This window comes from Lysinibacillus sp. G01H (assembly GCF_028872195.1).
GTDB classification, from domain to species: domain Bacteria; phylum Bacillota; class Bacilli; order Bacillales_A; family Planococcaceae; genus Lysinibacillus; species Lysinibacillus capsici.
The window spans coordinates 3,287,278-4,210,023 of record NZ_CP118397.1 but is presented as its reverse complement, the minus strand read 5'-3'; the positions used below and the strand labels follow the sequence as shown (position 1 = coordinate 4,210,023).

843 protein-coding genes, 67 tRNA genes, 13 rRNA genes, 1 other RNA gene, 12 pseudogenes, 11 riboswitches and 5 other annotated features (2 of these 952 cut by a window edge) are annotated in these 922,746 nt (G+C 37.9%); of the genes and pseudogenes, 709 read left to right on the top strand and 227 right to left on the bottom strand.

Annotated features, from left to right (window positions below):
- The 7 genes from PSR12_RS21390 to PSR12_RS21360 form a co-directional block, all read left to right on the top strand.
- Positions 1-404 carry the 3' portion of a D-alanine--D-alanine ligase gene (locus tag PSR12_RS21390; protein WP_221681419.1) on the top strand. 676 nt of this gene lie to the left of the window's left edge, so 404 of the gene's 1,080 nt are visible here — the last part of the coding sequence; its start codon lies off the left edge, out of view; it ends in the stop codon at positions 402-404.
- An 11-nt stretch (positions 405-415) separates the two neighbouring features.
- On the top strand, positions 416-1,783 hold the full coding sequence (locus PSR12_RS21385; RefSeq protein WP_274770451.1) for a UDP-N-acetylmuramoyl-tripeptide--D-alanyl-D-alanine ligase: 1,368 nt from the start codon (positions 416-418) through the stop codon (positions 1,781-1,783).
- 75 nt (positions 1,784-1,858) lie between these two features.
- Positions 1,859-2,551, top strand: a complete 693-nt coding sequence (locus tag PSR12_RS21380) for an alpha/beta hydrolase (RefSeq protein ID WP_221681417.1) — start codon at positions 1,859-1,861, stop codon at positions 2,549-2,551.
- A 352-nt stretch (positions 2,552-2,903) separates the two neighbouring features.
- Positions 2,904-4,427, top strand: a complete 1,524-nt coding sequence (locus PSR12_RS21375) for a degradosome RNA helicase CshA (RefSeq protein WP_221681416.1) — start codon at positions 2,904-2,906, stop codon at positions 4,425-4,427.
- Between the two features lie 135 nt (positions 4,428-4,562).
- Entirely contained in the window at positions 4,563-5,042 is a 480-nt protein-coding gene (locus PSR12_RS21370) for a PH domain-containing protein (protein ID WP_221681415.1), read from the top strand.
- Positions 5,035-6,501: a PH domain-containing protein gene (locus PSR12_RS21365; protein ID WP_221681414.1), complete on the top strand. Its 1,467-nt coding sequence runs from the start codon at positions 5,035-5,037 to the stop codon at positions 6,499-6,501. Before PSR12_RS21370 ends, PSR12_RS21365 begins: the two co-directional genes overlap by 8 nt.
- 111 nt (positions 6,502-6,612) lie before the next feature.
- A complete protein-coding gene (locus PSR12_RS21360) occupies positions 6,613-7,155 on the top strand; it encodes a GNAT family N-acetyltransferase (protein ID WP_274770449.1) in 543 nt (180 codons plus the stop codon).
- A gap of 92 nt (positions 7,156-7,247) precedes the next feature.
- On the opposite strand, the gene PSR12_RS21355 is transcribed toward PSR12_RS21360, so the two are convergent.
- Entirely contained in the window at positions 7,248-7,871 is a 624-nt protein-coding gene (locus PSR12_RS21355) for a rhomboid family intramembrane serine protease (protein ID WP_048394279.1), read from the bottom strand.
- A 65-nt stretch (positions 7,872-7,936) separates the two neighbouring features.
- Here PSR12_RS21355 and acpS point away from each other — a divergent pair, with 65 nt between their 5' ends.
- From acpS to rrf (PSR12_RS21240), 23 genes are all read left to right on the top strand, one after another.
- Complete coding sequence (gene acpS, locus PSR12_RS21350) at positions 7,937-8,290, top strand: holo-ACP synthase (RefSeq protein ID WP_004232050.1); 354 nt, start codon at positions 7,937-7,939, stop codon at positions 8,288-8,290.
- 124 nt (positions 8,291-8,414) lie between these two features.
- Positions 8,415-9,473, top strand: a complete 1,059-nt coding sequence (locus PSR12_RS21345; protein WP_221681411.1) for a LolA family protein — start codon at positions 8,415-8,417, stop codon at positions 9,471-9,473.
- Between the two features lie 179 nt (positions 9,474-9,652).
- Positions 9,653-10,774: an alanine racemase gene (alr, locus tag PSR12_RS21340; protein WP_221681410.1), complete on the top strand. Its 1,122-nt coding sequence runs from the start codon at positions 9,653-9,655 to the stop codon at positions 10,772-10,774.
- A 300-nt stretch (positions 10,775-11,074) separates the two neighbouring features.
- Complete coding sequence (locus PSR12_RS21335) at positions 11,075-11,338, top strand: hypothetical protein (RefSeq protein WP_004232053.1); 264 nt, start codon at positions 11,075-11,077, stop codon at positions 11,336-11,338.
- A gap of 4 nt (positions 11,339-11,342) precedes the next feature.
- Positions 11,343-11,693 carry a type II toxin-antitoxin system PemK/MazF family toxin gene (locus tag PSR12_RS21330; RefSeq protein ID WP_004232054.1) on the top strand — a complete coding sequence of 117 codons (351 nt, stop codon included), beginning with the start codon at positions 11,343-11,345 and terminating at the stop codon, positions 11,691-11,693.
- Between the two features lie 360 nt (positions 11,694-12,053).
- On the top strand, positions 12,054-12,455 hold the full coding sequence (locus tag PSR12_RS21325; RefSeq protein ID WP_221681409.1) for an anti-sigma regulatory factor: 402 nt from the start codon (positions 12,054-12,056) through the stop codon (positions 12,453-12,455).
- A 58-nt stretch (positions 12,456-12,513) separates the two neighbouring features.
- Positions 12,514-13,464: a PP2C family protein-serine/threonine phosphatase gene (locus tag PSR12_RS21320; RefSeq protein ID WP_255601420.1), complete on the top strand. Its 951-nt coding sequence runs from the start codon at positions 12,514-12,516 to the stop codon at positions 13,462-13,464.
- Positions 13,465-13,527: 63 nt separating this feature from the next.
- Positions 13,528-13,860, top strand: a complete 333-nt coding sequence (locus PSR12_RS21315) for an STAS domain-containing protein (RefSeq protein ID WP_004232057.1) — start codon at positions 13,528-13,530, stop codon at positions 13,858-13,860.
- Positions 13,860-14,330 carry an anti-sigma B factor RsbW gene (gene rsbW / locus PSR12_RS21310; protein WP_016993413.1) on the top strand — a complete coding sequence of 157 codons (471 nt, stop codon included), beginning with the start codon at positions 13,860-13,862 and terminating at the stop codon, positions 14,328-14,330. The genes PSR12_RS21315 and rsbW overlap by 1 nt, the downstream gene beginning before the upstream one ends.
- Positions 14,308-15,093: an RNA polymerase sigma factor SigB gene (gene sigB, locus PSR12_RS21305; protein WP_221681407.1), complete on the top strand. Its 786-nt coding sequence runs from the start codon at positions 14,308-14,310 to the stop codon at positions 15,091-15,093. Before rsbW ends, sigB begins: the two co-directional genes overlap by 23 nt.
- A gap of 135 nt (positions 15,094-15,228) precedes the next feature.
- On the top strand, positions 15,229-17,400 hold the full coding sequence (locus PSR12_RS21300; protein WP_274770446.1) for a Tex family protein: 2,172 nt from the start codon (positions 15,229-15,231) through the stop codon (positions 17,398-17,400).
- A 67-nt stretch (positions 17,401-17,467) separates the two neighbouring features.
- Positions 17,468-17,929 carry a SprT family protein gene (locus PSR12_RS21295; RefSeq protein WP_053996974.1) on the top strand — a complete coding sequence of 154 codons (462 nt, stop codon included), beginning with the start codon at positions 17,468-17,470 and terminating at the stop codon, positions 17,927-17,929.
- Between the two features lie 91 nt (positions 17,930-18,020).
- Positions 18,021-18,097, top strand: a tRNA-Asn gene (locus PSR12_RS21290).
- A gap of 1 nt (position 18,098) precedes the next feature.
- Positions 18,099-18,170: transfer RNA gene (locus tag PSR12_RS21285), tRNA-Glu, on the top strand.
- A gap of 30 nt (positions 18,171-18,200) precedes the next feature.
- Positions 18,201-18,276, top strand: a tRNA-Asp gene (locus PSR12_RS21280).
- 5 nt (positions 18,277-18,281) lie between these two features.
- Positions 18,282-18,356 (top strand) — tRNA-Gln (locus tag PSR12_RS21275).
- 15 nt (positions 18,357-18,371) lie between these two features.
- Positions 18,372-18,444 (top strand) — tRNA-Lys (locus tag PSR12_RS21270).
- A 66-nt stretch (positions 18,445-18,510) separates the two neighbouring features.
- Positions 18,511-18,596 (top strand) — tRNA-Leu (locus PSR12_RS21265).
- 18 nt (positions 18,597-18,614) lie between these two features.
- Positions 18,615-18,691: transfer RNA gene (locus tag PSR12_RS21260), tRNA-Arg, on the top strand.
- Between the two features lie 17 nt (positions 18,692-18,708).
- Positions 18,709-18,782: transfer RNA gene (locus PSR12_RS21255), tRNA-Gly, on the top strand.
- Between the two features lie 197 nt (positions 18,783-18,979).
- Positions 18,980-20,532: ribosomal RNA gene (locus PSR12_RS21250) — 16S ribosomal RNA — on the top strand.
- 181 nt (positions 20,533-20,713) lie between these two features.
- Positions 20,714-23,641: ribosomal RNA gene (locus PSR12_RS21245) — 23S ribosomal RNA — on the top strand.
- 190 nt (positions 23,642-23,831) lie between these two features.
- Positions 23,832-23,947, top strand: a 5S ribosomal RNA gene (gene rrf, locus PSR12_RS21240).
- Together the 16S, 23S and 5S rRNA genes with 8 tRNA genes alongside form the textbook arrangement of a ribosomal RNA operon.
- Before the next feature lie 44 nt (positions 23,948-23,991).
- On the opposite strand, the gene PSR12_RS21235 is transcribed toward rrf (PSR12_RS21240), so the two are convergent.
- The 5 genes from PSR12_RS21235 to PSR12_RS21215 form a co-directional block, all read right to left on the bottom strand.
- The gene (locus PSR12_RS21235) at positions 23,992-25,446 is read right to left on the bottom strand and encodes an alanine/glycine:cation symporter family protein (protein WP_216486224.1); all 1,455 of its coding nucleotides are present in this window, start codon (positions 25,444-25,446) and stop codon (positions 23,992-23,994) included.
- A 282-nt stretch (positions 25,447-25,728) separates the two neighbouring features.
- Positions 25,729-26,946 carry an NAD(P)/FAD-dependent oxidoreductase gene (locus tag PSR12_RS21230; protein ID WP_221683033.1) on the bottom strand — a complete coding sequence of 406 codons (1,218 nt, stop codon included), beginning with the start codon at positions 26,944-26,946 and terminating at the stop codon, positions 25,729-25,731.
- Complete coding sequence (locus PSR12_RS21225; RefSeq protein ID WP_221683032.1) at positions 26,936-27,277, bottom strand: (2Fe-2S)-binding protein; 342 nt, start codon at positions 27,275-27,277, stop codon at positions 26,936-26,938. The genes PSR12_RS21230 and PSR12_RS21225 overlap by 11 nt, the downstream gene beginning before the upstream one ends.
- Entirely contained in the window at positions 27,274-27,543 is a 270-nt protein-coding gene (locus PSR12_RS21220; protein WP_004224294.1) for a (2Fe-2S)-binding protein, read from the bottom strand. The genes PSR12_RS21225 and PSR12_RS21220 overlap by 4 nt, the downstream gene beginning before the upstream one ends.
- A gap of 150 nt (positions 27,544-27,693) precedes the next feature.
- Entirely contained in the window at positions 27,694-29,385 is a 1,692-nt protein-coding gene (locus tag PSR12_RS21215; RefSeq protein ID WP_446720661.1) for a sigma-54 interaction domain-containing protein, read from the bottom strand.
- Positions 29,386-29,560: 175 nt separating this feature from the next.
- Here PSR12_RS21215 and PSR12_RS21210 point away from each other — a divergent pair, with 175 nt between their 5' ends.
- The 5 genes and pseudogenes from PSR12_RS21210 (at position 29,561) to PSR12_RS21190 (ending at position 35,073) form a co-directional block, all read left to right on the top strand.
- Positions 29,561-30,742, top strand: a complete 1,182-nt coding sequence (locus tag PSR12_RS21210) for an NAD(P)/FAD-dependent oxidoreductase (RefSeq protein WP_004224299.1) — start codon at positions 29,561-29,563, stop codon at positions 30,740-30,742.
- A complete protein-coding gene (locus tag PSR12_RS21205) occupies positions 30,739-31,758 on the top strand; it encodes a proline racemase family protein (protein WP_004224302.1) in 1,020 nt (339 codons plus the stop codon). The genes PSR12_RS21210 and PSR12_RS21205 overlap by 4 nt, the downstream gene beginning before the upstream one ends.
- Positions 31,759-31,770: 12 nt before the next feature.
- Positions 31,771-32,643, top strand: coding sequence for a proline racemase family protein (locus PSR12_RS21200; protein WP_221683031.1), 873 nt, complete (start codon positions 31,771-31,773; stop codon positions 32,641-32,643).
- Between the two features lie 26 nt (positions 32,644-32,669).
- A complete protein-coding gene (gene dapA, locus PSR12_RS21195) occupies positions 32,670-33,572 on the top strand; it encodes a 4-hydroxy-tetrahydrodipicolinate synthase (protein ID WP_274770436.1) in 903 nt (300 codons plus the stop codon).
- A 17-nt stretch (positions 33,573-33,589) separates the two neighbouring features.
- Positions 33,590-35,073, top strand: a pseudogene (locus tag PSR12_RS21190) (aldehyde dehydrogenase family protein).
- A gap of 67 nt (positions 35,074-35,140) precedes the next feature.
- Here the strand turns inward: PSR12_RS21190 and rpoN are convergent.
- Together rpoN and PSR12_RS21180 are read right to left on the bottom strand one after the other, a co-directional pair.
- Positions 35,141-36,427, bottom strand: coding sequence for an RNA polymerase factor sigma-54 (gene rpoN, locus PSR12_RS21185; protein ID WP_274770433.1), 1,287 nt, complete (start codon positions 36,425-36,427; stop codon positions 35,141-35,143).
- Between the two features lie 246 nt (positions 36,428-36,673).
- Positions 36,674-37,738 carry a M24 family metallopeptidase gene (locus PSR12_RS21180; RefSeq protein WP_257520665.1) on the bottom strand — a complete coding sequence of 355 codons (1,065 nt, stop codon included), beginning with the start codon at positions 37,736-37,738 and terminating at the stop codon, positions 36,674-36,676.
- Positions 37,739-37,876: 138 nt separating this feature from the next.
- Between PSR12_RS21180 and PSR12_RS21175 the strand changes: the two genes are divergently transcribed.
- Positions 37,877-39,559: a peptide ABC transporter substrate-binding protein gene (locus PSR12_RS21175; protein ID WP_004224317.1), complete on the top strand. Its 1,683-nt coding sequence runs from the start codon at positions 37,877-37,879 to the stop codon at positions 39,557-39,559.
- 512 nt (positions 39,560-40,071) lie between these two features.
- On the opposite strand, the gene PSR12_RS21170 is transcribed toward PSR12_RS21175, so the two are convergent.
- From PSR12_RS21170 to PSR12_RS21150, 5 genes are all read right to left on the bottom strand, one after another.
- Positions 40,072-40,434 carry a DUF3899 domain-containing protein gene (locus tag PSR12_RS21170; protein WP_009374130.1) on the bottom strand — a complete coding sequence of 121 codons (363 nt, stop codon included), beginning with the start codon at positions 40,432-40,434 and terminating at the stop codon, positions 40,072-40,074.
- Positions 40,431-42,419: an ABC transporter ATP-binding protein gene (locus PSR12_RS21165; protein WP_342456117.1), complete on the bottom strand. Its 1,989-nt coding sequence runs from the start codon at positions 42,417-42,419 to the stop codon at positions 40,431-40,433. The genes PSR12_RS21170 and PSR12_RS21165 overlap by 4 nt, the downstream gene beginning before the upstream one ends.
- A 13-nt stretch (positions 42,420-42,432) precedes the next feature.
- Positions 42,433-43,461: an oligopeptide ABC transporter permease gene (opp3C, locus tag PSR12_RS21160; protein WP_221683025.1), complete on the bottom strand. Its 1,029-nt coding sequence runs from the start codon at positions 43,459-43,461 to the stop codon at positions 42,433-42,435.
- 3 nt (positions 43,462-43,464) lie between these two features.
- Positions 43,465-44,388 carry an oligopeptide ABC transporter permease gene (opp3b, locus tag PSR12_RS21155; RefSeq protein ID WP_004224327.1) on the bottom strand — a complete coding sequence of 308 codons (924 nt, stop codon included), beginning with the start codon at positions 44,386-44,388 and terminating at the stop codon, positions 43,465-43,467.
- A gap of 115 nt (positions 44,389-44,503) precedes the next feature.
- Positions 44,504-45,595 (bottom strand): aminopeptidase P family protein, encoded by a 1,092-nt coding sequence (locus PSR12_RS21150; RefSeq protein WP_004224330.1) that lies wholly within the window; start codon positions 45,593-45,595, stop codon positions 44,504-44,506.
- A 143-nt stretch (positions 45,596-45,738) separates the two neighbouring features.
- On the opposite strand from PSR12_RS21150, the gene PSR12_RS21145 reads away from it, so the two are divergent.
- The 6 genes from PSR12_RS21145 to tsaD all read left to right on the top strand — a co-directional run bounded on the left by PSR12_RS21145 (position 45,739) and on the right by tsaD (position 49,410).
- Positions 45,739-45,814: transfer RNA gene (locus tag PSR12_RS21145), tRNA-Asp, on the top strand.
- A 468-nt stretch (positions 45,815-46,282) separates the two neighbouring features.
- Positions 46,283-46,621, top strand: coding sequence for a hypothetical protein (locus PSR12_RS21140; protein ID WP_221683024.1), 339 nt, complete (start codon positions 46,283-46,285; stop codon positions 46,619-46,621).
- 174 nt (positions 46,622-46,795) lie between these two features.
- Entirely contained in the window at positions 46,796-47,245 is a 450-nt protein-coding gene (gene tsaE / locus PSR12_RS21135; RefSeq protein WP_221683023.1) for a tRNA (adenosine(37)-N6)-threonylcarbamoyltransferase complex ATPase subunit type 1 TsaE, read from the top strand.
- Positions 47,242-47,949, top strand: a complete 708-nt coding sequence (gene tsaB / locus PSR12_RS21130; RefSeq protein ID WP_221683022.1) for a tRNA (adenosine(37)-N6)-threonylcarbamoyltransferase complex dimerization subunit type 1 TsaB — start codon at positions 47,242-47,244, stop codon at positions 47,947-47,949. Before tsaE ends, tsaB begins: the two co-directional genes overlap by 4 nt.
- Entirely contained in the window at positions 47,942-48,394 is a 453-nt protein-coding gene (gene rimI / locus PSR12_RS21125; RefSeq protein ID WP_202342881.1) for a ribosomal protein S18-alanine N-acetyltransferase, read from the top strand. Before tsaB ends, rimI begins: the two co-directional genes overlap by 8 nt.
- The gene (gene tsaD / locus PSR12_RS21120) at positions 48,394-49,410 is read left to right on the top strand and encodes a tRNA (adenosine(37)-N6)-threonylcarbamoyltransferase complex transferase subunit TsaD (protein ID WP_221683021.1); all 1,017 of its coding nucleotides are present in this window, start codon (positions 48,394-48,396) and stop codon (positions 49,408-49,410) included. Before rimI ends, tsaD begins: the two co-directional genes overlap by 1 nt.
- Before the next feature lie 434 nt (positions 49,411-49,844).
- Here the strand turns inward: tsaD and PSR12_RS21115 are convergent, their stop codons facing one another.
- Entirely contained in the window at positions 49,845-51,788 is a 1,944-nt protein-coding gene (locus PSR12_RS21115) for an ABC transporter ATP-binding protein (RefSeq protein ID WP_221683020.1), read from the bottom strand.
- Between the two features lie 253 nt (positions 51,789-52,041).
- On the opposite strand from PSR12_RS21115, the gene PSR12_RS21110 reads away from it, so the two are divergent.
- The 3 genes from PSR12_RS21110 to tatC all read left to right on the top strand — a co-directional run bounded on the left by PSR12_RS21110 (position 52,042) and on the right by tatC (position 53,842).
- Positions 52,042-52,677 (top strand): redox-sensing transcriptional repressor Rex, encoded by a 636-nt coding sequence (locus tag PSR12_RS21110; protein ID WP_004224350.1) that lies wholly within the window; start codon positions 52,042-52,044, stop codon positions 52,675-52,677.
- Between the two features lie 125 nt (positions 52,678-52,802).
- Entirely contained in the window at positions 52,803-52,997 is a 195-nt protein-coding gene (gene tatA / locus PSR12_RS21105) for a twin-arginine translocase TatA/TatE family subunit (protein WP_004224351.1), read from the top strand.
- A 20-nt stretch (positions 52,998-53,017) separates the two neighbouring features.
- On the top strand, positions 53,018-53,842 hold the full coding sequence (gene tatC / locus PSR12_RS21100; protein ID WP_221683019.1) for a twin-arginine translocase subunit TatC: 825 nt from the start codon (positions 53,018-53,020) through the stop codon (positions 53,840-53,842).
- A 77-nt stretch (positions 53,843-53,919) separates the two neighbouring features.
- On the opposite strand, the gene PSR12_RS21095 is transcribed toward tatC, so the two are convergent.
- Positions 53,920-54,684: a CPBP family intramembrane glutamic endopeptidase gene (locus PSR12_RS21095; RefSeq protein WP_274770422.1), complete on the bottom strand. Its 765-nt coding sequence runs from the start codon at positions 54,682-54,684 to the stop codon at positions 53,920-53,922.
- A 171-nt stretch (positions 54,685-54,855) separates the two neighbouring features.
- On the opposite strand from PSR12_RS21095, the gene groES reads away from it, so the two are divergent.
- From groES to PSR12_RS21070, 5 genes are all read left to right on the top strand, one after another.
- The gene (gene groES / locus PSR12_RS21090; RefSeq protein ID WP_004224358.1) at positions 54,856-55,140 is read left to right on the top strand and encodes a co-chaperone GroES; all 285 of its coding nucleotides are present in this window, start codon (positions 54,856-54,858) and stop codon (positions 55,138-55,140) included.
- Positions 55,141-55,269: 129 nt separating this feature from the next.
- Positions 55,270-56,901 carry a chaperonin GroEL gene (gene groL, locus PSR12_RS21085; RefSeq protein ID WP_004224361.1) on the top strand — a complete coding sequence of 544 codons (1,632 nt, stop codon included), beginning with the start codon at positions 55,270-55,272 and terminating at the stop codon, positions 56,899-56,901.
- Between the two features lie 311 nt (positions 56,902-57,212).
- Positions 57,213-58,292 carry a FecCD family ABC transporter permease gene (locus PSR12_RS21080; RefSeq protein ID WP_009374126.1) on the top strand — a complete coding sequence of 360 codons (1,080 nt, stop codon included), beginning with the start codon at positions 57,213-57,215 and terminating at the stop codon, positions 58,290-58,292.
- Positions 58,293-58,296: 4 nt separating this feature from the next.
- Positions 58,297-59,058 (top strand): ABC transporter ATP-binding protein, encoded by a 762-nt coding sequence (locus PSR12_RS21075; protein ID WP_221683016.1) that lies wholly within the window; start codon positions 58,297-58,299, stop codon positions 59,056-59,058.
- A gap of 10 nt (positions 59,059-59,068) precedes the next feature.
- Entirely contained in the window at positions 59,069-60,079 is a 1,011-nt protein-coding gene (locus PSR12_RS21070; RefSeq protein WP_221683015.1) for an ABC transporter substrate-binding protein, read from the top strand.
- A gap of 78 nt (positions 60,080-60,157) precedes the next feature.
- Here the strand turns inward: PSR12_RS21070 and PSR12_RS21065 are convergent, their stop codons facing one another.
- The 4 genes from PSR12_RS21065 to PSR12_RS21050 all read right to left on the bottom strand — a co-directional run bounded on the left by PSR12_RS21065 (position 60,158) and on the right by PSR12_RS21050 (position 66,853).
- Positions 60,158-60,814 carry a 4'-phosphopantetheinyl transferase family protein gene (locus PSR12_RS21065; RefSeq protein ID WP_274770415.1) on the bottom strand — a complete coding sequence of 219 codons (657 nt, stop codon included), beginning with the start codon at positions 60,812-60,814 and terminating at the stop codon, positions 60,158-60,160.
- Complete coding sequence (locus PSR12_RS21060; RefSeq protein WP_274770413.1) at positions 60,811-63,981, bottom strand: non-ribosomal peptide synthetase family protein; 3,171 nt, start codon at positions 63,979-63,981, stop codon at positions 60,811-60,813. Before PSR12_RS21060 ends, PSR12_RS21065 begins: the two co-directional genes overlap by 4 nt.
- A gap of 136 nt (positions 63,982-64,117) precedes the next feature.
- Entirely contained in the window at positions 64,118-65,866 is a 1,749-nt protein-coding gene (locus PSR12_RS21055; protein WP_004224372.1) for a methyl-accepting chemotaxis protein, read from the bottom strand.
- A gap of 525 nt (positions 65,867-66,391) precedes the next feature.
- Positions 66,392-66,853 carry a hypothetical protein gene (locus PSR12_RS21050; protein ID WP_009374122.1) on the bottom strand — a complete coding sequence of 154 codons (462 nt, stop codon included), beginning with the start codon at positions 66,851-66,853 and terminating at the stop codon, positions 66,392-66,394.
- 149 nt (positions 66,854-67,002) lie between these two features.
- On the opposite strand from PSR12_RS21050, the gene PSR12_RS21045 reads away from it, so the two are divergent.
- Positions 67,003-68,340 (top strand): AAA family ATPase, encoded by a 1,338-nt coding sequence (locus PSR12_RS21045; RefSeq protein WP_257520656.1) that lies wholly within the window; start codon positions 67,003-67,005, stop codon positions 68,338-68,340.
- Positions 68,333-69,064: a hypothetical protein gene (locus tag PSR12_RS21040; RefSeq protein WP_257520655.1), complete on the top strand. Its 732-nt coding sequence runs from the start codon at positions 68,333-68,335 to the stop codon at positions 69,062-69,064. Before PSR12_RS21045 ends, PSR12_RS21040 begins: the two co-directional genes overlap by 8 nt.
- Before the next feature lie 43 nt (positions 69,065-69,107).
- Here the strand turns inward: PSR12_RS21040 and PSR12_RS21035 are convergent, their stop codons facing one another.
- Both PSR12_RS21035 and PSR12_RS21030 read right to left on the bottom strand, forming a co-directional pair.
- Complete coding sequence (locus PSR12_RS21035) at positions 69,108-74,201, bottom strand: DUF4132 domain-containing protein (protein WP_274770409.1); 5,094 nt, start codon at positions 74,199-74,201, stop codon at positions 69,108-69,110.
- A 12-nt stretch (positions 74,202-74,213) separates the two neighbouring features.
- Positions 74,214-74,633: a hypothetical protein gene (locus PSR12_RS21030; protein ID WP_274770408.1), complete on the bottom strand. Its 420-nt coding sequence runs from the start codon at positions 74,631-74,633 to the stop codon at positions 74,214-74,216.
- Between the two features lie 620 nt (positions 74,634-75,253).
- Between PSR12_RS21030 and PSR12_RS21025 the strand changes: the two genes are divergently transcribed.
- The 3 genes from PSR12_RS21025 (at position 75,254) to PSR12_RS21015 (ending at position 79,332) form a co-directional block, all read left to right on the top strand.
- Positions 75,254-76,426: a glycosyl hydrolase family 18 protein gene (locus PSR12_RS21025; RefSeq protein WP_407717045.1), complete on the top strand. Its 1,173-nt coding sequence runs from the start codon at positions 75,254-75,256 to the stop codon at positions 76,424-76,426.
- A 128-nt stretch (positions 76,427-76,554) separates the two neighbouring features.
- Positions 76,555-78,762, top strand: coding sequence for a YcdB/YcdC domain-containing protein (locus tag PSR12_RS21020; RefSeq protein WP_274770406.1), 2,208 nt, complete (start codon positions 76,555-76,557; stop codon positions 78,760-78,762).
- A gap of 105 nt (positions 78,763-78,867) precedes the next feature.
- A complete protein-coding gene (locus tag PSR12_RS21015; protein WP_221683006.1) occupies positions 78,868-79,332 on the top strand; it encodes a YusW family protein in 465 nt (154 codons plus the stop codon).
- Between the two features lie 47 nt (positions 79,333-79,379).
- Here the strand turns inward: PSR12_RS21015 and PSR12_RS21010 are convergent, their stop codons facing one another.
- Positions 79,380-81,374 carry a catalase gene (locus PSR12_RS21010; RefSeq protein ID WP_221683005.1) on the bottom strand — a complete coding sequence of 665 codons (1,995 nt, stop codon included), beginning with the start codon at positions 81,372-81,374 and terminating at the stop codon, positions 79,380-79,382.
- Positions 81,375-81,526: 152 nt separating this feature from the next.
- Here PSR12_RS21010 and PSR12_RS21005 point away from each other — a divergent pair, with 152 nt between their 5' ends.
- The 6 genes from PSR12_RS21005 (at position 81,527) to PSR12_RS20980 (ending at position 86,489) form a co-directional block, all read left to right on the top strand.
- Complete coding sequence (locus tag PSR12_RS21005; protein ID WP_257520651.1) at positions 81,527-81,961, top strand: MarR family winged helix-turn-helix transcriptional regulator; 435 nt, start codon at positions 81,527-81,529, stop codon at positions 81,959-81,961.
- 50 nt (positions 81,962-82,011) lie between these two features.
- Positions 82,012-82,995: a ring-cleaving dioxygenase gene (locus tag PSR12_RS21000; RefSeq protein WP_274770402.1), complete on the top strand. Its 984-nt coding sequence runs from the start codon at positions 82,012-82,014 to the stop codon at positions 82,993-82,995.
- Between the two features lie 69 nt (positions 82,996-83,064).
- A complete protein-coding gene (locus tag PSR12_RS20995; protein ID WP_221683002.1) occupies positions 83,065-83,682 on the top strand; it encodes a nitroreductase family protein in 618 nt (205 codons plus the stop codon).
- 63 nt (positions 83,683-83,745) lie between these two features.
- Positions 83,746-84,288 (top strand): NADPH-dependent FMN reductase, encoded by a 543-nt coding sequence (locus tag PSR12_RS20990; protein WP_048394950.1) that lies wholly within the window; start codon positions 83,746-83,748, stop codon positions 84,286-84,288.
- A gap of 127 nt (positions 84,289-84,415) precedes the next feature.
- Positions 84,416-85,810, top strand: coding sequence for a sensor histidine kinase (locus PSR12_RS20985; RefSeq protein ID WP_274770400.1), 1,395 nt, complete (start codon positions 84,416-84,418; stop codon positions 85,808-85,810).
- Positions 85,788-86,489, top strand: a complete 702-nt coding sequence (locus tag PSR12_RS20980) for a response regulator transcription factor (protein ID WP_274770399.1) — start codon at positions 85,788-85,790, stop codon at positions 86,487-86,489. The genes PSR12_RS20985 and PSR12_RS20980 overlap by 23 nt, the downstream gene beginning before the upstream one ends.
- A gap of 40 nt (positions 86,490-86,529) precedes the next feature.
- Here PSR12_RS20980 and PSR12_RS20975 read toward each other — a convergent pair whose 3' ends face one another.
- On the bottom strand, positions 86,530-87,099 hold the full coding sequence (locus tag PSR12_RS20975; protein WP_274770398.1) for a YdhK family protein: 570 nt from the start codon (positions 87,097-87,099) through the stop codon (positions 86,530-86,532).
- A 114-nt stretch (positions 87,100-87,213) separates the two neighbouring features.
- Positions 87,214-87,810 carry a biotin transporter BioY gene (locus PSR12_RS20970; protein ID WP_274770396.1) on the bottom strand — a complete coding sequence of 199 codons (597 nt, stop codon included), beginning with the start codon at positions 87,808-87,810 and terminating at the stop codon, positions 87,214-87,216.
- 154 nt (positions 87,811-87,964) lie between these two features.
- A riboswitch (cobalamin riboswitch) is annotated at positions 87,965-88,152 on the top strand.
- A 146-nt stretch (positions 88,153-88,298) separates the two neighbouring features.
- On the opposite strand from PSR12_RS20970, the gene PSR12_RS20965 reads away from it, so the two are divergent.
- The 3 genes from PSR12_RS20965 to PSR12_RS20955 are packed head-to-tail and all read left to right on the top strand — an operon-like array spanning position 88,299 to position 90,370.
- Positions 88,299-89,345 carry a FecCD family ABC transporter permease gene (locus PSR12_RS20965; RefSeq protein ID WP_274770395.1) on the top strand — a complete coding sequence of 349 codons (1,047 nt, stop codon included), beginning with the start codon at positions 88,299-88,301 and terminating at the stop codon, positions 89,343-89,345.
- A 5-nt stretch (positions 89,346-89,350) separates the two neighbouring features.
- Entirely contained in the window at positions 89,351-90,142 is a 792-nt protein-coding gene (locus PSR12_RS20960; RefSeq protein WP_274770394.1) for a heme ABC transporter ATP-binding protein, read from the top strand.
- Positions 90,143-90,193: 51 nt separating this feature from the next.
- On the top strand, positions 90,194-90,370 hold the full coding sequence (locus PSR12_RS20955; RefSeq protein ID WP_274770392.1) for a hypothetical protein: 177 nt from the start codon (positions 90,194-90,196) through the stop codon (positions 90,368-90,370).
- Between the two features lie 53 nt (positions 90,371-90,423).
- On the opposite strand, the gene PSR12_RS20950 is transcribed toward PSR12_RS20955, so the two are convergent.
- The 3 genes from PSR12_RS20950 to PSR12_RS20940 all read right to left on the bottom strand — a co-directional run bounded on the left by PSR12_RS20950 (position 90,424) and on the right by PSR12_RS20940 (position 91,744).
- Positions 90,424-90,738 carry a DMT family transporter gene (locus tag PSR12_RS20950; protein ID WP_221682995.1) on the bottom strand — a complete coding sequence of 105 codons (315 nt, stop codon included), beginning with the start codon at positions 90,736-90,738 and terminating at the stop codon, positions 90,424-90,426.
- Positions 90,738-91,091 (bottom strand): DMT family transporter, encoded by a 354-nt coding sequence (locus PSR12_RS20945; RefSeq protein WP_274770391.1) that lies wholly within the window; start codon positions 91,089-91,091, stop codon positions 90,738-90,740. Before PSR12_RS20945 ends, PSR12_RS20950 begins: the two co-directional genes overlap by 1 nt.
- 74 nt (positions 91,092-91,165) lie before the next feature.
- Positions 91,166-91,744: a TetR/AcrR family transcriptional regulator gene (locus PSR12_RS20940; protein WP_274770389.1), complete on the bottom strand. Its 579-nt coding sequence runs from the start codon at positions 91,742-91,744 to the stop codon at positions 91,166-91,168.
- 179 nt (positions 91,745-91,923) lie between these two features.
- Here PSR12_RS20940 and PSR12_RS20935 point away from each other — a divergent pair, with 179 nt between their 5' ends.
- The 4 genes from PSR12_RS20935 (at position 91,924) to PSR12_RS20920 (ending at position 95,541) form a co-directional block, all read left to right on the top strand.
- Entirely contained in the window at positions 91,924-92,094 is a 171-nt protein-coding gene (locus PSR12_RS20935) for a hypothetical protein (RefSeq protein WP_221682992.1), read from the top strand.
- 69 nt (positions 92,095-92,163) lie between these two features.
- Positions 92,164-93,330: an endonuclease Q family protein gene (locus PSR12_RS20930; protein ID WP_274770388.1), complete on the top strand. Its 1,167-nt coding sequence runs from the start codon at positions 92,164-92,166 to the stop codon at positions 93,328-93,330.
- Positions 93,331-93,440: 110 nt separating this feature from the next.
- Positions 93,441-95,066, top strand: coding sequence for an S-layer homology domain-containing protein (locus tag PSR12_RS20925; RefSeq protein WP_274770387.1), 1,626 nt, complete (start codon positions 93,441-93,443; stop codon positions 95,064-95,066).
- Positions 95,067-95,172: 106 nt separating this feature from the next.
- Positions 95,173-95,541 carry an ion channel gene (locus PSR12_RS20920; protein ID WP_221682989.1) on the top strand — a complete coding sequence of 123 codons (369 nt, stop codon included), beginning with the start codon at positions 95,173-95,175 and terminating at the stop codon, positions 95,539-95,541.
- A 50-nt stretch (positions 95,542-95,591) separates the two neighbouring features.
- On the opposite strand, the gene PSR12_RS20915 is transcribed toward PSR12_RS20920, so the two are convergent.
- Positions 95,592-95,879 carry a DUF2653 family protein gene (locus tag PSR12_RS20915; RefSeq protein WP_004224435.1) on the bottom strand — a complete coding sequence of 96 codons (288 nt, stop codon included), beginning with the start codon at positions 95,877-95,879 and terminating at the stop codon, positions 95,592-95,594.
- Entirely contained in the window at positions 95,867-96,328 is a 462-nt protein-coding gene (locus PSR12_RS20910) for a hypothetical protein (protein ID WP_221682988.1), read from the bottom strand. The genes PSR12_RS20915 and PSR12_RS20910 overlap by 13 nt, the downstream gene beginning before the upstream one ends.
- 184 nt (positions 96,329-96,512) lie before the next feature.
- Here PSR12_RS20910 and PSR12_RS20905 point away from each other — a divergent pair, with 184 nt between their 5' ends.
- From PSR12_RS20905 to PSR12_RS20860, 10 genes are all read left to right on the top strand, one after another.
- The gene (locus tag PSR12_RS20905) at positions 96,513-97,529 is read left to right on the top strand and encodes a YdcF family protein (RefSeq protein ID WP_274770386.1); all 1,017 of its coding nucleotides are present in this window, start codon (positions 96,513-96,515) and stop codon (positions 97,527-97,529) included.
- Positions 97,530-97,600: 71 nt separating this feature from the next.
- The gene (locus PSR12_RS20900; protein WP_274770385.1) at positions 97,601-98,887 is read left to right on the top strand and encodes an SEL1-like repeat protein; all 1,287 of its coding nucleotides are present in this window, start codon (positions 97,601-97,603) and stop codon (positions 98,885-98,887) included.
- Positions 98,888-99,517: 630 nt separating this feature from the next.
- Positions 99,518-100,810 carry a globin-coupled sensor protein gene (locus PSR12_RS20895; protein WP_274770384.1) on the top strand — a complete coding sequence of 431 codons (1,293 nt, stop codon included), beginning with the start codon at positions 99,518-99,520 and terminating at the stop codon, positions 100,808-100,810.
- 237 nt (positions 100,811-101,047) lie between these two features.
- The gene (locus tag PSR12_RS20890; RefSeq protein WP_274770383.1) at positions 101,048-102,442 is read left to right on the top strand and encodes a protoporphyrinogen oxidase; all 1,395 of its coding nucleotides are present in this window, start codon (positions 101,048-101,050) and stop codon (positions 102,440-102,442) included.
- A 99-nt stretch (positions 102,443-102,541) separates the two neighbouring features.
- A riboswitch (SAM riboswitch) is annotated at positions 102,542-102,642 on the top strand.
- 88 nt (positions 102,643-102,730) lie between these two features.
- On the top strand, positions 102,731-104,578 hold the full coding sequence (locus PSR12_RS20885) for a bifunctional homocysteine S-methyltransferase/methylenetetrahydrofolate reductase (RefSeq protein ID WP_274770381.1): 1,848 nt from the start codon (positions 102,731-102,733) through the stop codon (positions 104,576-104,578).
- Complete coding sequence (gene metH / locus PSR12_RS20880) at positions 104,571-108,002, top strand: methionine synthase (RefSeq protein ID WP_274770379.1); 3,432 nt, start codon at positions 104,571-104,573, stop codon at positions 108,000-108,002. Before PSR12_RS20885 ends, metH begins: the two co-directional genes overlap by 8 nt.
- Positions 108,003-108,097: 95 nt before the next feature.
- Positions 108,098-108,598: a GNAT family N-acetyltransferase gene (locus PSR12_RS20875; protein ID WP_274770378.1), complete on the top strand. Its 501-nt coding sequence runs from the start codon at positions 108,098-108,100 to the stop codon at positions 108,596-108,598.
- 109 nt (positions 108,599-108,707) lie between these two features.
- Entirely contained in the window at positions 108,708-109,739 is a 1,032-nt protein-coding gene (locus PSR12_RS20870; protein ID WP_221682981.1) for a Delta(5) desaturase DesA, read from the top strand.
- Between the two features lie 130 nt (positions 109,740-109,869).
- Positions 109,870-111,018 carry a sensor histidine kinase gene (locus PSR12_RS20865; RefSeq protein WP_439331365.1) on the top strand — a complete coding sequence of 383 codons (1,149 nt, stop codon included), beginning with the start codon at positions 109,870-109,872 and terminating at the stop codon, positions 111,016-111,018.
- Positions 111,019-111,034: 16 nt separating this feature from the next.
- On the top strand, positions 111,035-111,646 hold the full coding sequence (locus PSR12_RS20860; RefSeq protein ID WP_004224461.1) for a response regulator transcription factor: 612 nt from the start codon (positions 111,035-111,037) through the stop codon (positions 111,644-111,646).
- Positions 111,647-111,690: 44 nt separating this feature from the next.
- Here PSR12_RS20860 and PSR12_RS20855 read toward each other — a convergent pair whose 3' ends face one another.
- The 3 genes from PSR12_RS20855 to PSR12_RS20845 form a co-directional block, all read right to left on the bottom strand.
- Positions 111,691-112,665, bottom strand: coding sequence for a proline dehydrogenase family protein (locus tag PSR12_RS20855; RefSeq protein ID WP_048394992.1), 975 nt, complete (start codon positions 112,663-112,665; stop codon positions 111,691-111,693).
- Positions 112,666-112,739: 74 nt separating this feature from the next.
- Positions 112,740-113,492: an ABC transporter permease gene (locus PSR12_RS20850; protein WP_221682980.1), complete on the bottom strand. Its 753-nt coding sequence runs from the start codon at positions 113,490-113,492 to the stop codon at positions 112,740-112,742.
- Entirely contained in the window at positions 113,489-114,220 is a 732-nt protein-coding gene (locus PSR12_RS20845; protein WP_221682979.1) for an ABC transporter ATP-binding protein, read from the bottom strand. Before PSR12_RS20845 ends, PSR12_RS20850 begins: the two co-directional genes overlap by 4 nt.
- 92 nt (positions 114,221-114,312) lie before the next feature.
- Between PSR12_RS20845 and PSR12_RS20840 the strand changes: the two genes are divergently transcribed.
- On the top strand, positions 114,313-114,822 hold the full coding sequence (locus PSR12_RS20840; RefSeq protein WP_221682978.1) for a methylated-DNA--[protein]-cysteine S-methyltransferase: 510 nt from the start codon (positions 114,313-114,315) through the stop codon (positions 114,820-114,822).
- Positions 114,823-114,991: 169 nt separating this feature from the next.
- Here PSR12_RS20840 and PSR12_RS20835 read toward each other — a convergent pair whose 3' ends face one another.
- Both PSR12_RS20835 and PSR12_RS20830 read right to left on the bottom strand, forming a co-directional pair.
- Positions 114,992-116,290: an ammonium transporter gene (locus PSR12_RS20835; protein WP_016995351.1), complete on the bottom strand. Its 1,299-nt coding sequence runs from the start codon at positions 116,288-116,290 to the stop codon at positions 114,992-114,994.
- 14 nt (positions 116,291-116,304) lie between these two features.
- Positions 116,305-116,646 carry a P-II family nitrogen regulator gene (locus PSR12_RS20830; RefSeq protein ID WP_016995352.1) on the bottom strand — a complete coding sequence of 114 codons (342 nt, stop codon included), beginning with the start codon at positions 116,644-116,646 and terminating at the stop codon, positions 116,305-116,307.
- A 312-nt stretch (positions 116,647-116,958) separates the two neighbouring features.
- Here PSR12_RS20830 and PSR12_RS20825 point away from each other — a divergent pair, with 312 nt between their 5' ends.
- From PSR12_RS20825 to purD, 28 genes are all read left to right on the top strand, one after another.
- The gene (locus PSR12_RS20825; protein ID WP_221682976.1) at positions 116,959-118,419 is read left to right on the top strand and encodes a nicotinate phosphoribosyltransferase; all 1,461 of its coding nucleotides are present in this window, start codon (positions 116,959-116,961) and stop codon (positions 118,417-118,419) included.
- A gap of 18 nt (positions 118,420-118,437) precedes the next feature.
- A complete protein-coding gene (nadE, locus tag PSR12_RS20820) occupies positions 118,438-119,262 on the top strand; it encodes an ammonia-dependent NAD(+) synthetase (protein ID WP_221682975.1) in 825 nt (274 codons plus the stop codon).
- A gap of 159 nt (positions 119,263-119,421) precedes the next feature.
- Positions 119,422-119,742, top strand: coding sequence for an NAD synthetase (locus PSR12_RS20815; protein WP_221682974.1), 321 nt, complete (start codon positions 119,422-119,424; stop codon positions 119,740-119,742).
- 206 nt (positions 119,743-119,948) lie between these two features.
- Positions 119,949-120,572, top strand: a complete 624-nt coding sequence (locus PSR12_RS20810; protein ID WP_221682973.1) for a hypothetical protein — start codon at positions 119,949-119,951, stop codon at positions 120,570-120,572.
- A 145-nt stretch (positions 120,573-120,717) separates the two neighbouring features.
- Positions 120,718-120,915, top strand: coding sequence for a hypothetical protein (locus PSR12_RS20805; protein ID WP_274770375.1), 198 nt, complete (start codon positions 120,718-120,720; stop codon positions 120,913-120,915).
- Between the two features lie 194 nt (positions 120,916-121,109).
- The gene (locus tag PSR12_RS20800; RefSeq protein ID WP_004230520.1) at positions 121,110-122,054 is read left to right on the top strand and encodes an AAA family ATPase; all 945 of its coding nucleotides are present in this window, start codon (positions 121,110-121,112) and stop codon (positions 122,052-122,054) included.
- Complete coding sequence (locus tag PSR12_RS20795) at positions 122,051-123,232, top strand: DUF58 domain-containing protein (protein WP_221682972.1); 1,182 nt, start codon at positions 122,051-122,053, stop codon at positions 123,230-123,232. The genes PSR12_RS20800 and PSR12_RS20795 overlap by 4 nt, the downstream gene beginning before the upstream one ends.
- Positions 123,229-125,412 (top strand): transglutaminase TgpA family protein, encoded by a 2,184-nt coding sequence (locus PSR12_RS20790; protein ID WP_221682971.1) that lies wholly within the window; start codon positions 123,229-123,231, stop codon positions 125,410-125,412. Before PSR12_RS20795 ends, PSR12_RS20790 begins: the two co-directional genes overlap by 4 nt.
- Positions 125,413-125,444: 32 nt before the next feature.
- Positions 125,445-125,546, top strand: a riboswitch (purine riboswitch).
- Between the two features lie 156 nt (positions 125,547-125,702).
- The gene (gene guaA / locus PSR12_RS20785; protein ID WP_221682970.1) at positions 125,703-127,256 is read left to right on the top strand and encodes a glutamine-hydrolyzing GMP synthase; all 1,554 of its coding nucleotides are present in this window, start codon (positions 125,703-125,705) and stop codon (positions 127,254-127,256) included.
- Between the two features lie 174 nt (positions 127,257-127,430).
- Positions 127,431-128,099 carry an MOSC domain-containing protein gene (locus PSR12_RS20780; RefSeq protein WP_221682969.1) on the top strand — a complete coding sequence of 223 codons (669 nt, stop codon included), beginning with the start codon at positions 127,431-127,433 and terminating at the stop codon, positions 128,097-128,099.
- A 209-nt stretch (positions 128,100-128,308) separates the two neighbouring features.
- A riboswitch (purine riboswitch) is annotated at positions 128,309-128,410 on the top strand.
- A gap of 131 nt (positions 128,411-128,541) precedes the next feature.
- Entirely contained in the window at positions 128,542-129,843 is a 1,302-nt protein-coding gene (locus tag PSR12_RS20775) for an NCS2 family permease (protein ID WP_004230532.1), read from the top strand.
- 424 nt (positions 129,844-130,267) lie between these two features.
- Positions 130,268-131,819, top strand: a 16S ribosomal RNA gene (locus PSR12_RS20770).
- A gap of 181 nt (positions 131,820-132,000) precedes the next feature.
- Positions 132,001-134,928, top strand: a 23S ribosomal RNA gene (locus tag PSR12_RS20765).
- Between the two features lie 192 nt (positions 134,929-135,120).
- Positions 135,121-135,236, top strand: a 5S ribosomal RNA gene (gene rrf, locus PSR12_RS20760).
- Between the two features lie 149 nt (positions 135,237-135,385).
- Positions 135,386-135,652 carry a hypothetical protein gene (locus PSR12_RS20755; RefSeq protein WP_221682771.1) on the top strand — a complete coding sequence of 89 codons (267 nt, stop codon included), beginning with the start codon at positions 135,386-135,388 and terminating at the stop codon, positions 135,650-135,652.
- A 139-nt stretch (positions 135,653-135,791) separates the two neighbouring features.
- Positions 135,792-135,986 (top strand): NETI motif-containing protein, encoded by a 195-nt coding sequence (locus tag PSR12_RS20750; RefSeq protein WP_036076850.1) that lies wholly within the window; start codon positions 135,792-135,794, stop codon positions 135,984-135,986.
- 93 nt (positions 135,987-136,079) lie between these two features.
- Positions 136,080-136,178, top strand: a riboswitch (purine riboswitch).
- Positions 136,179-136,392: 214 nt separating this feature from the next.
- On the top strand, positions 136,393-136,881 hold the full coding sequence (purE, locus tag PSR12_RS20745) for a 5-(carboxyamino)imidazole ribonucleotide mutase (protein ID WP_274770367.1): 489 nt from the start codon (positions 136,393-136,395) through the stop codon (positions 136,879-136,881).
- Positions 136,878-138,002, top strand: a complete 1,125-nt coding sequence (purK, locus tag PSR12_RS20740; RefSeq protein ID WP_274770365.1) for a 5-(carboxyamino)imidazole ribonucleotide synthase — start codon at positions 136,878-136,880, stop codon at positions 138,000-138,002. The genes purE and purK overlap by 4 nt, the downstream gene beginning before the upstream one ends.
- Positions 138,003-138,015: 13 nt before the next feature.
- Positions 138,016-139,311 carry an adenylosuccinate lyase gene (purB, locus tag PSR12_RS20735; protein ID WP_274770363.1) on the top strand — a complete coding sequence of 432 codons (1,296 nt, stop codon included), beginning with the start codon at positions 138,016-138,018 and terminating at the stop codon, positions 139,309-139,311.
- Between the two features lie 129 nt (positions 139,312-139,440).
- Positions 139,441-140,151 (top strand): phosphoribosylaminoimidazolesuccinocarboxamide synthase, encoded by a 711-nt coding sequence (purC, locus tag PSR12_RS20730; protein WP_257520627.1) that lies wholly within the window; start codon positions 139,441-139,443, stop codon positions 140,149-140,151.
- Positions 140,152-140,153: 2 nt separating this feature from the next.
- Positions 140,154-140,402, top strand: coding sequence for a phosphoribosylformylglycinamidine synthase subunit PurS (gene purS, locus PSR12_RS20725; protein ID WP_016992383.1), 249 nt, complete (start codon positions 140,154-140,156; stop codon positions 140,400-140,402).
- Between the two features lie 2 nt (positions 140,403-140,404).
- Positions 140,405-141,088 carry a phosphoribosylformylglycinamidine synthase subunit PurQ gene (gene purQ, locus PSR12_RS20720; RefSeq protein WP_048394895.1) on the top strand — a complete coding sequence of 228 codons (684 nt, stop codon included), beginning with the start codon at positions 140,405-140,407 and terminating at the stop codon, positions 141,086-141,088.
- Positions 141,075-143,309: a phosphoribosylformylglycinamidine synthase subunit PurL gene (gene purL / locus PSR12_RS20715; protein WP_274770361.1), complete on the top strand. Its 2,235-nt coding sequence runs from the start codon at positions 141,075-141,077 to the stop codon at positions 143,307-143,309. The genes purQ and purL overlap by 14 nt, the downstream gene beginning before the upstream one ends.
- Positions 143,285-144,709, top strand: coding sequence for an amidophosphoribosyltransferase (gene purF, locus PSR12_RS20710; RefSeq protein WP_004225733.1), 1,425 nt, complete (start codon positions 143,285-143,287; stop codon positions 144,707-144,709). Before purL ends, purF begins: the two co-directional genes overlap by 25 nt.
- A gap of 84 nt (positions 144,710-144,793) precedes the next feature.
- A complete protein-coding gene (gene purM, locus PSR12_RS20705) occupies positions 144,794-145,849 on the top strand; it encodes a phosphoribosylformylglycinamidine cyclo-ligase (protein ID WP_257520626.1) in 1,056 nt (351 codons plus the stop codon).
- A complete protein-coding gene (gene purN / locus PSR12_RS20700; RefSeq protein ID WP_274770358.1) occupies positions 145,849-146,418 on the top strand; it encodes a phosphoribosylglycinamide formyltransferase in 570 nt (189 codons plus the stop codon). The genes purM and purN overlap by 1 nt, the downstream gene beginning before the upstream one ends.
- A 113-nt stretch (positions 146,419-146,531) precedes the next feature.
- On the top strand, positions 146,532-148,058 hold the full coding sequence (gene purH, locus PSR12_RS20695; protein WP_221682777.1) for a bifunctional phosphoribosylaminoimidazolecarboxamide formyltransferase/IMP cyclohydrolase: 1,527 nt from the start codon (positions 146,532-146,534) through the stop codon (positions 148,056-148,058).
- An 81-nt stretch (positions 148,059-148,139) separates the two neighbouring features.
- Entirely contained in the window at positions 148,140-149,396 is a 1,257-nt protein-coding gene (purD, locus tag PSR12_RS20690; RefSeq protein ID WP_274770355.1) for a phosphoribosylamine--glycine ligase, read from the top strand.
- Positions 149,397-149,502: 106 nt separating this feature from the next.
- Here the strand turns inward: purD and PSR12_RS20685 are convergent, their stop codons facing one another.
- Positions 149,503-149,928, bottom strand: a complete 426-nt coding sequence (locus tag PSR12_RS20685; protein ID WP_255601702.1) for a YgaP-like transmembrane domain — start codon at positions 149,926-149,928, stop codon at positions 149,503-149,505.
- Between the two features lie 199 nt (positions 149,929-150,127).
- Between PSR12_RS20685 and PSR12_RS20680 the strand changes: the two genes are divergently transcribed.
- The 18 genes from PSR12_RS20680 (at position 150,128) to PSR12_RS20595 (ending at position 171,139) form a co-directional block, all read left to right on the top strand.
- Positions 150,128-151,849, top strand: a complete 1,722-nt coding sequence (locus PSR12_RS20680; RefSeq protein ID WP_274770354.1) for an adenine deaminase C-terminal domain-containing protein — start codon at positions 150,128-150,130, stop codon at positions 151,847-151,849.
- A 69-nt stretch (positions 151,850-151,918) separates the two neighbouring features.
- Positions 151,919-152,974, top strand: a complete 1,056-nt coding sequence (locus PSR12_RS20675; RefSeq protein WP_312129485.1) for a DUF3048 domain-containing protein — start codon at positions 151,919-151,921, stop codon at positions 152,972-152,974.
- A 15-nt stretch (positions 152,975-152,989) separates the two neighbouring features.
- Entirely contained in the window at positions 152,990-153,310 is a 321-nt protein-coding gene (locus PSR12_RS20670) for a YerC/YecD family TrpR-related protein (protein WP_004225717.1), read from the top strand.
- Positions 153,311-153,421: 111 nt separating this feature from the next.
- The gene (locus PSR12_RS20665) at positions 153,422-154,111 is read left to right on the top strand and encodes a heptaprenylglyceryl phosphate synthase (protein ID WP_274770348.1); all 690 of its coding nucleotides are present in this window, start codon (positions 153,422-153,424) and stop codon (positions 154,109-154,111) included.
- A gap of 32 nt (positions 154,112-154,143) precedes the next feature.
- Positions 154,144-156,396 (top strand): DNA helicase PcrA, encoded by a 2,253-nt coding sequence (pcrA, locus tag PSR12_RS20660; protein ID WP_221682783.1) that lies wholly within the window; start codon positions 154,144-154,146, stop codon positions 156,394-156,396.
- A gap of 14 nt (positions 156,397-156,410) precedes the next feature.
- Positions 156,411-158,414 carry an NAD-dependent DNA ligase LigA gene (gene ligA / locus PSR12_RS20655; protein ID WP_274770347.1) on the top strand — a complete coding sequence of 668 codons (2,004 nt, stop codon included), beginning with the start codon at positions 156,411-156,413 and terminating at the stop codon, positions 158,412-158,414.
- 122 nt (positions 158,415-158,536) lie between these two features.
- Positions 158,537-159,676, top strand: a complete 1,140-nt coding sequence (locus PSR12_RS20650) for a CamS family sex pheromone protein (protein ID WP_004225709.1) — start codon at positions 158,537-158,539, stop codon at positions 159,674-159,676.
- Positions 159,677-159,909: 233 nt separating this feature from the next.
- Positions 159,910-160,197, top strand: coding sequence for an Asp-tRNA(Asn)/Glu-tRNA(Gln) amidotransferase subunit GatC (gene gatC / locus PSR12_RS20645; protein ID WP_004225708.1), 288 nt, complete (start codon positions 159,910-159,912; stop codon positions 160,195-160,197).
- A 24-nt stretch (positions 160,198-160,221) separates the two neighbouring features.
- Positions 160,222-161,685, top strand: coding sequence for an Asp-tRNA(Asn)/Glu-tRNA(Gln) amidotransferase subunit GatA (gene gatA, locus PSR12_RS20640; protein ID WP_004225706.1), 1,464 nt, complete (start codon positions 160,222-160,224; stop codon positions 161,683-161,685).
- 1 nt (position 161,686) lies between these two features.
- Positions 161,687-163,114, top strand: a complete 1,428-nt coding sequence (gatB, locus tag PSR12_RS20635; protein ID WP_009374262.1) for an Asp-tRNA(Asn)/Glu-tRNA(Gln) amidotransferase subunit GatB — start codon at positions 161,687-161,689, stop codon at positions 163,112-163,114.
- A 157-nt stretch (positions 163,115-163,271) separates the two neighbouring features.
- Complete coding sequence (locus tag PSR12_RS20630) at positions 163,272-163,835, top strand: thioredoxin family protein (protein ID WP_004225703.1); 564 nt, start codon at positions 163,272-163,274, stop codon at positions 163,833-163,835.
- A gap of 72 nt (positions 163,836-163,907) precedes the next feature.
- The gene (locus tag PSR12_RS20625) at positions 163,908-164,822 is read left to right on the top strand and encodes a diacylglycerol kinase (RefSeq protein ID WP_274770343.1); all 915 of its coding nucleotides are present in this window, start codon (positions 163,908-163,910) and stop codon (positions 164,820-164,822) included.
- Positions 164,823-165,429: 607 nt separating this feature from the next.
- A complete protein-coding gene (locus tag PSR12_RS20620; RefSeq protein ID WP_274770342.1) occupies positions 165,430-166,776 on the top strand; it encodes a cytochrome ubiquinol oxidase subunit I in 1,347 nt (448 codons plus the stop codon).
- Positions 166,773-167,798 carry a cytochrome d ubiquinol oxidase subunit II gene (locus PSR12_RS20615; RefSeq protein ID WP_004225693.1) on the top strand — a complete coding sequence of 342 codons (1,026 nt, stop codon included), beginning with the start codon at positions 166,773-166,775 and terminating at the stop codon, positions 167,796-167,798. The genes PSR12_RS20620 and PSR12_RS20615 overlap by 4 nt, the downstream gene beginning before the upstream one ends.
- Positions 167,799-167,811: 13 nt before the next feature.
- The gene (gene cydS / locus PSR12_RS20610; protein WP_004225690.1) at positions 167,812-167,934 is read left to right on the top strand and encodes a cytochrome bd oxidase small subunit CydS family protein; all 123 of its coding nucleotides are present in this window, start codon (positions 167,812-167,814) and stop codon (positions 167,932-167,934) included.
- Between the two features lie 109 nt (positions 167,935-168,043).
- Positions 168,044-169,414: a 23S rRNA (uracil(1939)-C(5))-methyltransferase RlmD gene (gene rlmD, locus PSR12_RS20605; RefSeq protein WP_274773497.1), complete on the top strand. Its 1,371-nt coding sequence runs from the start codon at positions 168,044-168,046 to the stop codon at positions 169,412-169,414.
- A 340-nt stretch (positions 169,415-169,754) separates the two neighbouring features.
- Positions 169,755-170,084 (top strand): helix-turn-helix domain-containing protein, encoded by a 330-nt coding sequence (locus PSR12_RS20600; RefSeq protein ID WP_063442202.1) that lies wholly within the window; start codon positions 169,755-169,757, stop codon positions 170,082-170,084.
- A gap of 2 nt (positions 170,085-170,086) precedes the next feature.
- A complete protein-coding gene (locus PSR12_RS20595; protein ID WP_035355261.1) occupies positions 170,087-171,139 on the top strand; it encodes a DNA cytosine methyltransferase in 1,053 nt (350 codons plus the stop codon).
- Positions 171,140-171,181: 42 nt separating this feature from the next.
- Here PSR12_RS20595 and PSR12_RS20590 read toward each other — a convergent pair whose 3' ends face one another.
- Genes PSR12_RS20590 through PSR12_RS20575 form a run of 4 tightly spaced genes read right to left on the bottom strand, consistent with a single transcriptional unit; the run spans position 171,182 to position 175,407 of the window.
- A complete protein-coding gene (locus PSR12_RS20590; protein ID WP_082831366.1) occupies positions 171,182-172,138 on the bottom strand; it encodes a restriction endonuclease PLD domain-containing protein in 957 nt (318 codons plus the stop codon).
- 14 nt (positions 172,139-172,152) lie between these two features.
- On the bottom strand, positions 172,153-174,012 hold the full coding sequence (locus PSR12_RS20585) for a Z1 domain-containing protein (protein ID WP_063442200.1): 1,860 nt from the start codon (positions 174,010-174,012) through the stop codon (positions 172,153-172,155).
- Between the two features lie 11 nt (positions 174,013-174,023).
- On the bottom strand, positions 174,024-175,172 hold the full coding sequence (locus PSR12_RS20580) for a restriction endonuclease PLD domain-containing protein (protein WP_145677659.1): 1,149 nt from the start codon (positions 175,170-175,172) through the stop codon (positions 174,024-174,026).
- Positions 175,173-175,176: 4 nt separating this feature from the next.
- The gene (locus PSR12_RS20575; protein WP_063442196.1) at positions 175,177-175,407 is read right to left on the bottom strand and encodes a helix-turn-helix domain-containing protein; all 231 of its coding nucleotides are present in this window, start codon (positions 175,405-175,407) and stop codon (positions 175,177-175,179) included.
- A gap of 202 nt (positions 175,408-175,609) precedes the next feature.
- Here PSR12_RS20575 and PSR12_RS20570 point away from each other — a divergent pair, with 202 nt between their 5' ends.
- The 7 genes from PSR12_RS20570 (at position 175,610) to PSR12_RS20540 (ending at position 182,736) form a co-directional block, all read left to right on the top strand.
- Entirely contained in the window at positions 175,610-177,478 is a 1,869-nt protein-coding gene (locus tag PSR12_RS20570) for a helix-turn-helix domain-containing protein (protein WP_274770340.1), read from the top strand.
- 472 nt (positions 177,479-177,950) lie between these two features.
- The gene (locus PSR12_RS20565) at positions 177,951-178,484 is read left to right on the top strand and encodes a sigma-70 family RNA polymerase sigma factor (RefSeq protein WP_274770339.1); all 534 of its coding nucleotides are present in this window, start codon (positions 177,951-177,953) and stop codon (positions 178,482-178,484) included.
- Positions 178,485-178,530: 46 nt separating this feature from the next.
- Positions 178,531-178,749 (top strand): hypothetical protein, encoded by a 219-nt coding sequence (locus PSR12_RS20560; RefSeq protein WP_274770338.1) that lies wholly within the window; start codon positions 178,531-178,533, stop codon positions 178,747-178,749.
- A complete protein-coding gene (locus PSR12_RS20555; RefSeq protein ID WP_274770336.1) occupies positions 178,724-179,047 on the top strand; it encodes an rRNA biogenesis protein rrp5 in 324 nt (107 codons plus the stop codon). The genes PSR12_RS20560 and PSR12_RS20555 overlap by 26 nt, the downstream gene beginning before the upstream one ends.
- Positions 179,040-180,188 carry a DUF2800 domain-containing protein gene (locus PSR12_RS20550; protein WP_274770335.1) on the top strand — a complete coding sequence of 383 codons (1,149 nt, stop codon included), beginning with the start codon at positions 179,040-179,042 and terminating at the stop codon, positions 180,186-180,188. Before PSR12_RS20555 ends, PSR12_RS20550 begins: the two co-directional genes overlap by 8 nt.
- Complete coding sequence (locus PSR12_RS20545; RefSeq protein WP_063442184.1) at positions 180,181-180,729, top strand: DUF2815 family protein; 549 nt, start codon at positions 180,181-180,183, stop codon at positions 180,727-180,729. The genes PSR12_RS20550 and PSR12_RS20545 overlap by 8 nt, the downstream gene beginning before the upstream one ends.
- A 72-nt stretch (positions 180,730-180,801) precedes the next feature.
- A complete protein-coding gene (locus tag PSR12_RS20540) occupies positions 180,802-182,736 on the top strand; it encodes a DNA polymerase (protein ID WP_274770332.1) in 1,935 nt (644 codons plus the stop codon).
- 181 nt (positions 182,737-182,917) lie between these two features.
- Here the strand turns inward: PSR12_RS20540 and PSR12_RS20535 are convergent, their stop codons facing one another.
- Together PSR12_RS20535 and merR1 are read right to left on the bottom strand one after the other, a co-directional pair.
- Positions 182,918-183,376 (bottom strand): putative iron-sulfur cluster-binding metallochaperone, encoded by a 459-nt coding sequence (locus tag PSR12_RS20535; RefSeq protein ID WP_039236581.1) that lies wholly within the window; start codon positions 183,374-183,376, stop codon positions 182,918-182,920.
- Between the two features lie 56 nt (positions 183,377-183,432).
- The gene (gene merR1 / locus PSR12_RS20530) at positions 183,433-183,828 is read right to left on the bottom strand and encodes a mercury resistance transcriptional regulator MerR1 (protein ID WP_039236578.1); all 396 of its coding nucleotides are present in this window, start codon (positions 183,826-183,828) and stop codon (positions 183,433-183,435) included.
- Between the two features lie 311 nt (positions 183,829-184,139).
- On the opposite strand from merR1, the gene PSR12_RS20525 reads away from it, so the two are divergent.
- The 39 genes from PSR12_RS20525 (at position 184,140) to erm(G) (ending at position 219,365) form a co-directional block, all read left to right on the top strand.
- A complete protein-coding gene (locus PSR12_RS20525; protein ID WP_039236574.1) occupies positions 184,140-184,892 on the top strand; it encodes a phage antirepressor KilAC domain-containing protein in 753 nt (250 codons plus the stop codon).
- Entirely contained in the window at positions 184,892-185,326 is a 435-nt protein-coding gene (locus PSR12_RS20520) for a DUF7768 domain-containing protein (RefSeq protein ID WP_000512442.1), read from the top strand. The genes PSR12_RS20525 and PSR12_RS20520 overlap by 1 nt, the downstream gene beginning before the upstream one ends.
- Positions 185,323-187,689 carry a virulence-associated E family protein gene (locus PSR12_RS20515; RefSeq protein WP_274770329.1) on the top strand — a complete coding sequence of 789 codons (2,367 nt, stop codon included), beginning with the start codon at positions 185,323-185,325 and terminating at the stop codon, positions 187,687-187,689. The genes PSR12_RS20520 and PSR12_RS20515 overlap by 4 nt, the downstream gene beginning before the upstream one ends.
- 218 nt (positions 187,690-187,907) lie before the next feature.
- Positions 187,908-188,189 (top strand): VRR-NUC domain-containing protein, encoded by a 282-nt coding sequence (locus tag PSR12_RS20510; RefSeq protein WP_274770328.1) that lies wholly within the window; start codon positions 187,908-187,910, stop codon positions 188,187-188,189.
- Positions 188,170-189,531 (top strand): DEAD/DEAH box helicase, encoded by a 1,362-nt coding sequence (locus tag PSR12_RS20505; protein WP_274770327.1) that lies wholly within the window; start codon positions 188,170-188,172, stop codon positions 189,529-189,531. Before PSR12_RS20510 ends, PSR12_RS20505 begins: the two co-directional genes overlap by 20 nt.
- Positions 189,528-189,749: a hypothetical protein gene (locus PSR12_RS20500; RefSeq protein WP_015926212.1), complete on the top strand. Its 222-nt coding sequence runs from the start codon at positions 189,528-189,530 to the stop codon at positions 189,747-189,749. The genes PSR12_RS20505 and PSR12_RS20500 overlap by 4 nt, the downstream gene beginning before the upstream one ends.
- Positions 189,746-190,159, top strand: coding sequence for a DUF1492 domain-containing protein (locus PSR12_RS20495; RefSeq protein ID WP_211142787.1), 414 nt, complete (start codon positions 189,746-189,748; stop codon positions 190,157-190,159). Before PSR12_RS20500 ends, PSR12_RS20495 begins: the two co-directional genes overlap by 4 nt.
- Before the next feature lie 66 nt (positions 190,160-190,225).
- Positions 190,226-190,675 (top strand): HNH endonuclease, encoded by a 450-nt coding sequence (locus PSR12_RS20490; RefSeq protein WP_446720645.1) that lies wholly within the window; start codon positions 190,226-190,228, stop codon positions 190,673-190,675.
- 111 nt (positions 190,676-190,786) lie between these two features.
- Positions 190,787-191,338 carry a P27 family phage terminase small subunit gene (locus PSR12_RS20485; protein ID WP_063442170.1) on the top strand — a complete coding sequence of 184 codons (552 nt, stop codon included), beginning with the start codon at positions 190,787-190,789 and terminating at the stop codon, positions 191,336-191,338.
- Between the two features lie 20 nt (positions 191,339-191,358).
- Entirely contained in the window at positions 191,359-192,534 is a 1,176-nt protein-coding gene (gene metK / locus PSR12_RS20480; RefSeq protein WP_274770322.1) for a methionine adenosyltransferase, read from the top strand.
- Positions 192,515-193,756 (top strand): site-specific DNA-methyltransferase, encoded by a 1,242-nt coding sequence (locus tag PSR12_RS20475; RefSeq protein ID WP_274770321.1) that lies wholly within the window; start codon positions 192,515-192,517, stop codon positions 193,754-193,756. Before metK (PSR12_RS20480) ends, PSR12_RS20475 begins: the two co-directional genes overlap by 20 nt.
- Positions 193,749-195,908, top strand: a complete 2,160-nt coding sequence (locus PSR12_RS20470) for a DNA cytosine methyltransferase (RefSeq protein WP_274770320.1) — start codon at positions 193,749-193,751, stop codon at positions 195,906-195,908. The genes PSR12_RS20475 and PSR12_RS20470 overlap by 8 nt, the downstream gene beginning before the upstream one ends.
- A 113-nt stretch (positions 195,909-196,021) precedes the next feature.
- Positions 196,022-196,714, top strand: a complete 693-nt coding sequence (locus PSR12_RS20465) for a virulence protein (protein ID WP_144593847.1) — start codon at positions 196,022-196,024, stop codon at positions 196,712-196,714.
- Positions 196,711-196,938, top strand: coding sequence for a DUF4314 domain-containing protein (locus PSR12_RS20460; protein ID WP_055742201.1), 228 nt, complete (start codon positions 196,711-196,713; stop codon positions 196,936-196,938). Before PSR12_RS20465 ends, PSR12_RS20460 begins: the two co-directional genes overlap by 4 nt.
- A 23-nt stretch (positions 196,939-196,961) precedes the next feature.
- The gene (locus tag PSR12_RS20455; protein WP_015926203.1) at positions 196,962-197,150 is read left to right on the top strand and encodes a DUF5049 domain-containing protein; all 189 of its coding nucleotides are present in this window, start codon (positions 196,962-196,964) and stop codon (positions 197,148-197,150) included.
- Positions 197,151-197,239: 89 nt separating this feature from the next.
- Positions 197,240-198,844 carry a terminase large subunit gene (locus PSR12_RS20450; RefSeq protein ID WP_144593846.1) on the top strand — a complete coding sequence of 535 codons (1,605 nt, stop codon included), beginning with the start codon at positions 197,240-197,242 and terminating at the stop codon, positions 198,842-198,844.
- 51 nt (positions 198,845-198,895) lie between these two features.
- Positions 198,896-200,140, top strand: a complete 1,245-nt coding sequence (locus tag PSR12_RS20445) for a phage portal protein (protein ID WP_144593845.1) — start codon at positions 198,896-198,898, stop codon at positions 200,138-200,140.
- Positions 200,141-200,830 (top strand): head maturation protease, ClpP-related, encoded by a 690-nt coding sequence (locus tag PSR12_RS20440; RefSeq protein ID WP_274770316.1) that lies wholly within the window; start codon positions 200,141-200,143, stop codon positions 200,828-200,830. It begins immediately after the preceding gene.
- A 19-nt stretch (positions 200,831-200,849) separates the two neighbouring features.
- Positions 200,850-202,043 carry a phage major capsid protein gene (locus tag PSR12_RS20435; RefSeq protein WP_274770314.1) on the top strand — a complete coding sequence of 398 codons (1,194 nt, stop codon included), beginning with the start codon at positions 200,850-200,852 and terminating at the stop codon, positions 202,041-202,043.
- 12 nt (positions 202,044-202,055) lie between these two features.
- On the top strand, positions 202,056-202,268 hold the full coding sequence (locus tag PSR12_RS20430) for a head fiber protein (protein ID WP_274770312.1): 213 nt from the start codon (positions 202,056-202,058) through the stop codon (positions 202,266-202,268).
- Between the two features lie 26 nt (positions 202,269-202,294).
- Positions 202,295-202,615, top strand: a complete 321-nt coding sequence (locus PSR12_RS20425) for a head-tail connector protein (protein WP_063442158.1) — start codon at positions 202,295-202,297, stop codon at positions 202,613-202,615.
- 1 nt (position 202,616) lies between these two features.
- Positions 202,617-202,952 (top strand): head-tail adaptor protein, encoded by a 336-nt coding sequence (locus PSR12_RS20420; protein ID WP_019155112.1) that lies wholly within the window; start codon positions 202,617-202,619, stop codon positions 202,950-202,952.
- A 5-nt stretch (positions 202,953-202,957) separates the two neighbouring features.
- The gene (locus PSR12_RS20415; protein ID WP_063442156.1) at positions 202,958-203,389 is read left to right on the top strand and encodes an HK97-gp10 family putative phage morphogenesis protein; all 432 of its coding nucleotides are present in this window, start codon (positions 202,958-202,960) and stop codon (positions 203,387-203,389) included.
- A complete protein-coding gene (locus PSR12_RS20410; RefSeq protein ID WP_063442154.1) occupies positions 203,386-203,727 on the top strand; it encodes a hypothetical protein in 342 nt (113 codons plus the stop codon). Before PSR12_RS20415 ends, PSR12_RS20410 begins: the two co-directional genes overlap by 4 nt.
- Positions 203,728-203,730: 3 nt before the next feature.
- The gene (locus PSR12_RS20405; RefSeq protein ID WP_035197483.1) at positions 203,731-204,321 is read left to right on the top strand and encodes a major tail protein; all 591 of its coding nucleotides are present in this window, start codon (positions 203,731-203,733) and stop codon (positions 204,319-204,321) included.
- Positions 204,322-204,332: 11 nt separating this feature from the next.
- On the top strand, positions 204,333-204,719 hold the full coding sequence (locus tag PSR12_RS20400; RefSeq protein WP_144593843.1) for a hypothetical protein: 387 nt from the start codon (positions 204,333-204,335) through the stop codon (positions 204,717-204,719).
- A gap of 47 nt (positions 204,720-204,766) precedes the next feature.
- On the top strand, positions 204,767-204,907 hold the full coding sequence (locus PSR12_RS20395) for a hypothetical protein (RefSeq protein ID WP_000525096.1): 141 nt from the start codon (positions 204,767-204,769) through the stop codon (positions 204,905-204,907).
- 116 nt (positions 204,908-205,023) lie between these two features.
- Positions 205,024-207,342, top strand: a complete 2,319-nt coding sequence (locus tag PSR12_RS20390) for a phage tail protein (RefSeq protein WP_274770309.1) — start codon at positions 205,024-205,026, stop codon at positions 207,340-207,342.
- Positions 207,343-207,355: 13 nt separating this feature from the next.
- Positions 207,356-208,207, top strand: coding sequence for a phage tail family protein (locus PSR12_RS20385; protein ID WP_040036569.1), 852 nt, complete (start codon positions 207,356-207,358; stop codon positions 208,205-208,207).
- A 2-nt stretch (positions 208,208-208,209) separates the two neighbouring features.
- Positions 208,210-210,147 (top strand): siphovirus ReqiPepy6 Gp37-like family protein, encoded by a 1,938-nt coding sequence (locus PSR12_RS20380; RefSeq protein ID WP_274770307.1) that lies wholly within the window; start codon positions 208,210-208,212, stop codon positions 210,145-210,147.
- Between the two features lie 15 nt (positions 210,148-210,162).
- Positions 210,163-210,666: a hypothetical protein gene (locus PSR12_RS20375; protein WP_019155104.1), complete on the top strand. Its 504-nt coding sequence runs from the start codon at positions 210,163-210,165 to the stop codon at positions 210,664-210,666.
- 109 nt (positions 210,667-210,775) lie between these two features.
- Positions 210,776-213,034, top strand: a complete 2,259-nt coding sequence (locus PSR12_RS20370) for a phage tail protein (RefSeq protein WP_274770305.1) — start codon at positions 210,776-210,778, stop codon at positions 213,032-213,034.
- Between the two features lie 76 nt (positions 213,035-213,110).
- Entirely contained in the window at positions 213,111-213,551 is a 441-nt protein-coding gene (locus tag PSR12_RS20365; RefSeq protein ID WP_199419383.1) for a phage holin family protein, read from the top strand.
- 33 nt (positions 213,552-213,584) lie between these two features.
- Positions 213,585-214,286: an N-acetylmuramoyl-L-alanine amidase gene (locus PSR12_RS20360; protein WP_199419382.1), complete on the top strand. Its 702-nt coding sequence runs from the start codon at positions 213,585-213,587 to the stop codon at positions 214,284-214,286.
- A 196-nt stretch (positions 214,287-214,482) separates the two neighbouring features.
- Positions 214,483-214,719 carry an SHOCT domain-containing protein gene (locus PSR12_RS20355; protein ID WP_081847327.1) on the top strand — a complete coding sequence of 79 codons (237 nt, stop codon included), beginning with the start codon at positions 214,483-214,485 and terminating at the stop codon, positions 214,717-214,719.
- 61 nt (positions 214,720-214,780) lie between these two features.
- Entirely contained in the window at positions 214,781-216,346 is a 1,566-nt protein-coding gene (locus PSR12_RS20350; RefSeq protein WP_274770301.1) for a recombinase family protein, read from the top strand.
- Positions 216,347-216,760 carry a recombinase family protein gene (locus tag PSR12_RS20345; protein ID WP_274770300.1) on the top strand — a complete coding sequence of 138 codons (414 nt, stop codon included), beginning with the start codon at positions 216,347-216,349 and terminating at the stop codon, positions 216,758-216,760.
- A gap of 27 nt (positions 216,761-216,787) precedes the next feature.
- Positions 216,788-218,335 (top strand): recombinase family protein, encoded by a 1,548-nt coding sequence (locus tag PSR12_RS20340; protein WP_446720644.1) that lies wholly within the window; start codon positions 216,788-216,790, stop codon positions 218,333-218,335.
- Between the two features lie 295 nt (positions 218,336-218,630).
- Complete coding sequence (gene erm(G), locus PSR12_RS20335) at positions 218,631-219,365, top strand: 23S rRNA (adenine(2058)-N(6))-methyltransferase Erm(G) (protein WP_014387027.1); 735 nt, start codon at positions 218,631-218,633, stop codon at positions 219,363-219,365.
- Between the two features lie 414 nt (positions 219,366-219,779).
- On the opposite strand, the gene PSR12_RS20330 is transcribed toward erm(G), so the two are convergent.
- Positions 219,780-220,505, bottom strand: coding sequence for a FadR/GntR family transcriptional regulator (locus tag PSR12_RS20330; RefSeq protein ID WP_221682788.1), 726 nt, complete (start codon positions 220,503-220,505; stop codon positions 219,780-219,782).
- 225 nt (positions 220,506-220,730) lie between these two features.
- On the opposite strand from PSR12_RS20330, the gene PSR12_RS20325 reads away from it, so the two are divergent.
- The 4 genes from PSR12_RS20325 (at position 220,731) to PSR12_RS20310 (ending at position 224,855) form a co-directional block, all read left to right on the top strand.
- Entirely contained in the window at positions 220,731-222,116 is a 1,386-nt protein-coding gene (locus tag PSR12_RS20325) for an FAD-binding oxidoreductase (protein WP_274770296.1), read from the top strand.
- An 11-nt stretch (positions 222,117-222,127) separates the two neighbouring features.
- Positions 222,128-223,111, top strand: coding sequence for a bile acid:sodium symporter family protein (locus PSR12_RS20320; RefSeq protein WP_274770294.1), 984 nt, complete (start codon positions 222,128-222,130; stop codon positions 223,109-223,111).
- A 307-nt stretch (positions 223,112-223,418) separates the two neighbouring features.
- Entirely contained in the window at positions 223,419-224,387 is a 969-nt protein-coding gene (locus PSR12_RS20315; protein ID WP_274770292.1) for a tRNA dihydrouridine synthase, read from the top strand.
- A gap of 312 nt (positions 224,388-224,699) precedes the next feature.
- Positions 224,700-224,855, top strand: coding sequence for a hypothetical protein (locus PSR12_RS20310; protein WP_202342757.1), 156 nt, complete (start codon positions 224,700-224,702; stop codon positions 224,853-224,855).
- A gap of 338 nt (positions 224,856-225,193) precedes the next feature.
- On the opposite strand, the gene PSR12_RS20305 is transcribed toward PSR12_RS20310, so the two are convergent.
- The gene (locus PSR12_RS20305; RefSeq protein WP_274770290.1) at positions 225,194-225,514 is read right to left on the bottom strand and encodes a YflT domain-containing protein; all 321 of its coding nucleotides are present in this window, start codon (positions 225,512-225,514) and stop codon (positions 225,194-225,196) included.
- Between the two features lie 293 nt (positions 225,515-225,807).
- Between PSR12_RS20305 and PSR12_RS20300 the strand changes: the two genes are divergently transcribed.
- A complete protein-coding gene (locus PSR12_RS20300) occupies positions 225,808-227,145 on the top strand; it encodes a trypsin-like peptidase domain-containing protein (protein ID WP_274770288.1) in 1,338 nt (445 codons plus the stop codon).
- 303 nt (positions 227,146-227,448) lie between these two features.
- Positions 227,449-228,630: an MFS transporter gene (locus PSR12_RS20295; protein ID WP_274770286.1), complete on the top strand. Its 1,182-nt coding sequence runs from the start codon at positions 227,449-227,451 to the stop codon at positions 228,628-228,630.
- A gap of 70 nt (positions 228,631-228,700) precedes the next feature.
- Here the strand turns inward: PSR12_RS20295 and PSR12_RS20290 are convergent, their stop codons facing one another.
- Positions 228,701-228,904 (bottom strand): alpha/beta-type small acid-soluble spore protein, encoded by a 204-nt coding sequence (locus PSR12_RS20290; RefSeq protein WP_004225662.1) that lies wholly within the window; start codon positions 228,902-228,904, stop codon positions 228,701-228,703.
- Positions 228,905-229,087: 183 nt separating this feature from the next.
- Between PSR12_RS20290 and PSR12_RS20285 the strand changes: the two genes are divergently transcribed.
- The 6 genes from PSR12_RS20285 (at position 229,088) to PSR12_RS20260 (ending at position 235,110) form a co-directional block, all read left to right on the top strand.
- A complete protein-coding gene (locus PSR12_RS20285) occupies positions 229,088-229,582 on the top strand; it encodes a YehS family protein (protein ID WP_103118849.1) in 495 nt (164 codons plus the stop codon).
- Between the two features lie 131 nt (positions 229,583-229,713).
- Positions 229,714-229,908: a hypothetical protein gene (locus tag PSR12_RS20280; RefSeq protein WP_221682794.1), complete on the top strand. Its 195-nt coding sequence runs from the start codon at positions 229,714-229,716 to the stop codon at positions 229,906-229,908.
- Between the two features lie 194 nt (positions 229,909-230,102).
- A riboswitch (cyclic di-GMP riboswitch) is annotated at positions 230,103-230,188 on the top strand.
- Positions 230,189-230,293: 105 nt separating this feature from the next.
- The gene (locus PSR12_RS20275) at positions 230,294-232,045 is read left to right on the top strand and encodes a methyl-accepting chemotaxis protein (protein ID WP_221682795.1); all 1,752 of its coding nucleotides are present in this window, start codon (positions 230,294-230,296) and stop codon (positions 232,043-232,045) included.
- On the top strand, positions 232,035-232,787 hold the full coding sequence (locus PSR12_RS20270; RefSeq protein WP_257520618.1) for an SDR family NAD(P)-dependent oxidoreductase: 753 nt from the start codon (positions 232,035-232,037) through the stop codon (positions 232,785-232,787). Before PSR12_RS20275 ends, PSR12_RS20270 begins: the two co-directional genes overlap by 11 nt.
- A 20-nt stretch (positions 232,788-232,807) precedes the next feature.
- Positions 232,808-234,298 (top strand): sodium:solute symporter family protein, encoded by a 1,491-nt coding sequence (locus PSR12_RS20265; RefSeq protein ID WP_221682797.1) that lies wholly within the window; start codon positions 232,808-232,810, stop codon positions 234,296-234,298.
- A gap of 137 nt (positions 234,299-234,435) precedes the next feature.
- Positions 234,436-235,110: a hypothetical protein gene (locus PSR12_RS20260; protein ID WP_274770284.1), complete on the top strand. Its 675-nt coding sequence runs from the start codon at positions 234,436-234,438 to the stop codon at positions 235,108-235,110.
- A gap of 56 nt (positions 235,111-235,166) precedes the next feature.
- On the opposite strand, the gene PSR12_RS20255 is transcribed toward PSR12_RS20260, so the two are convergent.
- Both PSR12_RS20255 and PSR12_RS20250 read right to left on the bottom strand, forming a co-directional pair.
- Positions 235,167-236,861, bottom strand: coding sequence for a methyl-accepting chemotaxis protein (locus tag PSR12_RS20255; RefSeq protein WP_274770283.1), 1,695 nt, complete (start codon positions 236,859-236,861; stop codon positions 235,167-235,169).
- 262 nt (positions 236,862-237,123) lie between these two features.
- The gene (locus tag PSR12_RS20250) at positions 237,124-238,119 is read right to left on the bottom strand and encodes a M23 family metallopeptidase (protein ID WP_221682800.1); all 996 of its coding nucleotides are present in this window, start codon (positions 238,117-238,119) and stop codon (positions 237,124-237,126) included.
- 212 nt (positions 238,120-238,331) lie between these two features.
- Here PSR12_RS20250 and PSR12_RS20245 point away from each other — a divergent pair, with 212 nt between their 5' ends.
- The 3 genes from PSR12_RS20245 to PSR12_RS20235 all read left to right on the top strand — a co-directional run bounded on the left by PSR12_RS20245 (position 238,332) and on the right by PSR12_RS20235 (position 243,115).
- Positions 238,332-240,227 carry a PrkA family serine protein kinase gene (locus tag PSR12_RS20245; RefSeq protein WP_039884612.1) on the top strand — a complete coding sequence of 632 codons (1,896 nt, stop codon included), beginning with the start codon at positions 238,332-238,334 and terminating at the stop codon, positions 240,225-240,227.
- Positions 240,228-240,509: 282 nt separating this feature from the next.
- Complete coding sequence (gene yhbH / locus PSR12_RS20240; RefSeq protein ID WP_221682801.1) at positions 240,510-241,667, top strand: sporulation protein YhbH; 1,158 nt, start codon at positions 240,510-240,512, stop codon at positions 241,665-241,667.
- 44 nt (positions 241,668-241,711) lie between these two features.
- Entirely contained in the window at positions 241,712-243,115 is a 1,404-nt protein-coding gene (locus tag PSR12_RS20235) for a SpoVR family protein (RefSeq protein ID WP_221682802.1), read from the top strand.
- Between the two features lie 200 nt (positions 243,116-243,315).
- Here the strand turns inward: PSR12_RS20235 and PSR12_RS20230 are convergent, their stop codons facing one another.
- Entirely contained in the window at positions 243,316-243,729 is a 414-nt protein-coding gene (locus PSR12_RS20230; protein WP_221682803.1) for a hypothetical protein, read from the bottom strand.
- Between the two features lie 196 nt (positions 243,730-243,925).
- Here PSR12_RS20230 and PSR12_RS20225 point away from each other — a divergent pair, with 196 nt between their 5' ends.
- Positions 243,926-244,801, top strand: coding sequence for a radical SAM/SPASM domain-containing protein (locus PSR12_RS20225; protein WP_221682804.1), 876 nt, complete (start codon positions 243,926-243,928; stop codon positions 244,799-244,801).
- Between the two features lie 41 nt (positions 244,802-244,842).
- On the opposite strand, the gene PSR12_RS20220 is transcribed toward PSR12_RS20225, so the two are convergent.
- Complete coding sequence (locus PSR12_RS20220) at positions 244,843-245,232, bottom strand: helix-turn-helix domain-containing protein (protein ID WP_004225641.1); 390 nt, start codon at positions 245,230-245,232, stop codon at positions 244,843-244,845.
- Between the two features lie 211 nt (positions 245,233-245,443).
- Here PSR12_RS20220 and PSR12_RS20215 point away from each other — a divergent pair, with 211 nt between their 5' ends.
- Positions 245,444-246,097: a restriction endonuclease subunit S domain-containing protein gene (locus PSR12_RS20215; RefSeq protein WP_274770279.1), complete on the top strand. Its 654-nt coding sequence runs from the start codon at positions 245,444-245,446 to the stop codon at positions 246,095-246,097.
- Between the two features lie 44 nt (positions 246,098-246,141).
- On the opposite strand, the gene PSR12_RS20210 is transcribed toward PSR12_RS20215, so the two are convergent.
- Positions 246,142-247,815 carry a ribonuclease J gene (locus PSR12_RS20210; RefSeq protein WP_274770278.1) on the bottom strand — a complete coding sequence of 558 codons (1,674 nt, stop codon included), beginning with the start codon at positions 247,813-247,815 and terminating at the stop codon, positions 246,142-246,144.
- A gap of 178 nt (positions 247,816-247,993) precedes the next feature.
- On the opposite strand from PSR12_RS20210, the pseudogene PSR12_RS20205 reads away from it, so the two are divergent.
- Positions 247,994-248,761, top strand: a pseudogene (locus PSR12_RS20205) (DUF2935 domain-containing protein).
- Between the two features lie 39 nt (positions 248,762-248,800).
- Here PSR12_RS20205 and PSR12_RS20200 read toward each other — a convergent pair.
- Positions 248,801-249,295, bottom strand: a complete 495-nt coding sequence (locus PSR12_RS20200) for a L,D-transpeptidase family protein (protein WP_274770277.1) — start codon at positions 249,293-249,295, stop codon at positions 248,801-248,803.
- Between the two features lie 135 nt (positions 249,296-249,430).
- Here PSR12_RS20200 and PSR12_RS20195 point away from each other — a divergent pair, with 135 nt between their 5' ends.
- The 6 genes from PSR12_RS20195 to PSR12_RS20170 all read left to right on the top strand — a co-directional run bounded on the left by PSR12_RS20195 (position 249,431) and on the right by PSR12_RS20170 (position 253,116).
- Positions 249,431-249,664 carry a hypothetical protein gene (locus tag PSR12_RS20195; protein ID WP_221682808.1) on the top strand — a complete coding sequence of 78 codons (234 nt, stop codon included), beginning with the start codon at positions 249,431-249,433 and terminating at the stop codon, positions 249,662-249,664.
- Positions 249,665-249,708: 44 nt separating this feature from the next.
- Positions 249,709-249,918 carry a hypothetical protein gene (locus PSR12_RS20190; RefSeq protein ID WP_004225632.1) on the top strand — a complete coding sequence of 70 codons (210 nt, stop codon included), beginning with the start codon at positions 249,709-249,711 and terminating at the stop codon, positions 249,916-249,918.
- A gap of 14 nt (positions 249,919-249,932) precedes the next feature.
- Positions 249,933-250,130 (top strand): gamma-type small acid-soluble spore protein, encoded by a 198-nt coding sequence (locus PSR12_RS20185; RefSeq protein ID WP_274770274.1) that lies wholly within the window; start codon positions 249,933-249,935, stop codon positions 250,128-250,130.
- 77 nt (positions 250,131-250,207) lie between these two features.
- Entirely contained in the window at positions 250,208-250,396 is a 189-nt protein-coding gene (locus PSR12_RS20180; RefSeq protein ID WP_221682811.1) for a cysteine-rich CWC family protein, read from the top strand.
- 102 nt (positions 250,397-250,498) lie between these two features.
- Entirely contained in the window at positions 250,499-251,083 is a 585-nt protein-coding gene (locus PSR12_RS20175) for a DUF305 domain-containing protein (RefSeq protein ID WP_016993472.1), read from the top strand.
- A 281-nt stretch (positions 251,084-251,364) separates the two neighbouring features.
- Complete coding sequence (locus PSR12_RS20170; protein WP_221682812.1) at positions 251,365-253,116, top strand: methyl-accepting chemotaxis protein; 1,752 nt, start codon at positions 251,365-251,367, stop codon at positions 253,114-253,116.
- Positions 253,117-253,156: 40 nt separating this feature from the next.
- Here PSR12_RS20170 and PSR12_RS20165 read toward each other — a convergent pair whose 3' ends face one another.
- Complete coding sequence (locus PSR12_RS20165; RefSeq protein ID WP_221682813.1) at positions 253,157-253,750, bottom strand: metallophosphoesterase family protein; 594 nt, start codon at positions 253,748-253,750, stop codon at positions 253,157-253,159.
- A gap of 244 nt (positions 253,751-253,994) precedes the next feature.
- Between PSR12_RS20165 and PSR12_RS20160 the strand changes: the two genes are divergently transcribed.
- From PSR12_RS20160 to PSR12_RS20120, 9 genes are all read left to right on the top strand, one after another.
- Positions 253,995-255,491, top strand: coding sequence for a class I adenylate-forming enzyme family protein (locus PSR12_RS20160; RefSeq protein WP_221682814.1), 1,497 nt, complete (start codon positions 253,995-253,997; stop codon positions 255,489-255,491).
- A 220-nt stretch (positions 255,492-255,711) separates the two neighbouring features.
- Positions 255,712-256,701, top strand: coding sequence for a C39 family peptidase (locus tag PSR12_RS20155; RefSeq protein WP_257520609.1), 990 nt, complete (start codon positions 255,712-255,714; stop codon positions 256,699-256,701).
- A 55-nt stretch (positions 256,702-256,756) separates the two neighbouring features.
- Positions 256,757-257,989: a carboxylate--amine ligase gene (locus PSR12_RS20150; RefSeq protein WP_004225618.1), complete on the top strand. Its 1,233-nt coding sequence runs from the start codon at positions 256,757-256,759 to the stop codon at positions 257,987-257,989.
- Positions 257,986-258,687, top strand: a complete 702-nt coding sequence (locus tag PSR12_RS20145; RefSeq protein WP_004225616.1) for a cysteate racemase — start codon at positions 257,986-257,988, stop codon at positions 258,685-258,687. Before PSR12_RS20150 ends, PSR12_RS20145 begins: the two co-directional genes overlap by 4 nt.
- Before the next feature lie 216 nt (positions 258,688-258,903).
- Positions 258,904-260,052 (top strand): DEAD/DEAH box helicase, encoded by a 1,149-nt coding sequence (locus PSR12_RS20140; RefSeq protein ID WP_004225614.1) that lies wholly within the window; start codon positions 258,904-258,906, stop codon positions 260,050-260,052.
- 1 nt (position 260,053) lies between these two features.
- Complete coding sequence (locus tag PSR12_RS20135; protein ID WP_257520608.1) at positions 260,054-261,283, top strand: aminopeptidase; 1,230 nt, start codon at positions 260,054-260,056, stop codon at positions 261,281-261,283.
- Positions 261,284-261,313: 30 nt separating this feature from the next.
- Positions 261,314-262,216, top strand: coding sequence for an SGNH/GDSL hydrolase family protein (locus PSR12_RS20130; protein WP_274770269.1), 903 nt, complete (start codon positions 261,314-261,316; stop codon positions 262,214-262,216).
- A 141-nt stretch (positions 262,217-262,357) separates the two neighbouring features.
- Positions 262,358-263,515: an exonuclease SbcCD subunit D gene (locus PSR12_RS20125; RefSeq protein ID WP_274770267.1), complete on the top strand. Its 1,158-nt coding sequence runs from the start codon at positions 262,358-262,360 to the stop codon at positions 263,513-263,515.
- Entirely contained in the window at positions 263,512-266,592 is a 3,081-nt protein-coding gene (locus tag PSR12_RS20120; RefSeq protein ID WP_274770266.1) for an AAA family ATPase, read from the top strand. The genes PSR12_RS20125 and PSR12_RS20120 overlap by 4 nt, the downstream gene beginning before the upstream one ends.
- A gap of 30 nt (positions 266,593-266,622) precedes the next feature.
- On the opposite strand, the gene PSR12_RS20115 is transcribed toward PSR12_RS20120, so the two are convergent.
- Positions 266,623-266,745, bottom strand: a complete 123-nt coding sequence (locus tag PSR12_RS20115) for a hypothetical protein (RefSeq protein ID WP_255601705.1) — start codon at positions 266,743-266,745, stop codon at positions 266,623-266,625.
- Positions 266,746-266,800: 55 nt separating this feature from the next.
- Positions 266,801-267,124: a magnetosome magnetite crystal formation protein family gene (locus PSR12_RS20110; protein WP_009371560.1), complete on the bottom strand. Its 324-nt coding sequence runs from the start codon at positions 267,122-267,124 to the stop codon at positions 266,801-266,803.
- 125 nt (positions 267,125-267,249) lie between these two features.
- Positions 267,250-267,357, top strand: a riboswitch (TPP riboswitch).
- 134 nt (positions 267,358-267,491) lie between these two features.
- On the opposite strand from PSR12_RS20110, the gene thiT reads away from it, so the two are divergent.
- Together thiT and map are read left to right on the top strand one after the other, a co-directional pair.
- Positions 267,492-268,052 (top strand): energy-coupled thiamine transporter ThiT, encoded by a 561-nt coding sequence (gene thiT, locus PSR12_RS20105; RefSeq protein WP_274770265.1) that lies wholly within the window; start codon positions 267,492-267,494, stop codon positions 268,050-268,052.
- 162 nt (positions 268,053-268,214) lie between these two features.
- Positions 268,215-268,970 (top strand): type I methionyl aminopeptidase, encoded by a 756-nt coding sequence (gene map / locus PSR12_RS20100; protein ID WP_004225600.1) that lies wholly within the window; start codon positions 268,215-268,217, stop codon positions 268,968-268,970.
- 29 nt (positions 268,971-268,999) lie between these two features.
- Here the strand turns inward: map and PSR12_RS20095 are convergent, their stop codons facing one another.
- A complete protein-coding gene (locus tag PSR12_RS20095; protein WP_221682821.1) occupies positions 269,000-269,713 on the bottom strand; it encodes a hypothetical protein in 714 nt (237 codons plus the stop codon).
- Between the two features lie 199 nt (positions 269,714-269,912).
- Between PSR12_RS20095 and PSR12_RS20090 the strand changes: the two genes are divergently transcribed.
- Positions 269,913-270,737 (top strand): polyphosphate kinase 2 family protein, encoded by an 825-nt coding sequence (locus PSR12_RS20090; protein ID WP_004225596.1) that lies wholly within the window; start codon positions 269,913-269,915, stop codon positions 270,735-270,737.
- Between the two features lie 147 nt (positions 270,738-270,884).
- Complete coding sequence (locus PSR12_RS20085; RefSeq protein ID WP_221682822.1) at positions 270,885-271,472, top strand: GNAT family N-acetyltransferase; 588 nt, start codon at positions 270,885-270,887, stop codon at positions 271,470-271,472.
- 72 nt (positions 271,473-271,544) lie between these two features.
- On the opposite strand, the gene PSR12_RS20080 is transcribed toward PSR12_RS20085, so the two are convergent.
- From PSR12_RS20080 to PSR12_RS20070, 3 genes are all read right to left on the bottom strand, one after another.
- Positions 271,545-272,108, bottom strand: a complete 564-nt coding sequence (locus tag PSR12_RS20080; protein ID WP_004225593.1) for a beta-class carbonic anhydrase — start codon at positions 272,106-272,108, stop codon at positions 271,545-271,547.
- Between the two features lie 179 nt (positions 272,109-272,287).
- Positions 272,288-272,422, bottom strand: coding sequence for a hypothetical protein (locus PSR12_RS20075; RefSeq protein ID WP_004225590.1), 135 nt, complete (start codon positions 272,420-272,422; stop codon positions 272,288-272,290).
- A gap of 140 nt (positions 272,423-272,562) precedes the next feature.
- Positions 272,563-273,804, bottom strand: coding sequence for an aminopeptidase (locus tag PSR12_RS20070; protein ID WP_221682823.1), 1,242 nt, complete (start codon positions 273,802-273,804; stop codon positions 272,563-272,565).
- A 191-nt stretch (positions 273,805-273,995) separates the two neighbouring features.
- On the opposite strand from PSR12_RS20070, the gene motA reads away from it, so the two are divergent.
- Together motA and motB are read left to right on the top strand one after the other, a co-directional pair.
- The gene (gene motA / locus PSR12_RS20065) at positions 273,996-274,799 is read left to right on the top strand and encodes a flagellar motor stator protein MotA (protein WP_004225583.1); all 804 of its coding nucleotides are present in this window, start codon (positions 273,996-273,998) and stop codon (positions 274,797-274,799) included.
- Positions 274,783-275,535 carry a flagellar motor protein MotB gene (gene motB / locus PSR12_RS20060; protein ID WP_004225581.1) on the top strand — a complete coding sequence of 251 codons (753 nt, stop codon included), beginning with the start codon at positions 274,783-274,785 and terminating at the stop codon, positions 275,533-275,535. Before motA ends, motB begins: the two co-directional genes overlap by 17 nt.
- A 66-nt stretch (positions 275,536-275,601) precedes the next feature.
- Here the strand turns inward: motB and PSR12_RS20055 are convergent, their stop codons facing one another.
- Entirely contained in the window at positions 275,602-275,823 is a 222-nt protein-coding gene (locus PSR12_RS20055) for a DUF1128 domain-containing protein (RefSeq protein ID WP_004225580.1), read from the bottom strand.
- A 164-nt stretch (positions 275,824-275,987) separates the two neighbouring features.
- Here PSR12_RS20055 and PSR12_RS20050 point away from each other — a divergent pair.
- From PSR12_RS20050 to PSR12_RS20040, 3 genes are all read left to right on the top strand, one after another.
- Positions 275,988-277,318, top strand: a protein-coding gene (locus tag PSR12_RS20050) for an IS3 family transposase (protein ID WP_446720643.1) whose coding sequence is annotated in 2 segments (ribosomal slippage) — positions 275,988-276,375 and positions 276,375-277,318 — 1,332 coding nt in all. Because the reading frame shifts where the segments join, the coding sequence is not laid out codon by codon here.
- Positions 277,319-277,465: 147 nt separating this feature from the next.
- A complete protein-coding gene (locus PSR12_RS20045; protein WP_004225578.1) occupies positions 277,466-277,792 on the top strand; it encodes a hypothetical protein in 327 nt (108 codons plus the stop codon).
- Positions 277,793-277,814: 22 nt separating this feature from the next.
- Positions 277,815-278,732: a YihY/virulence factor BrkB family protein gene (locus PSR12_RS20040; protein WP_004225576.1), complete on the top strand. Its 918-nt coding sequence runs from the start codon at positions 277,815-277,817 to the stop codon at positions 278,730-278,732.
- Positions 278,733-278,906: 174 nt separating this feature from the next.
- Here the strand turns inward: PSR12_RS20040 and PSR12_RS20035 are convergent, their stop codons facing one another.
- The gene (locus tag PSR12_RS20035; RefSeq protein WP_263082260.1) at positions 278,907-280,811 is read right to left on the bottom strand and encodes a heavy metal translocating P-type ATPase; all 1,905 of its coding nucleotides are present in this window, start codon (positions 280,809-280,811) and stop codon (positions 278,907-278,909) included.
- A gap of 272 nt (positions 280,812-281,083) precedes the next feature.
- Positions 281,084-282,622 (bottom strand): fumarate hydratase, encoded by a 1,539-nt coding sequence (locus PSR12_RS20030; protein ID WP_274770257.1) that lies wholly within the window; start codon positions 282,620-282,622, stop codon positions 281,084-281,086.
- 188 nt (positions 282,623-282,810) lie between these two features.
- On the opposite strand from PSR12_RS20030, the gene PSR12_RS20025 reads away from it, so the two are divergent.
- Positions 282,811-283,611 (top strand): YwqG family protein, encoded by an 801-nt coding sequence (locus PSR12_RS20025; RefSeq protein WP_274770256.1) that lies wholly within the window; start codon positions 282,811-282,813, stop codon positions 283,609-283,611.
- Between the two features lie 40 nt (positions 283,612-283,651).
- On the opposite strand, the gene PSR12_RS20020 is transcribed toward PSR12_RS20025, so the two are convergent.
- On the bottom strand, positions 283,652-283,837 hold the full coding sequence (locus PSR12_RS20020; protein ID WP_257520602.1) for an SE1561 family protein: 186 nt from the start codon (positions 283,835-283,837) through the stop codon (positions 283,652-283,654).
- A gap of 372 nt (positions 283,838-284,209) precedes the next feature.
- Between PSR12_RS20020 and PSR12_RS20015 the strand changes: the two genes are divergently transcribed.
- Both PSR12_RS20015 and PSR12_RS20010 read left to right on the top strand, forming a co-directional pair.
- Positions 284,210-285,394, top strand: coding sequence for an MFS transporter (locus tag PSR12_RS20015; RefSeq protein WP_257520601.1), 1,185 nt, complete (start codon positions 284,210-284,212; stop codon positions 285,392-285,394).
- A 239-nt stretch (positions 285,395-285,633) separates the two neighbouring features.
- Positions 285,634-286,269 carry a hypothetical protein gene (locus PSR12_RS20010; RefSeq protein ID WP_257520600.1) on the top strand — a complete coding sequence of 212 codons (636 nt, stop codon included), beginning with the start codon at positions 285,634-285,636 and terminating at the stop codon, positions 286,267-286,269.
- A gap of 507 nt (positions 286,270-286,776) precedes the next feature.
- On the opposite strand, the gene PSR12_RS20005 is transcribed toward PSR12_RS20010, so the two are convergent.
- The 5 genes from PSR12_RS20005 to PSR12_RS19985 form a co-directional block, all read right to left on the bottom strand.
- Positions 286,777-287,436, bottom strand: coding sequence for a peroxiredoxin-like family protein (locus PSR12_RS20005; protein WP_257520599.1), 660 nt, complete (start codon positions 287,434-287,436; stop codon positions 286,777-286,779).
- A 135-nt stretch (positions 287,437-287,571) separates the two neighbouring features.
- Positions 287,572-288,255, bottom strand: coding sequence for a Crp/Fnr family transcriptional regulator (locus PSR12_RS20000; protein ID WP_274770253.1), 684 nt, complete (start codon positions 288,253-288,255; stop codon positions 287,572-287,574).
- 233 nt (positions 288,256-288,488) lie between these two features.
- Entirely contained in the window at positions 288,489-289,877 is a 1,389-nt protein-coding gene (rlmD, locus tag PSR12_RS19995; RefSeq protein ID WP_221682832.1) for a 23S rRNA (uracil(1939)-C(5))-methyltransferase RlmD, read from the bottom strand.
- A 37-nt stretch (positions 289,878-289,914) separates the two neighbouring features.
- Positions 289,915-290,739, bottom strand: coding sequence for a polysaccharide deacetylase family protein (locus tag PSR12_RS19990; protein ID WP_274770252.1), 825 nt, complete (start codon positions 290,737-290,739; stop codon positions 289,915-289,917).
- Between the two features lie 67 nt (positions 290,740-290,806).
- The gene (locus PSR12_RS19985) at positions 290,807-291,715 is read right to left on the bottom strand and encodes a TIGR01777 family oxidoreductase (protein ID WP_221682833.1); all 909 of its coding nucleotides are present in this window, start codon (positions 291,713-291,715) and stop codon (positions 290,807-290,809) included.
- A gap of 205 nt (positions 291,716-291,920) precedes the next feature.
- Here PSR12_RS19985 and recX point away from each other — a divergent pair, with 205 nt between their 5' ends.
- The 3 genes from recX to PSR12_RS19970 are packed head-to-tail and all read left to right on the top strand — an operon-like array spanning position 291,921 to position 293,321.
- Complete coding sequence (recX, locus tag PSR12_RS19980; protein WP_274770251.1) at positions 291,921-292,724, top strand: recombination regulator RecX; 804 nt, start codon at positions 291,921-291,923, stop codon at positions 292,722-292,724.
- The gene (locus tag PSR12_RS19975; RefSeq protein ID WP_036076977.1) at positions 292,721-293,050 is read left to right on the top strand and encodes a YfhH family protein; all 330 of its coding nucleotides are present in this window, start codon (positions 292,721-292,723) and stop codon (positions 293,048-293,050) included. The genes recX and PSR12_RS19975 overlap by 4 nt, the downstream gene beginning before the upstream one ends.
- 1 nt (position 293,051) lies before the next feature.
- A complete protein-coding gene (locus tag PSR12_RS19970) occupies positions 293,052-293,321 on the top strand; it encodes a YfhJ family protein (RefSeq protein WP_016995383.1) in 270 nt (89 codons plus the stop codon).
- A 35-nt stretch (positions 293,322-293,356) separates the two neighbouring features.
- Here the strand turns inward: PSR12_RS19970 and PSR12_RS19965 are convergent, their stop codons facing one another.
- Complete coding sequence (locus PSR12_RS19965) at positions 293,357-294,343, bottom strand: metal-dependent hydrolase (protein ID WP_257520549.1); 987 nt, start codon at positions 294,341-294,343, stop codon at positions 293,357-293,359.
- Between the two features lie 197 nt (positions 294,344-294,540).
- On the opposite strand from PSR12_RS19965, the gene mutY reads away from it, so the two are divergent.
- From mutY to PSR12_RS19870, 19 genes are all read left to right on the top strand, one after another.
- Positions 294,541-295,590 carry an A/G-specific adenine glycosylase gene (gene mutY, locus PSR12_RS19960; protein ID WP_274770247.1) on the top strand — a complete coding sequence of 350 codons (1,050 nt, stop codon included), beginning with the start codon at positions 294,541-294,543 and terminating at the stop codon, positions 295,588-295,590.
- Between the two features lie 78 nt (positions 295,591-295,668).
- Entirely contained in the window at positions 295,669-295,848 is a 180-nt protein-coding gene (locus PSR12_RS19955) for a gamma-type small acid-soluble spore protein (protein ID WP_004230485.1), read from the top strand.
- A 318-nt stretch (positions 295,849-296,166) separates the two neighbouring features.
- A complete protein-coding gene (gene ntdP, locus PSR12_RS19950) occupies positions 296,167-296,718 on the top strand; it encodes a nucleoside tri-diphosphate phosphatase (RefSeq protein ID WP_004230486.1) in 552 nt (183 codons plus the stop codon).
- A 179-nt stretch (positions 296,719-296,897) separates the two neighbouring features.
- Positions 296,898-298,643 carry an ABC transporter ATP-binding protein gene (locus PSR12_RS19945; protein ID WP_274770245.1) on the top strand — a complete coding sequence of 582 codons (1,746 nt, stop codon included), beginning with the start codon at positions 296,898-296,900 and terminating at the stop codon, positions 298,641-298,643.
- Between the two features lie 295 nt (positions 298,644-298,938).
- Positions 298,939-299,952 carry an ABC transporter ATP-binding protein gene (locus tag PSR12_RS19940; protein ID WP_274770244.1) on the top strand — a complete coding sequence of 338 codons (1,014 nt, stop codon included), beginning with the start codon at positions 298,939-298,941 and terminating at the stop codon, positions 299,950-299,952.
- Positions 299,927-300,907: an ABC transporter ATP-binding protein gene (locus PSR12_RS19935; protein WP_221682838.1), complete on the top strand. Its 981-nt coding sequence runs from the start codon at positions 299,927-299,929 to the stop codon at positions 300,905-300,907. Before PSR12_RS19940 ends, PSR12_RS19935 begins: the two co-directional genes overlap by 26 nt.
- A gap of 30 nt (positions 300,908-300,937) precedes the next feature.
- Positions 300,938-302,554, top strand: coding sequence for an ABC transporter substrate-binding protein (locus PSR12_RS19930; RefSeq protein ID WP_257520547.1), 1,617 nt, complete (start codon positions 300,938-300,940; stop codon positions 302,552-302,554).
- 225 nt (positions 302,555-302,779) lie between these two features.
- Positions 302,780-303,784, top strand: a complete 1,005-nt coding sequence (locus PSR12_RS19925) for an ABC transporter permease (RefSeq protein ID WP_004230491.1) — start codon at positions 302,780-302,782, stop codon at positions 303,782-303,784.
- 12 nt (positions 303,785-303,796) lie between these two features.
- Positions 303,797-304,693 (top strand): nickel transporter permease, encoded by an 897-nt coding sequence (gene nikC, locus PSR12_RS19920; protein ID WP_221682840.1) that lies wholly within the window; start codon positions 303,797-303,799, stop codon positions 304,691-304,693.
- 277 nt (positions 304,694-304,970) lie between these two features.
- Positions 304,971-305,588: a TerD family protein gene (locus PSR12_RS19915; protein WP_048394762.1), complete on the top strand. Its 618-nt coding sequence runs from the start codon at positions 304,971-304,973 to the stop codon at positions 305,586-305,588.
- 30 nt (positions 305,589-305,618) lie between these two features.
- On the top strand, positions 305,619-306,200 hold the full coding sequence (locus PSR12_RS19910) for a TerD family protein (protein ID WP_221682841.1): 582 nt from the start codon (positions 305,619-305,621) through the stop codon (positions 306,198-306,200).
- A 34-nt stretch (positions 306,201-306,234) separates the two neighbouring features.
- Positions 306,235-306,810 carry a TerD family protein gene (locus PSR12_RS19905; protein ID WP_004230495.1) on the top strand — a complete coding sequence of 192 codons (576 nt, stop codon included), beginning with the start codon at positions 306,235-306,237 and terminating at the stop codon, positions 306,808-306,810.
- 109 nt (positions 306,811-306,919) lie between these two features.
- Complete coding sequence (locus PSR12_RS19900; protein ID WP_255601706.1) at positions 306,920-307,048, top strand: hypothetical protein; 129 nt, start codon at positions 306,920-306,922, stop codon at positions 307,046-307,048.
- A gap of 83 nt (positions 307,049-307,131) precedes the next feature.
- On the top strand, positions 307,132-308,325 hold the full coding sequence (locus tag PSR12_RS19895) for an HpcH/HpaI aldolase/citrate lyase family protein (RefSeq protein ID WP_274770240.1): 1,194 nt from the start codon (positions 307,132-307,134) through the stop codon (positions 308,323-308,325).
- Positions 308,306-309,664: a phosphoribosyltransferase family protein gene (locus tag PSR12_RS19890; protein WP_221682843.1), complete on the top strand. Its 1,359-nt coding sequence runs from the start codon at positions 308,306-308,308 to the stop codon at positions 309,662-309,664. The genes PSR12_RS19895 and PSR12_RS19890 overlap by 20 nt, the downstream gene beginning before the upstream one ends.
- Positions 309,661-310,761, top strand: coding sequence for a cysteine protease StiP family protein (locus PSR12_RS19885; RefSeq protein WP_221682844.1), 1,101 nt, complete (start codon positions 309,661-309,663; stop codon positions 310,759-310,761). Before PSR12_RS19890 ends, PSR12_RS19885 begins: the two co-directional genes overlap by 4 nt.
- An 11-nt stretch (positions 310,762-310,772) precedes the next feature.
- Positions 310,773-311,585 carry an HAD family hydrolase gene (locus PSR12_RS19880; protein WP_221682845.1) on the top strand — a complete coding sequence of 271 codons (813 nt, stop codon included), beginning with the start codon at positions 310,773-310,775 and terminating at the stop codon, positions 311,583-311,585.
- Positions 311,586-311,680: 95 nt separating this feature from the next.
- Positions 311,681-313,312 (top strand): YceG family protein, encoded by a 1,632-nt coding sequence (locus PSR12_RS19875; RefSeq protein WP_274770237.1) that lies wholly within the window; start codon positions 311,681-311,683, stop codon positions 313,310-313,312.
- A 22-nt stretch (positions 313,313-313,334) separates the two neighbouring features.
- Positions 313,335-314,369 carry a toxic anion resistance protein gene (locus tag PSR12_RS19870; protein WP_221682847.1) on the top strand — a complete coding sequence of 345 codons (1,035 nt, stop codon included), beginning with the start codon at positions 313,335-313,337 and terminating at the stop codon, positions 314,367-314,369.
- Between the two features lie 124 nt (positions 314,370-314,493).
- On the opposite strand, the gene PSR12_RS19865 is transcribed toward PSR12_RS19870, so the two are convergent.
- Both PSR12_RS19865 and PSR12_RS19860 read right to left on the bottom strand, forming a co-directional pair.
- A complete protein-coding gene (locus PSR12_RS19865) occupies positions 314,494-315,582 on the bottom strand; it encodes an FUSC family protein (RefSeq protein ID WP_221682848.1) in 1,089 nt (362 codons plus the stop codon).
- Positions 315,583-315,717: 135 nt separating this feature from the next.
- Positions 315,718-317,004 (bottom strand): glutamate-1-semialdehyde 2,1-aminomutase, encoded by a 1,287-nt coding sequence (locus PSR12_RS19860; protein ID WP_221682849.1) that lies wholly within the window; start codon positions 317,002-317,004, stop codon positions 315,718-315,720.
- A gap of 129 nt (positions 317,005-317,133) precedes the next feature.
- Between PSR12_RS19860 and bcp the strand changes: the two genes are divergently transcribed.
- The 3 genes from bcp (at position 317,134) to perR (ending at position 319,116) form a co-directional block, all read left to right on the top strand.
- Entirely contained in the window at positions 317,134-317,607 is a 474-nt protein-coding gene (bcp, locus tag PSR12_RS19855; protein WP_221682850.1) for a thioredoxin-dependent thiol peroxidase, read from the top strand.
- Complete coding sequence (locus tag PSR12_RS19850) at positions 317,607-318,551, top strand: D-2-hydroxyacid dehydrogenase (protein WP_221682851.1); 945 nt, start codon at positions 317,607-317,609, stop codon at positions 318,549-318,551. Before bcp ends, PSR12_RS19850 begins: the two co-directional genes overlap by 1 nt.
- Before the next feature lie 121 nt (positions 318,552-318,672).
- Positions 318,673-319,116: a peroxide-responsive transcriptional repressor PerR gene (gene perR / locus PSR12_RS19845; protein WP_004230508.1), complete on the top strand. Its 444-nt coding sequence runs from the start codon at positions 318,673-318,675 to the stop codon at positions 319,114-319,116.
- A 22-nt stretch (positions 319,117-319,138) separates the two neighbouring features.
- Here perR and PSR12_RS19840 read toward each other — a convergent pair whose 3' ends face one another.
- Positions 319,139-319,492: a YgzB family protein gene (locus PSR12_RS19840; RefSeq protein ID WP_221682852.1), complete on the bottom strand. Its 354-nt coding sequence runs from the start codon at positions 319,490-319,492 to the stop codon at positions 319,139-319,141.
- Between the two features lie 149 nt (positions 319,493-319,641).
- Between PSR12_RS19840 and PSR12_RS19835 the strand changes: the two genes are divergently transcribed.
- From PSR12_RS19835 to PSR12_RS19740, 20 genes are all read left to right on the top strand, one after another.
- Positions 319,642-320,529, top strand: coding sequence for a nucleotidyltransferase-like protein (locus PSR12_RS19835; protein ID WP_016994017.1), 888 nt, complete (start codon positions 319,642-319,644; stop codon positions 320,527-320,529).
- 345 nt (positions 320,530-320,874) lie between these two features.
- Positions 320,875-322,426, top strand: a 16S ribosomal RNA gene (locus tag PSR12_RS19830).
- Positions 322,427-322,607: 181 nt separating this feature from the next.
- Positions 322,608-325,535: ribosomal RNA gene (locus tag PSR12_RS19825) — 23S ribosomal RNA — on the top strand.
- Between the two features lie 111 nt (positions 325,536-325,646).
- Positions 325,647-325,762 (top strand): 5S ribosomal RNA (gene rrf / locus PSR12_RS19820).
- A 16-nt stretch (positions 325,763-325,778) separates the two neighbouring features.
- Positions 325,779-325,855: transfer RNA gene (locus PSR12_RS19815), tRNA-Asn, on the top strand.
- Positions 325,856-325,860: 5 nt separating this feature from the next.
- Positions 325,861-325,952, top strand: a tRNA-Ser gene (locus tag PSR12_RS19810).
- A 24-nt stretch (positions 325,953-325,976) separates the two neighbouring features.
- A tRNA-Glu gene (locus PSR12_RS19805) sits at positions 325,977-326,051 on the top strand.
- An 18-nt stretch (positions 326,052-326,069) separates the two neighbouring features.
- Positions 326,070-326,145: transfer RNA gene (locus PSR12_RS19800), tRNA-Val, on the top strand.
- 26 nt (positions 326,146-326,171) lie between these two features.
- Positions 326,172-326,246: transfer RNA gene (locus PSR12_RS19795), tRNA-Met, on the top strand.
- 3 nt (positions 326,247-326,249) lie between these two features.
- A tRNA-Asp gene (locus PSR12_RS19790) sits at positions 326,250-326,325 on the top strand.
- An 11-nt stretch (positions 326,326-326,336) separates the two neighbouring features.
- Positions 326,337-326,409: transfer RNA gene (locus tag PSR12_RS19785), tRNA-Phe, on the top strand.
- 12 nt (positions 326,410-326,421) lie between these two features.
- A tRNA-Thr gene (locus tag PSR12_RS19780) sits at positions 326,422-326,497 on the top strand.
- Between the two features lie 9 nt (positions 326,498-326,506).
- Positions 326,507-326,590 (top strand) — tRNA-Tyr (locus PSR12_RS19775).
- A gap of 13 nt (positions 326,591-326,603) precedes the next feature.
- Positions 326,604-326,677: transfer RNA gene (locus PSR12_RS19770), tRNA-Trp, on the top strand.
- Positions 326,678-326,689: 12 nt separating this feature from the next.
- Positions 326,690-326,765 (top strand) — tRNA-His (locus PSR12_RS19765).
- A 35-nt stretch (positions 326,766-326,800) separates the two neighbouring features.
- Positions 326,801-326,876, top strand: a tRNA-His gene (locus PSR12_RS19760).
- A 4-nt stretch (positions 326,877-326,880) separates the two neighbouring features.
- Positions 326,881-326,955, top strand: a tRNA-Gln gene (locus PSR12_RS19755).
- 5 nt (positions 326,956-326,960) lie between these two features.
- A tRNA-Gly gene (locus tag PSR12_RS19750) sits at positions 326,961-327,035 on the top strand.
- A 9-nt stretch (positions 327,036-327,044) separates the two neighbouring features.
- Positions 327,045-327,118: transfer RNA gene (locus PSR12_RS19745), tRNA-Cys, on the top strand.
- Between the two features lie 47 nt (positions 327,119-327,165).
- Positions 327,166-327,246: transfer RNA gene (locus PSR12_RS19740), tRNA-Leu, on the top strand.
- A 934-nt stretch (positions 327,247-328,180) separates the two neighbouring features.
- Here the strand turns inward: PSR12_RS19740 and PSR12_RS19735 are convergent.
- Together PSR12_RS19735 and PSR12_RS19730 are read right to left on the bottom strand one after the other, a co-directional pair.
- On the bottom strand, positions 328,181-328,477 hold the full coding sequence (locus tag PSR12_RS19735) for a hypothetical protein (RefSeq protein WP_274770234.1): 297 nt from the start codon (positions 328,475-328,477) through the stop codon (positions 328,181-328,183).
- 116 nt (positions 328,478-328,593) lie between these two features.
- On the bottom strand, positions 328,594-328,779 hold the full coding sequence (locus PSR12_RS19730; RefSeq protein WP_274770232.1) for a hypothetical protein: 186 nt from the start codon (positions 328,777-328,779) through the stop codon (positions 328,594-328,596).
- Positions 328,780-328,943: 164 nt separating this feature from the next.
- Between PSR12_RS19730 and PSR12_RS19725 the strand changes: the two genes are divergently transcribed.
- Genes PSR12_RS19725 through PSR12_RS19710 form a run of 4 tightly spaced genes read left to right on the top strand, consistent with a single transcriptional unit; the run spans position 328,944 to position 336,767 of the window.
- A complete protein-coding gene (locus tag PSR12_RS19725; protein ID WP_274770230.1) occupies positions 328,944-330,431 on the top strand; it encodes a type I restriction-modification system subunit M in 1,488 nt (495 codons plus the stop codon).
- Positions 330,428-331,618, top strand: a complete 1,191-nt coding sequence (locus tag PSR12_RS19720) for a restriction endonuclease subunit S (RefSeq protein WP_274770228.1) — start codon at positions 330,428-330,430, stop codon at positions 331,616-331,618. The genes PSR12_RS19725 and PSR12_RS19720 overlap by 4 nt, the downstream gene beginning before the upstream one ends.
- A 25-nt stretch (positions 331,619-331,643) precedes the next feature.
- Positions 331,644-334,979, top strand: coding sequence for a DEAD/DEAH box helicase family protein (locus PSR12_RS19715; protein WP_274770226.1), 3,336 nt, complete (start codon positions 331,644-331,646; stop codon positions 334,977-334,979).
- A gap of 48 nt (positions 334,980-335,027) precedes the next feature.
- Positions 335,028-336,767, top strand: a complete 1,740-nt coding sequence (locus PSR12_RS19710) for a hypothetical protein (RefSeq protein WP_274770225.1) — start codon at positions 335,028-335,030, stop codon at positions 336,765-336,767.
- 234 nt (positions 336,768-337,001) lie between these two features.
- Here the strand turns inward: PSR12_RS19710 and PSR12_RS19705 are convergent, their stop codons facing one another.
- Positions 337,002-337,475, bottom strand: coding sequence for a hypothetical protein (locus PSR12_RS19705; RefSeq protein WP_274770223.1), 474 nt, complete (start codon positions 337,473-337,475; stop codon positions 337,002-337,004).
- Positions 337,476-337,567: 92 nt separating this feature from the next.
- Here PSR12_RS19705 and PSR12_RS19700 point away from each other — a divergent pair, with 92 nt between their 5' ends.
- From PSR12_RS19700 to PSR12_RS19660, 9 genes are all read left to right on the top strand, one after another.
- Positions 337,568-337,735: a hypothetical protein gene (locus tag PSR12_RS19700; protein ID WP_274770221.1), complete on the top strand. Its 168-nt coding sequence runs from the start codon at positions 337,568-337,570 to the stop codon at positions 337,733-337,735.
- A 515-nt stretch (positions 337,736-338,250) separates the two neighbouring features.
- Positions 338,251-339,237 (top strand): hypothetical protein, encoded by a 987-nt coding sequence (locus PSR12_RS19695; protein WP_274770220.1) that lies wholly within the window; start codon positions 338,251-338,253, stop codon positions 339,235-339,237.
- 17 nt (positions 339,238-339,254) lie between these two features.
- Complete coding sequence (locus tag PSR12_RS19690; protein ID WP_274770219.1) at positions 339,255-339,773, top strand: hypothetical protein; 519 nt, start codon at positions 339,255-339,257, stop codon at positions 339,771-339,773.
- A 62-nt stretch (positions 339,774-339,835) separates the two neighbouring features.
- On the top strand, positions 339,836-340,822 hold the full coding sequence (locus PSR12_RS19685) for a hypothetical protein (protein ID WP_274770217.1): 987 nt from the start codon (positions 339,836-339,838) through the stop codon (positions 340,820-340,822).
- Positions 340,822-342,786 carry a RecQ family ATP-dependent DNA helicase gene (locus PSR12_RS19680; protein WP_274770215.1) on the top strand — a complete coding sequence of 655 codons (1,965 nt, stop codon included), beginning with the start codon at positions 340,822-340,824 and terminating at the stop codon, positions 342,784-342,786. The genes PSR12_RS19685 and PSR12_RS19680 overlap by 1 nt, the downstream gene beginning before the upstream one ends.
- A 118-nt stretch (positions 342,787-342,904) precedes the next feature.
- Complete coding sequence (locus PSR12_RS19675; protein WP_274770214.1) at positions 342,905-343,210, top strand: hypothetical protein; 306 nt, start codon at positions 342,905-342,907, stop codon at positions 343,208-343,210.
- A gap of 1,168 nt (positions 343,211-344,378) precedes the next feature.
- Complete coding sequence (locus PSR12_RS19670; protein WP_221681098.1) at positions 344,379-345,410, top strand: ABC transporter permease; 1,032 nt, start codon at positions 344,379-344,381, stop codon at positions 345,408-345,410.
- 2 nt (positions 345,411-345,412) lie between these two features.
- Positions 345,413-346,102 carry an ABC transporter ATP-binding protein gene (locus PSR12_RS19665; RefSeq protein WP_221681099.1) on the top strand — a complete coding sequence of 230 codons (690 nt, stop codon included), beginning with the start codon at positions 345,413-345,415 and terminating at the stop codon, positions 346,100-346,102.
- 99 nt (positions 346,103-346,201) lie between these two features.
- Positions 346,202-347,290, top strand: a complete 1,089-nt coding sequence (locus PSR12_RS19660; protein WP_221681100.1) for an S-layer homology domain-containing protein — start codon at positions 346,202-346,204, stop codon at positions 347,288-347,290.
- Between the two features lie 38 nt (positions 347,291-347,328).
- Here the strand turns inward: PSR12_RS19660 and PSR12_RS19655 are convergent, their stop codons facing one another.
- Entirely contained in the window at positions 347,329-348,075 is a 747-nt protein-coding gene (locus PSR12_RS19655) for an arylamine N-acetyltransferase family protein (RefSeq protein ID WP_221681101.1), read from the bottom strand.
- 186 nt (positions 348,076-348,261) lie between these two features.
- On the opposite strand from PSR12_RS19655, the gene nagB reads away from it, so the two are divergent.
- Positions 348,262-348,975, top strand: a complete 714-nt coding sequence (gene nagB, locus PSR12_RS19650; RefSeq protein ID WP_221681102.1) for a glucosamine-6-phosphate deaminase — start codon at positions 348,262-348,264, stop codon at positions 348,973-348,975.
- 20 nt (positions 348,976-348,995) lie between these two features.
- Here nagB and PSR12_RS19645 read toward each other — a convergent pair whose 3' ends face one another.
- Positions 348,996-349,895, bottom strand: coding sequence for a DMT family transporter (locus PSR12_RS19645; protein ID WP_221681103.1), 900 nt, complete (start codon positions 349,893-349,895; stop codon positions 348,996-348,998).
- Positions 349,896-350,016: 121 nt separating this feature from the next.
- Here PSR12_RS19645 and PSR12_RS19640 point away from each other — a divergent pair, with 121 nt between their 5' ends.
- Positions 350,017-350,922 (top strand): S66 peptidase family protein, encoded by a 906-nt coding sequence (locus PSR12_RS19640; RefSeq protein WP_221681105.1) that lies wholly within the window; start codon positions 350,017-350,019, stop codon positions 350,920-350,922.
- Positions 350,923-350,959: 37 nt separating this feature from the next.
- Positions 350,960-351,310, top strand: a pseudogene (locus PSR12_RS19635) (cytidine deaminase); the annotation flags it as partial.
- Positions 351,311-351,379: 69 nt separating this feature from the next.
- Here PSR12_RS19635 and PSR12_RS19630 read toward each other — a convergent pair.
- From PSR12_RS19630 to PSR12_RS19620, 3 genes are all read right to left on the bottom strand, one after another.
- Complete coding sequence (locus tag PSR12_RS19630) at positions 351,380-352,966, bottom strand: catalase (RefSeq protein WP_274770209.1); 1,587 nt, start codon at positions 352,964-352,966, stop codon at positions 351,380-351,382.
- Positions 352,967-353,262: 296 nt separating this feature from the next.
- Positions 353,263-353,772, bottom strand: a complete 510-nt coding sequence (locus PSR12_RS19625) for a hypothetical protein (protein ID WP_004230848.1) — start codon at positions 353,770-353,772, stop codon at positions 353,263-353,265.
- Positions 353,773-353,787: 15 nt separating this feature from the next.
- Positions 353,788-354,477: a B3/B4 domain-containing protein gene (locus PSR12_RS19620; protein ID WP_274770207.1), complete on the bottom strand. Its 690-nt coding sequence runs from the start codon at positions 354,475-354,477 to the stop codon at positions 353,788-353,790.
- A 59-nt stretch (positions 354,478-354,536) separates the two neighbouring features.
- Here PSR12_RS19620 and queG point away from each other — a divergent pair, with 59 nt between their 5' ends.
- Together queG and trmL are read left to right on the top strand one after the other, a co-directional pair.
- Positions 354,537-355,667, top strand: coding sequence for a tRNA epoxyqueuosine(34) reductase QueG (queG, locus tag PSR12_RS19615; RefSeq protein WP_274770206.1), 1,131 nt, complete (start codon positions 354,537-354,539; stop codon positions 355,665-355,667).
- Between the two features lie 500 nt (positions 355,668-356,167).
- Positions 356,168-356,641, top strand: a complete 474-nt coding sequence (trmL, locus tag PSR12_RS19610; RefSeq protein ID WP_221681111.1) for a tRNA (uridine(34)/cytosine(34)/5-carboxymethylaminomethyluridine(34)-2'-O)-methyltransferase TrmL — start codon at positions 356,168-356,170, stop codon at positions 356,639-356,641.
- 38 nt (positions 356,642-356,679) lie between these two features.
- Here trmL and PSR12_RS19605 read toward each other — a convergent pair whose 3' ends face one another.
- Positions 356,680-357,525, bottom strand: a complete 846-nt coding sequence (locus PSR12_RS19605; protein ID WP_221681113.1) for a VOC family protein — start codon at positions 357,523-357,525, stop codon at positions 356,680-356,682.
- 391 nt (positions 357,526-357,916) lie between these two features.
- On the opposite strand from PSR12_RS19605, the gene PSR12_RS19600 reads away from it, so the two are divergent.
- Both PSR12_RS19600 and PSR12_RS19595 read left to right on the top strand, forming a co-directional pair.
- On the top strand, positions 357,917-358,087 hold the full coding sequence (locus tag PSR12_RS19600) for a hypothetical protein (protein WP_004230831.1): 171 nt from the start codon (positions 357,917-357,919) through the stop codon (positions 358,085-358,087).
- Positions 358,088-358,166: 79 nt separating this feature from the next.
- Positions 358,167-358,997: an aldo/keto reductase gene (locus PSR12_RS19595; protein WP_274770204.1), complete on the top strand. Its 831-nt coding sequence runs from the start codon at positions 358,167-358,169 to the stop codon at positions 358,995-358,997.
- 41 nt (positions 358,998-359,038) lie between these two features.
- On the opposite strand, the gene PSR12_RS19590 is transcribed toward PSR12_RS19595, so the two are convergent.
- Entirely contained in the window at positions 359,039-359,878 is an 840-nt protein-coding gene (locus tag PSR12_RS19590) for an RluA family pseudouridine synthase (protein WP_221681114.1), read from the bottom strand.
- Between the two features lie 54 nt (positions 359,879-359,932).
- A complete protein-coding gene (locus tag PSR12_RS19585) occupies positions 359,933-360,358 on the bottom strand; it encodes a disulfide formation protein C (protein ID WP_221681116.1) in 426 nt (141 codons plus the stop codon).
- Between the two features lie 189 nt (positions 360,359-360,547).
- Between PSR12_RS19585 and PSR12_RS19580 the strand changes: the two genes are divergently transcribed.
- Both PSR12_RS19580 and PSR12_RS19575 read left to right on the top strand, forming a co-directional pair.
- A complete protein-coding gene (locus PSR12_RS19580) occupies positions 360,548-361,663 on the top strand; it encodes a GAF domain-containing sensor histidine kinase (RefSeq protein ID WP_004230825.1) in 1,116 nt (371 codons plus the stop codon).
- Between the two features lie 12 nt (positions 361,664-361,675).
- Positions 361,676-362,323: a response regulator gene (locus PSR12_RS19575; protein ID WP_004230823.1), complete on the top strand. Its 648-nt coding sequence runs from the start codon at positions 361,676-361,678 to the stop codon at positions 362,321-362,323.
- Positions 362,324-362,371: 48 nt separating this feature from the next.
- On the opposite strand, the gene PSR12_RS19570 is transcribed toward PSR12_RS19575, so the two are convergent.
- Entirely contained in the window at positions 362,372-363,493 is a 1,122-nt protein-coding gene (locus PSR12_RS19570; protein ID WP_221681117.1) for a response regulator, read from the bottom strand.
- 549 nt (positions 363,494-364,042) lie between these two features.
- Here PSR12_RS19570 and PSR12_RS19565 point away from each other — a divergent pair.
- Both PSR12_RS19565 and PSR12_RS19560 read left to right on the top strand, forming a co-directional pair.
- Positions 364,043-364,969 carry a helix-turn-helix transcriptional regulator gene (locus tag PSR12_RS19565; RefSeq protein ID WP_274770201.1) on the top strand — a complete coding sequence of 309 codons (927 nt, stop codon included), beginning with the start codon at positions 364,043-364,045 and terminating at the stop codon, positions 364,967-364,969.
- Between the two features lie 65 nt (positions 364,970-365,034).
- The gene (locus tag PSR12_RS19560; RefSeq protein ID WP_221681124.1) at positions 365,035-365,772 is read left to right on the top strand and encodes an effector binding domain-containing protein; all 738 of its coding nucleotides are present in this window, start codon (positions 365,035-365,037) and stop codon (positions 365,770-365,772) included.
- Positions 365,773-365,790: 18 nt separating this feature from the next.
- Here the strand turns inward: PSR12_RS19560 and PSR12_RS19555 are convergent, their stop codons facing one another.
- The 4 genes from PSR12_RS19555 to PSR12_RS19540 form a co-directional block, all read right to left on the bottom strand.
- The gene (locus PSR12_RS19555) at positions 365,791-366,693 is read right to left on the bottom strand and encodes a cation diffusion facilitator family transporter (RefSeq protein WP_274770200.1); all 903 of its coding nucleotides are present in this window, start codon (positions 366,691-366,693) and stop codon (positions 365,791-365,793) included.
- Positions 366,694-366,885: 192 nt separating this feature from the next.
- Positions 366,886-368,205 (bottom strand): hemolysin family protein, encoded by a 1,320-nt coding sequence (locus tag PSR12_RS19550; RefSeq protein WP_221681392.1) that lies wholly within the window; start codon positions 368,203-368,205, stop codon positions 366,886-366,888.
- Between the two features lie 429 nt (positions 368,206-368,634).
- On the bottom strand, positions 368,635-369,051 hold the full coding sequence (locus PSR12_RS19545) for a hypothetical protein (RefSeq protein ID WP_221681127.1): 417 nt from the start codon (positions 369,049-369,051) through the stop codon (positions 368,635-368,637).
- Positions 369,052-369,222: 171 nt separating this feature from the next.
- Positions 369,223-369,426 carry a YheE family protein gene (locus PSR12_RS19540; protein ID WP_004230813.1) on the bottom strand — a complete coding sequence of 68 codons (204 nt, stop codon included), beginning with the start codon at positions 369,424-369,426 and terminating at the stop codon, positions 369,223-369,225.
- 208 nt (positions 369,427-369,634) lie between these two features.
- Between PSR12_RS19540 and PSR12_RS19535 the strand changes: the two genes are divergently transcribed.
- From PSR12_RS19535 to PSR12_RS19520, 4 genes are all read left to right on the top strand, one after another.
- The gene (locus tag PSR12_RS19535; protein ID WP_221681131.1) at positions 369,635-370,777 is read left to right on the top strand and encodes a DUF445 domain-containing protein; all 1,143 of its coding nucleotides are present in this window, start codon (positions 369,635-369,637) and stop codon (positions 370,775-370,777) included.
- A 15-nt stretch (positions 370,778-370,792) separates the two neighbouring features.
- Positions 370,793-371,140 (top strand): YlbF family regulator, encoded by a 348-nt coding sequence (locus PSR12_RS19530; RefSeq protein ID WP_004230811.1) that lies wholly within the window; start codon positions 370,793-370,795, stop codon positions 371,138-371,140.
- A 141-nt stretch (positions 371,141-371,281) separates the two neighbouring features.
- Positions 371,282-371,944 carry a ribonuclease H family protein gene (locus PSR12_RS19525; protein ID WP_274770197.1) on the top strand — a complete coding sequence of 221 codons (663 nt, stop codon included), beginning with the start codon at positions 371,282-371,284 and terminating at the stop codon, positions 371,942-371,944.
- Between the two features lie 119 nt (positions 371,945-372,063).
- Positions 372,064-372,975 (top strand): copper amine oxidase N-terminal domain-containing protein, encoded by a 912-nt coding sequence (locus PSR12_RS19520; RefSeq protein ID WP_257520530.1) that lies wholly within the window; start codon positions 372,064-372,066, stop codon positions 372,973-372,975.
- 50 nt (positions 372,976-373,025) lie between these two features.
- Here the strand turns inward: PSR12_RS19520 and PSR12_RS19515 are convergent, their stop codons facing one another.
- A complete protein-coding gene (locus PSR12_RS19515; RefSeq protein ID WP_274770195.1) occupies positions 373,026-373,424 on the bottom strand; it encodes a hypothetical protein in 399 nt (132 codons plus the stop codon).
- 165 nt (positions 373,425-373,589) lie between these two features.
- Here PSR12_RS19515 and PSR12_RS19510 point away from each other — a divergent pair, with 165 nt between their 5' ends.
- Positions 373,590-375,095 (top strand): coproporphyrinogen III oxidase, encoded by a 1,506-nt coding sequence (locus PSR12_RS19510; protein WP_221681136.1) that lies wholly within the window; start codon positions 373,590-373,592, stop codon positions 375,093-375,095.
- 22 nt (positions 375,096-375,117) lie between these two features.
- Here the strand turns inward: PSR12_RS19510 and PSR12_RS19505 are convergent, their stop codons facing one another.
- Complete coding sequence (locus PSR12_RS19505) at positions 375,118-376,215, bottom strand: CdaR family transcriptional regulator (RefSeq protein ID WP_221681137.1); 1,098 nt, start codon at positions 376,213-376,215, stop codon at positions 375,118-375,120.
- A gap of 164 nt (positions 376,216-376,379) precedes the next feature.
- Here PSR12_RS19505 and PSR12_RS19500 point away from each other — a divergent pair, with 164 nt between their 5' ends.
- The 5 genes from PSR12_RS19500 to PSR12_RS19480 all read left to right on the top strand — a co-directional run bounded on the left by PSR12_RS19500 (position 376,380) and on the right by PSR12_RS19480 (position 381,282).
- Positions 376,380-377,519, top strand: a complete 1,140-nt coding sequence (locus tag PSR12_RS19500) for a glycerate kinase (RefSeq protein ID WP_221681138.1) — start codon at positions 376,380-376,382, stop codon at positions 377,517-377,519.
- Positions 377,520-378,866, top strand: coding sequence for a GntP family permease (locus PSR12_RS19495; RefSeq protein WP_221681139.1), 1,347 nt, complete (start codon positions 377,520-377,522; stop codon positions 378,864-378,866).
- A gap of 69 nt (positions 378,867-378,935) precedes the next feature.
- Positions 378,936-380,126, top strand: coding sequence for an MBL fold metallo-hydrolase (locus tag PSR12_RS19490; protein WP_274770191.1), 1,191 nt, complete (start codon positions 378,936-378,938; stop codon positions 380,124-380,126).
- Complete coding sequence (locus PSR12_RS19485) at positions 380,113-380,361, top strand: DUF3006 domain-containing protein (RefSeq protein WP_274770189.1); 249 nt, start codon at positions 380,113-380,115, stop codon at positions 380,359-380,361. The genes PSR12_RS19490 and PSR12_RS19485 overlap by 14 nt, the downstream gene beginning before the upstream one ends.
- A 132-nt stretch (positions 380,362-380,493) precedes the next feature.
- Entirely contained in the window at positions 380,494-381,282 is a 789-nt protein-coding gene (locus PSR12_RS19480) for an HAD family hydrolase (protein WP_221681142.1), read from the top strand.
- 45 nt (positions 381,283-381,327) lie between these two features.
- On the opposite strand, the gene PSR12_RS19475 is transcribed toward PSR12_RS19480, so the two are convergent.
- The 3 genes from PSR12_RS19475 to serA form a co-directional block, all read right to left on the bottom strand.
- Positions 381,328-382,251: a hypothetical protein gene (locus PSR12_RS19475; RefSeq protein WP_274770187.1), complete on the bottom strand. Its 924-nt coding sequence runs from the start codon at positions 382,249-382,251 to the stop codon at positions 381,328-381,330.
- Positions 382,241-382,744, bottom strand: coding sequence for an RNA polymerase sigma factor (locus PSR12_RS19470; protein ID WP_225340465.1), 504 nt, complete (start codon positions 382,742-382,744; stop codon positions 382,241-382,243). Before PSR12_RS19470 ends, PSR12_RS19475 begins: the two co-directional genes overlap by 11 nt.
- A 96-nt stretch (positions 382,745-382,840) precedes the next feature.
- Entirely contained in the window at positions 382,841-384,454 is a 1,614-nt protein-coding gene (gene serA / locus PSR12_RS19465; RefSeq protein WP_009373435.1) for a phosphoglycerate dehydrogenase, read from the bottom strand.
- 159 nt (positions 384,455-384,613) lie between these two features.
- Positions 384,614-384,855 (bottom strand) — a binding site (T-box leader).
- A 404-nt stretch (positions 384,856-385,259) separates the two neighbouring features.
- Here serA and PSR12_RS19460 point away from each other — a divergent pair.
- Both PSR12_RS19460 and PSR12_RS19455 read left to right on the top strand, forming a co-directional pair.
- Positions 385,260-386,909, top strand: a complete 1,650-nt coding sequence (locus tag PSR12_RS19460; RefSeq protein ID WP_257520525.1) for an FAD-binding dehydrogenase — start codon at positions 385,260-385,262, stop codon at positions 386,907-386,909.
- An 8-nt stretch (positions 386,910-386,917) separates the two neighbouring features.
- Positions 386,918-387,040 carry a hypothetical protein gene (locus PSR12_RS19455; protein ID WP_255601252.1) on the top strand — a complete coding sequence of 41 codons (123 nt, stop codon included), beginning with the start codon at positions 386,918-386,920 and terminating at the stop codon, positions 387,038-387,040.
- 6 nt (positions 387,041-387,046) lie between these two features.
- On the opposite strand, the gene trhO is transcribed toward PSR12_RS19455, so the two are convergent.
- Positions 387,047-388,018 (bottom strand): oxygen-dependent tRNA uridine(34) hydroxylase TrhO, encoded by a 972-nt coding sequence (gene trhO / locus PSR12_RS19450; protein ID WP_004230782.1) that lies wholly within the window; start codon positions 388,016-388,018, stop codon positions 387,047-387,049.
- A 137-nt stretch (positions 388,019-388,155) separates the two neighbouring features.
- On the opposite strand from trhO, the gene PSR12_RS19445 reads away from it, so the two are divergent.
- On the top strand, positions 388,156-388,938 hold the full coding sequence (locus PSR12_RS19445) for an enoyl-CoA hydratase (RefSeq protein ID WP_004230780.1): 783 nt from the start codon (positions 388,156-388,158) through the stop codon (positions 388,936-388,938).
- Between the two features lie 52 nt (positions 388,939-388,990).
- Here the strand turns inward: PSR12_RS19445 and PSR12_RS19440 are convergent, their stop codons facing one another.
- Positions 388,991-389,176 (bottom strand): YhzD family protein, encoded by a 186-nt coding sequence (locus PSR12_RS19440; RefSeq protein WP_004230778.1) that lies wholly within the window; start codon positions 389,174-389,176, stop codon positions 388,991-388,993.
- 268 nt (positions 389,177-389,444) lie between these two features.
- Between PSR12_RS19440 and PSR12_RS19435 the strand changes: the two genes are divergently transcribed.
- The 4 genes from PSR12_RS19435 (at position 389,445) to PSR12_RS19420 (ending at position 395,954) form a co-directional block, all read left to right on the top strand.
- Positions 389,445-390,659 carry a metallophosphoesterase family protein gene (locus PSR12_RS19435; RefSeq protein WP_274770184.1) on the top strand — a complete coding sequence of 405 codons (1,215 nt, stop codon included), beginning with the start codon at positions 389,445-389,447 and terminating at the stop codon, positions 390,657-390,659.
- A gap of 4 nt (positions 390,660-390,663) precedes the next feature.
- The gene (locus PSR12_RS19430) at positions 390,664-393,552 is read left to right on the top strand and encodes an ATP-binding protein (protein WP_274770182.1); all 2,889 of its coding nucleotides are present in this window, start codon (positions 390,664-390,666) and stop codon (positions 393,550-393,552) included.
- Positions 393,549-394,484, top strand: coding sequence for a 3'-5' exoribonuclease YhaM (gene yhaM, locus PSR12_RS19425; RefSeq protein ID WP_004230771.1), 936 nt, complete (start codon positions 393,549-393,551; stop codon positions 394,482-394,484). The genes PSR12_RS19430 and yhaM overlap by 4 nt, the downstream gene beginning before the upstream one ends.
- 165 nt (positions 394,485-394,649) lie before the next feature.
- A complete protein-coding gene (locus PSR12_RS19420) occupies positions 394,650-395,954 on the top strand; it encodes a methyl-accepting chemotaxis protein (protein WP_274770180.1) in 1,305 nt (434 codons plus the stop codon).
- A gap of 62 nt (positions 395,955-396,016) precedes the next feature.
- Here PSR12_RS19420 and PSR12_RS19415 read toward each other — a convergent pair whose 3' ends face one another.
- The gene (locus PSR12_RS19415) at positions 396,017-396,997 is read right to left on the bottom strand and encodes a peptidylprolyl isomerase (RefSeq protein WP_274770179.1); all 981 of its coding nucleotides are present in this window, start codon (positions 396,995-396,997) and stop codon (positions 396,017-396,019) included.
- A gap of 142 nt (positions 396,998-397,139) precedes the next feature.
- Between PSR12_RS19415 and PSR12_RS19410 the strand changes: the two genes are divergently transcribed.
- Positions 397,140-397,244 carry a YjcZ family sporulation protein gene (locus PSR12_RS19410; RefSeq protein ID WP_004230765.1) on the top strand — a complete coding sequence of 35 codons (105 nt, stop codon included), beginning with the start codon at positions 397,140-397,142 and terminating at the stop codon, positions 397,242-397,244.
- Positions 397,245-397,490: 246 nt separating this feature from the next.
- On the opposite strand, the gene PSR12_RS19405 is transcribed toward PSR12_RS19410, so the two are convergent.
- From PSR12_RS19405 to PSR12_RS19380, 6 genes are all read right to left on the bottom strand, one after another.
- On the bottom strand, positions 397,491-397,676 hold the full coding sequence (locus PSR12_RS19405; protein ID WP_008173337.1) for a hypothetical protein: 186 nt from the start codon (positions 397,674-397,676) through the stop codon (positions 397,491-397,493).
- A 70-nt stretch (positions 397,677-397,746) separates the two neighbouring features.
- Positions 397,747-398,292, bottom strand: coding sequence for a DUF3267 domain-containing protein (locus PSR12_RS19400; protein WP_274770172.1), 546 nt, complete (start codon positions 398,290-398,292; stop codon positions 397,747-397,749).
- Between the two features lie 203 nt (positions 398,293-398,495).
- Positions 398,496-399,056 carry an HTH-type transcriptional regulator Hpr gene (locus PSR12_RS19395; RefSeq protein ID WP_004230760.1) on the bottom strand — a complete coding sequence of 187 codons (561 nt, stop codon included), beginning with the start codon at positions 399,054-399,056 and terminating at the stop codon, positions 398,496-398,498.
- Positions 399,057-399,213: 157 nt separating this feature from the next.
- Positions 399,214-399,609, bottom strand: coding sequence for a YtxH domain-containing protein (locus PSR12_RS19390; protein ID WP_221681151.1), 396 nt, complete (start codon positions 399,607-399,609; stop codon positions 399,214-399,216).
- A gap of 134 nt (positions 399,610-399,743) precedes the next feature.
- Positions 399,744-400,280: a tryptophan transporter gene (locus tag PSR12_RS19385; RefSeq protein WP_221681152.1), complete on the bottom strand. Its 537-nt coding sequence runs from the start codon at positions 400,278-400,280 to the stop codon at positions 399,744-399,746.
- A 148-nt stretch (positions 400,281-400,428) separates the two neighbouring features.
- On the bottom strand, positions 400,429-400,842 hold the full coding sequence (locus PSR12_RS19380) for an HIT family protein (protein WP_221681153.1): 414 nt from the start codon (positions 400,840-400,842) through the stop codon (positions 400,429-400,431).
- A gap of 104 nt (positions 400,843-400,946) precedes the next feature.
- Between PSR12_RS19380 and PSR12_RS19375 the strand changes: the two genes are divergently transcribed.
- Both PSR12_RS19375 and PSR12_RS19370 read left to right on the top strand, forming a co-directional pair.
- A complete protein-coding gene (locus PSR12_RS19375) occupies positions 400,947-401,696 on the top strand; it encodes an ABC transporter ATP-binding protein (RefSeq protein WP_221681154.1) in 750 nt (249 codons plus the stop codon).
- The gene (locus PSR12_RS19370; protein ID WP_221681155.1) at positions 401,680-402,861 is read left to right on the top strand and encodes an ABC transporter permease; all 1,182 of its coding nucleotides are present in this window, start codon (positions 401,680-401,682) and stop codon (positions 402,859-402,861) included. Before PSR12_RS19375 ends, PSR12_RS19370 begins: the two co-directional genes overlap by 17 nt.
- 62 nt (positions 402,862-402,923) lie before the next feature.
- Here PSR12_RS19370 and PSR12_RS19365 read toward each other — a convergent pair whose 3' ends face one another.
- Entirely contained in the window at positions 402,924-403,442 is a 519-nt protein-coding gene (locus PSR12_RS19365; protein WP_257520522.1) for an antibiotic biosynthesis monooxygenase family protein, read from the bottom strand.
- A 233-nt stretch (positions 403,443-403,675) separates the two neighbouring features.
- On the opposite strand from PSR12_RS19365, the gene hemE reads away from it, so the two are divergent.
- The 3 genes from hemE to hemY all read left to right on the top strand — a co-directional run bounded on the left by hemE (position 403,676) and on the right by hemY (position 407,238).
- Positions 403,676-404,725, top strand: a complete 1,050-nt coding sequence (gene hemE / locus PSR12_RS19360; RefSeq protein WP_048391738.1) for a uroporphyrinogen decarboxylase — start codon at positions 403,676-403,678, stop codon at positions 404,723-404,725.
- 156 nt (positions 404,726-404,881) lie between these two features.
- Positions 404,882-405,802: a ferrochelatase gene (hemH, locus tag PSR12_RS19355; RefSeq protein ID WP_257520521.1), complete on the top strand. Its 921-nt coding sequence runs from the start codon at positions 404,882-404,884 to the stop codon at positions 405,800-405,802.
- Between the two features lie 14 nt (positions 405,803-405,816).
- Complete coding sequence (gene hemY, locus PSR12_RS19350) at positions 405,817-407,238, top strand: protoporphyrinogen oxidase (RefSeq protein WP_257520520.1); 1,422 nt, start codon at positions 405,817-405,819, stop codon at positions 407,236-407,238.
- Positions 407,239-407,377: 139 nt separating this feature from the next.
- On the opposite strand, the gene PSR12_RS19345 is transcribed toward hemY, so the two are convergent.
- Both PSR12_RS19345 and PSR12_RS19340 read right to left on the bottom strand, forming a co-directional pair.
- Positions 407,378-409,759, bottom strand: coding sequence for a beta strand repeat-containing protein (locus PSR12_RS19345; RefSeq protein ID WP_274770169.1), 2,382 nt, complete (start codon positions 409,757-409,759; stop codon positions 407,378-407,380).
- 179 nt (positions 409,760-409,938) lie between these two features.
- Positions 409,939-411,024: a glycosyltransferase family 2 protein gene (locus PSR12_RS19340; RefSeq protein WP_274770167.1), complete on the bottom strand. Its 1,086-nt coding sequence runs from the start codon at positions 411,022-411,024 to the stop codon at positions 409,939-409,941.
- Between the two features lie 183 nt (positions 411,025-411,207).
- Here PSR12_RS19340 and PSR12_RS19335 point away from each other — a divergent pair, with 183 nt between their 5' ends.
- The 6 genes from PSR12_RS19335 (at position 411,208) to PSR12_RS19310 (ending at position 417,793) form a co-directional block, all read left to right on the top strand.
- Complete coding sequence (locus tag PSR12_RS19335) at positions 411,208-412,176, top strand: YncE family protein (RefSeq protein ID WP_274770165.1); 969 nt, start codon at positions 411,208-411,210, stop codon at positions 412,174-412,176.
- Positions 412,176-412,859, top strand: a complete 684-nt coding sequence (locus PSR12_RS19330; RefSeq protein WP_004230448.1) for a response regulator transcription factor — start codon at positions 412,176-412,178, stop codon at positions 412,857-412,859. The genes PSR12_RS19335 and PSR12_RS19330 overlap by 1 nt, the downstream gene beginning before the upstream one ends.
- The gene (locus PSR12_RS19325; protein ID WP_274770162.1) at positions 412,856-414,244 is read left to right on the top strand and encodes a sensor histidine kinase; all 1,389 of its coding nucleotides are present in this window, start codon (positions 412,856-412,858) and stop codon (positions 414,242-414,244) included. Before PSR12_RS19330 ends, PSR12_RS19325 begins: the two co-directional genes overlap by 4 nt.
- A gap of 3 nt (positions 414,245-414,247) precedes the next feature.
- Positions 414,248-414,772: a FixH family protein gene (locus PSR12_RS19320; RefSeq protein ID WP_221681161.1), complete on the top strand. Its 525-nt coding sequence runs from the start codon at positions 414,248-414,250 to the stop codon at positions 414,770-414,772.
- A 121-nt stretch (positions 414,773-414,893) separates the two neighbouring features.
- A complete protein-coding gene (locus PSR12_RS19315; RefSeq protein ID WP_009373269.1) occupies positions 414,894-415,466 on the top strand; it encodes a TetR/AcrR family transcriptional regulator in 573 nt (190 codons plus the stop codon).
- Positions 415,467-415,603: 137 nt separating this feature from the next.
- Positions 415,604-417,793 carry a YhgE/Pip domain-containing protein gene (locus PSR12_RS19310; protein ID WP_221681162.1) on the top strand — a complete coding sequence of 730 codons (2,190 nt, stop codon included), beginning with the start codon at positions 415,604-415,606 and terminating at the stop codon, positions 417,791-417,793.
- A 406-nt stretch (positions 417,794-418,199) separates the two neighbouring features.
- Here PSR12_RS19310 and yhfH read toward each other — a convergent pair whose 3' ends face one another.
- Positions 418,200-418,325, bottom strand: a complete 126-nt coding sequence (yhfH, locus tag PSR12_RS19305; protein WP_004230455.1) for a protein YhfH — start codon at positions 418,323-418,325, stop codon at positions 418,200-418,202.
- Positions 418,326-418,469: 144 nt separating this feature from the next.
- On the opposite strand from yhfH, the gene PSR12_RS19300 reads away from it, so the two are divergent.
- The 29 genes from PSR12_RS19300 (at position 418,470) to PSR12_RS19160 (ending at position 446,277) form a co-directional block, all read left to right on the top strand.
- The gene (locus tag PSR12_RS19300; RefSeq protein WP_274770160.1) at positions 418,470-419,462 is read left to right on the top strand and encodes a lipoate--protein ligase; all 993 of its coding nucleotides are present in this window, start codon (positions 418,470-418,472) and stop codon (positions 419,460-419,462) included.
- Positions 419,463-419,562: 100 nt separating this feature from the next.
- Positions 419,563-420,267, top strand: coding sequence for a response regulator transcription factor (locus PSR12_RS19295; RefSeq protein WP_004230457.1), 705 nt, complete (start codon positions 419,563-419,565; stop codon positions 420,265-420,267).
- The gene (locus PSR12_RS19290; RefSeq protein ID WP_274770158.1) at positions 420,267-421,250 is read left to right on the top strand and encodes a sensor histidine kinase; all 984 of its coding nucleotides are present in this window, start codon (positions 420,267-420,269) and stop codon (positions 421,248-421,250) included. Before PSR12_RS19295 ends, PSR12_RS19290 begins: the two co-directional genes overlap by 1 nt.
- A gap of 11 nt (positions 421,251-421,261) precedes the next feature.
- Positions 421,262-421,687 (top strand): hypothetical protein, encoded by a 426-nt coding sequence (locus PSR12_RS19285; RefSeq protein ID WP_274770157.1) that lies wholly within the window; start codon positions 421,262-421,264, stop codon positions 421,685-421,687.
- 12 nt (positions 421,688-421,699) lie between these two features.
- Positions 421,700-422,476 carry an ABC transporter ATP-binding protein gene (locus PSR12_RS19280; protein WP_004230460.1) on the top strand — a complete coding sequence of 259 codons (777 nt, stop codon included), beginning with the start codon at positions 421,700-421,702 and terminating at the stop codon, positions 422,474-422,476.
- Positions 422,448-424,382, top strand: coding sequence for an FtsX-like permease family protein (locus tag PSR12_RS19275; RefSeq protein ID WP_221681165.1), 1,935 nt, complete (start codon positions 422,448-422,450; stop codon positions 424,380-424,382). The genes PSR12_RS19280 and PSR12_RS19275 overlap by 29 nt, the downstream gene beginning before the upstream one ends.
- Before the next feature lie 142 nt (positions 424,383-424,524).
- The gene (locus tag PSR12_RS19270; RefSeq protein WP_221681166.1) at positions 424,525-426,072 is read left to right on the top strand and encodes a fatty acid--CoA ligase family protein; all 1,548 of its coding nucleotides are present in this window, start codon (positions 424,525-424,527) and stop codon (positions 426,070-426,072) included.
- 249 nt (positions 426,073-426,321) lie between these two features.
- A complete protein-coding gene (locus PSR12_RS19265) occupies positions 426,322-426,969 on the top strand; it encodes a VTT domain-containing protein (protein ID WP_004227966.1) in 648 nt (215 codons plus the stop codon).
- Between the two features lie 166 nt (positions 426,970-427,135).
- Positions 427,136-428,365, top strand: a complete 1,230-nt coding sequence (locus PSR12_RS19260) for an EAL and HDOD domain-containing protein (protein ID WP_221681167.1) — start codon at positions 427,136-427,138, stop codon at positions 428,363-428,365.
- 162 nt (positions 428,366-428,527) lie between these two features.
- Complete coding sequence (locus tag PSR12_RS19255) at positions 428,528-429,370, top strand: YitT family protein (RefSeq protein ID WP_221681168.1); 843 nt, start codon at positions 428,528-428,530, stop codon at positions 429,368-429,370.
- A 48-nt stretch (positions 429,371-429,418) separates the two neighbouring features.
- Positions 429,419-429,742, top strand: a complete 324-nt coding sequence (gene cccB / locus PSR12_RS19250) for a cytochrome c551 (protein ID WP_004227972.1) — start codon at positions 429,419-429,421, stop codon at positions 429,740-429,742.
- A 142-nt stretch (positions 429,743-429,884) separates the two neighbouring features.
- Entirely contained in the window at positions 429,885-430,820 is a 936-nt protein-coding gene (gene hprK / locus PSR12_RS19245; RefSeq protein WP_004227974.1) for an HPr(Ser) kinase/phosphatase, read from the top strand.
- A gap of 43 nt (positions 430,821-430,863) precedes the next feature.
- Positions 430,864-431,685: a prolipoprotein diacylglyceryl transferase gene (gene lgt / locus PSR12_RS19240; RefSeq protein WP_221681169.1), complete on the top strand. Its 822-nt coding sequence runs from the start codon at positions 430,864-430,866 to the stop codon at positions 431,683-431,685.
- Positions 431,686-431,698: 13 nt separating this feature from the next.
- The gene (gene ppaX / locus PSR12_RS19235) at positions 431,699-432,340 is read left to right on the top strand and encodes a pyrophosphatase PpaX (RefSeq protein WP_257520511.1); all 642 of its coding nucleotides are present in this window, start codon (positions 431,699-431,701) and stop codon (positions 432,338-432,340) included.
- A gap of 5 nt (positions 432,341-432,345) precedes the next feature.
- Complete coding sequence (locus PSR12_RS19230; RefSeq protein WP_257520510.1) at positions 432,346-432,888, top strand: acyltransferase; 543 nt, start codon at positions 432,346-432,348, stop codon at positions 432,886-432,888.
- 850 nt (positions 432,889-433,738) lie between these two features.
- The gene (locus PSR12_RS19225) at positions 433,739-434,911 is read left to right on the top strand and encodes an ATP phosphoribosyltransferase regulatory subunit (RefSeq protein ID WP_221681171.1); all 1,173 of its coding nucleotides are present in this window, start codon (positions 433,739-433,741) and stop codon (positions 434,909-434,911) included.
- Positions 434,904-435,548: an ATP phosphoribosyltransferase gene (gene hisG / locus PSR12_RS19220; RefSeq protein ID WP_004227990.1), complete on the top strand. Its 645-nt coding sequence runs from the start codon at positions 434,904-434,906 to the stop codon at positions 435,546-435,548. The genes PSR12_RS19225 and hisG overlap by 8 nt, the downstream gene beginning before the upstream one ends.
- A 32-nt stretch (positions 435,549-435,580) precedes the next feature.
- Positions 435,581-436,855: a histidinol dehydrogenase gene (gene hisD / locus PSR12_RS19215; protein ID WP_221681172.1), complete on the top strand. Its 1,275-nt coding sequence runs from the start codon at positions 435,581-435,583 to the stop codon at positions 436,853-436,855.
- 4 nt (positions 436,856-436,859) lie between these two features.
- A complete protein-coding gene (gene hisB, locus PSR12_RS19210; protein ID WP_004227994.1) occupies positions 436,860-437,459 on the top strand; it encodes an imidazoleglycerol-phosphate dehydratase HisB in 600 nt (199 codons plus the stop codon).
- Positions 437,456-438,088, top strand: a complete 633-nt coding sequence (gene hisH, locus PSR12_RS19205) for an imidazole glycerol phosphate synthase subunit HisH (protein ID WP_221681173.1) — start codon at positions 437,456-437,458, stop codon at positions 438,086-438,088. Before hisB ends, hisH begins: the two co-directional genes overlap by 4 nt.
- Positions 438,082-438,843: an imidazole glycerol phosphate synthase subunit HisF gene (hisF, locus tag PSR12_RS19200; RefSeq protein ID WP_221681174.1), complete on the top strand. Its 762-nt coding sequence runs from the start codon at positions 438,082-438,084 to the stop codon at positions 438,841-438,843. The genes hisH and hisF overlap by 7 nt, the downstream gene beginning before the upstream one ends.
- Entirely contained in the window at positions 438,840-439,457 is a 618-nt protein-coding gene (hisIE, locus tag PSR12_RS19195) for a bifunctional phosphoribosyl-AMP cyclohydrolase/phosphoribosyl-ATP diphosphatase HisIE (RefSeq protein WP_221681175.1), read from the top strand. Before hisF ends, hisIE begins: the two co-directional genes overlap by 4 nt.
- 90 nt (positions 439,458-439,547) lie before the next feature.
- Positions 439,548-441,071 (top strand): tetratricopeptide repeat protein, encoded by a 1,524-nt coding sequence (locus tag PSR12_RS19190; protein WP_221681176.1) that lies wholly within the window; start codon positions 439,548-439,550, stop codon positions 441,069-441,071.
- A 160-nt stretch (positions 441,072-441,231) separates the two neighbouring features.
- Positions 441,232-442,176 (top strand): thioredoxin-disulfide reductase, encoded by a 945-nt coding sequence (trxB, locus tag PSR12_RS19185; RefSeq protein ID WP_004228004.1) that lies wholly within the window; start codon positions 441,232-441,234, stop codon positions 442,174-442,176.
- 347 nt (positions 442,177-442,523) lie between these two features.
- The gene (locus tag PSR12_RS19180) at positions 442,524-442,991 is read left to right on the top strand and encodes an NUDIX hydrolase (RefSeq protein ID WP_004228007.1); all 468 of its coding nucleotides are present in this window, start codon (positions 442,524-442,526) and stop codon (positions 442,989-442,991) included.
- Between the two features lie 9 nt (positions 442,992-443,000).
- The gene (rapZ, locus tag PSR12_RS19175; RefSeq protein WP_274770151.1) at positions 443,001-443,894 is read left to right on the top strand and encodes an RNase adapter RapZ; all 894 of its coding nucleotides are present in this window, start codon (positions 443,001-443,003) and stop codon (positions 443,892-443,894) included.
- Positions 443,895-443,898: 4 nt separating this feature from the next.
- Complete coding sequence (locus PSR12_RS19170) at positions 443,899-444,894, top strand: gluconeogenesis factor YvcK family protein (RefSeq protein WP_004228011.1); 996 nt, start codon at positions 443,899-443,901, stop codon at positions 444,892-444,894.
- 65 nt (positions 444,895-444,959) lie between these two features.
- Entirely contained in the window at positions 444,960-445,907 is a 948-nt protein-coding gene (gene whiA / locus PSR12_RS19165) for a DNA-binding protein WhiA (RefSeq protein ID WP_004228019.1), read from the top strand.
- A gap of 112 nt (positions 445,908-446,019) precedes the next feature.
- Positions 446,020-446,277 (top strand): HPr family phosphocarrier protein, encoded by a 258-nt coding sequence (locus PSR12_RS19160; RefSeq protein WP_004228023.1) that lies wholly within the window; start codon positions 446,020-446,022, stop codon positions 446,275-446,277.
- Positions 446,278-446,331: 54 nt separating this feature from the next.
- On the opposite strand, the gene clpP is transcribed toward PSR12_RS19160, so the two are convergent.
- Positions 446,332-446,922: an ATP-dependent Clp endopeptidase proteolytic subunit ClpP gene (gene clpP, locus PSR12_RS19155; protein WP_004228025.1), complete on the bottom strand. Its 591-nt coding sequence runs from the start codon at positions 446,920-446,922 to the stop codon at positions 446,332-446,334.
- Between the two features lie 308 nt (positions 446,923-447,230).
- Here clpP and PSR12_RS19150 point away from each other — a divergent pair.
- From PSR12_RS19150 to PSR12_RS19135, 4 genes are all read left to right on the top strand, one after another.
- Positions 447,231-447,305 (top strand) — tRNA-Arg (locus PSR12_RS19150).
- 498 nt (positions 447,306-447,803) lie between these two features.
- Positions 447,804-448,601, top strand: a complete 798-nt coding sequence (locus PSR12_RS19145) for a basic amino acid ABC transporter substrate-binding protein (protein WP_221681178.1) — start codon at positions 447,804-447,806, stop codon at positions 448,599-448,601.
- Positions 448,602-448,687: 86 nt separating this feature from the next.
- Positions 448,688-449,398 carry an amino acid ABC transporter permease gene (locus PSR12_RS19140; protein ID WP_004228035.1) on the top strand — a complete coding sequence of 237 codons (711 nt, stop codon included), beginning with the start codon at positions 448,688-448,690 and terminating at the stop codon, positions 449,396-449,398.
- Complete coding sequence (locus PSR12_RS19135; RefSeq protein ID WP_221681179.1) at positions 449,395-450,117, top strand: amino acid ABC transporter ATP-binding protein; 723 nt, start codon at positions 449,395-449,397, stop codon at positions 450,115-450,117. Before PSR12_RS19140 ends, PSR12_RS19135 begins: the two co-directional genes overlap by 4 nt.
- A gap of 88 nt (positions 450,118-450,205) precedes the next feature.
- Here the strand turns inward: PSR12_RS19135 and PSR12_RS19130 are convergent, their stop codons facing one another.
- Complete coding sequence (locus PSR12_RS19130) at positions 450,206-450,820, bottom strand: spore coat protein (protein WP_004228038.1); 615 nt, start codon at positions 450,818-450,820, stop codon at positions 450,206-450,208.
- Positions 450,821-450,953: 133 nt separating this feature from the next.
- Here PSR12_RS19130 and PSR12_RS19125 point away from each other — a divergent pair, with 133 nt between their 5' ends.
- The 3 genes from PSR12_RS19125 to PSR12_RS19115 all read left to right on the top strand — a co-directional run bounded on the left by PSR12_RS19125 (position 450,954) and on the right by PSR12_RS19115 (position 454,700).
- On the top strand, positions 450,954-451,535 hold the full coding sequence (locus PSR12_RS19125; protein WP_257520504.1) for a LemA family protein: 582 nt from the start codon (positions 450,954-450,956) through the stop codon (positions 451,533-451,535).
- On the top strand, positions 451,535-452,284 hold the full coding sequence (locus PSR12_RS19120; protein WP_257520503.1) for a TPM domain-containing protein: 750 nt from the start codon (positions 451,535-451,537) through the stop codon (positions 452,282-452,284). Before PSR12_RS19125 ends, PSR12_RS19120 begins: the two co-directional genes overlap by 1 nt.
- Before the next feature lie 142 nt (positions 452,285-452,426).
- A complete protein-coding gene (locus PSR12_RS19115; protein ID WP_274770145.1) occupies positions 452,427-454,700 on the top strand; it encodes a S9 family peptidase in 2,274 nt (757 codons plus the stop codon).
- A 54-nt stretch (positions 454,701-454,754) separates the two neighbouring features.
- Here PSR12_RS19115 and PSR12_RS19110 read toward each other — a convergent pair whose 3' ends face one another.
- Positions 454,755-454,910 carry a hypothetical protein gene (locus PSR12_RS19110; protein ID WP_274770143.1) on the bottom strand — a complete coding sequence of 52 codons (156 nt, stop codon included), beginning with the start codon at positions 454,908-454,910 and terminating at the stop codon, positions 454,755-454,757.
- A gap of 95 nt (positions 454,911-455,005) precedes the next feature.
- Between PSR12_RS19110 and PSR12_RS19105 the strand changes: the two genes are divergently transcribed.
- The 10 genes from PSR12_RS19105 to PSR12_RS19060 all read left to right on the top strand — a co-directional run bounded on the left by PSR12_RS19105 (position 455,006) and on the right by PSR12_RS19060 (position 464,887).
- Positions 455,006-455,239, top strand: a complete 234-nt coding sequence (locus PSR12_RS19105) for a glutaredoxin family protein (RefSeq protein WP_054549560.1) — start codon at positions 455,006-455,008, stop codon at positions 455,237-455,239.
- A 261-nt stretch (positions 455,240-455,500) separates the two neighbouring features.
- Positions 455,501-455,623, top strand: a complete 123-nt coding sequence (locus PSR12_RS19100; protein WP_004228055.1) for a hypothetical protein — start codon at positions 455,501-455,503, stop codon at positions 455,621-455,623.
- A 174-nt stretch (positions 455,624-455,797) separates the two neighbouring features.
- Complete coding sequence (locus PSR12_RS19095; protein WP_274770140.1) at positions 455,798-456,850, top strand: sugar-binding transcriptional regulator; 1,053 nt, start codon at positions 455,798-455,800, stop codon at positions 456,848-456,850.
- Between the two features lie 126 nt (positions 456,851-456,976).
- The gene (gene gap, locus PSR12_RS19090; protein WP_004228061.1) at positions 456,977-457,993 is read left to right on the top strand and encodes a type I glyceraldehyde-3-phosphate dehydrogenase; all 1,017 of its coding nucleotides are present in this window, start codon (positions 456,977-456,979) and stop codon (positions 457,991-457,993) included.
- Positions 457,994-458,526: 533 nt separating this feature from the next.
- Positions 458,527-459,711, top strand: coding sequence for a phosphoglycerate kinase (locus PSR12_RS19085; RefSeq protein ID WP_274770139.1), 1,185 nt, complete (start codon positions 458,527-458,529; stop codon positions 459,709-459,711).
- A gap of 19 nt (positions 459,712-459,730) precedes the next feature.
- Positions 459,731-460,492, top strand: a complete 762-nt coding sequence (tpiA, locus tag PSR12_RS19080; RefSeq protein WP_274770138.1) for a triose-phosphate isomerase — start codon at positions 459,731-459,733, stop codon at positions 460,490-460,492.
- On the top strand, positions 460,485-462,026 hold the full coding sequence (gene gpmI / locus PSR12_RS19075) for a 2,3-bisphosphoglycerate-independent phosphoglycerate mutase (protein WP_274770136.1): 1,542 nt from the start codon (positions 460,485-460,487) through the stop codon (positions 462,024-462,026). The genes tpiA and gpmI overlap by 8 nt, the downstream gene beginning before the upstream one ends.
- A gap of 2 nt (positions 462,027-462,028) precedes the next feature.
- The gene (gene eno / locus PSR12_RS19070) at positions 462,029-463,321 is read left to right on the top strand and encodes a phosphopyruvate hydratase (protein WP_004228070.1); all 1,293 of its coding nucleotides are present in this window, start codon (positions 462,029-462,031) and stop codon (positions 463,319-463,321) included.
- Positions 463,322-463,959: 638 nt separating this feature from the next.
- On the top strand, positions 463,960-464,487 hold the full coding sequence (locus PSR12_RS19065; protein WP_274770134.1) for a DUF6241 domain-containing protein: 528 nt from the start codon (positions 463,960-463,962) through the stop codon (positions 464,485-464,487).
- A gap of 163 nt (positions 464,488-464,650) precedes the next feature.
- Entirely contained in the window at positions 464,651-464,887 is a 237-nt protein-coding gene (locus PSR12_RS19060) for a chemotaxis protein (RefSeq protein ID WP_274773496.1), read from the top strand.
- Between the two features lie 42 nt (positions 464,888-464,929).
- On the opposite strand, the gene dltD is transcribed toward PSR12_RS19060, so the two are convergent.
- The 7 genes from dltD to PSR12_RS19025 all read right to left on the bottom strand — a co-directional run bounded on the left by dltD (position 464,930) and on the right by PSR12_RS19025 (position 472,491).
- Positions 464,930-466,105, bottom strand: coding sequence for a D-alanyl-lipoteichoic acid biosynthesis protein DltD (dltD, locus tag PSR12_RS19055; protein WP_274770132.1), 1,176 nt, complete (start codon positions 466,103-466,105; stop codon positions 464,930-464,932).
- A complete protein-coding gene (dltC, locus tag PSR12_RS19050) occupies positions 466,102-466,335 on the bottom strand; it encodes a D-alanine--poly(phosphoribitol) ligase subunit 2 (protein WP_016994756.1) in 234 nt (77 codons plus the stop codon). The genes dltD and dltC overlap by 4 nt, the downstream gene beginning before the upstream one ends.
- A 42-nt stretch (positions 466,336-466,377) precedes the next feature.
- The gene (gene dltB, locus PSR12_RS19045; RefSeq protein ID WP_221681190.1) at positions 466,378-467,541 is read right to left on the bottom strand and encodes a D-alanyl-lipoteichoic acid biosynthesis protein DltB; all 1,164 of its coding nucleotides are present in this window, start codon (positions 467,539-467,541) and stop codon (positions 466,378-466,380) included.
- Positions 467,538-469,013 (bottom strand): D-alanine--poly(phosphoribitol) ligase subunit DltA, encoded by a 1,476-nt coding sequence (gene dltA / locus PSR12_RS19040; RefSeq protein WP_221681191.1) that lies wholly within the window; start codon positions 469,011-469,013, stop codon positions 467,538-467,540. The genes dltB and dltA overlap by 4 nt, the downstream gene beginning before the upstream one ends.
- 17 nt (positions 469,014-469,030) lie before the next feature.
- Positions 469,031-469,168 (bottom strand): teichoic acid D-Ala incorporation-associated protein DltX, encoded by a 138-nt coding sequence (locus PSR12_RS19035; protein ID WP_221681192.1) that lies wholly within the window; start codon positions 469,166-469,168, stop codon positions 469,031-469,033.
- A 280-nt stretch (positions 469,169-469,448) separates the two neighbouring features.
- Positions 469,449-471,095 (bottom strand): alkaline phosphatase, encoded by a 1,647-nt coding sequence (locus PSR12_RS19030; protein WP_221681193.1) that lies wholly within the window; start codon positions 471,093-471,095, stop codon positions 469,449-469,451.
- A gap of 148 nt (positions 471,096-471,243) precedes the next feature.
- Complete coding sequence (locus PSR12_RS19025) at positions 471,244-472,491, bottom strand: transglutaminase domain-containing protein (protein ID WP_221681194.1); 1,248 nt, start codon at positions 472,489-472,491, stop codon at positions 471,244-471,246.
- Between the two features lie 205 nt (positions 472,492-472,696).
- Between PSR12_RS19025 and secG the strand changes: the two genes are divergently transcribed.
- The 17 genes from secG to ssrA all read left to right on the top strand — a co-directional run bounded on the left by secG (position 472,697) and on the right by ssrA (position 489,892).
- Positions 472,697-472,924 carry a preprotein translocase subunit SecG gene (gene secG / locus PSR12_RS19020; RefSeq protein WP_004228101.1) on the top strand — a complete coding sequence of 76 codons (228 nt, stop codon included), beginning with the start codon at positions 472,697-472,699 and terminating at the stop codon, positions 472,922-472,924.
- 194 nt (positions 472,925-473,118) lie between these two features.
- Positions 473,119-473,865, top strand: a complete 747-nt coding sequence (locus tag PSR12_RS19015) for an alpha/beta hydrolase (protein WP_004228103.1) — start codon at positions 473,119-473,121, stop codon at positions 473,863-473,865.
- Positions 473,866-473,901: 36 nt separating this feature from the next.
- Positions 473,902-476,370, top strand: coding sequence for a ribonuclease R (rnr, locus tag PSR12_RS19010; RefSeq protein ID WP_221681195.1), 2,469 nt, complete (start codon positions 473,902-473,904; stop codon positions 476,368-476,370).
- A 71-nt stretch (positions 476,371-476,441) separates the two neighbouring features.
- Entirely contained in the window at positions 476,442-476,906 is a 465-nt protein-coding gene (gene smpB / locus PSR12_RS19005) for an SsrA-binding protein SmpB (RefSeq protein ID WP_009373233.1), read from the top strand.
- A gap of 236 nt (positions 476,907-477,142) precedes the next feature.
- Positions 477,143-478,558, top strand: a complete 1,416-nt coding sequence (locus tag PSR12_RS19000) for an FAD-binding oxidoreductase (protein WP_274770128.1) — start codon at positions 477,143-477,145, stop codon at positions 478,556-478,558.
- On the top strand, positions 478,545-479,885 hold the full coding sequence (locus PSR12_RS18995) for a (Fe-S)-binding protein (protein ID WP_237497365.1): 1,341 nt from the start codon (positions 478,545-478,547) through the stop codon (positions 479,883-479,885). The genes PSR12_RS19000 and PSR12_RS18995 overlap by 14 nt, the downstream gene beginning before the upstream one ends.
- 45 nt (positions 479,886-479,930) lie before the next feature.
- On the top strand, positions 479,931-481,031 hold the full coding sequence (locus PSR12_RS18990) for a CdaR family transcriptional regulator (RefSeq protein ID WP_221681197.1): 1,101 nt from the start codon (positions 479,931-479,933) through the stop codon (positions 481,029-481,031).
- A 164-nt stretch (positions 481,032-481,195) separates the two neighbouring features.
- Positions 481,196-482,221, top strand: coding sequence for a DctP family TRAP transporter solute-binding subunit (locus tag PSR12_RS18985; RefSeq protein WP_274770125.1), 1,026 nt, complete (start codon positions 481,196-481,198; stop codon positions 482,219-482,221).
- 11 nt (positions 482,222-482,232) lie between these two features.
- On the top strand, positions 482,233-482,730 hold the full coding sequence (locus PSR12_RS18980) for a TRAP transporter small permease (protein ID WP_112116600.1): 498 nt from the start codon (positions 482,233-482,235) through the stop codon (positions 482,728-482,730).
- Positions 482,727-484,052, top strand: a complete 1,326-nt coding sequence (locus PSR12_RS18975; RefSeq protein ID WP_009373218.1) for a TRAP transporter large permease — start codon at positions 482,727-482,729, stop codon at positions 484,050-484,052. The genes PSR12_RS18980 and PSR12_RS18975 overlap by 4 nt, the downstream gene beginning before the upstream one ends.
- Positions 484,053-484,066: 14 nt before the next feature.
- Complete coding sequence (locus PSR12_RS18970; protein ID WP_009373217.1) at positions 484,067-484,816, top strand: SDR family NAD(P)-dependent oxidoreductase; 750 nt, start codon at positions 484,067-484,069, stop codon at positions 484,814-484,816.
- Positions 484,809-485,285: a PCC domain-containing protein gene (locus tag PSR12_RS18965; protein WP_054549532.1), complete on the top strand. Its 477-nt coding sequence runs from the start codon at positions 484,809-484,811 to the stop codon at positions 485,283-485,285. Before PSR12_RS18970 ends, PSR12_RS18965 begins: the two co-directional genes overlap by 8 nt.
- 12 nt (positions 485,286-485,297) lie before the next feature.
- The gene (locus PSR12_RS18960; protein WP_274770121.1) at positions 485,298-486,779 is read left to right on the top strand and encodes a class I adenylate-forming enzyme family protein; all 1,482 of its coding nucleotides are present in this window, start codon (positions 485,298-485,300) and stop codon (positions 486,777-486,779) included.
- Positions 486,776-487,909, top strand: a complete 1,134-nt coding sequence (locus PSR12_RS18955) for a thiolase C-terminal domain-containing protein (protein ID WP_274770120.1) — start codon at positions 486,776-486,778, stop codon at positions 487,907-487,909. The genes PSR12_RS18960 and PSR12_RS18955 overlap by 4 nt, the downstream gene beginning before the upstream one ends.
- Before the next feature lie 3 nt (positions 487,910-487,912).
- The gene (locus tag PSR12_RS18950) at positions 487,913-488,221 is read left to right on the top strand and encodes a Zn-ribbon domain-containing OB-fold protein (RefSeq protein ID WP_257520486.1); all 309 of its coding nucleotides are present in this window, start codon (positions 487,913-487,915) and stop codon (positions 488,219-488,221) included.
- Positions 488,222-488,429: 208 nt separating this feature from the next.
- Positions 488,430-489,353, top strand: coding sequence for a DMT family transporter (locus PSR12_RS18945; protein WP_274770119.1), 924 nt, complete (start codon positions 488,430-488,432; stop codon positions 489,351-489,353).
- A gap of 183 nt (positions 489,354-489,536) precedes the next feature.
- Positions 489,537-489,892: a transfer-messenger RNA gene (ssrA, locus tag PSR12_RS18940) on the top strand.
- A gap of 121 nt (positions 489,893-490,013) precedes the next feature.
- Here ssrA and PSR12_RS18935 read toward each other — a convergent pair.
- Together PSR12_RS18935 and PSR12_RS18930 are read right to left on the bottom strand one after the other, a co-directional pair.
- A pseudogene (locus PSR12_RS18935) lies at positions 490,014-490,151 on the bottom strand (tyrosine-type recombinase/integrase); the annotation flags it as partial.
- A gap of 290 nt (positions 490,152-490,441) precedes the next feature.
- Entirely contained in the window at positions 490,442-491,551 is a 1,110-nt protein-coding gene (locus PSR12_RS18930) for a hypothetical protein (protein ID WP_274770117.1), read from the bottom strand.
- A gap of 884 nt (positions 491,552-492,435) precedes the next feature.
- On the opposite strand from PSR12_RS18930, the gene PSR12_RS18925 reads away from it, so the two are divergent.
- From PSR12_RS18925 to PSR12_RS18905, 5 genes and pseudogenes are all read left to right on the top strand, one after another.
- Positions 492,436-492,588 carry a hypothetical protein gene (locus PSR12_RS18925; RefSeq protein WP_274770116.1) on the top strand — a complete coding sequence of 51 codons (153 nt, stop codon included), beginning with the start codon at positions 492,436-492,438 and terminating at the stop codon, positions 492,586-492,588.
- 188 nt (positions 492,589-492,776) lie between these two features.
- Positions 492,777-493,406 carry a hypothetical protein gene (locus PSR12_RS18920; protein ID WP_274770114.1) on the top strand — a complete coding sequence of 210 codons (630 nt, stop codon included), beginning with the start codon at positions 492,777-492,779 and terminating at the stop codon, positions 493,404-493,406.
- Between the two features lie 261 nt (positions 493,407-493,667).
- Positions 493,668-494,597, top strand: a complete 930-nt coding sequence (locus tag PSR12_RS18915) for a hypothetical protein (RefSeq protein ID WP_274770112.1) — start codon at positions 493,668-493,670, stop codon at positions 494,595-494,597.
- 362 nt (positions 494,598-494,959) lie between these two features.
- Positions 494,960-495,316 (top strand): annotated as a pseudogene (locus PSR12_RS18910) (recombinase family protein); the annotation flags it as partial.
- Positions 495,291-495,437, top strand: a pseudogene (locus tag PSR12_RS18905) (GMP synthase (glutamine-hydrolyzing)); the annotation flags it as partial. The pseudogenes PSR12_RS18910 and PSR12_RS18905, both read left to right, overlap by 26 nt.
- 156 nt (positions 495,438-495,593) lie before the next feature.
- Here PSR12_RS18905 and PSR12_RS18900 read toward each other — a convergent pair.
- Together PSR12_RS18900 and PSR12_RS23920 are read right to left on the bottom strand one after the other, a co-directional pair.
- Positions 495,594-495,734: a hypothetical protein gene (locus tag PSR12_RS18900; protein ID WP_274770111.1), complete on the bottom strand. Its 141-nt coding sequence runs from the start codon at positions 495,732-495,734 to the stop codon at positions 495,594-495,596.
- Positions 495,727-495,993 (bottom strand): annotated as a pseudogene (locus PSR12_RS23920) (competence protein CoiA family protein); the annotation flags it as partial. The gene PSR12_RS18900 and the pseudogene PSR12_RS23920, both read right to left, overlap by 8 nt.
- Positions 495,994-496,260: 267 nt before the next feature.
- On the opposite strand from PSR12_RS23920, the gene PSR12_RS18895 reads away from it, so the two are divergent.
- From PSR12_RS18895 to PSR12_RS18870, 6 genes are all read left to right on the top strand, one after another.
- The gene (locus PSR12_RS18895) at positions 496,261-498,243 is read left to right on the top strand and encodes a DUF262 domain-containing protein (protein WP_274770109.1); all 1,983 of its coding nucleotides are present in this window, start codon (positions 496,261-496,263) and stop codon (positions 498,241-498,243) included.
- A gap of 263 nt (positions 498,244-498,506) precedes the next feature.
- The gene (locus PSR12_RS18890; protein WP_274770108.1) at positions 498,507-499,517 is read left to right on the top strand and encodes a restriction endonuclease; all 1,011 of its coding nucleotides are present in this window, start codon (positions 498,507-498,509) and stop codon (positions 499,515-499,517) included.
- A gap of 2 nt (positions 499,518-499,519) precedes the next feature.
- A complete protein-coding gene (locus PSR12_RS18885) occupies positions 499,520-503,944 on the top strand; it encodes an Eco57I restriction-modification methylase domain-containing protein (RefSeq protein WP_274770106.1) in 4,425 nt (1,474 codons plus the stop codon).
- A 91-nt stretch (positions 503,945-504,035) separates the two neighbouring features.
- Positions 504,036-504,188: a hypothetical protein gene (locus PSR12_RS18880; RefSeq protein WP_274770104.1), complete on the top strand. Its 153-nt coding sequence runs from the start codon at positions 504,036-504,038 to the stop codon at positions 504,186-504,188.
- Between the two features lie 210 nt (positions 504,189-504,398).
- Positions 504,399-504,584, top strand: coding sequence for a hypothetical protein (locus PSR12_RS18875; RefSeq protein WP_274770102.1), 186 nt, complete (start codon positions 504,399-504,401; stop codon positions 504,582-504,584).
- A gap of 785 nt (positions 504,585-505,369) precedes the next feature.
- A complete protein-coding gene (locus PSR12_RS18870) occupies positions 505,370-505,519 on the top strand; it encodes a hypothetical protein (protein ID WP_004228154.1) in 150 nt (49 codons plus the stop codon).
- Between the two features lie 627 nt (positions 505,520-506,146).
- Here PSR12_RS18870 and PSR12_RS18865 read toward each other — a convergent pair.
- Positions 506,147-506,439, bottom strand: a pseudogene (locus PSR12_RS18865) (DDE-type integrase/transposase/recombinase); the annotation flags it as partial.
- A gap of 396 nt (positions 506,440-506,835) precedes the next feature.
- Here PSR12_RS18865 and PSR12_RS18860 point away from each other — a divergent pair.
- The 7 genes from PSR12_RS18860 (at position 506,836) to PSR12_RS18830 (ending at position 514,524) form a co-directional block, all read left to right on the top strand.
- On the top strand, positions 506,836-507,213 hold the full coding sequence (locus PSR12_RS18860; RefSeq protein ID WP_274770100.1) for a DUF3221 domain-containing protein: 378 nt from the start codon (positions 506,836-506,838) through the stop codon (positions 507,211-507,213).
- Positions 507,214-507,563: 350 nt separating this feature from the next.
- Positions 507,564-508,112, top strand: coding sequence for a helix-turn-helix domain-containing protein (locus PSR12_RS18855; protein WP_274770099.1), 549 nt, complete (start codon positions 507,564-507,566; stop codon positions 508,110-508,112).
- A gap of 138 nt (positions 508,113-508,250) precedes the next feature.
- On the top strand, positions 508,251-509,507 hold the full coding sequence (locus PSR12_RS18850; protein WP_274770098.1) for a hydroxymethylglutaryl-CoA reductase, degradative: 1,257 nt from the start codon (positions 508,251-508,253) through the stop codon (positions 509,505-509,507).
- A 3-nt stretch (positions 509,508-509,510) separates the two neighbouring features.
- Positions 509,511-509,951 (top strand): hypothetical protein, encoded by a 441-nt coding sequence (locus tag PSR12_RS18845; protein WP_274770096.1) that lies wholly within the window; start codon positions 509,511-509,513, stop codon positions 509,949-509,951.
- Positions 509,948-511,303, top strand: coding sequence for a tripartite tricarboxylate transporter permease (locus PSR12_RS18840; RefSeq protein ID WP_016995237.1), 1,356 nt, complete (start codon positions 509,948-509,950; stop codon positions 511,301-511,303). Before PSR12_RS18845 ends, PSR12_RS18840 begins: the two co-directional genes overlap by 4 nt.
- A 19-nt stretch (positions 511,304-511,322) precedes the next feature.
- Positions 511,323-512,219, top strand: a complete 897-nt coding sequence (locus tag PSR12_RS18835) for a hydroxymethylglutaryl-CoA lyase (RefSeq protein WP_274770094.1) — start codon at positions 511,323-511,325, stop codon at positions 512,217-512,219.
- Between the two features lie 349 nt (positions 512,220-512,568).
- Positions 512,569-514,524, top strand: a complete 1,956-nt coding sequence (locus PSR12_RS18830; RefSeq protein WP_274770092.1) for an AraC family transcriptional regulator — start codon at positions 512,569-512,571, stop codon at positions 514,522-514,524.
- Between the two features lie 232 nt (positions 514,525-514,756).
- Here PSR12_RS18830 and PSR12_RS18825 read toward each other — a convergent pair whose 3' ends face one another.
- Positions 514,757-515,488 carry a response regulator transcription factor gene (locus tag PSR12_RS18825; RefSeq protein ID WP_274770090.1) on the bottom strand — a complete coding sequence of 244 codons (732 nt, stop codon included), beginning with the start codon at positions 515,486-515,488 and terminating at the stop codon, positions 514,757-514,759.
- Positions 515,489-515,618: 130 nt separating this feature from the next.
- Between PSR12_RS18825 and PSR12_RS18820 the strand changes: the two genes are divergently transcribed.
- Together PSR12_RS18820 and PSR12_RS18815 are read left to right on the top strand one after the other, a co-directional pair.
- Positions 515,619-517,079, top strand: coding sequence for an amidase (locus PSR12_RS18820; protein WP_103118753.1), 1,461 nt, complete (start codon positions 515,619-515,621; stop codon positions 517,077-517,079).
- Positions 517,080-517,213: 134 nt separating this feature from the next.
- Positions 517,214-518,467 (top strand): MFS transporter, encoded by a 1,254-nt coding sequence (locus tag PSR12_RS18815; RefSeq protein ID WP_274770089.1) that lies wholly within the window; start codon positions 517,214-517,216, stop codon positions 518,465-518,467.
- Positions 518,468-518,537: 70 nt separating this feature from the next.
- Here the strand turns inward: PSR12_RS18815 and PSR12_RS18810 are convergent, their stop codons facing one another.
- Together PSR12_RS18810 and PSR12_RS18805 are read right to left on the bottom strand one after the other, a co-directional pair.
- Positions 518,538-518,978 (bottom strand): cell wall hydrolase, encoded by a 441-nt coding sequence (locus PSR12_RS18810; RefSeq protein WP_004228176.1) that lies wholly within the window; start codon positions 518,976-518,978, stop codon positions 518,538-518,540.
- Positions 518,979-519,110: 132 nt separating this feature from the next.
- Positions 519,111-519,665 (bottom strand): ECF transporter S component, encoded by a 555-nt coding sequence (locus tag PSR12_RS18805; protein WP_221681224.1) that lies wholly within the window; start codon positions 519,663-519,665, stop codon positions 519,111-519,113.
- A 178-nt stretch (positions 519,666-519,843) separates the two neighbouring features.
- Between PSR12_RS18805 and PSR12_RS18800 the strand changes: the two genes are divergently transcribed.
- From PSR12_RS18800 to PSR12_RS18785, 4 genes are all read left to right on the top strand, one after another.
- Complete coding sequence (locus PSR12_RS18800; RefSeq protein ID WP_257522550.1) at positions 519,844-520,692, top strand: pyridoxamine kinase; 849 nt, start codon at positions 519,844-519,846, stop codon at positions 520,690-520,692.
- 273 nt (positions 520,693-520,965) lie between these two features.
- Complete coding sequence (locus PSR12_RS18795) at positions 520,966-522,462, top strand: McrB family protein (protein ID WP_274770088.1); 1,497 nt, start codon at positions 520,966-520,968, stop codon at positions 522,460-522,462.
- Complete coding sequence (locus PSR12_RS18790; protein ID WP_274770087.1) at positions 522,446-523,732, top strand: McrC family protein; 1,287 nt, start codon at positions 522,446-522,448, stop codon at positions 523,730-523,732. The genes PSR12_RS18795 and PSR12_RS18790 overlap by 17 nt, the downstream gene beginning before the upstream one ends.
- A gap of 30 nt (positions 523,733-523,762) precedes the next feature.
- On the top strand, positions 523,763-524,683 hold the full coding sequence (locus tag PSR12_RS18785) for a DMT family transporter (RefSeq protein ID WP_274770086.1): 921 nt from the start codon (positions 523,763-523,765) through the stop codon (positions 524,681-524,683).
- A gap of 76 nt (positions 524,684-524,759) precedes the next feature.
- Here PSR12_RS18785 and PSR12_RS18780 read toward each other — a convergent pair whose 3' ends face one another.
- The gene (locus PSR12_RS18780; protein ID WP_274770084.1) at positions 524,760-525,338 is read right to left on the bottom strand and encodes a DinB family protein; all 579 of its coding nucleotides are present in this window, start codon (positions 525,336-525,338) and stop codon (positions 524,760-524,762) included.
- A gap of 108 nt (positions 525,339-525,446) precedes the next feature.
- Between PSR12_RS18780 and PSR12_RS18775 the strand changes: the two genes are divergently transcribed.
- Positions 525,447-525,944, top strand: coding sequence for a GNAT family N-acetyltransferase (locus PSR12_RS18775; RefSeq protein WP_221681229.1), 498 nt, complete (start codon positions 525,447-525,449; stop codon positions 525,942-525,944).
- Positions 525,945-526,364: 420 nt separating this feature from the next.
- Here PSR12_RS18775 and PSR12_RS18770 read toward each other — a convergent pair whose 3' ends face one another.
- Complete coding sequence (locus PSR12_RS18770; RefSeq protein WP_004228185.1) at positions 526,365-526,520, bottom strand: YvrJ family protein; 156 nt, start codon at positions 526,518-526,520, stop codon at positions 526,365-526,367.
- 173 nt (positions 526,521-526,693) lie between these two features.
- On the opposite strand from PSR12_RS18770, the gene PSR12_RS18765 reads away from it, so the two are divergent.
- Together PSR12_RS18765 and PSR12_RS18760 are read left to right on the top strand one after the other, a co-directional pair.
- Positions 526,694-527,242 (top strand): sigma factor-like helix-turn-helix DNA-binding protein, encoded by a 549-nt coding sequence (locus PSR12_RS18765; RefSeq protein ID WP_274770083.1) that lies wholly within the window; start codon positions 526,694-526,696, stop codon positions 527,240-527,242.
- 3 nt (positions 527,243-527,245) lie between these two features.
- On the top strand, positions 527,246-527,437 hold the full coding sequence (locus PSR12_RS18760) for a hypothetical protein (protein WP_274770082.1): 192 nt from the start codon (positions 527,246-527,248) through the stop codon (positions 527,435-527,437).
- A gap of 50 nt (positions 527,438-527,487) precedes the next feature.
- Here the strand turns inward: PSR12_RS18760 and PSR12_RS18755 are convergent, their stop codons facing one another.
- Both PSR12_RS18755 and PSR12_RS18750 read right to left on the bottom strand, forming a co-directional pair.
- A complete protein-coding gene (locus tag PSR12_RS18755) occupies positions 527,488-528,387 on the bottom strand; it encodes a 3-hydroxyacyl-CoA dehydrogenase (protein WP_257520448.1) in 900 nt (299 codons plus the stop codon).
- A 288-nt stretch (positions 528,388-528,675) separates the two neighbouring features.
- Positions 528,676-529,308: a LexA family protein gene (locus PSR12_RS18750; RefSeq protein ID WP_221681233.1), complete on the bottom strand. Its 633-nt coding sequence runs from the start codon at positions 529,306-529,308 to the stop codon at positions 528,676-528,678.
- A gap of 306 nt (positions 529,309-529,614) precedes the next feature.
- On the opposite strand from PSR12_RS18750, the gene PSR12_RS18745 reads away from it, so the two are divergent.
- The 12 genes from PSR12_RS18745 to PSR12_RS18690 all read left to right on the top strand — a co-directional run bounded on the left by PSR12_RS18745 (position 529,615) and on the right by PSR12_RS18690 (position 542,604).
- On the top strand, positions 529,615-530,013 hold the full coding sequence (locus tag PSR12_RS18745) for an ECF-type sigma factor (protein ID WP_221681234.1): 399 nt from the start codon (positions 529,615-529,617) through the stop codon (positions 530,011-530,013).
- A 371-nt stretch (positions 530,014-530,384) separates the two neighbouring features.
- A complete protein-coding gene (locus PSR12_RS18740; RefSeq protein ID WP_221681235.1) occupies positions 530,385-530,693 on the top strand; it encodes a hypothetical protein in 309 nt (102 codons plus the stop codon).
- Positions 530,694-530,939: 246 nt separating this feature from the next.
- Positions 530,940-531,281 (top strand): hypothetical protein, encoded by a 342-nt coding sequence (locus tag PSR12_RS18735; RefSeq protein ID WP_221681236.1) that lies wholly within the window; start codon positions 530,940-530,942, stop codon positions 531,279-531,281.
- Between the two features lie 25 nt (positions 531,282-531,306).
- The gene (locus PSR12_RS18730; RefSeq protein WP_221681237.1) at positions 531,307-531,882 is read left to right on the top strand and encodes a major tail protein; all 576 of its coding nucleotides are present in this window, start codon (positions 531,307-531,309) and stop codon (positions 531,880-531,882) included.
- A gap of 207 nt (positions 531,883-532,089) precedes the next feature.
- A complete protein-coding gene (gene gpG / locus PSR12_RS18725) occupies positions 532,090-532,404 on the top strand; it encodes a phage tail assembly chaperone G (protein WP_221681238.1) in 315 nt (104 codons plus the stop codon).
- Positions 532,405-532,594: 190 nt separating this feature from the next.
- Complete coding sequence (locus tag PSR12_RS18720; protein WP_274770081.1) at positions 532,595-535,939, top strand: phage tail tape measure protein; 3,345 nt, start codon at positions 532,595-532,597, stop codon at positions 535,937-535,939.
- Entirely contained in the window at positions 535,939-536,799 is an 861-nt protein-coding gene (locus tag PSR12_RS18715) for a phage tail family protein (RefSeq protein WP_255601290.1), read from the top strand. The genes PSR12_RS18720 and PSR12_RS18715 overlap by 1 nt, the downstream gene beginning before the upstream one ends.
- Positions 536,800-536,811: 12 nt before the next feature.
- Positions 536,812-538,239, top strand: coding sequence for an autotransporter outer membrane beta-barrel domain-containing protein (locus PSR12_RS18710; protein ID WP_221681240.1), 1,428 nt, complete (start codon positions 536,812-536,814; stop codon positions 538,237-538,239).
- 365 nt (positions 538,240-538,604) lie between these two features.
- Positions 538,605-539,753 (top strand): siphovirus ReqiPepy6 Gp37-like family protein, encoded by a 1,149-nt coding sequence (locus PSR12_RS18705; protein ID WP_446720660.1) that lies wholly within the window; start codon positions 538,605-538,607, stop codon positions 539,751-539,753.
- A gap of 89 nt (positions 539,754-539,842) precedes the next feature.
- Positions 539,843-540,247 (top strand): phage holin family protein, encoded by a 405-nt coding sequence (locus PSR12_RS18700; protein ID WP_221681242.1) that lies wholly within the window; start codon positions 539,843-539,845, stop codon positions 540,245-540,247.
- The gene (locus PSR12_RS18695; RefSeq protein WP_274770079.1) at positions 540,244-540,912 is read left to right on the top strand and encodes a M15 family metallopeptidase; all 669 of its coding nucleotides are present in this window, start codon (positions 540,244-540,246) and stop codon (positions 540,910-540,912) included. The genes PSR12_RS18700 and PSR12_RS18695 overlap by 4 nt, the downstream gene beginning before the upstream one ends.
- 630 nt (positions 540,913-541,542) lie before the next feature.
- On the top strand, positions 541,543-542,604 hold the full coding sequence (locus tag PSR12_RS18690) for an S-layer homology domain-containing protein (RefSeq protein WP_221681243.1): 1,062 nt from the start codon (positions 541,543-541,545) through the stop codon (positions 542,602-542,604).
- Between the two features lie 40 nt (positions 542,605-542,644).
- Here PSR12_RS18690 and PSR12_RS18685 read toward each other — a convergent pair whose 3' ends face one another.
- On the bottom strand, positions 542,645-543,331 hold the full coding sequence (locus PSR12_RS18685; RefSeq protein WP_255601410.1) for a ZIP family metal transporter: 687 nt from the start codon (positions 543,329-543,331) through the stop codon (positions 542,645-542,647).
- Positions 543,332-543,538: 207 nt separating this feature from the next.
- On the opposite strand from PSR12_RS18685, the pseudogene PSR12_RS18680 reads away from it, so the two are divergent.
- The 3 genes and pseudogenes from PSR12_RS18680 to PSR12_RS18670 all read left to right on the top strand — a co-directional run.
- A pseudogene (locus tag PSR12_RS18680) lies at positions 543,539-543,768 on the top strand (alcohol dehydrogenase catalytic domain-containing protein); the annotation flags it as partial.
- A gap of 254 nt (positions 543,769-544,022) precedes the next feature.
- Positions 544,023-545,711: an FAD-dependent oxidoreductase gene (locus tag PSR12_RS18675; RefSeq protein ID WP_221681245.1), complete on the top strand. Its 1,689-nt coding sequence runs from the start codon at positions 544,023-544,025 to the stop codon at positions 545,709-545,711.
- A gap of 133 nt (positions 545,712-545,844) precedes the next feature.
- Positions 545,845-547,458, top strand: coding sequence for a GNAT family N-acetyltransferase (locus PSR12_RS18670; RefSeq protein WP_221681246.1), 1,614 nt, complete (start codon positions 545,845-545,847; stop codon positions 547,456-547,458).
- 39 nt (positions 547,459-547,497) lie between these two features.
- Here the strand turns inward: PSR12_RS18670 and PSR12_RS18665 are convergent, their stop codons facing one another.
- Entirely contained in the window at positions 547,498-548,115 is a 618-nt protein-coding gene (locus PSR12_RS18665; RefSeq protein ID WP_221681247.1) for a 3-ketosteroid-delta-1-dehydrogenase, read from the bottom strand.
- 225 nt (positions 548,116-548,340) lie between these two features.
- Here PSR12_RS18665 and PSR12_RS18660 point away from each other — a divergent pair, with 225 nt between their 5' ends.
- From PSR12_RS18660 to PSR12_RS18620, 9 genes are all read left to right on the top strand, one after another.
- Positions 548,341-549,942: a Na/Pi cotransporter family protein gene (locus PSR12_RS18660; RefSeq protein ID WP_274773495.1), complete on the top strand. Its 1,602-nt coding sequence runs from the start codon at positions 548,341-548,343 to the stop codon at positions 549,940-549,942.
- 68 nt (positions 549,943-550,010) lie between these two features.
- Positions 550,011-550,460 carry an SACOL1771 family peroxiredoxin gene (locus tag PSR12_RS18655; RefSeq protein ID WP_221681249.1) on the top strand — a complete coding sequence of 150 codons (450 nt, stop codon included), beginning with the start codon at positions 550,011-550,013 and terminating at the stop codon, positions 550,458-550,460.
- A gap of 141 nt (positions 550,461-550,601) precedes the next feature.
- Positions 550,602-551,237, top strand: a complete 636-nt coding sequence (locus PSR12_RS18650; protein ID WP_221681250.1) for a sugar transferase — start codon at positions 550,602-550,604, stop codon at positions 551,235-551,237.
- A gap of 10 nt (positions 551,238-551,247) precedes the next feature.
- Entirely contained in the window at positions 551,248-552,378 is a 1,131-nt protein-coding gene (locus PSR12_RS18645; RefSeq protein WP_221681251.1) for a glycosyltransferase family 4 protein, read from the top strand.
- Position 552,379: 1 nt separating this feature from the next.
- The gene (locus PSR12_RS18640) at positions 552,380-554,053 is read left to right on the top strand and encodes a GNAT family N-acetyltransferase (RefSeq protein ID WP_221681252.1); all 1,674 of its coding nucleotides are present in this window, start codon (positions 552,380-552,382) and stop codon (positions 554,051-554,053) included.
- The gene (locus tag PSR12_RS18635; protein WP_004228201.1) at positions 554,034-554,780 is read left to right on the top strand and encodes a hypothetical protein; all 747 of its coding nucleotides are present in this window, start codon (positions 554,034-554,036) and stop codon (positions 554,778-554,780) included. The genes PSR12_RS18640 and PSR12_RS18635 overlap by 20 nt, the downstream gene beginning before the upstream one ends.
- Positions 554,781-554,784: 4 nt before the next feature.
- Positions 554,785-555,777, top strand: a complete 993-nt coding sequence (locus tag PSR12_RS18630) for a polysaccharide deacetylase family protein (protein WP_221681253.1) — start codon at positions 554,785-554,787, stop codon at positions 555,775-555,777.
- A 451-nt stretch (positions 555,778-556,228) separates the two neighbouring features.
- Positions 556,229-557,221, top strand: coding sequence for an agmatinase family protein (locus PSR12_RS18625; RefSeq protein WP_221681254.1), 993 nt, complete (start codon positions 556,229-556,231; stop codon positions 557,219-557,221).
- 114 nt (positions 557,222-557,335) lie between these two features.
- Positions 557,336-558,223 (top strand): 5'-3' exonuclease, encoded by an 888-nt coding sequence (locus PSR12_RS18620; protein ID WP_221681255.1) that lies wholly within the window; start codon positions 557,336-557,338, stop codon positions 558,221-558,223.
- Positions 558,224-558,313: 90 nt separating this feature from the next.
- On the opposite strand, the gene PSR12_RS18615 is transcribed toward PSR12_RS18620, so the two are convergent.
- Together PSR12_RS18615 and PSR12_RS18610 are read right to left on the bottom strand one after the other, a co-directional pair.
- Positions 558,314-558,817: a C39 family peptidase gene (locus tag PSR12_RS18615; RefSeq protein ID WP_274770075.1), complete on the bottom strand. Its 504-nt coding sequence runs from the start codon at positions 558,815-558,817 to the stop codon at positions 558,314-558,316.
- Between the two features lie 56 nt (positions 558,818-558,873).
- A complete protein-coding gene (locus PSR12_RS18610) occupies positions 558,874-559,218 on the bottom strand; it encodes a thioredoxin family protein (RefSeq protein ID WP_081010969.1) in 345 nt (114 codons plus the stop codon).
- A gap of 353 nt (positions 559,219-559,571) precedes the next feature.
- On the opposite strand from PSR12_RS18610, the gene PSR12_RS18605 reads away from it, so the two are divergent.
- The 15 genes from PSR12_RS18605 to PSR12_RS18535 all read left to right on the top strand — a co-directional run bounded on the left by PSR12_RS18605 (position 559,572) and on the right by PSR12_RS18535 (position 577,560).
- Positions 559,572-561,956, top strand: coding sequence for a 3-hydroxyacyl-CoA dehydrogenase/enoyl-CoA hydratase family protein (locus tag PSR12_RS18605; protein ID WP_221681257.1), 2,385 nt, complete (start codon positions 559,572-559,574; stop codon positions 561,954-561,956).
- A gap of 49 nt (positions 561,957-562,005) precedes the next feature.
- A complete protein-coding gene (locus tag PSR12_RS18600) occupies positions 562,006-563,178 on the top strand; it encodes an acetyl-CoA C-acetyltransferase (protein WP_221681258.1) in 1,173 nt (390 codons plus the stop codon).
- Positions 563,179-563,304: 126 nt separating this feature from the next.
- On the top strand, positions 563,305-565,089 hold the full coding sequence (locus tag PSR12_RS18595) for an acyl-CoA dehydrogenase family protein (protein WP_221681259.1): 1,785 nt from the start codon (positions 563,305-563,307) through the stop codon (positions 565,087-565,089).
- Positions 565,090-565,277: 188 nt separating this feature from the next.
- The gene (locus PSR12_RS18590; protein ID WP_004228225.1) at positions 565,278-565,634 is read left to right on the top strand and encodes an arsenate reductase family protein; all 357 of its coding nucleotides are present in this window, start codon (positions 565,278-565,280) and stop codon (positions 565,632-565,634) included.
- 81 nt (positions 565,635-565,715) lie between these two features.
- Positions 565,716-566,096, top strand: coding sequence for a glycine cleavage system protein GcvH (gene gcvH, locus PSR12_RS18585; protein WP_004228227.1), 381 nt, complete (start codon positions 565,716-565,718; stop codon positions 566,094-566,096).
- A gap of 91 nt (positions 566,097-566,187) precedes the next feature.
- Entirely contained in the window at positions 566,188-566,529 is a 342-nt protein-coding gene (locus tag PSR12_RS18580; protein WP_004228229.1) for a toprim domain-containing protein, read from the top strand.
- A gap of 14 nt (positions 566,530-566,543) precedes the next feature.
- Positions 566,544-566,855 carry a thioredoxin family protein gene (locus tag PSR12_RS18575; protein WP_221681260.1) on the top strand — a complete coding sequence of 104 codons (312 nt, stop codon included), beginning with the start codon at positions 566,544-566,546 and terminating at the stop codon, positions 566,853-566,855.
- Positions 566,856-566,911: 56 nt separating this feature from the next.
- Positions 566,912-567,015: riboswitch (SAM riboswitch) on the top strand.
- 82 nt (positions 567,016-567,097) lie between these two features.
- Positions 567,098-568,126, top strand: a complete 1,029-nt coding sequence (locus PSR12_RS18570) for a methionine ABC transporter ATP-binding protein (protein ID WP_004228232.1) — start codon at positions 567,098-567,100, stop codon at positions 568,124-568,126.
- Positions 568,116-568,784, top strand: coding sequence for a methionine ABC transporter permease (locus PSR12_RS18565; RefSeq protein WP_004228234.1), 669 nt, complete (start codon positions 568,116-568,118; stop codon positions 568,782-568,784). The genes PSR12_RS18570 and PSR12_RS18565 overlap by 11 nt, the downstream gene beginning before the upstream one ends.
- Before the next feature lie 68 nt (positions 568,785-568,852).
- Positions 568,853-569,704, top strand: a complete 852-nt coding sequence (locus tag PSR12_RS18560; protein WP_274770070.1) for a MetQ/NlpA family ABC transporter substrate-binding protein — start codon at positions 568,853-568,855, stop codon at positions 569,702-569,704.
- Between the two features lie 398 nt (positions 569,705-570,102).
- Entirely contained in the window at positions 570,103-571,428 is a 1,326-nt protein-coding gene (locus PSR12_RS18555) for a nucleotide sugar dehydrogenase (protein WP_274770069.1), read from the top strand.
- Between the two features lie 16 nt (positions 571,429-571,444).
- A complete protein-coding gene (locus PSR12_RS18550) occupies positions 571,445-572,875 on the top strand; it encodes a polysaccharide deacetylase family protein (RefSeq protein WP_274770068.1) in 1,431 nt (476 codons plus the stop codon).
- Positions 572,875-574,743, top strand: coding sequence for a glycosyltransferase family 2 protein (locus PSR12_RS18545; protein WP_221681262.1), 1,869 nt, complete (start codon positions 572,875-572,877; stop codon positions 574,741-574,743). The genes PSR12_RS18550 and PSR12_RS18545 overlap by 1 nt, the downstream gene beginning before the upstream one ends.
- Positions 574,740-576,491, top strand: coding sequence for a polysaccharide deacetylase family protein (locus PSR12_RS18540; RefSeq protein WP_221681263.1), 1,752 nt, complete (start codon positions 574,740-574,742; stop codon positions 576,489-576,491). The genes PSR12_RS18545 and PSR12_RS18540 overlap by 4 nt, the downstream gene beginning before the upstream one ends.
- A gap of 22 nt (positions 576,492-576,513) precedes the next feature.
- A complete protein-coding gene (locus tag PSR12_RS18535) occupies positions 576,514-577,560 on the top strand; it encodes a glycosyl hydrolase family 18 protein (RefSeq protein WP_274770067.1) in 1,047 nt (348 codons plus the stop codon).
- Between the two features lie 36 nt (positions 577,561-577,596).
- On the opposite strand, the gene PSR12_RS18530 is transcribed toward PSR12_RS18535, so the two are convergent.
- On the bottom strand, positions 577,597-578,499 hold the full coding sequence (locus PSR12_RS18530) for a glutamate biosynthesis transcriptional regulator GltC (RefSeq protein ID WP_004228242.1): 903 nt from the start codon (positions 578,497-578,499) through the stop codon (positions 577,597-577,599).
- A 155-nt stretch (positions 578,500-578,654) separates the two neighbouring features.
- Here PSR12_RS18530 and PSR12_RS18525 point away from each other — a divergent pair, with 155 nt between their 5' ends.
- The 17 genes from PSR12_RS18525 to PSR12_RS18445 all read left to right on the top strand — a co-directional run bounded on the left by PSR12_RS18525 (position 578,655) and on the right by PSR12_RS18445 (position 596,824).
- Positions 578,655-581,600, top strand: coding sequence for a histidine kinase (locus PSR12_RS18525; RefSeq protein WP_274770066.1), 2,946 nt, complete (start codon positions 578,655-578,657; stop codon positions 581,598-581,600).
- Positions 581,572-582,336, top strand: coding sequence for a response regulator (locus tag PSR12_RS18520; protein ID WP_221681266.1), 765 nt, complete (start codon positions 581,572-581,574; stop codon positions 582,334-582,336). Before PSR12_RS18525 ends, PSR12_RS18520 begins: the two co-directional genes overlap by 29 nt.
- Before the next feature lie 477 nt (positions 582,337-582,813).
- Entirely contained in the window at positions 582,814-583,593 is a 780-nt protein-coding gene (gene sufC / locus PSR12_RS18515) for a Fe-S cluster assembly ATPase SufC (protein WP_004228249.1), read from the top strand.
- 18 nt (positions 583,594-583,611) lie between these two features.
- Positions 583,612-584,919, top strand: coding sequence for a Fe-S cluster assembly protein SufD (gene sufD / locus PSR12_RS18510; RefSeq protein ID WP_221681267.1), 1,308 nt, complete (start codon positions 583,612-583,614; stop codon positions 584,917-584,919).
- A complete protein-coding gene (locus PSR12_RS18505) occupies positions 584,919-586,148 on the top strand; it encodes a cysteine desulfurase (RefSeq protein WP_048394396.1) in 1,230 nt (409 codons plus the stop codon). The genes sufD and PSR12_RS18505 overlap by 1 nt, the downstream gene beginning before the upstream one ends.
- Positions 586,138-586,563: a Fe-S cluster assembly sulfur transfer protein SufU gene (gene sufU / locus PSR12_RS18500; RefSeq protein ID WP_221681269.1), complete on the top strand. Its 426-nt coding sequence runs from the start codon at positions 586,138-586,140 to the stop codon at positions 586,561-586,563. Before PSR12_RS18505 ends, sufU begins: the two co-directional genes overlap by 11 nt.
- Before the next feature lie 99 nt (positions 586,564-586,662).
- Positions 586,663-588,060, top strand: a complete 1,398-nt coding sequence (gene sufB, locus PSR12_RS18495) for a Fe-S cluster assembly protein SufB (RefSeq protein WP_016993620.1) — start codon at positions 586,663-586,665, stop codon at positions 588,058-588,060.
- 259 nt (positions 588,061-588,319) lie between these two features.
- Positions 588,320-589,315 carry an ABC transporter substrate-binding protein gene (locus tag PSR12_RS18490; protein ID WP_274770065.1) on the top strand — a complete coding sequence of 332 codons (996 nt, stop codon included), beginning with the start codon at positions 588,320-588,322 and terminating at the stop codon, positions 589,313-589,315.
- A gap of 181 nt (positions 589,316-589,496) precedes the next feature.
- Positions 589,497-590,354, top strand: a complete 858-nt coding sequence (locus tag PSR12_RS18485; protein WP_274770064.1) for a DUF72 domain-containing protein — start codon at positions 589,497-589,499, stop codon at positions 590,352-590,354.
- A complete protein-coding gene (locus PSR12_RS18480; RefSeq protein ID WP_004228257.1) occupies positions 590,354-591,178 on the top strand; it encodes a sulfite exporter TauE/SafE family protein in 825 nt (274 codons plus the stop codon). The genes PSR12_RS18485 and PSR12_RS18480 overlap by 1 nt, the downstream gene beginning before the upstream one ends.
- 20 nt (positions 591,179-591,198) lie before the next feature.
- Positions 591,199-592,566 (top strand): bifunctional metallophosphatase/5'-nucleotidase, encoded by a 1,368-nt coding sequence (locus PSR12_RS18475; RefSeq protein WP_257520424.1) that lies wholly within the window; start codon positions 591,199-591,201, stop codon positions 592,564-592,566.
- Positions 592,567-592,599: 33 nt separating this feature from the next.
- Positions 592,600-593,709: an HD-GYP domain-containing protein gene (locus PSR12_RS18470; protein WP_004228267.1), complete on the top strand. Its 1,110-nt coding sequence runs from the start codon at positions 592,600-592,602 to the stop codon at positions 593,707-593,709.
- A gap of 23 nt (positions 593,710-593,732) precedes the next feature.
- Positions 593,733-594,530: a sporulation protein YunB gene (gene yunB / locus PSR12_RS18465; protein ID WP_048394406.1), complete on the top strand. Its 798-nt coding sequence runs from the start codon at positions 593,733-593,735 to the stop codon at positions 594,528-594,530.
- Positions 594,531-594,637: 107 nt separating this feature from the next.
- Complete coding sequence (gene lipA, locus PSR12_RS18460; protein ID WP_004228269.1) at positions 594,638-595,555, top strand: lipoyl synthase; 918 nt, start codon at positions 594,638-594,640, stop codon at positions 595,553-595,555.
- A 33-nt stretch (positions 595,556-595,588) separates the two neighbouring features.
- Positions 595,589-595,936, top strand: a complete 348-nt coding sequence (locus PSR12_RS18455) for a YutD family protein (protein WP_004228271.1) — start codon at positions 595,589-595,591, stop codon at positions 595,934-595,936.
- A 114-nt stretch (positions 595,937-596,050) separates the two neighbouring features.
- Positions 596,051-596,578, top strand: coding sequence for a D-glycero-alpha-D-manno-heptose-1,7-bisphosphate 7-phosphatase (locus tag PSR12_RS18450; protein ID WP_257520423.1), 528 nt, complete (start codon positions 596,051-596,053; stop codon positions 596,576-596,578).
- A gap of 51 nt (positions 596,579-596,629) precedes the next feature.
- Positions 596,630-596,824 (top strand): hypothetical protein, encoded by a 195-nt coding sequence (locus tag PSR12_RS18445; protein ID WP_175400780.1) that lies wholly within the window; start codon positions 596,630-596,632, stop codon positions 596,822-596,824.
- 83 nt (positions 596,825-596,907) lie between these two features.
- Here the strand turns inward: PSR12_RS18445 and PSR12_RS18440 are convergent, their stop codons facing one another.
- The gene (locus PSR12_RS18440) at positions 596,908-597,174 is read right to left on the bottom strand and encodes a DUF3055 domain-containing protein (RefSeq protein ID WP_009371988.1); all 267 of its coding nucleotides are present in this window, start codon (positions 597,172-597,174) and stop codon (positions 596,908-596,910) included.
- Positions 597,175-597,262: 88 nt separating this feature from the next.
- Between PSR12_RS18440 and PSR12_RS18435 the strand changes: the two genes are divergently transcribed.
- Together PSR12_RS18435 and PSR12_RS18430 are read left to right on the top strand one after the other, a co-directional pair.
- Positions 597,263-597,715: a DUF86 domain-containing protein gene (locus PSR12_RS18435; RefSeq protein ID WP_009371987.1), complete on the top strand. Its 453-nt coding sequence runs from the start codon at positions 597,263-597,265 to the stop codon at positions 597,713-597,715.
- Positions 597,712-598,464, top strand: coding sequence for a TIGR01457 family HAD-type hydrolase (locus PSR12_RS18430; RefSeq protein WP_048394415.1), 753 nt, complete (start codon positions 597,712-597,714; stop codon positions 598,462-598,464). Before PSR12_RS18435 ends, PSR12_RS18430 begins: the two co-directional genes overlap by 4 nt.
- Positions 598,465-598,543: 79 nt before the next feature.
- Here PSR12_RS18430 and PSR12_RS18425 read toward each other — a convergent pair whose 3' ends face one another.
- Complete coding sequence (locus PSR12_RS18425; protein ID WP_004228286.1) at positions 598,544-598,780, bottom strand: YuzB family protein; 237 nt, start codon at positions 598,778-598,780, stop codon at positions 598,544-598,546.
- Positions 598,781-599,049: 269 nt separating this feature from the next.
- Between PSR12_RS18425 and PSR12_RS18420 the strand changes: the two genes are divergently transcribed.
- A complete protein-coding gene (locus PSR12_RS18420) occupies positions 599,050-600,114 on the top strand; it encodes an NAD(P)/FAD-dependent oxidoreductase (protein WP_004228288.1) in 1,065 nt (354 codons plus the stop codon).
- A 54-nt stretch (positions 600,115-600,168) separates the two neighbouring features.
- Here the strand turns inward: PSR12_RS18420 and PSR12_RS18415 are convergent, their stop codons facing one another.
- Positions 600,169-600,504: a YuzD family protein gene (locus PSR12_RS18415; protein ID WP_054549443.1), complete on the bottom strand. Its 336-nt coding sequence runs from the start codon at positions 600,502-600,504 to the stop codon at positions 600,169-600,171.
- An 83-nt stretch (positions 600,505-600,587) separates the two neighbouring features.
- On the opposite strand from PSR12_RS18415, the gene PSR12_RS18410 reads away from it, so the two are divergent.
- Positions 600,588-600,824 (top strand): NifU family protein, encoded by a 237-nt coding sequence (locus tag PSR12_RS18410; protein ID WP_004228295.1) that lies wholly within the window; start codon positions 600,588-600,590, stop codon positions 600,822-600,824.
- A 47-nt stretch (positions 600,825-600,871) separates the two neighbouring features.
- On the opposite strand, the gene PSR12_RS18405 is transcribed toward PSR12_RS18410, so the two are convergent.
- Complete coding sequence (locus tag PSR12_RS18405; protein WP_274770057.1) at positions 600,872-601,564, bottom strand: DUF2225 domain-containing protein; 693 nt, start codon at positions 601,562-601,564, stop codon at positions 600,872-600,874.
- 186 nt (positions 601,565-601,750) lie between these two features.
- Here PSR12_RS18405 and PSR12_RS18400 point away from each other — a divergent pair, with 186 nt between their 5' ends.
- The gene (locus PSR12_RS18400; protein ID WP_009371985.1) at positions 601,751-602,125 is read left to right on the top strand and encodes a HesB/IscA family protein; all 375 of its coding nucleotides are present in this window, start codon (positions 601,751-601,753) and stop codon (positions 602,123-602,125) included.
- A 186-nt stretch (positions 602,126-602,311) separates the two neighbouring features.
- Here PSR12_RS18400 and PSR12_RS18395 read toward each other — a convergent pair whose 3' ends face one another.
- The 4 genes and pseudogenes from PSR12_RS18395 to PSR12_RS23855 form a co-directional block, all read right to left on the bottom strand.
- Positions 602,312-602,731 carry a DUF3139 domain-containing protein gene (locus PSR12_RS18395; RefSeq protein ID WP_221681275.1) on the bottom strand — a complete coding sequence of 140 codons (420 nt, stop codon included), beginning with the start codon at positions 602,729-602,731 and terminating at the stop codon, positions 602,312-602,314.
- 439 nt (positions 602,732-603,170) lie between these two features.
- Positions 603,171-603,575: an NUDIX hydrolase gene (locus PSR12_RS18390; protein WP_221681276.1), complete on the bottom strand. Its 405-nt coding sequence runs from the start codon at positions 603,573-603,575 to the stop codon at positions 603,171-603,173.
- A gap of 219 nt (positions 603,576-603,794) precedes the next feature.
- On the bottom strand, positions 603,795-604,190 hold the full coding sequence (locus tag PSR12_RS18385) for a hypothetical protein (RefSeq protein ID WP_274770055.1): 396 nt from the start codon (positions 604,188-604,190) through the stop codon (positions 603,795-603,797).
- 224 nt (positions 604,191-604,414) lie between these two features.
- Positions 604,415-604,902: pseudogene (locus tag PSR12_RS23855) on the bottom strand (GNAT family N-acetyltransferase).
- A gap of 178 nt (positions 604,903-605,080) precedes the next feature.
- Between PSR12_RS23855 and PSR12_RS18375 the strand changes: the two are divergent.
- Positions 605,081-605,299, top strand: a complete 219-nt coding sequence (locus tag PSR12_RS18375; protein WP_082431457.1) for an NUDIX hydrolase — start codon at positions 605,081-605,083, stop codon at positions 605,297-605,299.
- Here PSR12_RS18375 and PSR12_RS18370 read toward each other — a convergent pair.
- Positions 605,258-605,809 carry a hypothetical protein gene (locus PSR12_RS18370; protein WP_221681278.1) on the bottom strand — a complete coding sequence of 184 codons (552 nt, stop codon included), beginning with the start codon at positions 605,807-605,809 and terminating at the stop codon, positions 605,258-605,260. The two genes, PSR12_RS18375 and PSR12_RS18370, sit on opposite strands and share 42 nt — an antisense overlap.
- A 149-nt stretch (positions 605,810-605,958) precedes the next feature.
- On the opposite strand from PSR12_RS18370, the gene PSR12_RS18365 reads away from it, so the two are divergent.
- From PSR12_RS18365 to PSR12_RS18345, 5 genes are all read left to right on the top strand, one after another.
- The gene (locus PSR12_RS18365) at positions 605,959-606,456 is read left to right on the top strand and encodes an NUDIX hydrolase (protein WP_221681279.1); all 498 of its coding nucleotides are present in this window, start codon (positions 605,959-605,961) and stop codon (positions 606,454-606,456) included.
- 25 nt (positions 606,457-606,481) lie between these two features.
- Positions 606,482-608,233: a sensor histidine kinase gene (locus PSR12_RS18360; RefSeq protein ID WP_221681280.1), complete on the top strand. Its 1,752-nt coding sequence runs from the start codon at positions 606,482-606,484 to the stop codon at positions 608,231-608,233.
- 6 nt (positions 608,234-608,239) lie between these two features.
- Positions 608,240-608,983: a LytR/AlgR family response regulator transcription factor gene (locus PSR12_RS18355; protein ID WP_221681281.1), complete on the top strand. Its 744-nt coding sequence runs from the start codon at positions 608,240-608,242 to the stop codon at positions 608,981-608,983.
- A gap of 117 nt (positions 608,984-609,100) precedes the next feature.
- Positions 609,101-610,894 (top strand): carbon starvation CstA family protein, encoded by a 1,794-nt coding sequence (locus PSR12_RS18350; protein WP_221681282.1) that lies wholly within the window; start codon positions 609,101-609,103, stop codon positions 610,892-610,894.
- A gap of 244 nt (positions 610,895-611,138) precedes the next feature.
- Positions 611,139-611,468 carry a YuiB family protein gene (locus PSR12_RS18345; protein ID WP_004228336.1) on the top strand — a complete coding sequence of 110 codons (330 nt, stop codon included), beginning with the start codon at positions 611,139-611,141 and terminating at the stop codon, positions 611,466-611,468.
- Between the two features lie 90 nt (positions 611,469-611,558).
- Here PSR12_RS18345 and PSR12_RS18340 read toward each other — a convergent pair whose 3' ends face one another.
- The gene (locus PSR12_RS18340; RefSeq protein ID WP_221681283.1) at positions 611,559-612,041 is read right to left on the bottom strand and encodes a divergent PAP2 family protein; all 483 of its coding nucleotides are present in this window, start codon (positions 612,039-612,041) and stop codon (positions 611,559-611,561) included.
- A gap of 123 nt (positions 612,042-612,164) precedes the next feature.
- Here PSR12_RS18340 and PSR12_RS18335 point away from each other — a divergent pair, with 123 nt between their 5' ends.
- The 7 genes from PSR12_RS18335 (at position 612,165) to cysI (ending at position 619,715) form a co-directional block, all read left to right on the top strand.
- Positions 612,165-613,673: a leucyl aminopeptidase gene (locus PSR12_RS18335; protein WP_274770047.1), complete on the top strand. Its 1,509-nt coding sequence runs from the start codon at positions 612,165-612,167 to the stop codon at positions 613,671-613,673.
- A 135-nt stretch (positions 613,674-613,808) separates the two neighbouring features.
- Positions 613,809-614,012 (top strand): hypothetical protein, encoded by a 204-nt coding sequence (locus PSR12_RS18330; RefSeq protein WP_016991509.1) that lies wholly within the window; start codon positions 613,809-613,811, stop codon positions 614,010-614,012.
- A gap of 351 nt (positions 614,013-614,363) precedes the next feature.
- Positions 614,364-615,137, top strand: a complete 774-nt coding sequence (gene cobA / locus PSR12_RS18325) for a uroporphyrinogen-III C-methyltransferase (protein WP_257520417.1) — start codon at positions 614,364-614,366, stop codon at positions 615,135-615,137.
- 12 nt (positions 615,138-615,149) lie between these two features.
- Entirely contained in the window at positions 615,150-615,890 is a 741-nt protein-coding gene (locus tag PSR12_RS18320; protein WP_274770045.1) for a sirohydrochlorin chelatase, read from the top strand.
- Positions 615,890-616,039, top strand: a complete 150-nt coding sequence (locus PSR12_RS18315) for a YezD family protein (RefSeq protein WP_004228347.1) — start codon at positions 615,890-615,892, stop codon at positions 616,037-616,039. The genes PSR12_RS18320 and PSR12_RS18315 overlap by 1 nt, the downstream gene beginning before the upstream one ends.
- A 43-nt stretch (positions 616,040-616,082) precedes the next feature.
- On the top strand, positions 616,083-617,876 hold the full coding sequence (locus PSR12_RS18310; RefSeq protein WP_257520416.1) for an assimilatory sulfite reductase (NADPH) flavoprotein subunit: 1,794 nt from the start codon (positions 616,083-616,085) through the stop codon (positions 617,874-617,876).
- Between the two features lie 123 nt (positions 617,877-617,999).
- A complete protein-coding gene (cysI, locus tag PSR12_RS18305) occupies positions 618,000-619,715 on the top strand; it encodes an assimilatory sulfite reductase (NADPH) hemoprotein subunit (RefSeq protein ID WP_274770044.1) in 1,716 nt (571 codons plus the stop codon).
- A 44-nt stretch (positions 619,716-619,759) separates the two neighbouring features.
- Here cysI and PSR12_RS18300 read toward each other — a convergent pair whose 3' ends face one another.
- Genes PSR12_RS18300 through PSR12_RS18285 form a run of 4 tightly spaced genes read right to left on the bottom strand, consistent with a single transcriptional unit; the run spans position 619,760 to position 623,629 of the window.
- A complete protein-coding gene (locus PSR12_RS18300; protein WP_274770043.1) occupies positions 619,760-620,830 on the bottom strand; it encodes a sulfate/molybdate ABC transporter ATP-binding protein in 1,071 nt (356 codons plus the stop codon).
- A gap of 15 nt (positions 620,831-620,845) precedes the next feature.
- Positions 620,846-621,721, bottom strand: a complete 876-nt coding sequence (gene cysW / locus PSR12_RS18295; RefSeq protein ID WP_274770042.1) for a sulfate ABC transporter permease subunit CysW — start codon at positions 621,719-621,721, stop codon at positions 620,846-620,848.
- Positions 621,722-621,731: 10 nt separating this feature from the next.
- The gene (gene cysT, locus PSR12_RS18290) at positions 621,732-622,565 is read right to left on the bottom strand and encodes a sulfate ABC transporter permease subunit CysT (RefSeq protein ID WP_048394444.1); all 834 of its coding nucleotides are present in this window, start codon (positions 622,563-622,565) and stop codon (positions 621,732-621,734) included.
- A gap of 11 nt (positions 622,566-622,576) precedes the next feature.
- Positions 622,577-623,629, bottom strand: a complete 1,053-nt coding sequence (locus tag PSR12_RS18285) for a sulfate ABC transporter substrate-binding protein (RefSeq protein ID WP_274770039.1) — start codon at positions 623,627-623,629, stop codon at positions 622,577-622,579.
- A 466-nt stretch (positions 623,630-624,095) separates the two neighbouring features.
- Between PSR12_RS18285 and PSR12_RS18280 the strand changes: the two genes are divergently transcribed.
- The 4 genes from PSR12_RS18280 (at position 624,096) to cysC (ending at position 627,674) form a co-directional block, all read left to right on the top strand.
- Positions 624,096-624,797, top strand: coding sequence for a phosphoadenylyl-sulfate reductase (locus PSR12_RS18280; protein WP_274770037.1), 702 nt, complete (start codon positions 624,096-624,098; stop codon positions 624,795-624,797).
- A 12-nt stretch (positions 624,798-624,809) separates the two neighbouring features.
- Positions 624,810-625,874, top strand: coding sequence for a sulfate permease (locus PSR12_RS18275; RefSeq protein WP_274770035.1), 1,065 nt, complete (start codon positions 624,810-624,812; stop codon positions 625,872-625,874).
- A gap of 70 nt (positions 625,875-625,944) precedes the next feature.
- Positions 625,945-627,084: a sulfate adenylyltransferase gene (gene sat, locus PSR12_RS18270; protein WP_274770033.1), complete on the top strand. Its 1,140-nt coding sequence runs from the start codon at positions 625,945-625,947 to the stop codon at positions 627,082-627,084.
- The gene (gene cysC / locus PSR12_RS18265) at positions 627,081-627,674 is read left to right on the top strand and encodes an adenylyl-sulfate kinase (RefSeq protein ID WP_004228371.1); all 594 of its coding nucleotides are present in this window, start codon (positions 627,081-627,083) and stop codon (positions 627,672-627,674) included. Before sat ends, cysC begins: the two co-directional genes overlap by 4 nt.
- 44 nt (positions 627,675-627,718) lie before the next feature.
- Here the strand turns inward: cysC and mnhG are convergent, their stop codons facing one another.
- From mnhG to PSR12_RS18230, 7 genes are read right to left on the bottom strand one after another with little or no spacing between them, the layout of a single operon-like run.
- A complete protein-coding gene (mnhG, locus tag PSR12_RS18260) occupies positions 627,719-628,087 on the bottom strand; it encodes a monovalent cation/H(+) antiporter subunit G (RefSeq protein ID WP_274770031.1) in 369 nt (122 codons plus the stop codon).
- Positions 628,071-628,352 (bottom strand): Na(+)/H(+) antiporter subunit F1, encoded by a 282-nt coding sequence (locus PSR12_RS18255; RefSeq protein WP_004228375.1) that lies wholly within the window; start codon positions 628,350-628,352, stop codon positions 628,071-628,073. The genes mnhG and PSR12_RS18255 overlap by 17 nt, the downstream gene beginning before the upstream one ends.
- On the bottom strand, positions 628,349-628,828 hold the full coding sequence (locus PSR12_RS18250) for a Na+/H+ antiporter subunit E (RefSeq protein ID WP_004228376.1): 480 nt from the start codon (positions 628,826-628,828) through the stop codon (positions 628,349-628,351). Before PSR12_RS18250 ends, PSR12_RS18255 begins: the two co-directional genes overlap by 4 nt.
- 4 nt (positions 628,829-628,832) lie before the next feature.
- The gene (locus PSR12_RS18245) at positions 628,833-630,320 is read right to left on the bottom strand and encodes a Na+/H+ antiporter subunit D (RefSeq protein WP_274770028.1); all 1,488 of its coding nucleotides are present in this window, start codon (positions 630,318-630,320) and stop codon (positions 628,833-628,835) included.
- Positions 630,313-630,654, bottom strand: a complete 342-nt coding sequence (locus PSR12_RS18240) for a Na(+)/H(+) antiporter subunit C (RefSeq protein WP_004228379.1) — start codon at positions 630,652-630,654, stop codon at positions 630,313-630,315. Before PSR12_RS18240 ends, PSR12_RS18245 begins: the two co-directional genes overlap by 8 nt.
- Positions 630,654-631,076, bottom strand: coding sequence for a Na(+)/H(+) antiporter subunit B (locus PSR12_RS18235; RefSeq protein WP_004228380.1), 423 nt, complete (start codon positions 631,074-631,076; stop codon positions 630,654-630,656). The genes PSR12_RS18240 and PSR12_RS18235 overlap by 1 nt, the downstream gene beginning before the upstream one ends.
- The gene (locus PSR12_RS18230; protein ID WP_274770024.1) at positions 631,063-633,477 is read right to left on the bottom strand and encodes a Na+/H+ antiporter subunit A; all 2,415 of its coding nucleotides are present in this window, start codon (positions 633,475-633,477) and stop codon (positions 631,063-631,065) included. Before PSR12_RS18230 ends, PSR12_RS18235 begins: the two co-directional genes overlap by 14 nt.
- 155 nt (positions 633,478-633,632) lie before the next feature.
- Here PSR12_RS18230 and PSR12_RS18225 point away from each other — a divergent pair, with 155 nt between their 5' ends.
- Positions 633,633-634,196: a DUF5366 family protein gene (locus tag PSR12_RS18225; RefSeq protein WP_004228386.1), complete on the top strand. Its 564-nt coding sequence runs from the start codon at positions 633,633-633,635 to the stop codon at positions 634,194-634,196.
- Positions 634,197-634,488: 292 nt separating this feature from the next.
- Here PSR12_RS18225 and PSR12_RS18220 read toward each other — a convergent pair whose 3' ends face one another.
- On the bottom strand, positions 634,489-636,339 hold the full coding sequence (locus PSR12_RS18220; protein WP_274770021.1) for a transglycosylase domain-containing protein: 1,851 nt from the start codon (positions 636,337-636,339) through the stop codon (positions 634,489-634,491).
- Between the two features lie 237 nt (positions 636,340-636,576).
- Here PSR12_RS18220 and PSR12_RS18215 point away from each other — a divergent pair, with 237 nt between their 5' ends.
- Complete coding sequence (locus PSR12_RS18215; protein ID WP_004228389.1) at positions 636,577-637,164, top strand: peptidylprolyl isomerase; 588 nt, start codon at positions 636,577-636,579, stop codon at positions 637,162-637,164.
- A gap of 22 nt (positions 637,165-637,186) precedes the next feature.
- On the top strand, positions 637,187-637,399 hold the full coding sequence (locus PSR12_RS18210) for a hypothetical protein (protein ID WP_004228391.1): 213 nt from the start codon (positions 637,187-637,189) through the stop codon (positions 637,397-637,399).
- A 50-nt stretch (positions 637,400-637,449) separates the two neighbouring features.
- Here PSR12_RS18210 and PSR12_RS18205 read toward each other — a convergent pair whose 3' ends face one another.
- Both PSR12_RS18205 and PSR12_RS18200 read right to left on the bottom strand, forming a co-directional pair.
- Positions 637,450-638,877, bottom strand: coding sequence for a magnesium transporter CorA family protein (locus PSR12_RS18205; RefSeq protein WP_221681298.1), 1,428 nt, complete (start codon positions 638,875-638,877; stop codon positions 637,450-637,452).
- A 109-nt stretch (positions 638,878-638,986) separates the two neighbouring features.
- Positions 638,987-640,159, bottom strand: a complete 1,173-nt coding sequence (locus PSR12_RS18200; protein WP_257520408.1) for a MalY/PatB family protein — start codon at positions 640,157-640,159, stop codon at positions 638,987-638,989.
- Positions 640,160-640,232: 73 nt separating this feature from the next.
- On the opposite strand from PSR12_RS18200, the gene PSR12_RS18195 reads away from it, so the two are divergent.
- A complete protein-coding gene (locus PSR12_RS18195; RefSeq protein WP_004228396.1) occupies positions 640,233-640,493 on the top strand; it encodes a DUF1871 family protein in 261 nt (86 codons plus the stop codon).
- 76 nt (positions 640,494-640,569) lie between these two features.
- Here the strand turns inward: PSR12_RS18195 and PSR12_RS18190 are convergent, their stop codons facing one another.
- The gene (locus tag PSR12_RS18190) at positions 640,570-641,910 is read right to left on the bottom strand and encodes a sodium-dependent transporter (RefSeq protein WP_274770016.1); all 1,341 of its coding nucleotides are present in this window, start codon (positions 641,908-641,910) and stop codon (positions 640,570-640,572) included.
- A gap of 199 nt (positions 641,911-642,109) precedes the next feature.
- Between PSR12_RS18190 and PSR12_RS18185 the strand changes: the two genes are divergently transcribed.
- The 3 genes from PSR12_RS18185 (at position 642,110) to yugI (ending at position 644,746) form a co-directional block, all read left to right on the top strand.
- A complete protein-coding gene (locus PSR12_RS18185; RefSeq protein ID WP_221681301.1) occupies positions 642,110-642,658 on the top strand; it encodes an RNA polymerase sigma factor in 549 nt (182 codons plus the stop codon).
- Positions 642,651-644,285, top strand: coding sequence for a hypothetical protein (locus PSR12_RS18180; protein WP_274770013.1), 1,635 nt, complete (start codon positions 642,651-642,653; stop codon positions 644,283-644,285). The genes PSR12_RS18185 and PSR12_RS18180 overlap by 8 nt, the downstream gene beginning before the upstream one ends.
- Positions 644,286-644,368: 83 nt before the next feature.
- Positions 644,369-644,746 carry a S1 domain-containing post-transcriptional regulator GSP13 gene (yugI, locus tag PSR12_RS18175; protein ID WP_004228409.1) on the top strand — a complete coding sequence of 126 codons (378 nt, stop codon included), beginning with the start codon at positions 644,369-644,371 and terminating at the stop codon, positions 644,744-644,746.
- Between the two features lie 41 nt (positions 644,747-644,787).
- On the opposite strand, the gene PSR12_RS18170 is transcribed toward yugI, so the two are convergent.
- A complete protein-coding gene (locus tag PSR12_RS18170) occupies positions 644,788-646,095 on the bottom strand; it encodes an AAA-type ATPase lid domain-containing protein (protein WP_221681303.1) in 1,308 nt (435 codons plus the stop codon).
- 145 nt (positions 646,096-646,240) lie between these two features.
- On the opposite strand from PSR12_RS18170, the gene pruA reads away from it, so the two are divergent.
- The 5 genes from pruA to PSR12_RS18145 all read left to right on the top strand — a co-directional run bounded on the left by pruA (position 646,241) and on the right by PSR12_RS18145 (position 653,137).
- Positions 646,241-647,785: an L-glutamate gamma-semialdehyde dehydrogenase gene (pruA, locus tag PSR12_RS18165; RefSeq protein ID WP_103118703.1), complete on the top strand. Its 1,545-nt coding sequence runs from the start codon at positions 646,241-646,243 to the stop codon at positions 647,783-647,785.
- Between the two features lie 241 nt (positions 647,786-648,026).
- Positions 648,027-649,220: an ornithine--oxo-acid transaminase gene (locus PSR12_RS18160; protein WP_004233780.1), complete on the top strand. Its 1,194-nt coding sequence runs from the start codon at positions 648,027-648,029 to the stop codon at positions 649,218-649,220.
- Positions 649,221-649,303: 83 nt separating this feature from the next.
- The gene (locus PSR12_RS18155) at positions 649,304-650,548 is read left to right on the top strand and encodes a Glu/Leu/Phe/Val family dehydrogenase (RefSeq protein ID WP_257520404.1); all 1,245 of its coding nucleotides are present in this window, start codon (positions 649,304-649,306) and stop codon (positions 650,546-650,548) included.
- A 367-nt stretch (positions 650,549-650,915) separates the two neighbouring features.
- On the top strand, positions 650,916-652,079 hold the full coding sequence (locus PSR12_RS18150; protein ID WP_257520403.1) for an iron-containing alcohol dehydrogenase: 1,164 nt from the start codon (positions 650,916-650,918) through the stop codon (positions 652,077-652,079).
- Between the two features lie 359 nt (positions 652,080-652,438).
- Positions 652,439-653,137: a hypothetical protein gene (locus tag PSR12_RS18145; protein WP_274770006.1), complete on the top strand. Its 699-nt coding sequence runs from the start codon at positions 652,439-652,441 to the stop codon at positions 653,135-653,137.
- 53 nt (positions 653,138-653,190) lie between these two features.
- On the opposite strand, the gene PSR12_RS18140 is transcribed toward PSR12_RS18145, so the two are convergent.
- Together PSR12_RS18140 and PSR12_RS18135 are read right to left on the bottom strand one after the other, a co-directional pair.
- Positions 653,191-654,174, bottom strand: coding sequence for a cation diffusion facilitator family transporter (locus tag PSR12_RS18140; RefSeq protein ID WP_221681306.1), 984 nt, complete (start codon positions 654,172-654,174; stop codon positions 653,191-653,193).
- A gap of 14 nt (positions 654,175-654,188) precedes the next feature.
- Complete coding sequence (locus tag PSR12_RS18135) at positions 654,189-654,911, bottom strand: MgtC/SapB family protein (RefSeq protein ID WP_221681307.1); 723 nt, start codon at positions 654,909-654,911, stop codon at positions 654,189-654,191.
- A 132-nt stretch (positions 654,912-655,043) separates the two neighbouring features.
- Here PSR12_RS18135 and PSR12_RS18130 point away from each other — a divergent pair, with 132 nt between their 5' ends.
- From PSR12_RS18130 to PSR12_RS18015, 24 genes are all read left to right on the top strand, one after another.
- On the top strand, positions 655,044-655,943 hold the full coding sequence (locus PSR12_RS18130; RefSeq protein WP_274770002.1) for a DMT family transporter: 900 nt from the start codon (positions 655,044-655,046) through the stop codon (positions 655,941-655,943).
- A gap of 269 nt (positions 655,944-656,212) precedes the next feature.
- Positions 656,213-657,764, top strand: a 16S ribosomal RNA gene (locus PSR12_RS18125).
- A 181-nt stretch (positions 657,765-657,945) separates the two neighbouring features.
- Positions 657,946-660,873, top strand: a 23S ribosomal RNA gene (locus PSR12_RS18120).
- Between the two features lie 192 nt (positions 660,874-661,065).
- Positions 661,066-661,181 (top strand): 5S ribosomal RNA (rrf, locus tag PSR12_RS18115).
- A 10-nt stretch (positions 661,182-661,191) separates the two neighbouring features.
- A tRNA-Val gene (locus PSR12_RS18110) sits at positions 661,192-661,267 on the top strand.
- A gap of 3 nt (positions 661,268-661,270) precedes the next feature.
- Positions 661,271-661,346: transfer RNA gene (locus tag PSR12_RS18105), tRNA-Thr, on the top strand.
- Between the two features lie 7 nt (positions 661,347-661,353).
- Positions 661,354-661,429: transfer RNA gene (locus tag PSR12_RS18100), tRNA-Lys, on the top strand.
- A gap of 17 nt (positions 661,430-661,446) precedes the next feature.
- Positions 661,447-661,531 (top strand) — tRNA-Leu (locus PSR12_RS18095).
- Positions 661,532-661,567: 36 nt separating this feature from the next.
- Positions 661,568-661,642 (top strand) — tRNA-Gly (locus PSR12_RS18090).
- Positions 661,643-661,647: 5 nt separating this feature from the next.
- Positions 661,648-661,736: transfer RNA gene (locus PSR12_RS18085), tRNA-Leu, on the top strand.
- Positions 661,737-661,744: 8 nt separating this feature from the next.
- Positions 661,745-661,821: transfer RNA gene (locus tag PSR12_RS18080), tRNA-Arg, on the top strand.
- A 9-nt stretch (positions 661,822-661,830) separates the two neighbouring features.
- Positions 661,831-661,907, top strand: a tRNA-Pro gene (locus tag PSR12_RS18075).
- A 16-nt stretch (positions 661,908-661,923) separates the two neighbouring features.
- Positions 661,924-661,999 (top strand) — tRNA-Ala (locus PSR12_RS18070).
- 28 nt (positions 662,000-662,027) lie between these two features.
- Positions 662,028-662,101 (top strand) — tRNA-Met (locus PSR12_RS18065).
- A 7-nt stretch (positions 662,102-662,108) separates the two neighbouring features.
- A tRNA-Ile gene (locus PSR12_RS18060) sits at positions 662,109-662,185 on the top strand.
- Between the two features lie 15 nt (positions 662,186-662,200).
- A tRNA-Ser gene (locus tag PSR12_RS18055) sits at positions 662,201-662,293 on the top strand.
- 53 nt (positions 662,294-662,346) lie between these two features.
- Positions 662,347-662,421, top strand: a tRNA-Met gene (locus PSR12_RS18050).
- Between the two features lie 3 nt (positions 662,422-662,424).
- Positions 662,425-662,500 (top strand) — tRNA-Asp (locus PSR12_RS18045).
- A gap of 58 nt (positions 662,501-662,558) precedes the next feature.
- Positions 662,559-662,634, top strand: a tRNA-Phe gene (locus PSR12_RS18040).
- A 5-nt stretch (positions 662,635-662,639) separates the two neighbouring features.
- A tRNA-Gly gene (locus PSR12_RS18035) sits at positions 662,640-662,713 on the top strand.
- A 1-nt stretch (position 662,714) separates the two neighbouring features.
- Positions 662,715-662,791 (top strand) — tRNA-Ile (locus tag PSR12_RS18030).
- Positions 662,792-662,795: 4 nt separating this feature from the next.
- Positions 662,796-662,872 (top strand) — tRNA-Asn (locus PSR12_RS18025).
- A 10-nt stretch (positions 662,873-662,882) separates the two neighbouring features.
- A tRNA-Ser gene (locus tag PSR12_RS18020) sits at positions 662,883-662,973 on the top strand.
- Between the two features lie 2 nt (positions 662,974-662,975).
- Positions 662,976-663,047 (top strand) — tRNA-Glu (locus tag PSR12_RS18015).
- A 59-nt stretch (positions 663,048-663,106) separates the two neighbouring features.
- Here PSR12_RS18015 and PSR12_RS18010 read toward each other — a convergent pair.
- The 4 genes from PSR12_RS18010 to nadB all read right to left on the bottom strand — a co-directional run bounded on the left by PSR12_RS18010 (position 663,107) and on the right by nadB (position 667,179).
- On the bottom strand, positions 663,107-663,523 hold the full coding sequence (locus PSR12_RS18010; protein ID WP_221683483.1) for a VOC family protein: 417 nt from the start codon (positions 663,521-663,523) through the stop codon (positions 663,107-663,109).
- Positions 663,524-663,685: 162 nt separating this feature from the next.
- A complete protein-coding gene (nadA, locus tag PSR12_RS18005; RefSeq protein WP_274769999.1) occupies positions 663,686-664,789 on the bottom strand; it encodes a quinolinate synthase NadA in 1,104 nt (367 codons plus the stop codon).
- Positions 664,776-665,636 carry a carboxylating nicotinate-nucleotide diphosphorylase gene (gene nadC / locus PSR12_RS18000; protein WP_274769998.1) on the bottom strand — a complete coding sequence of 287 codons (861 nt, stop codon included), beginning with the start codon at positions 665,634-665,636 and terminating at the stop codon, positions 664,776-664,778. Before nadC ends, nadA begins: the two co-directional genes overlap by 14 nt.
- Positions 665,593-667,179: an L-aspartate oxidase gene (gene nadB, locus PSR12_RS17995; RefSeq protein WP_257520396.1), complete on the bottom strand. Its 1,587-nt coding sequence runs from the start codon at positions 667,177-667,179 to the stop codon at positions 665,593-665,595. Before nadB ends, nadC begins: the two co-directional genes overlap by 44 nt.
- Positions 667,180-667,279: 100 nt before the next feature.
- On the opposite strand from nadB, the gene PSR12_RS17990 reads away from it, so the two are divergent.
- From PSR12_RS17990 to PSR12_RS17885, 22 genes are all read left to right on the top strand, one after another.
- On the top strand, positions 667,280-668,350 hold the full coding sequence (locus PSR12_RS17990; RefSeq protein WP_257522546.1) for a cysteine desulfurase family protein: 1,071 nt from the start codon (positions 667,280-667,282) through the stop codon (positions 668,348-668,350).
- A 277-nt stretch (positions 668,351-668,627) separates the two neighbouring features.
- Positions 668,628-668,743, top strand: a 5S ribosomal RNA gene (gene rrf, locus PSR12_RS17985).
- 10 nt (positions 668,744-668,753) lie between these two features.
- Positions 668,754-668,829, top strand: a tRNA-Val gene (locus tag PSR12_RS17980).
- 3 nt (positions 668,830-668,832) lie between these two features.
- Positions 668,833-668,908: transfer RNA gene (locus PSR12_RS17975), tRNA-Thr, on the top strand.
- Positions 668,909-668,915: 7 nt separating this feature from the next.
- Positions 668,916-668,991: transfer RNA gene (locus PSR12_RS17970), tRNA-Lys, on the top strand.
- Positions 668,992-669,008: 17 nt separating this feature from the next.
- A tRNA-Leu gene (locus PSR12_RS17965) sits at positions 669,009-669,093 on the top strand.
- Positions 669,094-669,129: 36 nt separating this feature from the next.
- Positions 669,130-669,204: transfer RNA gene (locus PSR12_RS17960), tRNA-Gly, on the top strand.
- Between the two features lie 5 nt (positions 669,205-669,209).
- Positions 669,210-669,298 (top strand) — tRNA-Leu (locus PSR12_RS17955).
- A gap of 8 nt (positions 669,299-669,306) precedes the next feature.
- A tRNA-Arg gene (locus PSR12_RS17950) sits at positions 669,307-669,383 on the top strand.
- Positions 669,384-669,392: 9 nt separating this feature from the next.
- Positions 669,393-669,469, top strand: a tRNA-Pro gene (locus PSR12_RS17945).
- 16 nt (positions 669,470-669,485) lie between these two features.
- Positions 669,486-669,561, top strand: a tRNA-Ala gene (locus tag PSR12_RS17940).
- 28 nt (positions 669,562-669,589) lie between these two features.
- Positions 669,590-669,663 (top strand) — tRNA-Met (locus PSR12_RS17935).
- A 7-nt stretch (positions 669,664-669,670) separates the two neighbouring features.
- A tRNA-Ile gene (locus tag PSR12_RS17930) sits at positions 669,671-669,747 on the top strand.
- A gap of 15 nt (positions 669,748-669,762) precedes the next feature.
- A tRNA-Ser gene (locus PSR12_RS17925) sits at positions 669,763-669,855 on the top strand.
- A 53-nt stretch (positions 669,856-669,908) separates the two neighbouring features.
- Positions 669,909-669,983: transfer RNA gene (locus PSR12_RS17920), tRNA-Met, on the top strand.
- Between the two features lie 3 nt (positions 669,984-669,986).
- Positions 669,987-670,062: transfer RNA gene (locus PSR12_RS17915), tRNA-Asp, on the top strand.
- Between the two features lie 58 nt (positions 670,063-670,120).
- Positions 670,121-670,196: transfer RNA gene (locus tag PSR12_RS17910), tRNA-Phe, on the top strand.
- Positions 670,197-670,201: 5 nt separating this feature from the next.
- Positions 670,202-670,275, top strand: a tRNA-Gly gene (locus PSR12_RS17905).
- 1 nt (position 670,276) lies between these two features.
- Positions 670,277-670,353, top strand: a tRNA-Ile gene (locus PSR12_RS17900).
- Positions 670,354-670,357: 4 nt separating this feature from the next.
- Positions 670,358-670,434: transfer RNA gene (locus tag PSR12_RS17895), tRNA-Asn, on the top strand.
- Positions 670,435-670,444: 10 nt separating this feature from the next.
- Positions 670,445-670,535: transfer RNA gene (locus PSR12_RS17890), tRNA-Ser, on the top strand.
- A gap of 2 nt (positions 670,536-670,537) precedes the next feature.
- A tRNA-Glu gene (locus PSR12_RS17885) sits at positions 670,538-670,609 on the top strand.
- Positions 670,610-670,746: 137 nt separating this feature from the next.
- Here PSR12_RS17885 and PSR12_RS17880 read toward each other — a convergent pair.
- Positions 670,747-671,415: pseudogene (locus PSR12_RS17880) on the bottom strand (ABC transporter ATP-binding protein); the annotation flags it as partial.
- On the opposite strand from PSR12_RS17880, the pseudogene PSR12_RS17875 reads away from it, so the two are divergent.
- The 5 genes and pseudogenes from PSR12_RS17875 to PSR12_RS17855 form a co-directional block, all read left to right on the top strand.
- Positions 671,416-672,039: pseudogene (locus PSR12_RS17875) on the top strand (ABC transporter substrate-binding protein); the annotation flags it as partial.
- 135 nt (positions 672,040-672,174) lie between these two features.
- Positions 672,175-673,389: a diaminopropionate ammonia-lyase gene (locus PSR12_RS17870; protein WP_274769996.1), complete on the top strand. Its 1,215-nt coding sequence runs from the start codon at positions 672,175-672,177 to the stop codon at positions 673,387-673,389.
- A gap of 145 nt (positions 673,390-673,534) precedes the next feature.
- Complete coding sequence (locus tag PSR12_RS17865; protein ID WP_221681082.1) at positions 673,535-674,296, top strand: MerR family transcriptional regulator; 762 nt, start codon at positions 673,535-673,537, stop codon at positions 674,294-674,296.
- Positions 674,297-674,368: 72 nt separating this feature from the next.
- The gene (locus PSR12_RS17860; protein ID WP_274773493.1) at positions 674,369-674,821 is read left to right on the top strand and encodes a TraR/DksA C4-type zinc finger protein; all 453 of its coding nucleotides are present in this window, start codon (positions 674,369-674,371) and stop codon (positions 674,819-674,821) included.
- 47 nt (positions 674,822-674,868) lie between these two features.
- Positions 674,869-675,795: a dipeptidase gene (locus tag PSR12_RS17855; protein ID WP_274769994.1), complete on the top strand. Its 927-nt coding sequence runs from the start codon at positions 674,869-674,871 to the stop codon at positions 675,793-675,795.
- A gap of 12 nt (positions 675,796-675,807) precedes the next feature.
- On the opposite strand, the gene PSR12_RS17850 is transcribed toward PSR12_RS17855, so the two are convergent.
- A complete protein-coding gene (locus PSR12_RS17850; RefSeq protein ID WP_036078494.1) occupies positions 675,808-676,728 on the bottom strand; it encodes a 1,4-dihydroxy-2-naphthoate polyprenyltransferase in 921 nt (306 codons plus the stop codon).
- A 249-nt stretch (positions 676,729-676,977) separates the two neighbouring features.
- Between PSR12_RS17850 and PSR12_RS17845 the strand changes: the two genes are divergently transcribed.
- From PSR12_RS17845 to PSR12_RS17820, 6 genes are all read left to right on the top strand, one after another.
- Positions 676,978-678,363, top strand: a complete 1,386-nt coding sequence (locus PSR12_RS17845) for an isochorismate synthase (RefSeq protein ID WP_221681079.1) — start codon at positions 676,978-676,980, stop codon at positions 678,361-678,363.
- Entirely contained in the window at positions 678,356-680,071 is a 1,716-nt protein-coding gene (gene menD / locus PSR12_RS17840; protein ID WP_274769990.1) for a 2-succinyl-5-enolpyruvyl-6-hydroxy-3-cyclohexene-1-carboxylic-acid synthase, read from the top strand. The genes PSR12_RS17845 and menD overlap by 8 nt, the downstream gene beginning before the upstream one ends.
- Complete coding sequence (gene menH, locus PSR12_RS17835) at positions 680,068-680,877, top strand: 2-succinyl-6-hydroxy-2,4-cyclohexadiene-1-carboxylate synthase (RefSeq protein ID WP_221681077.1); 810 nt, start codon at positions 680,068-680,070, stop codon at positions 680,875-680,877. Before menD ends, menH begins: the two co-directional genes overlap by 4 nt.
- A gap of 63 nt (positions 680,878-680,940) precedes the next feature.
- Positions 680,941-681,759: a 1,4-dihydroxy-2-naphthoyl-CoA synthase gene (menB, locus tag PSR12_RS17830; RefSeq protein WP_004225917.1), complete on the top strand. Its 819-nt coding sequence runs from the start codon at positions 680,941-680,943 to the stop codon at positions 681,757-681,759.
- Positions 681,760-682,006: 247 nt separating this feature from the next.
- Positions 682,007-683,431, top strand: coding sequence for an o-succinylbenzoate--CoA ligase (locus PSR12_RS17825; protein ID WP_274773492.1), 1,425 nt, complete (start codon positions 682,007-682,009; stop codon positions 683,429-683,431).
- Positions 683,432-683,562: 131 nt separating this feature from the next.
- On the top strand, positions 683,563-684,714 hold the full coding sequence (locus PSR12_RS17820; protein ID WP_274769988.1) for a transglutaminase domain-containing protein: 1,152 nt from the start codon (positions 683,563-683,565) through the stop codon (positions 684,712-684,714).
- 20 nt (positions 684,715-684,734) lie between these two features.
- Here PSR12_RS17820 and PSR12_RS17815 read toward each other — a convergent pair whose 3' ends face one another.
- From PSR12_RS17815 to ytzI, 4 genes are all read right to left on the bottom strand, one after another.
- Complete coding sequence (locus tag PSR12_RS17815; RefSeq protein WP_274769986.1) at positions 684,735-685,775, bottom strand: metal ABC transporter solute-binding protein, Zn/Mn family; 1,041 nt, start codon at positions 685,773-685,775, stop codon at positions 684,735-684,737.
- 109 nt (positions 685,776-685,884) lie between these two features.
- Positions 685,885-686,118: a membrane protein insertion efficiency factor YidD gene (gene yidD, locus PSR12_RS17810; protein WP_016992521.1), complete on the bottom strand. Its 234-nt coding sequence runs from the start codon at positions 686,116-686,118 to the stop codon at positions 685,885-685,887.
- Complete coding sequence (locus PSR12_RS17805) at positions 686,115-686,276, bottom strand: hypothetical protein (protein WP_016992522.1); 162 nt, start codon at positions 686,274-686,276, stop codon at positions 686,115-686,117. Before PSR12_RS17805 ends, yidD begins: the two co-directional genes overlap by 4 nt.
- Positions 686,277-686,305: 29 nt before the next feature.
- Positions 686,306-686,452: a YtzI protein gene (gene ytzI / locus PSR12_RS17800; RefSeq protein WP_221681073.1), complete on the bottom strand. Its 147-nt coding sequence runs from the start codon at positions 686,450-686,452 to the stop codon at positions 686,306-686,308.
- A gap of 137 nt (positions 686,453-686,589) precedes the next feature.
- On the opposite strand from ytzI, the gene PSR12_RS17795 reads away from it, so the two are divergent.
- A complete protein-coding gene (locus PSR12_RS17795) occupies positions 686,590-686,907 on the top strand; it encodes a transposase (protein ID WP_221681072.1) in 318 nt (105 codons plus the stop codon).
- A gap of 46 nt (positions 686,908-686,953) precedes the next feature.
- Here the strand turns inward: PSR12_RS17795 and PSR12_RS17790 are convergent, their stop codons facing one another.
- The 4 genes from PSR12_RS17790 to PSR12_RS17775 all read right to left on the bottom strand — a co-directional run bounded on the left by PSR12_RS17790 (position 686,954) and on the right by PSR12_RS17775 (position 691,505).
- Positions 686,954-687,625, bottom strand: coding sequence for an AroM family protein (locus PSR12_RS17790; protein ID WP_257520394.1), 672 nt, complete (start codon positions 687,623-687,625; stop codon positions 686,954-686,956).
- Positions 687,626-687,630: 5 nt separating this feature from the next.
- Positions 687,631-688,773: an amidohydrolase gene (locus tag PSR12_RS17785; RefSeq protein ID WP_221681070.1), complete on the bottom strand. Its 1,143-nt coding sequence runs from the start codon at positions 688,771-688,773 to the stop codon at positions 687,631-687,633.
- A complete protein-coding gene (locus PSR12_RS17780) occupies positions 688,770-689,840 on the bottom strand; it encodes an amidohydrolase family protein (RefSeq protein WP_221681069.1) in 1,071 nt (356 codons plus the stop codon). The genes PSR12_RS17785 and PSR12_RS17780 overlap by 4 nt, the downstream gene beginning before the upstream one ends.
- Positions 689,841-689,903: 63 nt before the next feature.
- Entirely contained in the window at positions 689,904-691,505 is a 1,602-nt protein-coding gene (locus PSR12_RS17775; protein WP_221681068.1) for an ABC transporter substrate-binding protein, read from the bottom strand.
- 219 nt (positions 691,506-691,724) lie between these two features.
- On the opposite strand from PSR12_RS17775, the gene PSR12_RS17770 reads away from it, so the two are divergent.
- The 10 genes from PSR12_RS17770 to PSR12_RS17725 all read left to right on the top strand — a co-directional run bounded on the left by PSR12_RS17770 (position 691,725) and on the right by PSR12_RS17725 (position 701,124).
- Positions 691,725-692,687 (top strand): ABC transporter permease, encoded by a 963-nt coding sequence (locus tag PSR12_RS17770; protein ID WP_004225947.1) that lies wholly within the window; start codon positions 691,725-691,727, stop codon positions 692,685-692,687.
- A gap of 2 nt (positions 692,688-692,689) precedes the next feature.
- Positions 692,690-693,556, top strand: a complete 867-nt coding sequence (locus PSR12_RS17765; protein ID WP_004225950.1) for an ABC transporter permease — start codon at positions 692,690-692,692, stop codon at positions 693,554-693,556.
- A gap of 17 nt (positions 693,557-693,573) precedes the next feature.
- Positions 693,574-694,596, top strand: coding sequence for an ABC transporter ATP-binding protein (locus PSR12_RS17760; protein ID WP_221681067.1), 1,023 nt, complete (start codon positions 693,574-693,576; stop codon positions 694,594-694,596).
- Positions 694,580-695,587 carry an ABC transporter ATP-binding protein gene (locus PSR12_RS17755; RefSeq protein WP_004225956.1) on the top strand — a complete coding sequence of 336 codons (1,008 nt, stop codon included), beginning with the start codon at positions 694,580-694,582 and terminating at the stop codon, positions 695,585-695,587. The genes PSR12_RS17760 and PSR12_RS17755 overlap by 17 nt, the downstream gene beginning before the upstream one ends.
- A 44-nt stretch (positions 695,588-695,631) precedes the next feature.
- Positions 695,632-696,585 (top strand): DUF1177 domain-containing protein, encoded by a 954-nt coding sequence (locus PSR12_RS17750; protein WP_221681065.1) that lies wholly within the window; start codon positions 695,632-695,634, stop codon positions 696,583-696,585.
- Positions 696,578-697,846: a M20 family metallopeptidase gene (locus tag PSR12_RS17745; protein ID WP_274769981.1), complete on the top strand. Its 1,269-nt coding sequence runs from the start codon at positions 696,578-696,580 to the stop codon at positions 697,844-697,846. Before PSR12_RS17750 ends, PSR12_RS17745 begins: the two co-directional genes overlap by 8 nt.
- Before the next feature lie 134 nt (positions 697,847-697,980).
- Complete coding sequence (locus tag PSR12_RS17740) at positions 697,981-698,742, top strand: IclR family transcriptional regulator (protein ID WP_221681063.1); 762 nt, start codon at positions 697,981-697,983, stop codon at positions 698,740-698,742.
- Between the two features lie 11 nt (positions 698,743-698,753).
- Positions 698,754-699,677 carry an aminopeptidase gene (locus tag PSR12_RS17735; protein ID WP_257520389.1) on the top strand — a complete coding sequence of 308 codons (924 nt, stop codon included), beginning with the start codon at positions 698,754-698,756 and terminating at the stop codon, positions 699,675-699,677.
- 219 nt (positions 699,678-699,896) lie between these two features.
- Positions 699,897-700,364, top strand: a complete 468-nt coding sequence (locus tag PSR12_RS17730) for an NUDIX domain-containing protein (RefSeq protein WP_257520388.1) — start codon at positions 699,897-699,899, stop codon at positions 700,362-700,364.
- Positions 700,348-701,124 (top strand): alpha/beta hydrolase family protein, encoded by a 777-nt coding sequence (locus PSR12_RS17725; protein ID WP_257520387.1) that lies wholly within the window; start codon positions 700,348-700,350, stop codon positions 701,122-701,124. The genes PSR12_RS17730 and PSR12_RS17725 overlap by 17 nt, the downstream gene beginning before the upstream one ends.
- 65 nt (positions 701,125-701,189) lie before the next feature.
- On the opposite strand, the gene pckA is transcribed toward PSR12_RS17725, so the two are convergent.
- Positions 701,190-702,776: a phosphoenolpyruvate carboxykinase (ATP) gene (gene pckA / locus PSR12_RS17720; RefSeq protein WP_066038097.1), complete on the bottom strand. Its 1,587-nt coding sequence runs from the start codon at positions 702,774-702,776 to the stop codon at positions 701,190-701,192.
- Between the two features lie 389 nt (positions 702,777-703,165).
- Positions 703,166-703,284, top strand: a riboswitch (SAM riboswitch).
- Between the two features lie 258 nt (positions 703,285-703,542).
- On the opposite strand from pckA, the gene metK (PSR12_RS17715) reads away from it, so the two are divergent.
- The gene (gene metK / locus PSR12_RS17715; protein WP_221681059.1) at positions 703,543-704,739 is read left to right on the top strand and encodes a methionine adenosyltransferase; all 1,197 of its coding nucleotides are present in this window, start codon (positions 703,543-703,545) and stop codon (positions 704,737-704,739) included.
- A 180-nt stretch (positions 704,740-704,919) separates the two neighbouring features.
- Here the strand turns inward: metK (PSR12_RS17715) and PSR12_RS17710 are convergent, their stop codons facing one another.
- Positions 704,920-705,432: a gamma carbonic anhydrase gene (locus tag PSR12_RS17710; RefSeq protein ID WP_016994472.1), complete on the bottom strand. Its 513-nt coding sequence runs from the start codon at positions 705,430-705,432 to the stop codon at positions 704,920-704,922.
- A gap of 134 nt (positions 705,433-705,566) precedes the next feature.
- Here PSR12_RS17710 and PSR12_RS17705 point away from each other — a divergent pair, with 134 nt between their 5' ends.
- Positions 705,567-706,373, top strand: coding sequence for an alpha/beta hydrolase (locus PSR12_RS17705; RefSeq protein WP_221681057.1), 807 nt, complete (start codon positions 705,567-705,569; stop codon positions 706,371-706,373).
- Between the two features lie 126 nt (positions 706,374-706,499).
- On the top strand, positions 706,500-708,008 hold the full coding sequence (locus tag PSR12_RS17700; RefSeq protein ID WP_221681056.1) for an alanine/glycine:cation symporter family protein: 1,509 nt from the start codon (positions 706,500-706,502) through the stop codon (positions 708,006-708,008).
- A 71-nt stretch (positions 708,009-708,079) separates the two neighbouring features.
- On the opposite strand, the gene PSR12_RS17695 is transcribed toward PSR12_RS17700, so the two are convergent.
- Positions 708,080-708,655 carry a tRNA 5-(aminomethyl)-2-thiouridylate-methyltransferase MnmM gene (locus PSR12_RS17695; protein WP_257520386.1) on the bottom strand — a complete coding sequence of 192 codons (576 nt, stop codon included), beginning with the start codon at positions 708,653-708,655 and terminating at the stop codon, positions 708,080-708,082.
- Positions 708,652-709,608 (bottom strand): tRNA modification radical SAM protein MnmL/YtqA, encoded by a 957-nt coding sequence (locus PSR12_RS17690; protein WP_004225990.1) that lies wholly within the window; start codon positions 709,606-709,608, stop codon positions 708,652-708,654. Before PSR12_RS17690 ends, PSR12_RS17695 begins: the two co-directional genes overlap by 4 nt.
- 225 nt (positions 709,609-709,833) lie before the next feature.
- On the opposite strand from PSR12_RS17690, the gene PSR12_RS17685 reads away from it, so the two are divergent.
- The 4 genes from PSR12_RS17685 (at position 709,834) to leuS (ending at position 716,082) form a co-directional block, all read left to right on the top strand.
- Positions 709,834-711,012, top strand: coding sequence for an MDR family MFS transporter (locus PSR12_RS17685; RefSeq protein WP_221681053.1), 1,179 nt, complete (start codon positions 709,834-709,836; stop codon positions 711,010-711,012).
- 143 nt (positions 711,013-711,155) lie between these two features.
- On the top strand, positions 711,156-711,503 hold the full coding sequence (locus PSR12_RS17680) for an ArsR/SmtB family transcription factor (RefSeq protein WP_221681052.1): 348 nt from the start codon (positions 711,156-711,158) through the stop codon (positions 711,501-711,503).
- A gap of 56 nt (positions 711,504-711,559) precedes the next feature.
- Positions 711,560-713,302 carry a SulP family inorganic anion transporter gene (locus tag PSR12_RS17675; protein ID WP_274769977.1) on the top strand — a complete coding sequence of 581 codons (1,743 nt, stop codon included), beginning with the start codon at positions 711,560-711,562 and terminating at the stop codon, positions 713,300-713,302.
- A gap of 65 nt (positions 713,303-713,367) precedes the next feature.
- Positions 713,368-713,578: a binding site (T-box leader), on the top strand.
- Between the two features lie 86 nt (positions 713,579-713,664).
- Entirely contained in the window at positions 713,665-716,082 is a 2,418-nt protein-coding gene (leuS, locus tag PSR12_RS17670; RefSeq protein ID WP_274769975.1) for a leucine--tRNA ligase, read from the top strand.
- Positions 716,083-716,207: 125 nt separating this feature from the next.
- On the opposite strand, the gene PSR12_RS17665 is transcribed toward leuS, so the two are convergent.
- The gene (locus tag PSR12_RS17665; protein ID WP_036078450.1) at positions 716,208-717,389 is read right to left on the bottom strand and encodes a NupC/NupG family nucleoside CNT transporter; all 1,182 of its coding nucleotides are present in this window, start codon (positions 717,387-717,389) and stop codon (positions 716,208-716,210) included.
- Positions 717,390-717,722: 333 nt separating this feature from the next.
- Between PSR12_RS17665 and PSR12_RS17660 the strand changes: the two genes are divergently transcribed.
- Together PSR12_RS17660 and PSR12_RS17655 are read left to right on the top strand one after the other, a co-directional pair.
- On the top strand, positions 717,723-718,244 hold the full coding sequence (locus tag PSR12_RS17660) for a sigma-70 family RNA polymerase sigma factor (protein ID WP_274769972.1): 522 nt from the start codon (positions 717,723-717,725) through the stop codon (positions 718,242-718,244).
- A complete protein-coding gene (locus PSR12_RS17655) occupies positions 718,231-719,166 on the top strand; it encodes a DUF4181 domain-containing protein (RefSeq protein WP_257520383.1) in 936 nt (311 codons plus the stop codon). Before PSR12_RS17660 ends, PSR12_RS17655 begins: the two co-directional genes overlap by 14 nt.
- Positions 719,167-719,201: 35 nt before the next feature.
- On the opposite strand, the gene PSR12_RS17650 is transcribed toward PSR12_RS17655, so the two are convergent.
- From PSR12_RS17650 to PSR12_RS17620, 7 genes are read right to left on the bottom strand one after another with little or no spacing between them, the layout of a single operon-like run.
- Positions 719,202-720,440, bottom strand: a complete 1,239-nt coding sequence (locus PSR12_RS17650) for a permease (RefSeq protein ID WP_274769970.1) — start codon at positions 720,438-720,440, stop codon at positions 719,202-719,204.
- Positions 720,441-720,463: 23 nt separating this feature from the next.
- Entirely contained in the window at positions 720,464-721,162 is a 699-nt protein-coding gene (locus tag PSR12_RS17645) for a response regulator transcription factor (RefSeq protein ID WP_004226027.1), read from the bottom strand.
- A 38-nt stretch (positions 721,163-721,200) separates the two neighbouring features.
- Entirely contained in the window at positions 721,201-721,953 is a 753-nt protein-coding gene (locus PSR12_RS17640) for a sensor histidine kinase (protein ID WP_221681046.1), read from the bottom strand.
- 37 nt (positions 721,954-721,990) lie between these two features.
- Positions 721,991-722,983, bottom strand: coding sequence for an ABC transporter ATP-binding protein (locus PSR12_RS17635; protein ID WP_131521280.1), 993 nt, complete (start codon positions 722,981-722,983; stop codon positions 721,991-721,993).
- The gene (locus PSR12_RS17630) at positions 722,980-723,993 is read right to left on the bottom strand and encodes an ABC transporter ATP-binding protein (RefSeq protein WP_221681045.1); all 1,014 of its coding nucleotides are present in this window, start codon (positions 723,991-723,993) and stop codon (positions 722,980-722,982) included. The genes PSR12_RS17635 and PSR12_RS17630 overlap by 4 nt, the downstream gene beginning before the upstream one ends.
- A gap of 15 nt (positions 723,994-724,008) precedes the next feature.
- Complete coding sequence (nikB, locus tag PSR12_RS17625; RefSeq protein ID WP_221681044.1) at positions 724,009-724,929, bottom strand: nickel ABC transporter permease; 921 nt, start codon at positions 724,927-724,929, stop codon at positions 724,009-724,011.
- A gap of 14 nt (positions 724,930-724,943) precedes the next feature.
- Entirely contained in the window at positions 724,944-725,846 is a 903-nt protein-coding gene (locus tag PSR12_RS17620; protein ID WP_221681043.1) for an ABC transporter permease, read from the bottom strand.
- Positions 725,847-726,028: 182 nt separating this feature from the next.
- On the opposite strand from PSR12_RS17620, the gene PSR12_RS17615 reads away from it, so the two are divergent.
- The 4 genes from PSR12_RS17615 (at position 726,029) to PSR12_RS17600 (ending at position 731,144) form a co-directional block, all read left to right on the top strand.
- On the top strand, positions 726,029-727,588 hold the full coding sequence (locus PSR12_RS17615; RefSeq protein ID WP_048391124.1) for a glutathione ABC transporter substrate-binding protein: 1,560 nt from the start codon (positions 726,029-726,031) through the stop codon (positions 727,586-727,588).
- A gap of 45 nt (positions 727,589-727,633) precedes the next feature.
- A complete protein-coding gene (locus PSR12_RS17610) occupies positions 727,634-728,884 on the top strand; it encodes an amidohydrolase family protein (protein WP_221681041.1) in 1,251 nt (416 codons plus the stop codon).
- Entirely contained in the window at positions 728,881-730,098 is a 1,218-nt protein-coding gene (locus PSR12_RS17605) for an amidohydrolase (RefSeq protein WP_221681040.1), read from the top strand. Before PSR12_RS17610 ends, PSR12_RS17605 begins: the two co-directional genes overlap by 4 nt.
- A 146-nt stretch (positions 730,099-730,244) precedes the next feature.
- Entirely contained in the window at positions 730,245-731,144 is a 900-nt protein-coding gene (locus PSR12_RS17600) for a DMT family transporter (RefSeq protein WP_274769964.1), read from the top strand.
- A 20-nt stretch (positions 731,145-731,164) separates the two neighbouring features.
- Here the strand turns inward: PSR12_RS17600 and PSR12_RS17595 are convergent, their stop codons facing one another.
- The 7 genes from PSR12_RS17595 to PSR12_RS17565 all read right to left on the bottom strand — a co-directional run bounded on the left by PSR12_RS17595 (position 731,165) and on the right by PSR12_RS17565 (position 738,950).
- A complete protein-coding gene (locus PSR12_RS17595; RefSeq protein WP_274769963.1) occupies positions 731,165-732,376 on the bottom strand; it encodes an MFS transporter in 1,212 nt (403 codons plus the stop codon).
- A 9-nt stretch (positions 732,377-732,385) separates the two neighbouring features.
- Positions 732,386-733,654: a TRAP transporter large permease gene (locus PSR12_RS17590; protein ID WP_004226042.1), complete on the bottom strand. Its 1,269-nt coding sequence runs from the start codon at positions 733,652-733,654 to the stop codon at positions 732,386-732,388.
- Complete coding sequence (locus tag PSR12_RS17585; RefSeq protein ID WP_048391136.1) at positions 733,635-734,132, bottom strand: TRAP transporter small permease; 498 nt, start codon at positions 734,130-734,132, stop codon at positions 733,635-733,637. The genes PSR12_RS17590 and PSR12_RS17585 overlap by 20 nt, the downstream gene beginning before the upstream one ends.
- A gap of 246 nt (positions 734,133-734,378) precedes the next feature.
- Entirely contained in the window at positions 734,379-735,425 is a 1,047-nt protein-coding gene (locus tag PSR12_RS17580; RefSeq protein WP_221681037.1) for a DctP family TRAP transporter solute-binding subunit, read from the bottom strand.
- Between the two features lie 57 nt (positions 735,426-735,482).
- The gene (locus PSR12_RS17575) at positions 735,483-736,517 is read right to left on the bottom strand and encodes a DctP family TRAP transporter solute-binding subunit (protein WP_221681036.1); all 1,035 of its coding nucleotides are present in this window, start codon (positions 736,515-736,517) and stop codon (positions 735,483-735,485) included.
- 280 nt (positions 736,518-736,797) lie between these two features.
- Entirely contained in the window at positions 736,798-737,466 is a 669-nt protein-coding gene (locus tag PSR12_RS17570; protein WP_257520371.1) for a response regulator, read from the bottom strand.
- Positions 737,463-738,950 carry an ATP-binding protein gene (locus PSR12_RS17565; protein ID WP_221681034.1) on the bottom strand — a complete coding sequence of 496 codons (1,488 nt, stop codon included), beginning with the start codon at positions 738,948-738,950 and terminating at the stop codon, positions 737,463-737,465. Before PSR12_RS17565 ends, PSR12_RS17570 begins: the two co-directional genes overlap by 4 nt.
- 915 nt (positions 738,951-739,865) lie before the next feature.
- Here PSR12_RS17565 and PSR12_RS17560 point away from each other — a divergent pair.
- On the top strand, positions 739,866-741,134 hold the full coding sequence (locus tag PSR12_RS17560) for an L-lactate MFS transporter (protein ID WP_004226054.1): 1,269 nt from the start codon (positions 739,866-739,868) through the stop codon (positions 741,132-741,134).
- Positions 741,135-741,403: 269 nt separating this feature from the next.
- Positions 741,404-742,096: an AIM24 family protein gene (locus PSR12_RS17555; protein WP_036118779.1), complete on the top strand. Its 693-nt coding sequence runs from the start codon at positions 741,404-741,406 to the stop codon at positions 742,094-742,096.
- A 40-nt stretch (positions 742,097-742,136) separates the two neighbouring features.
- Here PSR12_RS17555 and PSR12_RS17550 read toward each other — a convergent pair whose 3' ends face one another.
- Positions 742,137-743,387 carry a BaiN/RdsA family NAD(P)/FAD-dependent oxidoreductase gene (locus PSR12_RS17550; protein ID WP_048393473.1) on the bottom strand — a complete coding sequence of 417 codons (1,251 nt, stop codon included), beginning with the start codon at positions 743,385-743,387 and terminating at the stop codon, positions 742,137-742,139.
- Positions 743,388-743,674: 287 nt separating this feature from the next.
- On the opposite strand from PSR12_RS17550, the gene asnB reads away from it, so the two are divergent.
- The 4 genes from asnB to PSR12_RS17530 all read left to right on the top strand — a co-directional run bounded on the left by asnB (position 743,675) and on the right by PSR12_RS17530 (position 749,809).
- Entirely contained in the window at positions 743,675-745,525 is a 1,851-nt protein-coding gene (asnB, locus tag PSR12_RS17545) for an asparagine synthase (glutamine-hydrolyzing) (RefSeq protein WP_131521294.1), read from the top strand.
- Positions 745,526-745,787: 262 nt separating this feature from the next.
- The gene (locus tag PSR12_RS17540; RefSeq protein ID WP_221681031.1) at positions 745,788-747,401 is read left to right on the top strand and encodes a putative polysaccharide biosynthesis protein; all 1,614 of its coding nucleotides are present in this window, start codon (positions 745,788-745,790) and stop codon (positions 747,399-747,401) included.
- Positions 747,402-747,411: 10 nt separating this feature from the next.
- Positions 747,412-748,125 (top strand): pseudouridine synthase, encoded by a 714-nt coding sequence (locus PSR12_RS17535; protein WP_221681030.1) that lies wholly within the window; start codon positions 747,412-747,414, stop codon positions 748,123-748,125.
- 166 nt (positions 748,126-748,291) lie between these two features.
- Positions 748,292-749,809: a diguanylate cyclase gene (locus PSR12_RS17530; protein WP_274769956.1), complete on the top strand. Its 1,518-nt coding sequence runs from the start codon at positions 748,292-748,294 to the stop codon at positions 749,807-749,809.
- A 59-nt stretch (positions 749,810-749,868) separates the two neighbouring features.
- Here PSR12_RS17530 and PSR12_RS17525 read toward each other — a convergent pair whose 3' ends face one another.
- The gene (locus PSR12_RS17525; protein ID WP_004226066.1) at positions 749,869-751,038 is read right to left on the bottom strand and encodes an MDR family MFS transporter; all 1,170 of its coding nucleotides are present in this window, start codon (positions 751,036-751,038) and stop codon (positions 749,869-749,871) included.
- Between the two features lie 316 nt (positions 751,039-751,354).
- Entirely contained in the window at positions 751,355-751,576 is a 222-nt protein-coding gene (locus PSR12_RS17520) for a DeoR family transcriptional regulator (RefSeq protein ID WP_004226074.1), read from the bottom strand.
- A 357-nt stretch (positions 751,577-751,933) separates the two neighbouring features.
- Between PSR12_RS17520 and pepV the strand changes: the two genes are divergently transcribed.
- The 7 genes from pepV to PSR12_RS17485 all read left to right on the top strand — a co-directional run bounded on the left by pepV (position 751,934) and on the right by PSR12_RS17485 (position 759,361).
- A complete protein-coding gene (pepV, locus tag PSR12_RS17515; protein ID WP_004226076.1) occupies positions 751,934-753,340 on the top strand; it encodes a dipeptidase PepV in 1,407 nt (468 codons plus the stop codon).
- A gap of 27 nt (positions 753,341-753,367) precedes the next feature.
- Positions 753,368-754,222: a D-amino-acid transaminase gene (gene dat / locus PSR12_RS17510; protein WP_221681027.1), complete on the top strand. Its 855-nt coding sequence runs from the start codon at positions 753,368-753,370 to the stop codon at positions 754,220-754,222.
- A gap of 224 nt (positions 754,223-754,446) precedes the next feature.
- Positions 754,447-755,451, top strand: coding sequence for a nuclease-related domain-containing protein (locus tag PSR12_RS17505; protein WP_221681026.1), 1,005 nt, complete (start codon positions 754,447-754,449; stop codon positions 755,449-755,451).
- A 3-nt stretch (positions 755,452-755,454) separates the two neighbouring features.
- Entirely contained in the window at positions 755,455-756,384 is a 930-nt protein-coding gene (locus tag PSR12_RS17500) for a diacylglycerol/lipid kinase family protein (protein WP_274769951.1), read from the top strand.
- Between the two features lie 96 nt (positions 756,385-756,480).
- Complete coding sequence (gene trmB / locus PSR12_RS17495; RefSeq protein WP_016991781.1) at positions 756,481-757,131, top strand: tRNA (guanosine(46)-N7)-methyltransferase TrmB; 651 nt, start codon at positions 756,481-756,483, stop codon at positions 757,129-757,131.
- Positions 757,132-757,142: 11 nt separating this feature from the next.
- Entirely contained in the window at positions 757,143-758,006 is an 864-nt protein-coding gene (locus tag PSR12_RS17490; protein WP_221681024.1) for a YtnP family quorum-quenching lactonase, read from the top strand.
- 128 nt (positions 758,007-758,134) lie between these two features.
- On the top strand, positions 758,135-759,361 hold the full coding sequence (locus tag PSR12_RS17485) for a carboxylate--amine ligase (RefSeq protein ID WP_066037570.1): 1,227 nt from the start codon (positions 758,135-758,137) through the stop codon (positions 759,359-759,361).
- A gap of 52 nt (positions 759,362-759,413) precedes the next feature.
- On the opposite strand, the gene PSR12_RS17480 is transcribed toward PSR12_RS17485, so the two are convergent.
- Positions 759,414-759,728: a hypothetical protein gene (locus tag PSR12_RS17480; RefSeq protein WP_004226089.1), complete on the bottom strand. Its 315-nt coding sequence runs from the start codon at positions 759,726-759,728 to the stop codon at positions 759,414-759,416.
- A 164-nt stretch (positions 759,729-759,892) separates the two neighbouring features.
- Here PSR12_RS17480 and PSR12_RS17475 point away from each other — a divergent pair, with 164 nt between their 5' ends.
- The 9 genes from PSR12_RS17475 (at position 759,893) to PSR12_RS17435 (ending at position 769,867) form a co-directional block, all read left to right on the top strand.
- A complete protein-coding gene (locus PSR12_RS17475) occupies positions 759,893-760,969 on the top strand; it encodes a M42 family metallopeptidase (protein ID WP_221681023.1) in 1,077 nt (358 codons plus the stop codon).
- Positions 760,970-761,028: 59 nt separating this feature from the next.
- Positions 761,029-761,550 (top strand): DUF84 family protein, encoded by a 522-nt coding sequence (locus tag PSR12_RS17470; RefSeq protein WP_221681022.1) that lies wholly within the window; start codon positions 761,029-761,031, stop codon positions 761,548-761,550.
- A gap of 94 nt (positions 761,551-761,644) precedes the next feature.
- Complete coding sequence (locus PSR12_RS17465; protein ID WP_221681021.1) at positions 761,645-762,163, top strand: hypothetical protein; 519 nt, start codon at positions 761,645-761,647, stop codon at positions 762,161-762,163.
- Positions 762,164-762,233: 70 nt separating this feature from the next.
- A complete protein-coding gene (locus PSR12_RS17460; protein WP_221681020.1) occupies positions 762,234-763,052 on the top strand; it encodes a DUF1444 domain-containing protein in 819 nt (272 codons plus the stop codon).
- Between the two features lie 2 nt (positions 763,053-763,054).
- On the top strand, positions 763,055-763,669 hold the full coding sequence (gene ytpR / locus PSR12_RS17455) for a YtpR family tRNA-binding protein (RefSeq protein ID WP_221681019.1): 615 nt from the start codon (positions 763,055-763,057) through the stop codon (positions 763,667-763,669).
- A gap of 262 nt (positions 763,670-763,931) precedes the next feature.
- Positions 763,932-767,075 (top strand): DNA translocase FtsK, encoded by a 3,144-nt coding sequence (locus PSR12_RS17450; RefSeq protein ID WP_274769944.1) that lies wholly within the window; start codon positions 763,932-763,934, stop codon positions 767,073-767,075.
- A gap of 229 nt (positions 767,076-767,304) precedes the next feature.
- Positions 767,305-768,618 carry a UDP-N-acetylmuramate--L-alanine ligase gene (gene murC / locus PSR12_RS17445; RefSeq protein WP_221681017.1) on the top strand — a complete coding sequence of 438 codons (1,314 nt, stop codon included), beginning with the start codon at positions 767,305-767,307 and terminating at the stop codon, positions 768,616-768,618.
- A gap of 109 nt (positions 768,619-768,727) precedes the next feature.
- Positions 768,728-769,231 carry a DUF948 domain-containing protein gene (locus PSR12_RS17440; protein ID WP_004226103.1) on the top strand — a complete coding sequence of 168 codons (504 nt, stop codon included), beginning with the start codon at positions 768,728-768,730 and terminating at the stop codon, positions 769,229-769,231.
- A 135-nt stretch (positions 769,232-769,366) separates the two neighbouring features.
- Positions 769,367-769,867, top strand: coding sequence for a YtxH domain-containing protein (locus PSR12_RS17435; protein WP_257520362.1), 501 nt, complete (start codon positions 769,367-769,369; stop codon positions 769,865-769,867).
- A gap of 53 nt (positions 769,868-769,920) precedes the next feature.
- Here PSR12_RS17435 and pilM read toward each other — a convergent pair whose 3' ends face one another.
- A complete protein-coding gene (gene pilM / locus PSR12_RS17430) occupies positions 769,921-772,074 on the bottom strand; it encodes a pilus assembly protein PilM (RefSeq protein ID WP_274769941.1) in 2,154 nt (717 codons plus the stop codon).
- A 173-nt stretch (positions 772,075-772,247) separates the two neighbouring features.
- On the opposite strand from pilM, the gene PSR12_RS17425 reads away from it, so the two are divergent.
- Positions 772,248-773,333 (top strand): bifunctional 3-deoxy-7-phosphoheptulonate synthase/chorismate mutase, encoded by a 1,086-nt coding sequence (locus PSR12_RS17425; RefSeq protein WP_004226108.1) that lies wholly within the window; start codon positions 772,248-772,250, stop codon positions 773,331-773,333.
- A 174-nt stretch (positions 773,334-773,507) separates the two neighbouring features.
- Complete coding sequence (gene ccpA / locus PSR12_RS17420; RefSeq protein WP_221681014.1) at positions 773,508-774,512, top strand: catabolite control protein A; 1,005 nt, start codon at positions 773,508-773,510, stop codon at positions 774,510-774,512.
- A 185-nt stretch (positions 774,513-774,697) separates the two neighbouring features.
- Here the strand turns inward: ccpA and PSR12_RS17415 are convergent, their stop codons facing one another.
- The 3 genes from PSR12_RS17415 to PSR12_RS17405 are packed head-to-tail and all read right to left on the bottom strand — an operon-like array spanning position 774,698 to position 777,162.
- On the bottom strand, positions 774,698-775,858 hold the full coding sequence (locus PSR12_RS17415) for an acetoin utilization protein AcuC (RefSeq protein WP_274769938.1): 1,161 nt from the start codon (positions 775,856-775,858) through the stop codon (positions 774,698-774,700).
- The gene (locus PSR12_RS17410) at positions 775,858-776,505 is read right to left on the bottom strand and encodes an acetoin utilization AcuB family protein (RefSeq protein ID WP_004226115.1); all 648 of its coding nucleotides are present in this window, start codon (positions 776,503-776,505) and stop codon (positions 775,858-775,860) included. The genes PSR12_RS17415 and PSR12_RS17410 overlap by 1 nt, the downstream gene beginning before the upstream one ends.
- A 24-nt stretch (positions 776,506-776,529) precedes the next feature.
- Complete coding sequence (locus PSR12_RS17405) at positions 776,530-777,162, bottom strand: GNAT family N-acetyltransferase (protein ID WP_221681012.1); 633 nt, start codon at positions 777,160-777,162, stop codon at positions 776,530-776,532.
- Between the two features lie 321 nt (positions 777,163-777,483).
- Here PSR12_RS17405 and acsA point away from each other — a divergent pair, with 321 nt between their 5' ends.
- The 5 genes from acsA (at position 777,484) to PSR12_RS17380 (ending at position 783,724) form a co-directional block, all read left to right on the top strand.
- Positions 777,484-779,211: an acetate--CoA ligase gene (acsA, locus tag PSR12_RS17400; RefSeq protein WP_370635378.1), complete on the top strand. Its 1,728-nt coding sequence runs from the start codon at positions 777,484-777,486 to the stop codon at positions 779,209-779,211.
- A 237-nt stretch (positions 779,212-779,448) separates the two neighbouring features.
- On the top strand, positions 779,449-780,483 hold the full coding sequence (argC, locus tag PSR12_RS17395) for an N-acetyl-gamma-glutamyl-phosphate reductase (RefSeq protein WP_221681011.1): 1,035 nt from the start codon (positions 779,449-779,451) through the stop codon (positions 780,481-780,483).
- A gap of 56 nt (positions 780,484-780,539) precedes the next feature.
- Positions 780,540-781,772 carry a bifunctional glutamate N-acetyltransferase/amino-acid acetyltransferase ArgJ gene (argJ, locus tag PSR12_RS17390; protein ID WP_221681010.1) on the top strand — a complete coding sequence of 411 codons (1,233 nt, stop codon included), beginning with the start codon at positions 780,540-780,542 and terminating at the stop codon, positions 781,770-781,772.
- Positions 781,735-782,520 (top strand): acetylglutamate kinase, encoded by a 786-nt coding sequence (argB, locus tag PSR12_RS17385; protein ID WP_257520358.1) that lies wholly within the window; start codon positions 781,735-781,737, stop codon positions 782,518-782,520. Before argJ ends, argB begins: the two co-directional genes overlap by 38 nt.
- Positions 782,521-782,593: 73 nt before the next feature.
- The gene (locus tag PSR12_RS17380; RefSeq protein ID WP_274769934.1) at positions 782,594-783,724 is read left to right on the top strand and encodes an acetylornithine transaminase; all 1,131 of its coding nucleotides are present in this window, start codon (positions 782,594-782,596) and stop codon (positions 783,722-783,724) included.
- Positions 783,725-783,828: 104 nt separating this feature from the next.
- Here the strand turns inward: PSR12_RS17380 and PSR12_RS17375 are convergent, their stop codons facing one another.
- Entirely contained in the window at positions 783,829-784,710 is an 882-nt protein-coding gene (locus PSR12_RS17375) for an NAD-dependent epimerase/dehydratase family protein (protein ID WP_221681008.1), read from the bottom strand.
- Between the two features lie 133 nt (positions 784,711-784,843).
- Positions 784,844-787,876, bottom strand: coding sequence for a transglycosylase domain-containing protein (locus PSR12_RS17370; RefSeq protein WP_274769932.1), 3,033 nt, complete (start codon positions 787,874-787,876; stop codon positions 784,844-784,846).
- A 102-nt stretch (positions 787,877-787,978) separates the two neighbouring features.
- Positions 787,979-788,187 (top strand) — a binding site (T-box leader).
- 83 nt (positions 788,188-788,270) lie between these two features.
- Between PSR12_RS17370 and tyrS the strand changes: the two genes are divergently transcribed.
- On the top strand, positions 788,271-789,539 hold the full coding sequence (gene tyrS / locus PSR12_RS17365) for a tyrosine--tRNA ligase (protein ID WP_274769930.1): 1,269 nt from the start codon (positions 788,271-788,273) through the stop codon (positions 789,537-789,539).
- 49 nt (positions 789,540-789,588) lie between these two features.
- Here the strand turns inward: tyrS and PSR12_RS17360 are convergent, their stop codons facing one another.
- The 3 genes from PSR12_RS17360 to rpsD all read right to left on the bottom strand — a co-directional run bounded on the left by PSR12_RS17360 (position 789,589) and on the right by rpsD (position 793,174).
- The gene (locus tag PSR12_RS17360; RefSeq protein WP_274769929.1) at positions 789,589-790,392 is read right to left on the bottom strand and encodes a cobalamin-binding protein; all 804 of its coding nucleotides are present in this window, start codon (positions 790,390-790,392) and stop codon (positions 789,589-789,591) included.
- Between the two features lie 139 nt (positions 790,393-790,531).
- Positions 790,532-791,737, bottom strand: a complete 1,206-nt coding sequence (locus tag PSR12_RS17355) for an iron-containing alcohol dehydrogenase (protein ID WP_004226138.1) — start codon at positions 791,735-791,737, stop codon at positions 790,532-790,534.
- Between the two features lie 834 nt (positions 791,738-792,571).
- Entirely contained in the window at positions 792,572-793,174 is a 603-nt protein-coding gene (rpsD, locus tag PSR12_RS17350; protein WP_004226141.1) for a 30S ribosomal protein S4, read from the bottom strand.
- Positions 793,175-793,642: 468 nt separating this feature from the next.
- Here rpsD and PSR12_RS17345 point away from each other — a divergent pair, with 468 nt between their 5' ends.
- Entirely contained in the window at positions 793,643-795,526 is a 1,884-nt protein-coding gene (locus PSR12_RS17345) for a sensor domain-containing diguanylate cyclase (RefSeq protein ID WP_221681003.1), read from the top strand.
- A gap of 89 nt (positions 795,527-795,615) precedes the next feature.
- Here the strand turns inward: PSR12_RS17345 and PSR12_RS17340 are convergent, their stop codons facing one another.
- A complete protein-coding gene (locus PSR12_RS17340) occupies positions 795,616-796,095 on the bottom strand; it encodes a GAF domain-containing protein (protein ID WP_274769927.1) in 480 nt (159 codons plus the stop codon).
- Positions 796,096-796,120: 25 nt separating this feature from the next.
- A complete protein-coding gene (gene hisJ / locus PSR12_RS17335; protein WP_274769925.1) occupies positions 796,121-796,915 on the bottom strand; it encodes a histidinol-phosphatase HisJ in 795 nt (264 codons plus the stop codon).
- A 163-nt stretch (positions 796,916-797,078) separates the two neighbouring features.
- Between hisJ and ezrA the strand changes: the two genes are divergently transcribed.
- From ezrA to PSR12_RS17310, 5 genes are all read left to right on the top strand, one after another.
- Positions 797,079-798,779 carry a septation ring formation regulator EzrA gene (ezrA, locus tag PSR12_RS17330; protein ID WP_257520355.1) on the top strand — a complete coding sequence of 567 codons (1,701 nt, stop codon included), beginning with the start codon at positions 797,079-797,081 and terminating at the stop codon, positions 798,777-798,779.
- Between the two features lie 89 nt (positions 798,780-798,868).
- On the top strand, positions 798,869-799,336 hold the full coding sequence (locus PSR12_RS17325) for a GNAT family N-acetyltransferase (protein WP_274769923.1): 468 nt from the start codon (positions 798,869-798,871) through the stop codon (positions 799,334-799,336).
- 106 nt (positions 799,337-799,442) lie between these two features.
- Positions 799,443-800,594: a cysteine desulfurase family protein gene (locus PSR12_RS17320; protein WP_274769921.1), complete on the top strand. Its 1,152-nt coding sequence runs from the start codon at positions 799,443-799,445 to the stop codon at positions 800,592-800,594.
- A complete protein-coding gene (gene thiI / locus PSR12_RS17315) occupies positions 800,595-801,803 on the top strand; it encodes a tRNA uracil 4-sulfurtransferase ThiI (RefSeq protein ID WP_274769920.1) in 1,209 nt (402 codons plus the stop codon). It abuts the gene before it with no gap.
- A gap of 145 nt (positions 801,804-801,948) precedes the next feature.
- On the top strand, positions 801,949-802,167 hold the full coding sequence (locus tag PSR12_RS17310) for an alpha/beta-type small acid-soluble spore protein (RefSeq protein WP_004226165.1): 219 nt from the start codon (positions 801,949-801,951) through the stop codon (positions 802,165-802,167).
- Positions 802,168-802,238: 71 nt separating this feature from the next.
- Here the strand turns inward: PSR12_RS17310 and thiE are convergent, their stop codons facing one another.
- Genes thiE through thiM form a run of 3 tightly spaced genes read right to left on the bottom strand, consistent with a single transcriptional unit; the run spans position 802,239 to position 804,452 of the window.
- Entirely contained in the window at positions 802,239-802,883 is a 645-nt protein-coding gene (gene thiE / locus PSR12_RS17305) for a thiamine phosphate synthase (RefSeq protein WP_274769918.1), read from the bottom strand.
- Positions 802,873-803,697, bottom strand: a complete 825-nt coding sequence (thiD, locus tag PSR12_RS17300; protein WP_274769916.1) for a bifunctional hydroxymethylpyrimidine kinase/phosphomethylpyrimidine kinase — start codon at positions 803,695-803,697, stop codon at positions 802,873-802,875. Before thiD ends, thiE begins: the two co-directional genes overlap by 11 nt.
- Complete coding sequence (gene thiM, locus PSR12_RS17295; RefSeq protein ID WP_274769915.1) at positions 803,685-804,452, bottom strand: hydroxyethylthiazole kinase; 768 nt, start codon at positions 804,450-804,452, stop codon at positions 803,685-803,687. The genes thiD and thiM overlap by 13 nt, the downstream gene beginning before the upstream one ends.
- An 84-nt stretch (positions 804,453-804,536) precedes the next feature.
- Positions 804,537-804,634, bottom strand: a riboswitch (TPP riboswitch).
- A gap of 190 nt (positions 804,635-804,824) precedes the next feature.
- On the opposite strand from thiM, the gene mbcS reads away from it, so the two are divergent.
- From mbcS to PSR12_RS17270, 5 genes are all read left to right on the top strand, one after another.
- Positions 804,825-806,408, top strand: a complete 1,584-nt coding sequence (gene mbcS, locus PSR12_RS17290) for an acyl-CoA synthetase MbcS (RefSeq protein ID WP_221680994.1) — start codon at positions 804,825-804,827, stop codon at positions 806,406-806,408.
- A 186-nt stretch (positions 806,409-806,594) separates the two neighbouring features.
- A complete protein-coding gene (gene sppA, locus PSR12_RS17285) occupies positions 806,595-807,608 on the top strand; it encodes a signal peptide peptidase SppA (protein WP_048393549.1) in 1,014 nt (337 codons plus the stop codon).
- Positions 807,609-807,620: 12 nt separating this feature from the next.
- A complete protein-coding gene (locus tag PSR12_RS17280; RefSeq protein ID WP_202341334.1) occupies positions 807,621-808,247 on the top strand; it encodes an RDD family protein in 627 nt (208 codons plus the stop codon).
- 124 nt (positions 808,248-808,371) lie between these two features.
- The gene (gene tpx / locus PSR12_RS17275; RefSeq protein WP_274769912.1) at positions 808,372-808,875 is read left to right on the top strand and encodes a thiol peroxidase; all 504 of its coding nucleotides are present in this window, start codon (positions 808,372-808,374) and stop codon (positions 808,873-808,875) included.
- An 89-nt stretch (positions 808,876-808,964) separates the two neighbouring features.
- Complete coding sequence (locus PSR12_RS17270) at positions 808,965-809,894, top strand: class I SAM-dependent methyltransferase (RefSeq protein ID WP_274769910.1); 930 nt, start codon at positions 808,965-808,967, stop codon at positions 809,892-809,894.
- Between the two features lie 61 nt (positions 809,895-809,955).
- On the opposite strand, the gene PSR12_RS17265 is transcribed toward PSR12_RS17270, so the two are convergent.
- Positions 809,956-810,405 carry a universal stress protein gene (locus tag PSR12_RS17265; protein ID WP_004226191.1) on the bottom strand — a complete coding sequence of 150 codons (450 nt, stop codon included), beginning with the start codon at positions 810,403-810,405 and terminating at the stop codon, positions 809,956-809,958.
- A 421-nt stretch (positions 810,406-810,826) separates the two neighbouring features.
- Here PSR12_RS17265 and ald point away from each other — a divergent pair, with 421 nt between their 5' ends.
- On the top strand, positions 810,827-811,942 hold the full coding sequence (gene ald / locus PSR12_RS17260) for an alanine dehydrogenase (RefSeq protein ID WP_274769907.1): 1,116 nt from the start codon (positions 810,827-810,829) through the stop codon (positions 811,940-811,942).
- Between the two features lie 51 nt (positions 811,943-811,993).
- On the opposite strand, the gene PSR12_RS17255 is transcribed toward ald, so the two are convergent.
- A complete protein-coding gene (locus tag PSR12_RS17255; protein ID WP_221680991.1) occupies positions 811,994-813,082 on the bottom strand; it encodes a M24 family metallopeptidase in 1,089 nt (362 codons plus the stop codon).
- Between the two features lie 232 nt (positions 813,083-813,314).
- On the opposite strand from PSR12_RS17255, the gene PSR12_RS17250 reads away from it, so the two are divergent.
- Together PSR12_RS17250 and PSR12_RS17245 are read left to right on the top strand one after the other, a co-directional pair.
- The gene (locus PSR12_RS17250) at positions 813,315-813,998 is read left to right on the top strand and encodes a metal-dependent hydrolase (RefSeq protein WP_221680990.1); all 684 of its coding nucleotides are present in this window, start codon (positions 813,315-813,317) and stop codon (positions 813,996-813,998) included.
- Between the two features lie 152 nt (positions 813,999-814,150).
- On the top strand, positions 814,151-815,458 hold the full coding sequence (locus tag PSR12_RS17245) for a DRTGG domain-containing protein (RefSeq protein ID WP_263082228.1): 1,308 nt from the start codon (positions 814,151-814,153) through the stop codon (positions 815,456-815,458).
- A gap of 55 nt (positions 815,459-815,513) precedes the next feature.
- Here the strand turns inward: PSR12_RS17245 and PSR12_RS17240 are convergent, their stop codons facing one another.
- Complete coding sequence (locus PSR12_RS17240) at positions 815,514-815,819, bottom strand: YtpI family protein (protein WP_221680989.1); 306 nt, start codon at positions 815,817-815,819, stop codon at positions 815,514-815,516.
- A gap of 90 nt (positions 815,820-815,909) precedes the next feature.
- Here PSR12_RS17240 and PSR12_RS17235 point away from each other — a divergent pair, with 90 nt between their 5' ends.
- The 8 genes from PSR12_RS17235 (at position 815,910) to PSR12_RS17200 (ending at position 826,225) form a co-directional block, all read left to right on the top strand.
- Positions 815,910-816,854: a DHH family phosphoesterase gene (locus PSR12_RS17235; RefSeq protein WP_221680988.1), complete on the top strand. Its 945-nt coding sequence runs from the start codon at positions 815,910-815,912 to the stop codon at positions 816,852-816,854.
- 22 nt (positions 816,855-816,876) lie between these two features.
- Positions 816,877-819,960, top strand: a complete 3,084-nt coding sequence (dnaE, locus tag PSR12_RS17230) for a DNA polymerase III subunit alpha (protein ID WP_274769903.1) — start codon at positions 816,877-816,879, stop codon at positions 819,958-819,960.
- Between the two features lie 132 nt (positions 819,961-820,092).
- Complete coding sequence (locus PSR12_RS17225) at positions 820,093-820,734, top strand: FadR/GntR family transcriptional regulator (RefSeq protein ID WP_048393566.1); 642 nt, start codon at positions 820,093-820,095, stop codon at positions 820,732-820,734.
- A 24-nt stretch (positions 820,735-820,758) separates the two neighbouring features.
- A complete protein-coding gene (gene accD / locus PSR12_RS17220; RefSeq protein WP_048393568.1) occupies positions 820,759-821,616 on the top strand; it encodes an acetyl-CoA carboxylase, carboxyltransferase subunit beta in 858 nt (285 codons plus the stop codon).
- Complete coding sequence (locus tag PSR12_RS17215) at positions 821,609-822,565, top strand: acetyl-CoA carboxylase carboxyltransferase subunit alpha (protein WP_054549954.1); 957 nt, start codon at positions 821,609-821,611, stop codon at positions 822,563-822,565. The genes accD and PSR12_RS17215 overlap by 8 nt, the downstream gene beginning before the upstream one ends.
- A gap of 321 nt (positions 822,566-822,886) precedes the next feature.
- A complete protein-coding gene (pfkA, locus tag PSR12_RS17210) occupies positions 822,887-823,846 on the top strand; it encodes a 6-phosphofructokinase (RefSeq protein ID WP_048393573.1) in 960 nt (319 codons plus the stop codon).
- A gap of 26 nt (positions 823,847-823,872) precedes the next feature.
- Entirely contained in the window at positions 823,873-825,633 is a 1,761-nt protein-coding gene (pyk, locus tag PSR12_RS17205) for a pyruvate kinase (protein ID WP_048393575.1), read from the top strand.
- Positions 825,634-825,835: 202 nt separating this feature from the next.
- Positions 825,836-826,225 (top strand): FxsA family protein, encoded by a 390-nt coding sequence (locus PSR12_RS17200; protein ID WP_221680983.1) that lies wholly within the window; start codon positions 825,836-825,838, stop codon positions 826,223-826,225.
- Here PSR12_RS17200 and PSR12_RS17195 read toward each other — a convergent pair.
- Positions 826,209-827,174 carry an AI-2E family transporter gene (locus tag PSR12_RS17195; protein WP_221680982.1) on the bottom strand — a complete coding sequence of 322 codons (966 nt, stop codon included), beginning with the start codon at positions 827,172-827,174 and terminating at the stop codon, positions 826,209-826,211. The genes PSR12_RS17200 and PSR12_RS17195 overlap by 17 nt on opposite strands.
- Before the next feature lie 250 nt (positions 827,175-827,424).
- Between PSR12_RS17195 and citZ the strand changes: the two genes are divergently transcribed.
- From citZ to PSR12_RS17070, 25 genes are all read left to right on the top strand, one after another.
- Entirely contained in the window at positions 827,425-828,540 is a 1,116-nt protein-coding gene (gene citZ / locus PSR12_RS17190; protein WP_004226238.1) for a citrate synthase, read from the top strand.
- 79 nt (positions 828,541-828,619) lie between these two features.
- Positions 828,620-829,882, top strand: a complete 1,263-nt coding sequence (gene icd / locus PSR12_RS17185) for an NADP-dependent isocitrate dehydrogenase (protein WP_025114483.1) — start codon at positions 828,620-828,622, stop codon at positions 829,880-829,882.
- A 178-nt stretch (positions 829,883-830,060) separates the two neighbouring features.
- The gene (gene mdh, locus PSR12_RS17180; RefSeq protein WP_004226243.1) at positions 830,061-830,999 is read left to right on the top strand and encodes a malate dehydrogenase; all 939 of its coding nucleotides are present in this window, start codon (positions 830,061-830,063) and stop codon (positions 830,997-830,999) included.
- Positions 831,000-831,157: 158 nt separating this feature from the next.
- On the top strand, positions 831,158-831,598 hold the full coding sequence (locus tag PSR12_RS17175) for a MaoC/PaaZ C-terminal domain-containing protein (RefSeq protein ID WP_004226245.1): 441 nt from the start codon (positions 831,158-831,160) through the stop codon (positions 831,596-831,598).
- Between the two features lie 52 nt (positions 831,599-831,650).
- Positions 831,651-832,367: a response regulator transcription factor gene (locus PSR12_RS17170; protein ID WP_004226247.1), complete on the top strand. Its 717-nt coding sequence runs from the start codon at positions 831,651-831,653 to the stop codon at positions 832,365-832,367.
- Positions 832,364-833,899, top strand: a complete 1,536-nt coding sequence (pnpS, locus tag PSR12_RS17165; protein ID WP_274769898.1) for a two-component system histidine kinase PnpS — start codon at positions 832,364-832,366, stop codon at positions 833,897-833,899. Before PSR12_RS17170 ends, pnpS begins: the two co-directional genes overlap by 4 nt.
- A gap of 351 nt (positions 833,900-834,250) precedes the next feature.
- Entirely contained in the window at positions 834,251-834,619 is a 369-nt protein-coding gene (locus PSR12_RS17160) for a CidA/LrgA family holin-like protein (protein WP_221680980.1), read from the top strand.
- A complete protein-coding gene (locus tag PSR12_RS17155; protein WP_004226253.1) occupies positions 834,616-835,329 on the top strand; it encodes an LrgB family protein in 714 nt (237 codons plus the stop codon). The genes PSR12_RS17160 and PSR12_RS17155 overlap by 4 nt, the downstream gene beginning before the upstream one ends.
- A gap of 149 nt (positions 835,330-835,478) precedes the next feature.
- Positions 835,479-836,450, top strand: a complete 972-nt coding sequence (hflK, locus tag PSR12_RS17150) for an FtsH protease activity modulator HflK (RefSeq protein WP_131521350.1) — start codon at positions 835,479-835,481, stop codon at positions 836,448-836,450.
- Complete coding sequence (gene hflC, locus PSR12_RS17145; protein ID WP_221680979.1) at positions 836,450-837,460, top strand: protease modulator HflC; 1,011 nt, start codon at positions 836,450-836,452, stop codon at positions 837,458-837,460. Before hflK ends, hflC begins: the two co-directional genes overlap by 1 nt.
- A 186-nt stretch (positions 837,461-837,646) precedes the next feature.
- The gene (locus PSR12_RS17140; RefSeq protein WP_221680978.1) at positions 837,647-838,063 is read left to right on the top strand and encodes a DNA polymerase I; all 417 of its coding nucleotides are present in this window, start codon (positions 837,647-837,649) and stop codon (positions 838,061-838,063) included.
- Between the two features lie 288 nt (positions 838,064-838,351).
- Entirely contained in the window at positions 838,352-838,633 is a 282-nt protein-coding gene (locus PSR12_RS17135; protein WP_274769894.1) for a hypothetical protein, read from the top strand.
- A gap of 56 nt (positions 838,634-838,689) precedes the next feature.
- Entirely contained in the window at positions 838,690-838,842 is a 153-nt protein-coding gene (locus PSR12_RS17130; RefSeq protein WP_274769893.1) for a hypothetical protein, read from the top strand.
- A gap of 4 nt (positions 838,843-838,846) precedes the next feature.
- Positions 838,847-841,474 carry a DNA polymerase I gene (gene polA / locus PSR12_RS17125; protein WP_274769892.1) on the top strand — a complete coding sequence of 876 codons (2,628 nt, stop codon included), beginning with the start codon at positions 838,847-838,849 and terminating at the stop codon, positions 841,472-841,474.
- Between the two features lie 12 nt (positions 841,475-841,486).
- On the top strand, positions 841,487-842,359 hold the full coding sequence (gene mutM, locus PSR12_RS17120; RefSeq protein WP_257520343.1) for a bifunctional DNA-formamidopyrimidine glycosylase/DNA-(apurinic or apyrimidinic site) lyase: 873 nt from the start codon (positions 841,487-841,489) through the stop codon (positions 842,357-842,359).
- A 13-nt stretch (positions 842,360-842,372) separates the two neighbouring features.
- Positions 842,373-842,966, top strand: coding sequence for a dephospho-CoA kinase (gene coaE / locus PSR12_RS17115; RefSeq protein ID WP_036078324.1), 594 nt, complete (start codon positions 842,373-842,375; stop codon positions 842,964-842,966).
- A gap of 205 nt (positions 842,967-843,171) precedes the next feature.
- Positions 843,172-844,194, top strand: a complete 1,023-nt coding sequence (locus PSR12_RS17110) for a glyceraldehyde-3-phosphate dehydrogenase (protein WP_004226274.1) — start codon at positions 843,172-843,174, stop codon at positions 844,192-844,194.
- Between the two features lie 187 nt (positions 844,195-844,381).
- Positions 844,382-844,852, top strand: coding sequence for a transcriptional regulator NrdR (gene nrdR, locus PSR12_RS17105; protein WP_004226277.1), 471 nt, complete (start codon positions 844,382-844,384; stop codon positions 844,850-844,852).
- 16 nt (positions 844,853-844,868) lie between these two features.
- Positions 844,869-846,233: a replication initiation and membrane attachment family protein gene (locus PSR12_RS17100; RefSeq protein ID WP_257520342.1), complete on the top strand. Its 1,365-nt coding sequence runs from the start codon at positions 844,869-844,871 to the stop codon at positions 846,231-846,233.
- Positions 846,234-846,260: 27 nt separating this feature from the next.
- Entirely contained in the window at positions 846,261-847,190 is a 930-nt protein-coding gene (gene dnaI / locus PSR12_RS17095; protein WP_225341047.1) for a primosomal protein DnaI, read from the top strand.
- A gap of 564 nt (positions 847,191-847,754) precedes the next feature.
- The gene (gene thrS, locus PSR12_RS17090) at positions 847,755-849,686 is read left to right on the top strand and encodes a threonine--tRNA ligase (RefSeq protein WP_274769891.1); all 1,932 of its coding nucleotides are present in this window, start codon (positions 847,755-847,757) and stop codon (positions 849,684-849,686) included.
- A gap of 415 nt (positions 849,687-850,101) precedes the next feature.
- Positions 850,102-850,605 (top strand): translation initiation factor IF-3, encoded by a 504-nt coding sequence (infC, locus tag PSR12_RS17085; protein WP_016994853.1) that lies wholly within the window; start codon positions 850,102-850,104, stop codon positions 850,603-850,605.
- A 31-nt stretch (positions 850,606-850,636) separates the two neighbouring features.
- Positions 850,637-850,837, top strand: a complete 201-nt coding sequence (gene rpmI / locus PSR12_RS17080) for a 50S ribosomal protein L35 (protein WP_004226312.1) — start codon at positions 850,637-850,639, stop codon at positions 850,835-850,837.
- Between the two features lie 57 nt (positions 850,838-850,894).
- Complete coding sequence (rplT, locus tag PSR12_RS17075; RefSeq protein ID WP_004226314.1) at positions 850,895-851,254, top strand: 50S ribosomal protein L20; 360 nt, start codon at positions 850,895-850,897, stop codon at positions 851,252-851,254.
- A 146-nt stretch (positions 851,255-851,400) separates the two neighbouring features.
- Positions 851,401-851,664: a DUF1294 domain-containing protein gene (locus PSR12_RS17070; protein WP_221680972.1), complete on the top strand. Its 264-nt coding sequence runs from the start codon at positions 851,401-851,403 to the stop codon at positions 851,662-851,664.
- 26 nt (positions 851,665-851,690) lie between these two features.
- On the opposite strand, the gene PSR12_RS17065 is transcribed toward PSR12_RS17070, so the two are convergent.
- On the bottom strand, positions 851,691-852,083 hold the full coding sequence (locus PSR12_RS17065) for a sigma-w pathway protein ysdB (protein ID WP_221680971.1): 393 nt from the start codon (positions 852,081-852,083) through the stop codon (positions 851,691-851,693).
- Positions 852,084-852,188: 105 nt separating this feature from the next.
- Between PSR12_RS17065 and PSR12_RS17060 the strand changes: the two genes are divergently transcribed.
- The 11 genes from PSR12_RS17060 to PSR12_RS17010 all read left to right on the top strand — a co-directional run bounded on the left by PSR12_RS17060 (position 852,189) and on the right by PSR12_RS17010 (position 861,975).
- Entirely contained in the window at positions 852,189-852,674 is a 486-nt protein-coding gene (locus PSR12_RS17060; RefSeq protein WP_004226337.1) for a dUTP diphosphatase, read from the top strand.
- A gap of 94 nt (positions 852,675-852,768) precedes the next feature.
- Positions 852,769-853,857: a M42 family metallopeptidase gene (locus PSR12_RS17055; protein ID WP_274769886.1), complete on the top strand. Its 1,089-nt coding sequence runs from the start codon at positions 852,769-852,771 to the stop codon at positions 853,855-853,857.
- 310 nt (positions 853,858-854,167) lie between these two features.
- Positions 854,168-855,133: an ornithine carbamoyltransferase gene (gene argF / locus PSR12_RS17050; protein ID WP_004226343.1), complete on the top strand. Its 966-nt coding sequence runs from the start codon at positions 854,168-854,170 to the stop codon at positions 855,131-855,133.
- Between the two features lie 296 nt (positions 855,134-855,429).
- The gene (locus PSR12_RS17045; protein WP_274769884.1) at positions 855,430-856,326 is read left to right on the top strand and encodes a LysR family transcriptional regulator; all 897 of its coding nucleotides are present in this window, start codon (positions 855,430-855,432) and stop codon (positions 856,324-856,326) included.
- 143 nt (positions 856,327-856,469) lie between these two features.
- Positions 856,470-857,798 (top strand): LLM class flavin-dependent oxidoreductase, encoded by a 1,329-nt coding sequence (locus PSR12_RS17040; RefSeq protein WP_274769883.1) that lies wholly within the window; start codon positions 856,470-856,472, stop codon positions 857,796-857,798.
- 45 nt (positions 857,799-857,843) lie between these two features.
- Positions 857,844-858,857, top strand: coding sequence for an LLM class flavin-dependent oxidoreductase (locus tag PSR12_RS17035; protein ID WP_274769881.1), 1,014 nt, complete (start codon positions 857,844-857,846; stop codon positions 858,855-858,857).
- 13 nt (positions 858,858-858,870) lie between these two features.
- Complete coding sequence (locus PSR12_RS17030; RefSeq protein ID WP_274769879.1) at positions 858,871-859,149, top strand: glutaredoxin family protein; 279 nt, start codon at positions 858,871-858,873, stop codon at positions 859,147-859,149.
- 18 nt (positions 859,150-859,167) lie between these two features.
- The gene (locus PSR12_RS17025) at positions 859,168-859,992 is read left to right on the top strand and encodes a transporter substrate-binding domain-containing protein (RefSeq protein WP_274769877.1); all 825 of its coding nucleotides are present in this window, start codon (positions 859,168-859,170) and stop codon (positions 859,990-859,992) included.
- 24 nt (positions 859,993-860,016) lie between these two features.
- The gene (locus tag PSR12_RS17020) at positions 860,017-860,721 is read left to right on the top strand and encodes an amino acid ABC transporter permease (protein WP_221680963.1); all 705 of its coding nucleotides are present in this window, start codon (positions 860,017-860,019) and stop codon (positions 860,719-860,721) included.
- A gap of 12 nt (positions 860,722-860,733) precedes the next feature.
- The gene (locus PSR12_RS17015) at positions 860,734-861,447 is read left to right on the top strand and encodes an amino acid ABC transporter permease (RefSeq protein ID WP_274769875.1); all 714 of its coding nucleotides are present in this window, start codon (positions 860,734-860,736) and stop codon (positions 861,445-861,447) included.
- Between the two features lie 15 nt (positions 861,448-861,462).
- Positions 861,463-861,975, top strand: coding sequence for a GNAT family N-acetyltransferase (locus PSR12_RS17010; protein WP_274769873.1), 513 nt, complete (start codon positions 861,463-861,465; stop codon positions 861,973-861,975).
- Positions 861,976-862,022: 47 nt separating this feature from the next.
- Here the strand turns inward: PSR12_RS17010 and PSR12_RS17005 are convergent, their stop codons facing one another.
- Positions 862,023-863,402: an FAD-binding oxidoreductase gene (locus PSR12_RS17005; protein ID WP_221680960.1), complete on the bottom strand. Its 1,380-nt coding sequence runs from the start codon at positions 863,400-863,402 to the stop codon at positions 862,023-862,025.
- 78 nt (positions 863,403-863,480) lie between these two features.
- The gene (gene sspI, locus PSR12_RS17000) at positions 863,481-863,690 is read right to left on the bottom strand and encodes a small acid-soluble spore protein SspI (protein WP_004226361.1); all 210 of its coding nucleotides are present in this window, start codon (positions 863,688-863,690) and stop codon (positions 863,481-863,483) included.
- Positions 863,691-863,928: 238 nt separating this feature from the next.
- Between sspI and PSR12_RS16995 the strand changes: the two genes are divergently transcribed.
- Together PSR12_RS16995 and PSR12_RS16990 are read left to right on the top strand one after the other, a co-directional pair.
- Positions 863,929-864,456 carry an RNA polymerase sigma factor gene (locus PSR12_RS16995; RefSeq protein ID WP_221680959.1) on the top strand — a complete coding sequence of 176 codons (528 nt, stop codon included), beginning with the start codon at positions 863,929-863,931 and terminating at the stop codon, positions 864,454-864,456.
- 198 nt (positions 864,457-864,654) lie between these two features.
- Positions 864,655-866,799 carry a bifunctional diguanylate cyclase/phosphodiesterase gene (locus PSR12_RS16990; protein WP_257520338.1) on the top strand — a complete coding sequence of 715 codons (2,145 nt, stop codon included), beginning with the start codon at positions 864,655-864,657 and terminating at the stop codon, positions 866,797-866,799.
- A 44-nt stretch (positions 866,800-866,843) separates the two neighbouring features.
- On the opposite strand, the gene PSR12_RS16985 is transcribed toward PSR12_RS16990, so the two are convergent.
- The 3 genes from PSR12_RS16985 to PSR12_RS16975 all read right to left on the bottom strand — a co-directional run bounded on the left by PSR12_RS16985 (position 866,844) and on the right by PSR12_RS16975 (position 868,753).
- Positions 866,844-867,035 (bottom strand): H-type small acid-soluble spore protein, encoded by a 192-nt coding sequence (locus PSR12_RS16985; protein WP_004226369.1) that lies wholly within the window; start codon positions 867,033-867,035, stop codon positions 866,844-866,846.
- Positions 867,036-867,047: 12 nt separating this feature from the next.
- On the bottom strand, positions 867,048-867,212 hold the full coding sequence (locus PSR12_RS16980) for a YfhD family protein (protein WP_004226371.1): 165 nt from the start codon (positions 867,210-867,212) through the stop codon (positions 867,048-867,050).
- A gap of 131 nt (positions 867,213-867,343) precedes the next feature.
- Positions 867,344-868,753, bottom strand: coding sequence for a glycoside hydrolase family 18 protein (locus PSR12_RS16975; RefSeq protein ID WP_274769868.1), 1,410 nt, complete (start codon positions 868,751-868,753; stop codon positions 867,344-867,346).
- A gap of 152 nt (positions 868,754-868,905) precedes the next feature.
- Between PSR12_RS16975 and PSR12_RS16970 the strand changes: the two genes are divergently transcribed.
- The 3 genes from PSR12_RS16970 (at position 868,906) to PSR12_RS16960 (ending at position 872,174) form a co-directional block, all read left to right on the top strand.
- A complete protein-coding gene (locus tag PSR12_RS16970) occupies positions 868,906-870,255 on the top strand; it encodes an FAD-binding oxidoreductase (RefSeq protein ID WP_221680957.1) in 1,350 nt (449 codons plus the stop codon).
- Positions 870,256-870,380: 125 nt separating this feature from the next.
- Positions 870,381-871,172 carry an alpha/beta fold hydrolase gene (locus PSR12_RS16965; protein WP_274769866.1) on the top strand — a complete coding sequence of 264 codons (792 nt, stop codon included), beginning with the start codon at positions 870,381-870,383 and terminating at the stop codon, positions 871,170-871,172.
- 24 nt (positions 871,173-871,196) lie between these two features.
- On the top strand, positions 871,197-872,174 hold the full coding sequence (locus PSR12_RS16960; RefSeq protein ID WP_274769864.1) for a sensor domain-containing diguanylate cyclase: 978 nt from the start codon (positions 871,197-871,199) through the stop codon (positions 872,172-872,174).
- A gap of 7 nt (positions 872,175-872,181) precedes the next feature.
- Here PSR12_RS16960 and PSR12_RS16955 read toward each other — a convergent pair whose 3' ends face one another.
- On the bottom strand, positions 872,182-872,577 hold the full coding sequence (locus tag PSR12_RS16955) for a (deoxy)nucleoside triphosphate pyrophosphohydrolase (protein WP_221680954.1): 396 nt from the start codon (positions 872,575-872,577) through the stop codon (positions 872,182-872,184).
- A gap of 173 nt (positions 872,578-872,750) precedes the next feature.
- Between PSR12_RS16955 and PSR12_RS16950 the strand changes: the two genes are divergently transcribed.
- From PSR12_RS16950 to PSR12_RS16935, 4 genes are all read left to right on the top strand, one after another.
- Positions 872,751-873,515 (top strand): TrmH family RNA methyltransferase, encoded by a 765-nt coding sequence (locus PSR12_RS16950; RefSeq protein WP_274769862.1) that lies wholly within the window; start codon positions 872,751-872,753, stop codon positions 873,513-873,515.
- A 90-nt stretch (positions 873,516-873,605) separates the two neighbouring features.
- Positions 873,606-873,846, top strand: a binding site (T-box leader).
- 59 nt (positions 873,847-873,905) lie between these two features.
- Complete coding sequence (gene pheS, locus PSR12_RS16945; protein ID WP_004226385.1) at positions 873,906-874,943, top strand: phenylalanine--tRNA ligase subunit alpha; 1,038 nt, start codon at positions 873,906-873,908, stop codon at positions 874,941-874,943.
- 12 nt (positions 874,944-874,955) lie between these two features.
- A complete protein-coding gene (gene pheT, locus PSR12_RS16940; protein ID WP_274769861.1) occupies positions 874,956-877,373 on the top strand; it encodes a phenylalanine--tRNA ligase subunit beta in 2,418 nt (805 codons plus the stop codon).
- 342 nt (positions 877,374-877,715) lie between these two features.
- Positions 877,716-878,654: a nuclease-related domain-containing protein gene (locus tag PSR12_RS16935; RefSeq protein WP_274769860.1), complete on the top strand. Its 939-nt coding sequence runs from the start codon at positions 877,716-877,718 to the stop codon at positions 878,652-878,654.
- 203 nt (positions 878,655-878,857) lie between these two features.
- On the opposite strand, the gene rnhC is transcribed toward PSR12_RS16935, so the two are convergent.
- The gene (gene rnhC / locus PSR12_RS16930; RefSeq protein ID WP_274769859.1) at positions 878,858-879,781 is read right to left on the bottom strand and encodes a ribonuclease HIII; all 924 of its coding nucleotides are present in this window, start codon (positions 879,779-879,781) and stop codon (positions 878,858-878,860) included.
- Between the two features lie 135 nt (positions 879,782-879,916).
- On the opposite strand from rnhC, the gene zapA reads away from it, so the two are divergent.
- The 14 genes from zapA (at position 879,917) to PSR12_RS16860 (ending at position 896,650) form a co-directional block, all read left to right on the top strand.
- Entirely contained in the window at positions 879,917-880,177 is a 261-nt protein-coding gene (gene zapA / locus PSR12_RS16925) for a cell division protein ZapA (RefSeq protein WP_016991554.1), read from the top strand.
- A 5-nt stretch (positions 880,178-880,182) separates the two neighbouring features.
- Positions 880,183-880,722: a CvpA family protein gene (locus PSR12_RS16920; protein WP_004226395.1), complete on the top strand. Its 540-nt coding sequence runs from the start codon at positions 880,183-880,185 to the stop codon at positions 880,720-880,722.
- Between the two features lie 58 nt (positions 880,723-880,780).
- A complete protein-coding gene (gene polX / locus PSR12_RS16915; RefSeq protein ID WP_274769856.1) occupies positions 880,781-882,490 on the top strand; it encodes a DNA polymerase/3'-5' exonuclease PolX in 1,710 nt (569 codons plus the stop codon).
- 18 nt (positions 882,491-882,508) lie between these two features.
- Positions 882,509-884,875: an endonuclease MutS2 gene (locus PSR12_RS16910; protein ID WP_274769854.1), complete on the top strand. Its 2,367-nt coding sequence runs from the start codon at positions 882,509-882,511 to the stop codon at positions 884,873-884,875.
- A 22-nt stretch (positions 884,876-884,897) separates the two neighbouring features.
- The gene (locus PSR12_RS16905) at positions 884,898-885,311 is read left to right on the top strand and encodes a DUF350 domain-containing protein (protein ID WP_004226406.1); all 414 of its coding nucleotides are present in this window, start codon (positions 884,898-884,900) and stop codon (positions 885,309-885,311) included.
- Positions 885,312-885,759: 448 nt separating this feature from the next.
- Positions 885,760-887,454: an AMP-binding protein gene (locus tag PSR12_RS16900; protein ID WP_274769852.1), complete on the top strand. Its 1,695-nt coding sequence runs from the start codon at positions 885,760-885,762 to the stop codon at positions 887,452-887,454.
- 139 nt (positions 887,455-887,593) lie between these two features.
- The gene (locus PSR12_RS16895) at positions 887,594-888,175 is read left to right on the top strand and encodes a fatty acid metabolism transcriptional regulator FadR (protein WP_004226411.1); all 582 of its coding nucleotides are present in this window, start codon (positions 887,594-887,596) and stop codon (positions 888,173-888,175) included.
- A 14-nt stretch (positions 888,176-888,189) separates the two neighbouring features.
- Complete coding sequence (locus tag PSR12_RS16890) at positions 888,190-888,963, top strand: enoyl-CoA hydratase (protein WP_221680946.1); 774 nt, start codon at positions 888,190-888,192, stop codon at positions 888,961-888,963.
- 114 nt (positions 888,964-889,077) lie between these two features.
- Positions 889,078-889,851, top strand: coding sequence for an electron transfer flavoprotein subunit beta/FixA family protein (locus PSR12_RS16885; RefSeq protein WP_004226415.1), 774 nt, complete (start codon positions 889,078-889,080; stop codon positions 889,849-889,851).
- 47 nt (positions 889,852-889,898) lie between these two features.
- Positions 889,899-890,876, top strand: coding sequence for an electron transfer flavoprotein subunit alpha/FixB family protein (locus PSR12_RS16880; protein WP_202341317.1), 978 nt, complete (start codon positions 889,899-889,901; stop codon positions 890,874-890,876).
- A gap of 139 nt (positions 890,877-891,015) precedes the next feature.
- Positions 891,016-891,249, top strand: a binding site (T-box leader).
- A 28-nt stretch (positions 891,250-891,277) separates the two neighbouring features.
- Positions 891,278-892,657 carry an amino acid permease gene (locus tag PSR12_RS16875; RefSeq protein WP_376781487.1) on the top strand — a complete coding sequence of 460 codons (1,380 nt, stop codon included), beginning with the start codon at positions 891,278-891,280 and terminating at the stop codon, positions 892,655-892,657.
- Positions 892,658-892,778: 121 nt separating this feature from the next.
- Complete coding sequence (gene trxA, locus PSR12_RS16870) at positions 892,779-893,090, top strand: thioredoxin (RefSeq protein WP_004226420.1); 312 nt, start codon at positions 892,779-892,781, stop codon at positions 893,088-893,090.
- Positions 893,091-893,214: 124 nt separating this feature from the next.
- On the top strand, positions 893,215-895,005 hold the full coding sequence (gene uvrC / locus PSR12_RS16865) for an excinuclease ABC subunit UvrC (RefSeq protein ID WP_274769849.1): 1,791 nt from the start codon (positions 893,215-893,217) through the stop codon (positions 895,003-895,005).
- Between the two features lie 107 nt (positions 895,006-895,112).
- Positions 895,113-895,290, top strand: a riboswitch (Lysine riboswitch).
- A 133-nt stretch (positions 895,291-895,423) separates the two neighbouring features.
- Entirely contained in the window at positions 895,424-896,650 is a 1,227-nt protein-coding gene (locus tag PSR12_RS16860) for an aspartate kinase (RefSeq protein WP_274769847.1), read from the top strand.
- A 98-nt stretch (positions 896,651-896,748) separates the two neighbouring features.
- On the opposite strand, the gene PSR12_RS16855 is transcribed toward PSR12_RS16860, so the two are convergent.
- The gene (locus PSR12_RS16855; RefSeq protein WP_004226426.1) at positions 896,749-897,183 is read right to left on the bottom strand and encodes a YslB family protein; all 435 of its coding nucleotides are present in this window, start codon (positions 897,181-897,183) and stop codon (positions 896,749-896,751) included.
- A 272-nt stretch (positions 897,184-897,455) separates the two neighbouring features.
- On the opposite strand from PSR12_RS16855, the gene PSR12_RS16850 reads away from it, so the two are divergent.
- The 13 genes from PSR12_RS16850 (at position 897,456) to PSR12_RS16790 (ending at position 907,681) form a co-directional block, all read left to right on the top strand.
- Positions 897,456-898,064, top strand: a complete 609-nt coding sequence (locus PSR12_RS16850; RefSeq protein WP_004226428.1) for a succinate dehydrogenase cytochrome b558 subunit — start codon at positions 897,456-897,458, stop codon at positions 898,062-898,064.
- A gap of 66 nt (positions 898,065-898,130) precedes the next feature.
- Positions 898,131-899,885 carry a succinate dehydrogenase flavoprotein subunit gene (gene sdhA, locus PSR12_RS16845; RefSeq protein WP_004226429.1) on the top strand — a complete coding sequence of 585 codons (1,755 nt, stop codon included), beginning with the start codon at positions 898,131-898,133 and terminating at the stop codon, positions 899,883-899,885.
- A gap of 5 nt (positions 899,886-899,890) precedes the next feature.
- Positions 899,891-900,670, top strand: a complete 780-nt coding sequence (gene sdhB / locus PSR12_RS16840) for a succinate dehydrogenase iron-sulfur subunit (RefSeq protein WP_004226431.1) — start codon at positions 899,891-899,893, stop codon at positions 900,668-900,670.
- A gap of 193 nt (positions 900,671-900,863) precedes the next feature.
- Positions 900,864-901,328, top strand: coding sequence for an acyl-CoA thioesterase (locus PSR12_RS16835; protein WP_274769844.1), 465 nt, complete (start codon positions 900,864-900,866; stop codon positions 901,326-901,328).
- Positions 901,329-901,514: 186 nt separating this feature from the next.
- Positions 901,515-901,736 carry a helix-turn-helix domain-containing protein gene (locus tag PSR12_RS16830; RefSeq protein WP_004226437.1) on the top strand — a complete coding sequence of 74 codons (222 nt, stop codon included), beginning with the start codon at positions 901,515-901,517 and terminating at the stop codon, positions 901,734-901,736.
- A 74-nt stretch (positions 901,737-901,810) separates the two neighbouring features.
- Positions 901,811-902,263 (top strand): MarR family winged helix-turn-helix transcriptional regulator, encoded by a 453-nt coding sequence (locus PSR12_RS16825; RefSeq protein ID WP_016991542.1) that lies wholly within the window; start codon positions 901,811-901,813, stop codon positions 902,261-902,263.
- A 10-nt stretch (positions 902,264-902,273) separates the two neighbouring features.
- Positions 902,274-903,071, top strand: a complete 798-nt coding sequence (gene racE / locus PSR12_RS16820; protein ID WP_004226440.1) for a glutamate racemase — start codon at positions 902,274-902,276, stop codon at positions 903,069-903,071.
- 132 nt (positions 903,072-903,203) lie between these two features.
- Positions 903,204-903,953, top strand: a complete 750-nt coding sequence (gene rph / locus PSR12_RS16815) for a ribonuclease PH (RefSeq protein ID WP_221680941.1) — start codon at positions 903,204-903,206, stop codon at positions 903,951-903,953.
- Position 903,954: 1 nt separating this feature from the next.
- Entirely contained in the window at positions 903,955-904,548 is a 594-nt protein-coding gene (locus PSR12_RS16810; protein WP_221680940.1) for an XTP/dITP diphosphatase, read from the top strand.
- 12 nt (positions 904,549-904,560) lie between these two features.
- On the top strand, positions 904,561-905,064 hold the full coding sequence (locus tag PSR12_RS16805; protein WP_221680939.1) for a metallophosphoesterase: 504 nt from the start codon (positions 904,561-904,563) through the stop codon (positions 905,062-905,064).
- A 129-nt stretch (positions 905,065-905,193) separates the two neighbouring features.
- The gene (locus tag PSR12_RS16800) at positions 905,194-906,654 is read left to right on the top strand and encodes a protein adenylyltransferase SelO (RefSeq protein WP_274769833.1); all 1,461 of its coding nucleotides are present in this window, start codon (positions 905,194-905,196) and stop codon (positions 906,652-906,654) included.
- Between the two features lie 108 nt (positions 906,655-906,762).
- Positions 906,763-906,924 carry a DUF2639 domain-containing protein gene (locus tag PSR12_RS16795; RefSeq protein ID WP_004226448.1) on the top strand — a complete coding sequence of 54 codons (162 nt, stop codon included), beginning with the start codon at positions 906,763-906,765 and terminating at the stop codon, positions 906,922-906,924.
- A gap of 58 nt (positions 906,925-906,982) precedes the next feature.
- Positions 906,983-907,681 carry a YqjF family protein gene (locus PSR12_RS16790; RefSeq protein WP_274769831.1) on the top strand — a complete coding sequence of 233 codons (699 nt, stop codon included), beginning with the start codon at positions 906,983-906,985 and terminating at the stop codon, positions 907,679-907,681.
- Here the strand turns inward: PSR12_RS16790 and PSR12_RS16785 are convergent.
- Positions 907,678-908,328, bottom strand: a complete 651-nt coding sequence (locus PSR12_RS16785) for a hypothetical protein (protein WP_274769829.1) — start codon at positions 908,326-908,328, stop codon at positions 907,678-907,680. The genes PSR12_RS16790 and PSR12_RS16785 overlap by 4 nt on opposite strands.
- A 93-nt stretch (positions 908,329-908,421) precedes the next feature.
- Positions 908,422-909,168: an SDR family NAD(P)-dependent oxidoreductase gene (locus tag PSR12_RS16780; protein ID WP_274769828.1), complete on the bottom strand. Its 747-nt coding sequence runs from the start codon at positions 909,166-909,168 to the stop codon at positions 908,422-908,424.
- A 221-nt stretch (positions 909,169-909,389) separates the two neighbouring features.
- On the opposite strand from PSR12_RS16780, the gene PSR12_RS16775 reads away from it, so the two are divergent.
- A tRNA-Arg gene (locus PSR12_RS16775) sits at positions 909,390-909,463 on the top strand.
- Between the two features lie 417 nt (positions 909,464-909,880).
- Here the strand turns inward: PSR12_RS16775 and gabR are convergent.
- On the bottom strand, positions 909,881-911,296 hold the full coding sequence (gene gabR / locus PSR12_RS16770) for a MocR-like transcriptional regulator GabR (protein WP_274769826.1): 1,416 nt from the start codon (positions 911,294-911,296) through the stop codon (positions 909,881-909,883).
- Between the two features lie 111 nt (positions 911,297-911,407).
- Between gabR and gabT the strand changes: the two genes are divergently transcribed.
- From gabT to PSR12_RS16740, 6 genes are all read left to right on the top strand, one after another.
- Positions 911,408-912,709, top strand: coding sequence for a 4-aminobutyrate--2-oxoglutarate transaminase (gene gabT, locus PSR12_RS16765; RefSeq protein WP_274769824.1), 1,302 nt, complete (start codon positions 911,408-911,410; stop codon positions 912,707-912,709).
- A gap of 24 nt (positions 912,710-912,733) precedes the next feature.
- A complete protein-coding gene (locus PSR12_RS16760; RefSeq protein WP_221680924.1) occupies positions 912,734-914,125 on the top strand; it encodes an NAD-dependent succinate-semialdehyde dehydrogenase in 1,392 nt (463 codons plus the stop codon).
- A 123-nt stretch (positions 914,126-914,248) separates the two neighbouring features.
- Entirely contained in the window at positions 914,249-915,436 is a 1,188-nt protein-coding gene (locus tag PSR12_RS16755; protein WP_274769822.1) for a metal-dependent hydrolase family protein, read from the top strand.
- A gap of 127 nt (positions 915,437-915,563) precedes the next feature.
- Entirely contained in the window at positions 915,564-916,835 is a 1,272-nt protein-coding gene (locus tag PSR12_RS16750) for an MFS transporter (protein ID WP_274769820.1), read from the top strand.
- Positions 916,836-917,106: 271 nt separating this feature from the next.
- Positions 917,107-918,549, top strand: a complete 1,443-nt coding sequence (locus PSR12_RS16745; protein WP_221680922.1) for a YfcC family protein — start codon at positions 917,107-917,109, stop codon at positions 918,547-918,549.
- A gap of 23 nt (positions 918,550-918,572) precedes the next feature.
- The gene (locus PSR12_RS16740) at positions 918,573-920,042 is read left to right on the top strand and encodes an aminoacyl-histidine dipeptidase (RefSeq protein WP_274769817.1); all 1,470 of its coding nucleotides are present in this window, start codon (positions 918,573-918,575) and stop codon (positions 920,040-920,042) included.
- A 424-nt stretch (positions 920,043-920,466) separates the two neighbouring features.
- Here PSR12_RS16740 and PSR12_RS16735 read toward each other — a convergent pair whose 3' ends face one another.
- Complete coding sequence (locus PSR12_RS16735; RefSeq protein WP_257520287.1) at positions 920,467-920,646, bottom strand: hypothetical protein; 180 nt, start codon at positions 920,644-920,646, stop codon at positions 920,467-920,469.
- A gap of 273 nt (positions 920,647-920,919) precedes the next feature.
- Between PSR12_RS16735 and PSR12_RS16730 the strand changes: the two genes are divergently transcribed.
- The 3 genes from PSR12_RS16730 to PSR12_RS16720 form a co-directional block, all read left to right on the top strand.
- On the top strand, positions 920,920-921,141 hold the full coding sequence (locus PSR12_RS16730; RefSeq protein ID WP_221680920.1) for a hypothetical protein: 222 nt from the start codon (positions 920,920-920,922) through the stop codon (positions 921,139-921,141).
- Positions 921,142-921,286: 145 nt separating this feature from the next.
- Entirely contained in the window at positions 921,287-921,808 is a 522-nt protein-coding gene (locus tag PSR12_RS16725; RefSeq protein ID WP_221680919.1) for a DinB family protein, read from the top strand.
- A 409-nt stretch (positions 921,809-922,217) separates the two neighbouring features.
- Positions 922,218-922,746, top strand: the 5' portion of a protein-coding gene (locus PSR12_RS16720) for a lipoteichoic acid synthase (RefSeq protein ID WP_274769815.1). 1,424 nt of this gene lie beyond the right edge of the window; 529 of the gene's 1,953 nt are visible here — the first part of the coding sequence; it begins with the start codon at positions 922,218-922,220; its stop codon lies off the right edge, out of view.

The following is a 922,746-nucleotide window of genomic DNA, read 5'->3' as shown; positions in this document are numbered from 1 at the left end:
TGGCAGTGTTAGGAAATGACTATCCTGAAGTATCAGTGCCAGGAGAAATTAAACCCGTTACTGATTTTTATGATTATGATTCTAAATATAAGGACGGTTCTACAGCACTTATTATTCCAGCTGAGCTTCCAGTAGAAACTGTGGCAAGCTTAAAAGAACTGGCAAAGCGTGCATTTAAGGCTATAGATGGTAGCGGCTTAGTTCGTGCGGACTTTTTTGTAACGGCTGAAAATAACGTTTACATTAATGAAGTAAACACAATGCCAGGTTTCACGCCTGTAAGTATGTATCCATTATTATGGCAGCATACAGATGTGAGTTATCCAGAGCTGATCGACCGTTTAATTACCCTAGCAATTGAGCGCTATGAAGAAAAACAACAGCTTCACTATAAAAAAGACTGAGTGGGATTATCGTGAAAAAAACTTTAAAACAATTAGCTGCATGGTTAAATGAGGATATGGCGGCTTTTGGTGACACTGTTGTGTCAGGAATTTCTATTGATACAAGAACAATTCAACAAGGAGACCTATTTGTTCCGTTTCGTGGTGAGCATACAAATGGGCACAAGTTTGTAATGCAGGCATTTGAGAAAGGTGCCGGAGCTTCTCTTTGGCAAAAGGATGAGCCGAACCCACCAGAAGGTTACCCTTTGTTGTTTGTGGATGATCCAGAATTAGCTTTGCAAGAAATGGCTAGAGCATATCGTAATGAACATAAAGCAAAATTTATAGGCATTACAGGTTCAAATGGTAAGACATCAACAAAGGATATATTAGCGGGAACACTAGCGCCATTCTTTAAAGTACAAAAAACGATCGGGAACTTTAATAATCAATTGGGCCTGCCCATTACTATCTTACAGCTTGATGAAGATACAGATGTGGCTGTCCTTGAGATGGGCATGAGTGGATTTGGTGAAATTGAGTTTTTAACGAAGCTCGCTCGTCCACATATGACGGTTATTACCAACATTGGTGAGGCCCATATGCAGGATTTGGGGTCTCGTGCTGGTATTGCAAAAGCAAAGTTTGAAATTATTCAAGGAATGCAAAATGATGGTCTATTATTCTATGATGGTGATGAACCTTTGCTCCAAGAATTAGTGGCAAAGGAACAGCACTTACAGTCAGTACCGTTCGGGTTAGAACCCAATAATCTTTTATACGCAGACAATATTCATGCTAACGCTGATGGCAGCCACTTCACTACACACGGTATGATAGAGGGTGATTTCTTTATTTCAGTGCTTGGCAAGCATCAAGTGAAAAATACACTTGTGGCAATGTTAATTTCTCATAAGCTTGGTTTAAGCAATGAACAAATACGTACATCCTTAGAGCATGTCGTATTAACAGATATGAGGATGCAACAGGTACTAGGAACGAATGGCGCTCTATTTATCAATGATGCCTATAATGCAGCACCAACCTCCGTAAAAGCTGCCATTCAATTTATGGCTACATCAACTATTCGACCTGAAAAATGGCTTGTGTTAGGAGATATGCTAGAGCTTGGACCAAATGAACAAGTCTTCCATGAGAGCCTAGCTGAGCATATTAATGAGGATGAAATTGATTATGTCTGTTTGTTTGGCCCTCGAATGCTATATCTTTACAAAATATTAGAAGAGCGCTTTGAGGCGGAACGTTTATTGTATACTGAAGATGATTATACGGCTATTATTGAAAAGCTAAAACAAGCGAATGAATTATCTATTGTTTTACTTAAAGGCTCACGTGGCATGAGATTAGAGACGATCTTAAAGAAATTTATGTCATAGTAGCAATGAATCGGTGAGAGAAACGCTCACCGATTTATTTGTGTAGGTTTATCTTTGTTAAATGAGGTGAGAACGTTGTCAGTAGGTGTTCTATGTATTCATGGATTTTCAGGTGGGCCATACGAGGTGAAGCCATTCACAAGTTATTTAGGTTCACATACAGATTGGATAATTGAAGAGCCAACATTGTCTGGGCATGGTGAAGAATTACATATGAGTGGTTTTAAGGCAAAACACTGGTTGATGGATGCCGAATTAGCTTTCCGATCGTTGGCAAAAAAAGTTGACGAGGTAATCGTTGTTGGCTTTTCAATGGGAGGAATTATAGCGCTATATTTAGCTAAACGCTATAAAGTGAAAAAGCTTGTATTACTAAGTGCTGCTGCAAAGTATGTGAGCCCTAAACAGCTAGTCAAAGATTTTAAAATGATAGCTACTGAAGCCTATCACCATAATTTGACTAATAACGAACTCTATCTACGATACCGTCATAAGTTTAACAATGTGCCGCTTGCCTCAACAGTAGAATTTATGAAGCTGGTAAGAATGGTGGAGCCGTATTATCGACATATTCAAACTCCTGTATATATTGTGCAGGGGAAGTTGGATGGGATAGTGCCTTATCATACAGCTCAATTTCTTTTTGATGAATTAGCCTCTACAGACAAATTCTTGTATTTTTCTGATAATGGCAAGCATCATATATGTTTTGAGGAAGATTGCTCTGAATGGTTTCCACAGGTTTTAATGTTTTTGAAAGACAAATAAAGTAGTCAGATTATTACGACTCATGCGTTATCGTTGCATAGGATTTAAAGCCATGTTAGACTAGTATAAGCAATGGATACATTTTGTGCGAAGACTCTTCATATTTGGTTGAAGAGTACTTTTTTTTGAACACAACGGTTTTATTCTAAAGTGAAAAATTACGACAGAATCGAACCGCTCGGTAAAGACCGGGCTTTCCTTTTCATATAAGAGAGCTCTATATGGACTATCATGTAGAGAAAATTTTTAAGTAACGGAAACGTTCCACTACACAGGCTCGAATTTGCCGACAACTTCATCTGAAAATGTAACCATTTGTCAACTTAAAAGGAAAAAAAGGAGATTGAGAAGTTTGACAAATTTTTCAGAATTAAATATTAGCGAATCTACATTACGCTCTGTAAAGCGTATGGGATTTGAAGAAGCAACACCAATCCAAGAAGGTACTATTCGTTTTGCAATTGAAGGCCGCGATGTATTAGGTCAAGCACAGACAGGTACTGGTAAAACTGCCGCTTTCGGGATTCCACTAATTGAAAAAATCGATCCAAAAAACCCTAATATTCAAGCATTAGTCATTGCTCCAACTCGTGAGTTAGCGATTCAAGTTTCAGAAGAGCTTTATAAAATTGGCTATGACAAACGCGTAAAATTATTATCAGTATACGGTGGTCAAGAAATTGGCCGTCAAATACGTGCACTGAAAAATAGACCTCAAATCATTGTTGGTACGCCAGGTCGTATTATTGATCATATAAATCGTCGTACGTTAAAATTAGAAGATGTTCAAACATTAGTATTGGATGAAGCAGATGAAATGTTAAACATGGGCTTTATCGATGATATTAATTCAATCTTAGAAAACGTACCTTCTGAGCGCCAAACATTACTTTTCTCAGCAACAATGCCACCAGCAATCCGTAAAATTGCAGAAACATTTATGCGTGATCCAGAGATTGTAAAAATTAAAGCAAAAGAATTAACTGTTGATAACATTGATCAATATTTTGTTAAGTCTGCTGAGCGTGAAAAATTCGATGTCTTATCTCGTTTATTAAATGTACACCAACCGGAGCTAGCTATTATATTTGGTCGTACAAAACGTCGTGTAGATGAGCTTGCACAGGCCCTATCTATTCGTGGCTATTTAGCTGAAGGTATTCATGGTGATTTAAGCCAAGCGAAGCGTATCTCAGTATTACGTCAGTTTAAAGAAAATAAAATCGATATCCTTGTTGCGACTGATGTAGCCGCTCGTGGACTTGATATTTCTGGTGTAACACATGTTTATAACTTTGATATTCCTCAAGATCCTGAATCATATGTTCACCGTATTGGACGTACAGGTCGTGCCGGTAAATCAGGTCTTGCAGTAACATTTGTAACACCACGTGAAATGGGTTACTTACGTATTGTAGAAGAAACTACGAAAAAACGTATGACACCTCTTCGCCCACCAACAACGGATGAAGCATTAGAAGGTCAACAACGTTTAGCTGTGGAAACACTGGAAGGTCTTATTGCTAATAACAATTTAGGTGATTACCGCACATTTGCAGCAGAATTACTAGAGAATCATGATGCAGTCGATGTTGTTGCAGCTGCTCTACGTTCATTAACAAGAGAGCCAGACGATACACCAGTAACAATCACAGAAGAACGTCCATTACCAATGCGTCGTGAACGTTCTAGCAATAATCGTGGTGGCGGTGATCGTGGCCGCGGAAACCGTAGCTTTGGTGGAGGACGTCGTGACAATGCTCGCAGTGGAGAGCGTCGCAGTAGCAGTAGCCGTCGAGAGGGTGGACGCCGTGAAGGCGGTCGTCGTGAAGGTGGACAAGGTCGTTCTCGTTCTCCAAGACGTCACGAAGGATAATTTTAGACGAATTACACTTAATTTTTATAGTAAACCTTACAGTCATGATGGCTGTAAGGTTTTTTTTCGGCTATAGTTGAAACAAAAAGGTGAGTGAATTCGTATACACTTAATGAAGAAAGAGGGGGAACGACAATGAGAGCACAACCGATTCATCAAATTTCTCGTAAAGGGCTAACAGTGTGGCGTTTATATGGAGTCATACAAACATTGGTGCTGTTAGTTGTAGCAGGACTTGTAAGCTATGGTACTTATTATTTTGAATGGCCTTCATTTATTTACTTCATAGCGTGTGCAATTGTATTACTAAGTGCGATATTATCTATTTTTATTTTCCCGAAAATAAGATGGGAAAGATGGCGCTATGAAGTTCGAGAGCATGAAATCGAAGTACAACATGGTTTATTTGTTATGAAACGCACATTAATTCCAATGGTACGTGTGCAACATGTTGATACAACACAAGGGCCGATATTAAAAAAATACGACCTAGGTAATATCTCTATTTCTACAGCTGCAACTGTACATACGATTCCTGCACTTGTTATGGATGAAGCAGACGAACTGCGTGCGCGTATTTCTGATTTAGCAAGGGTGGCTGAAGATGATGTCTAAGGAAATTAATCGTTTACACCCAGTGTCTGCAATTATAACAAGTGTAAAAGCATTGAAAAGTATGATATTACCAATTGCGATTATTATCATAAGTAACGGCTTTAATTTTTCTTTGAATTTTCGTAGTGATCATTTTTTTGAAACCATTTTACTGTTCGGTGTATGGGGAGTTGCAGCACTTCTTGCGTTCGTGGGAGGAATCATAAAATGGCGGACATTTGTTTACTGGTTTGAAGATGGGGAATTGCGTGTGACATATGGATTATTTGTTAAAAAGAAACGTTATATCCCTTTTGAACGTATTCAAAGTTTAAATTACAATGAAGGTGTTTTTCATCGCATTTTTGGTTTAGTGAAAGTTCAGGTGGAGACTGCTGGTAGTAAAGGAGGAAAACCTGAGGTTGAGCTGACAGCCATTCGCAAAGCAGCGGCAGATATTATTGAATTAGAAATGCGTCATGCTAAAAACGAAGCGGTTCAACAACAGGATCAAGTGCAGGTAGTAGAGGAAGCGATACCAACTCCGATGATGTACCATATGTCCATGCGAGATTTACTGGTATTAGCAACAACATCTGGTGGAATTGGTGTTGTGTTATCAGGTCTTGCAGCAGTTGCTTCACAATTTTCCGATATTATTCCTTATGAAACTGTATTTCATGAGTTAGCTGATTTTGTGAAAATCGGCGCATTTTTAGTGGCATTGACGGTGATGGTTGTTTTAATCGTTGCTTGGATTGTATCTGTGGTCATCACACTGATAAATTATTATGATTATACGGTCCGAATTGAGGAAGAAAAGTTGATTATCACAAAAGGTCTGTTAGAAAAGAAGCGTATTACTTTGCCGTTGAATCGAATTCAGGCAATTCGTATTGTGGAAAATCCATTACGTCAGTTAACAGGCTTTACTACAGTGGTTGTTGAAAGTGCTGGTGGTAACGGTGAAAATGGAAATGATAAAAAAATTACGCTATTTCCACTTATTAAGAAGCCAGATTGTATGCAAACATTAGAACAGCTTTTTCCAGATATGAATTGGCAGCCTACATTTACTCGCTCACCAAAAAGGGCAAGACCATTTTTTTATCGCATTGATTTTTTCTGGCTAGTTCCGGTTATCGGTGCATCTATCTATTTCTTTTATCCATACGGGCTATTGTCGTTGCTGTTAATTCCATTAACAATTTTACTTGGTATTTGGCAGCATAGAACAGCAGGCTATCAAATAGATGGCAAGCAACTAGCTATGCAGTATCGGGTGTTTAGTCGAATTACGTTAATCATGGAGAAGAAGCGAATACAATCTATTGAAAGTACACAATCATACTTTCAAAAAAGAAAGAATGTTATGTCTGTAAAAGCAACCGTCATGTCAGGAGCAACTGGTACAACAGGGAGTGTTTCCAGCTTAGAGCAACAAGATGCCGAGACGATCTTAACATGGTATGAACATTAATGAACTAAAAAGCTAATCCTTTCAATTTTATGGAAGGATTAGCTTTTTTAACTATAATTAAATAGAGATGCTGTTTATAATATAATAAACAGAACAAAAGGGGTGGAGACATTGTTTAAATATGACATTAATGAAAGCGCTTATTTAAAGCTTTTGGATTTAAGTGATGTAGAAGAGTTATTCGCTTTAACTGATCGTTCAAGGGATACATTACGTGAATGGTTGCCCTTTGTAGATGATGTCAAAACAGTAAAGGATACTGAGCAATTCGTAAAAAATGCTATGCAACAATATGCTGATCATAATGGCATACAAGCAGGGATATACTATGATGGAAAGCTTGCGGGTGTTATTGGTTATCACCAAATCAACTGGCAACATAAATGGACAAGTATTGGCTACTGGCTAGGGAATGAATTTGTAGGAAAGGGGCTCGTTACGAATTCCATGAAAGCATTGATTGATTTTGCCTTTAATTATTTTAAGTTAAATCGTATAGAAGTACGTGTTGCAGTAGGTAATATTCGTAGTCGTACAATCCCAAAGGTATTGGGCTTTCATGAAGAAGGGCGTTTAAGGGATGCTGAGTGGCTATATGATCACTACGTAGATCAGGTTGTTTATGGTTTAACAGCAACTGAATGGAAAAAATAAAGATGTCAAATGAAGCTACAGTGGTTTTATAATGGATGTCATTGTAAGGAAAGAGGAGCTGCTCTATAGGTGAGCAGCTCCTCTTTTTAATGTTATGGTCTACCAGCCATCTTTTGTTTTCGCCAACTTAAAATTCTTTTTGGATGTAAATAGACAAGTCCAAGGATAAATCCGGTTACTAAACCGCCTAAATGTGCAAAGACATTCACATTTGGTTGGAGAAAAGTCATAATGACACTGATGACGATGATTGGTAAAATGAGCTTACGAAGCATTGGCATTGTACGTCGAGTATAGTAAACTAATGCCCCAAATGCCCCAAAAATTCCAAAAATAGCCCCACTTGCACCAAGACTCGCATAACTACTATCATAGAATATATAGGTTGCCATGTTGCCTACAATACCTGATACTAAATAAATTGTAATGAAACGTGCTTTCCCTGCGATTTTTTCTAGCTCTGGTCCAAAGAGATATAAGGAAAACATATTAAAAAACACATGCATAAAACCTGCATGTAAAAACATGGCAGAGAAAACACGCCACCATTCACCACTTTGAATCAGGAAATTTGCTTGGATTCCGTAATTCCACAAAAGTGTTCCTATGCTGGGTATGAGAGACAGTACATAAAGAGTAAGATTTATTGCTATTAAAGTTGAAACAACAGGGTAATACTTTGTATATTGCTTAAAATTTTCCGTTCTACTAAACATGGCTCCACCTCAATTTACAATTATTATACATGCCTTGTTGGAAATAGGTAAAGGAGAAGGTTCACATGATTAAGGGAATTGGCCTCGATATTGTAGAGATTGATCGTATTGCAAAGGCTATGAAACGAACAGATAAATTTAAAGACCGCATTTTAACGATAAATGAAAAAAAAATATTTGATGGTTATTCAGAAACTCGTAAAATAGAATTTTTAGCTGGGCGATTTGCTGCAAAAGAAGCATTTTCGAAAGCTTTGGGAACAGGGCTTGGGGAACAATGTAAGCTTCATGATATGGAAGTATTAAAAGGAGCGGCAGGCAATCCTGTTTTATATTTTAAGGATGAACTTGTCAATGGATTTGTTAGTATTACGCATTCTAAGCAATACGCAGCTGCTCAAGTAATCTTATTAGAATAGTACTTAACTTGTCTAAAAGGATTGCATGTAAATTTAAATATATTGCCCTTTCTTCAAATGACATAACTGACAAATACGGTTCATATATTGTCGTAGTGGATTTGAAAGAAGAAAGGGTGAAAGCGTGGGCAACCGTATAGTTAAATGGCTCGTCTTACTTTGTACGATATTACTTCTGTCGGCATGTGGTGCAGCCTCACAGGAAAAAGTGTTGAAGAAAGTGAATGGTAAATGGGCAGAGACGAATGGTTATGAATTAAATGCATCGATGGAAATTAAATCGGGTGGGGAACCAAGAAATTATGATGTAACAGTATGGCACACAAAACCTGATTTCTATCGAGTAGAAGTAGTTGAAAGTGGGAAAGATGTTTCTCAAATGATTGTACGTAATGCTGATGGTGTTTTTGTCGTAACACCGACATTAAACAAAATGTATAAATTCCAAAGTGATTGGCCAAAGAAAAATAGTCAGGCGTACTTAATTGGAGCGCTAGCAGAAGATTTAGCAGAAGATAAAAATCTTGTCATGAAAGAAGAAGAAAAAGCATATATATTTGAAGCGGCTACTAGAAATAGCTATAAGAACAGTATGCCACATCAGGTTATAACAGTAGATAAGAAAACTTTATTGCCAACCTCAGTAGTTATTATGAATGATGTGAAAGAAGAGCAAATCAAAATCACATTTAAGAAAATTAAGCTAGGTGTACAACATGCTGCAAAAGAGTATGCAGTTGAGCAATTCACTGATAAAGATAACACGAAAGGTGAACAAGCTACACCTGCCGAAAAAGAAGGGCAAGAAGATAATGAGGATAAGGAAGCTGTTGGAGCAGAAGTTGAATATCAAGAATTCCAAACACATTATCCTGTTGTAAATTGGGCACAATTAGCGAATGAAAAAGTTGTGCAGGAAAGTGGAATGGAACGAGTAATCTTAACATACGAAGGTGAGAAGGCATTTACTGTTATGCAGCAACCAGTAATGAAGGAAAATTCAATGTTACCTGTATCGTCACCTGGTGATCCAGTTGATTTAGGTTATACAATTGGTGCTATTACAGATACATCAATTAGTTGGGAAAAAGATGGTGTTGAATTCTTTGTAGCATCAAGTAAATTAACGCGAGAAGAAATGATTGAAGTTGCTACATCTATGACGATAAGTAGTATGAAGTAACTTTTCTGGCTACAGCCTTCTGGAATGCGGAGGCTGTAGCTTATTGATAATTAAAATGAACCTTATAAAGTATAGGCTCATGCGAAAGCTAAAACTTTGTGTGTACAAGCTAAATTGACATACTTTGCAACATGTATGTCCTACATAATGTTTTAATTAAAAATAAAGAGGGTATTCTTATGAAGACACAGCAGTTTTTTCGTCCAACCAAAGCAATAATAGACTTACAAGCAATTCAACAAAATGTAAAAAACTTAAAAGAATTTTTACGACCTAATGTTCAAATTATCGCTGTAGTAAAAGCAAATGCGTATGGTCATGGAGATGTAGCCGTTGCACGGGCAGCTCTTGAAGCTGGTGCCACAGTACTTGCAGTGGCAACGCCCGATGAGGCATTACATATTCGAGCACATTTTGAAGAACCAGACATATTAATATTAGGTGCATCTCCAGTTTCATTTGCTCCTTATGCAGCGCAACAACGTATTATACTTACGGCATTTGCCGATGATTGGATGCAGCAAGCTGCTTCTCTTTTAGTGGATGAAGCGCTTCCTTTACGACTTCATATAAAAATAGATAGCGGAATGGGTAGAATAGGTATTCGCTCAGAGCAGGAATTATTAGAGCTCTATCAAACAATACAGTCTACAGATAACATGGAGCTGGATGGAATATTTACACACTTTGCGACAGCTGATGAAGAGGATACGCTACATTTTGATCAACAGGTACAATTTTTTGAGAAATGTTTAGCTGTAATACCTAATAAGCCGCGACTTGTTCATGCATCTAATACAGCAGCCTCATTAGTAAAAGATCCGCATTTACAATATGATGCTGTTAGATTTGGTATTTCAATGTATGGATTATCACCTTCTGCATATGTGAAAAGTATTTTACCTTTTCCTTTGTTACCAGCGTTCTCGCTTGAAAGTGAACTTGTTCATGTAAAGCAAATAAAATCAGGTGATCCAGTTGGCTATGGAGCTACATATGTTGCCCCTACAGATATGTGGATAGGAACAATTCCAATAGGCTATGCAGATGGTGTGATTCGCAAGTTAGGTGGGCAAGAGGTTTTAATTGACGGAAAAAGAATGCCGATTGTTGGACGAATTTGTATGGACCAATGTATGGTTGCCCTACCAAAAGCATATGATATAGGTGAGAAGGTAACACTCATTGGTCGGCAAGGGAATACTGGCGTATCGATCGATGAATGGGCAACAAAGCTCGAAACAATTAATTATGAAATACCATGCATTATAACAACAAGAGTTCCTAGAATATATCTTTAGTTATTTTCATTAGAATTAGTCAAATCTCAATGTAATGTCATGAGCAATGTTCCAAGTTGAATTTGGTAAATAAATTAGCACTGGAGAACTTATTTCTTTTCCAAAACATAGTAATGAGTCATATTTGGAAACACATTGCAATAATAATTATTCAGCATATACCTTCGACAACCAACATATTTTTACAATTTGTACTTCAAATTGTCAGATATTTTGTCATTTCATGTCTTTTCAACAATATCTTTCAATGATAGAATGAGAAGTAATGAAAAGTGTATGGTTCCGTTGGAGGTGCTTGCTGTGTACGAGAAAAAGTTAAGAGAAGCTACAATTGCTGTTCAAGACAGACTATTTCTACAAACAAAGGAAGTAATTGAAGGTGAATCTTTTGTGCGTATTTTGGCGCGCAAAAATTTAATGCAGGAGCAACCAAATCAAATACGGGAAGCTATGATTAAAGGATATGTTGAAATGTCTCATATTAATTTAATGATTGCGAGCGAATGCTTGCATGCAGAGTATGAAGCACAACATATGGTGGAGCGTCTCGTTAGCGGGGGATGACACTTTGAATGTAAAACGTGGTGACGTTTTTTTTGCAGACTTATCACCGGTAATAGGTTCTGAACAAGGAGGCACTAGGCCGGTGCTGATTATTCAAAATGATATTGGCAATCGATTTAGTCCGACTGTCATCATCGCAGCTATCACTGCACAGATTCAAAAGGCAAAGTTACCGACACACGTTGAAATCAATGCTGAAAAGTATGGTTTTGAACGTGATTCGGTTATTTTGCTAGAACAAGTGCGAACAATTGATAAGTCAAGATTGACGGATCGTATTACGCAACTTGATCATGCTGTGATGGAAAAAGTTGATGGTGCGTTGATGATTAGTTTAGGTCTAGTTAAATTTTGATATACATATGTGTATAGAAGCATCGAGATTATGAAATCTCGATGCTTTTTTGTCTTATATGCTGAAATGTATTTACTATAATTTGGATTACTATAGATCTTGTTCAGCAAACGATTTTGCTACGAAAGATGAAGTGCCTGAAATAATTAAGCCAAGGTGTAATTGATAAATGTTACAAAAAGCTTTAAGATATACACAAGATTTTTAATAAAAATAGATTTTTGAAAAAATTCTTAAAAGGTATATGAAAATCTACATAGAATATTCCATTTATAGAGGCGATTAATTCAACTTAAATTATGGCAAGCAGGTTGAATAAAAGTGTTAGAGTATAACTCCAAAAGAAATGGAGGGACAGCAGTGACATATAGGTCTTCGGTTGAAATTATTACAGAGTGGGATATTGTTGCAGCTAGACAACTGGGGCGCAATGAAGCAAAAGCACTTGGATTTGGCACTGTTGATCAAGCCCGCATCACCACGGCAATTAGTGAATTAGCACGAAATATATATTTATATGCAAGTAAAGGCGTCATAGAAATTGAAAGGGTTGAGGCGGATACTGAAAAGAAAATAGTTGTTGTTGCAATAGATCAAGGGCCTGGTATTAAAGATGTTCGTAAAGTAATGGAGGATGGTTATTCCACCTCGGGGGGGCTAGGTGCTGGTTTGCCAGGTGTTAAACGATTGATGGATAGTTTAGATATTCAATCTGTCATTGGAGAGGGAACAACAATAAGAGCGGAAAAATGGTTGCGTTAGGACGTGAAGAAAACTGAAACAATTAGAAGCTCAGTATAAAAAAATATTAGCAGATTATATGGTCAACCAAACAGAAAGAAATTTATATATCGCTCAGAACTTCACACGTCAGTTAATTCAAAAAAATATCTCTCCCGAGGATGTTATTAGCATTCATAAAAATGCTGTAGAACAAATATTTCCGAATCAAATGAACGACTCACAGCCTGCTTATGATTTTTTGATTGAAGTAATGGTGCATTATGGAATGGCACATAGAGAGCATCAAAGTTTACTTCAAAAGCAAGCTGAATATGAAATGGAAATGAAAATAGCGACAAACATCCAAAAAACATTATTGAAAACTTATGTGCCGAATATGCAAAATATTGATATAGGTATGATTTCAGTACCTATTCGAAAAATGAACGGCGATTATGTACATTTTTTTCATGATGGAGAAGAATATTTGAGTGTGGCTGTGACAGATGTTGTCGGTAAAGGAGTTCCTGCTGCTTTATGTATGTCGATGGTGAAATATGGACTTGAAACATTGGTATATGCATATAAAGATCCCTCATATGTTTTAGAAGTTATTAATAGGGTAATAGAAAAAGGTGTGGATGACAGTATGTTTGTTTCGATGTTTTATGGTTGCTTAGATGTAGAGCAAAACATTTTTTCTTATGCTTCGGCAGGCCATGAACCAGCTTTACATTATAGTGCAAAGAACGATCAGTTCTTTACCTTAGAGGCTAAAGGTTTACTACTGGGTGTATTGTCTGAAACAAACTATACGTTTCATGAAATTGTTTTAGAAGAAAATGATTTGATTATTATGATGACCGACGGTGTGACAGAATTTAGAGTGAAAGAGGAATTAAATTCGCGAGAGGTAATCACAACTTTAATAAAGGAAAATAGACATTTATCTGCCCAGCAATTGTGTCAGCTCCTTTATAAGGAAATAGAGAGAGTGCAAAATTTTAAACTATTTGATGATTTTACTGTAGTTATTTTAAAAAAATAGGTTTAAGTTTTAATTGAACAGGGTACAGAAAATAGTCTAACAAATATGGTGGAGGTGTGCTGTATGGACGTAACGATACATTTTAAAGAAATTGATCATAAATTATTTGGCTTTGTTGAGGGTGAGATTGATACGTTTACTGCTTCAGGATTACGAGAGGAATTAGAAGCTGTAAAGATTACAGAGGGTTTAGAAATTGAACTTGATTTATCAAAGGTAAATTACATGGATAGTACAGGGCTTGGGATTTTTGTTGCCTTTTATAAGAGAGCATTACGTGAAAATGGTAAAGTAAAGCTCGTTGGTTTATCGAATAGGTTACAAAGATTATTTGAAATTACTGGTCTTAGTGATTTGATGGATATCGAAACTGATAAAAAGGTGGAATTAAGATAATGAAGGAATTTGACTATATTGAAATTAGAGTTCCTGCTAAACCGCAATTTGTCAGTGTCATTCGATTAACTGTCTCGGGCTTAGCGAGTAGGATTGGTTTTAATTATGATGATATTGAAGATTTAAAAATTGCAGCAAGTGAGGCTGTGACAAATGTTGTTCACCATGCTTATAAAGACGAAGAAGAGGGTGAAATTGTCATCGGGTGTGCGCTGTATGACAATAAAATGGAAATGATGATTGCAGATTACGGCAATAGTTTTAATTTTGAAGAGATTAAATCTAAGATTGGGCCGTATCATCCTGAAGAAAGTATTGCAGGGCTAAGAGAAGGTGGTTTGGGGCTTTATTTAATGGAAACTTTGATGGATGAGGTGATGATCAATAACGATGGTGGCGTAACTGTCTTCATGACAAAGTATGTCACTAGGGAGCAGGTGGAGAAAAATGTCGAAAGAATCACTACATAAATCTTCATCTAAAGAAGATGTACTTAAGTGGATTGAATTGTACCAGTCAACAGAGGATGATGAAGCACAAACCAATTTAGTGATTCATTATCGATATCTAGTTGAATCTATAGCTCGTAAATATTCGAATGGTAAATCTTATTATGATGATATTGTTCAAGTAGGGATGCTGGGATTGTTAGGTGCAATAAGACGTTTTGATCCGAATGTTGGTCGTAGTTTTGAAGCTTTTGCGGTGCCAACAATTGTTGGGGAAATCAAACGTTTTTTACGTGATAAAACATGGGATGTGCATGTGCCTAGACGTATAAAGGAACTTGGGCCGAGGATTAAATCAACGGTGGAGGCGCTGACAAGTGAGTTGCAGCGTTCTCCATCCATTAAAGATATTGCTGAACGATTAGAAGTAGCAGAAGAAGAGGTACTAGAAGCTATGGAAATGAGCCGTAGTTATCAAGCTCTTTCTATGGACCATTCGATAGAGTCAGACTCAGACGGTAGTACAGTCACGTTATTCGATATTTTAGGCAGGGAAGACGATGGCTATGAAATGACAAATAAACGAATGATTGTTCAAGATGCGCTGGTCGTTTTGAATGAGAGGGAAAAACAAATTATTCAGCTTACATATCTAGAGCAACTTAGTCAAAAAGAAGCTGGAGAACGATTAGGGATTTCTCAAATGCATGTATCGAGGATACAAAGGAAAGCAATAAAGAAATTACAAGAGGCTATTCTAGCAAGTGGCGGTGTTTCGCTCTAATCTTTCGTGGGTGTTTAATGAAAAATACCTTTAAAGTGAATGGAAATAGTCTACTCATATTCGTCTGAGTAGACTATTTTTTTGCATTTTTAGTAAAGTGTAATGGTAAAATGAAAAGAAAAAGGTAGTGATGATGTGGAGCAAAAGCAAATGTTACAGCTCATTGCAAAGGATGTAACAGTCAAACCAGGGCAAGTAGAGGCTGTAATTAACTTATTAGAAGAGGGAAATACGGTACCATTTATTGCGCGCTATCGAAAAGAGGTTACAGGATCACTCGATGAGGTGCAAATTAAAGCTGTAGAAGATCGTTATCACTACATACAGCAACTTGAACAACGAAAAGAAGAAGTTATACGATTAATCCAAGAGCAAGAAAAGCTTACACTAGAATTAGAGCAGGCTATTCTTTCTGCAACAATCTTACAACGTGTTGAGGATTTATATAGACCTTATAAGCAAAAACGACGTACAAAGGCGACGATTGCAAAAGAGAAAGGTTTAGAGCCTCTTGCAGATCTCTTATTAGCATTTAGTGATGATGCATTAGAGCAATTAGCAACTGACTTTGTGGACAATGAACAAGTTGCCAATACGGAAGAAGCCCTAATAGGAGCTCGAGATATATTAGCAGAACGCTTTGCGGACGATGCCTCTATTCGTGAAAAAATCCGAGCTTATTCATGGAAAGATGGAATTCTTGTGACGTCTGTGAAAAATACAGAAATCGACAAGAAAAATGTTTTTGAAATGTATTACGCATATGAAGAGCCTGTTAGTCGCATTGTACCACACCGTATTTTAGCGATAAACCGAGGAGAGAAAGAAGAAATCTTAAAGGTTTCTATTCATGTGCCGGTGGACCGAGTATTAATGATTATGTGGAAAGAATGGATACCTGCAACTGGTTCGTCTCCTGCTATTGCAGAAGTTAAACTAGCAATCGAGGATTCGTACAAGCGTTTAATTCAGCCTTCAATTGAAAGGGAATTACGAAACGAGCTTACAGAAAAAGCTGAGGCACAGGCTATTCATATTTTTTCCGAAAATTTACGTAACCTATTGCTACAGCCACCTATGAAAGGTAAATATGTTTTAGGGGTTGATCCAGCTTACCGTACAGGTTGCAAGCTAGCAGTTGTAGATGAAACTGGGAAAATGCTTGAGGTTACAGCTATTTACCCACATCCACCGAAACCAGATGTAGCAAAATCCAAAGCTATTGTAAAAGGAATTTTGGCAAAGTATCCAATAAGTATAATTGCCATTGGTAATGGTACAGCATCTCGAGAGACAGAACAATTTATCGCGGATGTATTAAACGAGCTTACTACTGAAATAGCCTATGTGATTGTCAATGAAGCGGGGGCATCTGTTTATTCAGCGTCTGAAATTGCACGTACAGAATTTCCTGATTTACAGGTTGAACAACGTAGTGCTGTCTCCATTGCACGTCGCTTACAGGATCCTTTATCAGAGTTAGTGAAAATTGAACCAAAAGCTGTGGGTGTAGGTCAGTATCAGCATGATGTTTCTCAAAAAAAATTAAATGAATCACTATCTTTTATAGTAGAAACTGCTGTTAACCAAGTTGGTGTTGATGTAAATACGGCTTCATCATCACTCTTACAATACGTTTCTGGTCTATCAAAAACTGTTGCGGAGAATATCGTAAAGACGCGAGAGGAAAATGGTCAATTTACTACACGTGCGCAATTAAAGAAGATTCCAAGGTTAGGCGCCAAAACGTATGAACAAGCTATTGGTTTCCTACGTGTCCCAGAAGCAAAAAATCCGTTTGATGCTACAGGTATTCACCCTGAGAGCTATGCTCTTGCTGAGCAAATATTAGCAGAGGCTCAAATAGATAAAAAAGAGTTAGGGACACAGAAGGCAGAGGAAGCTATTGCAGCACTAAATATCCAAAAGTTAAGTGATGTGCTTGGAGTAGGAGTCGTGACAATTCAAGATATCGTGGATACTTTAATGAAACCTAGTCGTGACCCACGTGATGCATTCCCACAACCATTGCTTAAGACTGATGTATTAAAAATGGAAGATTTAAAAGTAGGTATGGAATTGCAGGGAACGGTAAGAAATGTAGTAGATTTCGGCGCATTTGTTGACATTGGCGTGAAGCAAGATGGACTTGTGCATATTTCTAAACTCCAAAATAAACGTATTAAGCATCCATTAGAAGTTGTGGCGCTTGGGGATATTGTAACTGTCTGGGTTGAACAAATAGATGTAACGAAAGGACGTATCTCTTTAACGATGCTTCCACCTAAAAATCAAGTATTAGTTTGAGTACTAAATTTTTGCCACACTGTCTATACTACGCAGTGTGGTATTCTTGTTGTTAGAGGTGATTACTATGGACAATCAAGAATTACAAGAGCTTGTTCGTCGCTTATCTTTAGAAAACTTTCAGAGGCCATTTCTGCATCAAGCCTACTTTAATGCGAGATTACGTTCAACGGGAGGACGATATCTTTTACAATCCCATAATATTGAGATTAATCCTAAAGCCTATGAGTTATATGGTTTGGAGGAAATTCAAGGTATTGTTTTACACGAATTATGCCATTATCACCTACATATTGAAGGTAAAGGGTATCAGCATCGAGATAAAGATTTTAGAGAATTATTAAGGAAAGTAGATGCCCCCCGATTTTGTGCAGTTTTACATGTCCCTAAAGCTACAGTTAAAAAACAGCGACGACGCTATACATATACTTGTGTCAATTGCCACCAATTATATATACGGAAAATAAAAATGAATGTTGAAAAGTATTGTTGCAGTAAGTGTTTGGGGAAATTAAAATTAGTGGAGTAAAAAAAGTTTGAAAAATAGTTGACGTTTTGTTGAGTTGTCCCTATAATAGTAAAAGTCGACAAGATAACGGCGACAACATAACATGAATTATTCCGAAGTAGCTCAGTTGGTAGTAGCACCTGACTGTTAATCAGGTTGTCGCAGGTTCGAGTCCTGCCTTCGGAGCCATGGCCCCTTGGTCAAGTGGTTAAGACACCGCCCTTTCACGGCGGTAACACGGGTTCGAATCCCGTAGGGGTCATTTTTCATAATTTAATGTATATAATATTTTGGTCCCGTGGTGTAGCGGTTAACATGCCTGCCTGTCACGCAGGAGATCGCCGGTTCGATCCCGGTCGGGACCGCCACTTATTGGGGTATAGCCAAGCGGTAAGGCAACGGATTTTGATTCCGTCATGCCTAGGTTCGAATCCTAGTACCCCAGCCATTCATTTCTTAATTCGAGCCATTAGCTCAGTTGGTAGAGCATCTGACTTTTAATCAGAGGGTCGAAGGTTCGAGTCCTTCATGGCTCATCTCTTTAAGAAAAAGAGTTGACTTTTCGAATTATCATAGTATAATAAAAAAGTTACTAATCGAATGCGGTCGTGGCGGAACGGCAGACGCGCTAGGTTGAGGGCCTAGTGGGGGCAACCCCGTGGAGGTTCAAGTCCTCTCGGCCGCACCAAGTCAATTAATTTCATATGCGCCCGTAGCTCAATTGGATAGAGCGTCTGACTACGGATCAGAAGGTTGTGGGTTCGACTCCTGCCGGGCGCGCCATTTTTAAGAAAATATATGCGGGTGTAGTTTAATGGTAAAACCTCAGCCTTCCAAGCTGATGTCGTGAGTTCGATTCTCATCACCCGCTCCAAAAAAAGTATTGACAACCTCTTGGTTGTATGATAAATTTAAATAGTTGTCCAAAAGGGCAACGACATGAACCTTGAAAACTGAACAAGCAAAACGTAATCAATAAAGTTTTAAGTAGCTAGTTTAGCTAGTGAACGAAACACAATTTTGGACATCAAACATGATGCCAGCAAAACAATTTGAGCTAATCAAATTTCTTTTATGGAGAGTTTGATCCTGGCTCAGGACGAACGCTGGCGGCGTGCCTAATACATGCAAGTCGAGCGAACAGAAAAGGAGCTTGCTCCTTTGACGTTAGCGGCGGACGGGTGAGTAACACGTGGGCAACCTACCCTATAGTTTGGGATAACTCCGGGAAACCGGGGCTAATACCGAATAATCTCTTTTGCTTCATGGCAAGAGACTGAAAGACGGCATCTCGCTGTCGCTATAGGATGGGCCCGCGGCGCATTAGCTAGTTGGTGAGGTAACGGCTCACCAAGGCGACGATGCGTAGCCGACCTGAGAGGGTGATCGGCCACACTGGGACTGAGACACGGCCCAGACTCCTACGGGAGGCAGCAGTAGGGAATCTTCCACAATGGGCGAAAGCCTGATGGAGCAACGCCGCGTGAGTGAAGAAGGTTTTCGGATCGTAAAACTCTGTTGTAAGGGAAGAACAAGTACAGTAGTAACTGGCTGTACCTTGACGGTACCTTATTAGAAAGCCACGGCTAACTACGTGCCAGCAGCCGCGGTAATACGTAGGTGGCAAGCGTTGTCCGGAATTATTGGGCGTAAAGCGCGCGCAGGCGGTCCTTTAAGTCTGATGTGAAAGCCCACGGCTCAACCGTGGAGGGTCATTGGAAACTGGGGGACTTGAGTGCAGAAGAGGAAAGTGGAATTCCAAGTGTAGCGGTGAAATGCGTAGAGATTTGGAGGAACACCAGTGGCGAAGGCGACTTTCTGGTCTGTAACTGACGCTGAGGCGCGAAAGCGTGGGGAGCAAACAGGATTAGATACCCTGGTAGTCCACGCCGTAAACGATGAGTGCTAAGTGTTAGGGGGTTTCCGCCCCTTAGTGCTGCAGCTAACGCATTAAGCACTCCGCCTGGGGAGTACGGTCGCAAGACTGAAACTCAAAGGAATTGACGGGGGCCCGCACAAGCGGTGGAGCATGTGGTTTAATTCGAAGCAACGCGAAGAACCTTACCAGGTCTTGACATCCCGTTGACCACTGTAGAGATATAGTTTCCCCTTCGGGGGCAACGGTGACAGGTGGTGCATGGTTGTCGTCAGCTCGTGTCGTGAGATGTTGGGTTAAGTCCCGCAACGAGCGCAACCCTTGATCTTAGTTGCCATCATTTAGTTGGGCACTCTAAGGTGACTGCCGGTGACAAACCGGAGGAAGGTGGGGATGACGTCAAATCATCATGCCCCTTATGACCTGGGCTACACACGTGCTACAATGGACGATACAAACGGTTGCCAACTCGCGAGAGGGAGCTAATCCGATAAAGTCGTTCTCAGTTCGGATTGTAGGCTGCAACTCGCCTACATGAAGCCGGAATCGCTAGTAATCGCGGATCAGCATGCCGCGGTGAATACGTTCCCGGGCCTTGTACACACCGCCCGTCACACCACGAGAGTTTGTAACACCCGAAGTCGGTGAGGTAACCTTTTGGAGCCAGCCGCCGAAGGTGGGATAGATGATTGGGGTGAAGTCGTAACAAGGTAGCCGTATCGGAAGGTGCGGCTGGATCACCTCCTTTCTAAGGATTATTTCGGAATACAAACCTTGGGTTTGTACGATTACGTTTTGCGTTCAGTTTTGAAGGTTCATTCTATCTGAATGAAACACTTCAAAACTTGTTCTTTGAAAACTGGATAAAACGACATTGAAATTGTAACAAACACATTTATTTTTTAAGTTTTTTATAGGCTTAATAACTTGGTTAAGTTATTAAGGGCGCACGGCGAATGCCTTGGCACTAGGAGCCGAAGAAGGACGGCACTAACACCGATATGCTTCGGGGAGCTGTAAGTGAGCTTTGATCCGGAGATTTCCGAATGGGGGAACCCACTACGTTTAATCGCGTAGTATCTTGACGTGAATACATAGCGTCTTGAAGGCAGACCCAGGGAACTGAAACATCTAAGTACCTGGAGGAAGAGAAAGAAAAATCGATTCCCTGAGTAGCGGCGAGCGAAACGGGAAGAGCCCAAACCAAGAGGCTTGCCTCTTGGGGTTGTAGGACACTCAATACGGAGTTACAAAAGAGCGAGTTAGATGAAGCGACTTGGAAAGGTCCGCCAGAGCAGGTAAAAGCCCTGTAGTCGAAAGTTCGTTCTCTCCTGAGTGGATCCTGAGTACGGCGGAACACGTGAAATTCCGTCGGAATCCGGGAGGACCATCTCCCAAGGCTAAATACTACCTAGTGACCGATAGTGAACCAGTACCGTGAGGGAAAGGTGAAAAGCACCCCGGAAGGGGAGTGAAAGAGATCCTGAAACCGTGTGCCTACAAGTAGTTAGAGCCCGTTAATGGGTGATAGCGTGCCTTTTGTAGAATGAACCGGCGAGTTACGATTACGTGCGAGGTTAAGCTTTAGAAGGCGGAGCCGCAGCGAAAGCGAGTCTGAATAGGGCGAAATAGTACGTGGTCGTAGACCCGAAACCAGGTGATCTACCCATGTCCAGGGTGAAGGTGAGGTAACACTTACTGGAGGCCCGAACCCACGCACGTTGAAAAGTGCGGGGATGAGGTGTGGGTAGCGGAGAAATTCCAATCGAACTTGGAGATAGCTGGTTCTCTCCGAAATAGCTTTAGGGCTAGCCTCGTGATGAGAATACTGGAGGTAGAGCACTGTTTGGACTAGGGGGCCATCCCGGTTTACCGAATTCAGACAAACTCCGAATGCCAGATATTTATACACGGGAGTCAGACTGCGAGTGATAAGATCCGTAGTCAAAAGGGAAACAGCCCAGACCACCAGCTAAGGTCCCAAAGTAATCGTTAAGTGGAAAAGGATGTGGCGTTGCACAGACAACCAGGATGTTGGCTTAGAAGCAGCCATCATTTAAAGAGTGCGTAATAGCTCACTGGTCGAGTGACGCTGCGCCGAAAATGTATCGGGGCTAAACGATTCACCGAAGCTGTGGATTGACATCTACGATGTCAGTGGTAGGAGAGCGTTCTAAGTGCGTTGAAGTCAGACCGGAAGGACTGGTGGAGCGCTTAGAAGTGAGAATGCCGGTATGAGTAGCGAAAGACGGGTGAGAATCCCGTCCACCGTATGACTAAGGTTTCCTGAGGAAGGCTCGTCCGCTCAGGGTTAGTCGGGACCTAAGCCGAGGCCGATAGGCGTAGGCGATGGACAACAGGTTGATATTCCTGTACCACCTCCTCACCGTTTGAGAAATGGGGGGACGCAGTAGGATAGGGTAAGCGCGCCGTTGGTTGTGCGCGTCCAAGCAGTAAGGCGTGTGTGTAGGCAAATCCGCACACTGTAACGTTGAGCTGTGATGGCGAGTCCGTATGGACGAAGTTCCTGATTTCACACTGCCAAGAAAAGCCTCTATCGAGGTGAGAGGTGCCCGTACCGCAAACCGACACAGGTAGTCGAGGAGAGAATCCTAAGGTGTGCGAGAGAACTCTCGTTAAGGAACTCGGCAAAATGACCCCGTAACTTCGGGAGAAGGGGTGCTCTTGAGCGTGCAAGCGCATGAGAGCCGCAGTGAATAGGCCCAGGCGACTGTTTAGCAAAAACACAGGTCTCTGCAAAACCGTAAGGTGACGTATAGGGGCTGACGCCTGCCCGGTGCTGGAAGGTTAAGAGGAGTGGTTAGCGCAAGCGAAGCTGCGAATTGAAGCCCCAGTAAACGGCGGCCGTAACTATAACGGTCCTAAGGTAGCGAAATTCCTTGTCGGGTAAGTTCCGACCCGCACGAAAGGCGTAACGATCTGGGCACTGTCTCAACGAGAGACTCGGTGAAATTATAGTACCTGTGAAGATGCAGGTTACCCGCGACAGGACGGAAAGACCCCGTGGAGCTTTACTGTAGCCTGATATTGAATTTTGGTACAACTTGTACAGGATAGGTAGGAGCCAGAGATCTCGGAGCGCCAGCTTCGAAGGAGGCGTCGGTGGGATACTACCCTGGTTGTATTGAAATTCTAACCCATGCCCCTTAGCGGGGCAGGAGACAGTGTCAGGCGGACAGTTTGACTGGGGCGGTCGCCTCCTAAAAGGTAACGGAGGCGCCCAAAGGTTCCCTCAGAATGGTTGGAAATCATTCGTAGAGTGTAAAGGCACAAGGGAGCTTGACTGCGAGACCTACAAGTCGAGCAGGGTCGAAAGACGGGCTTAGTGATCCGGTGGTTCCGCATGGAAGGGCCATCGCTCAACGGATAAAAGCTACCCCGGGGATAACAGGCTTATCTCCCCCAAGAGTCCACATCGACGGGGAGGTTTGGCACCTCGATGTCGGCTCATCGCATCCTGGGGCTGTAGTCGGTCCCAAGGGTTGGGCTGTTCGCCCATTAAAGCGGTACGCGAGCTGGGTTCAGAACGTCGTGAGACAGTTCGGTCCCTATCCGTCGTGGGCGTAGGAAATTTGAGAGGAGCTGTCCTTAGTACGAGAGGACCGGGATGGACACACCGCTGGTGTACCAGTTGTCTTGCCAAAGGCATCGCTGGGTAGCTATGTGTGGACGGGATAAGTGCTGAAAGCATCTAAGCATGAAGCCCCCCTCAAGATGAGATTTCCCATTACGCAAGTAAGTAAGATCCCTCAAAGACGATGAGGTAGATAGGTTCGAGGTGGAAGTGTGGTGACACATGGAGCTGACGAATACTAATCGATCGAGGACTTAACCAAAACGTTTGAAACATTCAATGCACCGTTTATCCAGTTTTGAAAGAACAAATCTTTCAATAAAAAAGAGAGCTTCAAGACACAAGTAGTACAAGGAAGCAAATGAGTGATTGAAGGAGCGTACTTTTGTACGTGACTGATTGAACGAGAGCAGCTGACGCAGTAATACGCCGTGTATTGGAGGTCGAATAAGTCTAGTGATGATGGCAAAGAGGTCACACCCGTTCCCATACCGAACACGGAAGTTAAGCTCTTTAGCGCCGATGGTAGTTGGGGGCTTCCCCCTGTGAGAGTAGGACGTCGCTAGGCAACAAAAACAGTCAGCTGAGTGCTGACTGTTTTTTATTTCATACTTATTTCTTCTTTTTAAATCTATCACTGTATGCAATCCAAAAATCGGCGTTTTCAATGCCAACCTCACGTGGATCGAAAATAGGATCCAGGCCTGCCTTCTTTTGACGATCATAATCACGCAAAACTTTAATAGCAGGTTTTGATAATAAAACGATTACAATAAAGTTTAAATAGCTCATACTTCCGAATCCAATATCCCCCAATCCCCACATAAGGCTCACAGATTGAATGCTTCCGATGTAAACGACTATTAAAAAAACTATTTTTAAAACGAATTTTAATATTGGATATTGTAATTTCTTATCTAGATATACAATTGTCGTTTCTGCTATATAATAGTATGCCATTAAAGTTGTAAAGGCAAAAAGGAAAATGGCAATGGCTACAAAACTACTTCCAAGATTATGAAATACAGTAGATACAGCGGCTTGCGTATAAGCAGTACCTGCAACAAGGCCTGGAACGTTCTCTACAAGCGGTGTTGTAGCGCCAGGAGGTGTTACATTATACATACCTGTTATTAAAATCATTAAAGCCGTTGCTGTGCAAACGATTATCGTATCAATATAAATCGAGAAACCTTGGACTAAACCTTGTTTAGCTGGGTGTGTTACTTCAGCGGCAGCTGAACTGAATGTTGCTTCACCTGCACCAGCCACATTTGAAAATACTGAACGTCTTACACCCCAGGCAATAGCCGCTCCAACGATACCTCCGAATATTTCATTTGTACCAAATGCGCTTGTAACGATTAATTTAAGCATTCCAGGAATTTCACTTAAATTAGCTCCTAAAATAATGATTGTTAATAGAACATAAGCAAGCGCCATAATTGGGACAACTTTATCTGCTACTCGTGCAATCCGCTTAATGCCACCAAAAATGATTAATGCTAAAAGTACAACAATAATTATACCTGTTACAAATGGTGGAAAATGAAATGCTGTATCAAATGAAGCAGCTATTGTGTTTGCTTGAATCCCTGGCACTAAAATTCCATACGAAATACAAATTACGATTGCTACAAAGATGGCAAATCCTTTTAATTTTAACCCTTTTTCAATATAATAGGGAGATCCACCACGATATTGATTATCCGCCTTTTCTTTGTATACTTGTGCTAAAGTTGATTCGATGAATGCACTTGCTCCACCGAGGAAGGCCATAACTCCCATCCAAAATACTGCACCGGGTCCCCCAGCAGCAATAGCAGTTGCCACCCCAGCAATATTACCAACCCCGACACGTCCAGACAACGCCATACAGAAAGCTTGAAAAGAAGAGATGCCTTCGTTCGTTTCCCCTCGTTGACGCAATAACCGTATCATCTCAGGAATATAACGAAATTGAACAGCTTTTGTAATAACAGTGAAATATAAGCCTACACCTAATGCTAAGTAAACGAGTGCATTTCCCCAAATGTAATCAACTAAAGTATTTACGATTGCTTCCATTTATTCTCCCCCTTAAAGAATCATTTCACAGCCCACATCCTTGTTTCTTCCTCTATCGTTCTATAGAAACCCTCCTTTCAACTTTTATTTCTACTAATGGATAATGCATTTTTTATGCCAATAATTGAGCTTCATGTTTTTTCGACAACGAAACGAATGGGTTAAGGCTATAAAAAAATAAAAAATCTTTCTCTTAAAAAGCTAGAGAAAGATTTTTTATAGGAACAATTGATTTAAAAACTGTATACACTTTTTTACTTTTGTCTAAAAAAATGGACATAATTAACTTAGCGTATGTGACAAAGTTTGTGACCATATTTCCTTCATTTTTTGACGACCTACTAAAACTTCCGGATGGAATTGGATATGGGCATTAGCCCTTGTTGTTTCTACATCTTCAATTGCTTGTTGAATGTCTAGTTGCGTAACGCTAGCACCTAACTTGGATGCAATAGTGAGGGCAGCAACTTTTCCTTGTGCGAATGCTACTTTTGCGCCTTCAATTCCTGTAATATTGCCCGCAACATGTAAGCCTGTTAAGTTCGTCTCCATTTGTTCATTATGTAGAGGGACGAATCCGCCTAATTGTTCAATATAATGGAAGGGGCAACCTGCTAAAGAGGCCAATTCTGCTAACGGATATAATCCTCCTGCGATACAAACAAAATCTACATCAATGCGTTTCTCACTGCCTGGAACAATAGAACCATCTATATTGACTGTTGCAAGAACAACACCTTCAACTTGGTCTTTACCCACAATTTCAATAACAGCTTTTCGCAACATAATTGGAATCCCCCACATTCTAACCCCATCTTTAGGATAGAATGTAATCCCAAGTTTCTTTAGGAATTCATTTTTCATAAACTTACTACCAATTTTTATAAGTGGAGAAGGGGCCATATGAGAAACATGCAATAAAGAATTCATTACCTCTAATGGATTACTACTATTAATTGTTAATAAATTGGCTGCAGGTAATGTGATAGCTGCCACTTGCACGTCAGCGATTTGCAACTCCATAGCAATTGCAGAAGAAAGCACATTAACACCAATAATAACGCCGCGCTTGCCGGGCTTTACCCGATGCACATTTGTCATGACTTGCGCAGCCCCTACAGACATCACACCAGGCAACGTCCATCCTGGAATAGGGAACGGTGATTCAGCGGCACCTGTAGCTAAGAGCAACTGCTTTGTATGGAAAACACCTTTATTCGTATGGAGTACCCAATCTTGATCTATTTTTTCTAAATCTGAAACTGACGTTTGTAAAGAAAACTCGACATTCAATTCTTTAGCACGAGCTAATAATCGTTCGGATTCTACTATGCCATTCCACCATTTATTTGGGCTTTCTTCGTAAAGTTGTCCAAGTAAACGTCCGCCTGCATAAAGGTACTCATCTATAACAACAACGCCAATATTTTTTTCAGCCAAAGTAATAGCTGCAGAAAGACCAGCAGGACCAGCACCGATAATAATTACTTTATTTCCCATGATGTTTCCTCCAATCACGTACCGTCGTTGGAAGTACTTTGCCACTCTTTACAACCATACCTTCAGTGACTGGCGTAATACATGCACGTTCTCCATCTAAGCCGTTGATATTTACACGGCATTCAAAGCAATGACCAATATTACAATAAATACCACGTGGATGACCGGTTTCCTCATGCACGCGTAATGTGCGGATATCTTGGGAAAGTAATGCAGCTGCTAATGATTCGCCTTTATATGCTTCGTATAATTGATCATCAAAAGTAAAAGATACTTTTTCCTTGTGTGGCAGATCTCCCAAAATAGGATGACTCATAATACGTTCTGTCATGATTTAACCTCCCCTAAATCCGCAAAACGCACCGGACGAATGGGCGCTTGGTATTTTAATGATATGTCATTATTGCTTCTTGGCTGATAGATATGTGCGATTTGGTCTACCATTGTACGACAAGTACGACCACCACAGTAGCCCATTCCCGCACGCGTACGTAATTTTAGTTCTCGTGCAGAACAATTATATTCAGATGCTGTTTTGACTAGTTCATCGAAGCTAACTTCTTCACAACGACATACCATCATAGTTTTATTTTGCATAGCCTACACCCCTAATACGCAATTTTTATTTACATATATAGTTACTGCAAAAACTATGCCAGATAATTTCTTTTATTATTTTAATCAGCATCCAACGAATGTATAAAGTATCAAACAATACGTGTATAAAAAATGGACAGTTTAAAAAAATTAGACATCTATATTTAGCCTTTTTAATCGGTTGTATAAAGTGGCGCGTGTAATGCCTAATTTTTTTGCACACATCTTTTTATTGCCATTCACAGAAGTCAGTTGTTGCAAAATAATTTCTCGCTCATAATGTTCAAGCTGTTCACTTAATTGGGAGCCATTGCTATGTGGCAAGTCTTTTGGTACCTCTAGTAGTTCTGCTTTAGGAACAGCCGCCAAAATATCGGCTGGTAAATCTTCTACATGAATGGCTCCCTCATTTGAAAAAACAACGAGCCGTTCTATAACATTACTAAGTTCACGTACATTTCCTGGCCACTGATAGTGTAATAGAATATTGACAATCTCAGGAGGAATTCCTTGAATAGGGCGGTTGTATTTAATCGATTTTTCATATAAAAAATAGTTGCTAATTTCTAAAATATCTGATGCACGCTCTCGTAATGGGGGAACAGTGAAATTTACAACATTTAAACGATAATATAAATCTTCTCTAAATTTTCCTTCTGCTACTAATTGTTTTAAGTCCCTATTCGTAGCAGCAACTAAATTAAAATCAACATCCATTTCTTTTGTGCCACCGACAGCATAAAATGTTTTTTCTTGTAGCAATCGCAAAATTTTCACTTGCATGTCTAAAGGCATTTCCCCAATTTCATCTAGAAACAAGGTGCCGCCACGTGCTAACTCAACTTTCCCCTTTTTTCCTTTTTGATGGGCACCAGAAAAGGCCCCTTTTTCATAACCGAAAATCTCACTTTCAAATAAGCCACTTGGAATGGCCCCACAGTTGATTGCTACAAAGGGCGCTTCAGGTTTTTCTCGAATGGCATGGACGGCTCGAGCGAAAAGCTCTTTGCCGACCCCGCTTTCACCATATATTAAAATATTGGCTTCTGTTTCAGCGACTTTTTTTACTTTTTCAAGCACATTTTTAAGCTGTGGGCTATTGCCACGGATTAATGTAAAAGGATCATACGCTAAGCCATTCGTATTCATCTGTTTCTCTAAATTCAGTAATTTTTCCGATGTAATATGGAGCTCCTCGTTTAATTTTTTTACATGCGTAATATCTGTCTCTGCCACCACTGCGCCAATCGTTTTATCATTTAACATAACAGGATTTGAATTAATCATCACGACAAGATCTTCACGAGGAAAATGTTGTTGCTGATAAACGGATTTCCCATGCTGTAATGTATGTAATATTTCAAGTTGGTCTTCTTTAAAGAAATTCGTGATGGGTTGTCCAATAATATGATTGCCAGATACAGAAAAAATACTTTCGGCACCTTTTGTCCAATAAATGACGTTTTGATTACCATCAATGACAGTACATGATTCATTAATGGTTTCTAAAATAGTGTTTAAGTAAGCGTTAGTACACTCTAATTCATAGGCAAGATCATGCATTAAGGATTCTTTCCATAAATAACCTATATATTTTTTTTCTTCGTCACGCACAAGTAAATACTCATATTCCTCTAAATAATCAAGCGCTGTTTTGAGCGGACAATCCATACGAACAATTTGACAGGCGATATAGTTAATATCACTTTTTCGTTTGCCTCTTTTAACGGCATAAGGTTTGTCATTTTCAATAACAAAATACTGTATTTTATCATTATTCATTTTAGTAATGACTTCTTCTATAGGGATAAAAGCGAAATTTCGTTTTAGCATTTTATTCATAATTAAATGGTATGGATGCAATGTAAGTCCCCCTTCGTAACCGTGTGTCAAATTTTTTAGAATATTAAAATTTATTTTGACATATAGTGGCTTCTTAATCAAACAAATTTCAGATGTTTAGATTGGCATAGTTTTTGCACAATGTTAAGTGCTAGTTAAAAAAGGGGGGAGAACCTTGGGGACATCTCATCATGATATCGTTATTATTGGCGGAGGCATTATTGGAGCGGCAATTGCTTATTATTGTGCAAAGGCGGGACTTGAAATAACGGTACTCGAAAAAAATGAATTAGCGAGTGGTACATCTTCTCGTTGTGATGGCAATATTTTAGCCATTGATAAGGACCCGGGCTTTGATAGCCAAATGTCATTAGTAAGCCAACAATTAGTACATGACTTAGATAAAGACTTGGAAATTAAATTTGAATACCGTAACCCAGGAAGTATTCTTGTTTGTGAAAGTGAAGTAGAAATGGAAGCTGCACAGCAATGGGTGACACGGCAAAAACAAGCGGGTCTAGATTTTAAAATGTTAGACCGCGCAGATTTAAGAAATGAATCAAAGTTTTTTGCAGACGATTTATATGGTGGGCTTGAGTGTAAAACCGACTCAACAGTGAATCCGTATATGCTGACGTTTTCCATGTTCCATTCAGCAGAAAAATTAGGCGCAAACATAAGAAAACATACCGAAGTCAGAATGATTAAGAAGCAGTCAGATGGCACATTTTTAATCGATACAAATGTGGAGACGATGACGGCTAACAAAGTAATTAATGCTTGTGGTATTTGGGCTCCAAGCATTGGCCAGATGTTAGGCATCGATATTCCAATACAGCCGCGTAAAGGACACCTTATTGTGGCGTCTCGTCAAGAGCCAGTAGGTCTTCGCAAAGTGATGGAATTTGGCTATTTAATTTCTAAATTTGGTGGAGAGCGGATGGTGGATGCGGATATTGAAAAATACGGTGTGGCATTAGTTTTTGAACCAACCGAAGCACAAAATTTTTTAATCGGGAGTAGTCGTCAATTTGTTGGGTTTGATACAAAAGTCAATCATGATGTTGTCAAAATGATTGCAAGGCGTGCTATGCGCTTTTATCCGAAAATCGCCGATATGTCGATTATTCGTACATATTGTGGGTTAAGACCATGGACGGAGGATCATTTACCAATTATTTGTGAAGTAGAGCAAGTACCTGGCTTCTATATAGCGGCAGGTCATGAAGGGGACGGTATAAGCTTAGCTGCCGTTACAGGAAAACTCGTGCAAGAATTGCTGCAACATAAAAATACGTGTATTCCGACGGAGCCAGTTAATATGAATCGATTTCAGAAGGGAGTACTTCACACATGAAATTCCAAAAGCTATTTACCACAATTGATACCCATACAGGGGGCAATCCAACAAGGTCACTTATTAGTGGTATGCCGAAACTAAAAGGGGAAACGATGTCAGACAAAATGTTATATATGCAAAAACATTACGACTGGATACGCAAGTTTTTGATGAACGAACCCCGCGGCCATAGTGTTATGTCAGGTGCGATTATTACTGACCCTTGCCATCCAGATGCCGATCTTGGTGTTATTTATATCGAAACGGGTGGCTACTTACCAATGTGTGGACACGATACGATTGGTGTATGTACAGCACTTGTCGAAGCAAAATTAATAGACATTCAAACACCGTATACAAATATTACATTAGACACGCCAGCAGGTTTAATCGATGTACAAATTAAAGTAGAAGAAGGAATTGCGAAAGAAGTGACATTTAAAAATGTACCTTCATTTCTATTAAAAAAAGTGGATATTGAGGATCCAGAGCTAGGGACAGTTGAATGTGAAATAGCCTATGGGGGCAATTTTTATGGTATTGTCGATGCTCGTAAAATAGGTCTTGATTTATCAGTAGAAAATGCGACAGCAATCATTAATACAGGTATTCGTCTCCGAAATGCTGTCAATGCCAAAGAAAAGATTGTCCATCCTGAGTTTTCATTTATTGAGGGACTCACACATATGGAGTTTTATACGGATGCTACCAATGAATTAGCACATTTAAAAAATACAGTCGTTGTACCACCAGGTGGGATAGACCGGTCACCATGTGGTACAGGAACGTCAGCTAAAATTGCTACGCTTTATACGAAAAATGAGCTGGCAGTCAATGAACCATTTGTTTATGAAAGTATCGTAGGAACATTATTTACAGCACGTGTACTAGAGGAAGTAACAGTAGGTGATGGGGTGGCCGTTATCCCTGAAGTAACAGGGTCTGCGTGGGTAATGGGCATGCATAAATTCTTTTACAATGAGCAAGATCCATTAAAAGAAGGCTATTTAATGATTCCACCGATGGATCACTAAAGGAGGATATAGATGAACTATAACAAATCTTTTCAAACAATTGATACACAAGTAGTGGGGGAAGCCTTTCGTATAGTGGTGCAATCACCTATTGCCATTTATCAAGAACAAATAGCAGAAGCGGCTACTGCATTAAATACACAATTTGAAAATACGAAAAACCTTTTATTAAATGAGCCACGAGGACATCGTGGTATGCATGGCTGCGTAATATTGCCATCTGCCGTTGCTTCATTTCGGTTATTATTTTTCCAACATGCGGCATCGACAGATTATAAGTATGAGGCACTTGTAGCAACGACAACGGCATTACTAGAATGCGGCACAATTGAATTATCAGACGACAACATCTATTCGATTGAAACGGTAAAAGGTATCCACCAAGTATATGTAAAACTTTCGGAATCAAAAGACGAAGTACTGTCAGTTCATTTGACAGTGAAGCCAGCAAGGATAGCCGGTGAGCGAGTTGTAGTGGACGATGAACGACACTATATTGTGATGGAAAAACCGCATCATATAAAGGCACTCGTGCTAGATGAATTAGCTTATATTAGCACTTGGGGAATAACTGAAAGTGCCAAATATCATGATGCTGATGGTGTAATTGTGTATGAAAAATTAGACAGTATGGTACGTTCAGTAACATTTGAACGAGATGGCTATATTTTACGTTCGCCAAGTGTTGATAGTACATTAGCTTTAACTGCTATATTAGGCGATCAAGCAGTTCAAATAAATAATAGTATTTTCGGCAGCAGTATCGAGTTGACACGAAAACATGAAGTTGGCTACGAAATTGCATTAAAAGGATATATCACAGGAATCCATCAATTTGTAGTAGATAGCGAAGATCCATTACAACAAGGATTCATCATTGTGTAATAACTAAAACTGAGGAGGAAAGAATGATGAAAAAATTAGAAGGTGTATTTCCAGTATTAGTAACGCCGATGTTAAATCAAACAGACATTGATTGGGATGGTTTCCGTCAAAATATTGAACATTTTATTGAAGCAGGTGTAACAGGCATTGCAATTAACGGTAGTACAGGGGAATTTGTAAGTTTGTCAAAAGAAGAACGTATGAAAGCGGTAGAAGTAGCAGTCGATCAAATTAAAGGTCGTATTACGTTAATCGTAGGGACAGCTGCAGAGACTACAGCGGATGCTGTTGCCTATACACAACAAGCTGAACAGGCTGGAGCAGACGCTGCATTACTTATTAACTCCTATTATGCACATCCGAAAGACGAGGAAATATATTTACACTTTAAAACAGTAGCAGAATCGGTTAGCTTTCCAATTATGATTTATAACAATCCGTTCACATCAGGTGTGGATATTGGTTTGGACACGATATTAAAAGTAGGCAGAGAAGTACCAAACATCACACATATCAAAGAATCGAGTGGTAGTATCGGCAAAGCACGTGATATTGTACGCCAAGGACAAGACGATATTAAAGTATTTTGTGGATCAGAAGATTTAGCAATTGAATCATTCCTTGTCGGTGTGGTCGGTTGGATTTCTGTATCAGGGAACATCGTGCCTGAACTTGTAACTGAACTATACAACAATGTACAAGAGGGTAATCTAGAAAAGGCGTGGTCCATTTACGATCGACTTTTACCATTATGTGCGTTTTTAGAAGGCTCAGGTAAATATGTACAAATTGCTAAACGTGCAATGGAACTAAAAGGTTGGGCAGGTGGACCATGCCGTTTACCACGTTTGCCACTGACGGCAGAAGAAGATGCGCAATTAAAAGCTATTTTGGCTGACTTAGATGTGTTGGTTACTGAACTTCATTAACAAAAGGGGTGTCAAATATGGAGGCTTTATTAACGCTGAAACCAAAAGTACTAGAATTTTTACAATCACCGATTGGGTTATACATTAACGGTGAATACGTGGCATCTCAATCAGGTAAAAGCTTTGACGTTTTAAATCCAGCGAATGAAGAAGTCATTGCAACTGTAAGTGAGGCACAAGCTGAAGATATCAACGTCGCAGTGTTAGCAGCACAAAAAGCATTTGACGGTGAGTGGTCTTTCATGGAGGCAGCTGAACGTTCACGTATTATTTATAAATTTGCGGATTTAATAGAGGAACACCGTGAGGAATTAGCACAGTTAGAATCATTAGATAATGGGAAGCCTTACGAAACAGCATTAGCTGATGATGTAGATGGTACTGTGCAACATTTCCGTTATTATGCAGGTTGGGCAACAAAAATAACAGGGCAAAATGTACAAGTATCTAAAAATTATTTAAACTATACGGTTCATGAGCCGGTAGGTGTTGTTGGACAAATTATTCCGTGGAATTTCCCGCTTGCCATGGCTGCATGGAAATTAGGCGCTGCATTAGCAGTTGGTTGTACCGTTGTGATTAAACCAGCAGCGGAAACACCGTTGTCATTATTATATGTAGGGAAATTAATGAAACAAGCCGGTTTGCCTGATGGTGTTGTGAACATTGTTCCTGGAACAGGAGAGGCAGGAGAGGCCATTGTCACACATAAAGGTGTCGCAAAGGTTGCATTTACTGGCTCAACAAAAACAGGTATTCATGTTATGAAAAAAGCAGCAGATGATGTGAAAAGTGTGACGTTAGAACTCGGTGGTAAATCGCCAGCAATTGTGTTGGCAGATGCAGATATTGAAACTGCAATCGAAGGTACATTTGCAGGAACAATGTATAATCATGGTCAAAACTGTAGCGCTTGTACTCGTGTATTTGTGCACAGTAGTTTGTACAATCAATTCGTGGAAAAGCTTGCTGAGAATGCACAAGAAGTAAAACTAGGACCTGGATTAGATCCACAGACAGAAATGGGTCCACTCGTTTCGCAAAAACAATTGAATACAGTACTTGGTTTTATCGAAAAAGGAAAAGCAGAAGGTGCACGGCTTGTAGCAGGTGGTGGGCGTGCATTTAACAAAGGTTACTTTGTGCAACCTACTGTATTTGCAGATGTACAAGATCATATGACAATTGCCCGAGAAGAAATTTTTGGGCCAGTCATGTCCATCTTTTCGTTTGAAACAATAGAAGAAGTCATTGCACGTGCAAATGATAGTAAGTATGGATTAGCTGCAAGTATCTGGACGGAAAATGTGAAAAAAGCTCACTATATCTCTAGTAAACTACAAGCAGGAACCGTATGGATCAATGATTTTGGTTTAGAATGGGAAACAATGCCGTTTGGTGGCTATAAGCAATCAGGTATAGGTCGCGAAATGGGTGGCGAATACGGCCTGTCCAACTATACAGAAATAAAAGCGTCTTTGTTAATATGAAACAAAATTGAATGTGTAACCCCCCTTAAAATAGACAGGAAAGGAGCTATCGACAATGCGATAGCTCCTTTCAAATGCTTAACTAAATTGAATTTCCTTGCGTCGTGAAGATGATGGGATATTCATCTCCTCACGATATTTTGTAATCGTACGACGTGAAATTTCGATACCATGACTCATTTTGAAATAGTTAGCAATTTTTTGATCTGACAACGGTTTATTTTTATTTTCGTTCTTAATATAGTCAGTCAGCAGTGATTTCACCTTTACTTGGGACACGCTGTCACCTGTAGTTGTTTGTAATTTTGAAGTAAATAAATCCCGAAGCTCATACGTACCATATGGTGTTTGAACATATTTATTTGTTGTAACACGACTAACGGTTGATTCATGTACACCAATTTGCTCAGCAACTTCACGCAATGTGAGAGGCTGTAAAGCAGCAAAGCCATGTGTAAAAAAGGCTTTTTGCTTGTCAATAAGAGCCGTCATAATTTTGATAATGGTAAGGCGCCGTTGTTCAATACTGTTAACGAGCCATTGATAATCTGATAACTGCTTTTTAAAATAACCCTTGTCAGAAGAATTGCTCGTAATATATGGAACGTAGTCAGGGTGAAGTTTAAGTTTAGGCAAATAAAAGTCATTTAAAGAAAATGTAATAACATTATCCTTAACTTGTACAATAATGTCCGGCGTATTGTGTTGAATGGCTTCTTGATGGAACAGTGAACTTAGTTTAGGCTGTAAAGTTAGAATAAATTGATAAATGGCTTGCATATCGCAAAGCGAGATATGTAACTCATTCGCGATTTGTTGCCATTTTTTATTTGCAAATGCTTCTAAATGATTGGCAATCACTTCATCAGTATGTTTTGGACTATCATGACGATAAATTGTTTGTAACAGTAAACACTCTTGTAAACTGCGTGCCCCAACACCAAGAGGTCCAATTGTTTGTAATAAGTGAATACCTTTATGAATTTCATGCTCCTTATAAATAGGCACAATAGGTGGTTCATAGTAACCGTTGTCATCTAAATGATAAATAATATGTTTAAGTAATTTTATATCTGTGTCTTTAGAGAATGTTAACTTCACTTGTTCAAATAACTCATCGCGAATATTTTGTTCATATGTAGATAAAGTATCTACCATGTTTGTTTGACCAGTTATAGTTTTTGAAGTAGGCATACGTTCTGGGACTGTTGGCTCAGTCAATGCTATTAATGGATTCATCAATTCTTGTTCACGGATAAACTGCTCTAGTTCTTGAGTAGAATACTGTAGCAATTCAATGGCTTGGCGAAGTTGCACGGTCATCACTAAATTCAAATCTTGTGTTTGTTTCATTGATAGATGCATAATAAAACCTCGATTCTCTATTTAATTACCAGAAAACGATAGAAAATGATGTTCATAATTAAAATAGCGTGTCGGTAGTATTTCTTATCAGCCGGTGACTAGAAACTTTGACATATCTAATGTAATGTACATGTAATTACTTAAAAATTGCTGTTAGCAAAAGATGCGACGAATGTGTCTAAAATCTAAACATGCCGACACTAAGTGTATAAAATATAGAAATATTCTTCTCACAGTATGAAGCGCTTATAAAATAATAAGCTCCTTTGGTGAGTGCGTAATGATTTCAATGCCATCTTTTGTGATAATGACATCATCTTCTATTCGGACACCACCTAAATCGGCTATATAAATACCAGGTTCCACTGTAAGTACCATATTCTCTTCTAGCAGATCTTCGCAAACAGTAGACATAAAAATATTTTCGTGAATATCTAAGCCAATCCCATGCCCAGAACCGTGTCCATAATGTTCCCCATAACCTTTGCTTGTAATAAAGTCGCGGCTATAACTATCTGCTTCTTTCCCTGTTATACCAGCTTTCATATGCATGAGCGCATGCTGCAATGAGTTGTATACGATTTGATAGATTTCTTTTAATTTTTCTGGTGGCTCACCTACAGCGATTGTTCGCGTCATATCTGAACGATAACCTTGATAATAAGCACCAAAGTCGAGTGTTAGCATATCGCCTTGTTCTACGATTTTGTCAGTTGCAACACCATGTGGTAGGGCGGAGCGCTTACCAGAAGCGATAATCATATCGAATGCAGCCCCAGTAGCACCATTTTTACGCATATGCGCTTCTAATTCATTGGCAATGTCAATCTCTGAAACACCAGGTTTAATAAATGTTAAAATATGTTGGAACGCTTCGTCTGAAATCCACGCTGCTTTTTTTATTAGTTCTATTTCCTTAGGTGTTTTAATCATTCGCAAATCTTCCACAATATTTGATAGCGGTTTTAATGTAGCTGTTAGTTTACTAGCCATTAATTGATACGTATAGTAACTCACATGCTGTTGTTCAAATCCAACTGTTTGGATAGATTCGGCATCGAAAATCTCTTGAATCGTTTCATATAAATGTGCGCGTTCTATTTGACGTACCTCAAAAGCACGGCTTTGTTTCGTTGCCTGTTCGGTATAACGAAAATCCACAAGTAACATTGACTTTGTTGGTGTAATCACTACTGTACCAGCACTCCCTGTAAATCCAGTTAAATAACGACGGTTTTGATCGTTTGTGATGATAAGCGCCTCTGTTTGTTGTTTTTGTAATGCTCCTCGTACTTTTTGTAGTTGTGACATGCTGTAATTCCCCCTTTCTAGAATATATTGCAAATTCTATGCCAGTTTTATAAGTCTAGAAAAGTATCGGCATGATTATTGCATATTAGTTAATCAGTACGGTATCCATCGTGCAATAAAATCAAAGGGGTTTTGAGTATGGCTAAAAAGACGAAATGGCTCGTTGTATTGTTAGGTCTTATGCTCGTTGTATTAGTGGGCTGCTATGGTAAAGAAGACAATTCAGCCGGTAGCTCAACTGGGGGAAATAGCACGGACAAAGAAGCTACTGATGGGGGAGAGTCTGCTGTTACACAAGAACTTCATTTAGTTGCAGGCGGAGATTTAACGACGATGAGTTCTTTAGGAAGTGTAGATGCACTCGCTGTAACGGCGATGAATTCAGTATTTGAGGGGTTATATCGCATTGGACCAGAGAATACGCCTGTGCCAGGTATGGCAGCGTCATATGAAGTATCAGAAGATGGTACGGTGTATACGTTCAAGTTACGTGAAGACGCACTGTGGAGCAATGGCACTCCGGTTACGGCGCATGACTTTGTCTACGCTTGGAAAAGAGCAATTAATCCTGAAACACAAGCAATTTATTCTTATTTAATGCTCGATATTAAAAATGCTGCAAATGTGCAAACAGAAGGAGATCCACTGTTTGGTAAGGTAGATAAAATCGGCATAAAAGCGCTAAATGATTTTACGCTTGAAGTGCAACTAAATGCACCAATTCCATATTTTTTAAGCTTAACAACTTACGCGCCATTTTTCCCGTTAAATGAAGAATTTACAGAGGCGCAAGGTGATCAATACGCGTTAGAAGCAGCAAACATGATTTATAATGGTCCATTTATTATGGAGTCTTGGCAGCACGGACAAGGATGGACTTTTGCAAAAAATGAAAACTATTGGGACAAAGATGCTGTTAAGCTAACGAAAATAACGCAAAAAATTGTAAAAGATACTGCTACAGCAGTTAACTTATATGAGGCAGGGGAAATTGATACGACTGAGTTATCAAGTGAGTATGTAGCGCAATACAAAGATAGCCCAGAATATTCAACATTTTTAAAACCAAATACGTATTTTATTCGTATGAATCATGAAAACAAGTTTTTAGGGAATAAAAACATTCGTAAAGCGATTGATATGGCTTGGGATAAACAAGGATTTGCGGATGTCATTTTACAGGACGGTTCTATTCCTGCTTACTACTTAGTCCCTCAAGGGTTATCAACGGATGAGAATGGCGTTGATTTCCGCGAAGCGAATGGTGATATGAATAAAACAGATATTGAAGCGGCCAAAAAAGCGTGGGCTACTGGTTTACAAGAACTAGGAGTTGATAAAGTAACTCTAGAATTTTTAACATATGACCGAGCAGAATCAAAAAAAGCAGCTGAATTTATTAAAAACCAATTAGAAACCAATCTTGCTGGCTTAGAGCTAACGATTAATATGCAGCCGAATAAACAAAAACTAGCATTAGAAGGCGCAGTTGACTACGATTTAGACTATGGTGGCTGGGGTCCGGACTTTCAAGATCCGATGACATATATTGATTTATTTGAATCAACTGCTTACTATAACCAATCCCATTATAAAAATGCAGAAGTGGACGCGTTAATTAAGCAAGCAAAAACGACTGCTGATATTAAGGAGCGTTGGCAATTAATGCAACAAGCTGAAAAGCTGATGATGGAAGATGTGGCATTTGCTCCAACATTCCAAAAAGGTGTAAGTCGTTTAAAGAAGCCTTATGTGAAAAATTTATATGAACATCCATTCTCAGCGGATATTAGCTACAAATGGGTTGAAATCGATAAGTAAAAAAACGAATTAGGGATAAAAGGGAAAGTGGCTGGGACATAAGCTTAAAATCTTAAATAGCGGTACATTGGTATTGATAAATTTTCACTAAGGAACATGCATAAAATATGAACTGATCTTTCTTTTGCAATGAATAATAAATTAGAAGAAAAAACTAGTTGTTGGTAGCGGAGGCGGTGACTCCTGCGGGAACGCACACAGCGTAAGACGCAACAAACCTGCGCGTAAGCGAGGGTTGCGGCTTACGTGTATGCCTGCGGAAAGCACCGCCGAAGCGGACAACAACGGCGCAGCAAAAAAAGTGTTAGATTGATGGCAGTCAATCTAACACTTTTTCTATCACATGAATGTCCATTATGGAGATTTCTACACAGCATCCTAAAGCGCAATTAATGAATATGACGAGGTAAGCCCCACCACGAAAGTAGTGGTAGGACTTGTTGTAGTGAAGATCTATCCTTTATCTCTACAGTCTCATGCTTTTCCGTATAATGGGAAATCATTTTGGTTTTTCAATACAACACAACAGATAAAATCGTTGTGATAAGACAACCGAGCGTTCCAGCTAGTAGAAGAGGATAAGTAAAGGAATATGTAGGTGCTTGGATAAATTCCAGATTACCATCTAATTCATAAGCGTACGCTCCATTTTTTGAAACGCGAGCAAAAAAACGTTTAAAGCTATAACCAATGCCATTGAAAAAACCACCTTGCACAACAAATAACGAGCCTCCAACAATTGTACAAGCAAGCGATAACATAAACGTGTAGTTAATCATTGTTAGTAGTGCGACAGTGTGGCTTGATAATAACGAATAACACAAGGAACATAAAAAAATGCAAACAGTCACCAGCATCACCTTAGATAACTTCATTGCAATATACCTTTAGCATTTGTTTGGTGATATTGCATTAATTCATCCTCCGTAAGCATGACAAAATGACCTGGACGGACTTCTATAAACTTTTCATTTGCTCGATCATTGGCGTTGTATTTGGTTTCATCAAAAATAATCCTTTGTCGTTCACGCTCTAGTTTAGGATCAGGCAGAGGAATAGCCGATAATAATGATTTTGTATAAGGATGGATAGGGTGGTCATAAAGTTCCTGACTTTCCGCTAACTCAACAATTTTACCTCGATGCATGACCCCGATACGATTGCTTATATATTTTACCATCGACAAATCGTGTGCAATAAATAAATACGTTAACCCTCGTTCCTTCTGGAGCTTTTTTAGCAAATTAACGATTTGTGCTTGAATCGACACGTCCAATGCAGAAATTGGTTCATCGGCAATAATTAATTTCGGCTCTACAGCAAGCGCACGTGCAATACCAATGCGCTGACGTTGTCCACCACTTAGTTCATGTGGATAACGATTCGCATATTCCTTGGTTAAGCCTACAATGTCTAAAAGCTCATAAATGTTTGTTTTCCATTCACTTTTCGGTACGCCATGAATTGCAAGACCTTCCGCAATAATGTCTGCTATTTTCATCCGTGGATTCAGAGAAGAATAAGGGTCTTGGAAAATCATTTGTACTTTGCGATGAAAGGCAAGCTTCTCTTGTTTTGTCTGTGCATCATAAATGGATTGCCCATCAATTTGGATGGTGCCATCTGTTATCGTATTGAGTCCGATAATAGAGCGTCCCGTAGTAGATTTGCCGCAGCCGGATTCGCCAACTAAACCGAAAATTTCCCCTTTATAAATATCAAAAGTAATACCATCTATCGCTTTGTTAATTGTATTTTTCCCTAATTTAAAATATTGCTTCACTTCCTTTAAGGATAAAAACGGATGGTTTGTATCAAATAGAGGTGTCTCCTCACGTTCTTTTTGCTTTTCCTGCGCTAGCTGTTGATGAACAGGTATCATTGTAGGTGCCTGCTTGTGCAATAGCCAAGTTGCAGCATAATGCGTATCGCTTACTTTAAACATAGGTGGTTCTTCTAGAAAGTCAATTTTAAGTGCCTGCTTATTGCGAGCCGCAAAGGCATCTCCCACAGGTGGTTGCAATAGGTTAGGCGGTGTCCCTGGAATGGCATATAATGATTCCGCATCGATATCTGGATTCGGCATCGCAGCGAGTAGCCCTTGTGTATAAGGATGTTGACAGTGGTAAAAAATTTCATCGGCTAAGCCAATTTCTATAATTTTACCTGCATACATCACGGCAACACGGTCAGCCATTTTTGCGACAACCCCTAAATCATGGGTAATAAATATTATCGAGAGATTCATCTTTTTTTGGATGTTTTTAAGCAATTCTAATATTTGGGCTTGAATCGAAACATCCAATGCTGTAGTCGGTTCATCTGCAATAATAATGCGCGGCTCACAAGCAAGTGCCATTGCAATGACAATTCGTTGACGCATGCCACCTGAAAATTGATGTGGGTATTGCTTATAGCGTTTATCTGCTTCTTTAATGCCAACGAGTTGTAATAATTCAATGACCCGCTCTATTATTTGCTTGCCACGTAAAGACGTATGTTTTTTAATGCTTTCTGCAATTTGACTGCCAATCGTCATCGTAGGGTTTAATGCAGTCATAGGATCTTGGAAAATCATTGAGATTTCAGCCCCGCGAAGCCCACGCATTTGCTGTTCACTGTAATCTAAAATGTTTTTGTTATGATATAAGATTTGGCCATTTTTAATCATTGTTGTTTCACAAGGATTTAAGCGTAATAGGCTTTTCGAAGTAACGGACTTCCCTGACCCTGATTCGCCAACGATTGCTAATGTTTCGCCTTCATATAAGTCAAACGAAACATTGCGTACAGCCTGTACTTCGCCACTATACGTGTTGAAGGAAACGCTAAGATTTTTGACTTCTAAAATGGTTTTCATTGTGAACACCTCCTTATTTACGTACTTTTGGATCGAATGCATCGCGCAGTCCATCTCCAAGTAAATTGAAGCTAATCATAATTAAGCTAATAATAATAGAAGAAACAATCATGCCATGTGGGTAAATGCGCAATAGTTTATATGAGTCATTCACAATTGTTCCTAAGGAAGCGGTAGGTGGTTGTAGCCCTAATCCGATAAAACTAAGTAAGGCTTCTGTGAATATCGCGCCAGGTATAGTAAAAGTAGTAGCGACAATAATTGGGCCAAGTGTATTAGGAATTAAATGCTTCCAAATTAATCGTTGGTTACTCGCTCCGAGTGTTCGGGAGGCCAGTACATATTCATATGATTTGAGCTTTAATATTTGTGCGCGAACGATACGGGCCATGCTAATCCAGCCAACGATAACCATTGCGAGAGTAATAGAAATGATGCCGGGCTTCAAAATCAGAATAAGAAGAATATTGACTATTAACCCTGGAATACCAACTAATACTTCAATAATACGTTGCATGACATTATCAGTACGTCCCCCATAAAAGGCTGAGATAGCACCATAAGCAACACCGATAATTAAATCAATCGTGGCTGCGAGAAAGGCGATATAAAGTGAAATACGCGTGCCTTGCCAAATTCGTGTCCATAAATCTCGTCCTAATTCATCTGTACCGAACCAAAAATATTCGGTTATACCCTTTTTTTCGTATTGGTCCACGCCACGCCCATCGACACCATTCAAACCTAAGAAAGGCAAATATTCCAGAACGGGAACTTTTGGTGGTAAATTGGTGCGCGCAATGTTTTGTTCATCGTAGCCATGGCTATTCATAAATGGGCCGAAAACAGCTAATAAAATAACGAAAATAATAATACATAAGCCGACAATAGCTGCTTTATTTTTACGTAAACCACGCCATGCATCTTGCCAAAATGATTGCTCAGGTCGATGCACAATATCTGAGACCTTATCTGCTTGAGAGGCAGGTTCAAATAAATCGGCTGGATAATGCTTTGTGCCTTCAGTGATTTTGGTTGTCATAAATTATTCGCCTCCCGCTACACGAATACGAGGATCAATGAACCCGTATAAAATATCAATAATTAAAATGACACTGACAAATAAAAAAGCGTAAAAAATCGTTGTGCCCATAATTAGTTGATAATCATTTGTAATAATCGAATTAACAAATTGCTCCCCTAAACCAGGGATACTGAAAATTTTCTCAATAACAAGTGAACCAGTAATCGTATTCACAGTTAACGGTCCGATAATTGTAATGATTGGAATGAGCGCATTGCGAATCCCGTGTTTTGTAATAATATAAGCATTCGATAATCCTTTTGATTGAGCGGTTAAAATATATTCTTGGTTGAGTACCTCTAACATTTCAATGCGAGTAAAGCGGGCAATAGTTGCCACAACGCCAACTGCTAAAGCGATGGTTGGTAAAATCGAGTATTCAAAACCATTCCAAAAAGCAATTGGCAGCCAGCCGAGTTTAACACCAACCCAATATTGTAAAAAGCCTGCAAATACAAATGAAGGAATAGAAATACCGAGTACTGCTAAGACGGTTGCACCGTAATCAATCATGGTGTTATGTTTTAATGCTGCTACGATACCTAACAGTAAGCCGATAATAGTACCGACAAAAACGGCTTGGAATCCGAGAATAGCCGATGCGCCAATGCGTTCTTGAATAATTTTCGTAACCGGGCGATTATCAAAAACAAAAGAAACACCTAAATCCCCTTGAACAAGATTCGACAGGTAAATCCCAAACTGTACAGGTACTGGTTTATCTAGACCGTATTTTTTGTACAGTAATTCTTTTTGCGCTTCAGGTAACCGTTCATCGTTGAATGGAGAACCAGGTAGAGCTTTCATAAGTAAAAATGAAAGCAAGATGATGATAAATAACGTAATCATCATGAAGCCGATTCGGGTGAAAATGTAGCGAATCATGGAAATGACCTCCTACTAATTTAGTTTGTTGAATCTATTATTTTATTTGCAAGATTAGTGCCAAAAAAAGAGTAAACTCGAAAAATTCGAATTTACTTCCTTTGTGCTAGGCAGGTTATAAAATTTGTAATTCGCGTGGAAAAGTAGTCAACACTTCTGCTTTGCCAAGTTCATTGATGTAAACATTGTCCTCGATACGAACGCCTCCGTAATGGGGTATATAAATACCTGGTTCAATTGTAAATACCATACCAGTTGTAATTAAATCATTGTTTCCTGCATGGACAGAAGGTTCTTCATGAACTTCAATGCCAAGTCCGTGACCAACGCGGTTGTTGAAATAGTCGCCATAGCCCTTCTTTTCAATAACTGCTCTTGCAGCCAAATCTACTTGTTTTAATGGAATGTTAGCTTTTGCTGCTTTAATACCAGCTAGTGTCGAAGCTAGTACGGTCTCATATATTTCTCGTTGTTTTTCTGTCGCTTCGCCAATGACAAATGTTCTTGTAATATCAGAGCAGTAGCCATCTTTAATCACACCCATGTCAATCAGCACAAAATCTCCATGCTCGATTTTTCGCATACTAGGTTGACCATGCGGCAAGGCAGCATTTCCACCAGACAAAATAATCGAGGCAAAGGACTGGCCATCCGCTCCAAATTTACGCATTAAATATTCTAGCTCGGCAACAAGGTCTAATTCGGTCATGCCAATATGAATTTTTTTGATGCCCTCTGTCATCACCTGTTCAATAATATCAATGGCCACTTTCAGTTGATTGAGTTCATCTCGCGTTTTATGCAAGCGTTGCCTATTGACTAGTTGTTGAATATCTTTGACTTGTACATCTAAGGTACTTGTAAGCTCCAAATAGCGTGAAAGATTAAGTGCCTTTGCTTCCACACCAGCTGTTTGACCAAGGTTTCCTATGGTGCTTTTGACAACCTCAAATGGCATTTGCTCATCACTTATTGGTACAATGTGTTGAATATCAGTAACTTGTACTGCTGCTTCTAAATCTAAGGCAGGAACATATAATATTTCTTCATTTGTTTTGCTATTGAAAATAAGTGCCATAAAGCGCTCATGAGGATTAGATAAAAAACCAGTGTAATAAAAAATATTAGCTGGCGATGTAATGAAAGCTATATCCTCCTCAAGCTTTGATTTGAAAATTGCTCTACGAGTTTCGTAAATAGTAGACATATATTACCTCCTGATATATATTTTGTAGGTAATAATAGCATATAAACAAAAAAATAAAATATTATTGTAGAATTGTTCAAATTCTATTAAAAAAGTATTGCATTGTAGTATTTCTTATGATACATTTATAAATGTCTTAAAGAGGTCCCGTGGTGTAGCGGTTAACATGCCTGCCTGTCACGCAGGAGATCGCCGGTTCGATCCCGGTCGGGACCGCCATTTAAATTAATATTCCAGTCCTTATGATTTTACATCATAAGGACTTTTTTGTATGTGATTGGCGTATGGATCCAATTCATCTTTTAGGAGCTTATCAGTAAAATTAAATAGAAATAACATGACAAATGAATAACGTCGAAAGGATCATCACTGCCTAGTAGAAACACAGAGGCTAAAAGCATAACATTCTGTGAAGTATTTGAGACCAACTTCCCTTTATTATTCAATAAACAACATCTATTTCCCTAAAACATATCAATGCTGTCTAAAAAATGGCTTAAATCGCTTTGAAATGATCGATAGTATTGCCTTAAACATAACGAATTTCATATATTTAACATTATCTAAAAATAGTAAAAATTACCGATAAATGATAGCGTTTCTATAAGGTAAAATTAGAGGTGTTTCTGATATAAAGATTAGGGGTAAAAATGTAGAAGTAATCGGATTGGCTACGGAGGTGTTTAGATGAGCAAAGATTATTTTTTTAAAAGTATTTATTTACCTTTGCTTATTGGTTCCATGATAATGATGGTAGGCTGTGGAGATCCTATTATGGAGATTGAAGAATCAAATGCGTATCACTGGCAAAAAAATATGAGCGAAGTAGAATTTGAGAAATTAAAAAATGATATGTCATATATTGAGGTAGTAGAAGCAGCAGGCGGCGCAGGTAAAAAAATCAAAAATAATGAATATCGTTGGAATGATGAAATTTTGATGACACAGGCCTATATAGTGAAATTTAAGGATGATAAACTAATTGGCAAAGAAATCATAGCAGTGAAAGGTCATTCAAACAGATAAATAATTGTCACGTCTTTGTAAAAGAAGGCGTGTTTTTTTTATTTAAATGAGCTACCTGAATTAGGCTTTTTAACGAAGATAATCTAAGTAGGATATAATGATATGGGATGCTTTGAACATTTTCGCTAGTTTAGGTAAACTAGAGATAATGTAGTGATGAGAGGAAAAATGAGAATGTATGAAATAATCATGAATTCAGTTGATGATACAGAGCGGTTTGCCCTGGCACTTGCCAATTTACTAGAAGCTCAAGATACGATTACATTAGAAGGAGATTTGGGTGCAGGCAAGACAACGTTTACGAAGGCCTTAGCAAAAGGGCTTGGTGTGAAAAGAACGGTCAACAGTCCAACATTTACAATCATTAAACAGTATGAAGGACGTTTACCCTTCAATCATTTAGATGTTTATCGTTTGGCTGAAAGTGACGAGGACCTTGGTTGGGATGAATTATTTTATGGAGATGCCGTATCAGTGGTAGAGTGGGCGCATTTAATTGAACAGGATTTGCCACAGAATCGATTAGCGATAGAGATTTATCGAATCGGAGACAATGAACGACGATTCGTGTTCATACCTAGTGGGGAACGTTATGAGGCACTATGTGAGGAGCTAATGAAATGATTTGGTTAGGAATAGAAACAGCAAATACACCACTTTCCGTTGCTGTGGTGATGGATGGAAAAGTGGTAGCGGAGCTGGTACAAAATATAAAATTAACACATTCAGCAGGCGCAATGCCCGCTATTGAAGAGGTATTAGCAAGAGCAGGTTTGAAGGCAGGTGACTTGGATGTCATTGCAGTGTCTGAAGGGCCAGGATCGTATACAGGGGTCCGTATAGGTGTAACATTAGCGAAAACCCTAGCATGGACATTACAGATACCCTTAGTCGGTGTCTCTAGCTTAAAAGCATTAGCTGCAAATGCTGCCCTTTATAATGGATTAATTTGTCCAATTTTTGATGCAAGAAGAGACAATGTTTATACAGCAGTTTATCAAGGAGTGACACTAGAGGCTCTTGTGGAGGATCATCATACACATATCACTGATTTGTTAGAGCGTTTAAGGGCATTAGATGCACCTATTTTATTTGTAGGAACAGATGTGGGCATATTTTGGGATAACATTGTAGAGAAGCTTGGCGATAACGCTTTTCGTGCACCTTTTAGTCTTGACTTGCCACGTGCAACGGAAGTTATTCGTTTAGGAACTAAAGTGGAATTACCAAGTGTTGAAGCTACTCATCACTTTGTCCCACAATATAAACGAATTGCAGAGGCTGAAGCAAATTGGCTGAAAGAACAGAAGGAGAAAGAACATGAGTAGTGATGTAACTTATCGTAAAATGGTTTCTGATGATGTACCAGCAGTTTATGAAATTGAAGTCGCTTCATTTCCTGTACCTTGGACGTTGGATTCCTTTTACTATGAAGTGCATGAAAATCAGTATGCCCATTATGTGCTGGCTGTTGATGCAAGTGGAAGTATTATTGGTTTTTGCGGGATGTGGATGGTTATAGATGCAGCCCAAATTACGAATGTAGCTGTTATTGAGGCAGCGCGTGGACGAGGTATAGGCGAGGGATTAATGCGTGAGGCGCTGCAAATAGCTCGTTTACATGGAATGGAGGTTATGACATTGGAGGTACGAGTAACGAACACGGTTGCACAAAATCTTTATCGTAAGCTTCAATTCCAAGATGGTGGTATACGGAAAGGCTATTATACTGATAACGGGGAGGATGCCCTTGTCATGTGGGTGAATTTATAATGAATAATGGATTGATATTAGCAATAGAATCAAGCTGTGATGAAACAGCTGCAGCGATTATTCGAAATGGTCATGAAATCGTGTCGAATGTTGTTGCTTCTCAAATAGAGAGTCATAAGCGATTTGGTGGCGTTGTCCCTGAAATTGCATCACGCCATCACGTTGAACAAATTACGATGGTAATTGAAGAAGCATTAGCCCAAGCAAAATTAAAGCCGACAGATTTAGATGCGATTGCTGTTACAGAGGGTCCGGGTCTTGTAGGTGCATTGTTGATTGGCATTAATGCGGCGAAGGCTTTTGCCTTTGCAAACAACTTACCAATTGTAGGTGTACATCATATTGCAGGGCATATTTATGCCAATGCGCTTGTTCAGCCAATGGAGTTCCCTTTATTAGCACTAGTCGTTTCAGGCGGTCATACAGAGCTTGTCTATATGAAGGAACATGGCTCTTTTGAGGTCATTGGTGAAACACGAGATGATGCAGCTGGTGAGGCTTATGATAAAGTGGCGCGTGTTTTAAATTTACCTTATCCTGGTGGGCCACATATTGATCGTCTTGCTCATGAGGAAGGAGAGGCTGTTCCTTTTCCAAGAGTATGGTTGGAAGAGGATTCGTATGATTTCAGCTTTAGCGGTTTAAAATCAGCTGTCATCAATTATAAACATAATATGGACCAACGAGGTGAAGCTATTTCACCAACAGCTGTTGCCAAGGGCTTTCAAGAAAGTGTTGTTGAAGTACTGACTGCTAAAACATTACGTGCTGCTCGCGAATATCAGGTGAAGCAGGTTATTGCAGCTGGAGGTGTAGCAGCAAATAAAGGTTTGCGAATTTCTTTGGAGACTGTATTTGAAGAGGAAGGTATCCCGTTTTTTGTACCCCCGCTTAAATTGTGTACTGATAATGCGGCAATGATTGGCGCAGCAGCTATGCCGATGTTTGAGGCTGGTATTCGAGGAAACTTAATGATGAATGGACGTCCAGGAATGGAGTTAAAATCCTGGGTATAGTATAGGAAAGAGGTATCTATATTTTTAGATATCTCTTTTTTTAATTGTCGAATCATTGTTGATAAAAAAGAACCGTGCTAAGGGAATAGTCAATAGAAGCATCGCAATTGACAAATTTTTCAGAAAATTATCCACAGGTAAAGGAGGGAATTAAATGGCGAACACGCGTACTTATGCACAAATTGTTGATAACTTGTGTATAACTTGTGATTATTCAATATATAGTAGCTGGTTTTATACGATAGAATGTGGATAAAATAAATTTCTATTGTGGACAATGTGGAAAACTCTGTTGATATGTTGGTATTACTAGATTTATAGTGTGAATAAAACTGTGGGCATTTTTTGTCGAAAAATAGCACTTGACCAATATATATGAAAAATGAAGACAAGTAAAGAAAAAGCCATGTGACCTTTCACATGGCTTACATCCTTTACATACTAATATTTTCAAGTTCTTCATTTAACTCAAGCCATTCTAATTCTAATAGCTCATGCTGCTCTTTAGCAGTTGCTAATTCTGCTTGAAGCATTGAAATTTTTTCATGGTCGGTGAAAATGGCAGAGTCACAAAGAGCCTCTTCTAGTCTTGCAACAATAGCAGATGTTTCTTGCATCTTGCTTTCTAAATCTTCGATCGTACGTCTAATTTGACGTTCACGTTTTTTTGCTTCTTTATCAATTTTTGATGTAGTCGTTTTATCAGGCAGGTCTTGCTGTACTTGTGGTTGGGAGGCAGCCTTCATTTGTGCTAGCTCCAATAGTTCCTGCTTTTTCTCAACGTAATAATCGTAGTCACCTAAATATTCAAATGAACCCGTTCCAGATAACTCCACCACTTTCGTTGCGATACGATTAATGAAGTAGCGGTCATGTGAGACAAATAGAAGCGTACCAGGATAATCAATCAAGGCATTTTCTAATACCTCTTTGCTATCTAAGTCTAAATGATTGGTAGGCTCATCCAGAATTAGGAAATTAGCCTTTTGCATCATTAGCTTTGCGAGTGCAAGGCGTGCTTTTTCACCGCCCGATAAAGAGGATACAGCTTTATCCACATCTTCACCACTAAAAAGAAAACGCCCTAATACAGTACGAATATCTTTTTCGTTCATGAGTGGCCATTCATCCCATAATTCTTTCAGGACACTCTTATTGCTCGATAGCTTTGCTTGCTCTTGATCATAGTAGCCGATTTGTACATTCGTACCATAACGAATACTACCTGCAAGAGGGGATAAATCTTTTACAATTGTTTTTAATAGTGTCGATTTACCAACTCCGTTTGGTCCAACAAGGGCAATGCGATCCTCACGAAAAGTGCGAAGGTTTATCCCCCTAGAAATGGTACGATCGTTATAACCAATCGTTAATTCATCAACAGATAACACGTCATTTCCACTTTGACGTTCAATCGTGAAACCGAAACTAGCGGATTTCTCATCACCATCCGGCGATTCCATCCACTCTGTACGTTCAAGCATTTTACGTCGACTTTGTGCCATTTTTGTTGTAGAAGCACGTGCAATATTTTTTTGGATAAAATCCTCTAGCTTAGCCTTTTCATCTTGCTGACGTTCATAGAGTTTGACATCACGCTCATAATTTTTAGCTTTTTCATCTAAATATGCACTATAATTACCAGGGTATTTGGTAACGCGATGTCGGGATACTTCGTAGACAATAGAAACGACTTGGTCTAAGAAGTAGCGGTCATGGGAAACAATTAAAATAGCGCCTTCATAGCCCTTTAAATAGGATTCCAACCAAGATAGTGTTTCGATATCTAAATGGTTCGTTGGCTCATCGAGAATTAAAAGATCTGGTTTACTAAGTAAGAGCTTAGCAAGTGCTAAACGTGTGCGCTGTCCACCAGATAAGGAACTGATGGGTTTGTCATAGTCTTCAGAATAAAATTGCATACCATGAAGGACTGAGCGTATGTCTGATTCATATTGATAGCCACCTGCATCTTTAAACGTATGCTGTAATTGATCATATTCCGACATAACCTTCGCATACATAGTAGGGTTTTCATAGACAGTAGGATCAGCCATTTGTTGTTCAAGTGAGCGTAGCAGCTGTTCTTGGGCTAAAAGAGATTCAAATATAGTCATCATTTCATTCCAAATTGTTAGCGTAGAGTTTAATCCTGCATGTTGCTCTAAATAGCCTATTTGAATATCCTTTGGGATAATGATATCACCTGAATCATAAGACATTTGACCAGCAATTATTTTTAATAAAGTAGATTTACCTGCACCGTTTCGTCCTACTAAGGCAACACGGTCACGGTGTTGAACTTCTAATTTAACACCACTTAAAATTTCATCTGCAAGAAAGGATTTAGTTAGTTGATTGACCTGTAAAACAATCATTCTTGACACCTCAATTCTACCTTAGTGTAATGGATGAACGATTTGCATGCAATGTCCGTGCTTTACTTATTCCTAGCAGTCATGTAAGATTGAAACGATTTCTTTTTAGTTAGCTGCGTATAAGGCGCCATTAACTAAAGAGAAATACAGCAGGGGATTGCAAAAATGTTGTATATTGTTAAGGATGAATGTATTAAAATTAGTAGTTAAAGACAGTAAAATTGATGGAGGTACATCATAAGGAGGAAAAAGTTTGAAACAAGAATTAAAAATTCCACAAGCCACTACAAAAAGACTTCCTCTTTACTATCGATTTATTCAAAACTTTGCACAAGAAGGTATGGAACGTATTTCGTCGAAGGAATTGAGTGAAGCGATGAAAATAGATTCTGCAACTATTCGCCGTGATTTTTCTTATTTTGGTGCACTTGGGAAAAAAGGTTATGGCTACGATGTGCAGCATCTATTACAATTTTTTAGCCAGACGCTTGATCAACATGAAACGACAAAAGTAGCGTTAATTGGTGTGGGGAATTTAGGCAGTGCATTATTAAAATATAATTTTCAAAAAAACCATAATACACATATTGTGGTAGCATTCGATTCAAAAGCACCGAAGGATGGCAAAATGATCAGTAACATTCCGGTTTTTCATCCAGATTTATTGGAAGAAAAATATGCAGAATACGGTGCAGAGCTTGCTATTTTAACCGTTTCACCACGCTCCGCTCAAAAAATGGCGGATCGCTTAGCTGCCATGAATGCAAAGGGAATTTTAAACTTTACGCCAGAGCGATTAACAGTACCTGATAGAATGCAGCTTTTAACAATCGATTTATCGGTAGAGTTGCAAGCGCTTATTTATTTAATTCGTAATCAGGAAGAGTGATTCTTTACATAGCGTGTTTAGGCTGTTGTGGTGAATAGCAAGACGTAAAACTTTCACATAATATTAGTTAGCCAAATTATCGAAAGTGAGTTAAAATGTAAAATATATAAGAGGAGGTGGCTGTAATGGGTATCGGTCCTATGAGCCTTATCATTATTGGAATTGTAGCAATTTTAATATTTGGCCCTAAAAAGTTACCAGAGTTAGGGAAAGCTATGGGTTCTACACTGCGTGAATTTAAAAATGCTACTAAAGGGTTAGCAGATGATGATGATAATGATAAAAAGAAAGTCATCGAAGTAAAAAACGATGATAAGTAACTGAAGGATGTCTTTCTAATATGAATGCAAACAACCAAACTGTCATTGAGCATATAGAAGAATTAAGGAAACGACTTTACTTTGCAGTCGTTTTCTTTGTTATTGCGGTGGCTGGAGCGTTTTTTTTGGCGGAGCCGCTTATTCATTTTTTACAAAGCAGTGAAACCGCACAGAGTTTCTCTTTAAACGCGTTCAGAATAACAGACTCTATAAAAATTTATTTTCAAATGATTTTTTATATAGCCTTATTGTTGACGTCTCCTATTATTCTATATCAGCTATGGGCCTTTATTTCACCAGGACTATATGAAAAGGAACGTCGGGTAACATTAAGCTATATACCCTTTACATTTATCTTATTTGTAGCTGGAATTGTTTTTTCATACTTTATTTTATTTCCATATGTATTGAACTTTATGATTGATTTATCTGACCGTCTAGGTGTACAACTAACAATTGGAATTAATGAGTATTTCTCGTTTTTATTTCAAATCACCTTACCTTTTGGATTTGTTTTCCAATTACCAATTGTACTCCTATTCTTTGCACGTTTGGGTATTCTAAATCCACAAGTTATGACAAAGAACAGAAAATATGCTTATTTCGGACTTTTTGTCATTGCGGCTATGATTACACCACCAGATTTAATGAGTCATTTAATCGTAACAGTACCAATGTTTTTACTCTATGAGTTTAGTGTTTGGGTAGCGAAAATAGGCTATCGCAAATATTTAAAATCTGAAGAGATCCGTTTAAAAGAAGAGCAGGAAGCAGAACAAAAGCGTCAGATTGAAGAGGCACTTGAGCAGCAACGACGACAAATAGAAGAATTGAATCAACAGTAATAAATAAAGCTCGGTGCCCTAAATGGGACACCGAGCTTTTGTGTTATTTTTGCAGCTTACAATCGCTTTACAAAAATTTATTGCATTTTTTCGAGTTCTTGAAGAAACTTTTGCAATGGTTCCGCATAGAATTGTACAAGTGTCACAAATCCATTAAGCATGACGTGTGCAATAATAGACGTCCAAATGCGCTTTGTTTTGTGATATAAAAAGGCGAAGATTAAACCACAAATGGTATAAAGTAAGATATGAGAGAAGTCGAAGTGGATAATCGCAAAGAAAATGGCACTTACAATTGCTGCCACCCAGAAATTTGTTGTTTGGACAAGCGAGCCAAAGATTACTCTACGGAAGACGAATTCTTCTAAAATTGGCCCGAATACAACAATTGCTAATATGGCAATGGGAGCACCTTTAGCTATTGCGACAATATCAGCAGTATTTTGTGAGCCTCCTTCAATACCGAAAACAACCATCTCAATAGCTGCACCAATCATTTGTCCAAAGAACACTAGGAAGAAGCCGATGATTCCCCACACAATTGTTAGAGGTATCGTTTCTTTTTTTCCTTGATAAATGTTCCAAAATGCTTTATCTCGAGATGTAAGGATTAAGCTTAAAATGAGCGCTACCGCAAAACTTAGGGCAATATACCAACCTTGAGTAATAGGAGCCGCTTGTTCAGAAGCTAAACCAGTTACCTTCATGATGAGCTTATGGAACGGTAAGAGCAACCATCTGCTAGAGATTTGCATCAAGATATAAATCAGCAAAACATACAGGGCTGTTTTTTTATGTTTCGTTACTTTTTGAGAATTAGTCACAATCAAAATCCTTTCCATTCATATGCTTCCTTTCTATTGTAGAGGAATATGGAAAGAAAACAAAATTTTTTGAAGTTCTGACTTGCAAAAAAAAGAGTGATTGATTATCATAATAATTGTGTTAGCACTCATTGATATAGAGTGCTAATAAATATCAACAATTATTTAATTATTAGGAGGTTGTTTCACTTGTTAAGACCACTAGGAGATCGTATTGTAATTGAACTAATCGAGGTAGAAGAAAAATCTGCATTCGGTATTGTACTACCTGACTCTGCAAAAGAAAAACCACAAGAAGGTAAAGTAGTAGCAGTTGGGACAGGTCGTGTATTAGAGAACGGGCAACGTGTAGAGCTTGACGTTAAAGTTGACGACCGCATTATTTTCTCTAAATACGCTGGCACAGAAGTTAAATTTGAAGGTAATGAATACCTAATTTTACGCGAAAGCGATATTCTTGCAATTATTGAATAAGAACATTAAAGGCACCTTACGTAAGGTGGATGCTTATTGTTTGCATAACAAATGTGACAATAAGGTGAAATTGTTATAAATATATTGAAGAAGCTTAACGAATATTCCATTTCAGGAGGGTAAATTCTCATGGCAAAAGATATTAAATTCTCAGAAGACGCTCGTTCATTAATGTTACAAGGTGTAGATAAATTAGCAAATGCAGTAAAAGTAACATTAGGACCAAAAGGACGTAATGTTGTTTTAGAAAAAAAATTCGGTTCACCACTTATTACAAATGATGGTGTGACAATTGCTAAAGAAATCGAACTAGAAAACCCATACGAAAACATGGGTGCAAAATTAGTAGCAGAAGTTGCTTCTAAGACAAATGAAATCGCTGGTGATGGTACAACTACAGCAACAGTATTAGCCCAAGCAATTATTCGTGAAGGCTTGAAAAACGTTACAGCTGGCGCAAATCCTGTAGGTATCCGTAAAGGTATCGATAAAGCAGTTGCTGCAGCACTTACTGAATTACATGCTATTTCTCGCCCTGTAAGCAATAAGGAAGAAATTGCACAAGTTGCTGCCATTTCTGCTGCAGATGATGAAGTTGGACAACTAATCGCTGAAGCAATGGAACGCGTTGGTAACGATGGAGTTATTACAATTGAAGAATCAAAAGGCTTCACAACAGAGCTAGATGTAGTTGAGGGTATGCAGTTTGATCGTGGTTATGCTTCTCACTACATGGTAACGGACACAGATAAAATGGAAGCGGTTCTTGATAACCCGTACATTTTAATTACTGATAAAAAAATTACAAACATTCAAGAAGTATTGCCATTATTAGAGCAAGTGGTACAACAAGGTCGTCCACTTTTAATGATTGCTGAAGATGTAGAAGGTGAAGCTCTTGCAACACTTGTTGTGAACAAACTTCGTGGTACATTCAATGCTGTAGCAGTAAAAGCACCAGGTTTCGGTGATCGACGTAAAGCAATGCTTGAAGATATTGCTATCCTGACAGGTGGACAAGTGATTACAGAAGAATTAGGCTTAGATCTAAAATCAGCTGATATTTCTGCACTTGGTCGTGCAGCAAAAGTTGTTGTAACTAAAGACAACACAACAATCGTTGAAGGTGTAGGTGGAGCAGACGCAATTGAATCACGCATTGGTCAAATCCGTGCACAACTTGCAGAAACTACATCAGAGTTCGATAAAGAAAAATTACAAGAACGTCTTGCAAAATTAGCAGGTGGTGTAGCAGTTATCAAAGTTGGCGCTGCAACAGAAACAGAGCTAAAAGAGCGTAAACTTCGTATTGAGGATGCTTTAAACTCGACTCGTGCGGCTGTTGAAGAAGGTATCGTATCAGGTGGTGGTACTGCTCTTCTAAACGTCTATGCAGCAGTAGAAAAAGCGGCTGAAGCAGTAGAAGGCGACGTATCCACAGGTGTGAAAATCGTTCTACGTGCTTTAGAAGAACCAGTTCGTCAAATTGCTAATAATGCAGGTCTTGAAGGCTCAATTATCGTAGATCGTCTAAAACGTGAAGAAGTTGGCATTGGTTTCAATGCAGCAACTGGCGAATGGGTAAACATGATGGAAGCAGGCGTAGTAGACCCAGCAAAAGTAACTCGCTCAGCTTTACAAAATGCAGCATCAGTTGCAGCTCTATTCTTAACAACAGAAGCGGTTGTAGCAGATATCCCTGAAGCAGCACCAGCAATGCCAGATATGAGCGGCATGGGCGGTATGCCAGGAATGATGTAAGATTTAGCTTAGCCTATAAGCACAATTTAGCAAGTAAATAAAACCACTTTCCATAATTTTATGGAAAGTGGTTTTTTATTTGGATTTCTTATTAGAACAAAGTTTAATTGAAAATCCCTAAATTTTCTCTTTTGAAACAATAATCTTGGTGAATCAAAACCCGCCATTAGTGGAATGTTCATCTACTAAATGTATGCATAATCTATAATTAAAAATTTTCCTGTTGTTTTTCAGTGGATTATCACTTACAATACAAAATGAAAATGATAATCGTTATCATTAACAAAAGTTTAATAGATAGAGGTGAAATTTTGGATAGACAGGAAGCTAACAGAATAGGAATGGGCAATATTTATTATGTTATTATCTTGCTTTTAATAGTCTCTATTTTAATATCTGCCGTTTTTTCTGTATCAATAGGACAAGTCAGCATACCTTTTAAGCAATCGATGGATATTTTGCTACATACTATATCCAATGGAAAACTTGGAACACTTGATAGTGTGGAAAGTGAATCCTATTTGAATATTATTCTACAGGTTAGAATGCCGCGTGTGGTTTTTGCCTTATTAATTGGTGTCGGACTTGCTTTGTGTGGGGCTGTCATGCAGGCGGTTGTCCAAAACCCGCTTGCTGATCCATACATACTTGGTATTTCTTCAGGAGCGTCATTAGGTGCAACCTTTGCTATTCTAGTTGGTTTTGGGAGTAGTGCATTGTTAGCACAATTTGGAGTAGCCTTTGGTGCATTTGCAGGGGCGATGATTACCTCTATGGCAGTGCTTATCTTATCTAGCATTGGAGGTAAAGCAACCTCTGTAAAATTGGTTTTATCAGGGGTTGTTATCGGTGCATTATGTAGCTCGTTTTCAAGCCTTATCATCTTTTTCGCCAATAATGCAGAGGGTATCAAAACTGTTACGTTCTGGTCTATGGGAAGTTTAGCATCTGCCAGCTGGGACAAAACACCAATTTTAACAATCGTGATTGTACTAGGAGCTGCATTATTCCTTTTCCAACATCGTGTGCTAAATACAATGCTACTTGGGGATGAATCAGCTATCACCTTAGGGATCAACTTAAGTGCGTATCGTAAATTGTATATGATTCTTACCTCGCTTATTACAGGAACGATGGTCGCTTATGCAGGTATGATCGGCTTTGTTGGTTTAATTATTCCACATATCACGAGGGGTATTTTTGGGGCAGATCACAAACGATTAATGTTAGGAACATTGCTCTTAGGAGGCCTTTTCATGATTTGGGCGGATATTCTGTCTAGAACATTAATCCAAAATGTAGAATTACCGATTGGTATTATTACTTCTGTCATAGGATCACCATTATTTATCTATATGATTGTAAAAAAAGGTTACAACTTCGGAGGGTAGAACAATGGAATTAGTAGCAAAGGAAATAGAAGTAAAAATCGGCAAAAAGGAAATTGTAAAAAACATATCCATTCATGTGAATAAGCAACAATTTGTGGGCTTAATCGGACCAAACGGATGCGGAAAATCAACTTTACTGAAAAGCATTTATAAAAGTCTAGTACCTCAAAAAGGGATGGTCTTCTTAGATGATTTAGATGTTTTAAAAAGCCCCGAAAAAAAGATTTCTCAGCACTTAGGTGTAGTTGGACAATTCAATGAAATGCACTTTGATTTAACCGTTCAACAAATGGTGATGTTAGGAAGAACACCTCATAAAAAAATGCTAGAGTCAGATAACCAAAAGGATTTTGACATCGTAGAAGAGGCACTGACAAGAACAAACTTACAATCTTATAGAGAGCGCAGTTTTCTTTCACTATCTGGGGGCGAAAAGCAACGGGTTATTTTAGCAAGAACGATCGCCCAGCAGCCTAAATTTATGATTTTGGATGAACCAACAAATCATTTAGATATTCGTTATCAAATTGAAATACTATCCTGTGTAAGAAGTTTAAAAATCGGTGTTTTAGCAGCTCTTCATGATCTAGAAATGGCAGCACATTACTGTGATTATCTTTATGCAGTAAAAGATGGTGAAATCTATGCACATGGTACACCCCAAGAAGTTTTAACACCAGAAACAATCGAAGCTTTATATCATATAAAATGTAAAACATTTACTAATCCAGTGACGAATGGATTAGGCTTTGCATATGGACTGTAGGAGGAAAAACATGAAGAAAAAATTATTATTAGGAATTGGTTTAGCGGCTTTGTTAACATTAACAGCCTGCGGTAACACATCAAAAGATACATCTAAGGAAACACAAACAAAAGAGCATTATCCACTGACAATTGAGAACTTTACAAAGGCTGAAGGTGGATCAACATGGGAAAAGAAAGATCAAGTATTTGATAAAGCACCTGAAAGAATTATGGCAAATACACGCCCAGCTGCAGAATTATTATTACATCTAGGATTAGGCGATAAAATCGTTGGTGTTGGTGCAAACTTTGGCGCAGTTGATAAATCTGTTGAAGAAGAGTATGCTAAGCTAAATATTTTAAGTGATGAATATGTTGGGAAAGAGGTTACATTAGGTACTGATCCTGATTTAGTATTTGGTCGTGGTGGCTTATTTGATAATGCTGAATGGGGAGTAGGGACAGTAGACTCTCTTAATGAAATGGGTGTAAAAACATATGTTTTAGAGTCATCCGTAACAGGCGGCACGTATGATTCTATTTATAAAGATATAAAAAATATTGGTGAAATTTTTAATGTTCAAGACAAAGCAGATAGCTTTATTAAAGAATTAAAAGGTCGACAACAAGATATTTCCTCAAAATTAGAAAGTATAAAAGAAGAAAAAACATTTGCCTATCTGCATACAAATGATCCAAAAGAGCTTTTTGTTTATCCAGCACACGATGAAACATTCTTTAATGATGCATTCAAAATGGTTAAATTAGATAATATTTTCAAAGATGAAACAGGCGATGTAAGTGTTGAAACATTAATTGCAGCAGATCCAGATGTATTAATTCTACCAAACTGGGATGGTTCTGATTTGACAAAAGTACGTGAAGATATTTATGCGAACCCTAAACTTTCCAGCATGAAGGCTATTAAAAATAAACAAATGTATATTGTAGATTACAATTATATGTTTGGCTATGGCTATAACACGATTGATGGAATGGAAGCATTAGCAAAAGAAATGTATCCAGACTTATTTAAATAAAACAAAAAGCGCTGTCCTAGCGGGTCGAATAAATGACACGTTAGGGCAGCGTTTTCTTATTACGGATGATAATTATTGTTATGACTGTAGAAGCTGCTCTTTATTTAATATTGTGGTTATTAACTTAGAATTTTTATTGTTCCAGCAGACGCATACAGGATGTTGCGGATCGAGATAGAATAAATGAGTAAAAAGGTCTTTCCTTGTTTTTTTTATGTTGGTGGTATCAAGCAAATATGGCGATAAGTTTGGCAATAAGCCTGTTTTAAAAAGAGCCTCTTTTAAAGTCCAAAACTCATAAAAAACATGTAAAGGCTGATGAAAGACCAATTGACGCTCTGTCTCAGATAGCGCATATACCATCACATCTTCACTCACTGGCTTTATTTCTTCAACATCAATGCCCACTCGTCCGATAGTGGTGACTGCTAACACGATCCAATTCCCAGAATGAGAGAGATTAAAATCTCCCTGCCAATGAGGGTGTCCTGCAATATATGGGCGCCCAAATTCATTTTGAGCTAGATACAACAGAACTTCATCTATATAGGGAAGAAGTGCCCATCTAATAAGAATGCTACCTAGCAACGCTCTTTGCTGATCCTGCCAGTGCTTGTATTGCTGAACTTTTCTTTGCACCTCACAAGGGAGTACTTTAAGGAAAGCATCCCGTTCTGACGGTGCTAACTGTACTCCTAGAGGAAGTGCAAATAACTGTATAGTTTGTTTTATCATCTTATATTGACTTGTTTTGGTTCTGGAAAGTAGCCTGTATCAATGCCATATTGAATCATTCTGTGAATAAAGGCTTTATTTGGTGCCGCACATTCAATCTTGGTATGAGCTAAAAATTCTATCGTTTTTTTGCAATTGAAGATAAATGGGGAGTCACTTGCTCCATCACCTTCAAGCTGCGCAATGGCTAACGATAAATACTCCTGTACACCTTTTGAATGATCGCCATTTAATAGCCAATCTGTATACTCTTGTGTTGAAACAATTGTTAAGTCATAACCAACTTCCTTAAGCATATCGATTAATTCTAAATAAGTAAGCGATACAGGGTTACATAAATGGAAGACATGGCCGTTGGTTGCTGGCTGGCTTGCCAAAGAAACCAGTGCCTGACTAGCATAATTGATTGGTGTGAAGTCAACATGCCATTGTGCAGTAGGTGTTTTACCTAAATAAAGCATTGATTTAATCATACGGTAAAAGGCATTGTCATCGATATTACGTTGGAATTTACCTGTTTCAGAATGACAGCTTAAATTTCCTACACGATAAATGGAGACAGGGATTGCATCCTGTACAGCGTTTCGAACAAGGTTTTCTGCTTCTAGCTTACTTTGAGTATAAACATTATCAAGCTTTACATTGTAATTGAAGTTACCTTTTGCTTCATTTGGTCCCCATTGTATGGCGGCTAGCTCCTCTGGAATGCCAATTGTCGATACATAATGGAAATGCACACCTGGTTTCTGCTTGGCTATTTCAAGCAAGTAGCGAGTTCCATTCACATTGACATTATTAAAATGATCAGCTGCACCGAAATGACGTACGTCTGCACCACAATGAATGATGGCATTAATTTCTTTCATAATGACTTGTTCATCTTTATCAGATAAATGAAGACGTTGCTTGCCTAAGTCACCTTGGATAACAGTAATACGATCTTTCATCTGCTGAGCAGTAGTATTGCCAAAATAAAATTGCATACTCTCTCTTAGTTTATCTTCAATCGTAGTTTGGGTGCTTGGTCGAATAAGGCAATATATGTGCGCAGTTGTTGTTGCTAATAGCTCATATAATACATGACTACCTAAATAACCTGTAGCTCCTGTTAGTAATACCGATGTCATTGGCAAGGGCTTCACGTTTTGGGAGACTTGTAGAGGACTAGGCTCCATTAAGTCCTTGAATACAATGTTTTTGGCGGGTTCTTTTTGATCTTCAATCGCTTCTGGTTGATAATCGCGAATATAATGATCCAGTTCAGCAATCGTTTGATATTGGAAGAAATCCTGAATCTTTAAGAATGGTATATGTTTTTTCACTTGTACAAGAATCTCGAGCACTTTGAGCGAATGCCCACCAATATGAAAGAAGTTATCGTGAATGCCAATTGGCTCAATACCAAGTACAAATTCCCATGCAGTAGCAAGCATACGCTGTGTATCATTTTCTGGTGCAATATATGTAGTGCTGCGTGATAAAGTTAGTTCCAATGAAGCTAAGTGTTTTCGATCAATTTTTCCTGTAGGGGATAACGGCATTTCTTGCAATTCGATAAATTGCTCTGGCACCATATAATCTGGTAAAAGATTTGCTAAGTAATCCCTTAAAAGACTCTCCTCAAGCTGCATTCCACTTGCCACCGTATAGTAGGCAAATAAATGATTATTTCCATCAGCCATTTTCTTCGCAATGATCACAGCTTCCTGAATGCTCGTATGATTGCTCAATACTGTTTCGATTTCGCCAAGTTCAATACGGAAGCCCCTTACTTTAATTTGAGAGTCTTTACGTCCAACAAATTCAATGACACCTGTTGGCAATAGTCGAACTAAATCACCTGTTCGATACATTTTTTGATCTGGCTTTAAGAGATGAGGTACAAATACTTCAGCCGTTTTTTCAGGCTGATGTAAATAACCTGCTGCTAAACCAGCACCAGCAATACATAATTCTCCGATTTCATTAACGGGACATAGCTGATCGTCCGTATTAATAACATACATTTCATAATTGGCGATTGGTCTACCAATGGGGATACTAGATTGCATGTCTGTTATCTGACTTTTCACCTTAAAATAGGAGGACAAGACTGTACACTCAGTTGGTCCATACACGTTAATAATTTCGGTAGAAAGTCCAAATTTGTCTTGCCATTTTTGAACAATGGCAGGCAATAGGGCTTCACCACCTACAGATAAATAATTTAATGTCGAAAGCTTTTTTCTATAGCTTACTGGTAAATGTGTAGCTAGCTGTGTAAAGAAAGCATTTGGAACAGTAGCGGTCGTTACTTGCTCACGGTCGATCATATCAGCAAATGCCTCAATGGACACACGCTCTATACTTGTAAGCATATGAAGTCTTGCCCCTGAAAATAAAGCAGTAAAAGTTTCTGTTATAGAAGGATCAAAGCTAAAAGAAATAAACTGGGAATAAACATCTTCTTTAGTTGAATGGTAGATTCGTTGATTATCTGTTATTAAATTAATGACAGCTTCATGCTTAAGCATGACGCCTTTTGGCTTACCTGTTGAACCAGATGTATAAATAATATAGGCTAAATCGGAGGGAAGAAGTTCACATTGGATATTTTCCTGTGAATACCCTTGCTCCATTTGGTTGATTGTAAACACTGTGCGTGTTTGGGAATCATTATGTATAAAATCATTCAGTAGAGCTGTATGTTCGTTTTTCGTTATGATAAATGGAGCACCTGTATCGTTTAATAGGTACTGACAACGTTCTTTTGGATAGCTCGGATCAATGGGAACATAAACTCCACCAGCTTTCAGGATACCTAACAAACTAATGACGGTTTCTTTACTACGTTCCATAACTATCGCTACATAGTTTCCTTTTTGCAGACCGTTGGCAACTAACATATGAGCAACTTGGTTGGATTGTTCATTTAGCTGACGGTAGGTAAGTCTTCCACCTTCATAGGATAATGCAATTCGTTCCGCAAATTTTTGTGCTGCCTGATAAAATACGTCAGGTATTGTGGTGTTTTGATTATAGTCAGCTATTGTACGGTTTAACGTTTGATATGCGAGTAAGTCTTCTCCGTTTAATAATTGTGTACGATTGGATGGTAGCGTTTGTTGGTCAAAAGAATACGTATTATTCTGTGATGGGTGTACATCAAATTCTTGTTTATTATTCAATTATGACAACTCCTATTTTAGAAAAGGGCCGACACCTATGAAGGAGTGATTAGCGTCATTAGGTCCACAGTAGTGAATCGATCTGTGAGAAACTAACGGACATAACTCTCCTTTATAAGGGCAGCCCTTTCATTTTTTATTTCACTACAAAGGTATTAACAACATTCATTAATTCATCAGATAGCTCGGATAATACTTGAGCTTCTTCAGAAACTCGTTGTACTGTATTCAATTGAGAGGCAGAAGTTGCTGCTACTGCTCTTGTATTGTCCTTTGAATTGACTGAAAAATCTTCCATATCTTTTACAGCAGATGTTACTTCTTCCATACCAGCTGCCATTTCTTCAATTGTTGCAGAAAGCTCTTGAATTTGCCCTGTCACATGGTGAATGGAAGTTAAAATCTGGCTAAATGATTTTTCCGAATCATTGATCATGACAATACCATGATCTACTTCTTCTACAGCGTGAACCATGATATTTACAGATTCGTTTGTATCATGCTGGATATGAGAAATAAGTGTAGAAATTTCTCTTGCAGATGCCTCAGATTGCTCTGCAAGTTTACGTACCTCATCAGCTACCACTGCAAAGCCACTACCAGCCTCCCCAGCACGTGCAGCTTCGATAGCCGCATTCAATGCAAGTAGATTGGTTTGTGAAGCAATCCCTGTAATGATTCCTACGATTTCTTCGATTTTATTGGAATGTTCGCCAAGTAATTTAACAGAAGCTGCAGATTGATTAACTGCTTTGCTAATAGCATTCATTTGTGCAACAGATTTATTTGTCGATTCATTTCCTCTTTCAGCTTCCTCTGATGCTAAAATCGAGGATTCTGAAATTTGATTGGATGTCATGGCAATACGTTGAATACCAATATTCATTTCTTCAATGGTAATTGTACTTTCTTTTGCCTTTTGTACTTGAAGATCAGCGCCACTTGCAATCTCCTGCATAGAAGATGCTACATTATTATATGAATCGGAAGCTTCTTGCATATTTACAGATAAAACATTGGCTGTGTTTGAAACACGCTCAGAAACATTTGTTGTACTCTTAATAACTTTTTTTAAGTTATCAATCATTGAATTAAAATTTTGTGTGAGCATTCCTACTTCGTCTGTTGAAGTAACTGGTAATGGTTCAAGCTCTAAATTACCTTCTGCGACTTTTTTAGATTGTAAGGAAAGTTGTTGAATTGGTGTTAATTTTTTTCTTAAAAGAGTGTAAACAGCAATGGATGAACCAATTAAGAAAATAACTGTTACTAATAACGTCCATAGGGCTTCAGACATCGCTTTTCCTGTTACCATTGATACGTCATAGTCAATGGCATAAGCAGCCAGCATGTCCCCATTCTCATCCAAGATTGGTGTAAGGCCTGTTTTATAGCTACCATATTCATCGCTATAAATATCTGTTGCTGTTGCTTTTTTTGTATCAAAAACTTCTTTAATTCTTGCTAGGAAATCCGGAGATAAACCCATTGCAATCATATCTTGGTTATACTCTGCCCCTAGTTCAAGTATACTAGATGATAGAACAGGTGCATTAATATTTTCACCGTTAACTGTAATTAAAAATAGATTGGTAATGCTATCAGAATTATCATTGATTGCATCCATTTCACTAGTTAATCGTAGAGCATCGGGGTTACTATTTGTAGGATTCTCTAATATCGATTTTAGTGTAGTAATATCAATGGTTTTGGCTAGGATCATGCCTTTGTCAGAAAGAGATTGATTCATGTCTGTTAAATTACTATTTCTTACTATATAATAAGAAAGACCTAAAGTAACTAATCCGAATAATAATAAAATACTCACTACTATTGCAGTTAATTTCTTACTAATAGACATTTGCTGCTTCTTGCGTGTTTTCATGCTTTTCCTCCTAATATGATATAGCAAATATTTCAAGCTAAGGACTATAAATGGATAATTTAGTCAATGTACTACACATTGAAGATGGTGATGTTATTCGTAGAAGTCCAGATGCGTGTAAACTATTTATAGATGCAAAATAATCTATTTATCCCCTATCATTTAACTACTATACTGCCAAAAAAATTGATTCACAACCCAGAAAACTTACTATTTCAAGGCATGATTTCTATAAATAAACGATAATATATAGTTTTTTAGTCTATATAATTTTTAGGTTAGGTTAAATTTTTACAAAAAGCGACATAATTCCTGGTATAAAAAAGAAGTATGCTCAAATCTTACTTATTTTCGGTTGATTAAAAAATTGGCTGAAATATCAATTTCCAATTCCTTGTTAGGGCTTTTTACTTATTTTGTCATGTCTTTTGTGTAAAGGAATTTGATGATTTTTGTTATGGGAGTAAAATGAAAAAAGGTTATTTCTTTATTCTTAAATAAAGAAATAACCTTTTCTAGTTGTTGCTACGGTCGTGGATTTCCAAATATACCCGGTAGAATATTAGGGAGTCCTGGTATTAATGGTGGTGGGAAACCAGGATATTGCCCTCCAGGACGTGGCGGATAAGGTTGAGGTGGATAAGGCTGTGGTGGATATGGACGTGGCGGATAAGGTTGAGGCGGATAAGGCTGTGGTGGGTATGGACGCGGTGGATAAGGTTGAGGCGGATATGGCGGATAAGGTGGTGGGTATGGCGGCGGATAGGAACTACCAGGAGGTGTTCCTGTACCTGCAGCAGTGATTTGACTAACATCCACAGTCACTATTTGACCATTATCTAACTGAATTTCAGCAGTTCTTCCTCCAGTTCCGAATGTTCGAATTAATGTACCTGAATAAGTACCAGTAGGGAGTGTTACCCATATTTTCATACCTGGGCGAAATTGACTGTTAAAATCATCAGGGGCTAATCTAGGATAAACCAATGAAACACACCTTTCTTCATTTTTTCTAACATATGCCTATTGCGATTTTTGTCATAGGCTATAGGCTATGGATGCTTAAGTTCGAATTTGTTATAAAATAAAACGAATTTCATTATAATAAGAGAAAAAGCTAAAAGGATGTTTAGCATATGGCAATTATTAAGATAAAAAAAATAAACTTACAAAATTTACGAAATGTACGACAGGGTGAAATTGTACTCGCAGTAAATTTTGAGACATTTCTACAAGCGAATGTTGTTGGCCTATATGGACAAAATGGTTCTGGGAAGACAACCATTGTAGATGCATTTAGTTTATTGAAAACACTTCTATCAGGATGGCTTGCTGAAGTGAAGTTGCCCTCTCAAAAGAAAAGACTTATATTGGCAGGAGAGCAAACAGCTAGCTTGGATGTAGAATTTCTAGTTCAAAATCAATTCGGTACATTTTTTGTGAATTACTATGTTGAACTACAGGAGGATCAGCATCGACTATATACTACGTTGGAGCGCCTTACCTATCGAGAAAACACGAAAGGGAAGCGATCAAAGATTTTAGTGGCTGTGACGGAGAGGGATGTACAAATCCGTCAATCGAAACTGGATGATTTGAGTGAACAAGCACGAATTCAATTACTGGTTATTCAACAGTTAGCAAGAAAACAATATATGTCATTTCTATTCCATAAGGATATAAAGGCATTATTACATGAACGACTTTCTGAGCTAGAAATGCAGTTGCTACAAAATATTGCTGTTGATTTTAGTCGAGACTTACATGTTGTTAATACTCAAAATATTGCCCCACTATTTGAAGAACGGATGATGCCATTCAGTATTCATTTAGAGAAAACAAGAGGTCTTATTCCTTATGATTTAAATGGACCAGCTTTATTACCAGAGGATGGATTCTATGCTTTATGTGAGGTTATTGAACAAAGTAATCAAGTGCTCTCAGCCATTATTCCTGGTCTGACGATTAAAATTAATATCATTACAAAGCAAATGATGGACAGTGGCGAACAAGGAATCCGTTTCGAATTTTTGTCTCAGCGTGGGGAGCAGGAATTACCGCTACGAACAGAGTCAGAGGGAATTTTAAAGATCATTTCTATTCTTAGTGTATTGATTGCTGTATATAATAATCCGAATGCATGCGTTGTTATTGATGAATTAGATTCAGGTGTATTTGAATATTTGTTAGGTGAGTTGTTAACAGTGATAGATGAGGATGGAAAAGGGCAACTTATTTTTACTTCCCATAATCTACGTGTGTTAGAGGTGCTAGCTATTAAAAATTTATGGTTTACGACAACAAATGAACATCACCGTTATATGCAGCTAAAAGGTATGAAAGAAGTGAATAACGCTAGAGATGTCTATTTACGTGCTATCCAGCTTGGCGGGCAAGAGGAAGAGATATATAAGGAAACTAAAACATTTAAAATAAAGCGGGCTTTTCGTAAAGCGGGTGTTCAACATGACTAAAAAAGTACTTTTAATTATTGTGGAAGGGCAGACGGAGCAAATTATTTTAGAGGATTATTTAGATGCTCATTTTGCGAACTCCACAATACGCTTTGATGTACAACGAGAAGATATCTTAACAAAGTGGGATGCGCACAAACGCATACCGAATATTAAAAACAGTGTTGTACGAGTGATTCAAAGCTATCTTGAAAAATATAAATTTTTACCCAATGATTTAACAGCGGTTGTTCATATTACAGATGCAGATGGATGCTTTATCGCACCAGAGTGCGTCAAGGTAGATGAGCGTATCGAGCAAAACTTATTTTATACAGAGGATGCTATTTTAGTGAAGTCGGATAAACGCAAAGAACAAATAGAACAACGCAATGATATGAAGGCTAAGAATGCTAGAATTTTGATTGCCAACGACCACTTTAGCATTAACCGTATGAAAGTACCTTATCAATTATTTTATTTTTCTACGAATTTAGAGCATGTCTTATGGAATGAGCGCAATGAAATCCCTACAGAAAAAATACAAAAAGCAGATGAATTTATGGACAATCTGACATGCACGATTGAGGAATATTTAAGCACCTATCTCCCAGTCAGTTCAGAGTTGTCATATAGGGAAAAAATAAAGAAAAGTTGGTCATTTTTAATGGAAGGCTGTCATTCATTGCATCGTGGCACGAATGTACCGCTATTATTTGAAATGATTAAAACAGATGTACAGTAAAAACAGGTGACGAATGGAGTCACCTGTTTTTATCTAGAGTACGTTAGTGCATTTGCTCATAGCTTCGAATATGAGTTAATATAGCTGGATCTTTAATTTTTGTATCTTCACATAGTAATAAGAGCTTGGACATGATCTCAGCCGTCCGTGGATCATCATCCACCATCGGTAAGAAAATTCGTCCACGATGCTGAGATGGGACAGCAATAATTGGGATCATGGAACCGCCTATTTGATGCACCACACCACTTCCTAAATGTAAGGAGTAACTTGCTAGCTTACCTTCTACGAGGGCATGTTGCTTTTTCACTTCCACATTGTTTAGCTTCAATAATTTAGCCAATTCTTCTACGATAATACTGCGCATTTCAACAGTAGAATGACTTGCCTCAGGGTCTACACCACCGACATGAGCTACGCTGACAACGAGATCAATATCTCGCATAACCTCAGAGAATATCGCAGCTGGAATATCATCTAAAACGATATCTTTGCCTGTTAGTCGATCATAGAAGTAAACACCTTCGATTGCAGGTGCTTCAATTTCTGCTGGCGTAAACCAATCTGCCTGTGCATACAAGGATGCCACAATATTTTCCTTATAATATACTTTACGTGGTCCTGTTTCATAGCTGATTTGCCAGCCACGTGTTTTCAACAGGGCTACTGTTTGTGAAGGATTTACTTGATGCCCTGCATAGCGCAATGATTGTTTCTGTGCTTTTTCATCAGCATTAATGAGATATAACTCACGGAACACTTGCTTAAATGGCTGTTTAATTTTGTGCTCGAACATATAGGATTGCCATTGTCTCCATTGACCACTTTCTAGAAGGTGGTAAGGATGAGCAATTTTTATAGAGGACGTAGGAGCAAGGTCCACAATGTGAGCCGATAGAAGCTGTAAACCTTCTGGTGTAAGCATTCCGACGTCATTATCGCTAATAAATAGTAGTTTTTGTAAAAGCGGAGCTAGAATCGGATGGGCTAATAAATGAATAAGCTCCTCGACCGAAAATACTGTTTCTAATTCCATTGCTTGCTCAAGCGCTGGGCGGGCTCGTTTATATTGCTCTTGTAAGTCTTTTCGGGCTTCCTGCAAGGTTACAATATCAGCATGCTTTTTTAAGGCAGCAGGAACGTTCTTTAGACGTTTACCATCCTTTTCAACAATAATAGCTACAGAGGCATTATCTTCTATTTGTAGATGGGCTGTAATTTGCTCGATTTGTTGTGCTTTAAATAAATGCTTCATATCGTTAAAGGAAGATAATTCCATACGCCATGTGAAGCGAGTGGCTTCTCCATCGCCTGCATTGCGCGCTAAATTTTCTAGAGCGATACTTGCTGCTCGAGCCTCACTTGCGCGGCGTTGAGCACCAAATTGCTTACTTTCCTTTAAAAACTGTTGAATAAATTGGTAGCGTGTTAAGGCATCTTTATCATCTGATTTTTTTAGTGGGATAAGGCCTAATGCACGTAGTTTATCTTTATTACGCTTGTCTTGGATTTCTTGCATTAATGGTTTAGGACTAAGCTTACCAATGGCAGTATCTGCATAAAGCTGTGCCCTACGATGATTAGCTCCTTCTGAAGCATATTTTGCTGCATCATAGACAATTTTGAAATTTTTTGCACCGAGTGTTTGGTAAGCACTTTGGAACCAAGCTAAATCGAATGCCCCATCACGGAAATCCTCAGCAGTGATGCTAGAGAAAAGGGCAATTTGATCCTTGGCATAGTCGGACAAGGAATCTGTTGTGTGAGCAATAAAATACCAAGCTGATTCTTTTAGTCCATCCCAACCAATTACTTCACTGACAAGGTCTATCCAATGCTGGTTATACATCATTGCTTCAATTAAACGCTCTTTAGAAATGTCTGTTTTCTGCCATGCTTCTTTTAATTGCTGCGCTGTTTCTTCTTTTTTGGGGTAACAGTTGGTTAGCAATCGGGAGAATACATCCTTTTTCGTTTCTGCCTGCCAAATATAGCCTCGCGCAAGCTTTTCTCCGTCAAGTGCCTGTAGAATCTGTAAGAAATAATCAATACCCTCAAAATAAGAAATGCTACTAGCAAGCTTTGTTACAGCAGTAGGCGTATCACCACGTTTTAGTTCTATGGCTAAAATACGATCAATCGCTTGTTCACGAATAGTAAAGAAATCTGTTAAATCTTCAAACGACTGTTGATAGCGTTCTAGTAACTTAGTTGGCTCATTAAATATTTCTGAAGCGAGCGTGTTGGTAAATATGGCTTCAAATAAGTGATCTTGCGTAAATAAACCAACTTTCATGGCGTCTAAATATTGGAATAAAGACAAATTGTAGACGTTTGGGCTATAGCTAGCATTTTTCATACGCTTTGTTAGCTCTTCATTGATAGCTAGCATTTTGACATATTCACCATAGGTTGAGTAATCAGACCAGCATCGATCAACAAATGACTCAACGACATCTAAATCGATAATAGTAGAAGTGGAACGATAGTAATAATAGCTCTTCTCTCGAACGTCAAGTTGCCACTGATCCACAGGAATTTGTTCGAGTAGCTGTAGCATAATGCCTATTGCCTGTTCAAAGCGATTAAATTCGGGTGCATGCTTTTGTAGTAACGAAAGAGCTTCCTGATGTAGTATTTTGTCACCTGAGATTTTGTCGATATCTTGGGTTAATACTGTGAATATCTGTTGAATTGTATCGTCATATTTCAAGGAATTCAATTGAGTAACACGTTCTTTTAATTCTTTGTATTGGAAGAACGGTTTAATTAGTGTATGAGCTGCTTCGGAAAGATCATGAGCAGAAGGGTATTCTGATAGACTATGATAAAAATTAAAATAGGCTAAGTCCTCATTACTAAATAATGTTGACTTCATCCATTGAATAATTTCTTCAGGGATAGGATAAGCATCAAGACTAGCATGTCGTTGATTATCTGATTTAGTTGCCATTACACTATATTCTTGCCCTAATGTAGTGGTAATGGGTGTGTCATTCCAATGATATGTTTCATACTCTAGTTCAGCATGTTTATCTAAAACCCGAATAAGCTGTTCAAGCTTAGATAATAACTTATCAATATCGTATTGAAAGAATTTTTCAAAAGGTGTAGGTGTCTGTACATAAAGTGGAGCAAGCTGTTGCCAAGGCTCTACACCATTCATTTGAATGGCTCCATCAGAAATACAGCCATATTGAATAGGGGGATGTGGCGTATACAAGCCAAAGCCATTACTCTCGTTATACTCAGGGACATCCCTTGTAATTAATTGCTCTAACAAAACTTGCTCGTTTTTAGTTACTTTTGGTAATAAGGAGCATAAAGATGTAATTTGCTCGCTTGCTAAGTTGTGTTGCTTAGAGGCTTCTAATAGTAATTCAAGCCCTCCAAGTCTCTTTAACTGCTTACTATCTTTTAACAGCCTTTCAGCACTTTGTAACAGATTATTCTGTGGCTGAACTTTTAAGAGTGAAATAGCCTCTTTTCGAAGTGCACCTGATTTATTTGCTAAAAGATCTTCAATCTTTGCTATTTCCTCTTCTGTTGGTGTTAAAGCACGTATTTTTTTTAACGCGAGAGAACGATTGATGGAACTACGATCTCGTAAAGAATTAAATAAAAATTCGCGTTGACCTTGTGTGGTGACAGGTTCTAGACAATAAATATTCAGTAGGCCGATTCTGCTAGATGGTGAGTAAGATTCTGCATGCTCAATAATTCGTTGGAATAATGCCTCATCTTGTACATGATGGGCTAAAATAATTTGTGTTGAAATTAAATCTTCTAATGACAAATGGACATGGACGAAGGATAGCGGTTTACCTGTAATGTTAAGTCCATCTTTCGTAATTTCATTTTTTGCCCACTCAAGCTGTTCAAATAAAAGGTATTCAATCCCTTGTAACTGTGTGTTTTCTTGCATGAAGGTTTGAAGGATTTGCGCCCATTCATTGTCTCTTGCATACTCACTATTAATATGGTGATTAGCATAAAGAAAATTGCCCCATGCAAAGGCAAACAACTCGATATCTTTTGTTGATAAGATTAAATCCTTTACAAATGGCGCTGTGAAGGAAATTTTCGATAAGTTTTTCAAAAAGGCAAGCGTTGTAAGTTGGATATGTTTGTCACGTTTTAAGAGAATTGTTACAAGGTCATTTAATTTCGTATAGTCCTTTGTAGCAGTTGCCCATAATGCAACATAGATATCAATTGTACGTTCACTCGTTAACAGTTGCTCAATAAAGCTGTCTTCTTCGATTGCTTGGATGGCTAATGCAAGAACTTCCTCGGTTATTTTTTGATTTTCGAAGCTATTATAGCCAAGTCCCATCCAAGTATCGACTGCTCGAATTACAGAGGAGAAGCGTGTTAGGCGTTGTTCCTGAATAAGCTTCATCATGTAGAGTTGTGCATCAAGATTGCCATGGTCAATATTTTCTACTATTGCCTGTCGTAAACCTTCTTGTCGTGCAGCTGCTAATAAGAGTTTGCCAAGTGCATCATGCATACGATGATTATTTGATTTAAAAATACCTCGAATGAATGGATGACCGAAAAAGCTACTTTGATGTTCATCAAATAAAATACCCTCTACTGCTTCTTCAATTGACGGGTTCTCTAATGATAGTTCTTCAGCGAGCAACTGCTCAAAGACGTTAAAACCCATTACTTTTATATTTTCATTTTTTAAGACATAAGAGCTATAGTTTGGGTAGGTTCCATGCTCATATTGACGATGATTTGTTAACAACTCCTGCAAACTAATTTCCGCAAATGTCAGCATCTCTTCTATTAACTGTAAACATTGAAACAGATGGTCTTGCACTGGTTGAGATGAACGAAAAGATCGACGTAAAACACCTCTTTGGAACATTGTAGCATCAAAGCGTAATGCTAGTTTCTTGATCTTAAGTGCCCGTTCTTGTGAAGAAAACAGGGTAAGCACTTCAAATAATGGTCCACTAAATAACTCTTCAAGTGATGAATATTGCTGAACGTCTATAAGCGTTTCAATGTCATAATCTCTATTGTCCATGTATTTTAACAATGCAGCTGCTAAAGGCTGTATGACTATAGGTGCAGAATCAACTATACTTTGAAAATGTGTTTTTTGTTCATGTGAAAGTGTCATATAAATCCCTCCTTACCAAATTCGTCCTGCAAGCATAGTAAGTTTAATAAATGTAAAGACATCGTCCTCCTGTATGTTTAATGGTGTAGAAAGAAAATTTAAAGATTCTTCATTATGAAGGACTAAAAACAGCTCGTCCTGAAAGGCTTGAAGCATTGTGGAAATAGCTTGATTAACTGACTGTACAGTATCCTTTTTCTTTTCTCCAAAATGTACTTTGCCATATTGAGCTGCGTCTTCTAGTTGCTGATCCGTTAAATAAAGATGAAGTGGTGTATCTACCATTTTCTCATTAAATTGTTGAACCTGCTGTGTAACAAGCTGAACAAGTAAGTCTTGTAACGTTATGACGGGCTCTTCAATTGAAAATGGAATTTTTTCAAGTTTACGAGACTTCTTACCGATTACTTTTTGCTGGTAAAATAAACGCAATCTAACACCTCCTTACAATAATTTCATTATACAAGAGTGAGAACAGGGAAAAGAATAAGGCATATGACGCTAGTTGCGTAAAAAAATTTGGGAAAAGCGTAACAAAAAGTAGCCTGCTACACTTGATTGGTAGGGTAGAAAGTGGGTGACACTTTGCCTCAGATTATATGAAAAATAGAACATTTGTACGATTAATATTATCTAGATAAGTATCATTTTGCGCTTATTTATACTAATAACGGAGTAAAAAGCAGAATATATTACTCAGGTAACTTTATAGACATACATACGTAAAAGTAAATTCTTTCATGAAAGAGACTCGCTTTGGATTAGATTGGATTTATATGATTTTCTTTGTATTAAATAGCTGACATAATACAGTCCAATATTCATCCGCTATAAATAGTGGTCTATTTTTGTGTAGTTGTTGAAAGACATCTTTTCATCTCTGATTTCATAAGCTTTATAGGTATGATTTTATCAAGCTAAAAGGAGGCAAAATCATTCAAATACACGTTGTACGGGCTGGTGAGTCTTTATGGGGAATTGCACAGGCGTATGGGGCTACGGTTCAGAGCATTATAGATGCCAATCAAATTCCAGAGCCAAATCGTTTAGTTGTGGGGCAAGCTCTTGTAATCCCGATTGTCGGAAGCTTTTATTATGTACAGCCAGGTGATAGCTTATGGTCAATTGGCCAACGTTTCGGTATTAATTATGTAACACTTGCACAAGTAAATGGCATTAATCCCAATCAACCATTAGCAGTTGGAACGAGATTATACATCCCACAACCACCAAAAACAAGGGCAGAAACCTTAGCCTATTTAGAGCCGAGAGGAACATCAGTTAGTGAGGCACTCTTGAATCAAGCGAGGGAAGCGGGTCCTAATTTAACATATTTAGCTTTATTTAGCTATGAAGCTAGGCGTGATGGTACTTTACAGAGGCCACCAAGCCAAGGTGTAACACAAATTGCCAATGATACGGGAGCATCAATGGCAATGGTTATTTCTAATTTGGAGAATTTTAGTTTTAGTGGTGAATTAGCGAGAGATATTTTTCAAAGCATAGCTGTTCAAGATTTACTATTTGATAATATTCTTGCAGAAGCAAAGCAACTAGGGGATGTTAAGGATATCCACTTTGACTTCGAAAATTTGCCAGCAGATCAACGACAAGCCTATAACAATTTTTTAAGAAGAGCTGTTGAAAAATTCCATGCTCAAGGATATACAGTGTCTACGGCATTAGCGCCAAAAACAAGTGATAGTGAGCAAGGACCATGGACAGCTGCACATGATTATAAGGCACATGGGGAAATCGTGGACTTTGTTTTACTCATGACCTATGAATGGGGATATTCAGCTGGCCCACCAATGGCCGTTTCACCTCTCCCAGAGGTAGAGGCAGTTGTAAAATATGCGATTAGTGAAATACCTGCAGGCAAAATTATGTTGGGGCAAAATTTATATGGCTACGATTGGACGTTACCTTTTGTCCAGGGGGGACCCTTTGCAGAAGCACTTAGTCCACAGCGAGCCATTGAAATTGCTAAACGTTATAATGCAGCAATTCAGTATGATTGGAGAGCCCAAGCACCGTTTTTTGAATACTATGATGAGCAAGGTAGAGCGCATATGGTATGGTTTGAAGATGCTAGATCTATTCAAGCTAAATTCAATCTCATTAAACAATATAACCTTCGTGGTATTGGTTATTGGAAATTAGGACTACCATTCCCTCAGAATTGGGTATTAATTGGTGCTAATTTTGATGTAGTAAAGAAATAAGATAAGGAAGTATAAGGGACAGATTACCCAATGTATTTTCTTCAAAGAGGAAATTATCTGTAAATTCCATATCTAATTATGGATAAATATATTATAATAATGGTAAATAGTATTTTAGGAGGGATATTTTGGGTAAATTTAAAAAGTTAGGTATTATTTTAACAACTACTGCATTTTCTGTTGGTATTCTAGCACCCGTTTCACAAGCTTCTGCAAATGTGAAAGAACCTTCAGAGCGTATTGCAATACAGTTGGCTGCCTCAGAGACAAAAGTGACAAAAGGTATGCTAATTAACAAATTACGTGCACTATTCCCTGAAGAGTTCAAATTTGTAGCTGACAATGAGTTTAATTCTGGAGGCGGTCATTTCTTTAGAGATGATACAACGGTCCGTTATGATTTAAACTTCCATAAAACAGTAAATGGTAAAGATGTATATGGTGGTTTTACATTTAAAGGTGAAGATTTGGAGTTAGAAAATTTCTATTATCAGCCAGCTAATATCGCTGAAGCAGTATATCCCGCAAAATATTCAGAGACTGAAGCAAAAAAAATTGCAGATGACTTCCTAAGAAAATTTGCGAAAATAGAGAACTATAAACTCCGTGAAGATGGCTTCGGTTATTACAATGACATTAATCGTCCATTATCACAACCAATTACCTACTCATTTGTTTATTCACCAACATATAATGGAGTGCTTATTGGCGATCAAAGTATCACTATTGATGTTCTTGCTAATGGTCAAATAACAGGAATGTATCGTAATACAGAATCTTTAAGTAAAGCAACCTTTGATAGCTCAAGCCAGAAAAAAAATGAGGAAGAAATTGTAGCACAAGTACGGGATAACTTAGCAGTTGAACTTCGTTATTACGTTGACTATTTTAGCGATCAACGTAATGTGAAGCTTGTCTATATGCCAGCAACAGGATTTAATGGTGTACATGCTTTAACAGGTCAATGGCAAACAACGAATGGCTTCTCTACACAAGTTCCAAAGACGAAAAGCGTTGAGAAAATATCCTCACAGCAATTACCACCAAGAAAAAGCGGTATGACAGTAGCAGAGGTTGAGGAATTCGCTAAAAATTTATTAAAAGTTGATGAAGACAAGGCAAAGCTCACGATTGATATGGTTGACGAAAGAGAAAATGACAATGGTGAAACGGTTTATACAGTAAATTACATGTATATGTACAATAATGGCGGGTCTGGTACCTCTTTCGAAATTAATAAGGCAACAGGCGATATCGTGCAGTATCACGATATTATGAGAGATTTTATCAACACTGACAAAACAACTACCCTCTCTAAGGATGCGGCATTAGCAAAGGCGATTGAATACTTAAAGCAATGGGCTCCATCCTATTTACATGAGTATTCGATGCCAATTGATGATCCTGTATATGATGATTATAGTAAAGATTATTACTTCTCCTTCCCACGCATCGTAAACGGGATTGCAGTTGTTGGAGATGAAATAAACGTAGGTATTGGATCTGATGGGTCATTACGTTCATTGAATGTTAATAAGCAAAAGATTAATAACTGGCCTTCTCTTAGTCAGGTAATCTCTGCTGATAAAGCAAAAGAAGCATATAGTAAGGCCCTTACATTACAACTACAATATATAAAACAAGATACTGAAGGTAAACAACATTATGATCTAGTCTATGCTCCAATTTACAACGGTAGCTTAGTTAATCAGATTGATGCAATTACTGGTGAATGGTTGTATGAGGTAGATGACTCAAAAGAAAAACCATCTATTTCACACCCAACAGCAGCCAATGAATTAAACTATCTTTTACATCAAAATGTATTAGAGGTAAAAGATATAGCAAACTTTAATGCTGATGCTGCTGTGACAAAGGGAGAAGCATTAAAGATTCTACTAAAATCTTTAACATATGGCCATTTTGGTAGTGGCGATGGTGAAAAGCAAACCTTCAGCAATATCGATAAAAACCATCCATTATATGGAGTGGTTGAACAAGCTGTAAGAATGGGAATTTTACAACCAGCAAACCAATTCGCTTTGGATGAAGCATTAAATCGTCAAGAGCTAGCGGTATGGGCTGTTAAAGCAATGCAATTGGAGAATGTTGCAAAGTATAAGGATATTTACAAATTAAACTTTGCGGATTCAGCATCTATTGATCCAGCGTATACAGGCTATATAGCAATAGCAAATGGGATGGGTCTGATTGATACACAGCAAAATAACTTTAATGCTAGCAAGAGTGTGTCATATGCCGATTTGGCTGTGTCAACAGTTCGTTTAGCAAAAGCTATTCAAGAAAATAAAGTGGATCGTAACTTCTATTATTAAGTCGCATTCCATGAAAAGGGTATCTCCTTAATTGTAGGAGATGCCCTTTTTAGGTTAGTTTGTAGAAGAATGGGGAAATAATAAGTAAAGAAAGGAGTGAATAAATTGAAATTGAAATTTATTTTAGTGATTTCTTTAATGACTGTTATTCTTTACGGCTGTAATAAGGATGAGGTAAATGATGTGCCTGCAAACGCTCCAGCAGATCAGAATGCTACTCAACAGACTGGTGAGACGCCCACTGACCAAGTGACATTTAATTTTATAGAGTTTTCATTAGATGTTGATTACTCTGCAACGGAGTCTTATGAGGTAGAATATGAAGATAAAAAAACAGGAATAGAAGCAAAATTAGAGGATGATCGAAAAAATGAAAAACTGCAGGGCGATGAAGCTTATACTAAATTAGAGCCGTTATTTAAGCAGTTGAATTTTGATTCTACTACACCTAATGACGAAGTGATTGATCAAGTAATCAAAGTATTCAATATTGAAGATAACTATCAATCCATTGAAGTGGATGTCGAATTTGTAGACGGCAATGAAAAGGAATTTAAACGGATTAAATAATAAAAATATGCCAGCTAGCTGATTTAATCAGTTAGCTGGCTTTTCATTCATTTACATTCTCGTACCCAATGTCGATGTTTAGCAAGGGCATGAACAAAAGACTTTGGATCGTTTGCAACCCCATGTTTATTGGCTATATGCTGTAAAAATAAAACATTTTCCGTATAACCTATTGTTTTACAGTGCTGATAGGCTTGTTCAATAAACTGTTCTGCTTTAGCTTGTTCATAGGAATTTTGAAAGGCTCCTGTAACATAAACCCCATCATAAAGAACTGAGGAGGTAGTAGCAAATGTTTCGTGAATTTCATAGCCGCTTACTATGCCTTGTTTATTACTTACTAGTTCAACTACGATATCTTCACTTAAAAATGTAGCAATAAGTTCATTTAATTTTTCACTACTATTTTCTGTAACAATTACAGCTACTTTATTAGATTTGACACTTTCCTTTGCATTGATTACTTGGCTAACAGCAGGAGAAATTTGTTGAATATGTGGTACTTCCACTTCTACAGGTGGAACTATACCAATTCGTTCAGCGATAGATGAAGCAAGTGAGTAACTGACATTAGCATACATGTCTACAACTTGTTTTCGAATCGCTTTATTTTTTACTTTGCCAAGTTCAAAGCTAAAGGCATCGATAATATGCTTTTTCTCAATATCAGTCATACTAAGCCAGAATAATCTTGCCTGAGAAAAATGGTCTTTAAAGCTCTCACTACGTGCACGTACTTTATGCCCTTCAACTTTTTCTTCATAATGCTTATATCCACCATCTGCTTCAGAAACAGGATGTGGTGTATTATTGGCTAAGGAATTTTTATGGTAGCTAACTTGTCCCACATTAATGGTTTGTCGGCCATAGCCATCTCGTTGGTTATTATGAAATGGACAGATTGGTTTATTAATAGGAAGCTCATGGAAATTAGGACCTCCCAGTCGTATTAACTGTGTATCGGTGTAGGAGAATAAACGACCTTGTAATAAAGGATCATTTGAAAAATCAATGCCAGGTACAACATGACCGACATGGAATGCGGCTTGTTCTGTTTCTGCAAAAAAATTATCCACATTTTTATTCAAGGTCATTTTCCCAAGGATGCGTACTGGAATTTCTTCTTCAGGCCATATTTTCGTGGCATCAAGAATATCGAAGCTAAATTTGAATTCATCTTCAACGGGAATAAGTTGCACACCAAGCTCCCACTCTGGGAAATACCCACGTTCAATCGATTCCCATAAATCTCTGCGATGAAAATCGGGGTCTTTTCCAGCTATGATTTGTGCTTCATCCCATACTAATGATTTTACCCCAAGTACAGGTTTCCAATGAAATTTAACAAAGTGGGCTTTTCCTTCGGCATTGATAAAGCGATAAGTATTAACACCAAAGCCCTCCATCATTCGATAGCTTCGTGGAATCGATCTATCTGACATATGCCACATAACCATATGAGCAGACTCCTGATTATTTGCAATGAAATCCCAAAATGTATCATGGGCACTTTGTGCTTGTGGAATTTCGTTATTTGGTTCGGGCTTTACAGCGTGTACAAAATCGGGGAATTTAATAGCATCTTGAATAAAAAATACTGGTATGTTATTTCCAACTAAATCATAATTGCCCTCTTGTGTATAAAACTTAGTAGCAAAGCCGCGTGCATCACGAACAGTATCTGCAGAGCCTTTAGATCCAGCAACGGTAGAGAAGCGGACAAAAACAGGGGTTTTAGTTCCTTTTCCATTTAAAAATTGTGCCTTTGTAATATCACTTGCGCATTCATATGTTTCAAAAATTCCATGAGCGGCTGAGCCACGTGCGTGTACTACTCGTTCAGGAATTCGTTCATGGTCAAAGTGAGTCATTTTTTCACGGAAATGAAAATCCTCTAGTAAAGTGGGTCCTCGCTCACCTGCTTTTAGTGAATGCTCATCTTCCGATATTTTTAATCCTTGATTGGTTGTGAGAGGTTGATCTTTATCACTTACTCGGAATGCTTCTAGCTGTTGTTGTTTTTGATTGACATCTTTTTTCATTTAGAATCCTCCTTTATAAGTTACAACTACCTTCTACCCGAACGAAAAGATGGCAAACATGAAGAAACAAATTGTTTGCTGTTCAAAAATGTATATGTTATTATTATCTCGAATTAAAGATAATTAAATTCGAAGTAAAAAGAGGGAGTCGTATGAAGCAAAACAATCGTAACTTAAAAGCATTTACGGTCTTGTTCCGAGCATATCAAACGATTCAAGATGCTACTAAAAGAGATTTACTTCAATTCGATTTAAATCAAACTGAATTTTCGGTTCTTGAATTTTTATATCATCATGGAGAACAACCAGTTCAAATGATTGGTAAAAAAATATTAATTGCAAGCAGTAGTATTACCTATGTGATAGATAAGCTCGAGCAAAAGGGCTATGTGTACCGTAAGGCATGTCCAAGAGATCGCCGTGTTACGTATGTATTACTAACGCTTGAGGGGCAGGTTTTGATGGAGGAAATATTCCCTAAGCATGAACAGAAAATAAATGAGATATTTGAAGTATTGGAAGCTCAGGAGCTGGACAACATGATTTTATCACTTAAAAAAGTTGGCAAGAACGCCAATAACCAATAAAAAATTTTAAATATATATCTCGATATCGAGATATGTAGGAGGAGCATACTATGAATCATTTAAAAGGTGTACACCATGTAACGGCTATCACAAGTAGTGCTGAAGAAAATTATAAATTCTTTACCTATGTTTTAGGAATGCGCTTAATAAAGAAAACAGTGAATCAGGATGATATTCAAACATACCATTTATTCTTTGCAGATGATAAGGGTAGTGCAGGTACAGATATGACGTTCTTCGATTTCCCTAATATCCCAAAAGGTGTACATGGTACAAATGAAATTTCAAAGACTTCTTTCCGTGTACCAACGGATGCTGCTTTAGATTATTGGATAAAACGCTTTGACCGTTTAAATGTGAAGCATACAGGTATGAAAGAACAGTTTGGTAAGAAAACACTATCTTTCGTAGATTTTGATGATCAGCACTATCAGTTAATTTCCGATGAGCACAATACAGGTGTGGCAGCAGGTACGCCTTGGCAAAATGGCCCCATCCCACTTGAGTATGCCATTACAGGTTTAGGACCAGTTTTTGTCCGTGTCGCTAATTTTAAATACTTTAAGGATGTGTTAGAAAATGTATTGCTCTTTACAGAGATTGCAGAAGAAGGGGACTTCCATTTATTTGAAGTAGGTGAGGGAGGAAATGGCGCCCAGATTATTGTCCAGCACAACACAGTGTTACCTGTAGCTCGTCAAGGTTTTGGTACTGTTCACCATGCTGCCTTTCGTGTAGAGGATCGTGCGGTATTAGATGAATGGACTGCACGTTTGGAAAGTTTTGGTTTCCACACTTCTGGCTATGTAAATCGTCATTTCTTTGAATCATTGTATGCACGAGTAGCTCCGCAGATTTTATTTGAATTGGCTACAGATGGTCCAGGATTTATGGGCGATGAGCCATATGAAACATTAGGAGAAAAACTGTCATTACCACCGTTTTTAGAACCAAAACGTGAACAGATTGAAAGTCTTGTTCGTCCGATTGACACTGTAAGAAGTTCCATTATGTTCGATAAAGAATATGAGTAACACAATTTCATCCAGCTGGGAAAGATAAGCCCCACTGGATGTATACATAACTGTATTGGGGGATAAAAAATGGAATTTTCCAAGCTGATTGATAAGCGTCGCTCTGCTAATAATTTTATCAAGGACGTTAAGATGACTGAAGAAGATATACGTCCTATTTTGGAGGATGTTAAGCTTGCCCCTTCAGCATTTAACTTACAGCATGCTAATTATATTGTTGTGCTGGATGAGGATATGAAAGAAAAGGTGAGAGAGGCAGCATATGGTCAATATAAAGTGCATTCAGCTTCAGGTGTAATTCTTGTACTAGGTGACAAGGAAGCATATAAAAATACTGCTGAGCTAAGTCAAGGCATGGTGGATTTAGGTATAATTACAGCGGGCGAACTAGAGGATATTGTAGCAGAGAATACAAGATTTTATGAGGATGGCGGTGAAGGATTCATGAAAGATGAAGCCATTCGTAATGCTTCTTTGTCTGCTATGTTATTCATGCTAGCTGCGAAAAATCGTGGTTGGGACACTTGTCCAATGATTGGCTTTGATAATCAGAAAATGCGTGAGCTATTCAATGTGCCAGAAACACATGAAATAGCCTTAATGATTACTATTGGGAAAGAAAAAGAGAGCAGTCGTCGATTACGTGGATATCGTAAGCCAGTTGAAGAATTTGCCATTTATTATTGAAATGGTATAAAATACAATAGCTATACAAATACTATGAATAATGGACATTTAGGAGGAAACATCATGAAAGTAGTAGCAATCGTAGGTAGTATCCGTAAAGAATCTTATAATATGCAATTAGCTCAATTTATTCAAAAACGTTATACAGAAAAGTTAGACCTTGAAGTATTAAGCTTAAAGGACCTACCAATGTATAATCAAGATATTGAAAATGAGGCTCCACAAGCAGTTCTTGATTTTAAAGCAAAAGTAAAAGCTGCAGACGCTGTACTTTGGGTTACACCAGAATATAATGGTACAGTTCCAGGGGTTATGGTAAATGCTATTGATTGGCTATCTCGTGTAGATAAAGTAATGATTGGCAAGCCATCCATCATTATGGGTGCATCAATGGGGAACTTAGGTACTGTAAAAGCACAATTACATTTACGTGATATTTTATTCTCTCCAGGCATTAACTCACCATTACTTAGCGGCAATGACGTTTATATTGGTGCTGTTCACACTAAATTTGATGAAGAAGGCAATTTAACTGATGAAGGTACAGTGAAATTCCTTGACGTAGTCATTGATAATTTCTTAAGCTGGGCAAAAAAATACGTTTAATTAAAATCTAACCCATAAGTATACAATATACTTATGGGCATTTTTTGTTTGGAAAGATGCTACTTCTGCATGAAATCTTCACACTTTTAGGATATACTTTTAAGAAATTCTAAAATGGTGGTTACGGATGAGAAAATTATCATTAAAGCTTGGCATTATCTTTTTCATCACATTGTTTTGTATTGAAACCTTTATGATGTTTTTTTTGCATGTTTCCCTGACGAATTCTAGAGTGGAAGAGGAACTAGAGCGTTTACAAGCGAGAGGAAATTCACATCGTACTATATTAGAACAGAACTTCAATAATGAAACATTAGCACATGTCGTTCTTATGGAATCAGAAGCAAGTACAGATGTCGTGGTGACTGACCATTTCGGAACAATCCTTGCATCCTCACAACCACATCAAGAAATGAGTGATCTGATTCGTGAGATAGAGGGGGAAATACCTTATGAAGGAAGGGTTTTACAAGACAATTGGCAAGAAGTTAAAGCTATTGCGACCATAAGCCCTATTCAAAATCAGCAAGGAACGATTGGCTATGTATTTATGTTTCAAAATACCGATTCCATCCATGCATTAATGAAACGGCTCAATAAGCATTTTCTCATCGTGGGTATTGTATCTAGTCTTGTCAGTATTGCAGTCATTGTTATTCTATCTCGCAAGTTGGCTAAACCACTTATTCAAATGAAAGAGGCTACATTGAAAATGAGTAAGGGTGATTTTACAGTCGCTCTTTCAACGAATGGAAAAGACGAGCTTGGGGATTTATCAAATGCTATCCAGCTTTTATCCAATGATTTAAATCATCTAAGGCAAGAGCGTAAGGAGTTTTTATCGAGTATTGCACATGAGCTTCGTACACCGCTAACTTTTATTAAAGGCTATACAGACATTCTTGCTAAACGGGATTTAACAGGGCAAGATCGTCAAAAGTATTTAGCTATTATAATAGAAGAAACAAATAGACTTTCTAGATTAATTAAAGATTTATTTGATTTAGCGAAAATGGATGAAAACTCATTTGTAATTGAAAAACATTGCTTACATTTAGAGCCGTTTTTCACAAGCATTGAAGAAAAATTAAGTCCCGCTTTTCAAGATAAAAGTATCTATTTGGTTGTCCGTTGTGATAATGGCTTAACACTATGTGCCGATGAAGCAAGACTTGAGCAAATCCTGATTAATCTATTAAATAATGCATTAATCTATTGTGCGCCAGGAGATATGACTACAGTCACTGTAAAAAAAGACAGTGGAATTTTAAGCATCACCGTTGAAGACACAGGGAAAGGAATTCCAAAGAAGGATTTACCATATATTTTTGATCGGTTTTATCGAGTGGAAAAATCACGTAGTCGTGCTTTAGGTGGATCTGGACTTGGGCTTGCTATTGTCAAGGAGCTTGTACAAGCACATGGGGGAGAAATAAAGGTTAGAAGTGAAATCAATAAAGGGACTACTTTTGAATTATCATTTAAAGGAGTAGAAACGAATGAAAACGATTTTATGCATTGATGATGAACCAAGAATGTTAGATTTATTAACCCTTTATTTGGAACCACTATTTCTTTGTAGAGCAATGACTTCTATACAAGAGGCATTGGATTTTTTAGAAGAAGAACATGTGGATTTAGTTCTTTTGGATATTATGATGCCAGAGATGGATGGGTGGCAGGTTTGCCAGGAAATTAGGAAGTTTTGGGATGTTCCTATCATTATGCTTACTGCAAAAGGAGAACACGCTGATGTTGTAAAAGGTTTAAACCTTGGTGCTGATGACTACATTTTAAAGCCTTTTGATGAGGAAGAGTTGTTAGCACGCATACATGCTGTATTAAGAAGAACGATATCTGTAGAAAAAGTGATTAACTTTGAAGGGCTTTGTCTAGATCGAGAGTCCTTTGAAGTATATTTTCAACATAAGGCAATTCCATTAACACCAAAGGAATTTGCCATGCTCGCCCTATTTTTAGATTATCAAAATAGAGCATTTTCTAGAGAACACCTTATACATGCCGTTTGGGGATATGATGTAACGATTGAAGATCGTACCATTGATTCACATGTACGTAATTTACGAGAAAAATTAAGAAAAAGTGGTTTTCCTGCGGATGATTACTTGCAAACCGTTTGGGGCATCGGCTATAAATGGCATAAGTCTGCAAATAGAAAGCGAATGGAACATAAAAGCTAGAAATAACCTCTACCAGAATTGAAGGTAGAGGTTATTTCTATTATTTTGGACTAAGCTCTTCTTCTGTTACCCATTTATGATTTGTTACAGCTTCACCACTTGTAGTGGAAGTATAATCGACCATGTATACAGTTGTTTGCACAGCCTCGTCAATAAGGACAGTCGCATTTTCCATACCTTCCATATGTGTTGCGTCCGTTTTTACTTCTGTTCCAGGAGCCAGTGGTGCTTCTTGTGGGTCAATTAATTCTTCATGAATCACCCACTTATGCTTTTCTATTCGCTTTCCACCAGATGTAGGCTCATAGGAAATAACATAAGCAGTTGTATTATAGGCACCTACTATTGTTGCTTCTGCCCCTTTCATACCTTCCATATGTCCATCTGTAATAATGGCTGTGCTCCCTACAGGAAATTTCGGGTTTTCAGCTTTTTTTAATGTTACTGGTACATCGCCAGAACTTGAATGGTTCATTGTAGAATGATCCATTTTTTCAGAAGTTTCATTAGAAGTGGACGCTGGTTCTGTTTGATCCTCTGTACAAGCCGATAAACTAATTAGAGCGACTACTGATAATAGTCCGACTGACCATCTTTTATTGAATTTCATATGATATCCTCCTCACTATATGCTCCTAATGTAGCAAATAAATGTGCAGAAACGATGGATATGACCCTATGAAAAACATTTCTTTAGTCTGGCACAATTAGGTGGGGAGATATGCTATTGAATGGGCATGATCTTCAATGTTTTTTGTAATCTATGGGCGAAGATACCAGCAAAAATAGCTAAAATAATATCTTTTGGTAGTGGAGGAATCATCCAAAGCCAAGCGAGCTTATATGAAAAATTCTCTGGCGCACTTGCCCAAAGCTTATATGCAAAAAACATCCAATTTGTTCCTATCAAATAATTTATAGCCGTTGCTACCAAAGCAGCTACGATAAAACTTTTCTTTGTCCCGCTTCGTTCCACGATCAACCCTGCAACAAATGCCGCTAATATAAATGTAATAATAAACCCAAAGGTAGGGCTTAAAATTTGGCCAATTCCACCACCGAAACGAGCAAAGACAGGAGCTCCCGCCAATCCTACGCACATATAAATTGTACAGGCGAGCGCACCTTTTCTACTACCAAGAATAAGCCCTGCTAAAGTTGCAAAGAAGGTTTGAAGCGTAATGGGTACACCACCAACTACCATAAAGGGTGCAAAGGAAGTGATATTATCACCCACCATCATTAGCGTTGAAAACAATCCAATGTAGGTAATGTCAATAGTTCTTAACTTATGGTGACTATGTTGTGTAACAGTTGCCATGAATTTCACCTCGTTTTATAAGTTATTACTGCTAGTGTAAAAAACGAATGCTATTGTGTCAACCTTATTATTATTAATAGTTAACTCAAATATTGGGTTAAATAGAAGTAGACTATCTATCTATAAAAATGTATGATAGAACCGTCACAATTTTATAACTTCAAATACTATTGGTGTGACATTTTTGAATGTCACTTAAAAGGGAAGTCGGTGGAAGTCCGACGCTGTCCCGCAACTGTAACGAGGAATCCTATAATATGATTTGCCACTGTTTAAGAATGGGAAGGTAATTATAGGATAGTGAATCGAAGCCAGGAGACCTGCCATTTAGTAATACCTGTAATGCCCACGAGGATGCAAGCAATTACGGACAATAGCTGGATATTTTTCTGACTTTGTTTAATCTAGGGTATTTCTATGCGCATTTTCGCATGGGATACCTTTTTTTATTGCTTCATTCATCAATATTCAGTAGGAGTTTAAAACAGATGAATAAAAAATTTATGTTATTTTCCTTCGTACTTTTCATGGTATTAATTGTTTCAATGACCTTTGCTGTAATGGTTGGCTCAGTTTCAGTTACACCGTTATATGTATGGAAAGTTATTCTTTCTAAAATTCCTTTTATACAAACTTCGATCGAGCAAGATTGGAGTCGCTCTCAGGAAATCATCATCTGGCAAATAAGAGCACCTCGTGTTTTGCTAGCTGCTATAGTAGGAGCGGGGTTAGCCATTGCAGGGGCAGCCATTCAGGCACTTGTACGTAATTCTATTGCAGACCCGTATATTCTAGGGATTTCTTCAGGGGCAGCTGTAGGAGCTACTTCTGTGATTATTTTAGGAGCCTTGTCATTTTTAGGTATTTACGCTCTTTCAGTATCCGCATTTCTTGGTTCATTACTTGCCATTACACTTGTTTTTTTCTTATCACGTGTTGGGGGACGTGTCTCTATTTTCCGCTTGCTATTGGCAGGCATGGCTGTGTCCTTTATCTTAACGGCTATCTCTAACTTTATTTTAATGATGTCAAAGCAAGAAGGGGCCTTAAAGGCTGTTATGTTTTGGATGCTAGGTAGTTTAGCTGGAGCCAAATGGAATAGTATTGTGATTCCAGCCTTCGTATTCTTGGTTGTATTTGGGCTACTGTGGCTACACTATCGTAATTTAAATTTATTATTACTAGGAGAAGAGGCGGCAGTGACATTAGGCGTTAATCTTCAGCAATTCCGTATTCAGTTAATACTATTAGTATCTCTATTAACTGGTGTGCTTGTCGCAGTTAGTGGTTCTATAGGATTTGTGGGATTGATTATTCCCCATATTGTGCGTTTAATTGTGGGCTCAAACTATAAATATGTCATACCTATTAGTGCTTTAATAGGTGGAATATTCTTAGTGTGGGCAGATGCCTTTGCTCGAATCATTATTGCTCCTCAGGAAATGCCAATTGGTATTATTACAGCTTTTTGTGGGGGACCATTTTTCATTTGGCTTCTCCGTCGTAACAACTATTCTTTCGGTGAAGGAGATTAACGTCCATGACATTAGAAGCGAAACAAGTATCATTCTCCATTTACGATCAGCGTATACTACATGATGTAAGCATTCAAATAAAAGAAAAGCAATTTGTTGGATTAATTGGTCCTAATGGGAGCGGAAAATCAACATTGTTAAAAAATATGTATCGTCTCCTAAAACCTGAAAGCGGAACGGTAGTATTAAATGAGCAAGATATATTAAAGCAATCAAGTAAATCAATTGCGAAAAATTTGGCTGTTGTAAGCCAAGAGACACCCGTATTATTTGATTTCACTGTGCATGATTTAGTCAGTATGGGAAGAACACCACATAAAAAGCTGTTAGAGCTTGATCAAGAGAAAGATTTTCAAATTGTTAAAGAGGCTCTTAGGCAAACGGGCATATCGCATTTAGAGAAACGAAGCTTTAGTTCGCTTTCTGGTGGCGAGAAAAAGCGTGTCATGGTTGCAAGGGCACTCGCTCAACAAGCACAGGTATTAATATTGGATGAGCCGACGAATCATTTAGATATTCAACATCAACTTCAACTTATGGATTTAATTCAGACCTTGCATTTAACCGTAGTAGCAGCTTTACATGATTTGAATATCGCTGCTATGTATTGCGATCAAATTTACGTTTTACAGCAAGGGCGAATAGTTTGCCATGGTACACCAGAGGAAGTACTTACCCCAACAGTGCTACAAGATGTATTCGGTGTTTTTGCAGATATTCAAATACATCCACTGACAGGGAAGCCGTATCTTACATATGTTCCTGAACAGTTCACGAAGAGGTTTAGCCAAATATAGAAAGCGAGATCTTCTATTAGATACATAAAACATCCTTTAAGGAGTGACTGTATGCAAATAGCCTTTACGAAAATGCATGGTATTGGCAACAGCGATATCTATCTTGATCTTTTCCAGCATGATTACAAGGAAGATATCTTTTGTGAATTGGCTCAAAAAATGGCCAATGTCCATACTGGTATTGGCTCGGATGGATTGATTATTATCCAACCATGCCATATTAAATAAAATGAATACAGGACGCTTCCGATTTAAGAGTGGCGTCCTGTATTGTAGAGCCATTAAGATACTGCTTTTAAGCCTGCTACACCTATGATAATTGCTATGATACTGATAATACGTGATAAATTTTTAGATTCACCAAAGAAAATGATATTTACGAGTACAGCTCCAACAGTACCAATTCCTACCCAAACAACATAGGCAATACTTAACTGCAAATAGTTGAAGGATGCATATAAAAGGGCAAAGGACACACCAAAACCACCAATATATAAAATTAAGTTTCGTAATGTTTTCTGCTGACTATAGAAGCGTAAGCCAATCACACCTATAATTTCAGACAAAGCAGCTAAGATAATAAGTACCCAACCCATTATACATTCTCTCCTTCCGTTTGCACCTGCACTTTAGAGGAATTATCCGCTAATTTTAGACCAATCACACCTAATATTAAAATAATCATGAACAGTCCTTTAATGGCATTAAATTCTCCTTCGAAAATGAAAATATCCATTAATGTAGTACCGATTGCACCTGCTCCGGCGAAAATAGCGTAGACTGTACCAGTAGGTAAGCTCTCGCAAGCCTTCGATAAGAAATGAAAATCTATAGCAATGATTGTCACAATAATTATCCAATGCCACCATGAGCTTGCTACGTTAAAGCCAAATACCCAAAGCAATTCAAATAAACTTGTTAAAACGACGTACATCCATTCTTTTTTCATAAGTAAAATCCTTTCTATTAGGGAATGCAATGACTGACGTTCAGTCATTTTTGGAGTAAAAAAGAACGTCACTTTTATGGGTGACGTAGGCCAAGTGCGTGAGATAGGAAGTCTATAAGCTCAAGCTTGAGCAATTTCATTGTTTCATCCTTGCTATCGTCAAATAAATAAATTTGTTCAGCAGCAGATTCAATTAGACCAATCATCAGTTTAGCAGAACGTGTTGGGTCAATTGAATCACGTATCATTCCCTGTTGCTGGCCAGATAATAAGAAATGGCTCATCCATTCATAATAGGGTGCATATATATTTTCCCATTCTTTTAAATGCTCAGTTTGCGCAATACCTGCATAAATAAGTGCAACGATATCTCCATAATCTTTCGTGATTAAGAAAACCATTTCCACAACCTCTTCAAGTTGCTGTTCAAAGGGCTTATGACTTGAAATACCTTCATCTAAGGTAGCAATAATTCTTTCTACCATATTTTTTGCAATAGCTGGCATCACAGAAAGGCGTGATGGGAAATAAAGATAAAATGTTCCTTGAGCGATCCCAGCAGCTTTAACGATATCTGAAACCTTTGTTTTTTCTATTCCTTTTTCTCGAAAAACCTCAATGGCAGCTTGAATAATTTTTTCTTCTTTTGACATGCAATCCCTCACTTTTGCCTTACTTAATTATTATGTTATAGAATAAGAAAAATAATGTCAATAAAAATGACTGATAATCAGTCATTTTTTTATCCATGTTCGTTTGTAATTCCACAATTATGCGAAGAAGTATATTTTCTATATTTCGGGGAATTGTATAATTGAAAGGATTGATGGCCATGACAGAAATTAAGTTTGCACAATTAGACCCGCAGCAACTAGAAAAAATCAATGAGCTTGAAGAAAAGATTGGTGTAACATTAGTTGCCTATGATGCTTCCTCCACACCATCACACGGTTCTGGCGCTTTTGAGTCAAATAATAGCACTACTACAAATCATCCATCATAATGAAGAGAAATGCCTTGCAGTAATGTAAGGTATTTTCGTTTTATAGATGTACTAAAAGGAGTGTTTGAATTGAATGAATTCTATGCTGATTTACATATTCATATTGGACGTACTTCTAGTGGAAGGGCAGTGAAAATTACTGGCAGTAAAACGTTAACATTAGCACGAATTTTAGAGACGGCTAGTGCAAGAAAGGGATTAGACATCATTGGGGTCATTGACTGTCACTCACCAGAAGTAATCGAAGAAATGGTGAGGATGATTGAACACGGAGAACTGCAAGAACTTAAAGAAGGTGGTCTGAGATTTCAGGAAACAACTTTGATTCCCGGATCAGAGATCGAAATTTATGATCAACATTGTCAGGGTCCTATTCATGTGCTTGCTTACTTTCCTACACTAGAGCTCATGAAGCGGTTCTCAGAATGGATGTCACAACATATGAAGAATATCCATTTAAGTTCACAGCGTATTTATTGTGATGGCAAGACCTTGCAGCAAAAGGTGCATGAATTGGGAGGTATTTTTATTCCTGCACATGTATTTACACCATTTAAAAGCTTGTTTGGCAAAGGGGTTCGTCGAAGTTTAACTGAAGTCTTTGATCCGCAGCTTATTGATGGCATTGAATTAGGTTTAAGCTCTGATACAAATATGGTACGTCATATTAAAGAATTACAAGCATATACATTCGTTAGCAATTCCGATGCACATTCGCTTGGAAAATTAGCGCGAGAATATCAAAAGTTACGATTAGCAGAAGCGAATTTTACAGAATTAAAAATGGCTCTGCATGAGCAACAGGGACGAGCGGTAATAGCCAATTATGGCCTGAATCCTTTGCTTGGCAAATATCATCAAACAGTTTGTGCAAAATGTAGTCAACAGCTAAGTAAAGAAGCTACCATTTGTACAGAATGTGGGAGTACTCAAATTATAAAGGGAGTAGCTACCCGTATACAGGAGCTATCAGAAGACTTTCCCAATAAGCGAAATAGACCACCTTACATTCATCAGATACCACTTGATTTCATTCCAGGTATTGGTCCTAAAATGATGGAACGTTTAATCGGAGCATTTGGTACAGAAATGAATATTTTGCATCGTGTAACAATCGACCAGCTTGAACAAATTGTGCCACATAAACTAGCCCAATTAATCGATTTAGCGAGAACGGGCCAATTAGCCATTAAAGTTGGTGGTGGTGGGATTTATGGAAAGATACAGGTTGATTAGATAAGAAATGAAATGTTTTAAAAAAGATTGTTGTAATTTAACCTATTTTTATCGCTCCTCTAGTAAAATAGTGAAAACAACGACTATTTTATAAGTAGAGGAGAGAGTAAATGAGATTATCAAAGAAATTTCGTTTTTTAGCTTCAAGTATATTGGCTTTGCAATTAGCTTTACCTGTAGCAGCTAGTGCAAAAGAAGGACAGGGTGACCGTATAGCACCAAGTTGGATTGTACAAACCGATTATGTGGCACTTGGTGATTCATTAGCACATGGGATGAATGAAGTAGGTGTAATTGGATTAGGCTATACCGATTTTATTGCACAGGCATTACAGCAAGACGGCTTCCTTACTTCCTTTAATAAGGGCTTTGCTATGTCAGGCTACACAACTAAAAATGTTTTAGCTGATCTACAAAATGATGTTGCAAAAACAGTGACTGGTTTTGGCTATACAGAGGAACAGGCAAAGTTACGAGCTTCTATTAAGGAAGCTGAAATCATCACATTAACAGCTGGGGCAAATGATCTATTGCCAATATTAAAAGAATCTCAAACAACGGGAATTGACACTGTGGCTATCATAAAAGCTACTAAAGAAGCTGTATCGAACATTGCTACTATTCTTTCTGAAATCAAAAAAATTAATCCACAAGCTGAAGTATATGTAATGGGCTATTATAATTCCTTCCCATACTATAGTGCGAACTTACAAAAACAATTTAATCTGTTATTAGCTACTTTGAATTCAACAATCAAAACAACTACTGAAAAAGCGGGCGCTATTTTTGTTCCTACATATGATGTTGTTGCAAAGGATGTTGCCAACTATCTACCAAACCCTGAAAATATTCATTTAAGTGAAGCTGGTTATTTAGCGGTAGCAAATGAAGCATTTTTACCCATTATTAAAACAAGCTCTTTATGGGATGTCACGCAGGCTATCGGAGTAGAGGTAAAAGATCGTACAACTGTTAAGGTTAGCTGGCAAGCAGCGACAGATAATGTAGGCGTAGCAAATTACCTTGTCTATGTGAATGGAAAATTAACTTCAACTTTAAATGCTGACACTACTACAATTACGCTCAAAGATTTAATAGAAAATACAACCTACAATGTATCTATCAAAGCCATTGATGGTGCTGGTAATGAAAGTGTTCAAAATCCTACAGTAACTTTCACTACGAAAGGAACCGTTAGCTTTACAGATACACAGAATCACTGGGCAAAAGAGTATATTCAAAAAGCCGCAAATACAGGTATAATGAACGGCTATACAGATGGGACATTTAGACCTGAGAGTAGTGTAACACGTGCCCAAGCTGCAGCCATTCTTGTAAGAAGTCTTGGCTTAACTACTGAAGAAAAAGCACCATTTACTGATATCGCAAATTATGATGCAGCAACACAGGCAGAAATTGCGGCAGCATATGTACATGGTCTTATTAAAGGAACAGATGGGAAATTTAAGCCTGGACACCCTGTGACACGTGCTCAATTAGCTTTAATGATTCATCGCGCCTATGAACAGCAATCTAATCAGCCGTATATTGCAAAAGGCAATGTGCCATTTGTGGATGTTGCTTCTTATAATGCAGAAACCAAACGTGCAATCACAATGCTGTATGAATTAGGAATCGTGACCGGGGATGGAGGGAAATTTTCACCTGAGGTTGTCACAACAAGAGGTCAAGCAGCTAAAATATTTACCAATCTTAGTCAGCTACTCATTCAATAATAATTAGAAGGTAGGGGGATTGTCTCCTCTACCTTTTGACGTTTTCGTAAAAAACGAAGTATAGTCTAACTATGCTGCTGTATGTCCATTGATAAAGGAGAATGGGATGCTGTCATTTATATTATCTGCTAAAAGATTAGTAAAAGGTTTGTGGAGGTCCTTTAAACGTCCACAGTTCCTATCATTATTTACTACACTATTTTTAATCATTCTATCAGGAACTCTATTCTACAAGGGGACAGAAGGGTGGTACTGGTTGGATGCCATGTATTTTGCTGTAGTGAGCTTAATTCCAACTGGAGTCGAAACAGGACTATATCCAACAACGGCTTATTCTAAAGTTTTTACAATGATTTATTTAATTGTTGGTACAGGAGTAATGTTTATCATGTTATTAATGCTGGGACGCTCTATCGTAGATTTTTCTCTTAATGAAGAAGAAAAAGAAGAGGTTAAAAAACGTTTGAAAAAGTAAAATAGCAGTACAATGAATTCCTTTGGACGATTCATTGTACTGCTATTTTTTTATGATAGTTTGGCAATAATGCCTTCTTCGTCATCTAAAACAAGTTCAATCCCTGTTGAGAATGGATCACCGTGTAGAACATCCTTGATCCAAACACGTAAGGCACCAATCATGGCTGCTGTATTAAGCACCTCGATTTGACCGTTGACTTCGACCTCCGCACCAAAGCCTGCATCATCCTCGTAAGTCAATTCAACAAGAACATCCTCGGGTCGAATGTTTTGATAGTAGGCTTGAGATAAACAAATAGCATTAATAATATCTTGTTCGTTGATTATTTGTGCCATTGTGCTTCCTCTTTGCGCTTTTTATCTTTAAACATATTCACTATCTTCACAACAAGCATCACAATAACAACAATTGCTGCGACATTAATAAGTAAACCTAAAATATTCCCCAGTATACCCATACCACTAAATAGACTACCGAATAATAATCCAGCAAGTCCACCAAGCATTAATCCTTTCATCAGACCACCTGAGAAAAAGCCACCTTTTTTAGTAGTATCTGCTTTATTAGTAGATGTTGAGTTGTTTTTATTTGTTGTTGCATTGTTTTGATCTTTGGTAGTATCCGATTTTTGGATATTCGAGCTATTATTATTGTTAGAGAAGCCCTTTTTACCCGATTTATAGGATTTAGCTTCTGCCGTTGGCGTATCAGAAATAAATAATGTTGCACCAACAGTTGAAAATATCAGTGTCGCTGCAAAAAGAGCGGCAAGAATTTTTTTCATTACATACATTCCTCCAATATAATTTTTAATCTAATCATAAACTAGTTCTTATATAGTAATATTACATGAACTATATTAAAAAATAAAACAAACGCTTTCAAAAATTAAGCTATATCAAAAAATATGGACAAATAGTGGCAGATGTAATGATTGTAGGAATTATACAATAGGAAGGAGTGAAAAAATGCTACTAACTTTATCAATCTTACTTACCATTTTTATTATTTTGTACCTAACAGAAAAAAGGCGATTTCTTAACGCGGTAGCACTTGGCCTGATAGGTATGTATATTGTCAGAGCGTTCATTATTCATTATCCTTTATTGCTACCGAATGATCAGGGGATTATTTCCGAAATGGGGATATTCATTATATTAGGAAGCTTTCCAAGTATTATGTTTATTTTATCGATAGCCATGTTTTTCAATAGTAAAGTATTATTGGAAAAGGAAGGACGCAAATTTCGTAACTTAATGTTAGCCATATTGGGGCTAAGTTTTGTTATTATGATGTTATGGTATGTATTCGTCATTTTTATTGAAATTGAAAATGTATTTTGGCATATTCTTTTCTTCTATGCGTTTTTGATTTTTGGCTATACAATGTTCTTATATACTAGTGTCCTTGCTTATTCAATATTGTATCTTCTTACACCAATACGTTATGAACCAAATTACATCATTGCATTAGGTTCAGGGTTAATTGGCGATACAGTACCTCCGCTTTTAGCAAGTCGTTTAGATGAAGCAGTAAGGCAATTTATAAAATATGAGATGAAGCCTTATATCATTGTCTCTGGTGGTCAAGGAAATGATGAAAAGGTATCAGAAGCATATGCAATGAAACAATACCTATTAGAAGTACATCATATTCCGACTGACAAGATAGTAATGGAGGATCGTTCAGCCAATACAGAACAAAATATGATCTTTTCAAAGCAAATAATGGACCACCATTCTCATGGAGAGAACTATCGCTCCATTTTTGTTACGAATAATTTCCATGTGTTTCGCGCAAGTATTTATGCTAGGAAAGCAGCATTAGACGCCGAGGGAATTGGCTCAAAAACTGCTTTTTACTATGTTCCTAATGCATTCACACGAGAATTTATAGGCTTATTAGCCATGTATAAATGGACCCATGTCACAGTATTTTTAATTATTACGCTTTTCATAGGCTTACTATTGAGAGCATATGTGTAACCAAACTTCAACTGTCTTCCATATAATAGTGGTAAGGCAGTTTTTTACATAGTGTGCAAGGGAGGAAAATAATGTACGAGCAAATTTTAGCCAAGCGAAATAAAGAACGAATAATTTCCCTACAAAATCTTACACAAACTCAAGATCAGTGGTTTGCTCAAAATATAAAATTACTTACATTCGCAGAAGTTAACCTAACAGCCTTGCAGAAAATACTGTATCAAGTAGTACGAGGATTATTAAAAGAACAGCAACAACGTCATTTGCAGATTGTCCATACAGTGCAATCTCAATCGATTCAGGAGAATGTATTAACGCTGTTGGCAGAATATGATGATGTCTTGCGCGATGCCATTCCACAGCCTGTCTATATACTCATTTGGCAAATTTCTTCGCTAGAAAAGTTAAAAAACAGTATAGAAGTAGTAGATGATGTGCTTGATATTGTGGAGTGGTATTTTCGCCATCAAGATGAACAAGTTGCTGTTCTAGATGAAGAGGACTTAGATCATGAGCTCATTATTGATTTGTATAAAGAAGCGGTTGAAGAGCAGGATGGTGATGCCCAATATCAACTGGGCGAATACTATAATTCTAGAGAGGGTAAACATTTTCAACCTGAAAAATCATTGAAATGGTTTGAGCTAGCTGCTGCCCAAGGAAATGCAGATGCTCAATATATGCTTGGGAATTTTTGCTTCGGGGGCATAGGTATGGAGGAAAATTATTCCCTTGCCTTTTCATACTATGAAAAAGCAGCTTTACAGGGACATGCGGATGCTGCCAATAATTTAGCAGATATGTACTTTAATGGCGAAGGTGTATCAACGGATTATACATTAGCAAAAAAGTGGTTTGATTATGCTGCACAAAAGAATGTGGCAGAGGCAATGTTTACGTTAGGGATTATTTATGAGCAGGGGTTAGGCGTTGAGGTAGATGTGAAAGAGGCTTTTAACGCCTATAAAAAATCAGCTGAGGCAGGGTATGTGGAAGCACAATATCGACTTGGTGGAATTTATTTAGAGGGACGCTTAGGCCAAGTGAAAGATGTCAATCGTGGTCTGTTTTGGTATGAAAGAGCTGCAGAGCAATATCATGTAGATGCCTTTTATGATTTAGGTTATATATGGAGTAATGGTCTGGCTGGAATTCGCAATCTCGAAAAAGGTATACATTGGTTTAAGCAGGCCGCACTTCAAGGAGATGTAGAAGCCAAGCTACAGTTAGGGCATATTTTTAATAAAGATACAGGGTTAGAAAGAAATCTAAAAGAAGCTATTAAATGGTATGGACTCGCGGCAGATGCAGGATCCGAAGAAGCGGCTAAAATATTACAGGAACTTAAAGGATTGTAAATTTAGTGTTAAAAAAACATAGGTTTTTAGAATGATTTATATTGCTATAGTTTATGGGTATTTAAGTCTAAATTAGACAGCTATTTAAGAGTATTTAGATAGATGATGATTGAGGGTAAAAAATATTAGTATAGTGAAATTTGAAGATGATCAATAAAAAAGTAGAATAAATATAAAACAAGTAAGCATAATAAACAAAAAAATAGTTAAAAAAGCTACCCAATAATATTGTGGTAGCTTTTTCATTGTTTATTACGCTTTATTTAACAACAAGGACTTTTTATACATTTTGTGTAAAAAAATGGTATTCATAAGATTGACAGTCATTTATAAAATGATTAATGTAAATGAGTGATTTTGAAAAGAAGCATACGTAAATAATTTACTGATAGTCATGTAGTGACTATATCTGTTTGCTGAAAGCATATAATCTTAGGATAAATTGAGTAAAGGGGTACCCGACATACTTTGGGAGGAAGTCTGTCATACGGAATTGCGCTATTGAATGTAACCATTAAATCTGACTAATCTGATTTTATCGGTATTTTTTCGTGTATCCATCAATATGTTAAAAGGGATTTGATGTTTCTCAGCCTGATGAAAGTAAACGGAATGAAAGAGGGAAGATGTGTGATTTTTCAAAAACAGAGAAAGACTAAGGTATTGGATTTACAGCAATACACAGTGAAAATGGATTTGTCCTCTCGTCAATCGATGGCGAAGCAAATTGAAATGCTGAACTTAACGAAGAACGACTTACAATATTTAAAAGCTTTCCAGCCAATAGTTATGCATAATGTAGATCACATCGTAAACCGTTTTTACAACATGATTGGAACAGAGCATCATTTGGTAGATATTATCAGTCATCATAGTTCTGTAGAAAAGCTTAAAGTAACATTACGGCAACATATTATTGAAATGTTTAACGGAACCATTGATGAGATGTATTACCAAAGGCGTGTAAAAATTGCAAAGGTGCATGTCCACATTGGGCTTAGAACACAGTGGTATATCTGTGCATTCCAAGATTTATCGATATCATTTATTGATTTAGTCGAAAAAAATATAGAATTTCCACAAGATCAATTTAATACGATCAGAGCTATATCGAAAATTTGTAATTTTGAGCAACAACTCGTTTTAGAAGCTTTTGAAAACACTGTGGAACAACTGAAAGAAAAAATGGTTCATGAAAAAGAAGCGATTGAACGACAGATTGTAGATTCTTCGGAAGCACTTGCAGCTATCTCGCAGGAAACCAATAATTCATTTTCCTGCTTAAGTAAGCAATCTGACGAAATTAAACATTTGGCAAAAAAATCACTCGATTTGTCTACACTGGCTGAAAACCAAGCACTTGAGGGTCGCGAGCGTTTAAAAAATCAATCACAAAATATGCTAAATATTAGTCATTCTCTTCATGATATAGAAGAAAATATTGAACAATTATCAGGTATGTCTAAGGAAATGGAAACAATCATGAGTGTTGTGACCAATATTGCGAATCAAACAAATCTATTGGCTTTAAATGCAGCAATTGAAGCAGCACGTGCTGGGGAAGCGGGAAAGGGCTTTAGTGTAGTGGCCGATGAAGTACGGAAATTATCAATTCAGACAAAAGAATCTGTTACAGCGGTGGCTTTGTTATTGAAAAAGACAGGTGAACGAACAGAGAAACTAGAGTATTCTTTGACAAATATTCAAGAAGAAGTTGCAGCAGGTGAAGAAAATATGTTACAAACTGAAGGCCAATTTACGAGTATATTGGGAGCCATGACAGAGGCAAAAGATCAAAATGAGTGTATGGCAACAAAAATACAAGCAATTGTAGGCATATTAAGTGAATTAGGCACTTCATTTACTGAGGTAACAAATTCAGCAGAAAAATTAGCGAGCTTTGCGCAAAATTTAAAAGGATAGACTACTAACAACATCCTATTTTTTATGTTTTTAGACGTAATAAACACTATAGTACCTATTAAAATGTTTGTTGTGAAGCCATCGTTATAGAGGATCAATCTTATAGAGATTCAGAAAGTAAGAGCTATTTCACTGATGAAATAGCTCTATTTTTGCTAAATTTGTAAAGGGTTTAACGTAATTTTCAATGAAAAAAAGATTATACTGTAGAAAGAATGAATAATAGGGGCGGTTATGATGAAAACAGTTGTTGTTTTAGGCGGCGGTATTACAGGACTATGTACAATGCATTATTTGCAACGTCAAGTGAAGGAACATAATTTAAATGTTCGTCTAGTGCTTATAGAAAAAAATACATATTTAGGAGGCAAATTATATTCAGTACATGAACAAGGTTTCATCATGGAAACGGGTGCTGATTCTATTGTAGCCCGTCATCAAGGCGTTATGGAACTCGTGCAGGAGCTTGATTTTGAGGCGGAACTAGTTTACAACGAAACAGGTATTTCTTATATTTATACGAATAATGAGTTACATGCTATTCCGGCAGATTCAACTTTCGGAATACCGATGAGTTTAGCATCCTTAGAGGAAAGTACACTTATTTCCGAGCAAGGAAAAAAAGAAGCGTTGAAGGATTTAACATTGCCAAACAATGGCTTCACAAAGGAAAGTTCAATCGGTGAATTTTTAACTTACTATTTAGGAGAGGAACTGGTGAAAAATCAAATTGCACCAGTCCTTGCAGGTGTTTATTCGGGAGATTTACATCAGCTTTCTATTGGCTCTACTTTACCGTATTTGATTGATTATAAGAATGATTATGGAAGTATTATTAAAGGCTTTGATGCGAATCGTGAGCAATTTGTTAAAGCAGCGAACAAAAAATTTATATCGTTTAAAAAAGGTTTATCTTCTTTAATTGATCGACTTGAACAAACCTTATCCGATGTAGAAATTATCAAGGGTGTTACTACGTTAAATGTTCAAAAACAAGATAAGAACTACACTATTTCCTTAGCTAATGGTGAAATTATTGAGTCAGATTATGTCGTTTTAGCATTACCGAACGATACTGTCCAAAATCTGCTACAGGATGAATCTTTAAACCGCTATTTTGATCGATTTACGACAGCGTCAGCGATTACTATCTATTTAGGTTTTGATGTGCCAGATGCTAAATTGCCAGCAGATGGAACAGGCTATATTGTTTCCCATAATTCAGACGTTACTTGTAATGCAGCAACTTGGACTAGTCGTAAATGGAAGCATACATCGAAAGAAAATAAATTACTTGTGCGACTCTTTTATAAGAGCATCAATCCAGCCTATGAGCAACTACGTGCCATGACGGATGAAGAATTGGCAGCAGTTGCTTTAGAAGATGTGAGAAAGAGCCTAGGAATAGAGGAGCAACCAACCGTTGTGAATGTAACAAAATGGATTGATCAAATGCCTAAATATGATCTAGCGCATCGTGAGGCATTACAAGGATTACTACAAGAATTACATGAGAAATATCCTAATTTATCGATTGCAGGGTGCTCATATTTTGGCGTAGGTATCGGTGCTTGCATTCAAAATGGGAAAAAAATTGGCGAAGAGCTTGCAAAGAAACTTGCCAATTTCTAAGATTTTAAGTGGAAAAAAACTTTGTTATGTGAAATAGTCTTGACTCATTCGTCAGTAAACGATATGATTCTTTTAATTATTTAAAAAATTCATACTTAATTCTTATCAAGAGAAGCAGAGGGACTGGCCCATTGAAGCTTCAGCAACCAACTTTATTGTCAGGTGCTAAATCCAGAAGACCGTTGAGTCGAAGATGAGAAGGAACAACAATGATGAATCGTTAAAGCCTTCTTTTTTATGAAAGAAGGCTTTTTATTATATAGAGACATAGGAAGAGAGGCTAATTTTATGGGATTGCTTGAAAGGTTAAAAACGCATGTATTGACGGCAGACGGTGCAATAGGCACAGTGCTATATGGCTATGGATTGGAGTATTGCCATGAGGAAATGAATGTTCAGAGACCCGAGTTAATTGAAAAGATTCATAGAGAATATATTGCAGCTGGTGCTGACATCATTCAAACGAATACGTACGGTGCAAATGCCATTAAATTAGCTCGCTATGGATTAGAATCACGTGTCCAACAATTTAATGAAGCTGCTATCACCATCGCAAAACGAGCAGCGGCTGATGGCGGTCAATTTGTTTTAGGAACAATTGGTGGTATTCGGGGAATTCGTAAAAGTGATGCAACCTTGGATGAAATATTAGCGACTATTGAAGAACAAGCAAGAGTCTTACTTGCAGGGAATCCAGATGGCCTTTTACTTGAAACTTATTATGATTTTGAAGAATTAACAGCAACCTTAAAGATGCTACGAGAAAAAACAAAATTGCCGATTATTGCACAAGTTTCTATGCATGAGCCTGGTGTTTTACAAAATGGGATGACTTTAAATAATGCTCTCCATGAGCTTGAAGCCCTAGGTGCTGATATTGTTGGTGTCAATTGTCGACTAGGTCCACACCATACAATTCTGGCATTTGAGGGTGTAGAACTTCCTCATAAGGCATTTATGTCAGCCTATCCAAATGCTTCACTTCTGGACTTAGAGGATGGGCGTGTCGTTTATGAGTCAGAAGCTGATTATTTTGGTCGAGCGGCTGTTGAATTGCGTGATCAAGGTGTACGCTTAATAGGGGGCTGTTGTGGTACAACACCCAAACATATTGCAGCAGCAAAGAAGTATTTAGAAGAGTTATCACCGGTTCAGGAGAAGCATGCGAAGCCTAAAAAGATTGAGATTGTTCGAGAAGCGGAGCCAACAAAGTATGAGCCTCTTCATGAAAAAGTTAAACGTGAACGCTCTGTCATAGTAGAGTTGGATACACCTAGACATTTAGAGATCGATGGGTTCCTTGAAGGAGCAAAGCAATTATATGATGCAGGTGCAGATGTAGTTATGATGGCAGACAATTCACTGGCCTCTCCACGTATTAGTAATATTGCAATGGGCGCATTGTTGAAGAGCACACATAGTGTACGCCCACTAACTCATATTACATGTCGCGATCGTAATTTAATTGGTCTACAATCCCATTTAATGGGGTTAAATGCTTTAGGTATTCATGATGTGTTGGCCGTTACGGGTGATCCAACGAAAGTAGGAGATTTCCCAGGTGCGACAAGTGTTTATGATGTATCTTCCATGGAGCTAATCCAATTAATTAAGCAATTAAATGAAGGGGTCTCGTTCTCAGGTAAGCCACTTCGTAAAAAAGCAAATTTTTCAGTTGCTGCTGCATTTAATCCAAACGTCCGTGTGTTAGATCGTGCTGTGACACGCTTGGAGAAGAAAATTGAGCATGGGGCAGACTATTTCATTTCTCAACCAGTATATACGAAAGAGAAGATTGTAGAGATTTATGAGGCAACAAAGCATTTACAAGCTCCAATATACATCGGTATTATGCCTGTTACGAGTTATAAAAGCGCTGAATTTTTACATCATGAAGTGCCAGGTATCAAATTATCTGAAGATGCCTTAACAAGAATGAAAGCATGTGGAGAAGATAAAGAAAAGGCAACATTGGAAGGGATTGCTATTGCCAAAGAATTAGTAGAAGAGGCTACGCAATATTTCAATGGGATTTACCTTATTACACCATTTTTACGTTACGATGTGACACTAGAGTTGATGAAATATATAGAGCAATTGGATGAACAGAAAAAAGGAGTAAGTATACATGGCTAAGCACTCGATTGAAGAGCAACTAGAGAAACGTATTTTAATTCTTGATGGCGCAATGGGAACAATGCTACAAAATGAAAATTTATCAGCAGAGGATTTTGGTGGCGAGGAACTTGATGGCTGTAATGAAAATCTTGTGCTTACTAGACCAGATGTCATTGAAAAAATTCACCATAAATACTTAGAGGCAGGCGCAGATATTATTTGTACAAATACATTTGGTGGGACGCCTCTTGTGTTAAATGAATATGATCTTGGCACAAAAGCAGAAGAAATTAATAAGCGTGCAGTGGAAATTGCTCGCCAAGCAGTGGATCGTTATTCCACATCGGATTGGCCACGTTTTGTTGCAGGGGCTATGGGGCCAACAACAAAAACGTTATCAGTAACTGGTGGTATTACATTTGATGAGCTAGAGGAAAATTTTTATGTACAGGCAAAGGCATTAATTGTGGCAGGAGCCGACGTTTTGTTATTAGAAACAAGTCAGGATATGCTCAATGTCAAAGCAGGCACACTTGGCGTAAAGCGCGCTTTTGCATCAACGGGAAAAGAGCTACCCGTCATGATTTCAGGAACAATAGAACCGATGGGTACAACGCTTGCAGGGCAAACAATCGATGCCTTTTATATTTCGATCGAGCATATTAAACCATTATCAGTTGGCCTAAACTGTGCGACAGGACCTGAGTTTATGACGGATCACATTCGTTCATTAGCAGAGCTTTCAACAGGCTATATTAGCTGTTATCCAAATGCTGGCTTGCCAGATGAAGAAGGGTGTTATCATGAATCACCGGAATCGCTATCGCAAAAATTAAAAGGTTTTGCAGAAAAAGGTTGGCTTAATATTGTAGGTGGATGTTGTGGGACGACACCGGCTCATATTGCAGCCATTCGTGAGGTCTTAAAAGATGAAAAACCTCGCCAATTACCAGAAAAAACACATGGTCATGCAGTATCAGGAATTGAACCGTTATTGTATGACGATTCTATGCGTCCGTTATTTATTGGGGAGAGAACAAATGTAATTGGCTCTCGTAAATTTAAGAATTTAATCATCGATGGGAAATTTGAGGAGGCCGCAGAGATTGCACGTGCTCAAGTCAAAAATGGTGCACATGTTATTGATATTTGTTTAGCCAACCCTGATCGCGATGAATTAGCCGATATGCGTGGTTTTATGCAGGAGGTTGTAAAAAAGGTTAAGGTGCCTCTTGTGATTGACTCAACTGATGAAAAAGTAATTGAGGAAGCATTAAAGTTTTCACAAGGGAAAGCCATCATTAACTCTATTAATCTAGAGGATGGTGAAGAACGATTTGATGCAGTATTACCACTCGTGAAAAAATATGGTGCATCGTTAGTTGTCGGAACGATAGATGAAAAGGGAATGGCGGTTGACCGTCATCGAAAGCTCGAAATTGCCGAGCGCTCCTATCAACTTTTAACGGAGAAATGGGGGATTGCACCAGAGGATATCATTTTCGACCCATTAATGTTCCCTGTAGGAACTGGGGATGAGCAGTATATTGGTTCAGCGTTAGAAACGATTGAAGGCATTCGTCTCATCAAAGAAAAATTGCCGCAGACATTGACGGTACTTGGCGTAAGTAATATCTCATTTGGCTTACCACCAGTTGGTCGTGAAGTACTGAATGCTGTTTATCTCTATCATTGTACACAGGCGGGCTTAGATTATGCCATTGTTAATACAGAGAAATTGGAGCGTTATGCATCCATCCCTGAAGAGGAAATCAAACTCGCAAATGACCTGCTCTTTAATACAAATGATGAAACATTAGCAGTGTTTACAGATTTTTATCGAGATAAAAAGAAGGAGAAAACGGAAGCTGATATTCCGAAAACGGTTGAAGGTCGTTTAGCTTACTATATATTAGAAGGTACCAAAGAAGGGCTAATTGAGGATTTAGACGCTGCAAGGGAAATCTTCGAGGCGCCACTTGATATAATTAATGGTCCTTTAATGGAGGGCATGGCTGAGGTAGGTCGATTATTTAATGATAATCAACTCATTGTAGCAGAGGTCTTACAATCAGCAGGTGTGATGAAGGCCGCAGTTGCTCATTTAGAGCAATTCATGGAGAAGGATGAAGAGAGTGCTGGAAAAGGGAAAATGGTACTTGCTACGGTAAAAGGCGATGTTCACGATATTGGGAAAAACCTGGTTGATATTATATTAAGTAATAATGGCTATAAGGTAGTCGATTTGGGCATTAAAGTAACCCCTGCCCAATTGATTGATGCGATTCGTAAGGAAAAACCTGATTTTATTGGGCTGTCAGGTTTACTCGTGAAATCAGCGCAACAGATGGTCATTACTGCTCAGGATTTTAAAGAGGCAGGAATTGATGTTCCTATTTTAGTTGGTGGGGCTGCACTTTCACGTCGTTTTACTGAAACAAAAATTGCAGATGAATATGGTGGTCCTGTTATTTATTCAAAGGATGCTATGCAAGGCTTAGAGCAAGCGAATCTATTAATGGGTGAAGGGACACGTGAAAATTTCTTAGCAGAAATTGAAGAATCCCGTCAAAAACGTTTAGAGGCCGATGAAAAACGAGCTGCTCGTCCGGCAAAAGAGGTAACAATAAAGCCTGCACGAACAGTTAAAGGAGCGCCAGTATTTTTACCAGCTGATTTACGACGTCATGTGAAAAAAGTCTATTCTGTATCTCATTTATATCCTTATGTTAATATGCGTACATTACTGGGACACCATCTAGGTTTGAAAGGGCAAGTTCAGCAATTGCTTGATGCGGGTGATTCAAGAGCAACAGAGCTCAAGGATTTAGTAGATGATTATTTAAAAAGTGATCTATTAAAGCCATCTGGTTTGTATCAATTTTTCCCTGCTCAAGCAGATGGTGATGATGTCGTTGTGTATGACCCTGCTGATAGTAAGACAGAAATTGAGCGTTTTACCTTCCCTCGTCAGCAGGTTGAACCATTTTTATGTCTTGCAGATTTCTTAAAAACGGTAGAGAGCAGTGAAATGGACTATATTGCACTCATGGTTGTAACAGCAGGTCAAGGAGTTATGGCTAAAGCCCGCCAGTTAAAAGAGGATGGGAAATTCCTTGAAAGTCATGCCTTGCAATCCACTGCTTTAGAATTAGCAGAGGGCTTTGCTGAACGTATGCATCAGGAAATTCGTGATCAATGGGGCTTCCCTGATGCAACAGATTTCACTATGAGAGATCGTTTTGCTGCAAAATATCAAGGTCAACGGTTTTCATTCGGATATCCTGCATGTCCTAACTTGGAGGATCAAGAGAAACTATTCGGCCTATTAAAACCTGAGGATATTGGTGTCCATCTTACAGAAGGCTTTATGATGGAGCCAGAAGCATCTGTATCTGCCATCGTTTTTGCTCATCCTGATGCTCGCTACTTCAATGTTTAAGGCATAAAATAAGAGGAGATAGATAGTCTATTCAAGGACTGTCTATCTCTGTTTCTTTATAGAAGAAAACAATTTGGTTAAGGGAAGTGAGCAGAATGATACGATTCATGGAAGAAAAAGATATTCCTGAGGTTTTGGCTATCTATAATGATATTATTTTAACAAGCAAGGCTGTCTATCGATACGAAATACAAACTTTTGATGAAAAAGTACAGTGGTTTAAGGAACAACAAGCATTAGATAATCCTTTACTTGTATTTGAGGATAATGGGCTTGTTGCTGGCTTTGCTACCTATAGTCAATTCCGTCCTTATCCAGGTTATAAATATACAATGGAGCACTCTGTCTATGTGCATAAAGAGCATTATCAAAAAGGGATTGCGACAAAGCTCATGAACAAGCTGATAGCGATGGCTGAAGAAAATGGTGTCAAAACGCTTGTTGCTGGTATTGATGGAGAAAACATTGGTAGTATTAAAGCACATGAAAAATTAGGCTTTGAATATGCAGGAACCATTAAAAATGCAGGCTATAAATTTGAACAATGGCTAGACCTTGTGTTCTTTCAACTTCATTTGACTGGACCGAAATCATAAAAGGATATGACAAATGTCATATCCTTTTTGTGATGTTTGCGTCTGTTACTGACTTGTGTTCTTGTTTTATGATGAGATCATAAGAAAAAAAGAAACGAGGGAGTAAAAGATGGCAACTATTAAAGAAAAAACAAAAAAGTTACGCCAAGATGTAGCGCCATTTGCCAAATCAGATACGCGTAAAAGTGTTTTTCAGATTATAAATACAATTGTACCGTTAATTGCATTATGGGTGGCTGGTTACTTGTTAGTGGATGTATCACCTTGGCTAACAGTTGGCTTAAGTGCCATTTCAGCAGGTTTTGTCGTACGAACTTTTATTATTTTTCATGATTGTACACACGGGTCATTTTTCAAAAGTAAAAAGGCAAACGACTGGGTTGGATTTTTTACTGGGGTGCTAACATCATTCCCTTATGAAAAATGGAAACGTGAGCATACAATTCACCATGCAACAAGCTCAAACTTAGACAAGCGTGGTATCGGTGATATTGATATGATGACAGTTGAAGAATATATGCAAGCCTCAAAAGGGCAACGTCTATGGTACCGCTTCTATCGTAATCCATTTGTGATGTTTGGATTAGGCCCACTTTATATGGTTCTTGTCTTAAATCGTTTTAATCGTAAGGATGCGAAGAAGAAGGAACGTCTCAATACAATTTTAACGAATATTACCATTGTGGGAATTTGTGCCGCTTTAATTTTCTTCATGGGCTGGCAAGCGTTTTTATTAGTGCAAGGCGTTACTTTATTTATTGCAGGTTCTTTAGGAATTTGGTTATTTTACATCCAGCATACGTATGAAGATTCTTATTTTGAACACGATTCAGAGTGGGATTATGTGAAAGCTGCAGTTGAAGGAAGCTCGTATTATAAATTGCCAAAACTTTTACAATGGGTAACAGGGAATATTGGTTTCCATCATGTTCATCACTTAGCTCCTCGTGTACCTAATTATAATCTTGAAAAGGCACACAATGAGACACCGCCATTACACATGGCAACAACGATTACTTTACGTACGAGTTTAGAATCACTACGTTACAAGTTATATGATGAAGATCAAGGTAAATTTGTAACGTTTAAAGAAGTAAATGAAATTATAAAACGTAAAGAAAGAGGCAGTATTGCCGCTTAGTTGATAACAGCCATCTCTGCAAGAGAGATGGCTGTTTTATGTAAAGAGAGGACTATGGGTCAAAGCATCTACAGGCATAAATTTAATTTTCTTGTTATAATAAGGGAAAAGTAGGAAAGAGCGTGAGATTATGTTGAGGAAATGGCATAGTATTATTCCGAATAGTCCGATGCTCAGTGTATATTTGTGGATAATTTTTTGTTTCCTACCGTTTTTCTTCATTTTTAGGAAATCATCTTATATCGAAATATCGATAGGTATTACATTTTTAATGCTCTATTTTATCTTCTATCGATTTGCCATGAATTCGAAAAGCGGTTTAGTTTATATGTGGATTAGCTTTGAAATGGTCATAAATATTATTATGACCATCTTGTATGGCTATGTCTATTTGTCCATTTTCACAGCATTTTTTATTGGCAATATCCGAAGACCCGTCGGCTTTTATATTATGTATGGTCTACATATTGGATTTACAGTTATTTCAGCAGGTGCTGGATTCTTTGTAGAGCTCAACCTATTTTTATCACAGTTGCCTTTCGTTGTATTAACTATTTTAGCTGTTGTCCTTTTACCGCTAACGCTTTATTCCAAAAATAAACGTGAAAATTTAGAGGGACAGTTAGAAACAGCCAATGAACGTATTGCTGAATTAATTGTTTTTGAAGAACGACAAAGAATAGCTCGAGATTTGCATGATACATTAGGACAAAAATTGTCCATGATAGGTTTGAAGAGTGATCTAGCTTCTAGGTTGATTGAACGAGATCCCCAGCAAGCCTTGATTGAGATTAAGGATATACGCCAGACGGCTAGTATTGCCTTAAAAGAGGTTCGGGAATTAGTTTCAGATATGCGTACAGCAAAATTTGAAGATGAGATCATGCGTATTTCACAAATACTAAAGGCAGCTGAAATGGAGTTTGTCTTTGAGGGTGATAAAAACGCATTGCAAGTTCCACCACTTGTAGAGAATGTTTTATCTATGTGCTTAAAAGAGGCGGTTAATAATGTTGTCAAACATAGTGGAGCAACAAAATGTGAAATTGCTTTCCATCAAAATTTTAAAGAAGTTTATTTGGTAGTGCGAGATAACGGACAGGGTATTACGAAAAAACAAGCCTGGAGAACTGGTAATGGATTGAAAGGAATGCGGGAACGTTTAGAGTTTATTAATGGGTCCTTTAAAATTGAAAGTGTTGAGGGCACCACATTAACGGTAACTATCCCAGTAGCTATTACGCATCAGAATGTCAAAGACAATCTGAAGAACATATAGAAAAGAGGATTGTGACATGATACGAATTGTGATTGCTGAAGATCAGGGGATGCTATTAGGCGCGCTTCGCTCTTTACTTAGTATGGAGGAGGATATGGAGGTTGTTGGCTTAGCAAAAAATGGTGAAGAAGCATTGATGCTTGTGGAAGAGCATCAGCCTGATATTTGTGTTATGGATATTGAAATGCCGGTGAAAACGGGACTAGACGCAGCAGAAGAAATGCATAGCACTGGCTCAGGTTGTAAAGTCATTATTTTAACTACATTTGCTAGACCTGGTTATTTCGAACGTGCTAGAAAAGCGAGTGTCAGAGGCTATTTATTAAAGGATAGCCCTATAGAGGAGTTAGTGAGCGCAATCCGTACAATAATGGATGGTAAACGCATTTATGCGCCAGAGCTCGTTGATTTTGTCTATGAAGACGATAGTGAAAATCCTTTAACGGAGCGAGAGAGTCAAGTTCTGACACTTGTAGCAGAGGGCAAGACGACAAAGGAAATTGCTGCTGAGCTGTTTTTGTCTGCTGGCACAGTTCGTAACTATATTTCGACGATTTTAGAAAAACTAAACGTTGGTAATCGAATTGAGGCCATTGCACGCTTTAAAGAAAAAGGATGGAATAAATAAAATGAGAACCTTATCGCATCATAAGCGAAAAGGTTCTCATTTTTTTACTTATTGCGTTTAGTTAAACGACCAAGAACGAATGCACCTGCTGCTACTGCAAGAACAGTATTCGTTTTTTTCGTAAATACTTGTTTTGTGACAAGATTAAGGTTTTGAGGACGCTCAGCTAAACGGCGCATGAAATACCCGTACCAATCTTCGCCGAATGGAACGTATACACAGAAGTTATAGCCCTCTTTTGCAAGCTCTTTTTGCATATCTGTACGGAAACCATACAGCATTTGGAATTCAAATTTATCAAGCGGAATATTATGATCAGCTACAAAGCGTTTTACGTGCGCAATGATATTGTGATCATGAGTTGCGATTGATGTAAATTTACCGTTTAGTAGGTGATATTCAATCAACTCAATAAAGTTTAAATCAATATCTAATTTGTCTTGATAGGCTACTTCAACTGGCTCTTTATAAGCACCTTTTACGATACGTAAACGGTAGTCCTTAAATTTTTCAATATCATCTTTTGCACGGTAAAAGTATGATTGGATGACAGTACCAACATTATTAAATGTTTTCGATAATTCTTCCACCATATCGAAGGAAGTTTGTAGGCGTCCATAGTCTTCCATATCAAAGTTAACAAAGATATCATATGAAGCGGCTTTTTCTACAATCTCATACAGATTGTCATAACAAAAATCAACATCAATATCTAAGCCTAATTGAGATGGCTTTAATGAAATATGTGCAGCTACACCGTTTTCGTGAATAGCTTCGATCACAGTAAGGATTTTTTCTTTAGCAGCAGTCGCTTCTTCTTTGCTTGAAACAAATTCACCTAGGTTATCTACTGTACAAGAAATATTATGTGCATTTAGTTCTTTGATACTTGCAATTGTTTCTTCGATATTTGTACCAGCTACTACACTTTGTGCTCCTAATTTTAGGCCATATTTCTTTGCAGCACTATTTAATAGTTGGTTCTCAGATAAGTGGATGAAAAAATCGCGTAATAACATGGTCATTCTCCTAACTGCATTTTCTTTTTAGTATAACATAAATTATTTAAACTATATTACATTCAGCCTAACAATTATTTCATATCAAGTATTTGCATACGTTCATTAAATAGTGCAGGATAACTTAAAAAGCCAATCATAACGCTGGATAATGTTGCAGTTGTTAAGAGAGCAAAGATAATTAAAAGTTGAAATTGGACTGCCTGAAGAGGGTCGGCTCCCCCAATAATTTGACCACTCATCATACCTGGTAGCTGTACTAGTCCGATTGTTTTTTGACTCTCAATCGTAGGAATCATACTAGCTTTTATGGCATTAATTAATTGGCGATGAATAGCCTGTTTTGGTGTGCCACCCAGGGATAGTATTAGTTCCATTTGATCCTTATGGTTAGTAATTTCAGCTGTAAAACGATTTAAGAACAAAATGGATAGCACCATGGAATTACCAATTAGCATCCCGCTAATGGGAATGATATACTGAGCAGTTGCTGGAACAATATGAAAGCCTAGCAAAACACCTTGTGTAATTATTTCTACCATGACAAGAGTCAGTGCTATCTTCCAGGTGATTCCTTTAATACCTACTCCTTTTTTTCGTGCGTTTAACGTGGCCACGACAATCATTAGTGCTACCATCAGGAAAATATAGCTATAACTATTTGCATCAAACACAAATTTTAATATATAGCCGACAGCAAGCAATTGAATGATGGAGCGTAATGTTGCAATAAGTGTATCTTTTTCAAGATCTAACTTTAATATTTTGGATAGGAATAAAGGAATACAAACAAAAATTAATGTCAGTGATAAGGATGTAAACGTCATTTGTTTACCCCCTGTACAAACTCGGCAACACGTGGATTTGTTGGTGCATTGAGTAATGAACTTTTACCAGTTTCAACGAGCTCCCCATTCATCATAACCCATGTATAGTGACCAATCGTTAGCGCTTGTTGCAAATTATGGGTAATCCAAATCATGGTGACATTGTATTTTTTGTTAATGGTGACAATCAATTTTTCAATATCCTGTACGGATTGACGATCCAAAGCAGATGTTATTTCGTCTAATAATAAAATAGAGGATTGATTGATAAGTGTTCGAGCGATAGATACCTTTTGACGTTGTCCGCCAGATAGATCATTTGTAGATTGATGCAGGAAGCTTTCGTTTAACCCAACGTCCTCTAAATATTGAATAGCCTCCTGCTGCAAAAGTTTTTGTCCTTGCAGTGTACGGGGAAGAGCAAGATTCTCTAACACTGTACCTGCTATCATAGGAGCTGCCTGTAAAGCAATACCAACATGCCTTCTTAAAGCTGTTGGATCATATGTAGAAATAGGTTGATTATCAACGAGTATATGCCCATTTGATGGTGAGAGAAGGCCATTACATAATTTAAGTAAAGTTGTTTTACCAGCGCCAGAGGGACCAACGAGAGTGGTGATTTGCCCTTTTGGAAATGACCCAGTAATTGACTTTAATATCATTTTGTCATTTACTGAAAATTGAACTTGTTGAAAGTGAATGGCAGGTTCATATAACATATTCATCTATTGAAACTCCTTTACTTTAGTTAGTAAAATAACTGTAGCATGAAATGACTGGAAGATGGTGTTGAAAAAAGAAAGAAGGGGATTTGGGAATGGAAATATTGTATTTCGATACATTAACCTATGCACAGGGTGATATGTATGTTGTGGCTTCAGACAAAGGACTTGTTTATATAGGTACACCAAATGCATCATTCGAAGAAGTAAAGGAGTGGGCTGATAAACCATTTAAAGGATATTGCTTTGAAGAGAATTCAGAAAAGTTGCTCCCATATAAAGAGCAGTTAACAGCCTATTTTAAGAAGGAACTTATTGAATTTAATCTTCCAATCCATGTGAAAGGGACAGCATTTCAATTAGCGGTGTGGGATGCATTAAAAGAATTACCCTATGGTACAACAACAACTTATGGAAATATTGCTCAACGCATTGGTAATCCCAAAGCGGTTCGAGCGGTAGGGACTGCTATTGGAGCAAACCCAATCCTGGCGATTATTCCATGTCATCGGGTCATTGGCAAAAATGGTCAATTAACAGGCTTTAGAAGCGGCTTAGCTATGAAACAATTTTTACTTGAGTTAGAGAAGGAATCGATCGATTGAAGTGGAAAATGTTAATCTCTTGTTAAATGATGGAAAGAGCGCTTTTTCTATAGACTTGATCACATCAAACAAAGTAACCTACTTCATCTGTAAATGAACGGTTTCCAATGTAGGAGTGCACCAAAAGAAATCTGCCCCATTATCCAGAGATAAAGGAGCAGATCACTAGCTATACATGTTGTTCTTCTTGAACATTGTTCTGTGTTTTACCGAAATGTGTTAAACGATGAGCGAAGGTTTCGCCTCGTACTGCGGAGCTTTTGAAAATATCTTGGTATTCGTACGCAGGCGTTCCGTGTTCCATTACATCTAATCCAGCAATTTCTTCTTCAGCCGTTACTCGTAATGGGACAAATGCTTTGATGATCAATAAACCTGCTGCTACAGATACACTAACCCAAGCAATAGTTGCAATAACGCCAATTGCTTGAATACCTAATAGACCAAAACCCCCACCATAAAATAAGCCTTGCCCACCAATATCAAATAGGCCAACTGCCAGTGTTCCCCAAATACCACAAATACCATGAACAGCAATTGCTCCAACAGGATCATCAACTTTTAGCTTCCACTCTAGGAAGCGTACACCTTCCACAAGCAAAGGTGCAGCAATTAAACCAATGATAAGCGAGCCAAAAATGCTGACATTCGCTGCACCAGCAGTAATCCCTACAAGCCCAGCTAATGCACCATTTAATGTAAGAGAGCCATCGATATGTCCGTATCGAAATTTTGTATAGAAAGCAGTGGCAACGACACCAGCTGCAGCTGCAAAAAACGTATTAGCAATAACACTAGGAACTAGCTCTGGATCAGCAGCTAATGTAGAAGCACCATTGAAGCCGAACCAACCAAACCAAAGTAAAAATACGCCTAATGCACCTAATGGAATACTGTGTCCTGTAATAACATTTACTCGACCATTTTCATATTTGCCTAGTCGAGGTCCAACCATAACTGCTGCGACAAATGCTGCAACAGCCCCTGTTAAGTGAACAACTGTCGAGCCAGCAAAATCAACAAAACCTAAATCTGTTAACCAACCTTGCCCACTCCAAACCCAGTGGCCTACTACAGGATAAACAACTAAAGACATAAGTATAATAACTCCAACATAAGCGAAAATATTAGTACGTTCTGCAACAGCCCCCGATAAAATAGTTGCTCCAGTTGCAGCAAACATTGTTTGGAAGATAAAGAAAGAAAGATCATCTACTCCTTTTAAAGCAAAGCCACTTGTGCCGAAAATGCCACCTACTGAGTCTCCGAACATAATGGCATAGCCACATAAAAAATAGACGATCCCACCAAGAGAAATAGTGAGAAAATTCTTCATGATGATATTGACTGCATTTTTTGAGCGGGTAAATCCAGCCTCAACCATAGCAAAACCTGCATGCATAAAGAATACTAAAATAGTGCCAAGCATCACCCAAATTAAATTAACAGATAATAGTACTTCATCCATCTATATCGCCCCCTTTATTCTACTGCAATCGACCCGACTTCTTTTGTTCGGATACGAATTGCTTGTTCTACTGGATAAATGAAAATCTTCCCGTCCCCAACTTTACCAGTTGCTGCTTCACGCAATAAAATCTCTACAATGGCATCAACTTTGCCATCGTCTACAATCATTTCTAATTTTAATTTAGGTAAAAATTCAATTTCATACGTATTGCCGCGGAAGAGTCCTGTTCGACCTAGCTGACGACCACAACCAGCGATTTCTGAAACGCTTAACCCTGCAATTCCTTCCTGTGCAAGACCGTCCCGAACTGCTCCAAAAACTTCAGGACGAATGATTGCTTCAATTTTTTTCATGTGTACCAGCTCCTTGCGTGAATTTAATTTACATGTTAAAACGGTATTAAAAACAGTGCAATTGTTTTTTTAGATTCTATGTGAGGTTATTTTACATTAAGTATTTCTAGTCCCGAAGTATTTTAGAAAAAAGGTTTTTATAAAGGGAATGAAAGCGGTATTAAAATTTGTGTCTAAAATGTGTACAGTTCTAAATTTTCTGACTATTAATGTTAGAAAACCTAACATCTATAAGAGGGAATGTAATACGCAAGAATTTGGGTATATAGTGTATACTAGGACTAATTATCAAAGCGGAAGAAGGGGTTTCTTTTGAGATCAAACTATGCAGATGATAGCTTAGCGCTACACACAGACTTATATCAAATCAATATGGCAGAATCCTACTGGGCGGATGGCATACATAATAAAAAAGCAGTTTTTGAATTGTATTTTAGAAAATTACCTTTTGGTAATGGCTATGCCATATTTGCTGGGTTAGAGCGAATGCTTGATTATCTACGTGATTTTCATTTTAGTGAATCGGATATTGCGTATTTACGTGATGAAGTAGGTTATAAAGAGGACTTTATCCAGTATTTAAAGAACATCCGATTTACAGGAGATATGTATTCCATGGTAGAAGGGGAACTAGTTTTCGCTAATGAACCAATTGTCCGAATCGAAGCTCCATTAGTAGAGGCGCAGCTAATTGAAACAGCATTACTTAATATTGTTAACTATCAAACATTAATTGCTACAAAGGCTAGCCGTATCAAACAAATTATTAAAAATGAAGTGGCGATGGAATTTGGTACAAGGCGTGCACAAGAAATGGATGCTGCTATTTGGGGAACACGTGCAGCGTTTATCGGTGGTTTTGCTTCCACAAGTAATGTTCGAGCAGGTAAGCTTTTTAAAATTCCTGTCTCTGGTACACATGCCCATGCATTAGTACAAGCTTATAAAAATGATTATGATGCATTCCATGCTTATGCTAAACGTCATCGCGATTGTGTGTTTTTGGTAGATACTTATAATACATTGAAATCAGGGGTGCCAACTGCTATTAAAGTAGCTAAAGAGCTAGGAGACAAAATTAACTTCATTGGCATACGTTTAGATAGCGGCGATATTGCTTTCTTGTCGAAAGAAGCTCGCCGTATGTTGGATGCTGCAGGCTTCCATGATGCCAAAATCATTGTCTCAAACGATTTAGATGAATACACCATCTTAAATTTAAAAGCTCAAGGAGCAAAAGTGGATGTTTGGGGAATCGGTACAAAGCTTATTACAGCTTACGACCAGCCTGCATTAGGTGCAGTATATAAAATGGTGGCTATCGAGAATAGCGAAGGGCAACTTGAAGATACGATAAAAATCTCAGCTAATGCGGAAAAGGTATCAACGCCAGGCTTGAAAAATGTCTATCGTATTATCGATAAAAAGAATGGAAAGGCAGAAGGAGACTACATCACAATGCACGATGAAAATCCTCAAGCTGAGGAACGTATCAAAATGTTCCATCCGATTCATACGTTTGTCTCAAAGTTTGTTACAAATTTTGATGCCAAAAATTTACATCAGCATGTTATTAAAAATGGAGCGATCAACTATCAAAACCCTACATTAGAGGAAATGCGTGATTACGCGGCGGAGAATTTAGAACTGTTATGGGATGAATATAAGCGTGCCATGAATCCTGAAGAATATCCAGTCGATCTCAGTCAAAAATGCTGGGATAATAAGATGCGTAATATTGAAGAAGTGCATGCGATGGTTAAACGAATGTGAAAAGGAGTGACAGGTGCAATGACTTTACAGCAACAAATTATTGAGGAATTACGCGTATTGCCTAACATTGATGTACAGGGGGAAATACGTAAATCCATTGATTTTTTAAAGGAATATGCAAAACGCCATAGTTTTGTAAAAGGGTTTGTTCTTGGTATTTCTGGTGGTCAAGATTCAACATTAACAGGTAAACTAGCGCAATTGGCGATTGATGAATTAAATGCAGAAGAGGGAGAAATGAAGTATTCGTTTTTCGCTGTACGATTACCATATGGCGTACAAGCTGATGAACAAGATTGCCAAGATGCCATTGATTATATAAAGCCAACGAAGGTTTATACAGTAAATATAAAAGACGCAGTGGATGCTAGTGTGAGAGCTCTAACAAATGCAGGTGTTGAGCTGAATGACTTTGTGAAAGGGAATGAAAAGGCTCGTGAGCGTATGAAGGTCCAATATTCCATTGCTGCAATGAATGGAGCGGTTGTATTAGGAACAGATCATGCTGCGGAAGCTATTACAGGCTTCTATACAAAGTTTGGTGATGGTGGAGCAGACTTGATGCCAATCTTTCGTTTAAATAAACGACAAGGAAAGCAATTGCTAGCAGAACTTCAATGCCCTGAGCATCTATATAAAAAGGTGCCTACAGCAGATTTAGAAGAAGATCGTCCCTCCTTGCCAGACGAAGTGGCGCTAGGTGTGTCGTATGATCAAATAGATGATTATTTAGAGGGGAAAGAAATTCCAGAAGAACCTCGCCGAAGATTAGAAGGGTATTATTTGCGTTCCCAACATAAGCGTCATATGCCAATAACAATATTTGATGATTTTTGGAAGTAAGATGAGTGAAAAGGGTTATAAAGAAAGTGTTTCCACTTTTAAAAATAGCTCTTTTCACTCTTTTTTTATGCATTATGGTTCTATGTTGTTAATTGTCAGCATATAATGTCGATATAATTACCTATAAGGATAGTAAAATGTAGAGGAGGGTAACTTTTTATGAGGACTTCTAGAGTGAGTGGAACGACAAGTAGTGTTTTTCGGCAGGAACAACAATATTTACATGCTGGTGATCTCAGCCATAACTTTGGGCAAAATCCACAAAAGCAATTTCGAAATAGATTACAAAAAAATAAAGAGAAGACGTACAATTCAACAACTATTTCTGTAAATTCACAACAGCAGCAACCGATTACACCTATCCATGTAGATAATGCTAGTGATTTGGAAATTCGCCGTGAATTAAATGAAACGGCACTAAAGCTCAGTCGTTTAAACAAACAAAAGAAGCGACTCAATAGTTATCGTTCTTCCATATAAGCTAAACTCTCCACATCAGTGTGGGGAGTTTTTTATTATTGAGGAGAAGTAAGTGAAAGCACTAAATTCAAAATATTTGAAGTGAAGATGTTCATGGAATGTTCAAGGTAATTTTTCCATTTCTTCACAGCGATTTTTAACTAATTTCACAACTAATCTGTAATGTAGGATATGGCAACAAAAAACTAAACTTGGAGGATAAAGTTGTGAAAAAATTATGGTTACCTGCACTAATATTATTATTTGTACTTGCAGCTTGTGGTAGCGAAAAAAAACAGGTAGAAGAAAAGGAAATTGAGCAAGAAACTACGAAAAATGAATCAGAAACCGTGCAAGTTGCTTCACTAGTAGATACACGGTTACAAGAGCCAGAAGAAGATACAATTTGTGAAATGTGTAATATGAAAGTTTATATGAAAGACCATGAGATGGGTGTATTTTCAGCACAGGCAATAAAAGAAGATGGAACAATTGCTTTTTATGACGATATTGGCTGTTTATTAAATGCGGAGGTTGCTAATGAAGAAAAAAACGAAAAATTTGTACGTGATTTTGTAACGAAAGATTGGGCAAAGATTGAAGATGTAACAATTATAAAAACGGAACTGAAATCTCCGATGAACTGGGGCTATATTTATTTCGTGGACAAGGCTGAAGCAGATAAATATATGCAAGAAAATTCGAAAGCTTATGAGGAGGAACTACAAAAAATTAAAGATGATGCATTGGAGAGACGTAAGAAAATGATGCAAAAAAAGGCTGAGGATGAAAAAGATGCATCCGGTTCTATGCATTCGAATGAGATGAATCAAGAAGGGCACAGTCATTAAATCATAGACTAGGGGAAATCCTCTAGTCTTTTCTTGCTGAATGAGGAGGTAGAAAGTGATGAAGCAAATCGTGTTGTTCTTTTTGTTTTTTCTATTTACAAGTCAAACGGTATATGCGGAATATGGATAGCACAGTTGAAAAAACATGATGTTGGAGGAGAAAGAAAAAGGCAATACGGTTATCTTCTCTACTCATTTGCTGTCTTTTGCTGAAGAAATAGCAGGTGATGTATTAGTTTTACATGAAGGTGAAATTATCATTTCTGGGGCGATAACTGAAATTTTCTTACAAGAAAATTCTACATCTTTAGAAGAAATATGGATAAAAAGATTGAATTTGTAACATTCTAATGGATAATGACGTTATATAATAAGGATTAGACTTGTTTGGATGTTATCAAACAAGCCTTTTTTATGAATGTTCGTAGGAAGTGGAAGTTTCAGATAATTGTTTTACAGGACAGATTTCGCTATGCTTATATTAAGTTTGCTTGCAATTCACACAATTGCTTGATGGAATGGGAGGCTTTTCGATTAATGAATGCTCAAATACAGAATGTTTTAGAAAATATAGAAAAAGTAATGATTGGTAAAAGAGAAGTTGCTGAGCTCAGTATTGTCGCATTATTAGCAAGGGGACATGTTTTGTTGGAGGATGTACCTGGAGTAGGAAAGACAATGATGGTGCGAGCACTTGCAAAATCTTTTGATGCACAATTTAAGCGTATTCAATTTACGCCAGATCTATTGCCATCAGATGTAGTCGGTATTTCTATTTATAACCCCAAGACAATGGAGTTTGAATTTCGTCCAGGGCCGATCATGGGGGATGTTGTATTAGCCGATGAAATTAACCGAACGTCTCCGAAAACTCAATCAGCCTTGTTAGAGGGGATGGAAGAGGCTTCTGTTACAATCGATGGGAAAACGCTGATGATCAATCAGCCATTTTTTGTTATGGCTACACAAAATCCGATTGAACATGAAGGTACCTATCCTTTACCTGAAGCACAACTAGATCGATTTCTCTTAAAGATAAAAATGGGCTATCCATCTAGGGGGCAGGAAGTTGAAATTTTACGAAGAGCTGAGAATGGTAAAGCCATTGAAAAAATCGAAGCAGTATTAACAGTAGCTCAATTAATCGAATTACAGGAGCTTGTTCAAGGTGTGTATGTAGAAGATTCTGTTAAAAATTATATGGTGGAGCTTGCTACTCTAACAAGGGAAAATAATTATGTCTTTTTAGGTGTGAGTCCACGTGCCACAATAGCGCTAATGAAAGCTTCACAGGCTTACGCATTTTTGAAAGGACGAAGCTATGTTACCCCTGATGATGTTCAATATTTAGTGCCATTTGTTTTTAGCCATCGTTTAGTTTTAAAACCAGATGCACGCTATGATAACGTGACAGCAGACGAAATTATCCAGCGTATCATTGCTAAAACACCAGTTCCGACAAAGAGGTTTGCAGAACAATGAGGCAATGGAAAGCTTTTGTAGAAAAAAGTAAACATTTCCTATTAATCGCTTTCTTGATGATCGTAACGTTTTGTTATGCAATGTTCCAAGGTGGATTTGTTAGCTGGTTTGTATTTTTTACGGTTAGTCCGTTTTTAGTATATGCATTCATGTTCTTTGTCGTTAGAGAAGATATTTTACTAATCGAACGCAAAATTGACCCGATTCATATAGAACGAGGTCAATCAGCGAAGGTGCTTATTACGATAGAACGTAAAACACGTTTTCCATTTGCCTATATCGTAATGGAGGAACTTGTGGATAGTGAGGGATTAGTGCAAGCTAAAATCCAAAATGCGAATGCCATAAAGTTCGTTGGATTTAAAAAAAACTTTAGCTGGCAATATGAATTGGAAAATATGCCACGCGGTGAACATCGCTACCTAGGTGTTACAATTGTTTTCTACGATTTTTTTGGCTGGGCTAAAAAGGTTGTCGTAGCAGAAAAGGACCAAACTATTTTAGTTTACCCAAGAGTACAAGAGATGAAATATGCTGCGCTTCAAACAAAATTTGATGTTGGCCCGATGATGTCACCATATTCTATAGTGAAGGACACATCCATGGCTGTTGGATTAAGAGAGTACGTTCCAGGAGATCGTTTTTCTTGGATTCATTGGAAATCATTTGCCCGTACACAAAAGTTGCAGTCTAAGGAATTTGAGGATCGACAATCATCAGAACTAATGTTAGTGCTAGACGCTACGAAATCCTCCATGTTTGAAGAAAAAGTGGAATTAGTAGCTTCAATGCTACAGATGATCGTTAAGGAACGAGGAGATTTGTCATTTATTTCTGCTGGAGAAATAACGAAAGTATTCCCTGCTATACAGGGGGACAAGCATTTAGATCAGGTTATGTATCATTTAGCTGCGATAAAACCTATGGAGAATGTCAAGTTTCGATTTCATGATCAACAAGCCTTTAAGCAAGTTGCAACACTGCTTTACGTGACAAGTGATGTTTCAGATGAATTACTACATACTCTTGCAAATATAGTGAAAAGCTGTATTTGTTTTGTAGTGGCAAAGCAGCCGCCAGTGCAATCTGAGCTTGCGATGCGGTATAAACATATTCAAGTTATTTATGTAAATCCAGCAGATTTCTATCATTTATTCACGGAGGTGATGAGACCGTGAAGCAATCATTAGGCGAATTTTTAGAATTAGCCCTAGCTTATGTTATTGTATTTTTCATTTTGCGTGAATGGCTTATTCCCATTATGCAATTAACGAATACAGGTGGGATGCATCTTTTCTTAGTGTTTATCGGTATGTCTTTAGCGCTAAGTCTTTTCCGCGTACATCCATTGCTATCAGGATTAGTGAAGCTTGGTTATATTACCTGGTTTATCGTTTTTATCTATAGCCCTAGTCCTGTATTATCTGGTGATACATTGCCTTTTTTATTGGCTGAATGGAAAGGAAACATGGCCACGATTCTAACAGGTGACTTTGGACAGGTTTCAGATGTTTTCAGAACAGTATTATTCCTTGTGTTGATTTGGATGCTAGTTTATTTAATTCACCATTGGGTTTCGGTGCGAAAAAATATATTCTACTTCTTTGCCATGACCGTATTCTTTATTGCTACTTTGGATACATTTAGTGACTATGATGGTAAAGCGGCAATTGTAAAAGTTGTTGTTTTAGGATTAATCATGACAGGTGTTCTTTTTGTCAAGCGTCTATGGCTTCAAGTGGAAACTACAAGTACGGCAATGGAGAAATGGAAAATTGTTATTCCCATGCTAGTATCTGTATTGCTCATTAGTTCTGTAGCATTTTTTTTACCAAAGACTGGACCAACATGGGCAGATCCTGTGCCGTTTATCCAAGGGGTTACTGGGCAAGATGGAAATGGAAATGGTCAAAAATCAGTTGGTTATAGCCAAGATGATAGTCAGTTAGGTGGTCCGTTCCAAGGAGATAATACTTTAATTTTCACTGCCTCTTCTCGTGATCGCCATTACTGGCGCATTGAAACGAAAGATACGTATACGTCAAAGGGTTGGATTGTTTCAGAGGGGAACTTTGGGAAAAATGTTTATGAGTCAAATACACCCATTCTGACTTCCTTACAAGTCGGGCCACCCGAAAATGAACGTCAGATTCAATTAGATATTGCTGTTCCAATGCCATTTTTATTTCAAACATATGGTATGCTCTCTGTTTCGGCTCAAGATGCCACTCTATTTATTCAGGATGAGCAGACTGAAAGAATGAATATAGAACAAGAGGTAGGGGAATCGAAATCATTATCAAACTATTCATTGTCTTATAGTGAACCTGTTTATAGTATGGAGCAGCTCCAATTGTCATATCCAGCAACACTTGAAACAATGGATTCTTCCTTTGATCGATTTTTGCAGTTACCAAACCAACTTCCTCAACGTGTAAGGGACTTAGCTTCTGAAATAACGCAAAAGAAAGATACGGTTTATGAACAAATTAAGGCTGTAGAAAGTTATTTTAGAACAAATGGTTTTAAGTACGATAAAACGCAAGCCGCCATTCCTGCTGAAAATCAAGATTATGTCGATCAATTTTTGTTCGATACAAAAGTAGGGTATTGTGATAATTTCTCCACGTCAATGGTGGTACTTTTACGTTCAGTAGGGATCCCAGCTCGTTGGGTAAAAGGTTTTGCACCAGGAACTGCAGGCCCCATGTCAGATGGATTACGCGAATATCGCATCACGAATGACAATGCGCACTCATGGGTAGAAGCTTTTATACCTGGAACGGGATGGATGGAGTTTGAACCTACAATCGGTTTTTCCGGCAACGTCAACATTGATTATGATATCCCGTTAGATACGTCTGACGAGGAAGAAGTAGTGCAGCCAGAACAAAAACCTGAGGAGCCACAACCACAAGAACAGGTAACCGAGAAGGAACAACCGAACTCAACATTTAGCTTTGATGCATTGTGGTTATGGATGAAAAAGTTTGCTTATGTTTGGGTGATAATTGCTGTATTATTAATAATCACGGGTATTTCTTTATTCTTACAGCGTAAAACGTGGATTCCAAAGATGCATGTTCGAGCATACCGTAAAAAAGTAGCAGATTGGTCAAATTTCGATTCTTCTTACCATGTTTTACTGAAGCAATTATCTCGTATTGGCTTGCGCAGAAAAGATGGAGAAACATTAAGTGCGTTCGCAGAGCGTGTAGATGCAGCATTAGAAACGGATGAAATGCAAAAGCTGACGGTAGTCTACGAGCAACATATTTATGGGAAAGACAAAGAAGATGTTGATTTTGTGAAGCTGAAAGAAAGTTGGGAATATTTAATCAATCGCACTATCAGTTGATTTTAACGTAGACAAAGAGTAAAATGAAAAAAATTAAATGCAAGGATTGCTTTCATATAAGTTCGATAATAGGGTTCGGATGTTTCTACGAAATCACCTTAAATGATTTCTCTATGAAGGCGGATGTTTTCGTTAGGTGAAAAGTATAGTAAGTCACTTTACTTTGCTACGCATTCGCCTTTATCAATATTCTAGAGCTTATGAACGCGTAGAAAGTTTTTTTACTTTCTTCGCGTTTTTCTTTGAACACATGAAAATATCCTTTAAAAATAATAGAAGAGGTGGAAATTTTGACAGCTAGCCCTTTATTAAGAGAGCAAGAAAAAATCGTTGTACTAGACTTCGGTAGCCAATTTAACCAATTAATTACACGTCGTATTCGTGAATTTGGTGTTTTCAGTGAATTACATCCACATACGGTAACTGCAGAAGAAATTAAAGATATGAACGCAACAGGTATTATTTTCTCAGGTGGTCCAAACTCTGTTTATGATGAAAATGCCTTTCATGTGGATCCAGCTATTTTCGAATTAGGTTTACCGATTTTAGGTATTTGCTATGGTATGCAATTAATGGCACATACAAACGGTGGTAAAGTTGAAGGTGCTGAAACACGCGAGTATGGTAAAGCCGAAATTCAAGTAACAACACCAAACAAATTATTTGGTGAGTTACCTACAGAACAAATCGTTTGGATGAGCCATGGTGACCATGTAACAGAAGTTCCAGCTGGATTTGAAGTCATCGCAACTAGCGCATCTTGTCCGATTGCTGCAATGGCAAACGTTGAACGTAAACTATATGCTGTACAATTCCATCCAGAAGTACGTCACTCTGTATATGGTAATGATCTATTACGTCAATTCGTATTCGACATCTGTGAAGCGAAAGGCGATTGGTCAATGGCAAACTTCATTGAGCTTGAAATTGCAAAAATTCGTGAAATCGTTGGCGATAAAAAAGTATTATGTGCGCTTTCTGGTGGTGTAGACTCATCAGTTGTAGCGGTGTTAATCCATAAAGCAATCGGCGATCAATTAACTTGTATGTTCGTAGACCACAACTTAAACCGTAAAGGTGAAGTTGAACAAGTAATGAAAACATTTACAGAAGACTTTGACATGAATCTTATTAAAATTGATGCACGTAAACGATTCATGGACAAACTTGCTGGCGTTTCTGATCCAGAGAAAAAACGTAAAATTATCGGTAATGAATTCATTTATGTATTTGATGAAGAGGCATCTAAACTTGAAGGTATGGATTTCTTAGCACAAGGAACTCTTTACACAGATATTATTGAATCTGGTACTTCAACTGCACAAACAATCAAATCACACCATAACGTTGGTGGTCTTCCTGAAGATATGCAATTCCAACTAATCGAGCCACTGAAAACTTTATTTAAAGATGAAGTACGTGCGCTAGGTTTAGAGCTTGGACTTGACGAAAAAATCGTTTGGCGTCAACCATTCCCAGGTCCTGGATTAGGTATCCGTGTGCTTGGTGAAGTAACAGAAGAAAAATTAGAAATCGTTCGCGAATCTGATTTCATTCTACGTGAAGAAATCGCCAAAGCTGGCCTTGATCGTGATATTTGGCAGTACTTTACGGTATTACCTGATATCCGTTCAGTTGGTGTAATGGGCGATGCTCGTACGTATGACTATGCAATCGGTATCCGTGCCGTTACATCTATCGATGGTATGACTTCTGACTGGGCGCGTATTCCTTGGGATGTACTAGAGAAAATCTCTGTCCGCCTTGTAAACGAAGTAAAACACGTGAACCGCGTGCTGTATGATATTACATCTAAGCCACCAGCAACGATTGAGTGGGAATAATAGCAAAAGCCCTAAAAGCCCTGAGAGGTTTTTAGGGCTTTTTTTGATGTAATTCCCTCTGAATTTATTGCTAAATGAAGTATCTCAACTTCAAAAATTGCTGGTAAAGTGTTGTATGTAGTAAACTAAATGAATGCACAAGAAATTATACTATTCAGATTAGGGGGGATTTAAATGGAGAAAAATAAACCAATGATTCATACATTAACGGTTGGGATGCCAAAAGAATTGATTGATAGTAAAGGGCGTTCAATGATTACAGGGATTGAAAAGCAACGAGTGCAAGAAGTTTATTTGTCCTCTCAAGGCTTTGAAGGGGATGATGTAGCTGATAAGAAACATCATGGTGGCCCTGATCGAGCAGTTTGTTTATATCCTGCGGAGCATTACATACAATGGGAACAGGAACTTGGAAAAACGTTACCCATTGCGGCATTTGGCGAAAATTTAACCGTAACAAATATGTTAGAAGCAGATGTTTGTATTGGTGATATTTATAAAATTGGAGATGCTGTCATTCAAATTACACAGGGACGTATTCCATGTAGTACGATTGATAGATATACGGAGGCAAACACATTACTCAAACGTTTAATTGAAACGGGCTATACAGGTTTCCTTGCGCGTGTTCTTGAAGAAGGGACAATCTGTGCAGATTCAACAATTGAACTTGTAGAAAAGCATCCTGCACGTATCTCTGTTCTGTATTGCAATGAAGTGTACTTCAAAAACAATGATGCAATCGCTATGAAACAAATACAAGCAGTAGATGCATTAGCAGACGATTGGAAAGAAAAATTAGAAAAAAGAATTCAAGTCTTGCAAAGTAAAGTGATGAGTTAAAACATAAGTTCAAAAGGAGGATCCTCTAGAATTTCTAGAGGATTTTTTCATTAAACTGATTGGTGGAATGTTCAGCACAAAGCCTCTTTAGTAATGTATTTAATAGAACCTGAACATTAAATAAGAATTTTACACGAACTTTCGTATTTCTTTTTAGAAAAATGTTCGGAAATAGGGTTGAAATCTAAAAAACGAAATGATATATTACGAATGTAAATTAAATACGTCGTCGTATAATGTCGGGGATAAGGCCCGTGAGTTTCTACCAAGTTACCGTAAATAACTTGACTACGATTTAGGTTTATACATAAACGTATAAACACTAATTTGTTTCACACACTAATTGTGATGAAATATATCGTAGACATGCGACTAGTAGAGTAGTCAGCGTGTCTTTTTTGTTTTCGATATTGAAGACGACCATATGGAGGATTTTTTGATAATGAAAAAATATTTCATGTTCGATGAATTAGGAACTAATTATCGCCGCGAAATAATAGGCGGTATTACAACCTTCCTTGCAATGGCATATATTCTAGCTGTTAACCCAGGTATTCTAGAAAATGCAGGGATGGATAAAGGTGCTGTTTTCGTAGCTACAGCATTAGCAGCAGCAGTCGGTTCTTTGATTATGGGGATTTTCGCTAAATTCCCGATTTCACTTGCTCCTGGGATGGGGTTAAATGCATTCTTTGCATTTACTGTAGTCGGAGCATACGGTATTCCGTGGCAAACTGGTTTAACAGGTGTGTTCTTCTCAGGGATTATCTTTATTATTTTATCTTTAACTGGTATCCGCGAAACTGTTATTAATGCTATTCCAGTACAACTTAAATATGCAGTTTCTGCAGGTATTGGTTTATTTATCACTTTTGTTGGTTTACAAGGAGCAGGGATCATTGTTGATAGCCCAGCTACTTTAGTCACTTTAGGAAGTTTCACAGGCGCTACATTATTAGCGGTATTCGGAATTATTCTTTCGGTTATTCTTATTATTAAATTGCGCAGTATCGGTATTTTCTTAGGAATGGTGATTACTGCAGTTATTGGGATGATCACAGGTATCATTGATCCTCCAACAGCCGTTGTATCAGCTATTCCAAGTGTAGATTCTACATTCATGGTAGCACTAGAACCACTTGGTGACTTCGGTACATTATTTAACGTGAAGTTTTTAGTAGTAGTGTTAACATTCTTGTTTGTTGATTTCTTTGACACAGCAGGTACTTTAATGGCTGTAGCGACACAAGCAGGTTTAGTAAAAGATAATAAATTACCGCGTGCAGGACGTGCCTTAATGGCAGATGCACTAGCAACAACTATCGGTTCTTTATTTGGTACGTCAACAACAACAGCGTACGTAGAGTCAACTTCTGGAGTTGCTGCAGGCGCTCGTTCAGGATTTTCAGCAGTTGTAACAGCAGTACTGTTCTTAGTTGCATTATTCTTCTCACCATTACTAGCGGTAGTAACACCAGCAGTTACTGCTCCAGCTTTAGTCATCGTAGGGGTACTAATGGTATCGTCCTTACGTTTAATTGATTGGGACAAATTCGAAATAGCAGTACCTGCATTCTTTACAGTGTTAATGATGCCACTTGGTTATTCAATTGCTACTGGTATTGCAATCGGCTTTGTATTCTACCCAATTACAATGTTATTAGCAGGTCGTAAAAAAGAAATTCATCCAATGATGTATGGTCTATTCTTTGTTTTCCTTGCATACTTCATTTGGGTACGTTAGTTAAATAGACACCTTTAATTGTTAGTAAGTTGCTAACAATTAAAGGTGTTTTTTATTGAGTTGATCCAAAATAAAAGAAGTTATTATTTTTACATTTATATAGAAGAAACTCGGTTTTAAATAATGCGAATAGTTTTACTTTAATGAAACACTTGCAAACTTAAATTTGTGATGATATATTTAAACACGTTGTTACGAAATAAACGAACAACTTAAAAAATAGTAACATAAACAGTTGACAGCGAGTTAACATTATGTTAAATTATAAAAAGTTACTTAGTGTAACTAGTAAATGAACCTTGAAAACTGAACAAGCAAAACGTAATCAATAAAGTTTTAAGTAGCTAGTTTTACTAGCGAACGAAACACAATTTTGGACATCAAACATGATGCCAGCAAAACAATTTGAGCTAATCAAATTTCTTTTATGGAGAGTTTGATCCTGGCTCAGGACGAACGCTGGCGGCGTGCCTAATACATGCAAGTCGAGCGAACAGAAAAGGAGCTTGCTCCTTTGACGTTAGCGGCGGACGGGTGAGTAACACGTGGGCAACCTACCCTATAGTTTGGGATAACTCCGGGAAACCGGGGCTAATACCGAATAATCTCTCTTGCTTCATGGCGAGAGACTGAAAGACGGTTTCGGCTGTCGCTATAGGATGGGCCCGCGGCGCATTAGCTAGTTGGTGAGGTAACGGCTCACCAAGGCGACGATGCGTAGCCGACCTGAGAGGGTGATCGGCCACACTGGGACTGAGACACGGCCCAGACTCCTACGGGAGGCAGCAGTAGGGAATCTTCCACAATGGGCGAAAGCCTGATGGAGCAACGCCGCGTGAGTGAAGAAGGTTTTCGGATCGTAAAACTCTGTTGTAAGGGAAGAACAAGTACAGTAGTAACTGGCTGTACCTTGACGGTACCTTATTAGAAAGCCACGGCTAACTACGTGCCAGCAGCCGCGGTAATACGTAGGTGGCAAGCGTTGTCCGGAATTATTGGGCGTAAAGCGCGCGCAGGCGGTCCTTTAAGTCTGATGTGAAAGCCCACGGCTCAACCGTGGAGGGTCATTGGAAACTGGGGGACTTGAGTGCAGAAGAGGAAAGTGGAATTCCAAGTGTAGCGGTGAAATGCGTAGAGATTTGGAGGAACACCAGTGGCGAAGGCGACTTTCTGGTCTGTAACTGACGCTGAGGCGCGAAAGCGTGGGGAGCAAACAGGATTAGATACCCTGGTAGTCCACGCCGTAAACGATGAGTGCTAAGTGTTAGGGGGTTTCCGCCCCTTAGTGCTGCAGCTAACGCATTAAGCACTCCGCCTGGGGAGTACGGTCGCAAGACTGAAACTCAAAGGAATTGACGGGGGCCCGCACAAGCGGTGGAGCATGTGGTTTAATTCGAAGCAACGCGAAGAACCTTACCAGGTCTTGACATCCCGTTGACCACTGTAGAGATATAGTTTCCCCTTCGGGGGCAACGGTGACAGGTGGTGCATGGTTGTCGTCAGCTCGTGTCGTGAGATGTTGGGTTAAGTCCCGCAACGAGCGCAACCCTTGATCTTAGTTGCCATCATTTAGTTGGGCACTCTAAGGTGACTGCCGGTGACAAACCGGAGGAAGGTGGGGATGACGTCAAATCATCATGCCCCTTATGACCTGGGCTACACACGTGCTACAATGGACGATACAAACGGTTGCCAACTCGCGAGAGGGAGCTAATCCGATAAAGTCGTTCTCAGTTCGGATTGTAGGCTGCAACTCGCCTACATGAAGCCGGAATCGCTAGTAATCGCGGATCAGCATGCCGCGGTGAATACGTTCCCGGGCCTTGTACACACCGCCCGTCACACCACGAGAGTTTGTAACACCCGAAGTCGGTGAGGTAACCTTTTGGAGCCAGCCGCCGAAGGTGGGATAGATGATTGGGGTGAAGTCGTAACAAGGTAGCCGTATCGGAAGGTGCGGCTGGATCACCTCCTTTCTAAGGATTATTTCGGAATACAAACCTTGGGTTTGTACGATTACGTTTTGCGTTCAGTTTTGAAGGTTCATTCTATCTGAATGAAACACTTCAAAACTTGTTCTTTGAAAACTGGATAAAACGACATTGAAATTGTAACAAACACATTTATTTTTTAAGTTTTTTATAGGCTTAATAACTTGGTTAAGTTATTAAGGGCGCACGGCGAATGCCTTGGCACTAGGAGCCGAAGAAGGACGGCACTAACACCGATATGCTTCGGGGAGCTGTAAGTGAGCTTTGATCCGGAGATTTCCGAATGGGGGAACCCACTACGTTTAATCGCGTAGTATCTTGACGTGAATACATAGCGTCTTGAAGGCAGACCCAGGGAACTGAAACATCTAAGTACCTGGAGGAAGAGAAAGAAAAATCGATTCCCTGAGTAGCGGCGAGCGAAACGGGAAGAGCCCAAACCAAGAGGCTTGCCTCTTGGGGTTGTAGGACACTCAATACGGAGTTACAAAAGAGCGAGTTAGATGAAGCGACTTGGAAAGGTCCGCCAGAGCAGGTAAAAGCCCTGTAGTCGAAAGTTCGTTCTCTCCTGAGTGGATCCTGAGTACGGCGGAACACGTGAAATTCCGTCGGAATCCGGGAGGACCATCTCCCAAGGCTAAATACTACCTAGTGACCGATAGTGAACCAGTACCGTGAGGGAAAGGTGAAAAGCACCCCGGAAGGGGAGTGAAAGAGATCCTGAAACCGTGTGCCTACAAGTAGTTAGAGCCCGTTAATGGGTGATAGCGTGCCTTTTGTAGAATGAACCGGCGAGTTACGATTACGTGCGAGGTTAAGCTTTAGAAGGCGGAGCCGCAGCGAAAGCGAGTCTGAATAGGGCGAAATAGTACGTGGTCGTAGACCCGAAACCAGGTGATCTACCCATGTCCAGGGTGAAGGTGAGGTAACACTTACTGGAGGCCCGAACCCACGCACGTTGAAAAGTGCGGGGATGAGGTGTGGGTAGCGGAGAAATTCCAATCGAACTTGGAGATAGCTGGTTCTCTCCGAAATAGCTTTAGGGCTAGCCTCGTGATGAGAATACTGGAGGTAGAGCACTGTTTGGACTAGGGGGCCATCCCGGTTTACCGAATTCAGACAAACTCCGAATGCCAGATATTTATACACGGGAGTCAGACTGCGAGTGATAAGATCCGTAGTCAAAAGGGAAACAGCCCAGACCACCAGCTAAGGTCCCAAAGTAATCGTTAAGTGGAAAAGGATGTGGCGTTGCACAGACAACCAGGATGTTGGCTTAGAAGCAGCCATCATTTAAAGAGTGCGTAATAGCTCACTGGTCGAGTGACGCTGCGCCGAAAATGTATCGGGGCTAAACGATTCACCGAAGCTGTGGATTGACATCTACGATGTCAGTGGTAGGAGAGCGTTCTAAGTGCGTTGAAGTCAGACCGGAAGGACTGGTGGAGCGCTTAGAAGTGAGAATGCCGGTATGAGTAGCGAAAGACGGGTGAGAATCCCGTCCACCGTATGACTAAGGTTTCCTGAGGAAGGCTCGTCCGCTCAGGGTTAGTCGGGACCTAAGCCGAGGCCGATAGGCGTAGGCGATGGACAACAGGTTGATATTCCTGTACCACCTCCTCACCGTTTGAGAAATGGGGGGACGCAGTAGGATAGGGTAAGCGCGCCGTTGGTTGTGCGCGTCCAAGCAGTAAGGCGTGTGTGTAGGCAAATCCGCACACTGTAACGTTGAGCTGTGATGGCGAGTCCGTATGGACGAAGTTCCTGATTTCACACTGCCAAGAAAAGCCTCTATCGAGGTGAGAGGTGCCCGTACCGCAAACCGACACAGGTAGTCGAGGAGAGAATCCTAAGGTGTGCGAGAGAACTCTCGTTAAGGAACTCGGCAAAATGACCCCGTAACTTCGGGAGAAGGGGTGCTCTTGAGCGTGCAAGCGCATGAGAGCCGCAGTGAATAGGCCCAGGCGACTGTTTAGCAAAAACACAGGTCTCTGCAAAACCGTAAGGTGACGTATAGGGGCTGACGCCTGCCCGGTGCTGGAAGGTTAAGAGGAGTGGTTAGCGCAAGCGAAGCTGCGAATTGAAGCCCCAGTAAACGGCGGCCGTAACTATAACGGTCCTAAGGTAGCGAAATTCCTTGTCGGGTAAGTTCCGACCCGCACGAAAGGCGTAACGATCTGGGCACTGTCTCAACGAGAGACTCGGTGAAATTATAGTACCTGTGAAGATGCAGGTTACCCGCGACAGGACGGAAAGACCCCGTGGAGCTTTACTGTAGCCTGATATTGAATTTTGGTACAACTTGTACAGGATAGGTAGGAGCCAGAGATCTCGGAGCGCCAGCTTCGAAGGAGGCGTCGGTGGGATACTACCCTGGTTGTATTGAAATTCTAACCCATGCCCCTTAGCGGGGCAGGAGACAGTGTCAGGCGGACAGTTTGACTGGGGCGGTCGCCTCCTAAAAGGTAACGGAGGCGCCCAAAGGTTCCCTCAGAATGGTTGGAAATCATTCGTAGAGTGTAAAGGCACAAGGGAGCTTGACTGCGAGACCTACAAGTCGAGCAGGGTCGAAAGACGGGCTTAGTGATCCGGTGGTTCCGCATGGAAGGGCCATCGCTCAACGGATAAAAGCTACCCCGGGGATAACAGGCTTATCTCCCCCAAGAGTCCACATCGACGGGGAGGTTTGGCACCTCGATGTCGGCTCATCGCATCCTGGGGCTGTAGTCGGTCCCAAGGGTTGGGCTGTTCGCCCATTAAAGCGGTACGCGAGCTGGGTTCAGAACGTCGTGAGACAGTTCGGTCCCTATCCGTCGTGGGCGTAGGAAATTTGAGAGGAGCTGTCCTTAGTACGAGAGGACCGGGATGGACACACCGCTGGTGTACCAGTTGTCTTGCCAAAGGCATCGCTGGGTAGCTATGTGTGGACGGGATAAGTGCTGAAAGCATCTAAGCATGAAGCCCCCCTCAAGATGAGATTTCCCATTACGCAAGTAAGTAAGATCCCTCAAAGACGATGAGGTAGATAGGTTCGAGGTGGAAGTGTGGTGACACATGGAGCTGACGAATACTAATCGATCGAGGACTTAACCAAAACGTTTGAAACATTCAATGTGCCGTTTATCCAGTTTTGAAAGAACAAATTCTTTCAATAAAAAAAGAGAGCTTCAAGACACAAGTAGTACAAGGAAGCAAACGAGTGATTGAAGGAGCGTACGTTTGTACGTGACTGATTGAACGAGAGCAGCTGACGCAGTAATACGCCGTGTATTGAAGGTCAAATAAGTCTAGTGATGATGGCAAAGAGGTCACACCCGTTCCCATACCGAACACGGAAGTTAAGCTCTTTAGCGCCGATGGTAGTTGGGGGCTTCCCCCTGTGAGAGTAGGACGTCGCTAGGCAATTATAAAGTCATGGATCTATTCCATGGCTTTTTTTTATTTTGTCAACTATTCATAAAATGCTATAATATATTTAATATTTTCAAGTGGATTTAAAGGGAAATTCTTTCACCTAGATACATTCTGGATTTAATAATGGAGGAATCAAAATGAGGCAGAACATTTTTTCTGCGATTTCGATCTCAAGTCTACTACTTATATTCTTTATGTTTGGCTATGATTCAACCAAATGGTATGGAAACCTTTTTACATTTCTCTATCGTGTAAATATGTTTATGCCGTTTATTTTAGGTGGTTTAGGCATCACCAGTGCCCTATTTGGCATCAAAGGATATCGTATGGTTCTTGTTGTCCTTCATTTGTTCCTACTGCTATTATTTTTTTGTATCTATTTAAAGGCATTTTATGTTCCATGAGCATTCATCAAAACTGCGGAGAGGAATCTGCAGTTTTTTCTAATTATTTAAGTTCTTACATACTTCTATAAGCAACAAAAGGTATAATAAATTACAAATTGATTGTGAATGAATATGTACAATGGAAAGGAAGAACAAGTTGGGAAAAAAGCAAATTTGGTATGAGGTACAGGAAAACGAGTCAATCGAGGATTGTTTGGCAAGAATGCGGAAAGATGGCTTTATGGTCATAGGACGAAAAGAAGAGCCACTTTTTCATATCGTAGATGGTGAGCCAGCTTATCTGCGCCAAAAAATTCAGTTTAAAGGTATACCTGCTCAAGATATCGAATGATTTTGACTAAAAACCGAACAATTTTTTTAACCTAATAAAAAATGTTCGCATTTTTGGATTGACGATAAGACAATCCCTTGTTAAAATGTGAGAAGGAAAAACAAATAGATCCCACATATATGCTAGAGGATTGGCTCTAGTGTCTCTACCCGGCACCGTAAATGCTGGACTATGCGGGAAAGCACTTTTGGCGTATGGTGAGAAGGTCTTTGTACAGCTATGTACTATGTACATGGAGACGACCTTGTCCGAATAATCCTCAAGTAAACTGCTTTCACGTGTACCGGTAGAGAGTAGTTTATTTGGGGATTTTCTTTGTAAATAAGAATTGCAGTAGCTATTCAAATAGAGGCTAGCACAATAAATAATTGATCATTTTTCTATCGTTTAAAAGGAGCGACAATTTATGAATCCGAAAATCGGTGTCATTATGGGTAGTTCAAGTGACTGGGAAACAATGAAACATGCATGTGATATTTTAGATGAATTACAAGTACCGTACGAAAAGAAAGTTGTATCTGCACATCGTACACCTGATTTAATGTTTGAATATGCAGAGGCAGCTCGCGAGCGAGGAATACAAGTAATTATTGCTGGAGCAGGCGGTGCCGCACATTTACCAGGAATGGTAGCAGCTAAAACAACACTACCTGTCATCGGTGTACCTGTTCAATCACGTGCACTTAATGGACTTGATTCACTATTATCCATCGTTCAAATGCCTGGTGGCGTGCCTGTAGCAACTGTAGCGATTGGCAAAGCAGGAGCGACGAATGCAGGTTTACTTGCAGCTCAAATTTTGTCAATAACAGATGCCGAGCTTGCTAATAAATTAGATGCTAGACGTGAAGCAACAAAGCAGCAAGTTTTAGAAAGTACAGGTGACTTAGTGTGACGAAGATTATTTATCCTGGACAAACGATAGGCATTATCGGCGGAGGACAACTTGGTCGAATGATGGCACTTGCTGCAAAGGAGTCTGGTTTTAAAGTGGCTGTTCTTGAACCAGCAATGGACTCACCTTGTGGGCAGGTAGCAGATATTCGCATTGTAGCTCCATATGATGATGAAGCTGCTTTAGAAGAACTTGCAGAAGTAAGTGATATTATCACATATGAATTTGAAAATATTGATTATGAAGGCTTAAAGCGTTTATCACAAATGGCTTATGTTCCTCAAGGAGCAGAGTTGGTACGTATTACACAAAACCGTATAACAGAGAAAGAAGCTATTGTGAAAGCTGGTTGCCCAGTAGCACCATATATTGTTGCAAAAACTTATGAAGAATTAGTAGCCAATATTGATTCGATTGGTTATCCTTGTATAGTCAAAACAGCAAGAGGTGGTTATGATGGCAAGGGACAGCAGCTTTTAAAATCAACTGAAGATTTGCCTTTAGCGAAAGAATTATTCACGCATTCGCAATGTATTGCAGAAGGATTTGTTCCTTTCGTAAAGGAAGTATCGGTCATTGTTCAAAGAAATGGTCATGGTGAATCGTATTGCCAGCCAGTTGGAGAGAACATTCATGTTCATCATATTCTTCACGAGACAATAGTACCTGCTCGCATAACTGAAAGCACAGCTCAAGCTGCAGAACGAGAAGCTTTGAAAATTGCAGACTATTTACATTTAGTAGGAACGCTAGCGGTAGAAATGTTTGTATTAGAAGATGGTAGTATTGTTATCAATGAATTAGCACCAAGACCTCATAATTCTGGTCACTATTCAATTGAAGCATGTAATGTTTCACAATTCCATCAGCATATTCGTGCTGTTTGTGGATGGCCGTTACGTAAGCCACAACTATGGGCACCGTCCATTATGGTCAATGTATTAGGGCAGCATGTCGTGCCACTCAGTAACTCAATTGCTAAATATCCTGAATGGTCCATACATCTTTATGGGAAAACTGAAGCTAAGGTCAACCGTAAAATGGGCCATGTGACGATTATGACAAAAGACTTAGAAGCTACACTACAACAAATCGAGAGTTCTGGCATTTGGTCAGAATAGAAGGAGATACGCGATGATTGAACGTTACACAAGACCCGAAATGGGCGCAATTTGGACAGAACAAAATAAATACCAAGCTTGGCTAGAGGTTGAAATTTTAGCTTGTGAAGCATGGGCAGAGTTAGGGGATATCCCAAAAGAGGATGTTGCTAAAATTCGCGAAAATGCTTCATTTGATGTGAATCGTATATTGGAAATTGAACAAGAAACTCGTCATGACGTTGTAGCCTTTACTCGTGCTGTTTCTGAAACACTTGGAGAGGAACGCAAATGGGTACATTATGGTTTAACTTCTACTGACGTAGTAGATACAGCACTTTCTTATTTAATCAAACAAGCAAATGATATTTTACGTAAAGATATCATAAATTTCATTGATATTATTGCTGCTAAGGCAAAAGAACATAAACATACAGTTATGATGGGACGCACACACGGTGTTCACGCTGAACCAACAACTTTCGGTTTGAAACTTGGTTTATGGTATGAGGAAATGAAGCGTAACCTTGAACGTTTTGAAGCAGCTGCAAAAGTAATTGAAACAGGAAAAATGTCTGGAGCAGTTGGAACATATGCCAATATTGATCCTCGTGTTGAGCAATATGTTTGCGACAAATTAGGCCTTGCAGCTTCACCAATTTCAACACAAACTTTACAGCGTGACCGCCATGCTCAGTATTTAGGTGCATTAGCTTTAATCGCTACTTCAATTGAAAAATTCGCAACAGAAATTCGTGGACTACAGAAATCTGAAACACGTGAAGTGGAGGAAGCTTTTGCAAAAGGTCAAAAAGGATCATCAGCAATGCCACATAAACGTAATCCAATCGGTTCTGAAAACATGGTTGGTATGTCTCGTTTAATGCGAGGTTACATGGTGACTGCTTATGAAAATGTAGCTTTATGGCATGAGCGTGATATTTCACATTCATCTGCAGAGCGTGTTATTTTACCGGATGCAACTATTACTCTTAACTATATGCTAAATCGCTTCGGTAATATTGTGAAAAATTTAACAGTATTCCCTGAGAACATGAAACGTAATATGGATCGTACATTTGGTCTTATTTATTCTCAACGCATCTTACTAGCATTGATTGATAAAGGACTAGTACGTGAAGAAGCTTATGATACAGTACAACCTTTAGCAATGCAGGCTTGGGACGAGCAAGTTCAGTTCCGTACATTAGTCGATGCAAGTGAAAAAATCACATCTTATTTAACAAAAGAAGAGTTGGATGATTGTTTTGATTACAACTACCACTTACAGCATGTTGATATGATTTTTGAACGACTAGGACTTAACTAATATTTATTTAGCCATCTACTAATAAATGTTAGAGCCACCAGTAAAAAGTTTCAGAGTTGAATCGTAGAGATACGGTTCAATTCTGAACATTATTACAAGCGTATCTCATAATATCAGGGGGAAAACGAAATGACTAAAGGTCAACTTTTGTATGAAGGTAAAGCAAAAAAATTGTTCACAACAGAGGAGCCAAATGTGCTACTTGTTGAGTACAAGGATAGTGCAACAGCATTCAATGGTGAAAAGAAAGAGGAAATTGAAGGTAAGGGCATTTTAAATAATCGCATTACTTCATTAATTTTCGAAAAATTACAAGCTAACGGAATTGCGTCACATTTCGTAAAACAATTATCCGATACACAACAACTTGTAAAAAAAGTAGAAATTATTCCGATTGAGGTAGTTGTTCGTAATATTGCTGCTGGAAGTTTAGCAAAGCGTCTGGGTCTTGAAGAGGGGACATCTTTAAAACGACCAATCGTTGAATTTTATTATAAAGATGATAATTTAGGCGACCCACTTATTACAACAGAACATATTGATGTTCTTGAACTTGCCACACCAACTGAAGTAACAGCTATTTATGATGGTGCATTAGCCGTTAACAAAGTGCTACAGCCGATCTTTGCAGATGTCAATGTGACATTGATTGATTTTAAATTAGAGTTTGGCCGTGATATGGATGGTCATGTATTATTGGCAGATGAAATTTCACCAGATACATGCCGACTTTGGGATGCAACAACGAAGCAAAAGTTAGACAAAGATGTTTTTCGTCGTGACCTTGGTAATTTAACTGAAGTTTATACTATTATACTTTCTAGACTCGGAGGCAAATAACAATGAAAAAAGTAAAAATCTATGTAACATTACGTGAGAGTATTCTTGATCCTCAAGGCTCAGCAGTACAAGGTTCTTTAGCTAAGATGGGCTACGGTGAAGTAGAAGATTTACGTATCGGTAAATATCTTGAACTATCAATTAAAGATACAGAACGTGACATTGATACTCTAGTAAAAGAAATGTGTGAAAAGGTTTTAACGAACGTTGTAATTGAAGACTACCGTTACGAAGTCGAGGAGGCTATTTAATCATGAAATTCGCAGTACTCGTATTCCCTGGGTCAAACTGTGACATCGATATGTATCATGCGATTAAAGACGAGCTAGGTGAAGAAGTAGAATATGTATGGCATACAGCAACAGATCTAAGTGGTTTTGATGGTGTATTAGTACCTGGAGGATTCTCCTATGGGGATTATCTTCGTTGTGGTGCAATGGCTAATCAATCTAACATTATGACAGAAGTTAAGAAGGCAGCAGATGCTGGTAAACCTGTATTAGGTGTATGTAATGGCTTCCAAATCCTAACGGAAGCAGGTTTATTGCCAGGAGCTTTATTGCGCAATAAAAACTTAAAATTTATGTGCCGTACAGTGCAGCTTAAAGTTGAAAACAACAATACATTATTCACAAATCAATATGAGCAAGGTCAAATCATCAATATTCCAATCGCACATGGTGAAGGTAACTACTACTGTGACGAGGAAACTTTACAATCACTAAAAGATAATAATCAAATCGTATTCACATACTCAGGTGACAATCCAAACGGTTCTTTAGAAGATATCGCAGGGATTATAAACGAGCGCGGCAATGTATTAGGGATGATGCCACACCCAGAGCGAGCTGTTGATGCACTGGTGGGCGGCGCAGACGGTCTAGCAGTATTTAAATCAATCGTGAAGCAGTGGAGGGAAAATCATGTCAACAACTAAGTTTGAGCCAACAGCACAGCAGATTAAAGATGAGAAGCTATACGCTGGAATGGGGATGTCAGACGAAGAATTTGCAATGGTAGAAGGTATTTTAGGACGTCTACCTAACTGGACAGAGACAGGTCTTTTCTCAGTAATGTGGTCTGAACACTGCTCGTACAAAAATTCAAAGCCAGTACTACGTAAATTCCCTACTAAAGGGCCACAGGTACTACAAGGACCAGGTGAAGGTGCAGGTATTGTTGATATTGGTGACGAACAAGCAGTAGTGTTTAAAATGGAATCACATAACCATCCATCTGCAATAGAACCTTATCAAGGGGCTGCAACGGGTGTGGGTGGTATTATCCGTGACGTTTTCTCAATGGGTGCACGTCCAATCGCAATGTTAAACTCATTACGCTTTGGTGAATTAAAGTCAGCACGTGGTAAATATCTATTTGAAGAAGTAGTAGCGGGAATCGCAGGATATGGTAACTGTATCGGAATCCCAACAGTAGGTGGAGAAATTCAATTTGATCCTTGTTATGAAGGTAATCCTCTTGTGAATGCTATGTGTGTCGGTTTAATTGATCATAAGGATATTCAACGAGGCATTGCAGCTGGTGTAGGTAATACAGTGATGTATGTTGGAGCGAAAACAGGCCGTGATGGTATTCATGGTGCAACATTCGCCTCTGAGGAATTAACTGAGGAATCAGAAAACCAACGTCCAGCAGTACAAGTTGGAGATCCATTTATGGAGAAGCTTTTACTTGAAGCTTGTTTAGAGGTTGTAAAATCGGATGCTCTAGTTGGTATTCAAGATATGGGTGCAGCTGGTCTTACGTCTTCTTCAGCAGAAATGGCTTCAAAGGCTGGTTCTGGTGTAGAAATGAACTTAGACTTAGTGCCTCAGCGTGAAACAGAAATGTCAGCGTATGAAATGATGTTGTCTGAGTCTCAAGAACGTATGCTTTTAGTGGTGAAAAAAGGTCGCGAAGATGAAATTAAAGCGATTTTCGATAAATACGATTTAGATGCAGTAGCGATTGGTCGCGTTACAGATGATAAAATGCTTCGTCTGCTACACAAAGGACAAGTAGTGGCAGAGGTACCTGCAGACGCATTAGCAGAAGATGCTCCTGTTTATCATAAACCATCTGCAGAACCTGCATACTATGCTCAGTTCCAAGCAATCGAAAATACTGAACCTGCTGTGACAGATTACAAAGAAACACTTAATGCTTTATTAAAAGCACCGACAATTGCTTCTAAAGAATGGGTATACGATCAATATGATTATCAGGTACGTACATCAACAGTTGTTAAACCAGGCTCTGACGCTGCCGTTATTCGAGTACGTGGCACAAATAAAGGGTTGGCAATGACAACAGACTGTAACTCACGTTATATCTATTTAGATCCAGAAGTGGGTGGTGCTATTGCAGTAGCCGAAGCAGCTCGTAATATCGTGGCAACTGGTGGTACGCCACTTGCGATTACAGATTGCTTAAACTTCGGTAATCCAGAGAAACCAGAAATCTTCTGGCAAATTGAAAAATCTGCGGATGGTATTTCGGCAGCTTGTACGGCATTAAATGCTCCAGTAATCGGAGGTAACGTTTCTCTTTATAATGAACGTTCAGGTGAAGCGGTGTATCCAACACCGACAATTGGTATGGTTGGTCTTATTGAAGACTTAGCACATGTAACGACACAGGATGTAAAGGCAGCAGGAGATCTTGTCTTTGTCATTGGTGAGACGAAAACAGAATTTGGCGGTTCAGAGCTTCAAAAACTTTTAAATAATGGTGTTATTTCAGGGAAAGCGCCAGCTATTGATTTAGAGGTTGAAGCGACACGTCAGCAAGCTTTATTAAAGGCGATTAAAGCAGGCCTTGTTCAATCTGCGCATGATGTAGCAGAGGGTGGTCTAGCTGTGGCGATTGCTGAAACAACATTTGGCGCTAACGGTCTTGGTGTGGATGTAACATTAACAGGCTCTGCAACAACTGCGCTATTCAGTGAGAGTCAATCTCGTTTTGTTGTCACAGTTAAAGAAGAAAATGCTGCAGCATTTGTAGAAATCATGAAAGATGCTCAAAGAATTGGTGTCGTAACAAACGATGCACTTGTGAAAATCAACGGGGACAAAGGTGTGCTTGTAGAAGGTACAGTGGAGGAATTCCGTTCTAATTGGAAAGGAGCAATCCCATGCTTGCTGAACTCAGAGGCTTAAACGAAGAATGTGGGGTGTTTGGTATTTGGGGTAACCCAAATCCAGCACACCTTAGCTATTACGGGCTTCATGCTCTTCAACACCGTGGACAAGAAGGCGCTGGAATTGTCGTTTCAGACGGACAGCATCTTCGCGCGGTGAAAGGCGAAGGACTAGTTAATGATGTTTTCAACGAAGATAAATTAAAAGCAGTGAACGGCAAAGCGGCTATTGCGCATGTTCGTTATACGACTGCTGGTGGTGGCGGTATCGAAAATGTACAGCCATTATTATTCCACTCCTCAACTGGTAGCCTTTCTATTGCCCATAACGGTAACTTAGTCAATGCGACACATTTAAAGCAATATTTAGAGCGACAAGGTAGCATTTTCCACTCTAGCTCTGATACAGAAGTGTTGGCGCATCTTATTAAGAAAAGTTCGCATTCACCATTCCGTGCGAAGGTGAAAAATGCCCTATCTCTTTTAAAGGGTGCCTATTCTTTCTTAATTATGACAAAGGATGAAATGCTTGTTGCACGTGATCCACATGGTTTACGTCCACTATCTCTTGGAAAGCTAGGAGATGGCTGGGTGGTTGCTTCTGAAACTTGTGCATTCGATTTAATTGGTGCAGAATTTGTTCGTTCGGTAGAACCAGGTGAATTAATCATTATTAATGATGAGGGCGTAAAATCAGATCGTTTTGCTGATATGGATAAACGTTCGATGTGTGCGATGGAATATGTTTATTTAGCACGTCCTGATTCGGATATTGATGGTATTAACGTTCATATGGCACGAAAACGTATGGGTAAACAGCTTGCTCGTGAGTGTGCGCATATTGAGGCAGATGTTGTAACAGGTGTTCCTGATTCAAGTATTTCCGCAGCGATTGGTTTTGCAGAAGAAAGTGGAATTCCTTATGAATTAGGTCTTATTAAAAATCGTTATGTTGGTCGTACGTTTATTCAGCCGACACAAGAGTTACGTGAACGTGGTGTGAAAATGAAACTTTCACCTGTAGTTCAAGTCGTAAAAGGAAAAAAAGTAGTAATGGTAGATGATTCTATCGTTCGTGGTACAACATCTCGTCGCATTGTCAAAATGCTTAAAGATGCTGGCGCAGCGGAAGTTCATGTTGTGATTTCATCACCACCGATGACAAATCCTTGTTATTATGGCATTGATACATCAACGCATGAAGAACTGATTGCTTCTAGTCATAATGTAGATGAAATTCGTGAAGCAATTGGAGCAGATTCTCTAACATTCCTTTCTGTTGAGGGGATGGTAGAAACAATTGCACGACCATACGAAGATGAAAACCGAGGACTTTGCCTTGCATGCTTTACAGGCAAATATCCAACAGAGATTTTCCCAGATACGATTTTGCCACATGAAAAAGAATTATTACGTTAAGAACAACATCGCAACAAATTAGTGTCTTACAGTCATTTCTATCTAGGAAACTTAGGCGACTTGGATGATAAGGAGGAACTCTGCGTGTCAAAGGCATATGAACAAGCAGGTGTAAATATTGAAGCGGGCTATGAAGCCGTAAAACGAATGAAGTCTCATGTTGAACGTACGAACCGTCTAGGTGTAATGGGGACATTTGGTGGTTTTGGTGGCATGTTTGACTTGTCAGAACTGAATCTTAAAGAACCTGTTCTTATTTCAGGGACAGATGGTGTTGGAACAAAGCTAAAGCTAGCCTTCATGGTAGACAAACACGATACAATCGGTGTGGACTGTGTAGCAATGTGTGTAAATGATATTGTTGCCCAAGGAGCAGAACCACTGTACTTTTTAGATTACGTAGCTCTTGGAAAAGCAGAGCCAGCAAAAATCGAACAAATTGTCAAAGGTGTTGCAGATGGCTGTGTGCAATCAGGTGCGGCCTTAATAGGTGGCGAAACTGCGGAAATGCCTGGACTTTATGAAGAAGATGAATATGATCTAGCTGGCTTTGCGGTAGGCGCTTGTGAAAAGTCTGCTATCGTAACAGGTGAAGAAATCGTAGAAGGCGATGTACTTATTGGGATTGCATCAAGTGGTGTACATTCAAACGGTTATTCTTTAGTGCGTAAAATTGTCTTTGCAGATCATCAATATGCTGTGGATGCTATTGTAGAAGGCTATGAAGATCTAGGCCCAATCGGTGAGGCGCTTCTAGTGCCAACAAAGCTATATGCTAAACCTGTGCTAGCAGCTTTAAAGGCAGCAGATATACATGGCTGTGCACATGTTACAGGTGGCGGTTTCTATGAAAATCTACCACGCATGATGCCAGAGGGACTAGCAACGGAAATCGACTTAGGTTCTTGGCCTGTATTACGTATCTTTGAATTCCTAAAAGATAAAGGTCAGCTAGAAGATAAAGATTTATATAATGTGTTTAACATGGGTATTGGCTTTGTAATAGCTGTGCCAGAAACTGAAGCTGATAAAGTAATCGCTGCAGTTGAAGCAAATGGTGAAAAGGCTTATACAATCGGACGTGTTATTAAAGGTGACGGAGTAGTATTTAATGGCTCACATGATGGGAGTTTAGTGTAATGACTGCACCAACAAAAATAGCCGTGTTCGCGTCAGGTAGCGGTAGCAATTTTCAAGCCATTCAAGAGGCCATTGAACGTGGTGAACTCCATGCAAAGGTCGCACTTGTGGTCACAGATAAGCCTGGAGCATTTGTAGTAACGCGTGCTGAAAACTTTGGGATTCCAGTGTTAGCATTGAATCCAAAAGAGTTTGTCTCGAAGACAGCTTATGAGACAGCTATTATCGAAGCTTTGCATGAGTGCGATGTGAAATGGATTGTGCTTGCTGGGTATATGCGATTAATCAGTGACGTATTATTAGCAGCCTTTCCACAGCGAATAGTTAATATTCACCCGTCCCTATTGCCTGCCTTTCCTGGAAAGGACGCTATTGGACAAGCCATTAATCATGGTGTGAAAATAACAGGTGTAACTGTGCATTTTGTTGATGAAGGAATGGATACTGGACCAATTATCGCTCAGGCAGCGGTACCTGTCATTGAAGGAAATCGCGAGGCAACAGAAGCTGAAATTCATAAACAAGAGCATTTATTATATACAAAGGCATTAAAGCTATTATTACAGTAACTGAAGAGGGAGTTAGGTCGAGAATCCTACTCAACAAGTAAGACCTAACTCTATTAATCTATTGAAGCAAGTCAGTTCGTGGACAGCACGATAAAAATTAGGAGGATATTGTTGTGACAAAACGTGCATTAATCAGTGTTTCCAATAAAGATGGTATTTTAGAATTTGCAAAGGAATTAGTAGCATTAGGTTATGAAATTTTATCAACTGGCGGTACAAAAAAAATGTTACAGGATAATGCGGTAGCTGTAACAGCAGTAGATGAAGTAACGAAGTTTCCTGAAATTTTAGATGGTCGTGTGAAAACTTTAAATCCAATGATTCACGGTGGTCTATTAGGAAAGTTTGATGATGTCTCTCATCAAGCACAGATGAATGAGCATGGAATTGAACCAATTGAAATTGTTTGTGTTAATCTCTATCCGTTTGTTGAAACAATTTCAAAGCCTAATGTAACTTGGGATGATGCAATTGAAAACATTGATATCGGTGGTCCAACAATGTTACGTTCTGCTGCAAAAAACCATCAATATGTAACAGTAATCGTGGACAGCAATGACTATGCAACAGTATTAGAGGAACTTAAAGCGGACGGTGCTACAACAATTGAAACACGTCGTAAACTAGCTGCGAAAGTTTTCCGTCACACAGCCGCTTATGATTCTTATATTTCAAACTATCTGACTGAAGAAGAGTTCCCAGAGAGCTTAACGATGACATATGAATTAAAGCAAAATTTACGCTATGGCGAAAACCCTCACCAAAAAGCGGCCTTCTACCAAAAGCGTCTTGGCTCTGACTTTTCATTAGCTTATGCTACACAATTACATGGTAAAGAGTTATCTTACAATAATATTCAAGATGGTAATGCAGCATTGCAAATTGTAAAAGAATTTGAAATGCCAGCTGCTGTAGCCGTGAAACATATGAATCCATGTGGTGTTGGCACAGGTGTCACGTTAGAGGCAGCATTCGATAAAGCATATGAGGCAGATCCAACATCTATTTTTGGCGGTATTATCGCATTAAATATGGAAGTGGACGCAGCAACTGCTGAGAAGCTAAGTCATATTTTCCTAGAAATTATTATTGCACCTGCTTTCTCACAAGAAGCATTAGATATTTTAACGAAAAAGAAAAATATTCGCTTACTAACAATTCCTTTCGAGCAAGCGAAACAAGATTCATTCAATGTAGTATCAGTTGAGGGTGGGCTTCTTGTACAGGAGCCAGATCGTTATGGCTTTGGCAATGCGGATATTAAAGTGGTGACAGATCGCGAACCAACAGAGCAAGAATGGGAAGCATTGCAACTTGGTTGGTCTGTTGTCAAACATGTGAAATCCAATGCGATTGTTGTAACAGATTCTCAAATGACTCTTGGGGTTGGCGCAGGGCAAATGAATCGTGTAGGTGCAGCTAAAATTGCCTTTGAACAAGCTGGAGAAAAAGCGACAGGTGCTGCATTAGCATCAGATGCATTTTTCCCAATGAGCGATACTGTGGAGGCGGCAGCAGCTGCAGGAATTACAGCAATTATTCAACCAGGTGGTTCCATTAAAGATCAAGATTCCATTGATAAAGCAAATGAATACGGCATTGCGATGGTATTCACAGGTGTACGTCATTTTAAACATTAATTGTTGAATTATATAGAAATGAAAACAGACCGAGATGTTGGTTCATCTCGGTCTTACTTACAAAGAGGAGGATTCTCTAAAATGAATGTATTAGTAATCGGAAGCGGTGGTCGTGAGCATGCAATCGCTAAACAATTCAGCATTTCTCCATCAGTGAACAACGTGTTCGTAGCGCCAGGAAATGATGGGATGCGGGGCGAAGTAGAAGTTGTTGCTATTGATACAATGGATTTCGCAGGTCTCGCTCAATTTGCCAAGGAAAATGATATTGCATTAACATTTGTTGGCCCAGAACAGCCGCTTGCTGAAGGCATTGTCGATTTCTTTACAGCTAGAGGTTTACGTATATTCGGTCCTACAAAAGTTGCTGCTCAAATAGAAAGCAGTAAATCCTATGCGAAGGAAATTATGAATAAATATAATATTCCTACAGCAGCACATGAAACATTTACTGAAGCAGAAAAAGCAATAGCCTATATTAAAGAACAAGGGGCGCCTATTGTCATTAAGGCTGATGGATTAGCGGCTGGTAAGGGCGTTGTCGTGGCAATGACAGAGGAAGAAGCAATTGAAGCAGTACAGGATATGATTGGAAACCAACGTTTTGGTGAATCCTCTTCACGTGTTGTCGTTGAGGAATTTTTAGACGGTGAAGAATTCTCCTTTATGTCTTTTGTACACAAAGGACAAATTTATCCGATGGTTATTGCACAAGATCATAAACGAGCTTATGACGGTGATAAAGGACCAAATACAGGAGGTATGGGTGCTTATTCACCAGTACCACAAATTCCACAAGAGGTAGTAGATAGTGCTTTTCAAACTATTGTAGAACCAACTGTTAAAGGGATGGAGGCAGATGGTGCTTCCTTTACAGGTATTTTATACGCAGGGTTAATTTTAACGAAGAAAGGCCCTCAGGTCATAGAGTTTAATGCTCGTTTTGGTGATCCAGAAACGCAAGTTGTATTGCCACGTATGGTTTCAGATTTTGGTGCATTTATGATGGCGTTAATGGATGAACAGCCTTTTGATTTACAATGGTCAGAAGAAGCAATGCTTGGTGTAGTCATTGCAGCAGAGGGTTACCCAGGAGACGTTGAAAAAGGTAAGGTATTACCAAATTTAGAGGCACTTTCGACATCACATGCAGTTTTCCATGCAGGTACAAAATTAGTAGACGGTCAATTCGTTGGTAATGGTGGACGTGTATTGTTAGTTGGTGCAAAAGCAGCTACTTTACAAGAAGCACAGGAAAAGGTTTATGAAGGTATTGCAACGGAAACATGGGATCACTTTTTCTTCCGTAAAGATATTGGCTGGCGTACATTTAAGTAATTATTATTTTCACTAAATATTTTTTATCGTCTTTTGAAACCTCTTGTTGTTTCAAAACGTAAGAGGTAAGAGCCGTCTCAATAATAGATTGGGACGGCTCCTTTGACTAAGAAGGATTCTGAGCTTTATTCGTTGAAGAATCACTACTCTTTGAGGAATTTTGAGTTGAAGTGCTGGTGTCAGATTGTTTTGAAGCAGTAGCTTGTGAACCTGAAGAATTACCAGCTATAGCAGAGGAAAAATCCTTCATGAGCTTATCGATTTGTTCAGTAGACATAGAATTTTGCCCGCTGAACATACTTTGCATAGAGGTGTTCATGGCATTCTGCATATTGGAGCTTAAAACTGCTTTCGTTGGACAATATTTAAAAAGTCCTTCGGCCATTTTCATGGCACCTAATGCAATCATTAATCGACCTTTTGTACAATTAGGATTTCTAGAAACTTTAGCGATACCAAATGCGGTCAAACTCGTCCCCATGGCAAAACGACAAAATGCATTCTTTTCGCTTAAATTTGCTTGCTGCATCATCATACTTCCTCCTTTAGTCATTGTGGAAAAAATAAGCGAGGTGCACTTTGCTTTATGAAAGTGCTGTGTTACGATTGAAACAAGATGATTGCATAAAGCATAATTTTTTTGAAAATATGCGATTATGCAGTAGTAGTATGTGATTTCAAGTTGGATTTACACAATGAAAAATTACGTAATTTAGGAAGGAGCGAATAGCATGGATCCAGTATGGAAAATAACAAAAATACGTCAACAATTAGCAGTAATCGATGGGAAAAAGGCACCAGATATCGTGCTGAAGAATGCACGTTATTTGCATAGTATGTTAAAGCAATTCATAGTAGGAAACATTTGGATTTTGGGAGATCGCATTGTCTATGCTGGTGACAGAATGCCTCCTTTATTAGAAGGAACAGAAGTGGTGGATTGTACAGGAAAAACAATCGTACCTGGCTATATTGAGCCACATGTACACCCATTCCAGCTTTATCATCCACAGTCATTTGCAGATTTTTGTGGTCAGCTTGGGACAACAACTTTTATTTCGGATAATTTAAGCTTTGTTTTAAATTTAGAAAATAAGAAAGCGTTTTCAATTTTAGAGAGTTTGAAAAAGCTACCGTTTTCTTTTTATTGGTGGACTCGCTTTGACTCACAAACTGAATTGGAGCAAGAGGAAGAGGTTTTCTCTAACACTTCTATATTAGAGTGGTTAGAGCGAGGTGATGTCTTACTTGGTGGAGAGTTGACAGGCTGGCCTAAGCTGTTGCATGGTGACGATCAAATGCTTTATCGTATGCAAATGGCTAAGGGACTGGGAAAAAAAATTGAAGGACATTTCCCTGGAGCTTCAGAAAGAACATTGGCACGCATGAAACTGCTTGGTGCTGATGGTGATCATGAGGCAATGACAGTAGAAGAGGTAGAGCGTCGTATTATGCAGGGCTATGCTGTAACTTTACGTCATTCTTCCATTCGACCAGATTTACCACATCTACTAAAAGGAATAGTAGAAAAAGAACTTCCAATCTTTGATCATTTAATGATGACAACAGACGGTTCAACACCTTCATTCCATGAGGATGGTGTGATGGATAAATGCATTCAAGTAGCTTTAGATGCAGGGGTATCTCCTATTGATGCTTACCAAATGGCTTCCTATAATGTAGCACGTTATTACAACATGTCTAATTTACATGGTTTTATCGCAACAGGGCGTTTTGCTTCACTCAATATTTTACAAGATGAATATAATCCTGTTCCAGAAAGTGTCTTATCAAAGGGTGTCTGGTTGAAACGTGATGGGGATCGGGTGCATAGAATGGCGACAATTGATTATTCTGCCATCCCAACGTTAGATTTAGATTTCTCATTAGATTCACAGGATTTCCAGTTTTCTATGCCGTTTGGGATTCAATTAGTTAATGATGTGATTACAAAGCCTTATAATTCTTTAATTGCTAAAGAAGGGCAATTGGGAAATCATGATGAGTGCTATTTAATGCTCATTAATCGAAAAGGCAACTGGCATGTAAATACAATGATTAAAGGATTTGCAACAGATGTCCAAGGCTTTGCATCCTCTTATTCCAACACGGGTGACATATTGTTAATTGGAAAAAATAAAGACGATATGATGAAAGCATTCGAAGAAATGAAAGCAATGAATGGGGGTATTGTTCTCGTTGAAAAAGGAGAAGTTATAGCGGATATTCCATTAACAATTGGTGGACTTTTGTATGATGGAGATTTATTCACTTTAACAGACAAAGAAAAGGCATTAAAACAAGCTTTAGCAGATAGAGGCTATCAATTAGGAGATGCCATTTATACATTATTATTTTTACAATCTACTCATTTACCATATATTCGTATAACACCACAAGGAATTTTCGATGTGATGAAGAATAAGTTATTATTACCTGCTGTTATGCGCTAATTCATGAAAGTGTTTCAGTTGTTTAAACAATTACAAATATGTGTAATTGTTCAAAGGAGAGATATGCTTGTGTTCAAATCGAAAAAATTATGGATTGCTTTTGCATTTAGTGCTTTGGTAATCGGGGGATGTTCAAAGGATACACCAAAAGTCAAAGAGGATGAAGAACCAATTGTAGAGGAAGAAGCAGTAGTGGAGGAGCCTGTGCAACAACCAGCTTTTGTTGCACCACTTACTGGGGAGGCTGTACAAGAAGAAATTATACAGCGACCAATTATCGTAACCATTAATAATCATCCAGCGGCACGTCCACAATCAGGCTTAGCTGCGGCGGATATCATTTATGAAATGCTTGCAGAAGGTAATGTGACACGCTTTTTAGCAGTATACCAAAGTGAACTGCCAGAAAATATTGGGCCGGTTCGTAGTGCACGCTCTTATTTTATCGATATGGCCAAGGGATTTGATGCCTTTTATGTAGCACATGGCTATAGTCCAGAGGCGAAAACAATGCTTGATCATCGTATCGTCGACAATATCAACGGTATGGCTTATGATGGTATTCTGTTTAAACGTTCTAACGACCGCGTTGCGCCACACAATTCCTATATTACATCCGACAACATTCTAAAAGGTGCTGAAATGGTAGGCGCTTCAATGAATTACAGTGAAAAAGTACTTCAGGCTTTTTATGAACCTGATGAACGTGGTAAAATAGGTATTGAAACAAGTCAAGTTGACATTTATTACGGAAATAATGAAGATTTCCATAACGCGTATGTGTATGATCATCAAACTAATCACTATGAACGACAATCGGCTAGCGTGGACACAAAAGATATGTTAACAGGCGAAACAGTGTCATTGGCAAATGTTCTATTTTTCGAAATGGATCACCAAACAATCGATGATATTGGTCGCCAAGCAATTGATTTAACGTCTGGTGGAAATGCGTATGTATTTCAAAATGGCTATTTGAGGGAAGTCAAATGGGCTAATGTTAATGGAATACCAATGGCTGTAGAGCAAACAGGGGATCCTGTAAAGCTTGTACCAGGAAAGTCGTGGGTTCATTTCGTACCAGCTTCGCCAGGGTTACAAGCAATGGTGAAAACGCAGCCTTAAAGGGAGGAAAATTGCATGCAAATCGAAAAAATTCGGGGGCATCAAACAGATCAATTATTTAAAGCAGTGTTAGAGTTGAAGGACATCGAGGAATGCTATAAGTTTTTTGATGATTTATGTACGATTAGTGAAATACAATCGTTGGCACAACGCTTTGAGGTTGCACATTTATTACGATTAAAGAAAACCTACGAATCCATTAAAAAGGAAACAGGGGCAAGTACTGCAACTATTTCGCGCGTGCGTCGCTGCTTCGATTATGGGAATGATACATATGATGAAATGTTAGGTCGTTTGTATCCTGATGAAAAACCATTCCAAGCACCAAAAGAATAGTCAGAAAAAAGGCTGAGTAGAAGTTCTACTCGGTCTTTTTCATTTTTTTGTCGTGAATCATAAGCTATACTTGTAAACGAATAGATAGAAAATGATAGGTGGTAAACATAGATGGATTATTTGGAATGGAGACATGTGTTCAAGCTAGATCCAGCGAAGGACATTTCCGATGAAGCATTAGAAAAAATTTGCGAGTCTGGGACAGATGTTATTTTAGTGGGGGGAACTGATAATGTAACGTTGGATGGGGTATTAGATTTACTTGTTCGAGTGCGTCGTTTTGAGGTGCCGATAGCGCTTGAAATTTCTACGATCGATGCGGTAACACCAGGTTACGACTATTATTTCATCCCAACGGTATTAAATAGTGATGATCCAAAATGGATTAAAAATTTACATCATGAGGCTATTAAAGAATACGGCGATATTATGGTATGGGATGAATTAGTAGCGGAAGGATATTGTATTTTAAATCCTGATTGTAAAGTAGCCCATGTAACGGGTGCGAAAACAGATTTAATGATTGATGATGTGGTAGCTTATGCACGCATGGCAGAGAATTTCTTTAAACTACCTGTTTTTTATTTAGAGTACAGTGGAATGTATGGCAATCTAGAGGTAGTCAGTGCTGTGAAAAACGAACTGAAGCATACCAAACTCTTTTACGGTGGTGGCATAAAATCTGCAAAGCAAGCAGAGGAAATGGCACGCGTTGCTGATACGGTAGTAGTTGGAAATATTATTTATGAAGATTTAAAAGCTGCACTTGCGACTGTTAAGGCTGTTAAAAATACGTTATAATTTTAGAACAAATGTTTGTAAGGCGGTGCGAAATGGAACAGTTAACAAAAAATTTACTAGCAGGCATGAATCCTGAACAAGAAAGAGCAGTTAAAACAACTGAAGGACCATTACTCATTATGGCAGGTGCTGGGTCAGGAAAAACACGAGTTTTAACACATCGTATTGCTTACCTAGTTATCGAAAAGGAAGTATATCCTTCTAAGATTTTAGCGATTACATTTACAAATAAAGCAGCACGAGAAATGCGAGATCGTATTGATGGCATTCTTGGCAATGGTACTGGCGATAGTATGTGGGTGTCGACTTTCCACTCCATGTGTGTAAGGATTTTACGTCGTAATATCGATCAACTAGGCATTTCTCGTAATTTCTCTATTTTAGATTCTACGGATCAGCTTTCAGTCATCAAAAATGTGATGAAGGAAGAAAATATTGACCCAAAACGTTTTGAGCCACGAGCAATTTTAAATGCTATTAGTGCGGCAAAAAACGAGTGTATAGCAGCGGATGATTACGCTGGACAAATGAATGATAAAAACCCTTATGAACAAACAGTTGCACGTGTCTATAAAGGCTATGAGAAAAGATTACGCCGCAACCAATCCCTTGATTTTGATGATTTAATAATGACGACGATTACGTTGTTTAAACGTGTACCTGAAGTGCTTGAATATTATCAAAATAAATTTCAATATATTCATGTCGATGAATATCAAGATACCAATAAATCTCAGTATTTACTTGTACAGTTACTAGCAAAGAAATTTAAAAATATCTGTGTTGTAGGTGATTCCGATCAGTCTATTTATCGTTGGCGTGGTGCAGATATTGGGAATATCCTATCCTTCGAAAAGGATTATCCTACTGCAAAGGTGATTATGCTAGAGCAAAATTATCGTTCAACTAAACGCATCCTACAAGCAGCCAATGACGTCATTCAAAATAATACAACACGTTACCCAAAAGAATTACGCACAGAAAATTCAGAAGGTGAAAAGATTGCACTATATAAAGCTTATAACGAGCAGGAGGAAGCGCAATTTGTTGTACAAACGATTCAACAGTTAATTGAAAAAGAAAATCGTTCCTTTGATGACTTTGCTATTTTATATCGTACAAACGCTCAATCTCGTGTAATGGAAGAAGTACTTGTTAAGTCCAATATGGCCTATCAAATAGTAGGCGGAACAAAGTTCTATGATCGAAAAGAGATAAAGGACTTACTAGCATATCTACGACTTATTGCTAATAATGATGATGATTTATCACTAGCACGTATTATTAATGAGCCAAAGCGCAGTATTGGTGCAACTTCCTTTGAAAAAATGGCACGTTATGCAATAGATCAGGATCGTTCGATTTTTGACGCGATGAATGATCTTGTTTTCATGGGACTATCAGGGAAAGCAGCAAATTCGGCTGAGCAATTTTATGCCATGATTAAAGGCTTTACACAAATGCAGGAATATCTGTCTGTCACTGAAATTGTGGAGCAAGTTATTGATAAATCGGGTTATCGAGCAATGTTACAAAACGAAAAAACAATTGAAGCAGAAAGCCGTTTAGAAAATATTGAAGAGTTTTTATCTGTCACAAAGGCTTTTGAAGAGCGCAGTGATGATAAAAGCTTAATTGCCTTTTTAACAGATTTAGCCCTTATAGCTGATATTGATGCACTCGACAAAGAGGATGCATCCAAAGGCAATATTATTTTAATGACGATGCATGCAGCTAAAGGTTTAGAGTTCCCAGTTGTCTTTATAATCGGTATGGAGGAAAACATCTTCCCACATTCCCGCTCACTAGACGATCAAGATGAAATGGAAGAGGAACGCCGCCTTATGTACGTAGGTGTGACCCGTGCTGAGGAACGTCTATATTTAACCTGTGCCCAAAGCCGTACGATTTTTGGTCGTTCAAGCTTTAATAATGCCTCCCGATTTTTAGGTGAAATTTCTCAAGATATTACAGAGTCAATTTCTAAGGCAGGGACAACATCAACAGTACCATTTGCTACTAACAATCGTTCAACCGGTGGCCATCAAAAACGTACACTTGGTGCTATTCAGCAAACACAACCTGCCACAGCACGTTTACAAGCAACGGGCGGAGATCAATTTGGATGGAAGGCTGGAGATAAGGCGATTCATAAAAAATGGGGAACAGGTATGGTTGTTAGTGTAAAAGGTGAAGGTGATAGTACAGAGCTCGATATCGCATTCCCACAACCAATTGGTATAAAGCGATTACTTGCTCAATTTGCACCTATTGAAAAAGCGTAAGCGGAGGAACGTAAATGAACGAAATAGAACAGCGTATAGCGGAGTTAAATAAATTATTGCATGAATATGGTTATGCCTATTATGTGTTAGATAAACCTGTCGTAGCAGATAGTGTCTATGACCAGCTATTACAGGAACTGATTGTATTAGAAGAAGCAAACCCATCCCTTATTTACCCCGATTCTCCTACGCAGCGTGTTGGTGGAGCAGTGGTAGAGGGCTTTAAAAAAGTGACGCATGATTACCCGATGCTTAGTCTTTCAAATGCTTTTAATGAAGCGGATTTACGAGAATTCGATCGTAAAGTACGTCAGGCTATCGGAGATCAATTTTCTTATGTATGTGAGCTGAAAATAGATGGTTTGGCTATTTCATTAAAATATGAAAATGGCATGTTTGTACAAGGGGCTACAAGAGGAGATGGTGTGGTAGGAGAAGATATTACCGCCAATTTAAAGACAATCCGTGCGATTCCCCTTCGTTTAAAGGAACCCATTACGATTGAAGTACGTGGTGAGGCATATATGCCGAAAAAATCTTTTGAAAACTTAAATGCCCAACGTGCTGACAATGGTGAGGAGTTGTTTGCTAATCCTCGTAATGCTGCTGCTGGCTCATTACGTCAATTAGACCCTAAAATTGCGGCCAGTCGCCAATTATCAACGTTTATCTATGCCATTGGTGGAGACGGTGAAGTATATGGTATCGACGGTCATGCAGAAATGCTTGATTATTTAGAAGGCCTAGGCTTCCCTTCAAATAAAGAACGCCAACGATGCTCTACGATTGAAGAGGTAATGGCCTTTATAGAACATTGGACAGAAAACCGTCCAAAATTAGCTTACGAGATTGACGGAATTGTTATTAAAGTTGACCGTTATGCTCAGCAAGATGAACTAGGTTATACAGCAAAGAGTCCACGCTGGGCAATTGCCTACAAATTTCCGGCAGAGGAAGTTGTTACAACGTTACTTGATATTGATTTAACAGTAGGTCGTACAGGTGTTGTTACGCCTACAGCGATTTTAACCCCCGTACAAGTAGCGGGAACGACGGTTCAACGTGCTTCTTTACACAATGAAGATTTAATTCGAGATAAGGATATTCGTCTTGGAGATACAGTTATTATTCGAAAAGCTGGTGACATTATTCCCCAAGTTGTAGGTGTGCTTATAGAACAACGTCCTGAGGATTCAGTCCCTTTTGTCATGCCAAAAAATTGCCCTGTTTGTGATAGTGAATTGATTCGTATTGAAGGCGAAGTTGCCTTGCGCTGTGTAAATCCTGCCTGCTTTGCGCAAATCGCAGAAAGCATAAAATATTTTGTTTCTCGAAACGCGATGAATATTGACGGTCTTGGGGATAAAGTAGTGGAGCAATTATTGCGTGCAGATTTAATACATGATGTTTCTGACCTGTATCATTTAACGGTGGAGCAACTTGTGGAATTGGAACGTATGGGCGAAAAATCAGCAACTAATTTAGTAAATGCTATTCAAGCATCGAAGGAAAATTCGATGGAGCGTTTGTTAATTGGACTAGGAATTCGTCATGTTGGTGAAAAAGCAGCCAAAATCGTATCAGAGGAATTTGGTTCAATGGAAGCCGTGATGGCTGCAACAGAGGAGCAGCTTGTGGCAATTTATGAAATTGGAGATAAAATGGCTTCATCGTTAGTGGAGTATTTCTCAAATGAAGATGCACGAGCAGTCATTGAGCGTCTTGCTGATGCAGGCGTGAATATGACATACAAAGGTAAAAAAGTAGAAGTGGCGATAGGTGATAGTCCTTTTGCAGGTAAAACAATTGTCTTAACTGGTAAACTTGAGCAATTGACACGCAACGAAGCAAAAGCGAAAATAGAAGAGTTAGGTGGTACAGTCACGGGTAGTGTCAGCAAAAAAACAGATCTAGTGATCGCAGGTGCGGATGCAGGCTCTAAACTAACAAAGGCTGAGCAATTGGGTATCGAAGTTTGGACTGAAGATAACTTAATTGAACAACTTAACCTCATCTAATAAGTGCATGATATCCTCCCTTTTTATGAATAGGAAGCGATATCTGGTGCACAATCGTTACATCAAGGCGTCGAGTAGTTTCGTCGACCTAAAATTGACTATTAGTAAAGGAGCACTAAATAATGAAGTCTTTTCGACTCATTCCAGCAATCGTAGCTGCTGCAATGCTAGTCGGCTGTGTGCCTTCTGACAAGAAGGAGACAGAGCTTACACAGGAAACGCAACAGAAAGAAAAAGCTGAAACAACAATTATTCCAAGCATACAAATTGATGAATCTTATTATAAGACGCTTATCCCTTATAAAGAGAGTGCAAGTAGAGGTCTAGTGGTTTCTAACATTTATACGAAATATGATATGAAGGAAGTTGAATCAGGTTTAATGCGTTTATCTCAAAATGAGTTCGACACAGAAAACTACTACTTCCAAGAAGGTCAATATTTAGCTGAAAGTACAGTAAGCTCTTGGCTTGCTCGTAGTTCACAAACAGAGGATGGATTAAATCCACCGACAACAGACACAATGACACCTGAGGAGCGAGCAACAAAGGCTCCAGTTTATTTATCCCATATTGTAGAGCAAAACTACTTAACAAAAACGAAGGATAATAAAGTGAAACTAGGTGGGATTTCAATCGGTCTTGCCTTAAATTCTATCTATTATTATCAAAAAGAACAGTATGGGGAATATTACGAGGAACCAATTTCAGAGTCTACTCTTATTGAGCAAGGCAAAAAAATGGCTGCTGAAATCGTTTCTCGTTTACGTTCACGTGAAGAGTTAAAGGATGTACCGATTGTGGTCGGTTTGTTTAAGCAGCAAGCCCGTAATCAAATTATTCCAGGGACATACTTTAGCTATGGTGTAGCAAAAGCTGGGCAGAACAGCATCGCTGATTGGGAAGGTATAGATGAAAATTACGTCTTGTTCCCAACAGATGATTCACAAGATGTATACCGAGATGTCAACAATAACTTCAAGAACTTCAAACAAGATGTTGATAAATATTTTTCTAACTATACAAGTGTGATCGGTACTGGTTTCTATCGTAATAAACAAATACAAAATCTTTCGATTGAAATCCCAATCCAATTTTTCGGCAAAGCAGAGATAATAGGATTTACGCAATATTTAACAGGGATTTTAATCAATCAATTTGATAATATTCATGTGGAAGTGAGTGTTACTTCAGTGAATGGTCCTGAGGCATTAATCATCAAAAAGGCCAATGACAAGGACCCTTACGTGCATATCTATGATTAATATAGTCAGCCTTTGTGCTGACTATATTTTTTATGGTAATGGATTGAAATAGAGGAACACAACAGGATGATAGAGACAACACTTTGTTATAGTAGTGAAAGTTTCTATATTTTTAGTGAAAGTTGTGATTTTTAAAATGAAAAATGTTATGATTATTGGCATGGTTAACTTTATTCAACCCTATTGTTATCAATAAAAACAATGAATTGAACAAGTATTCGGAGGTGTGAAAAATGGCTAAATTAACAAAAGAAGAAGTAAAGCACGTGGCAAATTTAGCACGTCTTGCAATTACAGAAGAAGAAGCAGAGAAATTTGCTGAACAGCTTGGCAAAATTACAGACTTTGCGGAGCAGTTAAATGAACTGGATACAACAAATGTTGAACCAACAACGCACGTTTTACCATTAGTGAACGTAATGCGTGAAGATGTAGCAGTAAAAGGTTTAGACCGAGAAGTAATGATGTTAAACGTAAAAGAACAAGAAGATGGTCAAGTAAAAGTACCAGCTATCATGTAATACTAAAACATAGGAGGATTCCTCATGACGCTATTTGAACGTTCAGCTAAGGAGTTACAAGCAGAAATTAAAGCGGGTAACTTATCAATCGCTGACTTAACGAAAGAAGCATACGAGCGTATTGCAAAGCTTGATGGCGATGTACAAGCATTCCTTGCTTCAAACGAAGAAAAAGCAACTGCTCAAGCTGCTGAAATGGATAAAGTACCATTTGAAAAGCGTGGACCATTATTCGGTCTACCGATCGGTGTGAAAGACAACATCGTAACAGAAGGCTTAGAAACAACATGTGCCTCTAAAATTCTAGAAGGCTTTATGCCAATCTATGATGCAACTGTTGTCAACAAGCTACGTGAAGCTGGCATGATTACAGTTGGTAAATTAAACATGGATGAATTTGCAATGGGTTCTTCAAACGAAAACTCATACTATAAAACAACAAAAAATCCATGGAACTTAAACCACGTACCAGGAGGTTCTTCAGGTGCATCTGCAGCAGCTGTAGCAGCTGGTGAAGTACCATTCTCTCTTGGATCAGATACAGGTGGTTCAATCCGTCAACCTGCAGCTTACTGTGGTGTTGTAGGGATGAAACCTACATATGGTCGTGTATCTCGTTTTGGTCTCGTTGCATTCGCATCTTCTCTAGATCAAATTGGACCAATTACACGCAATGTTGAAGATAATGCGCTATTACTAGAAGCTATCGCTGGATTAGATCCAAATGATTCGACTTCTGCGAATGTTGAGGTGCCAAATTACGCTGCAGCTCTTACTGGTGATGTTAAGGGCTTACGTATTGCTGTGCCAAAAGAATTCCTTGGTGAAGGCGTTGGTGAAGCAGCTCGTCAATCAGTGCTTGCAGCATTAGAGGTATTAAAAGGCTTAGGCGCTACTGTAGAAGAGGTATCACTTCCTCACTCAAAATATGCACTAGCTGCGTACTATATCCTTTCTTCTTCTGAAGCGTCTTCTAACCTATCTCGTTTCGATGGTATCCGCTATGGTTTCCGTGCAGAAAACGTGACAAATTTAATGGACCTTTATAAAGAAACACGTGCTCAAGGCTTTGGTGATGAAGTAAAACGACGTATCATGTTAGGTACTTACTCACTAAGTGCAGGTACGTATGATGCGTACTACAAAAAAGCACAACAAGCACGTACACTGATCAAAGCAGACTATGATAAAGTATTTGAAGACTTTGATGTTATCATTGGACCAACAGCTCCAACACCAGCATTCAAGATTGGTGAAAATGTTGATGATCCAATGACAATGTATGCAAACGATATTTTAACAATCCCGATGAACTTAGCAGGTGTACCAGCAATTTCAATTCCTTGTGGCTTTGAAAACGGTCTACCACTAGGTTTACAAATAATTGGTAAATATTTCGATGAAGCAACTATTTACCGTGTGGCTCATGCTTTTGAACAAGCTACTGAGTTCCATAAAGAAGTTCCTCAAATGTGGGAGGGAAAATAACATGAACTTTGAAACAGTCATTGGTTTAGAAGTACACGTTGAGTTGAAGACAAACTCAAAAATCTTCTCACCAGCACCAGCTCACTTTGGTGCTGAACCAAATACAAATACAACAGTAATCGATTTAGGCTATCCTGGGGTCCTACCAGTCCTGAACAAAAATGTAGTAGATTTCGCTATGCGTGCAGCACTGGCACTCAATATGGAAATCGAGCAAGAAACAAAGTTTGACCGTAAAAACTACTTCTATCCAGATAATCCGAAAGCTTATCAAATTTCACAATTCGATAAACCAATCGGTAAAAACGGCTGGATCGATATTGAAGTAGACGGCTATACAAAACGTATCGGTATCACGCGTCTTCATATGGAAGAAGACGCTGGTAAACTTTCACATGCTGGTGACCATTCACTAGTTGACTTTAACCGTCAAGGAACACCGCTTGTTGAAATCGTTTCTGAGCCAGATATTCGTACACCAAACGAAGCATATGCATATCTTGAAAAATTAAAATCGATTATTCAATATACTGACGTATCTGATTGTAAGATGGAAGAAGGCTCACTACGTTGTGATGCCAATATTTCTCTTCGCCCTTATGGTCAAGAAGAATTTGGTACAAAAACAGAGCTTAAAAACCTGAACTCCTTCAACTATGTTCGTCGTGGTTTAGAGCATGAAGAATTACGTCAAGCAGATGTATTATTATCCGGTGGCGTGATTGAGCAAGAAACACGTCGTTTTGATGAAAAAACAGGTAAAACAATTTTAATGCGTGTTAAAGAGGGAACAGATGACTACCGTTACTTCCCAGAGCCAGACTTAGTTCGTCTTTCAATTGATGATGCATGGTTAGAGCGTGTGAAATCTGAAATTCCAGAGCTTCCAGATGCTCGTAAAAAACGCTATGTTGAAGAACTAGGCTTAACACCTTATGATGCTGGAGTTCTTGTTATCTCTAAAGAGATCTCAGACTTCTTTGAGGCAATGGTAGCAAAGGGGGCAGATGCTAAGCTTTCTGCTAACTGGTTAATGGGTGATGTTTCTGCTTATTTAAACGCAGAGCAAAAAGATCTAAAAGATACTGCATTAACACCAGAAAACCTTGCTGAAATGGTGAAATTAATCACGGACGGTACAATTTCTTCTAAGATCGGTAAAAAGGTATTTGCTGAATTAGTAGAAAATGGCGGCTCTGCGCAGGATATTGTGAAAGCAAAAGGCTTAGTGCAAATTTCTGATGAAGGTGCATTACTAGCAATCGTAACAGAAGTTTTAGATAACAATGCTCAATCTATCGAGGACTTCAAAAATGGTAAAGACCGTGCGATTGGCTTCTTAGTTGGTCAAATTATGAAGGCAACAAAAGGTCAAGCTAACCCACCAATGGTTAATAAATTATTACAACAAGAAATTGCCAAACGATAATACTCGTTGTAACATAATAGCCGAGAGAGCTTCATTGCTCCCTCGGCTATTAATTTTCAAAAATGTAACAAATTTGCATTTTACGAAACTTAATAGTTGTTTAAAAAGAGTATTCATAGCAAAATATAGAATAGACAATAATAAGGGGGACGAGCCAATGAAAACAGAACAACAGTATTTTAATGAAGCTATATCAATACAACAATATATGGAGAACATGACGACGTTAAAAGAAGAAAGCTTTCGTATTTATGATGGCTTTGAAGTACCAACAAACGATGGTTTTATCGGGTTATTAAAAGAAAAACAACCTAAAATTTTAACAATTACAGAGGATTGGTGCGGAGACGCAATGTTAAATAATCCAATTATTCGTCGTATTGCTGAAGCAGCAGGATTAGATATGCGTACCGTTTTCCGTGATGCTGATACAGAGCTAATTGATCGTTATTTAACAAACGGTGGCCGTGCAATTCCGATTTATCTATTGTTAGATGATGCAGGAGATGTGATTGGAAAATGGGGACCACGTGCACCAGAATTACAAGAGTTCGTCGTAACGAAACGAGCAAGCTTACCAGATAAAGAAGATCCAACCTTTGAAGAGGCACAAAAGACTCTTTATGCAGAAATTCGTGAGGAAAATATCTCCAATCAAACATATTGGACATATGTTTATGAGGACTTTAAGAAGCAAGTAACAGAAGCATTACAAAAATAACAAGAGTATTGCAACATTTCAACCTATAAATCGTTGAATGAAGTAGAATCTTATGAAGCAGGAAGGTATGTTATGAAACGAGCAAGAATCATTTATAATCCTACATCTGGACGCGAAGTGTTTAAGAAACATCTACCAGAGGTGTTGGAAAAACTAGAGGTAGCAGGCTATGAGACATCCTGTCACGCAACAACATGTGAAGGTGATGCAACGCTTGCAGCAAAAAATGCGGTAGAACGCGGTTTTGATATCATCATCGCAGTTGGTGGAGATGGCACATTAAATGAAGTTGTTTCAGGTGTAAGTCCATTTGAAAACCGTCCGAAAGTTGGTCTAATTCCAATGGGCACTACAAATGATTTTGCCCGTGCCGTGCATATCCCTCGAAATATTGAAGAGGCAGTAGACATTATTATTCAAGGCGACACATTACCAGTGGATGTTGGTCTCTTAAATGGGGAACGCTATTTCATCAATATTGCTGCTGGCGGACGTATTACAGAGCTAACTTACGAAGTACCAAGCAAAATGAAAACAATGCTTGGTCAGTTAGCCTATTATGTAAAGGCAGTTGAGATGATTCCATCCATCAAAGCCTCACATATGCGCATTGAATATGATGGCGAAGTATTTGATGGCGACGCTATGATGTTCCTATGTGGGTTAACGAATTCAGTAGGCGGCTTTGAAAAACTAGCTCCTGATGCAAGCATTAATGATGGTTACTTTACTTTAATAGTGCTAAAGAAGGTAAGTCTTCCTGAATTTATTCAACTAGCTGCTATGGCATTAAGAGGCGAACATTTAAATGATGATCGTGTCATCTACAAAAAAGCTAGCGTTGTCAAAGTTACTACAGAAAATGAGGTCCACCTTAACCTCGATGGCGAATATGGCGGAGACGCTCCCGCTACATTTGAAAACCTAAAGCGTCACATCGAAATCTTTGTTCCACTCGCAGATATTCGAGAGGAAGACCATATTTAATGAACCCGAAAAGCTCATCCGATTTTATTGAGGATGAGCTTTATTTTGTATTTCTATATGATTGGTTGCTTGAAGTTAGGTGACTTCACTCGAAAAGATGTCTAGTTAGAACACTTCAAAAGGTGAGGACTCCTCTAGAGAAGGCGATTGAAGTGCTCATAAAGGTGAGAAAGCCGCTCCAAATGAAGTGAAAAGTGATCAAAAAGATGAGGAAGCCGCTCCAAAGGAAGTAAAAAGCGCTCTAAAAGGTAAGTATACCACTCCAAATCCTCTTAACTTAAAATTCCATCACTAGAATAAAACTGGTTAAATCCCATAAACTAAGCTCTAAAAGTAAGATTGTGAATGAAATTAGAAAAATGTTTGGCAAATGTGCGTATATTACTTGAACAAAATTTGAAACCTTAATAATAGACTGAAATTTCGGTCCGTTATTAAGGTTTTTTTCGTTGGAATAGTGGAAAATGGGGGTATGGATAAGGGAAAGGAAGTGTTGCCTTTGTATAAGTCACAAGAAAAGAAGCTTATATGGCTAAGCTTTGGTGTTGCAATCATTATGCTACTTTCTATTCTTGGAAGAATATTTGGAAGTTAAGGGGGCAATGAGATGATTAATGAATCAGCGGTCTATTGGAGCCGAGCATTAACGGAGTTAACATTATCGTTCCATATTATTTATGCAACAATTGGTGTGGGTGTCCCGTTAATGATTATGATTGCTCAATGGACTGGGTATAAAAAGAATGATGAACATTATATCTTAATGGCAAGACGTTGGGCCCGTGGTTTTGTCATTACTGTAGCAGTCGGTGTGGTAACTGGAACCGCAATCGGCTTACAACTATCATTATTGTGGCCTAATTTTATGCAACTCGCTGGTCAAACAATTGCGTTACCACTTTTTATGGAAACGTTTGCATTTTTCTTTGAGGCGATATTCTTGGGCATCTATTTATATACTTGGGATCGCTTTGATAGTCAGAAAAAGCATATGCTTCTGTTAATCCCTGTTGCTGTCGGAGCATCGATGTCGGCAGTCTTTATCACAATCGTTAACGCTTTTATGAACGCACCAAGAGGATTTGATATCGTAGATGGAGAACTTGTTAATATTCAACCTTTTCTTGCAATGTTTAACCCTGCCATGCCAACAAAGGTTGCACATGTACTTGTGACAGCGTACATGACATCGGCATTTGTGCTAGCAGCTATTGCAGGATTTAGGATGTTAAAAGGTTCGAAGCATGTATACCATAAAAAATCACTACTTTTATTAATGAAAATTGGCTTGATTTTCTCCATTGCAGCCGCTGTGATTGGAGATTTTTCAGGAAAATACTTAGCCGAATATCAACCCGAAAAACTAGCCGCAGCAGAATGGCATTTTGAAACAGAAGGTAAGGCTTCACTTGTATTATTTGGTGTCTTAGATGGAGAAGAAGTTAAATATGCTCTTAAAATTCCGTATGCTTTAAGCATTCTTGCACATTTTAATCCTAATGCAGAGGTAATCGGCTTAGATCAATTTGAGGAAGAGGATCTACCGCCACTCTATATTCACTATCTCTTTGATATCATGGTTTCCATTGGTATGTTTATGGTGCTAGTTTCATTACTTTATGTTGTAGGGAAAGCACGGGGCTGGCAGTTTATTCATTCACGATGGTATAGATGGATTATCGTAGCGGGAGGACCACTATCAATTATCGCGATTGAAGCAGGTTGGTGGCTTGCCGAAGTTGGACGTCAACCATGGATACTTTATGGACTAATGCGTACACCTGAAGGAGCTACGACGAGCGACCATGTGGATTTAATGTTGCTTTTATTCGCAGGAGTCTATGCAGTATTAGCAGTGGGAAGTATTGTCGTATTGGTAAGAATGTTTAAAAATAACCCAATCGAACGCGAGATTGAAGATCGCCACTCTGAAAAAGGCGGTGACATCCTATGACGTTAGAGATTTTAGGTATTTCAGTATTATGGATATTCCTATTTGGCTATGTCATAGTCGCATCAATCGATTTTGGTGCTGGCTTCTTTAATGCATATAGCCTACTTATTGGAAAGAATCATATTTTAACAAATATTATTAAACGTTATTTATCGCCTGTTTGGGAAGTTACCAATGTCTTTTTAGTATTCTTCTTTGTAGGAATCGTAGGATTTTTCCCGCAAACCGCTTTTTATTACGGAACGATTTTACTTGTGCCCGTTAGTATTTCGCTTGTACTGTTGGCAATTCGAGGCTCCTACTATGCCTTTGAATCGTATGGTACACGAGGCCATATCGGATATACACTGACATATGGTGTAGCAGGTTTATTAATTCCCGCTTCTTTATCCGTTGTCTTTGCCATTGCTGGTGGAGGCTATGTTGATGTAATTGATGGGCAGCCTGTGCTGAACTACTGGACTTTATATACAAGTCCATTTGCTTGGAGCATTGTGGTACTAAGTATCGCTGCTGTATTGTATATTTCAGCCGTATTTTTAACATGGTACGCACATAAAGCAAATGATAGCGAAGCAACGAAACTGATGAGAAAATATGCTCTTGTGTGGGCAGCACCGCTAATGATTAGTGCGCTTGGCATTATGTATGAAATGAAATCCATCAACCCTGAGAGCTACAGTCATATGGTGAATTTATGGTGGATGTTTGCGATTTCAGCTGTCTTATTTATTGTCACAGTCGTACTCATTGCCATGCGTAAAAAGTACGGACTTGCAGTTGGGCTTCTGATTGCTCAATTTGCCGTAGCCTTCTTTGCTTATGGAATAGCTCAATATCCATACCTACTGTATCCGTATTTAACCATTTACGATAGCTTTACAAGCACGCAAATGGCGATCGCTTTAGTTATCGCATTTATTTTAGGACTGTGTCTTCTTCTTCCTTCACTTTATTTATTGATGAAACTATTCTTATTCAATAAAAAATATGTGACAGGAAAAGAAGACAATCACGCATAGGAGGAAAGCACATATGCAAAGTTTTTTAATTTTTTATGCACCTTTTATTGTCGTCATTCTTGGGATCTTGTGTGCATTTTGGTGGGCACCAAGGGATTATCATATTACAAAAGAGCAGGAAAAGAGTCGCGAATAGCGACTCTTTTTTCAAGTTAATTAGCAGAGACACGCAACAGCCAAGTCTTGTTCTTTTTTCATTCGCCAACACATGCTACAATAAGGAGATTGAAATGGAGGATGTACGAATGTCAGCACCCGTGAAAAAAAATGAACGACTTTCAGTTTATATAGAAGATCTAACGCATGATGGCAATGGTGTCGCAAAGGTTGAAGGTTATCCACTATTCATACAAGGCGCACTGCCAAACGAAACGGCCGAAATCCATGTGTTAAAAACATTAAAAAACTATGGCTTTGCAAAGGTAATAGATATTATCAAGCCATCTCCAGACCGTGTTGAAGCTCCATGTGATTACTTCAAGCAGTGTGGCGGCTGCCAATTACAGCATTTATCCTATGAGGGACAGCTAAAATGGAAAGAAAATATGGTGCGCAATGTGATGCAACGCATTGGTAAAATTCATGCACCTGTTCACCCAGTAAAAGGTATGAAAGAACCTTGGCACTACCGTAATAAAGCCCAAATTCCTTTCTCTGAAAATGAAGCAGGACAAGCGATTGCAGGATTTTATAAAACAAAAACGCATAGCATTGTGGATATGGATCGCTGTTTAATTCAAACAGGAGAAGCAGATGCAATTCTTGCAGGCTTGAAAAAGGAATTAGCAACGTTAGGCATTCGCTCTTACAATGAGCATACACATGAAGGCATGTTGCGTCATGTCGTTATCCGTAAAGCACGAGCAACAGGCGAAGTCATGGTTGTCCTTGTAACGAAAAAGCAAAAATTCCCACAAAAAGAGGCAGCTATTGCAGTCATCCAAAAGCTAGTACCAAACGTTACATCAATTATGCAAAATGTGAATAGTGAGAAAACCAATGTTATTTTTGGTGATGATACAATCAACCTTTGGGGTAAAGACGTTATTATTGATACAATTGGTGACGTACGTTTTGAAATCTCTGCTCGTTCCTTCTATCAAGTCAACCCAGAGCAAACAGAGGTCCTCTACAAGCAAGCACTAGATTATGCTGACTTGCAGGGAGATGAACGTGTCATTGATGCGTATTGTGGAATTGGTACGATTTCTTTATTCCTTGCTCAAAAAGCAAAGACCGTCATGGGCGTGGAAATTGTCCCACAAGCGATTGAAGATGCCAAACGCAACGCACTGCTTAATGGCTTTACAAATACTTATTTTGAAGCAGGCCCAGCAGAGGAAGTTATCCCAAGATGGTATAAAGAAGGCAAGGAAGCAGACGTACTAGTAGTTGATCCACCGCGCAAAGGCTGCGATGAAGCATTGCTAACTACTATTCTAGAGCAACGACCAAAACGAGTGGTCTACGTATCCTGTAACCCAGCCACACTAGCACGCGATCTTCGCATTTTAGAGGATGGCGGCTATCACACACAGGAAATCCAGCCAGTAGATATGTTCCCACATTCGACGCACGTTGAGTGTGTTGTCTTGATGTCAAGGGTGGAGAAATAGGGGCTACTCAAACGCTGATAAATAAAGGATTTCCAAGGTTGGAAGGTTTTCTGCCTGATGTCTGGCAGTGCCTTTCAATCTTGAAAATCCTTGTTTTTGTTTATTTGGGAAACATGTCGACCGTAAAAATGTGTGTAGGGTTGTGGAGACAGATTAGATGACTTCATAGGGTTGTGGAGATAGGATAGATAACAGATAGATTAAAATATCTGAATTGATTTATATAGTTTTTAGAAAAGGCTTTACATTTATTAATATGGTGCTGCGCTTATGCAGCGTAAACTATAAAGTTGCTTGACTTATTGCAGCGAGTATGTTATTCTTTCATAGAGGTGGTAGTATGTCTGAATTAGGCAATCGATTGAAAGAAAGTCGCAACAAAAGTGGTTTAAGCCTAAAAGAGGTATATGAAAAAACCGGTATAACAGATTCAAGACTTAGCAAAATTGAGAGAGGACAGATAGATTGTACTCCTGATGATTTAAAAAGACTTGCACATTTATATAACATTCAAATTATACCTCTTTATGAGTTGGCTGGTTACCTGACTAAAGAGGATATTGTAGAATATCAATTTGTGTTTCAAGGTGTTTCTTCTCTTGATGAAGAGGAAATGCAACACATTCAATCGCAAATCGATTTTCTTAACAAAAAAAGGAAGGTTGATTAGATATGATTTTTAGGCTTGGAGAATTATTTTGCGGTCCAGGAGGGATTGCGTGGGGCGCCATGAATGCTACTATTGAAGACCCAAACTTTTCGATTGTACACCAGTGGGCAAATGATTATGATGCGGATACCTGTGAAACATATAGATTAAACATATGTCCCGATGCTCCTCATACTGTTTACCATGAGGATATTCGTAAATTTGATATGTCAAAACTAGCCCCGATTGATGCGTTGGCATTTGGTTTCCCATGCAATGACTATAGTGTTGTTGGTGAGCAAAAAGGTATGGACGGGGTATTCGGTCCCTTGTATTCGTATGGTGTCAAAGCTCTAAAACTGTTTAAACCCAAGTGGTTTTTAGCGGAAAATGTTGGAGGACTTAGAAATGCAAATGATGGGAAAGCCTTCACTATGATCCTCAAGGAACTAAGGGAAGCTGGCTATACAATTAAACCTCATCTCTACAAGTTTGAGGAATACGGAGTCCCTCAAGCAAGGCACCGTTTGATTATCGTTGGCATACGGGATGACATCGATGTTGAATTTAAAGTCCCATCAACAGCGCCTTATGTCGGAATCGATAATACTTGCAAAAATGCAATAGAAAATCCCCCTATTCCAGAGGATGCATATAATAATGAATTGACAAGACAATCTGAAACTGTTGTTAGAAGGTTGCAGCATATTCTACCTGGACAGAATGCATTTACAGCAGACCTTCCAGAAGATTTACAACTTAATATTAGAGGGGCAAAAATAAGTCAAATATATAAGAGGCTCGATCCAACAAAGCCTTCCTACACGGTTACAGGAAGCGGTGGCGGAGGAACACACATTTATCATTGGGAAGAACCACGAGCATTGACTAACAGAGAGCGGGCTAGATTACAAACTTTCCCTGATACTTATAGATTTATAGGAAGTAAAGAGAGTGTACGTAAACAAATAGGAATGGCGGTACCTTGTCAGGGCGCAAAAATCATTTTTGAGGCAATTTTGAAGAGTTTTGCTGGAATTGAATATGAGAGCGTAGAACCAAGTATTAAAGAATGAGAAAGCAGTTACTTTGTAGTAAAAGCAAAGTAACTGCTTTGTTTATACATGGAAATCCATAAAGTACTGCTCATCGTCGATTTTGTAAAAGGTAACATCTGTTCTTCCGTAGTTTAGTAAATCTTGTTTTGTTACGAATGCGCCATTTCCAAGACCTAAACGGTTTCGAAAGTATTCTCCGAGCTGAGCATTGCTAAGAGGTGTTGTAATTGCCTTATCGTTTTGTTGCTCAACTCTTAGGAGCAGAGTATGCCCATCGTCTGTAATAACAGTAAAATGTTGTTTACCTAACGGGAAGAAATCACTTCTTGCAATTTTTGCAGGAAGATGTATATAAGCTTCGTTTTTATTTCTGCCCTTTCGTTGTCCCCAATTTAATCCAGACTTTTCTCCAACTTCACCCTTATTTGTGAGAAGCGATAGAGTTGTAGAAGTAATACCCTCGCCAGCCAAAGTGGTTAGAGGCTTGTTTTCAGCATCAAGAATTTGATGTGTTGGACGGAGAACGATATGGTCTTCGACCTCAGCATGGTTACAATAGATTGAATTTGCTTCAACTTCTTCATAAAACTTATAAGCTTCTTCTGGATCACAGCATACTACTATTTCTTTTCTGGATTGGATAAATGCATTCTGTACAAAATCAGCAGAACCTGTATAGGCCTGTACTGGAGATTCTCCCTTTAGCCATATATACAAATTTGCGTGAACTGGAGGGTTTTCGCAAACATAACTACATGAAAAGCTATCCACTGCATTTGGGTATGTTTTGCCATGAAGTTCTATAAAGCCCTCATGTATAGGTACACTTAACCCATCGTAAGGAACCATTCCTATAAGTAATGAAATATTTACAGGGTGCATATTTTGCTCTTGAAAACTCTTAATAAGCCATGATGCCATATTAGGGGTAGCATATCCGCTTAATATCAATAAAGTGTCCGCTCCTTGGAGTGGAGGGGCAAATAAAATTCTTTTTGCTATGTTGTTGGTTAACATCCATTCTTGCCCTCCTATGCTTCTTCTATAGTTTCTTCAGACACATCATAATACATGGTATCGTGAGGAAGTTTAATATTCGGCACCCAGAGTGCTTTTCCCCCCCATCCCTTAGTACCAGTCACTTGATACATGGTCAGAACTACTTTGTCATGGAAAGTGCCACCTAGTTTCCAGTCGTTCGGAGACAACAAGGCTCCTGTCCCTTGTGCAACATCTCTTCCTCTTCTGACAATCAAAATCCCCTGTCCAGCTGGTTGTTCTGAAAGAAGTGTATCAATGACAGAAAGGAATGCATCTAACTTGAAATCCGGGCTGGCAATAATGTGGGATAATATTTTTTTAATTAACCTCAAATTTACCTGGTAATAAGGATCATCATCGGAGAAAGGCTCCAATAGTTTTGTTATATCATCTATGGTGTTATTATCTGGATAGAACGGATAATAGTTCGTCCCACCTGAAAGGATATTGACTCGTTTGTTATCAATAACATTCCTTCGAGTTGGATTCAATCCAACTGGATAATAAATTTTTATGTTTTCAATTCCTTGCTCTACTTGTGCGATAATGGCATTATTAGTAGCGTTAATGTCCGCAAATAATTTATAGAGTTGTTCATCTATAAATATCTTCATCATGCCAGAGTCTCTGTCATAACCAAACATCCTACTATGTTGCCACATAGTATCAGCCTGGGGCTTTTTGCTGGTTCTTGTATAATAAATTGTCTGTAGCCCTGGAAAAGTTACGCCTCGGCCTAGAGTGTTTCCGCCTACGATAAAATTACAGCCTGTTGCATAATCTGGACTCTCAACATCTGTTTTTCCATTCATAACAAGAATTTTTATACCTTTGTTTTCCAACAAATCCTTAGTAGTTTTATAGATAACTTCAAAAGAAAGTTTCTCACTTTTATTGGGTTCTAAAGAATCATAGTGGGTTTGTAATTCTGTGATGAATTCGGTATTGATATGCTCCATACACCAATCTAGTTCCTTTGCGACATCGTCAGCAAAACGCTGGTGGACATTTTGTCGTACACTCGGATGTAGAAGGCAATTTGACACTTTTCCTTTTGATGCCAAAATCTGAGCAGATACAGCAAGGTGGCGTATAACAACACTTCGTGTAGGTCGTTTGATTGTTTCAAGAAAATCAATGCATTCAGGTTTACCGCTTGTTGGAAAGAAAAAGTCCCCACCTAAATAGCCATCCCCTGGATGGAAGTAGTATGTAAAATATGGATGCCAACCAGATGCAAGGGTCTGTAATAAGATTGCTTGAGGCGTACCTGTAACCTGTAGGTATAAGCTACTTGATGCTCCATTTTTTATAGAATCCAGATATCTATTAATTGATGACTGACTATTACGGTTTATTAGAGTATTTAAGGAAGCAGCATCCGCCTCATCATCAACGATGAATAGAGGATTGCCCTTCATAAAGCCTGTAGAATTAAATACATTTGCCCACAATCTTAGTACTCTTGCATTTTTCTTTAGAACGACAACGGCTGGCTTAACAAGGCTATTTTCAATAAATAAGCCTGAGTCGTTTTCGCCACAAATACAGAAACCGTCTAAGTCGTCTCTAACTCGATCTAAGGTTTGTTGTTGCAAGACAACATTGTCTGTTGTGAGTAAGATGAATGCGGGAAATCCTAAATCTGCAGCTTTGCACATAACGCCAAACATTTGACCAGTTTTTCCAGATTGCACATTACCGAACAACAAGCCAATCTCATGACTTATAAATGAAAAATTGCGAATATGTTGATTACCAATATCTTCAGCTGTTTTGGAAATGGACTCAGCTAATTTTTCGTTACCTCGCTCTTTTATTTTTTGCAGGTATGTTTTTAAATACTGCATTGATACACCTCTCATTCGTTAGTAATAGTTTCAAACGATAAAACCCACACATCAAGCTCGGTGCCATCTTCGTCCAATGCTTTCTGATCCGTTTTTGAAAGTACAAGGCTATCGCAACCGTATGCTTGTAACATTTCTTTCGTAATCATTCCCTTACGATCAGTATCAGCTTGGGTGTCATTAACTGGTGTTACTAAACCTGCAGCTGCAAGTCTACCTTTAATCCAACGACCAAGAATGAGTTCATCGCCAACAGCACTGAATTGTTTATTGCCATCGCTTGTGGTATGAGCTTTAAACCAATAGCCATCATCGGTTACAACAAAAAAAGGCTTGTTTTTTTCAGGATAACCTTCTGAACGAGTTATCGCTTTGCTAACGGTCAATTGAGTTTCGTACCAATCACGGGATTTCCTTTTACTTCGTGGTGCGGCATAGCTAACATTTATATTTGACTTTGTGAAATGCTTACCATCATCCATATGCCGCTCATCGTAAGCAGGAACTTTTAATGGCAGTACAAAAGAAACATCTGTTTTATGCTGTTCATAAAGCTGTACACCAGTTTGGGGAATCTGTGTTACCGTATCAATGCCACTAAGTGATGTGTTAATTTCCCTGATTATTGGCATTCCTGTAATGTTAGCGATATTATCAGAGCAGTTCTGAGCCTTTAACTTCTCTAAGAATTCTGCAATTTCTTTACATTCAGTAGCATCATCAGTAATCGATGAGATTTCATACTGCCTACGGTTATTAGCATCTAATTTGATTACACCTAAGTTTGCGGAACCAATTATAGAAGAAAAAGGTTGCCCATCTTTATAAAAGCAGTATACTTTTCCATGATATTTGAATGCTTTTACGATCTTAATTTCACCTATACCAGTCTCTGTCCATTTTTTGTTGATTTCTAAAGCAGTATTATATGATCCTTCTGGCATTCCTTCGATGAAGTACATTCCAATGGTAAGACATATATTTGATATATTATGCTCTTCGACCAGATTGTCGAGTTCTTCCAAGGCAGCACGAGAAATATATCCAACCGCGATTTCAACACGGTCTGATTTTGCAATCTGCTCGTTAAAACAATCTATAATTGTTTGTTGACCCTCTGATGTTCCAAGAGGTAGGATGTTTGAATATAACAGTTTCATTAGCTCACTCCTTTGTATTTGGTGGGGGTTCCGTAGTTTTTTCAATTTCCATAATATCAGAAATATCGCAGTTAAGTGCTTTACATACTTTTATTAAAATGTCAGTATTAACATTTTCATTTTTGCCAAGCTTAGCCATTGAAGCTGTACTAATTCCAGCTGCTTCTCTTAAGTCCTTTTTTTTCATGTCTTTATCAATAAGAAGTTTCCACAGTTTTTTATAACTTATGGACATATTATCACCTCGCCTTAGTACCTCGCCTAAAGTTAATAAATAAAGTTTATCACAAAATTAGTGAAGCAACAATTAAAATTTACGAACGCAAAATAAATATTGTGGTAGGCATAATATGTGCTATAATTTACCTATGAACTAATGTTTGAATAGTAAAATTACTTAAAGATATTAATTTCATATGGGGTGAGGAGGGAGTGCCTTGGCTGGTAATCGTTCTTTTAAAGATTACGTGGCTGATAGATTCTATAATGAGATATTTTCTGCCATACAAACCTATGCAACGGATAATTGTGAAGATTTAGACTTACGGCTATACAGAGTTCAAAACATCGGCGGCATTGAGTTATCAGATATAGAAGTAAAGTTCGTATCTGTTAATGACTTACCGGACATGAAAATAGAATTTGATGTTGCTGTTGAAGCTGAATTCGAAGTCCGTGAATCAAATCATCGTTATGATGAATCAGAAAATTGTCGGCAATGGTTTATGCTGGAATGCTCAGGAGATTTAGATTGCAATTTGGATGATTTTTCAATCTCTAGTATAACTGAGTATACTAGCAAAAATAAGCAGCCGAAACCTATGTCAGACTCCCTTGTCCCTATCATTCATAAGGAACAACTAGAATCTGTTGCCACAGACTTCCTTAGAAGACATTATCCTGAAGCATTAAAAAACCCAATGGCAGTTGAGCCACAAGTGTTGGCAGAAAAAATGGGTCTTACAGTAGAAATGAGAGAGATTACAAAGGATTTCACTGTTTTTGGGCAGATATACTTTCACGACTGTGATGCAGAGTTTTATGATGAAGATAGCGATGAAATGGTACAGACCCGTGTGAGTGGCCGTACAATAATCGTGGACCCTAAAGCTTACTTCCTTCGTAATCTGGGATCAGTCAATAATACTATTGTGCATGAGTGTGTTCATTGGGACCAACATAGAAAAGCATTTGAATTGGAGCGGTTATATAATAGTAGTGCCACACGAATCAAGTGTCAGGTAGTCGGAGGTATAAAAGACAATACCAGAGATGCAACTGACTGGATGGAGTGGCAAGCGAATGCCCTCGCCCCAAAGATACAAATGCCACTGGCTATGTTTAAAACCCAAGCATTCAAATTTATTAAGCAATTCCGTTCTGAACTGGGAACATCTGAACTTATAGATGTAATGGAGCCAGTTATTGATGCCTTAGCAACGTTCTTCAGCGTATCTCGGACAGCAGCTAAAATCCGAATGATTGATGCTGGATATGAGGAAGCAGTCGGAACTTTTACTTATATAGATGGTCGCTACGTCAAGCCGCATAGATTTAAGAAGGGTGCGCTTGAAAGAAATCAGACCTTTTCTATAGGCGCAGAGGATGCTGCCATCCAAAGCATTACTAATCCGGAAATGGCCGCTTTAGTTAGGGACGGAAGTTATATATATGTAGATTCTCACTTCGTGCTAAACCATCCAAAATATTTAACACAGGATATATTCGGACAAACGGTACTTACAGACTACGCACGAACCCATATGGAAGAGTGCTGCTTGGTTTTCGAGTTATCAGTCAAATCCGGGTGTAGGGAAAGATACTATACTGAATGCTTCCTCAACCGTGATAAGACATCAAATATAGATTTTGATATAAAGTATTGTAATGGTTTTGAGTATGCGGCTCCAGAAAAGAAGGCCCAATTACTAGCCGAAACAATAGCGGAAGAAATGCGAATCTATAATGAATTGCCAAATAGCTATACCAGCTCTCTCAAAATAGTACGTGAGTGGAAAAAAGTAACTTATAAAGAATTAGCAGAGAAAATATTGGTCAACGAGCGTACCATAAGACGAATCGTTAATGGTGAGGAACCGGGATCTATTAATTCCATAGTATTGATTTGCCTTGGACTTCATCTACCGCCAAATATTAGCAGTCATATAATTCGCAACTCACCATTTTCATTGAACTTCAATAACAATAGTCATATTTGGTATAACTTTGCATTGACTCACCTATATGCAAAATCGATGGATGAGATTAGAACGTTTTTACAGGAACATGGCGCAGAGCCATTATAAAATTCAATAATATTTTTGAAAAAGCGGACACAGGATGTCCGCTTTTTAGTTATTAACTAAGTAAGCCATACATGAATCCTTTTAAGGGTTTGTGTATGGCTTTTTTTATTGTTGTTTTTAGGTGTTTTTGTTGGGAAAAGCGTCATTTTGAGCCTGAAATTAACGGGCATGAGGTGTCCGCCAAGGCTGTCCAATTCTCACCTACAATAATGATAGATGAAGGAAAGGTCCTTCGTAGTTAGCAAGAATTAGACCATTCCTCGTCTACAAAAAAATATCAAATGCCTGATTTGCAATAAGGGCAAAGGATACATATTGCAACGTTTCAGTCCGTTTAGGATTGTTATGCGTTGCAATAGAAGTACCTTACCTTGTTGCGCTCATTTTCAGGACAAAGGGTCTGTGTACTTCGTGGCACAGACCTATTTTTGTATCCTTTGCCGCCAATGCAGTCCGGCGGAAAGGATGCAAAATGAAAATTAGAATTCAACACGAAAACAAATCTATCTACCTAGAGGTACCAGACGAGGACTTCACTTTAATGATTGATGCAGATTACGAGGACAGGCTATCCTGTGCCGAAGATAAGAAAACCGTGACTCGCCGTTCACCACAGGAGATTATGGACGAGCGTTTTAACAAACCCGAGTACAATAACTGGCATAAATTTGATAGACACAGAGGGATGCCAAAAAAACCATTCCGTAAGGACGACGAATCTGAGGATGCAACGGATCATATGGACTATCTCCCCGATAATACCAGTGAAGTAGCATGGGGTAAAAAGGAAGATTATGAATGTTATTGTGAGATTATTCGCTCCATTCTTAAACCGAAACATTCAGAACCTTTTATTGCTGTATATCTTGATGGCACGTCAATGACCGACTATGCAAAAAGTGTGGGTGTAAGTAAAAGTGCTATTTCACATCGCTTGGCTACCGCTAAGAAGAATTTAAAAAAAGTTTTTCCAGAATCCTCAACTTTCCCCTCTTGCCACGGCTAATAGATAGAGGGCAACACATAAACGCTCTCGGAAAGAGGTGAAGAACATGAAACACAACTTGAAAATCAGTGTTTCAAAAACTCCACAGACTGGCGGGATTGTTTCCTGTCGTAATGTCACCATAAGGGAGCGTTTCCTTCGTTTCTTGCTTGGTGATAAGCAGAAACTGACTATCCTGGTTCCGGGTGACACCGTACAGGAACTCGCCATCAGTGAGATTAAGGAGGGAGGATCAAACCATGAGCAAAATCAAACTACTTCTTGATGTGGTTTCTGATATGCGCTCTTTGGCTGATAGCATACAAGCGGTTGCTGATGCAATGGAGGGCAATGAACCTGTCGAAACAAAAGAACCGACTACAACTGTAAAAGAGCCTGAGCCAAAGAAAAAGGAAATCGCTCTAGAGGAAGTCAGAGCAAAACTCGCTGAGAAGAGTCAAGCTGGTCTTACTGCCCAAGTCAGAGAAATCATCCAGAAATATGGTGGCTCTAAATTAAGCGAAGTTGACCCAAAACATTATGCAGACATGTTGAAAGATGCGGAGGTACTAGGGAATGAGTGATCACGCAGTACTTTCCGCATCGGGGTCCAATAGGTGGCTTAATTGCCTACCATCTGCAAGATTGGAACTGGAGTTTGAAAATAGCGAATCCAATGCAGCCGCTGAAGGCACCGCCGCCCATGCTCTCTGTGAACATAAACTTAAAAAAGCACTTCACATGAGAAGTAAGCGTCCTGTTTCATCTTATAACACCGATGAGATGGAAGAACACAGCGATGCCTATGTTGAATTTGTAATGGAGCAGTTTGAACTGGCGAAACAAAGCTGTACCGACCCGTTAATACTTATTGAACAACGTCTTGATTTTTCCTGCTATGTACCCCAGGGGTTCGGAACTGGTGACTGCATCATTATTGGCGATAAAAAGCTTCATATTATCGATTTTAAGTACGGCATGGGTGTGTTAGTAGATGCAGTGGAAAACCCGCAGATGAAATTGTATGCCCTTGGTGCTTTAGAAATTTACGATAGCTTGTACGATATCGAGGAGGTTTCCATGACCATCTTCCAACCCCGCAGGGAAAATGTCAGCACATGGACAATCTCGGTAAAGGAATTAAAGGACTGGGCAGAAAATGAACTGAAACCAAAGGCGAAAAAAGCTTATGAAGGCGAAGGTGACTACCTTCCAGGTGAATGGTGTACTTTCTGTCGAGCAGCTGTCAAATGCCGTGCAAGAGCAGAAGAAAAGCTGAAATTAGCACAGATGGAATTTAAACTGCCACCCCTGCTTACGGAATCTGAAATTGAGGAAGTTCTTTCTAAATTGTCCGACCTTACAAAGTGGGCAAATGAAATCATTGCTTATGCCACGGATGCTGCCGTTAATCACGGGAAAGAGTGGCACGGTTTTAAGGTAGTTGAGGGTAGATCCGTCCGTAAATATAAGGACGAAGAGGCTGTGGCTGAAGCGGCCAAGGCAAACGGCTATAAGGATATCTATCGTCAGAGTCTCATTACCCTTACGGAAATGCAGAAGATGATGGGCAAAAAGAAATTTGAGCAAATTCTCGGTGGTCTCATACATAAGCCACCAGGCAAGCCAACGCTGGTTCCAAATTCGGATAAGAGGCCAGCTATGAATATATCAAACGTAAAAAACGAATTTAACGAAATAACGGAGGAATTGGAATATGAATAATCAAAACAGAACGAAGGTTGTTACAAGCGTCAACACACGTCTTAGCTACTTTCACGGCTGGGAGCCCGTATCTATCAATGGCGGAGCGGAAAAGTACAGCGTATCCGTATTGATTCCCAAAACAGATAAGGAAACCATCAATGCTATCAATGCAGCAGTAGATGCAGCCATTGAGGAGGGCATTGCAAAGTTTGGTGGTAAAAAGCCGAATAAGGCTGCTATCAAACTGCCACTTCGAGATGGTGACGTAGAACGTGATGATGAGGCTTACAAAGGGCATTACTTTGTAAATGCCAACAGCAAGACTCCACCTCAAATAGTAGATAAAGCAGTTAGACCTATCTTGGATCGCAACGAGGTTTACAGCGGTTGTTATGCAAGAGTATCCCTAAATTTCTATGCTTTTAACTCCAATGGCAATAAGGGGGTAGCATGTGGTCTTGGCAACATCCAGAAGATAAGAGATGGAGAGCCTTTAGGTGGAAGAACCAATGCAGCTGATGACTTCACAACTATTGATGATGATGATTTTCTAGCATAAGGAATAAATACAGACGAGGTGGTGGAGGTTGTTCTTCTGCCACCTCGTTTGCATTGGAAAGGGCGGTAATATATGAATTCTATTTCTATTGATATTGAAACATTTAGTAGTGCCAACCTTCAAAAGTCTGGAGTTTACCGTTATGCAGAGAGTGATGATTTTGAAATTCTACTATTTGGTTATTCGGTGGATGGCGGTGAAGTACATGTGGTTGACCTTGCCAGTGGGGAGGAAATCCCCGATGAAATTATAAACGCACTTATGGATGATTCTGTTACCAAGTGGGCTTTCAATGCAATGTTTGAGCGTGTGTGTCTATCAAAATGGCTTAACCTTACTGAATATCTTAACCCCGCATCCTGGAAATGTTCCATGATATGGTCGGCATATATGGGATTACCTCTTTCTTTGGAGGGAGTCGGTGCAGTTCTAGGTTTGGAGAAACAAAAGCTAACAGAGGGTAAAGACCTCATCAAATATTTCTGTACACCTTGCTCCCCTACAAAATCTAATGGTGGTCGAGTTCGTAATTTACCAGAACAGGACATGGATAAATGGGAGCGGTTTAAAGTATATAACATTCGCGATGTGGAATCCGAGATGTCAATACAACAGAAATTATTCAAGTTTCAAGTACCAGAGAACATCTGGGAGGAATATCATCTCGACCAGGTAATCAATGATCGCGGCATTGCCATTGATATGACTTTCGTAAAACAGGCTGTTGTGATGGATGAACATTCCCGTGAAAAGCTAATGGCTACAATGCAAGATATAACTAATTTGGAGAATCCAAACTCTGTACAACAAATGAAAGACTGGCTTGCCGATAATGGGCTAGAAACAGATACCCTTGGTAAAAAAGCTGTTGCTGAGATGTTAAAGACAGCACCTGAACCACTAGGCACTGTTTTGGAACTACGTCAGCAACTTGCAAAATCATCGGTGAAAAAATACACAGCAATGGAGAATGTGGTATGTAGTGACGGTCGTGCAAGAGGAATGTTTCAGTTTTACGGAGCCAACAGAACCGGCAGATTCTCTGGCAGGCTGATTCAGTTGCAAAATCTCCCCCAAAACCATATGCCCGATTTGGAACAGGCTCGTGCTTTAGTTCGAAGCGGAAACTTTGATGCTCTTACTTTACTCTATGATTCAATCCCAGAGGTACTGTCGGAACTTATCCGTACTGCTTTTATACCGCGAGAAGGTATGAAGTTCATTGTGGCAGATTTTTCAGCGATTGAGGCTCGCGTCATTGCTTGGCTTGCAAGTGAAAAATGGAGAATAGATGTATTCCAAAACGGCGGTGACATCTACTGTGCCAGTGCCTCTCAGATGTTTAATGTACCTGTTGAAAAGCATGGTGTGAACGGTCACCTTCGTCAGAAAGGGAAAATAGCCGAACTTGCCCTCGGTTATGGTGGATCTGTTGGAGCATTAAAATCAATGGGTGCTTTGGAGATGGGAATTGAAGAAGAGGAACTTCAGCCCCTTGTAACGGCTTGGAGACAATCCAATCCCAATATCACAAAACTTTGGTGGGATGTTGACCGTGCAATAAAAACTTGTGTTAAGCAAAAAACTCCCACAGCGACACATGGCATTAAATTTATATATCAAAGTGGAATGCTCTTTATTATCCTCCCTTCTGGTAGACGGCTTTCTTATGTGAAACCTCGTATGGGAGAGAATGTGTTCGGCGGTGAATCGGTTACTTACGAAGGGGTCGGTGGGACGAAAAAATGGGAAAGAATCGAAAGCTATGGACCCAAATTTGTAGAGAATATTGTTCAGGCAATTAGTCGTGACATTTTGTGTCATGCCATGCAGACATTAAAGAATTGTTCTATTGTGGCTCATGTACACGATGAGATTATCATCGAGGCGGATATGGGAATGTCACTTTCCGCTATCTGTGAACAGATGGCTAAGACACCAACCTGGGCAAATGGTCTGTTACTCAGTGCTGACGGCTATGAGTGTCAGTTTTATCAAAAAGATTAAATTCATTGGGTATTCGGATTATCGTGTGGAAAGAGGTTGAAATATCTTCAATTTTTTTACAAAGAAAACAAGATAGCACTTATTTTATGATTAGTACGTGCTATCTTGTTTGTTTCACAAATGGCCAGATTGCCAAAGAATATTAATTTATTTTGTTGAAGAAAAGCAAATTTTAGGTTCCTTATGACATTTTTCTAATATAAGTTGTAACATTGCCTAAACAGCAACTACCTTGTGGATTGTTTACTTCACAACCACATCGGTTTTCTTTTATATTTTCGCGAATATGCTCTACAGGATTAGGAGCAAGTCCATTTTCCACATATTGTTTAATTTTTTCCTTTGTCCAATCAAAACAATAACAAATTGGGGTAGTTACTGAGTCATCTTTTTGATGTACAGCTACCTTTATGTCAGATACAATGTACCTTTTATTATTCGTATCAAAATAGACTACTTCACAATCTTCGTTTGAACAAAAATAGTGATTTTCTTTAGAGTTTAATGTTTCTAATGCAGATGGTTTAAGCAATGATTTTAGTGTAATCAACTTTACATTTTTAGCTTTATTTTTACACGATGGACAATTACCATTACTTTCAATTTTTATTTCTTTAACGTTACTACAACAATCTTCCATCATTCTTCCACCTTTACAATTTATTATTTCTGTAAGTATTCTTCTGCTTTCTTTTCTTAATCCATTAAAGTTTCGATAATAGGACATTCATAAATATTTTTGTTTTCAGGACATCTTTCTTTAAGGTCTATCAACATTTGTTCAATTTTTTTAAGATCTTCAATTTTACGCTCGATGTCCTCTAATTTAAGAACAGTAAAATCATATATGTCACGGCACTTTGCTTCGTTGTGATCGACAATCCCTAGCAATTTATCAATTTCATTTAAGGTAAATCCCAATTCCTGCATTCGTTTTATGAAATTCAATCGATCAATCGTTTGTAGGGAATACATTCGGTATCCTTTTTCGGTACGATTAGGCTCTGGAATTAATCCTAAACGCTCATAATATCGAATGGTCTCTTTGTTAACGCTACACTTTTCAGCCAGTTCTCCAATACGGTATTGCATCTATCTCACCTCGTATAAATTATAAACCCTGTACCATAGTACAGGGTCAAGGGAAGTATTTTATATTCTATTATCGTTCTACTTTCTTAAAATAAACTGTCATTTTTCAATAAGCCTTACTCGATAAATCAGGTCCGTTTGTTGAAATAAAAAACTGCTGAATCAATCTTTAAATCCATTTTAGCATATACAAATTTCGCACGATAATCAGAATTCCAAATTAATTTTTCAAAATCCTCAACAATCATTACCTCCTGTGGCTATTAGGTAGAGGGGTTTCCTCTCTGACTATATTGCAGGAGGTAATTCGTATGGACGAATTAGTAAAAATCAACTATGAAAATCAACAACCAACCGTACTCGGTCGTGATTTACATGAAGCCTTGGAAGTAAAGACCGCTTATAAAGACTGGTTTCCAAGAATGTGTGAGTACGGATTTGAGGAAGGATCAGACTTTAGCTCATTTTTGAGCGAAAGTACTGGAGGCAGACCAAGCATTGACCATCAGTTAACAATTGACATGGCAAAAGAGCTGTGCATGATACAGCGTACTCCAAAAGGGAAAGAGTGCCGTCAATACTTTCTTGAAATAGAAAGAAGATGGAATTCCCCAGAAGCAATCATGGCAAGGGCACTTCAGATTGCCAATCAACAGCTAACACAAGTAAGGAAACAAAATAAAGTGCTTGAAGGTACAGTTGCTGTTCAGAATCAGCAAATTGCAGAAATGAAACCGAAAGTCTCTTATTACGATGTGGTTTTAAATTGCAAAGACCTCATTTCCACATCAGCAATCGCCAAAGATTACGGTAAGTCAGCTATTTGGATGAACCGCTATCTTAATAAAAAGGGTATCCAATTTAAACAAGGCGGCATTTGGCTTTTATATCAGAAGTATGCGGAAAAAGGTTACACCAGCACTAAGACTCATAGCTACCTTGGCAGTAACGGGCAACAGCATACAAAGGTCCATACATATTGGACACAAAAAGGCAGACTCTTCATTTACGAACTGATGAAGGCAGACGGTATTTTGCCTCAGATAGAAATGGAGGGTGTGTAATGGGAATCAACAAATTCAATCACGAAGGATACCATGACCCAACTCCCCATGAAGCACTGACCAACATAATGAAAAAGGAAAAGGCAGAGAAAAAATCTGCCTTTAAGCCGCTTGTATATATCTGTTCTCCCTATTCCGGTGATGTAGAAGGAAACATTAAAAAGGCTCGTAGTTTTTGCAGGTTTGCCTTAGACCAAAACTGTATTCCGATTGCTCCCCATCTTATGTTTCCACAGTTTATGGATGATGAAAACCCAGAGGAACGAGAGCTTGCCATATTTATGGACATCGTGCTTATGGGCAAATGCTCCGAGGTGTGGGTGCTGGGCAATACCATCTCAACCGGTATGGCGAGGGAAATTGAAGTAGCCAAGAAACGCAGACAAACGGTCAGATATTTTAGTCCGGAGCATGAGGAGGTTGAAAGCTTATGAAAATTGCAGTAGGCAATAGCCGGATGGATAGGAAATGGAAAAACAAAGATATCTCCTGGGAGGATTTTTGCTCCCGTGTAAAGACGACGCAACACACTACGGAAACAGTAGAAGAATATCGGAAACTTAAAAAAGGGCAGCAAGATGATATCAAGGATGTGGGCGGCTTTGTCGGAGGACATTTAAAAGAAGGAAGGCGAAAGAAGGGTAATGTTCTGTGTCGTTCTTTGCTTACCCTCGATATGGATTACGGTAGACCGAATATCTGGGAGCAAATCAGTATGCTTTTCGATTTCAAATGTTGCGTTTACTCCACTCATAAGCACACACCAGAAAATCCAAGACTCAGACTTATCGTTCCCCTTGCTCGTGAGATCAGCGAAGAAGCATATGCAGCTGTTGGACGTATGGTGGCAAAAGAAATTGGTATTGATCTTTTCGATGATACGACATATGAAGCTCATCGCCTTATGTATTGGCCATCCACTTCCTCTAACGGTGAATTTGTCTACGAAGAGCAGGATGGAGCATTACTTGACCCGGATATTTATCTTGCAAAATATGAAAACTGGCGAGATACGTCAACTTGGCCAGTATCAAGCAGGCAGTCTGAGGTTATTAATCGCAGTCTTAGAGAACAAGCCGATCCGCTTTTAAAGGAAGGTGTGGTAGGAACTTTCTGTCGTGCCTATTCCGTTCGTGAAGCAATTGATAAATTTTTAGGAACAATTTATGCTCCATCTGCTATGGAAGGTCGATATGACTATATTCCAGCTGACAGTAGTGCGGGTGTGATTATCTATGATGATAAATTTGCATACAGCCACCATGCTACTGACCCAGCAAGCGGCCTGCTTCTTAATGCTTTTGATCTCGTTCGTATTCATAAATTCGGCTCTTTAGATGATAGAGCTTCCACTACTACGGCTCCTGGCAGGATGCCGTCTTTTGTGGCAATGTGCGAGTTTGCTATAAAAGATGAAGCGGTAAAAGCTGAGTTCGCAAAGGAGAGACAGGCTCAGGCTGAAGAGGAGTTTAGTGCTGAGGATTGGCAGACAGGTTTGGAACTGGATAAGCAAGGTCGGATAAAAGACACATTGGATAACATTGTCTTGATTATTCGGCATGATGAGGAATTACAACATATCGCTTTCAATTGCCACTGTGATGGGATCGATGCCAAAGGTGGTCTGCCTTGGGAACAGATCAAGGCTGGTTGGAATGATTCGGATAACGCGCTTCTTAAGGTGTACTTAAGCAGTAAATACGGAGTCTATTCCCCTACCAAGACCAAAGATGCTGTGTTAGCTGTAGCGTCAGAACGAGCCTACCACCCTGTTAAGGAGTATCTCGACTCACTGCCAAAATGGGATGGTATTAGTCGAGTAGAAAATCTACTCATTGATTATTTCGGTGCAACAGATAATTCCTACACAAAGGCAATTATTCGCAAAACGATGGTTGCAGCGGTAGCCCGTATTTATAGACCAGGCACAAAGTTTGATAGTGTTCTTATCTTAAATGGTCCTCAAGGCATCGGTAAATCAACCTTCTTTGCTAAGCTTGCCGGAGATTGGTTTTCAGACAGTTTGACCATTACGGACATGAAAGATAAATCAGGTGCTGAAAAACTTCAAGGATATTGGTTGTTGGAACTCGGTGAGCTTGCAGGAATGCGTAAGACGGATGTGGAGATTGTGAAGTCCTTTATTTCGAGGGCTGATGATAAGTACCGTGCCAGTTATGGTGTCAACGTCGAAAGCCATCCCCGTCAATGCGTAATTGTAGGTTCTACCAATGCAGAAAGCGGATTTCTTCGGGATATTACAGGCAACCGCAGATTCTGGCCAGTCCGTATTAGCGGAAACAGTAAAAAGAAAGCTTGGCAGATGACCAAAGAGGAAGTACAGCAGATTTGGGCAGAGGCACTAGTATTATATGAGAAGGGCGAAAAACTCTACCTTGAAGGTGATGATGTAACCATGGCAACCAGTGAACAGGCAGATGCTATGGAAACAGATGAACGAGAAGGACTGGTTCGTACTTACTTGGATACGCTCTTGCCGGATGATTGGGACACGATGTCTTTGTACGAGCGTAGAAATTTCCTCGGCGGTAGCGAATTTGGTGGCGGCACCCGTGTTGGAACAGTAAAAAGGACTCTTGTCTGCAATATGGAGATTTGGTGTGAGTGTTTCGGTAAAGAGGCATCAATGCTAAAGCCTTCAGATTCCTATGCCATCGGTGCCATTATGAGAAAGATCAGTGAGTGGAACAAGTACACTGGGAACAAGAATGGTGTTGTGACGTTTCCTGTCTACGGAAAGCAACGAGCTTATTCCCGAGTCGAGGAACAAAACTAAGTTGTACCTTACCTTGTTCCCATACTGGTTCTTTCCCTAAAGCTAGTAACGATAAGGAAAATCAACGGTTCGGAACAAGTGGAACAAGAAGTATCTTATTTATTTATAAATAGTAAAAAGAAGTAATAGTAGCCTGTGCATACACGCATACGCGCGCGTATAGGAAAAATGGGTCAAAGTTGTTTTCTTGTTCCGAGCCTTTTATATGGGAGGTATTTATGCTTGAAAAATATATCGAAAAGAAACTGATGGCTGAGGTAAAAAAGATGGAAGGCATTGCGGCGAAGTTTGTTAGCCCAGGTTTAGATGGGATGCCAGACCGCATAGTGCTTTTACCACATGGGAAGATGGCTTTTGTAGAATTAAAGGCTTCCGGAAAGAAACCTCGTCCGTTACAGAATAGAAGAATAAAGCAATTACAGAAGTTAGGCTTTACTTGTTATGTCATTGATGATGTTAAGCAGATTGGAGTGATACTGGGTGAAATACAATCCTCATAAATATCAGACTTATGCAACGAACTTCATACTTGAGCATCCCATCGCTGCGGTGTTTTTAGAAATGGGTCTTGGCAAAAGTGTCATTACTCTAACGGCTATATTTGACCTATGTCTTGATCGTTTTGAAATTGGAAAGGTTCTGGTCATTGCTCCACTTCGGGTGGCGAGGAATACTTGGCCAGCTGAGATAAATAAGTGGGAGCATTTAAAAGGACTGGAGTTTTCGGTAGCCATCGGAACAGAACAGGAGCGGTTGGCAGCTCTTAGGAAACCTGCAAGTGTCTATCTTATAAACAGAGAAAATGTTGACTGGTTAGTAAATAAAAGTGGCATCCCTTTTGATTATGACATGGTGGTCATCGATGAACTATCATCCTTTAAGTCCTATGGTGCCAAAAGATTTAAAAGTCTACTAAAAGTCAGACCAAGGGCAAAACGGATTGTGGGTCTTACGGGTACACCATCGAGTAATGGATTAATGGATTTGTGGGCAGAGTTTCGTATTCTTGACATGGGTAAAAGACTCGGCAGGTACATAACTCACTACCGCAATTCCTTCTTTACACCAGATAAACGTAATCAGCAAATCGTATTTTCATATAAACCATTGCCAGGTGCTGAAGATGCCATATATCAGCTCATTTCGGATATTACCATTTCCATGGAGTCGGTGGATTTTCTCAAAATGCCAGAGTGCATGATCAATGAAGTGCCTGTGTATCTAAATGACAAAGAACAATCCGTATATGATCGTTTTCGTGAAGAGATGGTTCTTGAATTTGCTGATGAGGAAATAGATGCCATGAATGCAGCAGTCCTTTCAGGAAAACTTCTGCAAATGGCAAACGGTGCGATCTATGATGATGATAAAAACACTCATATTATCCACGACCGCAAGTTAGATGCTCTTGAGGATTTAATTGAAGGTGCTAACGGAAAACCTGTGCTTATTGCCTATTGGTATAATCACGATTTAGAGCGTATTAAGGCAAAATTCAATGTCAGAGAAATTAAGACTTCCAAGGATATCAAGGATTGGAACAACGGCGATATTTCTGTAGCAGTTATCCATCCTGCATCAGCGGGACACGGTCTCAACTTACAAAGTGGAGGTTCAACGCTTATCTGGTTTGGACTTACTTGGAGTCTAGAACTCTATCAGCAAACAAACGCGAGACTTTGGAGACAAGGTCAAAATGAAACCGTAGTTATCCATCACATTATTACAAAAGGCACGATTGATGAAGATGTGATGAGGGCCTTGAAACGAAAGGGAAAGACACAATCCGATCTTATCAATGCGGTCAAAGCAAATCTTGGGAAAGCGAGGGATGCTGTATGATGGATGCTTTTGAAAAACTAGCAAATGCCATTATTCTACAGGCGGTCAAGGATTATCGTTTTGCACTGAAAAGATTAGCAAAGCACCCTCGCAATGATTCTGCTTTATATACAAAACGTGAGGTGGAGTGCTTCTTTCATTCTGGATTGTTCAATGTCCTCACCTCCCTAAACCCTGACATGTTAATTCAACAGCTACAAGAGGAGGTGGTGCGATGATGACAGCTAAGGAATTCTTAAAGCAGGCTTATCGCTTGAATGAATTGATTAATTCTGACCTTGAAGAGTTACAAAACTTAAGGGAACTATCAAGAAGTGTTTCATCCCCCGTTCTTGAGGAAAAAGTCAGTAGAACCAAGAGTACTGACCCACCCTTTGAAAAATACGTGATTAGAATAGTAGATTTGGAGCAACAGATACAACAAGAGGTTGAACGGCTAGTAAAGCTTAAATCAGATATCCGTGAAGCGATTAACCAGATGGAAAACGTAGATGAGAAGCTGATTCTTCGCTACCGATACATTAACTTTCTTAACTGGGAAGAAATCTGTGTTAACCTTAATGTTTCTATGAGAACCGTGCATAGACTCCATTCATCCGCTTTGCAACATTTAAAGGTACCTAAATAAAAATTGGCACACTGTGGCACAGTTTGGCATACGTTGACACTGTTTGTCCGTAGTGAAAGTTATATAATGGTAGTATGGAATATTAGAAAAAACAGAAGCCTTCACGGGAGCATCTCTCCTGCGAGGGCTTTTTCTATGGGCAAAAGGAGGTGCAGTATGCCAAAAAAACCTAAGCGACCGTGCTCTTACCCTGGTTGCCCAGAGCTAACCGACAAGCGCTTTTGTGAAGAGCATAGTAAGAAGGAAGCCGCACGGTATGAAAAGTATGACCGTGACCCAGCAACCCGTAAGCGTTATGGTCGTGCTTGGAAAAGGATACGTGACCGCTACATTGCAGCTCATCCTCTTTGTGAGGAATGCAAACGACAAGGAAAGCTGACCCCAGCAAATGAAGTCCATCACATTCTTCCTCTTGCAAGAGGAGGGACTCACGATAGAAGTAATCTGATGGCTCTTTGTACTCCTTGCCACTCTGCAATCACAGCAAAAGATGGAGACCGTTGGGGAACCCGGTAGGGGGAGTCAAATCTCCACAGCTTTTCATTTGTGTAACGGGCGTGGGGCAACGCGTGAAAATTCGCGGTTTCAAACGGGGTAATAGGCCCATCGATGAAAAGAGGTGAGTGAATGGCCAAAGATGGAACAAATCGAGGCGGCGCCCGTATAGGCTCCGGTCAAAAGAAAAAACCACTTGCTGACAAAATTGCAGAGGGGAATCCTGGTAAAAGAAAGCTTGAAGTCGTTGAGTTCAAAAATACTGCTGACCTGAAGGGACAGGAAATGCCAAAGCCAATGGCCATGCTCTCCGCAGTGCAAAAAGATGGGAAAACCCTAGTAGCGAGTGAAATCTATGAAATTACATGGAAATGGCTTGAAGAACGTGGCTGTGCCCATTTGGTACTTCCACAGCTTCTAGAGCGATATGCCATGAGTGCGGCCAGATGGATACAGTGTGAGGAAGCAGTAACCGAGTTTGGCTTTCTAGCCAAGCACCCAACTACCGGCAATGCTATTCAAAGTCCTTATGTAGCGATGAGCCAGAACTTTATGAGTCAGACAAACAGACTGTGGATGGAGATATATCAAATCGTTAGAGAGAATTGTGCTACAGAATATTCTGGTTTAAACCCACAGGACGATGTGATGGAGCGACTGCTATCTGCCCGCAGAGGAAAATAAAGATGAGGAGATATGATGTAATGAGTAAAAGATATTTAACAGCAGAAAGTGTATGTGCTGGACATCCTGACAAACTATGCGACATCATAGCAGATAGCATTTTGGAAGCTTGCTTACGTAAAGATAGGGCATCAAGGGTAGCTTGTGAGGTAATGGCAACTAAGGGGAAAATTATCGTGGCGGGCGAGATCTCCTGCAGCGAGAAAATCGACATCCGATACATTGTTAGAAATGTCCTAAAAGAGATTGGATACAATCCTCTAAAATTTTTGATTTATGTATATGTACATAATCAAAGTGTAGATATTGCGGCTGGTGTGAATAACGCGCTGGAAGCACGAAATGGTATAAACGAACAGTACGGTTCGATAGGTGCCGGAGACCAGGGCACTATGTACGGCTATGCTACAAAGGAAACAAGAGAAATGCTTCCCCTACCCCTTGTACTATCCCACAGAATCGTAAAGAGACTGGATGATTGTCGCAAAGGAAAGCTGATCAAAGGGATTCTTCCCGATGGTAAAGCACAGGTAACAGTAGAATATGAGGATGACACTCCAGTGAGAATAAAGACGATTGTGATTTCTGTGCAGCATGATAAGAATAAAACGCAGGAAGAACTTAAGACAGATATTCTTAACAATGTCTTATGGCAATGCTTTGAGGATTTCCCTTTTGATGATGAAACAGAACTTCTCGTCAATCCATCTGGTCAGTTTGTTCTTGGTGGACCCGCTGCCGACACGGGTTTGACTGGAAGAAAAATCATGGTCGACACCTATGGTGGACTTGCATCTCACGGAGGAGGTGCCCTTTGTGGTAAAGACCCAACTAAAGTTGACCGAAGTGGTGCTTACATGGCTCGGTATATTGCCAAGCATATTGTTTGGTGTGGTTATGCAAAGAAGTGTGAAGTGAGTATTTCCTATGCCATTGGTAAGGCAAATCCAGTAGCCTTTACTGTAAATACCCTTGGTACTGGAACTGTTTCTGATGAAATATTAACTCTTGCTTCTCAGGAGACTTTCAACTTAAGACCTGCGGCCATCATTGAAAAACTACGTCTTAGAAATGTGATTTATTCTGACACAGCGGCTTATGGTCATTTTAATAGTTGTCTTTTCCCGTGGGAGGATGTAAATAAATACAGTGAATTTAGAAAGGCGGTGGAAAAGTATGTTGATAGAGAAGATTAAAACGAAACAACTCATCCCCGCTGAATATAACCCAAGGAAGGATTTAAAACCTGGTGATCCGGAATATGAGAAACTTAAACGCTCACTTGAGGAGTTTGGATATGTAGAACCCGTTATATGGAATAAGACCACAGGCAGAGTTATCGGAGGGCATCAACGCTTGAAAGTCCTGCTGAGTATGGGCATGGATGAAATAGAATGCGTAGTTGTCGAAATGGATGAGCAAAAGGAAAAGGCTCTAAACATTGCACTAAATAAAATAAGTGGCGATTGGGATAAAGATAAACTGGCACTTCTCATCACAGACCTAGATGCTTCTAATTTTGATGTTTCTCTTACAGGATTTGACCCAGGAGAGTTGGAGGATCTTTTCAAAGATTCCCTTAAGGATAATATAAAAGAAGATGATTTCGATGTAGACAGCGAGCTGAAAAAGCCCGCTGTTTCGCATTTAGGGGATGTTTGGATACTTGGACAGCATCGATTAGTCTGTGGAGACAGTACAAAGAAAGACACCTTTGATGTCTTGATGGATGGGAAAGCTGCCAATCTGGTAGTTACGGACCCTCCATATAACGTTAACTATGAAGGCACTGCTGGAAAAATCAAAAATGACAACATGGCGAATGAAGCGTTCTATGATTTTCTGCTTGCGGCATTTCAAAACACCGAAGCAGCGATGGCAAAGGACGCTTCTATTTATGTATTCCATGCTGATACGGAAGGACTCAATTTTAGAAGAGCATTCTCAGATGCAGGATTTTATCTTTCCGGCACTTGTATATGGAAAAAGCAGTCCCTTGTTCTTGGACGCTCTCCTTACCAGTGGCAGCATGAACCGGTTCTTTTCGGTTGGAAAAAGAAAGGCAAGCATCTCTGGTATTCAGACCGCAAGCAGACCACTATCTGGGAGTTTGAGAAACCAAAGAAAAATGGCGACCATCCAACCATGAAACCAGTGGCACTTGTGGCATATCCCATTATGAACTCAAGCCTTAGTAACTGTATTGTGCTCGATCCCTTCGGCGGTTCAGGAAGTACACTGATTGCCTGTGAGCAGACCGATAGAATCTGCTATACCATTGAACTGGATGAAAAGTACTGTGATGTCATTGTGAAAAGGTATATTGAGCAAGTTGGAAACTCTGATGGTGTGTTTCTTTTAAGAGATGGTTCGAAATTCAGATATTGTGACCTGCCGGAGGTGAATGAGGATGAGTAAATTGACACTCGGTTCACTCTTTGATGGCAGTGGTGGTTTTCCTTTAGGTGGTTTGCTTTGTGGCATCGAACCGTTATGGGCATCTGAAATTGAGCCGTTTCCTATACGGGTTACGACCAAACGCATCCCTCAGATGAAGCATTATGGGGATATCAACAAATTGAATGGTGCGGAGCTTCCGCCTGTAGATATTATAACCTTTGGCTCTCCCTGCACGGATATGAGTGTGGCGGGTAAAAGAGCTGGTCTGGATGGAGAGCAATCCGTCCTTTTTTATGAAGCAATCCGAATTATTAAGGAAATGAGGTGTAAGACCAATGGACAATCTCCAAGGTACGCGGTCTGGGAAAATGTCCCTGGCGCATTCTCATCGAATAAAGGAGAAGACTTCAAGGCAGTCCTCGAAACGGTCATCGGTGTCAAAGAACCGAATACCTCGGTGCCTTTACCTGAAAAAGGACGATGGCCTTACGCAGACATCTATATGGGAGCCGGATGGAGTGTGGCTTACCGAACTATCGATGCACAATATTTCGGAGTCCCCCAACGTCGTCGTAGAATCTACCTTGTCGCAGATTTTGCAGACAGATGTGCCGGAGAAATACTATTTGAGTCCGAAGGCATGCCAAGGAATTTTACGCCGAGCGGCAGCCCGTGGCAAAGAACTGCCGACAATGCTAAAAACTGCACTGGAAAAACAGGCGATAGCATAACTTGCATAAATGACCAAGGCGGAAGAGTGATGTCTGTTTCTAAAGATATTACTGCAACGCTTCGAGCAGAGGAACACGGGCATCAGCCTTGCGTAATGCAGTCAAGCGGGTTTTGTACCGAACACAGTGCCAAGAGTAGAAGTGTAGGATATGAGGAAGAACGCTCCCCTACCCTTAGAGCAGGTGTTGTTCCAGGTACAGTCATGTCCTTTGAACCGGGGGCTGCTTCTCGAGTTGGTGGTCATACAGATGAAGATTTAAGTGGATCACTTCGTGCAAGCATGGGAGATAATCAAACGGCTGTTGTAATAGAAAATCATCCAACTGATAGTCGAGTAAAACTCTCGGAGGATAATAAAGTACAGACGCTAACCTCTCGGATGGGAACTGGTGGAGGGAATGTCCCCCTTGTTATGAACACTCCTAAAACGTTAAAAATCCGCTCCGGCTCTGAAGGCGGTGGTAAGGGTGCATTGATACAAGATGATAAGTCTGCAACTCTTGGATGCAATAATGATCAAACCGTTTTTGTGCCTACCGCATATGGCATCTGCTCTGATAAAAGTAATTCCATGCAGTCTAGCAATCCACATAGCGGTATATATGAAGCGGATACTTCTCGGACCATTGATGCCAATGGGGGAAATCCGGGATGTAATCAAGGTGGTATTGCAGTGGTTGCTCTGCAAGGCTCGATGATTGGAAGAGAGGATAAAAACGGTCCCCAAGGAAGCGGTATAGATGAAGATGTTTCTTTTACGCTTAATACCGCTGATCGTCATGCTGTTGCCTATGCCATCACTACCGGAGCCTATGCACAGGTTGAAGAAGATAAAGCACCTACTCTATTGTCGAGAGATTATAAGGATGCCCCTGTTGTGACTCAGCCTTGTTACGGTATTGATAGGGCGGCTTTTAATCAAGGAAGGAATGCTCTATATAAACCTACTGTAGATGAAGAACAGCAACCTACGCTCACAGCAAAAGGTCCTGGAGCAGTGGCGCACCCAGCTTCGTTTTATCCTCAGATGAAAGCTGAAAGTCAATGCTACAGACAGGACGGTACATCAAATACGATTATCAATGGTACCAATCCAGGCTATCAAAATGGATTGGTTGAGCCGGACTATATTGTTCGAAGGCTTACGCCAACGGAATGTGCAAGATTGCAAGGTTTTCCCGATGATTGGTGCGATGATCTTGGTACGGAAAATCCTAAAGAAGATGAAATTTCATTCTGGACGCAGGTTTGGGAAACTCACCGCAAAATTATAGGTAAAAGCAAAAGGCCAAAAACAAGAAATAAGATTATAAAATGGCTTAACAATCCTCATTCCGATGCAGCTGAATATAAAATGTGGGGTAATGGCGTAGCACTTCCATGCGTTTGTTTTGTGCTGACTGGCATTGTGTTATCTACACAAAATACCGCCGATTAATGGAACCGTATTTTCAAACCGTATTTTCTACAGAAAGATGCTCTAAATGACTTGATATTAACAGCTTTTAGAGTGATATATGTACGTACCGAAAATAGAAAGGCGGTATGAAAATGAAGATTAACTATAATGTTACGGGACCAAAAAGAAAAGCACTGGTTAACGCAATCAGCCAACAACTAAACGCCCCTGTAAAATATCTCGGAGCACCTACATTTGCATATGAGGTGGCAGACTACAATGTTAACAAAAACGGAGTTCTAAGCGGACCAGATAAAAAGGAACTGGTCGATGATCTATTGGGACTTCACGACTTCAAAGCAATTTCAGAAGAATTTGACGCACCACCTCCGAAAGCAGAAGCAAATGAAACGGAAGAATCTATCAATCTGATAATTCAAATGCCACGGGCAGATTTTACCGACACGGCAATCGAGAACCTAAAAGGATTGGTAGAGAGCAAAGCAACTCTAATAAAGAAAGCAATTGATACGGATTCCATTCCCATCATTGTATATGAGGAATTTGTAGCATTCCCTTGGTTTCAAGGTGAGTGCTCCTCAGAGGAGGTTAAGGCATACACCCATTTTGTCACGGCACTTTGCGAAATGGCGAAAAAACAGACCCGTGTCAACTCCACCGAGAAATCAGTAGAGAATGGAAAATATGCTTTCCGTTGCTTCCTGCTAAGGCTTGGTTTTATCGGACCAGAATATAAGATGGAACGAAAGATTCTCCTTTCCAAGCTTTCAGGTAGCTCCGCTTTCAAAAGCGGAACGGCCAAGCAGGAGGTGAGTGAACAATGAATATCATTCACCCAGAAATGCTAAAGCAACTTAGAAGCTATTACACTCCAGGAACACGTGTGATGCTACTTAAAATGAACGACCCTTATACTAAACTTCAGCCTGGATCTAAAGGTACGGTTACTAGTGTTGATGACATAGGAACGATTCATGTCAGTTGGGATTCGGGTGGTTCCCTTGGAGTAGCCTTTGGTGAGGATTTATGCAAGAGAATCGAAGAGTAAACATGAATCGGAGGAGGTAATAAATGAATGAGATAATCAAAGAACAAATCCTTTCCATCCGAGAAAGTGGAGTCACAAATATGTTTGATGCAAACCGAGTCCAGTATGAAGCAAATGAACGAGGGTTTTATGAATTGGTAGTCTATTTAATAGACCATAAAACGGAATATGCTCATTTCATACTGACGGGGGAAGTGGATGAAAAGAAGTAAATAAAATTTAACTAGGATAAGGAGAAGGGCTTCATCTATAGGATTGAGGCTCTTTTCTTTTGTCCTTTTTCATAAAAGGGGCGGTGTTTATGCGGAAACTGAAGAAATATAAGCCGACCGCCTTTATAGCTGATAGGTCATATTACGATAAGGATGCTGCTGATTACGCTGTAGCTTTTATCGAAGCACTCTCCCATACGAAAGGTTTATGGGCAGGTAAGCCTTTTGAACTTATCGATTGGCAGGAGCAAATAATCCGTGATTTATTTGGAATTTTAAAGCCAGATGGATATCGGCAGTTTAATACTGCTTATGTAGAGATACCTAAAAAGATGGGAAAAAGCGAGCTTGCCGCAGCAATTGCACTGCTCCTCACTTGCGGTGATGGTGAAGAACGGGCGGAGGTGTATGGTTGTGCCGCCGATCGCCAGCAGGCATCAATTGTATTTGAAGTAGCAGCCGATATGGTGCGGATGTGTCCGGCACTGAATAAACGAGTAAAGTTGCTGGCTTCAACTAAGCGATTGGTGTACCTGCCGACCAACAGCTTCTATCAGGTATTGTCGGCTGAAGCCTACTCCAAACACGGCTTCAATATACATGGTGTTGTTTTCGATGAACTTCATACTCAGCCAAACCGGAAACTATTTGATGTTATGACGAAGGGATCTGGGGATGCAAGGACCCAACCGCTGTATTTTCTTATCACCACAGCGGGAACGGATACTCAAAGTATCTGCTACGAAACACACCAAAAAGCGGTTGATATTATTGAGGGCAGAAAATACGATCCTACCTTTTACCCCGTAATCTATGGTGCTAAAGAAGAGGATGATTGGACAGATCCAAAAGTGTGGAAGAAAGCAAATCCAAGCTTAGGAATTACGGTGGGAATTGACAAGGTAAGGGCAGCTTGTGAAAGTGCAAAGCAAAACCCTGCTGAAGAGAACAGCTTCAGGCAGTTAAGATTGAATCAGTGGGTTAAACAGTCTGTCCGTTGGATGCCAATGGCAAAGTGGGATGCCTGTGCATTTCCAGTTATACCAGAAAGTCTTGAAGGGCGGGTATGTTATGGGGGTCTTGACCTATCTTCTACAACAGACATTACAGCCTTTGTGTTGGTGTTCCCACCAGAGGATGAAACAGATAAATACATTGTTCTTCCGTATTTTTGGATGCCAGAGGACAACATTGACCTCCGAGTCCGAAGAGACCATGTGCAATACGATCTTTGGGAGAAGCAAGGGTATATTCTAACCACAGAAGGCAATGTAGTGCATTACGGCTACATTGAGCGGTTTATTGAAGAACTGGGCGAAAAGTATAACATTCGAGAAATTGCGTTTGACCGTTGGGGAGCTGTTCAAATGGTTCAGAACCTTGAAGGATTAGGCTTTACTGTCGTTCCTTTCGGTCAAGGCTTTAAAGATATGTCACCACCAACCAAAGAACTGATGAAATTGACATTAGAAGAAAGAATAGCACACGGTGGGCATCCAGTGCTTCGGTGGATGATGGACAACATCTTTATAAAAACTGATCCGGCGGGCAACGTGAAGCCGGATAAAGAAAAAAGTACAGAAAAAATAGATGGCGCGGTGGCAACTATCATGGCACTTGATCGTGCTATTCGTTGTGGCTCAGGTAATAGTGGAGATTCGGTGTATGACGAGAGAGGTTTGATTGTCTTTTAAACCTTAATAGTTAACACAATATTGCTAGTTTTTTATTCGGAGGTGACGCCTATGAATCTAATAAAAGGACTGTTTCGATCAAGGGACAAACCGCAAAACCGTGTGGGCAGTGCATTTTCCTTCCTATTTGGTGGTACGTCATCTGGCAAAACAGTGAATGAGCATACTGCGATGCAGGCAACAGCAGTGTATGCCTGCGTAAGGATACTAGCTGAAGCGATTGCAGGACTGCCACTTCATGTATATAGATATCGTTCTGATGGAGGTAAAGAAAAGATTCCTTTCCACCCGCTGTATTACCTTCTTCATGATGAACCAAATCCAGAGATGACTTCATTCGTGTTTCGAGAAACACTGATGAGTCATCTTTTGCTTTGGGGCAATGCCTATGCACAGGTGGTCAGAAACGGTCGTGGGCAGGCAGTGGCTCTTTATCCCCTACTCCCCAACAAGATGGAAGTTAGTCGAGCAACAAACGGAGAGCTGGTCTATATCTACTATCGTGATACTGATGAAAGTGGCCTAAACCCAAAAGGTGGATATGTAACACTCCGTAAAGATGAAGTTCTACACATACCTGGCTTAGGTTTTGATGGACTCATTGGTTATAGCCCAATCGCTATGGCGAAAAATGCAATCGGTATGTCACTTGCTACTGAAGAGTACGGTGCGGCATTCTTTGCCAATGGTGCTAATCCCGGAGGTGTGCTGGAACACCCAGGAGTAATCAAAGATATACAGAGGGTCAAGGATAGTTGGAATAGCGCCTACCAAGGCACAGGCAACGCTCACAAAATTGCTGTGTTGGAAGAAGGCATGAAGTTTCAAGCCATTGGTATCCCGCCGGAACAAGCGCAATTTCTTGAAACACGGAAATTCCAAATTAATGAGATTGCGAGGATTTTCCGAGTACCGCCCCATATGGTGGGTGATCTTGAGAAGTCTAGTTTCTCCAATATTGAGCAGCAATCGTTGGAGTTTGTAAAATACACCCTCGATCCGTGGGTGGTGCGATGGGAACAAAGTCTCCAGCAATCGCTTATTTTGCCTTCTGAAAAAACTTCACTGTTTATCAAGTTCAATTTGGACGGTCTGCTTCGTGGTGATTACCAAAGTCGTATGAATGGCTACGCAATAGGACGGCAAAATGGCTGGATGTCTGCCAACGATATCCGTGAACTGGAGGATATGAACCGCATACCAGCTGAGGAAGGCGGCGATTTATATCTGGTTAACGGAAATATGACAAAACTGGCTGACGCAGGCGCGTTTGCCAAAACCGAAGGAGGTCAGTAAATGAGGAAGTTCTGGAACTGGGTGCGAGATTCTGATGAAGAACGTACCCTCTATTTAAACGGAGTGATATCCGAAGAAACGTGGTGGGGCGATGAGGTCACACCTAAGATTTTTAAAGATGAACTGCTGGCAAGCACTGGCGACATTACGGTGTGGATTAATTCCCCTGGCGGTGATGTGTTCGCAGCAGCCCAGATTTATAACATGCTGATGGAGTATACCGGAAAAGTCACTGTAAAGATTGATGGGCTTGCGGCAAGTGCGGCTTCCGTTATTGCAATGGCGGGTGGAGATGTATATATGTCCCCAGTTTCCATGCTAATGATTCATAACCCATCAACGATTGCGATCGGTGACAGTGAGGAAATGCTTCGAGCAAAGGCTCTATTAGATGAGGTCAAGGAAAGTATTATTAATGCCTATGAGTTAAAAACGGGTCTTTCCCGAACAAAACTCTCCCATCTGATGGATGCAGAATCATGGATGAATGCAAATAAGGCTATTGAACTTGGTTTTGCAGATAAGATCATGTTCATGGAAAGTGAAACACCAGATTTGACAGATAGTCTTATTTTTAGCAGGATGGCGGTTACTAACTCGCTTATCAACAAACTTCCAAAACAACCAAAACAGAAAACAGGTACACCCATTGAGTCGCTCGATAAGCGGCTTTCTTTAATTTCGCACTAATTTAAAGGAGGAAATAACGATGAGTAAAATTCTTGAATTGCGTGAGAAACGCGCTAAAGCATGGGACGTAGCAAAGGCATTCCTTGATTCAAAACGTGGCGGTGATGGACTGTTATCCGCTGAGGACACGACAACCTATGAAAAAATGGAAGCCGATGTGGTGGCTCTTGGTAAGGAAATTGAGCGTTTAGAACGTCAAGCATCTATCGACTTGGAACTGTCGAAAGCAACCAGTAACCCAATTACGAACGAACCTACTAGAACTGGAGAGGAAAAGACTGGTCGCGCAAGTGCTGAATACAAAAAAGCTTTCTGGAATGCGATGCGTGACAATGTCAGCTATGAAGTAAGGAACGCTTTAAAGATTGGCACTGATTCCGAAGGCGGATTCCTCGTGCCAGATGAGTTTGAGCATACGCTTGTAGAAGCCCTAGAGGAAGAAAATATCTTCCGTAGGTTGGCCAATGTAATCACTACATCTTCTGGTGACCGCAAGATTCCTGTTGTTGCAAGCAAAGGCACTGCAAGTTGGATCGATGAAGAGGGAGCTATACCAGAGAGTGATGACAGCTTCGGTCAAGTATCGATTGGTGCTTATAAACTAGCAACGATGATTAAAGTTTCTGAGGAACTACTTAATGATTCTGTGTTCAATCTCGAAAGCTATATCACGAGAGAATTCGCACGTCGTATTGGGAACAAGGAGGAGGAAGCCTTCTTTGTAGGTGACGGTACAGGTAAGCCAACAGGGATTTTAAATGCCACAGGCGGCGGTCAAGTTGGTGTTACTGCGGCAAGTGCCACTGCCATTACTTTGGATGAGGTTTTAGATTTATTCTACAGCTTGAAAGCACCTTATCGTAATAAGGCAGTATTCGTAATGAATGATGCCACTATAAAAGCTATCCGTAAATTGAAAGACGGTAATGGCCAGTACCTATGGCAACCTTCCATCCAAGCGGGAACACCTGATACTATTCTTAACCGTCCGCTGTACACCTCATCCTATGTACCTACTATTGAAGCAGGTGCAAAGACTGTGGTATTCGGTGATTTTAGTTATTACTGGGTGGCAGACCGTCAAGGACGAGTATTTAAACGCTTAAATGAACTCTTTGCTGTCACAGGTCAAGTAGGATTTATTGCGACTCAACGAGTTGATGGAAAGCTTATCTTGCCGGAGGCCGTTAAGGTACTCCAACAGAAAGCGTAACGGAGGTGCTTTATGAGTTATAACACGAAGAACTATACCGAACAAGGCGGAGAAAAAACTGTCATCGGAGGTGTTTTAGAAATTAAAGAGGGGGCCTCGGTTACGGGGCTTCCTATAGCAGAAAACCAGGCAGACAGCATAGCCACCGATGTTGCTGGTTTAGTTACGGACTTCAATTCCCTGCTTGCCAAACTAAAGGCAGCGGGGCTTATGGAGACTGACTAAGGTGGAATGTAAAGGAGGTTGGTGGTATGGCAGTGGCAGATAATCTCTTGCCTAAAGTTAAAGCGAACTTAATTTTAGCACATGATCAGGATGATGCCCTCCTTATTGGATTTATCACTGCTGCAGTCTCCTATGCACAGAGCTATCAGCACGTTCCTGAAAACCATTATGAAACACATGCTATGCCTCCAACAACAGAACAAGCAGTGATCATGTTGTCGAGTCATTTCTATGAAAGTAGAGATGGCTCGACGGCAGGTTTCTTTGCTGATAGCGTACAGGCGGGACAACAAGTATGGAATACAGTGAACTTGCTTTTACGACTTGATCGAGAGTGGGGTGTTTAGTGTGAGCTTTGGGAAGATGAACACCTTTATCGATATCATTTGCACGATACCCACAAAGGATAAGGAAGGCTTCGCCACAAAAGATGACAACATACTCGCAAGTGTACTTGCTTACAAGGAAGATCGGCATGGCAGTGAGCGATGGACGAATATGGCATCATTTTCATCTGCAACTTCCCTATTCAGGTTTAGAAAAATCTTCGGACTTAAGGTGACCAATGAAATGGTTATCGTCTGCGATGATGGCAGATATCAAATTTTAAGTGTTGAGGATGTAAGAAACCGAGGGATGTATGTCGAGGTTTTAGCCGAAAAGCTAGAACCAACTGTGAGGTGATGGATATGGCAAAAGCGAATATAAAGATGCCAGAAGAATTCCTTTTAAAGGTATCCCGATTAGCTGACCAGACCGATGTGATTCTTCCTAAGGTTTTGGAAGTTGGCGGTGAAGTGGTACTGGATAAAGTTAAGGGAAATTTGAGCAAGGTGGTTGGCAAGGACACGAAATATCCATCCAAAAGCACTGGCGAGTTGCTATCTTCATTAGGACTCTCGAGTGCAAAGCAGGATAGAAATGGTAACTTCAATGTAAAAGTTGGCTTTGCTGAGCCGCGATCTGATGGTGAGAGCAATGCTAAACTTGCCAGCATCATTGAATATGGCAAACATGGTCAGCCTGCAAAACCCTTCCTAAAGCCTGCGAGGAATTCATCTAGGAAACCTTGCATCAACGCAATGGTCGCCAAGCTGGAGGAGGAGATCGAGAAGATATGAATATTTTAGAGGAATTGAATACCCTTGTTTCCACTATATTGCTCCCCGTGGAAACTGGGGTTTTTTCAGGTTTGGCACCAGATGAGTATGTCGTGATTCTCCCTCTTTCGGATATTTTTGAAGTTCATGCGGATAACCGTCCAGGCTTTGATGTGCAGGAAGCGAGGATATCACTGTTCTCAAAAAATAACTACCTAGAGCGGAAAAGACAGCTCACAACTGCTTTAATAAATGCAGATTTTACTTTGACCGAACGAAGATATATCGGTCACGAGGATGATACTGGATATCATCATTATGCCATCGATGTGGCAAAAAACTATAGATTGGAGGAATAACACATGGCAACGATCGGTCTTGATAGACTGTACTATTCAAAAATAACCGAGGACACTAACGGTGAGGAAACTTATGCCCAACCTTCTGTACTTGCAAAAGCCATCACTGCTGAACTCTCGGTAGAACTGGTGGAAGCAATTCTGTATGCTGACGACGGAGCGGCTGAGGTTGTGAAAGATTTTAACAGTGGTACTCTCACTCTCGGTGTAGACGACATTGGTCCGACAGTCGCAGCGGATTTAACTGGTGCTTCTACAGATGATAACGGAGTATTAATCTCAGCCAGTGAAAACGTGGGTACACCCGTTGCAGTTGGGTTTCGTGCGCAAAGGGCTAATGGAACATACCGCTATTTTTGGTTGTATCGCGTTAAGTTTGGACTACCAGCAACCAACTTGCAGACAAAGGCTGATTCCATTACCTTTTCTACACCCACCATTGAGGGAACCGTTATGCGTAGAAATAAGCTGGATGGATTGGGCAAGCACCCATGGAAAGCGGAAGTTACAGAAGGTGATCCTGGTGTTTCATCGACCACCATAACAGGTTGGTTCACAGAGGTCTATGAACCTGTATATACACCTGAACCATAGGAGGGGAAATCATGGATAATGATAGAAGTGCCTCAATCAACATAGGTGACAAAGAGTATGAACTGGTTTTAACTACACGTGCAACAAAGGCCATTGCGGGTCGTTACGGTGGTCTTGAAAACCTTGGAGAAAAGCTGATGAAATCAGAAAACTTCGAGATGGCACTGGACGAGATTGTTTGGCTAATTACATTGCTTGCAAACCAGTCCATTTTGATTCGTAATCTTAAGAATAAGAACGCACCAGAAGAATTGCTTACAGAGGAAGAAGTGGAGATTCTTACTTCACCGCTTGACTTAGCGGCATATAAAACTGCAATTACCGAGGCAATGTTCAAAGGTACAAAGAGAAATGTGGAAAGTGAGGAGGAAACTCCAAAAAACGTGGAAGTCGGGTAACGGACGCTGAGGTCTTTACCCGGCTTCTTTATTATGGAACAGTCCAGATGGGCATGGAGGCAGAGGAATTCTGGCTTCTGCCAATTGGACTGTTTTTTGATTTATGGGCTTGCCATAAGCAGTGGCATGGCATTGAAAAGCCAAAGAAAACTCAGACCATTGACGATATTATCCCACTAGGCATATAGGAGGAGGTGAAGGTATGGCGGATAATTTTGGATTAAAAATAGGTGTCGAGGGTGAGCGAGAATTTAAGAAGGCACTCTCCGAAATCAATCAATCATTTAAGGTACTAGGTAGTGAAATGGCCCTTGTAACCAGTCAATTTGATAAAAACGATAAATCCATTCAATCGATTACGGCTCGAAATGCCGTTTTAAATAAAGAAATTGACGCACAGAAAGAAAAGATTTCTACCCTTAAGGCTGCCCTTGATAATGCCTCCTCCTCTTTCGGTGAAAATGACCGTCGTACCCAAAACTGGCAGATACAATTAAATAGGGCTCAGGCAGAACTGAACCTTATGGAACGTGAACTTGAGGAGTCTACAATTGAAGCGGATAATCTCGGTGAAGAGTTAGAGGATTCAGGTAAAAGTGCAGAGGATGCTGGTGGCAGGTTTGAAAAGCTTGGCGGTGTACTCAAGGGAATTGGTGTGGCGATGGGTGCGGTTGCCGTTGCCGCTGGAGCCGCGGCTATTAAGTTAGGTAAAGAGGTAGTTACTCAGTTCGGAGAATTAGAACAAAACCTAGGTGGATCGGAGGCGGTTTTTGGAGCATATGCTGCATCGATTCAGAAAACTGGTGAGGAAGCCTATAAAAATCTAGGTGTTTCCCAAAGTGAGTACCTTGCAACTGCCAACAAAATGGGCGCGTTATTCCAAGGTTCTGGTATACAGCAACAGAGAAGTCTTGAGCTAACTGAAAAGGCCATGCAACGTGCGGCAGACATGGCATCTGTTATGGGTATTGATATGTCCTCGGCATTGGAGGCAGTCACTGGGGCGGCAAAGGGTAACTTTGATATGATGGATAACTTAGGTGTTGCGATGAACGCTACAAACATCGAAGCCTATGCTCTCGCAAAGGGTCTGGATTTCACTTGGAATACTGCAACACAAGCGGAAAAAGCCGAAGTAGCAATGCAAATGTTCTTTGAGAACACAGAGCAGTATGCAGGTAACTTTGCAAAAGAATCAACCGAGACAATCTCCGGTTCTATTGGGTTACTACAGGCCGCACTTGGTTCATTTACAGCTGGACTCGGTAATGCCAATGCTGATATGACGAATCTGACTGAGAATCTTGTTGATGCTTTCGAGGCGGTTGTCACTAATATTGTACCGGTTTTAGAAAATATCGTAGCCGCCTTGCCAACAGCGACAGGCGCAATATTAGCGGCGGTTGCAGATTTGCTACCAATGCTTCTTGAATTGGTTACAAATATATTCGCGCAAGTACTTGAAACAATTTTGAGCCTTTTACCCGAACTTATTCCAGCGACGGTAAGTGCTCTAATGACGATTGTCGGTGCATTAATTGATAACCTTCCACTGCTAATAAATGCAGCAATTGAATTAGTAACAGCACTTGTGGAGGGAATCGGCATAGCGTTACCACAACTCATCCCTGCGGCAGTTTCTGCAGTTATGCAGATTGTCCAAGTATTGATGGATAACCTACCACTCATTTTGGATGCCGCTTTGCAGTTGATTATAGGATTAGCAAAGGGATTGGTAGACGCAATACCTCAGCTTACTTCTGCATTGCCTGTCATCATCAAAGCAATAGTGGATTTTATCATTAAATCTATTCCGCAGATTATTGAAGCGGGTATTCAATTATTGTCCTCACTGGTTACAGCTTTGCCTACCATTATTACAGCAGTTGTGGAAGCAATTCCGCAAATTATCGACAGTATCATCAATGCTGTTATTCGCTCGATTCCTTTGATTATTGATGCAGGTATCCGGCTTCTAGTTTCACTCATTCAGGCATTGCCGCAGATTATTACTACTGTTGTAGGTGCTATTCCCAAGATTGTTAGCTCGCTGGTCAATGCCGTTATTGGTAACATCGATAAGATTATCTTAGCGGGTGTACAACTGTTTGTGGCATTGATTGCAAACCTACCAAGGATAATCGTGGAGATTGTTAAAGCAGTACCGCAGATTATCTCTGGACTGATCAAAGCCTTTACTGGCTATATCGGTCAAATGGCTCAAGTGGGTGGCAATCTGATTAAAGGTCTATGGCAAGGTATTTCAGACGCAGGGGCATGGCTATGGAGTAAAATATCTGGATTTTTCGGAAATGTTGTTTCAAGGATTAAAGACTTCTTCGGTATCCGCTCTCCTTCAACCCTATTTGCTGGAATTGGCCGCAACATGGGTGAAGGTATCGGTGTAGGTTTTGAGGATGCAATGACAGCAGTTTCAAGGGATATGCAAAATGCAGTGCCAACCAGCTTTGACTTTAATTACAGAGGTGTTTCTGGGCAAGGCAATGCCACTGGTGCAAGTATCACTCAAAACATTTCTGTAGTGACACCTAAGGCTCTATCAGAAAAAGAACTAGCACGGGAGTTTAAGAACCTATCCCGTAAACTGGCACTTGAATTGTAAAGGAGGTACGGCAATGGAACTAACATATACCAATAGAGATGGAGAGAGTATTACGCTAAAGCAAAGCCGACCGTACTTTCTTACGAAGATAGATGGTACTGGCAACATCCGTCAAACTGTTAACACTTTCAAGGCGCCAGACCAAGATGGCGCTTTTTATATTTCCTCCACACTAGATATGCGAAACATAACGATTGAAGGTACGGTTGTTGCTGATACTCCCGATGAAGCTTATAAAAGGAGACAACACTTCCTTCAAATATTCAGCCCAAAGCTACTAGGGACCCTTCAATACCGTGAGAGACAGATTTCCTGTGTGGTAGAGGAGGCAGGTTTTAGTGTTTCTAATCGGCAACGAATACCAAACTTCTTTGTCAGTCTGCTCTGCCCATCCCCTTTCTTTGAAACATTAAATGAGGTGCGAGAGGAACTGGCATCATGGATACCGCTATTTGAGTTTGAATTGGAAATTCCAATGACCGGGATGGAGTTCGGAATGCGTCAACCTAGCCAAATCATTACGGTGGAAAATATAGGGGATGTATCTTGTGGATGCGAGATAGTGTTTAGGGCCTTAGGTACTGTGTCGAACCCTGAACTATTAAACATAGACACGGGAGAATATATCCGACTTCTCACTACAATGAGCGCTGGGGATGAACTTCGTGTATATACCCATTTCGCTGGTAAGCGTGTGATCCAAGTTGATGGTTCAACGGTTACAAATGCTTTTTCACTGTTGGATACCAATTCGGTGTTCTTTCAACTGGCGGCAGGCCTTAATACACTGAGATACGATGCTTCTGTCAATATGGAATTGTTAGAGGTTAGTATTTACTTTCGTCCGCAGTTTCTGGGGGTGTGAAAATGGAACTGTATATCTACAATTCAAACCGGGAGCTTGCAGGCATTGTTGAATCCTTCGAGTACTTACGCTGGACGAGACGCTATTCCCAGTGTGGTTCATTTGAGTTAAAAGCCATAGTAACTCCAGAGAATACAGAACTATTAAAGGAAGGGAATATCATCTGGAAAAATGATGATGAGGAAGCCGGGATCATCGAGCATCTAGAACTTTCTCAAACCGAGCATGAAATTATTACTGCAAGTGGTCGCTTTGCAACCTCCTACCTCTCCCGCCGCATTGTTTGGCAAACAGAGAAACTGTCTGGTGACATATCTGTCTGTGTGGAGCAGTTGATAAATAATAATCTTATCAATCCTTCTGATACAGCAAGGAAGATTTCAAACATAACCTTTTCTGCTCCAAACTTTAATGTTCCTATCAGCACACAGGTATCGTATCGAAATTTGATGGACGCTGTGACGGAACTATGTGTTGCATCGGATGTTGGCATTAAGACTGTGTTCACTCCTGCTACAGGGGTTTTTACCGTAGCGTTATATATGGGAACGGAATCACAAGCTGTATTTTCTAAGGAATATGAAAACCTTACAGAACAGATTTATACAATAAGTGCTGGAGATTATGCCAACACCGCCCTTGTTGGTGGTGAAGGAGAAGGTCCAGACAGAACTTTTGTTGCAATTACAAGTGGCTCTGGTGAGACAAGGCACGAAATTTTTGTGGATGCTAAGGACTTACGGGCAGAAGACTTTGGTTTAGATTACATTGATACACTAATCTTTCGAGGTCAAAGTAAGCTGAGTGAGCAAGCCATACGCTATTCATTTGATACATCGGTCAATCCACACGGTAATTTGACATATAAGATAGACTTCGATCTTGGGCAGACTGTCAAAGTCATTTCCAAAGCATGGGGTGTATCCATGACGACACGTATCACCGAAGTTGAAGAAACCTATGACGCAGATGGCCAGAGTATCAGTGTAGTATTCGGAAAAGCTGAATTGACAATAGCCCAAAAATTACACTCCGACTTGAGCGAGGTGAAAACAGCAATATCGGCTCCAACTGGCATATCTGAAATTGCACAGGCTTTAGGAGCAGTGGAGGATACGCTAGTAACAGTTGAGGAAACCTTAGGCGACTTGACGGAGGTAGATTCAAAGATTCAAGGAGACAACGTAGCATCTACTATCAACAATCTGTATGGAAAACTACCTGCGCTCGAAATCAATGTTGGCGGAGGAACTATATCGATTGGACAATATGCGTTGTATTATATGAAACCTGGAGATGCCTTTTATTTCACCTCATGGAGTGGCAATAAGTTTAGTGACCAGCCAAGTGACGACGGCCATGTCTTTTTGATAAAACATAGCGGGGACAATACGGGAAATGGATATCAGCGGGCAATGGGTTTCTTTATTTCTCGCAATACGCTGACATTCTATGTGATTTCTGTTTTCGTATTTAATAACCCTTCTGGACAAGCAAACTGGCTTAATATCAATAATGAACCTGTAACTACTGCAAGAATTGCCAATGGAGCAGTTACAGGTTTAAAAATTGCAGACCGTACAATTACAGCTACTAAAATGGTTTCTTCTTTTAGCGACTATTCAACTACAGAACAAAACACTGGGCGACTATGGATAGATGGTAAGACAATTTATCGCAAGCAAGTGAATCTTGGGTCACTTACAAATACGACACCGAAAAGCGTAGCTCACGGCATATCAAACCTCAGTACTATTGTCAGTTTAACAGGTTTTGCGACAAATGGGACCGTATTCTTGCCACTGCCCCTTGCCCGGTACAACAACTTCGCATCGCAAATCGGACTCTTCGCAAATAAGACCGACATTGTAGTCGAACCAGGCAATGATAGAACTGCGTATACAGGCTATGTAGTAATAGAGTATACAAAAACGGAATAGAAGGAGGAGTGATTGATGGAAAAAAGCGGATTTTTCAATTCATCCGATGGTGATAGAGTCTATGATGCAACGGACTTCGCTGCATACTTTGGAAGCCTTGTCTCGAATGGTGTGTTTTATGCGACACCAACAAACTTACTGGTATCTCCTGGGATTGGATTAGCAGTAACCATAGCACCGGGCAGTGCATGGATTAATGGTTATAGATATGAAAATACGGATGTTTTAAATAAACCCCTTGCTACAGCAGATGGGAGCAATCCTCGCATAGACAGGGTTGTGGTTCGTTTAAGTCAAATTACGAGAAGCATTCAGCTCGCCATTGTTACTGGTACTCCAACGGCATCGCCCATAGCTCCGGAGTTGACAAGAACAAGCGATGTCTATGAACTAGGTATTGCTGATGTTCTAGTACCTTCAGCTGCTACATCGATTTCAGCAAATAACATTATTGATACACGGTTGAATACTAGTCTTTGCGGGTTGGTAAACTCGCTAGTTTCTGCGGTTTATGAATAGGAGGTGAATATAAGTGGCGGATATTAACGGCATCACTCTGCAGGCGGGTTCCAGCCCGACCGTTTATTACACGATTACTTATACTAAAAGCCGACCTAATAATAGCCAGATGACATACAACTTTACCATATCCGCTGCATTGGGTTCTTCAGGTTCCTTCATCCATAATGGTTATGCATTGCTTTGTACAATGACTGTAAATGGATCTTCTTCGCAGGTGCGAATCAAAGCGGCGGACGGGGATAACTGGGATGGAACTACACCAAGACTCAGGTATGTTTCGGTGACCTGTGCTTCTACTACAGGTAATGCAACCCAGCCAGTCACATTCAAAGTGGTATCTGATGGGCGATTGCCATTATCCTCTGGTGTAATTACCAATTCGAGTTATACGGTATTAAGCTCTCCATTGCTTACTACAGCATGTGGAGCACCGACATCTTGTACGGTTTCCCCGACACTTGCGGAAGGGGATGTGACTCTTTCTTGGAGTGGTGCTTCTGGGGGCATCAATAATACGATTTCTAGTTATGAGATTCAATATAGTGATTCTGCCGATAACATCACATGGGGAGCATGGACTGCTCTGACAACTGTGACCACCACAGCATCAAGTGGCAGTGTATCAGTAGCACCGCCCTCAACGCGAGGTAATTACCGAAGATTTCGTGTACGAACCCGTGGTACAGCAGGAGCTAGTTATTACTCTAGCTGGAAAGTATCCACAAACAGCGTCCGCAGGAATACGGTACCAAAGCCAGCAACGACTGCTGTTGCCTCCCCTGCGGCAGATAGTAATGAGACTATCACGCTTACTTGGAGCGGAGCGTCTAGCGGTACCAGTCCAATTAAGGGGTATCAAATTGCCAGTCGCACATCCACGGATAACAGCACATGGAGTGCGTGGAATGTGTTGACCATGTTGACATTGGCAGCAAGCGGTGGTAGCTATAATCCAATTGTATCGAGGACCCCAGGAACATATACACAATTTGGTATTTGGACAATTGACACATTTGATGTTTACTCAATAGAGAAAATCAGTAATAGCATTTATTGCAACATCACTGCCTGTGCAGCACCGACTGCCTGCACGGTAAGTGCAACATTATCTGAAGGAAACGTTACTCTTTCGTGGAGTGGAGCAGCTGGTGGCGCAGGTAATCCCATCACTTCCTACGAAATACAATATAGTGATTCGCCAGATAATAGCAATTGGGGTGCTTGGTTGGCATTGGCGATAGTCAATACTTCTGCAACAAGCAGTATTTTAAATGTCAGTCCACCTGCTACACGTGGTCATTATCGTCGGTTCCGAATAAGAACCCGTGGTACAGCTGGAGAGGATTTTTACTCAGGCTGGACTATTACCAGTAATACTGTTCGTAAAAACATACTACCAATACCGCCGACTTCTTTTACCGCAAACCCTCCTATCTATGAAGTAAATACAATAAACCTTTCGTGGAGTGGAACGGTACCTGGAACCAGCTCCATCAAGCAATATGTTATTCAACAGGCCACTTCGATAGATGGACTAAATTGGTCTGCTTATGAAGCACTGACGACAGTTATTTCCAATGCGACTTCAGGCACTCTTCAGGTAAATGCCTCACAGGTTGCCGGTAGATATACTCGTTATCGAATCAGCGTCACAGATGCACTTGATGCAGTGTCTGCCTATGTTGTTAGTAACGCGGTAAAGAAAAACAGCCCGCCTGTAGCACCGATAGTAGACTGTCCAATGTCTGGCAATTTTACTTATAATGCTACACCACGTTTTATGATCACAACAGGAATTGAACCGGATGGACAAACACAAATAGTGGAGGTAAGGATTGACTCTGGTTCATGGCAAAACAGCGTAGACAATCCTGAGCGGTTTTCTGTAAGCGGCTATCTTGGTAATGGGGTCAAGACAATTTACCAAGCTGAACCGCTTTCTGCAGGTAATCATACGGTTACCTTCCGTTGTCTTGACAGTGATATCGAATCAGCAAGTATAGAAGTTGTTCGTACTTTTACGATATTGGCATTACCTTTTGAAATCATTACTCCAAATGTGACGCATGTAAAGGCAGCGCATATTCAGACGATTCGAACTGCTGTAAATAGGGTGCGTAGCTATTACAATCTTTCCCCTATGACTTGGAAAGAGGAGGTCATTACAGGAAAGACCACTGTTAAGAATTGGCCATTTCATATCGTTGAGATACGCAAGGCTATTGATTCGATTATTATGAAGATTAATAGTTTTGATTCTTCTCAGGCATTCGATATACCACCAGTCACATGGCTACCTATCGGTACAGGAAGACCAAAGGCGGATGTGATGCAACAAATTCATGATCTAATTCAAATAATGTAAAGGTAACATTCAGCGCTCTTGTCATTTGCAGGGGCGCTTTTCTATATGGAAATACACGAAATGGAGGTGTCTATTAATGAAAGAGATTTGGAATTGGATACAACTGGCTATTGCCGCTGTCGGTGGATTTCTTGGATGGTTTCTCGGAGGCTATGATGGATTTCTTTATGCATTGGTAGCCTTTATTGTCATCGATTATGTGACGGGATTGCTCTGTGCCATTATAGATAAAAAGCTGTGCAGTGAAATTGGTGCTAAGGGAATTTTCAAAAAGGTGCTCATCTTTATAATGGTAGGTATCGCTCATATTATCGATACACAAATTCTGGTTAGTATTGGAGAAAATACTGGCGTTTTACGAACAGCAGTAATCTTTTTCTATCTAAGTAATGAAGGAGTATCTATTTTGGAGAATGCCGGACATATTGGACTGCCTATCCCAGAAAACCTAAAATCGGTTTTACAGCAGCTACATGGACGTGATGAGGAAGTGTCTAAGCCTGGTGATGGAATATGATTAACTTAACATGTTTGATTAGAGGTGATTTTAATGAAGTTACACAAGCTAATACTTACGAACAATGCCTGTTTTAAAGCGGATAAAACAATAAAGCCAAAGGGTATCATGGTTCACTCGACTGGTGCAAACAGTCCGTGGTTGAAGCGCTACGTTGGCCCTGACGATGGCTTGCTAGGAAAGAACCAATATAACAACCATTGGAATCAAGACAAACCTGGAGGCCGTCAAGTATGTGTCCATGCCTTTATTGGTAAATTAGCAGATGGTTCCATTGCCACCTATCAAACACTGCCTTGGAATCACCGAGGTTGGCATGCTGGAGGAACTGCAAACAATTCTCATATTGGATTTGAAATTTGCGAGGACGGTTTGACCGATGCCTCGTATTTTTCTGCTGTTTACAAGGAAGCCTTGGAGCTTTGTGTACATCTTTGCAAACTCTATGGGTTAAGTGAAAAAGATATCATCTGTCACAGCGAAGGTTATAAACGAGGCATTGCCAGTAACCATGGCGATGTGATGCACTGGTTCCCTAAACATGGGAAGAGCATGGACACCTTTCGAGCGGATGTGAAGAAACTATTAAGTGCTGAAAATAAACCAGTAGACACTGTGAAAAAGAAATATTACCGTGTGCAGATCGGTGCTTATTCTGACAATGCAAATGCTGAGGCACAGCTTGCTAAAGCTAAAAAGGCAGGCTTTACGGATGCATTTATTAAGTATGATTAATCAATTGGCAAGCTAAAAAGCAGAGTTTCTTGAATTTCATCGGGTTTCCCAAATAAAATACTAAACTATTAGATTTATGCAGCCTGTAGGGGTTCTTCCCTTGCAGGCTCTTTTTTTATGCTCTAATTCACATTAAATTTTACAAATCCTCAACTTCGACCTGTTCTCACGGCTATTAGGTAGGAGGTGATTCCTAGTGAATCAGCATGAGGATAAAAAAGTTACAAGGATTTCAGAAGAGATTATAGACAAAAGTATTGAATTAAAGAGGGTATCACAGGAACAGCTACAGCGTGAGTTTGATTATATCCAGGCAGAAAAAATGCTTAGAAAGATGCTTGGAAAAGGCTTAATAACTGAGGTGGAATTCAACAAGATAGACGCACTAAATCGCCAAACTTTCTCCCCCTTTTTAGCGGAGATAATGCCCTGAAATCGTTGATATGTAAGGGTTTCAGAGGTAATATGTGACCTACCAAGAGGGAGGTGAGAGGATGAAAAAGATAACGAAAATAGAAGGGAATCTAGCCAACTCTTTTATTAAGCCAAAAATACGAGTGGTTGCCTACTGCCGAGTTTCAACAGATAGTAATGAACAGCTAGTCAGCTTGCAAGCACAAAAGGCCCATTATGAGACCTACATAAAGGCGAATCCAGAATGGGAATATGCAGGCTTATATTATGACGAGGGAATCAGTGGCACGAAAAAGGAAAACCGCTCTGACCTGCTTAGAATGTTATCAGACTGTGAAACTGGGAGAATTGACTTAATCATTACAAAGTCCATCAGCCGATTTGCGAGAAATACTACAGACTGCTTGGAGATGGTTCGAAAACTGATAGACCTTGGGGTTCATATCTATTTTGAGAAGGAAAATATTAATACGGGTTCAATGGAAAGTGAATTGATGCTCTCTATTTTAAGTGGGCTTGCAGAAAGTGAGTCAATTTCCACTTCAGAAAATACGAAGTGGGCCATTCAAAGACGATTTCAAAACGGAACCTTTAAAATTTCCTACCCGCCATATGGTTATCAAAATATTGACGGTCAAATGATAGTAAACCCCAAGCAGGCTGAAGTTGTGAAGTATATTTTTGCAGAAGTATTATCGGGCAAAGGTACACAGAAAATTGCAGATGATTTGAATCAAAAAGGTATCCCATCAAAAAGAGGTGGCCGTTGGACGGCTACTACCATTCGAGGGATTCTGACCAATGAAAAATATACTGGCGATGTTATTTTGCAAAAGACTTATACTGACAGTCATTTTAATAGGCACACCAATTATGGTGAGAAAGATATGTACCTAGTAGAAAACCATCATGAGGCAATTATCAGCCATGAAGACTTTGAAGCTGTGGATGCTGTTCTCAATCAGAGAGCAAAGGAAAAAGGTATCGAAAAGCGCAACAGCAAATATCTAAACCGATATGCTTTCTCTAGCAAAATTATCTGCTCAGAATGTGGCGGTACCTTTAAAAGACGGATTCATTCATCCGGTCCAAGAAAGTACATTGCTTGGTGCTGCAGTAAGCATATAAGCAATATAACGGAATGTTCTATGCAGTTCATTCGAGATGAAGATATAAAGACTGCATTTGTTACGATGATGAATAAACTCATTTACGGTCAGAAATTCATACTAAGACCACTTTTGAATGGGTTACGTAACCAGAACAATGCAGCAAGTTTTCGCAGAATTGAAGAGTTGGAAACTAAGATTGAAAACAACATGGAGCAGAGCCAGATGCTGACGGGTTTAATGGCCAAAGGATATCTTGAACCTGCTCTGTTTAATAAAGAAAAGAATTCACTGGAAGCAGAAAGAGAAAGGCTTCTTGTCGAAAAGGATCAACTTACTCGTTCCGTCAATGGGAATTTTACAAAAGTTGAAGAGGTTGACCGTCTGCTTAAGTTTGCAACTAAGTCCCAAATGCTTACAGCCTATGAGGATGAGCTGTTTGAAAATTACGTAGAAAAGATTATGGTCTTTTCACGAGAGGAAGTGGGATTTGAATTAAAATGTGGAATCGCATTGAAGGAAAGGTTGGTGAATTAGATGGGTCGCACACCCTATGGATATAGAATTGAAGATGGAAAGGCTGTTGTAGATGAAATAGCAGCAGAACAAGTAAAAGAATTATTTTCAGGATATTTGGCAGGACTTTCTTTGAAGGGTGCTACTAAAAAAGCTGGGATAGACTGCTACCATGCCACAGCAAGTAAGATGTTGCAGAACAAGCATTACTTGGGCGATGAATTCTACCCTCCAATTATTGATGAAGAGACCTTTGAAAAAGCCAGAGTAGAAAAACGAAAACGAGCAGAAAAGCTCGGAAGGATATGGGAGCCTAAAGATGAACCGGTAAGGGATTACCCTGTAAAGTTCAAACTAAAACCTCTGGTGCAAAAATATGAAGATCCATACAAGCAGGCGGAATATGCTTACAGTCTGATAGAAAGTGAGGTGTAACAAGTGGCGGTAAGTAGGAATGTAACAGTGATTCCGGCAATTAAACGGGTTGGAAATAATAAAAATAGTGAAAGCAAACCCAAAATACGAGTGGCTGCTTACTGTCGTGTTTCAACGGATAGTGAAGAGCAGGCTTCAAGTTATGAAATTCAGATCGAGCATTATACAAAATATATTAAGAAGAACAAGGAATGGGAACTGGCAGGTATTTTTGCAGATGACGGCATCACAGGTACAAATACCAAGAAGCGTGAAGAGTTCAACCGCATGATTGAAGAATGTATGGCAGGAAAAATTGACATGATTATCACAAAATCCATCAGCCGATTTGCCAGAAACACGTTGGATTGCCTTAAATACATCCGTCAGTTAAAGGATAAAAACATAGCGGTATTCTTCGAGAAAGAGAATATCAACACCATGGATTCTAAGGGTGAAGTATTGCTGACCATCATGGCATCCCTTGCCCAACAGGAAAGTCAATCCTTAAGTCAGAACGTTAAGCTGGGAATTCAGTATCGATATCAGCAAGGTGAAGTCCAGGTCAATCACAAGCGTTTCCTTGGATACACCAAGGATGAAAACAAGCAATTAGTGATTGACCCAGAGGGTGCTGAGGTTGTTAAACGGATTTACAGGGAGTACCTAGAGGGAGCCAGCCTTTTACAGATAGCAAGAGGACTAGAAGCAGACGGTATTCTAACAGCGGCAGGCAAAGCCAAATGGAGACCAGAAACACTGAAAAAGATACTGCAGAATGAAAAATACATCGGTGATGCCCTTCTACAAAAAACATATACGGTTGATTTCCTTTCTAAAAAGCGGGTCAAGAATAACGGCATCGTTCCTCAGTATTATGTAGAAAACAGCCACGAGCCTATCATCCCACGTGAGCTTTTTATGCAAGTTCAAGAAGAGATGGTTCGAAGAGCAAATCTTCGTGGGGGCAAAGGCGGTAAAAAGCGAGTCTATAGCAGCAAGTATGCTTTATCAAGTATTGTTTACTGCGGAAACTGTGGAGATATTTACCGACGGGTACATTGGAATAACCGAGGATACAAGTCTATTGTTTGGAGATGCGTCAGCCGATTGGAGGAAAAAGGGTCTGAATGCACTGCCCCTACCATAAATGAGGAAACATTGCAGACAGCAGTAGTTAAGGCTATTAACGAACTTTTGGCTAACAAAGACCCATTCCTCAAGGTGCTACAGAAAAATATAGCTACTGTATTTAATGAAGAAAATGATAATGCCACTGATGACCTTGATAGCAAATTGGAAGAATTACAACAACAGCTTCTTATCCAAGCAAAGTCCAAGAATGACTATGAAGATGTGGCTGATGAAATTTACCGCCTTCGGGAGCAGAAGCAAAATGTGCTTGTTGAAAACGCAGAACGTGAAGGAAAAAGGCAAAGAATCGCTGAAATGACTGATTTCTTGAATAAACAGTCACGTGAACTGGAGGAATATGATGAGCAGTTGGTAAGGCGGCTTATTGAAAAAGTAACGATATATGAAGCTAAGCTCACCGTTGAATTCAAGTCTGGGATTGAGATTGACGAAGAGATATAGAATATTAACCGCCAATTAAGGGCTAACACCATTTGGCGGTTTTTAATGGATTTTTTAATTTAAAAGTTGCTTAAAATGACTTATTGTGTTAAAATATATGATGATCCAAATAAGAATTTAGGAGGAACCGAAACTATGACAGCCTCAATGCGTTTAAGATAAGCTGGCAATAAAAAAAGCAGAATCTATCCCCGATGATAGGCTTTTTTGTTGTGCTTATTTATACGATATTGAGCATTCATTAGTTACGGTGAGGATATAGGTTATTAAACTATACCTTTAAGGAGAGGTTATAATGAACAAAGTAAATATAAAAGATAGTCAAAATTTTATTACTTCAAAATATCACATAGAAAAAATAATGAATTGCATAAGTTTAGATGAAAAAGATAACATCTTTGAAATAGGTGCAGGGAAAGGTCATTTTACTGCTGAATTGGTAAAGAGATGTAATTTTGTTACGGCGATAGAAATTGATTCTAAATTATGTGAGGTAACTCGTAATAAGCTCTTAAATTATCCTAACTATCAAATAGTAAATGATGATATACTGAAATTTACATTTCCTAGCCACAATCCATATAAAATATTTGGCAGCATACCTTACAACATAAGCACAAATATAATTCGAAAAATTGTTTTTGAAAGTTCAGCCACAATAAGTTATTTAATAGTGGAATATGGTTTTGCTAAAAGGTTATTAGATACAAACAGATCACTAGCATTGCTGTTAATGGCAGAGGTAGATATTTCTATATTAGCAAAAATTCCTAGGTATTATTTCCATCCAAAACCTAAAGTGGATAGCGCATTAATTGTATTAAAAAGAAAGCCAGCAAAAATGGCATTTAAAGAGAGAAAAAAATATGAAACTTTTGTAATGAAATGGGTTAACAAAGAGTATGAAAAACTGTTTACAAAAAATCAATTTAATAAAGCTTTAAAACATGCGAGAATATATGATATAAACAATATTAGTTTCGAACAATTTGTATCGCTATTTAATAGTTATAAAATATTTAACGGCTAAAAACAATAGGCCACATGCAACTGTAAATGTTTAGTTATAGGTAGGGTAGCATAAGTTAAAATGCTATTCTGCCTTTTAAAAGTATGGTATACATTCCAGAGAGAGATTGGATATGTTCCCGTATACCGATAGTGCCAAAAGCGAAGTGGATATGTTTCCGAGAACGGACGTACTCAAATGACATTCATTCTGTCCTCTCAAGCCATTGTGAAGCAGTAGCATGGTTGAAGTTAAACGAGTAACCCATTAATAAACTCACCTACACAATAAAAAATTATCGTTTTAGGACGGATTTCAGTTAAAATAATCTTTTTTATTTGTTTATCAATAAAAACTCGGATTCGATCAAATACGAATCCGAGTTTTTTTCATTAATTTCAATATGCTACATATCATCTATGCGTATCTAGGGTTTTAATTGTTTTTTTCTCCAATATGACTTAAAAGAGACTCTGTCAATTCTCGTCTTATTTGCGTGATATGGTTTTCCATGAGTTGCTTAGCTTGGTTCGCATCTCCAGAAGCGATGGCTAAGTAAATTCTTTTATGTTCATCGATGGTCTCTTGCGTTCGTTCCGAATCTTCCAAGCGTTGTCTACGGGTAGCTCGGATTGTATCTTGCATATGCTCACTAAGGGTTTGAAATAATTGTAAAAATATTGAGTTATGTGAAGCAAGTACAATATTAAGATGGAAACTTAGGTCTGCTTGAATTCCTAATTCTACATCATTTTTACCTTGATCCATCATGTCTAATGCTTTGCTAATTCGTTCTAAGTCTACAGAAGTAGCTCGTCGTGAAGCTAAAAAGGCACACTCTACTTCAAGTGCTTGGCGAAGTTCCAACATTTCATAAATTAATTTTTTTTCAGTATTTATTATTGTAGAGGAAAGCTCTTCGCTTAAAGTATGGGATTCAGCAGTTTTAATAAAGCTACCACTGCCTTGTTTAATTTCAATAAATCCTTTTATTTCAAGTTTTCGAAGTGCCTCTCTCACCGATGTTCGACTGACATTAAAACGACTTGCTAATTCTCTTTCTGTCGGGAGTTTATCCCCAGGCTGTAATTCACCATTTAAAAAATATTCCTTTATTTGATCAACGATAACTTGATATGCTTTTTTCTTTGGTTGAGGCATTACCTATCTCACCACCTTAAATACATAGTACTATAAACGCTTTAATCATACAGAAATACAGCATGTTTATCAATTTAAGAAAAAAATTAATAGTTGATATTTTCTGAATATTTAGTACAATGTAAAAAGGTTGGACCAATTAAAAGAATATAGAAAATTGGTATGACATATAAATTTATCAATTAAACACTCAAAATACTATGAGAGTAAAAGGGGAAGGAAAAAATGATTACTACAAATGAAGAATTAGTGATGGCTCTACGAAGTGTTCTTCCAGAAATTGAAGTGACAATCAATCAAACGATTTTAGAACAGCATAGCAGTGATGAATCCTATCATAGCGCCAGTCTTCCTGATATTGTGGTGTTTCCGACAAAGACAGAAGAAGTGAGTAAAATAATTAACATAGCAAATCAATACAAAGTACCGATAGTGCCATTTGGAAGAGGAACAAGCTTAGAAGGACATGTCATCCCTTATAATCATGGGATAACGATTAATTTTTCACTTATGAACAGAATAGTAGAAGTTAGAGAGAAGGACTTTCTTGTGAAAGTTCAACCAGGGGTAACGCGTTCTCAGTTAAATAAAGAATTGAAGAAATATGGATTATTTTTCACTGTAGACCCAGGAGCAGATGCAACAATTGGAGGAATGGCGGCAACAAATGCTAGTGGGACAACATCTGTTAAATATGGAACTATGCGCGATCAAGTTCGAGATTTAGAAGTTGTTCTCTCAGATGGAACAGTGATTCATACAGGAAATTTAGCAGAAAAATCTTCATCAGGCTATCATTTAAATGGGCTTTTCGTTGGGTCTGAGGGAACACTTGGTTGTTTTACTGAATTGACGTTAAGAGTCTATGGTATTCCTGAATGTGTAATGGCTGCTAGAGCGTCCTTCAAAACAGTGAATGATGCTGTGGAAGGAGTGGTGAGTATTCTACAAGCGGCAATTCCCATTGCAAGAGTCGAACTTGTAGATGAACCCTCAATGAAGCAAGTGAACTTGTATAGTCAAACAGCTTATGAGGAACAACCAACCTTATTTTTAGAGTTTGAGGGGAATGAGGCTGGCTTAAGGCAAGATGTAGAATTTATGAAAGAGATTGTAGAGGCTCATAATTGTGAAAATATTGAATTTGAGATGGATAATGCAGCCCGAAATCAGCTATGGGAAGCTCGCCATAATTTAGCTTACGCCTATGTCCATGGACACCCAGGAAAAAAACTAATGGTAACAGATGTTTGCTTACCGATATCCGAATTAGCAGGTGCTATAGAACATGCAAGAGAAGCACTTGATATGTTAGCGCTTACAGGTGGGGTTGTTGGACATGTTGGTGATGGCAATTTCCATGTATTATTAATGATTGATATGAATGATCCAAAAGAAATAAAGAAAGCTGATGAATTGAATGAATTGATTGTGATGTATGCACTTGAACGAGGAGGAACTTGTACAGGAGAACATGGTGTGGGCATTGGTAAGCAGAAATATCAAGAGAAAGAACACGGTAAAGCACTTCTAGTGATGGAAAAGATTAAACAAGCACTTGACCCTCACACACTTTTCAATCCGAATAAAATATTGAAAATAAAAATATAGGAAGTGGAATTATGAAAATTTTAGAAGCGATTAGTACGATAGCTGGAAAATATTTCGCCATCTGGGTTATTTGTATTGCTGTTATTGCTTTTATAGCTTCGGAGCCCTTTTTAATATTTGGAGGGTATATCACGATTTTGCTAGGCATTGTTATGTTTGGCATGGGTCTAACGTTAAAAGCAGTTGATTTTAAATTGGTTATAACGAATCCAGTACCAGTCATTATTGGTGTATGTGCTCAATATGTTATCATGCCACTTGCCGCTTTTTTAATTGCTTATATAATGAACTTGCCAGCAGAATTAGCTGCAGGGCTAGTCCTTCTTGGATCTGTACCTGGTGGAACTGCTTCAAACGTCATGGTGTATTTAGCTAAAGGAAATGTACCTTTGTCCATCACAATGACATCCTTTTCGACATTATTAGCTCCAATTGCCACACCACTCATCCTATTATTACTTGCAGGTAAATGGATGCCAGTTGATCCAATAGCAATGTTTACTTCAATTATTCAAGTAATTATTTTCCCTATTATCCTAGGGATTGTTATAAGAAGAGTTGTTCCTCAAATCGTAGAAAAAAGTATTAATGTGATTCCTCTTATTTCAGTAGTTGCTATTATGATTATTGTATCCGCTGTTGTTGCTGGTAATGTTGATACCATCGCTTCGGCAGGCTCCATTATTTTTGCAGCTGTAGTGCTTCATAATGCATTCGGATTGTTATTTGGTTATATAACAGCTCGTCTATTAGGCCTCGATGAAAGTAATCGAAGAGCTATTTCAATAGAAGTTGGAATGCAGAACTCTGGTCTAGGTGTAGCGCTAGCCACTGCCCACTTCGGTCCCTTAGCGGCCTTACCTAGTGTACTTGGGGCTGTTTGGCATAATATTTCTGGTCCAATTCTCGCTACCTATTGGTCGAAAAAACCAGAGATACTAAAGGTACAACATAATAAACAGATACAAGAAGATAACGGCAGAACTCAAATGTAGGAGAGTAAATATTCGATGTCTACGGCTAGTATTGCAGTCATATTATCTATTTTGTGTAAATCCACCTCACAAATGGATCCATTCGAAAAAGTATAGAAATGAAAATTAGGTATAATAAAGGTAGATGAGATAGAAACAAGCTATCCCATCTGCTTTTTTATTTTTTAAAATATCATTTAGGACGGATTTTCGTTAAAATAAACATTATTGATTTTTACATTGGTTCTTGATAAAGAATACTTCTACCTCTATTAGGTAATGAGGTAAATGTATCAATATGTCCATAGTGAGAGGAATTGGAAATGACATGAACGATAATTTTTGGCGTGATTTACCACGGCCATTTTTTGTATTGGCACCGATGGAAGATGTGACAGATGTTGTGTTTCGTCACGTTGTAAGTGAAGCAGGTCGACCAGATGTGTTTTTTACTGAGTTTACAAATTCGGATAGCTACTGTCATCCAGAGGGAAAGAAAAGTGTGCGTGGCCGTTTGCTCTTTACAGAAGATGAGCAGCCAATGGTGGCACATATTTGGGGAGATAACCCTGAGTATTTCCGTGAAATGAGTATTGGCATGGCAGAGCTAGGATTTAAAGGCATTGATATTAACATGGGCTGCCCTGTACCAAATGTAGCATCAAGAGGGAAGGGGAGTGGCCTAATTCTCCGACCAGATGTTGCGGCAGAATTGATTCAAGCAGCAAAAGTGGGCGGACTGCCTGTTAGCGTGAAAACGCGACTTGGCTACAAGGATGTAAATGAGTGGGAAGATTGGCTAACGCATATTTTAAAGCAGGATATAGCGAACCTTTCGATTCATTTACGAACAAGAAAGGAAATGAGCCTAGTAGATGCGCATTGGGAGCTTATTCCGGAAATCAAAAAACTACGTGACCGTATTGCACCTAATACACTGCTAACAATCAATGGAGATATTCCTGACCGTCAAACGGGACTGCAGCTAGCTGAACAATACGGTATTGATGGCGTAATGATTGGACGAGGTATTTTTAAAAACCCTTTTGCTTTTGAAAAAGAGCCAAAAGAACATAGCAGTAAAGAGTACCTTAATCTTTTAAGACTGCAGCTCGATCTTCAAGATCAATATGCGGAAGAACTGCCACGTTCCATCACAGGACTTCATCGCTTCTTTAAAATTTATGTCAAAGGATTCAGAGGAGCTGGTGAATTAAGAAGTCAATTGATGAACACAAAATCAACGGATGAAGTGCGTGTATTGCTAGACAACTTTGAATCAAACAATATTGAATGACAATGAAATAATGGAACTACTAATAAAGTCAAGTAAATAACAGTAGAAGTAGGAGCAAAGATTTGAGGATGAGATTTCCTTTTCTTTGCTCCTTTCAATTATCGCTATTGAGGTTTTGGCTTCTAATGCTAGGGGGGAGGACGCTTGTTTTTATGCTCTTCTGTTTAAATGTAGTTTTTATCTCGTAATATGAACCCTCACAATTGATTTATCCTTATTTTTACAAATTTCTTTAAGTGGTATTAATATATATTGAAACTAAATGGTTAAAATAGTCGTATAAGGTATTATAGATTAGAGGAGGTCGGAAAAATGGATTATACTAAAGTCTATAATGAGGAACTGATTGCCTTAGTAAAAGAGAAAATAAAGTCCGTCGGTGAAATTAAAGCGGTAAAGTTTGTGAGAGAACAAACAGATATGTCCTTAATACAGGCAAAAAAATTTGTCGATTTTTGTAAAGAATAGACATAAAAATTACTGTGGTGCTAATTTTTTATGAAATTATCTTCAATAGTCATTGAACTACTAAATAAGAAATATTTGAGAAAACGCTATTATTAATAAAAATTAGTTATTCAACAATCGGGCGCTTTTCCGTAATAAGGAAAAGCGTCATTCTTTATGAATAGGGCCATATTGTTGAAGAACTCTTTCATGAAGAAAATGAAAATTTCCTCGAGCAGATCATTGACAGTTTTTATACTGACTTGGTTGAAAGGCTTTGTGGAATACAGAGTCGATGAAATACGAGGAGGACTTGTAAAATGAAAAACAAACCCGGGATTGGTTTCCCGGGTTTGTTTTTACTTATTGGCAACTATGACCAATTTACCTGTATCCAGTTCCTTTTCGAATTGAGCAGCTTCCAATTCACTTAATCCGACAGAAGCTAATTCATTGCGGAGTTCATCACCACGGGAATTCACCAGGTTCTTTAACGAAGTCAGGAACCCTTGCTCGCTAATACCAGCTTCTTCTGTCCCGAGTGCTTCGTTAATATCATCTTCACGTTCTTCATAGTGAGCAAAGATGTAAATGTTATCTCGAAGATATCCTTGCGCTTCTAATTTCTCCACTTCTTGTTTCGCCTGTACTACGTTTTCTACTGTCAATTTGACTGTCATTATTGATCCCTCCTATATATGTTCACATTCAATCTATTCCACTAAATTGAATGAATAAAACATCTTTTTAGTTTTTAATTATGTTAGAGTGGCATGAACAACTAATGGAATACTAGTGAACCACTCGAAAACAATGGAAGTTGTTATTCTAAATCTTTATTCCAAAGCTACGTCTAATTCTTTATAGAGTTGGGCTTTTTTGTTTGCATCAATAGAGGATTTAGAGAAACATCAGAGAATTGTATAGTGAGTACCATTATATGTAATGACGAGCTTATAGGAGTTGTATGAAGATGATTGTGACAACTAGACCGTTAAAAATTAAATATAATAAATCAGTAAATACTTTTCAGGAGTTTATGCAAAATCATCACAACAATCATTCCCAAACGAAGGAAGTAGTTTTTCTACGCTATATCGGTATACCTGATTCGGTAGATTTTTATAAAGATGAGGTTCTAAAAATGGAGGAGTATTTCTCCAAGCAAAGCTTATTTTATTTACGACTGCATAAGCTTGAGGTCATTCGTAATAAGGAAGATGTAGATAGATTGTCAGAAAGTTGGAGAATGTGGCAGACTGTTGCTGAAAACCCGCAATTACTGGATAAGCTATCTTTGTGCAGTACATTAGCGAGTGATCAACTTGAATGGACAAAAAAGCTAAGCTTTAAACAGATGATTCAACTATTTAAAGAAAATCAGCCTTATCCTAATGAAACGTTGTTAAAAAATTTTGCAGTTAAATTTTTGTATTGGATGGATTATTATTTACCACAAATTTTTTCTGAGGAAAATCCAATGTCCCCAAAAATTGTTTTTATAGGTGACATTACGCAGCATGAATTACTATTTCTATATTTCTTATCGTCACTGGGGTGCGATATTTGTTACATGAATCCTAAAGGAGATATTGCCAATTTATACCCTATAATAGAAGCGTCATCTACCTTACATATGTGTCGTCATTTCTATGAAAAGGAAATAACATTGCCTATTAAAAGTACTTCAAGACAATTGAACATCCCTGTTCAAAAAACGAATGTAACAGAAGAGTGGAGCTATGAGCAATTAGCCTCCTTAGCCACATCTGTTGTGATGATTAAGACCTTCGGGGAGGATGATAAGGTTTTATGCTATGGCTCTGGTGTTATTCTCCACCAAGATGGATATATTTTAACAAACTTGCATGTTGTGGGTGGTGGAAAATATTATTCTGTGCTCTATGAAAATGATACCAACGAGTATATAACCCATCAATTTGTGAAATATCATGATATGCATGATTTGGCTATTTTGAAGGTAGACAGAAGAAGCCACCCTTTACCTGTTAAAATGGATGGACAATTAGTTCGAGGGCAAAAAATTGTGGCGATTGGCAGTCCTTTAGGATTGTTTAACTCGGTTTCTGATGGGATTGTTTCTGGTTTTCGTGATATACGGCAAATGTCTATGATTCAATTTACAGCTGCTATATCAAATGGCAGTTCGGGTGGGGCCTTATTGGATATGTATGGTCAATTGGTTGGTCTGATTACTGCAGGCTTCGATGATGGTCAAAACCTTAATTTGGCTGTACCTGCCAATCTAATTTATCAGTTTGCTCAAAACTTTATAGAAATACCGAGTTGAATTTCCACTATTCCACCATTGCTTTTTATTTGGTAATCTTATAGAATGTAGAACGGTATAAATGAACGATATATAAATCCTTTAATACGGTCCAGAGAGGCTGAAAAGGGCTATGTGATATTTTTAAGCTAATATCTTTGCTTTGTCATGCCCTTTTGTCCTCTGTGACGGAAGGGCTTTTATTATTGTTCCATACTCCTCTTTTAAAGGGAGTCCTGTGAGGCTTCAAAAGAGAATGGACAAGACAGCTATAATCCATTCACTAAAAGAGATCGACAACTAGAAAATTGGAGGCTAAAAAGAATGGATTATCGTAAAAAAACCGTGGTCGCTTCAGTGGCAGGGCTAACGTTAGAAGGAATGGATATTATGTTCATTTCCTTTGCTATGACAATGATTATTGCAGAATTTAATATTGATCTTGCAACAGGTGGATTGATTTCATCCATCACGAATATTGGGATGCTACTGGGTGGTATTGTTTTCGGTGTGTTAGCAGATAAATATGGTCGAGTAAAAGTCTTTACGTATACGATTATTCTGTTTGCCATAGGAACGGCCTTAACAGGAGTAGCAACAAGTATTGAACAAGTTTATGTTTATAGATTTATCGCTGGTTTAGGTGCTGGCGGAGAATATGGTATTGGGATGGCGCTTGTGGCGGAGGCTTGGCCAAAGAATAAACAAGGCAGAGCATCCTCTTATGTCAGTGTAGGTGCACAATATGGGGTAATTTTAGCTGCTTTATTAAGTGCTATTATTTTACCAACTTTAGGGTGGCGTGCATTATTTTTTGTAGGATTACTACCAGTTATTTTCGCCTTTATCGTACGTAAAAATATTGATGAGTCACCAGAATGGTTAGCTGCGCAGAAACAACAAAATAATAAGTTAGCACAATTATTTGCTTCACCTCGTATCACCATGACAACACTTTCCCTAATTCTAATGGCTACTGTTCAAATTGCAGGCTATAATGGTCTGATGATTTGGCTACCTTCGATGTTACAGAAATCGCAAGGTTTATCGGTTTCAAGTTCAGCATTGTGGACAATTAGTACCGCAGTTGGCATGATTATTGGAATGCTGACGTTTGGTAGATTTATGGATCGTTTTGGAGCAAAGCGAACTTTCGGTATCTTCTTAGTAGCCTCTGCAGGTGCTGTATTCCTTTACTCGTTTGCAACAGGTGCAGTAGCGATATTAGTAGGCGGTGCGGTTGTAGGATTCTTTTCTAATGGAATGTTTGCAGGGTATGGTGCATTAATTAGTAGCTTTTATCCAGTACAAATTCGCAGTACAGCAACAAACACCATTTTTAATTTTGGACGAGCTATAGGTGGATTCTCACCAATCTTTGTCGGCTTTATTTTACAAAGCTACGATATGACTGTCGTTATGATTTACTTAGCAGCGCTGTATTGTATTTCCTTTATCGTCATGCTAACGCTTAAGAGCTCAGGTAAGGGATTGCAAACAGCATAATTTTATCGAGCACGAAAGAACGAATTCCACTTCTGCAAATGGGATTCGTTCTTTTCTTATTAGTATTTAATTATAATAAACCTTTTGAACGTTTTTCAGCGATTTCAACAAGGCGCTTTGTAATCTCTCCTCCAACGGAACCATTTGCGCGAGAAGATGCTTCTGGCCCAAGCTGAACGCCAAACTCTTGTGCAATTTCATATTTCATTTGATTGACTGCCTCATGTACACCAGGTACTAGAAGTTTATTTGAACTGCGGTTATTGTTAGCCATTGTTCTCACCTCCTTGACCTTAGAATGGTTGCGATTAAATTTTTCATACATTTAAAAAGTAGGAAATGCACACGCTATTTGCTAACAACAACAACTTGTGGAAAGCTAGCAATAATCAGCAAACTCTCTGTTATAATTAAGCCTGGCTCTTTACTATATAAGGTTAATTAAAGGAGGAACATAATGACAAATAATGATATCTTAATTCGTTTACGCTATGCGTTCGATATAAAAAATGTAGATATGGTAGAAATTTTCAAACTTGGTGGCATGGATTATACAAAGGAAGAAGTATTAAATATGCTAATTAAGATTAATGATGAGGAAGAAGCACCAGAAGAATACATCAAATGTAATAATAAAATGTTAGAGGCATTTTTAAATGGATTAATTACTTTTAAACGCGGGCCTCAGAAACCAAGGGAAGGACAGGCTGTTGGACCGTTACCTGTGTCAGGTAAAGAAAGCCCAAATAATATGTTACTAAAGAAAGTAAAAATTGCTTTAGCTTTAACAACTGAGGAGATGCTTGAAATTTTATATGACGGAGGCATTAAAGTAACAAAAGGTGAATTAGGTGCTATTTTAAGAAATCCAAGTCATCGTAATTATAAAGAGTGTGGCGATTCATTCGTACGAAATTTTTTAAGGGGCTTAACATATAAATATAGAGCATAATGCACAATCATAAAGTGCCATTTTTTTCTTTGAAACTCGTTGACAATTTGTGACGAAATTGTGTACAATAAATTTATCACAAAATGTTCACAAAAAAGATGAAAATTGTTCACAGACAAAGGGGTGCTTGTATGATTTATATTGACATCTTATTAGTAGCTATTGCATGTATTACAATGCCTTTTATTGTTGCAGTTATGTTAGATATTTTTTATGCGGAACGGAAAAAAGTGCGCTTTTCATTACGTCGTACTTCCGTATGGTATATCGCTATGTTTGCATTATCCTTTATACCATCCGTATTACTTGTCACACAAAACGTATAATTTATTCAAACACTTAGGGGTAAGTGAAATGAAAGTTGACAGCTACAACGCTAATTGAGGTTGTAGCTGTTTTTAGTTTGTTCAATAGATGAATAAAATTTCTATAATTAATAATGAAGGAACAGCTAGTATAAAATATGTATGTTTTAACTAGAGAGCATTGACTACTTTTACCTACTGTGTTAATTTTGGTAGGGAAATATAGGCAAATTTACTGAAAAGTAGAGACGCAAAGCTACAGGTCTAAGGCAATAAATGCTATGATGGCTGGGTTGCAAAAGAGTGCTAGTTGTATCATTCTCATTCTAGTTTTTGTTCTTTTATGCCTATTTCTTTTGAAATAGGCATTTTTTTGCAAGTAAAGTTCAAAGGAGGAAAAGGGGAAATGACGTTGTTAAAAAACACATCATTAAAAAATAAGCTTTTACTAACAGTCTCTATCGTTGTATTACTGCTTATCGCCATTATTACGACGCAAAGTATTAGTGAATTGAATAATCGGATGAATGTAGATTTGGAGCAAGAATTAAAAAGTGTTGGTTTATTAACAGCTATGAACTTAGACAGTGATGAAGTAAAAGATTTGCTGTCCGAAAAAGGGGAAACAAACGCAAAGTTTACAAAGATCCAAAAGCAACTTGATATGATTCAGGACCAGCAAGGTATTATGAGCTGGAGTTATATTTGGGATGTCAAGGATGAGGGTGGCGTCAATCCAATTGGCTATACCTCTAATCTAAATGAAGTATATGAAGCCGGTGAAATTTTTACTGATTTAGCGGATGAACATGTAGAAACAGCAAAATTAGCTATTGAAAATAATAGTACAGAGGTAACTGCTATTTTCGAGGATCCTTTTGGTTCTTGGAGAACGGTTTTTAGTCCTATTAAAGATGATAATGGCCAACTGATTGCCCTATTAGGGATTGATTACTCTGCTGATTATATCAATACGATTATTAAAACAAGTGTGATTAAGCAAATTGTCATTGCCATTATCGGCATTTTAATTTTATTAGTTTTAGTTTACATAATTATAGATCGACTATTAAAGCCACTGAAAAAAGTAGTGAACGTTGCCAATCAAGTGGCAAATGGTGAATTAATAGATGTTGATTTAGAGACATCGAAGGATGAAATTGGTAAATTATCTGAATCCATTCGTACAATGGTGGCTAATTTGCAACATATTATTTTAAACATACGCAATACATCCAATCACGTTTCTTCAGCAGCCAATCAATTAACGGTGCATGCTGGTGAAACTTATAACAGCTCAACAAATATTGCACTAGACATGAATCAAATTACTCAAAATGCTGAGGCCTCGATGACCATGACAGAGGAAACAGCCGCTGCTATGGAAGAAACTGCAACAGGTATTCAGCAAATTGCTGATTCTGCAAATGTAGCTGCGGAATCCTCTATTTCAGCATCACAGGCTTCTGAACGAGGCAATGAAGTTGTCCAACAAGTTATTGCTCAAATGGAGTTAATTAATGATTCTGTTGAACAAATAGGGACAACCATTAATGGACTACATGTTAATACGAAAAAAATAAGTGAAATTGTTAGCTTAATTACTGCTATTGCCGATCAAACAAATCTATTAGCATTAAATGCTGCCATCGAAGCGGCACGAGCAGGCGAACATGGTAAAGGCTTTGCCGTTGTTGCGGATGAGGTGAGACGCTTAGCTGAACAATCCTCTCAATCAGCAACAGAAATTTACAATTTAATTAGTTCTATTCAATCTGATTCAAACGCTTCTATCACGGTTATGGAAAAAGGCAAAGAGGATGTTAAGGTAGGGATGGCATTTACTAATGAAGTAGGCGAAATCTTTAAAGAAATTCTTACTTCATCAGAAGAAGTCGCTAGCCAAATACGTGAAATTTCCGCTGCTTCACAACAAATTTCTGCATCCTCAGAAGAAGTGGCGGCATCTGTAAATAATATTAAACAATCTGCAGAGCAGTCAGCAGAGTTCTCTTCAAATGTCTCGAAATCTACACAAGAGCAATTATCTACCATGCAGGAAGTAAAGGATGCCTCTTCATCACTGGGCAAAACAGCAGAAGAGTTGCAAGGTCTTGTGGCAAAATTCAAATTGGAGAATGATCATAATGGACATTAATTTTACAGGGAAAAATGTTTTAATTACAGGCTCTAGTAAAGGAATCGGTAAAGCCATTGCATTAGGCTTTGCACAACATGGAGCCAATATTTTAATTAATTATATTGGGGATGAGCAAGAGGCAGAAGCTGTACGTGCAGAAGCAGAAAAGTTTGGTGGGAAAGCTTTAATATTCCATGCTGATGTTTCTAATTCACAAGAAGTACAGGCGATGCATCAATTTATGGACGAGCATCTCGGGGAACTTGATATTCTTGTAAATAACGCTGGATTTGCACAGGGTTCCAGCATTACAGAATTAACGGATGAGCAGTGGGATCGTATGATTAAAGTTCATTTATATGGCTGTTTCTATAATTGCCGTGAAGCAGCTAAAAGAATGAAGGAACGTAATACAGGAAAAATCATCAATATTTCATCTGATATTGGTAGCTTGGGTTGTGAAGAATTCACGCATTATTCAGCTGCGAAGGGTGCTATCAATGCTTTTACAAAGGCTTTAGCAAGAGAATTAGCACCTTCTATACTTGTCAATGCAGTTGCTCCTAGTGGAACATTTACGGACATTCTACAAGAGTTTGGCGATAACTATGTGGAGGAAGAATCCGCAAAATATCCATTAAAACGTTTAGCTCAACCAGAAGAGATTGCGAAAAGTGTATTATTTTTAGCCTCTAATCATGCTGACTTCTATACAGGTCAAATATTAACGCCAAATGGTGGGGTCGTAATGAACGGATAATGGAAAACGAGGAGTAAATAATGTTAAATATTTTTATCTTTTGCTTATACTTATTATTTATCTATTATATTGGCTATAAAGGCTATAAGCGTGTCAACACAGCCGAGGATTTAATTGTTGCTGGCTGGAGCATGCCTTTATCCGTTGTAACGGGTAGTTTAGTCGCTGCATTATTAGCAGCTCCCTTCTTTTTTGCAGCGGTAGGCTCTGGCTATACAAGTGGTGGCTTTGAAGGTTCGGCAACAATGGGTGGTCTAGGGACTTGTATGATTCTTGGAGCACTCATTTGGACAAAGCCATTACGACGTCTAAAGGGCTGGACATTAGCAGATTACTACGGTTTACGCTATGGCAGTAAAAAGCTAGGAGCCTATACAGGGGTTGTTATGGCAATTGCTTTTGGTGTTTTTAATGCAGCGGCGTTAACAGTTGGTGGAACTTATATTATTCAGCAATTGTTGCAAATTGATTTTATACCTGCGGCGCTTCTATTTGTATCACTAACGGCTATTTATTCAGTTATTGGTGGTTTATGGGCAGTTGCCTATACTGAAATCGTACAAGGTGCGCTTGCAGTGGCAGGTATTTTGGGTATTACCATTTTTATTTTGTTTTACTATCCAGACGTTACATTTAATCCTGAGTGGTGGAATATCAGTACATTATTTGAGAAGGCAGGAGCAGAATTCTGGACTTTGTATCTTGTACTAGCACTTGGAGATATCCCTGCAGTTGACCTTGGGCAGCGGGTAGCTGCTGCGAAAAGTCCGCGAGTGGCACAACGAAGTATGATTATTGCTGGTATTATTGTCATTGCAATTAGCTGGATTCCAGGGATGCTAGGGGAAGCCTTTAAGTCTATTTATCCTGAGAGCACAAACCCGGAAACATTGATGCTTACCTTTGCACAAGGTTATTTTCCGCCTTTATTAGCAGCTATTTTCTTAACAGCCATGGCAGCCATGGGGATGTCTACAGTAGCTGCATGTTATGTAGCGACTTCAGGAATTGTGACAAAGAATATTTATTTAGATTTTATTAATCGTAATCCTGATCCTAAGAAGCTATTAAGATTTTCACGATCTATTATTCTAGCCAGTGCTTTATTAGGTTTAGTGCTAGCTGTAAGCTTCCAAAAAGTAATTGATTTAGCTTATTTAGCTTGGGATATTATATTCGTAACAATATTCTGGCCAATCGTTTTAGGACCATTTTGGAAACGTGTCAGTACACCAGCAGTTTGGGCAAGTATTTCCGTTGGCTTAGTTTATTACATTGTGACATCACTAACATTCGTACCTAGTCTGACAATCCAATCAGAAGGCTTCATAGGTCTATTAAATGAATTATGGCAGGCTCCTGTATTTTCGGGTGTTGTTATAACTGGTATCACAATTGTCGTGGTGAGTTTACTCGTTCCGCCATCTGAGCATGTTCTTGAGATGCACAAAATAGAAAAAGATAAAACATTAGACGACGTAAGTAGTAAAGAAGAGCTAATTGGTCGTTAAAAGCAAAAGCACGGATTCATTGTAAAGTTCAATGAATTCGTGTTTTTTATTAGAATGAAAAGATAGAATCAAGAATACTATTGCTAGTACATCATCTGAATTTTTCTAGTGATTATCTTGATAAAGGCGGGAATTGAATGAAAAATATTTTCTTCATTTTATTAGGGATTGTCTATCATTATCTAGCAAATGCCATTGAATTAGTCATTATTAAGCAACTATTTTTTTTAATTGGGCTGGCTTTAGTCGGTCTAGGGTGTATCCGTTATTTAAAAGAGCGTTATATTGCCATACAAACTTTGACAGCCATGACGGAAGCTAGTGAGGAGGAGATAATGGCTATTCCTCATACACATTGTACAGTTTCCAATGATGCTTTAAATGCTTTATTGTTAAATGAACAGACAAACACGCTTATTTTCGCACGAAGAGAAGCTTTAGACGAAGAACTAAAAATAATAGAGGTTCCATTTAACAGAATATATGAGGTTGCCATCATGGAAGATGAAGTATTTACGGTTAGAACAAAGAATCATCTAATGAGTGGTTCCTTACTTGCTGAAGCAGAGGAAGTAGAAGAAGAGGAGGTAGAAGAAGATACAATCTCACAGCTATCGTTAAAGCTAGTAGTAGATCATTTATCAGAACCTATTCAAGAATATATGTTCATGGATAATAGTGAAGATCCAATATCAAAAGAGGAAGATGACTATAAAGAAGCCATGGAGCTTTGTGAGAAATGGTTTCAAAAGATAAGTGTTATTATTAAACGTCATGAATTGGAACGCGTGCCCATAAGTCATTGGCAATAAGAGAGAAGGCTATCTCAAAATAGAAAAATTTGAGATAGCCTTTGTTGTTTAGATGATTAAATTTTAAATTGCTGTAGCTGCGTATTTAACTCCTCGGCCATTCCAGCAAGCTGATTTGCACTTCTAGCGATTTCATCCATTGTAGCGGCGGTTTCCTCAACAGTTGCTGTTGTTTGCTCAACGCCAGCAGCGGATTCCTGTGAAATGGAGGCCATATCATCAATAGAAGCATGAATGGTTTCCGAATTTTGAGCAAGCTGATTTAAATTCGTTGAAATGGTTGAAATATTATCAATCATATCTCCAACAGCATCAGAAATTTTTTCAAATGTTTCATTTGTTTCATCGAGCTGTGTTGTTCCTCTTTTTACTTCCTCATAGCCAGTCTGAAGGGCAGATGTTACATTGCCAGTCTCACCTTGAATACGATGGACAATTGTTGCAATATCCGTGACAGAGAACTGTACTTGCTCAGCAAGCTTTCGGACTTCATCTGCCACAACAGCAAAGCCCTTGCCATGCTCACCAGCTCGAGCTGCTTCGATTGCTGCATTTAATGCAAGTAAATTTGTTTGGTTTGAAATATCATCGATAACTGACACAAGTTTGGATATTTCAGCAGACTGTTCATTTAAATTTTCCACCTTTTTCACAGAGTCTAATACAATTTCATTTATTGTAGCCATTTGTTTGGTAGATTGAACCATTAAACTTTTCCCTGAAACCGTTAATGTTTGAACATGACTAGAATGTTTGCTTAATTCAATGCCCTCTTGTGTAGTTTCATGAATGCTACGCTTAAATGCTGTCATTGTTTCTGCCAAATCACCTGTGGTAGATGCTTGTGTTTCTGTACCCGATGCAAGCTCTTGCATCGTTACAGTAATTTGCTCAGTACCTGCTTGTACCTCATTCGATGATTGAGCAAGTTCTTCACTACTAGCTGCTACTGTTTCAGAAACCGTGTAGATAGAATGGATCGTTTGTTTTAATTTTTTGTTCATGTCATTGGCAGCTACCATTAACGTTCCAATTTCATCTCGTGTTTTTACAGGTAGAGGCTCTAGTTGCAAATTTCCATCTGCTAATTCTTTCATTCGGTCGGCTACGACTGTAACAGGTTTAGAAATGGTATTGGCTGTGATAATGGCAATTAGAATACCAGCTATAGTTAGAATCAAGCTAAAGGCGATACCAATTGTTCGATTCTCCGAGCTAGTTGATACAACATCGTTACCAACATCTGTAATGGCTTTAGCACGTTCATCTGCCAGTTTTTCGTAACCATATCGCACTTTCGTTACGAGTTCATGTGTATCCATTAAATTTTCTAAAGCTAATTCTTTATTGCCCTTTTGATAGATATCAAATACCTCTGTATTAACAAGGGTACTCCAATCACGGGCGATTGCTACAAGTTGATCGCGTTCATCTGATTTTTCATATTTGTCTAGAATAGCGTTATTTTCCTCAGCCTTTTTGCGATACTCATCAAATGATTCTTTGTATTTTTCGTCACCTGTCAACACATAATTTAACGCTACAGATAGGCGGACACTCATAGAGAGTGCTAAATTTTTACTTGCATTTAAAACAACTAAATCTTCTTTTACTAAATCTTTTGCCTGTTTTTCCATATTTGTATTGGAATTGTAAGTGTAGGTTGTAAAGCTAACTACTAAAACTAACAAAAGAATAAATGCACTTAAAATTCGAGTTTTAAGTGTTTTAAACTTGATAATGCCTTTCATTTTCCCATCCCTTTACTATCTCATTGAGAAATTTTTTCAACACAAGTATTATTTTATAACTAATTATGCGTATTAATAAGCCTTTCGATAGAAATATTTAAAAATAGTTTTTTAGTACAATGATATAATTATTTTCCTTTTATTGATGGTTAAATATATATAGATGTCTAACAACTAATTTATATATTTGTGTATAATTTCCTATGTAGAAAGAAAATACACCTGAAGCAAATTGCTTCAAGTGCCATAAGTAAAGGATTCTCTATTCTTTTTGTTTTTTCGCCGTGCGCTCCCACTGTAGAAGGGAAGGATAAGGGTCAAAAGCCCATTCGGTTCTTCCATTAAATTTATAAATACCATAATGAAGATGTGGAGGGAATTTACCAGATGTACCTTCTTTTCCATAGCCAGAGCTTCCAACATAGCCAAGAACAGTACCAGGTTTTACAATTGTACCTACTTCAATTTCCTTATGATAGCTACCGAGGTGGGCATAATAGTGGTAGGAATTATGATTGTCGCGAATACCAATACGCCAGCCACCAAATTGATTCCATCCTTTTACCTCAACAACTCCAAAAGAGGTAGATAATACAGGTGTTCCATAGCTGGCAAAAATATCAGTTCCCTCATGAATACGGCGTCCACCCCAACCGCGATTGGCGCCCCAAGTGCCCCGGTAACTGTAATCAGAGCGGATATTTAGCGGGAAGGTATGTGCATCAAGTTCAATGGTTTTAAAATGTCTGTACAATGTGGAGATGGTAAATATTTGATTGACTGCTTCTTCGCTTCCGTAATATTCCCATAAAGCTAATTTAAAATCCTCATCAGTCGTTCCAAATTTCCCTAAATAACTAGCCATCGAAAAGATGACATCCTCATCATCCTTTGGACTAGCGATTCCATCATGATTACCGTCAAGGCCCATTCCTCCGAAATAGCTAATTGTCTCAGGAGAAGTGTCTTCCTTTACAGGATTTAATGCACCTGACCAGTATTCATCAGAAAATTGGATAGCCAAATAGCCTTCTCGTTTAGGGATGTCTTTACGAACTGATTGTAGGTTTCTCTCATACTGATCGATAGCAGCTAAAAAATGCCATGGAATGAGTAATTCATCGAATTGTACATAATAGGACATACGCTGCTGTAAAATTTCTTCTTCTGTAAGATCCTCCTTTGCAAAAGAGGCAGAAGGGTACAGCATAATCCCTAAAAATAAAAATGTGAAAAGAAATATAAAATGGCGATGCAATGATGGACCTCCTTTCTAACGTTAGAATAACCGAAATTTTTATCTTCATTCAGTAAGGTTCTATGTATGAAAACAGTTGATATATCCGCAATTTTTTTGCCCCAAAAAATAGAAATAATAAGAAGAAACTTCATCAAAGAAAAAGTAATGGTATCATCATGCCATTAACTTCATACTATGTTATAAATCAAGCCCTGAATGGAGGGAAGGCTATTAACATTTTAGATAAAGTGAAAAACTATCGCGAAGAAGAAAACAGGCTGAAGTGGGAAGGGACATTTGCAGATTATTTAAACATCATTAGGGAAAGACCTGAAGTTGCTCAAACAGCCCATTCACGCGTCTACAATATGATAAAAAGTTCTGGTGTAGAGGAACGCGATGGGCAAAAAATGTACAAATTTTTCGGACAAGAAATTTTTGGGCTTGAAACAGCAATTGAAAGACTGGTGGAGGAATATTTCCATCCAGCAGCACGCAGGTTAGATGTTAGAAAACGTATTTTATTATTAATGGGACCAGTTAGTGGTGGTAAATCAACTATCGTTACTTTACTAAAACGCGGATTAGAGCAATATTCGCGAACAGATGAAGGTGCAGTTTACGCAATTAAGGGATGTCCAATGCATGAAGATCCGCTCCATTTAATTCCACATCATTTGCGTAATGAGTTCTTTGAGGAATATGGGATTAGAATTGAAGGAAGTTTATCGCCTTTAAATACAATGCGTCTTGAAAAGGAATACGATGGACGCATTGAAAATGTAATGATTGAACGTATTACTTTTTCAGAAGATAAACGTGTGGGCATTGGGACATTTACACCATCAGACCCTAAATCACAGGATATTGCAGATTTAACAGGAAGTATTGATTTTTCTACAATAGGTGAATTTGGTTCAGAGTCGGATCCTCGTGCTTACCGCTTTGATGGGGAGTTGAATAAGGCCAATAGAGGAATGATGGAATTCCAAGAGATGCTAAAATTAGATGAAAAATTCTTATGGAATTTATTATCGCTAACACAGGAAGGAAATTTCAAAGCAGGAAGATTTGCTTTAATTAGTGCAGATGAGTTAATCGTTGCTCATACAAATGAAACAGAGTATCGTTCATTTATTTCCAACAAAAAGAATGAGGCATTACATTCTCGAATTATCGTTATGCCAATTCCCTACAACCTCAAAGTTAGTCAGGAAGAGCATATTTATGAAAAGATGATAAAAGAGAGCGATATGTCCCATGTCCATATTGCACCGCATGCTTTAAAGGCCGCAGCAATCTTTTCGGTTCTCACTCGTTTGGAAGTTCCGAAAAAACAAGGTGTGGATCTAATTAAAAAAATGCGCTTGTACGACGGAGAAAATGTGGAGGGATTTAATTCCGTTGACTTAGAGGAGCTGAAGAAAGAGTTCCCGAATGAAGGCATGAACGGTATTGATCCACGCTATATTATTAACCGTATTTCTTCTGCTATTATCCGCAAAGAGATACCATCGATAAATGCATTAGATGTTTTACGAGCATTGAAGGATGGGCTAGATCAGCATGCATCTATTTCTCAAGAGGATCGTGAAAAATACATGAATTACATTGCGGTTGCTCGTAGAGAATATGATGAAATTGCTAAAAACGAAGTACAAAAGGCTTTTGTGTATTCCTATGAGGAATCGGCAAAAACATTAATGAACAACTACCTCGATAATGTAGAGGCATTTTGTAATAAAAATAAAATTTATGATCCACTTACTGGGGAAGAAATGAACCCAGATGAAAAATTAATGCGCTCGATTGAGGAGCAAATTGGCATTTCAGAAAATGCTAAAAAGGCATTCCGTGAAGAAATTCTCATTCGAATTTCTGCCTATGCACGAAAAGGTAAACGTTTTGATTATAATTCTCATGAAAGATTGCGAGAAGCCATTCAGAAGAAATTATTTGCAGATTTGAAAGATATCGTGAAAATTACTACTTCTTCTAAAATGCCAGATGAATCGCAACTGAAGAAGATTAATGAGGTTGTGGCAAGGCTTGTTGATGAACATGGCTATAATACAACATCAGCAAATGAGTTGCTACAGTATGTAGGAAGTTTGCTAAATCGATAACGATAACTTGATGTTCATTGTTCCAAGTCAGATAGGAGTGTCCCAATTTTAGGGCACTCCTTTTATTATCAGGAGGAGAGATTTATGATTTGACGGAATAAACAAAAAGCCCCAGAGGATGTCCGAGACTTTGAAGAGAAACTTTCGAGCATGGACAATAAAAGCTGGACGCATTGAGGTGTGATTAATAGATATACAATTGATTTTATGAAAAAAGTTCAAAAATTTGGCTCACAAGCATAGTATAGAAAAAGCGAATTTGATAGATGGGTGAGGATAAAAATGACTGAACACGAAAATAAACGCTTTGTCATTTCTCAGGAAAATTGGTCCCTCCATCGTAAAGGGCACCAGGACCAACAACGCCATATGGAAAAAGTGAAAGATGCGATTAAAAATAATTTACCTGATTTAGTTAGCGAAGAAAGTATTGTGATGTCCAATGGTCGCGAGGTTATTAAGATACCAATTCGGTCACTTGATGAATATAAAATACGATATAACTATGATAACTCTAAGCATGTAGGGCAGGGACAAGGGGATAGTAGTGTTGGAGATGTAGTGGCGCGCGATGGCAGTAAGGCCAATCAGGCTCCCGGTAAAGGAAAAGAAGCGGGTGACAAGCCTGGCCAAGATTATTATGAAGCAGAAGTCAGTATGGAGGAAATTCAAAATGTTTTATTTCATGAACTAGAATTACCAAATTTACAGCAGAAAGAAAAGGCAGATATTAAAACAGAAAAAATAGAGTTTAATGATATTCGAAAAAAAGGTCTCATGGGTAATGTCGATAAAAAGCGTACCATTTTAAATGCATTAAAGCGCAATGCGATGCATGGGAAAGCAGAGATAACGCCAATCCACAATGACGATTTACGTTTTAAAACATGGGATGAAGTGGAGAAACCAGAATCCAAAGCAGTAGTGCTCGCCATGATGGATACAAGTGGCTCAATGGGAGCATTTGAAAAATATTGTGCGAGAAGCTTCTTCTTTTGGATGACGAAGTTTTTACGGTCAAAATATGAAACAGTAGAAATTGAATTTATTGCCCATCATACTGAGGCAAAGGTTGTCACAGAAGAGGAGTTTTTTACAAAGGGCGAAAGTGGTGGCACTATTTGTTCTTCAGCTTATAAAAAGGCATTGGAATTAATTCAGGATAAATATCATCCGTCTCGCTACAATATTTATCCTGTCCATTTTTCAGACGGTGAAAATATATCGATGGACAATGAAAAGTGCCTGAAGCTAGTAGGGGAGTTAATGGACGTATCCAGCATGTTTGGCTATGGTGAGGTCAATCAGCATAACCGATTCTCTACGCTTATGTATACGTATAAAAAAATTGATGATCCTAAATTCAGATACCATATTTTGAGAAAAAAAGGCGATGTGTATGACGCCTTAAAGAGCTTTTTCAAGAAAAGTGAAGAGTAACATGGAAGTATCCTCAGCACCACGTTCAAAGGAGGGGGCGTAAAATGAACACAAAAGAGCTTCATCGAGCAATAGATGAAATTACCGAAATTGCCTCAAGCTTTGGCTTAGATTTTTATCCAATGCGTTATGAAATTTGTCCAGCGGATATTATTTATACATTTGGCGCCTACGGTATGCCCACGCGCTTTTCCCATTGGAGCTTTGGAAAACAATTTCATAAAATGAAGCTTCAATATGATTTAGGACTTAGTCAGATTTATGAGCTTGTCATTAATTCAAATCCTTGCTATGCATTTTTACTCGATACTAATACTTTAACCCAAAATAAATTGATTATTGCCCATGTTCTAGCACACTGCGATTTCTTCAAAAATAATATACGTTTTTCTAATACAAGAAGAGATATGGTAGAAAGTATGACCGCAACTGCTGAGCGAATAGCTGGCTATGAGAGAGAATATGGCAAAGATGAGGTGGAGAAGTTTTTAGATGCTGTTTTAGCTATTCAAGAACATATTGATCCATCCATTTTAAGACCGAAGCTATCCTGGAGTGAGGAGGATGAGCTTGAGGAGGAAAAACCACCAACAAAATCACCGTATGATGATTTATGGAGTATAGAAGAAAAAGAAAAAGTTTATAAACCCATCCGACGCAGATTAAAGCAATTTCCTCCTCAGCCAGAAAAGGACCTGTTGTTATTCTTAGAGGAGCATAGCCGTGAATTGGAAGACTGGCAACGAGATATATTAACAATGATGCGAGAGGAAATGCTTTATTTTTGGCCTCAATTAGAAACTAAAATAATGAATGAGGGGTGGGCCTCTTTCTGGCATCAACGAATCATGCGGGAGCTAAAGTTAACTACTGCTGAAACTATCGAATATGCCAAATTAAATGCGGGGGTTGTGCAGCCCTCCAAAACATCGATTAATCCATATTATCTTGGGATTAAAATTTTCGAGGATATTGAAAATCGCTATAATAACCCTACTGAGGAAATGAAACGGTTAGGTGTTTTGCCAAATACGGGACGTGAAAAGATTTTTGAGGTAAGAGAAGTAGAATCAGATATTTCCTTTATTCGAAACTATTTAACAAAGAATTTAGCGAAGCGTGAAGATTTGTACTTATTCCAAAAGAAAGGGAATGAATATCGTATAACGGATAAGGATCACGAGATGGTTCGCGATCAACTTGTATCCATGCGTGTAAACGGTGGCTTCCCATACATTGTAGTAAAAAATGGTGATTATTTGAGGAATGGCGAGCTATATTTAGTTCATGGCTATGAAGGGATGGAGTTAGATCCACACTATTTAGAAAATGTATTGCCTTATATTTACCAGCTGTGGGGACGTCCTGTTCATTTAGAAACCTATGTGGATAAAAAGCCGATGCTTTATTCATATGACGGCACAAAAAACTATAAACGCAATGTATAATAAAAAAAACTTCTATCTGTTGAAGGTACCATCAAGCAGATAGAAGTTTTTTCATCGTGTTGAAAAACAAAACCATCAATAGTATTTTTGTGAAAGTTCAACAATCGGTTGCAGGCTAATTGCTTTCCAGTGGCAGAGCACAGAGCCTCTTCGTGTCAAATGGCCTTTTTTGCTACTGACATGATCTTTTTGAAACCAATCTACTCAACTTCTTCAGTTAATACATCAGTTTCTTCATTACTTTCACTATGGTTAGAGGATGAATGAATATCACTTTCAATGACAAGACTATCCCGTACTTTAATGCCTTGTTGCCCACCAGCCTCGTCATTATCATTACCAGCAATACCACTTCTTCCATTACCGTCAGCAAATTGCGAATTGACGTTGCGTGTATGACTACCGTTACTAGCATTTTGTCCACCTTGGTTGGCATTTGTGCCTACATCATGATTGATTTGGCCTCCGCCTTCTGCACGTTGCTCAAAGTGAAAATCAGTATTTCCTATATTGAATGTAAAATTTATTGTTATATGATTTTTCCCTTGCTTGTTAGAGGATTCCTGCTCAGGTTCGTCAGGTCCATAAAATTTTTTAGAATTAAAACCAGACATCGTTTCTCCTCCCTTCCTTTCCTATTACTATTAAGATATTAGCGCTTCTTGAACCCACCTGTACGTGTAGCCATGTTACCTAGAGAAAAGGTAGGAGAGTCCAGAGGGAAGCTCAACGATTTTTGCTATCTATCCAATAAATTTGTTAAAATGAATGAGATTTGATTATTTAGTGAATGGGAACGGAGAAGCAACATTGAGAACATTTAAAAAGGTTTATATAGAAATTACGAGTGTTTGTAATTTAGCATGCAGTTTTTGTCCACCTACAGCGCGTGCAAAGGGGCTTATAAAAGTCGAACAATTTAATAAAATATTAGATGAAATTCGTCCACATACAAAATATATTTATTTGCATGTGAAAGGAGAGCCATTACTACATCCAAGAATTGATCAGCTATTAGATGCTGCCCATGCAAAAGGATTCAAAGTCAATATTACAACGAATGGTACGCTAATCAAAAAAAATCGCGAGAAAATATTAGGAAAGCCAGCGTTACGTCAAATTAATTTCTCGTTGCATAGCTTTGATGGGCATGAAGGCTCCGAAAATCGTGAAAAATATTTAGGGGATATTTTGGATTTTGTGCGAGATTCTAGGGAATTCAATACGATTATTTCCTATCGTTTATGGAATCTACAACAGGATCATGTTTCGGATGTTGCAGCTCGTCGCAACCGCGAGACTTTAGAAATATTAGAAAATGAGTATCATCTTGATTATCGTATAGAAGAAAAAGTAGAACCTGGTAAAGGGGTAAAAATTGCCCCTCATGTGTATTTAAATCAGGATCATGAGTTTAGATGGCCAAGTCTTCTAGAGCCAGAGGATGAAGGCAAGGGTTTTTGTCATGCACTGCGTAGTCAAGCGGCTATATTGGTGGATGGTACCGTTGTACCTTGCTGTTTGGATGGGGAAGGTGTCATTAATTTAGGAAATGTACATGAAAAATCCTTCTCCGACATTGTAGAAGGGGAGCGTGCCAACAAGATTGTTGAAGGCTTCTCAAGAAGAGAAGCTGTGGAAGAATTATGTAGAAAATGCGGCTATCGTCAAAAATTTGGTATGTAGCTACTAAAAGTTACTTTGAAATAAAAAAGCAGCTCCAATGGTCATTGACCGTTAGAGCTGTTTTTCTTTGATTGAGAATCAATCGTATCTAAAAAATCCTTCGTTATACGAACTACATATTTTACCTCGTCTAAATTTCGTTCTCTTAATAATGAGCGATGAATGTCTAGCATGAGGTTTTTCTCCTCAATATCAGTAACGCCAGATAATTTTTGAAAATTAAATAGCTCCTCAGGGGTAATGTCTAATGCCTTCATGATTGTTTCCAAAGTACTTAAGGTAATATTAGATTGTCCATGCTCAATATTGGAAACTCTTCCTTTACTGAAACCTAACTTCCCTGTTCTTTCAGCCACTTCTTCTTGGCTAAGTCCTTTAGATAATCGAATAATCCGAAGTTGTTCACCTACTAGCTTTAAAAAATCTGACATATGATTCACCTCTATGTTAAAAGCTAGTGAAAAACAATGAAAATGACTATACTATTATAGTGGTATAATAGAGAAAAAGTTACATTAAAATGGTACAATCTTTAGAGTAATACTTTTATCCAGACAAATGACCTAAATAAATAACTAGGTATGCGTTAATGAAGATTGTATTCAGGGTATTAATTGGGACAGAGGATTGGAGGGTTCATACATGGTGAAGCAGTTTTTTTTAGAAGAAATAGCAAAAGTCCAAATTGGTCATTTAATTGCGAACGATCAATGGTTTAAAAGGGAAGGTACTCCTTTTATCACCAAAGCAACACTATTGAAATTATTGGTAGATGATGATGCTAGTCAAGTGCCAAAGATTGATCACACGGTTGATTCATTAAATTTGTCACTAGTGCCTGCAAAAAGCATTCTTCTCAATAAATTAAATTTAAAGGAAACCATTATTTATCAATGTAAAAAAGCTGTGTGCATCGGTCATGATATCATTGCTATTATTCCAAATGAATCCATTGTTGTTAGTGACTATTTATTTCACTTTTTTAAATGGTATCAAATAAATAAAGAGAGGCGTCATATCCTTCGTTTAATAATTGAATTACCTCCTCTTGATATACAGCATAGAGCAGCTCAACTATTAAACGCTATTCAGCATTTATTAATGAATAAAGATTCTTTAGTCACCGCGGTAGAAAAACTTCCACAGTATTTCGATAATGTGTCAAAACAAGTAAATCAGCATTCAAAAAACTTACATCATAGCTTTGAACAGCTCCAATATCTATATGCTGATATGTTACATAAGGTTTATAATGGAGATTTCCTAAATGATTCCTTTCAAAGATTGAGCAATTAACATAAGTCGGTGCAAATGGATTGGGCAATCCTTGCACCGACTTGTTAAATTTCAATAATAATTGGTAAAATCATGGGCTTACGTTTTGTTTGGGTAAATAAATATTGTCCAACAGCTCTTTTAATTTCTCGGCGAAGAACATGTATTTGCTGTCTGCTCTCTTCTTGAAGCTCATTGACGATTTCTTTGGTAAGCACATTGACTTTAGTTAACAGTGCCTCGAAATCTTTAGCATAAACAAAACCACGTGAAATGGTATCGGGTTCCGAAATAAAAGCACCATCAGCTTTATTGAGTGTCAATACAATAACAAGCATTCCATCTTCTGAAAGTTGCTTGCGATCACGCAGGACAATTCCTTCGACCTCCCCAATGCCAATCCCATCTACATAGGTATCCCCAGCAGGAATTTTCCGTGTTTGCCTTGCCTTTGAATTTTCAATATCAACAACATCCCCATTTTTCATAATAAATGTATGTCCCTTTTGAACGCCAATAGATTCTGCTAATAAACGATGTTGATGTAACATACGATACTCACCATGAATAGGTATGAAAAATTTAGGCTTCATAAACGTCAGCATAAGTTTCAAGTCCTCTTGATGACCATGTCCTGATACATGCATACCTGTATGACTGGAAGAACCATAAATAACTTTAGCACCAAGCTGAAACAAATTGTCCACAATACGAGAAACACCCTTTTCATTACCGGGGATTGGTGAAGCGGCAAGAATGACTGTATCGTCTGGTAAAACTTTAATTTCACGATGATTACCATTTGCTATTCTTGCAAGTGCAGCTAGAGGCTCGCCTTGGCTACCTGTGCAGAGGACCACCACCTCTTCTGGAGGGAGGTATTTGACCTCTCGTGCATCAATTAACAGATCTTCTGGTACAAATAAATAACCTCGTTCAATTGCGACATCAACGACATTGACCATGCTACGCCCTACTAAAGCTAGCTTCCTATTGGTGGCAATTGCTGAATGTACGATTTGTTGAATACGATTAACATTTGAAGCAAAGGTAGAGATAATTACTTTTCGTTCAGCATGTAAAAAGGCTTCCTCAATATGATGCCCTACAAGTTGCTCTGAAGGTGTCAAACCTGGTCTTTCCGCATTTGTACTTTCCGAGATAAGAACTAGCACGCCATTTGAACCGATTTCAGCCATTTTATGAATATCAGCAAATTGGTTGTTAACAGGCGTTAGGTCAAATTTAAAGTCTCCAGTATGGACAACGTTTCCTTCGGGAGTGGCTAAAACAATTCCTAAACAATCGGGTATACTATGATTGGTTCTAAAGAAACTAACATCGAATTGTCCTAAATGTAGAGCTGAGTCTGCATGAATTTCAATTAAATCGGTTCCTCGTAAAAGTTTATGTTCCTTAAGCTTTAATTCAATAAGTCCGAGTGTGAATCGGGTAGCATACACAGGGACATTTAATTTTTTTAGTAAGTAAGGAATACCACCAATATGATCTTCATGTCCATGCGTGACAATTAATGCCTTAATTTTCTCCTTATTATCAAGTAAATACGTAATATCTGGAATGATTAAATCAATTCCGAGCAGGGTTTCATCAGGAAATTTTGCTCCGCAATCAATAATAATTATGTCATCTGCATATTGTACTACATACATATTTTTACCAATTTCATTTATCCCACCTAGGGCGAATATGGATAATAGCTGTTTACTTGTTGACAACGTATTCCCTCCTATAGTCTTAAATAAAGCCATCTAAATGCTTTTGCCATAAGTAGTATAGCTTTTAGCATTTCATCCTATACGAAATTTGCTATACGACTAATTGTAAAATGTAAAGAATAGAATGGAGAAATAACAAGAATATTTCTCTAAAATCAAATTAAAAGGTGGTAAAGCTTTGTCTAGTTTTGTGCAACATGCTATTTTTGAGCATAGATTTTGGCTAGAAATCATGCAAAATCACGCTCAATTTATTCATGACGCCCTCTATCCCTCAGAAAAGGATGATATTCAAAGAGCCTATACGTATATTTATCAATTCTCGGAGCTACTTGCATATGTACCTTTGATCGATGATTCAAATGCTGTATCTTTTTCAGTGTCCGTGGACGACAAGGTTGAGCAATTTAAGCAGTTCAAGCTTCATCTACTCAGACATCAACTATTGGGAGATATTGGGATTCATTTAACGCCTACGTTTGTCAACCATATGGTCAATGAATTAGAAGAATACCAAAATGTGCTGAATTACTTGAAAAAAGGAGAAGCACCACCGATTTTTCATGAGCTTCATCATCATTTAGTTTGACTTTTAGATGCCTCTGGACACGCAGGCATTATTAATGATGATTTAGATGGTGTTGAGAAGCGTTTGAAGCAAAAGAGTCATGAGTTTGCTCAACACTTTGAACAATTTTACTTAAAGGCCGTAGAATTAACAGGCTATTTACGTACGAATATGGATTCCTTTCCTGCTTTAAAACGCTTTAATAAAGATGTTGAGCTTGAAATGACATTATTTAAAACACTCTTAAGAGAATTAGAAGAAATGGAGCTAAGTGCAGAGGTGCTAGGTACATTTACAGCTCCGATGGCGGATCATATGTGGCGTGAAGAGCAATACTATTTAACAAAGCTTGCACAGGCTAGAGAACAAGATCATTAAAACAAAAGGCTATCTAAGCTGACTAGATAGCCTTTTTGGTTAGGGATGAATCACTACCTCTGTACCTATTGGCACAATACTGGCTAGCTCTTCAACATCTCGATTTTGCATGCGGATACACCCATGTGAAACAGCATGCCCAATAGAGCTAGGATCATTTGTGCCATGAATTCCGTAGTGTTCTTTAGAAAGACTCATCCACATCGTACCAAAAGGACCGCCAGGGTTTGGCGCTTTATTGATGATAATAAAACTACCTACTGGTGTTTCGTGAAGCATGCGTCCAACTGCAATTGGGTATTGTTTTTGAAGGATATTGTTTTTATATAAACGGAGCCAGCGATTATTGGTGGATATCTCGATATGGTAAGGAATTGCTTCGGGGTCGGGCAAGCCGGGGATGATAATTTGTTGACCATTGAAAAGATGGTCAGGCTGAATTCCTAGATTAGCAGCGAGAATAGATGACAAAGGTATACGGTAATCTTGAGAAATTTGAACAAGGGTTTCACCAGCTTTGACTGTATGAATCAATTTTTAGTCCCTCCATTGCAAAGGTTTATTGCTCTACTATATGCTTCAGAATGTTTTATGTAATTTTAGGAATGCAAGGTTTTTCAGTTTCTGGACAGAATAAGCGGTGACATTGCAGGATTAAGGGGCATAAAGATGAAGGAATTTAAAATTACGTATTTCTTTGATGAGGTACATTATGTTCGAAGGTTCATTTTTATTGAATCACAACAAGAGGCAGAAAAATTAGTGAAAAATGAACGTGATCAATATATCTCCTTTACGGATAGTAGGGGGATATACCATGAATTGCACACAAAACATGTACGAGTTATTCAAATAGCTGAGTATCATCGAATTGATAAAAGTGCGATTGAGAAAGACACATAATCTGTTCAGCATTACACACATTATAGGAAAAGGAGTGTGACAGAATGGATATCGAAAAAATACCACATGAAAAGAAAATGTTCATGAATTTAAATAGTAAGGACAAGCCTGACATGGTTGAATCAGATACGATTAGTCTTTTCGATTTGCATGAGGATATGCAAACTGTAGATGCCATTCCAATAGAGGAACTCAATAAGCGAGTCAAAAGAGAAGGCGACGAATTAATTGAAATGCAGCCAGATGAATTATAGGAGGTAAAAAATCAATGAATCATGAAAAAGACGTCCAATTTACAGTTGCAGGAACAAATATTAATGAAGTGAAGCAAAAAAATGCACAGGCAGGATTATCCTATAATGAAGTAAAGGCGTTGTTAGCTAAAAGTGGTGGACATGGTACGTCTATTTATAGCGACACAGACATTGATGAAGTCAAACAAGACATACACAAACATCAACAATAAACGTTTTGGAGGAGCAAGGTATTGAGCGCTCTTCCCTTTTTATTTTACAATGGTGAAAAATAAAGGAGTTGTAAATCATGTCAACTGGAGAAATGAGATGTCCATTATGCGGAGGCGAAAACCATTGTGGCGTGGCAAAAGGCAAAAAAGAGTGCTGGTGTATGACAGTTAGCATTCCAGAAACCCTGTTAACTACAGTGCAAAGAGAGCCAAATCTATGCATTTGTTCAACATGCATAGATACATATAAGAAAGAACAAGTATAGTTTTTTGCGATGATAAAGGTTGGTAAAAATTGAGCAATTGGTACAATTGTCTATCGCACAACAACCTAGCAGGCATACATTACTCTGAAAGGAGTGTGTCTAATGGCTAAACCAATTGAACTCAGTAATGTGACAAAGGCATATTTAGAGGAATATCAGCGAATCCTCAAAAAAATGATGCAGGGTATGACCTATGTTACCATTACTTGTAGTATCTCAGAAAATTTTATTAAGCAAATCATCCCTCATCAAGTTGCAGCAATCCAAATGTCTGAAAATGTTTTACGTTATACAACGAATATACCTGTGCAAAATCTCGCCTTAGAAATCATTCGCACACATACAGAAATGCTTGAGAGTCTTGAAGCGATACAAAATCGTTGTTGTGTCGTACAGAACTCAGAGTATGAATTATACGAGTATATGTGTGCTTACAAAGAAATTACAGAAGCTATGTTCAATGCAATGTGTGCTCCACCAGTCTCTAATAGCATTAATATCAATTATCTTCGGGAAATGATCGTCCATCATCAGGGTGGTATACGACTGGCACAAAATGTGCTTAGATTCTGCATTTGTCAAGAGTTAATTCCAATCCTACGTTGCATGATTCAAACGCTGTGTGAGCAACTAGAAGCCATGGAAAAGCTACTGGATAGCTTACAAAATTGCGATTGCGAGTGCTAGCACTAACGAGAAGTTTATATGGGAAGAAGGCGCTAAATCAATTGGGATTTTAGCGCTTTTTCTGCGTAAAGACAGTGTTTAACTAAGAAAATAAGAAATTGTCAATAAAGTGGACGAAAAAATAGTAAAGTGTAAAGAATTAAATGAGAATCTATTTTTGTCATTCTATTGTTGGTAAAATATATATGTTTTATTAGTTGAAGGTAATGAAGAGAAAACTATAATTGGCTTTAAAATATTGGTAATTTTATTTTACTTGAATACAACTAGGAGTGGGAGCTATGTTCAAAAGGAAGAAGATTAATCAAAGTTATGATTATTTTTCGGCTACGAAAAATTCAGACATCGAAACAAATGAACGCTTTAAAGAAAAATTGGATTTCCTTGCTTTATCTAGAATTAGAAGAGAATCTGTTGGGTTTTTACGTAAAATTTACGAGAATAATCGACAGCATATACTCGATAATTTTTATGCTCGTCTACTGGAAATCCCAGAGTTTAATCAGGTCATCAATACACATTCCACAGTAGAGCGCTTAAAAGGATTGTTTGATACCCATTTCATTAGCTTATTTGATGATGAATTAGATTTAGATTATGTCTTTAAGCGTCGTAAAATTGCATATGTTCATGCAAGAATTGGTGTACTACCGAATTGGATGATTTCTGCCTATACACTGATTAATCAATTAATCATTCCACTTATTGTCAAAGAACTATCTCGTGATGAAGAAAAAATGCTGGATGTTTTATTGTCTTACGATAGCTTAGTAACAATTGATCAACAAATAATTTTAGAGACCTATATTGAAATTCAAGCAGGATCTGTAGTAAATGGATTAGGTGAAATAATTACTTATAATACACAGTTAGATACCATTAAGGAACTGATTGAATTTCAGGAGATTCAGCAACAGGAGATTGTTGCAGCAGATCAATTAATGCATGAGTTAGACGAAAGTATTGAAGAAATTGCCACATCAGTTGGTGATATTTCAGAGCAAACAAAGCATGCCTTTAAAAAATTAAATCAGGATTTGGAATCATTACAACAAGTATCATCTATTTTACAGACGACCGATGAAGGCCATAAATCAATGCAGGAAGACATTAGGCGTTTAGTTGAACGTGTAAATAGTGTAGCGAAATTAATGGAATTAATTAAAAAAATTGCAGATCAAACAAATTTGTTGGCTTTAAATGCATCAATAGAGGCCGCTCGTGCGGGAGAAGCAGGAAAAGGTTTTGCGGTTGTTGCAGAGGAAGTTCGGAAACTTGCTGATGATACAAGTACATCTGTCAAATCTATACATACAGATATACAGGAGCTACTTCATATTACCCATAATATTAGTTCATTGACGACTCAATTTTCCCAAGATTTACATCAAGGTGTTACAGATACCTTATATATATCACAGACGCTAGCTGAGCTAAATAAAAACTTACAGCAGCAGGGGGCGCGCTTTGAGGAAATAGCTACAACGGCAAAGGTTCAGGCACAATCTGCTACTACTATTTCTGAACGTAACCATACAATTACAGAGAGCATGCAAAAAAGTAAGGTAATCGTGTTTGATATGGGCTCTGCCATTTATAAGTTAAGTACAATGATTGATGGATACCGATCCACAACAATTTCTAAAAACTTTATTATTAGCCAAGAGGATATTATTGAATTAGCTATTACCGACCATCTATTGTGGAGATGGAAAATCTACAATTTGCTACTAGGCTTTGAAACGATGACGGAGCAGGATGTAGGGTCTCCAAAAGAATCACGCCTTGGCGAATGGTATTACGGCACAGGAAAGAAATTGTTGGGTGATGAGCGTGTCTATACAGAGTTAGAACAACCATTTATCCACGTCCATGATATAGCAAAAAAAGCAGTGCGTGAATACAATGTAGGCAATAAAACGGGCGCTGAAAAATACCTGAAAGAAATTACGGATGAATCGTATGTTGTAATTGAAAAATTAAAAGAGTTAAAGGAAATTTTATTGAGCGAGAAAAAGCAATATATTCATTAAAAAATGGAAAGCAAGCTAGTCTACATACTAGCTTGCTCTTTTATAGATTAATAGGTGGAACACACATAAATGTCACTGTACGTTTTTGGCTATCATAAAGACACCATTCACGGTGATTGATAACAGAGCCTACATTCACACCATATTGTTTGTCTTGTAACGCAATTGGTTGCCCGTACCGAATACGAATCGGCAGCTTTTTTTGTTGATGATAAAGGCCTGATTCGTGACTATGCCCAAAGAAAAATAATGGTTTTTGAAAGGGTGGGAAAGTCGGTTGCCAGCTTACATTCCACTTAAATTGATGTCCGTGCATAAGCGTGGCTCCATCAATCTCTATTGTCTCAGGTAAAGCTCTAAAACGTTCAATGCCAGTGACCTGAGTAATACGTTCTTCTTGATTGCCTCGAATAGAGGGGAAGGTTAGTAGTCTTTCAAACTCACTTTCTACTATGGCCGCCTTTTGCAAAGGTAAGCCAGATATGTTTTGTGCCTTTTTCTTACTTACAGTGCATTCATATAAATCCCCTAATCCAATGATTTTTGCTTCCTCTGCTGTTTGTTGAATGTGAGCTAGAACAGCTTTAGTGTCTTCTATATTAGAATGTAAATCTCCTAAAAGTGCATAAAGCATTTAAACCCGGCCTTTCCTAATAATAATCGTACAAGTATCATACACCCAATAGAAATTGCTAGAAAAGTAAAATGTCTAAGAATATTTTGTTACTTCAGCTACATATTTTGAATGTGTGGAAAAATTGCCAAGAAATACATTGCTTGATAAAATATAATCATAATTTTCTGAATTTTAAGAAGTTTAATAGTTTCCCATTCTTGTTTATTCAGTAATAATAAAATGAATGTATGGAGGGCTTATAATGACGAAGTTTATGACAGATATTCTTGAAGACTATGCAGGGCAGCAACCAAATGCAATTGCAACATTGTATGATGGAAAGGCATTAAGTTATCATGATTTTTATCAACGTGTAGAAAGATTTGCGGCTTACTTGCAGGAACAAGATTTTGAAAAAGATGATGTGATTGCCCTATATACGCTCAATTCAGATTTATTTTTAATCGCTTATTTAGGTGTCCAATTAGCTGGATTTATTGTGATGCCTATTAACACTAAATTAGCTGCTCCTGAGGTTGATTTTATTTTTAATCATTCACAAGCAAGGGGCTTAATTTTTGATGAAAGATTAACAGAGGTATTAGAGGACGTTTCCTATTCATTCCAACATACCATCGGATTTCAAGAAATGAAAAACATAATTGAGCATGATAATCATGCTAGAAAAATTGTGCAATTAGAGGCTGACGATACGGCAGTGGTCATGTATACGTCAGGAACAACAGGTAAACCCAAAGGCGTCATGCTAACGCATCAGAATATCGTGGCTACAGCAGATATTTGGTCGTCTTCTATGAATATGTCGAGCAAGGACAAAATGTTTATTTGTACGCCTTTGTTCCATTGTGCAGGTCTTCATGTATTTGCTATGCCTATGTTTTATCAAGGAGGAACGGTGGTCATTGAAGAAGCATTTTCACCAACTAAAACGTTAGCTCAAATTGTAGCTACTAAAACGACAATTTTCTTTGGTGTTCCATCTATGTATACGATCATATTAAATACTCCAGGCTTCAAGGAACATAGCTTTAAGCATTTACGTTTATTATGTTACGGGGCTGCCCCAATGCCTTATGAGCTTGTAAAGCAAGTGAAAGAAGCATTTCCAAATGTAAAGGTTCAAAATCTTTATGGTCAAACTGAAAATTCACCTGCAGCTACCTCTCTATTAGATACAGATGCATTGACGAAAATTGGCTCAGTGGGAAAACCATTAGCACAGACAGAGGTTTGTGTAGTTGATAGTGAAGGAAAGACCGTTCCAGCTGGAGAGGTGGGCGAAATTTGCGTAAGAGGTCCACAAGTAATGAAGGGCTATTTGCGCAATCCAGAGGAAACAGCAAGAGCGATTAGGGATGGCTGGCTGTACTCAGGCGATTTAGGACGCTTTGATAAGGAAGGCTATTTATATATTGTAGATCGAAAAAAAGATATGATTATTCGCGGTGGAGAAAATATTTACCCAATCGAAATAGAAGAAGTTCTATATCAAATGCCAGAAATTTTAGAAGCAGCAGTGGTTGGATTGCCACATGAAGTATATGGAGAAGTACCAAAAGCATTTGTGGTGTTAAAGGAGGGGAAGTCTCTTGATGAAAATTCGATACTATCCTATTGTCAAACACGACTTGCCAAATATAAAGTACCTTATGAAATTGAATTTTTAATAGAATTACCACGTAATGCCTCTGGGAAGGTACTAAAACATACGTTACGACCGAAAGTAACAACGATTTAAGACAGTTCAATTAACCTTTGGCATAATTGCTATCCAGATTTTTGGAGTTTACTCGCAAAAGAGTCTTGTGAAACTCGCTATTAGTACAAAATATAGTTATTAAATCAAGATAAAATAGGAACGGCTATGAAAGTATCGTATAATAGAGTCTACGACAAATGGAATAATGAGTATGGCGAAGGGGGCTGCTCTTCGCCTTAGAATAGGAGCGGAATTTGTCTTGTGGACGGGGTATAAACGCCTTTTACTTATTGGCATTTTGATTATTATGTTACTTTCAGGCTGTCAGCCATTTTCTCAGCAAGATGCTGAACAAAAAAATCAATTAACGGTTTTAACAGTAGAATTTAATAGCGGGGCACCTATTCCAAATCTCTTCCTTACGGTTACAGATGTACAAACAGGTGATGTAGTGGAAGAAGCGATTGGTTCAGAAGAGGGAGAAGCTATCTTTTCGAAGCTAAAGGCAGGGAGAGAATATGCAATTGCGGCAACGACACTTGAAAATAGTACGACAAATAATGGGTATACAACAATCGAGAATTTCACTTACGATACAACTAAGCCCTATTATCGATTGCAAACACACTTTTTAAGAGACGATCAGGAGTTAGATGTCCCTGTTGTCATGCAAAATCCTGAGCTGCCACATGGCTGTGAAATTACTTCACTTACAGCCGTATTAAATTATTTTGGAATGAATGTGTCAAAACTCGAAATGACTGACAAGTATTTACCAAAGCAAGAAATACGAACTGTAGGCAATCAACGTTTTGGACCAAATCCCAATGAAGCTTTTGCAGGTAACCCTCGTGATAAAGCTCGAGGCATGTATGTTTTTGCTGCTCCAATTGTCAAAGCGGCTGAGGCAGTTATTACAGATAAACAAGCTGACCTACATGTCAAAAATATGAGTAACGCCTCACAGGATGATATTTTACAGCTTGTGCGTGAAGGTATTCCTGTCGTGACATGGGTAACACTAGATCTATCGAAGCCTAAACGAAAAGCAGAAAGAGGCTGGATTTATACAGGGGAAACGACTCCACAGGATGCTTTTATGAACTTACATGCAGTCGTCTTAACGGGACATTTAGGTGATAAGGTAGTCGTAATGGATCCTTTAAAAGGGTATGTGACTTACAATGTCGATCAATTTTTCAAAAGTTATCAGGAATTAGGCAAACAAGCTGTAGCTGTTCATAAATAAGCTATAAATCATTAGTATGTTACACTAATAAAAAAGTAAAAGTGAGTTGAGTAGAATGGCCATTGAGCACGTTTTTTTACCTGTTTTACTTGGAGATGAAATGAATGCTTATGGCATGGCCAGAGCATTTTACGAAGCCTATGGTGTGAAGCCACTTGCACTAAACCATACGAATATGGAAAAAATTCAACAAAGTGATTTATGGACTTTTCGTGAGATACCGCGACTTCATATCGAAGAAAGGTTTGTGACCGCTTTAAAAGCTATTGCGGAGGAGTTCCAAGACAAAAAATTACTGTTATTAGCCTGTGATGAATTTTATGTCAAAAAAATCGTTGAACATAAAGAGGAGTTAGCAGAGAATTTTCTAGTTCCTTATGTAGACGCCCCACTTGCGCATCAACTTTTAACTCGTGAAAGTATGTATGAACTATGCGCACAATTTGGTTTTCAATACCCTGCCACACATGTATGCACGGTGAATGATTATGAAGACTACGACATGCCATTTGATTATCCAATTGTCATTAAGCCGATGAATATGACAAAATATGCTACATGCATTTTTCCTGGTAAGAAAAAAGTATATATTGCATATGATAAGGATGAAAAGGACAGTATATTACGTGCTATCTATAAAGAATCAGCATATCGTGATGATTTGATGATTCAACAATATATTCCTGGAGAAGATGCTAACATGCGGGTTGTTAATGCATATATAGGACAAGATGGGAAGGCAAAACTTCTTGCCGTAGGAAACCCTATTTTAGAAGAGCATTCTCCAAAAGGGATAGGACGTTATGTAGCGATTATGACAACCTATCATCAGGAATTAATGGATAATGTTAAGTCCTTTCTCGAAGCGATACAATTCCATGGCTTTGCCACATTTGATATGAAATATGATGATCGTGACGGTCAATATAAATTGTTGAGTATTGAATTACATAATGAACTTTCCAATTATTATGTGACGGCCAGTGGCTTTAATTTAATGCAGTATGTAGCGGACGATTATGTTCGAGGAAGTAAACAACAACTAACATATTTGAAGAACAAGCATCTTTGGACAATCGTACCGAATGGTGTGCTGTTCAAATATGTTCAAAATGAACAACTAGTAATGGAGGCGAAAAGTTTAATTCGACAAGGGATGGCTACAGATTCTATTTTTAACTATAAGGATATGAATGCAAAACGTTGGTTGAATGTCACGCTTGATAATTTAAGCTTCTATCGCAGCTATAAGAAATATTTTAATAACAAAGGTCTGTCTAACACATGAAAAAACAAACTTTAGGTATTATTGGTGGCGTTGGTCCACTTGCAACAATGTTTATAGGAGAAATGATTGTAAGGCGTACAAAGGCACAAAAAGATCAGGACCATTTACATACCATTATTGATAATGATACAAATATTCCTGACCGTACGGCTTATATTTTAGATAATACAAAGGAGAATCCGGTACCAGTCATTATTGAGGATGCAAAAAAACTAGCTTCGGTAGGAGCACACATAATTGCGATCCCTTGTAATACGGCGCATACGTTTTATCAAGAAATTGAAGAGGGTTCTCCTATACCTGTCTTGCATATGATTCGCGAAACAGCGAAGCGTGCTGCTGATTTAGGAGCAAAGCGAGTAGGTATTTTAGCAACAACAGGCACGTTAACATCACGGATGTATCAGGAAGCACTTGAGCAGTTTGGTATTACACCAGTTGTTCCAGATAATGAAATGAGATCCTATGTGATGTCAATCATTTATGATTATGTCAAGGCTGGGAAGGATGTTACGCTAGAAGACTGGCAACCGATAGAAGAGGCGATGCTAGCATTAAATTGTGATCGAATTGTATTAGGTTGTACAGAGCTTTCTATTGTTAATAGAGATTTGAAGCTAAGTGACATTTATATTGATTCATTAATCGTTTTAGCGGAATGTGCCATTTTAGCTTGTGGTTATGAATTAATCGATTAGTTGAATTGAAAAGAATCTGCTTGCTTTTCACGGGTAAGCTACAATTCTTGAAAGAGTTGTGGACAGGCTTACTTTTCCGTGTTGAGTGAAGCAGATTTTTTATGAAAGGAAGCAATGTTTTCTTGAAATGATTAGATAATTGCTTACGTACATATAAAGTAGGAACCTACGGAGTGTGTTAAACTAGTGTCAAGTAGATAGAAGGTGGGAAATAACATGTCAGTCATTAATTTATTAAAAGAAGAACTACAAGCAAAATGGAACTTTGAAACACCCATGAAAATTCAAGATGAAATGATACCAGCTATGCTTGAAGGCAAAGATATTGTCGCGGAATCACCTACAGGATCAGGTAAAACGTTAGCATATGTCTTACCATTATTAAATAAAGTGAATGGGGCAAAAAAGCAAACGCAAGGACTGATCGTAGCTCCCTCGCAAGAGCTTGCTATGCAAATCGTAGAAGTTATACGTGAGTGGACGGCTGGAACAGACATTACTGTTCAACAGCTGATTGGTGGTGCCAATTCTGCTCGTCAAATTGAAAAGTTGAAGAAAAAGCCAACGATTGTTGTTGGCACACCTGGTCGTTTAAACGAATTAGCACGAGCAGGAAAATTAAAACTCAAAGAAGTCGAAACAGTTATTTTAGATGAATGTGATCAATTACTAAGTCGTGAATACCGTGTTGTTATCAAATCCTTTATCGAAGGTTCTGCCTATGGCCGACAAGTTGTTGTTGTGTCGGCTACGATTACAGAGGAAATTGAATTAGTGGCGAGTCGTATGATGTTTGAGCCACTGCGTTTTAAAATTAAGCCTGAGGACATGTTAAAGGTTGGTAAAGTTGTCCATTCTTTTGTGAAGGTAGAAGAACGTGATAAAACGGATTTCCTCCGCCGACTTTCCCATACAGAGGGTTTAAGAGCGTTGGCTTTTGTTAATAATATCGATCAATTATTAATGAAGGAAACAAAACTACAATACCGTTCAGCACCGATTGTCACGCTCCACTCTGATATGAAGAAAGAAGAACGGAAAAAAGCGTTAGATGCATTCCGTAAAGGAGACGCACGTATTTTAATTGCAACAGATATTGCAGCTCGTGGTTTAGATATTGCTGGTTTAACACATGTTATTCATGTTGATGTCCCACGAACAATTGAACAGTATTTGCATCGTTCTGGTCGTACTGGGCGTGCTGGAGCAGATGGTGAAGTATTAACCTTATTATCTTATCGTGATGAAAAAACCTATAAAAAATGGACAAGGGAAATTCCAGGCAAGCCTGTGCAAAAAATATGGCATGATGGCGAGCTGATTGAGGGTAATTCTAAAACAATTGGACAGAAGCGAGGGAAATAGTATGACATTTGAAGAGAAATTACAGGCATATGCAGAGCTTGCAGTAAAAGTTGGTGTGAACATCCAACCAGGTCAGTACTTATTAGTCAATACATCTGTGGATGCTTTAGATTTTGCCCGTTTAGTTGTAAAAGAGGCTTATAAGGCTGGAGCAGGCCGTGTTCATGTAAATTTTTCCGATGATGAATTGGATCGTGCTTATTTTGAGCATGCTTCCGATGAGGAATTTAATCGCTTCCCTGAATGGGTTGTGAAAATGCGTGATGAACTGATTGAACGTAAAGGAGCTCTTTTATGGATTGATGCAGCAGATCCTGATAAGCTAACAGGAATTCCAGCAGACAGACTAGCAACACATCAAAAAGTATCAGGGGCAGCATTGAAAAACTATCGCAATGCAGTCATGAAGGATTTAATTGCTTGGTCCATTGTAGCAGTTCCTTCAGCTAAATGGGCAGCAAAGGTTTTCCCTCAATTAACAGAGGAGCAGCAAGTACCTGCATTATGGGAAGCTATCTTTAAAACGGTTCATATTGGAGAAGGCAATGCAGTTGATAATTGGCGTCAGCATGTAGCTAATTTAGAATCTCGTGCACAGCTTTTAAATAATAAAAAGTATGCAAAGCTTCACTATACAGCACCTGGTACAGATTTAACAATCGCTTTAGCACCACAACATAAATGGCTAACTGGTGGTAGTAAAACACCAGAAGATAATGTCTTTGTGGCCAATATGCCAACAGAAGAAGTTTATACACTGCCAATGAAACAAGGTGTAAACGGTTATGTTAGTAATACGAAGCCATTAGTCTATCAGGGCAATATCATCGATGGCTTTAAATTAACATTTGAAGAGGGCAAAATTATTCAGGCAGAGGCTGAAGTAGGACATGATTTATTGCAAGAGCTTATTCAAGTGGATGAAGGCTCGAGCTACTTAGGTGAAGTAGCACTTGTCCCACACGAGTCACCAATTTCAGCTTCGGAGATTTTATATTTCAATACGCTGTTTGATGAAAATGCTTCAAACCATTTAGCTATTGGTGAGGCATATCCGACTTGCTTAGAGGGTGGTAGAGACCTAGAAAACGGTCAACTTGAAGCATTGGGTGCCAATATTTCTGTGACACACGAAGACTTCATGATTGGCAGTGGTGAAATGGACATCGATGGTATTTTACCAGATGGTACGGTTGAGCCAATTTTCCGCAAGGGTAGCTGGGCTTTTTAATTTTTAGTCAATAAGAAAAGAGGGAAGCAGATGAAACGATTATGTAGCTTGCTAGGTATGACAGTATTATTCATGACAATTTGGGTTTCATCTGCTTTTGCTCAAAAAGAAACCTATGTGGCTATTGGCGATTCCTTAGCAGCAGGTCAAACACCCTACAAAGAAATTGATGTAGGGTATAGTGATTTGATTGCCATGAAATTAAGTTCCATTGGTCAATTATCATTTTATACAAAAGAACTTGCTTTTCCTGGCTTTACTACGGCAGATGTATTAGAACGAATACGATCTGAGGAAGCGCAAAATTTATTAGCAAATGCGACACTTATTACAATTTCGGCAGGGGCTAATGATTTATTACGTCTTGTCCAGGTAAACCCACATGCAGGGACCTTAGCTTTTTCACAGCTTCAGGCAGATTACGCTTTAAATTTGGCTAGAAAAAATATGATATCGATTTTGGATGAATTAGAAGAACGTGCGCCTAAAGCAAAAATCTATGTCATAGGGTATTATTTTGCGTATCCAACAGTTCATCCGACGCAAAAAGAAGGAACAAACACCCAGTTAGTTAGATTAAATACGATTTTACAACAACAAGCAGAGCAAGCTGGCGCAGCTTATATAAATGTCTATGATGCCTTTGGATTGAATGCAACCAACTACTTACCAAATAGTGCCGATGTTCATCCAAATATTGAAGGCTATCGACAAATGGCTAACTCATTTTTACAGATTTATAGTGGGAGAGATGCTTTAAACATCTCTTCAGCAGAATTGCCAGAGCCAAATCCCAAATCATTTGAGGAAATCCTAAAGCAACAATCATCAGCGAAGCCTCGGAAGCAAAATGTGGCACAACATCAATCTCCTCGTATGACTTACGTAATTCAGGGATTCCCAGGATATAAGGCATTTATCAAATACATCTAAATAATCGATATCTAAGGCATCTTACCTATTAAGATGCTTTTTTCTATGAAAACCAATTTTGGCTAGAACTACTAAACCTTTAGTGTGCACTAGATGGGGAATAGTCATGCTAAAATATAGAGAAGACTAGGAGGTACTAGAATGAAAATATTTCATACAGCAGATTGGCATTTAGGAAAGCTTGTTCAAGGTGTCTATATGACAGAAGATCAACATTATATTCTTCAACAATTTATACAAGCGATAGATGAGGAAAAACCAGATGTAATTATCATCGCAGGTGATTTATATGACCGTTCGATGCCTCCTATTGAGGCAGTTAATTTACTAAATGATGTATTAGCGAAAATAGTATTAGAAAAGAAGATTCCTGTTCTAGCAGTGGCGGGAAATCATGATAGTGCAGGTCGTTTAAATTTTGGTAGTCGTTTAATGCGTGATAGTGGTTTATATATTAAGGGCCAATTTACAAAAAATCATGCACCTATTGTTTTGAATGATCAACATGGAGAAGTACATTTTCATTTAGTGCCCTATACGGAGCCAGCTGCTATTCGCAACATCTTTGAAGATGAGTCAATCCGTTCTCATCAAGACGCCATGCGGAAAATTATTGAGCATATCACAGAAGACATGGACACAAGTAAGCGTCATGTTTTTGTTGGACATGCTTTTGTGACGAAGTATGGTGAGGAGGAAGCAAATACTAGTGATTCCGAGCGACCACTTTCCATTGGAGGCTCAGATTGTGTGAATGCAGCTTTATTCAAACCTTTTCACTATACGGCTCTTGGGCACTTACATAAGGCACATTTTGTTTTAAACGAAACTATACGTTATGCCGGCTCTATCTTAAAATACTCGTTATCTGAGCATTTACATGAGAAAGGTTTTTTAATCATCGAATTAGACGAGCAAGGTAACACCACAGTAAGTAAAAGAAAGCTTGTGCCAAGAAGAGATCTACGAGTAGTAGAAGGTCAATTAGAGGAGTTATTAACGCTCACACCAAGTGAGGATTATGTATTTGTTAGATTGACGGATAAACTATCTGTGACTTCACCAATGGAACGTATTCGTAGTGTATTTCCGCACGCTATGCATGTGGAGCGGAAGGTACTAAGACAAGATATGCCACGTGAACTACAAGTAGTAGAAGCTGAAAAACTAGAGGATATTGATTTATTCCGTTCATTCTTCACTGATATTATTGGCATTCAGCCTGATGAAGATACGGAACGCCTATTCACAGAGATGTTACAGGAGTTATTAGATGAGGAGCGAGAGACTGTAAAATGAAGCCATTAAAGTTAACAATTACTGCGTTTGGTCCATATAAAGACACGGAAGTAATTGATTTTCAAGAGCTAGGGGAGCATCGATTGTTTGCCATTTCTGGAAAAACTGGTGCAGGTAAAACAACCATTTTCGATGCTATTTGCTATGCTCTTTACGGATCAGGTAGTGGGGAGGATCGACAGGATACAGCTTTACTAAGAAGCGGTTTTGCACATGATGAAGTTTATACAGCTGTAGAACTCGTCTTTGAAATGCATGGAAAAGTCTATCAAATAGTACGACAGCCAGGTCATATTAAAGAAAAAAATAAAACGGTTACTGGAAAGAAAGTAGAGTTAGCAGAAGTAAAAGAGGGAAAGCTGGATTATAGCATTGTAGAGAAACAGCAAACGCTTGAAGTCGATAAGAAATTGCAGGAAATTATAGGTCTCACAAAAGATCAATTTAGCCAAATTGTCATGTTACCTCAAGGTGAATTTAGAAAACTATTAACCTCTGATTCAACAAATAAAGAAGTAATTTTACGGAAAATCTTTAAAACAGATCGTTTCGGTGTCATGGCAAAAAAGCTTGATGCCAAGCGTAAAGAAGCAGAAAGGGATCTTGAACGTGCCAAACAATTAAAAGAACATTTACTTGGTCAAATTGTGGGCGCCTTACCACAGCGTTCTTCCGCTTTATTCACATTGATTGCTGATAATACGGAAAATTTACATCAACTAACAGAGGCACTTGATGAGGAGCTTAGCTACTATAAGAAATGTGGAGAAGATGAACAGTCATACTATGAAGAAGCATATAGCCTTCATCAAAAAGAGCAGGAATATTATCGCTTAGCAAAAACGCTAAATGAGCAATTTGATGAACAAGCTACTCGACAGCAACGGCTGCAAATGCTTTTACAACAGCAGGATTTATACCAAGCAAAGGAGAAGGAGATTGCTTTAGCAGAACAAGCAGAGCGACTTGTGCTACTAGAACAACAATGCAAGGATTTACGTGCTGAACTGAATGTAAAAGAACTAGCTTTTCAACAAGCAAAGGTTAAGCAACAGCAGTCACAAGAAAAGTTGCAAGACGCACAAGAAAAATATGAGATAGAGCAGGCTAAAGAATCTGAACGACAGCAAGTCTTACAGCAGGAAATGCAGATGCTAGCGCTATTGCCGAAATTTGAAGCCTATGAAAACAATATACAGCAGCTGCAAATAGCGGAGCAATATGCTGAAAATGCAAAACGAGCAGTAAATGATAACCTCAAACTTTTGGAAAATGAACAAGAGCAATTCCAGCATTTTTCTCGATCGTTAGAAGGCTATGAAAAACAGGTTGAACCCTATGAAAGCTATTTAGAGCAATTACCGAAACTACGGGAACAAGTTGCTTTAATCAAGCAAGCGGAGAAATATAAATATGCCGTAGAGTTAGCTAAGCAGGATGTAGTTGCTTCAGACAGTCTCTATCAAGATAGTAAAGAGGCTCTTCAACTTTTGCAGCAACGGTGGCTGACGAGTCAAGCTAGTATTTTAGCAGAACAGCTGAAGGAAGGAGAAGCCTGTCCTGTTTGTGGTAGTATGACACATCAGAAAGCGCACAATGAACAACTGGAAGTTATTGAGCTTGCTCAAGTGGAAGCATTAAGAGCGAAGGCATCATCAGACGAGCGTAAGTATTTAGAGAAAGAGGCATTTTTAGCATCAGCGCAGCAACTTCTTCAAGATACATGGCAACAACTTGAGGCACAGCATATTAAACAAGAAGACCAATCACAGATCACCGCTACTTTACATGAAGTGGAACAAGAGATTGCTGCATTAAAAATTATTCAACATCAATTAGCTGATGTGCGATTGAAAATAAAGCATCAGCATGAGCGAATAGAACAGCTACGAAATAAACATATGAAGCTAGAGCAATATTTAGCAGAGCAGATAAAAGAATGGACAAAATTACAAGCGGTTGTAGACGAACAACTTAAGCAGATGCCCCCTAATTTACCAACTTTACAGCAATTAAAGCAACAACTGAATGAAGTTAGAAAACAGAAAGAAGAGCTTCAAAAAAGTTGGCAAGTGAGTCAGGAAAATTTGCATGCAGCAAAGGAAACAGCTAGCAATACAACACTAACTGTAGAAATTGCCGAACAGTCCTTTGAGGAATTACAGCTTAAAATGAATGAAAAGCTTCAGCAATTTACAGCAAATATGCAAGAATTAGGTTTCGAAAGCTATGAGGCTTATGCTACTGCTAAACGGAGTGCCATACAATTAGATGCACTTCGAAAAGCATGCAGTGACTATGCTTTACAAGTACACACGTTGCAAATCCAGATTACCGAAGGGGCTACCTATCTTCAAGGGAAAGAGAAGCAAGATTTAGAGGCGCTTGAAGCAAGAGTAGAACAGCATCGAATTTCCTATGAGGAAGCATTTAAACGTTTGCAACAGATGAATGGCTTTATACAAGCATGCCAAGGCTTTAGTGAAAGGGTGGAAGAAATAGCGAAAGAGCTTCATTTACTTGAACAAGAAGCAGGGCGAGTAAAGGAGCTCTATGGATTATTAAATGGACAAAACTCGAAAAAGCTATCCTTTGAGCGGTATATACAAATTAACTACTTAGATCAAATTACAGAAGCTGCCAATATACGTCTGTATCATTTATCAAACGGTCAATTCGAGCTTAGACGTTCAGATAGATTAGAAAAGCATGCGAAGCAAAGTGGCCTTGGTCTTGATGTTTATGATGCTTATACGGATCAATTACGAGATGTCAAAACTTTATCAGGTGGCGAAAAATTTAATGCTTCATTGAGCCTTGCATTGGGGATGGCAGATGTGATTCAAAGCTTCCAAGGTAATATTCATATTGAAACGATGTTTATTGATGAGGGCTTTGGCTCACTCGATGAGGAATCACTAAATAAAGCAATTGATACATTAATTGATTTACAGGATTCTGGTCGTATGATTGGCGTTATTTCTCATGTGCCTGAATTGAAATCTGCGATGCCAGCAGTTTTACACGTGGAAAAAACATTGAATGGCCATAGTCAAACCCATTTTGAAGTGAAATAAAACGAAGGCGTATAGGAATACGCCTTCGTTTTATTTTTTTCGAGTGGTGGTATTAGGTGTTGTGCCCTTTTTTGCAGCCATTACTTTTTTTACGATAGGAATAACAATAGGTGCTAACTTGACGGCAGTTTTTACAACGTTTGATACTTTCATCCTAAAACAGCTCCTTTTACAATTACTACTACCTGTTTCACGTAAAAATAAAACATTAACGGATAACACGAACAGCCTGAATTATATTCCAAATCACAATACCTAGTGAGACGAGAGCATAGATGGCGAATGAAGCAAACCAAATAATCATCACCGTCTTGTTATTGGAGGTTGGATCTAAACTAAATGTAGAAAAAACAAAGACAATAAAGAATAGAATGCCAAAAACAAAAGGTATTAAATGAGAGACAAGTGCACGAATCGAATGGCTTTTTACATCACTGTCTTTTGTCACAAAATATACAATTAATGGAACGATAAAAGGGGCGAAGAAAATACTAAGATAACTAAAGGCAGCTAAAATTTTTTGATTCTCCATAGTTGTACCTCCTTTTTAAATATTTACGCATGAAAAACAGCAAAGTTTCAAAAAAATGATGTATGGAAGGTTGTAATCCTTCAATCCTTTGCGTACAATGAGATTGTTCAAATAAATTCAGATGTAACGACCACAAGGGGAGCTGATGATGTCAGCTGAGACTGGGCACGTAATGCCTTGACTCTTCGAACCTGTAAGTTAACGCTTGCGTAGGGATGTGGATAGAAACCGACACTTGTACGATGTGAGGCTCTGTCCTGACATCGTTTTTTCGTCCTTAAAGGAAAAAAGGTGTCAGAAAGAGACATATCAGCGCTTTTCTATTCCTGCTCTTGTATCCTACATCGGAACAAAGGAGAGAATATGTATGGACAAAAAAAGACTATTAATGCTAGTGGAGATTGCGATTTTTGCAGCGATTGGTCTCGTACTGGATCAGGTTTCCTTTAAAGTATGGGCACAAGGCGGCTCAGTTAGTCTTGTTATGGTACCAATTATGTTAATAGCATTTCGCTGGGGCTTAGTAGCTGGGCTAACAACTGGATTACTCGTAGGTGTAATGCAAACCATGTTTGGTGCTACGATTGTGCACTGGCTACAAGGATTCTTGGATTATGGAGTTGCTTTTACAGTTGTAGGATTAGCGGCGGTTGTTCGTGGACCAGTGTTAGACGCTGCTAAACATATGAACAAAATAAAAATGGCACTTTATATAATCATAGGTACCGTTTTCGCAGGCTTCTTACGATACACAGCACATACAATTGCTGGTGCTGTATTTTTTGCCGAATATGCCGGTGACCAAAATGCATGGATCTATTCCATCATCTACAATGGTACATATATGCTACCAGCAACCATTTTAACGGCAATCGTTGGTGTTCTTTTATTCACAGCCGCTCCACAATTAATGCAAAGAAAAGCTTAATGCAAGTCCCTTCACATGAGTGGAGGGGCTTTTTTATCGTGAATAGCTCTTTTAGCACTTTGCAAAGTAGGAAAGCATACAATATTTAAAGCGTTTATCGTTATACGCATAAAAAGTTATGTTATATTAAAGAATAGATATTAGATGAAAGGGACGTTATACATGATTGTAAAAACGCAAGAAGAGATTGAAGCTTTTAAAAAAATAGGACGCATTTGTGCTGAAATTCGCGAAGCGATGAAAGCTGCAACAAAGCCAGGAGTTACAACACTTGAGCTTGATGAAATTGCTGGTCGCATGTTTGCAGAGGCTGGCGCTATTTCAGGACCAAAGGGAGAATATGATTTTCCAGGGTATACATGTATTAGTGTCAATGAAGAAGTAGCACATGGTATTCCAGGAAAGCGTGTTATTCAAGAAGGAGATATCGTAAATATTGATGTTTCTGGTTCTTTAAATGGCTATTTTGCTGACACAGGTATTTCATTTGTTGTGGGTGATGGCTATGAGGACAAAGAAAAGCTTTGCCGTGTTGCTAAAAGTGCCTTTGATCGAGCAATGACAAAAGTAAAGGCTGGATCTAAATTAAATCAAATTGGTAAAGCTGTTGAACGCGAGGCAAATGCTAATGGGTTAACTGTTATTATGAATTTAACAGGTCATGGCTTAGGTCAATCTTTACATGATGAACCAAACCATATTTTAAATTATTACGATGCATGGGATTCTACTATTATGAAAGAAGGTATGGTCCTTGCGGTTGAGCCATTTATCTCAGCAAATGCAGAGCATATCGTAGAAGCAGGTGATGGCTGGACATTCGTGACACCTGATAAATCACTTGTAGCTCAAATCGAACATTCAGTCATTGTAACAAAAGATAAACCAATTATCTTAACGTCATTAGACGAAGAATAGGATGCAATGAAAAAATCCTGCTAACCAAATTATTTTTGGTAGGCAGGATTTTTTTTAATAAATAAAATGCCAACAAAGAGAACACCGCATAAAAATAAAGCGGCTGTAGTGACAAGTAGCTCATCAAAACCATTATGTATGGCGATTCCAATATAAGCCCAAATAAAAACACTTGGATACATAACATCAAAGTGATGGAAACGGATATGTAGCGCAATGGCTCCTCCTAAAGTAAGTAAAATCACTGCCCAAAGAGGCGTACTAAGACCAAAGCCGTTCCAACCATAAGCCGTTAACGTAAAGCTTGTATTTGTGATAAAAATAAATGTCATCCATGCTAAATAAATAGAGAAAGGAATACGACCAAACAAGGATTTGTTCTGAAGAGGGTACGTATTATACAACATAAACAAATACAAGACTAAGAGTAATGTAATGCCAAGAGAAACAATAAATAACTCATGGTGCCAGACATATATCATTAATGCTTGTAATATATTTATGCAACTAAAAAGCGCAGACTGTTTCAAAGTTGTCTTTTTCATGTTCATAACTAACCAATAACCGAGTAAAAAATAAATGACAATCCAAATTACATGACTTACACTAACTGGTGCAAATACTACAGAAAAACGATTAGCGATTTCTAGCGAAGATTGACCGTTGATGTTCACGAAAAAGGATGAAAAGGTTAGGATGATTGAGACAAGATAAGAGATTGTCATCATGATAAACCGAGGCATGTTTTCCTCTCCCTTCGTGTTAGATTGTATAGGGAAAAGACAAATAAGTATAGTACTGTCACTTTTTTTATTATAACGGAAATTTCCAACAATGTATCGTGTTGTTTTACTATTAATACCTACAATTTACCATGTCTGATAGGCATCCATATATTTCTTTAGTACAATAAGAATAGCCAAATAAAAGGAGTGAAGTTTCATGACACAAAATTTGAAGAATCTAGATCTAACTGTTGAACTAGACAAAAAGATGTATAAAAAGAAATTAAAAGTACTCCAATATGAAATGTTGAATGCACAACAATTTTTATTAAAAAACAAGATTGGCTTGATCTTGGTATTCGAAGGAATGGATGCGGCTGGTAAAGGTGGCGCTATTAAACGATTAATCGAACGTGTCGATCCCCGCGGTTATGTTGTACATCCTATTTCTGCCCCTCAAGCTCATGAATTACGCTACAATTATTTACAACGATTTTGGAGAAAATTGCCTCAACATGGGCAAATCGCTATTTTTGATCGCTCGTGGTATGGTCGCGTATTAGTAGAACGCATCGAAGGATTCGCAACAAAGGATGAATGGTCTCGTGCTTATGAAGAAATTAATAATTTCGAGAAGATTTTAACTGCAGGAGATTACATAATTATTAAGTTCTGGCTTCATGTTTCAGATGAGGAGCAATTAAAACGCTTTAAAGAACGTGAACAAAACCCTTACAAATCTTGGAAGTTAACAGCCGAGGATTGGCGCAATCGAGATAAAACACCTCAGTATATTGATGCAGCAAATGCGATGTTTGAAAAGACAGATAAAAAAGATGCACCATGGATCTTAGTCGCTGGAGATGACAAAAAGTATGCACGTGTTCAGGTGCTACAGGAAACTATTGCACACATTGAACGAGAGGCTCAAAGACGTGGTCTTCATTTAACAAATGTATTAGACAATACACAACTAGAAGATGCTGATTCCTCCAGCTTAGAAATAGTAAACGAGAAAAAGAAAGAACAAAAAACTAAATAATTAAATTGTGCTGCTATGACAATAAGACATAAGCTGTTTTGGTTGTAGCAGCCTGTTTTTTTACATACAATGAAATATAAATAGAGTTTATAGCCAATGTAACAAAGAGAAATGTATTGATTTTTATTGGAAGGCTAGTGTGGAGAAATGTTGCTTAAAATTTGGAATCTATTAAGAAAAAAGGGTGGGAATGTGGTAACAATAAAGGGGGAAAAATGCTACATCCGCACATTCCAAGAAAAAGATGCACGAAGTTTAACGGGCCTCGTAAGCCGTAATAAATACTTTTGGTCTATTTATGAGCCACTTCAAAGACCTGAATACTATACAGTCGATGCTCAATACAAAAAAATTCAAGAAAGCCTCTATTTAATGGAGTCAAAGCGTGAATTTACTTTTGGTATTTTTGAGCATGGTACAAATAATCTAATAGGGCATATTGCACTTTATGCTGTCAAACGCTTACCATACTCGAGTGCATTTGTTGGCTATGCGATGGATGAGATTTATGTTGGAAAGGGCATTGTCACAGAAGCTGTGAATATGGTGGTCCGATTTGCATTTGAACAAATTGGTCTGCATCGTGTAGAGGCCTATGTATCGACACAAAATACTGCCTCCATGCGTGTATTAGAGAAGGCTGGATTCCAGCAGGAGGGTCTGCTAAGAAAGCTACTGTATATCAATGGTCATTGGATAGATCACTATATGTATGCACGTTTAGAGGATGAATAGAATAATAAGTGCCTATCTTCCACATAGTGAGGATAGGCACTTGTTCTTTTATTAATGTATCAAGAAATAATTTTATTGTTTATTTCCATCTTCAATTAAATCTAGATGACCTGTATTTGGATCAATTATTAAACCATGGACAGGTACGTCTTTTACCATTAATGGGTGATTACGAATTGTATCGACACTTTTCTTAACACTTGTTGCTACATCACCGAAACCTCGTAAAAATTCCTTTAAATCAAAACCAGAATATTCCAACATTTTAATTGTTTCTGGATCTATGCCTCGTTGTACCATTTCGCTAAGCATGGCATCAGGATCAACCGCACTCATACCACAGTCATAATGACCAACAACATACACTTCATCAGCTTGTAGGCCATAGACAGCGACTAATAAACTACGCATAACTGCACCGAAAGGATGGCTCACTAACGCACCAGCACTTTTCACTATTTTTACATCGCCATTACGCAAATTCATCGCTTTTGGTAAAAGCTCTACAAGACGAGTATCCATACAAGATAAAACAACAATACGTTTATCAGGATATTTCGTAGTGATGAATGGCTCATATTTTTTTTCTTGTACAAACTCTTTGTTAAATTCTAGAATATCTTGTAACATTGTCATGAATATTGCTCCCTTCCTTACAAAAAATATTGTAGAGCAAAATTTTCAATATGCAAACAATAAAGACTTTATTCAGATAATTTTTACAATAAAGGAGCAGTTTCTTACGCTTTAGTAGATGAAATAACTTGTAAGCTATAAAAAAACAGCTACTTATAATAGTAGCTGTTTTTTACACATTAAAATTTTTCGTTTGGCTTTGGATCTACAGTTACTGAAGACTTGCTATCTAAACCAACTTGTAGGTAGTGGATGAAGAATCCCGTTGAAATTAATAAAACTGCTGAAAAGCCAAGAACAGTTGTAATGAACATTATTAGAGCTCCTCTCTACTTAAATGATCTACTAAAATTCCCTAAAACAATTATACAATAGGTTACTAGGAAAATCTAAGGATAATTTATGACAACCTTAACATACTTAGCCTAGAATACTATTAGTAGGAATGGATTATTTAGAAAGCCCAATTTCCATCACGGAATATTGGGTCTATTTGATCATCATGTGTTATTCCATCTATATTCATTTTGGTAGAGCCAATCATAAAGTCTACATGTGTCAAGCTTTGATTGAGACCATGCGCACTTAGTTCCTCAGAAGTCATTTCTTTGCCGCCCTCAATGCAAAAAGCATAGGCACTACCAATGGCAAAATGATTGGATGCATTTTCATCAAACAATGTATTGTAAAATAATAGGTCAGATTGTGAAATAGGTGATTGATGTGGTACTAATGCTATTTCACCAAGGTAATGAGCACCTTCATCTGTTTCAATAAGAGAAGCTAAAATTTCTTGGCCTTGCTCCGCCTTGACGTCAATGATTCGACCATCTTTAAATGTTAATGTGAAATTATCTATAATATTGCCGCCATAGCTTAAAGGCTTAGTGCTTGATACATAACCATTAACACCTGTTTTTAGCGGTGCTGTAAAAATTTCTTCCGTTGGCATATTGGCCATAAATGTTTGACCTTGTGTACTTATGCTACTACCCCCTGTCCACACATGGTGTGGAGGCAGCTCAATTGTTAAATCTGTGCCTGGCGCAGTATAGTGTAGTGACTTAAATTGCTTTGCATTTAAATAATCAGCTTTGCTATGTAATTCCTGATCATGGGCATGCCAAGCTTCAACAGGATTTTCAAGGTCTATACGTGTGGCTGCAAAGATAGCTTCCCATAATGCATCCATTTGCTGTTCTTCTGGAAGGTGAGGAAAGACCTTTGCTGCCCAAGCTTTAGATGGAGCAGCAATGACAGACCAGCTAAACTTATCTGCTTGTAACCATTGATAATAGTTGGCAAGTGCTTGGCCAGATGCTTTTTGGAATGCCATGATTCTATCACGCTCAATACCTTTTAATAGATCTGGATTTTGTGAGCTAATGCTTAAGAAAGCTGCACCATGTTCAGCTAACCATTCACGTTCCTGCACTTTCCAAGGTGGGAAGAAATCAAATGAGTCTTTTGGTGCCCCTTCATAGCGAGCGCGTACAAGTTCATCATCGGATATATCGACAAAAACTTGTTTTGCACCATTTTTATAGGCGATTTTAGTAATTATTTGTGCGAGTTTTAGGTTATCAGTCGAACAGCTTATATAAAGATACTGATCTTTTTGGATATTTACTCCTACTTTCACCGCTAACTCGGCATATTTTAGTAATTTTGTGTCAAACGATAATAACAAAATCATATCCCCTTTCAATTTAAGACAGTTAAGTGTAATATTCTTAATTCAATATAATCAAAAATGGTCGAAATGTGAATAAAAAGCATTAATTACATCGAAAAATATATGAAATACATTTATACTAGGAATATATATATTTAAAATATGGAAAAAAAGACGAAATAACATTAGATAGTAGATTTGGAGGTTCTAGAATGGATAAGTCGTCGATTATAGGGTTAATACTTGCTTTAGTAGCACTATTAACAGGGATGGTAATGAAGGGTGTAAGTTTATCAGCATTTTATAACCCTGCAGCTATCCTAATTATCATTTTTGGTACTATTTCCGCAGTAACAATTGCCTTTCCTATGCAGGAGTTAAAGCGTGTGCCGAAGCTATTTAAAATTCTTTTTAAAGAAACAAAATTAGCAAATGATATAGAGATTATTAAAATGTTTTCACAATGGGCTGACTTAGCTCGTCGTGAAGGGCTATTAGCACTTGAAAGTAAGGCCTCAGAGATTGAAGATCCATTTTTAAAAAATGGCCTTACATTAGCAATTGATGGTCAAAATGCTGACTACATACGTGATGTCCTAACAGAAGAAGTAGAAGCAATGGAAGAACGTCATACTAGTGGAGCAGCTATTTTTACACAAGCAGGTACATATGCACCTACTTTAGGGGTTCTTGGTGCAGTAGTTGGGTTAATCGCCGCATTGGCTGATATGAATGATATCGAAAAGCTAGGACATGCTATTTCAGCTGCATTCATGGCTACATTACTCGGTATCTTTACAGGGTATGTTTTATGGCATCCATTTGCGAACAAGCTAAAACGTAAATCTGCTTTAGAGGTAAAACAAAAGAGAATGATGATTGAGGGTATCCTTTCAGTATTAGAAGGGGAGGCTCCACGTGTAATTGAACAGAAACTATCATCATACTTAACGATGGAAGAACGTCGTCAAATTTCTGGTGAAAGCGGGGCGGGTGGCCTTGGCAAAGAAAGCTAAGAAAAAAAAGCATGATGAACATATTGATGAATCTTGGTTAGTGCCATACGCAGATATTTTAACTTTGCTGCTAGCCGTATTCATTATTTTGTTTGCCTCAAGTTCAGTCGATCAAGAAAAGCTAGAAAGAATGTCGGCAGTTTTTAATCAAGTCTTTGATGGTGGAACTAGTTTTCTAGAGCAACCTGCTCCAGTGCCTACTCCGAATGCAGATAGCGACCAAACGCCACAGCAAAACTCTGCCTATTTAAAGGATCAACAGGAGTTAGCTGAAATAAAAGATAGTGTCGATAATTTTATTGCAGTCAATGAAATGGAAGATCAGTTTGCCACAGAAATGACGGATGAAGGGTTGCTTGTAACAATCCGTGATAGTATTTTATTCGATCCAGGGCAGGCAACAGTTAAACCTGAGTACGTCCCTATTGCCAAAGAGCTATCAACTATGCTGGAATCTGATCCAGCTCGAAATATTGTCATCACAGGTCATACAGATAATGTGCCAGCAGGTCCGAATTTTACATCGAATTTTCAGTTATCTGTAATGCGTGCAACTAAATTTTTAGAACTGCTTATTGAAAGTAATGACAAATTAGATCCTACGCGCTTTAGTGCAAAAGGAAACGGTGAGTATCGTGCAATTGCACCAAATGACACAGCCGAAGGACGCGCAAAGAATCGTCGTGTAGAAGTATTAATTCAACCATTAGTTACTGAGGATGGTTCAGAAACTTAGAGTACACAGTAATAAAAAGCTATTAGCAACAGACAAATGTCTTAGGCTAATAGCTTTTCGTTTTACCTATTTTCGTAAAGATCCTAATTCAGCAACAATCGCTTGCATTTCGCTTGGACTAAAAGTTTCTCTTTTCATAACCATTTCATATAGATACACTAAATCTTCATAATTTGCTTCATCGAAGTTTTCTGATTTCATTGCATCGACATTCACCATACGAAGCTTGTCCTTCATTTGATCAACCATATACATAACGTTTTCTTTAGATGGAACTGATAAATCCATTTTTTACCCTACCTTTCGTAATCCTCGCACATATCATTTCATTGAATAAAAAAAATGTCAACTCCGTATTTAAACTGTACCCTATAAGATAGACACTTGAAAAAGGTCATCTTATAGGGCATTTTTGTTTATAATTGAAAAAAACAAGATTCGGAGCCACTACTATGACTAAGAACTTTTTAACACCCCACCAACAAAATGAATTAAAAAAGAATCCGTATGTAAAAGCTGTGAGCAATAAAGCGATTACGTATACGGATGAGTTTAAACGCTTATTTATTGCACAATCTGAAACAGGAAAATTACCAAGAGAAATTTTTGAAGAAGCGGGATTTGACGTGGAAGCGATTGGTATAACACGTATTCACAGAGCAGGTACTAGGTGGAGAACAGCTTATAAAAAACGTGGAATCACCGGTTTAGAAGATTCTCGAAAACACAGTACAGGACGTCCTATCGAGCGAGAATTAAGTATAGAGGAAAAGTATGCACGACTTGAAGCAAAAATGCGTTTACTAGAAGCTGAAAACGAACTATTAAAAAAGATCGATTTACTCGAAAGGCAGATGTTGAAAAAGAAATAAAACTCGCACCAGAACTGAAATTTGAACTGATTGGTCAAACGATTGAAACGTATGGATTGAAGCGAATGGTACGCTATCTTTGTGAAGTGTTGGAGGTATCACGCTCAGGCTATTATAACTATTTTAAGGAAGAATCTCTTCAAAAAAGAGCGATGAAACACCAAGCAGATGAAGTCGTAAAGGAAGTGATTTTAAAAGCGTATCGATTCCGACGACGTCACAAAGGCGCACGTCAAATCAAAATGACGCTTCACCATCAATATGGTATTACCTATAATCTGAAGCGAATTCGCCGCATTATGAAGAAGTTCGGGGTTATCTGTCCAATTCGTAAAGCGAATCCTTACCGTCGTCTAGCCAAAGCCACACAAGAACATCGTACGTGTCCACATATGCTCGAACGCCAATTTAAACAAGGCGTGGCTGGTAAAGTCCTCTTAACAGATATCACGTATTTGACATATAAAAATGGTAAACGTGCTTATTTATCAACGATTAAAGACGCTGAGACGAATGAGATTTTGGCGTATGAAGTAGCAGATAGCATCACAATGGAAATTGTGCTCGACACTTTGAAAAAACTGAAAAAGCTAAAGCATCTAGCTCAGGACGCCTTCATCCACTCAGACCAAGGTTTTCATTATACCAATCCAGCGTTCCAAAAACTCGTGAAACAAATGGGCTTAGGTCAATCGATGTCACGCCGAGGAAACTGTTGGGACAACGCACCTCAAGAATCATTCTTTGGGCATTTTAAAGATGAGACGAATATAAAAGATTGTGAGACATTGGAAGACGTAAAACAAGAAGTGAAAAGCTATATGATCTATTATAACCATTATCGAGGTCAGTGGGATTTAAAAAAGCTGCCGCCTGTAAAATACAGACTGCAGCTTCAAGAAGTTGCCTAACCTTTTTCAAAATGTCCTTTACAAAGGGTACACTTTAATTTGGGCATTGCTTTAAAAATAGACTGTTATTGGGTAGAATAAGTGCAGAAGACTGTTTATTTATGAAATAATAGGGAATATGCAACTATACAAGCAGGGGGTTTTAATATGGGTCAAAGTAAATTATTAGCATCTATTGTAGCAGGAGCAGCAGTAGGAGCAGCATTAAGTATGTTAGATCGCGCTACACGAGAAAAAACAATTGCCTCAACTAAAAAGATGAAGGAAGCCGTCTCATATTATGCAGCAAATCGAGAAGAATTGCAGGTGTTGGTAGAGGAAAAGGTACTCGCGGCAAAGGTGCTTTGTGAAAGTGTGTCAGATAATGTCAACACTATTGCTGAAAAGGTGGATGAATTTAAGGATTTACCTTCCACGATACAGGGAATGATTGAAGATACGAAATCAGCCTTTACTTTACCTCATAAGGAGTAAAGGTCGTTTTAGGAGGAATTGTATGGAAAAGAATAAAGCAACATTGCATAACGCTTTTGGGTTTGTAAAATCGTTTGTCTCTCCAGAGGAGGGAGCGATTGATATTATGACATCCAAAGGCTTTATCCAAGATTTAATAGGTCGGCTCAAGCGTGTTGAAATATCTGCGCTTGCTGCACAATTGGCTTATTTCTTTTTACTATCGTTCTTCCCCTTACTTATTTTCTTGGTGACACTATTACCATATCTTAACTTAGAAACCACTCAGGTCTATTCATTTTTAGTGAATATCTTACCTGATGAAGTGTATAAGCTTATTGAAAATACACTGAATGAAATTTTAACTAATCGCAACAGTAGTTTACTGTCCATTGGGGTTTTAGGTACTATTTGGTCTGCATCTAAAGGCATTAATGCATTACTTCGTGCTTTAAATAAAGCCTATGATACAGAAGGGAGAGCAGGCATATTAGATAGGGGTTTATCACTTGTTTTTACAATCGCTCTCGTTATTGTTATTGCCGTTGCGCTCTTATTACCGGTCTTTGGTCAGCAAATTGGGCATTTCCTATTCTCGATCGTCGGAATAGAGGAGCAATTTGAATCTGTTTGGCATAGATTAAGATGGTCAATCCCGCCATTATTGATTTTCATCGTATTAATGGGCATTTACTGGTTTGTGCCAAATACAAGTCCTCGTTTGAAAATAATGGGCGTATGGCCAGGAGCGTTATTTGCCACGCTTGCTTGGTTAGCAGTCACATATGGTTTCTCTTTTTATATTAATAATTTTGCAAATTATTCTGCTACATACGGTAGTATTGGTGGCGTCATTATTTTAATGCTCTGGTTATATTTTACGGGAATCATTTTAATCTTTGGTGGCGTATTAAATGCTACAATGCAGAAAAGAGCACTTCAAAAGGAAATTCGTCGATAATGAAATGATCATTCATTAATAAGAGCCTCGCTAAACTCCTAAAGAGTAGCGAGGCTCATTTTACTTGATTTTACCTGATTAAATGCATCAAATATTCAATAAAAGCCTCAGCGCATGTCGCAGGAAGAGTAGCTTCAAGCAAGCTGACGCAATTATGCTGAGGTTTAATTGATGTTAAACATTTTTATTGAGCATACGTAAACCATTTAGAATAACTAGAATTGTACTACCTTCATGACCGATTACGCCTAAAGGCAAGTCGACAACTTGTAAAAAGTTAGAGGCGATTAATAAGACAATAACCCCGATAGAAAAGAAAATATTTTGTTTCACAATACGTTGCATTTTGCGTGATAAACGAACAGCATAGGCGATTTTTGATAAGTCATTTTTCATTAGCACGACATCCGCTGTTTCAAGCGCCACGTCTGTGCCTTCACCCATCGCTATGCCAGTAGTTGCTGTAGCCAATGCAGGGGCATCATTAATACCGTCGCCGACCATGCCAACAAATTGATGCTGTGTAAGTAGGCGTTTCATTTCAGTTACCTTCGTTTCTGGCAAACATTCTGCGACGAATTCAGTAACGCCAGCCTCCTTCGCGATAACTTTGGCTGTTTTTTCGTTGTCGCCTGTAAGCATCACCACTTGAATACCAAGCTCTTTTAATAATGTAACAGCTTTCTTAGCTTCGGAGCGTACAGTATCTTTTAATGCTGTTAATGCAACAATACCGTGTTGATCACGAATGAAAATAACTGTTTTTCCCTCTGCTGCAAGTTTAGTTACAGCATTATTTGCAAAATTGTTAGCAAGTTGCACATCAACAAATTCTGGTTTGCCTACTTGATACTCCTTGTTTTGAATCGTTCCTTTAATACCCCAGCCAGGAATATCTTCAATAGTTGCTTGTGGTAGTATGTCGATTCCTTCAGCCTTAGCATAGGAGGTAATCGCTTGGGCAAGGGGATGATTGGATTGAGATTCAATTCCTGCAAGAATTGCTAAAGCCGTATCACGTTCTACTCCATCACGGACAATAAAATCTGTAACAACTGGTTTTCCTTGCGTTAAAGTACCTGTTTTATCGACAGCCAATGCACGTAACACACTAAGATGCTCTAAATGTAAACCACCTTTAAATAGCACACCATTTTTTGCACCATTTGATATAGTAGCGAGTGTTGCAGGCATAATGGAAGCAACGAGTGCACAAGGTGAAGCAACCACTAATAACACCATTGCTCGGTAAAAGGTTGTTGTCCAGTCCCAGCCGAGTAAGAAGTGAGGAAGAACCATCATAATGGCAACACCAAGTAAAACAAATTTTACATAAGTCCCTTCAAACTTTTCGATGAATTGTTGAGAGGGGGATTTTTCACTTTGGGCACTTTGAACGAGCTGTATAATTTTTTGGAAAAGGGTCTCTGAATTCGCCTTTGTCATTTCCATAGTAATAGCACCATTTAAGTTGACTGTGCCTGCAAAAACTTCGTCCCCTTCGCTTTTTGAGATTGGCAGTGGCTCTCCGCTAATAGCTGACTCATCAATAGAAGATTGGCCTTTAAAAATAATGCCGTCTGCTGGAATTCGTTCACCCGGTTTAATCAATAAATGATCCCCGATTTGTAATGTGGAAACTGATACTTTCAAAGGCTCAAATCCGCCACGCACTAACCAGGCTTCTTCGGGCTGTAAATTCATAAGGGCAGATATTTCGCGATGACTTTTATTCATCGCATACGTTTCAAGTGCACCACTTACTGCAAAAATAAATATTAGAATGGCTCCCTCTGTCCAATAGCCAATTGCAGCTGAGCCAATTGCAGCTAATACCATCAACAGCTCAACATTTAGCTTTCGCTCTACTATGGTCTCTTCAATGCCTTCTTTTGCTTTCGCGAAACCACCTACACAAAAGGCAATTAAATATAGTAGAACAGAAGCCGTTGTTTGTCCATTGGTGTCTAAACGCCATGCTAGTAAGATGAAAATTCCAGCCATTAATGCGGCAATTAGTTCTGCATGTTCTTTTATTTTCTCAATTACTCTTATATTTTCTCGATTAGAGTATTCCATCTCTATCCCTCCTGATAATGAAAATCAATATCAAAACCTTTATAAAATAGCATTGTTTTGAGCTGTTTAATTGAAAATGGATTTCAATTACCATCTCTTTTATTTAGAATTATTATAACAAAGGAATTTATAAAAATAAAGTAGGAAGTTTGATGGAGATTTTTAAACAATTTGCAAAAGGATTGAAAAAAGCACAGTCTATTCACTAGGAATATTCTGTGCCTTACAAAATTGTGCAATAAAACGAGTTACTACTGCTATCTATTATTTAATTAGAAGACTCTTTCTGCATGCAAAGCAAGTTTTTCTAATGATGATTTATCCACATCTGCATGTAGTGAGTTACCATGTGAATCCATTGTCACAACTGCTGTAAATTTTTCAACATTTAAGTGCCACATAGCTTCAGGAATACCGAATTCCATCAAATCAACACCATCAACGCCTTTAATACAGTCCGCATAGTATTGTGCTGCTCCACCGATTGCATTCAAGTAAACGCCACCATGCTCATTAAGCGCTTTTAATGTTTTTGGTCCCATCCCACCTTTACCAATAACAGCACGGATACCGAATTTTTTCATGATATCGCCTTGATAAGGCTCCTCACGAATTGAAGTAGTTGGACCAGCTGCTTTCACTGTCCAATTGCCATCTTCATCCTTAGCCATTACAGGTCCACAGTGATAAATAACTTGTCCATTTAAATCAACTGGTGCATCGTGGCTCATTAAATGGTGGTGGATGGCGTCACGGCCAGTATACATACGACCAGTAATAGAAACGACATCACCAACTTTTAATGAACGAATTTGTTCTTCAGTAATTGGCGCAGTAAGTTCTACTACATCTGTAGTTGTATCTTCTGTTGTAGCAGCTACTTCATTCTCTTTGAAGGTAATTTTTTCACCTTCTTGATAGTGCCAATTCAAAATTTCGCCAGTTTGAGGATCGATGTCCACAGCCATACGACGGTAAGCCCAACAATTATATGCTACTGATACATAGAAAGAGGCAGGAATACGGTGCATTACGCCAATTTTACAGCCTAATAATGTTGCTTCACCACCGAAGCCCATTGTACCGATACCAAATGTGTTAGCCGTTTTAACCACATACTCTTCTAATTTAGCAAGATCTGCATTTGGATTTGTATCTTCAACATGGCGGAATAATTGCTCTTTTGCTAAATCATAGCCAGAAGAACGGTCTCCACCAATACCTACACCAATGAAACCAGCAGAACAGCCTTGACCTTGTGCTTGGTATACAGAGTGTAAAATACATTTACGAATACCATCTAAGTCACGCCCTGCACGACCAAGACCTTCTAATTCACATGGTAGACTGTATTGAATGTTTTTATTTTCACAGCCTCCACCTTTGAGAATTAACTTAATTGTAATGTAATCTTTTTCCCATTGTTCAAATTTCATTACTGGCAAACCATCACCAAGATTATTACCACTGTTTGCACCAGATAGTGAATCCACCGCATTAGGACGTAATTTTGCATCTGCAGTTGTATCATTGATTGCTTTTTTGATTGCAGCTTTAATTTCTAATTGATTTACGCCAACAGGAGTATAAATTTTGAAAGTTGGTAGCCCTGTATCCTGACAAATTGGTGACACGTTATCTTCTGCCATAATAATATTATTTGCGATTGTGTCTAAGCTCATTGCTGCACGAGTACCAGAATTTTCAGCTTCTTTTGCTTTTTTAATAGCACGACGTACATCCTTAGGTAAATTCGTAGATGTTTCAGTAATTAAATCGTAAAGACTCTTCTCCAAATTTTGTAGATTCATTGGTATTGCCCCCCATAGAAAAATTGATTATTTCCACGTTACATTATACTCTTTTCAACTAATGAAAAAAAGAGTCCATATCTGAGACTGCTAAATTAAAGCATATTTTAATAATATAGAAGGAGAGTATTGATTTTGTAGAACGTTTGTTCTAAAATAGAATAAATCCAATATTAGGAGGAACTTGCATGGCTGCTAAAACTTTACTTGAATTACCAGAAGCATTCGAGCAATATAGACCATTAATAGAAGGGACAATGAAGCCTGTTGTAATGGTTAATACGGAGATAAGTAAAACAACTTTATTTCAAAGTAAGTTTGCAGGAGATCCTTATTTCCCATTGGGTATGGAATATCCAAAAAATATGAAGGGACAACCGTTGAAGTTATTAGCTCAAATTAACTTTGCAGAGGTTCCTATGCATTTACCCAATTTCCCAGAAGAGGGAATATTGCAGTTTTATATTGATGGTTATGACGATGTTTTAGGAATGGATTTTGATAATGGACAAAATCAAGAAGGCTTTCGTGTAATATTTCATGAACAAGTTATGCAAGATGAAGCACAGCTTATTCAAGATTTTTCTTTTATCGAAATAGATGATGAGGAATTATATTTTCCTGTCGAGCGTGAAATGGCATTATCCTTTACTACAGGCGTTGAGCCGATGTCGATTGATGATTTTAGAAGCAATGACAAGTATGCTAGCATCTTAACAGCTTTGGAGGATGACGAAGCATTAGAAGACAGCTTCTATGATGCTATGACGGGTGATGGTCATAAAATTGGAGGGTATCCATTCTTTACGCAAGAGGATCCTCGAGCATATGGAGATTATAAAGATTCAATCATTATGCTGTTACAGATTGATAGTGTTGGCGACAATATTCTTTGGGGCGATTGTGGCGTTGGCAATTTCTTTATCACAGAGGAAGAGTTAATGAATAAAGATTTTAGCAAGGTTCTTTATAATTGGGATTGCCATTAAAAAACAAGCGAGCACACGATGCTCGCTTGTTTTTTATTCATTATTGTTCACGAGCTTGAAATTGCTCCATTTTGTCCTCTAATTCATCCATCATTTGGATTAAGCGATCAATATCTTCTAACTCAGCTGTTTCAGGATCAAGGGCATCTAATACTTCTAGAAACATCTCAAGACGCTCTTTTAAATAGGTTACTTGTTGCTCTTTATCAGTGATTGGCTTTGACATTCGTACACCTCATTTCATCCCTTTCATCGTAGCCGATTTGAGCTTAAATTTCAATGTTTAGGGAAACACCTAGGACTAAGAGATTAATTTTAAAAAAACAATAGACAGAATATTTACAATATTGAGGATGTATGTTAAAGTTGTTTTAAGATAAAGTAAAGGAGCTGATTGAAAAAAGTCATCTGTAACACTAACTCGAAAAGGAGGGAGTTTAAACAAGTAATCGGTAATATTCAAAAGCCGAAAATCGTGTTTATACAATTAAATGAGGATAAGTATTAGTTAAGCCTTAGCGTAGAATCACATGTGGTGAGCGCTAAGGCTTTTTGGTATGCTGTTCTTTGGAAGAATGACTAGATTGTGGAGGGAAAAATGACGTACTTCTCAGATTACAGCAAAAAAAGATTTACCATTTTAGTAATAATTGTATCCATATCAGGCTTTTCACAAGGGATGCTATTACCGCTTATTTCGATAATATTTGAACGTGATGGGGTATCCTCTGCATTGAATGGCTTGAATGCAACAGGCTTATACATAGGAACATTACTGATTTCACCATTTATCGAGCAGCCCTTACGCAGGTGGGGCTATAAACCGATTATTTTAATTGGTGGAGCACTAGTTTTTGCGTCTTTACTTGCATTTCCTCTATGGAAAAGTGTGACCTTCTGGTTTGTCCTTCGTTTATTAATTGGTGTAGGCGATCATGCCTTACATTATGCGACACAAACATGGATTACTAGTACAGCAGATCATAAAAGCTTAGGGAAGGGAATGGCCATCTATGGCTTATCATTTAGCATAGGTTTTGCTGTTGGACCACTTATGGTGAAGCTCATTGAAATTGCTGAAGCGCTACCGTTTATCGTATCTTCAATCATGTGCCTATTTGCATGGTCCTTTGTATTTCTCTTACAAAATGAAAAGCCTGAGCGTTTAACAGGTGACTTAAATGCCAGAGGATGGCAACGGTATAAACTGGCTATTTTATTTGGGTGGATTGCCTTTTTAGGCCCATTTGTTTATGGTTTTCTGGAGTCTTCACTAAATGCCTTGTTTCCTGTCTATGCATTACGCAAGGGCTTTGAAGTCGGCATGATTCCTATCATTTTATCTGTGTTTACATTTGGTGGTATTTTAACGCAAGTGCCGCTTGGTGCACTAGGAGATAAAGTAGGGAGAAGGAATATTTTGATGATTGGGTCATTTGGTGGCGCAATTATTTTCGCTATTGCAAGCTTTTTAGAGCATTCACAATTCGCTGTGGCTGTCGCATTTTTCTTAACGGGTACGCTGGTTGGCTCGATGTTTTCTTTAGGAATTACATTTATGGCTGATTTGACACCAAAGGAGCTACTGCCTACGGGGAATTTACTTTGCGGAATTGCTTTAAGTATTGGAAGCTTAACAGGGCCATTTTTAGGTGGAGTTTATTTAGAATATGTAAAAAATTATAGCTTCCTTTTACTTGTGGCAATGCTTTTGTTAGCCGTTGCAATCGTTTTACTTATATTTGGACGCCACAAGCATCAACACCCAATGATGGCTAAATAAAAAGAGCGGGGCTCATCTCCCGCTCAAAAAACAAAAAAACGCCCAGCAAATCCGTGCTGTTATGGCGTTTTTTGCGTAACAAGGATGTTCCGTCCAAGTTACATAGGTTTGGCACCTAGAAAATTATTATACAGACATGTTCTAATGAAAGCAATAAAAATTAAAATGGATATTTTTGGACATTATCCATCTTTCTATTTATAATAAAAGAACACTGGCTTAAAAAGGAGGTTTTTGTCATGACAGAAATGAAAAAACTATCTATCCACCGTGCTTTAACAGAATTAAAAATGCTGACTCTACGAATTGAAGCAGCAACAAATGAGGTTAGCGCAGTCGTAGCTAATCGAAAAAGCAATCGTAAAATTAATGGTGTAGACATTCCTGAATATGAAAAACAAATGCAAGCATCCTATGATAAAGTGGTAGGTTTAATTTCCTATCGAAATAAAATAAAGGCGCTAGTTGTGCAGTCCAATGCAAACACAAAGGTGATGGTAGGCAAAGAGGAAATGACTGTAGCGGAGGCAATTGAACGGAAACAATCTATTCAATACGAAAAAAATTTGCTAGAAGTTATACAACATCAGCATCGTTCAGCTATCAATTCGGTTGCCAAAGAAAATGATGCATTACCTGCAAAGCTGGAAACCTATTTAGTTAACATATTGGGCAATAAAGATAAACAATCACCAGAGGAAGTCAAATTACATACCGAAACATTTATGAAAAGAAATGAGTTTGAAATCATTGATCCCCTAAATGTTAAACAACAAATTGAGAAATTGAGCAATCGGATTGAAGAATTTGAATCAGAGGTTGACGCTGTCTTATCAGAGTCGAATGCCACAACCTTTATTGAAGTACAAGTTTAACAAGATTTGCATGTCCTAGCGAAAATGGAAAACGAAAAGTCGCTCGCGCTTCAAGGCATGTGTGCGAGTTAAAACGTAAAACATGCCTTACTCCAATGGTAACTTTCAATTAAACTGATTTGAAAGCTCAAAGGTAAAAGGTGAAAGTACAAAGCTTACGTTTTAAAGTTCTTTGAATAAAAGCTGAAAATTTAACATTTAATAATCATTTAAATCCTGGGTTATTGGTTAAGGTATCGACTTTTCTGGACCATCCATCATCCACCAGGCAGCTTGTGCTGTGCATTAGAAAAAGGACGTTTCTATAAGAAACGTCCTTTTTCATACTGATGTGTTTCTTACAACATAGGTTTTAAGCTTTGATTAATAATATATTGTAAAATCACAGTTGGTAACGATTATTTTAATGTTTAATTTGACGATTATCAATCGATTCCTTGTTATCCCAAACGAATGTGGTAACAGAGAGACTGTCTTTCATTATATTTTTATAATTCTAAGATGCTATTAAAGTGACTGGAGAATTTGCATCACCTTACTAGGTTCTATACGTTTTTTATAGTCTGCCTCCACGCTAGCTAAACGGATGATTCCTTCTTTATCAATTACATAAGTAGCGGGTACGGGAAGTTCCCAAGAATGATCGCCATTAAATGTTTCGAGTGAAATATCGAGCGATCTGTAAATAGGATAGACATACTCAGGTAATTTAAATTTAAGCTTATATTTTTCAGCTGTTTTATTTTGCAAGTCACTTAAAACATGAAAATTTAATTCGTTCTTGTCTTGCACAGATGCAGAATAGTTTGAGGTTTGCGGGCTAACCGCAATCAATTGGCCTCCAATTGCCTTAATGTCCTCATTCATTCGCTGGTATGCTTTTAACTCAAGGTTACAAAATGGACACCATATACCGCGGTAAAATATAAGAACAACTGGACCTTTCAAAATTTCTTCAGACAATGTTATCTTTTGACCTGTAGAATTCACTAAAGTGAAGTCAGGCGCTTTGACGCCAGCTATTAAACCCCTACCCGAATCAGATATTCGTAAATCATGTATCGTTTTTTCGAATATATCTAGCACTTCCTTTGACAGCATCTCTTCCATATGTGTAGCTGCTATATCTAATTCTCGTTGCAATTTTTGAAATGGTGTGTTTTCCATTATCTCATCTCCATATCGTATATATTTTGTATATAGTTATACGATACATTTTTTTCTTGGAGGAAGATGTAATATTGTTTACAACTCATTTTAAAAATGTCTATGTTACTTGATACTATCCTGCATTTTTTCAGCCTATGAAATGTTTCTCTCCAAAAGCTTTTTTCGATGGATATAGATTGTTTTAAATCCTGTCTTAATGACTTCTTCTTTAACAAGCTCTTGTAAGACCCCAGTTACAGCTTCTCTGGTTGCACCAACTAAATTGGCGATTTCTTGATGTGAGAGAGGCAAATCTATTTTGTAATATTCATTATCGCCAGTAAGTCCAAACTGATCCGAGAGCTTAATAAGTGCATATAAAACTTTGTCATGTAGTTTCCCAAGAGCTAGATTTTGCGTTAATTGACTCATATCGATAATTCGATTACTTAGTACTTTTAATAATGTCATCATAAATTGAGGCCGCTGAATTAAAAAACCTTCAAATCTTTCCCTATTCATCAAACAAATGTGGCTTTCCTCTATCGTTTCAATATAATTTTCTCGAGTACCAAATGAAATGATATCCATTTCCCCAAATACATTACCTTCGTTAAGTATATCCGAAGTAAATTGCTTACCTTGAGCATTTACTTTATACAGGCGCAACTTTCCCTTTTTAACAAAGTAAAGTCCCTCCGAAAAAGTTTCCGGTGTTTGAATAAAAGTGTTTTTCGGAAAGGTTGTTATTAAAGTTAATTGTTCCATTTCTATTAAATCTTCCATCGAGAGCGAATTAAGCAGATTAAATTGTGATAAGTATTGAATGTTATCCATTTTTCCTCCTTAAAATTGCATGGGCCCAACAAGACTATAACATAATGTAAACACATTGAAATCAATCGTGAATCGGTGACATCACTCAATATTTTTTATTTTGTTCTTCAGATGTTTAGCTATTTTTTCTTAGACAATAAAACTTTAGAAAAGACTATCAAAAAAGAAAAAAGCGCAGTCTACAATATGCAGACTGCGCCTAATCAAGGTCACCAAAATTTACAAAGTAAATATCATTTTCGATGTTCAGTTTTAAGAACCATAGAGCAAACGCATTCCACCTGCGCAGTCTGTGCGAACATATCAACGGGTTGAATATATTCAACATCATAAAGCTTCGTTAACTGTTGTAAGTCCTTTGCCAAAGTGGATGGGTTACAGGAGGTATAAACAAAACGTTTAGGTTTTAGTTTAAGGACTGTTCGAATAAATTCTGGTGCTAGTCCTGTACGTGGTGGATCTACCGTAATCACATCAGGAGTAAATCCTTCCTTGCGCCATTTCGCTAGGACACTTTCCGCTGTACCGACTGCATATTTCGTATGTTTGAAGCCATGGTTTCGAGCATTTTTACGAGCATCCTGAATACTTTCAGGAATGACATCCATTCCACGAACTTCCTTCGCTTTATCTGCTAACCATAATCCAATTGTGCCAACGCCACAGTATGCATCAACCACTGTTTCTTTTCCCGTTAAAGCAGCAGCCTTTTTAATTTCATTATATAGATGAACTGTTTGTGTTGGATTTAGTTGGAAGAAGGCGCGGGCAGATAAATCAAAAGCCAATTCGCCAAGCTCTTCATGAATGGTTTCTTTGCCATCAAGTACAACAGTTTCATCACCGAAGATTAAGGATGTTTTTTCACGGTTAATATTTTGTGCAATGGATACAATACTCGGATCAATTTTTTTAATACGTGTAATCAATTCAGCTAAATGAGGGATTTCTTTCCTTGTTGTGACAAGGACGACCTGTGTTTCCCCAGTACGAATACCTGTACGTACAACAATCGTACGCACTAAACCATCTAGCGTACGACCATCGTAAATAGTGATATTTAGCTTTTGCAAAATTTTTCGAGTAGCAACTGTGATTTTAGAAGTACTTGGGTGCTGAACAAGGCAATCATTAATGTTTAACAGTTTATTACTTCCTTCAGCAAATAAACCTGCGTAAACACGCTTGCCTTCTTTACGTACTTGGAATTGGCTTTTATTACGATAATGCCAAGGATCATCCATACCAAGGGTTTTTCGCACTTCAATTGTTTCGAGTAAAGGTTTGGCATAGCGCTCTAATGCTTGTATAACAATGTCTCGTTTTTCTATTAGCTGTTTTTCATAGGTCATATGCTGAAGCTGGCAGCCGCCGCACTCATTGTACACTGGGCAAGGTGCTTCCTGACGATGTTTTGAAGCTTTACGAATGGCTAAAATTTCTGCTTCAGCAAAATTACGTTGTGTTTTTGTTACTTGAGCTGTGATCTCTTCACCAGGAATGGCTCCTTTTACAAATATCACATTACGTTTATAAAAACCTACACCTTCACCATTAATGCCTAGCCTTTTTATTGTCAGTGGGAATTTTTGTCCCACGGTCATTGTTGTTTGCTGCGTCAAACGTTCCACGTCCCTGCTCTATATTGTCATCTCCCCATTATAGCGAAGGAGCAGGCGATTGCAAAGCAACAGGAAAATCTTCATATTCTAATATTAAATCGTCAAGCGATAAGAAAGTATAACCTTGCTTTTTAGCTTCTGCAATAAACATTGGTAATGCTTCGGCATTATCCTGTGCTACTGTATGCATTAAAATAACAGCACCAGGATGCAGTTGTTCCATAAGTGCATTATAAGCATAATCTGCACCACGACGCTCATCCTTCATCCAATCCTTAAAGGCCACAGACCAGAAAATATGGCGATAACCTTCTGCATTGCCCACCTCCAGCACTTTTGCATTAAAAATTCCTTCAGGTGGACGAGCATATGTTGTACGATCGATGCCTGTCAATTCACGTAACTTGCCATCGAACTTTTGCCATTCTGCACGCATGCCATCTGGCGAAAGTCGAGCCATATTAGGGTGACCATAGGAGTGATTCCCGATAGTATGACCATCCTTCACCATGCGTTTCACTAAATCGCTAGCACTGTCTAAGTAATGGCCTGTTAAAAAGAAAGTAGCAGGTACATTTTCTTTTTTCAATGTATCCAAAATACTTTCAGTAAAGCCGTTTTCATAGCCATTATCAAATGTTAAATAGGCAATTTTTTTATCTGCCTTCCCTTTATAAATCGCACCATATTTGTCGAGTAACTGATCGAGCTGTGCTCCTGCCTCTGCCTGCTCACCGTTTTTAGCGCGTTTAAAGCCCCAATGGTGTTCATCAGAACCAGCAGCAAAAAATGGATTAAAGCTAATTCCTGCGGCAATAATAAAAGTAGCAATTACCGCACCAACAATATGTTGTTTCCACATAAAAAACGCATCCTTTCTTTTTCATTAGAATGCGTAATTATTAAAAAATTATCCAACTTAATTTTTTCTAATTTTGAGCCTTTAACAAATTTTCAAGTGCTTGCTTTAGATAAGGGTATTTAAATATAAAATGTTGTTGTTCTAATAGGGTTGGTAGCACTTGTTGTCCTTCTAAAACAAGTGTGCTTTGTTCGCCGAGAGCTAAACGCATCGCAAAGCTAGGAACAGGCAGCCAATGACGTCTGCCCATGACTTCTGCAATCGTTTGACCAAATTCCTTCATTCTCATCGGATGCGGTGCTGTTATATTAAATGGTCCATGAATATTTTCATTTGTAATAGCGAAATAAATAGCACGTGCTACATCCTCAATATGTACCCATGAAAGCCATTGCTCTCCAGAGCCAATCGTGCCACCTATATGCATTTGATAAGGCAATAGCATTGGTGGAAGTGCGCCACTATTTCTACCTAAAATGACACCAAAACGTGCAAGAGCCACACGAATACCTAATGCTTCTGCTCGTTTCGCATGTCGCTCCCAATCGTGGACTGTAGTGCCTAAAAAATCAGTTGCGTAATCCGTAAAATCTTCATCATAGATGGCTTGTGTGGAAGTTGGGTATATACCAACCGCACTAGCATTGACAAGGACTTTTGGTTTTATCGTGAGCATGTCCATTATTCGTACAATCTCTGATGTGGCATTCATTCTGCTCCAATAGATAGCTTTCTTTTGTTTTTTTGTCCAACGACCATTATTTAATGAAACACCTGCTAAATTCACAAAGGCATCTACACCTTCAAAGATTGTCAAAGCTTGCTCATGCTGATGTAGCCATTGAACATAGTGAACGCCATTTTCGAGCCTTGACTCATGACGCGTTAGGACAAAAATGTCATGTCCGTTGTCCTGCAAAAGCTGTATAAGGGCTTTTCCAACAAAGCCAGTGCCACCTGCAATCACTATTTTCATAACATGCACCTCTTTTCTCGAATAAAACGCTTCCTAATAATTTTATCATGTAACCAAAAAAGTAAACATCTTTAGGCATTTATTGCAGAGCAGGAAGTTTACCCGTGGAAGGGAAAAGAATGCCCGTGACATAGGAAAATTAACCGTGCTGTTTGTCAGTTCCCCCATAAAGAAATGCTATAATGATAATAGTGAGGTGTTTACTATGCGTATGATTACAAAAATTGCACGTCAAAAAAACAATCCTGAACGCTATAATATCTATTTAAATGAAGAATATGCTTTTCCTGTTGATGAAGCCATTCTCATTCAATTTGGTTTAACAAAGGGGAAGGTGCTCGATGAATTCGAAATTCAAGAGATTGCCTATGAAGATGAGATACGTAAGGCATTTAATAAGGGATTAAACTTCCTTTCATATCAAATGCGAAGTGAGCATGAGGTTAAGAAAAAACTGCTCACCTTAGAATTTGGAGAAGCTGTAGTGTTAGAGGCAATCCAAAAGTTAAAATCCTATGGCTTTATTAATGATGAAAACTATTCAAAGGCTCTGCTTGATACAAAGAAAGCTACTATGAAAAAAGGACCAAGAGCCATTAGACAAGACATGATCAAAAAAGGCATTGAGAAAAACTTGCAGGATGAGGTGCTTGCTACATATAGTTTTGAGGAACAAGTAAAACTGGCGAAGCAACTGGCAGAGAAAATTGTTCGAGCGGAGAGCAAGAAGACCCCAACACAAATTAAGACCAAAATTCAGGATTACTTATTAAGAAAAGGGTATGCTTTCTCGATTGTAGAAGAGGTGCTTAGCCAAGTTGAGATAGGGCAGGATGATGACAACTGGCAGCAGCTACTTGATGCTCAAGGCGAAAAAGTTTGGAAAAAGTACGTATCGAAGTATACTGGTTATGAGCTAAAAATGAAGGTTAAACAGGCGCTCTATCAAAAGGGTTTTCCTATAGAAGTAATAGATCGTTTTATAGAAGAGAAGGAGAATGAAGAATGAGTGAAAAAAATTATGCTGCTATGTCTGAACATGAATTGCGAGAGGAAATTGCCTTTCTAAAAGAGAAAGCTCGAAAGGCAGAACAGCTAGGAATCATCAATGAGTTTGCTGTTTATGAACGCAAAGCTTTAATGGCTGCGGCTTATTTAGTGGATCTTGATACGATCGTTCCAGGAGAAATGTATCGTATTGATGGTTCAGATAATGAATTTTTCCAAGTAGATTATTTGAAGGGACGCTTTGCTTGGGGTCATCGTTTAGGCGGAGACAAATACCAAGAGGCACTACCAGTATCTATCCTTTCCCCAGTAAAGGTGGGCAAATAAAATGGATGAAAAAATTGAGAAATTAACAGCAGAGTTACTTGCAAAGAATCCTCAGATGTCTGTTGGACGGGCACAGGTTTGGGTGGAGTTGTTATGGAGTGACTTTGAATCAACTGCCGCGAAAGCAGGATATGATTATCGTGGGGCAGAGTATACAGAAAATCTTGTTCGTCAATTAATTGCTAGCTATGGTGATAAACTACATGCCTTTGCAGGTCGCAATCCGAAGTATATACATTTACTAGATGCTAGTGATGATATGGTACAATAATAAAACCCTGACCAATATTGGTCAGGGTTTACTGCTTAATTACTTGCACCAATTTGTAATTTTTTCTGAAGCTTATCTTCTGTAAAGATCCAGCCTGTGTAAGACGTCATAATGTCATTAGCATCATTTAAATGTGCTACAGCAACGAAAGGATAACGATTGTCACTACGGTAACGCAAATCGATTAACCTTACTTCTATTAGGCCGTTTTCAAGCTCGGAAATCTCCCATCGATACATAGGAGAGAAAGACACAAATGCAGCTAAGTTAGGATCTTTCATTGCAGCATCTACAAGCGCAGTTTTAGGCAAAGGCTTAATTTCAAATTTATCATAAATATTAACAGTCCTTCCATAAGCACGGCCAACATAATAATGAGTTTTGGATTTGGCTGCGATTCGCCAGTGGAAGAAGCGCATAGTAGGTGCTACAATGACATATTCTTCATCTTGAATAGTATGATGCACCGCGTTTTTTACCGCTTTTTGCACAGCGAATCGTAAAATATAGTAAATCACGATAACCACGTACATGATACTGAATGTCCATACTGGATTTGTGCCAAATGCCCATAACACAATACCGACACAATGTAAGGAAAAAATAATGGGATCGAAGGTATTAATGACACCTAACGCAACCCATTTTCGAGAGAAAGGTCGAATTGCTTGTGTTCCATACGCGTTAAAAATATCGACAAAAACATGAAGTGCGACAGCTAAAAATGTCCAAAGCCATAAATGTAACACATTCACATCTTGCAAAATCAGTGATAAAACAAATGTAATTAAAATAGGCCAAATAGCTACAGCTGGTAGTGAGTGTGTAATTCCTCGGTGATGTCGGATATAGATGGCGTTATTACGTAGTTTTAACACAGTGTCGACATCTGGAGCTTGTGAGCCAATAATTGTACCTGCCATTACTGCTGTAAAAGTCATTGAATGATTGGCAACTACAGGGTCAGCTAATGCAAGACCGCCAAGGGCAATACCCATAACGAAATGTGTACCTGAATCCAAAAATATCCACTCCTAGTATGCATTAAAATCGAGTACAATGTGCATACAACTTTATTTCAAACATAATAAAAGGTATATTGAAATATTCTAACATTCGTGCGAAAGCGACGATTGTTGTCGATCTTCCGCGAATATTCTTTTCTTCATTGTATACCCTTTTCATCATAAATTAAATCGTAAAAACAACGGAGGTCACTGTGAATTACCCATATGTAACAGAATTTCGACAATCATTAGTTGACTGGTTTAACACAGAGAAGCGTGATTTACCGTGGAGACACACAACAGACCCTTATAAAATTTGGGTATCTGAAGTGATGCTACAACAGACACGTGTCGACACAGTTATTCCTTATTACAATCGCTTTATGGAAAGCTTTCCAACATTAGATTTGCTTGCGGAAGCACCCCAAGAATACTTATTAAAGCATTGGGAAGGCCTTGGCTATTATTCTCGTGCTCGCAATTTACAAGCAGGTGCTCGTGAGGTTTTAGCAAATTACGGTGGTATAGTACCTGACAATCGCCATGAAATATCTAAATTAAAAGGTGTTGGTCCCTATACTGCAGGTGCTATTTTAAGTATTGCCTATAATAAGCCTGAACATGCAGTTGACGGTAATGTTATGCGTGTTCTAAGTAGAGTGCTTGATATACATGAAGATATAGCTCTTCCCAAAACGAAGAAAATTTTCGAAAGTGCGGTTGAGGAACTAATTGATCCTGATCATGCTTCATCGTTTAACCAGGGCTTAATGGAGCTGGGTGCACTTATTTGTACACCTACCTCTCCAAAATGTTTATTATGCCCAGTAAGAGAGTATTGCATAGCTTTTAATGAGGGAGAACCAGAAAAATTACCTGTCAAATCAAAAAAGACAAAAATGAAGCATCTCACATATGATGTGCTCGTATATGAAAATGACAAAGGACAATTTTTAATGCAACAACGTCCTGAGGAAGGCTTGCTCGCTAATCTATGGCAATTTCCAATGATTGATACAAGCCAATCTTCAGCAGAAAATTTTACAAAGGAATATACAGTAAATATCCAGGCCAAATATGAACTGCTTACATTTAAACATGTTTTTTCACATTTAACTTGGCATTTAAATAGCTATTATATAAAATGCGAATCGACTGAGCTAGGTGATTGGCTAAACTATGAGCAAATAGAACTTTTACCGATGCCTGTGCCTATGCTAAAAATTTGGGATGAAGTAAAAAAGCAAACGGCAGGAAAATAAATCCTTCTTAAAAATCACTGATTCATGAGCATAAAAGTCACCACCTCCGTACACAATAACTAGCGTGGAGGTGAATGAATGATGAAAAAACAAAACAACCAAAATTTCCAACCGAATAAAAACATGCAACGTCAAAGTGAAGAGTTTGGTTATGAAACGGACGTAAATGAAGTGCAAAAGCAAAATGCGAAAGCAGAGCAAAAGAAAGCTCCAGCTTCTGGCCGTTTCTCAAAAACTAACCAAGATTTAGGTGAGTAACACTTTGTAACTGCATAATTGCATTTACCTCTAAGGGGCTGTCTTAAATCCGAAAAGATGAAAAAGACAGCCCCTTTCAAATTGTTTAGGTAAGTAAATGGTCAGCATAAAAGGAAATCCTCTATAGCATTAACTAAAAAATCCCATCAAAGCTGACATTATATTAAAATTCGCTTATAATTGACTAAATTTTATACAAATTCAAAATAGCGTAGTGAAATTTGTGGTTTTCTAACTACACCTTTCGCGTACACATTGCTATAATATACTAGAGACTGCTAGATTTAGGTAGCATAGACGAAAAGGTGGGCTAACAAAATGGCATTACCGGTAGAAGGAGAAACGATACAAATACATAGTTATAAGCACAATGGCCGTATCCACCGTGTTTGGCAAGAAACGATGGTTTTAAAAGGAACGAAAAATATCGTAATCGGTGCGAATGAACGGACACTTGTAACAGAATCCGATGGTCGTACATGGCTAACGAGAGAGCCCTCTATTTGCTACTTCCATGCGGAACACTGGTTTAACATCATCTGTATGCTACGTGAAGACGGTGTGTATTATTATTGCAATCTAAGCTCACCATTTGTTTTCGATAATAATGCCATTAAATATATCGACTATGATTTAGATATTAAAGTTTTTCCTGACATGTCTTATACACTTTTAGACGAGGATGAATATGAGCTCCATCGGAAGGAAATGTCTTATCCTGATGTCATAGATAAGATTTTAAAGCGCAATGTCGATAAATTAATAAGCTGGATTCAACAAAAAAGAGGACCATTTGCACCCGATTTCATCGATGTCTGGACAAATCGTTACAAGTTCCAGCTTGATATGCAGTCAGATGATCAATCATGACACCTATTAGTTTAACTAATAGGTGTTTTTTATTGGAGGGGAGCAGAGTGTTGGTAAGGCAAAGGTAAAATAGTTCGCTATAAAGTCATCATAACTGTATTTTAGTCAAAATATTGCTATAATACTTAGGGCATTCATCTTCGAATGTCTGTTTCTTTTTGTAAGGATGTGATGATAAATTGGGAAGCATTAAGCGATATATGCGCTTTGTTAAACCATATACATGGGAAATTATTTTAACGATTATCATTGGTATAGTAAAATTTGCTATTCCACTATTTATTCCACTGCTCATTAAGATTGTGCTAGACGATATTATTGCAGCAGATGACTTAACAGATGTAGAAAAAACAAAAGAACTATTTTATTGGCTAGGTGGCACTATTATTGTGTTCTTTATTATCCGTCCACCTATTGAGTATTATCGACAATATTTTGCACAACACGTAAGCAACAAGGTGCTATTTGATATTCGTAAGGAAATTTATGCACATTTACAGCGTTTAAGCTTAAGGTACTATGCCAATACACGAGCAGGGGATGTTATTTCAAGGGTAATTAATGATGTTGAACAAACAAAGACCTTTGTCATGACGGGGTTAATGAATGTTTGGTTAGATCTGGCGACGATTGTAATTGCGATTGCCATTATGCTAACCATGGATGTGAAGCTAACACTAGTAGCGTTAATCGCATTTCCATTTTATGCTTTCAGTGTGAAGTACTTTTTTGGCAAATTGAGAGATTTAACACGGAAACGTTCTCAAGCTCTTGCAGGTGTACAAAGCTATTTACATGAACGTGTAGCTGGTATGAGCATTATTAAAAGCTTTACTTTAGAAAAGCATGAACAAAAATTGTTCGATTCAGCAAACGGTGAGTTTTTAGAAAAAGCGCTTGATCAAACAAAGTGGAATGCAAAATCATTTGCTGTCGTCAATACCATTACAGATGTAGCGCCATTACTAGTTATAGCCTACGCGGGCTATCAAGTAATAAATGGGTCACTTTCAGTTGGAACAATGGTTGCTTTTATTGCTTATATTGAACGTCTGTATGGCCCACTTCGTCGACTTGTTAGCTCTTCCACAACTTTAACACAGTCAATTGCTTCAATGGATCGAATGTTCGATTTAATAGATGAGCCTTATGAAGTGAAGGATAAGGACTATGCTCTTGAACTCCCACGTGCAAATGGGCAGGTTCGCTTTCAAAATGTATCCTTCCAATATGAAGAAACTGGCTCACCTATTATAGATGCTATAGATTTAACGATAAATCCTGGAGAGACTGTTGCCTTTGTAGGGATGAGTGGTGGTGGTAAGTCAACGATTATCAGTTTAATTCCTCGCTTTTATGATACAACAAGCGGGCAAGTGACCATTGATGGAAAAGATGTACGGGATGTCACTTTACATTCCTTACGATCTCAAATTGGTATTGTCCTGCAAGATAATATACTTTTTAGTGACTCTGTCAAAGAGAATATTTTAATGGGGAAACCAGATGCAACAGATGCACAGGTTATCGAAGCAGCGAAAGCGGCAAATGCCCATGACTTTATTATGAGTCTGCCTAATGGCTATGACACAAAGGTTGGAGAAAGAGGAGTAAAGCTCTCTGGCGGACAAAAACAACGAGTTGCCATTGCGCGTGTGTTTTTAAAAAATCCACCAATTCTAATCCTTGATGAGGCTACTTCTGCATTAGATTTGGAAAGTGAAGCACTGATTCAAGAATCGTTAGACAAGCTTGCTCATGAACGAACAACTATTATTATTGCGCACCGTCTTTCTACAATTACCCATGCTGACAAGATTTTCGTCATCGATCATGGTCAATTAATCGAAAGTGGAACACATGAACAGTTAATGAACAGTCAAGGGACATATTATAATTTATTCCAAGTGCAGCATTTAGATTAAAATTTTCCGTAAATTACACGGTTTAAGAATTTTTTTCAAAAAAGTCTTTCATTTATTCGAAAATGGAAGGCTATTTTTTTTTGAAAAATGTTAAAAATTATCTCTTTATAAGATTTTATTATTATCGAAGGCGATTATTGTAGGAATTCTATGTAATTTGCAGAATATTAATGATTGAAAGAGTAAGGATTTTTAGTTAGAATTATCTGAAAATAAGGAATTTAACGAAAGTTATAGTATTCTATTAATATTATTATACATTTAAGTAAAATATAGGTAGGGTGGGGCGTTACACATGAGGAAAAAACTACTAGAAATAAAAGGTTTGAAAACAACCTTTTTCACAGATAATGGGCAAATTCCTGCTGTAGACGATATCGATTTTTCTGTCCATGAAGGAGAAATTTTAGGGATTGTAGGAGAATCGGGAAGTGGTAAAAGTGTTACGTCGCTGTCCATCATGGGATTAATTCCATCACCACCAGGTAAAATAACGGGTGGAGAAATTTTGCTAGATGGCAAAAATATTGCTAAATGTACGGATAAACAAATGCAAAAAATACGTGGAAAAGACATTGCAATGATTTTCCAAGAGCCCATGACTTCGCTAAACCCTTTGTTCACGATTGGTGATCAGTTAAAGGAGGCTATATTAATCCATAATCCAAAATGGACAAAAAAGGAAGCGTTTGCAAGAGCGGTCGAAATCATGAAATTGGTAGGTCTACCACGTGCTGAGGAATTGCTAAAGGACTACCCACATCAGCTGTCTGGCGGTATGCGTCAACGTGTGATGATTGCTATGGCACTTGTCTGTGATCCTCAAGTATTGATTGCGGATGAGCCTACAACTGCATTGGATGTTACGATACAAGCCCAAATTTTACAGCTTATGAAAGACTTAAATAAACGATTGAATACAGCTGTGTTGTTAATTACACATGATCTGGGGGTTGTCGCGGAAACTTGTGAGCGAGTGATTGTTATGTATGCAGGACAAATAGTGGAAGAGGCGCCGATTCATGAAATTTTTACTAATCCTAAACATCCCTATACACAAGGGCTCATTCAATCAGTACCTGACATGCGTTATAAAAAGGAAAATTTATACTCCATTCCTGGAAGTGTACCGAAACCAGGAAGTATTCAGGTAGGCTGTCGTTTTGCGGCACGCTGTGAATATGCAATGGAACGTTGTTTACAGGAAACACCACCTTTATTTGAAGCAGCAGAGAATCATAAATCGAGATGTTTTTTACTAGAGAAGCAGGAGGTGGAGCAACGTGTCGAAAGCGTTATTAAAGGTTGAGGGGTTAAAAAAGTATTTTCCGATTCGAAAAGGAGTCCTTCATTCACATGCCGGGGATGTAAAGGCCGTAGATGATGTTTCCTTTGAAGTGTTTGAAGGAGAAACATTAGGAATTGTTGGCGAATCAGGCTGTGGCAAATCCACAACGGGTCGCTTATTAATGCGTTTACTGGAGCCAACTGGAGGTAAGATAGAATTCGCAGGTAAAATGATTTCAGAATTATCCAATAACGAAATGAGGAAGGCACGTAGAGATATTCAAATGATTTTTCAGGATCCCTATGCCTCACTAAATCCTCGCCATAACATCGGCAAAATTTTAGAGGAGCCTCTTATTGTTCATGGGATAGGTAATGCCAAAGAGCGAAAACAGAAAGTGTTGGAGCTACTTGAGATTGTTGGATTGAATGAATATCATATCAAGCGCTATCCGCATCAATTTAGTGGAGGGCAAAGGCAACGTATCGGCATTGCTAGAGCCTTGATGACTAATCCACGCTTAATTATTGCGGACGAGCCAGTATCTGCACTTGATGTATCCATCCAGGCACAGGTTTTGAATTTATTGCAAAAGCTGCAAAAGGATTTGAGGCTAACTTATATTTTTATTTCCCATGATTTAGGGGTTGTGCGTCATATTAGTAATCGAGTTGGCGTTATGTATTTAGGTAAATTAGTTGAGCTGACAGCGAGTGAGGACTTATATGCTGAACCGCTTCATCCATATACACAGGCACTTTTATCTTCGGTCCCTGTTCCAGATCCTACGTTTGAACGGGAGCAGATCATCATTTCAGGAGATATTCCAAGTGCATCAAACCCGCCAAGCGGTTGTACGTTCCATACGAGATGTCCGTTTAAAAAGGATCAGTGCTCACAGGTAATACCTAAAATGCAAGAAGTGAAACCAGGTCATTATGTTGCTTGCCATCTTTACGAGGCACTCCAACATTAAATGATATAAAAACTCATAGGGGGAAATTCGATGAAGAAAAAGAAGTTTTGGACTTTAGGTGTAATGCTACTCCTTATTCTCTCGACAATCTTAGCAGCATGTGGCGGCTCAGATACCAAGGATACGGGTAGTAAAGATACTTCAACTGGTGGCGATACAGCTAGCAGTGGAGAACCAAAAATTTTAGTGTATGGTCGGGGTGGAGATTCTGTAGCACTTGACCCTGCTGTTGTTACAGACGGTGAATCCTTCACAGTGACAGCTAATATTTATGAAACACTTGTAAACTTTGGAGAACGAGATGTAACAATTCAACCAGGCTTAGCCAAATCATGGGAGGCATCAGAGGATGGTTTAACGTATACTTTCCAGCTACAAGAAGGTGTGAAATTCCATGATGGCACAGATTTCAATGCTGAGGCTGTTGTTAAGAATATTGAACGTTGGAAAACAGGTGCAGATAAACACCCTTACTTTAGTTCACAATTTGTCGTTGGTGACAAGCAAGTAATTGAATCAGTAACTGCAGAGGGAGACTACACAGTTGTCTTTAAGTTAAGTCAACCTCAAGCACCATTTTTAAAAAATTTAGCAATGTCTCCTTTTGCAATTGCTTCTCCAACAGCATTTGAAGCAGATGAAGAAGGTTTATCTGCAAATCCTGTAGGAACAGGTCCATTCAAGTTTGTTAGCTGGGTACGTAATGACTCAATCACAATTGAGAAAAACCCAGATTACTATATTGATGGGTATCCTAAATTAGATAAAGTAATTTATCGTTCTATTCCAGAAAACTCAGCACGTTTAAATGATTTATTAGCAGGCAATATTGATGTAGCTGATGGCTTAAGTCCTTCTGATAAAGGAACAATTGAAGGCGATGCAAATTTACAGTTAATCGAACGTCCATCTATGAACGTTGGCTACCTTGGTTTAACTGTTACACGTCCACCTTTTGATAATGTAAAAGTACGTCAAGCAGTCAACTATGCAATTGATAAACAAGCATTAGTGGATGCGTTTTATGAAGGGCTAGCTGAACCAGCGAAAAACCCAATGCCACCAGTAATTTCTGGTTATAACGATGAAGTGACAGGCTATACGTATGATCCTGAAAAAGCGAAAGCATTACTTGCTGAAGCAGGCTATGATGGCAAGGAAATTGAGCTATGGGCAATGCCAGTACCACGTCCATACATGCCAGATGGACAAAAAGTGGCTGAAGCGATTCAAAAGAACTTAGAAGACGTAGGTATTAAATCTAAAATTGTGTCATTTGAATGGGCTACGTATTTAGAAAAAGCTCAAAATGGTGAAGCGGATGCATTCCTACTTGGCTGGACAGGCGATAATGGGGATGCGGATAACTTCCTATACACGTTATTAGACGCCGATAATATTGGTTCTAATAACTATACGTTCTATGATAATCCAGAATTACACAAGATATTAACAGCTGCTCAAACTGAGATCGATGAAGACAAGCGTAATGAACTTTATAAGCAAGCTCAAGTAATTATTTCTGAGGATGCTCCATGGGTTCCACTTGCTCACTCTATTCCAATTTTAGCTGCTAACAAGAAAGTTACAAATTACATTGCGCATCCTACTGGCTCTGACCGTTTAGATGCAGTAGATATTCAATAGTAAATTTCATCATTTTTAATTGAACAAAGGAATGTGAAGAATCTGCTTGCTTTTCTGCGGGTAAGCCGTGGAAATCTCGCAGATTCTTTTCAAGTAAAGATCATGATTATTTCCTGTATGAAAGAATTCAACTAAACATTCAAAACCGTTTAGTGAAGGCTCAACCTTTCAACAGTATATAAAGACTTCACAGTAGATTATGAAAATCATAGAGAGGTGATGAAAATGCTTCACTACATGGGGAGACGTTTACTTCAACTAATCCCAGTTTTGCTTGGAATGACTTTTATCGTCTTTATGTTGATACGGGCAATCCCTGGAAATCCAGCACAGGTTATTTTAGGACAACAGGCAACAAAAGAGGCGGTCGAGGCGTTAAACGCAAGTTTAGGATTAGATAAGCCGTGGTATACACAATATTTTAGTTACTTAGCAGGTATTTTTCAGGGGGATTTAGGGGTTTCCCTACGTACGAAACTACCTGTATCAGAAGAAATTTTCCCATACTTAGCAGCAACGGCCGAACTTGCACTATTTGCGATGATCATTGCGATCGTTATTGGTGTGAATGCTGGCATTATTTCTGCATGGTTCCAAAATTCTTGGTTTGATTATACAGCGATGATTATAGCGTTAATCGGTGTATCTGTACCTGTGTTCTGGCTTGGATTGATGGAGCAGTGGACATTTAGTAGTAAGCTTGGTTGGTTACCTACATCTGGTCGAGAAGATGTACGAAATCCAATTACCGCCATAACCCATTTTTATTTACTAGATACGCTCATTCAAGGACGCTTTGATCAATTCATCGAAGTCATAAAGCGATTAATATTACCAGGAGTAGCACTTGCCACGATTCCAATGGCTATCATTGCCAGAATCACAAGGTCCTCCATGCTGGAAGTTATGCGTTCAGATTACGTAAGGACTGCAAGAGCAAAAGGACAAAAAATGTTTATCGTTGTTTATAAGCATGCATTAAAGAATGCGGTTATTCCTGTGTTAACGGTAATTGGTCTACAAACAGGATTACTGTTAGGTGGGGCCATTTTAACAGAAACGATTTTTAGTTGGCCAGGAATTGGTCGTTATATTTATGATGCGATTGGCTTCAGGGATTATCCTGTTATTCAATCAGGTATTCTCATCGTTGCATTTATTTTCATCATGATTAACTTAATCGTGGATTTACTGTATACAGTAGTCGACCCACGGATTAAATACAAATAGAAGGGAGTTGCAATGATGACTGGAGCAATCGATATAAAAAAAGAAGTAGCACCAGTTCGAGAAAAGGCAGTAGGTCCATGGCTCGAAGGCTGGCGTAGTTTTAAAAAGAGCAAAGTATCCCTTGTTGGAGCAGGAATTGTTATATTTTTTATCTTACTAGCTGTCATTGGTCCGTTCATTGCACCACAAGGCATCAATGAACAAGATTTAACGAAACGTTTACTGGCACCATCCGCTGATCATTGGTTTGGAACGGATGATTTTGGGCGGGATATTTTTTCGAGGATCATTCACGGTGCAAGGATTTCACTATGGGTAGGCTTTTTCTCTGTTATTTTGTCCGTGATAATTGGTAGTTTACTTGGCATCATTGCAGGTTATTATGGAAAATGGGTCGATACGATAATTTCTCGTATTTTTGATATTATGCTAGCTTTCCCTAGTATGCTACTAGCGATTGCAGTAGTATCAGTGCTGGGTCCATCTTTACAAAATGCATTAATCGCCATTGCTATTATTAACGTACCGAATTTTGGGCGCTTAATCCGCTCTAAAGTTTTAAGTGTCAAGGAAGAGGAGTATATAGTAGCGGCAAAAGCAATTGGTATGCGTGATGCACGAATACTATTTTCGCATATTTTGCCGAATTCCATAACGCCAATAATTGTACAGGGGACATTAGCAATTGCGACAGCTATTATTGAAGCGGCAGCATTAGGCTTCCTTGGGCTAGGGGCTCAAGCTCCAGCACCAGAATGGGGAAAAATGCTAGCGGATGCACGGAAGTTTTTATTAAATGCTCCGTGGACGATGATTTTCCCTGGTTTAGCTATTATGTTAACCGTATTAGGCTTTAATCTAATGGGGGATGGACTACGAGATGCATTAGATCCAAAAATGAAAAGTTAGTAAATAGAAACATAGCCTTCTACAAGTTAGAAGGTTTTTTAGCTGCTTGGACCAATGGATATAAAAGGAACATTTTTACTACAAAAACGTTCTATGTTATAGAAAAAGGCGTGAGGGGCTTTCTAAAATAAGTGAAAACACCTTTTCGGAGCCATTAATTGAATTTTTTGTCACGTTATTTTAGACTTAATTTTAAGTAGAAATCTTATAGCTTAGTAGATTATTGCTTACCATAAAATCTTTCGACTGAAATACATATTTTAGGAGGGTGTTAGAATTGGGGATTAATTTACAAAAAGGACAAAGAGTGGATTTAACAAAGGGTAACGCAGGATTAAATAAAATTAAAGTTGGTTTAGGGTGGGACCCTGTAGGCCAAGAGAAAAGTGGCGGCTTTTTAGGTGGTTTATTTTCTAGCAGAAATAGTGGCAGTGGCAGAAGTATCGACTGTGATGCTTCGGTATTAATGTTACAAGATGATAAGGTTGTAGCGGGTGACGATGTTGTTTATTTCGGGAAATTAACAAGTAGCTGCGGTTCTGTTCGACATTCAGGTGATAATTTAACAGGTGACGGCGATGGTGATGATGAGGTAATTACAATTGAACTATCGTCCGTACCTTCGCAATATAACAAGCTTGTGTTTGTTGTAAACATCTATGATGCGGCAGGTCGCAATCAACACTTCGGTATGATTCATAATGCATATATTCGTGTGTATGATGATAGGACAGGAAGCGAACTAATTCGCTATAATTTAACTGATAATTATTCAAATTTAACGACGTTAGTATGTGGAGAAATTTACCGACATAATAACGAATGGAAATTTGCTGCGGTTGGTACGGGAACAAATGACATAAAGCTTGGCGACGTTGTTCGAAGATATCAATAAATAATTGACTAAATAGGAGGAATAAAAATTATGGGCATTTCATTACAAAAAGGTCAAAAGGTAGATTTAACTAAAACAAATCCAGGGTTAACGAATGTTGTTGTAGGTTTAGGTTGGGATACAAATAAATATGATGGTGGTCATGATTTTGACTTAGACTCCTCTGTATTTTTACTTGCTGATACAGGTAAAGTTTCAGATCAAAATGATTTTATTTTTTATAACAACACTAAAGGTGGCAATGGTTCAGTAGAGCATTCAGGCGATAATTTAACAGGTGTAGGCGAAGGTGACGATGAAGTGGTGAAAGTGGCATTAACTCAAGTACCTGCTCATGTTCAGCGATTAGCCTTCACTGTAACAATTCATGATGCAGAGTCTCGCAGTCAAAACTTCGGTATGGTGTCTAATGCCTATATTCGTATTATGAATGCTGCTTCCAACGAAGAAATTATTCGCTATGATTTAGGCGAGGATTTCAGTATCGAAACAGCTATTGTTGTAGGGGAATTATATCGTCATAACGGAGAATGGAAATTTAATGCGATTGGTGCAGGCTATCAAGGTGGCTTAGCTGCTTTATGTAATGATTATGGCTTAAGTGTAAACTAAAATTTCATCTTTGGACAGAAAGGGAGATTTTTGAATGGCTATACAATTAAGTAAAGGGCAACGTATTGATTTAACAAAGCAAGATCCAGGCTTAAATAGCATTGGCATTGGTTTAGGCTGGGATGTAAAGCAATTTGATGGTGGACAAGACTTTGACCTGGATGCATCTGTATTTTTACTAGATGCTTCAGGTAAATGTCGTAATGAACAGGACTTTATTTTCTATAATAATCTATCGAGCCCAGACCAGTCAGTTGTCCATACAGGAGATAATCGTACAGGTGCAGGGGATGGGGATGATGAAAAAATTCTTGTCAACTTAAAGCAAGTATCACCTCAAATTGAAAAAATTGTAGTGACGGTTACTATTTACGATGCCGAGGGACGTCATCAAAACTTCGGGCAAGTCTTAAATGCCTATGTACGATTGACGAACGAAGAGTCGGGATCAGAGGTATTGCGTTACGATCTAGGCGAAGATTTCAGCATTGAAACGGCTGTAGTATTTTGTGAGCTGTACCGACATAATGGTGAGTGGAAATTTGCTGCAGTAGGTTCAGGTTACCAGGGTGGACTAGCTGCTTTAATCAATGCATATGGCCTACAGTAACTATGGGACATAGGTGCATGGTGGAGGATCTGATGTAGATGTATTAAATGAGATAGTAAATACATATGCACAGTTTTTAAACTAGCAGATGTAACAGGGGCTTATCGTAATGCACCGAAAATGTGTGTTAGTATTTGGGGGCTACCATCCTTCGCATGAAATTTTTGTTATTATTTTAATAGCTGCATTCTTATTGATATTTGTTGTTTACAAGTTGAAAAAGAAAACAGCAGTGTAAACAAGGCACTGTATTAGTCTGTATGGAACAGGCTGATACAGTGCTTTTTTCACAAAAGGCATAGTTACTGGGGAGAGGATTAGATGCAACACTTTGCAACAGAAGCAGAAACGATTTTTTATAAGAAGCCACAGCCGTTTACAAAATGGGAAACGTCGGAAATTTTGTCATATGCCCTAGGTGCGACTTTGTATATGCCAGCTTCCATGCCTACGATTGTGAGCTTAATCCGATCACAAAAATATAAGGAACTCACATCACTTGTCATTGATTTGGAGGATGCAGTTGGAGATGCAGAGTTAGTAGATTGTGAAGCTAAGTTGATAGAGGATATTAGTGAACTATATGCACTCTATCAGCAAAAACAGCTATTACTTCAGGAGCTCCCATTACTTTTTATTCGAGTACGTCATGTTGAGCAGTTTCAAAAGCTAACAACTGTTTTAGGGAAAAAGCAAGAAATATTAACTGGCTATGTCTTTCCAAAGTTTACAGCCGAAGAGGGTGCCCGTTATTTTGAGTTGCTTGAACAAACCATTTTAGAAAATGATTTAATTTTATATGGTATGCCGATTTTAGAAAGTCGTGAGGTACTATATAAGGAATCTCGCATGGAAGCATTATTAGACATTAAAGCAGTTCTACATCAATACAAAGCCCGTGTATTAAATGTACGAATTGGAGCTACCGATTTTTGTGGTATTTACGGAATTCGCCGCCGTATGGATTCTACCATTTATGATATTAGTGTCATTCGAGATTGTATTGCAGATATTGTCAATATCTTAGGGCGTGAGGAAGATGGTTTTATTATTTCTGGGCCTGTGTGGGAGTATTTTAATAATCAGCGTGTATTAAAGCCCGCACTTAGAGTGACACCATTTAGTGAGAAAGGTGCGCTTGATACAAGGAAAGCGTTATTAGACGATTGTTTAGATGGATTAATGAAAGAAGTTTTAATGGATAAACAAAATGGCATAGTGGGAAAAACAATTATTCATCCGAGCCATATCCGTGTTGTGCATGCCCTCTATGCGATTTCGTATGAGGAATACTTAGATGCGCTAAGTATTATAGAAAATAATGATGGACAAAAAGGTGTTATGAAAAGTCACTATGCTAATAAAATGAATGAAATTAAGCCACATATGAGATGGGCACAACGGATTTTAAAACAGGCTCATGTCTATGGTGTTTATCATGAATCTGTCGATTTTGCCTCACTTTTATTACAGTCTGAAATAGGTGGTAGTGTATATGCAACAACAAATGAGTAAATTAAGCATTTTACCGAATTATTCAATTGATATTGAAATTACCAACAATCCGCATAATTTTGCGCTAACCGACTTGTTTAGAATGGCGGCTCGAATTAATAAGAAGAGACAATTTTTGTTTGTAAGCACGGTACTAGGCAAACATTTGGCTGTCCGTCCGCAAATCCCTTTACTGACAGGAACTCTTTTAGCTATGCTGTATCATCAGCATCTTACTGGGCAAAAGGCAATGGCTTCGTCTGTCGTTAAAGCTTTAAAGGACGGAGCTAATTTGGATGAAGTACAAAAATCCATAGAGGGAACCCTAGAATTAACGGATGAAACATTGTTTATTGGCTTTGCTGAGACGGCAACAGCACTTGGTCACGCAGTATTTAATGCCTTTCACTCGAATGCTATGTATATCCACACAACACGTGAAGTGTTGCCAGATTTTGAGCCATTTGTTACGTTTGAGGAAGAACATTCACATGCGACAAGCCATAGAATTTATACGGAGGAACCAGAATTTTTACTGCAAGCTAAGCGCATTGTGTTAATTGATGATGAAATTACTACTGGAAATACGGTCATTAATATTATTGAGACATTAAGACAGAAATTTCCTTTAGTGAGACAATATGCGGTACTATCTATTTTAGATTGGCGTTCCCAACAGCAGCAAACAATCTTTCAACAATTAGAAGTACAATGGGATATCTCTATACAATTCATCTCCATTATGTGTGGGAATTTTAGCTGTTCAGGCACGCCAAGCTTAACCAGTACACAACCAAACTTACTAACACAAGTTGCACGAGATATGGACATTTGTCCAATTCAAGTATCTGTTGATCGCAAATTCTATCGATCTGTTGCGGAGAATGGATTAATAAATAAGCACCCCTATTTACTAGCAACAGGGAGATTTATGCTCACGTCAAAACAGCATGTTGACCAAAAGCAAACGATTCAAGCTATTGCTATGCAATTACAAGAACTAAGAACAAATGGGCCAGCGCTTGTTATTGGCACGGGTGAATTCATGTATGTTCCTATGCAAATTGCCTCTTATTTGGGAAATGATGTTTACTTTCAGTCGACTACTCGTAGTCCAATCTATTGTACGGATGATTTAGGATATACGATTAACGAAAAAATAGCCTTCGAAAGTCCAGAAAATAACGGGGTGACTAATTTTTTATATAATCTTCAAAGCCAGTCTTACACGGAACTTTTTTTCATAGTGGAACGTATAGCAAGTGAAGAGGTAGTTGCTCGTGTGGTAAAGGCATTGCAAGAAGCCACTAACGCCAAAGTATACGTAATTAGTATGCATGAATTGGAGGTAGAACGATGATATCGACTTTGCAGCCAGATAAAATGGGGAGTTATGCATCGGAGGACGTTATTTTTTTATTGCGTGATATTGGAAGTGCATTCCTTGAAATGGATAATGAGAAACGTGAACAGCTCATTCAATCGGGCATACATTATTCTGAAATGCTGCCAGTGGAGAAGCAACCATCTGATACCTATATGAATCTTTTTTATAAAGCGCTAGATGCTCATGAAGAAAGAATAGCAATCGCCGTTGGAGTAGTGGCAGAGCAAATCATTGAAAATAGAGGGTTAGAAAATTTAATTCTTGTGAGTTTAGCTCGTGCAGGTACACCCATCGGTATTTTAATCAAACGGTATATAGCTATGCATTATCATGTGAATGTTCCACATTACTCCATTTCTATACTGCGAGGTCGTGGGTTTGATGAAACGGCAATTCGTTATATTTTGACACAGCATCCTCTAGGAAGTATTCAATTTATTGATGGTTGGACAGGAAAAGGGGCAATTACCAATGAATTAATTCAATCCTGCCAAAAATTTAATTTACAATATCAAAAACAGTTAAGTGCTGATTTAGCTGTTTTGGCTGATCCAGGGCATTGTGCCGCTATTTATGGAACTCGTGAGGATTTTTTAATACCATCTGCTTGTTTAAATTCGACTGTATCTGGATTAGTGAGTAGAACGGTATTAAATTTGCAGTTTATGGATGCAAACGATTTTCATGGTGCAAAATACTACAAAGAATTAGAGGCCGTAGATGTCTCCAAGCTGTACATAGAACGTATCGTCACATGTTTTGAACAAGTACAGAATAAAATTGTGCAACAAATTCAAGAGCAAGAAATCTCTCCAATTACTTGGGAGGGTATGAAGTCCGTGCAAACAATTCAACGAGATTTTGGTATTGATAATATTCATTTCATTAAACCAGGTGTTGGCGAAACGACAAGAGTTTTGCTGCGAAGGATACCTTGGAAGATTTTAATTAATCCACAGTACATGCATGAATTGAAACATATTTTATTATTAGCACAGGAAAAAAATGTAATGGTTGAAGAGTATTCGAATATGTCCTATGCATGTTGTGGTTTGATCAAAGAATTATAGAGGAGAATATGATGATATTATTTACATCTGATTTAGATAGAACCCTTATTTATTCTAAACGCATGATGGAGATGTTTCCGCCAGCTACAGAGACAATTGTCGTTGAACACAAGGTCGAAACAGCAATGAGTATGATGACACAGGCAACAGCACCTCTATTGCAACAGGTACACCAACAAACTTTATTTGTACCTGTTACGACAAGAGCTTTACATCAATATAAAAGAATCCATTTTATTTATGATTTATGCCCTGCTTTTGCAATTACAAGCAATGGGGGTACAATAGTAGAAAAGGGTCAGCCATATGAAAAGTGGACACAAACATTATCTAGACGTATTGAAGATTCCTCGATCCCTCGTATGGATATGCTAAAGCTTTTTCAGACGATTAAATCTGATACATGGCTACAACGATCTCTGTATATAGATGAGCTTTTTTATGTACATCATGTAGATATTGATGCTTTACCATCCGATGAATTACAAGCGATGATTCAAGAGTTTGATATGCATGGTTGGCATGTTCTGCTACAAGGGAAAAAATTGTATTTTATGCCTAAGGTGCTGACAAAGGAAGCGGCTATAGAATATATAAAAGAGTTCTGTACATACGATGTGCATATAGCAGCAGGTGATTCTATTATGGATTATGGCATGCTTGCAATGGCTGATTTAGCTTTTACACCAAATCATGGAGATTTAAAGGATAAACAGCCAAAGTTTTTACAAAATACAACTTACTCGCCTCACAATGGTGAAGCATTTACAAAGAATTTATTGGAAACAGTTTTACAGATGGCATCACAACAAACGATCGTATAGATGTTCAAATATTTTTGTTGTCATTAGGTGAGACATCCTATGACAAATGAATGCTTTAGCATAGGCTGAGGATGATTTTTAGGAGGTGCGTTTGTATGCAAACAATCACAATTAAATCAGTGTTGGAGCGTCATCCTGATGATTGGCTACAGGCGTTTCAAGATTCACCAAAGGATCGTGCATTTTATGAAACAACAGAGCAGCAAGTGAGCTTTAGTAGAATTGCTGTTCGTGTATTGGGCATACCAATCGAAGAAGATGATTATTTCAATTCATTATTTACATTGTCACAGAACACTAACATCCATATTTTAAGTGAAGAATTAAATAAACATATTGAACCAAAAGACTTTCAGGCAATACAAACAATCCTTTCGCAGCATCAACAAACTCCGCAAGGACTATCTATAAATCGTTTAGTGGCAATGATGTATGGTTATCAATTAATTCCTAAGCATGATGACAGTGTAATGAATCGCCATTTACAGTTAGCAACCATTAAAGTAGTAGAGCTCTTTCAAAAACAGCAATCGTTAGGTTTGCTAGCAAATGACTTTCGCCGGTTTTTAATTGATATGGTGAAATGGTTAAAAAACCATTGGATTCTATGGACAAAATCCATGAAACCAACAGATGATTTTCCTAAAGTAGTTTGGTATGGGGAAGCAACTCTAAGTCAGCGCTATTTCTTATTGTTATTAATGGAGCTCGGTTGTGATGTGTTAATTTTTCATCCAGCTAAAATAGATGAATTTGCTGAGATTGATCCTAATGATACTTTCTCTATCACATATGCATATGCCAATCAAACAACTTTACAGCCATTTCCTGATAAGTTGCGTGACCGGCAGGCAACGGTTGGATATCGATCTAGTCAGCATTTTGAGCAATTAATGCATGATCAGCAATCAGGTGTCTATAAGCCTTGGCAGTTTAAAGATTTTATGCCACGCTCCTTAACATTACGGATGACATATGATGATATATTTATTTATGCAAAAGAGAAAGCTTTGGTTCGACCACAGTTTGAAGTAGTTGGGGATGAGATTGTCATTCCAGTCATATTTGCCAAAATTAGTGGGGTTTCGAGCAGACGGGAAGAATACTGGTATTATATGCATCAGTTATTAGCAAGTCCGCAAACGGTTTTTGTCCAGAAATTCCCCTATTCACCAACGAGTAAAGCCAATTTTCACTTTCACTATAAGCATTGCCTAGTAAATGGAGAACTGTCAGTAGATCGTATTATGCAAAGTGATTGGTGGCAATACGGTGAGTTAACATTGGAGCTACAGCGTGCGATTGCACACACGATAAAAACTTCCTGTGAGCAGCCTATGTTGAAACAGCAGCCAAATGAGACCTTATATGATTTACAGTTATTTTTATTTAAACAGATGACGATGATTCCACAGGAGATCCTTCGTTTACTACAAAGCTTTGATTATTCACAAGAGGTACCGAAGGTGGTATTATATCAAGCACCTCAACAACCAGCTTTATCACGTGAGGATATGGCATTATTAGGGTTTTTAAATCGATTTGGTGTGGATATTGTGTTTTATAATCCGACAGGTCAACTAGATTTAGAAAAACATTTACAAGAAGATAGTTACGATGTGCATCGTTTAGAGCATATGCTGTTTGACTTGTACTATGAACAACCAAAGCCACAGAAAACTGCACCCGACAAAATCATAAAAAAACTCTTTAATCGTTTTTTTTGATGATAGAAAGGAGGCGGCATGAATGTCAAATAACTCGTTGACGCTGAAGCAGCTGACACTGGAAACAGCAGAAGCCTTCAAAGAACAGTTACGGGATCATGCAGAGGTACGGCAAATTGCCAATCAAATCAATATAAAAAATCAGATAGAGCTATTAGCTTTGGGAAAAGAGCCGTCTACAAAATTAGCTACATTTGCAGATCAAATTTTAGCCATCATCACTCAGTCAACATCTTTCGAATCAAATGAATTATTTAAGCAGCTTGAAGCCCTTATGCAGACATTCGACAAACAAGATTTTACAGAACAAAAGGGCTTTTTTAAAAAGCTATTTGCACGTAAGTCCAAAAATGATGGCGATTTATTTACGAAATACAATGGACTGGGGAGAGATATTGAGAAAATCCATTATCAATTTGTACTGATGGAAGAGGAATTAGCAAAGGATAATCAAGTACTTGCACGCTTATATCAAGAAGACCTCATGTACTATCTTGAGCTAGAAAAGTATATCGTAGCAACTGACATGAAACTTCATGAAGTCCAAACAACATTGATTCCGATGTATGAAAAACAGAGTGAAGCAGGTAATCAGCTGGCGAAAATGGAGCTAAATCGTTTGCAAGCTATTGCAGAGATGCTCCAGCAAAAAATAGATGATTTAGAAAAATCACGTATGGTGGCTATTATCACAGCCCCTCAAATCGATATGCTACGTAATGGTAACCGTGAATTGATTGAACAAATTAATGGGGCTTTTGTTAAAACCATTCCTGTTTTTAAAATGGGTTTGATGAATGCAGTTAATGAAAGACGTCAACAATTACAAAGTCAATCAGCCTCTGCCTTTGAAGATCGTATGAAGCAATTTGGGGGAGCTAGTAAGGAAGCGGTGCAATTAAGTACTGCCATGGCTCAACAATCCAGCACTACCCAGACTCTTGAAGAAATGTGGGATACTATTATATCAGGCATTGCCAATTATCAGCAATTACGTGATGAACAAATGGTCAAACGCCAACAAGCAGAGCAACAATTGCTAACATTGCGTTCTTAGCTTCTTTCCTCTAAGTAGATGACTACTTGGAGGTTTTTTGTATAAAAAAAGCGACAGACTTATCTTCATTCAATGGGTGATCAAAAGCCCCCTGAATCAAGATAATCTGTCGCCAAAATGTTAGCTATATGAATTCCTCTTCAAATTCTACATTGATTTCATGTCCATGATAGCTTTGGTAAGAAACAATAAGTGTATCAAGATGTTCTAAGTTTTCCTCATAATCTAAAATACGCGATAAAATATAGAGTAGGTGATAGCTAGAAAACTCCGTATCGCCTTCTTCACGAGCGAAGTTGATTTGCTTGATGAAAATTTCCATCAGCTCATTACGTTGGACATAGTCAATGCTTTTACTCCACTCCGAATGCTCAGGCTTTAGCTTTCCTGTATATTTTAAGAGCAATTGCTCATGGTACGTTAACAAGGAATCAAGTCTCTCCTGAATCATTAAATGAAATTGTGTAGGGAGCTGAGCTAATTCATTTTCGTGATTATGCAAACGCTGTAGCAATTCCAAGCTTTTCTTGGAAGTTAAAATCATTTGACGATAGACTACTAGTTTGCGTGCTTTCACATATTTTTTATTTTTAAAATAATTACGCTCTTCCTTATATAAATCATATAGCGTATCCACTCGTAGCATACGGCTTTTAAACTTACTTAATGCTGTTTTTGTGGATGTGTGCTCAGAAGCTTGACGTACAGCCAGTCGTGTCCAACGAATAATATCATCTTGTAAAATATAAATTTTGCGAAATAGTTTTACCTCGTATTTAGGTGGTAAGAACACAAGGTTTACGACAAACGCTGCTAATACCCCGACTAATATCGTAACAAAGCGTATTAAACCAAACGTTAAAAAGTCATCCCCTTGAAATTCCATAATAGCTACGACTGATACCAACGCTAGCGAAAGTGATTTTTCCAGTTTAAATTTCAACATGAGACCAATAGCTATTATGACAGCTATACCAATGGCAACGACATGGTGGCCAAAAAGTAAGCCGAAAATGACAGCAATTGTCGCACCTATAATATTCGCTTGTACTTGCTCCACAATGGTTTGGTAAGAACGATAAATAGAAGGCTGAATAGCAAAAATAGCTGCAATTCCAGCAAAAACAGGTGAAGGTAATTTTAACAACTCTGCAATAAATAATGCAAATACGATAGCTACACCAGTTTTAAATACACGGGCACCTAATTTCATAAAGATGTCCTTTCTGTCTAATATTTTTTAGCTTCTTTACATTATAGAAGGAAGTGCTCATAAAATACATAGATTTGCATGGATGAATAAGAAAAAGGCGACTTCTACCTGCAAGTCGCCTTTTTCTTGTCAAGATTACAATTGAGAAAACGCAATATCTACTGCTTCAATTGTTTCCTGAATATCCGCTTCTGTATGCTCAGTTGTTAAGAACCATGCTTCATATTTAGAAGGAGCTAGATTAATACCTTGCGCAAGCATGAGTTTAAAGAAGCGTCCAAATATTTCACCATCAGAGCTTTCAGCTTGCTCATAGTTTTCTACTTTCACATCTGTAAAGTAAATAGTAAGCGCTCCTTTAAGACGATTTAACGTGATGGTTACGCCATGTTTTTTAGCAGCAGCTAAAATACCTTCTTCTAAAATTGAGCCTAATCTATCCATTTCCTCGTATATACCTGGTGTTTGTAGCACTTCTAGGCAAGCGATGCCAGCTTGCATAGATGCAGGATTTCCAGCCATCGTACCCGCTTGGTATGCTGGGCCGAGTGGTGCAACAGTATCCATAATCTCTTTACGTCCGCCATAAGCACCGATTGGTAAACCACCACCAATAACTTTACCAAGTGCAGTTAGATCAGGTGTTAGGCCAAGTAAATTTTGAGCGCCACCATAGTGGAAGCGGAAGGCCGTGATGACTTCATCATAAATCGTTAGGGCCCCTTTTTCCTTTGCTGTAGCATGTACTAATTCAAGGAAGCCTGACTTAGGTTCAACAATACCGAAGTTTCCTACTATTGGCTCGATTAAGATAGCTGCAATCTCCTCGCCCCATTTATTCATGGCTTCTGTAAAGGCTTCTGGGTTATTAAAAGGTACAGTAATAACTTCTTCAGCTGTTGAAGTTGTTACGCCTGCTGAGTCCGGTGTTCCTAATGTTGCTGGACCTGATCCTGCAGCCACTAATACTAAATCGAAATGCCCGTGGTAGCAACCAGCAAATTTCATGATTTTTGTACGTCCTGTATAGGCACGTGCCACACGAATCGTTGTCATAACAGCTTCTGTACCAGAGTTGTTAAAACGTACTTTATCCATCGACGGAATGGCTTCCTTTAACATTTTTGCGAAAGTAACTTCATATTCAGTCGGCGTCCCAAACAATGTGCCATTTTCCGCTGCGTGCGTTATAGCCTTTGCAATATGAGGATGACCATGACCAGTAACGATTGGACCATATGCTGCTAGATAGTCGATATAACGATTGCCATCTACATCCCAAAAATATGCGCCTTTTCCTCGCGCCATGGCTACAGGAGAACCGCCACCTACTGCTTTATATGAACGAGATGGGCTGTTTACACCACCAACAATATGCTGTAATGCCTCTGCATGTATTGCTTCAGATTTTGCATGATTCATAGAATTGCCTCCTAACTTTTTATACGTAATCTATTGTAGACCTATCGGTGTAAGAAATCCAAAGAAATTAAGGGATATGACTTGATTTGTTACTTAGAGTAAAATAGGACCTACAGAGGAGGAGATTGTATGACATTACTAGAAGGACAAAAGGCGCCGGATTTTTCTCTCTTGAACGAAAAGGGCGAGATGGTGCATTTAGCTGATTTTAAAGGAACAAATGTTATTTTATACTTTTACCCAAAGGATATGACACCAGGCTGCACGACGGAGGCTTGTGATTTTCGCGATAAGTTTGAGGACTTCAGTCATTTAAACGCTGTTGTTCTGGGTGTTAGCCCAGATAACGCAAGCAAGCATACAAAATTTATTGATAAGCATGGTTTGCCATTTTCACTATTAGTGGATGAGGACCATGCTATTGCTGAAGCATATGGTGTATGGGTTTTAAAGAAAATGTATGGACGTGAATATATGGGCATAGAGCGTTCAACGTTTTTAATTGATGCTGAGGGTATGCTTGTAAAAGCTTGGCGCAAAGTTCGAGTGAAAAATCATATTGAAGAAGTATATGCTTATTTAGCAGAACAGGAGGCAAAATAATGAGAATCTATTTTACATTTGAACCTAGACCAGATTTACGAGAACCATTAGTAGCAGAATTTCCACAGCTTGAATTTATCTTTGAAAAGAGTTTATCAAATGAAGAGCTTCAACAAGCGGATGTATTAGTTACATATGGTGAAGATTTAACAGAAGAGAGTATTCAATCTGCGACAAAGCTAAAATGGATTTTTGTTGCATCGGCAGGTGTAGAAAAAATGCCAGCTCAGGCTATTATTGAACGAGGGATTCTAGTTTCAAATGTTCGTGGCATTCATAAAACGCCTATGGCTGAATCCATGCTTGCTCATATTTTAGCCATTAAACGAGCTTTGCCTTGGATGTATGAGCAGCAAAAGAAAAGTGAATGGTCGAAAAAAACACAACAAACGGAATTACGTGATAGTACGGCACTTATTTTGGGGCCAGGTGCCATTGGGTCAGAAGTTGGACGTTTATTGCAAGCTTTTGGTGTTACGACGATTGGCTGTAACCGCTCCGGTAAAGAAGCGGCCTATATGAATACGGTGATTAGTTTTACACAATTGAAAGAAGCCCTACCTCATGCAGATATCGTTATTTCTGTATTACCAAAAACAACAGAAACGACCCATTTATTGAAAGAAGAGCATTTTGTTGTGATGAAAAACAATGCGATCTTCATGAATTTTGGTCGAGGTAATTTAGTTGATGAAAAGGTACTCATTCAAGCGATTGAAACAAAGCAAATTGGACATGCAGTTTTAGATGTATTTGAAGAGGAGCCTCTGACATCTGACAATCCATTATGGACATTACCAAATGTCATAGTATCACCTCATGTATCCAGTCATTCTTCTCGTTATGTTGAGCGTAGCTTAGAAATTTTCAAGCCAAGCCTAACAAAATGGCTAAAGGGTGACACGGATTTAGAAAATGTTATGGATTTATCAAGAGGCTATTAAGGAAAATACCATTGATTTATTGAGGATAAGCAATGTGTGATTGTTGACGAAGTAGTACGAATTGGATACACTATTTATAACAATTATAAATTAATAATACTTATGGAAGAGGTGCATGACGATGTCTGCAACGCATTTACAAGATGCACTGGACACGTTGAAAACAACTGGTGTACGTATTACTCCTCAGCGTCATGCTATTTTGGAATATCTAATTCAATCAATGGCACATCCTACTGCCGATGAAATTTATAAAGCTCTTGAGGGTAAGTTCCCTAATATGAGTGTAGCGACTGTTTATAACAACCTGCGTGTATTTCGTGAAGTAGGTCTTGTGAAAGAGCTAACTTACGGGGATGCTTCAAGTCGCTTTGATTTCGTGACAAACGATCATTACCATATGATTTGTGAATGCTGTGGTAAGATCGTCGATTTCCATTATCCTGGACTCGACGAAATAGAGCATTTTGCATCACAGGTAACAGGCTTTGATGTGCATTCGCATCGCTTAGAGATATACGGCACTTGTCCATCATGTAAAGTTGCTACTGCAAAAGTACAATAAAAATCCTAGCTCTTAAAAAGGGCTAGGATTTTTTTGTTTTATTATTATAGGATTGATCAAACTCTTTACCTTCTAGAGCAGGATCAAGCGTTAATGGCTCATTGCAGTACATGCACATATCTACTCGGCCTAAAACCTTTGTATGTTTATGGCAATTAGGACACTCTACTTGAATAGCTCTTGTTGACAGTAGACCGATCCACGCATATACAACTGTGCTACCGATAATACAAAGAACACCTAGTGACATGAAAATTAAAACTAATATCGGGCTGTTTTTAAAGAAAATGCCTCCGTACATGACAATAAAACCAAAAAAGATTAGTGCTAATGCGAATGAACGAATTTTATTAATTTTACTTTTATAAGGTTTCATATTTCATCTTGCCTCCCAATCTAAAATCTACTATAACATATAAGGGCAAAGTATTTTAGCTTTGAACTGAATGAAAGAAGGAATACTTTTAGAGTATGTCGAATTTTTAACGGAACAAAAGAACCTATATGAATAAAGGAGGGCTGAACATGGAGCAAGTACTGCGTCCAATATATCAAGAACGTGCGAGTCAGTCGAATACATTAGGCGTAATTTTAGTAGAAAAGCGTGAAGAACAAAGTAACGTTACAGATACATTTGATACGGTTTTACTCATTATCGTAAAAGAAGCAGAGCAACCAGTCTTTTCAAAACATTACTTATATGAAGGAAATAAAATCGCTCTACATACTGTTACGGAGAAATTAATTCGAAAATGGTTACTAATCGGTTCAAATAGAAAGGTTGTTGATTGGATATTCTTCGGTAGAGTATTATTTGATCGGAATGAATTTCTGCATAAACTAAAAATAGAATTGCAGGAATTTCCGTATAGTGGTCGTAAAATTAAAACAGGTATTCAATTTTCAAAGTTAATTCGTCGCTATTTGGAAGGGAAAGAATACTTCGATAAAGGAAGTTACTTGGATGCTTATAATCACGTTGTGGACTCCCTGCATCATCTAGGTCGTTTATCTATTATCGATAGTGGCCTGTATCCTGAAGTAACTGTTTGGGCACAGGTAAAAAAAATTGAGCCAGCCATCTATAAGCTGTATGAAGAGCTAGTGACAAGTAATGAGCCAATAGAAAAGCGCTTAGAATTGTTGTTTTTAGCAAGTGAGTTTTTAATTCATTCTCGTACACGAGATGGAGCACAACATATATTAGAAGTCATGCAAACAAAAGAAATGTGGACCATTCAGGAATTACACGATCATCATGAGCTTGTGAACTACTCAGTGGATTTAGAAGTGTTTGTGGAGTACTTAGTGGATAAAGGCTATATTCAAATTGAACCAATTGCAGCGAAAAATGATAGGATATTTCACCGTCATTACAAGGTAAATAAAGATGCTCTAGAAATGGGGCAATGACTGTAGTATGCTTGTAATCGAGGTATCTAAAAATACCTCGATATTTTTTTAGAAAAGTAGTTGACGAATAATATCTTAGTATTGTATTATATTAATTGTCGCTAAGACATAAACGAATAACTCAGAAAAACACAAAAAACTTTTTAAAAAAATTGTTGACATGTTTTGAATGAGATGTTAATATAAAGAAGTCGCTGAAAAACGACTTAAATAATGAACCTTGAAAACTGAACAAGCAAAACGTAATCAATAAAGTTTTAAGTAGCTAGTTTAACTAGTGAACGAAACATAATTTTGGACATCAAACATGATGCCAGCAAAACAATTTGAGCTAATCAAATTTCTTTTATGGAGAGTTTGATCCTGGCTCAGGACGAACGCTGGCGGCGTGCCTAATACATGCAAGTCGAGCGAACAGAAAAGGAGCTTGCTCCTTTGACGTTAGCGGCGGACGGGTGAGTAACACGTGGGCAACCTACCCTATAGTTTGGGATAACTCCGGGAAACCGGGGCTAATACCGAATAACCTCTTTTACTTCATGGTGAAAGACTGAAAGACGGTTTCGGCTGTCGCTATAGGATGGGCCCGCGGCGCATTAGCTAGTTGGTGAGGTAACGGCTCACCAAGGCGACGATGCGTAGCCGACCTGAGAGGGTGATCGGCCACACTGGGACTGAGACACGGCCCAGACTCCTACGGGAGGCAGCAGTAGGGAATCTTCCACAATGGGCGAAAGCCTGATGGAGCAACGCCGCGTGAGTGAAGAAGGTTTTCGGATCGTAAAACTCTGTTGTAAGGGAAGAACAAGTACAGTAGTAACTGGCTGTACCTTGACGGTACCTTATTAGAAAGCCACGGCTAACTACGTGCCAGCAGCCGCGGTAATACGTAGGTGGCAAGCGTTGTCCGGAATTATTGGGCGTAAAGCGCGCGCAGGCGGTCCTTTAAGTCTGATGTGAAAGCCCACGGCTCAACCGTGGAGGGTCATTGGAAACTGGGGGACTTGAGTGCAGAAGAGGAAAGTGGAATTCCAAGTGTAGCGGTGAAATGCGTAGAGATTTGGAGGAACACCAGTGGCGAAGGCGACTTTCTGGTCTGTAACTGACGCTGAGGCGCGAAAGCGTGGGGAGCAAACAGGATTAGATACCCTGGTAGTCCACGCCGTAAACGATGAGTGCTAAGTGTTAGGGGGTTTCCGCCCCTTAGTGCTGCAGCTAACGCATTAAGCACTCCGCCTGGGGAGTACGGTCGCAAGACTGAAACTCAAAGGAATTGACGGGGGCCCGCACAAGCGGTGGAGCATGTGGTTTAATTCGAAGCAACGCGAAGAACCTTACCAGGTCTTGACATCCCGTTGACCACTGTAGAGATATAGTTTCCCCTTCGGGGGCAACGGTGACAGGTGGTGCATGGTTGTCGTCAGCTCGTGTCGTGAGATGTTGGGTTAAGTCCCGCAACGAGCGCAACCCTTGATCTTAGTTGCCATCATTTAGTTGGGCACTCTAAGGTGACTGCCGGTGACAAACCGGAGGAAGGTGGGGATGACGTCAAATCATCATGCCCCTTATGACCTGGGCTACACACGTGCTACAATGGACGATACAAACGGTTGCCAACTCGCGAGAGGGAGCTAATCCGATAAAGTCGTTCTCAGTTCGGATTGTAGGCTGCAACTCGCCTACATGAAGCCGGAATCGCTAGTAATCGCGGATCAGCATGCCGCGGTGAATACGTTCCCGGGCCTTGTACACACCGCCCGTCACACCACGAGAGTTTGTAACACCCGAAGTCGGTGAGGTAACCTTTTGGAGCCAGCCGCCGAAGGTGGGATAGATGATTGGGGTGAAGTCGTAACAAGGTAGCCGTATCGGAAGGTGCGGCTGGATCACCTCCTTTCTAAGGATTATTTCGGAATACAAACCTTGGGTTTGTACGATTACGTTTTGCGTTCAGTTTTGAAGGTTCATTCTATCTGAATGAAACACTTCAAAACTTGTTCTTTGAAAACTGGATAAAACGACATTGAAATTGTAACAAACACATTTATTTTTTAAGTTTTTTATAGGCTTAATAACTTGGTTAAGTTATTAAGGGCGCACGGCGAATGCCTTGGCACTAGGAGCCGAAGAAGGACGGCACTAACACCGATATGCTTCGGGGAGCTGTAAGTGAGCTTTGATCCGGAGATTTCCGAATGGGGGAACCCACTACGTTTAATCGCGTAGTATCTTGACGTGAATACATAGCGTCTTGAAGGCAGACCCAGGGAACTGAAACATCTAAGTACCTGGAGGAAGAGAAAGAAAAATCGATTCCCTGAGTAGCGGCGAGCGAAACGGGAAGAGCCCAAACCAAGAGGCTTGCCTCTTGGGGTTGTAGGACACTCAATACGGAGTTACAAAAGAGCGAGTTAGATGAAGCGACTTGGAAAGGTCCGCCAGAGCAGGTAAAAGCCCTGTAGTCGAAAGTTCGTTCTCTCCTGAGTGGATCCTGAGTACGGCGGAACACGTGAAATTCCGTCGGAATCCGGGAGGACCATCTCCCAAGGCTAAATACTACCTAGTGACCGATAGTGAACCAGTACCGTGAGGGAAAGGTGAAAAGCACCCCGGAAGGGGAGTGAAAGAGATCCTGAAACCGTGTGCCTACAAGTAGTTAGAGCCCGTTAATGGGTGATAGCGTGCCTTTTGTAGAATGAACCGGCGAGTTACGATTACGTGCGAGGTTAAGCTTTAGAAGGCGGAGCCGCAGCGAAAGCGAGTCTGAATAGGGCGAAATAGTACGTGGTCGTAGACCCGAAACCAGGTGATCTACCCATGTCCAGGGTGAAGGTGAGGTAACACTTACTGGAGGCCCGAACCCACGCACGTTGAAAAGTGCGGGGATGAGGTGTGGGTAGCGGAGAAATTCCAATCGAACTTGGAGATAGCTGGTTCTCTCCGAAATAGCTTTAGGGCTAGCCTCGTGATGAGAATACTGGAGGTAGAGCACTGTTTGGACTAGGGGGCCATCCCGGTTTACCGAATTCAGACAAACTCCGAATGCCAGATATTTATACACGGGAGTCAGACTGCGAGTGATAAGATCCGTAGTCAAAAGGGAAACAGCCCAGACCACCAGCTAAGGTCCCAAAGTAATCGTTAAGTGGAAAAGGATGTGGCGTTGCACAGACAACCAGGATGTTGGCTTAGAAGCAGCCATCATTTAAAGAGTGCGTAATAGCTCACTGGTCGAGTGACGCTGCGCCGAAAATGTATCGGGGCTAAACGATTCACCGAAGCTGTGGATTGACATCTACGATGTCAGTGGTAGGAGAGCGTTCTAAGTGCGTTGAAGTCAGACCGGAAGGACTGGTGGAGCGCTTAGAAGTGAGAATGCCGGTATGAGTAGCGAAAGACGGGTGAGAATCCCGTCCACCGTATGACTAAGGTTTCCTGAGGAAGGCTCGTCCGCTCAGGGTTAGTCGGGACCTAAGCCGAGGCCGATAGGCGTAGGCGATGGACAACAGGTTGATATTCCTGTACCACCTCCTCACCGTTTGAGAAATGGGGGGACGCAGTAGGATAGGGTAAGCGCGCCGTTGGTTGTGCGCGTCCAAGCAGTAAGGCGTGTGTGTAGGCAAATCCGCACACTGTAACGTTGAGCTGTGATGGCGAGTCCGTATGGACGAAGTTCCTGATTTCACACTGCCAAGAAAAGCCTCTATCGAGGTGAGAGGTGCCCGTACCGCAAACCGACACAGGTAGTCGAGGAGAGAATCCTAAGGTGTGCGAGAGAACTCTCGTTAAGGAACTCGGCAAAATGACCCCGTAACTTCGGGAGAAGGGGTGCTCTTGAGCGTGCAAGCGCATGAGAGCCGCAGTGAATAGGCCCAGGCGACTGTTTAGCAAAAACACAGGTCTCTGCAAAACCGTAAGGTGACGTATAGGGGCTGACGCCTGCCCGGTGCTGGAAGGTTAAGAGGAGTGGTTAGCGCAAGCGAAGCTGCGAATTGAAGCCCCAGTAAACGGCGGCCGTAACTATAACGGTCCTAAGGTAGCGAAATTCCTTGTCGGGTAAGTTCCGACCCGCACGAAAGGCGTAACGATCTGGGCACTGTCTCAACGAGAGACTCGGTGAAATTATAGTACCTGTGAAGATGCAGGTTACCCGCGACAGGACGGAAAGACCCCGTGGAGCTTTACTGTAGCCTGATATTGAATTTTGGTACAACTTGTACAGGATAGGTAGGAGCCAGAGATCTCGGAGCGCCAGCTTCGAAGGAGGCGTCGGTGGGATACTACCCTGGTTGTATTGAAATTCTAACCCATGCCCCTTAGCGGGGCAGGAGACAGTGTCAGGCGGACAGTTTGACTGGGGCGGTCGCCTCCTAAAAGGTAACGGAGGCGCCCAAAGGTTCCCTCAGAATGGTTGGAAATCATTCGTAGAGTGTAAAGGCACAAGGGAGCTTGACTGCGAGACCTACAAGTCGAGCAGGGTCGAAAGACGGGCTTAGTGATCCGGTGGTTCCGCATGGAAGGGCCATCGCTCAACGGATAAAAGCTACCCCGGGGATAACAGGCTTATCTCCCCCAAGAGTCCACATCGACGGGGAGGTTTGGCACCTCGATGTCGGCTCATCGCATCCTGGGGCTGTAGTCGGTCCCAAGGGTTGGGCTGTTCGCCCATTAAAGCGGTACGCGAGCTGGGTTCAGAACGTCGTGAGACAGTTCGGTCCCTATCCGTCGTGGGCGTAGGAAATTTGAGAGGAGCTGTCCTTAGTACGAGAGGACCGGGATGGACACACCGCTGGTGTACCAGTTGTCTTGCCAAAGGCATCGCTGGGTAGCTATGTGTGGACGGGATAAGTGCTGAAAGCATCTAAGCATGAAGCCCCCCTCAAGATGAGATTTCCCATTACGCAAGTAAGTAAGATCCCTCAAAGACGATGAGGTAGATAGGTTCGAGGTGGAAGTGTGGTGACACATGGAGCTGACGAATACTAATCGATCGAGGACTTAACCAAAACGTTTGAAACATTCAATGCACCGTTTATCCAGTTTTGAAAGAATAAAATATTAGAATATACTTGTAATTTTTATAAGATATGTTATAATAAGTATTGTCTTTCAAATAGTCTAGTGATGATGGCAAAGAGGTCACACCCGTTCCCATACCGAACACGGAAGTTAAGCTCTTTAGCGCCGATGGTAGTTGGGGGCTTCCCCCTGTGAGAGTAGGACGTCGCTAGGCTATATACCAAAATTATTCCGAAGTAGCTCAGTTGGTAGTAGCACCTGACTGTTAATCAGGTTGTCGCAGGTTCGAGTCCTGCCTTCGGAGCCATTCTTGGAGAGTTGTCCGAGTGGCCGAAGGAGCACGATTGGAAATCGTGTAGGCGGTTAACACTGTCTCAAGGGTTCAAATCCCTTACTCTCCGCCAGCACTTTGATTTGTTCCAAACGATGGCCCCTTGGTCAAGTGGTTAAGACACCGCCCTTTCACGGCGGTAACACGGGTTCGAATCCCGTAGGGGTCACCATTATTTCAATACCCAGATGGAGGATTAGCTCAGCTGGGAGAGCATCTGCCTTACAAGCAGAGGGTCGGCGGTTCGAGCCCGTCATCCTCCACCATTATTTTAACAACACTATAGTATTATCGCGGGGTGGAGCAGTGGTAGCTCGTCGGGCTCATAACCCGAAGGTCGTTGGTTCAAATCCAGCCCCCGCAACCAAATGGTCCCGTGGTGTAGCGGTTAACATGCCTGCCTGTCACGCAGGAGATCGCCGGTTCGATCCCGGTCGGGACCGCCATTTTTTAATATGGGTCAGTAGCTCAGTTGGTAGAGCATTAGATTGAAGCTCTAAGTGTCGGCGGTTCGATTCCGTCCTGACCCATCTTGTTTTTTTGCCGGTTTAGCTCAGCAGGTAGAGCAACTGACTTGTAATCAGTAGGTCGTGGGTTCGATTCCTATAGCCGGCACCAGATTTTCCCGGAGGGGTAGCGAAGTGGCTAAACGCGGCGGACTGTAAATCCGCTCCTTAGGGTTCGGCGGTTCGAATCCGTCCCCCTCCACCAGTTTTATTATTTTAGGGGCATAGTTCAACGGTAGAATAGAGGTCTCCAAAACCTTTGGTGTGGGTTCGATTCCTACTGCCCCTGCCAATTAATTTTATGGCGATTGTGGCGAAGTGGTTAACGCACCGGATTGTGGTTCCGGCATTCGTGGGTTCGATTCCCATCAGTCGCCCCATCTAATATAAAATTAATAAACATCATAATACAATGGCGATTGTGGCGAAGTGGTTAACGCACCGGATTGTGGTTCCGGCATTCGTGGGTTCGATTCCCATCAGTCGCCCCATTGTTGGGGTATAGCCAAGCGGTAAGGCAACGGATTTTGATTCCGTCATGCCTAGGTTCGAATCCTAGTACCCCAGCCATTTTTGCGGAAGTAGTTCAGTGGTAGAACACCACCTTGCCAAGGTGGGGGTCGCGAGTTCGAACCTCGTCTTCCGCTCCATGTATGACTGGCGGCATAGCCAAGTGGTAAGGCACGGGTCTGCAACACCCTTATCACCGGTTCAAATCCGGTTGCCGCCTCCATATTTTAACTGTTAATCGGTTTATCCGATTTTTTTTATCTCCATTATGCCGGTGTGGCGGAATTGGCAGACGCGCACGACTCAAAATCGTGTTCCTTTGGAGTGTCGGTTCGACCCCGACCACCGGTATCATCAGATTAATTTACGTTACGATTAAAAAGTTTCGAAAGCTCATAAACCTTGATATAACAGGGTTTGTGAGCTTTTTGCATTTTTTGGGTTACGATAGGAAACGATAAGAATTGAAATCATTTTACACACATTTTACACATAGGCAGGTTCATTTTACACAAGTTTTTACACAAGCTGCGATCCGAGAAAATGTGATTGATTAAGGTGAGCAAACAAAAAAAACACATGTTTGAAAAATAAACATGTGCTTTTTTTGTTTGTACATTGTGAGGCGTTAATTTTTCTTCTCCTGATGCTGTTCATATCAAGTTACCGAATGGGTTATTAACATTCTTGGCAGATTACCGAAAAATTATACATTGATATAAGTTTCAGTAGTGCAAGAGTTTGAAGCTAATAAAAATTACTTATGAATTTTCTTGTACTATGATTACGGAATAGCAGAGTAGAGTTGTAAGTAATAATATTAAAGAAATCGCTGGTGATGCAGCTCCAAAAAATCATAGCTATCATAAGTGAAATAAATATTCTATTTTTAACGCTTATTTAATAAGAATGTTCTTCTGGTTTGGCTATCTTATTCATCTAAAAGATCCCGTTATTTCAATAACCCTTTCTCTTTCCATTGGTCGAGATACTTTTGATAATCCATTTCTTTAGCAGTCATCGTGTATTGAGTACCCTCTAATTGAGGTAGCACCAGAAAAATGCAGATTGACAACGCTAAGAAATATACACGATTTTATGCATACTAAACGGTAAACCTTAAACGCTTAAATATTGATAGATTAAGTGTTTGAGTTGCTTGCATAAAAAGCTGCATAAACCTTTTCCATACAAAAATCCACGAAACGTAGATATACCAGCGTTCGTGGATTTTTAATGTGCGCCCAAACTTTCATTTGGGAACATTATTTGTATGAATTATTAATTAATCCTTAAATATATATTTTTCCCAACCTTTATTTATAATTTCTTGATAAGTTGGCTTTATTATATTGAAACGAAAATCATCATCATCTGATTCATAATCTTTTTCAAACTCTACTTCTTCATATTGACGAAAATAAGACGGAATATCATCCTTCTTAAATTCATCATAATTATTCCAATTTGTATCACATTCATTACAACAGAGCAAAAGTTCCTCTGTCATTTGATTTTTTACGATTTCAACCCACCCCTGGTCACAAAAAGGGCACCAACCAACTTTAAATTCGTACATCATAATTATTACTCCAATTAAAATTATTTTAAATAAATAATATCAGAAAAGTCCCCAAACCGTCGTTTGGTAATGTTATTTGCTTAACGTTGTAAATTCGCGTAAACCTGACGAGACCCCTAATTTAAAAGTATGAGTACCTGACCTGCTACATCTGAGAAAAGTGTTTCGAATGTATTCACATCCACTGATGCCGTCGTTCCAATCTCGTAGGTTTCACAAAGAATAAAATCAATTTCCCCCTGTTCTGTATGCCCCTTAAACATTAAACCTGCTTCTTTTAATGACAAAAATAATTGTTTCATAATCCCCCTGCTTTCACTGGAAATAATTTATACTAAAATGAACCGTTAGCCCAATAGCAATAATCAATGGGTAAACAACTTTAATTAGAAAAAAAGTCTATCGCTTTTAGTTCCATTTTCATGGATAATATAATATATACGGTATTTTCAATAGGAGGATTCACATGATTACAGGCGAGATTAAAAATAAAATAGATGCCATTTGGACGACGTTATGGACAGAGGGGAATACAAACCCTTTAACAAACATAGAACAGTTAACATATTTACTATTCATCAAAGGTTTAGATGAAGGAGAACTAAAAAAAGAAGAAGAAGCGGAATTTTTAGGTCTTGAATATAAAGGCATCTTTTCAGAAATGCCAGCTGAATTTAATGAAGTGCAAAAGCAGCACTGGTCGATGATGCGCTGGACACAATTTAAAAACTTACCTGCACAAGAAATGTATGAAGTAATGGTTAATACTATCTTCCCGTTCATTAAAACATTAGGCGGCAAAGAGGAATCTGCATTTTCAAAGTATATGAAAGATGCGATGTTCCAAATTAACAAGCCAGCGACATTACAAAAAGTAGTAACAGCACTTGATAGCATACCAATGGAAGATCGTGATACACAAGGGGACATTTACGAGTATTTATTATCGAAGCTACAAACGGCAGGTACAAACGGCCAATTCCGTACACCACGTCACATCATTAATATGATGGTGGAGTTAATGAAGCCATCACCAGAAGATATCATTATCGATCCAGCAATGGGGTCAGCGGGTTTCCTTGTGTCAGCAAGTGAATACTTACGAAAAAACCATCAAGACCTATTTTTAGTACAAGGGTTAAATGAACATTTCCATCATACGATGTTCTACGGAAATGATATGGATACAACGATGTTACGTATTGGTGCCATGAACATGATGCTGCATGGGGTAGACGCACCCAATATTGATTACCGAGATTCATTATCTGAGGAAAATAAAGATGCAGATAAATATACGTTAGTATTAGCAAATCCACCGTTTAAAGGTTCATTAGATTATGAAGCAGTATCAAACGACTTATTAAAAGTAGCGAAAACGAAGAAAACAGAGTTACTATTCTTATCACTTATTTTACGTACATTAAAAGCCGGTGGACGCGCGGCAGTAATCGTGCCAGACGGTGTATTATTCGGTAGCTCAAATGCCCATAAAGCCATTCGTAAAGAAATTATTGATAACAACAAATTAGAAGCAATCATCTCAATGCCGAGTGGTATATTCAAGCCGTACGCTGGGGTTTCAACAGGAATTATGATATTCACGAAAACAGGTACAGGCGGAACAGATAACGTTTGGTTCTACGGTATGAAGGCAGACGGTTACTCATTAGACGATAAACGCACACCAATTGAAGCAAATGATATTGAAGACATACTTGCACGTTTCAGTAACTTACAAGATGAAGCTGAACGTAAACGTACAGAACAATCATTCTTTGTACCAGTCGATGAAATCCGTGAGCAGGGGTATGACTTGTCGATTAATAAGTATAAAGAGGTTGTGTATGAGAAGGTTGAATATAAATCGCCAACCGAAATAATGGAAGAAATTAATTCTTTAGAGTTAGAAATTTTAAAGGGAATTGAGGATTTAAAGGAGCTATTAAAGTGAAGCTGAAAGAATTAGTGGACATCGTAGGTGGTGGTACACCATCACGCGATAATGATATTTATTGGAACGGAAGTATCCCTTGGGTAACTGTTAAAGATATGAATAGGGAATATATCGATTCTTCAATTGAATTTATTACGGAAGAAGGACTAATTAATTCTAGTACAAATCTAATTAAGAAAAATAGTATTTTAATACCTACTCGAATGGGTTTAGGAAGAGTAGCTATAAATACCGTAGATGTAGCGATCAATCAAGATTTAAAGGCATTAGTACCTAAAAATTCTGATGTACTTGATTTGGAATATTTATTTTACTTTTTAAAAAGTAAATCAGATTATTTAAAATCCCAAGGTAAAGGGGCAACTGTTAAAGGAATAACTTTAGATATTTTAAGGGAATTAGATGTTCCATTACTGAGCATTGAAATACAGAAGCAAATCGTAAAAGTTTTGAATATAGTTTATAGCTTAATTCACAAGCGCCAATCCCAAATCACAGCATTAGATGAATTAACACAAAGTTTGTTTTTAGAGATGTTTGGAAATCCAATAAATAATCCAAAGGAATGGGAAGTAAAAAAATTAAAGGATGTGACTGATAAAATATTAAGCGGATCAACTCCAAAAGGAGGAAGTAAAGTTTATATTGAAAATGGTATTACTTTTTTACGGAGCCAAAATGTTTGGAAAAATAGATTAAATCTCGATGATGTTGTCTATATCGATAAAGAAACTCATAATAAAATGATAAAGAGTAGTTTGAAGTACGGTGATATCCTAATGACAAAAACAGGGAGGATAAATACTGAGAATAGCAGTTTAGGAAGAGCAGCTATTTTTAGAGGAAAGAATGATAGTGCAAATATTAACGGACACGTTTATTTAATAAGATTACAAAAGGATATTATTAATGAATTCATTCTATTTATACTTACAACTGATGAATATAAGGAATATATCCGAAGTGTATGCGTTGGTGGTATTGATAAACGACAAATAAATAAAGAACACTTGGAAGAATTTCCTATTATTTCGCCGCCGATTGAATTACAAGTCCAGTTTTCTAAACTGTTAACACATCTAGAAAAATTAAAAAGTGAAATGAGAATCAGTTTAAAGGAGTTAGAAGATATCTTCAACTCAATTTTACAGCGCGCCTTCAAAGGCGAATTATTCCAAGATTAATCCTCTCAAAAGGAGATGAAACCGTTTGAACTTTGATTTTCTAAAAGATAAACAAACCTTCAACAGCTTCTCGAGAGCCTGCATCGAGGCGGAACGTGCGATGCAAATTAGTCCTTCCACGGTGGCGATACTTTCGCGCCGTGCGTTGGAACTAGCTGTTAAATGGGTTTATCAGTTTGATAATGATGTGAAAATTCCGTACCAAGATAATCTTTCAAGTTTAATTCATGATCGTCACTTTTTAGGTATTATCGATGAAGAGCTTTTACCGATGATGAAATATGTTGTGAAGCTTGGGAATGCAGCGGTACATACGAATGTTGCTATTACGCGTGATGAGGCGGTGTTGTCGTTACATAATTTACATCAATTTGTGTCGTGGATTGATTATTGTTATGCAGAGGAATATACAGCAACAGAGTTTGATGAAACATTATTGTATGATGCAGATTATAAGCGCGAGCGTCCAGAGGAACTAAGCGATTTATATGACAAGCTAAGTGAGAAAGATCAATCACTAGAAGAACTTCGGAAACAAAATGAAGAGCTACGTGCGCAACTAACGGCTAATCGTATTGAGTCCCAGCAACAATATGATTTTGACGTTGATACGATTTCTGAATTTGAAACGCGTAAACGATATATCGATTTAGACTTAAAATTAGCAGGTTGGGAAATCGGTAAAAATGTTGAAGTCGAGTATCCGGTAACAGGTATGCCGAATGCCAAAGGTGAAGGGTATGTTGATTACGTACTACGCGGCACGAACGGGAAAATTTTAGCGGTTGTTGAAGCAAAACGTACTTCTAGGGACCCGAAAGAAGGGCGTAACCAAGCGAAATTATATGCGGATTGCATTGAGCAAATGCAAGGTTTACGACCAGTTATTTTTTATACAAACGGCTTTGAAACACATATTTGGCATGATGACTATGCCGCACGAAAAGTATCTGGCTTTTATACACAAGATGAACTGCAATTATTAATTGACCGACGCAAAATAAAGCAACCGTTATTAAATGTTGAAATTAATGACGACATAACAAACCGATACTATCAAAAAGAAGCGATTTTAGCAATTTGTGATACGTTCAGTAATAATCAACGAAAAGGACTGCTCGTCATGGCAACAGGTAGTGGCAAAACACGTACAGCCATTTCATTAGTTGATGTGTTGACGAAACAGTATTGGGTTAAAAATGTGTTGTTTTTAGCTGACCGTACATCGTTAGTAAAACAGGCATTCCGTAACTTTAATACGCTATTACCGAATTTATCACTAAGTAATATGCTAGAAAAAAATTCGAATCCAGAAGCGGCTCGTATGGTGTTTTCAACGTATCCAACGATGATGAACGCGATCGATGAAGTGAAGCGGAAAGATGGTAATCGTTTATTTACTATCGGTCATTTTGATTTAATCATTATCGATGAATCACACCGTTCAATCTATCAAAAATATAAAAGTATTTTCGATTACTTTGATGGAATGTTAGTCGGTTTAACGGCAACACCAAAAGACGAGTTAGATAAAAATACGTACACAATTTTCGACTTAGAAAACGGTGTGCCAACCTTTGCATATGAATTAGCAAAGGCTGTAGAAGATGGCTATTTAGTTGATTACCGAACACGGGAAACGACGTTAAAAATTTTAGATGACGGTATTCATTATGACGACTTGTCAGAAGCAGAAAAACAAGAGTTTGATGAAATTTTTGAAGATGAACCACAAGTAAAAGACATCGATAGTGCAGCCATTAACAACTTTGTATTCAACAAAAACACGATTGATCATGTGTTAAATGATTTAATGGGGCATGGCTTAAAAGTAGAAGGTGGCGACAAATTAGGAAAGACAATCATTTTCGCTAAAAACCATAAACATGCGATGGCGATTAAAGAGCGTTTCGATTTAAAATTCCCTGAGTACGGTGGCAATTTCGCAGAAGTCATTGATTACAGTGTAGAATATTATCAAACATTAATTGACGACTTCTCTGACCCAGCAAAAATGCCGCAAATAGCGATTTCGGTAGATATGTTAGATACGGGAATCGATGTTCCGGATGTGTTGAATTTAGTGTTCTTTAAAAAGGTACGTTCGAAAACAAAGTTCTGGCAAATGATCGGTCGAGGTACACGTTTACGAAAAGATTTATTCGGTCCGGGAATGGACAAAGAGTACTTTTTAATCTTTGATTATTTAAGAAACTTCGAGTATTTCCGTGAAAACGAAAAGGGTGAAGAAACGAAGATTTCACAAACATTAACGGAGAGGTTGTTTAATTCTAAAGTAGATATCGTCCGTGAATTGCAGTCACTTCAATATCAGAAAGAACCCTTTATTGGCTATCGAGAGCAGCTTCTAAAAGAAATAGTAACAGACGTTCGAGCATTAAATGATGAAAACTTCCATGTGCGTCAGTACTTACAATATGTGCATAAATATCAAAATGGGAATAACTGGCAAATGTTATCGGTTGTGCAAACAAACGAAGTGAAAGAAAATGTTTCACCATTAATTATGCCGATTGAAGACGATGAGTTAGCAAAACGCTTCGATTTATTGATGCTGACGATTGAATTAGCAAGCTTGCAATCCAATAATGCAACAAAGCCAATTCGACGTGTTATAGATACGGCAGAGGCACTTTCGAAGCTCGGAACAATCCCACAAGTACTTGCCCAAAAAGACGTAATCGATGATGTGCGCACAACAGAATTTTGGGAAGAAGCGTCGCTTGCTGATTTAGAGAGAGTTCGCTTGGCATTACGTGACTTAATACGTTATATCGAGCGTTCAAATCAAAAAATTTATTACACAGATTTCCAAGACGAAGTAATGACTGTCGCAGAAAATAAATCGATTTTAAATGTAAATGATCTAAAAAGTTATCGTAAAAAGGTCGAGCATTATTTGAAAGAACATCAACACGAGGACACATTAGCGATTTATAAGCTACGTAACAACAAGCCATTAACAAAGCAAGATGTGGAGTACTTAGAGCTAATATTGTGGAATGAACTTGGCTCAAAAGAACAGTACGAAAAAGACTACGGGGATACACCTGTGACTAAACTTGTACGTAAAATAGTCGGCCTAGACAGACAGGCCGCTGTCGAAGCATTTTCAGCATTTATTAGCGAACAACAATTAACATTACAACAAACACAATTCGTGGAGTTGATTATCGATTTTATCGTAAAGAACGGCACATTAGAGCGCCAAGCATTACAACAAGATCCATTTAGCTCAACAGGCGGGATCATGGTCGTATTCAAAGACCAACTGCCAAAAGCACGCGGGATTTTGGATATTATTGATCGGATAAATCGGAATGCGGAGGATATATCGTAGTCTCGGGGAAATCGATTCTATAACTAGTATTATTGTAAGGGGATTAAAATGGAGAATATAAAAAATACAATTGAAAGTAGAATACCTAATATATCTCAGGGGGAACTATTTTTTTTAGAAGTATGGATTGAACTAACAAATGATGAAACTCATGCTAGCTATAGACCTAAAGTAATGAATTTGAAATTAATATTAGATGAACTAATTACTTATTTAGATGAATCTATTCAAGGACAAACAAATTTTAAACATTATGTAGACCAAATAGCAAAAGAAACTAAAGGCTTTTTAGAGAAAGAAAAGAAGATATTTAATCAAAATAAACTGATATTATCGCAGTTTATGGCTTCTTTGGAAAACGTTTTGGAGTTTTCAAAACGAAAAGAAAAAGAGATTGAAAATGCTTACGCTGATTTAGTGATTTTTAAAAAGTTACAATTATTTTTAAAAAATAATTATAAAGATTTAATAATTTATTCTTTAAAAGAAAGTATTAAAAATGACGAAAAGAAACAAATTCTTATATTTACTTCAGCAATAATTTCATATTTCATTTCAGAAGGAATAACTTTGAAGAAATTATACTTCTGTCAGAATCAACTTTTTATTTGGGAGAATAATAAGACTTTTGAAGAAAGGTTAGATGAGGCACTAAGGTCTTTAAATTATGAAAAAAAATTCACTGTTTTTTTAAAAATGACATCATCACACCAATTTTCTTATGATTATCCAAAAGTTAATGATGTATATTTTTATAATAGTATCGATAAAAATATATTTTCTAATGTTCCCTCTATTTTTAGCGAAATTAGTGATTTTATAAGATATGCGAAAGTAATCGTCAAAACATCAGATCCACATAGAGCTTCTTTAATTGCTAGAGCTTCTGTAGAAAAAGCTTTAGACTTTATAATGTTTACGTCAGTTCCACAAAATGTAGAATTTGCTTATCAGTCATATGTAGTAGAAAGTTCGTTAGATTCAACATTAAATCATTTGTATAAACATGACTATGATTCAAGTTTTACTCCATTGACATTATCAGAGTTACTATCAAAAAATAATAAACTTGAAAAGCGTTCTAAGAAAAGATTGGAATCATCCTTGAAGTTTTTCCGTATGGGTTTATCAACTTCTACTGAACACATAGCATTTACAAATACCTGGACTGCAATTGAGTATCTTTTAACAGGGAATAAGGCTAATATCGATATAAAGAAAAAAATGAGTGATGAAGCTATAAAAATACTTTCTATTGATTATATTTCTAGTTTATTGGTTGATTTGAAAAAAAATCTTGATAAATTTGAAGTACCATGCGATGTAGATGATGATTGGGTAAATGTTTCAAATAAAGACTTTTTAGATTTAATACGAGAAACAAATAAATTACAAACATTAACAAACAATGTAAACGATTCGTATTTATTAAAATATCGCCTTGAAGAGTTAAGTGATAAGTTTAAAACAAATGAAAAAGTATTAGATTATATAACAGAACATAATTTAAGAGTTGAATGGCAATTAAGTAGGATTTATAGAATTAGGAATATAATTGCTCATGAAGCACATAAATCTGATGTTACACTTTTACTTCCTCATTTAAGAATGTATTGTTTTACAATATTAGAAACTTATTTCCGTTTAATAAAATTGAATGAGAATGATTTGGAAGACATTGATGATTTATTAATTAGAATTAAAAATTGGTATAATTATATTGAAAGTACAATTAAAGATAAGAATGATTCTAACCCTTTATATGATGAGTATTTGAAATATATTTAGAGCTATAGATGACTCTACTACATCCATTTTTTAATTTGCACCACTATTAGCATTCACCACATTGCGAAGCTGTCCGTGACTTGAACTTGCTGACTGAGCCTAATTTAAGCGTGTTTTTTAACATAGCTTTTAGGAGGGTGTGTCTTTGGAATATTTAATTTAATATTTGTTGAAACATAAAAAGCAGACGGTCTCTCATAGTTTAGAAACTTTTAAAAGCCGTCTGCCTATTTTTTATTCTTTTGTAATAGTTTCATATCCATTGTCATATAGAAACTCTTCCGTTGAGAGTAAAGTTTCTCCTTTCGTTAGGGCAGCAAATATTACTAGGTCCCGTTCGTTTCTTAAATAAAACTCGTTATGTCCCATCTTTTTTAAGAATAGACTTGCCTCTTCGCCACTTAATCCTAATCCAAAGCATAGCTGAATTGTTTTGTTTCGACTAGGTTTTCTTTTACCTTGATATACAGCGTAAAAGTAATCTTTTGATAAATTTGAATTGTTTATAACATCTACATTGCTTTTATCTTTTAAATCTAACATTTTTTTAAATTCTTCATCATAGAAAGAATCAATGAATTCAGTATGTGAATTTTTCATTTCACCAGTTAAATCTTTAAGCGACGGAATTTTTAAAGCTAGTTCTAAAAGATTTTGATATCCTACTGTAGAAGTAGAGTAGTGTATCTTCCTCTTTTTTCTTTTCATTCTTCGTTCATCTCCTTGTGTACATTTTGTCCACCGTTATTTAATAATTTTAAATTATTATAGGGTTAATTACAAAATAAGGAGTTGGAAAAATGAAAAGAGAAAAATTAATATTAATAATAAAGATTGTGGCAGAGGTGATTCAGTTAATTTTAAAAGGAATGGATCAAAAGCAAGCTGCTTTGAATACTGCAGTTAAATTTAATATACCTTTCGAAGATGTTATGCAATTAATTAAAAAGTATAATTCCAAAAGATAAGTAATGTTTTTTTATTAAGATTTTGATTGTATTTTGCAACAGAAAGTACAGAGAATTGAACGACTTTTGCAAAATACATTTTGATGATAGTAACTAGAATTAGGAGGATTAGAGGATATATCTAATGTTATTGAGTATGAAATATAAAAGCAGACGGTTTAGAAGTGCTGGTATCGCGCCTCTAATTGCCCGTCTGCTTTTATCATTATTTTGTGAATGAAGCATGCTAAGGGAGTTTGTATTAGCTCGGTGGTTGGTAACTAGCGCTTCACTTCGATTCCCCATTTGAAGAGTAAGTATACCAATACCTTGGACTCATTTTAATAATTAACTGTATTTTCTGATTCAAATTCACATACAGATTTCTTCAATTACTTTTAAATGCCTTTCCCTTTTCCGCAGTTAGAGATAACCATATAGCTCATTAGATATAAATATACTTAAAATTATAATTTATGGTCATTATTGGGATATAATTGGATGTATAAAATCTAAAAAGGAAAAGGAAAATATCAATGAATAAAAATTACTTTGTTTTCAAATTAAATGTTCAACCTAATACTATAGTTAGTTTTAAAAAAGAAAATCAATTTGAATATTTAATTAATACGCTAATTCCTACTGTACTAGATCATGTAATAGGCATAAAACAAAAAGAAGGATTTAAAGAAACTGTCTATGAATTAATTCCTGAATTAAATAATGAAGTAGAATTTAATAAAAAGTTTTTAAAACTAGAGGAAGAAAGTAACAAACTATATAAGCTGTATAAAGAAATATTATTAAAGTACAAAGAAGAAGGAGAAATTTTTTATTCAAAAAAATTTTTAACATTAAATGACAAATGCAAACGATTGCGAATTGATTTAGAAAAAAGATATCCCGCTATATTAAAATCATATAATTTAATTACTGATGACAAAATTGATGAGGAAGAAAATTTTGAATTCGAAAATAAGATTGGTACTGGTATTACTCATTTAAGAAAATTTAATAAAATTAAATTATATGCAGACAAAAATAAAAAGCAACTGGTAAACCCTTTGAATCTAAAGGCTTATTACAAGCCTACAAAAGAGCATATATTAGTAGAAAGTAAATCTGAAGAAGATGCAATATATTATATAACGGCTTTAGAAAGAATTATTAATAATGACTCATTTACTTTAGGGGAAATAGGAAAAATTAATATTAACCCCGTTTACGAATCAATATCATTTGAACAAAAAGAGTATACAGAAATTAGCTTTGTTATTGTATATCCAAACGGTAATCCACCATTAGATAGGCATAATATATTAAAAAATTCAGAAGCCAAAGAATTACATACTACTCTTATTGGTGCAGATGGGCAACCTTTAAAATTAGAAAGAGTAAAAGACGAGCTAAATGAACAAGCTAAAAATGGTTATTTAAAATCATTGGTTGGTAAAGGCGTGCATAAGGGGAAAAATATAGTTAAAAGGATTAAAAAAGTAGCTAATTTAGATATTACCTTATAGGGAGGGGGGTTATCCATATGGAAGGGAATTTTTATAAGAATCCAATAAGTGTAATTTGGAAAGCAAAAAGTAATTTAATGCCTTCATATTTGTTTATTATATGGATGATTTTCTTATTTGGGTCAATTATCGGTGTTTTTTGGCTAGATTTTTTAGATTTCTCATCATTTAAAATGGCAGAATATTTTTCTATATCATCGACTGGATTGACACTTACTTTAGCGTTATTTGTTGCTGGTAAAGATGCATTTAGCGATGAAGATTTAAAAAAGCTAGCAAGTTATGAAAGCGATGAGATTAAAAAAGGACAAGCTTTAATTGATTTTATAGGGCCTTATGTATTCACTGCCTTATTATTTTTAATAACAGGATTAATATCCTTATTTGGGCCTTTTATAAAAACTCCATTAGATCCTTTATATATAAAAATATTCAAAATATGTTATATCAATATGCTTAGTTTAGGTATACTTAGCTTATTTAACTTAGTTATTACAATGTTGAATGATGTTTTTTCAGCAGCCTTCAGGAAATGATTTTATTTTTATAAATTTTGGTAAAATAAAGTTGATATTCAAGTTAATAAGGAGGGAATTGAATGCGCGATTATAATTTAGATTTAGATGATTTTTGTTATGAAGCTCATCATATCAATAAAGTTTTTGAAGAAATAGAAAAGAATTTTATGGGGTATTTTGATAGATATATTGCGTCAAGAGGTGGAATAGTAGCCACTAATGAGGCGATTGATTCTCTTAAAGTAAAAATGAATACTAATAGTAATATTAAGGTTTTGATAGACAGTTCTAAATTACAAAAAAATCTTGAAGTTATCAAGAATAATGCTATTAAAGAATTTAATAAAGATGTGGAAGAATATGAAGAATTATTTGACTTAGATACTTTGGAAGAATATGCAGAAGATTCAGCGGGCTTTAAGAATGATTTAAAAAGAGATTGCTCCATGATTAGAAAAACATTGAATAGTAAAGATAAAAGTTTAGATCAGTTTAAAATTAAATTTAATGTTTGTAATGCAAATTATTTATTAGAAGTAATGACTAATATTGCAACTTATCTTAATGAATATCCTGAAAAGTGGGATGGATATGATTACAATGGTGATTATAAAATAGAGAATTTAATAGATGATGATCTATTGGAACAATCTACTTTAGATACAACAGGCTATGGAGTGGATGGTGTAATAGGTGGGGGTATTAAAAGTTATATAGCACATAAATTATTGCCTCAATATTTTCCTCATCGTTCAAGAGAAGCTATTTGGGCATTATGGTATTTAACTGATAAAAAGGATTTCGGTTGCGAGCAAGATTCAGAATTTTTAATGATTTTAACTGATAAAGTTGTCACTCAACAAAACTTTTATTATCCATACCAATTATTTGGAATATACAGTTATCTAATTTACTGTTTATTGTTGGAGAAATATAATGAATTAGGTGTTCATTTTTCGGAAAAATATCGTTATGTTTTTGTTAATGACTTTTTAAAATTTGTAGCCAAATGTCATGAAGGAGAAATTGCTGAATTAACTAGAAACATTCGAGAGGAATGGGTTTAATGCAAGCAGAAGAAGTGTTTAAAGAATATTTCCCTCAAATGGCTGAAGAAATTACATTGAAAGAAATACAAAAGAAAGTAATTAATAATATATTAGGTGATAATAATTCGTTAGCTATTTTACCAACTGGTGGAGGTAAGTCGTTAATTTATTGGGTTTCAGGTATGGCACTTAACGGAATAACGATAGTTGTTTCACCTCTTATTGCTTTAATAGACGAACAAGTAGAGAAATTGCGTGAACAAAATATATCTGTTCTGAAATTACACGCAGATGTTAAACAAAAAGAACAAATCGAATTATTATCCAGATTATATAGTGGAGACTATACACCTGGCTTCATCTTTGTGAGTCCAGAACGTTTAGCAATGGATGGATTATTAGAAAAGGTGTTAAAGAAGCGTAGGGATGATATTAAATTGATAGTAATTGATGAAATACATTGTATTTCACAGTGGGGCGAGAGTTTTAGACCTTTATACACTCATATACCTACTTTTTTAAATACGGTGTTTGATCAATGGCCGGTTGTTCTAGGGCTTTCTGCAACTTTAAATGTGTTAGAAATTGAAGATATAAAAAAGAATTTTTATATTAATGACCAAAATGTCATAAAAGATGTTCAACTAATGCGAACTGAGATTAATTTAATCTGTAAGCATTTTGATAATGAGGATGAAAAAGAAGAAGCTTTTTGGAACTTATTACAACAGCATAAGAATGAAAAAACACTAGTTTATGTATATCGAAAATATAGTAAACGTGGAGTAGAAGATTTTGCAGAAAGGGCAAAAGAAAAAGGTTTTAAATCAGTCTATTTTCATGCAGATTTATCAAGTAATGAAAAACAAGATATTATAAAAAAATATAAAAATAATGAAATTGATTTAATCTTTGCAACGAATGCTTTTGGAATGGGTATTGATATTCCAGATATAAAATTAGTTATTCATTTTATGATTCCTGAATCAATTGCACAGTATTACCAAGAGGTGGGGCGCGCTTCCCGTAATAAAGAAGCATCGAATGCTTATCTTCTATATACAGACAAAAATATTCAAGTTAAAAAAACGCATTTTATAAATAAAAGTTTCCCATCATATGAGAAAATTGAAGAAAAGTTTGAAGAAATTAGAGATGGGAAAATAGGTTATAGAAACATAGAGTATTACGATGATGATACATTACAATTATGTCTACCGTATTTACTAGACGTTGGAGTAGTCAAGATATGTGCAAAGGCTATTCATTCACTGAAAATTTTAGAAAATATAAAAAATCTAGATTTACAAAAAGCAATAGAGGCTTCAAAGCCAAAAACATTTATAACTACATTAAAGAAAACCAATTACACTCCGGAAGAGCTATCTGATTTAGTTTTTGAATCATTGCTAAAAGGGGAATGTAGTGTTAAAAGAAGTTTGGCAAAATGTTTGATAGTTGAAGTGTTGATTGAAAATTTAAAACCTTTTGAACAAAAAATAAATGAAATGATTGAGCAAAAGAAGAAGTTTAAATATGATCAACTTGATTATTTCGTATATACAATTGATCGTACAAAAAATTCTATTGAGTTGCATCAAGAAATAGCTCAATATCTTGGCGTGAATAAGTGGGACTTACAAAGAATCTATACAACAGAAAAAGGAGATAAAGTTCGATCGAAATCCGAAGTAATTATTGCAAATGCTTTATTCAATAAAAATGTACCATATGAATATGAAAAGGCACTTTTAACACCAAATGGAAAACAAATGTCACCAGACTTTACAATTAAACTAAATGAGAAAACATATTTCTTAGAACATATCGGAATGTTAAATAATGAACAGTACTCGGAACGATGGTTAGAAAAAAGAAAGTTATACGATGAATATTATAAAGAGAACTTGTTAATTACTTATGAATCTCCTAACTTAGCAACTGATATTCTAACTTTAATAAATAAACTATCCGGAAGATGATGGAATATAAATTAAGATGTTCCGTTAATGTACACCGCAAGAGATTGGATGCTTACAGGGCATTTTAGAGCGTTAGCAGAGAGACAATATAGAGTTATAAGTAGAAAGGATGTTTAAAATGGCTTATGTATCATCAAAGAGTGAATTACAAGAAGCTATACGTAAGAAGGAAAAGAATATTACAGTAACGGGTTCTTTAGCAAAAAAATTAAAACCCTTGGCCAAAACAAATAAGTTAAATAAAAGCAATAATCCTACAACACAAGCAGCTCTAGTAGGTTCATTAAGTTTAGCGGGTATTGGCACAGCTGTAGCAATAACATTAATTGTTACGGTAGGGCTTGTAGTTATAATAGCAATTCTTAAAGATTATAATGTTACGTTAAAAAATGGCGATCAAGAAGTGGTTTTAGAAAGAAATTAAAAAATGTGAGAGCTATCCAAAAGGTCAATTTAACTAATAATATAAGTTATATTTACTTCAAAAGGACTTATTGGACAGCCCTGAAATCATTTATTATTTCGTGCGTCTTGTTTATCAATATCCGTTCCAAACACTTCAATTTCAAATGGGATTTAACAAATTGAGTAATTCTACTTCATCAAATTGATAAAATCACCACACTATGCATTCATAGCATGTTGAGTATTGAATCGAAAGAAAAAGATTAAACTTTTCAACTGGATATACCATCAAATTATTTTACACAAATTTTACACACGCACTTCATAACCCCTTGTAGAATCAGCATTTGTGGAGTGTTTGTGACCCCGACCACCGGTATCCATTACAACGAAGAATCCTTGATATATCAAGGATTCTTTTTTTGTTGTAAAAAATTATAAAAAGTATATAAGCATAGATAAAAGAAAGGTGGACTTAATGGGTCTTATTGTTGCGTTTACGTCAGTTATATTTTGTGCTGTATTAGCAATCTAAAGCTATTTAAAGGATATCTTGCGTATACAAACTATATCCATATTAATATGGTAACTTTTTAACATGGGTAGTACTCATCAGCTCTGATATTTCTTTGCTTATCCATACGTTGTTACGCAAGTCTCTGTCAAACAACTATAAATCTTCTGCAGTAGAAATGATATCTCCAGCTGCAAACGCTGCAGAATGATGGATGACAGATCCTACTTTGCCCTCAATTTGTTAAATGTTGATCGATTTTTCAGCCATACTTCCAGATAGATTACTATGATTATTACGTCCTAAATAATAGTAAAACTACTATAGACACTATGACAATAACAAGGGTAGAACTAAAGAAATTCTTAAAAATTTTTTCATGTATATACCTCTCGAATTATGTAATCTGTTAAACAAACCTTACTATAAGTTTTATAAAATATATAATTGTTATAAAAAATACCAATTCATTTATAGTAGGAGAAATTTTGTTAGCAAAAAAGATTTTAGCAAGTAAAGATAAATAAGATTCAAAAAAGAAGCCACTCTATGGGATAAAAATGCCTTTATAGAGCGGCTTTTTATAGGATCTCTACATTTTAACGATTAGTTCATGCTCTGTTCATTTAACAATTCTAAGCTAGGAGTAATTAAAGAAATGGAGGGGTTAGTGATGAATCTTGCCTGGAAAGAAATGAAGAAGAATAAAGTACGGTTTTTAATCTTGGGCTCCATTATCTTCCTAGTTAGTTTTTTAACGTTTATTATTTCGGGTTTAGCAAATGGTCTGTCACAGGATAATGCAGCTTTAATTAAGGATTTACCGAAGGGACAATTTTATATGGCTGAGGATGCAGATGGCACGTTTAATCTTTCAAGAATCGATAGCCACCTGCAGCAGAAAGTCATAAGTAAAGAAAAAGAGGCAGTAGCTTTTTCGATCCAGATGGGCTTTTTAAATGATCAGGATGATAAACAACAAAGTGTAGCCTTTGTGACATCAACGGAATCTTCACTTTTTAGCAATGTGCATCAAGACGAGGTGCTTTTGGATAGCTCACTACAAGATAAAGGAATACAAGTTGGAGATATATTAACGAATAATCAATACAGTGGAAAGTTCATTGTAAAAGGTTTTGTAGAGCAAAAAAAATATAGCCATGCTCCCGTTGCTTATATTAGTGAAGAGGCCTACCAGGAGATGTATCGAGTAGCGGATAAACAGTTGATTTTTGTACCAAATAGTGAGCCAAATGATATTAAGGGATTGCAAGCATATAGCAATAAAGAGTTTCTCAAAACTATCCCCAGTTATAATGCGGAACAATTATCTTTAAATATGATTATATGGTTCTTAGTTGTGATTAGTGGGATGTTGTTTGCTATTTTCTTCTACATGATGAATGTACAAAAAATTGGCTTGTATGGCATTTTAAAAGCGATCGGATTAAAAACAAGTAAGCTATTTAAAATGATCTGGACACAGATGGCTATTATTACAATCTTTTCACTTGTGGTATCTGTCAGTCTTAGCCAGCTATTTAATATAGTTGCTCCTAAAGGGATGCCATTTACTTTAACAATAGGCACTACAACACAGTTATCCGTTGTATTCCTCCTCATAGGCTTTATTGGTGCGACCTTGTCAGGAATGCAAATTAAAAAAATTGAACCTTTACAAGCAATACAGCAGGGGGAGGCTTAATCATGACGTTATTTACAATTGATGAAGTACGAAAAACGTTTAAGAATGGTGAAGTGGAGGAAGAGATCTTAAAGGGCATCAATTTTTCTTTAAAAGAAGGAGAGATTACAGCATTGGTAGGTGCTTCGGGCTCTGGGAAAAGTACATTATTAACGATTGCTGCTGGACTACAACCAGCAACAGATGGGCAAGTGCTATTTGAAGAGCAGAATCTTACGACGATGAAAACTGAACAGGTACGAAAATTACGTGCAAGTAAATTCGGCTTTGTTTTTCAATTTGCTCATCTTGTTCCATTTTTGACAGTAGAGGAACAATTGCTATTAATGCTAGATGTGGCTGAATCTCCATTAAAAAAGAATGAACAGAAATATGAAGTCAATCGGCTATTGAAGTTAGTCGGAATGGAACATCGTAAAACTGCCTACCCTTCCTCCTTGTCAGGGGGAGAGAAGCAGCGTGTAGCAATTGCACGTGCTATTATTCATCAACCGAAAGTATTATTTGCTGATGAACCAACGGCTAGTTTAGATTCCCAGCGCTCCAAGGAAATCATGTTGCTACTAAAAGAATTAACTAAAACATTAAATATTACAACATTAATGGTGACGCACGATGAGGAAATGCTTACTTACACAGACCGTATTATTAGAATAAGCGACGGTGTCGTGTTAACAAATACTATGTACTAATAGGAATGACCACAATCATATAATTTATGGTTGTGGTATTTTTGTTTGAAGAGTAAGAAATGGTTTGGAGGGGTAAAGGATCGAGGAAGGAGGGAAAACATGAAAAAACTATTGAAACTAGTGTGTTTGATCCTAATTACGGTTGCCATATTACCTAAGGAAGCACAAGCGGCAAGCTTTATAGATTTAGCAGATGAAACATTATCAACAGAAATTAATTATTTAGTGGATCAGGAAATTGTAAAAGGCTATTCAAATAACCTGTTCAAACCAAATGAAAATGTAACGAAGGCACAGGTAGCTGTTATATTAACTCGTGCTTTAGCGTTAAATAAAATCAATATAGAGAATCCAAACTATCAGGATGTAACGACCGCACATAAGTATTATAAAGAAATCGCAGCGGTACAAAATGCGGGTATATTTGATGATGTCCATACATTTCATCCAAATGCAACAATGACAAGAGGTCAAATGGCTATTGTGCTACAAAGGGCTTTCCAGCTTAAGGGTTCTGGGAATGCTTATTTTACAGACGTAACAGAACAAACACCAGGATATAAAGAAATTTTAACCCTAGCTCATAATCATTTAGTAAGGGGCTATGATGACGGTACATTTAAACCAGATGAACCTGTTACACGTGCTCACTTTTCAGCGTTTTTAGCACGTGCTATGACGTTATCTAAACCAGATTTGCTAAAAGATCGTGCTTTTATTTACACGTATGCCTATTATTCTTTAAATGATCATCAACGTTATACATTAGACTATCAATTCGATCACCATGACGGTAAAAATGATGTATGGGTAGTCGAAAATCTAAGTTCAGAACAAGCCTTTCCTAATGAACTGATATATGGCGATGATCGTATATATGGTCAAGCCATTGCCCGTGATGGTAACACTCATTATGATTTATATTTGGAGCTACCACTTAGGATAGGTGTTATTTTACATGAGGATGATACTGGCGTTACGTCAGGTAAACGAGTAACGGTTAAAACGACCAATGGTATTGTTCAAGCTGGAGAGGTACAATATTCAGGTGTGGTCATACTAGAAGAAAAATCCATAATTAATGGTACAGTGAAAACCTATTATTTTGTGGATGGAATAGGTTTAGTGAAAGAGTTACACAATGATATTGTCGTGCTTGAACTGCTTAATCGCACCATGAAAAAATAGGAAGCAAGCCTACATTTCATAGTAGGCTTGCTTTATTTTTAATCTTGTAATGTAATATTGAAAAATCGCTGAAGGGCTTGTAACCATTCTTTTTCATTTTGTGTTGTATAGGTTGTTAAAGAAGAACCCTCATAAATTCTAAATTCGTTGTTCATCATGGTATGACGACCACCAATGGTTCGAATCATAGCAATTTTATTTTTTTGCTTGGAAAGTCGTGGTGCAAATTTTGCATCATTGGCATCATCGTGAAAACTATAAAGCAAACGCCAACTATGTTTAGTTTGTTCCAACAGCATCCAACCATTCGCTTCATCATAATCTATTTTATATAACTCTTTACCTTCACGGTGTTGATAGCCAGCAATCAGTGGGACTGGTTTACAGGGTGCTAATGCACCGACGCCTACATCTGAGATATAGTATTGTCCACTCACATTCACTAGCAATAATTGATGCATGGGAATTTCCTGTGGAGGGGTATTTTCCGCTACGTTGCGCCAAAACTGGGCATAACGATTGGTGACAGAAAAGCCAAGCTCTCGTAAGAGCCAACTGAATAAGATATTTAATTCAAAACAATTGCCACCACGTTTATCAATAATTATTTTTTGAAATAAATCAGGAATAGCGAAGGAGATACCACGGTTCAAGGCAACATCTAAATTTTCATAGGGAATGGTTAATAGATGTTTAGTTTGTAGTTGTCCAAGTAGCTGAATAGATGGCTCTAACGTTCCTTGAAATTGAATATACTGTAAATAGTGCCGAATCTGTTCATTCATAAAATCGCCTCACTTCCTTATTAATAACATAACCGAAATAGTCATAGATTACACGCATAAACTGAAGCAGGAAATGATAGAAAAATAGCTAAATAACTAGTAAGATTAATATGTTAGCTACTATAAAGTGAAATATTTTACATATTAGTTAATAATATTAATGGTAAGGTAGGTATCGTATAGAGAATGAAATGGATAGAAGTGAATACATATGAGGAAATGAGCGAAGTGGCAGCTACTATTTTCTCAAAACAAATACAAGAGAAACCTGACAGTGTTTTAGGTTTAGCAACTGGTGGATCACCTGTAGGCATGTATAAAGAATTAGTGGCACGACATCAAGCTGGCCATTTATCTTTTAAGGAAATACAAACTTTTAACTTGGATGAGTATGTAGGCATTGAGCAATCAAGTCCGGCAAGCTACTTTACATTTATGCATGAGAATTTATTTAATTTTGTGGATATACAGCCGAAAAATGTCCATTTGCCAAATGGACAGGCAGCCAATTTAGCTGAAGAATGTGCTGCATATGATAAGCGCATTGAAGAAGCCGGAGGCATTGATTTACAGCTTCTAGGTATCGGTGTAAATGGACATATTGCTTTTAATGAACCAGGCACATCGTTTGATGCCAAGACGAATATTGTGGAGTTAACAGAGTCAACAAGAACAGAAAATGCTATTTATTTTGATGATCCGTCTGAAGTACCAACACATGCCATTACAATGGGCATTCACTCCATAATGAAGGCAAAGGAAATCGTTCTCATTGCCTTTGGTGAAAAAAAGCTCGCGGCGATTGAAAAATTGAAAAGTGGTCATATTACAGAAGAATTCCCAGCAAGCCAATTATTAAACCATCCTAATGTTACAATAATTTATGGTGGTACGAATTAGCAAAAATAAGCAAAGACTTCTTAGGATTGAAGTCTTTGCTTGTTTATTTTTCCTGATAAAATAACCCCTGCTACAACGGCTAGTCCACCTATAAGCTGAAAAGAATGTAAATTTTCACTTAGAAAAAGAATAGCAAAAATGGAGGCGAAAACAGGAATGAAATTTAAATAAATACTTGCTTTGTTCGCTCCCAGCTGTATAACACCACTGTTCCAGCAGAGAAAAGCAATGATAGAGGCAAAAATACCAACATATAAAATAGCAGCAATGGTTGACCATTCCCAATGAATTGCTGTTGTACTAGACATTGTTTCATAGAGAGAAAAAGGGAATAACACAGTAGCCCCAAGTCCAATCGTCACTAGAAAGGTAGACTGCCCTGGTAAGCGAGTTGCATATTGTTTAATGAGCAATGAATATATGCTCCAACAAAATACTGCTGCGATTACAATTAAATCCCCTTTGTTGAAAGTAAAATCGACAATCCTTTTAAAAGAGCCACCCATTATAATAAAGGCAACTCCACTCAGTGATAAAACGGTCCCTATTAACTGAAATTTTGATAGTTTTTCCTTCAAAAAAATAAAGGAAAGTATGTAAATCATTATGGGCGTAGAAGAGTTCATTAAAGATGCATTAATAGACGTAGTGTAATGTAATCCAATGTAAACAAGTGTGTTAAATGCTGTAACCCCTGTTAATGAAAGAATGATGACAATAAACCAATGTCTTTTCAGTATCCGCCATTCACGTTTTAATTGGTGATATGCAATGGGAAAAAAGATAATAAATGCGACGCACCAGCGTAAAAAGGCAAATGTTAGGGGAGGGATATCTTCACTAACGGCACGTCCAATAACAAAATTACCACCCCATAAAAGAGTTGCGAGTACTAATAATAGATATGGTGGAATTTTCAAGATGCTGTAACCCCTTTATTAATTGAATAGTAAAGTTAATTATAGGCAGTCAGTATAGCAATAATCAATGCCTCTGTAGTTTTGCTATGCTAAAATAAGGAAAACAAGAGGAGGAATAACTGTGAAAAGTACCGTACCATGTTTACAAGAGGGAGATTTAGTCGGTGTTGTTGCACTTTCAAGTCTTGTAGAGCCTGAAAAACTAGGAGAAGCAGTAGCTTTTTTGGACGAATTGGGTCTTCGCTATATTGTAGGTGATACGATTCATGCAAAACATGAATATTTGGCAGGAAGTGATGAAATAAGACTAGCTGATTTTCATGAGATGGTAAAAAACCCAGAAGTGAAAGCAATCTTCTGTGTAAAGGGAGGCTATGGCTCTGCCAGAATTGCTGATAAAATTGATTATGCTTTAATAGAAGAAAATCCTAAAATTTTCTGGGGCTTTTCTGATGTTACATATTTACATTGTGCGATTAATGAGTATGCCAATATGGTGACATTTCATGGGCCAATGCTTATGTCCGCTAATAAGATGGATGATTTATCAAAGAAAATGTTTTTACAGCTATTTTCCCCTATGGAAATTCAGTATACAGAGGCAATTTCTCCGTTAACAACGATTGCGGGGGGCGTCGCACGTGGTGAAATGATTGGAGGAAATCTTTATCGTCTTGTCAGCACACTAGGTACCAAATTTGAAGTGAGGACTGAAGGTAGGATTTTATTAATAGAGGATGTAAATGAAACCATTCCAGTTATTGACTCAATGCTTCAGCATTTAAAACAAGCAAGGAAGTTTGAGCAATTAGCAGGAGTCGTCATTGGTTTATTTACACAAACAGGATCTGATGAAGAAGCACTTCATTCGTTAATGAAGGAGTATTTTGCAGGTTTAGGAATACCAGTCGTGGCAGGGTTTAAGTTCGGACATGAAACAACGAATATAGCGATCCCACTAGGAACAGAGGCAATTTTAGATGCACAGGAAAAGGTGTTAAAAATATTACCAGGTGTGCATGTATGATAGGAAGAGGAAATATGGATATTGAAAAATACTGTAAGAAGCTGCGGTTGCACTAGCAGAAAAAAGATATCCCTCTGGATGGGGTGGAGATGCAGCATTATCTACTGCGGATGGACAAATTTTAATAAGTGTCGCACCCGAGGTTATGAATGCAGCTACTGAATTATGTATGGAAACAGGTTCTATTTTAGAGGCACATAAATTGAATATCAAAGTTACTCATTCGATTTGTGTTGCTAGGGAAGATGAAACATCTAAATTTGTATTGCTGACACTCTGTGGAGTCTGTCAGGAAAGACTTTTCTATTGGGGAGAAAATGTAAAAGCAGCGATTACGAATGTAGATGAAGAATTAGTATTTAAATCATTAAAGGAAATTCAACCTTAACATTGGTATAAGACATATAAACAATAAAGTAAAGACATTACAAAAAATGTAATGTCTTTTTTAGCTTTGTTAATAAGGCTCAGCATCGTGTCCTTTATTCATAGCATCTTGAGGTGCTTGATCACCATTGATATTGCCAAGTGGTTTTGAGGCAGAGGAATCTTTTTTAGCGTTGTGCAAACCTTCCTTGAGTAAGCGACCATATTCTTCGTCGGCTTCTTGTGCCAAAGCAATCATGGCATTTTGAATATCTTCATGACAGACCGATAGATCACGTATTAAATTTTCAAGAAGTTCATCGCGTTCCCACTGTTCAAAGTTACGATAAGTTTCACCAGCCTGTTTCGTATTACTTTGACGATCAATCGATTCACGAACAAGATTTCCTTCAATGTAAGGTGTATATTCTTTACCAGCTTGTGCTGCTTCCTTTAACCCATTCAGCATGGATGGCTCATAATTAATATGTGGATTTTGTCCAGGTGCCAAATCACGCTTATACATCATTTGCCCACCATGTTGATTGGTCGCTACACGTTTTTTTGGTGCATTAATTGGAAGCTGTAAGTAGTTGGCTCCTACACGATGGCGTTGTGTATCAGAATAAGAGAAAGTACGACCTTGCAACATTTTATCATCAGAGAAGTCTAAGCCATCAACAAGTACCCCTGTTCCGAAAGCAGCCTGTTCCACCTCAGCAAAATAATCTTCAGGGTTTTTGTTTAAAACCATTTTCCCAACTGGATACCATGGAAATTGATCGTTTGGCCAAAGCTTTGTATCATCCAATGGATCAAAATCAAGCTCAGGGTGTGGACCATCCTCCATAATTTGAACATGTAGCTCCCATTCAGGGAAGTCTCCACGTTCGATAGCATCATATAAATCTTGTGTAGCATGATTGAAATTTTTCTGTTGGATTTCTTCTGCTTCTTTTTGTGTTAAATTTTTAATACCTTGTAGCGGTTCCCAATGATATTTGACAAGGACTGCCTTGCCATCATTATTCACCCACTTGTACGTATTAACCCCAGAGCCCTGCATCATACGATAATTTGCTGGAATCCCCCAAGGAGAGTAAACGAATGTTACCATATGGAAGGTTTCTGGTGAGCTAGCACAAAAATCAAAAAAACGTTTAACGTTTTGAATATTAGTAATGGGATCAGGCTTAAAAGCATGAATCATGTCTGGAAATTTGAGCGCATCACGAATAAAGAAGATCTTTAGATTATTGCCCACTAAATCCCAATTGCCATCCTCTGTATAAAACTTTACTGCAAAACCGCGGGGATCACGCAATGTTTCTGGGGAGTGACCACCATGTATAACAGTTGAAAAACGCACAAAGACAGGTGTTTTTTTCCCTTTATCCTGAAAGACTTTTGCACGTGTATACTTAGCAATAGGTTCATTGCCAACAACACCATAGGTCTCAAAATACCCATGTGCTCCAGCTCCACGAGCATGCACAACCCGTTCTGGAACTCGCTCTCTGTCAAAATGACTCATCTTCTCTAGGAAATCATAATTTTCCAATGTTGCAGGACCTCGATTACCGACTGTTCGCAAATTTTGATTGTTGGTAATTGGATGTCCCTGTCTGTTGGTCAATGTCATATCTTGCTCATGTGTTGCATCATTTTGCTGTGTCATAGTATGACCCCTTTCCTATAGATACTTCCATTTTGTCCTTGAAAGGGGCCAACTAGTCATCCAAATTATCCCTTTGAACTACTAAAAAAGCTCTCCATACATAAATGTAGGAGAGCCTTGGATGGCGTTTTCAAATGGAATCAAGTTGTTTTGAGTATGGCCATTGCTTATAGTTGGTCATTAGTCATCGGTCATACAGTAACAGGTAACTTGTTATTGGTTTTTAACTAATTAGCTGAAAAGCTAGATTTGAAAACAGCACATCCAACTCGGGTTGGAGTCTCACCGTCCCGAGTCTAGAAATAACGGGAATCGTCAAAGTTAATTTGAATACTGTAATTTTTTGAATTGATAAGATTAGATAGTTTATGTGCATCTTTTTCAAGCTTTGTAGCTCGTTCTCGATATTCATCTGGCTCATACAAAGCGATTTCATATAACATTGTATTTTCGCCATAGCCAAATCTTACACTCTCTTTTTCTCGCATACTGAAATCTTTACACAAATCAGCCTCGGCACGAAGTTGTGTTGCTAGTTCGATGGCTTCTACTAGTGCTAGCTTTTGCCCTTTAAAGTCTACTGTGTTTTGGATGTTTGCTTCGTAAACTAGGCGGTCTAATGTACGAGTATCTAGGCGAACTTGGGCTAAGTCAGCTTCAATAAGGGGGAGTGCTCGATTACTTGTTTTAGGAGCTTGCCCCTTTTCAACTGTTACAAAGGCACTGCGATGTAGTTCGTTTACTAGCTCTTGAGTTTTCTTTCCTAAAATACTTTTTAGTTTAACAGCTTCTGCAAGATTAATCACGAAAACACGTCCTTTTTATAGTGTTATAGATGGTACATCATTTGATATAATTGCGATTTGAAACTGTCCACCATGAATTTGATTGAACATTTTCCCAGCTGACGCAAGCAGTTCGTTCGCTGCGTCATTTGTTAAGGAAGGGCGGAAATAAAAAATATGTAAAGCATCAGTTGTTTCCTCTGTGACAGCCGTGCGTTTAGAATCAACAAAAGGTGAGCCAAATGCTCCTACCTCATCACGACTGTACAGAATATTTTCTAATGTGTTAAAGCGCCCATTCAAACCTTCATAACCAATCTCGTCATGACCAAGATCAATTGCTACAAACCCTTTGATTTGAGCAACATCATATAGACCAATTGGCATTTCATATTGGAGTGAAAAGAAATTATTTAAATCAACACCTGAATGAATTGGCGTTAAATAGTTTTGCTTACTAATTCGACGCATAAGGCTTTCTGCTGAGTGACGATAACGGTTTGGATCAGCACCAAGCTTTTTCCAAACTTGTCTCCATTCTGCAATACCCTCACGCTGTGCTACAGGAAGTTCCTGCATTTCAAGAAAGAGATTTTCCTGATACAATTGCATACGCCCTTTAATCATTTGAGGGGATTCCGCTACAACAATTTTGGTATAATGAATAATGCCGAATTTTAGCTCGGGATGTTGTGTTAATAGAGTTGGGTTAATGGAAATTTCCAATGAACATCACCTACTTTATCTATTTCTAATATTGTACCATGTAAGGAGTTGGAAATAAAATGAACATACACGACCTACAACGTGATTTTGTGGCATATGCGATGTCCATTGGTGTTGATAAAATAGGTTTTACAACAGCAGCTCCCTTTACAGAATTAAAAAACAGATTGCGTCGCCAGCAGGAGCTTGGCTATCAGTCTGGATTTGAAGAAAGTGATATTCAAAAACGTACAGAACCCCTTCGATTATTAGATGAAGCAGAGAGTATTGTAGCAATAGCTGTCGCTTACCCTTCACGTATGCAAAATGCACCAATTGGTAAAAGGGGTGCGCGACGTGGAATTTTCTGCCGTGCTTCATGGGGTGTCGATTATCATACAGCATTACGTGAGCGTTTAAAGCTATTATCCGCTTGGCTTGAGGAACATGTCAAAGGTGTACGTATTGAATCAATGGTTGATACAGGAGCCCTTGTAGATCGGGCTGTAGCTGAGCGTGCAGGCATTGGGTGGAGCGGGAAAAATTGCTCGATTATAACGCCTGAATTTGGTTCCTATGTGTATTTAGGAGAGCTCATTACAAATATTCCATTTGCGCCAGATAAGCCAATGGAGGATGAATGCGGAGATTGTCGACTGTGCTTGGATGTTTGTCCAACGGGAGCCTTAATTCAAGGTGGACAATTGGATGCACAGCGCTGTATTGCTTTTCTGACTCAAACGAAGGGAACATTACCAGATGAGTTTCGTAGTCATATCGGTAATCGACTCTATGGATGTGATACATGCCAGACAGTATGTCCTAAAAATAAAGGGAAAATTAACTGGATACATGAAGAATTTATACCAGATCCAGAGCTAGCCAAACCATTATTGACACCGCTTTTAACGATTTCCAATCGAGAATTTAAGGCGAAGTATGGTCACGTCTCCGGCTCATGGCGTGGAAAAAAACCTATCCAACGTAATGCCATCTTGGCACTTGCTCATTTTAAAGAGGAAGCAGCCATACCAGATTTGATTGCTCTACTTCATAAAGATGACCGTCCTGTCATTCGAGGCACAGCCGCATGGGCTTTGGGTAAGATTGGCGGGGATACAGCTCAAACTGCCTTACATGAAGCAGAAGCTACCGAGCAGGATGAAGAAGTGCTAAGTGAAATTTATAAAGGGTTGCAGTTTTTTAAGTAAGATTGGATCTTGGGACAATTGGTTAACTACAGTTCAATGTAGGAATGAAATCAATTGATTGGAGTCCCTACGATTGGGAGAAGAGTCGCTCCAAAAGAAGAGGAATCCGCTCAAACCGAGAGAAGAACTGCTCTAAAAGAAGAGAGAGCCGCTCAAACTGGGGGAAGAGCCGCTCCAAAATAAGGGAAGCCCGCTCAAACCGTGAGAGAAGCCGCTCTAAAAGAAGATGAAGCCGCTCAATCTGAGAGAAGAGTCGCTCCAATAGAAGAGAAATCCGCTCTAAAAGAAGAGAGATCCGCTCACCCCGAGAGAAGAGCCGCTCTAAAAGAAGAGGGATCCGCTCAACATGAGAGAAGAGCCGCTTCTAAAAAAAGAAGCATCGCTCCAAAATAAGAGAAACTCGATCAAACCGGGAGAACAACGGCTCCAAAAGAGTCAGACTTCGTTAAACTCTAAAAAGAGCTAACTTAAAGAAATATTTAATAAGGAAGTGTGTCGTTATGCCATTGCATATCGTTTTATATCAACCAGAAATACCAGCCAATACGGGGAATATTGCACGTACCTGTGCGGGTACTAATACATCGCTCCATTTAATTCGTCCGCTAGGTTTTTCTACGGATGATAAAATGCTGAAACGAGCGGGCTTAGATTATTGGCATAGTGTAAATATTGTCTATCATGATTCACTTGAGGATTTTATAGAGTACTCTAAAAACGGAGATGTTTATTTAATCGAAACATACAGTGATGAGCCGTTTACGAAAAATGATTTTAGTAATCAAGACCGAGATATTTATTTTATGTTCGGAAAAGAAACTACAGGTTTGCCGAAGGACTTTGCTTATGAACGCCGAGATATGTGCTTACGTATTCCACAAAGTGATCATGTGCGATCACTTAATTTGTCCAATACGGCTGCGATTGTTATCTATGAGGCATTACGTCAACAAGGATATCCAGGTTTACATTAAAAAGCAGTTCTCCGCTTGTGAGAACTGCTTTTTTCATTCTATAACTTTAATAATATAACATTTCCCGCAGGATCCTCTGTTTGGAACCCTCCGACGATTTCTGTAACAGGTGCACCTATACCACGAAGATTATCTATCATAGTTGCCGCTTGTTCTTCGTTATCTAAACGTAATGAGAACGTTTTTAAGCCAACTTGATTTTCTCCAAGCTTTGGTGCATTCTCTGAGTGCCAAGTATTTAAACCGATATGATGATGGTAACGGCCTGTAGAAATAAATAATGCTTGGGACCCATAGCGTGTGACAATATCATAACCTAATCCCTTTGTATAAAATTGCTCAGCTTCAGCCAAGTTGGAGACCGATAAATGAATATGACCCATTACTGTGCCAGCAGGCAGACCAAGCCAGTTTCCATCGCCCTCTTCTAAAATAGAACGAATATTGAGTGGTTCTGTCACCATATGCACCTGATTGTTATGCCATGCCCATTCACTTTCAGGACGATCTGAATAAATCTCGATTCCATTATGATCAGGATCATTTAAATAGAGTGCTTCACTTACAGCATGATCAGAAGCCCCAAGATAAACACTTTTTTCGCGAAAATGAGAAATGACATTAGCTAAGTCACGTCGACTGGGTAATAATAGGGCGAAGTGATAAAGTCCTGTCGTCATGCTAAGCTTATCTTCCACGGTTTTAGGCTGAACTATAGTTAATAGAGCTGTTTCACCATCGGCAGTTAACGTAGCTTTATGTGAATCTTGTTGTAACACTTTAAAGCCAATAATTTCTTGATAAAAGGTTAAAGAGCGGTGTAAATCACTCACTTTTATTTCAACATTCGTTACATATGTGTTAGGTTTTTCATGAAAATGCATATAGAATACCTCCAAATAGTTATCTTTCTTCATTAAGTTACTTTATGTAAGTTAGTTTATTTTAAAAATAAAGGAAAGTCAAGTATTTCTATTGTTCCACAAAAAAAGAAAATCACTAAGCTTTTCTAAAAGCTTAGTGATTTTCTTGAACTATTATTTGTCAGCTTTGTAGTCGCCTTCGTATCCAGCAGTGAAAATAGCTGTTAAGAAAGCAACTGTTACACCAATGATTAATAATAATTTCATGGAAGTAACCCTCCTCATGTTATAAAGAAATCTCTTTTTAGTATAGCCTATCTACTTTAAAAATGAAACGACATAGCAGAATAAAATATGTCAGAAATGGTTCAAACAGCTTGATATCGGGAAAACTAAAAGTGAGGTGATCAGTATGGAAAAAAAGGTGCCAAATATTGAAAACGGGACAATGGTGAGAGATATGAAAGAATTAAAAGATTTGGGCAAGCAGATGGAGCATTTACGTGATGGTCTAGAGCTTGCGGAGGATGAGCGAATCGCTGATCCAATTCAATTGGAAGATGTTGAACAGAAGAAAAAGTAGTTTATAAACCAGCCGCTTTATTTTTCTTAAATCCAATTTTTTGTATAATGGAACTAGGATAAGAAAGGGGTTGTGCTTTTTGAATTTACAATCAACGAAAACATTATCAAATGGTGTAGAAATGCCTCGTTTTGGCTTAGGTGTTTACAAAATGACAGAACGTGAGGAAACATTACAGGCTATTGATAAAGCACTTCAATACGGTTATCGAGCTATTGACACAGCATCCTTATATGGGAATGAGGTAGAGGTAGGAGAAGCTATTCGTCATTCAGGCATTCGTCGTGAAGATATTTTTGTTACAACAAAAGTATGGAATAATGACCAAGGATATGATGCAACATTACGTGCTTTTGAGGTTTCGCTAAAGAATTTAAATATGGATTACCTAGATTTATATTTAACACATTGGGCTGTCCCTGAAACATTTGAAGAAACATATCGAGCTATTGAGCGCCTTTACGATGAAAAATTAATTCGCGCAACAGGTGTATCGAATCATCATGAGCATCATTTAGAAAGAATATTGGCTAAGGCAAATACTGCACCAATGGTTAATCAAGTGGAGGTACACCCATATTTACAACAGAAGCCATTAAGCGCATTTTGTAGTGAGCATCAAATTGCTGTTACTGCATGGTCTCCACTAGGACGTGGTGGTGTACTTGCTGATCCTACCATTATTGAGATTGGGAAAGAAATCGATAAAACCCCTGCTCAGGTGGTACTGCGTTGGCATTTACAAAATGATACACTCGTTATTCCCAAATCCGTAACACTGAGCCGAATTGAGGAAAACGCACAGATTTTTGATTTTGAATTAACCCAAGATCAAATGGAGAAAATGGCAACATTAAATCGTAACCAACGATTTGGACAAGATCCTGATCATTTTAAATTTGATTTTTAAAAAAGAGTAAATCCCGCACTCCAATAGAGGCGGGATTTTTCTTATTGCTCGTCCTTGACAATAATACGTTGATTTAAAAAAGGATGGTCAAATTCTAATTGAATGGCATGCAGTTCGTAGTCATCATTTGCTGTTTCTCGTGCACCATACATTGTATCTCCAATAATTGGATGGCCGATATAGGCTAAATGCACACGAATCTGATGTGTTCGCCCAGTCTCAAGTATGAGATGAACGACACAGGAATTTTTGTAACGTGCCACCACTTCATAGTGTGTTACAGCATGCTGTCCAGTTTTGGACACAACACGTCTTGTGGCATGGTGTCGGTCTTTGCCAATTGGTTCAGCAATCGTTCCCGAAGACGTTCGTAAATTACCTTGCACCTCTGCTGCATACGTACGAATAATGGTTTTTTCTTCAATCATTCGATCGAAAATGGACTTTGCTAAAGGGTGCTTTGCTACCAGTAATAGGCCCTGTGTCCCTTTATCAAGACGATGAACATGTTCAGCATAAATGCCACCTTGTTCTTTGATATGTGCCATAACATGGTTCATACATGTATGTGTATCACGAGCATCATTAGGATGTGTTGCCATACCTTTTGGCTTTGATACGATTAAACAATGGTCATCCTCATAGACTACATCAATAGCACATACAGGTGTTGGTTTGTAGCTAGAAGTTGGAACAGGAAACGTAAATTTGATTATTGTTCCAGTTTGTAAAGGTGTATTCCATTGAATCAGCTCATCATTTGCCAATGTGATGGCTTTGGCCATACGCAATTCATGAACGAGTTTTTTACCAAGTCGCCACTGATTACGTAGCAATTCTTCCACACTTAAGTTATCTTCAGCAATTTCATAATGAAACATAGATCTTCCTCCGTAGAAAAAACCGTATTCCAAAGGTAGAACACGGTCTTCCGATTATTTTGCAGCTTTAGAAGCTTTTATTAAATAAAAGCTTGCCCCTGCGATTAAAATAAATGCAGTTAATGCTAAAAACGGAATAGTAATAAAGCCTAACCAATTAATATATTGTCCTGTACAAGAAACTGCGCCACAGGAGGGAGCATTTTCAGCTAAAAAGCTAAGCTTTTGAATTCCGTAATGATAAAGTGAAATACAGCCGCCAATCACAGAAAATACAGCTGTTGTGACAGCAATACGCGCATTTTTTTGTATAAATGCTACTGTCGTCATAATAACAATTGGGTACATAAAAATACGTTGAATCCAACATAATTTACAAGGTTCATAATGACGAATCTCAGAAAAATATAATGAACCTAACGTTGCTATAGCAGAAACAATCCAAATAAATAATAAGCCATTTTCTTCTTTTTTAGACATATTCAATCTTCCCTTCATAAACCATGTCCTTGTTCGATTATAGTGGTTCTAGTTTTATATGTAAATCAACTTACACAAAATAAGGTATATGATGAATTTCAGTCTAAAGTATGAACGGTGGAAGCAGACGCTTTCAATAGCTTAATGGTATCATTAACAATAGTAATGCTAAAGAAGAGGTGTGTTTTCGTGAGGGAGAATGAGCATTCCAATATCAGTATTTTAAAAGAAATTGCTGAACTATTAAATGAAGAAACTGAAATTGTCACAATGCTAAAAGGTGCGCTCATCAAGTTTTTAAATGGCACCAATTTTGAAACAGGTTGGATTTTTTTTATTGATGCAAAGGGGCGTTCAGAACTTGTTGTCCATGAAAATCTACCAGAGGCATTGGAATATAACAATTGCCATTATTTAAAAAAGGGCGGTTGTTGGTGTGTATCGCGTTATCGTAATGAAGAGCTAAAAAAAGCCTCTAATATTATCGAGTGTCAGCGTATTGAAAGTGCCATAGCCGCAAATGTTGGGGATCATGAAGGCATCACGCATCATGCGACAGTACCCCTTCAATCTGGACAAGAACGTTTTGGCGTATTAAATGTCGCATCTAAGGATACAGTGCGCTTTTCAGAGGAGGAGCTTGCTTTATTAGAATCAGTTGCCTTTCAGATGGGTTCAGCTATTAAGCGAATTTTACTGACAAAGCAGGAGCAGGAAATGGCACTTGTGAAGGAACGTAATCGCCTAGCCCGTGATTTACACGATTCAGTCAATCAACTACTCTTCTCGGTTACGTTAACAGCTAGGGCTGGCATTGAAATGACGGATGATTACGAAGTGAAAGAAACATTTAAAGAAATTCAGCATTTAACACAAGACGCACTTACAGAGATGCGTGCGTTAATTTGGCAATTGCGACCTAAAGGATTAGAAAATGGTTTACTTGAGGCCATGAAAGTATACGCTGAAATGCTTGGCTTAAAACTACATGTTACAGTTTCAGGCGTATTGCAATTTCCCTCACGTATTGAAGAAACATTATTTCGCGTAGCCCAAGAGGCGTTAAATAATGTACGTCGCCATGCAGGTGTATTAGAGGCAGCATTGTATATTACTGTTACATCAACAGATATTTTGTTGGTTATTCGTGATGAGGGGCGAGGCTTTGTCATTGACAATAATACAAAGTTGCTTTCGATGGGCTTACAATCTATCAAGGATCGTGCAAAATCAGTGGGTGGAACTGCCGACTGGGTAAGTGAAATTGGCAAAGGTACGGAGCTGCTAATCCGCTTGCCATATTAAGGGGGAGAGGACATGATACGTGTATTAATTGCAGACGATCATCACGTAGTACGTAGAGGACTACTGTTTTTTTTAAAGACACAAAAGGATATTGAGGTTGTTGGAGAGGCAAAAAACGGGCACGAAGCTGTTGCATTGGCAGAAAGCATTCAACCAGATATTATCTTAATGGATTTAGTCATGCCTGAAATGGATGGCATTCAGGCGACTAAACGCATCAAAGCGAAGTTTCCACAAATAGAAATTTTAATGCTTACTAGCTTTTCTGATCGGGATCATGTGGTTCCAGCAATGGAGGCAGGAGCGGCAGGCTATCAGTTAAAAGATATTGAGCCAGATGAATTGGTTTTATCCATTCGTCGTATTATGCGTGGTGAAAACACTCTACATCCTGAAGCAACGACAACGCTTGAAATGGATCGTCAGGAGTCTCAGAATGCACCCCATTTATTAAATCCGCTGACACCTCGTGAGCAGGATGTGCTAGCAGAGCTTACAAAAGGAAAGAGTAATCGGGAAATTGCATCCTCACTCTTTGTCACAGAAAAAACAGTGAAAACCCATATTTCGAATATTTTTACAAAACTTCAAGTACAAGACCGTACACAGGCAGCGCTGTATGCTGTTAAGCACGGGCTAACTGAAGGTAGTGGGATGTAAATAAACGGCGAGCTTCTACTCACATAGAAGCACTCGCCGTTTTTTACATTATTTATGTTGAACAAATAATTTTTTAGATATCTCTAATAATGTAGAACTTGGCGTTAGTGCTAAATCTTCCTCTAGTTTTTGTGTATATGTTTGAAAAATTTTGAGTGCCTGTTCATGAAGCCCTGCCTGTATTAACGTATATAAATAGTGCTCAAGTTTTTGTTCATTATAGGGATCATACTCTATTAATGCATGTAAAAATTCCATAGCTCTTTCAGTATCTGAAAAGACCGTTGTTTGAAACCCTTTTTCTAATAGCTCTATGTATGATTTCATTAATTTATCTTTATAGGCAGTTGACCATTCATAATCATCAAAAACAAATAAGCCATTCTTATAAATAGAAAGACATTGATTGATCAAAGAAATAGAGGGAAATTCAAGTCTTGAAAAATCTTCATGAAGTTTTTGAAAATCGTATAAATCACATACGATATTTGGCTTTTCAAAGATATAGTATTTATTTGAAAAGACAATACAGTTTTCGTAGCCAATTGTATTTAGCGTTTTCCTTAAATAAGATAGAGCTGTATGAAGATTTGATTTGGCCCGTACATAATCTAAATCTGGCCATAGAATTTCAATTAAATAATCTCGATGAATCGGTATATTTGGATGCAAAATAAAATAAGCAAACAATTCTTTTGTCTTTTCTGTTTTAAATGCCACTAAACTATTGTTACTATAGACGGCAAATTGATCGAAGCATTGTACATTTAATACAGTTTGTGTAGCTTGTTGAAGCATTTGCTGAATTGAAAATTCATGCTCAATACGGGCTACAGTTTTTTCTAAACGTGCATGACTGATAGGCTTTAATACATAGTCGAGACTGCCAATTTCATAGGCTTGTAATGCAAATTCATGATAGGAGGTAATGAAAATTACACTGACTTGTGGACGTTCCGTTTTGATAATATCAGCAACTTCAAGTCCTGATAATTCTTGAAGTTTTACTTCTAAAAAGATAGCCTCAAATTCCATAGTTGGTAGTTCATTCAGAAATACTTCTACGCTTGTAAAGGTTTGAATCACCTGAATTTGTTGAAAGGCATGTAGTTTATTTTGAAAATAATGTAAAGCTAACGGTTCATTGTCTATTAAAACGGCTCGAATCACATCAAACTCTCCTTTATACAATTAAATTAAAAACATTAAACTCTAGTTCATTTTGGGTGAAAAGGCTTCCTATATATAGTGAAGGGCAAGAAAAGTGAAAATCACTCAATATTAAAAATTTGATGCCAGAAAAAAGCAATTTATGTTGTAGTTCTTTCACGGGTGAGAGTCAATGAATCCCGATGTGTTTGTCATATCGCGTCAAATCCATTCAAAGAAAATTTCGCCGTTCATTATATAGAAGATAAAAGTTTTTTATGTTGTGTTAAGAGAATTGAAATAATTGCTTAGGCGTTAAAATCAAACTATTCTTATACAAAAATGAAACAACATAGTATTGTTAATGAAAGTTGTATATGGGCATAATCCTTGTTTTTTCTTTTATTGTTAAAATAGTATAATTGTTGTAACAATAATTAGGCGTTATTATAGTACATTTGTCTTAAAAAATACTCAAAAAGTACTTAAAAAATACTTAAAAAGATAGGTTATTAATTAAAATAGCAGTATATATAGGAATAATGGGATGGCAAGAAAGGAGATTTTACCATGAAATTAGAGAGACTTCTAACCATGACGATGATATTAATCAACCGTAAAAAGGTTAAGGCACAGGAATTAGCAGAGTTATTTAATGTTTCGATTCGTACCATTTATCGAGATATTGAAACATTGAGCTGTGCTGGTGTACCTGTTATTAGTCAGCAAGGCGTAAACGGTGGCATTAGTTTAATCGATGGTTATCGCGTTGATAAGCAAGTTTTGACGAAGGATGAGCTCACGTCGCTTTCTATTGCGATTAAAAGTGCTTTGACTACCTATGAAGATTCCCACGCTGAAGCAGTGCTCGAGAAAATAACGAGTATTGCTGATGATCATGTAAAACAATCAATGGACCATCTATTTGTTGATCTTAGTCCATGGGGACCAAATGCTCTCTTTAAAGAGCATATTACGATGCTTAAGACAGCTATAGAGAATAATCGTTGTATAAGCTTTCATTATTCTACTACTTATGGTGAGCAGACAAGACGAATAGTCGAACCACATACAATTGTTCAAAAAGGGAAGATGTGGTATTTGTATGGCTATTGTACATTAAGAAAGGACTTTCGTTTATTTAAGCTTGCGAGAATGAAACATTTGTTTCAAGCTGATTCTACCTTCGAGCGTAAGGAAGTGAATTTAAGTGAACTCCCTTGGGGTAAAGAATGGCATCGACCGCAAAACGTAGTCGATTTGGTCATTTCTTTTGATAAAGACATTACAACATTGGTGGAGGAATCCTTTGGTGCAGAACATATAGACCATGAACAATCTATGATTCATATATCTATACCCGAAGATGAATGGCTTTATGGATTCTTGTTAAGCTTTGGGCACCGCATTAAAATTATGGCACCACTTTATATAAGAGATATCATTCAAAAACAAGCTTTAGAAATTGTTCAATTATATAAAAATCTAGATAATTGATGACAGACAGTTGTCAGGTTTCCTTTGCTATAGTAAGTACAAATAAAGCGAAAGGTGGAATGACGATGCAAAGATATTGTCAAAGCTGTGGTATGCCTTTAGTAGAAGAGGCATTATTGGGTACTGAAAAAGAAGGGGAAAAAAGTCAGGATTATTGTACATATTGTTACGAGGGAGGCGAGTTTAAACAACCCCAGTTAACAGTAGACGAAATGATTGAAATTTGTGTACCGCATCTTATGCAAGATGGTATGCCAGAAAATGAGGCACGTAATATGCTGACTTCCTTTTTGCCAAATTTAAAACGATGGAGAAAAAGTGAGTGGCGGGAACCAAAAATAGTTGAATTAAACGCATTTAAAATCGTAGGTATTTCAACTCAAACAAGTAATGCCAATGAAATAACAGAGCAAGCTAAAATTCCGCAATTATGGGATCACTTTTATCAGCAAAATATTACGGACCAAATAGCCGAGCAAAAAAATGGTCATGTCTATGGTTTGTATTCAGACTATGAGACGGATGTGAATGGTAATTATACTCTTACACTCGGAGTAGAAGTAAATAATGATGACATTCAAACCGATTTAGTAGTAAAAATGATTCCAGCAGCTAAGTATCTAGTTTTTACATCTGATAAAGGCGTGATGCCTGAAGTTGTCATTCAAACTTGGCAAGAGATTTGGGCATGGTTTGCAAATTCTAAAGTTGAACGAACATATACAGGCGACTTTGAACTGTATGATGAACGATGCGCTAATCCACATGATTCACAAGTGGATATTTATATAGCTATTAAATAAAAAAAGTCTCCTACCCAATCAATTGGTAGGAGACTTATCTTTGTTTTGTGGAGGAATGATATGTGGCTCAATATGCACAAGAACTTGACAAAAGCGATTTTCACGCATAATGGTATGTTCGATTTCTTCGGTTATGCGATGACTTTCAAAGACATTTAAATAAGGATCTACTGTGACAGTTACGTCGATGAAGTACATATTGCCATGGGCACGTCCTTTAAAGTCTAAAAGTTCCATTACCCCGTCCACGTTACGGATTAAGACCGATAACGTTTCAACTTCATCAATATCAAATGCATCTGTAAGACTTTGAACAGCTTCCCAAAAAATTTCTACTGCTGTTTTAATAATTAAAAAGGCAACAATGAGAGCTGTCAGTGAATCAATGATTGGAAAGCCGAAAATGGCTCCAAAAATACCAATGGCTGTCCCGATGCTGACAAGTGCATCAGAACGATTGTCAAAGGCAGCTGCTTTAACAGCGGCGCTTTTAATTTTTTTAGATAGTGCCAAATTATAGCGGTAAACCACATACATGACAACTGCACTACCCATTGCTACATAGGCAGTTAACAGTGAGGGTGTCGTACCAGTGGGCTCCCATAAGCTTTTTAAGGAACTAACTAATACTTGGAGACCCACAACAAGCATAATGAACGATGCGACTAAAGAGGCAACAGTCTCAGCTCGTAAATGCCCGTATTGATGGTTGGAATCAGGTGGTCTTTGGGCAATGCGTAAACCAATCAGTACTGCGATGGAAGCAATGATATCAGTTGTGTTATTTAAACCATCTGCTTTTAAGGCCTCAGATGTACCAATGTAGCCTATTGTAAGCTTAGCAGAGCTTAGGATTAGATATGTACCAATGGATAGCCATGCACCTTTTTCCCCTTGACGTAAATTTGTATAGAGCTCCATTTTGTTTCCTCCTCGCAAAACTTTCGGACATTAGAAAACGACCCCCTTTTAAAAAGGGAGTCGTTTTCATCTATTTATTACGGTCGTTGCTCCCACCTATATAAGGTGTGAAGAAAAGACCATATTTATAGCCTGGATTATACAAGCGTGCTTCTAATAGTACCACGACAAGTATGGCAATTCAAATCAATTTTAGTCAATGACCGCGTCATATTCATTTGATAAATCACTGTTAGGTAATTTCAGAACTTCTAAGTATAAAATATGGTGACCATCTAATTCTTTTGCGATAAATTCAAAACCTTGCTCTTGAATACTGTCACCTTCGACCGCATCAAAACGCTTCGTCATGAACCAACCACCGATAGTATCAATATCATCATCTTCTATGTCAGTACCAAGCATATCATTTACATTTTCAAGAAGCATCTTAGCATCTAAAATAAAATGATTTTCTGCAATTTCTTGTACTTCCGGGATTTCGTCTTCATCAAATTCATCTTGAATATCGCCGACAATTTCCTCAATAATATCTTCAATCGTCACTAAACCAGATGTTCCGCCATATTCATCCATTAAAATGGCCATATGAATACGTTCACGTTGAATTTTTAGTAATAGATCGTTAATTTGCGTTGTTTCCATCACTCGAATAATAGGCTGCATATAATCAATGACAGGCTTATCACCATTTTTAGGATCTTTAATGTAAGCGGTTAATAAATGCTTCATGTTAACTAAGCCAATAATATGATCTTTATCTCCATCCAGAATTGGATAACGAGTATATTGCTCAACACCCATTAAATCAAACACTTCTTTAATTGTTAGCTCTTTTTCTATGCCGACAATTTCAGTTCGAGGAACCATAATTTCTTTTGCAAGACGATCAGAGAACTCGAAAATACTGTTAACATATTCATATTCTGAGTTATTAATTTCTCCACCTTTTAAACTATCCGATAAAATCATACGCAGCTCTTCCTCTGTATGAGCCACTTCTGATTCTGACATCATCTTTAAGCCAAAAAGACCTGTTAAACCACGGGCAGAGCCATTTAATAGCTTAATGATGGGATACGTAATATTGTGGAAGATAATTAATGGGCCAGAAAAGTTTAATGTGACAAATTCTGCTTTTTGGATGGCTAATGTTTTTGGCGCCAATTCCCCAATAACAACATGCATAAACGTAACGATTGAGAATGCAAGTATGAATGAAAGGATAGATGTAATACTACCATTCAAATTTAGAAATTCAAACACTGGGTGCAAAATGATTTCAAATGTAGGTTCACCTAACCAACCTAAACCAAGTGCAGTGATGGTAATACCTAGCTGGCATGCAGATAAGTACTCATCTAAATCTGAAACAACACGTTTTGCATTTTTCGCTTTTTTATGCCCTTCCGCGAGCAATTGATCAATGCGGGTAGATCTCACTTTTACGATTGCAAATTCAGTTGCAACGAAAAATCCAGTCATTATAATTAGTAGGGCGAATGCCGCCAACCTAATGGTTATCTCCAATATGTCTCCGTCCAAATAATTCCTTTGTTCCCGCCCGAATGAGGGAAGTAAACAAAGTGTACACCTCCTATGATTTAAAAAATTGTTGGATGTTTCAATCATAAATTATTTAAAAGAAAAACACAAATATTGACAACAACTTTTTCACTTGTTTTTCATGGATCTTTTGAAAAAATGTAACTAGATTCAAATACCAAAAGATTGTAATTACCATGGCTATATGCTAACTTTAGAAAGATCAAAGATAGTTTGTTTAGGGAAAGAAGCATTTTGCATCTCATATAATACGACACGTCAAAAATCTCAAGAGTGCTTTAGCTTGCGGATTTTTTTAAATGAATTATTTTTTATAGTAAAGGGGGAGTCTCAATCATCATTTGAGACTCCCCCTTTCTAAATTGTTTGCCCTATTTATTCTTGCTGGAAGCGTAATTTTAAACACGCTTTTTCAACATCATGAACCGTTTCCTTTAAAGGTATTTCACCTGTAAACGGTGCGATAGATACAGGTGCTTTTTCCGTTATGCCTTGTTGTGTTAAAACATAGTTCTTATTATTATACGTTAAATAGAACGTTTTAATCGATTTCTTGCCGAAAGAGCTAGTAGAAGAATCAAAAAAGCCCTTTAGTTGACTGCAATACTCATTGTAAAAGTCGCTTTTATAGCCAGAAAGTTCCTCGAACTTCTTACTATTAACAGCACCCGCCTCATCCGCTAATTCGAATATTTTGGCGGAAAATTCTGAAAAAAATTCTTTTACTTTTACACGAATTAATGCTTTTGAATTATAGCTATTTAAGTCATCCGAAAGTGTGACTTTACTCATTGAAATGGCCCCCTGCATAAAAAACATTTACTATTAAGCTGATATCATAAATGTATAAGAAAAATATACAAATTTCAACAGGATTCAACATAATTAGCTTAAATGACGTGTTATTAATAGTAAATATAGGTATTTTTATACGGGATCACAACGAAAAATTGACTATCCAACTTAATCATATACATGAAACAGCATAAGCTCATGTATCATTTTTTTAACAACCTCCTCGTCTGATGGAATGGCTCCTATCCACTCAATCGTACCGTCCTTTAAATACTCCGCTTGGTATCGTTCTCGTTGATAAAAAAATGAAATAGCCCACCCAGGTAGTTGCGTGTTTTCAAATAGTGGTTTAAAACTGAAATGTTGAATCATCATCAAACCTCACTTCTCATAGTATGTAGTCATATTATTCAAGTATAACGGTATTTTTGCAACTATTCACTTTTCATAGAAGTAAGTAGGATGAAATTGAAATTCTAAAGGGGTATTTCTTTCGTTGAAAATCATTGCTCTGCTATAATGAATGCAGAAGGCGACAAAATACGCCAATCTTGAATACAATTGAAATGAGAGGATACTAATGGATAATTTTATAGTGGCATTACTTTTTATGGCTATCATTGGGGCTGCAATTGGGGGCGTTACAAATCACTTAGCCATTAAAATGCTTTTTCGTCCATATAAAGCGATATATATTAAAAATTGGCGTGTACCGTTTACACCAGGCCTTATACCCAAACGCCGTGATGAATTAGCGAAACAGCTGGGCCTTACTGTAGTAAATTATTTACTAACGCCTGAAACATTTAGAAAAAAGTTTTTCTCTAAGGATATTCAAGACAAAGTAGAACACTTTGTGCAAACAAAAGTTGAAGAAACAATCTTTACAAACGACAAAACAATTCAGGATTGGCTAAACTTAGCTGGGTTTTCGCATTTACCTACTACCATTGAACAGAAGGTTGAAGCAATTGTTGAGGGACAATTTTCGTCGGTAAAGAATACACTATCAACAAAATCAATTCGTACGCTGCTATCAGACGATATCCAAAATACAATTGATGCTAAAATTCCAGTAGCAGTTCAGCATATTTTAGAAAAAGGCGAGGATTATTTTTTATCACCAGAAGGTGAAATGACGATTAAGGCAATGATTGATGACTTTTTATCATCAAAAGGGTCTCTAGGCGGCATGATCAATATGTTCTTAGGTGATTCCTCTTCATTAGTTGGGAAAGTTCAACGTGAACTTGTGAAGTTTTTACAAGCACCAGGAACAACAACATTACTAACAAAAATATTTTCACAGGAATGGGAAAAACTCAAAGATCGACCAGCTATGGACTTTTTGCAAGATGTTCAATTTGACCCCATTTTATCGAAATTACAAGTGTACGTGAAAGAACAATTAGCAATCTCTGAACGTTTAAATCAACCGATTTCTTATTATTGGCCAGAAGGAAATGACTGGGCGAAGTATACCGTGATTCCACAAGTTATAGAAAAGGCTTTTGTGAAGGCAGAGGAAAAACTTGAGGATGTACTAAAACGTTTAAACTTACAAGAGGTTGTGCGAGAGCAGGTTGACTCATTCCCAGTAGAGAAGTTAGAGGAGCTTGTATTAGGTATTTCAAAACGTGAGTTTAAAATGATTACTGTATTAGGTGCAGTGCTTGGTGGATTGATTGGGATTGTGCAAGGCTTGATTGTTTACTTTATTTAAAAGGAGATTGTATGAATGATTAATATTTATAATGACATTAATGCGCTAGAAGCAACTTTCCGTAAGATTCCAGAATTTGAAGCGTTAAAAGCTGCTGTTGAAGTTGTTAAAAATGATGAAGAGGCATTAAATGTCTTTAAAAACTTCCGTAAAATCCAAATCGAATTACAGAAAAAGCAATTAGCTGGTGAGGATATTTTGGAAGATGAGCTTGTCTATGCACAAAAAGCGGCACAGCTAGCACAGCAAAATGAAAAAATTTCAACGATGCTTGAGGCAGAAATGAAGGTAAGTAAAGTAATCGAAGAAGTAAATCGCATTTTAATAAAACCTATCCAAGGTTTATATGAAGGAATTCAATAAAAGGTGATAATCGCAATTTAAAAAGGAATAATTTTTCTAGGAATTGCACATATAACAAGTAAGAGGAAAACGTGTATCCGCTATTGGTCGGTACACGTTTTTGCTTTATGGACCAGTTAAAGAGTATTGGAGGTTATGAATATGCATGTCATCATTGAATGGACCTATAAAACACCAAAAGGAGCAACAACAGTTTTACGTTCAGCTGAAATGCCTGCAGCTCAAGCACTTTTACTTGCAGAGGATATGGAAAGAACGGGAAGGGTAAAATCCCTACATTATATTGATCGGCAAGATACAAATTGGTCACTTAAAGAGCTAAAAGCATATTTAAAGGAAATTGATACAGAGCCTCATAATATTACGGTCTATTTTGATGGAGGTTTTGATTGTGGGACAAGACAAGCAGGACTAGGCTGCGTTATTTATTATGAACAAAATGGTAAACCTTTACGATTGAGAAGAAATGCCTTTTCATCTGAATTGAAATCAAATAACGAGGCAGAGTATGCAGCGCTTTATTTAGCCTTAGTAGAGCTTGAACTTTTAAATGTCCACCATTTGCCTGTGCGTATTATAGGAGATTCACAAGTGGTCATCAATCAGCTGAATGGGGAATGGCCAGCATTGGAAAAAGAACTTGCAAGCTGGGCAGATAAAATTGATGCTAAGCTTGAGCAACTTCACATTCAAGCTGAATACCAGCTTGTTTCACGTAAGGATAATTCGGAAGCGGACCGCCTTGCTACTCAAGCTTTAAATGGCATCGATATTACTGGTTTGAGTGAGATTGTTAAAGACTAGGAATAAGAGGTGGCAGTATCTACTGCCACCTCTTTCTCATAAAATCCTCTGTTTGCACTGAAACTTTTCCCATTTTAAAACTACTACTACTATGAATCCAAACAATAAGGAGAGATTTTATGAACATGAAAAAAATAGCACCTGCAGCTATGTCTGCATTATTATTTGGAAGTGCCCTTGTACCGGTAGCTTCAGCAAATGAGCAGCAATCTACAGAAGCAGAGGTACCACAAATACAAATTGATCCCGTACACATTTTTAATGATACTCGTGGTACTGTGGAAGATGTTCGTGTTGGGGAAAATATTACATATTACACAGTAAAAGAAGGCGAGCAAACAAATGTATTAGAAATTACTAAAGATACGCTCGTGTTCGACAATACTGGGAAGAAAGTGGAGCTTCAAAAGGGAGATAGAGTATTAGCTTATACATTTGCTAACAAACCGCAAAAATATATTTATCCACCACAATTCGATCCAGAGGTTGTCATCGTTGAAACAGAAGAGGTTGGTTTTGTAGAAGTGGATTATTTCTTGGAAGATTTAACTAATACGTATGATATTTTAAAATTAAATATTGCGAAAGAAACAGTGCTACTCAATGAAAAAGGTGTAAAGGTAGACGCTAAAGATTTAGCAGAGAAGCATCTAGTTGTTTTCTATACAGCCTCTACTAAAAGTATTCCAGCTCAAACAACACCATCTAAAGTAATTGTACTGGACGATGATTCCTCCACTACTAAGAATCCAATACTTGAAGAAATTGATAATATTATTGCATCCGATTCTTACGAAGTAGCTGGTACAAAAATGGTGCCATTACGTGTGATCGCTGAAAAGCTTGGCTTCAAAGTGGATTCTACAGGCAAGGGGGCAATCCTTTCAAAAGGGAATATGTCTTACACAATTACTCGCGGTGAAAAGACATTTGGCTATAATAAGGCATTACGTACACTAACAGTCGCACCGACCTTAAAAGAAACAAAGACATATGTACCTGTTGAATTTGTGGATGAATATTTAAAATGATTAAGATAATAGTATGCCAACAATGCTTGGCATACTATTTTTATTTGTGGTTACTCAGCCATTGCTAGAGTGTAATGGTTCTTTGAGGAAATAAAGGCTGGATATTTTTTCGCAAATTGTTGGAGACATTGTTTAAAGGGTTTTGTACTCATAAAGTTTTTAGCTAATACCATTTCATCTGAATACAATAAAAATTGCTGAAAATGGTGTTGAATAAATACCCTTGTCTTTTCATAATGCTTGTTAATTGAAATAGCGCCATAGATTTCTTGTTGGTCAATAATATAAATAAGATCACAAAGTACTTTATGTGTGCCGTATTTAAGTTTTACCGTGACATATAATGTTTTTTCATCACAGCGCTCTAAATCAAAATGGTGGAATGCTACTTCTACTTGAGGAATAAAGCTCGAAACAGGTTTATAATTGTCATTTTTTAAAATAAACATTCTCGACACCACCTTTTCTGAAAATTATAATGACAAAAAAATAGTTTGTCTATATTTAAACTGAATATTCTGTTATTTTATAGATTCTAATTGTTATTTTGCTTATAGTCATAGAAATTTGTTAAACTTAAATTTGCAATATATAAAAGAAGAGAGCGAAACGAAATGAAAATTATTCATATAGATCAAAAATATCCTGAAGATTGGATTCGCGTATTAAATCATATTGCGAATTTATTTTTTGAGGATTCCAAGCTGAAAGTTGAACCAATGGGAGCAGACATGTCTGCTTCATTTGACTATCAGACTGGAGATGATTTTTCCGTTTCTACAAAAGCAAATTTGATTGTAGATGGTAAGCAATACACGAATGAGTATCGTATTCAATATGAATCCCCAGCAACAGATCGTGAGCTAAATATTCGTATAAAACGTGCATTGTCACATGTATTTTTAGATGTTCTTGAACAGCATACTGGGGTGCATCAACAATGGGGGATTTTAACGGGTGTACGCCCGACAAAGCTGTATCATAAATTTAGAAAAGAAGGTAAGAGTGAGCAAGAAATTGCTGATCTATTAATTCGAGATTTCCGCTTATCAAAGGAGAAAGTTGGACTATTAAAGGAAATTGTGGACCGACAACTAGTGACCATTCCTGATCTTGATGCGATTGGACAAGAAATCAGTGTTTATATTGGTATTCCATTCTGCCCTACCAAATGTGCATATTGCACTTTCCCAGCCTATGCGATTGGTAGCAATCGTAAGCAGGGACGTGTTACGACTTTTTTAGATGGCTTGCATATTGAATTGCGTGAAATGGGCAAATGGCTGAAGGACAATAATATGAAAATCACCTCCATTTATTGGGGTGGTGGTACACCGACTTCAATTGAGGCCGATGAAATGGATGCCTTATATCAAACGATGTATGAATCATTTCCTAACCCTGAAACAATTCGAGAGGTGACAGTTGAAGCAGGAAGACCTGATACCATCACACCAGAAAAATTAGAAGTACTAAAAAAATGGGGTATTGATCGTATTAGTGTAAATCCACAATCTTATACTGATGAAACATTAAAAGCAATTGGTCGTCATCACACAGTCCAGGAAACAATTGATAAGTTTTGGCTTGCAAGAGAATCAGGTATGAACAATATCAATATGGATCTTATCATTGGGCTACCCAATGAAGGGATTGAGGAATTCCAACATTCATTAGAGGAATCGGCAAAGATGCAGCCAGAGTCTTTAACTGTTCATACGCTATCCTTTAAACGTGCGTCAGAGATGACACGTAATAAGGATAAATACAAAGTAGCCGACCGTGATACGGTAGCTGAAATGATGGAAATGGCACAAATTTGGACAAAAGAAAATGATTATGTTCCATACTATTTATATCGTCAGAAAAATATTTTAGGTAATTTAGAAAATGTCGGCTATAGTAAAGCGGGAGAAGAAAGTATTTATAATATCGTGATTATGGAAGAAGTGCAGACAATCTTAGGAATTGGCTGTGGGGCATCCTCAAAATTTGTTCATCCCGAAACAGGGAGAATTACACAATTCCATAATCCGAAAGATCCTGCTGCCTATATCATGACCTTTGAAGAGGCTATTGGGAAGAAAATTGAATTTTTAAATGAATTATATAAGGCTTAATGATAAAGGCAATCTGCTATGTTCAGATTGCCTTCATTGTTTGTAGTGTTCGCAATGTACAGGCCATTTTTAGCAGAACAGCATCCTCAAAGTATTGCGGATCATAGCCTGTTAATTCCCTTATTTTATTTAAACGATAAGTAAGTGTATGTCGATGAATATTCAATTGCTGAGCACAATGCTTTAGCTGTAAATTACAGTCAAAAAACGATTGTAATGTTTCCAATTGTTTAGTGTCTAAATTTTTTAGTATACGACAGTGAAATGCTTGTACCTCCTCTGATTCACGAGGTTTAAAAAGGGAAAATAACTCGACATCTTCAAAAAAAGTCAATTCATTATGGATGGCAGCAAATTTTAGAGCTGTTCTGGCACCTTGGTAGCTATAGGGAAGCTGAGATAAATGCTGTACCACAGGCCCTACACCAATTTGAAGGGAGGGAAGTTTCTGCTTCTGCTTACGCAGTGCTTTTATAATAGGACGGCAATTTTTCTCCCCATAATTTGTTAGTAGGATATAGTATTCCTGTAATTGGCTATGACCAGCAAGAATAGGCTGTTTGTAAAATAGATCCTCAAAAAAGAAGGGTATTGTATTTTCTGCGTAGGATGCTTCATTTAAGCTCACTAAAATCACCTGAAAAGGGCCCAATAGAGCAAATGGTAATTTCTGAATCCGTTCATTTAAGGCACCGTCTAGCTTACTTCCATGAACGAGTGCTTCAAATATGTAATCGTTATTCTTTCGTTGCCATTCACTTTTAGATTCAACAATCGCTTGATGGGCCATAATCTCTGTTGTGAGTTGAACGAGATTAGCAATTTCAAGCATATCCTCTGAATCTCCTGTAATACCTATAATACCTACAACCTCATCTTGATACATAATCGGCATATTGATGCCTGGTTTTGTGTTTGGATAAAGTGCTATATTTTCCTCATTTATAATTAAAGTCTCTTTTGTCTGTGCTACATATAATGCACCTTCATGAATATTTTCCACCCTCATTTTATCTCCGGAAGCTAAAATGACTCCACTTGGACTGATAACATTAATATTGTGACGCAAGCGCAACATCGTTTGATGGACGATGTCTTCTGCTAACTTTTTTGTCAACATGTTTATACACCTCGCATAAAAAACAGCCTGTTATATGACAGATAAATTGTACACCTATTATAATGTTTTCTGAATTTATTGTCATTATAATAATTGTAAGCGCTTAACTTAGGGATATGAAAATTTACGTAAATGTCAATGGAGGACATAAGTGGAGGTATAACATGAAAGTTATAATTAGTCCAGATTCCTACAAGGGTACTCTGTCAGCAGTCGAAGTAGCAAAGGCAATGCAAAAAGGAATCTTAGATGTGGATCATTCAATTGAAACAATTATACTACCAGTGGCAGATGGTGGTGAAGGTACACTGCAATCACTTATTACCTCTACAGATGGTCGATATTGCTCAGCAACTGTGCTTGATCCATTGGGAAGAGCTATCCAGGCTCAATATGGTGTACTGGGCGATCAAGTAACCTGTGTAATAGAGATGGCTCAAGCATCTGGTATTATGCTGTTACAAGAAAATGAGAAAAATCCTGAACTAGCTACATCTTATGGCACAGGACAATTAATTAAAGCCGCACTTGATCAAGGTTTTAGAAAATTTATTATTGGCATTGGTGGAAGTGCTACAAATGATGCGGGTACTGGTATGTTACAAGCATTAGGTGTGCGATTATTAACAGCGGAAGGGTTGGAACTTGAGGCTGGTGTTTCTAACCTTATGGAATTAGATGTCATAGATATGAGTCTACTAGATACTAGATTAGCAGAAGCAACATTTACGATTGCCTGTGATGTGGATAATCCGCTTATTGGTGAACGAGGAGCCACTGCCATCTTTGGTCCACAAAAGGGTGTTCAAAAACACCAGGTCGCTGAATTTGATCGTTGTTTAAAGCATTTTGCAGATATTGTTGAAGCTCAATTTACTATACGATTACATGATTATAAAGGTGCGGGAGCCGCTGGGGGAATGGGGGGCGCATTAATCGCTTTTTTAAAAGGAACCTTCCATGCAGGAATTGATCTTGTGCTGGACGCTGTACAGCTTCAGGCTCATTTAGCAGAAGCGCAGTTAGTGATAACGGGTGAAGGAAAATCGGATCTCCAAACATTACATGGTAAGGCACCATTAGGTGTAGCAAGGGCTGCAAAGCAAGCGAATGTAGAGGCGATGCTGCTGTCTGGAGGAATTGATACAAAGGCAAATGCAGCATTACAAGCGTATTTTACAGTTGTTGAGTCATTGGTAGATGAGGAGATTGGTGTGCAGCAGGCAATGCAAGAACCTGCTCACTTTATTCGGTTAAAAACAAGAAGAATAATAGAGCGTTACTTACAAAAGGGGGATGACTAGATGTTGTTCATTATTATATTAATAGGGGTATTATTTGTTGTCTTAGGGACGGCTAAGTTAAAGCTTCATCCGTTTTTAGCTTTACTAATCAGCGCTTTCTTCGTTGGAATTGCTTCAGGTATGCCATTATTGACAGTAGTGGAAAGCATTAATACTGGATTTGGAGGCTTAATGACAAGTATTGGTTTAGTTATTATTGCTGGTACTATTATAGGCTTAATATTAGAAAAATCAGGTGCTGCTTATCGAATGGCAGAAGTAGTGTTAAGAATTGTAGGACCTAAACGTCCGCAATTAGCGATGTCTTTAATTGGCTATATCGTATCCATACCAGTATTCTGTGATTCAGGCTTTATTATTTTATCTAGCTTGCAAAAATCATTGGCAAAGCGAGCGAATGTCACGATTGCATCTATGGCAGTAGCTTTAGCAACTGGGTTATTTGCGACGCATGTATTAGTACCACCAACTCCAGGGCCTATTGCAGCGGCAGGAAATATTGGCGCAGCAGATTATATAGGAACAGTCATTGTCATTGGTTTACTAGTTGCAATACCAGCGACATTCGTAGGCTATCTATGGTCAGTAAAAGTGGCGACAAAAATTCGCGTTCCTGAAGATCAAGTAGAGGCATTAGATTATGAGGAAGTCATTAAATCCTTTGGTAAAATGCCCTCAACATTTAAAGCATTTTTACCAATCGTTCTGCCGATTGTGTTAATTGGTTTGGGTTCTATAGCAGCATTAGTTGGTGATACGGAATCGACTGTCAATACCATCTTTAAATTCTTAGGTTCTCCAACAGTGGCACTATTTTTAGGTGTAGCAGCAGCCTTTTTATTATTACCTGAAATCAATGAAACGACATTAACAGGTTGGATTGGCGAAAGTCTAAAAGAAGCAGCACCAATTTTACTTATAACAGGGGCAGGTGGTTCGTTCGGAACTGTTATAAAAAATGCTGGTGTTGGAGAAATGCTTCAGGAGATGGATTTAGGTATGTTTGCCTCAGGTACATTATTCCTTCTTGTGCCGTTTATAGTAGCAGCCGCGTTGAAAACAGCTCAAGGTTCTTCCACAACAGCTCTTGTGATTACCTCAACTTTAGTAGCCCCAATGCTTGTGACGTTGGGAATTGATGGAGCGGTACCATTAGCATTAGTGGTGATGGCAATAGGTGCAGGAGCAATGACAGTTAGCCATGTGAATGATAGCTTCTTTTGGGTGATTACGCAGTATAGTGGTATGGAAGTAACACAAGCCTATAAAGCCCAAACGGTGGCCACATTACTCCAAGGGCTTGTGACCATTATTATTACGATGATTTTATGGTGGATATTTGTTTAAAGTAAAAGGAGAGCAGCCCATGGCTAGCTCTCTTTTTGTATAATAGGAAAATAGAAAGGAAGTTAGTAGATGAAAAAAATAATGGTATTACTCCTTTGTATTTTTTTATTAGCTGGCTGTACCGAGGCAGTCAAGACAGAGAAAATTCCTGTAACAGCTGGTCATGAAATGCATGTTCATTTTATTGATGTAGGGCAGGGTGATTCTATACTGATTGAATCACCAAGTGGTAAAACGATGCTTATAGATGGGGGAGTGAAGGGCGCAGGGCAACAGATTGTCTCTTATTTAAATGAACTTGGGATAAATAAGCTTGATATTGTAGTAGCAACACACCCAGATGCTGATCATATTGGAGGACTTATTCCTGTATTAGATAACATGACGACTGAGCAATTTTATGATTCGGGAAAAGTACATACATCGCAAACCTTTGAGGAGATGCTGACACAAATCGATGAAAAAAATATTCCTTATCATGTGCCGAAAATCGGTGATGATATCGAATTTGATAAGGATGTAAATGTGAAAGTTTTAAATGCCAATGATCAGGCTACAGATAATAACGATGCCTCCATTGTCTTAAAAATGACTTATGGGAATGTCTCTTTTTTATTGACAGGAGATGCCGGAGTGGCATTAGAAAAGGAAATGTTGCAGTATGATGTGAAAGCAACAGTTTTAAAAGCAGGACATCATGGCTCTAACACAAGTAGCTCAGATGAGTTCGTTCAGGCTGTAAAACCAGAGGTCGCGATATTAAGTTATGGAGAGGATAATAAGTATGGACATCCACATGCAGAAGTAATGGATCGTTTGCAGGCTATTGGTAGTAAAATCTATGCCACCGCGGATTTAGGAACGATTACGGTGTCAACAGATGGGGTAAACTATACGGTGAACGGTAAGGAAACTTCTAGTGTAGGAACTGGTAATATACGATCTAAAGGTGAAGAACCGACAACAGCTATTGAAATCGTTAGCAAGGATCTAGTTACTGAAACTGTAGGAATTAAAAATAGTGGACAACACGCAGTATCTTTAAAAGATTGGCAGCTTATTTCAATTGAAGGGCATCAAGTTTATAATTTCCCTAATCTTTCTTTACAGCCAGGGAAAACGATTTATATTACTAGTGGAACCAATGCGCGGGAAGGGCAAAATTATTTGAAATGGACAACTAAACAAATTTGGTTAAATGATGGAGATGCTGCGCAATTACGCAATGAGAAAGGGGAACTTGTAAGTGAGCTTGAGTAAATACACATTGGATCGTATTGAAGATGGCTATGCGGTTTTTTTAAAGTTTCCAGCAGAAGAGGAACAACTCATTATTTCACAGTCAGCCATGAACAAGCCTGTGCAAGTAGGTGATCGTGTTCAGATAGAAGAAAAAGATGGTATTTACCATATAGAAATTTTACAAGAAGAAACACTACAAAAAAGATCAGACCTTCATAGTTTAATGAATCGTTTACGAAATAAAAATAATTAATAGATGACAAGCTGTGATAAAGTGACACACAGCTTGTTTTTAGATAGAGGAATTGTACGTAATTAGTTATCCTAAATATTTTGAAAATATGCTAAAATAGTAGTACTATTCAGGAGCTAGGAGCGGACAAAAATGTCGATAAATACAATTATTTTTGATTTAGATGATACACTACTATGGGATAAAAAATCAGTCAAAACTGCATTTGAAAAAACATGTGACTATGCAGCAACAGTACATAATGTGAATCCTGCTGAGCTAGAGGAAGCTGTTCGCCGAGAGGCACGTGCTTTATATGAGAGTTATGAAACATATGATTATACGGTATTAATTGGTATCAATCCATTTGAAGGTCTATGGGGAACGTTTGACGACTCGACGGATTCCTTCCAAAAAATGAAAGAAATTGTGCCTAGCTATCGTGCAGCGGCTTGGACAAAAGGGTTAGCTGCTCTAGGTATTGAAGATACAGCGTTTGGAGAGGAACTGGGAGAGCGCTTTGTAGCCGAGCGTAAAGTAGCGCCATTTTTATACGAAGATACTTTTGCAGTGTTAGACGAATTAAAAGGAAAATATCAGCTTGTATTGCTTACAAATGGCGCACCAAGTTTGCAAAATTTAAAGCTAGAAATCACACCAGAAATTGCCCCATATTTTGATCATATTATTATTTCAGGTGACTTTGGTAAAGGTAAGCCGGACGCATCTATTTTTGAGTATGTGATGGAAAAAGCAGGTATTACAGCGGACGAGGCAATTATGGTTGGCGACAATCTTAATACTGATATTTTGGGTTCATCTCGTGTGGGAATGCGCAATGTATGGATTAATCGTGAAAGCAATATCGCCAACGGGGCTGTGACACCTACCTATGAGGTGGACTCTTTGACAGCGTTGTTGGAGCTTGTAAATAAGCTATAGTATAAAAAATGTACTGATCCTTCATGGAGACAGTACATTTTTTTATTAAAAATAGACATTCAGTCCAAGGTATAAACATGTAAAAGCTACCGCTATACAAAGCTGAACAAGAGCGCTAGCAATTAAGTAACCCTGAGGTTCGCCAGCCTTTTTACGATAATAGATTTGCATAAAGGAGTAGAGTGAAAAAAGGCCATAAATAATTGTTGCATGAATAGTATGCTGTACAAGATAGATACCAAATGAAATACCTCCAAACAATACGAGCATGATGGCATTGGCAATGGCATGCTCAACTGTCGCAGCGAAAAAGCGACGTTCTGTATAAGGCATTCTTTTTTTAGCAATCCATAGGATGAAATGCATAAGTAGGATGAAAATGTTCCCTAAAATCAGTTTCGTCGACCGCTTCTCATCATAAAAATAGCGTAAAGAGTCAATTGATTCTTCAATCAGAAAGGCTTGCTGGGTTTCAACATTGAAGAAAATCTTGTTATTGAGTACCTTCCATTTCTCTTGTGTATGGTCATTATAGAGAATTAAAATATCATAGCTAGTACCACTTTTCCATTGACTAGCGGATATTGTTATAGGAGAAGCGTTGTCCCAATTTTGTTGTAGCTGTGTAATAGCCTTTGAATGAGCATAGCATTGCTGAGGAACATAAAGGCAAGAATCCTTTGCTATAAAGGTTTCCTTGTTCAGATTCTCCTTTAAGTAGACTCGTTGGATGGCTTTGGAGGAATCCATTGTCGTAGGAGAATCACTAGGACGTTGAACAAAAGATAAAACTAAAAAAGAAAGAACTACTATAAAAAGCAATGTTACAGAAGGGATTTTCCATTTATTTTTTGATAGTTGTTTATTAATTACTGAAGGCTCTGTCATATTGCGTAATATTACTTTTTCCTGCTGATCAGATAACGTTAAATCATCTAAGTGTTGCCATGTCTTCTTATCATTCTTCATCCATCTCACCTCCTAGCTGTTTTTTTAATGCGACGAGTGCTCGTTTTAATGTGTTTTTTACTTTCCCCTCATTCCAGCCAAGAATATTGGAGGTTTCCTCGATGGATAGTCCCTCTATTTTGCGCAGAATAATCACATCACGATAGGTAATTTTTAGTTTTCTAATTGCAAGATACAGTATTTTGGCATCTTCTCGTTGCATCAGCCATTGATGAGGAGAAGGTGATACTTGTTCTTCATGTTGTTGTAAAAAAGGAACAAACTGAATGATCCTTTTTCGACGATAATGATCATAGGCAAGGTTACGCGCAGTGCACCGTAACCAAGCAAGATCAGCCCCTTCTTTTATTGTTTGATGATGTTTCAAATAACGGACAAAGGTTTCCTGTGTATAATCCTCCGCTAATTTTTCGTCATTTAGTAAGTAATATAAGTATTTAAAAATGGTGTGATTATGTAAGTAAAATATTTCTTCTATGTTCAAGCTGTGCACCTCCTTTTCTTTAAAGACGAAGAACCCACAGAAAAGTATCATTTTCCCAAAATAAAAAGCAGAGAGTAGAGACCCCCTGCTTCTTGCTGTTATTAATTATAGGTTAATGGCTTTTACCTCATCAATGTTTTCAAGCTGTGCCACAAAAACTAAATCTTCTTCTGTTACAACATTATCAACCGTTAACATCATAACCGCTGTACCACCAACCTGTGCACGACCTACCTGCATTGTTGCGATATTAATTTCTTTTTCTGCAAGCTTTGTTGCTACACGACCAATTGCACCTGGTTTGTCAGTATTTTTAATGTAAAGAAGGTGGCCTTGTGGAATGACGTCTACAACATAGTCCTCTACTTTTACAATGCGTGCACCTAAACCGTTTAATAGTGTACCCGCTACCGTATGTGTTTCGTTAGCAGTAGTAATTTCAATAGTAATTAAGCTTGTAAAGCCTTTTGCTGTTGTTGTTTTGTGCTCATTAATTTTCATACCAATACGTTCAGATAAGTAACGAGCATTCACATCATTGACATGATTACCGTGATTTTTAGACAGTAAACCTTTTAACGCATTTGAAGTTAATGGACGAACATCATAGTTTGCTACTTCACCTGCATAAGATAGGTTGATTTCTTTGACTGGCTCAGTTGTCACTTGTGATAGGAATGAACCAAGTTTTTCAGCTAATTCAAAGAAAGGCTCAACTTGTGCAAGAAGCTCTTTAGGTATTGATGGCATGTTTACTGGATTTGTTACAGTACCTGTTTTGTAAAATTTAATGATGTCATTTGATACGTCAACAGCTACAGATTCTTGTGCCTCGATTGTAGATGCTCCTAAGTGAGGCGTTGCGATAACTTGTGGTAAAGTTAGTAGCTTATGATCTGTTGCTGGTTCAGAAACAAATACGTCAAGAGCAGCTCCAGCCACTTTTCCTGCTACGATTGCATCGTATAAATCGTCTTCATTGATGATACCGCCACGTGCACAGTTAATAATACGTACGCCATCTTTCATCATCGCAAATTTATCTTTATTAATAAGGTTGCGAGTTTCAGGTAGAAGTGGTGTATGAACTGTAATGAAATCAGCAGCTACACAAATTTCTTCAACTGTTGCTTTTGTTACACCTAATTCTTTAGCACGTTCATCTGTTAGGAATGGGTCGTATGCCATAACATTCATACGTTGACCTTTTGCACGATAAGCTACTTCAACACCGATTCGACCAAAACCTACAACACCTAAAGTTTTATTTTTTAGCTCCACGCCAACATAAGATTTGCGATCCCATTTGCCATTTTTTAATGTATTAAAAGCTTGTGGAATATGACGGGCAAGTGAAGTCATCATCGCAATTGTATGTTCAGCAGCTGAGTTTGTATTACCATCTGGTGCGTTTACCACGATAATGCCATGTTCTGTAGCAGCAGCAAGGTCAATATTATCGACACCAACACCCGCACGACCAATTAATTTTAAGCTTTTAGCTGCTTCAATTACTTCACGTGTTACCGTTGTTTGAGAACGAACAAGTAATACATCTACATCTGCAATTTTAGCGATTAATTCTTCTGGTGCTAGTCCTGTGTCTACAATAATGTTTAAATCTAAATCTTGTTCCTGACGTAATGGGAAAATACCATCCTCACTTAGTGGATCAGCGATAAATACGTTAATAGTTCTTGTTTTTGTTGCAGTAGTCATTATAATTAGCTCCTTTTTTATCATAATTGGTTATGGCTTTATCTACGACAGTCTGAAATTTGTAAAATTCGAACATCTTACAGCATACAAACAATCTCCTTTCTAAATCGAAAACAATATAAAAAGCCTTCCACGCCTTACAAACACAATTAGTGTGTTGTAAGGGGCGAAAGGCTGTATAAACTTTGGTTCGCGGTACCACCCTTAATCACTGCTGGAAAATTTATTCTGGCAGTCTTAGCTATATGCGTAACGTGCATGAGACGGATAAGCTTACTTTTAAGTTGTTCAGCCTATCTATTCAGGAGTGGAACTATTATCGTAGAAATCACTGATTTGCACCAACCATCAGCTCTCTTTGGATTTTCTTGCGACTAGTGTGTCTCCGTCGTTATATTTTTTGTGATTAAATTTGTTAACATCATAATCCCTATTGTTCACCTTTGTCAACGATATTTCTTAAAAACTTTAAAAATACTGACTTCAAAAGTCTGAAAAATAACTAAAAACGAACATTCTTTATATTATTTTTATTTATTGTTCGTCTTTTTGGAAAGTACAATGAAAGCGCTAACGATATTTGCAAAGTCCGACAGTATCAAGTTTCTGTGTAGGTTTAGCATGGAAAATTATATGGGAATTAAATGGAATAAAATAGATGCTTTATGCTAATTATCCATGGATTTGTTCTAAGAAAGCGAACGTTTTTGTTTGTCACAATTTAGACAAAAATATAAAAAGTAGAAGGTAAACAGACCGTGAGAGAAGAATGTTAGTTAAGGATGATTGATTTGGGGGTGTAAGAATGAAGTACGATGTTGCAATAGTCGGTGCTGGTCTTGCAGGATTAGTCGCAGCTTGTGAATTAATCGATGCAAAGAAAAAAGTTCTTTTAGTAGATCAAGAGCCTGAAAATTCAATCGGAGGACAGGCATATTGGTCTTTTGGTGGAATATTTTTAGTAAATTCTCCAGAGCAACGAAGGCTTGGAATTAAAGATAGTAAGGAGCTTGCATGGCAGGATTGGCAAGGAACTGCAGGCTTTGATCGTTTAGAAGACGAGGATTCTTGGGCATATAAATGGGCAAGAGCATATGTCGATTTTGCTGCAGGTGAAAAATACGACTGGTTAAAGTCAAAAGGTATAAAGTTTTTCCCAGTTGTTGGATGGGCAGAGCGGGGAGGCTCGTTGGCAGGAGGGCATGGCAATTCAGTACCTAGATTTCACATTGTCTGGGGAACAGGCCCTGGCATTGTAAAGCCATTTGTAGATAAAGTAAAACAGGCTATGAAAGAAGGCTTCATAGACTTCAAGCCAAGACATCGTGTGGATGAATTTGTGCAGCAAGAAGGTGAGATTACAGGAATTAGCGGAACGGTGCTAGCTGAAACCTTTATTAATCGAGGTGAAAAAAGTTCGAGATTAGGAATCGGTGAATTTTCCTACGAAGCGAAAGCTGTGATTGTAGCAAGTGGTGGTATTGGGGCAAATTTTGATTTAGTGAGAAAAAATTGGCCTACTCGATTAGGGACACCTCCAAAAAATATGGTATGTGGTGTACCAGCTTACGTTGACGGAAGAATGCTAGAGATCACGGAACATGCTGGGGGACGCATTGTAAACCGTGATCGCATGTGGCATTACACAGAGGGTTTAAGAAATTGGGATCCGATATGGCCCAACCATGGAATTCGGATATTGCCTGGTCCCTCCTCCCTGTGGTTTGACGCAGAGGGGAATCGTTTTCATGCACCCAACTTTCCAGGGTTTGATACACTCAGTACGTTAGAGGCGATTCAAAAAACAGGTTATGACTATTCCTGGTTTATTTTAACGGAGAAAATTATTGAGAAAGAATTTGCTTTATCTGGCTCAGAGCAAAACCCAGATTTAACAAACAAAAGCATTGGTGACGTTTTAAAACGCATTTTACCAGGCCCACCTGCTCCTATCCAAGCTTTTAAAAATTACGGAGAGGATTTTGTGATTGCACATGATCTAAAGGAACTTGTAGATGGAATGAATAAACTTGCTGGGAATGAGCTACTTGATTTCATGAAGATTAAAGAGCAAATCTTGGCCAGAGATCGGGAAATGGACAATAAGTTTACGAAGGATTTGCAAGTAAACGCTATTCATGGAGCAAGAAATTATATTGGCGATAAATGGGTGCGTGTTGCCAAGCCACATAAAATTTTAGATACCAAAAATTGGCCTTTAATTGCTGTTCGCTTAAACATTCTAACAAGGAAAACTTTAGGTGGCTTGCAAACAAATTTAAATGGCGCTGTTTTGGGCATGGACGGTCAGCCAATTCCTGGGTTATATGCAGCTGGTGAAGTAAGTGGTTTCGGTGGCGGTGGTGTCCATGGCTACCGTGCTTTAGAAGGGACATTTGTTGGTGGCTGTTTATTTAGTGGACGTCAGGTAGGACGTTATTTAGGACAAGGATAAAGTGCATAATGAAGAGCATCGTCTTGATGAACGATGCTCTTTTTAAATGGATTGATAATGCTGAAGTAGATCACTATGCTGAAGTTTTGAGCGGAAATCTCACAGTGATGCTTACCTTGATTAAATTATGAAAGGGATTAACAATTTGATTTTTGAACCTCTGCAATCTTAGCAATTTGTTCTTCAACTTGTTCCTTTGTCCAACCGTTTTCCTCCACGAAAAAGTTGCGTTCTGCGCGGCGACAATCATCTGAACAGCTTCGCATGTAAAATGCCTCATGTTTTTCTTCACAAAGCATTAGCTTATGACACGCTGGGTTTGCACAGTTTGTGTATCGTTCAGAAGGCTCCCCAGTGAAATAATCCTTCCCAACAATGACATGTTCCACCTGATTAATCGGTACACTTCGACGGCGGTCAAAAACAAACATTTGACCATCCCATAATTGACCTTTTACTTCAGGATCTTTCGCATATGTAGCAATACCGCCGTGTAATTGACCTACGCTCTGACCATAGCCCTCGCGTTTTAGCCAACCAGAGAATTTTTCGCAGCGGATACCACCTGTACAATAAGTTAAGATTTTTTTATCGGCAAACTCTTCTTTATGTGCCTCCATCCAAGCAGGTAGGTCACGGAAGTTTTCGATATCTGGTCGAACAGCACCTCGGAAATGACCCAGATCATATTCATAGTCATTACGGGCATCGATGATTACTGTGTTGTCATCTTGCATCTGTTCCATAAATTCTTTAGGTGTTAAATAATCACCTGTGATTTCTAACGGATTGATATCCTGTTCTAAACCTAGGTGAACAATTTCTCTACGAGGACGTACATGCATTTTTCTAAAGGTATGCCCTTCAACCTCATCAATTTTCCACATAATATCACTAAAACGAGCATCTGCCTTCATATGGTTCATGTAAGCATCTGTTTGCTCAATGGTACCTGATACAGTTCCATTAATACCTTCGTAACCTACTAAAATACGACCAAGAAGCCCTATCTCTTTACACAATGCTAAATGTTCTTCTGCGAACGCTTCAGGATCTTCAATCGTAATATATTTATAATAAAGTAATACACGATAGTCTTTTTGTGTCAAAATACGTTACCTCCTTTATCTCAATATTCGTCCTTTAATATAGCATAACAAGGAGCATTTTTGCTTAGAGAGAAGGAGTTTTCTAAAAAAACACGAATTATATAGTGAATGACTATTCATATTTGGGGGTTATAGAGATGGAATTTTCAACAATTACTTTAGAAAAATTAGAACGTCGCGCAACGTTAACGTTGAATCGTCCGCAGGCGATGAATGCTATGGATGATGTCATGATGCGTGAACTAGCAGAATGCTTTGAAGCTCTACAACAGGAAAAAGATATTCAGGTGCTTGTTATTCGCGGAGAAGGAAAGGTCTTTTCTGCGGGTGGTGATATAAAAGCAATGCTAGATGAAAGCAAACCACTGAATATTGATGAGGCAATGGTTTATCTGACACGTATCGTGAAGGCATATTATCAGCTACCAATGATTGTGATTGCAGCGGTTCATGGTGCATCAGCAGGTTTAGGATTTAGTCTAACCCTAGGGGCAGATATTATTGTAGCCTGTGAAAATAGTAAACTTGCTATGAATTTTATTGGAATTGGACTGATTCCAGATGGTGGCGGTCATTTCTTCATGAAGGAGCGTGTAGGTACTGTTAGAGCGAAACAAATGATATGGGAGGGTAAGGTATTAACAGCAAAAGAAGCATTAGATGCAGGGTTAATTGATTATATTGCACCAGAGGGCACTGTATTTGCAATGGCAGATCAGCTGGTGGGGAAAATGCTTGCATCCCCGATTTCTTCCATGATTACAACGAAAAAAATTCTACATGCACAAAATATGCCACAGCTAGAAAATATCTTAGCATTAGAGGCTGAGGGCCAGTCTGCAATGCGTAAAACAACAGATCATGTCGAGGGCATTCATGCATTTGTAGAGAAAAGAACGCCTGTCTTTGTAGGCAAATAAAAATAATAAAAGGCGCGTAGCAAACCATTGACTACGTGCCTTTTATTAGCCACTAAACATGGAATAAAATTAATTTACCAGAAGCGTTTACAAGACGATGAGTTTTATCGGCAACACCTTTTTCCTCAACTTGTTGTTGTCCATTTAGTTTAGCAGCCTCATCATTTTCAAAAGTCCAAGTTTCATCAAACAATGTTTCTCCTGTTTTTTCAAAAGCTGTAAAACGATAATTCTCCATACAGACCCCACCCTTTTACTTGAATATATTTCTATTATACATAGAAGATTTATAAACTTCACGGTAAAACTAGTGAATTTTTTGATAAATTACGAAAATTGTGGAAAAAGTAAGGCAATGTTGTTTTTTTCCGTAATAGCATTTTTCATCAAACATGAATTATGATAAAATAGAACAAATATTCGGTTTTGATTAATCAACATATTATTACTTTTTATTACTTTGGTTTGCACTAAAGAGAGAATTATCTACTATTTGAGGTGATTGGATGTCAGCAATTCGTTTTTTCCATATGGCAGATTTACATTTAGATAGTCCATTTAAGGGCTTATTTGGTCTACCCGAACCCATTTTAAAGAAAATACGGTCAAGCACTTTTGAAGCGTTTGATAAAATTATCCTTAAAGCGATTCAGGAAAAACCTGATTTTTTACTAATTGTTGGAGATATTTATGATGGTGAAAATCGTAGCTTGCAAGCACAACGAAGATTTCAAGATGCAATGGAGAAGCTTTTTCAACACAATATCCCTGTCATTGTAGGCTACGGAAATCATGATCATTTAAATGGCACATGGACACGTTTTGCTTTACCAAGTAATGTCTATGAATTACCAGCTGAAACGAGTGTAGTTCAATTAAAAATACGGGGTCAACAAGTGAATATATATGGTTTTAGTTATCCTGAACGTCATTTAAAAGCATCCGTTATTGAAAGCTATCCAACTGCACATGATCAGCATGCCATTCATATTGGTATGCTTCATGGCAGTGAGGCAGGCAATACGACACATGATGTGTATGCCCCTTTTACAAAGCAACAGTTACTTGAAAAGAACTATCATTATTGGGCGCTTGGCCATATTCATAAACGACAGCTTTTACATCAAAACCCTCCAATTGTTTATCCAGGCAATATTCAAAGTCGACATCGTAAAGAACAAGGAATGAAAGGCTTTTATGATGTGACGTTATCCAAAACATCGACTAAGCTTGATTTTATCTCTACCTCTGCTGTCGTTTATAGCACCATAGAGGTGGATTGTACGAATGTGGTACACGCCAATGAATTATTGAAGAGATGTGCAGAAGCGATTACAGCCAATAGGAAGAAGTATGGCGCGGCGGTAGTAGAGCTTCATTTGCAACATATTGACGAACAAACGGAAGCTTTATTTGAGCATGCAACAGTAGATGCATGGTTAGAGACTATTCGAGAGGCTGAGGAAGGTATGGAACCAATGTGTTGGGTACAAAAAATGGTGTTGCAAAAGGCAGCGAGATTTTATGAGCATACAGCAACAACTCAATCCGTTGTGAGCTTAATGGAGCAATGGGACAGTAATGAATGGAAGGATATTCTAAAAGATTTGTACCAATATGCTGGTGGTGCGAGGCTAATAGAGCCACTTAGTGAAAAGGATATTGAGAACTTAACCCATCGTGCACAGACTTTATTAGCAGAAGAAATTCAAAGGGCGTGATTACATGCTGACAATACAAAAAATCCAAATATATGGCTTTGGTAAGCATGAAAATATCTCCATTTCGTTAAATGATGGTGTCACTATTTTTTATGGATTAAATGAAGCAGGAAAAACGACAATTCAGCAGTTTATACTACAAATGCTTTTTGGTTTCCCAACAAGGCAGCAGATACAGCGCAAATATGAGCCGAAAATTTCAACGAAATATGGAGGTCAGCTGACACTTTTACACCCAATTTATGGTCAATGTACAGTTGAACGTGTGAAAGGAAAGGCTGCTGGAGATGTTACTGTCTACCTAGAGGATGGAACAACGGGGCATGAGGAGTTGTTAGTAAAGCTTTTATATGGTTATTCTAGGGCATCCTTTGAAGCCATTTTTTCTTTTTCACTGCATGAACTACAAGGTATTGAAAAAATGTCTGAAGAGGAGCTAACCCATTTGCTACTTGCCTCAGGTACAACAGGTATTCAGTATTTATCCACCCTTGAAAAGAAAATGGATAAAGAGGCTAGTGAGCTGTTTAAAAAGACAGGTAAAGTGCCATTGATTAATCAAAAGATTGAACAACTAAAGCAGCTTGAGCGGACAATTAAACTGGAGCAGGGGAAGATTCGAACCTTTGAGGGTAAATTACAGCAATTACAATTATTTGAGCAAAAGCTAGAACAGCTATTTGGTACGCAGAAACGGCAACAGCAACAATGGCAGCAATTAACTATTCAAAAACAAGCACTTCCTCTTCTCAAGCAGCAACAGACATTGCAACAGACAATGACCAATTTTCAACATGTTCAGTTTCCTTCAGAGGGTATCAGACGGTATGAACAAGCAAAGGATCGTCTGTTACATGAAAGTCAACAATTGATGCAATTAAAGGAGCAGCATCAAACATTACAGGAGAAAATACTTGCAACAGTGGATAATCAAAAGGTCAATGAAATGGCTTACCTTATGCAAAAAGAGGCAACGTGGCATCAGCTAATGGTGAAAGAGCAAAATTTACAGGATGATCTATTTTTGCTCGAACAAGAAATTGAAGCACAGTTTCGTTTACTAGGTGTAACAGAGAAAGAAGCACAAGAAAATCTTTTGAACGAAACAGTATCACTCCAACAGGAGCAACAATTTCAGCTTCAATTAAGTAAATTAGAGGAGGCGGAGGAAGAGCTAAAATTTCATCTACGTTCACTCGAGCAAGTACACCTAGAATTAGATGCCATAGCCAAACAGAAGCAACAGCTAATGCATGAGTCATTAACAAGTGAGGAAGAACATATTTTAGCACAATGGCCTCAACAAAAGCGGAGGCTTGAGCAATTACGTGTTGCCAAATCGCAACGAAGTAAGCAGAAGAAACCTCATGACTTTATCTGGCTTGTACTACTGATTGGCTTCATGTCGTTTGCTTATGGTGTATTTGAAAAAAACATAATTGTAATCCTAATTGGAGCGGTTTTATCATTGCTATCCTTTTTGTTTATTCGATATGTTAAGCAAGCAGATGAACCTACTAATAAAGAGCACAGCATCCTCCTACGGGAGTTAGAGCAAGAGGAATTAACAGTACAAGCAGTTCTTATTAAAAAGCAAAGATATGAAGATCGCTTGTTACACATCAATGAACAGCAGAAAGAAAAGGAGCAGAAATATACTTCTCTTGAATATAAAATTCAACTAACGGAGGTGGAGAGTGAAGAAGCCACTCAAACACTCCAACATTTTTTAAAGCGTTATCGCTTACAAGGAACGATAGCCAGATCGCTAATGCCCGAATTATTTATGCGTATTCGTGGTGTACAAGAATTAGCAGCTAAAAGAAACAGTACCTCAAGTCTGTTGCAAGAAACGCAGGTAGAAAAAAACAGCATTTATGAGCAGCTTCAGCGGGTTTTAGATGGAGCCTATGATGAACATGAAATTTATATGCATTTACGAACAGCCTACCTTGAAGCACAACAGCAACAGCAGCAAGCTCAGCATGCAATAGATCAGCTAGCCAGCGTCCAAATAAAAATAGAAGGTGGACAATCAAGAATGGATCGTTATACTGCTGAAATGTCCGAGCTATTCAAAGAAGCAAAGATCCAAAATGAACAGGCCTATTATGAAATGCATGAGCAATTTGAACAGAGAAAAAAAATTGAGGCAGAATTGCAAACCGTTCAGGCTCAATTATCTTCACTCGCTCTTCAACAGAAGGAAAATCTGATTGAGGACGCTGTTAACGAGCGCATATTTGCTTTAGAACAAGAGCAGCAATCATTGCAACTAGAAATTGATCAATGTCTGGAACAACGTGCTGCTTTGCTAATGGAAAAAGAGCAGCTATTAAATGATGAAAAGTATGGTCAATTACTTCAACAGTTTGAGCAGGAGAAAACAGAATTGCAGCAGTTAATTGAGCAGTGGGCAACTAAAAAAGCGGTGGCAACAGCTATTCACGAAACCTTATTCCGTCTTCGTGAAGAAAAATTACCTCATGTTCTTGAAGAGGTAAATGCTATATTCCGTTTACTAACAGGAGGGAACTATGACAAACTTTCGATTCATGAGGATGGTTATTTTGTAGCACAGGATGCTGCAGGAATACGTTATCAAATGGTGGAGTTGTCACAGGCTACCAAAGAGCAAACTTATATTGCATTGCGAATGGCTCTAGCAAAAACCCTAGTGAGCGCTGCTCCATTTCCAATGATTATGGACGATCCTTTTGTCCATTTTGATCGAAACCGCACAAACAAAATGGTACAATTAATGAAAGAAGTAGGATATGAGCGTCAAATTTTATATTTTACTTGTCATGACACAATGCTCAATTATTGGCAGAAAGAGCAGATTGTCGATATAGGAGCATTAGCAAACGAAAGGGGAGTGGCGTCAACATGAAAGGGATTACGACGCTCCAAGTTGGAGAAGTAGTTGATCAATTTTTATTAATAAAACAAGCGACAAAAGGGGTTACAACCGTTGGAAAGCCATTTATGTCGCTAATATTACAAGATAAGAGTGGGGATATAGAGGCAAAGCTATGGGACACGAATGAGGATCATGAAAAGACGTACCATGCGGAAGCCATTGTACGTGTTGGCGGAGAGATTCATGACTATAGAGGAAAGAATCAATTGCGTATTAAATCTATCCGTGTTGCTAAGCCAGAGGAAGGAATTGCTATTCATGATTTAGTGCCTTCCTCTGCAACACCAAAAGAACAACTATACGAAGAATTAACGCAATTTTTCTTTGACATTAAAAACCCTAACATCTCAAGAATTACAAGAGCAGCAATTAAAAAACATCAAGAGGCTATTTTAGTTTTTCCAGCCGCGACTAAAAATCATCATGACTATGCGTCAGGTTTATTAGATCATATGGTCTCCATGCTCAAACTAGGTAAAGCCATTGCTGATCTATATCCAACATTAAATCGTGACTTATTATATGCTGGAATTATCTTACACGATGTAGGAAAGGTTGTAGAGTTATCAGGCCCAGTTGCCACAATGTATACAGTGGAGGGTAATTTATTAGGCCATATTACAATTATGGTAAATGAAATTGCTAAGATTGCTAGTGAGCTTGAAATTGAAGGTGAGGAAGTCATGCTGTTACAGCATATGGTATTGTCTCACCATGGGAAAGAAGAGTGGGGTAGCCCGAAAAAACCTATGATTCAGGAAGCAGAAATTTTGCATTATATCGATAACATTGATGCAAAGATGAATATGTTAACAAGGGCATTAGGTAAAACGACACCTGGCGAATTTACAGAGAGACTCTTCCCTCTTGATAATCGTTCATTCTATAAGCCTACTATATAAAAAGCAGTATCAATCAGCTCATAAACTGACATTGCTGTATAACTATTCGTTATTAATTTCTCTGAGTCTAAGTATTCATATATTTACTAATAGTGCCTAACTATTGTACCAATGTGAATATTTAATTTAGAATAGAGAGAGAAATTATAGGAATGGGGAAAAGTAATGGATACAGAGGGACTTTTTTCACGGAAAATTAAGTTTTGGAAAAGTTTAATTTTCAAAATGATACTAGCTATCGGCATAAGCTTATTTATTAGCTCCCATATTTCAGAATTTGTTAGTCGTCAATTCGAGAAGGTAGTGCATTTGAATGGAAGTGCTGGGGTTGCCATTAATACATTTATTTCGTTATTTATTGGCACAGTAATTATTTCGTTATGTACAAGGTATATTGTCTTAAGGCGTGTCAAGCGTGTGTTAAATGCTATGACCCAGGCTGCTGATGGCGATTTAACTGTTCGCATTGATGATCGATTAAAAGATGAAATTGGTCAATTATCGACTGAATTTAATCATATGCTAGAGCAAATTGGGACGGTCATTGAAAAGACGAATAAGGCATCGACAGATGTATCAACCTTTACAAAGGAATTTACAACGATTACCGAGCAAAGCAGTCAAACAGTTGAAACTATTTCTAGTGCCATTGGGGAAATTGCCTCCAGTGCAGAAGGACAATTAAGGCAAATGGATTTATTATCTGAATCAGCACATTTAATTACTAAAGATATGGATCATGCATCTTCTGCTGTACAGGAAGTGGCCTCAATAGCAATTGAAACGAACCAAAAGGCTGATTTAGGATTACAACTAATTGAGCAAACGATTGAAAAAATGAATACCATTAATGAATCTGTTCATCAGTCAACCGCAGTTGTAAATGCTTTAGGCGAAAAATCGAAGGAAATCAGTACGATTGTAGCGCTGATTACAAGTATTACAGATCAAACAAACTTGCTTGCATTGAATGCATCTATTGAAGCAGCTCGTGCAGGGGAGGCTGGAAAAGGCTTTGCAGTAGTGGCAGATGAAGTAAGAAAGCTAGCAGAGGAATCTGGAAAGGCTGCAGATAATATTCGAACATTGGTGGATGATATCTTAAGCCAAACCTCCAGTGCTGTTTATGCTATTAATAGTGGGACACAGTTTGTGGAGGAAGGCCGTGAATCTGTTGAACAGACAGGCGATACCTTTAAAAATATAGTCTTATATTTGCAACAGATAAGTCATCGTACAACGGAAGTAAAGGATATTGTCTTACGTGTCAATGAGAAAGCAAGTCAAACAGATGATGCTGTAAAAGAAGTCGTTGGCATAGCGAATGGCACATCTTCGGGCATACAGCATATTGCTTTATCTATCGAGCAACAAAGTGCTTCTAATGAGGAAATAGCAAGTGCTGCAAATATTCTTCAAACAATGTCAAATGACCTGCAAACTGAAATTAGCCAATTTAAAGTAAAATAGAGAAAAAAGAGAAGCATCTGATGTATCAGGTGCTTCTCTTTTTGTTATATACTAGACTCTAATTATTTAGATTCCTTGTCAGTATCTTCTGCTTTATCTTCGGAATCCTCTTTTGGCGCATTTTCTTCAGCTTTTTTAGCTGCTTCTTCAGCTGCTTTTGCTTGTTCTTCACTTGTTGTTGTAAAGAATTTAAGTGGTTCTTTTAAATCTTTATCAGATGTTTTCACATCGGCATCTTTAGCCATTTTTGCAACGATATCTTTAAGAATCGTCTGAGCTTCACCAGTTTGGTTCAGTTTATTTAACATAGTTGAACGAATGTTTTCTTCTTCGTCTTTAAATGAACCAACACCTTTTACATCACGCTTGTCCGTAATTTCAATTACATGGTAACCAAAGCTAGATTTTACCGGTTCACTTAATGTATTTAATTCAAGAGCATAAGCGGCATCGTTAAATTCATCTACCATTGAACCTACAGAGAACCATCCAAGCTCTCCACCTTTTTGAGCAGAGCCAGTATCTGTTGAGTACTCTTTTGCAACGTCCTCAAACTTAGCGCCACCCTTAATTTTTTCAATTACTTCTTTAGCTGTTTTTTCATCTGCTACTAAAATATGACGACCATTTAATTCTGTTTTCATTTGCTCGTAGTATTTTTTCACATCTTCTTCTTTAATTGCTTGATCTTTCAAAGCTTTCTCTTGAAGAAGTTGAACACGTAAAGAATCTTTAAAGCCCTGTTCTGTTAAGCCACTTTCAGCAAGCGCTTGTGTAAAGCCATCACCAAATTGTGATGCAGTTGTATCATACGCTTCTTTGATTTCTTTATCTGTTACTTCATATTTATCAGCTAATACTTTTTCAGTTAGCATTTGCTGCATTACATATGAGCCTGTTAAAGCTTTTGCCTTTTCATTAAAATCAGCTACTGAAATATCGCCCACTTTAGAAGTAACGATTGCTTTGCTGTCTCCGCCGCTACAAGCACCAAGCGCTAATACAGACGCAGCTAAAGTTAAAGATAAAACTGTCTTTTTCATAGTGGATATTCTCTCCTAACATGGTTTCGTCCATTTTTTACTATAACATAAACGTTTTAAAAACAAAATGGTTCCCCCTTGAGTATTGCCTATATTTCAAATTTTGAAGCGCATAGGATATAGAAAGAAAGGGGGTGAAGTTATGGGCAACGGAGGATACGGTGGCGGTGGCTACGGCTCAGGCTTTGCTTTATTAGTTGTGTTATTTATTTTATTAATTATCGTTGGTGCAGCGTTCCTATACTAATTAATAAAACAGCGAAAAGCTAAGAGCATTAACTCTTAGCTTTTCTTAACAATGTTAGACATTCGCGCCGCATGCCTTAGGTTCTAAACAATTTATTTGGTTAGTAAAAGTTGTTGCATGGGGGGCTCGACTTAACTTTGAGCGTGCGGACGGGCGCGGATGGTGCACATGTTTTTGAAGGGGGCTTTTCAAAAAAGCCCGAAAAAATTTAGATTCCATTACGCCTCGGCGTAATGGATTTTTCTGTTAAACTGCATATAAAATTTCAATGTAGAATGAGACAAGTAGGATAGTAATAAGTATATTTATAGTTCGGAATATTTTTGGTTGGTTTTCTTCGGGAATTTCACGTCGCATGCATAGAGCATATGTCATGCGGTTAATTTGAAATAAATAGAATACCGAGAATAGAACTACAATCATTAATAGCAAGTCTATTCCTCCCCTCTTTCAATAGTAATAGCATAACAAAGAACGTCAATAAAAAACAAGTACAAGCAATTTAGTGAACGGTCGGTGGAACTAAAATTTCATAGCCTTTAGGTGTTTCTTCTATTTGTGAATTTTTAGGTGAATTCAAGAGATACTTTACGTAAAGGATATCAATTAGGGATAGACTACAGTGATAGGCTAACAGCAATGTCCCATAATGGGTATAGGCTGGTAAGAGCCATGTTCCAACTATAATACTAGTATTTAGAACGATAAAAGGCGTAAGTAATGCTAAAATGTATCGATTTTTAGATAATGGCTCTCGAATTCGCATGTGTAAAACAGGAATTATATAAAACTGACTACGTACACGTAATTTTAAATGTTGGCGTAAATCAATTAGGGCCACAAAGTGCAAAAATTTGTGAATGGGATAAAGTGTTAGCACAGCTATCATAAAGAGCCAGAATAGTCGATCTGTATAACGCTCTTCATTAAATAAATTAAACGTTACATACGAAACAGAAAAGACCAATAAAAAGGTAATGACTCCCATTATAATAATACGCGTAGTGCCGTAATGATGTTCTAAATTTAAAATTTTCCAGCAATGCATGGTTTTTATCAACTCCGAAATAGGAAGTGTCCTATTTAATGTAAATTGAATTATGTTAGAATGCAAGAAAAAGGAGGTACTTCAGAAATATTTCTGAAATACCTCCTTTCACATGACTCATTCCTGAATGAACAGTAGTATAACATTTTTGTTCAACTTATAAATAAGTGCAGGAAAAATTATGTGCAGTTTGAAGCTTCGTCTTATCCTTTTACAGGTGTGCGTTCTTCTAGTGTGTCAAAGGAATCACGGAAATGTTGGAAAGAGCGTTCGAAAATATCGATGAAATCTTCACCATAGATATTACGAATAACAGCCATTACATCTAAAAAATCAGGGAAACGGCCATATAAATCTTTTAATGCTAGTGATCCTTCCAGGACGGAATGATACGTATTATGGTAGTTTTTATTCATCTCTATAATGAGCTCTGTGCCAGCTTCTGTAAGCTCAACATACGTATTACGTTTATCGTCATCACGCTTGGAAAACTTAAGAAAGCCCCGCTCTTCTAATTTTTTGGAGAAATTAAATGCTGTAGAAACATGCATCACGCCAAATTTCGCAACATCAGAAATGGAAGCACCTTTTAAATGATATGAAATCCATAAAATATGGTGTTCATTAATATTTAAATCATAAGGTTTAATCCATTGTTGCCAATCCTTTTCAACCGCTTTCCACAGCGCTTTTGATAACTGTGCGATTCTTTGACTATAAAGCATCGCTTCTTTTTGTGTATATAATTCCTCTGACAAAGCCATCACCTACTGCTTTCTTTCACATTTTTAAAAATATTATAGCAGTAAAGGAAAAAAGTTTAAAGTTAGAAAAATTAAAAAATTGAAAAGTGGCTAAAAAATAATATTATAGCAATAGTTTTTGATGAAAATACAGATTATTTAACTATTGATAAGGACTTTAGTCGCTAACTTTTTCTTGAGTTTTTTTCTTATTTTCTGTAATTTGTGCAATGTTTTTCTCGATTTCGCTTATCGAATTCTGTAAAGCATCTAATTCTTGTTGTAAATTATTTTTCGTTGGTTCGATTTCTTCAGTAAAAGTCGTAATTGTTTGCTTTAAATCATTTATTATTTGTGGGATATTATTTTTTACTTCATTTGTTAATGTATTAACAGATTGTTTAACAGTTCCTACTTGTTGTTTTACATCAAGGAGCATACCCTTTGTTTGGTCAACATTTTGTTTAACAGAAGCACGTAGCTGTTGCCCAGATTGTGGCGTTGAGAAAAGCACAGCGATTGTCCCACCAATAATTCCTGTTGTTAGTCCAAGTAAAAATGGTTTTGCTTTCATATTAGATACCTCATTTCTAGTCATGTTTATTTACTATTAAACCATGAAATGCACCAATACAAAAAGAAAAAAGAAACTAAACGAGTGATTTGACCGCCACAGTTTAGTTTCTTTTGATTATTTAAAGTGTTTATTTATGAAATTTGAGAAATAGCTGTATTGAATTTAGAGCGCTTCACTAATTTTGAAACAATTGGATAAATAACGGCAAACGCAACAACGTTAAATACGACAGCTGGAAGGACAACGCCAATAAATAGCATCGCAAACGTCGCGCCAACATTTGCATTAAACACAAAAAGCGCTACTGCTAAGAAGACAGTTCCTGAAAGAATTGTTCCCAAGCCAACTAAGACAGCAGATACGGCAAAATGATCTGCTAGTTTTTTGAGAATGATTAAAGCAGCTAAAAATACAAAACCAGTAACAGCTTTATCAATAATATTTGGAACTAGACCTGCTGGGAATGTTGTAAATAAACCTGAAAGCACCCCTGTTGAAAGAGAAAGTAGGAACGTTTCTTTCACTGTTGGGAATAATAGAATACCAATAAACATCATGGTTAACATAAAATCAGGCTTCATCCCATTCACCATTCCTGGTGTAACCACATAAAGTGCAGCACCGACACCTACTAACAGTGCCATTAATACTAAATTCTTTGTATTCATTTGTATCTCTCCTCGACTATGCTAATCTATTTGTCTCCTAACGTGTCCTCTTGACCGCTAGCGAAACTTATTTGTGATTGTACGCTAAATTTTAAAAATTTGCAATACAGCATTCTGAACATCCAGATGTTAATATATTACAAATGGCTTATAGATTGGCTTTAATACTTTCTGCTACTTCTGCCAACTGCTCTGGTGAGTACGTTTGTGTTTGCCAAATTAAGCCTAGCCCTTCTTTTTCATCGTAACGCGGAATAAAATGTAAGTGGTAGTGGAAAACAGTTTGTCCAGCAGCAGCACCGTTGTTATTAATGGTATTCAAACCAATAGGCTGAAATGCTGCTTTAATAGCATTTGCAATTTTGGGAGCTACAGCATATAGATTACGAGCCACTTCCTCTGGCATTTCAAATAGATCTTGGCAGTGATGCTTTGGAATTAAAAGTGTATGGCCCTTTGCCACAGGTGAAATGTCTGTGAATGCATAGACATGATCGTCTTCGTAAATTTTTGTACTTGGAATGGATCCATCAATAATTTTGCAAAATAGGCAATCGCTCATAAGAATTTCCCCCTTAACGTATATGTAAGTACATTCTATCATACTCAAACCTGTATCATTTGCTAATTTTTGATAAAATATAATACAAGAAGAGGAGTGAGAATATGTCAGTATTAGAGGTACAGAACGTGACAGGTGGTTATACAAGAAAACCTGTTATAAAAGATCTATCTTTTACGATTGGAAAAGGTGAACTAGTTGGCTTAATCGGCTTAAATGGAGCTGGTAAAAGTACAACAATTAAACATATTATAGGAACAATGTTGCCAAAGGAAGGGGACATTCGTCTAAATGGTGTAACATTAAAGGAAGATACAGACAAGTATCGTACAGCTTTTTCTTATATTCCTGAAACCCCTGTATTATATGATGAGTTAACATTAAGAGAGCATTTAGAATTAACAGCAATGGCTTACGGTATTGACAAAGCAACACTCGATGCTCGTTCTGAAGTACTGTTAAAAGAGTTTCGAATGGAAAAAAGATTAAATTGGTTCCCTTCACATTTTTCAAAGGGTATGCGTCAAAAAGTTATGATTATGTGTGCCTTTTTAGTGAATCCAAGTCTATATATTATTGATGAACCATTTGTGGGATTGGATCCACTAGGTATTCAATCGTTATTAGACCAAATGGATGAAAAGAAAAAAGAAGGCGCTTCTATATTAATGTCTACACATATTCTATCGACTGCTGAAAAGCATTGTGATCGCATTATCTTATTGCATGAAGGAAGAGTTCGAGCACAAGGAACAATGGCTGATTTACGTCAATCATTTGCTATGCCGTATGCGACATTAGATGACCTTTATATTGCTATGACAAAGGAGCGGGACCATGAAGAACTTGCGTGATGTATGGTCCTCTCGCTTCATGCATTATATAGGAGAAGTACAAAAATATATGCAATTTATTTTTACAGGGCATATTGCCATCGTACTTGTATTTCTAATAGGAGCAGGGGGCTATCAATATAGCGAATGGCTGAAAGTTGTTCAAACAGACTTTCCAGCAGAAATCCTGATAGCTGTTATCATAGGGATTTTATTGGCCTTTAGCCGTCCGACTACATTGTTGAGAGAGCCAGATCAAGTATACTTATTACCTTTAGAATCAAAAATGTCTTTGTACTTCAGCAAGGCGTTGGCTTGGACGTTTTGGTCTCAAGTGTGGATAGTAGCGATCGTCTATATTGTTAGTATCCCATTATTAAAGGCAGTAACAGAATTAACAACGATCGACATATGGACTATATTTTTACTTGTCATTGTATTGAAATATATAAGTGTTCAAGGAGAATTTAACTATCGTTATAGTGAACGAGGCCATATGGTTTGGGTGGACAGGCTTATCCGGGCTATCGTGTTTGCGGCTGTAATCTATTTGGGACTCCATGCTCAGTTTATATTAGCAGTAGTCGCTACAGTTATTAGCGTTATTTATATTATCGTCTTTAGAAAAAAATCAATCGGTGAGCCTGTGCCTTATGAGCATTTTGTCAAGCTTGAACAGAATCGCATGATGAGCTTTTACCGTTTTGCAAATTATTTTACAGACGTACCTCATTTACACGGAAGCATCCGTCGTCGCAGCTGGATGGACTGGCTCTATAAATTTGTACCATACGGTAAGGGCAATGCTCAAAAGTACCTGGTATTTCGTACCTTTATTCGGACAGATGACCATTTCTATTTATGGGTACGCCTTACTGCTATTTCAGCAATCATTGCGGCTTTTGTAGATATTCCTGTCGTTACATGGATTGTAGCGGGTGCACTCAGCTTTGCGACAACTATTCAGTTAAAACAAGCTCTGTTATCCAGTGGCGAATTTCGAATGGACATGCTCTATCCGTTACCAGATCATGCTCGTCAACTAGCTGTGAAGCAAATTGTGCGTTTAGCCATGATTACACAAGCTATTGTTGTGGGCTTATGTGCTATGACACAACCAATGTTTTATATTGCTTTCATTATTGTTTTGGTGATTAGTGAATTAACGTCGAAGGTTTCAAAGTAGAATACTAAAAAGCTCATTTACCAATAATATTGTTGGATAAATGAGCTTTTAATTATCTAAACTTATTGTGAATTTTCTTCTTTCGGTAGAGCACTATAGGTTGTTACATAAGAAGCTGCTGAGAAGATGTTTTGCTGACGTATCCCAGTTGAATCATCTCTTCTAGCATGGGCAGTTTCATAGGCTTTAGAACTCTTCCATGCCTCAAATGAATGGGGTCCATGCCATTGAGTCATGACAATGTAAGTATCACTCTTGATAGGCCTTAATAAACGGAAGGCAACAAAGCCAGGCTCGTTTTCAATAGCGCGTGAACGTTCTAAAAAGCGATGCTCGAAAACGGGTCTTCCTTCATCCGTTACAGGAATATTATTGAAAACAAAGAAACCATGTTCCTCTAAATCATTTACTGAATCTAGCACTTCAAATTTACGAGGTGTCGCAAATACTGTTTTTCCTTCTGTTTCATGTATTAGTACAGAGTTACCTTCTCCATGAATTAAAATCATATGTTCATTAGGATACTTATTTTTTACCTGTTCCAAAAAATCGCCAGTACCAGAAGTTAAATAAATATACATGAATTTATCCTCCTTATGAATCTTACTAATATAGCGTGATTATACCCTTTCTGGCGTAAGTCTAACGCTTCGTTCAAAAAGAATATGCCGAGAAAGAACAATTTTATGACATTTCACTAGGAAAACTATACAATAACAGAGGAAGCGTTTACTATTGGAAACGGATATCAATAATAAAGGAATAAACATGCGATTTTTTATAGTAAGAATTTAACGAGGGGAAGGAATTATTCATGACAACTTTTAATGATACACTTCTACGTGCTGCACGTGGAGAAAGGACCGCACATACACCAGTTTGGTATATGCGTCAGGCAGGACGTTCTCAGCCAGAATACCGTGCCATTAAAGAAAAGTATTCCTTAGAGGAAATTACACACCAACCTGAGCTATGTGCGTATGTCACTCGTCTACCTGTAGAGAATTACAATGTAGATGCTGCTATTTTATATAAAGATATTGTCACACCTCTCCCTGGAATTGGGATAGATGTGAAAATCAAGGCAGGTGTTGGTCCTGTTATTTCTAACCCTATTCGTTCAGTAGCGGATGTAGAAAAATTAGGTGAATTCAATGCTAAAGAGCATACACCATTTGTATTAGAGACAATCAAGTTACTTGCAGAAGAGCAATTAAATGTACCTCTAATCGGTTTTGCTGGAGCCCCATTCACACTTGCAAGCTACATGATTGAAGGTGGTCCTTCAAGAAACTATAATAAAACAAAATCATTTATGGTATCAGAACCTCAAGCTTGGTTTGCTTTAATGGATAAACTCGCTGACATGATTATTGCAGATGTAACGGCTCAAATTAAAGCTGGTGCAAAAGCTATCCAAGTGTTCGACTCATGGGTTGGAGCCTTAAATGTAGAGGATTACCGTGTATTTATTAAACCGATTATGACTCGTATTTTTGCAGAGTTGCAAAAAGAAAATGTACCATTAATTCAATTTGGAGTGGGTGCTAGCCATTTAGCAAAAGAATGGAATGATTTACCGATTGATGTTGTGGGCTTAGATTGGCGTTTACCGATTAAAGACGCACGTGCCAATGGTATTACCAAGCCTGTACAAGGAAACTTAGATCCATCTCTATTACTTGCAGATTGGTCAGTTATTGAAAAACGAACGAAAGATATTATTGATCAAGGACTAGAAATGCCAGGTCATATCTTTAATCTTGGTCATGGTGTTTTCCCAGAGGTTGACCCAGATGTCTTAAAACGTCTTACAACGCTTATTCATGAATATAGTGCTCAACAAATTCAAGCTCGTTCTTAATGGAAGTCAATCAAGCGTGAATAATATGTCCTTTTCTATATAGGAAATTTTAATTCCAATGTAGAAAAGGAGCTGTCCAACAATCAAGATTGGGCAGCTTCTTTTTATCACATAATGTATGAAAAACATAAAACAATTTTAGAGGTGAAAAGGGTAATGAAAGAAGTTAAAGGCTTACTAGTAATGGCATATGGAACACCTTATAAAGAAGAAGATATTGAACCTTACTATACGCATATTCGTCATGGACGTAAACCTTCTGCAGAGCATTTAGAAGATTTACGTAGCCGCTATGAAGCAATCGGTGGTTTATCCCCATTAGCTGCGGCAACACAAGCGCAAGCTGAAGCATTATGTACACGTTTGAACGAAGTACAGGATGCTGTAGAATATAAATTGTTTATTGGTTTAAAACATATTCATCCATTTATAGAAGATGCAGTAGAGCAAATGGTGGCGGAGGGCATAAAAGAAGCGGTTTCTATTGTTTTAGCCCCTCACTTCTCTACTTTCTCAATTAAGTCTTATAATGGTCGTGCTGAAGAGGCTGCAGGAGGTCGCTTAAAGATTACTTCTGTGGAATCTTGGTATGACGAGCCAAAATTCATAGAGTATTGGAAACAACAAGTGAATGAGACATTTAATGCAATGACAGAAGAAGAACGGGAGACAGCTTGTCTAATTGTATCAGCACATTCATTGCCTGAAAAAATTAAAAACTTAGGTGATCCATATGAAGATCAACTAATTGAAACAGCTCGTCTTATTCAAACTGCGACAGGTTTAAAAAATGTAGAGGTTGGCTGGCAATCAGCAGGCCAAACACCAGAGCCTTGGATTGGTCCAGATGTTCAAGACTTAACACGTGAGCTATTCGAAGAAAAAGGCTTCCGTTCATTTGTTTATACACCAGTAGGTTTCGTAACAGAGCATTTAGAAGTGTTGTATGACAATGATTTTGAATGTAAAGTTGTTTGTGATGAACTTGGTGCAAAATACTATCGTCCAGCGATGCCAAATACACATCCTTTATTTATTGATGCGATGGTAGGGGCGATTCATAAAAAATTAAGCTAAGCGAAAAGAAAGTGATGATGTTGGTGACTCAGAAAAGACGAAAGGTAGTTGTCGTAGGCGGTGGCATTACAGGCCTTACAGCTGCGTTCTATATGCAAAAAGAAGCAAGCGCAAAAGAATTGCCATTAGATATCGTACTTGTCGAGTCGTCATTACGTCTTGGCGGAAAAATTCAAACTCTAAGAAAAGATGGCTTTATTATTGAGCGTGGGCCAGAATCTTTTTTTGATCGTGAAAACTATGTCCATGCTTTAGCAAAGGATCTCGGGATCGAACAGAAACTATTAACAAGTAATGCGGGTCCAAACTATGTAGCTGTTGGTAGTCAGTTATATACAATACCTAGTCATCTCCTATCTGGAGAGACACCACATATCTCTTCATTCATAACTTCAGGCTTGTTCTCACTTAGTGGTAAAGTTCGTGCGGTGGGGGACTTTTTTATTCCCCGTTCTACACAGAATGACGATCAACCGTTAGGCGCTTTTTTTAGAAGAAGATTTGGTGCGGAGATTGTGGAAAATCTAGTAGAGCCCCTACTAGCGGGTACATTTGCAGGGGATATTGAGCAGTTAAGTATGAGTTCAACCTTCCCGCAGCTTTATAGTTTAGAACAACAATATCGTAGTTTGCTGATTGGTATGAAGAAGTCAGGCACGAATTTCTTAAGCAATCATCACATAGCTGAAAATAAAGGTATCTTTCAAACCTTTAGCAATGGCCTTGAAACACTCATTGAAAGTATTGAAGAATCCTTACTTCCGGGGACAGTGATGAAGGGTGTCAAAGTAGAGGAAATAGAGCATGGCAAGGATGGTTCAGTTCAGGTGATACTCAACAATTTTTCGCATATCAAAGCAGATGCTGTTATTATTGCCACCCCCTTTAATATGGCTGAAAAAATGTTTAGTAAGTTAAGTCTATTACATGAATTGGGCACAATGAAGGCTGCGACTATTGCAACCGTTACAATGGCTTTTAAAAAGGAACAACTCGGTGATTTAGACGCACTTTCTTTTTATGTCTCTCGAAATAGTGATTTTTCAATTACTTCCTGCACTTGGATGAATCGAAAATGGCCAGGTACTTCACCAGAGGATTATGTATTATTACGTAGTTATATTGGTCGAGTGGGCGATGAAGCGATTGTAGCGTTATCGGATACGGAGATCGAAAAAACCGTGCTACAGGATTTAGAGAAAACGATTGGTATCGATGGTGTACCTATCACAACTGTTGTAACACGTTGGAAAAATGCGATGCCACAATATACAGTTGGCCACGAGGCGAAAGTCCTTCGTATCAAGCAAGAATTACAAGAGCATTTTCCAACTGTAAAGCTTGCAGGAAGCTCGTTTGAAGGAATATCGATTCCAGAATGCGTACAGCAAGGTAAAAAGGTCGCCAATGAAGTATTAATGGAAATGTTCAAGTAATGCAAATCAGATAGTACAAACATTTATTATCAATGTTTGTACTATTTTTTATATTGTTACATGAAAAAGAAATAGCAAACCACAAAATAGTGGTTTGCTATTTCTACTAAAAACTGTATTGCTTAATAATGTCCTAACTCTAAGAAATTCGATGACATGACCAAACAATACCACCAGAGTTAGCGCCGCCTAGTGTAAGAGAAATAGTCAATCCATTGGCCTCATAGAACAAATCGATTGTATCTCCAGCATTTAAATTCACTTCTCCTGCTAAAGTAATTGTGCCATTTCCCAGAACTGCGCGTAAAGTTAATACAAGTGCCACATTGACATTTAGTACAGGGAACAAGCCACTAATTAAATTAGTAGTAGCATTTTGTCTAATTGCAAATGAAGGGTTTATTCCTGCTCCTAAAGTAACGCTAATAGCCGCAGCAGTGGAGTAGTTAATGGTTGCTTCAAAGGAATACCTACCTGTAGTTGGTACAGTGAAAATACCAGTTGTTGGATTGAAAGCAGGTGTTGTAAAGTATGGTGAAGTAACACTCCAGTTAGTGATTGGAGTAGATCCACTAACAGCCAACGTGTTTTTAAAGGCAGAGAATCCTTCAGTAAACGCAGGCCCCGTAGCGCCAGTAGCCCCAGTAACGCCGGTTACCCCAGTAGAGCCAGTAACGCCGGTAGCCCCAGTAGCCCCAGTAACGCCGGTTACCCCAGTAGAGCCAATAGAGCCAGTAACGCCGGTTACCCCAGTAGAGCCAGTAACGCCGGTTACCCCAGTAGAGCCAGTAACGCCGGTAGCCCCAGTAGAGCCAGTAGCGCCGGTTACCCCAGTAGAGCCAGTAACGCCAGTAGCCCCAGTAGAGCCAGTAGCGCCGGTTACCCCAGTAGAGCCAGTAACGCCGGTAGCCCCAGCAACGCCAGTAACGCCAGTAGCCCCGGTTACACCCGTAGAGCCGATAGCGCCAGTAGCGCCGGTCTCACCCGTAGCGCCAGTAACGCCGGTAGCCCCAGCAACGCCAGCAACGCCAGTAGCGCCAGTAGCCCCGGTTACACCCGTAGAGCCGATAGCGCCAGTAGCGCCGGTTACACCCGTAGAGCCGATAGCGCCAGTAGCGCCGGTCTCACCCGTAGCGCCAGTAACGCCGGTAGAGCCAGTAGCGCCGGTTACCCCAGCAACGCCAGTAGCGCCGGTTACCCCAGTAACGCCAGTAATGCCGGTTACCCCAGTAGCGCCAGTAGAGCCAGTAGCGCCAGTAACGCCGGTAGCGCCGGTAGCGCCGGTCTCACCCGTAGAACCAGTAGAGCCAGTAACGCCAGTAGCGCCAGTAGCGCCAGTAGCGCCAGTAGAGCCAGTAGCGCCAGTAGCGCCAGTAACGCCGGTAGCGCCAGTAGCGCCAGTAGCCCCAGCAACACCAGCAACACCAGTAGCGCCGGTCTCACCCGTAGAACCAGTAGCGCCAGTAACGCCGGTAGCGCCGGTAGCGCCGGTCTCACCCGTAGAACCAGTAGCGCCAGTAGCGCCAGTAACGCCGGTAGCGCCAGTAGCGCCAGTAGCGCCAGTAGCCCCAGCAACGCCAGTAACACCAGTAAAGCCAGTAGCCCCAGTAGCCCCGGTTACACCAATAGGACCAGTAGCGCCAGTAACACCAGTAGCACCAGTAACACCAGTAGAGCCGATAGCGCCAGTAGCCCCGGTCACACCAGTAGCGCCAGTAGCCCCAGTAACACCAGTAGCGCCGGTAGCCCCAGTAGCCCCAGTTACACCCGTAGAACCAGCAACGCCAGTAGCGCCGGTAACCCCAGTAGTGCCAGTAACGCCGGTAGCGCCAGTAGAACCAGCAACACCGGTAGCCCCAGTTACTCCAGTAGCGCCAGTAACACCAGTAGCGCCCGTAGAACCAGCAACACCAGTAGCGCCAGTAACACCAGTAGCCCCAGTAACACCAGTAGCGCCAGTAACACCAGTAGCGCCAGTAACACCAGTAGCGCCAGTAACACCAGTAGCGCCCGTAGAACCAGCAACACCGGTAGCCCCAGTAACACCAGTAGCCCCAGTAACACCAGTAGCGCCAGTAACACCAGTAGCGCCAGTAACACCAGTAGCGCCAGTAACACCAGTAGCGCCAGTAACACCAGTAGCGCCCGTAGAACCAGCAACACCGGTAGCCCCAGTTACTCCAGTAGCCCCAGTTACTCCAGTAGCGCCAGTAGGCCCAGTCTCACCCGTAGAACCAGTAACGCCGATAGCCCCCGTAGAGCCAGTAGGTCCGATTGCGCCAGTCACGCCAGTAGCCCCAGCAACGCCGGTAGCGCCAGTAGCGCCAGTAGAACCAGTAGCGCCGGTAACGCCAGTAGCGCCAGTCACACCTGTACTACCAGTAGGTCCAGTTATCCCCCCAGTCGGTCCTGTAGGTTTCACTGGCCAAATTGGACAACTTGGAATTGGACCAGTTTTACAACAACAAGGAAATGAATGACACTTACTGCAAACTCTATCAATAAAATTTCCAAAATGCATAATCTCACCTCCTCTCTCAAATATCGTATTCTGATAAATGATAAGGGAGGTAGACACATAACTATTATTTACTTGTAAATAGAGAGTTATTTATAGATTCGTTGCAACTGTATTTAAGATAAATGGATGTTTATCCTGCGAATAGAAGATGAATCTTTTTAGATGGTAATTGATATTTTTTAAGAGTCATTTTGATTGATTGTTAAAATACGCTTGAAATATTCTTTATTGTGTAGAATTTTGGGGTCATTCGGCATAAACGAGCCTGCTAATTCATTATGGGCATTGGCTAGTTCATATTGTTGTAAGCGATCGTAAAGAACACAGAGCTGCAAGTGGGGTAGCCATGTAGAAAAGCTTTTGTTTTGAAAGGGGGCATTTGGCTTCTGTTTAATAACCAGAGCTTGCTCATACCAAAATATAGCTTCGTAATTTCTGGATTGTTCCATAAAGTGATAACCTAGGCGACAACAGGCTTCTGGGCGGGGGATATCGTATTCAAAGCTTCGTATAATAGCACTGAAATTGTTTTCTTTATCGTTTAAATGAGAATAGCAATCTGCTAATTTTAAGCAGGCACGAATGTTATCTTCAATCCATCCTAATTTGGACGTTAAAAATAATTCATAATAATAAATAGCTTCCTCAAACAGGCCATGATCTACTAATTCATTAGCAAAATAAAATGTATCACGTGGTGATAGTGTTTCTCCCGTTTCAATCAGTTGTCTATAAATCGTAATATTGCGGGAGTGATCATGGGTTAACGGTAAATGGCTAACAGCAACATCACTATCAAACAACATACCACTCACTTCTAAATATTCATGAACTGCACCAATCCATTGAAACTGCTTTTCCCTTCTGACAAGGCGATATCTTCTTATTAATGCATCTGCGTTTCCCTCATGATCGAAACTTAAATGATAATTCATAGAAACAGCATCAATGTCGGAAGTAAGAGATGCTTTGAGTGCCTTTAATTTTTGGCGGTCTTCCTCTAAAAAAACATCGTCAGCATCAAGCCAGAGGATATATTCTTTTGTTGCTTGTTGAAAGGAAAAGTTTCGTGCTGCTGCAAAGTGATGTATCCATGTAAAATCAAAAATTCGGTCTGTATATTGTGCAACCACTTGCTTTGTACTATCTGTTGATCCCGTATCAACAATATTAATTTCATCTACTATATCTTTGACAGACTCAAGACATCGACCAATAACATCTTCTTCATTTTTTACAATCATACATAAGCTAATGGATATCATACTCTATTCCTCCTTACCATTATCTTTGTAATATATGTAAGGACGGAATTATTGGTTGGATGATTGAACTGTTAGAAGAATTGCGAGTCGGATATGTGAAATGTATTTTCATGGTTTGTCATAAATTTACCTTCCAAGTTTCACCCGAATTTCACAATTGTGAAGTATAGTAAAGGGGCAGAGGTGATAAAGTTGAAAAAATGGGCATTCTTCATTTTTTCGTTACTACAAATTATATGGTTAGCGGGTTGCGCTGAAAAGTCATATGAACCCATTGAAAGGGAACGAAGTTTTATAGCTTCATTAAACATACAAGAGCCATCATTAGATTTTATTGATGAGGATGGGAATTTGCTTGCGACATGGTTATTTGATAAGGCTTATTCAGGGGCCATACTATTAGGAGATGACCAAGTTTTATTATATGGACACCAATTAAATAACATCGATGTCTATACAATATCCACCGGAGAAAAGCTCTATTCAAAAAAAGTAGAGATTGGTACGACCAATGTATACTACGATGACAACATCAAGCAATTTTTTATCACGAATAGTAAAACCAATACAGTGACAAGCTTTGATCAAGAAGGCAATCAGCTAGCTTCACAACAACTTGGCAATTATCCAATGTCAATGACATCGTATAGGGATAAACTATATGTGATTAATTTTAAAGATACAAAGTTATCTGTGTTAAATATGAAGGATTTAACGATTGAGCAAGAGTGGCCAATTCAAAAATCTGCTCATGGAATAGCTGTTATAGAAGAAACACATGAGCTATGGGTAGGCGGTCATGGGGAAGGAAGTAAGCCAAATAGTTCTGTTAAAAAATATGATTTGACTACAGGTCAACTGCATGGCGAGATTGACATGCCTTTGATGCCAGTAGGATTAAAAAAGACCAAAGATGCCGTTCTTGTGGTAAGTCATGGTCACAACGAGTTATATGTGGCTGACTTTGATGGCCATATCAAGTGGCAGCAAGAGGTTGGGGCAAATCCCTTTGTAGTGGATCAATTTAAAGATTATATTGTTGTCGCTGGCTATGATGATCACACATTGTATTTTATAAAAGATGGCCAGAAGGAAAAAACAGTTGATGTAGGGAAAGGTGCTTTTCAGCTGTTAGTAAGGGAGGAACAATGATGACAACTGTATTAATAGTTGATGATGAGCAGGATATGCGTAATTTAATTGAAATGATGCTCAATAACTCTGATATAGAGACATTTACTGCCGCTAGTGGAACTGAGGCTTACGACGTAATAGTGCGTGAAAATATAGATTTAGTATTACTTGATGTAATGATGCCACATGAGGATGGTTTTGTTGTTTGTCAAAGTATTCGGGCTATGTCCAATGTGCCGATTATTTTTTTAACTGCACGTGATGCGAATGAGGATAAAGTGAAAGGTCTTACACTTGGTGGAGATGATTATATTGTTAAGCCATTTACACATGATGAACTCGTAGCCAGAATTTATGCTGTATTAAGACGAAGTGGTGCAAATATTACAGAACTACAGCAAAAGTACGTAATTTTTGGCTCTATTAAAATAGATGAAATAGCACGAAAAGTATCCGTTGATGGAAAGAGTATTCCACTTACTTTAAAGGAATTTGAACTCTTACACTTATTTATGAAAAATCCAGGAAACGCCTATTCGAGAGAGCAATTATTAGAACGCATTTGGGATATTGATTATGTTGGTGGAACACGCACGGTAGATACACATATTAAAACTTTACGAATAAAGCTTGGAAAGGATGCGGCTTCGCATATTCAAACCGTTTGGGGTGTGGGCTACCGCTTTGATCCTGGCGAATGAAAAAAATTGCCACGCGCATTTGGTTGTTAATTTTTGCTTTTTTAATTATTACTGTCGTCTTTATGTATGTTCTCACAAATTTTTTATATCAACGTTTATATGTACAAGATACAGAAGATACAATGGTCGAAGTTGGTTTGAAGCTACAAACAATGTATGACAATGGCAAGGTAACGGATGAATTTATTGCAGATATTGAAGAATTTAATGATTATTCCAATTTGAATATATTTGCGGTAAGGAATCCTCGTGAATTAAGCGCCTGTGTTCCATTTGATATCGATTATGAGACATTGATTGGTCCTGAGGAAAGACAAAAGTTATTAGCAGGAAAATATGTGCAAAAAATTGGGTACGAGCCTCGTTTTGATCGACAACTTATTTCGGTGGTTGTACCACTTGTTGATCAAAATCGATTAGAAGGTATTATTTATATTTATTTCCCATTGGCCAAAATTAGTGAGTTGGCAAATAGTGGCGTTATTTTATTGTTTATTAGTGCCTTCATATTTTTAGTAGTTGTTAGCTATTTAATTTATAAAGGTATTCGACATATTATGCGACCATTAAACGATTTACAGCTTGCAGTAGAGCAGATGTCCTATGGGAATTATGAGACTCGTGTACCTGTCAATTCACGAGATGAAATCGGTAAATTATCTAGTACCTTTAATAAGATGGCAGAGGCAATTCAGCAAGAGGATGAAGCACAAAAAACATTCTTGGCAACAGTCTCGCATGAATTACGAACACCGATTAGCTATGTAAAGGGCTATAGCGAAGCCATGCAAAATGGTATCATCACAGAAGGTCAAAAAGAAGAAACCATTCAGCTAATCGTCCGTGAGGCCAATCGCATGGAACGCTTAACAAACGAATTACTTCAACTGGCAAGAACAGAAAATGAACAAACTGAAATTGATTTATATCCAATTCCGTTAGGTGAAACATTACGAGAGGTTCAAAAAATCTTAACGCATCAAGCAAATAAAAAGAACATAACTTTATATTTAGATGTAGATGATGCTCTAATTATTGAAGCGGATGAGGTAAAATTAAAACAAATTTTTATTAACATTATTGAAAATGCGATTAATTACTCGCATGAAAATTCTAAGGTGGAAATTGTTGCTGCTGAAAAGGCTGGTAGTGCAAAAATTACCATTAGGGATTATGGAATTGGTATTCCTGCGGAGGATTTAACCCATGTCACTGAACGATTTTATCGTGTTAACAAAGCTCGAAGTCGTGCGGACGGTGGTAGCGGACTAGGTTTATCGATTGTTGAACAGTTATTAAAACAGTTACAGGGAACGTTGGAAATTGAAAGTGTTGTTGAAAAAGGCACATCCGTGAAGATACGGTTGCCATTAATGGAGGATTAAAAGATGAAAAAGTGGTTATTTGCGCTAATAGCAGTCCCTACATTATTAGTAGGATGTGGAGAAAAAAAAGAGGCATTGCCAGAACCAGAAGTACCACAGATCCCAGAAGTTGAAATTTTAACACCAAAAGAAGTAGCACTCAATGAAACGATTGAGCTGGCAGCACATGTTGAACAAGGTGGAAAAAATGTCGATGATGCTGTAGTAGAATTTGAAGTTTGGGAATCAGGAAAACGTGATGAAGGACAAATGATTGATGGGAAATTAGAGCAAGACGGCGTTTATAAAGCAACGACTACTTTTGATCATGATGGTGTGTATTATATGTATGCACATACAACAGCTAACGGTGTTCATAATATGCCAAAGCAACAAATTATTGCTGGAAGCCCTGATATGACAAAGGTTGTCCCAGAAGATGAAAAAGCCAATAACAGCATGGATAATAACATGATGGATCATAATAATGACTCTTCAAATGATATGGATCATGAGGAAGAGAAAAAAGATGAAAAAAATCATCATTAAAGGCTTGCAATTTTTTTGAAATAGGAATATGATAATGACCAGATGACCGAAATGGTTTTCTGGTCATTTTTATTAAAGTGTACGAGAGATGTACATAACCTAACTAGAAAGGATGTTACTAATGGATCGTAGGCAGGAAATTCTTGAAGCAGCTGCAAAATCTTTTACATTGTTTGGCTACAAGGCAACAACAATGGAGCAAGTGGCGAAAATTGCCAATGTCGGTAAAGGTACGATTTATACATTCTTTGCAAATAAAGAAATTTTATTTCAAGAGATCGCAATGTCACTTGTACGAGAGATGAAAGCGGAAGCAGATGCAGTGTTGGATGCATCGGCAAGCTTTATGGATAATGCGCATAATGCTTTAATGAAAATGCTACAGTTCCGAGAAAAACATCTTTTATTTGCAAAGCTAATCGAGGAAGAAAAAGAATTACGAACACCAGCAGTTAAACAGGTGCTACTACGTATCGAGACTGAAATCTTATCGTATGTCGCAGAATTAATACAACGACGTATTAACAAAGGTGAAATTAGAGAGTGTGATGCGGAGCTAGTTAGTTACTTATTGCTGAAGGCATATCTTGCTTTTGTTGTCGATTGGCATGAGTTACACGGTGATGTAATCCCTGAAGAAAAGATACTTAATCTTTTTAAGGAAACAATCTTTCGAGGTTTGATTCTCACTTGATTCGACAAAATACAGCTGTATAAGTATTGAATTGAATCAAGTGCTCTTTTTGCAATATTATTGAGGTTGCTTATTTTTTTGAATGAAAATGACCAAATGACGTTTTCGGTCAAATAGTTTAGGAGTGAGGAAATTATATGATTAAAGCTGAGTGGCTGAAGATCTTTAAAACAAGAAAAATGCTTGTTTCAATCATTGCTGTATTATTTATTCCAGTAATGTATGCGGGTATGTTTTTATGGGCGTTTTGGGATCCTTATGCAGGGCTTCCTAATCTTCCAGTAGCTGTTGTTAATGAGGATACTGGTGCTGAGATGGATGGCGTTAAATTAGACTTGGGGGATACCTTGGTCGATAAATTGATAGATAGCGAGCAATTTAACTTTATAGAAGTTTCAAAAGATGAAGCTGAAAAAGGCTTAAATAGTCGTGACTATTATATGATTTTAGAAATTCCAACAAATTTCTCTGAACATGCAACAACACTATTAGATGACAAACCATCTAAATTAGTAATGAACTACATTCCAAACGAGGGATTGAACTTCCTTGGTGCTCAAATAGGTGAGACAGCAATGGATCGTGTACGCGCTGAAGTAAATTCTCAAGTATCAGCGACTTATGCTGAAAAATTATTTGATTCAATTGCAACACTTGGTGATGGCTTTACAGAAGCAGCAGATGGCTCAAATAAGCTAGATGAGGGTGCACAAAAAGTAGCGGATGGTGCAAAAGATTTAAAAGGATATTTGGAGCAACTAGCATCGAGCACAGTTGAACTATCAAATGGTACTGATAAATTAACAAAAGGTGCGGGAGATGCCGCAAAAGGCGCGAATGACTTATCTAGTGGTTTAGTCAAACTACAAGATGGTACTGTTCAATTACAACAAGGTGCACAGCAAGCTGCAAATGGAGCAACGAGCCTTGAACAGGGGATATCACAATATACACAAGGTGTTGCAAAAGTTGGTGCTGGTTTAAACACTTTAAACGACAAACAACAGCAAATTAGTGCAGGTGCAGCATCTATTGCTGAGAACGCTGGTGCATTGAATGGTGCAGCAACCCAATTAACAGCGGGATCTGCAAAAGTAGAGGCAGGCATTACAGCCCTATCAAATCAATTACAAACGATGATGGCTTCAATGCCTGAAGAACAAGCAGCAGCATTAAAACAAACATTAGCGGAACTACAGGCAGGTAGTGCTAGTGTGCATAACGGTTTAACATCTTTATCAGCTGGTACAGAAAAATTACAAGCTGGTGCCAATCAAGTAAGCTCTGGTGCAACTCAAATTGCAGCAGGTCAAGCAGAAGTGCTAGCTGGTGCGAATGCATTAACAGCTAAAAGTAATGCTTTATTGGAGGGTGCAAAAGGTCTACAAGCAGGTAATGCTACATTAGCTGCAAAATTAGGTGAACTACATGCAGGTGTGAATACAGCTGTAACAGGTTCAAAAACATTAGCATCTGGATTAAATGAATTAGCGAATGGTACAACAACATTAAATCAAGGTACTTCGACACTTGCTTCAAAATCTGGTGAGCTAGCACAAGGATCTGCAACACTTGCAGATGGTTCTACAGAGCTTGCAGATGGTACAGCTACTTTATCTGGTAAATTAGGTGAGGCTAGTGAAAAAGCAAATGAAGTCAAAGCAAATCAAGACACGTATGATATGGTAGGTAGTCCAGTTGAAGTTGAAAAAGAGTCTGTAAACCATGTTCCTAACTATGGTACAGGTTTTGCACCGTACTTTATTTCTCTAGGTTTATTCGTAGGTGCATTATTAATTTCAATTGTGTTCCCACTTGTTGAGCCTGCTATTCGTCCTAAAAACGGGGCATCTTGGTTTACAAGTAAAGTGACTGTACTAGCAGTCGTAGGTTTAGTGCAAACATTACTAACAGTAGTTATTGTCAAATGGGGTCTAGGACTCGAAGTGAATAACATGGGCTACTTTATTTTAACAGCCTTATTAACAAGCTATGTATTTTTAGCCTTAATTCAAATGCTTGTTTCGATCTTTGGTGACCCTGGTCGTTTCATGGCAATAGTTGTACTAATTTTACAATTAACAACAAGTGCAGGTACATTCCCATTAGAATTAATACCTTCACCATTACAAGTATTTAACAAGCTATTACCGATGACATATACAGTTCAAGCATTTAAATCCAGTATTTCTACTGGTGATACATCATTCTTAATGCAAAACTATGGTGTTCTAGCTGGTTTCTTAGTAGCATTCTTAGCAATCACATTTGGTTACTTCATGCTACTGCACAATAAACGTTACTCTAAAGTAGCTGAAGAAAACTAATCATGAAGCACTCACCCAATGTAGGTGAGTGCTTTGTTGTTCATAGGGGTTATGTAATAATTCTTCCGCCTCAAAAGACATAAATAAAAACAAAGCGATCTATAGAAATTTTATGAAAAAAGAGTTTGAATTTGCATTGAAGGCTATTTACTTTTCAGTGGGCGAGTAGCGAGCTGCTCCCTCTGGACGCTGGCAGAACAGAAATCCCCTTTCCTTGTCAAACGGTCTTTCTCTGCTAGTGATTGTCTTTTTTCAACAATAAAAAACAACAGCTGATATGAGCGTATCAGCTGTTGTTTTTTGTAAGTGTAAGAGATTTAATTAAGGGTTCATCAAAATATGATGAAGGGTGTCATGATTGCTACGTGTGGGGCACGTATATGACTATATCAGAATAGGCAAATGCTTATAGGTGGTTACATTTTTCACAAGTGTTGCTGTAGCATTCGCTTTGTTCTTCCATTTTTTCACCGCACTCAGTACATTGCTTAGCAGGTAAATTCTTGAAAAATTCAACTACGTTTTCTAACATTGTGGACTCCTCCTTTAAGTTCATCTGTACTATTACTGTTTTGATATTTTCTAGTGTATTATAACAGATGCTTTTCGTCAACACAAAATGCCTAATTTACGGTAAAATAAATATGGATATTTTGTGAAGGAGGAAACGTGAACTATGATTTTCGTTGATAATAAAGGGATCCATGATCCACGTATTAATCTTGCTATTGAGGAGTATTTGTTAAAAACAATGGACGTTGAGAAAGAGCCAGTGCTCCTTTTCTACATTAATCAACCGTCTATCATCATCGGTAAAAACCAAAATACGATTGAAGAAATCAATACAGACTATGTAGAGGACAATGGCATTATTGTTGTGCGCCGTCTTTCAGGTGGTGGTGCTGTTTATCATGATTTAGGCAATCTTAACTTCAGCTTTATTACCAATGATGATGGCGATAGCTTTATGAACTATAAAAAATTCACACAACCAGTTGTTGACGCTCTAGCAAAAATGGGTGTGAATGCAGAGCTCTCAGGACGCAATGATATACTAGCAGAGGGACGTAAAGTTTCAGGAAATGCTCAGTTCTCTACAAAAGGACGTATGTTCAGCCATGGTACATTGATGTTTGATACAGAAATTGATGCGGTTGTCTCTGCTTTAAAGGTCAAAAAAGATAAAATCGAATCAAAAGGTATTAAATCGATTCGCTCACGAGTAGCAAACATTTCAGAGTTTTTAAAAGAGCAAATGACAGTTGAGGAATTCCGTCTTGAAATTTTGAAATCCATTTTTGGCGGGGAAGAAAACATTCGTTATTATGAGCTAACTGAAGATGATTGGGCGAATATCCACAAGCTATCAGAGGAACGCTATCAAACATGGGAGTGGAATTTTGGAAAATCACCACGCTTTAATATTCAAAAAACACATCGATTCCCAACAGGAGGCATTGATATTCGTCTAGAAGTAAATCATGGTGTGATGGAAGAAGTGCATATTTTTGGAGATTTCTTTGGTGTCGGTGATATGGCTGATATAGAACAGCGCTTAGTTGGGACAAACTATGACAGAGCGGCTATTGCTAAGGCATTAGCAGACATTGATATCCCTACATATTTTGGTGGAATTTCAAATGAGGACTTTTTACAATTAATTTATTAAGGAAAATACGGTTTCATGTAATGTTTTAGCCTAAAGGTTCGCTGACAATTATGTCGTCGAACCTTTTTTTGATACAATATAGAAAGAAAGGAGTGTTGATATGGAAAAGCATCGAATATTCATAGTTGAAGATGATGTTAAGATTGCATCATTACTAGCGGAAACGCTTAGAAAATATCAATACGAAGTTGCAACAATTCAAGAATTTGATCATCTTATAGAAGAATTTACAGCATTTAATCCACATATGGTGCTGCTTGATATAAATTTACCCGCTTACGATGGCTATTATTGGTGTCGCCAGCTACGTCAGCATACAACATGTCCGATAATTTTCATTTCTGCACGCTCAGGAGAAATGGACCAAATCTTTGCACTTGAAAATGGGGGCGACGATTTTATTACAAAGCCTTTTAACTACGAAATTGTGTTGGCTAAAATCCGTAGTCATCTACGCCGTACATATGGTGAATATGCAGCAAGGCAAGAAGAACGGACAATCAAGCAAGGACAGCTTGTACTTCATTTAGAAAGAATGGAGCTACATAAAAATGATTTAGAAATTCCACTTCAGAAAAAAGAATGTATCATCTTAGAGCTACTGATGGGCAATGCACCGAAAGTCGTTTCACGTGAGCAATTGTTAGAGGAGCTTTGGGACGATCAAGCATTTGTCGATGAAAACACTTTGAACGTGAATATGACCAGAGTTCGAAAAAAGTTAGCGGATTATCATATATCGTCAACAATCGAAACGGTACGTGGTGCAGGCTATCGATTCATATTAAGTGCAGGTGAGCTATAGTGGGCTGGAAGCTTTTTTTACGTGATTATGCATCATTTATTGTGTTCCAGCTCTTATTAGTTGGGTTCATCATGGTTATCTATGCATTAGACGGTTTCCGAAATATTGATACGGCTATTTATTCCTTTTGTATTAGCCTTGTGCTATTAGCATCCTTTTTACTTGTCCGCTATTTAATGCGGCAACGCTACTTATTGAAGATAACTCAGCTTCCAACAGGAATGGAGGATGTGCTACAAAAAAACGCAAAAACGCCAGAAGCTATGCAAACCGAGAAGTATATGCATGAATTGTATCGACTTTATCAACATGAGTTGCATGCTTTATATGCAAGTCAAAAAAGGCATGATCAATTTATGAACCAGTGGGTCCATCAAATGAAAACACCTATTTCAGTGATTGAATTATTATTACAGGATGACCGACCTCTTGATAAAAAGAATGTTCAGGAGGAAATCGATCGCTTGCGTAGAGGATTGGACATGGTACTTGTTAATGCACGCCTAGAAAATTTTGAGGATGATATGCAAGTAGAGCGAGTTGCGCTAAAAGGTATTGTAACTGCAACTGTTAATGAAAATAAACGTTTATTTATTACGAAAAGAGTTTTCCCGGAAATTCATATTGAGGACGATCTCATTGTTGCCAGTGATTCAAAATGGCTTCGTTTCATTCTTGGACAATTTATCACCAATGCAGTGAAATACACGTTTGAAGCCAATAAAAAAATTGTTATTTCTGCCATTGAAAAGGATGACTATGTACAACTTGCCATTTGTGATGAGGGTATTGGGATTCCAGCTTCCGATCTTTCTCGTGTTACAAAAGCCTTTTTTACTGGCGAAAATGGGCGAAAAACAGGTGAATCAACTGGAATGGGCCTTTATTTAGCCAAAGAAATCTGTGAAAAGCTAGGGCATGAGCTGGCTATTACATCAGAGGTAGGAAAAGGGACGATTGTGACAGTAACATTTACAAATTAGGGGGCACTAGGATGGTAGAGGTACGTATAGAAGATTGGAAACTAACGATTGATAAGGAGAAAACAAATGCGCTTTATATGACACATCTGCAAGCGGGAGATCCATTAGCCTATCAAAATTTTATCCTGGCAAATGAAAAGTTAGATGAAGAACTACTGCATTTTTCAAAGAGCCTTGGGTTAAACTTACAGCAACCAACATTATTGAATGCTTTTCCTGTAGACGGTCAACAGATTATGTATAGTGGGTATTATACTGTATGTGGGGAAATCGTAGAGGGAGAAACGGATGCTTGGGATGTGATTATTGGGGAGCATTGCTTTAGTTTAGTAGAGGAAGAGTCATTACTGGCTTTAACAGAGCCTCATTTTCACATTGGTTTTGAGGTCGTTTTACAGTGGCTTTTACCTCAATCCTTAGAATTAATGAAGAAATAAGGTGAATGAAGTATGCCTATTTTACAAATTAAAGATGTGACAAAAGTGTACGAAGGTAAAGTAACGCATCGTGCATTAAATCAATTGAGCTTTGACGTGGAAGAAGGCGAGTTTTTAGCTGTTATGGGGCCCTCAGGAAGCGGTAAAACGACATTACTGAATATTATTTCGACCATCGATGAACCAACTAGTGGAGAAATCATTTTAGATGGAATGAATCCACATAAATTGAATGCAACAGAGCTTGCCTATTTTAGAAGAAGACAGCTTGGCTTTGTGTTTCAGGATTTCAATCTTTTGCATATGCTGACGGTCGAGGAAAATATCGTGTTGCCCTTAACATTAGATCAACAGCCGCTAGAGGTAATGGAGGAGCGTCTGGCAAGTATTGTAGAAAAGCTAGATTTAACTTCCTTCCTTCATAAACGTCCAAATGAAATATCTGGAGGACAGGCACAAAGAACGGCAATTGGTCGTGCGCTTATTCATAATCCTAGTCTCATTTTAGCGGACGAGCCAACAGGTAATTTAGATTCAAATTCTTCACGTGATGTGCTTGAACTATTAACAAAAGTGAATCAGGATAAACAAACGACAATCGTAATGGTCACGCATGATCCAATTGCAGCAAGTTATTGTGATCGAGTGTTATTCATTAAAGATGGTGAATTTTTTAATGAAATTTATCGAGATGACCGCCGTCAGATGTTTTTCCAACGTATTTTAAATGTTTTGAGCTTACTAGGAGGAGGGCAAGTAGGTGACCTTTCGACAATTCGCTTACCGTAATGTCGTGCGGAACAGCCGGATATATGGCGCCTTTTTCATGGCAAGCTTTTTTTCTGTGGCTGTATTTTTTATCTATTCCATGTTGATGTTTCACCCTGATATTGAACGTGGGATATTAGGGGAGATGTCTCTCATTGGGATGGTGGGGGCTGAAATTGTTCTCGTCCTGTTTACATTATTCTTTTTATATTATTCCATGAGTGCCTTTTTAGAAGCCAGATCACATGAATTTGCTATTTTATTGCACTTGGGAATGGAAAAACGTCAGATGAATAGACTTGTCTTTTTAGAGACAATGATTATTGGAACAGGCTCCATTATTGTAGGGATTGTCTTTGGCTTCTCCTTTTCAAAATTCTTTTTTATGATTGTGCGGGAAATTTTACATTTAGAAGATTTACCACTCTATATTTCATGGGAGCCATTTTTATTAACGATTGGTGTTTTCACAAGTGCATTTTTCGTTATTTCTTTTATTAGTGTGTATTTTACACGAGAGAGAAAATTACGAGATCTTATAAAAGGCAGTGATTATTTAAATAGCTTAACAACGTATTCCAAAATACGAGCTTTCTATGGTATTGCTTTAATTGTAACAACGTATATTCTCGCGTTTGTTGTCGGACATACATCACTAATCGGGCTAACGCTATTAATACCATTTTCCGCAACATTTGGCACCTATTATTTTTTCAGTGATTCTGTGCCTTGTTTTTTAGATTTAGCACGTGGGAAACGCAAATATCATTGGCAACGCTACCGTCTACTATCGCTAGCAGAACAAACGCATATAATGATGGATAACGTGAAAATGTTTTTCGTTGTGACGATGGTATCGACGCTTGCATTTTTATCTGTTGGTGTTTTAGCAACGATGTCCTCCTATACAACGCAATATGATCGATTAAATCCACTCGGGCTGGTTTATAAAGGGGATGTCGATAATCCATATGAACGGGAACATATCAATTCTTTAAGGCTGCAATTAGAAGAGAAAGGTTTATCTTATCAGCTATCCCGTTTTATTGTTGTGAAGCAAACCTCCTCTTTCACTCGAAATGAAGTGGAGGTTTTTCGAGAGTCCGATATGAATGTTCTGCTTTCTTCCTACAGTTATCCATTATTAAATCTGGAAGCAGGAGAGGCAGTATTTATTCCTTATTCGGAGGATTCCCTAAAAAAGTTAAAAGATCGAGTTGTGCATACTGTTTTAGAAGAAAACAATATACCGCTCACTATTGATAGTGTCTATCCAAAAATAGTGTTTCCAGGCTCGATTGTCAGTGTCAATTCGATTGTCATTAGTGATGAAGACTTTGCGAAGCTTATTCATCCGATTTCTGATCAAGACATTATTCAACCAAGCTATCATCTATTTACATTTGTTATTCCTCAATGGATGGAAACGAAGGATATCGGTAAGGATATCGATCATCTAGAATCCAATTTATATTTTATTAAAAAGGATAAGTTTAGCCCTTTTTACTTTGAAAATGCAGGATTAAATTATTCTTATATACTAGCTACCTACTCATTATTTACATTAGTGGGTGTCTTGGTAGCCACTGTATTTTTACTTGCGGCTGGAAGCTTTATCTATTTTAAATTGCATACATCCCTCGAACGTGAAAAGCGTAAATTTGATGTATTAAAACGTATGGGTTTAACAGATACGGAGTTAAAAAAGCTGGTTAATCGGCATTTGTTTCCCCAATTCTTCTTACCTTGGGGTGTTGCGATGATGCATAGTGCCTTTGCTTTTCTAATGGTTCAGGGTATTTTAAGGGACATTGCGAATATATCGATTGTAAAAGAAGTATTCTTTGCTTTTGGCTTTTTTGTATTAATACAAGTGGTTTATTTTTATTTAATTCGATGGCGCTATATCTCCCATATTCGCTCATGAAGTAATGGTTTAAAAGAGAAAAAAATGAATTATTTAACGTAATTTATGACATGAGATAAAAAGACTCATTGTTTTTTAGATATATTTCTTATATAATATTACTGAATAACGATTCATTTTATACGATAAGGGGATGGTGTAATTGAATTTAGTTTCACGTGTTCGTCAACAGGCAACAGAACAACCTGAAAAAGTGGCGTATCATTTTATGGGGAAAGATACGACTTACGGGGAATTTGAGCATACAGTTGGCCGCTTTGCAAAGGGATTACAAGATTTAGGCGTTGAAAAAGGGGATCATGTGGCGTTTTTACTCGGCAACACGCCACACTACTTAATTGCCCTCTATGCAACAATGCGCTTAGGGGCAACAGCAATACCTGTTAATCCAATCTATACACCGGATGAAATTTCTTACATTTTGCATAATGGAGATGTAAAAGCAGTCATTGCTCTGGATATGTTGCTACCATTGGTTGAAAAAGGTGTACAAGCATTTCCACAAGTAAAAACATTTATAGTTTGTGAAACCACACCAGATATAGCGGAAAAAGTGGCAGCTTTATCACCACAAGCACAAGAAAAAACACATTTATTTACACATGTAATCGCCAAAACCACTGAATCTTTACAACCTGTTGAAGTTGCAGAGGATGACAATGCTATTATTTTATATACTTCAGGAACTACAGGTAGTCCAAAGGGAGCCATGCTGACACATGGCAATGTTTACTCAAATGCACGCGATGTGGCGCATTATTTAGGCATTAATGCAGAGGACCGTGTTATTGCGACACTACCTGTCTTCCATGTATTTGCCTTAACGGTAGTGGTGAATGCGCCTTTATTAAGTGGGGCAACAGTTTTACTTGCACCACGCTTTAGCCCTAGCGAAATTTTCGCTTTAGCTCGAGAGCAAAAAGCAACGGTATTTGCTGGTGTTCCTACTATGTATAATTTCTTGTACCAATTACCTGAAGGCAATCCTGAAGATTTCTCGACAATTCGTTTAGCTATTTCAGGTGGTGCCTCCTTGCCTGTTGCGCTATTACATAATTTCGAACAGAAATTTAATGTGCGAGTGTCAGAGGGCTATGGCTTATCTGAAGCTTCACCCGTTACATGTTTTAACCCATTAGATCGTGATCGTAAAGCTGGCTCTATTGGAACATCCATTAGCAATGTCGAGAATAGAGTGGTCGATGTTAATGGTCAGGAAGTACCTGTGGGCGAAGTTGGAGAGCTAATTGTACGTGGTCCAAACGTGATGAAGGGATACTATAAAATGCCTGAAGAAACGGCGATGGCGATTCGTGACGGCTGGCTCTATACAGGAGATTTGGCAAAGGTAGATGAAGAAGGGTATTTTTACATTGTCGATCGTAAAAAGGATATGATTATTGTAGGGGGCTTTAATGTTTATCCTCGTGAGGTGGAGGAAGTGCTGTTTGCCCATAATAATATTGTAGAGGCAGCGGTGGTAGGCTTCCCAGACCCTAACTTAGGGGAAGCGGTACATGCCTATGTTGTGTTGAAAGAAGTAGCTGCTACTACAACAGATGATCTACTATCCTATTGTGCTAAACATATGGTGAAGTATAAGGTTCCGAAAGTAATTGAAATACTGGATGAACTACCAAAAAACACAACAGGAAAAATATTAAGACGCTCATTAAAAGAAAAAGTTTAAACGAGAAAAGCTACTATTGAAAAATGGTAGCTCTTTTTTTGTACATTATTCGTATAATAGTAAAATCAGTTGAGAGTAGATGTCTGTAAGTGATAAAATCAAACTTGTGAAATCTTCTACATACTTTTCAAGAGCTTGTCATATAGTGAGGAAGTAATGTAAAAAGACGTACAAAACTGGAACCCTTTGAGGTGAAGCCACGTCAAAACTTTTAAGTAAAAATACTATTGAAAGAGAGCATACAAAAACATGTTAGAACTCATTAAGGAGTTAATAAGTTTTATTGTGCATATCGATGTGCATTTAGAAGAAATTATTCGTGATTTTGGCAATTGGAGCTATCTTATTTTATTTGCGATAGTTTTTGTAGAAACAGGGGTTGTTATTTTCCCATTCTTACCTGGTGATTCCTTGTTATTTGCAAGTGGAACATTAGCTGCGGCAATGGGCGCATTCGATATGTGGATTTTAATCCCTGTATTTTTAGCAGCAGCTATTTTGGGCGATACGATGAACTATCATATTGGTCATAAGGTAGGGACATCTATTCCGCCAAAGAGCCTCCTCGGTAGAGTTGTTAAAAAAGAGCGTATGGAAGCAGCTGAAAAATTCTTTAATACACATGGTGGGAAAACGATCGTAATCGCACGTTTCATGCCATTTATTCGTACATTTATCCCGTTTGTGGCGGGTGCAAGTAAAATGAAATATAGTTATTTCTTATTTTATAATATTTTTGGTGCAATTTTATGGGTATTCAGTTGTACATTATTAGGTTACTTCTTTGGGAACATTCCAATTATTAAAGATAACTTCTCAGTTGTCCTAATTTTGATTATCATTATATCCGTTGTGCCAGCAGTGATCGGTGCAATAAAATCCAAAGTAGGTAAATAATATGGACAGTCCTTAAGTGATTCATCATCACGGGGACTGTCCTTTCTTTTTTATTGGCTGAAAAAGCCAAGTTGGCATGTTAAGTTTAGCTTGAAGTATAAGCATCAGGTCGTAAAAAATGTTATACTATAAATTACTAGAAAATGGAGAAATGGGGGGCAATGGAATGGAAGTATTCATTGGCAGACAGCCTATATTTAATCTTCATGAGCAAGTCGTTGCATATGAATTGTTATACCGTAGCAAAAACGTAAATGCCTTTCCAATGGTCGATTCAGATGCAGCAACGATTGATGTACTTGTGAACTCATTTCTTTCAATTGGTTTTGAAGAGGTAACGAAAGGGAAACCTGGATTTGTTAATTTTACTGAAAACTTATTGATGAGCTCTATACATGAATTTTTAAATCCCTCACAGGTAGTGATTGAGATATTAGAGGATGTTCCACTTACCTCTCAATTAGTGGAGCGTGTAATTGAGCTAAAAAAACAAGGGTTTCAAATTGCCTTGGATGATTTTATGATGGATGATCAAGTGAAAGTTTATGATGAATTATTTGAACAAATTGATTATATAAAGGTGGATTTTTTAGCTTCTTCCATCGTAAAAAGAATGGAAATCGAAAATAAAGTTAAGGAGAAATTTCCACATATTCAATTGCTCGCTGAAAAGGTAGAGACGCGTCATCAATTTGAAGTCGCTAAGTCCTCAGGCTATGTGTTATTTCAAGGTTATTTTTTTGAACAACCGCAAATAATACGAGCAACAGACATTCCAGCAAATGCGATTCAATATATTCACATTATCTCCCTACTAAAAGAGGAAGAACCAAATATTCATTTGCTAGCAGAAAATATTGAACGAGATATTTCATTGACATACAAATTATTGCAAATGATTAATAACTCATCTAAACGTTCTAAATCTAAAGTGCGCTCCATCAAGCAGGCGATTGTGTTATTGGGCGTATCGAATTTACGAAAATGGATTTATTTATTGGCCATGCGTGAAATTGATATTGATGCTGATTCCGATCTTTTTAAAGAAGTGATGTGTACGTCTTTATTCCGAGCTAAAGTTTGTGAAAAACTAGCTAAGCTTGCTTATAAAAAGAATTTCTCAGAATATTTTTTAGTTGGCATGTTTTCTCTAATTGACACATTACTTCAAAGACCGATGAATGTTATTTTACAGCAACTACCATTCTCAGAAGATATTACGAATACCATTTTAGGCTTTGAAACGGAAATGACTCCTTATTTGGAGTTTAGTATTGCGTTAAGTAAACTTGATTGGCCGCGATTAGAAGAGCTAGCTGTACAGTTGAATATACAGTTAGTTGACATTGATCTTTTATATTATGAAGCCATCGAATGGGCAGAAAAATCATTTTAAACCAATCAACAAAAGCTATCTTATTGATTCATGTAAGATAGCTTCTTTTATATTTCCTCACCATAGTATCCCTTCATCATGATGAAGTTCTCAATGCTAAAAGTATTTGCTATAATCATCTCGTCTTAAAAAAATTCTGATAGTTGAAGTGGGCGTGGGGAAATGAAACATGATGTGAGAGATAGCATTGTGGAGTATGTGTATGTCATTGTAGGAGCGGCAATAATTGCTATTGGTTTTAATGTCTTTTTATTACCAAATCAAGTCGCTTCAGGTGGGGTAAGTGGAATAAGTACGATTTTGCATGGTTTATTTGGTTGGAATCCGGGAATTGTTCAATATGCATTTAACATTCCGCTTTTTATTGCTGGTGTTTTATTACTGGGCAAAAAATTTGGAATAAAATCCTTTATTGGGACAATCACATTACCTTTTATCGTCTTATTGACAAATAGCTGGGAGCCCTGGACTGATAATCCTTTATTGGGTGCTCTTTTTGGTGGAATTATTGTTGGTCTAGGAATAGGACTGGTCTTTAAGGGGAATGCTTCAACTGGTGGCACTGATTTACTGGCGCAAATCATTACGAAGTTTACAGGATTGTCGCTTGGAACAAGTGTGCTGTTAATAGATGGCGTTATCGCAATTAGTGCAGCAATTGTTTTTGACTTAGAAAAAGGTTTGTATGCTCTGATTGGACTTTATGTTACCACAAAAACGATTGATATTATTCAGCTAGGTTTTAGTCAGTCTAAAATGGTCTATATCATTACATTGAAACAAGATGAGGTAAGGGAAGCCATTTATGCTGAAATTAATCGTGGTGTAACGAAGTTACCAGCAATTGGAGGATATACAGGAGAAGCACGACCAGTTCTAATGGTTGTTGTTTATCAAACAGAATTCACAAAGCTGAAACAACTCATTAAAAGCGTTGACCCATCAGCGTTTGTTATCGTTTCTGATGCATATGAGGTATTAGGAGAAGGTTTCAAACGTGCATAATTTTGGTATAATGGCGGCGTAAGGTATTTATTACGAGGAGGGGTACTAATGAAAAAAGCAATGTTAACATTAGTGTTCGGATCAGCAATCTTCTTAGCTGCATGTGGCGGCGGAGATAAAACTGCATCTAATAATGGTAATGAAAGTGCTACAGAGCCAGATGGCGAAGCAATAGCGATGAAATCTTGTGTTACTTGTCATGGTGGCGAGCTACAAGGTGCAAATGGTCCAGCATTAAATGATGTAGGTTCACGTTTGTCTGAATCAGAAATTTTAGATATTATAAATAATGGTAAAAACGGCATGCCTGCAGGACTAGTAAAAGGTGCAGATGCTGAAGCTGTTGCTAAATGGTTAGCAACGCAAAAATAATTGCTTTTTAAAAACTAGCGGGCTGGAGAGCCGCTAGTTTTTTTAGTGCAAGTAAACGCTGTATTGAGAGTAAATACATTTCTTTTACACATAGACATGCTAAAATAAGATGAACCTTATCCATTGATTGGAGGCTTTTTCATTGGTCGTAGTATTAACAAGAGATGTTATGGAGAAATTTAAATTAGAGTTATTAGCTGGTGAAGAAGGAATAGGCAGGACAATTGTGACAAGTGATATCTCAAGACCAGGGCTTGAAATGGCAGGATACTTTACTCATTATCCAGCAAATCGAGTACAATTGCTTGGCAAGACTGAACTTTCCTTTTTTGAAATGCTCCCAGCAGATGTTAAGCTTGAGCGTATGCGTTTACTTTGTTCACAGGATACACCTGCTATTATTATTTCTAGAGATTTAGAAGTACCAGAGGAGCTTATTCAGGCCTCAAACGAAAAGCATGTACCTGTGTTTAAAACACATATGACAACAACCAAATTTTCGAGTAGATTGACGAACTACTTAGAGGGGCGCTTAGCTCCAATGACAGCAGCACACGGAGTACTTGTCGATGTGTATGGCATTGGAGTGCTTATAATCGGTAAAAGCGGCGTAGGTAAAAGTGAAACAGCACTTGAGCTTGTAAAAAAGGGTCATCGTTTAGTTGCTGATGATTGTGTTGAAATTCGTCAAGAATCAGAAAACCTATTAATCGGAAGCCCTCCACCTTTGTTAGAGCACTTATTGGAAATACGAGGCATTGGCATTATTGACATTATGACACTCTTTGGTGCAAGTGCAGTACGCCCCTATAAACGTATTACCCTCATCATTGAGCTCGAAATATGGGATCCACAAAAAGTTTATGATCGATTGGGCTTAGAAGAAGAAAAAATGAAAATAATTGACACGGAACTAACAAAACTAACAATTCCAGTAAGACCTGGACGCAATGTCTCCGTTATTATTGAAGTGGCAGCGATGAACTATCGTTTAAAGAAAATGGGCGTCAATGCGGCAGAGGAATTTTCAAGACGTTTAGATGAAGTAATTTCATCAAATGATGTGTTAGACGATTAAAAAGCGAACAACATTGTTCATGACATATTGAGAGGAGTAGAAGATGGATTTATTACTATTGCAAATTGACCCGATTGCCTTTCATTTAGGACCAATTCCAGTTCGTTGGTATGGATTGCTGATTGTGTCGGGAATCATTTTAGCCTATGTTGTAGGGCAAAGAGAGGCAGTTAAGAGAGGTTTGCCTGAAGACTTTCTTGCAGATTTATTATTATGGGCAGTTCCTATATCTATTATCTGTGCACGTATTTACTATGTGTCAATGCGATGGGATTACTATAGCGAAAATCCAGGCAAAATCATAGAGATATGGAATGGTGGTATTGCCATCCATGGTGCACTCATCGGGGCATTTGTCACAGCTTACATATATACTCGTATAAAAAATGTAAGCTTTTTACGAGTAGCAGATATTGCAGCACCTAGTATTTTAATCGGGCAAATTATTGGTCGATGGGGCAACTTTATGAACCAAGAGGCTTATGGTGGCGAGGTATCGAAAGCATTTTTAGAAAACCTAATGCTCCCAGACTGGATTATTAATCAAATGTATATTGAAGAATTAGGTTCATATGTTCATCCCACTTTTTTATATGAATCGATTTGGAACCTAGTTGGGCTTATTATTTTATTAGCTTTGCGTAAAGTGAACTTACATCGAGGAGAAATATTCTTTAGCTATTTAATTTGGTATTCAATTGGTCGTTTCTATATCGAAGGAATGCGCACAGATAGCCTTTACTTAGTGGGAGATTTACGTTCAGCACAGGTTGTATCCATTATTGGTATTGTAGTTGGTCTAGGTGCAATTATTTATCGTAGAATAAAGGTAAAACCAGCCGTAAAATACTTGGATAATAAATAAGGGGTTGTAAAAGATGGCTGTTAAGGCACTACTATTTGATTTTGATGGGACTTTACTAAATACAAATGATTTAATCATTCAAACATTTATGCATGTATTAAATGAGCGATTTCCCGGGCAATATTCGCCAAAAGATTGCCTGAAATTCATTGGTCCATCATTGAAACAGACATTTAATGACATTGCACCAGGTGAAGAAGACGATTTGATAGAGAGGTATCGCGCTTGGAATATTGCACACCATGATGACCTAGTCAGCCAATATCCTGATGTTGTGTCGACTCTAGAGCAGTTAAAAGCTCAAGGTATAAAATTGGCTATTGTTTCGACGAAACGTAATGAGACAATCGATCGTGGACTTGCTATTCTTGGTGCAACGCATCTATTTGATGTGCGTATTGGTACAGATGATGTGAACAATGTGAAGCCTGATCCAGAGCCAGTATTGCTTGCGTTGGAACGATTAGGGATAGAAAAAAACTATGCGATTATGATTGGTGATAATTCGCACGATATTGAAGCTGGACATCGTGCTGGTGTTAGAGCAGCAGGTGTTGCTTGGGCAATTAAGGGAGAGGCTTACTTACAGCAGTATCAACCAGAATATATGTTGCAGCATATGTCAGATTTATTTGATATTGTGAAAGAGGGGTAAGGTAGATGGCGCGTAAAACAGAACGTTATCGTGTCGAAGGAGCCAATTCACTTTGGAATATATATGACACGGTGTCCTTTTGGAAGGTGATGAAGTGTTTCATTGTCATTCAAATCGGACGCTTCACACCATTTTTACGTGTGAAAAACTGGCTATATCGTACTTTTTTAAACATGACTATTGGTAAGCAAACGTCATTAGCCTTAATGGTCATGCCAGATACCATGTTTCCTGAACGTATTTTCATTGGAGACAATACGGTGATTGGTTTTAATACAACCATTTTAGCGCATGAATATTTAATAGAGGAATATCGCTTAGGTGATGTTCATATCGGAAATGAAGTAATGATAGGGGCAAATACAACCATTTTACCAGGTGTAACAATCGGTGATGGTGCCATTGTTTCAGCAGCTACTCTTGTCCATAAGGATGTGCCAGCAGGCTGTTTAGCAGGGGGTAATCCAATGCGAATAATTTATACTGCTGCACAAATGACAGAGCGCAAACGTAATGAGGCTGTAGAGTGGTGTCCACCAAAGAAATAAAAAAACTCCCGTAGTATAGAGATATACTTCGTGAGTTTTTTGCATATAAAGCTACTCCAAAAAACACTAGTTTTGGAGTAGCTTTTACTGTTTAAGCAAGAACTGCGTCATAATCTGATTTGAATTCACATGTGTCATGATCACCTAGGCAAGTTGTTTCAACAAAAGTTGATTTAATTGCAGTCCCATCAATGTCTTCAGTTGTATGAAGTGTTACCTTGTCACCAGGATAAAACTAGCCTTTACAAATACTAACGATCATTTGCTCACTAAGTTGTACGAATGGACATGCCATAATAAATCCCTCCAATGTGTAATGTATATGGTTCTTTTTGTTATTAATGCTATTCTATATTAGTTTTTTTGGAGTGTGAAAAGAAAAATAGAATGAGAGTAATAATCAATAAAAAAATTGATATAAAAGCATTCTTGATGATAATGAGATTGAGATTCATTTTAAGTGGTTGGTTAAAAATGATTGTATAAATATAATTATTGGTATTGAGAATACTCTAGTGAAAACTCTTTATTTTTAACAATGATTTGTTAGGAGAGAATCATTATCAATTTTTAGCGAATACTTTAAGTTATTAAAAATTGATTTGTCACAATTTAGACATACTCTCGTTCTCACTAAAGTATTTTGTCAAATTTTAAGTAAAATGAGTCATGCTTTTTTTGCAAATCTTTTCAATTCAATGTGTATAATTAACAGAATAATAAGTTTTTAAAGATTTCGATAATTAATGAGGATATCGTTGACTGTATTATTGAAATAAGTTAAAATTCTTTCATAATCTAATTCTCTAATACTCTAGTGAATTAAAGTAAAATGTGAGGAAGTGTCCATATGTCGTCGATAAAAATGTTTGAAAAACCACTTGGAATGCGCGATACATTCCCGCAAATCTATGAGAAAGTTGAAGCAGTTAGACATGCTGGCAGAGACTTTTTATATAAAAGGGGTTATGAGTTTATTAAAACGCCTGCGGTGGAGTATTTCGATACAGTGGGAAAGGCTTCAGCGATTGCTGATGCTCATTTATTTAAGTTAGTGGATAGCCAAGGAAATACATTAGTGCTGCGACCAGACATGACTACACCAATTGCTCGAGTAGCTACATCGAAACTATTAAAGGAAATGATCCCACTACGTCTTGCTTATTTTGCAAGCGTTTTTCGGGCCCAGGAAGCAGAGGGAGGCAGGCCTGCTGAGTTTGATCAAATGGGAATTGAGTTAATAGGTGATCAATCAGTTTTTGCCGATGCAGAAGTTATTGTAACGGCAATGGAGCTATTAAAGCATTTTAAATTGGAAGAGTTTAAAATCACAATTGGACATGCTGGTATATTAAATTGCATTTTACAAGATTACACAGAGAGTATCGAACAGCAAATAACGCTTAGAACATTGCTTGTCCAACGAAATTACGTAGGGTTTGAAGAAGCCGTAGCGTCATTTGATCTACCAAAAGCTAAATCCGATGCCCTCTTACAATTTATTGAAGAAGCCATGAATGTCAGAGATATACGAGATATTGAAAAATATGTCCGTAAAAATGATGCATTAGAATATATGCAACAACTAGCTCAACTACTTGAAATGGCTGACTTAGCTGATTATGTAGCTTTTGATTTCACACTTTCGAGTCATATGAGTTATTACACAGGTATGCTATTTGAAGTATTTGCTGTAGGAAGTGGCTTTCTATTAGGAAATGGTGGTCGTTATGATGGCTTGTTAGAAGTTTTTGGTTCCAAGGTTGGTGCTACAGGATTTAGTATTCGTGTGGATCGTTTATTAGAAACATTAAATGGACAGTCAGTGAAACGACAGGAAGCAACAGTTGTTCTTTTTGAAGAAGAACAATTTGAGGCAGCTTTACTAAAGGTTAAAAATTTACGAGCATCAGGAAAATTAGCTACTTTGCAGTTACGTAGTAGTCTAGTCGATGAGGCGGCCTTTTTAGCATACTTTACAGAAGTGGTGGTAGTTGGACAGGAGGAAGTTGGCGGTGAATGAATTAACGATTGCAATGCCCAAAGGAAGAATCTTTGAAGAGGCATATCAAATGTTGTTAGAGGCAGGTTTTAATTTACCAGAAGAAGTAGAAATGTCACGTAAATTAATGATTGAAATACCAGAGGAAAAAATTCGCTTTATTTTATCAAAGCCAATGGATGTTCCTGTCTATGTTGAACATGGTGTTGCTGATATTGGTATTGCTGGTAAGGATGTTTTGTTAGAGCAACAGCGAGAGGTGCACGAATTACTTGATTTGAAAATTAGTAATTGCTATATCGCTTCTGCAGGCCTACCAAACACCTCCATGAATGAGATTGCGCCTAGAATTGCTACGAAATATCCGAATATTGCCATGAAGTACTACAAAGGCATTGGAGAGCAAGTAGAAATCATCGAGCTCAACGGTTCTATTGAATTAGCACCAATGATTGGCTTAGCTGATCGAATTGTCGATATTGTTTCTACAGGTCGGACATTAAAAGAGAACGGCTTAGTAGAATATGAATTTATTACTGCTGTCTCTTCTCGATTAATTGCAAACCCTGTAAGTTATCGTATGAAAGGTGAGCGTATTATTGATCTCGTGAAGCGATTAAAGAAATGTGTGAATGAGCAAAAAAGTAATCATTTGTAGCTACATATGAAGGACTAAAGGGGATTCATCCTATGAAAATAACAAAGCTTGAAAAAGGCATTTCCTTAAAAAGACCACTTGAAGGAGGAAATGAGGAACAAATAAAAGTTGTACGACAAGTGCTTTCGGATGTTAAGGCACAGGGAGATGCGGCGTTACGCACCTATACTGAGCGATGGGATGGCTATGTCCCTAAAAGTTTACGTGTCTCTGAAGCAGAAATACAAGAAGCAGTAAGTGAACTCAATCCTCAACTATATAAGGACTTAGCGGAAGCAGCAGAAAATATTCGTTTTTATCATGAACAACAGATGCGTTCAGGGTATCGCCTAGAACTGGGAGATGGTTCTTGGTTAGGCCAACGGGTAACTGCTTTAGATGCAGTAGGACTATATGTTCCAGGGGGGACAGCAGCCTACCCTTCATCGGTATTGATGAATGTGATACCAGCGCAGGTTGCAGGGGTGAAACGTATTGTTATTACTTCACCAGCAGGGCCGAATGGGAAACTACCAGCAGGTGTACTGGTGGCGGCTCACCTTTTAGGGATTGATGAGATTTATAAAGTTGGTGGGGCACAAGCAATAGCTGCACTTGCCTATGGCACGGAAACAATTTCCCCAGTTGATAAAATAACAGGCCCAGGAAATATTTATGTGGCACTTGCCAAACGTGAGGTATTTGGAGAAGTGGCCATTGATATGATTGCAGGACCGAGTGAAATTGCTGTGCTGGCTGATGACACAGCCTATCCTGATGAAATTGCTGCAGACCTTTTATCACAAGCAGAGCATGATCCACTAGCTTGCGCCATTCTTGTCACAACCTCCGAGCAATTAGCCAAAAAAGTAGCTGAGGAAGTAGAGAAGCAGCTGCTGAACTTGCCGCGTCAAGAAGTAGCTCGTGCTTCCATAGAGAAATTTGGGGTAATTTATGTAGCTGAAACGTTGGCAGATGCAGTGGAAGCCATTAATTCATTAGCACCGGAGCATTTGGAAATTGTGACGGCAAATGCAGAGGCGCTAGCTGAGCAAATTAGACATGCTGGTGGTATTTTTATAGGTCGGTATAGTTCTGAGCCAGTTGGTGATTATTTTGCAGGGACCAATCATGTACTACCAACCAATAGTACGGCTCGTTTTGCAAGTGGCTTAAATGTTGATGATTTTGTGAAAAAATCAAGTATTGTTTACTATAGTGAAAAAACCTGGAGAGACAATGCACCAAAAATTGCACGTTTAGCGCGTATGGAAGGCTTAGAGGGCCATGCTCGTGCAGTGGAATCACGTGGATGGGAGAAGGAATAGGACGATGACAGAAAAGAAACGATATGCAAAGATAGAGCGTACAACGAATGAAACGCAAATTTCAGTAGCAATTGATTTAGATGGTGAAGGCAAGGCAGATATCCAAACAGGCGTTGGATTTATGGACCATATGCTTGATTTATTTATTAAGCACGGACTATTTAATGGCACAATACATGCAAATGGCGATACTTATATTGATGATCACCATACAACAGAAGACCTTGGTATTGTATTAGGACAGGCTGTTCGAGAAGCACTTGGTGATAAGAAAGGCATAAAACGCTATGGTAACGCCTTTGTACCGATGGATGATGCACTAGCTCAGGTAGTTGTCGATTGCTCGAATCGACCTCATCTAGAGTATCGTGTGCCAGCATTAAAAGAAAAAGTAGGAACGTTCGATACAGAATTAGTTCATGAATTTTTATGGAAGTTTGCCCTTGAGGCAAGGATGAATGTTCATGTAATTGTTCCTTATGGACAGAATACACATCACATTATTGAGGCAATTTTCAAAGCATTAGCACGTGCGATTGATGCCGCAGTGGAAATTGACCCGCGTGTTAAAGGCGTACCATCGACTAAGGGGCTGTTGACGTGAAAATAGGTGTCATTGATTATGGAATGGGTAATTTATTTAGTGTGGAGCAGGCTTTAAAAAGGCTAGGCTGTGAAGTTATTATAACGGCTGATGAGAAGGCGTTAGATGCAACTGACGCACTTTTATTACCTGGGGTGGGTGCATTCCCTGATGCCAGAAAACGTTTAGCTGAAACAAACTTAGACCAATATTTACAGAAGGCACAAAGAGAAAACCGTCCTCTTTTAGGAATTTGTCTAGGTATGCAATTATTATTCGAGCAAAGTGATGAGGTAACCCCAACAAAGGGGCTAGGGTTTTTCAAGGGGTGTATTAAACGCTTTAGCGGCATCCAAGACAGCCAAGCATACAGAGTACCACATATGGGTTGGAATGAACTGATTGTAACAAATCGTCCTGCATGGTTACACAATGAAGTATCAGCGAAGCATGTCTATTTTGTTCACTCCTTTTATGCAACAGATATAGGAGAATCAGAGCTTGTTGCCTATGCTGATTACTATGGCATTAAAGTACCTGGTATTGTGATGAATGGTTCTGTGACTGGCATGCAATTTCATCCTGAAAAATCAGGGGAATTAGGTGTTTATTTATTAGAGCAATGGTTGAAAGGTGTGAAGGCATGCTAACAAAACGTATTATCCCATGTCTTGATGTGAAAGAAGGTCGTGTTGTAAAAGGTATACAATTTGTTTCTATCCGAGATGCAGGAGATCCAGTGGAGCTTGCGAAGTTCTATGATGAACAAGGAGCAGATGAACTTGTATTTTTAGATATTTCTGCTTCACATGAAGGTCGAGAAACGATGGTAGATGTCGTTCGTCAAACAGCGGCTACGCTTGCCATACCCTTTACTGTTGGCGGAGGCATTCGTACGTTGGAGGACATGAAGCGTATTTTACGAGCAGGTGCTGATAAAGTTTCAGTGAATACATCCGCGTTGGAAAGACCTGCCCTTATTCAGGAAGGCTCTGATTACTTTGGCGCACAATGCATTGTTGTAGCAATCGATGCTCGCTATAGTGAGGAAGATAGCACATGGATGGTTTATACACATGGTGGACGCAACAAAACCTCTTGGTCAGCCATTGAGTGGGCCAAAGAGGCTGTACGCTTAGGAGCTGGTGAAATTTTATTAACAAGTATGAATCAAGATGGAGAAAAATCAGGCTTTGATTTAGCCTTAACCAAAGCAGTGCGTGAAGCTGTGACAGTCCCTGTGATAGCTAGTGGTGGGGCGGGACATGCCGAACATTTTTACGAAGTATTAGCACATGAGGTGGATGCAGATGCTGCACTAGCAGCCTCCATCTTCCATTATAAAGAAACAAGTGTAGCGCAAGTAAAGGAATACTTACGTGAAAAAGGAGTGGCAGTAAGATGATAGAGAACATTCAATTTGATGAGAGAGGTCTTGTTACAGCTGTAGTACAAGATGCCAATACAAAAGAGGTATTAACAGTAGCTTATATGAATAAGGAGTCATTAGCTAAAACAATTGAATCAGGGGAAACTTGGTTTTATTCTCGTTCCCGTCAAGAGCTTTGGCATAAGGGAGCAACAAGTGGCCATACACAACAAGTGATTTCAATCAAAGCGGATTGTGATCAAGATGCGTTAATAGTAGAGGTTCTACCAACAGGTCCAGCATGTCATAATGGGACAATTTCTTGCTTCACTGAGGTTATTCAGCAAAAAGAGAAGGTAGGCTCTGTGGACATCATTTCTAAACTTGCCCGTGTCATCGAAAAGCGAGAGCAGGAAATGCCAGAAGGAGCGTACACTACATATTTATTTGATAAGGGCATTGATAAAATCTGTAAAAAGGTTGGGGAAGAAGCAACAGAGGTGGTCATTGGAGCCAAAAACCGAGATGCTGAGGAAGTAAAATGGGAGGCAGCTGATTTAATATATCACCTACTCGTATTATTACAAGAACAAAAAGTAAGCATTTATGATGTTCTACATGTGTTGGAAAAACGTCACGAGGAGAAATAACAGCATATTTTTGATTGTGTGGTATAATAGGAGTTACTGTGTAAAGGAACGTAGAATACGTTCCTTATTTCTTGTTTCGGAGGAAATATATTGGAAAAGAAACGTCAAAATGAGACTCAATCGAATATAGTGTCGTTCATTCCAACAGGCGACTATTATTATAAGAAATCAATACAAGCAATGAACAGTGGACAAATGAATAAAGCCTATAAATATTTACAGCGTGCGGTAGATTTAAGTCCCGACGATCCAATGATTATCTTGCAGTTAGCCATAGTAGAGTTAGAAGGTCAACGTTTTGAGGAAGCGTATGATCTACTTCGACGCGCCTATCAAATTGATCCAGATAATCCAGAAATCATATTTTACATGGCAGAAGTATCAGGGTGTGTGGGCATCATGCATGATGCTAAACGCTTTGCAGAAGAATATTTAAAGCTAGAACCTGAGGGTGCTTATGCGGATGAAGCAGCAGAAATATTAGAGTTTGTCGCTTTTGAGCAAGATGATTTTGAAGAGCTTGAAGGCTCTGGTGAGGATTTATATCGTCAGGAGCAAGCTCGTCGTTGTATGGAAAAGGGAGATTTTCCTGAAGCTATTACTATTTTAGAAGATTTAATTGAAGATCGACCAGCATTTTGGTCAGCCTATAATAATCTAGCACTCGCTTATTTTTATGTTGGAGAAGAAGAGCAAGCAAAGGCTCTCTTGCATACAGTGCTACGTGAAAATAAGGGCAATCTACATGCATTATGCAATTTAACGGTGATTGCGTATTATGAAAAAAACGAAGAGGATTTACAAGAACTGTTAAATGTTCTTATTAAAATTCAACCCTATACTTGGGAGCATCGTTATAAACTTGGTGCTACCTTAGCCTTAATCGGCCAATATGAATTAGCCTATAAATGGTTGCGCAGTATGCAAAAGAGAGGCTATGTAGGAGATGCAGGATTTTACTTTTGGCTGTCACATGCTGCTTATTTCTCAGGACATGAGGAGATTTCGAAAAGTGCATGGGATCAGCTACTAGAGTTAGACCCAGACAAAGAGGGCTTCGAACCTTGGCGCCAACAAGAAAATGAATATGGACTTGATGCATTGGAGCATGATCGTGATTTTATTGTTGAAAAATTAGAGAGTACTTATACAAGTGAGCGCATTTTTGGTTTATTTTTACTGAAAGGTACAGCGCATAAGCAAGAAATTATCGCCCATCCGAAATGGATTAATATTGAACAATTTGGCTCTTTTGAAAAATTGTTTTTGGCTTATGCACTTGGACATGAATTTGATAAGAAAAATAAAGTAGAAGCAAGCTTTTTACGATCAGTACAGGTTTCAGAAATTTTATTAGAACAGTATGGAAAGCTATCATCATTAATTGTACCGATGTTTCAAATGTGGTTTGTGCTATGTGAACAAGCGTTAATAGAAAATTATCGTTTTACAAATCCAACAGCAATTGCAGGAGCAAATGATTATTTATTCAGATCTTCGCAAATGCTTAAAGTGACAAAAAAGGAAATTGCGCAGCAATATGGAGTATCTGTATCTACTTTATCGAAGTATATTGACGAAATCTTAACGTTTTTGCCAAACAGTCATGATTAATGTGAGCAACATAGTTGAATAACTTTATACTTTCACATACGATGAACATACTAACGCTATCACCAATTTTTCCTTAATGTCATTGATCTTCTTCTATAGATGACGTTGCGTGAATTGGTTGAATGAAGATAAAAAGTATTCTGTTTAGGGGGAAGTATTTATGTCGGAAGAAAAAATTTATGATGTAGTAATTATTGGTGCAGGACCTGCTGGGATGACTGCCGCTGTCTATACATCTCGTGCAAATTTGTCAACTTTAATGATTGAACGTGGCATTCCTGGTGGACAAATGGCAAACACAGAAGAAGTAGAAAACTACCCAGGTTTTGAGACAATCTTAGGACCAGAGCTTTCTACAAAAATGTTTGAGCATGCGAAAAAATTTGGTGCTGAATATGCCTATGGTGATGTCACAGAAATCATCGATGGAGAAGAATATAAAACAATTAAATCAGGTGCAAAAGAATATAAAACACGTGCCATTATTATTACCACTGGTGCAGAGTATAAAAAAATGGGTGTGCCTGGTGAAAAAGAACTTGGTGGCCGTGGTGTCAGCTATTGTGCAGTATGTGATGGTGCATTCTTTAAACAAAAAAATCTAGTTGTCGTAGGTGGCGGAGATTCAGCTGTTGAAGAGGGTGTTTATTTAACTCGCTTTGCTGATAAAGTGACAATTGTCCACCGTCGCGATAAATTACGTGCACAAAAAATTCTACAAGATCGTGCCTTTGCCAATGAAAAAATTGATTTCATTTGGAATGCAACTGTAAAAGAAATCAATGAAGCGAATGGTAAAGTTGGCAGTGTAACACTACAATCAACTGTTGATGGTACAGAATCTGAATTTGCTACAGATGGTGTCTTCGTCTATATAGGTATGCTACCTTTAACTAAACCATTCGAGTCATTAGGTATTTTAAATGAGGCTGGCTATGTTTTGACAAATGAAACGATGGAAACAAAAATCCCAGGTATCTTTGCAGCTGGAGATGTTCGTGAAAAATCACTTCGTCAAATTGTAACAGCAACTGGTGACGGTAGTATTGCCGCACAAGCTGTTCAACATTATGTAGAAGAGCTATTAGAGAAAATTAATGCCTAATATGGCTATTTTAAGGAAAAAAATACAATTTTAATGTGGTTTTAATATTGCTGTAACTTGAATGACATATAAAAGGTGTATGATTAAAAATGTAATTAGCAATCCCCCTTTTATTTTGTTTAGTAGGTTGTTTCCGCCTCCAATAGGTGGGAGCAACCTACTTTTTTTGTGTAAAAAATCAAATAATAATATCACGAAATACGTAAATTTTGCGCAAGATGAAGTGGTTATCTTTAAATAGAACTAAATTGTTAATTGTCTGCGTACAAGAGTTGTAAATGAGGACAAAACTTACAAGGTCTTGTTATAATGAAGAGTAGAATGCAAAAGTGATTAGAGGTGTGCCTATGCAAAGAATTGCAAATTTAATTGCCGTAAAAGACGGTAAAGTATTATTACTTCAGAAACCAAGACGAGGCTGGTATGTAGCTCCAGGAGGGAAAATGGAGAGTGGCGAGTCAATCTTTGAGGCTGCTATTCGAGAGTTTCAAGAAGAGACAAACGTCATACCTTTACATGTTCATTTAAAGGGTGTTTATACGATGATCATTAAAGAAAACAATGACGTAGTGGATGAATGGATGCTCTATACATTTGTTGCCAAGGATATAGATGGAGTACCATTTGAAGAAACAAGAGAAGGCAAACTTGCATGGCACCCAGTAGAGGATTTAGCACACTTGCCAATGGCTGAAGGAGATCGAACTAATTTACAATTTGCTGTTTCGCAATCTGGCATTCAGTATGGCACGTTTGACTATACAACGAATTTTGAACTACTTCATCAGAAAATACAAATTTCAAAAGAACAATAAAGGAGTTGCATGACAGTGGTGGTTGAAGGCCAACAAAGTACACATGAATTGGTTATTATTACAGGAATGTCTGGGGCTGGGAAAACAGTAGCTATTCAAAGCTTTGAGGATTTAGGGTATTACTGTATTGATAATTTACCACCTGCGTTACTTACAACTTTTTTAACCTTATTAAGAGATTCTGGTAAAAACAGTACCCGAATTGCAGCAGTAATGGATATGCGCGGAGGCGACTTTTTTGATGCTCTAATTGGCGCATTAGACCATATACTAAAAGAAGGCGATATTGTTGCTCGTATTTTATTTTTAGATGCAGATGATGCCACATTAGTCAGACGTTATAAAGAAACAAGACGTGCACATCCATTAGCAGTGAATGGTTTACCTCTAGATGGAATTAAACAGGAACGAGTACTTTTATCTGAAGTAAAGGGTCGTGCCAATTTTGTTTATAACACATCTAACATGAAACCAAAGCAATTACGTGAAAAAATCGTCAAAGAATTTGCAAGTGAGGCAGATACTATTTTTACCGTTAACATTATGTCCTTTGGCTTTAAACATGGTATGCCGATTGATGCGGACTTAGTGTTTGATGTTCGTTTTCTTAAAAACCCGTATTATGTGGAGGAGCTACGTCCAAAAACGGGTCTTCAAACAGAGGTATCTTCTTATGTGTTAGCGTTGGAAGATACGCAAATCCTTATACAAAAACTGACGGATTTATTAGACTTTATGATTCCTCTCTATCGACAAGAAGGCAAATCACAGCTTGTTATTGCTTTTGGTTGTACTGGGGGCCAGCATCGCTCCGTGACATTAGCAGAATTTTTTGGTGCATATTTTGCGGGCAAGGAAAATACGGTTATTACGCATCGTGATATTACTCGTAGAAAGGAATGAGTGAATGGGGAAAAAGCAAACAAAGCTTGTAGTAATTGGTGGTGGCACAGGGCTCTCCACGTTACTTCGCGGGCTGAAGCATCACCCATTTGATATTACTGCTATCGTAACAGTAGCAGATGATGGTGGATCTTCAGGTCGTTTACGTGATGATTACGATATCCCACCGCCTGGTGATGTACGCAATGTGATTGCAGCATTATCAGATATTGAGCCCCTTGTAGAGCAAATGTTTCAATACCGTTTTTCGGCATCTGAAGATTTACGAGGTCACTCCTTAGGGAATTTAATGCTTACAGCCCTTACTGATATTACAGGTGATTTCAATCATGCTATCAGTGAGATGGGAAAGGTTTTAAAAGTTCATGGTCGAGTTATTCCAGCTGCAAATAAAAAAATCACCTTACATGCTGTGCTTGAGGACGGTTCAATTATCGAGGGAGAATCAAAAATCCCGACAGCGACAAAACGCATTAATCGCGTTTTTTTAGTACCTGAAAATGTGCAACCGTTACCAGAAGCTATTCGTGCAATACTTCGTGCAGACTATATTTTAATAGGACCAGGAAGCTTATATACCAGTATTATTCCGAATTTGCTTGTTAAGGAAATAGGTGAAGCAGTTGTTAAGGCTAAAGGAAGAAAAATATATGTTTGTAATTTAATGACACAAAAGGGTGAAACCATTTCTTATACAGCAGGCGATCATGTAACAGCCATACATAGGCATGTTGGCCATGATTTTATCGATTCCATTTTAGTAAATGATGAAGAACTCCCTAACCCTGTAAAAGAACTGTATAAAGAAGAAAGAGCGGAACCAGTAACATTTGATGTGGCAAAGCTTGAAAGTATGGGATTAGAAGTTATCAAACGAGACATTGCTACAATTCGACCAGATGGAACGGTTCGACATAATGCTACAAATGTTGCAGAATGGCTGGTAGATTATGCTGATATTTACCATCAAAAAGTAAGAGGACCAATAATAGAAACATAATGGCTTTATTGTATATGGTAAGATGAACATATACATAGAAATCATGATTGAAAGGGGGGCGTGATATGTCTTTTGCTTCTGAAACAAAAAAAGAATTGACACAAATAGAAGCGGACAATCATTGTATGAAAGCAGAAGTTTCTGCCCTAATTCGTATGAATGGTTCATTATCCTTTGCAAATAAACAACTAAGCTTAGACGTGCAAACCGAAAACGCTGCAATTGCCAGAAGACTATATACGATTATGAAAAAATTGTATCCGTACAATGTGGAATTACTTGTTCGTAAGAAGATGCGATTGAAAAAAAATAACGTGTATATATGCCGTGTAAGAGAAGGGGCACGTGAGCTATTAATTGATTTAGAAATCATCTCAGACGACTTTCAATTTAACCATACTATCTCAAGAAAGCTCATTCAAAAGAGTGGCCAAAAAAGAGCTTATTTAAGAGGAGCCTTTTTAGCAGGAGGTTCCGTCAATAATCCAGAAACATCGGCTTATCATTTAGAGGTTTATTCTTTATATAAAGAACATGGTGAGGCATTAATGGATTTAATGAATGAATTTGAACTCAATGCCAAAACAATTGAACGTAAAAAGGGCTTTGTGACTTACTTAAAGGAAGCGGAAAAAATTTCAGATTTCCTTAATATTGTTGGCGCGCATCAGGCTATGATGAAATTTGAAGATGTTCGGATTTTGCGAGATATGCGTAATAGTGTCAACCGTATTGTGAACTGTGAAACTGCCAATTTAAATAAAACCATTGGAGCAGCATTACGGCAGGTTGAGAATATTCGATTTATTGAAAATTCAATTGGTCTTGATCAACTACCAGAGAAGCTTCGTGAAATAGCACGTCTCCGTGTTGAATACCAAGATGTGACATTAAAAGAGCTTGGTGAAATGGTATCTAGTGGAACGGTTAGTAAATCAGGTGTTAACCATCGATTGAGAAAAATTGATGAGATTGCGGATGCATTAAGGCGTGGTGAAAAAATAGGTGGTTAAGTTATCATACTTTTCAGGTATGAATGTCATGCTAATCGCTTATTGTTCTTTTGCCAGTAAGTAAGGTAAGATAAAACTAACAGACGAACGGTAGTGAAGGGGAGTTTTGAGAATGATTGAGAGAAGAGTCCAGGTTAAATTAAAATTAGGACTACAAGCTAGACAAGCAGCACTATTTGTGCAGGAAGCAAATCGTTTTAGTGCTGATATCTTTCTAGAAAAAGATGAGAAAAAAGTAAATGCCAAATCCATTATGGGTGTTATGAGCTTAGCAGTTGCTAAAGGTACCGAAGTGACTTTAAGCAGTGAAGGTAACGATGCTGAGCAAGCGGTTACAGCATTAGCAACAATTATTGAAAATGAAGATTAACACTCATTAAATACAAAAGGCATCACAGAGCAATTCTGTGATGCCTTTTATTTTTTATTTATTATCGCTACGGTGCATGATATGATCGATTAAACCGTATTCTTTTGCACGTTCAGCAGTCATGAAGTTATCGCGATCTGTGTCTCTTGCAATGACTTCAAGTGGTTGACCAGTGCGTTCAGATAAAATGCCATTTAATTTCTCGCGTAAGAATAGAATACGTTTAGCAGCAATTTCAATTTCTGTCGCTTGACCTTGTGCACCACCTAATGGTTGGTGAATCATGACTTCAGCATTTGGTAAGGCAAAACGTTTACCAGGTTCTCCAGCTGCAAGTAGGAAAGCACCCATTGATGCAGCCATACCAATACAAATTGTTTGGACCTGTGGTTTAATGATTTGCATTGTGTCATAGATAGCCATACCAGCCGTAATGGATCCACCAGGTGAGTTAATATAAAGAGAGATATCTTTATCTGGATCTTCTGCCTGTAGGAAAAGAAGCTGAGCGACAATGGAGTTAGCAACATTGTCATCAATAGCACTTCCTAAAAGGATAATACGGTCTTTAAGTAGACGTGAATAAATGTCATATGCACGCTCACCACGACTAGTTTGTTCAATAACTGTAGGAATTAAATTCATGTTAAATCCTCCTTAAAAAGCTAAATTCGAATACCTTTGCTGAAAATTTTCCTTTGTATTTCAGCTGTATCCTTATCATACACATTATAGTCAGGGAAGGTCAAATATTAACCCTGCTAAAGTGAAATTAAAAAAATAAAATGTTTTTGCATTCTATGGTTGAATTATATAGGATAGGCTTGTATAATGATTAAGGTTATAAGGTTTAAAGTACAGGTCACTATTTTGCAGGTATGCTTCAAAAATGAGGGTTATCTACATCATGCTTTTCGTAAGCCTAGAGTGAGTACTTTTTTTTTGTGTCTTTTGCCCTCGTGGTGTAATGGATAACACGTAAGATTCCGGTTCTTGCACTGGGGGTTCGATTCCCTCCGAGGGCGCCATTTTACTGATTAATTGATATACTGTTATAGCTCATCTCCTAATAAGTAGTTTAGCAGCCTGCTTACTGGAGATCGAGAGGAAGAATAAAGGGAATACTGTCCTAGTTGGCATTATTCCCCTATTTATTCCTTTCAAACCTTCAAAAAAGCAACAACTCCAAATTATTTTTTAGTGAACATACTGTACGTGAGACTAGAAATAGTCGAAAAAAAGAATCCTATCTGAGGGGATTCTTTTTTTTTGCCTAAATTTATCGAAATTTGGCATGGTTCTCATTGTATATATATTAGTTTTAGGTTAATTTTCTTGTTATTTATACATATTTTTTCAAATTATATGAATTTAATATAAATTTATATGAAAAAATATTTAATTTTATGCGAAAAGTTGTTGTCTAAATACTATAATGTTAATATAATTGACCTAATAGTCTAACATTTCCGAATTGCGAAAAATAATACGTAATTCGGAAAATTATCGAACTAGGGGGAAATACAATGAAAAAAACAGGTTGGATGTTACTGATGATAATTGCAGCATTAACATTAGCACTTGCAGGATGTGGTACAAAAGATGATGCATCTTCAGGTAGCTCATCTTCAGAAGATGGTGGAGATGGCAAAAAAGTTTATAAAGTAGGTACTGAGGCTACTTTTGCACCATTTGAATCTGTTGACGATTCAGGGAAAATTGTAGGGATTGATGTCGATATTTTACAAGCTATTGCAGATGAGATGGACTTTGAGGTTGAGTGGAATAATATTGGATGGGAGCCAGTGTTCCAAACAATTAAAAACGGTGAAACAGATATCGGTGCTTCTGGAATCACAATTACGGAAGAGCGTAAAGAATCATTTGATTTTACAGAACCGTATTATGAGTCTCAGTTATTAATTGTTGTGAAAGAAGATTCAAAAATTAAATCTCTTGATGAATTAAAAGATAAAAAAGTATCTGTACAAATTAATGCTACTGGTCATATGGCGGCGAAAAAGCTACAAGGGGAAGCAAGTACAAATATTATGGCTTTTGAAAGTCAGCCAATCGCTATTCAAGAAATGTTAAATGGGAATGTTGACGCAGCTATCGGAGATAACGCAGTAGTTTATGAATATATCAAAGCTCACCCAGATCAAAAACTAAAAGTAATTGAAGATGATGCATTCGAAAAAGAATACTATGGCTTCATGGTTCAAAAAGGAAATAAAGAATTGCTAGATAAATTAAACGAAGGTCTTAAAAAAGTTAAAGAAAACGGTAAATTAAAAGAAATTACAGGCATTGATTTTCAATAAAAATGAATGAAATGATGCTATTAACATAGTAACTGTGCTAACGGCTCATTTATTAATCGTAATTTAAAGGGGAATGGGGTTTTCGGATGGACATCTTTGACTTACGCTGGGACATTGTCTGGAACTACCGAGATATGTTTATACGAGGTATTGGCGTAACACTTATTTTGACACTTAGTGGTTATTTTGGCGGTATTCTATTAGGGCTATTTTTAGGCCTTGGAAAATTATCGAGTAAGAAATGGATTTATTGGCCATCTAAACTATATATCGATTTATTCCGTGGAACACCGATGCTTGTACAAATCTTGTTAATTCACTTAGCAGTTATTCCAACAATTTTTGGTCATTCTTTAGGTTATATGGTATCAGGGATTACAGCGCTTATTTTAAACTGTGCTGCTTATAATGCGGAAATTTTCCGTGCAGGGATTCAAAGTATTGCAAAAGGGCAAATGGAGGCTGCTCGTTCTCTTGGATTAACGCATAACCAAGCAATGCGTAAGGTCATTTTGCCTCAAGCTTTTAGACGTATGATTCCGCCATTGGGGAATGAATTTATTGCATTATTAAAAGATTCTTCACTCGTAACTGTAATTGCAGCACCAGATATTTTATATGCTAGTAAGGTCGTAGCTGGTGCAAGCTTCCGCTTCTGGGAACCGTATATCGTTGCAGCATTATTATATTTAGTGTTGACATATGGTGTAACGAAGATTGTAGCATTTATCGAGAAACGATTTAGCAATAGTTACGTCCCTCGTAAAGCTAAGGTAGAAGGGCGGGAAGCAAGATGATAAGAATTGAAAACCTACACAAATACTTTGGCAAGCTTGAAGTATTAAAAGGAATCGATTATGAAATTCAAGAAAAACAAGTTGTCTGTGTTATTGGGCCATCTGGTTCAGGAAAAAGTACATTTCTCCGTTGTATCAATATGTTAGAAGAAGTAACGGATGGTGCTATTTATATTGAAAATGTAAAAATTAATGATCCTAAAACGAATATCAATGAAATACGCGCTGAAGTGGGTATGGTGTTCCAACAATTTAACTTATTCCCGCATATGACTGTTATCGATAATGTCACGATGGCACCTATGCAAATTCGTAAAATGAGTCGTACAGACGCAGAAGCTCTAGGACATGAACTATTAAACAAGGTTGGGCTCGACAGCAAGGCCTATAATTATCCTGAGCAGCTTTCTGGTGGTCAGCAACAGCGTGTGGCGATTGCTCGTGCCTTAGCAATGAAGCCAAAAGCTATTTTATTTGACGAACCAACTTCAGCCCTTGACCCTGAAATGGTAAAAGAGGTGCTCGATGTTATGAAAAATCTAGCAGCTGAAGGGATGACAATGGTTGTTGTGACACATGAAATGGGCTTTGCTCGTGAAGTAGGCGATCGAGTAGTCTTCATGGATGGGGGCTATATTGTAGAAGAAGGGTCTCCAGAGGAACTATTCGGTAATCCACAAAGCGACCGTACGAAAGCGTTTTTAGGAAAAGTATTATAAAGCAGAAAAAGCGAACGAGCATGTCGTTCGCTTTTTTTGTGCTAAAAACAACAGAGCATGGTGAATATTCACCATGCTCTGTTGTTATTTAATGAAGGGGATTAGATGTTGTGTCGAATGCATTCAGCATCGTTTGCATATCCTGTTGGGAATACTGAGGCACCTGATAATAGCCGTGTTTGTTTTGATAAATGGATAATTCGTATCCCATTTCAATGCAGTTAGGAATACTATCCGCAACAACGCGACGAACTACAGGGTTTGTTGTCTCCAACGCAGCAGTTGTCATACATTTTGCTGCTCCTTTTTGAGCACCGAGTAAAAATCCAGAAATAGCTTCATCATTAATTTCATTAGCGTTTTGCATTGGCTTTTTTGGTTGACCAGGGTTTAGGCCATATTTGAAATCATTTCCTGTTTCCATCTGGTAGCGTCCTGTTGGAACAGATGGATCGTGTCCTGTTTTAAAGGACTCAACGATCGTATTGTACATACCAAGAGTGAAATTATATTGGCGATCCAAGATGTTGAGTAATTCAGGATCTTTTACATGGGGACGCAAAATAATCGCTTGGTTCATACCTGCAATAATTTCGCCAATTGTTTCATGCATGTCCATCATTTCATGTCCACCATGATTTAGGCTATGTTGTTGATTTAAATTTGTTTGGTTTGATGATTCATTGTAAAACGATTGTGACAAAAAAAACGCCTCCTCAATAATTTTTTGTTGCAGTATTTAGTATGGCGTGTCAATTCGATTTCATACGGTATAAATGTAAAGGTAAAAATGTAGACTAAAGATAGAAGGAAAAGCAAGTCAAGGAGGCTTAAAATTGAAAAAGTTACTTGGACCAATTGGAATAATTGTCATCATTCTTGTTGTCATCGCCTTATTATTTATACCTAAATATAATAGCCTGGTGACAGCTGAGGAAAATCTTGATTCTAAATGGGCACAAGTTGAAAATCAGCTCCAACGTCGCTATGATTTGATTCCCAATCTAGTGGAATCTGTGAAAGGCTATGCGAATCATGAGCAAGAGGTGATAGCAAATATAACGGAGGCACGTGCACAAATGGGAAATGCAAGCTCACCAGAGGAGCAAGCTGTTGCCAATGATGCTTTAACTGGCGCTCTTAGTCGTTTACTAGTAGTTGTAGAAAATTACCCAAACTTAAAGGCAGATGCAAACTTCCGCCAGTTAATGGATGAGCTAGCAGGTACCGAAAATCGGTTGGCTGTAGCACGTGAGGATTACAATAATGAGGTACAGCAATTTAATAAACATGTTAAACGTTTCCCGGGGAATTTAATAGCAGGGATGTTTGGTTTTGAACAAAAAGAATACTTTAAAGCCGCAGCAGGAGCTGACAAAGCACCATCTATCGACTTTAGTCAATCGGGTACACATTAATGAAACGTTGCATTGTACAGATGATCATCGTTTGTTCGGTGCTTCTTTTTTTCTCGAATCTAGCAGAAGCAACGATGCCATCACCGATGAAAAGTACGTATATACATGACTTTGCCAATGTAATTTCTGTCAATGTCAAAGAAGAGCTAAATCATTATTCCGAGCAGTTGGATCAAGGCACTGGTGCTGAAATCATGGTAGTCACAGTTGATAGTCTTTATGGACAAGAGCCGAAAATGTATGCGACAAAATTGATTCGTTCATGGGGCATTGGTGACAAGGAAAAAAATAACGGTGTCTTGATTTTAGCTACCTTAGGTCAAGGGGAAGGAAATAACGACGTTGTAATTGCCGTGGGTCAGGGATTAGAGGGAGCATTACCAGATGGTAAATTAGGACGCATTTTAGATAATGCATTTTATCCCTCAGCAAGTACTGGTAATTTAGATCAAGCTTTTCAAGCAACTTATTCTGAAGTTTTTCGCGCTGTTGCCCAAGAGTATAATTGGAACGGTGATTTGCCGGCGCAAACAAAAGAAGAGGATGACATACCCACTTGGTTAATTATCCTAATCATTATCATTGTTATTATTATCTATTCATTCTTTTCGAAAGGTGGCGGAGGTCCTCGCTCTGGAGGCTATGGCGGTTATCCAGGTAGTTTTGGTGGAGGACATTCGAGTAGAGGGAGCTTTGGCGGATTTGGTGGGGGATCTTCTGCTGGTGGGGGAGCAAGCAGGAAATTTTAATAGAGGTAATGGCGAACTATTCTATTTAGTTCGCTTTCATTTTGGCTAAATCAAAAACCTCTCAATTAATAATGCTAGAATTGTTATAATTTAAATATATCGACAATCGATATAACGTAAACTGATATAGGGAGGAATCATTTTGAAAAAAAGATTTTTATCTGCATCGTTAGCAATTATTTTAACAACCTCTGTAGTTATTCCTGCAACAATGCAAGATGTTCGTGCTACCAATGAAACAAATAGCAGCGTAATAGCACAAGAAGAACGTGTGTCAGCGCAGGAATTTTTGAATTTAGCTGTAACAACTTTAACATTCCAGCACGGCTCAGATTCAATGCGTCAACAAATTATTGATAAATGGGTAAAGGCTGGAGAATTCACAGATTTAAGTTTGACTATTAAACGTGATGAAGTGGCTCGTATTTTAGTTAGAGCGTTAAATAAAGAAGAAAAAGAGACTTCACTTGCTGAGTATTTAGAGAAGGCCAATAAGATTGGTTTATTTAATGGCTTATCATCAAATACAGAAGCAATTTCAAAACAAGATGCAGTAAAAATTTTAAACAATGCAAAACAAATAAAAAATGGTTCTAATCATGAAGGTGTAAAGGAAATTTCAGTTGAAGACTTTATGAAAAACCCTGGAAATTTCGGTTATGAACTTTCGCCAGATGGCAATTACATTACTTTTTCCTCTGCTTGGGAGAACAGATCCAATGTTTTCGTGAAAAAGATGAATGATGATAGTGAGCCTGTTCGTGTTTCGAATTCAAAAGATCGGGACGTTGCAGGATTTTTCTGGAAGGATAATAATTTACTATACGTAAAGGATAAAGGTGGAGATGAAAACTTCCATATTTATTCTACAACATTTAATGGCTCTGAGGAAAAAGATCTAACACCATATCCAAACGTCACAGTTGGGATATTAAGTGGCCTACAAGGTGTTAAAGATGAAATTCTTATCATGATGAATAAGGAAGATGCAACAGTTTTTGATGTCTACAAGCTGAATGTAAAGACTGGGGAAACAACTCACGTTGCAAAAAATCCAGGTAATATTGCTAGCTGGCTAGCAGATCGCAATGGAAATGTGCGTATTGCCGTAGCCTCAGATGGTGTGGAAGGAACGATTCTTTATCGAGATTCTGAAAAGGATGAATTCAAGCCATTTGTTGAAATGGAAGCTGGAGATGAAGTAATGCCACTAGCTTTCTCAAAAGACAATCAATACATTTATGCTACATCAAACAAAGGTAGAGACAAAGTAGAAGTTGTAAAATACGACTTAAAAGGTAATGAAGAAGTAATTATGTCTAATGATCAGGTAGATGTTTCTGGTGTCTTATATAGTGCCGAACACGATAAATTGCTATATGGTGCATATATAACAGATAAAACACATTACCAATTCTTTGACGAGAACTTTGAAAAGCTTTTCCGTAAAATCCAAAGCAAGCTGAATGTGCATGAAAGTGAGCTTGGTATCAATGATTACAATAAAGAAATGACCAAATTTATTGTGAGTGTTTCAAGTGATACTGTCTATGGAAAATATTATTATTACGATTCTACGACAGATGAATTAACCGAGTTGGCTACTTTAAGCCCTTGGTTAAATCCGAATGAACTTGCAGAAATGCATCCAATTTCATATAAGAGCCGAGATGGTTTAACGATTAATGGTTATTTAACTTTACCGAAAAATAAAGAAGCGAAAGATCTCCCTCTTATTGTCAATCCTCATGGTGGTCCTTGGGCACGTGATATGTGGGGCTTCAATCCAGAAGTACAATTATTAGCTAATCGTGGCTATGCAGTGCTACAGGTGAATTTCCGTTCGTCAACTGGATATGGTAAAGAGTTCCTTCAAGCTGGTAATAAGCAATGGGGTCTGAAGATTCAAGATGACATCACTGATGGTGTCCAATGGGCAATTGACCAAGGCATTGCAGACCCTGATCGCATCGGTATTTATGGGGCATCCTTTGGTGGTTATGCAACATTAGCGGGTATTACGTATACACCTGATTTATATGCTGCTGCAGTTGATTATGTAGGTGTATCTAACATATTTACATTATTAAATACCATCCCTCCTTACTGGGAAACTATGCGTAACATGTTTTATGAGCGCGTAGGTCATCCAGAGAAAGACAAAGAATTGTTAACTGCTGTTTCACCTGTTTTCCATGCAGATAAAATCAAAACACCATTATTTGTCGCCCAAGGAGCAAATGACCCGCGTGTGAACAAAGCAGAATCTGATCAAATTGTGGAAGCCTTACGCGCTAGAGGTGTGGATGTAGAGTACATGCTAAAAGATAATGAAGGACATGGTTTCGCAAATGAAGAAAATAGAATTGAATTCTATAATGCCATGGTAAAATTCTTCGATAGTCATTTAAAATAACTTAAAACGAAAGGCATTGATGTGTAGCTTGCTCACAATCAATGCCTTTTTTAATTACAATAGGTGAATTGGATTTGGATAGCGCATTTTACGTTCAAATGATGAAATGCACAGTGCTAGTTCCTCAATACCAGTATAAATTAATGGTTCATCTACCTGAGAAATACTTAAACGAATAAGATTATCCTTTTTAAATTCTGGTAGATACATTCTAGCAGCGTCATCCATCAACATTATGTCATTAATGATATAGTGGCCATTTCTTCAATACTACATCGTTTATAATAAAGGAGGAGGTGCTATCTATGAAAATTAAATTTTTTAGTAGGGCGAATTGTCCTTTATGTGTAGAAGGGCTACAGACATTAAAGCTTGTTCAGGAAGATGTTCTATTTGATATTGAAATAATTGATATAGAGCAGGATGATCGTATACATGAAAAATATATGCTAATGATTCCGGTAGTTGAAAAAGAGGGTGTCGTCATTCAGTATGGTCATTTAGATTATGCCACGTTAATGGAGCGATTAGGCAGTTAATCTACTGAAAGTATAAAGAATTATTAACGGTATAAATGACTTTATTATTAGCTGTCATTCTCACAATTCACAAATTGTTCAATGAAAGCGGTTTGAATTTGAACAGTTTGTGAAGACCTTCACATTAGACTTTCTTTTCCTAAAAATCGGAGTAGAATAGGTATCAAGTAAGAAGTTGTTATAAAACAGTTTAGCAAATGTATCACAAATTTTAGTGGTTGTTATATTACAAAAATAGATGATGTGAAGGGAGATTTTACAATGTGGGTTATTACAGTATTTGAGAAAAAGGACGTTCGAATTTTTGAGTTTACTAATAAAACTGAAGCAACAAAAGCTTTAGAAGGTTTTAAAAAGAATGCGATTTTATCTTTTACTAAATAAGTACAACAAAGTCTTGTAGCTGTTTTTATAGCTATGAGGCTTTTTTTATTCAGAACAATACAACTACTTGCACTTTCAAACAATGCATATTATAATAAAAGTATAAGTGGGACACAAAATAATTAAGTGGGTTAAAAATAAGCCCACCACTATTAATTAGGGGAGTAGATAGATATGTTAACTGTTCCAGAGGCACAGCAAAGGCTACTTCCTGAAATGTATCCGCTTCTGCAAGCAAGATATCGAATATTGCAAGCCGTTCAACTCATGCAACCAATCGGACGACGTACACTAGCTGATTCACTGAAAATGACAGAAAGAGAAATACGTAAAGAAACTGATATTTTACGTGAACAAGGGTTATTAGATGCGCAAAAGTCGGGTATGGTATGTACAGATGATGGTGTAATAGTCATTGAAAAATTAAGAGCCATCGTTTATGAATGGTCTGGTTTAACCCAGCTTGCAAAAGTGCTTGAAAGCCACTTTGGCATCCAACGTGTAGTCGTAGTTCCTGGTGATTACAATGAGGATCATACAATCCTAAGCATGCTAGGCAAAGAAGCAGCATTGCAATTTATGTCGACTGCTTTTGATGGGCAAGTTGTAGCTGTCACTGGTGGAAAATCTGTTGCCTCACTTGCGCAGTTTTTACATCCTTTAGACGGACAAAAGGATATCACTTTTGTCGCTGCACGCGGGGGGATTGGACATGAAATGCAAATGCAGGCCAATACACTTGTTGCAACATTTGCCATGCAAATGGAAACACAATATCGTACTTTATTTTTACCCGAGCATTTAAGTGAGCAAGCTTATCAAGCGATGCTAACAGAGCCGATGGTTACAGAAATGATGGCCTTCTATAATCAAGCAGATTGCGTCATTCATGGGATTGGCTCCGCAGAGGAAATGGCTATTCGTCGTAACTCATCTCCTGAGGATTTGCGAATTCTTGAGGAAAAAGGTGCTGTGAGTGAGGCTTTCGGCTATTATTTCAATGCCGATGGAGAAATAGTACATCGTATACGCACAATTGGTATCCAGCTTGAGCAGGTACAAAACAGTGAACAGGTCATTGCAGTTGCAGCAGGAAAACAGAAGGTCAATGCAATGTTTTCTTATTTTAAAGTAGCACCTAAGCAAACCATATTTGTAACAGATGAAGCAGCGGCCAAAGCAATTGCTGCTAAAATATCTTCTATAGAAAATAACCATCTTGAATGATGGCAAAGTTGTAAACATGTCACTCGATCTCAGAAAGTGCTAAAGCATTTTTTGAATGAGCATAAAGTAAATTTTGATGTCTCTATTCATAGAGACAGATATCACACATTATTGGAGGAATTAACAATGGCATTAAAATTAGCGATTAATGGATTTGGACGTATTGGACGTTTAGTATTTCGTGAGGCAATGAAGCATGATGAATTTGAAGTAGTAGCCGTAAACGACTTAACAGATGCTGGTCAGCTTGCGCACTTATTGAAATATGATTCAGTACACGGTATCTATGATGCTGAAGTCAATGCAGATGAAGATTCTTTCGTAGTAAATGGTCAACGTGTAAAAGTATATGCTGAAAAAGATCCTGCACAATTACCATGGGGCGAATTAGGCGTAGATGTAGTGCTTGAATGTACGGGTCGATTCCGTTCAATGGAAGAAGTAGGCAAGCATATTGAAGCAGGGGCGAAAAAAGCGATTCTATCAGCACCAGCAAAAGGGGCAATGCCTACATTTGTAATGGGTGTAAACCATGAGGATTATAACCCAGCAACTGATGATGTGATCTCCAATGCTTCTTGTACAACAAACTGTCTAGCACCAGTAGCTAAAGTGCTTGATGAGAAATTTGGCATTGAACGTGGTATGATGACAACAATTCACTCTTATACAAATGACCAACGAATTCTAGACTTCCCACACTCTGACCCTCGTCGTGCACGTGCTGGAGCAGTGTCTATGATTCCAACAACAACAGGTGCAGCAGTAGCTGTATCAAAAGTATTGCCACAGTTAAAAGGTAAGCTAGATGGTTTCTCTATGCGTGTGCCAACACCTAACGTATCATGTGTTGACTTAGTTGTAGAACTAAAAGCAGATGTATCGAAAGAAACAATTAATGCAGCATTAAAAGAAGCTTCTGAAAATGAATTAAAAGGCATTTTAGATTACAATGAGCTACCATTAGTATCAATTGATTATAACGGTAACCATTATTCTTCTACGGTAGACGGCCTTTCAACAATGGTGTTAGAAAACAAAATGGTGAAGGTTTTAGCTTGGTATGATAACGAAATTGGTTACTCTACTCGCTTAATGGACCTAGCTTTATACATTGCTGAACAAGGCTTAAACCATAAATAAGTATCATATTTCGACATTTTGAGTAAAAAGTGTGACATATTACTGCTTTTTATGCACAAAAAGTATAGCCTTTATAATATCGAATAGATATAATATACAAGGGTATTGGGAGTAAGGGATAACCCTTACTCCTTTTTTCTAGATTCAGCAGAAACGCCCACCTCTATAGGTGGTGAGATGAATACACAAATTACTCTCTTGATTCATTGATGTAAAATCACCGACTGAATTAAGGTAAAAGTCTCAGTGAATGTAACAGATTTTGAAGAGGAACAAGTTCGGAAAAAATCGGGAGTTAAATACACTGAGGCGTAATTGATACATGTTGATTGCAAGACATCGCAGTTAACTTTTGCTACTATAAAAACAAGTATTAGGGTTCATTATCAAAAGTTGGAGAATCATCCTTACACGAGATAGTGACGCTGAAAAAGTACCAAAATGACTATTCAATTTAGTAAGCATGGTGTAGAGCCAAGATGGGTAAAACACAAGAGTGTAAGACTAAAACAAACTTTGAAGGGAGTTTCTTCATGTTAAATAAGAAAACAATGAAAGATATTGAAGTAAAGGGTCAACGCGTTTTTGTACGTGTAGATTTCAATGTACCAATGGCAGACGGTGCTATTACCGATGAGACGCGTATTCGTGCAGCGATTCCTACAATTGAGTATTTAGTAGAGCAGGGTGCTAAAGTTATTCTAGCTTCTCACTTAGGTCGTCCAAAAGGTGAAGTAAAAGAGGATATGCGTTTAACAGCTGTTGGCATTCGCTTAGCAGAACTAATGGGCAAGCCTGTTACGAAGCTTGATGAATCCATCGGGCAAGCAGTGGAAGAAGCCGTTGCAAATATGCAAGATGGAGACATTCTACTGCTTGAAAATGTACGCTTCCATGCTGGTGAAGAAAAAAATGACCCAACATTAGCACAGCAATTTGCTCAGCTAGCAGATATTTATGTTAATGATGCTTTTGGTGCAGCCCACCGAGCTCATGCTTCTACAGAAGGAATTGCTAAGCATATTCCAGCTGTATCTGGATTCTTAATGCAAAAGGAATTAGATGTACTAGGTAAGGCATTGTCTAACCCTGAGCATCCGTTTACAGCCATTATTGGTGGTGCCAAAGTAAAAGATAAAATTGGTGTTATTGAAAGCCTATTAGAAAAAGTAGATCACTTAATTATCGGTGGTGGTTTATCCTTTACATTTATTAAGGCACAAGGCCACGATATCGGTAAATCATTGCTAGAGGAAGATAAAATTGAGCTAGCAAAGTCCTTTATTGAGAAGGCAAAAGCAAAAGGTGTGCAATTACATATGCCAGTCGATGCTGTTGTGGCAAATGAATTTTCACAGGATGCTGAAACAAAAATCGTTGATGTAGATGCTATTCCAGCTGATTGGATGGGTCTAGATATTGGACCTAAAACGGCTGCAAACTATGCAGAAGTTATCAAAAACTCTAAATTAATCATTTGGAATGGACCAATGGGTGTCTTTGAAATGGACAAATTTTCAAACGGCACAAAAACAGTTGCTGATGCAATGGCAACAACAGCTGGCTACACAGTAATCGGTGGCGGTGATTCAGCTGCGGCAGTTGAAAAATTTGAAGTAGCAGATAAGATGGATCACATTTCTACAGGTGGTGGTGCTTCCTTAGAATTAATGGAAGGCAAAGAGCTTCCAGGGATTGTAGCACTAAACGATAAATAAGCTAATCGGAGGCAAAATGATGCGTAAACCAATTATTGCAGGTAACTGGAAAATGTTTAAAACATTTGAAGAGGCTATTCAGTTTGTAGATGCTGTACAAGAAAAACTTCCTTCCAATGACAAAGTAGATGCTGTTATTTGCGCACCAGCTCTGTACCTACCTACACTTGTGCAAGTTGCTAGTGAGTCAGAGCTGGCAATTGGTGCACAAACTATGCACTATGAAGATGAAGGTGCTTTTACGGGTGAAATTAGTCCAGCACAGCTAGCAAGTGTGGATGTTGACTATGTCATTTTAGGACACTCTGAACGTCGCGAATACTACAATGAAACAGATGAAGCGATTAATAAGAAGGTAGCAGCAGCACTTGCCCATACTATCGTACCTATTATTTGCTGTGGCGAAACACTAGAAGAACGTGAAGCAGGCACAACAGAGCAAAAAGTGGCAGGCCAAATTAAAGCGGCACTTGCTGGGTTTGAAGCACAGCAAGTAGAGCATATGGTCATTGCGTATGAACCGATTTGGGCGATTGGTACTGGTAAAACGGCTACGGCAGACGATGCAAATCAAGTATGTGGAGCGATTCGAGCAGTAGTAGAAGAGCTATATAATGCTGAAACTGCGAATGCTGTGCGCATTCAATATGGTGGCAGTGTTAAGCCTGATAACATTCAGGAGCTTTTATCGAAAGAACATATTGATGGTGCTTTAGTTGGTGGAGCAAGCTTACAACCAGAATCTTATTTAACATTATTGGAGGCGGCAGCAAATGCCTAAAAAGCCAGTAGCATTAATTATTTTAGATGGCTTTGCATTTCGAGATGAAACATTCGGGAATGCAGTAGCACAGGCGAATAAGCCAAATTTCGATCGATATTGGCATCAATTTCCTCATGCGACATTAACAGCAGCAGGAGAAGCCGTTGGATTACCTGAAGGACAGATGGGGAATTCCGAGGTGGGGCACCTAAATATCGGTGCAGGACGTATCGTATATCAAAGCTTAACACGCTTAAATAAATCTATTCGTGATGGAGATTTCTTTACGAATCAAGCCTTTTTAGATGCAGTAGCACATGTTAAAGCTCATCAGTCAAAGCTACATGTTATGGGCTTATTATCAGACGGTGGTGTTCATAGTCACTATGAGCATATGTTTGCACTATTAAAGCTAGCTAAACAGCAGGGGTTAGAGGAAGTTTATGTACATGGCTTCTTAGATGGTCGTGATGTTGGTCCAACAACAGCATTAGACTATATAGAAGAAACTGAAAAGCAAATGGCTGAAATAGGTATAGGGCAATTTGCTTCGATTCATGGACGTTACTATGCAATGGATCGTGATAAACGTTGGGATCGTGTTGCACTGACTTATAATGTACTGGTGGATGGCGTCGGTCAAACAGCAGAAAGTGCTAAAAGTGGTGTAGCAGCATCCTATGAGCGTGAGGTAACAGATGAATTTGTCATCCCATTTAGCATTCAAGAGCATGGCGAGCCAGTAGCAACAATTGGCGATCAGGATGCAGTGATTTTCTTTAACTTCCGTCCTGATCGTGCAATTCAGCTGTCAACAGTTTTTACAAATGAAGCATTCGACGGCTTTGCTATATCTGCAAATCATCCAAAGAATTTAAAATTTGTGTCCTTCACACACTATAGTGATGAAGTCAACGCACAGGTTGCTTATGAAAATGACAACTTGAAAAATACAATTGGTGAAGTATTAGCGACGAATGGGAAAACACAGTTGCGGATTGCGGAAACTGAAAAATATCCACATGTTACATTCTTTATGAGTGGTGGACGTGAGGAAAAATTCCCTGGTGAAGAACGTACTTTAATTGCTTCTCCAAAGGTGGCGACATACGATTTAAAACCTGAAATGTCTGCCTATGAGGTGACAGAAGCCTTACTTGCAGAAATTGCGGCTGAAAAATTTGATGGCATTATTCTTAACTTTGCCAACCCTGATATGGTTGGTCATAGTGGAATGCTGGAGCCAACAATTAAAGCCATTGAAGTAGTAGATGAATGCTTAGGGAAAGTAGTAGACGCACTCCTTGCAAAAGGTGGCGCAGCTATTATTACAGCTGACCATGGCAACTCTGATGAAGTGTTAACTTTAGCAGGTGAGCCAATGACAGCTCATACAACAAATCCTGTTCCAGTAATTGTGACAAAATCAAATATAATGTTAAGAAATGGTGGTATTTTAGCCGATTTAGCGCCAACCATGTTAGAATTATTAGAGGTGTCACAGCCTACTGAAATGACAGGACAATCATTAATTGAAAAAGAGGAGAATTAATTATGCCATTTATTACACAAGTTTATGCGCGCGAAGTTTTAGACTCACGTGGGAACCCAACAGTAGAGGTTGAAGTATTTACAGAATCAGGCGCATTTGGCCGCGCAATCGTACCATCAGGTGCATCAACAGGTGAATACGAAGCGGTAGAATTACGCGATGGTGACAAATCTCGTTACCTAGGCAAAGGTGTATTAAAAGCAGTTGAAAATGTAAACACAATTATTGCGGAAGAATTAGAAGGTAACTATTCTGTTCTTGATCAAGTAGTCATCGACAAAGCTTTAATCGAGCTAGATGGCACGGAAAACAAAGGCAAGCTTGGTGCCAACGCAATTCTAGGTGTATCCATGGCAGTTGCACATGCTGCGGCAGATTATTTAGATGTACCTCTTTATCAATATCTTGGTGGGTTCAATTCTAAGCAATTACCAGTACCAATGATGAACATCCTAAACGGTGGTGCTCACGCAGATAACAATGTAGACATTCAGGAATTCATGGTTATGCCTGTTGGTGCAGAATCATTCCGTCATGCATTACGTATTGGCGCTGAGATTTTCCATAGCCTAAAAGCTGTTCTAAAAGCAAAAGGCTACAACACAGCAGTAGGTGATGAAGGTGGTTTCGCACCAAACTTAGGCTCTAACGAAGAAGCAATTACAGTGATCTTAGAAGCGATTGAAAAAGCAGGCTACAAACCAGGTGACGAAGTGAAACTTGCAATGGACGTAGCATCCTCTGAACTATTCAATAAAGAAGATGGCAAATACCACTTAGATGGTGAAGGTGTTGTCAAAACTTCTGAAGAAATGGTTGATTGGTACGAAGAGTTAACAAATAAATACCCAATCATTTCAATTGAAGATGGCTTAGACGAAAACGACTGGGCTGGACACAAGCTATTAACAGACCGTATCGGCAAACGCGTACAATTAGTAGGTGATGACCTATTTGTAACAAATACGAAAAAATTATCAGCAGGTATTGAGCAAGGTGTAGGAAATGCAATCCTGATCAAAGTAAACCAAATCGGTACGTTAACTGAAACATTTGAAGCAATCGAAATGGCCAAACGTGCAGGCTACACAGCGGTTATTTCTCACCGTTCTGGTGAATCAGAAGATGCGACAATTGCTGATATCGCTGTTGCAACAAATGCTGGTCAAATTAAAACAGGTGCTCCATCACGTACAGACCGTGTAGCTAAATACAACCAACTTCTTCGCATCGAAGATCAACTTGGTTCAACAGCAGAGTATCTTGGTTTAAATTCATTCTATAACTTAAAATAAGTATTTGATTGAAGCGAAAATGCTTTGAACTTAGTAAAACACAGCTTTTATATTTGAACCTCTGATTTATAAGTGTGATAAACACTTGTAGATTGGGGGTTTTTTCGTGCTTATTAAAGATTTGTTGAAAGAATTTACATTCGCATTACAGATTAAAAATTATTCAATTAGAACAACAGAAACTTATAACTACAATACAGCTCACTTCATTCAATATCTTAAAAAATATATTCAACATCAATTAATTCTTGGTAAAAAGGCGACTTACCTTAATTAAGTCGTTGGGGTGTTTTACACGTATTTGGTTGCGGAAGAATATGTCACTTAAACATCATGGCACACTCAGAATCGTTGTGTGATGAACCTTGGTGAAAAGGATACGAATTGTAATCGCACCCTTAGAGAGCAAATATGACGGACTTACCTATATTAACGCATACAAAATTGTATTAGTTGTATTTAATCAACGAACGCAATTTTGCGTTGGTACCTACTGTATACAATGTACATACCATTATCTACGAACAGGGTTTTTCATTGAACCTTATTTCAATATTCTGTTATTATTATCCTAATTACATAATATAAACCAATACATAATGATATAATGATATAAATGACAATGAGGAGTTAATGACATGAAGAGAAAAACAAAATCTGCAATTGTTATCATTGTAATATTGGTCATTTTTGGAGGGATTTTTGGTTACATTAAATCCACCGAACAAATGGAAAAACCTGTTGCCAAAAAAGAAAGAGCCACTATTGTTGTTGACGGAGCACCGCTTGAAGATAAAAAAGTTACAAAAGAAGAATTACTTTATCCTGACAATTTAGTGGAAAGCAAAGTAAATGAAACCATCCATAGCATGTCCCACCAAAAAGTGAAAGCTGCTTCTCAATGGGGTCGTGAGCGAATAACACAAGAAAAAGTTGACCGATTGTTAACTGTAGTTAAAATGAACGATTATAAATATAAAGAACTTTATATTTCAATATTGGAAAGATGGTCGAAAGGTGATTATTCAAACGCCGTTGACGACCATAACAAAATTTGGGAAATGCAAGGTGGCGATGACACGACAAATTCAGGAAGAGCAACACGTTTATTATCGCCCGAGGAAGAAGAGCAGTATATTGAACAATTTTACACAGATGAAAAATAGGTGAAGCTTTGAATTGTATGCAAATCTTTCTGTTTGTAATCATTAATATTTATTACACAAAATCCACCAATTCCTAAGATACAAAAAAATTATTGATGGAGGGTTTTATTTATGAACGAAGAAAGAAGCGGCACAAGCAAGCCAATACGGTGCAGGTTTCTATATCGTAGCGCAAGAGGTAAGGAAGCTTTCTAGTGAGACAGCTACAGCAACAGAACAAATTGAAACCTCTCTTAAAACGATTGAGAGTAATATTCAAGCACTTATGGAAAGCATGGAGCAAATTGAAACAGCCTCCAATGATCAGGCAGAGCAGGTTCAACATTTTAGTGAAGCCATTGAAAAACTAAATGAGATAACCGAGCAAATGGCGCTTTACATAAAAGGTCTCTTACGATAATAAGAAAGGACAGTCTACTATATTAGACTGTCCTGACTTTTGTTATGGCTGTGACCAATGCTGATCTAGTTCTTGATCGAGATAAACCCAGCCCTTCCAGGCAATATGAATTGTATCCATTATAAAATAAGGATCATATTCATGATCTGAAAAATCAACATAGGCAACATTCGCATCCTTTAATACTTGCTCCATTTTATCGTAATACTTTTGACGGCGCTCCTCAGGATAGCCATTATAATCATACCAATAGCCATTAACCGGAATGGAGACGAATAGTGGCTTGGCACCTGCATCCTTTAAAACATCGATCACTAGTTGGAAATCCTCGTATTCAGGAGAGTTTGAATAATCCTCTTTTTTTCGTATATCCTTAAACTTTGAAAATTTAGCATTTACAAGTCGCTGATAGGCGCGATCTTCAATCATATAGTCATTGGATACACGCTTCTCCCCATATGCCTCTGCATGCTCCAATTGTTGCTCAAAGCTTTGATTGGCAATGAGCTTGTCATTACTTTTTAATGCATGACCTTTACGTGGGAAAAGGGAATAATATAAATCCTTCTTTTCTAGTAACGCCTTGTGGAAACGCCCTGCAACCATGGCCATACGTCCAGTAATTGGCTTTTCCTTGCCGTTAGACATTTGATATTGATACATGGTCTTTAAGAGGCGATCCCGTTTGACAGTATCAAATTCTAGTAGGCGCTCCATTGCTCTTTTATGAAGATTGGCATCCATCTCCTGATTAAAGGCTAAATCATAAGCATGTAGCATGGAATAATTCGGTGAAAAGTGAAATTCACCCATGCCCTTCTCTGTAAACCACTGTGGAGAGATGATAAAGACCACTTTTTTATCCTTTAAATTCTTTTCTTGTGCTGCAAAATTCAAGAAATGGGTAATGGACTGCATGCCTCCACGTCCAATCATAAAGGTCGAATACGGAGCATCAGTTGCTCGCGTATAATTGTAAGGATGGAACGGATCAAAACGGTTTAATTCTGAGGAGCCGTAAAGTGGCATGGAACTAGGCTCCTGTAACATTCGCTCCTGTAAATATGTGCCCTGAAATACAAGTGGAGACATGTTCGTTTTGGCTTGTTCCACATCCTCATTGGATATCCATGCTTTAATCCAAGCATTAGGAAAAAAGACAAAGCCCGTAAAAAGAGCAAATGCAATAAATAAAGAAAGAAAGCCTTTTTTGATCATTGTCTTTCAGCTAATTTCCCTGCTATTCGATTAGGCGTATTCCATTCTTCACGATTGAAATCAGTAATAGGGACAGAAATATTAAAACGATTTTCAATTTCAACTAATAAATTAATTGTCCCAAACGAATCCAGTAAACCTTCTTCAAATAAATCTATATCTGGGTTTTCTACAATAATTTCATCTTCACATAACTCGACTAGCATTTCTAAAACTTGTTGTTGATCCATTAATAATTCTCCTTTAGTGAACAGGCTCTTACAGCCCTTTGTTTAAAATAATGTGCCAGAAAAAATATAGAAGCCGAAGCATACAGCATGAAATGTAATGATTACGCCAATAGCATGCGTCCATTTATTTTTTGGCCAACGCTTATGCTTTTTATTCCAGCGTTCAAATTTATCAAAGCTGATAATCAATAGGGCATGATAGAGTCCATAGACCACAAAGTGCCATTCCAGACCATGCCAAATACCCATTAAAAAGAATAGTAAAAAGAAGCCTATATACGAAATAGCAAATTTATTTTTTAACCATTTTTTCTTTGTCATCCAAAGGACAAAGCGCATATAGACATAATCCCTAAACCAGAAGGAAAGGCTCATATGCCAACGATTCCAAAAATCTTTAATATTGCGGCTGGCGAAAGGGCGATTAAAGTTAATCGGTGTTTGGATACCCATTATCCGGCTCACACCAACAGCAAATGCACTGTAGCCAGCGAAATCAAAGAATAAGTAAAAGCTATACATATACATATACGCTAGCTGCCCCTGAAAAGGTGTCAAATAGTTATAAGTATGGTTAGGCAAATAAATAAGCGTGTAGTTGTAAATTAAATAAGCCAAAATAAACTTATATAAAAAGCCGACAAAAATATAGTTAATACCACTCAATAGCAGCTTTTGGTACTCCTCCGAGGAAGGCACGGCATGAAAATCCTTTGTAAAACGACGCCAACGATCAATCGGCCCCGATGATACGGTAGGAAAGAATAATAAGAAATAGACTAGCTCTACTACCGAAATTTTCTCTTTCATCAAGCCATCACGGGTTTCTAAAATCATTTGCACCGCTTTAAACGTAATGTAGGATACACCAAGGAAGCCAAATAAATGATGTAACCCGAGAATCGGCAAAACCTTTACAAGAATCAAGGGTAATATGGATAAAAGCACCGCTATTATAAAAATGGTTCCGCTATTTTGCTGAAGTCGATAGCGCTGATAAGCCACAATAAGTACTACCTGAAAGACAGTAAATAATACGAGCGAGATGGACCCATTCAATGAATGTCCGAAGATTAATGCTAAGACAATGACCGAAACAAAAAGATTATAGCGTTTCGAAGATTTGCCTCGTAATCCTAAGAGGATGGTAGGTAGTAATAAAAGTCCGATGATCACAAAAAATGCTATATTTCCATAAGGCGTCATACTGTCTCCATAACCGCCAATCCTTTACGATCTACCTTACCATTTGGATTTAGTGGTAAAGCGTCCATATATTTAAATGTTTTCGGTATCATATAGGCAGGTAAGTACGCCGATAAAAGTGCCTTCAATTGCTTTGTTGTTTTAAAAGCAGCGTCTGTTAATGGCTCACGTAAAACAATATGGGCACTAAGAGAAATGATTTCCTTCTCCTTATAAACAGGTACAACAACACAGCTTGAAACAGGTGGCAGGTTACTGATTTGTTTTTCAATCTCTTCAATCTCTAAACGATAGCCATGTAATTTCACTTGGAAATCCTTACGACCTGAAAAGAACAAATAACCATCCTGCACAAAGCCTATATCACCTGTTTGATAGATGCGATCGCCATCCACGATCGGGAAAGCTTTAGCTGTTAATTTAGGCGCTCCCAAATACCCTGCGCTAACGGTTGGCCCTGAAATAATAATTTCCCCATCTTCTGCTACAGAAACGTTTGGCTCCGTTATAGGGGCAATCGGTAATTGTTCGAAGCGTCCTACTAGCTCTTTCGCCACCTTTACATAGGATACAGCGACGGTTGTTTCCGTAGGACCATATAAATTATAAATTGTTGCCTGTGGAAAACGGAGCATCAACTCGTTACATACCGCTATCGGTAAAACCTCTCCGCAAAATAAAAAAGTATCCAATGCAGGCATGAGTTTTTGATCCCATTCTTTGTTCATCAAACACATCCTGGCAAAAGAAGGTGTAGAAGTCCATACACGAGTATTTGACGTCGCTAATGAATCAAACAATGCTTTTGGATTAGCAATTTCTTGCTGTGTAATCGCATAAAGTGTGTGTCCACCAACAAGAGCTGGGTAGAGATCCATAACAGATAAATCAAAGGAATAAGGTGCTTGGTTTAAAAATACGCCGTCTTCCTGTAAAGGGAAGTGATCCTGCATCCACATTACAAAGTGTGTTAGATTACTAGCTGTTATTTGTACCCCTTTTGGTTGACCCGTTGAACCAGAAGTGTAAATAATATAATGGATATCCTCATCATGAACCCATGTTGCGGATGATAGGATCACGTCCTTTGAGGAGGCATCCAGAATATCATGCACTGCCATAACTGGAAGGTTCATCTGCATCTGTAATAGCTCTGTTGTCAATACTAAACCTGCTCCAGAAGCTTCTGTAATGAGTTGTAATCTTTCCGATGGTGTTGATGAATCAACAGGTACATATGGATGGCCAGCCTTTACAGATCCGATAAACGCAACAATTTGTAGGGGGGACATATGTCCATAAATGACAATAGGTTGTTGTCTCCGCAACTTAAGCTTCATTAAATAATCGGCAAGACGATCCGATAAATGCCAAAGCTCACTATAAGTTAAGGAGGCATTGTGTGTCTGATAAGCAGTTTTTTGTGGCTGCTGGATGGCCACACGTTCAATAGCTGCCAAAATACTTAACATTTTTTAATCTCCTTTATTTAAAATTCCGTATATATAAATGGTCCAGCGTTCATATCATGGAAGCCATGTATAAGAAACAACAGTACCAAAACAATCAAATAAAACATCGTGAAGCCAATGAAGCGTAAATACTCATTATTTTTGATGGATTGCATTTGTCCACCTCCAATGAAAAAAAGTATAGGATTAAACTTTCAAAAAAATAGTAATTTACTAGTTAAAAATCCTTACCTTATGTTTTTAACACTGATTTGACGGAATGTGGAGAAAAATGTTGCTGAATTAAGATGAATTCAGTAAATCATAAGATTAATTTAAGGTAAATTTAAGGTTTTGGGGGGATATGTAGAGTTTACAAATTATTGGCTGGTTTACTTATGTAAAAAAAGCACGAACATAAGGGAATAATCTCAACTTATGTTCGCGCTATTATTTTTATTTCACTTGATTAATAACTTTTTTAGATACATAAAATTCAGAGCCATTGTAGACATTGATTGTATCAAATGTATGAGTCTTTGCCGTGTTTGAGGAAGTTTGTTCATACGTCATCGTGTTTTTGTTGACTGGAATTTTCACTGTGACATCTGCTTTTTGCGCAATAAATGTTGGATTTTCTTTATCCGATAAGTCGATTTTTGTTGTAAATCCTTTTTCCGTAAATGCCTTCGTTGCAGGCACATATAAATCATTTGTTAATGTGTTTAAGTCAAAGCCCATAAAGCGTGCCATTGTATGAGCTAAATCAGTGTTTTCTACTAATCCTGTCAATTTATAAGGACCAAATGAATATAAGAATACATCTTCACCCGTATGGCCACCTGTTGTATAACCGATGTTTGCACGATTGGCTAGCATTTTTACCATTTCACTACCTAAGTCTTTAGCAGACTGTAATGTTTTAAGCTCGTCCTCCGTTAATGAATCTAAGCCATAAAGAGCAGCGACCTCAACTAAATTAGAGCGATCTTCTTTTAGCTGGCTTAAAGCTCCTTCAATGGTCATCGTAGCTTTTTTTAACGGGTCGATGTAAGCAGAGACTGGAATGCTAGAATAGGTACTAGTAGTGTTAGCGTTCCCCATCGTAATGCCGCTATTTCCATGATCAGTTACTGCAATGACTAGAGTATTACCGTCTTCCTTCGCAAAATCGACTGCTTCTTTCACCGCATCATCGAATGATAATATATCGCTAATGATACCAATTGTATCGTTGGCATGTGCAGCCCAGTCAACCTTGCTACCTTCTACAAAGAGGAAGAAGCCATCCTCATCCTTTTTCAGCGTATTGATTGCTTTATTCGTCATTTCAGCAAGTGTAGGCTCAGATGCTCTTGTTTTTGCACGATCTAAATCATAAGCAAGTGAACTTGGTGCAAAGCTTCCCCAAATTTTTGAGGATTGACTATTAAATAGCTCATCGCGCGTTTTAACGAGATCATAATTTTTTTCATTCAAAACCTTGATTAAATCCTCGCCATCTTGACGGGCATTTTTCGATGTGCCTGGTGATAGTGATTCCAGACCACCGCCTAAGACAACATCAATATTTTGATAAACCTGCTGCTCTGCAATATCCCCATATTGACTTCTATTGTTGACATGGGCAGAAAAACCAGCTGGTGTAGCATGTTGAATTTCGGAAGTAGAAATTAATCCAGTGGCCTTACCTTGCTGCTTAGCTCCTTCTAGCACATTGGCTACAGGGCGGAAGGCTTCATCCTTAGCGATTTGCGCTAATCCAGGGGAGTTGATCACAGATGGGAGAACACCTATATATTTATCGTTCGATTTATGGCCAGTTGCTAATGCTGTCGCAGCAGGCGCGGAATCGGTAATGGCAGATTCAGCAGAATATGTGCGCATAGCACCTGATAAAATTTCATCCATTGCTAGGCTTTCACCTTTATACCAGCGGGAAAGGGTGACAGCATTATTACTACTACCATCCATCACAAGCATAATGACATTTGTCGGTTTCTTTACTTCGGCTGCATGTACCTCTTGCTGTGAGATACTAACTGCGGATAAAGTCACTGCACTTGCTAAAAACAATGAAGTCCATTTTTTTGCGTATTTCATGATTTTCCTCCTTTAGATGAATTCAACTGTAAGTGTAAAGGAAGGGTGTAAAGCTAGCGTTAAAGGTTTGTTAATGAAATATGGTAATTATGTAAATGAAAGGGGAGAAAAGAATCTGTGTAAGGGTCACACAGATTCTTTTGGGGCATTACAAATTTTCCTGATGTTGTGCACCATCGATCGTTTCATAATATAAAATGTCTTCTTCAATGTACAAGTTGAGGACTTCATCTTCAAGTAAGACTTCTTCAGAGCCGTCCTGGACATTAATTTTTGTTAAATAACCGGCATTGTCATAGTCACTGCAATAAATGGAATCATCATAAGTAGCTAAATAATAGCATGCTGTTTCTGTAATTTGATTGTTTTCATTTGTGTCTAAATTATAGGAATAGACCATATTATCTTTGATATTATTATAATAAATCACATCATCGACAGTATGGGCATACCACATATCATGCATAAAATCATAATTGTTATTTGTAGCAGTAAAATAATTTTCATTAACCCATAAATGATCTTGGCTTAATTTTTCATCACTGACTAAAAAGTATTCATAGGAAATCGCATAAGGCTCCGCTGAATCCACGTCATTCCACGTTGTATCAAGATGATACCAATTGCCATCGATACTGACTAAATTCCAAGCATGCAGCTGATCCTCACTATAGCCATATACGTATTTCGCTTCTACATCCGAAGCTAATAGTAGGCGATAAGCTAGTAGAGCATAAGCTTGACATACCGCAGTTTCTTCGTTTATCAGCTCAAAAACCGTTTGTCCCTCAGTAGAGCCTTGTTCAGTATAAGTGGCTAACTGTACAACCGTATCATTAATGATTTTAGCACGTTCAAAATCTGTCATATCTGTCGAAATATACTGATCAGCAAAAGCCTCTACATATTGATCGACCTTTTGCTCCTTTTTGGCATCTGTTAAGTAATCAATCGACAACTCTACCAAATAGCCATTATCTATTTCCCAAGCCGTCCATTCATAAGTAAGAAAATAACCAGCTGTATAGGGATCGACGAAGGAAAGCAGGCTATTTAAGTCATTCAGCTGCACCTCAAAATCTTCGAAGTTTAGCTTCCCAGTATAAGGGACTTCAAAGTGCTGTTCAAACTTTGCTACTTGTTTTTCAACTTTTTTAGTGAATTGTAGTAAGGCAGGATCATCCTTAAATAATGAGGTTGAGAAAAGATCATTAGGTGAAAAAGAGGCAGATAGCGCTTTACTTTCTGGTTTCTTCATATCATTCTCTGTATCTTCTGCTAAGGTTGTGGTTGTTACATCCTCTTCCTCAAGAAGTAGGTCAATGGCCTTTGAGCATGCCGTAAGAAAGGGAATCATGCAGCATAGTACTAGCAGCGCTGTTATTTTTTTATTCATTTTCCCACCCTCCAAAAAAGTTCATTTTTGCCATTATAATTTAATTTGTAGGGAGTGACATCCACAAATAGTAGCACAAGTCGACAAGGATGGAAGCATGAGGCGGAAAATTTCCAGCAAAACATAAAGCGAAGTTTGTCATCACAACCTTTTTTTGTTATAATGTAGTCTGTTGTGATGTTTCAAAGTTCGGGAGGTGCAGTGAATGCATACAGTAGTATTAGTTTCATTAGTTATCGTATCATTAGCGTTAATCGTTGTGGTATTACTTCAATCTAGTAAAAGTGCAGGCTTATCAGGTGCCATCTCGGGTGGAGCTGAGCAACTATTTGGAAAGCAAAAAGCACGTGGTATGGATTTAATCCTTCACCGTGCAACAATTGTGTTAGCTATAGTGTTCTTTTTATTAGCAATCGCTATTACAAAAATCTAATAGTTGAAGATATATCGCCTAACCGAATTGGTTGGGCGTTTTCTTTTATCATTGTTAAATGGTAAATTCTCTCTCTGTAGTAAAAAATGAATGGTAACGCAATAACCAATGATCCGCTGGGCATCATCGAGATGACGAGATTGGGTATAGTATGTATATATGTATAAGTGTTGTAGAATGAAGGAGTGCTTACAGTGAACAAATCATTATCACAGCCATTTTTCTTTCAGGCAGGACCACGTGCTGTTTTATTATTACACGGCTTCACAGGAAGCTCTGCAGACGTACGAATGCTTGGTAGATTTTTAGAGAAAAAAGGGTATACTACATTAGCACCTCACTATAAAGGTCACGGTGTGGAACCAGAAGAACTAATCACAACAGGTCCAGCAGACTGGTGGCAGGATGTTATTGCCGCCTACAAACAGTTACAGGATGCTGGCTATCAGGAAATAGCCGTTGCTGGACTTTCATTAGGCGGTGTTATGGCATTAAACGTTGCATTAAATAATCCTGTTAAAGGCATTGTGACAATGTGTGCCCCTATGACAATGCGTACAACCGACGTTATGTTTGAGGGTGTCTTGAAATATGCAAGGGACTATAAAAAGTTCCAAGGGAAACAGGAAGAACAAATTGAAGCTGAAGTTGCAAGTATTGCTGACAAAGGCATGCCATCTCTACAGCAGCTTCGAGAATTTATAGCCCGCACTCGTCAAGAAATTGACATGATTTATGCGCCTATTTTCGTCGTACAAGCTACAAATGATGAAGTAATAGAGACAGAATCTGCCAACATTATATATAATCAAACTGAGTCACTTGAAAAGCACATCAAGTGGTATGAAAACTCAAAACATGTTATTACATTAGATCAAGAAAAAGATCAATTACATGAGGACATTTATCGCTTTTTAGAAAGCCTAAATTGGGCACAATAATATAAATAGGATTTTCTCATGAAGGAGGGAATATGTATGAAAGACCAAAAAGATACACTACAAAGTCGTTTACTCGATTTTTTCAGCACAGATGATTATAAACCACTAACAGTCGGTGAAATCGAGGATGAATTTGGCTTTGAGGATGCGGAGGAGTTCAAGGAGCTTGTGAAAACACTTGTCCGCATGGAAGGGCAAGGCTTAGTTGTGCGTTCCCGCTCCAATCGCTATGGCCTACCAGAGCGTATGAATTTGCTAAGAGGTAAATTTATCGGACATGCGAAGGGCTTTGGCTTCGTGACACCTGACGTCGAGGGCATGGATGATGTGTTCATTCCACCGCATGAAATTAACGGTGCCATTAACGGAGACATCGTTCTGATACGTGTTTTAAAGGAATCATTCGGTGATCGACGTGAAGGTACGGTTACAAAGGTCGTCGAGCGTGGTCAAACAAGCTTTGTCGGTACATTCCAGGCTAACCGTGGCTTCGGCTTTGTTGTTCTAGACGATAAAAAGCTACCAATGGATATCTTTATTGCCAAAGGAGATACATTAGGGGCTGTCGATGGACATAAGGTTGTTGTTGAGGTAGCAACATGGCCAGAGGATTTAAAATCTGCTACAGGCTATATTACAAAAATTTTAGGGCATAAAAATGATCCAGGTGTGGATATTTTATCCATTTTGTATAAGCATGACATTCCACCTGAATTCCCAGATGAAGTCATTGCTGCTGCACAGCGCGTGCCAGATGAAATTACAGAGGCCGATTTAGTAGGTCGTCGTGATTTACGTCATGAAACGATTGTGACAATTGATGGGGCAGATGCAAAGGATTTAGATGATGCCGTAACTGTAACGAAAAATGTAGATGGAACGTATAAGCTTGGCGTACATATTGCAGACGTAAGTTATTATGTAACGCAAGGCTCGGTCATTGACATTGAAGCTTACGATCGTGCGACAAGTGTTTATTTAACAGACCGTGTCATTCCAATGATTCCACATCGTTTATCAAATGGCATTTGTTCATTAAATCCACAGGTTGACCGTTTAACACTATCCTGTGAAATGATTATTGATGCGAATGGTAATGTGGTTGCACATGAAATTTTCCAAAGTGTCATTAAAACGACTGAGCGTATGACGTATAAGGACGTTTACAAGATTTTAGAGGAGCAGGATGAGGCACTAATTGAACGCTATGAGCCACTTGTTCCAATGTTTAAAAACATGGCTGAGCTGTCGGGCATTTTGCGCCGTAAACGCGAAATGCGAGGAGCCATTGACTTTGACTTCAAAGAATCCAAGGTGATCGTGAACGAAGAAGGATGGCCAGTTGATATTGAATTACGTGAACGAACAGTAGCGGAGAAATTAATTGAAGATTTCATGCTAGCTGCCAATGAAACAGTGGCAGAGCACTTCCACTGGATGAATGTACCGTTTATATACCGTATTCACGAAGATCCAAAGCCTGAGAAGCTTCAACGCTTCTTTGAATTTGTCACGAACTTCGGTATTTTAATTAAAGGTACTGGTAATACCGTTCATCCTAAGGCATTACAGGATGTATTGAAGGCCATTGAAGGTATGCCAGAGGAGCCTGTTATCTCAACGATGCTCTTACGTTCAATGCAGCAGGCGAAGTACTACCCTGAAAGTCTTGGACATTTTGGCTTATCAACGGATTTCTATACACACTTCACATCACCAATTCGTCGTTATCCTGACTTAGTTGTACACCGTTTAATTCGTACGTATTTAATTAACAAGGATACATCCAGAGAAACCATTGCACAGTGGAGTATGGCAATGGATGAAATTGCTGACCACACGTCTGAGCGTGAACGTCGTGCTGTTGATGCAGAACGTGATACAGACGCACTTAAAAAAGCACAATATATGTCCGACAAAATTGGCGAAGAATTCGAAGGGATTGTTTCATCCATTACAAACTTCGGTATTTTCGTGGAGCTACCAAACACCATCGAAGGACTTGTCCATATTAGCAATATGACTGATGATTACTACCGCTTCGATGATCGTCAAATGATTATGATCGGGGAACGAACGAATCGCCAATTCCGTATTGGGGATGAAGTGACAGTTCGTGTGGCAAATGTCATTATTGAGGAGTCATCCATTGACTTTGAAATCGTTGGAATGGTAACTTCATATGGACGAACACGCAAAGCAGCACCAACTGTTATTCATGCACGTAAAAATTACAGCGATAACAAAGGTGAACGAAGTCGCCGAAGCACACGCAGTGATGAGGAAAAAGGCGGACGTGGTGGCAATCGTAGAGGCGGTCGTCAAGAGGATGATCGTGGAACTCGTAGCACCAAGCAAGGTGAACGACGCGAAAGTGACCGGGATCCGCGTGGTCGCCGCAAAGATGACTCAAGCCCAGGTCCTAAAAAACGCGTGAAACAAAAGCAAAAGTTCTATGAGGGCATTGCCAAAAAAGGCAAAAAGAAAAAAACAAAACGTAAATAAGCCTAATCGAAAGTATTCATTGAAAGGGTGCTTTCGCTTAAGCTCAACCTTTTAAGTAGAGGGTGAAAGATATGGCAAAAGGTTCTGGTAAAGTATTAGCACAAAACAAAAAAGCAGGCCACGACTACTTCATCGAAGAAACAATTGAAGCAGGCATGGTCCTAACTGGCACAGAAATCAAATCCATCCGTGCAGGCAAAGTCCAACTGAAAGACTCCTTTGTCCGCGTCCGCAATGGTGAAGCATGGATCAACAATATGCACGTTAGCGCCTTCGAACAAGGCAACCGTTTCAACCACGATCCACTACGCACCCGCAAGTTGCTGCTCCACAAAAAGCAAATCGGCGAGCTAGTCGGTGCCGTAAAACGTGACGGCTACACAATCGTCCCATTGAAAATGTACATCAAGGATGGCTACGCCAAGCTCCTAATTGGCATCGGTAAAGGGAAAAAAGACTACGATAAGCGCAGCGACATGCGCAAAAAAGAAGCTAAACGCGAGATGGAACGTGCCTTCAAGGAACGCCAGCGTTAAAAAGGCTGATGAGAAAGCAGGCAAGTGCCACTTTCTCATCAGCTTTTTATATTTTATGGAAGAATAGTGTAAATTTTAGAAGTTGATTGGAATTTGTCCGATAACTTCTATTTTTTTGGTCTTATAACACAAAAAAATTAAAATTTATTACACTTTTTTATCTTACAAGACATATGTTTAGAAAATTCTAACAATTAAAATTGTAGTAATAAATATCTCAATTCGAGGTGAGCATTATGAATAAAACAGTAATCGAAAAAATTACGCATATTGTTGGTGAAAAATACGTAAAAAGCTCAACTGCACAGCTCTTAGCTTATTCCTATGATGCAACAGCAAACTTCCAGCGCTTACCTGATCTTGTTATTTCACCAGGGAATGCAGAGGAAATTGCGGAGGTTTTAAAAGTATGTAATGAATATAAGATTTCAATTATTCCTCGAGGCTCTGGGACAAACCTTGCAGCAGGAACGGTGCCTTACGATGGGGGCGTAGTGATTTTATTTAATAGAATGGATCAAATTTTAAATTTCGATAAGGAAAATTTAACGATTACAGTCCAGCCTGGCATTATATCTGAGAATCTTTGTACATTCGTCGAAGCACATGGTCTATTTTACCCTCCTGATCCAAGCTCAATGAGAATTTCTACAATTGGTGGCAATGTCAGTGAAAACTCAGGTGGCCTGCGGGGGTTAAAATACGGTGTAACAAAGGATTATGTGAAAGGGTTACAAATTGTTTTACCGAACGGAGATATTCTAGAAACAGGTGGCAAACTAGCAAAGGACGTAGCAGGCTATGACCTCACCTCATTATTTGTTGGAGCAGAGGGAACATTAGGTGTAGTAACAGCCATTACCTTAAAGCTTATCCCTTTACCACAATATAAAATGACGAGCATCGCATACTTTGAATCTTTAGAGGATGCAGCGAGAACAGTATCTAGTATTATTGCACATAAAATCATTCCAGTAACGCTAGAATTTCTTGATAAAAAAACAATTAGCGCCGTCGAGCAATACATGAAAATAGGTCTCTCAACAGATGTAGAAGCAATGCTCCTACTCGAGCAGGATGGTGAAATGTATCAAGTAGAACAAGATGTCAAAGAAATGGTACGAATTGCGGAAGAAAATGGTGCTCTTTTTACGCAAATTGCAAAAGATGCACAGGAAGCGGAGCAAATTAAAACAGCAAGACGTGTCGCCTTATCAGCATTAGCAAAATTAAAACCGACAGTTATTTTAGAGGATGCCACAGTACCACGATCAGAGCTGGCCAAAATGGTGAAGAGAATTAATGACATTTCCGAAAAGTACAAGGTTAATATTGCCACATTTGGTCATGCAGGGGATGGGAATTTGCATCCTACATGCTTAACAGACCTGCGAGATGAAGATGAGATGCACCGTGTGGAAGCGGCGTTTGCGGAAATTTTTGAGGCAGCACTTTCGCTAGGTGGCACGATTACAGGGGAGCACGGTATAGGTGAAATGAAAGCACCTTATTTAGAATGGAAGATTGGTCCTGTTGGTATTACTGTAATGAAAAACATTAAACAAGCCTTTGATCCAAACAATATTATGAATCCTGGCAAAGTTTTTGCAAAAGAGACGAAGAAAAGAGTGGTGGTAGATGGTGGCAACTAATGTTCAGCAGCAAATGCAACAATCCTTCGAGACGCATATCGATGAAAATTTATTACTGGACTGTATGAGATGCGGTTTCTGTTTGCCAAGCTGTCCGACATATCTTCATACAGAGCAAGATGAGGCCCAATCACCTCGTGGGCGTATTGCCTTAATGAAGGCGGTGCGTGATGGAATAGTCCCCTTTGATGCGTCCATTGAGAAGTCATTTGATTTATGTTTAGGATGTCGTGCTTGTGAGCCAGCATGTCCGGCTGGGGTACAGTATGGTGCTTTGATTGAGCAAACGCGTGAGGCGGTACAAGAAGTGAAGCACGCATCCCTCGTAGAAAAAACAACACGTACAATTGTTTTTAATAATCTTTTCGTCAAACAAAAAAATATGCAACATGCCGTCAGCCTACTGCATCTTTATCAAAAAACAGGCCTACAAAAGGCTGTGCGAAAAATTGGCTTTTTAAATTTATTCCCCAAGCATGTAAAAACAATGGAGGCATCTCTACCACCCATAGCAAGAAAAATACAGCCATTCAAACAGGTGAAACCAGCTACGATGAAGGTGGCCTTTTTTACAGGCTGTTTAATGGATACGCTTTATAAGGAAACAAACGATAAAACAGTATTCTTGCTACAAATGCTTGGTGTGGATGTTATTATTCCAGATAATCAAAGTTGCTGTGGGGCTCTGCATGGACATAGTGGGGAGCTAAAGCGTGGTAAGCAAAACTTAATTCGTAATGTAGAGCTATTTGATTCAGATGATTACACTTATATTGTTAATAATGCTGGTGGCTGTGGAGCTTTCTTGAAGGAGTATGAAAAGCATTTACAGAGTGATGATCAGTATCGTGAAAAGGCAATTCGATTTTCTGAGAAGACAATTGATATTTCAAGCCTGCTTGTCAAAGCTGGTCTGCTTGATTATTTAGCCACCTTGCCTCAGCAAGCAAAGCAAACACTTGTAACGTATCAGGATTCCTGTCATTTACGCAATGTCAATAAAGTCTTCAATGAGCCAAGAATGATTTTACAGGCACTACCAAATGTCCTTTTCACAGAACTGCCAAATGCCAACACTTGTTGTGGTTCAGCAGGAATATATAATTTATTGCAACCTGCATCAGCTAATGACATTTTAGCTACAAAAATGGCAACGATTAAGGCGCTACAGCCCACAGTTATCGTTACGGCCAATCCTGGTTGCTTGTTACAAATTCAATCTGGTATCCATAAGGAAAAGCTAGAATCAAGCATGTATGCCTCACATATTGTTGATTTTATCTACAAGAGCATAGAAAACTGTAGTAAAATAGCTAAAATATACTAAATTTTCGGCATAATCAGTATATTAATCTTTATGGGGGGTGGCACAATGTTTGATTTGCAAATAATTGGCACAAAAATTGTAAGAGAGCTTGGTGAGTTGATTGATCAAAATGTTGTTGTAATCGATCATAATGGATTTATTATTGCCAGCACAGACATGTCGAGGATGAATCAATTTCATGAAGGTGCTTTAATAGCCATGAAAAACAAAGAAGTCATGCATATGACGAAGGAGCTGTCGATTCAATTGAAGGGTGTGCGTGAGGGTCTTGTCATGCCATTAGTTATTGAAGATACATCAATTGGAGTAATTGGTGTTACTGGCCAACCTGCGGAAATAGAAAAATATGGGAAACTTGTTCAGAAAATTACACAGTTTTTTGTGGAAGATTTTTTAATGCACCGTAAAAAAGAACGAGAGACTAAAATGTTTGAGCTCTTCCTGCTAGATTTATTAAATGGTCAGGTAAATCAATTGTTGCTAGAGCAACGAGCAGAAATGTTAAATATTGATACAGAGCTCTACAATCGAATTATTATAATTCAATTGAATAAGAGAATCGATGAGAAGGGGGTGGATTATTTGCGTGCAATTCAAATAATCCATCCTCAATTACATATTTTTCAATGGAGCTTTGATAAGCTAGTGTTGCTTGTCCCAAAAATAACGCGTATTCATTTAGAGCAAACACTTCATTCATTTAACCGCAAACTTATAAAGCTATATGATGACGATATATTTATAGGTGTCGGCAACTCACATTCCTTCTTTGAGCTAAATGCATCCTACAATGAAGCAAATATAGCGTTAACGGTTGCTATAGAAAATAGACAAATAGTATTTGAAGAGGATTTGAAATTAGAGTTACTATTGTCCGACCTTGATGAACAAAAGGTTGGCCATTTCATCGGCAGAACAATTGGCTCTTTATTAGAGGAAGAAGAACTAATATACAATCTAGAAATGTGGCTAAAAAGTAAAGGGGGCTTACAGGAAATTGCTGATGCCCTTCATATTCATAAAAATACATTAAAATATCGCTTAAAAAAAATAGAAAAGCTTTTAAAGATTGATATAAATAATAATGAAAATAAATTGGAATTAATGATTGCTATTTTGCTGTTTCGAAAAAGAAAAAGCGTTTAATGAAATACTTAAAATGCTGTTATTTGTATGATTTTTATTTATTAGAGACAAAAATCACTCAATTATCATGTAACTTTTTATCCCCTAGGAATATATATTTAGATTTTTCGGAATTATAAAATAATTATAGAATCTAATATAAAAAGAGTAGGGGGATATATTTTATGAGGAAATTTTTAAAAGGGAGAAATCTTCTCTTGGCTATGCTCTTGATCGTATCAGCAATACTAGCTGCCTGTGGTGGTAGCAGTAGCGGGGATGCTGATGATAAAGAAAAGTCATATAAATTAAAAATGTCTGTCACAGTATCAGATTCATCAACATGGTATGAGGCAGCAAAAAAACTGGCAGATGATATGGATAAAGAAACAGATGGTCGCATTAAAATTGAAGTATTTACAAATGAACAATTATCTGGGGGAGATTCGGGTAAGGCTGTTGAAGGCTTAGCAAAGGGTTCAATCGATTTAACATTTAACTCTACGATTATTTATTCGATTTTAGATCAACGTTTTGGTGTGACAAGTGCACCTTTTTTACTTAAGGATCATTCAGAGGTAGATAAAGTGTTTAATGGAGAAGGGGGAGAAAAGCTTAAAGAACTTTTAGCTGAAAAGGGTGTACAAGCTTTAGGCTATGGAGAGAATGGTTTCCGTCAAATAACGAATAGTAAGCGTGAAATTAAGCTACCAGAAGATTTAAAGGGATTAAAGATTCGTATACCTGGTATTACCATGTACACAGATTTATACCGTTCATTAGGAACAGATCCTGCAACAATGACATTCTCAGAAGTGTTTACAGCATTGCAGCAAGGAACGATTGATGGGCAAGAAAATCCTATTGATGTTATTGCTTCGTCAAAGCTTGACGAAGTTCAGGATTACTTAACATTGTGGAACTATTCATATGATCCATTAGTGTTAGGTATGAATAAAAAGCTCTATGATTCTTTAAGTGATGCAGACCGTGAATTATTTGATCGACTAGGTAAAGAGGCAGCTGCATATCAAGTGAAAATTGCACGTGAAAAAGAAACATCACAAATTGAAGATTTAAAAGCTAAAGGAATGAATGTTTATACGCCAACAGATGCAGAATTGGAAGCGTTTAAAAAAGCTGTTCAGCCTATTTATGATAAATATACGGATATTTGGGGAGAAGATTTATTGAAAGCGTTTACGCCATAAGGGGGAAACATATGAAATTCTTAGACTATTTTGAAGAGATTATATTAAGCGTTACATTTGCAGCGATTACATTTATAACATTTGTAAACATTGTTTCTCGTAATTTAGTCAACTTATCCCTTTCTTTTACAGAAGAAATCACAGTTAATTTGTTAGTATTGCTTACATTTGTTGGTACAGCATTGGGTGTGCGTAGATACGCACACCTTGGTTTTACCTTATTGTTCGATAAAGGGAATAAGCTGACAAAAAAGGCGATTGTCATTATTTCATCAGTAGCAAGTGGCGTATTGTTTGCAGTATTACTTTATTACGGCATTGATATGGTATTGTTCCAAATGGAGATTAATCAAACAACACCGGCATTAGGAATGCCGCAGTGGATTTTATCTTCTGCCTTACCTTTAGGTGCATTACTATGTTTAATTCGTACAGTTCAAGCGATGGTTGAAGAATATAAAGCGGTAAGTAATGAAGGGAATGGAGCGGAAGGAGATGAGCTAGCATGATAGCATTATTACTTTTTGGCTCCTTTATCGTGCTCGTATTTTTAAGGGTACCCATTGCTGCGTCCTTAGCAGTAGCTTCAATGGTAGTGCTATTTACATCACAAGGGCTATCTGGATTTGAGGCATTAACAGATATTATGTATACGAGCGTGGCAAAGTTTACGCTATTAGCGATTCCATTCTTTATTTTAGCGGGTGTCATTATGGACCATATCGGAATTTCTAAGCGTTTAATCGATTTTGCACAAACATTAGTTGGACATCGTAAAGGTGGCATTGTACTTGTAACGGTATTAGTAGCGATTTTCTTCGCTGCTATTTCAGGGTCTGGTCCAGCCACAGTTGCTGCCATTGGAGGTATTCTCATTCCGGCAATGGTGAAAAACGGCTACCGTAAAGAAACTGCTGGGGGATTAGTGGCGAGTGCGGGTGCGATAGGTATTATTATTCCCCCATCGATTGCCTTCATTATTTTTGCAGTAGTAGCAGGAGATCAAATCCCTATTACAATTAACCGTCTTTTTATGGCAGGGGTTATACCAGGTATTTTAGTAGGGATCGGTTTATTTATTGCTGGAATGTACGTTCGTAAACGGGACATTAAAAAAGGTATTTTTAATGACTCTGTGGAAGCAGTTAAGCGAAAAAGTACAGGAAAAGAACGCTGGGATGCATTTATTAAGGCACTTCCTGGATTAATGATTCCTGTCATTATTTTAGGTGGAATCTATGGAGGGTTTTTCACACCAACAGAAGCGGCAGTTATTGCGGTTGTATATGGACTAATTGTAGGACTGTTTATCCATCGAAAAGGCTACATAAAAATGATGTATCGTATTTTTATTGAATCGGCGTTACAAACAGCAGTTGTAATGATTATCGTAAGTGCCGCCTCTGTCTTTGCCTATATTGTCACAACAGAGCAAATTGCCTCAACTATTTCAGATACCGTTTTAGGTTTAACAGATAATAAAATCATTATTTTACTACTAGTAAATATTATTCTATTAATTGCTGGTGCATTTATCGATGCCATTTCTGCGTTTTATATATTTGTCCCGATATTACTTCCAATTATGTTAATGCTCGATGTAGACCCGGCTGTATTTGGCGTGTTTATGACGATTAACTTAGCAATCGGCTTATTTACACCACCTGTTGGCTTGAATTTATATGTTGCTGCCAGTATTTCAAAGGCCAATATCGTTCAAATTTCAAAAGGGGTGGTCCCGTTTATTGTTGCTTCGGTTATCGTTTTATTACTTGTAACCTATATACCTTCTCTATCAACATTTTTACCAGATTTATTAAATATTAAATAGCAAAGGGGAAAACTATGATGACATTAAAAGATGATGTAGCGATTGTTACAGGAGCAGCAAGTGGTATTGGACAAGCAGTTGCGGTCCAGCTTTCAAAGCAAGGGGTACATGTTGTTTTAGTTGACTTAAATTCATGTGAGAAAACAATTGAAAAACTAGCACATGATAGCTATTTAGAATGCTTAGGAGATATTCGTGATGCAGAGTTTGTGAAAGCAACAGTCAATCGCACAGTTGAAAAGTATGGAGAGATTCATATCTTGGTGAACAATGCTGGGACATGTAGCCGAAAAAATATTGAAACAATGACTTTTGAGGAATGGTCGCGTGATCTTGATACGAACTTAAAAGCAACGTTTATGTTTACCCAGGCATGTGTGTACCCACATATGAAGGATGCACAATATGGTCGGATTATTAATATTAGCTCAGTTTCAGGTTTAAACGGCGGTGTTACCTCTGGCGAAGATGGTACAGGTCGCTCAGGTCCAGCTTATGCTGCATCAAAAGGAGGGGTTATTGCCCTTACAAAATGGGTAGCAAAAGAGCTTGGCCCACTTAATATTACTTGTAACTCCGTGGCACCAGGCGCAACCTTAACAGGTATTACAACAGGGGTTCCATACAATTTAGATCAGCAGGTTATTAAGCGTATCGGCACACCTGATGATATTGCAAGTGCTGTCTTATACTTTGCATCGAGGGAGGCTAGCTATGCAACTGCTCAGGTGTTAAAGGTAGATGGAGGGATTAGTATTGGATAATTCTCGTTGGCAAGCTTTGTATGACCGACCTACGGATAGAATTATCGGAAGATTGAAAGCAGGAACGGATTTATTTACTGGGATGAAAGAGGTTTGCAATCACTTTGGGGTAAAGGGAGGGCAATTTCAATGCATGGGATCCCTAAAGCAGGCTACCTATGTCCAAGTTCAAAGAGGTGAAAAGCAAGGGACCATTGTTTATTCACCAAAACGGCAAACTACCTCTCCGGTCGAACTTATTTCTGGTTTAGGGTTTATTGGGATAGATATGGAGACGAATGATTTAGATATTCATTTCCATGGATCTTTTGTCGATTGTGATCAACATTTTACTGGTGGTCATTTTCTTGAAGGAGAAAATGAAATCGCTATCACAGTCGAATTCATCCTCTATCCATTAAGAGAGGCGATACCGAAAAGACGGAAGGATCAACAATTTGGGGTTCTAATTTTTCATTTTGATGAATAGGGGGGAAGATAAATGAGTACAATTGGCCAATTAGCACTGAAATCGGCTCGAGCGTATCCAGATAAAATAGCAGTTAAATTCAAAGATCGTGCGATTTCCTATGCAGAATTAATGGAACGTGCCCATGCACTAACAGCTTATTTTAAAAGCCTTAACTTACAAAAAGGAGAGCGCGTAGGTATTTTAATGTCAAATAGATTAGAGCATATAGAGCTTGATGTAGCTGTTTCGTTATATGGTCTTATTAAAGTACCGCTTAATTACCGTTTGCATCCGAAAGAGCATGAGTATCAGGTAAAGGATTCAGGTATGAGTCTGATGATTGGTGAAAAGTCATTAATTGATCCGCTACAAATTGACTTTCCAATTCTTTATTGTGGAGAACCGTATGAGCTAGTAGTGAAACAGTTTAAAGGGCAGTCCCATGAAAATGAAGTGGAAGAAAATGATACGATGGCCATTATGTATACTTCAGGGACGACAGGTAATCCGAAAGGCGTTATGCTGTCACATCGCAATATGGTTAGTGGAGCCCTATCCTTAGCAATAGCGTGTGAAGTTGACTATACGGATATGCTCGGTCACGTCGCACCACTGACACACGGGGCAAACTTTTTAAGTCATGTGGCATGGCTCTATGGCCTAACACAAGTTATTTACGATAAATTTGAGCCAGAGCAATTTGTTCATTTATTAGAGCAGGACCGTATTTCAATCATTTTCCTAGTCCCAACGATGGTCAACCTTATGATTCAGCACGATCAGTTCGACCCACAGAAGCTTCGTACCATTAAATCGATTAATATGGCAGGCTCACCGATCGCTGCTGCTAAGTTGCAAGAGGCACTAGATAAAGTAGGAACAAAATTTGTAGAAACCTATGGTCAAGTAGAGGGACCGATGTGCATTTCGATGATGCCACGCGAAGATTTACTATCCCGCCTTGATTCATGTGGTAGAGTTGGACCATTTGTTGATGTGAAAATCGTGGATGCTGAGGGCAATGAATGTCCAGTAGGAGAAATAGGCGAAATTACGGCAAAGGGCCCGCTTATTATGCAAGGCTATTGGAATAACGAAAAGGCGACTGCTGAAACATTACGTGATGGCTGGCTTCATACAGGCGATTTAGGCAAGCTAGATGCGCATGGCTACCTATCGATCGTGGACCGTAAAAAGGAGGTCATTATTTCAGGTGGTGTAAATATCTATCCGCGAGAAGTAGAGGAAGTGTTGAACAGGCATGAATTCGTCAAGGAAACATGTGTAATTGGTATTCCAGATGACAAATGGGGCGAATCCATTATCGCCTATGTCGTGCCAAACGGCCGTGGGGAAATTGAGAATGATGCCTTAATCGAGCTTTGTCAGCAACATTTAGCGAGCTTTAAAAAGCCAAAAGAAATTTTCGTAGTAGAAGCCCTACCAAAAAGCTCCTACGGGAAGATTTTAAAACGGGAGCTAGTAAAACAACATATGGAGGTGACACAGTGACGGTATATGTTCATAGTGTAAGCATGACGAAGTTCGGTAACAATGAAAATGCTTCATTAAAGGATTTAATGCTCACTGCTAGTAAAGAGGCGCTAGATGAGGCAAGAGACTTAAAAATCGATGCGGTTTTTGTTGGTAACTATATGGGAGGTAGCTTAGCCAATCAAGAAATTCTAGGTGCGATCGTAGCAAATGACCTAGGGCTCGGATCCATTCCTACAGCCAAATTAGAAGGTGCCTGTGCATCAGGTGGTATTGCATTACGGCAAGGTATTTTAGGTATATTAAGTGGCGAATATGAAAGCGTTTTAGTTGTCGGTGTAGAAAAAATGAAGCATGCCCCAACCGCCACTGTCACGCAATTTATTAACTCTGCAATGGATCAGACGACAAACGAACGTTATGCGGGTCTAACTTTCCCAGGATTTTTTGGTGTAGTCGCAAACCGCTACTTCCATGAGACAGGTGCAAATAAATCCCATTTAGCAAAATTAGCGTTGAAAAACCGTGAAAATGCATTACAAAATCCATTAGCCCAATTCCAAAAACCAGCAACACTCGAAGAAATAATGAATGCACGCATGATTACAGATCCACTTGGTTTATTCGATTGTTCACCCATTACAGATGGAGCAGCAGCAGTTGTGTTATCTCGTAAACCATCAGATATTAAAATAGTAGCATCTGCACAGGCTTCAGGACCGACAATGATGCAGGATGCCATTGATTTACTATCATTACCAGCGATTCGCATTTCAGGTCAGCAAGCCTATGAAAAAGCAGGGGTTGGTCCTGAGGATATTGATGTTGTGGAAATTCACGATTGCTTCTCCATGACTGAAATGCTGGCCATTGAAGAGCTTGGTTTTTTCCCGAAATTAGAAGGCTGGCTAGCTATTGAGCAAGGAAAAACGCGCGTGAACGGAGAAAAGCCTGTCAATACAAGCGGAGGTCTATTATCGAGAGGACATCCTATTGGCGCAACAGGTGTGGCGCAGTTTTACCAATTAGTACTACAATTACGTGGATACGCGCCAAACCAGCTAGAAAAACGACCGCGGTTAGCACTTGCACAAAATTTAGGTGGTACTGGTTCTTATTCGGTTGTCCACATATTAGAAAGGGTGTAGCAGATGAAGGTTTATGAATGCTGTGGTGTAGAGTCAGTAACGAAAAAAGTGTATTGCAGCACCTGCCGCCAAGAAATTAAAAACGAACGAGAAGTCCCAGATGAGGGAACCGTGTACAGCTTTACGATCATTCAGATTGCACCAGCAGAATATGCCCATTTGGCACCGTATTCTGTGGCACTAGTCCAGCTAAAGGATTCAACAGCCAAGCTAACAGTGCGCATTCAAGAAAATGTCCAAATCGGTGACCTCGTACAGCTTGATGAAATGAAAGATGGAACATACATTTATCAAAAGGTGAGAAATGCTTAAGGATGAGTATGAAGTATGGTAGGCTGTTTGGAAGGCGATGTCTTTCCTGGCGGCCTACTTTCTTATGAATAGTCTACTAGACTTATTATAAAAGCCCCTTTATTGTGGCAAATTTCAATTTGGATCCTGCTGCAGGTGTTAGCCTGTTGTCTCATAGAACATAGAGAGGCTTCTTATCTTGCGATCGAATAAAACAGGAGGTGATGACATGGCAAATGCAAAGGTTTATTCCATTTTAATTTTCGTTATGTTTCTTTGGGGCATGAACGTTACATGGCTAAAAGTGATTGTTTCCAATGGCGATCCATTAACGATACAAACGGCGCGTATTTTTCTTGCAGCTATTACGATTTTTATTATTTTAAAGCTAACGAAGCAGCCGCTTTATAGAAAGGGGATGCCATTTAAGTACATATTCATTGGTTGTTTTTTCGGCGTCATTTGTCACCATGTCTTTTTAGCATATGGCATCGTTCAAACAACAGCCATGAAAACAGCCATTATTAGTGGCCTCAGCCCACTTTTTACGGCACTTATTGCCGTACTATTTAAAGACACGGTTATGACAAAATCAAAATTAATTGGCTTTGCACTGGGTGGAGTTGGCGTGCTATTCGCAGTGGTAGACGACATTACCGAGCTAACGAATTTACAGCTAGGTGATTTTCTCGTCTTTATGTCATTCTTTTTGCAGGCCTTTAGCTTTATTGCCATTCGCCGTGCCACGGAAGTCATCTCTCCCATGCTGATGACAGGCTGGATGCTTCTCATAGGCTCATCACTCTTATTAATTTTCACATTCGCTACAAGCTTTCGAAGCTATGGGGCATTCTTATCCTTCAGTCCGATCATATGGCTCGTATTTTTCATGTCCGCCATTTTAGCCACTTCGATCGGACATACACTATATAACTTATGTATAAAACACATTGGTGCAGCGGAATCCGCTATTTTTGTGAATTTCAATACCATATTCGCACTAATTGGAGCGGCCTTATTTTTACATGAAATCATTACACTGCAACAATTTATCGGCAGTTTAATTATTATTTCAGGCGTTATAATAGGCACAAGCAATTTAGAGGAAAGACTTCTTCAAAGGAAAAAAAATCGCGATAAACAAGAATGTTAGAAAAGTAGAGATGTTCAACTTTTCCTAAGCTTCTATAAGAACGCTGATCTAACTTATAAAGTGTCTCTACTTGATGTTTTAAGCTATTTATTTTATAATAGTAACACATGCCAGTGAGCATCTACTCATACGATGTTCATTTACAACCTGCCTTGTGCAGCGTTGTCCGAACGGATTATATCCGGGGACGTTACGGATTCGACAGGGATGGTTCAAGCTTTGGTCGCGCGTCGGAGGGCTCGGCTCCGTCATCAACGACAGTTATATAATAACTGGCAAACAACAAAACTTAGCTTTCGCAGCGTAAGCTCGTAAGCGCTCTGCCTCTCTATCGCCCATGTAGAGAACGTGGGGCCCAACTTTAGTGGGATACGGTCGATGGTGCCACCTGAGTCATCGGCAAGAGATTTCCAGGTTAGCGTACAGGACGCCTGTTTGTCGGCATAATGTTACGTGAATCGTAAATAGGCAAACTACACGCGTAGAAGCTGAAGTATTGGAGTTTCTGGACGCGGGTTCGACTCCCGCCGTCTCCATTTTACAATTTCATTGAGTTTCAATGAACGTCAAAACCCTTGTATATCAAGGGTTTTTTATTTTGTCCATGTCATATAGTTTCATTGAGTATCAAACGAACGTAGTCAAAGCGTAGTCGCTCAACTACATTTCAATGTAGCTGGCGAACTTCTGTATAGCTTCTTCTTTCGCTTTCTTAGTAACGTGTGCATAGATGTTCATTGTCGTTTGTACATCACTATGACCTAAACGATCCTGTACTTCCTTCAAACTAGCCCCCGCAGAGGGAGTTTTTCATAAAGGAAATACCCACCAGAACTACAAATTATTTTGATTATCTGGTTTATCCTGATAAGAAGGAACATATTTTCTCACAAAATATAATGCTTCAATCCATAATATACTACTGGTTTATACTTAAATCGCTCTTCATTGATGATTTTATTTTTATGTAAATCTAATAATTCCTTATCTACCTTTGTTCATTTTTTTAGACATAGCAAGTCTTTTCTACCTCAATGGTTAATTTCACATTTACATAAAATTAATTTGATTCGCCAAAACGTTCACAGTTAAATAAATCCTTCATCATCATAATCTTCCACTAAATCTTGATGACCATTCTCAATTATTACATCTTTCCTAGATTTATATGGGATACTTAATGCTAATTCCCAACGGAAAAAAACAATTTCGTCTTCTGGGTATCCGACACCATTTATTAAATTTGCAATCTCAGGATTTATAATAAATCTATAGTGAGTATAAATTCCATCTCTTTTATAATACAATCTAAAATATTCATTATGTATACGTCCACTTATTTGTATTAAAACTATAGTTGGGTAAAATACACTAGCAAAAACAAAATAATCCGTCATAGATTTGTGTAAAAACTCGGAATATTGTTCGTGTAATATTTTATTTGGAATATCATTTTGATGACTTGGAAAGATTAAATGCATGCTATTCAAACTAGATAAAACATGTAAATTATTATCTCTAGCAATAACAGTTACTAGATGATAGTCCATTAAATCTATGTTATATAAATAATATGTCGTATCTTTACACCAATGAATACCTTCATTATCGAGCCTTAATCCGAATATAAGTCCTCCAACTCCTAGATTCATCATGTTTTCTTTTAAAGAATAGATTTGCAAAATAACTACAGTAGAAGCTAATGATTGATTTGGTGATGCACCTTTTTCTAAGTTTTTGTTACGAATAAATTCATTTCTATATGACCAAGATTCACTGGATGTACCTGAACCAATTTGACAATATTCTTTATCTATAAGATTTTCTCCATCAAAGTGTAGTAGTACTGGAATATTACTTTCAATATACCCAATTAAAAAATCTGCATCGAAATTACTTAAAGAGTTCTTAATGGTTTCAAATGCCTCACTAACATTAATACCGCACTCCAGTTGGGTTGATAAAAGTTCTAACATTCCGTTAATTGTAATTAAATTTCCAGCATAACAGATTATATACGAGTTATTAATCGTTTGAAGTTTCAATGTGCCCTCATATACATAATTTTTTCCACGTTTTTCGTGAATGTCACCAAAGCTTGAGGACTCTAATTCAGTATCTAAAACACTTGATGATACAGCAGAATCCGCTACCATATATACATTTTTTTTATCTTTCCACGCTAAACAATAAGTCATATTATCCCTCCTAATTAAATATACCTTATATCATTTATGATTATCATGTCTATGTCCTGAATTGACGATTATCAATCTAATTTTATGTGGGGTATGAAAAGATACATATCAAAAAGAATTTAATTTAACTTTAAGTATTTAAATTAGATTTTAGTTATTCAATATTTATCGCCTATTAAATACTAATTGGTTATTTTAAGGGATGAAAGCAATAATACGTTTTCAGAAGTATTAGAAAAGAAGTAAGGAGGAAAGTACCGCTGCATAAAATAGCCTATGAAATAATATGGTTTATAAATGATGAAATAGATGAAGAGATAGTGCCACTGAATATTATTTCAAATTTAGCAGAGCCAGTTAATTGTGACAGTGCATATTATATGTTGATTGTCATTGGAACATCTGTCTATTTGCGTTATCCTAACTAGGAAGATTACTTTAATTCTCTCAAAGAACGAATCAATATAATATACCTCCCTGTATTTTTCTTTTGGACACATCATACACACGTACTAAGGGTAACAATGAAAAAGAAAATTTATCGATTTGAGTTTATCTCACTTACTTAATTGCTCCCCGCAACTCATTTTTTATTAAGCGTAGTCAAAAGCGTAGTCAAACACTTTTAACAGTAGCTTTAAACCCTTATAAAAGCTGGTATTACAGTGCTTTTATAAGAAGTGGCTTCGACTCCCGCCGTCTCCATACATAAAGTGGCTACAAACGTAGTCATATCAACGGTTTTAGAATCTAGGGATATTGAACGGGAGTTGAACTCTTGTTGAATATCCCTTTTTTCATCCCTAGAGATAATTAACATATTTATAGCGGATTTTTGTTCATAGACCTTCTAATTCAAACAATGAATTGGGAGGTTTTTTTGTATGTCTAGAGGTAGAAAGCATGGTGTATTTGCAGTAAGTGGTGATGTAGTCGCTATATCGAACAAGCGAAAAGAATTAAGAAAAGATGATAAAGAAATTCAGAAAGCACTTGAAACGATTTTTCATCAAATGTGTATTGCTTGCTGGCAATAGACAACGCACAATTGAAAGCTACGAGTATATTTGTATTTGATATAGAAAAATTTTATATGCATGGGCATAATGAGTTGCATTTTTGATTAACTAAAACTAAATAATTAATAAATTTACTATAATTGTATTTTATATATTGGGTACATGGTATATTAGTTATGATTAAAAAGATTTAAGAGGTGTTACGAATGTCATTTTTAGAGCTTCAAATACCAGTACAAGTAGCGATTATAACGGCTTCTATAGGAGCAATTACGCTGTTTTTAAATACTCTACTTGGGAAGTTAAATCTAACTAGCCTAAAACAGAGGAGATATATTGATACTGTCAGTAAAGAAAGAATAGAGTGGTTGAATAAAATCCGAGAAAGTTTTGTTGAATACACAACACTTACTTCAGAATTGACATTGCTTGTAACCTTTTATGATTTAGGCGAAATGACAGTTGAGGATAGGAAAGGACAAAAATATTTCGATAATTTACTTCAATTAGAAGGAGTGAAGCAAAAAATCTATTTGTTACTAAATCCAAAAGAAGTTTATGCTGCAAAGCTCTATTCACTTTCTAACGAAGTAATAAAATTACTATTAAAACACGTTAATACACCAATAGCTGATAACAGTGATGAATTAAATAATTTAAATGCTAACATAAAATTTATCCAACAAGTAATTCTAAAAGCTGAATGGAAACGAATCGTAATAGAAATAGAGAAAGGTAAAAAATTAGAATCAGAAGAAGTGAGTGAAATTTTCCAAGATATTGCTAAGCATATTGATAAAGAACGAAATGAAAAACTCTTTCCTAAAAATTCGTAATAGCAACAAGGAGTAAACAAATTTTTAGGAAAACTTTCTATTGGTATCCAATATGCAACGACATCAACTGCGATTGCAACGCATTCTGAATACGGTGTTTATCCAAATGTTGAATATTCAGCGTTAATTCATTATAAAAAGTAAGTCCCATTATGCGTAGTAACTGCTAGTCTAGTCGATTAGCAGTTTTTTATTGACTAATAAAGAAGGATAACCTTTCTTTTTTGTCGAATCATGCTAAAAATTGAAGGGAGTTTGAATATGTTTTTTAATTTATTTAGAAGAAAAAATAACGAAGAAGATACGATAAATATGCAAGAGGATGTGAAACAATTACGCGAAACTACTAAAACGAAAGTTAGTTCTGAAATACCATTCGAGGACAAGATAATTTATTTACTAAAAGGAAAAGAAGCAGCATTTCCTAGAGGTTTTGAGAAAGAAAAATATTTCACAGTAGCTAAAGAAGTTTATGAATCAAGTAACGCAAAAGATGTTATCAATAAAGTTGAAATTACCAATTTAAATGGAGATGCAGGACATTGTTTATCTAAAATAAAAAACAATAGATTGCATATAACGATAAGAATTGATTCTTTTAAACTAGGTATTGTAAGTCATAGTGGATTTATTGACGAATATAGTGATGAAAAATGTAATGTATTCACAAATATCTTAGCACATGAATTAGTACATGCAGAAGATGATAAGCGTATAGTGGATACATTCGGCATAGAAGAATATGAAAAAATCCGCATTAACACTGTGGCGTGCTTTGGAAAAGTGATTTTGAGTGAATATTCTGCATGTAGAAAGACAGCACTACAATATGGAGATTTTGAATCACCTGAGAATATTGAAGGAGTTATTGTAGCTTATTATTGGACATTACCTAATGTCTCTGAAAAGAATTTAGAAAATCGAGAAACTAAGGATTTTGTATATGCCTTGAGATTGAACTATGCTATAGCGACACGCTGTGCCTTTGCAGATGTTTCTCAAGAAAAAGAAGAAGGTTTATATATATCTTCAAATCTCAAATATCATAAAGAATATACAAAATATATTTTATCAGTAAGGAATCTACTAAGAACTAATTATGAAAAACAACCATTAGATGAAGAAGAATATCAAAAATTAGGACAACAGATTATGAGCGAGTTAGCTACAATTTACTCTATGAATAATTAAGAAGAATTGTTCCATATTACTCAATAAACGTTACTCATATCGAGTAGCGTATTTTTATTGGAAATTTTATATGTAATTGTATGAAACGCTATGAATTAAAGGCACATTTAGGCATACCAAGTTACATTTTTGAAGGTGCTGGTTACATATTTGCCTATGCTGGTTACATCCATTTTTCACGAAATATTAATTGTGACATACATACTTAATTTAAGATAGGGCTTATAAACGTTGATATATCAAGGTTTATAGCATTAACTTTATAAAATACTATATAATATTACTTACAATGGATAATAAATAGATATGGGTTACACCATTTTGATAGTTATGATATACATATATTTTTTCTTTAAAAAAATAAGGAACTGATTGCAAAAGGCATCAAGGTACATATTTTGAATATTTACTGGACAATACACCAGCTTCTAAGCTGATTCGAAACATCTTCTTTGCCTTTGCAGAGTTTGAAAGAGATATGATTATTGAGCGTACACAAGAAGGGAAAGCAATCGCTAGACAGAATCCAGATTATAGAGAAGGTAGAAAGCCTAGTTATACAAAGAAGCAACTGGAACACGCCCTGGAGATGCTAGAGAGACTCATACAATCAAGTAGTTGAAAAGACTGGTATTAGTAAAAGTACGCTTATTCGTGCTATGAAGAAGAATAGAGCAGCAAGGGAAGTAAAATACATCAATCGACGGTATGACTTCTGACTGGGCACGTATTCCTTTAGATGTATTAGAGAAAATCTCTGTACGCCTAGTATACGAAGTAAAACATGTAAACCGCGTGCTGTACGATGTTACACCTAAGCCACCTGCAACGATTGAGTAGGAATGGTTATTATTGAAAGAATATATAATAGTAGGTTCTCTTTCATTTTGTAATAAATCTATATATATATTAATTATTGGAAGGTGTTCGAACATTCATAAGTTGCTGTGGATATTTTAAACGCAGAACGACTTAATCATCCTCGATATCTTCAGCTTATATTTCTTTATAATAATTCGCTCCAAAAAGCCAAATATCTTTGACCTTCGCTATTGCATAAAGCTTACGACGTTCCGGCCATTTCTCTGCTGTCTGTTCACCATTATATTTCAAATGCGAACGTATGGCCTTATCCAAAATCCGCATACACATCCGCAATTTGATTGGTCTTAGCAATGCGTTCTTCTAATGCAACACAAGCATTAGGATATTTCTCCTTTAACCAATAATAAATCGCTAATTTACCACCAAGATGTTCCTGTGTTTCAGGTTCTCCAACAAAACTACATTCGACATGACGTTCATGATAGAAGTGATGAATACGCTTAGCCCCTCCACGAAAGAAAACATGTTTTTGACAGTGTGGACAATACAGTTCTTTAGCTTGGGCTAATGAATATAAACGTGCTTTATCTTAATGAAATGCAAATTGTTTTTCACCGTTTTGATCGACTGATACGAACATTTTTTCACCTCACCTAAACAGAGTAATTAATTTAGGATTCATAAGTACTTAATTTTTAGGAACTTTAGCTTAAGACACTAGGATTTATATTATGCTTTTTCTATACATTGAGTAAAATATGGTAAAATGTAATTATTTAAATATGTAATTTATTCGCAAAGTTATATAATTCCATTCTACCAATTTGGAGTGATCTAATTGAAAGCAAATGAAACAAACTTACAAGAAATAATTGAAGGTTCGAAACAATATATAATACCGATGTTTCAACGTACATATAGTTGGGATCAAAAACAATGGTTAACGTTGTGGGAAGATTTAATGGAGCTAGTTGAAGATGGGCAGCAGTATGAAAATCACTTCATAGGATCAATTGTATCTATCCCTGTGAATGCAAATCCTACTGGAGTGCAGCAGTTTTTAGTAATTGATGGCCAACAAAGATTAACAACATTACTTATATTATTGAGTGTTATTCGTGATAAAGCAGAGGAAGAGGATTTACCTGAATTATTTGCTGAGATTAATGAAACGATGCTTGTAAATCGATTTAAAAAGGGTGAAGAGTACTTTAAGTTACTGCCAACACAAGTTGATAAAGAAATATTTAAAAGAATTATTAAGAAGGAAAATACAGCTGCTAATGCAGATAGTTGTCTTGTAAAATGCTATCACTATTTTAAAAATAAATTAGACGATGATTTAACGCTTAACATTGAGCATTTAAAAAACGGTATTTTGCAAAATTTATCAATAGTCAGCATTGTTCTTTCACCTGATGAAAACCCTTATTTAGTTTTTGAAAGTTTAAATGCAAAAGGCCAGCCTTTAACAGAAGCAGACCTAATAAGAAACTATTTATTCATGCGCATTGATCCTTCAGAGCAAGAGGAAATGTATACAGGCTATTGGTTACCAATGCAAACGAATCTTGGTGATTCATTAACCGAGTTTATCAGACATTTCTTAATAGGTATAAATTTAAATGTAAAAAAGAAAGATGTCTATGTAAAACTGAAACAGCAAGCGGACAAGGTAAATGTAATTGACTACCTTAAAGAGTTGGCTATATTTGCGAATTATTATGATAAATTGTTACATCCAGATAAAGAATCTAACGGGAAAATTAGATATTATTTAAAGAGGATTCAGCAGTTTGAGGCGCGTACCGCATTTCCGTTTTTACTATATATTTATCGTGATTTTGATGTTAAGAAGTATACATTGGAGCAATTTATTGAAATTTTATCTATTATTGATAATTTCATCGTAAGAAGATACGTATGTAATATTGACTCAAAACCATTAAACAAAATGTTTGGTTCGTTATATAATCAACTAAAGCCATATAGTGAAACCGATTCTATTCAAGAATTAAAAGAATTTTTACAAGTGAGAGGCTACCCTAAGGATGCAGAGGTCCTTCAAGAATTAAAAAATTCACCGTTATATGGGGCCGGTGATAAGAGAGAAAAATGTAAGTTTATTCTAGGTGTTCTTGAAGAAAGTTATGGTCATAAAGAGAAAGTTGATTTAACAAAGGCGACAATTGAACATATTATGCCTCAAACTTTAACAGAATCTTGGGAGACAGAATTAGGTAGCGATTTTGGAGAAGTACACGAAAAATATCTTCATATTATCGGGAATTTAACTCTAAGTGGGTACAATTCAGAGTTATCGAATGAATCTTTTTCAACAAAGAAAAAGTACTATAGTAAAAGTAATTATGAATTAAATAAGGATATTGTTAAATATAGCACTTGGAATAAGCAAGCAATAATTGATCGGACGGAAAAATTATGTGAAAAATTCATTTCAGCTTGGCCATATTTTGGGTTAGCAACGGTTAAAGAAAATGATGTGACAGGTAGTTCACCACGCATATTATTCATTGGCGATGAGTCTATCAAGGTAAAAGTTTGGAGAGAAGTTTTAGAACATACTATTATGTTTATTTACAAAAATAACACTGTTTTTTACCAAGAGTTATTGAATACGCGAAAATTGTTAATTTCGGTGGAAAAAAATTCAGATATGCGTAGAGCTAAGCAACTCCCAAATGGCCATTATATAGAAGTGAATTTTAGTGCGAAAAGTATTTATACAACTTGTAAGAAACTATACATTGATGCGGGGTTTGTTGCTGATACATGGGATGTAGAAGTGGAAGTGAAATAAGATATTAAGTTTGAATTGATATCACATAATTATCGTTTTTAATACAAAAGAAAAGTTGGATTTTTATAGGAACTTTAAAAAGAAAGCTTAATAAAGAAAGTAAGAAAATGTTGCAAGATGTGCCTGTTGAAAAAATTAAAAGTATGGATTCTTTTAAAATTGATGGTCGGCTAACCTTCAAAATTACCTATGTTATAATAAATTTCAAATAAATATTTGTATCTTATTATTAATGTCAGTAGTGGGATGAAAGGAAGATGAACATGAATTACTATAGTCCTGAACAAACGGGCAATGATAATAAGGCATTGTTTGCAGATAAACAACTAATTATTATTAATAAATCTGGTGATATTTCAGAGAATAGTATTCGCGAGCATATGCCTGAAATATTAAATATTTTGTTGATAGATAGAACTACATCGACTTTAAAAACTAATAAAAATATTATATGGGCGAATGAAAATTATATTAGCAAAGGTTTCAAAGCTTATGCACCGACGGCAGAAATTCAACCGGAGTTGGTTACGGGTGAAAATGGACATTTAATTATGCCACGAGCTTTGAAAACTAAAGCGCTTCAAAAAGAACGAACGAAATATAACGCGGAAGTATTTACACCGATACATGTTGTGAAACAACAGAATGATGTAGTCGAACGTGCGTATTTGGACGATGATTTGCAGACTTATGTGAAAAGGACATGGCTTGAAATTACTTGTGGTGAGGCACCGTATATGGCATCTCGCTATGATATGGAAACAGGTGAAATCATTCCAATAGCTGAGCGTGTTGGCTTTCTTGATCGAAAACTTGCGCGCATTAATGAGGAAGTTTTCGATAAGGCTGAATGGCAGCGTTTAGTTGAGTTGGCATACCAGGCTAGTTACGGCTTTGAGTGGAATGGGGATTCTTTATTAATAGCGCGAGAAAATCTACTTTACACTTATCGTGATTATTACTTCGAAAAATGGCAGGAAGAGCCGATTTACGGTCTTTTTAAAAAAATAGCTGAAATTATTAGCTATAATGTCTTTCAAATGGATGGCATAGCTAAAAAGCTAGGCTCTCCGAAGAAAAGTAGTGGACCTTATTATATAGTGCCATTATCAGAGAAAAAGGAAAAGAAGCTAGAGGTGCAAATGAGTTTTGATTTGATGTTTGAGAATGAAGAAAGCAAAACAGATGAATTTCGAATTATCCCAGGGAAACGAGTGAAAATCATGAATTGGGAAATAAACAAAATGGAGTATTTTGATAAAGGGGCTAAGTGAGGATGAGCGGAGTACTTGATAAATTAAATATTCAACTGAAAAGTTCAAACTTTGAATTCATGAAATTAGACAATGATATAGCGCCATTTTATAAATTAGCAACGCAGGCGGAATTAGATTTCGCGTTACAAGCATATGACAATACTTTAGTTAATGTAAGAAAATTAGCGGAAACATTAACGGATTTAATTATTGATCTAAATTATGAAACAGTTCCTTATAGAGCCACCTTCAATGAAAAGTTAGCAATGATAAAATCGTCGAATTATGAAATTCCCCGTCCAATTATTGATGCCTTTTATGAAATTAAAAGTAGCGGAAATAAAGGGGCGCATACGATTGAAGATAATAAGGAGTTATCATATAAGTCTTTAGGACAGCTGAGAGTCATTTTATATTGGTATATGGTCACTTATACGGATGTAAAATTAAAGAGAACGCCATTTATAGAGCCGACTGTGATATCACGCTTTAAAAGCAATCAAGAACGAAAAATTGTTTATATCCAAACGGCGGATAATAGTAGTGGGAATTGGTCGGTCTATGAAGGGGCAGAAAAAATAGGTGAAACAACGGCACCAGAAGAAGACCAAGAAGAAGACTGGTCACCAAATAGTGAATTTTTACGCTCTGTCACACGTAAGCGGCTGAATAGCTATATGCGTACTGCTGGCGTTCCTGCGAAAATTGATTGGGCAGAGCTAGCGTGGATTAAGGAAACGAAAACGTGGTTTGGAGACAATGCTGTCCATGAAGTTTTACTTCGCTCTGGCTATAAAAGAAAAGAAGGGCTAGAGGGGACAGAGTGGTTCAAAATCAATTTAGAGACAGCTAAGGCAGCTATAAAAGCGGTAAAGGAAGGTCGAAAATCGCTTAAGTTAGAGGATAAGGAAGAGACGAAAAAAATTAAGTTGCGACCAGAACAAACTGCTGCTGTTGAGCAGGCAACGAAAGCGTTCAAAAAATATCAAAAGGTACTTTGGAATGCAAAAATGCGTTTTGGAAAAACGCTTTCTACATATGAGTTAATTAAACAAAATAATTATCAAAAAGTTTTAGTAATGACACATCGTCCGGTCGTATCGGATTCATGGTTTGATGATTTTAAAAAAATTGGCATGGAAAAGCTAGGTTACGACTATGCTTCTAAAACAATGGGTGAAAAAGACTTAAATAAATTAGCAACGGGTAGCTCGCCGTTTATTTATTTCATGTCGATACAAGACCTTCGTGGAGCGACAGAGGTCGGTGGGAAGTTCGAAAAAAATAGTGAGTTTTTTCAAATTGATTGGGATTTAATCGTAGTCGATGAAGCACATGAAGGTACGCAAACAGAGCGCGGTGACATGCTATATGAAAGGCTGACGAAGGAACAAACGAAAATACTAGAATTATCGGGTACACCATTTAACATTCTGAACGAATTTAGCGAAGAGCAAGTATTTACTTGGGATTATATTATGGAGCAGCAAGCGAAAATTAAATACTCCGTAGAGTATCCTGATGAAGTGAATCCATATGAATCGCTACCGGAAGTGGAGATGTACACTTTTGAAATGGCAACCGATAAAAAGTATCAAAATAGCGATAAGTATTTCGACTTCGCAGAGTTTTTTAAAGTGGATGAGAGCGGCTGGTTTGTACACGAATCTTCCATTAATACATGGCTAGATGAAATTTCTTCTTATGGCAAAACAGGCTATCCGTTTTCGACAGCCGAATATCGAGAAAGTATTCGTCATACATTGTGGCTCCTTCCGAGCAGAGCGGCAGCGAAATCGTTAAAAGTATTGCTTGAAAATCATCCTGTTTTTAAGGAATATAGCGTTTTAAATATTGTGAGTGACAACGATAATATCGGTGAAAATGATGCTGATATTGCTCGTGTTCGCGCCGCTATTACTGACAAGCCTTCAAAAACGAAAACGATTATTCTAACTGTGAGAAAATTAACAACAGGTGTAAATATTCCTGCATTAAATGCCGTCGTGTTCTTAAATAATACGACGAGCGCACAAAACTATTTACAGGCTGCCTTTAGAGCGCAGACGCCTTTCTCAGATGAAGTTTTAGGCATGAAGAAAAAAGCGTATGTATTTGACTTTGCGCCAGATAGAGCGTTAAATATATTGGCAAAATCGGTTTCAATGTCGCCGAAAGCGGGTGCATTAAATACAGATGAGCAAAAAGAAAAGCTAGGCGCACTCCTTAATTTCTTACCAGTACTTGGTCAATCAGGTCATGAAATGAAGCCATATACAATCGATAATATGATGCGTCAGTTGAAAAAGGCCTATGCTGAAAGAGCGGTATTATCTGGATTTGATGATACATCCATTTATAACGATGAGTTATGGAAAGTGACGCAAGAAGATGTCGCAATGTTTAATGAGCTTAATGGTAAATTGGGGAAAACGCAGCAAACGAAAACGACAAAAAAAATAGATGTTAATGTAAACGGTTTAGATGAACAAGAGCGTGAAAAAGCTAAACGAGGAAAACGTAAAAAGCTTAAGGAACGTACTGAAGAAGAAAAGGCGGCTATAGAGGCAGAACAAAAGTTACGTAAAGAGCGTAATAATATGATTGCGATTTTACGCGGCATTTCAATCCGTATCCCGTTAATGATTTATGGCATGGATATAGATTTAGATCAAGATATCACATTGGACGATTTTGTGAATCTTGTGGACCCTGTGTCGTGGGAAGAGTTTATGCCAAAGGGGATTACGAAAAAGGACTTCATGAACTTTAAAAAGTTTTATGATCCAGAAATATTCATCGAGGCAGGGCATCGAATTCGTCAAGCTGCCTTATCTGCCAATAATTTGAGCTATCAGCAGCGTATCGAAAAAATTACGTCGATTTTTGCTGGCTTTAAAAATCCTGATAAAGAAACAGTTTTAACCCCTTGGCGTGTTGTGAACTTGCAATTAGGAAAAGTTTTAGGCGGTTATAATTTCTTTGATGAATCGTTTAAAGAGCCACTTGAGGATTTAAATTATAGAGAAATTGATTACGGGAATATTACAGAGCAAGCATTTTCGCAAGATGTAAAAATACTCGAAATTAACAGTAAGACAGGCTTATATCCACTTTATATGGCGTTTTCAATTTATCAACGCCGCTATTTACGAGAAAGCGTGAATTGGTCTAAATCGGAGTATATTCAAAAAGATAAAGAACTTTGGCAGGAAGTGCTTCAAAACAATATTTTTGCAATAAACAAAACTCCAATGGCAAGAACAATAACGTATCGAACGCTGAACGGTTACGAAAAAAATGAAAAGTTTGAGCAAAATTTAGTATATATTGAGGATTTACCGAGAAAGCTGAAAGAAAGTGTATCTGACACGAAAAACGAAATATTAACTAAATTTGGAGGTAGCAGTGTGAAATTTGATGTTGTGGTAGGTAATCCACCTTATCAAGAAATGGATGGAGGAGCTGCAGCGAGTGCAAAACCAATTTATCATCACTTTGTAAGGTTAGCTAAAGAACTTAACCCAGAATTAATTTCTTTCATTATGCCGACACGTTGGTATGCTGGTGGAAAAGGACTGGATGAATTTCGAGATGAGATGCTAAATGATTCACATTTACGTGAATTACACGATTGGTTAACGCCGGAAGATATTTTTCCAAATACGAATATTCGTGGCGGGGTATGCTACTTTTTATGGGATAAGAATTATGATAATTCCAAAAGACTTACAAGAGTTGTTACTCACGAAAGAAATCAAGTTACAGCTGATGTATTAAGATCGATGAAAATTGAAGGTATTGATATATTTGTACGTGATGGGTTGGCGAGTAGTATTATAGACAAAGTTTTTGTTCAAAAAGATATTGAAATCATGATGAATCATGTTTCATCACTTAGACCTTTTGGATTTAGGGGTTACTTTATTAAAGACGAAAAATTCCGTTCAACAAATTTAAACTTAAATAATCCTATTATTTGTTATGGAAAAGGAAAATTAGTTGGATATTTAGAAAGAGAAGAAGTCAAAGTTCGACCAGAATGGATTGATGTATGGAAATTATATACTCCTAGAGCAAATAATATTGGAACTGAATTAAATGATGATAATTTAAATTCATTTGTCGGTTCTCCAGGTACAATTTGTACAGAGTCATATCTTGTTATCGGTGCTGAATTAGGTTTAGATGAGATATCTTGTAAAAATCTTTCAAAGTACCTAGAATCAAAATTTGTTAGATATCTTCATAGTTTAGCTAAAGGAAGCCAAGATGCTACAGCAAAAACATTTAGATTCGTTCCTATACAAGATTTCACAAATCATTCGGACATAGATTGGTCAGTCTCAATTAAAGAATTAAATAGGCAGCTATTTAATAAATATAGATTAACAAGCGAGGAAATAACTCATATTGAGAATAAGATTAAAGAGATGGATAATTAATATAACAAATGAGCATGTCACAAGTAAGTGGCTTGCTTATTTGCTTTGGAAAAAATTTTATGGTATTTAGTGGCTTTAATGGCTTAATAGAATGATTGAAGAAGATAAAGAAAAATTCGAAGCAATTATAGATAGTTTGAATATAGTTTTTGAAGAAAAGATTCCAAGGGTGATAGGTATTCATTATCATATATTATTTGAACCAACAGAAACAGTTGATGCAGAAGAGTTCGGAGAAAATTGATTAGTTGATTCTGTATTTGTAATGAATTACAATGGAGATAAGGAAGAACATGGTAATAGACAATATAATACCTTACGGGGTTCTCATAAATGATGAAAATGAAGGTACTTTTGAAGGGGTATTGTTAATTATCGGTAATAGTCAAAGTATCTCTAAGTTAGAAGTTACCAAGACTATGAAACAAATTCTAAAATACAGGAATTGATTTCTATGGTAAAAATAATATTTAAAAAGAAGAAAAAGGAATTACTCCAAGAGAACTTCGTGCCTGAAGTTAGATCTTTAACTACTAAAATTGCTGCTGAAAGACAATGGAAAAGATTCAATGATTCGGATTTTCAACATGAGGAATTTGAACATAGATTTGAAAAGGTTTTGCTAATAGATAATTATTAAATTATAAATTCTATTTTACACTCAAGTATTAATTTTTCTTGAGTGTTTTCTTATAGAGTAACATCTTTTTTTAAAATTATATTTTTTTATACTGAATTTGTTTTAAGTATTTTTCCTCAAATCCATGATATATATTATGGAGGGGGAGTTTTGTAATTGAGAAGGAAATTGTTTTCTAAAAGGAACATAAGTCCTGGATTATTAAGAAAAAAATATGGTGCGCTTACAAAATCAGATGAGTCAACACAAGCTTTAGTGCGTGGTGCGAATAGACAATAGAAAAGGTACAATGATCCTCAATTTCAAAAAAATGATTTTGAAAAAAGGTTTAATCGGATTTTCAATCAAGATAAGAATGGTAAATAAAATTTTGTTGTATCCTCGTTGTATGTTATCGAATAGATGTTAATTAAAATATTAGTCTCCGTAAGCATATTTTAACAAACCTTATTAATTCCTTTGTAAGAGCTGTTTTTGACCCTCGAAAAGTTCTTTCAAACGTCGATATAATAAGGTTTGTTTGTTTTTTAGACTGAACACCTGCCGTCCATACATAAAGGTGAGCAATATTGTAGCGGTAAATAATGATAAAGGTATCATCTTCTGATATATGGGTGGATACAGATATTTTAAATACATTTGGTTATGGATTATTTACTAAGTATTTACTGAAATTAAGGTTAAGCGGTACACCAATATAGGAAAAAGGTTTACATCAGCAAAATAAGGTATACTATATTTGTTGATTAGATTTCTTTAAAGGCAGGAAAAGTAGGTGAACCAAAGTGGGGAAATATCAATTGGATACTAAAGGTAAGGTGGCTGTGGCAAAGTATCATGAAAAAAACAAGCCGGCCAAATTTGATAAAAAGCAGCAACTTGAGAAAATACGTGCGGAGTATTTGAAAAAGAAGCAAGAACAAACAGATCAATAATTTGAATGAAAACATAGGAAGACTAAAATTTCCCTATGTTTTTCTTTTCAAATTGATGAATATAGACATTGGAACGACATAGACATATAAATGGGAGTCACCATCTACAAATGAGGACAAAAAATTACATGATTTGAATGCATTTATCTGTTTTTGATAATCATCTTAAAACCTACCGTATGATATTACATCCTAGCCCCAACGACGATTGAGTAGGAGTAGTCATAAAGCTAGATAACCATCCGTTTATCTCTTTAAACTGATATCCAACGTTTTTGGTTAAATGTGAAAGAATTCATGTGAATATATGCATATCAAACTCTTCAAAGGCTCTATTTTGGGTATTATTTTTATAATTGTTTTTACATCTGAATGTCTCAGTCTCTTAGTATTTTTTTATTTGCATCTGCTTCCAATAATAGAGACTAATGTCTTTAGAGGTAACTAAGGTTTTTCTAATAAAAAATTATCTTTATTTGTAGCATTCCTAAAATCAGAGCGCAATTAAGTAGGTTACACATAAATGAATTAAATAGTTAATTCGAAGTATGGTAGCTTCGTTATTTCATTAGGCTGTTTGGGTAAATGGGTTCGGTATTGCACCGGACTCGTTTTTAATTTTGCCTAGTAGTTTATATATTTTTCTAATTCTATTTTTAATGCTCTATACTTTCAAATTCCCTCATGTAAAGGAATTTAGATTTCATAATGTCAAAGAAATTCACCATGACAGAGTTGTCGTAACAATTTCCTTTACGAGACATACTTTGAGCAACCCCTCTTGATTCTAAGGCGCGACGATATTTATTCATTTGATAATGCCAGCCTTGATCGGTATACATGAGTAACTGGTGGTGCTCAGGTAAACGTTCGAGTGCTTTGTCCAACATGTCTGAAACAAGTGAATAGGTTGGTCTAGAGTAAACTCTAGTGTTTAATTTGTATACGGCTGAATAATAGCTTCAACTGCATTGTATTTCATATTGCTTAATCCATTTAAGGATTGCTTTATTATTAGTCCCCATAGATTTAGCTATATCATAGGAGCTTTTCATTCCATTCCTCTCAAGTAGAGCTTAACAGCTTGTAATTTATCTTCGGCAGTTCAATACAATTTTTTATTTTACAAATTCTATCCAATTGTATTGAAAACTTCAAAATATTTTCTGTATTCCTTCTTTAGGAAGTATTACAAGTAAAGTATTGTTTGGTATTGTAGAATAGAGGTGAGCACAGTATTTGGTATATTATGTACATTTAAAATGCTAAATTGTATTCAACATGAAAACTATTAAATGTATAAGGTGGTGGTTTGAATGAAGAATAGAATCCCCAAACCTATTATCAACACGGTTTTAGTGTTACTTTTTCTTGTTGCTTTATGGTTCTTAGGTAATGTTAGCCAACTATTTGCTAGTAAAGAAAATACCGAAAGTGAAATTGGTTATATAGTAGTGCATGAAGGAATAGTTTATTTTATTCAAGGGAAGGACGTTCAACAATCAGATATAGGGAGTTTCTCTAGCGAAAATCTCATGTACTTAAATAAATTTGAATCAGTTTCAATTTTAATCAATGAATCGAAACTTTCTATGAAAGGAATTAAAAGTGGAGATGAAGTGAGGATTTGGTATTCTGAAATTTTGGAGTCAAATCCAGCAAAAATCAAAGTTATTCGTATAGAAAAACTGTGACCAACATTTCGCTTTTACTAAATGTAATTTAATATCATTTATAAATAAAACTTCCGTTTATTTCTTCTATTTAAGTTGATTATTGCTTCTCAAAATTAATTTTTGTGGAGCATGATGCAACAATCCCAAAAAGTACGATTCGCGGGATTCAGACTAAGAAGATGTGAATGTCATCACTATAATGGTATAAGGGTGTGCTAAAAGTCGAGAAACTTTCAGCACACCCTTTTGTATTTAATTGAACAGATGAAAAATGAAGAAGTATTATACGCTCCGTATTTTTCTATCCATCATTTAAAAATATAGTATAGTTATTGTAAAAACCGAAATGATCGAGGGGACTGGAATAGATGAACTTACTAGAAGTTGGAGTAAAAATAAAGCAGATGCGTAAGAAAAATAAAATGTCTCAGGATGATTTAGCTTCGCAGATTAATTTAACGAAAAGCCATATTTCCAAAATTGAAAATGGCAAAGCGACACCGAGTCTGGTGACCTTGTCCAAGATTGCGGAAATATTTGATGTGCCCATGGCCTGGTTTGTTATTCAGGATCAATTTGATGGCATTTCGATTGTTTCGAAAAAAGAACGCAATGAGACGGTTGAGACGAATGAACTTGGCTATCAATATGAGCTGTTAGCGAATAAGAGCTATATGAGCAATATTAATCCTTCTATTGTTACTGTACATAATGGAGCGGAAAATTTAGCTCCTTATACTCACGATAATGATGAATTTATTTATGTCATTTCGGGTAGTATCGTCTTGAAATACGATCATAAATTTTACCATTTAGAAGAGGGGGACTCTGCGTATTTTTCTGGGAAAAAGGAGCATATCTTTATTAACAATTCTATAGAGAACTCAAAGGTATTAACGATTTATGTTGAGGATTAAATCTTTCTTTTAAACGTAAATATTATCGAAAATACAAATTTCTTGTTTACAATACTATTCAGACAATTTACAATTGGTGTAATGTTATTCAACTAAGTTGAATTATATTACACTTTTTTTAATTTTGGGGGTATGGGGATGACTTCACGTATTAAAGGATTTTATTTACTTTCAGTAGAAGAGCGAATTAAGTTAATTGCTGAAAAATCAAATTTAACCAACGAGGAAGTTGAAGCTTTAAAAAGTGGAATTTCATTAGAGCTTGCTGATGCAATGGTTGAAAATGTTATTGGACATATTTCAGTGCCTCTAGGGGTAGCGGCCAACTTTAAGGTGAATGGCAAAGAGGTATTTATTCCGATGGCTACCGAAGAGCCGTCAGTAATTGCTGCGGCTAGTAATGCGGCACGAGCAGCATATGAGTTAGGTGGTATTTTTACTTCCAGCTCGGGCACAGTTATGCGAGGACAGATTCAGGTATTAAATATTGATGACCCTCATGCAGCAAGGGCGAAAATTTTTGAACATAAAAATGAGATCATCGAGCATTGTAATGGAAAGGATCCAACGTTAGTCAAGTTAGGCGGTGGAGTGAAGGATATAGAAGTACACTTAATCGACACAGCAAAAGAAACAATGGTTGTCGTCCATTTAATCGTAGATACGAAGGATGCAATGGGGGCAAACGCTGTCAATACGATGGCAGAATCTGTGTCACCATTAATCGAACGTATTACAAATGGACGAGTGGTGCTACGGATTATTTCAAATTTAGCAGATAAGCGTATTGTTCGTGCACGTGGTGAATTCTCGACAGAAATGCTCGGGGGGATAGAGATTGCAAAAAATATTGTAAGTGCTTACGAATTTGCAGATGCTGACCCGTATCGGGCTGCCACACATAATAAAGGGGTTATGAATGGTATTACAGCTGCAGTATTAGCATCGGGTAACGATACACGCGCTGTTGAGGCTGGTGCTCATGCCTATGCTGCTCGTTCTGGTAGATATCGTTCTTTAACTACGTGGGAGCTGAATAAAGCAGGCAATCTTGTTGGGACGTTGGAATTGCCATTAGCTGTTGGTATTGTTGGTGGGGCTACGAAGACTCATCCTGTTGCAAAAGCAGCGCTAAAAATTATGGATGTGCAATCTGCAGAGGAGCTAGCCAGCTACATTGCCGCAGTAGGATTAGTAGAAAATCTAGCAAGCTTACGCGCACTTTCAGCAGAGGGGATTCAATCTGGTCATATGCGTCTGCATGCGAAAAATTTGGCTGTAATGGCTGGGGCTACAGGCGATATTATTGATCGTGTTGTGCAGCAGGCGGTAGAAGAGAAGGATTTCCGTTATGATCGTGTTTTAGAGATTACAAACTCTCTGCGAGGTGAATAATACATGGCGAATACTCCATACAATGAGCAAAAAAAGGTAGAGGAAAAGAAGTTTATTGAAATTTTAGGAGACACGGTTTCTGGTAATCAGTTAATTATTTCAATTATTTTAAGCGTTGCCGCAAGCTTTTTAGGCTATCAGTTTGGCCAGTGGTTTTTTCCAAAGTTTGCAGACCCTCAAATGATTAACTCTTATTCACTGTTAACAGGAATCACGGGTATTCTGATTGTTGTCGCTATTAATACGATTCTTTTTAAACCAAAGCGTATTTTAGTAGAAGATGAGGCATCTAGTCATTCTTTAAAGGAAGCATTTGAGGATTTACAAATTGATATAGACGAGGAAATACGCTTAATCGAGGAAGATCTGGTGACAAAAAAGGAGCTTGAGGATTTTGGCATTCTTTCTAGCTTACAAGGCTTGAAGGGAGCGGATAAAAAATGAGTATTTATTTAATAGCTCTTTTATTTGCACTTCTTGGTGCAGCTATCTTTACTATAATTGGACTTATTTCAGGTACAGATGAAACAGCAATTATGGTACCCATTACATTGCTAGTTATTTTGCTGGGAGCGCCTCCTGAAGGGGTATTCGCCTTTTTCATGGCAGGCGTGTTAGCTAAGCATTTAACACATGCTGTCCCAACTGCGTTATTAGGCATTCCAGGGGATACAACGGCTGTACCGTTAATCGATCACGCCAATACATTACGCCGTTTAGGCATGCCGCACGTTGCACTACGTAAAATGATTTCTGGCGGTGTTATCGGTGCATTTATTGCCCTACCAACCGCTGTATTGTTAGGTCAGTTTTTAGGTCAATTTGCCGACTTTTTTAAATCTTCATCAGGTATCATTTTTACACTTGCCGCTATTTTAATCGCATTCTTTTCAAAAGGAAAATGGGCAAGTATTTTAATCATTATTCCATTTGCATTTTTCATAAAAGCTTTAGATAGCGTTAGCTTCGCGATGCTGGATAAACATTTAAGTATTACATTCTTTTTAGGAATTGCCATTGGACCGATGTTTTGTAATATTTTAATGGCGGCTTCCTCTGTTGCTAAAAATGATCTAGCACGCAGTAAGCCAAATCAATATAATCTTGCTCCCGAAACGAAATCATGGAAGGGCTATTTCCCGAATCCATTTAAAATTTTATCGAAAAGGCAGACCATTTTTACGAGCATTACAACGTTTCTTTCCTCCCTTACATTTGTTTTCAGTCCTGTTGGGATGACGTCATTGATGGGAGAAATTGTAGGCTCTCGTACAAAAGGTGCCTATAAAAAATCAACAACGAGTCTTACTGTCATGAATGGTGTAACGGAATCGACTTATATAGCTGAAGCGATTATTCCATTAATTGCATTCGGTATTCCGTTAAGTCCAGTAGCACTTGGACCAGCATCACCTTTATTTAATGCACCACCGATTTTTACAGTAGATCCAGTTAACAACTTACACACGCTAATGTCTTCATGGGACTTTTTCATTTTTGGGTTAATCGGTATTAGTGTAGCCGCTTTAATTGCTTATCCATTTGCGATGAATTATGCACGTAAAGCATCTGTATTAGTATTGAAATATATTAGCCAGGAAGCAATCGTAGCAATGTTTATCGGATTAGCATTTTTGCTTGCCTATAACGAGGCACAATTACTAGGAGTAGTGTTAACATTTACAGTCGCAACTGTTGGTGGTTTATTAAATCGTATTTTAGGTGTAGGGGCCGGTGTGCAATTCATGGTATTCTACGCATCAAGCTGGATTATGCTACAGCTGTTCGGCATTTAATTAAAGGAAGTGTATCTTGATGAACTTACCAAAAGCAGTGGAAATAAGAGAAGTTGGTCCTCGTGACGGCTTACAAAATGAGAAAATTTTTATTCCAACTGATTTGAAAGTGCAATGGATTAACTTAATAAGTGAAACAGGTGTCCGCCATATCGAAGTATCCTCTTTTGTTAGTCCCAAGTGGATACCAGCTTTAGCCGATCATCATGAAGTGTTTGAGCAAATCACACGTCATGAAAAAATAACGTATGCAGCGCTTGTGCCTAATTTGAAAGGGGTAGAAGGAGCCATTCAACAAAAGGTTGATGAAATTGCGTTATTTATCTCGGCCTCTGAGGAGCATAATCAAAGTAATGTAAACGCTTCAATTAACCAATCTTTACAGAACTTAAAAGCTGTAGCTGAAGTAGCAAATCGTGAAGGTATATCGTTAAGAGGCTATATTTCAACTGTATTTGGCAGTCCGTTTGGTGATGAAGTAAAGCTTCAAACAGTGATGGATATCATTGATGCCTATCTAGCAATGGGCGTTTCTGAAATTTCACTCGGCGATACAATTGGGGTAGCGGATCCTGTACAAGTGAAGGCTATTTTATCAGAGCTGCTCACTCAATACGATCGTGATTTATTTGCCCTTCATTTTCATGATACGTATGGTCGTGCTTTAGCCAATATATTTGCAGCATTAGAGCTGGGGATTACAAAATATGACAGTGCTATTGGAGGTTTAGGGGGGTGCCCCTATGCCCCTGGTGCAAGCGGCAATGTGTCAACAAATGATTTAGTAAATTTCCTGCATCGTTTAGGCGTGCAAACGAATATTGATGAAGAAAAACTATTTACCGCCACACGATTTTTACAGCAGGCAATAAATAGACAGCTTGATAGTAAAGTGTATAAAGTGCAAAGTAATTAAGTAAAAGAGCTCCTCTATAGTTAGAATTAAAATTAGAATTGCATCACCACTTGTTAGACACACTCTACCAATTGGTGGTGCAATTTTTTCTATGGGGAAATTTCCTAATGAGAAAAAATAGAGGCTGTTTTAAGCTATTTGAAATCATAAATAAATTACACATAACGGTTTAACAAGCTACGCTTAATTGGAATCCTTCATCTAGCCAGAAATGATTTGACTGTCCTTGACATATCTTGAAACAAAAATCAAAATGAGAATGATTATCATAAATAATTCTAATTGTAATATGCATGGGAAGGAGCAATCTAATGGACAGGATAGATAACGTTCGTTTCGTGGCAATATTATGAATATAAGCGAACAAATTCAACTGTGGAATCAAGTCGTCATTCGCGTACTGGACATTCGGGTAAAACGAGTTGGAGGTGGTGACGAAATTTGTGATTATGTAACACCAGCAAGCATGTTTATGTTTGTGGCAAATGGACGTGGTGAACTGTGGACAAACGATGAAGTATGGCTATCCGAAAGGTTTCATTTAATACATATCGGCAAGGGGCAGCGGATAACGGTTCAATCCACTGACTTTCTTGACACCTACATGATTTTATACAATGCTTCTTTACCCGCTTCAGCATTGCGGGAGTTTCATATGATGATGCAAACAGACAATCCATTTATGAAAAGCTGGGCAGTGTCACCATCCGAACCGCTCGTTATGTTGGAGATGCTAGAAACAATGCTTACCGACTGGCAACAAATAGACAATGGGCAGTTAGACAAAGAGAAAAACATGAAGGATGTCCATGAATTGAGAAGACTGAAGGCCAAGGGGGAATTCATCCGTTTCGTACATGCAACGTTACAGGAGCGGATGGAGCATGCTCACGCCCCATCTCTAACAGAACAAGTTGTCCGCTATATCGCAAAAAATTATCGTGGTATGATTTCTATGGAGCAGTTGGCCCAGCAAATGAATTACACTCCACAGTACGTTTCGAGGAAATTCAAAGAGCAGATGGGATGTAGTCCAATTGATTATACGATTCGATTACGCATAGACTTGGCGCGAAAATTACTGTGCGATACCGAAGCGACGCTACAAGAAATAGCTGCTTATGTTGGTTATCCAGACACGGTCTATTTTAACCGTATGTTTAAGAAACAAACAGGCATAACTCCAGGAGAATACCGCAAGCAATATCAGTATATAGGTTCGAAAGATACAATGAATAAGCCAAATTTGTCCATTGTTGCACCACATCCAGCAATGTATCATTTAAATGGTAATGATATTCATTATCAATTGATGTTGGGTGGAGGAAATGATATGGAAATTAGAAAGAAAAATCTATTAGCAATGGCACTATTGTGTCTGACTATGGTCGCATCAGGATGTGGAACAACACCAGAAGGGGCAAACGGAAAGAGTGGCGCAACAAAATCAAATCAAGTAAAGTCAGAGGCACCTGCCAATATCCAAATGCGAACAATTAAGACGGCACTCGGAGATGTAGAAGTGCCTATACAACCACAACGTATAGCAGCACCTGCCTATTTAGGAACCGTGTTGGCACTTGACGTCCAACCAGTTGCATCTGATTTTTTATTGATGGAAAGCCCGTATTTAGAAGGGATGCTTGACGGTGTAACTGATGTAGGAGATTCGCTAGAAGCACTGGTTGAATTGAAACCAGATTTAATCATCACAAATATTAATAAAGAAGAAGCAGTGGACAAATATTCACTCATCGCGCCAACAGTGGCTATGCCTTATAATAGCTTTGAAACCATTCAGGAGGAAATGCGTTATTTCGGTGATTTATTAGACAAAAAGGATGTAGCTGAACAATGGATTACCGATTTTGAGAGTCGCACTGGTAAATTACGTGATGAAGTTCAAGCTGCACTTGGTGAGGGAGAGACAGTTTCTATCATGCAGGAGTATGATGGAAAGGTATTCTTATTCGGATCAAAGTCTGGACGCGGCGGTCGAATTATGTATGAAATATTAGGTGCGAATCCACCTTCAACTGTTCCAGAACATATGCTAGCTGAATCATTTTACGAGTTTTCTCTAGAAATGCTTCCTGAATATACTGGAGAATATTTGGTATTAACAACAAAATCAACGTTGGAGGAACTGCAGGCTGATCCGATTTGGGGTAACTTGCCTGCGATTCGAGATGGAAAAGTATACTTGTGGACTGAAAGTGAGTCATGGTTTAGAGATCCGATTGCTGTAGAAGGGCAAATAGACAATTTAGCTAAATGGATTATTCAAACTGCTAAAACAAAATAAAAGTATAGCAAAAGAACGACTGTAATAAATAATTATCAAACATGATAGAAAAGAGACATTTCGATCTTCGAAATGTCTCTTTTCTAATGTCATCTCAGAATATAGTGTAGATACCCCTATAGTCCAAATGACAAATCATATCTTTTTAATAAGAGAAGGGTCCAGTTTGTATAAGAGTTCATTGTCACAATATGTGGGTATCGAACAGGAAATTATTCTTTGGATGACCCTACTAAACATGATCAATATACTTCAAACACTTTGCCAGCAGTTGGGTACGATTGGTTACTTGAAATTTTCTATATAGATTTTGAAGATGTTTTTTGATTGTATTTTCACTGACGAATAATTGCTTAGCGATTTCTATGTTTTTCAAGCCTTTGAATACAAACTTTAAAACTTCTCGTTCTCGATCTGTCATTTCCAACACGATGGAGGGCTGTGAATAGCGATGTAGGGAATACATGTTTTCGATATTTCTTTTCAAATACACTAACTTTAAAATATCTTTTTCATTAAATAGCTTCTCTCCCGCTTTTCTTAAAAAGCCAATAACGGCTACGAGCCTATTGTCTATCCTCAAATACATAGCCATTTCATCTTCATAGCGATTTTCCTTCAAAAATACTTCTTTATAGTGGGTTTGTTTTTGCAGGCACATCACTTCATTCCTACTCATTAGCTGAATGGAAGGCTGTGTATTTATATTTTGAGGGTGTAATGGATCAAAGTTTTTATATCTTTGTAAATAGTCATTAATCGTATGACTCTCTATATTAAAAAGCACAGGGGAGGTTAACTCATTATTTGCTATTTCCCAAAATAACATATGGTGATAGCCGAGATGCTGACTAATTGTTTGCAATAGTTCATGTTTAAACCCCTCATTGCTTTGTTTCACATTCATATTCGAAATATGATAGCTCGCTTTAAGAATGTTTTCTAAATCATTTTCTAAAAACATGAAAACACCTCGTTTCTCTATTATGCATTTATATTCTACTTAAAACAGAATTATCCTTTCGGGTAATATCTTAAATTTAGAATATTCAGTACATTATAGTTGCAAGATTACTACTATACGAGGTGATGATATGAATTTACAAGAGTATGCATCCTATGACGGTATTGGGTTGGCAGAGCTAGTAAAATCAAAGGAAGTAACACCACAGGAGTTAAAGGAGCTAGCGTTAGAAGGAATAAAAAAAGTCAATCCATCCATTAATGCAGTTGTTAGTGTGTTAGAAGAGCAGGCTGATAAAGCCATTGAGAAGGTTGATGAAAATGCGCCGTTTGCAGGTGTTCCGTTTTTAATTAAAGAGCTTGTGCTACATGCAGAGGGTGTTTCGCATAGTATGGGGAGTCGTATTGGAGAAAATACGGTTATACCCGTCGATAGTGAATTAATGGCGCGCTTTAGAAAGGCTGGCTTGATTTTAGCAGGTACTACGACAACACCAGAGTTTGGCTATAATGCAGCTACTGAAGCGGTTATTTATGGTGCAACGCGCAATCCGTGGAATTTAACTCATAGTCCAGGCGGTTCGAGTGGTGGGTCAGCAGCCGCTGTGGCAAGTGGTATTGTGCCAATCGCTCATGCCAATGATGGCGGAGGTTCTATTCGTATCCCCGCTTCCTGTAGCGGGTTAGTGGGATTAAAACCTACACGTGGAAGAGTTCCAGCTGGTCCATTCAATAGCGAGCCTTTAAATGGTATTGCCATTGAGTTCGCTGTGACGCGTACAATTCGTGATACAGCTGTTCTATTGGATCAAGTAGCAGGCCCTGACTTAGGGAGCTATTCCAAATTAGAAGTAACACATGCACCATATGGACAACTTATCCAGGAAACAGTGCGCCCGCTAAAAATTGCTTGGACAACTGAAACAAATTCTGGGGCATTTGTCGATCCGGAATGTATAGAAGCGGTTCATAAAACAGTTCAAGTTTTAAAGGAGCTAGGACACGAGGTAGTAGAAGCGCGTCCGAAATATGAACAAGCATCATTTACAAAGGCGACGGTTGCTATTTGGACAGCGAATATTTATCACATGATTCAGGGGGCTGCAGCGGGAACTGGTAAAGCAGTTTCTCCAGACTATATTGAAGCAGCCATTTGGAAATGCTATGAATATGGTGGTCAATTAAAGGCGGCTGATTTATTGGAAGCTATTCATACAAATGCAGTCGTTTCACGTCAAGTAGCAGGCTTCTTTGAAGACTATGATATTTTATTGAGTCCAACCATTGGCACACTTCCTGCTAAAATTGGTGAATTAAATGCCAACAATCCTAACATTTCGGCTGTTGAATGGACAGAGCAAATTTTCACTTATGCACCGTTTACAAATTTATTCAATGCTACAGGCCAGCCTTCCATATCATTGCCTTTAGCCGAAAGTAAATCAGGCCTACCAATTGGTCTACAAATGACGGGTAAATTTGCAGATGAATTGACATTATTACAGCTAGGTAGACAATTAGAGGAAGCCATGCCTTGGAAAGATCGTCAACCAGCAGTACATGTTAGTGAACAGCCTCAGCCAGCAGTATAATCTAGCATGAACGCACTTAGTAGAGACTAGGTGCGTTTTTTTGCGGTCGTAATTTTCAAGCTTCCTCAAAAGCAGGTTTTATCCTGATCTCGAACTCATATACATAAAATAAAAGCTAATAGGAGTAGTGATTATTGGACAAACAACAACATAAGTACAGATGGATTGTGTTTGTTGCTGTATTGTTTACCTATTTGTTAATGGCAAGTCAGCGAACTGCTCCAGGGTTAATTACAGATCAATTGATGGAGGATTTTGGGGTAACGGCATCGACAATCGGCTTATTGACGAGTATTCAATTTTTTGTGTACACGAGTTTACAAATTCCAATGGGGATTTTAGCTGACCGATTTGGGCCAAACGTTTTCCTCATCATTGGTGCCATCCTTACAGGTATAGGAACCATTCTTTACAGTTTAGGTACACATGAATTCATTCTATTCTTTTCTAGAATACTTACTGGTATAGGAGATGCCACCATATGGGTGAATATGGTGCTTATTTTGGCACAATGGTTTCATAAAAAGGAGTTTGTCCGATTGATCGGCTTTGCAGGTATGACAGGGAGCTTAGGTTTCTTATTGGCAACAGTTCCTTTTGCTACATTGATTCTTTTATTAGGTTGGCGAATCACCTTTTTCTCTACAGGACTTTTACTATGCTTATGTGGTGTACTTCTTTATTTTGTGCTCGTACAAAACACAAAACGCATCTTTTCAAAGGAACCAGTGTTCATAACTGAAGAAATACAACGTGAAAAAAGCTCCATATTATTACGAAGAATATTTTCAAGCAGGCAAGCATGGGCCTTATTTTTTTGTCATTTTGGCGTTGTTGGCGGGTATGTTGGCTTTATTAGCTCGTGGGCAGTACCATATGGGATCAATATGTATGAGATGTCACGATCAGAGGCTAGTCAGCTAATTATGATTGGTCTAGTCGGAGCGCTTTTAGGAGCACCATTAATGAGTTGGATTGCTGGCTGGTTAGGTACAATTAAGAGACCCTATATTGTTGTGCATATTGCGGTTTTAGTGAGTTGGTTTGCCTTTCTTTTATTGAAAGGGCATCCGTCCATTTTCATGCTTATTGTCCTATTCTTTCTCATTGGCTTTGGCTATGGTGCAAGTGCCTTAACTTTTGCAGCTGTTCGCCAAACTTTCCCTTTAAATGAATCAGGTATTGTTTCTGGATTTGCCAATACTGGGGGCTTTCTAAGTGCCGCATTGCTGCCGATTATTTTTGGTTATATTTTAGATTACTTTCAAGCTGCCACAGGCAATGTAAGTGATGGGTACTACTATGGTTTCATTTCGCCAGTCATATTTTCTATAATTGGCTTGATTGGAGTAATAATGTTTAAGGAAAAGCTTTTAAAGATGAATTAAGCCATGCTATATAATATGAGTATAAAGGGATACCTGCAATAGAGGTATTCCCTTTTTAACGTTGAACGAATTATCCCATATATACACTAGCACAAGTATCTGGAGCAGGTTCATAAAAGCAATGATTCTTAAATTGTCCTGTAAACGGCTGACCATACCATGTTGGGGGACATGGTGCATATGGATTGAAGTACCAGAGTGCGTATTTTGCTGGATGTTCTCGCCAGAAATCTAAGTTTTGTTTCGCTAATCTTTTTTCCGTTTCTCTTGCTCGTTGGTAAAACATATTGCCTTTTTGAACAGCTTCGAAAGAATAGTTTCCGCCTTGTACCTGGTAAATAACCTGCTCAATCGTTCTTACATCATTGAAATCTAAACAGGATGCCACTGCACGATTCACAATGACATTGCCCACGTAAAGCATACCTTGTTGACCTTCACCCTCAGCTTCTGCTCTCATCATCCTTGCCATTAAAGCAACGTCTGCATCACGGTATTTTACTCTTGGCATTTTTCCACCTCCACCTTATAGTATGAAAAAGAACAAGGCTAGTTTCACTTTATCTTGAAATTCGTTGCTTTTGCAGATCACTCCATAAAAAACACCATCTTTCCTGTTCAACAGCAAGATGGTGTATTTTCATTAAAAATTGTTTTTGAAGTATGGCGTTTTTTTCAATACAACACATACTGGGATGGCAATAACTAAGCCTACGATGTTTTGAATGACGTCCCCAGGAATGGATGCCAGCGGGGCAATCCAGCTGTTGAACATAATGGCTTGCCCAACATAGTAAACAGCAATCATCACGGGCATTGATACTACTGCTCCTAAAATATTCAGCCCAAGATTATCACCTTTATGTCCTTTTGCCCAAGCAATTTTACCAACAATGAAGCCTTGTAATGCGCGTGAAATAATGGTTGTGGGTGCCCAAATTAACCAGCCACCTACGATATCGAATAAACCCATTCCAATAGCTCCAGCAAGTGCTCCTTTTTTAGGCCCAAATAAAATAGCGGAGATAAACAGCATAGATGTTCCTAAGTGGATAAGACCACCTTGCCCGAACGGTAGCTTAAGATTGATAAACATTGTAGCAACGAAAACAAGTGCTGCTAAAATGGCTGTAATGACTAAATCAAATGTTTTTGTGCGTGATTTTGTATAGGATGTTGGCCTTTGTATATTTTGCATTTGTCTCTTCCTCACTATGATGAATATTTTGATGATTTTTACTTTAGCAAAGGACTGACTATTGTAAAAGTGTCAATTTCATAAAAAAGTTAAGGGTCAGTTTGAGGTTATTTTCGCATCTTTCGAATTGTGATACGATGGGGAAAGTAAAAGCAGGATCAGTTAGGTGGAATGTATGATGAAAAAAGTTGCTGTAATTCAAGATATGTCGTCCTTTGGTAAGTGCTCATTGACGGCTGCGATGCCTGTACTCTCTGTGATGGGTGTGCAAGCAGTCCCACTACCAACAGCTATATTAACGGCACAAACAGGATATTCAAGCTTTTATTGTGAAGATTTAACGTCAAAGATGGACTCTTTTATTGAGGAGTGGAGTAAGCTTGGAGCTACCTTTGATGGAATTCATACAGGCTTTGTTACAGGTAAGGAGCAAATCGATAATATATTTCGCTTTTTAGATGTGTTTCACTCAAATAAGACAACGTTGCTTGTCGATCCAGTAATGGGCGATCATGGTGAGGTCTATAAAATGTTTACGGGTGAATTGCTTGATCGTATGAAAGCATTAGTAAAGCATGCCGATATTATTACGCCAAATGTCACGGAATGTTGCTTGCTTACAGGTTTATCCTATGAAAGGCTACTGAGCTATCAAAATGATACAGATTATATTCTTGCCCTTAAAGAGGCAGGTCAGCAGCTACAGCAAGCAACTGGAGCAAACGTCATTATTACGGGTTTGAATCCACCAGTAGGTGATACGGACAAGCGTTATGTTGGGAATATGTTTGTCGATTCTGAGCGGTCTTTTCATAGTATCCGCAACTATAATGGTGAGAGCTATTCAGGCACAGGCGACCTCTTCGCATCCATCATGATGGGCGGCATGATGCGCGGACAAGATTTAATGGAATCAATGACACTAGCAGAAACATTTTTAGCTGCAGCGATCGAAGCTACTTCGAAGGAGCAAGTACCCCGTGAGGCAGGCGTGCATTTTGAAAAGTTTTTACGTATGCTGCTGTAAACGTTAATAAGCCCATAATAAGTAATTGTGATAAAAAATTCGTAAATGTCAGATTCATAGTGACCTTTACGGATTTTTTTGTTGAAGGAAAATTAAATAATATAGGATGATTTTATTAGATAAATAGGGTGACATTATAAAAAAATAGTAAAATTAGAATGATTTTATGGTATTATGATGGGAATAAATTCCTTGAAAGAAGGCACCTCAGTAATATAAGTTTGCCAATCAAGGTTGCTAAAAATATGAAGTTTAGAGGAGGATTCCCCAAAAATGAGTCAATGCAATATCAATACCATCCTGTACGGTCCACCAGGAACAGGGAAAACTTATAATACGGTGAACTACGCGGTTAGTATTATTGAGAATAAAGAATTTATGGCGATTTGCGCAGAAGCGTATCAAGATGTTTTTGAACGTTATCTTACGTATAAAAAGCAAGGTCTGATTCGATTCGTTACTTTTCATCAATCATATGGATATGAAGAGTTTATCGAGGGAATTAAGCCTGTTTTAAACGATGAAGCAGAAGAGAGCATTCAATATAAAATTGAATCAGGCGTGTTTAAAGAATTTTGTGAGCAAGCGCAGCAATTAAAATTAACTGCTCATGATCAGGTGATGGAAGGAAATAAAAAAGTTTGGAAGATTTCTTTAGGAGGCAGTGGCAAGAATTGGCTGAAAGAAGAATGCTTTAAGGACAATCAAATTCGTATAGGCTGGGATGAGGAAGGTACTGATTTTATTGAGGATGGGGAATATCCTTCAGATACCTTGTACTATTTCTATGAGGGAATGAGTGTAGGCGATATTGTCTTTTCTTTAGGAGATCAAAAGCATATTGATGCAATTGGCATTATCACAGGAGAGCCTGAATGGTTAGAGGCAGAGGAAGATTTTAAAAGAAGTCGTGAAGTAGAGTGGATTGCCACGGATATCTATGAAAATATTTATGAGCTAAATGGCAAAACGAACTTAGTGCAGCAAACCATTTATGAGCTTTGGCGACTATCCATCAATGATGTGAATAATTTAATTTTAAAATACTCGCAAAATGATCAAATCGATGTGGAAGAAAACACTAATAATTATGTCTTTATTATCGATGAAATTAATCGAGGCAATATATCGAAGATTTTTGGTGAACTTATTACATTAATTGAGCCGACAAAACGAATTGGAGCACTAGAAGAAATGCATGTGAAGCTTCCATATTCTAAAAAGGATTTTGGTGTCCCTCAAAACGTCTATTTGCTGGGAACGATGAATACAGCCGATCGTTCGATTGCGCTGATGGATACAGCACTTAGGAGACGCTTTGATTTTATTGAAATGCTGCCAAATTTGAATGCAGTAGCTAATATAAAAGTTGGGAACATCCATATTCAACATCTAATGGAAGTCATGAACGCTCGTATTGAAGCACTGTATGATCGCGAACATACTATTGGCCATGGCTATTTTATGAGCTTAAAAGAAGACAGTTCATTAGAAAATCTAGCTAATATTTTTAAGAATGCGATTATTCCACTTCTCCAAGAATATTTTTATGAAGATTATAGCAAGATTCAGTTAGTGTTAGGAGATCATTTAAAACCCCAGCAATATCGATTTATTTTGGATGAGAAATTAAGTATAAAAGGATTATTTGGTCGAGACATTGATATAGACCTCCCAGAAACGAAATACTATCTTCAAGCAAGTGCATTCGAGGAACCATCAAGCTATATATGGATCTATGGAAGGGTCGAGAATGAAGAGGCTAATTGAAATGAAGGAATACGATATTCTGACATGCAATCAAGCTTTTAAAGATGAGTATGTATACATAGACAATGATTCTTTCGAGCAGCTTGAAAATATGATTTTGGACTGTAATGAAATGGAAGATGTTGATGCATACAATTTTTTCTCTGTCTCCACAAAGCGGCATGTTGGAAAGGTCATTCGTGCAAAAAATTATGTTGGTATTGTGCAATTAAAGAATGGTACACAAATTCAAATTTTGCCAAAAATATATGGGAAAACAGCCATTGACCCTAAAAAAACATTTTTGAAAATGCTTAAGTCACTACAAGAATTTCCTAGCAAAACCTTTAATGAGACTAGTCTTCGTACAGATCAGATGACGTTATTGGAAATTTTCATTCGATTGTACATTGAAGAAGTACAAAAATTGATTAAAAAAGGACTTAAATCATCCTATTATGCGATGGAGGATAACTTAAATGTATACAAAGGAAAAATGGTATTCTCACAGCAATTAAAATATAACCTTATTCATCGACAACGTTTCTATACACGCTATGATGAGTTTGGATTAAATCGAGCAGAAAATCGGCTAATCAAGGCTACATTGCTTTATTTGTTAAAACAATCTACTAGCAATGACAATATAAATGAAATTCGTAAGCAACTCATACACTTTGAACTCATTGAGCAATCAAAAAACTACAGTAAGGATTTTTCTCAGGTAAAGATTGATCGTAACTCAAAAGATTATGAAACGATTATGCAATGGTCTAAAATTTTTTTAAATAATCAAAGCTTTACAACTTTTTCAGGACATTCATTTGCTAAAGCCTTATTATTTCCAATGGAAAAAGTTTTCGAGTCTTATATTGGCTTTCATCTGAAAAAGCTACTAAGTGATTCAGCATGGCATGCACAATTACAGGATAAAGGCTATCATTTATTTCAAGGGAAATTTGCATTACGACCAGATATTGTGTTAACTAATGACGCTCGTAAAATTATTTTAGATACAAAGTGGAAAATGCTAAGTAACACGCCACACAATAACTATGGCATTTCACAGGCAGATATGTATCAAATGTATGCTTATGCTAAAAAATATCACGCTAAAGAAATATGGCTCCTTTATCCATTGAATACGGAAGTTGAACAAATGAAAGAAATACATTTTAACACAAATGAAGGGGATCAAAGTGCAGAAGTGAGGGTGTTTTTCGTCGACTGTCATCATGTAGAGAAAAGTTTGGAGAAACTAGTAAAGAAGTTTACTCTAGCAAATCAATAATATGAATAGACATCCTATCAGGAGGAATCTATGGGAGTTATAGTTGAAAATAAACGTAATCTATATGCAATAGGGGTAATAAGTTTACTATTGTCAGCCATTTTAACATCTATTAGTCAAGTGTATTACTCGAACCGTGTACAAGCCGTGCATCCATTTCTTTTCACCGGTATTAGTTTTTTTCTCACGACTGTCTTCTTTCAATTAATCACAAGTAAGCAAAAGGTAGAGCCCTGCTGGAAAGAGGCACGTTCATCATTATGGAAGTTAAACGGTGCTTCCATATTAGCCTTTATGGGGTTTTACTTTGCATTAAAATATATTGAACCAGCGATAGTGAGCTCTCTTGAAATGGGACTAGGCCCCTTGTTTGCATTGCTACTTGCAATACAGCAGAAAAAACGAGTGATACATGCACAGTGGGGTATTGCAATTGGCATATTTGCAGCTAGTTTATTACTGATTAGTGCTATTTTTACAGGGAAATCGGCTATACAAACATGGGACCAATCAAGTATTTTAGGAGTCGGTGCGAGCATATTGTGTGGACTTGGTGCGGTATTATGTACAGTCTATTCTAAGCAACTCAGTCAATTAGGATGGACAAGCTCGATGATATTATCAAAAAGATTTTATGGTATCATTTTGCTTTCATTTATCGCTACATATGATGTCATGTTTACTTATTTGCTTGAAAACATTGGTTGGATTTTATTGATGACCGTCATCGGTGTTTTGATACCAATGTATTTATTACAGAAGGGTATTCAATATTGTGAAGTATTTTTAGTCATGATGTCATTGTGCTTTATTCCTGTATTCACCTTCTTTTTTCAGCTATTCGATACAAGGCTACAATGGTCAAATATTACGTTAATGGGTGTCTTATTACTGTTATTGTTTGGAATTTTAAGTGTAATTCTAGAACAAAAAGCTCGTAGCGTTTCCTAATGAAATTTTTCCATGACAAAGTTGCTATACTGAAAAATCCGGAGCCAGTTTTGATGGGCATAAAATCAAATTGGCTCTATGTGATTTCTTTAATTGTACCTTTCAAATTCTTTCCTCCTAAAAGCCCTTCCATCCTATTAAAGTGATGCCTCTCATGAATAGCCAGCAACTGAATAGCTTGAATGAGATTAGGATAATGCGCAATGGGATCAGGAAAAACAATATGCCCTGCAACATCCTCGTCTATATTTTGTACTAACTTTTGCAAAGCAAGTGTCTCGTTGATAAGTAATTGCTCGATATCATAACTGTTTAATACAAAGCGTATTTTCTTAGGTGGAACTAAAATACCTGGTGCTCGCATTCCTTGTCCTTTTTTGGATTGATATTCTTCATAAATATCATGTATTTCAGTAGAGTATGGCTTGTTTCTTCGCCTTTTAGCGATAGGCATGAGGAATAAAGAATATTTGGTTGCTGTGTGGAGCATTTTGAGAATCAAATAAAGGTGATAAAAATGTTCACCAATGGACCATTTTCCCTCACGTGTTACTTGCCATAGTTCTTCCTGTGAAAGTGAATGAATAGCTGGTAGATAGTGTGCTCGTTGTGCCTGTAACGTAAGAAAATGTTTTGCCATGCTAGTAGATTCCATAGATTTTCAGCTCCTTTATTTCCATTTTAAGGATTACTGTTGTAAAAGTACATCAAATGCCAATCGTTATGGCCGATAAATAGGAAAAGTATGATAGGAGGAAAAGGCATGGAAATTAGACAATTAACAGCTGCAGATGCTGAGGTATATAGAGATTTAAGATTAGAGGGATTACAAACAAATCCAGAAGCTTTTGGCGCTAGCTTCGAGGAAGAAAAGGATTTGTCACTTGAGTCGTTTGCAAGTAGGCTCGAAGGACAGGGAACATTTACATTTGGGGCATTTGACCAGGAGGATTTACTCGGTGTGGCGACATTGGTGCAAGCAAATAAAATGAAGCTAAAGCATAAAGCGAGTATTTTTGCCGTTTATGTTTCTTCAAAAAAGCGGGGATTGGGCATAGGAAAACAACTAATGGTAGGGATCATCAATCAAGCAAAGTCAATAGTAGACGTCGAGCAAATTAATTTAACAGTTGTTTCTTCCAATGAATCAGCAAAAGGATTATACACATCGTTAGGTTTTCACGTTTTTGGAACAGAACGAAACGCCTTAAAAATAGGACAGCAATATTTTGATGAGGATTATATGGTGCTGTATTTCTAAAAATGCTAAAAAGCCTTTGAAGTATTCATCTTCAAAGGCTTCAATTTATTATGGTGAGTAGCAATGGAACAATGAAAAGAAAGCAAGGTATAAAAGAATCCCCGTGATAAAAAGAATAAGTAAAGCACTAACAATGCCTGCTTTCTTTATAAGAAACCATATACTTAGCATGATAATAATGACCGAAAATGTGGATGCGAGCCAAAATCCAAGAATCCCCAAGTATTCAAGCATAATGGGGAATGAATCGTGAAAGTAATTATACGGAATATCTAGCCTAAGAAAAGTGGTCAACAGAAGATCCATAAAATCCCCCCATCTACATATTTGTTCTTACATATATGGTATGCAGAAGCATCTTTAAGTCACACGGCAGCATCCTTTAAAAAGGATGCTGTCGTAAATTTTTTTATAGGTTTATTAATTTTCCCTTTTATCTAACAACTTCAGGATGATCGCTTCCAAATTTTCTATTTTCTTCTCAAAACGCATAAAGAGATAGATGGTAATGGCAATAGGGAAACCTGAATTACCTATTAGGTGAACCCACATTTGTATAGTTTCAACTGGTATCATAACATCTTCCTCCCTCATTATTGTGATGCTTACAGTTCTTAAAAGTGAACGTACGATTAATAAAATCAATATGAATGAATAAAATATAGAACATTTGTTCTGTTTTTGGTTTATAATAGATATATGATATTCACTTTAATGAACAAGAAGGCGAATATATAGGAGTGATGCGAATGTGTAATGAGTACAAAATTATAGAAGAGTTTTTTTACAGAAATAGAGAACAGGTTAAAAATCCAATTATCAGAAGTTTTTTGGCAGATGCACAAAATCTTTATTTGGTACAACATGCAATCTTATATCCCAATGATTATAATTTGAAAATGGTTGATGAAACATTTCAAGCTCATTATCAAAGGGTACAGAAAATAAAATATATCAGCAATTTAATTTATTTCTTTAGCCTGGATTTCGATAAAAAAAAGAGAAGATTGCAAAATCGCTTTTTATTAGTCGCAGATAGTGGTCTAATGGACAACGGTATAAGAGAAGAAGAGAGCGGAGAAGAAGGGTTATTAGAAAAAATTGAAAATGAACAGCTCTTTAAAGGTTTGCAAAAATTAACAGACAAGCAACTTCAAATTTTAGAAATGATTTATGTCAAAGACTATTCTATAAAAGTAATAGCTGAAACATTACAAACAACATCACAGAATATATCCAATGTTCATCAAAAGGCTTTAAAGAAGCTTCATCATATTATTAGAAAGGAGGAGATTTAGTAAATGCAGAACAATATGAATGAGGAGATGCTAATAATTATCCAAAATTTTACTCCAAAAATTAAGCAATGTCTCCACCAAACAAGTTACCAGGATAGAGAAGACTTAGAACAGGAGATTAAATTGAAAATTATTGAAAAGCTGACAACGAAGGAATTTCAAAACACACCTAATTTTTGGGATTTTTTTGTATGAATAAAAAAGAGCAATGCCCTTTTAAGAAGGACCATTGCTCTTTCTAATCATTAACCCTTTAAGAAATCTGATTTTGCAAAGCTTGGGTTTGGATATGTGTAGAAGCCCTCGCCTGTTGCGCGACCTAATTTACCTTTTTCGATGTACTCTGTTTTTAAGAGGTTAGCTAATTTTTTCATGTTTTCATCACCAGTGGCATTTGCTTTCGCTTCCACAATGTTATAAGCAGTGTTAATGCCAACGATGTCTAGAATAGCAAATGGTCCAAGTGGAGCGCCTGTACCAATCATCCATGTTTTATCGATTGTTTCTGGATCAGCCACTTCTTTTACAAGTAAAGATTCAGCTGCATCTAAAAACGGAACTAGTAATGAGTTTAAAATATAGCCAGGTTGCTCTTTATGCAATGGTAGTGGTACCATGCCGATGGCGCGTGCAAATTCAATCACTTCATCAAATACTTTCATATCTGTACCTGGGTGTTTCATAATTTCTGCAGTATTGTTTTTCCAGATCGTATTAGCGAAGTGAAGTGCTAAAAACTTCTCTGGACGGCCAGTTGCTTCAGCAAATTGGCTTGGTAGTAAAGTAGACGAGTTTGTTGCAAAAATTGTATTTGCTGGTGCTACTTTTCCAAGATTCGTGTAAAATTCTGTTTTGATGCTCACAACTTCAGGGATTGCTTCTATAACAAGATCAGCATTGGCAACGGCTTGAGCCAAGTCACTATTAAATGTAAGACGTGCATAGGCTGCATCCACTTCTTCTTGTGTAGCACTTAAATCTTGTTGATAAAGTGGTTTTAATTTGGTAATACGATCCTGTGCATTTTTTAACGCCTCATCATTAATGTCATACACTGTTACATTAAAACCTTTGAAAGCAGATTGATAAGCAATTTGGCTTCCTAATACACCACTACCTGCAACCGTAATGTTTTGATAATTCATCGAAATTCCTCCTTTGGAATTGTTACATTAATATAATAGTGTGGATATGTAGAAAATCCTTCGTTACAATTCCATACTACTTCTACCATTGAATAAAAATCAAATGAAAGCCTCTAATGTTATATGAGTATAAAAATGTGATAGCAAGTTAAAACTCTCTTATTGAAGTATGTGCGAATTTACATTAAAAATAAGTCCATAAAAAATTGTCACCCAATTGAGTGACAAGCTTAGTCTATAAAAATTTTTACTTTTTTCGTTAATTATTCATATTTAATGAATTCGAAATTATAATGTAACCTTAAAACTAATAGCTTTTCCGATAATTTTTGCAGGATTATTCTCATCCACTATATAAGGTTCGTGTTTGGGGTTATCTGGCATAAGTAAAATCATGTCACCTTGTTTTTTTACGCGTTTAAGAGTCGCTTCAGTATCACCATTTACAAGTACAGCAGCTATTTCACCGTATTCAACTTCATTCTGCTCTCTTATAAGAACTTTAGAGCCGTTTGGTATAGTTGGTTCCATTGAATCACCTTTAGCCACAAGAGCGAAAATATTACCTGTTGGCAGTAATTCTGAAAACTCATACATATACCCTTCTACATTTTGTTGTGCAATGATTGGCTCTCCACAAGCGATCACACCTAAAATTGGAATTTTTACAAAGTTAGGTTGTACTTCTATTAAGTTTGTTGGTTGCTCCTCTGTTAAATCGGAACGTCTTATATTAAAATAGTCTGCCATTAATTGTATTTTATCATGTCTAGGGTATGTACTAGCTTTCATCCAATTAGATACGGTTGTTTCAGGTATATTTAGTTCCCTTGCCATGTCTGTTTGATTTAAACCCTTCTTCTCTAATTGAAGTTTTAAGTTTTTTGAGAAAACCCTCTTTAATTTATCCGAGTTATCCATATTTCATCACCTCCTTATTATGATAATACCGATAAAAAGTATTTTTGTAAATATTTTAATACCTTTTAAAAGTATTTCCTCTTGACTGTACCGTTTAAAGGTACTATATTGGAAATAACTTGTTAAATGGGTAATAGATTATTAAAAGTAATAGGGGGAGTTAGATGTGCAATTTTAATAAATATCATTGTAAAAAAAGAAATGGGAAGACATAAGTTGTTACTGTGTAATACCGTTTAAAAGTGTTTTAGGAGATGTGAAAATTAGAGGTAAAAATTCAGAAAGCTAAAAGGGTGGTTGTTAAATATGTACGAATGGTTACTAGATTATCAGCAAATTGAGGATGAAATTGCTTATTTGGAATATAACCTTGAGCGATCACAGAAAGAATTAAAACGATGGGTTACTGGAGATTTGGCTAGGGTAAAACTCACTGCTGAATCGGATGGAGCAAAACTAGAAGAGCGAATTGAAAGAATTGAACGAGAGTTGCAAGTTAAACTTGTGGAACAAAAAAAAATCTTGGATCTTATTGGAAAATTTAGTGGGTTGAATCATAAAATATTAAAATTAAAATATGTGGATGGAATGACATTAGAAGAAATAGCTGAGGTATTAAATTATAGTGCTAGTTATATTTACAAAAAGCATGCAGAAATTGCAAAGATGATTAAATTTGCACATGAAATTAAACTAACAAATTGATTTAGTTTTTCTTATTAATATATAAACAATGTGGTGACCACTTTTTATTAAAGGTGGTCTTTTCTATTGCTTCAATTTAAGCTTTCACTTAATTGACACCAACTAGATTGTATAGAAATGATTGATAATCCATAATATGATGGTAATATAAAAATTCGGTTAATTGAAGTGCTATATTAGCAGAGGATTTTTTTAGTATCTTTCCTTTTACTGACACTCAGATGATTGAATAGAAGGTATAGAAATTCCGTTATATGATGTTAATGTAGAAGTTTGTTATATGAAATTTTAACTTTACATGAATTGTGTTAGGTGAAGGCCACTCAAAATTGAGTGGTCTTTTCAAATACTCATAATAAGGGGATGATTGGATGGAAGTAATTTATGCAAAATGCAATAAATCATGTGGTTATAAATTCTATGTTCAGTCTTTTAAGAACGTGAGGCTGAGCCATACGATTGAAAAAAACTATTTTACTTGCCCTAACTGTGGTCGGGAGTATGTTTGTTTTTACACTGATGATAATGTACGAAAACTTCAAGCAGAATTAAGGAAACTATATCTTGAAATGAGAAGGGTTAATGGTTTTCAGTATAGGAAGTTAAAGAAAATAGAGTCTGCTTTGAAACAAAGTATTTTTAACAGTATGACGGATATTAAAAATATGGTTGAAAGATAGCTAGTAAAAATAAATATTTTGAAAGGAGGTGAAAAATAGTGATTAAGAGAGAACGAATGAAAACGTCTACTGAGTTATTGTCAGTAGGCGTTTTTAGCTTGAAAAAAATCCACAATTGCAGAATGACTGTAGTTGAAATGATTCTTTATTTTAGGAGTTCAATATTTCATTCACTTAAGGGGAATATGTTCAAAATCTAGCATGGACTGAGTTTTATCATATTTCAAAGAGTTAGGAGAAATAAATATGAGGGATTTAATGAATCATATTCCTATTATTTTAGAGCCATTAGGTTTGCCTATCATCTTTAATGGATTTCCTAAAGAATCCGAAAAACCAAATCAATTCATCACTTTTTTAGAAATAAGTGCAAAGCCTATCTTTGTAGCTGGTGGAAACGAAATTGAAACTGAACGGATTGTCCAAGTTAATGTATGGTCCAACCTGAACTATCACCAGCTAGCAGAGAGTATCAAACATTTGATGGGAAATGCAGGATTTGAACGGATTCTAGAATATGATGAGCCTTATATTGTAGGCGAATCTCATAATAACAGGGTACTTCAATTCGTCTTGTGTGAAGAATAATAATAAAAATATGGAGGTCATGTAAATGACAATTTTAAATGAAAAACCACAAAAACTGAGCTTAAAACGAATTCATTATGCACTAATGACAAATGAACAAACAGAAACATGGGGTGAAGTTAAAACATTAACAATGCCTATTTCCATGACACTTACACCTAACTTTTCAGAAGCACATTTAGATGCAGGAGACCGTGTAGTAGATCAGGAAGCACAATTGGATTCTATTACAATTGCAGGGGAAACAGCTGATTTACCAACTGACGTCCTAGTAGATTGGTATGGGCATAAGAAGTCAGCAGAAGGTGGTATCATTACAAATGCAAATGATACACCTAATCCAATTGCAATTGGTTTTGAATCGGGTACTAAGCTTGTTTGGCTATTAAAAGCGAAATTGAAATTAGGTGAAGAAACAAATTCGACTCGTAAGAAAGGTGAAACAGGTTACAAAGTATATCCATTCGGTGGTGAAGCATTACCATTAATCGATGGCGTAATTAAACATACAGTAGATACACGAGATGCAGGGGTAACGGTGACAGCTGAATCATTCTTTGACTCTGTCGCAAAACCAAGTGAAACTGTTGTAACTCCTTAAATGAATAGGCTAGGACATAACTAATTGAGACCTTCATAAAGCTGAATAATCTCTAGATTAACAAAAAATAGTAATTAAAAACCGAACTATTCGAAACACTTCGTGAGCGTTTCAAAGGATAGTTCGGTAATTTTGTAGGTTAAAACACTTTAGTCCCAAGCCTCTCTTCCCTAATATAGAAAGTTACTAGAAAGGATGAATAATAAAATGCAAATTACTTTAAAAATTGATGGTCAAGAAAAACAATTTTCAAATGACTTTGTGAAAGCCCGAGTGTTTCGCAATGCGCTAAAAATGAATGAGAAAATGAGACAAGAAGGGAATGAAATTTCTGTTGAAACTTTTGATGAAATGATTGCCTTTGTTGTCAATGTTTTTGAGAACCAATTCACAATGGATGATGTTTGGGATGGGTTAGAGGCAGGAAGATTGCAAGATGAAATTATGCGAGTTTTTAATAGTGTTCTAAACATTGGAGGACTAGAAACAAAAACCATCGTAAATGATGAAGAGGGAAAGTAAGTGAAATAACTCCTTATCAACATATTAAATTATTTTATAGAAAATTGATAAAAGAGGGTTATAAACTACATGAGATTGACGAAATGGATATTCATTTTTGGTTTGAATTGTTAGTTGATGATGATGAAATAGAGGAAGTCACAGCTGATGAAATTTCCTGGTTGTGATGAAACAAAGGCGGTGATGAAATATGGCAGAAATCAGTGCTGTTGAGCTTAATTTAAATACATCGAATTTTAATGGCTCTATAGAACAATTAACTCGTAATTTGACAGCAATGGGAGCTGAATTAAGGGCATTACAAGCACTAGGTAATGAATATGAAAGTTCGGTGGAAGGTTTAGCAAATAAACAAAATATTCTTAGGCGATCAGTTGAAGCTGCAAATCTAAATTTTACGGAGCAACGTAGAAAGTATGATGAATTAATAGCCTCAGGTTCAGCAAATACCGAGGAAATAGAAAAACAGGCAATTGCTGTGAATGAAGCTCTTGTTGAATACAATCGTTTAAATACTCAGCTAACAGAAGTCGATCAGCAATTAAGTGAGCAATCATCAAAATGGAATAAATTTCAGGAGCTTGGTGGAAAGTTAAAGACTGTTGGGGAAAGTATGTCTACTATTACAGCTCCTATCAAAGCTTTTGGTGTGTATGCCCTTAATGCTGCTGTAGATTTTGAAAGTGCTTTTGCCGGTGTACGTCAAACTGTGAACACTAGTGAGGAAAATTTTAAGAAGCTTGAAAGTGGAATCCGTAGTATGGCTAAGGAGCTTCCAGTAAGTGCTACTGAAATTGCTGGAGTTGTTGAATCTGCTGGGCAGCTAGGAATCGCAGAAGAGCATCTTATTTCATTCTCCCGTGCTGTTATTGATATGGGCAATTCAACGGGGATGACACGTGAACAGGCAGCAAAAGAGTTCGCTGAGTTTGCAAATATTGTAGGAATGGGGCAAGGAGACTTTGATCGATTAGGTTCCTCTATTGTTGATTTGAGTACTACTATGGGTGTTGCTGCATCTGACATTATGAAGATGGGAATGGGATTTGCTGAGCAAGCTTCTAAAATTGGTTTAACCGAATCTCAAATAATGGGACTAGCTGCTACTATGTCGAGCCTAGGGATTAACGCTGAAACTGGTGGAGCGGCTATGACTTCAGTTTTGCAAAAGATTCAAAAAGCTGTAGGAGATGGCGGTGAAAGCTTATCTGGTTTTGCTCAGGTAGCTAACATGACTAGTGCCGATTTTAAAAAGGCATTTGAAACAGACGCGGCCTCTGCTTTAGATGCATTGGTTAAAGGGTTAGCAGAATCATCTGAAGGTGGAGCTAACTTAAAAGATGTGCTTGCTGATTTAGGGGTTAATGGTGATGAAACTGATGTACTTTTGAGTATGGCTGGTGCTTCGGATTTACTTACATCAGCTGTTAATTCTTCTACTGATGCCTGGAAGGAAAATACGGCATTATCTGATAAAGCAGCCGAGCGTTATCAAACGACAGAGTCTCAAATGGCTATAATGAAAAATCAGCTTGTAGATGTAGGTATAAGCATCGGAAATGTATTAATTCCCCTTGTACAAAAAGTTCTTGATATTTTTGTGCCCTGGATCGAGAAGTTCAGCAGTTTATCTTCTGAAACACAAAATACAATTGTTATTATTGGTGGTTTAGCAGCCGCTATTGGCCCTTTATTAGTAGTTGGGGGAACATTAATTTCAAGTATTGGATCAATCGTGACTGCAATCGGTGGGTTTTCAATGGCAATTGGAGCAGCAGGTGGGGCTACAACGGCGTTAGGTGCTACATTAGCATTAATAATGAATCCTGTAGGCATAGCTGTTGCTGCGTTTGCAGGTTTAGGAATCGCAGCATATGCAGTAACTAAGAATCTTAATGAATCATCTATCCAAGTAGAAGATTGGAAAGATAAAGTATCTGAAGCCACTGCCGAGTCAGTAGGAAGCTTTTTGGAGTTATCAGATCAAGCGACAGTGGCACTTAATCAACTAGCGTGGTCTGGTCAAGCAGTCACACAAGAAATGGCAACAAATATGATAACCATTTATAGTGAGATGGGTGATCAAGTGTTAGCCGAAATGCAAGCTGATCATGCTCAAGAACTAGAGACCATGCAGAACCATTTTGCTTCAAGTAATGCTCTAACTGAAGAACAGGAAGCAAATATTTTAGCTCGAGTAGCACAAAGTCAAACAGAGCAACAACAAGCTATTACAGATGGAAAGGCTCGAATTACAGAAATTTATCAAAATGCTGCTGCTAATAATAGAACCATAACTGAAGCAGAACAACAGGAAATTAATCTGATTCAACAAACGATGAAGGAGAATGCAATAAAGCATCTTTCAGATAGTGAAGTAGAGCAAAAGATTATTTTAGAAAGCTTGAAAAATGAAGCCTCAAAAATTTCAGCAGAACAAGCTGCTGAAGTTGTCCAAAACTCCTTGAAACAAAAAGAAGATGTTATTCGAGATGCTGAGGATCAATACAACGAAACATACAAGTGGGCAGTTAGACAACGAGATGAAACAGGTGCGATGTCTGCAGAAGAGGCCCAAGCTGTAATTGATGAAGCTGGTCGTAAACGAGATGAAACCATTAAAAATGCCGAGTCTATGCATCAGAAGGTTGTTAATGAAGCAAAACTCCAAGCTGAAGAACATGTGAATAAAGTAAATTGGGAAACTGGAGAAGTACTTTCTAAGTGGGAAGTTTTTAAAAATAATGCTTCAAAAAAATGGGATGATATTAAAGTAGGTGCTTCAAATAAATGGGAAGAAATGAAAGCAGACACTATTCGGATATGGGAAGAGATAAAGGCTTGGCCTGGTAGGAAAATAGAAGAGATGAAATCCACAGTCGAAGACAAAATGAACGACGTCAAAAATAAAATCGAAACAAAGTGGAATGAGGCACAGTCATTTTTGAAAAATATTGAGCTCTCAAGTATAGGTAAAAACATTGTCTTAGGTTTGATTTCTGGAATAGGTGATATGTTCGGTAATGTCCGTAGGAAAATTGAAGAATTAGCAGGACTTATTCCAAACTGGGCAATGGAAATCCTAGGTATTAAATCTCCTTCGCGAGTATTTATGGCTATTGGAAGAAATACAATTGAAGGCTGGGAAATTGGTATGGCCGAGAGAAAAAATAATCTAAAAGGAGTAATGAATGACTTAACAGATAGTGTTGAAAATACAGTTCGAAAAAACCTTGATATTCATAGTCCTTCACCCATTATGAGTAATTTTGGTAGTCATATAGGCCAAGGGTTAATTTTAGGAATTGATGACATGGCAGGTAGGGTTGCAAATGCAGCACAGCGTTTAGCATTCAATATGGATGGTCAGCAAGGGATAAGTTCTTCCCACGCAACGTCGATTGATAGATCTCGCTCTTATACGAGTGGAGATACAAATATTTATATATACGATAGTCACCCTTCTCCTTCGGAAATTGCTCGAAAAAATAAACAAGTACAACGTCAATTAGCAATGGAATGGGGGATGATTTGATGATTGAAGAAGTTATTTTTACAAATGCTCGGGGGCAATCTATTAAATTCTCCAACCAGAAGCCCTTCTTGTTACAGTCCATAGAGGGGAAAGCTGATGTTAGTGCTGATATTCAAACACAATCAGCACCTTTTCAAGACGGTAGTACTTATATAGACAGCTACCTACAACAGCGTTCAGTAGCTTTAAATGTGTCAATATTAGCAGAAAATAATTTATCTATGATAAAACAACGGCAGTTACTTGTTTCTGTATGCAACCCTAAATTTGGTCTTGGAAAGCTCACTTACATTAAAGGAAATACAAAACGCGAAATTCAAGCTGTAGTTGAAAATGTACCCGTTTTTGGTGTTGGGAGAGAGAATAATGGAATAAGATTCCAACGTACTATTATTAATTTTCTGTGCCCGTCACCTTTTTGGCAGGAATTTTCTACTGAAAGTTATAAATTGGAAGACTTTGTTAGCAACTTTAGATTTCCTTTTTATTTCCCAGTACGTTTTGCAACAAGAGGTGACTCGAAAGTGCTAATTAATAATGGTGATGTGCCGACACCAATCGTAGTTGAGTTCAGAGGACCTGTTGAAAATCCCCAAATCACCAATATAACAACAGGTGAATTTATTCGTGTAAATCGAGAAATACCTACAGGTTACAAACTTTTTCTTGATACATCATTTGGGAATAAACAAGTTGAAATAGAGAGTCCCAATGGAGTTAAAGAAAATGCATTTCACTATATTGATTTACAATCTACCTTCTTTCATTTAAATGTTGGTGAAAATAGGGTTGCTTTTATAACGGATAGTGGAAATCCAGAGGTTTACGTAAAGTTTAAACAAAGATATTTAAGTGTATAAGGATGTGATGAAATGGCTGAAAAATATAAATTTTTTGATCCAGTACAAAGAGAAGATGGTACTTACGATAGGGAATACAGCGCACAAGAATTTACCGATTATTTTAAAACATTAATAAATACAGGCATTCTAAAGGCAGCTGGTAATCAATTACATGTTGCAGCAAATGGATCTAATATGATGACAACCATTGACACAGGGGTGGCATTTATATTAGGACGCTATTATGAAAATGATAGTTTAAAAGAATTACTTCATGATACAGAATCACTCGGTAATAGTCGTATCGACAGAATAGTTATTAGAATGGATTTAAGTACAGAGGCAAGATATGTAAAAGCGTTTATTAAAAAGGGAGTAGCTTCCGCAAAACCAGTTGCACCAGCATTAACCCAAACGGCCAATTTTTACGAGATTTCATTAGCACAAGTTAAAGTGATAGGTGGGCAAACTTATATAAATGCTAGTGATGTGACGGATGAGCGTGGTAGAGATACACTTTGTCCATGGGCAGGGTCTAACATTTTACCAAGCTTTAATGACAATGCTTTGAATATGCATATTAATGATGGTACGTTGCATATACCTTATGCCATTACAAGTGGCTTAACAAATACCTATACAGTACTAATTCCTAACGTTAATCAATACACAGAAGGTATGGCGATGTCTGTAAAGATTAACATTCAAAATACAGGGGCATCAACTATAAATGTTAACGGATTAGGTGCCAAAAATATAATAAAAGCAAATGGGAGCCTTCTTTCAGGTGGTAATCTAAGAACAAATAGTGTTTACACATTAAGATATAATGGGACGGCTTTTATATTACAGGGTGAAGGGGGGGGAGGAACTGCAACCTCAACAGATGTACTAGCAGGAAAAACATTTACCAATGATAATGGTGAAGTTACAGGGTCTATGATTAATCATGGTTCAAAAGGAACTATTATACCTGGTACTTTCAATCAAAGCATGGCTGCAGGTTACTATAACGCTTTTAACGTTTTAGGAGATGCGAACTTGATTGCGAGCAACATAAAAAAAGGTGTTAATCTTTTTGGTATAGCGGGAACTTCTGAAACTAAAATTGCGTATACTTCAGCAAATAGAACTGTGTCATCTGGCAACCCCACTATGCAAACATTTACTATAACACTAAACGCAGGCTTTACAATAAAGGCATATATAATCGTTATTAATTCCATATATTTCGGACCTTATACTCTTAGTGGAATCGGAGTTTTGGTAGACGGAGTAAAAAGTGGGACACTACAATTAGGTGGGATGGGATATAACAATCAAAATTGGCTATACGTTAGCAATGGAAGTTCGATTTCTGGAACCACATTAAACGGTTCTATTACTGTTAATGCAAACTACTCTGGGATAACAAGTGGACAAACAATTTCATTAGAAGCTATAGCTTGGGGGTTTTAATAATGAGTTTTAAACAGTTAGGTTGAAGAATATAGTATTCAGTATCAAATGGTACGCTTATATTGGATACAGGAGAATATGCTGGATATGATCATATGTTTTTAATGAAATAGAACATATAGATTTATCTTTTGGTGAGTTTAGAGTAAATCCCCCAAACCCCAAAAATTGAATTTGCCTATCAAAACCAGATTTATTTGAAAAGCCAATCGAACATTTAAAAGATTAAAAGATGAGAGAGAACAAGATCAACAACGTATATTAGATTTAGAATTAATGCTTGCAAAAGCAAAAAAATTTTAGCAAAATAATTTTTAGAGTAACACTATTGTATATTTTTGTATAAGAAGTAGAGGTGAGTAACTATAAAAAAGAGCATTCGAATATTATCCCTAAACATGGACATCCTAGCTGAAATTGATAACTACGAATCCATGTTTTTCAATCGTTCATGGTATGATGTAGGAACAATAGAATTGCGAATAAATCGCCATATAAAATACGCTAACACTTTATTAAAAGATAACCTTATTCTCATCGGAACAGATTTGAATAAGGTTTTTATTATTAAACATCGTGAAATTGAGTTAGATGCAAGTGGTAAAATTACAGAGAACTGGTTAATTAAAGGTTACTCTCTAAAATCGATTGTTGCTCAGCGTATTACCATTCCACCTACAAATAATGCATATGATAGTAAGACAGGTACAGCTGAAACTGTAATGAAACATTATGTGTCTCAAAACCTTGTGAATCCATCTAATAGTAAAAGAAAAATACCCCATTTGTTCATAAAAACGGATCAGCAACGGGGTGTGTATTTAAGTTATTCAACTAGATTTAAAAATTTAGCAGAAGAGATAAGCATTCTTTCTCTATCGAGTAAGTTAGGTTGGGATATAATACTAGATTTAAAAGATAAAAAATGGATATTCGATGTGATGGAAGGTAGGAATTTAACAGTAGGGCAATCAATAAATCCACCGGTCATTTTTTCACCTCAATTTGAAAGTTTAAAATCATTGCATTACACAGAAAGTGAATTAAATTACAAAAATCTAGCAATAGTTGCTGGACAAGGTGAAGGTGTGGATAGGCGAATTATCGAGGTAGGTGACTATTCATCAACAAAACGTCATGAAGTTTTTATTGATGCCAGAGATATTGCAGAAGTTGATGATAATCAGCAATTAATATCACATGAGAAAATTTCTGAAGCTTTAGTTGCTCGTGGAAAGCAACAGTTAAAAGAATTCATGCAAGAAGAGTATTTGGAGGGACAAATACTAACTAATAGTCCATTTAAATATCAAAAGGATTATGACTTAGGGGATGTTATAACAATTCAAAATTCTGAATGGAATATTTCAATGGATGCACAAATAACAGATATAAAAGAGATTTATGAGACCTCAGGATTTAGCATTGAAGCAACTTTTGGAAACAACAGACCTACACTTATACAAAAAATTAAGCAAGAGTTTACTCAAATAAGTGGAGAGATAAGAAAATAACTGATATGAATAACTATTTTAGTACTTATCTTAAGGCCTTCCATACTTTTGTGTATGGAAGGCTTTTTCTACAAAAAGGAAGTGGTGTAGTGGAAAAATGGATAGCAACATGGGGTGGCTTTATTGGAACTCTTATCTCATATTCAGTAAATGGTTTAGGAATCGCAGTAACTGTTTTGATCGGATTTATGGCTATAGATTATATTACTGGGATACTATCAGGGATAGTCAATCATAATTTAAATAGTCGGATTGGTGTTAATGGTATCATTCGAAAAATCTATTATTTGATGTTGGTAGGCTCTATTTACTTATTAGCTTTTGTGATTCCAGGGATTGAGTATGCAGGTGACGGAGCAGCTATTGCCTTTTGCGTCCTTGAATTTATTTCAATTACGGAAAATGGAACAAAGATGGGGTTGCCAACACCAAATTTCATCAAAAATATTTTAGCAATTGTAAAAGATCATGCTGGAGAGGAGGACAGCAAATGAGCATAAATATTACAAAGGCTTGTAGAGATTTAGATCAGTTGCTATCAGTAGCACAAATAGCATGTCGATTATTATTTCAAGAATGCTATAAAGAAGGGATTAAAAATATTTTTATTACTGAAACATATCGTTCTCAGGAAAGACAAAATTACCTATATGCACAAGGTCGAACTAGACCAGGACAAATTGTAACTTGGACATTAAATAGTAATCATACATCACGACTTGCTTGGGATATTGCAATTGGTCCACCACAATCTTTGTATGATGAAGCTACTTTAAAACGAGTAGGAGTTATTGCTCGTAAGCTAAGTATTATATGGGGTGGAGATTGGACAGGTAGTATAGATCGACCTCATTTCGAGGTACCAATATCTTGGAAAATGCCAGCTAATTATAAATTTGAGGGACAAGTCATTATACCTAGTAGCAGTACAAAGAAAGTCCAATTAATTATTGAAGAAAGGAAGGAGGAGACAAAATTGCCTCAAGCATGGAACCCACATTCAACAGCAATACGTACAGCAACGGAGAGCTTTATAGCACAAGCAATCAAAGAAGGGGTTATTCAAGAATCACATTTAAAAGATTTAAGGAACGGTGTGATGACAACTGATCACTTACTAGGTCTTTTTATTACCATTCAACAACGACGTGCCAAGTAGTTAAAATACCGCCAAATAAATGGCGGTGTTTTAACAGTAAATCCACATAGTAACAACCATTACCATTAGGAAATCTCATTGCATGTAATATTATGAGGTTAGGCCATGACATGGAATAGCCAGCTACTAGCTTATGAAGGACAATATATCAATAGGTAAGCATTCGGAATCAATTCAGATAAAGTGTTCACTTTTTTCAGTGAACCGATTAATGCATGAATACATATAATCACCAATAGGGTAGAACCTAATAGCCAGCTGATTAATTTGATACCCAACTGCATACACGATCATTAAATTGAATTAGATGGGTAGATCTTATTTAAGGAACGGTAAGCATTCTAAGCACCTATTAATATAAAGACAAAAAAATATTTTAGAACTAATCATACAATGTGAGAACATTTGTATGATGTATATTTACATATTTTGTTATAAATGAGGGAATTACTCTATAAAAATTTAATCTGTTTCTTTATTGGATTCTTCACCATTCAAAAATAGAAATAGGGAAATTATAACATATTAAAATAGGACTTTTATATAATTATTGTACAATTCCCATATTTTTATAGATTTACAAACCGTTGTTTTAGTACACTGAATCTATGAATCGAAGGGGGAAAAACAGTGAAGAAAATAATGTTAGCTGGTGCACTGAGTATTGCATGTTTTACAGGAGGGTTTGGTGGACAGGCGTATGCACAGGATGTAGTAAATGTGGCAAATATAATTCATCCAAAGCAGAATGTTGCAGCCACTAATCAGTTACAAGCCATGTCCTATCAAGATATTTATAAAATGCTTTTGTTATCTAAAATTGGCTTTGAAAATAATGAAGTCACGATTGTTACAACAAAAAATAGTATTACAGTAAAAATTTCATTAGAGGCGATTCTTCAATCGTACAAAGATGGTACAAACCTCTATCCAGAGGGAGAAAAAGAGTTTAAGGAAAACTATGAAGAACTGAAGAAGTTATTTGGGCAGGCAATTCAAATAAAAATTACACAAACTAGTAATGGCTATAAGAGTGAAGTATATACAGCTGGCAAATGGGAAGCAGTTAGTGCAGAAGATTTAAATGATATGGTACAGGTATTTGCCCGTGCCGACGTTGAGTTAAAAGCAGGTGGATATTTCAAGGATGGTATTGGTCATTGGGCTGAAAGCTATATTCAGTTACTATATCAAACAGATATCATTAATGGGACAACAGCTACTACGTTTAATCCAAATGGACAAGTGACGCGTGGAGAACTTGCGGCTATTATTTTCCGTGCATCTGGCTTAAATGTGAATGAAGATTATGAGGGTCCTGCATCTTATACTGATCTTAATGGTTTCTGGGGTGCTAAGGAAGTAGCGATTCTTGAAGAGTATGGCTTAATCGATATTTTCAATGGTGAAAAATTTGAGCCGAAAAAGCCCGTTACGCGAGAGGAAATGGCCTATATTACTGCTAGGTATTTAGAAGGTATGGAAGTGGATGTTGCGCAAGTGAGCAAAAACAATTCATTCACAGATAAAAATCAAATGCGTCAAGAAACAGTAGAGGCTATTGGTCTATTGCAACATCTAGGTATTTTAAATGGTACGAATGGTAAATTTAATCCAAAAGGTAATCTTACTCGGGCAGAGGTTTCTAAAATTTTAACGCTTACTTTAATGCTAGTTAGTGAAGAAGAATAAAAAAGGAAAGGGATGTCTCTTGTGCGGAGACATCCCTTTGTTATTCAACAAGTATATGGAACATATAGCTTAGGAAATAACCTAGAAATAGATACATAAAAAATGCTTTAATTGAGACTTTCTGTAGCTGATGCAAAATGAATTCAGAAATACTAGCTGTAGCAATCAATCCTATCGAAATGCCCATTAAGATCCCTTGTACTTTGTCTGGTAAAGCCCAATACTGACCAAACCAGATGAAAATACTAAAGAAAATGGAGAAGATAAAGAAATAAATGAAAAGTCTCCAAAGCCTTTCCCCTTGAGAGATGAGCGCAGTAGATAGTGCAAATCCCTCTGGAACATGGTGAAGAATAATGGAGGCTGTGAGAGAAATACTTAATGCAGCATTTCCAAGTAAATTTCCAACAGTGAGACTAATAGGGATTGTATGGATAATCATAGCTAGTGTTAATAGAGAGACAGAGGGATTTTGTGTATGAGAAGCATGAAATAAGGTATCTAGTAGTTGAAAGATAAAATAACCAATAAAAATACCTAATATAATCCCAAATGATTGATAGATTTGAAAGGAAGAGGGGATGATATCTAGCACAAGCAGGCCTACTAAAAAACCTCCGCACAATAATGATAATCCCTGTGTTGTATGCTGAAATAGCTTAGAGAAAATCCAGGCAATCGCGCCCCCAATGCTCACACTGAAAAATAGAAAACCGCCAAGTATCATTGCACTCACCTGTAAAATTCCTCCGCCCTATCATCAACTTAATGTCTTTATCAAACTATATGCTAAGTAGAAATGAATATGCTTGACATTGATTTGCCTGCATAAAAACGATAATGATAAAGATGTGCATACTGCAGGTTAGCGAAGGAAAGAATAGAGTCGAAAATCTATGCTTTTTGTGATGATACATGCAAAGGGAGTTTTGTCGTGAAAGCTGTAACATATCAGGGAATTAAAGATATAGAGGCCCCAACTATTAAAAAGAAGGACGATATTATTGTGAAAATTACTTCTACTGCTATTTGTAAGTCCGATTTGCACATTTACCAAGGATATTCCCCCACATAAGGATTATGTAATAGGTAGGAGTAGCTGTGACAAAAGTGAAAAAGGGAGACAGTGCCATCTTGCCATTTAATGTATCGTGTAGAGATTGTAATAATGGGATCGACAGAAATCATTACACATCAATTGCCATTAGAAGAAGCAAATAAGGCCTATGAAATATTTGGTGGACGGGAAGATAACTGTATAAAGGTGATTCTAAAACCTTAAATGGAGAGTAAGTATGCGCCTTTTTTTGTGGAAAAATAGGGAATGGTTTAAATTGACTGAATATTGGTTTAATTCTATACTTTTTAATAGAAAGGACAGATTCATCGATTATGCTCATATAGGGAGGAATGGTTGAATGAAATGGGATGCAAGTTATGATGTAGTAGTAGTAGGCTCTGGTGCAGCGGGATTGACAGCAGGTTTAACAGCAAAGTTACAAGGAATGAAATCATTAGTGATAGAAAAAACAGATCGCTATGGTGGTGCTTCTGCTATTTCAGGCGGTGCCTTATGGGTTCCTAATAATCATATCATTAAAGGTGCAGGTGTCCCAGATACACATGAACTTGCACGCCAATATCTTGATTCAACAATCGGTGATCGTGTGCCAGAAGAGCTAAAGGAAGCTTATATTACGAGAGGGCCTGAAATGTTACGTTTTTTATACAATAAAACAAAGCATATGCGCTTCCAATATGCAAAAGGCTACTCGGATTATTATCCAGAAAAACCAGGTGGCTTGTCACAGGGACGCTCCATTGAACCACTTATTTTCGATTTAACAAAAATGGGCTCTTTAGCAAATTCTATGCGTCGTGCATCTCTATCAACAAAAGGCTTCACGATGAATAGCTACGAGTTTCATAAAGTGAATATGATGACACGGACGCTAAAAGGTAAAACTACTGCACTGAAATTAGGGGCGCGTTTAGTCAAGTCAAAAGTGACTAAGAGCGATCCAGTAGCATTAGGAGAAGCTTTAATTGCACGTTTACGCCTCTCCCTTGCAGAAGCAAATGGTGAGCTTTGGCTATCTACGGCCTTTAAAGATTTCATTATGGGCAAAGGAAGAGTAATTGGAATTATTGTGGAACGAGATGGACAAGAACTTAAAATTGAGGCAAAGAAAGGTGTTGTTCTGTCATCAGGTGGCTTCTCACATAATCAGACACTTCGGGAAAAGTATTTACCAAGTCCTACGAATGCTGCATGGACTTCTTCTCCAGAAGGTCAAACAGGTGACATCCTTGAACCTAGCGTAAAAATTGGTGCAACGTTGGATTTAATGGACAAAGTATGGGGAGCACCTTCTGTTATTGATCCACAAGGACATCCATTCTTTCTTGTGGCAGATCGTGGCGTGCCCAATATGATTGTAGTGGATAGTGCAGGGCACCGATTTGTCAATGAAGCAGCTCCATACCATGAATTCGTGGATACGATGTATAAGCATCAAGAGGTCACAAAGCAGGCTATTCCTTCTTGGATATTAATTGATGCCTCAGCCAAAAGTCGCTATATTTTTACAGGATTGTTCCCAGGACAGGCATTCCCGAAAAGTTGGTTTGAGCATGGAGTTGCCAAAAGTGCGGATACGATTGAAGAGCTTGCCAAACAAATGGATGTGCCAGCGGAGAGCCTAGTAGCAACGGTGAATCGTTTTAATGACTTTGCGCGGCACGGACACGATGATGATTTTTATCGAGGAGATAGTGCCTATGATAATTACTACGGGGACCCGACACTACCAAACCCAAATTTAGCAGAAATCAAGAAAGCACCATTCTATGCATTGCGTCTTTATCCTGGAGACATCGGCACAAAAGGTGGCCTCGTAGTGGACAAATATGCTCGTGTAATAAAGGAGAATGGCGAACCCATTGAAGGGTTGTACGCTTCTGGCAATTGTTCAGCATCTATCATGGGGGAAACGTATCCTGGCCCAGGCGCAACCATTGGGCCTGGGATGACACTAAGCTTTGTGGCGACAGCACATATGGCCAATGCAGTGACAAAAGATGAGGCATCACTTGTAAACGTGTAAATGAAACGAAGCCCTTCCTTTCTAATAAGGAGGGGTTTTTACGTTGGTGTAATGTTCTAATACTTTCTTGCTAGGAATATAGTGGCTACTAAATGTATGGCGATGATCATGTGAAAAGGAGCGATTTAGTTCATTGCTAGCTTATAAACTCATCACGACTATCGAAGAGTTAGAGCCCTATCGGAGCACTTGGTCAGAGATTCTGGAAAGAGAGTATAATAATAACCCTTTTATTGAGTACGAATGGATTTCAACTTGGTGGACAACGCTCGGGATTCATGACAATGTCAAGATTTACATAGTGGAACATCAAGGTAGAGCAGTTGCCTTTTTTCCGTTAGTGCATTCTGTACGTTTTGGTACAATCCATTATTTCAGCTTTTTAGGACAAGGTTTTGCGACCTATATGGAAGTGATCGCTGACAAGGAGTGGTTAGAACCTTCCATTACGTTTCTTTTGAAGGAGTTTTCACGAAAATATAAGCGTTATTTAATCGTGTTACATGGATTATTAGAAAGTAAAAATACCTCTCAAGAATTAGAAAAATATGCGATTGAATATCAGATGCCTCATTCGATTTTTCGAACTGTCACATCTTATATTGATTTTCAAACCATTCCTATGGAAACATTTCTAAAGAGGCATCGCAAGAAATTCAAAAGCCTTAAACGGCGTGAAAACAAATTAAATTCACTTGGTCATGTCGTCTTTCAGGAAGTAAATCACAAGCATCTACAAGACATGTTTACGTTATTCCAGAGAAGATGGCAAAAGAAAATTGATAAAAGTGGCTTTACCGAAAAGCAAACTCGTCTATTTTATGAGCAACTAGCTAAAACCAACAGCAAGGAGCTTCGCGTAGAAGTTGATAGCTTACAATTTGAAGGTCAGTGGATTGCTTTTACAATTGACCTATGCTGTAGAGAGCGCAATTTTTGTCAGGCAATGGGCCATGAGCCAGATTTTAATCTATTTGGTCCAGGACGCCTCATTGAAAAAGAAAATATGCTAAAAGCACATCAAGCTGGCTATCGTTATTATGACTTAGGAAGTGGCTATGAGCCATATAAGTTTGAATGGTATACACATATTGATTTTACTAGGAAATTTGTGATGAGTACAAAAGGAGTTAAAGAGCGTAGTATTCGATTATGGATGGTCATACGTGATCGCCTAAAAGGGCTATTAACGAATAATCATCAGCTAGTAAAATTGAAGCGAGACCGATTAGGAGAACTACGTTATTTTCTGAAGCATGCAAGCATGAAAGATTGGCTAAGAGCGGTTACAAAAATGTTCCAACGAATGCTAGCCATTCATATTTTAGACGTTTATATTGCAGAGCAACAACAGAATAACGGAAATGTGAGATTTCAAGAATTATCAATGAAGGACATCATGACAATGAAGGATCGAGCGACAAATGTTACAGATTTCTATAAGGGCTATCGACTCTTTGCAGATAGCGATCATGTCATCTATAAGCGACACGATAAAACGGTAGCGGAAGAAACGGTTAACTATACCTATGAGCTGTCAGACAATATGTCGTTTATAAAAGAATATGATAGCCTGCGACTAGAGGAGATTGTTGCAGATGTGCAGCGGGACGGGAGAGCAGTCTGTACAATAGCCCCGTGGTATAAGAGATACAGACGAAGAAAGCTCATGCAGGCAGGCTTCCATAAAGTAGCTAAAATCAATATAATAAAGATTTTCAAGTGGCAAAAAATATACCATATCTAAATAACAACACCCTCAGCAAAATATGCTGAGGGTGTTTCATTAAAAATGAATACCAGGTTTATCAATTAGCTTGCAGCCTGTACCATACTTGGCTTTTAAGGCACCTTTGAAAAGAGTGTGTTCCAGCTCTGGGAATGTCTGTTTCCAAAGTTCAAAGACATTATGGCTCGATGCTTTGCCGTCCTTTGTTAGTCGCGCAATATGGAAGCCATATTCATCATTACAGCGAGCCAATGGGCGGTTTTCTCTTACTGTAATAATTCGACCGCTTGTCGTCATTTCATATAAGCCCTCATAGCCAGCAATCGCACGGCTTTCTTCCTGTCCTTCAACTAAAGGCTTTTCTTCATATGGTGCTATTTTTTCCTCTGTTGTTGCTTCCTGTTCAGAAGATTGAGTTTCTTTAGCACTGTTTCCTGCTGGTAGTTGTTCAACAATCACAAAATCTTTCTTAGAAGCTTTATCGCTCATTGTCGCCATCACGTTCATGATAGAGCCTACATAGCGTAATGGTTTTTCTCTTCCTTCTTCAAAAACAAAAATATTATACTCGGTTTTATTAATCTTTTTCATAATAATATTACCCGTTGTAATAGTAAAACCGATGAATTTGTTCTTTTTAAGTGCCTGTATTGCTTCTTGCTTTGTTAAAATCATTTTGAAAATCTCCTAAAGAATTATTTATTCTATTCTACCATAAAAATTATCACATTGTTTTTCGTAAAATAATGGTTGATTTTGTACAATGCAGGGAAATATCCCTATTTTCTCAAATTTAATAATGGTACTATTAAGAATGTTTGGGGAATAAAGCTCCTTTAAAAAGGAGTCTTTCATAATAGAGATACAATTTTAGTAGGGAGTGTTGATAGGTTGATCAATGTGCTTGGGGGCATCGGTTTATTTTTACTTGGAATGACGATGCTAACAAACGGTTTAAAGGAATTGGCAGGAGATGCCTTGAAAAAATGGCTCAATCGTTTTACAGGTGGGACCATTAGCTCGGTATTATCTGGTACATTTATGACAATGCTTGTACAATCCTCCACGGCCACGACCTTGATTACGATAGGTTTTGTCAGTGCTGGACTTCTCACATTTGTCCAATCGATTGGCGTTATTATTGGCGCCAATATCGGGAGTACGAGTACTGGTTGGATTATTTCATTAATCGGCTTTAAGATCAATATGCAGACAATGTCCTTGCCTTTTATTGCGCTTGGTGTATTTGTTCAATTGCTCGCACCACGTGATTACAAAGCAATTGGAGGGCTAGTGACTGGTTTTGGCTTATTATTTTTAGGCATTGATGTTCTTCAGGGAGGAATGGCTGCGGTACAAGATAAAATTCCATTCGATGCATTTAGTGCAAATTCTATTAGTGGCAAGCTAATTTTAATTGTTTTGGGTCTTATCATGACGGTTATTATGCAGGCTTCTAGTGCTGCAATAGCAGCCACTTTAACAGCTTTATATGCAGGTGCCATTGATTTTGAACAGGCTGCTTATTTAGTCATTGGTCAAAATATCGGGACGACAGCTACAGCGTTATTTGCTGCGATTGGTGCATCAACAGCTGCAAAACGAACAGCTGTGACACATGTAATGTTCAATGTAGTCACTGCTATACTAGTGACATTCGGTGCAAGGTTTATGTTTGCACTTACAGAGTTCGTCACGAAATCCATCAATGGTAGCTTTGATGAAACACTGGGCATTGCTGTTTTCCATACATTATTTAGTGTGATTGGCGCGATACTCTTTGTGCCATTTGTTCGTCCTTTTGCAAAGGCCATTGAAAAAATGATACCTGAAAAAGGAAGTTATTTAACTCGTAATTTAGATAGTAGTGTTGCCAAACTACCTGGGGTTGCTGTAGAGGTATCCTTTAATACATTACAAGATATTACTAAGGAAATGACTAAAGTACTCGTTTCTCTTATTCAAGGAAAAAAACGCACAGCTGAAACAGACAGTAGATTGGCTCAAATAGATGAGGCAATCGAAAAAACACGTTTATTTATGGATGCTATCCAATCTTCCTCTCAAAAAGAACGGTATAAGCATATTGCCCTTTTACATGCTTTAGACCACTTATATCGTTTGTCAAAGGCATTACGTGAGCAACATCCAAATGCCTTTCAATTACAGGAGACATTAACCCAAAAGTGGTTAGAGGTATTGGAAAAAGTACTACTAATCATTGATGAGGATGAACGTCTACCTGAGATTGCTAACTTGCTTGAGGTTACTTCCTCTGAAATGGCTGCGGTGCGTCGTGATAAACGAAACGCATATTTTGAGCATACTGTTGAAAATGTGGTAGAGTTAGAGACAGCCGTATCGAAAGTGGAGACTTTGCTGTGGATTGATCGACTTGTCTATCACTATTGGCGTACGACCGCTCGTCTTGCAGAGTACCAAACCGTGACTAAGAAAGGTCGTCATATTGACACAGAAAAAAATACAGTAACAGTTGAATAAAAGGAATGCTCGTCTTACGTTTGTAAGCGGGCATTTTTCTTCGCTTCACAAATAAAGGAGGATCTAGAATGGTTCAGCATAAATTTACAATGGACTTAACTTGGTCAGAAGGAAGAAACGGTACAGGAAATATCAAAGCTAGTAATTTGCAAACACAAATTTCTATTCCTCGGGAAATGAATGGACCTGGCATTGGTACAAATCCAGATGAAATGCTGTTAGGGGCAGCTGCAACCTGTTATTTAATTACACTAGCTGCTTTATTCGAAAGGTCAGAAATAGCTGTGCTGGAATTATCCATGCAGGCACACGGATTTGTTAGTGTAGAAAATGGCATTTTTACGTATGAAAAAATTGTGCATAAACCGACTATTATTGTGCAAGAGCTAACAGAACATCTTGAAAAAAGACTTCTACGCTTAACACATAAGGCAGAACAAACATGTATGATCAGTAAAGCATTAAAAGGTAATGTTGTGATTGAATGTGATGTTCAAATTTTTGAAGCAAGCATATAATAAGACAGCAAGAGTTATTCAGCAAGTAACGCTGATATAACTCTTTTTTTCATAAAATAAGCACTTTTTCTAAAAGAGTTCTAGAAATGTTCAAAATGAATATATAGAGTTAAGTGCTAAAAAAATGCAAAGGATGATGTATTGCACGTTCAGACAGCTCAGAATCTCACATTCTATGGTCAGTACGGCAAAAGAATATTTGATATTATTGGGGCATTATTTTTGCTTTTTATAACGATACCTCTAATGCTAGCTATATTCCTCATTTTACTCATAACGACAGGTCGCCCCATTTTTTTTAAACAAATCCGAACTGGCCTCGATCATCACCGCTTTGTGATTTGGAAGCTACGAACAATGTGTATTCAGGCAGTTCCAGTCAATATGCCGACTATTTGTGCTGATGGAATCCCTGATGATTATTATTTTAAAACAGAGCAAGATACACGCATCACAAAAGTGGGCGCTATTCTTCGAAAACTCAGTATTGATGAAATTCCACAACTTTTAAATGTGTTAAAGGGTGATATGAGCATTGTAGGTCCACGTCCTGAGGTACCAACGATCACGAATGCATATAATTCCTTACAGGCTCGGCGTTTGGAGGTAAAGCCAGGATTAACAGGCCTCGCTCAAATTAATGGTAGGTCGAATATTTCACATGGACAAAAAATATCATATGACATTGAATACGTTGATCATTATTCCTTTTGGTTGGATGTCCAAATTTTGTTGAAGACAATTTATGTTGTAGTTACACGCACAGGTGCTTATTAAAAAATAAGGAGTGGCCATACTGAAGATCGTTCAGCTTATTACACGAATGGATAAAGTTGGAGGTGCGCAAAAACATGTGGAGGCACTTGCTATCCACTTAAAACAGGATGGGCATGATGTCACAGTAGTGACGGGCTCCTATCAACCATCACTGTGGCGCTTACAAGAGCATAAAATTCCTGTTATCAGTATATCTGCTCTTCAACGGGCTATTCATCTAGCGAAAGATTTTCAAGCATTTTGGCAATTAAGAGCCGTTTTCAAACATCTACAACCAGACGTTATAGCCACCCACTCCTCTAAGGCTGGTGTGATCGGTCGCGTAGTTGGTAGGTTGTTAAAAATTCCAACTATTTTTACAGCGCATAGCTGGAGCTTTACAGAAGGTGTTCCTTACAAGAAAAAGCTATTCTATCAACGGATGGAAAGATCTATTCAGCCATTTACGACAAAAATTATTACGGTGTCTGAATATGATCGGGAACTAGCACTAATGAAAAAGGTCGCTCCTGCTCATAAATTGCTGACTATTCACAACGGCATTGACCCTATAGAGAGAAATGAGACAACTGAAAAGATATGCATGGAGCAGCCAGTCATTGTCATGGTTGCTCGTTTTGAAGTGCCTAAAAGACAAGATGTCTTGTTAAAGACTTTAGCGGAACTGACGGATATCCCTTGGCACCTTCAATTGATTGGGGATGGTTCTCTGCGTCCAGCTTTAGAACATTTCGTTGAACAAAATGGTTTATCAAATCGTGTAACATTTTTAGGTAATCAATTAGACGTTCATTCTTATCTGGAGAAATGCCACCTATTTGTTCTGTTATCAGATTGGGAAGGCTTGCCGATTTCGATTATTGAAGCGATGCGCGTAGGTCTTCCTATTATTGCAACAAATGTAGGTGGTGTGAAAGAGCTTATTAATGATCATGACAATGGGTTTTTAGTGGAGCGAGAGAATAATGAATTATTGAAGAAGAGGCTGCATCAATTATTAATGGATGCTCCTTTAAGAGGGGAAATGGGGACGGCCAGTGAGCAGCGTTATTTACAGTACTTCACCTTCACCCCCATGTATCAAAAAACATTACTGGTTTATCAACAGGCTGTTTCAGAACTAGTGAAGAAAGGGGATTAAATTGCAATTAATTCGCATTAGAACTGATGATGAGCTTATGTGGTACAAGGAAATTTGGGATGCCATTTTAGAAGAAGAGAACAATGATAATCCATTTATAGAATTTGCGTGGTTTTATAATTGGTGGCAAATTGTAGGACGGAAAGAGCGTGTAGAGCTTTACGCCATTGAACATGACGGGACGATTAGGGCCTTTTTTCCTTTTACAGTGTCTATTCGTTGGGGGATAAGGGTGTATGCTTTTGCGGGAGAAAACATCGCCAATTATACAGGGGTTGTGGCTAAAAAGGAATGGTTACAGCAAGTTACAACCTTTGTATTTGATGAGCTGATTAAAAAGCATCGGCATATTCTTTTTTCCTTGCATGGGTTATTAGAAAGCAAGGTGTCTACTAAGATCTTAGAGCAATACTTTGTAGAAAGACAATTACGTACAAGCCTGTTCCGAGTTGTGACACCCTATCTTGCTTTTTCAGAAATTGATTTTCAGCGGCATTTCAATCAACGTCGAAAAATGCATGGCGTTAATCGACGAGAACGAAAACTTAGAAATTTAGGCTCCTTAGAACGACGTGAGCCTTCACAGGACGAGCTTTGGCAAATGTTTCGGTTATTTGATCGACGATGGGCAAAAAAACTAGATACAAGTGGCTTTACAAAAGGCAAGAAAAGAGATTTTTTTGAGCGTTTAACGATGCTTAAAGGTGAGGCGTTACAGGTAGAGGTCGATGCACTTGTCTTTGAAAACCAGTGGATTGCTTTTACCTATGGATTATGCTGTCGTGGCCGCTATGTAACATATGCTCTTGCGCATGAGCCAACTTTTAATTTATTTGGTGCTGGTCGTATAGTCACTCAGGAAACCATCCAGCGAACGTTTACTGCTAACTATCGCTTATATGATATGAGCATAGGCTATGAGTCTTATAAATTTGACTGGCGCTCCGACATTGATTTTACCAGACAGATGCTTGCTAGCAGCGGTACGAAACGTACAAATCTACTGGCAGGTTTTTTATCGTTAAAGCAAAGGCTCAAAGAATTTATGAAAGGGAACCAACGAGTCGTAGATTGGAAGCGTAACACACTGGGCCATTTACGATACTTAGTAAAGTATGGAAAGGTAAAAGATTGGCTAGAATATGGACAACAATTCGTAGAAAAATTTATTCGTTTGAAACAAGTGGAGCTGTATGAATTATCCCCATCAGAGGACGTATCACCACAGCAACCTGTCGGAAACTTATTTGAAGAAATGTCGATTCAGGAAGCGATGCAGCTTGATCAGGAAAAAGTCATGGCCCTCCTTTATAAGGGCTATACGATTTATAAAGACTCCTTTGCGGAAACGAATAAGCTGGCGTTTGCATTACATGCCACAAACTGGCGAGTGGATTCAATGCAAATTGTAGAAGCCTTACCGAAACAAACCTATTTTTTAGCCTATGATGTTTTCAAACAAATCGATATTATTACAGCTTTTTTACGGAAAATAAAACCAGCACAAACATTGTGGATAACGGTAAGTTTTTGGCAATGGCGCAAGCGCAAGCGCTTAGTACAGCTAGGCTATAAACCTATTTCTCGAATGAAACATTATAAAATTGCTCGTTTTGAGCGACACCGTGTAGAAAAATATACAGAGAGTGGGGGCGATGTACATTCTGTCCATTAAAAGTAAGCGATGGAATATCGCAATGCAGCATTTTTATTTTCTAGAAAAGCCAGCCAATTTTCGAAAGTCTATGAAAGTTGTAGGCTATACGCATTCATTAGTACCAAGTCGGAAGCTTGTAAAAAGCGAAACGATTCACATTTCTTTGCAAGAGCATGAGCTTTCATTGTATTTAGCACTGTCTGAAGGGAATCGTAAAATCTTACGACGTGCCCAAAAAGAATCCTATCAAGTCATTTTGTATAAAGAGCCATCCATAGAAAATTTGAAAGCCTTTCAGCAATTTTACAATCAATTTGCCAAAAGAAAAAAAATTGAAGCAATCAGCAAGTCGCAAATGGAAACGATTCTGCTCCTCAATGAACAGGGTGCATTATTATTATCAGAGATCCAGAGTTTTTGTGGACAGACATTATGTTATCGATTAGATATTGTGCATGAGAAAAAAGCGATGTCTTATTTCGAGGCAACATGTCATGGAACGGCATTGCCTGCACAACTAAAACGTCCTTTCCGTTATGCAAATCGGTTTTTAATTTGGCATAATCTGCTACACCTAAAGGAGCAAGGTTTTGTCTTATATGATATGGGAGAATTAACGGACAATCGAAATGTACGAGCCTTTAAATTAAGCTTTGGTGGCCAGGTTGTTCATGTTTACTCAGGCTACATTATCCAATCAAAAATACGTGCACTACTACTAGGTGTGCAAAAATGGAGGAAGTAGCAACATGAATGGTGGGGGTCTCGTTATTTCATTAGATTTTGAGCTGAATTGGGGTGTCCATGACGTATTTCGTTATGGCCAATACAATAAAAACCTATATGGTGTACGTAAAGCCTTGCCCAGGATACTAGCGTTATTTGAGCAATATGACATCCATGCAACTTGGGCTACAGTTGGATTATTGTTTGCTGAATCAAAGGCAGAAATGGCTCATTATTTGCGAGGTATCCCTGTGAAATATGAAAATATGCGCTTTGCAGCACATACACAGCTAGCAAAAGTTGGCGAAAATGAACAAGAAGATCTACTGCATTTTGGTAAATCCTTACTAGAGGAAATTAAACGTACACCACATCAGGAAATAGGAAGTCATACCTTTTCTCATTTTTATTGCTTGGAGAAGGGCCAAACAGAAGCTGCCTTTTGTGCAGATTTACATGCAACCAAAACAATTAGTGACGGTTATACTGCGCCCATGAAATCCATTGTCTTTCCTCGTAATCAAGTAAACAAAGACTATTTTACAGCATGTTTAGAAGCGGGGTATGTTTGTTATAGAGGCACTGAAAATCATATGCTATATGACGCGCAAACGTTTACGAAAAAGGGAAGACTTTTAGGTGCTAAGAAGTGGTTAGATAGCTATTGGAATATAACTGGTCATCATATAGCCACCCTGGAAGAAATGCAAGAGGAGCAACTGATTAATATTCGATCAAGTGCTTTTTTAAGACCATACTGTAGTCCATTGCGTATATTCGAAAATTTAAAAGTAAAGCGAATAAAGGAAGGCATGCTCAAGGCTGCACAGGCACAAGCCTTTTATCATTTATGGTGGCATCCTCATAATTTTGGCAAGCATATTGATAAGAATTTGGCGATGCTAGAAGAACTATTAAGTTATCATCAAGAACTGCGTAGTCAATATAATTTTCAAAGCTATTCCATGTATGAGGTAGCGGAACTTTGCGATAGCCTTTCGAAACAGCAGAAGTAGACGAAATGGAAGAGTTCTCTGCTTGAGTAAGAGAGATTTCTGGACGAAGAGTTGGTAAAAAAGAGGTTCGCTCTCTGAAGAGTATTGACAGTGCTCGCACAAGAGAGAAAGCCACTCATAAAGAGTCTCAAAGGAATCACAAAAGAGTGGTACCCGCTCATTAAAAGTGTCAAAGCGCTCAAGGTCGGTGAACAACACTCAAAAAGTTGAGAAAAGCCACAATCTCCTAACAAAAGAAACATGCAATTTCTGAGCAAACTGATTTCAAGTTTGCTTTTTTTATTTGCTCAAAAGAATATTTTCAATAAAAGAGAAAAAAAGAAAAACTTTGACGAAAATCATTGGACGAATGGTACTATTACTATAAAGAAAATATGTTAGGACATTTACAGAGGAGCACCAATTGATTTAGGTCAATTGAACTTGAAAGGAAAAGAGAAGAAGGTGGTAGATGAATATGTTTACACAGTCAGAATGCCAATGGAGGCAGGAAAATGGATCAGCTATGCATCAGTGGATAAAGCAACAAACAAATCCGAATCCGAATGAGGTGGATATTGTCGTATATGGCGCTCTTTTATCATATGCCAATGGTGCGTCATCAAAAGCGCAATACCCAACAGCCTTTCGTAAGGCTTGGCCAGGGTTTCAATCGTATAATTTAGATGAGCAGGTGAATTTACGTGCCCTTTCAGTTGTGGATATCGGGGATGTCGCGATTCTAGAAAATGATAGAATGCTTTCGGAATCTGCCATCGAGGCTGCTGCGGAAAATTTAAGTATAGCCTTTCAAAGAAGTTTTACTTGTTTGATAGGGGGAGATCATACTATTACCGCACACTCCATAAAAGGTATAAAAAATGCCTTTCCACAAGATCGCATTGGCATCATTCAGATTGATACGCATTTAGATGCAAGAAACCAAGAGGAAATTGGTTTAGCGCAAGATTCTCCAATTCATCAGTTAATTGCAGCAGGGATTGTGGAGGGGAGACATGTCTATAATGTCGGTTTGCATGGCTTTTTCAATTCACCCGAAATGATTCATTATGCTAAAGAACAAGGCATTCATATGATTACGTTAAAACAAATGCGACGTGATGGTATTCAACTCACAATACGTGAAATGCTGCGTCAGCTTATGTATGAAGTAGATCGCATTTATGTGTCAGTGGATTTAGATGCACTTGATATTGTATTTGCCTGTGATGTTCCTGCAGCCTCACCTGGTGGTTTAACGGCTTATGAGTTATTTGATATCCTCAAGCTTATTGGTGAAAATGAGGGTGTTCGTCATATTGATTTTGTTTATGCTGATCCTAAAGAAGGTATACTACGTCCAGAAACTGTTAAAATCGGTGTAACTGCATTTTTACAATGGTTAACAGGCATTCAGCTAGATCATCGTAATCGTATCTCGAAAAAAGGAAAGGTTATGTTGTAAAGCAAGAGTATTTCCGAGTATTAACAATGCTGATTTTTAAAAGTTTGCTATAATGTTTAAGTAGAAAACAATAAATAAATACAAACTTTGTATTGTAATAGAGAGGAAATTATTATGACAACAAAACCAAAATTATTGATTGTCGACGGTATGGCTCTGTTATTCCGTTCTTTTTTCGCTTCGGCTGCTATGGGGCATTTTATTCGCTTGGCAGATGGAACACCAACGAATGGAGCCCAAGGGTTTGTGCGACATGTTCTAACAGCACAAACTATTATGAAGCCAACACATATGGCTGTTTGCTGGGATATGGGCGCACACACATTCCGCAATGATTTATTTGATGGCTATAAAGCGAATCGCCCAGCACCTCCAGAGGAAATGCTACCACAATTTGATATGGCGAAAAATTTATCGCAGCAAATGGGCTGGCAAAATTTCGGCGTGAAGGGCATGGAGGCAGATGATTTAATTGGCTCCATGATAACGAAATGGCAGGACGAGGCAGACATTACGGTCATTAGTGGTGATAAGGATTTACTTCAGCTTTTAAGACCATCTACAGAAATTGCGTTTATGAAAAAGGGCTATACAGAATATGATATTTATACACACGCTCGCTTTAAAGAAGAATATTGTATTGAACCATCACAGTTTGCACAGGTGAAAGCTTTTATGGGTGATTCAAGTGATGGCTACCCAGGTGTGAAAGGGATTGGTCCTAAACAAGCATTAACGCTTATTCAAACATATGGCTCAATAGACAAAATCCTGGTATCTCTCGGTGAATTGAAGCCAGGTCAAAGAACAAAAATTCAAGATAATTTAGATATGTTGCAGCTATCACATGAGCTTGCAACGATTCAAACCAATGTACCAATTGACGCTGATTTTACAAGCCTTGTGTTACCAACTTACGAACCACATATTTTTAAAGCAATAGAAGAGCGTGGCTACACGCTAATTGCCAAGCATGCCCGTTCTTTGTATTCGCTTATTTAATCAATCATCGCAGAGTATAGTCATATGCTCTGCTTTTTTTATTGTAAGGAAAAGAATAGAGAGCAAATAGAAGGTTAATCGATATTTGCTCTAGTAAGGAACCATTTTCACGAAGGATAATACCTTTTCGTTGTCTTTATAGAGAGCCTGTCGTATTTGGCTATCACGATGTGGACCACCATTATCATGGAATATTAGCCATAGCTTATCATTTTTTATCTCATAGCCAATAAGCGGTACCCAATGATAAGCAAAGGTTGATTTTTTATCTCGCCACTGAAGGCTAAAATAGCGATCAAAACGCATAGCAACTGGTCGACCTGCATCAATTTCCTGTAGAGCTTCCTTTAATGAACAAGTTCGAATATCCCACGTTGGAAGCAGTTGACGAAGATGGTGTATCAGTCTCCATTTGAATAAGCCTATTTTTGTACCACCAAGCAGTTTATATAGCTCATTAATGGAAGGAGTTGACTCATTTAAAAAATTTAAGATGACATGAATGGTAGTAGGTCCACAGGCAGAATTGCGATAGCTTGGTGCAATGGAAATCTCATATTGTGAAGCCCCTCGTAGTGCCAATTGGTGACGCATAATAAACTCCTTTCAAAAAGAGCTGCATTTCAAGAAGAAATGCAGCTCTCTCGCCATTATTGTTGAGCAGATAAAAATTCTGTTACTTGCTGAGGTGTTTTTGCATTTGCACTATGTAAGTGTGCAAGTTTTTCACCATTTTGGAAAATCAATAGGCTTGGAATTCCCATAACATCGTACTTATCAGCGATTTCTGGAAGTTCGTCACGGTTTAGCTCATACCAGTCATATTGGTTGTACTCTTCAATGATTGGATCGATGAACATATTCATACGTGTGCAATCAGGGCACCAGCCAGCATAAAATTTCACTAAAACTTTTTGGTCGCCAGCGATTAATTCGTTAAATTGTTCTGCAGTAGTAATAGTTTTCATTAAGTATTCACTCTCCTTGCTTTCCATTCTACACATTTTTCTCGCAATCTGAAAGTTTTCTGTTTGGCCGTTTCAATCGCTACTTCTTGTCCTCTTTTAGCTCGTTAAAAACAAAAAAAGATGTATACTGCAAAAATAATTGTTGAAAAAAGATTGCTAAATTAGACAAAATAATCTACACTAAAAACAGAAAAGTAGTTTTATCTTCATTCATTGAGAAGTGTCGTTTTGGAACGAAGATAAACCTTAGTCGTGCTTGGTTGAATGGAGGGAATCTCATTCAACAAAAGGACAAAAAATTTACTAAGGTACACTTGATATTTTTTTGGCCAAAAAATGAATGGCTATTCATTCAATGGGAGAATAAGGGGGAATTGCTTGTGACTTACAACATTAAAAAAGCAGCTGTTCTAGGTTCTGGGGTGATGGGCTCTGGAATTGCAGCACATTTAGCAAATATCGGTATACCAACATTACTATTGGATATTGCACCAAAGGAACTAACGCAAGAGGAAGAAGTAAAGGGCCTTTCTTTAGAGCATCCAGCTGTTAGAAATCGTATTGTAAACGGAGCTTTGCAAAAGTTATTAAAGCAAAAGCCAGCACCACTTACTTCTAAGAAAAATTTATCACTACTATCAGTTGGCAACTTCGAGGATGATTTAGGGAAACTAAAAGATGTAGATTGGATTATTGAAGTTGTTGTAGAAAACTTATCAATTAAACAAAGTCTGTACGAAAAAATTGATGCAGTTCGTTCACCAGGAACAATCATTAGTTCAAACACATCTGGTATTAGCATTAATGCGATGGCAGAGGGACGTTCAGATGATTTTCAAAAGCATTTTCTTGGCACACACTTTTTCAACCCACCTCGCTATTTAAAATTATTAGAAGTGATTCCTGCCAATACAACTGCTCCTGAAGTAGTTAGCTTCATGAAAACGTTTGGGGAAGATGTGCTTGGTAAAGGTGTTGTACTTGCAAAAGATACACCAAACTTTATTGCCAACCGCATTGGAACATATGGTTTACTTATCACTTTACAGGAAATGTTAAAAGGTGGTTACTCTGTTGGTGAGGTAGACTCTGTAACAGGTCCGCTTATCGGCCGTCCAAAGTCTGCAACTTTCCGTACGCTAGATGTAGTTGGTTTAGATACATTCATTCATGTAGCGAAAAATGTTTACGATCAAACAACAGGTGAGGAGCAGCAAGTATTTGCAGTACCTGAATTTTTACAAAAAATGGTCACGAACGGTTGGTTAGGTGCAAAATCGGGTCAAGGTTTCTTCTTAAAACAAGGAAAAGAGATACATGAGATTGATCCAGCAACCTTAACGTATAGTCCAGCCAAAAAATTAAAAACACCTTCTATTGAAATGGCAAAACAAACTCGTGGATTGGCCAATAAAGTGAAGGCGTTAACCTATGCAAAGGATCGTACAGGCGAGCTATTATGGGGGATTTTTGCACCAACGCTCCTTTATTCTGCACAGCTACATGGGGAGATTGCAGATGATATCGTAGCCATTGATAACGCGATGAAATGGGGCTTCGGTTGGCAACAAGGGCCATTTGAGATTTGGGATGCTATAGGCGTAAAAGATTCTGTGGCGAAAATGGAGGCTGAGGGCCGAGAGGTACCTGTATTTGTCAAAGAGATGTTAGCAAATGGCGTGGAGACATTCTATACAGAATTAGACGGAGATTTAGCTTACTATAATGGTTCACAATATGTGAAAGTGCCAGTCAATGAAAAAGAGATTAATTTAAAACGTTATAAGAAAAAGCATGGTGTGATTAAATCAAACACAGGTGCTAGTTTAATAGATTTAGGGGATGGAATTGCATTACTTGAGTTCCATTCGCAATCCAATGCAATCGGTTTGGATATTATCCAAATGATTAACTTTGCGGTAGATGAAGTAGAGGCTAACTATAAAGGCTTAGTCATTGGTAATCAGGGGAAAAACTTCTGTGTTGGGGCTAATCTAGGAATGATTTTAGTAGAAGCACAGGATGATAATATATTTGAGCTAGATTTCGTCATTAAGGCATTCCAAGATGCTATGCAGAAAATTAAATATTCACGTAAGCCTGTTGTAGCAGCACCGTTTGCCATGACATTAGGCGGGGGAGCAGAGGTTTGCTTACCAGCTGCACATATTCAAGCAACAATGGAAACATATATGGGCTTAGTGGAAGTAGGGGTTGGATTAATCCCAGGTGGTGGCGGAAATAAAGCGCTCTATCAAAAATTCCTCAAGGGCTTACCAAACGGCGTAGAGGTAGACTATCAACATATTGCTAATAAAGTATTTGAAACAATTGCGATGGCGAAGGTTTCAACATCTGGTGAGGAAGCACGTGAAAATAATTTCCTAAACTTTGCGGATGGTATTTCAGTTAATCCAGATCATCAATTGTATGATGCGAAGCAGGCGGCATTAGCACTTTACGAAGCGGGCTATCAACCACCTGTACCAACTAAAGTGCCAGTGGTCGGTGCATCAGGCTATGGTACATTACTCATCGGTGCGCAAGGGATGTTTGAGTCAGGCTTTATTAGCGAACATGATTTAAAAATTGCTAAAAAATTAGCTTATGTTATTGCAGGTGGAAAGGTTCCGTACGGCACATTAGTCGATGAGCAATATTTATTGAACTTAGAGCGTGAGGCATTCCTTAGTCTTGTTGCTGATCCGCTATCACAGCAAAGAATGCAACACATGCTGTTAAAAGGTAAACCACTTCGTAACTAATTGACGAAATAGATCAATCTTGCACATGAAACAAAGGGGGATTAATACGATGCGTGAAGCCGTTATTGTAGCAGGAGCACGAACTCCAATTGGAAAAGCAAAAAAAGGTTCTTTAGCAACAGTAAGACCAGATGATTTTGGTGCTGTTGTAGTCAAGGAAACATTGAAAAGAGCAGGCTATGAAGGGCCAATTGATGATTTAATTTTAGGCTGTGCAATGCCTGAAGCAGAGCAAGGAATGAATGTAGCACGTAGTATTGGGGCACTTGCTGGATTACCAGATACAACGCCTGCTCTGACAATTAACAGATTTTGCTCATCAGGTTTACAGGCAATTGCCTATGCAGCAGAGCGAATTATGTTAGGACACTCAAAGGCAATTCTTGCTGGTGGTGTAGAATCCATGAGTATGGTGCCGATGGTAGGGAATACACCACGTTTAAATCCGACTTTAGCAGAAACGGCTCCACAATATTATATGGGCATGGGGCATACAGCTGAGGAAGTAGCTCGTCAATATAATGTTAGTCGTGAAGACCAAGATGCTTTTGCTGTTCGCTCGCACGAGCTTGCTGAAAAGGCAATTAAAGAAGGTAAATTCAATGATGAAATTGTACCAATCGAAGTGGAACAGCATTACGTAGACGATAACAATAAACCACAGGTGAAAAAATTCACATTTAGTATGGATGAAGGTGTACGTCCAGGTACATCAGTTGAAGGTTTGGCAAAATTGCGTCCAGCTTTCCACGTAAAAGGCAGTGTAACGGCGGGGAATGCCTCTCAAACTTCTGATGGTGCAGCAGCTGTACTAGTAATGGATCGTGAAGAAGCTGACAAGCAAGGACTGACACCAATGGCAAAATTCCTAGGCTTTGCAGTTGGCGGTGTACCTCCTGAAGTAATGGGGATCGGGCCTATCGTGGCAGTGCCAAAAGCGTTGGAAATTGCAGGTTTATCCATCGAGGATATTGATTTATGGGAAATCAATGAAGCGTTTGCTTCACAGTCATTACAAGTGGTACGTCATTTAGGCATCGACCAAGAGAAAGTCAATGTCAATGGTGGAGCGATTGCATTAGGTCACCCACTAGGCGCAACGGGAGCTATTTTAACATTAAAGCTAATTCATGAATTGAAGCGTCAAGGGAAGAAATATGGCGTAGTGACAATGTGTATTGGTGGCGGCATGGGTGCTGCTGGCGTATTTGAAGTTCTATAATTTTTGCTAGATCAGCTTGAGGTGTACAGTTTACGGTTGCCTCCGAACATTGTATACGTCAAGCTTTTCTATATATGATCATTAGGGGAATCAACTAACAAAAAGATATATTGGGAGGAATTAATCATGACTGAAAAAACAACTGATTTCATTAAAGGCGGCGGATTTCTTATTGAAGATGTGGAATTAGATCGTGTATTTACACCGGAAGATTTCACTGACGAACATAAAATGATTGCTAAAACAACAGAGGAATACGTTACAAATGAAGTTTTACCAGTAATGGAAAATTTAGAGCACCATGAATTTGAACATTCAGTGCGTCTCCTAAAAAGTGCAGGCGAATTAGGCTTACTTGGAGCAGATGTGCCTGAAGAATACGAAGGGCTTGGATTAGACAAAGTTTCTTCCGCTTTAATCGCTGAAAAAATGTCTGTTGCAGGTGGTTTCTCTATCACACATGGTGCTCATGTTGGAATTGGGTCATTACCAATTGTTCTATTCGGTAATGAAGATCAAAAGAAAAAATATTTACCTAAGCTTGCTTCAGGTGAATTAATCGCTGCCTATGCATTAACAGAGCCAGGTTCAGGTTCAGATGCTCTAGGTGCAAAAACGACTGCAAAATTAAATGAAGCTGGCACACATTATATTTTAAATGGTGAAAAACAATGGATTACGAATGCAGGCTTTGCTGATGTATTTGTGGTCTACGCAAAAATTGATGGCGATAAATTCTCTGCCTTTATCGTAGAACGTGCCTACAATGGTGTTTCAGTTGGTCCTGAAGAAAAGAAAATGGGGATTAAATCATCATCAACTCGTACATTAGTATTGGAAGATGCGGAAGTACCTGTAGAAAATCTATTAGGCGAAATTGGGCGTGGGCATATCATTGCGTTCAATATTTTAAACATTGGTCGTTATAAACTAGGCGTGGGCACAATTGGCGGATCGAAACGTGCATTGGAGTTAGCTATTCAGTATACAAACCAACGTCAGCAGTTTAAGACAAAGCTTTCTGATTTCAATCTGACAAAAGAAAAATTATCAACAATGGCTTCTCAATTGTATGCTTCTGAATCATTAAACTATCGTACTGTTGGACTATTTGAGGATCGCTTAAGCCAGTTAAGCCTGGAAGAGCAAAAGCAAGGAAAAGTAATTGCAGGTGCGATCGCCGAATATGCGATTGAATGTTCTATTGCCAAAGTATTCGGTTCAGAAACATTAGACTATATTGCTGACGAAGCTGTCCAACTTCATGGCGGTTATGGCTTTATGGCTGAGTATGAGGTAGAGCGTATTTACCGTGATTCTCGTATTAATCGAATTTTTGAAGGAACAAACGAAATTAACCGCATGATTGTACCTGGTACATTTATGAAAAAGGCGCTAAAAGGTGAGCTGCCATTATTACAAGTGGCTCAAAATTTACAGCAAGAGCTGCTTATGCTAATGCCAGAGGAAATCGGTACAGAGCCGTTAGCACAAGAAAAATATTTAGTGAAAAATGCCAAGAAAATTGCTGTCTTAGCTGCAGGCTTAGCAGCCCAACGCTTTGGTGCAAAGCTTGATCAAGAGCAAGAAGTATTGGTAAACATTGCGAATATAGCTAACCAATTATTTGCAATGGAATCAGCTGTCTTACGTACAGAAAAGGCAATTGCTTGTGACGGTGTTGAAAAAGCACATCAAAAATTGCTATACACACAAATTTTCTGCCAGGAAGCATTCGCAGAAATCGAAAAGGAAGCAAAAGACACAATTCTTGCTTCAGCAGATGGCGATGCAGCCCGTATGACATTATCTGCACTGCGTAAGCTAACGCGTAATAATCCATACAATCTAATTGTGAAGAAGCGTGAGGCTTCAGTTAAATTAATTGATGCTGAAAAATATATTGTTTAAAGCGCACACCTAACCTAGCTATCTGCAAAAGATAGCTAGGTTTTTTTATATAAGAAAAATGACTAATATCGTAAGAGGACGGATAAAAATGCAAAACTAGTGGATAAACTTACAAAAAAGAGTGAAGTTCACCATTGAAAACAACTATGATGGTATACTACAGAAAAAGACAGAAGAGGAGCATTGTAATGACGATTCAATTTTTCCATTATCCGAAATGTACAACATGTAAAAAGGCACAGAAGTGGTTAAATGAGCATGAGGTTTCCTATGAAGAGGTACATATCGCAGAGCAACCTCCCACTAAAGAAGAATTAACAGCTATTTGGCAGGCTAGCGGACAGCCTTTGAAGAAATTTTTTAATACCTCAGGTATGAAATATCGTGAGCTTGGCTTAAAGGACAAGTTAGCCGAAATGACGGAGGATGAGCAGCTTGAGTTATTAGCTTCAGATGGTATGTTAATTAAACGTCCCATCGTCACAGATGGAAAAAAAGTTACTTTAGGTTTTAAAGAAGTAGATTTTGAGCAAGCTTGGAAATAACCGTATTAAACCTTGTATTTAGAGGAGAAGTATGGCACACTGAAAGTGAATATATTACATATTTATGGAGGGGTTTTTTGCATGAGCACACCTAAAGACTTACGATACTCTGAAGAACATGAATGGGTAAAAGTAGAAGATGGAAAAGTACGTATTGGTATTACTCACTTCGCACAATCTGAATTAGGAGATATCGTATTCGTTGAGCTTCCACAAGTTGGCGACGAAATCAAAACAGATGATCCATTCGGTAGCGTAGAATCAGTAAAAACTGTTTCTGAATTATATGCACCAATCTCAGGTACTGTAGTGGAAGTAAATGCAGATTTAGAAGATAGCCCAGAATTCGTTAATGAATCACCATATGAAAAAGCATGGATGATCGTTGTTGAGCCTGCTGATGCATCAGAAGTTGAGAAACTAATGACAGCAGAGCAATACGAAGAAATGATCGCTGAATAAGACAAGCCATAATCGAAAAACGTCGGCAACTACCGGCGTTTTTTGTTATATAATGACTTATAAGTGGGGATCTCTAAATGGAGGTGGCGTAATGTTCGAGGGAAAATGCTTGATAGTAGAAGGGCGTTCAGATAAGCTACAAATTGAGCCTATTTTGAATGAGAATGTTACAATACTATGTACGAATGGTACAATTGGTGTGCATCAACTAGAAGAACTACTGGATCCCTATGAGGGCTGTGAGCTATTTACTTTTTTTGATGCAGATACTTCTGGGGATAAGCTACGTGCATTAATGGACAGACATTATCCAGAAGCTGAGCATCTGCGCACAATGCCAACATACAAGGAAGTAGAAACGACACCAAGAAAAGTCCTAGCGATGATTTTACTGCGTGCACATTTTTCAATCCATAATGAATATATTTTGTAAGGTTGCGTGAGTAAATGGAAGAATGGTCAACAGAGCAGTGGGAAACGGCTAAACAGTCGGGAGAGAAAACTGCATTTTATTTATATACTCCGATGTGTGGAACATGTGCAGTGGCATCTAAAATGATGTCCGTTATTGAACAATTACTGCCACAGCTACAAATTGGTAAAGCAAATATCAACTTTTTGGAACACATTGCCTATGAGCATCAAATTGAAAGTGTTCCCTGTCTACTCATCAGTGATGGCGGAAAAGTGACAGAAAAAATTTATGCCTTTCAATCCGTACCATTTTTATATGAATTGTTAAAAAAATCAATTGACTGAACTTTACTAGCGTGGTAAAGTATCAAATATATTACTAAAACATTAAATATATCGAACTCTTATGAAGAGTGGCGGAGGGAAGTGCCCTATGAAGCCCGGCAACCATCACAATGTGAAAAGGTGCCAAATCACTCAAAGATTTTTCTTTGAAAGATGAGAGAACGGTTTAACGTATCATACGTGACCCCTTCTACTTGTCTGTGAGTGAAGGGGTTTTCTATATGAGAAAAGGAGTATTCGCTATGATCCAGCTTCAAAATATTACAAAGAAATACAAAACAGCAAATGGCGAATTAACGGCAGTCAAAGACGTCAACCTTACTATTAATAAAGGTGAAATTTTTGGCATTATCGGCTATAGTGGTGCTGGTAAAAGTACCATGATTCGTTTATTAAACGGTTTAGAGAAACCGACAGCAGGAACAGTAACGGTGAACAATCAAGAATTTTCATCGATAAAAGGGCAAAAGCTTAGAGCGGCTAGACAAAAGGTAAGTATGATTTTCCAGCATTTCAATTTACTTTGGTCGAGAACAGTTGCCGAAAATATTGCATTCCCTTTAGAAATCGCAGGCTTCCCAAAGGCTCAACGTGAAGCACGTGTGAAGGAATTGATTGCCCTTGTAGGCTTAGAAGGGCGCGATAAGGCCTATCCATCCCAGCTTTCTGGTGGACAAAAGCAGCGTGTAGGAATTGCACGTGCATTAGCGAATAATCCAGAGGTTTTACTATGTGATGAGGCGACTTCCGCACTCGATCCTGAAACAACGGATGCTATTCTTGATTTACTCGTAGATATAAATGAACGCTTAGGCTTAACAATCGTCCTGATTACCCACGAAATGCATGTCATTCGCAAAATTTGTCATCGTGTAGCGGTGATGGAGGCAGGCGAAATTGTGGAACGTGGTGAGGTATTGCAAGTCTTCCAAGCCCCACAGGCAGCTATTACTAAGAAGTTTGTATCTCAAATTACAGACACTAAGGAAACACAAGATACGGTAGCACAAATTAAAACAAACTATCCAACTGGACAACTTGTCAAACTTATTTTTGTTGGTGAAAAAACAGAACAGCCTGTCATCTCACATCTTGTGAAACAATTTGATGTAGAAGTAAGTATTGTTCACGGAAATATTTCGCAAACAAAAAATGGTGCATATGGTACATTGATTGTGCAAATTGATGGCTCTCAGACAAACGTCACTGAAGCCCTTCGTTATTTAAATACAGTGGAAGTACAGACGGAGGTGATTGAAAATGCTAACTAATCTCTTTCCGAATGTAGACTGGGAAAATATGTGGCAAGCTACGTATGAAACATTATACATGACAGCTATATCAACGGTTGTGACATTTATTCTTGGGTTAGTCATTGGTATTGTTCTATTTTTAACTAGTCCCAATCAGTTATGGGCAAATAAAATCGTTAACTTTTTAACAGGATCACTCGTAAATATTTTCCGTTCCATTCCATTTATCGTATTAATTATTTTATTAATTCCATTTACGAAGTTTTTACTAGGTACAATTCGAGGAGCTAATGCGGCGTTACCTGCATTAATTATCGGTGCAGCACCGTTTTATGCTCGTATGGTATTAATTGCGTTACGTGAAATTGATAAAGGTGTGATTGAAGCAGCTCGTTCAATGGGGGCGAAAACTTCTACAATTATTTGGAAAGTATTGGTTCCTGAATCATTGCCAGCCTTGATTTCTGGTATCACTGTAACGGCTGTTGCTCTTGTAGGTTATACTGCGATGGCAGGAATTATTGGTGCAGGGGGTCTTGGTAACTTAGCTTTCTTAGACGGCTTCCAGCGAAATCGCCAAGATGTGACATTAATGGCAACTATTTTGATCTTAGTAGTCGTATTTATTATTCAATGGATTGGTGATTTAATTACCGAGAAAATTGATAAACGCTAGCAAGTAAAAGAGGTTATTTCGGTTCTTACCGCTAACATATTTTAAACAAATAAAAGGGAGTGTCATAAATGAAAAAGTTATTAGCAGGATTATTTTTATCAATACTTGTACTAGCATTAGCAGCTTGCGGTACAGATAAAAAAGAAGATGAAAAATCAGCATCAGGTGATCAAACAGATAGCAAAGAAAACGTAACATTAAAAGTAGGTGCTTCTAATACACCACACGCAGTCATTTTAGACAAAGCAAAACCGATCTTAGCTAAAGAAGGCATAGACCTTGAAATTGAAACGTATACAGATTATGTTCTACCAAACCAAAATTTAGAGTCAAAAGATATTGATGCCAACTATTTCCAGCACATTCCTTATTTAGAGCTACAAATTAAAGACAATGGCTATGATTTCGTCAATGCAGGTGGCGTTCACATTGAACCAATTGGTATTTACTCAAAAAAATATAAAACGTTAGAAGACCTGCCTGAAGGCGCAACAATCTTACTTTCTAACTCAGTATCTGACCATGGTCGTATGCTGTCATTATTAGAGGCTAAAGGCTTAATCAAATTAAAAGAAGGCATTGATAAAACAGCAGCAGAATTAAAGGATATTGAAGAAAATCCTAAAAACTTTAAATTCGATGCAAATACTGCACCAGAGATGCTTGTACAAATGTACGAAAATGATGAAGGCGATGCAGTACTTATCAATTCTAACTTTGCCATCGATAACGGTTTAAACCCAATTGAAGATGCTATTTCTCTTGAAGATAAAGAATCTCCATATATTAACATCATCGCTGTACGTGCAGGTGATGAAACAAAACCTGAAATTAAAAAATTATTAGAAGTATTAACATCTAAAGAAATCCAAGACTTCATTTTAGAAGAGTGGAAAGGAGCAGTAGTACCAGTTAAATAATATTCGAAAGGTATGTGAGTCATATAACTCACATACCTTTTTTATAAATCCCTTAAGTATTAGTCATACTTAAGGGATTTTTTGCATTTATTAATTATTTAGCCTAAAATAGAAGTTTTGAAATTATTGATAAATATAATGTGATTTATTGCACTATTATTGTCTAAATTTGATGAAAATAGGTATTTTATAACGTTTTTCAAAATGTTTAGAAATTGTTTAGTTTCAATTAGTACTATATAAACGTTAACAAATTGTTGAATGTTTTTGATTAATCGTTTTTCACTGAAAAATCATGCAGTGGTAATTAGCAGTGAAAGGAGTTTGTTTAAAGCTAAATTCTTTAACGTTAAATCTGTTAGAAGTTGAATATTGTTTAGATAGAGGAGTAAATTTTTATGAAAATAAAAACGCAATCATTAAGCTCAGTGCTATCAAAGAAAATTAAATCTAAAACTGCGACTATTGGGGTTATTGGACTTGGTTATGTGGGGTTACCATTTGCTGTTGAGATTGCGCAAAGTGGTTTTCGTGTTATAGGTTTTGATAAAAATCAAGATAAAATCAGACTGTTACAGGCAGGTGATAGTTATATAGCTGATTTATCTAAAGAAAATATACGGCAAATCATTAAAAATAAACAATTTGAAGTCACTAATGATTTTGCTAAACTTTCGCATGTTGACGTAGTAGTAATTTGTGTACCAACACCTACAACAATAGATGGAACGCCTAATATTTCATTTATAGAAGAGGCAACGTATAGCATTGGAAGAAATATTAAGTCTGGTGCACTCGTTATTCTTGAAAGTACAACTTACCCTGGGACAACAGAAGATATTGTTCAGCCCATTTTTCAAAAAAATGGTTTTGTTATAGGTCATGATTTGTTTTTAGCTTATTCACCAGAACGTATAGATCCAGGCAATAATAGGTTTTCCGTTTCGAATACGCCGAAAGTGGTTGGGGGTATAACAGCAGCATGTCTAGAAGTATCAAAGGTTTTTTATGAAACAGTCATTCATACCACTATATATACTGTGACGAGTCCGAGAGTAGCTGAAATGGAGAAATTACTGGAAAATACATTTCGGCAAATCAATATTGCCCTTGTCAATGAGTTAAGTCAAATTTGTTATAAAATGGATATTGATGTTTGGGAGGTTATTGAAGCAGCTACTACAAAGCCATATGGTTTTATGCCGTTTAAACCCGGACCTGGAGTTGGGGGACATTGTATCCCCGTAGATCCTAAATATTTATTATGGGCTGGGCAACAGCATGGCATCTCTGCAACATTGATTGAGGCTGCAGATAAAGTCAATGAATCAATGCCGAACTTTGTTGTGAATAGATTAGAAATTTACTTACGTAAACTAAATAAAGAACTATGTAAGGCCAGTATCGTTGTCATTGGTGTTACCTATAAGCCTAATATAAATGATCCACGTGAATCTCCAGCACTTCGTGTTATCCAACAGCTATTAGATAGTCAGTGTGAACTAAAGATTATCGATCCGTTTATTCAAACATTCTCTGTACAACAATCCCTTTTAAACACAGTTCCATTAACGGCAGAAATAATCCGACAGGCAGATGCCGTATTAATTTTAACGAATCATGCAAATATTGATTACTCTTTAATTGATCAACAGGCTTCCTTAATTTTTGATACACGTAATACCAATTTTGCTTTCGAAAATAAAAATTATCACAAGTTATAAGGGGAATTCATTGGAAATGAAACTACTTAAAATCTGTAGTCTGCTTATTTTATTGATTCTAACGGGATGTCACTCCGCTACCGAAGAAACGATTCATCCTGTTGATTCATCTATTAAAATCAAAAAATCTGATGGGTCAATGAGTGATTTAATTAGTCATGCCAATATTGTCGTATCGAAAGTTGCCTTAACATTTAATGGCTTTGCAGATAACGAAACAATGGAGCAATTACTAAGAAAATTAGATGAATCGAATATGAAAGCGACTTTTTTCTTGGAGGGCATGCGTGTTGCTCAGGAGCCAGAGCTTGTGAAGGATATCTTAAAGAGGGGTCATGAGGTACAAAACGGTACATTGACGTTTCCAAATGTAGCGACGTTAGATTATGACCAGACGTATGAAGAAATTTTTTTAACTAATCAAATTTTTGAAGAGCATTTAGGCTATACACCGAAATATGTGCGAAGTCGCTCAGGTGATGTAACTGACAATATGCGTTTAGTAGCAGCCACACTAGATATGAAGGCTGTTATTGGATTATCTATTAATCCACTTGATAGAAAAATGCAAAGTGCTCAAGAGCTGATTGACTATATCAGCCAATATATTGATAGGGGCTCTATCATCCATCTCAACACATACATTAATCCTGCCATTATTGATACCATTCCCTTATTAGCGCAATTAGCTAAAGAACGTGAGTACACGATTACTACGTTAAGCGATGTGTTAGACGAACGATATTTAACAAAGTCTGTAGAAGAAATAAAAGGGTATGACGCTGTTAGCCCCAATTTAAACTATGAGCATGCCAAGCCAAATATATATTATCGAAAAGAGACCTCCAAAAAAGAAATAGCTATTACTTTTGATGATTGGGCTCATGAAAAGCGCGTAAAAGAAGTACTGGACGTTTTACGAAAATATAATATCAAAAGTACATTTTTCTTAATTGGTAGTGGAGTCGAGAAAAATCCACAGTTAGCAAAAATGATTGTAGAGGAAGGTCATGAGGTAGCAAGTCACTCCTATTATCATTTAGATGTTACGAAAATGACACCTGAAGAATTGCAGGATGATTTAGTGAAGGCTCATCGAGCGCTGACCTATGCTTTACAAGAGCCACCGCTTTTATATTTCAGACCAGCGCAAGGCATAATGGATGAGCGAACAGCCAAAATTATTACTGCTGCGGGGATAAAAACCATTGCAATGTACGATATTGCTTCTTTTGATTGGAATTTAGATTTTAAAGCACAGGACATTTATGAACGAGTAATCGAAAGGGCTGCACCAGGGAAAGTCATTGTCATGCATATTTTAGATGGAACGAATACAGTAGAAGCATTACCACTAATTATTGAAAAACTACAACAAGATGGCTATAGCTTTAGTAAAATGTCGACTTGGATTGAGGAAGATATAAGTAGGGATGTGAATGAGTGATGACAACGAAAAAAGAGATTTTAACGACACCACGCTCTGACCGCCGAATTCTATCAAATATTCCCGATCCTGAAAATGTACGAAACCTAGTGGATCGACGTGGAGCATCCTACCAGAAAGAGGAGATTGATCCTACAGATGTGAACGAAGTTTATCGTCTCCAACGAATGAGTTTACGCTATGAAACAAATTTTGAAGTTCAGCTTAAAAGACCTAGACGTCCAGTGAGTTCAAATAAATATTATGCAGAGGATATTTCAGTAACGGGTATCCTTGTTTACTCCCATCAGCCCCAACAGTTATTAATCGATGAAATACTAACAATGGGATTCACAATACCAGGAGGGGCAATGCCAGAGGGCTATGAGTCCAAAGTCAAGTTAAAGGCTCGGGTTGTACGTTATTTTACGAAAGAAGTAGATGAACAAATCCGTTATTACATTGCTTGTGAATTTTTGCATCCATTAAATGAATATATGATAAAAAACCGTTGGGGCGTTTCTATTTTTGTAGCTAGTTTGTTTTTCTTGATTGTGTCCCTTTGTGTCATATTAATGAGAGCAGAAAGTTTGATTTATTTCAGATTTAATAAATTTTTATATCTTTATAGTATTATTGCCGCAACGTTTCTGTTAAGTAGATATATGTTTGGTATTCTCTATAAAAATGTACCAATTAATCCGAAGTTTGAACCAGGTGTATCCATTATTATCCCTGTGTTTAACGAAGAGGAATGGATTCATCGCACGGTATCAAGTTGTATCAATCAGTATTATCCAGTGGATAAGTTAGAAGTAATCGTTGTTGATGATTGTTCAACAGATCGCACAGAAGAAAAGGCAAAGGATATGATTAACCTTATACATGGTGAGGGTGAACGTTTTAGGACGAATGATCGCTTAAAGTTTTTTAAGCTCCCACAGAACGGAGGAAAACGTGAAGCCTTAGTTGCAGGGGTTCATCAAGCAAAACATGAATTAGTTGTGTTTGTGGATTCAGATAGTTTTTTAGAGCCACATGCCATCCGCAATTTAGTTCAGCCTTTCCAAGATCCTAAAATGGGCGGTGTGGCTGGTCGAACGGAGGTTGAAAATAAATTTACCAACTCGCTTACAAAATTACAAGCAGTCCGTTATTATATAGCTTTTCGAATTATGAAAGCAGCTGAATCATGGTTTGATACGGTTACTTGTTTATCGGGGCCATTAGCCTGCTATCGGAAAGAGCTTATTTTAAAAAATGAAACAGCCTGGCTCAATCAAAAGTTTCTTGGTCAGCCAGCTACATTTGGAGATGACCGCAGTATGACCAATTATATCTTAAAAACACATCGAACAGGCTATCAGGATAATGCAATTTGTTCTACGATTGTTCCTTCTGATACGAAAGTTTTTTTATCACAACAAATGAGATGGAAACGTTCTTGGCTTCGAGAATCATTACGTGCATTTTTATTTATGTGGAAAAAAGAACCTTTTATGTTTCTTTTCTTTATCATTGGTTTAATTGTGCCAATCGCTGCCCCGATTATTGTTGTATATAACTTAATTTATGTACCATTGATCTATGGCATTTTTCCAACAACGTTTCTACTAGGCTTACTATTAATGGCTATGTTAATGAGTTTGGCACATTTATTCTTTAGAAAGAGCACACTGTGGGGGTTTGGTTTTATCTTTGTTCTATACTATGAATTTATTTTGCTCTGGCAGATGCCAGTAGCATGGGTTACTTTTTGGAAATCTACATGGGGAACAAGAGAAACACCTCAAGACGTTTTAGAGAAAGAAAAGAAAATGGAGAAACAGAAATTACGAAGATCCCTATTTCAGTTATTTAAAAAAAGAAAAATGGGTGAGAAGGAATGAAAGGAAAAAGCATAGAACTTCAGCCAGCTAAAAAAAATCGTTGGAAAATCATTCGTTCGATCGTACAATTCATCATTGTGTTTTTCTTAGCTGTGATATTAATAAAAGCTATATTTTTGACAGAGAAGCGAACTGCTGAAGCAGTGCCATTAAACAATAAAGACGGGTTTATAGCCCTTTCTTATTTCGGGGTAAGTAGAAATGATTCTCCTAAATATGTATCAAAAAAGAATTTGGAAGAACAATTAACATTATTGAAAAAGCAAGGTTTTCAAACAATTACACAAAAGGATATATTAGATTTCTATAAAAAAGACAAACCATTGCCTAAAAAAGCATTGTATTTATCATTTGAGGATGGTCGCACAGATTCTAGTATTTTTGCTCAAAATATTATAGAAAAATTAAATTATAAGGCGACAATGTTTACGTATGCCAATAAAATGGCTACGAGGGATAGTAAATTCTTAAAGCCTAAAGATTTAAAGTTGATGAAAAGAAGCGGATATTGGGAATTAGGATCTAATGGGTATAGATTAACCTATATTAATGTTTTTAACGATAAAGGACAATCACTTGGTGTTATCGATGAAAATGATGTACCTAATAAAACAACGATAGAATACTACAACCATTATTTAATGGACTTTATTCGGAATCCATATATGATTCCAAGTGAAACACGACAAGAGATGGAAGAACGCATTAAGAAGGATTACACGTTGATGGAGGATATTTATCAACAAGAGTTTGGCGAAGTGCCAAAAGCTTATGCGATTATGCATGCTAATTCCCTTTATAACAATATGGACCTGTTAGTCCAAAAAATGAATGACAAGGAAATTAAAGACAAGTTTCGCCTGCATTTTAATTTAGAGAGGAGTGCCTATAATGATCGAGAGGCAGATCTTTATAACTTAAATCGCTTACAAGTATCACCGTATTGGTCAACCAATCATGTCATGATGAAAATTTTTCAAACTAGTAAACAAAACATTGAATTTAAGATAGGCGATCCTCAAATAGCACAAAATTGGCATGTGGTAAATGGAGCAGCTGAATTTGAAAATAATGAAATTACCTTAACCTCTCCTCCATCTAGTGAAGGCAGAATTCTCTTAAAGGATGCTTTAGCCGAAAGCTTTCAAGCACACTTTACTTTTAAAGGAAATGTTGTAGGTCAGCAAGCTTTCTACACCAATTACGATGAAAAAACAAACAGCTATTTACGAATTGCATTAGTAGATAATGAGATTGTAGTAAGTGAAAAATTACCAGAGGCAGGTATTGTTGAGAAGGAGCGCTTTCAGTTAAATAAAATAAAATGGAATGAAGAGGAATATGCATTTAACAAAGCGACCGTTTACACCTATCGTGATACTCAAAAGGGTTCTCGCATTGACGACAAAGAGTACCCAAGAAACCTAGCGAAAAAAAGAGTATTTCACATTAACGTCAATCAGGATAAAATAGAAATAAATGTAGATAATGTATTATCCGAGACCGTTCAAATAAATCCAGCATTACAAGGGTCACAGATTGGGTTTGGTGCGTTATACAGTAAAAAGGATACTTCACATGAACAGTATGCAGATGATATTTACGATACATTCGTAGAGGATATTTTGATTACAGATAGTAAAAAGCAAATCATTTATACAAACCAATATACGAATTTTGAGAAGGTAAAGAAAAAAACTATAGCTATGATAAACGATGTAGTGGATTTCTTTATTGAAACCTTCTAAACTGAGGTGAAATTTAATTCAAGTGAAGAATTTTGTATTGTTTATCTGTATAGCGCTCCTATTTATTACGGCTTGTAGTCCTAGTAAAGAACCATCAGCTGTAGCAAAAATTGATGAAAAAAATAAAGAGAAGCTTCGTTTGTCTATCTGGTTACCTGAATGGCAAAATTATTTTGCTATGGAGGATTTGAAAAATTCTCAAAAAGGACTACACGATATAAGGGTTTTCGGTGCTTATTTTAATAGTAATGATGAATTGCTTTTAACAGAAAATGCAATTGATATGTTGCAACAAACACAGCAGCAATTTACTAAATCACATCATGTAATCCTAACGCTTATTAATGATTATGTTACAGATAACGCTCCATCAGTTCAAAAGGATAGTAAGCTTTTGCACAGACTGGTCTATGATTCTGCTGCTAGAAAAAGGCATATCAGCAATATTTTAGAGGTAGTAGAACAGTACCAATTGGCTGGGATTGAAATTGATTATGAAAAGGTAGCACAAGAAGACCTAAAAAAATATACCATCTTTTTAAAAGAGCTGTACCAAGCGCTTTCCAAAAAGAATAAGACATTACATGTCGTCCTAGAGCCAAGCTTTCCATTTGATGTGAAATTACCTGATGGACCTATCTATACTGTAATGGCCTATAATGTTCATGGCTATCATAGTGGACCAGGTGCAAAAGCCACTTTTTCTTTTCTTAATGATTTAGTGAAAAAAATCAAGAAGTCAAATCAAGATTTAGCCATTGCCTTTGCTACAGGTGGTTTTGAATGGGTAGCAGAAGATAAAACGTTTGCTTTAACGGAACTGGAGGCTGAGCAAATATTAGCTGATACGAAAGCAGAAAAGAGACGTGATAAGGCAAGTGGTGCGGTTTATTTTACGTATATAGATGATAGCGGAATCAGCCATGAAGTTTGGTATGCTGATCAAGTAACGCTTGAAAAATGGGTGAACTATGTACAGAGGAGAAACTATCATGACGTGGTGTTATGGCGTGCAGGAGGCTTAGGCGCAAAAACATTACAATGGATTGGTGAGCATTCAACTAAATAATGTGAAGTCAAAAAAAATCGCCAAAAAGGCGATTTTTTATTGGAATTGAGAAAGACGAGAAAAGAAGTTTTTCACAAAGTCTAAAAATATAGCTTCTGAAGGTGCGATTTCTCGATTAACTGGTGAAATAATACCAACTGTTCTAGGTATTGTTGGAGATTCGATAGGGACCTTAATGGTAAAGCGAGCTGCTGAATCATAAAGAGAGCTCTCTGGTAATAGACTAACACCTATGCCAGCTGCGACTAAGCCCTTTAGTGCATCCAAATCTTCTCCCTCTGAAATGACATTTGGTAAAAAGCCTGCAGCTCGACAAGCATCCATTGCTACCTTATGCAAAATGTAACCATCTGGAAATAATACAAATAGATCATTTCTCAACTCTGCAAGCTGTATGCTTTCTCTTTTAGCTAATGGATGATTGGCTGGTAAAAGAGCAGCAATATTTTCAGTAAACAGAATGGTTGATTGGATGGATTCGTCCTTCGGGGGCAGGGGTCCCAAAAAGGCGAGGTTCAACTCCCGATTTTTGACTGCATCAATCAAAAATCGATAAGACCCTTGACGTAGTTGAAATTGTAAATCAGGATATTCGCGTTTAAAGGCAGAAATAACGGTTGGCAGAACATAGCTAGCTAAACTTGTTGGAAAGCCGATTTTAATTGAGCCCTTTGCAGGATCAAGATATTCTTCTATTTGCTTTGCTGCAAAATCGATGGCCTTTAATGCCGTAATGGTATGTTCAAGAAATGTCTTCCCTATTGGTGTTAATTTGACATTTCGTCCCACTCGTTCAAATAACGGGGTGCCTAACTCATCTTCAAGATTTGCGATTTGCCGACTAATGGCAGATTGGGCTACATGAAGATGCTCAGCTGCCTCTGAAATATGCTCACGTTCAGCAACCTCTACAAAATAGCGTAATTGACGTAACTCCACTAACATTTCACCTCTATTAATCTAAAAATAAGATTGATTATACCTTAATTATATATTATTTAAGATGAAAAATGACTGTTCATGTCAAAATAAAAATTATAAGCTGTTAGATATTTGAGAGTTTGCTATTGTAAGATGAGGAGGAGGTGGGATTCATGATAAAAAAAAGTTTAAGTTGGTTATTTATTTTAGTAGCCATCACGATGCTAACTTATTTAATTTTTAACGATCAAGATACAAGCAATACTAAGTTACAGGCAGTGGATGGTCAATTAGATTTATCGGAAATAACAAAAGAGGAAGAGATTGTAGCATTGTCTGGAGAATGGCGTTTTATAGGCAATAAATTTCTTGAACCTGCTAATTTTCCTGATCATGCTCCCATTGAAAAGGTTCCTGGACCATGGCAGGCCGATGCAGAGTATGGTACTTATCAACTTAAAATTAAGCTACCACCTCATTTCAAAAAAATAGGTATTCGGGTACGAAATATTTGGTCATCTCATCGACTTTTTATAAATAATGAGATCGCTGCCTCCTATGGTAAACTTGCTACTGCTCGAGAAGCATCAGAACCAAGTAATCCTGTTTATGAAGTGTATTTTTCACCTTCTTCTGATTCGGTGATCCTAACAATACAAGTTGCAGATTTTTATAATGCAAGGCATGGCATTATATTTCCTATAGATATTGGAGATGCGGATGCTCTAGCAAAAGATGTCATTCAAGATGTGTACTTAGAAAAAACAACGATTATCATGTTATTAATATTTTCAATCTTTCATTTTAGTTTGTATTTATTAAGAATAAGAGACAAAGCGTTTTTTTATAGTGCAATGTATTTTTTTACGTTGGCAATTTTGGTATGTACAAGAGGCGAACGAACTCTTTATAGAGAGTTTCCTACTATAGAATTTGAATTTTATTTTCGTTTGCAAGATTTTATAACATATATAAATGCAGTGATGCTATTCCTGTTCTTTGCCTATACGGTAACAGCTATGATGAAGCGTAGGACAGCTTTATTATTTGTGTCACCACTACTATTATATGGTGTTGGAACACTGCTTTTACCAGCAAGATCCTTATCAGAGCTACAATATATATTTTTTACCTATATAAATTTCCTAGCATTTTTTATAATAGGACGATTATTGTATTTGATCATGACGAAAAGTGCTCATGTTCCGAAAAATGAACTGATAATATTAAGTGCCACAATTATATCTCTATTAATTTTTAGCATAAGTGGAACCTTTGATCAGCTTTTTTTCTCTGGACGAAATGTTTTTAATCGTATTGGTCTGCTATTCTTTGTAGTATGTATGAATATTTATTTGGCAATGCGACTAATTAATCGAACAAGAGACGCTGAATTATATAGTCAACGTCTAGAAAAGGCGACAATCGGTAAGGATTCCTTTTTAGAAGTGACAACAAATGAATTAGAACAACCTCTTTATCATGCATTAAATATAATAAAATCCTTATCAAATCAATCTATGACGGATAAGCAACAACTACTAGAACAACAATTAGAACGCTTATTATATCTAGTAAATGACTTAAAAGATTTTACTAGAATAAGATTTCAGGATTTCAAAATAGATGTACATCCTGTTAATATACAAATGATTATTCAGCATGTTCTAACTATGCACGAAAAGAAAATAAAAAAAACGCATATTCGTTTATACAAGCACATGAATCCGAAATTATTAGTTCAAGCTGATGAGCAGCGTGTAGGACAAATCTTATACAGGGTACTTGAAACAGCTATTGCTCACGCTGGGAATGGGGATGTGATCCTAACTGTTTTACATCTTGATGCAGACGTTAGGCTCTTGGTAGAAGGAGCTGGCCCTGAGCCTATACAGCAAAAAGCAGCAGATGAGACAGGACAGTCGATAGGGAAAGCCATCATTGAGCAGATGGGTGGTACATATTCGAAAGATTTATTACAAAATGGCATTCGATTTATCATCACCTTGCCATTTGGGGGCTACGAGCAAGTGCTAAAAGACAATGAGAAGTTTATCATTACGAATGATCAGCCACTGTTCAATGAAAATTTGCCAAGATTACTCATAGTTGAGGATGATGTCATTCATGCAGAGGTTTTACAAACATTACTACAAGGCCAATATGCGATAGAGGTAGTGCATTGTCCAGAGGAGGCACTCAGCATTATTCAGCAAAAAAGACCTGATTTTTTATTAATAGATGAAGTGATGCCTGGAATGGGGGGCATTGCCCTAACCAAATATATACGTCAGTATTATAGCTATATAGATTTACCGATTATTATGTTAGTAGCCAATGAATATCCAACGAATATTTCACTTATCCTGGAATCAGGGGCCAATGATTATATCCGTAAGCCAGCTACAAAAGAAATGTTACTTTCACGTTTATCGGCTATAGCATTAACGAAAGAGGCTATGGGCAAAGCGATACAGCATGAAATGGCTTTTCTACAGGCACAAATCAATCCTCATTTTTTATACAATGCACTCAGCAGTATTATTTCGTTTTGTTATACAGACGGGGAGCGAGCAGGGCATTTATTAACGATGCTTTCTACCTATTTACGTTATATATTAGAATCAGGCAAGGATGGACAACGCGCAACGTTAGAGAAAGAGCTTGAAATTATACGTGCCTATGTAGAGATTGAACAAGCACGCTTTGGTGATAAGTTAACGGTTATTTTGACAGTAGAAGAGACATTAGATGCTGCCAAGATAGAAATTCCAAGTTTACTGATACAGCCTTTAGTCGAAAATGCAATTCGTCATGGGATTTTTGAAAAGGATGGAAATGGGACAGTCTTTATTGAAATTAAAAGGCAGCAAAATAATCTTAGCATTCAAGTGAGAGATGATGGCGTTGGTATGACTGAGGAACAGGTAAAAGCTTTAAACAATGGAGAAAATATATTTTCAAATGGCATCGGATTTACTAATGTTCTACGTCGAGTAAAAGAAATGCCGAGTGCTACTCTTTCTATTACTTCTAAAAAAGATGAAGGTACAACAATGATATTTATACAACCTTTAAAGGAGCTTCAACATGTGGAAAATTATTATGGTAGAGGATGAACAGCCAATTTTAGATTTGCACAAGCTATTACTTGAAAAAGAGGGACTTTTTCAAGTTATTGCCACCTTTACATCACCTTTAGAAGCAATAACTCAAATTTTGTCCATTAAGGGTGAATATGATGCGCTAATTTTAGATATAGAAATGCCTAAGATGAATGGATTAGAGCTTGCGGCTATTTTAGTAGAAGAAGGCATTGATGTCCCTATTATTTTTTCAACAGCCTATGCAAAATATGCTGTTGATGCTTTTCGAGTACAAGCATTAGATTATGTATTAAAGCCCATGACACCAAGTATTGTACTACAAGTAAATGAAAGACTTACAAAATATTATGGGCGTCAAACACAGCGAAACACTACGAAGTTGGTAGTTAGTTTAAAAGGTGAGGTTGGAACAAGGATACATGACAAAGCTATTAAATGGCGAACAAAGGTTATGGAGGAGCTATTTTATTATTTATTAGTCCATGAAGGAATCGTAGTATCGAAGTATCGTATTTTAGATGATATTTGGCCTAATATAGATGAGAAAAAAGCGTTAGCTAATCTTTATAATACGATTTACCGTCTACGTCAGCTTTTTATAGAGCTAGGTTTACCTATTCAAATAGAACGCGTGAATGAGGGCTATGAGCTGAAGACAAATGATGCAATTGTTATCACTTCTACCTCAGAGTCAGATGCTTTTTTACTGGAATCAAAAGGATATTTATGGGCATATCATCTAAATTAATGGAGAAATGGCAGAAATGTTGGATACAATCTACGTTTCTGTCTTTTCATTTACCTAAATTTACTTTTTTGAGGATACAATCCATTAATTTTTATAGCAAAATTTCTTTCTTCCAATATGAACTTAAATTGATTCCATCTTAATGAAATAGGTTATAGTATAGATATGTTGTTTATGCTAATTTGTCACAAAACCGCTACAATTAGCACTTTTCTCGAGGTTTTCACTATGTAGCTAGATGAAATCAATTCTCAATTAGGGATATTTTATTGAAAATGAAGAAAGTCTATTCTCATTGTTTAGGTGAAGTAGTAATAATCTGAAAATGCTTACAAAGTCTTTATTTTTAAAGATTTTATTTAAGGAATGGGAAAGTAATTGAAATGGTTTGCATAGAGAACGATTTTCAGTTAAGATTAGAATGATGATAATTAAGGAATGGTTGACCCATTCACTGAACACTATGGAGGTATTTTCATGTCAACTTTAGTTATTAAAGATCTTCACGTTGCTATCGACGGAAAAGAGATTTTAAAAGGCGTAAATCTTACAATTAATACAAACGAAATTCACGCAATTATGGGACCAAACGGAACTGGTAAATCAACACTAGCTTCTGCTATTATGGGTCATCCAAAATATGAAGTAACTTCAGGTACTGTTGAGCTTGATGGCGAAGATGTGCTTGAGATGGAAGTAGACGAGCGTGCTCAAGCTGGTTTATTCCTAGCTATGCAATATCCTTCTGAAATTGCTGGTGTTACAAATGCTGATTTCCTACGTTCAGCAATTAACGCGCGTCGTGAAGAAGGCGATGAAATTTCATTAATGAAATTTATCCGCGAATTAGATAAAAACATGGAATTCCTTGAAATGAACGAAGATATGGCACAACGTTATTTAAATGAAGGTTTCTCTGGCGGTGAGAAAAAACGTAATGAAATTCTTCAATTAATGATGATTAAACCAACGATCGCTATTTTAGACGAAATTGACTCTGGTCTTGATATTGATGCTCTTAAAGTAGTATCTAAAGGAATCAACGCAATGCGCGGTGAAGGCTTTGGCTGCTTAATGATTACACACTATCAACGTCTTCTTAACTACATTACACCAGACCATGTACACGTAATGATGCAAGGACGTGTTGTGAAATCAGGTGGTGCAGAGCTTGCACAACGCTTAGAAGCAGAAGGTTATGACTGGATTAAAAAAGAATTAGGAATCGAAGAAGAAACAGAAGAACAAGAAGCATAAGAAGGAGGACGAACTAGCATGACAGTGGAACTTAACTTGCCTGTAACAGTACAGGACGTGCGCTCGTTCTCAGAAGCAAATGGTGAACCTACTTGGTTTACAGAACTTCGCGCGGCAGCACTAGACAAAGTAACTGGTTTAGATTTGCCAAAACCAGATAGAACGAATATTACAAAATGGGATTTCATGAACTTCCCGGCGTTGGCAGTTCATAGTGAGGCATTCCCTTCATTGGATGCTCTACCTGAAGAAGCAAAAGGTTTAATTGACCTTGAAGCACAAGAAAACCTATATATTCAACGTAATAATACACCAGCATATATTAAGGCATCACAAGAACTTGCTGATAAAGGTGTTATTTTTACTGATATTTTCACCGCAGTTCGTGAACATGGCGAACTTGTACAAAAATACTTTATGACAGAAGCTGTTAAAGTAGATGAGCATAAGTTAACAGCACTTCATACAGCACTTGTTAATGGTGGAGTGTTTGTATACGTACCAAAAAACGTGATCATTGAGCAACCACTTCAAGTTGTTTTCCTTAATGACAATGCGGAAGCTTCGTTATATAACCATGTTTTAGTAGTAGCAGAAGCGAATTCAGCAGTAACATATGTGGAAACTTATGTTTCAACAGTTGAAGAGGCAAAAGGGCAAGCAAATATTATTGCGGAAGTCGTTGTTCAAGATAATGCACAGGTGACATATGGTGCAGTAGATGTCCTTGCAAAAGGCTTTACGACTTATGTAAATCGTCGTGCACGTTTAGCACGTGACGCAAAAGTAGATTGGGCTCTTGGTTTAATGAATGACTCAGATACAATCTCAGAAAATATTACTCATCTAATTGGTGACGGTTCTCATGCAGATACAAAAACAGTAGTTGTTGGTCGTGGAGAACAAAAACTTAACTTCACTACAGAGGTTCGTCACTGGGGTAAAAACTCAAACGGGCATATCTTAAAACATGGTGTCATGAAAGATGCAGCTCAATCTATCTTTAATGGTATTGGCTATATCGAGCATGGTGCAACAAAAGCAGATGCACAGCAAGAATCACGTGTATTAATGCTGTCAGAAAAAGCTCGTGGGGATGCAAACCCAATTTTATTAATTGACGAAGATGATGTAACAGCAGGACACGCAGCATCTGTTGGTCGAGTAGATCCATTACAGCTTTACTATTTAATGAGCCGTGGTATCTCGAAAACAGAAGCAGAGCGCCTTGTTATCCATGGATTCCTTGCGCCAGTTGTTACGCAATTACCAATTGAAGGCGTTCAAAAGCAACTGACGGAGGTTATTGAAAGGAAAGTTCGCTAATGATGAATAAAGACATTAAAAGCTATTTCCCAATTTTAAATCAGGATGTAAATGGTCATAGACTTGTATATCTTGATAGTGCAGCGACGTCTCAGAAGCCTGTTCAAGTGATTGAAGCCATTAAAGCTTATTATGAATTTGATAATTCCAATGTTCACCGTGGGGTGCATACACTAGGAAACCGTGCAACAGATAAATATGAAGGTGCTCGTGAAAAGGTTCGTAAGTTTATTAATGCACAATCAACACAGGAAATTATTTTTACGCGTGGTACAACAACCGCTTTAAATACAGTTGCGACAAGTTATGGACGTGCAAATGTTGTCGAGGGTGATGAAATTGTCATTACTCATATGGAGCATCATTCCAATATTATTCCTTGGCAACAATTAGCCAAAGAAAAAAATGCAACTTTAAAATACATTGAGCTTGAAGCAGACGGCACTCTTAGCCTAGAGAAAGTACGTGCGACAGTCACACCTAAAACAAAAATTGTTTCGGTGTCTATGGCATCAAACGTACTTGGAACAATAAATCCAATTAAAGAAATTGCTCAAATTGCACATGCTAATGGTGCTGTCATGGTAGCCGATGGTGCACAAGCTGCGCCACATATGAAAATTGATGTGCAAGATTTGGATGTAGATTTCTTAGGTTTCTCAGGGCATAAAATGTGCGGACCAACTGGAATAGGTGTACTATATGGTAAAAAGGAACACCTTGAAAAGATGGAGCCAATTGAGTTTGGTGGCGAAATGATTGATTTTGTTGGGCTTTATGAGTCAACGTGGAAGGAATTACCGTGGAAATTTGAAGGTGGAACGCCTATTATTGCAGGTGCAATAGGTTTAGGAGCCGCTATAGATTTCTTAACTGATATCGGGTTAGATAACATTCTAGAGCATGAGCATAAGCTTGCAGGCTACGCAATGGATCAACTTGAAACAATTGACGGTTTGAAAATTTTCGGCCCACGTGACCCTATGAAGCGTTGTGGATTAGTAACATTTAATCTAGATGATGTACATCCACATGATGTGGCAACGGTGCTTGACATGAACGGTATTGCTGTTCGTGCAGGACATCATTGTGCACAGCCACTAATGAAATGTCTTCAGCAAGTAGCGACAGCGCGTGCAAGCTTCTATCTGTACAATACAGAGGAGGATATTGACCGTTTAGTTGCAGGGTTACGTTCTGCGAAGGAGTATTTTGGCGATGTCTTTTAATAATTTAGATCAACTATATCGTTCAGTCATTATGGATCACTATAAGAATCCTCGTAATAAAGGATCTTTAGAAGAGAATGCTGTAACGATCGATATGAACAATCCGACTTGTGGCGACCGTATTCACTTAACATTGAAAGTGACAGACGGTGTTGTAGAGGATGCAAAATTTGATGGTGAAGGCTGTTCTATTTCTATGTCCTCTGCATCAATGATGACACAGCTCATCAAAGGAAAGAAAGTAGAAGAAGCTATTGAGCTTTCTGATATTTTTTCTAAAATGATGATGGGTGAAGAGTACAGTGATAAATATGACCTTGAGGATGTTGAGGCACTGCAAGGTGTTTCACAATTCCCAGCACGAATTAAATGTGCAACATTGGCTTGGAAAGCAATGGAAAAAGGTGTGAAATAAATCTTACTTCCTTGTTCTTGAGTGAAAGCTACTATGGCTTCACTCAAAGCAAGGGATGATTACCTAGAAAAATACATCTCAATGAACGGAGGAGAAACGATGGCTAAAAAAATGCCTGATATCGGCGATTACAAATACGGTTTCCATGACAAGGACGTATCAATTTTCCGTTCAAAACGCGGTTTAACTGAAGAAATCGTCCGTGAAATTTCAAATATGAAACAAGAGCCAGAATGGATGCTAGAATACCGTTTAAAAGCTCTTGAAACATTTTATACAAAACCGATGCCACAATGGGGTGGCGATCTTGGAGATTTAGATTTTGATGAAATTACGTACTATGTAAAACCATCAGAAGCTACTCAAAAATCATGGGATGAAGTACCTGATGAAATCAAAGCAACTTTTGATAAATTAGGTATCCCAGAAGCAGAACAAAAATATCTTGCAGGTGTATCTGCACAATATGAGTCTGAGGTAGTTTATCACAACATGAAAAAAGACCTTGAAGATCTTGGTATTGTGTTCAAAGATACTGACTCTGCTCTACGTGAAAACGAAGATATTTTTAAACAATATTGGGGCAAAGTGATTCCTTACACAGACAATAAATTTGCTGCTTTAAACTCAGCAGTATGGTCAGGTGGATCATTTATTTATGTGCCACCAGGTGTTAAAGTAGAAACACCGTTACAAGCTTACTTCCGTATTAACTCAGAAAATATGGGTCAATTCGAACGTACACTTATTATTGTAGATGAAGGTGCTCACGTACACTATGTTGAAGGTTGTACAGCTCCTGTTTACACAACAAACTCTTTACACTCAGCAGTTGTAGAAATCGTTGTACGTAAAGATGCATATTGCCGTTATACAACAATTCAAAACTGGGCGAACAATGTTTACAATCTTGTAACGAAACGTACAGTTGTAGAAGAAAACGGTACAATGGAATGGATTGATGGTAACATCGGTTCTAAATTAACAATGAAATATCCAGCATGTATCCTAAAAGGTGAAGGTGCTCGTGGTATGACATTATCGATTGCATTAGCAGGTAAAGGACAACACCAACATGCTGGCGCAAAAATGATCCATATGGCACCGAACACATCTTCAACAATCGTTTCTAAATCGATTGCTAAACAAGGTGGTAAGGTAACGTATATGGGACAAGTTCGTTTCGGTCCTAAAGCAAGTGGTGCACGTGCTAACATCGAATGTGATACGTTGATTATGGATAATCAATCGACTTCTGATACAATTCCTTATAACGAGATCTTTAATGATAATGTATCTTTAGAGCACGAAGCAAAAGTTTCAAAAGTATCTGAAGAACAATTATTCTATTTAATGTCTCGCGGAATTTCCGAAGAAGAAGCAACAGAAATGATCGTAATGGGCTTCATCGAGCCATTCACAAAAGAACTACCAATGGAATACGCAGTAGAAATGAACCGTCTGATTAAATTTGAGATGGAAGGTTCTATCGGTTAATTTATTAGCCACCCCTAGTCACAACATACATTGTGACTAGGGATTTTTTGTTTTGTGTTTTTACTTGAGAATGAAAGTGGATATTTATAATATATCGAAATAGTACTGGATTTTTTTAAGATTACATACTAAAATGATAATGAGAATCAATATCAATTAAAAAAGGGGTTGATAAATCTAGAAGATGTCCGGTACTTCAATAAAACCAGATGAGATAGTTAATGATCATAACAATCATAATTCAAAGGAGAATATGTAAATGAAAAAAAAGTTTTTATTTATTAGCTACATAGCATTATTTATCCTCATTCTCGCCGCATGTGGAGAGAAGAAGGCAGTAATAGAGGAATCTTCCACTGATACACCAAAAGAAGAAGTGACACAAACAAAAGAAGAATCAACAAATGAAAATGGCACGAGAACGATTGAATATCTTGGTGAAAGCTATGAAGTGCCAGAAAAAGTGGAAAAAATTGTTGTAACAGGAGCTATGGAAGCGATGGAGGATATGGTTGTGCTGGATGTTCACCCAGTTGGAGCTATTGCTATTGGTGGCAAGTTCCCTGAGTTATATGCTTCTGTAACAGACAAAGCAGAATCTATTGGTGAGAAGATTAAACCAAACTTTGAAAAAATAGTAGAATTAAATCCAGATGTCATTTTAGGGTCGACAAAGTTCCCAGAAGAGGTGCAAAGTAAATTAGAGAAAATTGCACCTACAATTTTGGTTTCACATATTTCGACGAACTGGGAATCTAATTTGAATTTACTAGCTGAACTAACTGGTAAGCAAGCAGCTGCTGAGAAGATATTATCTACATATAAGGCTGATATTGAAGCTGCTAAATCCACGTTAACTGAAAAACTACAAGACCAAAAAGTGGCGGCTATTCGTATTCGTGGCGGACAAGCGTATGTTTATCCAAAAGAAGTATTTTTAAATGCTATTCTTTATGGAGAGCTTGGTTTAGCAGTACCTGATGAAGTTGCTAAAGCTAAATCTCAAGAGGCCATTTCTGTTGAGCAACTTGCAGATATGAATCCTGATTATTTATTTGTGCAGTTTTCAACAGAAGAAAATGCGGATGCGCCGAATGCTTTAGAAGACTTTAAAAAGAATCCAATCATCCAAAATATTAATGCATTTAAAAATGACCAAGTATTTGTTAATGTATTAGATCCATTAATGGAAGGCGGCCCTGCATACAGCCGGATTAAGTTTTTAGAGGCGATTCAGCAAAATCTTGTGAAATAAATGTAGCCTGTTAAAGTAGCATGAGTTCAATGGAATATGGACGCATGCTTTTTCTTTTGCAAAATTAAGTAGATGCTCAATCTGCTATTAGTTTAGACAAAAGAAGGTATATTTTTTACATGATGTTTATTTGTAGTGACATACTGTGTGCTATGATTATGTACATAGAGGAGGATGTCACATGATTGTAGTAGGATTAACTGGTTGGGGCGATCACCCTTCACTTTATAGTGGAGTGACTACTTCAAAGGATAAATTATTTGATTACACAGGTCATTTTTTAACGGTTGAAGTAGATACTTCTTTTTATGCTATACCAGCCAAAGAGCATGTTCGCAAATGGTGTGAGGATACACCTGAAAACTTCCGTTTTGTTGTGAAAGCTTACCAAGGCATGACGGGGCATTTACGTGGAGAGATTCCCTTTGAATCCAAAAATGATATGTTCAATGCATTTATTGAATGTGCCAATGAATTTAAACGTTATGGAAAGCTAGCCATGGTATTAGCACAATTTCCACCATGGTTTGATTGCCAAGGAAAAAATGTGCAATATTTATTGTATATCCGACAACAGTTAAAGGATTTTGAAGTAGCGATTGAGTTTCGAAATCAAACATGGTATGCGGAAAATGTTGTCAAGCAAACGATAGATTTCTTACGAGAACAACAATTTATCCATACGATTTGTGATGAACCACAGGCTGGTGTAGGATCTGTTCCTTTCTATCCTGTAGTGACTGCAAATAAAGCGTTGATTCGTCTCCATGGTCGCAATATACATGGATGGCGGAACACAGGAAATGCAGAAAATTGGCGTAAAGTTCGCTTCTTATATGATTATAATAAAGAAGAATTACATCAGCTTGGGGATAGCATGAAAAAGCTTGAAACAGAGGTCAATGAACTCTTCGTTTTATTTAATAATAATTCAGGTAATCATGCAGCGAAAAACGCAAAGGAGCTACAAGGTATGTTGAATATTAACGATGTCGGGTTGGCACCTAAACAATTAAACATGTTTGAAGGGGAACTATAATGGAGTTTATTTTATTAGTCATCATTGCATTGCTAGCTGGTCTAATTGGCTCATTAGTTGGGCTAGGTGGTGGTGTAGTATTAGTACCAGCAACATTATACATCGGCTTAAATTTAGGAATGATCCCAGATATTACACCACAAAAAGTAGTCGGTTTATCAGTTGTGATGATGATTTTCACGGGACTTGCCTCCACACTAAGCTATATGAAATCGAAAACGGTGGATTATAAAAGTGGTTTTATATTCTTTATTGGAAGTATCCCTGGAACGATTCTTGGCGCATGGGTCAATAAAGGGTTAGATTTACCATCCTTCAATTTATATTTTGGTATTTTACTTATTATATTATCGATTATTTTGCTTGTGCGTGACAAACTGAAGCCTGTAAAATGGTTTGTAAAAAATGGTATGCAGCAAGAATTTACTGACTCTGAGGGAAAAACCTATGTATATGGCTATCCCATTTGGTTTGCCATTACATTAACATTTGGTATTGGCTTTGCTTCCGGGTTATTTGGAATAGGTGGCGGCTCCATGATTGTGCCAGCAATGATTATTTTATTCTTATTCCCACCACATGTCGCGGTGGCAACATCGATGTTTATGGTATTTTTAACGTCCATCGTTAATTCCGCAAGCCATATTGCGTTAGGACATGTCCCTTGGCTCTATACAATCCCAGTGATCCCAGGTGCTTACTTGGGTGCAAAGCTAGGTGCTGCGTTAAATAAAAAAATTAAATCCGATACACTTGTACTAGCTTTAAGGATTATTCTATTATTATTAGGAATTCGATCTATTATAGAAGGCATATTAGCTTAATTTGAAGTGAGGTGGCTTTAATGCTTGAAAAGATCCATATTTTTCACACAAATGATTTGCATAGTCATTTTAAGTATTGGCCACGAATGCAAAGCTATGTGAAAGAGAAAAGAAATAATCTGGCGAATATCGGGGAAACAAGCTATTTGTTTGATGTTGGAGATCATTTAGATCGTTCCAACATTTATACAGAAGCAACAGTTGGGAAAGGCAATGTGCGATTGCTCAATGAAGCAGGTTACGATGTGGTGACAATCGGCAACAATGAAGGCATTACATTATCTCATGAAGAACTCTTTCACTTGTATGACAATGCTAATTTTGATGTTGTTGTGGCAAATGTATATGCCTCCCATGGGAAGAAGCCAGCATGGATGAAACCCTATGTAATATTAACAACAGCAACGGGTACGAAGCTGGGTGTCATTGCAGCCACGGCCATGTTTGAAGTATATTATGAAGAATTAAATTGGCATATGGACGACGCTCGTAGTACATTGCTACGTTTAGCGCATCAACTACGTGAAGAAGTAGACATTGTTGTATGCTTATCCCATTTAGGCATTACAGAGGATGAACTCTTAGCGGACGAGTGTCCAGAAATTGATGTTATATTCGGCTCTCATACGCATCATGTCCTACCAGAGGGCAAAGTGGTTAATGGGGTTTTACTGACAGGTGGAGGTAAGTTTGGCCAATATACTGGACATCTTATCATAGAATATGATAAAAAATTGAGGAAAATTGTTGAAAAAAAGGATACTTTAATTCATAATAAGGATTTGCCAATTGTTAAGAATGAACAAAACATGGTGCAGTTTTTGGAGGATGAGGGTAACAGAATTTTGGATACTCCAGTTTTTACAACAAAGAAAGCCTACAACAAGGAATGGTTCCATTATTCACAGCTATCTGATTTATTTGCACATGCAATTTTGGAGAAAAGTGGTGCCGACTGTGCATTATTCAATGCAGGGATATTTTTAGATGGTCTTCCTAAGGGAATAGTGACTGCCTTAGATTTGCACCGAATTTTCCCACATCCCATTAATTTATGTACAATTGAATTATCCGTTGCTGAAATGAAAGAAATTTATATGCAATCCAAAAATGAAGAATGGCCCTATATCGAACTAAAAGGATTAGGGTTTAGAGGCGTCATTTTTGGAAAAATATTGACATATGGATTTTCCATGAATGAAAATCGGCAATTATTAATTAATGGTAAGCTAGCCAATCAAAATCACATTTATAAACTGGTCACATTGGATCTGTTTACATTTGGTTATTTTTATCCAAGTTTTAAATATGCAAAAAAACAATATATTTTACCTGAATTTTTACGAAACATTATGATAGATTATGGTCAAAGATTCTTTAAACAATAGAGAGAGTTTAAAGAATGGAATGGGGAAGAAGTCATGCGATTAATTTCAATCGATGTATTAAAAGAAGGAATGGTATTAGGAAGAACCATTTGGAATGAGGCAGGTCATCCGCTTTTAAAGAAAGATGTTGTCATTAATGACCGTATTATTCAAAGACTTCAACAGTTAAATACACATTATTTATATATTGACGATGAGATTTCTGAGGGTATAGAAGTAGAAGAGACCGTTCCACCTGCTATGCGAAATAAAGTCATCAAAACTATAAAGGATTCGTTCCAATCCATTGATGGTTTGAATCCAGTAAATGCTTCTTATATATTAGATCAGCAATCAAAGACAATTGTTTCGATTGTAGATGAATTACTTTCTGCAGTTACTGGAAATAATGAAATTCTAACCATTTTAACAGATGCTTATTTATTTGATGAATATTTATATCAACACTCTTTCCAAGTGACATTGTATTCTATTGCCATTGCCAAAGAACTTGGTTACTCTGCTGAGGATTTACGTTTGATCGGGATCGGTGCATTATTACACGATGTCGGTAAACTAATGGTACCGAAAGATATTTTAACAAAGCCAGGACGTTTAACGAATGATGAGTTTGAAATGATGAAGATGCATGCTCGTTACGGTTTTGATTTATTGCGGAATTTACATTCAATCTCTCTGCTTGTGGCGCACTGTGCTTTCCAACACCATGAACGTATTGATGGAAGTGGCTATCCAAGAGGACTTGTTGACTTTGAAATTCATCCATTTGCCAAGATAATTGGCGTTGCAGATGTTTTTGATGCGGTGACGACGAATCGTGTATACCGGGAAAAGATGCTTCCTTCACAAGGACTAGCTATTGTTGAAGCTGGCTCGGGTACTCTTTATGATGCTCGAATTGTAAAAGCTTTAAAAAGAGCTGTCGTTCATTATCCAAATGGTGTTATTTTAAAATTATCAGATGGACGCCGTGGGATTGTATCTAGACAAAACACGTTGGATGCGGCATTACCATGGATTCGTATTTTTGAAGAACAAGATCAATTGCTTGCAGCTACATATGAAATTAATTTAGTGGATTATCCTGAGGTAACAGTTGAAAATGTTGAGACGGATTATGTGGTTCCCGCAAAAGTAGAATAAATTACTCCTCCTGTTCATACGTTATGGAACAGGAGGAGATTTTTTTGTTTTTCCCTCGAAAAAGAATGAAATTACGCTCATATGGTAGAAGGGGAATGCGTCTTAATAAATTAACGATTTTAATTGTTAGTATGGTTGTTTGCCTTATATTATTTATTTATTATTTAAATGAACGGCTCATGCCAACCTATTTGCAATATGCAGAAGTACAAACTACGAAGATTGCCTCATATGTTGTGAGTAAAGCCATTAATTCACGTACCTCTAATGTATTAGATGTAAATGATATCATTGAAGATATTCCTCCAGGTACGTCTGAAATGATGACCACTAAGTTTAATACAGAAATCATTAATCGTGTTCGAGCAGAGACATTAGAGCTTGTTAAAATGTATTTGGAGCAAGCTGAACAAGGAGAGCTATCCCATTTACCTGAATTAGATAATGTTGAATATGATATTAACAGGATCCAAGATGGTGATGGCATTGTCTTTTTTGTACCGCTTGGTCAAGCAGCCAATATTCCTTTGCTTGGAAATTTGGGGCCCAAGATCCCGATCCGCTTCCATGTGATTGGGAATGTTCATAGTAATGTGACATCCTCTATTCAAGAATTTGGAATCAATAGTGCTTATGTGGAGGTAGGTATTCATTTAGAGGTAAATGTTCAGATTATTGTTCCATTCGCTAGTAAGTCTTCTACCGTTGCGCAGGATATACCTGTAGCGATGGGTCTAACAAGGGGACCAGTTCCAAACATTTATACCAATAGTAGTGACGCGCCCCAACCGTCCATAGAAATACCTGTCCCTTATAAATAGAAATGTTTGTTGTGATAGTTGTTGGAGTGCCTTTAATATGTTACATTGACAACAGTGAAGATAGTTAATATTAAAAAATGTATATTTTTGATAGGGGCGATATTCGTATGACATCTTGTAAACCTACAAGTAAAGAAGAACATGTAAGAAAACCAGACTGGCTAAAAATAAAACTAAACACGAATGATGAATATAAAGGGCTTAAAAAGCTGATGCGTGAGAAAAATCTGCATACAGTATGTGAAGAAGCTCGTTGTCCAAACATCCATGAATGCTGGGGAGAGAGACGTACTGCTACCATGATGATTCTTGGTTCCGTTTGTACACGTGCTTGTCGTTTCTGTGCAGTGAAAACAGGTTTACCAAATGAACTAGATTTGGCAGAACCAGAGCGCGTTGCAGATTCAGTAGCCATTATGAATTTAAAGCACGTAGTTATTACAATGGTAGCACGTGACGATTTAAAGGATGGTGGAGCGCAAGTTTTAGCAGAAACAGTACGTGCAATTCGTCGTAAAAGTCCTTTCACATCTGTAGAGGTATTGCCATCAGATTTAGGTGGGATGAAGGAGAACCTTCAAATGTTAATGGATGCAAAACCAGACATTTTAAATCATAATATTGAAACAGTACGCCGTTTAACACCAAGAGTGCGCGCTCGTGCAAAATACGAACGCTCTTTAGAGTTCCTGCGTTTAGCTAAAGAGATGCAGCCTGAAATACCAACGAAATCATCACTAATGATCGGATTAGGCGAGACACATGAAGAAATTTTAGAAGTCATGGACGATTTACGTGCAAATAATGTTGATATTATGACGATCGGTCAATATTTACAGCCAACGAAAAAGCATTTACCAGTTAAAAAATACTATTCACCAATAGAATTTGGTAAACTGCGTAAGATAGCCATGGAGAAAGGCTTTAAGCATTGTGAGGCTGGCCCACTTGTACGTAGTAGTTATCATGCAGACGAACAAGTAAATGCTGCAACGAAAGAACGTCAATTACAAGCGGAAGTGTAAACGTCAAGGCTGAACGAAAAGGGTGGTGTCACTTTGATCATAGTTGAAGGATTAGAATATGAACTAATAGAGGATTATCGCGAGGCCTTTCAGGAGGAAGTTTTTCAGGAAAGATACTCAGATATCTTAGCCAGATACGATTATATTGTAGGTGATTGGGGCTATAACCAGTTACGTTTAAAGGGCTTTTTTGATGACAAAAATCAAAAATCCACTTTTGATACAAAAATAAGTACGCTTCAAGATTATCTATACGAATACTGTAATTTTGGTTGTGCTTATTTCGTATTACGTAAACTGGGGAAAGTTATGAAACAGCCAGAAGTAGTGGATATGAGTGAAGTAACAAAGCCAACAGACCATGAACCTTTAGCAGAATAAATTCTTATACAAAAACCTGATGTGATAGGCATCAGGTTTTTTTTCATCATTGTTAGCTTTTGTGTAATTAGGGAAAACTAAAGCACAAAACAGCTTATCGAAGGTGTGTTGTAAATGAAAAGAGCCGTATTTTTAGATCGTGATGGTGTTATCAATGAAGTACTAACAAATCGTGTGAAGTTTGTGAATAAGCCTAAGGATTTATACTTTTTACCGCAAGTGCCTGAGGCAATCAGAAAGCTAAATAAGCATTTTGATTATGTGTTTGTCGTGACAAATCAAGGTGGGGTTGGATTAGGCTTTATGAAGGAAAGTGGCTTACAGAAAATACATGAACATATGGTGAAGGAGCTAAAGAAAAAAGGGGCAACGATCCATGAAGTCGTTTATTGTCCGCACAAACCTAAGTCAGGTTGTGCCTGCCGAAAGCCCAATAGCAAATTAATTGTGGATTTAGGAAAGAAATATAACATTGATTTATCAAAATCCTATATGGTAGGCGATACAGATACGGATATTATTGCAGGAAAACGGGCAGGAACAAAGGGTGTTTTCTTAGGAGAACAAGATTCATTAGCAGATGCTGTCTTTCCAGATTTAATAAGTGCTGCCCAGTGGATTATTAAGGATGCAACAGCTTAAACGTATTGAGAAAAAGGAAGTATAAATCATTAAAAAAGGGATAATTTATGAATGGAGGTGATGATGTTGGCAAAAGAAAAACGCAATAAAAAGCCATTAGATCGAGAGGAATATGGGTATGGTTTTGATATTAGTGTAGACGATTTAGCTGTGATTGGTCAAAATCAGCAAGCGAAAAAACAAAATGATAATGAAAATAAAGACAAGCCCCATAATAAAGATAATCCATCCACTTTAAATAAATAACAATACGTAAAAAGATTTCGCAATCGCCCATGGCTAGCGAAATTTTTTTATATAATATAAAAAAACACCCAATAAATTGGGTGTTAGTTCAATAATTCACGCAAGTATTCCCGTAATTCGATTGTTTCTTCCTCTGTGCGATTGTACACATGTTCTAAGTAACCAGGCTCTTCTACATCATCAGGACCAATAATAGCAAAGCGACCGAACTGGATATCCATGACAAGCACTTTTCCAAAGAAACGGCCAGATTGTAATATAGCTAAATCATAACGTAGCTTTTGTCCAGCAAAACTAACAAATCTTGTTTTCGTATCTTCTACATCATCATATAAAAAAAAACGTTCCATCTTTTAATCTCCTTCCAATCCTATAGTTATGGTACTATAGAAGAGAAAAGACTATCAACTTTTAAAGATTTGAATGGAGGCTTTCCTTGTGTATTTTGTAGATCGTAATAAAATCACAAAAAATTTACAGTACTTAGATGGGCTATTAACTATTTTGGAAACAGAGGATAACTGGCTTCAGAATGATATAAAGAAATTAGCTATCGAGCGAATTGGACACAACATTATGGAGTCAATGATGGATGTAGGAAATTTAATGATTGACGGTTTCATTATGCGCGATCCAGGAAGCTACGAGGATATTATTGATATTTTAGTCGATGAAAAAGTTGTAGCTGCTGATTTGGAAGCACCATACAAAGCAGTTGTTGGCTTACGTAAAATGCTTGTGCGTGAGTTTATAGAGGTAGATATCCAAGAGGTTATCCATGTACTAACAGCTAATCTAACAGCTTTAAAGCAGTTCTCGCCAGCAGTTCATAATTATTTAACAAATGAATTAGGACCTGTTTCAGCATTTTTGCCAGAGGATCATCAATGAAACAATATAAGGCCTATTGCTTTGATTTAGATGGAACTGTCTACCGTGGGAAGGAAGGTATTCCTTCTGCGGTAGCTTTTATTCATCGTTTACAGCAAGCAGGAATTGAGCCATTCTATGTAACGAATAATTCTTCGAAGACGCGAGAACAACTGCAAGAAGCTTTACTGTCTATTGGTGTGAACGCGCCATTAGAGCATATTTATTCAAGTGCATTGGTCACAGCAAAGTATGTGGCCTTACATTTTCCAAGCAAGAAAGTAGCCATGATGGGTACAGATGGTATTCGTCAGGCACTACTCAATGAAAATATTGTGCCTGTTGAGGATGAGCCCGATGTATTTGTTATGGGGATTGATCGTACGCTTGATTATATGGCACTAGCTAGGGCAACGGTTTTTGTTCAGCAAGGAGCAACCTTTATTGCCACGAATCAGGATATTAAATTCCCAACAGAATATGGGTTCTTACCAGGCAATGGTTCTTTTGCACGCTTGGTAGGAGAAGTTGCAGATGTTGAACCAATCTATATTGGTAAGCCATCGCCAGCCATGCTGGAAGTAATTGCTACCGAGCATGGGATTGCGAAAGAAGACATGGTAATGATCGGTGATAATTATGATACGGACATTATGTGTGGTATTCGTTTTGGCTGTGACACCATTCATGTGAATACTGGGGTGACGCCTACAAAGACTGTCCTCGAAAAAGAATGCCAACCTACATATGTAGTGGACGTACTAAAGTAATAAAAGGATGTTTATGCTAATTTTCAGCATAACATCCTTTTTATTTGTTCAAATTTATTCATATAGGCATTTTAGAAAACTACCATAAAGGATTTTCTTCGATAAATTGATAAATGGCTTTCGTTAATTCATCAGGAGAATCAGCTTCTACTAATTCACCGTTTACAATTGCATAAAAGGATTCTGAGCACTTTGTACAATAACTGAGGCAGCCATATTCCAAAACGTCGATGTTTGGATCGCGTTCGAGTACTTCATAAGTTGCTTGAGAGCCATTTGCTAAATTACTTATACAAAATTCAACCATTGGATTCATCCATGTCACCTCACCAAAGTAATGCTACTCGGTTTTGCGATTTTCGTCAATTATTTATGTTTAAGAGAAAAGAAACGTTTTTTAATAAAAGATAAAGGGAATTTGTTATTAATGGCTTAAAAATCAATAGAAATGAACAGGTTTTCGTTTATTTTGTGAAATCTTTCACAAAATTTCATTCTGATATTGTGAAACTTCTCACAATCGGTTATACTCGTTTGTGGATACTTTGTGAACAATTATTAAAAGAGATATAAAAGGAGACTATTATGGGAAAATTAGTACTTTTAGGTGGCGGCTACGGCAATATGCGTGTCATGCTTCGTCTATTAAACAGCCTACCATTAGACAGAGAGGTAGTTATAGTAGATAGAGCCCCTTTCCATAGTTTAAAAACAGAGTTTTATGCATTGGCGGCAGGGACAGCAACAGATAAAGAAATTCGTGTAAGCTTCCCAGAGCATGAACGTTTAACAGCCGTATATGGAGAAGTCGTTGAAATTAATCGTGCGGAAAAAGTAGTCATTCTTGAAGACGGACAACGTATAGAATATGATGATTTAGTCATCGGGCTTGGCTGTGAAGATAAATATCATGGTGTACCAGGTGCGGAAGAGTATACGTACAGCATTCAAACAATGGGCAAATCACGTGCAACATTCCAAGCACTTTGTGGGTTACCAGCTGGATCTACAGTTGGAATTATAGGGGCTGGCTTAAGTGGAATCGAGCTTGCAAGTGAGCTACGTGAAAGTCGCTCAGATTTAAAAATCAAGCTATTTGACCGTGGTCAACGTATATTGAAAGATTTTCCAGAAAAATTAAGTAAATATGTAAAGGATTGGTTTGTTAAGCATAATGTTGATGTTGTTGCCAATTCAAATATTACAAGAGTAGAGCCAGGTAAAATTTTTAATCATGATGATGAAATTTTACTCGATGCAGTGGTTTGGACTGCAGGTGTTCAACCAGTCAAAATTGTTCGTGATATGGATGTTGAAAAAGATAAACATGACCGTCCACTTGTCACACAGTATTTTAATTTACTGGATGATGAACATGTCTATGTTGTAGGAGATTGTGCTTCATCAGATTTAGCCCCAACAGCACAATTAGCAGAGGAACAAGCGGAGCAAATTGTGAAAGTACTTCGTATGCGTTGGAAAGGTGAACATTTACCAGAGAAGATGCCAGATATTAAATTAAAAGGCTTCATGGGGGCTCTTGGTAAAAAACAAGGCTTTGTATACTTAGCTGATACAACAGTAACTGGGCGCATCGCTCGCTTAATGAAATCAGGATTATTATGGTATTACAAACGTCAAAATGATTAATTAGCTGAAAGGGACTGTTTCAAAAATCATTTTGAAACAATCCCTTTATTTTTGTTAAACCGTTTCGTCTGGAACAAACCCTAAATTTTCAAGCGCTGTAAAAACAGGCTTTAATTGGACATAGCCCTCTCCAACTACCTCATTGTTAATGAGGACAAGAGGGTAGAAAAATTCATCATCTTGAATCCGTGACGCGTACTCTTGATCGCGTTCATTCTCAATTGGACCTTCAATATCGATATAGCGAATATCATATGCTTGATCTGGATATTTGCGATTGATGGCTGCTTGTAGCCACTCATATGTATCCTTGGAAGATGGGGCATTGACACAGCTAGCACAGATGACAGCTGTTCCATAAATTTCAATCATAGGTTTTGTTGATGGCATAGTATTTTCTCTCCTTGTGATTCAATATTGGATTTTTTCTGTTGCTAACATTATAATCATTATAAGGAAAGGAGTCGAGATAAATGGCAGAAGCAACAATTAACGACCAAGTTCAAGAGGTATTAGATAAATTACGTCCATTCTTACTACGTGACGGTGGAGACTGTGAATTAGTAGATGTTGAGGATGGCGTTGTGAAATTACGTTTATTAGGTGCTTGTGGCAGTTGCCCAAGTTCTACGATTACATTAAAAGCTGGTATTGAACGAGCATTATTAGAAGAAGTACCAGGTATTGTAGAAGTAGAGCAAGTATTCTAAGCCTTTCTAAAAAGTTCTAGCTGTTAAGCTAGAACTTTTTTATCTCCCTATATATGACGCGCATGTTCTTTTTCTTCACGAATAATAACCCACTGTTCTTTCGCCATATCTATAATTTTTGCCTCACCACCGACACTTTGTTTTTCAATGACTCTAGAAAAGAAGCGTGTCGCATTTTCAATATCTCCAATACGTCTAGATAATTCAGCAATCATATACATAATTCGGACGGCTGACATTTGTGTGGAGCTGTAGTCCTCGGTTGAATAAGATTCCATATAATAATCACGTGCTAATTTCATAAAGCGCTCTTCTTGTCCACTATTGTTTAAGGAACGATAAAGCCATGCAAGACGTAAAGTTAGTCCAGCAATCGCTACATTTTTTTCTTTTTTAATCGTGCCACAAAGAAACGCTAACTTATAGGCTTGAATGGCTTGAAATACAGTACGTTCACCCTTGAAATCATGATGCACCCATTTTTCTGTAATTTGTGTACGTATATGATCTTGGATACCTGGTGCAAAATATTTTGTAAAATCTTCTGTAAAGGAAAAGCCACAATGCTCACATACAAAAACATTGTAATAAAGAGCATTCACTTCATCTGCATAAATAGGTTGAAAATCTGTTTCTGTATGATCTACTTTAATAAATTTTGAACGCACTTTTAATGTGGGAAATTCTTTTTTGCAATTTAAACATTGAATCTTTTTCTCGTAATATGGTGAAATCTCCATATATATTACCCCCTGCCAAGAATTAGTTGTAACTATTATACCAATGATGTTTTTATTAACATGAATAAAAAATACTATTAATGTGAAAAATATGAGAATTATAACTTAAAATCGACATGAAGCTGAATGTTTGTCATACAATGGTCAAAATTGTTATGATAATACGTAAGAAGGAAGGTGATTGGGATGACAAGTACAAAGCAAATTATAGAAGTGACACAGGCTGCTGGCTTTCATATTAATGAAATGATGGAGCATAATGAAGAACAAGGTTCTTTTTTACGTGTAGTGGTGAATGGTGGCGGCTGTAGCGGGCTATCCTATGGCATGCATTTTGATAAAGAGAAAAAAGAGGATGATTTTGAAGATGTACAGCATGGTTTAACAATTCTTGTTTCCCGTGAAGATGCGCCGATTTTGATGGGAACAAAAATTGACTATAAACAATCGCTAATGGGCGGTGGCTTCACAATCGATAATCCAAATGCCATTGCATCATGTGGCTGCGGCACGTCTTTCAAAACGGCGAAACGTGAAGGTACACCTGAGGTTTGTGAGTAATTCAACGTAATATAAATGTAGAACAAGGATTGTAAATTGCAGTGAAAATCTGAGTGTCACAATCCCGATTATATGTAAACACAACTCTAAATTAGCGTATTTAGGGTTGTGAATACCAAGCCTTTTTGATTTGTATGTTGCAAAACATTACGAATTAAGGAGGCTTTTTTAATAGTCCAAAGCAAATTAATCTCTATTATCAAGAGAATTTTTACATTCCTTTTCACTATATTTTGTCTCACCCTCAAATATTTCAGTAACACCATCTAATGAAAGTCTGTCTTTTTCGCAAAATTGCTGAACTTGTTTTCCCTTTTTAGTTATTCCGTAATAATAGGTTGTATTAGGTTCATCTTTAAAAATAACCATATAATGTCCGTGATAAAAATCTTTATTTATTAAGTGCTTGGGTTCAACAAAATGTGATTCTTCAATTTCTTCGTCTATATATCCCTTCTCTTCTAAATATTCTGGAACATACTTATTAGCAATGTATTTTGTATATGGATTACCGTTGTTTAGAACATAAATAAAACCTGTTGGCAGTGCAAAGACAATAACAGCGATTAGGGTACTAGTTATAATTAATATCTTTTTTTTATTCATCTTACATCCCCCTAAAAATTGTTTTTTTCCTTCTCTTTAATAACGGAATAATCATTATTTACGCACAAGTCCTTGATTGATATGTGATAGACTTTGTTTCGCTTATTGAAAAATGAAAATACCCCCTATTATTCCGAGTGAAATTGAAGCTACAAACCATTTGCTCAATTTACCAACTAAAGTATCTCTTTTTGTGTAATTTTACACCATTTCAGTGTTTAGTCAATTGGTAATTATAATTCTATCTACATTTAACAGCCTATAGGGGTTGATAGTAGAGTAGAAGAGTGTTAGTTTATTGGTGCTACAATGCCATTTGTGAAGCATTACAGGAGTAAGCCTAGGGGCATAACAAAAGGACTTGCATATATGTAAATCAATCATAAACACCAGTCCTAATCTTATTGAACTAAAGCCCCTCGTTAGCGTAATAAAAAGTCTATTTAAATGTAATAAAAAATGGATGATTATTTTTATCTAAACATATTAAAAGTTCCTCTTTAAAGTCATCATTTCTTATCAGTTTTAGTGCCTCTTCAATGCTAAAAAAACCAACCTCTAAACTTTCTTTGCTTGTTTTTAAACGTCCATTTATAGGTGTTCCTAACCACCACATATTACATATATTTCTTTCTAACTCTTGTGAGGCTCCACAAAATCCAATAATATCAATGTTTATTCCTGTTTCTTCTTTAACCTCTCTAATCACTGCACTCTTTATATTCTCATTTTCTTCTACAATCCCACCTGGTAACTCCCAACCCCGATTAGGATCCTTTTTTAATAAAATCCTCTTATGTTCATCAAGAACTATCGCACCTGATGTAATAATAAATCGATTCATAGAAACACCACCTACCATATCATTATCTATCTTGAACTAAACTGCCACGTTAGCTCAATAAGAAAAAAAGAGCTGCTTATGCAACTCAATAATCTTTAAGTAAAGCCCCCGTTTGAACAAGAAATGCTCCCAAACCAAAGTTTTGTTATCTAACTTTGGTTTGGGAACGTAATTCAATTGTGGTCGTATAGAAAGTACAAGATACTATTTCTTAAAACATTATTTACTATACCATTTGCTATCAAGTTGAAATATTTCTCCATCTTTTGTTACACGATAAGTCACTCCTATTTTTGGTGTAGACTTATTACTTACATCATAATCACCTAATTGAATGGCATCGTCGTAGTTTCTTGAATAAATAATAAACTCTTCATTTGGATATGTGTTCTGTAAATATTCCTCTAATTCATCATATCGATTTGCATGAAGGTTTGAAAGTATAGTAGGATAGATTGCGACAAAAACAATATAACTACTGACAATTATACTAACGATAGTTCGTGCAATCTTTTTTCTTTTTCGAAAAACTATAAATAATAAAGCGACAGGTATTGAAATAATCACTGCAATCAAAATTAAAAAAAGAGAATCTTGTGGTTTCAAAAAAATCACCTCATTAAATTAAATGACACCAAAATTCTTCACCAATTGTAGGTTTACTCTATGCTTTGGTAGAAAATTCTCTCAAGAAAAATATAAAATTTGTTTAAATTCCAGGGTGGTTAGTTTACATTCGAGCTATTTTTTATGGGATAAATAGAAGAAAAAAACGTTTGTATAATACTTGAAAAGAACAACATAACTATCGAGCCTCTTTGTTCATGACGACAGAATATTTAAAATTTATAATACCAAAAAATCGCTATTTCATTAGCTGAAGGGAAGTTTGAATAGAGCATCGTATCAACTGTGCCTATAACAAAATTTTTTTTGCATAAAAATTACAAGCTGATACATTAATATCTTGTGTTTCAAGCATCAGGCCACACATGTTATTCACCTTTGCCCATTCCATCGGTCGATTAATGCTGTTCCAACACCATTTTTCCTATAAGCTGTTCCAACAGCAATGTCTTCAATAAGTCCATATCCATTCCAATTCGAGCGGAGCTTAATTTTTCCAAAACAGTTGTGATCAACGTTATAAAAAATACAGCTTTCCCCTTATCTTCAACATAACTAATGTTATTTCATCATCTTCATATTTTTTTTAGTATGGTGTAGAAAATATTTCTTCTGTATAGGTCCAAACATTATTTTCATAGGTCGGTATAATTCTTCCAAAGACCTTGAAACCCTCGTTGCATTTATTAAAGTCTTTCATATTTTAATGATCATTTTAGTCTCCTTCCTATAGAAAGTGAGAATAAGATTTTAAGAACAGAATATTAAATCTATTCTGAATTGTAACAGGTTATAATGAATAAGGGGAGCAATATGGTAATTATTTATCAGAGGAAATGACTTTTCTAAACAATTGAGAAGATGAGAATCATACAACTGTGTGCAGTATAATAGATCATCAAAATAAAGTACTTTTAAAGAAAGATTCTACTAGAGGTTGGGAGTTGCCAGGGGGGTGTGTAGAAAAGGAAGAAACGTTTAAAGAAGCGGCTATTCGAGAGATGAAAGAGGATAAATGTGTATTAGGTTCTAAGAAAAGGCGTTTTTCCATTAAGCTAAATAGACTTTTCACGCTCAGTAAATTTTGCCCCATTTAGCATTGCTAGCTGATAAATTGCTCTTTTTTCGTCGAGGCCAAATTGTCCGTTTTCCATGATTACAAATTTTTCATTGTTTGTTGTTTGAAAGTAATATGTTCCCACTGTACCTATTTCATATTCATAGATAACCTCATGTATATCTTGCCATTTGTAAATAGTTTGATGGTGATACTGTTGAAAAACGATTTGATCCTTTTGTATCGCGCTATAGCTTGAAAAAGAATAATAACCTAATACGAAGCTGCTTAAGGTGATTGCAGACGAAATGACGTAAATATATGGATTTCTTTTTAATCCGAGGACAATCAAAGCTAATACTATCAATCCGAAGGCTATTAAAAGCATAATAAAGTTGCTAGGAGGAGTAATCAGTACGACATTATCTTTATTAAAATAAAATGTATGGGATATAGTTAAGGGCATAAAAAAGCCTAGAAAAGGAGTTAATATCGCTAACATAAGTGCTGCTATAAAGTACTTTGCTCGTGGTGAGAATGCATTTAACATAAAATTCACCTCCTAAATAAGAATTTATAGTTATTTTAAGTGTAACATATTTACAAAATACATATTATAAAATCGGTCGTAAAATTCAGAATAAATGCTTCATTCCATAGAAAGTGAGTAGGTATAATAGGTAGATAGAGGTGAGGGTTATGAGAAAAGATCGAGGGAAAATATGGTTAGGTGTATCAGGTGTTACAGTTAATGAGCTTGGGCAATGGTTGGTTGTAAAGAAGGCTTATAGTGGTTTGAAGGGGCGTTGGTCATTGCCAGCAGGTTTTGTTAATGCAGGAGAAACGGTGGATGAGGCGGTCATTCGTGAAATCAAAGAAGAAACAGGCATCGATTGTAGAGTCTCAGGCTTAATTGGATTTAGAACAGGTGTTATCCGTGATGACATCAGTGATAATATGGCCATTTTTTATTGTCGAATGCTAGATGAGCAGCAGCAGGTATGTATTCAGGAAAATGAAATTTTAGAAGCTAAATGGTTGTACCCTAATGAGCTAGCCCAAGATGAATCAACATCTGTTATGTTAAAGGAAATGGCTTCCAATCAATTTGAAAGACATCAACTAGAGGCGATAGAAGGGATTAATCCAGGTGATATTTTTGGTTATACCTCTTATCGTTTATTCTTTAAAAAATAATATGACCTTTAGGAGGTGACCTTTGATGGAGCTGTTTTTATTTATGTTAGAGCGAGTTGGGCTGATCATTGTGTTTGCCTTTTTAATGTCAAGATGGCGACTCTTTCGAGAAAAGCTGTTTCAGGAGCAAGGAACGAAAGAGAAAATATGGCTCATCATTATCTTTAGTAGCCTATGTATTATCAGCAGTTATACAGGGATTAAAATTGAAAGTGGGACAATCCATCCTTTAAATCAGATGATACATAGTACGATCAATGCGGAGGAGGCCATTGCTAATACGAGATTAATTGGTGTCGCCATTGCAGGAATTTTTGGTGGACCACTTGTTGGTGTATGTGTAGGAATTATTGCAGGTATTCACCGAATTACACTTGGTGGTTTTACAGCAATAGCCTGCGGTATTTCAACGATTCTAGCTGGCTTTATTACAGGTGGTTTAAGTAAACGCTTTAAAATACGTCAAACTTTTTCCTATAAGAAAGCAGTCATCATCGGCATCTGTGCGGAAACAATTCAAATGCTGGTGATTTTAGTAGTTGCGAAGCCATTTGAGCAGGCTTTGCAGTTAGTCTCATTAATTGCAATGCCGATGATTTTAATGAATGCCTTTGGGATATTTTTATTTTTCATGATTATTAAAACGTTTATTGATGAAGAGGAGCGAACAAAGGCGTTACAAACCCATCAAGCTTTTTCAATTGCCCAACAAACAATTGAGCATTTTCGTAAGGGCTTGAATGAAGAATCATGCCAAACGGTTGCAGAAATTATTAAAAGAGAAATAAAAGTAGATGCGGTCGCTATTACCGATAAAAATGGGGTGCTTGCACATGTTGGCGTTGGTGAGGATCATCATTTAATTCATCGAGAAATTATGACAGCTTTGACAAAACGAGTATTAGAGGAAGGCAAAATTTTAATGGCTACATCTGAAAAAGAAATTCAATGTCCACACGCTAGCTGCCCATTAAGTGCTGCCATTGTCTTGCCCCTGAAGGTACAGCATCGAACAGTTGGAAGCTTAAAGCTTTATTTCACTAAAGCAGATTCTTTGACAGGGGTGAAGAAGGAGCTAGCAGAGGGTTTGAGTAGACTATTTTCCTCACAGCTTGAATATGCTGAAATTGAGCAACAGCGAAAATTATTAAAGGATGCTGAAATCAAGGCATTACAAGCACAAGTTCATCCACATTTCTTCTTTAATAGTCTAAATACTATTTCAAGCTTGATTCGGACAGATGCAGATGAGGCAAGAGCGTTATTAATCAAGCTTAGTACATTTTTTAGAAGCAATTTGCAGGGCGCACGACAAATGCTTATTCCATTAAAAAATGAAATTGATCATGTTGAAGCTTATTTATCTATTGAGCAAACACGGTTTCCAAATCGTTACGAAGTTGAATTTATCATGGATGAAACACTCTTTGATGTGCAAATTCCTCCATTTACCTTACAGCCTCTTGTCGAGAATGCTATTTATCATGCCTTTAAAAATCGTAAAGAAGGCAAAATTTATGTCAAAGTACAACGCGTGAATGATAAGCTACTGCTGTTGACCGAGGATAATGGGTGTGGCATGAGGAAAGAACAGGTGAAACAACTAGGTAAACGTATTATGGAATCGGAACAAGGGACAGGCACGGCTTTATGGAATATTTATCAGCGAATTCATGAAATTTACGGTTCGGAGGCTGATTTTTATATAACAAGTACGTTAGATGTGGGCACAAAAATTATGATTCAACTGCCGTTGAAGGCTACTAGATGGGAGTAGAAGAATTTGAATGTATATATTGTGGATGATGAACCCTTAGCACGCGCGGAACTGCGTTATTTATTAGAGCAAACAGCATTAGTGAATGTTTGTGGTGAATCTGAAAATCTTGAGGAATTGTGCAAAGCGTCACAGCTTGAAGAAGTCGATTGTATATTTTTAGATATTGAATTAGGCATGAACAATGGACTTGACTTAGCTAAACAATTATTACTGAATGCGCAGAGACCTGAAATTATTTTTGCTACAGCTTACGATGACTATGCTTTGCAGGCATTTGAAGTCAATGCATTCGATTATATATTGAAACCCTTTGAGGCACAAAGGGTACAAACGGCCGTGGAAAAACTGTTAGCTAAAAAAAGAGCTGCTCAGGCAAAAACATTGGAGGAGTTAAAGGTGTCGCAGCTGGACAAGCTCGATAAATTAACCGTTTATGCAAACGATCGAATTTTGTTACTGAAAATACAGGATATTTTGTATTGCACCTCTGAGGATAGTAAAACGGTTGTTGTGACAGAGCAGGGGCGCTTTATTGCTTCCGAATCATTGGCTGCGTTAGAAAAAAGACTTACCTTAAAAGGCTTTGTACGTGTCCATCGTGCATATATTGTCAATTTAGAGCATATTGTGGAACTTGAGCCTTGGAGTAGTTCGAAATTTAATTTAATCGTGCACAACAGACATGCCATTCCTGTCAGTAGGCTGTATATGAAGGATGTACGGAAAATTTTTGACCTATCGAGGTAGTTGCATTTCAACGGACAAATACTACCTTTCAACTTTAATTTCTGACATTTCAGTTATTTTGAGAATAATAGGGACATTCCTTTGCTATGATGTGGAAAAAGTAAAAGGGGTGTTTGCATGAATGCGATTACAATAGTGATAGGGTCTATTTGTATTTTGATGATCAGCTATCGTTTGTATGGCATTTTCTTTACAAAGAAGGTACTCAAAATAAAAGATGATACGCCCACCCCAGCCCACGCTTTGGAAGATGGTAAAGACTATGTTCCGACGAATAAATGGGTAACCTTTGGGCATCATTTTGCAGCGATTGCAGCAGCAGGACCTTTAGTTGGACCAATCCTAGCCGCACAGTTTGGATATTTACCTGGACTTCTATGGCTATTAATCGGGGCAGTAATTGGTGGGGCAGTTCATGATGCTGTTGTTTTATTTGCATCCATGCGTCATGGTGGTAAATCCCTATCTGAAGTGATGAAGGAGGAGTTAGGCCCTATCGCAGGTTTCTGTACAGGCCTTGCGATGCTATTCATTATTACGATTACAATGGCAGGTCTTTCGATGGTGGTGTTAGGTGCTTTAGAGCGCAATCCATGGGGAACGTTTGCGGTAGGTATAACGATACCAATCGCCATGCTTGTGGGTATTGCCTATCGTAAAACAGGCAATTTAATTGTTACATCTACTATAGGCTTTATTTTATTAATGATTGGGGTATTTATCGGACCGCTTATTCAAGGCACAGCATTCGGTGACTTTTTAACATTTGATCGGGAGACATTAGCTATCATCTTACCGATCTATGCCTTTTTCGCCGCTGCGTTACCTGTGTGGCTATTATTAGCACCTCGTGATTATTTAAGTAGTTTCATGAAGATTGGGGTATTTATTGCACTAATTATTGGCGTTTTCTTTGTTAATCCTGCTATTCAATTCCCTCCATTGACAGAGTTTATTCATGGTGGTGGACCAGTAATTGCCGGTCCTGTGTGGCCGTTTGTCTCTATTACAATTGCCTGTGGTGCCATTTCTGGCTTCCATGCTTTTGTAGGCTCAGGAACAACGCCTAAGATGATTGATCGTTGGGAGGATATTCGTATTGTAGGCTTTGGCGCTATGTTAGTAGAGTCACTAGTAGGTGTGATGGCTTTAATCGCAGCTACTGCTCTTCATCCAGCCGACTATTTTGCGATTAACTCAGCACCAGCTGTGTTTGCTACATTAGGGATGGAGCCCGTTCATCTACAAGCATTGTCTCAAAGTATCGGCATGGACTTGGAAGGACGAACAGGAGGTGCTGTAACGCTAGCAGTGGGCATGACAGATATCTTTACAGGTATTCCTTGGTTCGCAGAGTTATCTTCGTACTTCTATCAATTTGTCATTATGTTTGAGGCAGTTTTCATTCTTACAGCCATTGATGCTGGAACAAGGGTAGCTCGTTATTTAATACAGGACTTTGGTGGCAATGTATATAAACCACTGAAGCGTACCAATTGGGTACCAGGTACAATTTTTGCTAGTGCACTTGCCTGCTTTATGTGGGGCTATTTATTGTATTCAGGGGATATTAGCTCTATCTGGGTATTATTCGGTGTATCCAATCAGCTCATGGCAGCCATTGGTCTAGTATGTGGAGTAACGATGGTATTGAAGGTCGCAGATAAACGCATCTATGCATTGACATGCTTTATCCCATTGGCTTATTTATACATTACGGTCAACGTTGCAGGCTATTGGATGATTAAAAATGTATACTGGAATCCAGCCGCTGCAGGTTTTAATATGTTAAATGGGATTTTATCAGTTATCATGCTAATGCTTGGCTTCTTAATTGTGCTGACAGCATTTAAAAAATGGGCACAGCTTTGGAAATCACCAAAGTTTTTAGTAGCTCAATCAACTTCATAAAATCATTGAAACTATTGAAGATAAGCATTTGTCTTCAATAGTTTTTTGATGAAAAAGCATCTACGGTGAAGGAGAAGCAAATACCCGAGGAAGAAGCAAATACCCCTAAATTTAAAGATCAACCATAGATGATCGATTAATGATTTTCCCAAATATGACGAACAAGCGAAAACAAGGATATGTTCATTGAAAGCGGTGTCGTAATCATGTAAACTAATGAGAGGAAAACGGAGGTTATACATACATGGATGGTCCAGTTTCATTAGTACAGTTAATCATTTCTATTTTGTTATTTTTCGTCATGTTTTTTGGTATCGGATTCTTGTTAAATATGCTGTTACGGATGACATGGTTAATGGCAATTGTGTATCCAATTGTTGTCATCTTTATTGTAGATGAAGTAAGCTTCTTAGATTATATTTTTAAGCCAGGCTCTGCATTCCCAGCATTAATTGATAAATTACAGGCACTTCAGTTTGTGGATATTGCTATTTTATCAGGTGGCTTTGCGGGTTCTATTGTGGCGGGTATCGTGATGATTTATTTACGTAAAAGTGGCTATCGAATGTTCTAACGTGCTTAGTATTCTTTCTTCAACTGAAGGGGGAATACTTTTTTTATACAAAAAAACACAGCCTCCCTCTAGAGGATGTGTTTATGTCTGTTAGATAAAAAACTCGTAGGTTATGATGGCGATAAAAATACCCGTGAGAGCCCCAAAAAATACTTCACTTCGTTTATGGCCTAATAGTGTTTTTAATTCCTCCAATTTTTCTTGTCCGTCCATCTGTGGCCATTTTTTTAAATCATGAAGCAATGTTTGGAAATCCTTACGTAGTTGATTTAAAATGGCTGCATGCTGCCCTGCTTGGTAACGAACACCACTAGCATCATACATCACAATAATGGAAAACATGGCGGCTACCGCAAAAATGGGGGATTCCAAACCCGTCTCATAGGCAATTGAGGTTGCCAATCCAGTGACAGAAGCAGAGTGAGAACTAGGCATTCCACCTGTTGACGTAAAAAGTCCCCATTTTACTTGTCTGGTCATTAAAAAATGAATGGGGATTTTAACAAACTGTGCAAAGAGAACCGCAAAGAGGGCAATTAGTAATGGGGTATTTTGGAGTAAACTCAATTTCATCACAACCTTCGCAAATAATTGCTTTTATTATAACATTCATTATTTTCTAAAAGAAGATATAGGCAAATATTACGCGCTTTTCAGAAACTTCGTTATAATAGTATATGGAATGGAGGAATTTACATGCATATTGTAAAAGAAGCAAAAACATTTGAAACGATTTCTACAGAACTATTAGTGGTAGGAGTCACAAAACATCGTGAACAAATGCAGGACTGGGCAAGCTTTTCATCTTTTTACGGTGAAACCCTTGATACATGGATTAGTGCAGGAGACGTCTCAACTGAATTAAAGAAACTAACGAAATTACCATTTGTGAAAAACCATAACAACCTGAAACGTATTGTATTTGTAGGTTTAGATGAGCGTAAAAACCTAACAGAAGGTGATATTCGCGCAGCATTTGGTTTAGTAGGAAAAGAATTAAGAGCTTTAAAAGTAAAAGAGTATTCCATCTGGCTTGAATCATTTACAACAGAGTCAATTTCAACAGCAGATGTAGCATTTTTAGCGGGTGAAGGAATTGGCCTTGGCTATTATGCTGTTCCACATTATAAAACAACTTCAAACGAAGTAGATAAACGTATTGATGCTGTTCACCTTGTGACTACAGCAGAGGATTTAGATGAAGTGGTGGCAAGCTTTGAGGTAGGTGTGATTTATGCAGATGCTGTCAATGAAGCTCGTAGCTTAATTAATTTACCTCCAAATCTACTTACAGCTACGGATTTAGCTAACTATGCACAATCTCTAGCTGTGGAATACGATTTTGAAGTAGAGATATTAGATAAAGCACAATTAGAGGAATTAGGTATGGGTGGTATATTATGTGTTAACCAAGGCTCTTATGAAGAACCACGATTAATTACCTTAAAATATAAAGCGACTGAAGATTTTGAAGATCCGATTGGTCTTGTTGGTAAGGGTGTAACGTATGATACAGGCGGCTATTCTTTAAAACCAAAGGATTCTATGGTTGGTATGAAAGGTGATATGGGCGGTGCTGCTGCTGTACTTGGTGCGATGAAAATTATCGGTGAATTACGTCCAAATAAAAATGTTGTAGCCGTTATCGGTTCTACAGATAATATGGTGTCTGATACAGCGTTTAAACCAGATGATGTGATTACGACGTACAGTGGAAAAACGGTAGAAGTATTAAATACGGATGCAGAAGGGCGTTTAGTTCTGGCAGATGCAACTACATATGCTAAACAGCAAGGGGCTACATCACTGATCGATGTTGCTACTTTAACTGGAGGCGTTATTACTGCACTAGGTATGGATAAAACAGGTGCTCTTGCAAATGATGATGCATTTTTTGAAGCATTTATGGAAGCTGCAAATGAGACAGATGAATTTGTTTGGCGCATGCCATTAACAGAGAATGATAAAAAACGAATTCGAAAGTCAGATGTAGCTGATTTAAATAACTCACCTGGTCGTGATGGTCATATGATTTTCGGCGGCGGTTTTGTGGGTGAATTTGTTGGTGATACACCATGGATTCACCTGGATATAGCAGGCACATCTGATGCCGTAGCTGTACATGATTTAGGACCTAAGGGTGGTACTGGTGTTATGGTTCGTACACTCGCGAATTTTGTCCAACGTTTAGGGGAAGAAAAATAATAAAGCGTGTCAATCAGCGGGAGTTTATTCTCGCTGATTTTTTGTAATTTATGCACTAATCCCGATAGAATAGGCATTCTACATATGATAGAGGTATCTTCCTTCATACGATAGAGTAAAAAGGGGAGGTAGCATATGCGCAATTTCGGAGGTTATCCAGGCGGAGGATTTGGAGGCTTTATTTGGCCATTTGGCGCACCGTTTTTTGGTGGTTTTTTAGGCAGTTTCCTTGGCTCTCAATTTAATCAATATCCTTACAATCCATATTATCCAAACTATCGACCATATCCACCAGGTCCATATTTTCGACCAGGTCCGCGATATCGTAGACCATGGTAAGCACATAATTAGATCAGCCAGTTGTCGATCTTGATATCGACAACTGGTTTTTATTGTGCCTAACGAAGTATCAAATTTAGTGTTGACAGAATATACTAAATTATTTATTATTCTTATTATATTACTAAGAATTAAATATGTGGCTGACTAGCAAACTAGAGGCTTTTATTATTCATAGGCATTTTTGTGCCTAAGGGTAATATTAGCCTTTTTTCTTTATCTTAATTTAGTAAAGGTTTTTGTACTGAAAGCAAAGTGTCAGGTTTAGAAAATCGAGGACCATTATTAGTAAGTTTAATCAATCTGAAATGCCATGACAACAAGGCTAATTAACAGAAGGAGTGAGATGAAATGGGGAAAGTGTATATTGTCGGTGCAGGTCCTGGAGATGTTGACCTCCTTACGATTAAAGGATTACGTTGCATTGAATGTGCAGATGTCATTTTATATGACAGACTCATTAATAAAGAGCTATTAGCCTATGCCAAGAAAGACGCTAAATTAATCTTTTGCGGGAAGTTGCCTCAGCAACATGCCATGATTCAGGAGCAAATCAACCAAACGCTTGTTGATTATGCCCAACAAGGATATGTTGTCACAAGATTAAAAGGAGGAGACCCATTTGTTTTTGGTAGAGGGGCAGAGGAGGCAGGTGTGCTAGCGAAGCATCAAATTCCCTTTGAAATTGTGCCTGGTATTACGTCAGGTATAGCAGCTCCAGCATATGCAGGTATTCCTGTCACACATCGTGATTTAGGCTCAAGCTTTGCTATGGTTACTGGGCATATGCAGGATGGAAAAGAAGATGCTATCCGTTGGGAAAGTCTTGCAAAAGGGATTGATACGATTGCCATTTATATGGGTGTTGGTAATCTGCCGTATATCCGTCAACAATTACTCAAATATGGCCGTGATGAAAAAACGCCTGTGGCTGTTATTCACTGGGGAACAGTTTCTACTAAGCAAAGAACTGTTACGGGTACTTTAGCTACAATTGAGGAAATCGTGTGTGTGGAAAAGATTCAAAACCCTAGCATCATATTAGTAGGGAAGGTTGTGACCTTAAGAGAAACCATTCATTGGTTTGAGCAAAACCCAGCACAGCCAATCCAAATAACGGGATAAGGTTGTGGGATTATGCAGGCTATTTTATATATTGCACATGGCAGTCGTGTAAAGGAGGGTGTAGAGCAGGCCGTAAACTTTCTTCAAGGCGTTCAACAAGAAGTGACAGTACCTATTCAGGAAATATGCTTTTTAGAGCTGGCAACACCAACCATTGCAGAAGGCATTGCTAGCTGTATTCGTAAAGGAGCAACAGCGATTGCCGTAATGCCTATTCTCCTACTAGCTGCTCAACACGCAAAGCATGATATTCCGAAAGAAATGGCAAAAGCTCAAAAACTATATCCATATGTAAAGTTTACATATGGTGAGCCTCTTGGCATTCATGAACGATTAATTGACACGTTACAGGCTAGGATAATAGAAAAACTGAAACCTAACAGCAATGCGAGTGTTTTACTCATAGGACGCGGGAGTAGTGATCCAGCCGTCAAGAGGGATTTAGCCAAAATTGCCAAAAGGCTACGTACTAAATATCACTATAAAGCCGTTGATACATGCTTCTTATACGGAATGGGACCAACCTTTGAAGACTGGTTACTGCAAGTTAAAGGGAAGCAACAGCAAATTTTTATTGTCCCTTATTTATTATTTACAGGCATTTTAAGACAAAGTATTGCCAAGCGATTAAAAGGCTTTGACAGCCAAAACATTTTGTTATGTGAAAGCTTAGGCTATGACGACAATGTGAAAAGAGTATTAGTGGAACGTATTGATGAATTACTACATTTTAAAGAGGAAGGTGTTTCGTAATGGTAGATAAAAGAACTGAAAATGTAAATCTAGCATTAGATAATGTCCGCCAAATGTTAAATACTGTGAACCACGGATCCATTACATTGATTGTTCAAAATTCCTATGTGGTTCAGATTGAGAAAAAGGAAAAAATAAGGCTTCGATAAATTTAAAAATATGAAATGATGATGATTCGTGAGGTGGCAAAGATTGAAATTACAAGTAATAAACAGTCCATTTAATGAAGAGCAGGTGAAGTTATTAAACGAGCTTCTCCCTAAATTAACAATTGAACAAAAATTTTGGCTAAACGGTTACTTAAGTGCTCCCCAAGCAACTCTTGATGCAATTGCTGAACAGGCACCACCAGCAGCCCAACCGATTACAAAAACAATAGCAATTTTATATGGTTCCCAAACAGGCAATAGTCAAGGATTAGCTGAGAAGTATGCAGCAGCTTTAAAAGAACAGCAGGTAGATGTAACTGTCTCATCATTAGGGAAATTTAAAGCTAGTAATTTAAAAAAGATCACCAATCTATTACTTATTGTGAGTACACATGGAGAGGGAGATCCCCCAGATCAAGCAATACAATTCTATGAATTTTTGCATAGCAAACGGGCGCCTAAACTAGAACACCTACAGTATTCGGTCCTTGCTTTAGGGGATAGCTCCTATGAATTTTTCTGTAAGACAGGTAAGGACTTCGATGAGCGATTTGCGCAATTAGGTGCAACAAGAATTGTTCCTCGTATAGATTGCGATGTAGATTATGATGACGCAGCTGCACAGTGGTTCTCTGCGGTTCAACAGGAATTTCTTCAGCACACAACTTCAGCAGCGTCTACTTCAGCACACAACGAAGGGGCGCAAGTACTTGAAGAATCTACATATTCAAGAAAAAATCCATTTTACGCTGAAGTACTTGAAAATATAAATTTAAATGGTCGTGGCTCCAATAAAGAGACACGTCATCTTGAATTATCGATTGAGGGAGCTAATTTTCATTTTGAACCTGGCGATAGCATTGGCATTCTGCCAGAGAACGATGAACAATTAGTCAATGCATTGCTGACAGCACTTCAATTTGATTCGGAGACAGAAGTGACTGTTTTTGATGAAACAATAACAATAAAAGATGCACTACAGAAAAAATTAGAAATTACGGTGTTATCTAAGCCGTTACTCGAAAAAATTGCTGCTCATACAGAGCATAAAGAATTTTCTAAGCTATTTGAAGAACCAAAAGCATGGAAAGACTATGCAAAAGGAAGAGACTTGCTCGACCTAGTAGAGGAATTTACACCATTTACTTGGAATGCACAGCAGTTTGTAGAGTTACTGCGTAAAATTCCAGCTCGACTTTATTCTATTGCTAGTAGCCAAAAGGCCAATAGCGAAGAGGTTCATTTAACGATTGGCAAGGTAAGCTATGAAACAGCAGGTAGACAACGCCTTGGTGTTTGCTCTGGAAGTGTGGCAGAACGAATACAAATAGGTGATACATTACCAATCTATGTTCATAAAAATCCGAATTTCAGATTGCCAGAGAATAATGAAACGCCAATTATTATGATTGGTGCAGGCACAGGTGTTGCACCATATCGAGCTTTTCTAGAGGAGCGAGAAGAGTTAGGGATTGAGGGGAAAGCTTGGCTCATCTTTGGTGATCAGCATTTTGTTACGGATTTCCTCTATCAAACGGATTGGCAACGTTGGCTAGCTACTGGCACATTAAGTCACATGCATGTAGCCTTTTCACGTGATACAGACAAAAAAATCTATGTTCAACATAAATTGCAAGAAAATGCCGCAAGTTTTTATGAGTGGCTGGAGCAGGGGGCTGTCATTTATGTATGTGGTGACGAAAAATCAATGGCATCTGATGTGGATGCAACCATTCATCAAATCATTGAGCAGCAAGGACAGAAAACACCAGAGGAAGCAAAAGCCTATGTGAATGAATTAAAACAGCAAAAACGCTACCAACGTGACGTTTATTAATGCAGTTCAACACAAATTTCTAAAAATCCTTCCCTTATTAATGAGTTGATCTCTTTGTTAGCAAGTAAACCCTCAGGTATGCCCAATACGCTGAGGTGTAATGGATTAAAGGAGCGATAAAGAATGACTGAAAAAATAGTGTTACCTCCACAGCCTGGGAAACCAAGCGATGTAGAGCGTATTAAAACCGAAAGTAATTACCTACGTGGAACACTGGAACGTACCATGAACAATCCATTAAGCTCTGGTATTCCAGAGGACGATAATCGCCTTATGAAATTTCATGGCAGTTACTTACAGGATGATCGAGATCTTCGGAATGAACGTCAGAAACAAAAGCTGGAACCTGCCTATCAATTTATGGTACGTGTACGAACACCGGGTGGAGCAGCCACCCCAGCACAATGGCTTGTGATGGATGAAATGGCTAGAAAGTATGGCAATGGCTCTTTAAAATTAACAACACGTCAAGCATTTCAAGTACATGGCATTTTAAAATGGAATGTTAAAAAATATATGAAGGAAATCAATGAGGTGTTATTGGATTCTCTTGCGGCTTGTGGAGATGTGAACCGTAATGTGATGTGTAATGTCAATCCAAACCAATCTGCATTACATGAAGAGGTCTATAATTGGTCTGCGAAACTAAGTGAGCATTTACTGCCGCGAACACGCGCTTATCATGAATTATGGTTAGATGGAGAAAAGGTAGTAGATAGTCAGGATGTAGAAATTGAACCGATTTACGGAGCTCAATATTTGCCCCGTAAATTTAAAATTGGTATTGCAATTCCACCAAGTAATGATGTAGATGTTTTTTCACAAGATATCGGACTGATTGCCATCGTTGAAGACAATCAGCTTGTTGGTTTTAACGTAGCGGTCGGTGGAGGCATGGGCATGACACATGGTGATCATGAAACCTATCCACAGCTTGCTCGTGAAATTGGCTTTATAACGCCAGATAAATTACTAGAAACAGCAGAAAAAATAATCACGATACAGCGTGATTATGGGAATCGCTCTGTCCGTAAAAATGCACGATTTAAATACACAATTGATGCGAGAGGACTTGAATGGTTCCAAGAAGAATTAACGCGTCGTCTAGGCTGGGAAATTCGGCAGGCTCGTCCTTATACATTTGAGCGTACAGGTGATGAATTTGGCTGGATTAAAGGGGCAGATGGTCATTGGCATTATACGTTATTTATTCAAAATGGCCGTATAAAAGACTTTGAGGATTATCAGTTGTTAACTGGCTTACGTGAAATAGCTAAGGTGCACACGGGTGATTTTCGTTTAACACCGAACCAAAACTTAATGATTAGCAATGTAACCCCCCAGAAAAAGAAACAAATAAATATCCTTATTGAACAATACAAGCTAACAGATGGTGCGCATTATTCTGCCTTACGCCGCAATTCTATTGCCTGTGTCTCGTTACCGACATGTGGCTTAGCCATGGCAGAAGCAGAACGCTATTTACCTTCTCTTATAACAAAAATTGATGCCATTATTGATGAGGCTGGCTTAAATGAAACAGAAATTGTTATTCGCATGTCTGGTTGTCCAAATGGCTGTTCACGTGCAGCAATGGGTGAAATCGGCTTTATTGGCAAAGGGCCAGGTAAATACAATATGTACCTTGGTGCAAGTTTTACAGGCAACCGCTTAAATAAAATCTATCGTGAAAATATTGGTGAAGAGGAAATTTTAGCAGAGCTACGCCCAATTCTTCTGCATTTTTCAAAGGAACGTTTAGAGGGCGAGCATTTTGGAGACTTTGTCATTCGTGCAGGGTATGTCACAGCTGTTTATGATGGAAGAGAATTTCATTAAAAATTAAAACCATGTAGCAAATTTTTCTTTGCTACATGGTTTTTTTATATAGAATAATCTTCAGGAATAAACACCTTTAATTGTTTCGGCTTTACAAATACCTGATCGCCCACCTTCAGTTGAAGAAGATGAAATTGTTCTTTTGATAACTCCGCTTCTAAAAATTCATCAAGATCCTCACGACGTAGCTCAATTTGGACAATAGGGCCTAGTAAATGAATATGGCTGATTTTAACAGGAACTGTACCTGGAATACTTGTTTTCTCAATCTGAATATCATGTGGATGTACATAGCCTATCGCATTGTCCTCTGAATGTGTTAGGGCATCAGGTACATCAAGTACAACTTCGCCCTGCATGAGCTTACCATTATGTAAGCGACCTTTAAATAAATTGACATTGCCCAAGAAGTCATAGACAAATGGACTTTTGGGATTTGTATAGACCTCGTCTGGACTACCAATTTGCTCGATTTTGCCATTGTTCATGACCACAATGCGATCTGCAACATCGAGAGCTTCCTCCTGGTCATGTGTCACAAAAATACTTGTAATATGAAATTCATCATGTAACTTTCGAAGCCAACGACGTAACTCCTTGCGTACTTTTGCATCGAGAGCTCCAAATGGTTCATCTAGTAACAGTACCTTTGGCTCTACGGCAAGCGCTCTTGCCAGTGCGACACGTTGTCGTTGCCCACCCGAAAGCTGTGTTGGAAACCGATCTGAGAAATTTTCAAGCTTCACAAGTTGCAATAATTCCATCACTTTATCTTTGATTTGTTGTTTTGAAGGTCTGCTTTTTCGAGGACGTACCTTCAAGCCATAAGCTACATTGTCAAAGACCGTCATGTGGCGAAAAAGCGCATAATGTTGAAAGACAAAGCCCACATTACGTTCCTTTGGATGGCGATCTGTGATGGATTGACCATCAAATAAAATGTTGCCAACATCCGTTGTTTCAAGCCCAGCAATCACACGTAATAACGAGGTTTTTCCTGATCCAGAAGGGCCGAGCAGTGCTACTAGTTCCCCAGACTGAATATGTACGGATATATCCTCTAGTGCCTGAAAGGACCCATATTTTTTGGATACGTTTTGAATTTGTATACTCATTGAGACCATCTCCTTTTAACTAGATCTTGATTTCCAAGCAATAATGTCTTTCACAATTAATGTAAAGATGGCCATTACGCTCATTAAGGAAGCAACTGCAAAGGCTGCTGCAAATTGATATTCATTATAGAGAATTTCAATATGAAGTGGCATCGTATTTGTCATGCCACGAATATGACCAGATACAACAGACACAGCCCCGAATTCTCCGATGGCTCGTGCATTACATAAAATCAAACCATAGAATAGTCCCCATTTAATATTGGGTAATGTGACATACCAAAAGGTTTTAAAGCCACTTGCCCCCAATGAAATGGACGCTTCTTCCTCAGATGTACCTTGGGTTTGCATCAGCGGTATTAATTCACGTGCAACAAAGGGCAATGTGACGAAAATTGTGGCAAGGACAATGCCTGGTAGTGCAAACACAATTTTAATATCATGTGCAAACAACCAATCACCAAATAGTCCCTGTGAGCCAAACAATAAAATAAACACTAAACCTGCGATAACAGGTGAAACTGCAAAAGGTAAATCTACCATAGTAAGTAATAGATTTTTCCCCTTAAAATTAAACTTTGTGAGTGCCCAGGCAGCCATTACGCCAAAGATTGCATTGAGGGGTACAGTAATGGCTACGACGATTAAAGTAAGCTTAATAGCAGCTAATGCATCTGGATGTGTAATCGCAGCAAAGTAAACGTCGGCTCCTTTTTGAAAGGCTGTAATAAAAATAGATACTAAAGGTAGTATGATAAAGAAAGCTAAAAAAGCTAAGGCAATAAATATTAACGTATAGCGAATAATACGAGGTTCCTGTAAGGCAGCAGACTGAGTAGCTGCTTTACTTTTTTCTGTACTAGCCTGCTGAATAAAAGTTGATTGTTCCATATAGTACCTCCTAATGTACAAACCGACGATTGGCTAGCCATTGTATCAAGTTAATGGTGAACAACAAAATAAAGGATGTCACAAGCATGACAACAGCTATGGCAGTTGCCCCTGCATAATCATATTGCTCAAGCTTTGTCATAATAATTAACGGCGTAATTTCCGTTTTCATCGGCATATTTCCTGCAATAAAAACAACCGAGCCATATTCACCTAAAGCGCGCGCAAAGGCCAAGGAAAAGCCAGTTAAAATAGCTGGTACTAGCTCTGGTAAGATGACTTTACGGAAGGTTTGTAAACGATTGGCTCCAAGGCTTGCCGAAGCTTCCTCAACCTCAGCACTGATATTTTGTAAGACGGGCTGGACCGTTCGTACAACAAAGGGTAGCCCGATAAAGGTTAAAGCAATAATGATGCCAAGAGGTGTAAAAGCAATTTTAAAATCAAAAAATTGACCAATCCAACCATTTGGCGCATAAAGAGATGTTAAAGCAATTCCAGCAACAGCAGTAGGTAATGCAAAAGGTAAGTCTACAAGCCCATCAATGATTCGTTTAAAGGGGAATTGATAGCGAACGAGAACCCATGCTATAGTCGTACCGAAAAAAACATTTAGTAAGCCTGCAATCAGTGCAGTGCTAAAGCTTACTTTGTAGGAAGCAACAGCACGGGGATCTGTAATGATATCGATAAACGCTGACCAGCTTAAGGACATGGTATGAATGAAAATCATTGAAAGTGGTAGTAACACTAGTAAACTTACGTAAAGCATTGTATAACCAAGAGATAAATGAAAGCCTGGAATAATTCGACGCGATTTTTTAGGAATGATTAAACTGCTCATCAAAACGCTCCTTATTGTGGTACGTATATTTCATCAAAGGTACCACCGTCTTTAAAATGGTTTGCTTGTGCTTGTGACCAACCACCAAAATCATCAATGGAAACAAGTTCAAGCTGAGGGAATTGATCTTTATATTTTGCTAGAATCGTTTCACTACGTGGGCGATAATAATTTTTCGCCGCAATTTCTTGCCCTGTATCACTATATAAATGCTGTAAGTAAGCTTCAGCGACTTCACGTGTCCCTTTTTTATCTACGATTTTGTCTACAACTGCAACTGGTGGCTCTGCTAAAATACTTAATGAAGGCGTGATGATTTCAAATTCATCCTTACCTAATTCATTGAGAGAGAGATATGCTTCATTTTCCCACGCAATTAAGACATCTCCAATTTTACGTTCTACGAATGTTGTTGTAGCTCCACGAGCGCCAGAATCAAGTACTTCTACATTGCTGTAAAGTGATGTCATAAATTCTTTTATTTTTGTCTCATCATTGTTATATAACTTTCCGGCATAAGCCCAAGCAGCTAAGTAGTTCCAACGTGCACCTCCAGATGTTTTGGGATTAGGTGTAATGACAGATACATCATCTTGAATCAAATCATCCCAATCTTGTATGTTTTTTGGATTGCCCTGGCGAACTAAAAAAACAATTGTAGATGTATAGGGCGTCGAATTATGATCAAATTCGGTTTGCCAATCTTTATTCAGTAGCTCACGTGTTTGAGCAATTTCATCAATATCGTAAGCCAGTGCGAGTGTCACAACGTCGGCTTCAAGACCATCTATAACTGCACGTCCCTGTTTGCCAGATCCACCATGTGATTGATTGATTGTGACGTCTTGGCCAGTATCATCCTTCCATTTTTTTATAAAATCTTTGTTGAACTCATCGTAAAGCTCCCGTGTTGGATCATAGGATACATTTAGTAGCTCTACAGACTTCTTGTCTTCCTGGCCGCTTGCTTTTTCATCTGAGTTAGCACTTCCACAGCCAGTTAAACTAAGTGTTAGAATAGTTAAAAATGCTAATGATTGGAGAACATAGCTCTTTTTTCTCATAGTTAATCCGCCCCTTTTCTGTCTTAAGAATGCAAAAAGCCATCACCCACAATGACATGACAACATTGGGTAGATGGCCTTCAGATCCTCTGATCAGCGTTTTTTTATTTAGGTCAAAGCTTTAGTAATACATTAAACATATATTTCCTATTAGTCAACAAGGAATTATAAAAAAGATTATTTATTTTGAAAATTAATGGAAGTGTCCCTAGAACCATTCATCATATGCGGCAAGGAACAAAAAAAATGGGTGTAAGGAAAAGATATTAAAAAAACCTAGTTGACTGCTTGGTGTACTTTAGTATATATTTGGTAATAAGTAGAATGATTGTGATACGAGGTAGCAACTACTAGTGAACAATCATTAAATATAGAGCTGGCTAGTCAAACTAGAGGCGTTTTAACAAAGACCTGTTTTTTCCTATGTCTTTTGTTAGAACGCCTTTTTTGCTATGAGGGGGATTCGATGTTAACTTACGAAAATTGGCAAGAACCGATCATTGATTTTCAGGTTGATGATTTGTATAAGGCTGCACTAGAGGTTTTACAGTGGAGCTATCAAGAATATGGAGATGAAATCGTCTATGCATGTAGCTTTGGTATTGAGGGCATTGTCTTAATTGATCTCATTTCAAAGGTAAAGCCTAACGCTACGATTGTTTTTTTGGATACAGATGTACACTTTAAAGAAACATATGAAACCATTCATAAAGTCAAAGAAAAATATCCACAACTCAACATTGTCATGAAAAAGCCAGCCCTTACACTAGAGCAACAAGCTACACAACATGGTGACGAGCTATGGAAGTCCAACCCAAATAAGTGCTGTGATATTCGTAAGATAAAACCTTTACACGAAGCCTTATCAGGTAAAAAGGCTTGGATATCAGGCTTACGTCGTGAGCAATCACCAACACGTCAACAAACAAACTTTCTAAATCGTGACGATAAATTTAAATCGATTAAAGTTTGTCCATTGATTCATTGGACTTGGAAGGATGTCTGGCGCTATGTTTCAAAGCACAGTTTGCCATATAATCCGTTACACGATCAAGGCTATCCAAGCATCGGCTGCGAGCATTGTACGAAACCAGCATTTACAATGGAGGATTTACGTTCAGGTAGATGGCAAGGTTCTGGTAAAACCGAGTGCGGGTTACATGAATAAAGGAGTTCTGCCATGCTTGAATATTTTGCAATAGCTATTAGCTTATTTTTTGCGATGAACATAGGGGCAAGCGGAGCAGCAGCCTCAATGGGTGTTGCTTATGGGGCAGGTGCCATCAAAAAAGCGTGGCAAGCATTGCTTTTATGCGCGATAGGCGTATACAGTGGAGCTGTATTAGGCGGAGGAGAGGTAGTCAAAACGATAAGCTCAGGCATTATGCCCCAGGAATATATTACGGTAAAGGTTGTCATCATTATCTTGATTTCTGCGACAAGCTCGTTATTTTTCGCCAATCTTTTAGGCATTCCCTTATCAACGAGTGAAGTAACAGTGGGTGCTGTCGTGGGTGTAGGAATTGCCTATAAAGTTTTATTCGTCAATTCGCTGCTTGTCATTATATCATTTTGGGTTATTGTACCGCTTGTTGCCTTTGTCATTGCTCTTGTATGTGGAAAGTTATTATATAAGTTACAAAACAGAGGGCTGCTGAAAGATCGGCCAATTTTAACTGTTCTTCTCATATTAGCAGGATTTTTTGAAGCATTTTCAGCGGGTATGAATAATGTTGCCAATGCAGTTGGACCGTTGGTGGGAGCAGGAATGATGGATGTGACAACAGGCATTGTGCTTGGCGGTGCATTTGTCGCAATAGGTGCTATGCTACTTGGTAAACGAGTGCTTGAAACAAACGGTAAAAAAATAGTGCGCTTTCAAAAGGTTGAGGGCATTCTCATTTCAAGTACAGGTGCATTGCTTGTTGGCGTAAGCTCAATTTTTGGGCTTCCAGTACCCTTAACACAAGTCACTTCTTCATCCATCATTGGGATGGGGATGGCGAAAAACGGAAAGCAAATCTTCCATAAGCATATTGTGAAAAAAATTATACGTATTTGGGTTGTATCACCCATCTTTTCATTAGTCATTTCTTATTTTTTAGTGCAGTTATTTTTAGAAAAAGACCTTTATGCCATTATTTTAAATGGCAGCATTATTGTTGGGACGCTAGGGGTTATTAGTCTGATGCGTACGATGCGTGAAGAAGAGCAGTCTATCTATGATGCAGGGGAAGGCATTTAAATTGAATCATGCCATCACTAGCTCTTGACTATAAAACTTAGTATTTAACTAGAATTAGGAGGAGATTTTAATGAGTCTACAACCACATGGTGGGCTACTTGTGCAAGCATTTAATCCAGAAAAAGAAATCACATCTATTCATAAGGAAATTGAGTTGGATGCGATTTCGTTGAGTGATTTAGAGCTAATTGCTATAGGGGGTTATAGCCCAATTGAAGGTTTTTTAACACAAATAGATTATGAGTCAGTCGTGGCACAAAGTCGTTTAGCATCAGGTGTAGTATGGAGTATTCCGATTACATTACCTGTTTCAAAAGAGAAAGCGTCCATTTTACAGCCTGGTGACGAGGTAAAGCTGGTTTATTGTGATGAAGTATATGGCGTTATTGAAGTAGCAGATATTTATGAGCCGAATAAACGAAAAGAGGCTTTACTTGTCTATGGAACAGAGGATTTAGCACATCCGGGCGTTCAAAGGCTTTTTGATCGTCCTGCCATTTATGTTGGAGGAAAAATTACGTTAATTAAACGTCTTACACAAAAGTTCCCTGCTTATTCATTTGACCCAATAGAAACACGACAATTATTTGCTGACAAGGGATGGAAAACCATTGTTGGCTTCCAAACACGTAATCCAGTCCATAGGGCGCATGAATATATTCAAAAGGCAGCACTTGAAACGATTGATGGGTTATTTCTAAATCCACTTGTTGGTGAAACAAAGTCAGATGATGTATCAGCTGCTATACGTATGGAGAGCTATGAGGTTTTATTAAAAAACTATTATCCTGAAAGTCGTGTACAATTAGGTATTTTTCCAGCCGCTATGCGGTATGCAGGACCAAAGGAAGCTATTTTCCATGCACTTGTTAGAAAAAATTATGGCTGTACTCATTTTATTGTTGGTCGTGATCATGCAGGTGTTGGTGATTATTATGGCACATATGATGCACAAAAGATTTTTGAACAGTTTACTGAAGATGAATTAGGAATTGTCCCACTAAAATTTGAGCATAGCTTTTATTGTCAGCAATGTGAAGGCATGGCTACGACAAAGACATGTCCACATGATAGCTCTGCCCATGTCATTCTATCAGGAACGAAGGTACGTGAGATGCTACGAAATGGAGAAGTACCACCAAGTACATTCAGTCGTAAAGAAGTCGTAGACATTTTAATTAAAGGCATGAGTAAGGAGGTAGTGAAATGAGTTCAAACATTGTTTGGCATGAAGCCTCCATTACAAAAGAGGAACGCCGTTCAAAAAATAAACATCAAAGCTTTATTTTATGGTTTACGGGTTTATCTGCTTCAGGGAAATCATCAGTGGCCAATGCTTTTGCCCGTCGATTATTTGAAAGGAGCAATCAAGCCTTCGTATTAGATGGTGATAATGTGCGTCATGGCTTAAATAGTGACTTAGGATTCGATGAAGCAGGGCGCAAAGAAAATATTCGTCGAATAGGTGAAGTCTCAAAGCTATTTATAGAGAGCGGTCAAATTGTACTAACAGCTTTTATTTCACCTTATCGAGAAGATCGTCAGGTAGTTCGTGAACTTGTAGAGGATGGTGAATTTTTAGAGGTCTATGTAAAGTGTTCAGTAGAAACATGTGAAAAAAGAGATCCTAAAGGTTTGTATAAAAAAGCAAGGAATGCTGAAATTGCTAATTTTACAGGGATTAGCGCTCCATATGAAGAACCAATTAACCCAGAAGTTATTTTGGATACAGAACAGCATTCTATAGAAGAATGTGTGGAGCAACTGACAAATATTTTAACTGCCAAGGGATATATTTAACTAAAAAAATCTGCTCGATTTTGTAATCGGGCAGATTTTTATATTTATTTTACACCTTGTTCCTTTTTCATTCTGTCAATTTCAGGACCTAGTTCATCACGTACAGTACCTTTCCATGGCTTAACACCAGCAATATAGGAAGAACGCGTCATAATGTGTCCGCCAACAGGACCAGTGATAAAGAGGAAGAGTATCCCCAGTAAAATACGAGGGTTGAAATGATCTTCAATCAGCCAAAAGTGAAAGAATACACCAATCAATACACACATGACGCCAAGTGTTGCACTTTTTGAAGCGGCATGTGCACGTGTATACAAATCAGGTAATCGGACAAGTCCGATACCTGTCACGACAATAAAGAGTACTCCAACAGTAATGAAAAAGATAACTAAACTATTAGCGAGAATTGTCACGTTTGATGATATCTCCTTTCTCTATGAATTTAGAGAAGGCCATCGTACCGATAAACGATAAAATTGCTAGCAATAAAATGATTTCAAGAAAGAAGCTTGTTTCCACTAAAATCGAAAATAGTCCGATTAGGGAAATGAGTGAAACCCCAAGTGAATCCAAAGCTACAACTCGATCGGATGCGGAAGGACCTTTTACCATTCGATAAATGACCGCTATCATCGATAAGCAAATCACTACGATTACAGCAATAATAAATGTTGTCATGATTTACTCACCTCCAAAATCGCTTTCTCAAATGAATCTCGAATGGAAGCAATGGCTTCATCTGCATCATTAATATCAATTGCATGTACATACAATGTTTTCGCATCGTCTGATACATGCACTACGACTGTTCCTGGTGTTAGAGTAATAAGGCTTGATAATAAAGTGATTTCCCAGTCTTGTGTTAGAACAGTTGGATAAGCAAAAAAGGCAGGTTGCATGTCCAACTTTGGCTTTAATACTACTTTCAATACTTGAACATTTGCTAAAATTAACTCTTTTAAGAACAACAAAGTTAATTTTAGAATGGCCCATAATCGATAGACATAAAGACGCGACTTGAAAAACCTCCGCATGAGAAAGAGTAAGATTATTCCCATAATGAATCCTATGATAAAACCAGTTGCTGTGTAATTAGAGGAAAGGAACATCCAGACAAAGGCAAGTACAAAATTTAAAATCATTTGAAATGCCATAGTGCTAATCCTCCTTCATCACAGCATCTATATAGATAGATGGATCATTTAATAGTTTTGCAGCATCATCCATAAATGGCGTAATCCATTCAGAACCCACACCATATGCGACAGTAATAAGTACTAGCAACGCAGTAGGCATAAATAGCATTTTATAGGTAGATTTGTCGACGGTACCTTGTGTTTCTTTTTCCTCACCCCAAAAGGCATAGAGGAAAATACGAATCACGGATAGTAAAACAAGCAGTGAAGATGCTAAAATGAAAATACTGCTCCACATACTTCCAGCCTCAAAGCCTCCCTGAACAATTAACAGCTTTCCAACAAACCCACTAAGTGGTGGAATTCCAGCTAAGCCAAAAGCTGCTATTAAATAACACCAACCCAGTGCAGGGTATTTTTTCATAAGCCCACCCATTTTACGCAAGTCAGATGTACCAGTAATATAGATGATAATGCCGATTAACATAAAGAGTGCTGCCTTAATCAGCATATCGTGTATTAAATAAAACATAGCTCCTTTTAAAGAAGCCTCATTCATTTGAGAGACACCAAATAAAATGACACCTACTGCAATGACAATGTTATAGATAATAATGAGCTTTACATCGAAATAAGCGAGTGCTCCAATACAACCAGCCACAATTGTTGCAATAGCTAATGCCATTAGTAAATCATGTGTATAGGATAAATCATGTACAAAAAATAGTGTATAGGTACGTGTAATGGCATATACCCCAACCTTTGTGAGCAGAGCGCCAAATAGAGTTAAGACAGGGATCGGGGCTGCTGCATACGAAGTAGGAAGCCAAAAGTATAATGGGAAAATAGCTGCTTTTAGTCCAAATACCATTAAAAATAGTACGGCAATAACAGTAATAATTCCTGGTTGATTAATTTCAGCAATTTTTACCGCAATATCAGCCATATTTAATGTCCCTACTACAGAATATAAATAGGCAACGGTTATAACAAATAAGGCCGAAGAAATAACATTAATTAAAATATATTTAATAGACCCTTTCAGTTGCCCCTTCTCACCACCTAAAACGATAAGCAAATAGGAAGCCATTAACAATACTTCAAAGAACACAAATAAGTTAAAAATATCGCCTGTTGTAAAGGCACCATTGACCCCAGTTAAAATAAACATAATACCAGGGTAATAAAAGAAGCGTTCGCGTTCCTTAGTAATAGAACCGAAGCCATACCAAACAACAAATAGCGCAATAAGCAATGTCGTTGTAACGAGCAATGCAGACACCATATCAGATACCATTGTAATACCGTAAGGAACAGGCCAATTTCCAAATGTGACCTTTTGAATACCATCTTCCTTCACTTTTAAAAGCAGTGAAAGGGCAGAGAGGAGGGCTAGTCCAATCCCAAGTAATGAAAATGATCGCTGATAAGTTAGATTTTTTTGTCCAAACATTAAAATCATACCGAAGAAAAACGGGATGATTATGGGTAATAGTAGGAAGTTATTCATCCTCATCACTTCCTCTCATTAAGCTAATATCATCCGTATTAAGCTCTTGATAGGAACGGTAGGCAAGTACAAGGAAGAATGCTGTCACCCCAAAGCTTATAACAATCGCAGTTAAAATAAGTGCTTGGGGTAAAGGATCAGCAAATGTTTTGGCTCCTTCGTTTAAGACAGGTGGAGCTTCACCCCCAAGACCACCCATTGTTAAGATGAGTAGATGAGCACCATGACTTAACAGACCTGTTCCAATAATAATGCGCAATAAACTTTTTGATAAGATTAAATAGACCGCTGCCATAAAGAGAAAGCCGATCACAAATGCCATAATTATTTCCATTATTCATCCTCTCCAATCGTTTGAATAATGGTCATCGTAACGCCGACAACAACCAAATAGACACCGCTATCAAAAAGCATAGCCGTGTGTAATGACTGTTTGCCTAGAAGCGGTAAATCGAAATAATCAAAGAAATGTGTGAAAAACGGTTTGCCCACAAACATTGGGTATGCCGCAGTAGCAAGGGCTAATAGTAAGCCAATGGCTGTTAAATATGTGTAATTAATCGGTAGAATATGGCGGACTGTGTTGATATCATAGGCTAACACTAAAAGAACAAGTGCACTTGATGTTAACAGACCACCAACAAAGCCTCCACCAGGCGTATAGTGACCAGCTAAAAAAATATGAATGGAGAAGAAGAAAATAATGAAAAATACAATTTTAGCTGTAAATTGTATTATCACATCATTTGTTTTCATGAGTGTTCTCCTTTCTATTCATACGTAACTTAATCATAGCTAAGATGCCCATGCCAGCTATGCCGAGTACTGTAATTTCAAACAATGTATCGAAACCACGATAGTCTACTAAAATTACGTTTACAATATTTCCGCCACCAGCTAATGAATAGACGGTTTCCTCGTAGTACTTAGCAATAGAGGGAATTAGTTTTTGGGAATGAGCTGATAACGCAACAAGTGTTACCATCACACCAACTGCAATGGAAACAATGGCACGATTTAACTGGAACCTCATTCGCTCCTCGCGTTTACCAAGCTTAGGTAGATGGTAAAATGCTAATAAAAATAGTGCTACTGAAATCGTTTCTATAACGAGCTGTGTCAACGCTAAATCAGGTGCGTTAAAAATGACAAAGAATAAGGCTACTGTATAGCCAACAGTACCAAGCCCAATAATGGCCGTTAATCGTGATTTTGCCAAAATGGTGATGCCAGTACCAATTAATAAGACAATGATCAAGATAATTTCGTATAGATTAATTGGTGAGGCTCCTTGGAATGAAATATTAAATGCATCTTTCACAAATAGAGAGCCGATAACAATAATAGTTATTCCGCTAAACATATAGAGTAAATAGTGGCGCATAGAACCTGTCATATAGCGTCTAGATAAACGATTTAAGCCAACATCTAATCCCTGCATGATTTTGTCATAGGCATTGTTTAATGTTAACGCTTGTGGGAATCGTTGATACATCCCTTGCCATTTTGGTAAGGCAACAAATAACAATACGCCAACTATTATAATTCCAATAGTCATCAGTAGCTCAGGAGTGATCTTACCATGCCAAGCAGATACATGAATATCAACAGCTTGAGGCGAATCATACAAAAATGGCTGTATCGCTTGAACGGCTGGTTTTACAAAGGTATTACCTATAAAGTTTGGAATAAAGAAGATTGTCACAACTAAAGCCGCTAAAAGCATAGGAGAAATTAGCATACCAATCGGCGCCTCATGTGGTTTATGAGGTAACTGCTCCGGTTTGTAATTTCCATTAAATGTTCGGAAAACAAAATAGAAGCTATAGATAAATGTAAAAATACTAGCAATCCACGCAACAATAGGGAAAAGTGCTCCCCATGTTTCAAAGCCGAAAAATTCAAACTTTTGAAGTGCAAGCATGGCTGTTAAAAACATTTCTTTACTTAAGAAGCCATTAAATGGTGGAAGACCAGCCATTGATAAACTTCCTATTGCAGCCACAGTAAAACTAATTGGCATAATACTCATTAAACCACCGAGTTTACGAATATCTCGAGTTCCTGTTTCATGATCAACAATACCCGCAATCATGAAGAGACTGCCTTTAAATGTTGCATGATTAATAAGGTGGAAAATGGCAGCAAATGCAGCAAACTTAATGGTATCGACTGAGCCATTTGCATGAAAAGCAACAGCACTTGCCCCAAGTAGTGACATAATAAGCCCAAGCTGACTGACTGTAGAGAATGCTAGAATACCTTTTAAATCAGTTTGCTTGACTGCAAAGAAGGAACCCCAGAATAAAGTTAAGATACCGACACCTGTTACAAGCCAGACCCAAAGCTCAGAGGCTGCAAATATCGGCGTAAATCGTGCAACTAAATAGATACCTGCTTTAACCATTGTAGCTGAGTGAAGGTATGCACTTACTGGTGTTGGCGCCTCCATGGCATCTGGTAACCAAATGTAGAATGGGAATTGCGCGGATTTTGTAAATGCTCCCAAGAGTAATAGGACAAGTGACCAAGTAAATAAAGGCTGATCTACTAAATTTGGTGCCATGACAATCAATTCTCGAATGGAATAGGTTCCTCCCATTAAATAAAGAAGAACGAAGCCACCTAGCATCATTAAGCCGCCGCCAACTGTAATCATCATAGACTTTAATGCACCGAAGCGTGAGGCATCTCGATTATACCAATAGCCGATGAGTAAAAATGATGATATGGATGTTAGCTCCCAGAAGAAATAGAGTGTAATTAAATGATCTGATTGTACTACTCCCAGCATGGCTGACATAAATAACAGTAAGTAAACATAAAAGTTATGTAATTTTTCTTTATGTTTATCTAAGTAAAAAATGGAGTAAAGCACTACTAACGAGCCAATTCCAGTAATGAGTAATGAGAATAATAAGCTAAGTCCATCTAAATATGAGATGATGGAAATATTAAGCGATGGAATCCAAGGTAGCTCTGCAGTAAATACCTCACCTTTAGCAACTTGAGCAATATATGTTGCATAAATAACAGCAAGCGTAACAGGTACAGCAAGAACAAACCAACCTGTGTGAATATTATTCATGCGTTTATATAATAATGGCACTAATATTGCAACAAGCATTGGAATAAAAATATAAAGTACTTGTAACAAAAAAACCCTCCTTTATGCAGGTAAGTAAATCAATTATAACGTACTTTAATTGAGAATGCATATGTACTATAGGGATTTAGCTTGCGGTCATTGGAGAATTTTCGTTATATTATAAATAGGAAGTTATCAATAAAAATAGAGGAAAAAAATTTTTTATGAAGAACCCATATATCTATGGTTATCTACCATTAATTACAATTTTATTGTTTAGTTTGACATTTGGGATGTATGCTGTTGGTAAATCTTTGCAGATTTTTCAAGCCATCGGTGTGTATTCAGGAATGCGAGAGTTTTTATCAGATTTTGAATTACGTGTATTTCTTCTTATCGTCTTTGCCATTGTTTTTTTTATGTTATTTTCTGCTCTTAAACTTGTAGGCGAAACTATTCATGAAGTAGGAATGCTGTTCTTTTCAAAGGACAACGAAGGAGCCACAGTTAGTCAGGCTCGAGGTGGCTATATTATTTTATTTGTAGGTGCTATGTGTTCTGCATTTGCCATCCAATTTATTTATGTTTTAATAGGTATTTTTGTCATAACGATATTTACCTACTTTATTTATCTGATTTATAAAATGAGCCATTTTATATCAATGGGTGGCACAATCGGACTATTAATCTTTGAGCTTTTTATGTGGACGATTCTTTTAACATTAATTGTTTATGTCGTATTAAAGCTATATAATGGCATTTTGGCAAGTTTGCCATTTGCAAATTAAGACATACTATTAAAATAGTGATGTTAATAGCAGAAAAAGCGAGTTTGCAAGGCGAGGAGTTGATTTCCGTTACGCCAGCTAAGTCCCCTAGGAGTGACGCTGGCTCCACCCCAATTAGTAATGTGTAAAAGTGTCTTTTCTTTATTTTCATACTAGCTGTAGTAAACAAAATAACTCATTATCTGTATGATTAGAGAGGGATAACCTTTCCCAAAAATTTTATTGATCGTTTTGTTTTTTAACACTATGAAAAGGTAATAGTCTCAGTGACTACTACCTTTTATTTGTTTTACTATTCAAGCAACACATTAAATAATTGATGATGAATTTTGTACTCTTCTAATTGCTGCATCGATTGAGGTTTATCATACCCTAGCCATACAGCAGCAGTATATTCATTATTGAGTCCAGCAAGCCAGTAGTCACGATAGTCATTCGTTGTCCCTGTTTTTGCACCAACGTAGCTGCTGTTACTATAGACACCTTGACCCGTACCGTTTGCTACAACATCCGCAAGGAGTTCACGCATGTATTTTACTGTTTTAGGAGACCAAATTTGTTCACGCTGTGAATCCCAACTATAAAGCTCTGTTCCATCTATTGCTGTGACTTTGCGAATACTATGAGCAAGTACATAAGAGCCATCAATAAAACTAGTATAAGCATCTGCTAGTTCTAATGCTGTTACACCATAAGTTAGTCCTCCTAATGATGCGGCATAATTATAATCTTTCTCTACAATCGAGCGGAAGTGAAAGCGATTAAGGTAATGAAAGGCTGTCTCGACGCCAACGGTTTGAAAGAGACGAAGTGCTGATGTATTATAGCTATGTCGAAAAGCAGTACGAATTGACACATCACCATACGTATAGCCCCCATAGTTTTGTGGACAAAACGAGCCCACACAATAACGCCCACCATTGACAATCGAATCAGGTGTATGAGATGTTGTTTCGAAGAATGGTGCATAGACTGCCAGAGGCTTAAAAGCTGAGCCTGGCTGACGTGTTCCTTGGAATGCACGATGGAAATCAAATTTTTCATAGTTTTTTCCTGCATACAGACTGACTATTTCTCTTGATTGGTTTTCAATGGCTGCACCTGCTGCTTGCAATGTGTTAGTACCTAAAATAGCTGACATTTTTTCCTCATCATGCTGCTGTTTAGTAGGATCAAGTGCTGTGTGAATGATGAGTCCATTTTGAAATAAAGTATTGAGTCGATTGTCTAATTGTGCTTTAATTTTTTTCTTTTCTTCCTCATTATCTGTAGAGCTTAGTCGATCCGCATAACCTTCTTTTTCTGCAATAAGCCATTTTAGCTCTTGAAGAACATAAGTGCTATACATTGGATAACTTTGAATTTTATCTTTCACATTTAATGTAATAGGATCAGCTTTATAGTCTTTTGCCTCTTCCTCTGTAATAGCCCCATTTGCTGCAAGGGTATCTAACAAACGCTCTTGCCTTGCTTTAGTTTGATCATAATTCTTTAAAGGATTATAAAGGGAAGGGTTATTTGGGATAGCAGCAATGAAGGCTATTTCAGCTATGGATAATTCTTGGAGTGGCTTTTGAAAATAATAGGTGGCTGCTCCGCCAATGCCATAGACTTGATTACTGAAATAGGACTCATTTAGGTACATCGTTAAAATGGCTTCTTTATCAAATTCTTTTTCTAATTCATATGCATAAAAAAGCTCTGTTAATTTTCGTTCATATGTTTTTTCTTCAGATAAATAACGCATTCGAACAAGTTGCTGTGTGATTGTACTACCACCTTGAGAGGTTGTGTTGCTATTTGAATTGGCTACAACTGCACGAATAATCGCACTTAAATCAAAGCCAATATGCGTATAAAAATCAGCATCCTCACTGGTAATGAATATTTCCTGGGCAATTTGTGGAATTTCCTGTAAACTTAGTGGCTGCCGCCATTCGACATATTCCTCACTAAATGTTTGCCCATTTCGATCAATAAGGGTAACAGGTAGCTGGGCCACTACCTCAGGTAAATGTATAGCATTAGTCATTTGTTCCTCATGTGCTTGTGCAATATTGATTTCTGTTTTAATGTTTGTGCTAATCCACCATAAAGCAGGAAGGGATAGTACTATAATAAAAAAACCAAAAGCCTTTTTCATGTGTGCCTCCACTCTTTCAATAAATCCTTCATCAGAATAACATATTTTGGATTGATTCCAAATACTCGCTCAGACCTATTTACATAGTTTTAAAAATGAATAGTAAAAGTGCAAAAATCGTCAATACTTAGATGGAGAAAACCAGTAGGAAGTATGTTAGACTAAAATGAGGTCAGAAAAGGTGCAAGGGCATCTTTTTCATTGAAACTGAAATTTATCATTAAAGGAGAGACTTCCATGTTTCCACAGTTAACAACAGACGTACAAGCAGGCGAAGTGCTTGTAGAAATGAACACAACATTAGGTGCTATCAAAATTAAATTATTCCCAGAGCACGCACCGAAAACGGTTGAGAATTTTTTAGGTCATGCTAAATCAGGCTACTATAACGGCATTATTTTCCACCGTGTTATTCAAGACTTTATGATCCAAGGTGGCGACCCAACTGGTACTGGTATGGGCGGAGAATCAATTTGGGGTAATTCCTTTGAAGATGAGTTCTCAGAGCAATTGTTTAACCTACGTGGAGCGCTTTCAATGGCAAATGCAGGTCCAAACACAAATGGTTCTCAATTCTTTATTGTACAAATGAAGCACCTTCCAAGTGATATGCTTCGTCAATTACAAGGGGCGGGCTTCCCTGAAGAGATCATCGAAGCTTATGCTCAAAATGGTGGTACACCTTGGTTAGACCATAAACACACAGTATTCGGTCATGTAGTAGAAGGTATGGACATTGTGGATAAAATTGCAGATGTGGAAAAAGATTTCCGTGACAAGCCATTAGAAGATGTGAAAATTGAGTCAATTACAGTCTTTGAATAATACGTATAAGGACGTGTAGAACATGCAGAACTTTATGTATCAATTTTTATATTTCCCAGAAGATAAATCAGGTTATATTCCAGCAGCATTTGAATTTTTAATTATGCTTATTTTATGTATTATCGTTTTTACGCTTTTCAGAAAAATTTCTAAGAAACAAGAATTAAAATCAAAAGAAATTGAAGCACGTATTTTAGCAGAAAAGAAAAACACAAACAATCAACAGAATATATAAGAAAAAGAATCCGCTTGCCACAGAGGGCGAGCAGATTCTTTTTTATTGTATCAATTTTTTTTAAAGCGTCGGATAGTATTTTGCAGGGCCTTGACGGCAGTGAAACAAACCAGTACAAGTGACAAGCCAATCCCACTCAATGCAGTAATAAAGGCTACCCACTCAAAGAGTGTATAACTACCGATGCTATCGAAATCACTGCTATCTTTCCAACCTTCAATGACTAAGTTCATCCCATAAATGCCGGATACCACTGTAAAGACTGTTAAAATAAATAGTAAATTATTACTTCGATTATCGGATTGATCTTCCTGTGTTCGATACAAACTATTCAATGTTTCTTTCGTTTCTACATAATGTTCATTTATACGGAAGAACTTTCGTAACAATTGAGCAATTTCTCTACCTTCTGTTCGTACGATGACTTCTTCAAAATAATAGCGTGCAGAAAATTTTGTAATCAGCTCGATTAGTTCATTGACAACCTGTTTATCTTTGCCCCACTTTATTTCACTATACTCATAGGAAAGCTTTAAGAGCATCATTTTATAAAAATAATGAATGAACAAATTGTAATAGTGTGTACCCATAAATTCTTGAATACTATGTGTACATTTGGCAAACGGCCTATTTGTAATCGTTATTTGTGCTTGTGACGAGGTGATAATATAACTGTTAGGAGCCCAGCGTGTATGGGCATGCTCTTGTACATAATTAGAGATATATGGAGGATTAGTGCTAGAAATAAAAGGTTTGCCAGCAGGAGTCCTACCGTCTACTTGCCCTAATCGAAATAAATGCTCGGGTATAATTTTAGCTTCTTCCTCTGCAATTAAATAAGCTGAGGCAAACATTCTCTCATCTTCAAAGAAAGGTAAGCCTTCATAGCTATGGTCTTGTTGATGTAATAGAAAGGGTTTTAAATAAGGTATAAAATACTTAAATAATAATTCACTCGTAGAAGAACAATGACCAAATGAAAAATGATGACTTGCACCTTTCTCCTCTCTTAGTTTAGCCTCTAATACTCTAAAATAGTGAATAAAATTTAATATATCACTTAGATCATGTGATTGATCTATAATATTTGTTCTTACTGTTATAATCCCATTCCCAAAAGGACATAATGTCACATCAATACTCATCACTTCGTAATCATAATTGATTTGACTTTCTTGAAGATGTAAGGCGCCTTGTGTATAAAAAGCTTTCGAAAAACGAATAAAGTCAGGGTTATTCATATCGTTCGGAAATAATTTATCCTCCAAAAAAGGATAGAAAAATTGGGCAAGTTCCTCATGTATAATCGTCATATCACCATAAAAAGCGTCTTCAAGAGATGTATTTTTTAAGGTGAAAAAGGAAAAGCCCTCGTTTAGTAGTACATCACTGATTTTTTGACGATTTTTTTCGGAATAGGCGAAGGGAAATAGGAATGTCATATAAGCACGTTTAATCGTTAATGGGACAATGTCCATGTAAAATCACCTCTTTATAAATCCGATTGATAAGAACCTTTTCCACAAAATTTTGATTTTAAACATAGAAAAAGGATATCTCCAAGGGAGAGATATCCTTTCAACCATTTTATTGCGCAAAGACCTTTTTAAAACGCTCGACTCCATCCTTCACAGTATCAAATGAACAAGCAACATTCATACGTAGGAAGCCACGACCTTCTTCTCCGTATTTTGTACCTGGTTCTAGAGCAAGCTTTCCGATTTCAAGTAAGCGGTTCATGATCTCCTTCTCTTCAAGCGCTAGCTCTCGGTAATCAATCCAGATTAAATAAGTGGATTGAGGAATCGTAACACGAATACCTGGAATCTGCTCTAACTCAGCTTTCACATATTCCATATTGGCAGAAATATAAGGGAGTAATTCATCTAACCAAGGAGCCCCTTCTGTGTATGCTGCATGAAGGGCAACGGAGGCAAATGTATTTAATGAGCCTTGACCACTTGCCATATTGATGGCCTCTAGCTTCAAGCGTTTTTTCTTATCTGTTACGATCATATATGAAACTTGAATTCCTGCTAAGTTAAATGTTTTTGTAGGAGCCATACACGTAACAATGCGATTGATTTCATCACCTGCAACTTTAGCTAAAGGAATATGTTTATCCCCATTGATCATTAAATCAGCATGGATTTCATCAGAGATAATAATGACATCATATTTAGCACAAAGTCGTACAATTTCCTTTAAAGTAGCTTCATCCCATACATAGCCTCCTGGATTATGCGGGTTACATAGTATGTAAGCTTTCACATCTTGAGCTAATGCCTGCTCGAAGGCTTCAAAATCATAGACAAACAACCCGTCTTTTTCTGTTAATGGACAGCTCACAACTTCACGACCATTACTTTTTGGTATGTTAAAGAATGGCGGATAAACTGGAGGTGAAATGAGTACTTTGTCACCAGGGTTAGTTAGGGCAACAACGCTGTTAGCTAATGCAGCCACCACACCATTACAGAATAGGATGGCTTCTTTCTCAATGTGCCAGTTATGGCGAGTATTTTGCCAGTCTATAATGGATTGAATCGCTTCTTCACTCATATAACTATAGCCAAAAATAGTATGTTCAGCATGTTGTTGTAAAGCCTTTGAAACGGCTATTGGAGCAGCAAAATCCATATCGGCTACCCACATTGGCAAGATATCTGAGGCATCGTTTAGGCCATAAACCTTTTCCATTGCGTCCCATTTGACAGAGTTTGTACATCGACGTTTGATAGTTTGATCAAAAATAGACAAGTAAAATCACTCTTTTCTTTTTTTTTTACTATGGTATCATACGAGTATGATCAAAGGATAATAGGTGAGTATTTTGGAAAATATAAAAATGAATCAAGCAGCTGTCCATCTGCTAGAGGAGTGGGATCCATTCCACTTAGGTCCAGACCATTATGATACAGAAACAGCAGATGTAGTTGCAGCACTGCAAGGGATTGATGATCCATCAACACTTGCAAAAGTTATTCAAGAAACATATGAGCATTCGTTTGAGCAATGGATACCATTTGAAGATTGTGTAGCCATTTCTTACAAACTAATTGCCATTAAATTTGAAGCGAAATGTATTATTTAAAATATTTTGCATATTCCTTATAAAAAAGGGGTTGTCAATGGACAACCTCTTTTTTAATGTATCATGAGGCTAATACTTATTTAAATAAAGGCAAAATCCCCTGGATGAAAATAATAAAAATGGCGAGTGGGGAGACGTAGCGAATTAAAATGTACCAAATATTAAACAAGAAGCTAGACGCAGCTAATTCTTTACGTGAAATATCCCTTGTATAATAATAACCTGCAAAAATTGAAATCAACATAGCTCCAATCGGCATACCGATGCTATTAGTCATAAAATCAACAAAGTCAAAAATAGAGCGATCTACTATTTTTATATCTGCTAATATACCAAATGAAAGGGCACTTGGAATACCAAAGATGAAAATAATGATTCCACCAATCCAAGCAATTTTTCTGCGTTTTTCTGTTTTATCACCAATTGCGATTGCCACGACTATTTCTAACATGGAAATGGAAGAAGTGACTGTAGCAAAAAGCAATAGAATGAAGAAGATTATTAAGAATAAGCCACCAAGAGGTAACTGCTCGAATACAGCTGGCAAAATAATGAATACTAAGCCTGGCCCTTGATCAGGCGTATAACCAAGCGCAAACACTGCTGGGAAAATAACAAGTCCTGCAAGTAAAGAGATAATAATATTCATAGATGCTACATTAATCGCAGAGTTACCAATCTTCTCTGTTTTAGATAAATAGGAAGCATATGTAATCATAACCGCAATACCTACACTTAATGAGAAGAAAGCTTGTCCTAAGGCCATTAAAAATGTTTCAGCATTCAAATAGGACCAATCAGGTACAAACATAAATTTAACGCCTTCCATAGCCCCGTCTAAAGTTAGAGAGCGAATAACTAGGACAATAAAGAAAATAAAGAGGAGAGGCATCATCCATGTGCTGGCTTTTTCAATTCCACCCTTAATACCTGCTGACACAATGACCACTGTTAATAACATAAATAGTCCCTGTACAAGTACTGCTTCAAAAGGGCTTGAAATAATATTGCCAAATAAATCAGCGTAGTTGATATCAGAGCCAGCATTCGTTAGCTTAAATGTAAAGGCACGACCCAAGTAGCTTAAAATCCATCCACCAACAACGCTGTAGAATGATAAGATAAGACCTGCGATTACCATACCGCCCCAGCCAATCAAATACCATGGCTTTCCTGGCGCTTGTTCCTTAAAGGAAGTGACAGCATCCTTTTGACCTCGACGACCAATCATGAACTCAGCAATGAGGACGGGTAAGCCAATAAAGAAAGTACATAAAATAAATAATAAAATAAAGACACTACCGCCATTCGTACCCGCCATATAGGGGAATTTCCAAATGGCTCCTAACCCTATAGCACTTCCTGCGGCAGCTAAAATAAACCCAATTTTTGTTGTAAATTGATCCCTCGAAGACACGAAAATAAATCCTCCTTATACTAAAGTATTATTTTACCTCAATATTCTCATAACACAAGCAAATATCAGAAAATTGATGATAGCAAGAAAGACATTTGAAGGAGTAAAAATATAGAGAGATGACATATGAGGAAGGACATTTAAATTATGTAACAATTAGGTAGAATGCTTCGTTTCATTATTAAAAGGGGGGGTAGCTATGACGGAGGTTGAACTAATAGCAAGGGCTCAGCAAGGAGATAAAGATGCCTATATTGAGCTTATCCGTATACATCAGCAAACCGTTGAAAAGTTTGCCTTTCAATGTGGCGTACATACAAATGATTTAGCTGATGTTTCACAGGAGGTATTTGTTAAACTGTATCGCTTTTTACACCAATTTAAACAGGATCGATTTACCACGTGGCTCTATAAAATCACATTAAATGCTACGCGTGATTATTATCGTAAGGAACAACGGCAGCAGGCTAAAGAGGACAAGCTACAAGCCCAACAGCAAAAGACTCATTCATCTGCTGAAGAGGATGTTCTTTTGTTTGAAGAGGACAGGCATCTACATCGTGCTATTCAGGTCCTTGACGAAAAATACCGTTATCCTCTCGTGTTGTATTACTTCCACGAATTAAAATACGAAGAAATCGCTGAGGTCTTAAATATTTCGTTATCGACGGTGAAAGTGCGATTATTACGAGCAAAGGAAAAGCTAAAGGCAGCATTAACGCAAGATGGGAGTGTTGAAAATGGATGATAAGCAATTTGACCAACGTATGGCACTACTGAAAAAATCCTATGAACGAATGGAACCGAAGCTTGACCCACAACGAGTTCTTCAGCAAATTGAAGCTGAGGATAATGTAAGGGAGTCTCTAGAAAGTATGAATACGGTTCGAAAGTCTTCTGCTAGATGGCAAAAATCGGCTGTATGGATCGCAAGTATTGCCAGTGTGCTTTTGGTAGGTATTCTAATTTCGTCTTATATGTTCCATCCTTCAGCACTCGTTCATTCAGATGAAGAAAAAATAGAAAGCAACTATGAAGATTGGTTTTCTAGATTTCAAAAGAAGTATCTTGAAAAACGTGAAAAAACACGCCTTGAGCTCAATATACCTGAGGGAAATTTTAAGAAACTAACATTTGTTGTATCTGCTGATAATATATACAATGATAAAGCTAAAAATAAAAAAATAGTTTTAAATAGAATGGCTGATGATCCAAAATATTTAACACAATTAGAGCAAGAAATATTAGACTGTTTGCAAACACCTCGAGAACTAATAGAGCAAATTGAAACGTATGAAAAACCGATGTCATTTATCGAATCTAGATATTTCTTTAGCAAATATTACTACGCAACGAAAGATGTTTTGGAATATTATACAAAGGAACTTTCCCAATATAATAAAGTACTGTCACAAAAAAAGAAAGATTATCCTAAAGAACTAAATCAATTAATTGCAACGGCAAAAAAACAATATTTCGAGTTGTCTTATGATGGGCAAAACTATAGTTTTAGAACGAATCCGATTTTTATGAAAGATGCACCAGTATCCATTGACCGTCTTCATCCTGATATATTAGGTTATTTTAAATATTTGGCTACAGGCTCTTTATTCAATGGTGAGGATTTACGTTTTTCTGCAGAAGAATCTGCTCGTATTTTAAAATTATACGAAAGAACATTAGTTAACGATTTATCAAATTCATACCTCGATTTCCAATTGCGAAATTTAAACAAAGAGTTTGAAAATACGTGGCTTGTACTTTTGAAAGGTGATCACAAAACTAGATACTCACCAGAACATATAGAGCTATTAAATGATACGGCTAATGGGAAGTATGGGGAATCGATGCGTTTGACCGCACAATTCATCCTCGAAGAATTTAAGAGAGAAGGAACATCCAAAACCATAGACAAACTAACAAGACAGGATATTAGGATGGAGCTTTCATATTTGAGTAATGAAGTCTATATAGAAATATATGATGGTTCAACAGGTTTACAAATTGATAACCGTTGGATTATCCAAACGGAAGGTTTATACAACGCGTATGTATCAAGTAAAGATGATACCATCCTAGATTCATTAAACCCAATGAATGTTGTGAGCCTATTCTTATATGCACAAGGAAAAGGCGATCAAGAAACAGTAAAACAGTTAGTGTCTCAAGCTGTAGATGTGGATAAATTGGTTCAATTTGATGGTATGCAACATTTTACAGTTCTATATGCAACAGATACATCCCAAACAACCATTAAAGTAGGTGTTAAACCAGAATCCATTCAAATGATTGGCCAGCGCTTAACCTTCCAATTAGGTACAGTGACTACAGGAAAAGGTGAAAAACGTTACATCATTACAGCCATTGCCGAATAAGGAGATTTTTTGCCCCGTTTTTACACGTATGTTATAATTTAAGCGATATATACGTAGCAAACAAGAGAAAGTGGGCAAAGGTTATGGTAAAAAAATATGAATTAGGAGACGTGTTGACCGGAAAAGTTACAGGTATTCAACCATACGGTGCATTTGTTGCACTAGATGACAATACGCAAGGCCTTGTGCATATTTCGGAAATCACATACGGCTTTGTGAAGGACGTTAGTGAATTTTTAGCTGTTGGGCAAGAAGTTGAAGTCAAGATTCTTGAGATCGATGAAGAGGCCGAAAAAATTAGTTTATCGATGAGAGCGCTACAGGATCGCCCAGCAACAGTAAGAAAAAAAGATGCACCACCACGTAAATCATTGCAGGACCGTGTAGATGAATCGGATGCCAATGGTTTTAATTCCTTAAAAGATAAATTGCAGGACTGGATTGAACAATCTGGTCAATAAAGAAACGAGGATGCTTTCGAATGAAAGGATCCTCGTTTTTTCTATTGTTTTTTTATTTTACGGATTCGATATTGTAGGTTTTGTCTGCTCATACCAAGTGCATTTGCTGCCTTTGTTATATTGCCCTCATATAAATTTAAGACATTTTGCACATAATATGATTCGGCTTCACGCAAATAGGCATCGAGTGGCATGACATTGTGATTTTGATGGAACATAAAAAATTCTGGTTCACGATTATTTGTATCTTGCTGTTGCACTTTGAAGCGGAAATGTAAAGGTAATAAATCTGAGGTAACAGTGGATTCCGTTGTCATAAATGAAACAATTTCATCCAATAGTAGCTCAAGCTCTTTTAGATTTCCTGGCCAATCATATTGTAAAAATAATTCCTGTACATCTGGTGCAAGTTCAGTGACTTGTGAGGCAAATCGTTCTCGATGTCGACTAAAATAATCTTCTACAAATGGAAGAATGTCTTCTTTTCGATCCGTTAAATTGGGAATAGTAATAGCCATTGTTGCAAAGAAATAATATAGAGATTTTGACAGCTTCTTTTCGGCAATCAATGTAATGGGATCACTGCCCACACTGCCAATTAGCATATATTTGGACTGTGGAAGTGAATGTAGTATATCTAAAAGTTGCTCTTGAATGTCTAAGCTTAAAAAGTCTATACGTTCGAAGAAGAAGGTGTAATCTTTATCTTCTTCTAATAATTGCTGTAATTTATCAAGCACCGATTGAGCTGAACGGCGACTGACGAGTGTCACAAAGGCATCAGGATCAGGTGAAGCTGCGTGGTGAATTCCCTCTGCTACTAAATCTTTCCCTGTGCCAGATTCACCAATTAATAATACTGGTAATTTTACAGCAGCTGCTTTTTTAGCGTTGTCGATAACCTGCTTCATGGATTCAGAATCAGCTTTAATCATATCAAATGTTAATGGTTCATCGTACCGACGAAGGGGCTGATAAACAAGTTTTTCCAGTGAAGTAATATCACGTGCAAATTCGATTGCTCCAATCAGTTTGCCTTCAACAAAAAGTGGAAAAGTATCATTAATTGTTGTAATTTCATGACCATTTTTATTCCAGTAGGATTGTTTAACATTCATTTCTTTTTTTCCTGTTTGTAAAACACGCATTAACGTACTTTCATGTTGACGGAAGGAAAACATTTCAATAATGGAACGATCCGCAAGTTCATCAAAATGAAATCCTTCAATTTCTTTCATTTTCGTATTGTAAATAATCGTTTTGCCAGATAGGTCTACTGCATGAATACCAACGGATACATTTGTTGCAATAAACTCATAAAAAGGTAGTAAAGGTTCAGAATTTTTCATAAAAAAGTGCACCTCAAAAATTTTTTACTTGAAATATGCAACGAAATTTTGCATTATAATAAGTGTAAGAATATTTTATACGCAAAGATATTTTGCGTCAATGTTTTTTGCATACCCAAACACATCTCACAAGGGAGGATTAAGTATGATTCCATACAAACACGAACCATTCACAGATTTTTCACAAGAGGCAAACTACAATGCTTATGTAGAGGCTTTAAATAAAGTTGAAGGTTACTTAGGTCAAGACTACCCACTAATTATCGGTGGCGAACGTATTACAACAGAAGACAAAATCGTTTCGTACAATCCTGCAAAGAAAACAGAAGTCATTGGTCGCGTTTCGAAAGCAAGCAAAGATTTAGCTGAAAAAGCGATGCAAGCGGCAGATGAAACATTCAAAACGTGGAAAAAAGTTGATCCAGCCATTCGTGCAGACGTTCTTTTCAAAGCGGCAGCGATTATCCGCCGTCGTAAACATGAATTCTCAGCTTTATTAACAAAAGAAGCTGGGAAACCATGGGCAGAGGCTGATGCAGATACTGCAGAAGCAATCGACTTCATGGAATACTATGGTCGCCAAATGCTACGCATTAAAAACGGTCAGCCAGTCGAAAGCCGTCCAGGTGAATACAATCGTTATGACTACATTCCATTAGGAATCGGTATTGTCATTTCTCCTTGGAACTTCCCATTTGCAATCATGGCTGGTACAACAGTAGCTGCTTTAGTAACAGGGAACACAGTGTTATTAAAACCAGCTTCCACGACGCCAGTTATAGCCTATAAATTTATCGAAGTATTAGAAGAAGCTGGTCTTCCAGCAGGTGCGGTAAACTTCGTACCAGGTTCTGGTGCTGAAGTAGGTGACTACTTAGTCGATCATCCAAAAACACGCTTCATCAGCTTCACAGGTTCACGTGATGTCGGCTTACGTATCAACCAACGTGCATCTGTGCTAAATGAAGGCCAAATTTGGATTAAACGTGTCATCGCTGAAATGGGCGGTAAAGATACAATCGTAGTGGATAAAGAAGCAGATTTAGAATTAGCTGCACAATCGATCGTGAAATCAGCATTTGGTTTTTCAGGTCAAAAATGTTCAGCATGTTCTCGTGCTGTCATCGTAGAAGATGTATATGAGCAAGTGGTAAATCGCGTAGAAGAGTTAACAAACGCTTTAACAGTGGGTGACCCAACTGATTACAGCAACTTCATGGCAACAGTTATTGACCAAGCAGCTTTCAACAAAATTACTGAGTACATTGAAATTGGTAAAGGCGAAGGCCGTCTAGTAGCTGGTGGTACAGCGGACGATTCAGTCGGTTACTTCGTACAACCAACTGTATTTGCTGACGTAGATCCTTCTGCACGTATTATGAAAGAAGAAATCTTCGGACCAGTTGTAGCCATTGCAAAAGCAAAAGATTTCGACCATGCGATTGAAATTGCAAACGATACAGAATACGGTTTAACAGGCGCTGTTATCACAACTAACCGCATGAACCTAGAAAAAGCGCGTGAAGAATTCCATGTAGGAAACCTTTACTTCAACCGTGGCTGTACAGGTGCAATCGTTGGTTACCAACCATTTGGTGGCTTCAACATGTCAGGTACAGATTCAAAAGCAGGTGGCCCAGACTACCTACAACTGCATATGCAAGCAAAAACAACTTCAGAAATGCTTTAATTTTCACACTGACGTGAGGGCTATTCAAAGTAAGTAGAAATTGAGGCATTTTGAATAAATTTGTGACACTTCTCCAGGTAACGCTACCCTGGCTAAAACCGTAAACTTTCATGACGTAGTTTATCTTGGAGAAGTTAGCAAATTTCTCGTTTGAATTGTTGCTATATTCTTAATCATTCTACTTATAGTGATACATAGTCCCTTTCTTTTATAATGATGATTAGTAAGGAGAGAATAGGATATGACAAAAACTCAACAAGTTATTGAACAAACACAAAATTTTGGTGCGGCAAACTATCATCCACTGCCAATCGTTATTTCAGAGGCTGAGGGTGCTTGGGTTAAAGATCCAGAAGGTAACAAATATTTAGATATGTTATCTGCTTATTCAGCAGTAAACCAAGGACATCGTCACCCAAAAATTATCGCTGCTTTAAAAGAGCAAGCTGATAAAGTAACGTTAACTTCACGTGCTTTCTATAGCGAAAATCTTGGTGAATGGTATGAGCTAGTAGGGAAATTAACAAATAAAGAAATGGTATTACCGATGAATACGGGTGCTGAAGCAGTAGAAACTGCGTTTAAAGCAGCTCGTCGTTGGGCATATGATGTAAAAGGCGTAGAAGAGGGTAAAGCTGAGGTTATTGCATGTAATGGTAACTTCCATGGTCGTACAATGCTAGCTGTATCTTTATCTTCTGATGAAGAATACCGTCGTGGTTTTGGTCCAATGCTACCAAATGTTAAATTAGTAGATTATGGTAATCTGGAAGCTTTAAAAGCTGCTATTACACCAAACACTGCTGCATTTTTAATTGAGCCAATTCAAGGTGAAGCGGGTATCGTAATTCCAACAGAAGGCTTCTTAAAAGCAGCTCGTGAACTTTGCCGTGAAAACAATGTACTATTCATTGCTGACGAAATTCAAGCTGGTTTAGCACGTACAGGTAAAATGTTTGCTTGTGATTGGGAAGAAGTAGAACCAGATATGTATATCTTGGGTAAAGCTCTAGGTGGCGGCGTGTTCCCAATTTCTTGTGTGGCTGCAAACCGTAGTATTTTAGGTGTATTCAACCCAGGTTCACATGGTTCAACTTTTGGAGGTAATCCTTTAGCTTGTGCAGTTTCAATTGCATCTATTAAAGTATTATTAGATGAAAAATTAGCAGAGCGTTCACACGAACTTGGTGAATACTTCAAAGGTAAATTAAAAGAAATTAACAACCCAGTTATTAAGGAAGTACGTGGTCGTGGTTTATTTATCGGTATGGAGCTAACAGAAGCAGCTCGTCCATACTGTGAAAAACTTAAAGAATTAGGTCTATTATGTAAAGAAACACATGATACAGTGATTCGTTTTGCACCACCACTTGTTATTTCTCAAGAGGATTTAGATTGGTCAATTGAACAAATTGAAAAAGTATTTAAACTTTAACAAAATGTTCACATTTTAATTCGGAAGTATGTTACAATGATGCCGATAACTATCATTAAAAAAAACAAAGAGGCGATTTAATAATGTCTGAAAACTTAAATCTTTTCACATCAACACAAGATGTCATTCAAGATGCTCTAAATAAACTTGGCTATGATGAAGCAATGTATGAATTACTAAAAGAACCGCTTCGCATGCTACAAGTACGTATTCCAGTGAAAATGGATGATGGTACAACAAAAGTATTTACTGGTTACCGTGCACAACATAATGATGCTGTAGGACCAACTAAAGGTGGGGTTCGTTTCCACCCACAAGTGTCTGAGGAGGAAGTTAAAGCGCTTTCAATGTGGATGACATTGAAATGTGGTATTGTCGATCTACCATACGGCGGTGGTAAAGGCGGTGTCATTTGTGATCCACGTCAAATGTCAATGGGCGAAATCGAACGTTTAAGCCGTGGCTATGTTCGTGCGGTAAGTCAAATCGTAGGACCAACAAAAGATATTCCTGCGCCAGACGTATTTACAAATGCACAAATTATGGCATGGATGATGGATGAATATAGCCGCATGGATGAATTCAACTCTCCAGGCTTCATCACTGGTAAGCCACTAGTACTTGGTGGTTCTCAAGGTCGTGACCGTGCGACTGCACAAGGTGTTACAATCGTAATAGAAGAAGCAGCAAAAAAACGTGGTATTGATATTAAAGGTGCTCGTGTTGTTATTCAAGGATTTGGTAACGCAGGAAGCTTCCTTGCGAAATTCATGCATGATTTAGGTGCGAAAGTAATCGGTATTTCAGATGCTTATGGTGCACTTCATGATCCTGAAGGTTTAGATATCGACTATTTATTAGATCGTCGCGATAGCTTCGGAACAGTAACTACTTTATTTGAAAACACAATTTCTAACAAAGAATTATTAGAGCTTGATTGTGATATTTTAGTACCAGCTGCTATTGAAAACCAAATTACTGCTGACAATGCACATAATGTAAAAGCAAGTATCGTAGTAGAAGCAGCAAATGGTCCAACAACAGCTGAAGCAACTAAAATCTTAACAGAGCGTGGCATTTTACTTGTACCAGACGTATTAGCCTCTGCAGGTGGGGTTACAGTTTCTTACTTTGAATGGGTGCAAAATAACCAAGGTTATTATTGGACAGAAGAAGAAGTGGAAGAGCGTCTATACAAAAAAATGGTCGAAGCATTTGATAATGTATATACAACAGCAACAACACGTAACATCAACATGCGCTTAGCAGCTTACATGGTAGGTGTTCGCCGTACTGCAGAAGCTTCTCGCTTCCGTGGTTGGGTTTAAGTAAAATTAAGATAATGAGTCATTCCTATATTAATGGGATGACTCATTTTTTTCATTTTTATTCGATTGAAGAAGGTGGTCTAGGCGCTGTTCTAGTAGCATCTTTTTTTCGTTCCTTATTTTTTGGATTTTAAAAAATCTTAGCAGAAAAAAGCCCGAAATTATAGTTATGACAACAATTATAATAATAAGCATGTGCAAAAATTCCTTTTATTTTATGTAATGTCTAGTACTATACAACTATTGCCTGAACAAAATCTAAACAACTTGAAAAAACGCCTTCGAAATAGCAAAGTGTTGACAGCGTTTAATCTTTGCTTTCTCTAGCGTAATTATGAGAAAATCCAACTAGAAAGGGGCGAATTAGATGGATTCATTTACTTTTTTTAACCCAGTGAAACTACATTTTGGTGAGGATGCACTTGAAAAATTACCGAAAGAATTAGAGCAATTTGGAAACAAGGTATTAGTTGTATATGGTGGCGGAAGTATTAAATTGAATGGTGTATATGATGCTGTTATCGAGAAATTACAACAGGCGGATAAGACTGTATTTGAATTAGGTGGTGTAGAGCCAAATCCACGAGTGGAAACAGCTAGACGAGGTATTGAGATATGCAAAACAGAAGGAATTGACTTGGTTCTTGCTGTGGGTGGTGGTTCAGTAATCGATTGTTCTAAATTAATTGTTGCTGGCGCTAAGTATGATGGCGATGCTTGGGATATCGTGAAACGTAAAGTGTTTGTAGAACAAGCTATACCACTAGGAACGGTATTAACACTTGCTGCTACAGGCTCAGAAATGAATGCTGGATCAGTGATAACGAATGCTGCTACTGAAGAAAAACTAAGTTGGGGTAGTCCAGCAGCCTTCCCGAAATTTTCAATACTAAATCCAGCATATACAGTGACTGTACCTAAAAATCACACTGTATATGGAATAGTGGATATGATGTCACATGTATTTGAGCAATATTTCCACAATACAACGAATACTCCTATCACAGATGAAATGTGTGAAGGGGTATTGCGAACGGTTATTACGACAGCTCCAAAATTATTAGAGGACCTAGAAAATACGAAGTTACGTGAAACCATTCTATTAGCAGGGACAATTGGTTTAAATGGATTCCTATCAATTGGTTCACGAGGGGATTGGGCATCTCATAATATTGAACATGCCGTATCTGCTGTTTATGACATTCCACATGCAGGTGGTTTAGCCATTCTTCAACCGCATTGGATGCGTTTAAATGTACCAGTAAATCCTGAGCGTTTTGCAGGTATAGCAACACGTGTGTTTGGAGTCGAGGCAACAGGCAAAACAGTAGAAGAGGTTGCTTATGAGGGGATTGATCGTTTATCTGCATTTTGGACATCATTAGGGGCACCTAGTCGTTTGGCAGATTACGATATTGATGATTCGAAATTCCAGCAAATTGTAGATCATGCTATGCAAAATGGCCCTTTTGGCAACTTTAATCGATTGCAAGAGGAAGATGTAAGAACTATTTTACAAAATTCTCTTTAATACATTAAGTATGAGACTATGCTTATAGCCTCATACTTTTTTTATTGCAAGGTTAAGAAAAATTAACGATAAATGTAGAATTTTGTCGTAGAAGTTTCTTTAGTCCTGCAATATAATAAAATAGATAGATAATAAAGGGATTGCAAATACATTTTTCTTTATTTTAAGTGAGTAAAGTCATGTTTTTATTGAGTCATTCAACCTATATTGTAGATTGTTTTACTATAAGGTGATTTATTGAATGACAGAAAAGAATGGTTTTTTGTCGTAATCAGTCAATTCGTGTGTCAATGTTCAGAAGTTGTTCAGCCACCTTTACTAAAATAATTACAATATTAAACAAAGAGGAGAGGGATCAAATGTTGAAACAATTGCTACAGGACCGTATTGTTACATTAAGTTGTATAGAAATGCCATTTCAGCAACATGTTTATAAAATGCAAAATTGTGTAGAAGTATTAGGAATTGAAGCGAAATCATTGCAAATTGAAAATGATAAAATTATCACTGGATACATTGTAGATCAAAGTATATTTTTTAAAAGCGTGCGTTTTGGGCAAACGAATGTTATTTTTTCGGATGGTGTAAATAAAGCAATTGTACAATTATTTGTTCGTCCTTCTGGAGAAATTGTTGTAGAAGTTAAGCCGTATTTGGGGGATGCTGAGATTGTTCCTGTTTATTATCGAACAATTTTAGCAGATACAGCTATTGCAATTGATTTAAAAGGTGCTTTAAAACATTATTTGGTAGCCCATCAATTCATGAATTTAGAAGATTCAATTGCTGAAGTACATTATCAATCCATGCATCCGAATGTATTAAAGGATTCTTTTGCAGGAAATTTTGTGTTGGGTTGTCATGTGGATGGCAGAAATATTCTCAATGCAGAAGAGTATGCATTAGCTAATCGTCAAGCCTCCTTACAATTTTCAAAAATTGTTATTCATCAGAATGGTAAAAGACAAATGATTGCTTGTAATAAATTACTTACTTTTATGGTTACAAACCATGTTTATGTAGGTTATGAGGATATTCCTAATTTAAAATTAGTCTAACAAATAGCCAACTGCCTGAAATACGGCAATTGGCTATTTGTTTTTATAAAGTATTAAATGGAGTTATTTGGTTTCTCACCAACGTGTATCCAGCTAGCTTTCCCGTCATCCTCGTCGAATAAAATAGCTACTTTAGATACTCCTTTTTGGCTTAGGATTACCTCTGTTAAATGATCACGTACATCATCTAAAAAGGCTAACGATAAAAGCGGATCTGCTTCAGCTACTAATTCTACATGTAAAAACTCTCCTTCTTTAATCACTTCAAGACGCACAATATCTTTTATATTCGGATCATCCATTACGAGGTGAGCGATATGGTTTAACATCTCTTCATCAGTCTCGCCAATGACGCCACGTGCATTATCGAGGAATACCTTACCAACTACATAAAACATCATGACCCCAATTATCATCGAAACTAGCCCTTCTATTCGACCCCAACCTGTAAAATAAGCAATTAAAATAGCAGCAAAGGCTAAGAAGTTGCCCCCAGTAGCAACTAAATCTTCCATAAAAACTAATTTTGTTGCCGGTTTTGCCCTATTCAAGTATGAGAAAGCTTTGGGAATAGCTGCGATACCTGCCTTTTCTTGACCTGCTTCATGTAACACTTCTGCAGCCGCTTTAGCTAGAACCGTCCCTTCTAAAACAATCCCGATGAATAATACTCCTAGGGCGATCAGTATCCCGCTCGACTCTCCTGCGGGATGAATAAAATGATGCCAACCTTCTTTTATTGTTTCATAAGAAAGGATAGCTACAATTATTACGGCAAAAAGGCAAACTAAATTGACAATACGACCGAAGCCACCAGGAAATTGTTTTGTAGGTGCCTTTTTAGAGAGTGCTGAGCCTATATACACAAATAACTGGTTTGCTGCATCGCCTAGAGAGTGCATCATTTCTGCAAACATCGCCACGTTACCTGTAAAGAAAAAGGCGATTCCTTTAATAATTCCTAAAAAGGCATTTACACATGCAGCCATTAGAGAGGGTTTGTTGCCGTCTTTTAGTAGTTTTAATAGTTCTGCCATAAAAAATCCTCCAACTAGTTTAAAATTTCCATTTCGATTTTTTCTATATAAGATAGTGCTCGTAATGAACGATAAAAGGACAACAAATTATCCGAGACGATTAAGGAAAGGCGTAAATCTAACTCATGTAAAACACTATCATTTTTTAAGTGCACATCTTTAATGCGTATATTTTCAATGATAATGTTGTTGTCCTTTAAAAATAATAGAAATGCTTCTGTATGGTTGTCATCATCAATTTGAACTTTTAATAAAATTTCCCGCATACGAATTCGCTTGGGTCCGATTTTCATAAGAAAAGGTGATAGTACTTCAATTCCAAAAACAATGATCACAACAGCTAGTGTTGCATCCATGTAAAAACCTGCACCAACCGCAATACCGATACCAGCGGCTCCCCAGATCATAGCAGCGGTTGTTAAACCCGTAATGCTGTCATTCCCGCGTCTTAGAATGACTCCTGCACCAAGAAAGCCAATTCCACTAACAATTTGTGCTGCTAAACGAAGAGGGTCCATCGTAATATTAATATCTTCTCTAGCGGGGGTTGAGTAGGCTGTTTCAATGGAGATAATCGTTAATAAGCAGCTGAAAGTAGCAATAACTAAACTTGTTTTTAATCCAACTGGTTTTTTCTTTAATTCCCTTTCGATACCGATTACTAAACTTAATGTGGCTGCAATAACTAATTTTATGCCAACTTCATATGTAATCATATTTTCGAATAATGTTTCCATACACAACCCTCCATTGTTATTTCGTATTGCTAAGAGATATGCAAACTGTCATTATTATATGTGCATCACTTTTTTGTATTGTACAACATGAAGTAAGGACATATAAGTATTTTTTTAGGAAGGTGGGGTTTTTTGGAGCAGCCAAAAATTCATCCATACATCCCAATTGTGATCGGTGTAATTTCAGTATCGATGTCAGCAATTTTTGTGAAATTAGCATCGGCGGAAGCGGGGATTATAGCATTTTATCGCATGCTATTTTCCGTTTTAATCATGGCGCCATGGTTTTTAAGAGGATATACAAAGGAGTTAGCAACTTTAAAAAGACGTGATTGGCTATTTTCTTCAGTTGCTGGGATTTTTTTAGCTTTTCATTTTATATTATGGTTTGAATCACTCAACTATACTTCAGTAGCAAGTTCAACAGTTTTAGTAACGCTACAACCTTTGTTTGCGTTTGTGGGCACTTATTTTTTCTTTAAAGAAAAAATTACGATGAAAACAATCGTAGCAGGATCCATTGCAATAATAGGAAGTGTTTTAATTAGTTGGGGCGATTTTAAAGTAAATGGAACAGCCTTTTATGGAGATGTACTGGCGCTCGTTGCATGTGCACTTGCAACAGCTTATTTTCTATTAGGACAGGATGTACGTAAAAGATTATCACTTGTGACCTATACAATGGTTGTATATGTTGTAAGTACCATCACTTTATTTATATATGTAATGATTAAAGGGGAATCATTTGGTCCATATTCTTCGATGGATTGGTTATGGTTTTTCTTATTAGCATTAATCCCAAATTTACTTGGTCATACTTTGTTTAATTGGTCAATTAAATATGTTAGTACGAATGTTGTTTCAATTGCTATATTATTTGAGCCTGTAGGAGCTGCTCTTTTAGCTTTGGTGATATTTAAAGAGTATTTAATCATGACACAAATCATCGGTGGATTGATTGTATTAGCAGGAATTCTATTGTTTGTAATAGATATTAAAAAGATTTTTAATTTTTTTATGAAAAATGCTTGATTTTTAAAATGCTATATTATATATTATTACTTGTCCTTAACAAGAAGAAACGCTTGAAAATAAAGTTTTAAAAAGTTGTTGACTTATAGTTAAGAATGAGGTAAGATAATAAAGTCGCTGAAAACGACTTGAATAAAATGAACCTTGAAAACTGAACAGGCAAAACGTAATCAATAAAGTTTTAAGTAGCTAGTTTTACTAGTGAACGAAACACAATTTTGGACATCAAACATGATGCCAGCAAAACAATTTGAGCTAATCAAATTTCTTTTATGGAGAGTTTGATCCTGGCTCAGGACGAACGCTGGCGGCGTGCCTAATACATGCAAGTCGAGCGAACAGAAAAGGAGCTTGCTCCTTTGACGTTAGCGGCGGACGGGTGAGTAACACGTGGGCAACCTACCCTATAGTTTGGGATAACTCCGGGAAACCGGGGCTAATACCGAATAATCTCTCTTGCTTCATGGCGAGAGACTGAAAGACGGTTTCGGCTGTCGCTATAGGATGGGCCCGCGGCGCATTAGCTAGTTGGTGAGGTAACGGCTCACCAAGGCGACGATGCGTAGCCGACCTGAGAGGGTGATCGGCCACACTGGGACTGAGACACGGCCCAGACTCCTACGGGAGGCAGCAGTAGGGAATCTTCCACAATGGGCGAAAGCCTGATGGAGCAACGCCGCGTGAGTGAAGAAGGTTTTCGGATCGTAAAACTCTGTTGTAAGGGAAGAACAAGTACAGTAGTAACTGGCTGTACCTTGACGGTACCTTATTAGAAAGCCACGGCTAACTACGTGCCAGCAGCCGCGGTAATACGTAGGTGGCAAGCGTTGTCCGGAATTATTGGGCGTAAAGCGCGCGCAGGCGGTCCTTTAAGTCTGATGTGAAAGCCCACGGCTCAACCGTGGAGGGTCATTGGAAACTGGGGGACTTGAGTGCAGAAGAGGAAAGTGGAATTCCAAGTGTAGCGGTGAAATGCGTAGAGATTTGGAGGAACACCAGTGGCGAAGGCGACTTTCTGGTCTGTAACTGACGCTGAGGCGCGAAAGCGTGGGGAGCAAACAGGATTAGATACCCTGGTAGTCCACGCCGTAAACGATGAGTGCTAAGTGTTAGGGGGTTTCCGCCCCTTAGTGCTGCAGCTAACGCATTAAGCACTCCGCCTGGGGAGTACGGTCGCAAGACTGAAACTCAAAGGAATTGACGGGGGCCCGCACAAGCGGTGGAGCATGTGGTTTAATTCGAAGCAACGCGAAGAACCTTACCAGGTCTTGACATCCCGTTGACCACTGTAGAGATATAGTTTCCCCTTCGGGGGCAACGGTGACAGGTGGTGCATGGTTGTCGTCAGCTCGTGTCGTGAGATGTTGGGTTAAGTCCCGCAACGAGCGCAACCCTTGATCTTAGTTGCCATCATTTAGTTGGGCACTCTAAGGTGACTGCCGGTGACAAACCGGAGGAAGGTGGGGATGACGTCAAATCATCATGCCCCTTATGACCTGGGCTACACACGTGCTACAATGGACGATACAAACGGTTGCCAACTCGCGAGAGGGAGCTAATCCGATAAAGTCGTTCTCAGTTCGGATTGTAGGCTGCAACTCGCCTACATGAAGCCGGAATCGCTAGTAATCGCGGATCAGCATGCCGCGGTGAATACGTTCCCGGGCCTTGTACACACCGCCCGTCACACCACGAGAGTTTGTAACACCCGAAGTCGGTGAGGTAACCTTTTGGAGCCAGCCGCCGAAGGTGGGATAGATGATTGGGGTGAAGTCGTAACAAGGTAGCCGTATCGGAAGGTGCGGCTGGATCACCTCCTTTCTAAGGATTATTTCGGAATACAAACCTTGGGTTTGTACGATTACGTTTTGCGTTCAGTTTTGAAGGTTCATTCTATCTGAATGAAACACTTCAAAACTTGTTCTTTGAAAACTGGATAAAACGACATTGAAATTGTAACAAACACATTTATTTTTTAAGTTTTTTATAGGCTTAATAACTTGGTTAAGTTATTAAGGGCGCACGGCGAATGCCTTGGCACTAGGAGCCGAAGAAGGACGGCACTAACACCGATATGCTTCGGGGAGCTGTAAGTGAGCTTTGATCCGGAGATTTCCGAATGGGGGAACCCACTACGTTTAATCGCGTAGTATCTTGACGTGAATACATAGCGTCTTGAAGGCAGACCCAGGGAACTGAAACATCTAAGTACCTGGAGGAAGAGAAAGAAAAATCGATTCCCTGAGTAGCGGCGAGCGAAACGGGAAGAGCCCAAACCAAGAGGCTTGCCTCTTGGGGTTGTAGGACACTCAATACGGAGTTACAAAAGAGCGAGTTAGATGAAGCGACTTGGAAAGGTCCGCCAGAGCAGGTAAAAGCCCTGTAGTCGAAAGTTCGTTCTCTCCTGAGTGGATCCTGAGTACGGCGGAACACGTGAAATTCCGTCGGAATCCGGGAGGACCATCTCCCAAGGCTAAATACTACCTAGTGACCGATAGTGAACCAGTACCGTGAGGGAAAGGTGAAAAGCACCCCGGAAGGGGAGTGAAAGAGATCCTGAAACCGTGTGCCTACAAGTAGTTAGAGCCCGTTAATGGGTGATAGCGTGCCTTTTGTAGAATGAACCGGCGAGTTACGATTACGTGCGAGGTTAAGCTTTAGAAGGCGGAGCCGCAGCGAAAGCGAGTCTGAATAGGGCGAAATAGTACGTGGTCGTAGACCCGAAACCAGGTGATCTACCCATGTCCAGGGTGAAGGTGAGGTAACACTTACTGGAGGCCCGAACCCACGCACGTTGAAAAGTGCGGGGATGAGGTGTGGGTAGCGGAGAAATTCCAATCGAACTTGGAGATAGCTGGTTCTCTCCGAAATAGCTTTAGGGCTAGCCTCGTGATGAGAATACTGGAGGTAGAGCACTGTTTGGACTAGGGGGCCATCCCGGTTTACCGAATTCAGACAAACTCCGAATGCCAGATATTTATACACGGGAGTCAGACTGCGAGTGATAAGATCCGTAGTCAAAAGGGAAACAGCCCAGACCACCAGCTAAGGTCCCAAAGTAATCGTTAAGTGGAAAAGGATGTGGCGTTGCACAGACAACCAGGATGTTGGCTTAGAAGCAGCCATCATTTAAAGAGTGCGTAATAGCTCACTGGTCGAGTGACGCTGCGCCGAAAATGTATCGGGGCTAAACGATTCACCGAAGCTGTGGATTGACATCTACGATGTCAGTGGTAGGAGAGCGTTCTAAGTGCGTTGAAGTCAGACCGGAAGGACTGGTGGAGCGCTTAGAAGTGAGAATGCCGGTATGAGTAGCGAAAGACGGGTGAGAATCCCGTCCACCGTATGACTAAGGTTTCCTGAGGAAGGCTCGTCCGCTCAGGGTTAGTCGGGACCTAAGCCGAGGCCGATAGGCGTAGGCGATGGACAACAGGTTGATATTCCTGTACCACCTCCTCACCGTTTGAGAAATGGGGGGACGCAGTAGGATAGGGTAAGCGCGCCGTTGGTTGTGCGCGTCCAAGCAGTAAGGCGTGTGTGTAGGCAAATCCGCACACTGTAACGTTGAGCTGTGATGGCGAGTCCGTATGGACGAAGTTCCTGATTTCACACTGCCAAGAAAAGCCTCTATCGAGGTGAGAGGTGCCCGTACCGCAAACCGACACAGGTAGTCGAGGAGAGAATCCTAAGGTGTGCGAGAGAACTCTCGTTAAGGAACTCGGCAAAATGACCCCGTAACTTCGGGAGAAGGGGTGCTCTTGAGCGTGCAAGCGCATGAGAGCCGCAGTGAATAGGCCCAGGCGACTGTTTAGCAAAAACACAGGTCTCTGCAAAACCGTAAGGTGACGTATAGGGGCTGACGCCTGCCCGGTGCTGGAAGGTTAAGAGGAGTGGTTAGCGCAAGCGAAGCTGCGAATTGAAGCCCCAGTAAACGGCGGCCGTAACTATAACGGTCCTAAGGTAGCGAAATTCCTTGTCGGGTAAGTTCCGACCCGCACGAAAGGCGTAACGATCTGGGCACTGTCTCAACGAGAGACTCGGTGAAATTATAGTACCTGTGAAGATGCAGGTTACCCGCGACAGGACGGAAAGACCCCGTGGAGCTTTACTGTAGCCTGATATTGAATTTTGGTACAACTTGTACAGGATAGGTAGGAGCCAGAGATCTCGGAGCGCCAGCTTCGAAGGAGGCGTCGGTGGGATACTACCCTGGTTGTATTGAAATTCTAACCCATGCCCCTTAGCGGGGCAGGAGACAGTGTCAGGCGGACAGTTTGACTGGGGCGGTCGCCTCCTAAAAGGTAACGGAGGCGCCCAAAGGTTCCCTCAGAATGGTTGGAAATCATTCGTAGAGTGTAAAGGCACAAGGGAGCTTGACTGCGAGACCTACAAGTCGAGCAGGGTCGAAAGACGGGCTTAGTGATCCGGTGGTTCCGCATGGAAGGGCCATCGCTCAACGGATAAAAGCTACCCCGGGGATAACAGGCTTATCTCCCCCAAGAGTCCACATCGACGGGGAGGTTTGGCACCTCGATGTCGGCTCATCGCATCCTGGGGCTGTAGTCGGTCCCAAGGGTTGGGCTGTTCGCCCATTAAAGCGGTACGCGAGCTGGGTTCAGAACGTCGTGAGACAGTTCGGTCCCTATCCGTCGTGGGCGTAGGAAATTTGAGAGGAGCTGTCCTTAGTACGAGAGGACCGGGATGGACACACCGCTGGTGTACCAGTTGTCTTGCCAAAGGCATCGCTGGGTAGCTATGTGTGGACGGGATAAGTGCTGAAAGCATCTAAGCATGAAGCCCCCCTCAAGATGAGATTTCCCATTACGCAAGTAAGTAAGATCCCTCAAAGACGATGAGGTAGATAGGTTCGAGGTGGAAGTGTGGTGACACATGGAGCTGACGAATACTAATCGATCGAGGACTTAACCAAAAAAAGTTTGAAACATTCAATGCACCGTTTATCCAGTTTTGAAAGAACAAATCTTTCAATAAAAAAGAGAGCTTCAAGACACAAGTTGTACAAGGAAGCAAACGAGTGATTGAAGGAGCGTACTTTTGTACGTGACTGATTGAACGAGAGCAGCTGACGCAGTAATACGCCGTGTATTGGAGGTCGAATAAGTCTAGTGATGATGGCAAAGAGGTCATACCCGTTCCCATACCGAACACGGAAGTTAAGCTCTTTAGCGCCGATGGTAGTTGGGGGCTTCCCCCTGTGAGAGTAGGACGTCGCTAGGCATAATACCCAGGAGGATTAGCTCAGCTGGGAGAGCATCTGCCTTACAAGCAGAGGGTCGGCGGTTCGAGCCCGTCATCCTCCACCATATGCCGGTTTAGCTCAGCAGGTAGAGCAACTGACTTGTAATCAGTAGGTCGTGGGTTCGATTCCTATAGCCGGCACCATTTTTTCGAGCCATTAGCTCAGTTGGTAGAGCATCTGACTTTTAATCAGAGGGTCGAAGGTTCGAGTCCTTCATGGCTCACCATTTTTAAATAATAATAAGCGGGTGTGGCGGAATTGGCAGACGCACTAGACTTAGGATCTAGCGCCGCAAGGCGTGGGGGTTCGACTCCCTTCACCCGCACCATTATTTTCATTGCCAGATAAAAAAACTTATGCACATGCGGAAGTAGTTCAGTGGTAGAACACCACCTTGCCAAGGTGGGGGTCGCGAGTTCGAACCTCGTCTTCCGCTCCAAATGTGCCGGGGTGGCGGAACTGGCAGACGCACAGGACTTAAAATCCTGCGGTAGGTGACTACCGTACCGGTTCGATTCCGGTCCTCGGCACCATTTTAAATGCGCCCGTAGCTCAATTGGATAGAGCGTCTGACTACGGATCAGAAGGTTATGGGTTCGACTCCTGTCGGGCGCGCCAAAAGAACAACGGGAAGTAGCTCAGCTTGGTAGAGCACTTGGTTTGGGACCAAGGGGTCGCAGGTTCGAATCCTGTCTTCCCGACCATTTCCAAAAAAATTATGGGGCCTTAGCTCAGCTGGGAGAGCGCCTGCCTTGCACGCAGGAGGTCAGCGGTTCGATCCCGCTAGGCTCCACCATAAGTAAATTAACCAGTATAAAGATCCTGGCGGCGTAGCTCAGCTGGCTAGAGCGTACGGTTCATACCCGTAAGGTCGGGGGTTCGATCCCCTCTGCCGCCATCTTAAAGGACCTTTAGCTCAGTTGGTTAGAGCAGACGGCTCATAACCGTCCGGTCGCAGGTTCGAGTCCTGCAAGGTCCACCATTTATATATTGTAACGGAGGTATACCCAAGTCTGGCTGAAGGGATCGGTCTTGAAAACCGACAGGCGGGTAACACCGCGCGGGGGTTCGAATCCCTCTACCTCCTCCAGTTTTAAATTTTTATAAATGGTGCTTTAAAAACTCGAAACAGCATAAAATTATCGCGGGGTGGAGCAGTGGTAGCTCGTCGGGCTCATAACCCGAAGGTCGTTGGTTCAAATCCAGCCCCCGCAACCAAAAGGTCCCGTGGTGTAGCGGTTAACATGCCTGCCTGTCACGCAGGAGATCGCCGGTTCGATCCCGGTCGGGACCGCCATTTTTAAAATAAAAGTCATGAGAAGCAAAAGAGTGAGTAAGCTTAGCATGGACGAAATGGGTCAGTAGCTCAGTTGGTAGAGCATTAGATTGAAGCTCTAAGTGTCGGCGGTTCGATTCCGTCCTGACCCACCATTTATGCGGGTGTAGTTTAATGGTAAAACCTCAGCCTTCCAAGCTGATGTCGTGGGTTCGATTCCCATCACCCGCTCCAAGGGCCTATAGCTCAGCTGGTTAGAGCGCACGCCTGATAAGCGTGAGGTCGATGGTTCGAGTCCATTTAGGCCCACCATTATTCCGAAGTAGCTCAGTTGGTAGTAGCACCTGACTGTTAATCAGGTTGTCGCAGGTTCGAGTCCTGCCTTCGGAGCCATTTTTATTTTGGGGAAGTACTCAAGAGGCTGAAGAGGCGCCCCTGCTAAGGGTGTAGGTCGGGTAACCGGCGCGAGGGTTCAAATCCCTCCTTCTCCGCCATGGGCCCGTTGGTCAAGTGGTTAAGACACCGCCCTTTCACGGCGGTAACACGGGTTCGAATCCCGTACGGGTCATACTAAAAACAGTAGATGCATTTGCATCTACTGTTTTTTGATATTCATAGATACAAAATTTACTCTTGATTCAATGCATTTTCATCCATATAAACCACTTCCCAGATATGCCCATCTACATCTTGAAAACCCCAACCATACATAAATCCGTGATCTTGTGGTTCACTATATGGTTTACCACCAGAGGCAAGTGCCTTATTCACTAATTGATCTACTTGTTCTCGGCTTTCAGCAGAAAGACATAAGATTGCTTCTGCAGAAGTAGTAGTATCTGTAACTTCTTTCTTACTAAATCCTTTAAATCGTTCTTCAACCATTATTAATGCGAAGATATTTTCACTAATAATCATTGAGGCTGTTGTTTCATCACTGAATTGTTGATTGAACTCAAAACCTAATTCCTTAAAAAAACTGATAGATTTGTTTAGATCTTTTACTGGTAAATTGATAAAGATATTTTTCGATTGAAAAGCCATTTAATATCACCTCCAAATTGACAGTATCATGGAGCATAAAGTCGTGTCAATTTTAGCAATGTAGGCGAAAATGGAAGCCATTAGCACTATTGAAAGCAGGTGTTTGTAAACAAAAACAGAAAGGTTATATCTTCAACCTTTCTGTTTAAAAAGTTTAACTATTTATCCTCTGGCTAGCATTCTATCAAGTGAACTAAGTGCTTCAGCGGTAGTATGTTCATCTACTTGTATACGGTTATGAGGTTGACCTTGCTCAATACTTTCTAAGCTCCATAACAAATGTGGAAGGTCAATTCGATTCATTGTTAAACAAGGACAAAAGTTTTCATTTAAGGAGACAATATGTTTATCAGGATGCTGCTTAATAATGCGATTGACAAGATTCATTTCTGTTCCAATTGCCCATGCAGATCCGCTTGGAGCTCGATTGATTGTATCAATAATGTATTTTGTGGAGCCTGCATCATCAGCCGCTGCTACCACTTCACGGCTGCACTCTGGGTGAACGATAATCCTCATAGTCGGGTGTTCTTTGCGAATAACCTCTGTATGTTGAACCGTAAACCCTTCGTGCACAGAGCAGTGACCCTTCCAAAGAATAACCTGGATATTTTCAAGAGGCTCTTTTGTTTCGAGCAAGTTCTTATGTGGATTCCAAACAGCCATATTTTCAAGAGGTATACCTAAATCATAGGCAGTATTCCTTCCTAAATGTTGGTCAGGTAAAAAGAAGATACGCTGTTTTTGGGTAAAAGCCCATTGAACAAGTTCCTTTGCATTCGATGAAGTGACACAAGCACCACCATGCCTTCCAGTAAAGGCTTTAATAGCCGCAGTTGAATTAACATAGGTTAGAGGAATAATCGTATCACCAAAGAGTTCTTGAAGAATGGGCCATGCTTGTTCTGTTTGATAAATATCTGCCATATCAGCCATTGAACAACCAGCGCGCATATCTGGTAAATAGACACGTTGCTGTTTCGTTGTCAGCATATCAGCAGTCTCTGCCATAAAATGTACACCGCAAAATACGATGTGTTCAGCTTCCTTATTTGCTGCGGATAATTGAGCTAACTGTAAAGAATCCCCAGTTGCATCTGCAAATTGAATGACTTCATCTTTTTGATAATGGTGGGCAGGAATAAATAATTTAGGACCTAATTTTTTCTTTATTGATAAAATACGAGATTCCATTTCCTTTACAGATAGTTCCCGATAATGCTCTGGGAGTAATGTCGTCTGTTGTAATAAACTAGTGATGGACAAGGGAATGATCTCCTTTCATTTGAACGAGTGCACTAATATCAAAAGCTTTAACTGAATGTGTTAAGGAGCCAAGTGAAATCCATTGAATACCCGATTGGGCATATGCCTTTAAATTTTCAAGTGTGATGCCCCCAGATGCTTCAGTCGCAATAGTGGGAGGAACAATGGGAAGCCATGCACGAATTTCTTCTGGGCTACGGTTATCAAACATAATAATATCTGCTCCTGCGTTGATAGCTTCTTCTAATTGTTCTTTTGTTTCAATTTCAACTTCAATTTTTACGGTATGACCGACTTTTACTTTAGCGGCCTGAACTGCCTTTGTAATGCTACCAGCAAAGGCAATATGATTATCCTTTAGCATAATTGCGTCATACAGGCCATTACGATGATTAAAAGCACCACCAATTCGAACAGCATATTTATCTAACATACGCAGTCCTGGTAGTGTTTTACGCGTATCACATATTTTTGCGTGAGTACCTACTGTTTCTTGAACGGCAAGATGGGCTGCCGTTGCAATAGCAGACATACGTTGAATAAGATTTAAAATGACACGCTCACCGATTAATAACTTTTGTAAGGGACCTTTAATCACAGCGAGTACATCACCTGACTTAACCATCTCTCCATCTTTTTTATGAAGGTTGACTTCGATTGATCGATCGAGTAAGAGAAAGCCATGCTCAATAATGTTAGCCCCGCAAAAAATTCCGCTTTCTTTCGCGTAAAAAGAAAAAGCTCCCTGCTGTTCGGGTGAAAAGATAAATTCACTCGATAAATCTCCATCTCCTAAATCCTCATTAAAAAATTGCTTGAGCATTTCCTCGAGTTTGATGATATTCATACAATGAGTTCCTCACTTTCATTTGTCCTTGCGAAAAAATAATCCATCGGCTTGCCCATTGTGATTTCATTTCGGGTTTATCCGTTCGAATATGAGCTCCTCTTGTTTCCGTTCGGGTAATTGCTGCATGTGCCATTAATGTGGCGACTACATGCATCATAAATAATTCCAACTCAGCTAGTTCAAGACCCTTTAAATTAACTTGAGTAAGTGATTGCAAGGAGGGGAGTTGCTTTGCAAAATGCTGCAAGTCATCAATATTTCTAACAATACCTAGGAACCGCATCATGTGTTGCTGTAATTGGGGTTTGCTAAATAAAGGTGGCATTTTATCAGCACATTGATGCTTTTCCAGTAAAAAGTTTTTTTGATGACACCCTTTTTGAATAATGTACTGCGCCATTTTTTGACCAAATGTAATACCTTCCAATAGGGAGTTACTTGCTAAACGATTCGCGCCATGTACGCCTGTACAGGCAACCTCACCGACTGCATATAAGTTTGGTATAGTAGTTCTTCCTTTGTCATCAGCAATAACACCACCCATCAAGAAATGACTTCCTGGAGCCACGGGGATTAGGCCATCTTGTAAATGAACGTGATGAACATGGCATAGCTGAGCAATTGTTGGAAATTTTTCTTCAAAGTCGTGAATGTTAGTGATATCAATATACGTTTCTTCACCAGCTGCACGTTTTGTAAATAGGGCAAGTGCAGTAATATGTCTTGGTGCTAGGTCAAGTTGAGCATGTAAACCTTTCATAATGGGCTGATGCTGTGCATTAACAAAAATACCACCAGCCCCTCTGACAGCTTCAGAAACTAATCCCTTTGCTTCATTTTTACACCAAAGAAGACTCGGGTGAAATTGCATAAATTCCATATCACTAATGGCAGCGCCTGCTCGAAATGCTAATGCGATCCCATCCCCTGTATTAGTTGGAAAATTAGATGTACTTGAATAAAGGGCACCTGCGCCACCTGTCGCTAAAATAACATGATGTGCCAAATAACGTTTTGTACCTTTTTCTCCTTTGGTTAATACTCCTACACAGTCACCATCTGTATTCCGTAAAAGCTCATAAGCCATTTCATAGCAATTGATCTTTGTTTTGGGTGAGAGTTTATGAAGCAAATAATCTATGAAAATCTGACCAGTACGATCACCACCTGCATGTAGAATACGATGATGACTATGTGCTCCTTCAAGTCCTAGAGCAGGTTTTCCATCGACCTGCCGATCAACAGGGAGGCCATCCTTTAGATAGTTTTGCATAATCTCAGTGCCATCTTTTATAAGTGTTTTAACATGCCTTTTCTCATGATGATACTCGCCAGCTTTCAATGTATCAGCAATATGGTGTTGAATATGATCTTCCTCACTAGTAACAGCAGCAATCCCACCTTGTGCACGGTAAGAACTACTCATATATAAAGATGATTTTGTAACAATTTGTATTTGAAAATGTTTTTCAAGCACTAAAGCAGCCTGAAGTGCAGCAATTCCACTACCAATTATAAGGACGTCTGTCTTTACATCCATAGTTATACCTTCTTTACAGTTGTCTTGACACTTATCTTTACATAAAATAAAAAAGAAAACAAGACCTGATGAACAAGAGAGGAAGAAGACGATGATTTATATGGATTATGCTGCAACATCACCTATGATGAGGGAATCTCTTGAGGCCTATGTTGAGGTGGCACAACGGTATTATGGAAATAGTGCGAGTCTGCATGATTTAGGGGGACAAGCCCTTTATTTTGTCCAGCAATCAAGAGAGGTTGTAGCCCAAGCCCTAGGTGTAACTAGTGATGGTGTAATTTTTACGGGTAGTGGAACAGAGGGAAATCTCATAGCCATCTTGTCGTTAGCACTAGCCTCAAAAAAAGGAAAACACATTATTTCTTCTCAAGCTGAGCATACGTCAGTGCATGCAGCTTTGAATACACTTGAGAAAAAGGGCTTTACTGTAACAAAATTACCTTTGCAGAAGGATGGTTGTGTTGATCTGGGACAATTGCAACAAGCAATCCGAGAAGAGACTGCTTTGATTACCATTCAACATGTCAATTCTGAAATTGGTTCAATCCAGCCTGTAGAGAAAATCGTAAAGATGGCAAGAAAATCAAATATTTTCTGTCACGTTGATTGTGTACAATCATTTGGTAAACTAGCTATACCAAAGGGGGCCGATGCTATTACCATCTCGGCTCATAAAATAGGTGGGCCAAAGGGCTGCGGTGCTATATATATGAACCCTGCAATCAGAGTACCTGCATTAACACCAGGTGTGACACACGAGAGGGGTCTTAGAGGGGGAACATTAGATACTCCTGCAATCGTGGCCTTTGCCGCGGCAATTGAAAACTATCAATATGAGTTGCAACATTATGAAACGTTAAGAGATTATTTTGAAAATAATTTACCTGAAACATGTCAGCTCGTTGAATGTAAACAGCAACTACCTAATATTTGTGGGGTAATGATGGAGAAAGTAGAGGGGCAATATGTTCTTTTAAAGTTAAATGAGGCGGGAATCTGTATCTCTACTGGTAGTGCATGTGATATTCATAGTGAATCGGGAACAAAGGCTATTCTATCTATGGGGTTCTCTTTGGAAGCGGCACGCCAATTTTTTAGAATATCTTTTGGTCCTTCTACTACACTTGAGGATATTGTAAAATTAAAAATAGAGCTTTCAAATATTTAATGAAAAGAAGAGTGAAGGATTATCTATATTCTTCACTTGTATTGAAATAGATTATAAGCTAAGAATATCGGCAAATAAAATAATTGTTTTCTTTTGAACCAACAATTGCTATAATATTTTGCAGGGCAATATTTTCTCTTACTTAACAAAAATAACTTTAAAAAGTAATAATTTCTTTTTTTTATAAAAAAGTATTGCACAATGTTAGAAAACGTTATACAATAATTCTTGTCTTGAAGGACAGGTAAACAACTTCAAAACAAGATACATAACAAAGTCTAGTGATGATGGCAAAGAGGTCACACCCGTTCCCATACCGAACACGGAAGTTAAGCTCTTTAGCGCCGATGGTAGTTGGGGGCTTCCCCCTGTGAGAGTAGGACGTCGCTAGGCATAATACCCAGGAGGATTAGCTCAGCTGGGAGAGCATCTGCCTTACAAGCAGAGGGTCGGCGGTTCGAGCCCGTCATCCTCCACCATATGCCGGTTTAGCTCAGCAGGTAGAGCAACTGACTTGTAATCAGTAGGTCGTGGGTTCGATTCCTATAGCCGGCACCATTTTTTCGAGCCATTAGCTCAGTTGGTAGAGCATCTGACTTTTAATCAGAGGGTCGAAGGTTCGAGTCCTTCATGGCTCACCATTTTTAAATAATAATAAGCGGGTGTGGCGGAATTGGCAGACGCACTAGACTTAGGATCTAGCGCCGCAAGGCGTGGGGGTTCGACTCCCTTCACCCGCACCATTATTTTCATTGCCAGATAAAAAAACTTATGCACATGCGGAAGTAGTTCAGTGGTAGAACACCACCTTGCCAAGGTGGGGGTCGCGAGTTCGAACCTCGTCTTCCGCTCCAAATGTGCCGGGGTGGCGGAACTGGCAGACGCACAGGACTTAAAATCCTGCGGTAGGTGACTACCGTACCGGTTCGATTCCGGTCCTCGGCACCATTTTAAATGCGCCCGTAGCTCAATTGGATAGAGCGTCTGACTACGGATCAGAAGGTTATGGGTTCGACTCCTGTCGGGCGCGCCAAAAGAACAACGGGAAGTAGCTCAGCTTGGTAGAGCACTTGGTTTGGGACCAAGGGGTCGCAGGTTCGAATCCTGTCTTCCCGACCATTTCCAAAAAAATTATGGGGCCTTAGCTCAGCTGGGAGAGCGCCTGCCTTGCACGCAGGAGGTCAGCGGTTCGATCCCGCTAGGCTCCACCATAAGTAAATTAACCAGTATAAAGATCCTGGCGGCGTAGCTCAGCTGGCTAGAGCGTACGGTTCATACCCGTAAGGTCGGGGGTTCGATCCCCTCTGCCGCCATCTTAAAGGACCTTTAGCTCAGTTGGTTAGAGCAGACGGCTCATAACCGTCCGGTCGCAGGTTCGAGTCCTGCAAGGTCCACCATTTATATATTGTAACGGAGGTATACCCAAGTCTGGCTGAAGGGATCGGTCTTGAAAACCGACAGGCGGGTAACACCGCGCGGGGGTTCGAATCCCTCTACCTCCTCCAGTTTTAAATTTTTATAAATGGTGCTTTAAAAACTCGAAACAGCATAAAATTATCGCGGGGTGGAGCAGTGGTAGCTCGTCGGGCTCATAACCCGAAGGTCGTTGGTTCAAATCCAGCCCCCGCAACCAAAAGGTCCCGTGGTGTAGCGGTTAACATGCCTGCCTGTCACGCAGGAGATCGCCGGTTCGATCCCGGTCGGGACCGCCATTTTTAAAATAAAAGTCATGAGAAGCAAAAGAGTGAGTAAGCTTAGCATGGACGAAATGGGTCAGTAGCTCAGTTGGTAGAGCATTAGATTGAAGCTCTAAGTGTCGGCGGTTCGATTCCGTCCTGACCCACCATTTATGCGGGTGTAGTTTAATGGTAAAACCTCAGCCTTCCAAGCTGATGTCGTGGGTTCGATTCCCATCACCCGCTCCAAGGGCCTATAGCTCAGCTGGTTAGAGCGCACGCCTGATAAGCGTGAGGTCGATGGTTCGAGTCCATTTAGGCCCACCATTATTCCGAAGTAGCTCAGTTGGTAGTAGCACCTGACTGTTAATCAGGTTGTCGCAGGTTCGAGTCCTGCCTTCGGAGCCATTTTTATTTTGGGGAAGTACTCAAGAGGCTGAAGAGGCGCCCCTGCTAAGGGTGTAGGTCGGGTAACCGGCGCGAGGGTTCAAATCCCTCCTTCTCCGCCATGGGCCCGTTGGTCAAGTGGTTAAGACACCGCCCTTTCACGGCGGTAACACGGGTTCGAATCCCGTACGGGTCATACTAAGTGCAGTAGATGAATTTACATCTACTGCACTTTTTAATTTATTAGATACTTAGATTAATAACATAGCTATATTAAATGAAAGCCTACACAGATTAATCATTCTGTGTAGGCTTATTTTTTCAAATTAACGATTAAATTTTTCGTCCTTTTCCATATGGGATGCAAAGAGGTGTACCAAAGATTGGATCTGTCGTCATTTGGCAATCAAGGTCAAACACATGACTAACTAAATCAGTTGTCATAATTTCTTCTGGTTTCCCTTGACGATAGACACCACGGTCACGCACTGTAATAATATGATCGGCATAGCGACAAGCAAGATTAATATCATGTAATACCATAATGATAGTTCGCTTTTGCTGTTGGTTCAATTCGTACAGTAAATCTAAAACGTCTATTTGATGAGTTAAATCTAAGTATGTCGTAGGCTCGTCTAAAAGAATGATATCTGTATCTTGAGCAAGCGTCATAGCTATCCACGCACGTTGACGTTGTCCTCCTGATAGCTCATCTACTGGTCTATCTTGTAAATGCTCAGTACCTGTAGCTTTTAAAGCATTTAAAACGATTTCTTCATCCTTTTCAGTCCACTGTTGTCGCCAACTTTGGTAAGGATAGCGACCTTGTTTCACAAGTTGTAGGACAGTTAATCCTTCTGGTGCAACAGGAGATTGGGGAAGAATAGAGAGGTTTTTAGCCACTTGTTTTGTTGATAATTTAAAAATATCCTCACCATCTAATAAAACGGAGCCTTTTTTAGGTTTTAATAATCGAGCAATGGAGCGTAAGAGTGTGGATTTAATTTAATTATTGGCAATAAATTACGACAAGAAAAAGATTATGCGAAACTTAGCAAAATTGCTCCAACAGTGTTTTCTGAAACATTACGTGGCGACTGGAAAGAGAATTTTAAATTATTCGCTAAAGCAGTAAATCAAGAAACAAAAGGTGAAGAAGTACTAAAAGCTTACGAAGATAAGTTACAAGCACTGAAAGAAGAGCTTGGAGAACAAACCAACCAAGAAGTTTCATTTGTACGCTTTATGGCCGATAAATCTCGTATCTATTACACAGATTCATTCTCAGGTGTGATTTTTGATGCTTTAGGATTTAAACGTGTTGCAGCGCAAGCAGATTTATTTAAAGATAATGCAAAACTAGGAAACTTAGCGATTGAAGTTGGGAAAGAAGCAATCCCTCAAATGGATGGGGATGTTATTTTCTACTTCACGTACATGCCAACAGGTGATGATTCAGCACTAGCAACTGAACAAGAGTGGACACAAGACCCACTTTGGAAAAACTTAACAGCTGTCCAAAAAGGCAATGCACATAAGGTGGATGATGTCATTTGGAATACGGCTGGAGGCATTTTAGCTGCGAATATTATGCTAGATCAAGTGAAAGAAATCTTTGTTAAATAATTTTCTCATAAACTATACATTTATCGGTGTTTGATAAATGTATAGTTTTTTTATTTCCTAATATATACTCTCCTGGTACTATTAAGTTAGATAGACTATGATGTAGATATTGACCGTAAATTGAGGGGGATGGCGATGAAGGAAAAATTAAGGTGGGTTTATAATCAGCATTATTTAGAGCAAGACCATATAAAACAAGCAACTGCAATACTTCCATATTTTTCACTAGACCAAGTGAGAAAGATTGGTCAATTTCAGCGTACATATGAGCATTTTGAGAAGACACCACTCCATCATCTTGAGGCACTATCTTCATATATGGGTGTAGAAAAAATCATGATTAAAGATGAATCTTATCGATTTGGTTTAAATGCCTTTAAAGTTTTAGGCGGAATTTATGCAATTGCACAATATGTTGCCAATAAGCTTGGAAGGAATATAGAGGAGCTATCGTTTGAACAGTTAAAAACCCCAGAAGTAAGAGCGCAAGTAGGCAATCCAACATTTATTTCAACGACAGATGGTAATCATGGTCGTGGTGTGGCCTGGGCGGCAAGAGAACTGGGTTTTCAAGCAAGAATATATATGCCAACTGGTAGCTCCGCTGAGCGGTTACTGCATATTAAAAGTGAAGGGGCTTTTGCTGAAATTACGACAATGAATTATGACGATACTGTTCGTTATACCTCACGGCTTGCACAAGAAAATGGCTGGGTCTTGATTCAGGATACGATGTGGGAAGGCTATGAAGAAATTCCATTATGGATTATGCAGGGGTACACAACCCTTGTACAGGAGATTGTTGAACAGATTCAGCAAGCCCCAACACATGTATTTTTGCAAGCTGGTGTGGGGTCCTTTGCCGGAGCAGTAGTAGCATTTTTACAGCAATACTATGAGCAGGAAATTACATTTGTCTTGGTTGAGCCTCATGTCGCTAATTGCTATTATGAAAGCTTTAAGAAAAATACAGATCAATTTGTCACTGTTGGTGGAGAGATGCAAACAATAATGGCAGGTCTTGCTTGTGGTGAACCTAATCCACAGGCTTGGCAAATCTTAAAAACCTTTATAAAAATAAGTATCTCGTGTGAGGAAGAAATAGCAGCAACGGGTATGCGCGTTCTAGGAAATCCTTTAGCTACAGACACCCGCATTATAGCTGGTGAATCAGGAGCGGCGCCATTTGGTTGCTTTTATGAAATAATGACTAATAAACAATATAAGGAATTAAAACATGCCTTGCACCTAAATGAACATGCAAGGGTGCTGTTTATTAATACAGAGGGTGATACAGATAAAGAGAGTTATCAAGAAATAGTATGGCATGGGAAATATGCGAATCAATAGCAAACTAGTGATTTACTAGTTTGCTATTTTTACTTTTTTTAAAAGGATATGAAGGTATGATTAAGTTTAATTAAAATTTTTTTATTTTACTCTTGACCTTAACGTTGCGTCAAAGCTTACAGTAGCATTAAGTGGAGGTGATGATATGGAATATACCATTCAGGAGCTTGCTCAACTATCGGGTGTTAGTACAAGAACATTGCGTTATTATGATGAAATTGGATTGCTAAAACCAGCAAGAACCAATGAGGCAGGTTATCGATTTTATGGCCAATGGGAGGTCGATATGTTGCAGCAGATTTTATTTTATCGTGCATTAGATATGAAATTAGCGACAATTCAGACTATTGTTCAAGCACCAAATTTTCAGCATGCTGAGGCGCTCAAAACACATAGAGCTGCTTTGCTTCAACGCAAAGAACAGTTGGAAACGATCTTACAGACAGTAGAAAAAACAATACAATCCATTGAGGAGGAACAACCAATGTCAAATGAAGAAAAATTTAAAGGCTTTAAAGAAAAGTTAATGGAGGATAACGAAAAGCAGTACGGCAAAGAAATCCGTGAGAAATATGGGAATGAAACAGTGGATGCATCCAATGCTAAGCTTATGAACATGACGGAGCAACAATATCAAGCGATGCAACAGCTAGAACAGCAAATGTTTGAACGCTTAGCAGAGGCAATGAAACTTGGAGATGCTGCAAGTGACATTGCGATGGAAGTTGCAGAGTTGCATAAACGCTGGCTCAACTTTACGTGGAAAGAGTATTCCAAAGAGGCACATGCAGGGCTGGCACAAATGTATATTGCTGATGAACGTTTTACAGCTTATTATGATGAGCGTGGTGAAACAGGAGCAGCGCAATTTTTGCATGACGCCATTATAGCTTATACAAGTAAGTAAATAGGTCTTCCTTATGCTGACATGTTTTAGAAATCGTAAAATAGGAAAAAATGAAAGCATGAGGAGGAGATTATTGAGGATCAACAAGTAATACAACAATTAAAAAGACAACTAGAGCAAGAATTACAAGAAATAGAACAACGAATAGAAGAATCAGAGCGACCTCAAGCGACAGAACTATCGAATTATGATAATCATCCAGCTGATAATGCAAGTGATTTAACGGATCAGCTTACAGAAATGGCTATTGATGAGCATCGTGGTGATAATGCTGAAGAAATAAAAGAAGCTCTTCAAGCAATGGCAGACGGTACATATGGCAAGTGTGCAGTCTGTGGTAAAGAAATTCCGATTGGTCGCTTAAAGGCAATGCCGCAAGCTCTGACATGTGTGGAGCATGCTGAAAAGAAAGAAGACAGTTTACGACCAGTGGAAGAAGATGTTCTTGCTTCAACACCAAAATCAGATGATTTTATCGAGCTGGAGGAATTCGGCTCTTCTGATACACCACAGGATAAAATGTAGTCAGCTTTTCCTTACAGAAGCAGTATAATAACTGTAGAGGTGAGGATATGAAGATTATTGATTTACATTGTGATGCGCTTTTAAAGTTAACTACTCTTGAAACGGCAAATTTTGCAGAGGATGTGCGACTACATGCTAATCAAAAAAGATTGCAATTAGGGCAAGTAGAGGCTCAAGTGTTCGCTATCTTTATTGACCCAAAAATCGCACAAAATTTGCAATTTCTTGAGGTCATGCGCCAAATCGAAGCATTCCATACTCACGTAATACAAACAGAGGGCATGGTGCATATTACAGATTGGGCACAGTTAGATCAATTAGCTCCACACGAAATAGGAGCCATTTTAAGCTTAGAGGGCTGTAGTGCCATTGGCGAAGATTTAACAAAACTGACAGCTGTACTGGATGCAGGAGTGAAATTAGTAGGTTTAACGTGGAATGAAGAAAATGCTGTGGCTCATGGTGCTGAACAGGATGCAACTCTTGGTTTAAAGCCATTTGGTAAAGAAGTTATACAATTATTAAATGAACGCGATATTATTATTGATGTATCTCATCTAAATGAGCAAAGCTTTTGGGATGTTTTGCCGCTTGCAAAGCATATTATTGCAAGCCATAGTAATGCACGTGCACTATGTGATCACCCGCGTAACTTAACAGATGACCAGGCAAAGGCACTTGTAGAGGCGGGAGGACATATCCATGTAGTTTATTTCCCACTCTTTATAGGCAAAGGTGCAACACTAGACCATTTAGTGGGACATGTGGAGCATTTAGCAAAACTGGTAGGTGTGGAGCATATTGGATTAGGCTCCGATTTTGATGGGATTGATCGGACTGTCAGTGGCTTAGCACATGCAGGAGAGGCGCAAAATTTACTAGAGGCATTACGTACACGCTTTTCAGATGAAGAAGTGTACGATATTGCAAGCAAAAATTTCCGACGCTATGTAAAAAAAGCAGCAACCCGTTAAGGCTGCTGCATCTTAATAAAAGAAATAATGAATTAATAAACCGATTCCTAATAGGAAGCCGAAGAATGTATTTGTTTGCGCTGTATATTTCATCGCAGGCATTACCTCTTTGGCTTCTTTTTTGTCTCGGAAAATTTGAATGGCACGTAATGGTTTTGGAATACTTAGGAAGATGATTAATGCCCAAAAAGTAATACCATCAACTGCTACAAGAGCAATCACCCATAAATAAGAGACGATAAAAAAGCCTGATAACACGGAAATCGCATTATCACGTCCTACCAAAATAGCTAAAGTTTTTCGTCCGCCTTCTGTATCGCCAACAATATCACGTATATTGTTCGATAGCATAATGGCACCGACTAAAATCATGCTTGGTACAGAGAGCAAGACAGCATCCAGTGTTACTGTAAGCGCTTGAATATAGAAGGCAATTAATACAATGCCCATCCCCATTACTGCGCCAGAAACAATTTCACCAAATGGCGAATAGGCGATTGGGTACGGTCCACCTGTATATAAAAAGCCAATAAGCATACAAACAAGTCCGACAGCAGCTAACCACCAAGATGTTGAGGCACATATGTAAATGCCAAGAAGCATGGCAATAGCATAAAAGCTTAATGCAATCATCATAATTGTCTTTGGCTGTACACCATGACGGACAATCGTTCCGCCAATCCCGACGGAATGCTCGTTATCTAATCCTAATTTGTAATCATAATATTCATTGAACATATTCGTTGCTGCTTGTATAAGCATACTTGCAATGAGCATAGCAAAAAATAGTCCAAAATCAATTGTTTCTTTTTCAATTGCTAAGGCAATTGCTGTTCCTAGGAATACAGGAACAAATGAAGCGGTTAAAGTATGTGGACGTGTTAAATGCCACCAAACTTTAAAACCCCTATCAGCTTCAATGACTTTGGTCATAAGGTCTTTCTCTCCTTCAAATGTTGTCGACTCTTCTTATTTTAAACGAAGATTGAGAAAATGGGTAGGTTCACAGCTTATTACATACTGTTTAATGAAAAAAAGTGATACAATAGAACATGCATTTATGAACTGAAAATAAAAAAGAACGATTAGCAACAGGACGAATCACGTGTTGCCAACCAAAATATGATGTGTTATTTAATCATCATTAAAATTATGTACATTGCAACAACGGAGGTAATTTTCATGCAACAGAAGTGGTACCAAGCCACAGAAGTAGAAGTGGACTCTTTGGGCCAAAGCCTTCATTTTTATATGGAAACAATGGAAGTAAGTCGCCTATCTGCACTGGCGTTTTATGCAGCTGGCGAGGAATGTTATAAAGGTGAACGATTTTATTGGCAAAATAGAGAGAAAACAATGACATTAGTTGGGCTAGGACATGCTCATATTATTCAAAACAACGCTAAAGAAAACCGCTTTGATGCAGTTGAAGCGGAATGGAAAAACATAACGAAAAACTGTCCAAAAGGTCAACAAGAGTTACAACCAATTTTGTTTGGCGGTTTTACATTTGATCCTCAAAATAATGTAGATGGGGAATGGACGGATTTCCCAGAGGCTTATTTTGCATTAGCAACGTTTCAACTGGTGATACGCGATGATAAAGCATATGTGAGTATTCATCTTTTGACACAAGACCAACAGGCTGAGGATCAGTTCGAAGCTTTAAGAAAAGAGCGAGATCATTTAATCCATGCAGCTCAGGTTAAAGAAGTGAAAACGTATACAAAACCTGAAATCACAAGTTATTTTGAACCATATAAAGAACCTTATTTAGCCTCAATCGATCAAGTGACAGCATTAATTAAACAGAAAAAGGCAGATAAGGTGGTCATTGCACGATCACTTGCTTTGCAATTTAAAGAGTATGTATCCGCACCACAAGTACTTTCTCAAATTATTCATGAACAGCCAGAAAGCTATTTATTTGGTTTAGAGCATAGACATTTATTGTTTTTCGGAGCATCACCCGAACGACTTGTGAAGGTAGAAGATGGTCGAGCATTTTCTTCTTGTATTGCTGGCTCAATTAAACGAGGTAAGACTGCAGAGGAAGATGAGGCTTTTGGACAAAGTTTATTAAATGACCCTAAAAATGGCGGAGAACATCAGTATGTTGTGGATATGATTGCGGAAACATTCCGTAAAAATTGTGTGGACATGACGGTGCCAGATAGACCACGCTTGTTAAAAATACGAGATATTCAACATTTGTATACACCTGTTGAAGGTCAGTTAAATCAGGATGCAACAATCTTACAATTGACTAAATCATTACACCCAACACCCGCTTTAGGTGGTGTACCACGCACGGAAGCATTGGCAGCCATCCGTAAATATGAGCCGATGAATCGAGGACTGTATGCTGCGCCAATAGGCTGGCTAGATGCAGAGGGGAACGGTGAATTCGCAGTTGCCATTCGTTCAGCAGCCTTATTAAATGATAAAGCTTATTTATATGCAGGCGGTGGAATCGTCGCAGATTCCGAACCACAATCTGAATATGAAGAAACATTAGTAAAATTCCGTCCAATGCTTCGTGCGCTAGGGGGACAATTACATGAGTGAACGAAAAATACTAACAGATTATGTTTATAAAATGGTCGCATCACTAGTGCAGGCTGGTGTAGAAAACGTTGTCGTTAGCCCAGGCTCACGTTCAACGCCGCTTGCTTATGCGGTTGCATCTACTAAACAAGTAAAAATGTATCGGCAGGTAGACGAGCGCTCAGCAGCATTCTTTGCGCTAGGGCTTGCTAAGGCAACTACTAAGCCTGTGGTTCTTTTATGCACATCTGGTACAGCAGCAGCTAACTATTTTCCTGCGATTGTGGAGGCAAGCTATGCACGTGTACCATTAATTATTATAACAGCTGATCGCCCACATGAATTACGTGAGGTAGGCGCTCCACAGGCTATCAACCAACCCAATTTATATGGTTCACATGTGAAGTGGAGTGTTGATTTTCCGTTAGCAGATGGTGCTGAACCAACATTGCCTTTTATTGAGCGCCATCTTGCTCGTGCGGTAGCCATTGCCACGAGCGCACCTTTTGGACCCGTCCATATTAATGTACCTTTCCGTGAACCACTATTAATTGATTTACAGCAGGAGCTACCAGCAGTGACGTTTAAGTACAGCAGTATGGGACAATTAACCCCAACACGTGTGGATCAACAGGAACTATCCTCTATTATACAATCGACTAAAAGAGGTTTTATGATCATTGGTGAGTTAGCTCTTGGTACAGAATTATCCATTGTTTGGGAATTTGTACGTCAGCTGAAGTGGCCTGTCATTGTTGAAAGTTTATCGAATATGCGTACATCCGTACCAGAGGATTGTTTATCATATATCGTGACAACCTATGATGCCATTATGAAGAGTGATGACTTCAAAGCACTGGTGCAACCAGATACAGTAATCCGAATAGGGGCACAACCAGTCTCGAAGTTTATGATGCAATTTATTACAAAGTCACGACCAAATGCATATGTGATTATCGATGAAGATCCTATGTTCAGAGATGCTACAGGCGTATCTACGCATTTTATTCATGCGAATGTCGATCAATGGCTAACAGAATTAGCTATCACTGAAACAGCTATCGAGGAAACATACTTAGCTGAATGGCAAAAAGCGAATCAGCTTGCTTCTATGTATATTGAGCAATATTCAGAGGTAGAAAAAGATGAAGGGGCTATAGTCAGTCGTTTACTCAAAATGATTCCTGACGGTAGTGATATTTTCGTTAGCAGTAGTATGCCAGTACGAGATATTGATACATTTTTATTGGCTACACCGAAAGATTTACGTGTTTTTGCCAATCGAGGAACGAACGGGATTGATGGTGTTGTATCAACAGCAATCGGTTTCAGTCAAGGAAATAATCGAGAAAGTTATTTACTGATTGGTGATTTAGCTTTTTTACATGATGTGAATGGACTCATTGCTTCCAGATATCAGGAATGTAACTTAACGATTATTGTGATGAATAATGATGGTGGTGGTATTTTTTCTTATTTACCACAGTCAACTGTTGAAGATCACTATGAGGATTTATTTGGCACACCGACAGCCCTCGAATTCCGTGATATTGCACATATGTATAATATGGACTATGTACGTGTCGAAACAATCTCTGAGCTTTCTGAAAAATTTTCAACTTGTAAAAACCATTCTTTACGATTAGTTGAAATATTTACAGATAGAACTGAGAATGTGAATGCACATCGAGGTCTATGGAATCGAATTAATGCGGAGTTAAAAGCATGACAAAGTGGATGATTCGTGGTCTTGAAACCCATGTCGACATATGGAATGAAAACGGTGAATACACAGTCGTTGCCTTACATGGATTTACCGGTAGCTCAGCAACATGGCATAATCTAGCACAAGCTCTACCTCATGTGCGTGTTATTGCGGTTGATTTAATCGGACATGGTCAAACAGCTATTCCACAGCACGTACAGCGTTTTTCTATGGAAGAGCAATTACAGGATTTAGAAGAACTATTTTGCCAGCTTCATTTAGAGAAATTTACACTGCTAGGCTATTCAATGGGTGGAAGAATCGCTTTATCCTATGCCATTTCGTATCCAGCTCGCATACATCAGCTCATTTTAGAAAGTGCTTCTCCTGGCTTGCGAACAATGGAAGAGCAACATGAACGTTGTAAGCGAGATGAAGAACTGGCGCAAAAAATAATGACAAATGGTTTACTGTCCTTTGTCAATGCATGGGAAAGCATCCCGCTTTTTGCTTCACAGCAACGTCTACCTAAAAGGGTAAGAGAAACCATTCGAGAAGAGCGACTTTCACAGAAGGAAGAGGGACTTGCTGGTAGCTTGAGAGGTATCGGGACAGGCGTTCAACCTTCAAATTGGGATAGACTGATGCAACTAGAAATACCTGTCCTGCTAATTACCGGTTCATTGGATGAGAAATTTTGTAAAATTGCACTAGAAATGAAAGCGCTATTAAATACTGTTAAGCATTTAACAGTAAATGACGCTGGACATGCAATTCATGTGGAAAATCCCGCTGAGTTTGCTACAATAGTAGAGGAGTATTTAACGTAATATACGATTACGTTAGCGCCTCGCTAGAAACGAGACGAATTTAATGATATAGGAGGCAATTCAATGACACGTCAATGGACAACATTACATACTTATGAAGACATTAAGTATGAGTTCTATAACGGTATCGCAAAAATTACGATTAACCGTCCAGAAGTGCGTAATGCATTCCGCCCAAAAACGGTAATGGAAATGATTGACGCATTCTCACGTGCACGCGATGATAAAAATATCGGTGTTATTATTCTAACTGGTGAAGGTGAACATGCTTTCTGCTCAGGCGGAGACCAAAAAGTTCGCGGTCACGGTGGCTACGTAGGAGAAGATGAAATTCCACGTCTAAACGTTCTTGATTTACAACGTTTAATCCGTGTAATTCCAAAACCTGTAGTAGCAATGGTAGCTGGCTACGCAATTGGTGGAGGACACGTTTTACATGTTGTCTGTGACTTAACAATTGCAGCTGACAATGCTCGCTTTGGACAAACTGGACCAAAAGTAGGTTCATTCGATGCTGGTTATGGCTCAGGCTATCTTGCTCGTATTATTGGTCATAAAAAGGCACGTGAAATTTGGTACCTATGCCGTCAATACGATGCACAACAAGCACTTGATATGGGCTTAGTCAATACAGTTGTGCCTTATGCGCAATTGGAAGATGAGACAGTTCAATGGTGTGAAGAAATGCTTCAAATGTCACCAACTGCACTACGCTTCTTAAAAGCAGCGATGAATGCAGATACAGATGGTTTAGCAGGTCTTCAACAAATGGCTGGAGATGCTACACTTCTTTACTACACAACTGATGAAGCAAAAGAAGGCCGCGATGCATTCAAAGAAAAACGTCAACCAGATTTCGGTCAATTCCCAAGATTCCCTTGATTAATATAGGGTTGAAAGCTCGTATCTTTTGGAGATACGAGCTTTTTATATGTCTTGAGCAGATTGAGGATAAAAATCTAAAAGTAGGGGATAGAAGCGGCTAAGAGGTGGATAAAATTATTAAAGTAGCGGATAGAACTCAATAGGTGAAGGATAGAGGTTTTCACTAAAAAGCTAGATACTACATGGAGTAATAGACAAACTAGATGGGAAAGCGTTAAGATGTAGGGTGATTGGAGTGACAAAGATGTATCCTAACTGGATTTTACAAAGAGCTTATTTAACACCATTGCGCAAGGCACTTACTTTTAAAAAGCAAAGCTGGACTTTTCAAGAATTAAATAATGAATCGATAAAACGTGCTCGACAATTAGTGACACTCGGTATTCAACAGGGTGATCGAATTGCTATTATGGGGCCAAGTAAGCCTGAGCTTGTGATCATGATGTATGCCTGCATGCATCTGCAATGTGAAATGGTGATGCTTAATCGTAGACTTTCACAGGATGAGTTGGCTTATCAGTTAGAGGATTCAGAGGCTGTAGCCGTATTGGTTGCCGATGAGGATATAGCAAAGCTGCCATCTGAAACAACCTATCATTTATTTTCAGCAACTGAAAAGGGTGCAGAGAGTGCAGTAGATATTGTAAAGGAATGGCCTCTTCATCAAACAACTACGATTATGTATACGTCGGGTACAACAGGCTTTCCAAAAGGGGTTCGCCAAACAGTTGGAAATCATCAGGCTAGTGCCACTGCCTCCGTTTTAAATATTGGGCTGCAGGCGCATGACATTTGGCTATGTGCGGTCCCTTTATTCCATATTAGTGGATTCTCCATTTTAGTGCGTTCTCTGCTATATGGAAATCAAATCTTTTTATATGAGCAATTTGATGTAGAAGCTATCGCACAAAATATTATGGATGGGGATGTCACCCATATGTCTGTTGTAGCGGTGACCTTGGAACGAATTCTACATACGCTAGAGCAACGCAATGCGAAAGCTTCCTCTTATTTTAAGTTAATGCTAGCTGGAGGTGGACCTGTTCCCGTTGATTATTTAGCGAGAGCACATGCTTTAAATTTAGCTGTCGCACAAACGTATGGAATGACTGAAACCTCCTCACAAACTGCCACATTGGCAAGTGAAGATGCTATGCGGAAAATTGGTTCTGCTGGAAAGCCTCTATTTTTTAATCAAATAATGATTGCTGAGCCAAATGCTAAAGGTGAAGGGGAAATTTGCATTCGAGGTCCCCATGTTACACCTGGCTATATTGGACGTTTTGCACAAAAAAATGCAACGAAGGCTGGCTGGCTTCATACAGGTGATATTGGTTATGTGGATGAAGAGGGTTATTTATTCGTCATTGATCGAAGGGCAGATTTAATCATTTCAGGGGGAGAAAATATTTATCCTGCAGAAATAGAAAATGTACTACTTACACACCCAGCTGTCAAAGAGGCGGGTGTATGCGGTATGCCTGATGAACAATGGGGACAGGTACCCATCGCATTTATCGTGTTAAATGAGCAGGTATCTGTTGAGCAACTAAAGGCCTTTTGTTTACAGAAACTTGCTAAATATAAAGTACCTAAAGAAATGATTATTACAGACAGTCTTCCGCGCAATGGTGCGGATAAATTGTTGAGACGGAAATTATTACAGTAAAAACTTTGTGAGAGAAGTCTTCTTAAAAGGAAGGCTTCTTTTTTATTTGAACTTTTAGCATGAAATTAATCATTTATTAACATAATAAAAAAAGAGAGGCATAAACTATTTAGTAAAGGAGAATGACTCATATGAGGAAATATATATATAATGTTGTCATTATATTATTTGTTCTACAAATGAGTCATGTGCAAGTATTTGCAAACTATGAAAAAGAAGATGTAGCAACAGCTCATTCAATTGAAACACTACAATCTCTCATTAATAAAGAAGTTATGCATCTATCATCCGAATTCTCGATTCGTTATACTGGTGACTTAGCCAAGATAAAGGATGAACTAACGGAAATTACTAAAAATGCAATTGAAAACTCTTATATTTATACTAATATTTCTAGTTTCCAATGGAAGTACGAAGGTTATAGCAATAATATCGTCATTGCCTTTGCATTTACGTACCATCTCTCACAAACAGAGGCGTTATTTGTAGAGCAAACTTTGGAAAATATTATTGCACCTATGCATGGATTAAGTGACATAGAAAAACTACAGGCTGCACATGATTTTATTGTATTGTCCGCGGAATACTCTAAGGAAACAGAAGGAAGTCAATATTCTCCTTATACATTATTAACGGAGAATAAGGGCGTCTGTCAGGCATATGCTTTAGTGCTATATAGAATGTTAGAAATGTTGGGCTTTGAGGTACAATATGTACCTGGAAAAGTAGGAGAACAGCTACATGCCTGGGTATTAGTGAAACTTGATCATGCTTGGTATCATATTGATGTGACATGGGATGACCCTTTGCCTGATCGTAAAGGAGAAGTGCGTTATCAATATTTTTTAGTGTCTGATCGCCAATTAGCACAAGATCATACATGGGATTATGCAAATTTCCCTGCTGCAACAAGCGAGAAATATATAGATTTGCAGGAAGAAACAAAAAGACTAAGTTTAGCAACACCTATACAACATCAATTGAATCAAATTATGGGGTTATCAATCATCGAAGAAAATCGGTTAGCCGTACAACCATTAGTGGAACAGCCGATGAAGCTTATTACTCAAAAAACAAATAAACAAGACAATTCAATTCAGTTTAACTTTACGGAGTGGCCACCGATGCTAGTAGAAAGTAGTATAACGGCTTTTGTTGTCCTTCAGCCAAAATTTAAGCATGTAACTAAGCAAAAAGCAATGAAGTGGCTAGGGTCTTTTTATCGAACGGGAAAACGAATGCCACAAGAAAAATACGTCATAATAAAGGAGGTGTCCCAATAGCGGGCACCTCCTTACTCATATTATTGAACGCTTAAAGCTTTTTCTAATGTTTGAATATTTTTTTGCATCAATGTGAAATAGGTTTCTTTATTTTTTTCATCATCAGCTGTTAATACGCTTAAATTATGCAAGACAAGAGATTCTGCACCAACTTCTTTTTGAATAATCTCTGCTAATTTGGAAGAGACGTTTTGTTCAAATAAAATATAGTGAATGTGCAATTCATTTGCTTTGTCTACAATCTTTGTTAATTCCTTTTGAGATGGCTCATTTTGTGAATTCAAGCCAGCAATCGGCACTTGAGTTAAGCCGTATTGACCTGCAATATAGCCAAATGCAGCATGGGATACAAAGAATGTTTTATTTTGTGCTTTGTCAGTCATTGCTTTGAAATCTTGATCTAAATCCTGCAATTCTTTTACTAACGCATCATAATTTGTGTTAAAAGTTGCCTCCTGTGCTGGCATTTTTTCAACTAGTGTGTTTTTAATAGCCAGTGCTAAGTCTTGACTAATTGTAGGAGATAACCAAACATGCGGATCGATATCCCCATGCTCATGCTCATCATGTCCATGTTCTTCAGCTTCATGTTCATGATTGTCCTCTGCTGTACCGTGCTCATGCTCATCATGTGCGTCTACTTCATGTTCTTCATCTTCTGCATGAACATGTCCTGTGCTTACAGCTAATTTTTCATCTGAAACTTCATCAGCAGTTGCCACCATTGTGACATCTTCGTTCGCTAAAGTTTTTTTAGCGTTTTCTACAAAGCCTTCAAGTCCTAAGCCAATATAGAAAAAGATATCAGCATCTGCTAATTTCATCATATCTTTTTGAGTTGGCTCGAAGGTATGTTCATTCGCACCAGCTGGGTATATAGAAGCTACTTCAACATAATCTCCACCAATGCGCTGTGCAAAATAGCTTAACGGATAAACCGTTGTATAAATACTTAATTTATCTTTTTTCTCAGTCTTTTGGGATGTGGACGATTTGTCTCCACAAGCGGCAGTAAATAAAGCAAGAACTGCGACTAACAGTAATACATATAGTTTTTTCATATAAGTAAGATACCTCTCTTAAATAGTAATCATTACGATTTATTTTTTAGAACAGTTATTATGATAACGCACAACTTAAAAAAGTACAAGAAAAAAATGCCCTCCGAAATTAATTCTTTTTCGAAGGCCATTTTTCAGGCACAGGATCAAAGCCACCAGGATGAAATGGATGGCATTTGGATATACGTGTAATGGTTAAGAGGAAGCCTTTGAATGCACCGTGCTTTTGAAAAGCTTCGAGCCCATAAGAAGAACAGGTAGGATGAAAACGACACGTAGGTGGCGTCATAGGTGAAATAAATTTTCTATAAAACTGGATGAGCCAAATAAAGGGGTATTTCATCGTTGCTCTTCCTTTTGCTGAGACGTAAGTTGTTCAGGCTTTGGATCAATTGTTTGTGTAAAAATATTATTTTTTTTCTTCATAATGATAATGACAGAAACACCAAACATTAGCATCATCATCGCAATCATAATGATAATTGGTAAAGGTACGCCCATTTCTTTCACTCCAAATTCAGTAATGGTATTTAATTTTCCTCTTGATGATAGCTTTGCTTCGGTTTTTCATCAACAGTATGTTTAAAGGCATAGGCACGGTTGACACTGATAATTGTCGCAATGGTGATTAAAATAACGATGATAACTGCGACTATTAAGAGCGTAGTTAAACTCATAGTATTCACTCCGTTCTTTATTCATCATACCTATTATAAATTATCTGGTCCTATTAATTGTGAAGGAAGTTTGACATAAAAGCGAATAAAACAACACCTATCACTCCATACTATGGAAAAAGGAGTGAATCGTAAAGATGGATCGTCAGCGCGTATATTTTTCACTTGCCAATAGAACGTATTATACCAACCCATATGCAGGCCCATGGAATTTCGAACTCAATGTAGATCGACAAGCATTAGATGTGTTTGAGAGAATCTTTCAGCAAATGCAACTGTTGGAAATTTCGAATGCATGGCGTGCACAGTTACCGTATTTACAGTATCACCTAGATAGAGAAAATGATGAAATAGATAAAAGATTAATGAAAATCTATGCACTTGTTCATGAATATGGAGATGATGATACGAAGGCATTCGTTGAGCAGCTTCCTTATTTCAATAAGCGTGTCTAGCGAATAGGGGAAAAGGTCACTGAATCAGAAGTGACCTTTTCTTCTATTAACAAATGGCTTTTAAAATTGTAAAAACCGCTTCTCGAGGGACGATGATGGGGATAGTGAGTTGATCTTTAATCATGTTTTTCATTGTTGTGGAATAGCCCATACAATCAAGAATAAGCAAATCAGCTCCTTGCTCTTCTAATTGTTGTGCTTTTGACAATAAATGTTGGTTATCAAAGTGATATGGGGAGCTTGCTGAAAAAGTTACATCGAACTGTGCTTTTTGCCATTTCTCTGCAACCGATTGTTGTTGTTCGGGTTCGGGACCTATTAAACCAATGGCTAATTCTGTATGTAAGCCCTTCACTAAATTAGTCATCATACGATCAGGTAATAAAAGATTTTTATAGGATAATTTATTCGCAAAATCTCCTGTACACATAAGTAGTATCCAAGTGAATTCATGTAGATCATCAATGCAGCTTTGAATATAAGGCATGAGCTTTTGTTTACTGAGCTTTACTTGTCGACCATTGGTAAGAAGTGTTACTAAAACATCTGAGTCCTCACAAGAAGGCGAAAGTGTAGCAATTTCCTCAGAGGAAAGTGAATCCAGTACACCGAATTCATGAACATGTAAACCTGCTTCTCTTAATTGCTGTATATCCTCTGCCATATCTTTACGTGGTGCCTGACCAATTGTTACAACGGCAATTTTCGAATGTTGCATTGCGCTCACTCCGCTTCGTAATATTTTTGTCCATTTACATAAGTTTGTAAAACCTTTGCTTCTGTTTCAAAAATAGGGTGCGACCAAACAACAAAATCAGCATCTTTGCCTTCCTCAAGGCTACCAATGCGGTGATCTAGCTGTACAAGCTTAGCTGCATTGATCGTAATGCTTTTGAGGGCTGTGTCTTCATCTAAACCATAACGAATCGCTTCTGTGGCACAATACTTTAAGTATTGAATTGGTACAAATGGATGATCTGTCATGATAGCAAACGGAATATTATGTTCTTTAAAAATGCCAGCAATTGCTGGTGTAGAATGACGCGTTTCGTATTTAGATGGCGTTAACATATAAGGACCAAGCGTTGCATGGAATCCACTTTCTTTAACGGCATCCACAATGAGATAGCCTTCTGTGCAGTGTTCTAAATGAAGCTTCACATTAAATTCTTTGGCAATTCTAATTGCTGTCATAATGTCATCTGCTCTATGGCAGTGAAGGCGAAGTGGCATGTCGCCTCGAAGAACCTCAATAAACGGGCGTAACTCAGCATTTTGTTTAATTTGCTCAGTTTGTTGTTGTTCATTGAGTTGACTTGCACGTTGGAAACCATCTCGTAAAAGCTGTGCAATGGCCATGCGAGTCATCGGCTTGCGCTTATACTGATTGCCAAAGACGTTTTTCGGATTTTCCCCTAGGGCCCCCTTTAAACCGCTCCGCTCTACTAAAACACGAGAGGAAAGGGTAGGCCCTGCTGTTTTAAGAATGCTCCAAATGCCACCAATGACATTGGCACTACCTGGCCCAGTTTGTACAGTGGTTACGCCACCTTCTAACGCATGTTGAAAAGAAAAGTGTCGGATATCTACACTGTCTAAAGCGTGCATAAGAGGTGTAAAGGGTTCGCTATATTCATTGGCATCATTAATGTCTTCAGTGACTTCAGCCCATGTTCCAACATGGGCATGAATATCAATTAACCCTGGTGTAACATAAGCTCCCTGTAGATCAACTAGCTCTGCTTGTGAGGGGAATTCTTTGGCTGGTCCAATATAGACAATACGCCCATCTTCGATCCATAACTGTTCACAAGTATCGTTCTGCTCATTGACTGTAAGAAACTTCGCATGATGATAAATAATCATTGTGTAAACCCTTCTTCCCGTGCATAAACTTTTGTTCCTTTAATATAGGTTGCGATAACCTGGGCATCTAAATTTAATGGATGCTTATCCCAAATAACAAAATCAGCAAGAAGACCATCACGAATAGCACCTGTTTTATGGGCGATCCCTAGAAAACTTGCAGCCCCTGTTGTGAGAGCATATAGCACGTCCTGGCGTGCCATACCTTCTCTTACAGCTAAGCAACCTTCTAATGTTAGATGAGAGGTGCTACTAACAGGATGATCCGTACAAAAAACGAATGGAATATTGTTCTTAAACAGTTGATGATACAGTTTGGGTGATAGTGCCATCATCTCATTGTGTTCAATATATCGAAATGTGGGACCAGCTATAACCGTATTAAAGGATGTTTCATGAAGGAATGTAACTTCAGTGCCATGGATAATATGAAAATCAAAAATTGACCCAAATTCTTGTTGAAGGCGGCTAACGAATTCAAGATCAACGGCTTTGTGAGCTCGAATAACGATTTTCGTAATGGACGGCTCTTGTTGCTGAATTTGTTGTAATGTTTCTCTTAAAATTTTAGCAATGCCCATACGTGTGAGTGGTTTTTTCTTTTCAGCGAAAAATGTACTTTTTGCCTGATGTCCAATAGAGAAGGAATAAGCCACATCTTTTGAAATAACCATTTCATCAACCGTTGTATGTGTATGATGTATAATAGCCGTTTTTGCACCTATCAAGCTTTTAGGTGAGGGAACAATATGAGATGCCGTCACCCCATGAGAAACAGCTTTTTGAAAAGCAGTATCAAATGGGTATATGCCATCAACTACAGAATATTGCAGATGTGAGTCAAATTCATAGCTATCATCTCCTTCCCAACGAATCCCTATTTCAGCTAGACCGATTTGTGAGCAGCTATCGATAAAACCTGGTGTAATATAGTAGCCATCTAAATCCAACTCTGTTTCAGGTGAATTAGTAGCGGGTTCAAAGTATTGCCCTTGTACTTGAAAAGATTGCTTATTAAAGCTACGAGTCTCAGAATTAAAAACAAGTCCATTTATATAGCGTGTCATCGGATCAAATCTCTCCTTATGAAGAGAAAAGCGGAGACTGGTATCTCCACTTTTCAAGTTTAATTATTTTGTAATGGATACGTTTGTGCCATTTGGATGGACAATTTGTACGGAGTTATCAGCAGAAACCTCAAAGCCCTGTACTTTTTTGTTTACACCTGCAACCGTTTGTGTTGCCTCTAATTCAATACGTGGAACATCAGCTAAAATCAACTTTAATGCTTCTTGGTATAATTTTGCACGTTCTTCTTGCACCACTGTTTCTGATACGGCACGTTCTAATAATTTATCCACTTCTGGATTGCTGTAGCCTTTACCATTTCCTAACGCACCAATTTGATTTGTGTGGAATAATTGATAAAGGAAGAAATAAGGATCTGGGTACCAAGTCCAGCCACCAATATTCATTGGCGCATTACCCTTTGCCACAGTATCACTGTAAGTACCCCATTCAAGCACTTTTATTTCCACATCAATATTTAAGTTCTTCTTTAACTGACTTTGGAAAATCGTTGCGTAAGGAACACGTGCTTCTGATACAAAAATCTCTGTCTTGAACCCATCAGCATAACCAGCCTCTGCTAGTAATTTTTTTGCTTCTTCTGGATTATACTTTGGTACCATATCAACTAACGATTGATCATATCCCCATGAACCTGGTGGTAATGGTAAATAAGAAACATCGCCGCCACCCCATTGGTTAACGCCAGAAATAATTTCCTCTACATTTGTTGCCATATAAATTGCTTCACGAACGCGCTTGTCAGCAGTTGGACCTACTTTGTTATTAAGATCAAGATAAACAATAGATAGACCTGGATTTGTTAAAAGCTCAAGGTTACTATCTTGATTGATGATTTCTCGGTTTTGACCTTTAACATCCATGGCAATATCAATATCACCAGAACGTAATGCGTTTGTCATCATATTTTGATCGGAGATAAATTTCATTGTTAAGTTATCGATATTCGGCTTATCGCCCCAGTAATTACCGTGACGAACTAATTTTACCTCTTGGTCTTTTTTCCATTCAGTTAGTTGGAATGGACCTGTACCAACAAAGTGTTCAGAAAAATTATCGCCCCATCCTTCAACCTCTTCTTTTGGAATAATAATATTCCCTGCATCCGTTAGCATAGCAAGTAGGGCAGCATTCGGTGTAGCTAAGTGAATCTCTACCTCATAATCCGATAACACTTTCACTTCTGTCACACCACTTAAACGATTCATAGCAGATTCTTTAGCAGAGCGTTCTAAAGAGTATTTCACATCTTCAGCTGTCATTTCACGGCCATCCTGATACTGACCTTTTTGGAATTTAACACCTTCGCGTAATTTGAATGTGTAGACTAACATATCCTCTGATACATTCCATTCTGTTGCTAACGATGGGATGATATCAGATAGATCTTTGTTATAAACAACTAACGTATCACCCATTTGACGCATTACCTGTGATTCATAAACCCCTGTATATTTGATCGGATCAAACGTTTTTGCATTGGCTGACAGACCGACATTTAATGTGCCTCCAGAAGTAGCTTCTCCCTCTTTTTCATCCGTTGAAGTACTTTTCTCATTGTTTCCACCACAAGCTGCTAAAACACCAATTAGTAAAGTTAAAAAGAGTAGTAGTAAAGACTTTCTTACGTTTAATTTCTTCATATGCACTAGCCTCCTTAGTTTTTGTTTCACAATATGAACCGTTGATTCAAAAATGGTAGGTTCGAGATTAAAATTAGCACATTTGTAAACAGAAAGTAAATATAAAATTACAAAGATTCAGAAAAAAATATATTTACAAACAATTATTATGTGGTGTACTATGTGGTTATTCACAATATGAACCACTGATTCTAATAATGAAAAGGAGGTCTTGCTAAGATGGGCTCATTTATTTTAAAAAGATTAGTTAACCTCATCCCGACACTGCTAGTAGTAGGAATTATCGTCTTTATTATTACGCGAATGATTCCTGGTGACCCGGCTTCAGTCATGCTTGGACCACAAGCGAGTGTAGAAGATGTAGAGAATTTAAGAGAAGAGCTAGGATTAAATAAATCCATGCCTTCGCAATTTATTTCATATGTAGGAGATCTAGCACAGTTAAATTTAGGATATTCCTATTCTTATAGTGAGTCTGTCATCGGACTTATTCTCGAAAGGTTCCCTAATACAGTGATATTGGCATTGGCAGCGCTGTTAATAGCAGTCGTGATTGGCATCCCAGCAGGAATATTTGCAGCGAGAAAGCAAAATACCATCATTGATTATGTTGTTATGCTTGTGTCGTTAGTTGGTGTATCCATGCCAATTTTCTGGTTGGGCATCATGCTTGTTTTATTCTTTAGTGTTAATCTTGGTTGGTTCCCGGCGACTGGGATGGGGAATATCAGCGATGGACTCTGGACCTATTTGAAGCATTTAATTTTGCCAGCATTTGCTTTAGCAACGATTCCAATGGCGACATTTGCACGGATTACCCGTTCAAGTATGTTAGAGGTTATTTCGCAAGATTATATTAAAACAGCTCGTTCTAAAGGTATTAAAGAATATTTAGTAATTGGTAAACATGCATTTAAGAATGCACTAACACCGATTTTAACCGTGTTAGGAATGCAAATTTCTAATTTACTGGGCGGAGCGGTTTTAACAGAAACAATTTTTAGTTGGCCTGGTATGGGTCGATTAATTGTAGATGCCATTGATAAACGTGACTTTGTAGTCGTCCAAGGTACTGTTATTTTCATTGCGTTTATCTTTGTGCTTGTTAACTTAGTAGTCGATGTACTTTATAAAGTGGTGAATCCTAAGGTCAATTTAGAATCGGATGGGGGGAAAAAATAACAATGACTCAAGCAATCGTCCAAGAAACGAAAAAAAGAAATACCTTATTGCGCAAGTTGCTAAAAAATAAATTAGCGACAATTGGGTTAATCATTGTCACTTTAATGGGTATTGTTGCTATTTTTGCCCCATTGATTGCTACCCATCCACCGAATGAAATGATTGTCGGTAAATCGTTTTTACCGATGAATACAGAAGGACATTTGTTAGGAACAGATAACTATGGTCGTGATTTGTTTAGTCGCTTAGTTTACGGTACAAGAATCTCAATGATTGTTGGGATTGCAGCAGTGCTATTTGGTGCTGTGTTTGGCACACTGCTAGGCTTAGTGGCAGGGTATTTTGGTGGACGCATTGATTCCATTATCATGCGCACAATGGATGGTCTTTTCGCATTCCCGTTTATATTATTAGCTATTACATTAATGACGGTATTAGGGCAAGGACTTGTCAATGTCATTGTTGCGATTGGTATTGCTAATATTCCAGGTTTCGCACGTCTTGTTCGAGGACAGGTGTTAAGTGTAAAAGAGGAAGAATTCGTTGAAGTAACGCATTCTTTAGGTGCTACACATACGAGGATCATTTTTAGCCATATATTACCGAACTGTTTGGCACCTTTAATTGTCTATGGAACGATGAGCACAGCTGGCGCTATCATTTCAGAAGCTGCCCTTAGCTTTTTAGGATTAGGCGTTCAACCACCGACAGCTTCATGGGGCAGTATATTAAAAGATGGCAAAGACTTTTTAGTATTAAATCCCCAAATGGCGACATTTTCAGGCATTTGTATTTTATTAACAGTTCTTGGAATTAACCTATTAGGGGATGGATTGCGCGATGCATTAGATCCGAAAATGAAAGTTTAATGGAAGGGGGTGGAGTCATGACTGAACGTTTACTAGATGTAGAAAACTTAACAGTAGAATTTAAAAGTGGCGGCTCTACAATGAAAGCTGTTAATGGAGTAAATTTACAATTAAATAAGAAGGAAACACTAGGTATTGTGGGAGAGTCAGGATCAGGAAAAAGTGTTACAGCCACTGCTCTCATGCGTTTAATTCCATCTCCGCCAGGAAAAATAACGAATGGAAAAATTCTATTTAATGGCCGCGATTTAATAGGAATTTCTGAAAAGGAAATGCGCAATGTACGAGGCAATGACATCTCAATGATTTTCCAAGACCCTATTACAAGTTTGAATCCTGTATTAACAGTAGGCAATCAAATTATTGAAGTGATTCAAGCACATGAAACAATATCGAAGAAAGATGCTGCTATCAAAGCCGTTGATATGTTAAAAATGGTTGGGATTCCTGAGCCAGAGAAACGATTAAAAATGTATCCTCACGAATTTTCAGGTGGAATGCGTCAGCGTGTCATGATTGCTATTGCCCTAGCTTGTAACCCGAAACTACTCATTGCTGATGAGCCAACAACTGCCCTAGATGTAACTGTACAAGCTCAAATTCTTGATTTAATGAAAAAATTACAACAAGAACACGATACAGCCATTATTATGATTACGCACGATTTAGGTGTGGTTTGGGAGCTATGTGACAAAGTAAATGTTATGTATGCAGGTCGTACAGTAGAGTCTACTACAACAAGACAGCTCTATGAAAAACCTTTACATCCCTATACGTGGGGATTATTAGAGTCTCAAATTACAATGGGGACACAAGAGCAACAAAGGCTGCCAGCTATTCCAGGTAGTCCGCCAGATTTAACAATGCCACATAGTGGCTGTCACTTCTCAGCACGATGTCCTTTAGCAACAGATATTTGTCGTAGTACGGTGCCTGACTTAGTGGAAGTACAGGACAACCATTTTGTAGCCTGCCATTTACAAGCAAAAGATCAAATTGTCCCAAGGAAGGAGGGAATTTTTAATGCAACAGTACAATGAACTTGTCTTAAAGGTAAGTAATTTAAAAAAGCATTTTCCCATTAAAAGTTCAATTCCTTTTAAAAAACCAACACAATTTGTGAAGGCGGTAGATGGTGTAAGTTTTGAGTTATATAAAGGCGAGACACTGGGGATTGTGGGAGAGTCGGGGTGTGGTAAATCGACAGTCGCCCGTTTAATCAACCAGCTAATTTCACCAACAGAGGGGATAGTTGAATTTAAGGGAACGGATTTAGCAAGCTTAAATTCAAAAGATATCCGCTCTGCTCGAAAATCCATCCAAATGGTTTTCCAAAATCCTTATGCATCACTCGATCCTCGTAAAACGATTGAATATCTTATTGCTGAGCCATTAGTGATTCATGGGATTGGTGATGAGGCATCCCGTAAAAAGCGAGTAGTTGAATTACTTGAAACGGTCGGATTAAGTGCCTACCATGCAAAGCGCCATCCACATGAATTTTCTGGTGGACAGAGACAACGCATTAATATTGCTCGGGCTCTTGCACTGAATCCAGATATTGTGGTGTGTGATGAACCTGTTTCTGCATTAGATGTCTCTGTACAGGCTCAGGTTATCAATCTATTAAAAGATTTACAGAAAGAATTCGGTTTAACCTATATTTTTATTTCACATGATTTGAATGTGGTGAACTACATGTGTGATCGTATTGCTGTCATGTATTTAGGGAAAATAGTGGAAATTGGTTCATACAAGGAAATTTATGAGAAACCTCAGCATCCTTATACACAAGCCTTGTTATCGGCCATACCTAAGGAAAATCCTTTTGATAAAAAGGACCGTATTATTTTATCTGGAGATGTTCCAAGCCCTGTTAATCCTCCGAGTGGCTGTGCATTCCATAAGCGTTGTCGTTTTGCTACAGAAAAATGTGCAGAGGTCCAACCGACACTTGATACAGTATCAGCTACACATCAAGTATCGTGTCATTTATTTAAGTCGATACAGCAAGAAGTATCATCCATTTAACGAAAGATAAAATTTATTGAAGCAGAAAAAGGAGCGGACTGATTATGTCATTGAAGCATGTTATTGAATTATACGAGGTAATGGATAGTATTTATGTAAACGGAGACACGATTAAAGAGTATTTACACAATATTGATTCCACAGCAGATGTCAAGGTAAAAACTATTCAAGGCGAAAGCGGCTCAACTGATTTTGTTCGCGTCCTCGTGAAAGGAAAGAACGGTAAATCCTCTGGCGGGAATGCACCTACATTAGGAATTATAGGACGATTAGGTGGTATTGGAGCACGCCCTGAAATGACAGGCTTTGTATCAGATGGAGACGGTGCACTAGCATGTCTGGCAGGAGCAGCCAAAGCTATTGATATGGCCTTAAAGGGTGATCAACTAGAGGGTGACGTTATTTTCTCCACACATATTTGTCCAACAGCTCCAACCTTACCACATGAGCCAGTGCCATTTATGAACTCTCCAGTGGATATTAGTGTCATGAACGAAAATGAAGTAGAAGATACAATGGATGCTATTCTATCCATCGATACAACAAAAGGCAATCTAGTATGTAACCATAAAGGATTTGCTATAACTCCAACTGTCAAAGAAGGTTACATATTAAAAATTAGTGATGATTTATTGCACGTTTATACACAATCTGCTGGCATTTCTCCAGTTGTTCTGCCGATCACGATGCAAGACATTACACCATATGGGAATGGTTTATTCCATATCAATAGTATTTTACAACCAGCAGTTGCAACATCTAGCCCTGTTGTAGGTGTAGCGATTACAACTGAATCTGTTGTGGCAGGCTGTGCAACAGGTGCAACCCATGTCACAGATGTAGAAAATGTTGTGCGATTTGTGTTAGAGGTAGCAAAAACTTATGGTGCTAATAAATGCTCTTTCTTTGATGAAACACAATTTACACATATGAAAGGCTTATATGGTAGCATGAGTCATTTACAAACGAAAGGAAAAGAGGTACACACACATGAATGATTTACAAGCACTTAAAGCTCAATTAGTAGATGCAGTTGAAAATCATCAAGATGAATTGATAGCGTTTTGTTCAAAGCTCATTCAAATTCCAAGTGTCAATCCTCCGGGGGATACGACTGAAATAACAGCTTTTATCGAAAATTATTTAAATGAAGTAGGCATTACTTATCAAAAATATGAAGCTGCAGATAAAATGTTTAATTTAGTAGCTTCTATTGGAAATGGGGAAGGAAAAGAACTCGTTTATTGTGGCCATACCGATGTTGTTCCTGTCGGTGATCTATCAAAATGGGATTTTGATCCGTTTTCAGGAGAAGTGAAGGATGGCTGGATGCTTGGCCGTGGGGCGAGTGATATGAAAGCCGGTTTAGCAGGTATTATTTTTGCAACAAAGCTATTAAAGAAACTGAACATTGAACTACCAGGGAAATTAACTTTGGCGATCGTACCAGATGAAGAAACTGGCGGTGAATTCGGTGTTCCTTGGCTGTTAGAGCGAGGCTATGTGCAGGGAGATGGTTGTTTAATCGCTGAGCCCTCTTCACCTTTAAACCCAACCATTGGACAAAAGGGCTCTTACTGGTTTGAATTAGAGGTGCGTGGGGAACCTGGTCATGGAAGTCTATCACCATTGGCTGGACGAAATGCCATTGTCGATGCAATTCGAGCTATAGAAGAGATTCGCAAACTATGGGATGTAGAAATAACAATTCCTGAAGAGGTACAGCCACTTATTAAGGTATCAAAAAAATACATGCGTGAAGTGGAGAAAGATCGCTTGAAATATCAAGAAGTTTTAGAGAAAATTACTGTAAATATTGGTACAATTGAGGGAGGTACGAAGTCAAACGTAATCCCAGATTACTGTAAGGTCCAGGTCGATTGTCGTTTACCATTTGGTATTACACAAGAAGAAGTAACTGAAATCTTGACAACTAAACTAGATGGCTTGGCTATCGATTATTCAATCCAACGTTTTGGCTTCAAAAGCGTCGCCAATTATACGCCTGCTGAAAATCCTGTATGCCAATCGATAGTGGAAAGTATATCGTATGTGACAGGGCAAGAGGCATATGGTGTCATGCAATGGGCAAGCAGTGACGCTCGTCATTTCAGACAATATGATATTCCTGTATTGCAATACGGCCCAGCTTATTTACCAAGTATTCATGGTTATAATGAAAAAGTGCGTGTTGAGGATATCGTACGCTGTGCAAAAGTTTATATAACTGCTGCTGTTGATTTCCTATATCAAAAGTAAGAGATTAGCTACTCTCTTACTTTTGATAAAGTGATATCAGGTGCTGACGGCTGCTAAATCTGTCAATTATTTCCCCCTTAAGAGAGAGATTTGCAGCCGTTTGTACAGATAAATAGTTCAGAAGGATGAGAGATATGCTAAAGACATTAAATTTATCAATTGCGGTTTTAAAAATGTTTACAAAGGAAAAGCCCACATGGGGTGGTCGAGAGTTAGCACTGGCGATGAACATGAATCATACAAATTTATATCGCATTCTTGAAACCTTCGAAAATAATGGGTTTATTACAAAAGATCCTATAACAAAAAAATATTCTCTGGGAATTGCACTATGGGAAATAGGTATGAATATGTATGATTCATTAAACATAGATCAGCTATGTATGCCAGTTCTTGAAAAATTAAAGGATGTCACTGGTGAAACAGCCATTTTTACCGTACTGAATGGACTGGAAGCGTTAACATTATTGAAAGCAGAGCCTGTAAATAAGGTGAAGTTTACAGTTTCAAGAGGAAGTAGATCGCCACTGTATGTAGGAGCATCTTATCGTTCGATGCTTGCTTTTTTAAATGAAGAACAAATTGCAAAGGTTATAGATGAACCATTAACAGCTTATACAAATAATACAATGACAGATGCCACAGAAATAAGGGCAGAGCTAGAAAAAATTAGAACATGTGGCTATGCACTTAGTAACAGTGAGTATTCGGTCGATGTATTGGCGCTAGCTATGCCTATATTTAATAGTGAGGAACAGGTCGTAGCGTCTATTACCGTTTCTGGACCAATTTATCGTTTTACAGAGCAACGTGTTCCTGAGTTTTTGGGACCTTTAACGGAAGCTAGAAATGAAATAGAAGGAATTATTCGTAGATATCATTTGAATTTTAATTAAGGAGTCCTATTATGCATCATTTACATGACATTGCACTAAATGTTTTAAAAGGCAATTTAAATGTTCAATCTTCAGAGTCACTATTAATTTTGACGGATAGCCACAAACAAGACATCGCGAAAAATTTTTATGAAGCTGGACTGTCAATTACTGCAAATACAATGTTCATGGTGATGCCCCTGTTAGAGAAATCAGGGCAGGAGCCAATCCATGCAGTTTCTGAGCTTATGGCAAATGCCGATGTTACACTGTGTATTACCTCCCACTCCCTAACACATACATTGGCTCGTAAACATGCCTGTGAAAAGGGTGGACGTGTAGCAACAATGCCAGGGGTAACATTGGAGATGCTGGAGCAAGGTGCCCTTCATGCAGATGCACAGGAGATCGAAGCTACAGTAGAAAAATATGTCCTTTTACTTGATACGGCAAAAGATATTCGTATTATCAAGGATGGCCATGAGCTGACGTTCAGTGTAGAAGGTCGTTTCGGCATTCGTTCCACAGGGGTGATTCGTCAACCTGGTGAGTATGGGAATATTCCTTCAGGAGAATCCTATATTGCACCAATAGAAACATCAGCGAATGGAGAGATTTTAGTAGATGGTTCTATTGCTAATATTGGTGTCTTAAAAGAGCCATTATTATTAAAAATAAAGAATGGTCGCTTAGAAGAAGCAATCGGTCCTGATGGTCCACGACTACTGGCATTACTTGGTGAAGGCAATGGTAGAGTTATTGCTGAGTTTGGCATTGGAGCCAATAAAAGTGCTATCCTATGTGGCAATGTATTAGAGGATGAGAAAGTGTATGGGACCATCCATATCGCTTTTGGCAGTAATGCGCCATTTGGTGGAGCCAATGCGTCAGATGTTCATATTGATTGTGTTGTGAAAAGTCCTATCGTCTATTTTGACGGTCAGCAAGTAATTTAAAGAAAAGCGTGTCTTCCTATGAAGCACGCTTTTTTCATGCTTTATAAGACTGTAGCTTAGGGTTGCTTGTCATTGTAGGTTTACAATATAGTTAATAGAGATAGGAATAGGAATAGGAATAGGAATTGGAATGATGATTAAATTCTGTCCATAAAATAGAAGTAATGATGAAGAAAGTAACTTTTGTTTTGCAACAAGAAAGAACGTGAGGGTGAAGAGATGTTAACATTTACAGATTTACATGGCCTACAAGTAGATTTGAGTTTTACAAGAGGCGAATTTAAAGTAAAACCTAAACACGTCCTTGTCCTTTTAAAGTATGAAAATAAATGGTTATGTACTGTCCATAAACGACGTGGTGTAGAAGTGCCAGGGGGGAAATTAGAAGAAGGCGAAACATTAGAGGAGGCGGCGATTCGAGAAGTTTTTGAAGAGACGGGTGTTCATGTGAAAAATCTTCAATGGTTTGCAGAGTATGCAGTGTATGATGAAATCGTTTTTTGTAAAACTGTTTTCACTGCACAATTTTTAGCGCAAGAGGATATAGAATTTGATTTAGAAACGTCAGGCATGCTTTGGTTAACCGATGAAGAATTTGTTCAGCATCCTAACTTGAGTTTTCACATGAAGGATGAGGGGATGAAGAAAATGCTGGAGGAGCTGAAACATCGTGACATACAATGGTGATATTATCGAAAAACGCCCCTATCCTTCACCAAATCCAGCTATACGTTTAACGGAAATAACCTATCTTTCACAGGGCTTACGTATAAAAGGACTATTAGCAGAGCCAAAGGCAGAAGGTACATATGATGGCTTTTTATATTTAAGAGGCGGCATGCAAAGCATTGGGATGGTCAGACCCTCTCGTATTGCACAATTTGCGGCGCAGGGCTTTATCGTATTTGCCCCATATTATCGTGGGAATCGTGGGGGAGAGGGTCGTGACGAGTTTGCAGGGGCAGACCGTTACGATGCGGTCTATGCCGTAGATGTACTCAAACAATTCTGCAATGACAATATCCATGTTTTTGGTTTTTCACGAGGTGGTATTATGGCTCTGTGGACAGCCATTTTAAGAAGGGATATTACTTCTGTTGTAACATGGGCAGGTGTTTCTGATGCAACGGCCACCTATTGGGAACGTACAGATATGCGCAGGATGATGAAGCGCGTTATTGGAGGAACACCTAATCGTGTACCAGAAGCGTATGATGCAAGAACACCTCTTTTTGAGATAGAGCGAATAACAGCTCCCGTTCTTATCATTCATGGCTATCGTGATGAAAATGTGGATATTGAACATGCCAGACAATTGGCATTTTTTTTAGAAGAAGCAAATAAATCATTCGAAACTTGGTATGATCTTCACTATGCACATCAATATCCACCAGCAAAAAATCGTGAAACTGTCCGTGCTCTTTGCAAGTGGATGAAACAACAATAAAGCGTAGAGAAAACAAAAAGACAAAGGGAACGAATAATTTGTTCCCTTTGTCTTTTATATAGACGTTACTTTAATGGGCCACCAAGTGTAGTGATGGCTTCAGAAACGTTTGAGAATTTCTTGAAGTTTTCGTTGAATAAGCCTGCAAGCTCAGCAGCTTTTGCATCGTATGCAGCTTTATCTGCCCAAGCTTCACGAGGATTTAACACTTCTGAAGGTACTCCTTCAACTGCTGTTGGAATGTGTAAACCAAACACAGCATCTTGTGTTGTTTCAACATCTGCTAATTTACCATCGATTGCTGCACGGACCATTGTACGTGTGTATGAAAGTTTCATACGGCTACCTGTGCCATATTCGCCACCAGTCCAACCAGTGTTTACTAAGTATACCTGTGCACCGTGCTCGTCAATTTTTTGACCTAACATTTCTGCGTATACTGTTGCGGGAAGCGGAAGGAAAGGAGAACCGAAGCAAGTAGAGAATACTGGTTCTGGCTCAGTCACACCACGTTCAGTTCCAGCAAGTTTAGAAGTGAACCCGCTTAGGAAGTGATACATTGCTTGTTCTTTTGTTAATTTACTGATTGGAGGTAACACGCCAAATGCATCAGCTGTTAGGAAGATGATTGTTTTTGGATGACCTGCAACAGAAGGATCAACGATATTTTCGATATATTGGATTGGATAAGCTACACGTGTATTTTCTGTTAGTGAACCATCGTCATAGTCACAAATACGAGTTTCTGGATCAACAGCTACGTTTTCTAATACAGAGCCGAAGCGGATTGCATTGTAGATTTCTGGTTCTTTTTCAGCAGAAAGGTTGATTGTTTTTGCATAGCAACCACCCTCAATGTTGAACACACCATTATCAGACCAACCGTGTTCATCGTCACCGATTAGCTTACGATCAGGATCAGCTGATAACGTCGTTTTACCAGTACCAGATAGACCGAAGAATAACGCCACATCGCCAGCTTCACCAACGTTTGCTGAGCAGTGCATTGAAAGAATACCTTGTTGTGGTAATAAGTAGTTCATGATACCAAAGATAGATTTTTTCATTTCACCAGCATATTCTGTACCACCAATTAAAATAATTTTCTTTTCAAGTGATACGATGATGAATGTTTCAGAAGCAGTACCATCAACCGCAGGATCTGCTTTAAAGTTAGGAGCTGAGATGACAGTGAAGTCAGCAACATGAGAAGCTAATTCATCTGCTGTTGGACGGATAAATAATTGATGAGCAAAAAGATTGTGCCATGCGTATTCATTAATAACTTGAATGCTTAATTGTGAATCTTTGTCAGCACCTGCAAAGCCTTTGAATACGAATAACTCGTCACGTTCTTTTAAATATTTTATTACTTTTACATATAGGTTATCGAACACTTCAGAAGAAATTGGTTGGTTTACTTTACCCCAGTCAATTTGATCTTTTGTGCTTTCTTCTTCTACCGTATATTTATCTTTAGGTGAACGACCAGTGTATTTGCCAGTTTCTGCACGAACTGCGCCATCTACTGTTAACATTGCTTCACCACGAGATGTAGCTTTTTCTGCTAATTGTGGTACTGAAAGTTGAACATTAATGTTACCGCCGTTTAATAATTCCTTCAGTTCGTTTGCAATTTCTACTGAATTCATCGATTAAATACCATCCTTTTTTATAGTATTCCCTTGATTTAGAGGGATTTTTTCTTAATTTCAAAAATAGTATAACACAATTGCTTAAATAATCTATACTAATTAAGAAATTATTTTAGAGTTTTTACCACTTTTCAATAAACTGACAAAAAATAATGTTTTTCGAGGAGAATACCATCAATCCTACTGTAATTAGGCATGAAGATTGAGCCACACATATGTTACCACAAGTAGCTAGGTATGTTGTAGGGATTAATTTGCTTCTATTTACATCATCATCCAAGTATGAAAAGTTTTTGTGTAATAAGTTCTTTCCTTTCTATACAGTAATACATAAGAAAATATTTGACAACGTTCGACCTTTTCAGTAACATGAGATTGAACGGATACTCTTATCCCGAGCTGGTGGAGGGTCAGGCCCTGTGAAACCCGGCAACCTGCATGAACTATTTCACGACATGCGTTGGTGCCAACCTGATGCAAGGGAACATCCCTTGAACGATAAGAGTGAAAGGTTACGCAGTCATTATTCCTTTCCTCATGTAAAGTAACGTGAGAAAAGGATTTTTTTATTGTTAAAAATCAATGTAAAGGTAAGTATATGTAGTTCTTTCCTTATTATAATGACGGATCTTTCGAAATCCTCGTGTTAAAAGCAGCAGTAACGGCTTGAGAGTTCAATCCTTAGGAGCGGACTTGACATGGGTAATGAGTACCGTATTCATACACAACTACTTATTGTAAGAGTATTTAGGAGGAAAACCAAATGACAAACCGTCGACTGTTTACATCAGAGAGTGTAACAGAAGGACATCCAGATAAGATTTGTGACCAAATCTCGGATGCCATTTTAGATGCTATTTTAGCAGAAGATCCAAATGCACGTGTAGCGTGTGAAACAACTGTAACAACAGGATTAGTATTAGTAGCAGGAGAAATTACAACTTCTACTTATGTAGATATTAAAGGTATTGTTCGTGACACTGTAGCTGAAATTGGCTATACACGAGGTAAATATGGCTTTGATGCTGAGAACTTAGCGGTGCTTGTGGCAATTGGTGAACAATCACCTGATATTGCTCAAGGTGTTGATCAGGCATTAGAGGCACGTGAAGGCTCTATGACAGATGCAGATATTGAAGCAATTGGTGCTGGTGACCAAGGCTTAATGTTTGGCTATGCATGTAATGAAACACCAGAGCTAATGCCATTACCAATTAGCTTGGCACACAAATTAGCACGCCGTTTAACAGAAGTACGTAAATCAGGTGAACTTGCCTATTTACGTCCTGATGGTAAAACGCAAGTAACGATAGAATATGATGACAATAATGTACCGGTTCGCGTGGATACAATTGTTATTTCAACACAGCATGATGAAGAAGCAACACTTGAACAAATTCAAGCAGATTTAAAAGAATTTGTTATTGCACCAGTTGTACCAAGTGAATTATTAGATGCTAATACGAAATACTTTATCAATCCAACTGGCCGTTTTGTAATTGGTGGACCAAAAGGTGATGCTGGATTAACAGGACGTAAAATCATTGTTGATACATACGGTGGTTATGCACGTCACGGTGGTGGTGCCTTCTCAGGTAAGGATGCAACCAAGGTAGACCGTTCAGCGGCATATGCAGCACGTTATGTAGCGAAAAATATCGTAGCAGCTGGCTTAGCAGAGCGTGCTGAAGTGCAACTCGCTTATGCGATTGGCGTTGCGCAGCCTGTTTCCATTGCTGTCGATACATTTGGCACAGGTAGAGTGAAAGAAAGCGAGATCGTTGAATGGGTACGCGAGCTATTCGATTTACGCCCAGCAGGTATCATTAAAATGCTTGATCTTCGTCGTCCCATTTATAAACAAACTGCTGCATATGGACATTTTGGTCGTACAGATTTAAATGTACCATGGGAGCAAATTGATAAAGCAGACGCGTTACGAGAAAAAGCATGTTTATAAACTATTGAACTAAAGTAATGAAGTCATTAGAAAATTATTCTAATGTATTAATAAGCAAAGGAGCAATATTGCTCCTTTTGTTTTTTTATAAAAAATACCTCGCTAGGATTCGTGAACATATTCGGTACACGAAAACGCGAGGGATTTTTTCGTTGGTATTAATTTTTTTGTGTAGATTATTTATTTTTGAAGTGATTTATAATATTGACCTTTTTCTGCGTATTCTCGTACGATGCGTTCCATATCCTCTTTATCCTCAGCATTTAATTCTCGGACAACTTTTGCTGGACGACCTAAAGCTAGACTATTTGGAGGAATGACTTTACCAGGAGGTACTAGGCTTCCTGCTCCAATAAATGCACCTTCTCCAATCTCAGCTCCGTCTAAAATAATGGATCCCATACCAATTAAGGCATTTTTGCGAATTGTACAACTATGTAAAGTGACTTGGTGTCCAACTGTTACCTCATCTTCAATAATGAGCGGATATTTTGGGCTTTGGTGTAAACAGCAAAGATCTTGAATACTGACACGTTTACCGATAATCGTTGGGGAAACATCACCACGAATAACCGTATTAAACCAAATGGTTGTTTCGGCGCCAATTGTTACGTCGCCCGTAACAGTTGCATAATCAGCAATGAAAACAGATGGATCGATCTTTGGCGTTTTATCTTTAAATGGATAAATCATGAAAATCGCCTCTTTTCTTTCTATAATGTAGTATTATCGTATCAAATACGCAACATTATGGAAATATAAAATTAAAATGTGCTATTTATTTCGATATAATCAAAGTGTAATTATTTTTTAGGAGGACTATGTAAATGTGGAAATGGGAAGCTGATGGACAAGCAAAAGCTGTGATTGCTATTCTTCATGGTGCTTATGAAAATCACCGTTGGTATGCATGGCTGATAGAGAAATTAAGATTAGAAGGCTTCCACATAGTCATGGGGGATTTACCGAATCATGGGGGTAATGCAAGGTTTGCTCGAGTCCATGATGAAGACTTCAAATTGTACAATAAGTATACAAGAAACCTGATTGAGAATGCTTTTTCATATAATTTACCAACCTTTGTAATAGGACATGGACTAGGTGCAACATTAATCCTCCATACAATGCAAAAGAGACAATATGAATGTGCGGGCATTATTTTAACATCACCTTGGTTGCAACTAAAGCTATTACCAGGTAAATTAACAAATGCTTTAACAAGTCTAAGTGCGTTAACAGCGAATGTTAAATTGACACATGACATTACATTAGAGAAATTAACGCGTAGTGTTGAAGGCAGAGAAGAAATGAAAGATGAGGTACCGCTCATGTCTGTTGTTTCTGTGAAATGGTATCGAGAGCTTCAGCAGATGATGAAAAATTTAGTGATGCTGCCTAAAGGTGAAATGCCAAATATGCCTATGCTCATTATGACAGCTGAGAAGGATAAAATTACGGACACTCGCCAAACTCGAAATTGGCTTCATCAACAGGAATTCACGGAATTTCAGTTTAAAGAATGGGCAAATTGTTATCATAATTTATTCCATGAGGGAGAGCGCGAAGAAATTTTTATGTATATACGAGATTTTATTAATAATGCTCTTCGAAGAATTGGTTATATAATTAAATAGGTTTATACCCTTCCATTTACTAGGTTACTTACTTAAATATTGTTACTCAAAAATAATATTGTAATTTTCTGAAAAGTGTAATACTATAATGATCTAAAGTAAGGTATTTTAAATTGGAGGGGTAAAATGGATGTAATTGTGGAGAAGTTGAATGGTATTTTATGGGGACCATGGTTTATTTATGGTATCTTATTGATTGGGTTATTTTTCTCAATTATCACAAGGTTCCTACAGGTAAGGCACATTAAAGATATGTTTGTTTTAATGTTTAAAGGGGAGAAATCGGAAAAGGGAATATCTTCTTTCCAAGCAATGTCTATCGCATTATCAGGACGTGTAGGTACAGGTAATATTGCTGGTACTGCGACAGCAATTGGAATGGGAGGACCTGGTGCTGTCTTTTGGATGTGGGCAATCGCTTTCATTGGTGCGGCTACCGCGTATGTAGAGTCAACATTAGCTCAAATCTATAAAGAAGAGAAAGATACAGAATATCGTGGTGGACCGGCCTTTTACATAGAAAAAGGAATGGGTCAAAAATGGTTTGCAGTTATTTTTGCTGTAGCTGCTTTAATTGCAATGTTAATTTTGATGCCTGGTGTGCAGTCAAATGCCATCGCAGGTGCTGTTGAAAACGCTTTCGGTTTGGATACATGGATCACAGGACTTATAATTGTTGTGTTACTAGGTGCTATTATCATTGGTGGTATTAAATCGATTGCAAACGCTGCTCAAATAATTGTACCATTTATGGCATTAGCTTATATCATTATGGCCATTATCATTATCTTTATGAATATTTCACAAGTACCAACAGTTATCGGATTAATTTTTTCTAGTGCCTTTGGGGCTCAAGAAATTTTTGGCGGCGTTATTGGTTCAGCGATTGCTTGGGGTGTTAAACGTGGAATTTACTCCAATGAAGCTGGTCAAGGAACTGGAGCTCACCCTGCGGCAGCTGCGGAAGTATCGCATCCTGCTAAGCAAGGAATTGTTCAAGCAGCGTCTGTGTATATTGATACATTATTAATTTGTTCTGCTACGGCCTTTATGATTTTATTTACAGGTATGTATAATGTGCAAGATGAAAAGGCAGCTGAAGGCGCAGATCCATTTATTCATGTTGGAGAATTCAATAGTGGTGGATTAGCAGGCGATGAGCAAATGACTTTTGCGAAAAGTATTGAAGCAGGAGCTGCGTATACACAATATGCAGTTGACTCATCATTACCTGGCTTTGGAGCTCCGTTTGTAGCCATAGCGTTATTCTTCTTTGCCTTTACAACAATTATGGCTTACTACTATATTGCAGAAACAAATGTTGCTTACTTATTTAGAGGTAGCACAGAAAAGGTATTCATCTGGATTGCCAAAATTGCCATTTTAGTTGCGGCCTTCTATGGTACAATCCGTACGTCTGGTCTAGCATGGGCAATGGGTGATGTAGGCCTTGGTCTGATGGTTTGGATTAATGTTATAGCTATTTTAATTATTATGAAACCAGCTATTGTTGCATTAAAAGATTACGAGAAACAGAAAAAAGAAGGAAAAGACCCAGTCTTTGATCCTCGTAAATTAGGAATTAAAGGTGCAGATTTCTGGGTTGACTATAATGAAAAACGTAATAACAAGTAGATAAAGCAAGGCGATCAGCTAGTTTGATAGAAACTAGCTGATCGCCTTTTAGCTTGTCCTCAACAATAGTATTAAATAGGATATTCTTTCATTTTTTCTAACGCAATGACGAATGGTGGATCATTTTGTTGATTAAGAAATGCGTATTTTAAGACATGGATATATTTTTGTGGAAGTTGACTTACATAATCAATGACCTTATCACGTTCTTCTTTTCCACCTGGATGACCATGATAAATAACAAGAACAATCAAACCGCCCACTTTCAAGAGCTTTAATATATCTTCAAGAGCTTGAATTGTTGTATTAGGCCTTGTAATAATATCATGGTTGCTACCAGGTAAATAGCCGAGATTAAAGATTGCCGCAGCTACTGGCTTGTGTACAAACTGTTTGACTTCTTCATGCCCTTTATTTAAAACGAGTGCTCGATGTTCTAAACCATGATCTAAAAGTCGAAGGAGTGTCGTGTCAACCGCCTTTTTTTGGACATCAAAGGCATAAACTTGTCCTTCATCCCCAACAAGCTGTGCCAGAAACAATGTGTCATGACCGTTTCCAGCAGTTGCATCAACAACTGTATCTCCCTCTTCTATATTATCTTTTAATAACTGCTGGGCATATTGTAAAACGCGTTGTAGTTTCATTTCGTAACCTCTGTCTTATACAACTTCCCTTGCCAACTACCACGACGTTCAAGCTCAGCGTCAATGCCATTCAGTACTTCCCATTTATTGACACTCCACATTGGTCCAATCATTAAATCAATCGGTCCATCACCTGTAATACGATGAATGACCATCTCTGGTGGTAAAATTTCCAATTGGTCTGCTACTAGTTTTGTATAGACATCTTGATCTAAAAACTCTAGCATACCTTTTTCATATTGCTTCACCATAGGCGTTCCTTTTAATAGATGAAGTAAGTGGATTTTAATGCCTTGGACATCTAATTGAGCAACTGCTCGTGCCGTTTCCATCATCATGTCATAGTCTTCGAGAGGCAACCCATTAATGATATGTGAGCAAACACGAATGCCATGCTTACGCAATTTTTCAACGCCTTCCACATACGTTGCATAATCATGGGCGCGATTAATAAGATTAGCCGTTTTCTCATGCACCGTTTGTAGACCGAGCTCAATCCATAAATACGTCCGTTCATTTAACTCTGCTAAATATTCGACAACATCATCGGGTAAACAATCAGGGCGAGTAGCAATAGAAAGACCTACTACACCTTCTTGCGCTAAAGCTGCTTCAAATTTTTCTTTTAAAACTGGCAAAGGGGCATGTGTATTTGTGTAGGCTTGGAAATAAGCCATGTATTTGCCATCCTTCCATTTCTGATGCATTTTGTCTCGGATTTCAGCAAATTGAACATCAATTGGATCTACCTTATTGCCAGCAAAATCACCAGAACCTGCAGCACTGCAAAATGTACAGCCACCGAAAGCGACTGTGCCGTCGCGGTTAGGGCAATCAAATCCTGCATCTAAGGCCACTTTAAATACTTTATGACCAAATTGGTCACGTAAATAGCGATTCCATGTATAGTATCTTTTCCCCTCTGAAGGAAAAGGAAAATTCGTCTCTGTCATTTATTTCACTCCTCTAACGCTCTATTCTATCATGTGCATTTCGTTCCGTCATGGGGTAAGGGTATTATCAAGATTTGGATAAAGAAAAATGGAAAGGAACATAACTAAATATGATGGAAAATAGGATAGAAGTCTTGTAAAAAAGGTAAAATTATTTTCCTTGTACTTTTAAGTATTTCAGCATACACTAGCTATTTAGAGAAGCGAAATAATGGAGGTCATTCTATGCCAAAACGTGTTTGGTTTTTAATTATCGGAATGCTTGTGAACACAACAGGCAACTCTTTTTTATGGCCTTTGAATGCCATTTATATGCATGATTATTTAGGCAAATCTTTAGCTATGGCTGGTTTTGTCTTAATGTTGAATTCTGCTGCTGGAGTAATAGGCAATCTATTAGGTGGTTACTTATTTGATAGAATTGGTGGCTATAAAGCTATTATGCTTGGTATTCTGTTAACGATTGCTTCATTAATTGGCTTAACAATTTGGCATGGTTGGCCACATTATGTGTGGTTTTTAACGATACTAGGCTTTAGTGGGGGCATTGTTTTTCCGGGTATGTTTGCCTTAGCTGGAGCTGCCTGGCCCGAAGGTGGACGTAAGGCTTTTAATACTATCTATTTAGCACAAAATGTCGGTGTTGCCGTAGGTCCTGCCCTTGCAGGTATAGTGGCAGATTATCAATTTGACTATGTGTTTAAAGTAAATTTAGGTATGTATATTTTATTCTTTTTCATTGCCTTATTTACATTTAAGCGTTTGGAGGCGGGCAGTATTGCACCTAAAAATGTCTTGAGTGAAAGTAAACGAATCGTAAACAAGGCCCCTTTCTATGCTTTGTTAATAATTAGTGCATCCTCTGTTTTATGCTGGCTAGCATATTCTCAATGGAGTGCAACCATTTCATCTTATACACAAGATTTAGGATTGGGATTAAAGCAATACAGCCTACTTTGGACAATCAACGGTCTTCTAATTGTCATTGGGCAACCACTCATTGCACCGCTCGTAAAGCGGTGGGAACACAATTTAAAGCGTCAGTTAGTATTTGGTGTAACGCTGATCGCACTTTCCTTTGGTATTATTGCCTTTGCAAATGATTTTAAAATGTTTGGAGCAGCGATGCTTGTCTTAACATTTGGCGAAATGTTTTATACGCCAGCATTACCAACGATTGCTAATCAACTGGCACCAAAAGGTCGTCAAGGATTCTATCAAGGGATTATCAATAGTGCTGCTACTGGAGGACGGATGATTGGTCCACTATTTGGTGGTATTATGGTAGATCAATTTGGCATGATTCCTCTCGTTTTAACATTGGTGGTCATCGTACTATTGGCGATTATTCCATGTTTAACATACGATTATCCTTTAAAGAAGAACAAAATAGTAGCAGATTAATACACTGAAAAGAGCAAAAACGAGTGTTAAGCACTTGTTTTTGTTCTTTTTTTTTTATAGTAGATATTGAAAAAATGTTGTGACAGGATTACAATCATACATATTCAAATATTTGAATATGTAGTTATATGGAGGGGTTTTTTATGGAAGAGGGCTTACAACAGTTTAAAGCAGATTTTTTCAAAGCATTAGCACATCCGTTACGCATTAGAATACTTGAACTCCTTGTAGATGGACAGAAAAGTGTCAATGAGATTCAAGATTGCTTAGAGAAAGAGGGTTCTGCTGTTTCTCAGCAATTAAGTGTATTGCGTGCTAAAAATATTGTTTATGGCGTCAAGGAAGGCAAAAAAGTTTATTATTCTTTAAGTGACCCAATGATTGGTGCATTACTTGGGGTGGCAAAGGATATTTTTAATAACCATTTGGTTCATACCATTTCGAGATTAGAGGAAATGACAAGTAATGAAGGTGACGAAGAGAATAAGTAAATCAATGATGATGACAAATTGGGCTTTGCTTATTATTTCGAAGGGAAGATTTATCTATGAAGTCACTGTTTACAGGACGCTTTGAAGGATATTCAGTTCAACATGTAAAGAAGGATTTATTGTCAGGGATTATTGTGGGAATCGTTGCTATTCCGCTTGCCATGTCCTTTGCCATAGCATCGGGTGTGAAACCAGAATATGGGATTTATACGGCTTGCATTGCAGGTATTCTTATTTCTCTCTTTGGCGGTTCTAAATATCAAATAGGAGGGCCTACGGGGGCGTTTGTGCCAATTCTATTGGGGATTGTACTTACCTATGGTTATGAAGATTTATTACTTGCGGGTTTAATGGCAGGGGTATTGCTTTGTGTCATGGGCTTTTTTAAGTTAGGGACTTTAATTAAGTTTATTCCACGTCCTGTAACAGTTGGTTTTACAGCAGGGATAGCTGTGATTATTTTTACAGGTCAAATCGCTAACTTTCTAGGCCTAACAAATGTTAAAAGACATGAATATTTTATCGCCAACATACAGGAAATCATTAAGCAGCTTGGTACGACAAATACGTATAGTATTCTTACTGCCGCCGTATGCTTGGCGACAATAATGATAACACCAAAGTTTTTTCCAAAGGTTCCTGGAGCATTAGCGGGTATCATTGTCTCTACACTGATGGCAACTTTCTTCTTTTCAGGACAAGTTGCTACTATTGCAACCGCTTATGGTCAGATTCCTAATACATTACCTCATTTCGCCTTACCGAACATCACGCTCGAACGATTACAACAACTTATTGGTCCCGCGTTTGTCATTGCAATGCTAGGTGGTATTGAGTCTCTATTATCGGCAGTTGTGGCGGATGGAATGACAAATAGTAAGCATAACAGTAATCGTGAGTTAATTGGTCAGGGGATTGCTAATATTGTGACGCCTTTATTCGGTGGTATTCCAGCAACAGGCGCCATTGCACGCACAGCGACCAATATCAAAACAGGCGCAGTATCTCCCATGTCGGGTATCATTCATGGTGTGTTTGTTTTAATCACATTATTGTTATTAGCTCCATATGCATCTCATATTCCGTTAGCAAGCATGGCTCCGGTACTGATGGTCGTAGCCTGGAATATGAGTGAACGACATCATTTTTCACATATCGCAAAATTAAAATCAGGCGACACACTAGTATTATTGATTACCTTTTTATTAACGGTATTCACTAGTCTTACATTAGCAGTTGAGGTAGGGCTTGTGCTGGCTGTGCTATTATTTGCGAAACGCATGAGTGAAAAGCTTGTTGTTACAAAAGTACTTCCAGATCATTCAAATAAAAGTGAAAAGGTACAGCCACATGTAGTGCATCAGCAGCATGATTGCCCGCAAATTAGTATGTACACAATTGAAGGGCCGTTGTTTTTTGGTGCTGCACAAATGTTTGAACAAACGATTGAAAGTACTTTGCATCAGCAACCAAGAGTTTTGATATTACGGATGGGGAAAGTGCCCTTTATGGATTCTACTGGAGAAGCATATTTTAGCAATATCATTGAAAATTATACAGCACAGGGCGGTACTATTTTGGTAACGGGTGTGCAAGGAGATGTAAAGGATGCTCTGCAGCACAATGGACTTTACGATAAAATAGGCGCGCAGCATTTTTTTCAGCATACTGGAGAAGCGATTACAAAAGCTTTCCATTATTTAAACGTCAATCAATGTATTGGTTGTCAGCACTTTGCTTTTCATGAATGTCAGGATTTATCAAAGTCTAAGGAAGAAAAGGATTTAATTGTTCAGTAATGGGTAAGCTGTAAACAAAGGCTTGTGCTTTTCAATACTTTCCATTAGAATAAATGCAATATCATGTAAAGACTGTGATGAGGAATAGTAGATTTGTGGTTCTTTTTAGAGAGCTAGCGGTTGGTGGGAGCTAGTAAGAATGCAAGTTGAACTCGCCTTCTGAGTCTGCCCGCGTGAAACAACGTGTGTCGTTTCTTCCGCGTTAAGGAAGCTTGAGCCGAGTGTAATCACTAATTTGGGTGGTACCGCGGGAGTACAAATTCTCTCGTCCCTTCTATAAGAAAGGGGCGAGTTTTTTTATTTTTTAAATATTTTGTCAATTATGATGGAGAGCAGCACGATCAATCGAAGGAGGAAAAAAAATGAGTTTTAATCATGAACAAATTGAAAAAAAGTGGCAGCAATATTGGGCTGATAACAAAACATTTAAAACTGAAAATGAAACAGCGAAGCCTAAATTTTATGCATTAGATATGTTCCCTTATCCATCTGGCGCAGGACTTCATGTAGGCCATCCAGAGGGGTATACGGCAACTGATATTCTATCACGCTTTAAACGTATGCAAGGCTATAATGTACTTCATCCAATGGGCTGGGATGCTTTTGGTTTACCGGCTGAGCAATATGCACTTGATACAGGGAATGATCCAGCTGAATTTACAGCTAAAAATATTGCGACATTTAAACGACAAATTCAAGAGCTAGGCTTCAGCTATGATTGGGATCGCGAAATTAACACAACTGATCCAGAGTATTATAAATGGACACAATGGATTTTTATCCAGCTTTATAAGAAAGGTTTAGCTTATGTGGATGAAGTAGCTGTTAACTGGTGTCCAGCACTTGGTACGGTATTAGCTAACGAAGAAGTAATTGATGGGAAATCAGAGCGTGGTGGTCATCCAGTAGAACGCCGACCAATGAAGCAGTGGATGCTTAAAATTACAGCCTATGCTGACCGTTTAATCGATGACTTAGAAGAAGTTGATTGGCCTGAATCTATTAAAGATATGCAACGCAATTGGATTGGCCGTTCAGAAGGGGCAGAAGTGACATTTGCCATTGACGGTTCAGATCAAAACTTCACAGTTTTCACAACACGTCCTGATACATTGTTTGGTGCTACATACTGTGTGCTTGCACCAGAGCATAAATTAGTGGAACAAATTACAACAGCTGACCAACGCCAAGCTGTTGAGGCTTATTTAGAGAAAGTTAAAATGAAATCTGACCTAGAGCGTACAGATTTAGCGAAAGAAAAAACAGGCGTATTTACAGGTGCTTATGCAGTGAATCCGATTAACGGTAAAAAAGTGCCAATTTGGATTGCTGACTATGTGTTAGTGTCTTATGGTACAGGTGCTATTATGGCGGTGCCAGCACATGATGAGCGTGACTATGAATTTGCAACTGAATTTGGCTTAGACATCGTTCCTGTCCTTGAAGGTGGAGACATTAGCAAAGAAGCATTTACAGGTGATGGTCAACATATTAACTCTGAATTCCTGAATGGCTTAAATAAAGCAGATGGCATTGCGAAAGCCATTGAATGGTTAGCGGAAAAAGGTGTAGGGGAGAAGAAAATTTCTTATCGTCTACGTGACTGGTTATTCTCCCGTCAGCGTTATTGGGGTGAACCAATTCCAATGATTCATTGGGAAGATGGCACGATAACGCCAGTTCCAGAATCAGAATTACCATTAATGCTACCAAAAACAGATAATATCCGTCCATCAGGTACTGGTGAATCACCATTAGCAAATATTGATGAATGGGTAAATGTTGTCGACCCAGAGACAGGTAAAAAAGGGCGTCGTGAAACAAATACAATGCCGCAGTGGGCAGGTTCGAGCTGGTACTTCCTACGCTATATCGACCCTACAAATACAGAGGCGATTGCAGACCCAGAGTTACTAAAACGTTGGTTACCAGTGGATATTTATATTGGTGGTGCGGAGCATGCTGTATTGCATTTACTATACGCTCGCTTCTGGCATAAAGTTCTCTATGATTTAGGCGTTGTTCATACAAAAGAGCCATTCCAAAAATTATTTAACCAGGGAATGATTCTAGGTGAAGGTAACGAGAAAATGTCTAAATCTAAGGGTAATGTTGTCAACCCAGATGAAATCATTACGTCACATGGTGCCGATACATTACGTTTATATGAAATGTTCATGGGCCCACTTGAGGCTTCTGTTGCATGGTCTACAAATGGTTTAGATGGAGCACGCCGCTTCTTAGACCGTATCTGGCGTCTATTTGTCAATGAAGAAGATGGCACAATTTCAGCAAAAATCCAAGTGTCTAACGATCAATCACTTGAAAAATCATACCACCAAACAGTGAAAAAAGTGACAGAGGATTATGAAGGCATCCGCTTTAACACAGCTATTTCACAAATGATGGTCTTTATTAATGATTGCTATAAAGCTGATGTGATTCCAACGGCTTATGCTGAAGGCTTTGTGAAAATGCTAGCACCAATCGCTCCGCATATTGCAGAAGAACTATGGCAACTATTAGGTCACAATTCAACACTTTCTTACGAGCAATGGCCAACCTATGATGAAGCAAAGCTTGTGGATGATGAAGTAGAAATTGCTGTACAGGTTGCTGGTAAAGTACGTGCGAAGATTGTTGTAGCAAAAGATGCGTCAAAAGAGGACATCGAAAAAGTAGCACTTGCTGATGAAAAGGTTCAAGAATATATGGCAGGAAAGAGCTTAGTGAAAATCATCGTTATTCCAGGCAAACTTGTCAATATTGTCGTCAAATAAAGAGCTATAAAGTAAAAATGTACATTACTAAATTCAATTTTAGTAATGTACATTTTTTAATTTGGCGTTATATAAGCGATAAAATAAGGACTGCACCCATCTAACTGAGTGCAGTTCAATACAATTTAAATAATCAATCCCACAATAATAGCTGTTAGGATACTTACGAGTGTAGCACCGTACAACAACTTTAAGCCAAAGCGGGCAACGACATTACCTTGTCTTTCATTCAAACCTTTTACAGCTCCCGAAATAATACCGATGGATGAAAAGTTGGCAAAGGATACAAGGAATACAGAAATAATGCCTAGTGTACGTTCACTCATGGACGCTGAGACGTCGCCAAGGTTAATCATGGCAACGAATTCATTCGTTACTAATTTAGTTGCCATAATACCGCCAGCAGCCACAGCATCTGCCCATGGAATACCCATTAGGAAAGCGATTGGCGCAAAGATATAGCCTAATATTTCTTGGAAGGATATACCAATAATCATATCGAATAATGAATTGATTAAATCCATTAATGCAACGAAACCAATAAGCATTGCTCCAACAATGATGGCTACTTTAAAGCCATCCATAATATATTCGCCAATCATTTGAAAGAACGCTTGCTTCTGTTCATCTTCAATCGTTAAGATATCTTCTTTTTCATCCACAGTATATGGATTAATGATAGAAACAATAATAAATCCGCCAAACAGGTTTAATACAATGGCCGTTACGACATACTTTGGCTCAATCATCGTCATATAAGCACCAACTACTGACATCGAAACAGTCGACATAGCAGAAGCGCATAACGTATACATACGTTGTGGTGCAATCTTATCTAATTGCTTTTTAACAGTGATGAATACTTCAGATTGGCCAACCATAGCAGAAGCAACAGCATTATAGGATTCCAATTTCCCCATGCCACTTACTTTACTTAAAAATAAACCTACCCATTTCATTAAAAAAGGAAGTATTTTAAAATGCTGCAAGATCCCAATCAGAACAGATATAAAGACGATCGGTAATAAAACAGCTAAAAAGAAGGGTGATTCTCCTTCATTTGCTAAGCCTCCAAAAACAAATGATATACCCGCATTTGCATAGGACAATAAGTGATCAAATACTTTGGTGATTCCTTTAATTAGCACATAGCCAACCGTTGTATTGAGTAGTAAAGCTGCCAATAAAAATTGGATGATCAACATAATCACTATATATTTATATTTTATTTCTTTTTTGTTTTTACTCATTAATAAAGCTAAGGCAAAAACAAGTAACAATCCACAAAAGGATATTAAGTATCTCATAAGTTCCTCCATAAGTATCTGTGATATTTTGTCCTGATGTTCCAATTTCAGAAGAACAGCTAAAGATCTTAATTAGTCAGACGTCAGACAAACAATCTCACTATAACAGTTTTTTCGCTAGGTATTCAATAGATAATAGAAAAAAAGTATGCAACACAGCATACAAATAAATTCAGTCTAAAAAATGTAGGATATTTCATAAAAAATACCCTCTTATTGTGTGAGGATTTTTTCTTTTTATGACTCTCATGTTAACGAAACTTTTTCGATTTTTTTGAAACCAACTAAGTTCGGATTACGACTATAGGGTGAATGTTTATAGGAGGTGTTTGGATGAGTGAGCATTTAGTGGCCATTATGAAAGAACACGGAGAATATTGCTTACGTGTGGCTTATCTTTATGTAAAGGATTGGGCGATGGCAGAAGAAATAGTCCAGGATGTCTTTTTTTCTTATTATCGGCAGCGGGATCGCTTTGAACATAGAGCATCTCTAAAGACCTATTTAGTTAAAATAACTGTACATAAAAGTCATGATTATTTACGAAGCTGGAAAAATAAACGCCATCAACTTTTTGAAAAATTGCATATTGGTGCAAGTAAACGAACACCAGAAACGCTGCTATTAGCACAGCATGAACGGTCAACCTTAACAAATGCTTTATTTGAGTTGCCTATTACTTATAGAGAAGTCGTCATTCTTTATTATTATCAGGAATTAAAGGTTAGAGAAATTGCAGATATTCTTACATGTGCAGAAAATACAGTTAAAACCAGATTGCATCGAGCAAGGAAAATGTTACAGGAAAAATTAGTGAATAGTGAGTGGAAGGTGTTAATGGATGACTACTTTTAAAGAGAAATTGGATCAAGAACTTGGTGAAGCACCACGATTTACACAATCCTTACAGGAGGATATTTTACGGCAAGTGCGGAAAACAAAAAAAACAAGACGCTGGACATATCCCTTGATCATCATAGGCACGATTGTCATGTTTCTATTGATAATAGAAATCGGTCCATTAGGGCAGATAGAGCAAAAGCAACATGCTTCAATTGTTCAGTTAGCACAGCAGCAATCAATAAAAAAATATACAATGATTTATAATTCAGATGAGGAGATCTTTAAGGCTGGAAGACCTGGGTGGGTCATTGGACAACGAGTAATGGAGCAAAGTTCAGAAAAAGAGTTATTACATCAACTATTACAGCAAGCTACAATGAAACAAATGAATGAGCGTACCTTTTTTAGATTACAACGTGATGTCTGGGTAGAGTTTGAAAAAGGGCAGGTTATGAAGCTGAAAATGTTCATAAACGAGGAGGATATCGGAATTGTTGATTATGACAACAATTCATTTTATAAAGTAGATAATAAAGAGCTGGCAAAGGCTTATTTAGATCTTGCTCTCAAAGAAGATGCTAAATTGGGAATGTCAGGTTTAATCGTTATGCTAGTTTTTCTCATAGCTATCCAAATGCTTGTCGATAAACTAATGAGGAAAAAATTTAACATACCAAAGGAATATGTCAATAGTCGGCATAGACGTGCTGTTTGGGCTATTAAAATTTTGAATACCATGATGCTCATGGTGATCATAATAAAAGGATGGATTTTATTTACTGTTATCATTGGAGGATATTTAGCTGTCAGCCTTTTCAGCTCTATTTTTATTGACTATTACTATGGTCGAGAGGAAAAAAGACATTATGTTTCCATTAGTTCGGCCATTGTTGGCTTGCTATCACTAATTCTATTCTTATTTTATATCAGTTAAATAAAGTATAAACCTGAACCCGAATAATCTCGAGTTCAGGTATTTTTTTCTATCGTTTCAGTCTGAAGCATTAATTGATAAATACTTGAGATCATAAAGCTTGCAGCTAATCCGTAAAGCGTATTAAAGCTTAAACCAACACCAATTCCAATAATGATGGAAAGCAGGATGACAAGCCAACTATGCTTATGAACATGACGATTCGTAAATAAAAGGATTAACACAAACGGTAGCATGGTAATGTGCAGGAAGGCAAAAGAATAAATAACACCTAAAATCGTTAAATCGATAGATAAGAAACAGGTGAATAAGATAATCATTAGGCCAATCAAATAGAAATAATAGGGTCTTTTGGTCACAAAAAAACGTTTCGTTGCCCGCATGTCCACAAGCAAGGTTGTGACAATGGCTAATAGGACAATGACGAGAAAAGCAAATGTAAGAAAGCCTGGTTGCACTTCATATAAAAACGTAAAAATCAGTACTTGGAATTGGCCAAATGATCCGCTGTATAGGGCAATCATTAAAATCGCAGTAAATGATAGCGTTAATAACGCTAAAATTACACCTGAGGAAAACAGACTGCGACGTACTTTTTTAGGTTTTATAAAGGCAATTAAATACCATGTTGATTTATCAAAAAATACTTGTCCTAAAACAGCTAGTTGAATAATGACATAGAACAGCAGAATTTCGCTATTTTTAAAATAAAATAAATAAGGGTGATATAAGCGAATACCCTCATATACGGTGCTTGCCCCATTTAATACAAAGTAATAAATAGGGATAAAAATAAGTAATGAAAAAAGAGCAATAATAAATAAAATTTCCAACCATAGTATACTTTTCACTGACATGATGCGGTCAAGAAGTAAGATGCCGATTAAAAAGAAAAAAAGTGTAATAGGTACTGGAATATTTAACATAATTTCAGACAATACACTAATGCTTATTAATTGAATAAGCCAAAGTTCAATACCTGTTAGCAGGTAAAATAGACGTATAACCTTTAAATTCATACCAGACAATTTACGCTGTATGGTAAAGAGCAAAAAACTTTGTGTATGCTGATTTTTTGTGTAATCGCTCTTATTCAACAATGAGCCAAGTATGATAAACGAAATAGCTGTTGCTAATGTATAACAAATGCCCGCCATAAAACCAAAAGAAATAAGGGCTGAAGGAGAGGACAATAATAAATTACCATTAATCCATCTCGCTAAAAGAATAATGACTCCTGCTGCTGTGCTTAAACTTCCAAATGGAACAAGCAATGAAAACTTCCTTAACATACTATCTAAAGACCTTTACTCATTTTAGAGGATTTATATTGACGTGGTGATTGATTATATTTTTTCTTAAACGCAACACTAAAATAGTGCTGACTATTAAAACCACAGCTCTCAGCAATCGCAGACATACTTGTGTCTAGATTTTCATTGATTTTCTTTACAGCCATTTCTAGGCGATAATTATTAATATATTCATTAATGCCAATAGACTGCTCCTCCAAAAATTTCCTACTTAAATAGCTAGGATTCAAATGAATTTTTTCAGCAATAATATTGAGACTCAGTTTTTCATAATAGTTTTCATGAATATAGGAAAGTGCGCTTTGGATCGCATCATGGTTAGAACTCCACACCTTATATTTCTCCACAATCGCATCTAATTCACTTGCAATGACTGGTTTTGTAAGATAATCCTTTACTCCGATCCGCAATGCTTGTTGGGCATATTCAAACGTTTGATAAGCTGTTACCATGATGATGTCTACCTCATAAAGCGCTTTTAATTCCTTGCTCAACGTGATTCCATCTTTCCCAGGCATTTGAATATCCAAAAAGGCGATAGTCATACGGTGCTTTTTAGCTAATTGCAGAGCTTGTGAGGCATCTTGGGCAGTATGGAAGGTCCAATTTGGAAAATGTGGCTTTAATAAATAAATCATTTGCTCAAGCTCTAATGGCTCATCATCTGCGATTAAAATATTCATGGTGAGATTCTCCTTTCTCCTTCCAGTTGATAGAATGCCTAAGCAGGAACATGGATTGTAACGGTGTAATGCTGTTCATTGTTTTGTATCGAGAATAAAATATTTTCTAGCCCATAGATAAGCTCAAGCCGTTTTCTAATATTTTCGAGACCATAACCTTGCTGCAGTTCGTCTACTACCTGTTCAGTAGTCATTTCTATTTTTTCTAATGGCTGTGTATTTTTAATTTCAATTAATAAGCTATTATCCATTTTTTTGATTATAATGGATAGCTCTGCAGGTCCTATATGTTTTTCAAAGCTATGTTTATATGCATTTTCAATAATGGTCTGCAGAATAAAAGGTGGTATTTGGACGGATAGTGCTTTATCATCAACATATTTATTTACAGTCAAACGATGGCCAAATCGCAATTGTTGAATATTTAAATAACTATCGACAAATTGTATCTCGTTCTTTAACGCAATTAACACCTCATGATTATTGTATTTAAATTTAAAAAATGTTGCCAAAGCCTCCATGCCCGCAACTAAATCTTCCTTCCGATTGATGCGAGCTAGGCTTAATAATGAATTTAATGCATTAAAAAAGAAATGTGGCTGTATTTGCTGATTCAACTGAAGAATATTTGCTCTTTGTAAATCCTGCTCAAGCTCTAAATTTCTTTTTTCCTCCTCAAGGCTATCGATTTGCTTTTCGAAAATAAATATAAAAGTAAGCAGAAAAGCTCCAATAATTGGAGCAATTACACATAGGAGAATATATATGTTGAAGGTTTCTGGTTGTAACATAATGACCTCTCCGTTTAATTTATAAGTGTAAGATACATTAAACTAAATTTTCTGCGAAATGGCAAGCTACCTTATGTGTTGCAGTGATGGCTCGTAGTGCTGGTACTTCTGCTTTACATTTATCTGTTGCGAATGGGCAACGTGTGTGAAAGCTACAGCCAGTAGGGGGGCTAAGAGGTGATGGTAAGTCACCTTTTAAAATAATACGCTCCTTTCGATGCTGCTTATCAATGACAGGTATAGAAGAAAACAGTGCTTTTGTATAAGGATGATGTGGCTGAGTAAAAAGGGAATGCTTATCAGCAATTTCTACGACCTTTCCAAGATACATCACCATAATACGGTCTGAAATATGTCGAACAACACTTAAATCGTGTGAGATAAATAAAAAGGTTAAATCTAAATCTCTTTGTAGTTGTTTTAGTAAATTTAGTATTTGAGCTTGAATGGAAACGTCTAGGGCAGAAACAGACTCATCACAAATAATAATTTTAGGATTAACAGCAAGGGCTCTGGCAATACCAATACGCTGACGCTGACCACCAGAAAATTCATGTGGATAACGCTCTAAGTATTCAGGACGTAACCCTACAAGGGACATTAATTCAATCATGCGTGCTTCTTGTTGCTCAGGTGGTACAATTTTTTGAATAGACATGGCCTCTGTTAACATTTTACGAATCGTTCTTCGTGGGTTAAGGGAAGCATAGGGATCTTGGAAAATAATTTGAATGTCCTTGCGTGCCGCACGAAGCTCTTTTTTGTTCATATTCACTAAATTTTTACCGAATAACAATACCTCTCCAGCAGTAGGCTCATCTAATCTTAAAATAGAACGACCAGTTGTTGATTTTCCGCAGCCAGATTCTCCAACAATACTGAGGGTCTCACCAGGCATGATGTCGAAAGATACCCCATCCACAGCTTTTACAACCTGCTGTGGACCGAAGAGCTTTTCTTTTTTTAAGAAAAAATGCTGCTTTAAATCATTTACTTGTAATAGTGGTTGTGTGTGTTGCGCTGTTGTCATACTGTCAGCTCCTTCATAAGTGTGTCTCCTTGCCATTCATTACTGTACATCCAGCATCTTACCTTTTTACCTTGCTCAACAGTCAAAAGCTCAGGCTGTTGTTCACGACATAAATCCGTAGCAAAAGGGCAACGTTCTGCATAACGGCAGCCAATTGGATAATTATAGGGACTTGGGACAGTTCCGTGAATAGTAGATAATTCTTCTTGGTCTTCATATAGCTTCGGTAATGATTGAATTAATCCATTTGTATAAGGGTGTAGCGGTTTTTCAAAAAGACTTTCTGTTGTGCCTTCTTCTACAACCTGCCCCGCATACATAACAGCAATCTTATCGCAGATTTCTGCTACAACACCAAGGTCATGGGTAATGAAGATAATGCTCATGCCTAGTTGTTTTTGCAGGTTTTGAATAATATCAATAATTTGAGCTTGAATGGTTACATCTAGAGCAGTCGTCGGTTCGTCAGCAATTAACACATCTGGTGTACACGCTAGTGCCATGGCAATCATAATGCGCTGTCGCATCCCACCACTTAACTGATAAGGCTCCTGCTTCGCTCTTTTTTCGGGTGCAGGAATTCCAACTAGGCGAATCATATCGACAGCCTTTTGCCATGCTTCTTTACGTGATAAGCCTTGGTGCAATCGAATGGATTCAGCTATTTGCTCTCCAACGGATAACACAGGATTTAAGCTTGTCATAGGCTCTTGGAAAATCATCGAGATTTTATTGCCTCGAATTTTACGTAGCTCTTCATCTGAGAGCTTCAAAATGTCTGTATTATTTAATAAAATTTCGCCATTAATGATTTTACCAGGAGGCGATGGTACTAAACGAAGTAATGACAGGGAAGTCATGGATTTCCCACAACCAGATTCACCAACAATGCCCAGTGTTTCCCCTTTTTGAAGCGTAAAGGATACCCCATCTACAGCTTTGGCAACCCCTTCACTCGAATAAAAATAGGTTTGTAAATTTTTTACTTCCAACACGGTTTCTTGTTTCATCCGTTTTTCCCCTCCTTAGTTTAAATCCATCCGTTTATTAAAGAATCGGTACAATATGTCTACAAAAAGATTAATGAAAACAAATATTAATGAGGCAACAAGAACGCCACCTTGTACGACTGGTATATCACGTGTTCGAATGGCATCTACAATCATTCGTCCTAATCCGTTTACAGCGAAAACAGATTCAACTAAAACTGTTCCGCCAAGTAAACTACCAAACTGTAAGCCTACTACTGTAATAACTGGAATCAAGGCATTGCGTAATGCGTGCTTTAAAATGATGATGTATCCTTTTAAGCCTTTTGCTTTCGCTGTTCGTATATAGTCTTGGTTTACAACCTCTAACATACTAGAGCGAGTCATACGAGCGACGATGGCAGCTCCACCAGCACCAAGTGTGACAGCTGGTAGAATAATATGTTTGGCACTATCCCAGCCTGCTACAGGAAGCCAGTGTAACTGTACAGAGAATACATACATTAATAAAATTCCTAACCAGAAGCTTGGAAGGGAAATCCCTAATAAAGCGACAACCATTAATCCTACATCCATCAATGAATAAGGACGGATAGCGGAGATAATACCCGCAATAAGCCCTAGAACAATTGTGATTAAAATACTATAAAAGGCTAGCTCTATTGTAATTGGTAATCGGGAGATAATTTCCTCGAATACTGGTTGATTATTTTTTAAAGAGTTACCCATATCTCCTTGTAGAAGATTTTTAATATAGTCTGTATATTGAACTGCTAATGGTTTATTGAGTCCTAAATTTTCACGTAATTCTGCCACTGTTTCTTGAGAAGCTCCTTCTCCTGCTAAAATAATCGCTGGGTCTCCAGGAATCATCTGCATAATTAGAAAAACAACAAGCGTTACACCAAGTGTCACAGGAATAATTTGAGCTAGTCGTTTTAAGATAAATAATGTCATGTGTCTTCTCTCCTTTAATTTTTCATTCTTGGATCGAGTGCATCGCGTAAACCGTCACCAAATAAGTTAAAGCCTAATACCAGTATAGAAATCATAATACCTGGGAATAGCGCCATATAAGGAGCAGTAAATAGGAAATCTCGTCCGTTAGAAAGCATGGCACCCCATTCAGGAGATGGTGGCTGAGCACCTAAACCTAAGAATGATAGACCTGCTGCAGATAGAATAGCGGTTGCTAAGCGCATTGATGCTTGTACAATAATAGGTGATAAAATATTTGGAAAAATATGCTTAATTAAAATCGTCATATCTTTCGCTCCAAGTGTTTTGACAGCATCGATATATTCTAATTTTTTAACTTCCATTGTTGAACCACGTACTATACGAGCAAACATGGGAATAGAGAAAAACCCAACAGCAATTGTGACATTGATAAGGCTTGGTCCCAATGCACTGACAATCGCTAAAGCTAGCAAAATACCAGGGAAGGCAAGCATGATATCTAAAATTCGACTAATAATAGAATCAACCCATCTGCCATAATAGCCAGCAACAAGACCTAAGAAAGTGCCGATTGTACCACCGAATAAAACAGCTGAAATACCAACACCAATTGATAAACGGGATCCATATAAAATTCGACTTAAAATATCTCGCCCTTTGTCATCCGTTCCCATTAGATGTTCAACGCTTGGTCCTTGTAATTTTTGATCTAATTGTACGTCGTAGGGATCGTAAGGGGCTAAAATGGGCCCGATAAGAAACATCAATATATATAGAAGAATGATGATGCCTCCTACGACAGCTGCTTTATTCTTTTTGATTTTGTTTAGGAAAGAAACAAGATTCTTTTTTCTAGATGCCTTGCGTGCATTCACTAAAACAGAATGATCAATAGTAGTTGTTACTTTATTCATATCGAATACTCCTTTTCTATTTGAGTTGATTTCAATTTAGTGAAAAGCGTAAAGAATGTAAATATTTTATGGCTTATTAGTCAGAAAATTTAAAAAACACGTAAAAATTTTAAAAAACAAGTGAATTTTATTTCTTTATAATTCGAAATGTAAGGAACAAATCACACAAGGAGGAAATGTTGATGAAGAAAATGAAGTTGTTTTTATTCATGGCACTAATAACTGTACTTATTCTGCAAGCCTGCTCTACTGCTAGCAATAATAGTACAGAAGGTTCCAAAGAGGGATCAAAAAGCGTAGGAGGAGAATTAGTTGTTCTAAGAGCAGCAGATGCGACAAGTCTTGATCCTCACTTTATTACAGATATTCCATCAGCAAATATTATTCATGGCAAGGTATATGAAACACTTGTCGCTTTTGATAGAGATCGTAAAATTGTTCCATTACTTGCAAAAGAGTGGGAGCAAAAAGATGAAGTCACTTGGACATTTACATTAAATGAAGGCATTAAATTCCATGATGGAGCAGATTTTAATGCAGAGGCTGTAAAAGCGACATTTGACCGAATTCTAGATCCTGCAACTGGATCACCACAACGTGATAAATTATCTATGATTAGTGAAGTAGTGGTAGATGATGAATATGTTGTAACGTTGAAATTAAAAGAACCATATGCTCCGCTTCTATCTATTTTAGCCAGTCAAGAGGGTAGCATGATGAGCCCGAAAGCGATTGCTGAAGCAGCGGACGAATTAGCAACTCATCCAGTAGGGACAGGTCCATTTGTATTTGAAACTTGGAAATCTGGTCAAGAAATCACTTTAATTTCGAATAAAGATTATTGGGGGACTGTACCGAAAGTAGATAAAGTAACATTTAAAGTTGTACCAGAGGATTCTACTCGTCTAGCAATGATTGAAAGTGGAGAAGCACATATTGCTGAACAAGTACCTGTAACAGAGATTGATCGTATTGAAAATTCTTCAACGATGAATTTATTCCGTGCAGAAGGACTAGCAGTAGAATTTATCGGATTCAACGTGAAAGATACGTTATTATCTGATGTAAAAGTACGTCAAGCTATTAGCTATGCTGTTGACCGTGAAGCAATTATTAGCGGTATTTATGATAATGTAGGAACACTTGCCAATTCTGCAATGAGTCCAAAAATTATTGGATATTCTAGTGAAACGAAACCGTATGACTATGATGTAGTGAAGGCTAAAGAATTGTTAAAAGAAGCTGGCGTTCAAGAGGGAACAAAAGTTAAATTACTGACAAGTGACCGTAAAGAGCGTATCAACATGGCGGAGGTTATTCAATCTCAATTAAAAGGAATCGGATTAGATGTTGATATTCAAGTAATGGAGTATGGTGCATTTATTTCTGAAATTACGAAAGAGCAGCATCAAATCTTTATTAGTGGTTGGGGTAATGCAACGGGTGATGCTGATTATAACCAATACAATCTATTCCACACTGCATCTATGGGGCCTCCAGGAAACCATTTCTACTATTCAAATCCAGAAGTAGACAAGCTAATTGAGCAAGGGCGTTCTGAAGCAAACCAAGAGGCACGTAATGAAATCTACAAAAAAGCAATGCAAATCGAGTTAGACGAAGCTGTGTATATTCCAGTGCGTAACTATGAGCATTTAGCAGTTTACAGCAATGCTGTAAAAGGTTTCTGGTTAGATGCATCTAACTACACGATGATCAGTGGCGTTGAAATTGTAGAGTAGTCAAAATTTGGTGATAGACGAAAAAATACCAATTGGGAGGAAACTATGAGTAAACTATTGCTGAAAAATGTGAGATTAGAAGAAGCATATGAGCGCGAAAATGAACACATTGTTGCTACTCGTACAGGTATTTATGATGTTCTAATTGAGGATGGGTATGTTCAACAAGTAGATAAGGATATAGTGGCTGATGGAGATGTAGAAGTAATAGATGCACAACAGCAACTATTAGTCCCTTCATTCCGAGAGATGCATATTCATATCGATAAAACTTATTTCGGCGGAGAATGGCAGGCACCAAGGCCCATTACTAAAGGGATTTTAACACGCATTGAAGAAGAAAGAACACTACTACCTAAACAATTGCCGACAGCTGCTTATCGAGCTGAGGAAATGGTGAAGTGGCTCATTTCACAAGGGCATACACATATTCGTTCCCATTGTAATGTCGACCCACAAATTGGGACAAAGCATATTGAAATGACAAAAGAGGTTTTAGCAAACTATCGAGATCAAATTACCTATGATATTGTGGCCTTCCCACAGCATGGCTTATTACGCTCCAATGTAGAGGGACTGCTCCGTGAGGCAATGGTAATGGGAGCAACGCTTGTTGGTGGCGTTGACCCATCCATTGTAGATCGCAATATCGAAAAGTCATTGCAAACAACGATAGGTATTGCCCAAGACTATAATGCAGGGATAGATATTCATATTCACACGGCGAACACACTAGGCGAATTTGAATTTTATAAGCTGATTGAGTTAACGAAACAAGCGAAAAAAGAAGGACAAGTCACAATTAGCCATGCGATGGCACTTGCTGATTTAGAACAGTCACGCTTAGAAAATTTAGTTCAAGCGATGGCTGAGGTACAAATGGATGTTACGACAACTGTCCCAATCGATTTGAATCGTTCGACGATACCAATTCCTTATCTTTATAACAATGGTGTCAAGGTATCTGTAGGACATGATAGCTTAACAGATCATTGGTCACCATATGGTACTGGTAATACGATTATGAAATTAAATGTCATGGCGGAGAGATTCCGCTTTATTGATGAATATTCATTAAGTCGAGCTTGGAAATACGCTTCTGGTGGTATCACACCATTGAATGATGCTGGAGAACGGGTTTGGCCTCAAGTTGGTGATAAAGCTAATATGCTGTTAGTGGATGGTGTGAGCACTGCCCATGTGATAGCAAGAAGATGTCCAATTACTACCGTCATTTCACGAGGTAAAATGATACACCAACAGGATGTAGGAGAGTTGAAAGGAGAATTCAGATGAAGCACTGGCTGACAAATGTTCTACTTGAAACAGGAGAATATCTAAAGGAAAATGATACAGTTGGAACGAAAGTGGAGCTTTTTCACCTTGAAATTACAGATGGCTTCATTTCGCAAATTGTACCCGCAACAGACGCAATCGAGTCTCCAAGCGAAGTCACAGATATGAAAGGGAAGCTGCTATTACCTGCCTTTAAGGAAATGCATAATCATTTAGATAAAACTTACTTATCTTTACCTTGGAAGGCTTGTGTGCCCGTAAAGAATTTAAAGGAACGACTTGATCGTGAAGCACAAGAGCTATCCGTTCTTGCTACAACAGGTAAACAACGTGCGACTGCAATGATTGAAAAAATCCTTAAGAATGGTGCGAATCATATTCGTACACATGTCAATATTGATCCATACATTGGATTAAAAAATTTAGAAGGTGTACTAGCGGCATTGGACGATTATAAAGATGTCGTGACATCCGAAGTCATTGCCTTTCCACAGCATGGTCTATTAAGAGATGATGTCCCTAAATTATTGCGTGAAGCTTTACGCAATGGAGCGACGATGATTGGCGGCCTAGATCCAGCTGGCATCGATAACTCGATTGAGCCTTCTCTTTATGAAGTGATGGATATTGCACAGGAATTTAATGTTGATGTCGATATTCATTTACATGATGGTGGCCATGTTGGGTATTACACAATCGATAAATGGATAGATATCGTGGAGGATGCCAAATATCAGGGGAGAACGGCGATAAGTCATGCCTTTTCACTTGGTGATGTATCAGTCATGGAGCAGCATAAAATTGCAGATCGTTTAGCACAACAACAAGTAAAAATAATGTCAACGGTGCCATTTGATTTGCGACGATTAATTCCACCAATTGAATTACTAGCAGAGCGCGGCGTGGATGTCCACTTTGGTTGTGACGGCTTTTATGATTCTTGGAGTCCTAATGGCTCAGGAGATATTTTAGAAAAAGCGACTACTTTTGCAGACATTTCTCGTAAACTTGACGAACGTTCGATTCGACAAACATTAAAATATATTACAAATGGTATCACACCATTGGATGCAAATGGTCAAAAGGCTTGGCCTAATGTGAAAGATGAAGCAAGTTTTGTATTCTTTGACGCAGTTTCAAGCGCTGAAGTTATTGCACGTAAACCATCCAACCGAGTGGTTATGTCAAAAGGTAAGTTTATCAACAAAGTATAAATCTAAATCCCCCTTATTTAGATAACATAGCAAACTAGAAATCTTCTAGTTTGCTATACTTATGTTTTAATAGAAAAGATGAATAAAGGAAAGTAGATTTGCCATTACTTATGTAGAAATCTCTTTATTTGCGGGTGTGATAAAATATGAAACAACTAACAATCTATATGATTTTATTTAGCTGTGTATTTTTTTGGGCTAGTAACTTCATTATTGGCTCTATTTTAATTGACCATTGGGATCCTTTAACAGTCTCCATTTTTAGATTGATTGTCATTGTTCTGTTTTTAGGAAGTATTAGTTGGAAAATAATTTTCCGAACAACATTTACAAGAAATGATTTATTGTTATTGATCCTTGCAGGAATACTAGGCGTTTCCATTAATCACTATAGCTTTTATGCTAGTCTCCAGCACACTTCTCCTATCACTGCCGCTTTAATATTAGCCTGTGCACCGATTGTTACATCTCTACTGAATAAAATGATCTATCATGAATCACGGAACGGCATATTTTGGCTAGGTGCGATACTTTCATTTGTTGGTGTTGGCCTCATCATTACCAAAGGGGCACTTATCATCATTTCAATCGGTGTGGGTGAAGTGTTGAGCTTAATTACAATGCTAAGCTTTGCTTTGTTCCTCATTATTGTCAATCATCTTAGTCAGAAAATGTCAGCCCAGTCGATTACGTTCTATACAAATTTAATAGGTTTACTGGTGCTCGTGCCGTTTTCATTTACTATTTTGCCACAGACGAATTGGCAAGTTGCAATGCCCTACTGGTTTTTGCTCATTTTATCAGCGATTATTATCCACGGGGTAAGCAATTTAATATGGAATCAAAAAATGAAGGAGGTCGGCTCAACAAATGCGTCACTGTTGTTAAACTTTGAGCCAGCTATAGCCATGCTATTGAGTGCGGTATTTTTAAAACAATTCCCTACAAGTGTTCAATTATATGGCTTTTTATTAATTTTAGTAGGAATTTTGCTGTGCATATATTATAAAGAAATGAAAGCAATTGTCCTTGTAAAAAAACAATGAATTAGCAAAAAAAGAGATGCTCATTTTTTGAGTACATCTCTTTTTTGCTGTTTCTGTAGCGAATTTAAAATAAATAGGTATGTTATTGGCAGAAAAGCAGTAATGATTACGATACCATGCCATTGAAATAATGACCAAACAGGGCTTAATATTGTGCTTCCAGAGGCCACCCCAAGGTAATAAGCGACCAGATATAGACTAGAGGCACTTCCTTTTTGAGAAAGAGCTAGCCGACTTACCAATGAAGAAGTTAATGCATGAGCAGTAAAAAAACCTAAACATGCTAGACAAAGTCCAATTACAATAATGAAAAGTGACTTGCTTAATGTAAAAAGTATTCCCACAGTTAATAAACAAACACCAAATGTTCGAATGGTATTTAATCCAACTTTTCCTGCAAGTGCATTAGCAATAGGCGAACCAATAATACCTAAACCATAGGCTAAAAAAATAAAAGAAATGCTTTGTAAAGATAATAGAAAAGGAGGCGCTGTTAAGTAATAGGGAATAAATGACCAAACCCCAGTAAAGGATAATTGTAAAATAACTCCTAATCCAAAAAGTATTAATAATTGAGGATTTTTCAAATGGAAACAAAAGCCTTGTAAATCTTGTTGAATCGTACGCTGTTGTACCGAAAAATTTTTGGATTTAGGTAGCATCCACCAGACAATTACCATAACGATGCACCCCATAATGGCTAATGAAACAAAAGCCATTTTCCATGAAAAATATTCAGTGATATACCCCATCATGAGTCTACCAATTGTTCCGCCTAGTGCATTACAAGAAATATACAATGCAGTGGCAAAGCCCATTGATTGTTGATCAATTTCTTCGCTAAGATAGGCAAGTGCTGCTGCAGGTACACCTGCAATAGCAAAGCCCTGAATAAAGCGTAATAAAATAATAGTAGAAAAAGAATCAGTTAGTGGCATGAAGAAAAATGGTATGATGGTAAAGACTATGGATAAATGAATGAATAATACTCTTCCATATCGATCTGATAAAAAACCTAGCACGATTAATCCAACAATTACTGATAGAGTAGTCATAGATACGGATAGACTTGCAACGGATACAGAAATATGAAATTGCTCTGTAAAGAAGGGGAGCAGGGGCTGAACAGAATACATTGCAGCAAAGACAAAAACCGAAGCCCCGCCCAAACTAATGACAATTGTCCAAAAAGAGCGATCTCTTATTGAATAACCCTTTGTATTTATACACATCTTAATGCCTTATTTCATTTGCTCTGGTAACCAGAGAGAAAGTTGTGGGATTAAGACAACAAGTGCTAAGAAGATAATCATTAAAATGATAAACGGTATAACGCCTTTTACCACTTCCCCAAGTTTTTCTTTTGCTATCCCACTTACCACAAAGAGATTCAATCCAACTGGTGGTGTGATCATACCTAATTCCATATTAATCGTCATAATAATGGCAAAGTGTAATAGATTGATATCGAAGTGTGCAAGAATTGGCAATAATATTGGTAAAGTGATTAAAATAATAGAGACAGCTTCTAAGAACATACCCATAATAAAGAACAAAATATTGACAATGATCATAAAAATCCACTTATTTAAATCGCTTTCAGCAATCCATGCGCCCACTTGTTGTGGTACTTGTGCATTTGTTAAATAAAGCCCAAATAACGAAGCGGCACCTATTATTAAGAAAATCATAGCGGTAATATTAATAGATTCTACTAATACTTCGCGGAAATCCTTTAGCTTCATTTCACGATAGATAAACAAGGATACAATAAGGCCATAGAAAACTGCAATCACCGCTGATTCAGTTGGTGTCACAACTCCTGAATAGATTGTTCCTAAAATTAAAAAAGGTAAAAATGCTCCCCAAATGGCTTTTAAAGATTTACGCCCACGTTCTTCCCAAGAAGCTGGTTGATCTCCATTAAATCCATTGCGTTTCGCATAAAAGATGGCAGCAATAATTAAAATTCCTGTTAAAGCTAATCCAGGAAGAACCCCAGCCATAAATAATTCACCAATTGATTGCTCCGAGGTGATACCATAAATAATTAATGGAACACTCGGTGGAATTAAAATTCCTAATGTACCACCTGCTGCAACAAGTCCCATCGAATAACGTTTTTTATAGCCTGCTGAAATCATTGCAGGGATCATAATAGAGCCAATTGCTGCTGCTGTGGCAGGTGAAGAGCCTGAAATAGCGGCAAAAATAGCACAGGCAACAATTGTAACAACTGCAAGACCACCTGGCAGGTGACCAATCCATGCACGTAAAGCTTCAATTAAATATTTTGATATCCCACCGCGCGCCATTAATACGCCAGCTAGCACGAATCCTGGGATGGCCATCATAGGGAAGGAATCTAATGCAGTAAAAATGCGCTGTGGAATCATATTCATATTAAAATCTATTTGGAAGAACACTAGAATTGTTGATAGTGCTAAGCTAATAGCAACAGGTACTCGTAGAAATAATAGCAAAAAGAAACTAAGTAAGAGGATTAGCATATTCTTCATCCTTTCCTCGTAGAATATTAACTAATCGTTCTACGAATCTTAGTAAAAATAAAATACCTGAAAGAGGTAGGACTAAATATACAATCCACATTGGAATCCCGATATCAAGTGAAACCATACCAGATGTATAGCGATTTTCCACTAAAACAAAACCATAGTACGTGTAAATTAAGCAAAAGGCGATGCTCAAGCCTGTTGCTACTAAATCTAATAGACGTTTTTTCGATGGCTTTAACTTGTCATATAGAATATCCACCTGTATATGCTGATTGTGGCGAAGAGCTAAGCCAAACCCCAAAAATGTACCCCAAATTATAGAATAGCGTGCTAATTCCTCTACCCATGCTTGTGGTTCATTGAATATGTAGCGCATAATAACCCCATAAAAAATGAGTACAACACCTGCTACGAAAAAAATTCCTGCAAGAATTTCTTCTAAGTAGCCCCATATTTTATAAACGGCCTTCATGTTTTTGCCTCCTTTATTTAAAGTTAAAAACGGATGCTTTTATTCCCACTGTAAATGTTGCAGTTTGAAGTGAGCTTCTTAGCACCCGTTTTTAAGTAAGCGATATACTAATAAAATTATTGATATTGACGATAAATCATCTACTACAGTGCAACTTCCTAACAAAGAATACCCTAGAAGTTGTTACGATTTTCTATTCCTTACATCAACTAATTGTTGGAATAGTAAGTTTTTTAAGAACTCTGTTTATTTTAAATCACGAATACCATTAATGAGTTCTTCTGTGATAACATCAGTAAACTCTTCATAAACTGGTTCCAGTTGTTTTTTGATGGCTTCTTTTTCAGCATCTGATAGCTCAATGACTTCGATGCCAGAATTTTTAATGTTTTCGAATGATTTTTCGTTTTCTTCCGCAGCTAAATCCCAAGCTAACGTTGTTGCCTCATTTAATGATTCTTCAACTGCTGTCAATAGCTCTGAAGGTATTTTTTCCCAAAATGTTTTGTTTACAAAGATGGCATAGTCTAGACGACCATGTTCAGATACGGAGAAGTACTTTTGAACTTCTTGATATTTTTGAGTATCAAAGTTATTAAATGTGTTTTCTTGTCCATCTACTGTTCCTTGTTGTAAGGCAGCATACGTTTCACCAAATGCAATTGTCGCAGAACCTGCATTTAAAGCCTTAAACTGCGATTCTAAAACTTTACCTGCTTGTGCTCTGAATTTTAGTCCTTTAAAATCGTCCACTGTCACAAGTGGGTGTTTGTTATTGGAAAAGTGTTTAAAGCCATTTTCCCAGAACACGAGACCTTTAATGTCGTTAGCTGCTAGTTGTTCAGATTCTAAAATTAATTTTGCAACATCTGAATTAAAGAACTTACGAGCATGCTCTTGATTTTCAAAAAGATATGGCATATCAACGTATTGCCAGCGAGGGTCGATTTTTACCATTTTCGTTACAGAAGGAGCAATCATATGCACATTTCCTGATACTAAGGCATCTAATTCATCGTTATCTCCATAAAGTTGCGAGGATGGATAAACCTCAACTTTCACTTTACCCTCTGTTTTTTCCTCTACTAATTTTGCAAATGCCTCGGCTGCTTTACCTTTAACACTATCAATTGAAGTTACATGCGAGAATTTAATAACAAGAGGTTTTTCTTTGGTGTAGCCACCATCTCCCTCAGCTGCTGGTGCAGAAGCTTGTTCTTTTTTGTCGCCACCACAAGCTGCAAGTACTAGTAAAAGCAAAGCCATGAATGACATGAAAAGCCATTTTTTCATTCTATATCCCCCTAAAATATATATTTATAGTTAAAAGGGCAACCTTTTAAACCCTAGTTAATGAAATTGATTTTTAGGAAGTGCCTCAATATATTTAAAACCATAATTTTCTGTATAATAGTCGTATACTGGTTTAAAGGCGTTTTCCCAATCCTCTATTTCTTCCTCCGTTAAATAATGAATTTGTATGCATTGACATGCTTCCATTTCCTGAAGTCTTTCTGCACTTAAATTCTCTGCTTGTTGCCACTCCCATTTTTGTACTTCCTCAAGAGTATCAATCAAAAGCTCCTGTACATTTTTAGGGAGGGAATTCCAAAATTCATTGTTCATTAATAACAAATAGCCTAGATAGCCATGATTACTAATAGTTAAGTAATCTTGAAGTGAATGTAGATTTTTGCTTGTAATATTAGTGAGCGTATTTTCTTGCCCATCAACATTGCCTTTTTGTAGTTGATGGAAGACCGTATTAAAATCGATTCGTCTAGGATAGGCACCGGCAATGGAAAATTGCTCGGCTAAAATATCACTTGGCATTATTCTCATGCGTAAGCCTTGTAAATCAGTTAAGTTTTGGATGGGACGAATACTATTACTTAACTGTTTAAAACCACTATCCCATATGCCCATCGAGATTAGATTGTGTTTATTTAATCTCTTCATTAATGATTGCCCAACTTCGCTTTCAACATATGTATGAACTTCTTTTGCATTTTTAAATGCATAAGGTAAATCCATGACAGACCATTCGGGTACAAACGTAGTAATTTTTGAAATGGCAGGGGCAATCATCTGAATATCTCCTCTTAAAAGAGCATTCATCTCCTCACCATCCTTGTACAGTACACCATTTGGAAAAACTTGAATCTCTACATGACCATTACTTCGTTCCTTAATAAGCTCCGCAAATTTAATTGCTGCCATTCCTTTTGGTGTGTTTTCACCAACAACATGTGAAAAACGAATGACAATTTGTTCTTCATGACTTAATTGCTCATTGTCAGTTGGATAGGTTTGCTGTTGACAGCCTATAAGGATGGTTAAAAAACATAAGTTTAAGAATAGTACTTTTATAGGGTTACGCCACATGTCAATTCACTCCTAACTGTATAAGATGTGAACGCTTTCTATTGTATTTTATACGAATAAATATTCAATATTATGGTTTTAATGAACATTTTGGTATTTATGGTATATAACAATTAGTTATATTGATAAATTGTTATAATACAAGATGATTGCTAGAGAAAAAAGAATCTGCTTACTTTTCTTTTATTAATGTGCATAGTAAAGCATCATAAAGCTATGCATAATAAGAAAAATAGCAGATTCTATATGAGTTTTTATTTTAATAACTATTTGTGCTCAACTATTTTATAGAATAATATTTCGTTGGTCGTCCAACTGTTCCATATTGTAGTTCAATGCTAACGGTTCCTTTAGTTGCTAAAAAATCTAGGTATTTTCGAACTGTGACCCTTGCCATTCCAACATTTTGGGCCAGCTGCTCGGAGGTTATAGCTACTCGATATGTTGTTAAATAATCTAATATTTGTTTCATCGTTAAATTGTTTAAGCCTTTAGGTAATTCATTTGACCCTTGTTGTATACCTAGCCAATTATCAATATCCTCTTGATTTAAGGCCGTGCAATTAGAAAACAACTTGGAGCTATTTTTATATTGCTGTAAAGCTTTTTCAAAACGTTCGAAACGAAAGGGCTTAATGAGATAATCGCTTGCACCAAATCGTAAAGCCTCTTGAACAGTCGGAGCATCCCGCGCAGCAGTTATCAGAATAATATCTGAGGGAATCCTTTCTGAACGGAGTTTTAAAAATAAATCCATACCAGTCATATCTGGTAAAAACATGTCTAGTAAAATTAAATCTGGTTTTTTCACTTTAATTTTTTCGTAAGCATCACGACCAGTGATCGATTCGCCTACAAGCTGAAAACCAACCATTTTATTTAAAAAACCTTTATTTATCTCAAGCACCATTGGATCGTCTTCTACAATAAAAACTGAAAGTATGCTCATTGTTCCTCTATCATCCCTACCTCAATAGTAATATTTGTACCGATATTGACCGTTGATTCAACTTGTATATTTCCGTTATTAGATTCTACAATTTGTTTAACAAGTGCAAGGCCAATACCATGTCCTTCCTTTTGTTTGGTAGTAAAACCATATTCGAAAATTCGATGCGGTAAACCTATTATCCCCAAGCCACTATCCTGTACTTCTATATATAGATAGTGCTTATCGCCAATTAACGTTAATCGTACATCTTTATACGTACACTCAAAGCATGCTTCCATCGCGTTATCAAGCAAATTCCCAATTATAGTTACCAAATCACCACTAGAAAAACCGCTCATAATATCGGCTAGCTTTGAATCATCATCAATGGTCAGTTCCACGCCGAGTTCTTTTGCTCGCGAGTACTTCCCAAGTAGTAAACCTTGAATCGAGTAATCAAGTATTTTATCATGTAAAATTTGTATAATTTCCTCTTCATCCGTAATTTCATCAATAATAAGACTCAGAGCTTCCTCATTACGATCTAGTTGAATTAATCCTGCAATACTATGTAAACGGTTCATATATTCGTGCTGTTGAGCTCGTAAGGAATCCACAAGCATTTTAATCCCTGTTAATTCTTCAGCTAACATATTTGCCTCTTTACGATCCGTTAACATTATAAGGTATCCAGCATTTTGATCTAAAATTCGAATAGGGAAGGTGCGTACTAAATACATCTGGTCATGTATAAGTAAAGGTCTATATATTTCATGCTGCTGTAAAATGTCTTCCGCAAGCCATGTCCCATTAAATAATTCTTTGCGGGAAATTCTTTGTTCAAAGAAATGAGTATACTGCCTTGCGAGACGGTTAATAAATGATACATTACCGCTTTCGTCAGTTGCTAATATACCGATATCCATTGCCTGTATAATGCCAGATCGTTCTTCGACTAAGCGAGCGATTTCGTATGGTTCTAAGTTAAATGTTTGACGCTTTAAGTGATTAGCCACCCAGACTGAACCACCTAATCCAATAGCTAGTCCCCAAAAAAGAGAAATCAATATATCAAATTGATATTCATCTAATAGGTTGTACCATTTTGGTGTGAGTAACCCAACTGTAATAACACCAACTTGTTGTGTACCTTCTTCATTCATTATAGGAACGAATGCACGGATGGAATAGCCAAGCACTCCCTGAGCTTTTGATATGTATTCATGCTGTGAAAAAGCTTCTATTTCGTCTCCACCCTCAAAAACTGTGCCAAGTTTGCTCTCGGAAGGGTGAGAATAGCGGATTTTCTTCATATCAATAATCACGATATAATCAACATCAGTTGTTAAACGAATTCTCTCCGCAATGGGTTGAATAACTTCAAATCCATTCGGCTTCCCAACATTATTTTGTACATCTGTCAGTTGTGAAACGGTTCTCGCGATAGCAATGGCTCGTGCTCCAAATTCTTTCTCAAATGCACCCGAAAGGTTATGGAGCATGATAGCACCACTTGTTGCTATAGAAAAAAGGACAATAATAAATGAAAAAATAAACATTTTTAGACGTAAAGATATATTTTTCATAGACATATAAAAGAGCGATAGCTATTAGCTTTCTTTTATACATTCATCACCTCAATTCTACAAAATAAGCATGTTTACCTTAAAACATACTAAAAATTCTTAGTTTATACTAAATTACCATAAATAACAAAGCTGTTGTAATACAAGATTTGTTGAAGAGTATTTTTTTTATTGTGTAGTATAACAAAACGATTGATAAATATGATTTATATTGTTGTAATGGCATACATATGCCAGAAAATTGGACTCTAATATATATATTTGAATAATAAAAAATTTTTCACTTTCAATAAATAATTTGAAATATACATTGATTGCATTGTAATTTTTTTAAATTATAATAAAAATATGGAAATAAAAGACGGAAACCAGCTTTTTGTTCATACATATAAAAGTAAAAATCTTGTAGAAAATAGTTTCAAATTTCTCTTCTGTTCTTAAAAATTCTAGCGTAATAAACTAAATAAATAGTTCTTTCTTTAGATAGATAATAGAAATTAATTTTCTAATTAAGATTTTATTCATAAACAGCATGTGAAAATATACACAAAAATAATTATTTAAGAATAATTAATATATAACGATAAAATAGAGTAGAAAAATAATAAAATCTAGTATATGTAGATTTTTTAGTTTGTAAAACTTCATTTTTCTTAGAGGCTGTAAGGTTTGTTTGATTTTAATTTTTAAGAAAAGAATGAAAAACTTTTTGGAGAAATAATATTTTTTAGAAAAACATCTTGCATTTGAATAATTCTAAGTGGTAAATTGTTTTACATGGACGTTCATAGAATTTTCACAGGTAGCAAAAGAGGGGAGAAATGAGAATTTATGAATAAAAATAGATGGTTAATTGCATTATCTGCAATCGCTATTCACCTTTCAATCGGTGGAGCCTATGCATACAGTGTATACAAGCTACCGATTGTCACAGAAATGGGATGGAGTGAAACAAAGGTAACGATTGCCTTTACCATTATGATGGGATTAGCTGGTTTCTCAGCTGCATTATTTGGTAGTTTAGTAGAAAAAATGGGACCACGTAAATCGGCGATGGTAGCAGCTGTCTTATTTGGAGCAGGACAAGCTGGTGCAGGCGTAGCCATTTCAATGGATTCTGTTGTTATGTATTGGTTAACATATGGTGTTCTTAGTGGATTAGGAATGGGGATTGGCTATATTGCACCTGTATCAACACTTGTAAAATGGTTCCCAGACCGTCGTGGTCTAGCAACAGGTATGGCCGTACTTGGTTTTGGATCGGGTGCACTGATTACAGCACCAGTCGCAGCCAACTTAATGGAGGCAGTTGGCATTTCTACAACATACTTTATTCTAGGGGCAAGTTACTTCACGTTAATGATTTTAGGGGCTTCATATATAGCACCACCTAAGCCAGGTTATATGCCTGCTAATATGAAAGCAGCTGCCAATAATGGTAAGGACGTAGTGAAGAAAGATTTAGCTGTTATGTCAGCACGAGAAGCTGTTAAAACAAAGCACTTCTGGATGCTTTGGTCAATGCATTTAGTTAATGTAACAGCAGGGATTATGATGATTTCTGTTGCTTCACCAATGGCACAGGAAATTGTTGGTCTATCAGTTGCAGGTGCTGCCGCAATGGTAGGAATTATGGGGTTATTTAATGGTGGTGGCCGTTTAATCTGGGCCGCTGTGTCTGATTATATCGGTCGTTCTAACGTTTTCGTTATTTTCTTTACAGCACAGCTAATCACATTTATCGTTTTACCACATACAACTAACGTAATTATTTTCCAAGCACTTATCTTCTTAGTTGTTAGTTGCTATGGTGGTGGGTTCTCAAATCTACCTGCATTTGCAAGTGATTTATTTGGCACAAAGCAGCTTGGTGTGATTCATGGTTATTTATTAACAACGTGGTCATTGGGTGGAGTATTTGGACCGTTGTTAGTAAGTGCAATCAAAAATGCGTATGGAAGCTATATTCCTGTATTCTATGTATTCGCAGGTTTAATCGCAGCTTCGTTGATTATTTCCTTAACGTTACGTGCAGATGTACGTAAGCAAACAGCTTTAAAAGCAGCGCAAAATGTTGGAGATGTATCTGCTACACAATAATATGAACTTTCAAATTACTATATAGGTGTCATTTCGTGGATGGCACTTATATAGTTATTTTTTTGAAGCGATTGTTATATAACAATTGTAATTTCTTTGTTTAATGTATAACAGCACATGTCTGATGTCAATAACATTACTGGAAATAAAGTGATTTCGTTATTAAAAGAGAAATTTTGTAACGAAATGCACAATGAGGAACAAACCGTTAAAAATTGAATCTTTTCTCAAAGATCAACGTATATAAAGTAATTAGGGAGGGATCAATCATGGGGAAATTTTCTTTAGATGAATTTGTTCATAAAACACAGCAGGACGATAATGAGAATGATTATTTTGAATTGGAAACTGAACGCGTATTAGAGGTTAATCTAAACGGTGAAGTGTGGTCAAAAATGGGCGCTATGATTTCCTATACAGGTGATATTAAATTTGAACGTGAGCGCGTCTTGGAGCATGGTCTTGGCAAAATGTTTAAAAAGGCTTTAACGGGTGAAGGTACGCAATTGATGAAAGCTAGCGGAAAGGGCAGACTCTACTTAGCGGATCAAGGAAAGAAAGTAACTGTTTTTGATTTGAAAAACGACAGTATTTGTGTCAATGGCAATGATTTACTTGCCTTTGAGCCTAGCATCGAATGGGATATACGTTTGATGCGTAAAATGGCTGGCATCATGTCAGGTGGTTTATTTAATGTAACCCTTCAAGGAACAGGGAAGGTTGCGATTACAACTCATTTTGAACCACTGACATTATTAGTGAAGCCAGGTGAAACAGTATATACTGATCCGCATGCTACTGTCGCATGGTCAGGCAACTTAACACCTGAATTTAAAACAGATATTAGCTTCCGTACATTTATCGGCCGAGGCAGTGGAGAATCCATCCAGATGGCGTTTTCTGGTGAGGGCTTTGTTATTATCCAACCATTTGAAGAAGTTTATATGTCTAGTGAAAGCTAAAAAAGCGCGTCCGTTTTCTACGGACACGCTTTTTCTTCTATTATAATGCCGCATGCATTCCTGCAATACGTCCCGTTACGAGGGCTGAAGTGATGTTATAGCCGCCTGTATAGCCATGAATATCAAGAATTTCTCCACAAAAGAACAGTCCTTCTTTTTTCTTTGAGGCCATTGTTTTTGGCTCGATTTCTTTTACAGAGACACCGCCACCTGTTACAAACGCCTTATCGAGTGACTGTGTGCCACTCACTGTTAAGGTGAAGTTTACTAGTAAACGTGCTAGCTGACGAATTTTCTCTTGGGATAATTCAGCGCCCGTCAATTGAACATCAATATGTGCTCGCTCACATAAGAACAAGAGCCATCGTTCAGGTGCTATGCCTTTCCAAACATTTTTCACAGCCTTTTTCGGATCTTCTTTTATTAATTTATTTAAATATTGTAGACATGTTTCTTCATTATAATGTACCAGTGTTTGAATACGCATTGTCACGGGCTCATAGCCTGTTTTCATTAATTCTTTCACAACGAATTGACTACAACGCAAAATAGCAGGACCACTTAAACCAAAATGGGTAAAGAGCATATCCATTTGATGGGTGACGAGTGTCTTGCCTTTTTTATTTAGCACGGAGACAGCAACATCACGCAATGCTAGTCCTTGTAGCTCACGTGCTTGAATAAAATCTTCTTTTGAAATAACAGGGACTTCTGTTGGGAATAAGGTAGTGATTGTATGACCCGCACGTTCAGCCCAAGGATAGCCATCACCTGTTGAGCCTGTTTGTGGAACCGCCTTGCCCCCAACGGCTACAACGACTGCTTGACTACGGACTTCTGTGCCATCAGCAAGACGTACACCCAAAATTTTATCTTCATCCATTAGAAGCTTACTGACAGCTGTGTGTAAACGAACTTCAATATGAAGACGTTGTAGCTGTCTAATCAGCGCATCAACGACATCTTGTGCACGATTGGATACAGGGAACATTCTACCGTGGTCCTCTTCCTTTAGGGCGACACCAAGTCCTTCAAAAAATGCAATTATATCTTCATTATTATAAACGGTAAATGGACTATAGAGAAAACGGCCATTACCGGGTATATGTTTCACAATTTCTTCAACAGGCAAACGATTTGTAACATTACAGCGTCCTCCGCCAGAAATGGCCAATTTCTTGCCTAGTTTTGTGCCTTTTTCTAACAATAACACCTTCTTTTTGCGCTCTCCAGCAGCAATCGCCGCCATTAATCCAGATGGGCCACCACCAATCACGATTACATCATACATAGTTAGAAACTCACTTTCTGTTCAAATTAGGAATCTTTCCTATTATACATGAAGTCTATATAGAGAGGGGCTTTCTTTGACATTGAAAATAATAGAAAAGTGTTTTATAATTCTTTATCTCTTCTTTTGGGATGAAGAGCTTATACAGTAGAATGAAACACAATATTCTTTGTTATACAATTGGATGAATGAAAGTTTTCCTTTATTAGCATTGTCAGCATGAAATGAATGTCTTTTCGTGCTATTATGGTAAAGGTTATGCACTAAATTATGAGGTGAAAAATAGAATGTGCGGATTTATAGGTTATATTAATGGAACAAATGTGATTGATCATCATCAGACGATAGAAAATATGATGAATACAATTATTCACCGTGGACCAGATAGCGGTGGTATTCATAGTGACGATAAAGTGACGTTGGGTTTCCGTCGATTAAGTATTATTGACTTATCAGACGTAGCAAATCAACCATTATATAGTGCAGATGGCAATATTGTGCTTGTATTTAATGGAGAAATATTTAACTTCCAAGAGCTGCGTGCAGATCTTATTGAAAAAGGTCATACGTTTAAAACGCAGTCAGATAGTGAAGTCATTATTTATGGCTATGTAGAATATGGCGTAGATTTTGTGAAGAAACTGCGTGGGATGTTTGCCTTCTGTATTTGGGATAAAAAGAATGATTTACAATTCATTGCGCGCGATGGCTTTGGAATCAAACCATTGTATTACTCTGAGCATACAACTGACGGTACGTTTATCTTTGGTTCTGAGATTAAATCGTTTTTACCACACCCATCATTTATTAAAGAGTTAAATAAACAGGCACTTCGCCCTTATTTAACATTCCAGTATTCATCTATGGATGAAACATTCTTTAAAGGTGTCTTTAAATTACCACCAGCACACTATATGCTAATTCAAAATGGACAAAAGCAAATCGTGCAATATTGGGATAAAAAATTCCATGCAAAAGAAGCACCAATCGAAAAATATATTGAAGAAATTCGTTCAACTGTTAAAGAATCTGTAGAGGCTCATCAAATCAGTGATGTAAAAGTTGGTTCATTCTTATCGGGTGGTATTGACTCTAGTTATATTACGTCCTTATTACGCCCAGATAAATCCTTCTCAGTCGGGTTTGCGGACTATGAAGATATGTTCAATGAGACAAATCTTGCAAAAGATTTATCGGATACGTTGAATATTCAAAATGAACGTAGATACATTACAGCAGATGAGTGCTTTGAAGCGCTACCTAAAATTCAATGGCATATGGATGAACCACAATCCAATCCATCTTCAGTGCCACTTTACTTCCTTTCGGAGCTTGCTTCAAAGGATGTAACGGTTGTCCTATCAGGTGAAGGTGCTGATGAAATTTTTGGTGGGTATGCTTGGTATCAAAACTCAGGAAGAATGCAAAAATACGAAAAATTACCATTAGGTCTTCGTAAAACATTACGTGGGATGGCAGAAGCTCTACCGAAAAATCAATACACGAATTTCCTTATTAAAGGTGCTCAAACAGTAGAAGAGCGCTTTATTGGAGAAGCGGTAGTGTGGGATGAAGTAGATGCTATTAATGTTTTAAAGCCAGCTTATAAAAATGCCCCATCTGTAAAATCGATTACAAAACGTATTTATGATGAAGTGCCTGGCGATGATGATGTGACAAAAATGCAGTATCTAGATCTAAATCTTTGGATGCCTGGTGATATTTTATTGAAGGCAGATAAAATGAGTATGGCACACTCGATTGAATTACGTGTACCATTTTTAGATAAGGAAGTAATGGAGTTAGCGAAAAATATTCCTTCAAGATACCGTGTGAATGATATCGATACAAAATATGTTTTACGTCAAGCTGCACATCAGGAATTGCCAGAAGAATGGGCAAAGCGTCCGAAACTTGGATTCCCAGTGCCAATTCGTCACTGGTTACGTGAAGAAAAGTATTACAGTATGGTAAAAGAAATGTTTACAACTGACTTTGCAAATGAATTTTTTGATACAAAACAATTAGTTGGCTATCTAGATGAGCACTACGAAGGGAAAGCAAATCGTGGTCGTTATATTTGGACAGTTTATGTATTCCTAGTATGGTATAAAAAGTTCTTTGTGGACATGGTATAAGAAATACCTTAATCGGTGGGGATGTTCAATTCCTCACCGATTATTTTAAGGCCTTTTTTCTTCAAGTTTCTTTATGAATGAACTTTTTGGTGTTTTTATGCGTCTCATTTCCTATAAATGTGGTAAGATTACAATTGGTTTACTTAAATCATTTACAAGGTGACAGCGTTTGCATGTCGTGTATGAGTAAGGAAAATGTTTTATAAGAGCCATTAAAGTGTTACGATAATAATATTGATTTTACAATGAATGGATGGGTATGATGTCCAATTTAATGAAAGGTACTGCGATATTAACAATGGGGATGTTTTTATCGAAGGTACTCGGATTAATTTATATTTTTCCGTTTTATGCAATTGTTGGCGAGAAGAACATTGCGCTTTACCAATATGCATATATTCCCTATTCAATTATGCTGGCAATCGCCATTTCAGGTGCACCAATAGCCGTCTCTAAATTTGTATCCAAATATAATGCCATGGGGGATTATCAATCGGGTCGCAAGCTGATGAAATCTGGCATTCTTATTATGATGATGACTGGCTTTGCAGCATTTATTGCCCTCTTTCTACTTGCTACGCCAATAGCAGGGCTAGTTATTAAGAGTGAGGAACAAGTCTTTACAGTCGAACAAATTGCTTCAGTAATACGATGGGTTAGTTTTGCCTTAATCGTAGTACCATTTATGAGTCTATGGCGTGGCTTCTTCCAAGGCTACGACAAAATGGAGCCTACTGCCGTTTCACAATTGGTGGAACAAATTGTGCGAATTGTTGTGTTACTTGGTGGATCGTTCCTAGTGGTTATTGTGTTTAAAGGAAAACCAGAGACAGCCATCTCCTTTGCTGTGTTTGCTGCATTTATCGGGGCAATCGGAGGATTAGGTGTTCTTTATTATTACTGGAAAAAGTATCAGCCTGAATTTAACTTATTACGTAGCCAAAGTGTGACTTCCACACAGTTACCAATGTCCAATATTTATAAAGAAGTGATTACCTATTCCATCCCAATGGTGTTTGTAGGGGTGGCCAATCCGTTATTCCAATTAGTCGACATGCTTACGTTTAATGGAGCAATGACGTCCATTGGTTTAGCAGAAGTAACAGATACTTATTTATCGATGATTAACTTTATGACACATAAAGTTGTTATCATCCCTGTTATGCTAGCGACTGGATTTTCGATGGCGCTTGTACCAACAATTACAAAGTATTTTACACAGGGGGAGTATTTAGCGCTCCGCCATGCAATGGATAAGACCTATCAAATTTTAATCTTTATTACATTGCCAGCTGTGGTTGGTATTTCTCTATTAGCCAATGAAATTTATTTTATGCTTTATTCAGAAAGCGAAATGGGAGCAACGATTTTAGCGCATTATGCACCTGTTGCTATTTTATTTGCGTTATTTCAAGTCACAGCAGCACTACTTCAAGGAATTGATTTTCAAAAGTGGATTGTTTTCAGCTTATTATCTGGAATTTTCGTAAAGCTAGCATTAAATATTCCTTTAATTCGCTGGTTAGAGGCAGATGGTGCAATAGTAGCTACAGCTATTGGCTATAGTGTTTCGATTATCATTAATATGCTTGTGTTACGAAAAACGTTGAATTATCGATCAGAAATGGTTGTGCGTCGTGTCATGCTAATTGCTTTATTGACAATGGCGATGGCCATTAGCGTGCTGATGGTGCATAAATTATTGGAATTACTAATGGGACCAGTTGATAGTAAATTCTCAGCATTACTATTCTCAATTATTTGTGCGGGTGTTGGTGCGGCTGTTTATGGCTTTTTATCATTACGCCTAGGTTTAGCCCAAAAGCTATTAGGTGAACGATTAACCCGTATTATGAGTAAACTGGGATTGAAATAGGAGTGGAACGATGCGTTTAGATAAATTACTAGCAAATATGGGGTACGGTTCTCGTAAGGAAGTGAAGCAGTTATTAAAGCAAAAAGCTGTCACAGTAGATGGTGCTTATGTCAAGGATGCAGCTTTACATGTAGACCCAGAACAGCAAATTGTTTCAGTGTTTGGAGAGCGCGTTGTTTATACAGAATTTGTTTATTTTATAATGAATAAACCGCCTGGTGTTATTTCTGCCACTGAGGATTTAAGAGATGAAACAGTAATTGATTTATTAGAGCCATTACACCAGCATTTTCAACCGTTTCCTGTTGGTCGATTAGATAAAGATACAGAAGGGTTGCTCTTATTAACAAACGATGGTCAATTAGCTCATAATTTATTGTCTCCAAAAAAGCATGTGCCAAAAGTTTATTACGCACAGATTGAAGGCGTTGTGACAGAAGAAGATGCCGAGAAATTTGCAAATGGTGTTGAACTAGATGATGGCTATGTTACAAAGCCTGGAAAGCTTGTGATTCTAAAGTCTGCACAGCAATCGGAAATAGAGCTAACGATTCAAGAAGGCAAGTTTCATCAGGTAAAGCGAATGTTTGAGGCTGTAGGAAAACGTGTAACATATTTAAAGCGTATTTCTATGGGAAGCCTGATATTAGATGAAAATCTAGCGTTAGGTGAATATCGTGAGCTCACTACAGAAGAGCTAAACGGTTTACAAAACAATCATTAAACATATTATTCCTCGATGCCTCACATAGCATCGGGGATTTTTATATACAGTAATATGACTGTAACTGTATAATATGAAATGAGTTATTGTGATATAGTCATAGAATGTATCATATTTTGAAATGTTTCCCAAAAGACGATGGTATAAATAAGTAGAGGACAATTAAATGAAGAACCTGCGTATTAAATTATTACTATCTTTAATAGCATTTGCACTCATACTTGTTGCTGTTATTTCATATGTGAACCGACAAATACTGGTAACAGAGATAGAAAAACAAGTGAGCATGAATAAAATATTAATTGAAAATCATATTTTGACAGATATGCAAACTGTTGATAATGCCCATTTTTATTTTGATAATACTATTTCAGACAAAATGGAACAGGAGCTTAGACAGTTAAAAAACTATTACCATGAAAACCCTAATGTAGCTACTTGGGATTTGCAGCAAATGAAAAAGAAACATGGTATGGATATTTACATAGTAGATCAATCCAATACAGTGGTTTACACGACTTTTGCCAAAGATATTGGCTTGGATTTCTCGCTTTGTTGTCAACGTTTTTCTGCTTTATTGGATGAACGGCGCGCTAGTGGCGAATTTTTTACAGATGGCATTGATATTTCAACATCAACAGGAGAATATCGAAAATTTGGCTATCTGGCAACACATGATAAGAAATATTTGCTTGAGTTAGGTATAGACCTACTAAATGATCCTGTCTTCCAAACCTTTAATTTTGAGAAAACTGCACAGTACTTAATTGGTAAATATATTGATTTAGTGGATGTGCAAGCTATTAATGCAGGTGGCGTTTTCTTTAATGATTCGAGATCGAAGAAAATCACTGTACAGGAGCAATCTAAGAAATTTCAAGAATACTTCGAGCTAGCAAAGAAAACAATGGAGCCAGTTGAGTATGAAAAGGCTTTAGACAATGGTTATATAGAAACACATCGTTTTCTGCCCTATGAAGCAGAGACAGTGAGAGGGGAGTCATCCAAAAGAATTGTCTATGTGAAATTTATTAATTTCACTAAAATGGAAGCTCTTAAAAAAAATACGAAACAATTTTGGTTTTTACTGTCTATCGCCCTACTAACATCCTTTATTATGCTGTTAGTTATTAATAAAATTTTATCTAAAACAATACACCTAGCTACCTTCGATCCGTTAACAGGTGTTTATAACCGTGCTACATATATTAGAAAAATTGATAATTTATTAAGAAAAAGAAAAATGAATGTGCCAGGTTTATTGTTAATTGATTTAGATAACTTTAAACAAGTAAACGATCAATTTGGTCATGTAGAAGGAGATCATATCCTCATTGAAACAGCGAAAATTTTAAAGCATGTTGTGAAACAAAGTGGCTTTGTCGTACGCTTCGGTGGGGATGAATTTGCCATTGTTTTATACGATACAACAGAGGAACAGATGCAGCACATGGCAGAGGACATCTTGACTCAAATAAGATCAGTTAGATATGATGGCCAAGTGAGCGAGAAATGGTCTGTGTTGTCTGTGAGCATGGGCGGAGCCATTTATAATCATGCTGAGGATACAGAAATGAGCTTATTTGAACGGGCCGATAAAGCGCTTTATCAATCCAAAAATGCTGGTAAGGATCAATATTCTAGTTATGCAGAGGTCGCTGCTGACGAGGGTTATAATAGTTAAAAAAACGCCCCATTCTATCGATAGCATAATTAGCTATTTTGATAGCAATGGGGCGTTTATTAATGAGCTGCTATTTTTGTTCTATAAAAGATACAACTACATAAAACAAGAACAGCGATGACTGGAAACATAGCGTTCATATAATGAGTCAAGAGCCATCCGCCTATTATTGGGCCAATAAAGCCACCTAAATTTTTAAATTGTGCAGCACCTAAATAGGTTGCCTTTTGAGTATCTGGTGCAATTTCATCAATCATGACATTCATTGTAGGGAAGGCAAAGATTTCACCTATGGTAAAAATAATCATGGCAATGATATAGAGCGTATAATTATTGGAGAATCCAAACATACATAATCCAATAGCAAAGAACAGTACACCTACTAATAATGTTGCTGTAGATGAAAAGCGCTCTGATACTATACTAATAGGTAATTGTAGTAATAACACAACTGCTGCATTGAGAGAGATTAATAACGAATAAAGTTTCGCACCTTCATCAATCTTTAATTCGATAATTTGAGGTAGCGTTGAGTCAAATTGCGAGTACCCAATATTGATTAAAATGGCTCCCAATATGAAGCTAAGCAGCACACGATTTGTCAAAAGAATCGTGAATGTACTGAGTATTTTTGTTTGTGTAACAGCTTTGGGTTGCTGCATTTGATAGCGATTTAACACAAAAAATAAAAACACTGCGTAAATAATATACATCATCCCTGTCAGCATAAAAGGGATACTTGGACTGGATAGCTGTGAGATATACACGCCAATAATAGGACCAATAACCGCTGCAATATTTATGGCCGTATAACGTAAGGAAAATAGTCTTTTTCGTTTATCGGCAGGTGTAAAATCAATCATCAATGCCTGTGTGGAAGGTTCAAAAAATGATCGACAAAGTCCATTTAAAGCATTGAATAGGATAAAAAGCCAAACAGCATGAACCGTTGCGAAGCCAAAGAACACAAGACTCCAAACGATAATTGTTAATAGAATAACGCTTTTTCTACCAAAGCGATCTGTTAAATAACCCCCGAAAAATCCACCTACTGTGGAAATGAGCGGCGCGATACCGATTGTCAATCCAATTTGTAAGGGAGAGGCTTGAATTTCATTATGTAAATAAATAGCTAAAAAAGGCATTGCCATAAAGCTTGCAATACGTGTAAAAATTGTCCCACCTAAAATAATCCAAACTAATGGATGAAACAACTTTGACAAAGTCATATAAAATCCTCCTCTCAACATTTAGAATGTTTCGAGTTTAACGGATTGTTAAGCAACTGTAAATAGTTAAAATAATCTTGAAAGAGAACAGAGCAGCTAATGGCGCGCAGATTTATGCTACTATGCTAAAATGTGTAGCTCAGATTGAAGGGTAAAGGAGCGATGTAAATAATCACTTTATAAATCATCAATTTACGGAGAAGTCAGTAAGCAAAGTGGGCAAAAAATCTAATAATCTTCTTACGACAAAAAAGAATGACCCCGACGAAAGGTCATTCTTTTTCCATACATAATGCTTTACGTACAAAACGTAAAACTAAGACGTTAATTTTACTTTTTTCTTCGTCGTTGTCCATCTGCCTCGACTTGGACTCGTCACCAAATCGTTAAAGGCTAACACGTTCAAATCTCTTTGAACGGTGCGAGGAGTGATACTAAACTCTTCGACTAAATCCTGTGTAGACACGGTTCCTTTGTCTAAAATAAACATGTACACGTCTTTAATACGATTAAGCATTCGATCAGTAGTTGGTTTCATTAAATGAACCACTCCTTCATCTTAATTCTCTTGGCAAAGACTAGCGGACGACAATATGTGCGGAGTGCACTTAGGCTAATAAGTAGCTGCCTTAGACATCCCCTTTTCTAATTTTATAGTCAGAACAATTATTCTGATAACTTTATTATATAGAAAAACTACTTAATTTTCTAGTGAATGCAAGAGAAATTTACAATTAATATATAAAATTTATACTGTATTTTGTGGGAATACGTGAAAAACGTGCTATATATGGTAGTGACAGTAGAAGTTACTAAAAATAGTTGTCAGAAAGCTGATTGTCATATATGTTGTAAGGTGTAGAATAATGTTAATACTTTGAAGGAGGTACATGGTATGGATTGGTTACAAGCTGCAAAAGAAAGGCAAGACGAATTAATACAAGAGTTACAGGAGCTTGTGCAAATAAATAGTGTGCTCGATGAGGATACAATAACTACTGAAGTACCTTTTGGAGATGGTCCACTTCAAGCGCTTGAATGGTTACTAGCAAAAGGTCAAAAAGAAGGCCTGCTCACGAAAAATGTTAATAATTATGCTGGACATATTGAAATGGGAACTGGTGAAGATTTACTTGGTATTTTATGTCATGTTGATGTTGTCCCAATTGGAGAAGAAGCAGATTGGACTTACCCTCCTTTCAGCGGCACAGTAGCTGATGGTAAATTATTTGCACGTGGTGCGATTGACGATAAAGGGCCTACGATTGCGGCATGGATGGCCATGAAACTTGTGAAAGATGCAGGTATTCCGTTAGAAAAAAGAGTACGAATGATTATTGGTACAGACGAAGAAACAGGATTCCGCTGTGTCGACCACTATTTTAAACAGGAGGAAATGCCGACAATTGGTTTTGCACCAGATGCAGATTTCCCGCTCATCAATGCAGAAAAAGGCATTGCAGAGCTTGTGTTCTCTCAAAATAAAGTGGGTGATGCAACGAAAGAACAACTACTACTATTTAATGCAGGAAAGCGCTCAAATATGGTACCTGATTTTGCAAAAGCAATGATTCAGCATGTAACAGCATCATTCGAACAGAATTTTCAAACATTTTTAAGCAAAAATCAGCTAGAAGGCTCTTTATTAATGGAGGAGTCTCGCTATATAATAACTATCAAAGGTAAAGCAGCCCATGCAATGGAACCAGATAAAGGTATCAATGCAGCTGTTTATCTTGCAGCATTTTTACAACAAGAGTTGACGACAGAAGCAAGTAAACAATTTGTCGACTTTATTGCAGATGTTTTTTATCAGGATCATTATGGTAGTCAGCTCGATCTGCAGTTTGAGGATACAATGTCAGGACCAACAACATTAAATCCAGGGATCGTAAGCTATGATGTCCATAAAGGTGGCAGTTTAGTAATTAGTATGCGCTATTCAGTTTCCTATCCGTTCGATGAAAAAATAACAGCAGCACAACGCTTAACGGTAGAAAAAGGGTTTTCTCTAGACATACAAGACGACTCCAAGCCACATTATGTCAGCGAAGATGATCCATTCATCCAGACATTAGCAGCTATATATAGACGTCAAACGGGAGATACAGAAACACCTTTATTATCAACTGGTGGTGGGACGTATGCACGTGTGATGAAAAAAGGCGTGGCATTTGGCATGTTGTTCCCAGGGGAGCCAGATGTAGCGCATCGAGCGGATGAGTTTGTTGTCGTTGAAAACCTCGTAAAAGCAGCGGCAATTTATGCTGAAGCAATTGTTGAACTTGCAGGAAAAAAATAACTCAAAGACGAAAAGGATGAACAAAACATGGCATATTCATTATGGAATGATCAAATTGTTGAAGAAGGATCCATTGCAGTATCACCAGAAGATCGAGGCTATCAATTTGGTGACGGCATTTATGAAGTAATCAAAGTGTATAACGGAAATATGTTTACAGCACAAGAGCATATTGATCGTTTCTATGCAAGCGCCGAAAAAATTCGTCTTGTTATTCCTTATACAAAAGACGTTTTACACAAATTATTACATGAGCTGATTGAAAAAAATAATCTTGGTACAGGGCATGTTTATTTCCAAATTACACGTGGTGCCAATTCACGTAATCACGTTTTCCCAGATGCGAGTGTCCCAGCTGTATTAACAGGTAATGTGAAAGCTGGTGAACGTGCATATGAAAACTTTGAAAAAGGGGTTAAGGCTACGTTTGTAGAGGATATTCGTTGGTTGCGCTGTGATATCAAATCTTTAAACTTACTTGGTGCAGTATTAGCAAAACAAGAGGCAGCTGAAAAGGGCTGTTACGAAGCAATTTTACATCGAGGGGATATCGTAACAGAATGTTCATCAGCAAATGTTTATGGGATTAAAGATGGTAAGCTTTATACACACCCAGCTAATAACTTCATTTTAAACGGTATTACTCGTCAGGTCATTTTAAAATGTGCAGAGGAAATTAGTTTACCTGTCGTTGAAGAACCAATGACAAAAGCTGATTTATTAACAATGGATGAAATCATTGTATCCTCTGTATCTTCAGAAGTTACTCCTGTTATTGATGTGGATGGCAACCAAATCGGTACTGGAGTGCCAGGTGAATGGACGCGTAAATTGCAACAAGCTTTTGAGGCGAAATTACCACTTTCTTTGAATACAAAATAAAAGAACCGTTTAAGAGAACTATCGATAAGGGTAGTTCTCTTTTTTATGGATGTAATGTTTGGTATCGTCATGTAAAATAAAAAGGATAGTAATGAATAATTTTACAGATTGAAATTTGTAGAATAATTGTCGATGTATTGAATACAATGCCTCTTTTTTCTACCAAAGCAATCTAGATAAAAGAGAACTATAGATATGGTGAGTAAGAATGGAGTGACCTTTACATGGCACAATTGGTGAAATTACAAGATTACATTTCACGCTATCAAATTGATTTAGCGAGATACCCAACACAATTTGTGCGCTTGAAGAAAAACCAATGGGAGCGCATTAAGCGACAGTGGGAATTGGGAGAAGATATTAGCGAGTGGCAACATGTCGACAATGAGGCTGAAGCGGAGGCTTACGAGGAAAAAGAACGTTTTTCCTTCATAAAAAAATTATTTGCTGGACGTCAAAAGGAAACAACGGAGGATGTGGAAGAAGTAGAAATATCAAATGAGCTTGTTAGCGATGAGGATATCATTCCTGAAGAAGAAACGACGCTCACATTTGAACCTAAAATTGTGTATGCACCACAATCCATCCATGAGTTGAAACGAATGTTTATTGATCAGTTCTTTCATTTTCAAATGAAATGGGCCAGTTCAACATTACGGGAAAAATCATATGTAGATCCTCGCTTCATGCGTGACTCATTGCTCCGTATGCTATTGCAAACATTGCCAGATAATTATCTGTTGTTTTATTATCCAATACTACAAATTAGAAAAGCACCTATAGAGCTAGATGTAGTGTTAATGTCGCCGACAGAGTGTATTTGTATTACGGTCTTAGAGGCTGAAAATCAAGCTGTATATGTAGGTGGCAGTGATCGCTTCTGGATTAAAAAAGTAGGGACGAAGGATTCTAAAGTTCTGAATCCAACAATTAACTTAGGGCGGATGGAATCGGTACTGTCGCAATTATTTAAACAAGAGGATATTGATATGCCCATCCGTAAGGTTGTGCTATCTCGTAATGGTTATTTTGATTATCCTGGTTCACCATTTGGGGTTCGCTTTGTTGATCGTCGAAATTATCATGAATGGATAGAGCATTTAAGAAAAGTTTCCTCTCCTATGAAGCATATGCAAATCCGAGCTGCGCAGACAATTTTAAATACGGTCCAAACCACCTCCTTTAACCGAGATATTTGGCAGCAAGCATCTCAGCCAACAGAGGAATGATCTATGAACATTCTATTTATTGTCAATGAGGCTGCTGGGAATGGAAAAGGAAAAAAAGTTTGGCTCCAACTTCAAGAGCAACTAACGATTTCCTACCAAGTGGCTTTTACTGAATATGCAGGACATGGACAGAAAATCGCTCAACAATGGGCACACCAGCAACAAGAGAAAAAATTGCTTGTCGTTGTTGGCGGTGATGGCACTATTCATGAAGTGGTTAGTGGTGTTATACATAATAAATACATCATAATTGGTGTAGTTCGTGCTGGCTCTGGTAATGACTTTGCACGTTATTTTCATACCTTTTCCAATGCCCAGCAAATCGAGGATTATGTAAAGACTACCTTGGCTAATGTAAGAATGGATGCAGGGATCGTTCATATTGGTAATCAACAAAAGGAAATATTTGTTAATAATGCTGGCATAGGCTTTGATGCCTTTGTGACAAAATCAATTAACACTTCTCGTCTTAAGTTTTATCTCAATAAGATTAGACTAGGCAAACTTTCGTATGCTGTCGCTGTAATTAGAGGGTTATTTCGCTTTGAACGCTTTGACATAACGATACGTTCAGGGGAACAGGAATGGCAATTTCAGCAGACGTGGTTTGTGGCGATGAGTAATCAACCTTATTTTGGAGGCGGCATGAAAATATCACCTGCCGCAAAAGCAGATGATGGGCAAGTGGATATCACGATTGTACATGATATTTCTCGTATCAAATTATTACTTGTATTTGTCACTGTGTTTTTTGAAAAGCATACAAAATTTAAGGAAGTTACTTTTTTACAGGGGCAGGTCTTTGAACTTATCGTAGCAGATAAGGTTGACTGCCATACGGATGGTAATTATATTGGCATTGTCAATCAAGAGACCAATATCCATTGTACAATACAGAAAAATGCTTGGCAGGTTATTGTTAAGGATTTATAAAAATATCATGGTGCAATAATTTCATGCGAATTATAAGGGAATACGTTATACTATAAAAAAATCAATAATTTCATAAGAAAGAAATGAGGAACAACATTGAGATTAAGAAATAAGCCTTGGGCAGAGGAAATGATTACAGATCACCCAGAGGTGATTATTCCAAATCCTGAAGACTTTAAAGGAAATTGGCAGGCTGTTTTCGGCAATGACAACCCTATCCATATTGAAGTAGGGTCTGGAAAAGGACAATTTGTGACCGGTATGGCTTTGCAAAATCCAACAATCAATTATATTGGCATTGAACTTTACGATAGTGTGATTGTTTGTGCACTAGAAAAAGTGCTAGAGGCAAAATCTCCAGCGAATTTACGGTTACTAAAAGTAAATGGCGCAGATTTATATAAATTCTTTGACAAAAACGATGTATCACGTGTATACCTGAATTTCTCAGATCCTTGGCCAAAAACAAGACATGCAAAAAGACGTTTAACGCACGGGGATTTTTTGAAATTATATGAGTCGATTTTAGTGGATAATGGGGAAGTCCATTTTAAAACAGATAACCGAGGTCTTTTCGAGTATTCTTTAATCAGTATGTCTGAATATGGGATGTTATTAAAGTATGTATCTCTCGACCTGCATGCAAATATGCCAGAGGATAATGTGATGACGGAATATGAAGAGAAGTTTTCTGCGAAGGGGCAGCCGATTTATCGCTTAGAATCGCAATTTATCACTAAATTGTAGGGGGAATATGGATGGATCAGTTACAGTTTCACAATATGTCATTATCATGGCTAAACGGGGGTGTTACGTGCCTAGATGGTGGTGCGATGTTTGGTGTTGTACCAAAGCCTCTTTGGTCCCGCAAATATCCAGTCAATGAAAAAAACCAAATTGAATTGCCAACAGAACCTATCCTTATTCAATTTGGGGGCAAAAACTACCTTATTGATACGGGTGTTGGCTTTAACAAATTAAATGAAAAGCAACTACGAAACTTTGGTGTAACAGAAGAATCTTCGTTAGCAGATAGCTTACAAGAGTTAGGATTAACGACAGCGGATATTGATGCAGTGTTAATGACGCATTTACATTTTGATCATGCTGGTGGATTAACGCAGTGGGAAGGGGATGTACTTGTACCGACTTTCCCAAATGCCAAGATTTTTGTAACGAAAATTGAATGGGATGAAATGCGTAACCCCAATATCCGTTCTAAAAATACTTATTGGAAAGAAAATTGGGAGCCAGTTCAGCATTTAGTTGAAACCTACGAAGAGTCATTGGAAGTAGTACCTGGAATCGAAATGATTCATACTGGTGGTCATAGTGAGGGACATGCTGTCATTAAGCTAACGCAAAATGATGAAGTGTTATTGCATATGGCAGATATTATGCCGACTCATGCTCATCAAAATCCATTATGGGTATTAGCCTATGACGATTATCCAATGACAAGTGTATTTGCAAAGGAGCGACTGATGAAGGAAGCCCTTGCAAATAACTATGGCTTTATTTTCTATCACGATGCTTATTACCGTATGATTAGATGGGATGAGTCAGGTAAAGAGATTGTGGATAAATTAGAGCGTAGTAGACAAGCTGTTATTACATTTTAATAGAGCAAGCAAAGGCGAGGTATTTTGGCATATAAAATGTCAATACCTCGCGTTTTTGTTCGTGAACAGGATAGAAAATATGATACACTTAACACGATACTAAAATACAAAAGAGAGTTGAAATAAACATGGCAACTGAACAACCATTTTTACCCGTTTTACTTGGATCAGATATGAATGCATATGGAATGGCACGTGCGTTTTATGAAGCATATGGTATAAAACCACTTGTCTTAGGACGTTCTCATTTAACAGCAACACAAGATAGCCATATCCTACAATTTCAAGAAATAGACCGTTTAAATGAACAAGATGTTTTTGCACCTGCCCTTGCAGAAGTTGCAAAAAAATATGCTGATAAAAAACTGTTACTTTTAGCATGTGGGGACGATTATGCCAAGCTGATCATCAAAAATAAACCAGCGTTACAAGAGCATTTTACCGTACCTTATATCGATGAATCGTTGATGGACGAAATTTTATTGAAAGAAAATTTCTATAAAATGTGTGATCAATATAATTTTAAATATCCAGGTACAACAACGGTGACAGCGGACAACTATGAAAACTTTACACCACCATTTGCTTACCCTATTATTTTAAAGGCTTCAAACTCTGTAGAGTATTGGGCTTGTAAATTCCCTGGGAAGAAAAAAGTATTTGTTGCACATGATGAAGCGGAAAAAACGGCTATATTAAAAGCTATTTATAGCTCTACTTATCAGGATACAATGATTATTCAAGAATTTATTCCTGGGGATGATTCCTATATGCGTGTGTTAAATGCCTATGTAGGGAAGGATGGAAAAGTGAAGCTGATGTGTCTAGGTAACCCTATTCTAGAAGAACATTCTCCTGAAGGAATCGGAAGTTATGCAGCCATCGTGACAACCTATGATAAAGAATTAATGGATCAAGTACGTTTCTTCCTAGAAGACATTGGCTATACAGGTTTTGCGAATTTTGATATGAAATATGATATTCGAGACAAGCAATATAAACTTTTTGAAATCAATTTACGTAATGGTCGTTCTAGCTATTATGTAACAGCAAGTGGGCATAATTTAATGAAGTATGTTGCGGATGACCATATGTTAAATATCGAGCAAGAAGTCACATATGTGCAGGACAAGCATTTATGGATGATTATTCCTAAAGGTGTATTATTCAAATATGCATCCAATGAAAAGCTCAAACTAGAAGCAAAAAAATTAATTAGTGAGGGTAAATACACAAATTCTCTTTACTTTAATGAGGATATGAATGCGAAGCGTTGGGTGAAACTAACACTCAATAATTTAAATTATTATCGTAAGTATAAAAAGTACTTTAATAATAAAGGATTATCCGAATAACATAGAGAAGCCATCTCCATTTTATGAGATGGCTTCTATTGTATATACATAATTAAACTTCTGTTAGTTCCACGACAACACCAGAGCGTGCATCGGCAGCAAATTCGAATGTCTGCATCTCACCTTCATGCATACGCGAGATCCCCCCACGATATACTGGGATGGTAATAATACCGTTTGTGAAATCTTCAGTTTTCATAAAAATCCAAGAACCATCAATCGGCGAATCCTTTTTAAATTCTCTTTTTATGTTTTCAAGTACTTGTCCTGCAGGTACGAACGGAGAAACTTTTTCACTAGCTTCTTTAATAATGACTGCGGCAGCTAAGCCAGTTGCGACACCAATTAAAAAATCACGTAATTTCATACTTTTTTCCTCCTTTTTCTATACCTTTATTTTAGCATAGCCTATAGAGTGAATGCACGTTCACAATTAGCGGATTTAGGAAATGTATCAATATTTCGAATTCGGAAATAATTGTGTTACAATAGGCAAGGAAGAATATTCTACTTCGTGGGGAGAGAGTCATCATGAATGAGGACACATTACAATTATTTAAAACATTAACAGAATTACCAGGCGCTCCGGGTAATGAACACGCAGTACGTGCGTTCATGCGTTCTGAGTTAGAAAAGTACTCGGATGAAATCGTTCAAGATAATTTAGGGGGTATTTTTGGTGTTAAGCACAGCGATGTTACGGATGCACCGAAAATATTAGTTGCTGGTCATATGGATGAGGTTGCATTTATGGTTACTTCTATCACAGATAATGGAATGATCCGCTTTCAAACATTGGGCGGCTGGTGGAACCAGGTTATGCTTGCACAGCGTGTAGAAGTATATACGAAAAATGGGGCAATTCCTGGTGTAGTTTCATCCATCCCACCACATTTATTAACAGATGCAGAACGAGCGAAGCCAATGGATATAAAAAATATGCTTATCGATGTTGGTGCTGATAATAAAGAAGATGCTATGTCTATGGGTGTTCGTCCTGGACAATCCATCATACCAATTTGTCCATTCACACCAATGGCAAATCCGAAGAAAATTATGGCTAAAGCTTGGGATAACCGCTATGGCTGTGGTCTAGCGATTGAATTAATGAAAGAAGTACAGCACGAAAAATTAGGCTCACATTTATACTCAGGTGCAAATGTAATGGAGGAAGTTGGCTTGCGCGGTGCACAAGTATCAGCAAACATGATTAAACCAGATTTATTCTTTGCACTAGATGCTTCTCCTGCCAATGATATGTCAGGTGAAAAAAGTCAATTTGGACAGCTCGGCAAAGGTACTTTACTTCGTATTTTAGATCGTACAATGGTAACACATCGAGGTATGCGTGAATTTATTTTAGATACAGCCGAATCCAATCATATCCCTTATCAGTACTTTGTCTCCCAAGGTGGAACAGATGCTGGTCGAGTGCATACGGCAAACGATGGCGTTCCAAGTGCAGTTATTGGTGTATGCTCACGTTATATTCATACATCAGCGTCAATTATTCACATTGATGATTATGCAGCTGCCAAAGCATTAATTGTTGAATTAGTAAAAAAAGCAGATCGTTCGACATTGGAGACAATTCACGCTAATGTATAAGAAGTTAGGAAGATGCCTTTTAGAGGCATCTTTTTCTATGGAAAGAAAGTAGGGATTAAATGAAGATAGCAATTGGCACAACCAATAAAGCCAAAACAGACGCAGTTGAAGTAATTGTTCGCAAATACTTTGAGGATTCTCTCTTTACTCATGTCAAAGCTGCTTCTGAAGTATCAGATCAACCGATAAGTAATGAAGAAACTAGATTAGGAGCAATGAATCGTGCTAAAAACGCATTGATTTTAACGGATGCAGAATTATCATTTGGCTTAGAAGGTGGCGTAACTGAAATCGATGATGAAATGTACGTTTGTAACTGGGGTGCATTAACTGTATCAGACGGAACAATGTTTACAGCTGCCGGCGCACAAATTATTCTGCCAAAAGAAATTGCCCAGGAAATAAGAACTGGTGGAGAACTTGGACCGATTATGGAGCAATATACAAAGCGTCGAGATATTCGACAGGGTGCAGGTGCTGTAGGTATTTTTACGCAAGGTTTAGTGAGTAGACAGATGATGTTTGAGCATATTGTCTCGCTTTTGGTTGGTCAATATTTGTTCACATTTTCACAAAAATAGTTAAAAAGAATTAGTGGCGAGAGGGTAGTTAGGTTGCATCTTATGAATAATTTTTTTAAAATAGAAAAAAGTTAGTAGTGAAAGGAAGAGAGACATGTTATTTTCATGGCTAAGAGCAATTGGCCTAATGCTTTTACTTCTTGTCCTTTCTGGCTGCAATCAATCTATTGATGATCAAATTGCTAATGGGCTCCAATTAACGGAGAAGGTTTTTGCTGAAGAGCCAGAAGAACATACAGTAGAAATTGGGGATATCAAATTATACTTACCTTCAAACTTTAAAATTGAAGACAGTTCAGATGCTTATAATATTGTGATTTCAAAAGGAAAAGAAAGCTACATTCTTTTTATCAATGATCGTGAAGCACAAGACAGTAAACTTTATTATAGTCTTTTAAAAGAAAATGATGCGGACAAAATTATCGAGGAATCGACTTTTGATAAGGATGGTCGTTTTGGCTTTACAGCGGTTCTAAAAACGGACGAAGAAAATGAAATGGAACTCATTGTAAGTAGTGGTGGTGTGAAGATGACAACCATTTCAAAGGCTAAACAAATTGAAAATAATTTGCGTGAGATGACGAAAATCGTTCATTCGGTTAAGATAAAGTAAATAGAAGGAATGAACAGAACGGTTCACAAACATGTGAGCCGTTTCATTTTGAAGTTAGGATGTGAAAAAGATGAAGCAAATGAAGTCTGAACAACTAGTCGAGCTATTAAAAAAGCATTTAACTGAAGAGAAATATGAATTTCATTTTGATAAAAAGTACGATAAATTACGCTTGAATCATAAGATGATTGAAAAAGGGATGGAGCTCTCCTTACCTGGGATTTTAGCAAAATATAATGAGAAGCAAGAGTCGGCGATTGAAGAAGTTATATATACAATTGAGCAAACCTTTAATGCGATGGTACAAGAAAAAGAACAGGGTTTCCAAACGACTACACAGATTTATCCCGTAATTCGTGCCACTTCTTATCCACAGAAATCGAAAGAAGGGCATGCTTTTATTACAACTGAGCATACAGCTGAAACGCGCGTTTTTTATGCACTCGATTTAGGTAAAACCTATCGCTTTATTGATGAATCCATGCTAGAAGCCTTACAATTAACTGTAGAACAAATTCGAGAAATGGCACGCTTTTCGGTGAAACAACTACCAACCGCCTATAAAAAAGATGAGGTAGCAGGTAATATTTTTTATTTTGTCAATGTGAATGATGGCTATGATGCTAGCCGTATTTTAAATGAGAGCTTTTTAAAAGAAATGCAGGCACAAGTGGAGGGCGATATGACATTATCTGTGCCTCATCAAGATGTATTAATTATAGGTGATATTCGTAATGAAACAGGGTATGATGTATTAGCACAGATGACAATGCATTTCTTTGCAGTCGGTACTGTACCGATTACGTCATTATCTTTTATTTATGAAGATGGGGAACTAGAACCAATCTTTATCTTAGCAAAAAACAGAGTGAAAAAGGAGCAAGAATAACAATGAACGTATTTTACAACAAAGAGCATGTAGGAGATGTCTTACTAGTTCAACTAGCAACGGAGGCCATTGTGAAAACAGAAGTAGAACGTGCTGGTGATATTGCTATTTTAAGAGAAGCTCAAACGGGAGAAATTAAAGCCTTCAATTTATTTAATGCGAGCAGTTACATCCAAACAGATGCTAAAGGCTTAGTAGAAGTGACACCAGAATTAGTAGCACAGCTAGCAGTGGCAATCGAAAAAAATGGAGCTAATATTAATCTTGATGTTGATTTTTCACCAAAATTTGTTGTTGGTTATGTAGAAACAAAGGACAAGCATCCTAATGCTGACAAATTGAGTATCTGTTCAGTCAATGTAGGAGATGAGATACTACAAATTGTATGTGGTGCCCCTAATGTAGAAGCAGGTCAGAAGGTAGTTGTTGCGAAAATTGGTGCCGTAATGCCTTCAGGAATGCTTATTAAAGAAGGGAATTTACGCGGTGTTGAGTCTTACGGCATGCTTTGTTCAGCGCGTGAATTAGCGATTCCTAATGCACCATCTGAAAAAGGAATTTTAGTATTACCAGAGGATGCTATAGTAGGTAGTGCTTTTGAAGCACCAACTAAATAAAAATTTCCCTATTTAAAAAAGAAATTATTAAAATTTAAAGGTTTTATCATGATATTATTCCTTGTGTCAAGGTGAAATGCCCTAAATCGTTATGTTACTAATATGCTAGTAGCATAACGATTTTTTTGTTTAGAATGAGCCTCTAAATGCAAGTTTCAAGACCGTTTTTATGGTATGCTTTTTGATGTAGACATTGAGCTATTGATAAATTTAAAACTAGACAATGCTATAAATGAAGTGTAAGAGAAATGAGTGAAACGAAGTGAACTGGTTTAAAAAACAAATTAGTAAATTTATTAATAAAGAAGATGAAAACTATGAGTATGAAGAATATTATGAGGATTATGGAGAAGTTCAGTCGGAGCAATTACATACACAAAAAGAACCACCAATCTCTAAGCAAAAGACTTTCCGTTTTCCTTTGATTGACGATGATGAAGGTGAGGCTTCCTATACGTCCTCAAAAGAAATGTTTGATCAAATGGAAGATGATGAATATGGACAAATAGGGGAATTATCGTTACCAAAACATTTAAATCATCATATTGTCGATTCTAGTGTTTATGATGTAGAGGTTTCAGGAATTCGAGATTTACTAGCAAATCGCTCTAAACGTACAGGTAGAAAAACAACGATGAAAAGTCAGCCTTCAGAACAAGAATTTCGTTCAAGAGCAAGCTTAGTGTTTCGTGATGCACAAAATGAAACAGCTAATATAAGTCCTATGACTGCACCTGCACCAAAAGAAAAGAGTCAGCGAAAAGAACAAAAAGTTGAAAATATTATGCCTGAGAATCGCAAACGATTTGTTCCAACAGATGTGCCTTCACCTGTCTATGGTTTTGCAAAACCAAGTCCCATCAAAGAATTATTAGATAAAAGAAAAGAGGAATACGAGAAGCAAGAAACCGATGTACAGTTAGTTGAAAAGGTAACTGTTGCAAAGCCTTTAAAAGAAGCGACAACAAATGAGGTCAATGAAAATATACTAGAAGAAAAAGAGCCGGCTAGCACAAACCAAACGGTTGTATCCGAACACCATGAGATTATTCAATCGAAAGAAATTTTGACAGTAAGTGAACCAATTATTTTTGAGGAAGAACTGTTGGTTGAAGAGAACGATGATAAGGAAAATTTGTCATCAAATGTAGCTGTGCCTCAAACGACTTCTTTTGCTATGGATTTTGAAGGGCAAGAGAAGGAAGCTGTTGTTCAAGATCAAACAGTTCAACAACTTTCAGCAGATCAATCCGAAATCCATGTCAAAGAAATGATTGTGGAACAAGTACAAATTGAAAATTCTACGATCCATATTGGAGAAGTTACTGTCGTTCAACCGTCAATGGATGACCAATCTCCTGATACTGCATCGAGGGAAGACAAAAGTCGAATTCCATTTAATGTACTCATGTTAAAAACAGATAAAGAAAAATGGAGAATCCAACAGCAATTAAAGATGGCTCATCAGCCTATACGTGTAGAGAGCAAGCCGGAAACAGAGAAAAACAAACTAGTGGGTGTGATGCCAGAAAAATCATCGTCCTTAGACAGCATGACAACAAATGAAATGTCCGTTTCACCATCAAAAGATGACAACGATTTCCATATGACAGAGAATGTTCAATTGCAAGTAGATGGTCCAGTGCAACTTGATATAAAAGATGAAGTAGAAAGTGTCACTACAAAAAGCAATGCTGAAGAGCCTATTGCTGTAATTACAATGGCTCCTGTTACATCAATGTCAAGTATCTCAACAAATGAAAGAATAGAAATTGAAAAAACCACTGCAGATGAAATTTCTGCAACTATTGAGCCAAAGCTTGAGTTAGAACCAGAACTTGAACTAGCTTCAGAACGGGAACAAGTGTCAGAACCAGAACTAGCTATCGAACCTGAAGTCGTTTCAGAAATTGTAGAGTATGCTCCAGTAGAATCTGTTGAGAATCAAGTAGTAGAAGTAGAAGTAGAAGTTGAGTTACCAGCAAAGCTTGCTCACGTCTATCAAAAGCCTACGGATGAATACCTAGAGCCACCAGAGGAAAAAACACAAGATACGGATTGGATGGAGCAACAGGGCGACACATTAGTCGAAGCACTATCTTATTTCCAAGTTTCTGCACAAATTGAATCGATTATGCAAGGTCCTGCCGTTACTCAATTTGAAATAACGGTGAGCCATGGTACAAAGGTTAGTAAAATTCGAAACTTAGCAGATGATTTAAAACTTGCCTTAGCAGCAAAAGATATTCGTATTCAAGCACCAATTCCTGGGAAGAGTTCGATCGGTATTGAGATCCCAAATCGGGTATCACGAGCTGTTCGCTTATCTGAGGTAACAAATAGTCCCTCCTTTGTTGAGTCAGATTCACCATTAGAGGCAGCATTAGGACTTGATTTGACTGGAAAGCCTGTTACGTTAGATCTACGTAAAATGCCACATGGCTTAATCGCTGGTGCTACAGGTTCGGGTAAATCCGTTTGTATTAATTCTATTTTGGTTAGTTTATTATATAAAGCTGCACCACACGAGCTAAAACTCATGCTGATCGACCCTAAAATGGTAGAACTGGCGCCTTTTAACCATATTCCGCATTTAGTTAGTCCTGTCATTACAGATGTAAAGGCGGCAACGGCTGCACTTAAATGGGCAGTTGAGGAAATGGAGCGTCGCTATCAACTATTTGCTCATGCAGGTGCACGTGATATTACACGTTTTAACGCCATAGCAGATAAAAATAATGAACATAGCCTGAAGTTGCCTTACATTTTAATTGTCATTGATGAGCTAGCTGATTTAATGATGATGTCTCCAGCAGATGTAGAGGAGGCCATTTGCCGTATTGCTCAAAAGGCACGTGCATGTGGTATCCATTTAATTGTTGCAACACAAAGACCTTCAGTGGATGTTATTACAGGGTTAATCAAATCAAATATCCCTACACGTATTGCCTTTGCCGTTTCCTCTCAAATTGATTCTCGTACCATTTTAGATGGGCAGGGAGCAGAAAGGTTACTTGGTCGAGGGGATATGCTATATTTAGGTAATGGTATGTCAGCGCCAGTGCGTTTACAGGGAACTTTTGTAACAGATGATGAAATTGAATCGATTATTGAGCATGTTCGTGAACAGGGTGAGCCTGATTATATTTTCGATCAAGAGGAATTATTAAAGAAAACAGAGGTGTCGGCAGAACAGGACGATTTATTTGAAGATGTTTGCCGATTTGTCTATGAGCAAGGTGGCGCTTCTACCTCATTGATTCAACGAAAGTATCATATAGGCTATAATCGTGCTGCTCGTTTAATTGACATGTTAGAATCACATGGTTTTGTTTCGGAAGCAAGAGGAAGTAAGCCACGTGAAAGTTACATTACCGAAGAAGATTTAATTACTATGTTTGAATAAGAATTGCATTGTTTTCGTCTAGATTATCTAATTTACGTCGAATTTAGTTTTTTTAGAAAAGTTACACATCTATCCTTATGCATAAAAAGTGCTATAATAGACAAGATGTGTTGAATAGTACGTATTTTTTAACACTTGTGAAGGTATTAATACCTAACCATTCGTGAAATAATACGATACACCTAATAGATGATAGATGGGATATTGAAATTCCCGGGGGGTTTAATTAATGACAGTTTTTCATTTCACAGGCATTAAAGGTTCTGGCATGAGTTCGCTTGCTCAAATCTTATTTGATGCTGGTGAACAAGTACAGGGCTCAGATGTCGATAAATATTTCTTCACGGAGCAGCCGTTACGTGAACGTAATATTCCAATTTTTACATTTAATGCAGATAATATTAAAGAAGGTATGACAGTGATCGCAGGTAATGCATTTTCTGATGATCACCCTGAATTAGTACGTGCTCGAGAAATAGGTGTAGAAGTCATTCGTTACCATAAATTTTTAGGTGAATATATTGGCAACTATACATCCATTGCCATCACAGGTGCACATGGTAAAACGTCTACGACTGGTTTAATGGCACATGTAGTAGGTGGCTATAAACCGACATCTTATTTAATTGGTGATGGTACTGGGGCAGGTCATGAAAATGCTGATTTCTTTGTGATGGAGGCGTGTGAATACCGCCGTCACTTTTTAGCCTATAATCCTGATTATGCTGTGATGACGAACATCGATTTTGATCATCCAGACTACTTCGCTAATATAGAGGACGTATATTCTGCATTTCAATCATTAGCATTACAAGTGAAAAAAGCAATTATCGCATGTGGTGATGATGAACAGCTTCAACGTATTCAAGCAAAAGTACCAGTTGTGTATTATGGATTTGGTGCCGAAAATGATTTTGAAGCACGTAATGTTGAAAAAACAACTGAGGGTACAAAATTTGATGTTTTTGTACGTAATGAATTTTATAGCACTTTCTTTATCCCATTATTTGGAGATCATGCTGTTTTAAATACATTGGCGGTTATTACGCTATGTGAATATGAAGGCATTTCTCCAGATATTATTCAGGAGCGTTTACACACGTATAAAGGTGTAAAAAGACGTTTTACTGAGACCAATATAGGGGATAATGTTTTAATAGATGACTATGCACACCATCCAACGGAAATTCGTGCGACAATTCAATCAGCACGACAAAAATATCCTGAGCGTGAGCTAGTTGCGATTTTCCAACCACATACATTTACACGTACACAAGCTTTTTTACAAGATTTTGCGGATAGTTTGAGCCTTGCTGATACAGCCTATTTATGTGATATATTTGGCTCTGCGAGAGAAACGCAAGGCGCACTTTCTATTCATGATTTAGCGTCACTTATTGAAGGCAGTGCAGTGATTACCACTGAAGGAATTGATATATTAACAAAACATAATGGCGCAGTATTCTTATTTATGGGCGCTGGTGATGTTCACAAGTTCCAAGATGCTTTTGAAGACGTGCTTAAAAACAATGAAACAGCTTAGTCCGTAGGGGTTAAGCTGTTTTTTCTCAAATTTAAGCAGGAATTCCGTTTTTTTTGTCGAAGATAGGGAAAGTAATAGTAAAGACAATTTACTAGCAGGAGGTCAACTTATGGAAGTGATTTTGTATATTGCAGCCATTATTGCTGCAATCGGTTTTTTAATCTTATGTGTGAGCGTGGGCATGACACTATTCTCGCTTAAATCCATCCTAAACAGCTTAGCTGGGACATTATCTGGGATTGAAGGCCAAATGGAAGGCATTACACGCGAAACAACGTCTTTATTATCAAAAACAAATAGCTTAGCAGAGGATATTCAACATAAATCTGAACAATTAAATTCAGTTGTTCAAGCTGTTAAAGGTATTGGTGACTCCGTTAATGGTTTAAATAATTCTGTTCAGCAGATCACTTCTTCTGTTTCTAAAAGCGTAGAACAAAATGAAGAAAAAATTGCACAAGTTGTACAATGGAGTAACGTTGCGATGGGGATTGCGGATAAATGGAAAAAACGCAAAATCATCGAGCAGGAATCGGTATCACCAGATGCCTATGCATTTGAAACTGTGCAAGTAGAAGAAACACCAAAAAGAAAATGGGGTCGTAAAAAATGATAATTATTCAGTGAGTATTCTATGCTGGCTGAATAAAAATAAAGTCTTAGACATATAAGTTGAAGATGCATCTGTGAAAGTAGATGGACAACCAGTCTAGACAAATTTGATAATTAGATGGGGAGGAATTGTTGCATGACAACTCAAAAGCCAAATTTTAACGAAGTAAAGGAACAGCAGCTTGAAAGTTCTTTGCCTCAGCTTTATCATCCACAAGACTCGATTTATGAAGAGGAGCGTGTTAACATGAAGGATTTTGTGATTGGCGCATTAGTTGGTGGAATCGTAGGGGCTGCTGCAGGTCTACTGTTAGCTCCAAAATCAGGAAAAGATTTACGCAGTGATGTGGCTGTACAAGCTGTTCAGCTAAAAGATAAGAGTGCAGACTTCTCGACAACTGCAAAAGATAAAACAGTTCAACTTTCTAAACAAATTCAAGAGCAATCTACACAATTAGTAGAGAAAGTAAAAACACTAAAAACCGCAAAAGCACCAACTGTTTTTGATGATGGTACGGTTTCCTTTGAAGGGGAAGAACCATTAGAGGATTACATTCCAAGTGAGGAACCAAAAGCCGAAGAAACGACAGAAAACGCAGATCAAAAAGAAGAAACAAATGAAGAAGTTCGTGCATAATGCATAATATAAAGGGATACGTTACAAGATAAAGTTGTAACGTATCCCTTTTTTTAAATGATAGGTGTAGATTCTAATATTATTTCTAATTGATCACCACCAAATATCTCTGTATCAAAGCTCGCTGTCTGGCCATTTCTTAAAATTGTAAAATTCCCCTTAAAGTTGCTTGGTAGCTGCCAATTAGAGAATCGGAAAACATCTTGATAAATCCAACGACTGCGATCCTTTTCTTTAAATATTAAAGTCGCTCCATTGTGTACAGTGGACTGTGGTGATACAACCATTTTATTAACAATTGCTTCATTTGCAGTCTTCTTTAGTTCCAAAACTTCCTGTTGGAAATGAATAATGATTTTATCCTCTAGCAAAAGATTCATTTGGTCTGCGATGTGTTGTACTGTTGGTAGAGATGGTTGTTGGAAGCTTATCACATCTCCATTTTGTACAGCATAGCTCAATTTTGCTACTTTTCCATTAATCATTAGCTGAGGGGAAAATTCTGGTAAATATAAAGGTTGTCCATCCACTTGAATCGTATAGGACTCAAATTGTTTTAACAAATGCCAATTATTAGTGATTTTAAAGACATCCTCAATTGTTTCGGCAATATCAAAAACGACGATATCACGATCATTTAAAACGGTATCGAGTGATGCAGAAGAGTTATTGACAGTAATTTTCGGCTCAATCACATATTGGGTGTTTTGAATTGTCACTGTCTTTATTGCTGCATCATCTATAAGATCTCTTACTGTAGCCGTCGCCTGTTGCCCATCTTGGCCTTCTATTAACTGAATGGCATCTCCAGTTTTAATCAGGCTTTTTGTAGATGCCTGTTGCCCGTTTACCAATATTTCAGCAGGCTGACCATGTCCGCCTGGTATAAAAATGTCCTGTCCGTTGACACTGATAGATAGCCCATGTCCTGGTTTTCCATATAATTGCTTTGCGCGAATATTTGCAGCTAGAAAGGCATCAGCCACAGTCATTTCTTTTAGTTCAAAAAGACGTACCACTTGATTATTGACTGTTAAACTCATATATTGAATCGGCATCTTTTTAGCAGCAATGGCAATACCAATAGGTGTGACTAATTCAGGTGAGGCTTTTATATGTTCTTCTTTTGTTAAGTTTTGAATAGCATCAATGCCTCGAACAGCAATACGATTAGCTGGTAAATTTAGAACTTGACCTAGTTCTGTAGTAAGGTTGGGTGTTAAACTACCTCCACCAACCAGCATAACGGCTTTGGGTGCTATTCGGTTATTGAGTCGTAAAATTTCTTCTCCGATAGACTTCGCCAACTGTTTCACTGCAGGCTCAATAGCTAAAAAAACCTCTTCTTTGGGATAGAACTGATCAAAGCCTAAAATATCTTGAATCAATATCTCTTCAGAGGTTTGTAGCTGACGTTTAGCCTCTTCAGCTACAGGGAAGTCTAGCAAATAGTGGTCGCTTAAAGCTTCTGTTATTTCATCGCCAGCTGTAGGGACCATGCCATAAGCTACAACTGTACTTTTATCCGTAATGGCAATATCTGATGTCCCTGCCCCTATATCAACAAGTGCCACATTTAAGCGACGCATCGTTGGAGGAATCAGCACATTAATGGCAGCAATCGGTTCTAACGTCAATGCTTCCATCTCTAAATCAGCTCGTTTAAGAGCAGCAATCAATGATTCCACCACCACCCGAGGTAGAAATGTTGCTATCACTTCGATTTGGGCTTCATCCCCTTGTTGATCCAACAGGCTTCCAATCTCCTCGCCATCCAAGCGATAATACAGGACTGAGTAACCTACACAATAATAGTGGCTAATTTTTGCATCCTCTTTTTGTTGCAAGAGTTGCTGCTGTGCTTGTTGAACAGCCTGAAGTTCCAAGCGACTAATATCTTCTTCAGTAAAAATGGGTCGATTACGTATATTGATGGTCACACTAGCTTGTTCAGTTTTCAAAGATCGACCTGCTGCAGCGACACTTACCTTTGTGAGAGGTCCATGTTTCTCTTCAAGTTCACGTTTTATTTCATTAATTAATTCTGCCACATACATGACATTATGTATTTGTCCATCTACCATGGCACGTTCTTTATGCTCTTTTACTAAAATATCTTCCACATGAAAATGGTCATTTTCTTCTTGGAGAATAATCCCGACCACAGAGCGAGTGCCAATATCAAGTGCGAATAGTTTAGAACTCAATGTAATCGCTTCCTTTCGCGTCATACTTGAAAATAATTTAGCGAGTTGAAGCGCTAAATTAAAAATGCGTGACATTCTGAACAACATTGATTATAATAATGCTATTATCTAAAAATGTAACATACATTTCAGAGTTCTGAAAGTGTCTGTCATGAGGAGAGGAGCAAGAAAGCATGAGCCAAAAAGATTTAGAAAGCTTACGTAGTCAAATAGACGGTTTAAACTTAGAAATTCTTCGTCTAATTAATGAGCGTGCAGCTGTAGTTGATGAAATCGGTAAAATTAAAGAAAAACAAGGTGTGAATCGCTATGATCCGCTGCGTGAAAGACACATGCTTGATCTTATTAAAGAACACAATCAAGGTCCATTAAACCAAATGACGGTTGATTATATATTTAAGCAAATCTTTAAAACAGCTTTAAAACAACTTGAAGCTGATAAAAAGAAAGAGTTGCTTGTATCTCGTAAGAAGAAGTCAGAAGATACAATTATTAATATCAATGGTGAATTAATTGGACAAGGAAAACCATCTTTCGTATTCGGTCCTTGTGCGGTTGAGTCTTATGAGCAAGTAGCAGCAGTTGCCGCTTCTATTAAAGCAAAAGGCGAAAAGTTAATTCGTGGTGGTGCTTATAAGCCACGTACTTCTCCTTATGACTTCCAAGGTCTTGGATTAGAAGGTCTGAAAATCTTAAAACGTGTGTCCGAGGAATATGGTTTAGGTGTTATTACAGAAATCGTGACACCAGGTCATTTAGAGGAAGCATTGGATTATATTGATGTCATCCAAATTGGTGCACGTAATATGCAAAACTTTGAATTATTAAAAGCAGCAGGTGCAACAAATAAACCTGTATTATTAAAACGAGGCTTAGCTGCAACAATTGATGAATTCATTCATGCTGCCGAATACATTATGTCTAAAGGAAATGAAAACATTATCCTTTGTGAACGTGGTATCCGTACTTATGAAAAAGCAACTCGTAATACATTAGATATTTCAGCTGTACCAGTTTTAAAACAAGAAACGCATTTGCCAGTATTCGTAGATGTTACGCATTCAACAGGGCGTCGTGATTTATTATTACCATGTGCAAAAGCAGCGATTGCCATCGGTGCTGATGGCGTCATGGCAGAAGTGCATCCAGATCCATCTGTTGCATTGTCTGACTCACAACAACAAATGGACATCCCAACATTTGACGCATTCTATGAAACACTACAAAAATTCATGAAAAATCATGAAATTCATGCTTAATTGTTAACAGCGAACACCGCTTGCTTACTTCGGCAGGCGGTGTTTGTTATATCGTGACAAAATAATGTCTAGAATAGGACTATTAGTACTTGGTTTTTACGTAGTTCTTCTTGAAAATAATATGAAAATTATCGTATGATAAGGCTATAATAGGAAAAAAGGGAGGCACGTACGATGACTGTTACAATTTATGATGTTGCAAGAGAAGCAAATGTTTCTATGGCAACGGTCTCTCGTGTAGTCAATGGTAATCAAAACGTAAAACCAGCAACACGAAAAAAAGTACTAGAAGTAATTGAACGATTAGAATACCGTCCAAACGCTGTAGCGCGTGGATTAGCAAGTAAGAAAACAACAACAGTTGGCGTGATTATCCCAGATATTGCAAACAATGTTTATGCAGAGCTGGCTCGTGGTGTAGAGGATATTGCCACAATGTATCGTTACAATATTATTTTAGCCAACTCAGATCAACATGAAGATAAAGAGTTACAGCTACTGGATACAATGCTTGGAAAACAAGTAGATGGTATTGTGATGATGAGTGATGAAGTAACAGAAAAGATGCAACAAACAATGGATCATTCTCCGGTCCCAATTGTATTAGCAGGTTCTGTAGATGAATCGCAAACAATAGCTACTGTTAATATTGACTATTTCCAGGCGGCTTATGAAGCGATATCTTTACTAATTCAAAATGGACATACACGCATTGGTTTCGTAACGGGTCCACTTTCGTATACAATTAACGGAAAATTCAAGCTAGCAGCCTATAAGAAAGCATTGCAGGATGCTGGTTTACCAATAGATGAAGCATTAATTGCTGCAGAAGAGTCCAGCTATGATATGGGCTTAGAGGCATGGGAAATTTTATCTGCTCTTGAACAGCCACCAACAGCTTATTTTGCAGGAAGTGACGAACTGGCCATCGGTTTAATTCATGGCGCACAAGATGCGGGCAAAAATGTTCCAGAAGATATTGAAGTTATCAGCTTTGAGAACTCAAAGTTAGCACGAATGGTTCGCCCACAGTTAACAAGTGTCGCGCTACCGCTTTACGATATTGGAGCTGTTGCAATGCGTCTGCTGACAAAATTAATGAGCAAGGAAACTGTTGAGGACGAATCGGTTATTTTACCACACCGTATTGAGCATCGACAATCTGTCAAAAGTAAATAATGATACCTAACACGTAAATCGCTTATGAAGGATTTGCGTGTTTTTTTACTGGAAGGAACGTCAAAAATAGAGGATAGCGTTTCAAAAATGAGGGATAGACCAAAAGAATTGATGGATATACGACCAAAAGACCAAAAGCATTAATCTAATTTAAAAAGCCCCACGAATATCGTGAGGCCAAGAAATTAATCCCGTCTTTCATTCCGAATAATATGTAGCGATTTGGCTAACATTTGAGCATTCTTTTCCTCTATTTCTGCTTTACGCGGAATTGGCTCATATAAAGGCATCGGGTCCTCCCATGTTGGAATAAAAGGAACAGGGGCTTCTGGTTGCCAGCGATCCAACCATGCTTGAGGGAGTGGCCCCATTGGTAACACTTGGTCAGTCATTTCCAACCATAACATGGACCAGGCACGGGGCACCACTCGCCAAATATCGTAGCCACCGCCACCCACTGCAATCCATCGACCATCACAATATTCATGTGCTAATTGATGAGCTAGCTTAGGAATTTCGCGATAAATATTCATTGTTCCATGTAAATGTGTTAATGGATCAAAATAATGTGCATCTGCCCCATTTTGCGTTAATACAACATCTGGCTTGAAAAATTCAAAAATCTCTCGCATTGACTGTTCATAGATCTCTAGAAAACTTTCATCCTCAGTAAATGCATCCATTGGAAAATTAAAGGAGGTTCCATAGCCTTGACCATTGCCACGCTCAGTAATATTTCCGGTTCCAGGGAATAGATAACGACCAGTTTCATGTATGGACAGTGTACAAACATTAGGATCCTCATAAAAGCTCCATTGGACACCATCCCCATGATGGGCATCTGTATCTACATAAAGTACACGAGCGTTGTACTTTTCCTGTAAGTAACGAATAGCCACTGTGCTATCATTGTAAATACAAAAACCTGATGCACGACCACGGAAACCATGATGGAGTCCTCCACCAAGGTTAAGGGCGTGTTCGGCTTTTCCTTCCATTACATAATCAACAGCGGTTAAAGTTCCACCAACTAGCTGTGCACTTGCTTCATGCATATTTTCAAAAATGGGGGTATCTTCAGTGCCAATCCCGTAGCTTTCACATTGTGCTTCTGATAATTCACCATGCCCTGCTTTTTTTACGATATCTATATATTTTGAATCATGTGCAAGCAATAGTTCTTCTTCCGTAGCACCACGTGCTGGTACAATATCTACATCATCGAGAGCATTAATATTTTTTAGTAAATCCATAGTTAGCGTCAAGCGTTTATGATTGAAAGGATGTGTATCTGAAAATTTATATCCGAGTTGTTCTGGCGAGTAAACGAATACAGCCTTTTTCATTATAGTGAAACACCTGGTAAATTTGGCCATAGGACATCAAAGCCCTCTTTGCGTAGATCTTCAATCATTGCTAAAGGATTTAGTGTTTTTACTCGGACGCTTAAAATTTTGTTTTGTGTATTTTCAGAGTCAGGATAAACTAAGACGCTTTGAACATTGGCATGATGTTGATGAAATATTTTTGTAATTTCAAATAAAACTCCCGGTGTATCGGATACCCGAATCTCGATTTTTGACCCAGGCTCTGTAGCACCAGTCAGCTCTATATATGTATAGAGTAAATCTGTTGTGGTAACAATGCCTACCAATTTTCCACCAGAGACGATAGGTAAACAGCCTATTTTTGATTCGTAAAACGTCAGTGCTACCTCTTCAACAAAATCTAGTGGATGACCTATAAGGGGGTCTTTCACCATAATATCCTCTACTTTTGCATTAAAAATAGGAGAGTTTGGTTCATCCTGCAAAGATGAGGGCAAGACCTCTTTAATATCTCGTTCAGTAATTACTCCTAAAACGTGTTGTTCATCATCTACAACTGGTAAATGACGAACTTTCTTTTCACGCATTAACTTTAGTGCCTCCTGCACTGTATTGGTAGGAGCTAATGTATAAGGCTTATCATTCATAATTTCTTCTACAATCATATAAGCATCCCCTTTGTATTAGTTTTAATACATGAAACGATTTCTAAAACGAAGTCTATCAAATCTTTCCATTGTCTCAGGAGGCACCCGTTTTCCTTCGCGTGCCATCAGGCAATTGGCTGGATGTGATGTAATTTCAGGATCATCTGTTGCAAAATATTCGAAACCAGCAGAGCTCATCATTTTCTCCATCATTTTGCGGTAATCCCAAACATTTAAACCAGTTCCTTTTAAATCCCAATGCCAATAGTACTCGGTAGTAATCACAAGATAATCTTCCATTTCATCCCCCATAAATGAAACGGCTAGTAGTGCCTTCCCAGCACCAGTACCACGGTAGTCTGGAATGACTTCAATGGCACCTAATTCAATCATGTCATCGATACGATCTTCTGCCCATCGTTCAAGTGGATCGGGGTAAAGATAGGTAACATAGCCTACAATAATATCTTGGTTTCGAATAATAATAATTCGGCCTTCGGGTAGTCCAGCAATTTCTATAAGGGCCTGCTGTTGCTGTTTTGGAGGTCTGAAGGCAACCAAGCCTTCATGGAATGAATATGTAGCTAATTTTTCTGGAGGCACAGGTCCTTCCACATACACAGTACCATGCTTTGTTTCCTTTGTGACAGAAAAAAAAGTTTTTTTATGTTCCATAATTACACCACCTGAGTTTAATAATTCCATTATAGCTGATTTCTTGCGTAAAAACGCTTATTTTTGCAAAATATACCTGTATTTTTGGAAAAATAAAAATATTGAGACAATCCATCCTAATTCGTGTAAAATAAGATTATATTGCTTCTGTTATTTAACAGATAAAAGTAGTGCCATTAGGGATTCGACTATTAATACTACGGATAACTGTTATATAACAAATGCTACATATCAATTTTGCTTTTGAAAAATTCTCTGATTTTCAACAGGGGGGATTGTTGAAATTTAGTCAAAAACAAAAGCAAAGAAAGGGGTATTTTCATGGGGATGAAAATGAAGGAGAAGTTAATGGCTTTACCTGGTCAACACCATTTAACGAATTATGAAGAAGTGGCAGAATCTCATAATTGGGCAGATACGGAAAAGGCATTTAGTTGGAGCGAAACAGGTTTAGTGAATATGGCATATGAGGCCATTGATCGCCATACCGAAACACACCGCAAAAATAAGGTGGCATTGTATTTTAATGATGGTAAACGGAAAGAGGCATATTCATTTAATGAAATGAAAAGGTTAACAAACAAAGCAGCAAACGTTTTTAAAACGACTACTAATCTGCAGAAAGGTGATCGTTTATTTATTTTTATGCCTCGTTCACCTGAGCTTTATTTTTCATTATTAGGTGCGTTGAAAATGGGGGTTATTGTTGGACCATTGTTTGAAGCTTTTATGGAAGGTGCCGTGTATGATCGACTTGCTGATAGTGAGGCGAAAGTATTAGTCACGACACCCGCTTTACTTGAACGTGTACCTTTAGCTAAATTACCTAAATTGGAGCATATCTTTTTAGTAGGGGAGGGCATTGAGGAAACAGCTCAAATCCTAGACTTTACTAAACATTTAAAAGAAGCTTCAGCTCATTTTGATATAGAGTGGGTAGACAGAGAAGATGGGATGATTCTTCACTATACCTCTGGATCAACAGGTGCTCCAAAGGGCGTATTGCATGTCCATAATGCTATGATTCAGCAATATCAATCGACGCAATGGGTACTTGATTTACGTGAAGATGATATTTATTGGTGTACAGCCGATCCTGGATGGGTTACAGGAACAGCCTATGGCATTTTTGGTCCGTGGTTAAACGGTGTAACAATGCTAATCGTCGGAGGAAGATTTTCACCACAAGCATGGTATCAGGCTATTGAAGATTATAGTGTGACAGTGTGGTATAGTGCACCAACAGCGTTCCGTATGCTGATGGGGGCAGGTAGTGGCTTGCTTGAAAGCTATGATCTAACATCTTTACGCCATGTGCTGTCTGTTGGTGAGCCGTTAAATCCAGAAGTTATTCGCTGGGGAGTAGAGGAACTAGGTCATCGTATACATGATACATGGTGGATGACAGAGACGGGAGCACATATGATTTGTAATTATCCTTCGATGGATATTAAGCCAGGTTCAATGGGGAAACCTCTTCCTGGTATTCATGCAACGATTGTAGATGATGCAGGCAATGAGGTACCACCATTTACAATGGGGAATCTAGCTATTCGTCGTGGTTGGCCTGCCATGATGCGCCAAATTTGGGGAAACCCAGAGCGTTATGAGTCTTATTTCCTGAAAGGAGAATGGTACGTTTCTGGAGATTCTGCCTATATGGATGATGAAGGTTACTTCTGGTTCCAGGGGCGTGTGGATGATGTCATTATGACGGCTGGTGAACGTGTAGGACCGTTTGAAGTAGAAAGTAAGCTACTTGAGCATCCGGATGTAATTGAAGCAGGTGTTATCGGGAAACCAGATCCGGTGCGAGGCGAAATCATTAAAGCCTTTGTATCCTTACGAGAAGGGGTTGAACCTTCTGATGCATTAATTGAAGATATACGTGATTTTGTTAAAAAAGGTTTATCTGCACATGCAGCACCACGTGAAATAGAATTTAAAGATAAATTGCCAAAAACACGTAGTGGTAAGATTATGCGTCGTGTTTTGAAAGCTTGGGAATTAAATTTACCAACTGGTGATTTATCAACAATGGAAGATTAATTAATTATCTAAAACATCAATTGATATTTATACAACATGTGCATAAAAAGAAGGCAGGGATTCATTCGATGGGCGAAAGGATTCTTGCCTTCTTTTTTCTGTTTTTACAATAGTATAGAAGTGAGAGTAGGTGAAATATTATCTGTTTAAAAAAAACAATGAATTAAATAAAAATTCAGTTGACTTAATAAATATGCAGACGTATACTATTTTTAACTTATTTCAGAGGTGAGTGCAGTGAAAGTAGGTATTGTTGGAGCAACTGGATATGGTGGTCTAGAACTTATTCGATTTTTACATAATCATCCAGCTGTGGAACGAATTGATTTATTTACTTCTTCAGAAGAGGGTGTCCAATTTTCTTCGAAATTTGGTCATCTTGTTAGGATAGCTGATACACCGTTACAAAAGATAGCGTATGACACTTTAGAAAAATTCGATGTTGTTTTTACGAGTACACCATCTGGAGTGACAAGTGAGCTATTACCGCCTTTGGTTGGGAAAGGACCAAAGCTAATCGATTTATCTGGTGATTTTCGGTTAAAAGATCTAGCAAGCTATGAAACCTGGTATGGCAAAAAAGCTGCACCGTTCCATAGTGTTCAACAAAGTGTATATGGTTTAACAGAATGGAATGCAGAGCTTATACGTCAAGCAACACTCGTTGCTAATCCGGGTTGCTACCCAACAGCAGTTTTATTATCCTTACTACCACTTGTAAAAGAACGTTTGATTGATCCTAGTTTTCTAGTTATTGATGCAAAGAGTGGCATTTCAGGAGCAGGCAATAAGCCCTCACAAACTACCCATTTTAGTGAGACAAATGAGAATTTTTCGATCTATAAAGTAAATACACATCAACATATTCCCGAAATTGAACAGGCACTTTCCATGTTTGCTCAAGCAGATACAAAGGTTACTTTTAATACGCATCTGGTTCCAATGACTAGGGGAATTTTGGCGACCTCCTATGCACCAGTAATGCAGGGAATTACAGAGTCGCAATTGATCACTTGCTTACAGGCAACCTATGAGAATCACCCATTTGTTCGAATCGTTACGGATGCATCTAGTTTAGGGACAAATCGTGTCAAGGGATCAAATTATTGTGACATTCTAGCGAAAGTAGATCCCCGTACAAATCGCGCTACAATTGTTAGTGTAATTGATAACCTTGTCAAAGGAGCAGCAGGGCAAGCTATCCAAAATATGAATGTGCAATTTGACTTACCCCAAACGACAGGGCTAGATGTCGTACCGTTCTTTATTTAACAGCATGCAGGAAACTGTATGCTTCTCTTATTTATTAATCTAAGGAGGAATTTCGGATGACAGTTACCACTTCAACGACTCTAATGAAAAAATTATCAAGTAAAAATATTGTTTCACCAAAAGGCTTTAAGGCAGCTGGATTACACTGTGGTTTAAAGCATAAGAAAAAGGATTTAGCCCTTTTGGTAAGTGAAGTCCCAGCAAGTGTTGCGGGTGTTTTTACTACAAACGCTGTGCAAGCAGCACCATTAAAAGTTACGAAGGAAGTTGTTTATGCAACTAAGAAAATGCAAGCGATGATCGTCAATTCAGGCAATGCGAATGCTTGTACAGGTAAACAAGGTGTAAAAGATGCCCAAACAATGCAAGCGCTAGCTGCGGAAAAATTAGGGATTGCACCAAATTTGGTGGGAGTTTGCTCGACGGGTGTTATTGGAGAAATGATGAAATTAGAGCCAGTAGCAAACGGTATTCTACAGTTAGAGCCAAAGGACAATTTAGAAAGTGCGATTGACTTTGCACAGGCTATTTTGACAACAGATACCGTCATGAAAAACACAAGCTATAGTACAACTGTGGATGGCAAGGAAGTTATTGTTGCAGGTGTAGCAAAAGGTTCAGGTATGATCGAACCTAATATGGCCACAATGCTAGGCTTTATTACAACAGATGCCAATATTGAATCTGAGGTGTTGCAAGCAGCTTTATCGACTATTACTAATTTAACATTTAACGCTATTACAGTTGATGGGGATACGTCCACTAATGACACAGTGGTAATATTGGCTAATGGCTTGGCAGGGAATAATTCTTTAACACCAGAGCATCCAGATTGGCAAAATTTCTTTTACACTTTGCAAACAGTAGCGGAAGATTTAGCAAAAATGATTGCCAAAGATGGTGAAGGAGCAACGAAGCTTATCGAAGTGGAAGTTGTTGGTGCAATTTCAGACGAGGAGGCACGTAAAATTGCAAAAACAGTCGTTGGTTCACCACTTGTAAAGACTGCTGTTTTCGGCTGTGATGCTAACTGGGGGCGTATTATTGCAGCAGTAGGGTATAGTGGCGCAACAGTTGATCCAGATAAAATTACCATCCAAATCGGTGGTGCTACTATGGTAGAAAACGGTGAACCAATTCCTTTTTCTGAGGATGAGTTAATTCAAATATTAAAAATGCATGAAGTAAAAATCTATGTGTCCCTTGGTGTGGGTGATGGTAAGGGGCATGCTTGGGGATGTGACTTAACATATGACTATGTTCAAATCAATGCATCATACCGCTCATAAACGTATGGTCATTAAGCTTGGGGGCAGTACACTGGAAGGTTTAAATGAGGCTTTCTTTGATAATTTTAAAAGATTACAAGAGAGTGGAGTAGAGCTGATTATTACCCACGGAGGTGGGCCAGCCATAAATCGAGAATTAGCTGTCCAAGGCATACAATCACATACATTAAATGGAATACGTGTCACGAACGAGGCTGCAATTAAAGTTGTCCAATCGACCCTAATAGGGCAAGTAAACACTGCATTAGTTCATGAGTTAACAACAGCTGGTATAGCAGCCATCGGATTAAATGGCTTTGATGGTCAGTTGATGGTCGTAGATTTTTTAGATCAAGAGACTTATGGCTATGTCGGAGCTATTAAAAATATCAATACATCCTTATTGGAAGCTTTAATGGGTGTAGGGATTGTACCTGTTATTGCCTGCGTAGGTGCCACCGAAGCAGGTCAGGCTCTTAATATTAATGGCGATACGGTAGCCAGTGAAATTGCTTTAGCCGTCGGAGCAGATAGCTTACTACTCGTGACGGATGTGAGTGGTATCCGTATTGAAGATGAATATCAAGCAATAGCTACACCTAGTCTTATAGATCAATGGACAGAGCAGGGCCATATTTACGGTGGAATGATTCCGAAAGTGCAAGGAGCGATTGACTGTTTACGGGCAGGGATTCCTTCTGTACAAATCGTAGGTGCAACTTTAATTGGTACAACAATTGTAGCCACAAGTGAACTTCTTTCTTCCTAGTGTTCTAAATAGGATAGCTTGAGAAGTATAGTTGTTGAAAGAAACTATTTTAAATGATAGTGGAGATGATAACATGAGTGTTTTATTTGAGAATTACGGCAAGCGTCGTGCACAAATTGTCAAAGGTCAGGGGACAATTGTTGAGGATTCAACAGGGAAGCAATACTTGGATTTTACTAGTGGCATTGCTGTGGTGAGTCTTGGACATGCTCATCCAGCCGTTGTACAGGCACTTCAAGAGCAAAGCGAAAAGCTATGGCATATTTCAAATCTTTTTGAAATACCAGGTCAAGAAAAGTTGGCAGAAAAATTAATTGCTAATACACACTTTTCACATGCCTTTTTTTGTAATAGCGGGGCTGAGGCTAATGAAGCGGCCATTAAATTAGCTCGTAAGCATACAGGCAAACATCATATTATTACATTTGAAAAATCATTCCATGGTCGTACCTTTGGAGCAATGTCTGCAACAGGTCAAGGCAAAGTACATAATGGCTTTGGACCACTCGTAGAAAAATTTTCGATTTTGCCCTTTAATGATGCTGCTACACTTGAAGCAACCGTTGATGATTCTGTGGCAGCTATAATGTTAGAAATGATTCAGGGAGAGGGTGGCGTTAATAGTGTATCGGCAGAATTTGCAGCAGCTATTGCAAAAGTCTGTGAGGAGCAAGGTATACTACTAATTGTTGATGAAGTGCAAACGGGCATTGGGCGAACAGGAACACGCTATGCATTTGAACAAACGGTATTAAAGCCACATATCATAACTTTGGCAAAAGGCTTAGGTGGTGGTTTCCCTGTTGGTGCAATGCTCGGAACTGCTGAGCTTCATGCTACATTTAGTCCAGGAACACATGGTACAACATTTGGTGGAAACCCTCTTGCGATGAATGTGGCACAAGCTGTTTTGAATCATGTGTTTGAGCCGGATTTTTTACAGCATGTACGAGAAATATCTGCCTATTTTGTGGCACAACTAAGGTCTCATTTACCTTCTAGCTATACTGTTCAAGGTCAGGGTCTCTTGTTAGGGATTGGCTGTGGGGACACGGAAATAGCGCCTTATATCGCGGCAGCGGAAGAAAGTGGTCTTTTATTAGTAGGGGCAGGACCAACAGTTATTCGTCTCTTGCCTCCATTAACGGTCACAAAGGAAGAGATTGATAAAGCAGTAGCTATTTTAAAGAACATATTACCGTGATACACTTCAGCAATGAAAGTGAGACACCAGCGGCAAAAATGCCTAGAAATTAGGAATGAACAAAGAATCTGCTAGATACTAGCAGATTCTTTGCGCTATAAATGCTACTGTAGCTGTTTTACTAATGTTGTCACTAATTTTGGTAGCCAATCTTCAAGCTGACTAAACGTAAATCCTGCCTTCTCGGCCTTTGCATTGGACATATACCAATCAGCAGGCACCCCATAAGGAGACTGTGATTCCTCATCACCACCAATGAGGGAAATTTTTGCGCGCTGACCACTCGCTTCTTCGATTAGAGCAATTAGATCTTTGAGAGACATTGCCCCTGATGCGGTAGCATTGTATGGTCCCTCAATAGGAGTAACACCCGCAAAGTATAAAAATTCAGCTGCTTCTTCATCTGTAATATAACTCATCTTTGCATCAATGTTCGGTAAAGTAATCGGCTGATTCTGTAAAATATGTTCAACGTGGAAATGTAAACGTCGAGTATAATCATCTTCACCCATCACAATTGGGAAACGTACAGCTACGACTGGGAATGAAGCTTCTTTGAATAAGACTGCCTCCGCTTGTCGTTTTCCTTCTCCATAAGAAAATTGCTCTTGATGTCCCATGCGAATTTGATACTGGTATGGATCAAAGTCTTCTTCCTTTTTCATTTTACCATCTACCTCATAGGTTGAAAGAGTAGAAGTAAAGACCAGCTTTTTCGTTTTCCCTTTTAATATCTCGCAAATCGCTTGTGCCTCGTTGGGCGCATAGCAAATATTATCATAGACAATGTCCCATGTTGTATTGGCTAGTGCCTGTTCTAAAGCATCACGATCATTACGATTTACTACTAATTGCTTAACATGTGTACCAAAGGGATTGCCACTTTGACCACGTGTTAAAATCGTTACATTATGTCCATTTTGAATACAAAGATCAACTAGCTTTTTTCCAAAAAAACGCGTGCCTCCTAAAATCAATATGTTCATATATTTTCACCCCTTCAAAATAGTAGTCCTCTTAATAATGACAAAAAAACAGACTAACTACAATTCATAAGTAAAATGCAGGAAGTCTGTTTAATTGATTATCTACTACAAATGCTTGCTAAGGCATAATGGATTAGCGCCTTGACGTTTCAGTTGGAGTAGTGGTATTACCATTGTCTCCTCCGTTTGTGCCATCTCCAGGGTTATCAGATCCATCACCATTGCTTCCGGATCCATTTCCATTATTGGAGCCATTGCCGTTGCTACCAGAACCATCACCGTTATTGGAGCCATTGCCGTTATTACCAGACCCGTTCCCGTTATTGGAGCCATTGCCGTTACTACCCGAACCATTGCCATTGCCATTAGTAGGTGGCGTTGTAGGTGGTATTGGTTCTTGGTCGTTTTCCTCTGGATCAGGTTCGTTTTCACTACCGCCAGTAGACACAACATTGGAGTGTGGTGATGTTAAACCTGTAATATCTACAGCGACCACTACATAAGCTTGTCCACTAGCAACCGTAATGCTTTGTGTTGACTCTAGTACGGACGTTACAAGTGTATTACCGCCATTCGTAACGTTGTAGATACGATAACCAACAACATCATTCGATGACTCTGACCATGATAATGTAGAGCCATTTACTGAAGCTGAGACAGCTGCTGGAGGGCTACCATCTGCTGGGAAATCAACAGCTGATACAGATGAATTCGACAATGTAGAATTCTTTGGTAACAGACTAGCAGGGTTCCCGCCAAGTCTACCTAACATTCGTTTAATAAAGTCTTGATTAATGCCTGCGCCACCTGCTTTTACAAACTCGGCTGGTGTATTTGGCAACGCATTATAAGTTTTTCCTTTAATCGTCACAACACTTGAAGAGGCTAAGCTATCATCAGGTTGTGAGGGTAAAAATACTTTCGCATTAAATAAATCTGAGCGTACAAGACCTGCGCTAGCACAAGCTGCAGAAGGGGCCATGCCGGAAATGCCACAGAATGACGCAGTCACAACATTTTTAGGCGCCTTAAAGCTTGTTGGTGGGTCAATTAGCTGAGGGTCCGCATCGTAAACGGCATTCATTAAAGTACCCCATAGCTTATTCACCCGAACGCTTGGCTGTAAATAGGTATTGTTAAATGCATAAAGTGTACGAGGTTGATCGTAACCCATCCAAACACCAAGAGATACATTAGGGTTATAACCAACTAACCAAACATCTTTATATTCTTGAGAAGTCCCTGTTTTTGCAGCAAAATCAGAAGAGAACTTTAATGTATTTCGTGCCATTGTCCCTGTTCCTTTAGTGAGAACATCACGTAACATATCTGTCACGATATAAGATGTTTCTGGGCTAAATACTTGAACAGGTTCTACTTCATGTTGGTAAACAATATTTCCTTCTTGGTCTTCAATTCGATCAATCATATAAGCGTCAATGAATTGGCCACCATTTGCAAAGGTAGCAAAGGCATTTGTATTTTCTTCAACAGTAGTTCCTTCTCTTAAAGCGCCGATCCCAGTTGCTAGGTTAGTAAAATCATCGGGATGTAATTTTGAGAATCCCATTTTTACTAACAAATCTGCAGGGCGTCTACTAATAATATCATTATATAAACGTAGTGCTGAAATGTTTTGAGAATCTGCTAAAGCTTCACGTGCTGGGATAAGACCTCGCTCATCACTCGTAATATAGTTACTTGGACTCCAAGAACCGACTGAGAATTTCACGTCAACTAATGGGCTACCCGCACCGATTACGCCATACTCAATGGCAGGTCCATAAACAAGTAATGGTTTCATTGTAGAACCGTTAGAACGATAAGCTTGTGTTGCATGGTTTACTTGAGTGGTTTTAAAGTCTCGACCACCAACAAAGCTTAAAATGCGACCTGTCGTATTTTCTATTAAAATACTACCTACCTGTACTGGCATCTCAATATCAATTTCTTCACCAGTAACAGGGTCTTTCCCTTTACCAGTATACGTATGACCATAATACTGGAAGTCTTTTGCTGCTTTTTGCATTGCATCATACATATCTTTATTAATGGTTGAATAAATACGATAGCCTTTTGAACGAACATCACGATCTGCTAAAATCGTATATTTATCCTTTAATTTCTTTTCTGACTTTAAGCGCTCTGGGTCAATCCCATCATCTTTTGCTAGTTTTTCAGCAATAATATCTTTTGCACGAGCTTCAAGCTCATAAGTCAACCAAGGATAACGATCCTCCGCGCGCATTTCTGGTCCACGGAAATCAGCAGCAATATCATAGTTTAACGCTTCATTATACTGTGCATCATCAATATAACCAGCTTCTTTCATACGATAAAGTACTGTTTTCATACGATCAATACCTGGTTTCAAAGCTTCTTCACTTTTCAGTTCACCTGTATTTGTAAATGGTGTATAAGCAAATGGTGCCTGTGGAATACCAGCTATGTACGCAGCTTGAGGAAGAGACAATTCTTTTGCTTTTACGCCAAAAATTCCTTCCGCAGCTGTTTCAACACCTGCAATATTTCGTCCTGAAGAGTTACGACCATAGGGAATGATATTTAAATAAGCCTCTAATATTTCTTCCTTCGTCATAAAATGTTCTAAACGCATCGCCAGTAAAATTTCCTTAGCTTTACGCTCGTATGATACTTCATTAGTTAGTACTTGGTTTTTAATAAGCTGCTGGGTAAGTGTAGAACCACCTGTCTGCGTTGCAGAGTTAGTGACATCTTGTAATAACCCACGAACAACCGCTTTAGGAACAATTCCGTTATGCTCTCGAAAATATTCATCTTCTGTTGCCAGAACAGCATTCACGACCTCTGGTGCAACATTGCTAAGCGAAGTTTCACGTCGATCTAAATCTGTCCTTAATTTCCCAATATAAATATCGTTGGCAAAATAAATCTCACTGGTTTCTTCATAGCTAAAAATTTGATCCCTTAACTCTTGTTTTGAGCGTAATGGTTCTTCTTTGACAAGAGAAGCAAAATAACCAGCTCCAACTGAACCGACAAATACAGTGCCAACCAATGCAAAGACTAAAAATAGTAAAAATAAGTTCCAGGTAACACTACCTGAAATACGTAATTTCTTCATCCATTTTTGTTCAAGTAATTCATCGATCTTTGCATTGATTTTTTCAATCCAATCTTTCAATGTATCGACCTCCTAAAATCTTGTCTATTATAGCACATATTGTTTTAGCACGAACATAGTTATTGACTTTGAAAAAGAATCGTATAAAATTATGTTTATAGTTTTCTGGTGATGAAGAGTTTGCAGTAGTGTCTATATTCCCTGTTTAGAGAGCCAGTGGTTGGTGAAAACTGGTCATAATGTAGAGACGAATTACGTACTTGGAGCTTAGACGTGCGCGCCTGCGATAAAGGCGGCTGAATGAAGTGGAAGGTGGATGACATCTTCAAGCTGGGTGGTACCGCGTTAGTTTGCAACTTAACGTCCCTGCATGCAATTGTTTGCGTGTAGGGACTTTTTTTATTTAAACATGTCCATGCACGTAACGAATTTAACCATTTTAGGAGGAATGAACATGACAAACGAATTATTACAAGATTTAGAATGGCGTGGTTTGCTATACCAACAAACAGATGCGGAAGGCATGGCAAAATTATTAAATGAACAATCCGTATCTTTATACTGTGGGGTAGATCCAACAGCTGACTCCATGCATATTGGACATATTGTTCCATTGTTAACACTTCGTCGATTCCAAAAAGCAGGCCACCGTCCAATTTTACTTGTTGGTGGTGCAACAGGGATGATCGGTGACCCGTCTGGCCGTTCAGAAGAGCGCCAATTACAGACAGTAGAGCAAATCGATAAAAACGTTCAAGGAATCCGTAGTCAATTAGAACGTATTTTCGAATTTGCAGAAGATGGCAATGGTGCTCAGCTTGTGAACAATCGTGACTGGATTGGTAATATAAACACAATTGAATTTTTACGTGATTATGGGAAATTAATTAACGTAAACTACATGTTAGCAAAAGATACGATTGCTTCTCGTCTTGATACAGGAATCTCATTTACAGAGTTTGCCTATACGTTAATTCAAGGTATTGATTACAATCATTTATACAATCACTACAATTGCCGTATTCAAGTAGGTGGCTCTGACCAATGGGGTAATATTACAACAGGGTTAGAGGTTATTCGTAAAACACACGAGGAAGAAACGAAAGCCTTTGGAATTACGATTCCATTAGTAACCAAGGCAGATGGCACAAAGTTTGGTAAAACAGCAGGTGGTGCTGTTTGGCTAGATAGTAAGAAAACATCTCCATATGAGTTCTACCAATTCTGGATCAATGCAGCTGATGCAGATGTCATAAAATACTTAAAAATCTTCACGTTCCTATCTCGTGAAGAAATTGAAGCTTTAGCTGTATCTGTAGAGGAGGAGCCACATTTACGTAAGGCACAAAAGGCGCTAGCTGAAGAAATGACTCGTTTAATACATGGTCAAGAGGCATTAGAGCAAGCCATCCGTATTACAGCTGCTTTATTCTCAGGAGATCTAAAAGCACTTTCAGCCGAAGAAATGAAGGACGTTTTTAAAGATGTTCCTTCTATTGAAATGGCTAAAGAGGACAAAAACATTGTGGACCTACTTGTGGAGGCCGGCATTTCCTCTTCAAAACGTCAAGCACGTGAGGACGTATCAAATGGTGCTATTAGTGTAAACGGTGAAAAGGTAACGGATTTAGAATATGTAGTCGATGCGAAGGATCGTTTAGAGGATGCATTTAGCATTGTCCGTCGAGGTAAGAAAAAATATCATATGGTGAAATTTATCTAATTTCTATTTGCAAAACCACATCCACAAAACGCTGGATGTGGTTTTTTAATCATAAGAAACTTGGAGGTTTTATTTGTTCATATTCTTTAGGATGCAGTATTTTTGCAAGCTTTATAGCACCTTCAATAAGTCGTGGAGAAGGGCGACAATACAGCCATTCTTCCATTACATGAAGCTGTTCCGATTGAACGGCATGTAGCTCTTTGGCAGATGGACGTTTTAATAAATTAGCAGGTTGGATACGCTCAAATGCTACACCAACCCAAGCCATCATGATATAGTCAGGCTTGCGTTTAACAACATCTGTCCAATCTGTTTGAACACTAGCAAGCTCAACATCTTGAAATAGATTAATGCCACCAGCAAGAGCGCTAATTTCCGTTAGCCAATTTATTTTCCCAGGAGTGAAAATAGGGTTTGGCCACCATTCCCAATAGAGGGTAGGTTTCTTCGGAATTGTTTGTGCAATGGAGTACATTTTTTCGATGGAATGCATGTACTCTTCAGCGATTGTCTTTGCTTGTTCCTCCACTTGACAAGCTTGCCCGAGTGTCAGAAGATCTTGCGCAATTTCTTCTAATGAGTTTGCATTGAAAATAATATGAGGAATATTTCTTTCTTTTAGTGCCTCAATGTTTTTTTCCATACCAGGTACACTCAAGGAAGCCAGAACAAGATCAGGCTGTAATGCCTCTAATGCATCCATGTTAATTGATAAATCAGGTCCAAGCTGTGGTAGATCTTTAACCGATGATGGCCAATCGGAAAAATCATCTACTCCAACGAGCTGGTCTGTCAGCCCTAAATAGGCGACTAATTCTGTATTGCTAGGACAAATTGAAATTAAACGCATATTGTTTTCTCCTATCCTTTTTAAGAAAAGTATAGCGAGTGTTCCCGTGATAGACAACGTGTGTGTATCGAGCCCATAAAAAAGTGGAGAAAACATTTGTTTTCTCCACCCTTTGTATAGGCTTATAGGAAACCGTCGATTAAGAAAGGGCAACTGCCTCGAGTGACTCTTCTTTTTTCACAATAGGACCCATTGCATTTGTGATGATTTGTTTGATATCCTCTAGTGTTGCTTTACGAGGGTTCGTCTCAGCACACACATCTAACAATGCATTTTTTGCTAAGATCTCAATATCCTCATCTTTTGCACCTAATTCACGGAAGCCACTAGGAATATTTAAATCTTGTGATAACTTCTCAATAGCTGTAATAGCCTTTTCAGCGGCATCGCGCTTACTTAAACCTTCTACATTTTCTCCTAATAATTCAGCGATACGAGCAAAGCGCTCTGTACGTGCTGTGACATTAAATCGACAAACATGTGGTAATAAAATAGCGTTGCACACGCCATGCGGTAGGTTATAGAAACCACCCAATTGATGAGCAATTGCATGAACATAGCCAAGTGATGCATTATTAAAGGCCATTCCCGCTAAAAATTGTGCATATACCATTTGTTCACGAGCTTCTATATCAGCTCCATTTGCATAGGCACGAGGTAGATATTCAGGGATTAGTTGAAGTACCTTTTCTGCACATGCGTCCGTGATTGGTGTAGCATTCGTAGAAACGAATGATTCAATAGCATGTGTTAGTGCATCAACCCCAGTAGCTGCCGTAAGAGCAGGAGGTAAACCAATCATTAATTCAGGATCGTTTATAGAAAGTAAGGGTGTTACATGCTTATCAACAATGGCCATTTTTACTTTGCGTGCTGTATCCGTAATAATAGTGAAACGAGTCATTTCACTGGCAGTACCAGCAGTTGTATTAATTGCAATTAATGGCACAAGTGGATTTTGTGATTTATCAACGCCTTCATAATCATGAATACGTCCACCATTCGAAGCAATAAGTCCGATACCTTTTGCTGCATCGTGTGCGCTGCCTCCTCCAAGAGAAACAATAGAATCGCAGTTTTCCGCATGATACACGGAAATACCATCTTCAATGTTTTGATCTGTTGGATTTGGTTCTGCTTTAGGGAAAATTGCTACATCAATTCCAGCAGCTGTAATGATGTTTGCAATTTGTTCTGAGAGACCTAATTTGTGTAGGCCCTCATCTGTTACGATTAATGTCTTTTTCACTTCTAAATCATTTAAGCGTTTACCAACTTCTTGAATTGCTCCAGGTCCAAATAAGTTTGTTTTCGGCATAACAAATTGCTTTAGAACGTCTGACATATTTCCAACCCCTTTTAAAAAATTATTATTGCTTGAATGATGGTGAACCACCTTTCGCAATTCATCGTATTCTATTTTTTGTAAAAGTTCAACTCGTATTTTTATTAAAATTGTTAATTTTTTTCGTGTTATTATTTTACAAAAAAGTTAAGGTGGTGAAAGAAGGGGGGAATGTTGTTTTGTAGTAGAATATTGAATTTAAAAAGGTTTTAAAAATATTTTACTATGAAAGTAAATTATATTTTTTGGAAAACAGTTCTATTTTGATGACCTAATGAATAGTAAATAACTGATATTTTGTTTTTAATATAAAGGTAGTGATTATGTTATATTGAAACTATGTAATTGCTATTTTAAAGTACATAAAAATGTCACAATATAAGATGGGAAAATTATTGTTAATTATAATAATTGGGGCAATGCGTCTGCGCTAAAAAAGTAGTGCATCATTTTGGAGAAATTAGTGGAAATATAAATTCTTGCTTTCGCTTAAATTTATAGTCAGGCTGGTTTAACAATCATGAGTATTTTATTTGTTGGTGGGATTGCACTTGCTGTCCCTTTATTAGTGGCGCTTGTTAAACAGTTAGGTTGGAATATGGGAGGGATTGCAATCTAGTAATATTATTTGCCGGAACAAGTGTTGCACCGTTCATATCTGTACGGAATTAGTTTCTGCATTAATGATTAAAAGCGGAAAAAACGTAGGTTCTAATTGATTGTTCATAGGAAGTAGGATCAGGACGATCAAACGTTGAAAAATAAAAAGCCCTGAAGCCTTGGGATGCAAGGGATTTCAGGGCTTTTATTAGCATTATTTGCAGTGCAAACTGATTAACGAGAGTAGTACTCTACGATGAATGCTTCGTTGATTTCAGCTGATAATTCAGAACGTTCTGGAAGGCGAGTGAATGTACCTTCTTTTTTGTCAGCATCAAATGTTAAGTAGTCAGGTACGAAGTTGTTTACTTCGATTGCTTCTACTACTACAGCAAGGTTTTGAGATTTTTCACGAAGAGAAATCGTTTGACCTGGTTTTACGCTGTATGATGGGATATCAACGCGTTTGCCATCTACTAAGATGTGACCGTGGTTAACTAATTGACGAGCTCCACGACGAGTACGAGCTAAACCTAAACGGTAAACTAAGTTGTCAAGGCGAGTTTCAAGAAGGATCATGAAGTTTTCACCGTGAACACCTTTCATTTTACCAGCGCGGTTAAATAGAGTACGGAATTGACGTTCGTTCATACCATACATATGACGAAGTTTTTGTTTTTCTTGAAGTTGTAAACCGTATTCTGATAATTTTTTACGTTGGTTTGGACCGTGTTGTCCTGGTGCGTAAGGACGTTTTTCGATTTCTTTACCTGTACCGCTTAGTGAGATACCAAGACGACGTGATAATTTCCAAGATGGACCTGTATAACGAGACATATTGTTGTCTCCTCCTTTAAATTTGGTTTTTTTGTTGTAAAACAAAAACCAGTAGTATCCGTTCTTACACGCATTTTATTTTCATGTACTTTCGCCTATGCAGCCGTTAGGTTACACAATACACCATCTAATTTTCATTGCTGATCATCTAAGTAGTTGTACATCAGAAAATAGAGGAATAAAATACAATCATAAGCTTATACCACTGCTGCGTTTATTTTACACAACCTCCATTGTAACTGCTTAGGACAAGGACGTCAATTATTAGCTAGTAAAAAAATATAAAAGAACATAGTAGGAAATTCCTCATTACCTATTTTGAATAATATGGGAATAGTTAATGATACGCTGTGTTATGTAAATTGTAAAAGTAAGGGATAATTACATAGTCAAAATGACACAAATTATGTATAATATATTATAAGTTAATAGTAATTGATTTGGACGTTATATAGAAAAGGTGATTTCATGACAGACCATTTACAAACGCTAAAATATATAAAATCTGATGTTTTGAGCTTTTGGGTGAGTTCTTATGAAGAACAAACTAGTTTTAATGGGTATTTTTGTTCATTGAAACAGTTTCTAAAGAAGCGCTTGAAAATTGATAATGCTGCTTTTCTTAGTTTTGAAGGTAATTCCTTAATCCCAATCGAAGAGATGGCTTCATTAACAATTGAAACAAAGCTAAATGCTGTGTCATGGCTGATGATCGAAGCTAGTTTTTATCAACAAAAAGTAGTGAAAATTCCTTATGTATTGAAAGCAAGACAGGCCTATTCAATGATGACAGATATGGTGCTTTTCCAAGCAGAGGGCAAAAATCCCATTGGTATATTACTTGTGGAGGCAACAGAGTCTTGGACAGACTTTATGACCTCGGAGTATGGTGAAGAGTGTATAGAAATACTTTCAAAGGTTCTTCAAATGATTAGAGACAATTTAGATGTCAAAATAAATGAAGACCAATATAGAAAACTATATAACATGACTGACTTATTTCATTCAACAATGGATATTGATTTAATTTTAGAAAACGTATTAAAAAATATACGGGATAATTTTCCTGAGTTTAATGTGGAGCTTATTTTATCGAATGATCAAGATCGACACACGACCATCGATATTAAGCTTTTTGATTATTTATCAGAAAGACCTGCTACAATTGAAGCCTTTGTATCAGGAGAGTTAACGACAGAGTTAGCGAGCGATTTAAATTGTCGGTTGTTAAATGCACCGATTAAGGGCAGGCAAGCTATTTATGGCATCTTGCAAGTAAGTGCTCCCACCACTTATCTTTTTTCAACAACCGAAAAAGATTTTGTACGGATGTTGGCACAAGCTTCAGGAAATGCTCTTGAAAATGCAAAGTTATATCATCAATCGCATCGCCTCGTAAGTGACTTACAACTCATCAATGAAACTTCGCATCGTTTAAATATGCGAATTGACATTCATGAAATGTTACTTTTCCTACAAAAGCAGTTACTGAAATCCTTTCAGCCAATGGAAGTATGTTTCGCATTTAAAAAACACGATACATTTGAAATAACAGGTGCAAGTACCTCCCTGTTCCATTCAGAAAACGGTCAATGTTATATAAAACATGTTGAACAGCACTTTGCTCAAACGAATGATCCACTATTTGTTGCCGATTTCAGCCGTCTAACTCCTAATCAAATTGAGTATCGCTCTATTATGGCGATTCCTATACTTATGGAGGAAAAGATTAATGGTTTTAGTATTGTCTTACATAAAGAGCCATATTTCTTTTCATTCGATAGTTTCAAATTAATGCAATCTTTAATTCACCATTCATCATTAGCCATTGCAAACTCAATTTTACGAACACAGCTTCAGGAAATGGTCGATTTGGATCATTTAACGAAATTGTATGCTCGCAGTTACCTCGATCAGTTTGTAGAAAAATCACTTGAATATGATCAATCGGGTATGTTTTTGTTAATTGATATCGATAATTTTAAACGCATTAATGATACGTATGGTCACCAAGTTGGAGATAAAATTCTTGTTCAGATTGCGGTTCAATTAAAAGAGACTATTGGAAGTCGTGGGATTTGTGCAAGATGGGGTGGAGAAGAAATGTCTGTCTATGTCCCTAATATCGATGAAAAAGAAGCTTTAGAATTAGCATCAACCATTGTGGAAGTCATCCCAAGTGCCACAGATCCACAAGTAACCATTTCTGCGGGTCTTATAACATGGGATGAGCGAGATCGACCAGCATTCCAATCTGTGTTTTTACATGCAGATACAGCCTTGTATGAAGCGAAAAACAGCGGGAAAAATCGCTTTTGTACTCACAATGGATCGTTCCAAACGAATTCATAGAATTGATAATGCAAAATGTAAATGGTTGTTTAAATAAATCGCCCTGAAATGACAATATAAAACATTTCAGGGCAATTTTTAATATTGTATTATAAATGGTTAAGGAGTGTTCTAACAAATTCCTCTAGGCCACTACGATCTTCCTCTGTAAATCGATTCACGATAGGACTATCGATATCTAACACACCAATAATTTCACCTTGCTTCATTAGCGGTATAACTATTTCAGACTGCGATGCAGCATCACAGGCAATATGTCCTGGAAAATCATGTACATCTTTTACAACAACTGTTTCTCTTGTTGCCACAGCTGTACCACAAACACCACGCCCAATAGGAATTCTAACACAGGCAGGAAGACCCTGGAATGGTCCTAACACAAGCTCATTATCCTGCAAGAGATAAAACCCAACCCAGTTAATGTTCGTTAAAAATTGATTTAACAGAGCGGAGGCATTACTTAAATTGGCGATTTGATTGGTTTCGCCAGTTAATAGTGCATCTAATTGTTTTGATAATGTCAGATACTGGTCAGCAATTGATCCTTCGTAATTAATTTGTGTAAACATACTAAGCACCTCGTTTAAAAGTTATTCATATTGGTAATATAACATTATAGTGTTGATGTAAATCTTCTGCGCTATGTGCATCTGAACCAAATACATATGGTAGTTTAATAGTTTGACTATAATTGATAAGAGCAAATGGTGGATAAGGCTCCTGACAATATTGTTTACTTAAACCAGCACTATTTAAATCTAATTCATAGCCCGCCAATTTCATGCTGTCTAATACTTCTTTGATACGTGGGATGTCATTGATTTTTTCGTTGTGCGCTAGTTGGAATTTATGAATAAGTGATGGGTGACCAATCCGTTTCGGTTTGTATGGACCAAGATCTGCTCTAATCGATTGTAGGACAGTATCATAATATAAATCATAAACCTGTTCAACAGAGCCAACTTTTTTTGAAAAATCAATAAAGCATTCAGAAGAAAAGTCGATACATACAAAGGTATCTTGCCATTTTAAAAAATGGACTGATAAAATAGCGTCATCTAAAAGATGTCCATAGGTATCAAGGAATTGACGAGTTTCTTGTTCGTAGCCTTGGATGTAGTCTACTTCTAGTCCGATGCGGATACGAATAGCTTGTGCATACTGTTGTTGCAGATGTTGCAATTCTTCAATGTAAGACATGAGATCATCAGGATTCATGCCACTATCTTGTTGCGGGGTTGGATCGACAAAACTTTTGGGCAATGGGGCGTGTTCTGTAAATGTTATATCTGTGAAATCTTTAGAAATTGCTTTTTCAATATATTGCTTGAATGAGTCCGTAGTGCCATGTGGACAAAAAGGACTATGTATATGCCCATCACGTTTCATAATTTACCACTCCTTTAGCTCTATAGATACGCTATTTAAATATTTCTCAATAGCGAAAATACAGTTTTCTGAAAAACACTTAAATTTTAGTACAAAAGGCGAAAACATAGTATATAATAAATACAACTAGCCAATTCGTTTATTGTAGAATAGGAGGCTTACGATGGAGTATATCATCATTCCGATTATCCTACTATTAATTTTAGCCATAGTAGGATTTATGATGCGAAGAAAACATGTTGCAATTATTGCAAAACTAGAAAATGAAAAATTACAAATACAACATAATCCTATAAATGAAGAAATTTCAAAAGTAAAATCTTTAAACATGAACGGTGAAACGGAAGAAATGTTTGAACGATGGCGTAATACTTGGGATGAAGTCATCGACGTACATATGACTAAAATCGATTCTCTTCTATTTGATGCTGAGGATCAAATTAATCGACTTCGTTTTAAAAGGGCAACTTTTATAGAACGTGAAATTGAAGATTACATTGAGAAATGCGACCAAGATAAAAATAAAATTTTAGAAGAACTGAATGAATTAATTGGCAGCGAAGAAAAAAATCGAATTGAAATCGAACAATTAAAAGAATACTATCGCTCTGCAAGAAAGACATTGCTGGCTCATCAACATTCATTCGGTGTAGCATTACCTGCATTAGAGAAGAAGCTAGAGACATTTGTTCAAAAATTTGAAGAGTTCGATGTCCTAACAAATGAAGGTAATTATTTGCAAGCGCGAGAAATTGTCATTAGCTTAAATCAAGAATCACAGCAGACATTCGAATATATTAATGATGTTCCAACCATCTTAACGGAAATTCAAGTAAAGCTACCAGGTGCGGTTCAGGAATTGCGTAATGGTCAGCGTGAAATGGAAGACCAATCTTACTATTTACAGCATTTAGAATTGACAGATGCACTTAATAAATATGAAAAAGAATTTGAGGCATTAAAACTCGAACTTGCAGAGCTGAATTTAAAAGTTGTTAAACCGCGTGTGACAGAAATAAATGAAGAAATCGACCATTTTTATGATTTACTTGAAAAAGAGGTTATTGCTAAAAATTATGTAGATCAAAATTGTGATCGTTTATTAAGTTCTATTACCAATGTCATTTCTTCAACAAAATTAGTGAATGACGAGGCAACGTATGTACAGCAAAGTTATCATTTAAATGAAAAAGATGCCGAAATTCCAAAAGTCGCTTTAAAACAATTGGAAGCACTGCAACGTCGCTATGATCTATTAGCTATGCGAGTTAGTGAAGAAAAATCAGCTTATTCTAGCTTACAGGAAGAGTTAATCGAAATTAGTGAAGAGCTTGAACGAATTCATGAAGAACAAGGTCATCTATCGAATACAATGAAGAAACTTCGAATAGATGAAAATAAGGCACGCGCTCAAGTCGAAAACTTAAAGAAAATATTACAGGATACTGATCGTTTATTGAACAAGGCAAATATTCCAGGAATTCCTGAGGAGATGGATGCAAGACTTGATGAGGCAGCAGAGCACATCTATGTTGTCATGCAAAGCTTGCAAGAAGTACCACTTAATATGGGTACTGTTCATAATAATCTAAATGCAGCAACACTCTGTGTAGAGGATGTTAAAGTAAAGGCACATGAGTTAATAGAAAATGTGATGCTCATTGAACGTATTATTCAGTACGGTAATCGCCATCGCGCATCGAACCCAAAATTGAACGGACGTTTACGAGAAGCAGAAGAGGCTTTCCACCAATTCCGTTATGCAAAGGCTTTAGAAGAAGCAGGTACTGCAGTGGAAGAAATGGAGCCAGGTGCCTTAAAGCGTATTCAAGAAATGGTTGCCGAAGAATTCATAGCAAAATAATTCAAATAACATTTTGAGCTGTCTAAAAAGTATAGCGATTACTTTTTAGACAGCTTTCTATTTATGCTTAGATTAGGATGTGATTTAGTATGAAACTGTCGATCAAAGAAATGAATGAACATTTCGCAAGTGAAATTTTACAATGGCAATATGTAGCACCTTACAATTTTTACAATAATGAATTATCGGGTGAAAATGTAAAAGAAATGCTTGATAATCCTTACTTTGTGATCTTTAATAATCATAGTGAATTAATTGGCTATTATTGTACAGGTACGGCAGCACAAGTGCCAAAAGGGCAAGATATCGGAGCGTATGAAGAATACTGTATAGATATTGGAATTGGTATGAAGCCAAATCTAACAGGTCAAGGATTAGGAACGACATTTTTTTCGTTTATTGTTCAAACAGTTCAAGAAGAACATCATCTACCATTACGTTTAACAGTTGCCCTATTTAATAAGAGAGCAATTCATCTTTATGAAAAATTTGGTTTTGTGAAAGCAATTGAATTTAGTACACCAACAGAGTTTGTCACGATGGTGAAAAAAATGTAGGATATCAATTAAAATTTAAAGAATCGTTAAAGTTAGTGGTCAATCGCCAAAGATTGCGTTATGATAAATACCGTTAAATCAACGTTTTGAAAGTGTGTGAAAAGTTATGGTTAATACAATTTATTTAGATAATAGTGCAACAACTAAGCCATTAAAAGAGGTTATGCAGGCATTTATGGTTGTGAATGAGCAGTATTATGCCAACCCAGCTTCCATTCATGCTATGGGTGTTGAAGCAAATGATTTATTAATACGTGCGCGTGAGCAAGTAGCAGATATTTTGCAGACAGAGGCAAAAAATGTGCTATTTACTTCAGGTGGTACAGAATCAAATAATGCTGCTATTTTTGGCATAGCACGTAGTAATACGCATATAGGAAAGCATATTTTAACGACTGAAATCGAACATCCATCAGTGCTAGAAACAATGAAACAGCTTGAAAAAGAGGGCTATGATGTTGAATATCTTCGTGTAGATCGAAATGGTGTGATTTCTCTAGATGAGCTTCGTACTAAAATACAAAAAGAAACAATTTTAGTTAGCATCATGCATGTGAATAATGAAATGGGTGCAATTCAGCCTATAAAGGAAGCTGCAAAAATGATTCATGAAATGAGTCGTGCTACCTTTCATGTTGATGCTGTGCAAAGCTTTGGGAAATTAGCAATATCCTTTAAAGAAGAAGGACCTGACTGTATTTCTATCTCTGGCCATAAAATACATGCCTTTAAAGGCTCAGGAGTGTTAGCATTCCGTAAACCCATAAGATGGCAGCCATTGGCTCTTGGTGGAGGTCAGGAATTTGGTATGCGTAGTGGTACTGTAGCAGTTCCGCAAGCTGTTGCTTTAGCGAAAGCGGCTCGACTTGCTGTTGAAACAATGAACGAACGCACAAATAAATACCGTCAATGGCAAGATGAAATCCGCACTCAGCTAGAAAGTTTCGGCGAAGCAGTCCATGTTTTATCAACCCCACAGGGAGCTGCGCATATTGTGTCATTTAGTGTTCGAGATTTAAAAGGGGAAGTCATTATTAATGCTATGCAAAAACGTGGTGTCATTGTGTCGACATCAAGTGCATGTTCTTCCAAGCAAACGAAAACAAGTCATGTAGTCGAGGCGCTTCACCTTGATGAGCATTATAAAAAAGGTGTGATTCGCCTTAGCTTTGGCGCACATAACACAATAGAAGATATAGAAAACTTTAAACAAGTACTAGCAGAAGTAATGTTGGAACTCAAAGGAGAAAATAAGTAAATGATTTGGAAAGAAATTTTAATTAGATATGGTGAGCTTTCTACAAAAGGTCGCAATAAAATGGATTTTATCCGCCGCTTACGTGAAAATATTCGTCATGCCTTTGCAGATTTAGGTCAACTGCATATTCGCACAGAACGCGACCGTATGTTTATTGCCATAGAAGACGAAGCACAAATGCAAATGCTAATTACAGGTTTACCTAAAATTTTTGGTATTCAATCATTTAGCCCTGTTGCTGCATGCGAAAAAGATATGGACAGTATGAAAAAGCTTGCTATCACGATTATGGAGACATTTAAAGACGAGCCACATACATTTAAAGTAGAGGTAAAACGTACTGATAAAACATTTCCTTTAGAATCTCATGCCATCCAACGTGAGATCGGGGGCTATGTTTTACCACAATTTCAAAATTTATCCGTTAAAGTGAAGCAGCCTGATATTGAGCTACGTGTAGAAGTTCGCCATGATGCAACTTATATGATGGCACAAGTCATTCCTGGTGCAGGTGGAATGCCTGTAGGATCAAATGGCAAGTCTTTATTAATGCTATCTGGCGGTATTGATAGCCCTGTTGCAGGTTATTTAATAATGAAGCGTGGTGTGCGATTAGAGGCAATTCACTTCTTTAGTCCACCTTATACAAGCCAAAATTCATTGGAAAAAGTTAAAGTGCTTGCCAATGAATTAACAAAATTTGGTGCTAGTATTCGTTTACATGTCATTCCTTTTACTGAAATACAAGTTCTTATTAAAGAAAAAGTACCTTCTAACGTATCGATGACTACAACACGCCGAATGATGTTGAAGGTTGCTGATCAGGTGCGTGAGGAAATTGGTGCACTTGCTATTGTAACGGGTGAAAGTCTGGGGCAAGTAGCGAGTCAAACGCTTGAAAGTTTAACAGCAATAAACGCAGTAACAAATACACCTATTCTTCGTCCGCTGATTTCAACAGATAAATTAGAAATTATTGATATTGCAGAAAAAATCGGCACATACGAAACATCTATTCAGCCATTTGAAGATTGCTGCACGATTTTTACACCAGCAAGTCCAAAAACAAAACCGAAGCTTGAAAAGGTTGAGCATTATGAAAGCTTCTCTGACTTTGATGAATTGATCGAGCGAGCAGTGAAGAATCGCGAGGTCTATATTTTCCCTAAGAAAGAAGAACAACAAGATAAATTTGCAGATCTACTATAAGGATTTAAAAGCCGTCTCAAAGCCCATTTTGAGACGGCCTTTTTGTATGGATATCGATATTCCAATAGAGGTACAATTTACCTCTAATTTTTTTGTATTAAAAATCTAATATCGCACATTCTATATTCACAAGGAGGTGAGAAACATGGCTTCAAACAACAACCGCAGTTCAAACCAGCTTGCAGTACCTGGTGTACAACAAGCACTAGATCAAATGAAATACGAAATTGCACAAGAATTTGGTGTTCAATTAGGAGCTGAAGCTTCAGCTCGTGCCAACGGTTCCGTTGGTGGTGAAATCACTAAACGTCTTGTACAAATGGCAGAATCTCAATTAAAAGGTATGCCAAACAACAACCAATAAATGCTGATTAAGCATTTATAAACTTAAAACCAGTGACCGTAAAAGGCACTGGTTTTAGTTTGTTTATTTGATCATTTATTTATACGAGTTAGAGATCTAAATGTAGCTACTGTATGATCAACATCTTTGCTTTGACAGATAGCTGAAATAACAGCAACACCATCAACCCCCGTTTGAAATACAGAATGTGCATTTGTGAAATTTATTCCACCGATTGCTACAATTGGTAATTCAGGATGCAGTGAATGAGCCTCCTGTAAAAAAGTTGTGCCACATGGTGGTTGTGCATCGCTTTTAGAGGATGTTGGAAAGATTGGACCGATACCAACATAATCAGCTTGATGGTTAATAGCTATTTGCAATTCTTCCTCGCAATGGACAGATACACCAAGAATCATTTTCCCAACTCTTTTACGTGCTACACTTACAGGTAAATCATCTTGTCCGATATGAACACCATCAGCGCCGAGTCGTATCGCTAGATCAACATCGTCATTAATGATGAAGGGCACATTATAGTGATGACATAGTTTTTGACATTGGCGTGCAAATTGTTCATAGGCAAGTCCAGTTAACGCATGAGGACCTTTTTCGCGAAATTGAAACATTGTAATGCCTGCTTGCAAGGCTTTTTCTAGGATATAGAGTGGTTGTTCTTGAGGAGGAACATTGCTCGTACCCATAATAAAATAAAGCTGCAAATCCTCACGTTTCATGAATAATCACCTCACAGGCTTCCTTATGCTGTTGATAAGCAAAATGATTAGTGGGTCCATGACCATTTCCAATCGATAAATTATACATAATAGCTAATTGGATAAATTTTTTAGCTTCTATAATGGCATTTTCCAGAGTGAATCCTTGTCCAAGAAAAGCAGTAAGTGCTGCGGAAAATGTACATCCAGTACCATGCGTATTTTTTGTTTGGATTCGAGGAGACTGCATCGAAAAAGAACGTCCATTTTTAAAAAATACATAATCAATGGCATAGAGTGGATCTGCTAAATGACCACCTTTAATGATGACACATTGTACACCTAGCTGTAACAAGCTTTGAGCTACTTCTTTCATATCTTCAAAATGATGTATAGCTTTCCCAGTAAGTGTCTCTGCCTCAGGTATATTGGGCGTAACAACCGTAGCAAGTGGTAGTAAAGTTGAGCATAAGGCATCGATAGCTTCTTGCTGTAATAGGCTTTCCCCACCTTTTGCAATCATCACCGGATCAACAATCAGTGGAATGTTTAGCTCACTGATCGTGTGTGCAATTGCTTTGATAATATCTGAGGAATAAAGCATTCCTGTTTTAATCGCAGCGATTGGAAAATCTTCTACCAAGGCCACGAATTGTTTTTTTATAAAGGAAACGTCAATCGGGCAAACACCTGTTACACCCAAAGTATTTTGAGCAGTTAAAGCAGTAATCACAGAAGTACCAAACACTTCTAATTCCTGAAATGTTTTTAAATCAGCCTGTATACCCGCGCCACCACCACTATCTGAGCCAGCGATTGTTGTTACAATATGCATGAAGCTACACCATCCTTTGATAAGCGATGTATAGCATTGAGTAAGGCTATTTGAAAATCACCAATGTCTGCAGTAAATGCTGATGCCAGTACACCTGCTTTTTTATAGTAAGTAAGTGTTTCTATTAATTGTTGGTAAGGGTTATGGCTTACACTATAGGCTGCGCCACAAATTGCGCTAAGTAAACAACCTGTACCCGTTACTTCCGTCATTTGTGGATGACCACCAGCGATCCATTGACTATGCTTGCCATCAGTTATAAAATCGCGTTCTCCTGTGACAATAACAATGCATTGATAGCGTTGAGCCAATGATACGGCTTCTGCTTCCATAGCGATAGTGCCATGACCACTATCGACACCTTTTTGTTGCCAATTTACACCAGCTATTGCTGCTAGCTCGCCGAGATTACAGCGAATCACGGCAAATTGTATGTTTTCAAGTAAATATTTTACGGTTTCCTTACGGTAAGTTGTGGCTCCAACTCCGACAGGATCTAAAACAACAGGAATACCAAGTATATTGGCTTTTTCACCTGCTAATAACATGGCACTTTTTGTGCGATTATTAAGTGTTCCAATATTAATTAATAATGCTTGAGCAATGGCTACCATCTCCTCTACCTCTTGGCAGTCATCGGCCATTACTGGTGAAGCACCTATCGCTAATAAACCATTTGCTTGAAAATTTGCCACTACATAATTGGTAATACAATGGATAAGTGGTTGTTGTTGACGAATTGTTTGAAAAATCATTGTAGTCCTCCTTTAGGGATGGACGTAAGCATGCAAAAAAGGCTCTTTTTGTGTAAAAATGCACGAAAAGAGCCTCTCATCTGAAAAACGATGTTTATTGCTCCCTACGTCAGTATTAACTAACAGGTTCAAAGGGTCAGGTTTTACCTTCTCAACTCTTGCGAGTCCCCCTGCAATCTTGCTTTTAGTTGACCAAAATGTACCATACTTTTCATTTGTATTCAATAGCAAGTTTTCCTATAGATAAAATGTGACCGATGCCATATAGGAGAGTATGATAGTTGTCATGACTTTACCGAAATTAAACACAAACCATTGAAAATGCTGAAAAAAGAGTTTTATAATGTGTCATAACAAAAGGGGGCAATTGCCATGAAAAGACAAGATTTAGTTGCACCAGAATGGTATAACATAGTAGAGGAAATTGAAAAATATGCTCAGGATGCAACCAAAAATGCTTTAATCATTTATGAAGAAAACCAAGACATCCAATGTATTACATATGCACATTTATTGGAAAAAGCGAATCAAGCAGCACATGTATTCACCAAGCAAGGTTTAAAGAAAGGTGATGTCATTTTAGTGATGGTACCCCGTTCAGTGGAAGCATATATTGTGTATATTGCTGCATTAAAAGCAGGTTTAACTATTATTCCAAGTTCTGAAATGTTAAGAACAAAGGATATTGAGTATCGAATTCGTCATGCAAATGCTAAAGCGGTTATTGCTTTTGAACCCTATATTGAACAGTTCGATAAAGTGGGGAATTTACAAGACATCCAACAATTTGTCATAGGGAATGCACATAAACCTTGGCAGAACATACTTGAAAAAATGTATAATCAATCTACAACCTACATAAATCCTATCCCAACAAAAAGCACAGACAATGCATTTTTAGCCTATACAAGTGGAACGACAGGAAATCCAAAAGCAGCAGTGCATACTCATAGTTGGGGCTATGCTCATTTACGAACAACAGCACCACATTGGTTGGGTGTACAAGAAAATGATATTGTTTGGGCGACTGCAGCACCAGGCTGGCAAAAATGGATATGGAGTCCGTTTCTGGCTACTTTAGGCAGTGGTGCTACTGCATTTGTCTACAAAGGTAAATTTGAAGCATCTTCTTATTTAGCATTGCTTCAGAGATTCAAAATCAATGTACTATGCTGTACACCAACTGAATATCGTTTTATGGCAGCGCTTGATAATTTACATGAGTATGATTTAAGTGCAATTCGCCAAGCTGTATCAGCTGGTGAGCCATTAAATAGTGAGGTCATTAGAGTATTCTTGGAAACATTTAAATTACAAGTGCGAGATGGCTATGGACAAACGGAAAATACATTATTAGTAGGCACAATGGTAGGGATGGAAGCAAGAGTTGGCTCTATGGGAAAACCTACTCCTGGCAACACTGTTGAAATTATTAATGATGTGGGCAAACCCGTTACAATCGGAGAAGTTGGTGATATTGCTGTTCATCGTGAAACACCAGCCCTCTTTAAAAAATATTTAAATGATCCTGAACGTACAAATTTACAATTTCGAGGGGATTGGTATATTACAGGAGATCGTGCCTATAAAGATGAAGATGGCTACTTTTGGTTTGATGGGAGAGGAGACGATGTTATTATATCCTCAGGCTATACAATTGGCCCTTTTGAAGTAGAGGATGCTTTAATGAAACATCCAACCGTAAAAGAGGCTGCTGTTATTGCGAGCCCTGATAAAGTAAGGGGAAATATTGTCAAGGCATTTATTGTTCTGCGCAATGGTGAAAAAGGTGATGAAGCGCTTATTCAAACACTCCAAAGTCATGTGAAATCATTAACCGCTCCTTATAAATATCCACGTGCTATTGAATTTGTAGAGGAGCTACCGAAAACATCTTCTGGGAAAATTAGACGTGTCGAATTACGACAACATGAAGTCAAACACCTCCAATTATAATCATTTCCTAGGAAATAATGTCGAAAATCAAAGTTCATCAAAGGTATGGACTTTGATTTTTTTATTTTTTTTAGGTAAGGTAATATGAGGAAATACATAGCTTAAAGCTTTTTGTGTTTAATTATTGCAAAAAAATGAAACAAATTGGCAAGTCATACGTATTACGTGTTGAGGAGGCGGAAAGACATGAATGTAAAAAGGTGGGTTGCTTTAGTAGTGGCAGGTGTTCTCTTATTATTTTCGTTGGGAATTAATACCATTTTTGCGCTATTTAAAGCAGATTTCCTAGGTAATTTTGATAGCTTAATGGCAGGTAATAGCTTAGATGTATATGAAAATGTCATTGAAGGGGAAAATTTTGATAAGCGAATTGCTTATTTAAAGGTAGATGGAACGATTCAAGATATCGGCTCAAGTACATTGTGGCAACCAGTTGCCTATGATCATCAATTTTTCTTAGAACAATTGGATAATATTTTATATGATGAGTCCATACAGGGTGTTGTTTTAAGCGTTAATTCACCAGGTGGTGGTGTAAAGGAATCTGCAGATATCTATAAAAAGCTACTAAAAATTAAAGAAGAACGACAAATTCCAATTTATGTATCGATGGATTCTATGGCAGCTTCAGGTGGTTATTATATTTCGGCACCAGCAGATAAAATATTTGCCCATCGTGATACAATAACAGGCTCTATAGGTGTTATCATGCAATCTATTAACTATCAAGAGCTTGCTGAAAAAGTAGGGGTCAAATTTGAGACGTTTAAATCTGGAGAGCATAAAGATATGCTAAGTCCAATGCGTGAAGTGACAGCTGAGGAACGTGCAATGATGCAAGATATGATTAATGAAACGTACGAAGAATTTGTAGATATTGTAGAGCAAGGACGTAATATGTCTGAAGCAGAAGTGAAGAAGGTTGCAGATGGTCGTATTCTTGGTGGTACAAAAGCGCTTGAAGCAGGGTTAATTGATGAAATTGGTGATGAAGAAGCGGCCATTGCAGCTCTTCGTGAAGATTATGGACTTGAAGATGCGGCTTTATTTGAGTATTCATACGATATGGGTGGCTGGCAATCATACGTAGGTATGAAAATTGGCTCCATGTTCGGTCCCTCTGCCGAAGAAAAAATGCTAATGAAAATCATGACGGACTATAGCGCACCGAAAATGATGTATCTATATGGGGAATACTAAGGGGGGAGCACAATGACAAACAATGAAATTGTTATGCAAGGTTCACCCTCTATGGAAAATGGGTTCTATATAAATACCTCAGGAGAATCAGTAAATGAAAAAAACTATGCTTTAAAAACTGCTGGTTTTTGGGTACGATTTTGGGCATTTTTATTAGATGGATTCATCATTTCTGCTGTAGGTGGAATACTCGTCAATCCTATCTTCTATTTAATGGATTGGTCTTTATCTGATTCTGTTTGGTATGCGCCAATTTCTATTATTACAGCAATTTTCTACTATAGCTATTTTGTGCTGATGACCAAGTTCTTTGGGCAAACACTAGGGAAAATGGTGTTTGGATTACGTGTAATTTCATTAAAGCACGATCAGCTAACTTGGTCAGATGTGTTATTCCGTGATTGGATTGGTCGTATCATCAATAATATTTTTATGCCACTGTATATTTTGGTAGTGATTTTACCAGAAAATCAAGGCTTACATGATTATTTTGCCGATACAACAGTGGTGCACGAAAAAATCTTTATTGAAAAGGCTTCAACACCGACTACTTTACCAAAACAAGAAGAACATGTAGAAATTACTGTACAAGAAGAAAAAATAGACTTAGCCAAGCTAGAGGAAAAAAATGAACAATAAACATAAGACTGTCTCAAATTAGGAGACAGTCTTATCTATTTCTAAGTATGTAAGCTATCATAGTTGCAATTAATTCCCTTCATTTAGTAATATTATGTACATATGATGATTAGGAGGCGTTTAGATGGCACAAGTAACATTTAAAAATGGTCCAGTGACACTAGTAGGAAATGAAGTAAAGGTGGGCGATCAAGCTCCAGATTTTACGGTATTAGCGAATGACCTATCACCTGTAACATTAGATGATTCAGAAGGGAAAATTCGTTTATTTAGTGTTGTACCATCATTAGATACTGGTGTATGTGATGCGCAAACACGTCGATTCAATGAGGAAGCAGCTAACTTAGGTGGTAATGTAGTCATTTATACAGTATCTGTGGATCTTCCATTCGCTCAAAAGCGTTGGTGTGGTGCAGCAGGTATAGATGCAGTCCAAACTGTATCAGATCACCGCGACCTTTCATTTGGTGAGGCATATGGCGTATACATTCAAGAATTACGTCTTCTGACACGTGCAGTATTCGTTGTGGATGCAAACAATAAAGTAACATATGTTGAATATGTACCTGAAGCTACAGATCATCCAAACTATGAAGCGGCCATTGCAGCTGTCAAAGCACTAGCATAATAAGCTGCTTTTAGGCTAAGATAATACTAGACAAAGGGGCTGTGACAAGTGTTTGTCACGGCTCTTTTCTGCGTGAAAGGAAGTTAGATATGGAAAATATCGAAAAGTTATTTGGTTTGCTAAATGAGCATGCCGAAAAAATCGAAAAAGAACACAATATAACGTTACTAGAGGGATTATTAAATGGGTTAGAGGCATGGCTTGATGGCGAAGTTGATTTTTCTCAAAAAGATGCAACAAAAGAGGATATTCGTAAAGCGATTCAAATTGCTATTTTAAAAGGGATGCGCAAAGGCTCACAGCCGAATCATCAAATGACTCCTGACACGTTAGGGCTATTAGTGGGCTACTTTGTGGAGCAGATTTTTGCAGAGCGTCTTGAAAATGAAAAGATCTCGATCATGGACCCAGCAGTAGGCACGGGCAATTTATTACTGACGGTTATGAATTTATTAGATGGAAAAGTGGAAGCAACAGGTGTAGAGGTGGATGAGCTGCTTATTCGTCTTGCTGCGGCAACTGCTGACTTAACAGAACAACCTATTTCTTTATACCGTCAAGATGCCTTAGAAGATTTATTGGTCAATCCAGTGGATGCCGTTGTTTGTGATCTACCTGTAGGTTATTATCCAAATGAAGAAGTGGCGCTAGATTATGAATTATGTCCAGCGGAGGGGATGAGTTATGCCCATCATTTATTCATCGAGCAATCAATGAATTATACAAAGGATGGCGGCTATTTATTTTTCCTTGCACCATCTCATCTGTTTGAGTCAGAGCAGTCTAAGCAATTACACAAATACATTCAAAAGCATGCGTGGATTCAAGCGATTATTCAATTACCTGACTCGATGTTTGCAAATAAATCATTAGAGAAGAGCATTGTGATTTTACAAAAACAATCGAAGGAATTGAAAGCTCCTAAAGAAGTCCTATTAGCTAAAGTACCAAATATGCAGAATAAGCAGGCACTTGCGCTATTCTTTGAAAAAGTGAAGATATGGAAAGAGGGCAAGTAATTGCTCCTAAGTGCTAGTAAAAAGGTATCCTATACAAGGATACCTTTTTATGTATTACAAATTAGTTTTCTGGCGTACGGATAACTAGTACGTCACATTTAGCTGAACGTACGATAGCCTCAGATACAGAACCGATTAGGAAGCGTTCTACTGCATTTAGACCAGTTGCACCACAAATGATTAAATCTGCGTCTACGATGTTAGAAAGCTCTTTTGTTATGATATTTTTTGGAGAGCCATACTCGATGATAAGATTAACATTCGTTAAACCTTCATCTTCAGCTTGCTTTTTGTAACCATTTAATAGTTCTTCAGAAAATGCTTGAGCACGCTCTGCAATGGAACGGTCATAAGCTTCGATAGCAGCAAATGAACGAGTATCGATTACATTTACTAGATTTAATACTGCACCTTCGTTTCGTTTTGCAACATCAATTGATTTACGAAACGCGTATTCAGCTTCTTTTGAACCGTCTACTGCAACAACAATGCTTTTATAATGATTAGCCATTTGAAAAACCTCCCTGATTTGTATATGTTGATTATACCAAATGATTTTCTAAAGGAAATACTTTCCGCAAGAAAAATTATGAAAATGTGAAGGCATTTCATGTAGAAATGTTAATTAATTATAAATATCTAATTCCCACTATTTGCAGTGTGTAAACGTGCTTTGATTGGTTTCAACTACACTCGAATCAACTCCAATAACTTCTACTAAGACTCCTTTTTAGTTTTTAAATATAATAATTTATAATGTTATACAACGTTTGAATATTTGTTATTTTGGAAATCTTATAAATTTTATCTGTATTTGCATTAGTTAAAGCTTTTTTTGCAATTGTTTGGTAATATGGAAGTGCAAGGGGTGCATCAAGTTTAGTTACATAAATGATGCTTATTTCTTATGTTATGGAAGGGGATAGGAAACAATGAAGATTGGTATTCCAAAGGAAATTAAAAACAATGAAAACCGTGTAGCAATGACACCAGCAGGAGTTGTCACTTTAACACATGCAGGGCATGAAGTGTACATTGAAACAGGAGCGGGGCTAGGTTCAAGCTTTACGGATGCTGATTACATTGCAGCAGGTGCTCATATTGTTCAAACAGCTAAAGAAGCTTGGTCCCAAGAAATGATTATGAAGGTAAAAGAACCCGTAGCTTCTGAGTATGATTACTTCTACGAGGGTCAAATTTTATTCACTTATTTACACTTAGCGCCAGAGGTTGAATTAACTCAGGCACTTTTAAATAAAAAAGTAGTAGGAATCGCCTACGAAACAGTACAATTAGCAAATGGTTCATTACCATTGTTAACACCAATGAGTGAAGTCGCTGGTAAAATGGCTACACAAATTGGTGCACAGTTCTTAGAGAGAAACCATGCTGGTAAAGGTATTTTACTAGGTGGTGTATCGGGTGTACAACGTGGAAAAGTGACAGTAATTGGCGGTGGTATTGCAGGTACAAATGCTGCAAAAATTGCTGTTGGCATGGGTGCTGATGTGACAGTTATCGATTTAAGTCCAGAACGTTTACGTCAATTAGAAGATATGTTTGGACGTGATGTTCAAACATTAATGTCTAATCCATATAATATTGCAGAATCAGTGAAAGATTCAGATTTAGTTATTGGTGCGGTACTAATCCCAGGCGCAAAAGCACCGAAACTTGTATCGGAAGAAATGATTCAGTCAATGCAAGCCGGCTCTGTTGTAGTCGATATCGCAATTGACCAAGGTGGTATTTTTGCAACATCTGACCGTGTGACAACACATGATGATCCAACATATGTGAAGCATGGCGTTGTACACTATGCAGTTGCTAATATGCCTGGTGCGGTACCACGTACTTCTACAATTGCTTTAACAAATAATACAATTCCATATGCACTTCAAATTGCTAACAAAGGCTACAAACAAGCTTGCCTTGATAATGCAGCACTGAAAAAAGGTGTGAATACATTATATGGACAACTAGTTTATAAAGCAGTGGCAGATTCACAAGGGCTACCATTTGTCGATGTGGATGAGTTAATTCAATAAACTTTGTTAGAAAGAGGAAAAGGAAGCACACTAATTGCTTCCTTTTTTGCATTATAGAATGATTAAATCTTTCGGGAATTTTGTTAATACTTCAACGCCATCTTTTGTAACGACAACATCATCCTCAATACGTACGCCTGTTACATCTGATTTATAAATGCCAGGCTCAATCGTAAAGACCATACCTTCTTCCATCGTCATCTCATTTGCACCTGTAACAGATGGGAATTCATGTACAGAAATACCAAGACCATGTCCAAGGCGGTGCGTGAAATATTCACCATAACCAGCCTCTGTTATTGTATCACGCGCAATTTTGTCTAAGTCCATCGCACGAACACCTGGTTTTACTGCTGCGACCGCATTTGTGTTGGCAGCTAAAACAGTTTGATAAATTTCTTTCTGCGCTTCACTAGGCTCACCAAAAGCTACAGTACGTGTAATATCTGAGCAATAGCCATCGTAAATAACGCCAAGATCAAATAATACCATATCGCCTTTTTCAATTTTACGTGCACCTGGCTTCCCATGAGGAGAGGCAGTTTTTGGACCACTCAATACCATTGTTTCAAAAGACATTTTACAGCCTTTATCTTGAATGGCACTTTCGATTGCTGTTAGGATTTCCATTTCTGTTTTACCTTCAGCAATTTCCTTGCAACCGATTTCAATTGCATAATCGGCCAATTCAGCAGCTTTACGTAATTTTTCTAATTCACTTTCATCTTTGATTACGCGCATCGCATTAATCTTTTCGTCAAGACGCACAAAGCTAGCTTGAGGGAAAGATTGTTGTAAAGCTTCCAAGCGCTCAACAATGAGTTGTGCTTTTTCAATAGCAAATGTAGCTGGGGTGATTTGGCGTGCTACGATCGCTTGAGCAAGAACTTCCATCGAATTTTCTGTATCTTGATGACCAATTACCTCATAAGACCAACCAGCAGCCTTTGCATCTGGAATCTCCATTTGTGGACAAATTAGAAAAGGCTCCACATCTTTAAAAATCATGACTCCTAGTAATCTTTCATGTGGATTACTTTTAAAGCCTGAAACGTAAAAAACATTGTCAGGTGTTGTTACGAACGCTGCATCGATATGATTTTGCTGCAAGTAACGTTGGATTTCTTCAACCTTCGACATCAATATGTCCTCCTTTTATTGCATGGAAAATTTTACGTAAGAAAGCTTCGACTGCCGAAAAAAGTAGCGAGGATTCTTATCGAGTACTGAATAATTATGCTCTAACAGGGTATAAGGCTGTTAGAGAAAACTACCATTATTCTCTGTACAAGCATATCAAAAAAAGGGAAAAAGCGCATGGGTAGCGAATTAAAATGTTGAACTGTATTTGTTAACCGAGGAGGATGTTAAGATGAAAATAAGTTATCATGGGCATTCAGTTGTAAAAATTGAATCAAATGGAAAAACGATATTAATTGACCCTTTTATTAATGGCAATGGGCAAACAGACTTAAAAGTGGCTGATGAAGCGCCAGATATTATTTTACTTACACATGGCCATAATGATCATGTTGGAGATACAGTAGAATTAGCGAAGAAAAAAGATGCGCTAGTGATTGCGCCAAATGAGCTGGCTAATTGGATTTCTTGGCAAGGTGTAAAAACACACCCGATGCATATAGGTGGTGCGAAGGAATTTGACTTCGGTAAAGTAAAGTTTACACAAGCCTTTCATGGATCTTCTTATGTAACAGAAAATAACGAAATTATTTATATGGGCATGCCTGCCGGAATTTTATTATTTATTGAAGGATTAACGATTTATCATGCGGGCGATACAGCTCTTTTTGGTGATATGAAACTAATTGGTGAACGACATCCAATTGATATAGCATTCTTACCGATTGGTGATAATTTTACAATGGGGCCAGAGGATGCAGCCTGTGCAGTTTCGTTTTTAAAACCGAAAATTGTCGTACCGATTCATTACAATACTTTTCCACCAATCGAGCAAGATCCGCAAATTTTTGCAGATTTAGTACAAAATACAGAAGTTCAAATTTTGAAAGCTGGCGAAAAAGTAAACTGTTTCTAATCGTTGGTAATGCTGTACTATATGAATTGACACCACGCTGGTAGTTGAAATGATGGGGAAAGTTAAACTATTTCATCACTTTATATTAAATATTTTCTTAAAAAATATGGTACACTAAGAGCAGAATTGAAGCTTAGGAAATAGGTGATATTTTGTCTACAAAACATGAGAAAATTTTACAATACATCGAATCACTACCCGTGGGCGATAAAATTTCAGTACGGCAAATAGCAAAGGAAATGCAAGTGAGTGAAGGAACGGCTTACCGTGCAATAAAGGAAGCTGAAAATCGTCGCTTAGTAAGTTCTATTGAACGTGTTGGAACAATTCGTATTGAGAAAAAAAAGAAAGAAAATATTGAGCGCTTAACTTTTGCAGAAATTGTTAATATTGTAGATGGCCAAGTTTTAGGTGGTAAATCAGGTCTACATAAAACACTAACAAAATTTGTTATTGGTGCCATGCAATTAGAGGACATGATGCGTTACACGGATGCAGGTAGCTTATTAATTGTTGGTAACCGTATTAAAGCACATGAAAATGCCCTTCGAGCGGGTGCAGCTGTTTTAATCACGGGCGGTTTTGATACTACGGAAGATAATAAGTTGCTTGCAGATTCTTTGGATTTACCAATTATTTCAACGAGCTACGATACGTTTACAGTAGCAACAATGATTAATCGGGCAATCTATGACCAATTGATTAAAAAAGATATTCTTTTTATCGAAGACATTTATGTACCAATGACTGACACTGCAGCATTAAAAAGTGATGAAACAATTCATCATTTCCAGAAGCTGAATGAACGAACTACCCATGGTGCATTTCCTGTAGTTACCCACCAAAATAAACTGGTCGGTATGATTACCGTAAAAGACGTCATTGGTCGTGAAGAAAACGAGCTTATTGAAAAAGTAATGACGAAAAACCCGATTGCTGGCTCCATGAAAATGAGTGTCGCCTCTGCAGGGCATCGAATGATTTGGGAGGGGATTGATCTCTTACCAATTGTAGATGACGACAATATTTTACAGGGTGTTATTAGCCGTCAAGATGTACTGAAGGCGTTGCAATTAGCACAAAGACAGCCACAGCACGGTGAAACGATTGATGATTTAGTGAAAAATGAAATGAAGGTATTAGGTGATGAAGAACTCATAGTTGAATTTAAAGTCACACCACAAATGACCAATCAATATGGAGCAATTTCATACGGTGCTTTTACAACTTTACTGGCTGAGGTCGGTTCATTCGCATTAAAACGACGTAAACGTGGAGATGCAGTGGCAGAGAATATGACTATTTATTTTATTAAACCAGTCCAAATGGAAAGTACGCTAACTGTTAAGCCTCGGATTTTAGATATGAGTCGTAAGTTTGTGAAAATGGATTTTGAAGTGTATAATCAACAAATGCTTGTTGGTAAGGCAATGATGATGTTCCAACTATTAGAACGTTAAGTATTGAAAAGGGATGGCCTAGCGCAATTGCTTGGTCATCCCTTTGTTACATATATTATTGATTAATGCGGAATTCTTCCTCAACAAATTGTCCATAATGACGTGCTTTTTTTATATTTTCTATAATAACTAAGATGCCGAGCGCGGCAAGAATTGCTACAATAATAAATGTAAATAAGCTCGGGAATAAATAAGCTTGATTTAAAGCAAATGACAAAATTAAGGAACCTAAGCCGATGTTCGCTTTGCTTTTATACCAGTTTTTAGCAATAGGTAATGGAGAACGGAATTGTTTTGTTTTAAAATAAAAATAAAAAACAAAAGATATGATAATCGCAAACACAAATATTAAATTGAGCATAGTAAACCTCCTAGCATAACTAGACATTATTGTAACGATAATTATGCGAAAATGCTAACGGTTCTTACTATCATTTTGGGGGAAATTATTGTGAAAAGACAAATCATCGACACAATTGAGGCCAATGAAACCATTATTATCCATCGTCATGTACGTCCTGATCCTGATGCTTATGGCTCGCAGCAAGGCTTAAAAGAGATTATTTTAGCCAATTATCCTGAGAAAAAGGTTTTTGCTGTAGGGGAACATGATGCTTCTTTATCTTTTATGGCACAGCCTGATGAAATAGCGGATGAAGTGTATGAGAATGCTTTAGTAATTGTCACTGACACTGCTAATACAGAACGTGTTGACGACCAACGCTACACAAAAGGAAAAATGGTGATAAAAATTGATCATCATCCAAATGATGATGCTTATGGTGATCTTTTATGGGTGGACACGACAGCAAGCTCTTGTAGTGAAATGATCTATGAATTATATGTAGAAGGCAAGGAAGCAGCAAACTGGAAGCTTTCAGATGCTGCTGCACGCTTATTATTTGCAGGAATAGTGGGCGATACAGGTAGATTCCAATTCCCAAGTACAACAGCTAAAACATTTAAAGTTGCTGCGGATCTGATTACATATGATTTTGATCGAAATCAACTATTCGATGGCATGTATGAAATGGAGCAAAAGTTACTTAATTTACAGGGATATATTTATCAAAACTTTACAATGGATGAGCATGGAGCAGCCTATGTGAAGCTAACAAAAGAATTACTGGCAGAGCATGATACCGTGCCATCTGAGGCTTCTTTATTAGTAGGCTGCCTTGGCAGTGTTAAAGATATATGCTCATGGGTTGTTTTCATTGAAGAAGGGGATCAGATCCGTGTACGATTACGTTCGAAGGGTCCCGTTATCAATACATTAGCGAAAGAATTTAACGGTGGCGGACATCCGCTTGCATCTGGTGCTACTGCCTATTCATGGGAAGAAGCAGACCTTGTTATTGCAAGATTAAAAGAGATTTGTAAAGCATATCATTAACAGAGAAAAGGAAGGGATTCATTTGACACATGTATATACAAAGATGCATACGAGCGCGGATTTATTGAAAAGCACAATTCGGCTTGAGCAATTGATTCCTTTTTTACAAGAACAAAAGACACAAGCCTGTGCAATCGTTAATACGAAATTGTACGGGCTTTTGCCTTTTTGTAAAGCATTGCAGCAAGCAAATATCCATGCGGTTATAGGGCTTTCGGTTAACGTTCAGTGGCATGATAAAACGCTTCCCCTCGTCCTGTATGCGCGGACACAGGAGGGCTATCAACATTTATTAAAGATTAGTAGTGCGATTTCAATTAGACAAGATGATGTGCTACCTTGGAAATGGCTTGAGGGATATTCAGCAGGCTGTATAGCTCTACTTTCTTCAGACGATTTAACAGATGTAGATGACTGGCAGGCAATGGTTTCTGCATTGGTCCAACTTTTTAACCATCATTTCTATATGGGGATTGCTAGACCTGGAGGGATAAAGGCTGAACAAGAAGATGAATTCGTTTCTTGGTGTGAAGAACATGCTATTGCTCTTGTAGCCTCTCAAAGCTGTTATTTCTTGCGTCCAGAAGATCATTTTGCTTATGAAGTAGCAAGAGCAATTGATACAGGAGAAAAGCTTAGTAATACTATGCAAACAGCTGATGTACAGGGCTATTTTGCCCCAACAGCATTCGAATGGCAAAATTGGTTTGCTGATCATCCAGATTGGCTTGATTCCAGTACGAAAATGCTTGCTTGCTGTAGAGCTGATTTACCAAAAATGACTGTGCAAATGCCTAAATTTCCTGTACCTGAAGGTGAAACAGCTGAAAGCTTGCTTGCTAAAGAAGCATTTACTGGATTAGAAGAGCGATTCAAGCAACTGGCAATACCCGTTGCTTACCATGAGCGATTACAGTATGAACTTGAAATTATTTGCTCTATGGGCTTTGCTGACTATTTTTTGGTTGTGGCGGATTTCATGCGTTATGCAAAAGAAAATCGAATTTTGACGGGACCTGGACGTGGTTCCTCAGCAGGTTCGCTTGTGGCATATAGTCTTTCGATTACACAAGTAGATCCACTTGCCTATGGTTTATTATTCGAACGCTTTTTAAATCCTGAAAGAATTACCTTACCTGATATTGATATCGATTTTGTTGATAGTAAAAGACATCAAGTCATTCAGTATGTTGCCCAAAAGTATGGCAAAGCAAATGTCGCACAAATTATTACATTTGGTACATTGTCTGCAAAAGCAGTTGCTAGGGATGTTGCAAGGGTATTTGGCTTTGATGCGGAAATGCTAGAAAAAATTTCGAAGATGATTCCAAATAAGCCGGGTATTACATTACAAAGAGCTGTTGCAGAGTCACAGAACTTTCAAGGCTGGTTAGCGGAGAATGATATGCATTTGCGTTGGTACGAGGTGGCATTAAAATTGGAGGGACTACCAAGAAATTCGTCTATACATGCAGCTGGTATTGTCATCGCTCCATCGCCTTTAGTGAATACTGTACCGATTGAAGAAGGACATGATGGTATTTATAGTACGCAATGGCCAATGGGAGATATTGAAGCATGTGGTCTCGTCAAAATGGATTTTTTAGGCTTGCGAAATCTCACTATTTTAGAGCAAATACGTTGGTCAATTTATAAAGCTGGTGGTCCTTGGATAGAATTCGAGCGAATCCCAATGCATGATGACAAGACGTTTCAACTATTACAAAGAGGGGATACGCTGGGGATTTTTCAATTAGAATCAGACGGTATGAAGCAAGCCTTGCGTGATATCTGTCCTACAACCTTTTTAGATATTGTGGCTGTAAATGCACTTTATCGCCCAGGTCCAATGGATTTTATTCCTGTCTATGCAAAACGGAAGGCTGGCAGAGAAATGGTAACGATGCCACATCCAGTGCTAGAGCCTATTTTACAAGAGACCTTTGGTGTGATCGTTTATCAAGAACAAATTATTAAAATTGCATCAGTACTGGCAGGCTTTACAATGGGACAGGCAGATTTGCTTCGCCGAGCAGTGAGTAAAAAAAATCGACAAGTTTTAGAGGAGCAACGCACAGCATTTGTTCAGGGGGCGCTACGCCAAGGCTTTGATCAGCGTTTAGCTGAAGAAGTATACGAACTGATTGTACGCTTTGCGGATTATGGTTTCCCTAAAAGTCATGCTGTGGCCTATAGTGTTATTTCCTATCAAATGGCTTATTTAAAGGCGCATTTCCCTCAAAACTTTTATGCAGCGTTATTATCAAATGCCACGGGAAATGTAGAAAAGATTCAACAATTTGTCCATGAGGCAAAAGATAAGGGCATCCCATTTTATCCACCTTCATTAAAAAGTAGTACGAAATATTTTACGGTGGAAAAGGAAGGCATTCGCTACAGCTTATCAGGAATTAAAGGTGTGCCTCATACATTTATAGAAAAAATACATGGACTCCGTCAAACAAATCCAGAGGTATTAAATAACCTATTTGATCTAGCTGTTGCCTTAAGTGCGCAGCATTTTAAGCCAAAAGTGTTGGAATCATTGATATATGCTGGGGCGCTTGATTATCTAGAAAAAGATAGAGCCGTCCTCATCATGACAGTCGAGGCAGCTTTGAAACACGCAGAACTTTTAAGGCCAACTGAAGATATTGATTTAGCATCAGCAATGGCATTTAGTTTTGGTAAACCAAAATATATGCAGGCAGAAGCAATGTCCCAGAAGGAAAAATTGATGCATGAAAAAGAGAGCTTGGGCTTTTATATTTCTACCCATCCAGTTGCACAGGAAAGACTCTTCTGGGCGGATATCAATAGTACCTGTCGAGAGTTGAAGCAGAAGCGTGATGGTACCTCCATAAAAATGATTGGTCTGATTGAAGAAGTGAAGAAAATCCGTACGAAAAAAGGTGAGCAAATGGCTTTTGTTCAGCTACAGGATGAGTTTGGAACAGTTTCCACTACATTTTTTCCACAAACCTTTCAGTTGGTCCAAGACCTGCTGGTAGAGGAGGAAATGTTATGGATTGAAGGTGTTTTAGAAAGACGTTTTGGCAAGCCGCAAATCAAAGTAAAACATGCGCAAACGACGAAAAAGATATAAAATGAAACAAGAAATTAGAAACTGCATTAAATTTTATGCAGTTTTTTCTTTACTTTTGCACAGTTATTTTGTAAGCTAGAGTCAACGTTAAAAAGTGGTCAGACCACTTTTTTGATAAGGGGAGTTAGTCGTATGGATAAAAAAACCGAACAAAAAAAAGTGTTTTTAGAAATCGTCCAACAACTACGTCAACTCATTAAAATGGAAAAAATTCAAGCAGGTGAGAAGCTACCTTCCGAACGAGTTCTATCAGAGCGTCTAGGTGTCGGGCGATCCTCTGTGAGAGAGGCTTTGCGAAGCTTAGAGTTGCTAGGGCTTATTGAAACGAGACATGGTGGTGGTACTTTTCTTGCGTCCACACATAAGCATCAGCTCGTAGAAATACTGTCGATGTTTATATTAGAAGATGAAAAATCAAAAAAAGATGTCGAATTAACGCGACAAATTCATGAAATGGAAGCAATCCGCGTAATAAGTTGTACAGAGATTCTTCGCACACTACCTGTGTGGGATAGTTTTTTTGTGAAACTAGAAATAGAAGGTACAATTAATTGTCGAGATATTTTAAGAGAACTATTAATTACGACAGGTAATCGTCTTTCATTAAAAATCTGGTTTCAATTAGCAGCTTATGATGGCGACCGTTTAAATCGAAACTCAACAGAAGATGAAAAATTAATCATTCAAACGATGTTGAAATCGATGCAGCTGGGTTACGAAAAAGAAGCATTAAAAGCTTATGAGCAGTGGATGAGTACTGTACAGAGCATTTAGACAACAACAAAGGGGGAGTCGAACATGGCAATACGTAGCTTATTTAGTGGTAATCGAAAAAAGAAAGAGGACGGGCAAGAAAAGGCATTTCCAGAAGGGTTAATGACAAAATGTCCTGAATGTCGTCACATTCAATTAACAAAAGAATTAGAAAAAAATCATAAAGTATGTACAAAATGTAGTCATCATTTCAAAATGACTGCTCAAGAACGTGTGGACTATTTCTTAGATGAAGGCTCATTCGAATCCATGGATGATCATTTACAAACAAGTAATCCCCTTAATTTCCCAGCGTATGTTGAAAAAATTGCAGCAGACCAAGAGAAAACAGGCTTGAATGAGGCTGTCCTAACAGGCGTTGGTACAATAGATGGGGAAGAAATTGTCGTAGCGATTATGGATTCGCACTTCCGTATGGGGTCAATGGGCTCTGTAGTCGGTGAAAAAATTACGCGAGCAGTAGAGAAGGCAACTGAACTAGGTGTACCATTTATTATCTTTACCGCTAGTGGTGGTGCTCGTATGCAAGAGGGCGTATTATCATTAATGCAAATGGCGAAAACTAGTGTCGCATTAAAACGCCACAGTGATCAAGGCTTATTGTTCATCTCCATCTTAACGCATCCAACAACAGGCGGAGTTTCAGCAAGCTTTGCTTCTGTTGGTGATATAAATATTGCAGAGCCACAGGCATTGATTGGCTTTGCAGGGCGACGTGTAATTGAAGAAACTGTACGAGAAAAACTACCAAGTGATTTCCAAACAGCAGAATTTTTATTAGAGCATGGTCAGCTTGATGCCATTTTCCATCGCAAAGATTTACGTAAACAAGTTTCTTTACTTGTAAAAATGCATACGAAAGGCGGCGTACAACATGTCTAAAAATTTAGCATTTGAAGAACCAGTCGTACAATTACGTGAGAAAATTGATGAATTAAAAACAATTGCTGCTGAAGCAGAAGTTGATATGTCTGGTGAAATCGAAAAGCTTGAAACACGTTTATCACAATTAGAGCAATCGATTTATGCCAATATGAAGCCGTGGGATCGTGTGCAAGTAGCAAGGCATCCAGAAAGACCTACAACGCTTCAATATATTGAAGCAATGTGTGAAAATTTTATTGAATTACATGGTGATCGTACATTTGGTGATGATGCAGCCATTCTTGGTGGGATTGCCATTTTCGAAGGGCAACCAGTAACAATAATTGGACATCAACGTGGTAAGTCTACTAAGGAAAATATCCGTCGTAATTTTGGTATGCCTCATCCAGAGGGGTATCGAAAAGCACTACGCTTGATGAAGCAAGCTGAAAAATTCAAACGACCAATTATTTGTTTTATTGATACTAAAGGTGCTTACCCAGGGAAAGCTGCTGAGGAACGTGGTCAAAGTGAAGCAATCGCTAGAAACCTTGTAGAAATGGCTGGCTTAACTGTGCCTGTAATTAGTATCGTTATTGGTGAAGGAGGAAGTGGTGGTGCATTAGCATTAGGTGTAGCAAACCGTGTCTTTATGCTTGAGAACTCGACTTACTCTGTTATTTCGCCAGAGGGAGCGGCATCTATTTTATGGCGTGATGGTAGTCTGGCTAAGCAGGCAGCAGAAGCCATGCGTATCACAGCACCTGATTTGAAAGAACTTGGTGTAATTGATGGCATTATTCCTGAAATTATTGGTGGAGCACATCGCAATGTAGCAAAACAGGCCCTTTCTATTAAAGAATGCATTAGTGACACACTTCATGCATTAAATTCTTTAAATGGAGAACAATTAGTTGAAGATCGCTATGAAAAATTTAAAAAAATTGGACAGTATACAGAAGTGTAAATCTGTTTGTAAAAAGACGAATGTTGTTTACTTTAATCGGATATAAAATTTAAAAGCTATATATTTGCTCGTTAAGAGACAAAATTTGTTTCTTAACATATTAAAAAGCTATAAAAATTAAAGAAGATAATAGCGCATAATAAACGCCAGACTTCTTGAAAAAATGTTAGATTTAGGATGTTTTTAGGTGGAAAGAGTGTGTGAAAGCGCATTCTTTTCATTTTTTATGTAAAAGTTATGTTTTTGTATCCCCAGAACCCTTACATAGTTTGTTTTTTCATGTTAATGTGAATAATAATAGTAACTGCAGGAGGTTCGACAATGAAAAAAATTGCTGTATTAACTAGTGGTGGAGATGCGCCTGGAATGAACGCTGCTATTCGAGCGGTCGTTCGTAAGGCAGCATTTCATGGAATTGATGTTGTCGGAATTAAGCATGGTTATGAAGGCTTAGTAAAAGGATTTATGGAAGAACTTGATTTAGGTGCAGTTGGTGGTATTATTCAACGTGGTGGAACGCATTTGAATTCGGCAAGATGCCCAGAATTTAAAGAAGATGCTGTTCAGCAACGAGGTATTGAGAATTTACGAGCCGCTGGTATTGAAGGACTTGTTGTCATTGGTGGTGATGGATCTTATCGAGGTGCCATGGATTTGGTGAAAAAAGGGTTCCCAGTTGTAGGGGTACCTGGAACAATTGACAATGATATTCCTGGAACTGAATATACGATTGGCTTTGATACAGCCCTAAATACAGTAGTAGAATCCATTGATAAAATCCGAGATACTGCTACATCTCATGAAAATTCTTTCATTGTAGAGGTAATGGGACGTGATGCAGGAGATATCGCTTTATGGGCAGGTCTTGCTGCTGGTGCTGAAACAGTTTTAATTCCAGAAGAAGATTATAATTTAGATGATATTGTCGCACGCTTAGATCGTGGTGCAGCACGTGGTAAAAAGCATAGTATTATTATTGTGGCAGAGGGTGTTATGTCAGGAAGTGAGCTGGCAAAACTGTTAAAAGAAAAAACAGGAAAAGAAACACGTGTTTCAGTATTAGGTCATATCCAACGTGGTGGATCACCTACAGCAAGAGATCGCGTATTAGCGAGTCAGTTTGGCGCACATGCAGTTGAATTACTTATGGAAGGCAAGGCTGGTCGAGCAGTAGGTATTCGCAATCATCAAGTCATTGATTATGATATGCCAGAGGCTTTTGAAAAGAATCATGAGGCTGATGTAAGCCTATATACACTAATGAAAGAACTATCAATATAATTTGTTATAAAACGGAGTGGGCAAAAATGAGAAAAACAAAAATCGTATGTACAATTGGACCTGCAAGTGAGTCACCAGAAATTTTAGAAAAATTAATCGAAGCAGGTATGAATGTAGCCCGCTTGAATTTTTCACACGGATCACATGAGGAACATGCAGGGCGTATTCATTTAATTCGTGAAGTGGCACAAAAATTAAATAAACCAGTGGGAATTTTACTTGATACAAAGGGACCAGAAATTCGTACACATAACATGAAAAATGGCGAGCTTCATTTGTCAGCAGGTCAAGTAATTGATATTTCAATGACAGAAGTAGAAGGTACTGAGACGAGCTTTTCTGTCACATATGAGCGCTTAATTGAAGACGTTGAGCAAAATTCAATTATTTTACTTGATGATGGACTAATTCAACTACGTGTATTAGCAACGGATATGGAAAAAGGATTAATTCATACAATTGTTGAAAATGCTGGCGTACTAAAAAATAAAAAGGGTGTTAACGTACCAGGTGTTTCTGTACAATTACCAGGTATCACAGAAAAAGACGCACAAGATATTTTATTTGGTATCGAACAAGGTGTTGATTTTATTGCTGCTTCATTCGTTCGTCGTGCAAAAGATGTTCTTGAAATTCGAGAATTGCTGGAACAAAATGGTGGTAGTCATATTCAAATCATCCCAAAAATTGAAAACCAAGAAGGTGTCGATAACATCGATGAAATCATCCTAGTATCTGACGGTTTAATGGTTGCTCGTGGAGATCTTGGTGTTGAAATTCCAGCAGAAGAAGTGCCACTTGTACAAAAGAAATTAATTCTAAAATGTAACCAAGTTGGTAAACCGGTCATTACGGCAACTCAAATGTTAGATTCCATGCAGCGTAACCCACGACCAACACGTGCAGAAGCAAGTGATGTAGCCAACGCAATTATTGATGGAACAGATGCTATCATGTTATCTGGTGAAACTGCCGCAGGTCTTTATCCAGTTGAATCGGTACAAACGATGAATAAAATTGCACAACGCACTGAAAATTCATTAGATTATCGATCAATTGTTTCTACACGTAGTCGTGAGAAAGAAGCAAATATGACGGAGGCAATTTCACAAGCTGTAGCTTATACTTCTATCAATTTAGGGGTGAAAGCCGTATTAGCACCAACTGAAAGTGGTAATACAGCGAGAATGATTGCAAAATATCGACCAGGAGTGCCAATTGTTGCCGTAACAGGCTCTACAAATACAGCTCATACATTAACACTAGTATGGGGCGTATACCCAATTGTGTGTCAACGTGTGACAACAACAGATGAAATTTTAGAACTAGCTGTGGATGAAAGCTTGAAGCATGGTTTTGTTACACATGGAGACGCAGTTGTCATTACAGCAGGTGTACCTGTAGGTGAAGCGGGTACAACAAACTTAATGAAAGTTCACATTATTGGAGATTTACTTGCACGTGGACAAGGGATCGGAAAAGCATCAGTTGTTGGTAAAACAGTGGTTGCTAAAAATGCTGCTGAGGCACTTGCCTACGATACAGACGGATGCATCCTTGTTACAGTCGGTTCAGATCGTGATATGATGCCTGCTTTAGAAAATTGTATTGGCCTAATTACTGAAGAAGGTGGACTTACTAGCCATGCAGCAGTTGTAGGGTTAAGCCTAGGTATTCCAGTAATCGTTGGTGTAAAAGAAGCAACTACATTAATCCGTCATGGTCAAGAAATTACAATGGACGCTGAAACAGGTGTGATTTACAAAGGACATGCAAGCGTTCTTTAATAATTAACAAAAAGCTCTAGTGCGGTTTGTTGTACTAGAGCTTTTTCATAAAGGTTGTACACACACTTTATGGAAACTATTCATTTCTTCCTTTAACAGAAGTTACTTTCTCTTAGAATAGGTAAATTCATTTTTTTATGAAACTAAACGGGCTATAATAACGTATAAAAGGTATAGCTTTTTAAGTAGAAAGGAGAAAAATATGCGAAAAATTTTTCTTGGTTTTATTATCTACACATTAGCCGAATTGACGTTATTAATAGTCATTGGACAAAATATTGGTGTTTTAAGTACATTATTGCTCATTATTGCTACGAGTGTGATTGGGATTTATGTCATGAAGAATAAAGGTATGAACTCTGTTCAAAATGTGAAAAATACATTGGCACGCGGAGAAGCGCCAGGAACTGCATTAGTGGATACTTTCTTAACTTTTGGTGGTGGTTTGTTTTTAGCGTTACCTGGATTTTTAACAGATGTCCTAGGTTTATTACTACTCATGCCATTTTCTCGAAAAATGTTCCAACCCATTGTCTATTACTGGATGCGTAAAAAAATGAAAAAAGGTCAATTTATCATCGTTCAAAGATAGAGTTTTCTTTCAGTTTTACAGCTAGAAATAAAAAGATAGGGCTTAGTAATATACCATAAAAGCCAAATAATAGAATAGAGGCAGCGCTGATAAAGAATGTATGGAATGTGCGTAGCTGAAGTGTGTTGGACCAAAGCATCGAATCGGCTAGCTGCCTTGTTAATTGTACAAATAAATAGAGTAATAAAATGGCCACACATAAAAAGGTATTGCCGTTGAAATAAAAATAAATGCTCATTGGCACAAGAAAAACCCCGATACCGAAAAACGGTAGTACATCTGCAAATGCTACAATAAATGCTTTAATAATGGCTTGTTCAAATTGAAGGATCATAAAGCCAGCACAAAGAATGAGTAGGGTAATCGTAAATAATTGAAACTCCACAAATAAGAAATAATGAAAAAGTTGCATCATTTTTGCAAAATGAGATTGCCACTCTTGACGATATTTTTTAGGCACATATTGAAAGAACCAATAGCGTGATTTACGTGTTTCTAGAAGCGCAAAGTAATAAGCAACCAAAAAGATGAAAACCTCAATGACATGCTTCATTAATAATTGGAAAAGATCTGCTGTATATACGATGATGGAATCGAAAATGGACAGTGATTTTTCTTTTAAAACTTGTACAAACATGGATTCATATTCACTGAAAAGCGGGAAATTTTGTAATGTCTCTCGAATTTCTGGGAAAATGACGATAATACTGTTAATAGATATGACAACTAGTAGAAAAATACAGGTTAATATTAATACTTCCACAATAATTGCTGCAATCCAATACGCAATCCTACAATATTTGTGTAAAAAATTTATGATAGGATACGTTGAAAATGATAAAAAAATTGCGAGTGACACAGGTAATACAAACCAAAGTATGACTAAATAAAAAATAAATAGCAAAACACTCGTAGTTCTTTCGTATGAAAAATACTTTAAATTCCTCATTTTTACAAATTCACCCCAAACCAATTGATAAATTAATGTCAAAATATACAAAAAAATCTCTTTAGGACAATTATATAGTCGTTCGGACGTCTTTTTCTTTATTTGGAGGATTTTCATTCACAAAGCTGTCAAAAATGATTATAATAGCAATGTAAGCGATTTACTTAATGGTTCATATGAGCAAAATTCGTAAATGCAACATAAAAAACGCATTTGCAACAAAAAAATAAGTATGAGGGAGCGATAATTTATGTCAGCAACTAAAGGTTTAGAAGGTATCGTAGCAGCGGAATCTAAAATCAGTTCAATTATCGATGACACACTTACATATGTTGGTTACAACATTGATGATTTAGCAGAAAATGCGTCATTCGAAGAGGTAATTTACCTGTTATGGCATACTCGTTTACCAAAAGAGGACGAGCTAGCTGAATTAAAACAACAATTGGCAGACAACATGTCAATTCCGCAAGCGATTGTCGACCAATTTAAAACATACCCACTTTCAACTGTACATCCAATGGCTGCATTGCGTACTGCAGTATCTTTACTTGGTGTATTCGATGAAGAAGCGGATGTTATGGATCCAGAAGCAAACTACCGTAAAGCAATTCGTCTACAAGCTAAAATTGCAACAGTAGTAACTGCATTTGCACGTGTTCGTAAAGGTTTAGAGCCAGTTGCGCCAAAACCAGAATTAGGATATGCGGCAAACTTCTTATACATGCTAAAAGGTGAAGAGCCAGAAGCTATTGAAATTGAAGCATTTGACAAAGCATTAGTGTTACACGCTGACCATGAATTAAATGCATCTACATTTACAGCACGTGTATGTGTAGCTACATTATCTGACGTTTATTCAGGTGTAACTGCAGCGATCGGTGCATTAAAAGGACCACTTCACGGTGGAGCAAATGAGCAAGTTATGAAAATGTTAACTGAAATTGGCTCACTTGAAAATGTTGAATCTTATATTCAAAATAAATTAGACAACAAAGAAAAAATCATGGGCTTCGGTCACCGTGTATATCGTAAAGGCGACCCTCGTGCTCCGCATTTACGCGTAATGTCTAAAAAATTAACTGAGCTAACTGGTAAACCAGAGCTTTACGAAATGTCAGTTAAAATTCATGACATGATCGTAGAACAAAAGAAATTACCTGCAAACGTAGATTTCTTCTCTGCGTCAGTGTATGATTCTTTAGGTATTGATCATGACCTGTTCACACCAATTTTCGCAGTATCACGTACTTCAGGTTGGGTGGCACATATCCTTGAGCAATATGCTAATAACCGCCTAATCCGTCCACGTGCTGAGTATGTTGGACCAGGCATGCAAAAATATGTTCCAATCAGCGAGCGCTAATTTGGAAAATATGCTAGAATGTTTGGGACTGTGTTATCACTAACACAGTCCTATGATTATGAATTTAGGAGGCAACAGAATGTCAAACAAAATTGTAGTTGAAAATGGCGTACTTAATGTACCAAACAATCCAGTAATTCCTTTCATCGAAGGTGATGGAATTGGTCCAGATATCTGGGCTGCAGCATCACGCGTAATCGACGCAGCTGTAGAAAAAGCTTACAACGGTGAAAAGAAAATTGAATGGTTAGAAGTTTTAGCTGGTGAAAAAGCATTTAACCAAACTGGTGAATGGTTACCACAAGAAACTTTAGACAAAATTAATGAATACTTAATTGCAATCAAAGGTCCTCTTACTACACCAATCGGTGGTGGTATCCGCTCTCTTAACGTAGCATTACGTCAACAACTTGACTTATATGTATGCTTACGCCCAGTACGTCACTTTGATGGAGTGCCTTCTCCAGTTAAACGCCCAGAAGACGTTGATATGGTAATCTTCCGTGAGAATACAGAAGACATCTACGCTGGTATTGAATTCGAATCTGGTTCAGAACAAGCTCAAAAAATCATCAACTTCCTACAATCTGAATTTGGTGTAAATCAAATCCGTTTCCCAGAAACTTCTGGTATCGGTGTTAAACCTGTATCTAAAGAAGGGACTGAGCGTTTAGTACGTTCTGCTATCGAATACGCAATTAAACATAAACGCCCATCTGTTACTTTAGTTCATAAAGGTAACATCATGAAATTCACTGAAGGTGGATTCAAAAAATGGGGTTATGAATTAGCAGAAAAAGAATTTGCTGATCAAACTTTCACTTGGAACCAATACGATGCAATCAAAGCTGAACAAGGTGAAGAAGCGGCAAACAAAGCTCAATCTGATGCTTTAGCAGCTGGTAAAATCTTAGTAAAAGATTCTATCGCTGATATCTTCTTACAACAAATCTTAACTCGTCCAACTGAGTTCGATGTAGTAGCTACAATGAACTTAAATGGTGACTATATTTCTGATGCACTTGCTGCACAAGTTGGTGGTATTGGTATCGCTCCAGGAGCTAACATTAACTATGTTACTGGACATGCGATCTTCGAAGCTACTCATGGTACAGCTCCAAAATATGCTGGTTTAGATAAAGTAAACCCATCTTCAGTATTACTTTCAGGTGTATTAATGCTTGAACACTTAGGATGGCAAGAAGCTGCTGACATGATCACTAAATCTGTTGAGAATACAATTTCTTCAAAAGTTGTAACTTATGACTTCGCTCGTTTAATGGACGGCGCTACAGAAGTGAAATGTTCAGAATTCGCTAATGAGTTAATCAAAAACCTATAATTTTCTATTCTACAATAGAATTTATCGCTAAAGCGGATGCTTTTTTCTGCCGATATAATTAGGGTGATAGTAAATTTTAATTGAATATTTACGATAAACTTGTTTAATTGAGGGAGTGAGATGGATGTCTCCTCCCTCTTTTAAAATATATAACCTAATTTTAAAGGAGCGTATTCAAATGTCTCTGAAACGAAAAAAAATCTCAGTTATCGGTGGCGGTTTTACAGGCGCTACTGCAGCATTTTTAGCAGCTCAGAAAGAACTTGGTGACGTCGTATTAGTGGATATTCCACAGGCAGAAAACCCAACAAAGGGTAAGGCGCTAGATATGTGGGAAGCAGCACCAATACAAGGGTTTGACTCTTATGTGCAAGGTACTTCCAATTATGCAGATACGGCGAATTCTGACGTAGTGATTATTACTGCTGGTGTTGCACGTAAACCTGGTATGAGTCGTGATGACCTTGTACAAATCAATCAGAGTGTTATGAAAACTGTTTCAAAAGAGATTGCTACGCATTCACCAAATGCTACAATCCTTGTACTGACAAACCCAGTTGATGCCATGACATACACAGTATACAAAGAAACTGGCTTCCCTAAAAACCGTGTTATTGGTCAATCGGGTGTTCTTGATACGGCTCGTTTCTGTGCATTTGTGGCAGAAGAACTTAAGATTTCAGTAAAAGATATCACTGGTTTTGTATTAGGTGGTCACGGTGATACAATGGTACCGTTAACACGTTATTCATTTGCTGGTGGTATTCCGTTAGAAACACTTATTTCTGCTGAACGTTTAGAAGAAATTGTTGACCGAACGCGTAATGGTGGAGCAGAAATTGTCAACTTACTTGGTAACGGCTCTGCCTATTATGCACCTGCTGCGGCACTAATAGAGATGGCTGAAGCTATTGTAAAAGATCAAAAACGTATTTTACCATCTATTGCTTATTTAGAAGGCGAGTACGGCTATCATGATCTATACTTAGGTGTTCCAACATTACTTGGCGAAAACGGTATTGAAAAAATCTTTGAGCTAGAATTAACGGACAAAGAAAAAGCAGCTTTAGATCAATCGGCAGAAGCAGTTCGTAATGTGATGAAAATTTTAGTGTAAAATATCAGTCTAAATCTTAAAATGAGTAGGGAATGTTCCTGCTCATTTTTTTATGTTTCCAGGGTCGAGAAAGGTAAGGATCTTCTGCTTTTCATTGTACTTTTAGCATAAAATTGATACTATGAAGGTAGTATGATAGAAAAGGGGTTGGCGTATCTTTGCTTCAAAAAAATAGTAAACTTGGTCTCACAATCGATGAAATTACAGTTGGCGAAAAAATCCATATCACTGAAAAAATTGAAGATAGGGATCTATTGCTTTATTTAGGGCTTACAAACGATAGTAATCCACTTTATATTCAACATGATTATGCTGCTATGACACCTTTTCAAAAACCAATTGTGCCGACAATTATGTTAAATGGTATTATTACATCAGCTGTGTCAAAGTATATTCCGGGACCAGGTGCACGAATTATTGAGCAACATTTAAAATATTTAGGACCTCTCTATCATTATGAATTGTTCGATACGCTATTAGAGGTTACAGCAATCAATAAATATGACAATACCATCACTGTATCTGTCCACTCATATAATGAGCAGAAGCAGCTTGTAATTGAAGGTTTATTGCTTGTGACTCCACCACTTGCGCTATAGACGTCTTGAGATTTGAAATGGGGGTTTCAAATCACTAACGGAGGCATTAGACATGACAAAAACGATTTTAGTAATTGAAGATGAATTTTCGATTGCAACATTATTGAAATATAATTTAGAACAGGCAGGCTATGTAGTGGAAACTGCTGCTGATGGTCAGGAAGGGCTTGAAAAAGCAATCGACTTACAGCCAAATTTAATTCTTTTAGATTTGATGCTTCCAAAACTAGATGGCATGGAGGTCTGTAAACAAATACGACAGCAACGTATGAATACGCCAATTATTATGCTAACTGCTAAGGATGACGAATTTGATAAAGTTCTTGGTCTTGAGTTGGGAGCAGATGACTACATGACAAAGCCTTTTAGTCCTCGTGAAGTTTTAGCGCGTGTCAAGGCTGTATTAAGACGTTTCACGCAAAACGTTGTGGCAGATGATAAGGATGTTGCGCAGGAAAAAATGTATGAATTTGGACAACTGCGCGTGTACCCAGAGCGATTTGAAGTATTTTTACAGGATGAGGCACTGGAATTTACACCAAAAGAGTTTGAGCTACTCATCTATTTACTTGAAAATAAAAATCGTGTATTAACACGTGATCAGCTATTAAGTGCTGTATGGAAATATGATTTTGCTGGCGATACTCGAATTGTGGATGTACACATTAGCCACCTTCGCGATAAAATTGAAGAAAATAGCCGTAAGCCGATGTTTATTAAAACAATTAGAGGCCTTGGTTATAAATTTGAGGAGCCGAAAACGACATGAAATCGATGAGCAACCGCTTATTCTTGACATTCATGCTTTTACTTGGAACGATACTAGCTGTCCTAATGATTGTTATAGGTCAGCTTTTTCCTGTTTATATCAAGCAATATAACGAGCAAGCAACAACTGAGATAAGGACATCAATGGACCAAGTAATCAATGAACGCAAAATGGATTTAACGAAGGAAGATCAGGAAGCCTTGTACGCAGCTCAGGCTATGGAACGAGACGAATCCTTATTGAACTATGTGCGTGCTCGCCTTTATGGAGTACTGGCTATTCTCTTTACCATCACGTTGATATTAATAGCAATTATAAGTCGTTATATGATACGTAACTTTACTGCACCGATTGACAATGTGACAGACACTGCCCTTGAGCTTGCAAAGGGTAACTATCGTGCGCGTGCTCAAGAAAATGAACATGAACGGATGATACCACTGAGTCATTCTATAAACATATTGGCACGGAATTTGCAAGATATTACAACGATACGAGAAGTAGAGGAAGAAAGACTGAAAACCTTAATTGAAAATATGGGGAGCTCCCTTATGATGATTGGTCGTGAAGGAAATATTTCCATTGTAAATCGAGTATTTCTAGAGCGCTTTGGAATGCAGCTTGATGATGTCCAAGGAAAGGTTTTTCGTACAATAGGCTTACCTAAATCATTAGAACAATTTATCGATCATGTCTTTCTGACAGAAATGCCTTATCGACAACAAATTAAAATGGAAGTACAGCAAGAGCTTTATAACAAAGAAGTTTATGGGGCACCGGTCATCGGAGATCATGGACGATGGCTAGGCGTTGTTATCGTTATGCATGATATCACGGAACTAGTTCGATTAGAACAAATTCGGAAAGACTTTGTTGCGAATGTATCACATGAATTACGCACACCTATTACATCTATTAAAGGCTTTTCAGAAACTTTATTGGATGGGGCCTATAAAGACGAAAAAATGCTGATTTCCTTTTTGGAGATTATATATAAAGAAAGTAATCGACTTCAAATGCTGATTCAAGATTTACTAGAGCTCTCAAAGATCGAGCAGCATGGTTTTACTGTCAACATTATGCCGATGGGCTTACAGGATGTTCTAATTCGTGGAGCAGAATTGACAGCTCCGCGATTGGATGAAAAAAATATGAGCTTCCAGGTGGATATCGAACGAGATGTTCAGGTTATGGGGGATGCCAATCGTATCATTCAGATCGTGACGAATTTAATAACCAATGCGATTACATATTCTCCTGAAAATACGACTGTTTCTATTCGATTAAAGGAAAATGAAACACATGGCATTATTGAAATAGAGGATCAAGGGATTGGCATTGAAAAACATGAAATAGCGCGCGTTTTTGAAAGATTTTATCGGGTGGATCGAGCGAGAAGTCGTAATTCTGGTGGAACAGGCTTAGGGTTAGCGATTGTTAAGCATTTAGTAGAGGCTCATCATGGCCGAATTCAAGTAGAGAGCGAAGTCGGCATAGGAACTAAAATGATTGTCATGATTCCGAAAAATTAACAAATCCTTTACATGAACAACATGTTACATTCATATTAGGGCACTATACTTATTACTAGAAACCCCCAATATGATTGTTAAGACGATGACCATAAAAATCTAATAGAAGATTTTTAACTGCTTTATATTCGCCACAGAAAGAATTTAGTGTTTTTTAGACACTAGGTTCTTTTTCTGTTTTACAGGGAACGTAAATAGGTGTAAAGTATAGTAGCATAAAGTTTAACAACCATCTTATCCGCGATTGTCTGTTAGACGAACGCTTTGACAGTCAGTGAATCAACCTTCTTATCATTCGAATCGTGTTTTCCTGACTGTTGAGGCAGAGAAAAAAATGAGAGAAGGATGACCATGAAAATCGTCAAAAGTATCGTGCAAATCGGCTATCTTTATATCCTATTATTAATCGGAAATACTATTGCACGCCTACTTCACTTGCCGATTCCAGGGAGTATAATAGGACTTGTCCTATTATTTTTGCTGTTACAGTTTCATATAATCAAGCTTGAATGGATTGAATTAGGAGCAGCCGTACTATTAAGTGAACTCTTACTATTCTTTATTCCATCTGCCATCGGTGTTATTGATTATCATGCCTTATTCGGTGTGCAAGGAATGAAGGTTGTGCTTGTCATTGTTGCGAGTGCCATTGTGGTAATGTTTGTAACGGGGTATACAGCACAATGGCTAGAGCAGCGAAAGAAGGGTGATGCGATATGACTTTATTAATCGCCATTGTTAGTTTACTTGGGACCGTTGCTATTTTTTATATTTGTAAAATGTTTTATAAGAAATATAAAAAAGAATGGCTGACACCTATGCTGATTACACCTTTAGTAATTATAGGTATTTTACTATTGACAGGAATTTCTTATAAATCCTACAATTCTGGAGCGAGTGTCTTAACAAATTTGCTAGGACCAGCAACCGTTGCGTTTGCCGTTCCTATATATAAAAATGTCAACCTATTAAAAAAACACGCATTTGAAATTTTCATCAGCATTGCTGTTGGTTCTGCGGTTGCTATTGTGTCATCCTTTATGATGGCTCTATTGGTGGGCTTAAATGATGAGTTGGTGCATAGTTTAGTGCCACGTTCTGTAACAACTCCTATTGCGATGGATATTTCTAATATGATTGGTGGTTCTCCTACCCTTACAGCTGTTTTCGTTATGACGACTGGTATTTTAGGGAGCTTGTTAGCACCAATCGTTATCAAAGTATGTCGTTTTCACAGACCTTCATCTAGAGGATTAATGCTTGGTATGGGTGCTCATGGAACGGGTACATCAAAAGCATTTGAATTTGGAGAGCTAGAAGGCACATTTGCTAGTCTAGCGATGATCGTTGCTGCATTAATTAGTATTGTATTATCCACAACCATTTTCCCAGTATTTGAACATCTGGTTATCAATATCCTGTTGCCATAAAAGGTAACAGGATTTTTTGCTTTAAAAAGCTTTTGTTAAGCATGAGATACAGAGGATTCTCTCCTTTACAAGCATTATATGAAAATATTTTGAAACTTTTTATAAAGGTTCACCGTAAACAATAGTACTAAGCAAAAGGAGGAACAGACATGAGTGTGAAAAGGACACTAATGATTGTTGGACTTGGAATATTTGGAATTATTGCACTTATTACAGTTTTTACTTCATGGTACACGGTAGATGAATCAGAGCAAGCTGTGGTTATTACATTTGGTCGTGCCGATGATACAGTAACAAATCCAGGTCTTCATTTTAAATTACCTTGGCCCGTCCAATCCGTAGAAATTTTGTCAAAAGAAACATTTAGTCTGCAATTTGGTTATAAGCAAAATAAAGCAGGTGAGCTAGAGGCATACGACGCTGAAACAAAAATGATTACAGGGGATGAAAATATTGTCTTAACAGACCTTGTTGTTCAATGGAAAATTACAGAGCCTAATAAGTTTTTATTTAATTCGCAAGATCCCGAAAGAATATTACATAGCGCGACATCGAGTGCCATTCGTTCTATAATCGGAAGTTCTTCTATCGATGCAGCGTTAACGGAAGGTAAAGCTGACATCGAAGCAAATACTCGCCAATTATTAGTTTCTCTTATTGAAAAATACGATATTGGAATAAGCGTTTTAGGTGTGAAATTGCAAGATGTAGAATTGCCAAATAAAGATGTGCGTGCAGCATTCACTGCTGTAACAGATGCACGTGAAATGAAAAATACAAAAATAAATGAAGCTGAAAAATATGAAAACCAACGCATTAATGAGGCTCAGGGTGAACGCGATGCTATTATGTCAAAGGCTAAAGGTACTAAAACAGCCCGTATCGAGCAAGCTCAAGGAGATGTAGCCGTCTTTAATAAAATGTATGAGCAATACAAGGGAAATCAGCAAATTACAAGAGAGCGATTAATATTAGAGACGCTTGAAAATGTCTTACCAAAAGCCCAAATTTACATTATGAATGATGATGGTAGTACGATGAAGTATTTACCACTTCAGCAACTACAGCCTCAACAGTCGCAACAGACACAAACAGAGAAAAAAGAGGGGAGCGGTAACTAATGGACCAAAAAAATAAGGATCTAGAAAAATTCCTCAATTTCTTATCTGGCAAAAGTAAAAAAGCTGCTCCTTCAGAAGGTGATTCGGGAGACAATGTAGTGAAAATGTCGAAGAAAGGACCGAAGAATCCTAAAAAATATATCTCTCTAGCTGTAACCTTAACGGTCATATTCGCTCTAGTGATTACTTTATTAACGAATATTTATATCGTTAAAGAATCAGAGTATGCAGTTGTTCGGCAGTTTGGAGAGGTTGTTAAGTTTGAGCGTGAACCAGGTTTAAATATAAAAATTCCTTTTATTCAAAGTGTCACGAAGTTACCAAAAAACCAAATGACATATGAGATTTCGGAAGAAGAGATTAATACAAAGGATAAAAAACGAATTATTATTGATAATTATGCTGTATGGCGTATTACAGACCCTAAGTTATTAATTTCGAATGCTGGTACGATAGAAAAAGTTGAATCACGTATGGAAGAGTTCATTTATTCTGTTATTCGCTCTGAACTTGGCCGAATTAACTATACTGAGATTATAAATGATGAGGATTCTTCGCGAGGCAGCATCAACGATCAAGTAACTGAACGTGTTAATGAACTTCTTTCCAACGATAACTATGGTATTGAAGTAGTAGATGTACGTATACGTCGCATTGATTTACCAACTGAAAATGAACAATCCGTTTTTACGAATATGATTTCAGATCGTGAATCAATTGCACAAAAGTATCTTTCAGAGGGAGATGCACAGAAACGTCGTATTGAGGCACAAACGGATCAACAAGTACAAGAAATGCTTGCTAAAGCAAGTAAAGAAGCTGCTTTAATTCAAGCTGAAGGAGAAGCAGAGGCTGCAAAGATTTACAATAAATCTTTCTCACAAGATCCTGAATTTTATTCTTTATACCGCACACTAGAATCCTATAAGAAAACGGTTGGGGAAGATACGGTTATTATCTTGCCAGCTACTTCACCATATGCCAACATCTTGTCTGGTTATATAAAATAAACGCAGTTTAAAGGTCGTCTCTGTCTTTTAGGAGACGACTTTCTTGTTGCACTAGAATTATAACTATCCGTGAAATCGAATTATTATAGTATAAAAATAATAGAAATTTATAAGTTTGTATTCCCCAATCAACTATAATTTGATAGAATGATAATGTTTAAAAAAGAATAGTTGGGGGTAAGGGCTTTGAAATTACAAATTAGCAAATGGCTCCAAAATTTAGGAATTGCTTGTAGTATAGCTTCGATATTAACACTTTTCTACCGTCTATCCGATTTTTCGTGGGTGACGAAGAGTGTTTATCATATACCAGTGTTTTTTGTTTGTATCTTTTTAGTCAGTATCATTATTGCAGATGATGTAAGAAACCTTTTTAAGAAGTTATTTTGGTATGAAAAAAGAAAGGTCAAGCGTCCTATTTGGCAGGTTGGAATTGGCTTAATCTTCTTTTTAGCACAAATTAGTACAGTAATGGTCTTTAATCAAGAGCTAACACATCTACAATTAGGTGGCATGCCGTTATTCCTTGTGTTTGCTTTTATGAATGCATTTATACTAACTGTCATCTATGAAGAAGTTTTTTATCGTACTTCAAATCAATAACAACTATTAGGAACTTTCATTCACAGGAGACTTGTCCTTGAATGAAAGTTTTTGCTTTTTATGCCTTGTTAACACGTAAATTATTAACATTTGTCAGTATTGCCCTTATTTAATCTGTAGTACAGTCAAGATATTGAGAATAGTCAATGACTAAACTTGATAGGCGGATACATACATACCATAATGAAAATTAGATTTTTTTAACCGAGTTTTAACCTTTAGTATGTATGAAGTGGGGCAGAGCGGTCCTCTACTAATAGCCAAATTCAACCAATCGATATTCAAGGCATGGATCTAGAATCGGCATTACAGGCAGTTCAATCACAGCGAGCACAGCTGTTAGAAAATCAACTTAAGGATCAACTAGAAGGTGTTCAACAACGAAATCAGCAGCTAACTGATTTGAATGCACAGCAAGGTCAAATGGATGCTTTAAGTAATTCTCAGCAAATGGATATGCTCCGTTTACAAAGCATGAATAGTAAACGGAATGAGGCTTTTGATGTAATGACTAATTTTGTAAAAAAAATGCAGGATAGTCGTTCGTCTATTATAGGTAATATGCGTTAAGGATGTTAAAATATTTTAAGCAAGTCAACCGCTGTGCGAGCGGTTGGCTTTTTTGAATGAATAGGAATGCTAAAGTAACGGATAGAGCCTTAAAAGTGGTGGATAAACCATTAAAAATAATGGATAACCTTGAGGATGGACGCCTGCTTTTTTTACTTGAAATGTATTGTTATGATAAAGTAGAAGTAGAAGACAACGCAGGAGGATAAAATCATGACCAAGGAAAAATTACTATTATTGGACGGTAATAGTTTAGCGTATCGCGCGTTTTTTGCGTTGCCATTGCTAACGAATGATAGTGGCATTCATACTAATGCTGTATACGGCTTTACAACAATGCTACAAAGAATATTAGAGGAAGAACAGCCAACAAAAATATTGGTTGCTTTTGATGCGGGGAAAACAACATTCCGGCATGAAACCTTTACAGAATATAAAGGAGGACGTCAAAAGACACCACCAGAATTATCAGAGCAATTTCCATATTTACGAAAGCTCATTGATGCGTATGGCATTAAGCAATATGAGCAGGAATTATATGAAGCAGATGATATTATCGGAACGCTTGCAAAAGAGGCTTCATCGCAGGATATGGATGTTATCATCGTTTCTGGAGACCGTGATTTAACACAGCTGGCGACAGAGCAAGTAACTGTTTATATAACGAAAAAGGGTATTACGGAAATAGAGAAAAATACACCAGCTTTTATTGCGGAAAAGTACGGGTTAACGCCGCTCCAAATTATTGATATGAAAGGCTTGATGGGGGATTCCTCCGATAATATTCCTGGTGTACCAGGCGTCGGGGAAAAAACGGCTGTAAAATTATTAAAAGAGCATGGCTCCGTTGAAGCACTTTATGAAGCAATGGATACGTTGAAAGCTTCTAAAATGAAGGAAAAGCTTGTAGCTAATGAAGAGCAGGCCATCATGAGTAAGAAGCTGGCAACGATTTATACGGATGCTCCAATCACTATTTCACTGGCTGATCTTGCCTATAATGGGCCAAAAGAAGATGAATTAATCAATGTGTGGCGTGAGCTTGGCTTTAAATCGCTGCTTGATAAAAGTGACTTTACAGTGCAGGAAAAAGAGCAAGCTCCTTTCGATTATGACCTTGTTCAGGAAGTTCGACCTGAGGATTTACAAGATGTGATGGCTGTGCATGTAGAGCTTGAAAACGAGCACTATCATACTTGTCAGCAGCTAGGAATTGCATTATCAGATGGCATAAAGACGCAATATATTCCATTTGAGAATGCAGCAAAATCAGATACTCTCCGTCGTTGGCTAGAAGATGCCACAAAAATAAAATATATGTCCGATTCTAAGGCAGCTCAAGCATCATTAAAGCGAGCTGGGATTCAATTAGCTGGCGTTGACTTTGATTTGCTACTTGCCTCTTATATTAATAATCCAGCATTAAGTGGCGATGATATCGCAACACTTGCAAGGGAATTAGGCTACTATGATGTCCAAGCAGATGAAGCGGTTTATGGAAAAGGTGCTAAGCGTGCAATTCCTGATTTGGATCAACTTGCACAGCATGTTAGCCGTAAAGCTTTTGCAGTATGGTCATTACAGCCGAAACTGGAAGCCTTATTAAAAGAAAATGAACAATTCGATCTTTATAAAAACCTAGAGCTACCATTAGCAGGGATTTTAGGTGAAATGGAAAGCGAAGGGATTACGGTTAACCGTGCTACGTTAGAGAAAATGGGGCAAGAGCTTAATGATAAACTTGTGGTAATTGAGCAAGAAATTTATGCAGAAGCTGGAGAAACCTTTAATATTAATTCACCAAAACAATTAGGTGTGATTCTATTCGATAAGCTAGGGCTACCTGTGATTAAAAAGACGAAGACAGGCTATTCAACTGCTGCGGATGTCCTAGAAAAATTACAGTCAGAGCATGCTATCATCGAACATATTCTGTTGTATCGCCAACTTGGAAAATTACAATCCACATATATTGAAGGCTTACTAAAGGAGATTCATGAATCAGATAGTAAAGTGCATACACGCTTCCAGCAAGCTTTAACTGCAACAGGGCGTTTAAGCTCAACAGACCCGAATTTACAAAACATCCCAATTCGTTTAGAGGAGGGCCGCAAAATTCGTCAAGCCTTTGTACCTTCAAAAGAGGATTGGATATTATTTTCTGCTGACTATTCGCAAATTGAATTACGCGTTCTTGCGCATATGTCAGAAGATCAAAACCTTGTTGAGGCTTTCCGTGAAGGAATGGACGTTCATACACGTACAGCTATGGATGTATTTCATGTGTCAGAAGATGAGGTTGATAGTAATATGCGTCGCGCAGCGAAAGCTGTTAACTTTGGAATAGTCTACGGTATTAGTGATTATGGTCTATCACAAAACTTAGATATTACGCGTAAGGAAGCGGCTAATTTTATTGAAAAGTATTTCGCGAGTTTCCCTGGTGTAAAACAGTACATGGATGACATTGTACAAAATGCGAAATTTAATGGTTATGTGACAACGATATTAAATAGACGCCGTTATTTACCGGATATTACAAGCTCAAATTTTAATTTAAGAAGCTTTGCTGAGCGTACGGCGATGAATACGCCAATTCAAGGTAGTGCAGCTGATATCATTAAAAAGGCAATGATTGATATGGATGCTCGATTGAAAAAAGAAAAGATGCAGGCAAAACTGCTGCTTCAAGTGCATGATGAGCTGATCTTTGAGGCACCAAAGGAAGAGATTGCCTTACTAGAAAAAATTGTACCAGAAGTTATGGAAAACGCTATTGAGCTTGCTGTACCGCTTAAAGTAGATTTTAATCATGGCTCAACATGGTACGAGGCAAAATAAGGAGGGATTCAAATGCCTGAATTACCAGAGGTAGAGGGTGTCGTCCAGGCATTGAAGCCAACAGTTGAAGGACGTACCATTCAACAGGTTAAGCTTTCTGAACGAGTACATTTCTCTTTTAGTGAGGGTAAACAATGTATTGTCAAACAAGCAGAGCCTGATGCTTTTGAAAGTACTTTGTCCCAGATGACCATTACCAGAATTGAACGAAGAGCCAAATATATTTTCTTTCATTTGCTGAAGGATGATGTTCCATACGTACTTGTTAGTCACTTAGGTATGACAGGTGCTTGGTTTGTTGTGAATTCACCCGAAGAAATCAATGAGGCGAAATTTCAAAAGCATATCCATGCGACATTTGAAATGGCAGATGGGGGATACTTGATTTATTCAGATATTCGTCGCTTCGGTGAACTACGTTTTCTGACAAAAATTGAAGATCATGCGCCATTGACAAAAATGGCACCAGAGCCATTTGATGAGCATGCATGTGATTTTTTTATAACAAAATCTAAGCTACCGAAATATGAAAATAAAGCCGTAAAAGAAGTAATTATGGATGGGCAAGTCATTTCGGGTTGTGGCAATATTTATGCAACAGAGGCATTGTTTGCTCAGAAAATTCACCCTGCACGCAAAATGAGCCGCATTAGTGAAAAGCGGAAGCGAGCATTATTTGAGGAGATTGTTGCTGTCCTACGTCAAAGCATTGAAGCGGGTGGTTCAACTATTTCTGATTATCGGAATATTAATGGGGAAGCCGGGAGTATGCAGAATCGATTAAAAATGTATGGGAAAAAGGTATGTCCAGCATGTGAAACGGCTACAAGTCAAATGACAATTGGAGGGCGTACCTCTGTCTATTGCCCAAATTGTCAACATTAAAGGGGATTTAGCAATGATTATCGGACTTACAGGAAGTATTGCAAGTGGAAAAAGTACAGTAGCTAAAATGATGAGCGAACTGGGTTTACCGATTGTTGATGCAGATGTTGTAGCACGAGATGTCGTAGAACCTGGAACAGAGACATTAGCATTGATTGCTGAAAGCTTCGGACAAGCTATCTTGCTTGAGGACGGCAATTTAAATCGAACTATGCTGGGAGATATCATATTCCATGAGCCTGCAAAACGTAAAACGTTAAATGATATCATGCATCCAGCAATCAGAAAAGAAATGTTACGTCAGCGTGATGCCTATTTAGAAGCAGGACATGAACATGTGGTGATGGACATTCCTTTGTTATTTGAGAGTAAGCTTCAACATTTTGTGGAACGTATCATTGTGGTATCGGTCAGTGAAGAAGTTCAGCTTCGACGTTTAATGGAACGAAATAATTTATCTAAAGAAGATGCCTTGGCACGTATGCACTCTCAACTGCCGATGTCTGTCAAAGAAAAGGGTGCACATGCGGTCATTTATAATAATGAAAATATAGAAAGTACTGAAGAACAATTAAAAAAAATCCTGCATTATTGGGATGTTATTTAATGAGTTCTTTTATGATGCGTAGCAAGGCACCTTGCTACGCATTTTTTTATGGGGAAACGCCATAATAAAGAATAATTTTTCAGAAAATAAGAACTTTTATATTCTCAATATATAATGTTCATCTTTTTTAAAATTGTGTTATACTAATCACCATAAAGTATATAATTAATTAATCTGAGTATGTACTCACAGGAGGATATTATAAATGACAGTATCAATTGCTATTAATGGTTTCGGGCGTATCGGACGTATGGTTTTCCGCCAGGCTATCGTACAACAAGATTTAAACATCGTTGCGATTAACGCAAGCTATCCTGCAGAAACGTTAGCACATTTGATTAAGTATGACACAAATCACGGAACTTTTGAAGGTACGGTAGAACCAGCAGGCGATGCTTTAGTTGTAAATGGTAAACGTGTTCAAATAATTAGTGAACGTGATCCATTAAAATTACCTTGGTCTACAATGGGTGTAGATATCGTGATTGAAGCTACGGGAAAATTTAATGAACGTGATAAAGCAGCCATGCACTTAGCAGCTGGCGCGAAAAAAGTAATCTTAACAGCACCAGGTAAAAACGAGGATGTAACAATTGTTTTAGGTGTGAATGATGACAAATTGGATATTGCTAAACATGATGTTATTTCAAATGCTTCTTGTACAACAAACTGCTTAGCGCCAGTAGCAAAAGTATTGAATGACACATTTGGTATTGAGAATGGCTTAATGACAACAGTTCATGCTTATACTAATGACCAAAAGAACTTAGACAATCCGCATAAAGATTTACGTCGTGCACGTGGATGCGCCCAATCCATTATCCCGACATCTACAGGTGCAGCGAAAGCATTAAAATTAGTTTTACCTGAATTAGAAGGTAAAATTCATGGTATGGCACTTCGTGTTCCTACACCAAACGTATCTTTAGTTGACCTTGTAGTAGATTTAAATACAGATGTAACAGTTGATGCAGTCAATGCAGCATTTGTCAAAGCGGCAACAGAAGGTCCAATGAAGGGGATCCTTAATTTCTCTGTTGAGCCATTAGTATCTTCTGATTACAATACAACAACTTATTCTTCAACAGTTGATGGGCTTTCTACAATGGTGTTAGGCAACCGCAAAGTAAAAGTACTTGCTTGGTATGATAACGAGTGGGGCTACTCTGCACGCGTTGTGGACCTTGTGAAAAAAGTGGCAAATGCTTTAGAAACGGTAAACGCGTAATAATTTCTATAGAGAGCACATTGAAATCGAAAAGGTTTCAATGTGCTCTTTTTTTACAGAAACTTATCTTGTACTTCAGGTGCTTTAGATTTATCATGAGACCACAAACGTGAATGCACTTTTCTTACATGTAGGAAATTTGTTATAATAGATATATTAAATTGTTGTAAACCAGGAGAGTAATTATATGAGATGTCCATCTTGCCAATTTAACGGAACGCGTGTTGTGGATTCGAGGCCAGTAGATGATAATAAAGAAATACGTAGACGTCGTGAATGTGAGTCATGTGGCTTCCGTTTTACAACGTTTGAAAAAATTGAAGAGACGCCATTAGTCGTTGTCAAAAAGGAAGGTTCACGAGAAGAGTTTAGCCGTGAGAAGGTACTTCGTGGGCTTATTCGTGCTTGTGAAAAACGTCCAGTGGCACTTGATGTGCTGGAGGAACTTGTTCTGTCCATTGAAAAAGATCTTCGTCGTATTGGGAATTCGGAAGTACGCTCAGAAGATGTTGGCGAAATGGTCATGGACCGCTTAGCCAAAATTGATGAGGTTGCCTATGTGCGTTTTGCGTCGGTCTACCGTCAGTTTAAAGATATCAATGTCTTTATTGAGGAAATAAAGGACATTATTCAACGTCAAACGGAGAAGAAATCATAGCAAACAGAGAGGATGAATGACGTTGATTCATTTATATAAGGAATTGCAACCTGGCGATCCTTTCGACATTCGTCTACCTCATGCATTTTCTACACAAGAGCGTCAATTAGTTACATTATTTTATCAACCATTAACGGGATCAGAGCCAGTTAGCCTCTATTTAACATTGTGGGCAGAAGCAGAGCAAATGCCAAAGCAGCAAATGACACATTATTATTTAATGAATGTGCTAGGGCTACCAATTGGTAAAGTGTTTGAGGCTCGAATTGCATTAGAAGCTATTGGTTTGCTGCGTACATGGAAAAAAGAAAATGCTGGTGAGCGTAGTTTTTTATATGAGCTACAGCGCCCATTAGATGCTGATAGCTTTATGAAAGACCCGCTGCTGTCGATGTTTTTGTTTAGTAAAATTGGAGAGCAGGCTTATCGCAACTTACGTCAGCGCTTTATGTCACCTGTAAAGGACTCGGCGTTTAAGGATGTATCTCGTGCTTTTATTGATGTCTATAAGCCTGTGCATGCCAATATTCCATCAGATTTACAAGTGGATACAAGTCATAAGGATAAACAGCAAAAAGTATATCCTTTTTATTTGGAGCAATTCGATTTTGATTTATTGCAAGCGGGTTTGTCTGAGCAATTGGTACCTTCTAATTTATTGACATTTGAGGTGCGTGAAGCTATAGCCAAGTTGGCATTTTTATATCATTTAACAGCCCTTGATATGCAAAAAGTAGTAATACTTGCTTTAGATGATGATTTAGGAATTTCTCAGGAACGTTTACGAAAGGCTGCTGCTGATTTTTATAAATTAACCGTATCCAAGGAGCCGCCAAAACTTGCGCGTGTCACCGAGCCTTTACCAGTAGCAGATGCGGGACAAAAAACCAAGGATCAGGAGCTTCAACACTATTTAGAAACAACGGCGCCTGTCCAAGTTTTAAGAGATATAAATAATGGTAAAGAACCATTACAAACCTCTGTCCAGCTTGCAGAAAATTTAATCGTTCAACATGGTATGCCAATTGGAGTGGTCAATGCATTGTTAGAATACGTTATGCTAACAACAGATATGAAGCTCCCTAAAAAATATGTGGAAACGATTGCCGATCATTGGGTAAGAAAAAATGTCCAAACAGCTAAGGAAGCAATGGAACTTGCACGCCAAGAGCATGATAAATATACAGCCTGGAAAAACAAGCCGCAAACTTCCAATAAAACGAGTCAACAGACTAAGGGACGTTCAAGATATCAACGTGAAGAAAAAGTGCCTGAATGGTTCTATAAACGAAATGAAAATCAAGAGGAATCTACCTCTAGTACTATAGATTTTGAAAAAGAGCGACAAAAAATATTAGAGATGCTAGGAAAAAGCGAATAGTAAAGAAGGTGAGCAGTAATCGAACCTATAAATGGACCACTAAAGCGAGCAATTAATGTACCCTCGTTCCAAGAACGCTATGAAGCCATGCGACGTGAAATTTTAGAGCATCCGCATGTGCAGGAATTTTTAGCGCAGCATGCAGATGAATTAAGCTATGACAATGTTGAGCGAAATTTACCTAAACTGCATGAGTTTATTAGTCAATCTACTGAGTGCTGTGGGTGTGATAATACAGAACATTGTACAAACTATTTAAAAGGATTCCTCCCTACATTAAGGGTTGTTCGGAATTCTATTGAAATGGACTATGTGCGCTGTGAGCAAAAGATTAGGGAAGAAGAGCGTCGAGATGTTGCGAATATGATTGCAAGTATGCATATGCCAAAAGATGTGCTACAAGCAACAATTCATGATTTAAGTATTGATGATGAATCACGTGTGGCGATTGCACAAAAAGCAGCTCAATTTGTTAAAATAACAAAAGAAACTGGTCAATTACCTGCAAAAGGATTTTACTTATATGGTAAGTTTGGTGTTGGGAAATCCTTTGTACTTGGTGCATTGGCCAATGAATTAGCATCTATTAAAATCCGCTCTGTGGTAGTTTTCGTTCCAGAGTTTTTACGAGAAATGAAAAATGCCATTGGTGATAATACATTGAATGAGAAAATTGATTATATTAAAAAGGCTCCTGTTTTAATGCTAGATGATTTAGGTGCGGAGACGATGACTGCCTGGACACGTGATGAAATTTTGGGGACTATTTTCCATTATCGGATGGCAGAGCAATTGCCAACTTTTATTACGTCTAATTTTAACTATGAAGAATTAGAGCATCACTTAGCACAGTCACAAAAAGGTGATATTGAGGTTGTCAAAGCGGGACGAATTATGGAACGAATTAAAGCCCTAACAGTGCCGATCGAAATGCGAGGCAAAAATCGTCGGATGTAACATTGATAGTTGCATTTTTCGACAATCGAGCGTATACTGACTCATATACTTAATATCAATATGCATTGATGAGGACATGAATTTTGTGTATCAGCTTTTAGAGAGGGAAGTCATTGGCTGAAAACTTCCTAGTATGGGCACATTATTTACTACCTACTGAGCAGCGAAAGGGATAATCTTTCGCCGGTCCCTAGCCCGTTAGCTAGCCTTGAGCTTCGTCTGACTTTATATAAGTCGGAAGGAAGAAGGGTGGAACCACGAGCATACGCTTCGTCCCTTTTGTGAGGGACGGAGCTTTTTTTATTTTTCTCCGATTTCATTGAAATCGATGTGAGAAGTGATGGCCCCACTCCTATAGGAAGGGAAGTCGCTTGCGAAAGTGGTTAACTTGCTCTTAGAGAGTAAGAAACCGCTCAGAAACATGAAGATGCCGCTCTGATTGCACAGAGAAATGCTCAAAAAAGCAACGACTCCGCTCAAACCAAGCGGTAGAGTCACACAAACATTGCTCCAGCCAATCATCAAGCATTATGTATTTATCAAAAACAAAGGAGTGCAAAGAAGATGTCAGAAATGATTAAATTAACTTTCCCAGATGGCGCTATAAAGGAATTTGCAAAAGGCACATCAACTGATGACGTAGCATTATCTATTAGCCCTGGCTTACGTAAAAAAGCGTATGCAGGTAAAATTAATGGTGTGTTAGTGGATTTAAAAACACCAATTGAAGAGGATGCAACAATTGCAATCATTACACAAGATGATGAGGAAGCACTTGAAATTTTACGTCATTCAACTGCCCATTTAACAGCGCAAGCTATTAAACGTCTATTCCCAGATGCAAAGCTTGGTATTGGTCCGGTAATTGAAGGTGGTTTCTACTATGATATCGACTCACCAACACCAATCACAGCTGAAGATCTACCAGCCATTGAAAAAGAAATGAAGAAAATTATTGCTGAAAACCTTGAGGTAGAACGCAAAAATGTAAGCCGTGCAGAAGCACAAGCCCTTTATGAAGAAATTGGTGATGAGTATAAATTAGAGTTACTTGAAGCCATTCCTGCAGATGAGCAAGTATCTATTTATTATCAAGGCGAGTTTTTTGATCTTTGCCGTGGTATCCACGTACCATCTACTGGTAAACTTCGTGAATTCAAGCTTTTATCATTAGCGGGGGCTTACTGGAGAGGGAACTCTGATAACAAAATGTTACAACGTATTTATGGTACAGCGTTCTTCAAAAAAGAGGAATTAAAACACCACCTCCAAATGCTAGAAGAAGCAAAAGAACGTGATCACCGTAAAATCGGAAAAGAATTAGAACTGTTCACAACTTCTCAAAAAGTTGGCCAAGGTTTACCACTTTGGTTACCAAATGGTGCAACAATTCGTCGTGTTATTGAACGTTATATTGTCGATAAAGAATTATCACTTGGCTATAAGCACGTTTATACACCAGTATTAGGTTCTAAAGAGCTTTATCAAACTTCTGGTCACTGGGATCATTATCAAGATTCAATTTTTCCACCAATGGAAATGGATAATGAAACATTAATTATGCGTCCAATGAACTGTCCTCACCATATGATGGTGTACAAAAACAGCATGCATTCTTATCGTAACCTACCATTGCGTATTGCAGAACTTGGCACCATGCACCGTTACGAAATGTCAGGGGCTGTTTCAGGCTTACAACGTGTTCGTGGGATGACATTAAATGATGCCCATATTTTTGTTCGCCCAGATCAAATTAAAGCGGAATTCCAAAAAGTAGTACAGTTAATTTTAGAGGTTTATAAAGATTTCGATCTTAATGATTACTCATTCCGTTTATCTTATCGCGACCCAGCAGATACTGAGAAATACTTCGATGATGATGCAATGTGGGAAAAAGCACAAAGCATGCTAAAAGAAGCAATGGATGAACTTGGCTTAGACTACTTTGAAGCGGAAGGTGAGGCTGCATTCTATGGTCCTAAACTTGACGTTCAAGTAAAAACAGCAATTGGTAAAGAAGAGACTTTATCTACAGTTCAATTAGACTTCTTATTACCAGAACGCTTCGACCTAACTTATGTTGGGGAAGATGGTAAACCCCATCGTCCAGTTGTTATCCACCGTGGTGTTGTATCAACAATGGAACGTTTTGTTGCCTTCTTAATTGAAGAATACAAAGGTGCATTCCCAACTTGGTTAGCACCGGTACAAGTTGAAGTTATTCCAGTATCGAATGAAGCTCACTTCGACTATGCAAAGCAAATTGAAGAGCAACTTACAGCGGCTGGTCTACGTGTGGAAATGGATGATCGTGAAGAGAAATTAGGCTATAAAATCCGTGAGGCACAAATGAAAAAGGTTCCTTATATGCTTGTTATCGGGGATAAAGAGGTTGAGGCAAATGGCGTAAATGTTCGACGTTATGGCTCGAAAGATTCCGAAACAATTAGCTTTGAGGATTTCCTATCAGCTATTAAAACAGAAATTACAAAATAATCTTTAACTAGAAACTCTTGCTTGCCAAAGTGAGGGTTTCTGTATAAAATAAATCTTGCATTTGTATAGAATAGTTTCATTTTGGTTAAGTTAGCACTGATAAGAAAATAAATATTTGACAGCTTATCATATACATGCTAATATAGTTAAGGTTAATGAATACAAAGTTTGTGGTTGAAGTAGAGGCTGCCCGCTTCTCACCTGATACAACGCTTTAAAGGCTGTGAACAGGTATGACACGTTGAATTGTTTTGCGTAGACTTGCGCATGCACATATAGCGGGCGGACATCTTCAAAAATGTCCGTCCTTTTTTTATGGACATGACGAGAGGATGTACCGTTCAACCGGGCAAGGCTTTGCCCAAACCATGTATTCGCGACAACTACTTGGAGGTGGATTACTATTAGCAAAGACATGTATGTAAACGAAGGCATTCGCGCACGTGAACTTCGATTAATCGATCACAATGGTGACCAGCTTGGTGTAAAGACACGTAATGAAGCGCTAGAAATCGCCGCTCGTGTAAACTTGGATCTTGTCCTTGTGGCCCCTCAAGCCAAGCCGCCAGTCGCTCGTATCATGGACTATGGTAAATTTAAGTTTGAACAGCAAAAGAAAGACCGTGAAATTCGTAAAAATCAAAAGGTCATCGTAATGAAAGAGGTTCGTTTGAGCCCAACAATCGATGAGCATGATTTCCAAACGAAGTTACGTAATGCGATTAAATTCCTTGAAAAAGGCGATAAAGTAAAATGTAGCCTACGTTTCAAAGGTCGTGCGATCACACACAAAGAGATTGGTCAACGTGTGTTAGATCGTTTTGCTGAAGCTTGTGCTGAAGTATCAACGGTAGAACAAAAACCGAAGATGGAAGGCCGAAGCATGTTCTTAGTTCTTCAACCAAAGAACGAGAAATAATATTAGACGAACAGTTTAGGAGGAATTCGACATGCCAAAAATGAAAACTCACCGTGGAGCTGCGAAACGTTTCAAAAAAACGGGTTCAGGTAAATTAAAATACGACCGTGCTTATGGAAGCCACTTATTCGCAAACAAATCTACGAAACAAAAACGTCACCTACGTAAAGCGAACATCGTATCATCTGGTGACTTCAAACGCATCAAATCTTTACTTGTATACATGAAATAATTGACTACAAAAAAATACTAACATTCATTTTTAAATGAAAAGCAGGAGGTAATTCATATGCCACGCGTAAAAGGCGGAACAGTGACGCGCAAACGTCGTAAAAAAGTATTGAAATTAGCTAAAGGTTACTATGGTTCAAAACATACATTATACAAAGTTGCTAACCAAGCAGTAATGAAATCAGGTCAATATGCATACCGTGACCGTCGTCAGAAAAAACGTGATTTCCGTAAATTATGGATCACTCGTATCAACGCAGCTGCTCGTATGAACGGTCTTTCTTATAGCCGTTTAATGCACGGTTTAAAAGTTGCAGGTATCGAAGTTAACCGTAAAATGTTAGCTGACCTTGCAGTAACTGATGCTGCAGCATTCACTCAATTAGCAGACGCTGCTAAAAAAGCAGTAGCTAAATAATAGCTGACAACATTAACTGTTATTTCTGCACCGAAAGCGTAGCGACAGGTGCAAAATGACACAAGTGCGATAAAAAGACTGATGGGTTTTTCCATCAGTCTTTTTTGTGTTAGATTAATAGTATCACGGTTTTAAAGGAGTAAGAAATGGGACAAGCATTATTAGCTTATATGAGCATTGTATCAATTGTATTGCTCATTTTAATGGGGATGGATAAATCGCGCGCAAAGAATCATGAATGGCGTATAGCAGAGCGTACATTATTTACACTAGCCATAGCAGGAGGGGCAGTTGGGGGTGTATTGGGTATGTATTTATTCCGCCACAAAACACGTCATAACCACTTTGCATTTGGTTTTCCCCTACTTGCAGCCATACAAATTTTTATCATTGTGCAGCTGTGGACATAAATGAGAATAATTAAAACACATCCTCATTATGGGGATGTGTTTCGCATAAGCTGTTCAATGGGCTGCTTCCAATTGATTTTGGCGCTTGGATAGTTCAATAATATTTCTTGCTGCAAATATTCAAAGTCGCTTTTGCTGAAGCCTTGTAATGTTGCAGCATCACGCGCACCGACGAAAATGGTTACAACCTCAAATGCATCCTCTGTTGTGCCTAGGTATTTTTCACCTTCAAAAAGAGCACCCTTATAAGAAATAAAGAAATTTTTTCGGACATTTTTAACGTCATCATAGAAATAATACTGGCCTTTTTCATAGGCTTCATCAAGTTTGCGTTTAGGATCGGTTATATAACGAATCGCTTTGTAAAATACATAGATAATAAGCGCTATTACAGCAAGTCGAATTAGTAACGGCAACATGTTTAAATTTCCCCCTTGAAGAAAGGTTATTCTTTCCTATACGATTAGAAGGGTCAAATAGTTTCACTTTTTATAAAAAATTTTTTAGAAATTTAGGAGAAAAAAATGAATTTACAACAATTGTTTACCATGCAAAAAGAGCTTGATGATTTTATCGAGCAAACACAAAATATTCAGCAAGATGTGTTTCAGGAAAAGGGCTTAGCCTTACTAGTGGAGCTAGCTGAGCTTGCTAATGAAACACGTTGCTTTAAATTTTGGAGCACAAAGGGACCATCAGCACGTGAAGTCATTTTAGAAGAATATGTAGATTCGATTCATTTTATCTTATCTCTTGGCTTATTAAAGGGCTATACATCGATTGAAATGTGGCCTTTCGTAGAAGAGAACAAAGATTTAACGGCTACTTTTTTAGAAACACAAAGTGTTATTTTAGCATTTATTCATCAACCTACAGAGGAGCGTTATTTAGCTATTTGGCAATACTATGGGTTGCTAGCGTATAATCTCGGTTTTACATTTGAGGATGTGGTAAGTGCTTATCTTGAAAAAAATCAAGAAAATTATCATCGGCAGCGTTCAGGTTATTAAATTAAGAAATACACCAATTTTCAGACGATTAAGCTAGGAATATTTCGGTAAACGAAGTATAATAAAATAGATACAAGAAGTAGGAGGCAAAAGGATGATACAACTAGATCCAACATTACAAATGTTTAAAGATTTAACAGATGCGAATGGTATCGCAGGTAATGAACGTGCACCGCGTGAGGTCATGAAAAAATACATTGCACCATATGCAGATACTGTAGAAACAGATAACTTAGGTAGTGTCATTGCTAAAAAAATTGGCGATGAAAACGGTCCTAAAATTGTTGTAGCAGGACATTTAGATGAAGTAGGCTTCATGGTTACACAAATTGATGACAAAGGTTTTATCAAATTCCAAACAGTAGGTGGCTGGTGGAGCCAAGTTATGCTTGCACAGCGTGTAACGATTACTACACGTAAGGGCGATGAAGTGATTGGGGTTATTGGTTCAAAGCCACCTCATATTTTACCTGCTGATGTACGTAATAAAGTAGTAGACATTAAAGATATGTTTATCGACATTGGTGCAGCTTCTAAAGATGAAGTTCTTGAGTGGGGCGTTCGTCCTGGCGATATGGTAACACCGTACTTTGAGTTTAATGTAATGAAAAATGATAAGTATCTATTAGCTAAAGCTTGGGATAACCGTATCGGCTGTGCAATTGCGATTGATGTTATGAAAGCGTTACAAAATGAAAAGCACCCTAATATTCTCTATTCTGTAGGGAATGTACAAGAAGAAGTTGGACTTCGCGGTGCTAAAACTACTACACATAAAATCCAACCAGATATTGGATTTGCAGTAGACGTAGGTGTAGCAGGAGATACTCCTGGAGTTACAGCAAAAGAATCAACGAGTAAGATGGGTGCAGGCCCTCAAATCGTTGTGTATGATGCATCTATGGTTTCACATCGTGGCTTACGTGAATTCGTATTAGATGTAGCAGATGAGCACAATATTCCATATCAATTTGAAGCGATGGCTGGCGGTGGTACAGATGCTGGCTCCATCCACGTAACAGCAAATGGTGTACCAGCACTATCAATTGGTATTGCGACACGCTATATCCATTCACATGCAGGTATCCTACATCGTGATGATTATGATAATGCCGTTAAATTAATGGTAGAAGTCATTAAAAAATTAGATCGTGATGCAGTCAATAAAATTACTTTTGAATAATTAGAAGAAATGGACTTGCCCTCTAACAAATGTTGTTAGGGGGCTTTTCATTATTTTTAGTATTAAATTTTCTCCCTCTGCTACCAATAGTGACAAAGCTCCCAAACTATTTTTACACATTGTACCTTTGATACATTTTAGTACCTTATCCATAAATAAGTTATATATGCATAAATATTCGTTTTGACGAATTTTTGTCACATTTAATAACAAATAAATAATAATAAAAATTAATTATAAAAATTCAGTTGATTTTATATTTATGCATGTTATACTAATTTCAACAGCAACGATATAAGGAGCGAAGGCTATGAAATTACTCGAAGAAGTACAGTTAAAGTTAGTGTCTAGTTTAAAAGGAAAAGATCTACTAACTTTGCTAGACTATACAAGTCAAGAGGTTCAAGATCTTATTGAATTAGCGACACAGCTTAAAATGATTACAAAAGAGGGGAAATGCCCAAGATTATTAGAAGGTAAAACGCTTGGAATGATTTTCGAAAAGCATTCAACTCGTACACGTATTTCATTTGAAGTTGGTATGAATCAATTAGGTGGAAAAAGTATGTTTATGCATGCACGTGATTTGCAAATTGGTCGTGGCGAATCGATTTATGATACAGCCCATGTATTATCGGGCTATTTAGATGGTATTATGATTCGTGCAAACTCTCACGCAATGGTCAAAGAGCTGGCGGAGCATGCAGTAATCCCAGTTATTAATGGATTAACGGATATTTATCATCCTTGTCAGGCATTAGCTGATTTAGAGACGATTGCAGAAAATAAAGGCATGTTAAAAGGACTTAAAATTGCCTATGTAGGAGATGGCAACAATGTAGCACACTCACTCGTAGTAGCTTCAGCACACGTTGGCATGAATGTAGCTGTTGCGACTCCTGTAGGGTATGAATGTGATGGGGAAGTCATCGCTAAAGCACAGGCGATTGCGGCAGCAAATGGCAGTACGATTATGATCACGAATGATCCTGTTGAAGCAGTATTAAATGCAGATGTCGTCTATGCAGATGTTTGGACATCTATGGGTCAAGAGGAAGAAGCAGCAAAACGTTTACAAGACTTTGCTGGCTATCAAATTAATGATGAGCTAGTAGCCTATGCAAAACCAAATTATATGTTCTTGCATTGCTTACCAGCACATCGTGAGGAAGAGGTTGCAACTTCAGTTATTGATGGACCTAATTCTTACATCTTTGAGCAAGCTGAAAATAGATTGCATGCACAAAAAGCTGTATTAGCATCGATTTTAGCTTAAATTTAGACATATGCTTTCTCGAGTTGAGAAGTACGATAGATAGAGTTTACATGGACAACAGAGGGTGTTCATGTAAATAACATAAAAGTGGTAGGCAGACAGAGGGATGTTCACCACGTGCGATGTTTGTTGTCAAGATGGATGGCTACATCGCTACATAGTAAAGTAACCTGGGAGACGCTGGGTTACTTTTTTTCTTTGTCAAAATATAACACATAGTTTTCTTATAAGTTATAGAGAATATAAGGAATTATTTATATAATAGGTTAAATAATTAATGAAGGGGTGAACTCCTCGTGAATATAGACCATATCGAGGCATTTTTATATGTTGTCCATTACAAAAGTATCCATAAAGCAGCCAATGCATTATTTCTTTCACAGCCGACTGTAACTGCACGTATTAAGTCATTAGAACGAGAGCTAGGTGTTGAGTTATTTTACCGAGATGGAAGAAGTGTGAGCGTATCAGAGAAAGGGAAAGATTTTTTACCATTTGCCACGCAAATTGTGCAAACATTTCAGCAAGGAAAGAAGCAATTAGAAGAAACGCAGGAGATCGATGAGGTATGTATTGGTGCAAACGGTGTAACAGCTCAGTATTTTTTAGCCTATGCATTGCCTAAATGGAAAGAGCAATTCCCTTATTTGCGTTTTCAATTATTTACAGGTTCCACAGCAAACATTTTAGAAAAGCTACAAAGCCACCAAATTCATCTAGGCTTTATTCAATATGTACATGGGAATGACATTGAGAACGAGCTTTTATTGAACAATACAGTGAAACTTGTCAAACACCGTGATCACCCATTACAACTAGATGAACTCATTCAAGCAAAAGAATTAGCTCAACAGAAAATGGTATTTTTTGAATGTGGCGCGTTTGATTGGAATTATGTGCATAAAATGTTTGAGGTAGAGGGAGTAGCAGCCAATATTGAGGTACGAACAGATCATTTAGAAGTTGCCAAAGAATTTATTCGGACAAAAGACTATTTAAGCTTTTTACCACATCTTTGTATCAAAAAGGAGCTGGAAAGCGGTGAATTTGTGGAGATAGACGTTAAGCATTTGCTGGATATGAATCAACATATATTTTTAACCTATAAAGAGAAGGAGACATTGCCATCAGCCTTTTGGCAGACAATTTGTGAAACAGCTAAGCATTTTGAAAGCATAGGAGACACGTATTGATAAAAAATTTTATCACCACATAAAATTTTTTCTATTACTGTACCTATTGCATATCGTCTAAAGGAACGGTAATATCATTCTCAATCCAATAAAACATACTTAACCACTATGTTTAGTAAAATAAAGATTGAGGAGGAATTGACATGGCTAGACAGGATAAAATTCGATTTGGAGCAATTATTCATGGGGTAGGAGGAAATATTTCTGGTTGGCGTCATCCAAAGGTGGCGAGCAATCAAAGTGTAAGCTTACCTTTCTATATTCAGCAGGCTCAGAAAGCAGAGCAGGGAAAATTTGATGTAGCATTTATTGCGGATGGTTTATTTATTAACGAAAAATCCATCCCTCATTTTTTAAATCGATTTGAACCTATTACAATCTTATCGGCTTTAGCAGTAGCGACGAAAAACATTGGGTTAGTTGGAACAGTCTCAACTTCCTATAGCGAACCATTTACAGTAGCACGCCAATTCGCTTCATTAGATCATATTAGTGCTGGGCGTGCTGGATGGAATGTTGTAACGACACCATTAGAAAGTACTGCTTTGAACTATAACAAAACAATCGACCAACATCCTAGCCATGCAGAACGCTATCAAATTGCGGAAGAATACTTAGAGGTTGTCCAAGGCTTATGGGACTCGTGGGATGATGATGCGTTTATTGCAGATGTCAACAAAGATCAATTTTTTGATCCAGAAAAATTACACACATTACATCATAAAGGGCGATATTTTTCAGTCCAAGGACCACTCAATATTGGTCGAACAAAGCAAGGCCAGCCCGTTATTTTCCAGGCTGGGTCGTCTGATGCAGGCATTCGATTAGCTGCAAAAGATGCAGATGCCATTTTCACACATGGGGCATCTATTGAAGAGGCACGGAAATTTTACTTGAGAGTAAAAAAAGAGGTGGCAACATTTGGACGAAATCCTGAAGAAGTGAAGATTTTTCCAGGTATATCACCAATTATTGGCGATACGGTGGAGGAAGCAGAGGCGAAATATCAAGAAATCGTCGAGTTAGTTTCCCTAGACCGCGCTCTTGCTTATCTTGGACGTTACTTCGACCATCATGATTTTACCCAATACGATGTGGATGCACCGTTTCCTGATTTAGGTGATATTGGTGCCAACAGCTTTAGAAGTACAACAGATTATATTAAACGCTATGCTAGGCAAGAGGGACTTACATTACGTCAAGTCGCTTTACGCGAGGCGACACCAAAAACAGCCTTTTTTGGGACAGCTGAGCAAGTAGCAGATCTTGTACAAGAATGGTTTGAAAAGGAAGCAGCAGATGGTTTTATTATTGGCGTGACAGTACCTGGTGCTCTTGAAGATTTTGTTGATAAAGTAGTGCCAATTTTACAAGCAAGAGGGCTATATCGTAAAGACTATGAGGCAGATACTTTGCGTGGGAATTTAGGTTTACCCTTCAAGGAAAGTCGCTATGTTAAACAGTCTGTCTAAAAACCTAGTAAATTCATTTGAATAAAAGAGATTAGGAGGTATTGTATGAGTTATACATTAGGCATATTAGATCAAAGCCCTATTATTGAAGGAGCAAGCAATGAACAAACATTACAAAAAACGGTAGCCTTAGCACAGAGAGCTGAGCAGTTAGGCTATTCACGTTTTTGGGTATCGGAGCATCATCATACAGAGTCATTAGCAGGCTCTTCTCCAGAAATATTAGTTTCTTATTTACTTGCCAAAACCAAATCCATTCAAATTGGGTCAGGAGGGGTTATGCTACAGCATTATAGCCCCTATAAAGTAGCGGAAAATTTCCATGTTCTAGCATCATTGGAGCCAGGACGTGTAGATTTAGGCATCGGTAAAGCCCCTGGTGGCTTGCCACTTTCCACGAAGGCTTTACAATATGGCACACTCAATCAAGGGGAAGATTTTGAAGAGAGACTAATATTTTTACAGCAATTAATTGAGCAAACCATACCAAAAGAGCACGAATTATATGGCATACAAGCAACGCCAATTCCAAAGACAAAGCCAACATTATTTTTACTTGGCGCTAGCCCTGAAAGTGCTGCTCTTGCAGGAAAACTCGGCATTGCATTTGTCTTTGCTCGATTTATTAATAGTGATAATGATGTATTGGTGCAAGCGGCTTCAACCTATCGCAGTCATCATCCAAACGGTACTTTTGCGCTTTCTATTGCTGCACTTGCTGCTCCAAGTAAAGAGGAAGCGAAAAAACTAATAGGAGATCAAAAAATTACAAAGGTGCATTTAGCAAGTGGCAGAAGCCTGACGCTACAATCAGTAGAGCTAGCAGAGAAATTTGGTCAGGAATCTGGAGAGGAATATACAGTGGAACAGTATGAGGCTGATATTTTATACGGTACGGCAGAAGAAATTAAAGCCATTTTAGATAACTACCATGTACGATTCCAAATCGATGAATTTATTTTGCATACGCCCATCTTGAAGGAATTTGAACGTCAACGTTCGTTTGAGCTTTTAAGTCCTGTCCATTTGCAGTTACAACAAAAGGTGAAGGTAATCTAAGGAGGTCATGATTATGACAAAAAATTTAGATATAATCATTTGGTCGAAGCAAGGTTGTAGTTATGGCGAGGAAATAAAAACATATCTACAAGAACGACATATTTCCTACAAAACAGTTGATGTCATGTCTAATGATATATTCAGAGACATCCTCGATATAAAGTATGGTGTTCGACATGTGCCTGTTGTAGAAATCGGGTCAAGTGAAACAGGTATCTATAGAGCTGTAACGGCAATTGGTTTAGAGCATCTACAGAAGGCACTTGCTGTGAATCTACCCTCATATGCATAACAGAAGGAGAGGAATTTTATGAAAAAAATATCATTTTATTTGCTACTTGTGCTAGCAGCGCTATTAACAGCATGTGCAAACTCAGAAAAAACAGTTGGTGACGCAAGTGCTCAAAAAACAGCACAGAGCGGCAAGGATGTTCAAAAAATTATAGTTGGTACGGGAACTCAGTTTCCAAACATCTGTTTTTTAGATGACAAGGGAAATTTAACTGGTTATGATGTAGAGCTTGTTCGTGCAATTGATGAGAAGCTACCAGAGTATGAGTTTGAATTTAAAACAATGGAATTCTCCAATTTATTACTAAGTTTAGAAACAAGAAAAATAGATTTTATTGCCCATCAAATGGAAGTTAATAGTGAGCGCGAGGAGAAATTTTTATTTAATAAAGAGCCGTATAATGTATTCCCATTAAAGGTGACAGTCAACGAGAAAAATAATGCCATTCAATCCATTGAGGATTTAAAAGGGAGAAATGTGAGTGTCTCACCAACAAGTAACTCAGCTGTTTTTATTGAAAAATATAATAAAGAGCATAATTTAGGAGCAAATATCGTTTATTCTTCTGGCTCCGTTGATGTTAACAATCAACTAGCCACGGGACGAATTGATGCTATTATTACCACACCGTTTGCTGTTCGATACTATAACGAAAGCAATGAGGCACAGCAAAAGGTTGTAGGTGATGCATTATTAAATTCAAAGGTCTACTTTTTACTCAATAAAGATGAAGTGAAGTTACAGGAGCGCTTAGATGAAGCGATCGTTGAATTAAAGAATGAGGGGGTAGTGAGTGAGCTTAGTAAAAAGTGGTTGGGTGATGATTATACAGTAGACTTCTAATGAACAGGAAAGGAAGATGGCAGTATGGAAAATAACTTTGATGTCGTGCTAATTGCGCAAGTCATTCCAACATTGCTTCAGTATTTACCCATAACTTTCGAGATTCTAGTATTCTCCATACTTTTTGGTATGATGCTTGGGATTGTGCTAGCCATACCAAAGCTACTTCACATACCGATATTGAAGCAAATTATTACATTCTATATATCCTTTATTCGTGGCACACCCATTTTAGTGCAGTTGTTCTTAGTATTTTACGGCATTCCTGCATTGTTAAAGCTCATTCATATTGATGTGACAAGAATGGATTCGATGTATTTTGTTATTATTACGTACACATTCAGCAATGCGGCAGCCTTTGCCGAAATATTTCGTGCAGCAATTTTAACCGTTGATCGGGGTCAAATGGAGGCGGCCTATTCAGTAGGCTTAAGTGGATCACAGGCTTTTATGCGAATTGTTTTTCCACAGGCAATACGTGTTGCTTTTCCAAATATAGCAAATACAATGATTAGTTCATTAAAAGATACATCGTTAGCATTCTCCATCGGTGTAATGGATATGGTGGGGAGGGGAGAAACCTTGATTGCTTCTACGACACGAGCGTTTGAAATCTATGTAGCTTTGTCAATTGTTTACTATGTCATCGTGATAATCCTTGAAAAAGTATTTAAATTTAATGAACGCTATTTTAATCGCTATATGCCAAAGGAGCTTGCTTCACAATAGGGGGAATATGCTATGACCATTGATATCGCATTTATAGTAGAAGCATTACGAGAAATTAGTAAAGTAATACCGTTAACCTTATTCATGACTATTACACCTGTTTTATTAGGAATCGTTATTGGCATAATTGTAGCTTTCGTGCGCATTCAACAGATAAAAATAGTCTCATGTGTACTAAATTTTTATGTTTCATTTTTCAGAGGAACACCTATCATTATGCATATCATGCTCGTTTATTTTGGCTTGCCAATGCTAGTTGATAGTGTAGCTAATTTACTTCATTTAAAGATACAATCAAATTCTATTCCTATTTTATTTTTTGTCATACTAGCCTTAACACTTAGTGCAGGGGCTTATGCCTCAGAAATTATTCGTTCAGGGATATTAGCTGTACCTAAAGGACAACTAGAAGCAGCATATGCGATTGGATTAACATTTCCTCAAGCTATGCGACGTTATATTTTACCACAAGCATTTGGGCAATCTATTCCTAACTTGACGAATGTTTTTATCGGTTTTTTACATGCTACATCATTAGCATTTTTCCTATCCATTAAAGAATTGACCGGTGTGGCAAATATTATTGCTTCCATGAACTTAAAGTTTTTAGAGTCATTTATTGCTGTTGGACTTATTTATTGGGGAATTTCAATCATCGTAGAATGGGTTTCACACCGTATTGAAAAAAGAGTAACAGTCTATAGTAAGGGCGGTTTTTCATCATAGAAAGGGGAAATTAGAATGACAGTAGCAGACATTTTGATTGAACATTTACAAGAGGAAGATTATGCAAGCTATCTTGAAGTTTTAGTTGAGAGCTATGCGCAATATGAAAACGACTATGAAGACCCAGAGCACTGGCAATCATATTTAAGTGATATCCATGCTTCGGTTGGTAATCCGAATGCAGAGACAATTCTTATTGCAAAACGCGGAGATGATATATTAGGTGGATTACAACTATTTACGGATGCAGGGAAAGCGTATGGCCTGCCAGAGCTAAATATTCAATCGACGATTGTGCGCTTATTAGGTGTGCATCCAAAAGGAAGAGGGCAAGGGGTTGCTAAGAAATTATTAAATGAAAGTTTTGCCTTTGCAAGAAAGAGACAGGATCAGGCACTTTATTTACACTCAGGTGATATGATGCAGGCTGCCATTAATCTTTACTTATCATTAGGTTTTGTGCGAGATGAGTCGAAAGAATTTTACAAGGGAGATATATTAGTTAAGAGCTTCCGTTATGATTTATAATGATAAACCCGCTGATATTCTAGTCAATCAGCGGGTTTTAATGTTAATTATAGAGTGAAAATCTTTCCTGGATTCATAATGTTAAGTGGATCAAGTGCTGCTTTTATGCTTTTCATGACGACTAAAGAGGTACCGTGCTCAGTGGCTTGGTATTTCATTTTGCCAATGCCAACACCATGCTCGCCTGTACATGTGCCACCTCGAAGTAATGCATATTGCACGATTTGTTCATTGAAGCGATCCGCTTTTGCCTGCTCCTCGGCGTCATTTGGATTTAACATTAAAAGTGCATGGAAATTTCCATCGCCCACATGGCCCACAAGCCCACCTGCGAGTCCAACATGATCAAGCTGTTCTCGTGCATATAAAATGGTTTCGGCAAGCACAGAGATTGGTACACAGACATCCGTTGACATGAGCTTCTTACCAGGATAAGCATGAATATATGCATAGGCTAAAGAATGTCGTGCTTCCCAAAGCTTGTTACGAGCAGCATTATCTTGTTCGAATTCGACGGATAGACAGCTGTAGTCCTCAAAAATTTCTGTAGCGAATGCGATGTCCGCATGCATACCCGCTTCGTTTCCGTGGAATTCTAAAAACAATGTTGGTTTTTCGCTAAAGGATGTATCGTTATAGACATTGGCCTGCTTCATAGAGGATTCATCGACCAATTCCACTCGACCAATTGAACTACCAGCCTGTAATAAGGCGGTAACAGCACTCACAGCATCTCCGACTGTGTCAAAAACAGCTCGCCCCGCTGTCACAAATTCAGGTATACCATACACTTTTAACGTTAACTCCGTAAAGCAGCCAAGTGTTCCTTCAGAGCCGACAAATAGACCATTTAAATGATAACCAGAAGAGGATTTCGCGGCTAAATTACCTGTATGGATGACAGAGCCATCTGCAAGGACAACCTCTAAATCACGAACCTGATCACGCATAACACCGTAACGCACAGCAGTTGTACCACTAGCATTCGTTGCAGCCATGCCACCTAGTGTTGCATCTGCACCTGGATCCACTGTGAATTGTAGACCGTGTTTTTTTAACTCCTTATTCAGCTGAGAGCGTGTGACGCCAGGCTGAACTTTTACTAGAAGGTCATCAGGTCGAACTTCTAATATCGTATTCATTTCAGAGAAATCAATAGAAATACCATGTGCAATAGGAATCGCGTTTCCTTCTAAGCTGGAGCCAACACCGAATGGTACAACTGGTACACGTTGTGCATGTGCAATTTTTAAGATGGCACTGACATCAGCTGTGGAACGGGGAAAGACAACGATATCAGGTAATCTCATCATATGATGAGATTCATCCTTTCCATGTAGCTGTCGTACCGTTTCGTTTGTTGACACTTGTTCTTCTAATAAAACCTGTTTGAGTTGATTGACAAGTAATTCTACTGCAACAGTCATTCCAATCCCTCCAAATTTTCTGATAAGTAAAACTTTATCACGCATTTATTGGAAATGGAATGCACAGTTCATTAAAAATCAGTTAGCAAATACTTTTTCTAATTTTTGAACAAATTCATCTTGTTCTGATGGACTGGATTGCTTCCACCATTTTTCAAAAAACACCCCAAGCCCTGGTAGTAAATGCTCTTCTCCACGATTAATAGCATCTTCCACAATGTCTTTAAATTCTGCGGCAGATTGACCATGTACATTCGCTGTAATTGCATCTCTTATTTGAAAATTCATCTATATCGCCTCCTTAGTAGTAATTTGTCCAACTAACGTTTAAATATGTATGAAATACCAAAGAAAATAGATAATTTTTGTAATAACTTTGGGGGAATTATGACTAAATATGCCAGGCATTTTATTCTTTCTGCGCGCTGAAATGCTGAAAATGGGCATTAGCTCTCAAGCAACATGACAGTCTAAGATTGTGTTACCTAGGAATATTGAACTGTGCACAGTTGACAGGAAGAGTGGTATGTCTATTCGCAACGATCACAAGCTTTCATTAACACAATCTTTTGAAGAAATTTTAGAGGCAGTGCAACCAATGATTACAGCCATTTTCACGCAGCTCCATATTTACAAGGATTTTGATTACTATCGTCATATCGCTTCTATTGCTGTATGGAGGGCATGGCTAAAAGCAGATCCAGCAAAGGGACAATTTTCTGCTTATCTTTATTCTTCGATAAAAGGTGAGATTCTAAATGAATTATCAAGGGAAAAAAACTATACAGAGCGAATAACGGTTGTTGATGGTGAAACACTCAATTTTATTCTTAATGACTTGGAGGGTTGGGACAATCAAAAAAATCCTAGCTTACTTGAGATTAAGTTGTCTCAGCTTAAGCAGATAGAAAGAGAAATATTACTACTTTATTATGCAGAAGGTTACAGTGATCAAGAAATAGCTAATGCATTAGGCTTATCCGCTGTTGCTATTAAAAAAAGAAGAGGTAGAATCATCCAGAGATTGAAACAGCAACTTTTCAGGGTGGAATAAAGAACTAAAAATATCAAAAGTATGCTAATATTGAAATAAAATGAATATTAGCATACTTCATATAGGTGCATACAAATTCCGATAAAAGTGTTATGATTTGTAAGAAGTCAAAGAAATATACAATTCAAATTTAAATAATCGATATAGATAGATAAAATTTCCTAGTGAATGTTTATATAGTAGTATGGAGGGTTTGGAGTGGAGAGATGGTTTAATCAGATAGAGAAAAAAGAGATTTGGTACATGGTATTACCCTTATTACTTGTCATACCATTACTGAGCTTTAGCAATCAAATATATGGTGTTTTCCAAGGTAACATGTATCAAGATATAAAACTGGTGATACAAGTATTAATCATCGTTTTTACAATGGCAATTGCGATCCAATCCTATTTAGTATTTTCACACTTATTATCCAATCAAACTTTATACATAGGAAACATGTTTTTCATTATTGCCTTATTAGAATTAATTAGCTTGTTTTTTAGCCAATCTAGAGAATGGAACTTTATGAACGAGCCTCTACATATATTAATGCGTTTGTACTTAGCCATTGGATTTATACTTATTATTTTAAACCCTAAAAAGCGATTAACCATGAATCATCGGATACTGACATATGGTTGTTCGATGCTTTTCGTTCTAGGAAGCGTTTTTCTGGCTTATAATTCGCCCAAAATATTGCCTGAAAATTGGTTAGATACGATTGATAATATGGTACATCTAATTGCTATTATTCTTCAAATTTTAACCATTGCTATTGTTAGTACATATGTAAAAAAATTACCGAAGCGTTCCATGTGGCTCATTAGCGCAGCTATTTCTCTCATTGTGAGTGATATCTTCTTTATTGTTAGTCAAGATCAAAATGCAATATGGGATTTCTCAGCACTGATCTATCAGTTTTTAGCATTCTATTTTTTCCTAAAGGCGATTTATTATACGTCTGTGGAAAAACCATTTCAGCAGCTGTTGAAAATTAAAAAGGATCTTGAACAATCTCAACAGGAACTTCGATTTCAAGCTTATCATGATGATATTACATTGTTGCCAAATGAACATTTACTACTAAAGACGTTAAAAGAAAATTTACATGAACATAAAGCGCAAAAGGCTATCATTGCCATAGAAATTGATCGCTTTGCGGCAATTCGTTCGTCCATTGGTATAAGTAACTCTAATACAATGATGAAACTTGTTGCAGAACGAATTCAATCGATTGTACCTCCACATTATTTTGCAACTAAACTGCGTGAGGGACAATTTGTTATTTATATTGACCATGTAAAGACGATTGAGGAACTACTGCAATTTTGCTTAAATCTTAAAAGTGCCATGACAGATCCTTTACAGGTCCAATTATTTTCATTAAATGGCAGTCTAAATATTGGGATTGCTCTCTATGAGGAGCAATGGACTGGTGAAGAGCTATTAATGCATGCACAGTTAGCGATGCGAGAGGCTAGACAAATACCTCAAAGATTTCTTTTTTATAAACCGTATATGTCTAAAGGTATTGCAGATCGAATATTGTTAGAGCAAGACTTACATAATGCGTTAGCCAATAATGAATTTTATTTAGACTATCAACCACAGGTCAACTTAAAGACAGGTACCATCGAATCGGTCGAAGCTTTGGTACGCTGGCGTCATCCAACGCGGGGCTTTGTTCCACCTGATGTCTTTATTCCTATTGCTGAAGAATGTGGCCTTATTATCCCGCTAGGTAAATGGATTTTAGAAACCGCATGCACACAAGCGAAAGCATGGGAGAAACAAGGCTTACCTCCAATGAAAGTGGCAGTAAATTTATCACTTGGCCAGTTATTTCAACAGGATTTAGTAGAAATGGTACAAGATATTTTACAACGTACCAATTTAGATCCGTCATTTTTACAATTAGAAATTACAGAAAGTATGACCATGAATATTGATCAAATGACACAGCTATTACATGAGTTAAAGGCATTAGGTATCCAAATTGCTGTAGATGATTTTGGAACAGGCTATTCCTCTCTCTCTTATTTAAAGGAATTCCCAATTGATTGTTTAAAAATTGACCGAACATTTGTGAGAAACGTGCCACATAATCCAAATGATGAAGCACTTGTTTCCATGATTATTTCGATGGCTAAACATTTACGTTTGAAGGTTGTGGCAGAGGGCATTGAAGAAGTGGAGCAATTATCTTTTCTAATAGATGGTGGCTGTGATTATATTCAGGGCTATCTATTCAGTAAGCCAATATCCCCTCAGCAAATTACCGAAACCTATAAAGATTTACATCATCGTGTGGAGGAAGTATTAACACAACTTCAATATATTGAAGATTATATTATTTAAAAAAGAACCTGCTTATTACTATTGAGTAAGCAGGTTCTTGCTGTTTAGTGAACGAGATATTCTTCTTTTAATTCGGATATAGCTACTTCAGATCGCTCTTCTAAAGAACGGCGTAGGTGAACTGTCGCTGTTTTTTCATCATCGTGGAGCTGATCGATCCAGATGGAAACGCCATTATAGCTCACTTCAAATTCTAAAGGTGAGGCGACAATTTCTTGAGCACGCTGAAAATCCAAGTGAAGCCCCCCTTATTTTTTCTGCTTATTCTTATTTTGCGTGACTGTATTAATTAGCTCCATAAACTCTTGAGAAAATTCCTCACTCACCTTATTTGGTGCAATCTTTTGGTTTTTCGGCGTTTGAGGTAATGAGCCTTTATTATTGCTTTGACCTTGTTTATTGTCTCTTCCCATGTGAGTTGCTCCTTTCCTGTTGATATAAATTAATATGGCTTTGAAATGAACTTTTTATCCCGTCAGCACAGATCGCACTTCACAAGGAATAATTCGCATAGCTCTTTGTTTATTGCGAACAATAATTAGTATTAAGATTTTTTAACAGAAAAATTATCGTTTAATAAAACCCAATTTTGATGAAACGGGAATCCTAATGCCCAATAGCTAATGCCACGTAAATTGTAATGTTTAGTCATGTCGAATTTGGCTTGTGCACTTCTCGCATCTTCAAACCATACCTCGTGCTGCCTTCCTTGCTCATCAACATATCGATAAAAAGGAGATTGTGCCGTTGGATCATACTGAATTGTTGCCCTGTACTTGATGGCCCTATTGAGCGCTTCCTGCGGGCTAAATGTTTCGGCTTCTTGGCCTTTGACATGAGGTAAGAGCCAATCACGCGCATACAACTCAAAACCCAATAAGATTTTATCAGCTGGTATTTCGGTTAAAGCATATTCCACGACTCTTCGCATTTCATTAATGGGGGAAATGGCTTGTGGAGGGCCAAGACGATAGCCCCATTCATATGTCATTAATACAACAAAATCTGCTATTCTCCCATGTGCTTCGTAATCATGGGCTTCATATAATGTCCCAGTTTGTGAAGCACTTGTTTTAGGTGCGAGCGCTGTTGAAACTAAATAGCCTTTTGGATGAAGGGTATCCACAGCCAATTGAATAAAGGCATTGAAATTTTCGCGATCAGCAGGTAAAACATTTTCAAAATCAATATTTAATACTTGATAACCTTTATCTTGCATCACCTGTAACACATTATTCATGACCTTTTTACATAACTCTGCATTGGACAAGACGACATGAGCTAAATTAGAGCCTTCTTCTGTAGAAGTAAAATTAGTGAGCGTTAACATCGGGATAATATGTTTAGCCTTTGCTGCCGCTATCATATTTTCATCATTAATGGGCTGTAATGTCCCATCTTCCTTCATCTTATAAGCAAAAGGACTAAAATAAGTTAGTAGATGACCAATAGCATTAATGGAGTCTACAGCTTCTTCTGAAGGTTGGTAGGAATAAGCATTGACTTCAATCATCGGTAATTTTCTTGGGATCATCAATTGTGAACCGACATAAAGCATATTGGGATTGTTTAGATTATTTTTTACTGCAACGGCTTGAACGGTCGTACCATAGCGCTGTGCTATTTGCCATAAAGTTTCTCCTGGCTGCACCTTATGAACAATGGGTGGAATAATTAATTTCGTTCCAGGTGTTAATAGATCGGGATTCGTTAGATGGTTTTCTATTATGATAGATTGCAAGGGAACGCTAAATTTCTGTGCGATGGACCATAACGTATCTCCTTTTTGAACCGTATAAATTGTATAAGGAGAAGGGATAACCAGTGATTGTCCGATGGCTAATTGATCAGGAGTAGCTAATGCATTTAATTGGCTAATAGATTGAACGGGTACAGCATAACGATTAGCGATTTGCCACAGTGTTTCGCCAGCACTTACCACATGGATAAGCATAGAACACCTCCAACACGTTGTTATTAGTGCATCATATGTTTCTAGTGTGAAAAAGAGTATTTTAGTGTGAGTCCAGTAAAATAGTTGAAAAGTCAAATTCTTTCTCAATGAGTTGCATAGGATAAGTATCATTGTGAGAAAGGGGCTTGATGTTGAAAAAGGCGAAGCTCACAGGAAGAATCGTCACGCCGGAAGATTCGGATTATGAACAAGCGAGAACGAATAATAATCTAAATAATCCAAAATATCCGAGTGTCATTGTGTTTTGTCAAGAAACGAAAGATGTGGTTAATGCCTTAAAATGGGCTAGAGAAAACAACGAGCCTTTCAGAATTCGAAGTGGTCGTCATAGCTATGAAAATTTTTCTTTAGTAAATAAAGGGCTTGTCATTGATGTAAGTGATATGAATGATATTTCAGTAAATCTCTCAGAAATGACGGCTAGAATTGATGCTGGAGCTAATATGGGAATCGTATACCGTACATTATGGGAGCAAGGTGTTACCATTCCTGCTGGTACAGAAAGTAGTGTTGGGGTGGTCGGTTTGACCCTTGGAGGGGGGATAGGGATGCTATCACGACCGTTTGGATTAACTTGTGACAATCTAATTGAAATCGAAACGGTGGTTGCTAGTGAACATGAGGGTGCTCAGGTAATCAGAGCGAATAAGCAACAACATCATGATCTGTTTTGGGCAAGTCGTGGTGGAGGAGGAGGCAATTTTGGTATAGTCACTTCTTTGACATTCAAGCTTCATGCGATTAATAAAGTATCACTCTTTTCTATTACATGGGGATGGGATGACTTTGAAGTGGCCTTTGATGCATGGCAAAAATGGGCCCCCTATACAGATAAGCGTCTAACTTCACAGATTGAGCTAAAAACAAAGGAAGTAGGTGAACTAGTCGCACAAGGTGAGTTTATAGGAACAGCAGCTGAATTAAAGAAATTGCTTCGCCCTCTTAGAAAAACAGGCATGCCAACAAGTATTTGGATAAAGGAAGTGCCATATAGCAAGGCAATAGAATTTTTTGATTTACCAAGCGGCAATCAGCCTGCCTTTCGAAAAAGATCCGGGTCATTTTTGGAGAGACCGTTTCCATATAAGGCGATTCAAAGAATGAAAGAATTTTTAGCCCATGCACCTAATTCAACTACAACAATATGGCAACAGTCTTTAAGAGGAGCAGTAGGTGAAATTGCTCCCCAGCATACAGCCTATTACTATCGCAATGCGATAATAGCTCAAGAATATAATACTTCCTGGGAAAACCCGAAAGAGGAAGAACAAAATATTAAGTGGGTAGAAAATTTACGTCGAGCTTTATCACCTTATACGGCTGGTGATTATGTGAATTTTCCAGATCGATATATTCAGGACTGGCATACAGCCTATTACGGACGCAATTTTAGAAGGCTTCGTGAAGTGAAAACAAAATATGATCCGTATAATATATTTCAATTTCAGCAGAGTATCCCACCTATTAGGAAGTGGTTGTAGCTGGAGAATGGGGCAGGTGAAGCGGCACTCCTGCTCCTTTTTGATTTTCACGTTTTAGCTTGATAAATACTGTATAAGGGGTCACAATAAAACTATTACATATATTTCTAAAAGGATTGATCGGAATGGAAAATGTTGTTGTTCGTAATAATGTAACAATACTCGGACAAGGAGACCAAACGCTTATTTTTGCACATGGATTTGGCTGTGATCAAAATATGTGGCGTTTCATTACGCCTGCATTTATGGACAAATATCAGATTATATTATTCGATTATGTAGGCTCAGGTAACTCAGATACAAATGCCTATTCATCAGAAAAATATCAATCGTTACAGGGCTATGTCCAAGATGTATTGGACATTATTGAAACGCTATCATTACAAAATAGTATTTTTGTCGGGCATTCCATTAGTGCCATGATAGGACTGCTCGCATCTATCCAGCACCCTGACTATTTTAAGAAATTGATTATGATTGGTCCTTCTCCGTGTTATTTAAATGATGATGGTTATCGAGGGGGTTTTGAGCGAAGTGATATAGCGGAGTTATTAGACATGATGGAAATGAACTTTACAGGTTGGGCCAGCTATATGGCACCAATTGCAATGAGTAATCCTGAACAGCCAGCATTAACACAGGAACTGAAGCAAACCTTTATAGCAGCAGACCCTATCATTGCAAAAGAATTTGCTGAGGTCACATTTTTATCTGATCATCGTAGTGAATTATCAAAGGTCTCCGTTCCTTCGTTAATTATCCAATGCTCGGAAGATAGTATTGTGCCAATTGGTGTTGGAGATTATTTGCATCATCATCTCAAAAATAGTACGTTACAATTAATGGAAGCAAAAGGTCATTATCCACATATTAGTCACCCAAATGAAACGATACAATGTATTGCAGATTTTTTGTAGGGAAAAATGAAAGGATTATCAACAATGGAAAAACGACTCAACAATGCTCCATGTGGATTTCTTTCCATCACACATGAAGGGCTTATTTCAGAAATCAATCAAACCCTGCTAGATTGGATCGGCTATGAGCAAGAGGAATTATTACATATGCATCTAGAAATTCTTCTATCTACGCCCAATAAGATGATTTTTCACTCTTATTTTTATCCTATGATTAATCTAGAGGGACAAGTAGAGGAATTATTCATTCATTTCAAACAGAAGGACGGGATGTCGGTTCCGTTTTTAATGAATGCTAAATTGTACGAAGAGGATATGGTAGAGCGAATTGATTGCATTTTAGTAAAGATGAAAAAGCGTATAGATTATGAACAAGAATTACGATCAGCCAAAAAACTACTTGAGGCTGCCTATCAAGAAAAGGATCGTGCATTAGCTAATTTGGAGCAAATTCATGTAGAAATAGAACATCAGCAGGCGAAATTATTGGAAATGAATACTGCTTTAGTAGAATTATCAATGACTGATAAACTGACTGGCTTGAAAAACAGGAGATTTTTCCAGGAACAACTCGAACAACATTTTAATCGTTTTCATGAGACAGCAAAATCTTTTTCGTTATGCATTTTAGATATCGATCATTTCAAAAAGGTCAATGATACATATGGTCATCAAGTTGGAGACGATGTCCTCGTTCAATTGGCACAACTATTACAAATACAAGTACGTCTAGAAGATATCGTCGCTCGTTATGGTGGGGAGGAGTTTATTATCATCTTACCAGAGATCGAGATACCTGAGGCAAAAGAAATCGGCGAAAAAATTAGACACACCGTGGAGCAGGATCGTTGGCCAACAGGCAGTCTTACGATCAGTATGGGAATTGCCACAGTAACTTCAGAAGATACAGAGACGACATTGATAAAAAAAGCAGATGAAGCATTGTATGAATCGAAAGAGCATGGACGAAACAAAGTGACTCATTTTCATGAGATAAAGTGAATAGCTTTTACAATTCGGCTATTAATTTTTGAATAGAAGGAAGATCTGCTGGAGCAAATGGGAGATCAAGCAATTGGTTGCGGGGAACCCATCTTGCTTCAGCATGTTCTAAAATTTGGGGTGTGCCTTTTATAATTGAAGCTTTGTATGTTTCTAAATGAACGAAAAATTGTTCGTATTCATGAAGCGTTACAGCCACTTGTTTACCTACTTGAATCTTACAGTTAAATTCCTCAAGAATTTCTCGATAAAGGGCCTGTTTTGGTGTTTCGCCCCGCTCTATTTTACCACCAGGGAATTCCCAATAATTTGCTAAAACCATTTGGGGATTTCTTAAAGCACAGAAAATTTCTTGTTGCTCATTTTCAATAATAGCCCCTACTACATGTATTGTTTTTTTCATTTATATACCCCACTTTGTGTCTTCATTATTATGTGTATGATTATAGCATGTTTAAGTTGTACGCCACTTGCCACCACAGGAAAATAACAGTTTTCTTACTTAGCTATGAAATTTGCCATTTCGTAGGGTATAATAGTGGTCAATATATAGGAAAAAGGCGGTAAGAGGTAGCGATGAAGAGAATTGAATCTACGCAAAATGCGTTAGTGAAATATTGGAAAAAGTTAGCGACTACAAGAAAAGAGCGTGAACGTTCGGGTGAATTCCTAGTAGAGGGCTTTCATCTTGTTGAAGAAGCATTAAAAAATAAAAAGCAAGTATTACAAATTATAGTGCGTGAAGGTATAGATTTGCCAATGTTATGGCCAATCGATGATGTAGCTATTGTAGAGGTATCGACTGCGGTAGCGAAGGAATTCGCGGAGACAGAAACTTCCCAAGGTGTTTTTGCTGTATGTAAACAGCCCGTCTTAGAGGATAATGTGATGACTACTTGGCGAAAAGTGTTATTAATTGATGCTGTCCAAGATCCTGGTAACATTGGAACAATGATTCGTACAGCAGATGCTGCAGGTTTAGATGCTGTAATTTTAGGAAAAGGCTGTGCCGACCTTTATAATCCTAAAACACTACGTGCGGCTCAAGGCTCCCACTTCCATATTCCGGTAGTGCGTGGAGATTTAGCAGAATGGATAGATATATTACAGGATCAAGGTGTACCAGTATTTGGTACTGCATTAGATGAGGAAGCGGTGCCGTATAGTGATATTCAGCATACGGGTGCATTTGCGATTATCATGGGGAACGAAGGAAGTGGCATTCAGCCTCAGTTATTAGCGAAGACAGATCAAAATATGATTATTCCTCTTTTTGGACAGGCTGAATCATTAAACGTAGCAGTAGCCACAGGCATTGTTTTATATGGCTTTGCCAAGTAATAAATTGATCATTGTGGGATTGAGGCAGTTGTCTCTTGATTTGCTACAGCCCCATATTGTATAATTTATTCTAAAATGTAAGTTTAAATAATAAATGCTTTGACCGGGAAGTAGTAAAGATTGCGAATGGACGACAGGGAGCGTAGGCCAGAGATTGAGAGCCAACGCCGTTTCAATGCAGTTTTGAATTCAGCCCGCGAGCAGCTACCGGGACCAGTGTCATGCTGTAAAGGTAAGCCGGCTTTCTCAAGTCGTTATGTCAATGAAGTGATTGTAAGGCTTTGCTTTGCAATAACTAGGGTGGTACCGCGAAAATGTCCTCGTCCCTTTTTAGGGGCGAGTTTTTTTATGTCTAAAAAGCAGGCATTTATTTTCTGAGGAGGTTTTAACATGGAAGAGCAATTAAAACAATTAGAGCAAGAAGCACTTGCTAAAATTGAAGCAGCTGCAAATTTAAAAGAATTGAATGAAGTACGTGTTGCGTATTTAGGAAAAAAAGGACCTATTACTGATTTACTAAAAGGGATGGGGAAATTATCAGCTGAAGAACGTCCGAAAATGGGTGCTTTAGTGAATAATGTCCGTGAAAATGTAACGGCAGTATTAGAAACAAAGATTACCGTGTTGGAAGAGGCAGCCATTGCTGAAAAATTAGCGAGTGAGTCGATTGATGTCACTTTACCAGGTCGTGAAATTAAAGTGGGGAACCGTCACCCTTTAACACGTGTCATTGAAGAAATTGAAGATTTATTTATTGGAATGGGCTATGAAATTGCTGAAGGTCCAGAAGTGGAGAAGGATTACTATAACTTTGAAGCACTAAATTTACCAAAAGGACATCCAGCTCGTGATATGCAAGATTCGTTCTATATTTCCGAGGAAATATTATTACGTACCCATACTTCACCAGTACAGGCTCGTACGATGGAAGCCAAAAAAGGTGAATCGATTCGCATAATTTGTCCTGGTAAAGTATTCCGACGTGATAATGATGATGCAACACATTCACATCAGTTTATGCAAATTGAAGGTTTAGTCATTGGCGAAAATATTCGCATGAGTGACCTTAAAGGAACATTAGATACTTTAGCGAAAAAAATGTTTGGTGCAGACCGCGAAATTCGACTACGTCCGAGCTTCTTCCCATTTACTGAGCCATCAGTAGAGATGGATATCTCTTGTTTCAAATGTGGTGGAGCTGGCTGTAACGTATGTAAGGGCACTGGCTGGATTGAGATTCTAGGAGCTGGTATGGTGCATCCAAACGTATTAGAAATGGCTGGCTATGATCCAAAGAAAGTTTCAGGATTTGCATTTGGTATTGGTGCAGAACGTATTGCGATGTTGAAATATGGTGTTGACGATATTCGTCATTTCTATACAAGTGACACTCGCTTCTTATCACAATTCGAGCGAACAGAAGCGTAAGGGGGATAAAACATGTTAGTATCATTAGAATGGTTAAAAGATTATATCAATACGCAGGACTTAGCACCTGAGCTATTAGCAGAAAAAATTACACGCTCTGGGATCGAAGTAGATGCAGTAATTGATCGTGCTAATGCTATGGATAAAGTTGTAGTTGGTTACGTAGTTTCTAAGGAGAAACATCCAGAGGCTGATAAGTTAAATATTTGTCAAGTTGATGTTGGAGAAGTAGAACCACAACAAATAATTTGTGGTGCACCGAATGTTGATGCTGGTCAAAAAGTCATAGTTGCTCGTCCAGGTGCACATTTACCAGGTGGCATTAAAATCAAAAAAGCAAAACTTCGCGGTCATGAATCGAACGGAATGATTTGTTCCTTACAAGAGCTTGGAATTGAAGGGAAACTTGTTCCTAAGGCTTATTCAGAGGGTATCTACGTACTGCCAGCGGAGGCAGAAGTAGGTTCAGATGCACTTGCGATTTTAGGCTTACGCGATACAGTGCTAGAGTTAGGCCTAACACCTAATCGCTCTGACGCTCTTTCAATGCTAGGTGTAGCTTATGAAGTAGGTGCCATTCTTTCAGAGGAAATTCAATATCCAAAAATTTCCTACCAAACTGCTGGTGAAAAAGCACAGGATTACCTAAAGCTTCATGTGGAAGATTTACAAGCAAATCCTATGTATGTGGCAAAAGTTGTGAAAAACGTAAAAGTCGGTGAATCACCAATATGGCTTCAAAATCGTTTAATGGCTGCGGGAGTACGTCCACACAATAATGTTGTAGATGTAACGAACTATGTATTAATGGAATATGGTCAACCTCTACATGCTTTTGACTATGATAGCCTAGCAACAGGTGAAATCGTTGTTCGTAAAGCAACAGAAGGTGAAAAAATTACAACATTAGATGACCAAGAACGTACATTAAAAGCTTCAGATTTAGTCATTACAAATGGCAAAGAGCCAGTAGCTATTGCTGGTGTAATGGGTGGTGCTAATTCAGAGGTAACAGATTCAACTACGACTGTTGTCATTGAGTCAGCCTATTTTGATGGTTTAACAGTGCGTCAAACGTCTCGTCATCTTGGCCTACGTTCAGATGCATCGGCTCGTTTCGAAAAAGGGGTAGACCCAAATCGTGTCTTACCAGCTGCTGAACGTGCTGCTGCTCTACTTGCTGAATTAGCTGGAGGCGAAGTATTAGAAGGTACATGTTTAGTAGATGAGTTAGATAAAACACCAGCGCGAGTAGTCGTTTCCCCAGATTTTATTAATGAACGTTTAGGTATGAAGATTGCATTAGAAGATATGCTTTCTATTTTAGAGCGTTTAAAATTTGGTGTAGAGGCAGCAAATGGTTTATTAATTATTGATGCACCCACACGTCGCCAAGATATTAAAATTGAAGAGGATATCGTGGAGGAAATTGCTCGTCTTTATGGTTATGATGAAATCCCAATGACATTACCAGAGGGTGCAACACAAGTAGGTAATTTATCACCTTATCAAGCAAATCGCCGTGTTGTTCGTCATTACATGGAAGGGGCTGGCCTGTATCAAGCGGTAACTTATTCGTTAACGTCGGATGCATTGTCGCAACGTTTTGCTTTGAAAGCAGAGCCGGTAACTCGCTTGCTTATGCCAATGAGTGAGGAACGTTCTACATTACGTCAAAGCCTTATTCCACATTTAATCGAAGCAGCTGCGTATAATGTTGCACGTCAAGCTGAAGGCGTGGCTTTATATGAAATTGGTTCCGTGTTCCTTGGTCAATCAGATGAGGGGCAACCTTATGAGGAAGAGCATGTGGCAGCAGTATTAACTGGCAAATGGCTAGACCATGCTTGGCAAGGTGAGAAAAAAGCTGTAGATTTCTTTGTGCTAAAAGGTATCGTCGAAGGTGTCATTGGCAAACTTGGCTTAGAAAATCGCATGACATTTGTGAAATCACAAGTGGATGGCTTACATCCAGGTCGTACGGCTAGCATTTTATTAGATGGCAAGCAAGTCGGCATCATCGGTGGACTTCACCCAGCAGAGCAAAAAGCATGGGGAGTAAAAGACACGTATGTAATGGAGATGAATTTAGTGGCGCTACTAAATGCAACAGCACAAGAAGCACCACTTGCCTACACACCAGTGCCTCGTTTCCCAGCTATGTCTCGTGATATCGCTCTTATTATGGACCGTACAACAACAGCGGGCGAAGTAATGGAAGCAATTGACGCAGCGGGTGTGAAACTATTAAAAGATATCCGTGTATTCGATGTTTACGAAGGGGAGAAAATGGAACCAGGTAAAAAATCGGTTGCCTTCTCACTCACATACTTTGATCCAGAACGTACTTTAACAGACGAAGAGGTAGTGGCCGCACATAACAAAGTGTTAAAAGCCATTGCTACGATTGCAGGCACAGAAGTACGCTAATATATGAAAAAAGACTGTCTTACGAGGCAGTCTTTTTTTGTTTGAGAATGGTGAAAATGATGATCTAAAAGGTGAAGAATCTGCTCAAATGAGAGATGATCTGAAAAGTGGTGAAGTTGCTCAAAAGAGAATGTGAGGAAATATAAAAGGAATAATACACTCACTAGAGATTAGACAGTTCCATCAGAATCGAATCTACTAAAAATATAGACTGAAAGATATTCACAAAAATTATTAAAAAACTAAATATAGAGCAGCAAAGTTGATCAAATAAATAGTTTCGTAAATAGTCTAGGAATGGATAATTTTCCTTGCTATAGTCATTAAAAAAGGAGTGATGAAATGTTTATTAAACCATATGAGGAAGCGAAAATGACATTAGGTTTGCGAGCTTTAGTTAGAAGACTCATACCAAATCATCCATCTCTTGATCAAATGAAGAGGGAGTTATTACAGGCTGAAGCAGGCGAATACGGTGAAAAATTTATTATGAAACAACTGGAGAAATTAACTTTTACGAAAAACTTTCAAGTTTTACATAATATCACTTTTCAGCATTCATACTCATTACAGTTAGATGTTGTGGTGATAACACAATATGAAGTAATAATTATTGAAAGTAAGAATATTCGAGGAGAAGTTGAATTAAAAAATCGACCACGTCAAATGATTCGGACTCTTGAAACAGGTGAACAGCGTGTATTTCATCATCCTGAAGTACAGCTCGAGGAATATGTATATAATTTAAAGGGATTTTTCAAGCAACATCACACTGAAGTACCTGTCAACGGTATCATTGTTTTTCCTTTTAATAATGCACGAATCAATTATGAGGATGGATTATTTCCAGTATTGATGGGAAGAGAGTTAACGAGCTTTTTGCAACAACGTCCAATGAAGCCAAAAACTATAGATTATCAATATATTAGTGCACTACTTGTGCAACACAACAAACCATATGAGGGGTTTCCACTAAGTCGTTACTTTGGGATAGAGGTGGATGCGATTCAAACAGGCGTGATCTGTCCAAAATGCGAATGTGGACAGATGCATTGGGTTAAGATGAAATGGACCTGTTCCAGCTGTCATTATTCGAGTAAAAAGGCACATTTATCTGCTCTGCAAGATTATGGGATGCTCATCAATAAAAAAATTACGAATGCACAAGCCCAGCATTTTTTACAGTTAAACAATCGCCATACAATAAAAAGAATGTTAATGGCAAGTTGTTATCGGGATTCGGGATTAAAAAGATCAAGAGATTATCAAATTTTTTTATGACCTTTATAAAAATACTAGAAGCGGTTATCTAATTGGAGACCCGCTCCAAAAGGTGCCTGAAGCGCTCATCCCAAGTAGAAAAGCGCTCTAAAAGATGACTGAAGCACTCCCCCAAGTAGAAAAGCGCTCCAAAAAGGTTCCTAATGCGCCTCACGCTCCTCAGGAACCCCAAAAAAGCTTTTTTAAGCAACCAATAGTACGATTTACTTCATCTTCCGTGCTTTATCAGTGTTGGCGAAATGCCATTTTGTGATGGAGCGTAGAAATTCTTCGCCTTGATTACGCCAGATTCGGGCTGCTTGCACATCTACTTTGTTAGAGGCACCCTTCATTAATGTAAGCCCTGTAATGTCACTCAAACGGTCCATCTCCTTTAAAAAGGCAGCACGAGCTAAAATAGATGCTGTAGCCACAGCTACATGTAATTGTTCTGCTTTAGTAGAAAAGTAGACATTTTCTTGTACAAGTTCACGTTCATTTTTTAAATAATTGTAATAGACACCACGTTCAGCAAATTGGTCGATTAAAATAAATTCAGGTTTTTCAGGTGCCATTTTTGATAGCGTGTTTTGTAGTGCCTTGTTATGCATCATGGCTTTCATTTTACCTTGGGAATAGCCTTTTCCTTGTAAGTTGTTATATTTCTCGTTACGTAAGACGAGAACACTATGGACACAGGCTGCACGCAAATCAGGTGCAATTTTCCTCATATAGTCATCTGTTAGCATTTTTGAATCTTTTACACCAAGCTCATTCATGAGGTCGATTTTGGAAGTAGGCACATACACTGCTGCTACTGTGATTGGACCAAAATAATCACCTGTGCCTGTTTCGTCTGAGCCTAAGACAGACATGGTTGCGAAATTGTTAGGCAGTACATCCCCTTTTGCCCCAATAGTGGAGAGTGGAGTAGCGGTTTTTTCAACAGTTCCCCAACGTGCTGCCTCGCGTTCAGCACCGCCCCCCTGGAACATTAATTTGCCTGATTTATACATAGTTATGGCTGTATCTGGTAGTTTTGCAGCAAATATGACACCAGGAGCCTTTCGTTCTATAAAGTGCGTTGCATAGTAAGCCATCACCTCTTTTTGAATATTTGTTGAAATGGAAAGCACAATATTTGCCATTTAATCGTTCCTTTCTGTCCTCGTTGTTCACAATTTTATACCTTTCATGGTATGATAATAAATAGCTTTTTTGTGTGATGGTGCTCACAAGCCTCTAAAATCGTGTGTGCATCGAATTTATAGGAGGGTGCGACTATGGAAAAACAAGAAAAGAATAAAATTTCTGTTGAAATATATGGTCATACATATAAAATGGTCGGCTCTGAATCCATTGGCCATATGCGACTTGTTGCTTCGATTGTTGATGACCGTATGCGCGAGATGAACGTACATAATCCCTCACTTGATAGCACAAAACTTGCTGTTCTGACAGCAGTAAATACAGTTCATGATTATTTACTATTAAAAGAACGAATGGAGCAGTTAGAAGAAGAATTGAAAAAGTTAAAGGGTTGAAGAAAATGTTAGATTTAATCATATTAGTGGTACTGTTAGCTGGTATAGGCGTCGGTGCAAAACGAGGTTTTATTGTACAGATGATGCATATTGTCAGCTTTGTAGTAGCCCTAATTGTTGCGTATATTTATTATAAGCCATTAGCACAAAAATTTGTATTTTGGGTTCCATATCCAGGCGTAACTGACACAGGTAGCCTTGGCGTTGTCATTGATAGTCTAGATTTAGACCGTACCTTTTATCGGGTAATTGCCTTTGCTGTTATTTTCTTTGCAGTAAAAATAACGTTGCAAATCGTGGCATCGATATTTGATTTTATCGCGTATTTGCCTGTGCTAAATACAGTGAATCGTTGGCTTGGGGCGTTACTTGGCATGATTGAAAACTATTTAATTATGTTTATTTTGCTATATGTGTGCGCCTTATTACCAGTAGATGCCATACAAAATTTAATGTCGAAGTCATTGTTAAGTGGTCTCATGTTGGAGCATACACCAATTATTACAAAGATGTTCCAAAACTGGTGGTATATTTATATGCAATAGTAACTGTGCACTTCTCTCTGTCTTGAGGGAAGTGTTTTTACGATAGGAGGAATTACCAATGAATAAAAAAACAATTATTCGCACACTCGAAAAAATTGCTTTATATATGGAACTACAGGGAGAAAATCCATTCAAGGTATCAGCCTTTCGAAAGGCAGCGGCAGCACTAGAGGGGGACGAGCGTTCATTAAGCGAAATGGATGATGTAACAAAACTCAAAGGAATTGGCAAGGGTACTGCGGCTGTAATAGAGGACTTAATGGCAACAGGTGAATCGAGTTTGCTAAAGGAGTTAGAAGAGATTGTACCTAAAGGGTTACTGCCATTGCTAAAATTACCTGGCTTGGGAGGAAAAAAAATAGCGAAACTTCACCAAGAGCTTGGTATTGACTCTGCGGAAAGCTTAAAGGCAGCTTGTGAAGCTGGGAAAGTACGTGAATTAGCTGGATTTGCTGTAAAATCTGAGGAGAAAATTTTAAAGGAGCTAGCCAATTTAGCAAATCGTTCAGAACGACTACCAATTTGGCAGCTTGAGCCTGTGGTTTTACAAATAGAGGCGCTTCTAGGTAGTATGAAGGAAGTAGAACGTTTTTCAGTTGCTGGCAGCTTCCGTCGCGCGTTAGAAACTAGCAAAGATATTGATTTTATTGTTGTGACAGAAGCAGTTGAGGAAGTACGCGAAAAGTTGTTAAATAGCTTAGCCATTCAAGAAGTAGTGGCAGCAGGGGATACTAAAATTTCAGTGATTTTAGACTTAGATGAGCCCGTTAGCGTTGATTTCCGTTTAGTGAAGGACAATGAGTATGCGACTGCGCTGCACCATTTCACAGGTTCAAAAGATCATAATGTTCGTATGCGGCAAATTGCCAAAGCCCGTGGTGAAAAAATAAGTGAATATGGTGTGGAACAGGAAGATGGTACCGTTTTTACGTTTCAAGACGAGGCAGCATTTTTCGCTCATTTTGATCTACCTTGGATTCCGCCAAGCTTACGGACAGGAACAGCAGAATTTAACAAAACAAACATAATTCATAACTTAGTTCGACTAGAGGATATTAAAGCTGATTTGCATATGCATACAACATGGTCGGATGGTGCATACTCTGTTGCAGAAATGGGCGAGGCGTTACTAGCACGGGGCTATCAATATAGCGTTATTACAGACCATTCGCAATTCCTAAAAGTAGCAAATGGATTAACGCCAGAGCGTTTAGAAAAGCAACGTGGAGAAATTGAGGCGTTTAATGCAGCACATCCAGATTTTCATTTGTTTAAAGGGACGGAGATGGATATTTTACCAGACGGCTCCCTTGATTTCGAAGATCAGGTGTTAAAAGAGCTCGATTTTGTTATTGCTTCCATTCATTCTAGTTTTACACAATCACAAGATAAAATTATGGCACGTTTACTAACTGCTATGCAAAATCCCTATGTTCATATGATTGCCCATCCGACTGGTCGAATTATTGAAGATCGCGATGGTTATAATCCTGATATGAAACAGTTAATTGCCTGGGCAAAGGAATATGGTAAAATTTTAGAGTTAAATGCAAATCCGTATCGTCTCGATTTATGTGTAGAACATTTAGAAATGGCATGCGCTGCAGGTGTGCCAGTAGCCATCAATACAGATGCACATGATATTGCGCATTTACGTTTTATGGATATTGGGGTTCGCTATGCAAATAGAGCATGGTTACCGAAAGATATGATTGTGAATACATGGACGCGTGAACAGTTTGAAGCGTTCATACGAAGAAATAAATAGGCTGAGGAGGTGTTCTCAGTGATAGCTGACCGCGCATTGAAAACACTAGAATACGATAAAGTTAGGCAACAAGTGGCTTCCTATTGTACTTCCTCCATTGGTAAATCTGCCATTGAGGAACTTGTGCCACAAACTGATTTTGATAAAGTAGTACAATTATTAGAGGAAATGGATGAGGGACTATCCATTTTGCGTGTGAAGGGCAATGTACCAATGGGAGGAATTTTCGATGTCCGTCCCTCTGCCAGACGTGCTCAAATAGGAGGCATGTTAGCAGCAGTAGAACTAATGGAAATTTCGAGCACGATTCGAGCAAGCCGAATTTTACGCAATTTTATTGAAGATTTAGAAGCCGATGAAGTGATTGATATTCCCCATTTCATCTCCAAAAAGGAAGCAATGCCTGTCTTAACAGGATTGCAGCATGAAATCAATAACTGTATTGACGACAATGGTGCTGTCTTAGATTCTGCTAGTCAAACATTGCGCTCTATTCGCCAATCTTTGCGTGCTGAAGAAGGGAAAGTCCGCTCTAAGCTGGAAAGTTTAATTCGTGGAAGTAATGCAGCGAAAATGCTTTCTGATACACTTGTGACAATTCGTAATGATCGCTTTGTTATTCCCGTAAAGCAAGAATATCGTCACCATTATGGTGGGATTGTTCATGACCAATCTTCTTCTGGTCAAACCTTATTTATTGAGCCAGATTCTGTTGTCCAAGCAAACAATGAAATTCATCGCTTGAAAATGAAAGAGCAGGCAGAAATTGAACGTATTTTACTAGCATTAAGTGCAATGGTGGAAGAAGTAGCATCAGATTTATTTAACTTAGTGAAGGTATTAGGCGATATCGATGTCATTTTAGCAAAGGGCAAATATGGCCAAGCCAATAAATGTACAATGCCGAAAATGAATCAGGATGGCTATATCCGACTAATACGTGCGCGTCATCCACTGCTACCAATAGAATCAGCTATTCCTAATGATATTGAATTTGGTAAAGACATTACAGCTATTGTCATTACAGGTCCTAATACAGGTGGTAAAACGGTGACATTAAAAACGGTTGGTCTGTGTACATTAATGGCGCAAGCGGGATTACCAGTGCCAGCATTAGATGGCTCAGAACTTGCTGTATTTGAGCAATTATTTGCCGATATTGGTGATGAGCAATCAATTGAGCAATCACTTTCTACGTTCTCGTCCCATATGGTCAATATTGTAGACATCCTACAAAAATTTGATCACGAATCACTTGTACTTTTTGATGAGTTAGGGGCAGGTACTGACCCACAGGAAGGGGCAGCCTTAGCCATCTCAATCTTAGACGAAGTACATGGGCGCGGTGCTCGTGTAATGGCTACAACTCACTATCCTGAATTAAAAGCTTATGGCTATAATCGACCAGGTGTAGCCAATGCCAGTGTAGAGTTTGATATTGAAACTTTGAGCCCGACCTACCGTCTACTTATCGGTGTACCTGGGCGATCAAATGCATTTGAAATTTCCAGTCGTCTTGGTTTACCTGAATCCATTATTGATCGTGCTAAAGGCTTTACTGGAACCGATCGACATGAGGTTGAATCGATGATTGCCTCATTGGAAGAAACACGTCGCCAATCCGAAGATGATGCAGAGCGTTCGCATGCATTACTATTAGAATCAGAGACATTACGTAAAGAGCTTCAAGATAAATTGCAAGCCTATGAGGAGCGCAAAGAGGCGCTTGATAAGAAGGCAAAGGAAAAGGCGCGCAAAATTGTTGATGAAGCGAAACGTGAAGCAGAAGCGATTATTGCAGAGCTGCGAGAAATGCGTAAAAATGCTGATCAAGTTGTCAAGGAGCATGAATTTATTGAAGCACGTAAACGCTTGGAAGAAGCAACACCACTTGAAGACAATAAAGTACTAAAAAAGGCGGCACAAGTAAAAGCTCGTGCACAAAACTTAGTTGTCGGAGACGAGGTAAAGGTGTTAAGCTATGGTCAACGAGGTACTTTGTTAGAAAAGGTGTCGAATACCGAATGGGTTGTCCAAATGGGGATTTTAAAAATGAAAATCTCAGATAGTGATTTGGAGTATATTAAACCTGAAAAAGAGCCTGTATTACGAACAGCTGGTGTGAAAAATCGAAATAGTCATGTGAAATTAGAATTAGATTTACGTGGTGAACGTTATGAGGATGCAATCTTAAGAACAGAGAAATATATTGATGATGCATTACTCTCTAATTATGGTCGTGTGTCCATTATTCATGGAGTTGGTACAGGGGCTTTACGTCAAGGTATTCAAAGCTATTTGAAAAAGCATAAGCGCGTAAAATCCTTCCGTTTTGGTGAAGCCGGTGAGGGGGGCTTAGGCGTCACAGTTGTTGAATTGAAATAAGCTATAAAGGGGACGGAGAAAAATGCTGAATTCTGGCTTTTGGCGATATCCAATTATCGAAACGGCAGGATATTTTAGTGTTGTAGTATTATGTTTAGTCGTCTCGATGGCATTGTTCGAAGTCGTTACGAAATATAAAAATTGGGAAGAAATTAAAAAAGGTAATGTCGCTGTGTCTCTTGCAACAGGTGGGAAAATACTAGGGATTTGTAATATCTTCCGCTTTTCCATTGCACGTCATAGCACATTAAGTGAAATGATCGGTTGGGGTCTTTTTGGCTTTACATTATTGATTGTAGCGTATTTCTTATTTGAATTTATGACACCTCGTTTTAACGTTGATCAAGAGATTGCCAATGATAATCGCTCAGTTGGTTTCATTTCCTTTACCATTTCAGTCGGTCTTTCGTTTGTAATTGGGGCAAGTATTGCATAGGAGTGTCATGACATGGAAAAATTAGCAAAAGTACTAATCGTTGTCTGTATTGCATTTTTGGCAGTAGGTGTCTACTATATGTTAACGATTTAAATAAAAAACGCATTCTCTTTGTGAGGATGCGTTTTTTGTTAATTGTACATAGCATAAATTTCTACTACAACCTATTAATTTTCTTTCATAATAACTCTATTAAAGGGTAGAAAAATTATTTTTATAATATAGTAATATGCTGATTATTTATTTATGGAGTAACTCAAGAATGAACGAGCATTCATAAGGTGTATTAAAATAAATCCCGATAAATACCAATCATATTAATGTTGTTAATTGCATAATAATTAATCGAAAATGCATTTATTTTCTATTTTCTGTTTGAAACTGTATTTCTTTTTCATTATAATAAATATAAGAATTGACAAAGTTTGGGACAAAGGGGAGAGGACGTATGACAGCAAAACCATGGCTAGCAAATTATCCTGAAGAAGTACCACCGTCTTTAACGTTTGAGGAAATTCCAGTGCAAGAGTTTTTGACACGTGCCTATAAAAAGAATCCATCCAAAGTAGCGATTCATTTTATGGGAAAGGATTTGACGTACACCGAGCTATATGAGTCAGCTTTAAGGTTCGCAAACTATTTACAAACACTAGGTGTGGAAAAGGGAGATCGAGTAGCAATTATGCTGCCTAACACGCCACAAAGTGTAATCGCTTACTATGGTGCCATGTATGCAGGTGCTGTTGTAGTACAAACAAATCCACTTTATACTGAACGTGAGCTTCAATATCAAATGGCTGATTCAGGAGCAAAGGTTATTCTCGTAATGGATATTTTATATCCGAGAGTCATGAAAATTATGAAAGAGACAGCTCTTGAAAATGTCATTGTGACAGCTATTAAGGATTATCTACCATTCCCAAAAAATTTAGTCTATCCATTTATTCAAAAAAAGCAGTATGGCTTTAGTGTCAAGGTTGAACATAGCGGTCAAAATCATCTGTTTTCAGAAATAATGCGTTCAGCACCGATTAAGCTAATTGACAATATGCCATTTGATTTTGAAGAAGACCTAGCGCTCCTTCAATATACGGGTGGGACAACAGGTTTCCCAAAAGGCGTAATGCTGACCCATAAAAATTTAATTGCCAATACGACAATGTGTGATGCTTGGATGTATAAATGTGTTCATGGTGAAGAAACCATTATGGGCATTCTACCATTCTTCCACGTCTATGGCATGACAACTGTTATGCTCTTATCTGTATTTACTCAAAATAGAATGGTGCTTTTACCGAAGTTTGATGCAGAAACGGCATTAAAAACGATTGATAAACAAAAACCAACCCTGTTCCCCGGCGCACCAACCTTATACATTGGCCTTTTAAATCACCCAGACATTTCGAATTATGATTTATCATCTATTAAGGCATGCCTAAGTGGCTCAGCTTCATTGCCGATTGAAGTGCAAGAGAAGTTTGAGGCCGTTACTGGTGGAAAGCTTGTAGAAGGATATGGGTTAACTGAAACCTCACCTGTAACACATGCTACGCCAATTTGGGGTAAGCGAGTGATTGGCTCAATTGGTTTACCTTGGCCAAATACAGAAGCGGTTATTTTACGTACAGGTGATACAGAAGAGCTACCTATCGGTGAAGTTGGTGAAATTGCTGTTAAAGGACCACAAGTAATGAAGGGCTACTGGAACCGTCCCGAGGATACAGCTGCGACATTTGCTGACGGTTGGTTTTTAACAGGTGATCTTGGTTATATGGATGAGCAAGGCTTCTTCTATGTGGTAGATCGTAAAAAAGATTTAATAATAGCAGGCGGCTTTAATATTTATCCACGTGAAGTAGAAGAAGTGTTATATGAACGCGAAGAGATCCAAGAGTGCGTAGTGGCAGGAATACCTGATCCGTATCGTGGTGAAACAGTTAAAGCTTATATTGTGTTAAAAGAAGGATATTCGATTACTGAGGACGAATTAAATAAATATTGCCGTCAGCATCTAGCGGCTTTTAAAGTTCCGCGTTATTATGAATTTAGAGAAGAGCTGCCAAAAACAGCTGTAGGAAAAATTTTACGCCGTACGTTAGTTGAAGAAGAAAAAACAAAATTAGCGAATAAAGAAGCGAAATAAATACGTGTGAAAGTATTGACAAGCAATGCTGTAAAATATAATATGAAAATATGAATGAATGACCATTCATATTTTCATATTTTTTTTAGGTTTACACGTCATATCGACGTGCGCATGTTTTTTAGGTGGTGATATAAAAGTGAAACGAGATAAGCCAAAATATAAACAAATTATTGATGCAGCTGTCATCGTTATTGCGGAAAATGGGTATCACCAAGCGCAAGTATCGAAAATCGCCAAACAGGCAGGGGTGGCCGATGGAACAATCTATTTATATTTTAAAAATAAAGAAGATATATTAATTTCTGTCTTTAATGAAAAAATGGCTGTTTTTGTAGAGTCATTACAAGATATAATAGAAAATGGGAGTACGTCTAAAGACAAACTTTCACGAATGATTGAAAATCATTTTAATGTTCTAACGACAGATCGATACCTAGCAACTGTCACACAATTAGAACTTCGCCAGTCAAACAAAGACTTACGATTAAAAATTAATTCAGTATTGCGCGAGTATTTACAGCTACTTGATCAAATTTTAATCGAGGGTATGCTTACAGGTGAGTTCAATCAGACGATGGATGTACGCTTGGCTCGACAAATGGTTTTTGGAACAATTGATGAAACTATTACGTCGTGGGTTATGAATGACTATCGATATGATTTGATGGAACAGGTTCCAAAGGTTCAGGCGTTAATCCTGAACGGCATTAAAGCTTAAAAGGATGTGGAGAAATGGAATTTCTAAGTTGGAAAGTAGAAGATGGAGTAGCGATTATTACAATTGCACGTCCACCAGCAAATGCATTATCTCGCGGTATTATTGCAGAAGTTAACGCTGTGCTAGATGCTGTAGAACACGATGATGCTGTAAGAGTCCTTGTACTTCATGGTGAAGGCCGTTTCTTCTCTGCAGGGGCAGATATTAAAGAATTTATTGGGGTAGAATCTGGTGAGGAATTTACAAAGCTAGCTAGCAACGGGCAGCAGGTTTTTGAGCGTGTTGAGTCGTTTTCTAAGCCTGTAATTGCAGCCATCCATGGTGCGGCATTAGGCGGAGGGCTTGAGTTAGCAATGAGCTGTCATATGCGATTTGTCACTGAATCAGCAAAATTAGGTTTACCTGAATTACAATTAGGGCTAATTCCAGGTTTTGGTGGTACACAGCGCTTACCACGCTATGTTGGAGTAGCAAAGGCTGCTGAAATGATGTTTACAAGTGAACCAATCTCTGGTAACGAAGCTGTTCAGTGGGGCTTAGCTAACCGTTCATTCTCAGACGAAGTATTGCTAGAAGAGACGTTAAAGATTGCTAAGAGCATTGCTAAGAAAAGCCCAATTGCTTTAAAAGCAGCTATTCAAACATTGCAATATGCAAAGCATGCATCATTCTATGAAGGCATTGAAGCAGAGGCTAAATCCTTTGGGACAGTGTTTGTCACAGAAGATGCCAAAGAAGGAATTCAAGCATTCATTGAAAAGCGTGAGCCTGTGTTTACTGGCAAATAATTTTCCAAATGTCGATAGCAACGTTCAGTATGTTATCGGCGTTATCGAAACTGAAAATATATAATATTTATAAGTTTACTTAGAATTATAAAACGTTCCAGGAGGTATGGATATATGAACATTTTTGCATTAATTAAACGTACGTTTGATACAGAAGAAAAAATCGTTGTGTCGGGTGGTAAAATCCAAGAGGACGGCGCAGAATTCATTATCAACCCTTATGATGAATATGCCATTGAAGAGGCAATCCAAGTTCGCGATGCTGCTGGTGGTAAAGTAACAGTGGTGACAATTGGTGGCGAGGATGCAGAGAAGCAATTACGTACAGCACTTGCTATGGGAGCAGACGAAGCAGTGCTTATTAATACAGAAGATGATCTAGATGAGCTGGACCAACATGCAGCAGCTTATCTACTAGCAGAATACTTAAAAGATAAAGATGCAGATTTAATTTTAACAGGAAATGTTGCGATTGATGGTGGTTCAGGGCAAGTTGGTCCACGTGTTGCTGATTTATTGGATATGAATTATGTAACTACGATTACAAAACTTGAAATTGACGGAACATCTGCGAAAATTGTTCGCGATATCGAAGGGGATTCAGAGGTAATTGAAACTTCTTTACCGTTATTAGTAACTGCTCAGCAAGGTTTAAATGAGCCTCGTTACCCATCTCTACCAGGTATTATGAAAGCGAAAAAGAAACCGCTTGCAGAGCTTGAGTTAGATGATTTAGATATCGATGAAGATGATGTAGAAGTGAAGATTGAAACAGTAGACATCTTCTTACCAGCTCAAAAAGCAGCAGGCCGTATTTTAGAAGGCGACCTTTCTGCACAAGCAAAAGAACTGGTAAATCTACTTCACACGGAAGCAAAAGTTGTTTAATTATTTGATGTCAATCGAATCTTAAAGGGTAACGGAGGGAATATGCTATGTCAAAAAAAGTATTAGTATTAAGTGAAGTTCGTGAAGGAAGCTTACGTAATGTTTCTTTCGAAGCAATTGCAGCTGCAAAACAAATCGCTGATGGTGGCGAAGTTGTTGGGGTACTTTTAGGGGATGCTGTAGCAGGTTTAACAGGTCCATTATTTGAATATGGTGCTGATCGAGTAGTAACAGTGGAACACCCACATTTAAAACAATATACATCTGATGGCTATAGTCAAGCGCTATTAGCTGTTATCGAGCAAGAACAACCAGCAGGTATTGTCTTTGGTCATACAGCAAATGGGAAAGATTTATCGCCAAAAATTGCAAGCAAATTACAAGCAGGTCTAGTATCTGATGTCACTGCTATTGAAGGTGCAGGCGATGATGTAGTATTCATCCGACCAATTTACTCTGGTAAAGCCTTTGAAAAAGTAAAAGTTAAAGAAGGCGTTGTCTTAGCTTCTATTCGTCCAAATAACATTACACCTTTAGAAAAAACAGAAGGTAAAACAGGTGATGTGTCTGCAATCTCTGTAGAAATTACAAATCTGCGCACAATTATTAAAGAAGTTGTTCGTAAATCTTCAGAAGGTGTAGATCTTTCAGAAGCGAAAGTAGTTGTTGCTGGTGGTCGTGGCGTGAAGTCAGAAGAAGGCTTCGAGCCATTAAAAGAGCTAGCTGATTTACTAGGCGGTGCAGTAGGTGCTTCACGTGGTGCATGTGACGCTGAATACTGTGATTACTCGCTTCAAATCGGACAAACAGGTAAGGTTGTCACACCAGATCTTTATATTGCAGCAGGTATTTCAGGCGCAATTCAGCATTTAGCTGGAATGTCCAATTCAAAAGTCATTGTTGCTATCAATAAAGATCCTGAAGCAAATATTTTCAAAGTAGCGGATTATGGGATCGTAGGAGATTTATTTGAAGTTATTCCGCTTCTAATTGAAGAATTTAAAGCATTAAAAGTGAACGCGTAATACAGAAGCAGGAAGGGTTATCCCTTCCTGCTTTTTTATATTGCTTTCCATTTCAAAAAATACTATTTGAAAATTATTGCAAAATAAAATATTGACATAATTAACGATAGACATTATAGTGATGGATACATTAATGATTTGAAACGCAAAGATTAGGAGTAGTAAAAGCTCGTTATTCGGTGAAGAGAGCTGCGGGTTGGTGCAACGCAGACCAATAAGACTTTGAACTTGCCTAGGAGTGGTAACACAAATAGAATTATTGGATTATTCTATTTGTTTGACGGTTAACCTTCGTTACAAGGTTTTTTAAGCTGGGTTCTCAAGAGCCAATTAGAGTGGTACCGCGGTTTGCTGATAGCATGTCGTCTCTTCTTTCATTTGATGATGAAGGAATAGACGATATGCTTTTTGATTTTTTAGGAGGTAAGAAAGTGGAAAAAAACAAGCAACAATTAACAAGAACAATGACCTCGCGTCATATCACGATGATGGCATTAGGTGGAGCCATTGGAGCGGGATTATTTAAAGGAAGTAGTGCAGCCATTGATATGGCAGGACCATCAGTGCTGATTGCGTATTTAATCGGCGGCATTATTTTATTATTTGTTATGCAAGGCTTAGCAGAAATGGCCGTGCGTAATAAAGAAGCAAGAACCTTTAGAGATTTAGTGCAATCCGTGTTAGGCAAATACCCTGCTTATTTCCTAGATTGGATCTACTGGAAAATGTGGGTTTTAAATATTGCAGCAGAGTCTGTCGTGGCTGCTATCTTTATTCAATATTGGCTACCAAAATATCCAATTTGGATACTGGCACTATCTGTTTCTGTGTTAGTAACAGCGATTAATTTATTATCCGTAAAAATCTTTGCAGAAACAGAATATTGGCTAGCATTAATCAAAATTACTGTTATTATTGTCTTTATCATTGCAGGACTTATTTTATTGCTTGTGACGTTTGGAAATCATAGTGCTGTTGGTTTTGCTAACTTAACGGAGCATGGTGGGTTCTTCCCAAATGGTTCAACCGGATTAATTGCTGCCATGCTTGTAGTGATCTACTCTTATGGTGGGACAGAAATCATTGGGATTACATTAGCTGAAACGAAAAATCCTGAAAAAGTAGTACCAAAAGCTGTTCGCAGTACATTAGTGCGTATTGTTACTTTTTATTTACTACCGTTCTTTATTATCGTAAGCTTAATTCCTTGGAATGAAGTAAATGGGGTTCCTGAAAGCCCATTTGTCATGGTTTTTAAAATGGTTGGTATTCCAGGGGCAGACCATATTATGAACGCTGTTGTGTTACTTGCCATTATTTCATCAATGAATTCAGGACTGTATGGTTCATCACGCGTACTATATACACAGGCTGTAGATGGACGTGTGCCTAAAATCTTTGCTTATTTATCGAAACGAAAAGTACCAGTATATGCTATTTTAATGTGTACTTTAGCGATGTATTTAGGGGTCATTTTATCTTTATATGCGGGAAGCAAAACCTTTGATTTTCTAATGGGATCACTTGGTTATACTGTGTTATTTATTTGGTTAATTATTGCGATTGCACATTTAAAATCACGTAAAAAACAAGCAGAACACACAAGTGCCTATGAAGTTAAATGGTTCCCTTATACTACTTGGGTAGCTATACTGGCATTAAGTGCGATTCTCATCGGGATTATTTTTACCACATCGATAATCGTGACAGGCATTACGTTAGCTATTTACCTTTTTATTACGTTAACCTATGTATTGAAAGGTCGTTATCAAGCCAATTAATGACTGTGTATTGATTTTTCGACACAGATTTGCATAAAAAATACATTGTAGGCAGATTGTTCGCTCAAGTGAATTTATCCATGCTATACTACAATCATAGTAAGCTTAAGGAGGATTTCAAATGGCAATTGTACATGCAACAGATGCTACGTTCCAAGATGATATTAAAGAAGGGTTAGTACTAGTAGACTTTTGGGCTGCTTGGTGCGGACCATGTAAAATGATTGGGCCAGTTCTTGAAGAAATGGACGCAGCAGGTAGTGCGGCTAAAATTGTAAAAGTTGACGTTGACAATAACCAAGGTACTGCAGCTCAGTATCAAATTATGTCAATCCCATCTTTACTATTATTTAAAGATGGAGAATTAGTTGACAAAACAGTAGGCTTCCAACCAAAAGAAGCTTTAGAAGCATTTATCGCAAAACATGCGTAATGAATGAAGTTCACAAAGCCGAGCCATCAATTGATGTGTTCGGCTTTTTTTCGTTATATAATAAAGAAAATAACTAACATTATTCTAATGAGGGGAATTTTTACTTAGGGGGGGCAGGTAGGTAATGAACGATTTAATAAAGCGGAAACTGGATATTTTACCAGATCAACCTGGCTGCTATTTGATGAAGGATCGACAAGGGACTATCATTTATGTCGGTAAAGCAAAAGTTCTGAAAAACCGTGTACGATCTTATTTTACTGGAACACATGAAGGGAAAACGCAAAGGCTTGTAGGTGAAATAGAAGATTTTGAGTATATTGTGACGTCTTCAAATATTGAAGCACTTATTTTAGAGCTGAATCTCATCAAATTACATGATCCAAAATATAATGTCATGTTAACGGATGATAAGACCTATCCATATTTAAAAATTACGAATGAAAAACATCCTCGTCTGATTACGACAAGGAAGGTAAAAAAGGATAAGGCTAAATATTTTGGCCCTTATCCGAATGCCTATGCAGCAAGTGAAACGAAAAAGCTATTGGATCGATTGTATCCGCTGCGCAAATGTGTTCAATTACCTTCCAAGGTCTGCTTGTACTATCACATGGGTCAATGCTTAGCACCTTGTGTGAAGGAAATTGATGGTCAGGTTTATCAAGAAATGATTGAGGATATGACGAAGTTTTTAAATGGTGGTGTGGAGGCAGTCAAAAAAGAGCTTGAAGTTAAAATGCTAGCAGCTGCAGAAAACCTGGAATTTGAACGAGCGAAGGAATTCCGAGACCAAATTGCCCATATTGATACGGTTATGCAGAAACAAAAAATAGTTTCAAGTGATACAACAAATCGAGATGTATTTGGCTATGCTGTTGAAAAAGGATGGATGTGTGTTCAGGTTTTCTTTGTGCGCCAAGGAAAGCTGATTGAGCGTGATGTCTCAATTTTCCCCATCTATCAAGATGCAGAGGAAGAATTTTTAACATTTGTTGGGCGCTTTTATGAAAAGCCAGAGCATATTAAGCCAAAAGAAATTTTTATTCCACAAGCCATTGATGCAGCTATCTTAACAGAATTATTAGAAATTAAAGTGCTCACACCGAAAAGAGGTCAAAAGAAGGAATTGGTTGAATTAGCTACCAAAAATGCTGAAATTGCTGTGGCAGCTAAATTCCAGCTAATAGAGCGTCAGGAAGAACGTACGATTGGTGCTTGTGAGGCACTTGGTGAAGCAATGGGTATTAGTGTACCTTTACGAATTGAAGCTTTTGATAATAGTCATATGCATGGAACGGATGCAGTGTCTGCTATGGTTGTTTTCATTGATGGGAAGCCTGCAAAAAAGGAGTACCGAAAATATAAAACGCGTACAGCAGCCAAACATGATGATTACGGTGCAATGCAGGAGGTTATACGTCGTCGCTATATACGTGTTTTAAAGGAAGGTCTACCATTACCAGATTTAGTCTTAATTGATGGTGGTAAGGGACAAATGGAAGTAGCCCGTGAAGTACTAGAAGATGAGCTTGGTCTTGTTATACCGATTGCTGGTTTAGCCAAGGATGATAAGCATAATACATCTCAGCTCTTGTTTGGTGATCCACCGGAAGTGATTAGCTTAAAACGTACAAGTGATGGCTTTTATTTATTACAACGAATTCAAGACGAAGTCCATCGCTTTGCTATTACCTTCTTGCGTCAACAGCATGAGAAAAATGCCATTCAATCTGTATTAGATCATATTGAAGGGGTAGGACCAAAACGAAAGCAACAGCTGCTTAAACATTTCGGTTCAGTCAAAAAAATTCGAGAGGCGAGCGAGCTAGCATTACAGGAGGCTGGGATGCCCGCTAATTTAGCAAGCCAAATTTTTAGCTATTTTCAGCAACAATCATTGTCAAAGGAATAGGTATGTGCTATGGTTATCCATAACATTGTTTTCAATGTTATGGAGAGTCAACTGCGTGACTAATTCGTTTACGCTAAGGCTTAATGAATTGAATACATTCACTTTAAAGTGATGATAGAGGTGCAAGATTCAAGAGTAACACAATGGAGGATGGACAAGTCCAGAGATATTGTGTGAAAGGGGAGCTTGCCGAAGTACAGTTTTGTTGTTCCATTGCTGTACTGGTTTTGCATTTAAGAAATGTAAGACTGTCGATTCTAAACGTTTCGGAGAGCTATCACACATGCGCAAGTTACGATTATTGTACATGTTATAGGCAGCTTTCACGTTATGTGGAGGCTGCCTTTTGGTTTTCCAGAAACTGTTTTACACCCCATGATTTTGTAAAATATATGAACTGGAAGGGAGAACGAAAGAAATGGCTAAAATCGTGATGAAGTTTGGAGGAGCTGCATTAGCTTCTACTGAACAAATCCAAGTGGCTGCTAGGAAAGCGATTGCTCAAAAGGACAAAGGATTTGATGTAGTAGTGGTCGTTGCAGCAATGGGACACACTGCGAAAGAGATGAAATTGATGGTACACCAACTAACTGACGATGTGTCGAAAAGAGAATTAGATGCAGTGTTGTCAACTGGCTCTCAATTATCAAGTGCTTTATTTGCCATCGCCTTGCAGGAAGCAGGCTATGAGGCTGTGTCTCTAACGGGATGGCAAGCTGGTATACATACGGATGGTATGTATCGGCATGCTCGTATCGACTATATAGATATTAATCGAATGGAAGAACACTTTGCACAGGGACAAATTGTGGTTATTGCTGGAGAACAAGGGATTGACGAAGAGCACAATATCACCATGCTTGGGAAAGGTGGAGCTGAAACAGCTGCTGTTGCACTTGCCATAGCATTGGAAGCGGAGAGAGTAGATATGTATACAAATGTGGATGGTGTTTATACAGCAGATCCACGATATGTTACAAATGCCCAAAAGCTACAGGAAATTTCCTATGATGAAATGTTGGAGTTATCTAATTTAGGGTCTCATATCATACATCCTCGTGCGGTGGAGTTAGCGAAAAAATTTCAAATGCCTGTTATTATACGCTCCAGTTTAATAGAATCAGTAGGCACTTTATTGAAGGAGGAAGTGGAAATGGAAAAAAATTCAGTCGTTCGTGGTGTTGCATTTGAATCAGATATTATTCGTTTAACAGTAGGGTATGATGCTTTTTCCAATGCTTCATTAGCAGATATATTTATGGTGCTTGCAGAGAACCGTATTAATGTTGATATTATTGTCCAAGCCATTATTGATGGATTGAAGCCAACTGTATCGTTTTCCATTTTAAAAGAGGAATTTGCGGAAGCATTACGTGTTTTAGAGGATAGTAAATTATCACTTGGATTTAGTTTTGCTGACTTCGAAATTGGACTAGCAAAAGTTTCCATTATTGGTTCAGGCATGGCTTCCAATCCAGGCGTTGCCGCTCGTATGTTTGATCGGTTACGTCGCGAAAATATCCCTGTAAAAATGGTTAGTACTTCTGAAATAAAAGTGTCTGTTGTTGTACCACAGGATGATATGATCCAAGCAGCTAATGCTCTCCATGATGAGTTTAATTTAGAGCAAGCACTTTACATATAATAATAGAAGAAACAGCATTTTATGTAATTGACCGAAATAAAAGGAAGAAAAAAGAAGGATTGTCATCCCATTCTTTAATGGGAGACAATCCTTTTTAATTATTCTGAGGGAATGGTATTCATAATACGTTCTTTAACGTCCCATTTGACTGTAAACATGACGTATTGTTGCTTTTCCCGTTTTTCACTATAGCATTCTGTCAGGTAGCCTTTAGCTAGTTGAATTTGCTCTGCTATAAATCCTGCTTCAAGTTTAAAGCTACGCTGCTTTATTTGCAGAATTTCAGGGTCATTTGTCAACTGGAAAATACGTCCATCTTTTGATTCCTTTATGAGTTCTAATGTACCCCAGCAGGCATCTGCGAAAAATGCGATAAGTTCATCTTGACTTTTACATGGGAACTTGCGAGCAAGCTCTTTACCTGCCCAATAAAGGACGTCATCTTCATGTTTACCGAGTATAGAAGATAGAATATGATCACGAATGATCTCATAGCCAAATGATGAGATTGTAGGAGATGGAGTGTTTAACATTGTTATCCTTCTTTCTTAGAATTTTCTTAAAATTTAACGGTAATAAAGTAATGATAGATTTTTCGAGAAAAAACGACGCATCATGTACTAGATTAGTTCTTTAATAAGCTCTATGAAAAACTCCGAGTTGCCTTGACGCTCGTAGCTCTTGAGAGTACAATAAACATGTCATAATATTGTACCATGATGAAATACACAGTCAATGAAGTATCATTTACAAAATGATGACTTCTTTTGTTGTGCTATTTTAAGTACTAAGGGGGGTAACAGTCTTGTCGAAAGATCGAGAGTTTTTATGGCGTCGCTTACATTCTCTACTTGGGATCATTCCAGTAGGTCTGTTTTTAACGATGCACCTGTTCATTAACTTTACAGCAACAGGCGGGGCAGAAAGTTACAACGATGCTACCGCAGTAATGGAAAAGATTCCATTCCTTATCCTAGTTGAATGGATTGTCATCTATATTCCATTAATGTTCCACGCATTCTATGGTGTCTACATTGCATTCACTGCTACACCAAACACAGGACGTTTCAGCACGTACCGTAACTGGATGTTCTCTTTACAACGTTTTACTGGTGTATTCTTAGTGATATTCATTGCATGGCATATTTTCCAAACTCGTATTCAAAAAGCACTTGGCACACACGTTGATTACGACATGATGGCGAATATTGTTGCTAATCCATTCATGCTTGGATTCTACATTGTTGGTATTTTATCAGCAACTTTCCACTTATCTAACGGTTTATGGGCATTCCTAGTAAGCTGGGGTATTACACAATCTCCTCAGTCTCAAAAGATCGCTACTTACGTAACAAACATTCTTTTCGTAATTCTAAGTGTAGTTGGTGTGGCTGCTATTTTAGCTTTCGTATAATTCCATAGAAGCTACGATAGAGCACATGCAATCATTGCAATTTTTTAAGAGGAGTGAGAAATAATCATGGCGAAAAGCAAAATAATTGTTGTCGGCGGTGGTCTTGCCGGTCTGATGGCAACGATTAAAGCAGCTGAAGTTGGTACTGAAGTTGATTTATTCTCATTAGTTCCTGTAAAACGCTCACACTCTGTTTGTGCGCAAGGCGGAATTAATGGTGCGGTAAATACTAAAGGTGAAGGGGATTCTCCATGGATCCACTTTGATGATACAGTATATGGTGGGGACTTCCTAGCGAACCAACCACCTGTTAAAGGTATGTGTGATGCAGCACCTGGCATTATTCACTTAATGGACCGTATGGGTGTTATGTTCAACCGTACACCAGAAGGACTTTTAGATTTCCGTCGTTTTGGTGGTACTTTAATGCACCGTACAGCTTTCTCTGGTGCAACAACTGGTCAACAATTACTATATGCGCTAGATGAGCAAGTTCGTTCTCATGAAGTAGCTGGTTTAGTAAATAAATATGAACACTGGGAATTCCTTGGTGTTATTATCGATGAAGACGGCGTTTGTCGTGGTATCGTAGCGCAAGATATGCGTACAGAAGAAATTAAATCATTCCGTGCAGACGCTGTTATTATGGCGACTGGTGGCCCTGGTATTATCTTCGGTAAAACAACAAACTCTGTTATTAACACAGGTTCTGCTGCTTCTATCGTTTATCAACAAGGTGCTTCATATGCGAATGGTGAATTCATTCAAATTCACCCAACAGCGATTCCTGGAGATGACAAAAACCGTCTAATGTCAGAATCAGCTCGTGGTGAAGGTGGTCGTATTTGGACTTATAAAGACGGTAAACCTTGGTACTTCTTAGAAGAAAAATACCCAGCTTATGGTAACTTAGTACCACGTGATATTGCAACACGTGAAATTTTCGACGTTTGTGTAAACCAAAAACTTGGTATCAATGGCGAAAACATGGTATACCTAGATCTTTCACATAAAGATCCACATGAATTGGACGTTAAACTTGGTGGTATCATCGAAATCTACGAAAAATTCGTAGGGGATGACCCACGTAAATTACCAATGAAAATTTTCCCAGCAGTTCACTATTCAATGGGTGGATTATGGGTTGACTACAATCAAATGACTGAAATTCCTGGTCTATTTGCAGCAGGTGAATGTGATTACTCTCAACATGGTGCAAACCGTCTTGGTGCAAACTCATTATTATCTGCTATCTACGGTGGTATGGTTGCAGGACCAAACGCAGTAGACTATGTAAAACACCTTAAAAAGCATGCTGAAGATCTTCCACAAGAGATTTACGATGCTCGTGTAAAAGAGGAACAAGCGAAATGGGATGCTATCATGAAAATGGAAGGCACAGAAAACGCTTACTTACTGCATAAAGAGCTTGGTGAAATGATGACTGCTACAATGACTGTAGTACGTTACAATGATCAGCTTGAAGATACATTGAAAAAACTTGATGAGCTTACTGAGCGCTGGAATAACATCAACATCAATGATACGCAAAAATGGAGCAATCAAGGCGCTCACTTTACGCGTCAGCTTAAAAATATGTTAGTGCTTGCAAAAGTAATGACAAAAGGTGCACTATTACGTAATGAATCTCGTGGTGCACACTATAAACCAGATTTCCCTAACCGTGATGACGAGAACTTCTTAAAAACAACAATGGCGAAGTTTGACCCAGCTACTGGTAATCCAATCATCACGTACCAAGAAGTCGACGTTTCATTAATCCCACCACGTAAACGCGACTACTCTGCGAAAGGAGACTAAAAGTTATGCAAATCGCAGCTAATACTGGAAGAATGGTCAAAGTGGAAATCTTACGTCAAGATACACAGGGCGGCAATAGCTACTGGCAAAAATTCCAAGTGCCTTACCGTCATGGTATGAACGTAATTTCAATTTTAATGGAAATTCAAAAAAATCCTGTTACTGAAGATGGTGTAAACACATCACCAGTATCATGGGATATGAACTGTTTAGAAGAAGTTTGTGGTGCATGTTCAATGGTGATCAATGGTCGTCCACGCCAATCATGTTCTACACTAGTAGACCAATTGACAGAGCCGATTAAATTGGAGCCAATGAAAACATTCCCTGTTATTCGTGACTTACAAGTTGACCGTGAACGTATGTTCAACGCTCTTAAAAAAGTTAAAGCATGGGTACCAATCGATGGTACGTATGATTTAGGTGAAGGTCCACGTATGCCAGAAGGTAAACGTCAGTGGGCTTATGAACTATCTAAATGTATGACTTGTGGTGTATGTATGGAAGCATGTCCAAACGTGTCTGAAAAGGCTTCATTCATTGGACCAGCTCCATTATCACAAGTACGTCTTTTCAACACTCACCCAACTGGTGCTATGATTAAAGATGAACGTTTAAATGCGATTATGGGTGACGGTGGCCTTGCGAACTGTGGTAACTCTCAAAACTGTGTTGCTGCATGTCCAAAAGGTATTCCTTTAACAACATCCATCGCTTCATTAAACCGTGCAACTACAGTGCAAATGTTCCGTAACTTCTTCGGTTCTGACCACTACGTAGACTAATATCGGACAAGCGAACTCCCTTACACTTCGTGTGAGGGAGTTTTTTATAGTTATAGAAATGAAATTTATCAAGTTGTTTATTCGCGTTTTTTCTATGATAATATAGCATTTTCTTTTATAATGAATAAGTATTCATTTTGTTTGCCGTCGATTGATAAAAGACGGGCAATTACATGACAGGGGATGGTATATCATGAAGGCAAATTATATCGATAATTTTCAAGAGTGGGAAAAGGCTTTTTCATTTTTTAGTGAGGTACGAGTTCGATTTTCAGAAACAGACATGTATGGTCATATGAACAATACGATTAGCTTTACATATTTTGAGCAAGCAAGAATTGATTACTTCCGACATTTAGGAATTTCAATGCCCTCAGTTGGAGAAGAGAATGTGAAATCTATACCAATTGTAGCCGATTTACAATGTGATTATGTAAAGCAGGTTTTCTTTGATGACGTACTACGAATCTATACAAAAATTGCGCAAGTTGGGAATTCTTCGATGGACATTCACTATCTAGCAAAAAATCAAAAGGACGAAATCTGTTTCACTGGTCGTGGAACAATTGTGCAAATGGATCCTCGTACAGGTAAAAGTGTGCCGATTTCAGAGGAAGAAAAAACGAAATTCATTCAGTTGGCCATTCTGCCTCACTAGTTCAACATTAAGTATATGTAAATTCATTGAAAAAGTAGGTTTTACTTTTTACGTAAAATTTATGAATGTAACAATGTAATTTTCGAAATTTTTAAGGAAACATGGAATAATCATGCAAATAGCCGTCACCGCTTCCTGCCCCTTAACATAAGTTACAATACGTGCGGGGGAGGAGGGTGTAACTGAATGAATGGCTCTCATCATCGTTCTCTTTTAACAAACCGAGAACGTGAAATATTTGCGCTTTTATTAGCTGAAAAAACAACGAGAGATATTGCAGAGCAGCTTGGTATTAGTGAAAAAACAGTGCGAAATCACATTTCCAATACAATTCAAAAGCTAGGTGTAACGAATCGATCTCAGGCGTTAATTGAGCTGTTACGCTTGGAAGAATTTAAATTAGACTAATGGACACTTGCTATTTCGTGAAAAAAACGACAAAATAGAACTATTCAACGTATTTTTAGGAGTGAAATAGTTATATGTCGGATGAAGTAACAAAGCACTCACCTGAAACCGTTGCAACGGTTGAAAAGGAATTACGCTATATAGCGGCCATCGTGAAGCAAAAGGGAAGAGAAATTGTTTCCGATTATGCGATTACGCCGCCACAATTTGTTGCATTACAGTGGTTAGAAGAGCTTGGTGATATTACAATTGGCGAATTATCAAACCGTTTATATTTAGCTTTTAGCACGACAACAGATTTAGTGGACCGAATGGAGAAAAATGAATTAGTCAAGCGTGTGCGTGATGAAAATGATCGCCGTGTTGTTGTCGTTCATCTTCTCGAAAAGGGCGAACGTATCATTCAAGAAGTTATTGAAAAAAGACAGCAATATTTGCAAGAGATGCTTGTTGGTTTTAATGAACAAGAAGTCGCGCAATTATCAAGCTACTTAGAAAAACTACATGTACACATGAAACAGGATTGAGGCGGAAAGTATGAATGCCCCGATAGGCGTTATTGACTCAGGAGTAGGCGGTTTAACCGTAGCAAAAGAAATCATGAAGCGATTGCCAAACGAAACGATTTATTATATTGGCGATACAGCAAGGTGTCCGTATGGTCCAAGAAGTCGTCAGGAAGTACGGAATTTTACTTGGCAAATGGCAAAAGCACTCGAAAAAATGAATGTTAAGATGCTCGTTATAGCTTGTAATACAGCGACTGCAGTAGCACTCGAAAGTTTACAAAGAAATATGCCTTTTCCAGTACTAGGTGTTATCAATGCTGGCGCACGTGCAGCTGTAAAAAAAACGAAGCGACATGAAGTCGTTGTGCTTGCAACAGAAGGAACAATTAAAAGTGGGGCGTATGAAGAAGCCTTATTGTCACTCAATACGTCAACACATATTATTCCACTAGCTTGTCCCACATTCGTACCACTTGTAGAAAGTGGCGAATATAAAGGTGACTTTGCAAATAATTTAATAGCAGAAGGCTTAAAGCCGTTGAAAAATCGACAATTTGATACGGTTATTTTAGGGTGTACACATTATCCTATTTTACAAAAACAAATTGAAGCTGTTGTCGGAGAAGATGTGAATGTTTTATCTTCTGCGGAGGAAACAGCAAAGGATGTACAGGAAATGTTAGCGTATAATGGCACTTTAGCAAATGCAAATGCGGTGCCTGCTCATAGATTTTTTGCAACTGGTTCTGTTCCAATTTTCCGTTCGATTGCTGAGAATTGGTTAGAGCAAGGTACTCTCGACATAAAACGTATCACATTAAAGTAAAAAATCAGCTTAGCAACAGGCTAGGCTGATTTTTGCCGTTTTCGGCATTGTACATAAGCCACCGAGGACTTTTTTGATGGCATAAATTATGATAAGATGAGGGCGCGAAAGTTTTTAGGAGGAACGAAATATATGACAAGATTTGATGGTAGAAATGCAGATGGGCTACGACCTGTGAAATTAGATAGTGAGTATCTATTACACCCTGAAGGCTCCGTATTAATTCAAGTAGGTAATACAAAAGTAATTTGCACCGCAACGATTGAAGACAAGGTACCTGGTTTTTTACGTGGGCAAGGGAAAGGGTGGATCACTGCCGAGTATTCCATGTTGCCCCGTGCAACCGCTCAACGTACACCACGTGAATCCTCTCGTGGGAAAGTCAATGGTCGTACAATGGAGATTCAGCGTTTGATTGGGCGTGCATTGCGTGCTGTAGTCGATTTAGAGGCGCTAGGCGAACGTACTGTATGGATTGACTGTGATGTCATTCAAGCAGATGGCGGTACTCGTACAGCATCCATTACGGGAGCATTTGTTGCCATGACACAGGCCATTGCTAAATTTGCTGAAGAAAAGCCATTTGAAAAATTCCCAGTAACAGACTTTTTGGCAGCAACAAGTGTTGGGATCGTTGAAGAACAAGGTGCTATTCTTGATTTAAATTATGTAGAAGATGTGGCTGCAGCTGTTGATATGAATATTGTGATGACAGGCGCAGGACGATTTGTTGAATTACAGGGTACTGGTGAGGAAGCTACCTTTTCTCGTGAAGAACTAAATGAATTGTTAGCATTAGGTGAAAAAGGCATACAACAATTAGTTGAGCTTCAAAAAATAACGCTTGGTGAACTGGCACACAGGGTTGGAGGGAATCAATAATATGAAACAAGTAGTCATCGCCACAAAAAATAAAGGAAAAGCAAAAGATTTTGAAGCATTGTTTGGACCACTTGGTTATGAGGTCGTAACAATGTTTGAAGTAGCACCAGATATGGAAATAGAAGAAACAGGAACAACATTCGAAGAAAATGCCATCTTAAAAGCAGAAGCATTGGCGAAGGAGCTTGGTACCATTGTTATTGCAGATGACAGTGGCTTAGCAGTAGATGCATTAAATGGTGAGCCAGGTGTGTACTCCGCTCGCTATGCTGGTGACCATGACGATGAAGCAAACATGATTAAACTGTTAGAAAATTTACAAGGTGTGGAAGATGACAAACGTACAGCACGTTTTTGCTGCTGTATTGCAATTGCAGGACCTGAATTCGCAACAACAACGGTATTTGGTACATGTGAAGGCGTCATTGCCCATGAAAAGCGTGGAACGAACGGCTTTGGCTATGATCCAATCTTTTTCGTGCCAAGCTTAGATCGAATGATGGCTGAGCTTTCACCAGAGGAAAAGGGTTCTATTTCTCACCGAGGCAATGCAATTCGCAAGTTAAAGGAGCAATTACCGAATCTTATCAAATAAGAGGTGATATCCATGAAAATGCTTGTTATGAGCGATACACATGGCGATAGCCATGTCATCGAAAAGGTTAAAGGTTTTTATCCTGAAATAGATATTGTGGTTCATTGTGGAGATAGTGAACTCCCCTATTCACATGAGGCATTAGAAGGATTGAAAAAAGTACGTGGAAACTGTGATCGTGAGAAAGCTTTCCCTGAAGAAGAAATTTTCACTGTCCATGATGTAAAGATTTTTGTGACACACGGTCATTTATTCAATGTGAAAAATTCCATCTTATCATTATCCTATCGGGCTAAAGAAGTAGGTGCACAGATCGTTTGCTTTGGTCATTCACATATTCTTGGTGCCGAAATGATGGATGATATCCTATTTTTAAATCCAGGAAGCTTATTAAAACCACGTGGTCGTAAAGAGAAAAGCTTTGCTGTTGTGGAAATCAATGCGACATCTTTTAAAGTTGATTGCATGACAGATGATAATCAATGTATGGCTACATATACATTTGACCGACAATAATAGAGAAAATCCGCATAACTAGTAAAGTATGCGGATTTTTATTTGGGCTACTGATAATGGTAAAATTGCCTATGAATGATTCATGCTGAAATAGCAAAAATAAATCGTAAAGGCAATAAAGGAGAAAACATGAAAAAAACAATTGGCTGGCATTTTAATAATAGTTACGTTCAACTACCAAGTATTTTTTATTCCGACATATCGTTAAATCCTGTTCGTTCACCAAAATTGATCTTATTAAATGAATCAGTTGCAGCCTCACTTGGGTTAGACATTCAGGCTTTAAAGAGCGAGGAAGCATTAGCCGTTTTAGCTGGTAATACAATTCCAGAAGGTGGTGAACCGATTGCACAGGCTTACGCAGGGCATCAATTTGGTCATTTTAATATGCTAGGTGATGGTAGGGCTCTATTATATGGGGAGCAAATCACACCTCAAAAGGAACGGTATGATATTGCTTTAAAAGGATCAGGTAGAACACCTTATTCTCGCGGTGGGGACGGGCGAGCCGCATTAGGTCCAATGCTAAGAGAATATATTATTAGTGAAGCGATGTTTGCACTAGGGATCCCAACTTCACGTAGTCTAGCAGTAGTCACTACAGGTGAAATGATTATTCGAGAAACGGAACTACCAGGCGCTATTGTCACAAGAGTTGCAAGTAGTCATTTGCGGGTAGGGACATTTCAATATGCTGCGCAATGGGGGACAGATGAGGAGCTACAGCTTTTAGCTGATTATGCAATAGAACGACATTACTCAGCTAATATTGGCAATCAAAATCGTTATCTTTATTTGTTAAATGAAGTCATAAAGAAACAAGCCTCCCTTATAGCAAAGTGGCAGTTAGTGGGCTTTATCCATGGCGTCATGAACACCGATAATATGACCATTAGCGGTGAAACCATTGATTATGGTCCTTGTGCATTCATGGACATCTATGATCCTGCGACTGTGTTTAGCTCGATTGATCACCAAGGACGCTATGCTTATGGAAATCAGCCCAATATCGCTGGCTGGAATCTAACGCGCTTAGCAGAGTCCTTACTACCTTTAATTGATGATGATCAAGAAAAAGCCATTCTACTGGCACAAGAAACGCTACAACAGTATCCGAAATTATATGTAGAAAATTGGTTGGAAGGAATGCGTGCAAAGCTAGGCATTTTTAATGAGGAGCAAGAAGACATCAAGCTTGTTGAAGAGCTTCTTCAGCTTATGCAGCAATATCAAGCTGATTATACGAATACATTTATCGCCTTAACGTTTGAGCAATTGGAGTATTCCCCATTGTTTAACGCTTCAGCTTTTAAAGACTGGCATCACAAATGGCAAGCTCGATTAGCGAGACAGCAGCAAACAAAAGACATGTCACAACAATTAATGCGTCAACATAATCCAGCTGTTATTCCGCGTAACTACAGGGTAGAAGAAGCTTTGGAAGCGGCTGTAGAAAGAGGCGATTATAGTGTGATGAACAACTTACTAAAAGTCCTTGCCCAGCCTTATGCTCATACGAAAGAGCAACAAGAATACGCTTCATTACCAGAACCGACGAATCAACCATATCGTACGTTTTGTGGCACATAAGTAAAAACGAGAGCTATTTATTCTCTCGTTTTTTATTTGTATAAAGGCACTTTACCGTATTCAAACGCATATTCTATGTATGAATAAAAATAAAGGAGAATAGGGTCGGTGCATAAGTATTCAAAGGGTTGGTTTGTCAAAGTATTACGTGCTCATGGAATAATGGTTCATCCTCAATTTAAAAGTCATTTAGGCTTATATAAAGAATCTGAATTACGAAACTTATATTATCGTTATGTCGAAATAGAGTCTGCTGAGCAAGATCAATAGACGTTTGTTTGAAGAACTCCTTTCTAGGAAAAACTAGTGATTAGAAAGGAGTTTTACGATGTGGATGATGACTCAAACATGGCAAGATGTTCTATTTTTACATTGGCCAATAGCCCCTCAAGAACTCGAAAAACATGTACCTAAAGAACTGAAGCTCGATCTCTTTGAACAAAATGCTTGGCTTAGTGCTGTCCTTTTTAAAGTTTATCGACATCGGCTACGCTTTCTACCACCTCTTCCTGGGATGAATACCTATTTACAATTGAATGTCCGAACATATGTGGAGTATAACGGCATGAAAGGCATCTATTTTTTTCATTTAGATGTGACGAATTATTTCCTATCAAAAATCACGGCAATAGGTAGCTTGCCATATCGCCATTCCAACATCCTAGTAAAACAAAGAGGGAATCACTATTCATACACAAGCCATTACAAAGCATGTGACGAAAGATTGAGGGTTATTTATACAATAGGAGACAAGACCAATACTAATTTTGACCGTTGGATTGTAGAGCGCTACCATTCATGGGCGAAATGGAAGGATACACTTTTTCGCATTGATATTCACCACTCCCCATGGGAATTAAAGCGAGCCAACGTAACGATTCAAAGCAATACATTAGCCTCTTTTATGAAGGGGAAACTTCAGGACATGCAGCCTCGTGCTCATTATGCCAAAAACAAAACGGCGAGAGTTTTTCCTCCAGCAGTAGAGCATAAAATGATCATAAATCCATCAAGATCTTTGCATTAAAAGAGGTAGCAAAATTGCATAACGATGGCGCTGGCAATCATATCTGACATCGCAAGTGCCTCTGCTTCAATTTCATCAAATACCTCTACATCTGCCTGATAATCTTTTTGTATCATCGTGACAGCTTCATTTTTCGTTAAAGCTAAATGCGTATAAAACATTTTTTGTACTGCCTCTCTACTTAGGTATGGATTGATTGTATGCAAAAAGAAAGCAATATCATCTGCATTACGATACCATTCCCTCTCTTTTGCTTCCGCTGTGGTAGCGTCACCTTTCGCAGCAGCTGTCACTAATTGAGCCGCAATTACCAGATGCTCTTTAATTAAAGCTGCATAACGATCCGCCACGGAGTCACCGTAAAAGGGGCGTAAACAATTCCCTAAATCGGTTGCATTGCGTAGCAAACGCTGCTGCACAAAGGGTAAATCAGGTAAATTAAACACAATGCTTATAATAGTCATCCGTGTCCAATTCACATGCTCCATCCAAAGTAAACGGTTCATAGCCATAAAGTCTGCTTCGGCTTTACTAATACAGCGTCGGTAATCATTTGACTGTAAAAAGTGACGAATCGGAGCCGTATACTGCGTATAGGGGGCATGATACAGCTGGCTTAATGAAAAACCATTTGAATAGGGGTACAAGGCTTCACTCCTTCTTGTTCTTTCTCCTACAGTAGCATACTCCAAGGAATCTCGGAGTATGAAGAACAAGAAAGAAAAGAAGAGACCACAAAATTACGCCTCATACATCATTTTCTTCGTCATGCCACCATCAACTGTAAGATTAATACCTGTCACAAAGTTATTCATAGGGTTTGTTAAATAGAGACAAGCCTGTGCAATATCTTCAGGCAGACCAACCCTTCCTGACAAATGCTGCGCATGATCGATTGGCCGTAGTGCCTCGTAATCACCTGTTTCAATCCACCCAGGTGAAATACAATTCACCGTAATTTGATCTGGCCCTAAAGATCGCGCTAAAGCATGTGTTAATGCTATGATACCACCCTTTGTAGCCGCATAAGCTTCTGTTTGAGGCTCTGACATTTCAGCTCGCGTTGAGGCCAGCGAAACAATGGAACCACCCTTTGCATTATGCCGCATCACTTTTGCAGCCTCTCTGGCACAGAAAAAGGTACCCGTTAAATTCGTCTGCAACAAATCCTGCCACTCATCAAACGTCACCTCGTAAGGAGATTGATGCTGGAACTTCCCAGCATTATTAATTAAAATATGAATGGTTCCATAATGCTCCACAGCCTGCTGCATCAAATGAATGATATCCTGTTCCTTTGTCACATCCGTTGGAACAAATAATGCAGAGTAGCCTTGAGCAAGCATATCCTGTTCTAACTGTTGACCTAAGCCTGCATTCAAATCAGCAATCACCACTTTTGCACCTTGTTGTGCATATGCAAGCGTAATACCCTTACCAATCCCTTGTGCACCACCTGTGACAATAACGACTAAATCTTTAAACATCCACAAACCTCCTACTTTTGTATCGCCAATAGTGTAGCAAATATTTTGCTATCCGTCCTGTTAAGAGGGTGAAGAAATGGTATAATGGATGCTGTAGCAACATATGATAAAAAATATGAGGCAAACCTTGCCTGCATAGTAAAATTAATGTTGACATTATGCTATAAAGTACATATAATAAATATTGTCCTTCCTATGATATACATAAGAAATGACATCATGTCTCAGTAGCTCAGCAGGATAGAGCAACGGCCTTCTAAGCCGTCGGTCGGGGGTTCGAATCCCTCCTGGGACGTCTTAAGGTTCAGATAGATTAAGTTTGAACCAAATGAAAAGCGCTTCAAATCCTTTAATATAAAGGGTTTGAGGCGCTTTTCCTTTTTTTGAGAATATGTTAGAAAAGGATAGAAAATGAAAAGTTTCTACACAAGAAAAAGTATTACTAAGTCGTTTTGTAACTGTTATTGCACTAAGGGCAAAAAGTTAGATGGGCAGACTTAGAATTCTGAGTGAGAGCCTTCACAATTTTTGTGATGGCTCTTTTTATTGAGACTATTTATTCAACCAGATGTACATGATATATACAACGCCTGCGTCAATTGTTTTGAGATATGCTTTTCAATATAGGTAGCGATGTACTGCTTCTTTACGGTTTCAATTTGCGAATAACCAAAAAGTTTTCCGAAGTATCGCCTCTTTTTATTATAATTCACTAAAATCCTTTAATGATTTGATACAACCTCTCCACAGCATCAACAATATCTTTTTCATCGATAGTTGCGAATCCGACAATGAGCTCAATTTTATTTTTAATGTGGTATTTATTTTTCAGCATAAACCGTCTCATTGAATAAATCTCCAGCTTCCTTTGGATTGCCATTGCTTTAATTTCTTCGTAGGTTTTAATTGTTTTAAATCTTGCTAGAAAATGTAATCCAGCTGAAACATCCTTTATTTGAATGTCATCACCAAATCGAAGATATAATTCTTTAATAATCAGATCTCTTTTCATTTCATAAAGTAGATTCATTCTTTTAACATGTCGATCGTAATAACCTTGTTCGATGAAATAGTGTAAGGCGAATAGACCCAGAGAATTACTACCTTGTATTAAGTTTGAAAATTGCTGCCGATATTCTTTCAATAATTTAGGTGGTAGTACCATATAACTAATTCGAACTCCTGGAAACATCGTTTTAGAAAATGTACCGATATAGATGACACGTTGATTAGTGTCCAAGCTTTGTAATGAAGGTATATTATCAGTTTTGTACTTAAATTCACTATCATAATCATCTTCAACTATATAGCGATTCTGTGTTTGTATAGACCAATTTAGAAGCTCTATGCGCCTGGAGATGGGCATAATAATACCAGTTGGAAACTGATGTGATGGGGTAACAAAAAGGAACTTTGCCCCTGAAGACTCAACCTTCTCGATATCGATTCCTTTATCATCTAATTCAATAGTTAATACATTGCTCGTAATAATTTTTAACATCGTATATAACCGGGAATAACCCGGATCTTCTACAGCAACTATTGGATTGCCTTCCTGCATGCTAATAAGATTCCTGATTAAGGTTTGGGTACTATCACCAAAGACAATTTGCTCGGGTTCACAAATCACACCGCGAGATAATGCAATCAATCTAGAGAGGGTTTTTCGCACTAAATAAGGCCCCTGTGGATGGACGATTTCTGCAAGATCATTTTGGTGATTATGGATAGCTATACGTTGGCATTTCATCCATTCATTAAAAGGGAAAACCGAGATATCCGACGTCATATGTGAGAGGGATAGCCAACCATCTTCTTTTCTAAAGTCTTCTTTTAAATCCTTCGGGAATATGTTTATATTTTTATTTTTTTTAACTAATTTAGTTATATTTTCTACATAATACCCTTTTCTTTCTAAAGAATAGATATACCCTTCTGCTAAAAGCTGCTCGTATGCATTTGTTACCGAATTAACGCTAACTTTCAACATGTCAGCTAACTTTCTTTTTGATGGTAATTTTTCATTAGGTAGAAGTGCACCTGATAATATTTGTTCTTTTATTCCAATGCAAATTTGTTGATAAATATGTATATCATTACCAGTTATATCTGATTTTAGAAAAAACATTTAATTCCTCCTTTCTGTATCTGGTACCTTGTAATATTGATTTCTGATACTTTTCATTGTATCAGATAATTTGCATAATTACAGTATCTTGTAATGAAGGAGAGAATAATTGTGTATTTAAGAAATAATTTAACTGAAGAATTACAGAATAAAAGAAAAAAGTTTGTACCTAAAGGTGTTAGTAATGGAAATCTAAACATAGCACACCATGCGTTTGGGGCTACAATCACGGATGTCAATCAGAATAAATGGATAGACTTTGCGAGTGCAATTGGCACGTTGAATGTGGGGCATAGTCATCCGAAAGTGACTGCTGCAGTGAATTCACAAGTTGAAAAATTCTTGCATCCTGGTTTTAATGTAATGATGTACGAAGGGTATATTAATCTAGCGGAAAAACTATGTGAGCTCGTACCAGGGGATTTTGAAAAACAGGCAATTTTATTCAATTCTGGTGCAGAAGCTGTTGAGAATGCTGTTAAGATTTCTAGAAAGTATACAGGAAGACAAGCAGTTGTATCATTTGTACGTGGATTCCACGGACGTACGAATATGACAATGGGAATGACAAGTAAGGTTAAGCCTTATAAATTTGGATTTGGCCCTTTCCCATCTGAAATTTATCAAGCTCCTTATCCATATCTGTATCACAAACCAAGTGAAATGTCGGATGAAGCATATGTTGATAGAGTAATTCAAGAGTTCAAAGACTTCTTTATTGCGACAGTAGCTCCAGAAACAGTTGCGTGTGTTGTAATGGAACCCGTACAAGGAGAAGGTGGCTTTGTAATTCCACCAAAGAAATTTGTGGAAGCTGTAAGTGCTTTCTGCAAAGAGCATGGGATTGTTTTTATAGCAGACGAAATTCAAACTGGGTTTGGTAGAACCGGAAAAATGTTTGCAATGGAACACTTTGGAATTGCTGCAGATATTACAACAGTTTCGAAATCTTTAGCGGCAGGACTACCTTTAAGTGGTGTTGTCGGTAGAACGGAGATATTAAATGCCGCAGCCCCTGGTGAATTAGGAGGTACATATGCAGGAAGTCCAGTTGCGTGTGCTGCTGCACTAGCTGTCATCGATATTATTGAAGAAGAGAATCTTCTTATTAAATCTGAAGATATGGGGAAAAAAATCGAGTCCAAATTGCATGAACTGGCTGAACGACATTCGTTCGTAGGAGAAATCCGTCGTTTGGGATCTATGGTTGCAGTAGAAATCGTAAATAATTGTAACGAAAAAGTACCCGATAAAGAGAAAACAGCTGAAATTGTTAAGTATGCAAATGCAAATGGGCTGTTGTTATTGTCTGCAGGTTTAAACGGAAATGTCATTCGTTTCTTAGCTCCACTTGTCATTACGGATGAAGAGCTTGATAAAGGATTGGCTATCTTGGAAGTTGCTTTCAATTAAATCGAACAAAGGAAGTGCCGCGATATGGAAACATTGAAAATAATGAATCCAGCTACAGGTGAGATATTAAAGGAAATAAGTTGTCATACAGAACAAGAAATTAAGTTAATATTGGAAAATGGTCAAACCGGTTTTAAGAAATGGGCGAAAGTAAATGCACATGAACGTTCTAGATTATTAAAGGATTGGGCAAGAAAAATCCAAGAACATAAGGCAGAGCTTGCTGAAATCATTACGAAAGAGAATGGAAAACCTCTTAGTGAAGCTGTTGGTGAAATTAATTATGCAACTAGCTATATTGATTGGTATGCGGAAGAAGCTGTACGTATTTACGGACGAACAATCCCAGCATCTTCTGAAACAAAACGAATCGTAGTTAGCCGTCAACCAATAGGTATGGTTGCTGCTATTACGCCTTGGAATTTCCCTGCGGCTATGATGACGAGAAAGGCAGCGCCTGCTTTAGCTGCTGGTTGTTCATTTGTTGTGAAACCGGCAGAAGAAACACCATTAACAACGATGCGACTGATAGAACTTGCACATGAAGTTGGTATTCCAACTGATGTTATCCAATATGTAAACGGTCAAGGTCCAGTTGTTGGGAAGTTATTTACGGATAGTGAATTTATACGCAAAATTACGTTTACTGGTTCAACCCCTGTTGGAAAAGTGTTAATGAAGAATAGTGCAGAAACAGTTAAGCATCTCACTATGGAACTTGGTGGACATGCACCACTAATTATTGTTGAGGATGCTGATTTAGACTATGCAGTCAGTCAAACGATTATTTCTAAATTTAGGAACGCTGGACAAACATGTGTCTGTGCAAACCGTATTCTTGTAGATGAGAACGTTATCGAGGCCTTCTCTGAAAAGTTAACTGCAGCAGTAAATAAATTGACAGTAGGAAATGGGATGGATACTAACGTGGATATTGGCCCGATTATCAATGAAAAAGGCTTTAATAAAATTGTTGCTCAAGTCGAAGATGCGGTAGCAAAAGGTGCGGAAGTGCTAACAGGAAACAAATACGATGTGAATAAAGAACAAAGTTCCTTTTTTGTATATCCTACAGTATTGAAAAATATCGATGCAAGTATGGCTATTATGCAAGAAGAAACATTTGGTCCCATTGCACCAATTATCAGTTTCAAAACTATCGAAGAAGCTGTTGAAATTGCTAATAGCACACCGTATGGTTTAGCAGCGTATTTCTTTACCAATGATTATCGAGTTGGTATGTACCTACATGATCACTTGGATTTCGGAATTATTGGATGGAATGACGGAGCTCCGTCTGCTGCTCACAGTCCTTTTGGGGGAATGAAGGAAAGTGGTCTTGGACGAGAAGGTGGTATTGAAGGTATTGAACCTTACTTGGAAACAAAGTATCTATCCATTGGTAACTTAGTGTAATGGTAGATTCACAGATTAATTGATTACCTCAACTATCTGAGTACAAATGTTTGGAAGTATAAAGTGGATTTCCGTTAACGTACGTTTAAATTAGTTAAGTGATTAGTCTAGAGGAGGATACTTGTGAAAACAATTTTGAAACATGCTAATGTCATTGACGGAGTATCGAAAGAAGTCATTTCATCTTTAAATATTATTATTGAAGACGAGATAATTATAGAAATGACAAATGAACCTGTAGAAACTACTAAAAATGATATCGTCATAGATTGCTCAACTCAGTATGTAATGCCAGGATTGATAGATGCACATGTTCATTTAATTTGGAATGGAAGTGCAGAAGATGAATTTATTATGCATGACCAAGATGATAGTTTTATTGCTTTAAAAGCTTATCGCAATGCGTTAAGAACATTATCATTAGGAATTACATCAGTTCGTGATGTTGGCTCGATCCACAGAACAATAATTGAATTACGTAATACGATTAATCAAGGATTGCTTTTGGGACCAACGATTATTTGTTGTGGTGAAGCTTTATCAATGACTGGTGGACATGTGTATCATATTTGTAAAGAAATTGACGGTCCACATGAAGCAAGAAAAGCAACAAGACAATTGTTTAAAGATGGCGCTGATTTTATAAAGGTAATGGCAACCGGTGGAATGACAACTTTTGGAGAAGAACCAGGTTCATCTCAGTTAACGAAATCTGAGTTGCAAGCTGTTGTCGAAGAAGCAAAAAAACGTAATAGAAAAGTTGCTGCCCATACAGGGGGACTAGAAGGAATTCTAACTTGCTTAGAAGTTAAAATAGATACGATTGAACATGGTATTTACGCAAATGAAGTAGCTTTACGTCAAATGAAAGAACAAGGAACTTATTTAATCCCGACTTTGGAAGTATACAAACGTCTAGCATATGATGAACGTGTCCCGGAATGGGTTCGAATTAAATCAGAAAAAGTGTTAGATCCACATCGCAGTATGATGAAAATTGCAATTGACCTCGGTGTGAAAATAGTTACTGGTACGGATGCGGGATCTTCAGTAACTGGACCTGACGCTTACTTTGATGAATTGCTTTTTATGGAGGATGTCGGAATGACACCAATGCAAGTGATTCAAGCTTCTACAAGGGTAGCTGCAGAGTGTCTTGATCTTAAAGACCGAGGTGTAATAGCAGTAGGAAGGAAAGCAGACCTTCTTATATTACCAAGTAATCCACTAGATGATTTAAGTGTATTGTCAAAAAAGAAAAAAGTTCTAAAAAACGGTAAAACAGTGAACGATTGCTTAATGGATTATTAATTCCATTAAGCAATCTTTAAAATGATAACGTATTCATTTTATCAATTAATCAATCTCTTCAAAAAATTTCAATGTCTCTTCACAATAAACCTAAAGAAATGGGGTTTTTCTTATTATCACTACAACTATGAAAAATAATAGGGAAATTCGTAAATCAGTTTTCGCTGGAAGTATTGGGAATATCGTTGAATGGTTTGACTATAGTATTTATGCTTATTTTGCAACTTTTATTGCAGCTAATGTTTTTATAACAGATGATTCATTATCCAGTCTTTTGCAAACGTTCGCAACATTTGCTGTTGGATTTTTAATGCGACCAGTTGGTGCACTTGTGATTGGACGTTACGGTGATAAAGTGGGAAGGAAAAAAGCTCTTTCTTTAACGATATTTATAATGACTTTCGCGACATTTTTAATGGGTGTGATTCCAAGTCATGAAGTAATCGGTATTTGGGCTCCAATTTTACTCTTATTCGCAAGACTATCTCAAGGCTTTTCTGCTGGTGGAGAATATGGTGCAGCAGCCTCTTATATAGTTGAATCAGCAAATAAACAATCTCGCGGATTTTGGGGTAGTTTCCAAGAAGTAAGTGTTTCAATCGGTTCATTAAGTGGGGTTATTTTATTTGTCATATTAACGACAACAATGCCTGCTCCAATGTTAGAAGCATGGGGATGGAGAATTCCCTTCATTCTTTCGGGAGTGCTTGGAATAGCTGGACTTTATATTCGTCGTAATGCGAGCGAATCTACACAGTTTGAGCAAGCGAAACAAAACGAAGTTAAATCTATAGAAAATATTTTTGTACTATTCAGAAAGTACAAAAAACATATGCTAACAGGGATTGGCTTTACGATCTTTTGGACGGTATCATATTATGGGTTACTAACTTTTATTCCCTCTTATTTAACTGGAGTTCTCGGATTACCAAATAATGTGTCTTTAATTGCGAAAATTATCGCACCTTTAATCATTTTATTTTTTGTACCGATTTTCGGATATATTTCTGACCGAGTGGGTCGCAAGCCACTGCTCTTAACGTCATCGATATCACTAGGGATTTTAATTTATCCTCTTTTCCAAATGATTGCTTCAGGAAACTCAGTTTTGATTGTTATTGCTATGATTATCTATGCTCTTTTAATTGCCATTTATTCAGGACCTGGTGTTGCTACTGTTGTAGAGATTTTTCCAGTGAAAGTTCGACATAGTACACTTTCTTTTAGTTATAACGTAGCTGTTGCTTGTTTTGGAGGAACTGCACCATTTATTTCGACTTATCTAATTCAAAAAACAAATATGAGTATAGCACCTTCTTTTTATATTATTTTTAGTGCGATTATCACAACGATCGTTCTTTATAATATGAAAATTGACCATTCTTCAAAAGAGGATTAATATTCTTTCCTTTCATGAGCAAAGAATCGTTGTTTTGAAAGTGTTTAATCCCCTTCTAGCCTCCATTTAGCTATGTTATAAATTTTTTACATAATATTTGGAGGTATATATTACAAGAAATGAACATTGAACAATTTGCGAAGTGCATATAAACACTTTTTACTGAAAAGTTTTCTATCCAGTTTGGATGTTCTTTTATTTACACATTAATACAGTCTTTTACTATTTATGAACAATTATATAGAAAAGTTTTAATTATTGGGGGAAAAGTATGGAGAAAAGTGAAGTAAGTTTATCGGGGGTTAAGTCTCAGAAATCAAATAAGAAAAAATTCAAAATCTCGATGCCTCATAGTTATGTCATTATGGGTATCATTCTTATCGTAGTTTCTTTATTAACATACATTATACCAGCTGGTGAATTTAAGCGAGTGGATGATCCAGTTACACAAAGACAAGTTGTGGTTCCAGGATCATATCAGCATGTTGAGCAATCTCCAGTCGGTATTTTTGATATAACTACTAGTATGTACGAAGGGATGTTACGGGGATCAGAAATTATTTTCTATGTCTTTTTTTCGTATGGCTTTATATTTATGCTTACGAAAACTGGTGCTTTCAATAGTGGAGTTGGAGCACTTGTTCGAAAGACGAAGGGAAAAGAGATACTAATTATACCTGTATTCATGGTTATGTTTGGCCTCATGGGAGCTACTTTTGGTATGTATGAAGAAAGCTATGGGTATATACCTCTAATGATGGGAATTATGATAGCACTTGGCTATGATGCAATTGTTGGTCTGGCGGTTGTCTATATAGGTGTAGCTACCGGATTCGCAGCAGCTTTGACCAATCCATTTACTATTGGAATTGCCCAAAGTATTGCTGATGTTCCCATGTTCTCTGGTATCGGTTTTCGTATGATTATTTTTATATGTTTCATGACATTATCTATTACCTATGTAATGCGTTATGCTAGAAAGATAAAGGCAAACCCTGAGAAGAGTGTTGTGAAAGATGTTAATTTTTCTTTTCTATCAAATGTAAGTTCAAACAACCTTGTAAATTTGGAATTTACAACTCGACATAAGATTAGCATCATTTTATTTGCACTTACAATTTGTACGCTTGTATTTGGAACAGCTAAATATCAATGGTATCTTAAGGAACTGGCAGGGGTTTTAATCATCGCGATGATAGTCATTGGATTAGTAAACAAAATGAATTTTAGTCAAATATCCGAAGTTTTTATTGAAGCTTGTAAAAATGCAACTTTTGGTGTCTTAATTATCGGTATGGCTAATGCTGTTTTAGTCGTTTTAGAAAATGGCCGTATAATTGATTCAATTGTTCATTATACTGCATCAACAATAGATGGAGTATCCCCTCATATTGCAGCATCGGCTATGTTGGTTTTACAAACAATATTGAATTTCTTTTTGTATTCGGCAAGTGCTCAGGCAGTGACATCTATGCCTATTATGGTCCCACTGGCGGATGTGCTTGAAGTAAATAGACAGATTGCAGTTTTAGCTTTTCAGTTGGGAGATGGATTCGCCAATATGATATGGCCAAATTCGGTTGCTGTAATATGTGGAATTGCATGTATTCCTATGGATCGTTGGTATAAATTTTTATGGCCACTTTTCCTATTTATATTTACTTTAGAAATATTATTTGTGATTATCGCAGTAGTAATTAACTTTGGACCATAAAAAACGAAAAGGGTGTGAGTAAAATGTATAATAGCTTGAAAGAATTAACGAAACATCCTGTGTTTCATTATTTTGCGGAGATATCTAATATCCCCCGTGGTTCGTCAAATGAAAAAGAGATCAGCGACTACCTAGTTCGTTTTGCAAGAGAACGTAATCTTGAAGTTATACAAGATGCAGCATTAAATGTAATTATTAAAAAACCTGCTACACCCGGATATGAAAACGTACCGACTGTAATTATTCAAGGGCACATGGATATGGTTTGTGAAAAAAACAAAGGCAACAATCATGATTTTAATAAAGATCCTTTACAATTAAGAATTGTGGGGGAAATGCTATATGCTACAGATACTACTTTAGGTGCGGATAATGGGGTTGCCGTCGCTTATTCCCTGGCTTTGTTGGATTCTTCTAACATTCCTCATCCTTCTCTTGAAGTACTTATTACGACGGAAGAAGAAACAACTATGAGAGGAGCCCATGCAGTCGACCCAGTTCATCTTGAAGGTAAATTGCTAATTAATGTTGATTCTGAGGAAGATAGAAAGTTGTTAGTTAGTAGTGCAGGTGGAGTTATTGTTACTCAAAAAATCCCTATTGTTTGGGACAATTCTCCGGAAAATGCTGTAACGTACAATTTGAGTATTTGTGGGCTACAGGGAGGACATTCTGGTATATCTATTGATAAAGGAAGAGGCAATGCCGTTAAATTATTAGGGAGAGTCCTATATGATCTATCAAATGAATTTTCTTACTTTATACAAGAAATTAATGGGGGCGTAAAAGTAAACTCCATTCCCCGTGAAGCACAAGTCATGATACAACTTCATCCAGATATAGTTGAAAAATTCTTTGTAAAAATAGAAATGTGGAATAGAATACTAAAAAATGAATTACGTATTTCCGATCCAGAAATAAATATCATACTTGAACCGATTGAAACTAATGTGGGAAAAGTTTTTTCAAAAACAACAAAGGAGAAAGCTATTGCTGCTCTCATGTTAATACCAAATGGTGTTCAAAGTAGAAGTATGGAAGTTGAAGGTCTAGTTGAGAGTTCAACAAATTTAGGAGTCGTTAATACATACGACACAGTGATAAAGTATGAAAGTGAAACAAGAAGTTCTATTAAAAGCCTAAAGGACTCAATAATTAATCAGGCACAGATAATCACTGGTATGCTTGGCGGTGATTTGTCTACGGATTCAGATTATCCAGAATGGCCATATCGTGCTGAATCAAAACTTAGAAACTTATTTGAAGAAGCTTATAAAGAAAAATATGGTACAGATATTGAAATCATTGCGGTACATGCCGGGATAGAATGTGGTATTTTAGTAGATAAAATTCCAGACTTAGATGCTATTTCTATTGGTCCTGATATATTTTATGTGCATACGCCGAATGAACATTTAAGTATCCCTTCAACATTAGAAAATTGGGAATACTTTCTTTACACTTTAAAAAAAATGAAAAATTATCATTGGTAAAACAAAGCTTTCTAATGGGCTTATCAAATGGATATAGAGGTGAAGAAGGGGATTATATGGCTAAGTAATAAGGGGAGAGTACAACTATAAACACTATATATAATTTCTTTTATGTAAAATTTTTACTTTATAGCAAACGGATAAATAGACAATAGTGTTATTTTTCAGTTTATCTACTAATGCCATATACCACAAAATATATTCATGGGAACAAAAGTTGGTGGAAATATATAGGGGTGGTCTTTATCACCAGGTGCAACATAGTGGATTTTAAAGTTTTCAGAGCCCTTTAAAGAAACTAATAAAGACCACTCCATGATGGGTGGTCTCAATCTTTATATAGGGTTACATGGTGTGGAGAAAATTAAAAAAGACCACCTTTGATAGAGTGGTCAAAATAAATAAAATACTAATTTGTCTTATATTATAAAGAAGTTGACTTACCTTTTTTCTCATCCATAATAAGGTCTTCTTCTCGTTGTGGGCGTGGGGCTTCAGTAGATTCTTTGCGCCCATTAGGTTTTTTTGGGTCTGCTCCACTAGCAAATGATTGTTTTGTTGGCTCGTCTGTTGCAAACTCTGTATTTTTTTTATCGCGTTTCATGTCAACACCTCCTCAAGATATTATTTAACTTATCCTATAAAATATCCCTTGTTTATTTCTATTTCATCCTTAAAATTTCAGATCACCCCTAGATTATGTAAGGGAAATCTGTTAGGGAAATTCTGATGTTGGGATGTTATATTAATTAATTGATTATTTAGAAAAAAATGAATTCGATAAGGTTAATTATGGAGCATTTACATATATTATGGTAAAATAAACCAAGGGAAACATTTTAGAAAAGTACTGGCGCTTTCATTGGAGGTTGAACAGATGGATGAGAAGAAGAAGGGGAAATTACAAATCCTTGTAATAATTTTAATGATATTACTTTTGGTTGCAACGTTTGTTTTATTTTTCATAGGTAAATATATGGTGGCATTTATTTTATTTGGAATTTTTATGCTAATACTAAATTTTATTAGTAGCTGGAAAAACTTAGATAACGCAGATTACGTTTATAGAAAAATTCATAATAGTAACCAGAAGTGGTGATTACTAGACTTTGACCTTAGAAATGTTGCTATACTTATGTTACTTTTAGTGCTTATTTAGATATGTGAAAAGAGCAAAGAAGGAATCCTCACTTTATATGAAGAAATTGTGAGTTATAATATTCAACAACTACGGAGGTGCTTTTTTGCAAACATTTTTTAAATATAATTGGCTAGTTAGGGAAGACTGGTTTCGTTGGTGTGAAGAGTTGACTGATGAAGAACTTTTGCAAAACCGAACTGGTGGAATGGGCAGTATACTACACACACTTTTCCATATCATTGATGTTGAATGGAGTTGGATTCGTCTAATGCAAGGGAAAACTGATTTTCAGGAGAGCTTTGATGAATATAGTAGCTTGGAAAAGGTTCGTAAATTGGAAGCTGCATTTTATTTAGAAGTAGAAAGCTTTGTAAACCAATGGGATGACAGTATGGAAGAGCGTATACTTCATATTCCATTAGACGATGGTAGTATGGAGACACATACATGGGGTGAAATAATTCGTCATACCATTGCACATGAAATTCATCATATAGGACAATTATCAATTTGGGCAAGGGAGATGGGGAGAGCGCCTGTTTCTGCAAATTTAATCAGACGAGGTCTTTCTTCATCATTGAAAGATTCAGTAAGTGCTCAAATAAATATTGAAGCGTCTAAATAGAAAGATTCTATAGAAATGTATAAATGCTAGAAAACGATGTCATAGAATCTTGTTTATTAGTCTAAATAGTGTTCCAGAAAATCTTCCAATTCATTTGAATGGAAGATTTTTTGATGCCAAATGAGAAAAATTGCGGGGCAGATTTCATAAAGGTTAATTATGGCTTATAATACCCAGTAAATTTTAGTTAAAAACTCATGTTTACTGGGTATTTTTTGAACAATATTTAGGTTAATTAGAAATATTTATATGAAGAATAGCTAACAACTTGACAGAATTTTAAATGGGGAGTACTATACATTGGTCGCAAAAAAAGCTATTGTAACGTAACATTTTATAAAGTGCAATACAGTACTTATCAGTATATATATCTAGATTTTAATTTAATCAGTAAAAGGTAGGTGCAAAAATGAAAAATCTAGTAAATAAAAAAGATAACCTATTACAAAACTTTTTAGGAATTTATATAGTAGCAGTATTAATGTTATGGATTAAAACATACATCTCTCAACTATCACAATTTGACTTAGGTGTAGAAGGAATCATTCAACAATTCCTTTTACTAATAAATCCACTAGGCTCAGCAATGCTATTTCTAGGATTTTCATTTATATTTAAAGGAAAAAGAAAATACACATCACTCGTTGTAGTTTACACATTGATGTCTATTGTCTTATATGCCAACATTGTTTATTACCGATTCTTTAGTGATTTCATTACATTACCTACACTTTCCCAAACGCAGAACTTTGGGGATTTAGGCGGCAGTGTTCTTTCTTTGCTAAAACCTTATGATATCTTATTCTTTGTGGATGTATTTGTTATGCTTTTTCTACTATTCTCTAAAAAAATCCTAAAAGATACGAAGCGTTTTGGCTATAAAAAAGGAATGGCAATCATTGCCTTTGCATTAGCGGTATCAGTCCTTAATTTAGGAC

What these genes read in the sequence shown, in the direction of transcription:
- PSR12_RS20090 (WP_004225596.1), top strand. Translation starts at nt 269,913, where the DNA reads ATGACACAAAATTTGAAGAATCTAGATCTAACTGTTGAACTAGACAAA.
- PSR12_RS20995 (WP_221683002.1), top strand. Translation starts at nt 83,065, where the DNA reads ATGGAATTTTCCAAGCTGATTGATAAGCGTCGCTCTGCTAATAATTTT.
- PSR12_RS20005 (WP_257520599.1), bottom strand. Translation starts at nt 287,436, where the DNA reads ATGGAAAACACACCATTTCAAAAATTGCAACGAGAATTAGATATAGCA.
- PSR12_RS17735 (WP_257520389.1), top strand. Translation starts at nt 698,754, where the DNA reads ATGCATCATTTACATGACATTGCACTAAATGTTTTAAAAGGCAATTTA.
- PSR12_RS20445 (WP_144593845.1), top strand. Translation starts at nt 198,896, where the DNA reads ATGAATCTAATAAAAGGACTGTTTCGATCAAGGGACAAACCGCAAAAC.
- PSR12_RS19480 (WP_221681142.1), top strand. Translation starts at nt 380,494, where the DNA reads ATGTCGATAAATACAATTATTTTTGATTTAGATGATACACTACTATGG.
- ezrA (WP_257520355.1), top strand. Translation starts at nt 797,079, where the DNA reads ATGGAGTATATCATCATTCCGATTATCCTACTATTAATTTTAGCCATA.
- PSR12_RS18595 (WP_221681259.1), top strand. Translation starts at nt 563,305, where the DNA reads ATGACTGAAAAAACAACTGATTTCATTAAAGGCGGCGGATTTCTTATT.
- PSR12_RS18580 (WP_004228229.1), top strand. Translation starts at nt 566,188, where the DNA reads ATGTTCGAGGGAAAATGCTTGATAGTAGAAGGGCGTTCAGATAAGCTA.
- PSR12_RS20310 (WP_202342757.1), top strand. Translation starts at nt 224,700, where the DNA reads ATGGATTATACTAAAGTCTATAATGAGGAACTGATTGCCTTAGTAAAA.
- PSR12_RS19095 (WP_274770140.1), top strand. Translation starts at nt 455,798, where the DNA reads ATGTTAACTGTTCCAGAGGCACAGCAAAGGCTACTTCCTGAAATGTAT.
- PSR12_RS18790 (WP_274770087.1), top strand. Translation starts at nt 522,446, where the DNA reads ATGAAGAGGCTAATTGAAATGAAGGAATACGATATTCTGACATGCAAT.
- PSR12_RS19970 (WP_016995383.1), top strand. Translation starts at nt 293,052, where the DNA reads ATGGATGAAAAAATTGAGAAATTAACAGCAGAGTTACTTGCAAAGAAT.
- PSR12_RS18505 (WP_048394396.1), top strand. Translation starts at nt 584,919, where the DNA reads ATGATGAATAAAGACATTAAAAGCTATTTCCCAATTTTAAATCAGGAT.
- rpmI (WP_004226312.1), top strand. Translation starts at nt 850,637, where the DNA reads ATGCCAAAAATGAAAACTCACCGTGGAGCTGCGAAACGTTTCAAAAAA.
- PSR12_RS19695 (WP_274770220.1), top strand. Translation starts at nt 338,251, where the DNA reads ATGAATAAAAATTACTTTGTTTTCAAATTAAATGTTCAACCTAATACT.
- PSR12_RS20410 (WP_063442154.1), top strand. Translation starts at nt 203,386, where the DNA reads ATGAATATTTTAGAGGAATTGAATACCCTTGTTTCCACTATATTGCTC.
- PSR12_RS17850 (WP_036078494.1), bottom strand. Translation starts at nt 676,728, where the DNA reads ATGACCAAAGTCATTGAAGCTGATAGGGGTTTTAAAGTTTGGTGGCAT.
- PSR12_RS17990 (WP_257522546.1), top strand. Translation starts at nt 667,280, where the DNA reads ATGGATTATGCTGCAACATCACCTATGATGAGGGAATCTCTTGAGGCC.
- PSR12_RS20800 (WP_004230520.1), top strand. Translation starts at nt 121,110, where the DNA reads ATGAATGCTCAAATACAGAATGTTTTAGAAAATATAGAAAAAGTAATG.
- PSR12_RS17195 (WP_221680982.1), bottom strand. Translation starts at nt 827,174, where the DNA reads ATGAGGAATTTAAAGTATTTTTCATACGAAAGAACTACGAGTGTTTTG.
- PSR12_RS17775 (WP_221681068.1), bottom strand. Translation starts at nt 691,505, where the DNA reads ATGAAGAAATTAAACGTAAGAAAGTCTTTACTACTACTCTTTTTAACT.
- PSR12_RS20415 (WP_063442156.1), top strand. Translation starts at nt 202,958, where the DNA reads ATGGCAAAAGCGAATATAAAGATGCCAGAAGAATTCCTTTTAAAGGTA.
- yugI (WP_004228409.1), top strand. Translation starts at nt 644,369, where the DNA reads ATGGTAAAAAAATATGAATTAGGAGACGTGTTGACCGGAAAAGTTACA.
- PSR12_RS17760 (WP_221681067.1), top strand. Translation starts at nt 693,574, where the DNA reads ATGACTGAACGTTTACTAGATGTAGAAAACTTAACAGTAGAATTTAAA.
- PSR12_RS17435 (WP_257520362.1), top strand. Translation starts at nt 769,367, where the DNA reads ATGACAACTCAAAAGCCAAATTTTAACGAAGTAAAGGAACAGCAGCTT.
- PSR12_RS18425 (WP_004228286.1), bottom strand. Translation starts at nt 598,780, where the DNA reads ATGAATCCAATGGTTGAATTTTGTATAAGTAATTTAGCAAATGGCTCT.
- PSR12_RS19065 (WP_274770134.1), top strand. Translation starts at nt 463,960, where the DNA reads ATGAAGAGAAAAACAAAATCTGCAATTGTTATCATTGTAATATTGGTC.
- queG (WP_274770206.1), top strand. Translation starts at nt 354,537, where the DNA reads ATGAACATACACGACCTACAACGTGATTTTGTGGCATATGCGATGTCC.
- PSR12_RS20870 (WP_221682981.1), top strand. Translation starts at nt 108,708, where the DNA reads ATGGCAACTATTAAAGAAAAAACAAAAAAGTTACGCCAAGATGTAGCG.
- PSR12_RS19435 (WP_274770184.1), top strand. Translation starts at nt 389,445, where the DNA reads ATGTCAGCAATTCGTTTTTTCCATATGGCAGATTTACATTTAGATAGT.
- PSR12_RS18755 (WP_257520448.1), bottom strand. Translation starts at nt 528,387, where the DNA reads ATGAATTATCAAAACATTACGGTTGCAGGTAGTGGTGTATTAGGAAGC.
- PSR12_RS17060 (WP_004226337.1), top strand. Translation starts at nt 852,189, where the DNA reads ATGAATTTACAACAATTGTTTACCATGCAAAAAGAGCTTGATGATTTT.
- PSR12_RS19600 (WP_004230831.1), top strand. Translation starts at nt 357,917, where the DNA reads ATGGAAAAAAAGGTGCCAAATATTGAAAACGGGACAATGGTGAGAGAT.
- PSR12_RS17200 (WP_221680983.1), top strand. Translation starts at nt 825,836, where the DNA reads ATGCGAAAAATTTTTCTTGGTTTTATTATCTACACATTAGCCGAATTG.
- PSR12_RS17025 (WP_274769877.1), top strand. Translation starts at nt 859,168, where the DNA reads ATGAAAAAAATATCATTTTATTTGCTACTTGTGCTAGCAGCGCTATTA.
- PSR12_RS20865 (WP_439331365.1), top strand. Translation starts at nt 109,870, where the DNA reads ATGTTGAGGAAATGGCATAGTATTATTCCGAATAGTCCGATGCTCAGT.
- PSR12_RS16855 (WP_004226426.1), bottom strand. Translation starts at nt 897,183, where the DNA reads ATGTTAAACACTCCATCTCCTACAATCTCATCATTTGGCTATGAGATC.
- PSR12_RS20350 (WP_274770301.1), top strand. Translation starts at nt 214,781, where the DNA reads ATGAAAAAGATAACGAAAATAGAAGGGAATCTAGCCAACTCTTTTATT.
- PSR12_RS19490 (WP_274770191.1), top strand. Translation starts at nt 378,936, where the DNA reads ATGAAAAAAATAATGGTATTACTCCTTTGTATTTTTTTATTAGCTGGC.
- PSR12_RS21205 (WP_004224302.1), top strand. Translation starts at nt 30,739, where the DNA reads ATGAAATTCCAAAAGCTATTTACCACAATTGATACCCATACAGGGGGC.
- PSR12_RS18470 (WP_004228267.1), top strand. Translation starts at nt 592,600, where the DNA reads ATGCGATTAATTTCAATCGATGTATTAAAAGAAGGAATGGTATTAGGA.
- PSR12_RS20115 (WP_255601705.1), bottom strand. Translation starts at nt 266,745, where the DNA reads ATGAAAGTATCAAACGTTGTAAAAACTGCCGTCAAGTTAGCACCTATT.
- nagB (WP_221681102.1), top strand. Translation starts at nt 348,262, where the DNA reads ATGAAATGGATAGAAGTGAATACATATGAGGAAATGAGCGAAGTGGCA.
- PSR12_RS19540 (WP_004230813.1), bottom strand. Translation starts at nt 369,426, where the DNA reads ATGATTCAACATTTCAGTTTTAAACCACTATTTGAAAACACGCAACTA.
- PSR12_RS17380 (WP_274769934.1), top strand. Translation starts at nt 782,594, where the DNA reads ATGAGTGTTTTATTTGAGAATTACGGCAAGCGTCGTGCACAAATTGTC.
- mutM (WP_257520343.1), top strand. Translation starts at nt 841,487, where the DNA reads ATGCCTGAATTACCAGAGGTAGAGGGTGTCGTCCAGGCATTGAAGCCA.
- PSR12_RS18750 (WP_221681233.1), bottom strand. Translation starts at nt 529,308, where the DNA reads ATGGATAACTCGGATAAATTAAAGAGGGTTTTCTCAAAAAACTTAAAA.
- PSR12_RS20040 (WP_004225576.1), top strand. Translation starts at nt 277,815, where the DNA reads ATGGAAAAGAATAAAGCAACATTGCATAACGCTTTTGGGTTTGTAAAA.
- PSR12_RS20000 (WP_274770253.1), bottom strand. Translation starts at nt 288,255, where the DNA reads ATGGATAACATTCAATACTTATCACAATTTAATCTGCTTAATTCGCTC.
- PSR12_RS18365 (WP_221681279.1), top strand. Translation starts at nt 605,959, where the DNA reads ATGAGAAAAGATCGAGGGAAAATATGGTTAGGTGTATCAGGTGTTACA.
- rpsD (WP_004226141.1), bottom strand. Translation starts at nt 793,174, where the DNA reads ATGTCTCGTTATACAGGTCCATCTTGGAAATTATCACGTCGTCTTGGT.
- PSR12_RS20315 (WP_274770292.1), top strand. Translation starts at nt 223,419, where the DNA reads ATGAACGATAATTTTTGGCGTGATTTACCACGGCCATTTTTTGTATTG.
- PSR12_RS17505 (WP_221681026.1), top strand. Translation starts at nt 754,447, where the DNA reads ATGGCACAATTGGTGAAATTACAAGATTACATTTCACGCTATCAAATT.
- PSR12_RS20270 (WP_257520618.1), top strand. Translation starts at nt 232,035, where the DNA reads ATGGACATTAATTTTACAGGGAAAAATGTTTTAATTACAGGCTCTAGT.
- PSR12_RS20540 (WP_274770332.1), top strand. Translation starts at nt 180,802, where the DNA reads ATGAATTCTATTTCTATTGATATTGAAACATTTAGTAGTGCCAACCTT.
- PSR12_RS18655 (WP_221681249.1), top strand. Translation starts at nt 550,011, where the DNA reads ATGGTTCAGCATAAATTTACAATGGACTTAACTTGGTCAGAAGGAAGA.
- PSR12_RS18540 (WP_221681263.1), top strand. Translation starts at nt 574,740, where the DNA reads ATGAAAGGAAAAAGCATAGAACTTCAGCCAGCTAAAAAAAATCGTTGG.
- PSR12_RS19170 (WP_004228011.1), top strand. Translation starts at nt 443,899, where the DNA reads ATGGGGAAAAAGCAAACAAAGCTTGTAGTAATTGGTGGTGGCACAGGG.
- PSR12_RS18250 (WP_004228376.1), bottom strand. Translation starts at nt 628,828, where the DNA reads ATGGCATTTCAAATGATTTTAAATTTTGTACTTGCCTTTGTCTGGATG.
- PSR12_RS18520 (WP_221681266.1), top strand. Translation starts at nt 581,572, where the DNA reads ATGTGGAAAATTATTATGGTAGAGGATGAACAGCCAATTTTAGATTTG.
- PSR12_RS16825 (WP_016991542.1), top strand. Translation starts at nt 901,811, where the DNA reads ATGTCGGATGAAGTAACAAAGCACTCACCTGAAACCGTTGCAACGGTT.
- PSR12_RS20590 (WP_082831366.1), bottom strand. Translation starts at nt 172,138, where the DNA reads ATGTTAACCAACAACATAGCAAAAAGAATTTTATTTGCCCCTCCACTC.
- PSR12_RS18985 (WP_274770125.1), top strand. Translation starts at nt 481,196, where the DNA reads ATGAGGAAATTTTTAAAAGGGAGAAATCTTCTCTTGGCTATGCTCTTG.
- PSR12_RS17605 (WP_221681040.1), top strand. Translation starts at nt 728,881, where the DNA reads ATGAAGCACTGGCTGACAAATGTTCTACTTGAAACAGGAGAATATCTA.
- PSR12_RS18810 (WP_004228176.1), bottom strand. Translation starts at nt 518,978, where the DNA reads ATGCCAAGAGTAAAATACCGTGATGCAGACGTTGCTTTAATGGCAAGG.
- PSR12_RS17780 (WP_221681069.1), bottom strand. Translation starts at nt 689,840, where the DNA reads ATGACACGCTATATAAATGGACTTGTTTTTAATTCTGAGACTCGTAGC.
- PSR12_RS18285 (WP_274770039.1), bottom strand. Translation starts at nt 623,629, where the DNA reads ATGAGAAAAAAGAGCTATGTTCTCCAATCATTAGCATTTTTAACTATT.
- PSR12_RS17070 (WP_221680972.1), top strand. Translation starts at nt 851,401, where the DNA reads ATGGGACAAGCATTATTAGCTTATATGAGCATTGTATCAATTGTATTG.
- purE (WP_274770367.1), top strand. Translation starts at nt 136,393, where the DNA reads ATGAATCCGAAAATCGGTGTCATTATGGGTAGTTCAAGTGACTGGGAA.
- hisIE (WP_221681175.1), top strand. Translation starts at nt 438,840, where the DNA reads ATGATAGAGAACATTCAATTTGATGAGAGAGGTCTTGTTACAGCTGTA.
- PSR12_RS19725 (WP_274770230.1), top strand. Translation starts at nt 328,944, where the DNA reads ATGATTACAGGCGAGATTAAAAATAAAATAGATGCCATTTGGACGACG.
- PSR12_RS19500 (WP_221681138.1), top strand. Translation starts at nt 376,380, where the DNA reads ATGAAAGTTATAATTAGTCCAGATTCCTACAAGGGTACTCTGTCAGCA.
- PSR12_RS21230 (WP_221683033.1), bottom strand. Translation starts at nt 26,946, where the DNA reads ATGGGAAATAAAGTAATTATTATCGGTGCTGGTCCTGCTGGTCTTTCT.
- PSR12_RS18390 (WP_221681276.1), bottom strand. Translation starts at nt 603,575, where the DNA reads ATGAATCGATTTATTATTACATCAGGTGCGATAGTTCTTGATGAACAT.
- PSR12_RS16730 (WP_221680920.1), top strand. Translation starts at nt 920,920, where the DNA reads ATGGATGAGAAGAAGAAGGGGAAATTACAAATCCTTGTAATAATTTTA.
- PSR12_RS17010 (WP_274769873.1), top strand. Translation starts at nt 861,463, where the DNA reads ATGACAGTAGCAGACATTTTGATTGAACATTTACAAGAGGAAGATTAT.
- PSR12_RS17225 (WP_048393566.1), top strand. Translation starts at nt 820,093, where the DNA reads ATGGATAAAAAAACCGAACAAAAAAAAGTGTTTTTAGAAATCGTCCAA.
- PSR12_RS19140 (WP_004228035.1), top strand. Translation starts at nt 448,688, where the DNA reads ATGGACATCTTTGACTTACGCTGGGACATTGTCTGGAACTACCGAGAT.
- PSR12_RS20565 (WP_274770339.1), top strand. Translation starts at nt 177,951, where the DNA reads ATGAAAATTAGAATTCAACACGAAAACAAATCTATCTACCTAGAGGTA.
- PSR12_RS20845 (WP_221682979.1), bottom strand. Translation starts at nt 114,220, where the DNA reads ATGAATATGTTATATGAACCTGCCATTCACTTTCAACAAGTTCAATTT.
- PSR12_RS19590 (WP_221681114.1), bottom strand. Translation starts at nt 359,878, where the DNA reads ATGTTTCATTATGAAATTGCTGAAGATAACTTAAGTGTGGAAGAATTG.
- PSR12_RS19505 (WP_221681137.1), bottom strand. Translation starts at nt 376,215, where the DNA reads ATGTTGACAAAAAAGTTAGCAGAAGACATCGTCCATCAAACGATGTTG.
- PSR12_RS16890 (WP_221680946.1), top strand. Translation starts at nt 888,190, where the DNA reads ATGGAATTTCTAAGTTGGAAAGTAGAAGATGGAGTAGCGATTATTACA.
- PSR12_RS17730 (WP_257520388.1), top strand. Translation starts at nt 699,897, where the DNA reads ATGTTAACATTTACAGATTTACATGGCCTACAAGTAGATTTGAGTTTT.
- PSR12_RS17595 (WP_274769963.1), bottom strand. Translation starts at nt 732,376, where the DNA reads ATGTGTATAAATACAAAGGGTTATTCAATAAGAGATCGCTCTTTTTGG.
- PSR12_RS18610 (WP_081010969.1), bottom strand. Translation starts at nt 559,218, where the DNA reads ATGGAAAGCAAGGAGAGTGAATACTTAATGAAAACTATTACTACTGCA.
- PSR12_RS18875 (WP_274770102.1), top strand. Translation starts at nt 504,399, where the DNA reads ATGGTAAAAATAATATTTAAAAAGAAGAAAAAGGAATTACTCCAAGAG.
- PSR12_RS16960 (WP_274769864.1), top strand. Translation starts at nt 871,197, where the DNA reads ATGGAAAAACGACTCAACAATGCTCCATGTGGATTTCTTTCCATCACA.
- PSR12_RS17560 (WP_004226054.1), top strand. Translation starts at nt 739,866, where the DNA reads ATGAATAAAAATAGATGGTTAATTGCATTATCTGCAATCGCTATTCAC.
- PSR12_RS19390 (WP_221681151.1), bottom strand. Translation starts at nt 399,609, where the DNA reads ATGAAAGCAAAACCATTTTTACTTGGACTAACAACAGGAATTATTGGT.
- zapA (WP_016991554.1), top strand. Translation starts at nt 879,917, where the DNA reads ATGGAAAAACAAGAAAAGAATAAAATTTCTGTTGAAATATATGGTCAT.
- PSR12_RS17425 (WP_004226108.1), top strand. Translation starts at nt 772,248, where the DNA reads ATGAGCCAAAAAGATTTAGAAAGCTTACGTAGTCAAATAGACGGTTTA.
- cydS (WP_004225690.1), top strand. Translation starts at nt 167,812, where the DNA reads ATGCAAAGTTTTTTAATTTTTTATGCACCTTTTATTGTCGTCATTCTT.
- PSR12_RS20850 (WP_221682980.1), bottom strand. Translation starts at nt 113,492, where the DNA reads ATGACGTTTACATCCTTATCACTGACATTAATTTTTGTTTGTATTCCT.
- PSR12_RS19365 (WP_257520522.1), bottom strand. Translation starts at nt 403,442, where the DNA reads ATGTATATTTATTTAACTTCTGGTACTGGCGATTTTTTGGAACAGGTA.
- cccB (WP_004227972.1), top strand. Translation starts at nt 429,419, where the DNA reads ATGAAAAAAGCAATGTTAACATTAGTGTTCGGATCAGCAATCTTCTTA.
- PSR12_RS18300 (WP_274770043.1), bottom strand. Translation starts at nt 620,830, where the DNA reads ATGAGTATACAAATTCAAAACGTATCCAAAAAATATGGGTCCTTTCAG.
- PSR12_RS17695 (WP_257520386.1), bottom strand. Translation starts at nt 708,655, where the DNA reads ATGAAACTACAACGCGTTTTACAATATGCCCAGCAGTTATTAAAAGAT.
- PSR12_RS16955 (WP_221680954.1), bottom strand. Translation starts at nt 872,577, where the DNA reads ATGAAAAAAACAATACATGTAGTAGGGGCTATTATTGAAAATGAGCAA.
- trxA (WP_004226420.1), top strand. Translation starts at nt 892,779, where the DNA reads ATGGCAATTGTACATGCAACAGATGCTACGTTCCAAGATGATATTAAA.
- rimI (WP_202342881.1), top strand. Translation starts at nt 47,942, where the DNA reads ATGAGTAGTGATGTAACTTATCGTAAAATGGTTTCTGATGATGTACCA.
- PSR12_RS20280 (WP_221682794.1), top strand. Translation starts at nt 229,714, where the DNA reads ATGATTTATATTGACATCTTATTAGTAGCTATTGCATGTATTACAATG.
- PSR12_RS18730 (WP_221681237.1), top strand. Translation starts at nt 531,307, where the DNA reads ATGACAATTTTAAATGAAAAACCACAAAAACTGAGCTTAAAACGAATT.
- PSR12_RS17825 (WP_274773492.1), top strand. Translation starts at nt 682,007, where the DNA reads ATGTATCCTAACTGGATTTTACAAAGAGCTTATTTAACACCATTGCGC.
- PSR12_RS16750 (WP_274769820.1), top strand. Translation starts at nt 915,564, where the DNA reads ATGAAAAATAATAGGGAAATTCGTAAATCAGTTTTCGCTGGAAGTATT.
- gatB (WP_009374262.1), top strand. Translation starts at nt 161,687, where the DNA reads ATGAACTTTGAAACAGTCATTGGTTTAGAAGTACACGTTGAGTTGAAG.
- PSR12_RS20395 (WP_000525096.1), top strand. Translation starts at nt 204,767, where the DNA reads ATGGGCATGGAGGCAGAGGAATTCTGGCTTCTGCCAATTGGACTGTTT.
- PSR12_RS17645 (WP_004226027.1), bottom strand. Translation starts at nt 721,162, where the DNA reads ATGAATATTTTAATCGCAGATGATGAGCCATTAGAGCTTGAGCAAATG.
- mbcS (WP_221680994.1), top strand. Translation starts at nt 804,825, where the DNA reads ATGAAAAGACAAGATTTAGTTGCACCAGAATGGTATAACATAGTAGAG.
- PSR12_RS20215 (WP_274770279.1), top strand. Translation starts at nt 245,444, where the DNA reads ATGGTGAAGCAGTTTTTTTTAGAAGAAATAGCAAAAGTCCAAATTGGT.
- trxB (WP_004228004.1), top strand. Translation starts at nt 441,232, where the DNA reads ATGTCGGAAGAAAAAATTTATGATGTAGTAATTATTGGTGCAGGACCT.
- PSR12_RS18745 (WP_221681234.1), top strand. Translation starts at nt 529,615, where the DNA reads ATGTACGAATGGTTACTAGATTATCAGCAAATTGAGGATGAAATTGCT.
- PSR12_RS20625 (WP_274770343.1), top strand. Translation starts at nt 163,908, where the DNA reads ATGAAACGAGCAAGAATCATTTATAATCCTACATCTGGACGCGAAGTG.
- PSR12_RS19675 (WP_274770214.1), top strand. Translation starts at nt 342,905, where the DNA reads ATGGCTTATGTATCATCAAAGAGTGAATTACAAGAAGCTATACGTAAG.
- PSR12_RS19705 (WP_274770223.1), bottom strand. Translation starts at nt 337,475, where the DNA reads ATGAAAAGAAAAAAGAGGAAGATACACTACTCTACTTCTACAGTAGGA.
- PSR12_RS20580 (WP_145677659.1), bottom strand. Translation starts at nt 175,172, where the DNA reads ATGAAACTGTTATATTCAAACATCCTACCTCTTGGAACATCAGAGGGT.
- rplT (WP_004226314.1), top strand. Translation starts at nt 850,895, where the DNA reads ATGCCACGCGTAAAAGGCGGAACAGTGACGCGCAAACGTCGTAAAAAA.
- PSR12_RS19670 (WP_221681098.1), top strand. Translation starts at nt 344,379, where the DNA reads ATGAATCTTGCCTGGAAAGAAATGAAGAAGAATAAAGTACGGTTTTTA.
- cysW (WP_274770042.1), bottom strand. Translation starts at nt 621,721, where the DNA reads ATGGAACAATCAACTTTTATTCAGCAGGCTAGTACAGAAAAAAGTAAA.
- pyk (WP_048393575.1), top strand. Translation starts at nt 823,873, where the DNA reads ATGAGAAAAACAAAAATCGTATGTACAATTGGACCTGCAAGTGAGTCA.
- PSR12_RS18360 (WP_221681280.1), top strand. Translation starts at nt 606,482, where the DNA reads ATGGAGCTGTTTTTATTTATGTTAGAGCGAGTTGGGCTGATCATTGTG.
- perR (WP_004230508.1), top strand. Translation starts at nt 318,673, where the DNA reads ATGTCTGCAACGCATTTACAAGATGCACTGGACACGTTGAAAACAACT.
- cysT (WP_048394444.1), bottom strand. Translation starts at nt 622,565, where the DNA reads ATGAGCAGTTTAATCATTCCTAAAAAATCGCGTCGAATTATTCCAGGC.
- purS (WP_016992383.1), top strand. Translation starts at nt 140,154, where the DNA reads ATGAAAAAAGTAAAAATCTATGTAACATTACGTGAGAGTATTCTTGAT.
- PSR12_RS19475 (WP_274770187.1), bottom strand. Translation starts at nt 382,251, where the DNA reads ATGAAGAATGATAAGAAGACATGGCAACACTTAGATGATTTAACGTTA.
- PSR12_RS20370 (WP_274770305.1), top strand. Translation starts at nt 210,776, where the DNA reads ATGACATACAACTTTACCATATCCGCTGCATTGGGTTCTTCAGGTTCC.
- PSR12_RS20265 (WP_221682797.1), top strand. Translation starts at nt 232,808, where the DNA reads ATGTTAAATATTTTTATCTTTTGCTTATACTTATTATTTATCTATTAT.
- rsbW (WP_016993413.1), top strand. Translation starts at nt 13,860, where the DNA reads ATGAAGGAATTTGACTATATTGAAATTAGAGTTCCTGCTAAACCGCAA.
- PSR12_RS17130 (WP_274769893.1), top strand. Translation starts at nt 838,690, where the DNA reads ATGAATAGGAATGCTAAAGTAACGGATAGAGCCTTAAAAGTGGTGGAT.
- PSR12_RS17550 (WP_048393473.1), bottom strand. Translation starts at nt 743,387, where the DNA reads ATGTATGATGTAATCGTGATTGGTGGTGGCCCATCTGGATTAATGGCG.
- tyrS (WP_274769930.1), top strand. Translation starts at nt 788,271, where the DNA reads ATGACAAACGAATTATTACAAGATTTAGAATGGCGTGGTTTGCTATAC.
- sufD (WP_221681267.1), top strand. Translation starts at nt 583,612, where the DNA reads ATGACAGTGGAACTTAACTTGCCTGTAACAGTACAGGACGTGCGCTCG.
- PSR12_RS18970 (WP_009373217.1), top strand. Translation starts at nt 484,067, where the DNA reads ATGATGACATTAAAAGATGATGTAGCGATTGTTACAGGAGCAGCAAGT.
- PSR12_RS16885 (WP_004226415.1), top strand. Translation starts at nt 889,078, where the DNA reads ATGAACATTTTTGCATTAATTAAACGTACGTTTGATACAGAAGAAAAA.
- PSR12_RS17870 (WP_274769996.1), top strand. Translation starts at nt 672,175, where the DNA reads ATGAAGGAAAAATTAAGGTGGGTTTATAATCAGCATTATTTAGAGCAA.
- PSR12_RS18980 (WP_112116600.1), top strand. Translation starts at nt 482,233, where the DNA reads ATGAAATTCTTAGACTATTTTGAAGAGATTATATTAAGCGTTACATTT.
- secG (WP_004228101.1), top strand. Translation starts at nt 472,697, where the DNA reads ATGCATACAGTAGTATTAGTTTCATTAGTTATCGTATCATTAGCGTTA.
- PSR12_RS19280 (WP_004230460.1), top strand. Translation starts at nt 421,700, where the DNA reads ATGCCTATTTTACAAATTAAAGATGTGACAAAAGTGTACGAAGGTAAA.
- PSR12_RS18220 (WP_274770021.1), bottom strand. Translation starts at nt 636,339, where the DNA reads ATGAAAAAGGCTTTTGGTTTTTTTATTATAGTACTATCCCTTCCTGCT.
- PSR12_RS20180 (WP_221682811.1), top strand. Translation starts at nt 250,208, where the DNA reads ATGTCAACTGGAGAAATGAGATGTCCATTATGCGGAGGCGAAAACCAT.
- PSR12_RS19455 (WP_255601252.1), top strand. Translation starts at nt 386,918, where the DNA reads ATGAAGAGCATCGTCTTGATGAACGATGCTCTTTTTAAATGGATTGAT.
- sat (WP_274770033.1), top strand. Translation starts at nt 625,945, where the DNA reads ATGAGTCTACAACCACATGGTGGGCTACTTGTGCAAGCATTTAATCCA.
- nrdR (WP_004226277.1), top strand. Translation starts at nt 844,382, where the DNA reads ATGAGATGTCCATCTTGCCAATTTAACGGAACGCGTGTTGTGGATTCG.
- PSR12_RS19975 (WP_036076977.1), top strand. Translation starts at nt 292,721, where the DNA reads ATGAGTGAAAAAAATTATGCTGCTATGTCTGAACATGAATTGCGAGAG.
- PSR12_RS18950 (WP_257520486.1), top strand. Translation starts at nt 487,913, where the DNA reads ATGAAGGTTTATGAATGCTGTGGTGTAGAGTCAGTAACGAAAAAAGTG.
- PSR12_RS17640 (WP_221681046.1), bottom strand. Translation starts at nt 721,953, where the DNA reads ATGTTACAACCAGAAACCTTCAACATATATATTCTCCTATGTGTAATT.
- purC (WP_257520627.1), top strand. Translation starts at nt 139,441, where the DNA reads ATGACTAAAGGTCAACTTTTGTATGAAGGTAAAGCAAAAAAATTGTTC.
- PSR12_RS19910 (WP_221682841.1), top strand. Translation starts at nt 305,619, where the DNA reads ATGGGCATTTCATTACAAAAAGGTCAAAAGGTAGATTTAACTAAAACA.
- sufB (WP_016993620.1), top strand. Translation starts at nt 586,663, where the DNA reads ATGGCTAAAAAAATGCCTGATATCGGCGATTACAAATACGGTTTCCAT.
- serA (WP_009373435.1), bottom strand. Translation starts at nt 384,454, where the DNA reads ATGACTACTGCAACAAAAACAAGAACTATTAACGTATTTATCGCTGAT.
- PSR12_RS20525 (WP_039236574.1), top strand. Translation starts at nt 184,140, where the DNA reads ATGGACGAATTAGTAAAAATCAACTATGAAAATCAACAACCAACCGTA.
- acsA (WP_370635378.1), top strand. Translation starts at nt 777,484, where the DNA reads ATGGGGATGAAAATGAAGGAGAAGTTAATGGCTTTACCTGGTCAACAC.
- PSR12_RS20170 (WP_221682812.1), top strand. Translation starts at nt 251,365, where the DNA reads ATGTTCAAAAGGAAGAAGATTAATCAAAGTTATGATTATTTTTCGGCT.
- ald (WP_274769907.1), top strand. Translation starts at nt 810,827, where the DNA reads ATGAAGATTGGTATTCCAAAGGAAATTAAAAACAATGAAAACCGTGTA.
- groL (WP_004224361.1), top strand. Translation starts at nt 55,270, where the DNA reads ATGGCAAAAGATATTAAATTCTCAGAAGACGCTCGTTCATTAATGTTA.
- PSR12_RS20805 (WP_274770375.1), top strand. Translation starts at nt 120,718, where the DNA reads ATGATGTTGGAGGAGAAAGAAAAAGGCAATACGGTTATCTTCTCTACT.
- PSR12_RS20545 (WP_063442184.1), top strand. Translation starts at nt 180,181, where the DNA reads ATGAATAATCAAAACAGAACGAAGGTTGTTACAAGCGTCAACACACGT.
- PSR12_RS17030 (WP_274769879.1), top strand. Translation starts at nt 858,871, where the DNA reads ATGACAAAAAATTTAGATATAATCATTTGGTCGAAGCAAGGTTGTAGT.
- PSR12_RS19560 (WP_221681124.1), top strand. Translation starts at nt 365,035, where the DNA reads ATGCAAAGATATTGTCAAAGCTGTGGTATGCCTTTAGTAGAAGAGGCA.
- ytzI (WP_221681073.1), bottom strand. Translation starts at nt 686,452, where the DNA reads ATGAGTTTAACTACGCTCTTAATAGTCGCAGTTATCATCGTTATTTTA.
- PSR12_RS19905 (WP_004230495.1), top strand. Translation starts at nt 306,235, where the DNA reads ATGGCTATACAATTAAGTAAAGGGCAACGTATTGATTTAACAAAGCAA.
- PSR12_RS17660 (WP_274769972.1), top strand. Translation starts at nt 717,723, where the DNA reads ATGAGTGAGCATTTAGTGGCCATTATGAAAGAACACGGAGAATATTGC.
- PSR12_RS18330 (WP_016991509.1), top strand. Translation starts at nt 613,809, where the DNA reads ATGCGCAATTTCGGAGGTTATCCAGGCGGAGGATTTGGAGGCTTTATT.
- PSR12_RS20095 (WP_221682821.1), bottom strand. Translation starts at nt 269,713, where the DNA reads ATGCCTCGGTTTATCATGATGACAATCTCTTATCTTGTCTCAATCATC.
- gcvH (WP_004228227.1), top strand. Translation starts at nt 565,716, where the DNA reads ATGAGCACACCTAAAGACTTACGATACTCTGAAGAACATGAATGGGTA.
- PSR12_RS20325 (WP_274770296.1), top strand. Translation starts at nt 220,731, where the DNA reads ATGATTACTACAAATGAAGAATTAGTGATGGCTCTACGAAGTGTTCTT.
- PSR12_RS17570 (WP_257520371.1), bottom strand. Translation starts at nt 737,466, where the DNA reads ATGAGCATACTTTCAGTTTTTATTGTAGAAGACGATCCAATGGTGCTT.
- PSR12_RS19370 (WP_221681155.1), top strand. Translation starts at nt 401,680, where the DNA reads ATGAAGAACTTGCGTGATGTATGGTCCTCTCGCTTCATGCATTATATA.
- PSR12_RS20835 (WP_016995351.1), bottom strand. Translation starts at nt 116,290, where the DNA reads ATGGATGAAGTACTATTATCTGTTAATTTAATTTGGGTGATGCTTGGC.
- PSR12_RS20160 (WP_221682814.1), top strand. Translation starts at nt 253,995, where the DNA reads ATGACGAAGTTTATGACAGATATTCTTGAAGACTATGCAGGGCAGCAA.
- PSR12_RS17575 (WP_221681036.1), bottom strand. Translation starts at nt 736,517, where the DNA reads ATGTGGCGTAACCCTATAAAAGTACTATTCTTAAACTTATGTTTTTTA.
- PSR12_RS17005 (WP_221680960.1), bottom strand. Translation starts at nt 863,402, where the DNA reads ATGACTGTTGCAGTAGAATTACTTGTCAATCAACTCAAACAGGTTTTA.
- eno (WP_004228070.1), top strand. Translation starts at nt 462,029, where the DNA reads ATGCCATTTATTACACAAGTTTATGCGCGCGAAGTTTTAGACTCACGT.
- tsaB (WP_221683022.1), top strand. Translation starts at nt 47,242, where the DNA reads ATGATTTGGTTAGGAATAGAAACAGCAAATACACCACTTTCCGTTGCT.
- PSR12_RS18565 (WP_004228234.1), top strand. Translation starts at nt 568,116, where the DNA reads ATGCTAACTAATCTCTTTCCGAATGTAGACTGGGAAAATATGTGGCAA.
- PSR12_RS19710 (WP_274770225.1), top strand. Translation starts at nt 335,028, where the DNA reads ATGGAGAATATAAAAAATACAATTGAAAGTAGAATACCTAATATATCT.
- PSR12_RS17770 (WP_004225947.1), top strand. Translation starts at nt 691,725, where the DNA reads ATGGGCTCATTTATTTTAAAAAGATTAGTTAACCTCATCCCGACACTG.
- PSR12_RS19925 (WP_004230491.1), top strand. Translation starts at nt 302,780, where the DNA reads ATGCTTCACTACATGGGGAGACGTTTACTTCAACTAATCCCAGTTTTG.
- PSR12_RS17580 (WP_221681037.1), bottom strand. Translation starts at nt 735,425, where the DNA reads ATGAAAAAATGGCTTTTCATGTCATTCATGGCTTTGCTTTTACTAGTA.
- PSR12_RS17685 (WP_221681053.1), top strand. Translation starts at nt 709,834, where the DNA reads ATGCCAAAACGTGTTTGGTTTTTAATTATCGGAATGCTTGTGAACACA.
- PSR12_RS19445 (WP_004230780.1), top strand. Translation starts at nt 388,156, where the DNA reads ATGGAATTTTCAACAATTACTTTAGAAAAATTAGAACGTCGCGCAACG.
- PSR12_RS20840 (WP_221682978.1), top strand. Translation starts at nt 114,313, where the DNA reads ATGGAAATATTGTATTTCGATACATTAACCTATGCACAGGGTGATATG.
- dltC (WP_016994756.1), bottom strand. Translation starts at nt 466,335, where the DNA reads ATGGATCAACAACAAGTTTTAGAAATGCTAGTCGAGTTATGTGAAGAT.
- PSR12_RS19700 (WP_274770221.1), top strand. Translation starts at nt 337,568, where the DNA reads ATGAAAAGAGAAAAATTAATATTAATAATAAAGATTGTGGCAGAGGTG.
- PSR12_RS18735 (WP_221681236.1), top strand. Translation starts at nt 530,940, where the DNA reads ATGAGGGATTTAATGAATCATATTCCTATTATTTTAGAGCCATTAGGT.
- PSR12_RS17565 (WP_221681034.1), bottom strand. Translation starts at nt 738,950, where the DNA reads ATGCTCCATAACCTTTCGGGTGCATTTGAGAAAGAATTTGGAGCACGA.
- purB (WP_274770363.1), top strand. Translation starts at nt 138,016, where the DNA reads ATGATTGAACGTTACACAAGACCCGAAATGGGCGCAATTTGGACAGAA.
- PSR12_RS20485 (WP_063442170.1), top strand. Translation starts at nt 190,787, where the DNA reads ATGGCCAAAGATGGAACAAATCGAGGCGGCGCCCGTATAGGCTCCGGT.
- PSR12_RS17555 (WP_036118779.1), top strand. Translation starts at nt 741,404, where the DNA reads ATGGGGAAATTTTCTTTAGATGAATTTGTTCATAAAACACAGCAGGAC.
- PSR12_RS20975 (WP_274770398.1), bottom strand. Translation starts at nt 87,099, where the DNA reads ATGAAATTCAATAAAAGATGGTCAGTCGGACTATTATCAGTAGTCGCT.
- PSR12_RS17020 (WP_221680963.1), top strand. Translation starts at nt 860,017, where the DNA reads ATGGAAAATAACTTTGATGTCGTGCTAATTGCGCAAGTCATTCCAACA.
- PSR12_RS20085 (WP_221682822.1), top strand. Translation starts at nt 270,885, where the DNA reads ATGTTGCTTAAAATTTGGAATCTATTAAGAAAAAAGGGTGGGAATGTG.
- PSR12_RS16935 (WP_274769860.1), top strand. Translation starts at nt 877,716, where the DNA reads ATGTTTATTAAACCATATGAGGAAGCGAAAATGACATTAGGTTTGCGA.
- PSR12_RS20875 (WP_274770378.1), top strand. Translation starts at nt 108,098, where the DNA reads ATGATACGATTCATGGAAGAAAAAGATATTCCTGAGGTTTTGGCTATC.
- PSR12_RS18480 (WP_004228257.1), top strand. Translation starts at nt 590,354, where the DNA reads ATGGAGTTTATTTTATTAGTCATCATTGCATTGCTAGCTGGTCTAATT.
- PSR12_RS19895 (WP_274770240.1), top strand. Translation starts at nt 307,132, where the DNA reads ATGCAACACTTTGCAACAGAAGCAGAAACGATTTTTTATAAGAAGCCA.
- PSR12_RS20425 (WP_063442158.1), top strand. Translation starts at nt 202,295, where the DNA reads ATGGCAGTGGCAGATAATCTCTTGCCTAAAGTTAAAGCGAACTTAATT.
- PSR12_RS19320 (WP_221681161.1), top strand. Translation starts at nt 414,248, where the DNA reads ATGAAAAAGTGGTTATTTGCGCTAATAGCAGTCCCTACATTATTAGTA.
- PSR12_RS19030 (WP_221681193.1), bottom strand. Translation starts at nt 471,095, where the DNA reads ATGAAATACGCAAAAAAATGGACTTCATTGTTTTTAGCAAGTGCAGTG.
- PSR12_RS21215 (WP_446720661.1), bottom strand. Translation starts at nt 29,385, where the DNA reads ATGAATAAAATGCTAAAACGAAATTTCGCTTTTATCCCTATAGAAGAA.
- PSR12_RS18915 (WP_274770112.1), top strand. Translation starts at nt 493,668, where the DNA reads ATGTTTTTTAATTTATTTAGAAGAAAAAATAACGAAGAAGATACGATA.
- PSR12_RS18770 (WP_004228185.1), bottom strand. Translation starts at nt 526,520, where the DNA reads ATGATACCAGTTGAAACTATACAAATGTGGGTTCACCTAATAGGTAAT.
- recX (WP_274770251.1), top strand. Translation starts at nt 291,921, where the DNA reads ATGCGTATGATTACAAAAATTGCACGTCAAAAAAACAATCCTGAACGC.
- PSR12_RS20360 (WP_199419382.1), top strand. Translation starts at nt 213,585, where the DNA reads ATGAAGTTACACAAGCTAATACTTACGAACAATGCCTGTTTTAAAGCG.
- PSR12_RS18635 (WP_004228201.1), top strand. Translation starts at nt 554,034, where the DNA reads ATGTACATTCTGTCCATTAAAAGTAAGCGATGGAATATCGCAATGCAG.
- PSR12_RS20495 (WP_211142787.1), top strand. Translation starts at nt 189,746, where the DNA reads ATGATGACAGCTAAGGAATTCTTAAAGCAGGCTTATCGCTTGAATGAA.
- PSR12_RS17710 (WP_016994472.1), bottom strand. Translation starts at nt 705,432, where the DNA reads ATGATTTATCCATTTAAAGATAAAACGCCAAAGATCGATCCATCTGTT.
- gatA (WP_004225706.1), top strand. Translation starts at nt 160,222, where the DNA reads ATGACGCTATTTGAACGTTCAGCTAAGGAGTTACAAGCAGAAATTAAA.
- thiD (WP_274769916.1), bottom strand. Translation starts at nt 803,697, where the DNA reads ATGCATATTGTAACAACAATCGCTGGCTCAGATAGTGGTGGTGGCGCG.
- opp3b (WP_004224327.1), bottom strand. Translation starts at nt 44,388, where the DNA reads ATGATTCGCTACATTTTCACCCGAATCGGCTTCATGATGATTACGTTA.
- PSR12_RS17485 (WP_066037570.1), top strand. Translation starts at nt 758,135, where the DNA reads ATGGCAACTGAACAACCATTTTTACCCGTTTTACTTGGATCAGATATG.
- PSR12_RS21055 (WP_004224372.1), bottom strand. Translation starts at nt 65,866, where the DNA reads ATGAAAACACGCAAGAAGCAGCAAATGTCTATTAGTAAGAAATTAACT.
- PSR12_RS21175 (WP_004224317.1), top strand. Translation starts at nt 37,877, where the DNA reads ATGGCTAAAAAGACGAAATGGCTCGTTGTATTGTTAGGTCTTATGCTC.
- rpoN (WP_274770433.1), bottom strand. Translation starts at nt 36,427, where the DNA reads ATGCATCTATCAATGAAACAAACACAAGATTTGAATTTAGTGATGACC.
- bcp (WP_221682850.1), top strand. Translation starts at nt 317,134, where the DNA reads ATGACATTACTAGAAGGACAAAAGGCGCCGGATTTTTCTCTCTTGAAC.
- PSR12_RS20330 (WP_221682788.1), bottom strand. Translation starts at nt 220,505, where the DNA reads ATGCCTCAACCAAAGAAAAAAGCATATCAAGTTATCGTTGATCAAATA.
- PSR12_RS17160 (WP_221680980.1), top strand. Translation starts at nt 834,251, where the DNA reads ATGAAAATCGTCAAAAGTATCGTGCAAATCGGCTATCTTTATATCCTA.
- PSR12_RS19525 (WP_274770197.1), top strand. Translation starts at nt 371,282, where the DNA reads ATGCATGTCATCATTGAATGGACCTATAAAACACCAAAAGGAGCAACA.
- PSR12_RS21225 (WP_221683032.1), bottom strand. Translation starts at nt 27,277, where the DNA reads ATGACAGAACGTATTATGAGTCATCCTATTTTGGGAGATCTGCCACAC.
- PSR12_RS16780 (WP_274769828.1), bottom strand. Translation starts at nt 909,168, where the DNA reads ATGTTTAAAGATTTAGTCGTTATTGTCACAGGTGGTGCACAAGGGATT.
- PSR12_RS18440 (WP_009371988.1), bottom strand. Translation starts at nt 597,174, where the DNA reads ATGGAACGTTTTTTTTTATATGATGATGTAGAAGATACGAAAACAAGA.
- polX (WP_274769856.1), top strand. Translation starts at nt 880,781, where the DNA reads ATGAATAAAAAAACAATTATTCGCACACTCGAAAAAATTGCTTTATAT.
- PSR12_RS20140 (WP_004225614.1), top strand. Translation starts at nt 258,904, where the DNA reads ATGTCAGTCATTAATTTATTAAAAGAAGAACTACAAGCAAAATGGAAC.
- PSR12_RS19860 (WP_221682849.1), bottom strand. Translation starts at nt 317,004, where the DNA reads ATGAATCATGCAAAATCTGAAGCAATACATGCAGAGGCATTACAGCAT.
- hisJ (WP_274769925.1), bottom strand. Translation starts at nt 796,915, where the DNA reads ATGAAACGTGATGGGCATATACATAGTCCTTTTTGTCCACATGGCACT.
- PSR12_RS18170 (WP_221681303.1), bottom strand. Translation starts at nt 646,095, where the DNA reads ATGAAAAATTCTGAACCTTTACTACCTTTTTATGAGTTTATTGCAACA.
- PSR12_RS18995 (WP_237497365.1), top strand. Translation starts at nt 478,545, where the DNA reads ATGGTGGCAACTAATGTTCAGCAGCAAATGCAACAATCCTTCGAGACG.
- PSR12_RS17340 (WP_274769927.1), bottom strand. Translation starts at nt 796,095, where the DNA reads ATGTTTACACAAATTAATTACGAAGGATCAATTGCTGACCAGTATCTG.
- PSR12_RS20135 (WP_257520608.1), top strand. Translation starts at nt 260,054, where the DNA reads ATGACATTTGAAGAGAAATTACAGGCATATGCAGAGCTTGCAGTAAAA.
- purL (WP_274770361.1), top strand. Translation starts at nt 141,075, where the DNA reads ATGTCAACAACTAAGTTTGAGCCAACAGCACAGCAGATTAAAGATGAG.
- hflC (WP_221680979.1), top strand. Translation starts at nt 836,450, where the DNA reads ATGGACCAAAAAAATAAGGATCTAGAAAAATTCCTCAATTTCTTATCT.
- PSR12_RS17345 (WP_221681003.1), top strand. Translation starts at nt 793,643, where the DNA reads ATGACAGACCATTTACAAACGCTAAAATATATAAAATCTGATGTTTTG.
- PSR12_RS19530 (WP_004230811.1), top strand. Translation starts at nt 370,793, where the DNA reads ATGATTAATATTTATAATGACATTAATGCGCTAGAAGCAACTTTCCGT.
- PSR12_RS17845 (WP_221681079.1), top strand. Translation starts at nt 676,978, where the DNA reads ATGCAACAGAAGTGGTACCAAGCCACAGAAGTAGAAGTGGACTCTTTG.
- PSR12_RS18805 (WP_221681224.1), bottom strand. Translation starts at nt 519,665, where the DNA reads ATGCAAAATATACAAAGGCCAACATCCTATACAAAATCACGCACAAAA.
- PSR12_RS17530 (WP_274769956.1), top strand. Translation starts at nt 748,292, where the DNA reads ATGAAGAACCTGCGTATTAAATTATTACTATCTTTAATAGCATTTGCA.
- argF (WP_004226343.1), top strand. Translation starts at nt 854,168, where the DNA reads ATGAAATTACTCGAAGAAGTACAGTTAAAGTTAGTGTCTAGTTTAAAA.
- trmL (WP_221681111.1), top strand. Translation starts at nt 356,168, where the DNA reads ATGCCATTGCATATCGTTTTATATCAACCAGAAATACCAGCCAATACG.
- PSR12_RS17805 (WP_016992522.1), bottom strand. Translation starts at nt 686,276, where the DNA reads ATGGGCGTACCTTTACCAATTATCATTATGATTGCGATGATGATGCTA.
- PSR12_RS16835 (WP_274769844.1), top strand. Translation starts at nt 900,864, where the DNA reads ATGAAGGCAAATTATATCGATAATTTTCAAGAGTGGGAAAAGGCTTTT.
- PSR12_RS21065 (WP_274770415.1), bottom strand. Translation starts at nt 60,814, where the DNA reads ATGATAAAACAAACTATACAGTTATTTGCACTTCCTCTAGGAGTACAG.
- PSR12_RS19930 (WP_257520547.1), top strand. Translation starts at nt 300,938, where the DNA reads ATGAAGAAAAAGAAGTTTTGGACTTTAGGTGTAATGCTACTCCTTATT.
- PSR12_RS19265 (WP_004227966.1), top strand. Translation starts at nt 426,322, where the DNA reads ATGTTAGAACTCATTAAGGAGTTAATAAGTTTTATTGTGCATATCGAT.
- PSR12_RS19565 (WP_274770201.1), top strand. Translation starts at nt 364,043, where the DNA reads ATGAAATTAGAGAGACTTCTAACCATGACGATGATATTAATCAACCGT.
- PSR12_RS19110 (WP_274770143.1), bottom strand. Translation starts at nt 454,910, where the DNA reads ATGTATCTACCAGAATTTAAAAAGGATAATCTTATTCGTTTAAGTATT.
- PSR12_RS18685 (WP_255601410.1), bottom strand. Translation starts at nt 543,331, where the DNA reads ATGATACTTGGCGGTTTTCTATTTTTCAGTGTGAGCATTGGGGGCGCG.
- PSR12_RS21070 (WP_221683015.1), top strand. Translation starts at nt 59,069, where the DNA reads ATGAAGAAAAAATTATTATTAGGAATTGGTTTAGCGGCTTTGTTAACA.
- PSR12_RS17865 (WP_221681082.1), top strand. Translation starts at nt 673,535, where the DNA reads ATGGAATATACCATTCAGGAGCTTGCTCAACTATCGGGTGTTAGTACA.
- cobA (WP_257520417.1), top strand. Translation starts at nt 614,364, where the DNA reads ATGGGGAAAGTGTATATTGTCGGTGCAGGTCCTGGAGATGTTGACCTC.
- PSR12_RS16995 (WP_221680959.1), top strand. Translation starts at nt 863,929, where the DNA reads ATGTCTATTCGCAACGATCACAAGCTTTCATTAACACAATCTTTTGAA.
- PSR12_RS20615 (WP_004225693.1), top strand. Translation starts at nt 166,773, where the DNA reads ATGACGTTAGAGATTTTAGGTATTTCAGTATTATGGATATTCCTATTT.
- PSR12_RS19310 (WP_221681162.1), top strand. Translation starts at nt 415,604, where the DNA reads ATGATTAAAGCTGAGTGGCTGAAGATCTTTAAAACAAGAAAAATGCTT.
- PSR12_RS16965 (WP_274769866.1), top strand. Translation starts at nt 870,381, where the DNA reads ATGGAAAATGTTGTTGTTCGTAATAATGTAACAATACTCGGACAAGGA.
- nikB (WP_221681044.1), bottom strand. Translation starts at nt 724,929, where the DNA reads ATGACATTATTTATCTTAAAACGACTAGCTCAAATTATTCCTGTGACA.
- PSR12_RS18430 (WP_048394415.1), top strand. Translation starts at nt 597,712, where the DNA reads ATGAAACAATATAAGGCCTATTGCTTTGATTTAGATGGAACTGTCTAC.
- PSR12_RS20020 (WP_257520602.1), bottom strand. Translation starts at nt 283,837, where the DNA reads ATGTCAAAGCCAATCACTGATAAAGAGCAACAAGTAACCTATTTAAAA.
- PSR12_RS19035 (WP_221681192.1), bottom strand. Translation starts at nt 469,168, where the DNA reads ATGCAATCCATCAAAAATAATGAGTATTTACGCTTCATTGGCTTCACG.
- dltD (WP_274770132.1), bottom strand. Translation starts at nt 466,105, where the DNA reads ATGATCAAAAAAGGCTTTCTTTCTTTATTTATTGCATTTGCTCTTTTT.
- PSR12_RS17325 (WP_274769923.1), top strand. Translation starts at nt 798,869, where the DNA reads ATGAAACTGTCGATCAAAGAAATGAATGAACATTTCGCAAGTGAAATT.
- PSR12_RS17100 (WP_257520342.1), top strand. Translation starts at nt 844,869, where the DNA reads ATGACGTTGATTCATTTATATAAGGAATTGCAACCTGGCGATCCTTTC.
- PSR12_RS20670 (WP_004225717.1), top strand. Translation starts at nt 152,990, where the DNA reads ATGCAAATCGAAAAAATTCGGGGGCATCAAACAGATCAATTATTTAAA.
- PSR12_RS20940 (WP_274770389.1), bottom strand. Translation starts at nt 91,744, where the DNA reads ATGTCAAAAGAAGAAAAAATTATTCAAGCTGCCATTGAGGTTTTTCGA.
- PSR12_RS17820 (WP_274769988.1), top strand. Translation starts at nt 683,563, where the DNA reads ATGAGGAAATATATATATAATGTTGTCATTATATTATTTGTTCTACAA.
- PSR12_RS20400 (WP_144593843.1), top strand. Translation starts at nt 204,333, where the DNA reads ATGGATAATGATAGAAGTGCCTCAATCAACATAGGTGACAAAGAGTAT.
- PSR12_RS20465 (WP_144593847.1), top strand. Translation starts at nt 196,022, where the DNA reads ATGAAGATTAACTATAATGTTACGGGACCAAAAAGAAAAGCACTGGTT.
- PSR12_RS19555 (WP_274770200.1), bottom strand. Translation starts at nt 366,693, where the DNA reads ATGGAGCTCTATACAAATTTACGTCAAGGGGAAAAAGGTGCATGGCTA.
- PSR12_RS18545 (WP_221681262.1), top strand. Translation starts at nt 572,875, where the DNA reads ATGACAACGAAAAAAGAGATTTTAACGACACCACGCTCTGACCGCCGA.
- PSR12_RS19955 (WP_004230485.1), top strand. Translation starts at nt 295,669, where the DNA reads ATGATGAAAAAACAAAACAACCAAAATTTCCAACCGAATAAAAACATG.
- metH (WP_274770379.1), top strand. Translation starts at nt 104,571, where the DNA reads ATGGCTAAGCACTCGATTGAAGAGCAACTAGAGAAACGTATTTTAATT.
- PSR12_RS20830 (WP_016995352.1), bottom strand. Translation starts at nt 116,646, where the DNA reads ATGAAAAAAATTGAAGCAATCATTCGTCCTGAAGTTTTTGGAGCAGTT.
- PSR12_RS20935 (WP_221682992.1), top strand. Translation starts at nt 91,924, where the DNA reads ATGACAGAAATTAAGTTTGCACAATTAGACCCGCAGCAACTAGAAAAA.
- PSR12_RS18675 (WP_221681245.1), top strand. Translation starts at nt 544,023, where the DNA reads ATGAAATGGGATGCAAGTTATGATGTAGTAGTAGTAGGCTCTGGTGCA.
- tatC (WP_221683019.1), top strand. Translation starts at nt 53,018, where the DNA reads ATGAATGCAAACAACCAAACTGTCATTGAGCATATAGAAGAATTAAGG.
- PSR12_RS20260 (WP_274770284.1), top strand. Translation starts at nt 234,436, where the DNA reads ATGAAAAATATTTTCTTCATTTTATTAGGGATTGTCTATCATTATCTA.
- sdhA (WP_004226429.1), top strand. Translation starts at nt 898,131, where the DNA reads ATGGCGAAAAGCAAAATAATTGTTGTCGGCGGTGGTCTTGCCGGTCTG.
- PSR12_RS18780 (WP_274770084.1), bottom strand. Translation starts at nt 525,338, where the DNA reads ATGGAATCTACTAGCATGGCAAAACATTTTCTTACGTTACAGGCACAA.
- PSR12_RS18140 (WP_221681306.1), bottom strand. Translation starts at nt 654,174, where the DNA reads ATGGCAGAACTATTAAAACTACTAAAAGACGGCAACAAACCCTCTCTA.
- PSR12_RS19180 (WP_004228007.1), top strand. Translation starts at nt 442,524, where the DNA reads ATGCAAAGAATTGCAAATTTAATTGCCGTAAAAGACGGTAAAGTATTA.
- nikC (WP_221682840.1), top strand. Translation starts at nt 303,797, where the DNA reads ATGATGACTGGAGCAATCGATATAAAAAAAGAAGTAGCACCAGTTCGA.
- PSR12_RS19495 (WP_221681139.1), top strand. Translation starts at nt 377,520, where the DNA reads ATGTTGTTCATTATTATATTAATAGGGGTATTATTTGTTGTCTTAGGG.
- lipA (WP_004228269.1), top strand. Translation starts at nt 594,638, where the DNA reads ATGACATCTTGTAAACCTACAAGTAAAGAAGAACATGTAAGAAAACCA.
- PSR12_RS17535 (WP_221681030.1), top strand. Translation starts at nt 747,412, where the DNA reads ATGCGTTTAGATAAATTACTAGCAAATATGGGGTACGGTTCTCGTAAG.
- mdh (WP_004226243.1), top strand. Translation starts at nt 830,061, where the DNA reads ATGTCTCTGAAACGAAAAAAAATCTCAGTTATCGGTGGCGGTTTTACA.
- PSR12_RS17415 (WP_274769938.1), bottom strand. Translation starts at nt 775,858, where the DNA reads ATGAAAAAGGCTGTATTCGTTTACTCGCCAGAACAACTCGGATATAAA.
- rlmD (WP_274773497.1), top strand. Translation starts at nt 168,044, where the DNA reads ATGTCAGCACCCGTGAAAAAAAATGAACGACTTTCAGTTTATATAGAA.
- rph (WP_221680941.1), top strand. Translation starts at nt 903,204, where the DNA reads ATGACAAGATTTGATGGTAGAAATGCAGATGGGCTACGACCTGTGAAA.
- PSR12_RS20455 (WP_015926203.1), top strand. Translation starts at nt 196,962, where the DNA reads ATGAATGAGATAATCAAAGAACAAATCCTTTCCATCCGAGAAAGTGGA.
- PSR12_RS20015 (WP_257520601.1), top strand. Translation starts at nt 284,210, where the DNA reads ATGACGTACTTCTCAGATTACAGCAAAAAAAGATTTACCATTTTAGTA.
- uvrC (WP_274769849.1), top strand. Translation starts at nt 893,215, where the DNA reads ATGAACGATTTAATAAAGCGGAAACTGGATATTTTACCAGATCAACCT.
- PSR12_RS17255 (WP_221680991.1), bottom strand. Translation starts at nt 813,082, where the DNA reads ATGTCGAAGGTTGAAGAAATCCAACGTTACTTGCAGCAAAATCATATC.
- PSR12_RS18410 (WP_004228295.1), top strand. Translation starts at nt 600,588, where the DNA reads ATGGCAGAAGCAACAATTAACGACCAAGTTCAAGAGGTATTAGATAAA.
- PSR12_RS19325 (WP_274770162.1), top strand. Translation starts at nt 412,856, where the DNA reads ATGAAAAAAATTGCCACGCGCATTTGGTTGTTAATTTTTGCTTTTTTA.
- PSR12_RS18760 (WP_274770082.1), top strand. Translation starts at nt 527,246, where the DNA reads ATGCAGAACAATATGAATGAGGAGATGCTAATAATTATCCAAAATTTT.
- PSR12_RS17280 (WP_202341334.1), top strand. Translation starts at nt 807,621, where the DNA reads ATGACAAACAATGAAATTGTTATGCAAGGTTCACCCTCTATGGAAAAT.
- PSR12_RS21035 (WP_274770409.1), bottom strand. Translation starts at nt 74,201, where the DNA reads ATGACACTTTCACATGAACAAAAAACACATTTTCAAAGTATAGTTGAT.
- PSR12_RS17750 (WP_221681065.1), top strand. Translation starts at nt 695,632, where the DNA reads ATGTCATTGAAGCATGTTATTGAATTATACGAGGTAATGGATAGTATT.
- PSR12_RS21095 (WP_274770422.1), bottom strand. Translation starts at nt 54,684, where the DNA reads ATGGAAAGGATTTTGATTGTGACTAATTCTCAAAAAGTAACGAAACAT.
- PSR12_RS20010 (WP_257520600.1), top strand. Translation starts at nt 285,634, where the DNA reads ATGACAGAAATGAAAAAACTATCTATCCACCGTGCTTTAACAGAATTA.
- PSR12_RS20365 (WP_199419383.1), top strand. Translation starts at nt 213,111, where the DNA reads ATGAAAGAGATTTGGAATTGGATACAACTGGCTATTGCCGCTGTCGGT.
- PSR12_RS20650 (WP_004225709.1), top strand. Translation starts at nt 158,537, where the DNA reads ATGAAGTCTTTTCGACTCATTCCAGCAATCGTAGCTGCTGCAATGCTA.
- PSR12_RS18245 (WP_274770028.1), bottom strand. Translation starts at nt 630,320, where the DNA reads ATGAATAACTTCCTACTATTACCCATAATCATCCCGTTTTTCTTCGGT.
- PSR12_RS17310 (WP_004226165.1), top strand. Translation starts at nt 801,949, where the DNA reads ATGGCTTCAAACAACAACCGCAGTTCAAACCAGCTTGCAGTACCTGGT.
- pheT (WP_274769861.1), top strand. Translation starts at nt 874,956, where the DNA reads ATGTTAGTATCATTAGAATGGTTAAAAGATTATATCAATACGCAGGAC.
- PSR12_RS18400 (WP_009371985.1), top strand. Translation starts at nt 601,751, where the DNA reads ATGACAAGTACAAAGCAAATTATAGAAGTGACACAGGCTGCTGGCTTT.
- PSR12_RS17795 (WP_221681072.1), top strand. Translation starts at nt 686,590, where the DNA reads ATGGATCGTCAGCGCGTATATTTTTCACTTGCCAATAGAACGTATTAT.
- PSR12_RS20855 (WP_048394992.1), bottom strand. Translation starts at nt 112,665, where the DNA reads ATGTTATTACGCGATTTTTTCATCCACTTATCTGAGAACCAACTATTA.
- purF (WP_004225733.1), top strand. Translation starts at nt 143,285, where the DNA reads ATGCTTGCTGAACTCAGAGGCTTAAACGAAGAATGTGGGGTGTTTGGT.
- polA (WP_274769892.1), top strand. Translation starts at nt 838,847, where the DNA reads ATGACCAAGGAAAAATTACTATTATTGGACGGTAATAGTTTAGCGTAT.
- PSR12_RS18180 (WP_274770013.1), top strand. Translation starts at nt 642,651, where the DNA reads ATGGATGATAAGCAATTTGACCAACGTATGGCACTACTGAAAAAATCC.
- PSR12_RS21320 (WP_255601420.1), top strand. Translation starts at nt 12,514, where the DNA reads ATGGTCAACCAAACAGAAAGAAATTTATATATCGCTCAGAACTTCACA.
- PSR12_RS20380 (WP_274770307.1), top strand. Translation starts at nt 208,210, where the DNA reads ATGGAACTGTATATCTACAATTCAAACCGGGAGCTTGCAGGCATTGTT.
- PSR12_RS19460 (WP_257520525.1), top strand. Translation starts at nt 385,260, where the DNA reads ATGAAGTACGATGTTGCAATAGTCGGTGCTGGTCTTGCAGGATTAGTC.
- cysI (WP_274770044.1), top strand. Translation starts at nt 618,000, where the DNA reads ATGACTGAAAAAATAGTGTTACCTCCACAGCCTGGGAAACCAAGCGAT.
- PSR12_RS20510 (WP_274770328.1), top strand. Translation starts at nt 187,908, where the DNA reads ATGCTTGAAAAATATATCGAAAAGAAACTGATGGCTGAGGTAAAAAAG.
- pfkA (WP_048393573.1), top strand. Translation starts at nt 822,887, where the DNA reads ATGAAAAAAATTGCTGTATTAACTAGTGGTGGAGATGCGCCTGGAATG.
- alr (WP_221681410.1), top strand. Translation starts at nt 9,653, where the DNA reads ATGAAGACACAGCAGTTTTTTCGTCCAACCAAAGCAATAATAGACTTA.
- PSR12_RS21370 (WP_221681415.1), top strand. Translation starts at nt 4,563, where the DNA reads ATGAGAGCACAACCGATTCATCAAATTTCTCGTAAAGGGCTAACAGTG.
- rapZ (WP_274770151.1), top strand. Translation starts at nt 443,001, where the DNA reads ATGACAGTGGTGGTTGAAGGCCAACAAAGTACACATGAATTGGTTATT.
- PSR12_RS17600 (WP_274769964.1), top strand. Translation starts at nt 730,245, where the DNA reads ATGAAACAACTAACAATCTATATGATTTTATTTAGCTGTGTATTTTTT.
- PSR12_RS20925 (WP_274770387.1), top strand. Translation starts at nt 93,441, where the DNA reads ATGAGATTATCAAAGAAATTTCGTTTTTTAGCTTCAAGTATATTGGCT.
- PSR12_RS18825 (WP_274770090.1), bottom strand. Translation starts at nt 515,488, where the DNA reads ATGTTTTTAGAAAATGATTTAGAAAACATTCTTAAAGCGAGCTATCAT.
- PSR12_RS18405 (WP_274770057.1), bottom strand. Translation starts at nt 601,564, where the DNA reads ATGGAGATTTCACCATATTACGAGAAAAAGATTCAATGTTTAAATTGC.
- PSR12_RS17705 (WP_221681057.1), top strand. Translation starts at nt 705,567, where the DNA reads ATGTGGAAATGGGAAGCTGATGGACAAGCAAAAGCTGTGATTGCTATT.
- hemY (WP_257520520.1), top strand. Translation starts at nt 405,817, where the DNA reads ATGATGTTGGTGACTCAGAAAAGACGAAAGGTAGTTGTCGTAGGCGGT.
- PSR12_RS21295 (WP_053996974.1), top strand. Translation starts at nt 17,468, where the DNA reads ATGGACAATCAAGAATTACAAGAGCTTGTTCGTCGCTTATCTTTAGAA.
- PSR12_RS18695 (WP_274770079.1), top strand. Translation starts at nt 540,244, where the DNA reads ATGAGCATAAATATTACAAAGGCTTGTAGAGATTTAGATCAGTTGCTA.
- gabR (WP_274769826.1), bottom strand. Translation starts at nt 911,296, where the DNA reads ATGTTTTTTCTAAAATCAGATATAACTGGTAATGATATACATATTTAT.
- ntdP (WP_004230486.1), top strand. Translation starts at nt 296,167, where the DNA reads ATGGCATTACCGGTAGAAGGAGAAACGATACAAATACATAGTTATAAG.
- pnpS (WP_274769898.1), top strand. Translation starts at nt 832,364, where the DNA reads ATGAAATCGATGAGCAACCGCTTATTCTTGACATTCATGCTTTTACTT.
- PSR12_RS17465 (WP_221681021.1), top strand. Translation starts at nt 761,645, where the DNA reads ATGTTATTTTCATGGCTAAGAGCAATTGGCCTAATGCTTTTACTTCTT.
- tpiA (WP_274770138.1), top strand. Translation starts at nt 459,731, where the DNA reads ATGCGTAAACCAATTATTGCAGGTAACTGGAAAATGTTTAAAACATTT.
- PSR12_RS20290 (WP_004225662.1), bottom strand. Translation starts at nt 228,904, where the DNA reads ATGGCTAACAATAACCGCAGTTCAAATAAACTTCTAGTACCTGGTGTA.
- PSR12_RS18450 (WP_257520423.1), top strand. Translation starts at nt 596,051, where the DNA reads ATGAAAAGAGCCGTATTTTTAGATCGTGATGGTGTTATCAATGAAGTA.
- PSR12_RS20665 (WP_274770348.1), top strand. Translation starts at nt 153,422, where the DNA reads ATGGATTATTTGGAATGGAGACATGTGTTCAAGCTAGATCCAGCGAAG.
- PSR12_RS18415 (WP_054549443.1), bottom strand. Translation starts at nt 600,504, where the DNA reads ATGCCATCAACAAAACCTATGATTGAAATTTATGGAACAGCTGTCATC.
- PSR12_RS20300 (WP_274770288.1), top strand. Translation starts at nt 225,808, where the DNA reads ATGATTGTGACAACTAGACCGTTAAAAATTAAATATAATAAATCAGTA.
- PSR12_RS18665 (WP_221681247.1), bottom strand. Translation starts at nt 548,115, where the DNA reads ATGATTTTAACAAAGCAAGAAGCAATACAGGCACTTAAAAAGAACAAA.
- PSR12_RS19000 (WP_274770128.1), top strand. Translation starts at nt 477,143, where the DNA reads ATGAATAAAACAGTAATCGAAAAAATTACGCATATTGTTGGTGAAAAA.
- PSR12_RS18350 (WP_221681282.1), top strand. Translation starts at nt 609,101, where the DNA reads ATGAATGCGATTACAATAGTGATAGGGTCTATTTGTATTTTGATGATC.
- PSR12_RS18590 (WP_004228225.1), top strand. Translation starts at nt 565,278, where the DNA reads ATGACGATTCAATTTTTCCATTATCCGAAATGTACAACATGTAAAAAG.
- PSR12_RS18485 (WP_274770064.1), top strand. Translation starts at nt 589,497, where the DNA reads ATGATTGTAGTAGGATTAACTGGTTGGGGCGATCACCCTTCACTTTAT.
- PSR12_RS19510 (WP_221681136.1), top strand. Translation starts at nt 373,590, where the DNA reads ATGAAAATTATTCATATAGATCAAAAATATCCTGAAGATTGGATTCGC.
- PSR12_RS18890 (WP_274770108.1), top strand. Translation starts at nt 498,507, where the DNA reads ATGAATTACTATAGTCCTGAACAAACGGGCAATGATAATAAGGCATTG.
- PSR12_RS19690 (WP_274770219.1), top strand. Translation starts at nt 339,255, where the DNA reads ATGGAAGGGAATTTTTATAAGAATCCAATAAGTGTAATTTGGAAAGCA.
- PSR12_RS19085 (WP_274770139.1), top strand. Translation starts at nt 458,527, where the DNA reads ATGTTAAATAAGAAAACAATGAAAGATATTGAAGTAAAGGGTCAACGC.
- PSR12_RS17655 (WP_257520383.1), top strand. Translation starts at nt 718,231, where the DNA reads ATGACTACTTTTAAAGAGAAATTGGATCAAGAACTTGGTGAAGCACCA.
- ccpA (WP_221681014.1), top strand. Translation starts at nt 773,508, where the DNA reads ATGACTGTTACAATTTATGATGTTGCAAGAGAAGCAAATGTTTCTATG.
- PSR12_RS21220 (WP_004224294.1), bottom strand. Translation starts at nt 27,543, where the DNA reads ATGCAAAATAAAACTATGATGGTATGTCGTTGTGAAGAAGTTAGCTTC.
- nadE (WP_221682975.1), top strand. Translation starts at nt 118,438, where the DNA reads ATGACTTTACAGCAACAAATTATTGAGGAATTACGCGTATTGCCTAAC.
- PSR12_RS19145 (WP_221681178.1), top strand. Translation starts at nt 447,804, where the DNA reads ATGAAAAAAACAGGTTGGATGTTACTGATGATAATTGCAGCATTAACA.
- PSR12_RS17405 (WP_221681012.1), bottom strand. Translation starts at nt 777,162, where the DNA reads ATGGAACATAAAAAAACTTTTTTTTCTGTCACAAAGGAAACAAAGCAT.
- PSR12_RS20035 (WP_263082260.1), bottom strand. Translation starts at nt 280,811, where the DNA reads ATGGAATACTCTAATCGAGAAAATATAAGAGTAATTGAGAAAATAAAA.
- PSR12_RS20120 (WP_274770266.1), top strand. Translation starts at nt 263,512, where the DNA reads ATGAAGCCATTAAAGTTAACAATTACTGCGTTTGGTCCATATAAAGAC.
- PSR12_RS18150 (WP_257520403.1), top strand. Translation starts at nt 650,916, where the DNA reads ATGGATTCATTTACTTTTTTTAACCCAGTGAAACTACATTTTGGTGAG.
- PSR12_RS20195 (WP_221682808.1), top strand. Translation starts at nt 249,431, where the DNA reads ATGAAGGAATTTAAAATTACGTATTTCTTTGATGAGGTACATTATGTT.
- PSR12_RS20910 (WP_221682988.1), bottom strand. Translation starts at nt 96,328, where the DNA reads ATGAAAAAAATTCTTGCCGCTCTTTTTGCAGCGACACTGATATTTTCA.
- sspI (WP_004226361.1), bottom strand. Translation starts at nt 863,690, where the DNA reads ATGAATTTTCAAATAAGAGATGCAATTACAGCGAATGTACATGGTCAA.
- PSR12_RS19520 (WP_257520530.1), top strand. Translation starts at nt 372,064, where the DNA reads ATGAACATGAAAAAAATAGCACCTGCAGCTATGTCTGCATTATTATTT.
- PSR12_RS17745 (WP_274769981.1), top strand. Translation starts at nt 696,578, where the DNA reads ATGAATGATTTACAAGCACTTAAAGCTCAATTAGTAGATGCAGTTGAA.
- argJ (WP_221681010.1), top strand. Translation starts at nt 780,540, where the DNA reads ATGACAGTTACCACTTCAACGACTCTAATGAAAAAATTATCAAGTAAA.
- PSR12_RS20955 (WP_274770392.1), top strand. Translation starts at nt 90,194, where the DNA reads ATGCAAATAGCCTTTACGAAAATGCATGGTATTGGCAACAGCGATATC.
- PSR12_RS20780 (WP_221682969.1), top strand. Translation starts at nt 127,431, where the DNA reads ATGGAGAAAAATAAACCAATGATTCATACATTAACGGTTGGGATGCCA.
- yhaM (WP_004230771.1), top strand. Translation starts at nt 393,549, where the DNA reads ATGAAAGGGATTACGACGCTCCAAGTTGGAGAAGTAGTTGATCAATTT.
- PSR12_RS20255 (WP_274770283.1), bottom strand. Translation starts at nt 236,861, where the DNA reads ATGAAAGGCATTATCAAGTTTAAAACACTTAAAACTCGAATTTTAAGT.
- PSR12_RS19430 (WP_274770182.1), top strand. Translation starts at nt 390,664, where the DNA reads ATGCTGACAATACAAAAAATCCAAATATATGGCTTTGGTAAGCATGAA.
- sdhB (WP_004226431.1), top strand. Translation starts at nt 899,891, where the DNA reads ATGCAAATCGCAGCTAATACTGGAAGAATGGTCAAAGTGGAAATCTTA.
- PSR12_RS20110 (WP_009371560.1), bottom strand. Translation starts at nt 267,124, where the DNA reads ATGGAGAATCAAAAAATTTTAGCTGCCTTTAGTTATCTTAGTATTTTC.
- PSR12_RS19135 (WP_221681179.1), top strand. Translation starts at nt 449,395, where the DNA reads ATGATAAGAATTGAAAACCTACACAAATACTTTGGCAAGCTTGAAGTA.
- ytpR (WP_221681019.1), top strand. Translation starts at nt 763,055, where the DNA reads ATGAACGTATTTTACAACAAAGAGCATGTAGGAGATGTCTTACTAGTT.
- PSR12_RS20275 (WP_221682795.1), top strand. Translation starts at nt 230,294, where the DNA reads ATGACGTTGTTAAAAAACACATCATTAAAAAATAAGCTTTTACTAACA.
- PSR12_RS18555 (WP_274770069.1), top strand. Translation starts at nt 570,103, where the DNA reads ATGAAAATAAAAACGCAATCATTAAGCTCAGTGCTATCAAAGAAAATT.
- PSR12_RS20405 (WP_035197483.1), top strand. Translation starts at nt 203,731, where the DNA reads ATGGCAACGATCGGTCTTGATAGACTGTACTATTCAAAAATAACCGAG.
- PSR12_RS18255 (WP_004228375.1), bottom strand. Translation starts at nt 628,352, where the DNA reads ATGACAACATTTATTATTGCTGTAATCGTAGTGATTTGCTTATCGATG.
- PSR12_RS21040 (WP_257520655.1), top strand. Translation starts at nt 68,333, where the DNA reads ATGACTAAAAAAGTACTTTTAATTATTGTGGAAGGGCAGACGGAGCAA.
- PSR12_RS20960 (WP_274770394.1), top strand. Translation starts at nt 89,351, where the DNA reads ATGACATTAGAAGCGAAACAAGTATCATTCTCCATTTACGATCAGCGT.
- PSR12_RS19900 (WP_255601706.1), top strand. Translation starts at nt 306,920, where the DNA reads ATGCACCGAAAATGTGTGTTAGTATTTGGGGGCTACCATCCTTCGCAT.
- metK (WP_274770322.1), top strand. Translation starts at nt 191,359, where the DNA reads ATGAGTAAAAGATATTTAACAGCAGAAAGTGTATGTGCTGGACATCCT.
- PSR12_RS19345 (WP_274770169.1), bottom strand. Translation starts at nt 409,759, where the DNA reads ATGCATTTTGGAAATTTTATTGATAGAGTTTGCAGTAAGTGTCATTCA.
- accD (WP_048393568.1), top strand. Translation starts at nt 820,759, where the DNA reads ATGGCAATACGTAGCTTATTTAGTGGTAATCGAAAAAAGAAAGAGGAC.
- sigB (WP_221681407.1), top strand. Translation starts at nt 14,308, where the DNA reads ATGTCGAAAGAATCACTACATAAATCTTCATCTAAAGAAGATGTACTT.
- PSR12_RS19865 (WP_221682848.1), bottom strand. Translation starts at nt 315,582, where the DNA reads ATGAAATTAGGTGCCCGTGTATTTAAAACTGGTGTAGCTATCGTATTT.
- PSR12_RS20970 (WP_274770396.1), bottom strand. Translation starts at nt 87,810, where the DNA reads ATGGCAACTGTTACACAACATAGTCACCATAAGTTAAGAACTATTGAC.
- PSR12_RS18775 (WP_221681229.1), top strand. Translation starts at nt 525,447, where the DNA reads ATGGAAATTAGACAATTAACAGCTGCAGATGCTGAGGTATATAGAGAT.
- PSR12_RS21170 (WP_009374130.1), bottom strand. Translation starts at nt 40,434, where the DNA reads ATGAAGTTATCTAAGGTGATGCTGGTGACTGTTTGCATTTTTTTATGT.
- PSR12_RS18395 (WP_221681275.1), bottom strand. Translation starts at nt 602,731, where the DNA reads ATGAATAAAAAAAAGATATTAATTATAACTAGTACCCTAATCGCTGTT.
- hisD (WP_221681172.1), top strand. Translation starts at nt 435,581, where the DNA reads ATGAAAATAACAAAGCTTGAAAAAGGCATTTCCTTAAAAAGACCACTT.
- PSR12_RS18710 (WP_221681240.1), top strand. Translation starts at nt 536,812, where the DNA reads ATGGCTGAAAAATATAAATTTTTTGATCCAGTACAAAGAGAAGATGGT.
- PSR12_RS18570 (WP_004228232.1), top strand. Translation starts at nt 567,098, where the DNA reads ATGATCCAGCTTCAAAATATTACAAAGAAATACAAAACAGCAAATGGC.
- PSR12_RS20475 (WP_274770321.1), top strand. Translation starts at nt 192,515, where the DNA reads ATGTTGATAGAGAAGATTAAAACGAAACAACTCATCCCCGCTGAATAT.
- PSR12_RS17250 (WP_221680990.1), top strand. Translation starts at nt 813,315, where the DNA reads ATGAAAATAAGTTATCATGGGCATTCAGTTGTAAAAATTGAATCAAAT.
- PSR12_RS19285 (WP_274770157.1), top strand. Translation starts at nt 421,262, where the DNA reads ATGGTAGAGGTACGTATAGAAGATTGGAAACTAACGATTGATAAGGAG.
- PSR12_RS20130 (WP_274770269.1), top strand. Translation starts at nt 261,314, where the DNA reads ATGAAACGATTATGTAGCTTGCTAGGTATGACAGTATTATTCATGACA.
- PSR12_RS17635 (WP_131521280.1), bottom strand. Translation starts at nt 722,983, where the DNA reads ATGACAACAGCGCAACACACACAACCACTATTACAAGTAAATGATTTA.
- PSR12_RS19630 (WP_274770209.1), bottom strand. Translation starts at nt 352,966, where the DNA reads ATGACACAGCAAAATGATGCAACACATGAGCAAGATATGACATTGACC.
- hemE (WP_048391738.1), top strand. Translation starts at nt 403,676, where the DNA reads ATGACAACTTTTAATGATACACTTCTACGTGCTGCACGTGGAGAAAGG.
- PSR12_RS20990 (WP_048394950.1), top strand. Translation starts at nt 83,746, where the DNA reads ATGAAAGTAGTAGCAATCGTAGGTAGTATCCGTAAAGAATCTTATAAT.
- PSR12_RS18475 (WP_257520424.1), top strand. Translation starts at nt 591,199, where the DNA reads ATGCTTGAAAAGATCCATATTTTTCACACAAATGATTTGCATAGTCAT.
- PSR12_RS16830 (WP_004226437.1), top strand. Translation starts at nt 901,515, where the DNA reads ATGAATGGCTCTCATCATCGTTCTCTTTTAACAAACCGAGAACGTGAA.
- PSR12_RS17630 (WP_221681045.1), bottom strand. Translation starts at nt 723,993, where the DNA reads ATGAAACAAGAAACCGTGTTGGAAGTAAAAAATTTACAAACCTATTTT.
- PSR12_RS18215 (WP_004228389.1), top strand. Translation starts at nt 636,577, where the DNA reads ATGTTTCCACAGTTAACAACAGACGTACAAGCAGGCGAAGTGCTTGTA.
- lgt (WP_221681169.1), top strand. Translation starts at nt 430,864, where the DNA reads ATGGATTTATTACTATTGCAAATTGACCCGATTGCCTTTCATTTAGGA.
- tatA (WP_004224351.1), top strand. Translation starts at nt 52,803, where the DNA reads ATGGGTATCGGTCCTATGAGCCTTATCATTATTGGAATTGTAGCAATT.
- PSR12_RS20500 (WP_015926212.1), top strand. Translation starts at nt 189,528, where the DNA reads ATGATGGATGCTTTTGAAAAACTAGCAAATGCCATTATTCTACAGGCG.
- pcrA (WP_221682783.1), top strand. Translation starts at nt 154,144, where the DNA reads ATGGAACAGTTAACAAAAAATTTACTAGCAGGCATGAATCCTGAACAA.
- whiA (WP_004228019.1), top strand. Translation starts at nt 444,960, where the DNA reads ATGTCTTTTGCTTCTGAAACAAAAAAAGAATTGACACAAATAGAAGCG.
- sufC (WP_004228249.1), top strand. Translation starts at nt 582,814, where the DNA reads ATGTCAACTTTAGTTATTAAAGATCTTCACGTTGCTATCGACGGAAAA.
- PSR12_RS21140 (WP_221683024.1), top strand. Translation starts at nt 46,283, where the DNA reads ATGAGCAAAGATTATTTTTTTAAAAGTATTTATTTACCTTTGCTTATT.
- PSR12_RS17675 (WP_274769977.1), top strand. Translation starts at nt 711,560, where the DNA reads ATGAAGTCACTGTTTACAGGACGCTTTGAAGGATATTCAGTTCAACAT.
- PSR12_RS16860 (WP_274769847.1), top strand. Translation starts at nt 895,424, where the DNA reads ATGGCTAAAATCGTGATGAAGTTTGGAGGAGCTGCATTAGCTTCTACT.
- PSR12_RS16735 (WP_257520287.1), bottom strand. Translation starts at nt 920,646, where the DNA reads ATGAAACGCGATAAAAAAAATACAGAGTTTGCAACAGACGAGCCAACA.
- PSR12_RS20185 (WP_274770274.1), top strand. Translation starts at nt 249,933, where the DNA reads ATGAATCATGAAAAAGACGTCCAATTTACAGTTGCAGGAACAAATATT.
- PSR12_RS19875 (WP_274770237.1), top strand. Translation starts at nt 311,681, where the DNA reads ATGCAAACAATCACAATTAAATCAGTGTTGGAGCGTCATCCTGATGAT.
- PSR12_RS20190 (WP_004225632.1), top strand. Translation starts at nt 249,709, where the DNA reads ATGGATATCGAAAAAATACCACATGAAAAGAAAATGTTCATGAATTTA.
- PSR12_RS19415 (WP_274770179.1), bottom strand. Translation starts at nt 396,997, where the DNA reads ATGAAAAAGACAGTTTTATCTTTAACTTTAGCTGCGTCTGTATTAGCG.
- PSR12_RS18975 (WP_009373218.1), top strand. Translation starts at nt 482,727, where the DNA reads ATGATAGCATTATTACTTTTTGGCTCCTTTATCGTGCTCGTATTTTTA.
- tsaE (WP_221683023.1), top strand. Translation starts at nt 46,796, where the DNA reads ATGTATGAAATAATCATGAATTCAGTTGATGATACAGAGCGGTTTGCC.
- PSR12_RS20795 (WP_221682972.1), top strand. Translation starts at nt 122,051, where the DNA reads ATGAGGCAATGGAAAGCTTTTGTAGAAAAAAGTAAACATTTCCTATTA.
- PSR12_RS17040 (WP_274769883.1), top strand. Translation starts at nt 856,470, where the DNA reads ATGGCTAGACAGGATAAAATTCGATTTGGAGCAATTATTCATGGGGTA.
- PSR12_RS18210 (WP_004228391.1), top strand. Translation starts at nt 637,187, where the DNA reads ATGCAGAACTTTATGTATCAATTTTTATATTTCCCAGAAGATAAATCA.
- PSR12_RS18275 (WP_274770035.1), top strand. Translation starts at nt 624,810, where the DNA reads ATGCTTGAATATTTTGCAATAGCTATTAGCTTATTTTTTGCGATGAAC.
- PSR12_RS18550 (WP_274770068.1), top strand. Translation starts at nt 571,445, where the DNA reads ATGAAACTACTTAAAATCTGTAGTCTGCTTATTTTATTGATTCTAACG.
- PSR12_RS20045 (WP_004225578.1), top strand. Translation starts at nt 277,466, where the DNA reads ATGGGTCAAAGTAAATTATTAGCATCTATTGTAGCAGGAGCAGCAGTA.
- PSR12_RS21355 (WP_048394279.1), bottom strand. Translation starts at nt 7,871, where the DNA reads ATGTTTAGTAGAACGGAAAATTTTAAGCAATATACAAAGTATTACCCT.
- PSR12_RS17240 (WP_221680989.1), bottom strand. Translation starts at nt 815,819, where the DNA reads ATGCTCAATTTAATATTTGTGTTTGCGATTATCATATCTTTTGTTTTT.
- PSR12_RS18490 (WP_274770065.1), top strand. Translation starts at nt 588,320, where the DNA reads ATGAAAAAAAAGTTTTTATTTATTAGCTACATAGCATTATTTATCCTC.
- PSR12_RS18160 (WP_004233780.1), top strand. Translation starts at nt 648,027, where the DNA reads ATGACAAAAACTCAACAAGTTATTGAACAAACACAAAATTTTGGTGCG.
- dat (WP_221681027.1), top strand. Translation starts at nt 753,368, where the DNA reads ATGGCATATTCATTATGGAATGATCAAATTGTTGAAGAAGGATCCATT.
- PSR12_RS17055 (WP_274769886.1), top strand. Translation starts at nt 852,769, where the DNA reads ATGATACAACTAGATCCAACATTACAAATGTTTAAAGATTTAACAGAT.
- PSR12_RS20320 (WP_274770294.1), top strand. Translation starts at nt 222,128, where the DNA reads ATGAAAATTTTAGAAGCGATTAGTACGATAGCTGGAAAATATTTCGCC.
- PSR12_RS17440 (WP_004226103.1), top strand. Translation starts at nt 768,728, where the DNA reads ATGGAAGTGATTTTGTATATTGCAGCCATTATTGCTGCAATCGGTTTT.
- PSR12_RS17665 (WP_036078450.1), bottom strand. Translation starts at nt 717,389, where the DNA reads ATGAGATACTTAATATCCTTTTGTGGATTGTTACTTGTTTTTGCCTTA.
- PSR12_RS19160 (WP_004228023.1), top strand. Translation starts at nt 446,020, where the DNA reads ATGATTGAGAGAAGAGTCCAGGTTAAATTAAAATTAGGACTACAAGCT.
- thiE (WP_274769918.1), bottom strand. Translation starts at nt 802,883, where the DNA reads ATGAAACGTGAGGATTTGCAGCTTTATTTTATTATGGGTACGAGCAAT.
- PSR12_RS17135 (WP_274769894.1), top strand. Translation starts at nt 838,352, where the DNA reads ATGGATCTAGAATCGGCATTACAGGCAGTTCAATCACAGCGAGCACAG.
- PSR12_RS19230 (WP_257520510.1), top strand. Translation starts at nt 432,346, where the DNA reads ATGGCGCGTAAAACAGAACGTTATCGTGTCGAAGGAGCCAATTCACTT.
- PSR12_RS20755 (WP_221682771.1), top strand. Translation starts at nt 135,386, where the DNA reads ATGAGGCAGAACATTTTTTCTGCGATTTCGATCTCAAGTCTACTACTT.
- PSR12_RS21075 (WP_221683016.1), top strand. Translation starts at nt 58,297, where the DNA reads ATGGAATTAGTAGCAAAGGAAATAGAAGTAAAAATCGGCAAAAAGGAA.
- PSR12_RS17590 (WP_004226042.1), bottom strand. Translation starts at nt 733,654, where the DNA reads ATGCTAATCCTCTTACTTAGTTTCTTTTTGCTATTATTTCTACGAGTA.
- racE (WP_004226440.1), top strand. Translation starts at nt 902,274, where the DNA reads ATGAATGCCCCGATAGGCGTTATTGACTCAGGAGTAGGCGGTTTAACC.
- PSR12_RS19395 (WP_004230760.1), bottom strand. Translation starts at nt 399,056, where the DNA reads ATGGCTTTGTCAGAGGAATTATATACACAAAAAGAAGCGATGCTTTAT.
- dltB (WP_221681190.1), bottom strand. Translation starts at nt 467,541, where the DNA reads ATGACGCCTTATGGAAATATAGCATTTTTTGTGATCATCGGACTTTTA.
- sppA (WP_048393549.1), top strand. Translation starts at nt 806,595, where the DNA reads ATGAATGTAAAAAGGTGGGTTGCTTTAGTAGTGGCAGGTGTTCTCTTA.
- PSR12_RS20905 (WP_274770386.1), top strand. Translation starts at nt 96,513, where the DNA reads ATGCTACTAACTTTATCAATCTTACTTACCATTTTTATTATTTTGTAC.
- PSR12_RS17410 (WP_004226115.1), bottom strand. Translation starts at nt 776,505, where the DNA reads ATGATTGTAGAAGAAATTATGAATGATAAGCCTTATACATTAGCTCCT.
- PSR12_RS17785 (WP_221681070.1), bottom strand. Translation starts at nt 688,773, where the DNA reads ATGATTATTTATCATCATGCGAAGTTTCTTACAGTCAATGAGCAGAAC.
- PSR12_RS17475 (WP_221681023.1), top strand. Translation starts at nt 759,893, where the DNA reads ATGAATGAGGACACATTACAATTATTTAAAACATTAACAGAATTACCA.
- PSR12_RS20685 (WP_255601702.1), bottom strand. Translation starts at nt 149,928, where the DNA reads ATGATGCAGCAAGCAAATTTAAGCGAAAAGAATGCATTTTGTCGTTTT.
- asnB (WP_131521294.1), top strand. Translation starts at nt 743,675, where the DNA reads ATGTGCGGATTTATAGGTTATATTAATGGAACAAATGTGATTGATCAT.
- PSR12_RS21010 (WP_221683005.1), bottom strand. Translation starts at nt 81,374, where the DNA reads ATGAAAAAAGATGTCAATCAAAAACAACAACAGCTAGAAGCATTCCGA.
- PSR12_RS17360 (WP_274769929.1), bottom strand. Translation starts at nt 790,392, where the DNA reads ATGCGTTTAATTTCAATTTGTCCTAGCAATACAGAATTAGTCGCCTAT.
- hemH (WP_257520521.1), top strand. Translation starts at nt 404,882, where the DNA reads ATGAAAGAAGTTAAAGGCTTACTAGTAATGGCATATGGAACACCTTAT.
- PSR12_RS17470 (WP_221681022.1), top strand. Translation starts at nt 761,029, where the DNA reads ATGAAGATAGCAATTGGCACAACCAATAAAGCCAAAACAGACGCAGTT.
- PSR12_RS16950 (WP_274769862.1), top strand. Translation starts at nt 872,751, where the DNA reads ATGAAGAGAATTGAATCTACGCAAAATGCGTTAGTGAAATATTGGAAA.
- PSR12_RS20555 (WP_274770336.1), top strand. Translation starts at nt 178,724, where the DNA reads ATGAGCAAAATCAAACTACTTCTTGATGTGGTTTCTGATATGCGCTCT.
- PSR12_RS19585 (WP_221681116.1), bottom strand. Translation starts at nt 360,358, where the DNA reads ATGTCTAAAAAAGAAGAAAATGGCTTATTATTTATTTGGATTGTTTCT.
- gatC (WP_004225708.1), top strand. Translation starts at nt 159,910, where the DNA reads ATGGCTAAATTAACAAAAGAAGAAGTAAAGCACGTGGCAAATTTAGCA.
- PSR12_RS17375 (WP_221681008.1), bottom strand. Translation starts at nt 784,710, where the DNA reads ATGAACATATTGATTTTAGGAGGCACGCGTTTTTTTGGAAAAAAGCTA.
- thiT (WP_274770265.1), top strand. Translation starts at nt 267,492, where the DNA reads ATGGACAAAAAAAGACTATTAATGCTAGTGGAGATTGCGATTTTTGCA.
- PSR12_RS21180 (WP_257520665.1), bottom strand. Translation starts at nt 37,738, where the DNA reads ATGTCACAACTACAAAAAGTACGAGGAGCATTACAAAAACAACAAACA.
- PSR12_RS16805 (WP_221680939.1), top strand. Translation starts at nt 904,561, where the DNA reads ATGAAAATGCTTGTTATGAGCGATACACATGGCGATAGCCATGTCATC.
- PSR12_RS20600 (WP_063442202.1), top strand. Translation starts at nt 169,755, where the DNA reads ATGTCTGAATTAGGCAATCGATTGAAAGAAAGTCGCAACAAAAGTGGT.
- sufU (WP_221681269.1), top strand. Translation starts at nt 586,138, where the DNA reads ATGTCTTTTAATAATTTAGATCAACTATATCGTTCAGTCATTATGGAT.
- PSR12_RS20430 (WP_274770312.1), top strand. Translation starts at nt 202,056, where the DNA reads ATGAGTTATAACACGAAGAACTATACCGAACAAGGCGGAGAAAAAACT.
- thrS (WP_274769891.1), top strand. Translation starts at nt 847,755, where the DNA reads ATGTCAGAAATGATTAAATTAACTTTCCCAGATGGCGCTATAAAGGAA.
- PSR12_RS18880 (WP_274770104.1), top strand. Translation starts at nt 504,036, where the DNA reads ATGATTGAAGAAGATAAAGAAAAATTCGAAGCAATTATAGATAGTTTG.
- PSR12_RS17215 (WP_054549954.1), top strand. Translation starts at nt 821,609, where the DNA reads ATGTCTAAAAATTTAGCATTTGAAGAACCAGTCGTACAATTACGTGAG.
- PSR12_RS18765 (WP_274770083.1), top strand. Translation starts at nt 526,694, where the DNA reads ATGTGTAATGAGTACAAAATTATAGAAGAGTTTTTTTACAGAAATAGA.
- PSR12_RS18715 (WP_255601290.1), top strand. Translation starts at nt 535,939, where the DNA reads ATGATTGAAGAAGTTATTTTTACAAATGCTCGGGGGCAATCTATTAAA.
- PSR12_RS19300 (WP_274770160.1), top strand. Translation starts at nt 418,470, where the DNA reads ATGATTTTCGTTGATAATAAAGGGATCCATGATCCACGTATTAATCTT.
- PSR12_RS16810 (WP_221680940.1), top strand. Translation starts at nt 903,955, where the DNA reads ATGAAACAAGTAGTCATCGCCACAAAAAATAAAGGAAAAGCAAAAGAT.
- PSR12_RS19735 (WP_274770234.1), bottom strand. Translation starts at nt 328,477, where the DNA reads ATGATGTACGAATTTAAAGTTGGTTGGTGCCCTTTTTGTGACCAGGGG.
- PSR12_RS20985 (WP_274770400.1), top strand. Translation starts at nt 84,416, where the DNA reads ATGAGAAAATTATCATTAAAGCTTGGCATTATCTTTTTCATCACATTG.
- PSR12_RS19660 (WP_221681100.1), top strand. Translation starts at nt 346,202, where the DNA reads ATGAAAAAACTATTGAAACTAGTGTGTTTGATCCTAATTACGGTTGCC.
- hisF (WP_221681174.1), top strand. Translation starts at nt 438,082, where the DNA reads ATGCTAACAAAACGTATTATCCCATGTCTTGATGTGAAAGAAGGTCGT.
- nadC (WP_274769998.1), bottom strand. Translation starts at nt 665,636, where the DNA reads ATGAATATCATCAAACTCGAGGAAATGCTCAAGCAATTTTTTAATGAG.
- PSR12_RS20460 (WP_055742201.1), top strand. Translation starts at nt 196,711, where the DNA reads ATGAATATCATTCACCCAGAAATGCTAAAGCAACTTAGAAGCTATTAC.
- map (WP_004225600.1), top strand. Translation starts at nt 268,215, where the DNA reads ATGATTGTAAAAACGCAAGAAGAGATTGAAGCTTTTAAAAAAATAGGA.
- PSR12_RS16920 (WP_004226395.1), top strand. Translation starts at nt 880,183, where the DNA reads ATGTTAGATTTAATCATATTAGTGGTACTGTTAGCTGGTATAGGCGTC.
- ligA (WP_274770347.1), top strand. Translation starts at nt 156,411, where the DNA reads ATGAACGAAATAGAACAGCGTATAGCGGAGTTAAATAAATTATTGCAT.
- PSR12_RS20490 (WP_446720645.1), top strand. Translation starts at nt 190,226, where the DNA reads ATGGTAGTATGGAATATTAGAAAAAACAGAAGCCTTCACGGGAGCATC.
- acpS (WP_004232050.1), top strand. Translation starts at nt 7,937, where the DNA reads ATGATTAAGGGAATTGGCCTCGATATTGTAGAGATTGATCGTATTGCA.
- PSR12_RS17035 (WP_274769881.1), top strand. Translation starts at nt 857,844, where the DNA reads ATGAGTTATACATTAGGCATATTAGATCAAAGCCCTATTATTGAAGGA.
- dltA (WP_221681191.1), bottom strand. Translation starts at nt 469,013, where the DNA reads ATGTTAAGTATTTTGGCAGCTATTGAACGTGTGGCCATCCAGCAGCCA.
- PSR12_RS18445 (WP_175400780.1), top strand. Translation starts at nt 596,630, where the DNA reads ATGGAGGTGATGATGTTGGCAAAAGAAAAACGCAATAAAAAGCCATTA.
- PSR12_RS20520 (WP_000512442.1), top strand. Translation starts at nt 184,892, where the DNA reads ATGGGAATCAACAAATTCAATCACGAAGGATACCATGACCCAACTCCC.
- yidD (WP_016992521.1), bottom strand. Translation starts at nt 686,118, where the DNA reads ATGAAATACCCCTTTATTTGGCTCATCCAGTTTTATAGAAAATTTATT.
- PSR12_RS17015 (WP_274769875.1), top strand. Translation starts at nt 860,734, where the DNA reads ATGACCATTGATATCGCATTTATAGTAGAAGCATTACGAGAAATTAGT.
- PSR12_RS17740 (WP_221681063.1), top strand. Translation starts at nt 697,981, where the DNA reads ATGCTAAAGACATTAAATTTATCAATTGCGGTTTTAAAAATGTTTACA.
- PSR12_RS19330 (WP_004230448.1), top strand. Translation starts at nt 412,176, where the DNA reads ATGACAACTGTATTAATAGTTGATGATGAGCAGGATATGCGTAATTTA.
- PSR12_RS20550 (WP_274770335.1), top strand. Translation starts at nt 179,040, where the DNA reads ATGAGTGATCACGCAGTACTTTCCGCATCGGGGTCCAATAGGTGGCTT.
- merR1 (WP_039236578.1), bottom strand. Translation starts at nt 183,828, where the DNA reads ATGCAATACCGTATTGGAGAACTGGCTGAAAAGTGTAGCGTTAACAAA.
- PSR12_RS19840 (WP_221682852.1), bottom strand. Translation starts at nt 319,492, where the DNA reads ATGAAACCTTATAAAAGTAAAATTAATAAAATTCGTTCATTCGCATTA.
- PSR12_RS18835 (WP_274770094.1), top strand. Translation starts at nt 511,323, where the DNA reads ATGAACTTACCAAAAGCAGTGGAAATAAGAGAAGTTGGTCCTCGTGAC.
- PSR12_RS19385 (WP_221681152.1), bottom strand. Translation starts at nt 400,280, where the DNA reads ATGAATACAAAGAATTTAGTATTAATGGCACTGTTAGTAGGTGTCGGT.
- PSR12_RS17170 (WP_004226247.1), top strand. Translation starts at nt 831,651, where the DNA reads ATGACAAAAACGATTTTAGTAATTGAAGATGAATTTTCGATTGCAACA.
- PSR12_RS21365 (WP_221681414.1), top strand. Translation starts at nt 5,035, where the DNA reads ATGTCTAAGGAAATTAATCGTTTACACCCAGTGTCTGCAATTATAACA.
- pheS (WP_004226385.1), top strand. Translation starts at nt 873,906, where the DNA reads ATGGAAGAGCAATTAAAACAATTAGAGCAAGAAGCACTTGCTAAAATT.
- PSR12_RS19655 (WP_221681101.1), bottom strand. Translation starts at nt 348,075, where the DNA reads ATGAATGAACAGATTCGGCACTATTTACAGTATATTCAATTTCAAGGA.
- PSR12_RS20030 (WP_274770257.1), bottom strand. Translation starts at nt 282,622, where the DNA reads ATGAATCTACAAAATTTGGAGAAGAGTCTTTACGATTTAATTACTGAA.
- PSR12_RS20075 (WP_004225590.1), bottom strand. Translation starts at nt 272,422, where the DNA reads ATGTTCATTACAACTGTTCTTGGCTTTTCAGCAGTTTTATTAATTTCA.
- PSR12_RS19665 (WP_221681099.1), top strand. Translation starts at nt 345,413, where the DNA reads ATGACGTTATTTACAATTGATGAAGTACGAAAAACGTTTAAGAATGGT.
- PSR12_RS20080 (WP_004225593.1), bottom strand. Translation starts at nt 272,108, where the DNA reads ATGACAATGTTACAAGATATTCTAGAATTTAACAAAGAGTTTGTACAA.
- PSR12_RS19730 (WP_274770232.1), bottom strand. Translation starts at nt 328,779, where the DNA reads ATGAAACAATTATTTTTGTCATTAAAAGAAGCAGGTTTAATGTTTAAG.
- yhbH (WP_221682801.1), top strand. Translation starts at nt 240,510, where the DNA reads ATGACTGAACACGAAAATAAACGCTTTGTCATTTCTCAGGAAAATTGG.
- PSR12_RS20900 (WP_274770385.1), top strand. Translation starts at nt 97,601, where the DNA reads ATGTACGAGCAAATTTTAGCCAAGCGAAATAAAGAACGAATAATTTCC.
- PSR12_RS18960 (WP_274770121.1), top strand. Translation starts at nt 485,298, where the DNA reads ATGAGTACAATTGGCCAATTAGCACTGAAATCGGCTCGAGCGTATCCA.
- icd (WP_025114483.1), top strand. Translation starts at nt 828,620, where the DNA reads ATGTCAAACAAAATTGTAGTTGAAAATGGCGTACTTAATGTACCAAAC.
- PSR12_RS17480 (WP_004226089.1), bottom strand. Translation starts at nt 759,728, where the DNA reads ATGAAATTACGTGATTTTTTAATTGGTGTCGCAACTGGCTTAGCTGCC.
- metK (WP_221681059.1), top strand. Translation starts at nt 703,543, where the DNA reads ATGACAAACCGTCGACTGTTTACATCAGAGAGTGTAACAGAAGGACAT.
- PSR12_RS17320 (WP_274769921.1), top strand. Translation starts at nt 799,443, where the DNA reads ATGGTTAATACAATTTATTTAGATAATAGTGCAACAACTAAGCCATTA.
- PSR12_RS16900 (WP_274769852.1), top strand. Translation starts at nt 885,760, where the DNA reads ATGACAGCAAAACCATGGCTAGCAAATTATCCTGAAGAAGTACCACCG.
- PSR12_RS19680 (WP_274770215.1), top strand. Translation starts at nt 340,822, where the DNA reads ATGCAAGCAGAAGAAGTGTTTAAAGAATATTTCCCTCAAATGGCTGAA.
- PSR12_RS20145 (WP_004225616.1), top strand. Translation starts at nt 257,986, where the DNA reads ATGAAAAAACAAACTTTAGGTATTATTGGTGGCGTTGGTCCACTTGCA.
- PSR12_RS19885 (WP_221682844.1), top strand. Translation starts at nt 309,661, where the DNA reads ATGATATCGACTTTGCAGCCAGATAAAATGGGGAGTTATGCATCGGAG.
- PSR12_RS20165 (WP_221682813.1), bottom strand. Translation starts at nt 253,750, where the DNA reads ATGCTTTATGCACTTTTAGGAGATTTACATTCTAATATAGAAGACACT.
- PSR12_RS19420 (WP_274770180.1), top strand. Translation starts at nt 394,650, where the DNA reads ATGGATACAGAGGGACTTTTTTCACGGAAAATTAAGTTTTGGAAAAGT.
- gpG (WP_221681238.1), top strand. Translation starts at nt 532,090, where the DNA reads ATGCAAATTACTTTAAAAATTGATGGTCAAGAAAAACAATTTTCAAAT.
- PSR12_RS19375 (WP_221681154.1), top strand. Translation starts at nt 400,947, where the DNA reads ATGTCAGTATTAGAGGTACAGAACGTGACAGGTGGTTATACAAGAAAA.
- PSR12_RS20470 (WP_274770320.1), top strand. Translation starts at nt 193,749, where the DNA reads ATGAGTAAATTGACACTCGGTTCACTCTTTGATGGCAGTGGTGGTTTT.
- PSR12_RS20885 (WP_274770381.1), top strand. Translation starts at nt 102,731, where the DNA reads ATGGGATTGCTTGAAAGGTTAAAAACGCATGTATTGACGGCAGACGGT.
- PSR12_RS18340 (WP_221681283.1), bottom strand. Translation starts at nt 612,041, where the DNA reads ATGAAATTGAGTTTACTCCAAAATACCCCATTACTAATTGCCCTCTTT.
- PSR12_RS18720 (WP_274770081.1), top strand. Translation starts at nt 532,595, where the DNA reads ATGGCAGAAATCAGTGCTGTTGAGCTTAATTTAAATACATCGAATTTT.
- PSR12_RS19410 (WP_004230765.1), top strand. Translation starts at nt 397,140, where the DNA reads ATGGGCAACGGAGGATACGGTGGCGGTGGCTACGGCTCAGGCTTTGCT.
- PSR12_RS17815 (WP_274769986.1), bottom strand. Translation starts at nt 685,775, where the DNA reads ATGAAAAAACTATATGTATTACTGTTAGTCGCAGTTCTTGCTTTATTT.
- PSR12_RS16875 (WP_376781487.1), top strand. Translation starts at nt 891,278, where the DNA reads ATGCTTTTTGATTTTTTAGGAGGTAAGAAAGTGGAAAAAAACAAGCAA.
- leuS (WP_274769975.1), top strand. Translation starts at nt 713,665, where the DNA reads ATGAGTTTTAATCATGAACAAATTGAAAAAAAGTGGCAGCAATATTGG.
- argB (WP_257520358.1), top strand. Translation starts at nt 781,735, where the DNA reads ATGACTATGTTCAAATCAATGCATCATACCGCTCATAAACGTATGGTC.
- PSR12_RS16760 (WP_221680924.1), top strand. Translation starts at nt 912,734, where the DNA reads ATGGAAACATTGAAAATAATGAATCCAGCTACAGGTGAGATATTAAAG.
- PSR12_RS18930 (WP_274770117.1), bottom strand. Translation starts at nt 491,551, where the DNA reads ATGACTTATTGTTTAGCGTGGAAAGATAAAAAAAATGTATATATGGTA.
- PSR12_RS17540 (WP_221681031.1), top strand. Translation starts at nt 745,788, where the DNA reads ATGTCCAATTTAATGAAAGGTACTGCGATATTAACAATGGGGATGTTT.
- PSR12_RS18240 (WP_004228379.1), bottom strand. Translation starts at nt 630,654, where the DNA reads ATGGAAATAATTATGGCATTTGTGATCGGCTTTCTCTTTATGGCAGCG.
- PSR12_RS20630 (WP_004225703.1), top strand. Translation starts at nt 163,272, where the DNA reads ATGAAAACAGAACAACAGTATTTTAATGAAGCTATATCAATACAACAA.
- PSR12_RS19225 (WP_221681171.1), top strand. Translation starts at nt 433,739, where the DNA reads ATGTCGTCGATAAAAATGTTTGAAAAACCACTTGGAATGCGCGATACA.
- PSR12_RS20560 (WP_274770338.1), top strand. Translation starts at nt 178,531, where the DNA reads ATGAAACACAACTTGAAAATCAGTGTTTCAAAAACTCCACAGACTGGC.
- PSR12_RS19880 (WP_221682845.1), top strand. Translation starts at nt 310,773, where the DNA reads ATGATATTATTTACATCTGATTTAGATAGAACCCTTATTTATTCTAAA.
- hisB (WP_004227994.1), top strand. Translation starts at nt 436,860, where the DNA reads ATGACAGAAAAGAAACGATATGCAAAGATAGAGCGTACAACGAATGAA.
- PSR12_RS18135 (WP_221681307.1), bottom strand. Translation starts at nt 654,911, where the DNA reads ATGGAAACATTATTCGAAAATATGATTACATATGAAGTTGGCATAAAA.
- opp3C (WP_221683025.1), bottom strand. Translation starts at nt 43,461, where the DNA reads ATGACAACCAAAATCACTGAAGGCACAAAGCATTATCCAGCCGATTTA.
- PSR12_RS18370 (WP_221681278.1), bottom strand. Translation starts at nt 605,809, where the DNA reads ATGTTAAATGCATTCTCACCACGAGCAAAGTACTTTATAGCAGCACTT.
- PSR12_RS19685 (WP_274770217.1), top strand. Translation starts at nt 339,836, where the DNA reads ATGCGCGATTATAATTTAGATTTAGATGATTTTTGTTATGAAGCTCAT.
- PSR12_RS21235 (WP_216486224.1), bottom strand. Translation starts at nt 25,446, where the DNA reads ATGGAAGCAATCGTAAATACTTTAGTTGATTACATTTGGGGAAATGCA.
- PSR12_RS20680 (WP_274770354.1), top strand. Translation starts at nt 150,128, where the DNA reads ATGGATCCAGTATGGAAAATAACAAAAATACGTCAACAATTAGCAGTA.
- PSR12_RS18830 (WP_274770092.1), top strand. Translation starts at nt 512,569, where the DNA reads ATGAATATAAGCGAACAAATTCAACTGTGGAATCAAGTCGTCATTCGC.
- PSR12_RS19120 (WP_257520503.1), top strand. Translation starts at nt 451,535, where the DNA reads ATGAAACGTTGCATTGTACAGATGATCATCGTTTGTTCGGTGCTTCTT.
- clpP (WP_004228025.1), bottom strand. Translation starts at nt 446,922, where the DNA reads ATGAATTTAATTCCTACAGTTATTGAACAAACTAGTCGTGGTGAGCGT.
- PSR12_RS20390 (WP_274770309.1), top strand. Translation starts at nt 205,024, where the DNA reads ATGGCCCTTGTAACCAGTCAATTTGATAAAAACGATAAATCCATTCAA.
- gpmI (WP_274770136.1), top strand. Translation starts at nt 460,485, where the DNA reads ATGCCTAAAAAGCCAGTAGCATTAATTATTTTAGATGGCTTTGCATTT.
- PSR12_RS18235 (WP_004228380.1), bottom strand. Translation starts at nt 631,076, where the DNA reads ATGAAAACAAATGATGTGATAATACAATTTACAGCTAAAATTGTATTT.
- PSR12_RS18345 (WP_004228336.1), top strand. Translation starts at nt 611,139, where the DNA reads ATGGATGGTCCAGTTTCATTAGTACAGTTAATCATTTCTATTTTGTTA.
- pckA (WP_066038097.1), bottom strand. Translation starts at nt 702,776, where the DNA reads ATGAATTCAGTAGAAATTGCAAACGAACTGAAGGAATTATTAAACGGC.
- PSR12_RS17755 (WP_004225956.1), top strand. Translation starts at nt 694,580, where the DNA reads ATGCAACAGTACAATGAACTTGTCTTAAAGGTAAGTAATTTAAAAAAG.
- rnr (WP_221681195.1), top strand. Translation starts at nt 473,902, where the DNA reads ATGAAAGACCAAAAAGATACACTACAAAGTCGTTTACTCGATTTTTTC.
- PSR12_RS19260 (WP_221681167.1), top strand. Translation starts at nt 427,136, where the DNA reads ATGGAAGTATTCATTGGCAGACAGCCTATATTTAATCTTCATGAGCAA.
- PSR12_RS18335 (WP_274770047.1), top strand. Translation starts at nt 612,165, where the DNA reads ATGCATATTGTAAAAGAAGCAAAAACATTTGAAACGATTTCTACAGAA.
- PSR12_RS20055 (WP_004225580.1), bottom strand. Translation starts at nt 275,823, where the DNA reads ATGGATTTATCAGTTCCATCTAAAGAAAACGTTATGTATATGGTTGAT.
- pruA (WP_103118703.1), top strand. Translation starts at nt 646,241, where the DNA reads ATGATTCCATACAAACACGAACCATTCACAGATTTTTCACAAGAGGCA.
- PSR12_RS19605 (WP_221681113.1), bottom strand. Translation starts at nt 357,525, where the DNA reads ATGCATTTTCATGAAAAACCTAACACATATGTAACGAATGTTGAAATA.
- PSR12_RS20295 (WP_274770286.1), top strand. Translation starts at nt 227,449, where the DNA reads ATGGATTATCGTAAAAAAACCGTGGTCGCTTCAGTGGCAGGGCTAACG.
- PSR12_RS17585 (WP_048391136.1), bottom strand. Translation starts at nt 734,132, where the DNA reads ATGAAGGCCGTTTATAAAATATGGGGCTACTTAGAAGAAATTCTTGCA.
- yunB (WP_048394406.1), top strand. Translation starts at nt 593,733, where the DNA reads ATGGAACAGGAGGAGATTTTTTTGTTTTTCCCTCGAAAAAGAATGAAA.
- PSR12_RS17270 (WP_274769910.1), top strand. Translation starts at nt 808,965, where the DNA reads ATGGAAAATATCGAAAAGTTATTTGGTTTGCTAAATGAGCATGCCGAA.
- PSR12_RS20305 (WP_274770290.1), bottom strand. Translation starts at nt 225,514, where the DNA reads ATGACAGTCAAATTGACAGTAGAAAACGTAGTACAGGCGAAACAAGAA.
- PSR12_RS18320 (WP_274770045.1), top strand. Translation starts at nt 615,150, where the DNA reads ATGCAGGCTATTTTATATATTGCACATGGCAGTCGTGTAAAGGAGGGT.
- PSR12_RS20375 (WP_019155104.1), top strand. Translation starts at nt 210,163, where the DNA reads ATGGAAAAAAGCGGATTTTTCAATTCATCCGATGGTGATAGAGTCTAT.
- tsaD (WP_221683021.1), top strand. Translation starts at nt 48,394, where the DNA reads ATGAATAATGGATTGATATTAGCAATAGAATCAAGCTGTGATGAAACA.
- rnhC (WP_274769859.1), bottom strand. Translation starts at nt 879,781, where the DNA reads ATGGCAAATATTGTGCTTTCCATTTCAACAAATATTCAAAAAGAGGTG.
- PSR12_RS20070 (WP_221682823.1), bottom strand. Translation starts at nt 273,804, where the DNA reads ATGATTTTGTTATTATCGTTTGACACAAAATTACTAAAATATGCCGAG.
- PSR12_RS18615 (WP_274770075.1), bottom strand. Translation starts at nt 558,817, where the DNA reads ATGCGTCACCAATTGGCACTACGAGGGGCTTCACAATATGAGATTTCC.
- PSR12_RS18740 (WP_221681235.1), top strand. Translation starts at nt 530,385, where the DNA reads ATGGAAGTAATTTATGCAAAATGCAATAAATCATGTGGTTATAAATTC.
- PSR12_RS18820 (WP_103118753.1), top strand. Translation starts at nt 515,619, where the DNA reads ATGAATTTACAAGAGTATGCATCCTATGACGGTATTGGGTTGGCAGAG.
- PSR12_RS18525 (WP_274770066.1), top strand. Translation starts at nt 578,655, where the DNA reads ATGATAAAAAAAAGTTTAAGTTGGTTATTTATTTTAGTAGCCATCACG.
- cysC (WP_004228371.1), top strand. Translation starts at nt 627,081, where the DNA reads ATGAGTTCAAACATTGTTTGGCATGAAGCCTCCATTACAAAAGAGGAA.
- PSR12_RS20585 (WP_063442200.1), bottom strand. Translation starts at nt 174,012, where the DNA reads ATGCAGTATTTAAAAACATACCTGCAAAAAATAAAAGAGCGAGGTAAC.
- PSR12_RS17615 (WP_048391124.1), top strand. Translation starts at nt 726,029, where the DNA reads ATGAAGAAAATGAAGTTGTTTTTATTCATGGCACTAATAACTGTACTT.
- PSR12_RS17110 (WP_004226274.1), top strand. Translation starts at nt 843,172, where the DNA reads ATGACAGTATCAATTGCTATTAATGGTTTCGGGCGTATCGGACGTATG.
- gap (WP_004228061.1), top strand. Translation starts at nt 456,977, where the DNA reads ATGGCATTAAAATTAGCGATTAATGGATTTGGACGTATTGGACGTTTA.
- PSR12_RS17680 (WP_221681052.1), top strand. Translation starts at nt 711,156, where the DNA reads ATGGAAGAGGGCTTACAACAGTTTAAAGCAGATTTTTTCAAAGCATTA.
- ppaX (WP_257520511.1), top strand. Translation starts at nt 431,699, where the DNA reads ATGGCTGTTAAGGCACTACTATTTGATTTTGATGGGACTTTACTAAAT.
- PSR12_RS16880 (WP_202341317.1), top strand. Translation starts at nt 889,899, where the DNA reads ATGTCAAAAAAAGTATTAGTATTAAGTGAAGTTCGTGAAGGAAGCTTA.
- PSR12_RS20220 (WP_004225641.1), bottom strand. Translation starts at nt 245,232, where the DNA reads ATGTCAGATTTTTTAAAGCTAGTAGGTGAACAACTTCGGATTATTCGA.
- PSR12_RS20575 (WP_063442196.1), bottom strand. Translation starts at nt 175,407, where the DNA reads ATGTCCATAAGTTATAAAAAACTGTGGAAACTTCTTATTGATAAAGAC.
- PSR12_RS18420 (WP_004228288.1), top strand. Translation starts at nt 599,050, where the DNA reads ATGGGAAAATTAGTACTTTTAGGTGGCGGCTACGGCAATATGCGTGTC.
- purQ (WP_048394895.1), top strand. Translation starts at nt 140,405, where the DNA reads ATGAAATTCGCAGTACTCGTATTCCCTGGGTCAAACTGTGACATCGAT.
- PSR12_RS19400 (WP_274770172.1), bottom strand. Translation starts at nt 398,292, where the DNA reads ATGCATTGCTGGAAAATTTTAAATTTAGAACATCATTACGGCACTACG.
- PSR12_RS20440 (WP_274770316.1), top strand. Translation starts at nt 200,141, where the DNA reads ATGAGGAAGTTCTGGAACTGGGTGCGAGATTCTGATGAAGAACGTACC.
- PSR12_RS20285 (WP_103118849.1), top strand. Translation starts at nt 229,088, where the DNA reads ATGACAAATAATGATATCTTAATTCGTTTACGCTATGCGTTCGATATA.
- PSR12_RS16905 (WP_004226406.1), top strand. Translation starts at nt 884,898, where the DNA reads ATGCTGAATTCTGGCTTTTGGCGATATCCAATTATCGAAACGGCAGGA.
- PSR12_RS19890 (WP_221682843.1), top strand. Translation starts at nt 308,306, where the DNA reads ATGCAACAACAAATGAGTAAATTAAGCATTTTACCGAATTATTCAATT.
- PSR12_RS19440 (WP_004230778.1), bottom strand. Translation starts at nt 389,176, where the DNA reads ATGGAGAATTATCGTTTTACAGCTTTTGAAAAAACAGGAGAAACATTG.
- PSR12_RS19990 (WP_274770252.1), bottom strand. Translation starts at nt 290,739, where the DNA reads ATGTGGAAACAACATATTGTTGGTGCGGTAATTGCTACTTTTATTATT.
- PSR12_RS18860 (WP_274770100.1), top strand. Translation starts at nt 506,836, where the DNA reads ATGAAGAATAGAATCCCCAAACCTATTATCAACACGGTTTTAGTGTTA.
- PSR12_RS19940 (WP_274770244.1), top strand. Translation starts at nt 298,939, where the DNA reads ATGAGGAAAAAACTACTAGAAATAAAAGGTTTGAAAACAACCTTTTTC.
- PSR12_RS20535 (WP_039236581.1), bottom strand. Translation starts at nt 183,376, where the DNA reads ATGGAAGATTGTTGTAGTAACGTTAAAGAAATAAAAATTGAAAGTAAT.
- PSR12_RS20620 (WP_274770342.1), top strand. Translation starts at nt 165,430, where the DNA reads ATGATTAATGAATCAGCGGTCTATTGGAGCCGAGCATTAACGGAGTTA.
- PSR12_RS17460 (WP_221681020.1), top strand. Translation starts at nt 762,234, where the DNA reads ATGAAGCAAATGAAGTCTGAACAACTAGTCGAGCTATTAAAAAAGCAT.
- PSR12_RS20515 (WP_274770329.1), top strand. Translation starts at nt 185,323, where the DNA reads ATGAAAATTGCAGTAGGCAATAGCCGGATGGATAGGAAATGGAAAAAC.
- PSR12_RS19835 (WP_016994017.1), top strand. Translation starts at nt 319,642, where the DNA reads ATGGAGCAAGTACTGCGTCCAATATATCAAGAACGTGCGAGTCAGTCG.
- PSR12_RS19025 (WP_221681194.1), bottom strand. Translation starts at nt 472,491, where the DNA reads ATGAATAAAAAAATAACAGCGCTGCTAGTACTATGCTGCATGATTCCC.
- PSR12_RS18850 (WP_274770098.1), top strand. Translation starts at nt 508,251, where the DNA reads ATGACTTCACGTATTAAAGGATTTTATTTACTTTCAGTAGAAGAGCGA.
- PSR12_RS20915 (WP_004224435.1), bottom strand. Translation starts at nt 95,879, where the DNA reads ATGGCACAAATAATCAACGAACAAGATATTATTAATGCTATTTGTTTA.
- citZ (WP_004226238.1), top strand. Translation starts at nt 827,425, where the DNA reads ATGTCAGCAACTAAAGGTTTAGAAGGTATCGTAGCAGCGGAATCTAAA.
- PSR12_RS21005 (WP_257520651.1), top strand. Translation starts at nt 81,527, where the DNA reads ATGAAGCAAAACAATCGTAACTTAAAAGCATTTACGGTCTTGTTCCGA.
- PSR12_RS16975 (WP_274769868.1), bottom strand. Translation starts at nt 868,753, where the DNA reads ATGCTTATCCATGTGGTAAGTGCTGGCGAAACACTGTGGCAAATCGCT.
- PSR12_RS20775 (WP_004230532.1), top strand. Translation starts at nt 128,542, where the DNA reads ATGAAAAAATATTTCATGTTCGATGAATTAGGAACTAATTATCGCCGC.
- PSR12_RS18945 (WP_274770119.1), top strand. Translation starts at nt 488,430, where the DNA reads ATGGCAAATGCAAAGGTTTATTCCATTTTAATTTTCGTTATGTTTCTT.
- PSR12_RS21165 (WP_342456117.1), bottom strand. Translation starts at nt 42,419, where the DNA reads ATGAAAACCATTTTAGAAGTCAAAAATCTTAGCGTTTCCTTCAACACG.
- PSR12_RS20950 (WP_221682995.1), bottom strand. Translation starts at nt 90,738, where the DNA reads ATGGGTTGGGTACTTATTATCTTAGCTGCTTTGTCTGAAATTATAGGT.
- PSR12_RS20235 (WP_221682802.1), top strand. Translation starts at nt 241,712, where the DNA reads ATGAACACAAAAGAGCTTCATCGAGCAATAGATGAAATTACCGAAATT.
- nadB (WP_257520396.1), bottom strand. Translation starts at nt 667,179, where the DNA reads ATGGATGTAAAGACAGACGTCCTTATAATTGGTAGTGGAATTGCTGCA.
- PSR12_RS18855 (WP_274770099.1), top strand. Translation starts at nt 507,564, where the DNA reads ATGAACTTACTAGAAGTTGGAGTAAAAATAAAGCAGATGCGTAAGAAA.
- PSR12_RS19255 (WP_221681168.1), top strand. Translation starts at nt 428,528, where the DNA reads ATGAAACATGATGTGAGAGATAGCATTGTGGAGTATGTGTATGTCATT.
- thiM (WP_274769915.1), bottom strand. Translation starts at nt 804,452, where the DNA reads ATGATTTTTCAAACAATTCGTCAACAACAACCACTTATCCATTGTATT.
- PSR12_RS20920 (WP_221682989.1), top strand. Translation starts at nt 95,173, where the DNA reads ATGCTGTCATTTATATTATCTGCTAAAAGATTAGTAAAAGGTTTGTGG.
- PSR12_RS21115 (WP_221683020.1), bottom strand. Translation starts at nt 51,788, where the DNA reads ATGATTGTTTTACAGGTCAATCAACTAACTAAATCCTTTCTTGCAGAT.
- PSR12_RS18560 (WP_274770070.1), top strand. Translation starts at nt 568,853, where the DNA reads ATGAAAAAGTTATTAGCAGGATTATTTTTATCAATACTTGTACTAGCA.
- hflK (WP_131521350.1), top strand. Translation starts at nt 835,479, where the DNA reads ATGAGTGTGAAAAGGACACTAATGATTGTTGGACTTGGAATATTTGGA.
- PSR12_RS20815 (WP_221682974.1), top strand. Translation starts at nt 119,422, where the DNA reads ATGAGGACTTCTAGAGTGAGTGGAACGACAAGTAGTGTTTTTCGGCAG.
- PSR12_RS19315 (WP_009373269.1), top strand. Translation starts at nt 414,894, where the DNA reads ATGGATCGTAGGCAGGAAATTCTTGAAGCAGCTGCAAAATCTTTTACA.
- murC (WP_221681017.1), top strand. Translation starts at nt 767,305, where the DNA reads ATGACAGTTTTTCATTTCACAGGCATTAAAGGTTCTGGCATGAGTTCG.
- PSR12_RS17500 (WP_274769951.1), top strand. Translation starts at nt 755,455, where the DNA reads ATGAACATTCTATTTATTGTCAATGAGGCTGCTGGGAATGGAAAAGGA.
- PSR12_RS21045 (WP_257520656.1), top strand. Translation starts at nt 67,003, where the DNA reads ATGGCAATTATTAAGATAAAAAAAATAAACTTACAAAATTTACGAAAT.
- PSR12_RS18840 (WP_016995237.1), top strand. Translation starts at nt 509,948, where the DNA reads ATGAGTATTTATTTAATAGCTCTTTTATTTGCACTTCTTGGTGCAGCT.
- PSR12_RS16740 (WP_274769817.1), top strand. Translation starts at nt 918,573, where the DNA reads ATGTATAATAGCTTGAAAGAATTAACGAAACATCCTGTGTTTCATTAT.
- PSR12_RS20965 (WP_274770395.1), top strand. Translation starts at nt 88,299, where the DNA reads ATGAATAAAAAATTTATGTTATTTTCCTTCGTACTTTTCATGGTATTA.
- PSR12_RS19380 (WP_221681153.1), bottom strand. Translation starts at nt 400,842, where the DNA reads ATGAGCGATTGCCTATTTTGCAAAATTATTGATGGATCCATTCCAAGT.
- purD (WP_274770355.1), top strand. Translation starts at nt 148,140, where the DNA reads ATGAATGTATTAGTAATCGGAAGCGGTGGTCGTGAGCATGCAATCGCT.
- PSR12_RS18795 (WP_274770088.1), top strand. Translation starts at nt 520,966, where the DNA reads ATGAGTCAATGCAATATCAATACCATCCTGTACGGTCCACCAGGAACA.
- PSR12_RS20980 (WP_274770399.1), top strand. Translation starts at nt 85,788, where the DNA reads ATGAAAACGATTTTATGCATTGATGATGAACCAAGAATGTTAGATTTA.
- PSR12_RS21000 (WP_274770402.1), top strand. Translation starts at nt 82,012, where the DNA reads ATGAATCATTTAAAAGGTGTACACCATGTAACGGCTATCACAAGTAGT.
- PSR12_RS18800 (WP_257522550.1), top strand. Translation starts at nt 519,844, where the DNA reads ATGAAAAAAGTTGCTGTAATTCAAGATATGTCGTCCTTTGGTAAGTGC.
- PSR12_RS19295 (WP_004230457.1), top strand. Translation starts at nt 419,563, where the DNA reads ATGGAAAAGCATCGAATATTCATAGTTGAAGATGATGTTAAGATTGCA.
- PSR12_RS19105 (WP_054549560.1), top strand. Translation starts at nt 455,006, where the DNA reads ATGAAAATTAAATTTTTTAGTAGGGCGAATTGTCCTTTATGTGTAGAA.
- PSR12_RS17490 (WP_221681024.1), top strand. Translation starts at nt 757,143, where the DNA reads ATGGATCAGTTACAGTTTCACAATATGTCATTATCATGGCTAAACGGG.
- PSR12_RS17265 (WP_004226191.1), bottom strand. Translation starts at nt 810,405, where the DNA reads ATGGCTAATCATTATAAAAGCATTGTTGTTGCAGTAGACGGTTCAAAA.
- PSR12_RS20230 (WP_221682803.1), bottom strand. Translation starts at nt 243,729, where the DNA reads ATGTCTGGTTTTAATTCTAAAAAATTTTATGGACCTGACGAACCTGAG.
- menB (WP_004225917.1), top strand. Translation starts at nt 680,941, where the DNA reads ATGACACGTCAATGGACAACATTACATACTTATGAAGACATTAAGTAT.
- smpB (WP_009373233.1), top strand. Translation starts at nt 476,442, where the DNA reads ATGGCAAAAGGTTCTGGTAAAGTATTAGCACAAAACAAAAAAGCAGGC.
- PSR12_RS18205 (WP_221681298.1), bottom strand. Translation starts at nt 638,877, where the DNA reads ATGGACATTGTCCCATTAACGATTAAACGTGCTTATATGACATTCCTA.
- PSR12_RS16790 (WP_274769831.1), top strand. Translation starts at nt 906,983, where the DNA reads ATGTGGATGATGACTCAAACATGGCAAGATGTTCTATTTTTACATTGG.
- PSR12_RS17690 (WP_004225990.1), bottom strand. Translation starts at nt 709,608, where the DNA reads ATGACAGAGACGAATTTTCCTTTTCCTTCAGAGGGGAAAAGATACTAT.
- PSR12_RS18010 (WP_221683483.1), bottom strand. Translation starts at nt 663,523, where the DNA reads ATGGCTTTTCAATCGAAAAATATCTTTATCAATTTACCAGTAAAAGAT.
- PSR12_RS18920 (WP_274770114.1), top strand. Translation starts at nt 492,777, where the DNA reads ATGTCATTTTTAGAGCTTCAAATACCAGTACAAGTAGCGATTATAACG.
- PSR12_RS20385 (WP_040036569.1), top strand. Translation starts at nt 207,356, where the DNA reads ATGGAACTAACATATACCAATAGAGATGGAGAGAGTATTACGCTAAAG.
- dapA (WP_274770436.1), top strand. Translation starts at nt 32,670, where the DNA reads ATGAAAAAATTAGAAGGTGTATTTCCAGTATTAGTAACGCCGATGTTA.
- PSR12_RS19850 (WP_221682851.1), top strand. Translation starts at nt 317,607, where the DNA reads ATGAGAATCTATTTTACATTTGAACCTAGACCAGATTTACGAGAACCA.
- PSR12_RS18620 (WP_221681255.1), top strand. Translation starts at nt 557,336, where the DNA reads ATGACAACAAAACCAAAATTATTGATTGTCGACGGTATGGCTCTGTTA.
- PSR12_RS18845 (WP_274770096.1), top strand. Translation starts at nt 509,511, where the DNA reads ATGGCGAATACTCCATACAATGAGCAAAAAAAGGTAGAGGAAAAGAAG.
- PSR12_RS18185 (WP_221681301.1), top strand. Translation starts at nt 642,110, where the DNA reads ATGACGGAGGTTGAACTAATAGCAAGGGCTCAGCAAGGAGATAAAGAT.
- PSR12_RS17610 (WP_221681041.1), top strand. Translation starts at nt 727,634, where the DNA reads ATGAGTAAACTATTGCTGAAAAATGTGAGATTAGAAGAAGCATATGAG.
- PSR12_RS18155 (WP_257520404.1), top strand. Translation starts at nt 649,304, where the DNA reads ATGTCTGAAAACTTAAATCTTTTCACATCAACACAAGATGTCATTCAA.
- PSR12_RS20595 (WP_035355261.1), top strand. Translation starts at nt 170,087, where the DNA reads ATGATTTTTAGGCTTGGAGAATTATTTTGCGGTCCAGGAGGGATTGCG.
- PSR12_RS17520 (WP_004226074.1), bottom strand. Translation starts at nt 751,576, where the DNA reads ATGAAACCAACTACTGATCGAATGCTTAATCGTATTAAAGACGTGTAC.
- PSR12_RS19870 (WP_221682847.1), top strand. Translation starts at nt 313,335, where the DNA reads ATGTCAAATAACTCGTTGACGCTGAAGCAGCTGACACTGGAAACAGCA.
- tpx (WP_274769912.1), top strand. Translation starts at nt 808,372, where the DNA reads ATGGCACAAGTAACATTTAAAAATGGTCCAGTGACACTAGTAGGAAAT.
- PSR12_RS20125 (WP_274770267.1), top strand. Translation starts at nt 262,358, where the DNA reads ATGAAAATATTTCATACAGCAGATTGGCATTTAGGAAAGCTTGTTCAA.
- PSR12_RS18630 (WP_221681253.1), top strand. Translation starts at nt 554,785, where the DNA reads ATGAATGGTGGGGGTCTCGTTATTTCATTAGATTTTGAGCTGAATTGG.
- PSR12_RS20175 (WP_016993472.1), top strand. Translation starts at nt 250,499, where the DNA reads ATGGCTAAACCAATTGAACTCAGTAATGTGACAAAGGCATATTTAGAG.
- PSR12_RS20345 (WP_274770300.1), top strand. Translation starts at nt 216,347, where the DNA reads ATGGGTCGCACACCCTATGGATATAGAATTGAAGATGGAAAGGCTGTT.
- PSR12_RS18600 (WP_221681258.1), top strand. Translation starts at nt 562,006, where the DNA reads ATGCGTGAAGCCGTTATTGTAGCAGGAGCACGAACTCCAATTGGAAAA.
- PSR12_RS19340 (WP_274770167.1), bottom strand. Translation starts at nt 411,024, where the DNA reads ATGATATCCATTAGCTTATGTATGATTGTAAAAAATGAAGAAGATGTT.
- yhfH (WP_004230455.1), bottom strand. Translation starts at nt 418,325, where the DNA reads ATGTTAGAAAACGTAGTTGAATTTTTCAAGAATTTACCTGCTAAGCAA.
- PSR12_RS18990 (WP_221681197.1), top strand. Translation starts at nt 479,931, where the DNA reads ATGTTTGATTTGCAAATAATTGGCACAAAAATTGTAAGAGAGCTTGGT.
- PSR12_RS17525 (WP_004226066.1), bottom strand. Translation starts at nt 751,038, where the DNA reads ATGACTTTGTCAAAGTTGTTTCATCCATTAGTTTGGATTATTTTAGGT.
- PSR12_RS17855 (WP_274769994.1), top strand. Translation starts at nt 674,869, where the DNA reads ATGAAGATTATTGATTTACATTGTGATGCGCTTTTAAAGTTAACTACT.
- PSR12_RS17620 (WP_221681043.1), bottom strand. Translation starts at nt 725,846, where the DNA reads ATGAATAAAGTAACAACTACTATTGATCATTCTGTTTTAGTGAATGCA.
- coaE (WP_036078324.1), top strand. Translation starts at nt 842,373, where the DNA reads ATGATTATCGGACTTACAGGAAGTATTGCAAGTGGAAAAAGTACAGTA.
- PSR12_RS19515 (WP_274770195.1), bottom strand. Translation starts at nt 373,424, where the DNA reads ATGTTTATTTTAAAAAATGACAATTATAAACCTGTTTCGAGCTTTATT.
- PSR12_RS21200 (WP_221683031.1), top strand. Translation starts at nt 31,771, where the DNA reads ATGAACTATAACAAATCTTTTCAAACAATTGATACACAAGTAGTGGGG.
- purN (WP_274770358.1), top strand. Translation starts at nt 145,849, where the DNA reads ATGACTGCACCAACAAAAATAGCCGTGTTCGCGTCAGGTAGCGGTAGC.
- PSR12_RS17790 (WP_257520394.1), bottom strand. Translation starts at nt 687,625, where the DNA reads ATGCAACATTCGAAAATTGCCGTTGTAACAATTGGTCAGGCACCACGT.
- PSR12_RS20450 (WP_144593846.1), top strand. Translation starts at nt 197,240, where the DNA reads ATGCGGAAACTGAAGAAATATAAGCCGACCGCCTTTATAGCTGATAGG.
- PSR12_RS17355 (WP_004226138.1), bottom strand. Translation starts at nt 791,737, where the DNA reads ATGTCAGACGTTCTAAAGCAATTTGTTATGCCGAAAACAAACTTATTT.
- PSR12_RS21315 (WP_004232057.1), top strand. Translation starts at nt 13,528, where the DNA reads ATGGACGTAACGATACATTTTAAAGAAATTGATCATAAATTATTTGGC.
- PSR12_RS20025 (WP_274770256.1), top strand. Translation starts at nt 282,811, where the DNA reads ATGGCTGCTAAAACTTTACTTGAATTACCAGAAGCATTCGAGCAATAT.
- PSR12_RS16745 (WP_221680922.1), top strand. Translation starts at nt 917,107, where the DNA reads ATGGAGAAAAGTGAAGTAAGTTTATCGGGGGTTAAGTCTCAGAAATCA.
- PSR12_RS19575 (WP_004230823.1), top strand. Translation starts at nt 361,676, where the DNA reads ATGATACGTGTATTAATTGCAGACGATCATCACGTAGTACGTAGAGGA.
- PSR12_RS18225 (WP_004228386.1), top strand. Translation starts at nt 633,633, where the DNA reads ATGAAGAACCCATATATCTATGGTTATCTACCATTAATTACAATTTTA.
- PSR12_RS19100 (WP_004228055.1), top strand. Translation starts at nt 455,501, where the DNA reads ATGTGGGTTATTACAGTATTTGAGAAAAAGGACGTTCGAATTTTTGAG.
- thiI (WP_274769920.1), top strand. Translation starts at nt 800,595, where the DNA reads ATGATTTGGAAAGAAATTTTAATTAGATATGGTGAGCTTTCTACAAAA.
- PSR12_RS16800 (WP_274769833.1), top strand. Translation starts at nt 905,194, where the DNA reads ATGAAAAAAACAATTGGCTGGCATTTTAATAATAGTTACGTTCAACTA.
- PSR12_RS20860 (WP_004224461.1), top strand. Translation starts at nt 111,035, where the DNA reads ATGATACGAATTGTGATTGCTGAAGATCAGGGGATGCTATTAGGCGCG.
- PSR12_RS21150 (WP_004224330.1), bottom strand. Translation starts at nt 45,595, where the DNA reads ATGTCTACTATTTACGAAACTCGTAGAGCAATTTTCAAATCAAAGCTT.
- PSR12_RS16980 (WP_004226371.1), bottom strand. Translation starts at nt 867,212, where the DNA reads ATGGGAAGAGACAATAAACAAGGTCAAAGCAATAATAAAGGCTCATTA.
- PSR12_RS18785 (WP_274770086.1), top strand. Translation starts at nt 523,763, where the DNA reads ATGGGAGTTATAGTTGAAAATAAACGTAATCTATATGCAATAGGGGTA.
- PSR12_RS17700 (WP_221681056.1), top strand. Translation starts at nt 706,500, where the DNA reads ATGGATGTAATTGTGGAGAAGTTGAATGGTATTTTATGGGGACCATGG.
- PSR12_RS20945 (WP_274770391.1), bottom strand. Translation starts at nt 91,091, where the DNA reads ATGAAAAAAGAATGGATGTACGTCGTTTTAACAAGTTTATTTGAATTG.
- PSR12_RS20150 (WP_004225618.1), top strand. Translation starts at nt 256,757, where the DNA reads ATGGCCATTGAGCACGTTTTTTTACCTGTTTTACTTGGAGATGAAATG.
- PSR12_RS17155 (WP_004226253.1), top strand. Translation starts at nt 834,616, where the DNA reads ATGACTTTATTAATCGCCATTGTTAGTTTACTTGGGACCGTTGCTATT.
- PSR12_RS18885 (WP_274770106.1), top strand. Translation starts at nt 499,520, where the DNA reads ATGAGCGGAGTACTTGATAAATTAAATATTCAACTGAAAAGTTCAAAC.
- PSR12_RS19545 (WP_221681127.1), bottom strand. Translation starts at nt 369,051, where the DNA reads ATGAGTAAAGTCACACTTTCGGATGACTTAAATAGCTATAATTCAAAA.
- PSR12_RS19985 (WP_221682833.1), bottom strand. Translation starts at nt 291,715, where the DNA reads ATGAAAATAGTGATTGCAGGTGGCACTGGCTTTGTTGGAAAAGCCCTT.
- menH (WP_221681077.1), top strand. Translation starts at nt 680,068, where the DNA reads ATGACAAAGTGGATGATTCGTGGTCTTGAAACCCATGTCGACATATGG.
- PSR12_RS18925 (WP_274770116.1), top strand. Translation starts at nt 492,436, where the DNA reads ATGTCTAGAGGTAGAAAGCATGGTGTATTTGCAGTAAGTGGTGATGTA.
- PSR12_RS18575 (WP_221681260.1), top strand. Translation starts at nt 566,544, where the DNA reads ATGGAAGAATGGTCAACAGAGCAGTGGGAAACGGCTAAACAGTCGGGA.
- pepV (WP_004226076.1), top strand. Translation starts at nt 751,934, where the DNA reads ATGGATTGGTTACAAGCTGCAAAAGAAAGGCAAGACGAATTAATACAA.
- PSR12_RS18625 (WP_221681254.1), top strand. Translation starts at nt 556,229, where the DNA reads ATGAATATGTTTACACAGTCAGAATGCCAATGGAGGCAGGAAAATGGA.
- PSR12_RS17065 (WP_221680971.1), bottom strand. Translation starts at nt 852,083, where the DNA reads ATGTTGCCGTTACTAATTCGACTTGCTGTAATAGCGCTTATTATCTAT.
- infC (WP_016994853.1), top strand. Translation starts at nt 850,102, where the DNA reads ATGTATGTAAACGAAGGCATTCGCGCACGTGAACTTCGATTAATCGAT.
- motA (WP_004225583.1), top strand. Translation starts at nt 273,996, where the DNA reads ATGGATAAGTCGTCGATTATAGGGTTAATACTTGCTTTAGTAGCACTA.
- PSR12_RS17765 (WP_004225950.1), top strand. Translation starts at nt 692,690, where the DNA reads ATGACTCAAGCAATCGTCCAAGAAACGAAAAAAAGAAATACCTTATTG.
- PSR12_RS20890 (WP_274770383.1), top strand. Translation starts at nt 101,048, where the DNA reads ATGAAAACAGTTGTTGTTTTAGGCGGCGGTATTACAGGACTATGTACA.
- PSR12_RS20435 (WP_274770314.1), top strand. Translation starts at nt 200,850, where the DNA reads ATGAGTAAAATTCTTGAATTGCGTGAGAAACGCGCTAAAGCATGGGAC.
- PSR12_RS18280 (WP_274770037.1), top strand. Translation starts at nt 624,096, where the DNA reads ATGTTAACTTACGAAAATTGGCAAGAACCGATCATTGATTTTCAGGTT.
- PSR12_RS19535 (WP_221681131.1), top strand. Translation starts at nt 369,635, where the DNA reads ATGGATAATTTTATAGTGGCATTACTTTTTATGGCTATCATTGGGGCT.
- menD (WP_274769990.1), top strand. Translation starts at nt 678,356, where the DNA reads ATGAGTGAACGAAAAATACTAACAGATTATGTTTATAAAATGGTCGCA.
- PSR12_RS18315 (WP_004228347.1), top strand. Translation starts at nt 615,890, where the DNA reads ATGGTAGATAAAAGAACTGAAAATGTAAATCTAGCATTAGATAATGTC.
- PSR12_RS18145 (WP_274770006.1), top strand. Translation starts at nt 652,439, where the DNA reads ATGTTGAAACAATTGCTACAGGACCGTATTGTTACATTAAGTTGTATA.